General features: G+C 29.7%; 850 protein-coding genes, 1 tRNA gene, 3 rRNA genes, 1 other RNA gene, 19 pseudogenes, 6 riboswitches and 4 other annotated features (2 of these 884 running past the window's edge). Of the genes and pseudogenes, 637 read left to right on the top strand and 237 right to left on the bottom strand.

The genetic code is table 11. The features are described 5' to 3' along the window. From hcp to Q6H37_RS19860, 7 genes and pseudogenes are all read left to right on the top strand, one after another. Window positions 1–819 (top strand): annotated as a pseudogene (gene hcp / locus Q6H37_RS19890) (hydroxylamine reductase); it begins 808 nt to the left of the window's first position. A gap of 97 nt (window positions 820–916) precedes the next feature. Continuing rightward, complete coding sequence (locus tag Q6H37_RS19885) at window positions 917–1,207, top strand: EamA family transporter (protein WP_318735699.1); 291 nt, start codon at window positions 917–919, stop codon at window positions 1,205–1,207. Window positions 1,208–1,347: 140 nt separating this feature from the next. Next, entirely contained in the window at window positions 1,348–2,097 is a 750-nt protein-coding gene (locus Q6H37_RS19880) for a hypothetical protein (protein ID WP_318735697.1), read from the top strand. A gap of 382 nt (window positions 2,098–2,479) precedes the next feature. Further along, window positions 2,480–2,926, top strand: coding sequence for a MarR family winged helix-turn-helix transcriptional regulator (locus Q6H37_RS19875; RefSeq protein ID WP_318735694.1), 447 nt, complete (start codon window positions 2,480–2,482; stop codon window positions 2,924–2,926). A 64-nt stretch (window positions 2,927–2,990) separates the two neighbouring features. Beyond that, window positions 2,991–3,605, top strand: a complete 615-nt coding sequence (locus Q6H37_RS19870; protein ID WP_318735691.1) for an L-2-amino-thiazoline-4-carboxylic acid hydrolase — start codon at window positions 2,991–2,993, stop codon at window positions 3,603–3,605. 104 nt (window positions 3,606–3,709) lie between these two features. Further along, on the top strand, window positions 3,710–5,749 hold the full coding sequence (locus tag Q6H37_RS19865) for a leucine-rich repeat domain-containing protein (protein WP_318735688.1): 2,040 nt from the start codon (window positions 3,710–3,712) through the stop codon (window positions 5,747–5,749). Window positions 5,750–5,787: 38 nt separating this feature from the next. Beyond that, window positions 5,788–6,810: a cell wall-binding repeat-containing protein gene (locus tag Q6H37_RS19860; RefSeq protein ID WP_318735685.1), complete on the top strand. Its 1,023-nt coding sequence runs from the start codon at window positions 5,788–5,790 to the stop codon at window positions 6,808–6,810. Window positions 6,811–6,957: 147 nt separating this feature from the next. Here the strand turns inward: Q6H37_RS19860 and Q6H37_RS19855 are convergent, their stop codons facing one another. After that, window positions 6,958–8,514 carry a transglutaminase domain-containing protein gene (locus tag Q6H37_RS19855; RefSeq protein ID WP_318735684.1) on the bottom strand — a complete coding sequence of 519 codons (1,557 nt, stop codon included), beginning with the start codon at window positions 8,512–8,514 and terminating at the stop codon, window positions 6,958–6,960. 197 nt (window positions 8,515–8,711) lie between these two features. Between Q6H37_RS19855 and Q6H37_RS19850 the strand changes: the two genes are divergently transcribed. Continuing rightward, window positions 8,712–11,300 carry a 3'-5' exonuclease gene (locus Q6H37_RS19850; protein WP_318735682.1) on the top strand — a complete coding sequence of 863 codons (2,589 nt, stop codon included), beginning with the start codon at window positions 8,712–8,714 and terminating at the stop codon, window positions 11,298–11,300. Between the two features lie 76 nt (window positions 11,301–11,376). Here Q6H37_RS19850 and Q6H37_RS19845 read toward each other — a convergent pair whose 3' ends face one another. Both Q6H37_RS19845 and rd (Q6H37_RS19840) read right to left on the bottom strand, forming a co-directional pair. After that, window positions 11,377–12,714, bottom strand: coding sequence for an APC family permease (locus tag Q6H37_RS19845; protein WP_318735680.1), 1,338 nt, complete (start codon window positions 12,712–12,714; stop codon window positions 11,377–11,379). Window positions 12,715–13,144: 430 nt separating this feature from the next. Then, window positions 13,145–13,243: riboswitch (glycine riboswitch) on the bottom strand. Between the two features lie 126 nt (window positions 13,244–13,369). Further along, window positions 13,370–13,531, bottom strand: coding sequence for a rubredoxin (gene rd / locus Q6H37_RS19840; RefSeq protein ID WP_318735677.1), 162 nt, complete (start codon window positions 13,529–13,531; stop codon window positions 13,370–13,372). Window positions 13,532–13,883: 352 nt separating this feature from the next. Between rd (Q6H37_RS19840) and Q6H37_RS19835 the strand changes: the two genes are divergently transcribed. The 4 genes from Q6H37_RS19835 (at window position 13,884) to yjeM (ending at window position 24,476) form a co-directional block, all read left to right on the top strand. Further along, window positions 13,884–17,531 (top strand): beta-L-arabinofuranosidase domain-containing protein, encoded by a 3,648-nt coding sequence (locus Q6H37_RS19835; RefSeq protein WP_318735674.1) that lies wholly within the window; start codon window positions 13,884–13,886, stop codon window positions 17,529–17,531. 116 nt (window positions 17,532–17,647) lie between these two features. Next, window positions 17,648–20,824, top strand: a complete 3,177-nt coding sequence (locus Q6H37_RS19830; protein ID WP_318735672.1) for a beta-L-arabinofuranosidase domain-containing protein — start codon at window positions 17,648–17,650, stop codon at window positions 20,822–20,824. Between the two features lie 26 nt (window positions 20,825–20,850). Further along, complete coding sequence (locus Q6H37_RS19825) at window positions 20,851–22,452, top strand: cell wall-binding repeat-containing protein (protein ID WP_318735670.1); 1,602 nt, start codon at window positions 20,851–20,853, stop codon at window positions 22,450–22,452. Window positions 22,453–22,931: 479 nt separating this feature from the next. Beyond that, a complete protein-coding gene (gene yjeM / locus Q6H37_RS19820; RefSeq protein ID WP_318735667.1) occupies window positions 22,932–24,476 on the top strand; it encodes a glutamate/gamma-aminobutyrate family transporter YjeM in 1,545 nt (514 codons plus the stop codon). 168 nt (window positions 24,477–24,644) lie between these two features. Here yjeM and Q6H37_RS19815 read toward each other — a convergent pair whose 3' ends face one another. Continuing rightward, window positions 24,645–26,888, bottom strand: coding sequence for an ABC transporter permease (locus Q6H37_RS19815; protein ID WP_318735664.1), 2,244 nt, complete (start codon window positions 26,886–26,888; stop codon window positions 24,645–24,647). Further along, entirely contained in the window at window positions 26,888–27,586 is a 699-nt protein-coding gene (locus Q6H37_RS19810; protein ID WP_318735661.1) for an ABC transporter ATP-binding protein, read from the bottom strand. The genes Q6H37_RS19815 and Q6H37_RS19810 overlap by 1 nt, the downstream gene beginning before the upstream one ends. A 160-nt stretch (window positions 27,587–27,746) precedes the next feature. Here Q6H37_RS19810 and Q6H37_RS19805 point away from each other — a divergent pair, with 160 nt between their 5' ends. Further along, entirely contained in the window at window positions 27,747–28,205 is a 459-nt protein-coding gene (locus tag Q6H37_RS19805) for a MarR family winged helix-turn-helix transcriptional regulator (RefSeq protein ID WP_318735659.1), read from the top strand. A 275-nt stretch (window positions 28,206–28,480) separates the two neighbouring features. Here the strand turns inward: Q6H37_RS19805 and Q6H37_RS19800 are convergent, their stop codons facing one another. Next, a complete protein-coding gene (locus Q6H37_RS19800; protein ID WP_318735655.1) occupies window positions 28,481–29,020 on the bottom strand; it encodes a GNAT family N-acetyltransferase in 540 nt (179 codons plus the stop codon). A gap of 230 nt (window positions 29,021–29,250) precedes the next feature. On the opposite strand from Q6H37_RS19800, the gene Q6H37_RS19795 reads away from it, so the two are divergent. Both Q6H37_RS19795 and Q6H37_RS19790 read left to right on the top strand, forming a co-directional pair. Beyond that, entirely contained in the window at window positions 29,251–29,721 is a 471-nt protein-coding gene (locus tag Q6H37_RS19795; protein WP_318743079.1) for a GNAT family N-acetyltransferase, read from the top strand. 67 nt (window positions 29,722–29,788) lie between these two features. Next, a complete protein-coding gene (locus Q6H37_RS19790) occupies window positions 29,789–30,160 on the top strand; it encodes a DUF3783 domain-containing protein (protein WP_318735653.1) in 372 nt (123 codons plus the stop codon). A 156-nt stretch (window positions 30,161–30,316) separates the two neighbouring features. Here the strand turns inward: Q6H37_RS19790 and Q6H37_RS19785 are convergent, their stop codons facing one another. The 4 genes from Q6H37_RS19785 to Q6H37_RS19770 all read right to left on the bottom strand — a co-directional run bounded on the left by Q6H37_RS19785 (window position 30,317) and on the right by Q6H37_RS19770 (window position 35,591). Beyond that, a complete protein-coding gene (locus tag Q6H37_RS19785) occupies window positions 30,317–30,898 on the bottom strand; it encodes an accessory gene regulator B family protein (protein ID WP_318735650.1) in 582 nt (193 codons plus the stop codon). Continuing rightward, window positions 30,895–32,223: a sensor histidine kinase gene (locus tag Q6H37_RS19780; protein ID WP_318735648.1), complete on the bottom strand. Its 1,329-nt coding sequence runs from the start codon at window positions 32,221–32,223 to the stop codon at window positions 30,895–30,897. The genes Q6H37_RS19785 and Q6H37_RS19780 overlap by 4 nt, the downstream gene beginning before the upstream one ends. Before the next feature lie 93 nt (window positions 32,224–32,316). Further along, a complete protein-coding gene (locus Q6H37_RS19775; protein ID WP_318735646.1) occupies window positions 32,317–32,460 on the bottom strand; it encodes an AgrD family cyclic lactone autoinducer peptide in 144 nt (47 codons plus the stop codon). A 206-nt stretch (window positions 32,461–32,666) separates the two neighbouring features. Next, window positions 32,667–35,591, bottom strand: coding sequence for an EAL domain-containing protein (locus tag Q6H37_RS19770; RefSeq protein ID WP_318735643.1), 2,925 nt, complete (start codon window positions 35,589–35,591; stop codon window positions 32,667–32,669). A 279-nt stretch (window positions 35,592–35,870) separates the two neighbouring features. On the opposite strand from Q6H37_RS19770, the gene Q6H37_RS19765 reads away from it, so the two are divergent. The 13 genes from Q6H37_RS19765 (at window position 35,871) to Q6H37_RS19705 (ending at window position 49,343) form a co-directional block, all read left to right on the top strand. After that, on the top strand, window positions 35,871–36,521 hold the full coding sequence (locus Q6H37_RS19765; RefSeq protein ID WP_318735640.1) for a TetR/AcrR family transcriptional regulator: 651 nt from the start codon (window positions 35,871–35,873) through the stop codon (window positions 36,519–36,521). 15 nt (window positions 36,522–36,536) lie between these two features. Then, the gene (locus tag Q6H37_RS19760; protein ID WP_318735637.1) at window positions 36,537–39,206 is read left to right on the top strand and encodes a PEP/pyruvate-binding domain-containing protein; all 2,670 of its coding nucleotides are present in this window, start codon (window positions 36,537–36,539) and stop codon (window positions 39,204–39,206) included. A gap of 157 nt (window positions 39,207–39,363) precedes the next feature. Continuing rightward, window positions 39,364–40,023: a hypothetical protein gene (locus Q6H37_RS19755; protein WP_318735635.1), complete on the top strand. Its 660-nt coding sequence runs from the start codon at window positions 39,364–39,366 to the stop codon at window positions 40,021–40,023. 102 nt (window positions 40,024–40,125) lie between these two features. Further along, the gene (locus tag Q6H37_RS19750; protein ID WP_318735632.1) at window positions 40,126–41,295 is read left to right on the top strand and encodes a HAMP domain-containing sensor histidine kinase; all 1,170 of its coding nucleotides are present in this window, start codon (window positions 40,126–40,128) and stop codon (window positions 41,293–41,295) included. 30 nt (window positions 41,296–41,325) lie between these two features. Beyond that, window positions 41,326–42,012, top strand: a complete 687-nt coding sequence (locus Q6H37_RS19745) for a response regulator transcription factor (RefSeq protein WP_007059511.1) — start codon at window positions 41,326–41,328, stop codon at window positions 42,010–42,012. A 220-nt stretch (window positions 42,013–42,232) separates the two neighbouring features. Further along, window positions 42,233–42,430, top strand: a complete 198-nt coding sequence (locus Q6H37_RS19740) for a cold-shock protein (RefSeq protein WP_007059510.1) — start codon at window positions 42,233–42,235, stop codon at window positions 42,428–42,430. Window positions 42,431–42,650: 220 nt separating this feature from the next. Continuing rightward, on the top strand, window positions 42,651–43,220 hold the full coding sequence (locus tag Q6H37_RS19735; RefSeq protein ID WP_318735619.1) for a glycerol-3-phosphate responsive antiterminator: 570 nt from the start codon (window positions 42,651–42,653) through the stop codon (window positions 43,218–43,220). A 170-nt stretch (window positions 43,221–43,390) separates the two neighbouring features. Further along, window positions 43,391–44,188, top strand: a complete 798-nt coding sequence (locus Q6H37_RS19730) for an HAD family hydrolase (RefSeq protein WP_318735617.1) — start codon at window positions 43,391–43,393, stop codon at window positions 44,186–44,188. Window positions 44,189–44,285: 97 nt separating this feature from the next. After that, the gene (locus Q6H37_RS19725) at window positions 44,286–45,587 is read left to right on the top strand and encodes an ABC transporter substrate-binding protein (protein ID WP_412523877.1); all 1,302 of its coding nucleotides are present in this window, start codon (window positions 44,286–44,288) and stop codon (window positions 45,585–45,587) included. Between the two features lie 68 nt (window positions 45,588–45,655). Beyond that, window positions 45,656–46,606, top strand: a complete 951-nt coding sequence (locus tag Q6H37_RS19720) for a carbohydrate ABC transporter permease (RefSeq protein ID WP_412523876.1) — start codon at window positions 45,656–45,658, stop codon at window positions 46,604–46,606. Next, on the top strand, window positions 46,596–47,423 hold the full coding sequence (locus Q6H37_RS19715) for a carbohydrate ABC transporter permease (protein ID WP_318735614.1): 828 nt from the start codon (window positions 46,596–46,598) through the stop codon (window positions 47,421–47,423). Before Q6H37_RS19720 ends, Q6H37_RS19715 begins: the two co-directional genes overlap by 11 nt. Before the next feature lie 7 nt (window positions 47,424–47,430). Next, window positions 47,431–48,519 (top strand): ABC transporter ATP-binding protein, encoded by a 1,089-nt coding sequence (locus Q6H37_RS19710; RefSeq protein WP_318735612.1) that lies wholly within the window; start codon window positions 47,431–47,433, stop codon window positions 48,517–48,519. A gap of 2 nt (window positions 48,520–48,521) precedes the next feature. Beyond that, window positions 48,522–49,343, top strand: a complete 822-nt coding sequence (locus Q6H37_RS19705) for a sugar phosphate isomerase/epimerase (protein WP_318735610.1) — start codon at window positions 48,522–48,524, stop codon at window positions 49,341–49,343. Between the two features lie 100 nt (window positions 49,344–49,443). Here Q6H37_RS19705 and Q6H37_RS19700 read toward each other — a convergent pair whose 3' ends face one another. Then, window positions 49,444–50,670 (bottom strand): MFS transporter, encoded by a 1,227-nt coding sequence (locus tag Q6H37_RS19700; RefSeq protein ID WP_318735607.1) that lies wholly within the window; start codon window positions 50,668–50,670, stop codon window positions 49,444–49,446. A 199-nt stretch (window positions 50,671–50,869) separates the two neighbouring features. Between Q6H37_RS19700 and Q6H37_RS19695 the strand changes: the two genes are divergently transcribed. After that, window positions 50,870–51,442 carry a TetR/AcrR family transcriptional regulator gene (locus Q6H37_RS19695; protein ID WP_318735604.1) on the top strand — a complete coding sequence of 191 codons (573 nt, stop codon included), beginning with the start codon at window positions 50,870–50,872 and terminating at the stop codon, window positions 51,440–51,442. A gap of 81 nt (window positions 51,443–51,523) precedes the next feature. On the opposite strand, the gene Q6H37_RS19690 is transcribed toward Q6H37_RS19695, so the two are convergent. The 4 genes from Q6H37_RS19690 to vanR all read right to left on the bottom strand — a co-directional run bounded on the left by Q6H37_RS19690 (window position 51,524) and on the right by vanR (window position 55,005). Further along, window positions 51,524–52,048, bottom strand: coding sequence for a VanZ family protein (locus tag Q6H37_RS19690; protein ID WP_318735602.1), 525 nt, complete (start codon window positions 52,046–52,048; stop codon window positions 51,524–51,526). 43 nt (window positions 52,049–52,091) lie between these two features. Next, window positions 52,092–53,093 (bottom strand): D-alanyl-D-alanine carboxypeptidase family protein, encoded by a 1,002-nt coding sequence (locus tag Q6H37_RS19685; RefSeq protein WP_318735599.1) that lies wholly within the window; start codon window positions 53,091–53,093, stop codon window positions 52,092–52,094. A 93-nt stretch (window positions 53,094–53,186) separates the two neighbouring features. Continuing rightward, a complete protein-coding gene (gene vanS / locus Q6H37_RS19680) occupies window positions 53,187–54,329 on the bottom strand; it encodes a vancomycin resistance histidine kinase VanS (RefSeq protein ID WP_412523875.1) in 1,143 nt (380 codons plus the stop codon). After that, a complete protein-coding gene (gene vanR, locus Q6H37_RS19675; protein WP_318735594.1) occupies window positions 54,307–55,005 on the bottom strand; it encodes a VanR-ABDEGLN family response regulator transcription factor in 699 nt (232 codons plus the stop codon). The genes vanS and vanR overlap by 23 nt, the downstream gene beginning before the upstream one ends. Window positions 55,006–55,360: 355 nt before the next feature. Between vanR and Q6H37_RS19670 the strand changes: the two genes are divergently transcribed. Further along, window positions 55,361–55,684 (top strand): multidrug efflux SMR transporter, encoded by a 324-nt coding sequence (locus Q6H37_RS19670; protein ID WP_318735592.1) that lies wholly within the window; start codon window positions 55,361–55,363, stop codon window positions 55,682–55,684. Window positions 55,685–55,912: 228 nt separating this feature from the next. Further along, entirely contained in the window at window positions 55,913–56,617 is a 705-nt protein-coding gene (locus Q6H37_RS19665; protein WP_318735589.1) for a hypothetical protein, read from the top strand. Window positions 56,618–56,674: 57 nt separating this feature from the next. Here the strand turns inward: Q6H37_RS19665 and Q6H37_RS19660 are convergent, their stop codons facing one another. Then, window positions 56,675–57,328: an SMI1/KNR4 family protein gene (locus Q6H37_RS19660; RefSeq protein WP_318735587.1), complete on the bottom strand. Its 654-nt coding sequence runs from the start codon at window positions 57,326–57,328 to the stop codon at window positions 56,675–56,677. Between the two features lie 187 nt (window positions 57,329–57,515). Here Q6H37_RS19660 and Q6H37_RS19655 point away from each other — a divergent pair, with 187 nt between their 5' ends. The 6 genes from Q6H37_RS19655 to Q6H37_RS19630 all read left to right on the top strand — a co-directional run bounded on the left by Q6H37_RS19655 (window position 57,516) and on the right by Q6H37_RS19630 (window position 62,038). Beyond that, window positions 57,516–57,638, top strand: a complete 123-nt coding sequence (locus tag Q6H37_RS19655; protein ID WP_318735585.1) for a hypothetical protein — start codon at window positions 57,516–57,518, stop codon at window positions 57,636–57,638. Window positions 57,639–57,652: 14 nt separating this feature from the next. Then, window positions 57,653–57,973, top strand: coding sequence for a TfoX/Sxy family protein (locus Q6H37_RS19650; protein WP_318735583.1), 321 nt, complete (start codon window positions 57,653–57,655; stop codon window positions 57,971–57,973). 63 nt (window positions 57,974–58,036) lie between these two features. Beyond that, a complete protein-coding gene (locus Q6H37_RS19645) occupies window positions 58,037–58,516 on the top strand; it encodes a hypothetical protein (RefSeq protein WP_318735581.1) in 480 nt (159 codons plus the stop codon). A 138-nt stretch (window positions 58,517–58,654) separates the two neighbouring features. Continuing rightward, window positions 58,655–59,053, top strand: coding sequence for a hypothetical protein (locus tag Q6H37_RS19640; protein ID WP_318735579.1), 399 nt, complete (start codon window positions 58,655–58,657; stop codon window positions 59,051–59,053). Window positions 59,054–59,186: 133 nt separating this feature from the next. Next, window positions 59,187–59,813, top strand: a complete 627-nt coding sequence (locus Q6H37_RS19635; protein WP_318735577.1) for a DUF2185 domain-containing protein — start codon at window positions 59,187–59,189, stop codon at window positions 59,811–59,813. Window positions 59,814–60,004: 191 nt separating this feature from the next. Continuing rightward, window positions 60,005–62,038 carry a methyl-accepting chemotaxis protein gene (locus Q6H37_RS19630; protein WP_318735575.1) on the top strand — a complete coding sequence of 678 codons (2,034 nt, stop codon included), beginning with the start codon at window positions 60,005–60,007 and terminating at the stop codon, window positions 62,036–62,038. Between the two features lie 133 nt (window positions 62,039–62,171). On the opposite strand, the gene Q6H37_RS19625 is transcribed toward Q6H37_RS19630, so the two are convergent. Continuing rightward, on the bottom strand, window positions 62,172–63,005 hold the full coding sequence (locus Q6H37_RS19625; RefSeq protein WP_318735573.1) for a hypothetical protein: 834 nt from the start codon (window positions 63,003–63,005) through the stop codon (window positions 62,172–62,174). A 181-nt stretch (window positions 63,006–63,186) separates the two neighbouring features. Between Q6H37_RS19625 and Q6H37_RS19620 the strand changes: the two genes are divergently transcribed. Further along, on the top strand, window positions 63,187–63,873 hold the full coding sequence (locus Q6H37_RS19620; RefSeq protein WP_318735570.1) for an SMI1/KNR4 family protein: 687 nt from the start codon (window positions 63,187–63,189) through the stop codon (window positions 63,871–63,873). A gap of 227 nt (window positions 63,874–64,100) precedes the next feature. On the opposite strand, the gene Q6H37_RS19615 is transcribed toward Q6H37_RS19620, so the two are convergent. From Q6H37_RS19615 to Q6H37_RS19605, 3 genes are read right to left on the bottom strand one after another with little or no spacing between them, the layout of a single operon-like run. After that, a complete protein-coding gene (locus Q6H37_RS19615) occupies window positions 64,101–64,748 on the bottom strand; it encodes an ABC-2 transporter permease (RefSeq protein WP_318735568.1) in 648 nt (215 codons plus the stop codon). Next, window positions 64,748–65,590, bottom strand: coding sequence for an ABC transporter ATP-binding protein (locus tag Q6H37_RS19610; RefSeq protein WP_318735565.1), 843 nt, complete (start codon window positions 65,588–65,590; stop codon window positions 64,748–64,750). Before Q6H37_RS19610 ends, Q6H37_RS19615 begins: the two co-directional genes overlap by 1 nt. Further along, entirely contained in the window at window positions 65,587–65,817 is a 231-nt protein-coding gene (locus Q6H37_RS19605) for an AbrB/MazE/SpoVT family DNA-binding domain-containing protein (protein WP_169297656.1), read from the bottom strand. The genes Q6H37_RS19610 and Q6H37_RS19605 overlap by 4 nt, the downstream gene beginning before the upstream one ends. A gap of 528 nt (window positions 65,818–66,345) precedes the next feature. On the opposite strand from Q6H37_RS19605, the gene Q6H37_RS19600 reads away from it, so the two are divergent. Both Q6H37_RS19600 and Q6H37_RS19595 read left to right on the top strand, forming a co-directional pair. Continuing rightward, complete coding sequence (locus tag Q6H37_RS19600; protein ID WP_318735559.1) at window positions 66,346–66,828, top strand: MarR family transcriptional regulator; 483 nt, start codon at window positions 66,346–66,348, stop codon at window positions 66,826–66,828. Further along, a complete protein-coding gene (locus Q6H37_RS19595; protein WP_318735556.1) occupies window positions 66,818–68,128 on the top strand; it encodes an acyl-CoA thioesterase/bile acid-CoA:amino acid N-acyltransferase family protein in 1,311 nt (436 codons plus the stop codon). The genes Q6H37_RS19600 and Q6H37_RS19595 overlap by 11 nt, the downstream gene beginning before the upstream one ends. Window positions 68,129–68,131: 3 nt before the next feature. Here the strand turns inward: Q6H37_RS19595 and Q6H37_RS19590 are convergent, their stop codons facing one another. Then, the gene (locus tag Q6H37_RS19590; RefSeq protein WP_318735554.1) at window positions 68,132–68,983 is read right to left on the bottom strand and encodes a LysR family transcriptional regulator; all 852 of its coding nucleotides are present in this window, start codon (window positions 68,981–68,983) and stop codon (window positions 68,132–68,134) included. 165 nt (window positions 68,984–69,148) lie between these two features. Between Q6H37_RS19590 and Q6H37_RS19585 the strand changes: the two genes are divergently transcribed. From Q6H37_RS19585 to Q6H37_RS19570, 4 genes are all read left to right on the top strand, one after another. Then, the gene (locus Q6H37_RS19585; protein WP_318735551.1) at window positions 69,149–69,724 is read left to right on the top strand and encodes a flavodoxin family protein; all 576 of its coding nucleotides are present in this window, start codon (window positions 69,149–69,151) and stop codon (window positions 69,722–69,724) included. A 515-nt stretch (window positions 69,725–70,239) separates the two neighbouring features. Further along, complete coding sequence (locus tag Q6H37_RS19580) at window positions 70,240–71,781, top strand: AAA-like domain-containing protein (RefSeq protein WP_318735549.1); 1,542 nt, start codon at window positions 70,240–70,242, stop codon at window positions 71,779–71,781. A 62-nt stretch (window positions 71,782–71,843) separates the two neighbouring features. After that, window positions 71,844–72,221 (top strand): HIT family protein, encoded by a 378-nt coding sequence (locus tag Q6H37_RS19575; protein WP_318735547.1) that lies wholly within the window; start codon window positions 71,844–71,846, stop codon window positions 72,219–72,221. 16 nt (window positions 72,222–72,237) lie between these two features. After that, window positions 72,238–73,071 carry a hypothetical protein gene (locus Q6H37_RS19570; protein WP_318735544.1) on the top strand — a complete coding sequence of 278 codons (834 nt, stop codon included), beginning with the start codon at window positions 72,238–72,240 and terminating at the stop codon, window positions 73,069–73,071. A 38-nt stretch (window positions 73,072–73,109) separates the two neighbouring features. Here the strand turns inward: Q6H37_RS19570 and Q6H37_RS19565 are convergent, their stop codons facing one another. Further along, a complete protein-coding gene (locus Q6H37_RS19565; protein ID WP_318735541.1) occupies window positions 73,110–73,508 on the bottom strand; it encodes a (deoxy)nucleoside triphosphate pyrophosphohydrolase in 399 nt (132 codons plus the stop codon). Window positions 73,509–73,648: 140 nt separating this feature from the next. Between Q6H37_RS19565 and Q6H37_RS19560 the strand changes: the two genes are divergently transcribed. The 6 genes from Q6H37_RS19560 (at window position 73,649) to Q6H37_RS19535 (ending at window position 81,182) form a co-directional block, all read left to right on the top strand. Further along, window positions 73,649–75,325 carry an AAA family ATPase gene (locus Q6H37_RS19560; protein ID WP_318735538.1) on the top strand — a complete coding sequence of 559 codons (1,677 nt, stop codon included), beginning with the start codon at window positions 73,649–73,651 and terminating at the stop codon, window positions 75,323–75,325. A gap of 40 nt (window positions 75,326–75,365) precedes the next feature. Further along, entirely contained in the window at window positions 75,366–76,040 is a 675-nt protein-coding gene (locus tag Q6H37_RS19555) for a response regulator transcription factor (RefSeq protein ID WP_318735536.1), read from the top strand. Continuing rightward, window positions 76,037–77,065, top strand: a complete 1,029-nt coding sequence (locus tag Q6H37_RS19550; RefSeq protein ID WP_318735533.1) for a sensor histidine kinase — start codon at window positions 76,037–76,039, stop codon at window positions 77,063–77,065. Before Q6H37_RS19555 ends, Q6H37_RS19550 begins: the two co-directional genes overlap by 4 nt. 169 nt (window positions 77,066–77,234) lie before the next feature. Next, window positions 77,235–78,512, top strand: coding sequence for a S41 family peptidase (locus Q6H37_RS19545; protein WP_318735530.1), 1,278 nt, complete (start codon window positions 77,235–77,237; stop codon window positions 78,510–78,512). 32 nt (window positions 78,513–78,544) lie between these two features. Further along, the gene (locus Q6H37_RS19540; protein ID WP_318735527.1) at window positions 78,545–79,309 is read left to right on the top strand and encodes an ABC transporter ATP-binding protein; all 765 of its coding nucleotides are present in this window, start codon (window positions 78,545–78,547) and stop codon (window positions 79,307–79,309) included. After that, window positions 79,296–81,182 (top strand): ABC transporter permease, encoded by a 1,887-nt coding sequence (locus Q6H37_RS19535; protein ID WP_318735523.1) that lies wholly within the window; start codon window positions 79,296–79,298, stop codon window positions 81,180–81,182. The genes Q6H37_RS19540 and Q6H37_RS19535 overlap by 14 nt, the downstream gene beginning before the upstream one ends. Before the next feature lie 264 nt (window positions 81,183–81,446). Here the strand turns inward: Q6H37_RS19535 and Q6H37_RS19530 are convergent, their stop codons facing one another. Then, window positions 81,447–82,748 (bottom strand): M56 family metallopeptidase, encoded by a 1,302-nt coding sequence (locus Q6H37_RS19530; RefSeq protein ID WP_318735520.1) that lies wholly within the window; start codon window positions 82,746–82,748, stop codon window positions 81,447–81,449. A gap of 5 nt (window positions 82,749–82,753) precedes the next feature. Further along, complete coding sequence (locus Q6H37_RS19525; protein WP_318735518.1) at window positions 82,754–83,122, bottom strand: BlaI/MecI/CopY family transcriptional regulator; 369 nt, start codon at window positions 83,120–83,122, stop codon at window positions 82,754–82,756. A 385-nt stretch (window positions 83,123–83,507) separates the two neighbouring features. Here Q6H37_RS19525 and Q6H37_RS19520 point away from each other — a divergent pair, with 385 nt between their 5' ends. Together Q6H37_RS19520 and Q6H37_RS19515 are read left to right on the top strand one after the other, a co-directional pair. Continuing rightward, window positions 83,508–84,953, top strand: a complete 1,446-nt coding sequence (locus Q6H37_RS19520) for a triacylglycerol lipase (protein WP_318735515.1) — start codon at window positions 83,508–83,510, stop codon at window positions 84,951–84,953. A gap of 293 nt (window positions 84,954–85,246) precedes the next feature. Beyond that, complete coding sequence (locus Q6H37_RS19515; protein ID WP_318735513.1) at window positions 85,247–86,926, top strand: AAA family ATPase; 1,680 nt, start codon at window positions 85,247–85,249, stop codon at window positions 86,924–86,926. A 209-nt stretch (window positions 86,927–87,135) separates the two neighbouring features. On the opposite strand, the gene Q6H37_RS19510 is transcribed toward Q6H37_RS19515, so the two are convergent. After that, window positions 87,136–87,555, bottom strand: a complete 420-nt coding sequence (locus tag Q6H37_RS19510; protein WP_318735510.1) for a hypothetical protein — start codon at window positions 87,553–87,555, stop codon at window positions 87,136–87,138. A gap of 204 nt (window positions 87,556–87,759) precedes the next feature. Here Q6H37_RS19510 and Q6H37_RS19505 point away from each other — a divergent pair, with 204 nt between their 5' ends. Next, the gene (locus tag Q6H37_RS19505; protein ID WP_318735508.1) at window positions 87,760–90,942 is read left to right on the top strand and encodes a DEAD/DEAH box helicase; all 3,183 of its coding nucleotides are present in this window, start codon (window positions 87,760–87,762) and stop codon (window positions 90,940–90,942) included. 6 nt (window positions 90,943–90,948) lie between these two features. Next, complete coding sequence (locus tag Q6H37_RS19500) at window positions 90,949–91,620, top strand: metallophosphoesterase family protein (protein WP_318735506.1); 672 nt, start codon at window positions 90,949–90,951, stop codon at window positions 91,618–91,620. A 122-nt stretch (window positions 91,621–91,742) separates the two neighbouring features. Here Q6H37_RS19500 and Q6H37_RS19495 read toward each other — a convergent pair whose 3' ends face one another. Next, window positions 91,743–92,267: a hypothetical protein gene (locus tag Q6H37_RS19495; protein WP_318735503.1), complete on the bottom strand. Its 525-nt coding sequence runs from the start codon at window positions 92,265–92,267 to the stop codon at window positions 91,743–91,745. Window positions 92,268–92,280: 13 nt separating this feature from the next. Then, window positions 92,281–93,171: a ParA family protein gene (locus tag Q6H37_RS19490; RefSeq protein ID WP_318735500.1), complete on the bottom strand. Its 891-nt coding sequence runs from the start codon at window positions 93,169–93,171 to the stop codon at window positions 92,281–92,283. A 346-nt stretch (window positions 93,172–93,517) separates the two neighbouring features. Between Q6H37_RS19490 and Q6H37_RS19485 the strand changes: the two genes are divergently transcribed. From Q6H37_RS19485 to Q6H37_RS19395, 19 genes are all read left to right on the top strand, one after another. Further along, the gene (locus Q6H37_RS19485) at window positions 93,518–93,832 is read left to right on the top strand and encodes a nucleoside triphosphate pyrophosphohydrolase (RefSeq protein WP_318735498.1); all 315 of its coding nucleotides are present in this window, start codon (window positions 93,518–93,520) and stop codon (window positions 93,830–93,832) included. A 3-nt stretch (window positions 93,833–93,835) separates the two neighbouring features. Further along, on the top strand, window positions 93,836–94,312 hold the full coding sequence (locus Q6H37_RS19480; RefSeq protein WP_318735495.1) for a hypothetical protein: 477 nt from the start codon (window positions 93,836–93,838) through the stop codon (window positions 94,310–94,312). Between the two features lie 30 nt (window positions 94,313–94,342). Then, window positions 94,343–94,591, top strand: a complete 249-nt coding sequence (locus Q6H37_RS19475; RefSeq protein ID WP_412523874.1) for a hypothetical protein — start codon at window positions 94,343–94,345, stop codon at window positions 94,589–94,591. Window positions 94,592–94,869: 278 nt separating this feature from the next. Then, window positions 94,870–95,814 carry a WYL domain-containing transcriptional regulator gene (locus Q6H37_RS19470; RefSeq protein ID WP_318735492.1) on the top strand — a complete coding sequence of 315 codons (945 nt, stop codon included), beginning with the start codon at window positions 94,870–94,872 and terminating at the stop codon, window positions 95,812–95,814. Between the two features lie 147 nt (window positions 95,815–95,961). Continuing rightward, on the top strand, window positions 95,962–97,449 hold the full coding sequence (locus Q6H37_RS19465) for a DUF2325 domain-containing protein (protein ID WP_318735489.1): 1,488 nt from the start codon (window positions 95,962–95,964) through the stop codon (window positions 97,447–97,449). Between the two features lie 125 nt (window positions 97,450–97,574). Then, window positions 97,575–100,067: a DEAD/DEAH box helicase family protein gene (locus Q6H37_RS19460; protein WP_318735486.1), complete on the top strand. Its 2,493-nt coding sequence runs from the start codon at window positions 97,575–97,577 to the stop codon at window positions 100,065–100,067. A gap of 26 nt (window positions 100,068–100,093) precedes the next feature. Beyond that, complete coding sequence (locus Q6H37_RS19455) at window positions 100,094–100,405, top strand: nucleoside triphosphate pyrophosphohydrolase (protein WP_318735483.1); 312 nt, start codon at window positions 100,094–100,096, stop codon at window positions 100,403–100,405. A 905-nt stretch (window positions 100,406–101,310) separates the two neighbouring features. Next, window positions 101,311–101,535: a helix-turn-helix transcriptional regulator gene (locus Q6H37_RS19450; protein ID WP_318735480.1), complete on the top strand. Its 225-nt coding sequence runs from the start codon at window positions 101,311–101,313 to the stop codon at window positions 101,533–101,535. 46 nt (window positions 101,536–101,581) lie between these two features. Further along, entirely contained in the window at window positions 101,582–102,370 is a 789-nt protein-coding gene (locus Q6H37_RS19445) for a BrxA family protein (protein WP_318735478.1), read from the top strand. Then, window positions 102,351–102,926 carry a hypothetical protein gene (locus Q6H37_RS19440; RefSeq protein WP_318735475.1) on the top strand — a complete coding sequence of 192 codons (576 nt, stop codon included), beginning with the start codon at window positions 102,351–102,353 and terminating at the stop codon, window positions 102,924–102,926. The genes Q6H37_RS19445 and Q6H37_RS19440 overlap by 20 nt, the downstream gene beginning before the upstream one ends. 14 nt (window positions 102,927–102,940) lie before the next feature. Continuing rightward, window positions 102,941–106,369, top strand: a complete 3,429-nt coding sequence (locus Q6H37_RS19435; RefSeq protein ID WP_318735474.1) for a hypothetical protein — start codon at window positions 102,941–102,943, stop codon at window positions 106,367–106,369. Window positions 106,370–106,381: 12 nt separating this feature from the next. Further along, complete coding sequence (locus tag Q6H37_RS19430) at window positions 106,382–109,537, top strand: Eco57I restriction-modification methylase domain-containing protein (RefSeq protein WP_318735471.1); 3,156 nt, start codon at window positions 106,382–106,384, stop codon at window positions 109,535–109,537. Between the two features lie 25 nt (window positions 109,538–109,562). Next, on the top strand, window positions 109,563–111,863 hold the full coding sequence (locus Q6H37_RS19425) for a PglZ domain-containing protein (RefSeq protein ID WP_318735468.1): 2,301 nt from the start codon (window positions 109,563–109,565) through the stop codon (window positions 111,861–111,863). Between the two features lie 15 nt (window positions 111,864–111,878). Then, entirely contained in the window at window positions 111,879–113,882 is a 2,004-nt protein-coding gene (gene brxL / locus Q6H37_RS19420) for a protease Lon-related BREX system protein BrxL (RefSeq protein ID WP_318735465.1), read from the top strand. 373 nt (window positions 113,883–114,255) lie between these two features. Then, window positions 114,256–116,307 carry an McrB family protein gene (locus Q6H37_RS19415; protein WP_318735462.1) on the top strand — a complete coding sequence of 684 codons (2,052 nt, stop codon included), beginning with the start codon at window positions 114,256–114,258 and terminating at the stop codon, window positions 116,305–116,307. Beyond that, window positions 116,300–117,586, top strand: coding sequence for a 5-methylcytosine restriction system specificity protein McrC (locus Q6H37_RS19410; RefSeq protein ID WP_318735459.1), 1,287 nt, complete (start codon window positions 116,300–116,302; stop codon window positions 117,584–117,586). Before Q6H37_RS19415 ends, Q6H37_RS19410 begins: the two co-directional genes overlap by 8 nt. Before the next feature lie 33 nt (window positions 117,587–117,619). Further along, the gene (locus Q6H37_RS19405; protein ID WP_318735456.1) at window positions 117,620–117,841 is read left to right on the top strand and encodes a type II toxin-antitoxin system Phd/YefM family antitoxin; all 222 of its coding nucleotides are present in this window, start codon (window positions 117,620–117,622) and stop codon (window positions 117,839–117,841) included. Window positions 117,842–117,906: 65 nt separating this feature from the next. Then, entirely contained in the window at window positions 117,907–118,197 is a 291-nt protein-coding gene (locus Q6H37_RS19400) for a hypothetical protein (protein WP_318735455.1), read from the top strand. A gap of 156 nt (window positions 118,198–118,353) precedes the next feature. Further along, a protein-coding gene (locus tag Q6H37_RS19395) for an IS1182 family transposase (RefSeq protein WP_412523864.1) occupies window positions 118,354–119,780 on the top strand; the annotation gives its coding sequence in 2 pieces (ribosomal slippage) (window positions 118,354–118,942 and window positions 118,942–119,780; 1,428 coding nt in all). Window positions 119,781–119,853: 73 nt separating this feature from the next. On the opposite strand, the gene Q6H37_RS19390 is transcribed toward Q6H37_RS19395, so the two are convergent. Next, window positions 119,854–120,780, bottom strand: coding sequence for a TraB/GumN family protein (locus tag Q6H37_RS19390; RefSeq protein WP_318735452.1), 927 nt, complete (start codon window positions 120,778–120,780; stop codon window positions 119,854–119,856). Window positions 120,781–120,914: 134 nt separating this feature from the next. Between Q6H37_RS19390 and Q6H37_RS19385 the strand changes: the two genes are divergently transcribed. The 16 genes and pseudogenes from Q6H37_RS19385 (at window position 120,915) to Q6H37_RS19315 (ending at window position 135,142) form a co-directional block, all read left to right on the top strand. Continuing rightward, on the top strand, window positions 120,915–121,130 hold the full coding sequence (locus Q6H37_RS19385) for a hypothetical protein (protein WP_318735449.1): 216 nt from the start codon (window positions 120,915–120,917) through the stop codon (window positions 121,128–121,130). Window positions 121,131–121,715: 585 nt separating this feature from the next. Next, window positions 121,716–122,060 (top strand): hypothetical protein, encoded by a 345-nt coding sequence (locus tag Q6H37_RS19380; RefSeq protein ID WP_318735447.1) that lies wholly within the window; start codon window positions 121,716–121,718, stop codon window positions 122,058–122,060. A gap of 104 nt (window positions 122,061–122,164) precedes the next feature. Next, a pseudogene (locus Q6H37_RS29605) lies at window positions 122,165–122,284 on the top strand (cobalamin biosynthesis protein CbiM); the annotation flags it as partial. A gap of 333 nt (window positions 122,285–122,617) precedes the next feature. Next, on the top strand, window positions 122,618–124,210 hold the full coding sequence (locus Q6H37_RS19375; RefSeq protein WP_318735444.1) for an ABC transporter substrate-binding protein: 1,593 nt from the start codon (window positions 122,618–122,620) through the stop codon (window positions 124,208–124,210). Next, entirely contained in the window at window positions 124,207–125,172 is a 966-nt protein-coding gene (locus tag Q6H37_RS19370) for an ABC transporter permease (protein ID WP_318735441.1), read from the top strand. The genes Q6H37_RS19375 and Q6H37_RS19370 overlap by 4 nt, the downstream gene beginning before the upstream one ends. After that, on the top strand, window positions 125,172–125,972 hold the full coding sequence (locus Q6H37_RS19365) for an ABC transporter permease (protein ID WP_318735438.1): 801 nt from the start codon (window positions 125,172–125,174) through the stop codon (window positions 125,970–125,972). The genes Q6H37_RS19370 and Q6H37_RS19365 overlap by 1 nt, the downstream gene beginning before the upstream one ends. A 33-nt stretch (window positions 125,973–126,005) precedes the next feature. Continuing rightward, on the top strand, window positions 126,006–126,539 hold the full coding sequence (locus Q6H37_RS19360; protein ID WP_318735435.1) for an ECF transporter S component: 534 nt from the start codon (window positions 126,006–126,008) through the stop codon (window positions 126,537–126,539). A gap of 78 nt (window positions 126,540–126,617) precedes the next feature. Continuing rightward, window positions 126,618–127,421 carry an ABC transporter ATP-binding protein gene (locus Q6H37_RS19355; RefSeq protein ID WP_318735433.1) on the top strand — a complete coding sequence of 268 codons (804 nt, stop codon included), beginning with the start codon at window positions 126,618–126,620 and terminating at the stop codon, window positions 127,419–127,421. After that, window positions 127,415–128,218, top strand: coding sequence for a dipeptide/oligopeptide/nickel ABC transporter ATP-binding protein (locus tag Q6H37_RS19350; protein ID WP_318735431.1), 804 nt, complete (start codon window positions 127,415–127,417; stop codon window positions 128,216–128,218). The genes Q6H37_RS19355 and Q6H37_RS19350 overlap by 7 nt, the downstream gene beginning before the upstream one ends. Window positions 128,219–128,279: 61 nt before the next feature. Beyond that, window positions 128,280–128,463, top strand: a riboswitch (cobalamin riboswitch). Between the two features lie 219 nt (window positions 128,464–128,682). Then, the gene (locus Q6H37_RS19345) at window positions 128,683–129,093 is read left to right on the top strand and encodes a response regulator (protein ID WP_318735428.1); all 411 of its coding nucleotides are present in this window, start codon (window positions 128,683–128,685) and stop codon (window positions 129,091–129,093) included. A 73-nt stretch (window positions 129,094–129,166) separates the two neighbouring features. Continuing rightward, window positions 129,167–129,346, top strand: a riboswitch (cobalamin riboswitch). Window positions 129,347–129,767: 421 nt separating this feature from the next. Further along, window positions 129,768–129,965: riboswitch (cobalamin riboswitch) on the top strand. A gap of 123 nt (window positions 129,966–130,088) precedes the next feature. Next, window positions 130,089–130,883, top strand: a complete 795-nt coding sequence (cobK, locus tag Q6H37_RS19340) for a precorrin-6A reductase (RefSeq protein ID WP_318735426.1) — start codon at window positions 130,089–130,091, stop codon at window positions 130,881–130,883. A 68-nt stretch (window positions 130,884–130,951) separates the two neighbouring features. Then, the gene (cbiQ, locus tag Q6H37_RS19335; protein ID WP_318735423.1) at window positions 130,952–131,848 is read left to right on the top strand and encodes a cobalt ECF transporter T component CbiQ; all 897 of its coding nucleotides are present in this window, start codon (window positions 130,952–130,954) and stop codon (window positions 131,846–131,848) included. Between the two features lie 12 nt (window positions 131,849–131,860). Then, complete coding sequence (locus Q6H37_RS19330) at window positions 131,861–132,715, top strand: energy-coupling factor ABC transporter ATP-binding protein (RefSeq protein WP_318735420.1); 855 nt, start codon at window positions 131,861–131,863, stop codon at window positions 132,713–132,715. Between the two features lie 39 nt (window positions 132,716–132,754). After that, window positions 132,755–133,507: an energy-coupling factor ABC transporter permease gene (locus tag Q6H37_RS19325; RefSeq protein WP_318735418.1), complete on the top strand. Its 753-nt coding sequence runs from the start codon at window positions 132,755–132,757 to the stop codon at window positions 133,505–133,507. Further along, window positions 133,507–133,857 carry a cobalt transport protein CbiN gene (locus Q6H37_RS19320; RefSeq protein ID WP_318735416.1) on the top strand — a complete coding sequence of 117 codons (351 nt, stop codon included), beginning with the start codon at window positions 133,507–133,509 and terminating at the stop codon, window positions 133,855–133,857. The genes Q6H37_RS19325 and Q6H37_RS19320 overlap by 1 nt, the downstream gene beginning before the upstream one ends. 217 nt (window positions 133,858–134,074) lie before the next feature. Then, complete coding sequence (locus Q6H37_RS19315; protein WP_318735413.1) at window positions 134,075–135,142, top strand: DMT family transporter; 1,068 nt, start codon at window positions 134,075–134,077, stop codon at window positions 135,140–135,142. 156 nt (window positions 135,143–135,298) lie between these two features. Beyond that, a riboswitch (cyclic di-GMP riboswitch) is annotated at window positions 135,299–135,387 on the bottom strand. Here the strand turns inward: Q6H37_RS19315 and Q6H37_RS19310 are convergent. Both Q6H37_RS19310 and Q6H37_RS19305 read right to left on the bottom strand, forming a co-directional pair. Further along, window positions 135,388–136,245, bottom strand: coding sequence for a diguanylate cyclase (locus Q6H37_RS19310; protein ID WP_412523873.1), 858 nt, complete (start codon window positions 136,243–136,245; stop codon window positions 135,388–135,390). Further along, window positions 136,242–136,592 (bottom strand): hypothetical protein, encoded by a 351-nt coding sequence (locus Q6H37_RS19305; RefSeq protein ID WP_318735406.1) that lies wholly within the window; start codon window positions 136,590–136,592, stop codon window positions 136,242–136,244. The genes Q6H37_RS19310 and Q6H37_RS19305 overlap by 4 nt, the downstream gene beginning before the upstream one ends. 349 nt (window positions 136,593–136,941) lie before the next feature. Here Q6H37_RS19305 and Q6H37_RS19300 point away from each other — a divergent pair, with 349 nt between their 5' ends. From Q6H37_RS19300 to Q6H37_RS19290, 3 genes are all read left to right on the top strand, one after another. Then, on the top strand, window positions 136,942–138,285 hold the full coding sequence (locus tag Q6H37_RS19300; protein WP_318735403.1) for an FAD-dependent oxidoreductase: 1,344 nt from the start codon (window positions 136,942–136,944) through the stop codon (window positions 138,283–138,285). Between the two features lie 145 nt (window positions 138,286–138,430). Continuing rightward, window positions 138,431–140,023, top strand: coding sequence for an MFS transporter (locus Q6H37_RS19295; RefSeq protein ID WP_318735400.1), 1,593 nt, complete (start codon window positions 138,431–138,433; stop codon window positions 140,021–140,023). 350 nt (window positions 140,024–140,373) lie between these two features. After that, window positions 140,374–140,865, top strand: a complete 492-nt coding sequence (locus Q6H37_RS19290; RefSeq protein WP_318735397.1) for a MarR family transcriptional regulator — start codon at window positions 140,374–140,376, stop codon at window positions 140,863–140,865. A gap of 128 nt (window positions 140,866–140,993) precedes the next feature. Here Q6H37_RS19290 and Q6H37_RS19285 read toward each other — a convergent pair whose 3' ends face one another. Both Q6H37_RS19285 and Q6H37_RS19280 read right to left on the bottom strand, forming a co-directional pair. Beyond that, entirely contained in the window at window positions 140,994–141,122 is a 129-nt protein-coding gene (locus tag Q6H37_RS19285) for a hypothetical protein (protein ID WP_318735394.1), read from the bottom strand. A gap of 370 nt (window positions 141,123–141,492) precedes the next feature. Next, window positions 141,493–142,089 (bottom strand): manganese efflux pump MntP family protein, encoded by a 597-nt coding sequence (locus tag Q6H37_RS19280; protein ID WP_318735392.1) that lies wholly within the window; start codon window positions 142,087–142,089, stop codon window positions 141,493–141,495. A gap of 299 nt (window positions 142,090–142,388) precedes the next feature. Between Q6H37_RS19280 and Q6H37_RS19275 the strand changes: the two genes are divergently transcribed. The 8 genes from Q6H37_RS19275 (at window position 142,389) to Q6H37_RS19240 (ending at window position 150,300) form a co-directional block, all read left to right on the top strand. Continuing rightward, the gene (locus Q6H37_RS19275; RefSeq protein WP_318735390.1) at window positions 142,389–143,561 is read left to right on the top strand and encodes an NADP-dependent malic enzyme; all 1,173 of its coding nucleotides are present in this window, start codon (window positions 142,389–142,391) and stop codon (window positions 143,559–143,561) included. Window positions 143,562–143,587: 26 nt separating this feature from the next. Further along, window positions 143,588–144,559: a 2-keto-3-deoxygluconate permease gene (locus tag Q6H37_RS19270; protein ID WP_318735388.1), complete on the top strand. Its 972-nt coding sequence runs from the start codon at window positions 143,588–143,590 to the stop codon at window positions 144,557–144,559. Between the two features lie 218 nt (window positions 144,560–144,777). After that, on the top strand, window positions 144,778–146,373 hold the full coding sequence (locus Q6H37_RS19265; RefSeq protein ID WP_318735386.1) for a sensor histidine kinase: 1,596 nt from the start codon (window positions 144,778–144,780) through the stop codon (window positions 146,371–146,373). Window positions 146,374–146,423: 50 nt separating this feature from the next. Beyond that, window positions 146,424–147,098 (top strand): response regulator, encoded by a 675-nt coding sequence (locus tag Q6H37_RS19260; RefSeq protein WP_318735384.1) that lies wholly within the window; start codon window positions 146,424–146,426, stop codon window positions 147,096–147,098. Between the two features lie 298 nt (window positions 147,099–147,396). Then, on the top strand, window positions 147,397–147,849 hold the full coding sequence (locus Q6H37_RS19255; protein ID WP_318735381.1) for a DUF2975 domain-containing protein: 453 nt from the start codon (window positions 147,397–147,399) through the stop codon (window positions 147,847–147,849). Window positions 147,850–147,858: 9 nt separating this feature from the next. After that, window positions 147,859–148,068 carry a helix-turn-helix transcriptional regulator gene (locus Q6H37_RS19250; RefSeq protein WP_318735379.1) on the top strand — a complete coding sequence of 70 codons (210 nt, stop codon included), beginning with the start codon at window positions 147,859–147,861 and terminating at the stop codon, window positions 148,066–148,068. 72 nt (window positions 148,069–148,140) lie between these two features. Continuing rightward, window positions 148,141–149,487, top strand: a complete 1,347-nt coding sequence (locus tag Q6H37_RS19245; protein ID WP_318735376.1) for a radical SAM protein — start codon at window positions 148,141–148,143, stop codon at window positions 149,485–149,487. Between the two features lie 174 nt (window positions 149,488–149,661). Next, window positions 149,662–150,300, top strand: a complete 639-nt coding sequence (locus Q6H37_RS19240) for an MBL fold metallo-hydrolase (protein ID WP_318735374.1) — start codon at window positions 149,662–149,664, stop codon at window positions 150,298–150,300. Between the two features lie 151 nt (window positions 150,301–150,451). On the opposite strand, the gene Q6H37_RS19235 is transcribed toward Q6H37_RS19240, so the two are convergent. After that, the gene (locus Q6H37_RS19235; protein WP_318735373.1) at window positions 150,452–151,858 is read right to left on the bottom strand and encodes a PLP-dependent aminotransferase family protein; all 1,407 of its coding nucleotides are present in this window, start codon (window positions 151,856–151,858) and stop codon (window positions 150,452–150,454) included. Window positions 151,859–151,960: 102 nt separating this feature from the next. Between Q6H37_RS19235 and Q6H37_RS19230 the strand changes: the two genes are divergently transcribed. From Q6H37_RS19230 to Q6H37_RS19220, 3 genes are all read left to right on the top strand, one after another. Continuing rightward, a complete protein-coding gene (locus Q6H37_RS19230; protein ID WP_318735371.1) occupies window positions 151,961–152,374 on the top strand; it encodes a CGGC domain-containing protein in 414 nt (137 codons plus the stop codon). A gap of 656 nt (window positions 152,375–153,030) precedes the next feature. Continuing rightward, a complete protein-coding gene (locus Q6H37_RS19225) occupies window positions 153,031–154,479 on the top strand; it encodes an MFS transporter (protein WP_318735368.1) in 1,449 nt (482 codons plus the stop codon). Between the two features lie 123 nt (window positions 154,480–154,602). Next, window positions 154,603–155,292: a hypothetical protein gene (locus Q6H37_RS19220; RefSeq protein ID WP_318735366.1), complete on the top strand. Its 690-nt coding sequence runs from the start codon at window positions 154,603–154,605 to the stop codon at window positions 155,290–155,292. A 53-nt stretch (window positions 155,293–155,345) separates the two neighbouring features. Here Q6H37_RS19220 and Q6H37_RS19215 read toward each other — a convergent pair whose 3' ends face one another. Together Q6H37_RS19215 and Q6H37_RS19210 are read right to left on the bottom strand one after the other, a co-directional pair. Next, window positions 155,346–156,266, bottom strand: a complete 921-nt coding sequence (locus Q6H37_RS19215; protein WP_318735364.1) for a tetratricopeptide repeat protein — start codon at window positions 156,264–156,266, stop codon at window positions 155,346–155,348. Between the two features lie 117 nt (window positions 156,267–156,383). Further along, a complete protein-coding gene (locus Q6H37_RS19210) occupies window positions 156,384–157,241 on the bottom strand; it encodes a LysR family transcriptional regulator (protein WP_318735362.1) in 858 nt (285 codons plus the stop codon). A gap of 126 nt (window positions 157,242–157,367) precedes the next feature. Between Q6H37_RS19210 and Q6H37_RS19205 the strand changes: the two genes are divergently transcribed. Together Q6H37_RS19205 and Q6H37_RS19200 are read left to right on the top strand one after the other, a co-directional pair. Further along, complete coding sequence (locus tag Q6H37_RS19205) at window positions 157,368–157,904, top strand: cysteine hydrolase family protein (RefSeq protein WP_318735359.1); 537 nt, start codon at window positions 157,368–157,370, stop codon at window positions 157,902–157,904. A gap of 150 nt (window positions 157,905–158,054) precedes the next feature. Beyond that, complete coding sequence (locus Q6H37_RS19200) at window positions 158,055–158,651, top strand: sugar O-acetyltransferase (RefSeq protein ID WP_318735356.1); 597 nt, start codon at window positions 158,055–158,057, stop codon at window positions 158,649–158,651. A 313-nt stretch (window positions 158,652–158,964) separates the two neighbouring features. Here the strand turns inward: Q6H37_RS19200 and Q6H37_RS19195 are convergent, their stop codons facing one another. Next, window positions 158,965–159,486 (bottom strand): hypothetical protein, encoded by a 522-nt coding sequence (locus Q6H37_RS19195; RefSeq protein ID WP_318735353.1) that lies wholly within the window; start codon window positions 159,484–159,486, stop codon window positions 158,965–158,967. A 952-nt stretch (window positions 159,487–160,438) separates the two neighbouring features. Here Q6H37_RS19195 and Q6H37_RS19190 point away from each other — a divergent pair. From Q6H37_RS19190 to Q6H37_RS19165, 7 genes are all read left to right on the top strand, one after another. Further along, window positions 160,439–161,224 (top strand): electron transfer flavoprotein subunit beta/FixA family protein, encoded by a 786-nt coding sequence (locus Q6H37_RS19190; protein WP_318735350.1) that lies wholly within the window; start codon window positions 160,439–160,441, stop codon window positions 161,222–161,224. Between the two features lie 20 nt (window positions 161,225–161,244). Next, complete coding sequence (locus tag Q6H37_RS19185) at window positions 161,245–162,189, top strand: electron transfer flavoprotein subunit alpha/FixB family protein (RefSeq protein ID WP_318735347.1); 945 nt, start codon at window positions 161,245–161,247, stop codon at window positions 162,187–162,189. A gap of 159 nt (window positions 162,190–162,348) precedes the next feature. Next, the gene (locus tag Q6H37_RS19180; protein ID WP_318735344.1) at window positions 162,349–163,935 is read left to right on the top strand and encodes an L-lactate permease; all 1,587 of its coding nucleotides are present in this window, start codon (window positions 162,349–162,351) and stop codon (window positions 163,933–163,935) included. Between the two features lie 44 nt (window positions 163,936–163,979). After that, window positions 163,980–165,407 (top strand): FAD-binding oxidoreductase, encoded by a 1,428-nt coding sequence (locus Q6H37_RS19175; protein WP_318735342.1) that lies wholly within the window; start codon window positions 163,980–163,982, stop codon window positions 165,405–165,407. A 58-nt stretch (window positions 165,408–165,465) separates the two neighbouring features. Then, window positions 165,466–166,608: an acyl-CoA dehydrogenase gene (locus Q6H37_RS19170; protein ID WP_318735339.1), complete on the top strand. Its 1,143-nt coding sequence runs from the start codon at window positions 165,466–165,468 to the stop codon at window positions 166,606–166,608. Between the two features lie 313 nt (window positions 166,609–166,921). Then, window positions 166,922–167,092, top strand: a complete 171-nt coding sequence (locus Q6H37_RS29600) for a DUF4405 domain-containing protein (RefSeq protein WP_412523872.1) — start codon at window positions 166,922–166,924, stop codon at window positions 167,090–167,092. Window positions 167,093–167,374: 282 nt separating this feature from the next. Continuing rightward, window positions 167,375–168,172: a DUF5714 domain-containing protein gene (locus Q6H37_RS19165; protein WP_412523871.1), complete on the top strand. Its 798-nt coding sequence runs from the start codon at window positions 167,375–167,377 to the stop codon at window positions 168,170–168,172. 213 nt (window positions 168,173–168,385) lie between these two features. Here the strand turns inward: Q6H37_RS19165 and pssA are convergent, their stop codons facing one another. Together pssA and Q6H37_RS19155 are read right to left on the bottom strand one after the other, a co-directional pair. Next, window positions 168,386–168,907: a CDP-diacylglycerol--serine O-phosphatidyltransferase gene (pssA, locus tag Q6H37_RS19160; RefSeq protein WP_318735336.1), complete on the bottom strand. Its 522-nt coding sequence runs from the start codon at window positions 168,905–168,907 to the stop codon at window positions 168,386–168,388. Window positions 168,908–168,918: 11 nt separating this feature from the next. Further along, entirely contained in the window at window positions 168,919–169,629 is a 711-nt protein-coding gene (locus Q6H37_RS19155) for a TVP38/TMEM64 family protein (protein ID WP_318735333.1), read from the bottom strand. Between the two features lie 163 nt (window positions 169,630–169,792). Here Q6H37_RS19155 and Q6H37_RS19150 point away from each other — a divergent pair, with 163 nt between their 5' ends. Both Q6H37_RS19150 and Q6H37_RS19145 read left to right on the top strand, forming a co-directional pair. Next, complete coding sequence (locus tag Q6H37_RS19150) at window positions 169,793–170,482, top strand: response regulator transcription factor (RefSeq protein WP_318735330.1); 690 nt, start codon at window positions 169,793–169,795, stop codon at window positions 170,480–170,482. Further along, entirely contained in the window at window positions 170,475–171,803 is a 1,329-nt protein-coding gene (locus Q6H37_RS19145; protein ID WP_318735329.1) for a HAMP domain-containing sensor histidine kinase, read from the top strand. Before Q6H37_RS19150 ends, Q6H37_RS19145 begins: the two co-directional genes overlap by 8 nt. Before the next feature lie 97 nt (window positions 171,804–171,900). Here Q6H37_RS19145 and Q6H37_RS19140 read toward each other — a convergent pair whose 3' ends face one another. Further along, window positions 171,901–173,733 carry an ABC transporter ATP-binding protein gene (locus Q6H37_RS19140; RefSeq protein WP_318735327.1) on the bottom strand — a complete coding sequence of 611 codons (1,833 nt, stop codon included), beginning with the start codon at window positions 173,731–173,733 and terminating at the stop codon, window positions 171,901–171,903. After that, on the bottom strand, window positions 173,733–175,460 hold the full coding sequence (locus tag Q6H37_RS19135) for an ABC transporter ATP-binding protein (protein ID WP_318735324.1): 1,728 nt from the start codon (window positions 175,458–175,460) through the stop codon (window positions 173,733–173,735). The genes Q6H37_RS19140 and Q6H37_RS19135 overlap by 1 nt, the downstream gene beginning before the upstream one ends. Before the next feature lie 138 nt (window positions 175,461–175,598). On the opposite strand from Q6H37_RS19135, the gene Q6H37_RS19130 reads away from it, so the two are divergent. Both Q6H37_RS19130 and Q6H37_RS19125 read left to right on the top strand, forming a co-directional pair. Then, a complete protein-coding gene (locus Q6H37_RS19130) occupies window positions 175,599–176,429 on the top strand; it encodes a MerR family transcriptional regulator (protein WP_318735321.1) in 831 nt (276 codons plus the stop codon). 211 nt (window positions 176,430–176,640) lie between these two features. Continuing rightward, window positions 176,641–178,731, top strand: a complete 2,091-nt coding sequence (locus Q6H37_RS19125) for a methyl-accepting chemotaxis protein (RefSeq protein ID WP_318735319.1) — start codon at window positions 176,641–176,643, stop codon at window positions 178,729–178,731. Here Q6H37_RS19125 and Q6H37_RS19120 read toward each other — a convergent pair. Beyond that, window positions 178,721–179,080 (bottom strand): helix-turn-helix domain-containing protein, encoded by a 360-nt coding sequence (locus Q6H37_RS19120; protein WP_318735317.1) that lies wholly within the window; start codon window positions 179,078–179,080, stop codon window positions 178,721–178,723. The genes Q6H37_RS19125 and Q6H37_RS19120 overlap by 11 nt on opposite strands. Before the next feature lie 224 nt (window positions 179,081–179,304). Between Q6H37_RS19120 and Q6H37_RS19115 the strand changes: the two genes are divergently transcribed. The 17 genes from Q6H37_RS19115 (at window position 179,305) to Q6H37_RS19035 (ending at window position 193,028) form a co-directional block, all read left to right on the top strand. Next, window positions 179,305–180,189 carry an AraC family transcriptional regulator gene (locus tag Q6H37_RS19115; protein WP_318735314.1) on the top strand — a complete coding sequence of 295 codons (885 nt, stop codon included), beginning with the start codon at window positions 179,305–179,307 and terminating at the stop codon, window positions 180,187–180,189. Window positions 180,190–180,261: 72 nt separating this feature from the next. Next, window positions 180,262–181,059 (top strand): dienelactone hydrolase family protein, encoded by a 798-nt coding sequence (locus tag Q6H37_RS19110; RefSeq protein ID WP_318735311.1) that lies wholly within the window; start codon window positions 180,262–180,264, stop codon window positions 181,057–181,059. A 171-nt stretch (window positions 181,060–181,230) separates the two neighbouring features. After that, the gene (locus Q6H37_RS19105) at window positions 181,231–181,617 is read left to right on the top strand and encodes a MarR family winged helix-turn-helix transcriptional regulator (RefSeq protein ID WP_318735309.1); all 387 of its coding nucleotides are present in this window, start codon (window positions 181,231–181,233) and stop codon (window positions 181,615–181,617) included. Between the two features lie 13 nt (window positions 181,618–181,630). Beyond that, entirely contained in the window at window positions 181,631–182,134 is a 504-nt protein-coding gene (locus Q6H37_RS19100; RefSeq protein ID WP_412523870.1) for a GNAT family N-acetyltransferase, read from the top strand. A gap of 218 nt (window positions 182,135–182,352) precedes the next feature. Then, window positions 182,353–183,939, top strand: a complete 1,587-nt coding sequence (locus Q6H37_RS19095; RefSeq protein WP_318735307.1) for a sensor domain-containing diguanylate cyclase — start codon at window positions 182,353–182,355, stop codon at window positions 183,937–183,939. Between the two features lie 213 nt (window positions 183,940–184,152). Beyond that, window positions 184,153–184,236: riboswitch (cyclic di-GMP riboswitch) on the top strand. Window positions 184,237–184,291: 55 nt separating this feature from the next. Continuing rightward, window positions 184,292–184,627, top strand: coding sequence for a hypothetical protein (locus tag Q6H37_RS19090; protein WP_318735306.1), 336 nt, complete (start codon window positions 184,292–184,294; stop codon window positions 184,625–184,627). Between the two features lie 160 nt (window positions 184,628–184,787). Continuing rightward, window positions 184,788–185,729: a tRNA-dihydrouridine synthase family protein gene (locus Q6H37_RS19085; RefSeq protein ID WP_318735304.1), complete on the top strand. Its 942-nt coding sequence runs from the start codon at window positions 184,788–184,790 to the stop codon at window positions 185,727–185,729. A gap of 194 nt (window positions 185,730–185,923) precedes the next feature. Beyond that, window positions 185,924–187,510 carry a glycosyltransferase family 39 protein gene (locus tag Q6H37_RS19080; RefSeq protein ID WP_318735302.1) on the top strand — a complete coding sequence of 529 codons (1,587 nt, stop codon included), beginning with the start codon at window positions 185,924–185,926 and terminating at the stop codon, window positions 187,508–187,510. A gap of 3 nt (window positions 187,511–187,513) precedes the next feature. Beyond that, window positions 187,514–188,152, top strand: a complete 639-nt coding sequence (locus Q6H37_RS19075) for a hypothetical protein (protein ID WP_318735299.1) — start codon at window positions 187,514–187,516, stop codon at window positions 188,150–188,152. A gap of 264 nt (window positions 188,153–188,416) precedes the next feature. After that, window positions 188,417–188,683, top strand: coding sequence for a spore germination protein (locus Q6H37_RS19070; RefSeq protein WP_318735296.1), 267 nt, complete (start codon window positions 188,417–188,419; stop codon window positions 188,681–188,683). A gap of 132 nt (window positions 188,684–188,815) precedes the next feature. Beyond that, window positions 188,816–189,109 carry a metalloregulator ArsR/SmtB family transcription factor gene (locus tag Q6H37_RS19065; protein WP_318735293.1) on the top strand — a complete coding sequence of 98 codons (294 nt, stop codon included), beginning with the start codon at window positions 188,816–188,818 and terminating at the stop codon, window positions 189,107–189,109. Window positions 189,110–189,142: 33 nt separating this feature from the next. Then, window positions 189,143–189,382 (top strand): thioredoxin family protein, encoded by a 240-nt coding sequence (locus Q6H37_RS19060; protein ID WP_318735291.1) that lies wholly within the window; start codon window positions 189,143–189,145, stop codon window positions 189,380–189,382. A 116-nt stretch (window positions 189,383–189,498) separates the two neighbouring features. After that, window positions 189,499–190,467 carry a permease gene (locus Q6H37_RS19055; RefSeq protein ID WP_318735289.1) on the top strand — a complete coding sequence of 323 codons (969 nt, stop codon included), beginning with the start codon at window positions 189,499–189,501 and terminating at the stop codon, window positions 190,465–190,467. Window positions 190,468–190,625: 158 nt separating this feature from the next. Further along, window positions 190,626–191,069 carry a MarR family winged helix-turn-helix transcriptional regulator gene (locus tag Q6H37_RS19050; RefSeq protein WP_318735287.1) on the top strand — a complete coding sequence of 148 codons (444 nt, stop codon included), beginning with the start codon at window positions 190,626–190,628 and terminating at the stop codon, window positions 191,067–191,069. 139 nt (window positions 191,070–191,208) lie between these two features. Further along, window positions 191,209–192,027 carry an arsenite methyltransferase gene (arsM, locus tag Q6H37_RS19045; protein WP_318735286.1) on the top strand — a complete coding sequence of 273 codons (819 nt, stop codon included), beginning with the start codon at window positions 191,209–191,211 and terminating at the stop codon, window positions 192,025–192,027. A 27-nt stretch (window positions 192,028–192,054) separates the two neighbouring features. Further along, window positions 192,055–192,555, top strand: coding sequence for a GNAT family N-acetyltransferase (locus Q6H37_RS19040; protein WP_318735284.1), 501 nt, complete (start codon window positions 192,055–192,057; stop codon window positions 192,553–192,555). A 44-nt stretch (window positions 192,556–192,599) separates the two neighbouring features. Beyond that, window positions 192,600–193,028, top strand: coding sequence for a C-GCAxxG-C-C family protein (locus Q6H37_RS19035; RefSeq protein ID WP_318735281.1), 429 nt, complete (start codon window positions 192,600–192,602; stop codon window positions 193,026–193,028). Between the two features lie 122 nt (window positions 193,029–193,150). Here Q6H37_RS19035 and Q6H37_RS19030 read toward each other — a convergent pair whose 3' ends face one another. Then, entirely contained in the window at window positions 193,151–193,609 is a 459-nt protein-coding gene (locus tag Q6H37_RS19030; RefSeq protein ID WP_318735278.1) for a C-GCAxxG-C-C family protein, read from the bottom strand. Window positions 193,610–193,974: 365 nt separating this feature from the next. On the opposite strand from Q6H37_RS19030, the pseudogene Q6H37_RS19025 reads away from it, so the two are divergent. The 12 genes and pseudogenes from Q6H37_RS19025 to Q6H37_RS18970 form a co-directional block, all read left to right on the top strand. Continuing rightward, window positions 193,975–194,205 (top strand): annotated as a pseudogene (locus tag Q6H37_RS19025) (arsenical-resistance protein); the annotation flags it as partial. Between the two features lie 45 nt (window positions 194,206–194,250). Beyond that, window positions 194,251–194,454, top strand: coding sequence for a DUF4177 domain-containing protein (locus tag Q6H37_RS19020; RefSeq protein WP_318735276.1), 204 nt, complete (start codon window positions 194,251–194,253; stop codon window positions 194,452–194,454). Between the two features lie 700 nt (window positions 194,455–195,154). Beyond that, window positions 195,155–196,210 carry an ACR3 family arsenite efflux transporter gene (gene arsB / locus Q6H37_RS19015; protein WP_318735274.1) on the top strand — a complete coding sequence of 352 codons (1,056 nt, stop codon included), beginning with the start codon at window positions 195,155–195,157 and terminating at the stop codon, window positions 196,208–196,210. Window positions 196,211–196,437: 227 nt separating this feature from the next. Next, window positions 196,438–198,087: an FAD-dependent oxidoreductase gene (locus Q6H37_RS19010; protein WP_318735272.1), complete on the top strand. Its 1,650-nt coding sequence runs from the start codon at window positions 196,438–196,440 to the stop codon at window positions 198,085–198,087. Between the two features lie 268 nt (window positions 198,088–198,355). Continuing rightward, window positions 198,356–198,685 carry a metalloregulator ArsR/SmtB family transcription factor gene (locus Q6H37_RS19005; protein WP_318735269.1) on the top strand — a complete coding sequence of 110 codons (330 nt, stop codon included), beginning with the start codon at window positions 198,356–198,358 and terminating at the stop codon, window positions 198,683–198,685. 33 nt (window positions 198,686–198,718) lie between these two features. Then, window positions 198,719–199,096: an arsenite efflux transporter metallochaperone ArsD gene (arsD, locus tag Q6H37_RS19000; RefSeq protein WP_318735266.1), complete on the top strand. Its 378-nt coding sequence runs from the start codon at window positions 198,719–198,721 to the stop codon at window positions 199,094–199,096. A gap of 21 nt (window positions 199,097–199,117) precedes the next feature. Next, window positions 199,118–200,863, top strand: coding sequence for an arsenical pump-driving ATPase (arsA, locus tag Q6H37_RS18995; protein ID WP_318735264.1), 1,746 nt, complete (start codon window positions 199,118–199,120; stop codon window positions 200,861–200,863). Between the two features lie 126 nt (window positions 200,864–200,989). Continuing rightward, complete coding sequence (locus Q6H37_RS18990; protein ID WP_318735262.1) at window positions 200,990–202,612, top strand: spore germination protein; 1,623 nt, start codon at window positions 200,990–200,992, stop codon at window positions 202,610–202,612. Between the two features lie 3 nt (window positions 202,613–202,615). Then, window positions 202,616–203,782 carry a Ger(x)C family spore germination protein gene (locus Q6H37_RS18985; RefSeq protein WP_318735259.1) on the top strand — a complete coding sequence of 389 codons (1,167 nt, stop codon included), beginning with the start codon at window positions 202,616–202,618 and terminating at the stop codon, window positions 203,780–203,782. 23 nt (window positions 203,783–203,805) lie between these two features. After that, window positions 203,806–204,900 (top strand): GerAB/ArcD/ProY family transporter, encoded by a 1,095-nt coding sequence (locus Q6H37_RS18980; protein ID WP_318735256.1) that lies wholly within the window; start codon window positions 203,806–203,808, stop codon window positions 204,898–204,900. A 248-nt stretch (window positions 204,901–205,148) separates the two neighbouring features. Beyond that, window positions 205,149–206,540, top strand: a complete 1,392-nt coding sequence (locus tag Q6H37_RS18975) for a L,D-transpeptidase family protein (protein WP_318735255.1) — start codon at window positions 205,149–205,151, stop codon at window positions 206,538–206,540. 145 nt (window positions 206,541–206,685) lie between these two features. Further along, a complete protein-coding gene (locus Q6H37_RS18970) occupies window positions 206,686–207,618 on the top strand; it encodes a metallophosphoesterase (protein ID WP_318735252.1) in 933 nt (310 codons plus the stop codon). A gap of 52 nt (window positions 207,619–207,670) precedes the next feature. Here the strand turns inward: Q6H37_RS18970 and Q6H37_RS18965 are convergent, their stop codons facing one another. Further along, the gene (locus Q6H37_RS18965) at window positions 207,671–208,141 is read right to left on the bottom strand and encodes a DUF2975 domain-containing protein (protein WP_318735250.1); all 471 of its coding nucleotides are present in this window, start codon (window positions 208,139–208,141) and stop codon (window positions 207,671–207,673) included. Between the two features lie 177 nt (window positions 208,142–208,318). Between Q6H37_RS18965 and Q6H37_RS18960 the strand changes: the two genes are divergently transcribed. Beyond that, window positions 208,319–209,239, top strand: coding sequence for a ketopantoate reductase family protein (locus Q6H37_RS18960; RefSeq protein ID WP_318735248.1), 921 nt, complete (start codon window positions 208,319–208,321; stop codon window positions 209,237–209,239). 532 nt (window positions 209,240–209,771) lie between these two features. On the opposite strand, the gene Q6H37_RS18955 is transcribed toward Q6H37_RS18960, so the two are convergent. The 3 genes from Q6H37_RS18955 to Q6H37_RS18945 all read right to left on the bottom strand — a co-directional run bounded on the left by Q6H37_RS18955 (window position 209,772) and on the right by Q6H37_RS18945 (window position 212,614). Beyond that, window positions 209,772–210,578 (bottom strand): ExeA family protein, encoded by an 807-nt coding sequence (locus Q6H37_RS18955; protein ID WP_318733562.1) that lies wholly within the window; start codon window positions 210,576–210,578, stop codon window positions 209,772–209,774. Between the two features lie 15 nt (window positions 210,579–210,593). Beyond that, window positions 210,594–211,853 (bottom strand): DDE-type integrase/transposase/recombinase, encoded by a 1,260-nt coding sequence (locus Q6H37_RS18950; RefSeq protein WP_318734736.1) that lies wholly within the window; start codon window positions 211,851–211,853, stop codon window positions 210,594–210,596. 206 nt (window positions 211,854–212,059) lie between these two features. Further along, a complete protein-coding gene (locus Q6H37_RS18945) occupies window positions 212,060–212,614 on the bottom strand; it encodes a DUF6431 domain-containing protein (RefSeq protein ID WP_318742904.1) in 555 nt (184 codons plus the stop codon). Between the two features lie 189 nt (window positions 212,615–212,803). On the opposite strand from Q6H37_RS18945, the pseudogene Q6H37_RS18940 reads away from it, so the two are divergent. Continuing rightward, a pseudogene (locus tag Q6H37_RS18940) lies at window positions 212,804–213,136 on the top strand (transposase); the annotation flags it as partial. Next, window positions 213,133–213,987 carry an IS3 family transposase gene (locus tag Q6H37_RS18935; RefSeq protein ID WP_318742896.1) on the top strand — a complete coding sequence of 285 codons (855 nt, stop codon included), beginning with the start codon at window positions 213,133–213,135 and terminating at the stop codon, window positions 213,985–213,987. The pseudogene Q6H37_RS18940 and the gene Q6H37_RS18935, both read left to right, overlap by 4 nt. 66 nt (window positions 213,988–214,053) lie before the next feature. Here Q6H37_RS18935 and ytaF read toward each other — a convergent pair whose 3' ends face one another. Then, a complete protein-coding gene (gene ytaF, locus Q6H37_RS18930; RefSeq protein ID WP_318735246.1) occupies window positions 214,054–214,656 on the bottom strand; it encodes a sporulation membrane protein YtaF in 603 nt (200 codons plus the stop codon). Between the two features lie 236 nt (window positions 214,657–214,892). Here ytaF and Q6H37_RS18925 point away from each other — a divergent pair, with 236 nt between their 5' ends. The 4 genes from Q6H37_RS18925 to Q6H37_RS18910 all read left to right on the top strand — a co-directional run bounded on the left by Q6H37_RS18925 (window position 214,893) and on the right by Q6H37_RS18910 (window position 218,215). Beyond that, entirely contained in the window at window positions 214,893–215,573 is a 681-nt protein-coding gene (locus Q6H37_RS18925; protein ID WP_318735244.1) for a response regulator transcription factor, read from the top strand. Beyond that, window positions 215,554–216,975 (top strand): ATP-binding protein, encoded by a 1,422-nt coding sequence (locus tag Q6H37_RS18920; protein ID WP_318735241.1) that lies wholly within the window; start codon window positions 215,554–215,556, stop codon window positions 216,973–216,975. The genes Q6H37_RS18925 and Q6H37_RS18920 overlap by 20 nt, the downstream gene beginning before the upstream one ends. A gap of 166 nt (window positions 216,976–217,141) precedes the next feature. Then, the gene (locus Q6H37_RS18915) at window positions 217,142–217,738 is read left to right on the top strand and encodes an undecaprenyl-diphosphatase (RefSeq protein WP_318735239.1); all 597 of its coding nucleotides are present in this window, start codon (window positions 217,142–217,144) and stop codon (window positions 217,736–217,738) included. Between the two features lie 174 nt (window positions 217,739–217,912). Further along, the gene (locus Q6H37_RS18910; protein ID WP_318735237.1) at window positions 217,913–218,215 is read left to right on the top strand and encodes a hypothetical protein; all 303 of its coding nucleotides are present in this window, start codon (window positions 217,913–217,915) and stop codon (window positions 218,213–218,215) included. Between the two features lie 48 nt (window positions 218,216–218,263). Here Q6H37_RS18910 and Q6H37_RS18905 read toward each other — a convergent pair whose 3' ends face one another. Next, the gene (locus Q6H37_RS18905) at window positions 218,264–218,743 is read right to left on the bottom strand and encodes a hypothetical protein (protein WP_318735235.1); all 480 of its coding nucleotides are present in this window, start codon (window positions 218,741–218,743) and stop codon (window positions 218,264–218,266) included. Window positions 218,744–219,114: 371 nt separating this feature from the next. Here Q6H37_RS18905 and Q6H37_RS18900 point away from each other — a divergent pair, with 371 nt between their 5' ends. Continuing rightward, on the top strand, window positions 219,115–219,534 hold the full coding sequence (locus Q6H37_RS18900; RefSeq protein WP_318735232.1) for an organic hydroperoxide resistance protein: 420 nt from the start codon (window positions 219,115–219,117) through the stop codon (window positions 219,532–219,534). A 47-nt stretch (window positions 219,535–219,581) separates the two neighbouring features. Further along, a complete protein-coding gene (locus tag Q6H37_RS18895) occupies window positions 219,582–220,256 on the top strand; it encodes an NAD(P)/FAD-dependent oxidoreductase (protein WP_318735229.1) in 675 nt (224 codons plus the stop codon). Window positions 220,257–220,364: 108 nt separating this feature from the next. Here Q6H37_RS18895 and Q6H37_RS18890 read toward each other — a convergent pair whose 3' ends face one another. After that, a complete protein-coding gene (locus tag Q6H37_RS18890) occupies window positions 220,365–220,871 on the bottom strand; it encodes a ferritin (RefSeq protein WP_318735227.1) in 507 nt (168 codons plus the stop codon). Window positions 220,872–221,097: 226 nt separating this feature from the next. Between Q6H37_RS18890 and Q6H37_RS18885 the strand changes: the two genes are divergently transcribed. Both Q6H37_RS18885 and Q6H37_RS18880 read left to right on the top strand, forming a co-directional pair. Beyond that, a complete protein-coding gene (locus tag Q6H37_RS18885; protein ID WP_318735225.1) occupies window positions 221,098–222,357 on the top strand; it encodes an Nramp family divalent metal transporter in 1,260 nt (419 codons plus the stop codon). Window positions 222,358–222,598: 241 nt separating this feature from the next. After that, a complete protein-coding gene (locus Q6H37_RS18880; protein WP_318735222.1) occupies window positions 222,599–223,972 on the top strand; it encodes a L,D-transpeptidase family protein in 1,374 nt (457 codons plus the stop codon). A 142-nt stretch (window positions 223,973–224,114) separates the two neighbouring features. Here Q6H37_RS18880 and Q6H37_RS18875 read toward each other — a convergent pair whose 3' ends face one another. Then, entirely contained in the window at window positions 224,115–224,996 is an 882-nt protein-coding gene (locus tag Q6H37_RS18875; protein WP_318735219.1) for a hypothetical protein, read from the bottom strand. A gap of 175 nt (window positions 224,997–225,171) precedes the next feature. Here Q6H37_RS18875 and Q6H37_RS18870 point away from each other — a divergent pair, with 175 nt between their 5' ends. Both Q6H37_RS18870 and Q6H37_RS18865 read left to right on the top strand, forming a co-directional pair. After that, window positions 225,172–225,663: a hypothetical protein gene (locus tag Q6H37_RS18870; protein ID WP_318735216.1), complete on the top strand. Its 492-nt coding sequence runs from the start codon at window positions 225,172–225,174 to the stop codon at window positions 225,661–225,663. 874 nt (window positions 225,664–226,537) lie between these two features. Continuing rightward, window positions 226,538–227,932: an amino acid permease gene (locus Q6H37_RS18865; RefSeq protein WP_318735213.1), complete on the top strand. Its 1,395-nt coding sequence runs from the start codon at window positions 226,538–226,540 to the stop codon at window positions 227,930–227,932. Window positions 227,933–228,056: 124 nt separating this feature from the next. Here Q6H37_RS18865 and Q6H37_RS18860 read toward each other — a convergent pair whose 3' ends face one another. Continuing rightward, window positions 228,057–228,854 carry an EFR1 family ferrodoxin gene (locus Q6H37_RS18860; protein ID WP_318735211.1) on the bottom strand — a complete coding sequence of 266 codons (798 nt, stop codon included), beginning with the start codon at window positions 228,852–228,854 and terminating at the stop codon, window positions 228,057–228,059. 27 nt (window positions 228,855–228,881) lie between these two features. Further along, entirely contained in the window at window positions 228,882–229,493 is a 612-nt protein-coding gene (locus Q6H37_RS18855) for a TetR/AcrR family transcriptional regulator (protein ID WP_318735208.1), read from the bottom strand. A 229-nt stretch (window positions 229,494–229,722) separates the two neighbouring features. Between Q6H37_RS18855 and Q6H37_RS18850 the strand changes: the two genes are divergently transcribed. From Q6H37_RS18850 to Q6H37_RS18770, 17 genes are all read left to right on the top strand, one after another. Further along, complete coding sequence (locus Q6H37_RS18850; protein WP_318735205.1) at window positions 229,723–230,082, top strand: PilZ domain-containing protein; 360 nt, start codon at window positions 229,723–229,725, stop codon at window positions 230,080–230,082. Between the two features lie 44 nt (window positions 230,083–230,126). Then, on the top strand, window positions 230,127–231,041 hold the full coding sequence (locus Q6H37_RS18845; RefSeq protein ID WP_318735204.1) for an AEC family transporter: 915 nt from the start codon (window positions 230,127–230,129) through the stop codon (window positions 231,039–231,041). A 140-nt stretch (window positions 231,042–231,181) separates the two neighbouring features. Continuing rightward, complete coding sequence (locus Q6H37_RS18840; RefSeq protein ID WP_318735202.1) at window positions 231,182–231,718, top strand: hypothetical protein; 537 nt, start codon at window positions 231,182–231,184, stop codon at window positions 231,716–231,718. Window positions 231,719–231,859: 141 nt separating this feature from the next. Further along, on the top strand, window positions 231,860–232,480 hold the full coding sequence (locus tag Q6H37_RS18835) for a TetR/AcrR family transcriptional regulator (protein ID WP_318735199.1): 621 nt from the start codon (window positions 231,860–231,862) through the stop codon (window positions 232,478–232,480). 27 nt (window positions 232,481–232,507) lie between these two features. Next, window positions 232,508–233,263 (top strand): 3-oxoacyl-[acyl-carrier-protein] reductase, encoded by a 756-nt coding sequence (gene fabG / locus Q6H37_RS18830; protein ID WP_318735197.1) that lies wholly within the window; start codon window positions 232,508–232,510, stop codon window positions 233,261–233,263. Window positions 233,264–233,329: 66 nt separating this feature from the next. Continuing rightward, window positions 233,330–233,866: a MaoC family dehydratase gene (locus tag Q6H37_RS18825; RefSeq protein ID WP_318735195.1), complete on the top strand. Its 537-nt coding sequence runs from the start codon at window positions 233,330–233,332 to the stop codon at window positions 233,864–233,866. Between the two features lie 125 nt (window positions 233,867–233,991). Then, on the top strand, window positions 233,992–234,351 hold the full coding sequence (locus Q6H37_RS18820; RefSeq protein ID WP_318735193.1) for a hypothetical protein: 360 nt from the start codon (window positions 233,992–233,994) through the stop codon (window positions 234,349–234,351). Window positions 234,352–234,418: 67 nt separating this feature from the next. Beyond that, window positions 234,419–235,156 carry a MerR family transcriptional regulator gene (locus tag Q6H37_RS18815; protein WP_318735190.1) on the top strand — a complete coding sequence of 246 codons (738 nt, stop codon included), beginning with the start codon at window positions 234,419–234,421 and terminating at the stop codon, window positions 235,154–235,156. 83 nt (window positions 235,157–235,239) lie between these two features. Beyond that, entirely contained in the window at window positions 235,240–235,971 is a 732-nt protein-coding gene (locus tag Q6H37_RS18810; RefSeq protein WP_318735187.1) for an ABC transporter ATP-binding protein, read from the top strand. Continuing rightward, window positions 235,958–236,701 (top strand): ABC transporter permease, encoded by a 744-nt coding sequence (locus Q6H37_RS18805; protein WP_318735184.1) that lies wholly within the window; start codon window positions 235,958–235,960, stop codon window positions 236,699–236,701. The genes Q6H37_RS18810 and Q6H37_RS18805 overlap by 14 nt, the downstream gene beginning before the upstream one ends. A 77-nt stretch (window positions 236,702–236,778) precedes the next feature. Next, complete coding sequence (locus tag Q6H37_RS18800) at window positions 236,779–237,009, top strand: DUF3892 domain-containing protein (RefSeq protein WP_318735182.1); 231 nt, start codon at window positions 236,779–236,781, stop codon at window positions 237,007–237,009. Window positions 237,010–237,254: 245 nt separating this feature from the next. Continuing rightward, on the top strand, window positions 237,255–237,533 hold the full coding sequence (locus Q6H37_RS18795) for a CD3324 family protein (RefSeq protein WP_318735180.1): 279 nt from the start codon (window positions 237,255–237,257) through the stop codon (window positions 237,531–237,533). A 136-nt stretch (window positions 237,534–237,669) separates the two neighbouring features. Next, window positions 237,670–238,170: a GNAT family N-acetyltransferase gene (locus Q6H37_RS18790; protein WP_318735178.1), complete on the top strand. Its 501-nt coding sequence runs from the start codon at window positions 237,670–237,672 to the stop codon at window positions 238,168–238,170. 97 nt (window positions 238,171–238,267) lie between these two features. Further along, window positions 238,268–238,795 (top strand): PadR family transcriptional regulator, encoded by a 528-nt coding sequence (locus Q6H37_RS18785; protein ID WP_318735176.1) that lies wholly within the window; start codon window positions 238,268–238,270, stop codon window positions 238,793–238,795. 119 nt (window positions 238,796–238,914) lie between these two features. Continuing rightward, window positions 238,915–240,597 carry a DHA2 family efflux MFS transporter permease subunit gene (locus Q6H37_RS18780; RefSeq protein ID WP_318735173.1) on the top strand — a complete coding sequence of 561 codons (1,683 nt, stop codon included), beginning with the start codon at window positions 238,915–238,917 and terminating at the stop codon, window positions 240,595–240,597. Between the two features lie 227 nt (window positions 240,598–240,824). Beyond that, complete coding sequence (locus Q6H37_RS18775) at window positions 240,825–241,130, top strand: hypothetical protein (protein WP_318735170.1); 306 nt, start codon at window positions 240,825–240,827, stop codon at window positions 241,128–241,130. A 210-nt stretch (window positions 241,131–241,340) separates the two neighbouring features. Then, a complete protein-coding gene (locus tag Q6H37_RS18770) occupies window positions 241,341–242,246 on the top strand; it encodes a PhzF family isomerase (RefSeq protein ID WP_318735167.1) in 906 nt (301 codons plus the stop codon). Window positions 242,247–242,645: 399 nt separating this feature from the next. Here Q6H37_RS18770 and Q6H37_RS18765 read toward each other — a convergent pair whose 3' ends face one another. Beyond that, window positions 242,646–243,554: a peptidoglycan-binding protein gene (locus Q6H37_RS18765; protein ID WP_318735164.1), complete on the bottom strand. Its 909-nt coding sequence runs from the start codon at window positions 243,552–243,554 to the stop codon at window positions 242,646–242,648. A gap of 308 nt (window positions 243,555–243,862) precedes the next feature. On the opposite strand from Q6H37_RS18765, the gene Q6H37_RS18760 reads away from it, so the two are divergent. Continuing rightward, complete coding sequence (locus tag Q6H37_RS18760; RefSeq protein WP_318735161.1) at window positions 243,863–245,413, top strand: cell wall-binding repeat-containing protein; 1,551 nt, start codon at window positions 243,863–243,865, stop codon at window positions 245,411–245,413. Window positions 245,414–245,682: 269 nt separating this feature from the next. On the opposite strand, the gene Q6H37_RS18755 is transcribed toward Q6H37_RS18760, so the two are convergent. After that, window positions 245,683–246,489, bottom strand: a complete 807-nt coding sequence (locus tag Q6H37_RS18755; protein WP_318735159.1) for a nitroreductase family protein — start codon at window positions 246,487–246,489, stop codon at window positions 245,683–245,685. Window positions 246,490–246,631: 142 nt separating this feature from the next. Continuing rightward, the gene (locus Q6H37_RS18750; RefSeq protein WP_007061264.1) at window positions 246,632–247,192 is read right to left on the bottom strand and encodes a TetR/AcrR family transcriptional regulator; all 561 of its coding nucleotides are present in this window, start codon (window positions 247,190–247,192) and stop codon (window positions 246,632–246,634) included. A 224-nt stretch (window positions 247,193–247,416) separates the two neighbouring features. Between Q6H37_RS18750 and Q6H37_RS18745 the strand changes: the two genes are divergently transcribed. From Q6H37_RS18745 to Q6H37_RS18660, 18 genes and pseudogenes are all read left to right on the top strand, one after another. After that, window positions 247,417–247,845, top strand: a complete 429-nt coding sequence (locus Q6H37_RS18745; protein ID WP_318735156.1) for a hypothetical protein — start codon at window positions 247,417–247,419, stop codon at window positions 247,843–247,845. A gap of 300 nt (window positions 247,846–248,145) precedes the next feature. Further along, complete coding sequence (locus Q6H37_RS18740) at window positions 248,146–248,778, top strand: hypothetical protein (RefSeq protein WP_318735154.1); 633 nt, start codon at window positions 248,146–248,148, stop codon at window positions 248,776–248,778. Between the two features lie 99 nt (window positions 248,779–248,877). Then, window positions 248,878–249,243, top strand: a complete 366-nt coding sequence (locus Q6H37_RS18735) for a hypothetical protein (protein ID WP_318735152.1) — start codon at window positions 248,878–248,880, stop codon at window positions 249,241–249,243. 197 nt (window positions 249,244–249,440) lie between these two features. Next, window positions 249,441–249,516: transfer RNA gene (locus Q6H37_RS18730), tRNA-Met, on the top strand. A 358-nt stretch (window positions 249,517–249,874) separates the two neighbouring features. Further along, window positions 249,875–251,386: ribosomal RNA gene (locus Q6H37_RS18725) — 16S ribosomal RNA — on the top strand. Window positions 251,387–251,609: 223 nt separating this feature from the next. Beyond that, window positions 251,610–254,508, top strand: a 23S ribosomal RNA gene (locus Q6H37_RS18720). A 51-nt stretch (window positions 254,509–254,559) separates the two neighbouring features. Further along, window positions 254,560–254,676, top strand: a 5S ribosomal RNA gene (gene rrf / locus Q6H37_RS18715). The 16S, 23S and 5S rRNA genes sit together here with 1 tRNA gene alongside, the layout of an rRNA operon. A gap of 171 nt (window positions 254,677–254,847) precedes the next feature. Then, complete coding sequence (locus Q6H37_RS18710; protein ID WP_318735151.1) at window positions 254,848–255,999, top strand: AI-2E family transporter; 1,152 nt, start codon at window positions 254,848–254,850, stop codon at window positions 255,997–255,999. Window positions 256,000–256,240: 241 nt separating this feature from the next. Beyond that, window positions 256,241–257,668, top strand: a complete 1,428-nt coding sequence (locus tag Q6H37_RS18705) for an MATE family efflux transporter (RefSeq protein ID WP_412523945.1) — start codon at window positions 256,241–256,243, stop codon at window positions 257,666–257,668. Window positions 257,669–257,819: 151 nt separating this feature from the next. Beyond that, a complete protein-coding gene (locus Q6H37_RS18700) occupies window positions 257,820–258,512 on the top strand; it encodes a hypothetical protein (protein WP_318735147.1) in 693 nt (230 codons plus the stop codon). A 158-nt stretch (window positions 258,513–258,670) separates the two neighbouring features. Further along, complete coding sequence (locus Q6H37_RS18695; RefSeq protein ID WP_318735145.1) at window positions 258,671–259,036, top strand: hypothetical protein; 366 nt, start codon at window positions 258,671–258,673, stop codon at window positions 259,034–259,036. A gap of 38 nt (window positions 259,037–259,074) precedes the next feature. Further along, window positions 259,075–259,506, top strand: coding sequence for a hypothetical protein (locus Q6H37_RS18690; protein WP_318735143.1), 432 nt, complete (start codon window positions 259,075–259,077; stop codon window positions 259,504–259,506). 119 nt (window positions 259,507–259,625) lie between these two features. Then, window positions 259,626–260,198 (top strand): histidine phosphatase family protein, encoded by a 573-nt coding sequence (locus Q6H37_RS18685; protein WP_318735141.1) that lies wholly within the window; start codon window positions 259,626–259,628, stop codon window positions 260,196–260,198. Between the two features lie 124 nt (window positions 260,199–260,322). Then, entirely contained in the window at window positions 260,323–261,126 is an 804-nt protein-coding gene (locus tag Q6H37_RS18680; RefSeq protein WP_318735139.1) for a lipid II flippase Amj family protein, read from the top strand. Window positions 261,127–261,226: 100 nt separating this feature from the next. Further along, a pseudogene (locus tag Q6H37_RS18675) lies at window positions 261,227–261,782 on the top strand (flavodoxin family protein). A gap of 303 nt (window positions 261,783–262,085) precedes the next feature. Beyond that, window positions 262,086–262,838, top strand: coding sequence for a class I SAM-dependent methyltransferase (locus Q6H37_RS18670; protein ID WP_318735137.1), 753 nt, complete (start codon window positions 262,086–262,088; stop codon window positions 262,836–262,838). A 148-nt stretch (window positions 262,839–262,986) separates the two neighbouring features. Next, window positions 262,987–263,400: a DUF3788 domain-containing protein gene (locus Q6H37_RS18665; protein WP_318735136.1), complete on the top strand. Its 414-nt coding sequence runs from the start codon at window positions 262,987–262,989 to the stop codon at window positions 263,398–263,400. Between the two features lie 84 nt (window positions 263,401–263,484). After that, on the top strand, window positions 263,485–263,934 hold the full coding sequence (locus tag Q6H37_RS18660) for a hypothetical protein (RefSeq protein WP_318735134.1): 450 nt from the start codon (window positions 263,485–263,487) through the stop codon (window positions 263,932–263,934). Between the two features lie 106 nt (window positions 263,935–264,040). On the opposite strand, the gene Q6H37_RS18655 is transcribed toward Q6H37_RS18660, so the two are convergent. Next, window positions 264,041–264,412 (bottom strand): MerR family transcriptional regulator, encoded by a 372-nt coding sequence (locus Q6H37_RS18655; protein WP_318735132.1) that lies wholly within the window; start codon window positions 264,410–264,412, stop codon window positions 264,041–264,043. A 260-nt stretch (window positions 264,413–264,672) separates the two neighbouring features. On the opposite strand from Q6H37_RS18655, the gene Q6H37_RS18650 reads away from it, so the two are divergent. Next, window positions 264,673–265,113 carry a flavodoxin family protein gene (locus Q6H37_RS18650; protein WP_412523869.1) on the top strand — a complete coding sequence of 147 codons (441 nt, stop codon included), beginning with the start codon at window positions 264,673–264,675 and terminating at the stop codon, window positions 265,111–265,113. 194 nt (window positions 265,114–265,307) lie between these two features. On the opposite strand, the gene Q6H37_RS18645 is transcribed toward Q6H37_RS18650, so the two are convergent. After that, on the bottom strand, window positions 265,308–265,667 hold the full coding sequence (locus Q6H37_RS18645) for a hypothetical protein (protein ID WP_318735130.1): 360 nt from the start codon (window positions 265,665–265,667) through the stop codon (window positions 265,308–265,310). Window positions 265,668–265,942: 275 nt separating this feature from the next. Here Q6H37_RS18645 and Q6H37_RS18640 point away from each other — a divergent pair, with 275 nt between their 5' ends. From Q6H37_RS18640 to Q6H37_RS18585, 12 genes are all read left to right on the top strand, one after another. Beyond that, window positions 265,943–266,374: an N-acetyltransferase gene (locus Q6H37_RS18640; protein WP_318735128.1), complete on the top strand. Its 432-nt coding sequence runs from the start codon at window positions 265,943–265,945 to the stop codon at window positions 266,372–266,374. A 223-nt stretch (window positions 266,375–266,597) separates the two neighbouring features. Then, window positions 266,598–266,888 carry a YciI family protein gene (locus tag Q6H37_RS18635; protein ID WP_318735126.1) on the top strand — a complete coding sequence of 97 codons (291 nt, stop codon included), beginning with the start codon at window positions 266,598–266,600 and terminating at the stop codon, window positions 266,886–266,888. 118 nt (window positions 266,889–267,006) lie between these two features. Further along, window positions 267,007–267,708, top strand: a complete 702-nt coding sequence (locus Q6H37_RS18630) for a pentapeptide repeat-containing protein (RefSeq protein ID WP_318735124.1) — start codon at window positions 267,007–267,009, stop codon at window positions 267,706–267,708. Between the two features lie 470 nt (window positions 267,709–268,178). After that, complete coding sequence (locus tag Q6H37_RS18625; protein ID WP_318735121.1) at window positions 268,179–268,373, top strand: DUF4177 domain-containing protein; 195 nt, start codon at window positions 268,179–268,181, stop codon at window positions 268,371–268,373. A 66-nt stretch (window positions 268,374–268,439) separates the two neighbouring features. Next, window positions 268,440–268,931 carry a hypothetical protein gene (locus tag Q6H37_RS18620; protein WP_318735118.1) on the top strand — a complete coding sequence of 164 codons (492 nt, stop codon included), beginning with the start codon at window positions 268,440–268,442 and terminating at the stop codon, window positions 268,929–268,931. 150 nt (window positions 268,932–269,081) lie between these two features. After that, on the top strand, window positions 269,082–269,696 hold the full coding sequence (locus Q6H37_RS18615) for a DUF3267 domain-containing protein (RefSeq protein ID WP_318735115.1): 615 nt from the start codon (window positions 269,082–269,084) through the stop codon (window positions 269,694–269,696). Window positions 269,697–269,809: 113 nt separating this feature from the next. Beyond that, entirely contained in the window at window positions 269,810–270,382 is a 573-nt protein-coding gene (locus tag Q6H37_RS18610) for a DNA-3-methyladenine glycosylase I (RefSeq protein ID WP_318735112.1), read from the top strand. Window positions 270,383–270,495: 113 nt separating this feature from the next. After that, window positions 270,496–270,936: a SufBD protein gene (locus tag Q6H37_RS18605; RefSeq protein WP_318735109.1), complete on the top strand. Its 441-nt coding sequence runs from the start codon at window positions 270,496–270,498 to the stop codon at window positions 270,934–270,936. 82 nt (window positions 270,937–271,018) lie between these two features. Further along, complete coding sequence (locus tag Q6H37_RS18600; protein ID WP_318735107.1) at window positions 271,019–272,311, top strand: condensation domain-containing protein; 1,293 nt, start codon at window positions 271,019–271,021, stop codon at window positions 272,309–272,311. Between the two features lie 33 nt (window positions 272,312–272,344). Next, entirely contained in the window at window positions 272,345–273,910 is a 1,566-nt protein-coding gene (locus Q6H37_RS18595; RefSeq protein WP_318735104.1) for a cell wall-binding repeat-containing protein, read from the top strand. Between the two features lie 304 nt (window positions 273,911–274,214). After that, on the top strand, window positions 274,215–274,703 hold the full coding sequence (locus tag Q6H37_RS18590; RefSeq protein ID WP_318735102.1) for a GNAT family N-acetyltransferase: 489 nt from the start codon (window positions 274,215–274,217) through the stop codon (window positions 274,701–274,703). A gap of 188 nt (window positions 274,704–274,891) precedes the next feature. Further along, window positions 274,892–275,659 (top strand): hypothetical protein, encoded by a 768-nt coding sequence (locus Q6H37_RS18585; RefSeq protein ID WP_318735099.1) that lies wholly within the window; start codon window positions 274,892–274,894, stop codon window positions 275,657–275,659. A gap of 315 nt (window positions 275,660–275,974) precedes the next feature. Here Q6H37_RS18585 and Q6H37_RS18580 read toward each other — a convergent pair whose 3' ends face one another. From Q6H37_RS18580 to Q6H37_RS18570, 3 genes are all read right to left on the bottom strand, one after another. Further along, window positions 275,975–276,781, bottom strand: coding sequence for an ExeA family protein (locus Q6H37_RS18580; RefSeq protein WP_318735097.1), 807 nt, complete (start codon window positions 276,779–276,781; stop codon window positions 275,975–275,977). A gap of 15 nt (window positions 276,782–276,796) precedes the next feature. Then, window positions 276,797–278,056 carry a DDE-type integrase/transposase/recombinase gene (locus tag Q6H37_RS18575; RefSeq protein WP_318734736.1) on the bottom strand — a complete coding sequence of 420 codons (1,260 nt, stop codon included), beginning with the start codon at window positions 278,054–278,056 and terminating at the stop codon, window positions 276,797–276,799. Window positions 278,057–278,262: 206 nt separating this feature from the next. After that, window positions 278,263–278,817: a DUF6431 domain-containing protein gene (locus Q6H37_RS18570; protein ID WP_318742904.1), complete on the bottom strand. Its 555-nt coding sequence runs from the start codon at window positions 278,815–278,817 to the stop codon at window positions 278,263–278,265. 752 nt (window positions 278,818–279,569) lie between these two features. On the opposite strand from Q6H37_RS18570, the gene Q6H37_RS18565 reads away from it, so the two are divergent. The 16 genes and pseudogenes from Q6H37_RS18565 to Q6H37_RS18490 all read left to right on the top strand — a co-directional run. Next, entirely contained in the window at window positions 279,570–280,211 is a 642-nt protein-coding gene (locus Q6H37_RS18565; protein WP_318735094.1) for a hypothetical protein, read from the top strand. 266 nt (window positions 280,212–280,477) lie between these two features. Next, window positions 280,478–280,663 (top strand): hypothetical protein, encoded by a 186-nt coding sequence (locus Q6H37_RS18560; RefSeq protein WP_318735092.1) that lies wholly within the window; start codon window positions 280,478–280,480, stop codon window positions 280,661–280,663. Window positions 280,664–280,905: 242 nt separating this feature from the next. Next, complete coding sequence (locus tag Q6H37_RS18555) at window positions 280,906–281,895, top strand: alpha/beta hydrolase (RefSeq protein WP_318735089.1); 990 nt, start codon at window positions 280,906–280,908, stop codon at window positions 281,893–281,895. Window positions 281,896–282,176: 281 nt separating this feature from the next. Further along, entirely contained in the window at window positions 282,177–282,614 is a 438-nt protein-coding gene (locus Q6H37_RS18550) for a GNAT family N-acetyltransferase (protein WP_318735087.1), read from the top strand. 123 nt (window positions 282,615–282,737) lie between these two features. Beyond that, a pseudogene (locus Q6H37_RS18545) lies at window positions 282,738–283,301 on the top strand (GNAT family N-acetyltransferase). A gap of 290 nt (window positions 283,302–283,591) precedes the next feature. Then, window positions 283,592–284,074 (top strand): pyridoxamine 5'-phosphate oxidase family protein, encoded by a 483-nt coding sequence (locus Q6H37_RS18540; RefSeq protein WP_318735085.1) that lies wholly within the window; start codon window positions 283,592–283,594, stop codon window positions 284,072–284,074. A gap of 90 nt (window positions 284,075–284,164) precedes the next feature. After that, window positions 284,165–285,256, top strand: a complete 1,092-nt coding sequence (locus Q6H37_RS18535; RefSeq protein ID WP_318735083.1) for a leucine-rich repeat domain-containing protein — start codon at window positions 284,165–284,167, stop codon at window positions 285,254–285,256. A gap of 264 nt (window positions 285,257–285,520) precedes the next feature. Beyond that, window positions 285,521–286,492, top strand: coding sequence for an acyltransferase family protein (locus tag Q6H37_RS18530; RefSeq protein ID WP_318735081.1), 972 nt, complete (start codon window positions 285,521–285,523; stop codon window positions 286,490–286,492). 138 nt (window positions 286,493–286,630) lie between these two features. Beyond that, the gene (gene dcd / locus Q6H37_RS18525; RefSeq protein ID WP_318735079.1) at window positions 286,631–287,158 is read left to right on the top strand and encodes a dCTP deaminase; all 528 of its coding nucleotides are present in this window, start codon (window positions 286,631–286,633) and stop codon (window positions 287,156–287,158) included. A 326-nt stretch (window positions 287,159–287,484) separates the two neighbouring features. Next, window positions 287,485–288,117, top strand: a complete 633-nt coding sequence (locus tag Q6H37_RS18520; protein ID WP_318735076.1) for a YczE/YyaS/YitT family protein — start codon at window positions 287,485–287,487, stop codon at window positions 288,115–288,117. 263 nt (window positions 288,118–288,380) lie between these two features. Continuing rightward, window positions 288,381–288,884, top strand: a complete 504-nt coding sequence (locus tag Q6H37_RS18515) for a GNAT family N-acetyltransferase (protein ID WP_318735074.1) — start codon at window positions 288,381–288,383, stop codon at window positions 288,882–288,884. A 329-nt stretch (window positions 288,885–289,213) separates the two neighbouring features. After that, on the top strand, window positions 289,214–289,750 hold the full coding sequence (locus tag Q6H37_RS18510; protein ID WP_318735070.1) for a GNAT family N-acetyltransferase: 537 nt from the start codon (window positions 289,214–289,216) through the stop codon (window positions 289,748–289,750). Between the two features lie 65 nt (window positions 289,751–289,815). Next, on the top strand, window positions 289,816–290,328 hold the full coding sequence (locus Q6H37_RS18505; protein WP_318735067.1) for a GNAT family N-acetyltransferase: 513 nt from the start codon (window positions 289,816–289,818) through the stop codon (window positions 290,326–290,328). A gap of 112 nt (window positions 290,329–290,440) precedes the next feature. Continuing rightward, window positions 290,441–290,809: a hypothetical protein gene (locus Q6H37_RS18500; RefSeq protein WP_318735066.1), complete on the top strand. Its 369-nt coding sequence runs from the start codon at window positions 290,441–290,443 to the stop codon at window positions 290,807–290,809. A gap of 263 nt (window positions 290,810–291,072) precedes the next feature. Beyond that, window positions 291,073–291,237, top strand: a complete 165-nt coding sequence (locus tag Q6H37_RS18495; protein ID WP_318735064.1) for a hypothetical protein — start codon at window positions 291,073–291,075, stop codon at window positions 291,235–291,237. Between the two features lie 36 nt (window positions 291,238–291,273). After that, a pseudogene (locus Q6H37_RS18490) lies at window positions 291,274–291,414 on the top strand (DUF2164 family protein); the annotation flags it as partial. 99 nt (window positions 291,415–291,513) lie between these two features. Here the strand turns inward: Q6H37_RS18490 and Q6H37_RS18485 are convergent. Then, the gene (locus tag Q6H37_RS18485) at window positions 291,514–292,149 is read right to left on the bottom strand and encodes a TetR/AcrR family transcriptional regulator (protein ID WP_318735061.1); all 636 of its coding nucleotides are present in this window, start codon (window positions 292,147–292,149) and stop codon (window positions 291,514–291,516) included. A 250-nt stretch (window positions 292,150–292,399) separates the two neighbouring features. Between Q6H37_RS18485 and Q6H37_RS18480 the strand changes: the two genes are divergently transcribed. From Q6H37_RS18480 to Q6H37_RS18380, 21 genes and pseudogenes are all read left to right on the top strand, one after another. After that, a complete protein-coding gene (locus tag Q6H37_RS18480) occupies window positions 292,400–293,080 on the top strand; it encodes a DUF998 domain-containing protein (protein WP_318735058.1) in 681 nt (226 codons plus the stop codon). Window positions 293,081–293,210: 130 nt separating this feature from the next. Further along, window positions 293,211–293,981 carry a class I SAM-dependent methyltransferase gene (locus tag Q6H37_RS18475; RefSeq protein WP_318735055.1) on the top strand — a complete coding sequence of 257 codons (771 nt, stop codon included), beginning with the start codon at window positions 293,211–293,213 and terminating at the stop codon, window positions 293,979–293,981. A gap of 238 nt (window positions 293,982–294,219) precedes the next feature. Continuing rightward, a complete protein-coding gene (locus Q6H37_RS18470; protein ID WP_318735053.1) occupies window positions 294,220–294,636 on the top strand; it encodes a DUF523 domain-containing protein in 417 nt (138 codons plus the stop codon). 61 nt (window positions 294,637–294,697) lie between these two features. After that, a complete protein-coding gene (locus Q6H37_RS18465; protein ID WP_318735050.1) occupies window positions 294,698–295,282 on the top strand; it encodes a DJ-1/PfpI family protein in 585 nt (194 codons plus the stop codon). A gap of 175 nt (window positions 295,283–295,457) precedes the next feature. Beyond that, window positions 295,458–295,814 (top strand): DUF3796 domain-containing protein, encoded by a 357-nt coding sequence (locus Q6H37_RS18460; protein WP_318735047.1) that lies wholly within the window; start codon window positions 295,458–295,460, stop codon window positions 295,812–295,814. A gap of 8 nt (window positions 295,815–295,822) precedes the next feature. Continuing rightward, window positions 295,823–296,023 (top strand): helix-turn-helix transcriptional regulator, encoded by a 201-nt coding sequence (locus Q6H37_RS18455; RefSeq protein ID WP_318743066.1) that lies wholly within the window; start codon window positions 295,823–295,825, stop codon window positions 296,021–296,023. A gap of 919 nt (window positions 296,024–296,942) precedes the next feature. Then, window positions 296,943–297,113, top strand: coding sequence for a hypothetical protein (locus Q6H37_RS18450; RefSeq protein ID WP_318735045.1), 171 nt, complete (start codon window positions 296,943–296,945; stop codon window positions 297,111–297,113). 278 nt (window positions 297,114–297,391) lie between these two features. Beyond that, a pseudogene (locus tag Q6H37_RS18445) lies at window positions 297,392–297,502 on the top strand (DUF523 domain-containing protein); the annotation flags it as partial. A 57-nt stretch (window positions 297,503–297,559) separates the two neighbouring features. Next, complete coding sequence (locus Q6H37_RS18440; protein ID WP_318735042.1) at window positions 297,560–298,192, top strand: RpiB/LacA/LacB family sugar-phosphate isomerase; 633 nt, start codon at window positions 297,560–297,562, stop codon at window positions 298,190–298,192. 58 nt (window positions 298,193–298,250) lie between these two features. Beyond that, window positions 298,251–298,478, top strand: coding sequence for a hypothetical protein (locus Q6H37_RS18435; RefSeq protein WP_318735040.1), 228 nt, complete (start codon window positions 298,251–298,253; stop codon window positions 298,476–298,478). 359 nt (window positions 298,479–298,837) lie between these two features. Continuing rightward, window positions 298,838–299,314: a GNAT family N-acetyltransferase gene (locus tag Q6H37_RS18430; protein ID WP_318735038.1), complete on the top strand. Its 477-nt coding sequence runs from the start codon at window positions 298,838–298,840 to the stop codon at window positions 299,312–299,314. A 226-nt stretch (window positions 299,315–299,540) separates the two neighbouring features. Next, window positions 299,541–300,467 (top strand): DUF2935 domain-containing protein, encoded by a 927-nt coding sequence (locus tag Q6H37_RS18425; RefSeq protein WP_318735036.1) that lies wholly within the window; start codon window positions 299,541–299,543, stop codon window positions 300,465–300,467. Between the two features lie 165 nt (window positions 300,468–300,632). Continuing rightward, window positions 300,633–300,890, top strand: a complete 258-nt coding sequence (locus Q6H37_RS18420; protein ID WP_318735035.1) for a TfoX/Sxy family protein — start codon at window positions 300,633–300,635, stop codon at window positions 300,888–300,890. 14 nt (window positions 300,891–300,904) lie between these two features. Further along, entirely contained in the window at window positions 300,905–301,162 is a 258-nt protein-coding gene (locus Q6H37_RS18415) for a DUF3795 domain-containing protein (RefSeq protein ID WP_318735033.1), read from the top strand. 560 nt (window positions 301,163–301,722) lie between these two features. Beyond that, a pseudogene (locus Q6H37_RS18410) lies at window positions 301,723–301,839 on the top strand (sugar O-acetyltransferase); the annotation flags it as partial. 66 nt (window positions 301,840–301,905) lie between these two features. Continuing rightward, window positions 301,906–302,289, top strand: coding sequence for a VOC family protein (locus Q6H37_RS18405; protein ID WP_318735030.1), 384 nt, complete (start codon window positions 301,906–301,908; stop codon window positions 302,287–302,289). A gap of 216 nt (window positions 302,290–302,505) precedes the next feature. After that, window positions 302,506–302,670 (top strand): 4Fe-4S binding protein, encoded by a 165-nt coding sequence (locus tag Q6H37_RS18400; RefSeq protein ID WP_318743063.1) that lies wholly within the window; start codon window positions 302,506–302,508, stop codon window positions 302,668–302,670. Window positions 302,671–302,821: 151 nt separating this feature from the next. Further along, entirely contained in the window at window positions 302,822–303,073 is a 252-nt protein-coding gene (locus tag Q6H37_RS18395) for a kinase to dihydroxyacetone kinase (RefSeq protein ID WP_318735029.1), read from the top strand. A 59-nt stretch (window positions 303,074–303,132) separates the two neighbouring features. Next, a complete protein-coding gene (locus tag Q6H37_RS18390) occupies window positions 303,133–303,555 on the top strand; it encodes a VOC family protein (protein ID WP_318735026.1) in 423 nt (140 codons plus the stop codon). Window positions 303,556–303,587: 32 nt separating this feature from the next. Next, window positions 303,588–304,106, top strand: a complete 519-nt coding sequence (locus tag Q6H37_RS18385) for a GNAT family N-acetyltransferase (protein WP_318735024.1) — start codon at window positions 303,588–303,590, stop codon at window positions 304,104–304,106. Window positions 304,107–304,414: 308 nt separating this feature from the next. Further along, window positions 304,415–305,233, top strand: coding sequence for a methyl-accepting chemotaxis protein (locus Q6H37_RS18380; protein ID WP_318735021.1), 819 nt, complete (start codon window positions 304,415–304,417; stop codon window positions 305,231–305,233). A 160-nt stretch (window positions 305,234–305,393) separates the two neighbouring features. On the opposite strand, the gene Q6H37_RS18375 is transcribed toward Q6H37_RS18380, so the two are convergent. From Q6H37_RS18375 to Q6H37_RS18365, 3 genes are all read right to left on the bottom strand, one after another. Beyond that, window positions 305,394–306,122: a hypothetical protein gene (locus tag Q6H37_RS18375; RefSeq protein WP_318735019.1), complete on the bottom strand. Its 729-nt coding sequence runs from the start codon at window positions 306,120–306,122 to the stop codon at window positions 305,394–305,396. Between the two features lie 22 nt (window positions 306,123–306,144). Beyond that, window positions 306,145–307,497: a S1C family serine protease gene (locus Q6H37_RS18370; protein ID WP_318735016.1), complete on the bottom strand. Its 1,353-nt coding sequence runs from the start codon at window positions 307,495–307,497 to the stop codon at window positions 306,145–306,147. 74 nt (window positions 307,498–307,571) lie between these two features. Next, window positions 307,572–308,360 (bottom strand): M48 family metallopeptidase, encoded by a 789-nt coding sequence (locus Q6H37_RS18365; RefSeq protein WP_318735013.1) that lies wholly within the window; start codon window positions 308,358–308,360, stop codon window positions 307,572–307,574. 304 nt (window positions 308,361–308,664) lie between these two features. Here Q6H37_RS18365 and Q6H37_RS18360 point away from each other — a divergent pair, with 304 nt between their 5' ends. From Q6H37_RS18360 to Q6H37_RS18350, 3 genes are read left to right on the top strand one after another with little or no spacing between them, the layout of a single operon-like run. Beyond that, the gene (locus Q6H37_RS18360) at window positions 308,665–310,284 is read left to right on the top strand and encodes a methyltransferase (RefSeq protein WP_318735010.1); all 1,620 of its coding nucleotides are present in this window, start codon (window positions 308,665–308,667) and stop codon (window positions 310,282–310,284) included. A gap of 39 nt (window positions 310,285–310,323) precedes the next feature. Continuing rightward, on the top strand, window positions 310,324–310,680 hold the full coding sequence (locus Q6H37_RS18355) for an MmcQ/YjbR family DNA-binding protein (protein ID WP_318735008.1): 357 nt from the start codon (window positions 310,324–310,326) through the stop codon (window positions 310,678–310,680). Window positions 310,681–310,705: 25 nt separating this feature from the next. After that, entirely contained in the window at window positions 310,706–311,266 is a 561-nt protein-coding gene (locus tag Q6H37_RS18350) for a hypothetical protein (RefSeq protein WP_318735006.1), read from the top strand. Window positions 311,267–311,466: 200 nt separating this feature from the next. Here the strand turns inward: Q6H37_RS18350 and Q6H37_RS18345 are convergent, their stop codons facing one another. Beyond that, window positions 311,467–312,336, bottom strand: a complete 870-nt coding sequence (locus tag Q6H37_RS18345; RefSeq protein ID WP_318735003.1) for a cation diffusion facilitator family transporter — start codon at window positions 312,334–312,336, stop codon at window positions 311,467–311,469. 158 nt (window positions 312,337–312,494) lie between these two features. Here Q6H37_RS18345 and Q6H37_RS18340 point away from each other — a divergent pair, with 158 nt between their 5' ends. Both Q6H37_RS18340 and Q6H37_RS18335 read left to right on the top strand, forming a co-directional pair. Then, on the top strand, window positions 312,495–312,659 hold the full coding sequence (locus Q6H37_RS18340; protein ID WP_318735001.1) for a hypothetical protein: 165 nt from the start codon (window positions 312,495–312,497) through the stop codon (window positions 312,657–312,659). 119 nt (window positions 312,660–312,778) lie between these two features. Beyond that, on the top strand, window positions 312,779–312,937 hold the full coding sequence (locus tag Q6H37_RS18335; protein ID WP_318734999.1) for a DUF1540 domain-containing protein: 159 nt from the start codon (window positions 312,779–312,781) through the stop codon (window positions 312,935–312,937). A gap of 155 nt (window positions 312,938–313,092) precedes the next feature. Here the strand turns inward: Q6H37_RS18335 and Q6H37_RS18330 are convergent. Together Q6H37_RS18330 and Q6H37_RS18325 are read right to left on the bottom strand one after the other, a co-directional pair. Next, window positions 313,093–315,558: pseudogene (locus tag Q6H37_RS18330) on the bottom strand (heavy metal translocating P-type ATPase). 22 nt (window positions 315,559–315,580) lie between these two features. After that, window positions 315,581–315,682 (bottom strand): annotated as a pseudogene (locus tag Q6H37_RS18325) (transcriptional regulator); the annotation flags it as partial. Window positions 315,683–315,909: 227 nt separating this feature from the next. Here Q6H37_RS18325 and Q6H37_RS18320 point away from each other — a divergent pair. The 8 genes from Q6H37_RS18320 to Q6H37_RS18285 all read left to right on the top strand — a co-directional run bounded on the left by Q6H37_RS18320 (window position 315,910) and on the right by Q6H37_RS18285 (window position 321,321). Then, window positions 315,910–316,440, top strand: coding sequence for a PadR family transcriptional regulator (locus Q6H37_RS18320; RefSeq protein ID WP_318734996.1), 531 nt, complete (start codon window positions 315,910–315,912; stop codon window positions 316,438–316,440). Between the two features lie 57 nt (window positions 316,441–316,497). Continuing rightward, window positions 316,498–316,953, top strand: coding sequence for a DUF2889 domain-containing protein (locus Q6H37_RS18315; RefSeq protein ID WP_318734994.1), 456 nt, complete (start codon window positions 316,498–316,500; stop codon window positions 316,951–316,953). 297 nt (window positions 316,954–317,250) lie between these two features. Further along, on the top strand, window positions 317,251–318,072 hold the full coding sequence (locus Q6H37_RS18310) for a MerR family transcriptional regulator (protein ID WP_318734992.1): 822 nt from the start codon (window positions 317,251–317,253) through the stop codon (window positions 318,070–318,072). 153 nt (window positions 318,073–318,225) lie between these two features. Continuing rightward, window positions 318,226–318,900, top strand: coding sequence for an isoprenylcysteine carboxylmethyltransferase family protein (locus Q6H37_RS18305; protein WP_318734989.1), 675 nt, complete (start codon window positions 318,226–318,228; stop codon window positions 318,898–318,900). A 269-nt stretch (window positions 318,901–319,169) separates the two neighbouring features. Next, a complete protein-coding gene (locus tag Q6H37_RS18300; protein ID WP_318734985.1) occupies window positions 319,170–319,391 on the top strand; it encodes a hypothetical protein in 222 nt (73 codons plus the stop codon). Further along, window positions 319,388–319,630, top strand: a complete 243-nt coding sequence (locus tag Q6H37_RS18295) for a hypothetical protein (RefSeq protein WP_318734983.1) — start codon at window positions 319,388–319,390, stop codon at window positions 319,628–319,630. The genes Q6H37_RS18300 and Q6H37_RS18295 overlap by 4 nt, the downstream gene beginning before the upstream one ends. A 108-nt stretch (window positions 319,631–319,738) precedes the next feature. Next, window positions 319,739–320,434: a vancomycin high temperature exclusion protein gene (locus Q6H37_RS18290; RefSeq protein WP_318734981.1), complete on the top strand. Its 696-nt coding sequence runs from the start codon at window positions 319,739–319,741 to the stop codon at window positions 320,432–320,434. 104 nt (window positions 320,435–320,538) lie between these two features. Beyond that, complete coding sequence (locus Q6H37_RS18285; RefSeq protein ID WP_318734979.1) at window positions 320,539–321,321, top strand: hypothetical protein; 783 nt, start codon at window positions 320,539–320,541, stop codon at window positions 321,319–321,321. Between the two features lie 98 nt (window positions 321,322–321,419). Here the strand turns inward: Q6H37_RS18285 and Q6H37_RS18280 are convergent, their stop codons facing one another. Next, a complete protein-coding gene (locus tag Q6H37_RS18280; protein WP_318734976.1) occupies window positions 321,420–322,820 on the bottom strand; it encodes an amino acid permease in 1,401 nt (466 codons plus the stop codon). Between the two features lie 670 nt (window positions 322,821–323,490). Here Q6H37_RS18280 and Q6H37_RS18275 point away from each other — a divergent pair. From Q6H37_RS18275 to Q6H37_RS18250, 6 genes and pseudogenes are all read left to right on the top strand, one after another. Beyond that, entirely contained in the window at window positions 323,491–323,706 is a 216-nt protein-coding gene (locus Q6H37_RS18275) for a hypothetical protein (protein WP_318734973.1), read from the top strand. Then, window positions 323,696–323,890 (top strand): helix-turn-helix transcriptional regulator, encoded by a 195-nt coding sequence (locus Q6H37_RS18270; protein ID WP_318734971.1) that lies wholly within the window; start codon window positions 323,696–323,698, stop codon window positions 323,888–323,890. Before Q6H37_RS18275 ends, Q6H37_RS18270 begins: the two co-directional genes overlap by 11 nt. A gap of 20 nt (window positions 323,891–323,910) precedes the next feature. Continuing rightward, a complete protein-coding gene (locus Q6H37_RS18265) occupies window positions 323,911–324,291 on the top strand; it encodes a DUF2178 domain-containing protein (RefSeq protein WP_318734969.1) in 381 nt (126 codons plus the stop codon). 132 nt (window positions 324,292–324,423) lie between these two features. Then, a pseudogene (locus Q6H37_RS18260) lies at window positions 324,424–325,012 on the top strand (YitT family protein); the annotation flags it as partial. Between the two features lie 12 nt (window positions 325,013–325,024). Next, complete coding sequence (locus Q6H37_RS18255) at window positions 325,025–325,273, top strand: YitT family protein (RefSeq protein WP_318743061.1); 249 nt, start codon at window positions 325,025–325,027, stop codon at window positions 325,271–325,273. 136 nt (window positions 325,274–325,409) lie between these two features. Next, window positions 325,410–325,547: a hypothetical protein gene (locus Q6H37_RS18250; protein WP_318734966.1), complete on the top strand. Its 138-nt coding sequence runs from the start codon at window positions 325,410–325,412 to the stop codon at window positions 325,545–325,547. Window positions 325,548–325,727: 180 nt separating this feature from the next. On the opposite strand, the gene Q6H37_RS18245 is transcribed toward Q6H37_RS18250, so the two are convergent. The 3 genes from Q6H37_RS18245 to Q6H37_RS18235 all read right to left on the bottom strand — a co-directional run bounded on the left by Q6H37_RS18245 (window position 325,728) and on the right by Q6H37_RS18235 (window position 329,451). Next, window positions 325,728–326,909, bottom strand: coding sequence for a M20 family metallopeptidase (locus Q6H37_RS18245; RefSeq protein ID WP_318734962.1), 1,182 nt, complete (start codon window positions 326,907–326,909; stop codon window positions 325,728–325,730). Window positions 326,910–327,077: 168 nt separating this feature from the next. Then, complete coding sequence (locus Q6H37_RS18240; protein ID WP_318734960.1) at window positions 327,078–328,751, bottom strand: PucR family transcriptional regulator; 1,674 nt, start codon at window positions 328,749–328,751, stop codon at window positions 327,078–327,080. A 166-nt stretch (window positions 328,752–328,917) separates the two neighbouring features. Continuing rightward, window positions 328,918–329,451 carry a nitroreductase family protein gene (locus tag Q6H37_RS18235; protein WP_318734958.1) on the bottom strand — a complete coding sequence of 178 codons (534 nt, stop codon included), beginning with the start codon at window positions 329,449–329,451 and terminating at the stop codon, window positions 328,918–328,920. Window positions 329,452–329,712: 261 nt separating this feature from the next. On the opposite strand from Q6H37_RS18235, the gene allE reads away from it, so the two are divergent. The 9 genes from allE to Q6H37_RS18190 all read left to right on the top strand — a co-directional run bounded on the left by allE (window position 329,713) and on the right by Q6H37_RS18190 (window position 340,893). Then, on the top strand, window positions 329,713–330,480 hold the full coding sequence (gene allE, locus Q6H37_RS18230) for a (S)-ureidoglycine aminohydrolase (protein WP_318734955.1): 768 nt from the start codon (window positions 329,713–329,715) through the stop codon (window positions 330,478–330,480). A 20-nt stretch (window positions 330,481–330,500) separates the two neighbouring features. Beyond that, complete coding sequence (locus Q6H37_RS18225) at window positions 330,501–331,739, top strand: M20 family metallo-hydrolase (RefSeq protein WP_318734952.1); 1,239 nt, start codon at window positions 330,501–330,503, stop codon at window positions 331,737–331,739. A gap of 44 nt (window positions 331,740–331,783) precedes the next feature. After that, a complete protein-coding gene (locus Q6H37_RS18220) occupies window positions 331,784–332,797 on the top strand; it encodes an aspartate carbamoyltransferase (protein ID WP_318734950.1) in 1,014 nt (337 codons plus the stop codon). An 18-nt stretch (window positions 332,798–332,815) separates the two neighbouring features. Continuing rightward, window positions 332,816–333,754: a carbamate kinase gene (arcC, locus tag Q6H37_RS18215; protein ID WP_318734947.1), complete on the top strand. Its 939-nt coding sequence runs from the start codon at window positions 332,816–332,818 to the stop codon at window positions 333,752–333,754. A gap of 67 nt (window positions 333,755–333,821) precedes the next feature. Beyond that, complete coding sequence (gene ilvC / locus Q6H37_RS18210) at window positions 333,822–334,817, top strand: ketol-acid reductoisomerase (protein ID WP_318734944.1); 996 nt, start codon at window positions 333,822–333,824, stop codon at window positions 334,815–334,817. A 254-nt stretch (window positions 334,818–335,071) separates the two neighbouring features. Beyond that, on the top strand, window positions 335,072–336,541 hold the full coding sequence (locus Q6H37_RS18205) for an NCS1 family nucleobase:cation symporter-1 (protein WP_318734942.1): 1,470 nt from the start codon (window positions 335,072–335,074) through the stop codon (window positions 336,539–336,541). Window positions 336,542–336,650: 109 nt separating this feature from the next. Next, window positions 336,651–338,012, top strand: coding sequence for an allantoinase AllB (allB, locus tag Q6H37_RS18200; protein WP_318734939.1), 1,362 nt, complete (start codon window positions 336,651–336,653; stop codon window positions 338,010–338,012). 18 nt (window positions 338,013–338,030) lie between these two features. Further along, window positions 338,031–339,389, top strand: a complete 1,359-nt coding sequence (allB, locus tag Q6H37_RS18195; protein ID WP_318734935.1) for an allantoinase AllB — start codon at window positions 338,031–338,033, stop codon at window positions 339,387–339,389. A 40-nt stretch (window positions 339,390–339,429) separates the two neighbouring features. Beyond that, window positions 339,430–340,893 (top strand): NCS1 family nucleobase:cation symporter-1, encoded by a 1,464-nt coding sequence (locus Q6H37_RS18190; protein ID WP_318734933.1) that lies wholly within the window; start codon window positions 339,430–339,432, stop codon window positions 340,891–340,893. 93 nt (window positions 340,894–340,986) lie between these two features. Here the strand turns inward: Q6H37_RS18190 and Q6H37_RS18185 are convergent, their stop codons facing one another. The 4 genes from Q6H37_RS18185 to Q6H37_RS18170 form a co-directional block, all read right to left on the bottom strand. After that, window positions 340,987–341,115: a hypothetical protein gene (locus Q6H37_RS18185; RefSeq protein ID WP_318734931.1), complete on the bottom strand. Its 129-nt coding sequence runs from the start codon at window positions 341,113–341,115 to the stop codon at window positions 340,987–340,989. Between the two features lie 271 nt (window positions 341,116–341,386). Next, window positions 341,387–342,556 (bottom strand): SLC13 family permease, encoded by a 1,170-nt coding sequence (locus tag Q6H37_RS18180; RefSeq protein WP_318734929.1) that lies wholly within the window; start codon window positions 342,554–342,556, stop codon window positions 341,387–341,389. Between the two features lie 57 nt (window positions 342,557–342,613). Then, window positions 342,614–343,189 carry a MarR family winged helix-turn-helix transcriptional regulator gene (locus Q6H37_RS18175; protein WP_318734926.1) on the bottom strand — a complete coding sequence of 192 codons (576 nt, stop codon included), beginning with the start codon at window positions 343,187–343,189 and terminating at the stop codon, window positions 342,614–342,616. A gap of 327 nt (window positions 343,190–343,516) precedes the next feature. After that, window positions 343,517–344,620, bottom strand: a complete 1,104-nt coding sequence (locus tag Q6H37_RS18170; RefSeq protein WP_318734924.1) for a DnaD domain protein — start codon at window positions 344,618–344,620, stop codon at window positions 343,517–343,519. Window positions 344,621–344,938: 318 nt separating this feature from the next. Between Q6H37_RS18170 and Q6H37_RS18165 the strand changes: the two genes are divergently transcribed. Further along, entirely contained in the window at window positions 344,939–346,183 is a 1,245-nt protein-coding gene (locus tag Q6H37_RS18165) for an IS110 family transposase (protein WP_318734740.1), read from the top strand. Between the two features lie 326 nt (window positions 346,184–346,509). Here the strand turns inward: Q6H37_RS18165 and Q6H37_RS18160 are convergent, their stop codons facing one another. Both Q6H37_RS18160 and Q6H37_RS18155 read right to left on the bottom strand, forming a co-directional pair. Further along, entirely contained in the window at window positions 346,510–346,725 is a 216-nt protein-coding gene (locus tag Q6H37_RS18160) for a hypothetical protein (RefSeq protein WP_318734921.1), read from the bottom strand. Window positions 346,726–347,357: 632 nt separating this feature from the next. Then, window positions 347,358–347,681: a CC/Se motif family (seleno)protein gene (locus Q6H37_RS18155; RefSeq protein ID WP_318734917.1), complete on the bottom strand. Its 324-nt coding sequence runs from the start codon at window positions 347,679–347,681 to the stop codon at window positions 347,358–347,360. Window positions 347,682–348,048: 367 nt separating this feature from the next. Here Q6H37_RS18155 and Q6H37_RS18150 point away from each other — a divergent pair, with 367 nt between their 5' ends. Next, window positions 348,049–348,225: a DUF1540 domain-containing protein gene (locus Q6H37_RS18150; RefSeq protein ID WP_318734914.1), complete on the top strand. Its 177-nt coding sequence runs from the start codon at window positions 348,049–348,051 to the stop codon at window positions 348,223–348,225. 82 nt (window positions 348,226–348,307) lie between these two features. On the opposite strand, the gene Q6H37_RS18145 is transcribed toward Q6H37_RS18150, so the two are convergent. Then, window positions 348,308–348,595 (bottom strand): hypothetical protein, encoded by a 288-nt coding sequence (locus tag Q6H37_RS18145; protein ID WP_318734911.1) that lies wholly within the window; start codon window positions 348,593–348,595, stop codon window positions 348,308–348,310. A 440-nt stretch (window positions 348,596–349,035) separates the two neighbouring features. Here Q6H37_RS18145 and Q6H37_RS18140 point away from each other — a divergent pair, with 440 nt between their 5' ends. Then, entirely contained in the window at window positions 349,036–350,913 is a 1,878-nt protein-coding gene (locus Q6H37_RS18140) for an APC family permease (protein WP_318734909.1), read from the top strand. Window positions 350,914–351,029: 116 nt separating this feature from the next. On the opposite strand, the gene Q6H37_RS18135 is transcribed toward Q6H37_RS18140, so the two are convergent. Beyond that, complete coding sequence (locus tag Q6H37_RS18135; protein ID WP_318734907.1) at window positions 351,030–352,577, bottom strand: PucR family transcriptional regulator; 1,548 nt, start codon at window positions 352,575–352,577, stop codon at window positions 351,030–351,032. A 218-nt stretch (window positions 352,578–352,795) separates the two neighbouring features. On the opposite strand from Q6H37_RS18135, the gene Q6H37_RS18130 reads away from it, so the two are divergent. The 3 genes from Q6H37_RS18130 to Q6H37_RS18120 all read left to right on the top strand — a co-directional run bounded on the left by Q6H37_RS18130 (window position 352,796) and on the right by Q6H37_RS18120 (window position 357,238). Continuing rightward, window positions 352,796–353,902: a uroporphyrinogen decarboxylase family protein gene (locus Q6H37_RS18130; RefSeq protein ID WP_318734905.1), complete on the top strand. Its 1,107-nt coding sequence runs from the start codon at window positions 352,796–352,798 to the stop codon at window positions 353,900–353,902. A gap of 53 nt (window positions 353,903–353,955) precedes the next feature. Then, entirely contained in the window at window positions 353,956–355,137 is a 1,182-nt protein-coding gene (locus tag Q6H37_RS18125) for an MFS transporter (RefSeq protein WP_318734903.1), read from the top strand. 103 nt (window positions 355,138–355,240) lie between these two features. After that, on the top strand, window positions 355,241–357,238 hold the full coding sequence (locus Q6H37_RS18120; RefSeq protein WP_318734900.1) for an FAD-dependent oxidoreductase: 1,998 nt from the start codon (window positions 355,241–355,243) through the stop codon (window positions 357,236–357,238). Between the two features lie 160 nt (window positions 357,239–357,398). On the opposite strand, the gene Q6H37_RS18115 is transcribed toward Q6H37_RS18120, so the two are convergent. Continuing rightward, window positions 357,399–358,085: a cupin domain-containing protein gene (locus tag Q6H37_RS18115; protein ID WP_318734897.1), complete on the bottom strand. Its 687-nt coding sequence runs from the start codon at window positions 358,083–358,085 to the stop codon at window positions 357,399–357,401. Window positions 358,086–358,203: 118 nt separating this feature from the next. Beyond that, window positions 358,204–358,329, bottom strand: a complete 126-nt coding sequence (locus Q6H37_RS18110) for a hypothetical protein (protein WP_318734894.1) — start codon at window positions 358,327–358,329, stop codon at window positions 358,204–358,206. A gap of 190 nt (window positions 358,330–358,519) precedes the next feature. On the opposite strand from Q6H37_RS18110, the gene Q6H37_RS18105 reads away from it, so the two are divergent. Genes Q6H37_RS18105 through Q6H37_RS18095 form a run of 3 tightly spaced genes read left to right on the top strand, consistent with a single transcriptional unit; the run spans window position 358,520 to window position 361,664 of the window. Next, on the top strand, window positions 358,520–358,774 hold the full coding sequence (locus Q6H37_RS18105) for a (2Fe-2S) ferredoxin domain-containing protein (RefSeq protein ID WP_318734891.1): 255 nt from the start codon (window positions 358,520–358,522) through the stop codon (window positions 358,772–358,774). Then, complete coding sequence (locus Q6H37_RS18100) at window positions 358,771–360,492, top strand: [Fe-Fe] hydrogenase large subunit C-terminal domain-containing protein (protein WP_318734888.1); 1,722 nt, start codon at window positions 358,771–358,773, stop codon at window positions 360,490–360,492. The genes Q6H37_RS18105 and Q6H37_RS18100 overlap by 4 nt, the downstream gene beginning before the upstream one ends. Further along, window positions 360,492–361,664 (top strand): SpoIIE family protein phosphatase, encoded by a 1,173-nt coding sequence (locus Q6H37_RS18095; protein WP_318734885.1) that lies wholly within the window; start codon window positions 360,492–360,494, stop codon window positions 361,662–361,664. The genes Q6H37_RS18100 and Q6H37_RS18095 overlap by 1 nt, the downstream gene beginning before the upstream one ends. 467 nt (window positions 361,665–362,131) lie before the next feature. Here the strand turns inward: Q6H37_RS18095 and Q6H37_RS18090 are convergent, their stop codons facing one another. After that, window positions 362,132–363,055 carry a carbon-nitrogen hydrolase family protein gene (locus tag Q6H37_RS18090; protein ID WP_318734882.1) on the bottom strand — a complete coding sequence of 308 codons (924 nt, stop codon included), beginning with the start codon at window positions 363,053–363,055 and terminating at the stop codon, window positions 362,132–362,134. A gap of 110 nt (window positions 363,056–363,165) precedes the next feature. Here Q6H37_RS18090 and Q6H37_RS18085 point away from each other — a divergent pair, with 110 nt between their 5' ends. Then, window positions 363,166–364,551 carry a PLP-dependent aminotransferase family protein gene (locus Q6H37_RS18085; RefSeq protein ID WP_318734880.1) on the top strand — a complete coding sequence of 462 codons (1,386 nt, stop codon included), beginning with the start codon at window positions 363,166–363,168 and terminating at the stop codon, window positions 364,549–364,551. 97 nt (window positions 364,552–364,648) lie between these two features. Here the strand turns inward: Q6H37_RS18085 and Q6H37_RS18080 are convergent, their stop codons facing one another. Beyond that, window positions 364,649–365,050, bottom strand: coding sequence for a pyridoxamine 5'-phosphate oxidase family protein (locus tag Q6H37_RS18080; protein ID WP_318734878.1), 402 nt, complete (start codon window positions 365,048–365,050; stop codon window positions 364,649–364,651). Between the two features lie 256 nt (window positions 365,051–365,306). Here Q6H37_RS18080 and Q6H37_RS18075 point away from each other — a divergent pair, with 256 nt between their 5' ends. Then, the gene (locus Q6H37_RS18075; RefSeq protein WP_318734876.1) at window positions 365,307–365,645 is read left to right on the top strand and encodes a helix-turn-helix domain-containing protein; all 339 of its coding nucleotides are present in this window, start codon (window positions 365,307–365,309) and stop codon (window positions 365,643–365,645) included. Between the two features lie 33 nt (window positions 365,646–365,678). Here Q6H37_RS18075 and Q6H37_RS18070 read toward each other — a convergent pair whose 3' ends face one another. Then, window positions 365,679–366,359: a YczE/YyaS/YitT family protein gene (locus Q6H37_RS18070; RefSeq protein ID WP_318734874.1), complete on the bottom strand. Its 681-nt coding sequence runs from the start codon at window positions 366,357–366,359 to the stop codon at window positions 365,679–365,681. 189 nt (window positions 366,360–366,548) lie between these two features. Here Q6H37_RS18070 and Q6H37_RS18065 point away from each other — a divergent pair, with 189 nt between their 5' ends. Genes Q6H37_RS18065 through Q6H37_RS18055 form a run of 3 tightly spaced genes read left to right on the top strand, consistent with a single transcriptional unit; the run spans window position 366,549 to window position 369,114 of the window. Then, window positions 366,549–366,971 (top strand): MarR family winged helix-turn-helix transcriptional regulator, encoded by a 423-nt coding sequence (locus Q6H37_RS18065; protein WP_318734871.1) that lies wholly within the window; start codon window positions 366,549–366,551, stop codon window positions 366,969–366,971. A 55-nt stretch (window positions 366,972–367,026) separates the two neighbouring features. Continuing rightward, window positions 367,027–367,926, top strand: coding sequence for an MBL fold metallo-hydrolase (locus Q6H37_RS18060; protein WP_318734869.1), 900 nt, complete (start codon window positions 367,027–367,029; stop codon window positions 367,924–367,926). Window positions 367,927–367,968: 42 nt separating this feature from the next. Next, the gene (locus tag Q6H37_RS18055; protein ID WP_318734866.1) at window positions 367,969–369,114 is read left to right on the top strand and encodes a universal stress protein; all 1,146 of its coding nucleotides are present in this window, start codon (window positions 367,969–367,971) and stop codon (window positions 369,112–369,114) included. Window positions 369,115–369,201: 87 nt separating this feature from the next. Here the strand turns inward: Q6H37_RS18055 and Q6H37_RS18050 are convergent, their stop codons facing one another. Continuing rightward, entirely contained in the window at window positions 369,202–369,549 is a 348-nt protein-coding gene (locus Q6H37_RS18050) for a hypothetical protein (RefSeq protein WP_318734862.1), read from the bottom strand. A gap of 725 nt (window positions 369,550–370,274) precedes the next feature. Between Q6H37_RS18050 and kdpF the strand changes: the two genes are divergently transcribed. From kdpF to Q6H37_RS18035, 4 genes are read left to right on the top strand one after another with little or no spacing between them, the layout of a single operon-like run. After that, a complete protein-coding gene (gene kdpF / locus Q6H37_RS29595; protein ID WP_084572196.1) occupies window positions 370,275–370,352 on the top strand; it encodes a K(+)-transporting ATPase subunit F in 78 nt (25 codons plus the stop codon). Window positions 370,353–370,379: 27 nt separating this feature from the next. Further along, a complete protein-coding gene (kdpA, locus tag Q6H37_RS18045; RefSeq protein ID WP_318734859.1) occupies window positions 370,380–372,062 on the top strand; it encodes a potassium-transporting ATPase subunit KdpA in 1,683 nt (560 codons plus the stop codon). Between the two features lie 49 nt (window positions 372,063–372,111). Further along, a complete protein-coding gene (gene kdpB, locus Q6H37_RS18040; protein WP_318734856.1) occupies window positions 372,112–374,172 on the top strand; it encodes a potassium-transporting ATPase subunit KdpB in 2,061 nt (686 codons plus the stop codon). A 31-nt stretch (window positions 374,173–374,203) separates the two neighbouring features. Then, a complete protein-coding gene (locus Q6H37_RS18035) occupies window positions 374,204–374,830 on the top strand; it encodes a K(+)-transporting ATPase subunit C (protein ID WP_318734854.1) in 627 nt (208 codons plus the stop codon). Window positions 374,831–374,933: 103 nt separating this feature from the next. On the opposite strand, the gene Q6H37_RS18030 is transcribed toward Q6H37_RS18035, so the two are convergent. Beyond that, window positions 374,934–375,368: a hypothetical protein gene (locus Q6H37_RS18030; RefSeq protein ID WP_318734852.1), complete on the bottom strand. Its 435-nt coding sequence runs from the start codon at window positions 375,366–375,368 to the stop codon at window positions 374,934–374,936. 275 nt (window positions 375,369–375,643) lie between these two features. Between Q6H37_RS18030 and Q6H37_RS18025 the strand changes: the two genes are divergently transcribed. The 8 genes from Q6H37_RS18025 (at window position 375,644) to hflX (ending at window position 387,130) form a co-directional block, all read left to right on the top strand. Further along, on the top strand, window positions 375,644–377,476 hold the full coding sequence (locus Q6H37_RS18025; protein ID WP_318734850.1) for an ATP-binding protein: 1,833 nt from the start codon (window positions 375,644–375,646) through the stop codon (window positions 377,474–377,476). Between the two features lie 18 nt (window positions 377,477–377,494). Further along, the gene (locus Q6H37_RS18020; protein WP_318734848.1) at window positions 377,495–378,076 is read left to right on the top strand and encodes a response regulator; all 582 of its coding nucleotides are present in this window, start codon (window positions 377,495–377,497) and stop codon (window positions 378,074–378,076) included. A gap of 85 nt (window positions 378,077–378,161) precedes the next feature. Further along, window positions 378,162–379,169, top strand: coding sequence for an aldo/keto reductase (locus Q6H37_RS18015; RefSeq protein WP_318734845.1), 1,008 nt, complete (start codon window positions 378,162–378,164; stop codon window positions 379,167–379,169). Between the two features lie 294 nt (window positions 379,170–379,463). Next, window positions 379,464–380,402, top strand: coding sequence for an AEC family transporter (locus Q6H37_RS18010; RefSeq protein ID WP_318734842.1), 939 nt, complete (start codon window positions 379,464–379,466; stop codon window positions 380,400–380,402). Window positions 380,403–380,475: 73 nt separating this feature from the next. Continuing rightward, window positions 380,476–382,338, top strand: a complete 1,863-nt coding sequence (locus tag Q6H37_RS18005) for a sigma 54-interacting transcriptional regulator (RefSeq protein ID WP_318734840.1) — start codon at window positions 380,476–380,478, stop codon at window positions 382,336–382,338. 129 nt (window positions 382,339–382,467) lie between these two features. After that, window positions 382,468–383,400 (top strand): alpha/beta fold hydrolase, encoded by a 933-nt coding sequence (locus Q6H37_RS18000; RefSeq protein WP_318734837.1) that lies wholly within the window; start codon window positions 382,468–382,470, stop codon window positions 383,398–383,400. 890 nt (window positions 383,401–384,290) lie between these two features. After that, entirely contained in the window at window positions 384,291–385,769 is a 1,479-nt protein-coding gene (locus tag Q6H37_RS17995) for an Lsa family ABC-F type ribosomal protection protein (RefSeq protein WP_318734835.1), read from the top strand. Window positions 385,770–385,861: 92 nt separating this feature from the next. After that, on the top strand, window positions 385,862–387,130 hold the full coding sequence (hflX, locus tag Q6H37_RS17990) for a GTPase HflX (protein WP_318734832.1): 1,269 nt from the start codon (window positions 385,862–385,864) through the stop codon (window positions 387,128–387,130). Between the two features lie 544 nt (window positions 387,131–387,674). Here the strand turns inward: hflX and Q6H37_RS17985 are convergent. Continuing rightward, the gene (locus Q6H37_RS17985) at window positions 387,675–387,851 is read right to left on the bottom strand and encodes a 4Fe-4S binding protein (RefSeq protein ID WP_318734830.1); all 177 of its coding nucleotides are present in this window, start codon (window positions 387,849–387,851) and stop codon (window positions 387,675–387,677) included. A gap of 24 nt (window positions 387,852–387,875) precedes the next feature. Further along, window positions 387,876–388,247 (bottom strand): pyridoxamine 5'-phosphate oxidase family protein, encoded by a 372-nt coding sequence (locus tag Q6H37_RS17980; RefSeq protein WP_318734828.1) that lies wholly within the window; start codon window positions 388,245–388,247, stop codon window positions 387,876–387,878. Window positions 388,248–388,454: 207 nt separating this feature from the next. Between Q6H37_RS17980 and Q6H37_RS17975 the strand changes: the two genes are divergently transcribed. After that, window positions 388,455–388,958 carry an Rrf2 family transcriptional regulator gene (locus tag Q6H37_RS17975; RefSeq protein WP_318734825.1) on the top strand — a complete coding sequence of 168 codons (504 nt, stop codon included), beginning with the start codon at window positions 388,455–388,457 and terminating at the stop codon, window positions 388,956–388,958. Here the strand turns inward: Q6H37_RS17975 and Q6H37_RS17970 are convergent. Continuing rightward, window positions 388,956–389,057: pseudogene (locus Q6H37_RS17970) on the bottom strand (elongation factor G-binding protein); the annotation flags it as partial. The gene Q6H37_RS17975 and the pseudogene Q6H37_RS17970 sit on opposite strands and share 3 nt — an antisense overlap. A 994-nt stretch (window positions 389,058–390,051) precedes the next feature. Between Q6H37_RS17970 and Q6H37_RS17965 the strand changes: the two are divergent. Continuing rightward, on the top strand, window positions 390,052–390,771 hold the full coding sequence (locus Q6H37_RS17965) for an MBL fold metallo-hydrolase (protein ID WP_318734822.1): 720 nt from the start codon (window positions 390,052–390,054) through the stop codon (window positions 390,769–390,771). A 124-nt stretch (window positions 390,772–390,895) separates the two neighbouring features. On the opposite strand, the gene Q6H37_RS17960 is transcribed toward Q6H37_RS17965, so the two are convergent. Continuing rightward, window positions 390,896–392,332 carry an amino acid permease gene (locus Q6H37_RS17960; RefSeq protein WP_318734820.1) on the bottom strand — a complete coding sequence of 479 codons (1,437 nt, stop codon included), beginning with the start codon at window positions 392,330–392,332 and terminating at the stop codon, window positions 390,896–390,898. Window positions 392,333–392,620: 288 nt separating this feature from the next. Here Q6H37_RS17960 and Q6H37_RS17955 point away from each other — a divergent pair, with 288 nt between their 5' ends. Further along, window positions 392,621–393,085, top strand: a complete 465-nt coding sequence (locus Q6H37_RS17955; protein WP_318734817.1) for a YbaK/EbsC family protein — start codon at window positions 392,621–392,623, stop codon at window positions 393,083–393,085. 89 nt (window positions 393,086–393,174) lie between these two features. Here the strand turns inward: Q6H37_RS17955 and Q6H37_RS17950 are convergent, their stop codons facing one another. The 6 genes from Q6H37_RS17950 to menA form a co-directional block, all read right to left on the bottom strand. Beyond that, window positions 393,175–394,569, bottom strand: a complete 1,395-nt coding sequence (locus tag Q6H37_RS17950) for a 4Fe-4S binding protein (RefSeq protein ID WP_318734814.1) — start codon at window positions 394,567–394,569, stop codon at window positions 393,175–393,177. 18 nt (window positions 394,570–394,587) lie between these two features. After that, window positions 394,588–395,124, bottom strand: coding sequence for a FixH family protein (locus Q6H37_RS17945; RefSeq protein WP_318734812.1), 537 nt, complete (start codon window positions 395,122–395,124; stop codon window positions 394,588–394,590). Between the two features lie 53 nt (window positions 395,125–395,177). Further along, window positions 395,178–396,002: a polyprenyl synthetase family protein gene (locus Q6H37_RS17940; RefSeq protein WP_318734811.1), complete on the bottom strand. Its 825-nt coding sequence runs from the start codon at window positions 396,000–396,002 to the stop codon at window positions 395,178–395,180. 123 nt (window positions 396,003–396,125) lie between these two features. Beyond that, the gene (gene ubiE, locus Q6H37_RS17935) at window positions 396,126–396,830 is read right to left on the bottom strand and encodes a bifunctional demethylmenaquinone methyltransferase/2-methoxy-6-polyprenyl-1,4-benzoquinol methylase UbiE (protein ID WP_318734809.1); all 705 of its coding nucleotides are present in this window, start codon (window positions 396,828–396,830) and stop codon (window positions 396,126–396,128) included. 61 nt (window positions 396,831–396,891) lie between these two features. After that, the gene (locus tag Q6H37_RS17930; RefSeq protein WP_318734806.1) at window positions 396,892–397,512 is read right to left on the bottom strand and encodes a type II CAAX endopeptidase family protein; all 621 of its coding nucleotides are present in this window, start codon (window positions 397,510–397,512) and stop codon (window positions 396,892–396,894) included. A gap of 14 nt (window positions 397,513–397,526) precedes the next feature. Continuing rightward, entirely contained in the window at window positions 397,527–398,417 is an 891-nt protein-coding gene (gene menA / locus Q6H37_RS17925) for a 1,4-dihydroxy-2-naphthoate octaprenyltransferase (protein WP_318734803.1), read from the bottom strand. A 236-nt stretch (window positions 398,418–398,653) separates the two neighbouring features. On the opposite strand from menA, the gene Q6H37_RS17920 reads away from it, so the two are divergent. From Q6H37_RS17920 to Q6H37_RS17905, 4 genes are read left to right on the top strand one after another with little or no spacing between them, the layout of a single operon-like run. Further along, the gene (locus tag Q6H37_RS17920) at window positions 398,654–399,463 is read left to right on the top strand and encodes an electron transfer flavoprotein subunit beta/FixA family protein (protein ID WP_318734801.1); all 810 of its coding nucleotides are present in this window, start codon (window positions 398,654–398,656) and stop codon (window positions 399,461–399,463) included. Beyond that, window positions 399,451–400,740: an FAD-binding protein gene (locus Q6H37_RS17915; protein WP_318734799.1), complete on the top strand. Its 1,290-nt coding sequence runs from the start codon at window positions 399,451–399,453 to the stop codon at window positions 400,738–400,740. Before Q6H37_RS17920 ends, Q6H37_RS17915 begins: the two co-directional genes overlap by 13 nt. Window positions 400,741–400,743: 3 nt before the next feature. Further along, a complete protein-coding gene (locus Q6H37_RS17910; protein ID WP_318734796.1) occupies window positions 400,744–402,039 on the top strand; it encodes an FAD-dependent oxidoreductase in 1,296 nt (431 codons plus the stop codon). Then, window positions 402,039–402,332: a ferredoxin family protein gene (locus Q6H37_RS17905; RefSeq protein WP_318734793.1), complete on the top strand. Its 294-nt coding sequence runs from the start codon at window positions 402,039–402,041 to the stop codon at window positions 402,330–402,332. The genes Q6H37_RS17910 and Q6H37_RS17905 overlap by 1 nt, the downstream gene beginning before the upstream one ends. A gap of 112 nt (window positions 402,333–402,444) precedes the next feature. Here the strand turns inward: Q6H37_RS17905 and Q6H37_RS17900 are convergent, their stop codons facing one another. After that, window positions 402,445–403,149: a cell wall-binding repeat-containing protein gene (locus tag Q6H37_RS17900; protein WP_318734790.1), complete on the bottom strand. Its 705-nt coding sequence runs from the start codon at window positions 403,147–403,149 to the stop codon at window positions 402,445–402,447. Window positions 403,150–403,460: 311 nt separating this feature from the next. Between Q6H37_RS17900 and Q6H37_RS17895 the strand changes: the two genes are divergently transcribed. The 4 genes from Q6H37_RS17895 (at window position 403,461) to Q6H37_RS17880 (ending at window position 407,095) form a co-directional block, all read left to right on the top strand. Beyond that, window positions 403,461–404,948, top strand: coding sequence for a hypothetical protein (locus tag Q6H37_RS17895; RefSeq protein ID WP_318734787.1), 1,488 nt, complete (start codon window positions 403,461–403,463; stop codon window positions 404,946–404,948). A 337-nt stretch (window positions 404,949–405,285) separates the two neighbouring features. Beyond that, on the top strand, window positions 405,286–405,813 hold the full coding sequence (locus Q6H37_RS17890; RefSeq protein ID WP_318734785.1) for a helix-turn-helix domain-containing protein: 528 nt from the start codon (window positions 405,286–405,288) through the stop codon (window positions 405,811–405,813). A 1-nt stretch (window position 405,814) separates the two neighbouring features. Next, window positions 405,815–406,186: a DUF4180 domain-containing protein gene (locus tag Q6H37_RS17885; RefSeq protein ID WP_318734782.1), complete on the top strand. Its 372-nt coding sequence runs from the start codon at window positions 405,815–405,817 to the stop codon at window positions 406,184–406,186. Between the two features lie 60 nt (window positions 406,187–406,246). Next, window positions 406,247–407,095 (top strand): alpha/beta hydrolase, encoded by an 849-nt coding sequence (locus Q6H37_RS17880; protein ID WP_318734779.1) that lies wholly within the window; start codon window positions 406,247–406,249, stop codon window positions 407,093–407,095. A gap of 369 nt (window positions 407,096–407,464) precedes the next feature. Here the strand turns inward: Q6H37_RS17880 and Q6H37_RS17875 are convergent, their stop codons facing one another. Beyond that, window positions 407,465–409,075, bottom strand: coding sequence for a hypothetical protein (locus Q6H37_RS17875; protein WP_318734777.1), 1,611 nt, complete (start codon window positions 409,073–409,075; stop codon window positions 407,465–407,467). A gap of 356 nt (window positions 409,076–409,431) precedes the next feature. Between Q6H37_RS17875 and Q6H37_RS17870 the strand changes: the two genes are divergently transcribed. The 3 genes from Q6H37_RS17870 (at window position 409,432) to Q6H37_RS17860 (ending at window position 411,889) form a co-directional block, all read left to right on the top strand. Beyond that, entirely contained in the window at window positions 409,432–410,331 is a 900-nt protein-coding gene (locus Q6H37_RS17870) for an SDR family oxidoreductase (protein WP_318734776.1), read from the top strand. 376 nt (window positions 410,332–410,707) lie between these two features. Continuing rightward, window positions 410,708–411,124 carry an NAD(+)--rifampin ADP-ribosyltransferase gene (arr, locus tag Q6H37_RS17865; protein WP_318734773.1) on the top strand — a complete coding sequence of 139 codons (417 nt, stop codon included), beginning with the start codon at window positions 410,708–410,710 and terminating at the stop codon, window positions 411,122–411,124. Between the two features lie 204 nt (window positions 411,125–411,328). Continuing rightward, window positions 411,329–411,889 carry a DUF1697 domain-containing protein gene (locus Q6H37_RS17860; RefSeq protein ID WP_318734771.1) on the top strand — a complete coding sequence of 187 codons (561 nt, stop codon included), beginning with the start codon at window positions 411,329–411,331 and terminating at the stop codon, window positions 411,887–411,889. A 184-nt stretch (window positions 411,890–412,073) separates the two neighbouring features. On the opposite strand, the gene Q6H37_RS17855 is transcribed toward Q6H37_RS17860, so the two are convergent. Then, a complete protein-coding gene (locus tag Q6H37_RS17855; RefSeq protein WP_318734768.1) occupies window positions 412,074–412,286 on the bottom strand; it encodes a hypothetical protein in 213 nt (70 codons plus the stop codon). 283 nt (window positions 412,287–412,569) lie between these two features. Here Q6H37_RS17855 and ppsA point away from each other — a divergent pair, with 283 nt between their 5' ends. Further along, the gene (ppsA, locus tag Q6H37_RS17850; RefSeq protein ID WP_318734766.1) at window positions 412,570–415,182 is read left to right on the top strand and encodes a phosphoenolpyruvate synthase; all 2,613 of its coding nucleotides are present in this window, start codon (window positions 412,570–412,572) and stop codon (window positions 415,180–415,182) included. A gap of 161 nt (window positions 415,183–415,343) precedes the next feature. Here ppsA and Q6H37_RS17845 read toward each other — a convergent pair whose 3' ends face one another. Together Q6H37_RS17845 and Q6H37_RS17840 are read right to left on the bottom strand one after the other, a co-directional pair. After that, the gene (locus Q6H37_RS17845) at window positions 415,344–415,685 is read right to left on the bottom strand and encodes a hypothetical protein (protein ID WP_318734763.1); all 342 of its coding nucleotides are present in this window, start codon (window positions 415,683–415,685) and stop codon (window positions 415,344–415,346) included. A 2-nt stretch (window positions 415,686–415,687) separates the two neighbouring features. After that, on the bottom strand, window positions 415,688–415,903 hold the full coding sequence (locus tag Q6H37_RS17840) for a helix-turn-helix transcriptional regulator (RefSeq protein ID WP_007062541.1): 216 nt from the start codon (window positions 415,901–415,903) through the stop codon (window positions 415,688–415,690). A 195-nt stretch (window positions 415,904–416,098) separates the two neighbouring features. Between Q6H37_RS17840 and Q6H37_RS17835 the strand changes: the two genes are divergently transcribed. Then, window positions 416,099–416,572 (top strand): flavodoxin, encoded by a 474-nt coding sequence (locus Q6H37_RS17835; protein WP_318734757.1) that lies wholly within the window; start codon window positions 416,099–416,101, stop codon window positions 416,570–416,572. A 277-nt stretch (window positions 416,573–416,849) separates the two neighbouring features. Here Q6H37_RS17835 and Q6H37_RS17830 read toward each other — a convergent pair whose 3' ends face one another. Continuing rightward, window positions 416,850–417,638, bottom strand: coding sequence for an acetoacetate decarboxylase family protein (locus Q6H37_RS17830; protein ID WP_318734754.1), 789 nt, complete (start codon window positions 417,636–417,638; stop codon window positions 416,850–416,852). A 30-nt stretch (window positions 417,639–417,668) separates the two neighbouring features. Then, the gene (locus tag Q6H37_RS17825; RefSeq protein WP_318734752.1) at window positions 417,669–420,074 is read right to left on the bottom strand and encodes a DUF362 domain-containing protein; all 2,406 of its coding nucleotides are present in this window, start codon (window positions 420,072–420,074) and stop codon (window positions 417,669–417,671) included. A gap of 230 nt (window positions 420,075–420,304) precedes the next feature. Between Q6H37_RS17825 and Q6H37_RS17820 the strand changes: the two genes are divergently transcribed. The 5 genes from Q6H37_RS17820 to Q6H37_RS17800 all read left to right on the top strand — a co-directional run bounded on the left by Q6H37_RS17820 (window position 420,305) and on the right by Q6H37_RS17800 (window position 422,448). Then, the gene (locus Q6H37_RS17820; RefSeq protein WP_318734750.1) at window positions 420,305–420,496 is read left to right on the top strand and encodes a hypothetical protein; all 192 of its coding nucleotides are present in this window, start codon (window positions 420,305–420,307) and stop codon (window positions 420,494–420,496) included. A gap of 340 nt (window positions 420,497–420,836) precedes the next feature. Beyond that, window positions 420,837–421,178 (top strand): hypothetical protein, encoded by a 342-nt coding sequence (locus tag Q6H37_RS17815; RefSeq protein WP_318734748.1) that lies wholly within the window; start codon window positions 420,837–420,839, stop codon window positions 421,176–421,178. A 132-nt stretch (window positions 421,179–421,310) separates the two neighbouring features. Further along, a complete protein-coding gene (locus Q6H37_RS17810) occupies window positions 421,311–421,538 on the top strand; it encodes a nucleotidyltransferase family protein (RefSeq protein WP_318734745.1) in 228 nt (75 codons plus the stop codon). A 160-nt stretch (window positions 421,539–421,698) separates the two neighbouring features. Continuing rightward, window positions 421,699–422,016 carry a hypothetical protein gene (locus Q6H37_RS17805; protein WP_318734743.1) on the top strand — a complete coding sequence of 106 codons (318 nt, stop codon included), beginning with the start codon at window positions 421,699–421,701 and terminating at the stop codon, window positions 422,014–422,016. Between the two features lie 222 nt (window positions 422,017–422,238). Further along, window positions 422,239–422,448 (top strand): hypothetical protein, encoded by a 210-nt coding sequence (locus Q6H37_RS17800; protein ID WP_318734741.1) that lies wholly within the window; start codon window positions 422,239–422,241, stop codon window positions 422,446–422,448. Between the two features lie 440 nt (window positions 422,449–422,888). Here the strand turns inward: Q6H37_RS17800 and Q6H37_RS17795 are convergent, their stop codons facing one another. Further along, window positions 422,889–424,133 (bottom strand): IS110 family transposase, encoded by a 1,245-nt coding sequence (locus Q6H37_RS17795; RefSeq protein WP_318734740.1) that lies wholly within the window; start codon window positions 424,131–424,133, stop codon window positions 422,889–422,891. A 459-nt stretch (window positions 424,134–424,592) separates the two neighbouring features. Between Q6H37_RS17795 and Q6H37_RS17790 the strand changes: the two genes are divergently transcribed. From Q6H37_RS17790 to Q6H37_RS17755, 8 genes are all read left to right on the top strand, one after another. Then, a complete protein-coding gene (locus tag Q6H37_RS17790; RefSeq protein ID WP_318734738.1) occupies window positions 424,593–425,216 on the top strand; it encodes a MerR family transcriptional regulator in 624 nt (207 codons plus the stop codon). Window positions 425,217–425,370: 154 nt separating this feature from the next. Next, window positions 425,371–425,925 carry a DUF6431 domain-containing protein gene (locus tag Q6H37_RS17785; RefSeq protein ID WP_318742904.1) on the top strand — a complete coding sequence of 185 codons (555 nt, stop codon included), beginning with the start codon at window positions 425,371–425,373 and terminating at the stop codon, window positions 425,923–425,925. Window positions 425,926–426,131: 206 nt separating this feature from the next. Next, window positions 426,132–427,391, top strand: a complete 1,260-nt coding sequence (locus Q6H37_RS17780) for a DDE-type integrase/transposase/recombinase (protein ID WP_318734736.1) — start codon at window positions 426,132–426,134, stop codon at window positions 427,389–427,391. Window positions 427,392–427,406: 15 nt separating this feature from the next. Next, on the top strand, window positions 427,407–428,213 hold the full coding sequence (locus Q6H37_RS17775) for an ExeA family protein (protein WP_318733562.1): 807 nt from the start codon (window positions 427,407–427,409) through the stop codon (window positions 428,211–428,213). 212 nt (window positions 428,214–428,425) lie between these two features. Then, complete coding sequence (locus Q6H37_RS17770) at window positions 428,426–428,605, top strand: hypothetical protein (RefSeq protein ID WP_412523868.1); 180 nt, start codon at window positions 428,426–428,428, stop codon at window positions 428,603–428,605. Window positions 428,606–428,941: 336 nt separating this feature from the next. Continuing rightward, entirely contained in the window at window positions 428,942–429,268 is a 327-nt protein-coding gene (locus Q6H37_RS17765; protein WP_318734734.1) for an LPS biosynthesis protein, read from the top strand. A 428-nt stretch (window positions 429,269–429,696) separates the two neighbouring features. Next, window positions 429,697–430,734, top strand: coding sequence for an epoxyqueuosine reductase (locus Q6H37_RS17760; RefSeq protein ID WP_318734731.1), 1,038 nt, complete (start codon window positions 429,697–429,699; stop codon window positions 430,732–430,734). Window positions 430,735–430,877: 143 nt separating this feature from the next. Then, a complete protein-coding gene (locus tag Q6H37_RS17755) occupies window positions 430,878–431,315 on the top strand; it encodes a MarR family winged helix-turn-helix transcriptional regulator (RefSeq protein ID WP_318734730.1) in 438 nt (145 codons plus the stop codon). Between the two features lie 244 nt (window positions 431,316–431,559). Here Q6H37_RS17755 and Q6H37_RS17750 read toward each other — a convergent pair whose 3' ends face one another. Beyond that, complete coding sequence (locus tag Q6H37_RS17750; protein WP_318734727.1) at window positions 431,560–432,435, bottom strand: LysR family transcriptional regulator; 876 nt, start codon at window positions 432,433–432,435, stop codon at window positions 431,560–431,562. A 127-nt stretch (window positions 432,436–432,562) separates the two neighbouring features. Here Q6H37_RS17750 and Q6H37_RS17745 point away from each other — a divergent pair, with 127 nt between their 5' ends. Beyond that, window positions 432,563–433,102, top strand: a complete 540-nt coding sequence (locus Q6H37_RS17745) for a prolyl-tRNA synthetase associated domain-containing protein (protein ID WP_318734724.1) — start codon at window positions 432,563–432,565, stop codon at window positions 433,100–433,102. Between the two features lie 46 nt (window positions 433,103–433,148). Here the strand turns inward: Q6H37_RS17745 and Q6H37_RS17740 are convergent, their stop codons facing one another. Beyond that, the gene (locus tag Q6H37_RS17740) at window positions 433,149–433,742 is read right to left on the bottom strand and encodes a hypothetical protein (protein WP_318734722.1); all 594 of its coding nucleotides are present in this window, start codon (window positions 433,740–433,742) and stop codon (window positions 433,149–433,151) included. Between the two features lie 15 nt (window positions 433,743–433,757). Further along, a complete protein-coding gene (locus Q6H37_RS17735; RefSeq protein WP_318734720.1) occupies window positions 433,758–435,269 on the bottom strand; it encodes a tetratricopeptide repeat protein in 1,512 nt (503 codons plus the stop codon). Between the two features lie 549 nt (window positions 435,270–435,818). Here Q6H37_RS17735 and Q6H37_RS17730 point away from each other — a divergent pair. The 6 genes from Q6H37_RS17730 (at window position 435,819) to Q6H37_RS17705 (ending at window position 442,202) form a co-directional block, all read left to right on the top strand. Then, window positions 435,819–437,708 carry an endonuclease MutS2 gene (locus tag Q6H37_RS17730; RefSeq protein ID WP_318734717.1) on the top strand — a complete coding sequence of 630 codons (1,890 nt, stop codon included), beginning with the start codon at window positions 435,819–435,821 and terminating at the stop codon, window positions 437,706–437,708. A 242-nt stretch (window positions 437,709–437,950) separates the two neighbouring features. Then, entirely contained in the window at window positions 437,951–438,556 is a 606-nt protein-coding gene (locus Q6H37_RS17725) for a sugar O-acetyltransferase (protein WP_318734715.1), read from the top strand. A 230-nt stretch (window positions 438,557–438,786) separates the two neighbouring features. Beyond that, the gene (locus Q6H37_RS17720) at window positions 438,787–439,635 is read left to right on the top strand and encodes a methyl-accepting chemotaxis protein (RefSeq protein WP_318734712.1); all 849 of its coding nucleotides are present in this window, start codon (window positions 438,787–438,789) and stop codon (window positions 439,633–439,635) included. 275 nt (window positions 439,636–439,910) lie between these two features. Beyond that, window positions 439,911–440,849, top strand: coding sequence for a M15 family metallopeptidase (locus tag Q6H37_RS17715; protein ID WP_318734709.1), 939 nt, complete (start codon window positions 439,911–439,913; stop codon window positions 440,847–440,849). 178 nt (window positions 440,850–441,027) lie between these two features. Continuing rightward, window positions 441,028–441,480 carry a YsnF/AvaK domain-containing protein gene (locus tag Q6H37_RS17710; RefSeq protein ID WP_412523944.1) on the top strand — a complete coding sequence of 151 codons (453 nt, stop codon included), beginning with the start codon at window positions 441,028–441,030 and terminating at the stop codon, window positions 441,478–441,480. Window positions 441,481–441,533: 53 nt separating this feature from the next. Continuing rightward, complete coding sequence (locus Q6H37_RS17705; protein ID WP_318734703.1) at window positions 441,534–442,202, top strand: YsnF/AvaK domain-containing protein; 669 nt, start codon at window positions 441,534–441,536, stop codon at window positions 442,200–442,202. Between the two features lie 233 nt (window positions 442,203–442,435). Here the strand turns inward: Q6H37_RS17705 and Q6H37_RS17700 are convergent, their stop codons facing one another. After that, window positions 442,436–443,248, bottom strand: coding sequence for a Cof-type HAD-IIB family hydrolase (locus Q6H37_RS17700; protein ID WP_318734700.1), 813 nt, complete (start codon window positions 443,246–443,248; stop codon window positions 442,436–442,438). Window positions 443,249–443,254: 6 nt separating this feature from the next. Then, window positions 443,255–444,016, bottom strand: a complete 762-nt coding sequence (locus tag Q6H37_RS17695) for a DeoR/GlpR family DNA-binding transcription regulator (protein ID WP_318734697.1) — start codon at window positions 444,014–444,016, stop codon at window positions 443,255–443,257. A 466-nt stretch (window positions 444,017–444,482) separates the two neighbouring features. Between Q6H37_RS17695 and Q6H37_RS17685 the strand changes: the two genes are divergently transcribed. The 4 genes from Q6H37_RS17685 (at window position 444,483) to Q6H37_RS17670 (ending at window position 449,460) form a co-directional block, all read left to right on the top strand. Further along, window positions 444,483–445,520 carry a J domain-containing protein gene (locus tag Q6H37_RS17685; protein ID WP_318734694.1) on the top strand — a complete coding sequence of 346 codons (1,038 nt, stop codon included), beginning with the start codon at window positions 444,483–444,485 and terminating at the stop codon, window positions 445,518–445,520. Window positions 445,521–445,532: 12 nt separating this feature from the next. Then, window positions 445,533–446,459, top strand: a complete 927-nt coding sequence (locus Q6H37_RS17680; protein WP_318734691.1) for a hypothetical protein — start codon at window positions 445,533–445,535, stop codon at window positions 446,457–446,459. A 25-nt stretch (window positions 446,460–446,484) separates the two neighbouring features. Then, complete coding sequence (locus tag Q6H37_RS17675; protein ID WP_318734687.1) at window positions 446,485–447,699, top strand: adenylosuccinate synthetase; 1,215 nt, start codon at window positions 446,485–446,487, stop codon at window positions 447,697–447,699. An 81-nt stretch (window positions 447,700–447,780) separates the two neighbouring features. Beyond that, on the top strand, window positions 447,781–449,460 hold the full coding sequence (locus Q6H37_RS17670) for a flavin monoamine oxidase family protein (RefSeq protein ID WP_318734683.1): 1,680 nt from the start codon (window positions 447,781–447,783) through the stop codon (window positions 449,458–449,460). Between the two features lie 357 nt (window positions 449,461–449,817). On the opposite strand, the gene Q6H37_RS17665 is transcribed toward Q6H37_RS17670, so the two are convergent. Continuing rightward, window positions 449,818–450,213: a pyridoxamine 5'-phosphate oxidase family protein gene (locus Q6H37_RS17665; protein WP_318734680.1), complete on the bottom strand. Its 396-nt coding sequence runs from the start codon at window positions 450,211–450,213 to the stop codon at window positions 449,818–449,820. Between the two features lie 128 nt (window positions 450,214–450,341). Here Q6H37_RS17665 and Q6H37_RS17660 point away from each other — a divergent pair, with 128 nt between their 5' ends. Beyond that, window positions 450,342–450,677 (top strand): helix-turn-helix domain-containing protein, encoded by a 336-nt coding sequence (locus tag Q6H37_RS17660; protein ID WP_318734677.1) that lies wholly within the window; start codon window positions 450,342–450,344, stop codon window positions 450,675–450,677. Between the two features lie 154 nt (window positions 450,678–450,831). Here Q6H37_RS17660 and Q6H37_RS17655 read toward each other — a convergent pair whose 3' ends face one another. Then, entirely contained in the window at window positions 450,832–451,800 is a 969-nt protein-coding gene (locus Q6H37_RS17655; protein WP_318734675.1) for a LysR family transcriptional regulator, read from the bottom strand. 106 nt (window positions 451,801–451,906) lie between these two features. On the opposite strand from Q6H37_RS17655, the gene Q6H37_RS17650 reads away from it, so the two are divergent. Next, window positions 451,907–452,683, top strand: a complete 777-nt coding sequence (locus Q6H37_RS17650; RefSeq protein WP_318734672.1) for a sulfite exporter TauE/SafE family protein — start codon at window positions 451,907–451,909, stop codon at window positions 452,681–452,683. On the opposite strand, the gene Q6H37_RS17645 is transcribed toward Q6H37_RS17650, so the two are convergent. After that, on the bottom strand, window positions 452,675–453,031 hold the full coding sequence (locus tag Q6H37_RS17645) for a helix-turn-helix domain-containing protein (RefSeq protein ID WP_318734670.1): 357 nt from the start codon (window positions 453,029–453,031) through the stop codon (window positions 452,675–452,677). The genes Q6H37_RS17650 and Q6H37_RS17645 overlap by 9 nt on opposite strands. A gap of 230 nt (window positions 453,032–453,261) precedes the next feature. Here Q6H37_RS17645 and Q6H37_RS17640 point away from each other — a divergent pair, with 230 nt between their 5' ends. After that, complete coding sequence (locus tag Q6H37_RS17640; RefSeq protein ID WP_318734667.1) at window positions 453,262–453,888, top strand: flavodoxin family protein; 627 nt, start codon at window positions 453,262–453,264, stop codon at window positions 453,886–453,888. Between the two features lie 122 nt (window positions 453,889–454,010). Here Q6H37_RS17640 and Q6H37_RS17635 read toward each other — a convergent pair whose 3' ends face one another. The 4 genes from Q6H37_RS17635 to nuoE all read right to left on the bottom strand — a co-directional run bounded on the left by Q6H37_RS17635 (window position 454,011) and on the right by nuoE (window position 459,233). Then, the gene (locus Q6H37_RS17635; RefSeq protein WP_318734665.1) at window positions 454,011–454,823 is read right to left on the bottom strand and encodes an alpha/beta hydrolase; all 813 of its coding nucleotides are present in this window, start codon (window positions 454,821–454,823) and stop codon (window positions 454,011–454,013) included. Window positions 454,824–455,087: 264 nt separating this feature from the next. Further along, complete coding sequence (locus Q6H37_RS17630) at window positions 455,088–456,812, bottom strand: NADH-dependent [FeFe] hydrogenase, group A6 (protein WP_318734662.1); 1,725 nt, start codon at window positions 456,810–456,812, stop codon at window positions 455,088–455,090. 33 nt (window positions 456,813–456,845) lie between these two features. Then, window positions 456,846–458,741 carry an NADH-quinone oxidoreductase subunit NuoF gene (locus tag Q6H37_RS17625; protein ID WP_318734660.1) on the bottom strand — a complete coding sequence of 632 codons (1,896 nt, stop codon included), beginning with the start codon at window positions 458,739–458,741 and terminating at the stop codon, window positions 456,846–456,848. A 12-nt stretch (window positions 458,742–458,753) separates the two neighbouring features. Then, window positions 458,754–459,233, bottom strand: a complete 480-nt coding sequence (gene nuoE / locus Q6H37_RS17620) for an NADH-quinone oxidoreductase subunit NuoE (protein WP_318734657.1) — start codon at window positions 459,231–459,233, stop codon at window positions 458,754–458,756. Between the two features lie 419 nt (window positions 459,234–459,652). Between nuoE and Q6H37_RS17615 the strand changes: the two genes are divergently transcribed. The 5 genes from Q6H37_RS17615 to Q6H37_RS17595 all read left to right on the top strand — a co-directional run bounded on the left by Q6H37_RS17615 (window position 459,653) and on the right by Q6H37_RS17595 (window position 467,209). Beyond that, window positions 459,653–462,199 (top strand): PEP/pyruvate-binding domain-containing protein, encoded by a 2,547-nt coding sequence (locus Q6H37_RS17615; RefSeq protein ID WP_318734654.1) that lies wholly within the window; start codon window positions 459,653–459,655, stop codon window positions 462,197–462,199. A 22-nt stretch (window positions 462,200–462,221) separates the two neighbouring features. After that, entirely contained in the window at window positions 462,222–463,949 is a 1,728-nt protein-coding gene (locus tag Q6H37_RS17610; protein ID WP_318734652.1) for an ABC transporter ATP-binding protein, read from the top strand. Continuing rightward, entirely contained in the window at window positions 463,946–465,793 is a 1,848-nt protein-coding gene (locus Q6H37_RS17605; protein ID WP_318734650.1) for an ABC transporter ATP-binding protein, read from the top strand. Before Q6H37_RS17610 ends, Q6H37_RS17605 begins: the two co-directional genes overlap by 4 nt. A 76-nt stretch (window positions 465,794–465,869) precedes the next feature. Beyond that, window positions 465,870–466,394: a MarR family winged helix-turn-helix transcriptional regulator gene (locus tag Q6H37_RS17600; protein WP_318734647.1), complete on the top strand. Its 525-nt coding sequence runs from the start codon at window positions 465,870–465,872 to the stop codon at window positions 466,392–466,394. Between the two features lie 299 nt (window positions 466,395–466,693). Beyond that, window positions 466,694–467,209, top strand: a complete 516-nt coding sequence (locus Q6H37_RS17595; protein WP_318734645.1) for a hypothetical protein — start codon at window positions 466,694–466,696, stop codon at window positions 467,207–467,209. Window positions 467,210–467,273: 64 nt separating this feature from the next. Here Q6H37_RS17595 and Q6H37_RS17590 read toward each other — a convergent pair whose 3' ends face one another. Next, window positions 467,274–468,038: a tRNA threonylcarbamoyladenosine dehydratase gene (locus Q6H37_RS17590; RefSeq protein ID WP_318734642.1), complete on the bottom strand. Its 765-nt coding sequence runs from the start codon at window positions 468,036–468,038 to the stop codon at window positions 467,274–467,276. Window positions 468,039–468,281: 243 nt separating this feature from the next. Between Q6H37_RS17590 and Q6H37_RS17585 the strand changes: the two genes are divergently transcribed. Both Q6H37_RS17585 and plsY read left to right on the top strand, forming a co-directional pair. Further along, window positions 468,282–469,124 (top strand): carbon-nitrogen hydrolase family protein, encoded by an 843-nt coding sequence (locus Q6H37_RS17585; RefSeq protein ID WP_318734639.1) that lies wholly within the window; start codon window positions 468,282–468,284, stop codon window positions 469,122–469,124. A 16-nt stretch (window positions 469,125–469,140) separates the two neighbouring features. Continuing rightward, a complete protein-coding gene (plsY, locus tag Q6H37_RS17580; RefSeq protein ID WP_318734636.1) occupies window positions 469,141–469,737 on the top strand; it encodes a glycerol-3-phosphate 1-O-acyltransferase PlsY in 597 nt (198 codons plus the stop codon). Window positions 469,738–469,771: 34 nt separating this feature from the next. Here the strand turns inward: plsY and Q6H37_RS17575 are convergent, their stop codons facing one another. Then, complete coding sequence (locus tag Q6H37_RS17575) at window positions 469,772–470,158, bottom strand: nucleotide kinase (RefSeq protein ID WP_318734633.1); 387 nt, start codon at window positions 470,156–470,158, stop codon at window positions 469,772–469,774. Between the two features lie 868 nt (window positions 470,159–471,026). On the opposite strand from Q6H37_RS17575, the gene rd (Q6H37_RS17570) reads away from it, so the two are divergent. Continuing rightward, on the top strand, window positions 471,027–471,725 hold the full coding sequence (gene rd, locus Q6H37_RS17570; RefSeq protein WP_318734631.1) for a rubredoxin: 699 nt from the start codon (window positions 471,027–471,029) through the stop codon (window positions 471,723–471,725). 243 nt (window positions 471,726–471,968) lie between these two features. Here the strand turns inward: rd (Q6H37_RS17570) and Q6H37_RS17565 are convergent, their stop codons facing one another. Next, the gene (locus tag Q6H37_RS17565; protein ID WP_318734628.1) at window positions 471,969–472,439 is read right to left on the bottom strand and encodes a methylated-DNA--[protein]-cysteine S-methyltransferase; all 471 of its coding nucleotides are present in this window, start codon (window positions 472,437–472,439) and stop codon (window positions 471,969–471,971) included. A gap of 251 nt (window positions 472,440–472,690) precedes the next feature. On the opposite strand from Q6H37_RS17565, the gene Q6H37_RS17560 reads away from it, so the two are divergent. From Q6H37_RS17560 to Q6H37_RS17550, 3 genes are all read left to right on the top strand, one after another. Next, on the top strand, window positions 472,691–472,957 hold the full coding sequence (locus Q6H37_RS17560) for a TIGR04076 family protein (RefSeq protein WP_318734626.1): 267 nt from the start codon (window positions 472,691–472,693) through the stop codon (window positions 472,955–472,957). A 134-nt stretch (window positions 472,958–473,091) separates the two neighbouring features. Next, window positions 473,092–474,306 carry a Bcr/CflA family efflux MFS transporter gene (locus tag Q6H37_RS17555; protein WP_318734623.1) on the top strand — a complete coding sequence of 405 codons (1,215 nt, stop codon included), beginning with the start codon at window positions 473,092–473,094 and terminating at the stop codon, window positions 474,304–474,306. 211 nt (window positions 474,307–474,517) lie between these two features. After that, window positions 474,518–474,847: a tRNA-binding protein gene (locus tag Q6H37_RS17550; protein WP_318734620.1), complete on the top strand. Its 330-nt coding sequence runs from the start codon at window positions 474,518–474,520 to the stop codon at window positions 474,845–474,847. A gap of 133 nt (window positions 474,848–474,980) precedes the next feature. On the opposite strand, the gene Q6H37_RS17545 is transcribed toward Q6H37_RS17550, so the two are convergent. After that, complete coding sequence (locus tag Q6H37_RS17545; protein WP_318734617.1) at window positions 474,981–475,652, bottom strand: cyclase family protein; 672 nt, start codon at window positions 475,650–475,652, stop codon at window positions 474,981–474,983. 245 nt (window positions 475,653–475,897) lie between these two features. Here Q6H37_RS17545 and Q6H37_RS17540 point away from each other — a divergent pair, with 245 nt between their 5' ends. From Q6H37_RS17540 to Q6H37_RS17530, 3 genes are all read left to right on the top strand, one after another. Beyond that, window positions 475,898–476,413: a sigma-70 family RNA polymerase sigma factor gene (locus tag Q6H37_RS17540; protein WP_318734615.1), complete on the top strand. Its 516-nt coding sequence runs from the start codon at window positions 475,898–475,900 to the stop codon at window positions 476,411–476,413. Then, window positions 476,403–477,335 carry a DUF4367 domain-containing protein gene (locus tag Q6H37_RS17535; protein WP_318734612.1) on the top strand — a complete coding sequence of 311 codons (933 nt, stop codon included), beginning with the start codon at window positions 476,403–476,405 and terminating at the stop codon, window positions 477,333–477,335. The genes Q6H37_RS17540 and Q6H37_RS17535 overlap by 11 nt, the downstream gene beginning before the upstream one ends. 108 nt (window positions 477,336–477,443) lie before the next feature. Then, window positions 477,444–478,538 (top strand): protease complex subunit PrcB family protein, encoded by a 1,095-nt coding sequence (locus Q6H37_RS17530; protein WP_318734610.1) that lies wholly within the window; start codon window positions 477,444–477,446, stop codon window positions 478,536–478,538. 66 nt (window positions 478,539–478,604) lie between these two features. Here the strand turns inward: Q6H37_RS17530 and Q6H37_RS17525 are convergent, their stop codons facing one another. Then, window positions 478,605–479,273, bottom strand: a complete 669-nt coding sequence (locus tag Q6H37_RS17525; protein ID WP_318734606.1) for an epoxyqueuosine reductase — start codon at window positions 479,271–479,273, stop codon at window positions 478,605–478,607. Window positions 479,274–479,946: 673 nt separating this feature from the next. On the opposite strand from Q6H37_RS17525, the gene Q6H37_RS17520 reads away from it, so the two are divergent. The 6 genes from Q6H37_RS17520 to Q6H37_RS17495 all read left to right on the top strand — a co-directional run bounded on the left by Q6H37_RS17520 (window position 479,947) and on the right by Q6H37_RS17495 (window position 486,437). Further along, window positions 479,947–481,290 (top strand): CapA family protein, encoded by a 1,344-nt coding sequence (locus tag Q6H37_RS17520; RefSeq protein WP_318734604.1) that lies wholly within the window; start codon window positions 479,947–479,949, stop codon window positions 481,288–481,290. A gap of 15 nt (window positions 481,291–481,305) precedes the next feature. Next, complete coding sequence (locus Q6H37_RS17515) at window positions 481,306–482,631, top strand: M20/M25/M40 family metallo-hydrolase (protein WP_318734600.1); 1,326 nt, start codon at window positions 481,306–481,308, stop codon at window positions 482,629–482,631. 67 nt (window positions 482,632–482,698) lie between these two features. After that, window positions 482,699–483,250 carry a TetR/AcrR family transcriptional regulator gene (locus Q6H37_RS17510; RefSeq protein WP_318734599.1) on the top strand — a complete coding sequence of 184 codons (552 nt, stop codon included), beginning with the start codon at window positions 482,699–482,701 and terminating at the stop codon, window positions 483,248–483,250. Window positions 483,251–483,418: 168 nt separating this feature from the next. After that, window positions 483,419–485,425 carry a methyl-accepting chemotaxis protein gene (locus Q6H37_RS17505; protein ID WP_318734597.1) on the top strand — a complete coding sequence of 669 codons (2,007 nt, stop codon included), beginning with the start codon at window positions 483,419–483,421 and terminating at the stop codon, window positions 485,423–485,425. Window positions 485,426–485,584: 159 nt separating this feature from the next. Next, on the top strand, window positions 485,585–485,962 hold the full coding sequence (locus tag Q6H37_RS17500) for a BMC domain-containing protein (protein WP_318734595.1): 378 nt from the start codon (window positions 485,585–485,587) through the stop codon (window positions 485,960–485,962). Window positions 485,963–485,972: 10 nt separating this feature from the next. Then, complete coding sequence (locus Q6H37_RS17495) at window positions 485,973–486,437, top strand: EutP/PduV family microcompartment system protein (RefSeq protein ID WP_318734593.1); 465 nt, start codon at window positions 485,973–485,975, stop codon at window positions 486,435–486,437. A 173-nt stretch (window positions 486,438–486,610) separates the two neighbouring features. Here Q6H37_RS17495 and Q6H37_RS17490 read toward each other — a convergent pair whose 3' ends face one another. Beyond that, a complete protein-coding gene (locus tag Q6H37_RS17490; RefSeq protein ID WP_318734590.1) occupies window positions 486,611–486,967 on the bottom strand; it encodes a hypothetical protein in 357 nt (118 codons plus the stop codon). 638 nt (window positions 486,968–487,605) lie between these two features. Here Q6H37_RS17490 and Q6H37_RS17485 point away from each other — a divergent pair. Beyond that, entirely contained in the window at window positions 487,606–488,361 is a 756-nt protein-coding gene (locus Q6H37_RS17485; RefSeq protein ID WP_318734588.1) for a Tim44-like domain-containing protein, read from the top strand. 907 nt (window positions 488,362–489,268) lie between these two features. Here the strand turns inward: Q6H37_RS17485 and Q6H37_RS17480 are convergent. Next, window positions 489,269–491,132, bottom strand: a pseudogene (locus Q6H37_RS17480) (FUSC family protein). 157 nt (window positions 491,133–491,289) lie between these two features. Between Q6H37_RS17480 and Q6H37_RS17475 the strand changes: the two are divergent. Next, on the top strand, window positions 491,290–491,997 hold the full coding sequence (locus tag Q6H37_RS17475) for a histidine phosphatase family protein (RefSeq protein ID WP_318734585.1): 708 nt from the start codon (window positions 491,290–491,292) through the stop codon (window positions 491,995–491,997). Window positions 491,998–492,058: 61 nt separating this feature from the next. Here Q6H37_RS17475 and Q6H37_RS17470 read toward each other — a convergent pair whose 3' ends face one another. Continuing rightward, window positions 492,059–492,799, bottom strand: coding sequence for a hypothetical protein (locus Q6H37_RS17470; protein WP_318734582.1), 741 nt, complete (start codon window positions 492,797–492,799; stop codon window positions 492,059–492,061). Window positions 492,800–493,072: 273 nt separating this feature from the next. Between Q6H37_RS17470 and nudC the strand changes: the two genes are divergently transcribed. Next, on the top strand, window positions 493,073–493,915 hold the full coding sequence (gene nudC, locus Q6H37_RS17465) for an NAD(+) diphosphatase (protein WP_318734580.1): 843 nt from the start codon (window positions 493,073–493,075) through the stop codon (window positions 493,913–493,915). 245 nt (window positions 493,916–494,160) lie between these two features. Here the strand turns inward: nudC and Q6H37_RS17460 are convergent, their stop codons facing one another. Next, complete coding sequence (locus Q6H37_RS17460; protein ID WP_318734577.1) at window positions 494,161–494,451, bottom strand: DUF5661 family protein; 291 nt, start codon at window positions 494,449–494,451, stop codon at window positions 494,161–494,163. A gap of 380 nt (window positions 494,452–494,831) precedes the next feature. Between Q6H37_RS17460 and Q6H37_RS17455 the strand changes: the two genes are divergently transcribed. From Q6H37_RS17455 to Q6H37_RS17440, 4 genes are all read left to right on the top strand, one after another. After that, a complete protein-coding gene (locus Q6H37_RS17455) occupies window positions 494,832–496,073 on the top strand; it encodes an ammonium transporter (protein WP_318734573.1) in 1,242 nt (413 codons plus the stop codon). A gap of 72 nt (window positions 496,074–496,145) precedes the next feature. Further along, window positions 496,146–496,511 (top strand): P-II family nitrogen regulator, encoded by a 366-nt coding sequence (locus Q6H37_RS17450; RefSeq protein WP_007062231.1) that lies wholly within the window; start codon window positions 496,146–496,148, stop codon window positions 496,509–496,511. A 24-nt stretch (window positions 496,512–496,535) separates the two neighbouring features. Continuing rightward, window positions 496,536–497,870 carry a type I glutamate--ammonia ligase gene (gene glnA, locus Q6H37_RS17445; protein ID WP_318734562.1) on the top strand — a complete coding sequence of 445 codons (1,335 nt, stop codon included), beginning with the start codon at window positions 496,536–496,538 and terminating at the stop codon, window positions 497,868–497,870. Window positions 497,871–497,911: 41 nt separating this feature from the next. Next, window positions 497,912–498,481 (top strand): ANTAR domain-containing response regulator, encoded by a 570-nt coding sequence (locus tag Q6H37_RS17440; RefSeq protein WP_318734557.1) that lies wholly within the window; start codon window positions 497,912–497,914, stop codon window positions 498,479–498,481. 661 nt (window positions 498,482–499,142) lie between these two features. On the opposite strand, the gene Q6H37_RS17435 is transcribed toward Q6H37_RS17440, so the two are convergent. Further along, window positions 499,143–500,543 carry a DUF4179 domain-containing protein gene (locus Q6H37_RS17435; protein ID WP_318734554.1) on the bottom strand — a complete coding sequence of 467 codons (1,401 nt, stop codon included), beginning with the start codon at window positions 500,541–500,543 and terminating at the stop codon, window positions 499,143–499,145. A gap of 13 nt (window positions 500,544–500,556) precedes the next feature. Further along, window positions 500,557–501,090 (bottom strand): RNA polymerase sigma factor, encoded by a 534-nt coding sequence (locus tag Q6H37_RS17430; protein WP_318734551.1) that lies wholly within the window; start codon window positions 501,088–501,090, stop codon window positions 500,557–500,559. Between the two features lie 178 nt (window positions 501,091–501,268). Here Q6H37_RS17430 and Q6H37_RS17425 point away from each other — a divergent pair, with 178 nt between their 5' ends. From Q6H37_RS17425 to Q6H37_RS17390, 8 genes are all read left to right on the top strand, one after another. After that, window positions 501,269–502,171, top strand: coding sequence for an ABC transporter ATP-binding protein (locus tag Q6H37_RS17425; RefSeq protein WP_318734549.1), 903 nt, complete (start codon window positions 501,269–501,271; stop codon window positions 502,169–502,171). Then, a complete protein-coding gene (locus tag Q6H37_RS17420) occupies window positions 502,164–502,901 on the top strand; it encodes a hypothetical protein (RefSeq protein WP_318734546.1) in 738 nt (245 codons plus the stop codon). Before Q6H37_RS17425 ends, Q6H37_RS17420 begins: the two co-directional genes overlap by 8 nt. Window positions 502,902–502,905: 4 nt before the next feature. Next, a complete protein-coding gene (locus Q6H37_RS17415; RefSeq protein WP_318734544.1) occupies window positions 502,906–504,396 on the top strand; it encodes a hypothetical protein in 1,491 nt (496 codons plus the stop codon). A gap of 23 nt (window positions 504,397–504,419) precedes the next feature. Next, on the top strand, window positions 504,420–505,286 hold the full coding sequence (locus Q6H37_RS17410; RefSeq protein WP_318734541.1) for an ABC transporter ATP-binding protein: 867 nt from the start codon (window positions 504,420–504,422) through the stop codon (window positions 505,284–505,286). Between the two features lie 44 nt (window positions 505,287–505,330). After that, window positions 505,331–506,320: a hypothetical protein gene (locus Q6H37_RS17405; RefSeq protein ID WP_318734538.1), complete on the top strand. Its 990-nt coding sequence runs from the start codon at window positions 505,331–505,333 to the stop codon at window positions 506,318–506,320. 166 nt (window positions 506,321–506,486) lie between these two features. After that, complete coding sequence (locus Q6H37_RS17400) at window positions 506,487–507,050, top strand: RNA polymerase sigma factor (protein WP_318734536.1); 564 nt, start codon at window positions 506,487–506,489, stop codon at window positions 507,048–507,050. Further along, window positions 507,031–507,885: a hypothetical protein gene (locus Q6H37_RS17395; RefSeq protein WP_318734534.1), complete on the top strand. Its 855-nt coding sequence runs from the start codon at window positions 507,031–507,033 to the stop codon at window positions 507,883–507,885. The genes Q6H37_RS17400 and Q6H37_RS17395 overlap by 20 nt, the downstream gene beginning before the upstream one ends. Before the next feature lie 25 nt (window positions 507,886–507,910). After that, complete coding sequence (locus Q6H37_RS17390; protein WP_318734532.1) at window positions 507,911–508,510, top strand: class I SAM-dependent methyltransferase; 600 nt, start codon at window positions 507,911–507,913, stop codon at window positions 508,508–508,510. A gap of 67 nt (window positions 508,511–508,577) precedes the next feature. On the opposite strand, the gene Q6H37_RS17385 is transcribed toward Q6H37_RS17390, so the two are convergent. Together Q6H37_RS17385 and Q6H37_RS17380 are read right to left on the bottom strand one after the other, a co-directional pair. Further along, entirely contained in the window at window positions 508,578–509,744 is a 1,167-nt protein-coding gene (locus Q6H37_RS17385) for an amidohydrolase (RefSeq protein WP_318734529.1), read from the bottom strand. Between the two features lie 47 nt (window positions 509,745–509,791). Next, the gene (locus Q6H37_RS17380) at window positions 509,792–510,991 is read right to left on the bottom strand and encodes a hypothetical protein (protein ID WP_318734527.1); all 1,200 of its coding nucleotides are present in this window, start codon (window positions 510,989–510,991) and stop codon (window positions 509,792–509,794) included. Window positions 510,992–512,020: 1,029 nt separating this feature from the next. Here Q6H37_RS17380 and Q6H37_RS17375 point away from each other — a divergent pair. The 12 genes from Q6H37_RS17375 to Q6H37_RS17320 all read left to right on the top strand — a co-directional run bounded on the left by Q6H37_RS17375 (window position 512,021) and on the right by Q6H37_RS17320 (window position 527,498). Continuing rightward, entirely contained in the window at window positions 512,021–512,371 is a 351-nt protein-coding gene (locus Q6H37_RS17375; RefSeq protein ID WP_318734525.1) for a PadR family transcriptional regulator, read from the top strand. Next, a complete protein-coding gene (locus Q6H37_RS17370) occupies window positions 512,358–513,290 on the top strand; it encodes a permease prefix domain 1-containing protein (RefSeq protein ID WP_318734523.1) in 933 nt (310 codons plus the stop codon). The genes Q6H37_RS17375 and Q6H37_RS17370 overlap by 14 nt, the downstream gene beginning before the upstream one ends. Window positions 513,291–513,432: 142 nt before the next feature. Further along, window positions 513,433–513,984 (top strand): XRE family transcriptional regulator, encoded by a 552-nt coding sequence (locus Q6H37_RS17365; RefSeq protein ID WP_318734520.1) that lies wholly within the window; start codon window positions 513,433–513,435, stop codon window positions 513,982–513,984. 180 nt (window positions 513,985–514,164) lie between these two features. Then, window positions 514,165–515,517: an aspartate aminotransferase family protein gene (locus Q6H37_RS17360; protein ID WP_318734517.1), complete on the top strand. Its 1,353-nt coding sequence runs from the start codon at window positions 514,165–514,167 to the stop codon at window positions 515,515–515,517. 327 nt (window positions 515,518–515,844) lie between these two features. Continuing rightward, entirely contained in the window at window positions 515,845–516,894 is a 1,050-nt protein-coding gene (locus tag Q6H37_RS17355) for a carbamoyl phosphate synthase small subunit (RefSeq protein ID WP_318734514.1), read from the top strand. Window positions 516,895–516,940: 46 nt separating this feature from the next. Continuing rightward, window positions 516,941–520,147, top strand: coding sequence for a carbamoyl-phosphate synthase large subunit (gene carB, locus Q6H37_RS17350; protein WP_318734511.1), 3,207 nt, complete (start codon window positions 516,941–516,943; stop codon window positions 520,145–520,147). Window positions 520,148–520,506: 359 nt separating this feature from the next. After that, a complete protein-coding gene (locus tag Q6H37_RS17345; RefSeq protein ID WP_318734508.1) occupies window positions 520,507–521,079 on the top strand; it encodes an XRE family transcriptional regulator in 573 nt (190 codons plus the stop codon). 42 nt (window positions 521,080–521,121) lie between these two features. Next, a complete protein-coding gene (locus tag Q6H37_RS17340; protein WP_318734506.1) occupies window positions 521,122–522,024 on the top strand; it encodes a trans-4-hydroxy-L-proline dehydratase activase in 903 nt (300 codons plus the stop codon). 6 nt (window positions 522,025–522,030) lie between these two features. Then, on the top strand, window positions 522,031–524,409 hold the full coding sequence (hypD, locus tag Q6H37_RS17335; protein ID WP_318734503.1) for a trans-4-hydroxy-L-proline dehydratase: 2,379 nt from the start codon (window positions 522,031–522,033) through the stop codon (window positions 524,407–524,409). Between the two features lie 78 nt (window positions 524,410–524,487). Further along, window positions 524,488–525,294, top strand: a complete 807-nt coding sequence (gene proC / locus Q6H37_RS17330; protein ID WP_318734501.1) for a pyrroline-5-carboxylate reductase — start codon at window positions 524,488–524,490, stop codon at window positions 525,292–525,294. Between the two features lie 62 nt (window positions 525,295–525,356). Then, window positions 525,357–525,638: a pyrimidine/purine nucleoside phosphorylase gene (locus Q6H37_RS17325; protein WP_318734499.1), complete on the top strand. Its 282-nt coding sequence runs from the start codon at window positions 525,357–525,359 to the stop codon at window positions 525,636–525,638. A 252-nt stretch (window positions 525,639–525,890) separates the two neighbouring features. Beyond that, window positions 525,891–527,498, top strand: a complete 1,608-nt coding sequence (locus Q6H37_RS17320) for a gamma-glutamyltransferase family protein (protein ID WP_318734497.1) — start codon at window positions 525,891–525,893, stop codon at window positions 527,496–527,498. A 186-nt stretch (window positions 527,499–527,684) separates the two neighbouring features. Here Q6H37_RS17320 and Q6H37_RS17315 read toward each other — a convergent pair whose 3' ends face one another. Continuing rightward, a complete protein-coding gene (locus tag Q6H37_RS17315; protein ID WP_318734495.1) occupies window positions 527,685–527,840 on the bottom strand; it encodes a hypothetical protein in 156 nt (51 codons plus the stop codon). Between the two features lie 263 nt (window positions 527,841–528,103). Between Q6H37_RS17315 and Q6H37_RS17310 the strand changes: the two genes are divergently transcribed. Next, window positions 528,104–529,248 (top strand): IS3 family transposase gene (locus tag Q6H37_RS17310; RefSeq protein WP_318734493.1). Its coding sequence is split into 2 segments (ribosomal slippage): window positions 528,104–528,362 and window positions 528,362–529,248, totalling 1,146 coding nucleotides; the frame shifts between segments, so codons are not numbered across the junction. Window positions 529,249–529,385: 137 nt separating this feature from the next. Here Q6H37_RS17310 and Q6H37_RS17305 read toward each other — a convergent pair. Then, window positions 529,386–530,228 (bottom strand): Ig-like domain-containing protein, encoded by an 843-nt coding sequence (locus tag Q6H37_RS17305; RefSeq protein WP_318734490.1) that lies wholly within the window; start codon window positions 530,226–530,228, stop codon window positions 529,386–529,388. A gap of 167 nt (window positions 530,229–530,395) precedes the next feature. Here Q6H37_RS17305 and Q6H37_RS17300 point away from each other — a divergent pair, with 167 nt between their 5' ends. The 3 genes from Q6H37_RS17300 (at window position 530,396) to Q6H37_RS17290 (ending at window position 533,237) form a co-directional block, all read left to right on the top strand. After that, a complete protein-coding gene (locus Q6H37_RS17300) occupies window positions 530,396–530,950 on the top strand; it encodes a DUF6431 domain-containing protein (RefSeq protein ID WP_318742904.1) in 555 nt (184 codons plus the stop codon). A gap of 206 nt (window positions 530,951–531,156) precedes the next feature. Beyond that, window positions 531,157–532,455 (top strand): DDE-type integrase/transposase/recombinase, encoded by a 1,299-nt coding sequence (locus tag Q6H37_RS17295; RefSeq protein ID WP_318733564.1) that lies wholly within the window; start codon window positions 531,157–531,159, stop codon window positions 532,453–532,455. Further along, complete coding sequence (locus Q6H37_RS17290) at window positions 532,431–533,237, top strand: ExeA family protein (protein ID WP_318733562.1); 807 nt, start codon at window positions 532,431–532,433, stop codon at window positions 533,235–533,237. Before Q6H37_RS17295 ends, Q6H37_RS17290 begins: the two co-directional genes overlap by 25 nt. A 136-nt stretch (window positions 533,238–533,373) precedes the next feature. Here Q6H37_RS17290 and Q6H37_RS17285 read toward each other — a convergent pair whose 3' ends face one another. The 4 genes from Q6H37_RS17285 to Q6H37_RS17270 form a co-directional block, all read right to left on the bottom strand. Next, on the bottom strand, window positions 533,374–533,877 hold the full coding sequence (locus tag Q6H37_RS17285) for a hypothetical protein (protein WP_318734487.1): 504 nt from the start codon (window positions 533,875–533,877) through the stop codon (window positions 533,374–533,376). A gap of 198 nt (window positions 533,878–534,075) precedes the next feature. After that, on the bottom strand, window positions 534,076–534,207 hold the full coding sequence (locus Q6H37_RS17280) for a hypothetical protein (RefSeq protein ID WP_318734484.1): 132 nt from the start codon (window positions 534,205–534,207) through the stop codon (window positions 534,076–534,078). Continuing rightward, on the bottom strand, window positions 534,197–534,322 hold the full coding sequence (locus tag Q6H37_RS17275) for a hypothetical protein (RefSeq protein ID WP_318734482.1): 126 nt from the start codon (window positions 534,320–534,322) through the stop codon (window positions 534,197–534,199). Before Q6H37_RS17275 ends, Q6H37_RS17280 begins: the two co-directional genes overlap by 11 nt. A gap of 338 nt (window positions 534,323–534,660) precedes the next feature. Beyond that, window positions 534,661–534,843, bottom strand: a complete 183-nt coding sequence (locus Q6H37_RS17270) for a hypothetical protein (protein WP_318734480.1) — start codon at window positions 534,841–534,843, stop codon at window positions 534,661–534,663. A gap of 557 nt (window positions 534,844–535,400) precedes the next feature. Between Q6H37_RS17270 and Q6H37_RS17265 the strand changes: the two genes are divergently transcribed. The 3 genes from Q6H37_RS17265 (at window position 535,401) to Q6H37_RS17255 (ending at window position 537,910) form a co-directional block, all read left to right on the top strand. Beyond that, window positions 535,401–535,916: a hypothetical protein gene (locus Q6H37_RS17265; RefSeq protein ID WP_318734478.1), complete on the top strand. Its 516-nt coding sequence runs from the start codon at window positions 535,401–535,403 to the stop codon at window positions 535,914–535,916. 410 nt (window positions 535,917–536,326) lie between these two features. Continuing rightward, window positions 536,327–536,725 (top strand): hypothetical protein, encoded by a 399-nt coding sequence (locus Q6H37_RS17260; RefSeq protein WP_318734476.1) that lies wholly within the window; start codon window positions 536,327–536,329, stop codon window positions 536,723–536,725. A 216-nt stretch (window positions 536,726–536,941) separates the two neighbouring features. Next, window positions 536,942–537,910 carry a C39 family peptidase gene (locus Q6H37_RS17255; protein WP_318743059.1) on the top strand — a complete coding sequence of 323 codons (969 nt, stop codon included), beginning with the start codon at window positions 536,942–536,944 and terminating at the stop codon, window positions 537,908–537,910. A gap of 687 nt (window positions 537,911–538,597) precedes the next feature. Here the strand turns inward: Q6H37_RS17255 and Q6H37_RS17250 are convergent. The 3 genes from Q6H37_RS17250 to Q6H37_RS17240 form a co-directional block, all read right to left on the bottom strand. Beyond that, window positions 538,598–538,729 (bottom strand): hypothetical protein, encoded by a 132-nt coding sequence (locus Q6H37_RS17250; protein ID WP_318734473.1) that lies wholly within the window; start codon window positions 538,727–538,729, stop codon window positions 538,598–538,600. Between the two features lie 329 nt (window positions 538,730–539,058). Next, window positions 539,059–539,520, bottom strand: coding sequence for a hypothetical protein (locus Q6H37_RS17245; RefSeq protein ID WP_318734470.1), 462 nt, complete (start codon window positions 539,518–539,520; stop codon window positions 539,059–539,061). Window positions 539,521–540,111: 591 nt separating this feature from the next. Continuing rightward, window positions 540,112–540,840 (bottom strand): hypothetical protein, encoded by a 729-nt coding sequence (locus Q6H37_RS17240; protein ID WP_318734467.1) that lies wholly within the window; start codon window positions 540,838–540,840, stop codon window positions 540,112–540,114. Between the two features lie 433 nt (window positions 540,841–541,273). On the opposite strand from Q6H37_RS17240, the gene Q6H37_RS17235 reads away from it, so the two are divergent. The 3 genes from Q6H37_RS17235 (at window position 541,274) to Q6H37_RS17225 (ending at window position 546,710) form a co-directional block, all read left to right on the top strand. Continuing rightward, window positions 541,274–542,419 (top strand): GGDEF domain-containing protein, encoded by a 1,146-nt coding sequence (locus tag Q6H37_RS17235; RefSeq protein ID WP_318734464.1) that lies wholly within the window; start codon window positions 541,274–541,276, stop codon window positions 542,417–542,419. Between the two features lie 161 nt (window positions 542,420–542,580). Then, window positions 542,581–543,522: a mannose-6-phosphate isomerase, class I gene (gene manA / locus Q6H37_RS17230; protein ID WP_318734462.1), complete on the top strand. Its 942-nt coding sequence runs from the start codon at window positions 542,581–542,583 to the stop codon at window positions 543,520–543,522. Window positions 543,523–544,004: 482 nt separating this feature from the next. After that, a complete protein-coding gene (locus tag Q6H37_RS17225) occupies window positions 544,005–546,710 on the top strand; it encodes an HD domain-containing phosphohydrolase (RefSeq protein WP_318734459.1) in 2,706 nt (901 codons plus the stop codon). 107 nt (window positions 546,711–546,817) lie between these two features. On the opposite strand, the gene Q6H37_RS17220 is transcribed toward Q6H37_RS17225, so the two are convergent. The 4 genes from Q6H37_RS17220 to Q6H37_RS17205 all read right to left on the bottom strand — a co-directional run bounded on the left by Q6H37_RS17220 (window position 546,818) and on the right by Q6H37_RS17205 (window position 550,366). Beyond that, window positions 546,818–547,396, bottom strand: coding sequence for an AAA family ATPase (locus Q6H37_RS17220; RefSeq protein ID WP_318734457.1), 579 nt, complete (start codon window positions 547,394–547,396; stop codon window positions 546,818–546,820). Window positions 547,397–547,411: 15 nt separating this feature from the next. After that, a complete protein-coding gene (locus Q6H37_RS17215) occupies window positions 547,412–548,710 on the bottom strand; it encodes an MFS transporter (RefSeq protein WP_318734454.1) in 1,299 nt (432 codons plus the stop codon). Window positions 548,711–548,857: 147 nt separating this feature from the next. Beyond that, window positions 548,858–549,511, bottom strand: a complete 654-nt coding sequence (locus tag Q6H37_RS17210; protein WP_318734451.1) for a bifunctional 2-keto-4-hydroxyglutarate aldolase/2-keto-3-deoxy-6-phosphogluconate aldolase — start codon at window positions 549,509–549,511, stop codon at window positions 548,858–548,860. A 66-nt stretch (window positions 549,512–549,577) separates the two neighbouring features. After that, window positions 549,578–550,366: an IclR family transcriptional regulator gene (locus Q6H37_RS17205; protein WP_318734448.1), complete on the bottom strand. Its 789-nt coding sequence runs from the start codon at window positions 550,364–550,366 to the stop codon at window positions 549,578–549,580. A 1,042-nt stretch (window positions 550,367–551,408) separates the two neighbouring features. Between Q6H37_RS17205 and Q6H37_RS17200 the strand changes: the two genes are divergently transcribed. The 3 genes from Q6H37_RS17200 (at window position 551,409) to Q6H37_RS17190 (ending at window position 559,301) form a co-directional block, all read left to right on the top strand. Continuing rightward, window positions 551,409–554,819: a methyl-accepting chemotaxis protein gene (locus Q6H37_RS17200; protein ID WP_318734446.1), complete on the top strand. Its 3,411-nt coding sequence runs from the start codon at window positions 551,409–551,411 to the stop codon at window positions 554,817–554,819. A gap of 443 nt (window positions 554,820–555,262) precedes the next feature. Then, window positions 555,263–556,237, top strand: a complete 975-nt coding sequence (locus tag Q6H37_RS17195; RefSeq protein ID WP_318734443.1) for a glycosyltransferase family 2 protein — start codon at window positions 555,263–555,265, stop codon at window positions 556,235–556,237. Next, on the top strand, window positions 556,227–559,301 hold the full coding sequence (locus Q6H37_RS17190; RefSeq protein ID WP_318734440.1) for a GtrA family protein: 3,075 nt from the start codon (window positions 556,227–556,229) through the stop codon (window positions 559,299–559,301). The genes Q6H37_RS17195 and Q6H37_RS17190 overlap by 11 nt, the downstream gene beginning before the upstream one ends. Window positions 559,302–559,444: 143 nt before the next feature. Here Q6H37_RS17190 and Q6H37_RS17185 read toward each other — a convergent pair whose 3' ends face one another. Continuing rightward, complete coding sequence (locus Q6H37_RS17185; RefSeq protein WP_318734437.1) at window positions 559,445–560,482, bottom strand: PocR ligand-binding domain-containing protein; 1,038 nt, start codon at window positions 560,480–560,482, stop codon at window positions 559,445–559,447. Between the two features lie 511 nt (window positions 560,483–560,993). Here Q6H37_RS17185 and pepV point away from each other — a divergent pair. Next, entirely contained in the window at window positions 560,994–562,385 is a 1,392-nt protein-coding gene (gene pepV, locus Q6H37_RS17180) for a dipeptidase PepV (RefSeq protein WP_318734434.1), read from the top strand. A 194-nt stretch (window positions 562,386–562,579) separates the two neighbouring features. Beyond that, the gene (locus tag Q6H37_RS17175) at window positions 562,580–562,972 is read left to right on the top strand and encodes a hemerythrin family protein (protein WP_318734431.1); all 393 of its coding nucleotides are present in this window, start codon (window positions 562,580–562,582) and stop codon (window positions 562,970–562,972) included. A 112-nt stretch (window positions 562,973–563,084) separates the two neighbouring features. Here Q6H37_RS17175 and Q6H37_RS17170 read toward each other — a convergent pair whose 3' ends face one another. The 4 genes from Q6H37_RS17170 to Q6H37_RS17155 form a co-directional block, all read right to left on the bottom strand. Further along, window positions 563,085–563,246: a hypothetical protein gene (locus Q6H37_RS17170; RefSeq protein WP_318734428.1), complete on the bottom strand. Its 162-nt coding sequence runs from the start codon at window positions 563,244–563,246 to the stop codon at window positions 563,085–563,087. Window positions 563,247–563,511: 265 nt separating this feature from the next. Continuing rightward, entirely contained in the window at window positions 563,512–564,408 is an 897-nt protein-coding gene (locus Q6H37_RS17165; protein ID WP_318734426.1) for a chemotaxis protein CheX, read from the bottom strand. A gap of 3 nt (window positions 564,409–564,411) precedes the next feature. Continuing rightward, window positions 564,412–564,792: a response regulator gene (locus Q6H37_RS17160; RefSeq protein ID WP_318734424.1), complete on the bottom strand. Its 381-nt coding sequence runs from the start codon at window positions 564,790–564,792 to the stop codon at window positions 564,412–564,414. Between the two features lie 467 nt (window positions 564,793–565,259). Beyond that, window positions 565,260–568,346 (bottom strand): DNRLRE domain-containing protein, encoded by a 3,087-nt coding sequence (locus Q6H37_RS17155; protein ID WP_412523867.1) that lies wholly within the window; start codon window positions 568,344–568,346, stop codon window positions 565,260–565,262. A gap of 301 nt (window positions 568,347–568,647) precedes the next feature. Between Q6H37_RS17155 and Q6H37_RS17150 the strand changes: the two genes are divergently transcribed. The 13 genes from Q6H37_RS17150 to Q6H37_RS17090 all read left to right on the top strand — a co-directional run bounded on the left by Q6H37_RS17150 (window position 568,648) and on the right by Q6H37_RS17090 (window position 581,617). Then, window positions 568,648–570,375 (top strand): ABC transporter ATP-binding protein, encoded by a 1,728-nt coding sequence (locus tag Q6H37_RS17150; RefSeq protein ID WP_318734419.1) that lies wholly within the window; start codon window positions 568,648–568,650, stop codon window positions 570,373–570,375. A gap of 46 nt (window positions 570,376–570,421) precedes the next feature. Continuing rightward, window positions 570,422–572,218: an ABC transporter ATP-binding protein gene (locus Q6H37_RS17145; RefSeq protein WP_318743056.1), complete on the top strand. Its 1,797-nt coding sequence runs from the start codon at window positions 570,422–570,424 to the stop codon at window positions 572,216–572,218. Window positions 572,219–572,286: 68 nt separating this feature from the next. Continuing rightward, window positions 572,287–573,519 (top strand): DUF4317 family protein, encoded by a 1,233-nt coding sequence (locus tag Q6H37_RS17140; RefSeq protein ID WP_318734416.1) that lies wholly within the window; start codon window positions 572,287–572,289, stop codon window positions 573,517–573,519. A gap of 152 nt (window positions 573,520–573,671) precedes the next feature. Continuing rightward, complete coding sequence (locus tag Q6H37_RS17135; protein WP_318734413.1) at window positions 573,672–574,259, top strand: TetR/AcrR family transcriptional regulator; 588 nt, start codon at window positions 573,672–573,674, stop codon at window positions 574,257–574,259. A gap of 16 nt (window positions 574,260–574,275) precedes the next feature. Next, on the top strand, window positions 574,276–574,824 hold the full coding sequence (locus Q6H37_RS17130) for a flavodoxin family protein (protein WP_318734411.1): 549 nt from the start codon (window positions 574,276–574,278) through the stop codon (window positions 574,822–574,824). A gap of 7 nt (window positions 574,825–574,831) precedes the next feature. Further along, a complete protein-coding gene (locus Q6H37_RS17125; protein WP_318734409.1) occupies window positions 574,832–575,422 on the top strand; it encodes a CDP-alcohol phosphatidyltransferase family protein in 591 nt (196 codons plus the stop codon). A 28-nt stretch (window positions 575,423–575,450) separates the two neighbouring features. Continuing rightward, window positions 575,451–575,789 carry an arsenate reductase family protein gene (locus Q6H37_RS17120; protein ID WP_318734408.1) on the top strand — a complete coding sequence of 113 codons (339 nt, stop codon included), beginning with the start codon at window positions 575,451–575,453 and terminating at the stop codon, window positions 575,787–575,789. Between the two features lie 290 nt (window positions 575,790–576,079). Beyond that, a complete protein-coding gene (locus tag Q6H37_RS17115) occupies window positions 576,080–577,087 on the top strand; it encodes an FAD:protein FMN transferase (RefSeq protein ID WP_412523866.1) in 1,008 nt (335 codons plus the stop codon). Between the two features lie 24 nt (window positions 577,088–577,111). Continuing rightward, window positions 577,112–578,710: an FMN-binding protein gene (locus Q6H37_RS17110; protein WP_318734406.1), complete on the top strand. Its 1,599-nt coding sequence runs from the start codon at window positions 577,112–577,114 to the stop codon at window positions 578,708–578,710. A gap of 212 nt (window positions 578,711–578,922) precedes the next feature. Beyond that, window positions 578,923–579,912, top strand: a complete 990-nt coding sequence (locus Q6H37_RS17105) for an ABC transporter substrate-binding protein (RefSeq protein ID WP_318734403.1) — start codon at window positions 578,923–578,925, stop codon at window positions 579,910–579,912. After that, window positions 579,884–580,624 carry an ABC transporter permease gene (locus tag Q6H37_RS17100; protein ID WP_318734401.1) on the top strand — a complete coding sequence of 247 codons (741 nt, stop codon included), beginning with the start codon at window positions 579,884–579,886 and terminating at the stop codon, window positions 580,622–580,624. The genes Q6H37_RS17105 and Q6H37_RS17100 overlap by 29 nt, the downstream gene beginning before the upstream one ends. Before the next feature lie 46 nt (window positions 580,625–580,670). Further along, window positions 580,671–581,282: an ABC transporter ATP-binding protein gene (locus Q6H37_RS17095; protein ID WP_318734400.1), complete on the top strand. Its 612-nt coding sequence runs from the start codon at window positions 580,671–580,673 to the stop codon at window positions 581,280–581,282. A 143-nt stretch (window positions 581,283–581,425) separates the two neighbouring features. Continuing rightward, on the top strand, window positions 581,426–581,617 hold the full coding sequence (locus tag Q6H37_RS17090) for an alpha/beta-type small acid-soluble spore protein (protein WP_318734398.1): 192 nt from the start codon (window positions 581,426–581,428) through the stop codon (window positions 581,615–581,617). Window positions 581,618–581,660: 43 nt separating this feature from the next. On the opposite strand, the gene Q6H37_RS17085 is transcribed toward Q6H37_RS17090, so the two are convergent. The 5 genes from Q6H37_RS17085 to Q6H37_RS17065 form a co-directional block, all read right to left on the bottom strand. Beyond that, window positions 581,661–582,545, bottom strand: a complete 885-nt coding sequence (locus tag Q6H37_RS17085; RefSeq protein WP_318734396.1) for an SPL family radical SAM protein — start codon at window positions 582,543–582,545, stop codon at window positions 581,661–581,663. Window positions 582,546–582,620: 75 nt separating this feature from the next. Beyond that, window positions 582,621–583,343 (bottom strand): zinc ribbon domain-containing protein, encoded by a 723-nt coding sequence (locus Q6H37_RS17080; RefSeq protein ID WP_318734393.1) that lies wholly within the window; start codon window positions 583,341–583,343, stop codon window positions 582,621–582,623. 164 nt (window positions 583,344–583,507) lie between these two features. After that, window positions 583,508–584,452, bottom strand: a complete 945-nt coding sequence (locus Q6H37_RS17075; protein WP_318734390.1) for a YafY family protein — start codon at window positions 584,450–584,452, stop codon at window positions 583,508–583,510. Between the two features lie 117 nt (window positions 584,453–584,569). Further along, window positions 584,570–585,352, bottom strand: a complete 783-nt coding sequence (locus Q6H37_RS17070) for a flavodoxin family protein (protein ID WP_318734386.1) — start codon at window positions 585,350–585,352, stop codon at window positions 584,570–584,572. A gap of 389 nt (window positions 585,353–585,741) precedes the next feature. Further along, window positions 585,742–586,332, bottom strand: a complete 591-nt coding sequence (locus Q6H37_RS17065; protein ID WP_318743051.1) for a TetR/AcrR family transcriptional regulator — start codon at window positions 586,330–586,332, stop codon at window positions 585,742–585,744. Window positions 586,333–586,627: 295 nt separating this feature from the next. Here Q6H37_RS17065 and Q6H37_RS17060 point away from each other — a divergent pair, with 295 nt between their 5' ends. The 11 genes from Q6H37_RS17060 to Q6H37_RS17010 all read left to right on the top strand — a co-directional run bounded on the left by Q6H37_RS17060 (window position 586,628) and on the right by Q6H37_RS17010 (window position 599,312). Further along, entirely contained in the window at window positions 586,628–587,950 is a 1,323-nt protein-coding gene (locus Q6H37_RS17060) for a hemolysin family protein (protein ID WP_318734383.1), read from the top strand. A gap of 388 nt (window positions 587,951–588,338) precedes the next feature. Then, on the top strand, window positions 588,339–589,100 hold the full coding sequence (locus Q6H37_RS17055) for a nitrogenase iron protein NifH (protein ID WP_318734380.1): 762 nt from the start codon (window positions 588,339–588,341) through the stop codon (window positions 589,098–589,100). Further along, window positions 589,097–590,401, top strand: a complete 1,305-nt coding sequence (locus Q6H37_RS17050; RefSeq protein WP_318734378.1) for a nitrogenase component 1 — start codon at window positions 589,097–589,099, stop codon at window positions 590,399–590,401. The genes Q6H37_RS17055 and Q6H37_RS17050 overlap by 4 nt, the downstream gene beginning before the upstream one ends. A 3-nt stretch (window positions 590,402–590,404) precedes the next feature. Beyond that, a complete protein-coding gene (locus Q6H37_RS17045) occupies window positions 590,405–591,457 on the top strand; it encodes a nitrogenase component 1 (RefSeq protein WP_318734375.1) in 1,053 nt (350 codons plus the stop codon). Window positions 591,458–591,463: 6 nt separating this feature from the next. Further along, a complete protein-coding gene (hypF, locus tag Q6H37_RS17040; protein ID WP_318734372.1) occupies window positions 591,464–593,800 on the top strand; it encodes a carbamoyltransferase HypF in 2,337 nt (778 codons plus the stop codon). Between the two features lie 2 nt (window positions 593,801–593,802). Next, complete coding sequence (locus Q6H37_RS17035) at window positions 593,803–594,009, top strand: HypC/HybG/HupF family hydrogenase formation chaperone (protein ID WP_007059740.1); 207 nt, start codon at window positions 593,803–593,805, stop codon at window positions 594,007–594,009. Beyond that, entirely contained in the window at window positions 594,009–595,067 is a 1,059-nt protein-coding gene (gene hypD, locus Q6H37_RS17030) for a hydrogenase formation protein HypD (protein WP_318734367.1), read from the top strand. Before Q6H37_RS17035 ends, hypD (Q6H37_RS17030) begins: the two co-directional genes overlap by 1 nt. Beyond that, a complete protein-coding gene (gene hypE / locus Q6H37_RS17025; protein WP_318734366.1) occupies window positions 595,060–596,064 on the top strand; it encodes a hydrogenase expression/formation protein HypE in 1,005 nt (334 codons plus the stop codon). The genes hypD (Q6H37_RS17030) and hypE overlap by 8 nt, the downstream gene beginning before the upstream one ends. A gap of 31 nt (window positions 596,065–596,095) precedes the next feature. After that, window positions 596,096–596,866 (top strand): nitrogenase iron protein NifH, encoded by a 771-nt coding sequence (locus Q6H37_RS17020; protein WP_318734363.1) that lies wholly within the window; start codon window positions 596,096–596,098, stop codon window positions 596,864–596,866. Next, window positions 596,857–598,185, top strand: coding sequence for a nitrogenase component 1 (locus tag Q6H37_RS17015; RefSeq protein WP_318734360.1), 1,329 nt, complete (start codon window positions 596,857–596,859; stop codon window positions 598,183–598,185). The genes Q6H37_RS17020 and Q6H37_RS17015 overlap by 10 nt, the downstream gene beginning before the upstream one ends. Further along, window positions 598,182–599,312, top strand: coding sequence for a nitrogenase component 1 (locus Q6H37_RS17010; protein WP_318734358.1), 1,131 nt, complete (start codon window positions 598,182–598,184; stop codon window positions 599,310–599,312). The genes Q6H37_RS17015 and Q6H37_RS17010 overlap by 4 nt, the downstream gene beginning before the upstream one ends. Before the next feature lie 189 nt (window positions 599,313–599,501). On the opposite strand, the gene Q6H37_RS17005 is transcribed toward Q6H37_RS17010, so the two are convergent. Continuing rightward, on the bottom strand, window positions 599,502–601,214 hold the full coding sequence (locus Q6H37_RS17005) for a methyl-accepting chemotaxis protein (protein ID WP_318734356.1): 1,713 nt from the start codon (window positions 601,212–601,214) through the stop codon (window positions 599,502–599,504). Window positions 601,215–601,722: 508 nt separating this feature from the next. After that, entirely contained in the window at window positions 601,723–602,157 is a 435-nt protein-coding gene (locus Q6H37_RS17000; protein ID WP_318734353.1) for a DUF1259 domain-containing protein, read from the bottom strand. Window positions 602,158–602,487: 330 nt separating this feature from the next. On the opposite strand from Q6H37_RS17000, the gene Q6H37_RS16995 reads away from it, so the two are divergent. From Q6H37_RS16995 to Q6H37_RS16960, 8 genes are all read left to right on the top strand, one after another. Continuing rightward, window positions 602,488–602,628: a hypothetical protein gene (locus Q6H37_RS16995; protein ID WP_007059749.1), complete on the top strand. Its 141-nt coding sequence runs from the start codon at window positions 602,488–602,490 to the stop codon at window positions 602,626–602,628. Between the two features lie 213 nt (window positions 602,629–602,841). Beyond that, window positions 602,842–603,324: a Fur family transcriptional regulator gene (locus Q6H37_RS16990; protein ID WP_318734346.1), complete on the top strand. Its 483-nt coding sequence runs from the start codon at window positions 602,842–602,844 to the stop codon at window positions 603,322–603,324. A gap of 95 nt (window positions 603,325–603,419) precedes the next feature. Further along, window positions 603,420–603,848 (top strand): flavodoxin, encoded by a 429-nt coding sequence (locus Q6H37_RS16985; RefSeq protein ID WP_318734343.1) that lies wholly within the window; start codon window positions 603,420–603,422, stop codon window positions 603,846–603,848. Between the two features lie 36 nt (window positions 603,849–603,884). Continuing rightward, window positions 603,885–604,490, top strand: coding sequence for a DUF3793 family protein (locus Q6H37_RS16980; protein WP_318734341.1), 606 nt, complete (start codon window positions 603,885–603,887; stop codon window positions 604,488–604,490). Window positions 604,491–604,556: 66 nt separating this feature from the next. After that, window positions 604,557–604,766, top strand: a complete 210-nt coding sequence (locus Q6H37_RS16975; protein WP_318734338.1) for a FeoA family protein — start codon at window positions 604,557–604,559, stop codon at window positions 604,764–604,766. 18 nt (window positions 604,767–604,784) lie between these two features. Then, on the top strand, window positions 604,785–605,006 hold the full coding sequence (locus Q6H37_RS16970) for a FeoA family protein (RefSeq protein WP_318734336.1): 222 nt from the start codon (window positions 604,785–604,787) through the stop codon (window positions 605,004–605,006). A gap of 18 nt (window positions 605,007–605,024) precedes the next feature. Next, entirely contained in the window at window positions 605,025–607,172 is a 2,148-nt protein-coding gene (gene feoB, locus Q6H37_RS16965) for a ferrous iron transport protein B (RefSeq protein WP_318734333.1), read from the top strand. 36 nt (window positions 607,173–607,208) lie between these two features. After that, complete coding sequence (locus tag Q6H37_RS16960; protein WP_007064311.1) at window positions 607,209–607,361, top strand: FeoB-associated Cys-rich membrane protein; 153 nt, start codon at window positions 607,209–607,211, stop codon at window positions 607,359–607,361. Between the two features lie 55 nt (window positions 607,362–607,416). Here the strand turns inward: Q6H37_RS16960 and Q6H37_RS16955 are convergent, their stop codons facing one another. The 5 genes from Q6H37_RS16955 to Q6H37_RS16935 all read right to left on the bottom strand — a co-directional run bounded on the left by Q6H37_RS16955 (window position 607,417) and on the right by Q6H37_RS16935 (window position 613,310). Beyond that, window positions 607,417–608,328, bottom strand: a complete 912-nt coding sequence (locus Q6H37_RS16955) for an AEC family transporter (protein ID WP_318734325.1) — start codon at window positions 608,326–608,328, stop codon at window positions 607,417–607,419. Window positions 608,329–608,652: 324 nt separating this feature from the next. Further along, window positions 608,653–610,614, bottom strand: a complete 1,962-nt coding sequence (locus Q6H37_RS16950) for an ABC transporter permease (RefSeq protein WP_318734322.1) — start codon at window positions 610,612–610,614, stop codon at window positions 608,653–608,655. Next, on the bottom strand, window positions 610,601–611,368 hold the full coding sequence (locus Q6H37_RS16945; protein WP_318734319.1) for an ABC transporter ATP-binding protein: 768 nt from the start codon (window positions 611,366–611,368) through the stop codon (window positions 610,601–610,603). Before Q6H37_RS16945 ends, Q6H37_RS16950 begins: the two co-directional genes overlap by 14 nt. A 180-nt stretch (window positions 611,369–611,548) precedes the next feature. After that, on the bottom strand, window positions 611,549–612,601 hold the full coding sequence (locus Q6H37_RS16940) for a sensor histidine kinase (RefSeq protein ID WP_318734316.1): 1,053 nt from the start codon (window positions 612,599–612,601) through the stop codon (window positions 611,549–611,551). Window positions 612,602–612,620: 19 nt separating this feature from the next. After that, on the bottom strand, window positions 612,621–613,310 hold the full coding sequence (locus tag Q6H37_RS16935; protein WP_318734313.1) for a response regulator transcription factor: 690 nt from the start codon (window positions 613,308–613,310) through the stop codon (window positions 612,621–612,623). 124 nt (window positions 613,311–613,434) lie between these two features. On the opposite strand from Q6H37_RS16935, the gene Q6H37_RS16930 reads away from it, so the two are divergent. The 3 genes from Q6H37_RS16930 (at window position 613,435) to Q6H37_RS16920 (ending at window position 615,596) form a co-directional block, all read left to right on the top strand. After that, the gene (locus tag Q6H37_RS16930; RefSeq protein WP_318734311.1) at window positions 613,435–613,845 is read left to right on the top strand and encodes a DUF5391 family protein; all 411 of its coding nucleotides are present in this window, start codon (window positions 613,435–613,437) and stop codon (window positions 613,843–613,845) included. A 244-nt stretch (window positions 613,846–614,089) separates the two neighbouring features. Next, window positions 614,090–614,635 (top strand): hypothetical protein, encoded by a 546-nt coding sequence (locus Q6H37_RS16925; RefSeq protein WP_318734309.1) that lies wholly within the window; start codon window positions 614,090–614,092, stop codon window positions 614,633–614,635. A gap of 331 nt (window positions 614,636–614,966) precedes the next feature. Then, the gene (locus Q6H37_RS16920) at window positions 614,967–615,596 is read left to right on the top strand and encodes a class I SAM-dependent methyltransferase (protein WP_318734307.1); all 630 of its coding nucleotides are present in this window, start codon (window positions 614,967–614,969) and stop codon (window positions 615,594–615,596) included. Window positions 615,597–615,854: 258 nt separating this feature from the next. On the opposite strand, the gene Q6H37_RS16915 is transcribed toward Q6H37_RS16920, so the two are convergent. Further along, on the bottom strand, window positions 615,855–617,666 hold the full coding sequence (locus tag Q6H37_RS16915) for a stage V sporulation protein D (RefSeq protein WP_412523943.1): 1,812 nt from the start codon (window positions 617,664–617,666) through the stop codon (window positions 615,855–615,857). Between the two features lie 553 nt (window positions 617,667–618,219). Between Q6H37_RS16915 and Q6H37_RS16910 the strand changes: the two genes are divergently transcribed. The 34 genes from Q6H37_RS16910 (at window position 618,220) to Q6H37_RS16745 (ending at window position 644,133) form a co-directional block, all read left to right on the top strand. Further along, on the top strand, window positions 618,220–618,651 hold the full coding sequence (locus tag Q6H37_RS16910) for a hypothetical protein (RefSeq protein WP_318734303.1): 432 nt from the start codon (window positions 618,220–618,222) through the stop codon (window positions 618,649–618,651). Between the two features lie 405 nt (window positions 618,652–619,056). After that, window positions 619,057–622,440, top strand: coding sequence for a DUF4132 domain-containing protein (locus Q6H37_RS16905; RefSeq protein ID WP_318734300.1), 3,384 nt, complete (start codon window positions 619,057–619,059; stop codon window positions 622,438–622,440). Window positions 622,441–622,939: 499 nt separating this feature from the next. Beyond that, entirely contained in the window at window positions 622,940–623,428 is a 489-nt protein-coding gene (locus Q6H37_RS16900) for a GNAT family N-acetyltransferase (protein WP_318734298.1), read from the top strand. Between the two features lie 71 nt (window positions 623,429–623,499). After that, entirely contained in the window at window positions 623,500–623,916 is a 417-nt protein-coding gene (locus Q6H37_RS16895; protein WP_318734295.1) for a hypothetical protein, read from the top strand. 65 nt (window positions 623,917–623,981) lie between these two features. Next, window positions 623,982–624,497: a hypothetical protein gene (locus Q6H37_RS16890; protein WP_318734293.1), complete on the top strand. Its 516-nt coding sequence runs from the start codon at window positions 623,982–623,984 to the stop codon at window positions 624,495–624,497. A 59-nt stretch (window positions 624,498–624,556) separates the two neighbouring features. Next, entirely contained in the window at window positions 624,557–625,135 is a 579-nt protein-coding gene (locus Q6H37_RS16885) for a hypothetical protein (protein WP_318734291.1), read from the top strand. Next, window positions 625,132–625,548: a hypothetical protein gene (locus Q6H37_RS16880; protein ID WP_318734288.1), complete on the top strand. Its 417-nt coding sequence runs from the start codon at window positions 625,132–625,134 to the stop codon at window positions 625,546–625,548. Before Q6H37_RS16885 ends, Q6H37_RS16880 begins: the two co-directional genes overlap by 4 nt. A gap of 42 nt (window positions 625,549–625,590) precedes the next feature. Beyond that, window positions 625,591–626,430 (top strand): tetratricopeptide repeat protein, encoded by an 840-nt coding sequence (locus Q6H37_RS16875; protein ID WP_318734285.1) that lies wholly within the window; start codon window positions 625,591–625,593, stop codon window positions 626,428–626,430. A gap of 33 nt (window positions 626,431–626,463) precedes the next feature. Further along, the gene (locus Q6H37_RS16870) at window positions 626,464–627,081 is read left to right on the top strand and encodes an SMI1/KNR4 family protein (protein WP_318734283.1); all 618 of its coding nucleotides are present in this window, start codon (window positions 626,464–626,466) and stop codon (window positions 627,079–627,081) included. A 35-nt stretch (window positions 627,082–627,116) separates the two neighbouring features. Then, window positions 627,117–627,632: a hypothetical protein gene (locus tag Q6H37_RS16865; protein WP_318734281.1), complete on the top strand. Its 516-nt coding sequence runs from the start codon at window positions 627,117–627,119 to the stop codon at window positions 627,630–627,632. A gap of 76 nt (window positions 627,633–627,708) precedes the next feature. Further along, on the top strand, window positions 627,709–629,052 hold the full coding sequence (locus Q6H37_RS16860) for a hypothetical protein (protein WP_318734278.1): 1,344 nt from the start codon (window positions 627,709–627,711) through the stop codon (window positions 629,050–629,052). Between the two features lie 117 nt (window positions 629,053–629,169). After that, window positions 629,170–629,658 carry a hypothetical protein gene (locus Q6H37_RS16855; RefSeq protein ID WP_318734276.1) on the top strand — a complete coding sequence of 163 codons (489 nt, stop codon included), beginning with the start codon at window positions 629,170–629,172 and terminating at the stop codon, window positions 629,656–629,658. A 34-nt stretch (window positions 629,659–629,692) separates the two neighbouring features. After that, window positions 629,693–630,184 carry an SMI1/KNR4 family protein gene (locus tag Q6H37_RS16850; RefSeq protein WP_318734273.1) on the top strand — a complete coding sequence of 164 codons (492 nt, stop codon included), beginning with the start codon at window positions 629,693–629,695 and terminating at the stop codon, window positions 630,182–630,184. Window positions 630,185–630,240: 56 nt separating this feature from the next. After that, complete coding sequence (locus Q6H37_RS16845; protein ID WP_318734271.1) at window positions 630,241–630,651, top strand: hypothetical protein; 411 nt, start codon at window positions 630,241–630,243, stop codon at window positions 630,649–630,651. Window positions 630,652–630,677: 26 nt separating this feature from the next. Next, on the top strand, window positions 630,678–631,247 hold the full coding sequence (locus tag Q6H37_RS16840; RefSeq protein WP_318734268.1) for a DUF4303 domain-containing protein: 570 nt from the start codon (window positions 630,678–630,680) through the stop codon (window positions 631,245–631,247). A gap of 54 nt (window positions 631,248–631,301) precedes the next feature. After that, complete coding sequence (locus Q6H37_RS16835) at window positions 631,302–631,928, top strand: hypothetical protein (protein WP_318734266.1); 627 nt, start codon at window positions 631,302–631,304, stop codon at window positions 631,926–631,928. Window positions 631,929–631,989: 61 nt separating this feature from the next. Beyond that, window positions 631,990–632,742: an AAA family ATPase gene (locus Q6H37_RS16830; RefSeq protein ID WP_318734264.1), complete on the top strand. Its 753-nt coding sequence runs from the start codon at window positions 631,990–631,992 to the stop codon at window positions 632,740–632,742. A gap of 43 nt (window positions 632,743–632,785) precedes the next feature. Continuing rightward, window positions 632,786–633,439: a hypothetical protein gene (locus Q6H37_RS16825; RefSeq protein WP_318734262.1), complete on the top strand. Its 654-nt coding sequence runs from the start codon at window positions 632,786–632,788 to the stop codon at window positions 633,437–633,439. A 31-nt stretch (window positions 633,440–633,470) separates the two neighbouring features. Beyond that, entirely contained in the window at window positions 633,471–634,253 is a 783-nt protein-coding gene (locus tag Q6H37_RS16820; RefSeq protein WP_318734259.1) for a YwqG family protein, read from the top strand. A gap of 48 nt (window positions 634,254–634,301) precedes the next feature. Beyond that, a complete protein-coding gene (locus Q6H37_RS16815; protein WP_318734258.1) occupies window positions 634,302–634,538 on the top strand; it encodes a hypothetical protein in 237 nt (78 codons plus the stop codon). Window positions 634,539–634,582: 44 nt separating this feature from the next. Next, window positions 634,583–634,960: a hypothetical protein gene (locus tag Q6H37_RS16810; RefSeq protein WP_318734255.1), complete on the top strand. Its 378-nt coding sequence runs from the start codon at window positions 634,583–634,585 to the stop codon at window positions 634,958–634,960. A 24-nt stretch (window positions 634,961–634,984) separates the two neighbouring features. After that, window positions 634,985–635,431 (top strand): hypothetical protein, encoded by a 447-nt coding sequence (locus tag Q6H37_RS16805; RefSeq protein ID WP_318734254.1) that lies wholly within the window; start codon window positions 634,985–634,987, stop codon window positions 635,429–635,431. Between the two features lie 82 nt (window positions 635,432–635,513). Continuing rightward, window positions 635,514–636,083, top strand: a complete 570-nt coding sequence (locus Q6H37_RS16800; RefSeq protein WP_318734252.1) for a hypothetical protein — start codon at window positions 635,514–635,516, stop codon at window positions 636,081–636,083. A 118-nt stretch (window positions 636,084–636,201) separates the two neighbouring features. Next, window positions 636,202–636,687 carry a hypothetical protein gene (locus tag Q6H37_RS16795; protein WP_318734249.1) on the top strand — a complete coding sequence of 162 codons (486 nt, stop codon included), beginning with the start codon at window positions 636,202–636,204 and terminating at the stop codon, window positions 636,685–636,687. Window positions 636,688–636,801: 114 nt separating this feature from the next. Then, window positions 636,802–637,224 (top strand): DUF6892 domain-containing protein, encoded by a 423-nt coding sequence (locus tag Q6H37_RS16790; RefSeq protein WP_318734246.1) that lies wholly within the window; start codon window positions 636,802–636,804, stop codon window positions 637,222–637,224. Window positions 637,225–637,238: 14 nt separating this feature from the next. Next, window positions 637,239–638,021, top strand: a complete 783-nt coding sequence (locus Q6H37_RS16785) for an ankyrin repeat domain-containing protein (RefSeq protein ID WP_318734244.1) — start codon at window positions 637,239–637,241, stop codon at window positions 638,019–638,021. A 58-nt stretch (window positions 638,022–638,079) separates the two neighbouring features. Further along, window positions 638,080–638,934, top strand: coding sequence for a WD40 repeat domain-containing protein (locus tag Q6H37_RS16780; RefSeq protein WP_318734241.1), 855 nt, complete (start codon window positions 638,080–638,082; stop codon window positions 638,932–638,934). Between the two features lie 47 nt (window positions 638,935–638,981). Next, window positions 638,982–639,410, top strand: a complete 429-nt coding sequence (locus tag Q6H37_RS16775) for a hypothetical protein (protein ID WP_318734239.1) — start codon at window positions 638,982–638,984, stop codon at window positions 639,408–639,410. Window positions 639,411–639,507: 97 nt separating this feature from the next. Next, window positions 639,508–640,704, top strand: a complete 1,197-nt coding sequence (locus Q6H37_RS16770; protein ID WP_318734236.1) for a hypothetical protein — start codon at window positions 639,508–639,510, stop codon at window positions 640,702–640,704. A gap of 97 nt (window positions 640,705–640,801) precedes the next feature. Next, window positions 640,802–641,608, top strand: a complete 807-nt coding sequence (locus Q6H37_RS16765) for a DUF2262 domain-containing protein (protein WP_318734234.1) — start codon at window positions 640,802–640,804, stop codon at window positions 641,606–641,608. A 26-nt stretch (window positions 641,609–641,634) separates the two neighbouring features. Continuing rightward, window positions 641,635–642,357 (top strand): hypothetical protein, encoded by a 723-nt coding sequence (locus Q6H37_RS16760; protein WP_318734231.1) that lies wholly within the window; start codon window positions 641,635–641,637, stop codon window positions 642,355–642,357. Window positions 642,358–642,370: 13 nt separating this feature from the next. Further along, a complete protein-coding gene (locus Q6H37_RS16755) occupies window positions 642,371–642,877 on the top strand; it encodes an endonuclease V (RefSeq protein ID WP_318734229.1) in 507 nt (168 codons plus the stop codon). A gap of 15 nt (window positions 642,878–642,892) precedes the next feature. Beyond that, window positions 642,893–643,474 (top strand): hypothetical protein, encoded by a 582-nt coding sequence (locus tag Q6H37_RS16750; RefSeq protein WP_318734226.1) that lies wholly within the window; start codon window positions 642,893–642,895, stop codon window positions 643,472–643,474. Window positions 643,475–643,722: 248 nt separating this feature from the next. Beyond that, window positions 643,723–644,133, top strand: a complete 411-nt coding sequence (locus tag Q6H37_RS16745; protein WP_318734225.1) for a hypothetical protein — start codon at window positions 643,723–643,725, stop codon at window positions 644,131–644,133. A 143-nt stretch (window positions 644,134–644,276) separates the two neighbouring features. Here the strand turns inward: Q6H37_RS16745 and Q6H37_RS16740 are convergent, their stop codons facing one another. After that, complete coding sequence (locus Q6H37_RS16740; protein WP_318734222.1) at window positions 644,277–645,311, bottom strand: alpha/beta hydrolase; 1,035 nt, start codon at window positions 645,309–645,311, stop codon at window positions 644,277–644,279. A 183-nt stretch (window positions 645,312–645,494) separates the two neighbouring features. Here Q6H37_RS16740 and Q6H37_RS16735 point away from each other — a divergent pair, with 183 nt between their 5' ends. Continuing rightward, a complete protein-coding gene (locus tag Q6H37_RS16735) occupies window positions 645,495–646,190 on the top strand; it encodes a manganese catalase family protein (RefSeq protein ID WP_007060339.1) in 696 nt (231 codons plus the stop codon). Window positions 646,191–646,325: 135 nt separating this feature from the next. On the opposite strand, the gene Q6H37_RS16730 is transcribed toward Q6H37_RS16735, so the two are convergent. Next, complete coding sequence (locus Q6H37_RS16730; RefSeq protein WP_318734215.1) at window positions 646,326–646,754, bottom strand: DUF2935 domain-containing protein; 429 nt, start codon at window positions 646,752–646,754, stop codon at window positions 646,326–646,328. Window positions 646,755–646,948: 194 nt separating this feature from the next. Between Q6H37_RS16730 and Q6H37_RS16725 the strand changes: the two genes are divergently transcribed. After that, window positions 646,949–647,590 carry a DUF2238 domain-containing protein gene (locus tag Q6H37_RS16725; RefSeq protein WP_318734213.1) on the top strand — a complete coding sequence of 214 codons (642 nt, stop codon included), beginning with the start codon at window positions 646,949–646,951 and terminating at the stop codon, window positions 647,588–647,590. A gap of 105 nt (window positions 647,591–647,695) precedes the next feature. Here Q6H37_RS16725 and Q6H37_RS16720 read toward each other — a convergent pair whose 3' ends face one another. Next, window positions 647,696–648,199 carry a manganese catalase family protein gene (locus Q6H37_RS16720; RefSeq protein ID WP_318734211.1) on the bottom strand — a complete coding sequence of 168 codons (504 nt, stop codon included), beginning with the start codon at window positions 648,197–648,199 and terminating at the stop codon, window positions 647,696–647,698. Further along, on the bottom strand, window positions 648,129–649,724 hold the full coding sequence (locus tag Q6H37_RS16715) for a recombinase family protein (protein ID WP_318734207.1): 1,596 nt from the start codon (window positions 649,722–649,724) through the stop codon (window positions 648,129–648,131). The genes Q6H37_RS16720 and Q6H37_RS16715 overlap by 71 nt, the downstream gene beginning before the upstream one ends. A 300-nt stretch (window positions 649,725–650,024) precedes the next feature. On the opposite strand from Q6H37_RS16715, the gene Q6H37_RS16710 reads away from it, so the two are divergent. The 3 genes from Q6H37_RS16710 (at window position 650,025) to Q6H37_RS16700 (ending at window position 651,490) form a co-directional block, all read left to right on the top strand. Then, the gene (locus Q6H37_RS16710) at window positions 650,025–650,780 is read left to right on the top strand and encodes a hypothetical protein (protein WP_318734204.1); all 756 of its coding nucleotides are present in this window, start codon (window positions 650,025–650,027) and stop codon (window positions 650,778–650,780) included. 48 nt (window positions 650,781–650,828) lie between these two features. After that, a complete protein-coding gene (locus Q6H37_RS16705) occupies window positions 650,829–651,239 on the top strand; it encodes a hypothetical protein (protein ID WP_318734203.1) in 411 nt (136 codons plus the stop codon). 65 nt (window positions 651,240–651,304) lie between these two features. Next, window positions 651,305–651,490, top strand: a complete 186-nt coding sequence (locus Q6H37_RS16700; protein ID WP_318734201.1) for a hypothetical protein — start codon at window positions 651,305–651,307, stop codon at window positions 651,488–651,490. A gap of 167 nt (window positions 651,491–651,657) precedes the next feature. Here Q6H37_RS16700 and Q6H37_RS16695 read toward each other — a convergent pair. After that, window positions 651,658–651,852, bottom strand: a pseudogene (locus tag Q6H37_RS16695) (manganese catalase family protein); the annotation flags it as partial. 3 nt (window positions 651,853–651,855) lie between these two features. Further along, window positions 651,856–652,398, bottom strand: coding sequence for a spore coat protein CotJB (locus Q6H37_RS16690; protein ID WP_318734198.1), 543 nt, complete (start codon window positions 652,396–652,398; stop codon window positions 651,856–651,858). Window positions 652,399–652,603: 205 nt separating this feature from the next. Between Q6H37_RS16690 and Q6H37_RS16685 the strand changes: the two genes are divergently transcribed. Beyond that, window positions 652,604–653,125: a hypothetical protein gene (locus Q6H37_RS16685; RefSeq protein WP_318734196.1), complete on the top strand. Its 522-nt coding sequence runs from the start codon at window positions 652,604–652,606 to the stop codon at window positions 653,123–653,125. Window positions 653,126–653,265: 140 nt separating this feature from the next. Further along, a complete protein-coding gene (locus Q6H37_RS16680; protein WP_007060355.1) occupies window positions 653,266–653,397 on the top strand; it encodes a hypothetical protein in 132 nt (43 codons plus the stop codon). Window positions 653,398–653,480: 83 nt separating this feature from the next. Here Q6H37_RS16680 and Q6H37_RS16675 read toward each other — a convergent pair whose 3' ends face one another. Further along, window positions 653,481–653,921 carry a hypothetical protein gene (locus Q6H37_RS16675; protein WP_318734187.1) on the bottom strand — a complete coding sequence of 147 codons (441 nt, stop codon included), beginning with the start codon at window positions 653,919–653,921 and terminating at the stop codon, window positions 653,481–653,483. Window positions 653,922–654,131: 210 nt separating this feature from the next. On the opposite strand from Q6H37_RS16675, the gene Q6H37_RS16670 reads away from it, so the two are divergent. After that, window positions 654,132–654,614, top strand: coding sequence for a cell wall anchor protein (locus tag Q6H37_RS16670; RefSeq protein ID WP_318734185.1), 483 nt, complete (start codon window positions 654,132–654,134; stop codon window positions 654,612–654,614). A gap of 98 nt (window positions 654,615–654,712) precedes the next feature. Here the strand turns inward: Q6H37_RS16670 and Q6H37_RS16665 are convergent, their stop codons facing one another. Next, the gene (locus Q6H37_RS16665) at window positions 654,713–655,528 is read right to left on the bottom strand and encodes a MerR family transcriptional regulator (protein WP_318734183.1); all 816 of its coding nucleotides are present in this window, start codon (window positions 655,526–655,528) and stop codon (window positions 654,713–654,715) included. A 195-nt stretch (window positions 655,529–655,723) separates the two neighbouring features. On the opposite strand from Q6H37_RS16665, the gene Q6H37_RS16660 reads away from it, so the two are divergent. The 6 genes from Q6H37_RS16660 to Q6H37_RS16635 all read left to right on the top strand — a co-directional run bounded on the left by Q6H37_RS16660 (window position 655,724) and on the right by Q6H37_RS16635 (window position 664,044). Then, complete coding sequence (locus Q6H37_RS16660; protein ID WP_318734181.1) at window positions 655,724–655,924, top strand: alpha/beta-type small acid-soluble spore protein; 201 nt, start codon at window positions 655,724–655,726, stop codon at window positions 655,922–655,924. Window positions 655,925–656,205: 281 nt separating this feature from the next. Next, complete coding sequence (locus tag Q6H37_RS16655) at window positions 656,206–658,311, top strand: methyl-accepting chemotaxis protein (RefSeq protein WP_318734179.1); 2,106 nt, start codon at window positions 656,206–656,208, stop codon at window positions 658,309–658,311. A 343-nt stretch (window positions 658,312–658,654) separates the two neighbouring features. Continuing rightward, window positions 658,655–659,101, top strand: coding sequence for a hypothetical protein (locus tag Q6H37_RS16650; RefSeq protein WP_318734177.1), 447 nt, complete (start codon window positions 658,655–658,657; stop codon window positions 659,099–659,101). A gap of 129 nt (window positions 659,102–659,230) precedes the next feature. Beyond that, window positions 659,231–660,286 (top strand): NlpC/P60 family protein, encoded by a 1,056-nt coding sequence (locus tag Q6H37_RS16645; RefSeq protein WP_412523865.1) that lies wholly within the window; start codon window positions 659,231–659,233, stop codon window positions 660,284–660,286. A 360-nt stretch (window positions 660,287–660,646) separates the two neighbouring features. Then, window positions 660,647–662,698 (top strand): leucine-rich repeat domain-containing protein, encoded by a 2,052-nt coding sequence (locus tag Q6H37_RS16640; RefSeq protein WP_318734174.1) that lies wholly within the window; start codon window positions 660,647–660,649, stop codon window positions 662,696–662,698. A gap of 239 nt (window positions 662,699–662,937) precedes the next feature. After that, window positions 662,938–664,044, top strand: coding sequence for an XdhC family aldehyde oxidoreductase maturation factor (locus Q6H37_RS16635; RefSeq protein ID WP_318734172.1), 1,107 nt, complete (start codon window positions 662,938–662,940; stop codon window positions 664,042–664,044). A gap of 150 nt (window positions 664,045–664,194) precedes the next feature. On the opposite strand, the gene Q6H37_RS16630 is transcribed toward Q6H37_RS16635, so the two are convergent. From Q6H37_RS16630 to Q6H37_RS16610, 5 genes are all read right to left on the bottom strand, one after another. Continuing rightward, window positions 664,195–665,556, bottom strand: a complete 1,362-nt coding sequence (locus Q6H37_RS16630; RefSeq protein ID WP_318734170.1) for a HAMP domain-containing sensor histidine kinase — start codon at window positions 665,554–665,556, stop codon at window positions 664,195–664,197. Next, on the bottom strand, window positions 665,547–666,209 hold the full coding sequence (locus Q6H37_RS16625; protein WP_318734168.1) for a response regulator transcription factor: 663 nt from the start codon (window positions 666,207–666,209) through the stop codon (window positions 665,547–665,549). The genes Q6H37_RS16630 and Q6H37_RS16625 overlap by 10 nt, the downstream gene beginning before the upstream one ends. A gap of 90 nt (window positions 666,210–666,299) precedes the next feature. Further along, a complete protein-coding gene (locus Q6H37_RS16620) occupies window positions 666,300–667,061 on the bottom strand; it encodes a lantibiotic immunity ABC transporter MutG family permease subunit (RefSeq protein WP_318734166.1) in 762 nt (253 codons plus the stop codon). Window position 667,062: 1 nt separating this feature from the next. Next, a complete protein-coding gene (locus Q6H37_RS16615; RefSeq protein ID WP_318734164.1) occupies window positions 667,063–667,824 on the bottom strand; it encodes a lantibiotic immunity ABC transporter MutE/EpiE family permease subunit in 762 nt (253 codons plus the stop codon). Further along, the gene (locus tag Q6H37_RS16610; RefSeq protein ID WP_318734162.1) at window positions 667,824–668,540 is read right to left on the bottom strand and encodes a lantibiotic protection ABC transporter ATP-binding protein; all 717 of its coding nucleotides are present in this window, start codon (window positions 668,538–668,540) and stop codon (window positions 667,824–667,826) included. The genes Q6H37_RS16615 and Q6H37_RS16610 overlap by 1 nt, the downstream gene beginning before the upstream one ends. Window positions 668,541–668,895: 355 nt before the next feature. On the opposite strand from Q6H37_RS16610, the gene Q6H37_RS16605 reads away from it, so the two are divergent. From Q6H37_RS16605 to Q6H37_RS16585, 5 genes are all read left to right on the top strand, one after another. Then, a complete protein-coding gene (locus Q6H37_RS16605) occupies window positions 668,896–669,576 on the top strand; it encodes a Yip1 family protein (protein WP_318734160.1) in 681 nt (226 codons plus the stop codon). 190 nt (window positions 669,577–669,766) lie between these two features. Then, window positions 669,767–670,861 carry an efflux RND transporter periplasmic adaptor subunit gene (locus tag Q6H37_RS16600; protein WP_318734158.1) on the top strand — a complete coding sequence of 365 codons (1,095 nt, stop codon included), beginning with the start codon at window positions 669,767–669,769 and terminating at the stop codon, window positions 670,859–670,861. After that, window positions 670,858–671,565, top strand: coding sequence for an ABC transporter ATP-binding protein (locus Q6H37_RS16595; RefSeq protein ID WP_318734156.1), 708 nt, complete (start codon window positions 670,858–670,860; stop codon window positions 671,563–671,565). The genes Q6H37_RS16600 and Q6H37_RS16595 overlap by 4 nt, the downstream gene beginning before the upstream one ends. Continuing rightward, entirely contained in the window at window positions 671,565–672,776 is a 1,212-nt protein-coding gene (locus tag Q6H37_RS16590) for an ABC transporter permease (RefSeq protein ID WP_318734154.1), read from the top strand. The genes Q6H37_RS16595 and Q6H37_RS16590 overlap by 1 nt, the downstream gene beginning before the upstream one ends. 347 nt (window positions 672,777–673,123) lie before the next feature. Further along, window positions 673,124–675,607: an ABC transporter substrate-binding protein gene (locus Q6H37_RS16585; protein ID WP_318734152.1), complete on the top strand. Its 2,484-nt coding sequence runs from the start codon at window positions 673,124–673,126 to the stop codon at window positions 675,605–675,607. 187 nt (window positions 675,608–675,794) lie between these two features. On the opposite strand, the gene Q6H37_RS16580 is transcribed toward Q6H37_RS16585, so the two are convergent. The 7 genes from Q6H37_RS16580 to Q6H37_RS16550 all read right to left on the bottom strand — a co-directional run bounded on the left by Q6H37_RS16580 (window position 675,795) and on the right by Q6H37_RS16550 (window position 681,764). Further along, window positions 675,795–676,160 (bottom strand): hypothetical protein, encoded by a 366-nt coding sequence (locus tag Q6H37_RS16580; RefSeq protein ID WP_318734150.1) that lies wholly within the window; start codon window positions 676,158–676,160, stop codon window positions 675,795–675,797. A gap of 88 nt (window positions 676,161–676,248) precedes the next feature. Continuing rightward, window positions 676,249–677,523 (bottom strand): peptidase S41, encoded by a 1,275-nt coding sequence (locus Q6H37_RS16575; protein WP_318734149.1) that lies wholly within the window; start codon window positions 677,521–677,523, stop codon window positions 676,249–676,251. Window positions 677,524–677,550: 27 nt separating this feature from the next. Then, the gene (locus Q6H37_RS16570) at window positions 677,551–678,276 is read right to left on the bottom strand and encodes an ABC transporter permease (RefSeq protein WP_318734147.1); all 726 of its coding nucleotides are present in this window, start codon (window positions 678,274–678,276) and stop codon (window positions 677,551–677,553) included. A gap of 19 nt (window positions 678,277–678,295) precedes the next feature. Then, window positions 678,296–679,060, bottom strand: coding sequence for an ABC transporter permease (locus Q6H37_RS16565; RefSeq protein WP_318734145.1), 765 nt, complete (start codon window positions 679,058–679,060; stop codon window positions 678,296–678,298). Beyond that, on the bottom strand, window positions 679,061–679,972 hold the full coding sequence (locus tag Q6H37_RS16560; RefSeq protein WP_318734143.1) for an ABC transporter ATP-binding protein: 912 nt from the start codon (window positions 679,970–679,972) through the stop codon (window positions 679,061–679,063). Between the two features lie 174 nt (window positions 679,973–680,146). Beyond that, a complete protein-coding gene (locus Q6H37_RS16555) occupies window positions 680,147–681,076 on the bottom strand; it encodes a HAMP domain-containing sensor histidine kinase (RefSeq protein WP_318734141.1) in 930 nt (309 codons plus the stop codon). 1 nt (window position 681,077) lies between these two features. Then, window positions 681,078–681,764, bottom strand: coding sequence for a response regulator transcription factor (locus Q6H37_RS16550; RefSeq protein ID WP_318734139.1), 687 nt, complete (start codon window positions 681,762–681,764; stop codon window positions 681,078–681,080). A 431-nt stretch (window positions 681,765–682,195) separates the two neighbouring features. Here Q6H37_RS16550 and Q6H37_RS16545 point away from each other — a divergent pair, with 431 nt between their 5' ends. Continuing rightward, window positions 682,196–683,671: a protein adenylyltransferase SelO gene (locus Q6H37_RS16545; RefSeq protein WP_318734137.1), complete on the top strand. Its 1,476-nt coding sequence runs from the start codon at window positions 682,196–682,198 to the stop codon at window positions 683,669–683,671. Window positions 683,672–683,946: 275 nt separating this feature from the next. Continuing rightward, on the top strand, window positions 683,947–684,480 hold the full coding sequence (locus tag Q6H37_RS16540) for a GNAT family N-acetyltransferase (RefSeq protein WP_318734135.1): 534 nt from the start codon (window positions 683,947–683,949) through the stop codon (window positions 684,478–684,480). A gap of 177 nt (window positions 684,481–684,657) precedes the next feature. On the opposite strand, the gene Q6H37_RS16535 is transcribed toward Q6H37_RS16540, so the two are convergent. Continuing rightward, window positions 684,658–687,231, bottom strand: coding sequence for a RyR domain-containing protein (locus Q6H37_RS16535; protein WP_318734133.1), 2,574 nt, complete (start codon window positions 687,229–687,231; stop codon window positions 684,658–684,660). Between the two features lie 288 nt (window positions 687,232–687,519). Here Q6H37_RS16535 and Q6H37_RS16530 point away from each other — a divergent pair, with 288 nt between their 5' ends. The 7 genes from Q6H37_RS16530 (at window position 687,520) to alr (Q6H37_RS16500) (ending at window position 694,001) form a co-directional block, all read left to right on the top strand. Next, entirely contained in the window at window positions 687,520–687,780 is a 261-nt protein-coding gene (locus Q6H37_RS16530) for a hypothetical protein (protein WP_318734131.1), read from the top strand. 100 nt (window positions 687,781–687,880) lie between these two features. Beyond that, a complete protein-coding gene (alr, locus tag Q6H37_RS16525) occupies window positions 687,881–689,065 on the top strand; it encodes an alanine racemase (RefSeq protein ID WP_318734129.1) in 1,185 nt (394 codons plus the stop codon). 238 nt (window positions 689,066–689,303) lie between these two features. Then, window positions 689,304–690,002, top strand: a complete 699-nt coding sequence (locus Q6H37_RS16520; protein WP_318734127.1) for a response regulator transcription factor — start codon at window positions 689,304–689,306, stop codon at window positions 690,000–690,002. 118 nt (window positions 690,003–690,120) lie between these two features. Further along, on the top strand, window positions 690,121–691,041 hold the full coding sequence (locus Q6H37_RS16515; RefSeq protein WP_318734125.1) for an ATP-binding cassette domain-containing protein: 921 nt from the start codon (window positions 690,121–690,123) through the stop codon (window positions 691,039–691,041). Beyond that, window positions 691,034–691,786, top strand: a complete 753-nt coding sequence (locus Q6H37_RS16510; RefSeq protein ID WP_318734122.1) for an ABC transporter permease — start codon at window positions 691,034–691,036, stop codon at window positions 691,784–691,786. The genes Q6H37_RS16515 and Q6H37_RS16510 overlap by 8 nt, the downstream gene beginning before the upstream one ends. A gap of 42 nt (window positions 691,787–691,828) precedes the next feature. Next, window positions 691,829–692,737 carry a HAMP domain-containing sensor histidine kinase gene (locus tag Q6H37_RS16505; RefSeq protein WP_318734120.1) on the top strand — a complete coding sequence of 303 codons (909 nt, stop codon included), beginning with the start codon at window positions 691,829–691,831 and terminating at the stop codon, window positions 692,735–692,737. Window positions 692,738–692,819: 82 nt separating this feature from the next. Continuing rightward, window positions 692,820–694,001 carry an alanine racemase gene (gene alr, locus Q6H37_RS16500; protein WP_318734118.1) on the top strand — a complete coding sequence of 394 codons (1,182 nt, stop codon included), beginning with the start codon at window positions 692,820–692,822 and terminating at the stop codon, window positions 693,999–694,001. Window positions 694,002–694,090: 89 nt separating this feature from the next. Here alr (Q6H37_RS16500) and Q6H37_RS16495 read toward each other — a convergent pair. The 6 genes from Q6H37_RS16495 to Q6H37_RS16470 form a co-directional block, all read right to left on the bottom strand. Further along, window positions 694,091–695,517 (bottom strand): IS1182 family transposase gene (locus Q6H37_RS16495; protein ID WP_412523864.1). Its coding sequence is split into 2 segments (ribosomal slippage): window positions 694,091–694,929 and window positions 694,929–695,517, totalling 1,428 coding nucleotides; the frame shifts between segments, so codons are not numbered across the junction. A 242-nt stretch (window positions 695,518–695,759) separates the two neighbouring features. After that, window positions 695,760–697,031, bottom strand: coding sequence for a hypothetical protein (locus tag Q6H37_RS16490; protein WP_318734113.1), 1,272 nt, complete (start codon window positions 697,029–697,031; stop codon window positions 695,760–695,762). A 3-nt stretch (window positions 697,032–697,034) separates the two neighbouring features. Continuing rightward, complete coding sequence (locus tag Q6H37_RS16485; protein ID WP_318734111.1) at window positions 697,035–697,787, bottom strand: ABC transporter ATP-binding protein; 753 nt, start codon at window positions 697,785–697,787, stop codon at window positions 697,035–697,037. Between the two features lie 18 nt (window positions 697,788–697,805). Beyond that, entirely contained in the window at window positions 697,806–698,837 is a 1,032-nt protein-coding gene (locus Q6H37_RS16480) for a sensor histidine kinase (RefSeq protein WP_318734110.1), read from the bottom strand. A 2-nt stretch (window positions 698,838–698,839) separates the two neighbouring features. Continuing rightward, window positions 698,840–699,538, bottom strand: coding sequence for a response regulator transcription factor (locus tag Q6H37_RS16475; protein ID WP_318734108.1), 699 nt, complete (start codon window positions 699,536–699,538; stop codon window positions 698,840–698,842). A gap of 138 nt (window positions 699,539–699,676) precedes the next feature. Then, window positions 699,677–701,674, bottom strand: a complete 1,998-nt coding sequence (locus Q6H37_RS16470) for a serine hydrolase domain-containing protein (protein WP_318734107.1) — start codon at window positions 701,672–701,674, stop codon at window positions 699,677–699,679. A 540-nt stretch (window positions 701,675–702,214) separates the two neighbouring features. On the opposite strand from Q6H37_RS16470, the gene Q6H37_RS16465 reads away from it, so the two are divergent. The 8 genes from Q6H37_RS16465 to Q6H37_RS16435 all read left to right on the top strand — a co-directional run bounded on the left by Q6H37_RS16465 (window position 702,215) and on the right by Q6H37_RS16435 (window position 713,539). Then, window positions 702,215–703,330 carry an ATP-binding protein gene (locus tag Q6H37_RS16465; protein ID WP_318734105.1) on the top strand — a complete coding sequence of 372 codons (1,116 nt, stop codon included), beginning with the start codon at window positions 702,215–702,217 and terminating at the stop codon, window positions 703,328–703,330. Further along, window positions 703,291–705,714 (top strand): DUF5682 family protein, encoded by a 2,424-nt coding sequence (locus Q6H37_RS16460; RefSeq protein ID WP_318734103.1) that lies wholly within the window; start codon window positions 703,291–703,293, stop codon window positions 705,712–705,714. Before Q6H37_RS16465 ends, Q6H37_RS16460 begins: the two co-directional genes overlap by 40 nt. A gap of 27 nt (window positions 705,715–705,741) precedes the next feature. After that, window positions 705,742–706,113: a DUF3307 domain-containing protein gene (locus Q6H37_RS29590; protein WP_412523863.1), complete on the top strand. Its 372-nt coding sequence runs from the start codon at window positions 705,742–705,744 to the stop codon at window positions 706,111–706,113. Window positions 706,114–706,239: 126 nt separating this feature from the next. After that, complete coding sequence (locus Q6H37_RS16455) at window positions 706,240–707,364, top strand: VWA domain-containing protein (RefSeq protein ID WP_318734101.1); 1,125 nt, start codon at window positions 706,240–706,242, stop codon at window positions 707,362–707,364. Then, on the top strand, window positions 707,340–709,019 hold the full coding sequence (locus Q6H37_RS16450; protein WP_318734098.1) for an SWIM zinc finger family protein: 1,680 nt from the start codon (window positions 707,340–707,342) through the stop codon (window positions 709,017–709,019). The genes Q6H37_RS16455 and Q6H37_RS16450 overlap by 25 nt, the downstream gene beginning before the upstream one ends. Before the next feature lie 22 nt (window positions 709,020–709,041). Next, window positions 709,042–709,365: a hypothetical protein gene (locus tag Q6H37_RS16445; protein ID WP_318734096.1), complete on the top strand. Its 324-nt coding sequence runs from the start codon at window positions 709,042–709,044 to the stop codon at window positions 709,363–709,365. A gap of 43 nt (window positions 709,366–709,408) precedes the next feature. Continuing rightward, window positions 709,409–712,969 carry a DUF4132 domain-containing protein gene (locus tag Q6H37_RS16440; RefSeq protein WP_318734094.1) on the top strand — a complete coding sequence of 1,187 codons (3,561 nt, stop codon included), beginning with the start codon at window positions 709,409–709,411 and terminating at the stop codon, window positions 712,967–712,969. A 36-nt stretch (window positions 712,970–713,005) separates the two neighbouring features. After that, window positions 713,006–713,539: a GNAT family protein gene (locus Q6H37_RS16435; RefSeq protein WP_318734092.1), complete on the top strand. Its 534-nt coding sequence runs from the start codon at window positions 713,006–713,008 to the stop codon at window positions 713,537–713,539. Window positions 713,540–713,951: 412 nt separating this feature from the next. Here Q6H37_RS16435 and Q6H37_RS16430 read toward each other — a convergent pair whose 3' ends face one another. Next, window positions 713,952–714,665 (bottom strand): DUF2812 domain-containing protein, encoded by a 714-nt coding sequence (locus tag Q6H37_RS16430; RefSeq protein WP_318734090.1) that lies wholly within the window; start codon window positions 714,663–714,665, stop codon window positions 713,952–713,954. Between the two features lie 3 nt (window positions 714,666–714,668). Continuing rightward, window positions 714,669–715,001 carry a PadR family transcriptional regulator gene (locus tag Q6H37_RS16425; protein WP_318734088.1) on the bottom strand — a complete coding sequence of 111 codons (333 nt, stop codon included), beginning with the start codon at window positions 714,999–715,001 and terminating at the stop codon, window positions 714,669–714,671. A 225-nt stretch (window positions 715,002–715,226) separates the two neighbouring features. Between Q6H37_RS16425 and Q6H37_RS16420 the strand changes: the two genes are divergently transcribed. Next, on the top strand, window positions 715,227–716,057 hold the full coding sequence (locus tag Q6H37_RS16420; RefSeq protein ID WP_318734086.1) for an AraC family transcriptional regulator: 831 nt from the start codon (window positions 715,227–715,229) through the stop codon (window positions 716,055–716,057). Beyond that, window positions 716,054–716,476, top strand: coding sequence for a DUF2000 domain-containing protein (locus Q6H37_RS16415; RefSeq protein WP_318734084.1), 423 nt, complete (start codon window positions 716,054–716,056; stop codon window positions 716,474–716,476). The genes Q6H37_RS16420 and Q6H37_RS16415 overlap by 4 nt, the downstream gene beginning before the upstream one ends. A gap of 68 nt (window positions 716,477–716,544) precedes the next feature. Here Q6H37_RS16415 and Q6H37_RS16410 read toward each other — a convergent pair whose 3' ends face one another. Continuing rightward, complete coding sequence (locus tag Q6H37_RS16410) at window positions 716,545–716,952, bottom strand: bacteriohemerythrin (RefSeq protein ID WP_318734082.1); 408 nt, start codon at window positions 716,950–716,952, stop codon at window positions 716,545–716,547. Window positions 716,953–717,175: 223 nt separating this feature from the next. Between Q6H37_RS16410 and Q6H37_RS16405 the strand changes: the two genes are divergently transcribed. Together Q6H37_RS16405 and Q6H37_RS16400 are read left to right on the top strand one after the other, a co-directional pair. Next, complete coding sequence (locus Q6H37_RS16405; protein ID WP_318734080.1) at window positions 717,176–717,382, top strand: hypothetical protein; 207 nt, start codon at window positions 717,176–717,178, stop codon at window positions 717,380–717,382. A 15-nt stretch (window positions 717,383–717,397) separates the two neighbouring features. Then, window positions 717,398–717,688: a spore coat protein gene (locus Q6H37_RS16400; RefSeq protein ID WP_318734078.1), complete on the top strand. Its 291-nt coding sequence runs from the start codon at window positions 717,398–717,400 to the stop codon at window positions 717,686–717,688. A 59-nt stretch (window positions 717,689–717,747) separates the two neighbouring features. Here Q6H37_RS16400 and Q6H37_RS16395 read toward each other — a convergent pair whose 3' ends face one another. Both Q6H37_RS16395 and Q6H37_RS16390 read right to left on the bottom strand, forming a co-directional pair. Beyond that, window positions 717,748–718,401 (bottom strand): pentapeptide repeat-containing protein, encoded by a 654-nt coding sequence (locus Q6H37_RS16395; RefSeq protein WP_318734076.1) that lies wholly within the window; start codon window positions 718,399–718,401, stop codon window positions 717,748–717,750. Between the two features lie 405 nt (window positions 718,402–718,806). Further along, on the bottom strand, window positions 718,807–719,208 hold the full coding sequence (locus tag Q6H37_RS16390; RefSeq protein WP_318734074.1) for a DUF2892 domain-containing protein: 402 nt from the start codon (window positions 719,206–719,208) through the stop codon (window positions 718,807–718,809). A gap of 250 nt (window positions 719,209–719,458) precedes the next feature. Between Q6H37_RS16390 and Q6H37_RS16385 the strand changes: the two genes are divergently transcribed. Next, window positions 719,459–720,574, top strand: a complete 1,116-nt coding sequence (locus Q6H37_RS16385; protein WP_318734072.1) for an NAD(P)/FAD-dependent oxidoreductase — start codon at window positions 719,459–719,461, stop codon at window positions 720,572–720,574. A gap of 66 nt (window positions 720,575–720,640) precedes the next feature. Here Q6H37_RS16385 and Q6H37_RS16380 read toward each other — a convergent pair whose 3' ends face one another. After that, window positions 720,641–720,826, bottom strand: a complete 186-nt coding sequence (locus Q6H37_RS16380) for a hypothetical protein (protein ID WP_318734070.1) — start codon at window positions 720,824–720,826, stop codon at window positions 720,641–720,643. A gap of 398 nt (window positions 720,827–721,224) precedes the next feature. On the opposite strand from Q6H37_RS16380, the gene Q6H37_RS16375 reads away from it, so the two are divergent. The 7 genes from Q6H37_RS16375 (at window position 721,225) to Q6H37_RS16345 (ending at window position 727,588) form a co-directional block, all read left to right on the top strand. Further along, complete coding sequence (locus Q6H37_RS16375; RefSeq protein WP_007063302.1) at window positions 721,225–721,491, top strand: metal-sensing transcriptional repressor; 267 nt, start codon at window positions 721,225–721,227, stop codon at window positions 721,489–721,491. A 37-nt stretch (window positions 721,492–721,528) separates the two neighbouring features. Continuing rightward, the gene (locus tag Q6H37_RS16370) at window positions 721,529–724,189 is read left to right on the top strand and encodes a heavy metal translocating P-type ATPase (protein ID WP_318734065.1); all 2,661 of its coding nucleotides are present in this window, start codon (window positions 721,529–721,531) and stop codon (window positions 724,187–724,189) included. 99 nt (window positions 724,190–724,288) lie between these two features. After that, on the top strand, window positions 724,289–724,504 hold the full coding sequence (locus Q6H37_RS16365) for a heavy-metal-associated domain-containing protein (protein WP_318734063.1): 216 nt from the start codon (window positions 724,289–724,291) through the stop codon (window positions 724,502–724,504). 286 nt (window positions 724,505–724,790) lie between these two features. Next, on the top strand, window positions 724,791–725,699 hold the full coding sequence (locus tag Q6H37_RS16360; RefSeq protein WP_318734061.1) for a DMT family transporter: 909 nt from the start codon (window positions 724,791–724,793) through the stop codon (window positions 725,697–725,699). A gap of 115 nt (window positions 725,700–725,814) precedes the next feature. Further along, entirely contained in the window at window positions 725,815–726,204 is a 390-nt protein-coding gene (locus Q6H37_RS16355; protein WP_318734059.1) for a hypothetical protein, read from the top strand. An 86-nt stretch (window positions 726,205–726,290) separates the two neighbouring features. Beyond that, entirely contained in the window at window positions 726,291–727,199 is a 909-nt protein-coding gene (locus Q6H37_RS16350; RefSeq protein ID WP_412523862.1) for a DMT family transporter, read from the top strand. Window positions 727,200–727,237: 38 nt separating this feature from the next. Further along, the gene (locus Q6H37_RS16345) at window positions 727,238–727,588 is read left to right on the top strand and encodes an SdpI family protein (RefSeq protein WP_318734057.1); all 351 of its coding nucleotides are present in this window, start codon (window positions 727,238–727,240) and stop codon (window positions 727,586–727,588) included. A gap of 95 nt (window positions 727,589–727,683) precedes the next feature. Here Q6H37_RS16345 and Q6H37_RS16340 read toward each other — a convergent pair whose 3' ends face one another. Together Q6H37_RS16340 and Q6H37_RS16335 are read right to left on the bottom strand one after the other, a co-directional pair. Further along, on the bottom strand, window positions 727,684–728,379 hold the full coding sequence (locus tag Q6H37_RS16340; RefSeq protein WP_318734055.1) for a DUF6033 family protein: 696 nt from the start codon (window positions 728,377–728,379) through the stop codon (window positions 727,684–727,686). Between the two features lie 209 nt (window positions 728,380–728,588). Further along, a complete protein-coding gene (locus Q6H37_RS16335) occupies window positions 728,589–729,545 on the bottom strand; it encodes an L-lactate dehydrogenase (protein ID WP_318734053.1) in 957 nt (318 codons plus the stop codon). 374 nt (window positions 729,546–729,919) lie between these two features. On the opposite strand from Q6H37_RS16335, the gene amrA reads away from it, so the two are divergent. From amrA to Q6H37_RS16310, 5 genes are all read left to right on the top strand, one after another. Next, window positions 729,920–731,326, top strand: coding sequence for an AmmeMemoRadiSam system protein A (gene amrA, locus Q6H37_RS16330; protein ID WP_318734051.1), 1,407 nt, complete (start codon window positions 729,920–729,922; stop codon window positions 731,324–731,326). A gap of 464 nt (window positions 731,327–731,790) precedes the next feature. Further along, entirely contained in the window at window positions 731,791–733,248 is a 1,458-nt protein-coding gene (locus Q6H37_RS16325; RefSeq protein WP_318734049.1) for a spore germination protein, read from the top strand. Beyond that, window positions 733,249–734,319 carry a GerAB/ArcD/ProY family transporter gene (locus Q6H37_RS16320; RefSeq protein ID WP_318734047.1) on the top strand — a complete coding sequence of 357 codons (1,071 nt, stop codon included), beginning with the start codon at window positions 733,249–733,251 and terminating at the stop codon, window positions 734,317–734,319. An 8-nt stretch (window positions 734,320–734,327) separates the two neighbouring features. Beyond that, window positions 734,328–735,449, top strand: coding sequence for a Ger(x)C family spore germination protein (locus tag Q6H37_RS16315; RefSeq protein WP_318734045.1), 1,122 nt, complete (start codon window positions 734,328–734,330; stop codon window positions 735,447–735,449). A gap of 85 nt (window positions 735,450–735,534) precedes the next feature. After that, window positions 735,535–736,929 (top strand): hypothetical protein, encoded by a 1,395-nt coding sequence (locus Q6H37_RS16310; RefSeq protein ID WP_318734043.1) that lies wholly within the window; start codon window positions 735,535–735,537, stop codon window positions 736,927–736,929. Window positions 736,930–737,353: 424 nt separating this feature from the next. Here the strand turns inward: Q6H37_RS16310 and Q6H37_RS16305 are convergent, their stop codons facing one another. Further along, complete coding sequence (locus tag Q6H37_RS16305; RefSeq protein WP_318743044.1) at window positions 737,354–738,517, bottom strand: transglutaminase domain-containing protein; 1,164 nt, start codon at window positions 738,515–738,517, stop codon at window positions 737,354–737,356. Between the two features lie 328 nt (window positions 738,518–738,845). On the opposite strand from Q6H37_RS16305, the gene amrS reads away from it, so the two are divergent. The 8 genes from amrS (at window position 738,846) to Q6H37_RS16265 (ending at window position 747,213) form a co-directional block, all read left to right on the top strand. Further along, a complete protein-coding gene (gene amrS / locus Q6H37_RS16300) occupies window positions 738,846–739,700 on the top strand; it encodes an AmmeMemoRadiSam system radical SAM enzyme (RefSeq protein ID WP_318734041.1) in 855 nt (284 codons plus the stop codon). Window positions 739,701–739,738: 38 nt separating this feature from the next. Next, the gene (locus Q6H37_RS16295) at window positions 739,739–740,461 is read left to right on the top strand and encodes a DUF421 domain-containing protein (RefSeq protein ID WP_318734039.1); all 723 of its coding nucleotides are present in this window, start codon (window positions 739,739–739,741) and stop codon (window positions 740,459–740,461) included. Between the two features lie 272 nt (window positions 740,462–740,733). Beyond that, complete coding sequence (locus tag Q6H37_RS16290; protein ID WP_318734037.1) at window positions 740,734–742,302, top strand: spore germination protein; 1,569 nt, start codon at window positions 740,734–740,736, stop codon at window positions 742,300–742,302. A 5-nt stretch (window positions 742,303–742,307) separates the two neighbouring features. Further along, window positions 742,308–743,501 (top strand): Ger(x)C family spore germination protein, encoded by a 1,194-nt coding sequence (locus Q6H37_RS16285; RefSeq protein ID WP_318734035.1) that lies wholly within the window; start codon window positions 742,308–742,310, stop codon window positions 743,499–743,501. A gap of 4 nt (window positions 743,502–743,505) precedes the next feature. Further along, window positions 743,506–743,745 (top strand): hypothetical protein, encoded by a 240-nt coding sequence (locus Q6H37_RS16280; RefSeq protein ID WP_318734033.1) that lies wholly within the window; start codon window positions 743,506–743,508, stop codon window positions 743,743–743,745. 10 nt (window positions 743,746–743,755) lie between these two features. After that, window positions 743,756–744,853, top strand: coding sequence for an endospore germination permease (locus Q6H37_RS16275; RefSeq protein ID WP_318734030.1), 1,098 nt, complete (start codon window positions 743,756–743,758; stop codon window positions 744,851–744,853). Between the two features lie 38 nt (window positions 744,854–744,891). Then, on the top strand, window positions 744,892–746,001 hold the full coding sequence (locus tag Q6H37_RS16270; protein WP_318734028.1) for an endospore germination permease: 1,110 nt from the start codon (window positions 744,892–744,894) through the stop codon (window positions 745,999–746,001). Between the two features lie 111 nt (window positions 746,002–746,112). Further along, complete coding sequence (locus Q6H37_RS16265) at window positions 746,113–747,213, top strand: endospore germination permease (protein WP_318734026.1); 1,101 nt, start codon at window positions 746,113–746,115, stop codon at window positions 747,211–747,213. A gap of 54 nt (window positions 747,214–747,267) precedes the next feature. On the opposite strand, the gene Q6H37_RS16260 is transcribed toward Q6H37_RS16265, so the two are convergent. Beyond that, window positions 747,268–748,629: a Na+/H+ antiporter NhaC family protein gene (locus Q6H37_RS16260; protein ID WP_318734024.1), complete on the bottom strand. Its 1,362-nt coding sequence runs from the start codon at window positions 748,627–748,629 to the stop codon at window positions 747,268–747,270. 42 nt (window positions 748,630–748,671) lie between these two features. Then, complete coding sequence (locus Q6H37_RS16255) at window positions 748,672–749,241, bottom strand: TetR/AcrR family transcriptional regulator (protein WP_318734022.1); 570 nt, start codon at window positions 749,239–749,241, stop codon at window positions 748,672–748,674. Between the two features lie 235 nt (window positions 749,242–749,476). On the opposite strand from Q6H37_RS16255, the pseudogene Q6H37_RS16250 reads away from it, so the two are divergent. Together Q6H37_RS16250 and Q6H37_RS16245 are read left to right on the top strand one after the other, a co-directional pair. Next, window positions 749,477–751,039, top strand: a pseudogene (locus Q6H37_RS16250) (FAD-dependent oxidoreductase). A gap of 275 nt (window positions 751,040–751,314) precedes the next feature. Continuing rightward, window positions 751,315–753,111: a sulfite exporter TauE/SafE family protein gene (locus tag Q6H37_RS16245; protein ID WP_318734020.1), complete on the top strand. Its 1,797-nt coding sequence runs from the start codon at window positions 751,315–751,317 to the stop codon at window positions 753,109–753,111. 98 nt (window positions 753,112–753,209) lie between these two features. On the opposite strand, the gene Q6H37_RS16240 is transcribed toward Q6H37_RS16245, so the two are convergent. The 3 genes from Q6H37_RS16240 to Q6H37_RS16230 all read right to left on the bottom strand — a co-directional run bounded on the left by Q6H37_RS16240 (window position 753,210) and on the right by Q6H37_RS16230 (window position 755,757). Further along, entirely contained in the window at window positions 753,210–753,563 is a 354-nt protein-coding gene (locus tag Q6H37_RS16240) for a four-helix bundle copper-binding protein (protein WP_318734018.1), read from the bottom strand. A 143-nt stretch (window positions 753,564–753,706) separates the two neighbouring features. After that, on the bottom strand, window positions 753,707–755,074 hold the full coding sequence (locus tag Q6H37_RS16235) for a sensor histidine kinase (protein ID WP_318734016.1): 1,368 nt from the start codon (window positions 755,072–755,074) through the stop codon (window positions 753,707–753,709). After that, window positions 755,074–755,757, bottom strand: coding sequence for a response regulator transcription factor (locus Q6H37_RS16230; protein WP_318734014.1), 684 nt, complete (start codon window positions 755,755–755,757; stop codon window positions 755,074–755,076). Before Q6H37_RS16230 ends, Q6H37_RS16235 begins: the two co-directional genes overlap by 1 nt. A 364-nt stretch (window positions 755,758–756,121) precedes the next feature. Between Q6H37_RS16230 and Q6H37_RS16220 the strand changes: the two are divergent. Next, a pseudogene (locus tag Q6H37_RS16220) lies at window positions 756,122–757,218 on the top strand (MFS transporter). A gap of 13 nt (window positions 757,219–757,231) precedes the next feature. Here Q6H37_RS16220 and Q6H37_RS16215 read toward each other — a convergent pair. Both Q6H37_RS16215 and Q6H37_RS16210 read right to left on the bottom strand, forming a co-directional pair. Next, window positions 757,232–758,275: a HAMP domain-containing sensor histidine kinase gene (locus Q6H37_RS16215; protein ID WP_318734009.1), complete on the bottom strand. Its 1,044-nt coding sequence runs from the start codon at window positions 758,273–758,275 to the stop codon at window positions 757,232–757,234. Next, window positions 758,265–758,942: a response regulator transcription factor gene (locus Q6H37_RS16210; protein WP_318734007.1), complete on the bottom strand. Its 678-nt coding sequence runs from the start codon at window positions 758,940–758,942 to the stop codon at window positions 758,265–758,267. The genes Q6H37_RS16215 and Q6H37_RS16210 overlap by 11 nt, the downstream gene beginning before the upstream one ends. 276 nt (window positions 758,943–759,218) lie before the next feature. Here Q6H37_RS16210 and Q6H37_RS16205 point away from each other — a divergent pair, with 276 nt between their 5' ends. The 7 genes from Q6H37_RS16205 (at window position 759,219) to Q6H37_RS16175 (ending at window position 769,808) form a co-directional block, all read left to right on the top strand. Then, window positions 759,219–760,454, top strand: coding sequence for an efflux RND transporter periplasmic adaptor subunit (locus Q6H37_RS16205; protein ID WP_318734005.1), 1,236 nt, complete (start codon window positions 759,219–759,221; stop codon window positions 760,452–760,454). A 16-nt stretch (window positions 760,455–760,470) separates the two neighbouring features. Further along, on the top strand, window positions 760,471–763,518 hold the full coding sequence (locus Q6H37_RS16200; protein ID WP_318734003.1) for an efflux RND transporter permease subunit: 3,048 nt from the start codon (window positions 760,471–760,473) through the stop codon (window positions 763,516–763,518). Window positions 763,519–763,644: 126 nt separating this feature from the next. Further along, a complete protein-coding gene (locus Q6H37_RS16195; RefSeq protein WP_318734001.1) occupies window positions 763,645–764,028 on the top strand; it encodes a hypothetical protein in 384 nt (127 codons plus the stop codon). Between the two features lie 275 nt (window positions 764,029–764,303). Beyond that, entirely contained in the window at window positions 764,304–766,316 is a 2,013-nt protein-coding gene (locus tag Q6H37_RS16190) for a methyl-accepting chemotaxis protein (RefSeq protein WP_318733999.1), read from the top strand. Window positions 766,317–766,370: 54 nt separating this feature from the next. Then, window positions 766,371–766,587, top strand: a binding site (T-box leader). Window positions 766,588–766,706: 119 nt separating this feature from the next. After that, a complete protein-coding gene (gene argS / locus Q6H37_RS16185; RefSeq protein ID WP_318733997.1) occupies window positions 766,707–768,398 on the top strand; it encodes an arginine--tRNA ligase in 1,692 nt (563 codons plus the stop codon). Window positions 768,399–768,527: 129 nt separating this feature from the next. Beyond that, a complete protein-coding gene (locus tag Q6H37_RS16180; RefSeq protein WP_318733995.1) occupies window positions 768,528–769,325 on the top strand; it encodes a ribonuclease H-like domain-containing protein in 798 nt (265 codons plus the stop codon). Window positions 769,326–769,421: 96 nt separating this feature from the next. Beyond that, window positions 769,422–769,808 (top strand): CBS domain-containing protein, encoded by a 387-nt coding sequence (locus Q6H37_RS16175; protein ID WP_318733993.1) that lies wholly within the window; start codon window positions 769,422–769,424, stop codon window positions 769,806–769,808. Window positions 769,809–769,844: 36 nt separating this feature from the next. Here Q6H37_RS16175 and Q6H37_RS16170 read toward each other — a convergent pair whose 3' ends face one another. From Q6H37_RS16170 to Q6H37_RS16155, 4 genes are all read right to left on the bottom strand, one after another. Then, window positions 769,845–769,985 carry a FeoB-associated Cys-rich membrane protein gene (locus Q6H37_RS16170; RefSeq protein WP_007062436.1) on the bottom strand — a complete coding sequence of 47 codons (141 nt, stop codon included), beginning with the start codon at window positions 769,983–769,985 and terminating at the stop codon, window positions 769,845–769,847. 16 nt (window positions 769,986–770,001) lie between these two features. Then, window positions 770,002–771,765, bottom strand: coding sequence for a ferrous iron transport protein B (gene feoB / locus Q6H37_RS16165; RefSeq protein WP_318733989.1), 1,764 nt, complete (start codon window positions 771,763–771,765; stop codon window positions 770,002–770,004). Window positions 771,766–771,783: 18 nt separating this feature from the next. Continuing rightward, window positions 771,784–772,014 carry a FeoA family protein gene (locus Q6H37_RS16160; RefSeq protein WP_007062438.1) on the bottom strand — a complete coding sequence of 77 codons (231 nt, stop codon included), beginning with the start codon at window positions 772,012–772,014 and terminating at the stop codon, window positions 771,784–771,786. Between the two features lie 122 nt (window positions 772,015–772,136). Further along, the gene (locus Q6H37_RS16155; protein WP_318733979.1) at window positions 772,137–773,000 is read right to left on the bottom strand and encodes a TerC/Alx family metal homeostasis membrane protein; all 864 of its coding nucleotides are present in this window, start codon (window positions 772,998–773,000) and stop codon (window positions 772,137–772,139) included. A gap of 472 nt (window positions 773,001–773,472) precedes the next feature. On the opposite strand from Q6H37_RS16155, the gene Q6H37_RS16150 reads away from it, so the two are divergent. Next, window positions 773,473–775,362 carry a sigma-54-dependent Fis family transcriptional regulator gene (locus tag Q6H37_RS16150; protein WP_318733978.1) on the top strand — a complete coding sequence of 630 codons (1,890 nt, stop codon included), beginning with the start codon at window positions 773,473–773,475 and terminating at the stop codon, window positions 775,360–775,362. Between the two features lie 342 nt (window positions 775,363–775,704). Continuing rightward, window positions 775,705–776,766, top strand: coding sequence for an NAD(P)-dependent alcohol dehydrogenase (locus Q6H37_RS16145; protein ID WP_318733975.1), 1,062 nt, complete (start codon window positions 775,705–775,707; stop codon window positions 776,764–776,766). 94 nt (window positions 776,767–776,860) lie between these two features. Here Q6H37_RS16145 and Q6H37_RS16140 read toward each other — a convergent pair whose 3' ends face one another. Further along, window positions 776,861–777,355: a prolyl-tRNA synthetase associated domain-containing protein gene (locus tag Q6H37_RS16140; RefSeq protein WP_318733973.1), complete on the bottom strand. Its 495-nt coding sequence runs from the start codon at window positions 777,353–777,355 to the stop codon at window positions 776,861–776,863. A gap of 325 nt (window positions 777,356–777,680) precedes the next feature. On the opposite strand from Q6H37_RS16140, the gene Q6H37_RS16135 reads away from it, so the two are divergent. Next, a complete protein-coding gene (locus Q6H37_RS16135; protein WP_318733971.1) occupies window positions 777,681–778,514 on the top strand; it encodes a methyl-accepting chemotaxis protein in 834 nt (277 codons plus the stop codon). Between the two features lie 12 nt (window positions 778,515–778,526). Beyond that, entirely contained in the window at window positions 778,527–779,387 is an 861-nt protein-coding gene (locus tag Q6H37_RS16130; RefSeq protein WP_318733969.1) for an MBL fold metallo-hydrolase, read from the top strand. Between the two features lie 87 nt (window positions 779,388–779,474). Here the strand turns inward: Q6H37_RS16130 and Q6H37_RS16125 are convergent, their stop codons facing one another. From Q6H37_RS16125 to Q6H37_RS16110, 4 genes are all read right to left on the bottom strand, one after another. Beyond that, window positions 779,475–781,448 carry a methyl-accepting chemotaxis protein gene (locus Q6H37_RS16125; RefSeq protein ID WP_318733968.1) on the bottom strand — a complete coding sequence of 658 codons (1,974 nt, stop codon included), beginning with the start codon at window positions 781,446–781,448 and terminating at the stop codon, window positions 779,475–779,477. A gap of 410 nt (window positions 781,449–781,858) precedes the next feature. Beyond that, complete coding sequence (locus tag Q6H37_RS16120) at window positions 781,859–782,590, bottom strand: hypothetical protein (RefSeq protein ID WP_318733966.1); 732 nt, start codon at window positions 782,588–782,590, stop codon at window positions 781,859–781,861. Window positions 782,591–782,778: 188 nt separating this feature from the next. After that, a complete protein-coding gene (locus Q6H37_RS16115; RefSeq protein ID WP_318733964.1) occupies window positions 782,779–784,119 on the bottom strand; it encodes a GHKL domain-containing protein in 1,341 nt (446 codons plus the stop codon). Between the two features lie 2 nt (window positions 784,120–784,121). Beyond that, complete coding sequence (locus Q6H37_RS16110) at window positions 784,122–784,838, bottom strand: LytTR family DNA-binding domain-containing protein (RefSeq protein ID WP_318733963.1); 717 nt, start codon at window positions 784,836–784,838, stop codon at window positions 784,122–784,124. Between the two features lie 119 nt (window positions 784,839–784,957). Here Q6H37_RS16110 and Q6H37_RS16105 point away from each other — a divergent pair, with 119 nt between their 5' ends. The 8 genes and pseudogenes from Q6H37_RS16105 to Q6H37_RS16070 all read left to right on the top strand — a co-directional run bounded on the left by Q6H37_RS16105 (window position 784,958) and on the right by Q6H37_RS16070 (window position 792,999). Continuing rightward, on the top strand, window positions 784,958–785,212 hold the full coding sequence (locus tag Q6H37_RS16105; RefSeq protein ID WP_318733961.1) for a hypothetical protein: 255 nt from the start codon (window positions 784,958–784,960) through the stop codon (window positions 785,210–785,212). Then, window positions 785,203–785,853 (top strand): annotated as a pseudogene (locus Q6H37_RS16100) (nitroreductase family protein); the annotation flags it as partial. The gene Q6H37_RS16105 and the pseudogene Q6H37_RS16100, both read left to right, overlap by 10 nt. A 174-nt stretch (window positions 785,854–786,027) precedes the next feature. Next, entirely contained in the window at window positions 786,028–786,858 is an 831-nt protein-coding gene (locus Q6H37_RS16095) for a type II CAAX endopeptidase family protein (RefSeq protein WP_318733959.1), read from the top strand. Window positions 786,859–786,958: 100 nt separating this feature from the next. After that, window positions 786,959–787,795: a type II CAAX endopeptidase family protein gene (locus Q6H37_RS16090; protein WP_318733957.1), complete on the top strand. Its 837-nt coding sequence runs from the start codon at window positions 786,959–786,961 to the stop codon at window positions 787,793–787,795. 20 nt (window positions 787,796–787,815) lie between these two features. Further along, on the top strand, window positions 787,816–788,511 hold the full coding sequence (locus Q6H37_RS16085) for a response regulator transcription factor (protein WP_318733955.1): 696 nt from the start codon (window positions 787,816–787,818) through the stop codon (window positions 788,509–788,511). Window positions 788,512–788,534: 23 nt separating this feature from the next. Continuing rightward, window positions 788,535–789,980 carry a HAMP domain-containing sensor histidine kinase gene (locus Q6H37_RS16080; RefSeq protein ID WP_318733953.1) on the top strand — a complete coding sequence of 482 codons (1,446 nt, stop codon included), beginning with the start codon at window positions 788,535–788,537 and terminating at the stop codon, window positions 789,978–789,980. A 184-nt stretch (window positions 789,981–790,164) separates the two neighbouring features. Continuing rightward, window positions 790,165–792,159, top strand: coding sequence for a methyl-accepting chemotaxis protein (locus Q6H37_RS16075; RefSeq protein WP_318733951.1), 1,995 nt, complete (start codon window positions 790,165–790,167; stop codon window positions 792,157–792,159). 240 nt (window positions 792,160–792,399) lie between these two features. Beyond that, on the top strand, window positions 792,400–792,999 hold the full coding sequence (locus Q6H37_RS16070) for a TVP38/TMEM64 family protein (protein WP_318733949.1): 600 nt from the start codon (window positions 792,400–792,402) through the stop codon (window positions 792,997–792,999). A 79-nt stretch (window positions 793,000–793,078) separates the two neighbouring features. Here the strand turns inward: Q6H37_RS16070 and Q6H37_RS16065 are convergent, their stop codons facing one another. The 4 genes from Q6H37_RS16065 to Q6H37_RS16050 all read right to left on the bottom strand — a co-directional run bounded on the left by Q6H37_RS16065 (window position 793,079) and on the right by Q6H37_RS16050 (window position 796,654). Further along, the gene (locus Q6H37_RS16065; protein WP_318733947.1) at window positions 793,079–793,345 is read right to left on the bottom strand and encodes a hypothetical protein; all 267 of its coding nucleotides are present in this window, start codon (window positions 793,343–793,345) and stop codon (window positions 793,079–793,081) included. A gap of 165 nt (window positions 793,346–793,510) precedes the next feature. Further along, window positions 793,511–794,689: a M20 family metallopeptidase gene (locus Q6H37_RS16060; RefSeq protein WP_318733945.1), complete on the bottom strand. Its 1,179-nt coding sequence runs from the start codon at window positions 794,687–794,689 to the stop codon at window positions 793,511–793,513. Between the two features lie 17 nt (window positions 794,690–794,706). Then, a complete protein-coding gene (locus tag Q6H37_RS16055) occupies window positions 794,707–795,222 on the bottom strand; it encodes a tryptophan transporter (protein ID WP_318733943.1) in 516 nt (171 codons plus the stop codon). Window positions 795,223–795,366: 144 nt separating this feature from the next. Next, window positions 795,367–795,615, bottom strand: a binding site (T-box leader). Window positions 795,616–795,691: 76 nt separating this feature from the next. After that, window positions 795,692–796,654 carry an AEC family transporter gene (locus Q6H37_RS16050; protein ID WP_318733941.1) on the bottom strand — a complete coding sequence of 321 codons (963 nt, stop codon included), beginning with the start codon at window positions 796,652–796,654 and terminating at the stop codon, window positions 795,692–795,694. 279 nt (window positions 796,655–796,933) lie between these two features. Here Q6H37_RS16050 and Q6H37_RS16045 point away from each other — a divergent pair, with 279 nt between their 5' ends. The 7 genes from Q6H37_RS16045 (at window position 796,934) to Q6H37_RS16015 (ending at window position 806,732) form a co-directional block, all read left to right on the top strand. Then, window positions 796,934–797,365 (top strand): MarR family winged helix-turn-helix transcriptional regulator, encoded by a 432-nt coding sequence (locus tag Q6H37_RS16045; RefSeq protein WP_318733939.1) that lies wholly within the window; start codon window positions 796,934–796,936, stop codon window positions 797,363–797,365. Window positions 797,366–797,418: 53 nt separating this feature from the next. Beyond that, entirely contained in the window at window positions 797,419–799,158 is a 1,740-nt protein-coding gene (locus Q6H37_RS16040; RefSeq protein WP_318733938.1) for an ABC transporter ATP-binding protein, read from the top strand. After that, a complete protein-coding gene (locus Q6H37_RS16035; protein WP_318733936.1) occupies window positions 799,145–801,073 on the top strand; it encodes an ABC transporter ATP-binding protein in 1,929 nt (642 codons plus the stop codon). The genes Q6H37_RS16040 and Q6H37_RS16035 overlap by 14 nt, the downstream gene beginning before the upstream one ends. 270 nt (window positions 801,074–801,343) lie before the next feature. Beyond that, window positions 801,344–801,787 carry a hypothetical protein gene (locus Q6H37_RS16030; RefSeq protein ID WP_318733934.1) on the top strand — a complete coding sequence of 148 codons (444 nt, stop codon included), beginning with the start codon at window positions 801,344–801,346 and terminating at the stop codon, window positions 801,785–801,787. A gap of 171 nt (window positions 801,788–801,958) precedes the next feature. Next, the gene (locus tag Q6H37_RS16025) at window positions 801,959–802,360 is read left to right on the top strand and encodes a hypothetical protein (RefSeq protein WP_318733933.1); all 402 of its coding nucleotides are present in this window, start codon (window positions 801,959–801,961) and stop codon (window positions 802,358–802,360) included. Window positions 802,361–802,602: 242 nt separating this feature from the next. After that, window positions 802,603–804,480 carry a site-specific DNA-methyltransferase gene (locus Q6H37_RS16020; RefSeq protein ID WP_318733931.1) on the top strand — a complete coding sequence of 626 codons (1,878 nt, stop codon included), beginning with the start codon at window positions 802,603–802,605 and terminating at the stop codon, window positions 804,478–804,480. Next, entirely contained in the window at window positions 804,474–806,732 is a 2,259-nt protein-coding gene (locus Q6H37_RS16015; protein WP_318733929.1) for a DEAD/DEAH box helicase, read from the top strand. Before Q6H37_RS16020 ends, Q6H37_RS16015 begins: the two co-directional genes overlap by 7 nt. A gap of 132 nt (window positions 806,733–806,864) precedes the next feature. Here Q6H37_RS16015 and Q6H37_RS16010 read toward each other — a convergent pair whose 3' ends face one another. After that, window positions 806,865–807,401: a DUF6143 family protein gene (locus Q6H37_RS16010; RefSeq protein WP_318733927.1), complete on the bottom strand. Its 537-nt coding sequence runs from the start codon at window positions 807,399–807,401 to the stop codon at window positions 806,865–806,867. A 172-nt stretch (window positions 807,402–807,573) separates the two neighbouring features. Between Q6H37_RS16010 and Q6H37_RS16005 the strand changes: the two genes are divergently transcribed. Beyond that, window positions 807,574–808,710 carry an SLC13 family permease gene (locus Q6H37_RS16005; RefSeq protein ID WP_318733925.1) on the top strand — a complete coding sequence of 379 codons (1,137 nt, stop codon included), beginning with the start codon at window positions 807,574–807,576 and terminating at the stop codon, window positions 808,708–808,710. Between the two features lie 27 nt (window positions 808,711–808,737). Here the strand turns inward: Q6H37_RS16005 and Q6H37_RS16000 are convergent, their stop codons facing one another. The 4 genes from Q6H37_RS16000 to Q6H37_RS15985 all read right to left on the bottom strand — a co-directional run bounded on the left by Q6H37_RS16000 (window position 808,738) and on the right by Q6H37_RS15985 (window position 811,716). Beyond that, complete coding sequence (locus tag Q6H37_RS16000) at window positions 808,738–809,505, bottom strand: 3'-5' exonuclease (protein WP_318733923.1); 768 nt, start codon at window positions 809,503–809,505, stop codon at window positions 808,738–808,740. A gap of 59 nt (window positions 809,506–809,564) precedes the next feature. Beyond that, entirely contained in the window at window positions 809,565–810,179 is a 615-nt protein-coding gene (locus tag Q6H37_RS15995) for a DedA family protein (protein ID WP_318733921.1), read from the bottom strand. Continuing rightward, entirely contained in the window at window positions 810,172–810,537 is a 366-nt protein-coding gene (locus Q6H37_RS15990) for a hypothetical protein (protein ID WP_318733919.1), read from the bottom strand. Before Q6H37_RS15990 ends, Q6H37_RS15995 begins: the two co-directional genes overlap by 8 nt. 486 nt (window positions 810,538–811,023) lie before the next feature. Next, a complete protein-coding gene (locus tag Q6H37_RS15985) occupies window positions 811,024–811,716 on the bottom strand; it encodes a PsbP-related protein (RefSeq protein WP_318733916.1) in 693 nt (230 codons plus the stop codon). Between the two features lie 321 nt (window positions 811,717–812,037). Between Q6H37_RS15985 and Q6H37_RS15980 the strand changes: the two genes are divergently transcribed. The 3 genes from Q6H37_RS15980 to Q6H37_RS15970 all read left to right on the top strand — a co-directional run bounded on the left by Q6H37_RS15980 (window position 812,038) and on the right by Q6H37_RS15970 (window position 815,608). Beyond that, window positions 812,038–812,289: a hypothetical protein gene (locus Q6H37_RS15980; RefSeq protein WP_318733915.1), complete on the top strand. Its 252-nt coding sequence runs from the start codon at window positions 812,038–812,040 to the stop codon at window positions 812,287–812,289. A 941-nt stretch (window positions 812,290–813,230) separates the two neighbouring features. After that, on the top strand, window positions 813,231–814,832 hold the full coding sequence (locus Q6H37_RS15975) for a cell wall-binding repeat-containing protein (RefSeq protein ID WP_318733913.1): 1,602 nt from the start codon (window positions 813,231–813,233) through the stop codon (window positions 814,830–814,832). 248 nt (window positions 814,833–815,080) lie between these two features. After that, complete coding sequence (locus Q6H37_RS15970) at window positions 815,081–815,608, top strand: FIST N-terminal domain-containing protein (RefSeq protein ID WP_318733911.1); 528 nt, start codon at window positions 815,081–815,083, stop codon at window positions 815,606–815,608. 108 nt (window positions 815,609–815,716) lie between these two features. Here Q6H37_RS15970 and ssrS read toward each other — a convergent pair. After that, a non-coding RNA gene (gene ssrS / locus Q6H37_RS15965) (6S RNA) lies at window positions 815,717–815,909 on the bottom strand. Between the two features lie 285 nt (window positions 815,910–816,194). On the opposite strand from ssrS, the gene Q6H37_RS15960 reads away from it, so the two are divergent. The 13 genes from Q6H37_RS15960 to Q6H37_RS15900 all read left to right on the top strand — a co-directional run bounded on the left by Q6H37_RS15960 (window position 816,195) and on the right by Q6H37_RS15900 (window position 827,978). Continuing rightward, window positions 816,195–816,428 carry a TIGR04540 family protein gene (locus Q6H37_RS15960; RefSeq protein ID WP_318733909.1) on the top strand — a complete coding sequence of 78 codons (234 nt, stop codon included), beginning with the start codon at window positions 816,195–816,197 and terminating at the stop codon, window positions 816,426–816,428. A gap of 155 nt (window positions 816,429–816,583) precedes the next feature. Next, window positions 816,584–817,456, top strand: a complete 873-nt coding sequence (locus tag Q6H37_RS15955; RefSeq protein ID WP_318733908.1) for a nucleoside hydrolase — start codon at window positions 816,584–816,586, stop codon at window positions 817,454–817,456. Window positions 817,457–817,579: 123 nt separating this feature from the next. Next, entirely contained in the window at window positions 817,580–818,812 is a 1,233-nt protein-coding gene (locus Q6H37_RS15950; protein ID WP_412523861.1) for an ABC transporter substrate-binding protein, read from the top strand. A 40-nt stretch (window positions 818,813–818,852) separates the two neighbouring features. Next, on the top strand, window positions 818,853–819,713 hold the full coding sequence (locus Q6H37_RS15945; protein ID WP_318733907.1) for an ABC transporter permease: 861 nt from the start codon (window positions 818,853–818,855) through the stop codon (window positions 819,711–819,713). 39 nt (window positions 819,714–819,752) lie between these two features. Beyond that, complete coding sequence (locus tag Q6H37_RS15940) at window positions 819,753–820,556, top strand: ABC transporter permease (RefSeq protein WP_318733905.1); 804 nt, start codon at window positions 819,753–819,755, stop codon at window positions 820,554–820,556. A gap of 10 nt (window positions 820,557–820,566) precedes the next feature. Beyond that, window positions 820,567–821,619: an ABC transporter ATP-binding protein gene (locus Q6H37_RS15935; RefSeq protein ID WP_318733903.1), complete on the top strand. Its 1,053-nt coding sequence runs from the start codon at window positions 820,567–820,569 to the stop codon at window positions 821,617–821,619. Window positions 821,620–821,677: 58 nt separating this feature from the next. Further along, window positions 821,678–822,352, top strand: coding sequence for a TIGR04283 family arsenosugar biosynthesis glycosyltransferase (locus tag Q6H37_RS15930; protein ID WP_318733901.1), 675 nt, complete (start codon window positions 821,678–821,680; stop codon window positions 822,350–822,352). Between the two features lie 4 nt (window positions 822,353–822,356). After that, complete coding sequence (locus tag Q6H37_RS15925) at window positions 822,357–823,061, top strand: TIGR04282 family arsenosugar biosynthesis glycosyltransferase (RefSeq protein WP_318733899.1); 705 nt, start codon at window positions 822,357–822,359, stop codon at window positions 823,059–823,061. Continuing rightward, on the top strand, window positions 823,039–824,037 hold the full coding sequence (locus tag Q6H37_RS15920) for a phosphotransferase (protein WP_318733897.1): 999 nt from the start codon (window positions 823,039–823,041) through the stop codon (window positions 824,035–824,037). The genes Q6H37_RS15925 and Q6H37_RS15920 overlap by 23 nt, the downstream gene beginning before the upstream one ends. Before the next feature lie 56 nt (window positions 824,038–824,093). After that, window positions 824,094–825,236, top strand: a complete 1,143-nt coding sequence (locus Q6H37_RS15915) for a (Fe-S)-binding protein (RefSeq protein ID WP_318733895.1) — start codon at window positions 824,094–824,096, stop codon at window positions 825,234–825,236. A 125-nt stretch (window positions 825,237–825,361) separates the two neighbouring features. Further along, window positions 825,362–826,042, top strand: a complete 681-nt coding sequence (locus Q6H37_RS15910; RefSeq protein ID WP_318733893.1) for a TVP38/TMEM64 family protein — start codon at window positions 825,362–825,364, stop codon at window positions 826,040–826,042. 91 nt (window positions 826,043–826,133) lie between these two features. Beyond that, entirely contained in the window at window positions 826,134–826,814 is a 681-nt protein-coding gene (locus Q6H37_RS15905) for a YdjY domain-containing protein (protein WP_318733891.1), read from the top strand. A gap of 456 nt (window positions 826,815–827,270) precedes the next feature. Further along, complete coding sequence (locus tag Q6H37_RS15900) at window positions 827,271–827,978, top strand: TVP38/TMEM64 family protein (protein ID WP_412523942.1); 708 nt, start codon at window positions 827,271–827,273, stop codon at window positions 827,976–827,978. A gap of 99 nt (window positions 827,979–828,077) precedes the next feature. Here the strand turns inward: Q6H37_RS15900 and cooS are convergent, their stop codons facing one another. Further along, on the bottom strand, window positions 828,078–829,970 hold the full coding sequence (gene cooS / locus Q6H37_RS15895; protein ID WP_318733888.1) for an anaerobic carbon-monoxide dehydrogenase catalytic subunit: 1,893 nt from the start codon (window positions 829,968–829,970) through the stop codon (window positions 828,078–828,080). Window positions 829,971–830,432: 462 nt separating this feature from the next. Between cooS and Q6H37_RS15890 the strand changes: the two genes are divergently transcribed. From Q6H37_RS15890 to Q6H37_RS15870, 5 genes are all read left to right on the top strand, one after another. After that, entirely contained in the window at window positions 830,433–831,308 is an 876-nt protein-coding gene (locus Q6H37_RS15890) for a LysR family transcriptional regulator (protein ID WP_318733887.1), read from the top strand. 99 nt (window positions 831,309–831,407) lie between these two features. Further along, window positions 831,408–831,932 (top strand): nitroreductase, encoded by a 525-nt coding sequence (locus tag Q6H37_RS15885; protein ID WP_318733885.1) that lies wholly within the window; start codon window positions 831,408–831,410, stop codon window positions 831,930–831,932. A gap of 25 nt (window positions 831,933–831,957) precedes the next feature. After that, window positions 831,958–832,512 carry a pyruvate kinase alpha/beta domain-containing protein gene (locus Q6H37_RS15880; RefSeq protein WP_318733883.1) on the top strand — a complete coding sequence of 185 codons (555 nt, stop codon included), beginning with the start codon at window positions 831,958–831,960 and terminating at the stop codon, window positions 832,510–832,512. 572 nt (window positions 832,513–833,084) lie between these two features. Next, on the top strand, window positions 833,085–834,116 hold the full coding sequence (locus tag Q6H37_RS15875; RefSeq protein WP_318733881.1) for an FIST signal transduction protein: 1,032 nt from the start codon (window positions 833,085–833,087) through the stop codon (window positions 834,114–834,116). 16 nt (window positions 834,117–834,132) lie between these two features. Beyond that, window positions 834,133–835,095 carry a methyl-accepting chemotaxis protein gene (locus Q6H37_RS15870; RefSeq protein WP_318733878.1) on the top strand — a complete coding sequence of 321 codons (963 nt, stop codon included), beginning with the start codon at window positions 834,133–834,135 and terminating at the stop codon, window positions 835,093–835,095. Between the two features lie 87 nt (window positions 835,096–835,182). Here the strand turns inward: Q6H37_RS15870 and Q6H37_RS15865 are convergent, their stop codons facing one another. Then, window positions 835,183–836,358 (bottom strand): amidohydrolase, encoded by a 1,176-nt coding sequence (locus Q6H37_RS15865; protein ID WP_318733876.1) that lies wholly within the window; start codon window positions 836,356–836,358, stop codon window positions 835,183–835,185. A gap of 43 nt (window positions 836,359–836,401) precedes the next feature. After that, window positions 836,402–837,592 (bottom strand): hypothetical protein, encoded by a 1,191-nt coding sequence (locus Q6H37_RS15860; protein WP_318733874.1) that lies wholly within the window; start codon window positions 837,590–837,592, stop codon window positions 836,402–836,404. A gap of 347 nt (window positions 837,593–837,939) precedes the next feature. Between Q6H37_RS15860 and Q6H37_RS15855 the strand changes: the two genes are divergently transcribed. After that, window positions 837,940–838,635, top strand: a complete 696-nt coding sequence (locus Q6H37_RS15855) for a response regulator transcription factor (protein ID WP_318733872.1) — start codon at window positions 837,940–837,942, stop codon at window positions 838,633–838,635. A gap of 78 nt (window positions 838,636–838,713) precedes the next feature. On the opposite strand, the gene Q6H37_RS15850 is transcribed toward Q6H37_RS15855, so the two are convergent. Then, complete coding sequence (locus tag Q6H37_RS15850) at window positions 838,714–839,175, bottom strand: redoxin domain-containing protein (RefSeq protein ID WP_318733870.1); 462 nt, start codon at window positions 839,173–839,175, stop codon at window positions 838,714–838,716. Window positions 839,176–839,387: 212 nt separating this feature from the next. Here Q6H37_RS15850 and Q6H37_RS15845 point away from each other — a divergent pair, with 212 nt between their 5' ends. The 7 genes from Q6H37_RS15845 (at window position 839,388) to Q6H37_RS15815 (ending at window position 846,977) form a co-directional block, all read left to right on the top strand. Next, on the top strand, window positions 839,388–840,716 hold the full coding sequence (locus Q6H37_RS15845) for an erythromycin esterase family protein (protein ID WP_318733868.1): 1,329 nt from the start codon (window positions 839,388–839,390) through the stop codon (window positions 840,714–840,716). 424 nt (window positions 840,717–841,140) lie between these two features. Further along, window positions 841,141–842,592, top strand: a complete 1,452-nt coding sequence (locus tag Q6H37_RS15840) for a serine hydrolase domain-containing protein (RefSeq protein ID WP_318733866.1) — start codon at window positions 841,141–841,143, stop codon at window positions 842,590–842,592. Window positions 842,593–842,764: 172 nt separating this feature from the next. Next, window positions 842,765–843,676, top strand: a complete 912-nt coding sequence (locus Q6H37_RS15835; protein WP_318733865.1) for an ABC transporter ATP-binding protein — start codon at window positions 842,765–842,767, stop codon at window positions 843,674–843,676. Continuing rightward, complete coding sequence (locus tag Q6H37_RS15830; protein ID WP_318733863.1) at window positions 843,669–844,409, top strand: hypothetical protein; 741 nt, start codon at window positions 843,669–843,671, stop codon at window positions 844,407–844,409. Before Q6H37_RS15835 ends, Q6H37_RS15830 begins: the two co-directional genes overlap by 8 nt. Before the next feature lie 18 nt (window positions 844,410–844,427). Continuing rightward, window positions 844,428–845,114, top strand: coding sequence for an ABC transporter permease (locus Q6H37_RS15825; protein ID WP_318733861.1), 687 nt, complete (start codon window positions 844,428–844,430; stop codon window positions 845,112–845,114). Between the two features lie 203 nt (window positions 845,115–845,317). Then, on the top strand, window positions 845,318–846,241 hold the full coding sequence (locus Q6H37_RS15820) for an ABC transporter ATP-binding protein (protein ID WP_318733859.1): 924 nt from the start codon (window positions 845,318–845,320) through the stop codon (window positions 846,239–846,241). Then, entirely contained in the window at window positions 846,234–846,977 is a 744-nt protein-coding gene (locus Q6H37_RS15815; RefSeq protein WP_318733857.1) for an ABC transporter permease, read from the top strand. Before Q6H37_RS15820 ends, Q6H37_RS15815 begins: the two co-directional genes overlap by 8 nt. Window positions 846,978–847,041: 64 nt before the next feature. Here Q6H37_RS15815 and Q6H37_RS15810 read toward each other — a convergent pair whose 3' ends face one another. Both Q6H37_RS15810 and Q6H37_RS15805 read right to left on the bottom strand, forming a co-directional pair. Beyond that, a complete protein-coding gene (locus tag Q6H37_RS15810; RefSeq protein WP_318733855.1) occupies window positions 847,042–848,652 on the bottom strand; it encodes a hypothetical protein in 1,611 nt (536 codons plus the stop codon). Window positions 848,653–848,693: 41 nt separating this feature from the next. Then, window positions 848,694–849,926 carry an RtcB family protein gene (locus tag Q6H37_RS15805; RefSeq protein ID WP_318733853.1) on the bottom strand — a complete coding sequence of 411 codons (1,233 nt, stop codon included), beginning with the start codon at window positions 849,924–849,926 and terminating at the stop codon, window positions 848,694–848,696. Between the two features lie 327 nt (window positions 849,927–850,253). Here Q6H37_RS15805 and Q6H37_RS15800 point away from each other — a divergent pair, with 327 nt between their 5' ends. The 6 genes from Q6H37_RS15800 (at window position 850,254) to Q6H37_RS15775 (ending at window position 855,791) form a co-directional block, all read left to right on the top strand. Continuing rightward, the gene (locus Q6H37_RS15800; protein ID WP_318733851.1) at window positions 850,254–851,492 is read left to right on the top strand and encodes a WYL domain-containing protein; all 1,239 of its coding nucleotides are present in this window, start codon (window positions 850,254–850,256) and stop codon (window positions 851,490–851,492) included. Between the two features lie 2 nt (window positions 851,493–851,494). Beyond that, a complete protein-coding gene (locus Q6H37_RS15795; RefSeq protein ID WP_318733849.1) occupies window positions 851,495–852,472 on the top strand; it encodes a WYL domain-containing protein in 978 nt (325 codons plus the stop codon). 74 nt (window positions 852,473–852,546) lie between these two features. Continuing rightward, complete coding sequence (locus tag Q6H37_RS15790; protein WP_318733847.1) at window positions 852,547–853,083, top strand: Chromate resistance protein ChrB; 537 nt, start codon at window positions 852,547–852,549, stop codon at window positions 853,081–853,083. A 251-nt stretch (window positions 853,084–853,334) separates the two neighbouring features. Continuing rightward, window positions 853,335–853,964 carry an O-methyltransferase gene (locus tag Q6H37_RS15785; RefSeq protein ID WP_318733845.1) on the top strand — a complete coding sequence of 210 codons (630 nt, stop codon included), beginning with the start codon at window positions 853,335–853,337 and terminating at the stop codon, window positions 853,962–853,964. Window positions 853,965–854,002: 38 nt separating this feature from the next. Beyond that, window positions 854,003–854,455, top strand: a complete 453-nt coding sequence (locus Q6H37_RS15780) for a Fur family transcriptional regulator (protein ID WP_318733843.1) — start codon at window positions 854,003–854,005, stop codon at window positions 854,453–854,455. Window positions 854,456–854,594: 139 nt separating this feature from the next. Further along, the gene (locus Q6H37_RS15775; protein WP_318733841.1) at window positions 854,595–855,791 is read left to right on the top strand and encodes an MFS transporter; all 1,197 of its coding nucleotides are present in this window, start codon (window positions 854,595–854,597) and stop codon (window positions 855,789–855,791) included. Window positions 855,792–856,109: 318 nt separating this feature from the next. On the opposite strand, the gene Q6H37_RS15770 is transcribed toward Q6H37_RS15775, so the two are convergent. The 3 genes from Q6H37_RS15770 to Q6H37_RS15760 form a co-directional block, all read right to left on the bottom strand. Further along, window positions 856,110–856,802, bottom strand: coding sequence for an aspartate/glutamate racemase family protein (locus Q6H37_RS15770; protein ID WP_318733838.1), 693 nt, complete (start codon window positions 856,800–856,802; stop codon window positions 856,110–856,112). Window positions 856,803–856,817: 15 nt separating this feature from the next. After that, window positions 856,818–858,281, bottom strand: a complete 1,464-nt coding sequence (locus Q6H37_RS15765; protein ID WP_318733836.1) for a PLP-dependent aminotransferase family protein — start codon at window positions 858,279–858,281, stop codon at window positions 856,818–856,820. Window positions 858,282–858,511: 230 nt separating this feature from the next. Continuing rightward, complete coding sequence (locus Q6H37_RS15760) at window positions 858,512–859,066, bottom strand: nitroreductase family protein (protein ID WP_318733833.1); 555 nt, start codon at window positions 859,064–859,066, stop codon at window positions 858,512–858,514. Window positions 859,067–859,586: 520 nt separating this feature from the next. Here Q6H37_RS15760 and Q6H37_RS15755 point away from each other — a divergent pair. From Q6H37_RS15755 to Q6H37_RS15735, 5 genes are all read left to right on the top strand, one after another. Continuing rightward, window positions 859,587–860,486: a HAMP domain-containing sensor histidine kinase gene (locus Q6H37_RS15755; protein ID WP_318733832.1), complete on the top strand. Its 900-nt coding sequence runs from the start codon at window positions 859,587–859,589 to the stop codon at window positions 860,484–860,486. 24 nt (window positions 860,487–860,510) lie between these two features. Then, window positions 860,511–863,615 carry a DEAD/DEAH box helicase gene (locus tag Q6H37_RS15750; protein WP_318733830.1) on the top strand — a complete coding sequence of 1,035 codons (3,105 nt, stop codon included), beginning with the start codon at window positions 860,511–860,513 and terminating at the stop codon, window positions 863,613–863,615. Window positions 863,616–863,785: 170 nt separating this feature from the next. Then, window positions 863,786–863,993, top strand: a binding site (T-box leader). A 220-nt stretch (window positions 863,994–864,213) separates the two neighbouring features. Continuing rightward, complete coding sequence (locus Q6H37_RS15745; RefSeq protein ID WP_318733828.1) at window positions 864,214–865,635, top strand: sodium:solute symporter family protein; 1,422 nt, start codon at window positions 864,214–864,216, stop codon at window positions 865,633–865,635. A gap of 62 nt (window positions 865,636–865,697) precedes the next feature. Further along, complete coding sequence (gene larA / locus Q6H37_RS15740; RefSeq protein ID WP_318733826.1) at window positions 865,698–866,990, top strand: nickel-dependent lactate racemase; 1,293 nt, start codon at window positions 865,698–865,700, stop codon at window positions 866,988–866,990. Between the two features lie 235 nt (window positions 866,991–867,225). After that, window positions 867,226–868,651 (top strand): IS1182 family transposase gene (locus tag Q6H37_RS15735; RefSeq protein WP_412523860.1). Its coding sequence is split into 2 segments (ribosomal slippage): window positions 867,226–867,818 and window positions 867,817–868,651, totalling 1,428 coding nucleotides; the frame shifts between segments, so codons are not numbered across the junction. 103 nt (window positions 868,652–868,754) lie between these two features. Here Q6H37_RS15735 and Q6H37_RS15730 read toward each other — a convergent pair. Next, entirely contained in the window at window positions 868,755–870,749 is a 1,995-nt protein-coding gene (locus Q6H37_RS15730; RefSeq protein ID WP_318733822.1) for a methyl-accepting chemotaxis protein, read from the bottom strand. Between the two features lie 329 nt (window positions 870,750–871,078). Here Q6H37_RS15730 and Q6H37_RS15725 point away from each other — a divergent pair, with 329 nt between their 5' ends. Then, complete coding sequence (locus Q6H37_RS15725; protein WP_318733820.1) at window positions 871,079–873,019, top strand: molybdopterin-dependent oxidoreductase; 1,941 nt, start codon at window positions 871,079–871,081, stop codon at window positions 873,017–873,019. A gap of 193 nt (window positions 873,020–873,212) precedes the next feature. On the opposite strand, the gene Q6H37_RS15720 is transcribed toward Q6H37_RS15725, so the two are convergent. Continuing rightward, complete coding sequence (locus Q6H37_RS15720; protein WP_318733818.1) at window positions 873,213–873,683, bottom strand: hypothetical protein; 471 nt, start codon at window positions 873,681–873,683, stop codon at window positions 873,213–873,215. 246 nt (window positions 873,684–873,929) lie between these two features. Between Q6H37_RS15720 and Q6H37_RS15715 the strand changes: the two genes are divergently transcribed. The 4 genes from Q6H37_RS15715 to Q6H37_RS15700 all read left to right on the top strand — a co-directional run bounded on the left by Q6H37_RS15715 (window position 873,930) and on the right by Q6H37_RS15700 (window position 880,220). Continuing rightward, a complete protein-coding gene (locus Q6H37_RS15715) occupies window positions 873,930–874,781 on the top strand; it encodes a CAP domain-containing protein (protein WP_318733816.1) in 852 nt (283 codons plus the stop codon). A gap of 241 nt (window positions 874,782–875,022) precedes the next feature. Continuing rightward, entirely contained in the window at window positions 875,023–877,308 is a 2,286-nt protein-coding gene (locus Q6H37_RS15710; RefSeq protein ID WP_318733814.1) for a diguanylate cyclase, read from the top strand. A 499-nt stretch (window positions 877,309–877,807) separates the two neighbouring features. Further along, on the top strand, window positions 877,808–878,935 hold the full coding sequence (gene proB, locus Q6H37_RS15705) for a glutamate 5-kinase (RefSeq protein WP_318733812.1): 1,128 nt from the start codon (window positions 877,808–877,810) through the stop codon (window positions 878,933–878,935). Between the two features lie 28 nt (window positions 878,936–878,963). Next, window positions 878,964–880,220, top strand: coding sequence for a glutamate-5-semialdehyde dehydrogenase (locus tag Q6H37_RS15700; protein WP_318733810.1), 1,257 nt, complete (start codon window positions 878,964–878,966; stop codon window positions 880,218–880,220). 69 nt (window positions 880,221–880,289) lie between these two features. Here Q6H37_RS15700 and Q6H37_RS15695 read toward each other — a convergent pair whose 3' ends face one another. Continuing rightward, window positions 880,290–880,664: a hypothetical protein gene (locus Q6H37_RS15695; protein WP_318733808.1), complete on the bottom strand. Its 375-nt coding sequence runs from the start codon at window positions 880,662–880,664 to the stop codon at window positions 880,290–880,292. A 274-nt stretch (window positions 880,665–880,938) separates the two neighbouring features. Here Q6H37_RS15695 and Q6H37_RS15690 point away from each other — a divergent pair. Next, window positions 880,939–882,006, top strand: a pseudogene (locus tag Q6H37_RS15690) (methyl-accepting chemotaxis protein); the annotation flags it as partial. A gap of 44 nt (window positions 882,007–882,050) precedes the next feature. On the opposite strand, the gene Q6H37_RS15685 reads toward Q6H37_RS15690, so the two are convergent. Together Q6H37_RS15685 and galE are read right to left on the bottom strand one after the other, a co-directional pair. Beyond that, entirely contained in the window at window positions 882,051–884,045 is a 1,995-nt protein-coding gene (locus tag Q6H37_RS15685; RefSeq protein WP_318733806.1) for a methyl-accepting chemotaxis protein, read from the bottom strand. 342 nt (window positions 884,046–884,387) lie between these two features. Continuing rightward, complete coding sequence (galE, locus tag Q6H37_RS15680) at window positions 884,388–885,374, bottom strand: UDP-glucose 4-epimerase GalE (protein WP_318733804.1); 987 nt, start codon at window positions 885,372–885,374, stop codon at window positions 884,388–884,390. Window positions 885,375–886,193: 819 nt separating this feature from the next. Between galE and Q6H37_RS15675 the strand changes: the two genes are divergently transcribed. The 6 genes from Q6H37_RS15675 (at window position 886,194) to Q6H37_RS15650 (ending at window position 892,846) form a co-directional block, all read left to right on the top strand. Next, complete coding sequence (locus Q6H37_RS15675) at window positions 886,194–887,882, top strand: methyl-accepting chemotaxis protein (protein WP_318733802.1); 1,689 nt, start codon at window positions 886,194–886,196, stop codon at window positions 887,880–887,882. After that, complete coding sequence (locus tag Q6H37_RS15670) at window positions 887,879–890,218, top strand: response regulator (RefSeq protein WP_318733800.1); 2,340 nt, start codon at window positions 887,879–887,881, stop codon at window positions 890,216–890,218. Before Q6H37_RS15675 ends, Q6H37_RS15670 begins: the two co-directional genes overlap by 4 nt. A 30-nt stretch (window positions 890,219–890,248) precedes the next feature. Beyond that, window positions 890,249–890,641, top strand: coding sequence for a response regulator (locus Q6H37_RS15665; protein WP_318733798.1), 393 nt, complete (start codon window positions 890,249–890,251; stop codon window positions 890,639–890,641). 17 nt (window positions 890,642–890,658) lie between these two features. Continuing rightward, window positions 890,659–891,012, top strand: a complete 354-nt coding sequence (locus tag Q6H37_RS15660) for a response regulator (RefSeq protein ID WP_318733796.1) — start codon at window positions 890,659–890,661, stop codon at window positions 891,010–891,012. 295 nt (window positions 891,013–891,307) lie between these two features. After that, on the top strand, window positions 891,308–891,748 hold the full coding sequence (locus Q6H37_RS15655; RefSeq protein WP_318733794.1) for a hypothetical protein: 441 nt from the start codon (window positions 891,308–891,310) through the stop codon (window positions 891,746–891,748). 99 nt (window positions 891,749–891,847) lie between these two features. Further along, window positions 891,848–892,846 (top strand): metallophosphoesterase family protein, encoded by a 999-nt coding sequence (locus tag Q6H37_RS15650; RefSeq protein WP_318733792.1) that lies wholly within the window; start codon window positions 891,848–891,850, stop codon window positions 892,844–892,846. Between the two features lie 79 nt (window positions 892,847–892,925). Here Q6H37_RS15650 and Q6H37_RS15645 read toward each other — a convergent pair whose 3' ends face one another. Then, window positions 892,926–894,698, bottom strand: a complete 1,773-nt coding sequence (locus Q6H37_RS15645; protein ID WP_318733790.1) for an HD domain-containing phosphohydrolase — start codon at window positions 894,696–894,698, stop codon at window positions 892,926–892,928. Window positions 894,699–894,946: 248 nt separating this feature from the next. On the opposite strand from Q6H37_RS15645, the gene Q6H37_RS15640 reads away from it, so the two are divergent. The 22 genes from Q6H37_RS15640 to ilvA all read left to right on the top strand — a co-directional run. Next, the gene (locus Q6H37_RS15640; protein ID WP_318733788.1) at window positions 894,947–896,071 is read left to right on the top strand and encodes a GntR family transcriptional regulator; all 1,125 of its coding nucleotides are present in this window, start codon (window positions 894,947–894,949) and stop codon (window positions 896,069–896,071) included. Window positions 896,072–896,441: 370 nt separating this feature from the next. Then, on the top strand, window positions 896,442–898,112 hold the full coding sequence (locus tag Q6H37_RS15635; RefSeq protein ID WP_318733787.1) for a ribulokinase: 1,671 nt from the start codon (window positions 896,442–896,444) through the stop codon (window positions 898,110–898,112). 19 nt (window positions 898,113–898,131) lie between these two features. Then, window positions 898,132–898,821, top strand: coding sequence for an L-ribulose-5-phosphate 4-epimerase (locus Q6H37_RS15630; protein ID WP_318733785.1), 690 nt, complete (start codon window positions 898,132–898,134; stop codon window positions 898,819–898,821). 223 nt (window positions 898,822–899,044) lie between these two features. After that, window positions 899,045–900,250, top strand: a complete 1,206-nt coding sequence (locus Q6H37_RS15625) for a response regulator (RefSeq protein ID WP_318733783.1) — start codon at window positions 899,045–899,047, stop codon at window positions 900,248–900,250. Then, on the top strand, window positions 900,251–901,252 hold the full coding sequence (locus Q6H37_RS15620) for a substrate-binding domain-containing protein (RefSeq protein ID WP_318733781.1): 1,002 nt from the start codon (window positions 900,251–900,253) through the stop codon (window positions 901,250–901,252). It begins immediately after the preceding gene. 159 nt (window positions 901,253–901,411) lie between these two features. Then, complete coding sequence (locus Q6H37_RS15615; RefSeq protein ID WP_318733779.1) at window positions 901,412–902,410, top strand: ABC transporter substrate-binding protein; 999 nt, start codon at window positions 901,412–901,414, stop codon at window positions 902,408–902,410. 102 nt (window positions 902,411–902,512) lie between these two features. Continuing rightward, window positions 902,513–904,048, top strand: a complete 1,536-nt coding sequence (locus Q6H37_RS15610; protein ID WP_318733777.1) for a sugar ABC transporter ATP-binding protein — start codon at window positions 902,513–902,515, stop codon at window positions 904,046–904,048. Continuing rightward, the gene (locus tag Q6H37_RS15605) at window positions 904,038–905,075 is read left to right on the top strand and encodes an ABC transporter permease (RefSeq protein ID WP_318733775.1); all 1,038 of its coding nucleotides are present in this window, start codon (window positions 904,038–904,040) and stop codon (window positions 905,073–905,075) included. The genes Q6H37_RS15610 and Q6H37_RS15605 overlap by 11 nt, the downstream gene beginning before the upstream one ends. Beyond that, entirely contained in the window at window positions 905,072–906,076 is a 1,005-nt protein-coding gene (yjfF, locus tag Q6H37_RS15600; protein ID WP_318733773.1) for a galactofuranose ABC transporter, permease protein YjfF, read from the top strand. Before Q6H37_RS15605 ends, yjfF begins: the two co-directional genes overlap by 4 nt. Window positions 906,077–906,155: 79 nt before the next feature. Further along, window positions 906,156–907,922 (top strand): sensor histidine kinase, encoded by a 1,767-nt coding sequence (locus Q6H37_RS15595; protein ID WP_318733769.1) that lies wholly within the window; start codon window positions 906,156–906,158, stop codon window positions 907,920–907,922. An 861-nt stretch (window positions 907,923–908,783) separates the two neighbouring features. Then, the gene (locus Q6H37_RS15590; RefSeq protein ID WP_318733767.1) at window positions 908,784–909,752 is read left to right on the top strand and encodes a sugar ABC transporter substrate-binding protein; all 969 of its coding nucleotides are present in this window, start codon (window positions 908,784–908,786) and stop codon (window positions 909,750–909,752) included. 88 nt (window positions 909,753–909,840) lie between these two features. Further along, entirely contained in the window at window positions 909,841–911,331 is a 1,491-nt protein-coding gene (locus tag Q6H37_RS15585) for a sugar ABC transporter ATP-binding protein (RefSeq protein ID WP_412523859.1), read from the top strand. Between the two features lies 1 nt (window position 911,332). Then, complete coding sequence (locus tag Q6H37_RS15580) at window positions 911,333–912,325, top strand: ABC transporter permease subunit (RefSeq protein WP_318733765.1); 993 nt, start codon at window positions 911,333–911,335, stop codon at window positions 912,323–912,325. A gap of 24 nt (window positions 912,326–912,349) precedes the next feature. After that, entirely contained in the window at window positions 912,350–913,369 is a 1,020-nt protein-coding gene (locus tag Q6H37_RS15575) for a carbohydrate kinase family protein (protein WP_318733763.1), read from the top strand. A gap of 16 nt (window positions 913,370–913,385) precedes the next feature. Further along, complete coding sequence (locus Q6H37_RS15570) at window positions 913,386–914,249, top strand: class II fructose-bisphosphate aldolase (protein ID WP_318733761.1); 864 nt, start codon at window positions 913,386–913,388, stop codon at window positions 914,247–914,249. An 18-nt stretch (window positions 914,250–914,267) separates the two neighbouring features. Continuing rightward, window positions 914,268–914,810, top strand: a complete 543-nt coding sequence (locus Q6H37_RS15565) for a D-lyxose/D-mannose family sugar isomerase (RefSeq protein WP_318733759.1) — start codon at window positions 914,268–914,270, stop codon at window positions 914,808–914,810. Window positions 914,811–914,928: 118 nt separating this feature from the next. Next, window positions 914,929–916,428 (top strand): xylulokinase, encoded by a 1,500-nt coding sequence (gene xylB, locus Q6H37_RS15560; protein ID WP_318733757.1) that lies wholly within the window; start codon window positions 914,929–914,931, stop codon window positions 916,426–916,428. Window positions 916,429–916,806: 378 nt separating this feature from the next. Beyond that, window positions 916,807–918,288: a threonine synthase gene (gene thrC / locus Q6H37_RS15555; protein ID WP_318733755.1), complete on the top strand. Its 1,482-nt coding sequence runs from the start codon at window positions 916,807–916,809 to the stop codon at window positions 918,286–918,288. 9 nt (window positions 918,289–918,297) lie between these two features. After that, the gene (gene thrB / locus Q6H37_RS15550; protein ID WP_318733753.1) at window positions 918,298–919,206 is read left to right on the top strand and encodes a homoserine kinase; all 909 of its coding nucleotides are present in this window, start codon (window positions 918,298–918,300) and stop codon (window positions 919,204–919,206) included. A 68-nt stretch (window positions 919,207–919,274) separates the two neighbouring features. Then, the gene (locus Q6H37_RS15545; RefSeq protein ID WP_318733751.1) at window positions 919,275–920,594 is read left to right on the top strand and encodes an aspartate kinase; all 1,320 of its coding nucleotides are present in this window, start codon (window positions 919,275–919,277) and stop codon (window positions 920,592–920,594) included. A gap of 27 nt (window positions 920,595–920,621) precedes the next feature. Then, window positions 920,622–921,905 (top strand): homoserine dehydrogenase, encoded by a 1,284-nt coding sequence (locus Q6H37_RS15540; RefSeq protein ID WP_318733749.1) that lies wholly within the window; start codon window positions 920,622–920,624, stop codon window positions 921,903–921,905. Window positions 921,906–921,973: 68 nt separating this feature from the next. Further along, window positions 921,974–922,263: a binding site (T-box leader), on the top strand. 305 nt (window positions 922,264–922,568) lie between these two features. Further along, a protein-coding gene (ilvA, locus tag Q6H37_RS15535) for a threonine ammonia-lyase (protein ID WP_318733747.1) crosses the window boundary here: on the top strand, window positions 922,569–922,746 show its 5' portion. 1,055 nt of this gene lie beyond the right edge of the window; the window shows 178 of its 1,233 coding nt (coding positions 1–178); it begins with the start codon at window positions 922,569–922,571; its stop codon lies off the right edge, out of view.

Below are 922,746 nucleotides of genomic sequence, written 5' to 3'. Positions count from 1 at the left end.
TTTAAGAAATATGATAACTTTGTTGGAAACTATGGAAGCTCATGGTGGGAACAGATTGAAGAATTTGAAAGTTTTAATGGTCCAATTTTATTTACAACAAACTGTATTGTACCTCCTAGAAATGAAGGGGTTAGAGGAAGAATATTTACTTCTGGAACAGCAGGATATCAAGGATGTACTCATATAGAAGCAGATGAAAATGGAAAAAAAGATTTTTCAGCAGTTATTGAAATGGCCAAGAAGTGTAAGACGCCTACAGAAATTGAATCAGGCAGTATTATTGGTGGATTTGCTCATGAGCAGGTTTTTGCTCTGGCAGATAAAGTTGTTGATGCGGTTAAATCTGGAGCTATAAAGAAATTTTTTGTTATGGCAGGCTGTGATGGAAGAATGAAATCAAGAGAATACTACACTGAGTTTGCTAAAAAACTTCCAAAGGATACAGTAATACTTACTGCTGGTTGTGCAAAATATAGATACAACAAGCTTTCACTTGGAGATATTGGAGGTATTCCAAGAGTGCTTGATGCAGGACAATGTAATGATTCATATTCTTTAGCATTAATAGCGCTTAAACTTAAAGAAGTATTTGGACTTGATGATGTAAATAAGCTGCCTATAGCTTATAATATAGCATGGTATGAGCAAAAAGCAGTTATTGTTTTATTAGCTCTACTTTATTTAGGTGTTAAAAATATACACCTTGGACCAACACTGCCAGGATTTTTATCACCAAATGTAGCAAAGGTTCTGATAGAAAACTTTGGAATAGCTGGAATAGGAGAAGTAGATAAGGATATAGAATTATTTATGGCATAATATGGTATAGTAAGTTTGACAAGCTTAAAAAAATATGCTAAGTTAAATTAAAATATATAAGTAGTTCGGGTGAACACCTACCGCAAACAAAGGTTTTTTGTTTGCGGTATTTTTTATTACAAGTGAGAACAAAAATGTAATCACTGAAATTCAAAAATCAAACTGGATTGCTGTGGCTTTGGGTTTTTCAATCGTGGGACTTGAATTTGGGTATATTTACATTTACAGAGTTGGTTGGAATGTTAGCACAGGTTCACTTGTAGCAAATATCAGTCTGGCCTGTGTTTTATTGATTGTTGGTGTTTTTATATATAAAGAGAATATTTCATTATATCAAATTTTTGGAATGGCTTTATGTATAATTGGTCTTTTGTTAGTAACTAAATAGTTCAAAATTGATAAATAGTAAATTTGTTTGAAATCAGATAATACAGTGTTAATAATTCATATGTTTAAGTATACATAATAGATTAATGTTTACAAAAAAGGTATAATAAGTATAATGATTAATAATGGAGGATGTATAAATTGAAAAATACGTTTATTAGAGTAACTCTTTTTAGTTTTTTTCTATTATTTTCAACTAGTGTACAAGCATCTAATTTTACTGATTATCAAACAGTGGATTCAAATAAAACATGGACAATTAAATTCACACAAAAAATTAGTTTGGATGATTTAACTAAACAAGGGATTACAGTAGCAGATAATGAAGGCAATATAGTAAATACAATTATATGTTTAGGCCAAAATGATAAAGAACTCATAGTAACACCTCCGGAAAATGGATATACCTTAGGAAAAAGTTATGTTTTAAATATTGGAACAAAGGTACATTCTGTTAATGGCAAAAAATTAAATACTGAATGTAAACTCCATTTTAATATAAAAAATGGCAGCAACAGTAATACTGGGGCATTAAACACTTTCAATTTGGAGCAATTTGAAAATAAGATGAAAGAAAAAAATTATAGTTTTAAGATACAAGATGCAGAAAATGACTTCCTGCCAACTACAAGAAAAAGGATGATAATTGGTAGTGAAGTGATAGAGATTTATTTATACAATAGTAATAAAGAAGCTGAAGATGATGCAAAAAGGATTCACAGTGATGGCTGCGGATATAGAGGTAGTACTAGATCTGTAGACGTTGATTGGATTTCGTATCCCCATTTTTATAAAAAGGGAAATATAATTGTCCAATATGTTGGAGAAAATGAAAAAATTATTTCTGACTTGAAGGATATATTTGGTGAGCAATTTGCTGGATATAAATAATCATTAGTATATTAATTATCTTCTAAGTTTACAGATAACCAAACAGTAGATGTTAATTCGACACTATGAAAATAATGTCGGATTTTTTAATTTAGATGAATTAACCTTCAAGAGCAGCTAACACCATTGTCTTTACATTTTCAACTTTAGCATTTGGTGGCACAACTACAGCCTGAGGACATAATGAGTTCGTGTGGTTCGAATTCATCAATCAGTAAAAGCAATTGTAGTGGTTATTATGATTGTTTTTTTGTGGTAAAAATGATTGACAAATTAATTTATAAGATATATTATTTCCTTAAAGTATAGTACTATTATGGTACAATCTTTCGAAGGAATAATATAAATGGAAAACAATTATAAATTAAAGGAGAAATAAAAAATGAACAAGTCAAATAAAAAGGAAATTGAAGAATTTAGTGAACTTTGGCATCAAATCATTGAAAAATCTAATTTTAGAAAAGTAGAAGATCAATTTCAACGGCTAAAAGGATTAACAACTATTGAGATTAGTATAATTAATATTGTTTCAAAAAATCCTGATGTAATTTTGGGTGAAATAGTTTTAGCTTTAGATATACCAAAAAGTACGCTAACAAATGCTATTAATAGACTTGAAAAGCGAAATTATATAAATAGAATTATTAGCAATAGAGATAGAAGATCTTATGGACTAAAACTTACTGAAGAAGGTAAACTTGCTCAAAAAGAACATTTAGATTTTGAGCATAGGATATATGGAAGATTCTTAGATGCTCTTGATACTAATGAAGAAAAACAAGAATTGTTTAAATTATTTAGGAAGATGATTAACAATTTTGAAGAGTAAAGAATTTAATTTGTATTTTTTTAGGCAAATAAATAAGTAATATAGGTAAAGGTGGTAATAAAAAATGAAGTATGGATTTTTTCCAAGGATGGTGTGGTTTGTTTTCCGTGGTTCATTCCAGAAACAGTTACATATTATGACAGACGACAATCCAAAGGTAGTAATGAAGAAAGCAAAAGTTGTTTATGGAACAATTTTAGAAAAAATTCCTGAGTTTGATAAAAATGATCGATTCATTGCCAATATTTTAAATGCAGCTATGTTAGCAGCAGTATATATGAACATGAAAGAAAAACCAAATCTTGATAATGTTACAACGTATTATCATAAGGCGATGAATGAAAATGTGATTATGAAATATTTCGTAAAAAAACAAAATAAATATTCTGAAGAAGCGCAGTCAAAATTAACACAAGAGGCTAAAGTAAGTCAGACAAAAACTAATCCTTATACATGGAAATTTCGTTATGAAGCTGGAGCTGATATAAATAGTTTTTACACATATTTTGACACTTGCGGAATATGTCATCTGTTTCAAGAGCTTGGAATATCAGAAATAACACCAGCAATGTGTACATATGATTATGATATGGCAAAACTAGGAGGTTCAGTGCTTATGCGGCACTACACATTGGCAGAAGGTGGATCATGTTGTGATTTTCACTATCAGAAAAAATAACAATAAAGTTGCTCAGCTTAGATTTACAGATTGAATATAGACATGGATTAACATAGTAAAAAGAGTTATAATTATATTTAAAGGAAATAAATGGGGGAATAGAAATGAAAAATAAATTTATAATTGGAACGATTTTTGGTATTTTTTTACTATGTTCGTCTAATGTTAAAGCAGTAAACTATACAGATAATCAAACGGTAGATTCTAATAAGACATGGACAATCAAGTTTAATAATAAAATTCAATTGGATGATTTAACTAAGCAAAGTATAAGGGTAACTGATAATAGGGGCAATGCAGCAGATGTTAGTCTAAAATTAGGACAAGATGGTAAATCAATTATAGTGTCATCTCCAGAGTATGGATATGTAGGAGGAAAAAGTTATACGTTATATGTTGGAAAAGAAGTACATTCCGTAAGTGGTAGCACATTAGATGATGCTTCCATAGTGCATTTTAATGTTAAAAGAAAGTCTAGTAGTGGTGGCATAGTAACTTTCAAAGATAAAAACCTAGAACAGAAAATAAGAGATTATGTAGAAAAGGAAAGCGGAGATATTTATCAAAGTGATGTGGAAGATATAACTGAACTGTATATGGGAGACAAGCAAATCAAGGATCTTAGTGGAATAGAAAATTTAACTAATTTGAAACAGCTTAATTTATGTGGAAATGAAATTAAGGATATAAGTGAATTAAAGAATTTAGTTAATTTGCAATTTATTGATTTAAGTCACAATGAAATAAGTGATATAAGTGCATTAAAAAACTTGACTAATTTAAAAAAGCTTAATTTAGGAAATAATAAAATAAGCAATGTAAGTGAATTAAGTAAATTAGTTAATTTACAGGAACTTAATTTAGGGTACATTTCATATTATGGATTTGAAATGCCTGATCCTGAGGCAAATTATAATGAAATAAGTGATATAAGTGCGCTAACAAATTTAACAAATTTACAAACACTTAACCTAGGCTATAGTAAAATAAAGAATATAAGTGGTTTAAAAGGGCTAAGTAATTTACAAACACTTAATTTAAGCAGCAACCAAATAAGTGACATAAGCAGTTTAGTAAACGAATTAAAGGAATTAACTAATTTAAGAGAACTTAATTTATCTACTAATGAAATTAGTGATATAGGTGAATTAAATAAATTAACTAATTTAAAAACACTTAATTTAAATCATAATAAGATTAGCAATATAAATGCATTGAAAGGTTTAAATAATTTACAAACGCTTGATTTAGGAATCAATCAGATAAGTGATATAAGTGGTGCAGCAAATTCATTAAAAGAGTTAACTAATTTAAATGATCTTAATTTATACAATAATCAAATTAGTAATATAGATGAATTAAGTAAATTAACTAATTTAAAAACACTTGATTTAAGTTACAATAAAATTAGTGATATAAATGCATTAAAGGGGTTAAGTAATTTAGAAATGCTTGGATTAAGTCACAATAAAGTAAGTGATGTAAGTGTATTTAAAAATTTAACTGGCTTACGAGAGCTTATTTTGCTTGATAATCCAATAAGTAATGATGATATACAAGCTTTAAAAAATGCTTTACCTAGGTGCGAAATTAATGAGATTAGAGCTAAAAAACCTAATATATATTTGTATCCAGAAAAAACAGAAGAATTATCAGTACAAGTTACTCCTAAGGGGAGGATAACTAAATCAATTCCAGAATATAATGAAGGATGGAAGGTAACAGTTGATCCAAATGGAAAGATTGATAATACCTATGATTTCTTATTTTATGAAGCTTCAATTAATTATAAATTTACTTTGGATAAGGGCTGGATTGTAAATAAAGGCAGTTTTAATGAAGAAATGAATAGTATATTGACTTCAATAGGTTTAAATTCAAAGGAGAAATCAGATTTTATTGAATACTGGTCAAAAGAATTGAACTGGAAAAGCAGTAGATATGCAGTTTATTATCTTGATCCTAAAGAAATAAATCAAGCAATAAAGTTAAATGTATCTAAAGAACCAGACTCCATTTTAAGAGCTTATTTTTACTTTGTACCTATTAAGGATAATGAGAATTTAGAAATTAAAAAGCCTGAAATAAAACAATTTAAACGTAATGGATTTACTGTTGTAGAATGGGGCGGAATTGGTAAATAAAATTATATGCAAAATATAGATTGGAGTGATATATATAAATGTTTAGAAAAGTTTTTAGATATTTTATATGTGTGGAGGTTATATCATTATTTTTAATTACAATTTTATTAGATAATCCAGCTAAGGCAGAAGCAGGAAGAGTAACAAGAATAAGTGGTGCTGATAGATATATTACAGCAGCACAAATTGCTACAACAAATTGGAGAAATTCAGATAATGTTGTATTAGTGTCTGGAGAAGGATATGCGGATGCGGTAAGTGCTTCTGTATTAGCTAAAAAATTAGATGCTCCTATATTATTAACACCAAGTAATGCATTAGATGCAAATACTAAAGAAGCCCTAGCCGAATTAGAAGCTAAAAAAATATATATAATAGGTGGGAATGCTTCTATTTCACAGAATGTAAGAGATTGTTTAAAATCTAAATATACACTAATAGAATTAGGTGGATCAAATAGATATGAAACAAATATATCTGTTGGCAAGGAATTAATTAGATTAGGAGTAGACCCAAGCAATATTATAATGGCTAGTGGTGAAGGATTTTCAGATGCTTTGTCTGCAGCACCAATAGCTTCAGGTGAAGAACAGATTCTTTTGTTAGCTAACAATGATATAAATTATATGAAGTCAACGATTAATTTTGTAAAATCAAATAACTCAAAAGTTACAGTCGTTGGAACAGAATATGTAATAAATGATGAAATATTCAATGCAGTTAATGGTGTCTTAAGAGTCAATGGAGGAGCTGATAGATTTGATACTAATTTAAAGGTATTATCAAAATTTAGTTCATCATTGAATTTTAATAATATGTATATTGTGAATGCAAGTAGTGATGATGGATATGCAGATGCATTAGTGGCATCTGTATTAGCGGGAAAGAATAAGTCGCCATTGATATTATTAGATAGTGATGGTGCTTCATCAACAACTAATGGAATATATTTTATACGTCATAATATAAATAGAATGTCAGATTTAACTGTTATAGGCGGAACAGGAGTTATTTCAAATAATATATTTGATCAAATATATAAAAGCTTTCCATGTATTTAAGTACTAATTTTTAAAGATAGAAATTAGAGAAGTCAAAAAAATGTTGTATTAACGAATCACCATTTTAAAGAATGTAAAATATATGAGAACGTAAGTAGATTTGTGTGAAATTCAAATCTATTTACGTTCTTTAAATTACTAATCTTCTTATTTAACTGAAAATTTCATTATACCAGTTTTACTCATTTCTTTCCCTGAATCAGAAGAAATTTTTTTATTTATAACTAGATAATAAGTTTTACCTGAATCATAATTTTTTAAAGGTTCAACTATTAAAGTATCTTTATTTACATCAAACTTTAAATTAATATCTACTTTATTATTAAATTCATCTAATACATATACATTATCTTTATTTAATGCAGAAGTAGATATATTTTTATTAAATTTTATTTTCCAGGACTTATCTTTATCTACATTAGTTCTTTCTTGTAATTGTGTTGAATCATTAATATCTGCTGGATCTGCAATTTCATTAGTTACTGTCACAACACAAGTATCTTTAAAACTTCCATCATCAGATACTGCATTTATATAAACTGTACCAGGTTTTACGCCTTTCATAGTCTTTCCATCAAAATAAATTATTCCTTCTGCATTGAAGTTCCACTTTATAGAATTGTTAGAAGCATTACTTGGTAATACACTAGCAGTGAGTGAAGTAGTTTCTCCAATTTTCAAGGTTATGTAATGTTTGTCTAATTCTACAGCTTTAACGGGAATATTGATAATGCTTAAATTATATTTTGTGTCAGCAAATGGATACTTTAACATTTCCCAATCATGATCTTTTGCTAATTCATCATCTGTTAAATTGTAGTAATTATAACATACGCGATTAGGAATATCCGGTATCGGGTCATCCCATGTACAATCTAAATGATACCATTTTTCATTTAGATTTACCAAGTTCCAAATGTGATTATTAATACTGCTATTATCTACTTTACCAACAACAAGCAAATTTTTTATGCCTGCTTTATTTAACATTTTGCATGCTAAAAGTGCATAACCTTCACACATTGTGCTTCCATCATGTAAGGCACTATAAGGACTATTCTTTTTAGCAGTTTCATCATAAGCAACATTCGTAATTATGTAGTCATGTATAGCTTTCTCCTTTTGATCCTGTGTCATAGAATCTCTTATTATATTTTGAAGTATAGAATCCACTTTATTATCTACCCAAATTTCTTCATCATGTGTTAATAAATACGTTACATCAAATTTTATATCTATATTCTTATCATAGCCAGAAGAAGTTGTATTACAGGTGGTAACACAATATCCTGCATAATTATCATATGCAATAACATAATCCATTACTTTATTTGGTAATTTTGGTGGACCTGATAAATCTGAAAAATTTCCTGTATAATGTATTAAAAAATTTGTATTTTTATTGAGCATATTATCTTTAGCCAATTCTTCTAATTGTTCTATAGTATTGCAGTAGTTGTTATTATATGAAAGTAATGCTTTATTCACCTGTTGTTTATTATGAAGTTTAAAAGTTTTTTTATCTTTTGATATGTTACTTTCATTGAAATATTTTTTATTTATATCATTTACTTCAGTACTATAACTATAATGTTCAGTTATGTTTTTGGTTTCAGATGCTTGTACAAAAGTAGGTGAAAGAATAATAAAAAATATAATTAGTATGCTATATGATAATTTAGTACTTATTTTCAATAATGACACTCCTTTTGATATCAAGTAAATACGATACAATTAATTATATCATATAACTTACTTTAATTGATAAATTATATATAGATGTAAAATTATGTTTGAAAGTTAAGTGAATAATTTACTATTGAATATTAGACAGGATATCTAGAAAAAACAGCAAATAAATAGTAACATAGTACTTGTAAAGAAATTGGGGGGATAAAGCTATGAGTATGAATGAGCAGCAGGAGTTGTTGATAAATGAGCTTGAAAGAAATGTTATATTACTTGCATCAGCAGGTACTGGCAAAACAGAAACTTTGTCCAAAAGAGTTGCAAATATAATTGACAAGGGGAAGGCTGAGCCTTCAGAAATATTGTGTATTACTTTTACTAATAAAGCCTGTAAGGAAATGAAAGAAAGAATTGAAGGCATAGTAGGTGCTTCAGCAAAAGACATTACAGTAAAAACATTCCACAGCTTTTGCTTTGATGTAATTAAGCAGGAAGCTAAAAAAGGAACGGATGTGTTTACTGACTTTACAATTTTTGATGAGGAAGATTGTAGAGAGCTTATAAAATACTGTAATTATTTTGATTTTTCAGTTTCAACATTGCAAAAGTTTATTGACACTGTAAAATTGACCATTGCAAAAAATAATATTTATAGTAATGATATTATGGAAGATTGCAGCAGGGCTGTCAGTGCTGTTTTTAAAACAAATGAGGATAAAATAAATCAAATATGTACTGAAAAAGGTAATTTGAATTATAGATTAAAAGAAATCTTAAGGGATAAAGGAAGCATTTTTGTTAATTCTTATAATTCATTACTTTATCATAATCATGGTCTTGATTTTGCAGACTTAATAATTAAAGCTAAAGAGTTATTTAATAACCTAGAAGTAGTTAATTCCTATATAAATAGATACAAATACATAAATATAGATGAAGTTCAAGACACAAGTACGCTGGAGTATTCAATAATAGAAAAATTGTTTAAAGGAAACAACGTTCTAATATGTGGAGATAAATTTCAGACAATTTATGGTTGGAGAGGTTCTGAGCCTAATAGGATATTTAAAAGCTTTAAGGAAAATTATGATCCAAAAGAAATCATATTCACTATAAATTACAGAGCTACAAAAAATTTAACAGAAGCTTCGCTAAAATATCTTGAAAATGCATTTCCAATAGATATGAAGGATACCTATAAAGAAGGTATTGAGTCCGAATCAAAGGATGCTGGAGATAAGATTTCATTAAAGATAGCAGATAATTTAAGAGAAGAAGCCAGATTTATATATAATGAGGTAATAAATTTAGAAAGAAAAAGTGGAAGTGCAGATAATATATGTATGCTTACAAGAGATAATAGATATAATATAAATTTAAGTGAACAATTAAAAAGTATTATGAAACCTGAAGCTGTAAATTTTGAATTTATTTTAGTGGATCAATTTAAATTTTTTAGAAGACAGGAAATAAAGGATGTAATAGCTTTTTTAAAGCTCATTGCAAATAGATATGATTCTATAAGTTTAAAGAGAATAGTGAAGAGACTTCCAACAGGTATAGGGGATAAGACCTTTGAAGCCATTGAATCGGAAAAATACAAAAATTTAGGTATATCCTTATCAGATTTTATAGATGACAATGTGTTCAAATACGGGGATAAATATTCACTGCTTATAGATGAATTTCAGAAGGATAATATTATAGTATTTGATGTGGAGAGTACAGGAGTTGATGTAACTGAAGATGAGATTATTCAAATTGCAGCTATTAAGGTGAATAAAAATGGACAAGTAACAGAGAAATTTGAAAGATTTCTTAAGAATAATAAATCAGTCAAGAATTCAGAGCATGTTCATGGTTTTAGTGATGAATTTTTAAAGAAAAATGGCGAAGATAAAAATACTGTTTTAAAAGAGTTTGTCAAGTTTTCAGAAGGTTTAGTGATAGTTGGACATAATGTTCAGTATGATATTAATATATTGACTAGTGAACTTCGAAGAGCTGGATTGGGCAAGCCTAAATTTAAGGCTTTTTATGATACATTAGATATTTACAGAAGATTTTATCCAAATTTGAGAAATCATAAGCTTGAAACTTTAAGTCATATATTTGAAACCGAAAACAAACCAAGTCATGATGCGATGGATGATATACAAGCTACTAAGGATATTCTTGTAAGAGCCATTGAGGATGATATTATACCTACTTCAATGGAGAGAATAGCTTGTATGTCAAAATATTTAAAAGCATTTAACAATATATCTGACAAATTGAATAACCTTTTTAAAGAAGCAGAAGGAAGCAGACCTCATGATATTGTAAATAAAATTGTAAATGGCTTTAGCTTGAAAACTTTATATACTGGTGATGAAGGTAGGGAAAAGATTGAAAGGCTTAGAGATTTTTATGTACTTTTGAGGGAACTTGATAATAAAAATAAAAACAGCAGAGATTCCTTATTGGATATTATCAGAATAACTTCTCTTTCCAATGGTGAATTGGAGTCACTTGTTGTAAACAGAACTAAAAAGCCTAGAATACCAATAATAACAGTTCACCAGGCAAAAGGTTTAGAATATGAAACTGTATTTATTTCAGGTGTACAGCAAAATACATTTCCATCATATATGTCAATAAAATCAAATAACCTGGAAGAGGAAAAGAGAACCTTTTATGTGGCCATGACAAGAGCTAAAAGACATCTTTACATTACCTGCAATACTGATGGAAGATATAAAAGAACAACGAAAAGTGAGTTTATAGATTTTATACCATCAAGTTATATAAATATAGTATAAAATTTTAACTTAGTATAATAAAAATAATGCGGAGCAAAGCTTCGCATTATTTTTGTTATATTAAGTTAAAATTGAGTTATGCAATATTATCATCTGATTTTTTAAATTTATTCTTTCTAGACAAATATACAGGATAACCTATTATAGTAAGCACAATACCTATTCCAGCATTCATTGGTTGAGTGAATAAAGTGTTTAATATTATATAAGCTCCTCCTAAGATAGCTATAGCTGGTATTATAGGATATAATGGTACCTTGTATGGTCTTGGAAGATCTGGTTTGTTTTTTCTAAGTACAAACACTGCAAGGAATGTCATAACATAGAAAATCCATATTACAAAAATTAAAAGGTCTGTTAATTGATCGAATTTACCTGAAAATACTAATAGTATTGATATAATAGTTAATAATATACCTGAATTTATTGGTGTTTTAAATGAAGGATGTAATTTTGCGAGCCAAGCACTTCCTGGCAACTTATTTTCTACAGCCATTGCATATGGAATTCTCATTCCTGTTAATATATATCCATTTAATGCTCCAAATATAGAAATTAGTATACCTACAGTTATAAGCTTACCGCCTGCTGGTCCAAAGATTATAGTTGCAACATCAGCTGCTGGTGTTTTTGTTCCTGCAAGAGCAGTTGCTGGTAATACAAAAAGATATGCTACATTTATTAATAAATAAACTGCCATAACTAATGATAATCCACCAACAATTGCTTTAGGTAAATCTTTACCTGGATTTTTCATTTCTCCTGATATAGCTCCAACATTTATCCAACCATCATAAGCAAACATTGTAGCTACCAAGGCTGAACCAAGACTTGTGCCTATAGGGTGATTAACAGCTGTCATTGGGAATAATCTTGCTGCACCACCACCACCTTTCATGAGTCCAACTACTATAATTGCAAACAGTGGTATCAATTTACAAACTGTAGCTACAGTTTGAATAGCTCCACCTGTTTTTGATCCCAATGAATTCATACATGTTAAAAATATTATAACTATAATTGCTATTATGTTTAACATTGGGTCGCTTAAACCTAATAATGATATAACCTGTGTGGAAAATATTATGGCAAGTGCAGCTATATTAGCTGGAAAATATATAACCGTTTGAGCCCAACCTAAAAGATATCCCCAAACATCTCCATAAGTTTCCTCTAAGTATGCTACCATACCACCTGTTCTAGGTATTGCTGCAGATATTTCAGCAGCTGTAAGTCCGCCTGCTATAGATATAATTCCGCCTAAAATCCAAGCCATCATGCCTAATCCTGGTGCTCCAGTTGATGAAAATACCGCCCTAGGCTTAAAGAATACACCTGAACCGATAACCATACCGATAACGATTGCAAGAGCAGGAACGAGACCGATTTCCTTTTTTAATTCGCTTTTGTTCATTTTTACATTACCTCCTCAGAAAGTTTAGATTGTGATAATCTCTTATCACGATAAAATATTAACATTGTTTTTTCCTTGACTTAAGATGGATTCTATAATAATGTCTAAATTCTATATGAATTATTAAAAAATATAGATGATTTAGATAATATATTTATTATTTTTCCATTTAATTGAATTGATTTTAATTTTTATTTATTTAATCATCTTAATATAACAAGGTAAAACAATTTGGATAACTTGTTTGGTTTCATTGCTTAGTTTACTCTAGTTTTATATTGTGTATTCATTCAACATTAATAATTTTCAACAATAAAAAAGGACATGAGAGCAAAACTGCCACACATGTCCTCTGTATCTTTACCTGAGAGCTTCGATAATTAATTACCTTACACCATGGGTTCTGTTTAAAACAGTATCTTCAGAGGTTCGTCTTATATCGCTCCTGGTACCTGAAAGTTTCTGATATAGCTGTGGAACTATAACATTGCTTCTTCGGTTAACAAATGTTATCTCACGATATAATCATCCAATCTATATTAATTTATCGTAATTATATCATCAATTCAAACAATTTGCAATGTTTTTATTTATGATCACAATTGATTCTATCTAAAAAATTATTATCATATTTTTTTCTCATTTATCAGTTTTTTTATTCAGTAGTTTCAAATTGATCTTTGCCTACACCGCATAATGGACATACCCAATCTTCAGGAATATCTTCAAAAGATGTTCCTGGAGCTACTCCATTATCAGGATCACCTTGTTCAGGATCATAAATATATCCACATACAACACATACATATTTTTGCATAAAAATACCTCCTTGTTTAATTTGTAATATTAACAGTGTTTCACAATTGGGCAAAACAATACAATAAATTTGATAGTTTATTGAAAAATTATTTTACCGGATATGAATTTTTAATTATGATTTAAAGCTGCAAACTAATTTACAAAATTTAGAAAAAATTGAAAAATATAAAAAATAACTGAAAATTACAAATACTCGCACTGGAATAAAGTGTAAAATAAAGAGAATTACGACTTTATTATTTGCAGAGAAGTTAAATGATTTGTTTTTATAGATGATATAGATTAACTTTTAGAAGCAATAGCTTCTAGATTTGATAAAAAGCAAATTTTAAATTGTAGGGGGGATTTCTATGAACAAGAAAACTATTTCAGTACTTATATGCTTTGCAATGTGCATGGGTACATTACAGGGAGTTCCTTTAGAAAAAGTATCAGCAGCAAATGATATAAATATATCATTGGGACAGGATATAAGCACAAGCAAAGGTAAAACGCTCAACACATCAGTAAAAGAAGATACTGCAAGTATTGTGGCAAAATACAACTTTGATAATGCAAATGAAAACAAGATTTTAGATGCCTCTGGAAATGGCAACGATGCAACTTTAGTAGGTGGAACTAAATTAATTCCAGGCAAAAATGGAAATTCAGTAGAATTAAATGGAGATGATGGGTATGTTCAGTTACCAGATGGAATAGTAAAGGGACTTACGGATTTTACTATAACAACTTGGGTATATATGGAGAGTTCTCAAGGATATCAAAGAATATTTGATTTTGGCAATGATACAACTACAAATATGTTTCTAACTTCTTCAGGAGGAAATGCTGGAGCAAAGGGTCTTGCATTTTGTATAACAACTGGAGGGTCAAGCAAGGAGGAAAAAATCCAAAAGGGTACAGAGCTAGAAAGTGGAAAATGGGTACATGTAGCTCTTGTCGTTTCAGGTAATACAGGTACCTTGTATGAAAATGGTAAAAAGGTTGGAGAAAATACTAACATGACATTAAATCCTTCCAAGTTAGGAGTTACAACTAAAAATTACATTGGCAAAAGTCAATATGGAGATCCAAATTTCCATGGACAAGTTGATGATTTTTGCATTTATAACAGAGCTCTTAGTGGTGCTGAAATTGCTGGAATGCTTCAATTATCAGATAAGGATATTGTAGAAGACGATAAAGCTAGTATTAATATTAGTGATACTGCTGCATCGGATTTGGTACTACCAACAACTGGTCCTTCAGGGTCCAATATTTCATGGAAATCGGACAATGAAAATGCTATTAGCAATACCGGTAAGGTAACACCTCCATTATCAGGACAGTCAGATGTTAAAGTGAAGCTTATAGCAACTATAACTAAAGGAAGTGAAAGTGATACTAGAGAATTTAATGTTATTGTTAAAGCAGGTTTGTCAGATGAAGAATGTGTAAGGAAAGATAAAGAAGCTATTTATATAGGAAATATATTTACAATAGATTCAGATTTAAAATTACCAGCAACAGGTGCCAATGGTTCAACAATTACTTGGGAATCAAAGAATACAAGTGTTATAACCAATGATGGAAAAGTTATAAGACCAGAGGCTGGCAGTGGTAATGTAAACGTTATATTGATAGCTACTATAAGTAAAGGTTCAGTAAAAGATACTAGAGAATTTGACGCTACCGTTGTTCAGAAGACAAAAGAATCAAAGATTGTAAGTATTCCTGACATTGATTTAGAAACTTCTTTAGGAACAGCACCAGAGCTTCCAATTGTAGTTACAGTTACAAAGGATGATAAATCTGTAGGTTTAGCAAATGTTACCTGGGACAATATAGACGCATCTAAATATGCTGCATCAGGAAGCTTTAAGGTAGAGGGAACTGTAGAAGGAACAACTATAAAAGCTGTTGCAAATGTAAGGGTAAGTCCATTTACTATTAAAACTAAATTTAATATGGAAAAGTTACAACCTAGTAAAATGTTAACAGCAAGTGTAAAGGCTACTAATGCTGATGTTAATAGTACACAAGTGTTAGTAATTGTAGGGTTATTTGATAAAGATGATACTATGAAAAATATATCCTATATTTCAAAGGAAATAAAGCCTGGAAGTTCGGAGGATTTGGATGCAGGGTTTAAACTGCCAGAGGATGTAAATGGTTATAAAGCAAAAGTGTTTGTATGGGGTGGAACTAATTTAAATGACACCAATATGCAGCCTTTATCAAGAGTAAGTGAACTTACAACAGATTCCACCATTGTTTCAAGTTTAGTAGCTAAAGATTTTGATCTAGGTAAGGTAACCTTGCAGTCAAGTATATTTACTGATCATAGAGATAAAGATTATACTTACTTGCTATCGGTTAATGATGATCAAATGCTCTACAATTTCCGCAGTGCAGCAGGACTTGACCTTAAAGGAGCACAGCCTTTAACAGGATGGGATGCACCGGATTGTAATTTGCGTGGTCATTCAACAGGCCATTATCTGTCTGCTTTAGCTTTAGCTTATGCTAGTTCTGGAGACGTTAAATTTAAAAACAAAATTGATTATATGATTGCTGAACTTAAAAAATGTCAAGATGCTATGTCTGTTAAGTACAGTCCAGGATTTTTAAGTGGATATTCTGAAGATCAATTTATAAAATTAGAACAGTACACAACATATCCAACAATCTGGGCACCTTATTATACTTTGCATAAAATTATGGCAGGGTTGGTTGATTGTTATCAATTTGGAGGAAATACTCAAGCTTTAGAAATTGCTAAAAAAATGGGAGATTGGGTTTATGGAAGATTGAGCAAATTACCTAAAGATCAGCTTCAAAAAATGTGGGGCATGTATATTGCAGGAGAATTTGGTGGAATGAATGAGGTAATGGCAAAGTTATATGCCATAACTGGTGATGAAAAATATTTGACTACAGCTAAATATTTCGATAACCCAAAATTGTTTATACCTATGGCCAATAATAAGGATACTTTAGGTGGAATGCACGCTAATCAACACATTCCTCAAATTATAGGAGCTTTACAGATATTTGATGAAAATAAAGATCCTAATTATTATAATATAGCCAGCAATTTCTGGAATATGGTTACTGGACATCATATTTATAGTATTGGCGGCACTGGAGAAGGAGAAATGTTTAAGGATGCAGATAAGATAGCAGAATTTATTGATGATAAAGATGCAGAAACTTGTGCTACTTATAATATGCTTAAGCTAACTAGAAATTTATTTTTGCATAATACAGATGCAAAATACATGGATTACTATGAAAGAGCTCTTTATAACAACATTTTAGGCAGTCAGGACCCAAATCCTGGAACTGGTGGTTCTTGTTATTTTACTCCATTAGGACCTGGTGAACAAAGAGGATATGATACGGATGGATTTTCTTGCTGCCATGGAACAGGTATGGAAAATCACGTTAAGTATGGAGATTCTATTTATTTTAAATCAGAAGATAAATCTACCCTTTATGTTAATTTATATATACCTTCAACATTAGATTTTCAGGAAAAAGGCTTTAAGATTACTCAAACAGGAGATTATTTAACTAATCAAGGTACAACTATCACTGTTGATGGTGAAGGACAATTGGACATTAAGCTTCGTATGCCTTACTGGGTACAAAAGGGATACACTGTAAAAATAAATGGTGTTAAGCAAAAAATTGCGGCAGCTCCAGGTAGTTATATAACTTTAAGTAGAGTTTGGACTAAAGGTGATAAGATTGATATTTCAATGCCATTTAGTTTTAGATTAGAGAGAACTCCTGATGATCCTACTAAAGCTAGTATTATGTATGGTCCACTGGTAATGGTAGGTAAGAGCGACAGTACTGATTGGATAAAGCTTAATTTAGATTCTACAGATATTTCAAAGTCCATTGCACCTACTGATGATCCTTTAACTTTTACTACTAATGGTATAACTTTAGTGCCAGAGTATAAAGCTTCTGATTGTGCTTATCATGCTTATTTCATAGTAAATAAGTAGGAGCATTAGTTGATATCCTTAAAAAGATAATCAATCAATGCACCTGACTTTAAGCAATATGTATGTACAAGCTATATATAAATTTTAAACTATAAAAATTAAGGGGGATATTTAATTTGAATAAGAAGAAAATTATATCAATAATAGTTTCTGGAATGTTTCTTTTTTCATCAATTCCTTTTAATGTAAGTGCAGCAGGAACAGATGGAAGAATAAATACAGATGTAACAACTGGAGTGAACCAAGCTTATAGTAATGGTTTAATTAATTATGTACCTTTCCAAAATGTAAAAATTAACGACAATTTTTGGTCCTCAAGGATAAAAACTAACATTGTGGTTTCAATTCCTCATGGTATTAATAAAGTAACTCAAACAACTATTCCAAACTTTGTTGAGGCGGGAAAAGCAGTAAGAGGAGAAGCACATGGTGAGGTTATTGGGCTTGCTGATTTTGGAAAGGGTAATGGAATGGTATTTCAAGATTCAGACCTTTATAAAATGATGGAAGCAATGTCAAATGCTATTGCTATGGACCCTCAAGGGGATCAGGAGATAATTGCTAAACAAGCAGAATTTAAGGCTAAATTAAATGAATGGGTTCCATTAGTAGAAGCAGCTCAGGAAAAGGATGGATACTTAGATACTTTATATTCGGCTGGATATTCAGATAATCAAGGGAACAAGTTTACTATAAAAGATAGATTTACAAACTTTTCAAATCATGAACTATATTGCATGGGACACTTCATGGAATGTGCTGTGGCTAATTATCGTGCTACAGGGGATAAAAGATTATACAATGTAGCCATTAAGCTGGCAGATTTACTTTATAATACCTTTGGACCTGCTCCTAAACGTACTGAAGTTCCAGGGCATCCGGAAGTTGAAAAAGCACTTGTTTACTTATCACAGCTTACAGATGAAATTAGTGGGAAAGGAACTGGTGATAAGTATTGGAAATTAGCAAAATTCTTTATAGATGAACGTGGTAAGGATAAAGATAAGAGAACAAGTGGATATAATGGAGATGAATATTCAGTAGATGTTCAGCCTGTTACTGATTTGACAAAAGCACCAGATGGTGCTCACGCTGTTAGAGCTACATTTTTGTTTACAGGTATGGCAGATGTGGCAAAGATTAATAAGGATCAGGCATATTTAAATGTGCTTGATAAGCTTTGGGACAACCTAACAAATGCCAAAATGTACGTTACTGGGGGAATCGGTAATACTGGCAGTGGAGAAGCTTTAGGAAAGGACTATGATCATCCTAATCAGACCTCTTACCTTGAAACCTGTGCTAGCTTGGCAAATGGACAATTTAATAAAGAAATGAATTCTATATATGGTGATGGAAAGTATGTAGACATCTTAGAAAAAACACTATATAACGGAACTCTAGTAGGTGTTAATTTAAAAGGTGATGAATTCACTTATAGTAATCCTCTGCAAACTAGTTCTAGTTCCAGAAGATCTGATTGGTTTAGTTGTGCATGTTGTCCTCCTAACCTTATGAGAACTATAGCATCCATAGGAGGAAATATATATGCTCAAAAAGATGACAATGTATATGTAAATCTTTATATTGGAAGTGAAACAACTATAGATGTTAAAGCGAGCAAGGTCAAAATTAAACAAACTTCAAATTATCCATGGGATGGAAATATTACTTTAAGTATTGATCCTACGGCAGCTGATTCTTTTCCAGTTAAACTTAGAATACCAGGCTGGGAAACAGCAGGAAACTATACTGTAAAAGTTAATGGACAAGATGTTGATAAGACTTTGTACAAAGGATATGTAACAATAAATAGAATCTGGAAAGCAGGAGATAAGGTTACATTAAACCTTCCTATGGATATTCAAAGGGTTAAGGCAGATTCCAGAGTAGCAGCAGATGAAGGAAGAGTAGCTTTTCAAAGAGGACCACTAGTTTATTGTCTTGAAGGTACAGAGAATAATAATATAGATGTAAATAATTATGTTATTAAAAAAGATGTGAAGCTTATTTCTGAATATAAATCTGACTTATTAAATGGAGTAACAGTTATAAAGGGCACAGCACAAGCAGGAAAACCTAATGATTACAAAACTGCTGATTTTACAGCTATACCTTATTATACATGGAATAATGTAAAAGATGGCGGCACTTCCATGGTAGTGTGGGTTAGAGATACTGAACCACCTTATATAGCACCAACCATAGCAAGTAAAGCTAAAGTTTCCACATCATATTGTTCATCATGGGAACATTTGGATGCTATTAACAACCAATGTGAACCAAAAGATTCCCATGATAGATCTAATAATGTATATGGTAATTGGGATAAGCATGGTAAGCAGTGGGTACAGTATGATTTTGACAAAGCCTATACAATAAGCAGTTCAGATGTATATTGGTTTACTGATGATGGTGGAATTCAGCTTCCAAGCAAGTGGAATCTTCAATACTTTGATGCAGCTACTTCTACTTGGAAAGATGTAGAACCTGTAAACCAGTATCAGCAGTTAAAATATGGAGTAGAACCAGACAAGTATAATACTTGTGAATTTAAAGCAGTTACTACAACAAAGCTAAGATTAAATGTATGGGCAGGTAAAGATCAGGGTGGTACGGAGCAATCATCCGGCATAATACAATGGAAGGTAAATGGAAATGATCCATCCCAAGGAACAAAGCAACTTGGCTCGGTATCAGTAAGTGCAGATAGCTCAAATTTGAAAGTAAACGGTACAACTAAATTATCAGTAGTTGGAACAATGAATGACAATACAACAGCGGATTTAAAATCAGCAGCTATAGAATATTCTAGTGATAATCCATCGGTTGCAGTAGTAGATAAAAATACAGGTATTGTTACTGCACTAGCTAATGGTATGGCTACAATAACAGCAAAGGTAACACTTGGAGGTACAACTGTAAGTGGAGCTGTGAAGATAAATGTAGGCTCTGGTGATGTTTCAATAGATAATTTTGTAGTAAATTCTACTTTTAATTTAACTAGTTTACAACCAGGAAAGATTTTAGATGCCAAAACTACTGTTACTAATAACAAGGGCTTTAGTAAATCGGTGTTAGCCATTGTAGGGCTTTATGATGGAAATGATAAGATGGTAAATGTATCGTTTATATCTAAAATCATACCAGCAGGTGCTACAGAGAGCTTAGATGCAGGATTTAAATTACCATCTGACACAACTAATTATAAAGTAAAAGTATTTGTGTGGGATGGAACTGATTTATCATCTTCAGCTATGCAGCCAATATCCAATATGGTTACGTTACCATAATTAATATAGAAAATGAGGTGGAAAAAATGAAAAGAGTAAAAAATAAAGTACTTTCTGCTATTATGAGCGCTATGATATTTTCTAGTCTTACAATGGCAAGACCATTAGTAAGGGTACATGCGTCTGAAGCAAATCCTATAAATAATGTAACAATTAATACAAATATATCTACTAATCAAGTAACAATACAAGGAAATATTACTTCAGGTAGTGGGAAGAATGTCACTATACAAATATTAGATCCAAATGGTTCAATAGATTATATTGGTCAAACTGTTAGTGGGGAAAATGGCAAATTTATTTTTACATTTAAATCTAATAATGCAGTAAGCGGAAGTTATAATGCCAAAATAGGTGGAGAGGAAGTAACAGCTCCATATGAACAAGTATTTTCATTTTCAGGAGGTTCATCTGGAGGTTCATCAGGTGGTAGGGACTCATCAGACAGTTCTAAAGTTTATTCACCAACAGTAGTATCAGCAGTACTATCAGGAACTAGTGCAAATGTAAGTTGGTCATCAGTTCAAAATGCAAAAGGATATTATGTATATAGATCAACAATAGCTAATGGCACATATACAAAAATAAATAGCCAGTTGATTACGACAACTTCATATAATGATACTGGATTAACAGCAGGAACAACTTACTATTATGAAATAACTGCAGTAGATTCTAATGGTATTGAATCAGATAAGAGTGCAAGCACAGCAGCAGTAAGTTTTCAAAGAATATCAGGTGCTGATAGAATGGCTACATCTATAGCAATTGCAAAGGAACAATTTAGCAGCAAACAGCCAGATGCAGTAGTGTTAGCATCAGGAAATGACTTTCCAGATGCATTAGGTGGTGCAGGATTAGCTTATAAAAACAATGCACCAATATTGTTAGTTGGAAATTCTGTAAATGACAGCAAAACTGTGTTGGATTATATTACTAATAACTTAAGCAAGGATAAAAAGATTTATGTATTAGGAGGTACTGCTTCTGTTTCTCAGGAAATATTTAATTATATAACTGCACAAGGCTATAACATAACTAGGATTGGTGGAAAGGATAGATATGAAACAAATCAAAAAATTGTAGATAATCTTAATATAGCTAAAGGTACTCCTATTGTTATTAGTAGTGGAAATAACTTTGCAGATGCACTTAGTATATCAAGTATAGCCAGCATAAATGGTTATCCAATATTGATAAATGATAAAGATAATTTATTGGCTAATGTTAGTAATTATATAACCAGCATACAGCCATCAACTATATATATTGTAGGAGGAACTGGAGTAATAAGTGCTAATATTGAAACACAAATTAAGAATTTGAATGGAAATATAAATATAGTAAGATTAGGGGGAAAAGATAGGTATGAAACATCAACACTTATAGCAGAAAAGTTTAATTTAAATACAAATATTATAACTATAGCTTCAGGATTGAACTTTCCAGATGCTTTAAGCGGATCAGTTTTAGCTGCAAGAAAAAATTCCAGTGTTTTACTTGTGGATAACAACGATGTAAGTAGACAAAAGCAGTTATTGAATAAGCAAAAAATAACTAATGTAATTGTACTAGGAGGGGAAGGTTCAATAAAAAACAATACAGTGAATTTACTATTAGAAAAATAGCTGTGAGTGAAAGTTATAAAAAATAATTAGACAAAATTATAAGTATAATATGAATAACGGAAGTATTTTCAATTAACAAGAGGTTATTTTGATTATACTTCCGTTTTCATAATTTAAATTCTTTTATAACCTTCAAATATTTTATTTATGATGTTTCTAAGTAACTGGTTATTGTAAAAATTTTTCGGCAATTCTTGCTAATTAAATTGAAAATTTTTTTATGGAAATTTCATTTCATTTACTTTTTGTTTAAGTTATTCAATAAAAAATTCATAATTTTATTTGTATTTTTTAATTTAACTTTCAAAATTCGTAATTGTGAAAATGTTTATGAAATTTAAAACCAAATTAAATATCATTAATCAAAATATACATAATTCAACCAATATTACAACTTAATGTAATTTTATTGAATTATTTGTAATATGAGATATAATAAATGTATGTAAATAATGTACAGTATGAAAGGGGATAATTATATGGAGTCAAATGAAAAGGATTACAAAAAGTCTGGTAAAAAAAAGTTGGGATTATTCGGAATAATCTTTATGATATTCGTTGCAGTTTTCGGATTTGGTAACGTTCCTCTATCTTTCTATAAGATGGGGTATGCGGCTATTCCTTGGTATATAATAAGTGCGATATTGTTCTTTGTACCATACGCATTAATGTTTTCTGAATTTGGATCTGCATTTAAAAATGAGCAAGGCGGAATTTATTCATGGATGGAAAAGTCTGTGGGACCTAAATTTGCATTTGTAGGAACATTTATGTGGTATGCATCAAATGTTATATGGATGGTATTGGTTTCATCAACAATATGGATACCAGTATCAAATTTCATATATGGTAGTGATACAACTCAATCATGGGCATTATTTGGTATTAAATCATTATCTGGACCAAAAACAATTGGTATAATCGGAATACTATGGATTATATTTGTTAACTATGTATCAAGCAAAGGATTGGACAAGATAAAGAAATTCACTGACATTGGAGGTGTAGCAGTTGTTATAATAAATATTGTTGTAGTAGTTGGCGCTTTAACAGTATTCTTTGCGCATGGTTGTCATTTTGCAGAACCTATAGAAGGTCTTAAATCATTTACTCAGTCACCAAATCATGCGTATATAGGAAATCCCTTATTAACACTTGCATTTGTTGTTTATGCATTATTTGCCTATGGTGGAGTAGAAGCTATTGCTGGTGTTGTTGATGAAACAGAAAATCCAGAAAAGAACTTTCCTAAAGGAGTTATGATTTCTGCTGTTGTTATAACAGTAGGATATTCATTGTGTATATTTTTAGTAGGTATGTTTACTAACTGGAATACAGTTATGACTGCTAAAACAGTTAACCAAGGAAATACACCTTATGCTGTTATGGCAAATCTAGGTTATGTATTAGCACAAACCTTTGGTGCAAGTCAAGCTGCTTCAATAGTTGCAGGACAATGGATGTCAAGATTTGTTGCTATATTGATGTTCTTACCATTAGTTGGTGCATTCTTTACACTTACATATTCTCCACTAAAACAGCTTATAGATGGAACACCTAAGGGACTATGGCCAGGAAGAATGGGAGAAGTTACAGACGGAATTCCTAAGTTTGCTATGGCTATTCAAGCAACAGTCGTATGTGTACTTATAGCACTTACTTCATTTGGTGGAGATTCAATGGCAAAATTGTTTGATATACTTGTTGCAATGTCAAATGTAGCAACTACACTTCCTTGTGTTTTTATAGCCTTTGCATTTGGTCCATTTAAGAGAAATAGTAACATTAAAAAGCCATTCTCAGCATTTAAGTCTGTTAAAAGTGGTGTAACTTGGTCGTTAATAGTTACAATAACAGTTGCATTAGCTAACTTCTTTTGCATAATACAACCAGCAATGAGTGGCGATTTGCCTACTTCAATATGGAGTGCTGTAGGTCCTATAGTATTCACAATAATACCATTGTTAATGTTCAGAAGATATGAAAAGCGGAATAAAGTTCATAACAATGGAGAAGTAGTTTAATTTCCTGATAAAGAACTTTAAATAAAGTATGTGCAAAAAACAATACTTGCAAAATGAGAATGAAAGTTTTCAGATGGTTTAAAAAGGTACTTCATATAGAATATTTAGTACCTTTTTTAGAAATCTAAAATTAAACAAAAAATGAAGTCCAATTTTTTATCATGTAGCTTATTCTATTCTGGATTTTAGAGCTTCAGCCATGGAAATTTTATTTATTTTTTTCCTGCTTAATAAATTTGATAGCTTATAGGTTAAATATATAATAATAAAACCAACTATAACATAAATGTAATTTATAGTTACTGGAAAGGATACATTCATATCTTTGGTCATTGACTTAAAGAGAGCATGCATGGAGGCAAGAAGCAGCGGTACTCCAAGAATATAGCCCAGTACAACTATAAAGGAGGAGCTGTTTAAAATTAGAGAATAAACCTCCTTATTTTTGTAGCCTAGAACCTTCATAAGAGATATATTTTCTTTGTTTTCCTCTATTGTAAGAGCAGTAACAACATATATTACTATAAGTCCAATTATAAAGGACATAAAAGCTATACCACCTACAACAGCCTGAAGTGGTTTTGTCATTGTGTTAAAGGCATTTCTCATATCATCAACTGTTACAAAAGCCAGCAGTTTGTTTTCTGGAATGGGCAATCTTTCTGTACTCCAAAGCCCAGTATAGCTGCCAGGAGGGAACTTAAGCATAGCATTGAGTTTATCAAGAGGTATATAAATATAGCTGCCTACATAGGTTTCAGCAATATCATCAACAGTTATGCTGTATTCTTTTGAATCAAGCCTGTTAACAGCTTTAATAGTATCCTTTGGATTCATATTAAGCTTATCAGCTAGAGGTCTTGTTATAATAACTTTATCCGATTTCAGTACATTTCCTGCTTTGTTTTTAAAGTAAATATATTTGGAATCAGAACTTACCCCATACACTGTAAAAGTTAGATTATTATCTGATTTAAGTGCAAAGGGTACTTCGGAGAAAGCTTCTCCTTCCTCTGGTTTGCCATTTTGCACAGAATTGAACACATACTGATAGTTATATTTAAAGGCTTCACTAAAGGAATTTTTCATAAGATAATCTAAAGAACTTTTTGCTGTAAAACCCATTAAAAGCAGCATAGTTGCCATAATAATGCCAAGCATAAGAAAGATACTTCTTGGTATGCTTCTAAGTAATTCTCTTATTTGAAACTTAGTATTAAAACCTAATTTATCAAGTTTTATATTTTTTTCTATAAAGCCAACCTTATTCTTTTCTCTTCCACCTCTCATAAGCTCAACTGGTGAAGCTTTAAGTGATTTGTTTACTATAAAATAACTGCAGATAATCAAAAAGACTACAGGAAGTAGAATACTCATTATCAAATAAGTTATATTAAAGCTTAAGGAACCCACAGGTATATTAAAGTAGGACACATAATAGGAAATCATAGGTTTTAAGGTTATTATACCAAGCATAGTTCCAAGCATACCACCTAATAATGAGATAACTAAAGGATACATAAGATAATGCTTCATAATTTCTCTTTTTCTATAACCTAGTGCATAAAGAGTTCCTATAATAGCAGCTTCTCTTTTTAACATTCTCAGCATTACTATGCCAGTTAGAATACAGGTAAGAATTAGTATACTCATAGGCATAGAAGAACTCATCTTATTAATGCCGGAAAGCTTTGCAGTCATATAAGTCACTCTTGGATTATCGGTTACGTTCATCCAGCTTAAAATGACAATATTTTTGCTTCTTAGGTGATCCTTAAGCTCAGATGTTTTTTTGCCTAAATTACTTCTATCGCCGTTAAACCTCACAGCATAAAAGCTATTTCCTCTGTTTATATTATTAAAATCATATTTATCAATTACTGCAATACCAAAGCTATTTGGATCATTCATAATATCTGATTCTGATTTTAGAGGATATATATAATTTGGCATAGACATAAAACCAGAAATAGTAAAATTCTGATTATATAGCCTTATAGTGCTACCAATATTCAACTTATTAGCTTTTGCATAGGAGGGATCAATAAGGATACCCCCATTACTTAAATTTTTACCTTGAATTATTGCAGGTATGTTAACCTTGGTATTTTCCTTAAAGATTCTTAAGGTTTTATGTTCTGATATGGAATAATCAAAGGATTTCGTTTCCTCAAGACTCATATTAAACTTTGCTTCTAAGGATTCTGGATTGTCTAATTTTTTGCTGGTCATAAAGGTTGCATCTTCCTGTTTATAGTCTTTTTCAAAAGAAGATAATAATCCTGATAAATTTACAGAAACCAAATTAAACATTGTAAAAAGTAGGCAGCTAAAAATAATAAGCAGCAAGGAACCAAAGTATTGAGATTTGCTTTCCAGCATGGTTCTCTTAATTTTTTTATTTATAATCATTACCACTCAATCCTTTCTGCAGGAATAATTTCTTTATTAACTACACTATTTACAATTTCTCCACTTCTTACTCTATAGATCCTGTTTGCCATAGAACTGATTGCATTATTATGTGTTATCATAAGTATGGTTGAACCAAAATCCTTGTTAATTCTCTGAAGAAGCTTTAATATGTCTCTAGAGGTTGAAAAATCAAGTGCACCAGTAGGTTCATCGCATAGTAAAAGCTTTGGATTTTTAACTATTGCTCTTGCAATAGAGACTCTTTGCTGTTCACCACCGCTTAATTCTCTTGGAAATCTATATTTTTTATCAAGCATACCTACGGCTTTTAGAACTTCATCAGTATTAAGTGGGGAACTGCTTATATTTGAAACAACCTCTATATTTTCGCCTGCAGTTAGGTTAGGTATTAAGTTGTAAAATTGAAATATAAAACCTATATTTTTTCTTCTGTAGTCTGTAAGTTCATTATCATTTAGTTTAGTAATTTCAATATTATCTACTAAAACAGTACCAAAGTCGCATTTATCAATTCCACCTATAATATTGAGAAGAGTTGACTTGCCAGAACCAGAAGGGCCAAGTATAACTCCAATTTCACCTTTATTTAAATTCATTCCTACACCATTCAAAACGGTGGTAGTTATATCAGTTGTTTTATAGCTTTTCTTTAAATTTTTCACTATTAAGAACATTTATTTTATTCCTTTCATCATTTTCATTGTTATTAGTTTAAACATAGGAGGGAGTTTTATTCTACATTAATTGATAATATTGACAGTAACTTATAAGTAATGTAATATAGTTTATATAGAAACAGTTCGCTGATGAACTGTATTAGAAGGAGATGTGTCTATGGATTACAATGATCCTAACGTAAAACAAGCAGGAGAAATTGTTCAATCTTTTATGATGATTAGTAGGGTTCTGACAAAGTTAGCATCACGAAACGCTGAAAGTTTAGGACTTACTTTACAACAAATGGGGATTTTGAATTTAATCAGTGCTAATCCTGAAATTACTCTTAAGGAGATAACAGATAAACTGAAGATTCCTAAGAGCACAGTTAGTATTAATGTTGATAATTTGGTTAATTTAGAGCTTATTAACAGAAAAATTATTAACGAGAATCGAAGAGAAATTCATTTAACTTCAACTCCAAAGGGTAAAGAACTGACAAAAAGATCTTCTCAAAATGCCTTATCATATAGAGCTATGATTTTGGCATTAGAAAAAATACCTAAAGAGGATATTCAGGTTTTGATTAGAACGCATAAAGAAATTTTAAACCATTTGCAAAACGTCAAGTTTTAATTTTGAAATTTCAATTTAAGGGTGAGAATTTTATTATAACAATTTCAAGTCCAAAGATTTTGATATCTGAACAAATTTAGCAAATTGTATTTCAATGATGTTAGGTTTAAAATAAGGCTTTTTATGAAGGCTCGTGTTTTAAATTAACAACACGAGCCTTTTTATTATTTAGCTTATTCCACTTGGAATTTTATGGATTGAATCATGGAAATTCTATTTATCCGATGGATACCATCCGTAATACTCACATACTCTTAAGCAAACTCCATCTGAGTCTAAGAATCACTTGATTCTAATTTAGTATGCTTGTCTGATGTTAGGATATATCGCACATCAACCAATTGTTTTTGCATAATTTGGCAAGTACATTCATCATCATTACATATAAATCCGTTAGACTCATAAAAATTTCTTGCATTAATATTTTCTTTTAGTACCCACAAATAAAAATTTTTATAACCATTTATTTTCATGTCAACTATAGCAGTTTGTAATAATTTTTGTCCATAACCTTTTCTAAAATAATCTGGAAGTAAATAAATAGAAACTATTTCCCCCCAATCAGTAAATTTATCATCTCTTGCTTTACCATAAGCAACACATCCTACTGGTAGTTCATCTTCATAGATAATTTGTGCTGTTATTACATTATTTTTTATCCGATTTTCAAAGGATGGTACCCAAAAATCAAGTTTTAATTCATCTAAATATTTTTGTGGTAATATACCTTTATAGGCAGACTTCCAACTTAGCGCATATATGTTACTAATCACATTTACATCATTTAAGGTTGCTTTTTTTAATTTAACATCCATTTTATCACCTTCTAAGTTTTTTTAACATTTAATATGTCATACTTGTCTACAATTGTCAATTTATTTAATTAAATATAATGTAAAAAATTAAAAAATATTTGAAAAGAAGGCTATATCTTCACAGCTAATCTAATATTTGTAAGCTATATTATTATCCAGTATAATTATATTAGTGTAAAATAGTAATTTACTATGAAGAAAATTCATACTAGGTGAAAGGAATTTGTATGATGAAAATTGAATTTCTGAAAGCAACAATTAATGATGTTGACAAATTAATTGATGTGCAAAATCAGAGTTTTTATGCTGATTTTCTCAAATATGGACAATGTCCAGGATATAATCATTCTAAAGAAAGTATGACTGATATTATTCTAAATAGAATAACATATAAGATAATTTGTGATAATCAAATAATAGGTGACATTATTGTTAGAGATAATAAGGATTGTACTTATTTTCTTAGGGGGCTTTGTGTCATACCAGATTATGAGAATAATGGAATTGGACAAGAAGCTATTAAATTTATAGAAAGTGAATTCCCCAATGCCACTGCTTGGACTTTAGAGACACTCGCAGATAAGGAGAGAAACCATTATTTTTATAAGAAAATGGGTTATACTATCGCAAAAGAATATATGGATGGTTCTGTCAAAATAGTACTATTTAAAAAAGTAAAGGAAAAATTTCCTAGAAAGTAAATATTCCAATTAAAATAATTAGTGTATAATAAATATATACCATAAGACTTTTGAAAGGGATGAGCAAATGAAACCGACAATTTTATTGTTTAATATTACAGATAAAACTCGATATGATGGGGTTATAAAGGCTGCATTACCACTTAAGATTAAAATTAAGAAAGTAGAAAGAGAGGAATATCTGCAGCCAATTGGTTATTTAGTTGGCAAGAAGGATATTGACCCTGCTTTGGAAAAGTATGAGGGATCTGAACTTGGTGATGAAATGCTTTTGCTTTCAGATATTGCAGGTACAAAATTAAATCAATTATTGCTTTCTTTGAAAAAGTCAGCTGTCAGAATCAATCTTAAAGCTGTTTTGACTGAGAGTAATCAAAAGTGGAATACAATACAGTTATATGAGGAACTAACAAAAGAGCATGAAGCCTTGAATAAATAACTTGGCATGACTAACACAGATAAAAAGTATGCTATAGTTACAAGTATCTAAAAAGGATAATTTGCAGCTTCAGTGATGCTGAAGTATAAGAATATTAACTTAAAATCAGATTCACTGAAGCATAGTTTTTGAAAAATATAAAAAGTTCCTATAGTATTACTGACAATCTTTTTTATCATCAATTTTGTTATTTATCTTACCAATCATCATTAATATTGTAGCACTAGCAATAGAAATTATAGCAGTACTTAAAAATTTGTGTGGTATAAAGTAACATAATATACTTAAGAAAAGAGCAGTTATTATAGAACAATGTTTAAGTTTCAGTCTTCGTTCTTTACTTTTTATTCTCTTATTGATATTATCTACAGGAGAAAAAATACAAATAAGTATAAACGAAATAATCAGTAACAATATTAAGATAATAATATTAAAGGCACTATATTTGCTAATAATTATTATTAATGCAAATATGACAAAAGTAATAAATAAACATCCCCAGTAAGTTTTTGCATGATAGCCACCAGAAAATATTCTAACAGGACAAAAAAATATAATAGTAACAATATAATATTTTTCAAGAGAAAAAAAATAGAATATAATAAAGTATGGAATAATTTTAGTAATTTCAGAAAAAATACATACTAATCCATATTCCATTTTCTTTAGTTCCAAGTCTGAAAATTCAGGGTTTGTTTCAGAAATTTTTTGTACTAAACAGTTTATAAATTTATTCACTTATTTATATCCTCTGTTTCGAATTTAACCAAGAATTTGGTCATTTCTGGAGTACTATTTACGGATATTACTCCATTATTTTGCTGAACTAATTTTTTAGTAATATATAATCCAAACCCATGATCATTAGATTTTTTTGTCTTAGTAGAAAATCCCTTATCAAAAATTTTTTTACATATATTTTCGGGAATATAAGGTCCATTATCACTTATTTCAATACAAAATTTATTACATTCCTTAAAAGTAGTAATGGATATTTCTTTATCTTCAACATCAAGTTTAGAATCAAATGATTCAAATGCATTATCTATGAGATTACTAATAATACTCATTAATTCATCTTCCCTAATTTTTATTGAACTAAATGGTTCATTAATTGATACTTTAAAATTTATATTGTTTTTCATTGCATAATTGTTTTTTATAGATAATAGTCCGTCCAAGTAATCATTTCCTGTATCTAGATATCTAAATGATGAATGTATTGTATCCGAAACTTTTAATACATAATCATTTATTCGTTTAACAGTATTGGGTTTATTTAATAGGCATAAACCTTGTATAACATTAATATGGTTAGCAAAATCGTGCTTTTCTTGTCTAATTATAGTAATTATTTCTTCCATATTTTTAATTTGTTGTTCTTGAATTTTGTATTTGTTACTTATGTTTACAAGTCTTTCTTTTTCTTTTAAATCTTTAAATAGTAGTATTAAAAAAATAAAATACATAATAAGGACAAGAGCGTTATATATTTTAATATTACTAGAATCAAAAACACTAAAGTTAGCACTAAATATAAATAAGCTAAAAATTCCTACTTGAAGTATCAAGTTAGAAAAAAGAGCTCCTTCTTTTTCAAAAAGTTTAAGTTTAGAAAAACGTGAACTAAATTTAAAAAACATTACTACAATAAAAATTTGCAATGCTTTAGAAGATATTATAAATATCCACCAATATAGCGAGGTGGAAAGGATTTCATTCAAGTTTATTCTAAATATAAATATTTCTATAATTTGAGCTAAATTTTCTGTAGCAAAAATTACTATAGAAAATAGAAAAAATATAACTATAGAATTAAAAAGCTTTATTTTGGTAATATAGGCCAATAACAAAATATAAAAGACTGAGAGAAATAGTGTATGATAAATCTTGGAAATATAAAAGGTACTTAGACAGGTTGCTAAAATATAAAACGTACAAAATAAGCCTGTCTTCACTTTATTCTGTATCATAAATCTTTTTTTAGTGCATAATATTTCAAAAATTCCTAGAAGAATTAAAGATTCTATACCGTCTAGCAATATTTCTTTTATAATATCCATGTATGTTGTCTCCTTATGTTGTTAGGGTTTTTATAAATATTGTGATTGGAAATTAGAATTTTTCAACCACAATATTTATAAAAAAGTAACTTGTTATTTTAGAAGCTCATCAGGGCATTTTGGTTGTTGTCCGCTAGCAAATGATGTTGGCACAATGGCTAATGCTCCTAAAAATAGGCATACAGAACCTAAAGTTTTAAGTACTTTTTTTGAAAAACTTTTTTTAAAGAACATCATTTAACATTACCTCCTCAAATAACTTATTTTGTAATAAAATAAATTGAATTGTAAATTTTACAATACACTTTGTATAATTCTACAATATATTAAAAAATCCTCCTATATATATTAAAAATTTGTTGAATGAAATAATATAAACTTGTTTTATATCATTTAAAAAAGCACTAGTGAAATAACACTGGTGCTTTTTTAAATGAAATTTTTTATAAATTTATCTTATCTAAGAAATTATCATCATATATTTTTTCAACGTCCTCTACCTCTAGTGGTTTACTAAATAGGTAACCTTGAATATAATGACAGCCAGCTGCTTTTAGACGTTTATATTGAGCTACATCTTCTATACCTTCTGCTATCACTTCTAGATTTAAGCTTTTAGCAAGGAAAATCAAACTGTCTATTACTTTTACATTTTCAAATTCTAAAAATTTGTCATTTAAAGATTTATCTAATTTCATTTTATCCACTGGTAAAAAGGTTAAATAATTAAGAGAGGAATAACCTGTACCAAAATCATCCAAGGAAATTTTTATTCCTAATGACTTTAGTCGATTAATAAATGCTATATTTTTTTCCTTTTCCTCTAAGAATATACTTTCTGTTATTTCTATTTCTATATATTTAGCTTCCACACTGGCTTCTTTTAATGTATTTTCTAGAAATTCAATGTAATTTAAGTCATTTAATTGTTTTGGAGAAAAATTAATAGAAATAGGCCTTATATCTAACTCTTTCTTTTTCCATCTACTTATTTGTTCTATGGCTTCTTTTGTGACCCACCTTCCAATTTCTATAATAAGTCCTGTTTCCTCAGCTACTGGTATAAACTGTGCTGGAGATATATGTTTATCCTTTAGTCTTAAAAGAGCTTCAAAGCCTACAACTTTTCCTGTAAAAGTACATACCTGAGGCTGGTATAATAGCTTTAACCCTTCTTTTTTTATAGCATCCCTTAAAATACCTTCTACTTTAATTTTTTCCTGTAGTTTTTCTGTCATTTCTTCATTGAAGAACATATAGTTGTTTTTTCCTTTATTCTTTACTTTATACATGGCCATATCGGCATTCATAAGTAATTGACTAACTTTATTACTATCAAAAGGGTATAAGGTAATTCCCATACTGCAGCTTAGGTAAATTTCTTGTTCTTCAATTATTAGCTTATTTTTAAATACATTCATTGTTTGATTTGCATAGTTCTCAATTATAGCAATATCCTTTTCATCTTGAATTAAAATAAGAAATTCATCTCCACCAAATCTTGATATAAACATTTTTTCATCTTTAATAGATTCAAGTTTTTCTGAAACCTTTTTTAATACTTTATCTCCATATAGATGACCTAAAGTATCATTAATACCTTTGAAGTTATCAAGATCCAAGAGCATTAGTGCGCCATATTTACTTTCACTTACACCTTCTTCCAGTTTTTCCACGAGTTTTCTTCGATTAGGCAAATTTGTTAAGGAATCATGATAAGCAATATGTCTTATATATTCTTCCTGTTCTTTAATTGAGGTTATATCCAACACAATACCATTTATAAGCTTTACATCATTGTTGTTATCAAAAATACCTTTACCTCTAATTAGTACCCATTTCAAATTACCAAGATTATCCTTAAGCTGTACCTGGGTATGGATTTCTTTTTTTGCAGTGTGTATATATTCAGATACCTCTTTTATTAACTTCTTTTGATCTTCTTCACTTAAAAGTTTTCTTAAAGTTTTATAAATATTTTCTTTTTTCTTAGTAGGTTTACTTATAATGTTTTTAAATCCTTCTAAAAAATATATAGTTTCATCTTCAATATCAAATTCCCATACAGCACTATTAGTTCCTTGAATAGCAATTTGATATTTTTGTCTTAAGCTTTCTAATTTTTCTGTGTAGCTTTGTATTTCAGCATATTGAGCTCTAAGTTCTTCCTCTGATGCTGACAATTGCTGATAGGTTGCTGATATTTCTTCGTTTGAAGATTTCAATTCTTCTTGATTTTCTTTTAACGCATAAAAGTAACTAGAGGTTTTATCTAATATATTGTTTATGGAAGAAGCTAAACCAAAAAAAGTATCATTTTCTGTTAAAGGAAGTCTATATTCTAAGTGCTGCTCTATATCAATTTTGTTAATGTATTTATTTAATCTATTTACAGGCTTAGTAATATTTCTATTCTTTACCCATGAAAGTAATAAAATCATTATAAGAGCTATGATAGATGACTTTATGGCAAGCATATAAATAGAGTGATAAACTTTTTCTGTGGAAAGGCTTAATACAAGAATGTTATTGACTTTTCCGCTGCTAACCACAGGAACATATATTGTCAAAGCTTTTATATTTGCTTTTTTATAATAAGAATCTTTTTTAGCTATATTTCCCTTAAGTGCCTCCTGCATTTCTGGTTCTTTATCCTTATCATATACAGTTCCAATACCTTCTTTATCTGAATCTGCAATGGTTTTTAAGTTTTTGTCAACAAAAATCACATGAAGAACATTTTCTCCTGAGGCCAATTTTTCAACTAAAGCTTCATAGTCAAATTTTCTTGTGAGATTTTCCACCTCATTGGCAGTTATACCTATTTGAATAAAGGTGCCGTCAGAGTTCCTGAAGTATCCGTACTTTTTATAGTCAAATGATTCTGTATCCATTCTTATGCCTTCTTCTATGTATTCACTTTTACCGCTTAATCTAAAGTTTTCTACAGGATGATTTTTAGTTGGTTTCCATCCTAAATAACGGTCAATATTTGTATAAATAATTGTACCCTCCGGTGAATACCAGTTTATTTCGGATATATTAAGATCATTTCCAACTTTTTTTAACAAGTCGTTACTCAAATTATTTTTATCCATGAGTACAACTTTCCCAGCTTTTCTAATTTTATCATCTATTAATTTGTTTATTATTTCCAGTGAGTTGGCATTTCCTTCTATCTGTAATACGGTTTGCTTAGCTAGGTTTACTCCATTTTGTTTCGTTTGTGCTAACAGCAGATTTCTACTTGTGTAGTAACTGATAAGACTTATTGAAAATATGGAAATTAATCCGATGAACAATGGTATATAAATTAATTTATACTTATTTACTATAGTGTTTTTTGCTTGATATTTTGAGTTACCCATAACATTCTCCTTATTGAACTTACAAAATATGATATAAATAGTAGTTGAATCACTGTAATTTATTCGACATAATCATTTAAATTCCTTTGATTTATGAGACTTTTTTTTAGCAATTTTATATTTGAATATTGCTTGGGTAATTAATTTGCTATTTTTTAATCTTGACAAGGAAAGCAATAGGAGATAGAATTAGAACATAATTTACACAGTGTGTAAAATTACTTGGTGTGTATATTTGCATGAAATAAGTGTTATACAAAATGTACTGGAGGTGTAAAAATGGATACTAAGGAAATATTAGCTGAAAGCCGAATCGATAGAAAGAAAAGAGAGACCAGACAAAAAATCGTTAAGGTTGCTATGGATTTATTTCACAGTCAGGGGTTTGACAATACAACAATGGAACAGATAGCAGAAAAAACAGATATTGCAAGAAAAACTTTATATAACTATTTTTCAGTGAAGGAGGCTATAGTTGATGAATATGTAAGAGGGATTTCGCAGGAATTAGCTAAAGAAAATTTTAAAACTATACAGAATCTTACAGATACTAAGTCTCGCCTTATGGCTGCACTTAATCATTCTTATGATTGGGTTGAAAAGAATCCTGAAATTACAGGAATATGCATTAATTATCGTTTAGGAAATATGGTTAAGGAACCAGGACATAAAAGCACTGAAACTGGTACTCAGAGTATTTTGGAAAAAATTATAAGCCTGGGACAAGAGGAAGGTGAAATAAAGCCTGATATTTCGGTTGAATTGTTAGTAAGACATATGGATCTTCTTAGAAGCACAATGACATTTGAATGGCTTAATGATTCCTCAAGGTTTGAACTTCATGAGGAAATAGCCAAGCTGGTAGATTTATTCCTATATGGGGTAGCCAGCAAGGTAGATAGTTCTAAAAAATCTGATATGGATAATTAAAGGAGGTTGATTGAGATGAAATATCTTTTGAATTGGAAGGAAGCTTTTCAGTCAGGTGTATCAATGGTTGGAGGTAAAGGCTGGAATTTAGGAAGGTTAGATCAATATGGTTTCAATATTCCTCAAGGATTGGCATTGACTGCTCAGGCTTATGATGAATATATCAAGTACAATGAATTACAAAAAATAATTGATAATGTTGCTTCAGCCACTACTCTGGACAATTTGGATGAAGCTGATGTGAAATATAGATTGGAGCAGTTAAGAGAAAAAATTATAGAAGGCTCAATACCACCAGCTATTATTCAGGAGTTATCTACATATATCAATAGCTGTGAAAAATTAAAAAAATCCTGGGCCGTGAGGTCCTCTGCAGTTGCGGAAGATTCTGAAAAGGCATCCTTTGCTGGCATACATGATTCATTTTTGAATGTTTGCAGTTTAGAGGATATACTGTCAGCAGTGAAAGGATGTTATGCTTCTTTATGGTCTCCTAGAGCTGTGGCATATCGCAAAAAGATGAATATAAGTGATGATGATGTAAAAGCAGCAGTAGTGATCATGGAGATGGTGGAAGCTAAAGCTGCTGGAGTAGGTTTTACTTGTGACCTCTTATCAGGACGTCAGGATGTTTTAGTGATTAACGCTAATTTCGGGTTAGGTGAATCTGTGGTGTCCGGTATAGTAGAGCCAGATACATATTATCTAGAAACTGAAGCTATAAATGCCAGTCCTCATTTAATATCGAGAAAAATTGGACACAAGCAAGGGAAGGTCATTAGAAGTGAAAATGGTGGAACTCAATTTATTAAGTCAGAGGAAATGTCTTTACAGCAGGTACTTAAAGATAAGGAAATTGAAAAGCTTGGCAGGCTTTTACTGAGAGTATTTGATGCCTTAGGTAATAGTGATCAGCATCAGGATGTGGAATGGGTTTATGATGGAGGAAAGTTTGTCTTGGTTCAGGCCAGACCAATAACCACTATTCCACGAAAGACGTTTCCTGGGTTGAAAAACAAACCGGATATTTGGTCTAATGGCAACTATAGAGATGCTGTTCCTATGGTTCAGTCACCTTTAAACCGTTGTTTAATGAAAAATATTATTGATACTATGCATCAGGGTTTTTTTACTGGGGTGGGTTATGACTTTCCTCACGGTTTGCAATTTTCCAAGTTTTTCAATGGAAGGCTTTATTGCAATATGTCAGTTCAGCAGTGGGGAAATTATGATGCAATGGGGGCATTGCCTCAAGGCTTTGGCGTCTTTTGGGGTGGTCATCAGAAGGATATGGAAATAGAAGACCCTGATCCCTATGGTGGAGTAATTGGATTAAAGAGAAAAGAACGTGTAGTTAAGAACATGGATTTGGTTAAACAATGTAAGGAAAACTCTGCTCAAACTTGGAATAAGGTCATGGCTTCAGTAAAGTCAATAACTAGTGAAGAGTTTAGTAAGTGGATAGATCAAGATTTTATTAATAGGTATAATGAATTAGGCAGCATCGTCAAAGGTATGGCTAAAGAATTCATGTTTTTAAGTGCAGCAGGTAGCATGCCAATTATGTATTTATTAAATATTCTCAATGAGTATTTCTCAGATAAATCACTAATGGTGATAAATGCATTAATGGTTGGAGGAACATCAGATATAACCAGTGCTGATCAAGGTTATAAGTTGGTTGAAATAGCTGAACAGGCTCGTGAAGACTCTGATGCTGTTAAATATTTTAATGATGTTAACTTTGATCCTATGAACTGGGAAGTAAAATTGCCTGAAAGATCTCCATTTAAGAAGGCTTTTCGTGAGTTTATACAAGAATATGGTCATCGGGCAGTTTATGAGCTGGATATTATAAACCCTAGGTGGAAAGAAGATCCATCTTATTTGCTTGGGATTATACGCAGTACTATAAATACTGCTGACATTGGGAGGCTTAAGAAGGAACAAAAAGAGAAATTAGAACAGGCGTGGATTGAAATTAAAGAAAAAGTGCCTACTTCTAAGCATTCTGAAATAAGAAAACTTGTTAAAGAATGTCAGGATGGAGCAGCAGTGCGAGAAAAGAATAAATCTGTGCTAGCATTGATTATGGATGCATACAGAACAATTGCCATAGAATTAGGTCATCGTTTTTATGAAAGAGGTGTAATTAAAGAACCAGACGATGTGTTTTTTTGTACATGGCCAGAACTTTTTTCAGTATTGAGTGGTGAATGGAAGGGTAAAGGACTTCAATTTATAATTGCTGGAAGAAAAGAATGGAAGAAAAAAATGGAATTGATTGCTCCACCAGATGTAATTTGTGGAGAAACTCCAAAGTTTACAGAACCAGTTATAGAGAGTTCTAGCAATTGTCTCACCGGAATACCAGTTGCTGCTGGAAAAGCTTCTGGATTAGTTAGACTGATAAGTAATCCAAATGAAGGAGGGCGACTTCAGCCAGGAGAGGTTATGGTAGCACCATCCACTGACCCAGGGTGGACGCCATTGTTTTTAAAGGCAGGAGCTGTTGTTATGGAAACAGGAGGTTTTCTATCACATGGAGCCATTGTAGCTAGGGAATATGGAATTCCAGCAGTGGTAAATATATCAGGAGTAATGGGTATGCTGAAAGATGGACAAAAAATATTAGTGGATGGAGATAAGGGTAAGGTATTTCTTGTAGATGAAAATATTAAATAGCATAGAAAGAAGGCATTATTTTAAACTTATTTTATAATTCTTTATAAAATTTTTAAAATTGCTTTAAAGGATTTTTAATCTCTGTCTTTATAATGAACTCATAACAAGCAAGGAATTAAAAATAACAGCCTTGCAAAAATATTAGGAGGTCATATTAATGAACAAGATTAAAATTTTATATGATGTATTTAAAACTATGCAGGAAAAGGAAGAATTTAATGTAAAGATCAAATTAGATGCTGCAAAAGGAGAGACAAAAGTATTATCCTTTTCTAAGGAACTTAATACTAATACAACTACAGGAGAGTGTAAGGCTAAAATAAGCAGTGAATTTGATTGTGATGGAAAAAAAGCAAAGCATGAAAGCAATACAGAGTTTAATATGAAGGATTGTGAACATCATGGATTCCACCATCACATAGGCAAAATGGGCCATATGGATCATCATGGTATGGGATGTTGTGAGCATAGAGGTATAAAAGAAAAACTTTCAAAAATCACTTTTATACTCAATACTCTAAATAATCTTAAAGTGGAAGAAAAGGATGAAATATCAATATTGTCTCTTAACTTGAAGGATATAATTAGTGAAATCAAAAATCATCATAAAAATTTAGGAGAGACTCATAAAAACTTCCATTTTGAAGGTATGGGTGAACAGCATAAGTGTCATGATTTTATGAAAGAATTACTTTGCTCTGAAAATAGCAATGCTGATTTAAATGTATATGTTAATAAAAATAATGAAGTTGAAAAGATAGAAGTCACTGCTAAAGGTGAAAATAGTTTAAATGCTTTAGTAAACTTCAGTTGGTAAAGGTCTGTGGGTGTAAGCTTAAATTTTACACCCATTTTTTTATTTTAAGTGAGAATATACTGTGGTAATATTAATTGTAACTAAATTTTAAAGGTGGTATATATGGGTATTTTAAAAAAGAGTAAAAGTGAACTTCACAAAGAGTGGCATGAAAAACATCATAGATGGCATAGTGAAGATCATGAACATTTACATGGAATTCATGAGATTCACCATAGGCATAAAGATGAATTTCGCTTATGTCATAAATATTTAATTTGGCTTCGTCCTATGGCCTTTTTGGTTAATATACTTATAATTTACTTCATCTTTAAGGTTGTGGGTATTAAGGCTATAACCATTTTCTTTGCAGCAATATTTACTGCTAAGGAAATTGCACACTTATACATATATTGGAGATTAGAAAAAAGAATTATGAAGCCTATTGAAAGTTTGAGAACTGGAGTAGAGCAAATTGCCAAGGGAAATTATGAGGTTAGAATCGAAAAAAAAGTTTATAATGAAATTGGTATTTTAATAGATGAGTTTAATAAAATGGCAGAAAAACTAGAGCAGGGTGAAAAGTTAAAAAAAGAATATGAGGAAAATAGAAAGACGCTTATAGCAAACATATCCCATGATTTAAAAACTCCAATTACCTCAATAAATGGATATGTTGAAGCTATACTAGATGGTGTTGCACATTCACCTGATACAATAAATAGCTATCTTAAAACAATTCATAGTAATATAGATTATATAAATAGACTTATTGATGATTTATTTTTGTTTTCGAAGCTTGATATGCAAAAGGTAGATTTTAAATTTGAAAAAGTAAGGATAAAACCTTTTATGCAGGATATGATGGAGGAATTTGCATTTGTTTTAGGTGAAAAAAATATTAAATTTAGTTTTACTGATAAAATAGAAAGAGAAATCGAAGTTAACATAGATGGAAAAAGAATATATCAAACTATAAGAAATATTATAGGAAATGCTGTTAAATATGGTGAGAAAGAAAATTTAGCTATTTCCATTGAATTAAAGGATGAAAAAGATCATATAAAGATTATCATAAGTGACAATGGTCCGGGTATAGCTCCAGATAAGCTTCCTTATGTATTTGATAGATTTTATCGTATAGATACAGAAAGAACAAAGGACTTAATGAGTACAGGACTTGGACTTGCAATTGCTAAGGAAATGGTAGAAGCCCATGGAGGAAGAATTTCTGTTAAGAGCATTTTGTTAGAAGGCAGCACTTTTATAGTAGAGCTTCCTATAGTAATTTAATGATAATGGTACAGGGAAGGGGAGATTTTTGTGAAACAGGTTTTAATAATTGAAGATGATAATAATATTGCAGCTTTAGAGAGAGATTATCTTCAATTGAATGGATATAAGGTAGACATAGAACAAGATGGAATATCAGGATTAAAAAGGGCTCTACTTGGTGTTTATGATGTAGTTGTAGTAGATTTAATGCTTCCTGGTAAAGACGGATATGAAATAGTAAAAGCAATTAGAGATAAATTTGAAATTCCCATTATAATTGTATCAGCTAAAAATGAAGATATAGACAAAATAAGAGGCTTAGGTTTTGGTGCAGATGATTATTTAACCAAACCTTTTAGTCCAGCAGAATTAGTTGCAAGAATAAGATCTCATATTATGAGATATGAACGTCTATCAGGTAAAAAAGTTACTTTAGAGATTATTAGCCATAAGGCTATGGAAATTCAAACAGATTCTCATAAAGTATTTGTAAATGGCAAGGAAATTTTTCTAACAACTAAAGAATATGAATTATTGGTATTCTTAGCGTCAAACCCTAATATAGTTTTCACAAAGGATCAAATATTTAGCAGCATTTGGGGAGAAGATTATTGTGGGGATACAGCTACTGTAGCAGTACATATACAAAAACTTAGAAAGAAGATAGAAAAAGACTCTGGAAATCCTGAGTATATTGAAACTATATGGGGTACAGGATACAGATTTAATTCTTAATATTAAATAAATATAAGCTTTATTTAACTTTTAATTATAAAAAGCTTGCATTATATAGTATAATGTGTTATTCTTATCAAGAACTTAAATTGGTAGTAAATAATTTAACACAAATATATTTCAATGAGTACTTATAATAATATAGTATAATGATATCGAAATTTTATTAGTGGATTATTACAATGAATTTAGGAATAATAAAATTTCGGAGGTACGCATTATGAATGGTACAGTAAAATGGTTTAATGGAGAAAAAGGATTTGGATTTATAACAGGAGAAGATGGTAAAGATGTTTTTGTACATTTTTCTCAAATAAAATCAGAAGGTTATAAGTCACTTGAAGAAGGTCAGGAAGTTTCTTTTGATGCAGTTAAAGGACCAAAAGGACTACAAGCAGAAAATGTTACAATTCTTTAATTAGTGAATATTTTACCCCTTAAATAGCTAGTCTATTTAAGGGGTTTTTTGCTGTTTATAATTAGCTAGAATAGTATATACACAGAGCCATAGCATCCTCAAGAAAAATCAGTGAACTTAAATACAGTCTTAACCTAAACTTATACTATAGGTAACTAATAGTTAACATTTAAAAGGTAAGATTTATAGTATAGAAATCAAAGGAAAAGGATGATTAAACTTGAATATAAAACAAATTTTAAAAAGCAGTCCTTTAATTGCTGCAGCACAACATGAAAATTTAAAGGATGCTGTGGAGTCTAAAGTTTCATCTGTATTGTTAATGGATGGCAAGTTGAGCAAAATCATGGAGAAGGATTTTAAAATATATAATAATAAGAAAACTATATTTTTACATACTGATCTGGTAAAAGGATTATCCAATGACAAGGAAGCTGTAAATTTCATTATAAAATATACAAATCTCTCTGGGATTGTATCTACAAAAAGCACTATACTCAAAAATGCTAAGAAGAGAGGATTAATTACTATACAAAGGATTTTCCTAATTGATTCCAAATCACTGAAAAGTGCAATAGAAAGCATTAGGGAAAACGAACCAGATGCAGTAGAAGTTATGCCAGCTTTAGCAAACTCAATTGTTGAATATATAAAAAATGAAATAGATAAACCTGTAATATTAGGTGGCTTAATAAATAATAAAGAACAAATATTAGCTGGATTAAAGGCTGGTGCTGATGGTATATCCTTTAGTAAAAGTGATTTGTGGAATGTAGATTTGAAAAAATAAGTTTAATTGCATATAATTCTAATAATTATTGGTGGAGATTTGAGAAAACCATAATTATCTTTAGTTTGTAGTAGTGTTTTAAAAAAAGAGCACTGCTTAAAAGAAGGAAGGTGATTTATTAATTCTTAAGTCTTTAATTTTTGCGCCATTTTTTAGAAAGGAGTTCTTATATGTCAATTAAAATGATTGTATCTGATTTGGATGGAACTTTGTTTAATAGTGATAAAGAAGGATACAAAGTTTCTCAAAGGTTAATAGAAAAAATTTGTGAATTTAAAAATAAGAATAAGATATTCACAATAGCAACTGGAAGACCGGAAGAAACAAGTCTAGAGGTGATTAAAACCTTAGGAGTGAATGGTCCATATATTATATATAATGGAGCGAAGATAGTAGATGAAAGGGGAAGGGAAATTTATTCAAATACCTTTCCTGTAAAAAAACTGATGCAGTTTTTAGAAAAACTTAACGAAATAGGTGCTTCAATTATATTTTCTCATAATGGACAAGTGTTTTGTTTAAAACGTACAGAAAGAGTTTCTATATATGAAAAAAAGGAACTTGTAAGTTGTAAGGTTGCAGATAACAGTATACTGAGTTCAGAATTATTAGTAAATAAAATTTTAATAATAGGAGATGTAGAAGGCTATAAAAAGCACTGGAACAAGCTACCGGAAGGCTTAAGAAATGAGTTTAAATATGTAATTTCAGAAGATACTTATATGGAAATAATAAAAAAAGATGTTTCCAAAGGCAGTGCATTAAGAAAATTAAAGAAGCATTTGGGTTTAAAGGATGAAGAGGTTGTAGCTATAGGAAATCATATGAATGACAAGGAATTAATCGAAGAAGCCTTTATGGGAGCAGCTGTTGCAAATGCAGTTGAAGGATTAAAGGATATAGCTGATTTTGTAACTGTAGGTGAATATGAAGAAGGTGTTGTTGAAGTTATTGAAAAGTTTCTATAGATAAACTCGGACATTAAGATAGATCAATTAGAATTGATAAGTCGTTCTTTAAAAGCTATATAGGCTTTTAAACATTAAATTTTAGGAGGAATATAAAATGAAAAAAACCATTTTAAAAATTATTTCGATTATATCAATTAGTGCTATGTTTTTTTCAGGCTGTGGAACTGCAGCTACATCACAAGCTAATAATAAAGGTGAAAAAGTAAAGATTGAATATTGGCATGTTAATGCTGAAACCCAGGGAGGAAAAAGTGTAGAGAAATTAGTAAAAGATTTTAATGCACAAAGCAGCACAGTAGAGGTAGTGTCTAAATATAACCCTGATATGTATAAAGGATTGCTGCAGAACTTACAGGCGGAAAGTGCTACTGGTAAGTCTCCAGCTTTAGTACAAGTTGGTTGGGCATTTTTAGATTATTTTTCAAATAACTTTAGTTATACAGAACCTCAGAAAATTATTGATTCTTATTTTCCTCAAGACAAGAATTTTATAAAGGATAATTTTTTGCCTAATGTATTAGACCTTGCAAAGAACAGTAAAAATAGTCAGGTAGGTATTCCTTATTCCTTAAGTACGCCAGTTCTTTATATAAACAAGGATATTTTAAGACAAGCAGGTTTGGATGAGAATGGACCTAAAACTTGGGAAGAATTAGTGACCTTTTCAAATACCATCAAGGAAAAGACAGGAAAGTACGGTTTTTATATGCAGGAGCCAGCGGACAACTGGGCAACTCAAGCATTATTAGAGAGTAACGGAGCCAGAATGATAAAAGATGGTAAAGCAGCTTTTGCATCAGAGGAGGGCATTAAGGCTTATGAAGCTTATGCAGATATGGTAGTAAAGAGTAAATCGGCACTTCACATATCCTGGGATGAAGGCGTTAAATCTTTTATTGCTGGTAATGTTGGTATGCTATATACAACAATTGCTAGAAGAGAAAATATTCAAAAAGGTGCTACCTTTGATGTTGCAGCAATTAATTCACCTGCATGGGCAGGTAAAACAAAGCGTTTACCTGCAGGAGGATGTTTCCTAGCTATAACAGCTAAAACAGAAAAGGAACAAAAGGCAGCGTGGGAATTTGAAAAATACTTATATAGTGTAGAGTCTATGGCTGAATGGACAAAAGGTACAGGTTATGTTCCACCAAGAAAAGATGTGGCAGCAGCAGAAAACGGCTTGAAGAAATTTTTACAGGAAAATAAAATGATGACTGCAGCAACTACTCAAATGGATGGAGTTGTGTCATGGACTTCCTTTCCTGGAGATGCAGGCCTTCAGGCAGAACAAATATTACTTGATACAAGAGACAAAATTTTAAGTGGCAGCGTATCTCCTAGGGATGGGTTAACTTCTGCTCAAAACAAGATTAATGCATTACTAAAAAAATAGTTGCAATAAGTTAATTGTTAAAGGCAGGGTTCACCTCTGTCTTTAGCGATATTTAAGGAGGATTAAAGTTGGAAGGTCAAAAAGAAATATTAATTAGTAAAAGACGAGAAAAAATTTCTAAAAGCAGTTTGTTGAACTATATAACTAAAGAAAAAATTATAGCCTATCTATTTATATTACCGTCACTTATGGTTTTTGCTATATTTATGTTCTGGCCATTACTTAGAACAATATATCTAAGTTTCTTCTCCTGGAATATGATTAAGCCTACAAAGGATTTTGTTGGACTTGGTAATTATATAGCCTTGTTTAAAGATCCACTTACCTATAAAGTATTAAAAAATACTTTTGCTTATATATTTATCCTTTTGATATTAAATTGTGCAGCACCATATATATTGTCTTTTATTTTATCCGTGGTCATAAAGAAAGGCAAAGGTTTTTATAAAAGTGTAATTTTTTTACCTAGTGTTATATCACTAGTGGTAGGTTCAATTTTATATTTATGGATTCTAAATCCTGTATCTGGTCCTTTAGCAGTTGTTTCAAAATTCCTTGGAATAACAATGCCTGTATGGAGTAAAAGAGATGGACTGGTTATTGTGGTGCTTAGCATAATAACAACCTGGAAGGTATTTGGCTACAATTTTATTGTGGTGCTGGCAGGGGTTTCAGGGGTATCAAAAGAAGTAATTGAAGCTGCTAAGCTTGATAATGTGCCAATATATAAGATATTTTTGGACATTGTACTGCCAATGAGTAGTGCTACAGGAGTTTACATTTTTATCATGACTATTGTGCAGGGACTTCAATATGTGTTTACGCCAATTAAAGTTATTACTCAAGGTGGACCAGATAATGCAAGTTCTAATGCTATCTATAATGCATATCAGGAAGCCTTTGTATTGTATAGGACAGGCAATGCTTCAGCCTTTGCAATTTTGACAATGTTATTTTTTATAATACTGCTTATTTTAGAATTTAAATTTGTTGAAAAAGGAGTATACTATGAAAATTAAATTAACATCACAGTTTATCTGGCACATCCTTTTAATATTAATTGTAACTATGTCGCTATTTCCTATACTTTTTGCCATATCAAGTTCTTTTAAGGATTTAAATGAAGCCTATAAATATACTTTTGCAATTATTCCACTTCACCCTACATTAAATAATTATATGGAAGTGCTTAATAGATTGCCTTTCTTCAAAATAACAGGCAATACTTTTTTCATAGCTGCTACTGTCACGCTATTTAAAATAATAACCTCTGTTTTTGCAGCTTATGCCTTTGTGTATTTTGATTTTAAGTATAAAAAGCTTATATATTTTTTATTAATCAGTACTATTTTTATACCTTTTACTGTAACAATGATACCAAATTATTTAACAATTTCAAAGTTAGGCTTTAATGATAGGCTGCTTGGAATTATTTTACCGGAACTAGCAGATGCAACAGGTATTTTTCTTATTAGGCAGTCTATGAGAACTATTCCTTTATCGCTAATTGAGGTAGCTAGATTAGAGAAGGCTGGACATTTTAGGACAATGAAAGACATCGTATTACCGCTGACTAAACCAGCTATTATTTCAACGGGAATTATGTTTTTTATTAACTCCTGGAATGAATATGTATGGCCGGTGTTAATTTTAAAGACAAAGGAAAACTTTACACTGCCTTTAGCACTTCAATTATTTATAAGTTCAGAAGGTGGCACAGATTTTACCATTGCTATGGCAGTAGCCGTTATAACAATGATAATACCAGTGATATTGTACATTGTATTCCAAAAATATATCATTAATACTTTTACATCATCAGGAATAAAGGGGTAGATAGATTATGAAAGAGATTGTTTTTGAAAATATATGTAAAGCTTATGGTAAAAATACGGTGGTAAGCAATTTAAATCTTACCATAAAAAGTGGAGAAAGATTAATATTATTAGGACCCTCTGGATGTGGTAAATCAACTACGCTTAGAATTATTGCAGGCTTAGAAGATATAACCTCAGGAAAACTATATATGAATGGAAAATGCGTCAATGAAGTTCCAAGTGGAGATAGAAGTGTATCTATGGTGTTTCAAAACTATGCTCTTTTTCCTCATATGACACTAAAGGATAACATTACTTATGGCTTAAAGGTTCATAAGGTGGAAAAGGAAGAAATTGAAAAGAGATTGAATTCAGCTTTAGATATGCTTAAGCTAAAGGGACTAGAAAATAGAAAACCTAAAGATTTATCCGGAGGACAGCGTCAAAGAGTTGCTCTTGCCAGGGCGGTAGTAAAAAGAAGTGATTTTTTCTTATTAGATGAGCCCCTTTCCAATCTGGATGCACAGCTTAGAGGCCATGCCAGAAAGGAATTGGTAAAGATTCATGAGATGTATCATCAAACTTTTGTTTATGTAACTCATGATCAAGTAGAAGCTATGACAATAGGAGATAGAGTGGCATTAATGAATAAGGGAACTATTCAGATGGTGGACACTCCTCATAATGTATATAATAGGCCTGCCAATGTATTTACTGCAAAATTTATTGGATCACCTTCTATGAATATTTTTGAGGTTAACTGCTGTCATGACAAAATAGTGGTAGGAGGACAACAGATGCCTTTGCCAGAAATGTGGTTAAAAAAAATTAATGAAAGTAAATGTGAAAAATTATTTTTTGGCATAAGACCTGAACATATTAAGTTAAGTAAAACCCAAACAGAAAATTGTTTTAAAGGCTTTGTGAAATATATTGAAAACTACGGGAATATGCTTGGTATATATTTTGAAGTTGAAGGTAATGAAATTATTGCTATAGCAGATAATACAAATTTAAAAAATAATGATTTAGTGTATTTTGAACCGGATTTTTCAAAAATACATTTATTTCATGGAACTACTGAAAATTCTATTGGTTATCCGGAGGAGTTATAATTATGAACATTTATATAAGCACAAATATGTATAAACCTAGTGAATTGGAAAAAATTTTTCAACTAATAAGAAAAGTTAATGATCCAAGTGTAGGCATAGAGCTTTTTCCCGAGTGGCATGATAATCAGTTTATTTATACACTTAGACATAATTTGGATAAGTTAAAAAAGAGTCCATCTACATTACATGGACCATACTATTATACAGAACATTCTAAGAAAAAGGGCACTATAGAATATGAGAGGTCACAAGAATATTTTAAAATAACCCTTGAGCTTGCGAAAAAAATAAATAGCAAATATATTGTATACCATCATAATAACTGCGAAGTGAAACCTGAAGAAAGAATGGAAATGGTCAAAAATTCAACAAAGAATCTTATGGAGTTAAATGCATTAGCTAAAGAGTATAATATAGATATTGTTGTTGAGAATGCAGGCGTAATTTCCCGTAATAATGTTTTGTTTAATGAAGAAGAATTTATTGAAATGGCAAGGAGTATTGATAATAATATATTAATTGATGTTGGCCATGCCTTTGCAAACAACTGGAATCTAGTTAAGGTTATAAGAGAACTAAAGGATAAAATTGTGTCCTATCACCTCCATAATAATAATGGTGTAGAAGATAATCATAATAGAATAAGAGATGGAAAATTAAATATGGATGATTTTTTTCAAAGTTATGCAAAATATACTCCAGATGCAGCCTTGGTCATTGAATACAGTAAAAATTGCAGCAGGTGTATGGAAGATATTTTAGAAGATGTAAAGGAAATTAAGGAAATAACAGCAGATAAGGTAAGAATTTTCAATGCCATTTAGAAATTTTAAAACTTAAAAATAATTTATAACATAAACAAGCTGCTGAAGTTTTACATAATCAGTGGCTTATTTATGTTATAAAATGCTTTCCTTTAAGAATTTATCTGTGTAATTTTTTCTTTCCAATTTTGTGTAAAATAATTGCTATGATTTGAGTTGTCATTCCAAAAGTACAAACCCCATACCATCCAAAATGAGAATAACTGTATGAACCTAAAAATGAACCTAAAGCTCCTCCAAGAAAAAAACTGACCATGTAGATAGTATTAAGTCTATTACGCATTTTTTCGTTTAGCGATTGTACTCTTACCTGGTTAGAAACATTACAGGATTGTACTCCTAGATCTAGAAGAATAATTCCTAAAATAAGTCCCCAAAGTTTAAAGCCAAATAGAAAGAAACATAAATAGGAAATTGCGACTACAATTATACATATACTTATAGCAAAACGTGCACCTCTTTTGTCAGCTACTTTCCCAACCATTGGGGCAGCAAGAGCACCGCTAATGCCAACTAATCCAAGCAAACCTGCTGCTTCGGCTCCCATATTGTAATGAGAACTTTGAAGCAAAAATATGAGGGATGTCCAAAAGGCACTAAAGGCTGAAAACATTAAAGCACCATTAATAGAGGCTTCTCTTAAAATTGGTTCGGTTTTTATTAAGTGTAGCATTGATTTTAGCAACTGAGCATATTTAATATCAGATACAGGTTCGCATAATGGTAGCAACTTTTTAAGAATAAGCATGAGAAGGAACATTATAATTGCGGCAATAATATAAACTATCCTCCAGCCCAAGTAGCCGCCTAATATACCACTAATTGAACGGGAAAGCAATATTCCAATTAACAATCCACTCATTATCTTACCAATAGTTTGTCCTCTTTGATGTGGGTTTGATAATTGTGCAGCTAAAGGAAGAATAAGTTGAGGAATAATAGAGGTAAAACCAACAGCAAAGGAAGAAGCTATTAAAAGATATATATTTGAAGAAAAGAACATACACACAAGAGAGATCATTGAACATAAAAGCATTATCACTATTAATTTTCTCTTTTCTTTTATATCTCCTAAAGGTAATATAAATACCATTCCAATTGAATAACCTACTTGTGTAAGCATAGCTGCAAAGCCTATGCTTAATGTGGTGACATGAAAGGTTTTTGCAATATCAGCTAAAAGGGGCTGAATATAATATAAATTTGCGACAGTAAGCCCACAAGCTATAGACATAATTAAAATTAACAAATTAGTTAATATGGGTTTAGCTTCAGGATTATTTATTGATGAATTTGATTTCTTTATGGCATTATTTGAAAGATACATTTATAAATCACTCCTTAAGATTATAATAAATTTAATTGACAATTAGTAAACTGAACGTTTAGTTTATAAATATATAATATACTAAACGTTCAGTATTGTAAATAGTTTTTTGCTTTTAAAACAAAAAATATATAGTATAATATACGTATAGTTTATTAAATACACTGTTATAAGTTAAATACATATGGAGGTAATTATAATGGAGAAAAAATTGGGACGTCCGCGTAGTGAAAAAACTAAAAAAGCTATTCTTTCCGCTGCATATGAGTTATTACTTGAAAATGGTTTTGGAACTATTACAATTGAAAAAATTGCTGAAAAAGCTGGAGTTAGTAAAGCTACTATTTACAAATGGTGGGCCAACAAAGCTGCTGTTGTCATGGATGCTTTTTTTGATGCTGCTACTGTGAGACTTCCAATACCTGATACAGGATCAACTATTGATGATATGATAATTCAAGTAAATAATTTAGCAAAATTTTTGATTAGTCGGGAAGGAAAGGCAATTAATGAGATAATAGCAGAGGGTCAATTTGATCTAAAGCTAGCTGAAGCCTATCGAGCAATCTATTTTAAGCCTCGTAGACTTGATTCACGATATATTTTAGAACGTGGAGTTTCAAGAGGACAATTAAAGGAAGATTTGGATATAGAACTAATTATCGATTTAATTTTTGGACCATTATTCTATAGATTATTGGTAACAGGAGATATAGTAGATGAGACTTTCATAACTAATCTAGTAACCTATACATTTAAAGGTATAGAGTAGAAGTTAACATTATTCAATAAATGAAAGCCAATGCTAAAAGTTAAGCATTGGCTTGAAATTTCTAATATGCAATAAAGATATTTAGAATCTCATTTTCACTATGAATAGATAATATAATATACGAGGTAATCCGATAGCAGATATTATTGTCACTGCAGTATATACTTTTTTCTGATCTCGTAATATAAACAATAAAAACTTATATCCTAAAATACCAATCAGTCCACCCAAACAATTTAGAATTATATCATCAATGTCTGATGTTCCAATGGCTAAAACCCCCTGAATGACTTCCACAAATAAACTTACTGTAAATATAAACAGCAAATTGGTTAGTACTCTTTTATTATTTTTGAATAATAACAAATATGTACCAAGGGGAATAAAAATAACTATATTGCCAACCACATTACCAAAAGCAAATGCTTTTATATTCGCAGATCTGCTAGATATATATTCTATTATACTATAAAAAGGAATGAGATTGATTGACCTATGCTCCAAATGCGAAACTCTTGATAAGAACAATATTTTAATTAACAAAAGTATGTAACAAATGAAAACACCATATAAAAAGATTGTTTTAATTCTCTCTCGTTTATTCATAATACCTCCATTTTTTAGTTCATTTCTGCTTATGAAAATCTTATTATTTTCCTATACTGTTGTATACAGCTAATGCATCGGTAATATTATACTGTTCCGAATGGTGATCACCTTTCGCACCAGCTGAAATCAGAATGTAATCTTGTTTACCAACTTTGGCAAGACTCGCAAGACATAGACCAGCCTCATTGGTATATCCAGTTTTTCCTCCTAAAATTTCACCGCCAATAATGTTTTGATTGTTGAGTTCTTTAAACATTGTACTGTAAAAGGTTATACCGCCAGGGTGTTTATTTGTAGGTTGTGTTGAATGATGGGACGAAGTAAAAATCACCCTAAAAGTATCATTTTGCAAAGCATAGCTTAGAAGGATAGCCAGATCTTTGACTGTTGTATAATGGTTTTGATTCTGAAGCCCAGTGGTATTTTCAAAATGTGTGTTTCTCATACCTAGCTCAGATGCCTTTTGATTCATCATTTTTACAAAATTCTGTTCTGACCCTGCAATTTGCTCAGCAAGCCCAATACAGCACTCTGCACCGCTTGGCAGCAGTGTTCCATATAACAGATCTAATGCCGTTACCTGTTCATTCGGTTGAAAACCTGCCATTGATGCATCTTCTCTGTGCAGCTCCTGAAACGCAGAATTAGTCAGTTTGACTTCTTCATTGAGATTAGGCAAGTTTTCTATGGCAACAATGGCTGTCATCATTTTAGTCAAGGAAGCAGGATAGATTTTTTCTTCGCTATTTTTTTGCATTAAAGTTGTTTGATCTTTTAAACGGATCAGAATGGCATTATGGCTTTTAAGCTTACCTAAAGATTTAGAAACAGAAGGAATCGGTGTTGCTTTATCTTCAGAAGGATCAGAAGTCATCTTTAAAGAAGAATGTAACGAGGTTATATCATCATATTGTTTCCGTAACATATGTTGGTTTCTTGGAGTAATGATGTATTTGTAACTCAAAGTAACAATGCTCGCTATCAACAAAAGTGTTACAAATATGTGTGTTTTTGATTTTTCCTTTTTTACTTTTCGTACCATAATAAAATAGCTCCTTATTCTGTAATAATATTATTTAACCACAGAACAAGGAGTTAAATTGGAAATTTATCTTATGAACTTCTTAAGATTTTCTTAAGACGGAAGCTTTACTGTAAATGTAGTATTTTCTAAGTTGCTTTCCACAGAGATTGTTCCATTATGAGCTGTAACAATTTCTTGTGCTATTGCCAAACCTAATCCTGCTCCACCAGTGTTTGTGGAACGTGCAGAATCTAACCTATAAAACTTTTCAAAAATAGTTTCAAGCTTTTCTTTAGGAATTGGATTCCCCTGGTTAGTAAAAGTTATTATAGTATTTTTGTCCTGCTGTTTAGCAGAAATGGCAATGACGCTGTTTTCATAGCTATAGGCTATTGCATTTTTTAGAATGTTATTGAACACACGAGCCAGTTTGTCTGCATCTCCCAGCAGAGTGAGACAATTAGGCACATTGACGGATACCTGCTTTCCGTGTGGAGTCAGCATTGGATAAAATTCATCTGCCATCTGCTGGAGCATGAAAAGTAAATTGATTTTTTCTTTATTCAAAACAATAGTTTGAAGATTAAATCTTGTAATCTCAAAAAACTCATTTATAAGCTGCTCTAATCGATAAGCTTTTTCTAAAGTGACATTAACATATTTTGCCTTTTGTTTAAGAGGCATATCAGGAGCTTCATCTAGAAGACTTAAGTACCCTATAACAGAGGTCAAAGGTGTCTTTATATCATGAGCCAAGTAAACTACCAAATCATTTTTTCGCTGCTCGGCATTAAGTGCAGCTTTCTTTTGTTTTTCCAAGTTATTTTTTATCTGATTTATCTTATTTTCCATAAAATCCAATTCTGGTGACAACGTAATTTTTGCATCAGATTCCTCAGTAAGTTTATCCATTCCAGCGCTGATTTCATCAAAATATTTTGTGAAACAAAAAACAGAAAACCTAAAGAGGATAACTAATAAAAATATTAGGATTACAATAAAAAGGATCATTTCTATATTATTGCGAATCACCAACTGATAGATTTCCTGTGCGTCCGAACTTTTAAAATGGAAAGCTTTGACTAAATATCCAACGATACGATCTCCAATCTGTCCACGCAGGATATGGCGCAATAGATAAACAGTCACAGCGGCGGCAACTGTAATCAAAAACATTTGAAAAAATACTTTGCTTTTTAATTTTGTATAATCATTTCTTATTTTATCTCTTTTACTTTTCAATTTTATAGCCAATCCCCCATACTGTTTTTATATATTTAGGATGTTCCGCACTGTCGTGCATTTTTTCTCTTAAATGCCGAATATGAACCATTACCGTATTATTGCTATTGGTGAAATACTTGTCTCCCCATACCTCATGGAACAATTCTTCTGAGCTTACCACTCGTCCGCGATTGGAACAAAGAACCCAAAGAATTGAAAACTCTGTAGGAGTGAGAGATAGCTTTTTTTCATTCAAAGTGCATTCATGGGTATTCATGTCCAATACCAAGCCGGAAAAGGCAATCAAATGTTCTTCTTGGTTCGGTTCTCCAGAATTATATTTGGTAAATCTCCGGAGCTGTGCCTTTACACGGGCAACAAGTTCCAAAGGGCGAAATGGTTTAGTGATATAGTCATCCGCACCTAATGTCAGTCCGGTAATCTTATCAATTTCTTCTTCTTTAGCTGTAAGCATAATAACCGGAAAATTATGTTTTCCCCTAATTTTCTGGCAGAGAGTAAAACCATCAATATCCGGCAGCATGACATCAAGTATCGCAAGTTCTAACTGTTCTGACTCAACACACCGAAGTGCATCTTGACCGTTATAAAATTTATATATTTTATAACCTTCATTTTTTAAATAAACTTCAATTAGGTCCGCTATGGACTGCTCATCGTCTACAACCAAAATATTGATACTCATAAGTTCTATCACTTCTTTCTACTAAATAATCATTATTATAGCACTGAGAAACAAAGATTTATATCATAATAATTTTCTTATGAAAAATACAGTATATTTTAACAATTAGTCCGCAAATACATGTGGCTTCGAATTGAGCTATAGCAGAATTATACCATATAACTACTTAAAAATATCTACAAAAGGCTTAATCCTTTGATATTTAAGGATTTACTTAATGTAAAGTTTTGTTTAATCACACTCTGCACTGTCAATACTCAAGTTATCCTCTGGTATATGTTGACAATATTAATAAATTAACCTACACTAAAATAGTCCATAAACGGACCATTTTATAATAAAAGGGGTTTTTTATATGGAATGGATTTATTTAATTTTTGCAATTTTATTTGAAATCACAGGAACCACATTAATGAAAGTGTCTTATGGATTTACTAAAATACTGCCAACTATAGGAACATTTTTAGGCTACATAATATGTTTCATTTGTTTGTCTATGGCATTGAAAAAAATAGATATAAGTGTGGCATATGCTATATGGTCTGCAGCTGGATTAGTTATACTATCAACAATTGGAATATTTGTTTTTAAAGAGAGCATTAGTGTTCTAAAAGTAGTATCTTTAGCTTTTATTGTGTTAGGAGTTATTGGATTGAATTTAAGTGGAATAAGCCATTAATTTGATAATAATTCCATATATGGATAATTTATTTGATTTATATTAGATAATATGTTAATATTTTCGAGGTGAGGTGATAGTAATGTACGAGTTAGTAGGATATGGTTCTGTTATAGTATGTGTAATAATAATAGTAGTTGCTATATATCAAGCTGCAACAGGAAAAGCTAAATTTCAGCAAAAGAAAAAATAATTGAAAAGGAAATTATTTTATTAGGGAGATAAATTATGAAAATACCAAAAGAGTGGGAGAATGTACTAGAAGAAAATCAGGAAATAAAAGAAATGTTCTTAGAACAGGAGAATATGGATATATATGATGATGAACCAGTACCCCCATTTTTCTTTCATTACTTTAGACCTAATAAATATGATAAGTTGAAGGGATTTTTTGTACCATTTTTACATGGCGAAGAAATGTTTAAAAGATTAAAATTGATTTATGATGTAACTGCAGATGAATATGAAAAAGAAGATGGAACAATAGCTGGTTATTTTGTTCCTAAAAAGAATATTATGCTATCTAGGTCAGAACTTGAAAACATTGCATTAAAACATGCAGAAGGTATTAATGAAATATTAACAGATTTGGAAGAGAGAAGCCTTATTGATTGTGATAATCTTGAAATTAGAATAATGGATAAAAGAGAATTTGAAGATAAATACGATTATTATGACATACTAAATTGTGATTTGTATGATATGCAAGGTGATTGGTTTAGAGACTTAGAAGAAGAAGCTTCAGAAAATCCACTTATCTTATTTAGTGAATCCTTGTATAATATTGCTTGTGATTATGATTTAGCAAGATATGTTATGTGGCCACTAATAGAAAGAAATGATATGAAGGATCCCTATGAAGCCTATTTTAATTTGTGGAAATATGGATATCGACCAATGTTTGTAAATGATAAATTACTAATACTTTGTTGAGATTTAGTGATCAGATAAAAAACTGCTGATAAAAATGTTTGTCAGCAGTCTAAAAAATTAAGATGTTTGTATTAAAATTTCAGTAAGCCATTTCTCATACCATTCCATAAATGTAAGCCTGGTAAAAAAAGGTCTTAATTCAGGTTCTACATTCCAATCCATGTAGACAATTTGTCCTCGTCCAATTCCATTAATAATACATAAATTGCTGTAGGTACACCCTTTAGAACCAATCAATTTAACGCCGCGAAGAACAGTATCATATGTATCATTGTCTTTTGATAACTCTTCTAGCATTTTTGAATCCAGCATTTTGGGATCAATTTCCTCGTCACCCATTGCATAATCCCACATAGCGTCAGCCAGTCCTACATCAATAAAAGCTTTCTTACACATACAATATTTTTCATTTTCCATTATATCTTCTAATGGAAAAATTCCGTAATCTGGACCTGCTCCACCATTACCAATCTTCGTTAGGAAGAAACGATATTCTTCTGGTAGTGTAATTTGATGTTCTTTTTCGAAGTTTTTTACTTCCTCTTCAGAAATAATAGGATTTAATTTATATTGATGTTTACGTGAACCAAATATCTTTCTTTCAGCGTCATAGTCTGATGCCTTATTTAGCAAATCCTTAATATAATCTGCATATTTATCATTTAAAAGCATATATAATCCCTCTTTTCTAACAACATTTACCTCTATCATAGCATATGCTTGTACTCCAATATAGATTAGCTTATAAATTGTTTCTCGTAATAAGGGAATATGTCACTATCTTTAATATATAAATCGCCAGATTATGGTATAATGCTTTTATTGATAAATTGCAACTGTAAACAACTGGAATAAAGATTCATGAACAAGACTTTTTATGTTATGGAGGATACAAAAAGTGGCGAAAGAATTATCGGAGATGACATTAGAAGCATTATGGGTACTATTTCCAATTATACTTAAGGAATATAATACTGCATATTCAAGATGGTATGAAATAGAGAAAGAAAATATTTTGTGAAGAGGAGATAAGATATGGCTTCTAGTCAAGAGTATTTAGATTTTATTATTGGACAATTAGATACACTAGAGAATGTTTCTTCCAGAAAAATGATGGGGGAATATATTTTATATTTTCGAGAAAAGATTTTTGGAGGAATATATGATGACCGCTTTTTGGTTAAGATAACCAAAGCAAGTAGACAGTTGATGCTAGAGGCAACCGAGGAATTACCTTATGATGGTGCCAAACCAATGCTTTTAGTTGATGATGTTGATAACAAGGAGTTCCTATATCAACTGATTACAGAGATGTATAAAGAACTTCCTACTCCAAAAGTAAAAAAGAAAAAGTAATTTTGAAATTTCAATTTAAGGTTTAATATTATAAATAGTAAATTTGAAAGGGTGAATGAAGCGATGGCGGTTTTTGATAGGTATGATAATTATTATGATAGAGCAATGGAGGCTTATTGTTCTAATAAGAAAATAGATCCTAAAGATATTAATGATGAGCAGGTCAGGATAATTGTAGAAAGATCCTGTGTTCATACTGGCTTTTACCTTGCATGGATTATCAATAATAATTTAGAAGGTGACATTCATAAGAAATATGATGCAGAAAATCTTGAAAAGGTAAGAAAGGAAGAAATGACAGGAGTAGATTTTTTTCTAACCTGTTGTGATGGTAAGTTATGGAGTGATGATTTTAATGACGAAGGATTAGCATTTACTGAATATTATTATGCTAGTGAGCAGTTTATGAAAGATTATGTGGATTTTGTTTTTAATGAACTGTATGATATTCCTTGTGAATTTGATTTTGTTTGGAAGGATTATAAAAAGTTTAAAGTTATGCTAGATAAAAGATATGAGGTTTTTTGTAAAAAGGAGAAATAGCTTATATACGATTGTCATGTTTTTATAAGGTCTGAGTAATAAGTGGTTTTTTAAAATTTTTAATATAAAAATATGTTTTAACTATTTAATATGATATATAACAAAAAGATAAATAAGAATTTGAAAGGAAATATAGATATGACAAAAAATGAAATTTTAGATGCACTATATTCTAAAGTTGGAGACGATGACTTTGAATACATTCAAGAAGAAATGGTTTCAGAAATAGAACAATGTGAGAATCAAATTGATTTTATAGAACCAATTTTAAAGTTAATGGAAAATAATCCTGATGCTGATTTTGGTGTGCCAGGTGCATTAACACATTTTATTGAAAATTTCTCCCAGAACGGATATGAAGAATTACTTTTGCAATCTGTGAGACGCAAGCCTACTTCACATAATGTATGGTTATTACATCGTGCATGGAATGATGCTAATGATCCTATGCATGATGAATATGAAAATCTTGCAGAGTACCTTAAGTCAATGCCAAATTTAAGTGAAGGTGTAAAAAGCCAGTTGGAAATGTTCTAATTGAAAGTTCTATTTGCTATGATTTACTGTCAGCTAAGCAGATGGTTATTGATATGATTTGAAGAAGGTGAAATTACTTTTGGAGTAAGAGTTCATTGAAGAAGTTGAAGGCAGTTAGTTGGGAGGGTTGATTATGGAAAAATTAAATACATCAAGTAAAATAAATCAAGAATTTTATCTTGAAAATGTGGTAGAAAAAAATCTGCAGTTTCCAAGAACCTTTTTGATACCTAATAAAGAAGAGGTTGGAAAACTAGAGATAGGAAATCTGGTTAAATTAGTTTTTGTTATGGAAGAGCTACAGGAAGATGGATGCCGCGCAGAAAAAATGTGGGTTGAGATTGTAAATAAACAAAAAGATGAATTTACAGGAATTCTTACCAATAATCCCTATTATCTAAAATCTATTAAATGGGGAGATATGATTACTTTTGAAGAAGAGAATATTGCATCTACATATGGGAAAAAGGCAGCTTTTGATGAAAAAGAATTTGCAATTATTACAAAAAAAGCATTAGAAAAAAGACAGGTTAACTGGGTAGTTAGAACTGATGATTTAGATAATGATCAGGATAGTGGATGGCAGTTATTTTATGGAGATGAAAGTGAGCAGTACCTTGATGATTATGCTAATGCTAATATAATATCATTAGAAGATGTACTATCATTTGAACCTTTATTAGAAGAGGTTTTTAGCAATTTTGGATATGCTTATGAATATTCAGAAGCTAAAAATAAATTTGTAGAAGTTAAAGAATAAGGAATTCAAACCAAAAGGCCTATTGATGAGGATATACCAATAATCATAAATAACAACATATTCTGTTTCTACTTGATTAAATAAATTGATTAATTTGTTACTTTATATATTCCAAAAAATACATTTCAATATTTTCTGTAAAAGTAACGATTATACAAGTATATATTTTAATAAAGGAGAGATGTCAGTTTATGTCAATAAAGAAAAAGATCCCATTATTGATAGCATCAATTATAGTAATATTAATGGTAACGACAACTTTGTTTATGAGCAATCGCTCAAGCAGTATAATAACTAGTAAGACGGATATGGAGATGCAGCAAATATCTAATAGGTTGGTTGAAACTATAAGTACAATGGTTGAAAAAGAACAAATGGCAGTTAGGATTTTTTCAGAAAAAAATGTAGTTATAAATTTGCTTAAAGCAGCAAAAGAGTCTGAAAGTAGTGATACATTTATTAAACAGAATCAAGATATGGAAGCTACACTAGAAGCTTATGCAAAGGAGGCAAAAAATCTTGATCAAATTTTTCTAGTAGATACAAAGGGAACTATAATATCAAGTAGTCTTAAGGATTCTATAGGCAAAAGTTTAACTGATAGATCCTACAACAAACCAACCTTAGAAGGTAAAGCATCTATAAGTGAAATGGTTTTATGTAAAACTACTAATGTTCCTATAATAGTTTTTACAAATCCTATAAAAAGCGGTAATGAAGTTATAGGGTATGTAGGTACAACAGTTATTGGAAGTAGTTTTTCAAAATATTTAAGTAATGCAAAAATAAGTAACTGCCCATCAAGTTATGTTTTTCTGGTTGATTATAAAGGAAATTTAATTTATCATCCTACTAAAGAAAAAATAGGTAAAGCTATAGATGTTACTGATATAAAAAGTATAGCGAATAAATTAGATAGTGGTGAAAATATAAAGGGAGATATACTTAAGTATACTTATAATAATGAGAAAAAAATAGCAGCATATTCCATAGTTCCTGAAACAAACTGGGTTTTAGTAACTACTGGTAATGCAGTTGATGTTACTAAAGATGTAAAAAATATGACATATTTGATAATAATTATAGCAATTATATTATCATTAATAGCTATGGGAATAGGATATTTATTTTCACTAAAAATCACAAAACCTATTGTAGAAATAACTGAACTTGTAAACAGAACCTGTGATTTGGATTTGAAAGATGATAAAAATTATGAAAAATTGTATAAATATAATGATGAAGTAGGAGAAATTTTTAAGGCAGTTGGCAGTATGAGAAAAATTCTAAGAGAAATGGTTGAAAGCTTAAGTTCAGCTTCGCAAACTATAAATTCAAATGCAGCACTAGTTGAAAGTTTAACTATTGAATTAAAAGGTTATGCTGAGCAAACAGCAGCCGAAAGTCAAAATCTTTCAGCAGGTATGGAACAAAACGCAGCTACAGTAGAAGAAGTTTCAGCTTCTTCTGACGAAATGGGGAATGCAGTAAATTCTATGGCTGAAAAAGCTACAGATGGTTTAAGTAATGCTAATGCTATTGCTGAAAGAGCAGAAAAACTTAAAAGTTCGGCAATTGAATCTAGCACAAAAGCCAATTCAATATATACTTCAGTAAAAACTGATTTAGAAAAGGCTATTGAAAATTCTAAATCCATTGAGAAAATAAATGATATGTCCTCATCTATACTTAGTATTACAGAACAAACAAATTTGCTTGCACTTAATGCAGCTATAGAAGCGGCTAGAGCTGGAGAATCTGGTAAGGGCTTTGCTGTAGTAGCTAACGAAGTTGGCAAATTAGCAGAGGAATCGGCAGTAACAGCTGGTAATATTCAAAATGTAGTTAATCAAGTAGTAGGTTCTGTAAGAGATTTATCAGATAACTCAACTAAACTGCTCAAGTTTATTAATCAAACGGTATTAACGGATTATGATAAATTAATGGATACAGGTGAAAAATATAATGAGGATGCTGATTCAGTTAATCATTTTATGCTTGATTTTAGTGCTTTAGCTGAAGAGTTAAGTTCATCTATATCTAATATAGCTAATGCCATAGGCGAAGTAGCAAATACTGTAAGTGATGGAGCTAGAGGGGTAACTGAAATAGCTAGTAAAGCATCTAATATAAATGAAAAATTGGAAAGTATAAAATCCACTACTGAAATTAACAAACACAGTGCGGAGGAATTACAACAAATTATATCTAAATTTAAACTATAACATAATTAAGTGTACTTAACATAATACCACTTTACGAGTAATTTAAAAATAATGTAATAAATACCTCTTAATTATCAATATTAATATTGGTAATTAAGAGGTATTTGTTATTATAAATTTAAGGTAATCTGATTTATATTTTATTGGCGTATATTTTTTTATAAACATATACACCAATTATCACAGAAATGATGTCCATTCCAACGCGAATAAAAATATCAAAGGAAAACTCTGATATAAATACAATAAAAAGATGATTTCCAAACCAATTTGCTCCGAAAATTATCATTCCGAAAAATATAGCTTGTTTAATAATTGAATTGCCTATAGCTCCTGATTGTAAAATATAAAAAATTACACCTACACATAATCCTTGACATAATGTCCATATTAATGTTGCTGCTGGTTGTGTAATATATGCAGAGTGTATATGTAATATAGCATATGCAAAGTATCTTCCTATAAGATAGAAAAATGATACCACAAAAATTGAAAAAATATTATTTCTCTTTTTATTTTGTATCTGTTCTGTTCCAATAAAAATACCTAACAAAAACCCAGATAATAAAAAAGGAAAAAAATCACCTAGTCCCATTAAAAACTCATGTATAATAGTACTATTTGTAAGTAACACTGATTCAAACATACCTATTAAATATAACATTGCAAATGAAAATCCATAAAGTAGCCCTTTAATTGGCTTTTTCCATGGTAGTCTATTTTCAATAGATATAAAAACAACAGAAAAAATACTAAAAGCTAATAACTCCCAAGTAATAACAGCAGGAACAAGCATACCATTTTTGACAAATACACTTGGTTTTAGCAAAGATACATTTGATGAACTTAAAGGGGATATTAACCCATGAAGAACAATATCAAAAAAAGCGCTAACTATAATAATTAATAAAATTTTCCACCATTTTTTTTTAAAACGTATCATTATGACTTCTTTATTTATGTTCAAACTATCACCTCACAACATATTACCAATGGTAATTACCATTGGTAATATTATATCAATAAAATACCTTAGGGTCAATTTATTTTAAGCTTGGTTGACTTGATTATAAAAATTCATAAGTGATATAATTTAGATATTGTAAATACATGTATTAAGTATTAGCTAGTAAAAAAGGAGACAAGTAATGGAAAGCAAGCAGTATAATTTAAAACCTTATGAATTGTTAAATAAGTTATATAATAACAATATTGAAGGATTTTCAGAAGAAGAAATATCTGAAGCTGAAAAACGCTTGAATATAAAATTGCCCAAGCTATTAAGAGAATATTATTTACATTATGGCAAATTAAGCATTAACACCTGTTTACATAGAATTTTTTCTCCAGAGGAACTTGATTTTTCTTATAATTATTTAATGGAAGAAGTAGAAGACGAAGATGAAGAAACTACTTTGGAGGACTTGAAAAAAACAAAAAATTATTTATTGTTTTGGATAGAAAATCAGGGATGTTGGTATCAAGGAATAGATGTTGAAGATATAAAAAATGATAATCCAAAGGTTCATATAACAACTAACGATGATTTATTTGAATGGGATATTTGTTCCAATTCTTTTTATTCTCATATATTAAGTATGATATATGAACAACTAAGTGCCAGTGATTTAGAATATGAAGATGTACCTAAAGAAGATATTAGAGCGGTTTTAAAACAAAACGAAATTGATATAAAAAAATTAATACCTGCTGTAAACCCTTATGATTGCGTACATGTTGTTACTTGCTGGGATGAATATAAGAAAAAGTTATTTTATTTTACAAGAGAAAAAGAAGAACTGGAAAGTTTAAATATTATATCAGCTGAAGATTAATAAATAATAATGATAATTATATAAGTACAGTTTTTCCAGATATGTCTATAAACTTAGAAGATATATTTAAGTTCTAGAAGTGCATCTTCGCTACAAAATAGCAATTTGGTTAAGAGTATGGAAAAATTGTTAGCGTTTGATAGTTAGCCTTTGCCAAGAAAACCTGGATAAGAGATTTCTACTCAGGTTTTCTTGTTAGTAAGCCTCATTATTTAGCTTCTATAACATTATAAATCAAAAGCTTCAAAAGCTTTAACTGATTTTCTATAAACTACAAATGTAAGAAAAGCATACATTATCATTCCTGTTGCCAATACAATCAACTTATAAGCAAGGTATTGTGGGTCTTTTGTATTTAGATAATCTCTTACAAAGGGTAGAGCATGTACACAAGTTTCAGCAATTACTATGTAAATAGTTATTGCAATAGTTGATTTTGCAAAAGCAGTTCCTACCTTGTTAACGTCTTTGTAGTAAATTTTAAAGAAGATGTAGTTAAACAAGCCAAGCATTATAAGTGAAATGCCGAACAAAGTAATATTGGCATTCATACCAACCTTATTACCAGGCACTGGCATATTTTGGCGGATGATCGCAAAAGGTATTGCTATAATTATCTGTGCTAATTGTAGAAGAATTACAAAAGCAAAACGTGACTTTACAATATCTTTTTTAGCAATAGGAAGCGTTAGAGTATAAAAAACATCATTGTTTTCTCTACCGTTCAAGCATGTGAAAAACACAGCTAATCCTGTATAAAAGAACACAACATAGTACGTATAGTTGGGTATGATAAGCATCATGGAAAGAATAAGAAAAATAGGTGCTGTAGGATGCATAGAAAGCAATAATTCTTTTCTTAAAAGATTTCTCATTATTCTCCCTCCTTTTCAAGATGAACCATGATTGACTCTAAATCGGCATTTATATAATCAATACCTAAAGATGAAATATCTTTTGTTTTGATAAGTGCTGAAAAACCGTTTTTGCTTCTTTTACAACCAATCAGTTTTGGTTGTAAATTTTCGGTTAATTGATTTTTGGTAAGTTCTAAAACCTTATAGCCATCTACAAATGATTTGATATCGGATTCAGCAAAAATCATACCGTTTTTAATATAAATGATGTTATCAGCACACTTATCAAGGTCAGAGGTGATGTGAGTTGAAAACAATATGGTAATTCTGTTGTCACAAAGTTCCATAAATACATCAAGCAAGTCATCTCTTGAAATAGGGTCAAGTCCACTTGTAGGTTCATCAAGGATGAGCAGCTCTGCATTATGTGACAATGCAAGAGTTAGAGCATACTTGACTTTCATGCCTGCTGATAATTGTTCAGGTGTTTTGTTTTCATCCAATTCGAACATAGCCATATATTTGGAATAGGCAGCATCGTCCCATTTATCATAAAATGATTTAGTAATAGCTGTAATTGTTTTAATTTTTTTCTTTGAATAGTAATCAACTCCACCAGAAACAAAACCTACACGCTGTTTGATACCAAATTCATTGTCACGAAAGTTATTATCAAAAAATATGATCTCACCATTATCAGGATGCACAAAATTGAATAGTGATTTTAATGTTGTGGATTTGCCTGCTCCATTTCTGCCTATAAATCCTGTGATTTTTCCCCTTGCAAGAGAAAATGATACGTTTTTCAGCTCAAAAGCAGGGTATTTTTTACACAGATTTTTTACTTCAAGTACACTCATTTTTCATTATCATCTCTTTTCGGAAGGTCTTGGTTAAAAATTGTTTCGGCCAGCTCTGTAAACATTGATTTTGGGGGGATAGCAATCCCTTTCTTCTCATCACCAAGAACTATAATAGTATCTCCGGGCTTGATGTCAAAAATATCTCTGGCTTCTTTAGGAATAACAAATTGTCCTTTCTCACCAATTTTTACTGTCCATGCATATTTGCCATTTGGATGTTTCATAGTTTTTACCCCTTTCGTTGTTAGTAATGTATGAAAAGTATGATTTGTATAACTACATTATACTCGGTTGTTTATAAAAATCAAGATCATCAATAAAAATTTGCCAAATAATCAGGTAGTTTTTTAGATATAACAAAGATTATAAATCGAGCTGTGCTTGCAATAAATGCTAAAAAGTTATGAAATAAAAATATTTGCGATAAAAAGATTGAAAATTTTTAAAATATAGAATATAATGAAAACATAGAAGACGTTCAGGAAAAAATTATACCCTTAATGATGACTAATAAATTTTAAATGTCCTAAGGAAGCAGAACCTTAGAGGAAAATAAAATCTATAGTAGTACATATAAGGTATATTTTAAAATAAACACTTAGGTAAGACTAGGTGTTTATTTTGTTTTTAGAAGATGTCCTTTAAAGAATTAATTTTCCATTCCCAATTTATATTTTGCTTTACTTTTGAAAAAAAGAGGAGTATATTCAAAATAGACAACATGTTAACTAATTTTATTAAGGAGAGAAAAAATGAATCAATATTATATACAGCAGATTTTTTCAACAATTTTTTATTTATCAAATAAGATTCAAATACAAGGTGATAAAATTGACGAAAGAATAACTGTAAGACAGTGGATGGTACTTTTGACAATTTTACATTTACCAGAGGATAAGGCATCATACAGTCAAATAGCAGATAAAATGGGATGTACGAAACAGAATGTAAAACACATTATTGATAGTTTACAAAAAAAGAACTATGTGTTTTGGGAAAAAAACGAAAAAGATAAACGTGCTGTAAATATTAGGATAACAAAAGAATGTAGAGAAATCATGGAAGAGTATTATAAAAAAGGAAATGAATATCTGGAAGATGTGTTTGGTAATTTTGAGGAAAAGGAATTGGAAAATCTATGGGAGCTGTTAAAGAAAATAGCAAATTATGATGGAAGCAATTGGATTGGTTATGAAGAAAGGGTTAATATAGGAGGAGAAAGCAATGAAAAGTAATTGCACAATAAATATTATGCCTGAAGTATCAAAAGCAGATGAATCTGTAAACATAGAAATAAGTGGGCTTCTGAAAAATCAAAAAGTAATAATTCGTGCCTTAAGCAATGACTACTATTGTATAAATACTTCCATATTTGATGTAGGAGATAAAGCAGAATGGGAGTCTTACGCAGTTTTTACAGCTGATGAAAATGGAAATATAGATTTGGAAAATGCTAAGCCTATTGAGGGAACATATAAAAATATAGATAAAATGGGACTTTTCTATTCCATGAGTGTGAAAAAAAATCAAAAAGCTAATGTACCTACAAGTTTAAATGATATAGGAGAGAATAGAAATCATACTATTACTTTTCAAGTAGAGAGTAACGGTGCAGTTATCGCATCAAAAGTACATAAAAGGATTTATTGCAATGAAAACATTAGAAGTGTGAATGTAATAGAAGATAAACTTTTAGCAAGATATTTTACTTCAAAGGACAATACTCCAAGGCCAGCAGTAATTGTGTTAAGTGGAAGTGATGGTAGAATTGAAAAGGCACAAGCAATTGCTGAACTCTTTGCAATGCATGGATATTCAGCATTAGCAGTAGCTTACTTTGCTCTTGAAGGAACTAAGGAGAGCCTAAGCTGCATTGACCTTGAATACGTTGAAAATGCAATAAACTGGTTAAAGAAACAAGCTACTGTAATTAAAAATAAGATTGGAATTTATGGTAGATCAAAAGGTGGAGAAATGGTTTTACTTTCTGCATCTATGTTTAAAGACATAAGTTGTGTTATTGCTAATACACCAAGCTGTTATGTTTATGAAGGTTTAAAAACTAATTCTTTTCCTTCTAGACATTCATCATGGATGTATAAAGGAAAAGAATTTCCTTATATAAAATTTAGTTTTTCTATTTTGGTTAGAACACTTATTAAGATGATGTTAAGAGATAAAAAATCAGTGGCATGGATGTATAATAAACTTGTTGAAAAAGGAAATGTTGATGAAGCTGTAATTCCAGTAGAGAAGATAAACGGGCCCATTTTAATGATTTCATCTTTGAAAGACAACATTTGGCCTTCTAAAATTCACTGTGAAATAATTGTAGAATTGCTCAGAAAAGCTCATTTTAAATATGAATATAAACATATTACTTATGAAAAATCGGGACATATGCTAACAGTACCTTATCAATCTATATATCCTTCAGACAAATATCCAGAGGATATAGATAGCTATGCAAAAGCAAATATTGACTGTTGGAAAGAGACTATAAGCTTTTTAGATAAGTGGACAAAGTTAGATTAATGTTTATAATAATAGCATTGGTAAAAAAATCGAACTTTCCTCTTTTTTTATTACTGCTGAAACTACTCTATGAATAGGAAATTTTTTGATTTCACGTACTATTATTAATGGATTATTTATATTATTGACAACCATTTTAGGTAAGATTGTTATACCAAGATCTTGTTCAACATATTTGATAACTGACTCTGTTTCTTCAAGTTCCAATATAATATTTGGTACAAGGTTCATAAGATTGCAATGTGCTCTAATTTTTGCTCTTATTGGACATGGGTCTTTATACAAAATCAACTTTTCTTTTACTATTGTAAAAAAATCAATTTCATCAATCTTAGCTAAATAATTTGTACTATTCATAACAACAAAAAACGGTTCAACAACTAATGGAATAGTAACAAAATTAGGCTTTTCAATTGAATCAGATACAAATACTATATTAAATAAATCATTATCTAAACTGGTGATTAATTCACTGTTTGTATCCAAGGAATCTATAAATACTTCATAGTTTAAGCTTTTAAATTTATCAATATACTTAGGCAAGAAATATGTTATTAAATTTGGCAGTGAACCAACTCTAATTATATTTCCATTACTAAATCCTTCGATTTTAGTTATAGTTTCATTAATCATAGAAGTAATTGTTTTTGAACGTTCATAGAAATATCTGCCTGGAGCAGTTAATTTTATACCATTTGGTGTTCTTATTAATAACTTGCATTTTAGGGATTTTTCTAAAATCCCTAATTGTTTTGTAAGTGCAGGCTGTGAAATATATAAATGCTGTGCAGCTTTATTTAGACTGCCTTGCTCAACTATTTCTATAAAATATTTCATTTGATCTACATTAATCATTTTTTACCCCTCATATAACTTTTAGTTATAACCATATATATCATTGCTATTATTCAAATCGCTGTAAATAAAATATAATAAAACTATGTTGTACGACATATTAAATAAATTTTAACACACAACAGTGTGATTTAAAACAATAATTATTAATTAGGAGTGATATAAATGAAAGTTATAGCTATCAATGGAAGTGCACGAAAAGATGGAAATACTTCTATAATCATAGAGGCAATATTCAGCGAATTAAGAAAATCAGGTATAGAGACTGAGTTAATTGATTTATCTAATAAAAAGATTAATGGATGCATAGGCTGTGGAAACTGTTTTAAAAGCAAAGATAATAAATGTGTTTTTAAAAATGATATTGTAAATGAATGTATAGAAAAAATGATTGAAGCTGATGGAATTATTTTAGGATCACCAGTATATTTTGCAGATGTTACAGCAAATATGAAAGCCTTATTAGAAAGAGTTGGAATGGTAGCGAATGCTAATGAGGGTATTTTTAAACACAAAGTAGGTGCTTCTGTAGTGGCTGTTCGTAGAGGAGGAGCAACACGTGCCTTTGATACCATGAATTATTTTTTACACTGTATGCAAATGTATTTAGTTGGGGGTACCTATTGGAATATGGTATACGGAAAAGAAGTTGGCGAGGTACTTAATGATACTGAAGGCATGAGAAATATGAAGTCCATTGGTGAGAATATGGCGTGGCTTTTAAACAAAATAAATAGATAATGATATTATCTACAGATTAAAAGTATATGTTATTTATAGCACAGAAAATAATATCATAAATAATGGAAAAATATAACCTTAACCACTGATATAGATTGGTTAAGGTTATATTTACAATGCCTGCATTACTTAAAATCTCTAACTCGTTTAATGGTCTCTAGCAGTTATAAGGATTGTGCACTATCTTTTAAAAAACTCTGTAACCCTTGATATATAAAAATAATGTAAAAAAGTTTTACATTGACATAAAATTGGTACAATATAGTATTATGTGATATGATTGTAAATATTGTAGTGAAAAGCAGATAAGTTTAGGTACTATGAATACATAGATAATAGTCCCCTAAATGGAGGTCAAAATGAAAAATGGGTATTTGTACATACTTGAAAAATAATAGTATATGATAAAATAATAGTATGATCAGGGTGTTACGGAGAAGAATAATATATTAAAATGATATCTAAACAGGAAGAATTTAAATAGAAATTATAATCATGAAGGAGGATCAGTTTTGATGAAGGAATTTAATGTCACAGGTTTATGTATACCTGAAAAACATTTCATGGTTGATATAAGTGGTAAGGTAAAAAAGATTGTTGAAATGGTAGATAAAGGAGCCTATTTTACAATAAACAGACCAAGACAGTTTGGAAAAACTACTACCTTCAATCAATTGGTAGAAGAATTAAGTAAAAAATACGTTGTAATTGATACTAGTTTTGAGGGAATTGGCGATGATATTTTTCAAACTGAAGAGAAATTTTGTGAGATTATATTCAATATATTTGCTAAAAGTGTTAGATTCACTAATAAAGAGTTATATGAGAAACTAAAAAGTTATGGAGAAAAAACAAGAAATTTTAATGATTTGTCTGAAAATATTACTGATATGATTGATGAATATGATAATGATATGGTTTTAATCATAGATGAGGTAGATAAAAGTAGTGGTAATAGAGTATTTATGCAGTTTTTAGGAGTGCTTAGAAATAAATATTTAGCTATGAATGCTAGGAAAGATATAACTTTTAAAAGCGTTATATTAGGTGGAGTAAATGATATCAAGAATATTAAGCTTCAAATCAGAGAAGAAAAGGATAGAGTTTTTAATTCTCCTTGGAATATAGCAGCAGATTTTAAAGTAGATATGACCTTTTCTCAAGAAGAAATAAAAACAATGCTTAATGAGTATGTAGATGAAACTGAAATAGATATGGATGTAGAACTTTTATCTCAGGAGATAAGAAATTTTACTAGTGGATATCCTTATCTTGTAAGTAGGCTTTGTAAAAATATTGATGAGTACCTTGGAAGGGAATGGACATTAAAAGGACTTAAAAAATCCATAAAAATGGCATTAAATGAACATAATACTCTTTTTGATGATGTTATTAAAAATATTGAAAATTATAGTGAAATAAAAGCTGTAGTTTATCAGATATTAGTGGAAGGAAAGCAAATTCCTTATAATCCTTTTGCTTATGAAAAAGCATTGATGTATGGAATATTATCAGAGGATAACGGTAGACTTATCATGAACAATAAGGTTTTTGAAATGTTATTATATGATTATCTTATTGCACAAAAGGATGTTCAGAAAGCTGCATCAAAACTTACACAAATAGATAAGGAAGAGGTTTTAGATGATGAAGAATTAAATATGGAAAAAGTTCTATTAAAGTTTCAAGAATTTATGTATGAACAATATAGAGAAGAAGATGAACACTTTTACGAAACCAACGGCAGACTCATATTTTTAGCATACTTAAAGCCTATTTTAAATGGAAAAGGCTTTAGTTTTGTAGAACCTCAAACAAGAAAGAATAAAAGAATGGATGTAGTAATTACTTATGGAAATAAAAAATACATAGTAGAACTTAAAATATGGAATGGTGAAGCTTACAGAGAAAAAGGAGTACATCAGCTTGCAGAATATATGACAGAACAGGGGGTAAAAGAAGGATATCTTTTAACTTTTAACTTTAATAAGAATAAAAAATATACTGTAGAGTGGATTGAAGAAGAGGAGAAAAGGATATTTGAAGTAATGGTTTAATTAAATATTAGATACTTTAAGTATTGAAATAAATGTTTGTAAATTAAGAGGAGAGGATTAAAATGACAGAGTGTATATTTTGTAACTACAACAAATCAGAAATAATAGCAGAAAATAAGCTTGCTTTTGCTATAATGGATAAATTCCCTGTAAATGAAGGCCATACCTTGATAATACCAAAAAGGCATTTCCCATTTTTATTTGAAGCATCAGAAGAAGAAATAAAAGCTATATACAGCCTTATGCATGAGGTTAAGGAAATGTTAGATATTCAGTATGAACCAGCAGGGTATAATGTAGGAGTTAATGTTGGTTATTATGCTGGGCAAACAATAAAGCATTTGCATGTTCATATAATTCCTAGATATAAGGGTGATGTAGAAAATCCTAGAGGGGGAGTTAGAAACTTAAAGAAGGCCTTAGTTGAGTATGATGGGTAAATTAGGGTGGTGAAAAATGCTTTATATTAGAGTTATTCAAGATGAGTATAATGATGATTTGATATTTAAATTAAATCACCAAGTGGAAAATAAAAATTTTTATTTAAAACAAAATGATATCATAAAAGATATGATAAGTTTATTTTTTAGTAATAGCAGTGTATTTTTTAGGTATACGGAATATGATAAAAATTTAGATCCAGATAAAGAAGAAATGCGTAATTACGAATTTAAAGTTTTTTATGATAGCCAGTGCTCTGATAGGAGTGGATATCTGAGTAATCCTGTTAAAGAATTTTTATATAATTATTATAAATCAAATGATGAGAAGAATATTGAAAATATAGAAGCCATTAAAGAAAGTTTATTAATAAACTTTAGACAAACTTCATTAGACAATATGGATGAGTATGTAAAAAACTCTATAGCTGACATTTTATATGACAAATCAAGGCTTTATAAGCTGACAGATTATTCGAAGGAAGCTCAAGATTTTGTTAATCAAAGATTAATAACAACCTCTAATGAATGGAATTTTCCTTATAATGAACGACTAAACTCTGAAGAAGATCCTAGTTTTATTAGAGACTTGTGGGTAAAACTAGATGGAGAAGAAGATATAATCAATTGGATTAAATACTTTTCCAACGGCTTTGGCTGTATTATTACAAAGGATGATAATATATATGATTACTCTTATTATTTGATGTATACATATGAAGAATGGGATACTGGTGAAGAAATAGTAATTCATGTATTTGAAAAAGAAAGAGGTTCTTTTTTAAAGAATGTATATCCTATGTTAAAACTGAAGTTTAAGGATAGAATTTCAAAAATCAATAAATTATAATTTTTGGGTAAAAAGTTCAGAAAAGGTATAGTGTTTTGCTATGCCTTTTCTTCGGCTAACTGCACAGCAGCAGGAATGTCTGCAGGAGCCCACTTTAGTGAAAGTAAATTTTCTCTTTTTAACCATATAAGTTTAGAATGTTCACTAGCAGTGGGTTTGCCAGATGCCAATTTACATTTTACAGTAATCAAGTTTACTACAAAATTATCATATTCATGAGTATTTTTATTAAAAACATCAAAAGCTTTGATATTGCAGTCTAACTCTTCTCTTATTTCTCTTTCTATAGCTTGTTTTAAGTTCTCACCTTTTTCAACTTTTCCGCCAGGGAATTCCCACATATTTGGAAGGGACATGTTTGGAGAACGAAGAGCACACAGTATCTCATTATTTTCATTTTCTATAACAGCTCCAACAACTTTTAGTAGTTTTTTCATTTTAGCTACACCTCTTTTCTAGACAAGTTTAGCACAAATAAGTTTGATAAATCAATTTTATAATTTTAAATAATTAATTTATAGGCTATAATACAATTAGGAAAATGGTCGGATCTCTTATAAAGAAAGAAGGTGCATTAATGAAGACAATACAAATAGGAACATCAGATTTTAAAAAATTAATAGAAGGCAATAACTACTTTGTAGACAAAAGTTTATTGATAAAAGAATTTATAGAAAATGGATCAGATATAATATTGACACCAAGACCTAGAAGGTTTGGAAAGACATTAAATTTAAGTATGCTTAAATATTTTTTTGACATAAGAACTAAGGAAGAAACTAAAAATTTATTTAAAGGTTTAAAAATAGAAAAGGAAAAGGAAATAATGAAGCTTCAGGGAGAATATCCTGTTATCTTTATTACCTTTAAAAATGAAAAATATATTTCTTATGAAGATTTTAAAGATGGTATTGAGTTCCTTTTATCTAGCTTGTATAAGGAACATGACTATTTGCTACAAAGTGATAAATTATCTGAAATAGATAAGAAAGAATATATAGAAATGATAGAGAGAAGAGCTTCAATAGCCTCTTTATGCAATGGTATTAGTTCTCTTATGGGTTATATGAATAAGCATTATGGAAGAAAGGTTATGCTTTTTATAGATGAATATGATGTGCCAATACAAGAAGGATATCTTAGAGGATACTACAATGAAATGATAGTTTTAATAAGAAATTTATTAACATCTGCCTTAAAAGATAATCCATACGTTGAAAAGTCTTTGATAACAGGTATCCTTAGGGTTGCAAAGGAAAGTATTTTTTCAGGATTAAATAATTTAGAAGTAAATACTGTTTTAAGATATAATTTTAATAATAAATTTGGCTTTACAGAAAAAGAAGTGGAGGAACTAGCTAATTATTATAATGCAGTGGAAGATATGAAAAACATAAAGGAATGGTACAATGGTTATGTTTTTGCTGGAGAAGTAATGTATAATCCATGGTCAGTTTTAAATTATTTAAAAAATATAAGAGAAGGTTTTATGCCATACTGGATTAACAGCAGCAGCAATGATCTTATAAAAAGGCTTCTATTAAAAGGAGATAAAGAAATAAAATTAGATCTGGAATATCTTATTGAAGGAAAATCCATAAATAAGGTAATTGATGATACTATAGTCATGGCAGAGGTTGAGGATTCAAACCAAAATATATGGAGCTTTTTACTTTTAAGCGGATATTTGAAGGCTGTAAAGACAGAGAATATAGAAGGAATTTTAAATTGTGAACTTAAAATCCCCAATAAAGAAGTATTGATTTTTTATAAGAATTTAATAGTAAAATGGTTTCAGGAAGCTATGACTAATCAAAAGTATGAAGAAATGTTAAGTAATTTAGTTGCTGGTGATATAGAAAACTTTGGTTATGCTTTTCAGGAATTTGTAATAAATAATTTGAGCTATTTTGATGTGTCAGGAAAAGAGCCAGAAAAGGTATACCATGCCTTTGTACTTGGAATGCTTGTTTCTATTTCAAACACTCATAAGGTGAAGTCAAATAAAGAAAGTGGTTTTGGAAGATATGATGTAATGATAATTCCAAAGGATATCTCAAAGCCAGGAATTATTATTGAATTTAAGAAAATAAATGTGTTGTCAAAGGAAACAATAGAACAGGGAAAAGTAGAAGCATTAAAGCAAATAGATAAGATGAAATATGATGAGGAGCTTATAAATTGTGGTGTCAAAGATATAATAAAGATTGCTATTGTGTTTAAGGGGAAGGAAGTAATGATTTCCGAGGCGTAGGAAACGGAAAATACAATATTTGTAACGTTGAGGTGAAAGCATGTATAAAATAATGACAGTAGAGGATGATTTAAGACTTTGTGAAGAAATACAAGAAGCTCTTTTAAAGTGGGGCTTTAATCCTGTTAAAGTTAAAAACTTTGAAGATATACTTAATGAATTTGTACAAAATAAACCTGAGTTAGTTATTATGGATATAAATCTGCCTTGTTTTGATGGATTTTACTGGTGTCAAAAAATAAGAGAAATATCAAAGGTACCAATCATATTTTTATCTTCAAGAAATACAAATATGGATATAATAATGGCAGTACAAATGGGTGGAGATGATTTTGTCACAAAACCATTTTCTATAGATATATTGGTGACCAAGCTTCACGCCATGCTTAGACGAACATATTCTTATGGAGAAAATTTAGGAGATGTACTTGAGTGCAGGGGAGTTATTTTAAATATAAATGACAGTACCTTATCTTATAATGAAAACAAAATAGAATTAACAAAAAATGAATTAAAGATATTACTTCTTTTGATGAAAAATATAGGAAAGATAATATCACGAGATAGGATTATGAGAATTTTGTGGGATGATGATACTTTTATTAACGACAATACATTAACTGTAAATGTAAATAGGCTTAGAAAAAGACTGGAAGACATAGGTATTAAGGATTTTATAGAAACTAAAAAAGGACAAGGATATGTAATATTATGAGTTTAAAAGTATATTTAAAAAAGTCTATATGGGCCATTATACATTTTATCATTATAATCACAATAGTTAATTTAGTACTAATAGGAACCACAGAATTTTCAAAGATTATGTATGACGTTATATATATGAATATTTTAGTTTTTTCTGTTTCTATATTCTTTTTAATATTTAGATATAGAAAGTGGAAAGAACATTATAAAGATTTTTATGAAGGGTTGATGCAGGAGAAAAACGTAGATTTACTAATTTCTAAAGAGGATGGTTTTGAAGCAAAGCTTATTAAAGATACAATAAAATTAAAAAACAAGGAACTTTATGAAAATGTAAATGAGTTAAAAGAAGAACTTGATGAGTTAAATGAATATATAACAAAATGGGTTCATGAAATAAAGATTCCTATTTCAGTATGTGAATTGATATCGGACAAGTTAGAAGATATCATTGATACAAATAGTGATATTCCTGAAAGTTTAAGAGGTGAACTTGCAAGAATAAAGTTTTTAGTTGAACAGGTACTTTATGCAGGCAGAGCATCTAGCTACTCACAGGATCTTTTAATAAATGAAGTAAATATAAAGCAAGTAGTAAATGAGGCTGTTAAAAAGAATGCATTTTTTTTCATTTCCAAAAGGATAGATTTAAGATTAAAGGAATTACAATTTAATGTGTTAACAGATAAAAAGTGGCTTTCTTATATATTGGAGCAAGTTTTAAACAATGCTTGCAAATATGTAGGTGAAAATGGAATAGTGGAAATTTATTGTGAAGAAGATGAAAAAGCTATAAGATTATGTGTAAGAGATAATGGAATAGGAATACTGCCTAAAGACATATCCAGGGTATTTGATAAAGGCTTTACAGGAAGTAATGGAAGAAAGAATGGAAAATCAACAGGAATGGGATTATACTTCTCTAAAAAAATGGCTGAAAAGCTGAATCATGATATAAAAGCTGTTTCACAAGCTGGAAACTATACAGAATTTATTATAACTTTTTATAAATTATCTGATTATTTTAAGGTATGAGTTTAATGCTCATGCTTTTTTGTTTGAAAATATTTAAGGTTACGAAAATGTCACATAACACTTTAAAATGTCATGTAATGTGATGGAGAAGAAAGAATAAAAAGATTAAAATTAATATATAGGATTGAGGAGGCCCCTTAAAATATATTGCAAGGAGGGAAATAAGCTTATGCTTAAAATAAAAAGAAAAATAGCAGCTGTATTAATGATAGGTATAATGTTTGCTTTTTCAGGATGCGATAACAGCAGCAAGTATGTTTCTAAAAGTGGAAATAGGGTAGAAGCTTGGCAGAAGGATTTGGATTATCTTAAAGAAGAACTTCCTAAAAAACATAAGAATTTATTCTTTAAATTAAGTAAGGAGCAGTTTAACAGTGAAATTGAAGATTTAAAGAAGTCTTTAAATAAAATGAATGATGATCAAATTCAAATGGGTATAAACAAAATAATGGCTTCTATTGGTGATGGTCATACAGGTACTAACATAAGTTCAGAAAAAATGTTTCCATTAGATTTGTACTGGTTTAATGATGGCATTTATGTTATTAATACAACAGAGGAGTATAGCCAAATCAAGTACAATAAGCTGGTGAAAATTAATGATAAACCAATAGAAGATGTAATTAAAAGTGTTTCACAGGTAATTTCTCATGATAATGAACAGGGTATAAAAAGTCAGATAGGTTATTATATTGCAATGCCATCAGTACTTCATGGACTTAATATCATAGAAAATATGGATAGTTGTAAATTTACCTTTGAAGACAGCAGTGGGAAAGCATCAGATATCAATTTAAAACCATTAAGTTTTGGTACAGTATTTAGTGCTGTAATTGGTAAAGGAAAAGAAGAAGAGAAGACTCCTTTGTACATGAAAAATCAAGATAAAGCTTATTGGTATGAATATTTGAAAGACAGTAAAACAGTTTATTTTAGCTATAATAAATGCTCTGAAATGCAGGAAAAAAGCTTTAAACAATTTTCTAAAGAGCTTATGGGTGTAATTAATAAAGAAGACGTACAAAAGCTTGTTATAGATTTGAGGAATAATGGAGGAGGAGTTTCAACAATACTCAATGATTTCATTAAGGAAATATCAAAGAGCAAGATCAATCAAAATGGAGAGCTTTATGTTATTATAGGCAGAAAGACTTTTTCATCTGCAGTATTGAATGTTATAGATTTAAAGAAAAACACTAAAGCAATTTTTGTTGGTGAACCTACATCAGGAAAGCCTAACCATTATGGTGAAGTTAAAAAATTTAAGCTTCCAAATTCGGGATTAACTATCAAATATTCAACAAAGCATTTTAGTAATTATGATAAAGACGATTCTGCGTTTAATCCAGATAAACAAATAACACCATCAATAAAAGATTATATGAATAATGTTGATCCTGTAATGGATTATATAATTAAAAACTCAAACTTTGCAGTTGGAAAATAACTAGCTTTGATTAATAGAAAGGAGCAAATAAAATGAGTACAGTAATAGAAACTAAGGATTTAGGGAAAATATATGGTTCAAAAGCAGTGGCTTTTACAGCACTTCATGGTATTAATCTTAAGGTAGAGGAGGGTGAATTTTTAGGGATCATGGGTCCTTCTGGAGCAGGTAAAACTACTTTGTTAAATTTACTTTCAACTATAGATGTGCCGACCACAGGAAATATTATATTTAATGGTAAGGATATAACCCAATTAAAAAATAAAGAGTTATCGTTATTTAGAAGGGATAAGATAGGTTTTATTTTTCAAGATTTTAATTTGCTGGATACTATGACTGTGGAAGACAATATAGCACTGCCTTTAGCATTATCCAAGGTAAATCATAAAGAAATACAAAATAAGGTTAAACAATTAAGTGAGTTTTTTGGAATTGATAGGCACTTAAAAAATTATCCATATGAGCTTTCAGGAGGACAAAAGCAGAGAACAGCAGCAGCAAGAGCTTTGATAACAGAGCCTTCCGTAATATTTGCAGACGAGCCCACAGGAGCTTTAGACTCCAAATCCTCTGCAGAATTACTTCAGTGCTTGAGCAGTACGAATGAAAAGTTCAATAAAACAGTAATAATGGTAACCCATGATGCTTTTGCAGCAAGTTACTGCAAGAGAATATTATTTATAAAAGATGGAAAGATTCATGCTAGAATTGATAAAAATGAATCCAGAAAGGAATTTTTCCAAAGGATAATTGAAATGCTAGCCGCTTTGGGAGGTGCAGTTAATGAACTCCTTTAGTATAGCTTACAATAATTTTAAACATAATATAAAAACTTATGCTTTAAATCTTATGGCAATGATTTTTTCTGTGGCAGTTTATTATAATTTTATAGCTTTAAATGATAATCCACAAATTGTTCAGCTTAATCAGATTATGAATATTGTTAGATCAGCATCAACTTCAACAGCAGTGTTACTTCTTGTATTTTTAATATTTTTCATTTGGTATTCAAATTCCTTTTTCCTAAAGCAAAAGAAAAAAGAAATAGGAGTTTATGCTTTTATGGGCATTGATAATTATAAAATAGGATTAATTTATGCCTTAGAAGGATTTTTACAAGGAGTTCTAGCTATAGTCATTGGCAGTTTCGTTGGAATATTATTTTCAAAACTATTTATAATGCTTTTATGTAAAGTTGCCTTTTTAGATGTAAAAATAAACTTTTTTATATCAGTACATGCATTGATTGAAACAATTACTACATTTTTAATTATATTTTTTATAATTTCAGTTTTAGGTTATTTTAATATAGTAAGAAGTAAATTAATAGATTTATTTAATGCTTCAAAACAGCAAGAAGGACTTCCTAAGTTAAGTAAATTTAAAGCAGCAGCTTCAATCATAATAATTTTAATAGCGTATGGTATGTGCATAGGCTTGCCCAAATTAATGGTAATTGCAAGCGTCCCTGTTATAACTATAATGGTTATATTTGCAACTTACTGGCTTTTTGGTTCTTTCTTTTCAATGATAATGAGATATCTTTTAGATAAAAAACAAGTTTTATATAATGGTACAAACGTTGTAAGCATATCCAATATTGTTTTTAGAATTAAAGGAAATTACAAAACTCTTGCAACTATTGCTATTTTGATTGCATCAGCAATTACAGCTTTAGGAACAGCAACTTCAATTAAATATAATACAAAAATAGAATTAGACCTTCCTTATTCTTTTACTTATGTATTAGATGGAAATACAGGAGATGAAATTGAACCTAAAGTTAATAATTATATTACTTCATCAAATCACAATATTTTATTAAAAGAAAAAGCAAATTTTATTTTTGTAAATAAGTTCAAAACTGATGAGAATTTCTCAGGTGATGAATTTATGGTAGTTAAAGCTTCTGATTTTAAAAAGATAACAAAAGATTTAAAGGCTAAAGATGCAGAAGATATTTTAGAAAAATCAGAACTTAGAAGTGGTGAGGTAATTTATGTACAAAGACCTAAAACTCTTGTACAAGCAAATAAAATACAAAACATTGAGATTAACAATTTAAAATATAATGTAAAAATGGATTTAAAAACACCTTTATTTGGTGGAATAAAAAATGATCCTTGTTTAGTAGTAAATGATAAAGATTATGAAAATATAAAGAGTAATTTTAAGGAAAGCAAATTTTACGGCATTATAGTAAATGATCAGAAAAACACATTAGATTTGTCTGCAAAGTTAAAAACTATAAGAGTTTTAGACGATAACTTATATTCCTATGCTGAAAAATATAGATCTGGATATGAACCTTATGGAGTTATTTTCTTTATGGGATGTTTTTTAGCACTAGTTTTTGTAGTAGCGACAGGAAGCATTATTCATTTTAAAATTTTAAGTGAAGCTTATATGGACAAAGAAAAATATAAAATTTTATTAAAAATTGGAATGACAGAAAAAGAACTAAAAAGGACCATTTCAAAGCAAACTGCAGTATATTTCATCCTGCCTTTGCTTGTAGGTGTAATTCACAGTTCATTTGGTATAGTAATATTAAGCAAATTAATGGAATGTAACTTAGTATTGCCTATAGTTATAAGTATTGTAACTTTCATTGTAATTTATGGGATGTTTTATATTTTTACATTAGGTAAGTTTAGAAAAGTTATTTAAGTTAGCTGACTTATCCAAAAGTCAGAATAAAAGAGAAAATAAGGTGGTGGCAATTAAGCCCATCACCTCTTGCAAAATTACTTGGTATATATAAATACGCTAATCAGAAGATTTCAGAGCTTTAACTCCATTAATATATAATCACGTAACTTCGTATGGAAATTTTGACTTAGATATGAATGTAAGAATTCCAATAGATAACTATAAAAATTCAGTACAAGCATAATAGAATTATTATATATGAATATCCTTTTTTCTATATTTTTATTTTTCCGGTACAATAATAACATGAGATGGATCAGGTTTTATATTCAATGATTTACAATCTTTTTCATATTGTCTTTTAGCATCTTCTGGTGCATTTGAATACGTATAGTTATGTGCTTTCAAAATAATATGTTTATTATTTTCTTTAGAAGAATCTTTAATATTAAACATATCTTTATATTTCTGTGGCATATCTTTTGTTGTACCTGAATATACAACCGCTTTTACATTAGTATCTTTAGTAGATTGGTTATTTACTATATTGGATTTGTTTGAAACACTATTTTGTTTATTTGGAGTACTATTTTTAGCAAAAGTAGGCACACTTATAATAGAGCCTGCTGTTAGTAATATAGCTAAAATTCCAATAATTATACCTTTTTTTCTTGTTTTAAAATTCAACATATTTTCTATCCTCCATTTTAATATTTTTTTATTACTACTAAATCCCATCATAATATTACTCTTCAGTATATATTTTTTGTTAAGCCTTATAGAATTTATGAGAGTTGATGCATATATCTTTCTTTCGTCTATGTTCAAATTTTTCAGCACAGCTTCATCACAATATAATTCACAATTATTATCTATCAATTTGCACATTATATAAATTAATGGATTAAACCAATGAATTACTTTAGTTATCAGCAATATAATTTTATATATAGTATCATGATTTTTGAAATGCATTAGTTCATGTTTTAGTATATATTTTATTTCTGTATTATTATACTTAACTTCTGGAAGTAATACATAACAATCTATTATTCCTATACCTAATGGCATTGAAATTCCTTTGCAGAATTTTAATGAAACTTTTTTCTTTATATTCATTTCTTTTAACAAATTTAAATATATATAATTTATTCCATCATCAGATATATCATACATAAACTGTTTAATTTTATATTTAAGATTAATATAAGAAAAGATATTATATATTGAGAATATTACTACAAAAATTAACCATAAATAAAATAATATTTTAGAATAATTTATAACACTACTATATATAACATTGATTTTTGTATTTATATTATTATTTATTGAACCAACACTATTAATTGTTGCTTTAATACTATAGGGTTTATATAATAAATACTCATATATTTTTTGATACATACAAACTGGAATTATAAAAGGTAGAAGCATTTTTATTACTACAGTTAACCATATATAATAACGAAATTTATGTGTATATCTTTTAAATAAAGTTTTTTGAAGAATTATAATAATGATAATACATATGCTGCCTATTAAAGATGTACGTAATAGATCTTTAATAAAAGTTTCTATCATAATTATCACCTATTTTTAATCCATTTATCTAATTTATCTAAATCATCATCAGTAATATCATTATTTTCATGGAGTGTATTAATAAAGCTTTTTAATGAATTGCTGTGAAACTTTTGAAAAAATTTTTTCGTTTCAAATCCCAAGTATTCACGTTCCGTTATAATAGGAGTATAATAATTTATTCTTTTTTCATTTTTTGAATTTATAAATTTTTTCTTTACAAGACGTGAAAGTAATGTTAGAACAGTTGTATTTTTCCAGCCTTTCTTTTCTTCCATAACTTTAACTATTTGTTTAGACGATACTGGAAGTGTGCTCATCCATATAACTTTCATAATATCTAATTCCGACTCAGGAATTTTTTTAATTGTCAATAAAAACATCTCCTCTTCTATAAGTATATTCTACAATTGTAGAATATACTTATAGAAGATGTTTGTCAACTATTTTTTCATTGTTCAATACTGCTTACATCTTAAAGCTACGGTTATCAATCATTTGATAGCTACTTTGCCTCTGGTGACAGATTTACGGGTACTACCCCCAAATATCAATTTTTAATGCTTGCCTTGAATATTCATATGCTAGGTGTGTTGAATAAATATATTTAAATTGTAAATGGTAAAAATTGTATAGCAATTTATGCAAAATTGCTATACAATTTTTATATGTATACTACTATTTTAGGTATTAATTTAGGAATTTTGAAGGAGTAAATTTGGTAGTGATTAAAAATGACAGCTAAGGAGATGGATAATTATGATAACTTCTATAATAACTTTTGTATTAACGCTAATAGTAATTTGTATCATAGGTTTAGATATTACTAAAAAATTAAATGTATTACATAAAAGCTTCATGTATATATTTTTTATTTTTGCTCCTCATATTGTTTTATTAGGGCATTTTTTTAGTGAGCGTACTAAAATTGGACAAGATAATTTTATATGTAAATGGATTATTTTAACGGCGATGATTGTTTTCATCTCTTATCTTTGGATGAAAGTAAACATAGCTCCAAATACAAAAAAGCAAATTGTAAATTTAAGACTAAGGGTGATGTTAGGTGGAAGACGTATTGTTTTATATGGATTATATACAGCTCTTATTCAAACGGTAATATATTTAACATCACGTGCTACAATACAAAACTTTGGAATTCCTAAAAAAGTTGTAATTATAGATAGTATTATTGTTGTATTAACTATTATTACTTTACTTGTAAATGGAATGCTCCGAATTTTGTGTACTTCAAGGAGATTAAATATTGTGAAAAGACTTATAGTAGGATTTTGGAGTTTCATTCCTATTATAAATATTTTTATAATGTTATATGCTTGTCATATTGCAGCAATGGAATACGATCATGAGTGCTATAAAGTAATTAATCATGAAGCACGGGTTGATTCAGCAGTTTGTAAAACAAAATATCCTCTAGTATTAGTTCATGGTGTTGGATTCAGAGATTTAAAATACCTTAATTACTGGGGAAGGATACCTAAAGAATTGATTCGGAATGGAGCAACGGTCTATTATGGTAATCAAGAAGCTTGGGGAACAGTTGAGTACAATGCAAAGGACATTAAAGATAAAATCCTTGATATATTGAAAGAAACAGGCTGTGAAAAGGTGAATATTATTGCACATTCAAAAGGCGGACTGGATGCACGTTATATGATTAGTAAATTAGAGATGGGGGACTATGTAGCATCTCTAACTATGATATCATCACCACATAGAGGTTGTAAGTTTGTTGATATTGCCTGTAAAATTCCTGATAAAATCTACAAAGCTGTTGCTAGATTTTTTGATAAACACTACAAGCTTTTAGGTGATAAGAATCCTGATTTTTACACTGCAAGCAGACAGTTCTCAACTTATCATAGCAAAAAATTTAATGAAGAGGTAAAGGATGTAGAGCAAGTATATTATCAAAGTTATACATCAGTAGTGAAGAATATCTTCAGCGATTATGTAGTAGCAATACCTTATATTTTTGTAAAGCTTACAGAAGGTGAAAATGATGGCCTAGTAGCAATTGATTCTGCAAAATGGGGCGAATTTAAAGGAATATTTAGAAATAAAGGAAGGCGTGGAATCTCTCATGGAGACATTATAGATTTAAGAAGAGAAGATTATAAGGGATTCGATGTAATAGAAAAATATGTGGAAATCGTATCAGAACTTAAAAATAAGGGATATTAGGAAAATTTTTTTATACGATGGCTACCAGCCGTAATCTCCCCATCTTCTTATAAAGTGGGGGGATAACGGCTGACACGCCCCTGGATAAGTTCTTCTAAGACTCAGATGGGTAAAATGCCTAAATGGTATTTTACGAGCTTTTGCTCAGGTAAGAGGTATTCCTCATAAGCAAACTCCATCTGAGTCTAAGAATCACTTGATAATTTTAAATAATTAATTTATAGGCTATAATACAATTAAGAAAATCATTATGGGAAAATAAAAACCCCCTTATAAAGAAGGAAGGTGCATTAATGAAGAAAATACAAGTAGGAACATCAGATTTTAAAGAATTAATAGAAGGAAATAATTACTTTGTAGATAAAAGTTTATTGATAAAGGAATTTATAGAAAATGGTGCGAAAATAATATTAACACCAAGGCCTAGAAGGTTCGGAAAGACATTAAATTTAAGTATGCTTAAATATTTTTTTGATATAAGAACTAAAGAAGAAACTAAAGATTTATTTAAAGGCTTAAAAATAGAAAAGGAAAAGGAAATAATGAAGCTTCAGGGAGAATATCCTGTTATCTTCATTACTTTTAAAAATCAAAAACATATATCCTTTGAAAATTTTGAGGATGGAATAAAAGTTCTATTATCAAATTTATATAAAGAGCATGAATATTTACTTGATAGTGATAAGTTAACTGAATTTGATAAAAATGATTTTAAAGAAATAATTTCAAGAAAAGCTTCCATAGGAAGTGTATCAGAGGCAATAAGCTCTCTTATGGGGTATATGAATAAGCATTATGGAAGAAAAGTGATGCTCTTTATAGATGAATATGATGTGCCAATACAAGAAGGATATCTTAGAGGATACTACAATGAAATGATAGTTCTAATAAGAAATTTACTAACAGCTGCATTAAAAGATAATCCATACATTGAAAAGTCATTAATAACAGGTATCCTTAGAGTGGCAAAGGAAAGTATTTTTTCAGGTTTAAACAATTTAGAAGTAAATACTATTTTAAGATATAATTTTAATGATAAATTTGGATTTACAGAAAAAGAAGTTGAAGAACTAGCTAATTATTATAATGCAGTGGAAGATATGAAAAACATAAAGAAATGGTATAATGGCTATGTTTTTGCTGGAGAAGTAATGTACAATCCATGGTCAGTGTTAAATTATTTAAAAAATATAAGAGATGGATTTATGCCTTACTGGATTAATAGCAGCAGCAATGATCTTATAAAAAGGCTTCTATTAAAAGGGGATAAAGAAATAAAATTAGATTTGGAATATCTTATTGAAGGAAAATCCATAAATAAGGTGATTGATGATACTATAGTCATGGCAGAGGTTGAAGATTCCAACCAAAATATATGGAGTTTTTTACTTTTGAGCGGATATTTGAAGGCTGTAAAGACAGAACTTATAAGAGGAAGATTAAATTGTGAACTCCAAATCCCAAATGAAGAAGTTCATATATTTTATGAAAATTTAATAGTAAAATGGTTTCAGGAAGCTATGACTAATCAAAAGTATGAGGAAATGTTAAGTAATTTAGTCACTGGTGATATAGAAAACTTTGGCTATGCTTTTCAGGAATTTGTAATGAATAATTTGAGTTACTTTGACATATCAGGAAAAGAGCCAGAAAAAGTATACCACGCCTTTGTACTTGGAATGCTTGTGTCCATTTCAAATACTCATGAAGTGAAATCAAATAAGGAAAGCGGCTTTGGAAGGTACGATGTAATGATAATTCCAAAGGATATCTCAAAGCCAGGAATTATTATTGAATTTAAGAAAATAAATGTGTTGTCAAAGGAAACAATAGAACAGGGAAAAGTGGAAGCATTAAAGCAAATAGATAAAATGAAATATGATGAGGAGCTTATAAATTGTGGGGTTAAAGATGTAATAAAGCTTGCCATTGTGTTTAAGGGGAAGGAAGTAATGATTTCTGAGGCAAAGTAGCAGTTGCAACTCAGTTTGCCAATTTTATCCGATGGCGTAGCAGCCGTAATCCCCCCATCGCACACAGCGAAAGCGACTATCACCAAATCAAAGATTTGGGATATCTGCTTTTCTTATAAAGTGGGGGGATTACGGCTGCTACGTCTATGGATAACGATTTCTAAGTTTCAGATGGAGAAAAAAACTCCACCTGAAACCAAGAACTCTGTTTATTTCTGCTTATATAATCCAAATCCAGTTATAATCAATTTATCCCAACCAGTTTCTTCATTATTAATCCAACTATATTCAATATTAAGTTCTTTCAACCAAGCATTAAGTCCATTACTTACTTTGCTTACATTTGGTGATTTTCTTCCAAATTTGTCTTTTATCGTTTCAAGCAATTCAACTTGTTCTTCTTTTTCTAATTCTTTATCTAACATTCCTTCTATGACTTCTCGGCATTCTGAATAAGAACTATGATCCTCGGCATATATTTCATTGGCTAATAATTGCCTTTTGTTATTTAAAGTTTCCTTTACTTCATTTATTTCTTCTACATTTGATAAGTACTTTTTAGCTATATTCATAGCAGCAATTTCATTATCTATTTTGATTATTGTTCTTTCTAATTTTTCATTTCTCATTTTAATAATCTCACTTTACATTTTTTATTTAGTCATTGTTTAACGACAATAGGTAATTATATCATAAAACTACTTATCATACAAAATTTAAAACTCTTTAAGGAGTAAGTATCAATATATACCTTATTTTTGATAAAAAGGTAAGAATAAGTTATAATATGCACATATCAATGTAAATTGGAAAGTAGCAGGGGAGTGTCAACTATGATAAAGGATGGGGTCTATGAGCAGGTAATATATGAAGATCTTAAAAATAAGATAAAAGAATTAGATTTAGATAAATATGTTCTTGAAAAAGAAACTATAGATGTAGAAGAAGCTAAAACTATACTCACAAGTTACATATCTTCTGTAGTTAAAAAGTGTTTAAGATTTATAAGGGAAAGTAATAAAAAGAATGATAAGGAAGCTTTGATTTCACAAATAAAGGCTTGCAATGAGCTTATAAAAAGTTTAAGCAAATTAGCCCATGAAAAAAACATTACTGGGTTAAAAATTGATGAAGAAGGGGAAATGCTTACGGCTTTGTATTCAAAAATAAATAGCATTAAAGCTGTTAAGGAAAATAAGGCAGTAAGACCAGTAACTCCAATTTCTCAAAGCTCACTTTTCACTGGTTCGAAGCAGGAGCCAGACATGATGAGTGAAATAAAAAAAGAAATATTGTGCTGTGATTCTATTGATATGTTGGTGTCCTTTATTAAATGGAGTGGTTTAAGGTGCATAATTGAAGAGCTTAAAGAGTTTACAGAAGGAGAAGATCATAAGCTTAGGATTATTACTACTTCTTATATGGGAGCTACTGATTATAAAGCTATTGAAGAACTTAGTAAGCTTAAAAACACTGAAATAAAAATATCCTATGATACTGATAGAACAAGGCTTCATGCAAAGGCTTATCTTTTTAAAAGGGAAACAGGCTTTACTACAGCTTATATAGGATCTTCCAATTTATCTAATGCAGCACTAACCTCTGGACTTGAGTGGAATATAAAAGTTACGGAAAAAGATTCCTTTGATATTATTAAAAAGTTTCAGGCAACATTTGAAAGCTACTGGAATGATGATGAGTTTAATAGTTTTAATGGAGAACTTGAAGGGGATAAAAAAAGGCTTATAACTTCTTTAAAAAAGGAAAGTAAAACTGATAGTAATGATAATACTATATTTAGTTTAGATATACATCCCTACTATTATCAAAAGGAAATATTAGAAAAACTTAAGGCTGAAAGAACACTATATGGAAGATGTAAAAACCTTATAGTAGCAGCTACAGGAGTTGGAAAAACAGTTATAGCAGCCTTTGATTATAAGGACTTTGTAAAAGAAAATAGAAAAGAGAAAAATAGGCTTTTATTTATAGCTCACAGAGAAGAAATATTAAAGCAGAGTAGAGACACCTTCAGAGCTATATTAAAGGATAATAATTTTGGTGATTTATATGTAGGTGGAAATATACCAGAGTCTTTGGATTACCTGTTTATGAGTATACAAAGCTTTAATTCTTCAAGGCTTTATGAAAAGACTACTTCTGATTTTTATGATTTTATAATTGTAGATGAGTTTCATCATGCAGAAGCACCTTCCTATAAAAAACTTTTAGATTATTATGATCCAAAGATACTTTTAGGATTAACAGCTACTCCAGAGAGAATGGATGGCAAAAATGTACTGGAACGCTTTGATGATAGAATAGCAGCAGAAATGAGGTTATCAGAAGCCATAGACAAAAAGCTTTTGAGCCCATTTCAATACTTTGCAGTATCAGATAGTGTGGATTTATCTAAGCTTAAATGGACTAGAGGCGGATATGATAAAAATGAGCTTGAAAATGTATATACCAGTAATGATATTAGAGTAAGTGGAATAATAAGCAGTTTGTATAAATATGTTACAGATATTGATGAGGTTGTGGGACTAGGCTTTTGTGTAAGTGTAGAACATGCTAAATATATGGCAGATAGATTTAACAGAAGATGTATTCCTTCTATAGCAGTACTTGGAGAAAGCAGCAGTGAAGAAAGAAATAATGCTAAAAGAAGACTTATATCAGGTGAAGTGAAGTTTATATTTACAGTAGATTTATATAATGAAGGTGTAGACATACCAGAAGTAAATACAGTGCTGTTTTTAAGGCCAACGGAAAGCTTAACAGTATTTTTGCAGCAGCTTGGAAGAGGTCTTAGATTATGTGAAGGAAAAGAATGTTTAACAGTACTGGACTTTGTAGGTCAGGCTCATAAAAACTATGATTTTGAGCAAAAATTTAAAGCACTCATTGGTAAATCAAAACATTCAGTAGAATATAGTATAAACAATGGATTTTTAAATTTACCTAAAGGCTGCTATATACATTTAGAAAAACAAGCTAAAGAGTATATATTAAGAAATATAAAGGGAGCTAAATTGACAAAAGCAAGCCTTATAAGTAAATTGAAATACTTTGAAGGTGACTCTTACAAAAAGCCAACACTTGAAAACTTTTTAGATTATTATAATTACAGTTTAGTTGATGTTTATGGCAAAAATGGAGACAGAAGTTTTTCCAGAATGAAGGTTGAAGCAGGATTAATAGATGACTATGTAAACAAGGATGAAGTACTTCTTACAAAGAAAATGAAAAACCTATTTCATATTAATTCAAGAAAACTTATAGAGTTTATGATAAAAGTGTTAACTTTAAAATCTAAATTTGACACTATCAATTTAGATGAAAAAGAAAAACATATGCTTGGAATGTTATATTACAGCTTTTATATGGAACCTCCAGAAAAAATAGGTTATGAATCCTTTGAGCAGGCTTTATATAACCTTTGTTCTAATAATAAGGAATTAATAGAAGAAGCTGTAGAAATTCTTAATTATAATTACTTACATATTGATTTTATAGATAAAACTGTGGATTTAGGAGGTACTGTTCCATTAGATTTACATTGCAATTATTCTATAGATCAGATTATGGCTGCCTTTGGATATTTTAATGAAAATAAAAAGCCATCCTTTAGAGAAGGAGTAAAGTATTTTAGAGAAATGAAAGTAGATGCATTTTTTATAACCTTAAATAAATCAGAAAAGGATTATTCTCCCTCCACTCTTTATGAGGACTACGCCATGAATGAGAGGTTGTTCCATTGGCAAAGTCAAAGTAGAACCAGTTTAGAAAGTGAAACAGGACAAAGGTATATTAATCATTTCAAAACAGGTAATAAAATAGTTTTATTTGTTAGAGAAAATAAGAAGAAGGATGGTTTAGCTGCACCTTATATTTATCTGGGAGAGGCAGAGTATGTGAGCCACAGAGGAAGCATGCCTATTAGCTTTGTGTGGAGATTGAAGGAAGAGATGCCTGCGGGTATTATGGGAGCGGCTAATAAGGGAGTAGTTTAAAAAGTTATGAAAGCATTTGTAACCAGCGATATACATGGAAGATTTGATATACTTAGCAAAATAGCTGATTTTATTAAAAACAGGCATGATATAGAACTTATAATCTTATGTGGAGATATAGCAAAGGATTACTCCTGTGATTTTTTTGAGGAGCTTGAAAATAAACAGTATAGTGATTATAAAAAGGTCATGTATATTTTAACTAAACTCAATAGAAAGATTATATTCATACAAGGTAATCATGATGTTTTTAATGTTGATAAGACAGATGAAAATTATTTACCTTACTGCAGCTCAGAGGTTTTTAACAATTTTGTGACAATAGAATATACTAATTTCTTCATGTATGGGACAAGGCGTGAAGGTAATGAAGAAGATATGACATACAGGTTAGCTAAGCTTAATATAAACAACAAAAGTATTATTATATCACATATTCCTCCATATAAATGCCTGGATAAAGCTGATAATGGTAAATATTATGGAAGCACAGCTGTGAGAGCTATGATAAAAGATAAAAAACCTTTATATTTTTTATGTGGTCATGTGCATGATAGCTTTGGTTTTAAAAAGCTGCATAAAACTCTTGTTTTTAATAGTGCCTGCAGTGAAGTAGAAGCAAGAGGATGGGTTGTAAATTTGGAAACAGGAAAGCATGAGAAGATAGTATTGAAGTAGGTTATAAGTTAATAAAGTTATTTATAGCCATCTATAAATTTATGAAAAAAGAAAAAAGTGACATCCTTAGATTTATGTAAATCTAAGGATGTTTTATGATGACAATTTAGCACATTATCTTATCATTCAGGTGTATTTGTACTTCTAAACACCTGTCCCATTTTTGAAAGCTTGGAGGCTCTTTCAACTATATATTCTATGACTACATTAATATCTTTTTGCCTGTATATCCTTCCATTTAAATCAGGAGTGTATACTTTAACTATATTTATTAGCTGTTCCAATTTAAATAATTTTAGCTGTTTTCTTAGTTTAGCTTCGCCTATATCTCTAAATGCAGTTACTGGATTTAATAAAGGTATGTTATTACTAATTGAATCAGGATTACAGCTATTTACACTAATTGAAATATTAACATTGATATTCAACTTATCACATTTGTTTTGCAGACCTTCAAGTATTTCTGCTAATTGCTTTATATCATCTATATTAGTCTTTTTATTAGATGGAGAATCAAAATTTGATGCTTTAAAGTTTCTTATAACTTGTTTAACATATTTTTTATTAAAACCTTTTTCTATTATATTATCTACATCAAGGCCATCCTTGAAAAACTTAATAATATGATCTTTTTTAGTGATTTTCATATAAATCCTTCCTTTACAAATTACTTCTACTCATAAATTCTATAGTTAAATTTTTGTAGTCGTTAAAGTTGTCTCCATATTTCTTTTTAACTGTGTTGATTGTTTGGCAAAAATCAGCTATGTTTGAGGAAGCATCTCTTTGGTATATTATTGATTCAAAAAGTTTAGGAACATAACTAGAATCTTTTCTAGGCTTAGCTTGTCTAGAGCGTAAATCCTCAAGAGTACGTTTATGCATGCTGCTTTTTTTTACCATTTTATTAATGATTAATCCTAATTCTGATAAATCATAGGAAGGATTTAGCCTTTTAAGCTTTCTCTTTGAAGATTCTATTTTATTGAGCATTTGAGGTATACCATAGGTAGATAAAATATCAGGAACCACTGGAATTACATAATGATCACTGACATAAATACCGTTTAAAGTGATAAGACCTAAATTTGGAGGACAATCAATTAATACATAATCATATCTATTTATTAAATTTTGTGTTAAGTACTTTGATAATATAGGTATTGAATTATTATTTATCTCATGATTTTTATCAAGTTCTGATAATCTGTCACTTAAATCAATCAAATTGATACTTGATGGAAGTAGATGCAGATTATTGTTACCACCTTTAATATTAGAAGTCCTTTTTATTATAGCTTCTTCAATATTAAAAGCCCTAGTCCCATTTAGTTCATCAAAAAACATTTGGTGAATAGTTTTATTATTTTCATTTGCCTTCTTCCAAGTATCTTGATCAATAAGCAAGATAGTGGCATTGGTTTGAGGATCTAAATCTACTACCAGTACCTTTTGATTAAATTCATAAGTAAGAAATTCAGCTATTGCAACTGCAGTTGTGGTTTTACCCACACCACCCTTCAAATTAATAAAACTTATAACTTTTCCCATAATGTCTCCATTTAATTAATACAGTATATTTATATTACTTTAAAGGAGGAAACATTCAGGATTGGGGAGAAAAATAGATAGTTAAAATGTTAAATAGTAGAATTATATTTTGTAGAATTTCATTACAAAGTTTGAATAAAATGCTTATATTATGTAATCTATTTTTGATAAAAAAGTAAGAAAAAGTTATAATATGTACATATAAATATATAAAAATGAAAATGTTTCTTTAAAAAAGGACAATAATCTAATTGAGTTTTATGAACCAAGGGGATCACAAATAGAAGCTTTATATGAATTAAAGAAAATAAGAAAAAGTGACAATGAGCAAAGGAAGGTTAATATAATGAAGACTTATAATAAATTAGTTCGTGATAAAATACCACAGGTAATAGAAGCTGCAGGGAAGAAATTTGATGTTAGGAAGGCGGATAAAGAAGAACAGTACAAACTATTGGAAGCAAAACTTCAAGAAGAAGTTAAGGAGTTTTTAGAAGATAAGAATTTAGAAGAATTAGCGGATGTTATGGAAGTGCTTTTTGGATTGGCTGAGAATTTAGGGTATAGTGAAGATGATTTGGTGAAGAAAAGGCTGGAAAAGAAAGAAGAACGTGGGGGATTTAAGAATGGAATTGTGCTTGAGAAAGTGTATGAGGAATAGTATATGAGTACATTTAGTTTTATAGCTTCAGACAATCAAATGCCGGAGGTTGATTTAACAAACGTAAAAAGAATAACAGTAAAAGAATTAAAAAAAATAAATCCACAAGCTAGAACTCCTGTACCTCTAGATAAACTTGATGAAAATACAAAGGTACTTTACTGTGAAAAGGGAGAAGACATGCAAGGTTTAGCAGTTTCTTCATGTGATAAACCACCATATAATTTAGAATATCATATAAAAAAGAAATATGTGTATTGGTTAAGATACGATTTCACAGAAAAATGTACAAAACAACTTATGGATTATTTAAATCAAAATATAGTAAAGACACAGCAGGTCGAGCTATGGTCAATTACTTTTGGTGGAAAAAATGATATATATAATGTGAAGAACCTAAAGCAAGTGAAGTTATCAGATATTACAGAAGAAGTTTTTATGGAATTAAATTCGAAAGGAATATGCATTCAGATTATATAATTTTTAATAAATTACAATATGGGGGAACTTATGGATTCAACAGTTAACAAAATGGATATTATGCAGGAAAAACAAATAGAAATACCTTACCTTGAGCCTAAAGAAATAGAGAATAAGGAATTTCTTATAAATAATAAATTAATAGTTAACTCTGAAGCTGGCAATCTTTTAAATGAATTAAAAAGGTCTTTAAGTGAATGTGAAAAGTTTTATTTTAGTGTTGCCTTTATCAATTTTAGTGGTCTTCAGCTTTTGTTAGATAGTTTTAAAGAACTTTAGGAAAGAGGAGTAAAAGGAAAAATATTAACATCTAATTATCTTAACTTCACCAAGCCGAAAGCTAAGGTAATTGATAATTAATGGTTGAATAATAATTAAAGATGACAATGAAATATAAGAATTTTGAAATCAGAGAGGTCTATTATTTGACTTATTGTAGTTACTAATAAGGAGTGTTCTAAAAAGGTTAAGTAGAGGATTTTGTCAAGAAATGTAGAATATATTAAGAATAATCATATAATATTATTATTTAGTATACTTTAAATGGAGGTTTACTAATGAGTAAATTGGCTAATATACTGAAAATGGTTATTCTTCTTAAATGCAGAGGAAAAATGAAGATTAGAGATCTAGCTCAAGAATTAGAAATAAACGAAAGAATGATTCGAAAGTATAAGGATGATTTAGAACAAGCTGGAATTTACTTAAGTTCTACATCAGGCATAAATGGAGGATATTTTATTGGAAATGATGCTTCACTTTTAAGTTTTGGAGTAGATAAAGAAGAATATAAAGCTTTAGTAATGGCTGAAAATGAGCTTAAGGACAATGGTTTTATATTTATGAAAGAATATAATAGTGCATTAGATAAAATAGCAGCTGCTATAGAAGAAAAAGAATTGGACAAACCTACAACTATGATCATAAGTTCAAAGCCTAATGTAGATTTGAAATCAGAAAGAAAAAAATATTTAGATATTCAAACATCTATAGTTACAAAAAATAAAATTAGAATGAGCTATTTTTCTCTAGGATCAGGTGTAAAAGAAAGGATAGTAAGTCCTTATTCTGTATTCAGATATAATGGTTCTTGGTATTTTATAGGATATTGTGATTTGAGAAACGAAATAAGAGAGTTTAAGATATCAAGAATAAAAGAATATGAGATTTTACAAGAAAAATTTGAAAGGCTAAAAACTTTTAATTTAAATAATTACATAAAAAGTGGTATTGGCATAATGTGTGATGATGATGAATTTAAACTAAAAATTAAAATAAATTATCCAATGTCAATTAAAATAGCAGAAAGAATATGGATTAAGGATCAAAAAATATCCTATAATGAGGATAACTCAATTATATTTGAAGCAGTAACTTCGGGAATGGAGGACATAAAAAGCTGGGTTCTTGGTATGGGCATAAATGCAGAAGTTTTAGAACCTAAAAAATTAAGAGATTTAATTACAGAAGAAATAAATAATATGAAAAACTTATATAAGTAAATTATAAGCACTTTATGTTTCATAAGGTGTTTTTATTTTTGTATGAAATGTATTGTGACATAAATGAGTCCACAAAGGATGGTAGAATAAAATTAATTACTGGAGGTGCTAAGTAAGATTATATGTAAAGAAGGGTGAATGATTTTTATGATGAACGTGCAGGTCTTATATAGAGCTTATTGTAACGATGCAGCAAATGCATCATTAAAAAAGATGAATTTGCTAAGCCAATTTAAAGAATTAGAAAAAGAAGTTAGAGAAAGCTGTATAGATAAGGAAGAGTGTACTTGTATGGAAACGCCGGAGATGACGAAACCAGATCCAGCAGAAATTATAAAAATCCTCATTAATGATATGAAACGATATTGTAAGAAGTATGCAAATGTGGAGAAGAATTTAAAAGAAGCAAAGGTTAAGATAACTGACTTGAAAAGAAAAAACTATATGCTTTCTGCGGACAATAGAAATAAGGATATGAAGATTAAAGAATTGGAAAATAGTATAGTGTTGAATAATGATCAAATAGAATTGATAAATGGTAAGGTTTTGGAGGCCAATAGAAAGTTAGAGGAATTTAAAAGTATGGAGAAAAGTTTTTCTGTATTATCCTCAAATAATTCAAAGCTTAGGCAGGAAAATCAAAAGCTTCTAAAAAATAATAAAGAACTTTTAAGTAGAATTGGTAATTCAAAAGTATTTTATGAAGATGAAATAAGAAAAAGTGAGAAGTTAAATAACCAGCTTAAAGGAGTATCATTAGAATTACTAAGTTTTAAGAAAAAATGCTCTGAGTTAGGACAAGCTGTGGAGTTTTTAGAGGAAGTTGCCAAGTTTCATGCAGGTAATTTTATTTATGAACTTAGAAAAAACATAAGTATAAAGAATTTAAAAGAGTATAGTGATTTACCAGATTTGTATAGTGAGTATGTAAAGCTGGAAGAGGGATTAAAGAGCTTAGCTGATAGTGAGAATACAGAATTATGGAGAGAACTAGAGAGTTTAACTGAAAATGAGGAAGAGAATACAGCTAACATTGTCTATGGGTTTGTAGTCATGGATAATGATAAATATTGTTTTAAGACAACTTGTGGAAAGCTATATCCCATTGAAGGTGCTGTAGACACAATGTATAACCTCTGTCCAGGAAAAGCGAGTATAGAAAATGGCACGGCTGCCATTTTGGAGATATACTATACTGATCAAGATAAACAAGATTCAGAAGTTGGCACAGCAAAAAAAGAAATAAAATCATTAAATGTGGAAAAACAGGAGGAACATAAAAAGAAAGAAAAAGAGATGCTGGAAGTAATTAGAAGGATTAATTTATCAGGTTTGAAGATTTTAATAGTAGGTTCTCGCAATAAGATGCCATATAGGGAGATGCTAAGAAACTTCGGATGCGAAGTGTATTGGCATGACCCTTTTGAAGAAAGCTCAGAGCGCTTAAAAACCAAATTTGAAAAATGTGATGTTGTTATTTTATGTGCCAGACATATAAGCCATGATGTTCATTTTGATATAAACTCAAAGGAAGCAAAAGTAGGCGTTTTAAATAGGGATAATAGGGAGACTTTATTTGGACTAGTAAGGTATATGGCTATTAAGATGGGGTTGATTGAAACTGGGATACTTTAAGGATAGAATTAAAAAATAATGATTTGTTTTTGATAGAAAGATAAAAATAAATTATAATATGGACATAGGGCTTTAATTTTAGGAGCATTATTTAGAAAATATTCTACCTTATAAGAGGTGAAAAAATGATAGAAAATCTAGAGATAAAGAGTAGTGGGGAATGCACTATTGTAGATTCAATAGTGGCAAAAGAAATAGAAAATCCAAACTGTATTACTGGTGATACTAATTATTTGCTGCCGAGGATTAAAGAATCTTTTAAGAAAGCTGTAAGCATTGATATAATAGTGGCATTTTTAATGGAGTCAGGAGTAAAGCTTTTAAAAGAAGAACTTAAGGAAGTAGTAAATAAAAACATACCTATAAGAATACTTACAGGAAACTACCTAAATATAACTCAACCACAAGCTTTGTATATGTTAAAGGATATAATGGGAGATAAGGTTGATTTGAGGTTTTACAATATACCAAATAAATCATTTCACCCAAAGGCATACATTTTTGAGTATGAAAATGATGGAGATTTATATGTAGGTTCCTCCAATATATCAAAATCAGCATTAACCAGTGGAATTGAATGGAATTATAGATTAAATAAAAATAAGAATAGTGATGATTTTAATAGCTTCAAAAGTACTTTCGAGGACTTATTTTTAAATCATTCTACAATAATAGATGAAGAAGAAATGAGAAAGTATTCAGAAAGTTGGGTAAGACCTAAGGTATACAAACATATAGATAATAATGAAAATGTTTCTTTAAAGAAGGACAATAATCTGATTGAGCTTTATGAACCAAGGGGAGCACAAATAGAAGCTTTATATGAATTAAAGAAAAGAAGAGAAGAGGGCTATGATAAAGGTTTGGTAGTAGCAGCTACAGGTATAGGAAAAACGTATTTAGCTGCTTTTGATTCAAAGGCTTATAATAGAATTTTATTTGTAGCTCATAGAGAAGAAATAATAAATCAAGCAGCAGTATCTTTTAAGAATGTAAGGCCGGATAAGTCTATAGGCTTTTTTTATAGTAATAATAAAGACAATACCAGCGATTTTATATTTGCAACAGTTCAAACTCTTGGAAAGTCTGAATATTTAAATGCTAAGTATTTTGCTAAAGATGCTTTTGATTATATTGTAATAGATGAATTTCATCACGCAGCTGCAGGAAATTATAAAAATATAATTGATTATTTTCAGCCTAAATTTATGTTAGGTTTAACAGCTACTCCAGAAAGATTGGACAACAAAGATGTATTTGCATTATGTGATAACAATGTAGCTTATGAAGTTAGGTTAAAATCTGCAATTAATAAAGGATGGCTTGTACCTTTTAGATATTACGGAATATATGATGAACTTGTAAATTATGAAACCATAGATTATAAAAATGGTAAATATGATAATAATCAGCTGGAAAAAGCTTTAATGATAAATAAAAGAGCGGATTTAATAATTGGACATTATAGTAAATACAAAAGTGAAAGAGCTTTAGGATTTTGTTCATCAAGAAAGCATGCAGAATTTATGGCAGAATACTTTTGTAGTAAAGGTATAAAAGCTTGTGCAGTAGTAAGCGAAGGAAGCTCTGACTGCAGTGTAGATAGAAATGAAGCAGTAAATAAGCTTGGCAAAGGTGAAATAAAGGTAATATTTTCAGTGGATATGTTTAATGAAGGCTTGGATATACCTTCAATAGATCTTGTCATGTTCTTAAGACCTACACAGTCACCAACAGTATTTTTGCAGCAGCTTGGAAGGGGTCTTCGTAAGTATAAGGGAAAGAATTATTTAAATGTATTAGATTTTATAGGCAACTATAAAAAGGCAAATCTTGTACCTTTATTTCTTACTGGTGAACCAAAGAAGTCTGGAGATTCAAGAGCTATACCAAATGAAGAAGAATATCCAGAAGACTGTTTTGTAGATTTTGATTTTAGGCTTGTGGACATATTTAAGAAAATGGAACAGCAGGGTAAAAAGCTTCAGGATATAATAAAAGAGGAATTTTACAGGATAAAAGAAGACTTAGGTCACAGACCTACAAGAGTGGAATTTATAACTTATATTGAAAATGATATATATAATAGAATAAAAAATGCATCAGATAAAAATCCTTTTAGAAATTACTTAGGTTTTTTAAAGGATATTGAGGAACTTCAGCAAAATGAGGCTGAGCTTATGGGAACAAAGGCAGAAGAATTTATAAATATGATAGAAAGAACATCTATGTCTAAAACCTATAAGATGCCTGTATTTTTAGCTTTTTATAATGATGGAAACTTAAAATTAAGTATAGATGAAGAAGATATTTATAATAGTTTTAAAAACTTCTATGCAAAAGGATCAAATGCAGTAGATTTGCTAAATCAAAAATCTACAAAAGGTTTTAAGAACTGGGATAAAAAGCAGTGGTATAAGCTGGCAAAGGATAATCCATTGAAGTTTTTGGCTAAAACTGAAAATGAATTCTTTTATTTTGGTAAAGAAGATTACTGTTTAAATGAAAATTTGAAGGAATTTAAAGCAAATGAAGCTTTTGTGAGACATTTTAAAGATGCAGTAGATTTTAGAACAAGAGAGTATTATAAAAATAGATTGCAAAATAAGCAAAAGTAAGAATTGAGTAAAGGAAGGTTAATATAATGAAGACTTATAATAAATTAGTTCGTGATAAAATACCACAGGTAATAGAAGCTGCAGGTAAGAAATTTGATGTCAGGAAAGCAGACAAAGAAGAACATTACAAACTATTGGAAGCAAAACTACAAGAAGAAGTTAAGGAGTTTTTAGAGGATAAAAATTTAGAAGAATTGGCTGATGTTATGGAAGTGCTTTTTGGATTGGCTGAGAATTTGGGGTATAGTGAAGAGGATTTGATGAAGAAGAGACTAGAAAAGAAGGAGGAACGTGGAGGATTTAAGGAAGGAATTGTGTTGGAGAGGGTGTATGAGTAGCACTGTTTGAAGATGTTTTGGAGTATTATGATAAAAGTTTTGATGCTATTTTAGTTGTTAATGATGTGCTTATATCCATACATACATTGCGAACTGGAAACATGGTTATTTATATGGTGAAATATAGCAGACGGTTAGTCTCAATCTATATTGAAATGGTAATAAGCTGCATCAATGTTTTTTAGGCATCAGGTAGATGTAAACATACTTGAGTTTTCGCATAAGAGAATATGTCTAGGTGTTAAGAATAATATGATTAAAAAAAGTAAATATAAAATTTACAGATGTCTATATCTACTTATTAAGTATGAATAGATTTATAAGCTTTAAAATATATATAAGAATAATTTAGTTTATGATATTGATTTGACAAGCAATATACATGGAAATTTAAAAAGGCCTAAATCATATGAACAAGGAAATATAAAAGCTATATTTTATGATATAGACATGCTAAAGATATATCCTAAAAAATTTTTGAGAGATATAATTTGGTTTCTGGAGTTATATAGAAAGGTATTAATAGAAAGACCTTGATTTCAAGGCCTTTCGGTGTTTTTGAGAGAAAATTTGGTGAAAAGTTTTAAGCTTTAGAGCCTAGAGTTATAGATATTTAAGTTTGATATACACAACCTTATGGATTTTTGATTAAGGGGTGTGTGCTTTTTAGCGGAAATAGATTGATATAAAAATTAAGCATGATTGAATTTGCTATTCTTTTCTCTTATCTTTAAAGATTTCAGCTAGCTCGCTTATAAATCCCATACTTTTCATTTTTAGTACAATTGTATATATTGTGTATTTAATAATCGAACTTTTAATTTGATATGTCAAAGTTTTAATCGTAATTTTAAATAAGGTATGTTATAATTTTACTTAATAGAATAGACAAGGGGGGGGAATCAATGGCTCTAAGTTACAATAAATTATGGAAATTATTAATTGATAAAAAAATGAAAAAAAAGGATTTAATTAATTTAGCAGAGATTAGCACCTCTACACTTGCAAAAATGAGTAAAGACAAGCAAGTTAGTATGGATGTCATAAGTCGTATTTGTATATCTTTAGAATGTAATATTGGTGATATTATGGATATTTTACCAGATGAAAATACTAAATCTGCTTTATAAGATACGTGAAATAATGTAATTATTTAATTAGAAAATGGGTGATGATATGGAACAAATAAAATGGACTACTGTTAGTGCATGGGTTGATGAAACTTTAGAACTATTTAAATACATTGATGATAAATTTGATCTTTTAGAGATATCTGAAAAAATAAAAAGCGGAGAAATATTTGGTGATAGAAAAGTTAATTCAGCAAAGCGTGTTTTTGAAGCCATAAAGGCACGATATTTAAGAAATGACAAAGAAAGAATTTTAGCACTTTCTAAAATTTTAAACTCAAACATTTCTGCACAAGAAAAAAACAATTATTTATTAGTGTTTTACTTAGAATATGAAACACTGGCAAAATTATTTATGGAAACCTATATCTATGAGAATTTTAATAATTTTAGTCAAAAAGTCTTCACACAAATGGATTTAGATAGGTTCTTTGAAATAGTTTTTGAGGAGCATAGTGAAATGTTACCATCTAAACTTAAAGGTTGCATTTCAGAATCAAGTATGACAAAGGTTAGAAATACTCTTTACAAAAATATTGAAAGCTTTGGATGGATAGATAGTAGTGAAGATAAGATAACTATAAAAAGACCTAGTCTTACACCTGAATGGTTTGTATTTACATTATATTTATACTTTGATGGTGAATGCATAAGTGCTAAAGAAGTGTATACTTCTCCTATATATAAAAGGTTTTTACTAAATGAGTTTGACATAGAATATTTGATAACGGGAGCAAAAATTAAAGGTTTAATAGATACAAACAAACTGGGGGATATAAATACAATAACAAAACACAAAATGGGGGTATTAGATTATGCAGAAAACTATAAATAAGATATTAGCCGAAGTTAATAGGGTTATCACTAGACCACCATCAAGACCAATTCGTTTAATGTTTTTTGATACACCAATGCTTTGTGGGGTTGCTCAAAATAAAGTAAAAGATGAATTTGAATCTAATGAAATTATAAATATAAACAACTTTTTTGAAAGCGATGAATGGGTTAATGTTGGGGATGAACTTTCTGAATTAGAGAGTAAGTATGGTAATGAGAGTCCTAAATTCCAAAGAAAGATTTGTCAAGCTTTAGAAAAATATATTATCTCTTTTATTGAGATAAATGAAGCTAAAAAGGTTCTAATAATAGAAGACGCTGAACTTTATAATAATGGATTTGACCCAATACATTTTTTATCAGCGTATATGTATGAACATTATTTAATTATAGAAAGAGAAATACCAGTAATCTGGATGACCGTAGGGCAAAAGGAAGAATATGAATCAAATAAATATAAGTATTATAAAACGGATACCACAAATGGTAGAACAATAAAGCTATCTCAAGATAATTTTAGTAGCTGTATATTTGACTATAAGTCAAATTATTAAGGAGGGTATACATAATGAAAAAAGTATATGAGGCTTTTGATAGAGATATTAAAAGAGTCTTTAATGATGTAACAACAGTTGATAGAGATATAACTGCACTTGATATTGATGAATATGTTATTACTCATAATGTAGAGGATATTTTAGGATCTTTTGTTGCATATTTCTTTGATGATTTAGAGATGTTTCCAAATTTAAAAATGAAATGTGAATTTTTACAAGATAAATATCGTGATAAAATAGGACCAGGCGTTTGGATAAGAGGTTTCTTTGGTGCTGGTAAATCACATTTGTTAAAAGTAATACACACACTATTTACTGAGGAATCACTAGAATATAAAGATGAAACAGGAAAAATGGAGAAGTTAAATGTAGTTAAGGAAATACAAGAAAAGGTCATTAGTAGCGATATTGCAGAATTAATTGGAAATATTAATCCAAGTGATTATTTGACTTTTATTTTTTCTGCTAATCATATAACAAAAACAGGAGATACTATCGTAGATTGTTTACCAAAAGAAATTTCAAGACAGTTAGATATTGATTTTGATGAAGATAAAGAGTATTCAGCAATGGATGTTGCAGAATTTTTAAAAGAAACATTAAAAAGTTCAGGTAAAAAAAGAATGCTTATTTTTGTAGATGAAATTTTAGATGTTTTAGATACAGGAGAAAAGGTTCGTAAATTTGAGGGATTAATAGAGCTCTTAAATAATGATATTTGGTTTGTAGTAACTTCTCTTGAAGCTAAAACAAAACTGTTATCAACTGTAACAGCAGAGCGAATGATTCATCGTTTTGGGCAGGAACAAATACTATATCCTGAAGAAATGGTTTGGATAGTTAAAAGAAGATACCTTGCAAAAACTGATGAAGCAGCAAAAGAAATAGAAAAAAGTATTAATATAGCAAAGCTCCAATATTTATTTTCAGGTGCTTATTTATCTGATACTGAAGATGGAAAAATTGAAGCACCAAATATTGTTTCCTCATATCCATTTTATCCTTTTCAACTTGCTTATATGAAAGAACTACTTAAAAATGAGAGTAAGGGTTCTGCAAGAAATATGATGAAAACTATTAAATCTATAGTTAAGAATCCTGAAGTATATGATAAAGAACTAGGATATTTTGTAGATATTGAGCTCATTTATGAAGAATTAAAAAGTAAGAGAAGTATTGAGGAAGAATATAGCGATTTAATAAATGGTTTAGAGGGTGCACCAATAACTGATGGAAATAATAAAATTGTAGATAAAGCACCGCTACTTAAAACACTAAAAGCTATTGTTTTGCTATCACAAGTAAAACCTGAGGGTGTAAAAACTAGTATGATTTTACCTTTTGTGTACAATGAAGATATAATTAATAATGAAAATAAATTACTTGATTACTTAGAAATATTGACAAATGAAAATTTCATTAATAACGAGGGTGGAATATACAAACCAATTACAAAAAAAGAATCAGATGTATGGACAAGAATTAAAAGCATATCATCAATAACTGAATCTTCTATAAGAGATCGTATCAATGGGAAAATATACAAAATTTTTGGAGCTACTTTTAATGCTGGTAAATATCCAATTAAATCAAAAATAAATGATTTTTCAAAAGATATTGCATTTGTTTTGAAGACATCTGATATTAGTAATGAACTTCCTAATATTTATTCATGTATTCCTTTTGAAAATGATATAGAAAAGCTTAAAAATCAGGCTTTTGAGGCTAGTAATAATAAAGAAAAGTTATTTATAATACCTGATAAAAAATATGATGGAAATTCTTTGTATAAAGCGACTAAGTTCTATTTACAGATGAATGAAGCATTAAAGAGAGAAGCAGATTTTGGTATTGATCAAAAATTAAGAATACAAATTGAAACTAAACAAGATACAGCTGTTGATGGTGACATTGATAAAATGATTGAAGAGTGCTTTAAGTATTCAGTTATTTCCTACAATGGTCAAGAAAACAAAGATTTTTCAACTCCTGCACTCCAAAGGATGACTGCTGAGTGTGAAAAAATGTTGAAAAAGAAATATACTATGTTCTTTGGAAAAATGCTAAGAGAGCAAGTAGATACTTTTATTAGTAAGGAAATATTAAGCCCAACTCTTAAAATGAATGCTGCGTATCTAAAAAATTTAGATTTAATTGACAGCAACGGTGCAGTTAATACAGGTAATAGATACTATAATGAGTTTTTAAAGTCCTTCCCTGATGGTGGATTTGAAAAAGATGGAGCTAGTGTAGTTGATGAATTTTCCAAAGGTAAATATGGTTGGGAGCTCGATGTTATTAAGATACTTACAGCCCTTGCTGTAAAAAACAGTGATTTAAAGATTGCTCGTGAAGGTAGAGCGTTTTCTATTCCTGAAGATAATCAAGAGCTAACCAGTAAGAATGGCCCTTTTGCTCCAAGAAAAAGGGATATATTTGATAGTTGCAAATTTACCAAAATAAATATTTCAGATGAAGAAATTAGGAAAGCTATTATAACTATAAAATCCATAGACTCTAATATGGTTGTAGCAATTAAACTAAAAGATGTTGCTGAAAAGATTAAAATGCTGACAAGAAAAACTGTAAATGTCGATATTGATATATATTCAGAAATAATTTCTGAAACTGTAAAAGATGAAATATCAGTTGTATCAGTCATTTCAAATGATATTGAAAAAAGAACTGATTCAGAAGATATTATTCTTACTTTCAATAAAAAGATATGTGATAGTGAAATAGTATATAAGTTTAAAAAAGTACTTTATATTTCAGACAACAAGGATAAGATTTCTGTTATTTGTAGTATTTTTAGTTTACTTAAAAATTCTGGTAATCTAGAAGACGGTAGAGTAAAGGAAATATCAGAGAAGTTTATATCAGGTGAAATAAAGTGCTATGATGAGTTACTAAAGAAATATAAAATTGCATTTAATGAAAAATACAAAGAGTATGAGAAAATATATAATTCTATTGTAGCAGATGTTAAATCACTTCCTGAGTGGAATAAGATAACACAGGAGCAACAAAGTAAAGTAATAAACCTTATCAAATTTGTAAAGCTAAATGATTTTGCTTTTGAGGGACTAAAGGTTAGAAATATTGGTACATTAGATGATTTAAAAATGTTAATGAATGAATTAACTCATACTAAAACAACAGCATCTAAGCAAGTTCATCTATTTAATGATCAAAATGAGTTAGAAAAACAAGTAAAAGAAAAACCAAAGGTACCTCAAGATAAACAAAAAGAAGTATCACAAAGTACTCCGCATGTAAATAATCGTGTATCAAAAAAATTCAAGTCTTATTCTAATGGTAAGATTATCAACATTGATAGTATGGAAAAACTAGAGGAGCTTGACATAGTGTTTAATGATATAAAAAATAAAATAAAACAAGATTTAGAGTCTGGTAAAAAGATTACATTAGAATTGTAGGAGGTACAAAATATGTCAAGAGCAACATTAAAGCCTATAGTTTCTAAATTAAGAGAAATAATTATAAAAGATATAGCAGGTAAAATGGAAAAATTTGGATTTAGTATTAGTGGCAACATAACAGCAGATAAGCCACTTAGTGAATATGATACAGTTATAAAAAATAACTTAGTTAGTCTATTCGATGGTAAAAATATAGCAGGTAATAAAAAAGAGTATATTGCTTATATCCAAGATAGTGCTAGAACTTTTTTGCATATACTTATTTGTTTTAAGACTATGGAGAAAAGGGGACTTATTAGCAAAGTTCTAGAAGGGCTTTTAGATGGTGGAGCTTATGACCAAATATTACCTGACTTTAATAGTGTATCGCCAATTGCATTTACAGATTTAGCGGAAAAATATCGAGATTCTATTGCACTTATGGAACAAAAGGATAATGAAGAAGAGGACACTGAATATTACAATTTTATATTTATGTTTTCAGAGTTATCCAAGGAAATGGCAAAAGAAGTACCATTGTTATTTAAAGACTATGAGCATAACTTAGTTCACCCTGATTTCGATGGATTAAAAGAAATTCTTTTCACTATAAATAAAATTGAGGATGAAGAGTATTTTGAAGATGACTTTTTAGGTTGGATATACCAATATTGGGTGGATGTCAAAGCTGAAGAAACAAAATCAGCAAAAAAAAATAAAGATATTTCATATAAAGATGGAGTTTATAACGAAATACTAACCAATCTTGAGGAAGAACAAGCACAGTTTGGGGAATTCTATACGCCACGATGGGTTGTAAAATATATAGTTGATAATACATTAAAGCCATATTTTGAAGAGAATAAAAAGATAGAAACTATAAAACTTTTAGATCCTGCCTGCGGAGCTGGTAATTTCTTAGTTTATTCTTTTGATGTGTTTTATGAGATATACAAGAAAGAACATACCCAGTGGAGTGATAACATTATTATTAATTCTATTTTAGAAAAAAATATTTTTGGGGTGGATATTCAAAGAGAACCATTACAAGTAACAGCGCTAAATTTATGGCTTAAAGCAAAGAAAAAAGCTAGTGATGCTAATATAAAAAATTTCAATTTATTTAATATGAATATTTTGAAGGCAAATTCTCTTTATCGTTGGGAAAACGATAAAGAAGAAGAGTTACAGCTTTCACTTTTTGATACTGAAATAGAACTTAATGAAAGACAATATACAGCAGAGGACATTGGTAAGTATATTTCTACACAAAATATTATTGCTAAAAGAGATGCTAGACTGTTTTTTAAGAATAAATTCAATGTAGTTGTTATGAATCCTCCTTTTGTTGATGCAAGAAAAATGGATAGTGAAACTTCTGATTTTCTTAAAAAAGAATATCCTAAAAATTCAAGAAATTTATTTAGTGCCTTTATTGAAAGAGCAATTGAGCTTACTGTTAAAAAGGGTATCATTGGATTTATTAGCTCTGATACGTTTATGTATATTGGTAGCTTTGACAAAACAAGAGAAATGATACTTAACAATACAGCTATAAAGGTTATTTTAACTTTAGGTAGAGGTGTTTTTGAAGGTCCTACTGTTGATTCTGCAATATCAATTTACGAAAAAGGTGGATTAAAATCACAACCAATGTTAAGTGCTAATCTAACAAAGCATTTAATAAATGTAGAAAAAACAAATGATATTATTTCAGATATATTATGTAATTGTGAAAAGTTTATAGTTGAACAAAGTAAATTCAAAAAAATACTTTCATATCCGTTTTTGTATGATATTAGTGAAAATGTAAGAAGTGTATTTGCCAAGTCAAAATATTTGGGTGTTGATGAAAGTAGTCCAGCTAGAATAAAACAAGGAATGGCAACTGGCAAGAATGAGTTATTTTTACGTAAAAAATGGGAAGTCCCTAGAGATAAAATAGGGGTAGATTATTATCCTTATGCCAAAGGCGGAGGATTTTCTAAGTATGCTAATGATTTAACTGACTATGTAATTTGGGCTAACAATGGAGAAAAAATTAGAGCTTTTAAAGGATCTGTAATAAGAAATGAAACTTATTATTTTAAGAGTGGTATAACATATAGTGATATTACAAGTGAAAGTAGGTTTAGTGCAAGAAAATTAGCTAATGGTTGTATTTTTGATACAACAGGTTCTTGTATTTTTTCAGAAGAAATTAATTATGACTATTTACTTGGATTTATTAATTCGAAGTTTCCTAATTATTTATTAAAAAAACTAAATCCGAGTCCTCATTTTCAAGTTGGTGATTTACAAAAAATGCCGTATAAAATTCCTGATAAACAAAATGAACGGTTAGTTATTAGTAAAACAAATAGAGCAAGAGAACTAAAAGAGTATTTATTGGGATTTAATTATGTATCAGATTTTTATCATGAAGTAGAACTTGTATATGGATTTAATAATGGTGGTAAAACGATAAGAGAAGCCTATAAAATATTTATAAATAAGTATAACGAACTTGAAAATGAGATTTATATATTACAGCTTGAAATAGATCAAATTATCTATAAAATTTATGAGCTTGATGAAGAAGATATAAAGGTAATTGAAGAAGAGCTTCCAAACATACAACCAAAACCAAACAAAGATAACGATATAAAAAAAGTTACACTAAACTATATTAGATCAATTGCAAAGGATATTTTAATCAATGCACCTGCAAAATTATATATAGATGAGGAAATTGAAATTTTAATAAAACAGCATATAGAAAAGACTTTTCCTAATGGTTATAACATAGTTGAAGAAATAGAAGCTATTTTAGGAAAAACTATTATTGATGTTATTCGTGGTGGTGCAAAAATAGGCTCTGGAAATGTTACTCTTGCCGGAAAAGGCAGTAAGGACTTAGATGAACCTCTATTACAGCAAAAAGTTCTTGCAGGAACAGGAGTAAATAAACAGGTTGTAATATGGCATCTAACACATTTCTTGTTGGAGTTTGAAGATGATAAAAAATATGTTATGCAAAATGAAATTAGACGACTAAATAATGATGTGTATAGACCTCACTTACAAACAGTAAAAGAAAAACTACAAACAGAAATTACTTCAAGTCAAAGAAAAGAGCTTGAAAAACAAGAAAAATTGTTAGCTAGTAGTGTTAAAACACTGGATGGTTGGAAAGTAATAGAATAATATTTATGGTTAGGTAGGGATAATTATGGATAGGCTAATTGGCATAATTGAAAAAATTATAAAAAATAAGGCGGGAATTATCCCTGCCTTCATATATGATGAAAATAAAATTTATGAAAATATATTTTATAAATTAGGTAAAAAATTAAATATTGCTGTTTTAGAAAGTGACTCTAAAATAGAATTACAAAAATGTATTAGAGATTTTACTACAAATGAAATTTGTGCTATTTACAGTAAATTTAATATAAACATAGATGCTTATGTTGCATCTAATAAATTAAATTATGTTATCATTACACCTGAGTTGTTGTTTAACTTTTGTGATGAAATAAAAGAAAAGTTAAGTGGTAGCATTGAACTTATAGGCGAACAATACAGGATTTTAATTGATAATTTTGATGCAGTAATATCTGATATAAAAAATAATGAAATTATCACCAATGAAATTTTAAAAAGCAGTTTGGTTAAAGTTTTTATGGGGAGAGTTAGCACACCAAAAGATTTAATGATAGCATTTATAAAAGGTGAATTTAGTGTAGATAGTGCAAAAGCTTTATATTTATATGATGAGATTGCTGTGACCATTAAAGATAGTTACAATATTAATATTTTAGAAATTGAAAATAATAAGGATTTATTTGAAAAGGTGCTTGTTACCTTATTACTATCTCAAAATAAGGATGATTTTGGGGTGGAATTTAATGACAGTATAGTTGAAATTAGTATAGAAGAATTAAACAAAATATTTGAATTTATAAAGATGAACAATGTTTATTTTGAAAAAGAAATTTTAGAAATAAATAAGAAGTTTAAAAATAAAAACACTAGACAAATTACGTATACAATTCCAATATTATTTGAGAATTATATCGCTAGTAATATAGAAAAGTATTGTGATATTTATATAGATAATACTTTGTTATGGACTAAAACAATGCAAAATATAGAACTATTTATAAATAAGATTCGTTGTTTGAACAAGCTTGTGAAAAAATATGTTTCTTATACCTTTCCTACTAATACAATAAGTGCAACTATCAAAGAATATAAAGAGTATTTATATGAAATTGATAGTATTTATAGAGAAGTTTCGGCTTTATATGAAGAACTTTCATATAACTTTGATTTTTATATTAAAGTAAAGAAAGCTGATGTTATGGAAGAATTGAAGCATATGTACTTTAATGTTATTAGCAATATAAATGGTAAATATATTGCTAGTTATAATGATTTATTGGAGGATGCTTCGCAAGTATTCAGGCAAGATGAATTGTTGAAAAAATTGAAGCTTAGAAGAAAAACAGTATTTATTTTTGCAGATGGCCTTAGGTATGAAATTGCAAAAAGATTGCTTAATGATATGAACTGCAATGAAGTAATAGATTATGATGTAGTTTCCCTACTTCCAACTGAAACCGAAGTTTGCATGAATGGTTATTTTATCACAGATGAAAAGTTAAGAATAAATGCTAATAATGTATTTGAGTTAACTAAAAATGATAAGCTAATAACTGGTATAATAAAGTGGAGAACTGAAAAATTGTCAGAGCTATTAGGATGTAGTGTAATTTCATTTGAAGATTTCAAAGAGACTAGTAATTGTGATGGTAGTGTTATCTGTTTTTATAATGATGTGGATAAAGCTATGCATAGCTATGATAGTTCTCAAAAAATAAGTTTAGCAGTAAATGAACTTAAAACTATTATAAGTTATTCTATGAATAGAAATTTTGATGTTATGCTATTAAGTGACCACGGATTTATAGATATTGAAAAGAAAATACAGGTTCAGGATAATGACGTAGACTCTCAAAAGAAAAAAAGTAGATATTTAATTCTATCATCTAATGAAAAAGTAGATACTATGTTTTACAAAAATGATTTAAAGGTAGCAGATTTTGTTGACCTAAAAGATAAAAATATATGTTTTATAAACAGTATTAATTCTCTTCGTCAGACAACACGATATACTCATGGTGGAGTATCATTACAAGAAAATATTATTACTGCATTATTGTTTAAAGCAGAAAAATATATTGAGTTAGAAACAGGAAAACAGTACATTGAGAATATTGAGGCTTATAATGAGTTAAAAGCTGATATTTCTAAAGCAAAGGGTTTTGAATGTATTGTATATGCAGGTACTCAAAAAATATTTATGACAATTATTGATGATGACAACTTTAAACTAAAAGTTTCAATTAGAAATTATAACAAAGGTGATGAATTTTTAATTACTGTTAATAATGGGACGATTACAGAAAAAACTACCATTAAAAAGTCAGGTAACACAGTAATAGATAAAGAATTAGATATATTTTAATTTGGAGGATTGTATATGAGTTTGCAAGATAAAGTACAAAGTGTATTTAAATACAAAGTAGTGAAAAAGGGCATAGTAAATAGCTTGAAAAGTAGTATAAAACTTCCGGTGTATGTGCTTGAATACCTTATATCTCAATATTCTGATCAAGGCTTAACTAATGAAGAAGTAGTGAATAAGGTGAAAGGTGTTTTGAATAAACATTATATTTTACCTGAAGATAAAAATAAAATAAAGGATGCAATAAAAACTGAAGGTAGCATTGTAATAATTGATAAATTACTTATTGATGTTGATCTTAAAAAAGATATGTATATCGGCATGCTTAATACTGCAGGAATAAAGGACATTTTAGTTGATGATGAGTGGATTAGAAAATATAAGGGTCTTTTAGAGGGGGGCATGTGGGGACTTATTAGACTTGAAAAAAATGAAGATAGTTCCAAATATCCTGTTATAGTTGGTAAATTTAGTCCTATGCAGATTTCTACTGATGAAGTAGAAGAATATATTGAAAAAAGAAAAGAATTTACACGTGATGAATGGATTGATTTTTTAATAAATAGCATAGGATTAAATCCGGATAAATTTGATCTAAGACAAAAGCTTTTAATGCTACTTCGTCTTATTCCCCATTGTGAAACTAATTATAATATGATTGAGCTTGGTCCTCGTGAAACAGGTAAATCATATACATACAACGAATTATCACCATATAGTTTGCTTGTGGCTGGAGGTAAAGCCACGGTACCAGTTTTATTTTATAATTTAACAAAAAAAGAAGTTGGGTTAGTTGGAATTTGGGATGTTGTAGCATTTGATGAAGTTGCAAATGTTAAATTTGATGACCCACAGGGCCCTGCGATGTTACAAACGTATATGGAATCTGGAAACTTTGCAAGGGATAAAATGCGTATAGAAGGTAAAGCATCAATGGTTTTTGTAGGTAATATTGACAATCCACTGCAAGTATGGGAACAGGGTGGAAACTTATTTGCAACACTTGCTGATGAATTACAGACTCCTGCTATTATAGATAGATTTCATTATTATTTACCTGGTTGGGAAATGCCAAAGATGAAAACAGAATATTATTCAATTGATTTTGGATTTATTTCTGATTTTTTCTCTAAGATTCTCCATGATTTTAGAAAAAGGTCATATTCTGATGCAATAGATAAATATTTTACTTTAGATAAAAGTTTAAGCTCCAGAGATACAAAGGCTATAAGAAAAACAGTATCAGGATTGCTGAAACTTCTACATCCTGATTTAGATGTGACTGCCGATGAATTGAAAGAATACTTAGAATTTGCTATGGAAGGTAGAATGAGAGTAAAAGAGCAACTAAAACGTAGAGGTGGATTAGAATTTTTTGGTGCTACATTTAAGTATTTGTCAAAAGAAGACCAAACTACTAAACAAGTATTTTTAAAAGAAATGGCAAGTGGCATAGGTAGTATGGTGTCTCAGCTTGATATTGGTGAAATTTATACTGTGATAACAAGGGATGATAGAATGTTTCCATTGAAAATAGAAACCAATTCTATTAGGGGAAATGGTTCATATGAAATCACAGGCAGACCATCATTGGAAACAAAAGAAACAATAAAAAATATTTATAACTATATTAAATCCAATGCTAATAATATGGGAGTTACAAATAAGTTAGCAGAACATATATATATAACACAATTAATTGATGAGAATTCTTCTGGTGGTAATCAGGAAATAGGGGCAGCTTTTTATTTAAGTATGATTTCTATATTTATAAATAGGCCAATTAAATCCAAAACAGTCATTCTTGGTAGTATGACTGTAAATGGAAATTTGATAAAGACGTCTAACCTATATGAAAAATTAGAATTTATTGTAGAGCAGGGAGCGAAAATAGTATATATTCCTATATCAAATCAACCTGATACAATTACTATGCCAAGTGATATCTGGAGTAAGCTGTCTATTTTATTCTATGGAAGTGCAGAGGATCTATCTAAGAAGGTATTTGAATTAGAGTAATTGTAAATAAATTAGTATTTCAATTTCCATAGGGGTTAGAGTTGCCAACTAGGAAACGTACATACTTGAATACTAGTAAGCTCAGGAAAGCCTTCGCAAACACCCCAGAGGTGTAAATTTTGGAAGTTAAGTCGCAAAACAATTTGTGTTCACAAACTGTTTACGTATTCGGAGTAGGGTATTAATGTGAATAGCCAAGTTACTAATGGCAAGTAAGTAGTTGATTATTTGGAGAAAAAACTATTAGTTTTCAGTTTGAATTCTAATAGTTTTTATTTTATTACCATTTTCTATAGGATATTTGAGAAAATTGTAGAATTATATTTAACATAAGATGACATGACTTAAACTTATATTATTGGAGGGAGTTACAATGGATATAAACTTTTTGATATCTACTTTTGAGCAGGAATACATAGAAGAAGATTTTGATAAAAAAGAAGAACTTAGAAAACAGTTTGTAAGTGAATTCCCATTAGAAAATATTAAGGATATGGATTTGGAACAGTTTGCATTAGGAAAAAGGCAGGGTAGTTTAAGTTGGTGGTTAGAGTATAAGACTACTGAGCTAGGAAGTATTAAAGGTGGTTCTGCTCATAAACATAAAATATTTTTTAGTGTAAAGGAAAATAAATGGATATATCCTAAGGACTTTGGAAATGAAACAGAAGCTTGGTTAAAGCTTAGAAAAGAATTATATGAATTCCTAAAAAAATTTGAAACTACAGGATATTACAATATTGATGAAGATAATATTATTTACTCCATGAATATGGTTAGAGGAAAGCTTTTATATATGTATTATTCTGATAAGGTACTGCCTATATATAGTACTGCTCATCTACAAAAAATATTAGAGTATTTTGGATATGAAAGAAATGATATTAAAGATTGGGATAGTGTAAGGGCAAATATAGAACTTAAGAAGGTGCAGGAAAGCCATAAGATTTTTAAGAATTGGAGTCCTTTTAAGTTTATGAGATTTGCCTATAATACAATTATACATGATTCAAAGATATACAAAATAGCTCCAGGTGAAGATGCTAAGTATTGGAAAGATTGCGTTGAAAATAATTACATATGCATTGGATGGGATGATATAGGCGATATGAGAAATTATGCAGATTATAATGAATTTAAACATAAGTTTGCTGAGATATATGATTATGATAAAAGCAAAACTACGCAGAAATCTAATGAAATGTGGTCATTTTTTTCGCTGAATGCTGGTGATATAATTGTTGCTAATAAAGGAACTAATACGATTATGGGTATAGGTGAAGTAAGTGACAAGGGATATGAATATGATGTAAGTAGAGATGAATTTAAGCATATAGTATATGTCAATTGGAAAAAGGATTTTGATCCAAAGCAGATAGAGCCTCAGAACTACTGGGCTTTTAGAACAGTACTTAACATTACAGAAAAATTATATAAGAATATAATTGGAGAAGAAACAAAGCCTACAGATACGGGAAATGTTGTAAGTACTCCTCCAGTAGTGATTGATGATGTATTTACAGAAGAAGAGGAGATGTTCTATATTCAAATTGATAAGAACCTTAATAGAAAAGGAAATATAATATTATACGGGCCTCCTGGAACAGGAAAAACCTATTTAAGCAGCAGATATTTAAAATGGAAATTTAAAAGTTCAAGTAATGGAGTCATTAAAGAGTTTTGTACTTTCCACCCTTCTTTTAACTATGAAGATTTTATTGAGGGGTATAAACCTTCTAGCAATGGAAAAGGTGATATTTCTTTCACACTTAAGGATGGTATATTCAAAGAAATATGTAACAAAGCAAAGGCTGATAAAAATAGTAACTACTATTTGATTATAGATGAGATTAATAGAGGAAACGTTGAGAAAATCTTTGGTGAAATGATTACCCTTATTGAAAAGGATAAAAGAGGTATGAGTTTAACTCTTTCGCAGAGTCAGGAAACTTTTTATGTACCGGAAAATGTTTATATTATTGGTACTATGAATACTACAGATAAAAGTATAAAAATGCTTGATGCAGCACTTAGAAGAAGATTTGCATTTATTGAGTGTATGCCTAATTATGAAATTATAAATAAGCCTATTGATAACTTAGGATTATCTCCAAAGGAAATACTTATGAAGATTAATCTTAAATTGCGCGAAATTGAAGATAGAGAAAAACAAATAGGTCATTCATATTTTATGAAAAATGGAAAACAAATTGATACCTTGAGTGAGTTAAAAGAGGTGTATATATACGATATAATACCTTTAATATCAGAGTATTGTTTTAATGATTATAGTAAAATGAGTGAAATAATTGGAGAAAAGTTTATAGATGAAGATAGTGAAGAGTTAAAATATGAACTTATAAATGGTAATGAAGATTATTTTGCTGCTGAGATTTTAAATAATTTTGGTGAGAAAAATGATTGATTTGATTGAATATGGCCAAGAGGTACTTATTGATAAAGAAAGCTACAATGAGGATGATAGAATATTTTTAAGTAATCTTCAGTATGAAGACATAAAAAAAGGTGAGTGCAGATATTACATTAGAGAAAATGAAAGAGGAATTTATATTAAGCCATTAAATTATGTTGGGACAATTCAATTAAGCAAGAAAAGAATAAATATATTTCCTAGATTTGATCATGATTTCAGAAGCCTTTTAAATATGATTCTTTTTGCAAAGGATATAAAGTACAAGGATTTTAAACAAAATATTAGGGTAACTAAAGCAAATAATGACCTTTATGAAGTTATAATAAGCTTATTGTTAGAGGAAGTTTTGAATATTTTAAAGGGCAGCTTATTTAGGGAGTATGTAAACTTCAATGAGAATCTAAAGGTTGTTAGAGGAAGAATAGATTTTGCTAATTATTTGAAAAAGAATTTTCTTAGGGGAGATAGTATTTACTGCAAATATGATGAACTTAATCCAAATGTTATAGAAAATCAGATAATATTAAAGGCCCTTAGTATAGCAGCACATATAACTGATGATTTAGATAAAAAGAAGATTATTAAAAAGTATTTAGGAATTTTTAAAGAACTCTGTGATGAATTAAAAGGAAGAAAGGTTCCTAAGATTAACTATAATAGACTCAATTCACAATATAAGGAAGCCCATTATTATTGCAAACTTCTAATAGAGTGTATTGGAACGGAAAATTTATATAGGGTTGGAGAACATAATAATAGATATTCTTTGCTTATAGATATGAATGAATTATTTGAGATGTTCGTTACTAAACTTTTTGCTAAATACTTAAAATCTGATTATGATATTATACCTCAATGGGAGATATCTAATGCCATATTAAATGCTAAGGATAAATGCTACAGGAGGATAAAGCCTGATATTGTTTTAGTAAATAAGAAAAATAAAGATGACTATATAATTATTGATACAAAAAATAAGGCTTATGGAAATAAGAAAGTATATAACGAAGATATTTATCAGCTGTCCTTTTATGGCATGTATTTTTATAATATGTATAATCGTAAGGCAAATATTTATATTATATATCCCAAGTATGAAAATGTCCTAGAAAAATATGATAAGATTTTTATTAATACCATTGATGAATCTCTAGACAGGCCATTTATTGCTGTGAGGTCAATTGATATAAATGAATACCTTAAACTCATTGAAAAAGATGCATCAGTAAAAGCAGATTTAAAAGATAAGCTTCAAGGGATGATATCCTAGAGAGAGTTACTTAAGACGTATGATAATATTTTCATGGCAGTTATCGCAAATAAAGAATCCATAAAAATAACAAGTGAAAAGGGAAATGCAATTTTAGTTTCAGAAAGTGACTGGAACTCAATTCAAGAAACGATGTATCTTTTGTCTATACCAAATATGAAAGAGAGTATTTTAAAAAGTGAAAAAGAATTATTAGAAGAATGTAAGAGCTTAGAGAAAATTGGATGGAATTTGGATAACATAAAAGCTTTGTGACATAAATGGGTCCACAAATGGTGGTATAATGAAATTGTTAAGTTTATATTGAAAGGAAGACAAAAATGGATATAACTAATATGCCACCAGATACAGTGCTAACAGAAGAAATGTTTGACCCACAACAAGGTGAAAGATTCATGGCTATAGAGCATCATAAAAGCAAATTTAATGAGATAATAAGAAAAAGTACAAAAGATCAACTTGAAGCATATAGAGTATATCGTAGAATTAAACATAGGGATAAAATTTTAGTTAGGGCAATGGTTACTTACTCTGATCTACCAAAACAATTTGGATATGATGTAGAATTTATATTGGATTATGAAATAATTGAAATTTTAGAAGGTAAATAAATTACCTTCAGGCTGTTGATAAACATATTTTGTCAGCAGCTCTTTTAATTTTTTGCCCGATAGGGATTTTTTTGATTCAAAAAGGATTTTCTGTATAAATGTCGAATATATAATATAGATAAAATTAACCCGATAGGGTTTTTACGGAGGTAATATATGCTTACAAATAATTCAGAAAAACAAAATGAATTAGAATTAGTTTATATAGAAAATTTAGTTCCCAAAAACCATATCCTTAGAAAAATAGATAAATATATTGATTTTTCTTTTATAAGAGAACTAATAAAAGATTTATATTGTCACAATAATGGTAGGCCATCAGTAGATCCAGTAGTCTTATTTAAAATGCTTTTTATTGGATATCTATTTGGTATACGTTCAGAACGTCAGCTTGTTAAAGATATTGAAGTTAATGTAGCTTATAGATGGTTTTTGGGATATAATCTTACAGATAAAATTCCAAGTCATTCAACTATAAGTCAAAATAGAATAGCAAGATTTAAAGATACCAATATATATCAAAAGATATTTGATAATATTGTACTTCAAGCTATAAATAAAAAATTAGTAGATGGTAAAATTTTATACACAGATTCAACTCACTTAAAAGCTAACGCTAATAAAAATAAGTTTACTAAAGAAATAATTACTCAGTCAACTAAAGGATATCTTGAACAACTGGAAAAAGATATTGATAAAGATAGAATAGAACATGGAAAAAAACCTTTAAAAAAAAAGAAAAAATAGCTGAAACTAAAGAAATAAAAGTAAGCACTACAGATCCTGAAAGTGGATACATGGTTAGAGAAGGTAAACCGAAAGGTTTCTTCTATTTGGATCATAGAACAGTAGATGGCAAATACAATATAATAACTGATGTCTACGTAACTCCAGGAAATATTAATGATGTAGATCCTTATATTGATAGATTAAAAACACAAATAGAAAAGTTTAATTTTCACACAAAATATGTAGTTGCTGATGCTGGTTATTCAACTAATCCAATTTGTAAAAAACTTTCTGAGAAAAGTTATAAGGCCGTTTTAGGCTTTAGACTAGGACCGCACGTTAAAGGCAAATTTACAAAATATAGATTTCAGTATGTTAAAGATTTAGATGGTTATGTTTGTGAAAATAAGTACCTATTAAAATATAAAACAACCAATAGACAAGGCTATAAAGAATATGTTAGTAATTCAGATAATTGTACAAACTGTAAATATAGAGATAAATGTTTAACTTCAGATAAAGCAAGCTTTAGAACTATTAGACGCCATGTTTGGGAGGACTATAAAGAAGAAGTTTTTAAGTTTACCAAGACAGAAAAAGGAAAAAGTATATATAATAGACGAAAAGAAAAAATTGAGCGTAGCTTTGCAGATTCAAAAAATCTTCATGGTCTACGCTATGCTCGTTTGCGTGGAATCAAAAAAGTTTCTGAACAATGCCTACTTACGGCAGCAGTTCAGAATATGAAAAAGATAGCCAGAGTGCTATCGCACATTTTTTTGATTTTACGAAACAACTATTTACAAATATTTGAAGATGTTGATATTTTCTATAAATACTACCGCATAAATTAGAATCGATAATTTTACCCAGCACTTTTAAAAGTGCTGGGTTCTTGAACAATCTGAGAGTAGGTTTAGCCTACTCTTATTTTAACCTAGAGATTTTATATCCCTTATCTTTAAATAATTTTAATAATCCACCTTTGCCGATTACATGAGAGGCTCCAACTATTACAAAGTAAACCTCTTGTGATTTTATGAGGTTTTCTATTTTATTTGCCATATTTTCATTTCTTTCAAAAAGCAGTGTATTAAGATTGTTTTTGTCTGATTCATTTAATGGTTTATATATGAATATATCATTTACAAGAGTTAAAGCATCACCTTCAAAAACCGCATTGTGCATTTGTGATAATAGCTTCATTGAAGCTTCTAAGTCTTTTAAATTCTTTATGCTGCTATTGCCTAAGGATTCTGGTGACATATTTGCAGCTGCTATTAATGCATTGACTTGAGTGCAAGGAGTTTCCAGCGAAACTACTTCTTTTTTATCATGTTTTGCTCTGTTAATAAACATGAGGTCTATTCCATAAGTAGATTTATATCCATACTTTTTCATAAGTCTTTGATGTAGTATAGAATAAAAAGTTTTAGGTGGATATTTGGAGCATTTTTCAAAATCTAAATCTAATTCTTTACATAAGTTTTTATATTTAAGGTTATTTTCATTTTGCAAGAAATCAGGTTCAAAATTTTCATTATTTATATGAATTTTCACAGTAGGGGTGTTGGCTAAACATTTAAAGTAATCTATTTTATTTTTAAATTTAGTGATGTCTAATTCTACAGCAAGCTTTGTACTATTTATATAAGCATCTTCAACCGCACTATTAAAACATACTTTTTTGTTATTTCCAAGATGTATCGAGCCACCAATATAAAAATAACGTTCTTTATTTTCTAGTTTATAAAAAATACCATCATAAACTTTTTTATTTTTTAATCTGTTAATTTTATTTAATGAAGGTCTTAATTTTAGTTTTTTTATATTGATAAATGTGTAACTAGACATAAGAACCTCTTAAAAAATTATTCACATAGTAATATATTGTACTAAATCATATATTATTCACTATTAATGAATATAGACAGATTTTAAGCATAGAATCTATAAGTAGATCAATTTAAAATTTAGGAGGTACTTTTGTGAAAATTTATGTGATGTGTGAACCATCTAAATTTAGCAAATTGCAAACAATACAAGAACTTCATAGTAAGGTTATCCTAAAAGTAGAAAATCAAAATATGCTTTATCATTTCTTTAATATATTGCTGCCTGTATTTCCCGCTGTTTTAGATAATATACCATGTGCCATTAAACGGTTTAAAGATATAACAACCATAATTATTAGATATCTTTAATAGTTAGCGAAGATTTTTTAATAAATGAAGTTTTGAGAAGATATGGAAAAAATTGGAATAACAAATCATATGGTTATTGTAAAGTAAGTTTGCAAGAATCGAATAGTTAGAAAAAAAGAAGCGTAGATACACTTAATAAATGAGCATGTACAAAAAGTGTCTGAAAGAAAAACAAGCCTTCCTTGATCGTTAAAAATCATGAGAATTTTATCCCCAATATTCACTTTTTAGGGGAAGTTTATATGATCCACAATCGTATTTTTATTCTTGTCGTCAACCAGTTCATGATTTTCAGACAGTTGCTAATTTGTCTAAATAGTATCAAAATAGAACTGATTTACAATGTTTTATCAAATTAAGAACAATATATTTTCAAATTGATACAATTGAAATATTTACTACGTAATATTAAGGATTGAAGCATTGGTATGTAAATTGCTTTATAAAATAAATGAGTACAGTTTGAAACAAATTTATACATTATACCTAAAACCCTAAAATAAAAATACTTAAGAGCAGCCCTCCTACACTTGAGTATTTTTAAATTTCAAATTGACAAAAAATATAAAGAGAAGAGGTATACTTATGATTTACAATGAAAAAAATGAATACAAATATCACCATAGTGATGAACATAGCCAAGATGAAGGTCAACACACGCATGAACATGTTCATGGTGGACATAGTCATACTCGTGAAGTATCAGCAGATTGTGATTGTAAATTAGATCTTAATAAAGAAGAAGAAACTTTAAAATTATTATTGGGACATTGGGTTGAACATAATGAGTCACATGAAGAAGGATTTAAAGAATGGGTTGAAAAAGCAAAATTAATGGGTAAATTAGAAACTGCGGAATTTATACAAAAAGCTGTAGAGGCGATGCAAAATGCAGATGATATGCTTAAAAAGGCTAAAGAAAGTATGTAAATTAAGGAGACTTTTTTTATTAATATTCCAGATAATTATTTAAGTCTATCAACTTTTGCTGTTATGGGGGCAATAATGTTACCAGTATTGACAAAAGCGGTTAAAAAAGTGAAAAAGGTGAATATATTGCAGCCTTTGTAGAAAGTTACTTAGGAATAGTTACAGCAGCATTTTGTGCTGCTCTTGAATTTGGAATACAGCCAATATTATTTAAGGATGCTTCAGTTAAGAAGGAAAAATTAAATAATAGTGATAAAATGAAAAATTCTTCATAAATACATTAAAATTATTTCCTATACAATAAAGCCTATATCTTATTTTACATGGTAATTTAAGATATAGGCTAATATTATTTTTGAGATTCCTGTAAAAATTTATTTTCAATATGAAATCAATTTGATATATTTTATCATTTTAAAACTAACTATAATTTCAAAATGATAAATATTAAAGTATATTCTATGAATATTAAGGGTTAAGGTATTGGCATAAAAAATGCTTTATAAAAGCATGTGGCAATAAAATGACAAATGTAGAAAATATGAGGGGGAACAAAAATGAAAAAAATAACTAGCATTTTAGTAAGCATGTTGTTTGTGATTACAGCAATGTTTACTGGATGTGGAAAAGAACAGGCAGCAAACAGTACTAATGAAACTAAAGGAAAGACTTTAGTTTATGGAGCAGAACTGGAGGACGAAAAGTTAAATCCAATATTGATAGATTCACATGCTTTTGCCAGTGATTTAATCTTTAGAGGACTTATGAGATTTGATGAAAATGATGTGCCCAAGCCAGAAATAGCAGAATCCTATACTATATCAGAGGATAAACTTACATATGATTTCAAAATGAAAAAGGGCATTAAATTTCATGATGATACAGAAGTTAAAGCAGAGGACGTAGTCTTTACTGTAAAAAGTATATTAGATGATAAGGTGAATTCAGAACTTAAACCAGAATTTGAAGAAGTAAAAGATATACAAGCTGTCAATGATTATGAAGTTAAAATTACATTAAATAACCCTTTTCCACCTTTATTAGATAAGATGACTGTGGGAATAGTTCCAAAACATGCTTTAGAAGGAAAAGATATAAATACAGCAGAATTCAACCAAAAACCAATAGGAGCAGGACCATATAAATTTGTAAAATGGGATAAAGGAAGCAGCTTGACAGTAGAAAGATTTAAAGATTATAAAGGCAGATCAGGTAAAACTGGCAATATAGATAAAGTTGTACTTAAATTTATACCAGATTTTAATGTTAGAGCAATGCAGTTAAAAACAGGAGAATTGGATGCAACTTTAATTGAACCTAATCAGGTTGCTAATTTAGAAAAAGAAAGTAAGATTGCTTTAAATAAGATACCTACAGCAGATTATAGAGGTATAATGTTTAACTTTAAAACAAAACCAATGTTTAAGGATGTAAATGTTAGAAAAGCTTTAAATTATGCTACAGATAAAAAAGGCATAGTAGATGGAATACTTCTTGGCTATGGAGAAGTAGCCTATTCTCCAATTCAGCTTAATAAATTTAATGATCCTGATGTAGAAAAATATGAATATAACTTAGATAAAGCTAATGAACTATTAGAGCAGGCAGGATGGAAAAAGGGGGCAGATGGTATAAGAGAGAAAGATGGTCAAAAACTTCAGTTTACATTGTTTGCAAGAAATAATGATGATACTAGAGTTAAAATTGCCAATTATGTAGCATCCCAAGGTAAAAAAGTTGGTTTTGACATAAAAGTTGATGCAAGGGATCCGAAAGCAATGCCGATAAAGGATACAGAAGCTTTTGTAGTTGGATGGGGAAGTCCCTTTGATGCAGATGATGGCACTTACCAAATGTTTCATTCAAGTCAAGCAGAACATGTAAGTGGATATAATTTTGGATATTATTCAGATCCTAAAGTAGATGAAGCTTTGGAAAAAGCAAGAACTGCCAGTGATGATAATGAAAGAAAAAAATATTATGCAGATTTTCAAAAGGAAGTGGCAGATAATCCTGCTTTTAGTATGGATGTTTATTTAACAGCAATTTATGGAGTGAATAAGAAGGTTTCTGGATACAGTACCAATAGAATATTAGGACATCATGGAGAGGGGTTCTTATGGAATACTGAGGAGTGGAAGATGCAATGATTTCAAGATTTGTAGTAAAGAGAATATTTCAAGGATTGCTCGTAATATTTTTCCTAAGTATATTAAGCTTTGCTATTATTAATGCTGCGCCGGGTGATCCGGCTACAGCTTTATATGGACCATTAGCAGATAGACTTACCACAGAAGAAAGAACAAGAATAAATAAAAATTATGGAGTTGATAGGCCAGTAACTGAAAGATATGTAAAATGGGTAAAGAGCACGTTAAAAGGAGATCTTGGAATTTCATATTTGGAAGGAAGAAAGGTTACAGATATATTAAAAGAAAGAATACCAAATACTTTAATGTTATTTTCAAATTCAATAATTTTAATATTAATTTTATCGCTTACATTGGGGTTGAAGGCAGGTTTTAATGAAGGTTCCTTTTGGGATAAATTTATAAGCTCATTAAGTGTTATATTTTATTCTATTCCTTCCTTCTGGTTAGCCCTTTTATTCATAATAGTTTTTTCAGTTCAGCTTGGTATATTTCCTTCATCAGGAATCAGAAGTGTAGATGGAGATGGTAATATAGCTGATATGGTAAAACATCTTGTAATGCCTGTTTCTGTAATGGTTATTGCACATGTTGGAGCCTATGCAAGGTTTGTTCAAGAAAAGGTTAAGGAAGAGAGCAACAGTCATTATGTAACTGCATGTAGAGCAAATGGAATGGAAGAAAGAAAGATAATGAAAGGAATTGTGAAGAATGCATTAGTACCATTTATAAATTATCTTGGTATAACCATACCTGGTTTCTTTGGGGGATCAGTTATGATTGAAACGGTTTTTTCCTGGCCGGGCTTAGGTATGATAAGTGTAAAAGCTGCTAATTCTAAAGATTATCCATTACTAATGGGAACTATCTTTATAACAGGAGTAATGGTAGTTATAAGTATAATTATAACAGACATACTAGAGCTTTCTATAAATCCTTCCTTGAGAAAGCAGGTGACATAATGAAAAATAAATCACATGTTGTATGGATAACTATACTTTTAATCGTAATTTTTGGAGCAATTTTTGCTCCTTTTATAGCTCATAATAGTCCTTATGATGTAAATTTATCAAAGGTACTTCAAGGTCCAAGTAATTCTAACATAATGGGCACTGATGCCATGGGAAGAGATATATTTTCAAGAATCCTATATGGAGGAAGAGTTTCACTTAGTGTTGGAATTTTCTCCGTAATAATATCAACTACAATAGGAATCCTATATGGAGGAATAAGCGGCTATTTTGGAGGAAGATTAGATAACTGTATGATGAGACTTTTGGATACATTTCTTGCTATACCTGCTCTAATAATAATGCTTGCACTTCAAACCATTATAAGAGGTGGTCTTGTAAGTATTATATTAGTAATAGGATGCACATCATGGCTTGCTACTGCAAGAATAGTGAGATCACAATTTGCAGAACTTAGGGATAAGAATTTTGTTAAAGCTGCTATTGTTATGGGAACACCTACTTGGAAGATATTAATCAACCATCTTCTTAAAAATAGTATGCCAGCCATTGTTGTAATAGCTACTTTAAATTGTGCTCAGTCCATATTTATGGAGGTATCTATGAGTTTTTTAGGAATAGGAGTACCTCAAGGCACACCTTCCTGGGGAAACATGCTCAATAATGCACAAAATGATATTTTATCAGGAGCTTGGTGGGTGGTTGTTTTCCCTGGTATCACCATAATAATTTCTATGTTGTGTATTAACTTTATTGGTGAGTATTTAAAAAAGAAAGTTACTTATGCATAGATAAAATAGATAGATTAGAGAGGGGTTTTATATATGAAAAGAGTTTCAAACTTACAGCAAATGATAAGAGGAGCCTTACTTATAGCTTTAGGCTTAATACTTCCTTTTTTGTTTCATGGTGTAAGAGATGCAGGTAGTATATTTTTACCAATGCATATTCCAATTTTAATTGGAGCATTTGTTTTAGAGCCTTATTATGCATTGTGTGTAGGGGTATTAATGCCACTACTTAGTCATGCCTTTACAGGAATGCCGCCATTTCCATTTGTTTATATAATGATTTTTGAACTTGCTTCTTATGGATTATTTATTTCAATATTTTATAACAAATTTAAGATGAGCATATATCCTTCCTTAATTTCAGGCATGATTTTAGGCAGATTAATAAATATATTAGGAACTTTTGTATTACTTCACATTATAATGAGCAAGCCTTTTAAATTGAGTATAGTGACAAGTGGACTTTTTATTGAAGGTTTACCTGGTATAGTGATACAAATTATTCTAATACCTATTATTGTATATGCTCTTGAAAAGTCTCTAAAGAGCAGTACATCAAGTTACTAGCTTTTTCAATGAATACTATATATGCATTGGTAAGAAAGTAGAATCTTAAAATTTAAATTTGAAATAAGAGGTGAGATTTTGGAAAATATTTTAGAAGTTAAAGAATTGAATACTGTTTTTAAAATTGAAAAAGGAATTAAAGAAGTAGTTAAAGGAATAAATTTTGAAGTGAAAAAAAGTAAAATAACTTGTATTGTAGGACAAAGTGGCAGCGGTAAAAGTATGACAGCTATGTCTATTATAAAAATGCTTCCTAAAAGTGCCTATATTTCAGGAGGAAGTATACTATTTAATGGACAAGACCTTATTAAAATGACAGATGGAGAAATAAGAGAGGTTAGAGGAAAAAAGATATTTTCTATATTTCAAAATCCTATAAATTGTTTTAATCCATCATTAACTATGGAAACACAGATTTATGATTTAATATCAAGTAATATGACTATAGATAGAAAAGAATTTGAAAGTAAAATTTGTAGTATAATGGAAAATCTTAATTTAGAAGATCCAGCTGTAATTTTGAAGCAGTATCCCTTTCAATTAAGTGGTGGTATGATTCAAAGAATGATGATTGCTGCAGCAATATTTATGGAGCCTGAAATAATAATAGCTGATGAGCCTACAACAGCGTTAGATGTAACTACACAAAAGGAAATATTAAAACAATTTAAGCTTATACAAAAAAAGTTTAATACAACAATACTTATGATAACACATGATTTTGGAGTAGTAGCAGAAATGGCTGATGAAGTAATTGTAATGAAGGATGGTTCTATAGTTGAAAAAGGCAATATATTTGAGATTTTTAATAAGCCTAAGCATTCTTATACAATTTCGTTGATAAAGGCAACTTTTGATAGAGAGGTATTGGAAGTATGTTAATAGAAGTAAATAACCTATCTAAAGTATATAAAACTAAATTATCATTGATTAAATCTCATGATGAAAGTATAAAGGCTGTAAATGATGCTTCCTTTAATGTAGATATTGGAGAAGTAGTTGGATTAGTGGGAGAGAGTGGATGTGGAAAAAGTACTCTTTCACGTTTAATAATGAGATTAGAGAAACCTACTGAAGGCTGCGTAAATTTTAGAGGCAGCGATATTTGGAGTTTTAAAGGAGAAAAAATAAAATCCTTTAGGAAAAGTTGTCAAATAATTTTTCAGGATACCATGACTTCACTTAATCCAAATATGAAGGTATTGGATTCTTTACTTGAGCCTTTAAATAATCATTGTAATATCTCTAAAAATGAAAAAATTAAAAAAATTGAAGATATAATCTCCTTTGCCAATTTAAAAAATGAAATATTAACTAAATATCCACTAGATATTAGTGGTGGGGAGAGACAGAGAATAAACATATGCAGAGCACTGCTTTTAGAACCTGAATTTTTGATATGTGATGAAATTATATCTAGCTTAGATATTTGTACTCAAGCAGCTATTTTAGATATGTTAAAAAGGTTAATAAAGGTAAATAGTATGGGGGTATTATTTATTTCGCATGATATAAGTGCAGTAAAATATCTTTGCTCCAGGATAATGGTAATGTATAAAGGGGCAATAGTAGAAAAAATAGATAATGAAGACAAAGCATATAAGATCAAAAATTCTTATACCAAAAAATTAATAGCATCTATACCTATAAATAATCCTAATAAGAGAGTGAAAGTTTAATAATAAAATTTAATTATATTATTGACATTAATGACTAATAGGTATAAATTAAGATTAAATTGAATAAGCAAAAAATATAGGTTTAATCTATTTTGATTAATTAAAAGGGAATCAGGTGAAAATCCTGAACTATCCCGTAGCTGTAATAGATGAGTTTTAGTGCATTATGCCACTTATGTATTGGGAAGGCGTGCTAAAATGATGAATCTTGAGTCAGAAGACCTACCTATGTTTTACACAAATATCTCTACGAGCGATAGGGGAAGTGTTATAATGATGTTTTTGTTGATTCTGTATGATTGAACAAGTTTTGTTGTATTATTTCCTTTTAACGTTTTCGTTAAAAGGATTTTTCATTGTAGAGAAATTTTATGTTTTAGTCATAAAAAGGTGTTTCGTTAGACATTGAACTTCTATAATTTCATGTTATTAGAAGGTAAAAGGGAAAGTGGAGGAGAACTACTATGTGTAAAATATTAATTGTTGATGATGAATACTTTGAAAGAAAAATTTCTAAAATGATTATACTAAATGGAATACATCAGGCTGATATTGTTGGAGAAGCCTGTAATGGAAAAGAAGCAATTCTAATGAATGAAAAACTGAATCCTGATATTATTCTTATGGATATAAAAATGCCAATACTAGATGGATTACGTGCAGCAGAATTAATAAAAAACAGAGATGAAAATAAAATTATCATATTTGTAAGTGCTTGTGAAGATTTTTATCTTGTACAAAAAGCCATAAGGATAGGGGCAAATGATTATCTATTGAAATCTACTAGAACTGAACAATTAGTAGAAACAATAAGAAGACATATGTATCCTAATAGAGAATATTTTATGGATAAAGTTATAGGAATAAATTATTAAGGTTGATAAAATATTTTAAATTATAAAAAGATTGACATAATTCAAAAATAGATATACAATTATTATTGTAAAATTAAATAATAAAGTATTAGGTTTATTTATTAATTAAAAGGGAAAGTGGTGAAAATCCACTGCAGCCCCCGCTACTGTATACGGAGACAAGTTCTATGTCCACTGGAGAGATATCTCTCTGGGAAGGAAGAATAAGGAAGACCCGTGAGTCAGGAGACCTACCTATTGCTTTTGTCATAGTCTTTCGGAGGGAGAGAAAATGCATAAATAGTGTCATTTTAATACCGTTGTATTTTGAGTTTAACTTAAAATTAGCAGTATTAGATGCAGCAGAATATGTATTTTATAATTGTTTATTAGAGACTTCGAAAGGAGCCTCTTTTATTATATAGTGTTAATTTAAATATATTTAATCCCTTTATAAAACTTACTTTACACTTACTTTTTAGTAAGTGTACCTTTTTTTATAACATATAGAACTTGGATTTATGAAAGTTCGTATGACATATTGACTAATATAGTAAAAATTTCTTGGATTTTGTATAAAATATTGACAAAAATATATTTAATAGATATTATATAAACATGTAATATGGTAATTTTTATATGAAGATTTAGTGTGATAAAGATTAAATTTTGATAGAATTTGTATATTTTTGAACAATATAATAGTTTAAATAGGTGTCGATTGTAATCAAGAAGTGTTACAAATCGGTGAAAAGGGAAGATGGGTGAAAATCCCACGCGGTCCCGCCGCTGTAAAAGAGGAGTCCCTCTGAGAATGCCACTGAATAATCGGGAAGGCAAGAGGTGATGATGATGCTTGAGCCAGAATACCTGCCTGTTTTAATACCTGTTACTCTACGAGAGATAGAGGAGGTTTAATACAGTGTGCCTATTTTTAGTATTAACTCATTGTCTTTTGAGAGACAATGAGTTTTTTTTATATATATGATTTATTTTTAATATTTTTGGAGGTAATTATGTCAGACGTATTAGTTATTGCAGGAACAATGGATGCTAAGCAAATAATAAACAAGCTTTATAAAATTGGTGAAAAGGTTACCGTAATGGTCACCACTAAGTTAGGCAGTGAGTTGATTGATCATGATGATAGTATTGATATTTATCAGGGAAAGATCAATAAGTTTAGCGTCATTGATATGATAGATAAAGTACAGCCAAAGTGTATAATTGACGCTTCTAATCCTTTTTCAGTAGACATATCTAGAAATGTAATAAGTGCTTGTAAACTGACTGAAATACCATATATTAGGTTTCTAAGAGAAAAGGTAGTATATGAGGATTATGACGTTGTAAAGGTAAAAAATTATAAAGAAGCATATGAACGCATCCTGGAATATGAAGGTAATATCGTACTAACGGTAGGAAGTAAAAAAATTGAAACCTTCACTAAGATTCCTGACTATCGAAACAGAGTATACCTTAGAGTGCTTCCAGATTGGATGGTGTTAAAAAAATGTGAAGAACTGGGATTCAATTCAAGAAATATAATAGCAATGAAAGGACCATTCAGTGAAAAGTTAAATGAGGAGATATTTAAGTATTGCAATGCTTCTGTTTTAGTGACAAAAGATAGTGGTAATACCGGGGGCGTTATAGAAAAAATAAGTGCAGCTAGAAAATTAGGAATTAAAATAATTATGATTGAGAGATCTGATGAAAATTATGAAAATAAAACGACTTCAATTGAAGAAATAATTGATTTCGTAAAGAAAATAAGTATCAAAGCCAAAAGTATTCCAAATATAATATAGAAACTTAAAAAATAGGAATTTTAAAAACCATTATTTTGACATGGATAAAAATTGAAAGAAGGTGCGATATGGAAACAATTATTATTTTATGCATTATGTTTTTGATAGCTTTGTTTTTCTTTAAAATTGGAAATAATGATGATCATAATCATGAAAATAAAAACCACAATCATAGAATTGGTCATAAACACGGTGAAGGATTTTCTATTGACTTTTATTCTTATAGTTCAAAAATAAGACATTGGAATCCTACCTTTAAAGTAGCACTTTCTGTTTTGATATTAATTCTTTGCATTGTACTTAACAATCCATATGTATCCATTATGGTGATTATTGCAATGACCTATGTGACAGTTGTAAAAGGGAAACTTCCATTACATGAATATTTGTCAATAATGACAATTCCCGTAGCATTTATTTTATTGGGTACTTTTACTATTGCCATTGATTTTTCAAGGCAGCCCTTAGGACAATATAATCTGTATCTTGGTTTTGCCTATGTATTCACTTCTAATTTAAAACTTAAGGAAGCTGTATTTTTGATATTAAAGGTTTTTGCAGCTATTAGTGCACTGCAGATGATGACATTATCAACTCCATCCTCTGAAATTATCTATGTACTTCGCAAAGCACATGTGCCAAAGCTTATTATAGAACTTATGAATATGATTTATAGATATATTTTTATTTTAATGGATGTATATAGTAAGATGAAAAACTCTGCAGAGTCTCGTGAGGGATACTGTGATTTTAAAACCTCCTGTTATACATTTGGAAGTATTGCAAGTAATATGCTGGTTACTTCACTGAAAAAGGCAAATTCATATTATGATGCTATGGAGGCCAGATGCTATGATGGGGAACTAATATTTTATGAGGAAGATAAAAAGGTGGAAACAATACATATTGTTTCAGCAGCAGCATTCATAATTTTTTTAATTGTAATATGGAGTTTTACGAGATAAGGGGGAGCTATTATGGAAAAAACAATATTAAAGGTTGAAGATTTGCATTATGTTTATGGAAGTGGAAAAGTTGCATTGAAGAGTGTAAGTGTGGATATTCATGAAGGTGAAAAAATTGCTGTTATTGGCTCCAATGGATCTGGAAAATCTACATTTTTCTTGAATATTAATGGCGTATTTACACCAGAACGTGGAAAAGTCATTTATCGGAATACAGTGGTTAATAAGAAGAATTTAAAGGAGCTTAGAAAGAACATTGGAATTGTATTTCAGGATGCAGATAACCAAATTATTGCATCTACGGTTATGGCAGAAGTTGGATTTGGACCTATGAATTTAAAACTTCCAAAGGAAGAAGTAAAAAAGAGAGTTGATGAAGCTCTCACATATATGAATATTTCTGACTTCAAGGATCGACCTCCTCATTATTTGAGCGGCGGCGAGAAGAAAAGAGTTACTATTGCAGATATTATTGCTATGAAATCAGAAATCGTTATTTTCGACGAACCTACAGCAGCACTAGACCCTTTAAATGCCATGATGTTAGAAGAAGTTTTAGACAAGCTTGCTTTTGAAGGTAAGACAATGCTTATTTCAACTCATGATGTAGATTTCACCTACAGATGGGCGGAAAGAGTTCTTGTATTCTGCCATGGAAAAATTATAGCAGATGGAACACCACTAGAAATTTTCAAAAACAAGGAAGTTTTAAAACAGGCAAATTTAAAGCAGCCAACTATGCTGGAGGTTTATGAATCCCTTGTAGAAAATCATTTTATAAAAGATACAAAGTTTTATCCTAAAAATACTGAAGAATTTAATAAAATGCTTGAAAAACAGATGTCTTTTCTAGGTGCTTTGGCTTAGATTAAATATAAATTAACTTAACATAAGGAGGAAAATAAAATGAACAAAAAAGAAAAGAAGCTCTTAACTATTATTACAGTCTTTGCATTGACCTTTGGAGTAGTTCCAGTGGCAAATGCAATGCACATTATGGAAGGTTATCTTCCACCAAAATTTTGTATTGCATGGGGGGCCATTTGTGTTCCATTCTTAGTATTGGGTTACTTATCAATTAAAAAGACATTATCTGAAAACCGTAAATCTATGACCATTCTTGCTATGACAGGTGCATTTATTTTTGTACTTTCATCTTTAAAAATTCCGTCAGTAACAGGAAGCTGTTCTCACATGACGGGTACAGGACTTGCTGCAATTTTATTTGGACCATCTGCAGTAAGTATACTAGGTATCATTTGCTTGGTTTTTCAAGCAATTTTACTTGCTCATGGTGGACTTACAACTCTTGGTGCTAACACTTTTTCTATGGCTATTGCAGGTCCCTTAGTTTCTTATGGAATCTATAAATTATGTCAGAATATGAAAGTTAATAAAAATGTAGGTATTTTTATAGCAGCATCAATTGGTGACTTATTTACTTATTGTGTAACTAGTATTCAGCTTGCACTTGCATATCCTTCTCAAAGTGGTGGAGTTATGGCATCTGCAGCTAAATTTCTTGCAGTATTTGCACCAACACAGCTTCCACTTGCAGTTATCGAAGGCATTCTTACTGTTGTAATTGTTATGGGTCTTGAAACATATGCAAAATCCGAACTAACAGTTATTGGATTTTTAAAGAGAGGTGAAAATTAATGGCAAAGACAAAAAAGAAGGTTATCACTTTATTGGTTATTGCTGCATTGATTGCTCTTATACCATTATTTACATTGAGAGGAGCTGAATTTGGAGGATCAGATGATGCAGGAAGTAAAGTAGTTTCGCAAATTACAGGTAAAGAGTATCATCCTTGGTTTACACCTGTTATGGAAACTTGGATTGGTGGAGAATTACCAGGTGAAATTGAAAGCTTATTATTTTGTGTACAAACAGGTATTGGTGTCGGTATCATAGCATTTTTTATGGGAAGATTAGTAGAAAGAAAAAAAATAGAAAACGAGAAGCTTAAAAGTGAAAAACGAACTACAGAATCAGTAATTAGCTAGAAATTTGTACAAGGCTATTTAAAAAAGCTTATTCCATAAAGATTAAATAAAGCAATTTGAAGAAAACTTAACGAAAAGTTATGTTATCCTCAAATTGTTTTAATTTTATGAGAAAAATTATATAGTGATATTTTTAATGATTGTGTTAATGAATTCATAATTATTGTTATAATTGAATTAATATCATAATTTTAACTATATATGAGAGGAGAGTATAATGAATAAATCAAAAGCTTATCCAATTATGATGGCATTAGTATCCGCAATTTTATTTGGAGCCAGTGCACCTATAACCAAGATGCTTTTAGGTAAAATTGATCCTATTCCTCTTGCTGCATTTTTATATTTTGGTAGTGGAGTTGGCTTGTTAATATTCCAGATTGTAACTTCACTTGTTAAAAAACAAGCCTTAGACGAAGCACCTTTGAAAAAAAAGGATTTTCCCTGGCTTTTAGGTGCAAGTATTGCAGGAGGAATTATAGCACCTATTATTTTGCTAAACTGTCTTAAAGTAACTCCGGCCTCAACTGCTTCACTGTTGTTAAATTTTGAAGGGGTGGCAACTACCATAATTGCAGTAGTATTTTTTAAAGAAAGTGCAGGAAAACAAATTTTAAGTGCTGTAATATTAATTACTATGGCAAGTATTATTTTGTCCTGGGATTTTAAAAATCAATGGGGATTTTCTATAGGTTCTTTTGGAATTATATTGGCTTGTTTTTGCTGGGGAATAGATAATAATTTTACAAGAAATATTTCTGCAAAAAATCCTTTTTCCATTGTAACAATAAAAGGAATTATATCAGGTTCTTTTTCATTCATTCTAGCTATGATACTTGGTAATCAAATACCAAGTTTAACAATTTCAATATCTGCTATGATTATAGGATTTTTTTGCTATGGTTTAAGTATAGTATTATTTGTATTTGCTATGAGGGATTTAGGAAGTACAAGAACAAGTGCATTATATGGAACAGCGCCATTTATTGGAGTTATTTTATCTTTTATTTTATTAAAAGACACTCCAAGTGTTATGTTTTTTATATCACTTCCCATTATGATTATAGGAACAGTTCTTTTATTAAAGGAAGAACATTATCACACTCATATTCATAGAGCCATACAGCATGAACATAGGCATAATCATAGTGATGGTCATCATAATCATGAACATACGCCTGATCAGGTTATCATAAATGGATATCATTCACATATGCATACACACAAGGCTATAGAACATACACATCCACATTCACCGGATATTCATCATAGACATGAGCATTAATTTTGAAAATAAAAAATGATGATAAAGTTGGATATAATTGAAAAGAAGATGTAATCATATACTTTAATTTTGAAAGTTTATCATATGATAGACATTAAATTTCATAGAAGTGGCAGGCACTGTAGATATTGCCTGCCATGAGTGATTTTTTAATTCATTGGCAACCTGACTGTCATAGCAGTTAAAATTGCTTTAGACTCATGGCTTTGCGTCCCCACCTTTCAATGGGTTTGCCTTTTTCAATTTTATGCAAGCATAGTTGTATTTTCAACGATAATTGAGGTGTTAACCTTCTTTTTTGCCTTTGTAGATGCTAAGCTTGCTATATTTATTAGTTTATTTATAATGCTTAGAGTGTCACCTGTTTTGCTATTATGATTTTTATATCCTGTAATACCTATTGATGCTGAAACAGGAATATTGTTAGGAAATTTATATGAATTTATAGCATTTATCAATTTTTCTGCAAATAGCTTACATTTGTCTATGCAAAAAGGTGTTAATATTGCAAATTCATCTCCTGCATATCTGCACAAATAACTATCTTTGGTAACATTTTCTCTTAATATTTTTGCTACATTTTTTAATACTAAATCTCCATTTATATGGCCATATTTTTTATCAATGGTTCCGAAATTGTTTAAATCAATAAAAATTAAAGATAGTTCATTTCCGTTATTTATTAATTTGTATGTATTATAAAATATATAGTCACTTTTATAAAGTCCAGTAAGTAAATCAATATGTTTTGCCAGCTCTATATTCAAAATTGTTCTTGTTAAGAAACCTTTAAGATCATTATTTTCTTTTACAAATATTATACATAGATCTTTATTGGAATCAAATATTTCTTTGACTTTCCAGGTAGGTGTTGAACAATCTATACATCTATATTTATCTGTCATAGCATCAGCAATTATTCTATTAGGGTGTGCAGCAACTAATTCTTTTTGTGTAACTACACCAACCAACTTTTCATCATCATAGGCAGCAAAACAATTAATGTTTTTTTCATAAAAAGCATTTTGCACTCTTCTGACTCCAGTTAAAATATTAACTTTCATAAAATTTTTATCTAGTATATTTAAAGCCTTTTGTATCATAACTCAATGGATTTGCTAACATGAATAGTTATGTTAATTTGTGATCTTATAATCATAGATTCGTTAGCAACTTTTCCTCCTTCTTCCATTATTATTGAAATCAGTTTATCCTTTGGTATCATACTTAGCAAAAACTTTCTTATTACAATTGCTTCAATTTGTGGATGATCAATTCTAACTATTTCATATTGTTCTGGAGAAAGTATATCTACCATTCTTTTAGCAGCTTCTGGTCCAATAGGTGCTCTTTTGCCTACTATTAATATATCTTGCATTGGAGGCATTTCAAATTCTGAAAAGTGCATACTTATTTCTGCTCTTCTTTTTTCTTCTAATCTGGTTTCCATTATTTCATCTCCTCTCTATAGCTTATATTTTATCATATTTTGTCTAATTTTTCTATTAAAGGTAGCTTTATGTTTGAGTCAAGTTAAAGTAGTAAATTTCATTTTTATAGGAAGTAATTACTACTATTTTTGCATAATAAAATTATATTCTGAGATATGAAATATTGCAATTTGAATATTCTGAAAATGATATTGCAATCGTATTTATAATATGCTAACATTGTATTATAAAAAAAAATATAATAAAAATTTTTATTATAATTTTTTTTATAGTAATAAATATAACTAATTTAAATTGTTATATTTGTTATAAATTCAGAAAAATATTTTTGATTTTAGGAGGTAACGTATGAGTAAAATTATTGTAGAATCATCACGAGAAGTATCAGTATTTGATGAAACTGATGTTTTGGTTATTGGTTCTGGTCCTGCAGGACATTCAGCAGCGGTTGCAGCTGCACGTGCTGGTGCTAAGAAAGTAATTCTTGTAGAACGTTATGGACATTTAGGAGGCATGGCTACAGGAGGTTTTGTTATTTTAATTCCTCATTTATCATTTGGTGAGAAAAGAATGATCATGGGATTACAACAGGAATGGATTGATCGTATGAGTAAGCTTCCATATGGCATTTTAGGACCTAAGAAAGAAGAAACAGGAAGTAAAGATCCGATGCTTTTAAAAAAATGGGCTGGTTATTGGGGCTTTGTGCTTAATGGCAGTATTAATTATGGGGCATATTTAGATCCAAATCAACTGAAAATCGTGTTGGACCAGATGATTACAGAAGAAGGCAATAAGATTATTCCTTACTTAGAATGTTGGAGTGTTGGAGCTATAATGGATGGCGATACCATAAAAGGTGTAATTATTGAGAGTAAAGAAGGTTGTAAGGCGATTCTTGGAAAAGTTGTAATCGATTGTACAGGTGATGCTGATATATGTTCATTTGCAGGTGGTGATTTTGATGAAGATCGTAATCAATCACTTAGAAGTGCAAACACAGCATCTGTTTATCGCTTAGGTGGAGTAGATTTTAGAACATTTGCAGAGTGGAAGGCAGATAATTTTCAAGAGTGGTATAGTGTGCATATGGCTAATATGAGTAAAATTACAGGCTTTAAAATGTCCCCTCATGCTACACCCCGCAATGATCAGTGTTGGATAAATAACTGGCTTCCTAGATATTGTCTGGATATTAAAGACTTAACAGAAACACAAATGGGTGTACGCCGTACAATGCTTGAAGCAATAGATTATTTAAAGGAAAATGTTCCAGGTTTTAAAAATTCATATTTAATAGATATCGCACCTCAAACAGGTACCCGCGGCAGCAGGAGAATTCATGGATTGTACACACTTTCAAAAATGGATTTAGATAATACTTATGAACATGAAGACACTATAGCAGTAGTTCCACCATTCAACTTTAATGTTTGTCAGACGCCTACAGAAATACCTTATAGGGTTATGGTACCAGAAAAAATTGAAAATCTTTTAGTTGCAGGACGATCTTTTTCATCAACTCATGAAGCTAATGATTGGTCAAATTTGATTCCTCACTGTGCAAGTTTAGGACAAGCAGCTGGAGTAGCAGCAGCAGTATCATTAGAAGATAATACAAATGTACGTCAAGTGGATATTAAGAAGGTACAAAGAATATTAAAAAATCAAAATGTTTATATTCCAAGATAAAGATAATTTATATGAATTTTATAATAATAAAATTGACTCATTATTTTGATTAGGGTTTTGAATATCAATCCTTTTAGTGGGGGGATAAGATAACTATGGAATTTGTTTATCTTATAAAGAAAATACAATATGGGGGGATAATGTTATGCCAGGAGGTCTAAAAACTGATGAACTTGAAACAATGTCATCTAAGAGAAAGACTCTTTGCGCTATTGCCATTTTAATTTGCGGTTTTGCATACTGGTCTACTAGATATAAGGCAAATGCTCTGCTTCCGATGATTTCAGGAGAATTAAATGGTCTTACATATTATTCATGGGCACCTATGGTATTTAGTTTAACAGGTGCTATTGCAGCTCCATTCTGGGGGAAGATGGGGGATATATATGGTAAGAAAAAGATACTATTAATTGTATTAGGACTTATGGTAACTGGGGAAGTACTATGTTTTTCAGCTCCAAATATCTGGTTTTTTATAGCAGGTTATGCAGTTAATGGATTCGGGGCTGGAGCTATGCAGGGCACATATATGGCACTTTTAGGTCAGTTGTTTCCTCCAACTGAACGTGGAAAAATAGGTGGAAGTATACTTTCAGTAATGAGTGTAGTCCAATTGACTTTACCTACATTGGCAGCACTTATTTCAGAACACTGGACATGGAGATATGTATTTGTACTTACGGCAATAATTTTCCTTATAACATTTTTATTTGTAATGTTTACTGTTCCCAATGTTACTAATGAAAATGCTGATAACAGAATTGATATTTTAGGTGTTATAGCATTAACAATTGCTGTTTCTAATTTCTTATTAGCGTTGTCATGGGGAGGGTCCAGATTCGCATGGAATTCTCCAACAATTATCATAATGCTGATTGTGTCAATAATAGTTTTTGCTTTATTCTTGAAACATGAAGAAAGAATCCAAGAATATTCAATAATATCAACTAAATTACTGAAAAACAGAAATTTTTTAGCATGCTGTCTTATATCTGTAACTATGACATTTGGACTTACTTGTGTAGCCACTTATTTAAGTCTTTATGTACAGGGAGTTATGGGAAAGTCAGCAACTATTTATGCAACACTTGAAATTCCAGCAAGCTTTATAGGTATCTTTATGGGTGCTTTTGCAGGATTTATGATGGATAAGACCAAACATTATAAATGGATGCTTGTACTGGCCCCTTCATGTGCAGTTATGATTATGTTATTCTTTGGAATAATGCCTGCAACAATATCTTTAATTGCAATAATTGTTGCCAGAGCTATTTATAACATAGGAGGAGGTTCATGGATGCCTTCTATCAACACTTTAAGTGCTATGGCATATATTGAGCCTAAAGACTATGGTGTTGGTAATGGTACACTGTTCTTTTTTACTGCTTTAGGAAATGCACTTGCACCGGCACTACTAGGATCTATACTGAATAGTGTTTATGCTAAATTTATTGTAAGTAATATATCTAATCTTTCTTTAAATCCTAAACAAGTATCACTGGTATCTACGGCACGTGTATTGGTAAATAAAGGTTCACTAAAGCAATTGCAAGCAACTTTTGCTGATCCTTCTCAATATAACACAGTTGTACAAGCTGTAAGAAATACTTTACAGATTTCTTTACGTACAGTGTTTATAACTGCAGCTTGTTTCATATGTATAGGTGTTATTTCTGCACTACTTTTAAAGGAGATTCCTTTAGATCAAGTAGAATATAAAGGAAGACTCAGAAAATAATTTATATATATAAATTAAAAGAAGGTTTAATTATGACAGCAAAAGGTTAAAAAATATTGTGTTTCTTATATAAAGAAGCACAGCTGACACTTAACTTATACTATGAGAATTATTGGTAGTGCTTAGAAAATATAAATGTATTATAGAGGACAATTGTCCTCTGTCCTCTAGAAATATTTAACTTGTGTTAATTGTTACTAATAAATATTTTTTATAAGTTAAGTATTGGCCTTGTTTATCTATAATTAAATTGCACTCTTTTACATATGAATAATTAATTATATAATATAGTTATGCAGCATCAATCATGCTTTAAATATTTAGATAAACTAGGAGTGAAAAAAATAACAATGAATGATTCAAAAATAGAAGCAGAGCACTTATTCCGAAAAAAAGTATTGGATACCTTAGATAATCAATCATCCATCAACATTCAGATGAATTTTTGGTTTAATGAGATGATGACATATCATGGAGTTAGTTATTCTGAATATCGTATAATTAGACTTTTAAGAAAATATCAAAATGGAATTGAACCTTCAGTAATTGCTGATAAGCTAGCTATTTTAAGGCAGACTACAACTAATATGGTAGATGGCTTGCAAAAAAAATATCTGGTGGAAAGATCGCCTCATCCTGTGGATAGAAGGCGTATTTATATAAAGTTAACACCAGAAGGTGTAGAACTTTCCAATAAATTAGTAGAGGAAATGTCTAGTGTACAAAGTAGCGTATTATCACATTTTACCAGTGAAGATATGGAAAAATATTTAGATATAAGAACAAAAATTATAAAATACACAGAAGATGAAATAAAAAAAAGATATACAGAGGAAAGTTAAAATTTTTTTCTCATTAATAAAATCTTGTGTTGAAAGCAAATATGGATTCAAATTTCATATTTTATTAATAAACTACTGTAAATTCAGTAGTTTTGTTTTTTAGATAAATAAAATAGAGCTAGTTCAGCTTAATCTAGCCCTATAAACTTTACACTATCAATCCTTCTTATTGGTTTTTTTATTATGTTTAGTTTTAGTGTTATTTTCTTTCTTTTCTTTTTCTTGTTGGCTTGTGCAAGAGCAGCAATGTTTTTCACTCATCATTTATCCCTCCTTGTATAAAAATTTACTCATAGTATTACTTTACTATTTTGTTCAATGTACAAATATTTTATAACTCAACTTTCGCAGTTCAAAAATAATGTGGTACAAGCGAATGTAAGAGAAGTAACTTTCAACTGTATTCCAGCTGATATATGCTGTGAAACAAAACTCACTTCATTAAGAAGTTCTAATGCTTGAGATATTGAAAAATTCCTACCTCGTTATAAGTTATTGTTATACAGATACTTTTTGCTTACTAAAAGTATCTGTAACAATGCAATTAGATGCGTACATTTGAAGTTAAAATCCAAACTTCTACTGCAACTTACGTCGCAACATGCTTTTTTTAGTTTTATTTATATCTCAACAAATTATTTGATATAAACCAATTATTAGTAACACAATACCTGGTATTATAGATAGCCTACCATTAACTTTTTTTGAAAATCCCCTGAAAGCTAAATAGTTGCCACTTAAAATAGCAATCAATTCTGAAACTTCAAGCAAAATTACCGTTAAAACAATAGGGAAGCCAGCTACAGATAAACCTAATGCTTGTGCAAAATCATCAATTCCTAATCCAAGACCTACAATATAAGTTTCCAATATGCTAACTGATTTTGTATTGATATCGTCAATAGGATGCTCTTTTACAAATTCAATAGGGTCATTTTTTTGTTTCCATCCATTATAAAGCATTTTGCATCCAACGCCAAATAGGATAATTGCACTTGCCCAGTCAGTTATATAATCTGGCATAGATTTAACTATAAACTTTCCTAGTAGCATTACACCCCAAGTAGATGTTGCAGAGCCTAATATAATGATAATCAATTTTTTCAGTGGTATATTAATCTTAAAAAGTCCATATGCAACGCCAACTGAAAAATCATCAGCACTCATTGTTAAAGACAATATGAAAATTGTAAAAAATGTTAATAAAAAGCTAGTAATACTCACAAGATATCACCTCTCTTTTATCTTTAAGTTTTTTGTCTTCACTTATAGCTTGTATATACTATGAGCATAGGAATTAGAGTGTGATAGTATTAACAAAATTTTAATTTATGTTTATTTTTTCTCTTTAATAAAGTCAAGTCTATAAATTACAAAGGTTAAAAATTAAACAAAGTATTTTTAATGACCAAAATATATTTTAAAAGTTCAAAATATTTTAATAAGTAAATATTGATGATATTATCTATTCATAGCAAACGGTTACAAAAAATTGATATAAAAAATGAAGGGAAGATTTAAAAATGAATTATTTTGAAGAAAGTTTAAAATTACATGAAAAAAATACAGGAAAAATTGAAGTAGTATCAAAGATTAAGGTTGAGACAAGAGATGATTTAAGTTTAGCATATACTCCTGGAGTTGCAGAGCCATGTAGAAAGATTCATGAGAATGAAGAAAACGTGTACAAGTATACTTCAAAAGGAAATCTAGTTGCAGTAGTTACAGATGGAACAGCAGTATTGGGACTTGGAGACATAGGTCCTAAAGCTGGACTACCAGTTATGGAAGGTAAGGCAATTTTATTTAAAGAATTTGCAAATGTTGATGCATTTCCAATATGCGTAGATACAAAGAATATTGACGATATAGTGAAAACTGTAAAACTTATAGCTCCAGTGTTTGGTGGAATTAATATAGAAGATATAGGAGCTCCAAGATGCTTTGAAATTGAAGAAAGATTAAAGAAAGAGCTTGATATACCTGTATTTCACGATGATCAGCATGGAACTGCAATAGTTGTTCTTGCAGGTGTAATAAATGCTTTAAAAGTAGTTAACAAGAAAATAGAGGATATAAAAGTTGTTATAAATGGTGCAGGAGCTGCAGGAACTGCTATAGCCAAATTATTACTTTCTTCAGGAGTAAAGAATCTAATTGCATGTGATAAGGTTGGTATTCTTTACAGGGGAATAGAAAATGTAGATGATGCTAAGAAGGAACTTGCAAAGATAAGTAATCCAGAGAATATTCAAGGAACTTTAACAGATGCATTAGTAGGTGCAGATGTATTCATAGGAGTTTCAGCACCAGGAATAATAAGTCAGGACATGGTAAGATCAATGAACAAGGATTCAATCTTCTTTGCTATGGCAAACCCAACTCCAGAAATAATGCCTGATGAAGCAAAGGCAGCAGGAGCAAGGGTAGTAGGTACTGGACGTTCAGATTTTCCAAATCAGGTTAACAATGTATTAGCTTTCCCAGGAATATTTAGAGGAGCTTTAGATTGTAGAGCAAAAGAAATTAATGAAGAAATGAAAATAGCAGCAGCTTATGCTATAGCAAACAGTATTAACGAAGAAGATCTAAATGAAAACAATGTAATACCAAGTGCACTAGACAAAAAAGTAGCTGCAAATGTAGCAGAAGAAATTATGAAGGCAGCTAGAAAAACTGGCGCAGCAAGATTATAAAAGAAAAAATAAATGGAGGGATAAAAATGCAAATTCCAATTAAGAAAACACTTGATAAAATACCAGGAGGTATGATGGTCGTTCCACTTTTTCTAGGAGTATTAGTTAACACATTTTGTCCACAATTTTTAAAAATTGGAGGATTTACAACAGCATTGTTTAGCGCAAGTGCATCATCAACAATTTTAGCTTGTTTCATGTTTTTGATTGGTTCACAGATTAACTTCAAATTAGCGCCAAAGGCAATAAAAAAAGGTGCAATATTAATAACAGGAAAATTTATAGTAGGTGCTGGTATTGGTATATTTGTGGGAAAAGTTTTTGGACCTGCAGGAGTACTAGGTTTATCACCATTAGCTATTCTTTCAGCACTCACAAATTGTAATGGTGGCTTATATGCATCACTTGCATCACAGTATGGTGATGAAACTGATGTAGGTGCTTATGCTTTGTTATCTCTGAAGGATGGTCCATTCTTTACACTTGTTGCATTAGGTGCATCAGGACTTGCACAAGTTCCTTTTAAAGCACTTGTAGCAGTAATGATTCCAATAGTAATAGGAATGATTTTAGGAAATCTTGATTCTGATATGAGAAAATTTCTTGGAAGCAGTAAAATGTTATTAATACCATTCTTCTCCTTCCCATTAGGTGCAGGAATGAATCTTGCAACTATTGCAAAAGCAGGAGGCCCTGGTATATTATTAGGAGTAATAGCTGCCTTCACTGGAATAGGAGCATTTATACTTCTTAAATTATTCAAAGAAGAGCCTATAATTGGACTTGCTACAGGTTCAACAGCAGGTAATGCTGTAGCTACTCCAGCAGCAGTTGCGGCAGCAGATCCAACACTGGTTGCTGTAGCAACAGTAGCCACTGCACAGGTTGCAGCAGCATGTGTAGTATCAGCCATAGTTTGTCCGTTTATTGTTACTTATACATTTAAACTGCTTAATAAGAATAAAATGAAAAAGTTAAATAATGAAGCTATTGCATGATGAAAAATGCCATTAAAATAAAAAGAATTATTAGGTAGCTATTAAATTAAACATGGAAAAGTAGGAGACAATAGTGAAAGAAGTATTATATAATAGGATTGAAATATCTGTTCCTATGTTGATTCTTTCATCTACATTTATGGTCTCCTACGCTTCTGTGTTTTTTACGATTTTATAGAAGACGGTTACTTTTACATAAGAAAGATAGGGTGATGAATATGAAAAAAGCAATGAAGTTGCAAACAAAGATTACTTTATTAGTTATTACAGTTGTATTTGTTTCCATATCTATAATCATCTCTTTTATTGTACCATGGATGACAGGAAACATTGAAAGCAAGGCTAGAACCAATATTATGAATGTAGCTGAAATGGTAGCACATTCAAAAGAGATAGTAGATGCACTAGAAGTTAAAGATCCGGAACGAAAGATTGGACCTTATGTTAATATACAGCGTAAGAATTTAGAGCAGATTGAGTATATAATTGTAGTGGATAATAATGATATCAGATATTCTCATCCCAATCCTGAAATGATAGGAAAAAAGTTTGTAGGAGGGGATGAAAAGAGAGTAGTTCAAAAGGGAGAAACATATATTTCTGAAGCTACAGGAACACTTGGAAAGTCACTTAGAGCTTTTGCTCCAATATATGATTCAGAAAATAATAAAGAAATAGGTTTTGTTTCTGTAGGTACACTTACCCACAGTATTGAAACAGCTAAGCATAAAGCTATTTTATACATAATTTTAATTGGATTAGGCGGACTTATGGCAGGTATAATAGGAGCGTTTTTATTGGCAACTAATATAAAGAATACTTTGCTTGGACTTGAGCCTGAAGAAATAACAAGACTTTATAATGAAAAGATGGGAATTCTCGATGCTATTTATGAAGGATTAGTAGCTGTTGATGCTAAAGGTAAAGTTACCCTTATAAATGATTCAGCTTTAAATATATTGCATCTTAAAAATAAAATTAATAAGGATCATGTTATAGGACAAAATGTGGAGGATGTTATTCCAAATACCCGCATGATGAATGTACTAGAAAAAGGAAAATGTGAATTTGAAGAAGAGCAGAGGTTAAATGATACTATTATAATGACTAATAGGATTCCTATAATGAACAGAGGGAAGATTGTAGGAGCTATTGCCAGTTTTAGAGATAAAACAGAAGTGACTAGAATGGCAGAAGAACTTACAGGAGTTAAAAAAATGGCTTGGTCCTTAAGAGCTCAAAATCATGAATTTATGAATAAACTCCATACCATAGCAGGACTTATACAATTAGAAGAATATAATGAAGCTTTAGAGTTTATATCAGATATAGCAAAAGTAAGAAGTAATATAAATAATATTTTAACGGAGAACATAAAAGATGCTTCATTATCAGCCTTATTGTTGTCTAAGTATAATAAAGCTGAGGAATGTAGGGTTAAACTTCAAATAGATGAAAATTCAAAGCTTACAAAGCTGCCTGAAGGTATGGCTCCTGATGAAATTATATCAGTTATAGGAAACTTAATAGAAAATTCCCTAGATGAAGTTAAAAATGATGGAACTGGAGTTATATATATTAAAATAGTTGAAAATGGACATCTGCTGAGTATAAAAATAAAAGACAATGGCGGTGGAATTCCAATAGAGTATAGAGAAAAAATATATGAACAAGGTTTTTCAACAAAAGAAGGGCAGCGTGGACATGGTATGTATATTGTAAAGAAAATAATTGATGAATATAATGGTACAATAAATTTTGATATAGATGAAGGAGTCAGCTGGGATATAATTATACCAATGGCAAGAACGTAAAAGGTAGAGAGGTTAATTTATCAGTGTTCTGAGTGTAAGGAGGAAAAAGCATGATTTCAGTAATGATTGTTGAAGATGATCCTATGGTTAAGGAGATAAATTCTAAGTTTTTGAAAAGAGTGGAAGGATTTGACTTGTATAAAGCAGTTTCCAATCTTGATGATGCAAAAAAGTTTATATCTATTAAAAAGCCAGATTTGATATTACTAGATGTGTATCTTCCTAAAGAAAATGGAATGGATTTTTTAAAGTGGATAAGAGGAAAAGAGATAGACATAGATATTATTTTAATTACAGCGGATAAATCTATTGAAAGAATACAGGAAGCTTTTAGATGTGGAGTTGTGGATTATCTCATAAAGCCTTTTAGTTTTGAAAGATTTAAAGAATCACTTATTCAATTTAAAGGCAGATATCAAAAGTTTAAAAAAAGCGATGTAATTGAGCAAAAGGAGTTAGATAAGCTGATAGCTAGTTCTAATGTTTCTCAAAATGAAGATGATTTTGCTAAAGGACTTAATAAGTATACTTATAGAACTATATGGGATGAAATAGAAAAAAGGAATTATGAGGATTTTACAGCAGAGGAATTGGCAGAAAAGTTAGGAATAGCAAGAGTAACTGTTAGAAGATATCTTGAATATATGGAAAAGGAAAATAAAATAGACAAGTTAGTGGAATACGGTAAAGTTGGAAGACCCCAGCATAAATATCACAAAATTTAATGGCGGGATTATGATGCTTATTTTTTGTTATACATAAATCTAAATTTATAAAGAGCATTTCTTCATAAATTGTGACATGTTCTTCTTGTAGTAAATAATTTTCATTATTTAAAGTATCTATACGAGGGAATAAGTCATAAATTGGAAGTGCTCTTGATTTATTTGTAAAATAATTGATGTATAGTTTAGTTATCTCAAATACAACAATAAATACATAGCGAAAATCAATAAGCTTTTATTGAAAAACAATAAAAAACATGTTATCTTATACACAAGAATTAAAAGTGAGGTGCTTTTTATGAAACTAGGATCAACAATTTTACTAAAGATAGCTGTTATTTTTATTGGAAGTCCAGTCCTTGCTTTGTGCATATTTTGGTTGCCTGGATTTGTAAATTATTTGCCTTCTCCCATTTTAGTAAGTGTGTATGTCACAGCAATATTGTTTTTCTTTGCTCTGTATCAGGCTTTAAAACTTTTAAGCTATATTGACAAGAACAAGGCTTTCTCAAAGTTATCTGTAAATGCTTTAAAGTATATAAAATATTGTGCAATTACAATTAGTATTTTATATGCAGGACTAATACCACTCTTATTTCCAATAGCAGATGCAGATGATGCACCAGGTCTTGTAGCATTTCCAATTATCTTTACTTTTGCATCCATTGTGATTGCAGTTTTTGCTGCTGTTCTTCAAAAGCTGTTAAAAGAAGCCATAAATATAAAATCAGAAAATGACTTAACAGTCTGAGGTGATATAATGGCTATTATAATTAATGTAGATGTGATGTTAGCTAAAAGAAAAATGAGTGTAACGGAACTTTCAGAGAAAGTTGGAATAACTATGGCAAATCTCTCTATACTAAAGAATGGAAAGGCAAAAGCTATTCGATTTTCAACTTTAGAGGCAATATGTAAAGCTTTGGGATGCCAACCAGGTGATATTTTAGAATACAGAAATAATTTATAGGTGAGAAGTTGAATACTGGAAGTAGATTAGTTAAGTATTGAGTAAAGTTCATTTGAGGAGATAGTATTTATTATGAAGATTAAATTAATCCAACCGAAAATGTTTCCAAGACCTATGGATACAAAGTTAAAAACAAGGATGGCCCCTTCATTAGCATTACTCACAATAGCAAATCTTACGCCGAAAGAGCATGAAGTTATTATTGAGAATGAAAATGTTGAAAAGATAGATTTTGATGAACCTGTAGATTTGGTAGCAATAACTGTTACTGTAGATGTTATGAATAGGGCGGTGGAAATATCAAAGGAGTTTCAAAATCGCAATGTTACAGTAATTGCAGGTGGCATACATATTACAGCAGATCCAGAGAGTGCTGTTAATAGTTTTGATGCGATATCTGTAGGAATGGCTGAGAGAGTTTGGGTAAAAATCCTTGAAGATAAAGAAAATAATTCACTTAAAAAGATATATTATGATATGGAAAACATTGCTGGGGAAGAAATAGTATCACCTGACTATTCCAGTATTGATAATAAAAAGTATTTATATACTAATATAATTAGTACAAGCAGGGGATGTCCTTTTGAATGTGATTTTTGCTACAATAGTTGCAAAAGTGTACTTAAAACTTATATTAATAGACCCATAGATAATGTAATTAAAGATATAAATGCATTAAAAACAAGCCATATAATGTTTATTGATGATAATTTTATTGGAAATCCTAAATGGACAAAAAAATTATTGAAGGAAATAAAACCGCTTAAGCTAAAGTGGAATGCAGCAGTTACTTCCAATATAGTAGACATGCCTGAATTATTAGATGAAATGAAGGCAGCTGGTTGTCAAAGTCTGTTTATAGGTTTTGAAAGCATAAATAGTAAGTCAATAGATAGTGTTCACAAGGTACAAAATAGTGTAAAGAGATATGAGAAGCTCATAGAGGAAATACATGAAAGGGGAATAATGATAAATGCAAGTTTTGTTTTCGGATTAGATGAAGATGATGTTTCTGTATTTAAGGATACATTAGAATGGATAGTTAAAAATAAGATAGAAACGGTCACTTCACATATACTTACCCCATATCCTGGTACAAAGTTGTATTCATCATTAATAGAGGAAAATAGAATTGTAGATTTTAATTTGTCAAATTACAATACTGCACATGTAGTATATAAACCCAATAATATGACAGCAGAAGAATTATACAAGGGCTATTTATGGATATATAAAGAGGTATATACATTTAAAAACATAGTGAAAAGATTACCAAAATCTAAAAAGCAGTGGATTCCATTTCTAGCATTTAATTTATTTTATAGGAAGTTTGGTAAGCTGACAGAATTATTGTGTAATATAGTTTCTTTTAAAAATATAGGGAGGTTTTTCAGATGGGTGGCTTATTGCATAAAGTAGATAGTGAAAGGAAAATAAGCTATGTACTTACCATTTTTATAAGGTGTGACATTATTTTTACCACAGAATTCAGCCATATCTAAATTTATTTTATTAAATAATATAATCATGGCATGATGATGTAAACATTTGTTGGATATAATAAATTTGAAAAAGAGAAAGGAGAAATGAAAAATGACAGAAATAAGTAAGGATTTATATCAATTTTCTATGCATATTATTCCTATAAATTTTACACTTCATCAATATTTACTTTTATCAGAAGAACCAGTACTAATATCTACAGGTACTGTACAACAGACAAAACAAATATTGCCAGAAATTAAGAAATTATTGAATGGAAAAGAACTTAAATATATTTTTTTCTCACATTTAGAATCTGATGAATGTGGTGGATTATCAGTATTAAAAAAAGAATATCCAGATGTAATTACAGTATGTTCAGAACTTAGTGCTCGTGAATTATCAGGCTTTGGTTATACAGGGGAAGTTCAGACTAAAAGACAAGGAGACATATTAACTGGTCATGGTTTTTCATTTAAATTTATTGACTATCCATCAGAGATACACCTTCAAAATGGTATTGTTTTTTATGAAGAAACTAGAAAAATATTTTTTAGCAGTGATTTGATGTTGAGATTTGGTGATGCTATTGGTGAAACAATTGACAATAGTTGGAAAGAGGAAGTAGAGGCAATAGATATAGAACGAATTCCAAATGAAAATAAATTAGCAAACTTAAAGGATAACTTACAAGAATTAGAACCTCAATTTATAGCTGTGGGACATGGATTTTGTGTAAATTGTAAATAATGGCAAAAATAATGCAGAAGGGGAGTTTAAATCATAGAAAGCAACAATTGAATTCAAATTTGTTGCTTTGATTAATTGGTATAATAAGGCCAATTAACTTCCCTTCAAGCGGTTACTTCTACTTTAAATTGTAATTCCATTTTTCAGTGTACTAAATAAGCCATGCTTCTTTTAATATCTTAATACCATCTTCAATCTGCTTTTCTGTTAAGCCACCAAAACCTAGTAAAATCATAGGAAATTCACTGCGTATACACTGATTATAATGAATTGAAGTTGGATAGACTTTTATTTTCACATTACGAGCACGTTGAATTAATTCTTCCTCTGTCATTCCATTTTTAACTTTCAATAAAATGTGTAGTCCAGAATTTGCACCTATAACTTCAGTTTTTTCTTTCATATGTTTATCAATTGAGGAAAGCAATATTGAATGTTTTTTACGATATAATGTCCTCATCTTATTTATGTGACTTGAGAAATATCCTTCTTTTATAAATTTATAGAGTGTATTTTGATGGAGTCTAGATACGGTTTGTTTATATATTTTAAAATGTTTTTGATATTTCTCAATTAAATTTGGGGGTAAAACTAAATAACTTATCCTGATTGAAGGAATTAGAGATTTTGAAAATGTACCCATATAAATAACCTTACCATTCCTATCTAATCCCTGCAAAGAAGGAATTGGCTTACCTTTATATCTAAATTCGCTGTCGTAATCATCTTCGATTATATAACCATTTTTTTCTTCACACCATTTCAACAATTCCAATCTTCGAGAAACTGGCATAACCATTCCACAAGGAAACTGATGCGAAGGTGTAACATAGACAACTTTAGCAGAACTTTTTCTTAAATCTTCTACACAAATGCCATCTTCATCTATTGAAATAGGATGGACCTCTAATCCTTGGTCTATAAAAACATTTCTTGCTTTATTGAACCCAGGATTTTCAATTGCGTATGTATAGTCTTTGCCTAACAGCATACATAAAAATATCATTAGATATTGCATGCCTGCTCCAATAATAATTTGTTCTGGAATGCATCTCACACTTCTTGATTGGAAAAGATATTTAGATATCTCTTTACGTAAACATTCCTCTCCTTGAGATTCACCTATTAACAAGAGATTGCCTTGATCCGAATATAAACATTGAGTTGTTAATTTCCTCCATGTACAGTATGGAAAATGCTCCAAATCAACATTTCCTGAACTAAAGTCAATTAAATATTTAAATTTCTCATTTAATTTAATGCTTTTATCCGACTTATTGTTAAGTGGTGGATTACATGATAAGCTATCTTCTAGTTTTGTTACAAACATACCTATACGAGGTCTACTTTCTACATATCCTTCTGCACATAATTGTTCATATGCAGTTTGAATAGTGTTCTGACTAATTCCTAGATAAGTTGATAATTTTCTTTTTGATGGTAATTTTGTCTCTGGTTTAATTGTTCCAATCTGTATTTCATGTTTGATATATTCATATAACTGCACATAAAGTGGAGTGTTTTTTGAGTAATCCCAAATAGGCATAATTTCAACCATTATTTATATCCTCCAATAACTGATACTATAAAATATATTAAAACTGATACTTTTGATGATACCATATTGGAATTATAATTTAAAGAAAAGGAGGGGTAATTTATGAGTACTAAATATGTAGTTATTATTCAATGTGATATTGCACATAAAAGGTGCAGTGGATTTGCATGTACAAATGCTTTTTATAATAAGGATGAGATTTTTAAGGATTATGATGATGATACAAGATATATTTCTTTCACCTGTGGTGGATGCTGCGGAAAGGGAGTTGCCTCCAAATTGGAGCATTTCTCAAAGAAGGCATATAAAAAGAATAACATTAGTAAAGATGAGGTAGTAGTTCATTTGGCATCCTGCATGGTAACAGAGAATTATCACTATGATAGATGTCCACATGCAGATTACATAAAAAACATAGTCATAAAGAAAGGTTATAAAAATATAATTGAGGGATCTTATGTAAGCAATAATGCCAAAAAGAAAAGGGAAGAAGGTATATATAATTGCTATGAGTAGAGCATTTGCATAACTTAATTTTTGAGAGGACAATTGTCCTCTGTCCTCTTAATTATTATCATCTAGTTTAAACTTGCCAACTATATCATCAAGTTTTTCAGATATACACTTGAGCTTTTTCATATTCATATTTATGCTTTCTATTGAATTGTTTTGTTCTTCAACTGAAGCTGCCAGTTACTGACTTCCTTCAGAGGATTTTTCTGAAATGGAGGATATATTTTCTATGGATTTTACAGCTAAATTCTTGTCTGCATCCACCTATATTATTTATTTTATCAGATAAATCATTTAGTTTTTCATTTCCTTTATTTGCTTCACCTGCCTGCAAAACTGAGTCGCTAGCCATTTCTTCAGCTGTTTTTGATATTATGATGGCAACATATCTTGAAAATATAATGGCTGCAGCTATACATATAATTAATATAATTAAGTTTAATGCTATAAGTGAGCAAAGATCTTTTGTAAATTTACTTTTAGGAACTGCAAATACAATTTGTAATAACCACTATAATACGTTAACAATTTATTAACAATTTGATGCGTATAGTAAAGAGTATAAAAAGAATATTTAGATATTTACTATATCTTCAAAGTATTTGGTATGATATAATTTTTAAAGGAAATTTTGAGTCGTCAAGGAGGAAGTGCCGAGTATGGGAAAAATTATTGATGAAAAAACATTCTTTCACTTATCAAAATCTAAAAGAAAGCTTGCCATTGCTGCAGTGGCTTTAGGTACTTTTATGTCTGCATTAGATTCCAGTGTAGTAAACATAGCTTTACCTAATATAAGTACTCATTTTAATACAAATCTTTCAACTATTGAATGGGTTGTAATGTCTTATCTCCTTATAATAAGTAGCCTTCTCATCACCTATGGAAGAATGGGAGATATGTATGGCCATAAAAAAGTTTATGTTAGAGGATTTATAATTTTTACTTTAGGATCTTTTTTATGTGGAATATCACCAAATATAATTATTTTAATCATTTCACGTATTATTCAAGCAATAGGAGCAGGAATGCTTATGTCCATGAGTTCTGCTATTATTACAAATATTACACCGCCAAAAGAACGTGGAAAATCTTTAGGTATTATAGCTGTTTCAGTTTCAATTGCACTTGCCACAGGTCCAGTGATAGGAGGTATTTTAACTTCTCTTTTAGGATGGGAGAGTATTTTCTATATTAATATACCTATTGGAATATTTGGTTGTTTTTTTGCTGAAAAGGTTATTCCTAAAAGCGCAATTATTGATAAACAGCCCTTTGATATAAAAGGTTCTGTATTAATTTTTGCATCATTAATTACCATACTTCTTCCACTAAGCTATACTGAAACCTATGGATGGGAGGATCCTTATATAATAACCTCACTTATTGGAGGAATAATGTTGCTTGGTGTTTTTATTTTTGTAGAAAAGAAAACACAATATCCTATGATGGATTTAACCATGTTTAAAAACAAGCTTTTTTCCATGAGTAATTTATCAGCACTTTTAAATTTTATAGCACAATTTTCGGTAGTATTAATTATGCCTTTTTATCTACAGCAATTAAGAGGGCTTCCACCATCAAAGGCAGGATTTTTAATGATACCTATGCCTCTTACCACCATGTTCATAGCCCCTATAAGTGGTGCTGTCTCTGATAGAATAGATAGTAGATATATCAGTGCATTGGGTATGGCTATAGCTTCCTTTGGTATCTACCTTTTAAGTAATTTAAAAATTGGATCCTCTCATAGTTATATTGCTATGTCACTTATGATTACAGGCTTAGGTACTGGCTTATTTCAGACGCCTAACAATAGTGCTATAATGGGCAGTGTTGCAAACAATAGAAGAGGTATTGCTTCAAGTATACTTGCTACTATGAGAAATATAGGAATGGTACTGGGAATAGCAATATCTGGTGCAATTTTTAGTACTCATCAAAATTACTTGATTAGAGCTCTTTCAACAAAAGGATTAAGTTCTAATGAAATAAAGGTTCAAGCCTTTACTGGAGCTCTTCATCTTGCATATACAGTAGGAGCTGCAATAGCATTCGTTGCCATTATAACATCACTAATAAAGGGTACAACTAAAAGGGTAAATTAAATGATATGATACTTTTAACATGAGTAAAGATCTTGATTTAGTTACTTAATTTGGTTATATGATCAAAAAAGTGGTAATATTTAAAGTAGAAATATTATTTTATGACTAAATTAGGAGGCTAGTATGGTTAAAGTTGATCTAAAGGTTAATCAAGGCAGTCCTCAGTATAGTTGTAGTTCTTGTAGTGATTGCCAAAGTGTTTTTGGAAAGAGTTTATGTTCTATAAAAAATAGAGGATGCTGTTGGTATTTTCCTAAATTTACATTGTATGAAATTCATAAAATGGCAAAAGAGAAAGATGGATTAAAAGTATTAAACAGTATTGTGAATCTTCCAAAAGTAAAAGTTTATAATTATTATATTCATGCAAAGGGGTATTTTGATGAAATAGGGTATAGGAAATATATTAAAACCAGGCATGTATATGATACTTCTGTTAAGGATAAATCTATTTTTTTCAGAGCATGTCCATTTGTAAACCAAGGAATAGGATGTATGCTGCCTGAGAAATATAGAAGTTATGTGTGCAACTTTTTTATTTGTGCTGAAGTAGTAAAAAAGGTACAAAAATATGATGAATTTAAAAATTATATAAATGAGCGCACCAATTATGTTAAGTGGATTGAGTGGGAGAATTTTTCACTTGAGGAATTTTTAGCTGAGAAAAAATTAAATTTGGAGGATAACTTTGAGGAAGTTATAGATATTCTCAAAGATATGCCATTAGAGGAGTATGAATTTAGGAGTTTAAAGCCAATAATAGCAATAGAAAAATCTAGTGATTATGAAAAGAAAAAAATTAGGATAAAATAGATCTTCTAAATGTGGCAGACTCATACTTGTTTAAAAGTATGAGCCTTTTAAATTTATAAACTGCATTTAGCTACAAATTCTTTAAATGAATTTAATTTTCTTACCTTTTCCAATTCTTCGTCTTCCAAAATATATTTTAAAAACTGTGGATATAATTTCAAAGACATAATTATATCTTCACAAGCCTTATTTTCTTCACCAATCAAGGCATAAAAACAACTCCTGTTGTAATATAAAAAATGTGTTTCGCTGCAATTATTAATTCCACTGGATAAAACTTCTATACCTTTTTTTGTATCTGTATATTTATAGATTACAGCTAAGTTTAAATAACTGTATTCATAATTCTTATCTTTTTCAATTGCTCTTTCGTAGAAGTTAATTGCTTTTTCTATCATATTAAGCTTATAATAAATTACTCCCATATTGAACAAAGCTAAATGATTATTAGGATATATCTTTAAAGCTTTTGAAAACTTCTTATAGGCAGCACCATTTTCATTTCGTTCTTCATAAATACATCCTAGATTTAAATTTGCCCAAAAATCCATAGGATTTAAATTTAACAATTTTTCGTAAGTTTCTATTGCTAAAGCTTTTTTTCCAGATACATCATAAACATTGGCTAAGAAAAAATAAGCCTTATGATAGTTTGGATTTATATAAATAGCTTTATTATATAACTTTATAGCTTCTTCATAATTTTCTTCCTCATCATATATTGTAGCTAAACCATAATAAGCTCTTTCTTCATAATCATCTATGTTTAAAGCTTCTTTATAATAATCTTTAGCTTTCTCTGATTTTCCCAAAGAGTCATATATTAAAGCTAAATTAATTATTGTATCCACATCTTCACCATTTGAAAGTTCATAAGCTTTATTATATAAATTTAGTGCCTTAATCAATTTATTTTCTTCAAAAGCTTCTTCTGCCTTTTCTAAATATTTATTAATTTGTACATCGTCCTTCATAAATACACTCTTTCTATTATTTTATAATACTATTACTAAGTTTAATTCAGTTCTTTAATTATAACATTTTTAATATGCCATGTTAACGTAAGTAGAAAACCCAAATTAATGTTATAATTATTCAGAAAGTAATTTGAAAAAAGAATTTATAACTTCTTTTTTTGTGTTACTTTGTTCAATCATCACATATCCATCCATAAAGCATGAAGGTGTGTTTTTTATTTTTACTTCTTTTAAGTACCCATTTTCAATAGAGTTACATACCAATGATTTTAACACAAAGGAATATCCCAATCCATCATGTAAATATTCTACAATTTCTAATACTTGATCTATGCTAAACTGGAAATCAAGCTTGCAGTGGAGCTCATTTTCAACATATTCAATGAAATTATCTCCTGTATCAGCATATAAGAGGGGGATATTTTTTAATTCCTTTACAAGAAGTTCATCTTTAAAATCAGTTGAATTTTTAGCAACCAATATAATTTCATCTTTTAATTTATTTAAGCAAATAAATTTATTTAATTTTGGAAGAGTAAAAACAAAACCAATATCAATAAGATTATCAGAAAGCATTTCCAATAAGTTAGGGGTGTGATTTATTGTAATTTCTAGAGATATATCTGGTCTAAGTTTCATAAATTTTTTTGCAACTTTCTTAACATATCCTGAATATAGTGAATGTACTGTTCCTATTTTAAGAGTGTTTTTATAATTTAAATTATTTAATGCGCTTAAACCTTCTTCTTCAATTGTTACGATTCTTTTTGCATAAGGAAGAAAATATAGGCCTGATTGAGTTAATGATACAGATTTATTGGTTCTATAGAATAAATCAATGTCAAGATATTTTTCAAGCTCTTGAATTCTGTTTGACACAGTGGATTGAACGATATTTAGTTTTTCAGCTGTTTTTGAAAAATTTTTGGTCTCAGCTAGTACCACAAAGGTTTTATAAAAATCATAGTTCATGGTTATATTTCTCCTATTATCGATATTATAAATTGATATAAACAAAATTATTCATTATACAAATTATACATTATTTTTTATAATAAAAGAGTAATACATAAGATATATTTGAAAGGAAGAAATTATATGAGTAATATTGTTTTGATGGTTGTAGATGTTCAAAATGCATTAATTGAGAAACATCCTTATAATGAAAAGGGAGTAATTGAAAATATTAAAAAACTTATTTCAACTGCAAGGGATAATAAAAAAGAAGTTATATATGTACGTCATGATGATGGAAAAGGTACTGAACTTGAAAAGGGTACAGAAGGGTGGCAGATTTATGATGAAATAGCACCTAACAGTGATGAATTAATTTTCGAGAAACAATATAACAGTGCTTTTCATAAAACTGAATTGGAGAAGTATTTAGAGAGCAAGGAGATAGATACCATTATATTAATGGGACTTCAAACAGAATATTGTATTGATGCTACTTGCAAAAGTGCCTTTGATTGTGGATACAAGATAATTATTCCAAAGGAAACAAACTCAACTCTTGACAATGAATATCTATCTGGTGATAAGATTTATGAATTTTATAATTATAACATTTGGAATAATCGTTTTGCCAATGTTATTCCAGTTGATGATGTAATAAAGGTTTTGATGAATAATTAATAATTTTTCCGAGTGCAAGTATTTTATATAAAATATCAATACTATAAATAAATTAAGTTGTAATATTAAAAAATCGTAAATGCTTGCACAAATTAAATTTATACTTTAATGAATTACGAGGGTTATTGACATAGTGTGGAGGTAATAAAAATGACAGAAAAAGAAAAAATGATTAATGGAAAACCATATAGAGCATCTGGAGAAGAATTATTTAGTGAACGACAACATGCTAAGGAAATGTTATTTGATTTTAATAGCTTACGTCCAACTGAAATTGATAATAGAAATGATATTATAAGAAATTTGTTTGGTAAGGTTGGTGGCAGCTTTTTTATTGAACCACCATTTCGATGTGATTATGGATATAATATTTCTATTGGAGAAAATTTTTATGCGAACTATAATTGCACTATTTTAGATTGTGCTAAAGTTACAATTGGTGATAATGTTATGTTTGCACCTAATATTAGTCTTTTTACAGCAGGTCATCCAATTCATTTTGAACCACGTAACGCAGGGATTGAATATGCTTTTCCAATTACCATAGGCAATAATGTTTGGATAGGCGGTGGTGTTATTATAAATCCCAATGTAACAATTGGTGACAATGTAGTAATTGGTTCTGGAAGTGTGGTAACAAAAGATATTCCATCCAATTCTATTGCAGTAGGTAATCCTTGTAAGGTTATAAGAGAAATTACGGACAATGATAAGCAATATTACTTTAAAAATCTTAAAATCCAGTAGCTTTATAGGAATACAGTATGAATACTGTGTTATTTAATTTTCAAGCATTTGGCATTATATTTTAAATGCTATGTGATACTTAAATTTAATATTAAAAACCTTCAGAACAAAAATCTGAAGGTTTTATTTTCATTACCATCTATCATAATGTATTCTTTGATTATTAAATCTATATTCTGGTTTTCTTTGTTCATAAGGATATTCAATAGGAATTATTGACAAAGAAATTATTTTTTAATTGTTCTATTATTATACAAAATAGATTTATCACTATCAAGCAGGCACTTTTTGGTATCATAGTATAGATAGGTAATTAGTGATTTTTTCTTTTTTTACGCTGCTGTATATATAAAGACAAAATTTCAGGACATCTTAAAAGCATGGTTATACTTCTGCTTATAAGTTGTGAAGAGAGCATTATAAGGTAAGAAATACCAGCATTATTAAGGACTTGACATCTAGGCATGGATGAAATTGAATGTCTTAATATATGACGTATAGGGATTGCAATAAATAATAATATGGCAGCAGGTAGTCCTCCTTTTTGATATAGCAGCCCATCTTTTCCAGTAAATATCTTGGTTACCATACCAGATGCTATACCGGATACTATTCCTGTTAAAGCAAGAAGAATTATAGGAGTTATTTCTTTATATATAATATCTTGATTTAAATTAGCTATTGAGTCCAAAGTAAGATAAAGAAATATTATAGGGATAATTATATATTTTTTTGGTTTAACAGGTCGTAACGTAATTTGCTTGTATATGATGTATGCTGCTAATAAAATAGTTATCAATAGTCGAAATAAATTTACTGATTGTAAGTTGTGCATATACTTCACCTTCTAAACTTTTTCTTGTGAATAAATTTTAATATATAATCAACTAAATTTATAGTTACTTAAGTTATCAAAAATATATGACATAGGTAATATATTTAATATGTGTGGCAATCAAATAAGAATGTTAAAAAAATAACAATAACTAACTTTTCAGAAGTATCTGATAAGAAAAAATATTTTTTTTATTAGAGAAAGTTGTGGAATTAAAAGGTTATTAATACAATGTTTTCATGAATTTACATAACTAATCTAATATTGTTAATAAAATAACTATTATGGTAATTTTGAGAATATTGTGCTAACATTAAAAGTGTTAAGTGGTCATACCATACTTCCACTTTCAAAAAAATGGATGTATGTTTGCTGCTTTACTTATAATAATTTGCTTCAAATTTTCAATTGAAGCATTGGAGTTTTTGAATTGGCAATGATAAGGCTGATAATATGGTAATGAAGTCTTTTATAGTCGTTGTAAACGTTTTTTGCAAGCACTTATATATTTTGTAGTTTTGGCTATATTGGATTTTAAAAAAATACTAACTTAGTGGTATGACCATAATACTATAGTACCACTACGCTAATATAAAATCATATGGGAAAGACTATGTAGAATTAATGAAAAATATTAGGTTAGCATCTGATCCTAAAAGTATATTAAATTAAAGGGATTTTGCTAACAAATCATTTATATTAAGGGGAGGAATGAATATGAAATTAAAAAACATAACTCTTGTAAAAGATGAAAAACCAGGTTAGTGAGGATCAATAGAACTAAAGCCTTAAACGCACTAAATTCAGAAACTTTAAGAGAATTAGATTTTGATAATGAAAAGAAAGATATGACAGCATTTATAGAAAAAAAGAGAAGATAAAATGAATTTTATGTAATAAATTTTTTAGATTTATGGTAAGTATATACTAAAAGGTAAAGGGGATGAAAGTTATGCAGATTCTAGTATGCGTAAAACAAGTTCCAGATGATTCTGTTGAAATTCATTTGGATAATAAGGTGAAAAAACCTAATTTAAATGGGGTTACTCCGGTAGCCAATGCATTTGACACATATGCATTAGAATTAGCCGTTCGCTTTATGGAAGCGCATGGAGGAAATGTTAGTGTATTAACTGTTGGAGCAGAGGATTCTTTGAATACGTTAAAAAATTGTCTTGCAGTAGGAGCAAAGGAAGCATTTTTTATAAAAGATGACTTATATGCAGATTTAGATGCTCTTGGTACAGCTCATGTTTTGGCAGATGCTATTCATAAGATTGAAAAAGATAAAGATATGAAATTTGATTTGATTCTTTGTGGAAAGGAATCTACAGATGAAATTACTGGTCAAATAGGACCAATGCTTGCTGAAAAATTGGGAACAAGCTTTGTCAGCAGTGCAGTTGAAATCAATTTAGAAGAGAATGCTATGAGCGTTCATCAAGAAACTGAAGAAGGATATAATGTAGTTTCTTTAGATTCTCCAGCAGTAATAACAATAAGTAAACCAAATTATGATCCGCGTTATCCTACCATTAAAACTAAGATGGCAAGTCGTAAAGCAGTTATTCCAACTTATTCAGCTTCAGAAATTGGAGAGGTAAAACAAGCAAAAGCACGTTGCATTGAATACGTTGAACCTCCTAAAAGAGCAGCTGGTATCAAAATTCAAGAAAAAGATGTTACATTGGCAGTAAGTACTGCTTTAGAACAAATGAAAAAGGATAAGGCAATCTAATTAAGGGGGGAAATAAAGGTATGAAAGCATTATTGTTTATGGAAACAGATGGTGAAAAAGTTTTAGGTGGAAGCCTTGAATTAATTAGTGCAGCAAAGGTATTAGATGCAGAGGGAACAGCTCTTATAGTAGGCAGCAGAGCAGCAGCTGATACAGTAGCTAATTTGGGAATTCCAGTTATTTTTATAGATGCTGCTGCAGATTGTGATACTTTGACAGAAGTATTATCACAAATGGTTAAGGAGCAAAATCCAGATATTGTTTTACTATCAAATACAGCAATGGCTAAGGATGTTGCACCACGTATTACAGGACGTATGGGTTTAGGCTGTGTAAGTGATGTAATAGGAATGAGTAAAGATGATGGTAAAGTTATATACACTAGACCAGCTTATGGTGGTACAGTTTTAGAACATATTGAAGTAGAAGGCACAGCAGTAGTTACAGTTAGAAGCGGAAGTTTTCCAAAATCTGAAGAAGGTTCTAAGGCAGCCGTTACAGAGAAAAAAGTGGAAATTCCAGCAGGCGCTATTAAAGCAAAAATTGTTGATAAGGTAAAGGACATTTGTGAAGCTGTTAACTTGGAAGAAGCAGAAATTATTGTTTCTGGCGGTCGTGGAATGGGAAATGCAGAAAACTTCAAGCTTGTTGAAGAATTAGCAAATGTACTTGGCGGCGTGGTAGGTGCCACAAGACCACCAATTGAAGATGGGTGGATTTGTCGTTCACATCAAGTTGGACAATCAGGAAAGATTGTAGCACCAAAACTTTATATTGCATGTGGAATTTCTGGAGCAACTCAACATACATCTGGTATGTCAGCTTCTAATTATATTGTGGCAATTAATAAAGATGAAGAAGCTCCAATTTTTGAAATTGCGGATGTAAGTATTGTTGGAAATGTAAATGAAGTCCTTCCAGTTATGATTGAAGAAATGAAGAAAGTAAAAGAAGAAGCAAAATAAAATTTTATGTTCCTTAGGCTAGAAAAGAATTGTTAAAAATACAATCTATGAAAAATAATGTTAAATAATCAAGGGAAACGTTATATGATCAAAATATAGATGGTAGTACTAATTAATAAGAAAGTAGTACCATAAAATTTGAATGAGGGGAAAAAAGAAATGTTATTTTTTAAATTTTTATTAGCTATATTACCAATTATCTGGCTTATAGTGGCATTGAGTAAATTAAAAATGCCAGGTCATAAAGCTTGTTCTATTGCACTTGTTCTTACAGTGATTTTAGCTATTGGTTTTTGGAAATTAAATGTTGTTTATACTGTATCAGCGGTATTAGAAGGATTACTCAATGCTTTGTGGCCAATTTGTTTAGTTATTGTTGCAGCTTTGTTTACGTATAATTTGACTTTACGTACAGGCGCAATGGATTCCATAAAGAAAATGTTGGCTGGAGTTTCTATTGACAAGAGAGTTTTAGTGTTAATTATTGGATGGGGATTCGGTAATTTCATGGAAGGTATGGCAGGGTTTGGCACAGCCGTTGCTATTCCAGCATCTATGCTTGCTGGTGTTGGATTAAATCCATTTGCATCAGTTGTAGCTTGTTTAGTTGCTAATAGTACACCAACTGCATTCGGATCAGTTGGAATACCACTAGTAACACTTTCATCAGTAACAGGAATTGCATCTCGTACATTAGCAGCAAATACAGTAATGATTGAAGTAATTCTTGCTTTTATTAGTCCATTTATTATGGTATGTATTGTAGGTGGTGGAATAAAGGCACTAAGAGGAGCATTTACTATTACGTTAATTTCAGCATTAGCATTTGTACTACCTTGGTATGTAACAGCAACAGCAGTTGGAGCTGAATTGCCAAATATAGTAGGTTCTATTTGTTGTATGATATGTACAGTTATTGCGGCAAAAGTCTTTAATAAAAAACCTGAAGATGAGTACAGCATTGAAACTAAGGAAGAAACAACTTCATCAGTAACTAAAGAAGAAACAGCTTCAGCAGTAGCTCAAGATAAAGGAGAAGCTATAACATTTGGTAAAGCATTACAAGCATGGAGTCCGTTTATTTTAATATTTGTAATGTTAATAATTACATCAACTTTATGTCCAGCAATTAATCATTTAATTGCAAAATATAAAACCGTTGCGGTTGTATATGCTGGTAAAGGTGGAGGTAAATTGACTTTTAGTTGGATCAATACACCGGGTGTTATCATCTTTGTTGCTGCAATTATTGGTGGTATTCTTCAAGGTGCAAAAGCATCAACCATGTTCGACGTATTGATTGCTACATTAAAAGCAAACTGGAAAGCGATGGCTACAATTTGCGCAGTTATGGCAGTAGCAAAGGTAATGGGCTATAGTGGAATGATTGCAGATATTGCAGGTCTTTTAGTTGTAGTTACAGGAAGAGCATATCCATTGATTTCACCACTAATCGGAGCTATTGGAGCATTTGTTACAGGTTCAGGTACATCAACTTGTGTTTTATTCGGAGGATTACAAGCAAAAACAGCTCAAAATCTTGGACTTTCTGCATCATGGATGGCAGCAGCCAATGTTCTTGGAGCAGGTATAGGAAAGATGATTTGTCCTCAAAGTATTGCAATTGGTGTAACTGCAATTAACAAATCTGGTTCAGAAAGTAAAGTTTTAGGAAGTGTATTTAAATATTTTATGATCTATGTAGTTATTGCCGGCATCGTATGTTTTGTAGGAACATTGATATAAACTTTTAATAATATGTAAGAAAAAGTTAGAAGGGAAGGATTATTATGGCCAAGTACAATGAATTGACAGAAGAATTAATTTCAAAACTTAAGGAGGCAGCTCCAGGACACATTTTGACAGGTGATGATATAAATGAAGATTATTGTCATGATGAAATGCCTATTTATGGAAAGAAGGCTCCACAAGTTGTATTAATGGCACATTCTACAGAAGAAATTGCTGCAGTAGTAAAAATATGCAATGAAAATAAAATACCAGTAACTCCAAGAGGAGCAGGAACAGGACTTGCAGGAGGAGCAGTTCCACTTTTAGGAGGAGTTCTGATTGATATTTCAAAGATGAATAAAATACTTTCTTATGATATGGAAAACTTTGTTGTTCGTGTTCAAGCTGGTGTTTTATTAAAGGATCTTGCAGAGGATTGTGCAAACCATGGACTATTATATGCTCCAGATCCTGGTGAAAAATCTGCTTGTTTAGGTGGAAATGTTTCAACAAATGCTGGTGGAATGAGAGCTGTTAAATATGGCGCAACTCGTGATTATGTACGTGCGATGACAGTTGTACTTCCAACAGGAGAAATTACTAGCTTTGGAGCTTCGGTATCAAAAACAAGTTCAGGTTACAGTCTTTTGAATTTAATGATTGGTTCAGAAGGTACTCTTGGAATCATTACAGAGATTACTTTGAAAACTATGCCAGCACCAAAGGTAGCTGCAAGTTTAATCATTCCTTTTGAAAATTTAGATGATTGTATTGCTACTGTTCCTAAATTTAAAATGGAGCACATGAATCCACAAGCATTAGAATTTATGGAAAGAGAAATTGTATTAGCTAGTGAAAGATATGTTGGAAAGAGTGTATTTCCACAAGTAGTTGATGGAGTAACTGCAAATGCATATTTACTTGTTACCATAGATGCAAGTAGTGAAGATGAATTAAATAATCTTATTGAACAAGCAAGTGAAATAGTTTTAGAAGCAGGAGCAATTGATGTTCTTGTAGCAGATACACCTGCAAAAATGAAGGATGCATGGGCTGCACGTTCTAGCTTCTTAGATGCAATTATGGCAGAAACAAAATTATTAGATGAATGTGATGTTGTAGTTCCAGTAAATAAGATTGCTTCTTATCTTACTTTTGTAAATAAAACTGGTGAAGAATGTGGATTAACTATTAAGAGTTTTGGACATGCAGGAGATGGAAATCTTCATATATACCAATGCAGTAATGACTTAGAAGAGTCAGAATTTAAAACAAGAGTTGATAAATTCTTTAAGATTATCTACAAAGAAGCAACAGATTGTGGTGGTCTTGTTTCAGGAGAACATGGAATTGGTAGCGGAAAAATCAGCTATTTAGCAGATAGTGTTGGAAGCATAAATATGGAGTTAATGAAAGGTATTAAAAAAGCTTTTGATCCGAACTATATTATGAATCCAGGTAAGGTATGCTACTCATTAGATAAATAATAATAATAATTAATAAAGCAAAATTATATGCACATAGAAAGAAAGGTAGGAAATTAATATGAATTTTAAACAAGATGAAAATCATGAACAATTACAACAAATGTACCGCGATTTTGCACAAAAAGAGGTAAAACCAATTGCAAAAGAGATTGATGAAACTATGAGATTTCCAAAAGAAAATGTAGCAAAAATGGCTGAAATGGGACTACTTGGAATTCCATATCCTGAAGAATATGGTGGAGCAGGCATGGACACATTAAGCTATATGCAATGTGTAGAAGAATTAGCTAAATGTTGTGCAACAACAAGTACCATCATTTCAGCACATACAAGTCTTGGTACAGGACCTATTTACGCATATGGTACTGACGAGCAAAAGGAAAAATATTTAAAACCACTTGCTTCTGGTGAAAAATTAGGTGCCTTTGCCTTAACAGAACCTTGTGCTGGAACTGATTCAGCTATGCAAAAGTCAACAGCAGTACTTGAAGGAGACCATTATGTATTAAATGGTAGCAAAATTTTCATTACTAATGCAGGATTTGCAGATGTATATATTGTTCTTGCTATGACAGATAAGAGCAAGGGTACAAAAGGTATTTCAGCATTTATCGTTGAAAAAGATTTTCCAGGATTCTCTGTTGGAAATCATGAAATGAAGATGGGAATAAGAGCATCTTCTACTTGTGAATTATTCTTTGATAATTGCATAGTTCCAAAGGAAAATCTTTTAGGAGAAGAAGGTAAAGGATTTAAAATTGCAATGGCAACTCTTGATGGAGGTCGTATTGGTATCGCTGCACAAGCTCTTGGTATTGCAGAAGGTGCAATAGAGGAAACTATAAAGTATGTAAATGAACGTGTTCAATTTGGACGTACTATTTCAAAATTCCAAAATACACAATTTGAACTTGCTCAAATGCGTGCAAATACAGAAGCTGCAAAGCTTTTAGTATATCAAGCTGCATGTGCAAAGGATAATAATGAACCATATACACATTTAGCTGCTATGGCAAAATTGGTTGCTTCTAGAAATGCCAGTGATGTAACAAGACGCTGCTTGCAATTATTCGGTGGATATGGATATTCAAGTGATTATCCAATTGAAAGAATGATGCGTGATGCAAAAATAACAGAAATATATGAAGGAACATCAGAAGTTCAAATGATGGTAATTTCTGGATGGATGGGTGTTAGATAGTTAACACATATTATTTATCATGAATATTGACTGTGCACCGATAGTGGGCGTAGATCTAAAATTCATTAGATTCCCATATATATTAAATTGCTATATATTTAGATTACTATATAAAAGGAGTATGAGTTAATTTTATGTTTTGGGTATATACACATGACTGATATTTAACTTATACTCCGCCACATATTGCCAAATCTCAGCACATATAAAAACTTTTAATTGCTCTAAAGCACTAAGCTAGGAATAATTAAAAAGTTTTTATATGTGCTTTCCATTTTTGTCAACATATATCCATCATCACCAATGACAGAACATGTTGATGACAGGTTTTATTGTTATTATAATAAGTAGAATTTTAATTTCATATGTTTTGTTCCCAAATTTAAAAATTAACAGATCAATCAATTTTGGAGCAATTCATATATCAATATCATATATTGTACTTTTATTAGTTGAAATTCATATTGGACTTCATTGGAATTGAGCAATGAATGTATCCAAAAAGGTTTTGTAATAATTTCTATGTATGGCAGTATTATTGCAGAATTTTCAATAATAGCATTTTATTTAGAGAAATTATTATGTAGAAGAAAAATTGCAGGGTAAAAGTCAAAATTTAAACTTCCTCTATAGTTTAAGGTGTGTGGCATAGTGCTTAAGCTGAGAAAGTTGAGTTATTCATTTACAGGTGAAGAGTGTAGTGCTAAAATTTATATATAAAAGGCATAGGTTATGAGGAGTTATTAAAGAATGAGGAGGGTTTGAGGTGGATTTAGTTCAGAAGAAGAATAATAGAGCTGCTTCTAGTTGTTGAGGGGATACTGCTGGTGCTAGTGAGCACACTAACTCCAACACTGAAAATTGTAAAATTTGTGGAGGACAATTAGAGTACTTCAATTCTGGAAGAGAATTAACTTGTGTTCTATGTGGCAAAAAAGAGATTGGCAACATTGCCTGTCAAAGTGGACACTATGTCTGCGATGAATGTCATGGTAAAGACCTTTTTGATAGTATAAAAGACTATGTTTTAAAAAGTAAGGCAGTGGATCCATTTGAAATTGCTGAATATCTAATGAATAAGGATAATGTCCCAATGCTGGGGTGTGAAAATGCGTGGATAGCAGCAGGTGCTTTGATGGCAGCACTAAAGAACAATGGAATTGTTAAAGTTACGGATGAACAGATTGTTGAAGCATTGAGAAGGACTAAGAGACAAGCAGTAGGAGGATATTGTGGGCTAACAGGTGTATGTGGAATTGCACCAGCAATTGGTGCATGCTTTAGCGTCATTCTAGGTGCAGCTTGTCCTAAGGATCAAGAAACAGCTGTGACCATGAAAGTAGTGGCAAGAATTATTAATAAAATTGCTGATGAAACTGGTCCTTGCTGTTGTAAGAACTTTGTCAGGACTGCAATTGATGAGAGTATTAAAGCTGCAAAAGAATATCTAAATGTATCTTTACCTTCAAATAGTGAAGCAATTATCTGTACTTACAGTTCCCGTCATCCTCATGGATGCAGGGGAGCTAAATGTCAATATTTCAATATCAATGAAAACCGTTAAAATCCTAATATGAAAAGTAATGGGGAACGGTATTAACAAAATATATTGAAATAAATTTCATAGCCTTATTTGAAAAGCTGCAGTGTATTTATACATAACTTTGCAGAATAAAAAGTAACGAGTAGTGAGCCCACAAGTGGATTTACACTACTCGTTTTTTAATCATTATATAACTTTTGGTTTTGTAAATATTAGAATTATTAGTATTTGCTATTATACTTTTTTTATTCTAAGCTTTGACACCATAAGATAAGTAAAAAGTAATAATAACATAAGCGATAAAGCTACAAAAATGTCATTATCAGGTGTAATCAATGTAAATAATGCAATAATTGCACCTGAAATTGTTATAGGTATACCAGTAAAAACACCATCAAATTCACTTAAATTGTATTTTGCCAATCGATAACAACCGCTTATAATATATAATAGTGGAATGATGATTACAATTATGCCAATATACTCCAAATGAAAAAAGTAATATTTAACAAATATTAAAAGGGCTGGTGCAACTCCAAATGAAACCAAATCTGCTAAGGAATCTAATTCTTTTCCAAGATTATTGGATACATTTAAAAACCTAGCAATTCTACCATCATATCTATCTATAATAGCTGCTAGAACTATTAATATAGCGGCATAAAAATAATTATTATTGAAGGTTTCGACTATTGAGATAATACCTAATGATAGATTAGTAAGTGTAAGTAAATTAGGTATAGAATTTTTTAACATATAACCACCTCTTAACTAATTTTATAAGATTCTTTATAATTGTTATTACATGAAAGCTTGTTTATAATTTTGTCTTTGTAAATTATCCCCAAAACAAAGGCTATTAAGGCAAATGAACCTATTATTACTGTGGATGTATAATTTCTATAATGAAGATTTGATCCAACAGTTACAGATGCTAAAAGCCATGGGAATCTACTAACAAGTAAAATACCAAAAAATTTCAAAGGTTTTATAGGAGTTAATCCTGCAACGTATATTAAAAAATCTTTTGGTAATCCAGGAACAAAGAAAATAATGAATAAAATAATAGAAAATTTTTTATTATCCATAATATCATTTAACCATTTAGAATTATTTCTATTCATTAACTTTTCTACAAAGGAAGCACCTATGAACCTGGTAAAATAAAAGGCTATAATAGCTCCTAAAAGCATACCTACTGTTGTGTAAGTTATGCCTAAAGATACATCATAAATATATCCGCCAGCAACTTGAATTACTTCTCCGGGAATTGGAGCAATTACTGTTTGCAGTACCTGGAAAAAGATAAATACAATAGTCCCTAATTTTCCTAGGGAAACTATATAATTTCTAAATTTATCAAGAGACATAGTCAATTCAATAATATTCGGCAAATATTTCAATACCAGTACAGCTGTACAAATCCCTAATAAATACATAAAGATTTTAAAAATGAAAAATTTTTTAGATTTATCCATAATTGTTTCATCCTTTCTTATATTCTATAACTAACTAATATTTTATTATAAACATCTTAAGATTTTTATATAGTAAATCTTAAGAATTCTTAAGTCATTTAAATAATATAGATTTTAAGTATAATGAATTATATACTAATAATTAAATGGAGGGTGAATAATTATGAAGAATATTTTGATTGCAGATGACAATGAAGAAATAAGGGAAATAGTCCGTGTTTTATTGGAGAGTGAAGGTTATAATGTTATGGAAGCTGTAGATGGTGAAGATGCTGTAATTAAAGTTGATAAAAATATAGATTTGATCATACTTGACATAATGATGCCTATAAAATCTGGATTTAAAGCATGTGTAGAGATTCGTGAAAAAACAAGTGCTCCTATTTTGCTTTTAACTGCTAAAACACAGGATTCAGATAAGTGTATGGGATTCTCTTCTGGATGTGATGATTATCTATCAAAACCATTTTCATATACAGAACTTGTTTCAAGAGTTAAAGCGCTGCTTAGAAGGTATTATGTATATAAAGGAAAAGAGAAAGTTAATTCAAATGAAGATATTAATATAGATGGATTAACAATAAACATAAGTTCAAATGAAGTATTTATGGATAATAAAGAAATTATACTCACAGAAACTGAATATAGAATATTATTGCTGATGGCACAAAATCGAAAGAAGGTATTTTCAGCACAAAATTTGTATGAAAGCGTTTGGAAAGAACCTTATTTTTATTCTTGTAATAATACCATTATGGTACATATAAGAAATTTGAGAAGGAAGTTGGAAAAAGAACCGCAAAGCCCTAAATACATAAAAACAGTATGGGGAAAGGGGTATAGGATTGAATAATAGATTTTTATGTACAAAATTAGAAATCAAATTAATTCTAAGCTTAATATTTTCATTTGTTATTGCTGTTGGTATCTTCTTTTTATTATCAACAATAGGTGAAAATATGTTAGATAACTATTTTAATAAAACTTCTTTTGTAAGTAATCAAAAAAGACAAGCTGTATCCAATTTTAAAAAATATATATCAGATAACAATTTGACAGTAAATGATCATGATAAAATAACACAATGGGTTCATAAAGAGAAGTACATAAATATTTACATTTATAAAGATAATAGATTAATTTATAGTTACAATATCAATAATATCGATAATGATTATAATCAATCACAAGAAAGCCCAATAATTTTTTCAAATGAAGCACTTAGTGATATTAAATTTAATGATGTAAATGCAAAAATCTATATGGAATGTTTTTTTGAGTACAAATATTATTATATTATAGCTTTTTTTGATGTTGCAGTTGCATTTTTGTGCTTTATAGTAATTATGCTGATTTTAATAAAAAGAAAGACAGTATACATAGGAACACTTGAAAATGAAATAAAGATACTAGAAGGTGGTAATTTAAATAATGAAATTACTATTAAAGGAGATGATGAACTTTCTTCTTTGGCTCAAGGTATTAATGAAATGAGAAAGTCATTTATTGAAAGATTGGAAAGTGAGGACAAAGCTCATTTAGCTAATAGTGAACTGATTACAGCAATGTCACATGATTTGAGAACACCACTTACAGCACTAGTAGGATATTTAGATATTATAGAATATAAAAAGTACAAGACAGATGAAAATTTGAAACAATATATCCATAGCAGCAGGGAAAAAGCATATCAGATTAAATATCTTTCTGATAAATTATTTGAATATTTTATAGTGTTTAATACTAATGATGATGATTTAGAATTGGAAACTTTTGATGGAAATGAACTTTTAGAACAATTGTTAGGAGAGCAAAGCTTTATATTAGAAGACAATGAATTTGATTTTGAAATTGATTCCTGTAGTACACTTTTTTTTATAGAGGTAAATTTAATTTCCATACGTAGAGTTTTTGATAATATCTTTTCTAATATTATTAAGTATGCGGATAAATCAAAGTCAATTAAAGTTAAATACTATATTCAAAAAAAATTGTTATTTATTTATATTGAAAATAAGATAAATAATAACTTAAAAGCAGTAAATAGCACAGGAATAGGTCTAAGAACATGTAAAAAAATTATAGAAGGACACAATGGAAAAATTGAAACTGGAAAACAGGAGAATACCTTTTTTATTCAAATTGAACTACCTATAAAACTAAGTAATAGTTGATTGGTTTTATCTATAAGTTTGATAAAAATTAAGTTGCCGCATTAAAGAATTTATTCACAATGCATTGTATGTAAATTCTTTAGTGCAGCAATTCATTTTAAAAAGCTTTTATAGTAAATTGGCTATTGTATATATCACTATACAAGCCGCCTTTAGTTAATAATTCCTCGTGATTTCCTTGTTCAACAATAGTTCCTTTGTCCATAACCAGTATCTTATCTGCATTTTTAATTGTAGATAATCTATGTGCTATTATAAAGCTTGTTCTTCCTTTCATCAGATTATCCATGGCATTTTGTATTTCTAATTCTGTACGTGTATCTACACTTGAAGTTGCTTCATCAAGTATTAAAATATAAGGATTGGCTAAAATAGCACGAGCAATGCATAAAAGCTGCTTTTGTCCTTGTGATATTGAGGAGTTTTCGTCATTTAAAACTGTATTATAGCCATGAGGAAGAGTTCTTATAAAATAATCAGCCCTGGCAAGCTTTGCAGCCTCTTTAACTTCTGAAATTGTTGCTCTATCTCTGCTGTATGAGATATTATCTTTTATACTTCCATCAAATAACCAGGAATCCTGTAGTACCATTCCAAATAAAGAACGTAAATGACTTCTTTTGAGTTTTGTTATATCTATGCCATCAATTTTAATTTTTCCATCATTTAACTCATAGAATCTCATAAGCAGGTTTATCAAGGTAGTCTTTCCTGCACCAGTTGGACCAACTATAGCAACTTTTTCACCTGATTTTATATCTAAGTTTATTCCTGTGATTATAAGGTCTTTTCCGTATCCAAACTTTACGTTTTCAAAGCTTATATTACCTTTTGTATTTGATATTGTTTTATAATTTATAGTATCTGCTTGTTCTTCTTCTTCATCCAAAATCTCAAAAACACGCTCTAGAGAAGCAATAGCTGCCTGCATTGAATTCAAAATATAAGCGGCTTCAGTTAGCGGTTCTGATGCTTGATCTACATATTGAAAGAATGCTTGGATTAATCCTATTGACAATCTTCCTTCAATGACAAATATGGCACCAAGAGATGCTATTAGTACATATCCTATTTGATTCATCAAACGAATTAAAGGATTTATAGCATAGGTAATGAATTGAGCTTTTTTTTCATCAAGATATAATTTATTATTGGATATTTGGACTTTACTTATTATTTCATCTTCCATGTTAAAGGACTTTACCACCATTTGACCAGTAAAATACTCTTCTATTTGTCCATTAAATTTACCTAAGGATTCTTGTCTGTTTGCAAAATAATTTATGCTCTTCTTTCCAATTATAGAAGTAGCGATAATTCCTATAGTAATAGTAAAGATGGCAATTAGTGTTAATATCCAATTTATTGAAAACATGAGAATAACAGCTCCTATGATTGTAAGTGTTGCTGTAATAAACTGCATCATTCCTGACTGCAGGGTATCAGATACTTTTTCTAAGTCATTTGATATCTTGCTTAAAATTTCACCTTTATTGTGTGTATCGTAATATTTTAAAGGAATTTTTGAAAGTTTTTCGCTTATCTCTTTCCTTATGGATAATACTAGTGTTTGAGATACTGCAGCCATTATATTCTGCTGTATATAATTAGCTAATGAAGATAGTAAATATATGAATAGCAGAAGTAATGAAAGCTTCTTTATAATATGAAAATCTATATTGAAAGAACCAATAGAAGACATATTTTTTATTCCTTCATAAATAGTATTAATGGCTTTACTAAAAATCAATGGAGCAGTCATTGTAAAGGTTAAACTGATAATAGCAAAGAATATTACAATAATTATTTTCCATTTTTGATTAAGGAGTAATTTTATTAATCTTTTCACAGTTTTCTTTGTATCTTTTGCTTTTTCTATGGACATTTCAGTGTCAAAAGAGATAGAGTCGCTTGTGTTTTCTTCATACATTATGCTAATTCCTCCTTACTTAGTTGTGACTCAGCTATTTGCATGTAAATAGGGCAATTTTTAAGAAGTTCTCTGTGAGTTCCTATTCCTACTATTGTTCCTTCTTCTAAGACTATAATTTGATCAGCTTCCATAATTGTACTTATTCTTTGAGCAATGGTTATAACAATTGCATCTTTTAACCTTGGTTTTATAGCTTTTCTAAGTTTTGCATCTGTTTTATAGTCTAAAGCAGAAAAACTGTCATCAAATACATATATATCACTTTTTTTAACTAAAGTTCTTGCTATACATAATCTTTGCCTTTGACCACCTGAAAAATTACTACCACCTTGTGATACAAAGGAATCATAGCCATGATTTAGTTCTGAAATAAATTCATCTGCTTGGGCAGCTTTAGAAGCACTTTTTATTTCATCTATAGTGGCATCCTTTTTACCATGTTTTATATTATCGGATATGGTTCCGCTAAAAAGGAATGCCTTCTGAGGTGAAAAACCTACTATATCTCTCAAACTTTTTTGAGAAAAATCTTTTATGTTAACACCATTAATTAAAATTTCGCCGCCTTGTATTTCATGCAGTCTTGGTATTAACTTACCAATGGTGCTTTTTCCTGAACCAGTAGCTCCTATGATGGCAGTAGTTTTACCACTTTCACATATAAAATTAAGATTTTTTAAAACAGGTTTTTCAGCATCCATATAGGAAAATGTAACATTTCTAAATTCTAAAGTTTTTTTACCACTTGAAATAAATTCAGTTGTTTTTTCATCTACTATTTCAGGCTCATATTCTAGAACCTCCAATATACGTCTTGAGCAGGCGCTGGCACGAGGTACACTAAGTAGTACAATTATAGCCATTACTAAGAATACAAATATTATTATTGAATATTCAATAACAGCCATAATATCTCCTATGAGCATAGTACCTTTGCTTACTCTCATTGATCCAAACCATAAAATAGCAACAGCGCAAACATTCATTATGGCCATTACTCCAGGCATAGCCACACCTAATATTTTATTCATTTCTATATTGATATTTGCATAATCTGTGAAGGTATCATCCATCAATTCCTTTTCATGTTTCTCACGATTAAAAGCACGTATAATTCTTATTCCTGAGATATACTGCCTCACTCTAGAATTTATTTTATCTAACTGAACCTGTATTTTAAGGGATAAACTTATAACTTTTTTACTTATGAGTATATTGAATACTATAAAAATTACTCCTGTTATAAATATTATAAAAGCCATATAGCTATCCTTAGAAAAGGCAAAAAACATTCCCACTATGGTTATGAATGGAACTGGGATAATCATTTCAAAAAACATGGTTACTATATTTTCAATTTGATTCACATCACTTGTACATCTTGTAATCAGAGATGAAGTGGAAAAATGTTTAAAATCATGTATTGATAATTTTTGTGCATGTGAAAACATTTTGCTTCTAATATCTCTAGAAAGTGATCCTGATAAATTTGCAGATAAATATGTAGAAAGTATGGCAAGTACACCAGTAAATATGGCAACAATTATCATTATTCCACCAGTTTTTAATACATAATATATATCACCTTTTATTACTCCATTATTTATTATTTTTGCAGTTAGTGTTGGAATATATAATATACCTATGGTTTTCATAAGTATGATTATAAATAGTGAAACTAAAAGTATTTTATTAGTTTTAAAGTGTTTAAATAGTTTTAGCATAATATTCTCCTTTATATATGATTGATCTACAGATCATATAATAAACTGTACAGTAACTTGACAGTCAATACGTTTATAAATAGAATGGTTTAAAGAAGTAAAGAAACAATAATTTAATAGCTATAGAAGGTGTGATTTATGAGTGATTTTATAAGTTCAAAAAAGTATCTATCTATAAGTGCTTTTTCTAAATTGGCAGGCATAAGTAGAAAAAACTTAATATATTATGATGAGGTAGGAATATTGAAACCTGCACTTGTAAAGGAAAATGGATATAGATATTATTCCTATAGTCAATTAGATGAGGTAAGCATCATTCTTGCTCTAAAAGATTTGGATATTCCATTAAAGGAAATAAAAAATTACATGGAAAATGTATCTCCAGATAATTTGATTCATTTAATTGCTGCACAAAAGAAGAAAATATTAGAAGAACTTAATAGATTAAATCAAATGAATTATATTATAGAGCAGAGAATTAATAATGCCCCAGTAATATCTAACATCAACTGTGGAGAAATATTGTTGGAATATTGTGAGGAAGAAGTGCTGCTTTTAGGACCTGAATATTTGTATGATCCTAATAATGTTGAAGATGACTTTATTAGTTTTTTGGATTATTGTGAAAGTAAAAAAGTGTTATATGGGTATCCTTTAGGGGTTTACACTAATCATGATAGTTTACTTACTGATAATATTAGGACTTATAGATATTTTTATAAGGTTTCTCCAGATACGGATTTAATAGAAAAGACCGTAAAGCCAGAGGGGCTTTATGTTATAACTTATGATAACAGTTATTTAGCTGAAGATATGAAAATTTTTCATAAGGTGAACAAGTTTATAGAGAAGAATCATCTTAGTGTTTGCGGAAATGTTTATATAGAAAATATATCAGATGAAATAATTACTAAAAATCCAGACAAGTATTTATCAAAAATTTCTGTGCAAGTTGAAGAATTGGATTAGTTAATTTCTTCATAAGATAGTGTTAATTTTGTTAGAATATATTGAGAATTTATATTTTTCGTGATAATATTACACATATATACATAAAGTGGCAATGTTGTATATAAACATATAAGTACTATAACTAAAAGTATTAATAAAACCTTTAGGATTGCTGATTTCAATTGTCTTTATATATTTTATATAAATAATAAATGCAGGAGGATGATCAATGAAAAGTTTAAAAAGCAAGATATTTTTAGCTATTGTAATGTGCTCTGTTTTTATTACAGTATTAATTGGGAGTATAAGTATTTTTAATTCAACCAATGTAGCTAAAACAAATTCCAAAGAAAAATTAACTTTAATTTGTGAGGATAAAACAAATGAAATCAATTCAAAAATTTCTAAAATTGAAACATCAGTAAATACTCTTTCTCAAATAGTATTAGAAGATTTAGATGATGTAGATAGGTTTTCAAGTGATGCACAATATCTACAAGATTATCAAAATCGAATAGAATCTGTGGCAAAGAAATTTGGTGAAAATACAGATGGAGCAATGACGTTTTATATAAGATTTAATCCTAAAATCACTCCTCCAACTTCCGGAATCTTTTATTCTAAGGAAAATGAAAAGGGCAATTTTAAAAAGCTAATTCCAACAGATTTTAGTAAATATGACCCTAGCGATATGGAACATGTAGGATGGTACTATATACCTGTAAATGCAAGAAAGGCTACATGGATGGATCCATATTTAAATTCTAATATTAATGTATACATGATTTCCTATGTAGTACCTATATTCAAAAATGGCAAATCTATTGGTATAGTTGGTATGGATATTGATTTTAAAAATATTCAAAACATAGTAAAAGGTACAAAAATTTATGATTTAGGATATGCCTTTTTACTTAATGAGAAATGCGATATCATATATCATCCTAAAATTAATACAAAGGATAATTTATCAACTATAGAAAACGGATCTCTAAAATCAATCAAAGATGAAATTATAAAAAATACATCTTCTAATAAAATATATTCCTATACGTATAAAGGTGTAGATAAAAATTTAAGTTATGGTCATCTTTCAAATGGGTGGATATTTGTGTTAGCAGCACCTACAACTGAAATTTTAAAACAATCTAATGGTCTTATTAAAATAATAGGTGTTTTCATTATAATTGGATTAATTTTATCTGGAATAGTGGCATTTTATTTGGGTAATATTATTTCAAAGCCTATAGTTATAATCACTAATATTATAAAGAGAGCAGGAAATCTTGATTTGACTTATGATAATAATTTGAATAATTTGCTAAAGCATAAAGATGAGATAGGCCAGCTTTCTAATGCATTTAACAATATGAGGAGAGAATTTCAAAGCTTTGTAAAAGAGATAGTAGTAAGATCACAGGATATGAGTGTGTCTAGCAAGGAACTTTCTGCTACAGCAGAAAAGCTTACAATAAAAACAGAAAATATTGAAAAAGCAGTAAACAATATAGCAAATGATGTTCATGAAACAAGTGTATCAGCAGAAGAAATAAATGCATCTATACAGGATGTTGATTCAAGTATTAATATATTATCAAATAAAGCTGCTGAGGGAAGTAATAATGCAAATTTATCTAAGGTAAGAGCAAAGGATGTTCAAGAAAAGGGAAAATTATCTATACAAGAAACAAGGAAGATGTATGATGAGAAAAAACAAAAGGGATTAAGAGCTATTGAAGATGGCAAGATAGTTGAAAATATAAAAGTTATGGCAGATACTATTGCAAGTATATCAGAACAAACAAACTTGCTTGCACTAAATGCAGCTATAGAGGCAGCAAGAGCTGGTGAACAAGGAAAAGGATTTGCGGTAGTTGCTGAAGAAGTAAGAAAGCTTGCAGAAGAATCATCACAAGCAGTAGCTAATATACAAGATACAATAACAAAAGTACAAGATGCATTTAAAAATCTTTCTGATAATAATGAAGATGTATTATCGTTTATACACAATAATGTAGATCCCCAGTTTGAAATTATGGGAGACGTGGGGAATCATTATTATAAGGATGCAGAATTTATAACTAGCATGTCTAGTGAAATAGCAGCCATGTCAGAGCAACTTATGGCTACAATAAATCAAGTAAGTGAAGCAGTGCAAAGTACAGCACAAATTGCACAAAAATCAGCGAAAAATACAGAAACAATAAAAGATAGTATTAATGAAACAGTACAATCTATTCAGAATTTATCACAAACAGCAGAAAATCAAGCTGAGGTTGCTGAAAAATTTAATGAAATGGTGCAGCGTTTTAAGGTTTGATCATATATTTTTTACCCCAGAGGCATAGATCAGTTAGGATGCTTTCTAGTGACTTGCCTCTGTTTGTGGGTATATATTCTACCTTGGGTGGAATGGTAGCATAGGCAATCCTTTCAATAAGACCATCCATTTCCAGACTTTTTAATTCTTGAGATAATATTTTGTGGCTTATATTAGGAATAGATTTTTTAAGTTCCCCATATCTTATAGAATCAGTTTTTAATATATGCCATAATATTATTGCCCTCCACTTGCTTCCAATTACAGTCATGGCAAAGCCTAAGGAACAATTAAAATCCTTTTGTCTTTCCTTTTGCTTGGGAAATTTTTCAGTGGTGTCTTTATTCATATCTTATCCTTCTTTCCAAATGGTAACTATATAACTAAAAAGTGCCTACTTGTATGTGTATTCCAATAAAACTATTATAGTATACATAGACATTAATTTCTATAAATCAATAAAATAGTGTTTAGTTTACAAATTCATAATTCAACCATGTCATTAAAAAGCATTTAAAGACAGGACAAATAAGTGAAAATTATTTATTATAGAAAAAGAGAGGAACAAGTTTTATGGATTGGCTTAATGCAATGAATAATGCAGTGGAATATATAGAGGCTAATATTACCAAGAAAATTGATATTGAAGAAGTGGCGAAAATTGCTTTATCCTCTACATTTCACTTTCAGAGAATGTATCATATGATAACAGGTGTTACATTAGGTGAATATATAAGGAGGAGAAGACTTACTCTAGCTGTACAGGATATTATATCTGGTGAGAAAATCATTAATGTATCACATAAGTATGGTTATGAAACTCCTGAAGCATTCACAAAAGCTTTTAGAAAAATGTATGGAGTAAGCCCCACTGCAGCACGAGAGTCAGGGGTAAATCTTAAGGCATATCCAAAGTTATCTTTTCATCTTTCAATAAAGGGAGATAAAGATATGAATTATAGGATTTTTCATAAAGAAAGTTTTATGGTAGTAGGCAAACAAGCAAAAGTATCCATGATAGATGAACAAAATTTTAATCAGGTACCTAAATTTTGGAGGGGCTGTATGAAAGATGGCTCGTATCAGTGGATGTCCTCAAAAGTAGGCAAACTCGGTATTCTAGGCATATCTAAAGATTTTGATAAATATAAAGATGAATTTAATTATATGATGGCAATTGAGAAAATCCAGAGTACCATTCCTAAAGGATATGTTTCAGCAAACATACCAGCAGCAACTTGGGCTGCATTTGAAGCAGTAGGGCCAGTACCTGAAGCTTTGCATGATCTTCTTAGAAGGATATATTCAGAGTGGATGCCCTCTATGGGGTATGAGCATGATTGTGCACCAGATCTTGAAATCTATCCCATAGAAGATATGTTTTCTACAAATTATAGCTGTGAGATTTGGATTCCTATTAAGAAATACAGTGATGTAAATAACAATTTAGTGATTTAAAATTGTAGCATAATTGATTCCTATCATTTGAGATCATTAAGTAATAATTTTATTTAAAAGGGAGAAGTTAATATGTTAAGTATTGAAGAAATTTTAAAAAAAGAGATAGTTTACAAAATTGATAATATGGAAAATGTTAATGTGAAGAAAAATATGATATATAAAGAAGAACTACTGATGGATTTGTATACTCCTTTTGTCAATGGTAAAAGTGAAAAGCTGCCTGTAGTAATTTTAATACATGGAGAAGCTGCATCCATAAATTTCAAAGAAAGTGGGCAGTATATTTCCTATGGAAAATTAATAGCAGCTAGTGGATTAAATGTAGTAACTTTTAATCATAAAGTCTTATCTGATGGTTTTAGTGTTAAAGAAGTTATTGATGATATAGATATACTTGTCAATTACTTAATAGAAAATGCTGATAATCTCAATATAGATAAAGATAAAATTGCTATTTGGAGCTTTTCTGGTGGTGTTCCATTTGGGTTATATGAAGGCATGCATGATTATTTTAACTATATTAAGTGCATTATTGCTTATTATGGTTTTGGAGATCTTACATCTGTAAGAAAGCTTCTTAACTTTAATATACAAGATGAAGATGTCAAGAAGTATTCACCAATAAGCCTTATTGATGAAAATTCAAGTAAGATTCCTCCTTTGTTTATTGCAAGAGCAGGGCTTGATAATTCAATAATTAATGAATCCATTGATAAATTTATTATAAAAGCTTTGAAAAATAACTTAACTATTGATATTTGTAATCATTCTACAGGTGGGCACGCATTTGATTTATTTAATGATAATGATAGGACACGTGAAATAATAGCAGAAACATTGAATTTTTTAAAAAAGAATTTGAAATAGAATATCCAGAAAAATATAGCACATAATAGTTGAAAGTTCAACTATTATGTGCTATTATAAATTTAACATAGTTGAACTTTCAACTAAGTCTGCAGGAGGTGAAGACTTATCAAAACCTTAGATAGTGACATATTGAGAGAACTGGGAACTTTATCAAGGTGTATTCATTACATGAGTGACTTGAAATTTAAAGAGATAAATCTGCAAAAAGGACAATTTACTTTTTTAACAAGGATATGTGAAAATCAAGGAATTAACCAAATTGACTTATCAAATCTTTTAAAAGTAGATAAAACTACAACAACAAAGGCTATACAGAAACTGATTGAGGCAGGATATATAGACAAAAAAAGAGATGATATTGACAAGAGGATGTGGAGACTTTATCCAAAGGAAAAAGCATTAAAAACATACACATTTATTATTGAAGAAGAAAATAGACATATTCAGGTTTGTCTTAATAACTTCAGTGAAGAAGAAAAGGGATTGGTCAGTAAATTAATTAAGAAAATGAGAGAAAATATTGAAAATGACTGGAAAGAAATAAAAAATTTTTGAGGAGGATACTATAATGAGAAAAGCAGTTATGGAAGATATAAAAGATATTATGGAAATTATAAAAGGAACTATTGCAGAAATGCGAACTTATAACAACACTCAATGGGATGAAAATTACCCTCAAGAAAAGGATTTTGTTAATGATATCCAAAGTGGAGAATTATATGCAGCAGAGAGAGAAGGTAAGCTAGTTGGCTTCGTATGCATTAATAAAATAGAACCAGCTGAGTATGATGGATTAAACTGGTCATTAAAGGAAGACTGTATGATTGTTCATAGAATGGCAGTTGATCCTAACTACAGAAGAAATGGAATTGGTACTGAATTAATGAAATTTGCTGATGAACTAGCTTTAGCTAACAATATAAGATATTTAAAAACAGATACCTATTCCATAAACACGAAAATGAATGCATTATTTAAAAAATGCAATTATGACTTAATTGGAGAAATGAGCTTTTTAGGAAGGGAAAAACCATTTTATTGCTATGAAAAGATATTAAATACAGATAAATAGATTGCGGTTTAATATTTGAATTTAGCTTGATTAAAAATGTTTGCTTTGTTTACGAATAAATAATATTCCAGTACACATGTTTACCACTGATTAAAATAAGTCTTAATGGAGGCTTATTTTAATCAGTGGCATTTTTTATTTGGTGATAATATTTTAAAGTAGAAAGTAATGAACAATAGGTATTTTATGAATTTTAAAGGACAGGAAAAAATTGGTCTATGATTAGTAATGAACAGTATGATATAATGAGTCTAAATGTTAAATTTAGGTTAAGTGGAAAAATCAAGGATTGGATTGATCAAATGAAGTTTTTATATAAAGTTACATTATTGCTTGGTATTTTAATTGTTTTAAGTTGCTTTGTTCAATTTGTAGTATTTAATAAATTTTTTATTTCTGATACTAATTCTTTATTACTGAGTACTAATGAAAAAGCCGCAGAAAATGTTAGTATGCAGCTTAGGGAAAATTTTAAAAAAGTGCAGAATTTTTTAAAGGTTATTGCTGCAAATGATCAAATTAGAGAAAATCAGGAACTTCTTAATAAATTTAATGGAGTTGTACCTGAATTAGATGTAGTAACAATTCTTAATTCCAGGGGAGATATTTTACATGTGTCTGGTAATGTACATGCTCTTGGTGTTTCAAATTTGGCATACAGAGATTATTTCCAGCAGGCAATTCATGGAAAAACTTATATTAGTGATGTTTTCACAAGTACTGGTGGAACTGAGATAGTCGTAATATCAGTTCCAATTTTGAAAAATGGTAGCATTGATGGCGTAGTTGTTGGGACTGTTAGATTACAAGGAACTTCTTTAGCATCTATGTTTGATAATAAGGAATTTGGAAGAAAAGGTTATATTTCTGTTTTAGACAGTCATGGTTATGTTGTTTATCATCCTGATAAAGGACGAATTGGTAAGAAATCTGTAATCTTTGATAATTTGCAGGGAAAATCAGGTTCAAAGATCATGAAAGATTATTCAGGGAAGGATCAGTTTGTTGGATTTAGTAAAGTTTTAAATTTAAATTGGTATGTAACTGTTATTACTCCTACTGCTGACATAATGACAAGTAGAAATATTATAATTTATGAAACATTCCTGGGGTCAGTTATAGTGAGTGTTTTGATTATTTTACTTGGGGTATATACAATAAAACGATATAGTAAGCCGCTAAATCAGTTAATCTTTTCATTTAACGCTTTGAAAGATGGAAAATACAAAAAGATTGATCCATATAATTATGAAGAAGAATTTCATGAAATGGTTAGAGTTTACAACAATACAATTGAAATGCTTAAAGAAACACATAATGGCCTTGAAGAAGCTGCTGACATTGATTCTTTGACAGGAGCTTATAATAGACGTGCCTTTAATAACATTTTAAGTATTGTGCAACAAGAAATAAATAATCATAGTTTAGAAAGCTTAGGAGTTCTTTTACTGGATATTGATCACTTTAAAGAAATGAATGATACATCAGGACATTTATCTGGAGATAATTTACTTAAAAAACTTGCTGAAATAATGAAAGCTACTGTGGGGGAACGTTCTGTATTTCGCTTTGGTGGAGATGAATTTGCTGTTGTAATTCGCAATGTTTCAGATGAAAAATTATTGTCTATTGCAGAAGAAATTCGATTAAAAAGTGAAGCAGCTTTAAACGGATGTACTGTTAGTATTGGTGCAGCTAAATTTCCAAAGGATACGTATTCCATATATGAATTGATAGATTTTGCGGACAAGGCTCTTTATATAAGCAAAAAAAGCAGAAACAAAGTAACCATTTTTACGAAATGAATGACATATTTTGGGTATATGCAAAAAATGTTGAAAAAGTTTCTTAAAAATGGTAAAATATCATTAATTAGACATGTGAGATATATAATAATAAGTAAAAATTACAAATACTTAAAAATATGATAGGTTATTTATAATAATTTAGTCTATACATGTTGAAAATTTAGTAATACGCAACAGATTAATTTATTATATAAATTTTTATTTACATATTGAAAAAGTGGAAACTGTGAAAAATTCTCTTTATTTGGGCACTTGGAGAGTTTAGAGTTAGTAGTGCAACCGACCAATAGATAGCTTTTAAGCTAATTATTGGTCTTTATTTTTTTCGAAAATACAGGAGGTACTAAAAATGAAAACAAAAATATTTACAGCTTTATTAATTACAGGATCATTATTATTAACTATAGGAGTTACTACAACAGTTAGTGCATCTTCCAATGACAATACGCCTTATACTTATAGTTTCTATTCCCAAAGCATTGAAACTAGATTAGGTACTTTAGTAGAATCAAAAACTATATCTCAAGCCCAAGCAACAACAATAATAGACATATACTATAATGATGAAATAACAACCAAAAGGGATATGAAAAATGAACTAGATATTTTAGTAACAGCAAAAACTATAACACAAAGCCAGGAAGATTCAATATTAAACTTATTTATTGACTTAAACTGTAACTAAAAAATATCAATAGTATTCAATAAATTATACTAATACTAGTATTGATGAATAAAATGTATAACATGAGTTGTATGGAAAATACATTTGAAATGATAAGTGACAATGAAGTATAATATTTGTTGTAAATATACACTAGATATATAAAGGAGTTTTTAAATATATGAATTTTTATTTCGCACCTATGGAAGGCTTGACAGGCTATATTTATAGAAATGCACATAATACCTTTTTCAAAAATGTAGACAAATATTTTTCGCCTTTTATTGTTGCAAATCAAAGTACAAGTTTTAAAACAAAGGAATTAAGGGATGTTTTACCCGAAAACAATGAAGGATTAGTTTTGATTCCGCAATTACTGACGAATGATGCAAAAGATTTTACACATATGTCAAAGAAATTAAAACAGTTGGGATATAATGAGGTTAACTTAAATTTAGGATGTCCTTCTGGAACTGTGGTTTCAAAAAATAGAGGATCTGGATTTCTTTCAAAGACAAAAGAACTTGATGAATTTCTAGAGGAAATTTTTTCAGAAGCTGTAACAAAAATTTCAATAAAAACTAGGATAGGAAAGGATAGTCCAGAAGAATTTTATAATTTAATTGAGATATTTAACAAGTATCCTATGGAAGAGCTTATCATTCATCCTAGGATTCAGAAAGATTTTTATAAAAATAAGCCTAATATGGAAATTTTCAAAGAGGCTTTGATTTTGAGTAAAAATCCTATTTGTTATAATGGTGACATTTTTAAAGCTAAAGATTACGAAAATTTTTCTAAGGATTTTCCTAATGTACAAACTTTAATGCTTGGCAGGGGATTATTAGCCAATCCTGGATTGATTGGTGATATTAAAAATAATACTAAACCTGAAAAGAAATTATTAAAAGATTTTCATGATAAAATTTATGAAGATTATAAAGAAGTACTTTTTGGAGATAAAAATGTATTGTTTAGAATGAAAGAATTATGGTTTTATATGCTGCCTAGGTTTTCCAATAATGAAAAATATGCAAAAAAAATTAGAAAATCGGAAAGATTGAACGATTATGATGCAGCAGTTTTTAGTTTATTTAGAGATCAGGATATTTTAGAAAATTAGAGAAATAAAAAAAGCTCCACACATAGGAATGGATATTCTTTGTGTGGAGCTTTCTTATGATAAAAAAACTTAATAAATTGTTCATACATTTGTTAAGAAACGGTGAAAGTAACAAGTTAAAATGGATTTATCAAATAATTTAAATAGAGGAGAATAGTTAATGGATAATAAATTACTGCAGAGGAGTTTTTTATATGTTAGGATTGATTAAAAAAACAATATATTTAATATTTACTTTTTTCATAGCACTTTTTATAGCATCATCATTTTTTGTCAGAGCTCAGTATAATTACTTTGTATATGGGGATACTCCTATTTTACAAAATCAAAAGCTTGGTATTTTTATTTTACTTATAATACTGCTAATTTTATTAAGCATAGTTCTGTACAAGCTGTGTTTAAAATTCAATAAGTACAGTAAAAAAGTTGTAATTTCAGTAACATTAATATTTTCACTTATTATTCAAATAGTTATTATATTTTTATTTACTAGGTTACCTACAGATGATTCTCAAACTGTAGTTTCACTGGCTTTAAACATGTTATATAATAAAGATTATTCTTCATTTCAAAGTGGAGGATATCTTTATATGTTTCCTTTTAATTTTTCTACTGTATTATATTTAAAAACTTTGTTAGCTATATTTCCAGATAACTATTTAGTTATAAAGATTTTTAATATACTATTTACTCTTGTTACAACTTTAATGATTTATTTCATATATAAAGAGATAAATTATAAGTCAAAGGAAAATGATTATGGTGTATTAATATTTGCTGCAACTTATGTGCCATCATTGTTCATGTGTAATTATATATATAATGACGTTATAGCTACAACACTTTTTACTACTGCTATATACTTTTTAATAAGATTTATAAAAGAAAAGTCAATTAAGTATATTTTTGTTTCTTCAATTCTTTTAGCAATTGGAAATTACTTTAGAAGTGTAGGAGTTATTATTTTCATAGCTGCAGTTATTTACATTTTATTATCTATAAAGAAAATTGGAATTAAAAAAGGAATAACTTCTTTATGCATAATGGCTTTACTATTTAATGTTCCAGGGTTTACTCAAAATGTTGTTTTACAAGCTACCCATACTGTAAGCAAATCTGTTAATAAAAATTCTGCACCTATATATATGTGGCTGAACATGGGTATAAATAAAGAAAGATTCGGTTTTTGGGACAACATGCAAAGCTACAATATATATGAAAGGCAAGGAAATTACAATAAAGAAAAAAGTACGGAATTATTTAAGAAAGAAATAAAAAATAAATTATCCAACTTGACTTTTCTGGATCTAACAAAAATGTATTATAAGAAGATTGTATGGACCTGGACAGAAGGGACATATCAAATTGAAAGATACGGTATTGGTGTTCAATCAGCATCTAGTCCAGGGGAGAGAGGAAAAGGCATGGTGATGGGTGGCTATAGTTATACTACCTTTGCCACTGATTTATTTAAGGGGAATTCACAATATAGGAGTGGATTGACTTGGATATTATATGTGATGAATTTCCTAATGTATTGTTCTATCTTGGTTAGATTGATAGGTGGAATAAAAGCTAAAAGGTTTGACGAAGTGTTCTTAATTTTAGTGATTTTAGGGTTCATTGGATTTTATGTTTTATGGGAAATTAAGTCCAGATATATTTACCCAGTATATCCTTTGTTAATAGTTTTATCATACATGGGATTTAAGGATGCATATGATTTTATGTCAAAAAGAAAGCTTTCAGAGTGTCTGCCGCTGCTTGGAAGGAGGTCGTAAAATATGAGGAAAATAATATGTAGTATATTTATAGTTGCAGCATTGTTAGTTTGTTCCATGTCACTTACTTCCTGTAAGGCAATTACAGCTCAAAATATAACTAATACGGGTTCTGGTCAAGGTATGAATGGTAACAGAATGTCTAATGCTGATCTTATTGGTAAAATAGTATCTGTGGATGCAAATACTATAAAACTAAAGATAGCAAAGCAAAATTCAAATGGCAATAAGAATGTAAATGGTACTTCAAGTACAAAGGGGAATGCAGCATCTGATATGAATGGTAATCAAAATGCTAATGTAACTCCAAATATGAATGATAATCAAGCTTCTAAGGGAATGCCAAATACAAATGGCATCTTAAATGGGAATGGTAACCAAAATAATAATAATGACAATAGGAAGCCGCCTCAGGGTGGGTTCCCAGGAGGTAAGCTTGAATTAAGCTATACTGGTGAAACAAAAACAATTACAGTTAATAGCGATGTTAAAATATTAGAAAGAACTGGTATACCTGGCCGAAATGGAAATGACAGCTCAAAATTATCTACAAAGATATCAGACTTGAAAAAAGGACAAGTAATAATGATTTGGTATAAACAAAATACTAAAACAGTAGAAAGAATCAGTTTGATGCAGTAAAGGGAGTACTAGTGGAATATATTTAGTATAGGTAAATAAATTAACTTTTGCAGTTTAAAAATTATGCGGTGCAACTTTTCAGAGGACAATGAAGGTGAGTTTTCTTCCTTGCGTCGGAAAACTAATTTATTTTTAAAGCTTATTTTGCAAATACAAAATAAGCTTTAAATTTATATAAGTTAGAAATATTTCGCTATGGCTAAATGAGTCATCAAAAATCACTTATGACAATGTAATTATATGTATACACTTGAAGTTACTAGTTTGAATTTTAAATTTTATGCAGTGATATATGATAAGAGTTTCATCACATTAGCTAAATTGTTTCCTATGAGGTTGTTGAAATTTTTTATGATTTTTCTTTCAAGTATATTTGGGTTATTTGGATTTTATATGGCATTAACTATTATAGTTATTAAAATAGCATCTATTACAAGCTTTGATATACCATATACTAAACCAATAGCTCCATTTAATTATGAAGATATGAAAAACTATATTTCAAGTAATGTGGTTCAAACTGAACACTGACCTAACTTGTTAAATACAAAGGATAAAAGAAGAAAAAAATAATCAATATAATATTGACAAAGTAGAATATAAAGTAATATTATAAGCATATAAGTATTTAATTATAAAGTTATCATTCTGTGGAGGATAATTATGAGTAAGGAAGAAATAAGCGTTAAAATTTTTAAAGCTTTAGGACATCCTATAAGATATAAAATAGTTAAGTTTTTGTATGATGGACCAAAGTGCGTATGCAAGTTAAATGAAGATATAGAATTTAGCCAGGCAAATTTGTCTCAGCATTTAAGAATACTTAAGGAAGCTGGTATACTATCCTCTGAGAAGGTTGGTATGAATACTCATTACAGAATTAGTAGTGAAGAAATAAAAAATATAGTTGACAGCGTAGATAAGTTTGTTATGAGTTATTTTAATGATTCTAAATAAAATAATTATATATAAATTCAGGAGGGTTAAATTATGGAAATAAAAATTTTAGGTTCAGGTTGTTCAAATTGTAAAAAACTTGAGGCAAATGCAAAGGAAGCTGTTAAGGAGCTAAATGTAGAAGCTGACATTACAAAAGTAGAGGATATTAAAGATATTATGAAGTATGGGGTTATGAGAACACCTGCTATAGTTATTAATGAAAAAGTTAAAATGTTTGGTAAAGTTTGTAATGTTAATGAAATTAAAAAATATATTAATGAGGAAATGTAAATATAAGCTGTATTAAAAAAGGACTTTAATCCTAATTTAATAGAATTAAAGTCCATTAAATTAAAACAGTACATAAGTATTTAATTATAAAGTTATAATATGAATGGAGGGATAATATGTTTACACCTGTGCAAATTTTTGCTGATTGGCTTATTTATAATGTATTTGGAATTGCTAAAGAAAGTAGAATTGGAAGTGCTTTAAATTTCTTTGTATTTGATACTATAAAGATATTTATCTTATTATTAATTATAATTTATGTGATTACCTTTATAAGAAGTTTCTTTCCACCAGAAAAGACGAGAAAGATACTGGCAAAGAGTAAAGGAAGCACGTTTATTGGACATGTTCTTGCAGCTTTGCTTGGAATTGTTACACCATTTTGCTCTTGTTCTGCAGTGCCGCTTTTTATTGGCTTTGTGGAAGCAGGAGTGCCGCTTGGAGTTACATTTTCTTTTTTAATAGCTGCACCAATGGTAAATGAAGTTGCATTAGGACTTCTTTATGGTTTGTTTGGAATAAAAATAGCTGTTATTTATGTAGTTTCTGGTGAAATAATTGCAATAGTAAGTGGTATTATAATTGGAAAATTAAAAATGGAAAAGCATGTAGAAGGATATGTTTATGAAATGCAGATGAATTCGGATTTGGAATTGCCTGATCCAACTACAAAAGAAAGATTAATGGATTCCTGGAATTTCACAAAGGAATTGATAAAGAAAATATGGTTGTATGTCATAATTGGTATTGCTATAGGCGGCTTTATACATGGATGGATTCCAGCAGGAGCATTGGCAAGATATGCAGGAAAAAGTAATCCATTTGCAGTATTTGCAGCTGTTGCAATTGGAGTTCCATTGTATTCTAATGCTGCTGGAGTAATTCCACTAGTTAGTGAACTTACAAGAGCTGGAGTTGCAATGGGAACAGCTTTGGCATTTATGATGGCCGTTACAGCTCTTAGTTTGCCAGAGGCAATTCTTTTAAGAAGGGTTTTAAAACCTAAATTATTGGCAGTATTCTTTGGAGTAGCAGCACTTGGAATAGTGTTTACTGGATATTTGTTCAATTTTATAATAGGTTAAAATTTTATATAGTAAAGTCAATTGTTAAAAGCTTTCTTTAGTTATGAATTTAGATTAACTAAAGAAGGCTTTTTATAATAAAAATTCTTTTTTAGTTGTAATTTAAAATAGTTGCATACTACAACAGTTTTGCGATACAATTAATTCGAGGTGGTTAAATGGAAAGTCAAGGAAGTAATTATTTACGTGAATTAATAAGAATATTAGTGAGAAATTTAGGCATATTGGAAAAAGAAGATACGAGCTGCTGTGGTGTAACAATTTCTCAATGCCATGCTATTGTGGAAATTGGAAGAGCAAAAGAAATATCACTAAATGAACTTGCTAAAATACTAACAGTGGACAAAAGTACAATGAGCAGAACTATAAATAATCTTGTAAAAAATGAGTTAGTAATTAGAGAGCTGCATCCAGAGGATAGACGTTATGTAACAATAAAACTTACTGATGAAGGGATGAAGGCATTTAAAAATGTTGAATGTGGAATGCAGGAGTATTATAAAAATATTTTTAGAGCAATTCCAGAAGAAAAAAGGGAACAGGTACTTGAAAGCTTGAAGTTACTTACTGAGGCTGTAAATAAAAATAAACAGAGTTCTTAGCATTAGATGGAGTTTTAATTCCAAATGATGCTTAGAAATCGTTATCCAGGGACGTAGCCGATCTTTACTCTTGCTTTAGGAAGCAGGAGTATTAGAGCGGGTAGTCATCGGATAAATGTTGTTAGGAGGAAGATTTATTATGGGAAATAACATTAAGGGAAAAGTTAAAGCATATTATGGAGGTATTGCAAAAAAAGTAAGTGCTAAATCCAAAGCTAGCTGTGGTTGTGGTACATCTTGTTGTGGTGATACTTCAAATAATTCAAATTTGTACACGAAAGAATTTATAGAAGGTTTACCAGAAGAAGCTATAAACGCTTCTCTTGGATGTGCTAATCCTGTTGTACTTGCAAATCTACAAAAGGGTGAAGTTGTTTTAGATTTAGGAAGTGGTGGAGGAATAGATGTCTTTATTTCATCTAAGTATGTTGGAGATAGTGGAAAGGTCTATGGTCTTGATATGACTGATGAAATGCTTGAACTAGCAAATAAGAATAAAGAGAAAATGGAAGTTAAAAATGTGGAATTTCTAAAAGGATATATAGAAGATATTCCTCTTGACAATGAAAGCATAGATGTTATTACATCAAATTGTGTAATAAATTTATGTGAAAGTAAGGAAGCTGCATTAAAAGAGGCATATAGAGTTCTTAAAAATGGTGGTAGATTGGCAATAGCTGATGTTGTAGTGCTTAAGGACATACCTGATGAAATAAGACACAGTGTAGAAATGTGGGTAGGCTGTATTGCAGGTGCCTTACCAGTTGAAGAATATAAAGAAATACTTCAAAGGGTTGGCTTTAAAAATATTGAAATAACACCAGTAAATATTTATACAAAAGAAATTATAGAAGAAATAGCAAAACAGAAAAATTTAGGGGATTTATATAGCAAAATGGATGCAGATCTTATTGATGGTGCTTTTGCTGGGGCGCATGTAAAAGCATATAAACTTTAAAAAGTTTTAAAAAGGGGGAAAATGAAAATGAATTATAAAATTGAAGAAATGAAAAAAGAAGATTGGGAAGAAGTTTCAAAAATATATTTAGAAGGTATTAATACAGGCAAAGCTACATTCCAGATAGAAATTCCAACTTGGGAAAGTTGGGATAGTAGTCATACTAAATCATGTAGATTAGTAGCTCGTTTGGAAAACAAGGTTTTAGGTTGGGTGGCTTTAAGTCCAACTTCAAGTAGATGTGTTTATTCAGGTGTTGCAGAAGTTAGTATATATATAGGAGAAGAATATAGAGGAAAAGGTATAGGAAAAGCTTTATTGGCAAATTTAATTGGCTTGTCAGAAAAAGATGGATTTTGGACTTTGCAATCAGGAATTATAAAGGAAAACCTGGCTAGTATAGCGTTACATAAAAGTTGTGGATTTAGAGAAATTGGAGTGAGAGAAAAAATTAGTAAAATGGATAGTGGTGTATGGCATGATGTAGTTTTAATGGAACGTAGAAGTAAGTTAGTTGGAATTAATTAGTTATTCTGTTAGAATTATAATAAATAACAAAGGGGGTTTTTAATATGAGCAGATCACAAAAAGTTATTGATAATTTTAATAATGGATTGAATTGTTGTCAATGTGTTTTATTAGCCTTTAGTGAGGAGTTAGGGTTAGATAAGAAAGCAGCCATAAAAATTGCATCAGGTTTTGGAGGGGGAATGTGCCATGGTGAAGTCTGTGGTGCTGTAACTGGTGCTGTTATGGTACTAAGTCTTAAATATGGAAATAGTATATTAGATGATATTGAATCAAAGGAAAAAGTATATGAAATGGTAAGAGAATTCAAAGAGAAATTTACAGAAATTAATGATTCAATTATATGCAGAGATTTGCTTGGAATTGATTTAATTAAAAAAGAAAATAGAATTATGGCAAGAGAAAAGGGATTGTTTAAAAAGTGTCCTAAGTTTGTTGAAGATTCTATTAATGTTTTAGAAACTATGCTATAGAGAAATTATAATATTTTTAACCTTGCATTTTAGACATGAAGTTATATAACAACCTTTTTACAAAATTACAAATTACTAAAACTCCCATATCAATATGGGAGTTTTATATTAAATAATGTTGATTATTTTGTTTGTAGATTTAATTCTCTAGATATTATCTTTGAGCATTCTTCTGCAACTTCTCCAGTAAAATAAATGCATTGCTCCATGTGCTCTGGAGAACCGAGTGTCATATCTTTTGTTAAAATCCTGCAGCATAAACATTTATGCCTTTCTTTAAAAATGTCATGTAATTCTTTAGATAATGCCATAGTTTTATTGACTTTTGTATCTTTAGGTTCACATCTACCAAAGAATAAACCTATTGACATAATACCACCAACTACTGCGCCACAAGTACATCCAGAATTACCCATACCAACTGGAAAACCTGAAGCCATTTTTATGATATCATCAGATACTGGCAGATTAAATTCATCTTTAATTGTTTTTATTATTGCTTCAGAACAATAAAAATCTCCATTACGATAATAATTTTCTGCTGTGGTTTTTATTTTATGTAAGTCAATAATTTTATTCAACTTAATCTCTCCTTATATAAATTATTTTATTTAAATAGTATTGTTTAATTCATTTTATTTCATAAAAAAGTACTTGTACAATATTAATTTGGATAGTTTAAAAGTAAGTTGTAACTTAATATAATTTATAATTATAAAGTCTAATTTATTTAAAGTATAGTATTATACTAAATCTAATAATTGTTTTTTGCAACAAGTATTCTTTATACTAATAAAACTTGATTTTTAAATAAGTAAGTATTATAAATTATTTAATTTTTAAAATTATGGATTTTTATAGTAATGGCATTAGTGTATTTTTAGATTGGTCTTTATAAGGTATATCTTATGCATTATCAAGTTTATCAATTTGTACAACATCTATTCCTTTAGTTTTAATAATATTATTATTTACTATAGTTATAAAGGTCATGTTTAATGGGAAACATATTATTGAGCTACCAATAGATATATAGTAAGAATTGATATACCTTTGATTATATATTTTATAACTATGTTTTCAGCATCTTTCTTTATAAGTTATAAATCAAAAATATACTATCATAACTGTTAGCAATAACTTTGAATTGGTAATTGCTGTGGCAGTAGCAGCTTTTGTTGATTTTATTGATATATAGATAATGTAAAGGAGTGAATTGATTATGACATGGCAATATAAGGTGTTTACAGTTGATCATTTTTTGAATTCAGATGAAAATCTAACTATGGAAGAAAAATTAAATAAATATGGAGAGGAAGGATGGGAACTTGTGGGGATGCTGCAAAAGCCATTTAGTAGTCCAGGTAATTCGCCTAAATATTTAGAGGAAGATTCAATAGTATTAAAAAAATCCACTGAAGATTAGTTTAAAATATTGATCATTGTATAGCAAGTAGAAGTTCAATAAAGTATTCTTATAAATATATTAAAGAAAGCCACAAAAACCATATAATAAAAAATTAATGAAAATCAAGCGATTTGAAATTTTTTATTTGATTTTTGAATAATAAGTGTAAAGCTAGGCTGCATCAATAAATTAGCTATTATATTAGGATGTAGCTTTATTGACAAATTTAATTGATCTGCCATGGTTTGATGAAGATTCTATTAGTGTTTTAGAAATTATGGTATAAAGAAATTATAATATTTTTAACCTTGCATTTTAGAAACAAAGTTATATATGAAAAAAATTTATAAAGTTGCAAATTATTAAAACTCCCATATCAATATGGGAGTTTTAATAATTTGTAATTTTATTTTGTAGATTTAATAAATAAGTAAATATTATAAGTTATATCGTTTGGAATAGTAATAGTAACACTTTATATATAAATGCATAAAATGTTAAATATAGATTGCTATAAATGTAATTAATAATATAATGCTCAAAAAAATATATAATATTGACTATATACAGATGATTATTTATACTATATATAGATAAATGTCTATATAGGAGAGGGTAAAATGGACAAAAATTATAAAATAAATGCCAAAGTATTTAAAGTTTTATCTGATCCCAGTAGAAATAATAAATATTATTTTAATTATAAGGGGGAATTAGTATGAGTAATCAATCATCAAAATTGTCATGGCTTGATCGTTATTTAACATTATGGATCTTTATAGCAATGGCACTAGGAATATTTTTAGGATGGGCTCTACCAGGTTTATCTGATGCATTATCAAGATTATCAATTGGAACAACATCTATTCCTATAGCAATAGGACTCATAGTTATGATGTATCCGCCACTTGCCAAAGTTAACTACAAGGAGCTTGGAAAGGTTTTTAAAAATCCAAAGGTATTAACTCTTTCGTTAGTTCAAAATTGGGTTATAGGACCATTATTAATGTTTTCTCTAGCAGTTATATTCCTTAGAGGGTATCCACATCTTATGGTAGGGTTAATTCTCATAGGACTTGCAAGATGTATTGCTATGGTTATTGTATGGAATAGTCTTGCAGATGGAGATAGCGAATATGCAGCAGCATTAGTGGCATTTAACTCAATATTTCAAGTAGTATTTTATTCAATATTTGCTTATATATTTATCACTGTATTACCAAAAGCCATAGGATTGGAAGGGATGCAGGTTCATGTTTCTATGGGTCAAGTAGCTTCTTCAGTAGCTATCTATTTAGGTATTCCATTTATTGGAGGTATGCTTACAAGACTGTTTTTGGAACCTAAGAAAGGAACAGAATGGTATACTAAAACTTTTGTACCTAAGATAAGTCCTTTAGCTTTAATAGCACTACTATTTACTATAGTTATAATGTTCATGTTTAAAGGAAAATACATTATTGAGTTACCAATGGATGTGTTAAGAATTGCTATTCCTTTACTTATATACTTCTTAATTATGTTCTCAGTATCTTTCTTTATAAGTTATAAATCAAAAATAGATTATCATAAAACAGTTAGCTTATCATTTACAGCTGCAAGTAATAATTTTGAACTAGCAATTGCTGTAGCAGTAGCAGTTTTTGGTATTCAATCTCAAGAAGCTTTTACTGCTGTTATAGGACCATTAATTGAAGTACCTGTTATGATTGCACTTGTTAATGTAGCCTTATTATGGGGAAGAAAGTATTTTGGCTTGAAAAAAGAAAAATAGTATACAAATCCAATTTATTATTGAATGAAAGCAAGCTATATAATTATTAATTGGTTTTTGTTGATTTTAATGATATATAAATTAAAATATTAATTATCATAGTTAGTAATTAGCTAAATAAAGTATTTTTATATGCATAAAATTAAAAAATCAGCAAAAACCATATTAGTAAAGTTTTAATGTTTATAGAGCTTAAATAATAATGGTTACGAGAGGCGATAATGTTTATGAAGGTTGTTATAATAGGTGCTGTAGCTGGTGGAACATCTGCAGCAGCAAAGATTAGAAGAAATGATGAAAATGCTGAAATTAAGATTTTTGATATGGATTATGATATATCTTACTCAGGATGTGGCTTACCTTATTACATAGGTGAAGAAATAGGGGATAGATATGACTTGACACCAAGAAATGCAGAGTTCTTTAATAAAAAGTATAATGTAGTTGTATTTAGAAGGCATGAAGTCTCAAAAATAAATACTTTAGATAAAGTTTTAACTATAAAAAATTTAGATACCAATGATGTATTTAATGAAAAGTATGATAAACTAGTTATTGCATCAGGAGCAAGGCCTATAGCACCAAACATACCAGGAGTAGAAAAAAGCAATGTATTTTATTTAAGAAATGTTAAACAGGCAGATAAAATCAAAGAATATATAACAAAGAACAAACCTAAATCTGTAGTTATAGTAGGAACTGGTTTTATAGGATTGGAAATGATGGAAAATTTAAAAAACATCGGCATTAAAGTTACTCTTGTGGAGCGTTTAAATCAAGTTACCCCTGGATTAGATGAAGACATGGCCATTTATGTAGAAAAGTACTTAAGAAGTAAAGATGTAAACATGACTCTAGGTGATTCAGTAGTTAGGTTAAAGGGAGAAGAGATAGTTAATCAAGTAGTTTTACAAAGTGGTAAGATTATAGATACAGATTTTGTAGTAATGTCTATTGGAGTAAAGCCAAATACGGAACTTGCTAAAGAAGCTGGAATAGAGCTTGGTATTAACGGATCAATAAAGGTGAACACAAAGATGATGACCAATGTAGAAGATGTATATGCATGTGGTGATTGCACCGAAAGTTATTCTGTTATAACTAAAAAGCCTTTATATAGACCATTAGGTTCAACAGCAAATAAAATGGGTAGAATAGCTGGAGATCAGCTTTCAGGAGGAAATCTTGAGTTTAGAGGCATTCTTGGTACAGGGATTTTTAAGATCTTTGACATGACTGTTGCTCAGACAGGTCTTACAGAAAGAGAAGCTATTAGTGAAGGATATTACCCAGTTATATGTCATAATATTAAGCCAGATAAACCAGAATATTATCATGGGAAAGAGATGATTATTAAAGCCATTGCAGATAAAAATACAGGAAAACTTCTTGGTGTTCAAATTGTTGGATACACTGGAGTGGATAAGAGAATAGATGTATTTATCACAGCAATAACTTTTGGAGCAAAGGTTGAAGACTTATTCCATTTAGATTTGGCTTATGCACCACCATTTTCAACAACTAAAGATCCTGTAGCATATACAGGTATGATTTTGGATAATGCAATAAATAGAGGCAGAGAACTTATAAAACCTAATGATCTTAATGAATTAATAGAAAATAAAAGTGATGTTACAATAATAGATGCAAGAGTGAATAAACAATATGAAGAAGCACATGTAAATAATGCAATAAACATACCTCATGATCAGATTAGAGCAAAGGCTGATGAACTGGATAAGGAAAAAATCATTGTAACATATTGCAATAAAGGTGTAACTGGAAATGCAGCACAGAACATATTAATAAATAAAGGATTTAAGAAAGTCTATAACATATCTGGAGGTCATAAAAATTATAAAGTACAGACTAAGTAATTATCTAAATAGTGAATTGTTCATAAGGTATTGTTTAATTTTTGCATTATTAATATTGATAAAGTAAAGGTTAATTGATTTCTGGAATTTCACAAGGGATTTGATAAAGAAAAATAGTAACTTTCTAAAGGTAAATACATAAAATATTAAATATAGACAATTATATATATTAATTATCAATTTAATTAACATACTTGTACAATATTGACTATATATGGATTGTAGCTTATACTATATATAGATAATTGTCTATATATGAGGTGATGCAATGGATAAGAAATATGAAATTAATGCTAAAATATTTAAAGCTTTATCAGATCCAAGCAGATTAAAAATTCTTGATATGCTGTCTTGTGGTGAAAAATGTGCTTGTGAGATACTGGAAAGTTTTGATTTTACACAGCCTACATTATCACATCATATGAAGGTATTAATGGAGTGTGAGCTTGTAAAGTCCAGGAAAGAAGGTTTATGGAGTTATTATTGTTTGGATAGCAATAACACAGGTAAATTGATGCTATTTTTAATGGGGATTTTTACTGATACAGATGATTGTATTTGTAAACAAAAAAATAAACATAATTGCAGTGAATGTTAAAAAATATTATTTTAAATAAAGGAGAGGTAAGTTATGAAAAAGATGATTATTTTCGATCCAGCTATGTGTTGTTCAACAGGAGTATGTGGACCAGGAGTTGACCCAGAATTATTAAGGGTAGCTACAGTACTGGATAATTTAAAAAGAAAAGGTATAATGATTGAAAGATACAATTTAACAAGTAGTCCTCAGGCTTTTGTTGATAATAAAGTTATTAATGAAATCCTAAATAGTGAAGGAATAGATGTATTACCAGTTACTATAGTTGATAATGCTGTAGTAAAGAAAGGTTCATATCCAACTAATGAAGAGTTTTGTAAATTGCTTGGAATATCAGAAGATTATTTAAAAGCTGGACTTAAGTTTAAAAAGAAATCTGGTGGATGTGGTTGTAATGGTGGCTGCTGCTAATTAAAGAAAAGAGGGATAACTATGGTAAAGAATTTTTCCTTGGAAAATTTAGAGTTAACTAAATATATATTTTTTACTGGAAAAGGTGGAGTAGGGAAAACATCAGCAGCATGTGCAACTGCAGTTGCTTTGGCAGATCAAGGAAAAAAAATTATGCTTATAAGTACAGATCCAGCTTCAAACCTGCAGGATGTATTTAATACAGAGTTAAATAATAAAGGAACTGCTATTAAAGAAGTACCTAATTTAGTAGTAGCAAATTTTGATCCAGAGCAAGCTGCCAGAGAATATAGAGAAAGTGTTATCTCGCCATATAAAGGAAAGCTTCCAGATGCAGTAATAAAAAATATGGAGGAACAACTTTCAGGGTCTTGTACTGTGGAAATTGCAGCCTTCAATGAATTTTCTAATTTTATAACTGATGAAAAAGTAGAAAAAGAATTTAAACACATTATATTTGACACTGCACCAACAGGTCATACATTAAGAATGCTGCAGCTTCCATCAGCTTGGAGTAATTTTATAAGTGAAAATACACATGGAGCATCTTGTTTAGGACAACTGGCAGGACTTGAAAGTAAAAAAGAAGTATATAAAAATGCTGTAAAAACTCTATCAGATGGAGAAAAGACCACACTTATACTTGTGTCACGGCCACAAAGAACACCTTTAAAGGAGGCAGAAAGGGCATCCAAGGAGCTACAAGATATAGGAGTAAATAATCAGATATTACTTATTAATGGAGTGTTAAAAATTCATGATGACCGTCTTTCAAGCTCAATTTATAAAAAACAAGAAGAAGCTTTAAAAAATATACCAAAACATTTAAAGAAGTTAAAGACATACAAAATTCCGCTAAGGCCTTATAATGTAACAGGTCTTGAAAATGTAAGAGCTTTTTTAAAGGAAGATAATATTAAATATAGTGATGAAACTTTAAATAATGAAAAGATGCTAAAATTAAAAACAGTCATTGATGATTTATATAGTACAAATAAAAAAGTAATTTTTACAATGGGAAAAGGTGGAGTTGGAAAAACCACCATAGCAGCAGCTATTGCGCTAGGACTTGCAGAAAGAGATAGAAAGGTACACCTAACTACTACAGATCCAGCAGCACATTTGAAGTTTGTTTTAGATGATAGCTATGGCATTACTTTAAGTCATATTGATGAGAAGAAAGAATTGAAAAAATATAAAGAAGAAGTTTTAAGTAAGGCTAGAGAAACTATGGGAGAAGAAGACTTAGCTTATGTAGAAGAAGATTTAAGATCTCCATGTACTCAAGAAATTGCAGTATTTAGAGCTTTTGCAGAAATAGTTGATAGATCTGAAAATGAAATAGTTGTTATAGATACTGCACCAACAGGACATACATTGCTGCTGTTAGATTCTACTCAAAGTTACAATAAAGAAATTGAGCGTTCACAAGGGGATATACCAGAATCAGTTAAAAAGCTTTTACCTAAGCTTAGAAATGCTGATGAAACAGAAGTTATAATTGTAACCTTAGCTGAAGCCACACCTGTATATGAGGCTATGAGATTAGAGGCGGATTTAGAGAGAGCAGGAATTAATAGTAAATGGTGGGTTATAAATTCAAGCTTGTTTGCAACGGATACCACCAATGCTATTCTTAGAGCAAAAGCAAGTAACGAGATAGCCTGGATAAATAAAGTAAGTGAAATTTCTGATGGGAATTTTGCAGTTATTGAGTGGAAAGAAAAAGAAGTAAAAGGGGATAGGTTACTGGATTTAATTAAATAAATTATTATAAGAGAAAAATCAAGCTATAAAAATTGTAGCTTGATTTTTTTGCTTTAATGCTCATACAGTGCTTATGAATAATTATGTTATCCTGTCACATAATAAAGTTTAGGGAAGGTGAATTGAATGCTAAATTTCCTAAAAAATATCTTTTCACTGAAGAGCAAAAATGCTGATAAAACTGATTTAAATAAAAATATTGATACATATGAATATGAAAAAACTAAAGTTTCACATATATTGCAAGAAAATAAAATAGCTGTAAAGGATATACTTAGTAACTTCTCAGATTTGGTTATTAGGGAAGTTAAAATTACAAATAATCCAAAGTTTGATGCAATGCTTGTATATTTAAATAATATGATAGAAACAGGACTTATAGAAGAATCTATTATTGAAAAAATCACAAGTAAGCGTGAAGAATATGCTTATAATCCAGAGACTAAGGAATATTCTAAGTACTTATTTGGAATAAGAGATGAAGATATACATATAGATATGGACAAAGTTATTGATTCAATATTAAGTGGAAAGCTTATTTTATTCATAGATGGATTAAATGAAGCAATGGTAATTAATATTAATAAGGCACCTGCCAGAAGTATTGAGGAACCTCAAGTAGAAACTGTAATTCGTGGTCCCCGTGAAGGCTTTAATGAATCTATGACCACTAATATAACTCTTATACGAAAAAAAATCAAAAGCTCAAAGCTTAAAATGGAAACTATCAAAATAGGGAGAGAAACAAGAACAGACATTACTATTGCTTACCTTGCTACTGTAGCAAATCTTAAGATAGTAAATGAAGTAAGAGAACGATTAAATAAAATTGATGTAGATGCAGTTATTAGTGCTAATTATATAAAGGAATATGTAGAAGATGACCCAATAAGTGTTTTCCCAACTATTTTCTCTACAGAAAGACCAGATGTAGTGGCAACTAAAATATTAGAAGGACGAATTGCCATTATTGTTGATGGGAGCCCTTTAGTTATAACAGTTCCTTCTCTTTTTATAGAATTTTTGATAACTAATGAGGATTATTATCTGAAATTTGTTCCAGGCACAATTAATAGATGGATCAGATACTTATCCTTTATTCTCACTATTACTTTACCAGGAATTTATTTAGCAATAACAACCTTTCATCAGGAAGTTATTCCAACACCTTTATTAATTACTTTTATGAAAGCTCGATCTAGAGTTCCTTATTCAGCATTAATTGAATGTTTTCTAATGCTGTTAATGTATGAAATATTGAGAGAAGCTGGAGTTAGAATGCCTAGAGCTGTAGGTCAGGCTATGAGTGTGGTTGGTGCATTAGTATTAGGTCAGGCTGCAGTAGAGGCAGGTATTGTAAGTACGCCAATGGTAATTGTGGTATCTACTACAGCTATATGCTCCTTTTCTATTCCAGCTACAGATATGTATGCAGCAGTTACTGCTCCTAGGTTTATATTTATGATATTAGGAGGAACTTTTGGATTATTAGGTTTAACTTGTGGAATAATATTATTATTTATGAAGCTTATATCTAAGCGATCTTTTGGTGTACCTTATATGGCACCTTTGGCACCATTTGTATCAGAGGAATTTCCAGATTTACTTATGAGACGTCCTATATGGGCTAAGTTTAAAAGATCATGGATTATAACAGGAAAATCATCAATTAAAAGAAAACTTAAATCACATATTAAATCAATAAAGGAAGAGCAAAAGAAAGCTGAGGAAGAAAAAAATAAGGAGTAGGTTATGAAAAAATTCATTTGCATTTTCATGTCAATTATAATTTCGTTTTCTGCTACAGGCTGTAAAGGAACAAAACAAGAAGTCGAAAAGTTAGGATTAGTGCTTGCGACAGGCCTTGATCTTACGCCAGAAAATAAGTATAAACTAACAGTACAAATATTGAATCCCAAAAAGGATTCTTCTCAAGATATGAGTAGCAAAAAAGATGGTCAACAAGTTTCTTCAGATGTTATGATTTTTACTTCTGAGGGAGACACTCCTTATGATGCTGTGAGTCGTTTATCTACAGAATATGGTAGTAACCTATTTCTTGGTCATATCGAATATATGGTTATTGGAAAGAAATTAGCTGAATCTGGTTTAGAATTGTTTATTGATGCTATATCAAGGGGGCAGCAGGCAAGAATAGACAGCACTTTGCTTCTTGCAAAAGATAAAGCTTCCAGCATATTGGCCTTTCACCCTTTGGATGATTCAATTCCCGCTAATTCAGTATCAAAATTAATAAAAATACAATCTTTGAGAGGGTTTTCACCTGTAATTTCTAGATTAGATTTTATAAATGCTTTATCAAGTGAAACAACAGCACCTATTATTGGGGTTATTGATATAGACCAGGACAATAATGAAGGAAATACCTTTAAGCTGGCTGGTACTGGTGTATTTCGTAAAGATAAGCTAATTGGATATTTTGATATTAATGAGACTCGTGGTATGCAGTGGATAAAAGGAAAAGTTAAAGATGGAACTATAGTATCACCTTCTCCATATGACAGCAAAGTATCCTTCTTTTTACTAAATGCAACTAGCAGAGTAAAGCCTATAGTAGAAAATGACAGTATAAAAATTCAAATAACTATAAAAGTACAATCTAATATATTGGAGATGTCAGGTAAATTAGACCCTATGAAAAACCCGGAGGTAATGAATAATTTAGGTGAGCTGCAGAGTAAAGCTATAGAAAAAGAGGTCAACCTTGCTTTAAATTCAGCTCAAAATAAGCTTAACGCAGATATATTTGATTTTGGAGGTTTAATACATAGGGAGCAGCCTAAGGCTTGGAAAAGGCTAGAAAAAAATTGGGAACATATTTTTCCTAATATGAAAGTAGAAGTAAATGTGATTTCTAATATAAAAGGTTCTGGAACGATTTCTAAATCTATCAAGTGATAATTCTATAAGGGGTAATAGTAATGAAGATAAAAATATCCGCTTATCAATTATTTTGTAGTATTGTATTAGCACCTTACGGCAGTGCAATGCTTTTTTTTATAACTCCTAGTGCAAAGCAGGATGCATGGATAGCAATGCTTATTTACATGTTTCCAGCAATTATATTACAAATTGTGTATACAGCTCTTTGGAATAAGTATCCTGATGACTCTATTGTTACATATATGCCTAAAGTTTTTGGGAAAATTATTGGAACTATTTTAAGTATAATATATATAATTTTCTTTGCATATGAGGCTGCAAGAGTACTAAGAGACATTGTTTCACTTATAACAATTACTACTATGGTTAAAATCTCCTTTACCCTAACAACATTATTGCTTACATTAATAGTTGGATACAGTGTTTATTTGGGCATGGAAAGTCTTTGCAGAGCTGCACAATTTATATTATCTATGCTAGTATTATTTTTTATATTAGAATGGATATTTTTATTTACTACACCGGATGCTTTAAAGTTTTATAACTTAAAACCTGTACTTGAAAATGGAATAATATTTGTTATAAAAGAAGGTTGGAAACTAATAACTTTTCCTTATGGTGAAACTGTATTATTAACAATGCTATATCCATTTATTGTAGAAAGGTCAAAAGTAAGAAAAACTGCAGTACTAGCTATTATTTTTTTAGCAATACTTCTTACATTAAGCTCTATAATGTTTATATCTGTGCTTGGAGTGAAATTTGCATCTGTATCCTTGTTTCCACTGCTGCAAACTATGCGCATAATGAATATAGGAGAATCCTTTAATAGGGTAGATATATTTTTAATGCTTATTATGGTAGTGGGTGGATTTATTAAAATAAGTTTATTTACATATGGGGCAATGCTGGGTACTGCTCAGCTTATAAAATTGAAAGACACTAAATGTTTAGCAATACCATTTAGTATATTGATTTTTATTACTTCGCTATTAATAGCAAAAAATTATTCTCAGCATATATATATAGGTTTAGTATTATCACCAATATATATTCATATACCATTATTGGTGTTTTTACCAATTATTGCACTGTCAGTGCAGTGGATAAGAAGCTGGATTAAAGGTAATTGAGATTATATTATTCAAATGGATTTCCTCTTGTTTTGGTATTCATTACTTGAATTAAGCTGTAAGGTTGAATTTGCACTAGAACTAAAAGAAATAAAAGAGAAGCATTATTAATGTCTATTAGTGAAAGAGAATCTCTTTTTTATACCCGAATTTTACACTAAGTTTTTTGTAATATAACATGTAACAAAATCGAAGCAAACTACATATTATGGTAATGTGTTTCGATTTTTAATTGTTAGTATAAGGGGATGGGTATTATAAAAAGAGAAGAGGATAAACACAATAAAATTGTCATAGGTATTGTAATTTCTCTTTGCGCTTTACTTGCTATATATTTGGGTATGGCAGCATATTTTATTAATCATTTTTATTTTGGCTCTCAAATTAACCATATTAATGTTTCTTGCAAAACTGTAGATGAAGCAAAACAACAAGTAGAAGCTGAACTAGGAAAATATACACTGAATTTAAAAGAGCGTGGGGGCAAAAATGAACAAATTAAAGGTACAGACATTGCTTTGAAGCATAATTTAGGAGGAGAATATAAAAATTTAAAAGCTGTGCAGAAGCCTTTGAAGTGGATCTCAGCATTTTTTAATACAGAAAATTTAAAAATGACAGATGCAGTTACATATGATAATGGGTTGTTGAAAGAAAAGATGGAGAAGCTTTTTTGTTTTGATAAGCGTAGTATAGTTGAACCTAAAAATCCAGACTTCAAGTATACGGATAAGGGCTATGTGATTATAGATGAAGTAAATGGAAATAAGATTAATAAGGATATTTTATATAATAGAGTGACAAAGGCAATACAGAGTGGAGAAACTACAATAGATTTAGAAGCAGATAATTGCTATGTAAATCCAAAATACACTTCAAAATCTCAAAGAACTACTGATAATAAAAATATTCTCAATAAATATGTATCTTCTAAAATTACCTATACTATTAGAAATCATAAAGAAACCATAGATGGTTCCATAATAAATAAATGGCTTAAAGTTAATGAAAATTTTGAAGTTGTAGTTGATAAGCAAAAAGAAAACAATTATATGGAAGCATTGTTTAAAAATTATAATACTGTAGGGAAGACGAGAAGTTTTGTTGCAACGTCAGGAAATACAATAAGTATTGGTGGTGGTGATTACGGCTGGTTAGTTGATATTGATAAGGAAATACAAGAATTAGATGAAGTAATTAAACAAGGAAAAACTATAGTAAAGGAACCTTTCTATGCTCAAACTGCTTTTTCTCATGATAGTAATGACATAGGGAATACCTATGTGGAAATAAATATATCAAGACAACATTTATGGTTTTATAAAAATGGATCACTTATAGTACAAGGTGACGTTGTTACGGGTAATGCAAGCAATCATGGCACACCAGAAGGTATTTATAGTTTAAAATACAAAGATAGAAACGCCGTATTAGTTGGCCCAGGTTATAGGTCTCCTGTTAACTTTTGGATGCCATTTAACGGGGGAATTGGCATTCATGATGCAAGCTGGAGAAGTGAGTTTGGAGGAAGCATATATAGGGGTGATGGCTCTCATGGCTGTGTAAATTGTCCATACTATTTAGCAAAAACAATATTCGATAATATTGAAGCAGGAACTCCAGTTGTATGCCATTATTAACTGCAATTCATAAACTAAAAATATTGAGGTATATAAGATGTATATATTGTTGGAAAGTCTGAAATAATAAATAACAAGAAGTAAATTGGAGTTCCATTTTTATTTCAATATGAAAATTTTTTATTAGTCCTAAAAGAGGTGCATTATGATATCGGAAAAGAAACTAGCAGAAAAAAGGTTGACGGAAGCCTATAATAATGCCAAAATTGAATATTTTGATAACAATTCTAAGTATATATTTTTCAGTGATTGTCATAGGGGAGATTCTACGCCATCTGATGAATTTGCAAAAAATCAAAATACCTTTTTATTTGCATTAGAATTCTATTTTAATAATGGATACACTTATGTGGAAGCTGGAGATGGAGATGAACTTTGGGAAAGTTCTAATTTTAAAGCGATAAGGCTGGCACATGATGAGGTATATTCTCTATTAAAAAAATTCTTTGATTCCAATAGATTAATTATGTTATATGGTAATCACAATATATATTTAAAGTATAAGAATTTTGTAAAAAAGAATTATTATAAATTCTATGATGATTATAACCAGGAAGATGTAGAACTATTTCCTGGGATTACACCATATGAGGCAGTAGTGTTTAAACATAAAAATACAGGACAGGAAATATTGACTGTTCATGGTCATCAAGGAGATAGGATGAATGACAAGTTATGGCACTTTACTAGACTTACAGTAAGATATTTTTGGAGATATCTTCACTCAATAGGTTTTATAAATCCTGCAAGTCCTGTAAGAAATGCTGAAAAGATTCATAAAATTGAACGCATTTATAGTAATTGGATTGAAATGAATAAAATTATGGTTATCTGTGGACATACGCATAGACCGCATTTTCCCAAAGTTGAAGAATTACCTTATTTCAATGATGGTTCCTGCGTACGAGCAAGTGGAATACAAGGTATTGAAATAGTAGATGGAAAAATAATGTTAATTGAATGGAGTATTCGATATGATCCATCAGGGGATCTCCATATAAGAAAAAAAATATTAAGAGGTCCAAAACCAATTGAGGAATTTGATTTAAGAACTAATAAAACAAATATTGTTAAATAGAAATAGTTGTGTCAAGTATACTTTTGACACAACTATTTTATTATTATCTATCTTATATTGTTAAGTCATTATATTCCTTTATTTTTATTGCTTTATCAAATACATCTGCAATCAAGAAAAATGTTAATGAAATAATTACTAATGTTACTAAGGCTATTGTTATATTAAGTCCCAATATTTGGACTAAACCATGATCTGGGTTAAATACTGAACTATAAGTGGCTTCAATAACTGCTTCTATGAAAAAAATGTATCCAATGATATTAAAACGTTTTACATTAGCTTGAATAAAAGGATTTTCTTTAAAATTGTCTGCAAGTCTCAGTAAAATATATATAGCAAGTGAATATCCTAAAAGTACAATTGCTATATATATCTTTTTTAATAAAAAGTTTAAAGTAGTCTTACCACTAATTGCTTCACATATAAAAACAATACTACCTATTATTAAAGTTGCAATCATTAATATTAATGACAGCCATAAAAATGATGTTAATAATGATTTGATTTTTTCACTTTTCATTTAAAATGCTCCTTTCATTGTGTTTTATACCATTATAATACATATTTAATCGTTTATCAATAAATTATTATTGATATTCATTATACGATTTTACCAAGAAAAAATGTTATAATATTGATAAGATATATTGTGAAATGTGGGAAAAATAATAAGTTAGAAGAAAAGAGATGTTAAATAATGAACATTAGAACTGTTTCAATTGTTGGATTGGGTGCTTTGGGAACTATGTATGCAAAGTATTTTTTAGATAAATTATCCAAAGATCAAGTTCGAATTATTGCAAATCAAAACCGTATACAAAAATATAAAAGGCAGGGCATTTATTGTAATGGTGAGCCCTGTGACTTCAATTATGTTTTACCAGAAAGTCAGCAAGAGCCTGCAGATTTATTAATTTTTTCTGTAAAATTTAATCAGCTTCAGCAAGCTATAGAGGATGCAAGAAAACAAGTAGGAAAAAATACAATTATTATTTCAGTGTTAAATGGAATTTCCAGTGAAGAAATCATAGGAAAAACCTTTGGAATGGAAAAAATGCTTTATTGTGTTGCACAGGGAATGGATGCAGTAAAGCTTGAAAATGAGCTGAATTATGAGAATATGGGAATGCTGTGCTTTGGTGAGAAAGATAACAATGTAATGCCTGAAAAAGTTACTTCTGTTGCAAAATTTTTTGATACTATAGATTTTCCTTATGAAATTCCCAAAGACATGAAGCATAAAATGTGGGGGAAATTTATGATGAATACAGGGGTAAATCAGACAGTGGCAGTATTTTCAACAAATTATGGTGGTGTACAAGCGGAAGGCGAACCTAGAAATGTCATGATATCAGCCATGAGGGAGGTTATTGCTCTTTCTCAAAAAGCAGGTACAAACCTAGATGAAGCTGATTTAACATATTGGTTAAAGGTGCTTTCAACCTTAAATCCATTGGGACTACCTTCTATGGCTCAAGACATGGAGGCTCACAGGAAGACAGAAGTAGGTCTTTTTGCTGGAACAGTAATTGAAATAGGAAAAGAATATCATATTCCAACGCCTACAAATCAATGGCTGTATGAAAAGGTACAAGAGATGGAAAAGAAATTTGTATAAAACATTATTTATCCGATCGCTACCATTGCTAATATCGCCACTTTCTTCAAGTTGGGGATAAGCACTGATACGCGCCTGGATAAGTTCTTCTAAGACTCAGATGGAGAGAGGTATTCCTCATAGGCAAACTCCACCTAAGTCTAAGAATCACTTGATGAAGAATAAAAAGCAAGGTTAAAATTATAATAATGAAGTTGTAAGATAAAAGTAGACATGAAAAAAGCATGTCTACTTTTTTCATGTTAAAATCAAGTTAGAAGGATGTGATTATGATGAGTAGAACAAAAGGTGGTCAAAATAAAAAATGTGTTACGCGTCAAATTATTTAAGCTATTCAAAGTCAAATTATTTCAACCTAAATTAAGTAATAATATGGTAAAAATGCAGATTAAATAATCTTACGATAGAAAAAAATATGTAAAAAGTCAAATTAAATCAACCTTTCTTCACAATATCCACAATGTATAAAATATGAAAATTAGACAATTAATATAGGTATAAAAAAACACTGCCAAGTAAGCAGTGTTTAAAATTAAATTGTAAGGTCAATTTCGCTTTGAGCTTTATAAACTATTTCAGCATTAATAGAGGAAAGTTTTTGATTAGCACCAGAAATAAGACACATTCTCGTTAGAGAATTTAAAGGTCTTATAGAGCCATTTGTGGTTGAATACATAAGTTCAAATGCATCATCAGTAAAAATAGGTTCTATGCAGCCTGCGGCTTTAAGCATTGAAATTATGTAGGGTTTACATTCTTCTGGCGTTAGCCCTCGTAAGCAATAATTCATTAAAATTCGCTGGCGCAGCGCTTCATGAATTTGTCTGCTGAGTTGAAGTAAAAAGTTAGGTTGACCTGAAAGAATTAGCATAGCATAATTCTTTGAATCCATATTAAAGTTAAATATAATTCTTAAATCATCAAGGATGGAATTGCTTAAAAACTGACATTCATCTAATATAATGACTGGGGTTATATTTTTACTATGACTATAAGTGTATATAGCTTCCTGTATTTGTTTAAACATAGTAACTTTTTTACAGGCAGGAATTATTCCAAGACCATCACAAAGAGCTCTGTAAAAATCCATGACCGTTAAGGTCGAAATAGGAATATATATACATTTATATAAATTGGGGTTGAGTGAATTTACAAAATAACGGAGTAGGAAAGACTTACCTACTCCGGGTTCACCAGTAAGTACACCAATGCCCAAAACAGATTTTAAAAATTCTAATCTGCTTAATGCGTGATTAAAGTCTTGGAATTTAAAGCTGTGTGTTAAATCAATATTTTTATCAAATGGGTCAAAGGTTAACCCATAAAAAGTTTTATACATAATATCAACCTCCGGTTAGTTAGCTTTAAAGGCAGAAAAATCAACAGAATCATTATTAGATCTTCTAACCTTTGAGTTATCAATTTTTTTTAGTGGGAAAATAGTATCTGTAAGCTTAGCATCTTCAGAGAAGATGTATGCTTTATCAAGTGAAGTAGGATCATAACGAATATTTATTTTTTCTCTTACATACTTTAATGGAACTTCAAATAATTTAGTTCCTATGGATACTGTGGAGTCATTTTTAACAGTACGTTGAACTTTATATAAAAATAAATGATCAAGTTCACTTTTAGAGGAAACAAACCTTAAATTTTCAATATTATTCATATATTTATCAAAGGGTGTAGAATTTATTGATGAATGAAAGGTTTTGTTATAGTGATTAACATAAGTCAATAGAGATTCATTCAAAATGTCTATTGACTTAAAATCACCCCAGTTTATTGAATTCATCCATTGTTTTTGCATTGTTTGAAACCACCTTTCAATTTTACCTTTCGATTGAGGAGAATATGGCCTAGCAAAGCTTAAAATAGACCCAAGTGAAGCACATATAAGTTGAAACTGTTCACTTTTATATATCTTTCCGTTATCAACAAAAACTTTTTTAGGAATACCTTTAGATGCTACCGCATCTTTAAAAACAGCCATAAGAGACAATAAATCATCTTTAAAAAATACTTTACATCCAACAATAAGCCTACTAGCATCATCAAGGAAAGCTATAATATAAGTTTTATATTTTCTGCCTTGAATAGTGAGATAAGGTCCAACAGATACATCAGACTGCCAACATTCATTCGCATATTCAAATTCAAAGGCTCTTCTATCTTGAGGCGCCAGCTTTTGAGGTGCTATATTAGCCTGTTTTATGAATCTAGTTATTGTAGAAAGAGATATATTGTTTTCATTTTCAAATCCTTTGGCAATAACTTCATGATATATATGTTTAGCAGTTTTTTTGGGGGAATTAATTTTGCAGTTTATAATGAACTGCTTTGTTTCTTGCGAAATTTTTCTTGAACAACCTTTGTCATCTCTTGTTTTAGGATATAAACCGTCTATACCATGTTTCCTATATAAGGTTAACCAACCTTTAATTGTAGCCGGAGAATACTCTTTTCTTCCGCCGTTAGGCATAGTATAAGATTTAGCAGCAATTTCTGATAAATATTCTTTAACAGAAGATTGAGTAAAAGTATTAGTGATTATAGGTGCAATTAGAGAGTATCTAAACAGAGCTATTTTTTGGCTTAATTCATGAGATATCATAATTAAATGCCTCCTTCAACTTTGAGTTTATTTTCATTTTTAATTATGTACCTCAATAATCAGCCTTAACCGTTAAAAGTTGTGTGGAAAAATATAAGAACTTCAAAATAAAATTTAAAAGTTGAGACAAGTTTTAAGTAAATAAGCATTAAAAAAATAAGAAGTGTTTAATTTGATAAAGGGCAAAAAAACTAAAGCTTCTGTAATTAAGGTTTACAGAAAAAATATTTAGGCATATCTAAGAAAAATCTTAAATTAAAATCATATCTTAAACGTGAAAAATCAGTAATCATTGTAAGTAAATTGGATGGAAAAACATTTTTGGTATCAGGGCAAAATATTTTAAGTTGTGCAAAAAATAGGCGAATAGCCGTTAAAGAAGTTATTAGTCTGCTTTTCCAAAATGATAAATGAGTTTTGTTTATGGATAACATACAATTTATAGAGTTAACAAACTTAATAATTTTGCTAAATGAGTAATTAAATTTAAACATAATAATAAGGCAAGTTAATATAACATGATAGGTGTATTGTCTATAAGGTATTATGAAACTTGGAATAAGAGAGTACGTCTTATGGCATGATTTGCACCTATATCTAATGATAACTACTCTATAAGCTTTGTTAAATGTAATCAAATTTCTATAGTAGAATCCATGTCTATATAGTTTTCCTTCATATCCGCATGCTTCGCATCCATATTTTATGGGAAACCTATTATACTTATTAAGCTTATTATATTTTCTTATGCCGTAAGGCATCTTTATTATTTCTATCACTTTTTTTCAGTCCTATAAAATTTTTTATATTTTTAAATTATAGTCAGATTAAATAATCTTATTCTTTTTGTGTCAGATTATTTAATCTGACGTAAAAAGAAAGGCTATTATAATTTACTTTTTTTGAACCTGTTATTAAGCAAATAAATTGCTTAATAACAAAAATGGTCTAAGGAAGAAAAACTCCGTATTGTCCGTAGATATTTTGATGAAGGTATTGGTCGGCCAACTTTAGCAAAAGAAGAAGGTATCGCAAGTGGTATGATTGCAACATGGATTCATAAATATTTAAATGAAGGTGAAGCTGGCTTAGAAAATAAAAAGAAATCAGGAAATAAGTTTGCAGCATTACATAGAAGCAAATCAATGAAGGAATTAGATCGACTTCGTTTAATTGTAGCAAAACAAGAAATCGAAATTGAAAGGTTAAAAAAAGGGTACATGGTGAAAGGAGTTGGTGCAAACAAGGAGTTCGTTTCTATAAAAGATCCGAGTACGAAATAATTGACAACTTAAAAGTTAAATATTCTCTTAAGGCTCTTTGTATTTTAATGCAGGTTAACCGTTCTGGGTACTACAAGTGGAAATCCCGTCAGGGTGTACAGAATCGATATGAGAAAGATAGGGAACTACTTACAGATTTACTGAAAGAAGCTCATAGCAAACATAAATCATATGGATATCATAGACTCGCTGCAGTCATCCGCAAGGAAACTGGGTGGTCGTTTTCAGATAATCTTGCACATAAGTGCTGTAAAATCAGTGGCATCAAATCCAAAGTTAGAAATTATAAATATAGGAGACCTGGGAATGAAAATATCGTTTATCCAAACATAGTTAAAGGAAAGTGGAATGCTTCAAAACCATTAGAATTAGTAGTTTCAGATATGACTTGCCTTAAACATAGAGGCCGCTTATACGAATTAACGTATATTATGGATACATACAACAATGAGATTATTGCACATCACCTCACATCTAAACCCGGTGATAGACGTACCTACTTTTTATGTTTGAAAGATTTAAAGAAAAAAATTGAAGAACAAACAACTCCAGTCGTTTTGCACACGGATCAAGGAGCAGTCTATTCTTCAAGAGCATTCGCAAAAGCTCATAATAATTGTAACATAATTCGCTCTATGTCGCGAGTAGGAACTCCAACAGATAACCCAGTTATTGAATCAATAAACGGTTGGATTAAAGATGAAATGGCAGTTGATTTTAGATTTTGGGAAGAAGATGATCTATTTGAATTTGTGGACAGATACATCCATTATTACAATAATGATAGACCAGCATATGCATTAAGTTATCAAAGCCCCATTCAGTATCGAACTGAACGAGGCTTTGGTTAATATTGCTTTTATTGTTGTCTACTTTTAGTTGACAACTTCATTAAAATTATAATAACCTTGCTTTACTTATATAATTTGCTTTATTCCAATCAAAATCAATATAATCCCTGATGCAAAAGTAGCTTTTTTCCCTAGATTCTTCTTGTTAAAAAACTCTGTAATGTAATTTCCAGTCCATAGAGCTAAAAAGCTTATTATAGCTGAAAACAACCCTACTAAAATTGAATTTAAACCAATCATGCCTGCACTTATACCTCCCCCAATGTTGTTGACAGACATGGCAATACCCAGTAAGGTTGCTTCTTTGTAATCGATATCTTTAGAGTTATCTAAATCTGCAATTTCTGGCTTTTTTAAGGCATTGTATATAGAAGGGTCTTGTTTGACTTTATCTTCACAATCCTTATTAAAATAAGGCTCTATTATAATCCATGAACCAATAATTATAAGTAATAGCATACTTAATATTGAAGATATGCGACTGCTAAGAACTTTTGTCAAAAAGTTTCCAGAAAATGCAGCAAGAGAAGAAATAACAAAAGTTATAACAGAAATCCATAAGTTCTTTGGTGTAGATATTTTTATACCTCTAATACTATAGGCAATTCTAACGCTTATGTTATCTAGATTGTTAATTAGAGCAATGAAAAGTGTATAAATCAAATGCATAATTAAGACCACCTTTTAAGCTTATTTACTTATATATTTAATGATATATAATTCTTGCAAGTATTGCTTGTAATAATTAAACGGAAAATGGTAATTTCTTTACTGAATTTTACAACTATAATTTTTTAATTCAATTTTAATTTTGAATAGATAATATAGAATATGATAAAGTTAAATTATATTCAAGTTTATTAAGTAAGCTTAGCAATCTAGAAATAGCATGGAGTGGTGGTAATTTGAAGGATTTTAAAATTCTTTTAGTGGAAGATGAAAAGCAAATGTCAATGTTTATTGAAATGGAGCTTGTTCATGAAGGATATAAAGTTGATACAGCCTATGATGGGAGAGAAGCTCTAAAAAAAGTAGAGAATATGGAGTATGAGTTAATTCTTCTTGATATCATGATACCATATTTGAATGGTATTGAGGTTTGCAGAAGAATAAGGGAGTTTTCTTATATACCCATAATAATGTTGACAGCTAAAGGAGATGTACCAGATAAAGTCTTAGGACTTGACGTTGGTGCCAATGATTATTTAACTAAACCATTTGCCATAGAAGAATTATTGGCAAGAATAAGGGTATATAAAAGGGATAAAACATTAAAAAATAAAAATGATGAAATTAAAGTTAGAGATATTGTTATGAACAATAAAACCCATCAGGTTTGGAGAGGTAATAAGGAAATTGAGCTTACTAAAAAAGAATATTATCTTCTTGAAATGCTTTTAATTAATAAAAATATTGTACTTACTAGAGATAAATTAATTGAGGAAGTATGGGGGTATGATTATGATGGAGATACCAATGTGGTAGATGTGTTTATAAGATATTTGAGAAGTAAAATCGATGATGGCTTTGAAGATAAACTTATAACTACTATAAGAGGAGTGGGATATGTTATTAAAGATAATTAATCGTGTTTTAAAGATTGTTAAGAGTGCAAAAATTTCTATAAAGCTTACAGCAATATATGCTTTTATGTTTTCACTAGTATTACTTTTGCTAAATGCATCAATTTTATATGGTGTTAAGTATTATATGTACAATCAAGCAAATAAACAGATAGAAGACATTCAAACTATAATGTTAAATAAGATTGCATCAAAAAATGAACAGATAGATTTAGCAAGTAAAGAAATTTTATCAGATGTACCTTCTAAAGAAAATGTATTCATAAGGATAATACAACAGGATGGCAAAGTAATAAATTCATCAGAAAAATTTGATTACAATATTAAACAATCTAATTTCAAAAAATCATCAAGTAAAGAAAAGCATATGGAGGATAAAGAGCGCCATTTAACATATAAAAATGTTAAATATGAAAGTAAAAAGTATGGTACTGTATATATTCAAATAGTAAAGGATATGCTCAATGAATATGAGTTTATGAAAATATTATTTGTAGTTATGGCTGCAGCTGATTTTATAGGAGTTATTGCTTCCATTATATTAGGATATATGGTAAGTAAAAAAATGTTGAAACCTATTGATCATATAACTAAAACTGCTGAAAACATAAGTATCAAAAATTTGAAGGAAAGAATAGAAGTAAGAGAAGGTTCTGATGATGAACTTAAAAGGCTTGCCAGCACCTTTAATAAAATGATAGATAGACTTCAAGAAGCTTTTAACAGGCAGGCACAATTTGTTTCAGATGCTTCACATGAGCTTAGAACCCCTATTGCTGTCATTCAAGGATATGCTAATTTACTAGACAGATGGGGAAAAGATGATAGAAATACTTTGGAAAAATCCATTTATGGAATTAAGTTAGAAGCTGCTAATATGGCTGATTTGATTGAAAAATTATTGTTCCTTGCAAGGGGGGATAGTGGCACTCAAGTTATAGAAAAAAAGGAATTATGGCTTAATGAATTAATTGATGAAGTAGTGGAGGAAAGTAAAATAATAGCACAAGATCGAAGTATATGCAGTGATAAAAATGATACTGTGAAAATTTTTGCAGATCATAAGATGATAAAGCAGATGTTGAGAGTATTTATTGATAATAGTTTGAAATTTACTTCGGAGAATGGAAGGATAAATATAAGCTCAGAAATTCAAGGTAAAACTGTAAAAATAACTGTTAGTGACACAGGCATTGGAATACCTGAAAATGAAATTAAAAACATATTTAATAGATTTTATATTGTGGATAAATCCAGATCTAAAGAAAAAGGTGGTACGGGGCTTGGATTATCCATAGCGAAATGGATTGTTGATATGCATCAGGGAACTATAAAAGTAGAAAGTGAAGAGGGTAAAGGCACAAAGATAGTGGTGATATTGAATTTAGATAAACAGCTAGTATAAGGTAAAGGAAAAGAATTCTTTTGCCTTATTATATTTTAATGCAACTCCATTCATATTAAGTTAAAAGTTTTTTAGATAAATCTAAGAAACTTTTAATGTAAATTTAATCTTAATAGTCAATAATGTATAACAGAATAAAAACAAGTAATAGAAAGGATTTTTAAATATGAATATGGAGTTTTTTAGATTGATAAATAATTTAGCAAATAAAAATGCATTGCTAGATAAAATAATGATTTTCTTTTCAAAGGATGTACCCTATATATTTATGGCAGTCACTGCATTAGTATTTATTTTAGGCGTCATTAAGAAAAATGAAGAGTTCAGAAAAGTATCCGTGAACACATTTATCATTACAGTAATTAATTTAATGTTAAGTTTTATAATTGGAAGTGTGTACTATGTAGATAGACCTTTTGTGCACAATAAGGTTAATTTGCTTGTTCCCCATGTTAAAGATGCATCTTTCCCAAGTGATCATGCTACAGGAACAATGAGTATAGCTTTAGGACTTAGAAAATACAATAGGATACTTGGGATAATAATGACAATACTATCAATAATTGTAGGCTTTTCAAGAGTGTATGTTGGTAATCATTATCCCTTAGATGTTATTGGTGCGTATGCCATGGTGTTTATTACAAGCTATTTATATAATTTATTACTAAAAAATAAAGTTGAAGGAATTTATACAAAAATAGAAAGGCTGTTAATTAATAAAGTAGGATTTTATAAGGGTGCAGATGAAAACATATTAAATTAAATAGTTAAAAAACTACTGGCAAACACGTTTTGCCAGTAGTTTTTTATTAGTGATAATGCATCTTAAAAGTAAAGTATATGCATAGAGTTTGCTGGGGATATTATAGACAAACAGATTTAAGTGTTACACATAGTTATAAGGAAGTGAGTTGATTGACAAAATTATCAAAATAAAATGGAAAAAAGAAGAGTATACGAAGAATATGCAAGTTATTTGATGACAGATATTTTAAAAGGTACTTTAGAAAATACCTGGGGGGCTGCTTATAATGTAAGACTTGATGGAATTACTAGTGCTGCTAAAACTGGTACAACAAATGATCAAAAGGATGGTTGGTTATGTGGTTATTCTCCATATTACACTACAGTAGTGTGGGTTGGATATGATACACCAAAGTATGTTTATAACTTATATGGTGCAACATATCCAGGTCAAATATGGGATAATTATATGCAGCAAGTACATGCAGCATTGTAAAATAAGGATTTTAATATGCCTTAGGGGAATTGGAATGGCATAAATTATTTAGTTAGAAGATTGTCCATTGTTTTTATGTGTAGAATTTTCCTTCATCTTTTGAGTAACAGCATCAGCCTGAGCTTGTGTAATAGTGCCATCACTTACTAATTTACTTAAAGGATTAAATCTTTGTTTATTTTGTCCATTATTTTGAGTACTTCCCTGTTGGCTACTTTGTTGATTATCCTGTGTTTTATTCTTCTGTCCATTTCCTGCAGGACGTGCTTCATATGCTGCTATAATTTTATCTGCTTGAGCCTGTGTTATAGTTCCTGCTGTTACTAGAGGTTGAATACTATCTTGTACCCTTTTCTTCATTTGCTCTGCAGAGGGCTTATTGCCATTTTGTTTGCTAGTACTTTGTGTAGCATTACTAGCTGTTCCACTATTACTGCTGCTACTTTGGCAACCTGCAAACAAGGCCATTGATACACCAATTGCAAGTAAACAAGCTGTTGTTTTACTTAAAAAGTTATGTTTTTTCATTAATATTACCATCCTTTACATTCTTTTTTTAAGGAAACTCCTATTATAATCCACATATTTAATAACAATATGTTATCCATTAAGTTTTTTTACTTTTTTTATTATAAAGGTTATTTGTGACAATGCCGTGACAATTTATAGGCAAAACCATGGAATACTAATTTTTAATATTTCCTGTTTGGCAATTTGAGCACATTGTAAGTATTATTTTTATATTTTGTAGATGAGAAAGTTGAGTTGAAAATGACAAAAATAAGTTGATTTAATGGTAAAACTATGTTATTCTAATTTCAAGATAAAGATTATTAAACAATATGAATTATTGAATGAAAGATAAATTTTAATAAAAGCTATTGAAAGGAGATAAAATTGTGAAAACTTTATATGAAACAACAATGATTAATGTAGGAGCAAGAAAAGGTAGAGTTTATTCACCAGATATGTCTTTTAATTTAGATGTAGCGATGCCAAAGGAATTAGGTGGAGAAGAAACAACATTAACAAATCCAGAGCAGCTTTTTGCAGCTGCGTATAGCACTTGTTTTAATGGTGCGTTGGAAGTTGTTTTGCAAAAAACTAGAACAAAGTTTGAAAAAACTACTGTTTCAGCAATTGTATCCTTAAAAGAAGATCCAGAGGATAAGGGATTAAAAATAGCTGTAAAATTGCAAGTATCAATTGATGGATTAGAAAGAGGAAAAGCTTTAAAATATGCAAATATAGCTCATAAGAACTGTCCTTATTCCAAAGCCATTAGAGGAAATGTTGATGTAGAAATAGAAGTAATCTAATAAATAGTGTATTATATTATTAAAAACAAAATTCAGGAGGTTGCAAAATGAAAAAGGATTTACTAGAAAAAGGGGCAATATTGCAAAGAGATAAGGAAACATACAGTATCGCACCACATTTAACTGCAGGAATTGTGACACCAGATATTTTAAGAACTATTGCAAATGTAGCTGAAAAATACAATGCAGCAGCTGTTAAGGTTACAGGAGCTCAAAGAATTGCATTAGTTGGATTAAAAGAAGAAGATTTAGATAATGTTTGGAAAGATTTAGAAATGGATCCAGGTGCAGCAATTGGGCTATGTGTAAGAAGTATAAAAATATGTCCAGGCACTACTTTCTGTAAAAGAGGTCTTCAAGATTCAGTAGCAGTTGGATCAAAGTTAGATAGTTTATATCATGGAAAAGAATTACCTAATAAATTAAAGATAGGTGTAAGTGGTTGTCCTAATAGCTGTGCAGATAGTGCCTTTAAGGATATAGGATTAATAGGTGGCGGAAAAGGTTGGATGCTCTATGTTGGCGGAAAAGGTGGAGCCAAGCCAAGAATAGCAGATAGAATAGCACTTTCTGTATCAGAAGAAAAAATATATGATTTAATAGAAAAAGTTATTCAAGTATATAGTGAAAATGCAGGCACAAGAGAAAGATTAGGAGATTACATAGACAGAGTAGGACTAGAAGTGTTTAAAGAGCAAATAGATCTTAATAGCTATTTATAGGATTATAATATAATTAAGTTCTATCTCAAAAATCATGTTATATGTATTTTGAGATAGAACCTTTTTATTGATATACATAGTTGAAAGCAGATTTATCAAAAGTACTTTTTAGTTAACTGGTGTAACAAATACCCTTGCAGCCAGTTCAGAGTCCAGCATATATAGTGCTGCCATATCATTTTCTATCCTTTTCAATTTTTTAATAATTGTGTTGAAATTTTTCTCTTCTTCAACTTGTTCGTCTATAAACCACCTTAGTAGGCTTAAAGTAGCATGTTCTCTTTCTTCCAATGCAATATCAGAAAGATTATAAATTCTCTTAGTTACAGTTCTTTCATGTCCTAATGATTTTTCAAAAGCATCTAAAGGTGAGTCAAAATATACAGGAGGATTTTCAAATCCTTTTAGTAATACTCTTCCGTCCATTTCATTTACGTAATTATAAAATTTCATTGCATGAAATTTTTCTTCTTCAGCTTGAACTGTAAAAAAGTTTGCGAAGCCGTCTAAATCAATAGATGAAAAGTAAGCGGCAATTGATAAGTAAAGATGCGCAGAATAAAATTCAAAATTGATTTGGTTATTTAAAGCTTGAGCTAAATTTTCACTAAACATATAATCCTCTCCTTTTTCATTTTATATATTAAATAATAAAATACTCCATACTAAAAAGTATTTTATAAAAAGTGACTTTTGAAGATACATAATAAGTATATTCGACTAATTTTTATGATAATTTTACAACAAATAATTTAAATAGTCAATATCAGATGATAATATTTATTAATTGTGATAATATTTATTTATAGAAGATTAACAACATTGAAGGAGGAGGCAAGTGATGAACATAAAGAAGAAAAAAGGATTATTTACTGGAGAACATAAACCTAAGTTTATGGCGTTGGATTTCATTAAATACATAGGGCCAGGATTAATAGTTACAGTTGGTTTCATTGATCCAGGAAATTGGGCATCTAACCTCATGGCTGGATCAACTTATGGATATGCACTTTTATTTACTATTACACTTTCAACAATAATGCTTATTGTATTGCAGCATAATGCAGCACATCTTGGTATAGCTACAGGATATTGTCTATCTGAGGCAGCCTCGATTTATTTAAAGCCTTGGCTTAGTAGAAGTATTTTGATAACAGCAACACTTGCAGCTGCTTCAACTGCAATGGCGGAGATACTTGGTTCAGCAATAGCACTTAATATGTTATTTAAAATACCCATAAAGCTTGGTAGTGTCATGGCTTTAATATTAATTATATGGATGCTGTTTACTAATTCTTATAAAAAACTTGAAAAGTGGATAATTGGATTTGTCTCTCTTATAGGTATCTCTTTTATTATTGAGCTTGCATTTATTAGTGTAGATTGGGGGAAGGCTGTGGTAAGTTGGGTTACACCTAGCTTTCCTAAAGGTGCTATGCCTATAGTAATGAGTGTTATTGGTGCTGTGGTTATGCCTCATAATTTATTTCTTCATTCTGAAATAATACAAAGCAGGCAGTGGAATTTAAAGGATGAAGCAATAATTGAAAAGCAGTTGAAATATGAATTTGCAGATACTTTATTTTCCATGATAATAGGCTGGGCTATTAATAGTGCTATGGTCTTGATTGCAGCAGCTACATTTTTTTGTAATAAAATAAACATAACAGATCTTGGACAGGCTAGACAAATGCTGGAACCATTGTTAGGTAGGGGAGCAGCAGTGATATTTGCAATTGCCCTATTATTTGCTGGTATATCTTCTACAATAACTGCAGGGATGGCAGCAGGAAGTATTTTTGCTGGTATATATAAGGAGCCTTATGACATAAATGATCCACATACAAAAGTAGGAGTTGGAGCAACGCTAATTACTGCAATTTTAATTATATTTTTCATAGAAGATCCATTTAAAGGCTTGATTTATTCACAAATGTTTTTAAGCATACAATTACCTATTACAGTATTTCTGCAAATATATTTAACTTCATCTAAAAAGGTAATGGGTAAATATTCTAATGATGTATTTTCTAAAATAGTTTTGGGAATAATTGCAGTTATAATAACAATTTTAAACTTAATGCTGATATTAAATGTATAAGTAAGTTGTATATTGGATTGACAAAATATTAAATTATGTAAAAACTATCAGCTTTGTAAAAATAAAACTGATAGTTTTTTGCATTAAACGGCTCTAATTGCGAAAAATAATTTTAGAGTTATATAATGACTGTAAATATTAACATATAAAAATGGGCGTATCTCTTAATTATAAGAGAATTTGTTAACTTTAAAAACAACTATTAATTTAAAATTTTTGTTGCAATTATAAGAGGAATACTATGGTAAAAGAAAAAAATAAGCATAATAAAATTGTCATAGGCTTTGCTATTTTACTTTGTATATATTTTGGCATAGCAATGTATTTTAAAAATCATTTCTATTTTGGTTCCGAAATTAATCATATCAATGTTTCGAGTAAAACTGTTGAAGAAGTAAAAGAACAAATGACATCAAAGCTGAAAGCATATACAGTAAATATAAAGGAGCGTGGCGGTAAAACAGAACAAATTAGATCTGTTGATATTGGTCTAAGATATAATTCAGGAGGAAAATATGAGAAATTTAAACATAGACAAAACCCTTTAAATTGGATTTCAGCTTTTTTTAGTACAAAAAATTTGAAAATGACAGATGTAGTTATATATGATGAAAAATTGTTAAAAGAAAAGGTAGAGAAGCTTTCTTGCGTTAATATCAGTAATATAGTTGAACCTAGAGAACCTGGCTTTAAATATACAGATAAGGGTTATGTGATTATAGATGAAGTGAATGGAAATAAGATTAATAAAGATATTTTATGTGGCAAGGTGACAAAGGCAATATTTAGTGGAGAAGATACAATAGATTTAGAGGCAGCTAATTGCTATGTAAATCCAAAGCACACTTCAAAATCTCAAAGGACTATTGATAATAAAAACATTCTTAATAAATATATATCTTCAAAAATCACATATACTTTTGGAAATCATAAAGAAATCATAGATGGTTCAATAATAAATAAGTGGCTTAAAATTGATGAAAATTTTGGAGTTGTGATTGATGATCAAAAAGAAAAAAACTATATGAATTCATTGTTTAATACTTATAATACGGTAGGAAAGACAAGAAGTTTTGTTACAACTTCAGGAAAAACAATAGATATAAGTGGAGGCGATTATGGCTGGTCAATTAATACTGCTAAGGAAATACAAAATTTAAATAAAACAATCAAAGAAGGAAAAACTATAGTAAAAGAGCCTGTCTATATCCAAACTGCCTTTTCTCATGATAGTAATGACATTGGGAATACCTATGTGGAAATAGATATGACAAATCAACATTTATGGTTTTATAAAAATGGAACACTAATAGTACAAGGAGATGTGGTTACAGGTAATGAAAGTAGTAATGATTTAACAACACAAGGTATTTATAGTTTGAAATATAAAGAAAAAAATGCAACTTTAACTGGTGAAGATTATAGTACTCCTGTTGAATGCTGGATGCCTTTTAATGGAGGAATTGGAATTCACGATGCAAGTTGGAGAGATGAGTTTGGAGGGGATATATATAAGACCAATGGTTCTCATGGTTGTATAAATTCACCATACTATTTGGCAAAGACAATATTTGATAATATTGAGAAAGGTACTCCCATTGTTTGCTATTATTAGAGTAATAATATAATTTGTTTCAGAAGTTTATCGTATATTAAAAAGTATGCGATAAACCTCTTGGTATTTTTGTTAAAGATGATTTCTTACTGTTAATTAAGATTGTTAATTTGTTAACTTTCATGTTTGTTTATTATTTCCTTTAAAAATACGAGGGGTATTTTAGTGCAAGTGGCATATAATGTGATCTCAAATAAGAATATCTACATCTTTTTATACATTTATTTACGTCTATTTTTATGGGTTTCCATTCATTACTGCTATCTTTAATAAATTGACCAACTTCTATGTCAGTGCCATTAGTAAGTTGAAAAAATTTAAACTTATATTCATGTCCATCAGTACCTGTCACATAAATATTTTTAATATATCCAATTTGTTCTGTTTGATGTCTTTTTTTTATAAGATTACACCAATCTCCATAAGTAGTAGATACATATAATTCTGCATTATGTGCCCAGCCATGATAAGCAGCACATAGAAAATCTTCTCCTCGCAAGTCTACATCAGAAATTTTGTATTTTCCATTTTCATTTTTTAAATATATAAATCCATAATAATATGCAAAGCTTGTATTTCCATTTACAGATGGTTCTATTATTTCAATTTCAAAAAAATATTTGTATTTTCCAGGTAAAGTAGTTATATTAATTAGATTATTAAGCTTTATTAAATTAATATGGCCGGTGTTTTTAAATAATTTCATGTAGTCTTTGAAAGATACATTTGTTTGATATTCTGATGTAAAAAATTTATATGAAATTGGATAAGGAGCTAAAGCATTTCCAATACTTCCGCATCCACCTTTTGATATATTAGAAGCCTCTCTTAATATACTAAAATAATTTATAATAGTGTCCTTAGGTGATGAGAATAGGTAATTTGGTAAGCTTGCTTTATTATAATATTTATCAAAAAAATCATAGTCAAAGTTTCTAATATTTAGTGCTGGTAATTTTGAAGGTCTAAAATATTTTTCATTACGTTTAAATACATAATAATCACTATTATTTGAATTTGTCAAAGTTCATACACTTCCATATTAATAGTTAACAGTAATAGTATATTCTATCTATCTACAGTAGGTGTTAAATTTGAAAAAATAAGAGTAGTATAACTAATATTTTATATTAAATGTAACAAAATATTTTAAAAATGCATAATTTATATAGGATATGAGTTTAAATAGGAGTGAGAAAATGATAAATTTTCAATCTTTTCATGGTAAAGTTATTATGATTGATGACTTTTGGGTACAACCAAATGGAGAGCAATTAGGATGCTATAAATTAATATCTGTACAAAATAGATATGGAGACTTAGTAAAATTTGTGGTATCACCAGATACTTATTTTGTAGATCATGTAATGCTTGGAATAGGAGATATGGTAACTGGGTTTTATGATGTAAATGCACCAGTTCCTATGATTTTTCCACCTCAATTTAGAGCAATTGTTATGGCAAGAGATACACAATATCAAAAAGTTAAAGTGTCATATTTTAACAGACAGTTGGTGAGCAATGATAATAAATTAAAATTAAATATTTCACAATGTACTAAGATAATACTTAAAAATGATCAAGCTTATACTAAAAATCCTGCCAATCACGATCTAATTGTTGTTTATGGTTTTACTACAATGAGTATACCAGCACAAACTACACCATATAAAATTATTGTAATGTGTTAGAGCTTTGAAAAGGAAAAGTTTTTTTATTTAAAAATGAAACAATGTAATTGAAAGTAAGCGAAGCAACTTTAAACTGTTTTATATCTAATATACAGTTAAAAGTTGCTTATTAGTGTATTCTGCAGTATCTTACTGCATTTGAAGTTATGTTACATTATTTTTTGTGAAGAACTTAGCAAGTATAAGATGATAAATTTCTCAAGTACAATTTTTTAAAATATAAGGTTGAACAAGAACTAAAAGATATAAGAAAGTTACATAAGAAAGGTTAGTTATTTAGACTTAGTTAATGATGTAATGTTAAATTTCGAAATTGTTTATTTTATGAAACAAATGATTATACAAAGGTTAAACATTTCACAATTTTATTATAAGTTGTTGAGAAAAAATCAACTAGGCATCATAAAGTCTTCGAATTAGGCTTTAGAAAAATAGATAAAGAAAATCCGGGCTAAATAAAACTAGCTTTAAAGTTGTAGTTATTTGTAGTTAGTTGTAGCTAGTTGAGGTTTTTTCGCATAATTCTGTAGAAGATGATACTTTTTATTGTTTATGTCGTTATTGACAATACTGGAATGATTATATAAAATGAAGAAAGAATATTGTATAAATTGAATAATTTGAAAACACAAAAGTATAAAATAGACAATTTACTTGAAATTGAATATTTAAAAAAGACGGAATTATTTTATTTGTCATGAGTTTTAATTCGTTCATAAAGATTACTTCACAATATATATTTTAGATATGACAATTCATATTCAATAGTAGGTGAGGAAAATTCTTTTTGATATAACTTGAAAAAACTGAAATCTTAGTAGATTTTGAGTTTTCAAAATACCAATTTTTTCTTGTTAAGGAAGGAGTAAGTAAAATGAATAACGAAGTTCAAACTCAAACAGGCGAAAACCTAGAACGTGGTCTTGAAGAAAGACACATTAAAATGATGGCAATTGGTGGAGCTATCGGAGTTGGTTTGTTCCTAGGGTCAGCAACAGCTATTAAAGCTGCAGGTCCAGCTATATTAATTACTTATGGTGTTGCAGGAATAATTATATTTTTTATCATGCGTGCTCTTGGTGAAATGGCTGTTGAACATCCAGTTGCAGGATCATTCAGTGCATATGCAAACGACTACGTGAGTCCTCTTGCAGGATATTTAACAGGATGGACATACTGGATAATGTGGGTTGTAACTTGTATGGCAGAAGTTACAGCAGTAGGTATTTATATTAACTTTTGGTTTCCAAATGTACCACAATGGGTATCAGCATTGGTTGCTATTTGTATACTTACAGGCGTAAATTTAACTGCCGCAAAAGCATTTGGAGAAATTGAATTTTGGTTTGCACTTATAAAAGTTGCTACAATAGTTATCATGATTATAGTTGGTATAGCTATGATAGCATTTGGTTTGGGAAATAAAGGAGTGCCAATTGGCATTTCAAACTTGACTGCTCACGGCGGTTTCTTCCCTAAAGGAATTATGGGACCTATATCAACATTAACTATGGTTTCATTTGCTTTCGTAGGAGTTGAGCTTATAGGAGTTACAGCTGGAGAGGCAAAAAATCCTGAAAAAGTAATACCAACAGCTATAAACAGTGTTTTCATGCGAGTAATGATTTTCTATATTGGTGCATTATTTGTTATAATGTCACTTTATGCTTGGGACAGCATAGGAACAACAGGAAGTCCGTTTGTTCTTACATTTGCTAAACTTGGTATAGGTGCAGCAGCTGGTATAATAAACTTCGTTGTACTTACAGCAGCATCATCATCATGTAATTCAGGTATATTTACAACTGGACGTATGCTATACAATCTTTCATTACAGGGACAAGCACCTAAGTGCTTTGCAAAGCTTAGTTCAACTAACGTTCCTAAGAATGGAATACTTACTTCAGTAGCATTTATGTTAATCGGAGTTATATTAAACTACGTTGCTCCTGGTAAAGCATTTACTTATGTTACAAGTGTAGGAACATTTGCAGGTATATTTGCTTGGTTCATGATTGTTTACACTCAGATTAAATTTAGAAAGAGTCTTACACCTGAACAGGTTAAAAATTTGAAGTTTAAAACAGTACTTTATCCAGCTTCAGGCATCATCACTATGATATTCTTAGTTGGTGTATTTATTTCAATGTGCATGGGAGCAGATACAAGAATTCCAGCTATAGTTGGAGTTGTATGGATAGTACTTTTAATTGCAGCTTGGTATGGATGTGGATTAAACAAAAAGGAAGCTACTAAATTGCTTAGTTAAGCTGTTTGACTATTATACGGTTGTATTAAATAAAAAATATTGCTGTAGATAATAAAAATTATTGTTATATATTATCAAGATTTGCTACAGAAGGTGAGAGTCCACTTTCTGTAGTTTTTCTAGTTTATTTCAATGAACTATTTGCATTTATAATATCCTGCATGGAAACATTAGGATTCCTGTATCTTTTTTTATTTACTGTATCCTTTCCTATTTGTATGGAAGCTTTTGGACATAAGTGTATGCAGGCAAAACATTGCTGACATTTATGCTGCCAATTAGGTTTGCCATCTATGATTTTAATATTGTCAAAGGCACAAACTTTACTGCAAATTCCACATCCTATACAATTGTCATCAACACAAAAGGTGCTGTCTTTAGTAGGAAAGTTGTCCATAGATTTTTCAAACTTTGGTGCTAAAAGTCTATCAATAATTAATTTACTTTTTTCAATACCATGATCCTTGCAGTTTTTTATGCAATCTATAATTGTAGTAACTTTTTTATCCTTTTGTTTGAATTTTTTTATTTGAGTTTTTTCTGAATTTGCACCATACATAGCTATATAAGTTCCAGGCATTTTTATTACAAACCCACTATTTAATTTCTTTTCCTTTCTCTTTAATATAGAATCAACTTTGTCAAGTGCAAGACCGGGTAAGAAATTACAGGTTGCTGCAGCAAAAATATAGCTTGTATTAGATAAATCCAATTTGTTTAAAAAATCTTTTACTACCAGGGGAATACTATAGTCATATACTGGGAACACAAAGCCTACTTTTTCTGTGACAGGTGTTATAATTTTATAATTACTTGATTTAGGTATAGATACAAGTTCAGTTTCCTCAAGGGATTTTTCAATACTTTTAGCAACGTCCAAGCTGTTTCCTGTAGCTGTAAAATAATATATTGTGGTTTCCATTTCATAACACTCCTTACTTTTCATTAATTATTTAAATAAATTAGTAACTCCAAATAGATGATAAAGATTTATAATTTTAAATGAATTTTTTATGTCTTCAGGGGAATCTGACTCCTTAAGAACTTCTATCATCATTGAAATCAAATTTTCATATATGATTTTAATAATCTTATAATTCATAGAATCATAGATAATTTTATTGTTTTCTTTTGAATAATTTTCCTTTATATTTTTTATCATATAATTTATAGCTTCATATTTTAGACTTTCATATCTTGTACCTTTGCTTCCGTTAAACATTATTAAAATTTGTTCTCTATTTTTAATCATATAATCAATAAATTCTTCATTTACAAGTTGAAAATCATTCTTTGAGTTTAGTTCGTTTGCTGTTTTGTCCTTTGCAAATGTAAGCTTATTAATCAAGATACTTTTCAAGTTTTCTAAGACACTTTCAGAAGCTATTGAATAAAATATTTCTTCCTTGCTCTTATAGTACCTATATATATTTCCAACTGAAACATTTGATTCTATTGCAATGTTAGAAATTTTTGCTTTTTCATAGCCTTTCTCTACAAAGATTTTTAAGGCTGCATTATCGATTTTTTCTTTAATATCGTCTTTTTTATATTGAACCATATTTGTACCTCCTGTAAAAGAGAATAATTAATTCGCTTTTGATTGCATTATACTCCTTCCTTTTCCAATTGTCTAGAGTTGATAGTGGAAAATTTTGATTTCATAGAATAATTATGGATTAAATATTGTACCAAATTTCTACAATATGATATAATATTTTCAAAAACATAATGTGTGAAGAATATCATCATGTCGTTATTTTAATATTTATAGAAAAGCGAGTGATAGTATGAAAAAGAATAATTTTAGTTATTTGTTTGATAGAGACCAGATATTTAAAAAGGATCGTAGAATAAATAAAAGGTATAGCTATGACGATATGTTAAGAATTATGAGTGTAAATTCTAAACATGTTCATTTGGAAAGAATAACTGTAGATATTTCTATTTCAGGTATAGGATTTATATCAACTACAAAATTTGAAATAGATGATATACTAGAAGTGATATTTAAGTATAATAAAATGACTATACCTGCTATTGTTAAAGTAGTTCATATTAATTTATATGATGATGGCTATTTTGTTGGAGGCCAATTCGTAGCCATAAAACATATTTATAGGGAAATGTTAAAGCAGGATTTATTATAAGTTAACTTTACGAGCATCTGACAAAATGAAAGGAAGCAAAACTAATGGATTTTAATGTAATGTGGACACTCCAAGGTACAATGTTTTTAATAGTGCTTATTGGAGTGTTTATGAGGAAAAAGGGTATACTTACAGAAAAGGCAAAGTCAGTATTAACTGAATTGGTTTTAAATCTTATTTTACCCTGTAATATAATCACTTCCTTCAGAATTGATTTCAATATGGCAATACTAAAAAAATTTATAGTTATAATAGTGATTGCTGCACTTGCACAGATCCTTTCTTATATTATCTGTAAATTTGCTTTTAATAGTTATGATATAAGAAAAAGAAAGATTTTCAAATATGGAACACTTGTATCCAATTCAGGTTTTTTAGGAAATCCTATTGCACAAGGTATATTTGGAGCAACAGGGCTTATGTATTCATCTATTTTTTGTATTCCTAATAGAATTGCTATGTGGTCAGCTGGATTGTCACAGTTTACAAATGAAACTGACAAAAAATCAGCAATTAAAAAAGTAGTATTGCATCCTTGTATGATAGCTGTTTACATTGGATTTTTGTTAATGATTACAAGAATACATCTACCTGCATTCATGGAGAAAACTATAAGTAATTTAGGGCAGTGTACTACAGCACTTACCATGATATTGATAGGTTGTATTATAGCAGAAGTTGATGATTTAAAGACTATTATAAATAAGGATGTTATATATTTTACTATAATCAGACTTGTAATGATTCCTGGATTGGTGTTTATTGGATGCAAATTAGCTGGAATTGATAAGCTTATTATTGGTGTAGCAGTTCTTTTAACAGGAATGCCAGCAGGGAGCACTACAGCTATTTTGGCAGCTAAGTATGGTGGAGACTATGTATTTGGAACAAAGCTGGTGGTGTTTTCTACTGTTATGACTTTATTGTCTGTGCCTATTTGGAGTCTTATATTGAGTTAAGCTAATATTACAATCTTAAACAATTGCATGATATACATGGGAATATATTGGTGTTTTGGTATAATTTAAACCAAAATTGTTAAGTATAGGATATTTATTTCGATAACAAAAGTGTAACAACTTTTTGAAAGGAGATATTTATGTCGATACAAATTAATACATCAAACATTCAAAACAATAACATTACTAATAGTAAGAAAAAAGAAAATAAACAACAAAGCTTCAGTAAAGTGTTAGATGAAAAAGTAGATGATTATAATGAAGCTTTAAATGGTAAATTGGATGATGAAGATAAGCTGCAGTATAAAGAATTTGAAAAAGCAGGGCTAGATATGATCCATCATTCATTGGATTATTATAGATGTGGTATGGCAAGTCTTGGTTTTCCACCACCTTCAGCACCATCATATGTAAGAAAAGCATGGAGAGAGATGCTGGAACAAATGCCACTGCAGCAGAGAAAAGAATTTGAAACAGGTATCATAGCTGTTATGGGTACTATAAGATATAATAATGAACAAATAGACAAGGATATGGAAAAAACAAATTTTTCTTATTCTAATTTTGCGGATGAAATGTTAGATATGGCAGATAGTATTAACCATGGAGTTGGATTTGACAATTCATTAGTTATGAAATATTTAAATATCTTTAAAGAAAATTTAGGTACTAATTAAATAAAATCTAAACGGAGCACTCCTAAAGTTTTGAAACATAAGCCTTAAGGGTACTTTTTTTATTTATAATTGACAAAGGCAATATTTAGTACTAATATAAAAATGAATTATAAATTCAGTTTTAACATAATGGAGAGTAAAATGGTTCAAATAAAAAAAGACGAGGTTAAAAAATCAATTGAAAATGCAGCAATAGATATGTTTTTAGAAAAAGGATATTTAAATACGAAAATGAGTCATATTGCTGCAAAAGCAAATATTTCGGTAGGTAATATTTACATTTATTTTAAGAACAAAGAAGAGTTATTTTATACTGTTTTACCACAATCTTTTGCAGATATATTAAGAGATTATAATTCTAGAATATTTCCAATATTAACAAAAGCTTTTTTGAAAAATCAGCAAAACTTAGAAAGGTACCTTCCAACCCATAGAAGAATAGATGATTTAATAGCAAAGAGAAAGAGATTATTAATTTTACTTAGATATAGTGAGGGAACAAGATATGAGAATTTGAAAGAAGAAATAATGGAAAATATGACACAACATGAAATTGCATTTTTACAGAAGTGTGGGTTGAATAATTGCGATATGAATCAAGGTTACAAAATTATAAGAATGGTATTTGATAATATGCTTAATCTATTATTGGATTCATTGGAAGGTAATATGGAAGTTAATGAACGAAGGAACGTAGTAAGATTTTCTTATGAATATAATTTGAATGGATTCAAAAGGTTGCTTAGAGAATACATTAAATAAAACTATTTCATAAATTGGAGGTTCAATATGATTGATTTAGGTTTAACCGATAAAGTGGCTTTAGTAACAGGAGGAACACGAGGACTTGGGAGAGCTATTGCAGAGAAATTAGCAGCAGAAAAAGTAAAAATAGTGGTAACAGGAACTAATGAAGAAAGAGCAAAACAAGCAGCAAATGAAATATCATTAGCTTATGATGTTGAAGCTTTAGGCTTAAAACATGATGTGAGTTCAGAGGAATCAACGAAAGAAGTTGTAAAAGCTATAATTGCAAGATTCAAAAGAATAGATATATTAGTAAATAACGCTGGGGTTACAAGTGATGGTATAATGATGACCATGAAAAAAGAAAACTGGGATAAGGTAATAAGTACAAATCTCACAGGAGCATTTAACTGCACTAAATTTGTATCAAAACAGATGTTAAGACAAAAATCTGGCAGTATAGTTAATATGGCTAGTGTTGTAGGTATAACAGGAAATGTTGGTCAGGCAAATTATGCTGCTTCTAAGGCTGGACTTATAGGTTTTACTAAAACAACAGCAAGAGAGTTGGCAGATCGCGGCATAAAAGTAAATGCTGTTGCTCCAGGATATATAGCAACAGATATGACAGCATCACTTCCAGAAAAAGTAACTGAGGAAATGTTATCTAAAATTCCAATGAAAGCTTACGGTAGGCCTGAAGCAGTAGCTAGTGCTGTTTTGTTTCTGGTTTCAAACATGTCAGAATACATTACGGGGCAAGTTATAAACGTTGATGGTGGTATGGTAATGCAGTAAAACCATTAGAAGATTTAGAAAATAAGAATTTTTAACTATTATATTGATATTAAGGTGGAAAATTAAATGATAGATTTATTTAAAGCATTTACTATGAAGAAAGATTTTTTTTACGAAGGTGCATTTATTGCCAAAGTAAAATATCAACAATTCCAATCAAAATTAGATAATGAAACTTATAAAAATGAAATTGTAAAAAGCAGCAGAAAGCTTTGTGTAATTAGCTGTAGTGGATATGTTAATAATGAAATTGCAGAAACATTAACAGTTTATTTAATGATGAATGCAAAGGTTAAAGAATCTGTTCAAAAAGAAGATGTTAAAGAGTGTGGAACTTTGTGGCGTAGTTTTTCAAAAGAAGAAATTTCAAATTTTAGTCATGTAACAGGAGATACAAATTCTATTCATCTAACAGAAAATCCTGTTGTACAAGGGTTGTTTATTCTTAAAGAACTTTGTGATACTACTCAAAGTAATGAAATAGAAGTGAAATATATTCATCCTGTTTATGGTGGTAATCCAGTATACATAAAGCATGAAGAAAATCTCATCAAAGGTTATAGTGATGATACATTATGCTTTCAGGCGTTTTGTATTAAATAAAATCCATATAGTACTAAAAGCCTATATGATAATTACTAGTTAATTATACATATAGGCTAATTTACTTTAAGCATAAAGCAAGTCATTTTATTATATATATCTAGTAGTGTGATTGATATTGGGAGATGGTATTTACGAAATTTAAATCTATAGCAAATATTCTAGGAATACTAGCATTTATTATGAGTATAGCTGAAGTGGCAGCAATGTTTATGAGAGTGGAATTACCAGAAATCATAATAACAATAATTATAATATTTTTATTTGTTGCTAGTATGTCTGAATTTGTGGAAACTCGTAAACTGAGAAAATTAGCATATCCTCTAATTATAATTTATTTTTTTATGGTAATGCCTTTTATAGGAGAATTTATACATAATAAAACCCTGAATATTGGTTTTGCTGTATTAAGTTTTTTTATTACTATGATATTTCTATATAAGGATTTAATGTTAACCAGTAAAGAAAAAAGTACGATAACATAATTGAACTCTCTATTATAACACCAGACTTTTTATTGATAGTATTATAGGCATAGAGGTGAATTAAAAAATGAATACCTATATGACGGCAGAAGTGGCAAAAATAATAGGAATACATCCTAACACGGTGCGGATGTATGAAGAACTTAGACTTATTCCTAAACCTTATAGGCAATCTAATGGTTATCGTGTTTTTACAGATCTTCATATTGAGCAATTTAAGCTTGCAAGAATTGCTTTTAAAATTGAAGTGCTTCAGAATGGTCTGCGTAAAAAGGTTGTTGAGATTGTAAAGTTGTCTGCAGCAGGAAACTTTAATAAAGCTATTTCTCTTACACAGGATTATATAGAGCAAATACAAAAAGAACAGAGTAATGCAGAAGAAGCCATAGAAAGTGTAAAACAATTATTATCTAATGAAACAACAGATACATTATCTCTTAAAAGGAAAGAGGCTGCTGAATATTTACAAGTTTCCATGGATGCTTTGAGAAATTGGGAGATGAATGGATTATTAAGTGTAAAGCGAAAACAAAATGGTTATCGTGTATATAGAGACGAAGATATTAGACGATTAAAAATTATTCGTTCTCTTCGTTGTGCAAATTACTCTCTTGAAGCTATCTTGAGAATGCTTGGAGCATTATCTGAAAATCCAAATGTGAATATTAAAAAGGTGCTTGATACTCCGGGGGAAAGTGATGAAATCATATCTGTATGTGATAAGTTGATTACTTCTTTGAAATCAGCTGAAAGAAATGCTCATACAATGTTGTTTCACATTGAAAAAATGAAAAAAGAAATGTGATGGGGTAAAGCCTACACTTTAACACCAATCTTTGTGTTGGTGTTATTCTTTTTGTGTAAATAAGTTTAAAGGAGGAAAAAAGTATGGAATCCATCATCAAGGTTGAAAAATTAAGCAAGTATTATGAAGGAGTGCCAGCAATTGAAAACATCAACATTACAATTTCTAGTGGTATGGTATTTGGCCTTTTGGGAGTAAATGGTGCAGGCAAAAGTACAACCATTGAGTGCATTTTAGGAACGAAAAAGCCAGACAGTGGAACAGTATCCATTTTGAATAGGAATCCACAAACAGAACGTAAAGAGCTGTTTGAAAAAGTAGGTGTTCAATTTCAAGAAGCAAATTATCAGGAGAATATAACAGTAGCCGAATTGTGCCAGGTTACACAATCACTTTATAAATCATCTGAGGATTATAAAGTTTTGCTAAATCAATTTGGACTTTCTGATAAAGCAAAAAGTCTTGTTAGCAAGCTTTCAGGAGGACAAAAACAAAGGTTATTTATTATACTTGCATTAATTCCAAAGCCTGAGGTTGTATTTTTAGATGAGCTAACTACAGGACTTGACACAAAGGCAAGGCGTGATGTTTGGAAATGTATTTTACAATTGAAGGAGAAAGGTCTTACTATCTTTTTAAGTTCTCATTTCATGGATGAAGTTGAAGCTTTATGTGATAAAATTTGTATTCTTAAAAGTGGGGAAATAATATTTAAAGGAACAGTACAAGAAGCAGTTGCTTCAAGTCCTTTTGAAAAATTTGAGGATGCTTATCTTTGGTACACAGAGGAGGAAAACAGATATGAAAACATTTAGTACAATGCTTAAAACTGAATTGAAATTATCTCTGCGAGGAATGGACATGTTTATTTTTGCAATATGTATGCCAGTGGTAGTAGTGGTTATTTTAGGTATTATCTATGGGAATAAGCCTGCTTTTTATAGATCAGAATATACTTTTTTAGCTCAATCCTTTGGAGCCATATCGACTATAGCTATTTGTGCAGGTGGGGTTATGGGGCTTCCCTTAGTAGTATCAGATTACCGTAATAAAAAGATTTTGAAGCGATTTAAGGTAACGCCAACAAGTCCAGCATTAATTTTAGCAGTTCAGGTAGTTATTTATACTCTTTACTCACTTGTTTCATTAGTACTTGTTTATGCTGTTGCAGCAATTTTCTTTGGTTATAAGTTAAACGGTTCATGGCTTCAATTTGCAGGTGGGTATTTTTTAGTAATGCTGTCCATGTTTAGCATTGGTATTATGGTTGGAGGAATTGCGCCAAATACAAAAATAGCAAGTGTTATAGCGAGTATTTTGTATTTTCCAATGCTAATCTTTTCTGGAGCCACACTACCCTATGAAGTAATGCCCAAAGTACTTCAAAAATCAGCTGATATATTGCCTCTAACACAGGGAATAAAACTTTTAAAAGCTGCTTCTCTTGGTTTGCCTATGGAAGGTGTTATTTTTCCTATTCTTATAATGGCTGCACTTGCTATAATTTGTACAATTGTTTCTATTAGATTTTTTAGATGGGAATAGTTTATAAAATTATCACAAATAATATTACAAAGAAATTTTATGAAGTAATATGAAAAAATATAGGTGAGGTGTTAATTATGAGTGATAAATCAAAAGTTGTAAGGGTGAAGAAAAATCCTCAAGGAGATATAACCGATGTAATGCTTGAAAATGGCAATGTATATTCAATAGATGAAGCAATAATGATGGCAAAGGACGATTTAATAGAGGGAGTGAATGTTGGAAAAGCAAAAAATGGTAGAGAGTATTTGAGAAGTAATCCAAATGGCAGCGAAGGCGATAATTTAGATAGTAAACCAATTTTTTAGGTTTTAAATGAAAAACTGCTGGTAAATTTCAAGGAAATTCTTTATTTTAAATGGGTTAAAGCTTATAATAAAAGTAATATTATGGTGTTAACTTAATTTAAATCTAAAAATGAAGGGAGATTATTTTTGTGTTAATGTTGATTGTATGTGCATAGCAGAGGCTATTGTATATACACTACAAATTAGTAATATAAATAGCCTTTGCAAAATCCTAAAATAAGTTTTAAATTAGGAGGAGCACAGAGTTGGGCTATAAAAAAGCATTAGAAATATTACCAGCAGAACTTATATCTGCAATTCAGGATTATATTGATGGTGAATATATTTATATACCAAGAAAACAATGTAATAAGAGAGCATGGGGAGAATTGACAGGAAGCAGAGATGAGAATTCCAATAGAAACTTAGAAATTTATAATAAGTATAAAAAAGGAGTATCTATAAACTCTCTTTCTGAAATGTATTACTTGTGTCCTAAAAGTATAGAAAAAATATTATCAAAGGTCAAATTGAAAATAGAGTAATTAAAATTCGTCATTTAGCAGGAAAATGCTTTATGGCGAATTTTTAATTATGAAAGGTTTTGGCGGTTATTTAATGCAAATATAAATAGTATAATTTTCATAGTTAAAATATTGATATTAAGGAGAAGGTTTAATAATGAAATTGGAAACTAAAAGACTAACCATAATACCACTAAATTTGGAACAATTTAATTTGATGTTAAAGGGTATGGATAAAATGGAGAATGCATTAGGATTAAATAACTCATATGAAATTTTAGACGGCCATACTCAAAAGGCAATGGAATGGCTTTATAAGGAAGCTCAAAAGCATAAGGAAAATTATTTATGGTATACAAATTGGCAAATTATATTAAAGGAGAATAATATGTCTATAGGAAGTGCAAGCTTTATGGGACAGGCTGATGACAGCGGTATTGTTGAAATTGGCTATGGTATTAATGAAAAATATAGATGCAATGGATATATGACAGAAGCAGTAGAGATAATTTGTAAATGGGCATTAAGAGAGGAAGGTATTTCAAGAATTATGGCTTTAACTGAGAAAGATAATTTTGCATCTCAAAAAGTGCTGCAAAAATGCGGGTTTGTAAAATATAAGGAAGATGATATAAACAATGAGTATTTTATAGTTTAAATGCTAACATCTTAAAATAATTTTACCAAATTCTATATTGACAAATATATCATATACTACTATACTTTATAGTAATATAATAAATGGTGGTGATTAAATGTCTTCAATAAATTTAATAATACTTGGCTATTTGAAAAACAAAGAGAAAAGTGCCTATGAAATGGTTAAAGAATTTGATATATGGAATCTTACTAAGTGGCTAAAAATCAGTAACCCGTCAATTTATAAAAATATAATTAAATTATGTGAGAATGGATATTTAAATTCAAGAACTGTTAAAGAAGGTGAAATGCCCGAAAAAACATTATATTCACTGAATGAAAAAGGAAATGCATATTTCAATGAATTAATGGAAGAAAGTTCAAAGCATATAGGAAATCTTTATTTGGATTTTAATGCATTTTTAGTCAACATAGAAAATTTACCAGAAGAAAAAAGAAAAGAATACCTTAAAAACTTCAAAGAAAAGGCAGCAGAACGTAGGGCATATGTGGAGCCAATTTATAATTACACAAAGCAGCACAACGAAAAATCTGGTTCTGAATTCCTCATATTAGATCTATATAACGAATTTTATAGCATTTTAGAAAAATGGTCTGAAAAAGTTTTTGATTATTATAATTAATAATTTAATGTCTCTAAATAAGTCCTTATAATGAGAGACATTTTTTTCGCCCGACTACTATAATTTATAGTAGTTTATTATACACTAATATATTTTATATTATTTAGGAGGTTTGTATTATGAACAAAAAACATCAAATCATTTCTTTTGTAGCTATTATTTTAGGGTTTTTTATGGCATTGTTAGATACAACTGTAGTAAATATCACTTTGCCTAAAATGGCTGAATACTTTAATACTACTATGGATCATATTTCTTGGGTAGTAAATGCCTATAATCTAGCTACTGCAGTTATTCTAGTAACTGTTTCGAGGTTAGCGGATCAATTTGGCAGAAAAAAACTGTTTATTGTAGGAGTATTTTTATTTACTATATCTTCACTACTATGTGGTATTTCAAATTCACTTCAAGCACTTATATTATTTAGAACAATTCAAGGACTAGCTGCAGCTTTTGTTGTGACTATTTCAGCGCCTCTTTCTCTTGAAATATTTCCACCACAAAAGAGAAGAAGTATTATGGCACTTTGGGGAGCTTTTTCTGGTCTTGCTGCTGCAAGTGGACCATCCATTGGGGGTATAGTAACTCAATTTTTTAATTGGAGATATATTTTCTTTATTAATGTACCTATAGGTTGCATTTGTATACTATTAACTATGAAATTCATAAAGGAATCATATGACCCAACTGCAAGTAAAAGTATAGACTTTGGGGGAATTATAACAATCTCAATTGCTATGTTTTGTTTAACTTTCGCATTAATGAAGGCTACTGAAAAAGGTTGGACTTCAAGCCTTATCCTTTCCTTGTTTGCAGTTTCTGCTATAGCCCTTGTGCTATTTATTATTATTGAACTAAAAGTTAAGGAGCCCATGGTTCCACTTAGCTTATTTAAATCTGCACCATTTACGAATGGTTCCATTACTCTATTCTTATTGGGACTTGGCATGATGTCTGGTACTTATTTGCTATCTTTTTTCCTAATTCAGGTTAAAGGATTAAATCAATTGTCAGCAGGACTTATCATTTCAACTATGTCCTTAACTTCAATGTTTTTTTCATTAATAGCTACTATTTTGACAAAAAAATTAGGCAGCAAAGTTACTAGTGCATTGGGTATTCTTTTACTTGCTACCTCTTGCTACTTAAATAGTTCTCTTACTCAGAATTCTTCAAATATAGATATTATCTTAAGATTAATTGTTGCTGGTTCTGGTACGGGTTTAAGTATGGCAACACTAATAGGTTCTATAGTGGCTAATGTTCCTGTAGATAAAATAGGAATAGCTTCTGGAATAAATAACATGACAAGAACGCTTGGAACTGTACTTGGGGTTGCCTTGTTTTTAACTATATTTACATCAAATATGACTACTCAGATGTCTTATGCTAAAGACTCTGCTGTGCAAACAATACAGAATGACACTGTATTTGATAATAAAACCAAGCTCCATATGATTTCTTCTGTTAAAGCAGGTAGTGCTAAAAATGTTAATCTTTCAGAAATATTAAACATAATTGATGAAAAAGAAGCTGATGTGTTAGCCTCATCTTCAGCGATTTATAAAGATAGTATCAAAGAAGCTTTTGAAGCTCAAAAGAAAGAAACAAAAAAAATAGTACCTTATATCCAAGATACCTTTTTGACCTATACTGTTAAAGCTTTTAGTTTTACATTTAAAGTGAGCGCTGTAATTCTTTTACCAGGTATACTTTTTGCATTATTCAGTGATAAGAAGAGAAAAACTGAATTAATAAATAAACAGTTTGTTGAAAGCACAGATAATGCTTCAGCAAGCTAAATCGTATATTATGGATTGATGAAATAAGGATAATAAGCTGATAAGTAGAAGTAACTTGTCAGCTTATTTATTATGATTTTTTGCATAAAATGAAATATAAATTGAAAAATAGGATTATATTGACAAAATTAAAAAGCTATGATATGATTTTGACAATATAAAAGTAAGAATATTCTGTAAATAATATAATATGTTTGTAAAATTTAAATAAAATGAGGTGTATTTATATGACAAAGGTAAAAGAATATCATATGACATATACTACAGACATAAATAAAAGAAAATATGAGATAATTACAGAAGGCGTTTGCTTTCAGTGTGAACCAAATGATATAGATGACTTAATTGATTGTCAATACTATATCCATGTATACAAAAATGGAGAACATGTATTTACTGGAGATTCTTTAACTTGGTTAGTTCAAAATAATTTTGATAAGCAAATTAAAAAAGCTTTAATGGATCTGGAGAGGTATAGGATTACAGAATTTCACAAATTATATTTTGATTACATCATTGAGAAAAATGAATAAAAACATAATTTATTAAAGCATCTCTTAAAATAGGTTCGACAAATTACTGATGAAATCTTATTACATTTATTTTTCATATTCTTTTGTCACTGATTTTTCTTTCCAAATGGTAAGTATCTAACTAAAAAGTGCATACTATTGTTTAGCTTCCAATAATATTATAATTAATTACAAGATCAATATATATATATATATTAGGAGGCAAAGGCAATGAAAAAATACAATTTATATCAAATCGATTCATTTACAAAGGAAAAATTTTCAGGAAATCCAGCAGGGGTAATAACAAATGCAGATGGATTAACTGACTGTGAAATGCAGAAAATAGCTAGGGAACTTAACAATTCAGAGACAGCTTTTATATTTTCTTCAAATAACGATGATGAATATGATGTTCATGTGCGATTTTTTACTCCAACAAATGAAGTGCCAATTTGCGGACATGCTACTATTGCTGCTCATTATGCACGTGCTATTGAAAATAATCTTGATACTTCAAGATTTTATCATAAAACAGGAGCTGGAATTTTGCCTGTTGATATAATAAAGGAAAATCAGGACTATAAAATTATTATGACACAGGGGAAAATTGAATTTGGCAATATTATTGATGGCATAAATAAAGAGGAACTCTTAAAAGCGCTTAATATAAAAAACAGTGATTTAATGGAAAAATATAAAATCCAGATTGTTTCAACAGGTCATTCTAAGGTTATGGTGGGTATAAAAAGTATTGAAACTTTAAATGCACTGCAGCCAGATTATACTGCACTTTCTAAATTAAGCGGGAGCATTAAGTGTAATGGATATTATGTTTTTACAGTTAATGAAGAAGATAGTGATATTTTGGTGCATGGCAGAATGTTTGCTCCTGCAATAGGTATTAATGAAGACCCTGTAACTGGTAATGCCAATGGTCCTCTTGGAGCATACCTTGTTCATCACAATCTTGTTCGATGCAACAATTCTTCATTTAAATTTAAGGCTGTGCAGGGTGAAGTCATAAAAAGAGCAGGTATTATTGGAGTTGAGGTAAAAATAGAAAATATGGAACCTGTAGAAGTTAAAGTTTCTGGAAATGCAGCAATAGCATTTAAATCTGAACTGTCATTATAGTGATACAAAGACTAAGATTTTAAGTTACATATAACTACTGAAATTGGAAAACAAGTTAATGACTTAATAATATATTGTGCAACTTCAAGAGCAGTTTATTTCTGCTCTTCAGTTTGCCCAAAAATTATTTATCCGATGGCTACCATCCGTAACACTCCCATCACACTCTGTGAAGGCGACTATCTCCAAATCATAGATTTGGGATATCTGCTTTTCTTAAGGTGAGAGATAACGGATGACACGCCCCTAGATAAGTTCTTCTAAGATTCAGATGGGTAAAATGCCTAAATGGCATTTTACGAGCTTTTGCTTAGGTAAGAGGTATTCCCCATAAGCAAACTCCATCTGAGTCTAAGAATCACTTGATATGCTCAGAGGTTGCAATGAAAACTATAAGTTTTAAAATACTTTAATGGCGGTTTTATACGGTATATTACTTAAAAATTTAGCACTTTCATCAGAAATTCTTAAACCATATCCTGAGTCATTTTCGGCTGAATAAAAAACATATAGACCATCTATTTGAGTAAAATTCTTCATTGGTACTATATTAAATTTTATCTCTTTACCTCGGAGCCCGGATACATAATCCCCATTAATAACCTTTCCTGAAAGAATATCAAAACATTTAATTTCCTTCCATTTACCACTTATTTTTTGATAAATTCTACATAAATTATCAGAAGAGTTTACTGATATATAATAATCAGTATCAGATTTGAACTTTTCTGTTTCATCAGGTTTTATGTTATCTTGTTTATTAAGTTTATTTAATAAATTCATATCTACTTTTCCAGTTACAGATAAATTATTTGTTTTTTGGAACTGTCTTATAGCTAACATTGTATCATAACTAGATAAATTCCCATTTGCATTTATTTTATAACCTAAATCTATAAGTTGCTTTTGAATATTAACAGACACTGGAGTAAAGCCATTTTTGTCGTCCATAGAAGTGTTATTAACATACTTCAACAAGGCTTTAGCCGTTTTAGGTCCAAAGATGCCATCAACATTTATGCCTAATTTTTTCTGTACACTTTTAACAGCATCTTCTGTAAATTTTCCATATACTCCATCTTCTTCAAGTCCAGATCCGAAATATAAATTTAAAGTGACTTGTATGTGTTTAACAATATCGCTTTTATCGTTTAACTTAATAGTTACTGTAGAACATTCGGTATAATTATATGTAGTTATCCTGGATATTTTAGTAGTTGTTAATTGCTGAGCATGTACAGATTCTCCTGCTAAAGTTATTCCAGCTGCTATTGACGCTACTATCAATAAATGTTTTGTATTTTTCATAAATTTATTCTCTCCTAACATATTATGACTGATATATTTTCTATTTGACGATTCACTACGTCAGTTGACTAAAAAATTCACTTTATAAACAGATTAAAAAATAAAATGGAATTTTAATCATACGTATTTATCATACGTAAGCTATTAATATTTTTAGGGGGTTACCCATAAATCTCCAATATCTGTGATCATTCATGGAGGATTTGGATACCATTGGAATCATTAACTTTTTTAATTAAAAAAAGATTGTAGTATTACTATTTGCAATGTATAATATATGTAAAATAGGTATAAAGAGGGGGGAGTAAATGCGTATTAAAAAGTATATTTTTAGTCTATTTATCATGGGAGCAATATTTTTTTTAATGGGTCCAACTACTGTATTTGCGGATTCACCAGTAACATCCACTGACTTTTATAAGGCTTACACTGATGTCAATATTGTAAAAACAGCTTCAGAAAAAGGAGTTATAGATCAACAAATAGCTGATTATTTGCACTCAAGTAAAAATCCTATTGATGTTAAAGCAGCAGTTATTAATGCATTGGGATGGAAAATTGATGGTAAAAGCAATGCAGAAAGTTATGTTAAGTTAGTGTATTCAAAGGATATGGACAAATTGGATATAGACTCATTATCTGGAGATGAAACTTTTTGCATAAGCTATATGATGGCTCTAGATGATTATTTTCATGTTGACAAGGCATTGACATTAATGGATAAAGCTTATGAAAAAAATAATACTAGTTTCACAATTGCAATAATTAGAAGTGTTTTAAAAGGACAAGCTGTTCTGGATAATGGAAGTTGGGGAATGATTTGGTTTAATACAGAAAACGTTTTAAATGATAAAACACTTGTAAAAGATATGAAACAAGAAGCAATAGATAATATTGTGGCATATATGAAATTATATGAAGGGTATATGACAGATAAACCTAATGAAAAGGCTGTATTAAATAGACTAGCAGGTAATGATCGTTACAGCACTGCAGCCGAGATCAGTAAATATGGATGCAGTGACCAATCTAAATATGCTGTTTTAGCTTCGGGTAACAGTTTTCCTGATGCACTTAGTGCTGCACCTTTAGCTAAAAAATATAATGCACCTATTTTACTTACAGACAAGGATAAAATGCCTGAGGCAACAGTTTCAGAGTTAAAAAGACTGCAGGTGAAAAGTGTATATATTGTTGGAGGCACAGGAGTTATATCCTCAAATATTGAGAATGAATTGAGTAAAATAGGAATAAGCTATGTAAGGCTTCAAGGCAAAGATAGATATGAAACATCAGTAAAGATAGCAGAACAGCTAGGAACACCAACAGAATTAGCTGTGGTAACTGGTGATGATTACTCAGATGGTTTATCAATTGCGCCTTTTGCAGCAAATAAAGGAATGCCAATATTGCTTGTACCTAAAGATAACATTCCAGATAGCATTAAAGCTTATTTGACAAATAAAAATATAAAAAAGACATATATAGTTGGAGGCTCTGAAATAGTAAGTGATAATGTTGGAAATCAGTTTCCTAATGTTTATAGAATATTGGGTTCAACAAAATACGGGAGAAATGAAGCTGTAATAAGTGAATTTGGTAAATATGCAGATTGGAGTACTGTTTTTATATCAAGTGGAGAAAACTTCCCTGATGCATTAGCTGGTACAGCCATTGCAGCTAGAAGTGCTTCACCAATTATTTTAGTTAGCAATGATTCTTCAACTTTAGTGAATAATTACATGAAAAATAAAACTTCTTTAGTAAGTAAGTTTAATGTACTTGGCGGGGAAGGTGCAGTTACATCTTCTATCTTGGATAGTGCATTTTCATTAGGTAATATCATTAAAAATAAGTAATTTATTAAACTTATCAGAGTATATATGTGTTAATAGAATTGATTTAATACTGTAGGAACTGCTGCATTAAGTATTTTACTATTTACTCTTAATGCAGCAGTTCCTAGTTTGTATGTATATATTAAAATTCTATTCAATTATTTTCATTTTAATATCTTTTCCATTAGCATATCTTTCTAAAAGTTGTTTGCCATATTTTAAGTATTCTTCAATATCGGTTTTTCCACTAAAGGAAAAGATGCACATTAAAATTTCAGTTGCGTCATTTGTTACTTTTCATAAAAAGCAACATCTAATGGATTTCTATCTGTTAATCTATTAAACTTATATCTAGGATATCCCACCATAACAATTCCTGTTATTTTTTTGCCTTCAGGTACCTTAAATATTTCAGGTATTGGTGAACTCTCATCTAATGCACATCGTTCGAATACACCAGCCCAACATGATCCAAGACCAAGTGAAGGTGCAAATAGTTCAAGATATGATAATGATAGAATGGTATTTTCTCTTCCCAATCTAAATCTTTTATTTGACATAGCTAAAATAATGCTAGGTGCATTTCTTAAAATATTGTTTATACCAGTTTCTTTATATGTTTTAATCATTCCGAAAAAAGCTCTCTTATATAAAGGATGATTTTGTAACCAGTTCATTGAGGCTTCAGCTGCTAATTTTATTACTTCCTTATCATCAATTATCATATAAGATATACCCTGAAGATTACTGGCAGTTGGTGCAAAATGAGCAATGTCAGTAAGCTTTATCAACTTTTCTCTAGGAACTTTTGTTTCTTTAAATGAGCGAATAGACCTTCGAGATCTTATAAAATTTTCTGCTTCCTCTGCATTTAATCTAGTTAAATTTTTTGCATCCACTTGCATTGATAGTGGAGATTTTTTATTATCAATAGCTTCTTTAGGGCAAACAGCTACGCAATGGCCGCAGCTCATACATCTGTCTTCATAAATTTCCTCAGGACCATTTTCTCCCATTCTTAAAATGCTTATAGGACATTCCATTACGCATGCTCCACATTTTATACATTTTTCTTTATTTAATGTTATTAAACTCATAATTTTACACTCCTCATTATTTGATATTACAAGTTAATTTTTTACATAATAGACCAGTTGGTTTATTAAAAATAAAAAAATTTCTTAAGCTTCAATATTAACAAAAATAATTCAATGAAAGTAAATATAAATTTAGTTATGATTATACTAATGATAATAAGTCTTTAAGCATATAATCAAATGCACTTTTATCTTTACTTATTCTATAATAAAGTGTATGACCCTCGTAAAGAGCAAAAGCTTTTCTGGCAACTATATCTGCATTATCTTTTGTTAAGCCAGATATTTGCAGAGAGTTCGAAAAAATATCAATTAATTTCTTAATTCCATTTGCATATACATTTGAAAGGTCATTATCAACGAATACTATATCTAAACCCAATGTAGCTATTGGGCATCCGAAGTACTTGCCTGCTTTATCAGTTCTTTTTATAAAGGATACCATCTTATTTATAAATACATCCCAGGGGTTATTTGAAAGAGGTTCCAGCCAATTATGTAATACTATCTCACCATAATAATTTGCTACTTCAAATCCAAGTTCCTTTTTACTAGAAAAATAAAAGTAAAAGGACCCCTTTGAGATTTTTGCTTCTTGTAATATGTCATTTATTCCTGTATTGGAATACCCCTTTTTTAAAAAGAGTTTAGCAGCCGTTTCTATTAGATTTTGTTTTGTTTGTTCTCCTTTTGTCAAGTTCATCACAATTAGTCCTTTCATTGATATATTTATTACATAATAAACTGGTCAGTACATTTTGTCAACATTAGAAGAACATCACCTAAGTAAAATAAGTATTTGAATAAAATCCTTTATGGCCAATGTTTTAACTTATAAAATTATGTGGTGTTTTAAAATAGATGTAATTGTAAATGTAGACATGCATTATTTGGTGGGTTATAATTACAAATAAGGGAGGGATGAGTATGAAAATTGACAATATGTCTCAAATTATGAGATATAATGCCTTACAAAATCTATCCAATATAAATGAAGGATTATTTAGTAATAGTTCAGAAGTCTTGTTTTCAAGCATGTTAGATAATATGCTGCAGGATAACAATGGTAGTGTTGTTAAAAATAGATCGAAAAAGAGTAAAGTAAAAGATAATGGCAATGCTAAATCAACAGATGGTCTTGAGGGCCTTTCATTACAGCCTCAGCAGATGGCAAGAATGATGAGAATTTCAGCAGAACAGAGCATGATTTCAGCATTAAGTGGAAATGGTATTGATTCCATGTATAATGGATTTTTGGGTTTAAACAGTATGATGGGTGGAAGTAGCTATACAACATTAATGTTTGGTTATATGCTTGGAAGAATGTCACAAAACTCACATTTAACGACTAAATGATAAAAATCAAATAATCAACTAGAACACCACATTATTCATATTTGAATTTTGAGGTGTTTTTTCAATGTTTGATTAACGTCATATGCTTTGGAACTAAATGTCTAAATGACATTTAACGAGCTTGCTCAGAGGTATTTCTAATAAGCAAACTCCACCTGAGTCTAAGAATCACTTGATGATGCGTGGGATGATTACTTAAGAGATATAAGTAAATATAATGGATTTAAAAATTATTTGGATGAGAATGAAATTGAATATTAATTTATAGAGTAAATCTATAAAATTGAAAGGAAGAATTAAATGGAATTTGAGGTTATTAGAAAACTTTTTAATATAAAGCAAAATAATGGTTTTTCAGAAGATGATATATGTAAGGCTTGCAAAAAACATGGAAAATTACCCTTAGTACTACAAGAATATTATAGACAATTAGGTAATTACAAACAGATAAATCAAACACAAAATAACTTATGCCAGCCAAATGAATTGATTGATGCTGGAGAATACCTTATATTTTACAAGGAAAATCAGTATGTTGTTCAATGGGCTATAAAAAAGATTGATTTGTATAAAGATAACCCACCTGTGTATTGCTCATGGGATGAAAATGAATTCAAACTTGAAAGTGAAAATTTACTTGATTTTTTATATGCAATGTCATTTTTTCAGGCGGTTAGTTGTGGTCTGGAATATTGTAGTGAAGATTTATATATGATTAGTAAAGAACAGGCTCAAGTTATTAAAAAACGATATAAAAAGATAGATTATGAATTACATCAGTGGTTGAATATTTCATATTATGGGAATCATGATGATGAGGTAATTTGTATGATTGAAAATAGTGATTATGATATGCTTTACGCATCTTCTAAGCAACAACATTTTGATGAAATGAAAGAATTTATAGATAAATTAGCACTTGATTCTTATTAAGTATAAGACGCTTAAATTTATTGACAAGAATTATTGGGTGTTATAAATTCTAAGTTGTATTATGCAAGAAAGATAAATATGGATTTGAGGTGAAATGCTATGGACAAATATACAAGAGAAGAATTGGTAGAAGCGCTGCGAGTTATCTCTTCAACTATCAGCAAATGTGAAAAAATACAGCCGAAATTTGCGGAAGGGACATCTCAACATACACTGCTTAAGAACAGGATAAAAGCATTGTATATTTCAAGATTATTAATAATAGATGAAAATGTTATGGATCAGTATACAAAAGATGAATTGATAGAAGCACTACGTCCTATATCTTCAATTATCAGTAAATGTGAAAAAGCACAGTTAAAATTTGTGGAAGGGACATCTCATCACACACGCTTTAAGAACTTAATAAAAGCGATGTACATTTCAAAATCATTAATAACAGATGAAATTAGTAAAAGAAGCTAATTCCATAGAAACATAGTCAGGCGTGTCATCATGTTAAATAAGTATCATATTAGAGAATACTTGAGCATTAACTAATTAATTTACAGTGAACATGTACTAGAACAATTATTTATGTTCATATACATGGTAAGATACTACTTGTCGCTTGAAGGAGCGGCAAACAGAAACAAAATATGCTTCAATGTAATAAATGATGACGCGGGGTGGAGCAGTTGGTAGCTCGTCGGGCTCATAACCCGAAGGTCACAGGTTCAAGTCCTGTCTCCGCAACCAAAAAGTATAGATGGCAACTTAATTTGCTGGATGTTATTTTTTATTCTTCATTATATATCTTTATATTAAGTTTATTATTACTAAATTGGTAGTAATTTGCTGATTGACAGATAGAAGTAAGCATGTTAAGATGTAAATCCGGTTGTAGATAAGCTATTAAGTGTATAAGGTTAATTGGTAATAAGTTGCTAGTTGACAAGCTAAGATGAACATGATAAGATATAAGAGTCGCTGAGATGCGGCAAGATCCTTGAAAATTAAACAGAGTGAAAGTAAGATATAAATCTTATTTTAAATAAGCCAGTATTAGTTAAACTTATTAGTTTAACGTCAATAATTTGAGTACAGATTAAGCTTTTAAATTGAGAGTTTGATCCTGGCTCAGGACGAACGCTGGCGGCGTGCTTAACACATGCAAGTCGAGCGATGAAATCCCTTCGGGGATGGATTAGCGGCGGACGGGTGAGTAACACGTGGGCAACCTGCCTCAAAGTGGGGGATAGCCTTCCGAAAGGAAGATTAATACCGCATAACATTAGTTTTTCACATGAATTACTAATTAAAGGAGCAATCCGCTTTGAGATGGGCCCGCGGCGCATTAGCTAGTTGGTGAGGTAACGGCTCACCAAGGCCACGATGCGTAGCCGACCTGAGAGGGTGATCGGCCACATTGGAACTGAGACACGGTCCAGACTCCTACGGGAGGCAGCAGTGGGGAATATTGCACAATGGGCGAAAGCCTGATGCAGCAACGCCGCGTGAGTGATGAAGGCCTTCGGGTTGTAAAGCTCTGTCTTTGGGGACGATAATGACGGTACCCAAGGAGGAAGCCACGGCTAACTACGTGCCAGCAGCCGCGGTAATACGTAGGTGGCGAGCGTTGTCCGGATTTACTGGGCGTAAAGGATGCGTAGGCGGATGTTTAAGTCAGATGTGAAAATCCCGAGCTTAACTTGGGAACTGCATTTGAAACTGGATATCTAGAGTGCGGGAGAGGAGAATGGAATTCCTAGTGTAGCGGTGAAATGCGTAGAGATTAGGAAGAACACCAGTGGCGAAGGCGATTCTCTGGACCGTAACTGACGCTGAGGCATGAAAGCGTGGGTAGCAAACAGGATTAGATACCCTGGTAGTCCACGCCGTAAACGATGAATACTAGGTGTAGGAGGTATCGACTCCTTCTGTGCCGCAGCTAACGCAATAAGTATTCCGCCTGGGAAGTACGATCGCAAGATTAAAACTCAAAGGAATTGACGGGGGCCCGCACAAGCAGCGGAGCATGTGGTTTAATTCGAAGCAACGCGAAGAACCTTACCTAGACTTGACATCCCCTGAATTACCTGTAATGAGGGAAGCCCTTCGGGGCAGGGAGACAGGTGGTGCATGGTTGTCGTCAGCTCGTGTCGTGAGATGTTAGGTTAAGTCCTGCAACGAGCGCAACCCTTATCATTAGTTGCTACCATTAAGTTGAGCACTCTAGTGAGACTGCCCGGGTTAACCGGGAGGAAGGTGGGGATGACGTCAAATCATCATGCCCCTTATGTCTAGGGCTACACACGTGCTACAATGGTGAGTACAGAAAGATGCAAGACCGTGAGGTGGAGCAAAACTTTTAAAACTCATCTCAGTTCGGATTGTAGGCTGAAACTCGCCTACATGAAGCTGGAGTTGCTAGTAATCGCGAATCAGCATGTCGCGGTGAATACGTTCCCGGGCCTTGTACACACCGCCCGTCACACCATGAGAGCTGGCAACACCCGAAGTCCGTGAGGTAACCGTAAGGAGCCAGCGGCCGAAGGTGGGGTTAGTAATTGGGGTGAAGTCGTAACAAGGTAGCCGTAGGAGAACCTGCGGCTGGATCACCTCCTTTCTAAGGAGTCGACAAAGTAGGTAATTCTACTTTGAAGGTTTATTTAATAGCTCTGTTTAATTTTGAAGAATCTAATTCTTCAAATTGTTCTTTGAAAATTGCACAGTGAATATAACTTTTAAATTAAAAGTAAAGCTAAAGGTAAAACTACTTATTATATAAGTAAAAAAACCTTTGTAGATTTTAACTAAGAAAATTGTTGAAAGACAATTTTCACATGAATGGTCAAGCTACAAAGGGCGCATGGTGAATGCCTTGGCACCAGAAGCCGAAGAAGGACGTGATAAGCTGCGATAAGCTTTGGGTAGGCGCAAATAGCCTGAGATCCAGAGATTTCCGAATGGGGAAACCCACAATGCTAACGCATTGTACTGTAAACTGAATACATAGGTTTATGGAGGTAAACCCGGGGAACTGAAACATCTAAGTACCCGGAGGAAGAGAAAGAAAAATCGATTTTCTAAGTAGCGGCGAGCGAAAGGGAAAGAGCCCAAACCAGGAACTTGTTCCTGGGGTTGCGGATAGATCATAAATACTGTGATTTCTTAATTGAAGAGAGCTGGAAGGCTCCGCCGTAGAAGGTAACAGTCCTGTAAGTGAAAAGAAATAGCAGTCAGATCTACTCCAGAGTACCACGAGACACGTGAAACCTTGTGGGAAGCAGGGAGGACCACCTCCCAAGGCTAAATACTAACTGGTGACCGATAGTGAAGCAGTACCGTGAGGGAAAGGTGAAAAGAACCCCGGAAGGGGAGTGAAATAGAACCTGAAACCGTGTGTCCACAACCGGTCGAAGCACTTTTATGTGCGACGACGTGCTTTTTGTAGAACGAGCCAGCGAGTTACGGTATGTAGCAAGGTTAAGTACTTAAGGTACGGAGCCGAAGGGAAACCGAGTCTGAATAGGGCGAAAAGTTGCATGTCGTAGACCCGAAACCGGGTGACCTATCCATGGCCAGGATGAAGCGGAAGTAAAATTCCGTGGAGGTCCGAACCACGTTGGTGTTGAAAAACCATGGGATGAGCTGTGGATAGCGGAGAAATTCCAATCGAACTCGGAGATAGCTGGTTCTCCTCGAAATAGCTTTAGGGCTAGCGTTGAGATTGAGTAATGGAGGTAGAGCACTGAATGGGCTAGGGGCTGACAACAGTTACTGAACCCTATCAAACTCCGAATGCCATATACTTGTATCTCAGCAGTCAGACTACGAATGATAAGATCCGTGGTCAAAAGGGAAACAGCCCAGATCATCAGCTAAGGTCCCAAAGTGTAAGTTAAGTGGAAAAGGATGTGGGATTTCTAAGACAACTAGGATGTTGGCTTAGAAGCAGCCACTCATTTAAAGAGTGCGTAATAGCTCACTAGTCAAGAGATCCTGCGCCGAAGATGTCCGGGGCTAAAACTTACCACCGAAGCTATGGGCTCGAAAGAGCGGTAGAGGAGCTTCCTGTATGGAGTGAAGTCGTACCGAAAGGAGCGGTGGACTGTACAGGAGTGAGTATGCTGGCATAAGTAGCGAGAAATAAGTGAGAATCTTATTGGTCGAAAACCTAAGGTTTCCTGAGGAAGGCTCGTCCGCTCAGGGTTAGTCGGGACCTAAGCCGAGGCCGAAAGGCGTAGGTGATGGACAATCGGTTGATATTCCGATACCGCCAATTGACGTTATTACAAATGGGATGACGCAGGAGGATAGGATGTGCACACTATTGGATGTGTGTCTAAGCACTTAGACAGATCAGACAGGCAAATCCGTCTGGTTAATGTTGAGGTGTGATGGGGAGTGGCTTTATGCCGCGAAGTATCTGATTCCACGCTGCCAAGAAAAGTCTCTATGGAGGATGTTGGTGCCCGTACCGCAAACCGACACAGGTAGGTGAGGAGAGAATCCTAAGACCATCGGAAGAATTGTTGTCAAGGAACTCGGCAAATTGACCCCGTAACTTCGGGAGAAGGGGTGCCTATGAAAGTAGGTCGCAGAGAATAGGCCCAAGCAACTGTTTAGCAAAAACACAGGTCTCTGCTAAAGCGAAAGCTGAAGTATAGGGGCTGACGCCTGCCCGGTGCTGGAAGGTTAAGGGGAATACTTAGCGCAAGCGAAGGTATGAACTTAAGCCCCAGTAAACGGCGGCCGTAACTATAACGGTCCTAAGGTAGCGAAATTCCTTGTCGGGTAAGTTCCGACCCGCACGAATGGCGTAATGACTTGGGCACTGTCTCGACAACAAATCCGGCGAAATTGTAGTGCAAGTGAAGATGCTTGCTACCCGCGATTGGACGGAAAGACCCCGTAGAGCTTTACTGCAGCTTAGCATTGAGTTTCGATATTGTCTGTACAGGATAGGTGGGAGACTGCGAAACAGGGGCGTCAGCTTCTGTGGAGTCATCCTTGGGATACCACCCTGACAGTATTGGGATTCTAACCGGCGGCCATGAAACTGGTCACGGGACATTGTTAGGTGGGCAGTTTGACTGGGGCGGTCGCCTCCAAAAAAGTAACGGAGGCGCCCAAAGGTTCCCTCAGAACGGTTGGAAATCGTTCGAAGAGTGCAAAGGCAGAAGGGAGCCTGACTGCGACACATACAGGTGGAGCAGGGACGAAAGTCGGGCTTAGTGATCCGGTGGTTCCTCGTGGGAGGGCCATCGCTCAACGGATAAAAGCTACCTCGGGGATAACAGGCTGATCTCCCCCAAGAGTCCACATCGACGGGGAGGTTTGGCACCTCGATGTCGGCTCGTCGCATCCTGGGGCTGAAGTAGGTCCCAAGGGTTGGGCTGTTCGCCCATTAAAGCGGCACGCGAGCTGGGTTCAGAACGTCGTGAGACAGTTCGGTCCCTATCCGTCGCGGGCGTAGGAAATTTGAGAGGAGCTGTCCTTAGTACGAGAGGACCGGGATGGACTGACCTCTGGTGTACCAGTTGTTCCGCCAGGAGCATGGCTGGGTAGCTATGTCGGGACGGGATAAACGCTGAAAGCATCTAAGCGTGAAACCCACCTCAAGATTAGATTTCCCATAGCGTAAGCTAGTAAGACCCCTTGAAGAACACAAGGTTGATAGGTCAGAGGTGTAAGCATGGTAACATGTTCAGCTGACTGATACTAATAGGTCGAGGGCTTGACCAAATAAATTCACTGTGCAATTTTGAGATAACAAAATCTCTAAAATTAAATAAATCTGGTGATAATGACATAAAGGTAACACCCGTTTCCATTCCGAACACGATGGTTAAGCTTTATAGTGCCGATGGTACTGCAGGGGAGGCTCTGTGGAAGAGTAGGTCGTTGCCAGGTGAATAAAAAACTGCTAAGTGATTGCTTAGCAGTTTTTGTTTTGTCTACCAATTATGATTTAAGTGAATAAAAATACTTGATAATAGAAAAATTTAGTGCAGTTGTTTAGAAGTTTGATTATAATATAAATAGTGTGATTAATGAAAGATTAAAGATTGAGGTGACAGTATAGTGGAATTGGAAAAGAAAATAAGAAGTAAAATTGCAATTTTAATAGTCTTGGCATTTATACTTTATATAGGGTTTAATTATTGGAACAATATTATAGGAATATTTATTAAAGCATATACTTTGCTTTTTCCATTTATTTTAGGAGGATGTATAGCATTCATTCTTAATATTCCAGCTAGATTTATATCCAAAAAACTATTAAGCTGTAGTGACAAAGGTATTGGAAAAATAATCAAAAAGCATAGTACAGGCATTAGCATAGTAATTTCTTTCTTTGCAATAGTAGGAATTTTTGTTTTAATTTCATCTATTATCATACCTAATATTATTGAAACTGCTGCAATATTGCCAAAGACCTTTGATAATTCAACAAGAGCATTTCAAAAATGGATGAATGGCAATACTAAGCTATCTAACAATGTTGTCAATTTGATCAACAACATGGGTATAGATTGGAATAACATTTTCAATAAGGCCAAGACAATTATTTTTAATGGTGCAGGCTCAATGTTACTATCAACATTACAAGCAGCAACCAGCTTAGCAAGTGCTACTGTAGAATTTATATTGGGAGTTATATTTGCCATATATATATTGGCACAAAAGAATAGATTAAGTATTCAATTTAAAAAGCTATTATATGCTTTTATGAAAAAAGAAAAAGTGGATTCAATTTTGGAGATATTAAAACTTACAAATCTTACATTTTCAAATTTTATTACAGGACAATGCATTGTAGCTGCAATTTTAGGAATGATGTTTTTTGTAATAATGATGTTGTTAAGTATGCCTTATGCTCTGATGATTAGTGTATTAATTGGTTTCTTGTCAATAATCCCTGTGTTAGGCTCAGCTATTGGATGTGCTTTAAGTGTACTATTAATTGTAATGGTTAATCCTATAAAAGCAGGTGTTTTTATATTAGTTTTTTTATTGATTAAGCAGATAGAAGATAATTTGATTTATCCTAAAGTTGTTGGGGAATCTGTAGGACTTCCATCCATTTGGGTATTGGTTGCAATTACTCTAGGTGGTAAAATCTTTGGGGTAGCAGGAATGATTATATTCATTCCATTGTTTTCGGTAGTTTATGTTTTACTGCGTAAAGAAGTGTATATAAGACTAAAGGAAAAGAGCTTAGAAATAAAGTAGAAGAATTTTTAGTTAATAGTTAAGAATGAAAAATTAATAGTTTGTGTAAAAAAATAAAGAGTACTACTAGAGGCAATAGGAACTGATTGAAATTTCAAACAGTTTCTATTGTTATTTACATTGTATAAAATTGTGATATAATATTTATCGCTATGTCAAATTCATGAAGGTTGTATTTTTGAATAAAATATATTAAAATTTTATATCCATGGATTGACAAGGTATTATTTATATGAAAATAATAAATGAAAAGGAAGCGAATACTATTATGAGTTCTCGAAAACGTAATATAGATATGTGCAATGGACCCTTGTTCAGCAAGGTGTTTATTTTTGCTTTGCCCATTATGGCAATGTATATATTGCAACTACTGTTCAATACTGCTGATATGGTGGTAGTGGGACATTTTTCAGGTAGCAAGGCATTGGCTGCAGTTGGAGCCACAGGTTCACTCATTAACCTTATCATAACTTTATTTATGGGGTTGTCAGTAGGAACTACTGTCGTTGTGGCTAAAGATTATGGCGCAAATAAACCAGATGCTGTAAGTAGATCCGTTCATACATCAATTGCCGTAAGTATTATTGGCGGATTGATTGTCATGGTGCTTGGTATCCTCCTCTGTAAGCCTTTGCTGGAGGTGATGGGTACTCCAGAGGATATAATTGGATTGTCCGTAGTGTATATGGAAATCTACTTTATCAGCACGCCTGCTAATATGGTATACAACTTTGCAGCAGCTATTCTTCGTGCTGCAGGTGATAGCCGCCGTCCAATGTATTATCTTATTATCACAGGTATATTACATGTTATATTCAACTTATATTTTGTAATTGAATTGCATATGGGAGTAGCAGGTGTTGCATTTGCCACAGTTATTTCTGAGTATCTTTCGGTGTTGCTTATTATGATCTGTTTATCCAGGTGTGAGGGAGCCATACGATTTATACCTCGTAAGATGCGTATTGATAGATGTAAGCTAAAGGATATTGTAAGGATTGGCTTGCCAGCAGGAATGCAGGGATTATTGTTCTCTATTTCCAATGTGCTCATCCAGTCAGCGGTCAACTCCTTTGGATCTACAATGGTGGCGGCTAGTGCTGCTGCCACCAATGTTGAAAACTATATAGGCACCACAATGAATGCATATTATAATTCAGCACTCTCTTTTACTGGGCAGAACATGGGTGCAAAGAAATATGATAGAATTGACACTATTGCAAAGGTATGTACAGTATTAATCTTTGCTACATGGATTGTCATGGGTGGTATGACAATGCTTTTTGGAAAGTCACTGCTTGGCATCTACACCTCAGACCCGGAAGTCATTAAGCTTGGCATGCTGCGTATTAATGTTATGATGATTGCATTTTTCACCTGTGGAATGATGAATGTGTATCCTGGATTGACACGTGCAATGGGATATTCTATACTACCTATGATTTCTACGTTGGTAGGGGCTTGTCTTATGCGAATTCTTTGGCTTTCTACAATCTTTACCTGGTATCCCACAGAAGTTATGCTTTTTGCCTGTTATCCGGTAACTTGGGCGCTGGCAGGAATCGGACAGGTAGCTATTTTTTTCTATGCAAGGCGACAGATTCGAAAGCAAGCTCAGCCAAGGTTTCACAGCAGATTGTTAACAATTTTGTTTTCTATAGTTAAATAGAGTGATGTTATAATTGTAACTGCTGATTGATTGGTACAGCAAATATTGGCTTGCTTTTAGGCAATGGCTAATGCTGTACCAAAAGATTTGTGGTTTAATATTTTGAAATATGGTAAGAACTAAAAATTAACAATTTGAAAGGAAACTAGAAATGGTAAAGTCATCTTCAAAAAATAATCATCAAAATAAAAAAATGAAAGCCATTACTAATATATTTATTATTATTCTAGTAGTAATTATTTTTTTTATATCTATGCAAATGTTAGAATTTATATGTTATTTTAGAACTAAGTTAAACAAAGCACCAAACTTAATTTTTGTTACACCTGGGGATATATCAGTAATGATTTCTCCATTGGTATTTTTCATGTTTTCTTTTATATTTATTTTGTTTATTATACTATGTATTAGAGTATTTTTGGACAAAGAAAAATTTATATGTATCAAAAATAACTTTATGGCTGCAAAGAGTATAAAGGGTATAATTGTGTATATTGTTATACTTTTAGGACTTTTTTATATATGTGTTGACTATTCGGTTATATATAAAGATAAGATTTTTTATAGAAGTGTAGTAAACATTTTGGGTAAGTATTATGGATATTCAGATATCAAAAAAGTTAGGGTTAGCGAAGTTAAAGATAGTCTATATTATTGCCTAATAATGCGAGATGGGACTGAAATTAATTTAACATCCATAAAAACCAATTGTAAATTTATACCTGAGGTAGAATCTCATATAGGTAATAGAGTTCCTAATGTAGTACCTAAAGTCTATAAGAAAGTTCTAAATAAAAATTATTTTCCATATTATATTTCTGAAAAATTTCAAATAATTGATTGATATAATATAAAGCCCTTGATTTGAAGGGCTTTCAGCTTATAATTGTATAATGTTACCCCAATATATGAAATCAGTAAAATCCTTTGTCATTTCATAATTTTAGTTGTATGTTATAATGAAAATTGTAGTTTTGGTAATGCAAGAAGGAGTAATTAATTATGAATAGAGAGCATGTGAAAGATATAATTAAAGCATGGATTCAAAGAATAAATGAAGGTGAAGTTTTATCCAAAGATATTGTGGCTTTAAATTTTGGATTATATGAACCTTATGGAATTGAATTAATAGGTTCAGCAAATTATGATGAAGAAGATGATGATTGGGCTTGTGAAGAAGATTTTGTACCAATAGAAAGAAACTGTCCTGATCTCGATATTGATGATACATATGAATGGGAAAGTGTGCTTAAAGAAATAGAAAGTATTTTGAAAGAGTTAGTTCAGGAGTTGAAAGAATTACCGATTTTGCAAGTAGAACATATAACAACAGGATTTTGTGATGGAGATTTGATTGTAGTGAAGTAATTTTCAAATCAAATTGTTCATATAATGGGGGAATCACTATGAGTTTAGAGTTAAAACAGATTTTTTTAACCAATCCTAACACAAATAATGAGCATGTAACATATGAAAATAAGCTACAGCCGCGGATGAGCTTTGGAGATTCATCACTTAAAGAATTATTTGAAAAGCATAATGAGGAAATTTTAAAAAATCTAGTACATGAAATAACCAACTATGTGAATGATGAAAATCTTTGTAATGATGATATTGATATGTTTCCTCGCAGTTGTGAAATGACTGGTGAATGGTATATTGGAGATGTTGATTTTGATGATTTTGATTATCTCAGTATTATGACACGTTTTTTGGGATTTCAACCAAATTCAAAAAGAATGCCTATTGATGATTATTTAGGACTTGAAGTGCACTTTTCTTATGATGAAGCTGAAGATAAATTTATTTTAGATGGAATTGATAGTTCTTGTATTTAGCTGAGAATTTTATTATGAGCATATCTTACATTGTTTTTGTTGTGCTAAAAGGTGCCCTAAAAAGCAAGGAAAATTATTCAGCACAAAATTAAAGTTAAAAATATGTAGGGGGTAATTTTATGAAAGTGTTTTTAATAAGACACGGTCAAACAGATTGGAATTTAAAGGAAAAGATACAAGGAAGCTGTGATACTGAACTCAACGATACTGGTATTAAACAAGCAGAAGAATTAAGTAATAAATTATTAGAGGGAAAGTATAAATTCTCAAAAATTTATTCCAGTCCACAAAGAAGAGCAATTAGAACAGCAAAAATTTTAAGTCAAGCTACTAATGTAGACTATATACCAATAAAGGGATTAGAGGAAATAAATTTCGGAGAATGGGAAGGATTAACATGGACAGAGGTTAAAGAAAGATATCCAGAAGAATATGAGAAGTGGTTTATGGAGAGAAGATATACAAAACCTCCAAAAGCAGAATCATATCAAGATATGTTAGATCGTGTTTTAACAGAAATACATAAGATTATTAATAAGAACTGCGATAATGTTGTAATTGTAACGCATAGTGCTATAATTATGTGTTTACAATGTTGTATAAATAACACTCCTTTTCATGAAATGATGAAATTTAAAACAGATAATGCTTCAATTATAGAAATAGATAGTGATTTATTAATATCATTATAATAAATAAAATTTTAGTTTGAAATATTCTTGCTTAACAAAACAATTGAAAAATTAAGCGATGGATATACTTCATAAAAATGAAAGATATACATAGTAAAATTATAATTATAAGGCGGTAAGAAAGATGACATTTCACATTTGCATAGTATTTATATTAACTTTTATTATTTCTTTAATAGGAACCTTGGCATATTCTGCAAGAATTGTGGGAGTAAAAACTGGCAGAATTGCAGTGGCTGCTGCTGTATTTAATGTTTTTGTATTGATACAAAGAACAGCAAATACTATTCAAGCACCTTTATTAGGAAAGGCAGTTGATAATAGTATAAGTACAGGGCAAACTAGTGATTTACTATATGTTTTCAGATGGGTAATTTTTTCTATTACATTAGCTACAATAGCTGGTGCAATTTTAATGCCAACGTTTATAAAGGTATTTAATAAATTAGTTGTATCATTTAGTGTATATCGCTCTTTACCTAAATTGGTATTTCATGCATTTTCAAGATCAGGAATTGAACAATTTAAAAATAGTATTTCAATTCCCAAAAAAGAGAATTTGTATGAATTAAGAAACTTTAGGAAAACACCTAGAAAAGTAATTTTATTGAATATGATTGCATTTTCTGTATCTAGTATAAGCATTTTAGCAGCATTATATGCTGCGTGTTTAAGTCCAAATTTGAGAACTACTTGTAGTACTTTATCATCTGTAATAAACAGCGTTTCAACAATATTTATGGTTATATTCATTGATCCTTATTTATCTATGACAACAGATGATGTAATAAGAGGAGATTGTACAGAATTAGAATTTAATCGTTGTATAATTTTTATTATTGGCGGACTTATTATTGGAAGTATATTAGCACAATTTATGCTAATTCCTGCTTCAAAACTAATAGTAATTATTGCAAAGTTATTATAAATTTAATATAAAACTAAGACTTATCTTTTTATTTGGTGTCTACTATCCATAACGTTAAATGTCTAAATGACATTTAACGGACGATGGATAATAGGTATTTATCAGAAATAAATCCTTCCTGAGTCCAAGAAAGAATGAGTATACTTCAAAGCTATTAGAACAAGTGGCAAAGGGTGCTAAATCTAAAGGTGCCGAGGTAATTGAATTTGATTTAAATGATCCTGGTATTCGTGGCTGCCAAGGATGTTATTATTGTCGTACTCATGATGGTTGTGCCGTTAATGATTATCTTCAACCAATGTATAATGTATAAGGCAATTGATGAAGCTGATGCTATTGTATTTGGCTCTCCAATTTACTATTATCAAGTTACAGGTCAAGCAAGAGTTTGGTTAGATCGTACTTTTCCAATGCTTGGAGAAAATTTTGCACCAAGACATTCTGGTAAAAAGGCAATAACAATATTTGCTCAAGGTAATTCCAATCCACAAATAGCTAAAGAAGGCATTAAATTTGTTACTAACATTTTTGAAACATATGGTTGGAAATTAGAAGATAGTATTCATTACTGTGGAACTAGTGCTAATCCTGATTTAGAAAAGTTTGAAGAGTTATCTTTAAGAGCCTTTAAGGATGGAGAAAATTTAGTTGGATAAATCACTGACACATTTTAAATGCATTAGTTGACAGAGATGAAGAAAGAGACTTGAAAAAATCAGCAGAGGAAGGCTTAAAACAGATAAAATAAATTTAATTTGGAAGCGTAGATAGATTTGTATAATTGAAATCTATTTGCGCTTCTTTTTGTAAATAGTATCAAAAAGTATACTACAATTATCAGATTGTATTGTGAAAGTTGTATGTAATGACATTACAAATATGGTATAATCTTTATAAATTCAAGTGAGAACTGTAAAGTGCTATGAACTAATGATTATTTATATTAAGGAGGTTTTATCATGGATTTTAGGAAAGTTTTTGACAAGATACCTGAAGAGTTTGATGAATGGAGAACTCGTTATTGTGATGAACTTTTCGCTGATGTTATACAATACTCAAAGCTAGATTCTAGCAAAACAGCTTTTGAAATTGGTCCTGGAACAGGTCAGGCTACCGAACCAATATTGAAAACAGGCTGTTCATATTTAGCCATTGAATTAGGTGAAAACCTTGCGGAATATACAAAGAAAAAATTTAGTTCATATGATAATTTTCAAATTGTAAATGATGATTTTGAAACATATGATTTTGGTAATCATCAATTCGATTTGGTTTATTCAGCTGCCACGATTCAGTGGATACCGGAGAAAATCGGTTTTCCAAAAGTCTATGATATATTAAAAAACAATGGAACATTTGCGATGATGTTAACTCGAACAGATGAAAAAAGTGCTAATGAAGCCTTATATTTGAAGATACAGAAAGTATATGCTGAATATTTTCATCCGGAAACAGAATATACATGCCATTTAAATTATAACAATATCAGAAAATATGGATTTACTAATATTGAATATTTTGAGTATCGCAAAACAAGAGTACTTAACGCTGATGAATATGCATCATGGATAAGTACGCATGCTACTCATATAACTCTGCAGGAGCCATATAAATCAAAATTTTATGCAGGTATCAAGGATGCTATTTTAAGTTTTGGTAATAATATAAAGCTTTATGATACTATAGTTTTGTATTTGGCAAGAAAGCCATAACATTGAAGTATAAGGAATTATATAAAGGGGAGTTAGTTTGCTATATTCTTATATATTAATCAAGTAAACCAATGAAATGTTTAAAACAATGTAACAAATAGTAATTTTATGATGAGTTTTAAATATTAATTTGAAAGGAGACATAAAGATGTTAGATAAAGTACCTACAAGCGAGGATTTAATTGCTTTAATTGGAAAACCATTATTTGAAGTTTGGACAGCATTATGTGACATGATTGAAGAAAAATATGACATGGAACATTTATGGAACAATGGAGGTAAAGCATGGGAATACGAGTATAAATATCGTAGAGGTGGAAAAACACTTTGTGCATTATATGCAAAAGAGAATTGCGTTGGTTTTATGATTATTTTTGGAAAAAATGAACGAGCAAAATTTGAGGAAGATAAACAAAGTTATTCTATTGAAGTGCAAAAAATCTATGATGAATCAAAGACTTACCATGATGGAAAATGGATGATGTTTGAATTAACAGATACGTCCTTATTTGTAGACATGGAAAAATTGTTATTTATTAAAAGAAAACCAAATAAAAAGTGATTATTAAATTTCATTTTTTGGTTAAGAGTTATAAATAGTAAATTTTACGCGAAGGTTTTTATATTTTGAGAGGAGAGCTCTAAAATGAAGACATTACCCATTGATGCAAGTGACGAAGAAATTAAAAACCTGGTTATTGAGTGGAATGAACTTTTAGCTGCTCAGAAATATGAGGAAGCACTTTCTATGTTTCTTTCTGATAATTTGGAAGTTGAATGGACACCTAATCTATTAGAACAAGCTATATATGGCTATGGTGTTGTTGGTTATACTCACGAAGAAATAAAAGAAATGTTTGGTCCTGAGGACTATAAAATTACTTCTATCCTTGATAACAAAGAAAAGAATAAAATAATAAATAGTATTGAAGTAAGCCGTGACTGGGACTTTAAAGATAAAAATATTATAGGAATGTTGCATTATGACTGCGTTCCCTTAAATGGTGAACTCAGTGATTTAACAGCCAGATTTTATATAAGAAAAATTTATGAGAACAATATGACTTTAGAATTTTTGGATCTTCATGTCATGTAAAACTTATGACTAAAATGAAAACAGCAATTTTAAGTTAATTGTTATAAATGTACAGAATAAAGTACTCCTAAAGCTTTGATATACAAGTATTAAGAGTACTTTTTATTTATAACTGTTGCATTAGTAGATGATATCGATCTAATTTTTTATCAATTCTGTCCAAGATTGTTTTTAAATCTTCAATTTGAATTTCTACTCTTTTTCTATGTTCTATAAGCATCTTTTCTCTTTCAAATATGGTTGAATCACCCTGTGACATGAGGTCTGCATAACATTGCAAATCCTTTAAAGGCATGCCTGTATTTTTTACTTTTATTAAAAAATTTATCCATTCTATGTCAAAATCAGAATAAATCCTATAACCATTTTTATCACGAGAAATATTTTTTATTAAGAGCTGTTTTTCATAAAATCGTAGTGTGTGTTCACTTAAACCTGTTAATTTGGAAACTTCCCTGATATTGAACTGATTTTTCATTTAAATATGAGTACCTCCTTAAAAGCTAGATTATATAAACAATTTTATATTAATATTATAATTTAAAAGTAACGTTAAATGAAAAGTTAAATTTTTGATTTTAGAGAAAGTATGGTTTTGTAGGACTAAAATCATCAGAGATGAAATTACTATTGCAAACAAGAATTTACTTTTTCATTTTAGTTACTTTTTTATTTATAATTCTTGCATTAGAGTTAGGTCTAAGGTATATAATTACAAAGTCTGAAGGAGGGTTTTGTATGAAAGTTATAGGAATAAGTGGTAGTGCACGCAAAAATGGAAATACAGCAATATTAATTCAAACAGTATTTAAAGAATTAGAAAAACGAGGAATAGAAACAGAGTTGATACAGTTATTTGATAAAGAAATTCAAGGTTGTAAAGGATGTTTTGCTTGCAGTGGAAAGGGAAAATGTGTGATTGAGAAAGATACATTTAATGAATGTTTTAAGAAAATGATTGAAGCAGATGGAATTATTTTGGGATCACCAGTTTATTCAGCTGATATATCATCTAAAATGAAAGCTTTTCTCGAACGATCAGGTGTTATTATTTCAGTTAATCATGGACTAATTAAGTATAAAGTAGGTGCTTCTGTTGCAGCAGTTCGACGTGGCGGTGGAATGACAGCAGTAGATACTTTAAACCATTTTTTATTAATAAAGAGGTTTTACTGGTAGGATCTACTTATTGGAATATGGTCTATGGAAAAGACATTGGCGATGTCTTAAAAGATGAGGAAGGCATGAAAAATATGAAAAACTTGGGTGAAAATATGGCGTGGTTAATAAAAAAATTAAAAGTATAGTAGACCACATCATTGATGGTTAAATGATGTGGCATGTTCTTAAATGTATTTTAGCTGTATCTGGTATTAATAATATCTATGACCGCCGTGACCACCATGACCACCATGATGGAATCCATGATGGAAGCCATGACCAAAACCAGGATATCCATAAATAGGGTATCCATAAATAGGATATTGATAAATAGGATACTGATAAATAGGGTATTGGTAAATAGGATATTGATAAATAGGGTATACAAAATTAAAACCAGGATATCCAAAATTGTGACCAAAACCATGATGGAAACCATGATGCATACCGCCGTGCATACCCATGCCCCCATGCATACCGCCATGCTGCCTGAAATCATTTTCAAATGAATTAGGGATATATTCATTTAGATAAGGGGATTCTTGATACATTTCAGTTATAGATTGCTCCATTCTAACTCTCCACACAAAATATTTTCTTTATATTATATGCAGCTAATTAAGAAGTGGTGATTAATATATAATGAATATATTTAGATGCTATGATATAATTTGCATATAAATTAAATAACAATTATAAGGTAATGTGATTATAATTTATATTTTTAGATTTATACAAATAGTGAATTTAGTGAATGGAAAATACAATTGTATTTAGAAGAAAGGGTGAACTTGATGAGTGGATGTTGCTCTAATTTTTAATATTCTAAGAAATTAAGGAGAAGAGTATGATTAAAAGTTTTAATTTAAGTAAATTAGATTCAGTAATGAAAATTTGGCTTGATACTAATATAGAGGCACATGATTTTATACAAAAGGAGTACTGGATTAATAATTATGATTTGGTTAAACAAATGCTGCCGTTAGCTGATATTTATATATTTGAAGAAAATAATGTTATAAAAGGATTTATAGGAATTACAGAAGGAAATTATATAGCAGGACTTTTTGTGAAAAAGGAATATCAAGGGGAAGGCATAGGTTACAAGCTAATAGATTATTGTAAGTGTAAATATTTGTTTCTTAAATTAGATGTTTTTATGAAAAACAAAAATGCGGTGAATTTTTATCATAAAAATGGTTTTAAGGTTTTGGACGAACATTTTAATGAAGAAACAAATGAAATAGAATATACTATGTTATTTCATAACAAAATATAAAACTAATAAAATACTGTATTTAAATTATGAACTGCCTTCTATCAAGTAGACAGTGGAAATAATTAAAAATTTGATATTCAAAAGTGTCAATCATGCGATTGACACTTTTTTATGCAGCGCTTTTGTAATATTAAATAAAAATGAAAGCTTATTTACATTAGTAGAAATATGTGCTATTATCATTACGAACAAATGTTCTAAAGAGGCTAAAGGAGTAATTGATATGAAAAAGGGTGATAAGTTATTTGTAAGAATTGATTATAAGAATAGTGAAAGAGAAGTCACTTCAAAAGATTTTCAGGATCACATAGAGTACTTAAAGGGTGTTGCTGATGAAAGATATTTTGTTGGAGGAGGCTTTGCCAATGAATCAGGTGGAATGATTATGTTCGAAGCTAAGGATTTAGAAGAGGCAAAAACAATTGCTGAAAAAGATCCAATAATTCAAAGTGGGTTGTTCAGAGTTAAGGTATATGAATGGGATTTACTGATATTATCAGATGAAAGAATATAAACAATGGTCTTTGAAAATTGAGTGGTACAATAGTATACTTGAAATATAAAGATTATTTGTATTTTAAATGAGTGGAAGTACATAGAATTGCCCATCTATAATTGAGGAGGGAAATATTATGCATAAATTATCACAAGAGGAATTTAAGAATATATTAAAAAATAGGAAATCAAAAGAAAGACTTGTTTTAAGAGAGATAGAGCTTTTTGATATGGATTTTACAGGTTGGGATTTATCTAACATTGATTTCTCTTTAAGTGCATTTCATAGAATTAGGTTTGATGAGGCAAATCTAGAGTACAGTAGTGTTTGTAATGTATTGTTTGATGAATGTACTTTACGTAACACAGATTTTATACATGCAAATTTAGAATGTGCAGCGCTTCGATATGCAGATATGCGAGGTTGCAACATTGAGGATGCAAATTTATATGGTGCAGTGCTTGAGTATGCTAAATTAGAAGGTATTATTTCTGATGAAAATACAAAATGGTTTCGTTTACGTTGTCCAGAGAAGGGAGCTTTTCTTGGATATAAGAAGTGTTTTAATAATCGTTTGGTACAGCTTCTCATACCAGCAGATGCAAAGCGTACTTCGGCTACATTACCTTCTTGCCGCTGCAATAAAGCAAAAGTTCTTACAATAAAAAGTTTTGACTACAAGGAAAATTACATGGAAGCTTGGTCTTTGGTAGATGATAATTTTGTTTATCGTGTAGGTGAGTGGGTAGAAGTAAAAGATTTTAATGAGAACCGATGGATGGATTCTACTACAGGCATTCACTTTTGGCTGACGAGAGAAGAAGCAAAAAACTATTAAAAAGTGCCTTTAAAGCTTTGAAATATAAGCATTAAAGGTACTTTTTTACTTCAAATTATATAAGGATGATAAAGTATCAATTAATAAGATAAAAGCAGCGTTTTTTCACATAAAAATCAAGTAATTCTTAGAATCAGATGGAGTTTGCCTGTGAGGAATACCATTAGGAATAGCTTTGCAATTCAGTATTAAATTTGTACTTTTGAACTGTTTTTTTGTATAGTATAACCATTAAGTGTAAAAATCTCAATATTATCATGATATAATATTTATTAAGCAATTTGTTAATACAAGATTAGGGGGAGATCAAATATGCTTAATATAAATCCTTTTAAAAAGATATCAGATATTGAAAATGGAATAGCAGAGTTCAAAAATATAGATATTATAAATGCTATAAGTAATTTAATTATGTTTATTGAATAGTGTAATAATTGGGGTAGAGTCCTTAAGTAAAGGAGGGGATTAAGTTGGACAAATGGGAATATAAAAGTATTAAATTTGAAACTAAAGGTTTTTTTAGTACAATATTAGAAATTGAAGACTTTAACTTTAAACTTAATGAACTTGGAAATGAAGGTTGGGAGTTAGTATCTTGCATTCCAATAGGTGGAAGTGACGGACAAACATTAGAAGTGACAGCTGTTTTTAAAAGAAGAAAATAGAAGTTTTTTGCAAAAATTACTTTTAAATTATGAAAGATTTATATTTTGGAAATGGAGGTTTATAAGGTGAAAAAAAGAAGAAATTCAATTATCTTTCTGCTAATAAGCATAATAATTGCAGGAGGAACAGTGTTGTATAGGAGCTGCTTTAATAATATTGATTCGGATCAGTATTTATCAAGCAATGTTCTTGAAAAAAACGTTGAAGAGTGTCAAAATGACAAAATGGTTAAAAACAGTAGAAGCTTTGATTTTAAAAAATTTGATGGTCAATGGTCTTTAATACAATTTACATCCAATAAAGGTAATGAAATAAATATTGTTGATAATACAAAAATTAATAGTGGTAAATTTTATATTGTAGTTTTGGATTCAAAAAATAATATTGTAGCTAAAAAAAATGAATTGAAGGATAAAGGAAATATAAGTTTTTCTACTCCTAAAGATGGGAAATATGTTATTAAAATTGCAGGGAAAAATGCAAGTGGCAATTTTGATATAAGCGTAAATGCTCATAATAATGTAGATATTTCTCATAAAGATTTTTTTGATGAATAAAGTGATTTTTAGAAGAAGTTATACAGGGGAATATAAGCCTTTAAGCACATCCTAAGCACTCTAAATCGATTTCTCAGAGTGTGATGGGTGTGTTACAGATGATAGCATCAGATAAAAATTAGTTATGTTTAATAAAAAGGAGTCTGATTAATGAAATATTCAAAAAAAATGCCTTCTACAGATAAAGAACTAAGTAGTAAACTAATATCAGAGGGATGGATAAAACTAAAAGAACCTTCTAATTTAGGTACAGCAACTTTACTATCAATACCTTTCATGTTTATAAATGGAATTATTTCTATGGGCATTTTCTATTATTTATATCCACCATTGAAAGAACTTTTTTTCAGTCAGCATGAATTTAGTATTACTTTTAAGGTGAATTTATTTACCCTTGTATATGTTGTTATAATTTTTATATTTATGACTATACATGAATTTATTCATGCTTTTTTTATACCTAATGTATTTGAATCAGATAAAACATATTGGGGAATAAATGGTATTTGCGGATTTGTTTACACTACTGAAAAAATTGAAAGGAACAGATTTTTAATTATTTCTGCAATGCCTTTCATTTTGTTATCAATTATATTACCTTTCATTATAAGTTTTTTAGGATGGGTAAATGGATTCACAATATTTCTATGTTTAATAAATGCAATGGGTTCATGTGTTGATTGTCTTAATATGTGTTTAATAGCAACTCAAGTTCCAAAGGGTTCATGTATTGTTAGTAATGGATTTGAAACATATTTTAAGTAATTTAAAATTATCAGTTTAGTACTCATAGCAAATGACTCAAATGTAAAAAATTAACAAGAAATTTAAGAAGGTAGATGAAGATTAAAATATAAAGCAAAAGGATGGTATTCTAGATGATTAAAAGATGTGCTTGGGTGACAGAAGAAAAATTATATATTGAGTATCACGATAAAGAATGGGGAGTACCAGTGTATGATGATAGAAAGTTGTTTGAAATGTTGTGTTTAGAAGGAGCACAAGCAGGATTAAGCTGGTGGACTATTCTAAAAAAAAGAGAAAATTATAAGAAAGCTTTTGATAATTTTGAAGCAGAAAAGATTGTTAAATATACAGAGGAAAAATTGAAGTCATTAATGGAAGATAAAGGTATTGTTCGTAATAGACGAAAAATCGAAAGTGTTGTTACTAATGCTAAATCATTTTTAGAAATTCAAAACAAGTATGGTTCATTTTCTAATTACCTATGGAATTTTGTAGATAACATGCCCATTATTAATTCTTGGAAGAGTATAGAAGAAGTTCCCTGTTCAAATGAACTAAGTGATAAAATGAGCAAACAGTTAAAAAAAGATGGATTTAAGTTTGTAGGCAGTACAATCTGTTATTCTTTTATGCAAGCAGTAGGGATGGTAAACGACCATACAACAGACTGCTTTTGTTATGATTTATGCTCAAAAGAGATTTAATGGTAAATCAACGTAATACTTTAAAAATATGTTATAATTAACTAAAACATACAGAATTCAACTTTGGAAGCTGAGTATTGTAATTATTAGTATTGATTTAAGAAGGTGAAAATGTGTATAGTGTTACAGAATTGATTGAAAGATTATTTTCTAAAGATAATAAAGCTGCATACCAAGCACTACAGATGCTAGAAACTGAAAGTGAAAAATCTAATGAGGTTTATAAATTTTTTGATAGGTTTGTTGAAATGATTGAAGATAAGAATTCATATATAAGAAACAGAGGCATTGCCCTAATATCTGTTAATGCTAAATGGGACACGGAAAACAAGATTGATAAAATTATAGATGATTATTTAAAACATATATTGGATGAAAAACCAATTACATCCAGACAGTGTATTAAGGCACTGCCGAATATTACAAAATATAAATCAAATTTAGTTGAATGTATCCGAGAAGCGTTAATGAAAGCAGATATAGCGATATATGATGATAGTATGCAGACATTATTATATAAAGATATTTCATCTTCATTAAAGAAAATCAAATGACATATTTTGATAGATAATTATTAAAATTTGAAAATTATTATATATTTATTATTGATATTCGTTTAGGGAAGGGTGCGGTAAAATGCTAAACAATCAATCTTTAAATTATAAAGTTGAAGCGTGGGATATGTTTCAACACATTTTTAAAGTTAAAAGTATCAATGATCATACTTTACATTTTGTAGCAGTACTTGGAGAAAAACTTGATTTAGAACGTTTAAAACAAGCTGTCAACCTTTCAGCAGATTCTTTTCCACTAATTAGAAGCAGTTTTAATGAAACCCAAAATAAATCTTACTGGGAGGATAAACGATACACAGCAGATGATATGGTGAAGGTTTTAGAAACATCAAATACGGATAAAAGTGTTAATGAATTTATCTGTAAAGAAATTGATGCTTTAAATGGTCCACAACTGAAAATTGCAGTTGTTCGAGGTGACAAAAATGATACGCTTTGTGTTCTAATCAATCATATGATATGTGATGCTGCTGGATTTAAGGAGTATCTTTATATGCTCAGTGACATTTACTCAAATATAGAAGAAAATTCATATTACCCTTCAGTATCAATGCGTAATAGAAAGATAAGCCAAATATTGAAGGTATTTTCGATGCATGACAAGCTAAAAATAATGTTTAGTAAAAATGATATGCTTTCGCTTGATCCAGCTAAGTTCCAGCTTGAGGGAAATCTTAACAATCCTTTTATAGAAATTCGCACGCTTTCAAAAGAGCATTTTTGTCAAATTAAAACTTATGCTAAAAAACATGGCGCTACGGTGAACGATGTAATCCTCACAGCTTACATACGTGTACTTTTTCAAATATTTGGTCGTGTTATTACCACAACTTGTGCTTTGGACATGAGAAAATATCTTCCTAATCGCAAAGCAGAGGGTATTTGCAATCTATCTACTAATCTCAACTGCAATATAGGTTCAGAGATTGGTAAAGAATTTGAACAAACCCTTATTAAAGTAAAAAATACCATGGACAAGGAAAAATCAAATATTGCTTGCATTAAGAGCATTAACCTATTGGAAAAGCTGTTTGATATATTACCATATAAAGTGATAAGAAACATTGTAAAAGAGAAATTTGCCAATCCGTTTATTGCATTCACCAATATAGGGATACTTGATAAAAAAAGGCTTGCTTTTGGAAAAGTTGAAATTACTAAAGCTTATATGACGGGTTCAATTAAGTATAGTCCATATTTTCAACTAGCTATTTCAACATTTGATGATCAAGCAGTATTTAGTGTAAATCTTTATGGAACACAAGCTGATAGAAATACGATATCAGTTTTTTTGGATAAACTTATTCAAGAATTGAATATTTGTTATATTATGATACAATACAAAAGTAAATAAGTTTACCATTGTAAACCATAAGGGGGAATATATGTGTTAAGTAAAAAAATCAAGATAATTGCAATAATAGCAAGCTTTTTAATCATTTCATCTCTTACTTTTACTGAGGTCAAAGCGTCTGGAGTAACAAGACTAGGTGGACAGGACAGATATGAAACATCTGTTAATATAGCAAAGCAGTTTGATAAATTAAATGCAATAATAATAGTAAACGGTGAAGATTATCATGACGCTATCTCAAGCTGTGTTTTCGCTAAAAAAATGGGGGCAGCTATTTTGCTTACAGAAAATAATACTCTTAGTAAAGCTTCATTAGACTTTTTAAATAACAGTGTGTCTAAAGACAAAAATGTATATATCATCGGAAACACTAAAAGAGTTAGTTCAGCTGTAGAAAGCACAGTTAAAAATTTTGGATTTAGCAATGTAGAGAGAATTTCAGGACAAAGTGACTATGATACAAATTCAGCTGTATTAGACAAAATGAATGTTGCTGAAGGAACACCAGTAATTTTTGTAAGTGGTGCAGGTTATGCAGATGGAATTTCTATAAGCAGTATAGCAGCAGCTAAAGGCTATCCAATTCTCATGACAGATGTTAATAGTATTTCTAGTTCTACAGCAGAAGAATTGAAAAAAATAAAACCTTCAAAAATTTACTTTGTGGGTGGGAATGGTGTTATATCTCAAACTAACAGAGATAATATAGCAAGTATTGCTGGTGTTTCTAAAGAAAATATAGTTAATTTAACTGGTGAAGACAGATATGAAACAAATTTAAATATAATGAATCAATTTAAATTACAAAGTGACACTGTTGCATTTGCGTATGGTGGAGAAGACAACACAGATGGTAAATTTGCAGACGCTTTAGCAGGAACAGCATATGCAGCAGCTAAAAATGCACCGATTCTTTTAGTTAATAGTAATAACAATAAGCTTCAAAAACAATTCGTTGACAGCATGAAATATTCGAATGTTTTGGTTTATGGTGGTATAGGCTCTATATCAGATAACCTACTGGGATCACTAATAAGCAATAGCAGTTCGGCAATATTAGCTTATAGTGCAGTGTTACAAAATGGAGCAATGTTTTTTAGTACAGATGATAGCAAAAGTAGAAGCTTAAATGATTTTTTAAATGATAACAATTTTATTAATAATAAACAAAGTATAACACATTTTACAGTACTTGATATGGATGGTGATAATATACCAGAAGTTATTTTAGAATTATCATCAACTAATGCACCAGAAGCATACGAAATACTTCACTATATGAATGGCAAAGTATATGGATATCATCGAGTTTTAAGAGCATTAGAAGATTTAAAAAGCGATGGTACTTTTCTAGAATCAGGTGGTGCTTTTGATAATACTTTTGCAAAGCTTAAATTTAATGAAAATGGTAGCGATGAAATTCAAATAGCATCAGAAGTCTCCAACCAAGAAAATGGAAATATATCAGAGACATACTACATTGGCAATAAAATAGTTACAAAAAAAGAATTTGACGATTTTATGAAGTCAAATAGTAAAAGTAAACAAGCAAACTGGTATGTATATAATAATGAACAAGTTAGTACAATAGTAAAATGAAAGTAGTGTAAAAATAGGTACATCATTGCTCTTTTATGCAGTGATGTACTTACTTTTTTATAATATAGATATTAACATAATTCATAAAAAAATTTAAAGTGAAAAATAAATTGACACAAAATCTTTTGTTAAAATTAGCAATTTAGCCAGTTTATGAATGATAAAAATGTAAAATTACCTCTAGGAATATGAAAATATGTGAATCACATGGTATAATTTTCATAATAATTAAATCTTAGTTGTAGGATATTACGACTTAATCAATAAAACTTCAGATAATAAGTTTTATTTAGGGGGTAAAAGTATGGTAAATAACTTTAAAGTATTGAGGGGAGACGTTGAAACTGCTATTAATATAATGAAAGAAGTAACAAAATGGGGACGTTCAGTTGGGTTAAATGTTTGGAAAGACGAGTACCTTGCAAGAGAAAAATTAATGATCGGTAACAATGAAGATGACTTTTGTATAGGACAAGTTTCAGATGATAATGTTTGCTGCATGATATTACAATGGAAGGATACTTTGTTTTGGCCCCAAGCAAAAGAGAACGAAGCAGGATATATTCATAAGTTATGTGTTAGAAGAAAATATTCAGGAATGGGATTATCACGGAAAATGGTTGAATTTGCTATAGAGGAATGCAGAAAAAGAAATATTGGATATTTAAGATTAGATACAGGATGGAATAAGAAAAAGTTGTGTAATTTATATGAAAGTTTAGGGTTTGAATTAGTTGGCAAAACCTTATTACCTGATAGAGGCGAATTTGCTCTATTTGAAATGAAAATATGAACGATGGCCTTTGAAAATTGAATAATACAGTGTGAAGAAGTAAATGATTTGTGTTTTTAGTGGAAACATAATCGGCTTTTGTTTGTAAAAGTTATGATATAATTACTATTAATAAAGCCAAACTAGTAATTTATTGTGGTCTTATTATTAACAGACGATTAATTTATTTAACGAAGGCAGGGATTAGTTTGTTTATAGAATTACAGGATGACCATTTTACTATTAATGAGTATGTAGCAGATTGTCATTGTAAATGCAGTCATTGTTTACTCTGCTTTGGTGATAACAAAATTCCCAAAATTGATTTTGAGCATTTAAAAAAATTAGCACTGAAATTCAAAGAAATTGATAAGAAATATGGATTTCAACCACAATTATGCGTATATAATTGTGCTGAGTATGGAAACTTATCAGAACAAATTAAAGTTAATCAACAGTTATCTGACCAATATGCAGGTTTTGTAAATTTAAATGGAACAAAGATAAGAGAGGGTATTGAACTTGATGGGTGGGTAGAAAATTTGAAAAATATTGGAGTAACTAAAGTAAATTTTTCATGGTTTGGTGACAGAAAATTCCATGATGAATTTGTTCATAGAAAAGGTGATTTTGATTATTTATTGGCTCTCTCGGAAGCAGTTTCAAGAAGCAATATCCCCAAAGATAATTCAGTATTTCTATTAAGAAGCAATATTGAACAGATGGATGTGCTAACAGAAAAATTAAAAGCAGTAGGAAGTGAACCCTATTATCGTTTGCTTGATTATCGTGGAAATGCAAAGAAAATAATAGATGAGTTTATCAGAGAGCGGGATTTGATTAGGCTGCCGAGCTATATAAAAGAGTCAAATTCTTTAAATAGGTTCAAACCAGAGTATCTATGGATTCAGATGATAGAAAACAAAATGAACCCTCCGTTTAGTAAAAGAGGGCTTTTTCTTGTGGCTACCCCCTAAAACATTGAGACTTATATGGATATGTCTGCTGAAGCCATTATTGATATGTTTCATGATTTAGATAACAGATTGCAAAGTTCAATTCCTAGTTGTTACGCGTCAAATTATTTAAGCTATTCAAAGTCAAATTATTTCAACCTAAATTAAGTAATAATATGGTAAAAATGCAGATTAAATAATCTTACGATAGAAAAAAATATGTAAAAAGTCAAATTAAATCAACCTTTCTTCACAATATCCACAATGTATAAAATATGAAAATTAGACAATTAATATAGGTATAAAAAAACACTGCCAAGTAAGCAGTGTTTAAAATTAAATTGTAAGGTCAATTTCGCTTTGAGCTTTATAAACTATTTCAGCATTAATAGAGGAAAGTTTTTGATTAGCACCAGAAATAAGACACATTCTCGTTAGAGAATTTAAAGGTCTTATAGAGCCATTTGTGGTTGAATACATAAGTTCAAATGCATCATCAGTAAAAATAGGTTCTATGCAGCCTGCGGCTTTAAGCATTGAAATTATGTAGGGTTTACATTCTTCTGGCGTTAGCCCTCGTAAGCAATAATTCATTAAAATTCGCTGGCGCAGCGCTTCATGAATTTGTCTGCTGAGTTGAAGTAAAAAGTTAGGTTGACCTGAAAGAATTAGCATAGCATAATTCTTTGAATCCATATTAAAGTTAAATATAATTCTTAAATCATCAAGGATGGAATTGCTTAAAAACTGACATTCATCTAATATAATGACTGGGGTTATATTTTTACTATGACTATAAGTGTATATAGCTTCCTGTATTTGTTTAAACATAGTAACTTTTTTACAGGCAGGAATTATTCTAAGACCATCACAAAGAGCTCTGTAAAAATCCATGACCGTTAAGGTCGAAATAGGAATATATATACATTTATATAAATTGGGGTTGAGTGAATTTACAAAATAACGGAGTAGGAAAGACTTACCTACTCCGGGTTCACCAGTAAGTACACCAATGCCCAAAACAGATTTTAAAAATTCTAATCTGCTTAATGCGTGATTAAAGTCTTGGAATTTAAAGCTGTGTGTTAAATCAATATTTTTATCAAATGGGTCAAAGGTTAACCCATAAAAAGTTTTATACATAATATCAACCTCCGGTTAGTTAGCTTTAAAGGCAGAAAAATCAACAGAATCATTATTAGATCTTCTAACCTTTGAGTTATCAATTTTTTTTAGTGGGAAAATAGTATCTGTAAGCTTAGCATCTTCAGAGAAGATGTATGCTTTATCAAGTGAAGTAGGATCATAACGAATATTTATTTTTTCTCTTACATACTTTAATGGAACTTCAAATAATTTAGTTCCTATGGATACTGTGGAGTCATTTTTAACAGTACGTTGAACTTTATATAAAAATAAATGATCAAGTTCACTTTTAGAGGAAACAAACCTTAAATTTTCAATATTATTCATATATTTATCAAAGGGTGTAGAATTTATTGATGAATGAAAGGTTTTGTTATAGTGATTAACATAAGTCAATAGAGATTCATTCAAAATGTCTATTGACTTAAAATCACCCCAGTTTATTGAATTCATCCATTGTTTTTGCATTGTTTGAAACCACCTTTCAATTTTACCTTTCGATTGAGGAGAATATGGCCTAGCAAAGCTTAAAATAGACCCAAGTGAAGCACATATAAGTTGAAACTGTTCACTTTTATATATCTTTCCGTTATCAACAAAAACTTTTTTAGGAATACCTTTAGATGCTACCGCATCTTTAAAAACAGCCATAAGAGACAATAAATCATCTTTAAAAAATACTTTACATCCAACAATAAGCCTACTAGCATCATCAAGGAAAGCTATAATATAAGTTTTATATTTTCTGCCTTGAATAGTGAGATAAGGTCCAACAGATACATCAGACTGCCAACATTCATTCGCATATTCAAATTCAAAGGCTCTTCTATCTTGAGGCGCCAGCTTTTGAGGTGCTATATTAGCCTGTTTTATGAATCTAGTTATTGTAGAAAGAGATATATTGTTTTCATTTTCAAATCCTTTGGCAATAACTTCATGATATATATGTTTAGCAGTTTTTTTGGGGGAATTAATTTTGCAGTTTATAATGAACTGCTTTGTTTCTTGCGAAATTTTTCTTGAACAACCTTTGTCATCTCTTGTTTTAGGATATAAACCGTCTATACCATGTTTCCTATATAAGGTTAACCAACCTTTAATTGTAGCCGGAGAATACTCTTTTCTTCCGCCGTTAGGCATAGTATAAGATTTAGCAGCAATTTCTGATAAATATTCTTTAACAGAAGATTGAGTAAAAGTATTAGTGATTATAGGTGCAATTAGAGAGTATCTAAACAGAGCTATTTTTTGGCTTAATTCATGAGATATCATAATTAAATGCCTCCTTCAACTTTGAGTTTATTTTCATTTTTAATTATGTACCTCAATAATCAGCCTTAACCGTTAAAAGTTGTGTGGAAAAATATAAGAACTTCAAAATAAAATTTAAAAGTTGAGACAAGTTTTAAGTAAATAAGCATTAAAAAAATAAGAAGTGTTTAATTTGATAAAGGGCAAAAAAACTAAAGCTTCTGTAATTAAGGTTTACAGAAAAAATATTTAGGCATATCTAAGAAAAATCTTAAATTAAAATCATATCTTAAACGTGAAAAATCAGTAATCATTGTAAGTAAATTGGATGGAAAAACATTTTTGGTATCAGGGCAAAATATTTTAAGTTGTGCAAAAAATAGGCGAATAGCCGTTAAAGAAGTTATTAGTCTGCTTTTCCAAAATGATAAATGAGTTTTGTTTATGGATAACATACAATTTATAGAGTTAACAAACTTAATAATTTTGCTAAATGAGTAATTAAATTTAAACATAATAATAAGGCAAGTTAATATAACATGATAGGTGTATTGTCTATAAGGTATTATGAAACTTGGAATAAGAGAGTACGTCTTATGGCATGATTTGCACCTATATCTAATGATAACTACTCTATAAGCTTTGTTAAATGTAATCAAATTTCTATAGTAGAATCCATGTCTATATAGTTTTCCTTCATATCCGCATGCTTCGCATCCATATTTTATGGGAAACCTATTATACTTATTAAGCTTATTATATTTTCTTATGCCGTAAGGCATCTTTATTATTTCTATCACTTTTTTTCAGTCCTATAAAATTTTTTTATATTTTTAAATTATAGTCAGATTAAATAATCTTATTCTTTTTGTGTCAGATTATTTAATCTGACGTAAAAAGAAAGGCTATTATAATTTACTTTTTTTGAACCTGTTATTAAGCAAATAAATTGCTTAATAACACCTAGTATAGAATTTCCTGCAAAAGAGTATGGAGATGCTAAAAGCGATATACTGTTTGATTATAAAAGTGTTATATGGAAATGGACTGATATGCATTTTGAAAGGAACCCTAACTTGGATAAATCAATTTTATTTTCAGATTTGCATACAAGCGTTATGTGGAGATAGAAAATATAATTCTCAAGAATTACTGAAGGAAAACTTATTACAGTTTTTAATTATCTTTGTCAAGAATTAAATTATGTTGCTTAAATAATAGTAAAAATGCTTAAGCTTTTTATATAATCCTGAAAATATGTAGAAGATGTGGTATAATTTTGATATTAATTAAATCACAGTTATTGTAGTGGTATACGTCATATTAGTAAAAAAATTACAAAATTTATTATATGATTAGTGATACAAATGATTAATATATCCATTTATGGAGCAGGTCATTTAGCAAAGTCATTGCTTACAGGTTTAAGCAGAGTATCAGATATAGAAATTTCAATATTTAACCGAACAGAGTCTAAAATAAATGATTTAAATAAAATTTATAGTAATCTTAAAAAAAGGATAGTTTATATGAGTTGATAAAAGAAAGAACAATTCTTTTTTGTATAATTTCAGTAGATGTCTTAATTAATTTGGATTTAAATTTTATTGAGGAATTAAAGCGAACAAATTCCATTCTTGTTTCATGTGCTAATGGACTATCTTTAGCGGTGTTAAATGCCAAGTTTAGTGGACTAAAGGTCATTAGATTACTTCCAAATGTAAATTGGCAAATTTGTGAAGGTGTTAGTTTGTTTGATGGCAATGATGAAGTAACAGAAGCAGAATTAAATGATTTTTGTAAACTTTTAAGTCCTGTAACAAAATTGTATCATGTGAAAAATGATGAGGATTTCGATAGAATAGGCACTCTAACTACCTGTTCACCAGGTTTATTTTGCTCAATATTAGATTATTTTAGTGAATATTTTAATATTGAAAACCTTGATGAAAAAGAAGTGTTTTATGAATCATTAAGAGGGACAATTGATTATATTTTGCATTCAAGAAAAGACCCCAAAATGATTTCGTATGAAGTAGCGAATAAAGGAGGTCTAACAGAAATCGAGATAAAAGCTATACAACAACATTTTCCTTCTTGTATGGAATTTGTAAGTACACGTATGAAAAGTAAAATAGAAGAAAGAAAAGAGAAATCTAAAATATTAATAAAATAAATTTTGTATTAGCAAGTACACTCATTTTATGTAACATAAGGGGGAGAGGGTACTTGTAACATCATAATTTTAGTCACAGCATTGTACTTTTATTTAACGTAACAACTGAAAAGGCGAAGGATTTACTAAAACACTGCATTATTGAAATTTGAATTTTGCGGTGTTTTTACGTCGTATAACAAAAACTAATGTCTAGTTATTTTAAATCCATGATAGTTAGGTATTATGAAAATATTACAAAATTAAATGTAAGGGAGAAGATTTATATGGATGATAAAGAAACTTTAGAATTGCTTTTTAATACATTTGTAAAAATGTGTGATTTCATTGAAACATCAGATAATATTGGTTGTGAAAAATGTCCTTGTAAAAATGAATGTATATTAAAAGGCGATAATACTGAGTTCTTAAACTTTAAACCTATGGTAGAAAGTATTAAAAACAAAATATAATTTGGTTCACATTTTGAAAAAATTGTGACGTAACTTTTTAAATTGGAAATAAGAATGATGGTCTTTGAAAATCCAATAATGCAGTGTTAAAAACCTTCATGCTTTTTATAAATTAATAAGTGAATTTAGATAATATGTTATAATTTCCATATAAGCTAAATAACAATTGTAAGATATTATAAACTAACATTAATTTTACTTAATTATATATATCAAGACTAAAAATATTGAGAGGTATTGAGATGTTAAAATATTTAGGTCTACAGAAACTCAATAAAAACGTTAATATAACTAAAATAATTCAGTTAGGTGGAGTAGGTCAATGGATTTCTATTAGAGGTAGAAATATTTCCAATCCTATAATGCTTTTTTTGCATGGAGGACCAGGAGCAGTACGCAGATATTATGATTTTCAACTTGAAAAAATATTTACCATTGTTAACTGGGACCAACGTGGTGCGGGAAATTCATATACAAATGAAGTTACTAAAGAATCAATAAATGTTAAACAACTGTTAGCTGATACAAATGAATTAGTGGAATATTTGAAGAAGGAATTTAATAAGGATAAAATTTTTTTAGTAGGCCATTCATGGGGGTCTTTCTTAGGAATAAGTACAGTAGACAGATATCCTGATAATTTTTATGCCTATATCGGAATAGGACAAGTTGTAAATGGTAGATTGAACGAGGAAATTTCGTATAATTATACACTTAAAATGGCTCGAAAACATAAGAATAATCAAGCAATAGAAGAATTAACAACAATAGCAAAAATGGAAGATGGTTTATATTGCAATGGAAGAAATGGAATACATACTGAAAGACAGTGGTTGTATAAACTTGGAAAAGGTAACCATATAAAAATTAATTTTTATATGATATTTAATTATATAATCTCAAATAAAATTTTTCCATTAAATAAAGTAATTTATAGAAAAGGACTTAATTTTTCAGCTGAAAGTCTATGGGGATGGTCTGACAATGTAGATTTGCTTAATCAAATTCCACAAATCAAGATACCAGTATTTTTTCTAACTGGACAATATGATTATGTGTCTACTTTTGAATTAGTAGTTAAATATTATAATCAATTAGAGGCTCCACTAAAAGAGTTGATTTGGTTTAAGCGTTCTTCGCATGCACCTCATATTGAAGAACCAATTATTTTCTATAAAACTATGAATCGAATACGTAATATTGCTAATAATGAATTTTCAAAAGGTATTTGATTGATAAATAATATTCATATTTGACGTAACAACTAAAAATACGAACAATTTATTAAAATACTATTTGTATCTATTTTAAATTTAGGATATATACTTTTTCTGAAAATAATGTGGACTAATCTTTGATATTGAAAATATGAACAATGGTCTTTGCTATGAAAATATATTAAATATTTGTTTTCATAGGCGGTTGTGAAGCAAGTCATGATTCGTTGAAAATTAATTAATACAGTATTTATGGTAAAATAAAAGAATTAAATATTAAAAGAGAGGTGAATGTTGTGAAAATAGATTACGCAAAAAACTGTGATTTTGAGAGTTGGATAAGTCTTTTAGAACTTGTTAAAGAAAGTTTTCCAGGATTAGATTTAGGCGAATATAGAAATGTGTTGCACCAAAGTATTTTGAATCAAGAAGCATTAATTGCAAAAGATGATAAAGGAAAATTAGTAGGAGAACTAATATTTTCAAGGAAGAATTATGAATTAGCATTTCTTGCAATTCATCCAAGCTATCGAAAGAAAGGAATTGCGACAAATTTAATACACCATATGTTTAATTTGATCCCAAAAGGTACAAAGTTAAAAGTGATAACTTATCGTAAAGGCGATGTAAAAGGTATAGCTGCACGAAAATTATATGATAGTATAGGATTTACTGAAGGAAAACTTATTACAGTTTTTAATTACCCCTGTCAAGAATTAAATTATGTTGTTTAAATAATAGTAAAAATGCTTATATTATATATATTCATAAAAATATATAGAAAATGTGATATAATTTTGATATTAATTAAGTCACAGTTGTAAAAAATGTGAATAAATTTATATTTGGGGGGTGGAATGTTAATGAACCACTTGGGAACACAAACGATAGAAACGGAACGACTTATATTACGTCGATTTGAAATTAGTGATGCTCGAGATATGTTTAATAACTGGGCAAGTGATGAAGATGTTACAAAGTATTTTATGTGGTCTGCACATAAAGAGATAAATGATTCAATAAAACATATTAGGTCACTTATCGATGAATATGAAAAAATGAGTACTTATGCCTGGGGAATTGAACTTAAAGAAATCCATCAAGTTATTGGTCAAATTGGAGTGACTAGGTACAATGAGAATGTAGAATCTGTTCATGTTTATTATTGTATAGGTAAGCCCTGGTGAAATAAAGGGATAACTTCTGAGGCTTTTTCTGCAATAATAAAATATCTAATGGATGAAGTAAGGGTTAACCGTATAGAAGCTAGACATGATCCACGCAATCTTTATTCTGGCAAAGTAATGGAAAAGTGTGGTTTGAAGTATGAGGGGACACTAAGGGAAGCTGGTATAAATAATCAGGGAATATGTGACGAGTCATGGTATGCGTTGATTAGAAAAGATTACTATGAAAAATGAGCATATATCATAATTTAATTTTATAATTCATGACCAGTCGTATTAGTATTTTCTATAAGTTAAAAGATTTGATTTTGAATTGCATCAATTTCTTCTTAATTTAACATAATGACTAGAAAAACGAACAATTTACTTGAACACTGCATTATTCAAAGTTGAATTATGTGGTGTTTTTGCGTTGCAGCACAAATATATTATGTATATTATAATGCATAATATATTTGAAAATTATTATAATATTTATGAATTTTACATAGGTTAAATCAGAATAGGTTTGGAGGTAAAGTATATTGAAAAAATATCACATGAGAAGACAAGATAGACAAATAAATGATGAAAATGAATTAAATGAAATATTATCACAAGGGAAATATATAGTAATATCAATGTGTCGAGATAATGAACCTTATATAGTAAGTTTAAGTTATGGTTATGATAAAAGTCAAAATGTTTTATTTTTGCATACAGGGCTTAGAGGTTTAAAGATAGACTTTATTTCTTATAATCCTAATGTTTGTGCTACAATAATAGATGAGGGAGGTTACATAATGGGCGAATGTGGGCATGAATATCGCTCAATTGTTATTAATGGTAAAATTTCTTTTGTTGAAAATATTGAAGAAAAGAAGTATGGGATGGAAGTTATTTTAAATCATTTGGAAAATGTACCTTCTATAATTAAAGAAAAGACTTTAAGAAATGATAATGTGTATGATAATATTGCAATATTAAGGATGGATATAATAAGTCTAACTGGAAAAAAAGGACGATAATTCTATGCAGTTAACAAAATCAGTAATGGGTGTAAAGGCTTTTATCCAAATTATACAAACTCACACAACATTGAAAGGATGGGGTAAAAAATGATTTCAATACTACAGGAACCTGTAGGAGAGAGCTATAAAAAGCTAATTGAATATGCAGGAAAAAGAAGTTCACAGTTTGTACTTGTACTCGATTTAAGTTATTGTGAGATTAAGGAAAGTTGCTTTAAAATTTTAGCACAGTTAGAACCTTACTTAATAAAGAAAATTAAACATAATAATTGGCCTGGTACGGGAAGCTATGGCAGTTGCTCGCTAATATATTATTTTCAATGCAGTAAAGCATCAATTAGAATATTACAAAATTCAGTTGACTCCCTTTATCAGTGGAATCTTCCAAAGTTCCCCGCGGATTTAAGCTTCATTGATGAAAATAATAATGAATGGTTTGTTAGTGTTACTCATGAGAAAATATGTTGGCTTTATGTATCAAAAGAAGAAAAACAGGAGTTTCTAAAGAATATTTGTGATTTACAGTGGAAAGAAGAAAAAAGTAAAACTATAGAGCAGTTACTTCAAAATAAGGAATCAACCTATTTAAGTTTAAACCATAGGAATCTAAGTAGGTTACCAGAAGAAATTGCTGCTTTTGAGAAATTACAAGTACTTTCTATAGAGGATGATACCATAGTTGAAATTCCAGAGTTTATAGGAAGTTTAACGAATTTAGAAGCTTTAAATATAGCTGGAAGAAAAATAACTAGTATTCCTTCAAGTATCTTTTATTTACCTAAGTTAAATGAGTTAAAGATACAAAATACAGCTATATCAGTGATACCTAAGGCGATTGGTAATCTTAAAAATCTAAGGATATTGGAAATAAGTAACAATGAAATAACAACTTTGCCAGATGAGATATGTGAGTTAAAGAAGTTATGGGTGTTATTTGCTGCCTTTAATAAAATAGAAAAAATCCCTAGGGATATTGGTAAGTTAACAAATCTATGGTATATGGGAATTCATAATAATAAAATTAAGGAGTTGCCTGAGAGTATTAAAAATATACTAGAGTTAAAATATATTTCAATATTTAATAATGAATTTAAGAACATACAATGTGAAATTGAAAAGTTTAACAATATGGAGTGTGCACGGGTTGATGCAGAGTTTGAAAGCTTTTTGCACAAATAATTAATGAAGTGTGGGACAAGTACTGTCCCCTGACATTAAAATTGGGATAGTAGAGTTTTATAGGTAAGTAAAGGAAGAGGTTAAATATGAGAAAAACAACAAGAAGGTATGACATTGATTGGCTGAGGACAATAGGAGTATTAATGGTTATTCCATTTCACTCACTGCTAATATTTAATATGCAGCCGGTCAATTGTATATATAAAAGATACAATTAATGTACGGAGCTTTAATATATTAGATAGTATTATTGATAGATTTCATATGCCCATGCTTTTTGTGATTGCAGGTATGTCAGTCTATTTTTCAATACAATCGCGTACATCAAAACAATTCATAAACGAGCGTGTGAAAAAGCTTCTTATTCCAGCTATATTTGGATGCATCATGTTAAATCCTATAATGACATACATATACTTAATATCCAAAAATAAGAATAGTACCTTCATTAATCATTTTATTGATTTTTTTACGAAAAATCCAGGGGATTTTGTAGGTTTAAATGGAGGATTTACTCCTGCGCACTTATGGTTTATAATTTTTCTTTTTGCATTTTCCTTAGTTGGAATGCCTATTTTTATAAAGCTTAGCGACAAAAAATCTAATAATTTCATATCAAATCTTGCAAGTTTCTTTGAAAAGCCATTAATGCTTATTTTCACAATAGTACCTTTTGCAATTGCTTCAATTGTTGACATTCTTGGTGATAAGAACCCTTTAGCTTACTATGTAATATTTTTTATTGGATTTTTAATAGCAACTGATGAAAGGTATCAAAAAGCTATCAACAGGGATAAATGGATATACCTTTTGCTTAGTATTGTTCTTATTTATATAAGACTTACAATTGAAAATAGATTTGAACCATGGTCTGAAATGTGGATTATTTATGGGTTAATGGATAGAGCTACTAAACTTGTTCCTGTATTTGCACTGCTTGGTTTAGGAAATAGTTATATGAATAAGAATGCACAGGTTTTAGAATATCTTTCTAAGGCTTCATTTCCTATATATGTAATTCATATGTTGATAAATACTATAGTTGGTTTCTTTGTTATCAAGCTTACTATAAATGCGGAACTTAAATATGTGATAATTGTGACTATAACCTTTGTATTATGTTTCCTTTTATACGAAATAATAAAGCGTATCAAATTTTTACGTTTCATATTTGCTGTAAAACCAGTAATGAAAAATATTGATAGTATCAATAAAAATAATTGTTTAGATATTTAGTCTTAAATTTTTAGTTAAAAGTAAATTATTTTAACTAAAATATACGGATATTATGGTATAGTTTTATATAGATTAAATAACAAATGTAATTTATTATGCAATAACGAACTTCAGTAAAACTATATAGGAGGTAACATAATGATATTATCAGGAAAGCAGATTAAAGAAAAAATAGGAAAGGATATTATAATAGAACCTTTTAACGAAAAGCAATTAAATCCTAATAGTTATAACTTAAAGCTACATAACGAATTGCTTGTATATGAAGAATGTACTTTGGATATGAAAAAAGAAAATAAGTTTAGAAACATTATCATACCATCTGAAGGTATAATTTTACAGCCAAATAAATTATATCTTGGAAGGACTAAAGAATACACAAAAACAGACAACTATGTTCCAATGCTTGAAGGAAGATCTTCAATAGGAAGGCTTGGTTTGTTTATACATGTAACAGCGGGTTTTGGTGATGTTGGTTTTAGCGGATTTTGGACATTAGAAATTCATTGTATTCAGCCTATAAAAATATATGCAGATGTTGAAATTTGTCAAATATACTATCACTCTATAGAGGGAGAGTATGATAAATACTCTAGTGGTAAATATCAAAATAATAAAGGAATTCAACCAAGTTTATTGTATAAGGATTTTCAGAAAAACTTATAGTTCTATGCTACAATTTATCAAAGCACTTCAATATTAGTTTGAATTTTGAGGTGCTTTTATTTTGCATTTAGTTATAAATACTACATTTATTGTCATATGAATGTGATATAATTATTATTAAATAAGTCAAAATGATAAGATTATGTGAAGTAAAGATTATTTATATTAGGTATAACAATATATAAATAAGAGTGGAAACTATTAATCTTATTATATTGCTTATTATAAAGGCATCTATTTTAAGTACTCTAGGAAATGATTGGTGATAAAACTGCAATATAATTCATTAGGGGGAATTTTAGAGTGGAAAGAATAGTGTTAGTAAGATGAAAAATGAGGAACCAATTAAAGAATATATAAAACGTTATTTGCTACTACTAGTTGGGCTATTCATTATAGCAGTTGGAACTGCCTTATCAACAAAAGCCAGACTGGGGACAACTCCTATTTCAAGTATACCCTTAGTATTAAGTTTAGGACTACCATGGTCTATGGGTGAAATTACTATTGTATTGCAAATGTTTTTTGTAGCTTTGCAAATTGTAATTTTACGACGAGAGTATCAGCTTTTCCAGTTATTGCAGCTTGCCGCAGGATTTCTCTTTGGATATTTTACAGATTTTGTATTACATCTTTTATCTGGCATGCAAATTAATAGTTACTTTGTGCAATGGTTCGTTTGTATTGTGAGTATATTTGTGATAGCATTAGGTGTTTTTCTAGAAGTAAAAGCTAATGTTGTAATGCTTGCTGGCGAAGGTTTAGTGAAGGCCATTTCCCAAAAGACACGTAAGGATTTCGGCAAAACAAAAGTATACTTTGATAGTGCATTAATTATTATTAGTGTTATTGCATCTGCATATATGTTTCATGAATTAAATGGTGTCCGTGAAGGAACAATTGCCTCAGCCTTATTAGTTGGACGAGTTGTAAGCTACTACAACAAAAAGTTAAGTTAACACAATCATGGTTATACAATGATAATTCTTATTTAATGGCAAAACTGAAAAAAACAATAAATTATTGGAACACTGCATTATTCAAAGTTGAATTATGTGGTGTTTTTGTGCTTTAGTATATATTGTAAAACTTAATATATATTATGTTTGGAAATTATTATAATATTGATCAAGTATGTTATAATTAACTATAACATAAATAGTAAGAAGTATCATTAATTGAGAAGTATAAATTATATATAATTTGAAAAGGAGAAAAACAATTGAAAAGGATAGAATTTAATGTTGCAGAAGAAAAAAATTTACAAGAAATATTCAGTATATTTTCTGCTGCAATTGAAGAAATGAATAAACATAATATTTTGCAGTGGGATGAATTATATCCAGATAAATATATTCTTCAAAACGATATTAAACAGAAACAACTTTATATTGGAACCATTGATAGTGAGATTGTTTGTGTGTATGTTATAAATAGTGATTGTGATGAACAATACATTAATGGAAATTGGAGATATCCCAATGTAACGTATAAAGTAATTCACAGGATGTGCGTAAACCCTAAATTTCAAAATCAAGGTATAGGAGCATTAACTTTAAAACATATTGAAGGAAGCTTAAAAAGTACAGGAGTAGAAACAATACGACTGGATGCTTTTTCACTAAATCCATTTGCTTTAAAATTATATTATAAACAAGGTTATATTAAAGTAGGAGAGACAAATTGGAGAAAAGGTAAATTTTACCTCATGGAAACGAAGCTATAGACAAGTATTTGTTTATTTGAAAATATTAAAAAACATTTTGGTTTCAAGCTCATCAAAACTATAGCAATAGATGGGATAGACTTGAGTCAATATTGTTTTATAAAATATTTATAATTATACTTTTGTATCTGGAATAGTATTAACATTAAAATAATTTAATAGAACATCCCATTGCTAATTTGAATTTTGGGATGTTTTTGTGTTTTATTTTGAAAGTCAAATAATGGAGATATGTGGATACTGCGGTGTAATTTTTATATAAATCAAACAGTAATTTCAGTGAATTTAGACTGTTTTAACACATGATAAAATTTTAGGAGGAAATAGAAATGAAGTTTGTAAGAATAAATTCTAATGATAATAATTATTTTGATGATGTAATGAGTATATATAAAGTAAGTTTTCCTATATTTGAGCAAAGAATTATAAAAAATCAAATAGATGTCTTAAAAGATGATAAATATAATTTCACGGCTGTTTATGAAAACAATGAATTAGTTGGAATATTATTATATTGGAATTTAGATAACTGTAAATACATTGAACATTTAGCCATATCTCCTAGGTTAAGAGGAAAAAGTTATGGTTCTAGAATTTTAAAAGATTTTTGTAAGAATAGTGAAACTATAATTTTAGAAATAGATCCACCAGTAGACGACATATCAATTAAAAGATTAAAATTTTATTCTAACTTAGGATTTAAGTTACAAGAATTTGAACATATTCATCCGCCATATAGAAAAGAGTATGAAGGTCATAAATTAAAGATTATGAGTTTTAATAGAAATCTATCTGAAGATGAATATAATAAATTTAACGTATTTTTAAAAGAAAGAATTATGAAATATTCAGAGAATAATGATTAAAGGCTGCTTTATATTTATTAATTAGTCCATATAAGAATTAAGATATGTAAAAAGGAGCATTGCTTATGAAAAATTTATTTTTGTCCAAGCCCGATAAAGAATACCAAAAGAGTTTTGAAGATTATGTATTATCATATAAAAAAACAGATGATGATTTTTATTTTAATTTTTATAAAAAAGCATTGGAGAATTTTGATGAATATTTAAATGACTTACATAATTATTATAAAGGAATAAATTTACCTCAAGATTGGGTTAGAACTTCAACATTTTGGTTAATTGATAATAGTCAAGTAGTGGGAGCAGTAAGAATTAGGCATCAAGATGTGTTATCAGATGGTAATATAGGATATGATATATCACCATGTTATAGAAAAAAGGGTTATGGTACTCAAATCCTTAAATTAGCATTAGTTGAAGCAGAAAAAATAGGTATGAAAGAGGTAATGGTGACTTGTAATATAGATAACATATATTCAAAAAAAATCATAGAAAAGAATAATAGTAAATTGTTAGAAACTATTTTTATTCAGGAAGAAAATGAAAAGGTGTATAGATATAGTATTTCCTTGAGCTAATAACAATAGCATAATTATTATTTCTTTAATTTCTTAGAAAATTAGTTTTTAAATTTCACATAATGAAAGCTATATGCATTAATTTGTAATTTATATGGATAGAGGGATATGTATGGATAAAAGCAGACCTTTAGGAACAACACTAATTGGATATTGCTGTATTTTAAATGCAATTGTAACAATATTAATGCCATTTACTGCTGTTATGGAGCTATTTGGACTACAAAGTGTTCCAGAAAACGTAGTAAAAATATTAGTATCAATTACTATTTTCATAATTGCATATGGATACTTAAGTCTAAAAGAATGGAGTTATTGGCCTATGGTAGCTTATAATGTATACTTTTTAGTAGTAAATATTTTAGCATACCAACAATACCAAAAGCAGCAATTTTGTGTAAGTATCATACTTTCAATTATTGCAGTGTCATATATTTTGATGAAAAAAAGATACTTTTATAATAGGGATTTTTCGTTTTAATTTATGTTATAATTTTTATTTAACAGAGCAATTGAAAATAGAAAAATTAATTCGACACCATATTATTCAAATTTGAATTGTATGGTGTTTTTCATCGTAGTACAAATATATTATAAATTAGGAACTTTAATATGAGGCAAAAATATGAAGATTAACTAATATGGATAGTTCAGATTGAGAGCAAGTCGTTGATAATGATATAAGTGCTATTATTATGCATGAAAAGTAAAATTATAAATGATATTTCAGTGGAGGTGGAATTCATGAGTTTAAATGAAGACAAAGAATTATTGGAAAAGATATATTCTGAACTTGAAAATGGTAAACTATTAACAGAAAAAAGAAAAGAAGAATTGATACAGATAATTGATAATTTAAAGGATAGATTTAATAATGATGTAACAAAAAAGAATACATTAGTATTATAATATTTGTGAAATATGTTATAGTTAATAGAAAGATAAATAGGTTATTTAGCTTCAAATCTAATGCTAAATTTTATAATAGAAGAGTTGGTACTAGAATTCTATAATCAAAGAGTTTATGATTCTTATAAATATATGGATGATAGAACTGAAGATTTGTTATTAATTCAAATATATTGAGAAGATAAAAAAGGTGCCGCTTGAACCTTTGGTAGGGTCTTGCGGCTAGTTTTACACAAAATTTGTATATTTACATTAAGCCAATAAAATTGATTGAAACTATGTCAAGGCATTAGTAAGTAAATCCATACTGAAATTGAGAAATTCCATCTCATTAAGCTCCTGACCTTCCCAAAAGAATTTCTGATCCATATTTGATACCAAATTTAATAAGCCCATAGAAGCAAACATACTAAAATATATAGATTTTTTTGTGTCTAGCTTTGAATTGATACTGCCATCAGCCTTTCCTTCTTCAATAATATCGCCATATTTCTTAATGGACATATCTTTTAGTGACATTAGTTCATGACGATTTGGACTTGCTTCACAGTTATGTATGTTATCAGGCTGATAATTCATAAGACGGAACATTCCAGGGTTATCACAATAGAATTGGCAATATGCTTTATTAGAAAGCCTGATTTTTTCGAGTGCATTTTTTCCTTCCTTAATAGCTTCCTCAAAATAAGAAATGAATTTTTTTGTACCTTCCAGTGTAACTGCAAAGAACAAATCTTCTTTACTAATGAAATACTTGTAAATTGTGCGTTTTGTTAAACCACTCTCTTTTGCTACGTCATCCATTGATGTATCTTCAAAATTCTTTTGTAGGATTAACTTTTCTGCTGTAGCAATGATTAATTTTCTATTTTTCATTTTATTGTCATCACGTTTTGATACTTTTTTATCCATAATAATCCTCCTATTGACGTGAAAGTATACTTATGGCATACTTTTAAAAAATACACTTTAAGTATACTTTTATTATCTTATTAATAATAAAGCAAGAAAATCTATCTGTCAATTATCTTATAGGAATTAAGAAAGGTTGAAAGGAATGATTATAAAAAGGAAAGTAGTGCTTTTAGATTCAACAGGATATGCTTAAGTAGTATGATCAATGAAGAAATAGTTAGAATTAAAAATTTGTAGGAGGTTATTTATGTTAAGCGGAAATATTCGTAAAGGATTAATTTTTTGTGGTATCTGTTCGCCATTGCTTTTTATAATAACAGATATAATTGCAGGCAATCTGTATAATGGTTACAGTTTTAATGAGCAAGCTGTCAGTGAACTGTTTGCTATTGGTGCACCGACAAGCCATATTGTAGTTCCGCTTTTTTCAATTTGCAGCATTCTGCTTTTAGTGTTTGCTATAGGAATATGGGTATTATGCAAAAATAGCCATCGTATTCATATATTAGCTATTATGGTGATGGGAAATGCAGCAAATAGTTTGATCTTATGGAATTTGTTTCCCATGCATATGCGCGGTGTCCAAACAACATTTACTGATACCATGCATGCAATTCTTGCGATAAACCCATTTATTCCTGTCAGTATTTTATTGGGGATTATAATTTACAGAGGTTGGTTTAAATATTATTCTTTAGTAACGATTTTATTACTCCTAATATCTGCAGTTATATCTTTTTCATATATATCACCGCTTTTATCACATCAGCAAACACCATGGCTTGGATTTATTGAACGTGTTTCTATATATGCTCATCAATTATGGCATGCAATACTGGCAGTAATGTTAATTAAGGATAGTGGTGGCCAGGTAGCAGAATCAGTTATTGATAAATCTAGAATATTTAGTAAGGAGGTGCAAAAATGAAAGTACTCAATTGATAATATCTATTATGGTATTATAATTTAAAGTTTCATTTGTGCATTAATTTGTTTATAATTATATAAATAGTAAGTTACTAGATATTATAATTTAAGAAAAGAGGGATTAGATTTAAATGAGTACAGAAGTAGAATACGATAAAATCAATTGGCTCTATAATGCTTTATATGGAGATATGACAACAGAACAAATTAAGAATTTAGATTTTATAAAAAATCATATAGAGTTACTGGAAAAATATCCTGCAGAAAAATCAGCTGTAATTGATACTGCTTGTGGAAATGGTGTTCAAGCTACTGCTTTAGCCATACATGGTTATAAAGTAACAGCAACAGACATTAGTAGAGAAATGATAAAGTTAACTAGAGAATTTTCACAAAATCATGATGTAAACCTTCATACACAGAGAAAAGAATGGATTGAATTACCACAAGTATACAATAAAGAGTTTGATATTGTATTCTGTACAGGAAATTCATTAGTACATTCTCCAGACAATGAATCAAGAAAAGCTAATTTAAAAGCACTTTCAGAAATACTTAATTGTAATGGAACACTTGTAATTGAAACTCGTAATTGGGATAAGGTAATTAAAGAAAATAAGAAATTTACTGTTTATGATAAGATTTCATACAAGGGGATTGACTATATTCCATTATATCATTGGGTATTAAATGAAATGGAACAGAAAGCTAAGGTTGAGATTCTATTTCAAGAGATAAATAAAAATGGAAGTGTATCTTTATATAATAGTGAATTAACATTTACACCTTTTACTCATGAAAGTCTTATTAATATGATGAAAGATTTAAATTTAGGGATCACAAGAGACACATATAGTATAGATAATGATTGGTACTATTTATATGCTAAAAAAGTTAAGTAAACTTAAAAAATATCGTATTATTCGAATGAATTTTACGGTATTTTTATGTAACAATACAAATATGTTAGGTATATATTGTAAAACCATAATATATACATGATGATTGGAAATCATTATAATATTTGTGAAATATGTTATAATTAATTGAAACATAAATAGTAAGAAGTATCATTAATTGTAATTAACTGAGGAGTAAAAATTATACATATAATCAATTATTGAAGGAATGAATATAATTATGAAAGTATTGGTTAGTTCTTGTGTTATAGGATGTAACTGCAAATATAATGGTGGTAACAACTTAAATTCAAGAGTAGTAGATTTTTTAAGAGATAAAGAAGTAATTAAAATTTGTCCAGAAATGTTAGCTGGTATGAGTATTCCAAGAGCTTCAGCTGAAATAGTAGATGGATGCGTTACTGAATCTAATGGAAAAAATGTTGACAAGGAATATCGAAAAGGTATTGAATTAGCATTAGAAAAAATAAAAGATGAAGACATTGATTTAGTAATTCTTCAATCACGTAGTCCCACTTGTGGAGTTAATAAAATTTATGATGGAAGTTTTACAGGAAAATTGATTAATGGTCAAGGATTATTTGCCAGGGCTCTTATTTATGCTGGCTATAAAGTAATTGACTCTGAAGATGTTTAATAAAATAGTAATTCGGTAATTATTTTATTGAATAAAATTTTATAATGGAGATGAAAAATAAATGAATATTAATATTCTACTATTTAATAATTTTGAGACTCTAGATATATTTGGACCAGTAGAAATACTAGGACAAATAGAAGACTATGAAATACATTATTATTCAGAGTATGGAGGTGTTATTACCAATGCTCAAAAGCTTAAAATTGTAACTGAGCCTATTAGTTCGGCAGATGCAAGCGGCATATTAGTTATTCCAGGAGGAATGGGTACAAGAGAATTAGTTAATAATGTCCCATTCTTAAATAAATTAAAATCAATTGCAGAGAAATCTACATATTGTTTATCTATATGTACTGGTTCAGCAGTATTAGCCAAGTGTGGAGTTTTAAAGAATAAAAAAGCTACATCTAATAAACAAGCCTTGGAATGGGTAAAATCAGTAAGTGATCAAGTAAACTGGATAGAAAAAGCACGTTGGGTTGATGATGGAAAGTATTATACGTCATCAGGTATTTCAGCTGGAATTGATATGACATTGGGCTTTGTTTCAGATAGATTTGGTAAAAATAAAGCTATAAAAATTGCTAATGATATTGAATATATATGGAATGATGATTGCACAAATGATATCTTTGCAAGATAAATTTTAATTTTGAAGTGTAGAATTATTCATGCTCATTTTTCACAATCATATTACAAATTGGCATTTCATCCTTCAATTAGCCTTATGATAATATAATACTTGACTTTTAAAACGCAAAGAGATATATTTGTATCAATAAGAGATAAATATATCTCTTATTGAAGGAGGAGTAAAAATGGCTAAACGCAAAAGAGGATATTGGTGGCTTTTAGGATTTATGGGGCTTTACTCTCTGAGATATTTAATTACACATAACATTTTAGACCTTTGCTATATTGCATACTTTGGTTTTTTTGGTTATTTTTTAACTGACAAAATTAGTGTTGACATTCCAGATGAACGTTATTATGAAAATGTTAAATCAGCAACAGCTTTTATAGGCAATATAGCCCTATTTGAAATGGGAATAATGTTTGCTAGTGGAATATTTTTTTCTGCTATTCGAGAAAATATGATAGTAATTATTTCCGCTTGTTTTGCTTCATTATGTATTGCATATGCTATAAAATTTTACACTTTAGAAGAGAGATAAGGAGTAGTATTGTGGATTTTGTCTGTAATTTAAAAAAATATCGGCAATTAAAAGGATTGACACAAGAGGAATTAGCTAAAATAGTTGGAGTAAGACGAGAAACAATTATGCGATTGGAATCAGCCAAATATAACCCATCTTTGAAATTAGCAATAGACATATCAAGAGCTGTTGATGCACCCATTGAAGAAATATTTATTTTTGATTAGAACTTATTGTTTAACAAAATAATTGCAAAGAGAATAATGTAGTGTTAAAAATAGCTGCTATAATTTAATGAATATGTTAAAAGTTCTATACAAACATAAATTAGAAATAGTCAATAATTATAAATTATTTCAAGCAAACAGGGAGATGTTATTAATGAAAAAGAAATTCTTGATATGGTATATTCCACTATTTATCATATATATGTTACTAACTGGTGATGATGGTCAAATACCAAGATTTGCACAAACAATTATTAATGAAGAGTAGGATATGGCAAGGTTATTGTATTTAGATAATTTTTTTATCCAATTTATGATGAACTAGATAAACTTATAAATGTATTTAAAGTTTTTGGAGAAATTATAATTCATAAAGTTCTTATTAAGTATAACAACTGAAAAATGAATAATTTATCAAAGCACCATATTATTCAAGTTTGAATTTTGAGGTGCTTTTAGTTTGTTTTTCAAACCTAAATTTAATTATTTACATATAAAGAAAAATAGATAGATACATAATATCAAGAGTATGTAATTAAGTTATATAGTGAAAAAAATGCGACATAAATGCTGAAAATTGAAATACGAACGATGATCTTTGAAAATGGAATAATGCAGTGTTAAAGATATCTATACTTTTTATATAATCGTGAAAGTATATAGAAAACGTGGTATAATTTTGATATCAATTAAGTCACAATCTAAAATATTATGAAGTAAAGGATGTGATGTTACGATTATAAAAAGATTTAAGAAAATATGTATTTATCTATTCGTCATATTAGTGGGCGTATTTACAATATCATCAATAGAAATTAATATTAATAAAAATAGATTTAAATCAGATATTAAATACTACCTTTATAATAAAAAGTCATATAAACAAGAAGATGTTAAACAAATTAAAGTGGATTATTATTTGGATAGGTTAATCTTAGGTTATAAACCTTATGTAGTAAGTGTAATATTTTTTGATGAACCTAAAACTATTTATTATTATAGTAGTACTGGGGATAGCATAAGAAATAATACAATTGATTACCATTCCTCAATGGGGGGAACTGCATCTGGGGTTAAACACCAAGAATGATATTTTACATTCTTATTATTTAACGAAACAATCGAAAAAGCAAACAATTTTTATAAACACTGCATTATTCTATTTTGAATTCTGCAGTGTTTTGGCGTCGCATTACAAAGATATTATGTATATATTCTAAAACCATAATATACACATTATATTTGGAATTCATTATAATATTTATGAAATATGTTATAATTAACTGAAACATAAATGGTAAGAAATATCATTGATTATAATTAACTGAGGAGTAAATATAATCAATTATTGAAGGAATTAATATAATTATGAAAGTATTGATTAGTTCTTGCGTTATAGGATGTAACTGCAAATATAATGGTGGTAACAACTTAAATTCAAGAGTAGTAGATTTTTTAAGAGATAAGGAAGTAATTAAATAAGGTAATCGACTCTGAAGATGTTTAATAAAATGGTAGTTTTAAGGTGTGTATTTTATGAAGGTTGCAATTATTCAGGCAAGTTCACAGAAAGATAAGAATAATTTATTATATAAATCTGTAATGCGAACTATAAAAGATAAAAAATATGAAGTTATTAATTTTGGAATTTTTCCAGATGAAAAAATTGAATATTCTTATATTGAAACAGCAATGCTTATAAGTATTTTGCTGGAAAGCAGGGCAGTAGATTTTGTGGTAACTGGGTGTTCTTCTGGACAAGGAATGATGTTGGCATGCAATAGCTTACCAGGTGTCTTATGTGGATATGTTGAAAATCCATCGGATGCATACTTATTTGGAAGAATTAACAATGGTAATGCAGTTTCATTTCCTCTTGGATTAAATTTTGGATGGGCTGGTGAAATTAATTTGCAATGCACATTAGATAAGTTATTTGATGGACCATTTGGAATTGGATATCCAAAGCAAGATGCAATAAGAAAACAAAGAGATACTAAGTTGTTAAAGACTATAAATAGTATTACAAAAAGAGAACTTGTAGAAGTGATTCCTAAAATAGATTTAGATTTTATGAGGAAAGTTGTAAAACGAGATTTTGTGTATGATTACGTCATGAAATATGGAGCGAATAAGGAATTAAAAGAACTGCTGAAATCATATCGATAAAATTTCAATTTAGGGTTAAGTGTTAGAATTACTATATTAGGGGGATGGAGGAAATTAAATGAATAATGAAAAAAAGTTCTTTTGGAAGGACTGGATTTTCTATATAGCTTTCTTTTCGGCAGGAATTATAAAAGATATTATGTGTAGTATTGTTGGTTTTAACTATAATATGTTTAAGAATCAATTTAATATCTTATACTTTTTAGCAGATACATTGATGTATGTGATTTGTTTTCATATTGTTTATTTTTCCATAGAATTAATTAAGAGTAGGCGTGTAAGATAGAAAACATATATTGTAATAATAAATTATAACGAAGTAATTTTAATTGAGGTGCGTTATATTAAACATGAAGAATGGAAAATCACTAATTTATATAACGATGATTTTTCTAGGTGGAATAATAGTCATTTGTATAAATTTATATGGACTTATATCTCAATCCTCAAACAAATACATTACTATAGTATCGAATATATTTTTGATTCTTATGTTTTTAAATTTAGGAATAAGAGAAATTATGCATAAAAATAAGACTGGCTATTATTTTTTACTAATTGTAGTAACTATGTTGCTTCTACTTTATAGACATAACAGATAATACAGATTTTTCGTATTTATTGACTTTTGAATAGAGGTGCATTATGGATTATATAATTCGGAAAATGGAAGCATTTGAATATCCGTTTCTCAAAGATTTTTTGTATGAGGCTATCTTTCAAAGAGACGAAACAAATTTATTACCCAAAACCATAATAGATGAACCTGCCTTGAAAGTTTACATTGAAGACTTCGGGAAAAAGAAAGATGATTATTGTTTATGTGCAGAGGTGGATAAAAAAATAGTAGGTGCTGTTTGGATAAGAAATATTGTTGGATATGGGAATATTGATAATGAAACACCGGAATTTTCAATTTCGCTTTTTAAAGAATTCCGTGGATATGGAATAGGAACTGATTTGATGAAAGAAATGATAAAATATTTGAGAAACAATGGTTATAAAAAGGCTTCTCTATCAGTACAAAAAGATAACTATGCATTGAAAATGTATATGTCTGTTGGATTCCAAGTTATAAATGAAAATATAGAAGAATACATTATGGTTAATTATTTAAGCTAGATAAATTTAGGAATACAATCATATGCTAACTGAGAGACAAATGTCAATTAGGGAGAGTTTGTTATTTTTGCAGATTATGTGAATCAATCAATAAATCTAGATATATAAATGTTCTTTAGCAATTGAATAATGAAATGTGAAAGGTAACTATGCCAAAAGTTTTTTGCACATGCAATATGCTCTTAGAATAAAATGAAATGAGTATGTATAAAAGGGAGTATATATAATGATATCCAATAGGGAATTTGTTAGACAATCTCTAGAATTAAATTTATTCTTTATGAGAATTGCTAAGGAGCATGCTATTTTTCTTGAGGCAGGATTAACATCTAGAGATTATAGATTAGCTTGTCAAGCAGATATGTTGAAAAATGAATTTACCCAATTACTTATGGAGACTATTAGACTTTCTGAAGGAATTATCAGTCCTGAAGTAGCACATTCTGGTGAATTAGTAACAGATTTAACTTTAAATTCAGAAAGGGAAACTGAATTTTATTCAGGAATTAAGATTGATAGTAATGTTACCAGAATGGAACTAAACTTGGTACAGGATAGATATGACAGTGACCAATTTGTTAGAACTGTAACTATGTTAAATCATAGGGCAATGGCTGCAGCAAATAGAATAGCTGTATTCAAGTCCAGATTATTAAATGATGTTCTAACTTGCAAAACATTTACTACAAACTATCCATTACTTATAGATCATGTACTAAGAGAAGCTAAGTTTTACTTAAGAATGTTAACTAAATTACAAAATCGTGAGGAAATAGATTTAGTTAAAGAGGCTGTTTATCAAGAAGGTTTTTGGAATAGAATTATGGCAGAACATGCAAAATTTATACGTGGCTTATTAGATCCAACAGAAGTTAAGTTATTTGACACAGCTAATGACTATGGTACGAAATTTGATCAGTTAACTCAAGAAGCTCGAGATTTAACACAAAATATAGGGTTGTTGCCTGAGTTGAGTGAAAGAACGCTAAATACTACTGTTGGAATTAGAGATTTTAAAAAACAGGGAACAGAAGGTTTGATAAATTGTACTATTAGATCCATAGCCTATCCTTTACTTGGTGACCATGTAGTTAGAGAGGCAAATCATTATATTAGGCTATTAAAAGGTTACAAGAATATAAACAGAGATTAAATTTATCGCTAAGTGGAATGAATAGAATAATCTACTGGAACACCTCATTATTCATGTTGGAATTTTGGGGTATTTTTAGTTATTTTTCAAGAACTATATTTTAATATTTATGAAATATGTTATAGTTAATTGAAAGATAAATAGTAAATTTAGCGAGGTGATATAATGGGAGAGTTATCAAAGTTATTCAACATAGGTAAAGAAGTTGAAAGGCAATTGAATCAAGTTGGTATAACCACATATGAGGAATTGAAATATTTGGGAGCTGAAAAAGCGTGGATTAAAATACAAGAAATTGATGAATCTGCTTGCATACATAGATTATTAGCGTTAGAAGGTGCATTGCAGGGAGTTAAGAAGACATCACTGACAGATAAACGTAAGACAGAATTAAAAGAATTTTATAATTTACATAAGAAGTAATTGGAGGGAATATTATGTTTGAATCAAGATGTGGAGTATGTTGTAATAAGTGTGAAAGAAGAAAAAAAGTGAATTGTACAGGGTGTATCAATATGGAAAAACCATTCTGGGGTGGAGAATGCGGTGTGAAAAAATGTTGTGAAAATAAAGATTTAAATCACTGTGGAGAATGTTCAGAATTTCCATGTGAGATGCTTTCTACTATGGGGGTTGAAGAAGGGTTTGACCCAAAACCTAAAATCCAACAATGTAGAAAATGGGCTAATGAATAAAGCAAATCTATAATCAAGGCATTATTCGAAGTTGAATTATGTGGTATTTTTGTGTGATATTGTTAAGATATTCTGTCATTAAAAAAGTACGACGTAGTGATTTAAATAAGATTTTGTCTCTTTAAAATTTTATAGAATGAGTAGGATATAAGTAGTGAAATAAAGTATAAAAGGTATGTTTTAAATATATTCCAATGATTATAATAAACCACTCTATCAATCAATACTCCAAGTCCCTCCATTAATGTTATTATTAAACTTGTTATAGGCAAGCCAATATAAGCACTAACATCATACTTCTTCATAAGCTCAATACTAATACATGGGTAAGTGCAAAACAATCCTATGTTAAATGGTATTGCTGAAAGGTTAACAAGTCTAAACGGATATAGGTTCCAAAAATAGTAAAATCCTAAATCATTAACTATAATAGATAGCAAATATATTATTTACATATTCTAAAACTATAATACATATATGGTGTTTGGAAATCCTTATAATATTTGTGAAATATGTTATAATTAACTGAAACATAGACAGTAATTTGAAAGGAATAAGATGGAGCAGGAAGTGTGGTAAATAAAGACATACCAGCAGGGGTAATTGCAGTAGGTAATCCTTGCAAAGTATTACGAAAGATTACAGAAGAAGACCTAATTAACTTGCCAAACGAATAACCCTGAAACTTAAGAAAAAGATTTATATAATTTAAATAAAAAACAGAATTTATAGGAGGTAAGGTCATGAGAATTGAACATATTGCAATGTATGTAAATGACTTGGAGAAGACAAAAGATTTCTTTATTTCTTACTTGAATGCAAAGTCAAATGATGGATACCATAATAAGAATACTGGCTTTAAATCTTATTTTTTAACATTTGAGGATGGTGCACGTTTGGAAATTATGAATAAACCGAATATGGAAGATATAGATAAAACTTTGACACGCACAGGCCTTATTCATATTGCTTTTAGTGTTGGAAGTAAAGAAAAGGTTGATAAACTTACAAAAAAATTAAAAAAAGATGGATATAAGGTGATTAGTGGACCAAGAACTACTGGTGACGGATATTATGAAAGCTGCATAATTGGCATAGAGGGAAATCAAATTGAGATAACAGTGTAAATTTCAATTTAAGGTTAAGTGATCTTTGAGAATGGAATAATACAGTGTTAAAAATACCTATGTTTTTTATATAACTATAAAAATGTGGTACAATTTTTATATGAATTAAATCACAGGGGTAACTAATTACAAAGCGTATGTTACACTTATGTAGTACAATTTTTGTGAATTTGTTCCAGCTTACTTAAAACAGCAAGCTATTTTTCCATGATATGAATTAAAGTTGATGCAGATAAATGTATAAACTGTAAAAGGTGTATAAAGGCTTGCCCGATGAATGTTGATATACTTGACCCAAGGAGAAATAGAAAAAATGGAACAGAATGCATTCTGTGCCTTAAATGCTCTAAAGTTTGTCCTAAAAAGGCAATAAGGGCGTAATCTTCATTAACACCTCATTATTCAAATTTGAATTTTGTGGTGTTTTTACGTCGTAATATATATGTGATATTTGGAGATTACTATAATATTTATGAAATTTTCTATAGTTAACTGAAACGTAAACAGCAAATTTAGGGAGGAAGAAAAGATTATGTTGGAATATAGATATGATACACAATTACTAATTGAGGGAGAGAATCTTGATGAAGATAAAATTAACGAATACTTTGTAAAAAATTTCAAAGGGGATTGCTTAATTGCTGTAGGAGATGAGGAATTGATTAAGATTCATTATCATACTAATGAACCATGGAAAGTACTTGAGTATTGTGCTTCATTAGGAGAGATATATGATATTGTAATTGAAGATATGGAACGTCAATCAAAGGGACTTAAAGGTTAAAAGTTATAATTTGTTAGTTAATTAGCATACTAATTTTAATATAACAAGGAGGAAAAATAATGATTCAATCAGTTGTACATATTGCTTTAGTAGTGAAAGATTATGATGAAGCAGTCGAATTTTACACAAAAAAACTTCATTTTACATTAGTAGAAGATACATATCAACCTGAGCAAGAAAAAAGATGGGTGGTAGTATCTCCACCAGGTTCAAATGGAACAACAATATTACTTGCAAGAGCATCTAAGCCAGAGCAAAAGCCATTCATAGGAAACCAAGCAGGAGGGAGAGTATTTCTTTTTTTAGGAACTGATGATTTTTGGCGTGATTATAATGAAATGAGAGAAATAGGAATAGAATTTGTTAGAGAACCTAAAGAACAGGATTATGGAACGGTTGCAGTATTTAAAGATTTATATGGAAACTTGTGGGATTTGGTTCAATTCAATGAAAACCATCCAATGTTCAAAAGAGTTAAATAAATTTCAATTTAAATTTGTAGAGGTGAAAAACTATGATTAGGATTGCTACAATAGAGGATATTTTGGAAATAGAAAAAATATATAATGAGATTTTGGATTATGAAGAACAAACAGTGTCTTATACAAATTGGAAAAAAGGGCTTTATCCAACAGTTGATTATGCTAAAAATGCTATTTATAATAATACAATGTTTGTTGGAGAAAATGAAAATGGAATATATGGCTGTGTAATATTTAATAGTATTCAACCCAAAGAATATGACAACATTTCATGGATTACAAAGGCCAAACCAAGTGAAATTATGGTCATTCACACTTTGTGTATTCGACCTTCTGAAAGTGGTAAAGGTAAAGCAAGAATAATGATGGAATTTAGTGAGAAATATGCCAAAAGCCAAGGATATAAAGTTATTCGCCTTGATACTTATGAAGGCAATATTCCAGCGGGAACTCTATATCCTAAGATTGGATACCTTTATGTAGGTACGACAAAATTCCATTTTCAAAATGTAATATGGGAAAATTTAAAGTGTTTTGAAAAACCATTATAGTATCAAATTCTAATTTGGATAACAAAATAATGTGGTGTTAAAAAGTAAAACTATATCGCGTAAACATGATATAGTTATTTTTTTAAAAATATGTTGAAAAAGCAGGGAAAATTGAAGAGATTACCGAATAAATACTTTAAATGTAATATAAGGTTGATAAGTTGTATTGGAATATTTTGGAAGAAACCATCTAATAAAACTCTTTGTTAAATTAAATAATGGCAATAGCAATATATTTTTATTTATTAGGTTGCAAGGTATTCTAAATTTACATTTAATATGATAAATTTTTAGGAGGCGTATAAAATATGGAAAAAACACTTGAATCATTTTTAGAAATTATGCCAGTCTTAAAAGATGTGCTGCAGGATGATTTGGCAGTAGCTGTAGCAGATACCACTAATTTTTTATATTATCGTGCTGGTGATACCATTGATGTGAGGATTAAAGTTGGACAAAAGTTAAATCATGATGAACCATTATATAGAACAATTCAAAATGGCAAAATATACAATGAAATAGTTCCAAAGGAAGTATTTGGTGTACCATTCAAATCTGTTTCATATCCAGTTAAAGATTCACAAGGAAAGGTTATTGGTGGCGTTGCTATAGGAAAAAGTTTATCTAAACAATCCAAAGTAGAAGAAGTATCTCAAAACATATTTAACTCATTACAACAAACAAATGCAAGTGTGGAAGAGGTTGCTGCTAATTCACAAAACCTTTCATTATCAATGAATAAAATTGTAAGTTCCACTAAATCAACAGAACAAAACATAAAAGAGACAGATGGAATCTTAAATCTCATTACAAGCATTTCTTCTCAATCTAATCTATTAGCTTTAAATGCAGCTATCGAAGCAGCAAGAGCAGGGGAAGCAGGAAGAGGCTTTTCAGTTGTTGCAGACGAAATGCGAAAACTCTCACAAATGAGTGGTCAATCAGCAAATAAAGTATCACAAATACTTCTTGAAATGAGAAAGTCCATAGATGAAGTTATTAAAGAAATTAATAACACAGGGATGATTGCAGAATCACAAGCTTCAGCCACTGAACAAATATCTGCCGCATTAGAAGAGATTACTTCGAACTCTGAAGTATTGGCAGATGCAGCTAAAATTGTATAATGTTTATAATTTTAATACATAATTCATAAAAACACTGTATTATTTCAAATTTTTTATAAAAAAATATAAATATGATTTATATAAATGTCCCTGAGGAAATTTTAGATTTTCCCAAGGGACATAAATTTTTTATAATACATTTAAATATGCTAAGCTTTTTTTATTTGTAGCCATATTCTTCAGTTTGAAAATGAAGTGTGATTTTTACAGTTTGAGTTTTCTCATCATAATATTTCATAAATGTAATGGTACTTTTGTCATCAACCTTTAAGTCATCTATAAAATCACTTTTTTTCTCTCTTGCCAAAGCCATACATTGATTCATTTTCTTTTCAACTTCTTCATATGGTATATTATTAGAGAATTTTTTTAATATGTTTTTGGTAGTATCATCTAATTTAACATTTTGTTCAGATATACTTTCATTTAGTTCATTACGTGAATCTATTTTTTTATATTTTTTTTCATCATTAAAATATAGTGAGAAACTATATTCATTTAAATTATCTTTATAATTTTTTGGATAAAAATTATATTCTAGTTGAGCTTTTTTTCCTTGTTTATTAAAGTTTTTCTCGTCATCTCCTGTTTGTTTATATTTATCTCCTAGCATTTTCTTTATATCTTCACCTTTAGTAATGAAATCTTTAGTTGCTTTTTCTTTATAAGCATAATCAGGATCATTAGGAAATGTATCTTTTAACATTTTATCTACATCAATGCCATTTATTTTACCTGGCAGCTTACTATTTTCCGATGTACTATCTTTACTTTTATCCTCTTGTGTCTGTTTAGTTTGGTCCTGATTAGCTACTTTTGCTTGCTTTTTGCAACCAGAAAGTGTTGCTAGTATAAAAACAGTCATAATTATTGAAAGAAATTTTTTCATTATAATCATTCTCCTTTTTATTTTATTCAGCCCAAGTTCCAAACTTTGAACCAAAAGATTTTAAATTGGATATAGGCTTTTTATTAAATATATCTGATATTTTTTTAGATGGTATATTATTAAAATCAGTTTTCTTTAATTTATCTGTTATATCATAAATGTGTTCAATTGAAACTGCAAAATTCAATTCTCCTTCTGCCTCTACTCCAGAAGTAGTTAATCCTACAACTTCACCTTTGGAATTAAACAAAGGTCCACCAGAATTACCATGAGTTATTGGAATTGATATTTGTATTTGTTTTGCATTTCCATCATTCCAAAAGTTCGATATTATTCCTGTAGATACAGTATTAAACAATCCCTTAGGACTGCCTATTGCAGTAGCTTTTTCTCCTTTTTTAAGTTTTGATACATCTCCGAGCTGAACAGGTTGTCCTACTTTTTGCTTTAACTTAATAATAGCTATATCTACTGTTTTATTAGCTGCAACAATGCCTTCTGCTTCATAAATTTTCGCATCATTTGTTCTAATTAATGCATTGCAGCCGCCATTTATTACATGATAATTTGTTGCAATTATACCAGGAGCTATAAAAAAGCCACTGCCTATAGCATATTTGTTATCACCATTTGGTACTAATAAAGCAACTGTTTTTGGATCATTTTCTTGTATTATTTCCTCAAGTGTTTTTTCAGTATCGGAACCAGCATTACCATAGATTTTACTTGAATCCTTAGGAGTAAAATCAGTTACTGTATCCTTTGCCTTAGTCTTATCACTATATCCATTTTGCTTTTCTTCAATTTTCTGCTGCTGCTGTTTTATATTGTCTTTTGTATCAAGGTAAAAACTCTTTACCTTGTAAGTATTTTTATATGGTATAAGTTCCATTGCATATAAAAATTTAAGATCTTTGTTTTGAGTAGTATTGGGTAAAGTTACATTAATATTCATATTAACTTTAGCAAGTAATGAAGTTATCTTTCCATCTTGAGTGTTAACTTTTGCTATATCAAAATCATAATCTTTTACTTTACCTTTATACTTACCAACAATATATTCAAATGATATTATGTCTGCTGGCATAGCATCTTTTACATATAATTCTTCTAGTGTGCTTGTAGGTGCATTATTAAAACCCCACTCATAGTATTTTTTAAAATAATTATCCAGAAAATCTTTTGCCTTTTTCTTTTCTGTATCATAATTAGAGCTTTTGCTTTGATCATCTATTTTAGATGACATTAAGGTAATTTTATTATCTGAAGAACTAGATGCGGTTGGACTATTATTACTTATCTTACCTGAACATCCTGATAAAATTGATACTATCAATAAACATATCAAAATATTTATTGCCTTTTTTTTAAACATAGTAATCTCCTTTTTCTATTATTTCAAATTATACCTAGAAACTGTTATGTTTATATATTGTTACTTACAGCTTGTTAATAATTAAAGTTATCATTTGAACTACAGTTTTTTATAGCACTAACTCTTTTAGTTAAGTTTGGATGACTTGAATGTTTTTCAGATAACCAAACCCAAAAACCAGTTTGTTCAAAAGCTTGTCTTTCAAATTCTTCTGCATTTACTCTTTTATATAGTTTTTTGCCAGCTGCTAAGAATAATAGTCCATTTACGGCTCCATCAGGTTGCAGATTGGCTGCAAAGCTATCTGCAGTATACTCACAAGCACGTGAATAAGCCTTTCTTAATAAAGGAACAATTAATGATGGACAAATTAGCCAACGCCATTTTAAGTGACCTCTTTTTATATGAGCTAGTTCATGAGCAACAACAAAATTAACAGCATTTTGTCCATCCTCATAAGCTAATTCAAGCACATCTGAATAAATAACAGCAAAATTTCTTCCTAAAAATTTTGTTACAAAAGAATTAATAATTCCGCCTGACTGCATTATATAAATTTCAGGAAGAGGCATGGACATTTTTTTACAAAAATCAATAGCTGTATTATATAACTCAGGAAACTGTGTTTGAGAAACCTTTATGGAATTGCCCTTAAGTGATCCAATAAAAATACCTCTTGTAAATAAAAATATTAACAATCCTATTATTAAATAAACTACAAAAACAGAAGTTGGTGAATATTCTAGTGTACTATCTTCTTCACCTGCAATAAGAGCTATTATGATACATAAGTATATAAGTACACTAAATATGCAACATAGTGTGAAGTATAGTTTTTCCTTTTTATTAATTAAAGAATTCATTAAAAACCTCCTAAAAATATTAGAATATATTTTGCTTAAAAATTTAATCAACTTATAAATTTTAAAGATTTAACAGCTGTTTAAAATTGAATATAGGTGATAATTTGAATAAATTTACAAAGTTTTTTCTATAAGCAAGACAATAAGGTACATTATAACAAATATGTAATTGGATTTCAATGTTTATACTATGAGAAGGTTAATTATATTAATGAAGTTATTAAATTTAAATGCAATGTTGCAAGTGTTTTGCAATATGGAGTATAATGAAGGCTGTTAAATTGAAACATAAGAGGAGAATTAAATGAAAGATATAAATTATAAAAATTTAATAGAAGATCTAAAAACTTCGGATGATAGTAAGAGAGCTAAAATAATAGATAAACTTTCAAGGGATTATAATAATGCAATGCCAATGTTGTGGTCAGAAGCTTTAAATCAGGATAATCCAAGAGCAGTACTTTCTGTTATAAGAGATATTATAAAAAAAGAAAAACCTAGAGGTATATTTAAAAGAGCTGTGGGACATTCAAAACAAAAACTTGCTGATTTTCTGAAACATTCAGATCCTAAAGTTAGAAAGAATGTATGTGGTATTATTGGTGAAATAGGTGATTCAAAATATTTAGAGGATTTATATAGTGCATATGGTTCAGAAGAACAGCTATTTGTAAAATCCTCATATATACTTGCAATAGGAAATTGTGGTGGAGTTTCGGATGCAGAAAGACTTAAGTCAATATTTGAAGAATTAATAATTAAAGAAAAAGCTTCAAAAGACAAAAACTTGGCTGCAAAGGATGAGAAGCATATAAATGAAGAAAAGCGTGCACTTACAAGGGCTATAGCTAAATTGTCTCCTCCAAAGCCTCATAAGTTTACAGGCTTTAAAAATCCTGTACCTATGATATTAACAACTATGAATGATCATTTTCAAATTACTTTAATGGATCTTAAAGAAAAATCAATTAAAGGTACAACAGTGACTGAAGGCATATGTATCGAAGAAAAGGATTTAAAAAAAGTCTACGAATGTAGAACTTTTTATGAACTTCTTTTTCCTTTAGAATCCTGTAGTGATTTGGAACTTAATTATAAGGTAGTAGCGGATAAAATTATAAAAGCAAATATTATAAGCTTTTTAAATCAGTGTCATGCAGGAGATAGTAACACACCATTTTGGTACAGAGTTGAATTTAAAACTACAGATCATAGCAGGGAAAGGTCGGAGTTTGTAAAAAACTTATCTAGAGAACTAGATGAAATTTCAGGTGGAAATTTAAAAAATAGCCCTTCCTCTTATGAAATTGAGATTAGAATAATTGAGAAAAACAATTTATGTAGTGCCTTCATTAAGCTGTATACCGTAAAGGATAATAGATTTGATTATAGAGAAAAAGCTCTAGCTGCATCTATAAATCCTGTAACTGCAGCTATTGTAATGAAAAATATAGAAAAATGGCTAAAACCTAATGCTAAAGTTATAGACCCGTTTTGTGGTGCGGGAACTATGTTGATTGAAAGAGCTAAATTAAAAGATTTTAAAAGTTTAACAGGAGTTGATATATTTAACACAGGTATTGCATATGCAGAAGTAAATTCTTACCTAGCTAATGTTAATATAGAATTAAAATGTGAAGATATATTAGAATTCTACTCAAGAGATCGTTTTGATGAAATGATATCAAATATGCCTTTTGAAAGTAAATCAGGAGTTAGCAGCTTTAATACCAGATTATATAGTGAATTTGTAAATAGGATTCCTAGTATTGTAAGACCTGGGGGAATGGTATTTCTTTATACAGTAGAAAAAAATCTTCTTAAGGAAAGTTTAATAGATAATAAGTATCTTAAGATTATTGATACTATAAAGATTGAAAGTGGCGGCTTGATTCCTCATGTGTTTGTAATAAGAGTGCTATAATTAACTGAAATATAAATAGTAGTTTCAGGAGGCATTTTTATGATAGAAAGAGAAGAAATTTTTACTTATGTAAAGGAAAAATTTTGTACAGAACCAGATTATCCTTGGTTTAAGCATCCAGATCATGTGGTGCTTAGACATGAGGATGGTGGCAAATGGTATGGTCTAATTATGGATGTACCAAGAATTAAATTAGGCTTAACAGGAAAAGGAAGTGTTGAGATATTAAACTTAAAATGTGATCCAACATTAAAAAGTATACTAAGAGGTCAAGAAGGAATTTTGCCTGCATACCATATGAATAAGGAACACTGGATTACAATTATTTTGAATAGTTCTTTTCCTAAAGAAGAAATCTACAATTTAATTAATTTGAGTTATGATTTGACAAAATAGAAAGCGAAAGGAGACCAATGTTTTAATGAAATCATATATTTGTCAACCTAAAGGTAGTATGAGTTGTGGTGCATATTCAATTGCTTATTATTTATGGGAGACTAATAAAGCTCAATGTATAAATGACAGAGGTTTTGTTGATAGTATTTATAAAAAGATACAGTTTGGCCCAAATAATATTGGTATACATGAAGCTTGTTCAAGTCCAGAAAAAATGTGTAAGGAATTAAGTGATAACTGGCATTCACATTCTTATGAATGTATATTACCCAGTAGTCCACTTATGTCAATTACAAAGGGGTATAACATACCTGGTATAAATATAAATGTTCTTGATAAAGTTAAGTCAGGTGCTGCTAAATATGCAATTATTCTATGCGGTTCGGAAAAGGCTGTTAGGGCATTACATTACATACTTATCAAATATGAGGATAATACATTTAAAATGTTAAATTCATCAGCTATATATGGTAATGGTATTGACAATGTGTCTTGGGAAAATTTTATTATAGAACCTAATGGAAAACTCACATCAGAGAGAAATTCTCCTTATTACTATACAGGAGCAGGAATTCTTATAGAATAGTTTTGCAGACAAGAAATTTGAATGTCAATAAAGAAAGTATCGAATTAAAATGAAAATTGAGATTACTGATGAAATTAAAGAGTAAGATGAGGAGATTATTTTTCAAGTAATAAGAATATGTTGAAATAATAAACTGTATCCTGAAGCAAGGGCCTTTCTGAGTCTGTCCTACAGGATACAGTTTATTTTATACTTATTACTTAAATATCGGGCTCTACATGAATTACAACTTCTGTAATATTAAGCTCACTTTTCAATTTTTCTTCAATATTCATTGTAATATCATGTCCTTCTATAACATTTAATTTAGAGCTAACACTTACTACTACATCAAGGAGAATATTATTACCATGAAAGCGTGCCTTTAAGGACTTGATTTTTCTTACTCCTGGAACCATATTTATTATTTCAGCTATTCTATCTAATTCTGTCTTATGAAAGCCGTCTGTGAGATTATGAGATGCTTCTCTAAATATATCCCAACCAGTCTTTATAATTAGTATTCCTACTATTACTGCAGCTAGAGGGTCTATCCAAGGTAACCCAAATTGAGAAGCTACAATACCTATAGCTGTACCTATACCTACCCAAGCATCCGAAAGATTATCTTTAGCAGCAGCCATAAGACCTGCACTATTTATCTTAATAGCAATTTTTTTGTTATAACGATATACCATGTATATGGCTAATGCACAGACAACAGCAACTATAGAAGCAATTAAGTCGGGAGCCTGAGCCTTAAAGTAGATAATAGAATGAACTGTATTATATAAAACATCTAAACCTACAACTATCATAATAAAAGATGCAATGAGTGAAGCAATAGTCTCAGCCCTAAAATGACCATAATGATGATTTTCATCTGCTGGCTTTCTTGATATCTTTAATCCAATTAGAACAGCTAATGAAGCCATTATATCAGTTGTATTATTCAATCCATCTGCCATTAGAGCTTTTGAATTATATATATATCCTATACTAAGTTTTAATAAAGATAATGCAATATAAGCCATAATGCTTATACGAGCGCCCCGTTCTGCAAGCTTTAACTCGTTATATTTTTCTTCCATGTTTTCACTCCTTGTTCCGAATAATAGGTTATAAAGAATTTTTATAACAAAGAAAAAGAGATTTATCCTTAGTTTTTAGTTAATTGAAAGAAATTTATTCTATGACGACTAAAGAAAATTTTAACATAGGTGAAGTATAGCTGTAGGAAGTAAGATAAGTGAGGAAAGTGACATTCTTTGGAACACTTACTATTTATAATTCTCTATATATATTAGTAATTGGAATACTAATATATGTATTCGGTATAAAACTTTCGTATCAAGGTCAAGCCTGTAATATAGCTTCATCTGATAAAAATGTTTTAAAAGATAACAATAATTAAGTTAATGATGTCCTATAGGTCCATTAAGGAATGAATTTCCGCGAATATACAAAAAGATAAGGGCAAAAATATTAATGTTAGTTTTGATTTACAAATAAAAAGACATGGAGGTATTATTTATGAAAACTAATAATAGTATAGGATGCTCAGTAACTGAATGTAGATTTCATGCCAAGGATGAAAATTATTGCTCATTAGAGAAAATTCAAGTTACAAAGCATGAAGCACAGGCTAAAACAAAACAATGTACCGACTGTGGAAGTTTTGAAGCACAATAAAAATATTTTAAAATAATGAGCTGTATCCTTGTAAGACAGTAATTTTTCGGAGTCTGTCTTATAAGATACAGCTCATTTCATTATTTCTAATTTACTCTCTTATTTATTACTTTCTTAGAGACTAGTGCTGCAAATTACAGCAATACGAACTATGACTATATATTTTCTGTTTTCATAGCTCTCATAGAATTTAATACAGCAAGTAGTGTTACTCCAACATCACCAAATACGGCCTCCCACATAGTACCTACACCTAAGGCTATGAGAATTAATAAAATAAGCTTAATACCCAATGCAAAGAATATATTTTGCATTACTATAGTTCTAGTTTTCTTTGCTATTTTTATAGCTGAAGCAATCTTTGAAGGTTCATCAGTCATTATAACTACATCAGCAGCTTCAATTGCAGCATCAGAACCTACTCCACCCATTGCTATACCTATATCAGCTCTTGCAAGAACTGGAGCATCATTTATCCCATCACCAACAAATACTAATTTACCTTTTGGTGATTTTTCTTTGTCAAGTAATTCTAGCTTTTCAACCTTTTGGTCTGGGAGAAGTTCAGTATAAACTTCGTCTAATCCTAACTGCTTGGCAACTTTAGTTCCAACAGTTTTGTTATCACCTGTAAGCATAACTGTTTTTCTGATGCCAATAGATTTTAAAGCCTTAATTGCTTTTGTTGAATCCTCTTTAACCTCGTCAGATATCACTATACACCCTGAGTATTTTTTATCTATAGCAACATGAACTACAGTACCAATTGTTTCAACTTGTTCATAAGATATTTTTTCCTTATCCATTAGCTTATAATTACCAGCTAATACTTCTTTACCTTTAATCATAACTTTTACACCATGTCCTGGTATTTCTTCATAGTTTTCTAATGAATCCTTAACTATTTCCTTACCATAAGCATTTAATATAGAAGTTGCTATTGGATGATTAGAATAACTTTCTGCATGAGCTGCATAAGCTATAAGCTCATTTTTTGAAACATTATTTTGTGACTTTACTTCAGTTACCTTAAATATACCTTTTGTAAGTGTTCCTGTTTTATCAAAAACAACAACTTCAACATTGTTTAAAGCTTCTAGGTAGTTGCCACCTTTAACAAGTATTCCATTTTTTGAAGCTCCACCAATTCCGCCAAAGAAGCCAAGTGGTATAGATATAACCAAGGCACAAGGACAAGATACTACTAAAAATGCTAGTGCTCTATATATCCAATTTGAGAAAGTGGCGCCTTCAATAAATAGAGGTGGCAGTATAGCTAATGCTAATGCTGAGAAAACAACAGCTGGAGTATAGTATCTGGAGAATTTTGTTATAAAATTTTCTGTAGGAGCTTTTTTACTACTAGCATTTTGAACCAAATCTAATATTTTTGCAATAGTAGAATCTCCAAATTCTTTTTCTACTTCAATTGTTAAAAGTCCATTTTTGTTAATAACTCCACCTAAGATATTATCTCCTATACCAATTTCTCTAGGAACTGATTCACCAGTTAGAGCAGAAGTGTCTAACATTGAATTTCCATCAATTACTTTACCATCTAATGGAACTCTTTCACCAGGTTTTACAACAATAATATCTCCTACACTAACTTCTTCTGGTGATACTTTTTGAAGTTCGCCGCCTATTTTTAAGTTAGCAAAGTCCGGTCTTATATCCATAAGAGCTGTAATAGATTTTCTTGAACGATTAACAGCTATTCCTTGGAATGTTTCTCCTAACTGATAAAATATCATAACTGCTGCACCTTCTGGGTATTGACCGATAGCGAAAGCACCAATAGTTGCAATACTCATGAGGAAGTTTTCGTCAAATACTTGTCCTCTGCTTATATTCTTCAATGCTCTTAATACTACTTCTCCACCTACAAGTACATAACTTATTAGGTAAAGTATTAACTCTATAGTATTTGATAATTTTAGAGCAGTTGCTATTCCAAAGATTGCTGCACCGATAACTAATTTAATTATTTTGATCTTGCCATTTTCTTCTTGAGTTTCTTTGCTCTTACTATTTATTTTTTTATCTTTGCCTTCAAGAACAACCACAGTAACGTTTGGCTCAATTCTTTTAACTATTTCTTTAATCTTCTCAATTATAGTATCCTGTTTAGAAGGATTGTCTATTTCTAGATTTAATTTTTGTGATATGAAATCCACTGATGCTGACCTTACACCTGCAAGGTTGCTGCTCTCTTTTTCAATTCTAGCAGCACAGTTTCCTCAGCAAAGTCCATCAAGTATTATTGTTTTATTTAAAACTTTATCAGATTGTTTTTCTTTTATTTTCACATGAGATTCTATTTTTTCAATCTTCTCAGATGCTGCTGCAATTAATTCCTGTACACTAGCTGACTCTCCAATTTCTAGAGTTAAAGTTTTAGTTAGAAAGTTTACATTAGCTGAGTTTATTCCTTTAATTTGTCCAACTTTTTCTTCTATCTTAGATGCACAGTGAGCACAGTTTAGTCCTTGGAGAATAAACTCTTTTTTTATATTTTTACTGTTGGGCTTTTGTGATTTAGTATTAATATTCCTTTTGTTGACGCTTTTAGTTGGTAATTTTAAATTACTTTTACTAAGATTTTTAACTTCTTTCTCCATAGTTATTCCCTCCAATAGCAGTTTAAATTTTTTCAGATACATGGATTAGTCCTTGATCAAATATACTTTTAACATGTTCATCTTCTAAAGAATAATAAATTACTTTTCCTTCTTTTTGTATTTTACAATTACAATATTATTTCTATTTTCTATAATCTAGTATCTGTCAATTTGAATATATGAACATATGAATCATTGTTCATATATTCATTATATGCAAAAGTTATAATTATGTCAATAAAACAAGAAATATTTTCATAATTAGGCTAAGTACATAATTTGTATATATTGTTGACAGTAGCAAAAAATATGATATACTTATAGTCAGTACTGAGTATAAGGAGATTATAAATGAAAATACAATTATATATTCTAGGGCTTCTTATGAGATATGGTCCTCAACATGGATATAGTATAAAACAAATAGTATCAGATAACATAGCAGCTTTTGCTAAAATCAAACTTCCTACAATTTATTATCATTTAGATAAACTGGCTGAAAAAGGCTATATAAATTCTGTTATCGAAAAAGATGGCAATAGGCCTGAAAAGACAGTATATTCTATTACTGATTCAGGAATTGTTTATTTTAATTCTTTGCTTAATAAAATTTTAGCTGAAAATTATAGTGTAGAATTTGATTTCGATGGAGTATTATATTTTTCTGACTTTGCTGATAAGGATGCTGTTATTAAAAATTTAAATAGACAAAAACAGTATATAGAAAATAAGCTGAAAGAATTAGCTAGAACTAAAGATAATACAGTAAGTAAATTGTTACCTGATTACAGAAGGTACTGTATTAGTATATTTAATCATCACATATATCATTTAGAAACTGAATTAAAATGGATAAATGAAACATTAAAGGAACTCTCTTAAGAGTTCCAAAAAAATGTCAATATAGTCAGTGCTGAGTATAATTACGGAGGTATATTTATGGAAAAGAGTCTTTATTCAAGAAATTTTGAAGTTAACTATTATGAAGTGGAGGATAACATTTGGAGAACCATTTCACATTTAACGGATTATCAACACGATATTCAAGTAATAGTAGATGTATCTGTACCAGATATGATTATATTAGATGCCAGGGTAGAATTATTGCGTTATCCAATTAAAGAGTGTATTTTAATTAAAGATAAAATGAAAGAATTAATAGGTGTTAATGTTATTTCAGAATTCCGATTTAGATGTGATGAATTGTTTTCTAGTGAAATGGGATGTGGCAATGTTAGAATGCTTCTTGGAATTTCTGTGCCTGGGATAATCTTTAATTATTTTCCCCATCAAATCAAAATAGGAAATATGACAGAAAATCAGTGGTGGGATTTTTGCAAAGAAAAACTTCCTAAGGCATGTATAGCTCACACAATAATGAGCAATAATGCCTAAATACTAAGCAAGAAAATCTAATTTGTACAAACAAGAGTAAAAATGATGATATTAAATTATTTATATATTGCCATTCAGTAGAAGGAAAAAATCCAATAAATTATAGGATGTTTTTATGTTTATATAATATGCACTCGCTAGATACAGCTTCATCAGCATCTGTATAGAATATTTTATATGCTAGAAGTGTAAAATATAGATTAATAGGAAGTAATGGACAGCCTTAATTATATTTTTTAAAATAGTTGACTCGCCCCTTAGGGGTGGGTTTATAATAATTATCAAGGTGAGGGAGTAATGGAGAATAAAATAAAAATAGGCGATTTTGCTAAAATAGCTGGATGCACAGTGAAAACAATTATTTATTACCATAAAATCGGTTTGCTCCAAGAGCCCAGGCGTTCTTCAGGAGGATATAGATTATATGGTTCAGTGGAATTAAATCGTATGAGGTTGATTAAATATTTAAAATCTTTAGGATTCGACCTTAAGAAAATCAAAGAAGTATTGGGTAATACATGCGAAACTAAGACTCTAAAAGAAGCACTGAAGTCTCTACGAATAGAACTTGTAAAAGAAGGGGAAAAAATTGAAGAACGAGTAGCTAAAATTGATACACTGCTTAAAGAAGATGATATCATTCTTGACAAGAATACTTTAGATTCGTCTTCTTTCCAAATGATTACGGAGATATTGGGAACAGATCAAATTGACAAATATGTTCAAAGCTGTCCAGAGCTATTTGAACAGCAGAAAAAATTATTGGGTATTATGGATGATTTTAAATGGCATGATAATTATGATGAAACTTTTAGGGGATTGGCTGAATATTTTAAAAAACATCCTAAGGAATATCAAATTTCTTTAAACTTTGGAACTCGTCTTTCCAAATTGGATCAATTGTCCGAGGATGATCCAGAAATTGAAGCTTTAGCTCGAGAAACTGCTGAATTTATAAAAAGCATATCTTCTCTAAAAGAGCTGTTATATGATAAAATGGGGCTGACGAAACCCATTGAAAGCTTATATAATGATATGATTAAAAATGTTTTATCACCAGCACGAATGAAGTATAAAAAGCTTCTTGAAAAATATTTGAATTATAAATTAAAAAAATAAATTTGGCTTATAAAAGTACTATTTAACAATTATGTATAGGCTGTAGTTAAATATTCAATGTAAAAAATATCAAATAAAGAAAAATTGTTACTGTAAATAATGGCAAAAGTATGAAGTGTTTAAAATTTATAACGTAACTAGGAGGAAATTTATATGGAGGATAATAAAAAATTATCAAAGCAAAAAGCTTATGTTGTGCCTATTGTTATTATGATTGTTATGGGAATTATTTTGTTTCTTCCAGCAGGTACATTAAAGTTTTGGCAAGCATGGATTTATTGGCTTGGATTTTCTGCAGTGACATTTTTTATTACGGCTTATTTTTTAAAGAAAAGTCCTGAACTTTTATCAAGACGAATGAAATATGGAGAAAAAAATACTACTAAAAAAGCTCCAGTCATATTTAATTTATTTTTTATTGGTTACTTCGTTCCTGGTATTGATTTTCGCCTTCATTGGTCAAATGTACCTGTTTGGATTGTGATTGTATCAAATGTTATTGTACTCTTAGGCTATATTTTTATTATTTTTGTCTTTAATGAAAACAGATATGCTTCTACTATTATACAGGTTGAAAAAAAGCAGCAGGTTATATCAACAGGACCATATTCTATAGTTCGTCATCCAATGTATTTAGGAATGCTTATAATGCTGCTATTTACTCCTTTTGCACTTGGTTCTTATTGGGCAGTAATACCTTTTCTTCTTTCTGTGCCAATGAATGTATTCAGAATAAAGAGTGAGGAAGAAGTGCTCTTACGAGAACTTCCAGGGTATAAAGATTATTGTTTAAAGACACGTTATCGTTTGATTCCATTAATTTGGTAGCAAATTGTTAACAATTCGTTTTGGAGAAATCATTTATTTGGTTTCTCCTTTTAGCATATTCAAGTAAATAATATTTAATTTTTAATAAAAGGTTATGAAGCAGGTAACATTTTTGATATAAGTAAAAAATTATGCTTTTATATAGAATTTATGATGTAACTGTTTGTTGAAATATGCTGGGATATAATATATAATTTGCAATATGTTCTTCGGCTTTGCAGAAGATGTATTTATGGATGAAGTGGAAAAATTAATGGGAGGAATGGTTCATGGAACATAAAGCTTTTATTTTTGACATTAAAGGATTTAATGAAAGATTAAGTGCTCTAATAATTGAAGCAGGATTAAAAGAAGATACAACACAATTAGTTAAATTTATTGATGATAACCTTGAAATAGCATATTCTCCTTATACAGGAGAACTTTTAGATAAAAATTGGAGAGAGGAATTAGAAAATGGGGATGTGCAGGAAGTAGCAGATTTTGTATGACTTGCTTTTATAATCCTCAAGAAGATATGCGACTTTCTTATTCTTGGGATGGGATTTTGCAGGTGTTAAAGAAGCTTAAAACAAAATTGCCTGCTGAGTATTATATTCTTGGAAATCCACTTAGGCAAGATGATTTTCTTCTTGATCCAGGAAGGATGGGTACAGGCTTTGTCAAGGCAGAGGATATTGGAATAATTTATGCAGATATTAGAGAATTAAAGGAAAGCTTTAAGATATAGAAGATATCAAAATCAATAATTCACTTGCATCAAGCCTTAGTATTTCTGTGGCAAATATTAAAAAATGATCAGTACATAATTATATGATTTGAAAAATATTGATATTGAATGGGGGAGAATATTATAAAAATTAGAAAGATTTTTAGTAAAACAAAGGTACTTAAGCCTATTTTCATATTTCTATTAATTTTTATATTTCAATTTATATGTGTTGACTTTTGGGTAATAAACAAAGCTAATAAATACATAGTAGACAAACATTCTGTTCCGAGGGTAGAGTGTATAATCATTCCGGGAGCTTATGTATACCCTGATGGAAGATTAAGTGATATATTAAAAGACAGGGTTGACACTGCTCTACAAATATATAAAGAAAACAGTAATCTTAAGATATTAGTAACTGGTGATCATGGAAATTTACAATATGATGAAGTTAATAATATGAGAAAATATCTAGAGCAGAAAGGTATTAAAAGTTCTAGCATATTTTTAGATCATGCAGGTTTTAGTACCTATGAAAGTATCTATAGGGCAAAACATATATTTAAAGTAAATAGTGCTGTAATAGTAACACAGGATTACCATCTCAAAAGGGCAGTGTACTCAGCAAAAGGCATGGGAATTGAATGCTATGGAGTAAAAGCGGACAAGCATATTTATGTAGATATCGTAAAATATAAACTAAGAGAGAGTTTAGCTATTTATAAAGATTTTATTGCAGTAAACATATTAAAACCTAATCCTAAATTTCTTGGAAAAGAAATTCCTATAAATACTAGCAGCTCCAAAGAAACCCGCGATTAAAATTAATTTATCCTCATGAAGAATTCCTGAGAGAAAAAGATTTTCGCTGATATCATTTTAAGTACATTAGATTCTATGACTTATATTATAGGAGAGTAATTATTATGAAAGACACAAAAAATAATTGGTTTTGGCCAGTAAAAGAAAAAGTTTTATTTGTACTGCAAGGAGATGAAAAAGGAGCATCAAAAGAGACATTAAAGAGAATGGAGGTATTTAACACACAGGTTGATTTAATAAATGCAGGAATGAAAAGAATTAATGGAAGACTTCTTATAGATAAAACATATAAAGTATCAACAGTTATAATTGGAAAATTAAAAAATTCAGATAGAATTTGGACTGACGGCGCAATTGAATATTTATCAAAAGATAATTATATCTTCAGAGTATTTATGAATTTTGATAAAGAAGAAGGAATATTTAAATTTACTACTTGTGATTATCAGTTTGATATATATAAGGCTGCTGAAGTATGCCATGATAATGCTGTTTTAATGGATATTGAACAGCAGGAAGACGGAATTGTTTATGAGGAAGGCATTTATATAGGAGAGTTTTTTTCTGATAAGGAAGTTCAAGATATAAGCGAAGGTGATAGAGAAAAATTCTTAGCAATATTTGATAAGATGGAAAAGGATTTATTGAAAATAACAAAAGAAGCAGAAAAATACTTCAAAGAGCTATTTGCAGATGAAAGTAAAGAGATACAAGATATAATACAGGTGACAGCTTGTGAATTCGCAGATGCTTCTCTAAAAAGGCAGCAGGGCTTATGCATTGAGTATACTCTTTCTAGTGAGGATTTCTTTCAAGGGGTATATACAAAACATCAGTTAAGGGTATTAGAAAATGGAAAGATTGATGGTGTTGGGATTCATATCTGATATTGCTAGATCTATTTAGGTACTATTATCAGACAATGCAGCCATATAACAAAAGCATCATCATGAGTTATAAAACTCATGATGATGCTTTCATAATTTTATTTAGCTTCTAAATTTTTATCTTCAAATTCTTCTACTTTTGGAGCAGCTTTTTTGTTAATACCAAAAGCAAAATATGCGATAGTAACGATAGCACAGAAAATAGCTCCAACCAATAGTGGAATCTGTGTATCGGAATTAAAGCACATGCCGATTAAAACTAAGCAAAGATAAACTACTACAATATAGTTAGCATATGGGAATAACTTTGATTTAAAAGGATGTGTTTCCATTTCGGATGCATGTTCTTTTCTGAACTTTATTTGACTGATGCACAAAACAACCCATGGAATCATTCCAGGAAGTACGCTGGCACTATAGATATAAACAAACAGTTTAGAATTTGGACAAAGATAATTTAAAATTACACAGCATAGCAAACAAGCCAAAGTTGTTCTAAGAGCATTAACTGGCACACCCTCTTTGTTTACTTTGCCAAGGAATTTAGGAGCCTGGCCATTTCTTGATAATGTATAAAGCATACGACCACAGCTGTAAATTCCACTGTTACAACCAGACATTGCAGCTGTCAATACTACGAAATTGATAATACCAGCAGCAGCAGAAATTCCGACCTTGGCAAAAGTTAAAACAAATGGACTGCCAAGAGCACTTATTTTGTTCCAAGGATAAATAGTTACAATTACAAATATAGCACCAATATAGAAAATCAATATACGCCAAATAATATTTTTTGTTGCTTTTCTCAATGTATTCTTTGGGTCTTGTGCTTCTCCAGCTGTGATTCCAATAAGTTCTACACCTTGATAAGATGCTGTTACCAAGCATAAAGCAAATAGCCAACCTTTCCAGCCTCCAGCAAAGAAGCCTCCGTTTGCTGTAAGGTTTGCTAAACCAACGGCTGTTCCGTGGTTACCAAAGCCAAAGAAAATCAAACCAAATCCAACTAATAGCATAGCTATAATCGTAACGATCTTAATAAGTGAAAACCAGAATTCAAATTCACCATAAAACTTAACTGAAGTCATATTGGCAGCAGCAAGAATAGCTACACCTACCAAAGCTGGAATCCAAGATGGCAAAGCTGGAAACCAATAATTCATATAAATTCCGATAGCAGTAACTTCAGACATGCCCACAGCTATCCACATAAACCAATAACACCATGCTGTCATATAGCCAGCCCAAGGAGATATATATTTATTTGCATAAGTTGCAAAAGAACCAGTCAATGGTTCAAGATAAAGCATTTCTCCCATTATTCTCATAACTATATACATAGCAATGCCTGCTACTGCATAAGCCAATAATACCGATGGTCCTGCCCATTTGATGGTACTAGCCGATCCCATAAACAAGCCTACCCCAATTGTGCCACCTAAAGCAATCAATTCAATATGACGTGCTTTTAGGCCACGTGTTAATTCTTCTTTTTCCATTTAAAATAGCCCCTTTCAAAAAAATATTAATAAATTATAAAGACAATTAATTATTGGATATAAATAGTATGTTAGCATAATTTTATGATTGCTTTGTTTTTATCATAATTTTTACAATTGTTCCAATTATGTAATTTTTATATTTAACACAAACAAATTATTCATTATGTATTTTGAAGACAAACTTTCAAATATAATTTTATCTAACTTAATAAAATCTTTTTTACGCACCGAATAAAATATATATGACGCTGTATGCATAAATATATTAAAACAAAATCAGGACTATTATGGCAAGAATGACTACAATGGCCTATTTTCGTTAAAATTAAAAGCTATATTTGTTTATCAATTGATTTTTCCTATTTGCGCTATATATACTCTTGTTTTCATACTTTAAATTCATATTATTCCTCTTCATTTCAAATGAAAATTATTTTTTAAGATAAGAATTATTCTTTTATCTGACTTTTGAAAATATAGTCTTTGACTCTAATACAGTCTAAATGATATATTTTGAAATTTATTATAATATTTTTATATTTAATCTTAAATTATATAAAAATGTAAAAAACTATTGACATTTATTCTTACTAATTGTTAGAATAAAAATGTAAAAAGTATTTTACATTTTGGCTTTTTATATTAAATTTAAGTGAGGTATAATATTATGAGAAAAATGGATGAAATGGAGATGAGCATTAGCTTAAAAGCAATAAAATTTGCTTGGGCTTATACAATTATATTCTTGGCAATTTGGATGATATACAATGTTATTCATACTGGAAAAATTGGATTAGCTGGCTTTCTTTTGATAACACAAAATCTTATTATGATATCGGTTGAATATTTTCTGAAATGGAAGATTGATAAAGATGAAAAATAATATAAAGATTTTACGAAAGCAGCTTGGACTTAGACAGGAAGATGTGGCAAATGCTTTAAATGTAACAAGACAAACTGTAAATGCTATTGAAAATAATAAATATAATCCTACATTGGAGTTAGCAATGAGATTAGCTAAATTATTAAATACTACGGTAGATGAATTATTTACACTTTGTGATTAGATAAGGGAGGAATTCAGAAAATGAAACTTTTTAATTATATATTTGTTGCACTAGTAGCACTACTCCTGATTGGCTCATTAATTGCTTTATTCTTTACAGGTGGTTATACATTGAAAACCATGTATATAATTCTCATAACAATATGTGTATCCTTAGTTGTCAATTCCATATATCACAAATTTTTTGTTAGAAAAATAGATGAAGATGAAAGAAATGTTAGGATTGAAAATATGGCTAAAGCTAAAGCATTTGATATTATGGGAATAGTTTTTGGTATAATTACAATTATATATATTTTGCTAAAATCAAATTTACTTATAATCCTACTTACAATTACATCATATTTATTTATTTTTATAGTATATATTATATATTTCTCTAAGTATCATAAGGAAATGTAATATATATGCTACTGGGGCATAGCCCATCCCATTTAAAGGGGTGGGATGATACATAAATGGATATTATTTCTTCTCTTGTAGTAATGTGTTACTTGAAGGTAATTTTTTTATTTTAATGTTTAAATAATCAGGATGAATATGCAAACAATAACAAATAACCTAAGAATAAAAAATGTAGTTCTCATAATATTGGGTTGCTTGCTATCTTCAATAGGATTAAATATGTTCATTGTGCATGCAAAACTGTATAGTGGTGGCGTGTCAGGTCTTGCTATCTTAATTCAATATATAACTAAATTCCCAGCTGGTTATACAATAATGTTAGCTAATATACCTCTGCTCGTCATTAGCTTTAAAAAATTGAATATAAGATTTACGATTTATAGCTTGATAGGTACGATTTGTTATTCAGTCTTTTTAGTTGCTACTAAAGATATGCAGAATATAATAATCACTAATGATACTTTATTGTATTGTTTATACGGTGGAGTACTAAATGGGCTTGGTATAGGGTTAACATTTGCAAATCACGGTTCTATGGGTGGAATTAATATTATAACAATGCTATTCAACAAAAAACACGACAATTATGATGTTGGTAAAATTGGGCTTATTTTTAACTGCCTTATATTATGTATAGCTGCATTGTTAAATGGTATGTTAACTGCGCTTTATATATATCACGTCAGTTGTAACAGATAAAATTATTCATGGTATGGTAAGAAAAAAGCTTTTGTTTATAATTACTGAAAAAGAGAAAGAAGTATGTGATTATATCATGACTTATATGCATCGAGGTGCTACAATTTTAAATGGGCAAACATTGACTGGCAGAGAAAGGAAAGTTTTGTATTGTATAGTATATTTATCTCACTTACCAGAGTTAAAATATTCAATACAAAATATAGATAAAGATGCTCTTATCTCTATAATAGATGCTTCCGGGGTTGACGGAAAGGGATTTGATAGCAGCATTTTGTAAATATAATAGTAACAAAAGTGAAGAACTACATGAATAAAGATTGGGTTATACCCAATCTTTATTTTTATGACAAAAAATGGTACCATCGAATCATAGTTGTAAAAAAGAGAAGTAAATATACTTTGGGAGGTGTATAATGAATTACAATTTTAATGATATAACAATTTCAACTATATGGATAAAAATTAAAAAAATAGAATACGGTTGGTCATCTGATGAAGAATATTACATAGAAGATAATAAAAATATGAAATATTTACTTCGTATATGTTGAACTTTAACATAGCATATATCTAAATACGATTTAAAACCCATTGTAAACTCTAATATAACACCCCAATAGTTATCTGTGGCAACTTCTCAATCTTTTATTGAATACATCTTTGTTGCCTCTTTATGCTACCTTCTGAACTACTTAATGCATGCCCGTTTACTTTTACATCTGTTAATAAATTTAATTGTTGCAATAATCTAAAGTACTTTGGGCAAGTAATGCTGATCCTATCCACAGCACATCTTCATCAATATTGAATTTGCTATTATGATGAGGGTATGTGATTCCTTTATCTTTGTTAAATCCTCCTAGAAAAAAGAAAGTCCCTGAAACCTTATTTAAATAGAACCCCATGTCTTCTCCTGCCATGACTGGATTTTGTATAAACTTAATTTTATTCTTTCCAACTATTTTTTCTGCACTTTTTACAAATTTAAGTGTAAATTCTTTATCATTTTTCACAACTGGTGAGCCTAATACAACTTCATAATTGCAGCTGGCTCTCATGGATTCTGAAATTAATTTGGATATTTCTCCAATTCTTTTTAAAACAAAATTTCTGTCCTCTGAATTGTAGGCTCTTACTGTTCCTTCAATTTCAGCAGAGCCAGATACTATATTATATTGGTTTCCTGATATAAATTTGCCTACTGTAATTACTGTAGGATTTATCGGATTCAATTCTCTAGATATAATGGATTGAAGGCCAAGTACAATATGAGATGCAATTAAAATACTATCAATTCCTGTATCTGGCATAGCACCATGACATTCTTTCCCATTGATGGTTATTTTGAATTTGTCGTTTGAAGCCATGATTTCTCCTATTCTAACTCCAATATGTCCACATTCAATTTCTTTAGAAAGTTGGCCAATATGAGTTCCTAAAATTACATTTACTTTTGGATTTTCAAGCACACCATTTTCAATCATAAGTCTTGCTCCTTTTGAGCCTTCCTCATCTGGCTGAAAAATGAGTTTGACACTGCATTCTAAAGAGTCTCTTATTTTATTTAAAATTTTAGCTGCGCCAAGCAGCATTGCTATATGAGCATCGTGTCCACATGCATGCATATTAGAGTTTGTAGAAGCATAGGATAATCCTGTTTTTTCTTTAATATTTACTGCATCCATATCTGCCCGTAAGGCTATGACTTTTTCATTGTTATTGCCTCTAATTAAAGCTACAATTCCGCTGTTTTGAGCTATCTTTGTATACTTAATTCCAAGGTCTTCAAGTACTTCACAGATATATTTAGTAGTATGCTTTAATTCCAAACCGATTTCAGGCATGGAATGTAAATCTCTTCTCCATTTTACTATTTGATTTTGAAGTGATTTTGCGTTAGTACTAATGTTCATTGGTATACCTCCTATTATATTAGCTGCTTATATGTTATTACATTCTATAAGAGTTACCAATTCTCATTTGTCCAATATTTCTATTAATATTTTAATATTTTGTGAATAATTGATATTGATTTTATATTAGAGTAGGTTATGAAACAAATAGATTGAATAGTAGTAGTATCATTTTACAGAAATATTGTTATAACTTAGTACCTTGATTAATTCCAAACCAATTTCTAGTTCTAAACGGTTATAGTAATTCTCTAGATCAATATTACAAACTTTATTTATTTTTTCCAATCTGTACAAAATGGTTTTATAATGTACGAACAAAACATGGGCAGCTTTTGATGCATTACTATTGTTTTCAAGATAAATCCGCAGAGTTTCGAGTAATTGGGTATTATATTTTTCATCATGTTTCTTAAGATTAATTAATTCTTTAGGTATAATTTCTAGTAAGGAATCTCTATCATCTACTTTACTTACTAATCTTAAAACTCCTAAGTCCTTGAAACTAATAATAGCATTTTTGGAATAGATGGTGGAACCAAGAGCAATAGCATCTTTTGCTTCTCTATAGCTCTTATATATTAGTTTAACGTTATCTACTGGTTTTCCTATACCGGCGACTACTGTAATATTCTCGTATTCTTCAATAATTTTCTTCTGAATGCTGTTAAAAATATCTTTTATAGAAGCAAGATTAGTTTCAATATCTTGTTCATCCATTGGCCATAAGGTAATTACTGTGTTACTTAATTTCCCAATTATGCAGTGATGATTTTTATGCTGAATTTTTCTTGAGGCTAATTTAAAAATTTTATCATAAATATCTTCATATTTTAGATTTTGATTTTTTAATTTTGTTTTTGAAGAGCTGATAATGTCTAATAGTATTACTGAGTATTTTCCTTTAATATTTAAACCAATAAGATTGGACCTTTCTAAAAGCATTTTTTCATCATTAACTTTATTATTTATAAGATCATAAATTAAATCATTTACAAATCTTTCTTCAATAGTTTTCATTGCAATGTGCTTTTTCATTTCTATTAGAGTAGCGGTAGTTGCAACTTCAAGAGTAAAATAATCAGTATCTTTTAGCTTTTTATTGATTTCAAAAATACAAATATAAGCTTTTATGTTATTTTGAACAGTTATAGGAAAGAAAATTTCGGATATTTCCTGATTTGAATTATTATTAGATATTTGGACAATTTGTGTAAAGTAGTACAAATTATGAAAATCATTTCTGATAGCTGAACTTTTAATTTTAAAGTATTTATCCAAATATTTATCTGTTGATGCAATACATTTGTTATCTATATCAAATACAGCAACTGGATTACCTATGGATTTTTTAAAATAATCTAATATTGTCTGAAGACCTAATTCTTTCAAAGATATATAAGAGAATTCATCATAAATTTTTTTTATTCTATTTAATTCATTTAGATAACTTTCATTAATTTGTAGTAAAAGTAGATTAATAATTTTAGGAATCGACTCATTTGTTACTATGTATATTATTGATATCTTAAGTCCTTTTTCATATTGAACAAATATATTAGAAATGTTTTTATTAATAATGTTATCTTCCTTATTACTAAATAAAATTAAAGTAATATTTTTATTTGAAAGTTTAGTTAATGTTTTGATAATATTATCTTTTGCCAAATCAAAAGTTTTTAAATTGAGAACATATACAGAATTTGGTTCAATATTGTCACTTTCGTCACAATTGTCAGTAAAAACTGTAGAAAAAAAATTGTCACCATAAGAATAGTCTTTTAGAATGTAATATTCGTAAATAAATTTATTTTTAAGAAATTCAGTTAAAATGTTTAACAATTAGAACACCTCTATATAAATCATTTTTATAGTATAAAAAGAATATATTATTGTATACGATAATGATTTATGATATTCCTCTATTTTTTGCTTAAAAGAATTATTTATTTCAAATAATTTAAGAAAAGAACCTAAAAAGGTTCTTTTTTGATAATAATTCATATTGTTACTTTAAGTATTCATTTGAATAACTGTTTAAATATACTTTATTATAATTTAAGTTTTCTTCTGTCAAAGGATCTTTTTTCTCACCTGGGTAGCCTACAGAGATTACTGCTAGAATGTTTATGTTTTCAGGAATATTAAATAAGTTTCTAATGTATTCTTCTGAGGATGTACTTTCATTATAATTTCTATTCCTTACTTGAATCCAACAAGAACCTAGTCCTGTTTCTTGCGATAACAGATGGATGTTACTTGCTGCAATTGAAGCATCTTCTATCCATACATCACTTAGAGAAGAATTACCCATAATGATAATTCCAAGATCAGCATTTTTTAAAAATGAGGCACCTGGTTTGAAATTAGAAAGTTTACTTAATAAGTCCTTGTCTTTAACAATAATAAATTCGCAAGATTTAGAATTTTTAGATGTTGGTGATAATAATGCAGCTTGTATTAAGTTCAATATTTTTTCATCGGAAACTTTTTCATTTGTGTACTTTCTTATACTTCTTCTCTTTTTTAACAGTTCGAGCATCTTTATATCCTCCTTTAATAAATTGTTTCTTATATAAATAGTACCATAAAATCAATTAAAAAATGTATCTACTATGGATAAAACATTTAATATTGTTTATCCATAACAGGTTATATAAGAGAAAATTTATAGAAGTTTATTATCCAAAACAGATAATTTCTATTTCCTTATTTTAGAATATATGGCAATTTATTTTACAAAGTTTACGAAATATAATGAAAATATAGAAAACAACTTAAAAAATTTAGGAGGGTTTATAAAATGAGTTATCCAAAAGATCATCTTGTATCAAGAGCTGTAATTAAATTAGGGGAGTATGCTGTTTTACCACCAGAAGGAAGGGTAATTAATGTTATACCAAATTTTGAAGGATTTAAAATGACAATACTCGCTTCACCAAAAATGGGAACAAGTTTTGTACAGTATATAGGTGAAGTAGCACCAGGTGCGAAAACTACTAAAACATTTGGAGGAGATGATATTGAAACTTTTGTATTCTTCTTGGATGGAGAAGGAGAGCTTACAGTAAAGGTTGGAGACGAGGAAAAGAAATTGAAACAGGGAGGATATGCTTTTGCACCTGCAGATTTAGGTATGAACATGAAAAATGAATCTAAAGGAACAATGAGAATATTGCTTTATAAACAAAGATATATTCCTCTTGAAGGCAAATCACCTAGAACAGTATTTGGCAGTGTTAATGAGATAGAAGAAAGAATTTATGATGACATGGAAAACGTATTCATAAAGGATTTACTTCCAGTTGAATTAGGATTTGACATGAATATGCATATTTTAAGTTTTCAACCAGATGGTTGTCATCCTTTTGTAGAAACACATGTACAGGAGCATGGAGCATATCTAATGCAGGGACAAGGAATATACTTGCTTGGAGATGAATGGGTACAAGTTAAGAAAGAAGACTTCATATGGTTTGGGCCTTTTATGAAACAAGCTGTGTATACTACAGGAAGAGAAAGACTAACTTATATTTATTCTAAGGATTGTAATAGAGATGTAATTTTATAAAATGTTAGGAAATGATAAATATGGAGACTTCAATAGCAAGAATAAAAAAAGATATAGAAACAATTCAAAAGTTTAGCAGCACTCCTGGACAAGGATGTACACGGTTTTCATATAGTATTGAGGATAAAAAAGCAAAAAATTATTTAATAGATGAAATGATTTCACTTGGTATGGATGTAAAAATAGATGGGGTTGGGAATTTAAGAGGTATGTATAAAGGTGAATATGAAAACCTACCAATTATTTTGGTGGGTTCTCATATGGACACAGTAAAACATGGAGGTAGCTTTGACGGCATAACTGGAGTAGTTGCAGCTCTTGAAGTTATTAGAGTATTAAAAGAAAATAACATAAAGACAAAACATACCATAGGATTGATTGGTTTTGCTGAGGAAGAAGGTTCTAATTTTGGAGCTACTACTTTGGGGAGTAAAGTAATAACTGGTAAAATTCCTTCATCTGAATTAAAAAATATAAAAAATTTTGAAGGAAAAAGTTATTATGAAGTTTTAGAAGAATATGGTCTTAATCCTGAAAACATTGATAATGAAAGATTAGATAAGAAGGACATTCTTGGTATGTTAGAACTTCATATAGAACAGAGTATAGTTTTAGATAAAAATAATTTATCTATAGGCATTGTAAAGGGGATAGCTGGAACTAGGACTTATGGTGTGGAGATTATAGGAGAATCAAATCATGCTGGTGCAACACCTATGAATATGCGAAAAGATGCTTTGATAGCAGCTTCAGAAATAATTTCGCATGTAAACGATATAGTGAAGGAAAATGGATTGGATACAACAGTTGCTACAGTAGGTAAAATAGAATGTCATCCCAATGTATCAAATGTTATAGCTGAAAAAGTATACTTTACCATTGATATAAGAGACTTAGATGACCATGCTATGGATAGAGTGCTTAAAGAAGTAATAAATTATTCAAATAAAATTTCAGATAAATATGGAGTTGAATGCAATGTTAGGCGAATAACTTCGTTTAAAGGCACTACGACTTGTGAAAAAATTATCAATATTATTGAGGATGTTGTTAAAAGCAGAGGATATTCATATTGCAAAATGTTAAGTGGAGCAGTTCATGATTCGGCAGTAATGGCAGAAATTACTGATGTTGGTATGATATTTGTACCAAGTAAGGATGGGAAAAGTCATGTGCCTGAAGAATACACTTCCTTTGAAGATATAAAAAGAGGAAGTGATGTGTTACTAGAAACTTTGATAAAACTAGATAAAATTTAGTTTAAGTTAAAAATATATGAAATTAAGAAAGGATGAATTTTATTATGGCTATTACTAAAGATTTTAAACCTAAAAAGCTTGTTGATCATCTTGAAGCTACTGGACTTAAGGGGAAAAACTTCAAATTCGTTGATGATCTTTCAAAAGAGGAGTTATTAAGTTTATTTAAAGCAGCTGAAGTGCTGGAACCATACTGGAGATCAAAATTAAATATAATGAATGGCAAAGTTTTATGCACCATGTTCTTCCAACCAAGTACGAGAACCAGATTTAGTACAGAAACTGCAATGCTTAGATTGGGAGGTTCAGTTATAACTGAATCAGATCCAAGTCATAATTCTTCTGTAGCTAAAGATGAATCATTATGGGATACGCTTAGAGTAGTTTCACAATATGCAAACATAATTGGTTTAAGACATCCTGATGATAAGCAAGTATTTGAAGCACTTCCAGCAGCTGAAGTTCCAGTAATTTCTTGCGGCTGGGGAAATATAACTCATCCAACTCAAGGACTTCTTGATATGTATACAGTTTACAGAGCTTTTGGAGGATTTGAAGGGTTAAGAGTAATGGTAACATCACCAGATTTAACAAGAGCAAGAAGTGGACATTCTTTTGCTTTAGGTTTGGCAAGAATGGGAGCTGAGATAGTATATTCAGGACCAAATAATTTGAAAACTCCAGATCTTATAAAAGGTAAATTAAATGATATGGGTGCAAAATATGAAGAACATTTTGATTTAAACAAGAAAGAACAGGGTGAATTAATAACAACTTGTGATCTTGTTTATCTTCCAGGCTGCAGTGTTCCTGTAGGACAGGATGCAAGAGCTGTATTTATGGAAAAGGCAGCAAATTACTATATTGATTTAGAAACTTTAGAAGAAGCAAAAAAGAAAACTGGAAAAACAATAGGAATAATGCATTCTCTACCAAGATTTAAAGGAGAATTTGATTTTAGAATAGATAATACAGAACATGAATTGTACTTTAAGCAGATAAGTTTTAGTGTAGCAATAAGAATGGCGCTTATTGCATCTATGATAGGTATGTCATAAAAGGAGTGAACTAAAAGCATGGAAGGCAGAAAAATAGTAGTAGCTTTAGGTGGAAACGCTTTAGGAAATACACCAGAAGAACAAAAACAATTATTAAAAAGCACTGTAAAACCAATTGTTGATTTAATTCAAAAAGGAGATAAAGTTATAATAGCTCATGGCAATGGACCTCAAGTTGGAATGATAAATCTTGCATTAGAGGCTGCATCCAAAACGATTGCTAAAACTCCAGAAATGCCATTTCCAGAATGTGGAGCAATGAGCCAGGGGTATATTGGATTTCATCTTCAAAATGCATTAAGGGAAGAATTGTTAAGTAGAAATATGGATGTTCCTGTAGCAACTGTTATAACTCAGGTTATTGTAAATAAGCAAGATCCAGCATTTGATAACCCATCAAAACCAATAGGTGCATTTTATAGTAATGAAGAAGCTTTAGCTATTTCTAAAGAAAAAGGTTATATAATGAAGGAAGATGCAGGAAGAGGATGGAGAAGAGTCGTGCCATCTCCAATGCCTGTGGATGTAGCAGAAAAGAAAACCATTAAAACTCTTGTCAACAATGGAGAGATTGTTATAACTGTTGGAGGAGGAGGCATACCTGTTATTGCTAAAGGAAATAGTTTAATAGGAGTTCCTGCAGTTATAGACAAGGATTTTGCTAGTGAAAAAATTGCTGAGATACTAGATGCAGATCTTTTAATAACACTTACTGCAGTGGATAAGGTAGCAATCAATTATGGAAAACCAAATCAAATTAATCTTGATATATTGACAATTAAAGATGCAGAAAAATATATTGAAGAAGGACAATTTGCACCAGGTTCCATGCTTCCAAAAGTTCAAGCTGCAATTAAGTTTGTAAAATCCAGTAGTAGCAGAAAGGCAATAATTACATCACTAGAACGTGCAGCAGATGCTCTTGAAGGTAAAACAGGAACTGTAATTGTTGCATAAGCATTGTTATAAATATTAAAAATTTTAATAAAAAGAAGTTATAAATAATAGTAGGAGGTAAAAAAATATGAGTGCTATTGAAAAGGTTTATCATGATGAAGATGTTAATATGGATGTACTTAAAGGTAAGGTTGTAGCGGTAATGGGATATGGAAGTCAAGGAAGAGGACAATCCAATTGCTTAAGAGACAGTGAAGTAAATGTTATAATTGGCGCAGGAAATAAGGATAGGTATCCAGATTGGAATAATGCAGAGGAAGATGGATTTACTGTATATCCATTTGATGAGGCAGTTAGAAAAGCTGATGTAGTAATGGTATTACTACAAGACCCTGCTCAACCTGCAGTTTACTATGAATCGATTCATCAAAATTTAAAACCAAATCAGACACTTTGCTTTGCACATGGTTTTGCAATATTATATGGAACAATTGTGCCACCAGAATTTGTAGATGTAGTACTTTTCGTTCCTAATGGACCAGGTCCTGTTGTAAGGCAAAAATTTCTGGATGGTTCAGGAATATATGGTGCAGTTGCTGTAGATCAGGATGTTACTGGACATGCTAAGGAAACAGCTCTTGCAATTGCTAAAGGTGTTGGCAGCACAAGAACTGGTACAGTATATCTTTCATTCCAACATGAGACTGAAGGAGACAATTTTGAAGAACAGGTTCTTTATGGTGGAACAATCAATCTTATGAGAGCAGTGTATGAAACTATGGCTAAGAATGGATACCCAAAATCTTTTGCTTATGCAAAGGCTATAAGGTCCATTAGGTCAGTAATTGACGATATAGATCAAGTTGGAATAGAAGAATATTTGTCAAGAAGATGCAGTAGAACTTGTGAATTTGCAGTTAGAACTTCTGGACCAAGAATTATTAATTATGATGAAATTGAAAAAGTATTTACAGAAACTGAAAAAGGTGAATTTGCAAAAAGATGGTTACTGGAATTCCAATGCGGTATGCCTACTTTAAACAGATTAAGAAGAACTCATAAGAATTCAGATATGGAAGTGGTAGGAAAAGAGTGGAGAGAAAAGTTTAGCAAAGAAGTGTAGTGTAAAATTAAATGATTAATAAGGAAAATTATTAAACTTAATTAGCCTATTGTACTGTATATATATTACTATAATGTTGATATATTTATTAAGTTCAATAGGCTAAAGTAGTTTGGAAATTTTGATGTGAATTTAAGTGATTTATTTAACAAATAACAGGAGGAGCTATTTATAATTGTTGTAAATTAATTGAAAATGTGTAAAATTATTTATAAATATGAAAAAATGTTTATAATGAGGAGGAATTATTCATAATGAAGAAAGATATGGAGATATTTAGGGGGGATTTAGTTAATCCTAATGAAAGGTTATATAATGAAGATCTTGCTCCTACAAAAGAACGTAAGTGGGGAACATATAGTGTATTTGCAATGTGGATGTCTGATGTTCACAGTGTTGGTGGATACACTTTTGCAGCAGGATTATTTTTTATGGGATTAACAGCATGGCAAGTTTTATTAGCTGAAATTATTGGTATATCTATTGTAATGTTTCTTTCAAATCTTACCAGCAAGGTTGGAACCAAGCTTGGAGTACCGTATCCTGTAATAAGCCGTATATCTTTTGGTGTGTGGGGAGGGAATATACCTGCACTTATTAGAGGCCTAGTTGCAGTATTTTGGTATGGTATACAGACTTACCTAGCATCTGTATCAGTTGTAGGTATTATACTAATATTTGCACCAAGTGCTAAATCTTTAATGTCAGGATCTTTCTTGGGGTTAAATTATCTTTATTGGATTGGATTCCTAATTATGTGGATTGTCCAATTGTTGATAATGATATATGGAATGGAAATAGTCAGAAAATTCGATAATTTTGCTGGGCCTTTAGTTTATGTTTTAATGTTTTTCTTGATAATATGGGTTATAAATGCATCTGGAGGACATATTAACTTAAATGTTGGTTTAGAAGGTAAAAGATTATTTGGGTTAAATGCTGTTTATACATTTATAGTAGCAATTGCACTGGTAGTAGCGTATTTTAGTACAATTATGCTTAATGTTTGTGATTTTACTAGGTTTTCACCAAACTTTAAAGTGGTTAAAAGAGCTAATTTTTTAGGATTACCTGTTAATTTTACATTGTTCTCCATAGCTAGTGTAATTACAACTGCAGGAAGTATAGTTATTTTTGGATCAGCAATTTATGATCCTATACTGTTGGTACAAAAAATTCCCAATAATACGGCTCAACTCATTGGAGCTGTTGGATTTATGATTGCAACTTTAGGAATTAATGTTGTAGCAAATTTAGTTTCACCTGTTTATGACCTTGCAAACTTGTTTCCAAAGCATATTAATTTTAAACGAGGTGCAGTAATTACTGCTGTACTTTCTATAGTAGTACTGCCATGGAAAATATATGAAAGTCCAGTTGCAGTAAATTATTTTTTAGGTGGTTTGGCTGCGTTCTTAGGCCCAATTTTTGCCATAATCATAGTAGATTACTATATAATAAAAAAGGAAAAAGTAGATGTGCAAATGTTATTTCAATTAAGTGGACCATATTGGTACGATAATGGCTTTAATAAAAAGGCTATACTATCACTATTGCTTGGAACTATAATATCTGTACCTGTAGCTATGATTCCAACATTTAAAGTATTAGCTTCATTTTCCTGGTTTATAGGAGTATTTATAAGTGGGCTTTCTTATTGGATATTAATGAAGGAGACAGTTGCTGCTAATGTTAACGATTACAAAAAAGAACCTTCTTTATAGCAGTTTAAATGTAATTTTATAATAAAATGTTTTCATAAAAAGGTAAATATTTTAAAGGTGTAGTTTTTTACATTCTTAGTTTTATTTTTAGATTAAGTAGGAGGTAGCAATGAATAAGTATGATCTTATAATAAAAAATGGAAATATTGTATCTGAACATTCTGTTAAAAAAGGAGATATTGGAATATTAAACGGTAAAATAGTTGAAGTGAGTACTAAAATAAATGAAACTGCAAATGAAATAATCAATGCAGAAGAACTCTATATTTTACCAGGATTGATTGATATACATGTTCATCTCAATGAGCCAGGAAGGACTGAATGGGAAGGTATTTACACTGGCAGCTGTAGTTTGGCAGCAGGAGGGGTTACAACATTTTTTGACATGCCATTAAACAGTGATCCGCCTTTAATTTATCCTGATCAATTCAAAGTAAAAGAGGATTTGGCAAGGGAAAAGTCTATAATTGATTTTGGCATTTTAGGAGGGGTAGTTCCTGAAAATTTAAGTTATTTAAAGGATTTAAAGGAATGTGGAGTTATAGGTTTCAAAGGCTTCATGTCAAATAGTGGTATCAAGGAATTTAATTATCTTGATGATAACAGCTTGTTTGAAGGATTGAAGAAAGTATCCAAGCTACATTCTATAGTAATGCTTCATGCAGAAAGTGAAGTTATAACTAGTCACTTAGCTTCAGAGGCAATAAATAAAGGAAGAATTGCGGCTGAAGATTATGCTGCTTCAAGACCAATTGTTTCAGAGATTGAGGCTGTAGATAGAGCTATGTGCATGGCAGAAGTGGCAAATTGTAAAATTCATATAGCTCACGCAAGCAATAGTGAAGTAGTGGAAAGAGTTAAACTTGCAAAAGATAGAGGAGTTGATGTTACATTAGAAACCTGTCCTCATTATTTATCTCTAACTGTAGAGGACATTGTAACACAAGGTGCAATAGCTAAATGTTCTCCTCCACTTAGACAAAAAGATGATGTGGATCAATTATGGAAGGCGCTCATAAATGGGGATATTGATGTTATATCTTCTGATCACTCACCATCTTCACCCGATTTAAAGGATATGAGTGATGGAAAAAACATATTTAATGTGTGGGGAGGTATATCTTCAGCTCAAAGTACGTTAAATGTTCTGTTAGAGGAAGGATATTGGAAGAGGGGAGTTTCACTGGAGTTAATATCTAAACTAACATCTGCTAATCCAGCTAGAAGATTTGGAATTTATCCTAGAAAGGGAACAATTTCAGTTGGAAGTGATGCAGATTTGGCCATTATTGATCTAAATCAATCTTTTATACTCAAAAAAGAAGACTTGCTATATAAACATCCGGTTAGCCCATTTATTGGTAAAAGGTTTAGAGGTAAGGTAGTTTATACAGTTGCAAAAGGTCATAAAGTATTTGAAAAAGGCAGGATTTTAGATGATGGTTATCGTGGCAAATTGGTAATTAATTGATTTTGAGGTGAAATTTAGATGTTAGATTTGTTTATTAAAGGTGGCAAAATCATAGAAAATGATTATATTTTTAAAGGTTCTATAGCTGTAAAAAGCGGTAAAATAGTGGGTATTACAAATACTGATATTAAAGTTGATGCTGCTAATGTAATTGATGCTTCTGGAAAAATGATATTTCCGGGTGCTATAGATTGTCATGCACATTTAAATGATCCGGGATTTGAATGGAGGGAAGACTTCATTCATGGCTCTGAAGCAGCAGCAGCAGGAGGTGTAACAACTATAATTGATATGCCGCTTCAGAACGAACCTGCACTTACATCAAGTAAAATATTTTTAGATAAGCAAAATAAAATCATGCACAAGTCTGTTGTTGATTATGCTTTTTGGGGTGGTCTTGTAGATAATAATGTGCAGAATATAGAGGGAATTTATAAGTCAGGTGCAATAGGGCTAAAAGCATTTTTAGGTCCAGTTTCTTCTGATTATTCTACCATAAACATGGGAATAGCAAGACAGGCATTAGAAATAACTACTCCATTAGGAATGGTCATTGGATTCCATTGTGAAGATTATTCAATAATAAAAAGTTATGAAACAAAGTTAAAAAATGAGAATAAATTTGGTAGATCAGATTATTTTCAATCAAGGCCGGTTATTGCAGAATTATTAGCAGTTAAAAATGTGATAGAAATGGCAAGAGAATCAGGTGGAAAAGTTCATATTTGCCATGTAAGCCACCCAGAGGTTGCTAAAGAAATAAAAAAAGCAAAAAGTGAAGGAGTAAATATAACTTCAGAGACATGCCCTCATTATCTTGTATTTACGAATAATGATATGGTAGAAAATGGTGCAATATTCAAATGCGCTCCACCATTAAGAAGTTATAAAGATAAGGAGGAACTTTGGAATTATGTGATGGATGGCACAATAAATTGTATAGCATCCGATCATTCTCCTTGTACTATTGAAGAAAAATCAGAAGATAAACATAACATATGGGAAATATGGGGAGGTATAAGTGGCATACAAACTACATTCCAAGTTATGTTTAATAAAGTAGTAAATGAGAAAGGGTTATCTCCTACTATATTGACAAAAATTTTATCTAATGAGCCGGCAAAAATTTTTGATTTATATCCTAGAAAAGGTAATTTAAATATTGGTTCAGATGCTGATATTGTAATTGTTGATCCAAGAAGAAAATGGGAAATTACTTCAGAGTCACTTTTTTATAAGAACAAAATATCAGCTTTTATTGGACTTCAGGGTAAAGGAATTCCAGTTACTACAATAGTAAGAGGAAATATAGTTTATGATGATAGCAAAATTGTAGGAAAACAGGGTACGGGCCGTTTAGTTAGGGCTATACGATAAAAGGTAGAATTGTTATTTAAATATGAGGAGGGTTTATATTTTGGGCATTAAGTTGAAAAATTATAAGTTTGAAAATTCTAATTCCTTGACAAATGATGATTTAAAACCGATTATAAAGGAAAGACGTACGTGGAAGACTGTTAATTATGCTACACTTTGGATGGGGATTATCCATAATATTCCTACTTATGCTACTGTAGGAGGGTTGATAGCACTAGGGCTTTCGCCGTGGCAAACTCTAGGAATAATTATTACTGCTTCTTTAATATTATATGTTGCATTAACACTTAATGGACATGCAGGCACAAAATTTGGAGTACCATTTCCGGTTTTAATTCGTTCCTCCTTTGGTGTTATTGGTGCTAATATTCCAGCAATGTTAAGAGCATTTGTTGCTATTATGTGGTTTGGAATTCAAACTTATGCGGGAAGCACAGCTATTAATATTTTGATACAAAAACTTTGGCCATCATGGAATAATCTTGGTGGCAACTGGAGTTTCTTTGGACTTCATATTTCGGGCATGATTTCATTTTTGCTATTCTGGGCACTTCATTTATTTACATTAAATCATGGTATGGAATCTATTAAAAAATTTGAAGTTTTTGCAGGTCCAATGGTTTATCTAGTCTTTGGTGGTATGGTTTTTTGGGCTATTAGCATTGCTGGTGGCCTTGGACCAATTTATTCCCAGCCAGGAAAGTTCAGAACATTTAAGGAAGCATTTTGGCCTTTTGTTGCAGGTGTTACAGGAGTCATATCAATATGGGCAACTTTGATATTAAATATTCCAGATTTTACACGTTTTGCTGAATCCCAAGAAGCTCAAAAGAAAGGACAATTTTTGGGATTGCCTGGAACCTTTGCATTGTTTGCATTTGCTAGTATTACTGTAACTTCAGGAACTCAGGTAGCTTATGGAAAACCAATTTGGAATATTGTAGATGTACTTTCTCGTTTTGATAGTCCATTTGTAATTGCAGCTGCAGTAATTACACTCTGTATTGCAGCAATGTCAGTTAATGTTGCATCAAATATGGTTTCGCCTGCATATGATCTCGCTAATTTACTTCCTAAGTATGTAAATTTTAAACGTGGAGCTTATATTACAGCAATTTTAGCTGTATTTACTTTTCCATGGAAGACAATGGAAAGTGCTACAAATGTAATGTCATTCTTAGGAACAATTGGTGGGGCACTCGGTCCGGTTGCAGGTATTATGTTTGCTGATTATTTTATTATACGTAAGCAAGAATTAAATGTGGATGATTTATATGCTTTGAATGGAGAATATACTTATAACAAAGGATATAATTATCGAGCATTTATTGCTACGCTAATTGGAGGATTTTTTGCACTAATAGGAGACTTCATTCCTTCATTAAAAAGTTTAAGTAACATTTCATGGTTTGTAGGTGTTGCTATAGCTGCAATTGTTTATGTAGTTTTAATGAAAATTGATTCTCCAAATGTAAAATTAAATACAATAAGTTCTGAGAAGTAATGCATATAGCCTTGTTAAAAAAATCCCTTATGAATATTAAAAAACGTAAGGGACTTTTGTATATTAAAAAATATTCATTCCTTAGTTTTGCTTTTATTTATGATCTCTAATAGTTACTATAGATATATTTACATATCCAATAAAAGCATTAGTAGAATTTCTAGAATACTTATTTTTAATTGAAGATCCAGAGTTAGAAAAGAAACATAATTTACCAGCCATAAGAAAAACTAAAACGCCTTTAAAGCCTTGAAATGTAAGGCTTAAGGTGACTTTTTTTGCTTGAATCTTGAAAATTAAAAAACAGCTGGTAAAATTTTGAGGAAATCCTTTATTTTCAATGGGTTAAGAGGTATAATAAAAAATGAGAATGGCTATTTTACAGTGGTTGAATTATAACATAATATGTATTTAAATTCATATTTATATAATTAAACTATCTGGGAGTACAGGGTTGAACTATAACATAAGATGTATTTGTTTCTAACTAATTTCATTGAATATAGATATAAAAAATCAATCCTATAATTGATAGACAAAAAAAGTTTAATAAAATAAATTTCAATAGATATTCTTTCTTTTTATAAGGATATTCAAGAATCAACATTTTGTAAGAAATAATACTTGCCAGTGAAGCAATAGGAGTGCCCAGCCCACCAATAGTTACTCCATAAAATAATGCATGCCAATTGAATGCAAAAGGAGCAAGCAAAATACTACTTGGCACATTACTTATGATTTGACTTAATAGCAATGCAGACATATAAATACTTACTGATGTATGAGTTAAAAGTGTTAAAGAGTTGCGTATTATAATAATGTTAGATACATTACCTACTGAAATGAAAAAACAAACAAAAGTAATTAGCAATCCGTAGTCAAGTTTTATAAATAAGCTTTTATCTAAAGCAAGTGTCACCAATACTAAAATAGGTAAGGCTATAAAATAAGGTATAGTACCAAGAATATTAAGTATGAGTAAGACAAATAATACTGAAAATACCATTATTTTCTTTTTTTCAAGTATTGAGGTATCATTCATATTAAAGGAGATTTGTTTAGGATTAATAAAGAATGTTATAAAAATTAGCAAAGATAAACTTACAATACAAATTGGTAATGAATAAGAAAAAAAGCTTTCAACATGTAATTTGTAATGAGAAAAAATGTATAGATTTTGGGGATTTCCAATTGGAGTTGCACAGCTTCCAAGGTTTGCAGAAATTGTTATAAGAATAGTAGGTAAAATAATATCATAACTGCATTTTTTGGAGATGTTTATTAAAATTGGGATAATCGCCATCAGTGCAACATCATTTGTTAAGAACATGGCTGATGCGAACGCGAACAAACATAAAGTTTGAAGCAAAATTCTTTCGTTTTTACACTTATTCAAAATTAATAGCGATAAGTGGTTAATTAGGCAATATTTCTCAAAAGCTTTTACAATAATCATTAGCTCAAATAAACAAATAATTACTTTCAAATCTAAATATCCCCAATTGGGGCTGCTAAAAAATGAAGTTATAATAGCAGCCAATAAGGATATGGATAAAAAACAATCATTTTGCAAGGATGTTTTTATTTTTAATAATATTTCAATTAAAAATGCACAATTTTTATTTAATAAAGATATTCTAAATCCATTTAATACAGTTTTCATAGTTAGGATCACCTTCCTCAATATTTAATATAAAGTAAGCTTTATATTTTGATTAATTTATTTATGGTGGTGCAGTGGAGGCTTTGGATGATGGCCATCTTTTTCATGAGGTGGAATGTGTTCTCTAAGATGAGGCGGTAATGGTTCGCTTAAATAATCATCTTCGAGAATCGCTTGTGCTTCAAAATGAGCACAAAGCTTTTTGATTGTATTGTAAAATGAGTATTTTTCTTCACTGGATAGGCTTTCAAATATTTGTTCTGAAAAATCATTTTTATTTTCAAACTTTTTTAAAAACTCTAAACCATCAGCGGTTAAAAATACACGCATTTTGCGTTTATCCACTTCATCTTTTGCCCTTTTAATAAGATTGGAACGTTCCAATTTATCTAGTAGTTCTGACAATGTTGCTGATCTAACATCCAGTATTTCAGTAAGTTCTTTTTGGCTAAATCCATCATTTTGAGCTATAATATTTAAAAGCCGAACTTGACCACGATAAGGTGTATAGTGAGATTGTGTTTTATATAAACTTCTTTGGTACATATTTATAAATTTATTTAATGCAATTAATAGTTCATCAGATGAAATAATTATTTTTTCATCCTTTTCATCAATAGGGTTATTGTCCATTTGAATCCTCCTTAAAATATAGCAAGGCACCTAACTATATTTATAATATAAACTGATTTTACGATGAAGTCAAGTAATATTTAAAGGTACCTAACTAATTTTGCTATTATTCTATATATACCATGAACCAAATAGTCTATAAATTTTATATAAGGCAAAAGGAACTGCAGGTGCCGTAGAGTTTTATAAGAATTATGTGGCATATAAAGTTTAAAAATTAAAAGATAGTTGGTAAAATGTTGAATATACAGAAATAAACAGATTATAGAATGTTATAAAGGTGAAGTTAAAAAAGTTACTTCTGGTCAGTTTTCTAAAGCGTCAACTTCAGATGAGTCCTTCCATGTCTCCTTGATACCATTCTGTTTTTGTTTCCTTTCTTTCATGTTTTCCAAATTTTTTTTCCTGAGTCTTTGAATTATATCCCCAACTCTTTTCATAGTTTCTCCATGTTCTTCCAAAGCTTTCCCCTCCTTGCAGCTTTTTATAATTATCAAGAAAATCACTGTTAGTTTTAAAGTTATGAAAACCATAATAACTCTTATGTTTTTTATAATTATTTAAATAATTTATGACCTCATTTTCATCCCTTAAACCTTTATTTTTCCAGCTGTACAGCACTTTTTCAATGTATCTCAAGTTTTTGGCATTGCTTTTTAGGGCCTGTTTTATGCCAAGAATAATTAAGTCCTTGGAATTAAAATCCTCCATGAAATTTTTTAGCTGGTCAATTTCATAAGGACTAGCACAGCTTATATTGTCACTGTAAAAACTTACAACATCGGTGAACTCTTCTTCCTCTTTTTTTAAGCAAGTCTCTGTAGTAATCTCTGGTATTGCTTTATTAAAATACGCATTATCCATTTGACTTTTTGACTCAATGGAAGAAGAAGAAAGGTACTTATTACTGGACTTATTTACATCATCTAAATTTTCATAAGCTTTATCATTGTTGTAATAAATATTTCCATCCATAGAAATTTCATTTGCTTCTAAGTTATAAGGAACTTCTAGTTTTTTATCATCTTCAGAAATGTGAGATGAATTTTCATCTGGCTTTCCTTTAGTGTCAATTGTTGAATTAGTACCATCTTCAAAAGCATCACATAAGCTTTCAAGTTTTTCATAATCTATGGTGTACCATTTAGTCTTGTCCATTTTTGATTTATTGAAATTAGAACTTAAAACTACTCCTGCAGCCTCAAGCTTTTTTATAGTTCTTATTATGGTTCTTTTGCATAAAAAGCTTATTTGGTTGTGCCAGGCTTCATAGCTGTTATAAATCCAGGGCCTGCCATTTATTATGTGACTGCTTTTTAAAAGCCAGTAGTGAATTTGCTGAAGTATTGTACTTTCTGTAATTCCCAAAATTTCTGCAAGCTTAGGTTGAAAAACCATAGTGATTTCATTTTTCAAAAGTACTTTTTTCATAATTATATCCATTCCTTTCACTTCGCTCAAGGCACAAAACGTAATGAAAAGTGTTGGCTTTGAGTGAGTTTATATTTTATTATTAAGTCATAGGGATTTTCAGTATACTACAAATCACGGGACGGTGAGTGGGCTGTCTGACTTGTCAGATGACCGAATAATTATATGTGTAGATTGTCTTTTCAAGCACAAATAAGTGTGCCTTGAGCACGTAACCTTATCTTTGTTTAAACAATCTCGTTTAAATGCTAGGCTGTCAGTCAATGCTGTTTCTCCCTATAATTTTTTTAGAACTTCTTAGTTCAGAAAGGAGTCCCTATGGCTTTAAAAATCGTGTACAAAATCTGTTGTGGCATTGATGTCCACAATACTTTTGTAGTTGCTTGTATTGCAACCACTAATTCTAAAGGTGTTACCACCTACAAGAGCCATCGCTTTTCTACCTACACGAATGGTTTGAAAGAGCTGTTACAATGGCTGCTTGATTCAAATTGTAAGGATGTTTGTATGGAATCCACAGGTAAATATTGGATTCCTGTGTACAACATCTTAGAGAAAGGTTGTTCCATTGTATTGGCACATCCTAAATATGTTAAGGCTATTCGTGGTAAAAAAACTGACAAGAAAGATGCGAAATGGATTGCTGACCTGTTTAAGCATGATCTTGTTGTCGGTAGCTTTATGCCTCCTACTGACATTCGTCAGCTTCGTGACCTTATGCGCTATCGTTACAAACTAACCTGCTTTATGTCTAGTGAGAAGAATCGTCTTCAAAATTGTCTCACGGTTTCTAATATCCAATTGGGAAACGTTGTTTCGGACACTTTTGGTAAAAGTTCAAAAAGAATTTTAGACAAGATTCTTGAAAATCCTTTGGATACTTCCTTTGATATTAAACCTTTAATTCATGGCTCTATGAGGAACAAAATTCCTGAGATAGAGCTCGCCGTTGATGGATTTATTTCTACTGAACAGGCTGGTAAATTAAAGATTATAAAGAAACATTTTGAGGATTTGGAATCCCGGAAAGCAGAGCTAGAAGAACTGATTCTTGCGCTCGCCAGTCCCTATCAACAAGAACTCGACCTAATTCTAACTGCTCCATCATTTAAAAATCCGTTCTCTGCAATCACTGTCATTTCAGAGATTGGTGTCAAAATGGAGGCTTTTCCTTCGGCGAAACACTTATGCTCATGGTCAGGTCTAACACCTACCAACAATGAAAGTGCAGGGAAGAAAAAATCTGTCCGGGTTTCCAAAGCTGGATGCTACATTAAGCCACTTTTAGTACAATGTGCTACTTCTGTGGTTAAAAGTGAAAAGCATCCAGAAATCCGCAATCGCTACCTCCGCTTAAGGAAACGCCGCGGTCACAAGAAGGCAATCATTGCAATAGCAAGAATGCTTCTAACAGCATTATACAATATGTTAAAAAATAAAGAAACTTATAATGCTGAACTTTATAAAAAAGCAGATGCTATTCCTGTTGAACGCGAAATCACAGTGGAGCAAGCTATTTTAATGGCACAGTTCCAAGGTTATAAAATCAAGTCAGCTACCTAAACTTATTGTTCTCATCTATATTTAATTTTTTTAAGTCATCAAATGATGGCTTGTTTGCTATGCAATTTTACACTAGTGACAGTTCATACTTTTATTTTCAACCTTAACACCAATCCTTTAACTACATAATTTTGTTTTTAAAAATAGTATTCATTTTGAGATAAAAGAAATTTTATTTACTTATTGCTATAATTATTTGCTGCAACTTTTCAAGTGCTCTTTCATGTCGCTTTTTTGCAGCTGAGTATTTCATATTTTTAAGCTCTGCATATTCCTTTAAAGATTTTTACTTAAAATAGTGCCAGTATATAATTTCTCTAAAGTTGTCATGAAGAAGTTTCAAAGTTTTTGATTATAGCTTGAAGAGATGCTTCATCTCCAGCCTGGTCCTTTTTATAATAAATGCATTCAAACAACTGAATTTCTAAGAGTTTTAGCTTACGATTTAAATAACACATTAATTCTTTATTAAATAAAGAGTCATTATCTCTGGACCTTAATCTTTTTAAAAAATTTTGAAAATCAGTTTCGTAAGTAAGCATATTATTACCTCTCTTTCTTTTTTATCCTTCAATAGCTTATTTGCAATTTATCAATGAAATGTTGCATAAATAGTTTTACTTATTTTTACAGCCTTTTTCTACAATATGCTGAAAAGTTGGCATTATATGATGATTATTTGAAATTGGTAAAGAAATATAACTACTTTTAGTGTTGAGTTTTTTCTATATAGATAAATTTTATAAGAAAAATATTTAAAAAACATCCTCTTTAACATTATTTAAGTTTATATTATAATTATGACCAGCAAAGAAAAGCAGTATTTTCGTATGATAGAAGAATTCTATATACTTAAATACTGCTTTCTTAATTATAAAATTATTAAGTATTAAATAAAAAGCTTAAGGATTTATTATTTGTAACTTATTCTATGTAGACTTGTTTAGCTCGGATAAAAGAAGCTTTTTTAAAGAATCAAAATTCTAAATTATTTAGAGATTTAAGTTCAGATCCATAATAAAGAATACTACTGTAATTACAGCAGCAATTTTAGGATTAACTTCAAGTATGAACATGAATGGTATGAATATGTAGAGTACTCAAGGTATGCGAAATATGAATAACATGCAGAATATGCAAGGTATGTCTGGTATGAATGACATTGGAAATATTTTTAATATTTTTTCCTCTCGTAAGTTTTTTGTTTATATGCAAGTATACCATTTACAAGTAAAGATTTATGACCTAAAATATTACGAACCTTAATTATGATGTTTTCAATATTTTGGTTATTTACATTTTTAGGAACGTAAAGTGTGATTTCATCTTTGACAAAAAAGTTGTATCTTTCCTCGTAAGATGGTTTTCCTAATCTAACTACAGGAATAAAAACATTACCTGAGCAGCACGCACCTCTATTGACCATTTCTATATAAATATCCTGAATAGCTTTTTCACTTAGATACTCTTTAACACCACGATTAATTTCTATGTTCATAATAACACACCTTTCTTTAAAAGTTTATTACATACTAGAAGGTAGAAACTGAACGGTAATTATATGTAAAGTTACTAATTTCGTTTATTATCTCCATGACAATTCATACTTATCCCTCCAGTACGTTTTCTTTAATTAGAAAACAATTACAATTTAATTAGATTATATATTATTTATATAAAGAAATTATGAAGAAATTAAGAAATACAAAAGGTTATATTTTAAGTACAAAAAAGTTGATGAAATTTTGTAATAGTCTAGAAGTTGGAGAGTTTTGATTTACTAAAAATGTTTTTAGTATAAAAAAATATCTTTTAGAAACAATAGTAGTGTTGATTATTTTTATATATAAAAGGAGGAAGCATTTATGCAACCAGAAAAAATGAGTAGACCAAATGAAGGGGTTAAATGTGTTGTTAATAGTTGTCACTATTATATGTCTGGTGATCACTGCAGTGCAGCACAGATAGAAGTTCAACCTAGAAATGCAAGAGATACACAAGAAACGGACTGTGCAACATTTATGCCAGAAAATCAAGCATAGCTTTATTTTTACATGTTTACACCCAATTAAAAAAACATTTGAACCATCCTGAAGTTTAGGATGATTCAAATGTTTTTTTAATTTACACTAAATCCTTGTTATCAATATCAGCATTTTTATTGTCACAACAATTACTTTTTTTATTGCTGCCAATCATCATTGGTATCATAAAAATCATCATCAATGGACATAAAAATGGTGTAAATTTTCCAATTACAATGCTGGCACTAGGGCTAAGCCTTGATATAGCTGGCAATAATCCTACCAAAATTAGAGGTAAGCCACAGCAAATAACCATGTGGAGCATATGTTTTAATGGGCTATCATTATGAGAATTTTGTTTATTTTTACTATTTCCATGACAATTCATACTTATCCCTCCAGTAAATTTTCTTTAATTAATAAAATGATTATACATTAATGAAATTATATAATATTCATATAAAGAAGTTATGAAGAAATTTTTAAAATAAGCTGAAATATGAAGATAAATATGAATAGTCTATAAATGATTTAAATTGTATCAAAACATGATTTTGATGATAGAATTACCATTTGAATATCCGAAAAAAAATAAGAGCTGATTATCAAATTATTTAATTGAAAAAGTATGTTTTATCATGTATATTTGTAAGTGAGCGTTTTTTTAGTTTTAAAGGTGAAAATGTAATGTATTGTAATAAAAAGTTAAAACTAAAAAACATGACAGCGGGGAAATTTATGTTTGTGTAAATATTAATTATATTAATATATTTATTATATTCATTCTTTTAAAGATTGAACGAAAGAGAACATAAGGAGAGAAACTAAATGCTTAAGAAATTTTTAGATGTTTTATTTGGAGAACCTTTAGCTAATGAGCAAGGAAAACATGAAAAGTATAATATTCCTTTTGGATTAGCAATTATGGCCAGTGATGCAATATCATCTGTTGCCTATGGTGCACAGGAAATTCTTTTCGTATTAATAGTTTTAGGTGCATCTGCATATCAATGGTTAACATGGACATCCTTTATGATTATAGGACTGCTCATAATACTTACCATTGCATATATTCAAATTATAAGAGCTTATCCTCAAGGTGGAGGAGCTTATAAGGTAGCAAAGGAAAATATAGGAGACAAGGCTGGCTTGTCTGCAGGTGCAGGACTTATAATTAGTTATATACTTACTGTTGCAGTTAGTGCTAGTGCAGGTGCAGATGCTATTATTTCAGCATTTGTGGGCCTAGCAGAATATAAAGTTATTTTTGTTGTGGCTATAATTATAGTTTTGACTATTTTAAATTTAAGAGGAATAAGTGAATCTTCAAAAATTTTTGCTATACCTACTTATATTTTTATATTTAGTATGATTTTTATGATTGTATACGGTTTATTCAAGTATTTTGTACTAAATATACATCCACAACCTATGTTTTCTGTTCCTGCAGGGACCACAGAAAATTTATCAATATTTCTTGTTTTGAGAGCTTTTTCTTCAGGTTGTTCTGCATTAACAGGAGTAGAAGCAGTAAGTAACTCTGTTCCAAACTTTCAGGAACCTAGCCAAAAAAGCGCGAAGACTGTTATGTTATTGTTAGCAGCTTTAATATTTTTCATATTTGGTGGTACTTCAGTACTTGCTATATTTTACACAGCTGTACCAATTGCCAATGGTCCTACAGTTGTTTCGCAAATAGCTTTTGGGGTTTTCCATAATGGAATAATGTATTATGTAATACAATTTAGTACTGCTGTAATTTTACTTATGGCATGTAACACAGCATATACAGGTTTTCCAATGCTCATGTACATAGTTGGAAAAGACGGCTTTGCTCCAAGACAATTTACTATTAGAGGTAAAAGACTTAGTTTTTCCGTTGGAATTTGTGCTTTATCATTTATAGCTTGTGTTTTAGTTACTATATTTAAAGCAGATACCCATAGACTGATTCCATTATATGCAATTGGCGTATTTATATCTTTTACTTTAGGTCAATTTGGTATGGTAAATCACTGGAGAAAAGAGAGAGGCAAAGGTTGGATAAAACGTGCTATTATCAATGGATGTGGTGCTTTTGTTACCTTACTTACAACTATAATAATTTTAGTTGAAAAATTTAGTGAAGGTGCATTTATAGTTGCCATTCTAATTCCAATGATAATTTTAGTTCAGATGAGAATTAAACATCATTATAATAAGGTTGCTAATGGTTTAAGTATAAGTCAGATAAATTTAAAGAAATTAAATTTAAGGATAAAATATACTCATACTGTAATAGTTCCAATTGCCAGCTTAAACAAGGCTGTAATTGGTGCACTTAAGTATGCACAAAGCATAAGTGACAATGTTATTGCTCTTAACATTTCAACAGATATGGAAGCAATGGAAAAATTAAAACAAAGATGGAGTGAGCTAGATACAGATATTACTCTTATTGCTAAATATTCACCTTATAGAGCTGTAATTACTCCTCTTTTGCAAAATATAGTGTCAATTGCAGATAAAGCAGTTGAAAATGAAAAAGTAACAGTAATTGTACCGCAGTTTATTACTCACGGACAGTTTGGTAAGGTTTTACATAACCATACAAGCTTCTTTATTAGAGAAACGTTACTTAAAAACAATAATATAATTGTGTCTACATTCCCTTATCATTTATCAGATGAGGAAATGGCTGAGGCAAATAAAAAAATAAAAAAATAATATAAAAATGGAGCTGTTGCATTAAGAAATTTACATACAATATGTTGTGTGATTTATTTTTAGTGCGGCAGCTCCATTATTTTAATAGATTATTAAAGCTTTTCAAATTCAATTTTTTATAATTTAAGGTATCCTAGTAATTCTAGAATTCGAAAGGAAAGATTAATATGAAATACAGTATTACTATTATTTAAATCAATTTGAAGAATATCTTGAATTTTTTTAAGTCGGTACTTCATAGTATTGTAGTGTACATTCATAAAATTTGATGTCTTTTGCATATCAAAATTATTTTTAATATAATTATAAAGACTTAGCGTATAGGAAGTTCCATTTTCCTTATCTCTGTTAATTAATTGTAATATTAAGGGATCACAAAATTCTTCAAGATTTTCTTTGGAAGAACAGGTATCAAATAAATGATAAACAGCATAGTCATTATAGAAGTAAGGAGTGTCCTCTTTGTCTAATTTATATCCTAATTCAGCAGCTTTCACTGATTGCATATGAAATTTTGGAATTTCCATTAAGTTTTCAAAACATCGGCTGATGCCTGCAGTAAGCTTGTTATCTGATAATAATTGAGTAAATGAATTAAATATAGTAGTGTCTATCACTGGTTCATTACCAGTTTTTTTATCAATAAGTGTAATTATATGATCAGCATATATCACTGTATGATAATGATAAAAGAAGCTGCTGATTAGTCCCTTCATATGATAAAGTTTGGTGGTTAAATCGGGAACAGGACTTCTAATATAAAAACTGATAACGTAATAGTATGGATATTTTAATTGATTTTTTATTTCTTCAATAGAAATTTCTGAAATCATTCTTCCTTTTAATAGATCTATTAGTAATGTTTCAATAGGAGATTTAGGAATAAAAAAACTATATCTACTTTTTTCTATTGCAAGTGCCAGAACGCTGCAAATTTCAGGGATAATTGTTATATCACTTTGGGTGATTTCCTTGTTATATTGAAGTATTTTAAGGTAGGCAATTACAGTGCCATTTAAACGTATTCTTGCTAGTATCTGTTTATGTTTCAAAGAGCCAATTTCCCACATAATATCTGAATCTATAGTGTTTTTTATTGTCAAATTAAAATTTCGTTGATTTATGTATTTTAAAGGTATATGTCCAGTTGTAATACATTCCTTCCATAGGGGCTCGTCTATATTGTCATTAAATCCTGAGTAATCGATCAAATGTAAGAATGAATCTGTTAAAAGCAGTGGGTTTTCCAGCATTTCCATACAAGTATCCAAAAGTTGTTTGGTATTATCACCTTTACATAAAGCCTTAAACAATTTTTCAGAGCAAACCGCTTGCATCTCATGAAATGAAAATAAATCCTGTAATTCATTAAAAATTTTTGAACTGATTACATTTTCATTAATTAAAATGTAATTTATCATAGTATTATTCTTCAAATATTTAGGTATGTCCACATCTGATAAAAACAGTAAATTTGTGGGACTATCTAAAGAAATATCTGATGATAGGTTTGAAACACTTCCCAAATAAATGGTATCTGAATTTAATGAAAAATCATTACAATCAAGAAATTTACAGCGTTTCACATATAAATCATATTTAATTCTAAAAACAGGGCTATATTTTAGTAATTTATTAACAATTTCACTCATTAGAACTAACATTATTTACCCTCCATAAAATTAATTATAGTTCATTGGTATGGACTTAACAAGATTGAAATTTTCAGAATTTTTCATATGATTGTAAATATTTACAATAAACCATTGATATCTTTTCAATATATGACGATGTAAAAATATTCTGACTTTGATAGCATTGATATAGGAAGAATTATCAATAGTCAATTAGTATATTAATTTTTGGAGGTGCAATTATTAGTATGAAAAGTAATGAAGAATTGTATAATGAACATTTGGAAAGAATCAAAAAAAATATTGCAATGGAAAAAACAGATAAAACACCTATTATGCTTCATGCAGGAGCATTTTTGCTTAGGTATGCAGGAGGAAAACTGTCTGAGCTTGTAACAGACAACTTGTCAGCAGAAGAAAAGGTAGTAAATTCACTTAAATCCATAGGTGATATAGATTGTGTTATTGGTCCAACTGGTTATCCACCAATAAATGGTGCAATTCAACTTTCTCATACAAAGGTACCTGGGCGTGAGCTCAAGGATGATGTACAGTGGCAGATAGATGAACGTGGTGAGATGACTGAAGAAGATTATGACATTGTTATTGATAAGGGCTGGAATTACTTTTTTACGGATTACTGTAAAAGGAATCTGGGAAATGCATTAGAAGAAATGAATTACTATGGGACTATTGCTGGTAAGGTTAGAAAAAAATATATAGATGCAGGTTGTGTAATATTAACTCCTGTAATGGCAGGTACACCATTTGCTGCTTTTAGTGGAGGTCGATCTATACCAAAGTTAATGAGAGATTTACACAAGATACCAGATAAGCTTCAAGCAGCATGTGATGCAGCTATGGTGGATAGGTTAAATAATTTAAGGAAGCAAATACGTGATCAAAAACCACTTGCTGTATTTTTAGGAGGAGGCCGTGGAGCAGGGGACTTTTTATCTATGAAAAATTTTGATCGCTTTATGTGGAGATATATGAAACAGATAATTGATGTAATTATTGAGGAAGGATCTAATATTTATCTTCATTTAGATTTAGACTGGGGTCGTTTTTTAGACTATTTTCTTGATGTGCCTAAGGGGAGAGCTATTTTTCATCCTGACAGTTCAACTGATATTTTTAAAGCTAAACAGGTTCTTGGCGGACATATGGCTTTCATGGGAGATGTATCTCCATCACTTTTATCATTAGGTACACCAGAGGAGGTATATGCTTACAGTAAAAGGCTTGTAGATGAATTTTCACCTCAAGGATTCTTTATGGCTGCAGGCTGCTGTGCACCACCTAACTCAAAGCCTGAAAATATTAAAGCTATGCTTGCAGCTGCAAAAGAATAGTTAGCTTTAATTTATGAAAACTTGTAAATACAATTATTAAATGGAGGGAAATTATGGCGGAGAAAAAGTATGGTTTTGTAGAGAAGGCAGCGGTTTTATCAATAGCTCTACTGATGTATACAACAAGTGTTACTACACCTGCACTGGGAGAAATAGCAAAAGCATTCCCTGGTGTGAGCCAGGAAGTAGTAAAACAGATTGCTGCTTTACCATCTTTGATGATGGTAATATTTTCATTGGTAGCTGGACAGCTTGAGCGCTTTATTAGTAAGAAGAAAATACTATATATTGCCATGTTACTTCAATTTGTTGGAGGCATCCTTCCCGCGTTTGCAAATAATATGACATTTATTCTTATTATGAGGGGCATCTTTGGTGCTGGTTATGGCCTTTTATTTCCACTTTCTACACCAATTCTTGCAGATATGTTCCAAGGGAATGAATTTAAAAGCCTTATGGGCTATAAATCTGCAATAGGAGCTTTGGCTGGAGTAGTATTTCAGATGATGGGAGGAGTTTTGGCTGCAATAAGCTGGAGATACGCTTTTTTAGGATTTCTTCTTATGATACCAATTTGTTTTCTTATCATATTTAAAGTACCAGATATTAAAAACAAAAAAATATCAGAAGGTGCTCCAAGTGGTAAGTTAACTCCAAAAACCTATATTCTTTCATTTTTAAATGCTTTATTAAATATCTTACAATTCACATTCATGACAAATGTAGCCATGGTAATGACAGCAGGAAAAATAGGAAGTGCTCCTGAAGCTGGATTTGTACTTACTGTATTTACAGGAGGAGCTTTTGTTGCAGGCATGATGTATGGAAAAGTATTCAATATGTTTAAAAGGTTTACCATTGCAATTGCTGTTGGTCTGATAGGAGCTTCATTTTTAATTTTGATAAATGTAAGTACTTATTCAATGTATATTTTTGCAGGTATTATCTTTGGCATAGGCTATGGAATATACAATCCAGATTTTGGTGTTAAATTAGTAGCTTCTGCGGATAAGTCTGCTTCTGCACGTGCTTTTTCCATATATGTTGCCTTAATGGGATTAGGGCAGTTTGTATCTCCTATAGTTTTAGCTTTTATAACCAATATGTTTGGGCTTAAAGGTCCAAAAGCGGCCTGGTTTATAGCTGCACCATGTATTTTAACTGCTTCTGTAGTCATGTTCCTTATAATAGCTTTTACAAAACCCAAAAATGTAGCTGCTTCGATAAGTAAATAAATTTAGCTTGATATTTAAAGAGATGAAATAAATACTCTCTCTTGGATTTATATAAATGTATTGTCCATAAATTTTCATAGTACTTAATTAAGGAGGCTTATATATGACTTATAAATACAAAAAGTTATTTCAATGTGTAAAAATTGGAAGTATTGAAATTAAAAATCGTTTTGCCATGGCACCTATGGGGCCTCAAGGGCTTGGGGATGCAGAAGGGGCATTTAATCAAAGAGGTCTAGACTACTATGTAGCTCGTGCTCGTGGAGGTACTGGTCTTATTATAACTGGTGTAACCTTTGTAGAAAATGAGGTTGAATCTCATGAAATGCCTGGTGTTCCCTGTTCCACATATAATCCAGTTCATTTTGTAAGAACTGCCAGTGAAATGACAGAACGAATACATGCATATGATTCCAAGGTTTTTTTGCAGATGAGTGCGGGATTTGGAAGAGTGGCTCCACCAGCAAATGAAAATGTGCCACCAATAGCTCCTTCTCCTATTCAAAATCGATGGGTGGATGTAACTTGTAGGGAGATTAGCAAAGATGAAATACATCATATTGTTAAGATGTTTGGGGAAGGAGCAGTAAATGCAAAACGTGCAGGCTTTGATGGTGTTCAAATTCATGCAGTGCACGAAGGTTATCTACTGGATCAGTTTGCTATTTCCTTTTTTAATCATCGTACTGATGAATATGGTGGATGTCTTGAAAATCGTTTGCGTTTTGCACGTGAAGTTGTTGAAGAAATAAAAAAGCGTTGTGGAGATGATTTTCCTGTTATACTTCGTTACAGTCCTAAGAGCTTTATAAAAGACTGGCGAGAGGGAGCACTGCCAGGTGAAGAATTTGAAGAAAAGGGTAAAGATATTCCAGAAGGAATAGAAGCAGGAAAGTTACTTGTACAATATGGGTATGATGCATTGGATGTGGATGTAGGATGTTATGATTCATGGTGGTGGAATCATCCGCCTATGTATCAAAAGAAGGGATTATATATTCCATATGCAAAAATAATGAAAGAAGCAGTAAATGTTCCAATAATATGCGCAGGACGTATGGATAATCCTGATATTGCACTTTCTGCTTTAGAGGATGGTGCTTGCGATATGATAGGACTTGGAAGACCACTTCTTGCAGATCCTGATTATGTAAATAAATTGCGATTAGATAAAACTGCGTTGATACGACCATGTCTTTCATGTCATGAAGGATGTTTAGGGCGTATGGTAAAGAGTGGATCTCTCAACTGTGCTGTTAACCCTGAAGCTTGTCGAGAAGGTGTTAATTTTCTTATTCCAGCACTTAAGTCAAAAAAAGTGTTGATAGTAGGGGGCGGCGTAGCAGGATGTGAAGCTGCAAGAGTTCTTAAATTACGCGGACATGAACCAGTAATCTATGAAAAAACCGAAAGACTTGGAGGAAACTTAATTCCAGGAGGAGTTCCTGATTTTAAAGAAGATGACAGGGCACTTATTAAATGGTATGAAAATACTTTAAAAGATTTGAATGTGGATATAAAACTCAATACTGAAGTTACACCAGAAATTGTGAAAAATAGCAAAGTAGATGTTGTAATAATAGCTACAGGTTCAAAACCTAAAGTCTTTGATTTAGGAGATAATAGTAAAGTATTTAATGCTGCAGATGTGCTTTGTGGAAAAAAACAGGCAGGAGATAAAGTTGTAGTTTTAGGTGGAGGTCTTGTTGGTTGTGAAACAGCTCTTTATTTAAAGAAAATGGGTAAAGAAGTTACCATTGTTGAAGCTATGGATAGTTTGCTTGCTTTAAATGGACCAAGTTGTTTCGCTAATTTTGGAATGCTTATGGCTCTTATTAAATACAATCACATTAATGTTCTAACTTCATCAAAGGTTCTAAAGACTACTGATAAAGGTGTTCTTGTAAATATAGAAGGTAGTTATGAAAGAGAAATCGAAGCAGATTCAGTAGTCCTTGCTGTAGGATATGATTCCAATAAAGAACTTTATGATTCACTTAAATATGAAGTTCAAGATATACGGTTTTTAGGTGATGCAAGAAAGGTTTCTAATATTATGTATGCTATTTGGGATGCTTATGAAGTTGCATCAAGGCTATGATATATAAATATTTAATAACTCAACTTTTTTTCAGAGGACAATTGACAGAGAACAGAGGACAATGAAGGTGAGTTTTCCTCCTTACGTCAGAAAACTAATTTATTTTTAAAGCTTGTTTTGCTAATGCAAAACAAGCTTTAAGTTTATATTAGTGGATACTTTAATCTCCAGCAGCTTGAGAATCTGCCTTAGTTTTGTGAAGTGTACCATGTGGGTGTTGAGGTGGTGCATAAATAGAATATAATTTAATAGGTCCCTTTCCTGTATTGATTACATTATGCCATGTACCAGCAGGCACAAATATTGCAAAACCATCGTGAACTTTCATTTGAAAATCCAAGTGTTTTTTGCTGTTACCCATTTTTACAATTCCTTGACCTTCTTCAATACGTAAGAATTGATCAACATCAGGGTGAACTTCCAATCCTATGTCATCTCCTGGATCTATACTCATTAAAGTGAGTTGGTAGTGTTTTCCTGTCCATAGAGTACTACGATAATAGTTATTTTCCTTAGTAGCCTCCTCAATATTAATTGCAAATGGTTCTGGACCATAATCCTTTGACTGAGCTGGAGCTTCATCCTTTGAAGGTTTCGAAGAATTGGATTTTAAATTACTGTTTATAGGCGAATTAGGGTAATTAGGCTTTAAATTGCTATTCATGTTATTTTTCATATTATTAGCAAAAGGAACATATCTGTTGTCAGTATTTTGATTTGAAAAGCCTGGAGCATACATAGGCATATTCATCATACAAGGACATTGATACATTCTATAAGCATTAAGCATATATCTTTGTGGGTTAACAAAATAAGAAGATGGATATGTTTGGTAAGGATTATACATATAATTCATTCCTTTCATAGGCTTATAAAATTATTATATGTTTTATGATAGTAAAGTGTGATTAAACTGCTTAATACTTATAAAAAAATCAACCTTGTATACAAATAGTAATTCAAATTTACTTATTGATTGTAATTGCAGAATTACTTACATTTTTATCTAAGGTAAATGGTTGTTTAGCATTAGAGGTATTTTCTGCTGAAAAACCATTTGTAGATTTAATAGCTATATTTTTAAAATCCAAGTTTTTAACAGCTAATAGGGTTTTATATATAAATTAACATAGGATTTTTTTATTTTTTGTTGTAAAATTGTATTATAATGTGATTAAAATTTAACAAAAAATATACCTGTATATGTAGTTAATAATTGACGAAAATTATAGTGTATAATATTTTCGACATTAAATTTTAAAATTTTTGGAGAGTGATATTGTGGTAACTATTAGTGTTTGTGTAGGAAGTGCTTGTCATTTAAAAGGATCTTATAAGGTTATAAATAGTTTGCAAAAATTAATTTCACAATATAAATTAGAAGCTTCAGTTGAATTAAAAGGAGCCTTTTGTCTTGGTCATTGTACGGAAGGGGTTTCAGTAAAAATTGATGAGGAAGAAAAAATATATTCAGTTAATGAAAAAAATGTGGAGCAGTTTTTTGATGAAGAGGTTACTAGGAGGACAAAACAATGAAATATATGAATTTTTCCAGTGCTAATTGTAAAAATTGCTACAAGTGTTTACGATCCTGTCCTGTGAAAGCTATAAAATTCAAAAATCAACAAGCAGAAATTGTAGAGGATAGATGTATTGCATGCAGTCACTGCCTGGCAATATGTCCTCAAAAGGCAAGACATATAGTAAGTGATTTGGAAAGACTTAAAGAGGCTATAAATTCAGGAAAAAAAGTAATAGCAACTATTGCACCTTCCTTTGCAGGGGTTTTTGACGTAGACCCTGGCAGGTTTGTAAGTGTACTCAGAAAATTAGGCTTTTTTCATATAGAAGAAACTGCTTCAGGAGCAGATGTAGTTTCAGAGTTGTACAGACAGTATATGAAAGAAGAAAAGTTGGACAACTATATATCAACAGCATGTCCTTCAGCTAACTATATAATTGAAAAGTACTTTCCTAAGCTAATTAAATACATGATCCCAACAGTATCCCCTATGATTGCACATGGAAAGGTGTTAAGAAAGATTTATGGAGAAGACAGCTTCATAGTATTTATTGGACCTTGTATGGGGAAAAAAATAGAGTCTGAAAGCTTCATAAATAAGGATGTTTTAGATGCAGTAATAACTTTTGAAGAACTTACAGATTGGGTAGAAGGTTTAAATATGGATATACAGGGTTTAGAACCGGATGAATTTGACAGAAATTCCTTTAAGGATGGAAGAAAATATCCCTTGTTTAAAGGTATAGTAAGTTGCGTAAGTGATGTTATTCAAGATAAAAAACTAGAAGTCATATCTGTAAGTGGTACAGAAGAATGTATGGAGTTATTTAAGAGCATTGAAAAGGGAGAAATTACTAGTGCTTTTATTGAAGCTAGTGCTTGTAAAGGGAGCTGCATTGGCGGACCAGGTATGATAAATAATGAAAAAGGTTATTACAAGAGAGTTCAAAAGGTTAAAAATTATATAAATAAAAATATCTCTATTGGTGAACAAAAATTGGACATAGATGAGGATATAGACTTTTCCAGATCCTTTATAGATAAGAGTATTGAAAAAAGTGCAGCTTCAGAAAAAGAAATAGAAAAGATACTGATGGAAATGGGAAAATACAGTGTTGAAGATGAATTGAATTGTGGAGTATGCGGTTACAATACTTGTAGAGAAAAGGCTCAAGCTATATTTGAAGGTATGGCAGAATCCAATATGTGTCTTCACTATATGAGAAATAGAGCTGAAAGTATAAGAAATGTTATATTTGAAAACATCGTAAACTGTATTATACTTCTAGATGGAGAAATGAGAATTAAAGATATTAATCCTGCTGCAGAAAAGGCATTTACAGTTAAGGCTGAAAATATAGTAAATAAACCAATAGCCTTGATTATGGATGACGAGGATTTTAGATGTGTAAAGGAAACAGGAAAGGATATACTAGGCAAAAAAGTATCCTTCCCAAGTTATAATTTGGATTTCATAGAAACGGTGAGATATATTGAAAAACAGGACATAGTGATGATAGCCTTGGTGAATATTACAGAGGAAGAAAAAAATAAAAGAAAGCTTGTGAAGCTTAAAGAAAATACCATAAATACAGCACAGGAAGTAATAGAAAAACAGATGCGTGTGGCACAGGAAATAGCAAGTTTACTAGGTGAGACTACAGCAGAAACTAAAATTGCATTGACTAAGTTGAAAAAAGTAGTAGAAGAAGAAAAAGGGTGTGATAGTTAATGGATTTTTTTATAGAAGTAGCTCATGGCACTTTAATAAAGCATGGAGAAGAACTGCCAGGAGATATGGTGAATGTGGTAAGGTTAGAGGATTGTACAATAATAGTGCTGGCAGATGGACTTGGAAGCGGCGTTAAGGCTAATATTTTGGCCACTTTAACTTCTAAAATTGCAGGTACTATGCTTAAAGAAGGTGCCAATATATATGAAACAGTGGATACCATAGCTAACACTCTTCCAGTATGTAAGGTTAGAAACATTGCATATTCTACTTTTACCATAATCAAGATTTATAATAATGGACAAGCATATATTGCAGAATATGATAATCCACCTTTTTTTGCTATGAGAAATGGCGAAAGTATGGAAATAAGTAAAAAGAAATCTATTATAAATGGTAAAGTTATAAAGGAAAGTAATTTGGTCTTGCAGGAAGATGATGTGCTTACTGTAGTAAGTGATGGAGTAATACATGCAGGACTTGGAGAGATATTAAACTTAGGTTGGCAGTGGAAGGATGTAGAAGCTTACCTTAAAAAGAGAACTGGCAGCAATCTAAATGTGCAAGTTGTAGCTAAAGATTTACTTGAAGCATGCTGGAATTTGTACTGCTGTAAACCAGGGGATGATACTACTGTTGTTTCTATTAAGGTGAGAAAACCATCTTTTGTAAATTTGTTTACAGGACCTCCTAAAGATAAGGAAATGGATAGTGTTGTCATAAGGAATTTTATGGATAGTCCAGGTAAAAAGGTCATATGTGGAGGAACTGCTGCCAACATTGCAGAAAGAGAACTTGGTAAAAAGCTTAAAGTTAATTTGGACTTTTTTAATAAGGATGTTCCTCCTACGGCTACCATGGATGGAATAGATTTAATAACAGAAGGTGTTTTGACCTTAAGCATGGTTATAGAAAAAATAAAAAAGTATCTGGACCCTTCCTTTGAAGATAGGGGATTTATAGATTGTGATGGAAAGGATGGAGTATCTTCTTTAGTTAAAATTCTCATGGAAGATTGTACTCATTTAAATTTATGGGTAGGAATGGCTGTAAATCCAGCACACCAAAATCCTGATTTTCCTGTGGATTTGAGCATAAAGCTGAAATTAGTAGGGGAATTGTATAATCAGATGAAAGCTTTAGGAAAAAAAGTGCACATAAATTATATATAAAAATGGATGAACAGTTTAAAAATAATGCGACACAAAGGTGCAGTGGAAGTTTGGATTTTAACTTTCATTCCGTGATATATGATAAGGGTGTCATCACGGCTAAATGTTTTAATTATTCTAAAGCTCAAAATTTTTGAAAGCCTAAGAACTTTGTCAAACTCGGTTCCCTCAGACAGGACTAAAGTTCTAAGGCTTTCAAAAATTTTGAGCTAAGAATAATACTAAAACAATTTAGCTAATGTGATGACACCCTTATCATATATCACTGCATAAAAGTTAAAATTCAAACTAGTAACTTCAAGTGTATGCAAATAATTAAATTTTAGGCATTAGACTTCCTTAATGAACGGTTGGCTTTTATACACCATATATTCAATGCGGACTCCACCTAAAAAGTTGTGCTGCAATGTACTTATATTAACTCAAAATTCTATGTATGAAAGTTTACTTAAATAAAACAGATTTTTTTAGTTTTCATGAATAACAAGTTCTAGAACATCTGGGCGTGAATAATGGCCTGTGACATCAAATTCCATGCGGCTAAGAGGAACTTGTTCCATATCGATATCTACATAAATAATTTCTTCTTTATCCCATACAGGTTGTTTAACATAATGTCCAAATGGGTCCACAATGCAGCTGCCGCCAGTAAGAACACCCTCTGGCAATTTTGCTATTTCATCTGGACAATGGAAAATATCAGGATACATATCTTTTGTTACATATTGATTTACATTGATTACATAACAGTGTCCTTCTATTGCTATATGGCGTATTGTAGTTTGCCATTCTTCATTGTTATTTGTATTAGGAGCAAGATAAAGTGTAACTCCCTTCATATAAAGAGCTGCATGTGCCAAAGGCATATAATTTTCCCAACAAATCAAGCTGCACATGGTTCCCCATGGAGTATCAATGACAGGAAAGGCACCTTCATAACCATCTCCCCAGATGAAGCGTTCTGCACCAGTTGGCTTTAATTTGCGATGTTTGCTAACAAGCTTTCCTTCTGGTGAGAAAATCAGATTGGTGCAGTAAAGAGTGCAAGTATTGATATCTCTTTCTGTGATACCAATACTTACATAAGCATTTGCCTCACCAGCTGCTTTGGCAATACGGTTTGTATCAGCACTTGGTACAATGACAGAGTTATCATAATAAACTTTCCAATCCTTTCTGCCTTCTTCAGTACGACTGCCTACAGTAAAGCCAAAGGTCATTCCATATGGATAACAAGGAATAAAAGATTCAGGAAAAACAATTAAATTGGCACCTTGTTTTCCAGCTTCAAGAATTTCCTGAACAACTTTATCAATAGTTGCATCCTTATTAAACATAACAGGTGATGCTTGTACAAGAGCAACTTTACAATTCTTTTCTAATTGTTTCATAGCAATGCCTCCTCTGTATTTTTATACGATTTATATTTTGATTATATTATAGTATAATTGCAGTATCAATTTATAAAACTTCAATCTGTTATAGTACAAAATCAAGGAGGATGTTTAAATTGCTAAAGTATCAGCTAATTGTTAAATATATTAAAAGTGAAATTTCAAACGGAAATTTACAAGCAAAGAAAAAACTGCCTTCACTGAGAAGGATATCAGAATTATTTGAATGTAGTATTGGTACAGTTTTAAAAGCTTATACTGAACTTGAAAAGGAACATATAGTTTATTCCTTATCGAAAAGTGGGTATTATGTATTGGAAAGCGATCTTTTTAATAGTAATTCACAGGATAATCCTTTAATTGATTTTTCATCAGGATCTCCAGATATTGAGTCTTTGCCTTATAAAAAATTTCAACATTGCTTGAATAATGCCATAGAACTGTATAAAGAAAATTTGTTTACATATTCTAATCCAAGGGGATTAAATTCATTAATACAGATTTTAACTAGTCATCTAGAGGAATATCAAGTGTTTACCAAGCCTGAAAATATTGTTATAACCACAGGTTCTCAACAAGCACTAAACATTTTAACAAATATGCCATTTCCCAATGGAAACTCTAAGGTTTTAGTGGAACAGCCAACTTACTATGGAATGATTAGAGCACTAGAATTGAATAATATTCCCAGCGTGGGAATTGAAAGAGGCTTTAATGGTATAAATCTTGAAGAACTAGAAAAACTGTTTAAATACGGCAACATTAAATTTTTTTATACCATTCCTAGATTTCACAATCCAACGGGGAATTCATATAGCAGACAGGAAAAAGAGGCAATTGCAAAAATGGCTGAAAAATATAATGTATATATTCTTGAAGATGATATTATGGCCGATTTAGAAACGGACAAGAAATCTGATCCAATATTTGCTTATGACACTTCTTCAAAGGTAATTTATTTAAAAAGTTATTCTAAAGTTCTTATGCCTGGTTTAAGAATTGCAGCAACTATATTGCCTAAACTACTCATAAATACTTTCCTGGAATATAAAAAATGGTTAGATATGAATAGCCCAATATTGTCTCAAGGTGCTTTAGAAGTTTATTTAAAAAGCGGTATGCTTGATAAACACAGAAAGAAAATAAGCAAGTTGTATTCAGATAGAATGAGCTGCTTAAAAAACACTCTTTCGTCACTTAAACAATCTAAAATACAATACAATGTCCCTAAATCAGGATATTTTGCTTGCATTTATGCAGATAGTAAGTTGCAATATGACAAAATAATAAGTACATTATCCAATAAAAATATACAATTGCTAGATACAAGGGCTTGTTTTTTAAGAGAATATAGAACTGATAATTATTTTAGAATTAGCATAAGTAAAACAAATGAAGAAAAAATTAAAAAAGGTATTCCCATAGTACTAGATACTATACAAAAATATTTAACTTATGACACTGACAATTTTGATTCTTATCCTAAAATATGAATTTTTTTATTAATTAAGTATTATGAGAGTTACACTAATTATTAGAAGTTAAGAAATTACATTATATCATGGCTATGATATAATGTAATTTGCCAAATTAAAGAGTATATTCTGCAGGTGGATTACCAGAAAAATCAGCTATAACAGCTTTTGCATTTGCAAGATAGAATACTTCAAATATTGGATTATCAGCAGTTTGATACTGACCCTTTACAATAGGATTATTCATGCAATCTTCTTTTACAGACATATTGTTTTCAAACACAACTTTACCATTTAGACGAATCCATGCATAGGAAGGACTAGAAACAGAAATTTCAATGTAAGGATTTTCCTTCATATCTTTATAAACATCTTTAGTACTATTAGTGCAGAACCACAGTTTACCATCCTTTTCAAGACAAAACATGAAAGGACGACATTTTGCCTTTCCATCACGGCCCACTGTTGCAAGATACTGTACTGGATTTTCACTTAAAAACTTTACTACTTCATTCATATTTAATATCTCCTCGTTATATTTCAGTTATTTATATAGGAATTACCTTCATTAACGTTAATAATTTTAAATTCATTGATTTTTGCCGGCTACAATTATATAATAAATTCCATAGTATACTTTTGCAAGTAAGCACTTTGAAGTAATATAAGTACCTATAGGTAACTATTTAGTTATTACAAGGCTTTCAAGCATAATTTGTTATTAGTAGGTAGTAAGTACAGCTGTCTAATATGAAAAAAGGAAGTGAAATTTTATGAAAAAAGAATTACCTGCTTGTCCTGTTGAAACTACTCTTTTACTCATTGGTGAAAAGTGGAAGGTGTTAATATTAAGAGACCTTATGGAGGGTACTAGACGTTTTGGTGAGTTAAAGAAATCAATAGGTACCATAAGTCAAAAGATGTTAACTCAGCAGTTAAGAGAGATGGAAGATGATGGATTAGTTAGCCGAAAAGCTTATGCTGAAGTCCCACCAAGAGTTGAATACTCACTTACAGAAGACGGGGTTAGTCTAAAGCCTATACTTGACTCCATGTGGGCTTGGGGTGAACAATATAAAGAAAAGATAAAAGGAAAATTAGATTTATACTAAAAAATAAATTGAGAGGAGTTAAAAGCAATTAGGTTATGCACTCTGATTGCTTTCAGAATTTTTATTTATACATATAGCATTTCTAGATTTAAAATATTGAAAAATAGCGCTATATATTTTTGTGATATTTCCTACAAGTACAGCACAAATTATTGTCCCTTCACGTACTCCTTTTATACTCCCAAAAGTAAAAAGTGAAATTATTATTGCAATTATACATAGGGTGGAATCAAGAGCAATTTTTATATTTCCAAATTTTTTGCTGAATTTATTGGAAATAGCTTTTACAACACCTTCTCCTGGATTTATAATTACATTGGCAATAACCTGTAAATACACTCCTAAGGCAAGAAGAAAACAGCCTGAAAGCAAAACAAGTATTTTTACTAAATAAGCAGTAGGATTTACAAATTCAAAAATGCTCATTCCTAAATCAACGAAAAAACCAAAAAATGGACCTACCAATAATTGAAGATATTGTTCCTTGGGAAAATCTTTTCTTAAAACAATTATTTCCACAAGAAAAAATAGAATACTCAATAAAAAAGTAAATTGTCCAACGGTAAGAGGAAATATCATAGAAAGTACATAGGGCAAACTGTTAATGGGGGAGGTTCCTAAACCTGATTTTGAGGTTAAGCTTATTCCTAAACCCATAAAAAATAAACCAGATATGAATATAAAATATCTTATAATTATTTTAAGCTTTGACATTAGCAATGCCTCCTAATTAAAAATTTTACCTATAATAATAGTTTCGTATGCAACTATTATTATAATGTTCTATTATGTTAGTGTCAATATTTAGTAGGATTTACTCCTATTATTAGGGTATAATTGACATGAAAGTTTTGTTACTTTAAAATTAAAGTTGCATACAAAACTGAAATTAGGAGAACTATTATGAAAAATTTATCAAAATATATTTCTGTGACACACAGGCGTGCACAAATATTTTATACAGAACAACTTGAAAAAATAGGAATTAGCAGTGGACAATTTATGTATATAGTTTGTATTTGTAAAAATCCAGGTTACACTCAGGATGAATTATCTCAACAATTGATTATAGATAAGAGTACTGTAGCAAAGGTTTTATCTCAGCTTGAAGTAAATGGCTTTATTACTAAAATTACAAATTCAAATGATAGACGTGCATTTAATATTTTTCCTACAGATAAGGCACTCACTATCTATCCCAAAATATTAGAAATAAAAGACCAGTGGCATCGCAAAATAACAGAAGGTTTAAGTGATATAGAATGTGATGTTTTTCAAAAGCTAATGGAAAAGGTTATGGAAAATAGCATTAAAAATTGCAAATAAATAAAATTTGAGGTAATCTAACTATAATATTACTTGCTGCAAAGGAGAAATTTAATTGGAGATATTAAAAGTTAAAGGAAATACTTATTGCATTGATACTGGAATGACTTACATACCCTTTTATAAAATTAGTGATGAAGAAATTATTATGCTGGATACAGGTTGGAAAAATGGAGAGCGTGAAGGTATAGAGGAAGTTTTGGAAAGCAATAATTTTAAGGTTAGAGCTATTTTAAACAGTCATGCTCATATAGATCATATTGGAAACAATACATATTTAAAAAATAAATATAATTGTATAATTGCTATGTCTGCTTATGAAGCAAATATTTGCAGTTCTGAGGTCAATCTTAAGGTTTATTATGGAAGTCAAACCTTGAAGGAAGTAAAAGAACACTTTGGACATATGGTTTGTAAAACAGATATCAGCATAGCTGAAGATCAAGATAATGTATCAATATGTGGGGTTAATTTTAAAATTTTTCATACACCTGGCCACAGTCCTGCACATATATGTATTATAACACCTGATGATGTTGCATATATGGGGGATTCTCTTATAAGCTATGAAGTAATGAGAGGAGCAAAGATGCCTTATGCTTACATATTAAGTGAAGACATGAAAAGCAAGGCAAAGCTTTATGACTTAAATTACAGTAAATATGTGGTGGCACATAAAGGAATGTATGATAATATTAAAAAACTAATAAGCGATAACATTGATTTTTATGAAAGTAGGGCAATGAGAGTATATGAAGTAATAGATAAAGCTATGACTATAGAAGATATTATGAAAGTTGTCATTAAAAGATTTCATATCAATATAAATGATGTATATAAATATTACGTTATAGAAAGAATGTTAAAATCCTATGTGGATTATTTATATGAAATAGAAAAGCTTAATTTAATTATGGAAGATGGATTTCTTAAATATATAAAAAATGAAAACTAACATTAAAAACAAAAATTATAGTTATTTTAGGGGTTGAAGTAAATGAAGAATGATTATAAGAGGACTACTCCAGAAGAAGCATTAAGGAAGTTAAGGGAGGAAGGACGAGGAAGTTTAAAAATATATATAGGTTATGCCCCAGGTGTAGGAAAGACCTATGCTATGCTCAATGATGCCAATAGCAGGCTTGACAAAGGAGAAAAGATAATAATTGGTTATTTAGAGTCTCATCAGAGAAAAGAAACAGAAAGTCAAATAGGTAATCTGGAAGCTGTGCCTAGAAAGAGTATTGAGTATAACAATGTAGTAATGGAAGAAATGGATACGGAGGCTATAATAGCAAGAAAACCAGATACTGTGCTCATAGATGAGTTGGCACATACCAATGTACCAGGATCTAGAAATAAAAAAAGATACGAAGATGTTGAAGAAATTTTAAGTCAAGGAATAAATGTGGTTTCTACATTGAATATTCAACATCTAGAAAGTCTTAATGATGTAATAAGGCAAATTACAGGTATTACTGTGAGGGAAACTATACCAGATAAAATTATAGAAAAAGCAGATGAGGTAGTAGTAATAGATATTGCACCAGCAGCTCTACAAAATAGACTTAAAGGAGGATATGTATACAAAAATGAAAATATTGCTAGAGCTCTTAAAAACTTTTTTAGATTAGGCAATTTAAATGCGCTTAGGGAAATTGCTCTCCGTCAAACTGCCGAAGAAGTTGATGAAGATCTTGAGGAATATAGAAAAGAACATGGAATTAAAGAACACTGGCATGTGATAGAAAGGGTAATGGTGTGCATAAGTCCTAGTCCAACATCTAAAAAACTTATCCGAAGAGGTGCTAGGATAGCAAAGAGATTTAAATGTGAATGGATTGTGGTTAATATAAATAGTAAAAGAATTTTTGCACCAAAAATCACTGAAAAAGATGAAGCCACCTTAGAGGGCCATTTTAAATTAGCAAGGCAGCTAGGTGCAGAAGTTGTAAATTTGACTGGAAAGAGCATATCAAAGGAATTAGCTCAATTTGCAACTCAAAGATATATAACACAGATTATTATTGGACATAGTACAAGAACAAAACTAGAAACTCTATTAAGAGGTTCCACGGTTACAAGACTACTGAAGCATACAAGAGATATAGAAGTTCATGTTATACCAAATGATTTAACATAAAAAAAGGGATTGTTTCACTAAGAATAAATATTATTGTATATTTATTCTTAATGAAACAATCCCTTTTTAGATAAAACCTGTAGATAGCTAATGTCTATTGAATACAAGGCTTCCTTTGCTTGAAAAATTTGAAAATGAAATTCTTGTTCCTTCTACTTTCCCATTTATATGTTTATTATTGAATAAGCAAGAAAAGGAATTATTAGGTATAAGTATTATTTTGTTATCTTCAATTGAATATTTACCGTATACACTTTCTTCATCTTTACCAAAGGTATTTACTAGAACGAAATTGTTATCTTTTTTTAACTCTAAGATTATAGAAGTGCTTGTCTGACAAAAATATTTACCAGAGTAAGGATTTGAGTGACAATCACTAGATAATAAAAATGCTAATAGGATTATTATAATTATAGATAGTGTTAAACCTTTCATTTATTTAATACCCCTTTCCATTATGTTAAGTAATTTACAATTAGTAATTATAATATCTTTGGTAAGTTAATTAAAATTCCATGAGAAAATAATTAAAATGTTATCCATGATGTGAGATGTAATTAGGATTAAATAAATAGTTAATTCTAATATTTTTTTGATTTTAATAATTATTATATTAGAATAGGCAAATTGCCTAAAATGTAAAAGTTGAGCAATTAATAAAAACCATGTATATAAAGGGAAGTGTTTTCCCAATTTATACATGGTTTTTTATAAAACTTTTATATATTTTGCATCAATACTTTCTACATGAACTAAAAATCAGAATATTGAAATATATTAAAATAATAAACATAATCATTTTATTCCTTTTTCCGTTTATTGTCAATGGGGAATAATAAGGTTAAATTGAGAGAACACTAAAAACTACTAAGAATTATAGGTATATTTTGCTTAAATTGTTCCTAATAAATTGGAGTTTTTTAAATTAAGATTAATATTAAATTTTAAATTTTACGTTAATGAAAGTATAATCTGGATATGCATTGGGGGTGAATGTATTAAAAATTAGTATTTTAATAGATAAAGGAGGTTGCCAAGTATGTTGGATATTATATTTGTTGCAGCACTATTTATAGGTTTTATAGCCTTGAAGTTTTTTATTGAATGGTGTGATAGGCAAATTGAAAATAAGAAGGATTAATATGTGGAGGAATTAAAAAATGTGGATACTAATTATAATAACTATTTTACTATTTGTGTATTTATGCTATGCACTCTTTAACCCTGAAAAATTTTAAAAATATTAGTTTTAGGAGGAAACTTTAATGGAAGTATTACAAATAATAATACCTTTGGTGATATTTGTGCTTTTAGTAGTTCCTATGGGTAAATATCTCTATAAGGTGAGTACAAGAGAAAAAGCTTTTGGTGATGGTTTCTTTGATATAATAGACAATTTTATTTATAAGATTTGTAGAATAGACAAGTCCGAAGAAATGACCTGGAAGCAATATATAATTTCTATTATTGTAGTTAACGGTGTAATGACACTTTTAGCTTATATAATTTTGAGAACACAAGGAAGTCTTATTTTAAATCCAAATAAAATTCCAGGAATGGAACAATCACTTACTTTTAATACAGTTATAAGTTTTATGACAAATACTAATTTGCAGGATTACAGTGGAGAATCAGGATTATCTCATTTAAGTCAAATGCTTGTCATTATATTTATGATGTTTACTTCTGCTGCTACTGGCTTTGCTGCAGCACTGGCATTTATTAGAGGAATTATTGGAAGGCAAAAGACTCTTGGTAATTTTTTTGTAGATTTAACTAGAGTTATAACTAGAGTTCTTCTTCCTCTATCAGTTATAGTCACTTTGTTACTAGTAGCTCAAGGAGTACCACAAACTATTTCTGGCACTCACACCATAACTACTATAGAAGGTAAACTTCAAGACATAGCCTTAGGTCCAGTTGCAGCGCTTGAAGCAATAAAGCATTTAGGTACAAATGGTGGAGGTTTCTTTGGTGCTAATTCAGCTCATCCCTTTGAAAATCCAACACCTATATCAAATTTAATTGAATTATTGTCAATGATGATTCTTCCAGGAGCTATAGTTTATACTTTTGGATTGATGTTAAAGAATAAGAAACAGGGCTGGACAATATTTGCAGCTATGAGCATATTGTTTTTACTTGTGCTTCCAGTTTGCTACTTAGCAGAAAAAGCAGGAAATCCAATTTTGGCACATATAGGCCTTAATCAGTTTATGGGAAATATGGAAGGTAAAGAAGTTAGATTTGGTATACCCCAGTCGTCACTATTTACAACTGTAACTACAGCTTTTACAACAGGAACTGTAAATAATATGCATGATTCTCTAATGCCTTTAGGTGGGTTAGTACCATTATTTAATATGATGTTGAATGTAGTATTTGGTGGAAAAGGTGTAGGTTTTATGAATATGATTATGTATGCCATATTAACAGTGTTTTTATGTGGACTTATGGTAGGCAGAACACCAGAATTTTTGTCAAAGAAGTTAGAGGGAAAAGAAATCAAGTTAATTGCATTAGCAATTATAATACATCCTTTTTTAATACTCATGTTTTCGGCACTAGCTTTAATTGTTCCTCAAGGATTAGCTGGTATATCAAACCCTGGTTTTCATGGGCTAACTCAAGTAGTTTATCAGTTTACATCTTCTGCAGCCAATAATGGATCTGGATTTGAAGGGTTATCGGACAATACAATGTTTTGGAATACTACAGCAGGAATAGTAATGTTTCTTGGAAGATATTTGTCCATGATAATTCTTATTGCTGTGGCAGGGTCTTTAGCTTCTAAGAAAGCTATACCAGTAACTGCTGGTACCTTTAAAACTGATAATGCCATGTTTTCAATAACTTTAGTGGTTATTGTTTTGATAATTGGTGCATTGACATTCTTACCAGCCATTGCTCTTGGTCCAGTAGCAGAGCACTTGACACTTATACATTAAATTCAAAGGTAAGATAAATTTTGTAAATATTAAAGAAGGAGTATTTGGTATGAGTAATAATAAAAAAAATAAATTTATTACCAAGAAAATAGTTGGTGAAGCTGTAGCTGAATCTTTTCGAAAGTTAAATCCAAAATATATGATTAAGAATCCAGTTATGTTTGTTGTTGAGATAGGCTTCTTTATATCATTAGTGCTAACATTTTTTCCAGCCATATTTGGGGATACTGGTAATAATTTAAGAACCTATAATTTAATTGTTGCGTTAATTCTATTTATAACTGTTCTCTTTGCAAATTTTGCGGAAGCTGTAGCAGAAGGACGTGGTAAAGCACAAGCGGAAAGCTTAAAGAAAACCCGTAAAGACACTATGGCTAAGCTTTTAGATAACAAGGAAAATGTAAAAGTAATAAGTGCAAGTGAATTAAAAAAGGGAGATATTGTTCTTGTTGAAACAGGGGAATTAATTCCTAATGATGGTGAAGTCATACAAGGACTTGCTTCTGTAGACGAATCGGCTATAACTGGAGAATCTGCACCAGTTATGAAGGAAGCTGGTGGAGATTTTGCTTCTGTTACTGGTGGAACTAAGGTTGTAAGTGACTGGTTAAAGGTTAAAATAACAGCTACACCTGGTGAATCCTTTCTTGATAAGATGATTGCACTAGTAGAAGGTGCATCCAGACAAAAGACACCAAATGAGATAGCTTTAAACACAGTACTTGTTAGTTTAACATTAATATTTTTAATAGTCTTGGTAGCTCTTTATCCTATGGCTATGTATTCAGGTGTTAAAATTCTTATATCCACATTGATTGCACTGCTTGTATGCCTTATACCTACAACTATTGGAGGACTTTTATCAGCTATAGGTATTGCTGGTATGGACAGAGTAACAAGATTTAATGTTATAGCTATGTCAGGTAAAGCAGTTGAAGCTTGTGGTGATGTTAATACAATGATACTTGATAAAACAGGTACTATAACTTATGGCAATAGATTGGCAGCTGAATTTATCCCAGTTTCAGATGCTAAAATTGAAGAGCTTATTGATTACTCTGTAATATCTTCACTTAAAGATGATACTCCAGAAGGAAAATCCATAGTTGAGCTTGGAAATAAGCTGGGAACTAAAGTAGAAGCAGCCAAGTATGAAAATTTAGATTTTATAGAATTTACAGCTCAAACCAGAATGAGTGGAGTGGATTTGAAGGATGGAAGAAAGGTTAGAAAGGGAGCACAAGATTCAATTAAGAAATTTGTAGTTGAAGCAGGTGGTGAAATTCCAAAAGATTTGGATGAAAATCTAACTAAAGTTTCAAAGTTAGGTGGTACACCACTGGTAGTATGTGTAGATAATAAAATATATGGAGTTATATATTTAAAGGATACAGTAAAGCCTGGTCTTGTAGAAAGATTTGCAAGACTTAGAGAAATGGGTATAAAGACTGTAATGTGTACAGGAGATAACCCTTTAACTGCAGAAACAATTGCCAGAGAAGCTGGTGTTGATGAATTTATAGCAGAAGCTAAACCAGAAGACAAAATAGAAGCTATAAAGAAGGAACAGAGTGAAGGGAAAATAGTTGCCATGACAGGTGATGGAACTAATGATGCACCAGCCCTTGCTCAGGCAGATGTAGGTCTTGCTATGAATAGTGGTACTACAGCAGCTAAGGAAGCAGCGAATATGGTTGACTTAGATTCTGATCCAACAAAGATATTAGAGGTTGTTGAAATTGGAAAGCAGCTCCTTATAACAAGAGGAGCATTAACTACCTTCAGTATTGCAAATGACGTTGCCAAGTACTTTGCCATAATACCTGCCATATTTACTGTAGCAATACCTCAAATGCAGATTTTAAATGTTATGAGATTATCAACGCCTTCCAGTGCAATACTTTCAGCATTAATATTTAATGCTATAATAATTCCAGCATTAATACCTATTGCCATGCGAGGTGTAAAGTATAAACCTATGAAATCAGAAATGCTTCTACTTAGAAACATGATGGTATTTGGTGTTGGTGGAATGGTGGTGCCTTTTCTTGGTATTAAAGTAATAGATTTAATTATAACACCATTGTTAAGAATCTTGAATTTAAGTTAATTTATTGATTTTATAAAAGGAGATTGAAATCATGAAAACATTAAAAAGATCAATTCTCATAAGTGTTGTGTTCATGATCTTATGTGGAATAATATATCCGTTAACCATGACAGGAATAAGTCAGCTTGTTTTGAATAAAAAGGCTAATGGAAGTATGATAGTTGTGGGTGGAAAAGAGGTTGGCTCTGAGCTAATTGGTCAAAGTTTTACCGATCCAAGATTTTTCCATGGAAGAGTTTCAGCAGTTAACTATAATACCTATACTGAAGCAGATACAAAGCCTGATAAAAGTGGTAAAATTGCATATGGTGGAGTGTCTTCTGGATCACAAAATCTTGCGCCATCAAATAAAGCATTAGCTGATAGAGTTCAAAAGGATATAGCAGATTTTTTAAAAACTCATCCTGGGGTAAAGAAAGAAGATATACCTACAGATTTACTTACAAGCTCAGGTTCAGGACTTGATCCGAATATAAGTCCTGAGTCAGCAAAGATACAGATGCCTGCTGTTTCAAAAGCTACAGGTATAAGTGAGACTAAGCTTCAAAGCATTGTAAACAAATATACTGAAGGAAAAGCTTTAGGAATGTTTGGAGAACCTAGAGTTAACGTTCTTAAAGTAAATATAGAAATAGCAACAGTCTTAAACAAAATTTAATTTAACCTTTGCATATACAAAGTTTTTATTAGAGGACAGAGGACAATTGTCCTCTAAAAAAGCCTCTTTACATTAGATTAAAATCAAATGTAAAGAGGCTTTTTTAAATGGCTTTATTTTCTGAAACATTAACTATTTCATCAAAATAGGACTTTGCATGAGCTTCAGTAACTTTTATCTTAAGACAGTTGTTCATAACTCTTGTCCCACTTATCACTAGATTGAACTCTTCACCAGCTTCTTTTATAACAGGTACAGATTCGCCAGTTATTGAGGATTCATCCACAAGTGCTAGTCCTTCAATTACTTCTCCATCAATGGGAATAATATCGTTAGCTTCAGCAATAATTATATTTCCTTTTTTTAAGTCACAAGCATTTATTAATTTAATATTTCCCTTTTTCGTTATAAGCTTAGCAATTCTTTTATCTGTAGTGCTGTTGAGACTTTTTGCTTGTGTATTTTTTCCCTCTAAAGTATGCTTTGTAAAAGATACAAACAGAGTTTTGAAAAAGCCTTTTTTTTCATCCTTACTCATTTCATTTCACCTCTATAATGAATAAATAATTGTAAACATAAAATTCCTAGTATTAGAATAATTATATCTCTTATAATTTTTTAGCTGAAGTTTTGAAAATAGGCTAAATTTACATTTTCCTATCTATTAAATGTAATCTTACTTAATTATTGTGTAAAGTCGTAGGTATATTTGCTGTTTTCTCAATTTAATGTTCGTTCTAACAATTGACCTTAGTTAATTATAATCTTATACTGATGAGTAAATGCAAAGTGTAGTGGTGGATTGGAGGATGTATGATAAAAACGCTTAAGGGTAAAATTTCAGTAGTATATATATGTCTTGTTTTAATGATTGCAATAGTAGGTTTTACTTCTGTACTTAGTTTTCATGTAATTAGTAAATCAATAGATGGATTGATGATAAACAATTATAAAAGTATAAATGCAGTGAATAATATGATTGAAGCTATTGATGTACAGAATATGGACATATTAAATTATCTTAACAATGAGCAAATAGGAATTGATTCCTTTTATAAAAATGGTGATGAATTTTACAAATGGTATAATATTGAAGCTAATAATATAACAGAATCAGGAGAAAAGGATTATGTAGCCAAGATCAATGGGGATTACACTAAATATATGGTGCTGTTTTCAAAGTTGCAAGCAATAAAGAACAAGCAGGGAACAGATAAAGCTTTTGATTTTTACAATAAACAAATTATAACTTTATATAATAATTTAAAAGTTGAGTTAAAGGGTTTATCTTCCTTAAATGAAAAGGCTATGTTTGGAGGAAAAGATAAAGTAACTAATGATACTATAGTAATAATGTATATAATTTTAGGATTATCCTCTGCTGCGGTAATAGGAGGTTTCTTCATATCAACATTTTTTATAAACAAATTTTTAAAACCAATATATACACTTACAGAAGGTATAAAGTCTGTTAAAGAAGGGGAATTATATAAAGAAATATCTGTAGCATCAAGTGATGAAATAGGACTTTTATCTCGTGAATTTAACAATATGACAAAGAGGCTTCAGCAGTTTGAATATAGTAATAAGGGGAAGCTTTTAAAGGAAAAAAACAAATCTATAGCTATTGTAAAGAGCATATCTGATCCCTTAATTGTTTTGGATACAGATTATAAGATGATTTTGCTGAACAATGCTTGTGAAGATATTTTCGGGATAAAGGAAGAGGATGTTTTAAATAAACATTTTCTAGAAGGTATAAGAAATGGAGAATTATACGAATATATATCTAGTGTTTACAAAGAAGATAATGAAAAAAGATCAGAAAAGATAATGAATATTAAAGTAAATGGAAATGATTATTATTTTAATATTATTTCTACAGCTATACAAGATAGGGATTCAAAAGCATATGGAATAGTTGTATTGCTCCAAAATGTTACTAAACTTAAACAACTTGAAAAAATAAAAACGGATTTTATGGGAACTATATCTCATGAATTGAAGACACCTTTAACTTCAATAATGATGGGCTTGAGTTTGATTACAGATAAAAAAATAGGAGTTCTAAATGAAAAGCAGGAAACAATTGTAGATACAATGAAAGATGATGGAGAAAGACTTTCTAGTCTTATAACTGAGTTACTTCAACTTTCTAAAATTGAATCAGATAAAGCTATATTCAGTATGGAACAATGTTCTATTATTGGAGTAATTGAAAATTGTATAAAAAGATTCAACGATCAAGCACTATCTAAAGAAGTAAATCTGTATTATGAAGGAGATGAAGAATTTCCAAAGATAACAATTGATGCAGAAAAAATATCCTGGACTTTGAACAATTTAGTGTCAAATGCATTGAAATATGTCAATGCTGGAGATGAAATTTCCATAAAAGCAGTGGTAAAGGACAAGAAAATGTATATTTCAGTTGAAGATACAGGAGTAGGGATTCCTGAGGAATACCAGAAGATAATATTTGATAAGTTTGTTCAAGTGAAAGATGGAGATTTAGAAATGAGAAGCAGTGGTTTAGGTCTTGCCATTGCAAAGGAAATTGTAGAAGCTCATGGTGGTGAAATTTGGTGTGAGAGCATATTAGATATAGGAAGCAAATTTACGTTTACTCTTCCTATATATGATTAAGCTATAAAGGAGGTATTTATGAAAAAAGCATTAGTAGTGGATGATACTAAAAACATTAGAACTTTACTTACTACATGTCTTGAAATAAATGATTATGAAGTCATTACAGCTAAAAGTGGACATGAAGCAATGGAGCTGTTAAATACTGAAAAATTTGATTTGGTATTTTTGGACATAAAGATGCCTGAAATAAGTGGAACTTCTGTTTTAAAAGAAATGAGGGAAATGGGAATAGATATTCCTGTAATAATTATGACTGCATTTGCTACAGTTAAGAATGCAGTGGATTGTACAAGACTTGGAGCTGTAGCGTATTTGCAGAAGCCTTTTACTGCAGAAAAAGTTAAATCAGTGCTAAATGAAATTTTTAATAATGATGATAACATGGATGATTTAGAAAGCTTATTAAAGCATAGCAAAGAATTAATTGAAGCTGGAAAGAATGAAGATGCATATAATATTTTGAAGAAGGCTTTATCTATAAATCCTTCTTGTTCAGAGGTATATTATCTAATTGGAATAGTTCGTGAAAAAAATGGAGATGTGAGGCAAGCACAAAAATTTTATGAAACTGCAGAGAGATTTAAAATAGATAAATAGTTAAATTTAATAGGTGCCCTAAAAATGCTTGACTTAGAGTTAACTTTAAGTGGTAAACTATATGTTGAGAAGGGGGTAGAATTAAATGGATAATGTAACATTAGGAAAAACAGGATTAGTTGTAAGTAAAAATGGATTTGGAGCACTTCCTATCCAGCGTATTACAAAAAAAGATGCTGTTTATTTATTGCAGAAAGCATTTTATAATGGCATCAATTATTTTGATACTGCTAGATGGTATTCAGATAGTGAGGAAAAGCTTGGTGCTGCTTTTTGTTATACTAGAGACAAGATTATTATTAGTACGAAGACAGGAGCTCAAACAGCAGAGGATTTTTGGAAGGATTTAAATCAGAGTCTTGAGAATTTACAGACGGATTACATAGATATATATCAGTTCCACAATCCAGCTTTTTGTCCAAAACCAGGTGATGAATCTGGACTTTATGATGCAATGCTAGAGGCAAAAAAACAAGGGAAAATAAGATTTATAGGAATTACAAATCATAGATTATCAGTAGCAAAAGAAGCTATAGAATCAAATTTATATGATACTTTACAATTTCCATTTTCTTATCTTGCAAGTGATGCAGATGTGGAATTGGTGAAAGCTTGTAAGAAAAATAATATGGGTTTTATTGCAATGAAAGCTTTATCAGGAGGACTTATTACAGATTCTTCTACGGCCTATGCATATCTTGCACAATTTGATAATGTTGCACCAATATGGGGAATGCAGAGGGAAAGTGAACTGGATGAATTCTTGTCCTACAATGATGCGCCTCCTGTTTTAACTGAAGATATGAAGAAGAAAATTGAATATGACAGAAAAGAGCTTGCTGGTGATTTCTGCCGTGGCTGCGGTTACTGCATGCCTTGTCCAGCTGGAATTGAAATCAATAATTGTGCAAGGATGAGCCTTCTTCTTCGTAGAGCTCCTCAGGAAATGAATCTTTCTAAAGAGTGGCAGGAAAAAATGAGAAAAATTGAAGATTGTCTTCACTGCAATCAATGCATGAGTAAATGTCCATATGGATTGAATACTCCAGAGCTTTTGAAAAAAAATTATGAGGATTATAAGACTTTCTTATAAGACGAGGAATTTTAGTATTCAATACATTAAGAAGTAGCTTTTTTAATTTGATTTATAGTTCATAAATTGTTACATATAGTAATGCTGTGTTACTATATGTAACAATTTTTTTTAGCGTTATAAAGAAATTTTATGAAGATAATTTTGAGGCAAAGATCATGGGTTAGGGGACTTGCCTATATATAATACATTATAAAACAGTGTATAATGGAAAATGTTTATATAAAGATATGGTTGGCATAATTATTGCTCTGTTTTTTATAATGTATATTTTACAAAAGAGGAGGATATAAAATGGTAATTTTAAATGCCTTAGGTAGTGTTTTCAGCATTGTTTTAATGATTTCAGCAGGATTGATTTTATCTCATAAAGGATGGTTTGATGAAAAAATCTCTAAGGCTTTTTCAAAGTTAGTATGTAATTTAGCTATTCCTTGTCTTATGATTTCTCAGTTTAGTGAAAACTTTGATAAGGATAAATTGATTAGTTTAAGTAAAGGATTAATTGTTCCATTTACATCTATGGCACTTTGCTATTTGGTTGCTGTATTGGTTTCTAAGGTCATTAAGGTTAAAGAAGGGCGAATTGGCATTTTTAGATCAATGTTTTTTGTATCTAATACAATGTTTATTGGGCTTCCAGTAAATATGGCCTTGTTTGGAGAAAAAAGTATACCTTATGTGCTTCTATACTATATAGCTAATACTGCTTTCTTTTGGACTATTGGTGCATATGAAATTAGTAAAGATGGACAATCTGGTAAAGCTGATATTTTTTCACTTGCTACAGTAAAGAGAATTATGTCTGTACCACTTATAAGCTTTATAATAGCAGCTGCTCTTGTGTTATTAAATGTTCATTTGCCTAAATTTATTTTAGATACTTGTAAATATTTTGGTAATTTAACAACACCTTTAGCTATGCTTTTTATAGGTATAACTATTTATTTTGCCAACTTAAAGCAATTTAAATTCAGTCTTGACATGCTGGCAATATTTTTAGGAAGATTCCTTGTTTCCCCAATGCTGGTTTATGTGTTGTGTATTTTTATACACATCCCTCTGCTTATGGAAAAAGTATTTGTAATTCAAGCTGCAATGCCAGTTATGACTAATACTGCTATAGTTTCAAAAAGCTATAATGCCGATTATGATTATGCTGCAATCAATACAATTATAACAACTATATCTAGTATACTGGTTATTCCTATTTACATGTTATTGTTAAGCTAATCAACTTTTGCAAAATAGCTACTTTTACTATAATATATTAATAATGATTTTGTTAATCCAGGAGGAAATTCATATGAAACCTATTCTTATAGTTGCTCCTAACAGCGACATTTTAAAAATATCTAAAAGAGTTGCTAAAAAATATAAAGAGGTTAGTGTTCAATTAGGATTAATAGATAAAGCTGTTGAAGTAGCAAAAAAATCAGAACATATGGGTGTGGAAGTTTTAATATCGAGGGGGATAACTGCTAAAATTTTAAAAGAAGAGGTTCCTTCTGTAGCTTTAGTTGAAATGATAGTTTCTTCCTATGATATATTTAGTACTATTGCTCTTGCTAAAAAGTATGGAAAGAATATTGTTGTTTTAGGCTTTAAAAGTTTAGTAGAGGAAGTTCAGCAAATAGGGCCTATTTTAGATATAAACTTAAAAGCTTACCATATTGAACATGAAGAAGAAGGAGAGTCATATATTAAAAAAATAATTGCTTCAGGGGGGAAGATAGATTCTATTTTGGGTGGAACAGTAGCTGAAAATATAGCTTCTAAGTTTGGAATTCATACTGTGCATCTGGAGACAGGGGAAGCGGCAATAGAGAAAAGTATAAAGGAAGCAGTAAGGATACTTGAGGTTAGTCGAAAGGAAAAAGAAAAGGCTGAACAATTCAAGGCTATTTTGAATCACATTAATCAAGGTGTAATTTCCATAAATAAAGAAGGTAAAGTTACTACCTTCAATCCTGGAGCGGAGAAAATAACTGGTATTATTGAAAAAGATATTTTAGGAAAAGATATCATTAATTTTATGTCAAATACAAAGCTTATTGATGTAGTTAAAACAGGAATGCCAATACTAAGTCAATTACACAATATAGGTAAAACTGAAATACTCACCAATGATATTCCAATAATTGTAGATGAGAAAGTAGTGGGTGCAGTATCTACCTTTGAAGATGCTGCGAAAATTCAAGAATATGAACAAAAAATCCGCAGTAACCTTAGAGATAAGGGATATATAGCAAAATACAGTCTTTCAGACATCATAGGTGAAAGCGAGATAATACAAAATATTAAGAAGAAATCTTTAAAATATGCTGTCACTGATAGTACAGTGCTAATTGTTGGTGAAAGTGGTACGGGTAAGGAAATGTTTGCTCAAGGAATACATCTATCTAGTAAGAGAAAAAATGGTCCCTTTGTAGCTTTAAACTGCGGTGCAATACCTGGAAACTTGATAGAAAGTGAACTATTTGGTTATGAAGAAGGTGCTTTTACTGGTGCAAGCAGAAAAGGTAAGACGGGATTATTTACTGAAGCTCATGGTGGAACCATATTTTTAGATGAAATTGGAGAACTGCCCGTTGAATTTCAAGCAAGATTGCTGAGGGTTATTCAGGAAAGGGAGGTTAGGCCATTAGGATCTAACAAAGTCATTCCCATTGATGTTCGCATAATTGCTGCTGCAAATAAAGATTTGCTTAAAGAAATTGAAAAAGGAAATTTTAGAAGTGATTTGTATTATCGTTTGAATATTTTAAGTGTAAGAGTTCCTACATTGATGGAAAGAAGAGAGGATATAGGAACTATTTTTAAGCATTTTTTAAATATCATGTGCTTTAGATTCAATAAGGTAGTGAAGATATCTGAAAAAGCAATAAATATATTAAAAGAGTATAATTGGCCAGGTAATATAAGAGAACTGGAAAATATCACAGAGAGACTTGTAGTGCTTGCTGAAGATGAAATAACAGATGAATTAATTAAAGAGGAGCTTGGAGATTTTATGCATTATAAAGATGAAAATGTAGGCTCTTTAGAATATTTAAAACAAAATCAAATTTTAAAAGTTTTATCAGAGTGCAAAGGAAATCAAACTTTAGCTGCACAGAAGCTTGGAATAAGCCGTACTCATCTATGGCGTCTTTTAAAAAAATATTGATCATGAATTATTGTTATTAAGACATTTGAAAGTATGTATGTGTAAATTCTTATAACATTGTAAACGATTGAATGTATAGGGAAAAGAAGGTATAATTAGTATATAATTTTATTTAAGGGGAGGGTTATTATGTCATTTCAAGAAAAAAGTTTTAAGTCATTTAATGAACAAGACACAGTGCAAGCGTGGATTTATACTCCAATTCGTAAACCACGTGGAATTGTTCAGCTTGTACATGGTTTTGGAGAACATTCACGTAGATATTTACATATGATATTAAAGCTGAATGAGGCAGGTTTTGTAGTTGCAGCAGATGATCATGTAGGACATGGAAAGACAGCCAGTGATTCAGGCAACTGGAGTGATTGGGGCGATAAAGGTTATATGACAATGACAGAAGATGAACATACTCTTCGTAAAATTGTACAGGAAGAATACCCTAACTTACCTTATTTCATGTATGGACACAGTATGGGTTCCATGATTGCCAGATGTTATGCTGCTGCTTATGGAAAAGGAATGGATGGTTTGATTTTGTGTGGAACTTCAGGTGTGTTCCCAAATGCAGCTGAACTTGTACCTGTTTTGGAAAAAGAAATAGATGAAGGTAAGGGTAAAGAAATTGATCTTGCTTCTTTGGACAAGCTTTTAGGTTGGATGACAAAGCGTTGTGAAAATGTTACTACAGCAAATGACTGGATTTGTGGTGATCCTGATGTGGTAGCAGACCATGCAAATGATCCATTCAATAATTTTAAAACACCACCTAATGTACGTTCATTGCATCATTTTGTTAAAATGATGGACAGTATTGTTGGAACACAGTGGGCAGAAAAAGTACCAACATCAATTCCTGTTTATAATATGGCTGGAGATCAAGATCCAGTTGGTCAGTATGGAGAAGGCGTTTATGCTGTATCTAATTGGCTTGCAGAAACAGGACATAAGGTAAAAACAAAAGTTTATCCTGGAAAACGACATGAAATCCATAACTATCGTGACATTAGGGATGAAGTTGAGGATGGAATGATAGATTTTATAAATAGCATTATTGAGAAATAGTAGGCAAAATGTTAGATATAAATGGAGATCAGTTATCAGTGTAAGGTTATAATATAATTACTATAAAATTTCTAGGATTAGAAACGATGAACCTTATCATAAATGACGTAGACTTTTTTGTATAAGCATTATAAAATAGGACTTACCATAATAAAGTAGGTCATTGTTTATTATTATGTTGTGACAAAATAATAAATAAAAGAATGGGAGTTTAAATTACTCTTAGTAGCATGGATGATAAAACATGAAAATGTATTTTTATTGGCAATGGTGGTTCTGATGAATTAATGGGTGCAGAAGAACTAGGTATAAAGACTATATTAACAAGTTATCTATTAAAAGGAGTGAACAACGGCTAAATACCTTAAGGGAACTTGCAGACTATTATGTTGAAAACTTAGGATATATAAGGATTGTTCTTATTATGCCATAGATTGACTTGAACTGTTTGTTGCATTATGAAAGCAAGTGTGATATAATCTGAGCAAATATGATGATAGGAGCTGAAAAGATGATTAATTTTTCTTGCTGGTTTTACCAAGCATAATAAAGTCGTGGGGTCGTACAATACCACTTTTTTGTTGTGCATATGTAAGAAATTAATTGTTTTTTCGCTCAGAAAATATATACTCGCTATGCCTCTAATAGGGGTTTGCCTTTGCTGTATTTATGAGCTGCAAGAATAATAATTTCTTGCAGCTCTTATTTTTTACAAATCATGAGAATAAGTAGGAGGGATTATACAATGGATAATAAAGATACTTCGTTAACGCATGATAATCTTCATATAAAGCCGGATACTTCGGGCGACACTTATATGGAGTAATACCAGTCGCCTATGCCTCCGACTTTGTTATTTGTACTTTTAATTACAAAGGAGGATAAAAAATATGTCTTTAATAAATGTAACAAACCTGACCTTCGCTTATGAAGGCAGTTGTGATAATATTTTTGAAAATGTAAGCTTTCAAATTGATACCGATTGGAAATTGGGCTTTACCGGAAGAAATGGACGAGGAAAAACTACATTTCTGAATCTTTTACTTGGTAAATATGAGTATACTGGAAATATTTCAGCGAATGTAACCTTTGAATATTTTCCTTATAAGGTGAAGGAAGAAGAAAATTTTACTATAGATATCATAAGAGAAATCAGTCCAAATTCAATGGATTGGGAAATAATGAAAGAATTATCGCTTTTAGATATAGACGATGATGTTTTATACAGACAGTTTTATACACTATCAAAAGGAGAAAAGACCAAAGTATTGCTTGTTGCTATGTTTTTGAAGGAGAACTCCTTCTTACTTATTGATGAACCTACTAATCATTTGGATGCTGAAGCTAGAAAAAAACTAAGTAATTACCTTAGAAAAAAGAAAGGATTTATTCTTATCTCACACGATAGGTATTTTTTGGATAATTGTATTGACCACGTTCTTTCAATAAATAAGACAAATATAGAAATACAAAAAGGTGATTTTTCTAACTGGTGGGAAAATAAGCAGAGGCAGGATAACTTTGAGCTTGCAGAAAACGAGAAGCTTAGAAAAGATATTAATCGCTTATCAGAGTCTGCTAAACGAACAAGTAATTGGTCACATGAAGTAGAAAAATCAAAAAAAGGAACAACAAACTCTGGATCCAAGCTTGATAAAGGTTATGTTGGACATAAAGCTGCTAAGATGATGAAACGCTCTAAGTCAATTGAAAGCAGACAGCAAGCTGCTATTGAAGAAAAGTCTAAGTTTCTCAAAAATATCGAAAGCTCCGACAGCCTGAAGATGTCCCAACTTGTTTATCATAAAAACAAATTTGTGGAACTTGAGAATGTTTCGATTTTTTATGGTGACACCATGGTCTGTAAAGAGGTTAGCTTTAGTATTGAGAAAGGTGAGCGAATTGCACTTAAAGGTAAAAATGGCTCAGGAAAATCAAGCCTTATTAAGCTTATTTGTGGTGAAGATATAAACTACACAGGTAATTTCAATAAAGGAAGTCAGCTTAAAATATCCTATGTGTCCCAGGATACATCTCAGCTTAAAGGCAGCTTAACTGACTACGATTTAGAAAGCAATATTGACGAAAGTCTTTTTAAAGCTATTTTAAGACAGCTTGATTTTTCAAGAACTCAATTTGAAAAGGATATGTCATCTTTTAGCGGTGGCCAAAAGAAAAAAGTACTCATTGCAAAAAGTCTTTGTGAGAAAGCTCATTTGCATATCTGGGATGAACCACTTAATTTTATTGATATTATCTCTCGTATGCAGATAGAAGAGTTACTGCTTAAATATTCACCAACCTTACTGTTTGTTGAACATGACAGCGAATTTTGCAAAAATATTGCAACAAAGATTTTTGAGCTTTAGCCTTATGAATGAGAGTATGTTAAAATGGGTAGGTGACAGGACTACCCTTTTTATTTGTATAAAGTGGAATGGTAATGGAGGTCGTAAGCTGTATGGAACAAAAACAAAGAGCAATAATTGTAGGCTGTAATCTCAAAAATGATAAGGAATTTTTAAATATGATGAAAGAGCTATCTAGTCTAGCTGATGCATGTGATATTGAGGTAGTTGGTGAAATTACTCAAAAATTAGAGCGAGTGTATTCCTCTCATTATCTAGGTAAGGGAAAAATCCAAGAATTGTTTACATTAATTCATGAGAAAGATGTGAACGTGGTTATTTTTAATGATGAGTTGTCTCCTTCACAAATTCGCAATTTGGATACGGCTTTAAAATGCAAGGTAATAGATAGAACGGCTCTGATTTTGGACATTTTGGCTAAGAGAGCTAAAAGCAAAGAAGCACAGCTGCAGGTAGAAATAGCAAAATTACAATATGTTCTGCCGAGAGTAACTGTACTTGTAGGATCATTAAGTCGGCAGGAAGGAAGTGTAAGATTTGTAAGCAGAGGTTCAGGAGAAATAAAACTTGAACTTGATCACAGAAAGATAAAGGATAAAATCAGTAGGCTGCAAGCAGAACTGGAAACGCTTGTAATTCAACGTCAGAATCAAAGAAAACAGCGCAAAAAATCAGGAATACCTGCAGTTGCTTTGGTAGGATATACAAATGCAGGTAAGTCAAGCATTATGAATTCCTTGATAGATTTGTACGGTTCTTCAATTGATAAAAAGGTATTTGAAAAGGATATGTTATTCGCTACCTTAGAAACTTATGTAAGAAACATTAAGCCGCCCAATAATAAATCCTTCCTGTTAAGTGATACAGTAGGGTTTATCAGTAAGCTACCTCACCAGCTTGTAAATGCATTCCGCTCAACTTTAGAGGAAATTACTGAAGCTGATATACTGGTTCATGTAGTTGACTATTCAAATCCTAATTACAAACAACACATTAAAATTACAAAGGACACACTAAAAGAGTTAGGTGCAGATACTATCCCTATTATTTATGCTTATAATAAGACAGATTTAGTTGAGGGTGAAATCACAAAAGATGAGAAAGACTGCATATATATTTCTGCTAAAAATAATACAAAAATAGATGAGCTAGTAAATGAAATTTCCAAGAGGGATTTTCCACAGCACGTTTTCTGCCAGCTGTTAATCCCCTATGAAAAAGGAAATATATTGTCATACCTTAAGGATAATGCCAATATCAAATCAACTGAGTATAACAGTAATGGAGTGCTGATATTCATGGAATGTAATGAATCAGATTATGAAAGATATAAGCAATTTGAAAGCCTGATTAAAATATAATTATCTTCGTATAGTTACACTAGTATTTATTTGCAGTTCTTATCGACTTAAAATAAATCCATTAAAAATTATATTATATTTTGTAAGGAAGTTTAAAATTACTAAAAGTGAACCTTACAATAAGTGATGTAGACTTTTTTAGAGTGATGTATGTAGAAGCATGCCATGAATAAGTTTAGATTTTTACTAAATTTGGAAATAAATTATTAATCGACTCCGATATTGAAAACCACTACGGTATTAGAAAATTCTAGTACCGTTTTTAGATTTTTGAATTTAGAATTATTAAAGAAAAACATATTTACTACAATGGAGTCATAGTTTAATTCTGTTTTGCTAATATGGTTACTTTCCAAAGGCAAAAAATAAAATATAAAATAATCTTAAATTAGATCTAAATAAAATTTAGATCTAATTTACATCGCCTATAAGATTTATAGAAATAGTAAAAAAGATGAAGTTTAAGTAAAAACATTGGAATCAGTACATAGGTATAGTTTCCTCAAATAACGAAGATAATTCAATTTTAAACTTATTCTTTCAGTTATTTTTCAGAAATACATTTTCTAGGACAAGTCAATTGGCAAGCTCCACAGTCAACACAAGCAGATTCAGTGATTATTCTTTTTCTATCTTTGTCCTCTACGATAGACCCAATAATGCATACTTGCTCACAAGTTCCGCAACCTACACAATCTGATTTATTAATTCTTCTAGGCATAAGTCTCTCCTTACATGTAGAAAATTATAGTGTTTGTTTGCATGAAGTAACTGTAACTTCTAATGTTCTTGTAAGGAATGGGCACTTTTCTTTCATCATCTTGAAGTTATCTCCATCTTTTAGAAATTTAGCAGTTCCTTCAAGCAAAAATCCAGTTCCGGGATATTGGTAGCCCATTACCTCCTTACTACCAAGAGTTAATTTAACTTTAGGGTTAGCATTAACATTTTCTTCTGTTTTAATCATAGCAGCTGCAGGAATTAAGATTTTATTTCCTTCTACAATAATTAAATAACTGTTCCATGTATTAACTACGTGAGCTTCATTATTTGCACAAGTTACAATAGAAACTACTCCTTCATGATTTAGCACATTAAAAAATTTTTCTGTAAACATTCTATATTCCTTCTTTCTTATAAATTATAGATAATAAATATCGTGGATTAACATTATCTATAATTATAATATGATTTTTTTCTTCTTTTGTCAATAAAAATAGTTTGTAAAAGAGTATATATTTAATTCTGTATGATTATCTTGAATGAGAATTAATAATAGGATATTATTAATAAAAGAACGATAATATATCAAAGGAGTGCGAAAATGAAATTTTCAGTAGGAGTAGAGTATGCAATTCATTGCTTGCTATATATGGTAAACTCAGAAGAAGGTAAATCTGTGGGGATAAGGGATTTAGCCACATTTCAAGGTATATCGGAAACTTATTTATCAAAAGTATATGCAAAATTAAGTAAGTCAGGAATTATAAAATCTATGCCAGGTGTAAGAGGTGGTTATGCACTAGCTCATAGTGCAGAAGATATAACTTTTTGGGATATTGTTGAAGCAGTAGAAGGAAGTGAACCGTTTTTTCAATGTGCAGAAATTAGACAAAATAATATATTATTAGATAAAGATAATTTACCCGATACGCATACCAAATGTCCTTGTTTAATAAAAGTTGTAATGTTAGAAGCAGAAGATGAAATGAGAAAATATTTAAGTAATAAGACATTGGCATGGCTATATGATGAGGTATATAATAAAAAACTTCCTAAGGAAGTCAAAAATGCAACAATTGAATGGTTTAATAATAGAAAAAAGTAATTTAAGTTTCTTTTTCTTTTTAAACAATCTACTAATTTGTGGATTTGTAATGTTTGGCATTCCATATACATATTCATTCAACTCGCCTAAATACTTATCAAGGATGTTAAGCATGAAAAAAGTATGTGGTATATCTGTTACAGCAAAGCATATCATAAGTAACATAGATTTTATCTAGAACCGTTCATATGACTAGTTTTAATAAGAATTTAAGTATTCTAAACCGTATCATAATCTAGGTGAATTATAAGAATATGTTTATTTTTATAAAAAGTTTCATATAATATAAATAAGAAGTGCCTAGTGTTGGTAGCACTAAGCACCCTTAAAACATTTATTTTGTTTTAAATGAATGAAGAACTCTAAACAGGTGAGGATTCTTCATTTTTTCTTTTAAGAAAGTGCTTTTGTATTCTTTCATCGAACTTGGGATTAGCCTTGATAATTGTTATGTATGGGTTAATGGTTATATCCTTAATGATAAGCTGTAAGATAAGCCTGTGAAATTGCAGCAGTTTGTAAATTGAATTGAAGAATTATGATAAAACAACATAGTTCCTTCCTTGAGCTTTTCCTTTATATAATACATCGTCTGCTTTTTTTATAATTTATAAACTCATTTTGAAGTTTTTATATAATATATCTCCGGTTGTATAGCCCGGTTAATGAATCTGTTTTTGAAATCAACTCCAACCTCTCCAGGTTAAATTGCATGGAGACTATTTGAGATGCTGAAGATATCCATACAAATACGAGTTAGTGCATTAAGCTCCAAGCAAAGACTGTAATAACACAGAACATATTTTGTTAGGAGTTGCTTTAAAAGAGATATTTAATCAAAATAGTTTTGTGCAGTTTTTGCTTTAATAATGGAAGTTCGGTTAAGGAATTAGCAAATAAATATTATCTTACTCAAAATAGTATTAGGAAAATTTATTAGAAAATATAAAATGTATTATAAATAAATCATGAGAGCATGTATGCTTATAGTTAGGATGTGGGAATAAATAATACATAAATATTTATAGACTAACTACAAGTTTCAAATATGTGATACTATTTAAGTACTAGATTATTGTTAGGAGTGATTAGCATGGGTAAGATAAATATATTAGAAGTGTCTTTCAAATTTGGTGACAAAAACGACACTATTTATCCTGTAATCCTAGAAGATGAAAATGAGATGGTACTAATAGATTGTGGATATCCTGATTTTTTCAGATTGATAGAAGATGTTGCAATAAATAATGGAGTTAATATAAAAAAGTTGTCTAAAATAATTATAACCCATCATGATTTTGACCATATGGGAGCACTAGCAGAATTTAAGAGACAATATCCTAATATACAGATATTAGCATCTAAAGAAGATGCACCATATATTAATGCTGAAAAAAAATCGTTAAGACTACAACAAGCTGAAAGTATATATGATTCTTTAACAGAAGAGGAAAAAGAGCAAGCGAATTATTTTCATAAAATCCTTGAAGCAGTAGAAAGTTGTAATGTAGATCTAACATTGAAAGATAAAGATTATTTAGAGTTTTGTGGAGGAATTGAAATAATAGCTACACCTGGACATATGCCAGGTCACATATCTATTTATCACAAAGAAAGTAAATCATTAATAACTGGAGATGCTTTGGTTGTAGAAAACGGAAATTTAGATATTGCACTACCTCAGTATACTTTAGACATAGAAGAGGCTAAAAAGTCTATTAAAAAGTTTTTATATTATGATATTGATAGAATAATATGTTATCATGGTGGAATATATGAAAATGAGATAACGAGAACACTTAAAAACATTTAATATTAAATCAATCTACAGTCATTAAATTATACTTGAATATTATACCGTAATTATGTAAAAATATATATTTCGTAAATAATAAAGAGGGAGAAGTCTCAGCTGATAGGGATTCTCCTTCTTATATTTATTTATCTTTGTTTTTATTTTTTCTTGCCAATTCCTTGGAAAATTCTGTTACAAATTTACCATGATGCTTTCTAATATCAATACTTCTATCAGTAGTATCTTTTACTTCAGATTTATTGAAAAATTTTATTGCCATGTAAATTACTGAAAAAAATGCCACCATTACAATTCCAGCTATAAGTCCTGCTTCCTGTCCAGGGATAAAGGGCATGCTGAATATAACAACAATCATACCTATTAAAGTAAACCAGGAGCCATAAGGAAATCCAGGCATTTGGCATTTCCCATTAGGAGGGCATCCGCACATTTTACGAAACCGTATATGGCTGGCTAGAATTACTACGTAGGTAGAGAGTAGTGCAAATCCACTGGCGCTTATTAGGAATAAATACACCCTTGGAAATAGAAATCCAAACCATAATGTTAATAGCATGACAAAGCCAGAAAACAACATTCCACGATAAGGTATATCTTTTTTGTCCTTCAACCATTTTGATGCATGACCTTCATCTGCAATTGATCTCATCATTCTTCCAATTCCAAACATGGATGCTAGGGAAGCAGACAATATGGCTGTCATAAGTACCAGATTCATAACAGTACTAGCCCATCCCATTCCCCATCTATTAAGAGCTTCTACCATAGGACTTATATTTTCATTTAGTGCAGAGGTTGGAACTAAAGGAAGCAGTGCAATAGCAGAAAGTATATATAATCCTACAAGACCGAAAACGGTATTTCTAATTGCTTTAGGAATTGTTTCTTCAGGGTTAGAGGTTTCAGAAGCGGCTAATCCAATTATTTCAAACCCTGCATAGGCAAACATAACTATAAGCATACTTCCTGCAATTCCCTTTATTCCGCCCGGCATGAATGATTCCCTTGCAAGTTCGCCAATACCAACTGATGATATTCCAGGAAATGCTCCTATGATAAGTAAAGCTGATATAATAATGAAGAAGACTATAGCTACCAACTTTATAGCAGAAAGACTACTTGCCAATTTGCTTATCATTCTTGCTCCTAGTAAATTCAGTAAAGTAATAATAATTATTATCAAGCTTCCCATTAAGGCAATAGACATTTTAGGAAACCAATTACGTATCAAGATTGAAATAGCAGTAGCTTCACTGGACATTGACAGAATCATTCCAAGCCAATATACCCAACCAACAACAAATCCAGTTCCTGGACCAAAGTAATGTGCTGCAAAGGCACGAAATGAACCAGAATGAGGATTTGCCACAGTCATTTCCGATAAAGCATATAGTATAAAGTAAACCAATATTCCTCCCAATATGTAAGATATTATAACAGAGGGTCCAGCAGCATTAATAGCTACAGCTGTGCCCAGAAAAAATGAACCTCCTATAACAGAACCTAATGCCATCATTGTAAGATGTCCTGAAGACAATCCTTGATGCTTTTTTACCATAATATTATCCTCCTATACTGCACCTTCTAAATAACTGATAATATTATTCCTCAAATGTAAAAATGCATTCTCACAAAGTAAAATAAAAAAGAGGTTGGTATCATTTAGTGCTAGTCACTTTCAAATGTTTTTATATGATTGTGAGAATTTTTGAAAATGTGGTACAATTTAGTTGAAGTTTAAATTGGGATTGTAATATGGATATCCAAACCAGACACTCAACATATGTCGGAGTATAATTTAAGTGTCTATCGTAAATATATTTAAAATTGAAATGGAGTGATAAAATTGAAAGAGTTTGAGGAAAAATTGAGAGGGTATATGATAGAAAACAGCATAGATGCAGAACAGTATACTTATGAGAATACCTGTCACACTGTAGAAGAGGCTGCATCTGCTGCTCATGTATCTCCAAATGATATTGTAAAAAGCATATGTTTAATAGATGACGATGACAATCTTATTGTTGCTATTGTTAGAGGGAAAGATAGGGTAAGTACATCAAGGGTAGCAAAAGCATTAAATATAGAAATTCCCCAAATTGCAACTCCCGAAGAGGTATTGGATAAAACCGGATACATATGTGGCGGGGTACCGTCATTTGGCTATGAAGCGATATTTCTAATTGACCCAAAAGTTATGGAAAATGATCTCATTTATACTGGTGGAGGATCACCTTATTCATTAACAAAAGTTTCAACAAAAGTATTACATCAGATAAATAAAGGCCAAATAGTTAGAGTAAGAAAATGATTAAGAGAAATAAAATTAATAGAGGATAATGCATGGAGAATTTTATGAAGAAAATGCTATCAGAAAAATATTTCCTGATAGCATTCAAACTACATACGCATTGCCATTGGAAGTGAGAATAGTAATATGTTTACAATAGCTAATATTAGCATTAAAACACCGTATACCATTGAAGTTTTTAGAGACTTACCATTCTTATCACCATAATTACTCTTAGCAAGTTTATAAGCAGTATATATTGATCCTATAGTTCCAAGAACAATTAAAATATATTGAAGAGCTTGTATTGTTGGAGTATCCAAAATTGCTGTTGAACCATGCATCTTCATTCCAAATAGCCCCATAAAAGCATAAAAGATTGATTTACCTTCTGCTAATAGATGGAAAAGGTTATGAGCTATATGGGCAGCCATGTCTAAAGGAATGATAGCATATCCAAACTTAGTAAAGTTTTGTTTAACAGAATCTCCATTGAATTTCTTAGCAATGAATCCTGTTACTAATAGCATTATTATAGGAATTAACATTGCTATAATAAATGTTATAGTGAAAGTTACATAGTAGCTAGTTGTACCTGTAGCTTTTTCAAGCTCATTTAATATAGGCTGCCATATATTAAGCATAGTAATATTTTGTACAAATACTATACCCATAATTACAATGGAAAGAAAGGATTCTTCAAGCTTTGGCTTGCGAATAAACCATAATTCTCTAGTAGGTACACGTCTAGATATTCTAATAGAATTATTAGGACAACTCTTTACACAGTTTCCACAGAAGTTACATTCTGCATTAGTATCCATAATTCTTGGAAATTCAAACATAGGACATCCTGCTGCTTTATCACTTCCTTTATAACAAGCAGCAACATTACATTTAGCACATTTTTCAGGTGTACCTCTAAGTTCCATCATTCCTGTTCTACTATAGTTGGCAGATAAACCACCTAAAAAGCAGACATATCTACACCAAGTTCTACGTTCAAATATAGCACCAGAAGCTATTACACCAAGTGTAATCAGCAATAGTAGATTACCAGATCCTCTTGGAGACTCAACAACACCAAAAATGTGATCACTCCAGGTAATTAGAAGGAATATGGCATCAATTATCCAAATTCCATATTTTTTTAGAAATTTAGGTACTGGTTTATTATTACCAACAAATTTTTGAACTAAATCATTAAGTGTTCCAAAAGGACAAATTGTACACCAGAACCTACCTAATAATAGCATTATAATTGGAAGTAAGGGCCACCATAATACCCATGTAGCAGCAGTTCCAAAGTTATCGTGAGCACTAGTAGAACCAAATAAAAGTTCATAAACTATAAAGGCAAATACTATTGCTACTGGCCATTGAAAAATACCAGGATACCATTTACTTTTCATAAAGTTTGCAAATTTTTTGTTATCTAGAAGATTTTTATCATCATATGAGAGTGCTTTTTCTTCATCAGTTAAAGTTTTCTTTTCTTTTGCCACAAAACATCATCTCACTTTCTATGACTTCAAAGCTTTTTTATTTTTCTTTGATATAGCAGCAGTTACTATAATTAGGAAAGCTATTATTAAGAATCCACCAACAATAAACCAGTTAGGGCCAGAACTTGCTACATCAACATCAAAATCAGCCATTTTTTTAGCATTATTTGCTGTAAAGCTTGTTTTAACTTTCCATTTACCTTTATCACTAAATTTTACAGTTCCAACATACTCGCCATCTTCATGACCTTTTGTAAATTGAACAGCTTCAGGCTTGGAGCCATCCATATTCATATCACCCATACTGCCTTTGTCCATTTCTACGGATACTTTAACATCAGCATTACTTATTGGTTTATTGTTATTATCAGATAACATCAATGTTAATTGGTTTTCACCAGTTTTAGCCTTATCTCCTGTCAACATAAGAGTTGTCTTAACTCCATCAACCGTCTTATCTATCTTTTTTCCACTGCCATCAGCTAACACTGATGTAGACAAAGTTAGAACAAGAGCTGAAATAATTGATAGTTTTTTCATTAGTTTGTTTTTCATTTTTATACACACTCCTTCTTGTAGTTATAAATTAAGTTTAAAGAAAATGGTTACTATAGTGCATTTTCTACTTTAGGACTATAAAAATCCAAAACATAATCTACTAACATAATTAAACTTTTCTTGTAAGCTGAGTCTTTTAAATTGTCAATAGAAGCTTTAGCAGCATATGCAAATTGAAAACCCTCTTCAATAGTTACATTTTTCATTGCAACGGCATCTCCATCCATATAGTCATCTAGTATTTGATATGCTATACCAAGGTTTTCACCGTATTTAGAAAGCATATTAGACTCTTCGTAAGTGCCATAAGCTATGCTGGCACCAAGCTGGCAACAAGCGCTCATAAAGGATGCTGTTTTTCCTAAAATGATTTTAAAATAGGTTTCACGATCTGGTGAAGGATTGTTAGCATTAAGTATTTCAGCTACAGACATTGATTCGGTAACTCTACCCATTACCCTAGCAAATTCTTTTGGTAGAGTATCTGAGAAAATAGTAAAGGCTCTTGAGTACAAAGCATCACCAGCAAGCACTGCTATTTTATTTCCAAAGGTTTTATTTAAGGTTCTTTGTCCACGTCTTAGTAAGTCGCCATCTATGATATCATCATGAATTAGGCTTGCGCTGTGAATAAGTTCTAGACCCATTGCTAGTTGAATTAAGTTATGTTTTGCAGATGGAGTAAGCTCGCTTTTAATAGCACCTGTAGATAAAAATGCTAATGTGGGTCTTAGACGCTTACCTGGAATTGAAAAAAAGTAACTAAATATGCCTTCTTTTGTAGTTCCGTCTAATTCTGCTGCAATTTTTTTAAATTCTAATTCAAGTTGATTAAGTTCTTTTATTATTGGGGTTGAGATTTTATTGAAGCTCATTTTTTCACCACCTATATATTCTAATTAAGAAAATTAATACATCATTTGTTTGATTATATCTCCACTAACAATTGTTATTATAGAGACTTGCTGTGAAGAAAATATGAAGATATAATTTAGTATCTATTTTTTTACTCCATAATGAATAGAAGCAATTCCAACAGTTAAAGATGTATAACCAGTATTTATAAAACCAGCATTATCAAATAAATATTTTAATTCATTTTTTGGCATAAACTTTTTTACAGAATTTCTAAGATAAGTATAAGCTTCTTTATCTTTTGTACCTATATAACCAATAGTAGGTAGAACGAATTTTAAATATGCTGCATGAAATTCCTTAAAAACAGGAAGTTCTGGATTAGAGAGCTCAAGACAAATTAGCTTTCCACCAGGTTTTAAGACTCTATGCATTTCTGATAAAGCTCTATTTTTATCTTTAATATTTCTAATACCAAAAGCAATTGTTACACATTGAAAACTATTATCTTCAAAAGGTAACTCTAAAATATCACCTTTTATTAGCTTAAACTTATAATTTTTCATGCTTTGATTAAGTCTTTTATATCCAACATTAAGCATAGCTTCATTGAAATCAAGCCCTATAACTTCAGTATCTTTTCCAACTTTTCTGCAGGCATAATTAATCATCTGCCCTGTACCACAGCATAGATCTAAGACTTTATCATTAGCTTTTAAAGCACATGCTTCTATAGCTTTTTTTCTCCACATTTTATCTATATTAAAAGTTAGAACTGAATTTAACTTATCATAGTTTCCTGCAATAGAAGAAAAAATATTTTGTACATCAATAGTATTATTAACCATATGAAATATACCTCTTTTCATAATTAAGTTTATAATGTTTTCCTACACATAACTAAAGAAATTACATTAGTGGAAGTAAAACAAATATTGTTAAATCCCAAATAGCGTGAGAGATAATTACTGGAATAAGGCTCTTCTCTTTTTTATAAAGCCATCCCCAGAATAATCCGCATACCAAAGCTGCTATAATTAGCATAAAATTGCCTGTAACAATATGCACAGCTGTATATAGTAAAACTGAAAATAAATATCCTTTGTTTTCTCCAAATTTCTTAGCTAAAGTATTTTGTATAAAGCCTCTCCAGTACAGTTCTTCACCTGGACCAATTATAAAAAATAGCAGCAAGCCTATTAGTGTCAGGTTAGCATTTGATTTATTACTATAAACTGATGATATTTGAGCATCCTTAAATGGAAATAAGTATGCGGATATAATGTTTCCAGCATAAAATATTCCGTATAAGACTATGGCTGAGACTACTCCAATAAAAATATATCTCACTTTTATTTTTCCGAAGGAAAAGATATCTCTATTAGCAAAGTAAGCCATCATTATCAATAATAATATTGATCCACTCATTTCTATCCAGAAATTAAAGGGTTTTATAACAAACATTAAGTACCATAATATTGCAGCTGCAAGCAGTGTAAAAGTTAAATATTTATAGTTTTTATTGTTCAAGGATAATGCCTCCTTTATCTTGAAAATAGTATTGAAATAATAAGAATAACTCCAAATTGCCCCTGTAATTTTGCTGTTTCTTGATCAAGGGCAGCAAGCTCATAAGTAAATCCATTAGATATATGCAATTTACTTATATTTTTTAATGCTGTTGGTAATGTAACTAGGCAAAATAAACTCCAAATGGGAGTAATTCTATAGTAAGTCATGACTAAAACAGAAATATATGATAGAGAAATTAAACCATAATATATATAGCAGGAACCAATTCTTCCAATAATTATAGATAGAGTTTTTATTCCAGCTTTTTTATCATGATAAACATCCCTAATATCATTTGCATGCAAAATTGCTGTAGTTAAAAGTCCAACTGGTATAGATAAAAGAAGTACATTTGTATTAATTTTCTGTACTTGAACAAAATATCCACCAAGCGTCATCAAGGGTCCAAAGATTATAAATATTAAAGGGGCGCCTAGGCCTCTGTATTTTAGCATAAGGGGTTTCCCGGTATAAAAATAACCACTTAAAGCTCCTACAGTACCTAGAATTAGAATAAAGAATCCTTTTTGAAAAGCTAAAAATAATCCCAGTATACATCCTAAAGCTAAAACTAAGCGTCCTCCTTTAGATAGTTCTTCAGGAGTCAATAAATTTTCAAAAATAATACCACTAGAAGATCCAGATTCTTTTGTATCAACTTTATTTATAAAATCATCATAATCATTGAGCATATTTGATGAAGCTTGCAAAAGTACAGCGGCCAATAAGGAAAGTAGGTAGTATGTAAACTGAAATTTTGATTCTTTCCCAGCAAATATAGCACCTATTGTAACTGGTATTATAGAAGCTGTTAAAGAAAAAGGTCTTGCAGCTCTTAACCATATTTTAAATTTTTGTCTCATCATGTATCCTCCTAAATATATTTACAACTATTAATGCTGTAAGTAGATTTAAATTTTTGCTTTATATACACTATAGATTAATCATGTGAAGATTTTATAAAGATTTTTAAGAACAAATTTTCAAATTATTTAGCCTTCATTTTTTCTTCACATGAGGCTTATATAATAGAGAGCAAACAATGAGAAATGATTGAGAATAATAATTTTAAATAAAAATTGAAGGAGTTGTTGTTTAATTGCATGCTTTAGTTTGTGTGAAACAAGTACCAGATACTACAGAAATTAAAATGGATCCAAAAACAAATACCCTAGACAGATCAAGTGCACCTACAATTATTAATCCTTATGATGCACACGCTGTGGAGGAAGCCGTAAAAATTAAAAATATGCTTGGAGGTAAGGTTTCTATTATATCAATGGGGCCACCACAAGCAGAGGAAGTTATTAAAAAGTGTATTGAAATGGGAGCAGATGAAGGATATCTTCTTTCAGATAGAGCCTTTGCTGGTTCTGATACCCTGGCTACAAGCTATATACTTGCAATGGGAATAAAAAAAATAATGGAAAAAGAACATGTTGACTTAATTTTTTGTGGAAAGCAAGCTATTGATGGGGACACTGCTCAGGTTGGGCCAGGTATTGCATCTAGACTTGGAATACCGCAGTTAACCTATGTGGAAAAGATAAAATGTTTGAATGCGAAAAATAGTACTGTAATAGTACATAGAAAAATTGATAATGGTTACGAAGTTGTTGAATCAAAACTTCCCTGCTTAATTACAGTAGAAAACGATATAAATGACTTAAGTTATTCACCACTGCCAAATATGATTAGAGCAGCCCGCTATAGAGCAACAGTTTTGGGAATTAATGATTTTAAAGCAGATATGAGCCAGTTAGGACTTAAAGGCTCTCCAACTTCAGTTCGACGTATATTTCCTCCAGCTCAAAGGCCTGGTGGGGAGTTATTAAAGGGCAACATTGATGAGGTGGTAAAACAGCTTACGGATAGATTGAAAGGAGGAATAGTTAGATGGCAGTTATAATTGCAGATTCTTGTATTGGATGTGAATCCTGTATCCCAAGTTGTCCTTTCGATGCATTGGGGATTAATGGAGAAGGTAAATTAGTAGCTAGTAAAGAAAAGTGTACTGAATGTGGAAAGTGTGTATCGGTGTGTCCAGTTTCTTCGTTAAGTATTTCAGGTGGCAAAAAGAAAGCCAATGATATCTTGAAGAATGAGATTAAGGAAAGTAGTAAAGCTTCAAAGTCAGAAAAGCCTACTGGAGATGTATGGGTTTTTGCAGAACAATTGGAGGGTAAACTAGCCTCTGTTACTCTTGAACTTATTGGTGCTGCAAGAAAGCTTGCTTTAAAATTAGAGGTAAAGGTATGTACAGTTTTATTAGGTGATAAAGTTGAATCTATAATATATGAGCTTTTTTTACATGGCGTAGATACCGTATATGTCATAGACGATGAAGTATTTCATTTTTATAGGACAGAGACTTACAATAGAGCTTTCCGTTATTTAATAAGTAAGTATAAACCAGAAATATTGTTAATGGGAGCAACAACTACCGGAAGAGATTTAGCTGGTGCTGTTGCAACTGCAATGAAAACCGGACTTACAGCGGATTGTACTCAGCTAGATATTGATTTGGAAAAAAGAATATTACTTGCCAGTCGCCCAGCCTTTGGTGGAAATATAATGGCTACTATAGTATGTGAAAAACATCGTCCTCAAATGGCTACTGTTCGTCCAAGAGTTATGCCAATGCCAGAACCTGAAGTAAATAAAAAAGGCGTTATAATTAGAGAAAATTTCAAAATTGAAGAAAAATCTCTTAGAACTTGGGTGCTTGAAATTATTAAGGAACAGTTAGAAAATGCAAAACTTCAGGATGCTAAAATTATAGTTTGTGGTGGAAGAGGCGTGCAGAATCAGGAAGGATTTAAGTTGCTTTGTGAGTTAGCAAAGGTTATTGGCGGTGTAGTTGCAGGAAGCCGTGGTGCTGTGGAGAAAGGCTTAGTTGATCATAAACGACAAGTTGGACAGACTGGTCAAACTGTGTCCCCAAAGCTGTATTTTGCAGTAGGAATTTCTGGTGCAATACAGCATACTGTTGGAATACAGGGAGCTGAAACTATAGTTTGTATAAATACAGATTCAGAGTGTGAAATGATGAAGTTAGCTACCTATGGAATACATGGAGATGTTTTTGAAGTATTACCCAAATTAATTGATAGTTTTAAGGAAGTACTTGAAGATATTTCACAGACAAAAAATAAAAATTTATGCGCAGTTGCAAAGGAGGGTTAAGAAGTGTCTGAAAAATTTGATGTTATTGTTGTAGGTGCTGGTGTTGCCGGTCTTGCAGCTGCATATGTAATGGTGAAAAAAGGTCTTAACGTTATTGTTATTGAAAAAGGTAAACACCCTGGTTCCAAAAATGTTATGGGTGGTGTATTATACCGTCATATGATGGATGAGATTATTCCAGAGTTCTGGAAGGAAGCACCTCTTGAACGTCCTATTATTGAGCAAAGCTTTTGGCTATTGGGAAAAGAATCTGCAGCAAAGACAGGTTATAGAGGGATGGAATGGTCAAAGCCGCCTTATAATAATTTTACAGTTTTTAGAGGCAAGTTTGATCAGTGGTTTTCCAAAAAGTGTATAGATGCTGGTGCACTAATTGTAAATGAGACTGTTGTAAAGGAATGTATTGTGGAAAACAATAAAGTTGTTGGCGTTAGAACAGATAGGCCTGATGGAGATATTTATGCTGATGTAGTTGTGCTTGCAGATGGTGTTAATTCATTGCTGGCCAAAGATCTTGGATTTCATAAGGATTGGCGCAAGGATCAAGTAGCTCTTGCAGTTATGGAAGAATTAAAATTACCTTCAGATAAAATTGAAGAAAGATTTAACTTAGATAAAGGTATGGGGGCAACAATAGAAATGTTTGGTGATGGAACCTTAGGCATGGTAGGCACTGCATTTATCTATACCAATAAGGAACATATATCTATTGGCTGTGGAGCTTTGCTTTCTCAGATGAGTGAGAGAAATGTTAAGCCTTATGAATTATTAGAGTATATCAAGCAGCATCCTGTGATAAAACCTTTAATTACAGGAAGTGAAGCAAGTGAATATTATGCACACTTAATTCCAGAAGGTGGATATAATAGTATACCTAAATTAGTGGGAGATGGAGTACTGGTAATTGGTGATGCAGCTCAGCTTGTAAATGGTATTCATAGAGAAGGATCAAATTTAGGAATGACTTCTGGACGTTTTGCTGCCGAGACTATTATACAGGCTAAGAAACTAGGTAAATTCAACGAAGAAACACTTTCATACTATCAGAAATTGCTTAAAGAAAGTTATGTTATGAAAGATTTAAAAAAATATAAGGATGCATCTACAATTATGGAAGAAAATCCACAGTTTTTCAATCATTATATACCAGCAGTTAACAAGGTAATGAGTGAAATGTTTACTGTAGATGGAGCATCAAAAAGGGACAAGCAAAAGTTAGCTATTAAACATATGTCTGGTGGAAAATCTTTATTAAATATGGGTACAGATGGATTTAAAATATGGAGGGCGATGAAATAATGGAGGATATAAAAGTAAAAGTTAATATTGATGATAAGCTGTATTTAAATACTTATAATGTTGATACTGTTTCACATTTAGAAATAAAAGATCAGTCTATATGTGAAAATTGTAATGAAAAGACCTGTACTTTCATTTGTCCGGCTCATGTTTATGAATTTAAGGATGGACATATTACTGTTGGTTATGAAGGTTGTCTTGAATGTGGAGCTTGTCGTATAGCTTGTTCTCGTGATAATATTGATTGGAACTTTCCAAGGGGAGGTTTTGGCATACAGTTCAGATTGGCATAACAGAATAATGAATATGGATAGTATGAGAACTATACTTTGTGATATTTAAAACCCTGGAGATATCCGGGGTTAAATTATTACTGGAAGATTTTCATGTAAATCATATAAATGATTAAGATATCTTATTTTTATATCGCCCTAATCCATGCCCATCAATTCTATCTATGTGTTTAACATTTTCTAGTTGAGATATGTTTTTTTCAACATCTTCTGATATAGTTTTAGTTGATCCTATAATATAAACATTTATTTCATGCATCTTCTTAATAGATTCAAGTGTGCAGTAAGGAATGCTGTTCCTTTGCACATACAAGATAGGATCTCCATGATGTGCAGACCAGTAGGCAGCCATAATGCCTTCATGGTAGTTTTCACCAGAGACTATAAGAATATTTTCAAATTTTTTTCTTATACTAGGTATTTTACAAGCAGTTTCAAAATGGTTACGTCCTGTTATGTGGTATGTTCTAAAACCATAATGGTTTAGAGTTAAAGATATATTCCTTGAAATATTTCCAACTAAAATTACATGTATTCCTTTATAACCTTTAGGGGATAATCTGCAAATTTCACTTAATGTTTCTTGGCTTAACATATTGCCATCAGTAAATAGAAGAGAACCATTGATTGGAAGATGAACTAAGGGTGCTGCTGCTATTCCATCAAAAACGTTATTTCTATTTACTAATATAACAGTGTTAGGTTTCATGTGAGTAAAAACAATTTTAGACACTTGTACAGCAGTATCTACAGAATTATTACTGCATATCCTTGTAGTGTTTGGTGTAAGTGGACATCTGCTTAAGTTTCGATTCATTATTTTCCTCCTAGGAAGTTGTATTTAGATATTATATGTTTGAAATATACATTTAGTGATAAACATAGGGCATAACGCTAAGAAGATTTGAAGGTGCGATTAAGAGACTCTAATATTTGCTTTTCTTCCATCAATTAGTTTTGTAATTTTTTGAGGTTTAATTTTGGATATTCATTTATTGTTTTGGTTCATTTTTGTATATTTGACTATTTTATTAATTATCTTAGTTTATAATGCTAATAGCTGAAAATTTGCGGTATAATATATAGAAATTATAAACCCTATAAAAACAAGATGGAGCGTAGAGGAAAATGAGAAAATACAAGCAAATTACAAAAAAAGAATTAATTTTATCAATGGTAACCTGCTCAATATTTATGCTGGTATATTGGATTGCATTTTATGAATTATATACTTTATGTAAGTTTGGAAGAATCAATAATAATATAACTGTATTATTGGGATGTATGGCATTCTTTTTGGTTTGGTTTACAATTCTCATAATTAGAATCGTGAAAAAGCCAGAAGTTGTACCTGAGCAGAGTGTAGATAGATATGAATCATATTCAAGGTATAAAACTGTATGGAACTGTGTAGTTGCAATAATTATAGTTCTTATAACATGTTTTTATGGAGTGAAAATATATCATAGTGCAATAAATTATAATGGAAAGCTATCATGGTACTTAAGTGATTTGAAAAATAAAAAAACTGTAAAGCTTGAACATAATAATATATATGAAAGTGGCATAGAAGGGATATTTACAGATATTAATAAAAAAGTTCATATGCCTGAAAAATTATATGTTGCAAATAACTTTAGTCTTAATTTTGATTCTAATGGAAAAATTGCAGCCTTTGATACATACCTTTATGGAAAAAATGATAAAGGTAAGTTAGAAAGCTATTTAATCAGCTATAACAGCAAAAAGTCAGGGAATATAACTGTATATTTAAAAGGTTATGTAAATGCAAATTATAATGATGATAAACTTTTAGAACCATTAATTAAGACAATGAAAGTAATTCCACTTAAGAAAACAGTGATGAACTGGCCTGAAGAACAGTATGGCATCCTTTATTCTGGTAAACGAAGCTTTGGGTATAACACAAATGGTATTGTTTATATTGATTCCAAGGGAAATACAAATTCAGATGTTAACGCTAATTCTGAAATAGTAGGATATACTGTTTCTGTATTTGTACCAGGTAAGGAGAGTAAATATACTCCTGTTAGATACAACCTAGCAGATGGTTTAAATAATATTAAAACATCAGAACCTTCAAAAGACAATAAAAAGAGTTCTAATCAATCAAATAATGCTGCAGATCAGTTTTATTTATCAAAGCAAGTTGGATATCGTTTAGAAGTAACGGCAGCTGCAGCAGGAAGCAGGTCTTATTCACTAACAGGAACTACCGATGGCGGGCAAACATGGAAGACAATAAATGAAGATCCATTTTCAGGGTCCCTTGGATCAGCAGCAGGAATAGCATTTTTGAATGATAAGCTTGGATTTTTATGTTTATCTTATAGTGGTGGAAGTAAGGGACAATTATATCGTACGGAGGATGGAGGTAGATCTTATAAAAAGGTAAATTTCCCAGAAACGAAAATAACATTAAATGGTGGTGAAACGTATAATCCTTTTGATTTACCTGGAATGCCTTATGAGAAAGATGGAAGTCTTAATGTTTTAGTTGGGCAAGGATCTGATGGAGATTATAATGGAGGATGTAAAGCTTTGTACCAATCAAAAGATAATGGTGTAACATGGCAGTATTTAAAAATAAGCTGATAAAGATTAATTATCTGTATACAAATAAGATAACTATAAAAAGAAGAAAGACTTAGGAAGCATAGAACTTGTACTTTGATGAAAAGGTACGGAAATATTTTATAAATAATAAAGAAGAATCCGCAGAGTATGTGGGTTCTTCTTCTTTTATTTTGTCTACAATTGGAATATGAACATTCTTTATAAATGGCAATAAAATTCAATATATGCTAACTTAGTTGCCAATAAAGTTTAATAAAATACAATAAAGTATAATAAAATACAGCAAATTACTTGACGATTACAAAAAAAGTTATTATAATTTGATCATAGATTAATTTTGAAAGGGTAGATTTTTATGGAGAATCAATTTTATACAATAGATAAAATTGCAGAAATATTAGGAATGCATCACAAAACTATTAGAAAGTTTATAACAGATGGCAAGCTTGCAGCAAGTAAAGTTGGAAAGCAATGGAGAATTTCAGGTCATGATTTAAGTATTTTCATGGAAAAAAATAATGTTAACATGAATGATAAAAAGATTAGTGAAGAGTCAAATATTGATTTTGTTACCAATGGAGAAGTGAAAGATAGTATAAATCAAAAGGTAAATGTATCTACTGTTGTAGATATTAATGATGTAGATAAAGAAGAATATTTTAGAATATCCAATACTCTTATAGCTGTAATGAATTGTAAAGATTCTAAAATGGGAAAATCAACAATTAATATGAAATATGATGAAAAAGTAAGCAGACTAAAGGTTTTATTATGGGGAAATATAAGCTTTAGTGAAGAGATGCTAAGTACGATTTCTATGCTTGCGGAACAAAATAATTTATCCGATGACAAGAACTCTGTTATTTACAAGGAGAGTGAATGATTTGAATTATAAAGTAGTAAATAAAGATAACAATAAATATATTGAATTTGCTTCTGGTTTGAGGAAACTTTCTTCAGAACAAGATGTGGTAGACTGTATATCTATATGTATGGAAAATGACATTTATACAATAATGCTGCATTCCAATGTATTATCTGAAGATTTCTTTAATCTTAAAACTAAACTTGCAGGAATGGCATTGCAAAAATTTATAAATTATCATGTAAAAGTTGCTGTTATTATTGAAGATGAGGAAAAGCTTAATGAGAGATTTAAAGAAATGATTATGGAAGCTAATAAAGGAAATGATTTCAGAACATTTAGGAATATTCAAGATGCTGAAACTTGGATTTCAAAGGTATCTAATGGATAGCATCTGTAACACTCCACCTGAGTTTAAGAATCACTTTATGACATTAAGGAGAAAAGTAAAATGGGAAAAAATACTGTGTTTAAAACTCAAGAAGGAAAAAATGATGTGATAAAACGTTATGATTTGTTTCTTGAAAAGTGGGCATTATCTTATGAAAAATTTTATGTGGATACAGTGTATGGAAAGACATTTATTATAGCTAGTGGTGAAAAAAGTAATCCACCTCTTATATTACTTCATGGCAGTGGTATGAACTCTGTTATGTGGTTAAGAGATATGCAAAAATATTCCCGTAATTACCGGGTGTATGCTATAGATATACTAGGTGAACCAGGGAAAAGTGATGAAAATCGTCCTTCACTAAATGGTTCCTATTATGCAGAGTGGCTTAAAGATGTTTTTGATGATTTATCACTAAAAAAAGCAAGTATTGTTGGAATTTCATTAGGTGCATGGCTAGCAATAAAGTTTTCGGTAAGTTATCCAGAAAAAGTATCAAAACTTGTATTGCTTTGTCCATCTGGCGTAGGAAAACAAAAGAATTCATTTGTTTTTAAGGCTATATTTTATGCACTTTTAGGAGAAAAAGGTATAGATAAGTTATATTACAAAGTTAATGGAAATCAGCCTATCCCAGAAGAAATGTTAAAATATCAGAAGCTTATAGGAAAGAACTTCAATTATAGGCGAGAGACAATCCCTATATTTTCTGATAATGAATTGAAATTATTAACCATGCCAACAATACTATTTGTAGGAGCAAAAGATATAATGCTCTATTCAGATAAGACTGCAAGACGGTTAAGAGAGTTACTTCCACATTCAGAAATAAATATTATAGCCGAAGCTGGTCATTCTAATGTTAACGATGTAAATAAAATAATAGCATGGTTAAATTTAAACAGTTAGTGATATGGAATTATAAAAAAATAAAATTGATAAGGCATATATTTGGATATATAGCATTCAATAATAGATAGATTTCAAAAAAGAGAGGTATTTTTGTGAGTGTTTAGTATCATTTATTAGAGCAAATTCGCTGCGCTCATAAATATCCCTGGGGGACGTAAACAAATTGTTAGCAATTTGTTTTGCTGATAATTAAAAATGATTTTGATAGTTATAATCCCCTTTAGTATTTTTTATCAAGTATATCTAGATAAATATTTCTGAAGTAATGACAAAATCTACCTTGGACACCATAAAAAGCAGCACTAGCTTTTAGCGCTGCTTTCTATGGTGAATTATAATTTACTCAGTATTGTTTATATTATCCTATTATTTTTTCCTAAATAAAATTGCGTGACTCCAGATAGTATCAAAGATAGCTGGGGCAACATTTGTTCCTGGGTTTGTATAAATCCTGAAGCCTACATAAGCATCCTCATTGTTATCAACACCGTATGCTGATCCTTTAGGATTGTCTGTACTATAAGGTATAATAACTTCATTGCCTTCCTTAGACTTTCTTGACATCTTTACTGCATAATAGTATTTCGAGTTTTTATAATCTTTAGGGAAATAATCGGTGGCAGGGTACTTTAACTCATCTGTAATATTGGCTCCTATAACGCCATTCCAAAATTCTTCACCATAAAAACTTATGTTAAAAAAAGTCGCAAATCCGGTTTTTGTGTGGTCAACGCCATATAGTATTACAAAATCATCATCATTTTTTAACTTAAAATTGTCTGTCCTTATATAGAGGCCATCTCTATTATCATAATACACAGGAACATCCTGTAATATTCCCTCATAACCATCAAGTATCCAGAGTTTTGAATTCAGATCCACATGCTCATATTCTTCATTTTCATATTTCTTAATTATCTCATTTCGCAGGTAATTTAGTTCATTTCTTGCATAAGGAACAACCTGAAATTCAGTAGTGCCAGTTTCATGCATTTTAAGGTCTGGTATAGGCCATGGATTTAAATAAGGATAAGGAGTTTTTGGAGTAATACGTAACACCTTCACATAGTTTTTAAGGTTATTGATATAATCCCAGCCAGCATCATAATCTAACCAAATTGCAGCTCTCATTATAAATGAGAAAGTATCTTTTCCCTTTTCAAGCCCAACGTTCGTAAGGCCCATAGGGATATTGTCATTGTTCATAATACCTGGGCTAAATCCTGATTTAACTAGAGCATCTCTCATTTGTTTATTAACGCCTTTGTCTGCAGTTGTAATAATGATGGTGGAACTGTTAAAAGGATTTCCAGGGGCCCCATAAGGTGTATTATCAGTCCAGATACGATTGTTATTGATTTGATCACCCAAGCTGGCACCGATAGAGTGATAAAAACCAGTATTGTCGCTGCCTACCGTAATAATATCACTGTAATCTTTTGATAGTTTGTTTTCTACAAATCCAAGGTAACTTCTGTAACTAAAGTTATACGCCGGTGGAGGGGTCTTTCCAATTAATACAATAGCTTCGTCTGCACGCAGCTTATAATCTAATCCAGGTGCTGCATACTCTATATTAGCTGGATAATTATTAGGATTCTGAGGATTGTATCCTTTTGCAGGTTTTTGAGCAGGAGATGGATCTTGGTTTGGCGCAGGTGGAAGGAGATAGGTTGCATAAGGAGCACCTGCATTGTTCGCAAAGGCAGTGTCAATTTTACCTTCACTGACTAGCTTCAGTATGTCTAAATACTTCAGTTTCCCTTTCTGAACAATAAAACCTCTTTCCTCTAATGTATAGATAAAGTCTGTTATCTTTCTAGCTTCATCATTTACATAATTAGAGAATTGATTCGAGAAGTTTCGGTTATATATTGGTGCATTAACGCAGTAAGGGCATGAGTACATTTTGCAGTTATCACAAGGGGATAAACTACACATTGGAGCGTTAACGTAATAAGGAATTGTGTTATACATATTATTCTTTCCTTTCAAAGGCTCTATTTAATCTTATGCTAAGTGTATAAAGGTTGTGATTAAACACTCAGCAATGCTATGTCTTATGGGGTTAGCATTAAATTAGAAAATCTATGTATTCTGTGTACCTCTTTCATTAAGGAGGGAGACATCTTTACGCAAAATCAATACATTATGGACAAGAATGGAGAGGCTAAAACTACTGATGATACGAAAACTAACATTAAAAATAGGTATACTTTATTTTTTAGTGTAATAAGGTATAGTTTGGTATTTTTTTAGTAAGAGATGATTTTTAACACTTTTAAAAACATTGCATATATTAATTTATGCAATATTTTTTAGGAGGAATAAATTTGGTTCATTACTATCCATACTTTGGTTATACAACAGAATGTAAAAAGATTCCTATAACCTTTCCGCCACAACACCAGCCTGTACAGCCCGGATTAGAGGTACTTATGCATCCAAAACCTATATTCAATGATCCTAAATATGTTGGAAGTGGCAAGTTGAAAAATAAAGTTGTCTTAATTACTGGTGGAGATAGCGGTATTGGTAGAGCAGTGTCACTAGCCTTTGCCAAAGAAGGTGCAGACATTTCTATTGTATATCTTAACGAACATGTAGATGCAACAGAAACAAAAGCATTAATAGAAGCCCAAGGAAGAAAGTGTATTTTAATTGCTGGTGACTTGAGGGAAGAATCCTTTTGTAAGCGTATAGTTAAGGACACACTATCTACTTTTGGACACCTGGACATATTAGTTAATAATGCTGGGGTTCAGTTTCCACAGAATAGCCTTGAAGATATTACCGCTGAACAATTGGAAAATACCTTTAGAACAAATATTTTTCCAATGTTCTATGTTACTAAAGCTGCACTCCCTTATCTAAAAAGAGGAAGCAGCATTATAAACACTGCTTCAATTACAGCTTATAAAGGTAATAAATTACTTATTGATTACTCTGCTACTAAGGGTGCTATTGTAAGCTTTACTCGTTCATTAGCTCTTTCTCTTGTATCAAAAGGTATAAGAGTTAATGGAGTCGCCCCTGGGCCTATTTGGACACCTCTTATACCATCAAGTTTTTCAGCAAAGTATGTAACAACTTTTGGCTTAGAAACCCCTATGAAGCGAGCTGGTCAACCTATAGAATTAGCACCTGCTTATGTTTATTTAGCATCTGATGACTCTACCTTTGTTACTGGTCAAATTCTACATGTAAATGGTGGTAGTTTCATAGGATCTTAGTTTTTTTATATAACTATTTTTAGTGTTAATGTTCATTTAATCAAGGAGAGACTATTATAAGACTTTGGAGCTTTGCTTCCTAGGTTTGTGACTGAGTATTCCATTACATTTAATATTTTGAAGAAGGCTTATTAAATCTTTGATTTGATTTAATAGGTTCTTTTTTATGGTTTGTAAACTAACCATGAAATTAGAACACCTGGTATTACACTTAAAATTTAAGTGTGGAAAGTAAAAAAAAAGAGATTTTTTACTCCTCCCACTTTATTATATCATATGAAATTTTTAAATAACAGACTTATAATTTGTACTTATTGTGGGTATTATGGGAGTAGTAGATATGTTAAATTTAAAAATATAAAAGGAGTGAATCAGCATGAATGACAAAAAAGATGTTTTAGATAATGGTCCTTTTCTTCATGGTACTAAAGCAGAACTAAAAATTGGAGACTTATTAGAACCACAACACTTATCAAATTATCAAAATAAAAAATCTAACTATATTTATTTTACCGCAACATTAAATGCTGCTAAATGGGGTGCTGAATTAGCGAAACCTAAATCAAAAGAAAGAATTTATATTGTAGAACCATTAGGTGAATTTGAAAATGACCCGAACTTAACTGACAAAAGATTTCCTGGAAATCCAACACGTTCTTATAGGTCTAAATCTCCTTTGAAAATAATAGCCGAATTAGGTTCATGGGAAAGACATTCTGATGAAGAAATAAATCATATGCTTTCATCTTTAAAAAAGTTAAGTGATGAAGGAAAAAATGTAATATACGATTAATCCACAAATATACAACATAATAAATAAGAAGTTCTTACAAGACAACTTTTCCAAAGAAAGACTGTTTTTCACTTTGTCAAGATGTGGAGTTTCTAAAAGGTTTGATAGAAAAGACTTACTAGCTAAAACTTGGGGAAAGTGATACAAGCTATAGGGGAAAGGGGATATACGGATATTATTTTCATATAAAGGGGAGTTTACAATATGACTGTTTATATAGCATTATTAAAAGGTATTAACGTAGGTGGAAAAAATATAATTAAGATGGCAGATTTAAAGCGAGTATTTGAATCAATTGGATTTTGTGAAGTAAAAACATATATTCAAAGTGGAAATGTTATATTCAAGTCAAATGATGTAGAGGAGTCCATTTGCAATAAAATTGAACACGAGATTGAGGCAGTATTTGGTATTCCTGTAAAAGTTATTTTGAGGACATCTACAGAGTTAGAACAGATTATTCTCAATTGTCCATTCTCAAAGGACGAAGTAATAGAAGCAGAGGCGATATCTGAAGTAAAGACTCTGTATGTTGCGTTATTGACGCATAATCCTTTAAAAGAGAAGATTGAGTGCATAGATGTTTATAGAAGTGAAAGTGATAAGTACCAAGTCATAGGGAGAGATGTATATCTTTTATTCCGTCATAGTATTCGTAATTCAAAACTTGCTAATAATCTCTATAAATTGAATGTACCAACAACTGTGCGTAATTGGAAAACATTAAGTAAACTCAATGAATTATCAAAAACTATGGAAATATGAAATGTAATTTCAGAAAGGTATTAATACGCAATCTTATCTTATTTGAGCAAATACGGAATGCGATGTGTTTTGCTAAAAAGAGGTTGTTACATTAAAAGTAAATATTACAATGCATCATGTTGATTTTTAATATACAAAATAATGCATTGTATATAAATTACCTAGTGCAACAGCCTTTTAAATTTTATATATTATTTTTGTTAAGCTCATTGATTGCCCATTCAACAGCTTCTTTACTGTTTCCAAATTCCTCATTTGTACTGCTTACATAGGAATAACCTTCTTTATCATCTATAGCCTGAATAAATAACTCTTTTGATCCATTGTATAAACTTAATTCACCATTTTCCTCAAGGGCATTTGTCAATTCTTCTGACTTTATAAAATCTTTTTCCATGTGATAACCTCCTTTTTATGGTGTTTATAAAATTAGGATTCAACAAATTGCATTATTTTATAACTGATAAGGCAGAAACCTTACAAAATCAAGAAATGCTTAGAAAAAGATTGACTTCTGATATGGAATATTAAATTTTTAAATAACAGGCTTATAATTTGTACTTATTGTGGGTATTATGGGAGTAGTAGATGTCACACTTTATATAAAATTGTTTCACTCATGCCTAGAAAATAGGTTAAATTACTCCGGTTTTCGGCTAAAAGTAGGAAGGAGAATATATATGAATTCATATGTGATTAGCTTTCAAGAAATTGACAAAACAAAGCTTTTTATGGTGGGGGGAAAAGGTGCCAACCTAGGGGAACTATCTAGGATTACGGGAGTACTAGTGCCAGAAGGATTTTGTATTACTACAGAAGCATATAAAAAGATAACTGGAAATAATCAGAAGCTTAATGGTTTATTAGATGAGTTAACGCATCTTAAAATAGAAGATAGGGAAAAAGTTTATGAAATTAGCAAGAAAGTTCGCATGGTCATCGAAGATATACCTATTCCTAAGGATATAGCAGAAGAGATTATGGGTTATCTCACAAAGTTTGGTGAAAAAGATGCCTATGCTGTGCGTTCAAGCGCAACTGCAGAGGATTTACCGACAGCATCCTTTGCTGGACAGCAGGATACATATTTGAACATTATGGGAATGGAAGCAATACTAAAGCATATAAGCAAGTGCTGGGCATCGCTGTTTACTGAGAGGGCAGTAGTTTATCGCCTTCAAAAGGGCTTCGATCATCGTAAAGTCCACCTGTCAGTGGTGGTTCAAAAGATGGTATTCCCACAGTCGGCAGGAATTTTGTTTACTGCCGATCCTGTGACTTGTAATAGAAAGGTGTTATCCATTGATGCTAGCTTTGGATTTGGTGAGGCCTTGGTCTCAGGTTTGGTTAATGCTGATATCTATAAAGTGCGTAATGGTAAGGTTATTGATAAGAAGATATCCACCAAGAAGCTGGCTATTTATGCCCTAAAAGATGGCGGCACGAAAGAACAGGAGCTTGAGTCTAAGCAGCAGAATAGGCAAGTACTTATGGATGAGCAGATTTTGCACCTTGAACGCATAGGGAGAAAGATCGAAGAACATTTCGGCTGTCCACAGGACATAGAGTGGTGTTTGGCTCAAAATACATTTTATATTGTCCAGAGTCGTCCAATCACTACTTTATATCCAATTCCTGAAGTAAATGATGAAGAAAATCACGTTTATGTATCTGTGGGACATCAACAAATGATGACAGACCCCTTGAAACCACTAGGAATGTCTTTAATGGAGTTAATATCTTTCGGACACAGGTTTAAAGCTGGTGGAAGGTTGTTTGTTGATGCGACACAAATGCTGGCTTCACCTGACAGAAGAGAAACTTTATTAAATAACATGGGACAACACGATCCGCTCATGAAAGACGCACTTGTTACTATAATAGAGCGAGATTTCATAAAATCTTCATTAAATGATAATGAGGAACAGAGTGATCGTAAAAGCAATAAAGGAGTGTCGTTTGCGGATTCAGAAGCGCAAATAGAAAACGACCCCACAATCGTTTCTAATTTGATTAAGAAGAGTCAAACATCCATAGAAGAGTTAAAACAAGACATACAAACTAAGTCAGGATTAGATTTAATTGATTTTATTCTAGAAGATATAAATGAGTTAAAGAAGATTTTATTTGACCCACAAAGTTCAGCTGTATTTATGGCTGCTATAAATGCTTCACATTGGGTAAATGAAAAAATGATGGAATGGTTAGGTGAAAAAAACGCAGCAGACACGCTTTCCCAATCTGTACCAAACAACATTACTTCAGAAATGGGCCTAGAGTTACTGAATGTTGCAGATGTAATTCGTCCTTATCCAGAAATAATTGATTATTTACAACATGTAAAAGATGATAATTTTTTGGACGAAATAGTCAAATTTGATGGTGGACGGGAAACTAGGAACGCAATCTTATCTTATTTGAGCAAATACGGAATGCGATGCAGCGGGGAAATTGACATTACTAGAACCCGCTTAAGTGAAAAACCAATTACACTTGTGCCCATGATTCTCAATAATATAAAAAACTTTGAGCCTAATGCCGCCAATAGGAAATTTGAGCAAGGGAAACAAGAAGCTTTGAAAAAAGAACAAGAGTTATTAGAAAGGTTGAAGCAATTGCCGGATGGTGAACAAAAGGCCAAAGAGACAAAACGAACGATCAGTATAATCCGAAATTTTATAGGTTACCGTGAATATCCAAAATACGGAATGGTTAATCGCTACTTTATTTATAAGCAGGCTTTGATGAAAGAAGCTAAGGAACTTGTGAAAATAGGCGTTATTCATGAAAAAGAAGATATTTACTATCTCACTTTTGAAGAACTTAGGGAAGTTGTGCGCACAAAAAAACTGGATTACCACATCGTAAATAAACGAAAAGATGAGCAAAAATTAAATGAAAAATTGACACCCCCACGTGTTATCACCTCTGAGGGTGAAACACCCTCCGGTGAGTACAAACGAGAAAATCTCCCAGCGGGCGCTATTGCAGGTTTACCTGTTTCTTCTGGAGTTATAGAGGGGCGTGCGCGTGTCATTTTAAACATGGAAGATGCTAATCTGGAAGCTGGAGATATATTAGTAACCTCCTTTACTGACCCTAGCTGGACACCATTGTTTGTATGCATAAAAGGTCTAGTCACTGAAGTTGGTGGATTGATGACCCATGGGGCAGTTATTGCACGTGAATATGGTTTGCCAGCAGTTGTGGGAGTAGAAAATGCTACCAAACTCATAAAAAATGGTGAGCGAATTCGTGTGAATGGAACGGAAGGATATGTAGAAATATTATAATGGGGACTTATGGTACTAGTTACAATTAGTACTATAAGTCCTTTATATATATCAACCGAATTAAAGTTTATTTTAAGATTGTCACAAATGTTAAGGTTAATTTTATCTTGGAATGTGTAAGATATAAGAATATCATATCCGCTGCCAGTTAACTTGAATAATTATCTTTTGCAGAAAAATGTTATTAAGAATGCACCAAGTGCTGAAAATAATGCAATAATAATAAAACTACGAGCAGCAGAATGATGAGAAATAACCTTACGTTTAATTTGATAAGCTGTTGATATTAAACCTCCAATTATTACAATTAACATTAGGTCAAAGTTTGATTCTATAAGTGGATTACTTAAGTGCAGCCCTCTTATAAATATATCGAAGAGAATTGCAAACATTATGAATCTACAAGCGTAAGCATCGCCTTGATATACAACAGCTTTTGTCCTTTCATCTATAATGCCGTAAATAGGTGTGCTTTTACCTTGAGTGTTACTTTTTTTAAACATTTTTATTCCTCCTCTAAATAAAATAAATCTTCAAACTTTTTTTGCAAACACTTTGCAAGTATTAGGGCTAATTTAGCGGTTGGACAGTATTGACCAGTTTCTATAGAACTTATTGTTTGACGACTTACTCCTGCCATATTCGCAAGTTGTTGCTGCGAAATGTTGAGTTCAGCACGTGCAACTTTTAGTCTATTATTTAAATTAGTTTTATCATCCAAGAAAACACCTCCAGTAATTAAATGGTATCATATACCAATATCTATGTCAAGTATACTTTGCAAAATGACAAGCATGCTTGCATACAATTTTTTTGTTTTGAAATACTATATAAAAATATTGTGATTTAGTATAATTACTAAAGAATAGATAACTTGTTAGAGCACTACAAAGTTTTATGGAAGGAGATAACATGTATGGATAATACACTAATTGTTTATTATTCGCTTTTCCAAAATACAAAGAATTTAGCGTTAGAAATAGCAAAACAAACTGGTGGTACTATAAGAGAATTAATTCCTGATAAAAATTATTCGTTTGATTATAATACAGCTGCTAAAGAAGTGAGAAATGAAATTTCCAGGGGGTTTTGTCCTAGGCTAATATCTGGAAATGAGTCAATAGATGAGTACAAAACAATATTTATAGGTACACCTAATTGGTTTAAAACATTAGCACCACCAGTTATGAGCTTTCTTAAACATCATGATTTCACAGAGAAAACAGTAATTCCCTTTTGTACCCATGGAGGCGGGGGATTTTGCCAAATTGAGAATGATATAGCTAGAGAATGTTCAAAATCTATAATTCTACCTGGTATTGCTGTAAATGGCACTGTTGCATCGAAAGAGGTTACAAATTGGCTTAAGATAATTGGATACAAATTGTAATAAATTCTAATTTATATATTATAGGTGTTCTAAAAATGTATGTTGATGCAAGACAGGGGGGGGGGGGAGATGACTCACGAAAAAGGTGTATCTCTACAACTGAGAGTGGGTTCGCAAAACTTAGAGAAGCTATACCATTATGGAACAATGTTCAACTTGTTATAGAACAGGGAGTTGGTGAGAAAAATTCAGAGAATTTTTAGATATATTATCTTATATACAAAAGTTTATAGTTAACCCCTTGACAGAAGTGCCAAGGGGTTTGTAATCTAATGTGCTACCTAAGAACCCGTCCTTTAAAAGCATTCATAAAGATTGTACCGCTCACACTGGTAGCAGATATATTACCATATACAGGCAAATCAGCCAGCTGTTTGATTATATGATTGTATACATTTTTCTCATTAGCTATCCATTCTACAGCACCTTTACCGTACCATCCAGACATAATAGTAGTTGACTGCGGATAAAGTATAGGTTCGTTTAAAGTTGCTCCTTTACCATTTACGTTAGGAATATAACGCCAGCCAAAGACATTACTAGATATAGGACCTGCAGCTTTGGTTTTTTCTAGCATTTCTTTTTCCCACAACTTAGTCTCAGACATTTCTAGACGTAGAAAGGTTTCTCCAAATATGCTGGCATTGGTAAAATACCTGCCATCATAAGCATGAAGATCTTGTATATCAGCGAAAATTTTAGGCTGACCACTTTGTTCCCTTCCTCCGATTATTGGGATAGTATTATTTTCCCAGATAACTAATGGAAAAACTCCCTCTAATTGATCATGCTTTCCATTAAAGCGAGCTGGAACTTGAACTTGTATTAAATTATAACCTCCGCCAACAAACCAGTTGCAGGCTCTAAGTTGAGATAAGCTGATAGTGAGTTCAGGCTTTAAAAGTTCAAAGCCTTTAGGCAAAAATTTGTCTAATGATTTACCATCAGTGTTAAAAGTGAAGCTCAGTGCTAAAGTGTTGGCAGTAGCGGTGAAATCACCACCAAATGTAGTTGGGCCAAAGAATGGTGGCATACTATAGTCTTTGTCTTCTTCAAATTTAAACATCTCTACCTCCATTTACAATATTTGAGTATATCACCAAATTTGGTGAAAATGAGCAGTGAAAATCTTTTCTGGGTCATTGGTTTCTTCAACATTAGGTATTTTGAAGCCTTCCAATTTTCCAAAGTCCTTAGGTACATATAAAGTAAAGTTCAAAGGAACTGCTCCCTTAGATAAAGCTTCAAAATATCTTTTTATAGAATCAGCAGCACTTACCTTTTCGTCAACTGGTTCTAGAATTTTATCACCATATTGTATGGTACCAGAATTTATTGCCATAGGATTAGTACTTTTAGTGTACCCACCTGAATTCAAAACTTTGTCAGCATATTGAAAAGCACATCCGTATAGAGAACCAAGACTTATACTGTTAATAAACTGAGAGCCATATATAACGGCGGTAGTGTGTATATAGATAACTGTACGCCAGCTAGGCCACATTCCACGACCATACATCATTCCTTTAATGTAAATGTCTGGATAAACAGTATCTAATTGTGAGATCTTATAAGCTGTTGCGGCGTAACTTACAAGCAAAGCTTCTTTTGTGAAATCATGGCCCTTAGAATTCAAGTTTTTATTAGTGTTTTTCATTATCATAGCTGGAAAAAGGAAGTTTTTCTTGATTTCTCCATAGGCATCAATTAATAAAATATCAGCAGTATAAGAAGATATGCCGAATATTGCTGTTTCAAAGCCTCTACCTTTCTCGTCGTAATCTATTATACCGTCTTTATTTTCATCAAAGTAATCCATAAACTCCTTATAAAGGGATGTTCCCGTGAGGTTATCGCAGGCTTTTGTATAACTTAAAATGGTGAGCTGCAAATCATGGAGTATAGTGTTAGGATTATAATACAAGGTTTTTGTTATAAGTTCCAGGAAGTTTCCCTTATCTATTCTTCCAAGATGACCATTTAGTGATGCTAAAGGGCTATCTGTAGTACTGTCATAACCCAATACATAATATTTCTGCCTGCCTATTCCTCTAGCTTCGGCATAACGATATAAGTCATATCTAAATAGTGGTGAATCAAACCATGTTGACGTGGATATATTTTTTCCATCACTTATTGCAATGGGAACATGACGAACAAACTCTGTAGGCCAGTTATATTGTACTTTAAGTCTAGATGCCTGAAGCATTGGCAGTGTCTTAAAGCAGTATCTGGCACAAAAGAGATCTAAAGCTACACAGTCGAGTGAAGCAAAAACATAGCCTTCTTTAGTACTTACTGAGAGCCCATCTGGATTGTGACTTAGATTAACCATATTTATAGTATCGGTTACATGAAGTAAGAATACATTTTGATTTTGAACTGCTTTTATAACATCAGATTGAACTCCTGAAAAGCCTGCAGTTTTTGTAGCATTATATTTTCCGTTTTCATCTATGACCGGTAGATGGGTATCAGGATCCATTTCGAGAACCCAAGGAGAATGTGGCAATTTCCCTTTTAGGTTTGGATAAACTGTATTAGGAAAATCGTACTTCTGAGATGGATAAAGGCCTATACCCAGGTTCTTAATAGCATTAGTGATCAAGTCTTGAGCATGCATTTTAAGCTTTGGAACATTTATTAGAATACAACCAGGATAATCTTCTAAGTCATTTCTATCCTTTGGATCACCGCCTATTATAACTTTGCTTAGTGTAATTTCCTTGAAGACTGCCCCATCAGGAACAGGTATGGTTCTTCCTTTATTTGTAACATCCTGGATTTTATTGAGGTCATACACCATTAGCCTGTCAGATGCCTTACCTGGAGGTATGAAGTTTCCAGCAATGCTATCCTCGTAGCCCTTCATAGGATCATCCTTATGTGAAGCTTCGTGGCGATCTGATAAGTATTTTCTAACAAAATAGAAGCCCCAGCCACTATAGAAATCACCACTTCGACCTTCAAAGACAGCCTCTGTTGTAATATTTTTACCTGAGGCTTTACTATACAGAGTTGCCAGCATAAAGGTACCAGAGGAAGCTTCACCTAATGACATTTCATAATAGCTTATTTTTAGTTTATCATGGAACCATCTCATTAATGCAGCTACTAAAACCCATTCAGTAAGAATAGGATTTCCAGCTGCTGCTCCGTGTGTTTTTTCATCTATGTTGTGTGGAAATACAAGATTTGGTTTGAATAGCAACTTCTTCCTAAGGCTTAATTCTGATTTCACTTTGTTTCCAAAGGAAGTTTCCTTATTAAGTCCTGATAAGGCATAATCCAAATTATAATAGATATAGTCTATTTTATTTGTTATGTTATTCCATGCAGTATTGTCTTTTTCGTTGATGAATTTTTGTAGCAAATAGGGTATTCCATCATAGGCCTTTGATGGGTCCATTCTAACCCCAGAGATTGCTGATCCACTACAGTCTACATTCTTTTTTCCAATCGGTGAATTTACAATGGACAATTTAGAATATTCTTTGGGCATTTTTTATTAACCTTTCCAAATTGATTTCATAACTATATTTTATTACTATAAATTGATGAATATTCATTCTATTACAGTTACAGCACTTCCTGAAATGTTTTTTGAAAATCGAATAATGTGGTATCAAAAGACATGTACATCTTATGTAAGTAATTATGTTGAATATATGTTATAATTTTCATAGAAATTATTTGAAACTATATCATATTTGCAAAGGGAGGAAAATATAAATGACAGATACTATAGCAATCATAGGAATAATAGCGGGTAGTATTATTTTGATTTGTGGAAAGAAAAAAGGGAACTCCAACATTTTTAAACTAATAGGAAGATTAGTAATTTTAATATCATTAGGAATTGTTGCACCTGATTTTATAGAAGGTTTTAAAGAAGGTTTTAAAAATGCTATTGCATCTTTATAGGCGCTAATACATAATGTTTTTATTTAATATAGTTAATAAGGAATAGTATTCTTCCTCGAACAGCACTTTATCAAGTTTTGCAGCAACTTCCATTGAGTAAGGAGTTAGCTTTATAAATTGTAGAAAAAAGTTTTCTACAGGATTTGCAAGAAGTAATAAAAAATCTTCAAAAAATGAAGGAAAGTCAGTTTTTTTAGAAGTTGGCTTAAATTGTAAAATGAAGAGGAGAAATAATTAGTGAAAACTCTTATTTTTAATGGTTCACCTAGGAAAAATGGTGATACTATTGCTTTAATAAATGAATTTGTTAGATACATAGAAGGTGAATATAAAATTATACATGCGTACTACTGTAAGATTCAACCTTGTGTTGATTGTAGATATTGTTGGGAAAATGCAGGATGCTGTATTAACGATGAAATGCAGGAGGTTTATAAATACATTCAGAAATGTGAAGTCCATTCAAAAGGAAAAAAGGGGAGGAGTAATAATTGTTGGCGGTGGAGATGGAAATATTGAAAATGCATATACTACAGCATGTACAATTTTGTATCACATGAATTCAAGAGATGTTGCTCCAGTTGTTTATAGTCATAATATAAATAATATACCTGCTAAAGATGATTTAAAGGCAATGATGGAAACAAGAAGATTGGCATTGCTTTTTAATAATAAGGCATAGGTGTAAATGTTCAAAAGTAATAAAGTGTATTTTTTTAATGCATATTTAATAGTATTACATATGTTCTATAATTTTTATATATTTAATTTTAGATTGTAAATCAAGATTAAGCTTAAGGTGGGAAAATATTAAATGATAAACGGCTATAATTTAGATATTTGTACACAGGTTCAAGTACTAGAAAATATTATTATGTCAAATAAAATTATAAATATAGTAATTGAACGAGCCAAACAGTTAGGCATAGATAATTACTATATAGGTGCTGGTTGTATTGCGCAAACGGTTTGGAATTATCTTTCTAACTATCAATTACAGTATGGTATAAAGGATATTGATTTTGATGATACAAATTTATGATAATAAGGTATCAAGTTGGTTAAATAAATGGCCAGACTTAAAAATTATTGCATGGGAAAATTAGTTTGTTACACATTTTTTATATACTAATTGTAAAATTACAATAATTAAGTACTAGCAAGTAATTGTATAGTTATTTCAAAGAACAGGGGAGAGATTTATGAGTTACAATTTACATATAGCCCGAGAGGATTATAAAAATAATCCAATAACTTATGAGGAAGTAGTTAATTTGGTGAATGCACATTCAGAATTGAAGTTAAGAAATGAAATGGAAATTAAAACTCCAGTTGGCGGTATAATAACAATTCCAGGTAAGTATATATTTTGGAGAAAAAAAGAGTTTGATATTTGGATGGAATATCGTAATGGAAAAATAAATTCAAGTTATGTTAATGATGATAATATAAAAAAGTTAAAAGAAATGGCACATGAGTTAAAAGCTAAAGTTTTAGGAGATGAAGGAGAAGAATATTAATATGCTAAATGTTATTCAATATTCGACTTTTAATACTAATATACAAAGATAAATATGTAGATTTATAATACAAAATTTATATGAAATAAATTTGCATGTAAGAGGATATTTAGGAAAATAATTGAGTTAAATTGTAATTGTAATACTAATGTTAGAAATTAATGAACTATTCTGTGGAAATTCAAATGATATATTCTTATATCTAAATTGGAGGACAAGCAAATGATCATAATTTTAATATTTATATTCATACTTATTCTTGGAGTTGTGTTCCCTGTAATAGGGAGAATTTTTCTAGTCTTGATGATGTTATTTGATGAAAGTTGCATTGTATCTCCTGAGGAATTTTCTGATAAAAAGATAAGACAAGTATGTTTATTTTTAACACTTGTCTTTGTTATAATGTTAATATTTTTGGTTATACATGGATAGTTGTTTTAACATGGACTTGTGTTTCCTATGGGTATGGATATAAGGAACATATTAGATATGTATTATTCAGCCTTTTTATTTGAAAATGAATGGGAGGATAAATAAATGAATAGAAAAAGAAATCTACCAAGTGGAAAGAGGAGTGTATAAAAGAGTCACCTAAAACTAAAGATAGACTACATTGAAAAGTTTTTTTATTGGTTATTTTAAATGTTGTTTCATATCTATGTATATTACAGAAGTACCAAAATGGACCTACTTAATTTTTCTAAAATTTGATGCAATACTGAGCGCAGGAGTTTTTGGTATTTTTGCTAAAACTCCTGGTAAGGAATAAGGTTGAAAATAAAAGTATGAACTGTCACTAGTGTAAAATTGCATAGCAAACAAGCCATCATTTGATGACTTAAAAAAATTAAATATAGATGAGAACAATAAGTTTAGGTAGCTGACTTGATTTTATAACCTTGGAACTGTGCCATTAAAATAGCTTGCTCCACTGTGATTTCGCGTTCAACAGGAATAGCATCTGCTTTTTTATAAAGTTCAGCATTATAAGTTTCTTTATTTTTTAACATATTGTATAATGCTGTTAGAAGCATTCTTGCTATTGCAATGATTGCCTTCTTGTGACCGCGGCGTTTCCTTAAGCGGAGGTAGCGATTGCGGATTTCTGGATGCTTTTCACTTTTAACCACAGAAGTAGCACATTGTACTAAAAGTGGCTTAATGTAGCATCCAGCTTTGGAAACCCGGACAGATTTTTTCTTCCCTGCACTTTCATTGTTGGTAGGTGTTAGACCTGACCATGAGCATAAGTGTTTCGCCGAAGGAAAAGCCTCCATTTTGACACCAATCTCTGAAATGACAGTGATTGCAGAGAACGGATTTTTAAATGATGGAGCAGTTAGAATTAGGTCGAGTTCTTGTTGATAGGGACTGGCGAGCGCAAGAATCAGTTCTTCTAGCTCTGCTTTCCGGGATTCCAAATCCTCAAAATGTTTCTTTATAATCTTTAATTTACCAGCCTGTTCAGTAGAAATAAATCCATCAACGGCGAGCTCTATCTCAGGAATTTTGTTCCTCATAGAGCCATGAATTAAAGGTTTAATATCAAAGGAAGTATCCAAAGGATTTTCAAGAATCTTGTCTAAAATTCTTTTTGAACTTTTACCAAAAGTGTCCGAAACAACGTTTCCCAATTGGATATTAGAAACCGTGAGACAATTTTGAAGACGATTCTTCTCACTAGACATAAAGCAGGTTAGTTTGTAACGATAGCGCATAAGGTCACGAAGCTGACGAATGTCAGTAGGAGGCATAAAGCTACCGACAACAAGATCATGCTTAAACAGGTCAGCAATCCATTTCGCATCTTTCTTGTCAGTTTTTTTACCACGAATAGCCTTAACATATTTAGGATGTGCCAATACAATGGAACAACCTTTCTCTAAGATGTTGTACACAGGAATCCAATATTTACCTGTGGATTCCATACAAACATCCTTACAATTTGAATCAAGCAGCCATTGTAACAGCTCTTTCAAACCATTCGTGTAGGTAGAAAAGCGATGGCTCTTGTAGGTGGTAACACCTTTAGAATTAGTGGTTGCAATACAAGCAACTACAAAAGTATTGTGGACATCAATGCCACAACAGATTTTGTACACGATTTTTAAAGCCATAGGGACTCCTTTCTGAACTAAGAAGTTCTAAAAAAATTATAGGGAGAAACAGCATTGACTGACAGCCTAGCATTTAAACGAGATTGTTTAAACAAAGATAAGGTTACGTGCTCAAGGCACACTTATTTGTGCTTGAAAAGACAATCTACACATATAATTATTCGGTCATCTGACAAGTCAGACAGCCCACTCACCGTCCCGTGATTTGTAGTATACTGAAAATCCCTATGACTTAATAATAAAATATAAACTCACTCAAAGCCAACACTTTTCATTACGTTTTGTGCCTTGAGCGAAGTGAAAGGAATGGATATAATTATGAAAAGAAACTTTTGCTTGATGGCTATGGTGAATATAAAAAAGAACATATAAATAAATGGAAAAGAGATAAAAGATTTTGAAATAACCTTGACTCTTACCTTGGAGGAGGGCTTATGATTATTCATGAGGTGAGGAATTATGCTATATACGGTGAAAAAAGTTTCAGAGTTAACAGGAGTTACTATAAAAACATTACACCATTATCACAAAATAGGATTGCTGCAACCCTGTGAGATAACAGATGCTGGTTATCGCCTCTATGGGACAAAGGAACTTGAACGTTTACAGCAAATACTGTTCTACCGTGAGCTGGATTTTTCACTGAATGATATAAAAAAAGCACTTGAGGATGAACCGAATCGATTAGAGTGCTTAGATAAACAACAGAAACTGCTATTTGCGCGCAAGCAGAGGCTTGATTGTTTGCTAAAAACTATAAATGAGTCGATTGTTCTTGGTAGGAAAGGGGAAGTTATGGATAAAGCTATAATGTTTAAAGGATTTAATAAAGAAGAGTGGAATGATGCACTTTCGGAGCAGAGTAAATATATTAAAGATAAATATGGCTATAATATGTTAGAGGTACAGGAAGCTCAAGTTGATAATATGAATGAACAGGCTATAGAAGCACAAAAATTTATCAATTGTATAAAAGATGGTCTTAACAGTGGATGGAAAGCTAATGATGAGAGGATACAACAAGTATTGAAAAATCATATCACATTTTTAGATAAACTGTTATTAAGCAATTTATTTGCTTAATAACAGGTTCAAAAAAAGTAAATTATAATAGCCTTTCTTTTTACGTCAGATTAAATAATCTGACACAAAAAGAATAAGATTATTTAATCTGACTATAATTTAAAAATATAAAAAAATTTTATAGGACTGAAAAAAAGTGATAGAAATAATAAAGATGCCTTACGGCATAAGAAAATATAATAAGCTTAATAAGTATAATAGGTTTCCCATAAAATATGGATGCGAAGCATGCGGATATGAAGGAAAACTATATAGACATGGATTCTACTATAGAAATTTGATTACATTTAACAAAGCTTATAGAGTAGTTATCATTAGATATAGGTGCAAATCATGCCATAAGACGTACTCTCTTATTCCAAGTTTCATAATACCTTATAGACAATACACCTATCATGTTATATTAACTTGCCTTATTATTATGTTTAAATTTAATTACTCATTTAGCAAAATTATTAAGTTTGTTAACTCTATAAATTGTATGTTATCCATAAACAAAACTCATTTATCATTTTGGAAAAGCAGACTAATAACTTCTTTAACGGCTATTCGCCTATTTTTTGCACAACTTAAAATATTTTGCCCTGATACCAAAAATGTTTTTCCATCCAATTTACTTACAATGATTACTGATTTTTCACGTTTAAGATATGATTTTAATTTAAGATTTTTCTTAGATATGCCTAAATATTTTTTCTGTAAACCTTAATTACAGAAGCTTTAGTTTTTTTGCCCTTTATCAAATTAAACACTTCTTATTTTTTTAATGCTTATTTACTTAAAACTTGTCTCAACTTTTAAATTTTATTTTGAAGTTCTTATATTTTTCCACACAACTTTTAACGGTTAAGGCTGATTATTGAGGTACATAATTAAAAATGAAAATAAACTCAAAGTTGAAGGAGGCATTTAATTATGATATCTCATGAATTAAGCCAAAAAATAGCTCTGTTTAGATACTCTCTAATTGCACCTATAATCACTAATACTTTTACTCAATCTTCTGTTAAAGAATATTTATCAGAAATTGCTGCTAAATCTTATACTATGCCTAACGGCGGAAGAAAAGAGTATTCTCCGGCTACAATTAAAGGTTGGTTAACCTTATATAGGAAACATGGTATAGACGGTTTATATCCTAAAACAAGAGATGACAAAGGTTGTTCAAGAAAAATTTCGCAAGAAACAAAGCAGTTCATTATAAACTGCAAAATTAATTCCCCCAAAAAAACTGCTAAACATATATATCATGAAGTTATTGCCAAAGGATTTGAAAATGAAAACAATATATCTCTTTCTACAATAACTAGATTCATAAAACAGGCTAATATAGCACCTCAAAAGCTGGCGCCTCAAGATAGAAGAGCCTTTGAATTTGAATATGCGAATGAATGTTGGCAGTCTGATGTATCTGTTGGACCTTATCTCACTATTCAAGGCAGAAAATATAAAACTTATATTATAGCTTTCCTTGATGATGCTAGTAGGCTTATTGTTGGATGTAAAGTATTTTTTAAAGATGATTTATTGTCTCTTATGGCTGTTTTTAAAGATGCGGTAGCATCTAAAGGTATTCCTAAAAAAGTTTTTGTTGATAACGGAAAGATATATAAAAGTGAACAGTTTCAACTTATATGTGCTTCACTTGGGTCTATTTTAAGCTTTGCTAGGCCATATTCTCCTCAATCGAAAGGTAAAATTGAAAGGTGGTTTCAAACAATGCAAAAACAATGGATGAATTCAATAAACTGGGGTGATTTTAAGTCAATAGACATTTTGAATGAATCTCTATTGACTTATGTTAATCACTATAACAAAACCTTTCATTCATCAATAAATTCTACACCCTTTGATAAATATATGAATAATATTGAAAATTTAAGGTTTGTTTCCTCTAAAAGTGAACTTGATCATTTATTTTTATATAAAGTTCAACGTACTGTTAAAAATGACTCCACAGTATCCATAGGAACTAAATTATTTGAAGTTCCATTAAAGTATGTAAGAGAAAAAATAAATATTCGTTATGATCCTACTTCACTTGATAAAGCATACATCTTCTCTGAAGATGCTAAGCTTACAGATACTATTTTCCCACTAAAAAAAATTGATAACTCAAAGGTTAGAAGATCTAATAATGATTCTGTTGATTTTTCTGCCTTTAAAGCTAACTAACCGGAGGTTGATATTATGTATAAAACTTTTTATGGGTTAACCTTTGACCCATTTGATAAAAATATTGATTTAACACACAGCTTTAAATTCCAAGACTTTAATCACGCATTAAGCAGATTAGAATTTTTAAAATCTGTTTTGGGCATTGGTGTACTTACTGGTGAACCCGGAGTAGGTAAGTCTTTCCTACTCCGTTATTTTGTAAATTCACTCAACCCCAATTTATATAAATGTATATATATTCCTATTTCGACCTTAACGGTCATGGATTTTTACAGAGCTCTTTGTGATGGTCTTGGAATAATTCCTGCCTGTAAAAAAGTTACTATGTTTAAACAAATACAGGAAGCTATATACACTTATAGTCATAGTAAAAATATAACCCCAGTCATTATATTAGATGAATGTCAGTTTTTAAGCAATTCCATCCTTGATGATTTAAGAATTATATTTAACTTTAATATGGATTCAAAGAATTATGCTATGCTAATTCTTTCAGGTCAACCTAACTTTTTACTTCAACTCAGCAGACAAATTCATGAAGCGCTGCGCCAGCGAATTTTAATGAATTATTGCTTACGAGGGCTAACGCCAGAAGAATGTAAACCCTACATAATTTCAATGCTTAAAGCCGCAGGCTGCATAGAACCTATTTTTACTGATGATGCATTTGAACTTATGTATTCAACCACAAATGGCTCTATAAGACCTTTAAATTCTCTAACGAGAATGTGTCTTATTTCTGGTGCTAATCAAAAACTTTCCTCTATTAATGCTGAAATAGTTTATAAAGCTCAAAGCGAAATTGACCTTACAATTTAATTTTAAACACTGCTTACTTGGCAGTGTTTTTTTATACCTATATTAATTGTCTAATTTTCATATTTTATACATTGTGGATATTGTGAAGAAAGGTTGATTTAATTTGACTTTTTACATATTTTTTTCTATCGTAAGATTATTTAATCTGCATTTTTACCATATTATTACTTAATTTAGGTTGAAATAATTTGACTTTGAATAGCTTAAATAATTTGACGCGTAACAATAAACATGGACATAATACTGATGCAAAGTCATTTGCAGCTCAAACAAAGTTTTTTATAGATGATGATTTTCATAGAAGTATGCTTGAAAATCATCAGGTTGGACTTTCTTACTATCTTTATACGGTTGCAGATATGTATGCAGCCGTAAATAAAGATTATAAGTAACATTTTAAAAATTATATAAGTATTTCATAAAGAGGTGAGTATATAACTTGCCTCTTATCTTTTTTAATTAAAAAGTAATAATGTTCTTTGCTACGAAAATAGAATGGATGCCAATTGAATTACTATTTTTATTGGCAGCTATAAAATAAGTCAGACTCGTTGAAAAATGAATATTGCAATGGATAAATTATATAAAAGTCCTATTTAACATATGACATCACTTCTATTGAATGATATAATTTAGAAGTAATTCAAAAAGAATAATAAATCAGTTATACATATGAAATATTTAAAGCAACATAGTAAATAGTAATTTTGAAGGGAGAATATTTTATTATGATTATTGATAACAATCCAAAGGAATTAGAAGCAATGAAGGCATTCCATCGCGGTGACAGAAAAGAAGGATTGAGACTTCAGGAAGAGTTTGCTTCGGAATTTCGTGAAGAATATAAAGATAAGGATCATTGTTCATGTAAAAAAGCATGTCGTTATCACGGAAATTGTAAAGAATGTGTGGCAATTCATAGAGCACATCAGGAACATGTACCAAATTGCATGAGATTATTAATAAATAAGAAAATAAGAATATTATCTGAACTTACTGAACATACAATTGCAAATGAAATCGAGGCACCTAAAGAGATTTTGAGAAAAGAATAAACTTAGATGACTGCAGAATTGACAATTGAAGGATGAGTTGAATATGTAATAGCAGAATACCTTTGATTTTTAGAGAATAGTTCCATTTGTATTATTTTTAGAATGAATTTTCACATAAAATACAATGTTGACATTTCTTATATAATCCAATATTATATGTATATGCATATAATATTGGATTATATTTAAATTAATTAATGTTACAATAATTAAATTTGATGGTAGATAACTTTAATAATTTATATGTAGATACATATAAATGAGGAGGAGGAAAATGAAAACTTTATTTGATGAAAAACAAATTGGCGAGGGAAGTTGATCTTCATGTGACAACAAATTCTGAAGATTTGGTAGGAAGATATGTATATTTCATAAAAATAAAAAAGCAGTTTTAGGAACAACTGTTTAAAAAGAGGAGAGAGAAGATTATGATTACAATAGAGCAAAGGATTCAGGAGAAGGCCTATGAATTAGGCTATGAAAAATGCGGAATTATTCCAATTAGTTTTATGGAGGGTTATGGTGAAAAGGTTGAAAAGCGAATTCAAAAGGTTCCAAAGTCAGGACCATTTTACCAAAGACAGAGGCGATTAATTAATCCACTAGAAGAATATCCATGGGCAAAATCTATTGTAGTAGTTGCAGCTAGATATGGTAAATATAAAGTTCCAGAGTCTGTAAGAAATCATATAGGAAAGTCCTACTTGTTCGATATACGTGTGGATGCTAATACGAAAGAATATCAGAGCAGCAAGGCAATGGATAAATATATGCAAGAACTAGGGCTTCAGGTTGCTACTAACCAAAAGTTTGGAGTTGTAGGACTGCGCTGGGCAGCTTTGCAAGCTGGAATTGGAATTGTAAGAAGAAATAATTTCCTTTATACAGAGTCTGGGTCATGGGTTCATCTGGAAGCATGGTTGACAGATAGAGAAATGGAGTTAAAGGAGATGTCGACTGTTCAACAGTGTCCAAAGAATTGTGGTGCTTGTGTGGCAGCGTGTCCAACTAAATCCCTATCTGCTCCTTATACTATGTCACCTACTGACTGTATTTCTTTTTTAACAACCTTTGGGGGGCGTAGTTTACCACAGGAACCTTTAAGGAAGAGTTTTGGACAATGTATTTACGGATGTGATATTTGTCAGGATGTATGTCCAATGAATAAAGACAAATGGCAGGAGGTTGAAGAATTTCCTGGATTGTCAGAACTGGCTCTTTCTTTAACACCAGAAAATATCATGGATATGGAAGAAAGCTTTTATAGGGAAAAGGTTCATCCAAAGTTTTTTTATTTATCATCAGATGAGCTTTGGAAATGGAAGATTGACGTTTTGTGTTTTATGGGTAACAATTATAAAGATAGTTATAAACCTTATATTATGAGAGCTTGCAAAAATGAAAATGAAAAAATTCGTGAAATGGCTTATTCAATTCGCAGAGAGTTATTTGACTGTGTTAAGTAAAGCAGCTTAAGAGATCTATATGTAAATTATGATGTCACCCATTTAATAGCTGAGTAGCAAGGCATTGGTTTATGTTGCCTTGACAGCAGAAACAGCTATAGAGTATTATATGCATATACATATAGATGGGAGGTAGTTTAGATTTGGTTATTAGAAGCAGCAAAGAACACCTAAAAGATTGTGCATGTAAAAATTTGAGGATGACAACAAGAGTGGTAACGCAGTATTTTGATAAAGCCTTCCAACCTGTGGGTTTACGTGCCACTCAATTTGCCCTGTTAGCGGATATTTCTTCACGTGAAAGTAGAACGGTGGGTGAGTTAGCGGATATTTTTTTGATGGATCAAACAACTGTAACACGAAATGTCGAAATATTAAAGAAAAAAGGGTATGTTGATGTAAGACAAGGAGAAGATGATTCACGAAAGAGATATATATCTATAACTGAGAGTGGGCTTGCAAAACTTAGAGAAGCTATACCATTATGGAATAATGCTCAACTCGTTATAGAACAGGGAGTTGGTGAGGAAAAGTTCAGAGAATTTTTAGATACCTTATCTTATATACAAAAGCTTATTTAGCTAGATAAATCTAATTAGATATATTGCTTCTTCCTGTTGGTAGGGGATTTACAATAGATGGATTTGATGCAGTTAATGTAATGAAGTAGTTAAACCCTTGACGGAAGTGTCAAGGGTTTTGTGATGTAGTTTGCTACCTAAGAACCAGCCCTTTCAAAGCATTCATAAAGATTGTACCATTCACACTAGTAGCAGATACTTAAGAGAAGAAGTAGGTTGATATCAATGGCCTTGAGGTAAAAATTTACTTTTTCTTTCTATATTGCAAGTATTCTAAAAATCGCTTGGTTGCAAGAGAAATTGATTTTTGATCTCTCATAGCAACACCAATATTCCTAAAGCAAGGAATCTCAAGTTCTTTCACTACAATTTGATAAGGAATACGCTGCAAGATCAATTCGGGTAATATACTGATTCCAAGACCATTTTCTACCATGGACATGATGGCATAGTCATCCCATGTTGTAAAATGAACTTTAGGGGAAATATTATATCGCTCAAATATCTCTGAAACCTCTGCTTTTGCACCTTTTTCCAAGAGCATAAAAGGATAATCACATAATGCCTCTATTGGAAAGTATTTTAAATCTGCAAGCGGATGATTCTGGGGTAAAACCACAAGTAGTTTATCCTTTTCTAAAAAAATTGTTTCAAACTCTGGAAGTGTAGGAAGCCGAAGAAAGCCACAATCTACACGTCCTTCTAAAATCCAGTTTTCTATTTCTATATAGTCCCCCAATAGCAACTCATAATCAATATTAGGATAATCCTTTTGAAATTCTTTAATGATATTTGGAAGCCAATGAGTAGCTACACTTGAAAAAGTACCTATTCGAATAAGTCCAGATTGCAATCCATTCAATTCTTCAACTTGTGTTTGTAATTTTTGATATTCATTACATACATTTTTAGCAAGTGGTAATAATTTCAAACCGTCGGAAGTTAATCGTACACCAGAGCGTCCACGTTCAAGAATTGATACACCCCATTCTTTTTCTAAATCATTAATCATACGGCTAATACCAGACTGAGAATAGTTTAAAATCTCTGCGGTCTTTGTGAAACTCCCATATTCAATTGTCTTAACAAATGCCATATATTTTTGAATGTTCATATCCATAACTATGTTCACCTCATATATATCTGATTTTATCATCTTTATTATGATTAATATTCGCTTTTGTAATTTATAAAGTTATGATAAACTATGCCCATAGAGTTTTCAAGAGAAAGGAATGAAATAAACAATGTTTTTTGTAAGTGATATTTATACAACATCACCAGACAAGTTTAATACCCCATTACAAAAGGAAACATATAGAGTATTACAAAACTTGAATATTCCATTTAAACGTGTTGATACAGATGAAGCAATTACCATGGAAGATTGTGTTCAGATTAATAAAAAGTTAGATATGAAGATGGTAAAAACTCTGTTTCTTTGTAATCGACAGCAAACAGCTTTTTATCTCTTCATTACCACAGGCGATAAACCGTTTAAGTCAAAGAATTTCAGCAATGCGCTTGGAATAGCTCGCGTTTCATTTGCTCCTGCAGATTTAATGGAAAGGATGCTGGGAGCTAAAATTGGAGCAGCAACTGTTTTCAGTGCCATACTTGACAAAAATAATGATGTACAAATTATTTTTGACAAAGATGTTGTGGCTGAAGAATGGTATGGGTGTAGTGATGGTACAACTACTGGTTATATGAAGCTTAGAACAACACAAATCATTAACGATTTTTTGCCATTTGTGGAGCATACACCATCTATTATTGAGGTGTAATATAGGGTCACGTAAACAAATTGTTAACAATTTATTTTGATGTTATTTACCATGTTTCTTCCTTAATTTTAGTTATATTAAGAACTCTTTTAGTATGGGGCAGATAATAAATTGTTACCTTTTGATTTTTCTTTAGTAAAGTTTCACTATCATTCCTATGCTGAAAAGTAAAAGTATTTTTATCTGTAACAACTGTAGTCATAGGAATTCTCCTTGTACCAGACTTGCTGTGAGTGACTTTTATCCAGCTGTATTTGTCTTTAACAATTTCGTTATCTACAATTGGATTTCTATTAATAGCCCTAGGCAAATCTAATATCTTACTTGTGAAAGATGAAATATCAGATACTAAGACCCATAAAAAAAATCCTCCAATAACTGCGGACGTTACACAAGACAATAATTTCTTATAATTAAAGTTAGCTCTGCACTTTTTTATTTCTGATACAAACCCTATGCATATTATTGATAAAGCAAAAATAAAAATAATTCCACAAATAAAATCAATAAATAAATCAATAAAAAAACTAGTGTATAAAGAATAATTAGGAGTTATGCTTTTTATAAATAAGAAATTAGCATATAAAATTATACTAAATAATATTATGTAAGCAGTAATCTTTTTCATTTTTAAAGCCATTTCAATCACCTACAGTTAAATTTTCTTTCTTGTTTTATAGTTATTAAAATTCTTATTTTCATCAATAAATTTTTGAGCCTTGTCCATTTTTATTTTTAAAAATTGTGAATTAGCCTTTTTATATGTATATAAAGCCTTTTCATATTCTTTCGTACACATATAGTTGTCACCTAAGACCTCTAATACTTTTTCTCTATCAGATTTATTATCCTCTGGTAAATGATCTAAAGCCTTATTAAAATCTTCAATGGCTTTACCATAATTGCACAATTTGTAATAACATAGTCCTCTATAATAAAAGGGTTCATAGCTATCAGGAACAAAGACTTCTACTGTTGTAGATAAACTTTTTATCCCAGCTTCATAAAATTTTTGATTATACCAGTCTTTTCCTATAGTTAAATAATATTTATAATCTTTAGGTACATAAGTATCCGCCATGTTTTTTAGCTTTTCATATTTCTCTTTCTCTTTTTCTGTATTCTCTATTCCATACTGTGAATTTTTTTTAGAAGTTGCCATACTTTTATACTGATTTATGGCTGAATCATAATCTCCTAAAGCTTCATAGTTTTCTGCAATTTCAATTCTAAATGCATCTGCATATCCTTCATCAAGGCCCTTTGCTAAAGCTAATTCTCTAACCTTCATCAAATCATCTATTGCCTTTTTATATTGTCCCAATTCTCTATAACAAGCTGCTCTACTAGCATATATTGCCCAAGGATAAGGTGTGTTTCTATTCATTAATTCAATTGCTTTAGAATAATAGCTCATTGCTTTATCATACTCATTATTTTTGCAATATATAGAAGCTATTGTAGAATACTCATCATACATATTTTCTTTATTTGATTCCATATTTAATTTATTTTCCTTAATTTTAGTTGCATTTTGGACTCCCACTGAGTAGTTAGTAGATACATATCCCAGCATAGTATTCGTATTAGGAAGATACTGTACATTAACTACATAACCTAATTTTTCATTGCAACCAGTGGAATAGTACTTATTATATGGTACGTTTAAGGACAAGGTTTCGGTTTCAAAAATAGGTTTACTAATGTTTTTATTCAAAGATTCAAAATAACTTTTTTGCTTTTCTGTAATTATAGTGGTAAAAATACATATTTCTGTTTTTGATAAAGGTTTATTCTGAATAACATATTTTAAATCCTTAAACCCTTCAACATAATTCCTCAATGTATCCTTAAATAAATTACTTAGAAAACATATAGGCATAATCATTAACATTAAAAATATAAGTCCCCTAATAAATTTTTTAATTCTACTGCCTTTACCACATATAATTGTTTCTTTTAAAATAACCTCAACTGCCCATAATACACTGATTATTATTATGAAATTGTAGGTCTTTTTTATCATAGTATTATAAAAATCATCATATAAACCTTGAGTATTAACATGTTTTAGTATAATAAAAGTCACAGCTAATATAATTAGTATAATTAAAATTGAAATAGTTATTTTTTGTATTACATTTTTAGTAGTCTTATTTCTTGCCACTGATATTTCTCCTCTTAAATGTTAATCTTATTTTTTGAACTTTATTATATATTATATTGCACCTTATTATATTTTTTTGTCAATAGTAAATTCGCTGCAACCATAAGTATCCTCAGTAGACGTAAACAAATTGTTAATAACTTGTTTTGCTATTATTTTAAGATAATAGGTAATTTGATTTGCAAACATCTGAACTATATCATAAATAAATGAAATTTTGAAATAAGGTTGATAAGGCATATATTTTTGTATATAATATTTAATATATAGATAGATTTCAAAAAAAGAGAGGTATTTTTGTGAGTGTTTAGTATCTAAAATAGGTAATTTAATATTGATTCTAAAATTGAGGGTGCAACACCTTTAATTGTTGTAGAATTAATTACTATTTATAGATACAAGTCCACGAAACTACTTTGGGGTTTAATAACCTTTATTAAGTTTGCAATTAAAGCTGTGGAGTATCCATGGCTTTTTTATTTTATAATTAATACTAGAAATCTATCTAGGTTTCGTCGGCTTGAATAAAGTTGAGAAAGGAATTTTGAAATGGATAATACAACATTAGAAAAACTAAATTATTATGAATTAAAAGAAATAGTAAAAGGATATTGTGCAAGTGGATTGGGTAAATCCTTAATAGATAAACTAGAGCCAAGTACAAATATAAAGGTGGTAAATAGAAGATTAGATGAAACCTCTGAAGGAAGGGCACTTTTAGATGCTTCTTATCATATACCCTTTGATGGAATATTTAATGTAAATCCACTTATAGATAAAATGGAAAAGGGTGCAGCATTAGATCCAGAGGAATTAAGTACCATGGAAAACTTTTTAAGAGGCTGCAGAAAACTAAAATTATTCATGAAGGATAAGGAAGGTTATGTGCCTACTTTAAGTTCTTATAGCTTAAATATAACAGATTTAAGTTATATAGAAGAAGAAATAAATATATCAATATCAGGAAATAGAGTGGATTCCAATGCTTCAAAGGAGCTAAAAAAAATAAGAAGACAAATTGATATGTGTGAAGGCCAAATAAAAGGAAGGCTTGAAAAATTTCTGAAAAATCCTTCAAATAAAGAGTATATACAAGAATTCTTTGTAAGTCAAAGAAATGGAAAATATACAATACCTATAAAAGCTGCTTTTAAAAATCAAGTTCAGGGTGAAATTGTTGAAAATTCATTGAAAGGCAGTACTGTATTTATAGAGCCAAGTGTAATAGTTAAATACACTTCCGAGCTAGCAACTTTAAAAGTTGAAGAGTCTATAGAGGAATATAAAATATTAGCTACTTTAACAGAAATGCTATATGAAAGAATAAGAGAAATTAAAATAAATATTGAGGTAATAGCTGAGTATGACATGATTTGGGCAAAAGCAAAATATAGTAGTGACATAAGAGGAATAAAGCCTAAACTAAATGAGCATGGTTATATAAAAATAGTTAAGGGAGGTTATCCTTTAATTAAAAATGGAGTACCCTTAGATTTTGAAATAGGAAAGGATTATAGATCATTAATAATCACAGGACCTAATGCGGGAGGAAAAACTATAGTATTAAAAACTTTAGGAATGTTGACTCTTGCAGTTCAAGCAGGGTTTCATATAAAGGCTGAGCAAGGCTCAGAAATTGCTGTATTCAACAAGATATTTGTAGATATAGGTGATAATCAAAGTGTAGAAAATGCTTTAAGTACTTTTTCATCCCATGTGAAGAATTTAGCATATATAATAAAGGAAAGCAATAAGTCAACATTATTGTTGTTTGATGAAATTGGCAGTGGGACAGAACCCAATGAAGGTGCAGCTTTAGCAATAGCTATTTTAGAAGAAGTGTATTATAAGGGCTGTATAACAGTAGCAACAACCCATTATGGAGAGATTAAAAACTTTTCTGAGCAGCATCCAGACTTTGAAAATGCAGCTATGGAGTTTAGATGTGACACGCTAGACCCATTATATAAGCTTAATATAGGAAAGACAGGGGATAGTAATGCTCTTTATATATCAAAGAAAATGGGCATTTCAGATAATATAATTGAAAGAACTAGAAGATATATAGAAAGTAAGAACTATAATTATGAATTAATAAGAGACAGCAAAATTATAAAGAAAAAAGATATTCAAGAAGACAAAGATGAAAGTTATGAATTTGCTGTAGGAGATAAGGTTTTTTGGATGGATAAGAATGAAAGTGCCATTGTTTATAAGGAAAGAGATGTATATAATAATGTAACTATTTTATTTAACAAAGAATTTGTTGATGTAAATTGCAAAAGATTAAAATTGGAAATTAAGGCTGCTAAGCTATATCCAGAAGGATATGATTTAAATCAACTATTTATTAGTTTCAAGGAAAGAAAGCTTGAAAGGGATATAGAAAGAGGTTCCAAGAAGGCTTTAAAGAAACTTAAAAAAAATCATTTAAAATAATTGAAAAAATGAACAATTTACCTTAACACTGTATTATTCAAACTTGAATTTTACAGTGTTTTTTGTGCTGCATTAAAAAAAGCATGAATTCCTTTACTGATTGATATTTTTCCAAAATAAATTCTCTTATAAATCTGTACCAGCCCACATTAATATTTTAATAATTGTTTTAAATATTTTAATATTTTACACTTTAAATATAGTACAAACACTGTTTTAGTAAAATTTCAGGAGGTTAAGTTATGAAAGAAGAAGAAAGAATATTTGAAGGTAGACTATTTGATGCTGCTAAGAAAGAACTTAGAGATATTAAGAATAAGACACATATACTATGTCAGAAATTCAATTTACTTGATGAGTATGATGAAAGACGTCTGGCAATCATAAAAGAATTTATCGGAAAGATAGGAGAAAGATATCATTTTCAAGGACCTATACAATTTAACTATGGGTGTCATACATTCATTGGTGAAAATTTTGCTGCCAATTTTAATACTACAATTTTAGATGATGGTAAAATTTATATTGGTGATAATGTAATGCTTGGCCCAAATGTTTCCCTTATGGCAAGTTCACATCCACTTATTGCAGAAGAGAGAACTGCTATGAAGTATGAGGATGGACATGTGTCTGTGTCTGAGTATGCAAAGGAAATTCATATTGGAAATAATGTTTGGATTGCTTGTAATGTTGTGGTTTGTGGCGGTGTCAACATTGGAAATAATGTAGTTATCGGTGCAGGCAGTGTTGTTACAAAAGATATACCAGATAATTATATTGCATATGGCAATCCATGTAAGCCAATAAGAATGATTACAGAAAAAGATTCAAAGTTAGACTTATTGTAATTATTCATAGCTTGAATTTAGGAGTATTTTTATATTGTATTTCAAATATTGAATAAATTAATTAACAAATTTAAACATACGAATGATCCTTAAAAATATAGTTGCACAATATTAAGAAAATTGCTGATATTACAAAGATTATTGCATATTAAATAGAATAATATGATATAATATCATTAAAAAATAAACGGTAGTTATAAAATGTGTACTATAAGGAGGTAAAATTCAAAATGCTAAAATCAAACGAATTTCAAACAAATGAATCCATTTTAGAAGCATTTAAATTAGTCCTTCCCTATATTAATAGGATTGTTCGTGAAGATATGGCTGTTGGTTTGACAGATTTAAAAGAATACTTATTTTATTATCGAGCAAAGGAGTTTGAACTTGATTTACCTGCAGGTAAGCCAATTAGTGGAATAAGTACTATAGAGGAATGTATCAGAACAGGCAAGGATACTTTTGATGATATTCCAACTGAAGTATATGGACGACCTATAAAGACAATATTTACGCCAATTTATGGAGTTGATAAAAAGGTTATAGGAACTTTAAGTTCAGGTATTGATTTGAACGATAATCATAATTTGGTAGAAAGCGTTGAACAGTTATCTTCTTCTATAAATCAAGTATCAATAAATGTTGAACAAATAGCTAAAAGTGCAGTGGAGCTTTCAGAATCTGGGCAGCAATCAATAAACCTAGCACATGATTTAACAGATAAGCATCGAGATACTTCTATGATTTTAGAATTTATTAAAAGTGTAGCAGCACAAACAAATCTTTTAGGATTAAATGCTTCAATTGAAGCTGCAAGAGCAGGTGAACATGGTAAAGGTTTTGCAGTTGTTGCTAATGAAATAAGAAAACTTGCAGAACAATCTAATCAATCGGCAAAAAAAATTCAAGCTATTCTACAGGAAATGAATGATGCAGTTTCTGAAATTAATAAATCAATAGAATCTTCAGGAAGCATTAGCCAGGAGCAAGCTGCATCAACACAGGAAATATCTTCAAACTTAGAATATATAAACAATATTACAGAACAGTTAAGAACCTTTGTTGAACGTTATGATTAAGTATCCATTACTATCCTGAATTTAAGAAGTGTTTTTCAGAGGACAATGAAGGTGAATTTTTCTCCTTATGTCATAAAACTAATTTATTTTAAAGCTTGTTTTGCTAACTCAAAACAAGCTTTAAATTTTTTTTGTTGCAAAATATAATGTAAGGTTACATATGTGAATGTAATTGTTCAGTGAATAATTACATTGAAAATCAGAGAAATTAAGTCAAGTGAGTTTTAGCAATGGTAGCGATCAGGTAAATTACAAGTAAGAAAGGTGAGTATATTATGAAGAAAACATTTATTTATATAATGACATTTTTTCTATTGATTAATTCAACATATATAGCTAAAGCGTCCAATATGGATATTAATGCTGCAAGTTTAAATGCCAATGAGTATGATATTAAAATGAAACAAGACTTATTATGTTTGATGATGGCTTATCCAGAATATATAAAGGATATAAATTGTGATGAAAACAATCATGTATATTTAGTAATGAAATCTGGCAAAAAAATTTTATATGATGATAAAAAAGTAAAAACTCCTGAACAAAAACTTGAAAATGCAGATTTGCAGGATACTCTGGAGCAGGCTTATCCTTTAACAAGTATTTGTAAATTGATGGATAAGGATTATGATCCTGGAAGATACAGATCCTATGAATTATTAAAAGAAGTATATGGTTCTTCCAAGCAGCAGATAGAGAAAAATCTTAAAAGTGTAAATCTAAAGTACACACATGTTCTTTTTAACAATAATAACAAAGCAGCTGAAGCACTTGGAAGTGCTATGGAAAATCTTATACCTCTTTCAAGAGAAAATGAAGCTGTTAGAAGATGTTTATTCCCTTGTATGGGTACTTTTAACTATCGATTAGTTGCAGGTACTAATCGATTAAGTCCTCATTCATTTGGTATTGCTATAGATCTTGCAAGTGATAAAAGAGATTATTGGAAATGGTCATCACCTGAACAAGGAGAAGAACGCTTAAATTCATATTCTAGAGAAGTAGTTGAAACCTTTGAAAAAAACAACTTTATATGGGGCGGAAAATGGGGACATTTTGATATTTTACATTTTGAATATAGGCCGGAAATTATCTTAAAAGCTAAGTATTTTGCTAATGTTAATGGTGATAAATCACTATGGTACAAAGGAGTTAATGAGAAGGATACTTCCATCAAGGAGTATATTGGCAAAATTAATGAAGTATTGAAATAACTTTTGTCAGCTAAATTAAAAATCATGGTAAATCTTAAAAATATATATAGATATGTGAAAATAGCACTTAGTTACTGTAAGCTATTTACTCTAACTCCATATTTCCTAAAGGATATATTACTTCAGCAGGGATAAAATATTAATGAATTAAAAAATATGTGCTTGTAGGAGGTAACTTATTATGGGGATATTTGATAGTATTTTAGGCAATGACGATGATAAAAAGAAGGATAAAGATGAAGGAAGACTTACACTTCATAAGGAAGAGCTTGATATAAATAAAAGTAGGGTTCAAAAGGGTGAAGTTGAATTAAGCAAAGAAATTGTTGAAGAACAAAAAACAGTGGATGTTCCAGTTACTCATGAAGAAGTTGTCATTGAAAGAAGATCAATAGATAATGAAGCTAGTGATACGCCTATTAGTGATGGAGAAACAATACGTATTCCAGTAAGTGAAGAAAAGGTCAATGTAGATAAACACACTGTGATAACTGGAGAGGTGTCTGCTCATAAGCGTGAAGTTGAAGAAACAGAAAAAGTTGATGAGAAACTAAAAAGAGAAGAAGCTCGTATAAACACAAATGGTGATGCAGAAATAATAGATAAAAATTCAGATGATGGTTTCCGTTAATAAATTAGAAAAACACCTCTCAAATTCAAGAGGTGTTTTTTAGGAGGAGTAGCATGTTAAGTAAAGATGTACCTAATAAAAAAAGTGTTGAATATTTAACAAGTGCTGTCATTGGCGGAATAATTGGTTTTATAATTGCTATTTTATACAAGTTTTCTATTTTAGCTGTACCTGGATTTGTAACTATATTTGCAGTTACATCAATTGATCCTATGATAACTGGAACAATAATAGGTATTGTTATTGGAATAATTATAGGTGGACTGATAGCTCAAAGCAGCGCATATAAGAACAGTGGTGAAACCATTTTAAAGGAGACTTCTCACGATACAAACAGTGATGTGAAAATGCAGCTTCGTAAAGAACAAATGGAAATATCCAAGGACAAAATACAAACTGGCGAGGTATCCATTCACAAAGAAGTTTTAACCAAAGAGGAGAATATTACTGTACCTGTAAAACAGGAAGAGCTAGTTATTGAAAAAGAGGTTTTTAATCCTCAATCCCATGGTGAATCAAAGACTCGTACTGAAACAATTAGAATACCTATTAGTAAAGAACGTATTGATATACACAAGGAACCAGTAACTTTAGAGAATGTTTCAGTTAGTAAGCATAAATATAAAGAGATAAAACATATAACTGAAACACTAAAAAAAGAAATACCTCATGTTGATATTAAAAAAATTAAAGGAAACAACAAGCAAAAAAGAAAAAGGTAGAAATGAAAAATATGCTTAATTTATTAAGATAATATTGGAAAGTATATAAAAATGGAGCTATAACTTAATATAGTTCCATTTTTTTATTTAATATTCAGTGGCTGATTTTATTACCCAAGCTAGCAAAAAATATTTAGAGTACTTCAGAAAATTCACTGGTCTCAATATGGAGAGTGTCCTGGATATGAACATTAGATGAGTACAACTTATCAGTGTGGAAAATTGTGAAACAATCAAAGAATATATTTTTTGATTGCCTCGGCTACTCCATCTTCATCATTAGAAAGGGTTATATAATCAGCATATTGTTTAACTTCATTCGGAGCATTGCCCATAGCAATCCCTAGGCCTGCAAATTCTATCATATTGATATCATTATAATTATCACCAATAGCAATTACTTCAGGCCTTTGTACACCATATTTTTCACATAAAACTTTAATTGCAGAAGTTTTGGAAGCATTATTTGGCATCATTTCTAAATAAGTAGGCTTAGAAAAATATATATTTAAGTTATTGGAGTTATAATCTTTAATTTTTGCATTCAATGTTTCTAGCTCATTTTGATTTGCCATACATAAAATTTTATTAGGACCAGAATCTTCTTTCTCCCACAAATCAAACAAATCAGTAAAGCTCATGATAATAGGAGACATATTTGTTATTATGCCCTCTTGTTCAGCCCATTCATCAATTTTTTCAACATACCATTCATCATCTTTATATAAACTTATGTGAATTCCCATTTCTCTGGTTAATTTGAATACTTGCTTAAGCTCTAAAATTGGAATAGTTACATTTGATAGTATATTGGTTTTATCATCCATGATTAAAGCACCACTGTAACAAATAATGGGATTACTAATACTAAGTTCTTTCAGCAAAAATAATATTCCTTTTGGCATTCTTGCTGAAACCAATATTATCGGAATTTGCATTTCCTTTGAAACTATTTGTATTACTTCTTTTGTACTTGGAGAAATTCTATGCTTTGAATTAAGCAATGTTCCATCAATATCTAAACATATCATTTTATATTTATCCATTAAATTTTACTCCTTCCTTACAATATTTAACTCAATATTATGTTTATTTATAATATCCATATATGTAGATGTAGGCGTTTTATCAGTAATAAGGATGTCAATTTGTTCCCAGCTTAGCCCTTTATAATATGAAGTCTTTCCAAACTTTTCAAAGCCAGCAAGTACAATCACCTTGTCAGATTGTTTTGCAGAAATTTTCTTTATTAAGGCATCTTCATAATCCGCGTAAAATACCCCATCTTCGGAAATAGCAGCAGCACCTATAAATGAGGCGTCAAAATGAGTACTTTCAATAGAATTCGAGTAATCAAAGCTATAAAAAAATCTGTTTGCCTTATTTAAACATCCTCCAATAGAATATACAGAAACCTCCTGGTTTTCAGAGAGTATTTCTATGTTATCAAGTGAATGAGTAAATATAGTAACCTTACTGTTTAATTTCTTAGAAAGGTAACTAATAGTAGTAGAAACATCAAAAAAATAATGTTCATTTTCCTTAATAAGTGTTAATGCTTTCTCTGCTATTTCCTTTTTTTCTTGAGAATGAGATTTTAGTCTCTCACGGTAGGAGTATATTGTTTCATCAAATCCTGGAAGAGTAATTCCTCCATGAGTACGAATCACTGTACCTTCTTCTACAAGCCTTACTATATCTCGTCTAGCAGTATCACGTGAAACTTCAAATATTCTGCATATATCATGAACAGACAAATGATTGTAATTATTTAGATATTCTAATATTTTTAAGAGTCTTTCTTCTTGATACATCTCATCACCTCCAATTTAATTATAAGTAATTATAAGCAATTTATCAACAATATAAGCATATTTAAGTAATATTTTTCTAACTCCTTAAAGGTAATCTTACCTTTACATGTTAATTCCATGGTTAAGTTATCTTGTCGGTTAATATTTGTTCCTTTGAGATACCTATTTTTTAAACTTTGTAACCCAAAAAAGTGTTTTCTTAGAAATTCTCGAAAAATTTATGATTTGTACCAATTATTAGACTTAAAAAGAAATTAAATGATTATTGCTAATAAATACAAAGTAATACTCTATTATTTGCTTTTTGACATAAAAAAATAATATGTATATAATGATAATAACAAGTTGATAATAACACATAAATAATATTAATTGTGTGGATGTATCATAATAAATTGTAAAATTTAGAGTGGTTAATAGTATCATTACTAAACAGATGAATTTTGCAAGAGGGGAGGGTTAGTTGATGTTTACTGTAAATGAAATATTAACAATGAAAGAACCTGGAGATTTGTTTTCTGATAGTAAGACAATAAAAGAAGAATATCATAAACTAACAAAATACTGGCATCCAGATTTCAATTTCAATTCTAAAGAATCTCAGGATGTTATGGCTAAAGTCAATGAATTGTATTTTAAAGGATTAGATTTAATAAAAAATGGAAGCTGGAAGGCAGATGATTTAATAAGACTATCTGGAAAAGATAACAAGGTGTACGAACTTAAATATCGTATTTCTCATGATTTTGAATTAGGTACTATGTATATAGGAAACACTGCTATTTTGTATTTAATAGATGAAAACAATAAAGACTTATATGAAAATGCTGTTAAAATCATTGATAATTTTACTTATGCCGATTTAGGAATGAAAGAAGAAGTATCAAAATATTTACCTAAGATACTTGACAGGTTTGAAACAAAAGATAATAAGCTAGGGGTTGTGATACAAAAAACATCTGATTTATTTTTATTAAAGGATGTATTGGATTATTTTGATGGAAATATCCCTGAAAAACATACAGCCTGGATATTAAGTAGCTTGTATAACCTTGTATGCTACTTAGACTATGCAAAGCTGTCACATAATTCAATATCATTAAAAAACTATTTTGTTTCACCTGAATGCCATAGTGGTGCTTTATTAGGAGGTTGGTGGTATGCAGTACCTCAAGGAGAAAGAATGCTTGGAGTTACTGAAGAAACTTATTCAATTATGTCACCACAAGTTAAAAATACAAAAGTTGGCCATATTTCTACAGACTTAGAATCAATTAGGCTGATTGGAAGAGAGATTTTAGGTGACAAAAATGGTACTAATCTTAGTTCTAAAAGTTTTATACCTAATCCAATGATAAATTGGGTTAGGGGAGTTTCTTCTCTAAAAGCAGTGGAAGATTATGAAAACTGGATGAAATGTTTATATGACAGTTTTGGGGAAAGAAAGTTTATAATGATGAATTTAAATGATACTCAGTTATATGAAAAAGTAAAAAAATTTTAGGAGGTATTAATTATGGGAACTGGTAGATTTAATTATAGTGATTGGAAAAGTTATGCAAAGGATACTGTATCAAAAGCAAAGAGTGCAGCAGATATATACACATCTAGGTCTATTGTGGATGAATTAGACCCTAAAAATATTAAGATGAGGGAATCTTGTGATTCGCCAAGTAATCCAAATTCAACACCTATAATCATAGGCTTGGATGTAACAGGTTCAATGGGCTGCATTGCTGAATCAATGGCAAAAGATGGTTTAGTTACTCTTGCAACAGAAATATATGATAGGAAGCCTGTACCTGATCCACATATAATGTTCATGGGTATTGGAGATGTACATGCAGGTGATAGAGCACCACTACAAGTTACACAATTTGAAGCGGATATTAGGATTGCCAAACAATTAGCTAGAATTTATCTTGAAGGACGAGGAGGAGGAAATAGTTTTGAAGGATATATTCTTGCATGGTATTTTGCTTCAATGCATACGAGAATAGACAGCTTTGAAAAAAGAAATAAAAAAGGTTTCTTGTTTACAATAGGTGATGAAGAACCAACGCCTAACTTATTAGCTCCTCACATTGAAAGGGTATTTGGATATAATCCTCAATTTAAAGAATTGTCAGCAGAACAATTATTAACTATGGTAAGTAGACGATATGAAGTATTTCATTTGATTGTAGAAGAAGGACATCATATGCGTTACGGCAGGGAGGAAGTTATAAGAAAGTGGAGAAATCTTCTTGGTCAGAGAGCTATATTACTTTCAGATTATAAAAAAATGAGCGAAGTTATTGTTTCGACTTTACAGGTGGTAAATGGTGCTAATACTGATACTGTAATATCAAGCTGGGATGGCTCTACAGCACTTGTTGTAGAAAAAGCTATTAAAGCATTAGATAATAATGCTAAATCAAGTGATGGTATTGTAAGGTTCTAACTTTTCTAGAAAGAAGGTGTTGTAAATGAAAAATATCAAAGTAGTTATTGGTGCAAATTTTGGAGATGAAGGTAAAGGGGTGATGACTGAATATCTTTCATCTACTTTAAATAATGGGATAGTTGTAAGATTTAATGGTGGTGCTCAGGCAGGTCATACTGTTGTAACTCCAAATGGACATAGGCATGTTTTTGGACATTTTGGTTCAGGTTCATTTTTAGGATTGCCAACTTATTTAAGTAAATTCTTTGTAGTTAATCCTATAACTTATATTAAAGAACTTAACAGCTTAAAGAGCAAAAATGTAAAACCTGTTATATTTATGGATAAGGATTGTTATGTTACAACACCATATGACATGATGATAAATCAAGTGGCTGAAATGGTTCGAGGTAGGAATAAACATGGAAGTTGTGGATTAGGCTTTAATGAAACTATTCAACGCAGCATATCTAAAAACTGTTTCAAATTAACAGTTAAGGATTTGAAAAATGAAGCTTTAGTTAGAAAAGTGCTAAAAAATATTAAAGATTTATATTTACAAAAAAGGTTAACTGAATTAGGAATAGATAATATTCCAGATATGTTTTCAGATATCATTTCAAGTGAAGGGATAGTTGAAAATTATTTGTTAGATATAAAAAATATGCTTAATACTATAACCATTACAAATTTAAAAATATTAGATTCATATGCCAGCATATTGTTTGAAGGCGCTCAAGGACTTTTGCTTGACCAAAATCATGAATTTTTTCCTCATGTCACACGATCTAACACAGGAATGAAAAATGTAAGTGAGTTAATAAAACAAGCTGGATACAGCATGGAAAATATAGAAATTGTATATGCAACAAGAGCTTATATGACAAGGCATGGAGTTGGTCCATTTCCAACTGAATTAGAATCAAAACCCTATGATAAAATAGAGGATTTAACTAATGTACCAAATCCCTATCAAGACACATTAAGATTTGGTTTATTAGACCTTGATCTTTTAGCAAAAACAATACAAAATGATTTATTAAATGCAAAAGGCTTAAAGTATAAAGTTAATATATCAATCAGCTGCTTAGATCAATTAGATGAAGAAATAGATTATTACTATAATTCAAATAAAATGAAAACTTCAGTAGATAATTTTATTAAAAATGTGTTTGAAGCAATTGATGTTTCAGAAGGATATTTAAGTTATGGTGCTGCCAGGAATACTATTAAAAATATAATTTACAGCTTCAATTAGAAGGTTAACTTAATTGGAATTAGATATGCAGCATTGAATATACATGTTATTAAGGAATATTTTTAGGAGTTGTAGTGACTTATGGAAGTATATAGAGCTGATATTCAGCCATTCAATCCATCTAATGAGCAAAGATATGCATTGTTAAAAGATGCATTACGTAAAGCAGGCAGGCTAGGTGACTTTAATAACATTATTAAACTTTTAGGTCCTCCACCAGATATTTTAAATTATGCATATCCAGGTGAATTTAGAAAAGTTAAGGTAGGTATTATAGGTGGAGGTCTTGCTAGCATGTCAGCAGCTTTTGAACTTAGAAAACTTGGGTTTGACATAACAGTGTTTGATGCCCTAAAAGATAGAGTGGGTGGAAGAGTATATACTTATTATTTTGATGAAGATAAAAAGTTTTATGGGGAACTTGGTCCAATTAGAATTCCAGTGGCACATGAAACCACTTGGCATTATATTAATCTTTTTGGACTTGCTACTCAGCCATTTATTCAAAACAATTCTAATAACTTTGTATATGTACAAGAAACAAGAGCTAGAAAAAATCCTAAAAGCATTGAAGAAAAAATTTATCCAAAATATAATTTAAGTAAAAGAGAAAAAAATACAACTTGGACCAGGCTTTATGAATATGCAGTGCATTTTTTTATGAATAATCTGCGTCCAGAAATAAGAGCTGAAATTTTAAAAATTCTTCCTAAATATAATCCAAGTTATAATACTTTACTTAATATTAGCATCCGTCAAAATTTTGAAATGCTGGGTCTTAGTCCTGATGCTATAGATATGATAGCAAGCGTTGATGCATTTACAGGTGCACTAATTGATTTATCCTATAATGAAGTATTGCAGGAGGATTATCCAGAAAATTTTTCTTATCTTTACAGAGTTGCTGGCGGCAATGTAAACTTGCCAATTGCATTTTACAAGTCTCTAACATCTAAAGTACCTAAAGAATATAGAATTCCTCAGAATGAGCTGGGAAAAGTGACCTGGAAAGGTGGCAGTCAGGTATTGGGAATATATAAGGTTGAAAATGAAAAAGAGGTTATATTGAGATACAAAGATAATAATATTAAAGGAGAAAACACAGAAGGATTTGACTATGTTATTTGTGCCATCCCATTTACAACACTTTCAACTATGGATATTGCACCTTTCTTTAGTAATAGAAAAATGCAGGCAATAAGAGAAATAAATTATGTGGATGGACATAGAACACTACTGTTATGTAAAAAGCGTTTTTGGGAAGAAAATGCGGATTATGGAAGGATTGTAGGTGGCGTGTCTAATACTGACCTATCTATAACAAATATATTATATCCTTCAGATCATGTCATGACTGGAGCTAACCCAAATGAACCAGGAGTATTAATAGGTTCATACAATTTAAACAAATATGCTACACATATAGGAAGTATAAGGGGAGATGCACACTTTAAGCAAGTTAAAAGACAGGTTGAGCAAGTTCATGGACTTCCTAGAAATTATCTAGATTCCATAGTAACACAGTCAAAATTTATTCATTGGAATAATGAAGAATGGTTTAGAGGAGCTGTAGCATTTTTTACACCAGAACAAAAAAGAATTTTTTCACATAATATTTTAAAACCAGAATATGATAATAGGGTGTTCTTTGCAGGAGAACATGCTTCTGCAACCCATGGTTGGATGCAAGGAGCTCTATTCACTGGAAAATTGGCTGCCAACAGTTTAGTCCGCAGTGTTAAGGCTGAAAGAAAAATGTAAGAATATATATTTCTAAATGAATTCTTGCACATGAATAAATTTAACTTAATATAATAAGCAGATTGAGACACAACTTTTCAGAGGACAATTGACAGAGTACAGAGGACAGTGAAGGTTGATTTTTTGCTGACGCAAAAGAATTTTTAAATTTATATAAATCAGCAATGTTTCACTTTAGTGAAACGAGTCATAATAAATTTAATTAAAGATTTTTCGTAGTGCAGCGGAGAAAAATCATCCTTCAATGTCCTCTGTCAATTGTCTTCTGTCCTCTGAAAAGTTGTGCCGCATTATGCTTAAAATGCTAAAGTTAAGTCTTTAATAAATGGTTTGCCGTACCAAGAAATTTAGTTAGGATTATAGTAAAAATGTTTCAGGTTCAGCAGTGAAAGAAGAAATAGTAGCTGTTCCTTTAGTAAAGTACAATACTGCAAAAATTCCATCATCAACGCTGTACATGGATTTTAAAGATGGAACAGCTTCAAGTGCTAATTCTTTTACTTCACGTCTATCATCATTTGCAATTTCTCCAGTAATACGAATCCATTGACCTTTTTTGTTCATAGCACTGATTTCAACCTTAGGATTTTCCATCATTTGTTTGAAACATTTTTTTGTATTATTTGAGACAATATATAGTTTCCCTTCATATTCAAATACAGCACCAAAAGGTCTTACTCTTGGTTGATCTCCTTCGTTAGTTGCTAGGTAAAAAGTACCACTTTCTTTTAAAAATTCTAATGCTTTTTTCATAGTTATTGCTCCTCCCATATATGTATGTTAAAATTGATCATGCAATAATAATATCACGTACAACAAAAATAACAAGTACGATTTTTAAGTAATGTAAGTATATAAAAGATACTATAGGAGGAAATATAATGGAGAATACCAATAGTCTTTTTGGAAAATGTCCATATTTTACAGCACAAAAAGTGTTTTCAGGAAAATGGTCAATTTTAATTATGTATCATTTAAATGAAGGACCACTGCGTTATGGAGAACTACAAAGAACAATGGAGGATATCACACAGGCTACACTAACAAAGCAATTGAGGATGTTGGAGGATTTTGGACTGGTTAGCCGGCACGTTTATTCGGAAATTCCACCTAAAGTGGAGTATTCGTTAACTGATTTGGGAAAAGCATTTAGACCAGTGTTAAAAGAGTTTAGAATTTGGGGAGATAAGTATATTGAATATATTAAAAGTAAATAGGCGTCAATATAGTTACAGAAAATAATCTTTTTGGAGCTGCAACACTAAGAATAGATACTACAATATGTCGTGTTAGTTTTTAATTTATAAAACACCATATTGTAGATAAATTGATCAGTTAAGCAGCTCCCTTTTTATACATTTTTCAGCAAGCTCAAGGAGTAAGTTTATTTTTATAAAACTCTGCAGTGTAATCAATAAAACACTTAGTGGCTTTAGTAACATATCTCTTTTTATTATAAGCAATAGCAACTCCACGTTTTGGCATAGGACATTTCAATTTGTAAAAACGAAGATTTTCTGCATCAGGGGAACATTTTATAAGGGTATCGGAAATGAAAACAGCTCCAAGTCCTTTTGAAGCAAACTCAAAGGAAGTCATTTGTTGATTAAAGGACATCTTTACTAATGGGTTAATGTGGTAATAATCAAAAATAGCTTTTGATCTTCCAAAAATTTCATTTGTGGGCTCTAGCAATAGGAATGGCAAATTTTCCATACCGTATAGACCAATAACAGGCTGTTTTTCAGAAAGATGCTTATTTTTTCTGATTTCCTCAGATGTCATTCCGCAAGCAAAAACTTTTGTATCTACAGGAAGATTCAACGGTATACCCAGTAAAATTTGGTTTTCAAATAAAGGAACAGATTGGAAGATTTCTTCTTCAAACCAATCAGTATCTAAAATTAAGTCAATGATACCATTTGTCAGCATATTTTTAAGTACAGGAAGAGATGCTTCCTTTGCAGCAATTTCTATTCCTGGATACTGATTTGAAAATTCAACAATAAGTTCAGGAAGCAAATAGGTCATAGATATGATAGCACCACCAATTGTAATTTTTCCAACTTTAACTTCATTTAAGTTTTCAAAGCAGTCAGCACATTCTTGTTCTATGGATACAATTTTTTCCACCTTATCTATGTATATGTGTCCCGCGGCTGTTAATTTTAGTGGGGATGTTCTTCGTTCAAATAAAGGTTGACCAATTTCCTGTTCCAATTTACGAATTGCAATACTCAAGGCTGGCTGTGTCATATGCAAGTTTTCTGCTGCCTTTGAGAAGCTTCCAGACTTGTATACTTCATAAACATAATTCATATTTTGAAACAATTTTATCACCTCAGTATAAATTAAATTTATATATATAGTAAAATATATAAATTTGATTATATAATAAAATAATGATAATATCAACTCATCAATAAAGCTTACAAGGAGATTGAAAATGATTGAGTATATTATCGTATGTCCATTGGTTTTTTTGGCTGGTTTTGTGGATGCAATTGCAGGCGGTGGAGGGCTTATATCTATTCCAGCCTTCATGATTTCTGGAATTCCAGTTCATTTTGCTATTGGTACAAATAAATTGAGTTCAAGCATGGGAACAACTATAGCTACATATCGCTATGCTAAAAATGGCTATATAAAATTGAAATTGGCAGCCTGCAGCGCTGTTTGTGCGTTAATGGGATCATCAATTGGTGCTGAGATTGCTTTAAAAATTAATGATTTCTATTTTAAAATTTTGATGTTAGCTATATTACCAATTACTGCTTTTTATGTTTTCCGGAAACGTAATTTTGAAGCCAGTGAAAACATTAAAACATTATCAACTTTTAAAACCTATTTAATTTGTATGCTTATAGCATTTTTTATAGGAATGTATGATGGGTTTTATGGACCTGGTGCAGGAACATTTTTATTGTTGTTACTTACAGGTATTGCACATTTGGGTTTAAATTTATCAACAGGAACCACAAAAGCTATTAATTTATCCTCAAATGTGGCAGCATTAATCACCTTTATGATAAATGGGAAGGTACTCCTTATTTTAGGATTAGTTGCAGGTTTGTTCAGTATTGCAGGAAATTACATTGGTGCTGGTTATTTTACCAAAAGTGGGACAAGAATAGTACGACCTATTATTATAACTGTATTAGCCGTATTCTTTGTTAAAGTATTATTTGATATATTGCCTGCACAACTTTTTAGTTTATTCTGATTTATTACAAGGTATTGGTACATCATTTAATTTAAAATAGTCTTCTCCCCACTTACAAAGTAGTTTTACTATAGGAACAAATGTATTGCCCAGCTCGGTAAGTGAGTATTCTGTCTTAGGTGGAACTACAGGATAAAGAACGCGATTGATAATGCAATCACTTTCCAATTCCTTCAACTGGTGACTGAGCATTCTTGGGGTTGCTTGTGGAATACGTTTTTGTATTTCATTATATCGCAGCGTCTTATCAATGAGTTCATATATTATAATGGCTTTATACTTCCCACCAACAATATCCATTGCGGCTTCTACTGTACAGTGATAACTTTCTAATTTTGCTCTATCCATATTAAATCTCCTTACTATCAAAAAGTATAGTATGTAACTAAAAGTATATTATATAACAAAAAAGTGCATTATTGCTAAGTTGCTTATTTACGATATAATTATAGTTGAGGCAAGAAGGAATGTCAATTCACTTAGAATATGGCTATTTCAACATGGAAAATATAATTATACAGCAATATACTATTCTTCACTGATAGTATGAGCATATAGAATAAGGAGGAAAAATAAAAATGAAGGTTTTATTATTAAATGGTAGTTCAAGAACTAATGGATGTACTTATACAGCATTAGCAGAAATTACAAAAGTTTTGAAAGAACAACAAATTGAATGTGAGATTGTGAATATTGGTAATCAACCAATTCGCGATTGTATTGGCTGCAATAAGTGTGGAGATTTACACAATGCTTGTGTATTTAATGATGATAGCATCAATGAGTTATTGAAAAAGGCAGAAAATGCAGATGGTTTCATATTTGGTACACCTGTTTATTATGCACATCCTAGTGGACGTTTGTTATCTGTTTTAGATAGATTGTTTTATGCGGGTTCAAATGTATTTAGACACAAACCGGCTGCTGCCATTGCATCAGCAAGACGTGCTGGAACTACAGCATCTATAGATGTACTTAACAAGTATTTTACTATTGCAGAAATGCCAGTTGTATCATCTACTTATTGGAATATGGTGCATGGATCTACACCTGAAGATGTTAAGAAGGATTTGGAAGGATTGCAAACTATGCGTAACATTGGAAAGAACATGGCATGGCTTCTTAAATGTATTGAACTTGGCAAGAAACATGGTATTAACATTCCTGAAACACAAAAATCTGATTGGACAAATTTCATACGTTAATGTTCTTTATAAATTTGAATTTAAAAATTATAATTTTATTTATACTATAGAGGAATCTTTTTAGCCGGTATTAACCGGCTATTTTTATGCATTTTCTAATAAAACAGTGATTCTTTCAAACTTCATTCTTCAATAAATTTCATTAATTCTTCGTTAAACTTATCTTGTTCATCATAGAACGACCCATGACCGCTGAATTCAAATGGCACAAGTTTTGAATTTTTAATGTTTTGGTTTTGTATTTTAGCTAGTGAAAATGGAACGACTTTGTCATGAATGCCATGAATAATTAAGGTTGGAACATTTATTGCTGATAGGTCAGAAAATAGTACTTCCTTTATCCAAGTATTTGCAATGGCTGCAGTTGCCCAACCTGCTGCCTGTAAACCTAATTGAAAGAACCAATCAGAGAATGATTTGGTTATATGTTTAAAGAAAAAAATATCACCGAAATCACTGAGCATTTTAGGACGATCTGTGTATGTTCCTTCAATAATTTTAGTTATGGTCTCCATTTCTAAACCATATGGGAAATTTGGGCGTTTGATAAGACTAGGAGCTGCTGCGGCAAAAAGAGCAAGCTTAGATACTCCATATCCTTTATAACGAGACATGTATCGAATAGCTATAGCTCCACCAGTTGAATGTCCTGCTAGTGTAAAATCATTTAAATTTAATGCATTAACCACACACCTAACATCGTCTGACAACCTATTGTAGTCGTAACCTCCATAGGGTTTATCTGAATTGCCAAATCCTCTAGTATCTATTCCTATGCATCTGAAGCCCATCTTAGGAAGCTTATCAAACTGATATTCAAACAGCTTATGACTTCCAGGCCAACCATGTAGAAATAAAATTGTTTTCTTGCCCTCTGGATTAAGGTCTTGTACATAAATCTTTACATTTGGTTCTACTAGAACATAATATTCCATGCAAATACCTCCATTAATAAAAACACTTTATTAATAGGCTATTCTTCTTGCCATAAATATGTGATTTATCCTTTTGATTTCTATATGATATTGATATTTTACTTTTTAATTATAGTTCTTTTGTATTTGCATTATATAGCGTTTTAAGATGTGAAGTAAATAGATAATTTAAGACAAAAAAGCAAGGATACATTAAATTGGGGAATTTAATGTATCCTTATCTTTTATATAAATCTTTAGGGTTTGGGGTAGCAATTTAATATTTTAGCACTCTTTATTAGTATATTTAGTATGAAGCAATTTGTGCGCTTTTTCACTATTTGGTTTACCTAAGAATTCATCATACAGCTTAATTATAGCTGGATTTTCATGAGATTTTCTTAAAGTTTTATTTTTATCTTCTTCATATAAAGCATTCATTCTATCTTTTAAAATTTCGTATTTTCCATGGATATATGGTTGACCACCGCCATCAATACATCCACCAGGACAAGCCATTATTTCGATTATTTGATAATCGGCGTTTCCTTCTCTAATCTTATTTAGAAGTTTACGCGCATTTCCAAGACCGCTTGCAATAGCAGCTTTTACTTCCATGTCTTTTATTTTTATTGAAGCTTCTTTTATTCCATCTAAACCACGAACAACTTCAAAATCTACATTATCTAGCTTTTCTCCAGTAATCCATTCATAAGCTGTACGAAGAGCAGCTTCCATAACACCACCTGTTACTCCAAATATAACAGCGGCACCAGTGGATTCACCAAGGAGATTGTCAAAATCTTCATCTTGAAGCTGTGCAAAATTTATTCCTGCTTCTTTGATCATTTTTGCAAGTTCTCTAGTACTTATAACAATATCCACATCACTATTCATTTCAGGTCTTGCAGCTTCATATTTCTTAGCAAGGCAAGGCATAACTGAGACCAATATGATGTCCTTAGGGTCTACATTCATTTTTTCAGCAAAATAAGTTTTAGCTACAGCACCAAACATTTGTTGAGGTGACTTACAGCTAGATGGAGAATCAAGTAAATCACTAAATTCATGTTCAATGAAGTTTATCCATCCAGGACAGCAGCTTGTAAACATTGGAAGCTTGCCTCCGTTTGTGATTCTCTCCATAAGCTCTGTTGCTTCTTCCATTATAGTTAAATCAGCAGCAAAATCTGTATCGAAAACTTTATCAAAGCCTAAAGAACGAAGTGCTGCAACCATTTTACCTGTAACTGGTTTTCCAAGTCCTAAACCAAATTCTTCTCCAAGAGCTGCTCTTACAGCTGGTGCAGTTTGTACTATAACAAGCTTACCTTCAGTGTTTAATGCATCCCAAACCTTAGTTGTGTTATTAACTTCTGCTAAAGCACCTGTTGGACACACTGCCACACATTGCCCACAGAAGGTACAGTTTGTTTCTACCATTGCAGTACCAAAAGCAGGAGATATAACAGTGTCAAAACCTCTGCTTACTGCAGATAATGCAGAAACAGTTTGAATTTCGCTGCATACAGTTTCACATCTTCTACATAGTATACATTTATCTAAATCACGAACTATGGAAGGACTAGAAGTATCCTTTGCATAAGTTGACATTTCACCTTTATACTTAATTTCATGTATTCCCATATCAGCTGCTAAAGCTTGAAGTTCACAATTAGTGCTTTTTTCACAAAGCAAGCAGTTTTGTGGATGGTCTGAAAGAATAAGTTCTACTACATTTCTACGAGCCTTTATTGCTTTTATGGAATTAGTTTTTACTACCATACCCTCAGTTACAGGAGTAGTACATGCAGGGGCAAGATTTCTTCTACCTTCTACTTCTACTACACAAACTCTACAGGAACCAGGCTTGTTTTCAAATCCGTCGTGAAGTTTTAAATGGCACAAAGTAGGTATTTCTATTTCAAGCAGTTTTGCAGCTTGTAGTATAGTAGCGCCTTTTTCCACTTGCACTTGTTTATTATTTATAGTAAGAGTAATCAAACTCAAAACTTCCACCTCTTTCTCAAAATTTTTGCACAATTATTTTTTTACGATAGCATCTACAGGACATCCACTGAAGCATGCTCCACATTTTACACACTTGCTTTGATCTATAGTGTGAACTTGTTTAACCTTTCCATTAATACAATTTACAGGACAGTTTCTTAAGCACTTAGTACATCCAATACATTTATCTGTAATTTCATATCTAAGTAAGTTCTTACAAACACCTGCTGGACAAGATTTTTCTTTTACGTGAGCTTCATATTCGTCAGCAAAGTATTTCATTGTACTTAATATAGGGTTAGGTGCAGTTTGTCCAAGACCACAAAGAGAAGTATCTTTTATAGTTTGTGCTAACTCTTTTAACTTTTCTAAGTCATCTTCAGTACCTTGTCCATTGGATATCTTTGTCAATATTTCTAATAAACGTTTATTTCCAATTCTGCAAGGTGTGCATTTTCCACAGGATTCTTCTACAGTAAATTCTAAGTAGAATTTAGCTATATCAACCATACAGTTATCTTCATCCATAACAATCATTCCACCAGAACCCATCATAGAGCCTATGGAGGTTAAGGATTCATAATCTATAGGAATATCTAAATTTGAAGCAGGTATACATCCGCCAGAAGGTCCTCCAGTTTGTACTGCTTTAAATTTACGTCCATTTTTAATGCCGCCGCCTATGTCATAAATTATTTCTCTTAAAGTTGTACCCATAGGAACTTCTACAAGACCTACATTATTTATCTTACCAGCTAGTGCAAAAACCTTTGTTCCTTTAGAAGTTGCAGTACCTATAGAACTGTACCACTCAGCACCATTATTTATTATAGCTGGAATATTTGCCAAGGTTTCAACGTTGTTTACGCAAGTTGGCTTATCCCAAAGCCCGCTTTCAGCAGGGAATGGTGGTTTGTTTGTAGGTTCACCACGGCAGCCTTCTACAGAATGAATTAAAGCTGTTTCTTCACCACATACGAAAGCACCAGCTCCATATCTTATATCTATATTGAAGCTGAATTCTGTCCCTAAAATATTATTACCTAAAACGCCGCATTCAAGAGCTTGGTCAATAGCTGTTTTAAGTCTGCTAACTGCAAGAGGATACTCTGCTCTTATATATATAACTCCCTTTGAAGCACCTATAGCATATCCTGCAATAGCCATAGCTTCTAATACACTGTGAGGGTCACCTTCTAATATGGAACGATCCATAAATGCACCAGGATCTCCTTCATCAGCATTACAAATTATATATTTTTGATCAGCATCATATGCTTTAGCAAAAGACCATTTTTTACCTGTAGGGAAACCACCGCCTCCTCTACCTCTTAAGCCTGAATCCATGATTAATTTTATAACATCATCAGAGCTCATTTCTGTAATACATTTTCCAAGAGCTAAATATCCTTTAGTTGCAATGCTTTCAGTTATATCTTCAGGATTTATAAATCCACAGTTTCTAAGTGCAATTCTGTGCTGTTTTTTATAAAAGGACATTTCATCCTGTCTTTTTACTTTTTCTTTTACAGATGGTTCTTCATATAAAAGATTTTCTAGTATTTTTCCTTTTAATAAATGTTCATTAACTATATCGTAAGTATCTTCAGGTGTAACATGAACATAAAATACATTGTCAGGGCTTATCTTAACAATAGGTCCTTTTTCACAGAAACCAAAGCATCCTGCAATTTCAACAGTAACTTCTTCTGAAAGACCAGCTTTTTCAACTTCTGCTTTTAAATTGGATACAATCACATCACCTTCTGCAGATTTACAGCCTGTTCCTCCACAAACAGTAACGTAACGTTTACATCTTTTATTTTCAACAGCAGCTTCTTCTTCTTCAGATGATTCTCTTATTTTTAAATTTTCTGAATAATTCAAGCATGCTTTTTGGAGTTCTTCATAAGAATTGATTTTATTCAATGTCCCTTCCCCCTATTCCTTATATTCATCTAAAATTTTATCTACCATTTGTTTAGTAAAGTGACCGTAAACCTTATCGTTAACAGTTACTACAGGAGCAAGTCCACAAGCACCTACACATCTTAAAACTTGGATAGTAAATTTTCCATCTGATGTGGTTTCGCCAACTTTAATGTTTAATTTCTTTTCAAATGCTTCAAGCACATCTCCTGAGCCTTTAACAAAGCATGCAGTTCCCATACATATATTTATAACGTATTTTCCAGTTGGTTCTTCGGTAAAATAAGAATAAAATGTAACAACACCATTAACCTTGGAAACAGGTATATCTAGTTTTTTTGCTACAAATTTTTGTACGTCTTTTGATAAATATCCAAATAGATTTTGTGCTTTATGGAGAACTGAAATTAATGATCCTTTTTTTTCTTCAAGATTATCTATGAATTGTTCGAGTTCGTTAAAATATTGTTTTTCTAAATTATCACAACACACTAAGGTATACCCCCTCTGAATGTACAATTTTTTTCTACATGTTTAAATTATATCAAACTTTTTTAAAAAATAAAGGGATTTTTGAAAAAAAACTATATAAAATTTTTCAAGAAAAGTATTAAATTATACAAAAATCAAAAATGAAAAGGGATTTATATGTCGTATAAACAAAATTCGACAAATAAAAGATCGTTAAATTTATAATTTTCATCAAAAACTAAGGTACCTTATTTTCTTATTGACAATAAAAACATTAGTGTATATACTAAAATAGTAAGGTACCTTAACAAACGTAGAAACACTTAAGTTCATAGTATATTAAGTGATTTTGAAAAATTAAAAGATTTCGAAGACACATAGACAAAGTTTTAATTGTTACATGAGATAGATTGATTATAGATAGGAAAGGAAGAATATTAATGTTAAATTATACAAAGATGTTAAACGAATTAAATAAAGATTCTTTACCTCAAGCAGGTGGCAAAGGTGCCAATCTTGGTGTTCTTATAAATGCAGGACTTCCAGTTCCACCAGGCTTTGTAGTTACAACAAGTGCATATCGTGCTCATCTTGAAGCTTCAGGACTTAAGGAACGTATAGAAAAAAGCATAGATAATCTTAAGGAACAGGATATTGATAGGATATCAGAAGTAAGTAAGTGTATTTCATCGTGGATTGAAGAGGCACCAATGCCTGTTATGGTACAAGAGGAATTGGACACAGCTTTTGAAAATTTCTCAAAACAAATGAGTTTGGATACAAAACAACTATTGGTTGCAGTACGATCAAGTGCAACAGCAGAAGACTTACCATCGGCGTCCTTTGCAGGACAACACGAAACTTTTCTAGGGGTTTCTGGGAAAGAGGACATGTTTAAACATGTGAAAAAATGCTGGGCAAGCTTATGGTCCTCCCAGGCAATATCCTATAGAGTAAGCATGGGTTTTGATCATCTAAAGGTTGATCTTGCAGTTGTAGTTCAAGCTATGATAGCTTCTGAGGCTGCTGGAGTAATGTTTACTGCAAATCCTGTAAATGGAAGCAAAAGTGAAATACTGATTAGTGCTTCATATGGACTTGGAGAGTCGGTTGTCAGTGGTTTGGTAACTCCAGATACCTTCGTTCTTACCAAAGAGGGAAACATTAAAGAAAAGACTCTTGGTTCTAAAAAGCTTAGTATCAAGCTGATTAAAAAAGGAACTATTACAAAAAATGTTCCTGAGGAAAAACAGAAATCATACTGTCTTGGAGAAAATGAACTTATGCAGCTCACAAAATTGGCTAATCTTGTGGAAAAATATTATGGTAGTCCACAAGATACAGAATGGGCTCTTTCACAGGGTAAAATATATCTGCTTCAGGCTAGACCAATTACTACAGATATATCAGATAATGAGGATTTAAATATCCTAGGGCCTAATGATAAGATAATTTATCAAGGTAAAAAAGTTCCCTCTGGACTTCAAAGTGTGATGGAGCATTGTTCTGAACCGCCAACTCCATTAGATTTTGCTTACATCAAGTATTCCTATCAGGGTGTAAATGCTTTCTTTCATAATATAGGGTTTAAACTTCCCAAAGACGAAAATAGACCAGTAGAAAGAGAAAATGGGTGTGTTGCATTAAGCTATCATGATTCAAGTCCATCCCCTGCAGTACTATGGAAACTTCCAAAATATCTAATTAAATATGCATCAAAGGAGTCTAAAGACTTATGGCAGCCTGTTTCAGAGGAAATGACTACATGGATTGGAAAAATAGATAAGGAGAGCAAAAATACAAATGACCCTGTAAAATACGTAAAGCTTATGGAACAAGCTATGGAGGAATTTGGTAAACTTTTTTATAAAAGATTTGCTTCCACTTTAATTCCTGGATCAATATCTGTTTTAAAGTTTGAGCATCTAGTCAAAAAAACTGTGGGAAAGGAAAAAGCTGCAGAGTTCAATGAAAGCCTTATGAGAGCATTGCCTTTCAGAACTGCACTTCAAAATGATGCCATGGTAAAAGTAGCTCAGGCGGCGGCTGTACATGGAAAGAATAGTAAAATTTTTAAAGAGGAGTTTGATAAGTTTATAGAAGAATATGGAGACAGACCTTCTGTAAGCATGGGGCCTATAGTTGGATCGCCTACATGGCGCGAAAATCCAGAAAGTGTTCATAAGCTTATTGATGCACTGCTTTGTGATACAGATTTGCTAAATTCAGAGAAAAGATTCAAAAAGCAGAAAGAGGATTATGAAACTGCAAAACAACAGATTAAAGATATGATGAAGCCAAGTAAGTATCGTAAATTTTTAAGAGCTCTTGAAAAAGCTAGAAATGCAGTAATAACAAGAGAAGAAAGCCTATTTTTCTTAGAAAAGCTTGTAGCTTGCTTGCGTAGATTGGCTTTAAAATTTGGAAAGCTTCTAGTTAAAAAATCTTTAATAAATGAAACTGAAGATGTATTCTTTATTTTTCTTGAAGAGATGGGTTCTGTAGCAGAAGGAAGATTAGATATTAAAGAAAAGATAGAGAAAAGGAAAAAAGCCTTTTCAAAGGTTTATGCTGCTCATGAAAAAGGAATACATTGGATGATAGCTACCGGTTCAATTCCAAAATTTGAAACAAAAAGCAAAGACAAAGAAAATTTTATAGATGACCCTAATTTAATTAAAGGCAGCGCTGCAAGCCGCGGTGTATATGAAGGATCTGTGTGTATAGTAAGGAATCCTTCTGAATTCAATAAGCTAAAAAAAGGCGATATATTGGTATCACCGTATACTGCGCCAGTATGGACCCCGCTCTTTAAGGTGGCATCTGCAGCAGTCACTGAAATAGGAAGTGCAGGTTCGCATGCTGCAATTGTCTCCAGAGAATATGGAATACCATGTGTTGTAGCAATTGATAATATAACAAATATATTGAAGGATGGACAAAAAATACGTGTAGATGGCACCAAGGGAATAATAACATTGCTATAGATATTTAAAGGAGGAAAAAATTTTGCTAAAAATATTTAAACGGATGTCTAAAATCAGCCTTACCGTAGCAATTGCTTTTTTAGTCTTACAAGTTCTTTGTGATCTCTATCTACCTAATCTAACAGCAGATATAGTTAATAACGGCATTATTGCAGGGAAGATTTCATATATATTCTCTCAAGGAGAAATTATGATTTTAGTCTCAATTGTGGGTCTTCTCTCAGCAGAGATAAATACTTATATTTCTTCAAGGTTATCTTATAAACTAGGAAAAGAATTGCGCAGTGATATTTTTCAAAAGGTACAAAACTTTAGTAATCATGAATTTGATAAAATCGGAACAGCCTCACTTATAACCCGAAATACAAATGATGTTACACAAGTACAGAATCTAGTAGAAATGGTGTTGAAATTTTTAACTATGGCTCCTATTTATTTATTTGGGGGTATCATAATGACTTATAGATTAAGTCCAAGCTTATCGAATATATTTATAATTGCAATTCCTATTATCATTGCTATTTACTTTGGGGTTCTATATTTTTCAACTCCACTATTTGAAAAACTTCAAAAGAAAATTGATGCTCTTAATTTAATTTTCAGAGAAGGGCTGACAGGTATTAAAGTAATTCATGCTTTCAATAAAGAAAAATGGGAGTACGACAGATATGAGAAAAACAATGACGAGTACACAGCTCTATCTATAAAAGTGAATACATTGGTTGGAACTTTACTTCCTGTAGTAACTCTTATAATGAGCCTTGTAGGAATAGCAATAATTTGGATTGGAGGACATTATGCAGATCATGGTAGTGTTAAAGTTGGAACAATTTTAGCTGTTATTACTTATTCAACACAAATTTTAATGAGTCTTACTATGTTAATAAATGTTGTTGCCTCTATTCCTCGTGGCCAAACGTCAGCTAAAAGAATCGATGAAGTCCTAGAAATGCATAATTCCATTGATTATCCAGAAGACAATGATTTATTTTTAAATAAAGGTTCCAAAATATCCCTGCAGTTTAAGGATGTTGGTTTCCGATTTGAAGGTGCCAAGCAAAATGCTCTTGAAGGAATTAATTTATCTATTAAACAAGGACAGACTCTTGCAATTATAGGTAGTACAGGTTCAGGAAAATCAACTCTTACAAATTTAATATCTAGGTTTTATGATGTTTCACATGGAGCTGTTTTAATAAATGAAGTTGATGTTCGCAATATACCTAAGGAAAGCCTTCATAAAATAGTAAGTCTTGTTCCACAAAAATCAACTCTCTTCTTTGGTAGTCTTCGAGATAATATGAAGCTGGGAAATTCAAATGCAGCGGATTGTGAAATATTAGAAGCACTTTTTTTAGCACAAGGGGCTGAGTTTGTAGAAAGAATGGATAAGGGTTTGGATAGCAATGTTGAAAAAAATGGAGGAAACTTTTCAGGTGGTCAAAAGCAAAGATTATGCATTGCAAGGTCACTACTCAAAAAGGCAGATATTTATATATTTGATGATTCCTTATCTGCTTTGGATTTTAAGACAGATTCTAAAATCAGAGCGGCCATACGTAAACAAATGGCTGATAAGATTACAGTAATTGTTGCACAAAGAATAAGCACAGTTATGAATGCTGACCTAATAGCAGTATTAAGTGAAGGTAAAATAGTTGGATTAGGAAGTCATGAGTACCTTAAGAATACAAATAAAGTATATCGAGAAATTATAGCCTCACAATTTGAAAAGGAGGATTTAGCATGAGGAATAAGGAGATAGAAACGAATCCCAAGGGAGAGATTAAGATAGGTGGAATGAGAAATGGGAGAAGATTAGTAGAGAAACCTAAGGATATGGGTAAATCTATTAAGAGGCTTATGTATTATATGAAAAACAGTACATTACTTATTGCAGTGGTCTTGATTGCTTCAGCGTTAGGAACTTTCATGCAGATTCAGACACCAAAGCTATTAGGTAGGGCAACTACAGAAATATTTAAAGGAGTTACAGAAAAAGGTGCTGCTATTGATTTTAATAAATTAAAATTAATTTTATTGTTTGCAGCTGTTTTATATGTAGGCGTAAATATTTTAGCTTTCTTGCAGCAGTGGATTATGACATGTGTGTCGCAAAAAACAACAAAGGCACTTAGGAAGGAATTGAAAAAAAAGATAAATACTTTACCAGTATCCTATTTTGATAAGAATTCTAATGGAAACTTGATGTCCATTGCCGTCAATGACATAGATAATATTGCGACTACACTGCAGCAAAGTTTAACTCAGCTTATTTCAGGTGTTATTACTTTTGTAGGCATATTAGCTATTATGCTGACTATCAGCTGGCAGTTAACCTTTATAGCTTGTGTTATAATTCCAGGAAGTCTTTTTATAGTAAAAATTTTTAGTCCCATTGCACAAAAAAACTTTAGAGAATATATGAAATTGCAAGGAAACTTAAATGGTATCATTGAAGAAACTTACCAGGGTCATATGGTGGTAAAAAGCTTTAATGGCGAAAAAGACGCAATAAAGAAGTTTGAATCATATAATTCAAATATGTATGAGTCAGGCTGGAGAGCAAGATTTTGGGGTGGTTCTATGATGCCTAACATGATGCTGCTCAAGAATATAGGTTATATTCTAATTGCAGTTTTTGGTGCCATTAAAGTTACAAACAATTCTATTACCATTGGTGATATGCAGGCTTTTCTTCAATATTCCACTCAATTCTCACAACCAATTAGCCAGTTCTCAAATATATGGAATGGAATTCTAAGTACAATTGCATCTGCGGAACGAGTTTTTAATGTTTTAGATGAAATTGATATGGAATATAAGAAGAACAAAATTCCTGATAACTGTAAAGAAAATGTAAAAATTGATTTTGATAAAGTCTCCTTTGGATATAGTAGAGATATGCTGATGAAAGATTTTTCTTTAGAAGTTAGGTCAGGTCAAATGGTCGCAATTGTGGGTCGTACAGGGGCAGGAAAATCTACATTAATAAATTTGCTTGAGAGATTTTACGAAATTCAGGTCGGTAATATAAGAATTGATGGAGTAGATATTAGAAATATGGACCGTTCAGGGCTTCATGCTAATATTGGTATGGTACTACAGGATACATGGTTGTTTTCAGGAACAATTTATGAAAACATTCGGTATGGTAATGAAAATGCTAGTAAAGATGAGATTATTGCTGCAGCAAAAGCATCCCATGTTGATGAGTTTGTTCATAAATTACCAGATGGTTATGATACTATACTAAATGAGGAAGCCAGCAATATTTCTGAAGGACAGCGGCAATTGATTACAATAGCAAGGGCCTTTGTAGCAGATCCCAAGATTTTGGTTTTGGATGAGGCAACTTCAAATGTTGATAGTAGAACAGAGGCTTTAATTCAAACAGCAATGAAGAAGCTGCTTATAAATCGTACAAGTTTTGTTGTTGCACACCGTTTATCCACAATTTATAATGCAGATAATATTGTTGTAATGAAAGACGGAGCTATTGCCGAAATGGGCAAACACGAAGAGCTATTAGCAGCTGGTGGTGTTTATGCTGATATTTACTATAGTCAGTTTATGGAGGAATGTGCTGTGTAAACAAACCTTTTACAATGGAATGATAAATATATTATAATAATAGGGTGCCTTGATGAAAATAAAGGAGGAGACTGCTATGTACAATATGTTATCAGAAAAAGTGCTGCAACAAATAAATTATTTTACCAATTTGGTTAATAGGCAACAACATAATTCAAATTTTAAGTCAAAGGAGATATTGGCTAGTAGAGCACAGGCACACCTATTAGGACTGCTGCTGATGGAAGATGGCTTAACTCAAAAGGAACTAAGTGCTAGGCTGCAAATAAGGGCAGCTTCTCTTGGAGAACTAGTTAACAAGTTACAGCAAAATGGTTATGTGGAAAAGCGTGTAAATGAAAAGGATAAGCGAGTTTCAAATATTTATATTACAGAAGAAGGGCGTAGGGTTACAAAGGAAGTTATGCAGGCAAGGATGGAGCTAGTAGAAAATATATTTTCTGGTTTGTCGGAAGTGGAAATAAGGCAGCTTTCTATGTTGATGGATAGATTGGTAACTTCAATTGAACAAAGTTCTGGTGAAAGCGTGGAAGATTTACGTAAAAAGCATCATGGAATTACGGAAGATAGCGATTTTTATGGAGGAATTAATTCACATTAAAAAATAGTAAATTAGATAGCAAATAAAAAGTCTCATCGTACAATATTGCGCGATATGTACTGATATTACCATCATGTTTTAAGGATAATGCCAATATTAAATCAACTGAATACAACAGTAATGTAGTATTGATGCCCTTGGAGTATAATGAAATTGATTATAAAAGATAGAAACAATATGCGCTATTATACAATAAAGGTTGGCTTCTAATAAATGTTACATCCTTTTTCAAATTATAATGAAAAAATATTTACTGTGTATTATAATAAGTAATATGTAACTATAAAGGAGGTATACATTTGAAGTTTGAAAACATTTTAACAATAGCTTTAATTTTTGCATCTATCATTCAATTTTATTTATCTTTTATTAAAGGAAGAAGCAGACAAAATAACTATGGTGATATGCTGCTTAAATTGAATATGGATATGTTTAAAAGAAATTTTTTAGCAGCATTACTTATTGGTATATGTATTTATTTTGTCTATGTTTTTATAAAAAATAATTTTTCGGTATTAGGAATGCTTATAGTAATGTATTTTCTTTTAAGTATATATGATTTTAGTAAAACGAAAATTATAACTTCTAAGGGGATAGGACAGAAAAGCTTTTATAGTAATTCCTATTATAATTTTACTAAATGGAGTGAAATTATAGATTGGCAGTGGTCCAAGGAAAAGCAAAATTCACTTTTAATTAAAATTCAAAAGGAAAAAATGGTGTTAAATAAGGAATGGACTGTTTTGAATTTTGAAAAGGAAAAGGTAAGCAAGCTTTTTGAAGATAATGTAAAAAACAAGGAACTTCCTAATTAATTGAACTTTCACAGTTTAAAAATATTGCGAAGCAAAGCTTCGCAATATTTTTATATTAAGCCAACTATTTAGAGTTTATGTTGAGCATATCCTTAATAACTTCTCCACCTATTATCATACCTGCTACTGGTGGAACAAAAGAAATGCTTCCTGGTATTTGTCTTTTGGCTGCACATTTTTTTGTGCCTCCAGTACAAACACAGCCTTCTTTGCAAGTTACAACTTCTTCATAATTAGGTTTTATAGGAACTTCTTCTGAATAAAGAACTTTTAAGTCCTTAATACCTCTTTTTCTAAGTTCATATCTCATAACCTTTGCTAAAGGACATATCTTTGTATCATATATATCAGCTATTTTAAATTGGGTAGGATCTAATTTGTTTCCTGTACCCATGCAGCTTATTATATCTATGTTATGATTTTTACACCATACTATTAAGGATAATTTTGATGAAACTGTGTCAATAGCATCAATTACATAATCCGTATCTAAAGGTATTATGTCTTCTATGTTATCCTCTTTTATAAAAGTTTGATGGATTTCTACTTTGCATTCTGGATTTATCTTTAAAGCTCTTTCCTTTATAACTTCAACTTTAGGTTTACCTATGGTATCAAAATTGGCATGTATTTGTCTATTTAAATTAGTTAGACAAATAGTATCATCATCTACTAGTATAAGATGTCCGATGCCACCTCTTACTAAGGCTTCAAAAGAAAAGCTTCCTACTCCACCTAATCCTAAAATAACTACGGTACTATTTTTTAGCTTTTCTAAAGAATCACGTCCTATTAATAATTCTGTTCTTGAAAGTGAATGTTGTTTCATTTTATATAAGCTCCTTTGATTATAGATTACGACATGGGGTATAAGTTAACTAAACTAATATTCATATTATATTTGAACATATGTGAATTCAGTTTCACTTGATAGTATATAATACTATGAACAAATGTCAATAATACAACTCACTATTTAAGCAAAATATTTTTAGTTAATTTTCAAATAGGATTTATTTTCATAGTTCAATAAATTATAATTAAATTATTAAACTAAATGGAGGAATAAACAATGAATGAAGTTAAAATAGGTTTGTGTCAGATGATGGTAGAAAAGACTTCTAAGCAAGATAATATTAAAAAGGCTAGAAATATGATAAATAGCGCAGCAGATCAAGGTGCTGAAATTGTAGTGCTTCCAGAGATGTTTAACTGTCCATACAACAACAAACATTTTAGAGAATATGGAGAAAGTTCCTTAAATGATGAAACTATAAGTATGCTTTCAGAAGTTTCTAAGAAGAAAAATATATATTTAGTGGGTGGCTCTATTCCTGAGCTTTACGAAGATAAAGTATACAATTCATCTTTTATATTTAATAATGAAGGAAAATTGATTGGTAAGCATAGAAAAATGCATCTATTTGATATAGATATTAAGAATGGCGTTAAATTTAAAGAATCAGAAGTATTAACACCAGGGGATAAAGCCACAATTATAGACACTAAGTGGGGAAAAATGGGTGTGGCTATTTGTTATGATATAAGATTCCCAGAACTTACAAGGATTATGGCGCTTGAAGGTGCTAAAGTAGTATTTATACCTGCTGCATTTAATATGACCACAGGTCCTGTACATTGGGATCTTTCATTTAGAGCTAGGGCTTTAGATAATCAAATTTATATGGTAGGAGTATCACCAGCTAGAAATGTGAATTATTCTTATGTAGCCTATGGAAATTCCTTAGTAGTTGATCCTTGGGGAAAAATAATAAATGAGCTGGATGAAAATGAAGGAATACTAGTACAAAGTATAAATTTAGATTATATAGATGAAGTTAGAGAATCACTGCCTTTGCTTAAGCATAGAAGAACAGATTTATATAAAATAGATTACGAAATTAAACAGAAATGATTTTAAGGTGAAGTAAATGATGATAATGATAATTACAATTATAATTTCTTTTTTATGTGGTTCAATCCCAACAGGATATTTAATTACTAAAAAGTTTCGTGGAGTTGATATAAGAACTAAAGGTAGTGGAAATATAGGCTCTACAAATGTAAAAAGAATTGTAGGAACTAAGCTATCAATCCTTACTCAAGTAGTAGATATAACAAAAGGAATAATTCCTATAATTTTAGCTATGTATTTGGCAAAAACTACAAAATTACCAATACCGACAAATGAATATCTTTCTATTATTGCAATAGTAGTAGTTTTAGGACATGATTTTACCCCTTTTCTTAAATTTAAAGGGGGTAAAGGAGTAAATACAACTGTTGGTGCATTTATTTTTGTAGCACCACTTCCAACGTTAATTGGAGTAGCAGTTCATTTTATATTGCGCTTATTTACAAAAATAGTGTCTATTAGATCAATTGCAATAGGTGTTACAATACCTGTTATGTGTATTATTCTGAATCTGTCTATTTCCATAGCAGTTTCTGCGTTATTTGCGTGTATTTTAATGATATTTAGACATAAAGATAATCTAATGAGAATAATAAATAATGAAGAAAAATAGTCATTTAAAGGTTAGGTTTTCCTAACCTTTAAATTTAATGTAAAATTTTAATAATTTTATCAGCTGTTTCTGAAATGGAAATATCGCTTGTATCAATTTTTATGGTATTCATGTTTTCATATAAAGGGATGCGATTTAAACCAGCATCCAAAGCTTCTTTTTCTCTTAAATTGTTTTTTATATCCTTTGATACTCTTTTTATAAAACTGCTTTTATTGCAAATAAGGGTTATTTTAATTACCTCAAATTCTAACCCATCAAGTTTACTTAAAATCATTTCAAATATTTCTTCTAAATGTATTACCCAGTTGAATATTACGTATTCGTAAGAGGAATTTATTAAAAAGTTTCTTAAAAGATGAGTTATATTATCTATAACCATTGTCTTATTTTCTTCATTTACAATGAAAGGGTTCATCATCCAGCATCAATCGCCATCAAGCCATACTGAACCTTCTAGTTTTTGATACAAGGCTTTGCTAGTTGCGGTTTTTCCAACTCCCATAGTTCCATTTATAATAATTAATTTTTTCATTGTTTGTCTCCTTAAACTATGCTTGCTTTTAATGTTATTATTACATAACAAGTTGTTGCTTCAAATAGGTTAATTATACTTATCACCATATTATAGCATAATTGATTCATTGTGGAAAATAAGTGATGTTTTTGATTCAATTAGCAAACAACATACACATCATGAATAAATTAATATAACAAATTTATCCATAATGTAAATTGTTTTATGGTAGAATATGTCGTAAAGTATTTATAAGAGATGAAAATAGATATTTGATGTAAGTTTATTGTGATCAGAAAATGATAGTTGATTTTAATGACAGTTTTTAATTTAGTAAATCCAATTAAAATATAAATACCCTATATTTTATTATGAAATTCTCCCCATAAAGTATACAGATTGAAAATCTGATAGTGGAAAGGGGAGTATTTTTTTAGTTCAATTTAAAATTTAGATATTAAGTCATTGATTGAAAGAAACAAACAAATAACAAATAATAAATATTTAATAATAAATCATATTATTTTTTGAAAATTGTGTTTATCTTTCGCGCAGTTAATGTTATAATTTATTCAATGTTACAAAATTATGCAAGGGGGTAATAAAAGTGAGCCAAACTTACAAATGTGGTTTTGTGCGGAAATGTTCCGTGGTTAATATATGTAAGTTGAAGATGAAGTAACATATAAGTGGACTTTTTATAATGATATTGCATTAAGGAAGGAGGACATGCTTATAGAATCATTTTTGATATGTAAGCATAAATAAGTATATGATTGATAATAAAGCATTTTATAAATTAAGCTATGGATTATATATAGTAAGTTCTATTTCGGATGGTAAATTAAATGCACAAATTGCTAATTCAGTTTTTCAAATAACATCAGATCCAGCTATGGTTGCAGTGAGTATTAATAAACAAAATCTCACTCATGAATATATACAAAAAAGTAAATTAATAGGAGTTTCTGCCTTATCAGTGGAAACACCTATGGATCAAGTAGCAAGATTTGGATTCAGGTCAGGAAGAGATACCAATAAATTTGAAGGTATATCATATAAATTAGGAGAAAGTGGTGTACCAATAATTGAAGATAGTACAGCATCTTATTTTGAATTGAAGGTTGAAAAGGAAGTAGATGTTTTTACTCATACAATATTTATTTGTAAAGTGTTAAATGCAGAATTACTTAAGGATATAGATTCCATGACATATCAATACTATCAAGATATAAAACGTGGTAAAATATCTAAAACTCCAGTATCCCAGAATGAAAATAAAACTGAGCCTATAAAGCTATCAAAGGATACGCCGAAATATAAATGTACAGTATGTGGGTATATTTATGATCCATCTGTTGGAGATCCTGATTCTGGCATCTTACCAGGAACCTTATTTGAAGATATACCAGATAATTGGTTTTGTCCAATTTGCGGAGTAACTAAAGATAGCTTTGAAAAGATGGTATAAAGTATTCTGTATACTGAAGGACAGATATATATTTTAAAATGCAAAGAAAAAATAGAAATATCTATAATAAGAAGGCACTGTACTATTCAATTGAATTTTACAGTGCTTTTCTAGTTATAGTAAAGAAATATAATGTAATAAAATTGGAAATGTGATATAGTTATGCTCTCTTTATCTGAAATTTGTGGGTAAACATTAGAAAAGGGGCATTTACATTATAATAATATTCCTTAATTCAAAAGATTACTTGTCCATATTTTGCTTTTCTAAGTTTAAAAGCTGCTCTTTCATCTCTAAACCACCTGCATAACCAACTAGATTGCCGTTAGCACCAATAACACGATGGCAGGGAATAAAAATAGCAATAGGATTTCTGTTATTTGCCATGCCAACTGCACGACAAGCTTTTATATTACCTATACTTTTGGCTATGTCCTTGTAACTGCAGGTTTTACCATAGGGAATTTGCTGCAATGCATTCCATGCTTTTTGCTGAAATTCTGTTCCTTTAGGTTCCAGAGGCAAATCAAATTTTTTTCTATTTCCATTCAGATATTCCTGGAGCTGCTTAAATGCTTCTTTTATTAATAGGGTTTCAACTATGTTTGTGTCAGGAAAAGTAATTTCCCCAAGATGCAAATGAGTAATAGCTGAGCCATTTTCAACAATGCTTATTTTACCGATTTTTGTTTCATAACAGAACATGTTTTTCATAAGTAATACCTCCACATTCTATGGTTATTCCATAAATATATTTTACTATATTCACATGATGTTGTCTTTGAAAATATTATTTTAATGTATATTAAAAATTTTTAAACTAATTAGTATAAAGCAAATGGATTCTTGTTAAAAATAGGTATTTTGCTATAAAAATTCAAAAAGTGTTATAACGGACACATCAAAGAAAATTCATATCTATTATAATATGAGTATGATTTTATAAAGCTTAAGGAGGAAGTTGCATGAGCAAGAGGCCAAAAATAAAAATTACATTAGTGGATCGAAAAGGTCCCTGTGCATGTCATAGAGGACATCGTATTGGTGACAGCTTTGATTATGATGAAGATAGGGGAAAGCTTTGTCCAATGGCAATGCATGTAGCATTCCCGTATATTGATATTTTACGCTATGGTGGAACTTTACCACCATGCAAAGATGGAGATTTTCGTTTTTGTTGTTCTGATGTGGATGTAATAAATGTTTTTCGCATCGAGAAAATAGATGATTAGTATTAATATGTAAAGGCAAAGATTGACAATTGTTTATAAAAATGCTATATTCAAGATAACTCGGAGGGTTTATGTAACCGGATAAGAGATTTAGTTTCTTATCTGGTTTTTTTAATTATATAGGGGGGAAATAAATGACGAAAACAGTTATTCGTGGAACACAGAAGTATTTGGGAGTTAACGGACTTATTGTATTTATTGCAGTTATGAATATGTTTATTCCTTTATCTATTGATTTATATTTACCATCATTACCTACCATGGGGGAGTATTTTAAGGCATCATCTTCTATTGTAAATTTAACATTAGTTTGTTTTTTCTTTTTCTTTGCAGTAGGAATTTTCATTTTTGGACCTTTTAGTGATAAATATGGACGTAAACCTATTTTGATTATTGGAATTTTAATTTACACTATTGCCAGCGGACTTTGTGCTGTATCAACCAGCATTTATCAATTAATCGCATTTCGTATCATTCAAGCCTTAGGTGCAGGCAGCATTATAGTAGTTTCAATGGCACTAATTAAAGATTGTTTCAGTGGAGAAACCAGGGACACCATATTAGCTGTAGTTCAAGGTATGTCTGTTATAGCGCCAATGGTTGCGCCTATAGTAGGAGCAATTATATTGAAGTTTGGTAACTGGAGAGATACATTTTGGGTATTGATGATTATAGGAATTTTAAACCTAATTGCAGGAATATTATTTGAAGAAACTCTGCCAGAGGAGGAACGATATGAGGGTACTATAAAAGGATCCATAACTCGTTTGCTTGTGGTAGGAAGAAATCCAGGTTTTACAAGTGTATTAATTATATTTTCTCTATATATGGCACCATATATGGCTTATATATCAGTATCATCCTATGTATATGTTAAATATTTTCATTTAAGTGCACAGATTTATAGTTATTTCTTTGCTGCTAATTCTTTCTTTGCCATGTTAGGACCCGTTGTTTATTTAAAAATAGCATGCAAAACTACAGTAAAAAAGTTTTCTAATGTATGCTTTTTGCTAACTTTGCTCAGCGGAATTTCTTTAATAACAGCAGGAACATATTCACCATGGTTATTCTTAATTTCATTTTTACCATTTACTCTTATTGAAGGTGCTATTCGTCCACTAAGTACTAGCATTTTATTAGAGCAGCAAAAAAAGGACACAGGCTCTGCCAGTTCACTGATAAATGCTGTAGGTACGATTTTTGGAAGTGGAGGCATGCTGCTTGGTACTTTAGGTTGGAGTAATGTGGTAGTAGGTATGGGAATTATTTTAATTGGAGCTACCTTAATTGCATTATTTGGATGGATAGCTTTAGGAAAATCTAAAATTGAGGTAAAAGGAATCTAAATTAAAATAACAGAATTCAAATAATAAAGAATTTAATTTTCATAGTTTAAAAATATTGAGAAGCAATATTTTTAGTTAATAGCTAAGGGTGAAGAACTAATAGTTTATGTTAAAAACTTGTAATTTTTCATTCACTTGATATATAATTGAACAAATATGCAATTGAATTTATTGAATTTTAACAATATTTTTATGCAAGGAGGAATTTAGTTTGGCTACTTTTGAGGATTTTATGAAATTAGATATTAGAGTTGGAGAAATTACTGAGGTGGAGTTTTTTGAAAAAGCAAAAAAACCTGCTTATAGATTATGGGTTGATTTTGGTAATGAAATTGGGATAAAAAAATCCAGTGCTCAGATTACTGAATGTTATAAAAAAGAAGAACTTATAGGTAAGCAAGTTTTAGGAGTGGTAAACTTTCCACCAAGACAAATTGCTGATTTTATGTCAGAGGTATTAGTATTAGGAATTTATGCTAAACAAGGAGTGGTACTAATACAACCTCAGCAACCTGTTAAAAAAGGTGACAAATTAGGATAATGAGTAATTTTTTTTAAAATACGATTTAAGGGGACTCTTTTTAAGAGTTCCCTTAAAAATGTCTTATTATCAACACTAATGTTTCAACTATTAACTCTTCATTATTAATTCTTAACTTGCGAAGCCTTGCTTACTATATTAAGTTAAAGTTTTGTTTGTTATCGTCTAAAATGGCAATTGCTCTAACAGGTGCTCCATCAGAATTCTTAAATTTTAGTGGAAGCGCACAAAAGGTAAATAAATCATCTCCAACCTTGTCTAGGCAGGTTAAGTTTTCAATAATAACTATATTACTCTCAGCTAAAAGTTTTTTGTGAATTGTCAAATTTTCATCTTCAATAGGATCAATACCTATAACATCTAGACCTACACCTTTCTTATTGCTATTTAATAAGTATTCAGCAACTTCTTCTGTGATATAAGGGTATTCTCCAAAGTAGGAGCTTGTACCCCAATATTTATCCCAGCCAGTATGAAAAAGAATAAATTGTGTTTTATCTGCATTTTCCTTTACAGCTTCAATATATTTTATGGTGATTTTTTCACCTTCTTTTAAATCACTACAATCAATAACCAAACCTTTTCCTACAAATTGTTCTGGAGAAAATGAATCCAGAGTAGTTCTTTGGGAAAATAAATGTGCAGGCGAATCCATATGAGTTCCTGTGTGAGAAAACATTGTAAGTAAAGTTTCCTTAAAGCCATTTTTTTCATAGGTACTTGCAGCTTCTAATTTAGGTCCTTCTGTACCTGGATAAACTGGCATGTTTTCTGAAATAGTATGTGTCAAATCAATTATATTCATAAAAAATCCTCACTTTCTTTGTGAAAAATATTCGTAATTCAATATTATAAAACAATTGTAACATATTTTGTAAATAATAGATTATCAGTTTCAAAATGCTGATCTTATGTTTATAAGAAAAGTAATATATTTTTTATTTATTTATGAAGCGTAATTAAAATTCTATACGTCTAATTTAAGAAAGTTTATTTAAGCTTGAGAATTATTTATGAAGAAAAAATATCTTGAATGGATGTTGTTAAAATATGAATGAAGAAATAAAAAGGCTAATACGCAGCTATGGAAATGATGTGCTGCGAATTGCTTATATATATTTAAAAGATAGGTATCTAGCAGAAGATGCTTTTCAGGAGGTATTTATCAAGGTTTATAAAAATTTTGATAAATTCAAAAATCAGAGCAGTGAAAAAACCTGGATTATAACTATTACTATGAATACCTGCAAAGACATACTTAGAATTTCCTGGTTTAAAAAGGTTGTTATGTTTAAGGATATTAGTGATGATTCACTATCAGATGCTTGTGAAAATGTAGATACTAAAGTTATAAATAAAATTGAAAATGAAAAATTGTTAAAAGAAGTTATGAATTTACCCCGTAAATATAAGGAAATTATAATTCTTTATTATTATGAAGAATTGTCTACTGGGGATATAAGCAGCATGTTGAAAATACCAGAAGGAACTGTACGCAGCCGGCTTTTTCGTGCTAGAACTGTGTTAAAATCTAATATAGGTGGGAAGATTGAGTATGAAAGATAATTTGGAGAACTTTAAACAAATATCAGATGAAATTCTTGAAGATATTTATGTAACTGATGAATTAGAAAGAAAAACTTTAGAAAAATGCAATAATAAAAAAATTTTTAAATTAAACCCATTAATTGTTTCTACTGCTTCAGTTGCTGCTTTAATAGTTACTTTTGGAATATATAATCATTTTTCACATAATACTAATGTTGCTTATAATTCAGTAAAACATGAGGATAAAAATACTATAAAGGAAAATAAGGGTCTTCCTAAAATTGCAGAAAACAAGAAAGTAGATGATTCTAAAGATTTAGCTTTAAATAATGAAAAAAAGCATAATTCTGAATCTCAAAATAAAAATTTGAATTCTAATACAATAACTGAAAATCCTAATTTAACAACTAATACTACAAATACTAATACAATAATTAAAAAAGCAGACACAGCTTCACAAAGTTCAAATGATAATAATAAGCCCTTAAGTCCATCTAAAGATAATTCCAAAGATCAAATGAATACTAAAAAGGATGTTGATAAAGATATTGATAGGAGTGTTCCTGAAAGAGCTAATTTAAGTTGCTCGGAAAGACCTTTAGATATAGAAGCTGCTGAAAATTATTTTGAAGGTAAGATTTTGCTTCCTTCTTACGTTCCACAAGGGTTTGCTCTTACTAATATATCTATTCCAGATCATAATGAAAAATGTATTAAATTGAGTTATAGTTCTGATTCTTCCTATTTTGAAATATTGCAAAGCAAAAATTTGTCCAATTTGAAAGAAGAGAAAATTATATCAGTTGGAAACAATAAGGCTTATGAAAGTCAAAATGACACAGATACAAAAATCAGCTGGATAACCAGTGATATACAATATACTTTAAGTGGTAATTTGACTGAAAACTCCTTGATAGATATAGCTAAATCCATAAAATAATATTGATGAAAAAATATGGAGCGTATTTTATTTTTTATACGTCTAAGTAGTGAAAATGAATTATGTGTGAAATAGTAGAAACTGTATTGATAAGGAGGAGATTTATAAATGATTAGAAAAAAATTAATACCTATATGTATTGTGTTAGCTGCAGGAGTGATATGGGCACCTATTTCAGCAAAGGGAGCTGGGGTAACTCAGGTTACAAACTATGTTAGCCAGCAGCCAGAAGTTTATAATAAAGTTAACTTTCAGGTGATAACATATAATAATGCTCCAGAAGCTTTAACAAAAGCAATAGATACCTATAAGAATACTGAAGGATTCGTTTATTATTTAGACAGTACTTCAAATAATTTATATGTAGCTGTTATGTCAGGAGAAAAACCTACTGGTGGTTACAATATTAAAGTAGATTCTGTAGAGGATGCAGATGGAAAGGCAAACATATTAGTAGAAGAAACAAAGCCAGATAAAAATGCTTTAGTAAATCAAATGGTAACTTATCCTTATACTATAATCAAGACTCAAATATCATCTCCAAGTATAAGCGTAAAAAATTCTTCTGGAAAAGTTTATAATTTGATAGGTGCTAAAAAAAATGATGATGATCTAGTAGTAGGTTCCTCTTTCATTTTGGGTCAGTTAAAAAATATATATACTACAAATGATTTTATATTTTTAGAAATTCAAAATGAAAATAATGAATCAGAGCTTTTTTATGTTAATAACAATAATGAATGGAAAAACAAAATAAAGGATTTGAAATTAAATAGTAATGTAAGTGTACAATATGCACTGGGAACTCCACAAAAATATAATGAAAAATCTGCATTTCCTTTAAGTAAAATAAATTTACCTGTAGATATTAATTGTTTAAAGGATAAAAATTGGCAGGATTTGAAGAGTTATTCAAATGTTTCTGCAAATAAGCATTGGACAATATGCTTTAATCAACAACTTAAAGAAGAAAATGTAAATGATTCAAATGTTTATGTGATAGATAGCAATGGAAATATAATTCCAACAGTAGCACGTTTATTGGAAGATAAAAAATCTATAAATATACTTCCATATAAACCATATGAACTTGGGCAAAATTATTACATTTTTATAACAAATAAAATAAATGGTACTGATAACTCTTCTTTCAAAGGTTTTAGAATGAACTTTCAAATAATGGATAGCTTTACTGTAAAATAGAAAACTGAGTTAAAAAATAAAGTTCCATTAAAGCTTTAAAATATAAGCTTTAATGGAACTTTGCATTTATATTTTTGAAAAAGGACATACTTCTCTGCAGGTATAGCAGGAATATATAAATCCACCACCAGGAGTTGAGGAGATACAGGATTGTCTACATTTCTTTTGAATAATTGTAGTGCCATCTAGTGCAGATTGAGGACAGGATTTTAAACAAAGATTGCAGCTTTCAATACATAAATTACGTGATAAATCATCTGAAGCTAATTCTATATTTGTAATCACTGCTCCAAGATAAAGCCTGTTACCGTATTTTTCATTTACTAATAATGTGTTTTTACCAATACATCCTACACCACAAGCTTGAGCTGCATGTTTTAGTGATAATATTCCTCTTCCATGTTTATTTTCTGAATCCCAATATTCATAAGGTTCATCAGATGGAATTGGAATTGCCTTGTAACCTTGATCTTCAATATGAAAAGCCAGTTTAATGGCAATGTCATCTAATAATTGAATTGATTTATTTTTTACAAGAGTATAAGGAGCTTTGGTATTTGCAGCAAATAAGCTTGCTGGAAAGTGTTTACCAAATGATATAACTGACTTTGCTTTAGGATAAATATCCAGTGGATGAAACCCCTTTGGAGCATCTTTAAATCTATCTATACTTCCAATTCCACATACATCAGCACCAAAGGAGTAAGCTAATTTTTTTATATAATTACTATCCATAAATTTATTCAATCCCCTCTTTTAAGTTTTAACATAACTTTCTTTTGCTTGAATTTCATAAAATTTAACTTAAATTGTATTTTACATCAGTGTATCATAAACCATATACAATGATAAGTCGATTATTTTAATCAATTTAATCGAATTTTACGATTTGATATGATCTAATGATGATCTAATAAGTTTATATTTAGCGATGCAAAAATATATGACGATCCAGAGTATTATCTTTCAGTAGGAGTAGTATGAGATTTATAGGGACTATTGAAAATATATTTAGGATTATTTCATTTTTGCTGTTATTTTTTGTGACTAAAAATCCAAATGCGAGTCTAAAAAGTCCATGGACAATTGGAATATTTATTTTCATGATATTATATTTTGTATTGTGGGGAAGGTACTTTTTTAAAGGCAGTACTTATGTGATTTTAGGTAAAGACTTTTTAGGCATTCCTATGCCTATGGTGATTTTTCCTGTATGTTGTCTTATTTGTACAGCATTTTGGCTTGACTGTATTCCGGTAGTAATAACTACGATCATATTTGGAATGGTCCATGCACTTTCCCATATTTGTTATTGACAGGAATTTTATATAGTCCTATAATAATTTTAAAACTATAAAAACCGAAAGTGTATTTATAGTTTTTAAAAAGATTTAAGGGTGGGAGTGTATTGAATATTAAAACAGGTATGATAAAAACAATATTAAAAACAGCTGGTTTAATAAATTATAAAAAATATAAGTATTCACAGGAATATGAAGATAATTTCAAATACATGGATTGGAGAGAAAAGCTTTGGTGGGGATATAAATTTTTTATTAAGCAGCCTGATATGGGAGAAAGAGGAAAGAATATTGAAAAATATTTTTTATATCAAAATTTGAATTACAATCCACCAAAGGATTTTGCTAAAAAGAGCAGCTTGTTTCTAACTGCTGCAGGTGATTTAAATGCATCAGCTCATATAAGACCAGATAATACAAAAAATATGTGGGAAGATATAGGTGATTTCTATTTTTCTGGAGATATTGTTGTGGCCAATTTGGAAGCATTAGTAACCCCTAAACATTCTTCAAAGGGTGTGCCTACAGAATTTACAGCTCCACCTACTATAAATACAAGTCCTGAAATGTTTGAAAGATTTTGCTTAAATGGAAAAGGTATAAATTTTTTTTCTACAGCTAATAATCATTGTCTTGATCAAGGTGAGGAGGGTCTAATAGCCAATATTGATTTTCTTGACTTTAAAGGATATGCACATGTTGGTACATCAAGATCAAAAGAAGAACAGGATAATATACCTATAATTGAAAAGAACGGAATTAAAATTGCTTTTTTATCTTATACTTATAGCCTTAATGGAAGAGAAACGACAAAGGGAAAAGAATATCTTACAAATTATATTAGATTAAATAAAACTGATACGGATATTGAAATTATAAGAGAACATGCTGCTAGTGCCAGGAAAAAGGGAGCAGATATTGTTGTGGCAGTGCTTCATTGGAGTATTGAATATGAAACCTATCCTATTCAAAATGTAATTGATATGGGACATAAAATTATGGAATGTGGAATTGATGTCATTCTTGGTGGTCATCCTCATGTTGCACAGCCTATGGAAAAATATGAATTTAAAGATCCTTTTACAGGTGAAGTAAAGAATGGATTTATTATATATTCTCTTGGAGATTTTGTAGCTTATCATAAATATACGAAAAATACAAAGCTTTCATGGATAATAGGTCTTGAAATTTCAAAAGGCATTTTAAAAGAAAAACAGGTTACTTTGCTTACAGGTCTTAAAGTTTTACCAATATACATTTACACAGGATTTCAAAATAATTACTGTAACACATTTAAGTTTTTAAGATTTGAAAAACTTTTAAAGCAGCTTGAAAGTGGTGAGAATTTATACGATTTTGATCATAAGGAAATTGAAGAATTAAAAAGACTTAAAAAACATTTATATAAATGCCTGCTTCCAAAGGAACATGGTAATTTACTTGTGAAATAAATAGGGGGAATAAGTATGGGGATTAATATTGATGATTTTAGTATAAATTTACTTCAAAGGCTTATAGGTTTTAACACTACAAATCCTCCAGGAAATGAGAGAGAATGTATATTATTTCTTGAAGGCATTTTTAAGAGTGAAGGATTTAAAACTCAGATCATAGGCAAAAATGATGAAAGACTTAATTTATATGTTCATTATGAAGGAAAAGGCGAAGCACCTCCGTTACTTATGTATGGTCATGTTGATGTTGTTACAACAGAAGGTGAAAAGTGGAAGCATGATCCATTTGGAGGAAAAATAAGTGATGGATGTATTTGGGGAAGAGGTACTCTGGATATGAAGGGTGCAGTTGCAATGATGTGTTCAGCGCTTATAAAAATGAAAAGGGAAGCAAAAAAGCCTTCTGGAGATATTATTTTAATGATTGTGTGTGATGAAGAAAATGGTGGAATACAGGGGGCAAAATATGTATGTGATGAATATGCAGGACTTTTTAAAGATGTAAAATATGCTATTGGAGAAATTGGTGGATTTACCATGTATTTTGGAGAAAGAAAAGTTTATCCCATAATGATAGGAGAAAAGCAAAAGTGTGATGTAAAAATGACATTTAAGGGTGAAGGCGGCCACGGTTCTATGCCTGTTAGGGGAGGAGCAATGGGTCAGCTTGGATACGTTCTTAATACAATGGATAAAAAGTATATGCCTTGTCACATTATACCTGAAGTAAAACTAATGTTATCTGAGCTTTCAGCTGTACTGCCATCTCCATATAAAATTATTTTTAAATCACTGATGAATCCTATTGCATGCAATAAAACACTTAAGCTTTTAAAGAGTAAAGGGAGATTTTTTGAACCACTGCTTCATAATACAATTACTCCTACAATTGTAAGGGGAGGAAAGAAAATTAATGTTATACCACAAGAAATAACTCTTGAGTTTGATGGTAGAATATTGCCTGGGTATGGTCCAGATAATCTTAAGAAAGAAATAAAAACATTACTTGGAAAAGAAGTTAACATGGAAATTACAAACTTTGTGAAAGGGCCCAATAAGCTTAATATAGGACTTTACAAGTTTTTAGCAGACATTTTGAAGGAAAAGGATAATGATGGTGTACCAATACCTTATTTTGCAAGCGGGGTAACAGATGCAAGACATTTTTCAAAACTTGGAATACAGACCTATGGTTTTACACCAATGTATTTTGAAAAGGGTGTAGATTATTCTAAGCTTATACATTCAGCAAATGAAAGAATACCAATAAAAGCACTTAAGTTTGGTACAGATTCTATATATAAACTTCTTACAGGGTATAACAAAAGCAGAATTTAAAAAAGTTAGGATTAAGATTGAAACTTATTCATGTTATAATATCAATGTAAAATAAGGAGGGAATAGCTTGAAAGAAAGAATACTTGATGCTGTTTATAGACTTGTTAAAGTTAAGGGTATAAATGGCTTTACTATGAATGATATTTCAAAGGAGCTTCATATAGGAAAACAAACTATATACACATATTTCAAAAGTAAAGATGAATTAATGATAGAACTTGTAAAAAGCAGCTTAGAAGATAATAAAACTCTAACTGAAGCGGCTGTTGCAGAAGCTCATGAACTTAAAGAAAAACTAACAGCTGCAATGATTTCATACCATAAATATAAGATACCTTTAGAACTGTTAGAGGAAATTAGAAAAATGTATCCAGAATTATGGAGTGCATTAGAGGAACAGAGAAATTTTAAACTTAAAATGGTAAGGGATATATTAGAGGAAGGAATGAAAAGTGGTGAAGTATCAAAAAAGATAAACCCGCAAATTATAGATTATGTACTTGATAAAGTTACATCAGCATTGTTAAGTGATGAGTTCCTTCAAGAAAACGATATGAGTTTGAATAAAGAAATTGAAGAATTAATAGATATTCTTTTTTATGGGATACTTATAAGATAAAATAAGTATCCCTTTTAAATTTAAATTTTATAACGTGTTAAAAGTATTTGTTAAAAAATAATTAATATTGAAAAATAATTAATTTGAGTGTAAAATATAACTAACAATAGTTATCATTTGATACATGATTTCAATAAAATGATAGCGGGAGGAATGGGAGGAATTAATTTGCAATTTAAAAGTATTAAGACAAAAATGGCTATATCCTTTGGAGTATTAATTTTAATTATTTGTATAGGACTTGGTACAGTATCTTTTATAGAATCTTATAACACATTAGCTTCTAATGCTACTGAGTCTTTATTCCAAATGGCAGAGCAATCTGCAAAGTTTGTTGAGACTAAAGTTGAAGGGCAATTAGATGCAATGGAGGCATTGGCAGGAAATTATTATATAAACGGTGATACCTTGTCTACAGATCAAAAACTAAATATTTTAAAAGATGAAGTGCAGAGAAGTGGGCATATAAGTATGGGCATAGGTGATGTTAGTGGTAATGTTATCTTTACAGATGGAGTAAAGGCAAATTTATATGATAGGGAAAACTATAAACAAGCACTTCAAGGCAAAAGTTCAGTTTCAGACCCTGTTTTGGGTAAAGCGGATAATAGACTTGTTATGTCTTATGCCGTTCCTATTAAAGATGGGGGAAAAGTTAAAGGAGTTTTAATTGCTACTCGTGATGGAAGTGAACTTAGCAAATTAACGCAAAATATTAAGTATGGTAAAACTGGAACAACTTTTATGATAAGTAGAAGTGGACATACTGTAGCAAATAATGATATATCCCTTGTACGTAAAATGGAAAATGTAATTGAGAAAAGTAAAAGCGATCCAAGCTTGCAGGAACTCATGAAATTTGAAGGTTACATGATGGAAGGCAAGAGTGGTGCAGCTGGTTATGCATATAGAGATGGAACAAAAAAATATATTGGTTATGCGCCTGTAAAAGGTACCAATTGGTCATTGGGGATATCTGTACCTAAATCTGAAGTTATGGAAAGCCTTACAAAAAATGAAGTACTGGAGACAGTTACTACTATTATATTTGTATTAATAGGTGTGTTAATAGCATTTTTTATTACTTCACTTATAGCAAAACCTATAAATGCAATTACAAAGCATTTAAAAATAGTAGCATCTGGTGATTTTACGGTACCAGTACCTGAAAAATTGTTAAAAATGGAAGATGAATCTGGGATACTTGCAACTGCAGTAAAGGATATGCAGGAGAATCAGGGAAACATAATTAAAAATATAATAGAACAATCTTCAAATGTAACTGAAAATATGAAACAAATCAATATGGAAATGGAGAATCTTAATAAAAGTATAGAAGAGATATCAGCAACTACAGAACAGTTATCGGATACAACAGAGAAAACTGCTGAATCTGCTGAAGAAATAAATGACATATCAAAGACAATAGAAAAGAATGCAGAATCTATATCACAAAAGGCTGAGTACAGTTCTGAAAGTGTTTCAAAAGCAAGTAATATGTCAGAAGAAATGAAGCAAAAGGCCATAAGATCTAGAGAGAGTATAATGAGCATATACAAAAACACAAAAGAAAGTTTGGAAAATGCTATTAAAGAGTCAAAAGAGGTTTCTAAGATCAATGAATTATCTTCAGCAATTCTTGATATTATGGAAAATACTAATTTACTAGCATTAAATGCATCTATTGAAGCTGCAAGAGCAGGAGAAGCAGGTAAGGGGTTTGCAGTTGTAGCAGATGAAATAAGGAGTCTTTCTGATGATTCCAAAGACACTGTAGGTAGAATACAGGAGGTTACTGAAAATATTTTAGAAGCTGTAGGAAACTTATCATCTGGTGCTTATGAAATATTGGAATTTATAGATAAAAAGATTTTGCCTGATTATAATGAAATTGTAGTATCTCATGAAAAATCCAGTAAGAATTTTTCAGATATAAGTGAGATGGTAACAGACTTTAGTGATACTTCGAATAAACTTCTTTCATCAGTTCAAAATGTATCAAAATTGATGGAGGAAATATCTGATAGTGGAAATGAACAAGCAAGTGGAGCTCAAAATATTGCAGGCGAAACTTCTTACATAACTAGAATGTCAGGACATGTTGTAGAATTAACTGAAAAAGCAAAAGAAAAATCTGATTCCTTAGCAAATACAGTTTCAAAGTTTAAAGTGTAAAATTTGAAGATGTCTTAAGCTTTAATTTAATAAATAGCTGATAAATTTAGTAATTTTTTTACGAGTTTTAGGTGGAATTAGACATCAAGTTGACAGCCATTTGACAATAACGTATCATTAAATTATTGACAGAAAATTAAGTCGAATGGGGATGAGAATATGGATTTCAAAAATGCTCTAGATCAAGAAGGTAAAATAAGAGCTATTCAGGAAATGGTTCCGGGAAAACAAATTACCATTGCACATATAATTGCTAGTCCTGATGAAATTATATATAAGAAATTGGGATTAAATCCTACTATTGATTATAAAAGAGCAGCTATTGGTATTATGACTATGTGTCCTAGCGAAACTACGATTATTGCAGGAGATATAGCTACTAAGACTGCTAATATAGATTTAGGATTTGTAGATAGATTTAGTGGAACATTGATTATAACAGGTGGGCTTTCTGAAGTTGAATCTGCCATGAAATCTATTATAGATTATTGTAGGGACAACCTTCTTTTTACCGTATGTGAATTGACAAGAACGTAGGTGATAATATATGAAGAAAATAATCTTATTTGGTAGAAGTGAATGTGGAAAGACTACTCTTACGCAGGCACTACGAGGTGAAAAAATTTCATATCATAAAACTCAATATATTAATCATTTTGATGTAATTATTGATACGCCAGGAGAATATGCAGAAAATAGATCTTTAGCATCTGCCCTTGCACTATATTCCTACGAAGCTGATGTAGTGGGCTTAGTAATCAGTTCTATAGAACCATATTCACTATTTGCGCCTAACATTGTACCTTGTGTAAACCGAGAAGTTATAGGTATAGTAACACAAATAGATCAACCAGAAGGTAATCCTAAACGAGCAGAAGAATGGTTAAAGCTTGCTGGCTGTGAGAAAATCTTTTATGTAAGTTCCTATACTAACGAAGGAGTGTGGCAAATACTAGATTATCTCAAAGAGGATGGCGATGTTATGCCTTGGGATAATGAATTACATAAATAGCATATATAAAAAAGAATCACTTTTTTAGTAACGGGGTTACTTTAGAGGTGTAAAGTTAAAAATTGCAGGCATTTTTACAGTAGTTTTGGCAATAAAAAAGGTATGTTAGTTATGGAAAATTAACATACTTTTTTACATTTAATATTTAGTTATTCTATAAGCTAAAAATGATATTAAATACTATCTTGTTCTATTCTTTGATACCCTCTATCTATGTCTAAATAATAGAAATTATTTATCTGATATTTAATTTTTAACTTTTTTAATATATTTGGCAAAGCTTCACTTACAATTAAATATGGGTTACATAAAAAAGACATTCTATTTTCGTCATTATATTTTCTTATACTGAATAGTTTATCTCCATTAATATCAGCAAATTCAAGAATTATAAAGTCATAATAATAATCTGCTTCATTATCACAATCTATCTGTCGGTACTTATTAATGAAATATTTTATTTCATTGATTTCCCAAACAAAATTCTCAAATTCAAATGGTCTATTATATACTAAATTCTTTTCTAACACAAATACTCCCCCCTTGCATTAAGTTAAAGTGTTTTATAATCATCTATATAATTATACATTAAAAAATTCTATATTATAATACATAAGCTTTTGTATACATTTTTACAAGCATTTTTGCAGATGTAATGAATTTATTGCATTTGTTTTTTCATACGCAAAAGACAGTGTAAAAGTTAATACAATTTACTATATAAATACATTTAGACCATTGATTTAAGCCAAAATGGAAGAGTGCAAAAATCAACATTATTTTGCACTTCTAAAGTGAAACCGTTACTTTTTTAGTGATTCTTTTTTAGTGTGTGCCTAGCATAGGCGATTACTTGTTGGTGAAAATTTGATACAGGGGTTCATAGTGTCAACTGTGAGGTAAAATCTTAAGGAAGCCAGCAGCAAAGCTTTGGTTTGACAAACAGAAGCTACATATGATGCATATTCTTATTGCTATGAAGCCAAGGATTAGAGAGGTAACTAACAGAAATATGCAATTATGAAGTAAAGAAATTAATGGTAAAATGATCTTTACTTATTAGCCAGAATTAGCTAAAATTATCTAATATAAATAAAGCTTTTCAGTTTTCAAATGATAAATGGGAAAGCTATATAATATTATGTTTTTATAGCTAAAGGGGTAAATTGTGAATAATATTAAGTTTAGAAATTTAATAAAAAAGGTATCAACAGTATTAATACCACTAGTGGTTTTAGTAATTAATGGATCAACAATCGTATTTGCAAAATCAGGTGGTGGACATTCAGGTTCATCACATAGTTCATCAGGTAGTTTTTCTCCAGGAAGTGGTCATGAAATTGATGACAGGATATTTTGGATAATGATTTTTATTATTTTTGCACCAATAATTTTTTCTAAATTAATATTAGTTAAAAGAAAAATTCAAATTCATTTAACTATAAACAAGTTATCTAATAATGATAGTAACTGGAATTATAACCATATGGTGAAAGATGTGGAAGAGGCATTTTATAAAGTACAAGCTGTTACTATGGAAAGAAACGAGGAGTTAGCTAAAGAATATGTAAGTGATCAATTATATAAAAAATATAAATTAAAAGTTGAACAGATGAAAAGAAATAAAGAAGCAAGCGTTTTAGAAGAAATGACCTTATTAAGCATAAGGCCTATAGGGCTACAGGCTTTTGAGGGCATTGAAAAAGATTATGTATGGGTTCGTATAAAGGCAAAATTAAAATATTATACGATTAATGAAAAAACCGGTGAAATAATAAGAGGAGAAAAAAATAGGGTTATTAATTTTGAAGAGTATTGGAAATTTAGTAAGAGTAAAGATAGATGGATATTATGTGAAATAAAATATGCATTTGGTATAGATTTAAAGTCTTTTGAAACAAAGCTTGGTAATAAAAAAAGTTAATAAGAAAGTAATGTCAATAATCTGTTTAAGATATTAGCTTTGAAAAAGGCTTTATAGTAGAGAAATGATTTTAAATATAGGTTATAATAATCATGATATAGAATATTGGAATAAATTTCATATATAATTGTGGAGGAAAATATGACAGATAAGAATAAAGGAAAAGTTGTGTAGTAAGTGTATTCTTCTAATTGTGATGAATTGCTTATAATATAGAGCTATATAAAAAAAGTGTAGCTTTCTTAATTCTTATTGTTTATACGTTTTACGTTGATTTTTTTAATAAATAAAATAATGTGTAGCTTGTAAAAAACTAGTAAACTTATTGGCTATTCATTGCATTAAAAATAAAATTAGCGGTTAGACAATTTTGTGATTACTTTCATGTATAAAAAATGAAAGATTCTTAAAAGAAAATCATCTAATCAATCAATTCCTTTCAAGATATTTCTATAAAATAAGAGATAACTTGTTTTCAAATCTAATATATTAAGTTTTCAGAAGGCTCTGCCTTAATTTTTAAGCTATATGTTAAATATGATTTCAATTTACTAGAAGTACCTATAACAATACAATTAAATGTGTACACATAAAGTCACTAGTTTGAATTTTAACTTTTATGTAGTGATATATGGTAAGTGAGTCATCACATTAGCTAAATTGTTTTAGTATTATTCTTAGCTCCAAATTTTTGAAAGCCTTAGAACTTTAGTACTGTTTGAGGGAACCGAGTTTGACAAAGTTCTTAGGTTTTCAAAAATTTGGAGCTTTAGAATAATTAAAACATTTAGCCGTGATGACTCACTTACCATATATCACGTAGTAAAAGTTAAAATCCAAACTTTCACTGTATTCTTGTACCACATAATTTTTAATATGAAAGTCATCCTTCATTTGAAACTAAGGATTATTTAATACTTAGTGCTTCTTGAAGTATATTAATTTCTTTACAAATTTTTGGAAGTTCCTCCATAATAGGAACTTTTTTAGGTTGTACAGGCAGTCTTTGTTCAATAGCTGTTGCCATTGTTTCAAATACAAGGAGCAATTGTGCTAAATTTTCATCTGATATCTTTAAAGATCCATTTGCTATGGAGCCATAGTCAAGTATATAACTAATATGCTCTAATGAAAAAACTGCAGGCCACATTCTTTGAAGCATTTCTTCATCATTAGGAATTTCACCTAATGCTGTGTTATAGGCCATTTTAAAATTCATAAGATTTATTTTCATTTTTTCCTTTATCCACTCTGAATTATTCTCACTGTTTTCTTTAGCTTTAGATGCTAAACGAACCAATACTTTAGCCTGACTGCGTATTAACTTTACCATTAAATCTGGCAGCCTACTGGAAGCTGAACGGCGTCCAATGATGTAAGTACCAATAAGCCCAATTATAGATCCAATAAATATGTCTGTAATACGTACTGCTGCAAAATAAGAAACATTATGTATCTGGGTTGAAGTTTCTGCTATAAGCAGTGCATTTGGTGTGATGAATACTGCAGCTAAGGCATAATTTTTGGCAATAAAAAGTTCCGTCATTGCTGTTAGACACATATTGATTATAACTATGATGAAACCTTGTGGCTGCAATTTAAAAATAACAAGGGCTATCATGATTCCAACAATAGTACCACAGGAACGCTGAATTGTTCTATGGAATGTAGACAAAATGGTTGAACCAAGCATGACCGAGGCACAGGATAATGCAATCCAATAAGGTCTTGTAAATGAAAATTTAAAAGCTATCATAGTTGATATTGAAAGAATAAATCCAAATCTAACTGCATTGACAAATACTATTGAATCTTTATTGAAAGCTTTAATAAGTTTCATTTTTAATGAAGGTTTTGAAATTTTGATACTATGTCCAATATATTCTAATGGTATATTAATAATAGCCTCGATATCATAAATTATCTCTAAAAAGTTATGGTAATCTTTATCTAGCTCATTAGATATTGGATTTAGTTTAATTACATCTCCATTTACCAATTCAATTCCCGTATATAGTTTCCTTATGAGTTCACTAAATTCTTTTGGTAATTTAGTGTTTTTGTTAGAGCATAATTCAAGCATTTCTAAAAATAACTTATTGGCTTGTTCATTTAGAAGAACTAATCTATTAAAAAAGAATGAATTTTTCCATGAAATATAACCTGTTAAAATGGTTTCTTCTGATTCTCTTAAAGCATTAACAGTACGCTGCCTGGCATTATTGATATTATCACTGCCAATAGCTTCACTAAATTCTGCTAAGGATAAGTATACTTCCTTAAGTGTTTTTATTTCAGGATTATGTGGATTACGAAACCAACCTATCATACTAAATATCCATGCAAAACAGCCACTTAAAAAAACTACAGCAGTACGAATGGGTGCTGATGATGGATCAATAGTCATTCCTGTTGTCATTAAAAAACTTAATACAAAAAATATTGCTGCTGGACCTGGTATTTTAAGAACACCAAATATGAAGGTTGCAAGTTGCTCCAATTATATCTACGGTGAATATGATAAGCATAGGATAAGGTGACATTAATATACCTAAAGCAACTGGAAGACTTATGCCAACTACAACAAAAAATATTTTTTTTGCACGCTGAGCATAGGGTTCATTAAAAGTATATAAATATGAAAAACTTCCTATTGCACCTAATAGACCTAAACGCAGCTCACCGAATAACAATCTCATGATTACTGGAAATCCTGCACATATGGCAGCACCTATAGCTTTGGTCCAGGGAAAAGGTCCTTTTCTAAATATTAATTATACTGTCAATACCCTATAAAATCTATGAGATGTATAATTTGAAAATTTTTTAATTCATATCAGTATATAATGAAATGATTTTAAATATAGGTTATAATAATCATAATGTAGAATATTGGGATAAATTTCATGTATAATTGTGGAGGAAAATATGACAAATAAAAATAAAGGAAAAGTTATTTTATATTTAATGAGACATGGACAAACTATTTTAAATAAAGCCGAGAGAACTCAAGGTTGGTGTGATGGTGTTCTTACTAAGGAAGGTATAGAGGTAGCTGTAAATACTGGATTGGGGATTAGTGATGTAAATTTTAAAGCAGCTTACAGCAGTGATTTAGGTAGAGCAGTAAAAACTGCCAAAATTGTTATAAGTGAAAATAAGGCAAGTACAAATTTGAAATTGAAAGAACTTGAAGGTTTAAGAGAGGTTTATTTTGGAAAGTACGAAGGAGAATTTCAAAATATAATGTTTAGTGACATACTTAAGTATCTTAATGTAAGCTCAATTAAAGAAGCAGAAGCAAAATATGACTTTCAAAAAGAATATTGTAATGCATGCGCTGCTTTGGATGAAACAGAAGAAGCTGAAAGTTATGATATTATAATAAAAAGGGTAATGAACAGCTTAAAGGACATATGTGAGGAAAATTCAAAGGATAATGGAGGAAATGTACTTGTAGTAGCTCATGGTGGAGTAATTAGATTGATTATTGACTACATGGACAAGAGTTTTGCTCTGCGAGCTTTGGATAACTCTAGTATATCTAAAGTTGTATATGAAAATGGAACTTTCAAGGTTGAATCTGTAAATGATACTAGCTATAGTGAAAAAGGCAAGGCTATGAAGATAAAATAGCAGTGTTCAATTAGGAACACTGCTATTTTGTAGTTGGTCATCATAGTATATGAAATTTTGCTTATACATTGAATTTTGAAATCATATTATTGAGAGCTTTAAAACCTTCTTCAGTGGAATTAATACTTTCTTTTATTTCATTTGCCTTACCTACTACAGAGGATACTTTTTCAGCAATATTGCTTGTACCAAGTGCACCTTCATTTGTGGCTTCAGCTATACCATTCATAGTTACTACTATATTTTCAACAGATGATACTAATTCTTTAGAGGTTGAACTAAAGTTGCTTACTAAATCATTGACAAGGTCAGCATCAAGTTTATATTGATCTGTGGCATCTAACATTGTTTTGTAGTCACAAGTAACATCAGTTTCTACAAATTTAAGTAATTCATTAATTTGATTTACAGATTTAGATTGTGTCAAAGACTTCTTTAATTTTTCTTCTACCATATTAAGCATTTCTAGAGTATTATTATGTGATATTGAAAAATCATTTTTTAATTTAGAAGCCCTTTCGTTTATACTTTCAACTGATTTTGAACCTAACACAGCTTTGCTAGAAATAGATTCAATATGTTTTTCTATTTCATCTTTAAGAGAAAATATATTTTCATTTACTATTTTAATAGCATCGTTTAAGGCTATAGTTTCTTCAATAACTTTCTTTATAATATTGCTAAATTCCCTTCTGATGCTTGATTCTGCATTGATAATTTCTGCAAATTCATCTTTTTCTGATAAATATTTTTCATAACTTTTATCATATTTTAAATCAAATTTTGCTGTCTTTTTCATCAATGCTATGGACACATCAGTTCTTTTCTTTATGTTTATAATTAAATACAATCCTAGTAAAATTGAAAGCTATTCAATTATCGCACTAAATGGCTAATTATTTAGTTTTATTTGCTTTCTATGAAAAATTTGTTTAATATAATAAATATGTTGTAATTTTTATAGAGTAAGATCAGAATGATCAATTAATGAAAAATATTGAAATTAAGTGACATGTGTTAATAACTATTTTGCATATGAGTTAATAGTTTAAGAAAGGTGGAATCGCAATAAATAATGAAAAGAGAGAGTATTTACAAAAGATATATACCTAAATTTGAACAAGTTATAGAAAATGACAATAATACATATTGGTTTATATTTAATTCTGATAAACTTTTAGTTAAGATAATAGACAATAGGGTTATAATACCTACTGCAATAAGTATTGAAGAATTAAATATTCCTTTTACAAGTATACATTACATGGGAACTTTAAATGAACATAATTGTTATGCTGTAAATGCCAGTTCTATTGAATTACAGGACAATAGCATGAGTTTTAAACCACTAAGATCCTTATATGACTATTTAGATGAGGATATATTCTTATTATCAGGAAAAGCTTTGCAGATTATCAAATGGGACGAAACTCACAAATATTGTGGAAGATGTGGAAGCCTTACAGATACAATGGAAGGGGAATATGGCAAGGTTTGTCCTAAATGTGGTTTTATAAGCTATCCTCGTATTTCACCAGCAGTAATAACAGCAGTAATAAAAGATGGACAAATACTTATGGCACATAACAAGTCTTTTCCAGGAAACAGACACAGTATTATTGCTGGCTTTGTAGAACCTGGTGAAACTCTTGAAGAATGTGTTAGAAGAGAAATATCTGAAGAAGTAGGAATAAAAGTTAAAAATATAAAATATTTTTCAAGTCAACCTTGGCCTTTTCCAAATTCCTTAATGGTAGGTTTTGTGGCTGAATATGAAAGTGGCGAAATATGTGTTGATGGTAAGGAAATAACTAAAGCAGACTGGTTTAAGGATCTTAGTACTATTGAATTACCGTCTAAAATGAGTATAGCAAGAGAAATTATAGATTGGTGTATAGAAAAGTATTGTTTAAAGTAAATTTTAACTTAATATAAGTACATTGCGAAGCAACTTTTTAGAGGACAGAGGACAATTGACAGAGGACAGTGAAGGTGAGTTTTCCTCCTTGCGTCAGAAAACTAATTTATATAAGTCAGCAATGTTTCGCTTTAGCGAAACGAGTCATCAGAAATTTTATTGAAGATTTTTCGTAGTGCAGCGGAGAAAAATCATCCTTCACTGTCCTCTGTCCTCTGTCAATTGTCCTCTAAAAATGTGTTGCATTATCTGTGTCTTTTTCTATTCTTACGCATTTCTTTCATTGCTTTTTCTTCCATAGCATCTAATCTAGTATAATAATCTGGTATTTCAAACAAATGAGCAAGAGCAATTCTTCCTGATATTACAGCACTATCGCTGGATACATTAGTTGTACTTCCAAATCTTGAACCGTGTTCCAATTCAACATTTATTCCCATGTAAAATTGTTCAAAATCTATTTTTCTCCAGTCTATTCCTAGGATTCGACCTACTTCTTTAGCGCGCTTTTTACTAAAATGTAATTTATCACTCATAATATGCTTCTCCTTTTATTATCTTCATATTTTGATGTTTGATTTTTATACTGCTAATACATTTTATTCAAGCTCAATTAAAATGCTACAGTTATTTAACTAGAGTAAAAGAATTGATTTTTTTGGAATTTTACGAATTTGTTATTTTTGTAATGGTTTAAATGAAAAATTATCAAAAACTCATATTGACATTTATCAATAAAGGTAATATAATCTTAAATTATAAAAGTAAAAGTTAATAGTTTTGAAAGGCAATGGCGTCTTAAATAATGGGAATTTTAATTTCTCTTATTTGTAGACGCCTTTTAGTTTTATTTGTTATTTGACTTTTACAAGATTTAAATTGATTTCAAAAATAAAAATTTAAAGGGGGCTTGGCAATGAACAATATAAACGCAGCAGATACAGGTTTTATGATTTTTGCAACTACATTAGTTATGTTAATGACACCAGGGCTAGCTTTATTTTACGGGGGGATGGTTAGACGAAAAAATGTTCTAAGTACAACAATGCAAAGCTATATAGCAATCGCATTAATATCAATACAATGGATATTAATTGGATATAGTTTGAGCTTTGGAGGTGACATTGGAGGTCTTTTAGGAAATTTCCAATGGGCAGGATTAAAGGGAGTAGGCTTTAGTCCTAATGCAGATTATTCAGCTACTATACCTCATCAATTATTTATGTTGTTTCAGCTTATGTTTGCAATAATAACACCTGCTTTAATATCAGGATCAATTGCTGAAAGAATGAAATTTTCTGCATTTGTAATATTCCTCTTAGCATGGTCAACATTAGTTTATGATCCACTTGCACACTGGGTATGGGGAGTTGGCGGTTGGATAAGAAACTTAGGTGCTTTAGATTTTGCAGGAGGAGATGTTGTTCACATTAGTTCAGGTATATCAGCGTTAGTTGCAGCCATAATGCTTGGGAAGAGAAGAAAGTTAGATAGTATTACACCTCATCATATACCAATGACAATTTTAGGAGCAGCACTTCTTTGGTTTGGTTGGTTTGGATTTAATGTAGGAAGTGCATTAGCGGTTAATGATATAGCCTTAAATGCTTTTGTAACTACTAATACTTCTGCAGCAGCATCAGCTATATGTTGGAGTCTTTGTGAATACTTATACAGAAAGAAGATAACATCACTGGGACTTGTAAGTGGAGCTGTAGCAGGACTTGTAGCTATAACACCAGGAGCAGGCTTTGTAACTCCATTAGCTTCAATAGTAATAGGTGCAGTAGGAGGATGTATATGCTTCTGTGCTGTAACATTTGTTAAACAGAAATTTAAATATGATGATTCATTAGATGCTTTTGGTTGTCATGGAGTTGGAGGAATCTGGGGAGGAATAGCTACTGGAATATTTGCTACAACAGGAATAAACCCAGCTGGAGCAAATGGATTATTACATGGAAATCCAAAGCTATTATTGATTCAGCTAATAGCAATTGGAGCTACTATTGTATATGCTGCAGTTATGACATTTGTAATATTGAAAGTAATAGACAAGTTCTTAAAGATAAGAGTAAGTGAAGAAGATGAAAAGAGCGGCTTGGATGTTTCAATACATGGAGAGGAAGCTTATGGTTCTGTAAGTTCACAATTTTAGTTCTATAATTTTTATGCATTAATTTTTAGCTTAAGTATATGGTATAATAATAAAAAAAGAGGAGGAATATAAATGGATAAAAAATTAACTAAAATTGATATTATTACTTCTCCAAGCAAGTTCGAAGATTTAAAAGAAGAATTAAGCAAAATAGGTATTGCAGGTATGACGGTTTCTAATGTATTAGGCTGTGGAATGCAAAAAGGTCATAAAGAATTTTACAGGGGAAGAACTGTAGATATCAATTTACTACAAAAAATAAAGATAGAAATTGTGGTTTGTGAGGTTCCAGTTGAAACTGTAGTTGAAACTGCAAAAAAAGTACTTCATACAGGTAATTTTGGGGATGGAAAAATATTCATTTATGATGTAGCAAATGTTATACGTATAAGCAATGGAGCAGAAGGAAGAGATGCTCTACAGTATAATGAAGATTAGGAATATGAAGGAAGGAGAAAAGCCTTGAATAAGCAATCTGAAAGAGAAGAACTTTTAAGAAAAGTTGAAGAACTTGATGTGAAATTTATACATTTACAATTTACAGATATAATGGGTGCTATGAAAAATGTATCTATTACATCAGATCAACTGGAAAAAGCATTAAATAATAAGGTAATGTTTGATGGATCTTCAATAGATGGTTTTGTAAGAATTGAAGAGTCAGATATGTATCTGAGTCCTGATTTATCAACTTTTACTGTTTTTCCATGGACCAATATCCATAAGGAAGCACGATTAATATGTGATATATATAATATTGATGGTACTCCTTTTGAGGGCTGTCCTAGAAATGTATTAAAGAAATTGATAAGAGAAGCTAAAGATATGGGATATAAAATGCAGGTTGGACCGGAATGTGAGTTTTTCTTATTTCATACGGATGAAAAAGGAAATCCATCACTTGAAACTCATGATGATGCAGGGTACTTTGATCTTGCGCCTATAGATTTGGGGGGGAATGCAAGAAATGAGATCACCATGGCACTTCAAGAAATGGGGTTTAAAATTGAAACATCTCACCATGAGGTAGCACCAGGACAGCATGAAATAGATTTTAAGTATGATGATGCACTAGTAACAGCAGATAACATAATGACCTTTAAAATGGTGGTTAGAATTATTGCTCAAAGACATGGACTTCATGCTACATTTATGCCAAAGCCTAAGTATGGTATTAGTGGTTCAGGTATGCATCTTAATATGTCCCTATCTACACTGGATTCTAAAAATGCTTTTTATGATGAAAAGAATAAGTTGGAACTTTCAAATAGTGCTTATTATTTCTTAGGCGGATTAATGAAACATGCTAAAGCTTTTACGGCTTTAACTAATCCTACAGTAAATTCCTATAAAAGATTGGTTCCGGGGTATGAAGCACCAGTAATAATTGCTTGGTCTGCAAGCAATAGAAGTCCACTAATCAGAATACCAGCAGAAAGAGGGGAAGGTACAAGAATTGAGCTTAGAAGTCCTGACCCTTGTGCTAATCCCTATTTAGCCTTAGCTGCTACTTTGAAATCAGGATTAGATGGAATAAAAAATAAAATAGAGCCACCGGAACAAGTTACTAGCAATGCTTATGAAATGGAAAATGAAGAAATTAAAGAAAGAGGCATAGAATTGTTGCCTACTGATTTACATGAAGCTATAAAAGCCTTGTCTAAGGATGAGGTAATAAAATCCTCACTTGGACAGTATGCTTACAAGAGATTTGTAGAAGCTGCATTATATGAATGGAATGAATATTCTAAATATGTATCCCAGTGGGAGCTTGATAGATATTTAAGAAAATTTTAAATTGGCTACCATAATAGATTAGTTCTTTTCGGAGTGATATTATGAATAATTATAAGATAGTAGTTGCTGATAGCGATAGTACATCTAGAAAGCTTATTAGTGAACTCCTAAAAAAGAGAGGATACAATGTTTATCAAGCAGGCGATGGCGGTGAAGCTTTAAGAGTTAGTAGAAGAATATATCCGCATTTAGTAATTATGGATATTAATTTATTGGGAATTAATGGATATAAAACAGCTAAAATAATAGAAGAAGATAGAATATCTAGTGTTATATTTTCTGCAAATAATATTGATTCTGCGTTTTATGAAAAATTGAAGACAATGAATATTTTTGCATATATAGTTAAACCCATAAATTCAGAACAATTATATCAAACTGTAGAATTTAGTATAAATAACATTGATAAGGTTAATAGTCTTCAAGAAAAAATTCAGCATTTGGAAAATGAATTAGTAAATAGAAAAAAGATAGATAAAGCTAAGGGAATAGTCATGGAGAAATTGAGAGTTTCAGAAAATGAAGCTTATAAATATTTAAGAAAAAAAAGTATGGATTATTGTATATCTATGGATGTACTGGCGGAGAAAATTATAAAAAAGTACGGATAAATAATGAAAGTGGGATAATCATAAAAAGTAAAATAATTTAACTTTCGCATATGCAAAATTTTAATTTCATATAAAAATAATACAATATGAGAGTAATTGACAATTCGCAGTGAAAAATTGATAGTAAATGAAGATTTTGTGCTGACATAAAAGAATCTTAATTTGGATATAAGATAAACTGACTTAAGTTTATAGATCTTTATATTATTTTAGATTTCTCACAGTTTAGCTGGGAAAAATCAAATTTAACTATCAACTGTCAATTTGTTAACTGCCAACTAAATTATGCTGTGTTGTTTTAAAATTGCGAAAGTTGAATAAAGTAATTTTAAAAAAGTAGGATAATCATAGAAAATTGGATAATTTAAAAAAACGGATTATTAAAAATGGGGTAAGTATAAAAAAGTAGGGTAATCATAAAAAAGGGATAGTTTTAAACAAATTAGTATAATTTTAAAAATATATATAGGGTAATAATAAAGGGATTATATAAAAGATAAATAATGTATATAATTAAAAGCTATGAAATTAAAGTGTTAACTTTGATTTCATAGCTTTTTAAATACAATTTTAATTTACTAGAATACCTATAACAATACAATTAAATGTGTACACATAAATTCAAATTTCCACTGTACTCTTTTGTCGCATAATTTTTATGTTATTTAATTTTAATAGTAAACTTCATATCTTCTTTAACTGCATATTTCTTTTCAAGATCAACAGCTTTTAATTTAAATTGGTCATTTTTATTCAAAACAGGCAATTGTGCTGTATATTTATGATTTAAAGGATCTACTTCTTTTACAATGTCCTTAGTTAAATTATACTCTTTGCCATTAGAATCTATTATGTCCATTCCGTAAGGAGACATTGCAGAAAGAAGATTAGTACATTCATAATGAATTAATGTTTTGTCATTTAAAAATTCTACTTCAGTTATTTTATATTCACCTATTTTTCCTTCAGATAGAGTAGTAGTGCCATTTAAATTTAATGGAGTTTCTTTAGTGACAAAATGAAACATTCCCTTGCTATGGCTATTTTTCCATTTTAAAAATTCTTTTGAACTGACAACATAGGGAATAAAAGTTAAAGTTTTGCTGTCTTCATATGCATTTCTAAAAAGAATTTGTGAATAATAAGTATGAGTATTTGCTGAACCACTTGTGTCGCTGCCTTTAGCCGTCAAAGCTCTTCCTTTATCATCAAAAACCAGATAGCAGTCGTTAAAATCATTATCTTCTGTTTCTGAAGTTCTTAAAGCTGTATTTATTGGGGTTATTAAAATTTCATTTACTTTTAGTCCTGGTCTTAAAAAAGATAAATCTATATTAGGTTTTATGGATTTTACATTAGTCTTAATTTTTTCATTGGATACTTTAAATTTGAAATTCCAGTTTCCAGCAATATCTTTGGAAAGCATCTTTATACTCTTTATATTAAGATCCATAGTGAAATTATCTGGTATAGTAACATTTCCTCCTACTATGAAATTACGATGTTCTTTTGGAAGATAGTCCTTTGCCATATTAACACTGGCTACTCCAACATAAGTTTTTTTGTCTTTGAATTTGCCAGTGTCTCCTCCACCAAAACCTATGTCTTTTCCGTTAATTTTCATACTTGTTTCACTCATTATAACAGGTATTTCCTTAATTTCATTTTCACTTTGAATGGTATATCCAATGTTTAAATCTATACCATCATAAACTATGCTATTTATTGTTACAGTGATACCGTTAGAGGTTTTACTCATATTTAGTTCAGAACTGTATGTTATATAATCTTTATCAATAATATTATTTTCACTTAAAAATTGAAAAACTGAACTTACTACAGGCAAATTTCGTGCTAGAGCAGGATTTGCTGTAGTAATACCTATTCCGCACAACAGCATAATTGCAGCTACAATGGCACTTTTCTTTAAAGTTTTATTCTTTCTTTTAGGTAAGTTATCTAAAGTATCTTTTATTTTTAAATTTAAGCTTTCTGGCAATATAAAATCTTCATTTTTTGCTTTTTCTTTTAATATATCATCAAAAATTGAATCCTTGTCCATTTCAAAATACCTCCTAATTTTCTTTCAACATTTCATAAAGTTTGTTTCGTGCTCTTGAAAGCCTGGAACGAACTGTTCCTTCAGGAATATCTAAAATTTTTGCTATATCCTTTTGAGGAACGTCTTCAAAATAAAACAGGGTTGTTACAACTCTTAAATCCTCAGAAAGGGAGTTAACAGCACTAGTAAGTTCTAATTTAGAAAATTCATTTGGAACTTTAGCATTATCATGAACTTCTTCTATAGGAATGATCTTATGGTTAGATCTTAATATGGCATTACATTCATTTATTAAAATTCTTATAAGCCATGTTTTAAAATATTCATTTTTCTTTAAATGAATTATGCCTTCATAAGCTTTTATTATAGTATTTTGAAAAGCATCTTCCACATCCTGGGGACTATTCAGAATACCTACAGCTATTCTATACATAGATGCTTTACTATTTTCTATTATTCGTATAAAAGCATCCCTATCACCTTTCTTAGCTAGCTTTATATACGTTTTTATATCTTTACTAGAATTCATTTTTGAAACTAATTCCACGCCTTTACCTCCTTTTGTCTGCTTCCCTTAGCTAAGGAACTTTACACTTATTAGATGAATGTAACATACTAAATGTTCGCAAAAAAAGAAAAATTTTTTGAAAAAAACTTTTAGCTTATTTTTTTCGTATTAAATAATTGAGATACAAAAAATTATTTAATTTAGGAGGATACAGTAAATGAAAGATATAATTGCCTTTGAAAATGTATGTAAAATATACAACAAGAAATTTTATGCATTAAATAATGTAAATTTAAAAATTGGAGAAGGAATGTTTGGACTTTTAGGTCCTAATGGTGCAGGAAAAAGTACTCTTATGAAAAGTCTTATTACACTTATTATACCAGATAAAGGCAGGGTGATGGTGAATGGTTATGACACAAGGACTCATTCGCTGGAGGTTAGAGATATAGTAGGATACTTGCCACAGGATTTTTCAATATATCCTAATTTAACTGCATTGGAATTTTTAGATTATATGGGTCAAATTAATAATATAGGTAGCAGGAAAACTAGAAATAGAAAGATAGAAGAAATATTGAATAAGGTAAATCTTTGGGAGGCAAGAAATAAAAAGGTTGGGGGTTTTTCAGGTGGAATGAAGAGAAGACTTGGTATTGCCAATGCTATATTAAAAGATCCTAAGATTTTAATTGTAGATGAACCAACTGCAGGTCTTGATCCTGAGGAAAGAATTCGTTTTAGAATGCTTCTTGTAGAGCTGAGCAAACAAAAATGTGTTATTTTATCAACTCATATTGTTGAGGATATATCAAGTTCTTGTGAAAGAATAGGACTTCTTAATAAAGGTAGTATAGAATATTTAGGATCTCCCCTAGATTTTATTCTAAAAGCTAAGGGAAAAGTAAGAAAATTTAAAGTTTTAAGTGATGAAGAAATACTAAAATTAAAAGATAAATATGAAGTTATTTCTGTAAAAAGGACATCCTCTGGTAAATTTTTAAGGGTCGTAGGGGAGGATTTTCAAGAGGAGGGTTATGGAATAGATATGGAGCCTAATCTAGAAGATGCTTATATGTATTTTATGAAATATGGAAAAGGAGAAAAGAATTATGTTTAAACAGATTTTTGTAATAGCAAAACAGGAATTCAAAAGTCTTTTAAAAAATTGGATTACAATTATTTGCATTATTGCATTATTAATAGCACCTATTTTTGTATATAGCCCTATTGAAAGAAATGAACAGTGGAATGTTCTATATGCTGCATATCAGTGTAATCATGCATTGGTTATTTTAGGCGTTATGGTTATACCTATTATAGTTATGTCAATTTATTATAAGGATGAAATAACAGAAATGCCAGTAATAATTTTTTCGCAACATATTACAGGTAAAATATATGCTGTAGGTAAATTTTTGGGTGCCTACTGCTATTGCTTATTTTTCTGTATTTTAGAAAATGTAATATGGATGTTAATGCCTTTATATTTTAAGCAAACACCATATTTACCAATTCAATTTTTCAAGTATTTTATACTTTATTCAGCAACTTCGTATTTGGCAATGGCAGCCTTTGCGTATTTCATTGACATTATGTTTAATATTAAACCTTTAACCATATTTATTCCCATGATTTTATTTTTATGTTTAAGTGGTGACAATACTCCTAAAATTAGTTTAATGATATCTGGAATTTATATGGACAATTTATATATAGGAAAGGCCCTTTCACCAGAAACTATAAATATTATCATGATAAACAGAACTTTTATAACAATTTTAGCTTTTGTATTAATTATAATTTCCATATTAAAATTTTCTACTGAAAAATTAATGAATAGAAGGTGATTTTATGATTTTAAAATATCATTTAAAGCAGCAGTCCAGGATTATGTTTGGGCTTGCAGCAACATTTATGCTAATAGTTTTAGTTTTTAATCTGTGTAATATGGTTAAAGAATGGTATGTGATGGACTCTATAATAGCTCTTTTACCTGTATTTTTTTCTGGAAATATTTTTTCTAGTGAAATTGAAAATGGAACGGATTTTCTTATTTTTACTTCAAGGACTCCCAAATATAAGATATTGGTACAAAAATATATATCAACATGGGTAGTATCCGAAATTGTACTTGCTGTTATATATACCTCTGCTGTGATTATGGGTTTTGAAAAATCTTTCTTTGGTCTTATAGCTTTAATATTATATTCAACTATATTAAGTTTAATAGCCCTTCTATTTAGTAATATTACAGGAAAAACTTTAGTTGGTTATGGTGCAGCTTTAAGCTTATGGTCTTTGGAGATGATGTTAAATATTAACTGGCACGAAACTCATCCACTATTAGCACTTAATATAAATTTACTGGAAAAGTCAGTTCAAATTTGGTCCAATATATTATTTATGATTGTGTTAATAGTAATACTTATGATTTTAAATCTTTTTCTTGTAAGTAAAGGTGAACATTTAAGAAAAAGTCTTATATATAAAGGTACATCAGTTGTAATTATAATCTCTTTAATTTGCTTATTTTCATACAATTACTTTTTTTTAAAAATGGAGTTTTGGAAGGATAACAATTGGAAAGTTTTACAGGGAAAGAATATTAATCTTCACTATAAAAATTTGGATAACAAGCGTGGAGAAGAATTGTTAAGAACATGTAATGCAGAAGCAGCAAGTCTTGAAAATGTCTTTCATGAAGATGTATGTTTTAGAGATTTTTATACATTTAATGTAAAACAAAAAAATTCATTGGAAAAAAGTTATATGAATAATGCATATATAATGCCTATAAAATCTTTGAAGTCCTTTAATAATGTTGATTATGAAGGAGAATATTGGTATGAAAGTATAGGTAAAATTTTAATGGAACCAGTATTTAAAAATGTTAAAAACACTAAAGAGAATGAAATATTAAAAGATGCATGGGAAAATTATATTTATAGTTTGTATATAAGTCCTAATATAGAAGATAAACTGAAAGAAAATACTATGATTGTTCAACCTGTATATTTAACTAAAGAAGAGTATGAAAAACAACTGGAAGGGGATTTGAAAAATTTTAAAGAAAGCGAGAAAGAAAAACATGGGCTGTATAGTTTAGATACTATATCCAAGGCTTTATTATATAAACTAGATAAAGAAAATCACGAAAGCATGATAAAGATCCTAAAAGATATACAGCACAGTGAAAAAAGTGTTTCTTATGGTGATATAGAAAGTATTATAAAGAAGTATTATAAGAGTAATTCTGTAGATGAAGTTTTGAAAATTTACAATGAAGTTAAAATTTATCATCAAAAGTATTATAATAACAGAGGAGTAGTAGATGAGACTTAATATAATATATAGAGAGTAGTGATATGTTGGAACTTGAAATAAAAAATCTTAATAAGAATTATGGTAAAAATGTTGCTTTAAATAATATATCCTTAACATTAAAAAATGGCATTACAGGAATTTTAGCACCTAATGGAGCTGGTAAAACTACGCTTCTTAGAATTTTAGCTACTATAAGTGCTCCAAACAGTGGAAATATATATCTTAATGAAAAAGATATATTTGAAATGGGAAAAGGTTATAGAGATATTATAGGATATTTACCTCAGGATTTTGGGGTATATCCTAATCAAACTGCAGAGAAATTTTTGAGGTATTTTGCTGTTTTAAAGGGAATAAGTAAAGAAAAAATAGATTATAAAATAGATGAAATTTTGGACATTGTATCTCTTTCACATGTAAAGAAAAAGAAATTAAAGACATTTTCAGGAGGTATGAAAAAGAGAATAGGAATTGCACAAGCACTTTTAAATGATCCTAAAATATTAATATTAGATGAGCCTACAGCCTCTCTAGATCCAGATGAGAGGATAAAATTTAGAGACTTTTTAATTACAATAAGCAAAAGCAGATTGGTTATTTTGTCAACTCATATTGTATCAGATTTAGAAGCAGCAGCTACAGATATAGTATTTATGAAGGAAGGAGAAATTATTTCATATATATCACCTGAAGAAGCTTTATCAGAATTAGAAGGTAAAGTTTATGAAGTATTGACAAGTTTGGAAATGGTACCTAAGCTAAAAAAGAAATATATTGTAAGTCACAGCATGAACAAAAAAAATGGCATAGCAGTTAGAATATTAGGTGATAAACCAGAAGAAAAGTCAACAATGGTGGAGCCAAATTTAGAAGACGTTTATACTTATTATTATCAAATAAAGTGTTAAAAAAGGTAGCTATAAGGTAAATAGTTTTAATTAGGAGAAATGTAATGTTTTTAAATGTATATAAAGCTGAACTTTATAAAATAATAACATCCTACAGATTCAAACTGGTTTTAATAGCAATACTTATTTTATCATCCTATAATATTTTAAGTGAGTATAAAAAATTTCCAAGCTATAACTCTATATATCAGGTTAATAAGAAGGCATATAGTGCTAAAATTGATGAATGCAAAAAAAACTTAGAGCAGTTAAACAGTGGAGTTTATTATTCAGATTTTTATAATAAAGGAACGCCTAGTGAACTTAAAATGGAGAAGTATATAAATGAGTTTAATTTACAATTTTATGAAGATCATAAAATTCCGTCACCTAAAAAAGATTTTTCTTGTGGTTTATATAAGTGTATTTTCGATTATTATTATTGGCTTCCTATAATGCTTTTATTTTGCTGTGATATTGTATGCATTGAAAGAAAAAGAAATATTATAGAAATGCAGTTTTCTTCATGTGTAGGCAAACATACTTTATATCATTCAAAATATATGGCTGTGCTGACAGCGATGGGGTTAATATTTATTTTTAATTTATTGTTTTCCTTTATTTTTAGTGGGTGCTTAATGGGATTTTCGGATTTATCTGGTTCAATGAGATCTATATTAGAGTATGGAGATGCGGTTGTAGAGAGAAGCATAAAGGAATTATTTTTATTAAAAACTGCTTTTGCATTTATAATTTGTGCATCAGCAGCAGTAATGTTTATTTTTATTTCAACAGTAGCTAGGGATGTTGTAACGTCATATATAATAGGAGTACTAATGGTAGTTAATGCAGCTCCTTTTTATTTCACCATAGAAAATGGAATAGGTTTTTCCAAGTATTTTTTTATTTCGTTTTATTATGTAAGTGAGTCGTATATAAGAGGAGAGCCTACTTATAATATAAAAATTGGACTAGCTACTTTTTTAGTTCAAAATATCATTTTATATTTGCTGGGATTTCGTATTTATAAAGGTATAGAATCAGGTGGAAATTAATGAGGAAGCTCATAAGTTTTATGATGCTATTGGACTAAAACCCAAAAGTACACGTATGGAGTTTAAATTAAATGGGGGTTAGTATACAAATAAGAAGGAACATGAAAAGAAAGGAAGTGAATTTTAGTGAAGGTCTGGTACTTGGCTGCATCGCTAAAAATAAATTATGGATTCTATAAGTGATGAAGAGCTATTTGAAGAAATTAAAGAAGGCAAAAATCAAAATATGGAATCTATTGTAGCACGTTATTATAAAATTATTTTTAGATATATATACAATAAGATAAATGATTATCATATGGCACAAGATTTGTGTCAGGAAGTGTTTTGCAAGATTTATGAAAAAAGAAAAAGTTATTCAAGAGAATATTTATTTAAGCCTTGGTTATATAAAATTGCATATAATTCCATTATTGATTATACTAGAGGAAAAACTTATAAGAATAGAAATAAAGTTACGGTTTTAGATGAGAATATGAAAGAAAAAACTAATGTTATTGAGTATAAACTTTTTAATAACAATATAGATGATATGCTTGAAGGACTTAGTGATGCTCAAAAGGAAGTAGTTAAGCTTAGGTTTTGTGAGCAGTTATCCATCGAGGATATTGCCATTATCACTGATAGTAATATAAATACAGTAAAAAGCAGGTTATATCAAGGCATAAAGTTAATAAAGAGCAGACTGAACAAAGTAGGAGGTGGTCTGGATGAAGCAAAATCTCAATAAGAATATTTTAAAAGATATAGAGCATGAAAATATAGATGAAGAAATAAATTTACAGGATATTGAGGACATTGAAGCTTTTTTTAGTACACAGCCTGAAATAGAACCACCAAAAAACTTGTTTAATAATATAATGGAAGCAGTAGAGCTTAAGTATGAAGAAGAAAACATTCAAGTAGAAACATATAGTAAGGAAAATGCATATATCAGCATAAAAAAATTGCTGCTTAATATAAGACATCAAATTTCACTTTTCGATGAAAGATTTTGGATAGCTTCATTTATTATATTGGTATTAGGATATATAATTTTAAGAAATCCTCAAGGATTCAGTTTTATGCTTATAGCACCTATAGTTTCTATGCTATCTATATATTATTTGTACAGAGGTAGTTATTATAATGTGCTTGAAATGGAAATGGCCTGTAAATATTCACTGTATGAAATTACATTAGCAAGAACTGTTATAATACTTGTATATAACATAGCTTTTGTAACTACTATGGCAGTTATTAATTATATAATGTGGCAGGTTAGCATGTGGACTTTTTTAATTTTAACCTGGCTTTCTCCACTTTTAATGTCCTATTGTATAGCACTTTACTTTTTCTATAAAAAAGGAACAATTCATAGTGTTATAGCAAATGTAAGTGTTTGGTTTATTTATGTCATAATGCTTAGGGGATTTTCGAAAATTAATTATAGTAGTGGAGAGCTTGAAAAAGTAATTCAAATGTATAATAATTTAAATTATGTTATTGTAAATTTAATCTTGATTTTAATTTCAGGCATTATGCTTTATAATATATTGAAAAGTATGAAAAAAACCTATGGATAAAATAACTTAAGAAGGAGAAGATATTATGGATAATAGGGAATTTTTCAACAACCTGGCAGAAAAATGGGACAGCATGTGTTGTCATCCAGAAGAAAAAGTTAATCATGTTTTTGACAAAATTGAATTAGAAAAAGGAAATCATGTCCTTGATATAGGAAGTGGTACGGGTATAATTATACCTTATATTGAAAAAGAAATTGGTGAAAGTGGAAAACTGGTAGCTTTGGATTTGTCCGAAAAAATGATAGAAGTGTCCAAGAAAAAGAATGATTATAAAAATTTGAGCTTTTATGTGGGAGATTTTGATTCTTATAATCCTTTGGAAAAATATGATTGTATAATAGCTTATTCATGTTATCCTCATTTTAATGATAGAGAAGCTTTTTTTAAAAAAGCAAATTCTCTTCTTAAGAAAGGTGGAAAAGCAGTTATTGCTCATATTGAAAGTAGACAAAAAATAAACAGCAGACATAATGATATAGAAGATCATATTCATTCTAATGATCTTGTGAAAGTAAATGAAACTTCTAAAATTATGAATGAACATGGATTTAATACAATATACACTGAGGATAATAGCGAATATTATATATGTATTGGCGAAAAATCAAAGGAACTATATTAGTCTAAGAATCACTTGATATGTAAAATAGCTCTGCACTTAAATTCATTGGTGCAGAGCTATTTTTAATCTACTTTAAATAATCTAATGCTACTTGAACATAAGCAGCAACACCTATAGGTAAAGCGTCTTCATCAATTTTAAAATGATTAGAATGATGTGAATAACAGCAATCCTTAGCTTCATTACGACATCCTAGAAGTAATAGAGCTCCAGGAATTTGTTCAAGGTATGCAGAAAAATCTTCTGATCCCATAACTTTTTCAAACTCAGGAATATTTTCTTCTCCTATTAATTTGGTTACAGAATTTTTAACCAACCTTGCCGATTTTACATCATTTATTGTAGGTGCGCAGATAAAATCATAGCTAAATTCATAATCACAATTATAGCCTTTGCATATGTTCTTAACCATATCTTCAATCCATTTAGGCATTTTTTTGCGGTTATCAGCACTAAAAGCCCTATTCATTCCAGTCATCTCTACAGTACCAGGAGTTACATTAAAACGCTCTCCTCCTTTTATAGTACCAATGTTGATTACAATTGGTGATCTAACATCATTAAATCTACTTACCAAGGTTTGAACACCTTGTATCACAGCTGCAGCACAAGTTACTGCATCTACTCCCTGCCATGGAGATGAACCGTGACATGATTTACCTTTTATAGTAAGATTCCATATGTCTCCAGAAGCCATCATTGGACCTTCCTTAATGGAAACTTTTCCTACAGGTACATCTGACCATATATGCATTCCAAATATAAAATCCACATCAGGATTTTTTAAAACTCCACCTTTAATCATTTGGTTAGCTCCATCAGCTACTTCTTCTGCAGGCTGAAATATAAATTTAACAGTTCCTTTTAATTCAGCTCTCATTTCAGATAAAAGTTTAGCTGCTCCAAGAAGCATTGAAACATGGCAGTCATGTCCACATCCATGCATAAAGCCTGGATTTTCTGAAGTAAATGGAAGACCTGTATCCTCAGTAACAGATAATCCATCCATGTCAGCACGTAATGCTACAACCTTTCCTTCATTTTCTCCCTTTAATGTACCTACAACACCGGTTTCACCTATGTGAGATACTTCTATTCCAAGGTTAGTTAACTCTTCTGCAATAATTTTAGAAGTTCTAAATTCCTTAAAGGATGGTTCAGGATGTCTATGAAAATCCCTTCTAAATTTTAAAACCCAATCCTGTATATTTTTTGCTTTCTCTAATGTATTCATCAAAAGTCCTCCTCTATATTTATAATCAAAAAATTCAGATAATCATATTACAACAACTTTACAAATATACCTGCTATAACTACTGAAGCTATAGATACAGTGGTAAAGCCACCAACTAACATTCTAGGAAGAATGATATCTAGTATATAATTTTTTTCAGCATCAGTTTTACATACTGATTTACATGCTTCATTAGTTAAAATATAGTCTGCAGGAAAGCCGAACAATGCTGTTAAAGCACAGGCAAAACCCATTTCCTTGGTAAAGCCCATGAATTTTCCAACAATCATTGACATTATGAACATTCCTAGTACACCTAATATGATTAATGTTATTAAAGGCAATATCATTTTTTCAAGTGCCTGCGGAGTAACAGATGAAAGTCCTGAGAAAATATAGGCCATTAATCCAGTTATAAGCCATCCAAAAACTCCAGCTTTAACTAGTGCAGTTTCTTCTAAGAAGCCTAGTTCACAGAATACAACACCAAAAATTAAGCATATTATATACTGATTTACAGCTTGATTAGTTAAGTTTGAAACAAAATTTGCAAGTAGTCCAACTAGCATAACCTTTAAAAGTATAATATAGGTTGTCTGATATTTTTCAGGTAGTGGAGGGATAAGTTTTTTTCTCTGAGTTTCCTCATGTGCAACTGCAACTTCATTACTGCTTTTCAATAAATCTTCATTAGCCCCATTTTTTCTGAAGTCATTTAAAAGCCTGTTGCTTTCTTTTTTCAAACAATAGGAAGTGAGAGGATATCCTACAAAACCATGCATTATATACATTGCTATAGGAAGTACAGCTAGATCCATCAAACCCTTTGCTTTAACAGCTTCTGACATTAATAAAGCTGCTACAATTCCGCCTGTTAATGGAGGAGTTGCTGCTACAACAGTATGCCATCCAAATAAAGCTTTACCTACAGTCATAGTTAGAAGCATTATTCCACACACACCGGCTATGGATACTGTAACTGATTTCCATTGATCGATTAACTTTCTTAAACTCATTAATGTTCCAAGATGAACTAACAGTAAACTCATAGTTACTGAAACGAAGCTTGGACCAAAAGATGCTTGTGCAACTATATCTTTAGGCAAGATTGTCCAAAAACCTATAATAAATAAAACTGCGGATACAAATACGGAAGGAACAAAAGCTTTTGTTTTATTAGATGCTATTTGTCCTATAACCATAATTAACATTACGATAAAAAAACATTGAATTACGCTAAATTTCATTAAATTGCCCCCTTATTTAGTTTTAATTTAATATCAAAAGTACAAGCTTGTATTTTTTACTAATGATAGGATTTATCCGATGGCTACCATCCGTAACACTCTCATCCTCTTAAGGTGGGAGATATTAGAACTCTTGAGCTTCAGCGATTTAGAGTTCTTATGCTGTGCATAACGGCTGACACGCCCCTGGATAAGTTCTTCTAAGACTCAGAAGGAGAGAGGTATTCCTTATAAGCAAACTCCATCTGAGTCTAAGAATCACTTGATAAAAATGAATGTTAAAGCCCCATAATAACAAACGATTTTTCATAAATTATTTATAGTATACATAACATTAGCAACAATCATGCTTAAGTTAGAATAGTGGAAATTAAATTATTTTTAAATGTTAAATACGATAAAAATAATTTGATGAATAAAAATAAACTATTATTGTATCTATATACTAAAAAATTCATGATTTTTGAAATAATATTTTATATTATGTCAAAAATATAAAAATAAAATTAATTATTTCAAAAAATGCATATTAAATCATGAAAATATTCTATTTTTATTAAAAAAAGTATATTTTATATAAATAATTACATATTTCCATGAAATTCATTTGTAAAAATGAAAACTAATGAATGTTTTTATTCATACAATAGTTCTTGGTAATTGATATATTTGGTTTTAAAACGTTTTTATAAAAATCTGTTTTGAAATAAATATAATGAAATAAAATATTTGGTAAATCGCTTCTATAATCTTTATATAAATTTCAAATTATAATGATGGAATTAATTCTATATATGGATAAGTTAATCTTAAAAAAACAAATAATTATTAGATTTTATGAATATTTTTTAGTCAATTTGTATGTTTTAGTTATTCATATGGGAATTTATTAATACTTTATTTGGAAATTTAATAGAATTATTTTACATAAACTACTTGATAATATTAAGTAGTCTATGTTATCATATGGGTGTACTTAATAATATAAAGTACTTCGTTAAATAAAATATAATGAAAGGAGAAAATATATTGGAATTTCAGAAGGAAATACTGAAAGGATATATTGACATAATTATAGTCTCAGTTTTACAGGAAAAGCCTATGTATGGTTATGAAATTGCAAAGACAATAAAGGGAAAGACAAATGAAAACTTTGAAATGAAAGAAGCAACATTATATGTATCTTTGAAAAGACTTGAAAAGAAAAATTATTTAGAAGGATACTGGAATGATGATAAAGGTACTGGAGGAGGTAGAAGACGGTACTATAGAATTACAAAAGAGGGTAAAGAATTTTTTAAGGAAAAGGTAAATGAGTGGAATTTATTAAAAAAATTATTAAATAATTTTATGGAGGTGCATTTTAATGAAAAAAATTGATGCCTATGTTGATAAGATTTGTGATAATTTTAATGAATCAGATGAAGAAATAGAGAATATTAAAGAAGAAATGAAAGCTCATTTATATGAAGAAGTAGAAGAATTAAAAAAACAAGGGTTTAGTGAAGAAGAAAGTATAGAAAAGGCATTAACTGCTTTTGGAAAAGAAAATAAAGTGGTAAACGAAATGAATGCTATTTGGAAAAAGAAAAATGAATTTTCAATATTTATTTTGAAAGGTGCCATTGTTACATTTATAATTGCATGCTTATTTATGGCTATAAGCGTATTTTATAAAAATAATGATAAAAAATATGTAAATAGTAATTCGGAATATACAATAAATGCTATATTTAAAGAAATAAATGAAAAAAATAGTATTAAAAAAGATGAAATTGACAAATATTTAGATGAGTTTAATAAGAAAAATGATAATGGATTATATTATTTGAAAATAGAAAAATTGAAAAACACAAAGTATGAGTATAAAAAAGATGTGTCTGAAAATATGATTAAAAATAATTATGAAGATAAATTGATCAAAGGTGATCTTGGAATTTACTATAAAGAAACAGATTCTCAAAGAGAAAAGAATTTGGAAAATTTATATAAGCTTACAGAATCAAAAGCTAATTCAATTAATATTATATTTAAGCAACTTGCTTATGTGTTATTCTTATTTTCATTGACTATTTTATGGATGGCTTCTTATAATTATATAGGAGGAAATAGCAAATTTGTTTTGGCTATAGCTGCTTTGGATATTTGTACAATAGGAATGCTTGTAGTAACAGATGACTTTTCCTCAAATGTAAAGATGGTAATTCTTTGTATATGGGCAGCTTGTTTATTAGTCTTTGGAGTATTAAATTTATATTTTGATAGCAAAAAAACTTCCAATAAGTATATAGAAAAATGATTAAATATTGTTAAAGCTTAATTTTATTTACTATTACAAAAAAATAATATAAAATAAAGTATAATGAACTTGGTATGTTAAAGCACTTAAAAACTTTAATTACTATAAAACAACACGTTGGATACACAGGGAGGAGTTACTTTTGTTAGGACCTAAAATTAGAGAAATAAGACAAAAAAAAGAATTAACTTTAAATGAATTAGCTGATAAAACAGGACTTACAGCTAGCTATCTTTCTCAGATTGAAAGAAATATTATTGATCCTTCTCTTTCATCCTTAAGAAAGATTTCTTTGTCATTAGAAGTACCAATTTATACATTTTTAACTGATGAAAAAAAGCAAAGTGTGCTTATTAAAAGTGATAAAAGAAAAAAATTGGAGCTCCCTAATTCAAGTATTGTATATGAATTTGTTACACCTATGGCATCGGATAAGGAAATAAATTCAAAAATGGAGATTATACACTTTCAATTGGAACCTTGCAGTTGGAGTAGTGATGAATTTATGATACATCCAGCAGATGAATGTATATTTATAATTGAAGGTACCATAGAATTGTATTTAGCACAAGAAAAATACACTCTAAATAAAGGTGATAGTATTTATATACAGGAAAATATACCGCATAAATTTTATAACCCAACGTCTAAAAAGGTTATAGGAATTAGTAGTATGTGCCCACCAATATACTAATTAAAGGCTGTATTCTTGAAAAAGAGTACAGTTTTTTTGTGTGAAAAAAGTAAGTATAACTTAAAACTTTAATAAATACTTGAAAATATGTTTAGCATATAATAGAATAGTTAATAAATAGCTATTAAGTAATACTTAAAAAAATAATAAATAATTAATATTTTTTTAGGAGGGGTTACTGTGGAGGCAAATATAAAAAAATGTAAGAATATTGTGAAACAAGATAACGAAGTAGTTGGAGCTGCTTGTAGAGTTCCTTATTATCCATTGGTTATAAAGCGTGGAAGGGGAGCAATAATTGAAGATGAGGATGGTAATGAGTATATAGATATGCTGTCCAGTGCAGCAGCAACTAACATAGGACACTGTCATCCAAAGGTTGTAGAGGCTATAATGGAACAAGCTAAGGAAATTATACATTACACACCAGTTTACACATATCAGGAATCTCTTGTTAAGCTAGCTAAAGAGTTAACAGAAATCACACCAGGAAATTTTAAAAAGAAAGTGATATTTGGTCTTACAGGTTCTGATTCCAATGATGGAATGATAAAATTGGCTAGAGCTTATACAGGAAGAAGCAAAATAATTTCCTTTGTTGGAGCATATCATGGTTCTACCTATGGTTCTCTTTCAATTTCTGCTATAAGTTTGAATATGCGTCGTAAGATTGGACCGTTAGTTCCTGATGTTTACTATATAAGTTATCCTCATTGTTATCGCTGCAAATTTGGTAAGAAGGAAGAAAGCTGTAATTTAGAATGTATTCAAGAATTAGAAGATAGCTTTAAAAACTATATACCTGAAGAAGAAGTAGCAGCAGTAGTAATGGAAGCTATACAAGGAGATGCAGGACTTATTGTGCCGCCTGAAAAGTATGTTAAAAAGTTATATAGTATATGTAAAGATAAAGGGATTTTATTTGCTGTTGATGAAGTACAGCAAGGCTTTGGAAGAACAGGCAAGTGGTTTGGTATAGAAAATTTTAATGTGGAACCTGACATAATAGTTGTTGGAAAATCTATAGCATCTGGAATGCCAATGAGTGCTATTATAGCAAGATCGGAAATTATGGAAACCTTAGGACCTCCTGCACATGCCTTTACAACTATGGGTAATCCAATATGTTGCAAAGCAGCACTTGCAACAATTAAGGTTATAAAAGAAGAGGGACTTTTGGAATATAGCAGAAAGCTAGGTGAATATACTAAGGAACGTTTTGACAAAATGAAGAACAAATATCCATTAATCGGGGATGTGAGAGGCGTAGGTTTAAGTATTGGGGTTGATTTAGTTAAAGATAGAAACACAAAAGAGAGAGATAAAGAAGCAGCAGCAAAGATTTGTTATAGATGTTGGGAAAAGGGTATACTACTTACTTTCTTTGCAAATAATGTACTGCGTATTCAACCACCTCTTGTAATAACTAGAGAACAAATGGATAAAGCACTTAATATTATTGAAGCCTCAATAGTTGAATATTTAAGAGGTGATATTCCAGATGAAGTACTTGAAATAGCTAAAGGCTGGTAGAAAGATTAGAAATGCTTAATTTTATCCTTGACATATTTAAAATTATAAATTAGAATTATGAGTGAAAAAGAATTAAAGTAAAAAAATACACTTTAAATTGGTCCAGAGAGGCCAGAAAGAGGTATGATGATGTGTTTTTATTGTGCAGAAAAAAATTGGATAAATTTATATTTAAATAGTATTTACAAGAGTAATAGGAAGATTGTATTTTAGTGCGTAATCTTTTTATTACTCTTTTCGTTTAAAAAGGATTGTAAGGCCTTCATCAAAGAATATTTTATTCAAAAGTGTATTTTTACGAGACAAAAATTAAGGGAGGTCTATTATATGAAAGCAAAACTTATATTAGAAAATGGAACAACATTTTATGGTAACGCATTTGGATGCTTAAAGGATAGTGTTGGAGAAGTTGTATTTAACACTGGAATGACAGGATATCAAGAAATTCTTACAGACCCATCTTATTATGGTCAAATTGTAACAATGACATACCCGCTTATAGGTAACTATGGTATAAATCTAGAAGATATGGAGTCTAAAACACCAAAGGTTAAGGGGTTTATAGTTAGAGAAAAATGTAATGCTTCAAGCAATTTTAGATCTGAATTAGAACTAGAAGATTACTTAAAACAAAATAATATTATAGGTTTAGAAGGAATAGATACAAGGGCTTTAACTAAAATTTTAAGAGATAGTGGAACCATGAAAGGCATAATTACACTAGAAGATGTTGAATATGGTGAGATTAAAAGTAAGATAAAAGCTTTTTCCAATAAGGGAGCAGTTCAAAGTGTGACTGTTAAAGAAAAGTATGTAATAGAAGGAAAAGGCAAACATGTGGCTATTATGGATTTTGGAATAAAGCAAAATATAGTAAGATCCTTTGTAAAGAGAGGATGTAAGGTAACTGTTTTACCTTCTAATACAAAAGCAGAGGAAATTTTAAAATTAAATCCAGATTTGATTTTTCTATCTAATGGACCTGGAGATCCACAGGATTTAAAGGATGTTATAGAAAATATAAAGCAGCTTATAGGTAAGAAGCCAATTGTAGGAATATGTTTAGGACACCAACTTTTAGCTTTAAGCTTTGGTGGAAAAACAGGCAAGCTTAAATTTGGACATAGAGGCTGTAATCATCCAGTTAAAGATTTAGAAGAAAATAAAGTTCATATAACTTCTCAAAATCATGGGTATTATGTAGACATGCTTCCACAAGATATGGAAGTAACTCATGTAAGTGTTAATGATGGAACTATAGAAGGAATGAAACACAAAAGTTTACCTATATTTTCAGTACAATTCCATCCAGAAGCATGTCCGGGACCTAAGGACAGCGATTATATATTTGATAGATTTATGAAGTACGCAGAATAAAAAGTATAGGTAGTATTTAAATACGTAATTTTGGGAGGTAGCAGATATGCCATTAAATAAAAATATAAAAAAAGTTTTAGTTATAGGTTCAGGTCCAATAGTTATAGGACAAGCAGCGGAATTTGATTATTCTGGAACTCAAGCTTGTGAAGCATTGAAGGAAGAAGGAATAGAGGTTGTATTAATAAACAGTAATCCAGCTACGATAATGACAGATAAGGAAACAGCGGATAAAGTTTATTTAGAGCCATTAACATTGGAATTCGTGGAAAAGGTTATAAAAGAAGAAAGACCAGACAGTTTGCTTGCAGGTATGGGAGGACAGACAGGATTAAATTTAGCAGTAGAACTTTATGATAAAGGAATACTTGATAAGTACAATGTAAAAGTAATTGGTACATCTATAGAATCAATAAAAGAGGGTGAAGATAGAGAACTCTTTAGAAATATGATGAATAGAATAGGCCAGCCAGTTATTCAAAGTGAAATAATAACTGATATGGAAAGTGGCATGGCTTTTGCAAGTAAAATAGGATATCCAGTTATAGTTAGACCAGCTTATACTTTAGGCGGTACTGGCGGCGGAATAGCAGACAATGAAGAAGAATTAGAAGAAATATTGGAATCTGGACTTCAATTGAGCTCTATAGGTCAAGTACTTCTTGAAAAAAGTGTTAAGGGATGGAAGGAAATAGAGTATGAAGTAATGAGAGACAGCTTTGGAAATTGTATTACAGTATGTAATATGGAAAATATAGACCCAGTAGGTATTCATACAGGTGACAGTATAGTAGTAGCTCCAAGCCAAACTTTATCAGATAAAGAATATCAGATGTTAAGATCTGCATCTATAGATATAATAAATGCTGTAGGTATAGAAGGTGGATGTAATGTTCAACTTGCACTTAATCCACATTCCTTTGAATATGCAGTAATAGAAATAAATCCAAGGGTGAGCCGTTCTTCGGCATTAGCTTCTAAGGCAACTGGCTATCCAATAGCTAAAGTAGCAGCAAAGATAGCTTTAGGATATGGTTTAGATGAAATACTGAATGCAGTTACTCAAATGACATATGCGTGCTTCGAACCATCACTAGACTATGTAGTAGTTAAAATTCCAAAGTGGCCTTTTGATAAATTCCAGGGAGCAGATAGAGTACTTGGAACTAAAATGATGGCTACTGGTGAAATCATGGCTATAGGAAGCAACTTTGAAGCAGCATTTTTAAAAGGAATAAGATCTTTAGAGATAGGAAAATATTCATTAGATCATAAAAAGTTTAAAGAATTTAGTATGTCAGAACTAAAGGAAAGAGTTATGTCACCTGATGATGAAAGAATATTTGCTTTAGCAGAAATGCTTAGACGTGAGTATAGAGTAGATATGATTGCTCAAATAACAGGTATAGATAAATTCTTTATTGAAAAATTTAAATGGATTGTTGAAGAAGAACAAAGATTAAAGCTTAGTAAAATAGGCGATTTGGATAAAGAATGGTTCCACAAATTAAAGAAAAAAGGCTTTTCTGATAAAGGTATAGCAGATATGCTTAAGGTAAGTCCTGATGATATATATAAACTTAGAAGTGTATGGGGAATAAAACCAGTTTATAAAATGGTAGATACTTGTGGAGGAGAGTTTGAAGCTCGCTCACCATATTATTATTCAACTTATGACACTTATGATGAAGTAAAAGTTTCTTATGAAAAGAAGGTAATGGTTATAGGATCAGGACCAATAAGAATTGGACAGGGTATAGAGTTTGATTATGCTTCAGTACACTGTGTAATGGCACTTAAAAAATTAGGAATAGAAACAATAATAGTAAACAATAACCCTGAAACTGTAAGTACTGATTTTAATGTATCTGATAAGTTATACTTTGAACCTCTTACAGAAGAAGATGTTTTAAATATAATAGAAAAGGAAAATCCAAATGGTGTAATCCTACAGTTTGGTGGACAAACAGCTATCAAGCTTGCCAAGTTCTTAAAGGAAAAGAATATACTAACTCTTGGAACTACTGCAGATCAAATAGACATGGCAGAAGATAGAGAAAGATTTGATGAATTACTTGAAAAGTTACAAATATCAAGACCTAAGGGAAAAGGAATTTGGAACACCGAAGAAGGATTAGAAGAAGCTAAAAAGTTAGGATTTCCTGTACTTGTGAGACCTTCCTATGTAATTGGAGGTCAGGGTATGGAAATTACTCATGATGAAAAAGAGCTTATATACTATTTATCAAATGCTTTTGAAAAAGACAAGAAAAATCCAATACTTATTGACAAATATTTAATGGGAAGAGAAATAGAAGTAGATGCTATATCGGATGGAAAAGACGTATTAATACCAGGTATAATGGAGCATTTAGAGAGAGCGGGAGTGCATTCTGGAGATAGTATAACTATGTATCCAAGCCAGAATATAAGTGCTGAAATGAAAGGAAAAATACTTGATTATACTAAAAAAATTGCTTTAGAAATAGGTATTAAAGGTATGATAAATATACAATTCATAGAATTTGAAGGAAACCTTTATGTAATAGAAGTTAACCCTAGAGCATCAAGAACTGTACCATATATAAGCAAAGTAAGTAAAGTTCCTATAGTGGATTTGGCAACTAGAGTAATGCTTGGAGAACAATTAAAGGATTTAGGTTATGGTGTGGATATTTACAAGGAACCAGAAATTATATCTGTAAAGGTTCCAGTATTCTCAACTCAAAAGCTTCCAAATGTTGAAGTTTGTTTAGGACCTGAAATGAGATCTACAGGAGAGGTTTTAGGAGTTGGAAGAACAATAGAAGAGGCTCTATACAAAGGTTTTGAAGCAGCTAATATGCTTGCTAAAGAAGAAAAGATTACTGTCCTTGCTACTATAAATGATCATGATAAGAAGGAATTCTTAGACATAGCAAAAGAAATGCACAAATTAGGAGTTAAGTTTGTGGCAACTAAAAATACAGCAAAGCTTTTAAGAAATGCAGGTTTAAAGGTTAAAGAAGTTAGAAAGCTTTCAGAAGAACATCCTAATATAATAGATGCTATCAAAAATGGAGAAGTGGATTTAGTAGTAAATACTCCAACTAAAGGAAATGATTCAAAAAGGGATGGTTTCCATATAAGAAGAGCTGCTATTGAAAGAAATATAGGAGTAGTAACAGCGTTAGATACTCTTAAAGCAATGGTAGATGTTAAAATCAAAGGTATAAAAGATGAAAAACTAGAAGTATTTGATTTAACAAAATAAGGTTTAGTTTAATAAGAAAAGTGATGATGGTTACAACTATCATCACTTTTCTTATATTAAGAGGACAATTGTCCTATCGAAAAAGTTATTATATGGCTTATTCTGTGTGAAAATTTTATTTTTAAATTTCATGTACATGAAATTTAAAATGACATTTTTCTATGTAAATGAATACATGAATTATATATTACTCTATTTGTTTATAAATATGAAATTTTTTTCAATATATTAAAAAACAGAGTAGACTTTTTAACAAGTATATATTATAATATTATTGTAAATATTAAGAAAATTATGATGGGCAAGAAAATTAAATGATATTTTTATTTTTTATGGTTAAAAGGAAATGAGGCAATATTATGACAGAAGATGTAGGTAAAAAAATAAAAGAACTTAGAACTAATAAAAATTTGACCTTAAAGGAATTAAGTACGAAAACTAATTTATCTATTGGATTTTTATCACAATTAGAGAGAGGACTGACAGCAGTAGCTATAGATTCTTTAAACAATATTGCAAAGGCTTTAGATGTTAATTTGGCATACTTCATTAATGAAGCAAATCACAATAAAAAAATTATACTTAGAAGTTACGAAAAAGAAGTATTTCAAGTTGAAAATAATCAATTCATACATTATCATTTAACTAATGATATAGAAAATAAAAATCTTTTACCAAGATTAATAGAAATACTTCCAACCAGTAGTAAAGAACCTTTAACTTCCTATCAGCACGAAGGTGAAGAATTTGTCTATGTTTTAGAAGGAATTCTCACGTTGCTTATCAATAATGAGCAGCAAGAATTGTTTCCTGGAGATAGTGCTCATTATGATTCAAATCTTGTTCATAATTGGGCAAATTACACAAGTAAAACAGTTAAGCTGCTTACGGTACATACTCCGAATATGTTTAAAAAGGAGACTGAGGATTAGTTCTTTTATAAAGTAATGCATTATATAAGGGAGGGGATGGATGTGAACTCAAGTACTATAATAAATATTCAAAAATACTCTATACATGATGGTCCAGGCATTAGAACTACAATTTTTTTTAAAGGATGTCCACTTAAATGCTGGTGGTGTCATAATCCTGAAACTCAAAATCCCAAATATGAAATAATGTTCTTTGAAGAAAGGTGTACAGGATGTGGTATTTGTGCAAAAAGGTGTCCGCAAAATGCCATTTCAATCAAGGAAGGTCATTCTGTTGTTGATGAAGAAAAATGTGCTCTTTGTGGAAAGTGTACTGATTTTTGTCCAAATACTGCAAGAGAGTATGTAGGTCGCGATGTTACAGTATCAGAACTCATGAAGGAAATAATGAAAGATGAAGTATTTTATGATGAATCTGGTGGAGGTGTTACATTTTCAGGAGGAGAACCACTGATTCATATAGATTTTTTAAATGAGGTTTTAAAAAAGTGTAAGGAAAAAGGAATTCATACTACAGTGGATACCAGTGGCTGTGTGCCTTGGGAGAACTTGGAGAAGATATTAGATAAAGTAGATTTATTCTTGTATGATATAAAAATTATGGACAATGAAAAACATATTAAATACATTGGCTCGGAAAATACTAATATTCTTGAAAACTTAAAAAAGCTTTCAGATAGGGGAGGTAGAATATTTGTTAGAATGCCAATTGTTGCAGGGGTTAATGATGATGCCTATCATATAGATTCAGCTATTGAATTTTTATCACATATAAATGCAGAACAGGTCAATTTATTACCATATCATAAAATGGGTATGGATAAATATAGAAGACTTAAAATGACTTATAAGTTATCCGGTAATGAAAAGCCATCTGACATAGTTATGGAAGAAATATCAAATAAATTCAAAAAATCTGGAATAAAAATTAAGATAGGGGGATAATTAATTATGATCACTGAAAGAGTAAAAAAATTAAGACAACAGAGTTTAAATGCAGTTCCACGTATTTCTATGGAGAGAGCACAAATTGAAAGTGAAGTTTACAAAAAATATGAAGGTAAAGTGTCTATTCCAGTACTTAGAGCATTGGTTTTAAAAGAACTAATGAGCAAGAAAAAACTTTATATTAATGATGGAGAATTAATAGTTGGAGAAAGAGGAGAAGAACCTGCAGCAACTTCAACTTATCCAGAACTTTGTTGTCATACTCTAGAGGATTTTGACATAATGGACATGAGAGAAAAGATATCCTTCAAAGTAGATGAAGAAGCTAAAAAGATACAAGAAGAAGTTATAATTCCATATTGGAAAGAAAGATCCATGAGATATAAAATTTTAAACAGCATGTCTGAAGAATGGAAGGATTGCTATGCAGCAGGATTATTTACAGAATTTATGGAACAAAGAGGTCCAGGACATACTGCAGGAGATGGAAAGGTATATAAGAAGGGATTTTTAGATTTTAAAAAGGATATTGAAGAAGCTATTTCAAAGCTTGATTATTATGAGGATGATGAAGCTTTAGATAAGAAAAATCAATTGGAGGCTATGAGCATAGCTTGTGATGCAATAATGATTTTAGGTAAGCGCTATTCAGAGTATGCTAAAGAATTAGCACAAAATGAAAAGAATGAGCAAAGGAAAAGAGAACTTTTGGAGATTTCAGAAATATGTAGTAATGTACCAGCAAATGCTCCAAAGAACTTTAGAGAAGCTCTTCAGATGTATTGGTTTGTTCACTTATGTGTTATATCAGAATTAAATCCATGGGATGCTTATAATCCAGGAAGATTAGATCAACATTTAATTCCATTTTATGAAAAGGAAGTGGAAGAAGGTACTTTAACTCGTGAAAAGGCAGAAGAATTGTTACAGTGCTTCTGGGTTAAATTTAATAATCAACCAGCACCTCCTAAGGTTGGAGTAACTTTAAAGGAAAGTGGAACCTATACGGATTTTGCCAACATTAATGTAGGTGGAGTAAGACCAGATGGTTTGGACGGGGTTAATGATGTAAGTTATCTTTTACTTGATGTAATAGATGAAATGAGATTATTACAACCAAGCTCTAATGTACAGATAAGTAAGAAGAGTCCACAAAAATTTGTAAAAAGAGCTTGCGAAGTTTCAAGAAAAGGATGGGGTCAACCATCAATGTTTAATGCTGATGCTGTAGTTCAAGAGTTAGTTAGAGCAGGTAAAACTATAGAGGATGCTAGATCCGGAGGAACTAGCGGATGTGTTGAAGCAGGAGCCTTTGGTAAAGAAGCTTATATTTTAACTGGATACTTTAATCTTCCAAAGATACTTGAAATAACATTAAATAATGGTATTGATATAATGACAGGTAAAAAGCTTGGTATTGAAACAGGAGATGTTACAAAATTTGAAAGTTATGAACAAATATTTGATGCTTTTAAGAAACAGCTTAAGCACTTTATTGATATAAAAGTTAAAGGTAACAGGGTAATTGAAAAATTATATGCCACATTGATGCCAGTTCCATTCCTTTCTATAATAACAGATGATTGTATTTCAAAGGGAAAGGATTATAATGCAGGTGGCGCAAGATATAATACCAGCTACATTCAAGGAGTTGGTATAGGAACTATTACTGACAGCTTATCAGCTATAAAATATCAGGTATTTGATAAAAAGAATATAACTATGAAGGAATTAATGGAAGCATTAAAGAATGACTTTGAAGGTCATGAAGACATTTTAAATTTAGTGAAGAACAAGACTCCTAAATATGGCAATGATGATGATTATGCAGATGGTGTAATGAGAACAATATTTGATGCTTACTATAATGAAGTAAATGGCAGAAAAAATGGAAGAGGTGGAGTTCATAGAATAGATATGCTTCCAACCACATGTCATGTTTACTTTGGTTCAGTTATGGGAGCTAGTGCTAATGGAAGAAAAGCTCATGTCCCAGTTTCAGAAGGTATTTCACCTGAAAAGGGTGCAGATGTAAATGGACCTACAGCAGTAGTTAAATCAGCATCTAAGATGGATCATTTGAAAACTGGAGGAACTTTATTAAATCAGAAATTTGATCCAAGTGTAGTACAAGGTGAAGAAGGATTAAATAATTTGGCAAGCTTAGTAAGATCATATTTTACACTAGATGGACATCATATTCAGTTTAATATAGTAAGTAGAGAAACTCTTTTAGCAGCTCAAAAAAATCCTGATGACTATAGAGATCTTATAGTTCGTGTTGCAGGATATAGTGATTATTTTAATAATCTTGATAAGGTATTACAAGGAGAAATAATAGAAAGAACTGAACAATCTTTTGATGGTTGTGCTGTTTGCTAGTTTAATATAGTTAGGAAAGGAAGTGAATTTTAGTAGGAAATTGACATCTATAGTATGTTTTCTTACTAAAAATAGGTTATGAATAAAGTTATAGGTTTTATAGGTTGTGGAAATATGGGGGGAGCAATGATAGGGGGAATAATTAAAGCAAATATATCTTCCCCAGATAGTGTAATAGTAGGAGATTTGAATGAAAAAAGTTTGGGAGCATGTGCTGAAAAATATGGTATAAAAACTACTACAGATAATAATGAAGTAGCTAAAGTTTCTGATATTTTAATTTTGTCAATAAAGCCTAATTTGTATCCAGTGGTAATTGATCAAATAAAAGATAAGGTCAAAGAAGATGTAATAATAGTAACCATTGCAGCAGGAAAGGCTATAAGTGGTACTGAAGAAGCTTTTGGAAGAAAGTTAAAGGTAGTCAGAGTAATGCCAAATACTCCAGCTCTAGTAGGAGAAGGAATGGCTGCATTATGTCCAAATGAAGTGGTAACTAAAGAAGAAATAGGGGAAATAGTCAGCATTTTTGAAAGCTTTGGTAAAGCAGAAATAATACCTGAAAAATTAATGGATGCTGTAACATCAGTAAGTGGTTCATCACCAGCTTATGTATATATGTTCATTGAAGCTATGGCAGATGCAGCTGTACTAGATGGTATGCCAAGAGCTCAAGCTTATAAATTTGCAGCACAATCAGTACTTGGTTCAGCAAAAATGGTTTTGGAAACAGGAATGCATCCAGGAGCTCTTAAGGATATGGTTTGTTCCCCAGGAGGAACTACTATAGAAGCAGTAGAAGTGTTGGAGGAAAAAGGCTTAAGAGCTGCAGTTATGGCTGCTATGAAGAGCTGCACAAAAAAATCTAAGGAAATGTCAAAGTAAGTTTAATTATTAATTGAAAAAGCTACTTTAAATATTTTTGATGTGTGTAGAGGAGAAAATTTATGTTTAAAACAAATGAATACTTTGAAGGAAAAGTGAAGTCCATAGCATTTAATACAGCAGAAGGTCCTGGAACCATAGGAGTTATGGCAATAGGGGAATATGAATTTGGGACTTCAACTATAGAAATTATGACAGTAACCAGTGGAAGTATGTGGATAAAACTTCCAGAAGGTGAAGAGTGGAAGCAATTTAAACAAAATGAAACTTTTACTGTAGCAGCAAATAAAAAATTTGGGGTAAAAGTAGAAGAAGAAACAGCATATCTCTGCTTATACAAATAGTAATAAGAAAATTTAGTTATTTAGAGGCACTTTAGCTAGTGTCTCTTTTTTATTTTGTAATATACGATTTTAATACAGACTATATATTAGTATAGGATAATAGTAATTTATATTATGAAAATAGAATTTTTAAAATATATTCAAGGAAATTTGATATCAATGTAGAATGCTTATATTAATATAGCATGAAATATATTAGAACTACATTTAATAAACATGGTGTAAATCTATTTTAGTAAAGGGGGAATAAAAATGGATTATGATGCTTTAAGTTATCGGTATCCATCCAACAGAAATGTAATATATGGAAATAGGGGAATGGTTGCTACTGGACAACCACTTGCAGCACAAGCAGGTCTTGAGATATTAAAAAAAGGTGGAAATGCAGTTGATGCTGCCATAGCTACTGCTGCATGTTTAACGGTGGTGGAACCTACAGCAAATGGATTTGGTGGTGATGCATTTGCAATTGTATGGATTGATAACAAGATGTATGGGTTAAATTCAAGCGGTCCATCACCTAACGGAATTTCATTAGATGAATTGAATAAAAGGGGATATGATAAAGTTCCTAAATATGGCTGGTTTTCTGTTACTGTACCAGGTATTCCCAAAGCATGGTGTGAGTTATCTAAAAGGTTTGGAAAATTACCATTTACAGAAGTGTTAAAACCAGCCATTTATTATGCTGAGAATGGTTATCCAGTTGCACCTGGTACATCTGAGTTTTGGAAATATGCTGTAGTCAACTATTCAGCCTGTAAAGGGGATGAATTTAAATATTGGTTTAAAACCTTTACAATAGATGGGAGAGCACCTCATGCTGGTGAAATTATTAAACTTCCATATCATGCAAAAACTTTAAAAAGTATTGCAGAAACTAATGGGGATGAATTTTATAATGGAGAAATAGCAGAAAAAATAGATGCCTTTTCAAGAAAATATGGTGGTTATATTAGAAAAGAAGATTTACAGTTTTTTAAACCTGAATGGGTACAGCCAATAAGTATTAATTATAAAGGATATGACATATGGGAGCTGCCTCCAAATGGACAGGGCATTGTACCTTTAATGGCATTAAACATATTAAAAGGATATGAATTTAAAGAAAGAGAAAGTGCAGAAACTTATCATAAACAATTGGAGGCAATAAAAATAGCCTTTACAGATGCTCAAGATATAGTTGGTGATAAAGCTAATGTTGAAATAGAAGAATTTTTATCAGATGAATATGGAAATGAAAGAAGAAAGCTTATAGAGGATGTTGCTATTATACCCGAGCCTAATAAAAAAATGAGAAATTTAAAAGGTGGTACAGTCTATTTATGTACAGCGGATGGAGAAGGTAACATGGTTTCCTTTATTCAAAGTAATTACATGGACTTTGGTTCTGGTTTGGTAGTACCAGATACTGGAATAGCACTAGCTAACCGTGGTAATTGCTTCTCAACTGATCCTATGAATATTAATTGCGTTGGAAGTAGAAAACGTCCATATAACACTATTATTCCAGGATTTATAACAAAAAATCATAAGCCTGTTGGCCCATTTGGAGTTATGGGAGGTTTTATGCAGCCTCAAGGACATGTACAAGTAGTTATGAATATGATAGATTTTCACATGAACCCTCAAGAAGCACTTGATGCACCAAGATGGCAGTGGATTTCTGATAAGAAAATATTACTTGAACATGAATGTTCTAAGAATTTAGCAAAAGAGCTAGCAAGGAAAGGTCACGATGTACAAATAGAGCTTCAAAGTGGTTTGTTTGGAAGGGGAGAAATAATACTTAAGGATGATAACAATGTGCTATGTGGTGGAACTGAGAGAAGAACAGATGGACAAATAGCAGTTTGGTAATGCCAATATTAATTTAGTGCAGCTTAAAAATAATGCAACATAACTTTTTAGGTGGAGTCCACATTGAATATATGGTGTATAAGAGCCCCTAAGTTCACTGAAAAGCTTTTATACAGCATATATTCAAAGCTCCCTCCACCTAAAAAGTTGTGTAGTAACTATTGTAATTCTAATATGAAAAAGTGCTTATAATACATTGTTATAAATACTTGAATACTGTGATGAAAAAATCTCATTCGAATTATTAGAATCTGCACTACATTTAAAACTAATAGTTGAAATACTAATTATAGCAGTCAAAAATAGCACTGCTATTAATTTAAACTTATTTTTATTTTTCATTTTAATCCCCCTCGCCATATTTATATAAGAAAGCAAAAATACAATTACTATATTTTTGCATATTTAATTATTTATCTGCATTATATACAATATAACACAAAATTTGATCATTATGTACTATATATAATATTTAACATATATGTATATATTAACGATAGCGTTATCAATATGAATAAACCAATAATAAAAAAACATTTTATTGGAGATGGTATAATAAAGTAGACACCAAGATAAGAGAAAAATATGAAAAGGTGGTCTGCTTTATGAGAAGAAGTTATGATAAACAATTTAAAATTGCAGCTGTTAAGTTAGTACAAGAAGATGATATGTCTGTTGCTGATGCAGCAACAGCATTATCTATTCACTATAATTCCTTATATCATTGGATAAGTGAATATGAAGAATACGGAGAGAGTGCATTCCCTGGTCATGGAACTGCGCTCTATTCGTGTCAATATGAAATAAAAAAGTTGAGACAGGAAAATAATGAGTTAAAGAAGGAATTAGAACTATTAAAAAAATACCAAGCCTTCTTGAAACGAAAGAACAAATAAGATTTCAGTACCTAAAAGAAAACCATGATAAGTACAACATCAAGAAGGCTTGTAAGGCATTAAATGTATCAAGAGCTGGATATTATAAATATTTAAATCATAAACCTTCAAATAGAGATATACCAAATGAGGTGTTAAGTAAAGAAATAAAACAAATTTTCGAGGAAAACAAGGGTAGGTATGGTTCAATAAGGATTGCTAAAGTCTTAGAACAGAGAGGAATTCATGTTAATAGAAAAAGAGTGTCTCGCTTAATGAGAAACATGAAACTTTTCCCTAAAGGATGTCGTTACCGTTATAAACATTATAATCAAAAAGTAAATGCTATTGAAAGACCAAATTTGTTAAATCAAATCTTTGAATCCGATGACAGAAATAAAATCTGGGTTGGTGACATTACTTATATTCCAACGAAAAAAGGTACCTTATATCTTTCAGTCTTTATAGATATATACTCAAGGAAAGTTGTTGGATGGTCTATGGATAAGCGAATGAAGGATATTCTTGTTATGGCTGCATTTATGCAGGCATATGGAAAAGAACATCCCCAAAATGGCCTAATTGTACATACAGATCAGGGTTCCCAGTTTACAGGGGGGCGATTTCAAGCATTATTGAAAAAATATGGTGCTATTCATAGTCAAAGCAGAAAAGGAAATCCTTATGACAATGCAGTAATGGAATCCTTCTATAGAACTATAAAAAGAGAGCTTATTCAAGACGCACATTACGAGTCACCTGAACAAGCTCAAAAAGAAATCTTTAAATATATTGAGTTATATTACAATACTAAGAGAATGCATTCTTCATTGGGATATCTCTCTCCATCTCAATTCGAAGAATTGAATTCATAGAATTTACTTAACTTTGTGTCTACAAAAGCTGGACAAGTCCAATTTGAATAAGACATTCCAGTTTTTTGTTCAAGGGTTTTGCCATCTATATTATATACCCATTCATTACATGGTTCATCATAATTAGGTAATGAATATCATCCAATTACTTTATTATTAGAAATAATAACATAAACAAGAGTTGATTTTTTATTATTATCTTCTACATTATCTAAAGCATGATTTTTAACTGTAAATTTAAATGTTTTAATATTCTTACCAATATAATCATTTACATTAGTATCCTGTACAGACCAATACATCATATAAGGCATTTGCAATAACATTTCTTTGAGTAATACATATTCATCTATTTCTCCGTTATATTCAACTATGTTATAATTTTTATTTTTTAAATATTCACTTGCAAGGGACATTCCATTTCCCTTAGTAGTAAACTTTTTAATTAATGGTTCCATTAAAAATTTATTATTAGTAGATTTAACATCTTTACTTATATTTATAGTATATATTTCATTAGGTAAATACTTTTCTGCAGGTGTTAATTTAAACTTTTTATCATTCTCTATTGAAGTTAAATAAGTTTTAATTATTGTACCATTACTATCAGTTATATTTATATTTTGATTTAATGTACTAGTATCAACTGTTGTATTAAATTTTATTATCCATGATTTATTATTTTCCACATCATTTTGTTGTTGAAAATCTTTTATATTAGTTGTATTCCATATACCATTTTTATTTTGTTGAGCTTCATTACAAAACTTTTTTAGATAATTAGTATATTTTACATTAGATTCTTCTATTCTCTGATCTGTATATCCTTTTGAAAGCATGATTGCATTAAACATTTTAGTTTTAATTTCATTTTCATTTATTGTTGTAGGTAGCGAAAGCCATACATATCTTGATAAATATTTTGAGTATCTTTCTGTATTTTCAGCATCGCTTTCAAGATATACAGTGTTATTAAGCAATTTATTTGCTTAATAACAGGTTCAAAAAAAGTAAATTATAATAGCCTTTCTTTTTACGTCAGATTAAATAATCTGACACAAAAAGAATAAGATTATTTAATCTGACTATAATTTAAAAATATAAAAAAATTTTATAGGACTGAAAAAAAGTGATAGAAATAATAAAGATGCCTTACGGCATAAGAAAATATAATAAGCTTAATAAGTATAATAGGTTTCCCATAAAATATGGATGCGAAGCATGCGGATATGAAGGAAAACTATATAGACATGGATTCTACTATAGAAATTTGATTACATTTAACAAAGCTTATAGAGTAGTTATCATTAGATATAGGTGCAAATCATGCCATAAGACGTACTCTCTTATTCCAAGTTTCATAATACCTTATAGACAATACACCTATCATGTTATATTAACTTGCCTTATTATTATGTTTAAATTTAATTACTCATTTAGCAAAATTATTAAGTTTGTTAACTCTATAAATTGTATGTTATCCATAAACAAAACTCATTTATCATTTTGGAAAAGCAGACTAATAACTTCTTTAACGGCTATTCGCCTATTTTTTGCACAACTTAAAATATTTTGCCCTGATACCAAAAATGTTTTTCCATCCAATTTACTTACAATGATTACTGATTTTTCACGTTTAAGATATGATTTTAATTTAAGATTTTTCTTAGATATGCCTAAATATTTTTTCTGTAAACCTTAATTACAGAAGCTTTAGTTTTTTTGCCCTTTATCAAATTAAACACTTCTTATTTTTTTAATGCTTATTTACTTAAAACTTGTCTCAACTTTTAAATTTTATTTTGAAGTTCTTATATTTTTCCACACAACTTTTAACGGTTAAGGCTGATTATTGAGGTACATAATTAAAAATGAAAATAAACTCAAAGTTGAAGGAGGCATTTAATTATGATATCTCATGAATTAAGCCAAAAAATAGCTCTGTTTAGATACTCTCTAATTGCACCTATAATCACTAATACTTTTACTCAATCTTCTGTTAAAGAATATTTATCAGAAATTGCTGCTAAATCTTATACTATGCCTAACGGCGGAAGAAAAGAGTATTCTCCGGCTACAATTAAAGGTTGGTTAACCTTATATAGGAAACATGGTATAGACGGTTTATATCCTAAAACAAGAGATGACAAAGGTTGTTCAAGAAAAATTTCGCAAGAAACAAAGCAGTTCATTATAAACTGCAAAATTAATTCCCCCAAAAAAACTGCTAAACATATATATCATGAAGTTATTGCCAAAGGATTTGAAAATGAAAACAATATATCTCTTTCTACAATAACTAGATTCATAAAACAGGCTAATATAGCACCTCAAAAGCTGGCGCCTCAAGATAGAAGAGCCTTTGAATTTGAATATGCGAATGAATGTTGGCAGTCTGATGTATCTGTTGGACCTTATCTCACTATTCAAGGCAGAAAATATAAAACTTATATTATAGCTTTCCTTGATGATGCTAGTAGGCTTATTGTTGGATGTAAAGTATTTTTTAAAGATGATTTATTGTCTCTTATGGCTGTTTTTAAAGATGCGGTAGCATCTAAAGGTATTCCTAAAAAAGTTTTTGTTGATAACGGAAAGATATATAAAAGTGAACAGTTTCAACTTATATGTGCTTCACTTGGGTCTATTTTAAGCTTTGCTAGGCCATATTCTCCTCAATCGAAAGGTAAAATTGAAAGGTGGTTTCAAACAATGCAAAAACAATGGATGAATTCAATAAACTGGGGTGATTTTAAGTCAATAGACATTTTGAATGAATCTCTATTGACTTATGTTAATCACTATAACAAAACCTTTCATTCATCAATAAATTCTACACCCTTTGATAAATATATGAATAATATTGAAAATTTAAGGTTTGTTTCCTCTAAAAGTGAACTTGATCATTTATTTTTATATAAAGTTCAACGTACTGTTAAAAATGACTCCACAGTATCCATAGGAACTAAATTATTTGAAGTTCCATTAAAGTATGTAAGAGAAAAAATAAATATTCGTTATGATCCTACTTCACTTGATAAAGCATACATCTTCTCTGAAGATGCTAAGCTTACAGATACTATTTTCCCACTAAAAAAATTGATAACTCAAAGGTTAGAAGATCTAATAATGATTCTGTTGATTTTTCTGCCTTTAAAGCTAACTAACCGGAGGTTGATATTATGTATAAAACTTTTTATGGGTTAACCTTTGACCCATTTGATAAAAATATTGATTTAACACACAGCTTTAAATTCCAAGACTTTAATCACGCATTAAGCAGATTAGAATTTTTAAAATCTGTTTTGGGCATTGGTGTACTTACTGGTGAACCCGGAGTAGGTAAGTCTTTCCTACTCCGTTATTTTGTAAATTCACTCAACCCCAATTTATATAAATGTATATATATTCCTATTTCGACCTTAACGGTCATGGATTTTTACAGAGCTCTTTGTGATGGTCTTGGAATAATTCCTGCCTGTAAAAAAGTTACTATGTTTAAACAAATACAGGAAGCTATATACACTTATAGTCATAGTAAAAATATAACCCCAGTCATTATATTAGATGAATGTCAGTTTTTAAGCAATTCCATCCTTGATGATTTAAGAATTATATTTAACTTTAATATGGATTCAAAGAATTATGCTATGCTAATTCTTTCAGGTCAACCTAACTTTTTACTTCAACTCAGCAGACAAATTCATGAAGCGCTGCGCCAGCGAATTTTAATGAATTATTGCTTACGAGGGCTAACGCCAGAAGAATGTAAACCCTACATAATTTCAATGCTTAAAGCCGCAGGCTGCATAGAACCTATTTTTACTGATGATGCATTTGAACTTATGTATTCAACCACAAATGGCTCTATAAGACCTTTAAATTCTCTAACGAGAATGTGTCTTATTTCTGGTGCTAATCAAAAACTTTCCTCTATTAATGCTGAAATAGTTTATAAAGCTCAAAGCGAAATTGACCTTACAATTTAATTTTAAACACTGCTTACTTGGCAGTGTTTTTTTATACCTATATTAATTGTCTAATTTTCATATTTTATACATTGTGGATATTGTGAAGAAAGGTTGATTTAATTTGACTTTTTACATATTTTTTTCTATCGTAAGATTATTTAATCTGCATTTTTACCATATTATTACTTAATTTAGGTTGAAATAATTTGACTTTGAATAGCTTAAATAATTTGACGCGTAACAATACAGTTTTACCATATAACTGTGATTTCACATAATTTGAAGCTTGTGTTGCATATAACTGATCCATAATTACATTTTTAGTTTTAGGCATATTTATTCCTATAAGCCTAACTTTTCTATATTCTCCGTTTTGTAATGTTACACCTATCGTAGAACCATCGATATGGCAAGTAACTTTAGCTTTCTCAAAATTTGTTATAACTGATTCAGAATTTTGATATTCAGATTTATTTTTCATATTATCACATTTAACAGTAACTCTTCCAGCAGTTAAGTCTTGCACGACTGTTTGCTTATTAGTTTTGTTTAATTCTTTAGCAGTTACAGAATTAGGATATTCTGATAACATAAATATTGAAACCATATTAATAACAGCTGGTATTAAGAACTTATTTATAATTTTTTTGTTTTTCAATTTATAATCCCCCTAGAATATAATTAATTTGACCATTAAACAGATTATACGATAATATACTTATTTATCAAAATAATTCAATTTGTACATAAAATTAATTATAATGTTAATCATTTTTTAAGTTTACTTAATTATTACTAAAGTTTATAAAATAATAAAAAAAGAACTGATTTTAAAATAGAACAGTTCTTTTTTGAGTTAATCAAATTTGAATTCCTTTTCCACTGGTGTTATGTCTTCTCTCATATCATCAATAAATTTCATCACCTTGCTGCATACTCCAGTTACTGGGCATACGTCACAGTTATGTATTATATCACTATCTTTCATTGAACAAACACATTCTCTTCCTTTTTACCATATCAAAAATTACCTGTGACATTGAAAACATGTCATAAAATTCTACATCATTATTTCTCTTAACTATTTTAGTATTAACTAACATTTTAATACCCCATTTAATCTATAATCCTTATTTATATATGCACTTAAACTTTAAATTAGACTCTTATGTGTTTTATGTTGATTTGTTTATTACTATGTTAGTTAAGCCATTATACCTCAATGCTTTTACCTGTTTTCTAAATGTAATTATTTAATCAAAATCATACGTTCATTTTTCAGTACATGACACAGACAATCCCACTACCCTAGTTTAGAGAAGAAGCTTTTAGGGATAAATATAGTAAAAAAACACCTACAAATGAAACTATATATTCTCTGGATTGTTGGCAGGGCAACATGTCGGTAATCTTTCAAACAAAACCCATACTAATCTAGTATTTAATCTTCTTGCTTTTTTACTATAACAAATACTATTAATTCAAAGATATTTACCAATAGACTCAGTCCTAAAAATAATTGAGTATAATTTTTGTAATCTTTTATTAGACAAAAAATGGCTAAAACAGTAAATATAATTACTAATACATTCATAAGTCTTTTAAATTTCTTGCTATTTAACATTTATTTAATTCCACCTTTTATCTAAAGATATGCAATAAAGTTTTCCGAATAATTATATAATAAATTAAAATATTTTTTAGATATTTTAAGATGCATACCTATACCTATTATTGTAGTTTATCATTATATTAAATATAAATTTATACAAAGTAAATATAATTGGCATAAAAGGTGTAAAAATCGTCCTGAAAAACAAAAATAATTTTATTTTACATTTTTATGACAAAATATAGGGCTTTAATTACAAAAATATTGATTCTATTTCAAAATAAGGTATTATAATACTAACAAGCTTGTTATATTCTATATGCATCAAGTGATATGCTTTATGATCAGTAAAAATTAGTAAAGTTAAGAAATAAAAAAAGTAACCAGTAAGCTAAAAATTGGACATTGAAAAAAGTTTACACTATTAAAGATGCTAAAATAAAAATTGGCTACAAATTAAAGTTTTTACCATGTTAAGTCAATAAGATCAAGCATAAATCTAGATAATGGTTAAACATTAATAAATATACAAAACTATTATATAATATAATATATTGGGGGTGCTTACAATGATAACCAAAAAATCAAAAAAACTCATGTCATCTTTAGCTGTAGGATTGCTTTTGTCTGGTACAATATTTAGTAGTGTTTCTGCTAAAGGTAATACTGCTGCCGTTCCTAATTCAACACAGAATAGCGATATATATAAAATAGGTGGAGGACCTAGTCCTAGTGCTGCTTGGACAAAAGATAGTTCATGGTACAGAAATTTTTCGCGTGATCAACTATCTGAATTAAATTATTTATACAATGATGTTATAAATAGTTCTGACTATAATAGGGCAAAGAACCTCTATAGTGCTTCTACTGTTCTTGCTGGCTTAGTTGGAGGTGTAGCAGGAAGTCTTACTATAAGCGGTTCAACTACGTTCTGCGATAATTACTTTTCTTTAGTTCAAAATTCTGCTAACACAGTTAATCAAGCCTACTATCAATGCAGTACGTATGGAACTAAAGCATTATATGTTACAAAATATTATAGACCAGCAACAGGAGAAATTATGTTCTGTTTAAGTTGGTATTAAATAAAAATAAGACAAGAGCATTTTTACTCTTGTCTTATTTTTAAGATATTGCTTATTATTTCTGTAATTGCTATAATTTATATAAGTTATTCCATTTCTCAGAGCTTCATGGAATAGAGTAATTAATTCTATGTTGGAGTATTACCACATTTCCGATCCCTAAACACTCGTCATTGGAACTGAATTCATAAACCTTTAAAATAGCTGATTTATAGCTAAATTTTAATTTCAAAACTATTACCAAAACATTTAAAAATAATCTTTAAGGTACTTGTGTTTTGGATATAAATGTCTTAGCGTAAATTTTGTTGGAAACGTTGATTGCACTCTACATTCTATATTGAGTGCTAAGAATCCTAATGGTTTAAAAATTTTGCAAATAAATTATTATTAAAAGGAGAAGATAAATATTGAAGATATGGGGTATTGTTCTTTTTGTAATTGTACTTATAAGTATAACAATTGTAGTTATACTCATAACATTCAAATATTTAATTAAAAAAAATATAATAAAACCAAGTAAAATTTCAAGAATATTTTATAATGATGATGAAATTTTTATTGATTCTTGGAAAAAAACACAAGAAAAAGGTATATTAAAATATATGATTAAGAATGTTATTATTGAAACCATTGCAATTGGCATACTTGGTAAAGTTATTATATTGTATAAACCAGAAATGGGATCACTGTTTGTATATTTATTAACAGGCATTATAGCTGGATTAATGTTAACTTCTATTTATTGGAGTGAAAACCAAAATAGATACAACCAATTAAAAGAAAAAAGGAAAAAGACTCTAGTATAAATCAACAAATAAGATCATAAAAGTAAAATTTTACTTTTATGATCTTATTACAAAGGGTAATTGTGAATATATGATTTTGATTAAAATCATACATTTATTTTTAAATATAATTAATCTTTTCCAAGAAGCCACAATAAAATTATATTGCACATATCTCACCCCTTTATATTATTTTCAGGATCTTATTTTAATCAGCGGGTCTACATTTTGCCTTCCATGTGCCTCTTGAACATCTTTGAATTCCTCAAACAAGACAATACAGCTAAGGGACATATTTTAGTAGATGCTAATGCTAATACTTCTGGAGTCGCTGAATTTTCCTATGATGAGAGTTTTTATTTAGACAAAATAATCGATAAAAATTTTAAAAACAATAAACAGTTTAACAAATTAGATAAAAATTATTATTTTATATCTACATATAACATTTTGGTAAAAAACATAGAATCAAATAAAGAAGTTTTTTATAATGCAATCTCTAAACAAAAAATTAATGATAATAAGGCAACACTTAAAGCTGAATATAAAAAAGTCAAACAAAATATAGGAGATAAAAATTCAATAAATATTTTAAATAAAATGAAATCTACAAATGTAGAAAACTCTAATTTAATCAGCATAAGTAGTGAAAATTCAATGCAATCAATGAATGCAATTTATTCAAAAGCAGATGTTCCAAATTGTGATAATGCTACATTTTATACTACAGGCCAATTTCCAGGTGGTGGCAATTGTTCTCCAACGGCAGGAACAAATATTATAATGTATTGGTATAAACAAAGAGGAATAACGAATTTAGTTAGTCCAGATAACAGACTTGCTTATGACTATGGTACTGCATTAGCTGTTTTTGTAAATCTTTATGCAGATATGAAAACATCTTATAGTGATGGAACCAATCCAGATAATTTTTATAATGGATTATTACAATATGCTCAGAGTGCAGGTTGTCCTGCAATAGGATCTGATTATCTTCGAAACAGTGTACCATTACAATCAATAGAAAGCAATATATCAAATGGTAATCCTGTTGGAATTAATATTTATAACAACCCAACATATAGTAACCATTCTGTAGTTGTATTTGGATATGAAAATAATTCAGACGGTTGGACAAGTAGTCATCAAACATGGGTTGTATATTCTTATTTAAATCCAAGAGAGATGTGCTATGCAAGATGGTAACAATTTCTCAATGAATTTATAAATAAACGATTAGGTAGATATAATTATTGCATTTAGTTAGATGAATGTAATCTTTTAGATAAAAGATTACATTCGTAAAAATAAGGTAAAGTATTGAAATATAAAGGCTTATAGAGATTTTAACTATAGGCCTTTATATTATTTTATTTTTTAATGTATTGTTTTACATAATATAAAAATAGTACACATATTCAAGGAGGAAAAAGTCGTGGTTGCTGAATCAATAAAAGATAAAAAGAAAATAGATTCATTGCTTACATACTTAAAAGGAAAAAGAGATAAAATTGAATGATAGCTTTAAAAAGGCCATAAAAGTCTATATAAAGCATAATAATTTTGAACAGGATAATCTATGTTTCAAAGTAGAAAAGGTGTTAACCAGTAGATAACCGTCATATAGGCATATAGAATTTTAAAAGCTGTATCTATAGATCTTTATATTTGAATGAAAAATTGACTTTTGGTTGACTTTACATTATCTTTACAATATAATTAATTTGACCATTAAACAAATTATACCATAATATACTTATTTATTAAAATGGCTCAATTTGTACATAAAATTAATTATAATGTTAATCATTTTTTAAGTTTACTTAATTATTACTAAAGTTTATAAAATAATAAAAAAGAACTGATTTTAAAATAGAACAGTTCTTTTTTGAGTTAATCAAATTTGAATTCATTTTCCACTGGTGTTATGTCTTCTCTCATATCATCAATAAATTTCATTACCTTGCTGCATACTCTAGTTACTGGGCATACGTCACAGTTATGTATTATATCGCTATCTTTCATTGAACAAACACATTAATTTAAATTATTTTTATATATGTAGATAAAATGTTAATAGCAATCCAAAGCACATCAAATTATTTATTATCAAATATTCTTATGGTTAATATTGACTTTTATAGTTTCTATAAGTTTAAATATCAATGGTATGATTTGTATTCTCACTTCTTTTAATTCCTTATATACAGATAATTAGAATTACTTATTCAAAAGTCAATGAAAAGAACCCCAAAATTCAAATGAATAATGCGGTGTTTCAGTAAATTATTTGTTTTTTATAGTTAAATCATTAAATAAGAACATTATAATTAACTAAAAATTTGTTTTAGAATTTATCTAGGTTGATCTTCTTGTTCTTCTTTGATAATATACCATCCATTTACTGTTTTCTTAACAGTAAGTGTTAGTGGTATATCCCATGAACCTCCGACTGCTTTATTTTGAGAATCCTTTATGCTAACTGAATATGTCATTTTGACATAAATTATATCTTTTTTTACACTTTGTGAATCTTCCTTTAGACTAAAGTCTACTTTAAAAGGTCTTTTATATTCAGGATTATTTACTGGATAAGTAGTATATATATTTAGATGTTTAAATACTTCTTGTGATATATGCTTGGATAACTCATCAGAATATCCTTTATCCGTCAAGAATGATTCCTTAACTACATTATAAATATCAACTGCTTTAGAATTGTTATCCGTATTGTTTTTTCCACAAGATGTAAATATTGATATAAAAACTATTAACATAATTAAGTATATTTTATTTTTTCTTTTAATAACAAACACATCCTTTCACATATATAAATATACAATTTAAAAGCTTATGACATTTTACTATTTAACCTTATTTACAATAAGTATATCATATTTACATAATAAGGTGTTGATATTACTGCACTTTAAATTCTACTTTACACTTTGTGATAGCTACATTGGGATAATGCCTAGATATAAGTTGATCGTTGAATATATGAAAATAGTTATAACGGATTTAAGCTCTTGTGGAATAAGTGAAATTGCTATTTTTACTGTAGCAAACTTATTGATTATTCATTGCATTAAAAATAAAATTAGCTATGACAATGTAATTGCATTTGTACGCTTGAAGTTACTAGTTTGAATTTTAACTTTTATGAAGTGATATATGGTAAGTGGGTCATCACATTAGCTAAATTGTTTTAATATTATTCTTAGCCCGAAGATTTGGAAAGCCTTAGAACTTTAGTTTTGTTTGAGGGAACCGAGTTTGACAAAGTTCTTAGGTTTTCCAAATCTTTGAGCTTTAGAATAATTAAAACATTTAGCCGTGATGACCCACTTACCATATATCACGGAATAAAAGTTAAAATCCAAACTTTCACTGCACCTTGTTTTATATTATGCTTGCTTGGAATCTTTACTATCCTTAGTATCAGGTTTAGTAGTATCGTTGGTACTACTAGCTTTGCTTTGTAATTCGTCAAATCTTCTCATGACTTCTTTACAGGTATCCTGACAAATTTGAGGCAAATCACTTTTTGTTTCTTTTTTAAAATCAAATCCTGCTTCTTTAAATCCTTTTTCCACTGCATCTCTCATTTGTTGTAATTTATTAGGATCACCTCCAGCTAGAGCTTTTGCCATAGTCATAATACGATCTGCTACTGCGTTTACAGAATATGGTCCTCCTTCAGATATTGCCTTTTGAGCACCTTCTGGAGTTGTTGCTATCGGTGGATATGCATTTTCTATAGAGCCAAATATTTTAGTAAGCAAGTCCGAAGTTTCCTTTGACATTGTAGGAACTCCACTTTCAGTAGGTTTCCCAAGAAGTTTATTTTGATTAGTTATTGTATCATTTATAAATTTTTTTATAAGCTCTGCTTTAGAATTTTGCTCATTTTCTTTTAAAGCTGCAATTTCATCTGTAGAAAGTTTCTTTTTTGTAGGTTTGTAAGTAGAAGGTTCTGTATTACTTTCTGTGGATTTAACAAACTTATCAGTTCCTAAATTTTGTGCCGTACTTTCAGTTTTTTCGGCATCATTACTTTTACTGTCTGTTTTTTTAGTATCATTTTTAGTAGTATAAATTGATGTGTCAATATTTTTTACTCCTGTAATATCCATTTGATAATGTACCCCCTTATTTTTTTACTATTATTTATTTTATCGTCTAATTATCCATATTATTAACGGTTAATCCAAAATAAACCATGAAATTATTTTCGTTTAAAATAGCACATTGAAATATTAAAAAAACATGATAAAATAAGACATATATACTGTATCATTCAATACCATAATGTGTAAGTTTATTTATCCGATGACTACCATCCGTAAGACTGATATATTATTTAAGTAGTGGATATTGGAAATCTTGAAGTTTAAAGTTCTTGTGTTGTTATATAATGGCTGGTATGCATATGGATAAGGTCTTCTAAGACTCAGAGGATAAAGTCTCTAAATGGCATTTTATATAAACTTCTGCTCTGAAAAGAAGCATTCCTTATAAGCAAATTATACCTGAGTCTAAGGATCCTTTGATTGGAGTGGAATTATATTGAGTTTATTTTTAAGAATAGATAACAATATTGTTGCAATTGTTGTATCTATTATATTTTTGAAAAATATAACAAATTCTCTTGATAAAAAGGAGACAAAAAATAGAATTTTTGTTGCTATTTTTATGATAAATACTATACAACTGATTGATGAAACATTAACTTGCATAATAAATAGACAACCCTATACATGGCTGATACCTATAAGTGCCATGCTACATATTTTTTTATACATATTAGGACCTATAGTTACATATATGTGGTATGTCTTTGCTAATTTGTGGATAAATAAAAATACGAACTATAAATGGAAAAATAACATAATCTTTTTATTACCTATAGCTATAAATACTCTTCTAGCAATTTTAAGCCCATTTTTTAAATTAGAGTTTTATATTAATAATTTTAATGTATATCAAAGAGGTTTTTTGTTTTTTGTTCCTCCTGTTATATCCTATTTCTATTTGTTTTGTGGATTTATAATTATTTATGTTAATAGAAATAAGCTCAGTAGAATAGAATTTTTACCTTTATTTTTGTTTGGAGTATTTCCATCAATAGCTAGCCTTGTTCAAATAATGTTTTACGGACCTTTGCTTATGTGGAGTTCAATTGCCTTTTCTTTGATTATTCTTTATTTATATATACAACAACAGATGATACACATTGACCATTTAACTGGAGCGTGGACACGCGAGAAATTTTATAATTATTTGAACTATAGAATTAAGCAAAAAAAACCAAAAAATTTTTCAATAGCATTTATAGATCTTAATGATTTCAAAAAGATAAATGATACTTTTGGCCATAATGAAGGAGATCATGCTTTAATAAATGTAGTACATATAATTAAAGATATATTGAAGAAAGAGGATTTTATTACTCGATACGGTGGAGATGAATTTGTCCTATTTCTTAACGTGGATAGTGAAGGAGAAATAAAAGAAATAATTAATAAAATTTATGATTATTTAGATAAGTATAATAAAAATTCAAGGTTAGAATATGAATTAAATTTAAGTTGTGGTTATAAACTTTATGATTTTAATAAACATATGACTGCTGATGAGTATATTAGTTATGTAGATAAGCTTATGTATAGAGATAAAAAAATTAGAAAACTGAATGGTAAAGTATCAATTTAATATAAGTGTAAAGTAGTCTATTGTTTTGTAATGTTTAGATTTTAGATAGATATTTTTAAATACAAATTGTATAATGAAATAGGACATGAAATACACAATTGCAACATTTTTACAAGTGTTTTAAGTTAAGTTTTGGCACTACAAGTTAGGAGGATATAAAGGTGAGAGAAATTATAAAATTAAATCCTGTTTTTAAAGATAGAATTTGGGGAGGTACTAGACTAAAAGAATATTTTGGATATGATTTACCAACAGATAAAATAGGGGAGTGCTGGGCTATTGCAGGTCATAAAAATGGTGACTGCACTATAAAAAACGGTAATTTTAAAGAAAAAACTTTGTCATGGTTATATGAAAATCACAGAGAGTATTTTGGTGGAATTGAAGATAAAGAATTTCCTCTTTTAGTAAAATTAATAGATGCATCTAATGATTTATCAATACAGGTACATCCAGATGATAAATATGCAAATTCCATAGAAAATGGAGAAATGGGAAAAACAGAAGCATGGTATGTTATAGATTGTAATGAAGATACTTTATTAGAATATGGACATAATGCAAAAACAAAAGAACAATTACATGATTATATTTATAATGGAAAGTGGAAGAAATTATTAAATTTCCATAAAATAAAAAGAGGAGACTTTTTCTATATACCTTCAGGTACAGTTCATGCAATATGCAAGAATACACTTATATATGAAATACAACAATCTTCAGATGTAACTTACCGTGTTTATGATTATGATAGAGTAGACAAGAAGACTGGTGAAAAGAGACAACTTCATATAGAAAAGGCTATAGATGTAATAAAAGTACCTGATGAATGTAAAGACGGTATAACTCCACAAGTGGAAAAAAACAATGGATATACAAAAACTGAATATATAAATTCAAAATATTTTAAAACTGTAAAATTTCATGTAGATGAAAATGTAAATTTAGAATATAATGGTTCCTTTGCATTAGTTACTGTATTAGATGGAAGTGGAACTTTAGATAATGAAAAAATAGAAAAAGGTGATAATTTTATATTGCCATTTGGCTATAACAATTTTAAAATCAATGGAAAAGTAACATTTATTATTTCAAGTATGTAAATATAATTACTAAGCATTTAACTTTAGCGTGTGCAAAATTTTAAGTTAATGAAATAAGCACAATGCTACACAACTTTTTCAGAGGACAGTGAAGGACGATTTTTCTCCATTACACTACAAAAAATCTTTAATTAGATTTTTGATGACTCGTTTCGCTAAAGCGAAACATTGCTGACTAATATAAATTTAAAGATTATTTTGCATTAGCAAAACAAGTTTTAAATTTATATTAGTTTTTTGACGTAAGGAGAAAAACTCACATTCATTGTCCTCTGGAAAGTTATGTCGTATTATGATTATTGTTTAAATTTTAAATAGATATTTGTAAGTATAAGTTATATAATATAGATAAGTTAGAAAATATGTAAAATTATAAATATTTTGAAAAGTTTCTTTGCATGGATGGATTTTTATTATGATTATCTCTCATTATATGAAAATAAAGTGTAATAATTTCATTATTATGTAAGGTGGTGGTAAGCGTGGAAAAGAAGAAATATTCAATGAGATTTGCTATTAATGTTTCATTTATTATACTTATAATAATTACCTTTAGTTTAATAGCTTACTTTGGTGTTTTCAGTTGGAAATCGGCTAAAGAAAATATTCTTACCAAAATTAATAATGATACAAATAAAGATATACTAAATAATGTAGAGAATTTTATAAACAATCCATTATATATTAATGAAACAAATCATAATTTAATTCAAAGTGGTACGGTAAATCTTAAAGATAAAAAAGAACGTGAAAGGTATTTTTCAGGAGTAATTAAATCAAGTAATGACCAGGTATATAGCTTTAGCTATGGTACAGAAGATGGAGAATACTATGGAGCACGAAGAAATAATAAAAATGAAATTGAAATCATTGAAAATAATTCTGAAACAGATGGTAAATCACGATACTATTCTATTACAAATGATTTAACTTCGGGAAAACTAGTAGATGAAACTGAAAAATTTGATCCACGTACAAGAGATTGGTATAAAGCTGCAAAAGAAAAACAAAAACCAGTATTTTCACCAATTTATAAGCATTTTGTAATGGATGATTTAGCCATTTCTGCAGCATATCCCATTTATGATAAAAATGGTGTTTTACAAGGAGTTTTAGGAACACATATTATTCTTTCAGAAATAAACAATCATTTGAGGGAAATTGCTAAGAATAAAAATGCAGATATTTATATTTTAGAAAGAAGCACAGGACAATTAGTTGCAAATTCAGTTAAACAACCTAGTTTTAAAAATTTGGGAGATAACAAAATAAAAAGAATAAATGTTGAAGAAATTGATAACAAGCCAATAACAGAATCATATGCAAATTATAAAAAGAGTTTAAAAAATGAGTTTTTAATAAATACTAAAAATGATAAATTTAATGTTACATTTACTGATTATAAAAAAGAAGGTATAGATTGGATAATTATAACTTCCATTCCTGAAAGCCAATTTACAGCTGTAATGTCAAAAAATATTAACGCATTTATGTTATTGTCAACTATTATTCTTATTTTAGCAATATTAATATATATTAAAAGTACAGGAAATGTGCTTAAACCAATTTATAATTTAATAGATGCCACAGAAAGATTTTCAAAAGGAGATTTTTCTTACAGGGCAAAGATTTACAAAAATGATGAAATTGGAAGATTATCAAGTTCATTTAATAATATGGCAGAACAATTATATATACTTATAAATAAACTTGAAGAAAAGGTGAAAGAAAGAACAACAGAATTAGAAAAAACAAATATTATATTGAAAGATAAGGAGAGAAGCATACGACTCCTTTTGGATTCTACTGCTGAAGCTATATATGGTATTGATACAAATGGAAATTGCACTTTTTGTAATGCCAGCTGCTTAAGAATGCTTAGATATGAAAATGAAGAAGAATTAATTGGGAAAAATATGCACTTACTAGTTCATGCTAAAAATTCAGATGGGACAATCTCTCCTGTGGATGAGTGTAAAGTTTTTAATGCATTTACTAAAGGTGAATGTACACATGTAGATGATGAAGTACTTTGGAGATCAGATGGAACTTCCTTTCCTGTGGAATATTACTCCTATCCGCAGTATCGTGATGGTAAAATTATTGGTGCAGTAATAACTTTTATGGATATTACTAAACGTAAAAAATCAGAAGAAGATATTATCTATTTAAGTTATCATGATCAACTAACAGGTTTATATAATAGGAGATATTTTGATGAAGAATTAAATCGAATAAATAATGAGAACAGCATTCCATTAACTATTGTTATGGCTGATATGAATGGATTAAAGCTTGTAAATGATTCTTTTGGACATGCTGTAGGAGATAAGCTCATAAAGAAGGTAGCAGAAATAATGACAAAAGGATGCAGAGATAAAGATGCTGTTATTAGACTAGGAGGAGATGAATTTGTTATTTTGATGCCAAATACTGAAATGCATGAAGCAGAACACATTATTAATGGTATTAATGATATGACATTAAAAGAAAAGGTAAAATCAGTTGACATATCTGTTTCCTTTGGATATGCAACTAGAAAAAGTACTGAAGAGACTATTGATGAGATACTTAAAATTGCAGAAGATAGCATGTATAAGAAAAAGCTTTTTGAAAGTCCTAGCATGAGAAGTAAGACAATAAATACTATAATTAGCACCCTATATGAAAAAAATGAAATAGAACAAGAACATTCACGTAGGGTTTCGGAACTATGTAAGCAGCTTGGAGAAGCTATAGGTATGCCTAAGGGAGATATGGAAGAACTTAAAACAGCTGGATTACTTCATGATATAGGTAAAATAGCAATAGGAGAATGCATCCTGAATAAAAAAGGAAAACTTACAGATGAAGAATGGGAACAAATAAAAAAACACTCAGAAGTAGGATATAGAATACTCAGTACAGTAAATCATATGTCGGAAATGGCTGAATATGTATTGCACCATCATGAAAGATGGGATGGAATGGGGTATCCTAAAGGATTAATGAAAGAAGAAATACCACTTCAGTCAAGAATTATAGCTATAGCTGATTCTTATGATGCAATGACAAGTGAAAGAAGCTATAGAAAGGCTTTATCAGAGAAAATTGCCATAAATGAATTAAAATCCAATGCAGGCACTCAATTTGATCCAGAGCTTATAGATGTATTTATTGAAAAAGTATTAGGAAAATCATTTGGATAAAGCTTAAATTAATTGTTGCCAAATATGATTTTTTAATTGAAAAAAGAACACAAATAGATTTGTGTAAATTACAAATCTATTTGCGTTCTCATGCTTTATTGTAATGTTTAATGAAAATCTTTTTTTAGTATTTCAAATAAATCATCAGGATTGATATCTTCTTTACTATTATCAAATTCTATCATTGTTATATTCTTCCATAGGCACTTTTTTGATCTTAAGCTCTCTATAAAAGGATCCCAATTTTTAAGTTTCCATTCATCTCTTTCAAGATTGCGATCCTTAATTCTTTTAAATAAAATTTTAGAATTAACTGATACCTTTAAAACTATAGGTATTGAATCTTTCCAATCATACTTTTTTTTAAGCTTTTCTATATAATTTTCATCTGAAAAGTAACCAATAAATGGAGCATCTAGTACTACTGAAATACCATTTTTTATATTGTCGTCAGCAATTTCTAATAAAGTTTCGTATTCAAGAGGCATTATTTCAGTTTGATAAAAATTGCAGCCATCTCTTTCGTTAGGGGAAAGTCCTTGGGTTTCTAAAAGTTTTCCTGTAAATTTATTACACACAATATCCTTATCCAAATATGTCAAGTGAAAGTAAGATGATATTATTTTTCCAACTGAGGATTTTCCAGAGCCTGCAGGCCCAACTAAAAATATAACTTTAGGTGTCATATATTATTCCTCCTTTTATTCTCTAGCTTTTTTTAAGAATACTCCATAGGAAATAGCACCTAAAATAAGCAGTCCTGCTCCTATTAAGAATACACTATTAATGCTTCCTGTTTTATCAAGTATAACACCTGTTACAATTGGAGCTAGTGCTGCACCTAAAAAACCACCAAAATTTTGAATGGCACCTAAGGATGCAACTTGTTCACTTGGAGCAACATCAGCAGCAAGAGTCCAAATAACTCCAGAAGGTAGTTGAGAAGCAAAGTAACCTATGCAAAGTAATAGTATACTAAAAGAAGTACTTTTAACAAATGGAAGAGGGGCTACCGATATTGCTGCAAGTACTGCGCCACCTACAATAGGAAATTTACGAGCAGTTATTGCTTGAGTACCTTTTTTAATTAAAGTGTCAGATAAAAGTCCACCTAAAAGCACACCAATAATACCACATAAATATGGCAAAGCTGCAATAAATCCACTTTGTGTTAGAGAAAAGCCACGTTCTTTTTGTAAGTAAGCAGGAAGCCACGTTAAGTATACCCATATGGTAAACATTATCCCAAAGTTACCTATAATCATGAACCAAGTGTTTTTGTGCTTAAAAAGTTCACCCCAAGAAGCTTGTTTTTTTGATGAATTTCCTTTTTTGGATTCTACGGCAGCTTCTAAAGAACCTTTTATAGCTATTGTTTCTTCAGAAGTAGGATCTCTATAAAGTTTTTGCCACACTAATAAAACTAAAAGACCAAGTACTCCTATTATAATAAACATACTTCTCCAGCCAAAGGCAATTAATAATAAGGTTAAAATAGGTGGAGCAATGGCGTTGGAAATTTGAGATCCTGTGTTTATAATTGCAACAGGTAGTCCTCTTTCTTGATCTGAAAACCATTTTTGATTTACTTTTAGTCCTGCTGTAAAGAATGGTGATTCAGCTATACCTAAAATCATACGCATAAGGTAAAATAAAGGATATGAACTTATAAAAGCGCAAATAATGGTTGCTGTTGACCAAAATCCAGAAGCAAAAGAAAACATTTTTTTGGGCCCGAACTTGTCAACTAACCATCCAGATGGTAAATTGGCAATGGCATAAGGCCATAAGAATGCAGAAAGTAAAAGTCCCATTTGGGTTGATGATAACCCGAATTCTTTAGCAATTGTAGTATTAGCAACACTAAGATTTGCTCTGTCAAGATAATTGACAATAGCTCCAATTAGTAGTAAAATAACAAAAGTCCAGCGAATGTTAATTTTTTTAGTATTTAATGTTTCTTTATAAGATGCAGTTTGAGTATTTTCATTTTGTTTCATTATGTAGTTCCTCCAATCATACATTATAATCGTTTTCACATTACGTAAATATCTTTGATGTATGGTTTCAAGTACTTCAGATTTTTTTGTAAAGTACACGACCAAATGCTTTTACAAAAAAATCTTCAATACTGAAACAATTTAATGTTAGTTATTTAAGCGGCATTCTTTAACTGCTTTTAAAAATAGTTTAGCTGCTTCAGTTACTTTTGAGTAATCACCATCTTTTTGAGCAGCTTTAGTTATAAAACTGCCAATACCAAGACAGGTTGCTCCTGCTTTAAACCAATCTTTTGCATTTTCAGGAGTAATACCTCCACTTGGCATAATAGCTGTTTGTGATAGGGGAGCTTTAACTGATTTAACATAAGCTGGGCCCAAAAATTCTGATGGAAATAATTTAACAATGTCTGCTCCAGCTTCTATGGTTGATACAATTTCTGTTGGCGTAAATGCCCCACTAATAATAACTGTTTGATATCTATTTCCCATTTTAATCATATCGGGATTTAAATTAGGACTTACTAGCATATTTGCGCCTGCTAAAATAGCAGCACGTGCAGTTTCACTATCAAGGACAGTACCTGCTCCAATGACAAGCTTTTTATCTTTATATTTTTCAGATAATGTTTTAATAATTCCTAAAGCATTTGGCACACTCATAGTGATTTCTAATGCTAGAATACCACCTTTTATAGCTGCTTCTGCTACATCTAGTGCTTCTTTTTCATCATCCAGACGGATCATTAAAAGAATTCCTGTTTCTTCAATTTTTTTCAGGTTATCTAATTTTTTCCACATGTAAAATTTCCTCCTCGTAATAAATGTGATTGATAATGATATAAAAAATAAATTAGTTCATTAAAATTAAGTTAAGTATAATTTACTGCCCATGTAGCCAAGTCTTTTAGAAATTTGCAAAGCAGTATTTGTTACTGCTTTTGAAATAAAAATTTTCTTTTCTTCAGTTATACTGTTGTATAAGCTTGCTACACTGATAGAAGCAATAGGATTATTAAATTGATCATAAATTGGAGCACCCATACAGTACATTTCGCTGTTATCTTCACGATCATCAATGGAATATCCACGTTTCTTTATTTCGCGCATATCCTTTAATATTTCTTCTAATGTAGTATTAGAAAATTCCGTTTTTGGCAATAAAGGATTTTTATCCAATATTTTTTTGATTTTTTCTTCAGAATAAGCACTTAATAAGGCTTTACCAACTCCAGTTGTATATATGTAACGTCTAGAACCAAGTTTAGCTGTAGGTTTCATAATAGAATGATTTTCAGCTTTATCTAAATATACAATATCTCCATTATCTTCTATTCCAAGAAATACCGTGCTTCCTGTTTTTTTATTTAATTCTTGAATATATGGTCTGGCAGCGTCAGTAATACCAAGGTTTGAAAGATATGCACTTCCTATTTCAAAAGCCAATAGACTTAGTTCGTAGGTTTTTAGTCTATTGTCTTCTATTTGAAGTAATCCCTTATTTACTAATGTTTGAATTAATTCAAATGTACTACTTTTAGGCCATCCCTTAGTACTACAAATTTCATTTAATGTTAAAGCGTTTTCACTGTGTGCTAAAAGTACGAGCAAGTCTACTACTCGCGCAGCCGATTTATTTTCTTTAGGTACAGACATAATATCACCTCAATCACTTTAAATTCACATATGTGAACTGCGTTCGCAACTAGTTACAAATGTAATATAAACATTTTTTCATCATTTGTCAACATTTTTTATTTAAAGTTTTATTATAACCAAATATTATTAATGTATTAATTTCAAAGTATAAATAAACTAAAAGTGATAGCAAACTTAAAGAATCAACCTTCACCCTCAATTCTCAACTAGATAAGTTGCTTTGCATAATTTTTAAATTAAGAAAATTGAGCAAATTATTTTTTGCAGATAGCATGTATAAGAAAAAAGTTGAAAGGACAAATATGAGAATTAAGACAACAAATACATAGTTAGCAACTATTTGCCGGAATTAACAGCAAAATGAATTAATATACTACGTAAAAATGTAAATGTTGAAATTTTGTTATAATTTAGTATAATGATAATAAGTAAATAACTACTTGTTCAACTTTTGCACATACAAAATTTTAACTTAGATATAATAAGCATAGTGTGAAGCAAAACTTCACAAGTTAAGAACTAACAATGGAGAACTAATAGTGGGAGCTGAAAAATCCACATTAGCTATTAATTAATCCCCCTTAACTAGTAACTTACATAATCATAATTCAGAATATTGTGTAATAAAGAAATATTGAATAGTTAGCTTCAATACTTGCAATAATGTTTTTAAAACAATGGTAAAGTAAATGAAAAAGGAATCGAAAAAATACTATAAAAGTAAATAATAAAAAGTAGTGGAAAATTAAATGTAATTTTGTTATTTAAGTCATTTCAAACTTATCACAGCTTTTGAATATGCATATCAGGGCTTATCCTACCAGTTAAGCATAAAATATCAATTTTTAATTTTAAGTAAGTCAGTTAAGGAGATATAATTTATAGTTTTAGCAGGATTATACTCTAGGAATTCCATAAAACATTTTTAATGATTAAAGATGGGAAGTGTTAACAATGATAGATACTTGATAAATTATAAATATACCACTTGAAAATACAGTACAAAATTAAATTTTGCAAAAGTTAGGGAGGTATAGTAATGAAATGGTTTTCTGATTTAAAAATTAGTACAAAATTGATGTTTGGCTTTATAGTAGTAGCCTTAATGTATACAATAAGTGGCATTTATGCCATTAATCAATTAAGTTTCTCTTCAAATCATGGTGCTGTTAATGTCAACAGAGCTATAATCACAATGATTGGAATGATTATCTTTGTCATCATAATATCTATGTTAATTGGATTTTTCATTTCAAGATCAATTGCAATCCCACTTAAAAAAATACTATATGTAATTCAAGAAATGGATCAAGGTCATCTTAGTGAAAGGGTGAAAATAGATTCCAATGATGAAATAGGACAAATATCTAAAGCAATGGATAATTTTGCAGATGAACTGCAAACAAAGGTTATTGGAGTAATGAATAGTATCTCTCAAGGAGATATGAGTATGGACATAATTGAAAAAAATAAAAAGGATGAAATATCTCCAGCTTTAAAGAAAACTGTAGAATCTATAAAATCTTTAGTACAAGATGTAAATATGTTATCACAGGCTTCTTTGGAAGGTAAGTTTGAGGTGAGGGCAAATGAATCCAGACATCAAGGAGAATATAAAAAAGTTATAGAAGGGGTAAATGGAACCTTAGACACAGTAGTTGATAAGGTTGTATGGTATGAGGCTATTATAGATGCAATTCCTTTCCCAATTCATGTAACGGATAATGATATGAAATGGACATATATGAATAAGGCTTTCGAAAGGCTTATGATTGAACAAGGAGTTGTTAGAGATCGTAAATCTGGATATGGACTAGCATGCAGTCATGCAGGTGCTAATATTTGTAATACAGAAAATTGTGGAATAAAGCAGCTGCTTAGAGGTAAAGCAGAAAGTTTCTTTGACTGGTGTGGCATGAATAATAAACAAGATACTTCATATGTAAAGAATAAAAAAGGTGAAAATGTTGGATATGTTGAAGTTGTAACAGATTTAACACCTATTATTAAAGTTGCTGATTATACAAGAAATGAAGTTAAGAGGCTTGAAGAAAATTTAAAATTGTTGTCAAAGGGAAATACTAATTTTGATTTTAACATCAAAGAAGCAGATAAATATACTGTAGAGGTTAATAAACAGTTTGAAGGAATAAATAACAGCTTAAAAGATGTTAAGAGTGCAGTTGATGGACTTGCAGCTGATGCTTCAATGTTATCTGATTCAGCTCTTCAAGGTAAATTAAATACCAGAGCAGATTCTGAAAAACATCATGGAGACTTTAAAAAAATAGTAGAAGGAGTAAATGCTACTCTTGATTCAGTAATAGGACCATTAAATGTTGCAGCAACCTATGTAGATAGAATAGGTAAAGGTGATATACCATCCAAGATAACAGATGATTATTCTGGAGATTTTAATGAAATAAAGAATAGTTTAAATAACTGTATAGATAATGTGACTTTATTATTAAAGGATGTAAATATGTTGGCAGAAGAGGCTATAGAGGGTAGATTTGAAACAAGGGCAGAAGCAGTAAAACATCATGGTGATTTCAAAAAAGTCATAGATGGTATAAATGGAACTTTAGATACAGTAGTTGATAAGGTTGTATGGTATGAGGCTATTATAGATGCTATTCCTTTCCCGATTCATGTAACGGATAATGACATGAACTGGACATATATGAATAAGGCTTTTGAAAAGCTCATGATTGAACAAGGAGTTGTTAGGGATCGTAAATCTGGCTATGGACTAGCATGTAGTCATGCAGGCGCTAATATTTGTAATACTGAAAAATGTGGAATAAAGCAGCTGCTTAGAGGCAATCCAGAAAGTTTCTTTGATTGGTGCGGCATGAATAATAAACAAGATACTTCATACTTAAAAAATAAAAAAGGTGAAAATGTTGGATATGTTGAAGTTGTAACGGATTTAACGCCTATTATAAGGGTTAGTAATTATACAAAAAATGAAGTCAATAGACTTGAAGAAAACTTAAAATTACTGTCACAAGGAAACACTAGCTTTGATCTTAATATTGAGGAAGCAGATAAGTATACTGCAGAAGTTAATAAACAGTTTGAAGGAATAAATAACAGCTTAAAAGATGTTAAAGGTGCAGTGGATGAACTTATAGCTGATGCTTCAATGTTATCTAATGCAGCTCTTGAAGGTAAATTAGATACTAGAGCAGATGCTGAAAAACATGGAGGAGATTTCAAGAAAATAGTAGATGGCATAAATCATCTAGTTGAAGCTGTAGTAAAACCTATTAAAGAAGTTACTAATGTTATGAGTGAAATTTCAAAGGGTAATTTAGATGTTTCTGTTAATGGAGATTATAAAGGAGAATTTTTACTATTAGCACAATCTGTAAATAGTACAGCTGTAGATTTGAGGCATGTCATTCAAGAAATATCAGGTATTATAGAACAAATAGCTGAGGGCAATCTTGCTATTGATCATGTAAGAGAATTTAAAGGAGATTATGTAAGTATTTCAAATTCATTAAATACAATATTAGATTCTTTAAATGATGTAATTGGTGAAATGAATACTGCTTCAGAACAGGTATCTACAGGTTCTAGTCAGGTTTCAGATGGCAGCCAAGCATTATCACAAGGAGCTACAGAACAAGCTAGTGCCATTGAAGAGCTAACTTCTTCTGTAACTGAAATTGCATCACAAACTAAAGAAAATGCTGTTAATGCAAATGAAGCAAATCAGTTATCTCTAAAAGTAAAAGAAAATGCAGAACAAGGTAATTTAGCAATGGCTGAAATGCTTAAATCAATGTCAGAGATAAATGCATCTTCAGCTAATATTTCAAAAATAATAAAAGTAATAGACGAAATAGCTTTCCAAACTAATATATTAGCACTTAATGCAGCAGTGGAAGCAGCAAGAGCAGGTCAGCATGGTAAAGGCTTTGCTGTAGTTGCTGAAGAAGTAAGAAATCTTGCAGCAAGAAGTGCAAATGCAGCTAAGGAAACTACAGCACTTATTGAAGGTTCAATAGATAAGGCTGAAAAAGGAACTGAAATTGCAAATGATACAGCAAAAGCTCTGTATGAAATAGTAGATGGTGTATCAAAGGTAACCACTCTCATAGCAGAAATAGCAGCATCTTCTAATGAGCAGGATACTGGTATTTCTCAGATAAATTTAGGGCTTGAACAAGTATCACAAGTGGTTCAGACAAATTCAGCAACAGCAGAAGAAAGTGCAGCAGCTAGTGAAGAACTTTCAAGTCAGGCAGAAATTCTTAAAGATATGGTTTCTAAATTCAAACTTAGAGGTGTCAATATGAATTTATTTAGAAAAGAAGTAAATTCACATAAGAATAGACATCCGCAAAGTGGACAAATGAATTTATCTTTTAAAGAAGCAGCGATTTCATCAAATAAACCTAAGATTGCACTAAGCGATAAGGAGTTTGGAAAGTACTAAAATATTAAAAGTTGAAGATAGAAGATTAAAATTTATATAAAAGCATCTAAGTTATATTTTTAATTTAGATGCTTTTACTTTTTATAGATTTTGCACATTCTAAAAATATAATAACTTTTTAACCTTGTAAAATTAATAAATAAACTAAAAATGACAACAAGCTTAAAAAATGTAGATGAATATGATATAATGTGTATGCAAATTTACAATAATGGAAGTTTAGATGGTATAATGTAAGTATATAATATGTGGATGACATGTATTTAAATAGACTTAATACACATTTAGCAATATGTGGTAACCTAATATGATTAATATTTTATTACAAAAATTGTATTTTTATGAGGTGATTTAAATAAATAAATATAATTTAAATTTGTCAATTATTTTCAATGAGATAAATATATTTTTGTAATAAAATGTTTAGAAGGGGAGAGTAAGTTATGAAATTAACTGTGGTTGTACCTTCTTATAATGAAGGCAGTGCTATAAGATTAACCTATGAAAAATTAAAGGATATATTGAAGAGCTATTGTTTAACACAAAAGTATGACTATGAATTTATTTTTGTTGATGATGGCAGTAAAGATGATACTCTAAATGTGATTAAGCAGTTTCAAAGATTTGATACTCATGTTAAATATATATCTTTTACTAGAAATTTTGGCAAAGAAGCTGGTATTTTAGCAGGGCTTGCTTATTCCAGTGGGGATGCAGTGATTTTAATGGATGCAGATTTACAGCATCCACCAGAATTAATTCCTAAAATGGTAGAGTATTATATTGAGGGATATGATCAAGTAGTTGCAAAACGAAATAGAACTGGAGATTCAAAATCAAAAACACTTTTCTCTAAATTATATTACAAAATGGTTAATCATTTAGTGGATGTAAAGCTTGAGGATGGAGTAGGAGATTTTCGCCTTTTAAGCAGAAGAGCTGTAAAAGCCTTGCTGTCCATGCATGAATACAATAGATTTTCAAAAGGTATGTTTTCTTGGATCGGCTTTAATGTAAAAGTAATTGAATACGAAAATCAACAAAGAGTTACAGGGACAAGTAAGTGGAGTTTTACAAAACTTGTTCAGTATGGGATTGATGGTATATTATCATTCAACAATAAACCTTTGAGATCAACATTGTACTTAGGGTTTTTAATGGTGATTTTAGGAATAGTGTATATATTGTATTCCTTGATCCGCGTTTTAGTAGTTGGAATTGATACTCCAGGATATTTTACTATAATATCAGCAATTTTAATTATGGGAGGTGCACAGCTTTTATCAATTGGTGTAATAGGTGAATATATTGGTAGAATTTATTATGAAGTAAAAAAACGTCCACATTTTCTTATAGAAGAAACAAATATTGAGAGAGTAAAACAAAAACGCTACTGGGAGGACAAATATGAGGCATAAGATAAAGCAATGCTTTAGGGATTTAGTAAATAAAGATAGCAATATTTGCAATTTTTTACGATTTGGAATAATTGGAGTAATTAATACTGTTCATTATTATATATGGTATCTTCTTTTACTGTGGTTAAAGGTTCCATATGTTGTTAGTCATACTATTGCCTTTACTTTGAGTATGATTGGATCATATTTCCTTAATTGTTTCTTTACCTTTAAGGTAAAGCCAACTTTAAAAAAATTTATTAAATATCCGCTAACTACTTTAGCTAATTATTTAATTTCTACATTTTCTTTGGTTTTGTTGGTTAGAATTTTAAAAGTAAGTCTTTCAATTGCGGCACTTTTAGCATCCATACTTCCAATACCAATAACATTTATAATGACACATAAAATATTGAATTCAGATGCACGAAATGAAAAAAAGTTTCATATATCTATAATTAAAAATTTATTTGCACTTGTTATTTTATTTCTTTTTTCTTTAGGATGTCATTTATATATTTATCAAAATGGAAAGTTGTTTGGAAAGATAGGCTTGGATAATGCTTCTCAGCTTATGTACTTTGTTACATTCCTGCAAAAGTCTTTTATTTCCGGACAGCATTTTTGGTCATGGAGTTATGGACTTGGAGGAGATATTCTTGGTGAATTTACTTATTACTATACTACAAGTCCATTTTTTTATTTAATGCTCATATTTAGAAAGTTAGGGATTGGGACCTTGACTTTAGGTGGTACTGTTCACTGGAGATTGATTTTTAGTATATTCAGGCAATTTTTAGCTATGGCAATTTTATATTTATTATTAAAGTATGAGAAAAAAAGTACATATACATCTTTAATAGGAGCTGCTACATATGGTGGATGCATTAGCTTTATATGGTTTTCTCTCTTTTTTGATTTTATGGCAGATTCCTATGTATGGTTACCTCTTACCATTTTAGGATTGAGGATATATGAAAATACTAAAAAGTGGTATCTTCTTGTTATTAGTGCAGCATTAACTGTAGCTAATAGTTTTTACTTTGGATTTATTAGTTTTATTTTTTACATAATATTTATTATTGTATTTACTAAGGTTCATGGGAAGAATATTAGAGAAAGAATAAGTTCATTTTTTAATAATATTTTAAAATATGGTGTATTTGCTGCAATAGCTGTAGGATTATCAGCTGTGGCATTTATTCCTTCTGTTTTAGCTTTTTTGAAAACAGACCGTTTTTCAACTGAAACTAAGACTCCTTTGTTTCATACGCTTAACTATATGCTTACAATCCCTGATAGATTCTTTTTTTATGCCAGTGTTTTGGGATTCCCACTAATTATGCTAATTATTTTTGCACTGCCATGGAAAAAGCTTTCGTGGGTGACTAAGAGAAAAACAGTGCTTGTAGGTATATTTTTTCTTATGTTTTTAACTCCTTATTCTGGAGCGTTTTTTAATGGGCTTTCATATTCTTCCGATAGATGGTTTTATTTATTTATCTTTGCAGTAGCTTATGCAATTCCAGATTGGCTGGAGGAAAATGATAAATTTAAGAGTGTAGGTTTAGTTTTCTTCTCTATTGTTACTGTATTATCAGTAGTACTTTATCATTCAAAACAGTTAAAGGGATTTGATTTTAACATTCAAAGCAGAGAAATAACTGATAAAGTAAATATTCTAATTTTGTCTGCAGGGCTTATATGCCTTTTAGCAGTAGCTTTAAAGAAGTATGTTTCAAAAAAATATGTAAAGCTTATTTTAAACTGTATTATAGTTTTGTGTGTAATGATTGGTCTTATAACCAATAGTAATAGTTACTTAAGTATTTCAAAACCTGATATGACAGGTGAATCATTAAAAAATTCTTGTATGGATAATGAAGAAGAACAGCGAATATTTAGCAAATTGACTCCATCTAAAAATGAATTTTATAGATCAATTTTTAGAAATGCAGTTCAGGAAAATGCACCAATGAGCTATGATTATTATGGTACAAGTGCATATAACAGCATGGTTGATGGAAATCTTCATAAATGGTTAAAGGTTGATCATAATATTTTAAGTACTTTTGTAACTCCTAGTGCATATAAAAATTTTGATGATAGATTATTTTTAGGGACTTTTTTTGGAAGCAAATATATAGTTGACAATAAATATGATACGACCTTTAATCCTTATGGATACTCGCTTGTTAAGCAAACGGATAATTATAATGTGTATGAAAATAAGAATAATGTAGGCTTTGATTTGTGGTATAGCACTACCATGGACAAAAATACTTATAATAATATGAATGTTGCACAAAAGGATTCAGTACTTCTTCAAACAGCTGTAGTTGATAAAAATGTGTCTGGATTAAATAGTTCTCCAATTGATAATTCAGTAACTGAACTTACGTTAGATTGGGCAAATGCAACTACTAGAAATATGAAGTATAAAGATGGAGTTATAGAAGCTTCAGATAACGCAACTATGAATATTCCAATTAAAAATAATAATCAAAATTTTAATGGGGAAATACTATTTTCAATGAATTTGAAACCTTCAGATGGACAGGAATTTAGATTGATGGTTAATAATAAAATTACAATTAAATCAGAGGAACAATACCCTTATGTATATCCTATTTATCAATATACCTTTACATTTGATGGTAATACTAATATGCTAAAATTAAGTATTTCAAAAGGAAAATATAAAATTACTAATTCTCATGTATGGTTTAATTCATATGAATTTTATAAAAATTGGGTAAATGAGAGAAACAAATATAATATGGAAAACCTATATGTAGATGGTGAAAAGGTTAAAGGAACTATAAATAATAATGAAAAGGGAATAATGGCTTTTAATATACCATTTAATAAAGGCTGGTCAGTTAAGGTAGATGGAAAAAAGCAAGAATTAATTAAGGTAAATGGAGTTCTTATGGGGCTAGTTCTAGAGCCTGGTTCTCATAATATAGAAATGAGTTTCGTTACACCTGGACTTATAATTGGAGGCTTTATAAGTGCTGCTGTAATTATTTTTATAATAATGCTTTATATTTTCAGCAATAAAAGAAAACCTCACAATGGTTAATGTAAAATAATACATGATTTTTTCGTATAATGTGTTTAAAAATAAAATTATAGATTTAGATATATTAAAAAGAGCTTGTCATAATGCACATGTGCACTTTGATAAGCTCTTTTTTAGTGAATTATAAAGAAATTATAAGAACATTATATACTTGAGTTTAAAGATTCAGCTAGTTCTAAGGATGCATCTATTTTTTTCATAATATCTTCTATATATTGTTTGTGATTTTCTATTACTACACCAGTTTTACTAACGCCATCTTCTACTGATTCCATTCCATTTCTTATACTATTTAGTATAACTTCTATTTTCTTTGCAGAATCCACACTTACTGAAGCTAATTTTCTTACTTCGTTAGCAACTACAGAAAATCCTTTACCTTGTTCACCTGCTCTTGCTGCTTCTATAGCAGCATTTAAACCAAGTAAATTGGTTTGGTTTGCTACAGTTCTTATGAAACTCAATATATCATCAGTTTCGTTAACCTTTTCCTTTGATTTAGAAGAAGATTCAAGTAAGGAACCAGAAGTTTCTACAAGAGAATTTACTTGTGATGATAAATTATGAATTCCATCAGATAATGCTTCTATGTTTTTTATTAAGTCTTTAGCTATATTTTTAAATTTATCTGATTTCATAATATTTATTTTTTTATCATAACCCATTCTTGATAGAGCATTGGCAAATATAAAAATTAAGTTTGCTGCAGCCTCTATTTTATCTCTTGATACAATTGGAATTTTTCTTAGTGCATTTATGTATTCATCTTCATTAACACCTATTTCTCTAGCTATTTTTCTAAATTTTTCTTCCTCAGGAGGAGCATCCAATACTTGTCCGCCCACTATAGAACCTATTTGAACACCATCTACTATAATAGGTGCTGCAAAATCTACTAAACCAGCATGACAGCTATAAATAGCAGGTTTGTTAGTTTTTGAAGCTGTTCTTCCACCTTCAATATCACAGTTTATACATCTTTTATTGCCTTCTACTGATCCTCTGGTATATTTCATACAAAAGTCTGAAAAATTACTAGGAGATGTAACATTACCTTCCTTATTATCTACGGAAATACTGGCCATACCCATTGCTCTTGCAAAATTGTCTTGAAATTGTTGTAATAATTTTAAATCAATAAGAGAGCTTATAGTAAAATCAAAATCATTTTTAGAATCCATAGTTATCAACCTCCAAGCATAGTGTAATTTAGCGTTATTAGTATATATTGGGTTAAAAATGACATTTTTAGACAATACTGACAATGTGAAATTAATGAAAAATTAAGTATAATATGAAATTTCATAATTTATTACATTAATTATACAATAATCTAGGTTATTGTACAAGTTATGAATTTAATATAATTCAATTTTATATTAATTATTACATATTTTTATGCTGTTTACACTATAATACAATATTTTAATTATGTTACAATTTTTTTTAAAAATAAAATTTTTACAAGATATTTTGATACAAAATTGAATGAAAATTATCATTATAGAAATATAAATTCAATAAAAAATTCATAACTATTGAAAAAATATAATAACCGGTATACAATATAATCATGTTAAATGCAATATTAATTTATGAAAAAGTATGGATTACTTTTGTATTAAAAGTAGTTGCATTTAAAAAATTTCATATGACTATTATGAAGAACATTAAAGAATAGGGGGAATTAATATGAAGCTCAATGAAAAAATTGATGGTTTAAAGGAAGAGCTTATTAAAGCAAGTCAAGAAGTGGTAAGAATTAAAAGTATTGAAGAAGAAGGAAAGTCAGGAATGCCTTTTGGTGAAGGTGTATCAAAAGCACTTGATAAGGCACTTGAAATTTCAGCTTCTCTTGGATTTCGTACATATAAGGAAGAAGAAGGCTATTATGGATATGCAGAATATGGTGAAGGCGAGGATTATGTAGCAGTTCTTGGTCATATGGACGTTGTTCCAGAAGGAGATAACTGGATTCATCCACCATATGGAGCAGAAATTCATGATGGTAAAATGTTTGGAAGAGGTACATTAGATGATAAGGCTCCAACAATGGCAGCACTTTTTGGATTAAAGGCTATAAAAGATCTTAATATGCCACTTGCAAAGAAAGTAAGAGTTATCTTTGGAACTAATGAAGAAACAGGAAGTTCTGAAATGCATGTGTACAACAAAAAGGAAAAGGCTCCAGTAGCTGGATTTACACCAGATGCTATGTATCCACTTATAAATGCAGAAAAAGGTATAAGAAGATTCCATGTTGTTAAGACTTTAAATTCTTGTAATTGTGGTATTAGTATTAAATCACTAAAAGGTGGAATAAGACCTAATATGGTTCCAGATAAATGTGAAACTATAATAGCTGCAAAGGATACTGAAGCTGTTGTTAAAGCTGTAAAGGAATTTGCAGATAAAATGGGATATAACATGAAAGCTGAAATTGTAAATGGAGATGTAGTTCTACATACATTTGGAGTATCAGCACATGGAAGTATGCCTGAGCTTGGAAAAAATGCTGTAATGCATACATTTGAGTTTTTAGGAACAATTTTTAAAGAAGGTTGTGATCTTGCAGATTATGTTAATTTCTTTAACAAAAATGTTGGATTAGAAACAGAAGGTACTTCACTTAAAATAGCATCTGAAGATAAACCATCAGGAAAACTATCATTAAATGTTGGAGTTGCTGACATTAATGGAGAAAAAGCAGATATGTGGATAGATATAAGATATCCTGTTACAGCTAAAGGTGAAGAAATTATGAATACTCTTTCTAAGGAATTTGATCAGTGTGGTGCTAAAATAGAAAGAGTTGAAGCTCAAGATCCTCTTTATTATGCAGAAGACAGTAAATTGGTTACAACTCTTCTTAAAGTTTATAGTGAACAAACAGGTGAGGAAGGAAAGGCTTATGGTATAGGTGGAGGAACTTATGCTAAGGAACTTCCTAATATAGTTGGCTTTGGACCAATATTCCCAGGAAAACCAGATTTGGATCACCAAGCTAATGAATATATTGAAATTGATGATCTTATAATGAATGCTAAAATATACGCTCATACAATATACGAACTTGCTAAGTAAATAGTTATATAATGTAAGATTTGATATAGTAGTTATAAAAATCAATTTTCGAATCCAATTTTATTTAAACTGCTAAAGTTTAGTTATATATTATTATGAAAATATTATATAATGATAGGAAGCTTTATCAAAACATGTTATAATTAAATATATAAAATTCGTAATAATAACTAATATAATGGGGGTAATAGTAAATGTTAGAATGGAAGGATAAATATTCTATTGGTGTAGAATTAATTGATGAACAACATAAACATCTTTTTGAAATAGGGAATAAAGCAGTTAAATTATTAAAAAATGATTTTTATATAGACAAGTATGATAAAATTATTGAAATAATTCAAGAATTATGTGAATATACGGAGTTTCATTTTAAAGCTGAAGAAGGTTATATGCTAAAAATAGGTTCAAAGCAATATGAAAGTCAGAAAATTGAACATGATGCTTTCATAAAAAAGATAAATTCTGTAGATTTGAACAAGATAGATAGTGACCAACAAAAGTATCTTGAAGACTTACTTGCTTTTGTTTTTAACTGGATTATTGAGCATATATTACAAAAGGATAAGTTGATAAAAGAAAATTAATAAATACAAAATAAAGACCTTGTACTTTGAGAAGTGCAAGGTCTTTATAAACGAAACAGTTTCTGAAGATACATGTAGTGATTTATAATTAAAATTAGGCATATATTTAGATTTAAATTTCTCTATATAAGTTCTTTTCAAATACATCAATAATAAGAAATCCCTTTTCAGCACATTCATTAATTTTGTTAATCAATTCTTTTTTAGTCCAAAATTCATGATTAATTGTGGTTTTTTGATTTATATCCTTATAAGTAAGTCCATAAAATTTCATTACTTTCCTCCTTTAATCTTGCCATAGGCATAATATTAAAAAATAAGTAAATATTCATGTACCAATCTTTTGTGGATATTAGTGATTTAGCAAATTTGTTATACTTATTATTAGCATTAGAAGTAAATCAACATCAAAATGTTTGTACTATTTTTATATTATATTAACAATAGGTACTTTTAAGTATAAAAAACATACTGTATATTATGTTAAATTATACCACAATTGAGTACAATAATCAAACTTTTGGAATATGATAGTTGAATTATTCAATAATTGGAGTAGATTTTGAAATAATAAAGTCAACTTTTCCAAAAGAAAATACAATAGGTATACGATAAGCTTCTGTCAAATTAGTTAAGACACCTTTAGAGTGCATTTCTTGTGGATTTAGCTGAAGTTCAGTATTGTTTTCAGACATATTTACAATAAATATTCCGTTAACTAAATTTAAAAATTCTCCTATAGATTCTTGAGTATATCCATCATTTTCATGGAGATTTTCTTCAGTGTATCTTTTTGCAAATTCTAATAATGTTTTTTGGTCAGCAGAAATACATATATATAATTCAAAATCTCCATTAATTTTTTGTGAAGCAATGTAATTAAATTCATATTCCTCTATAGGCATAATTTCTATAGGTCTAAAATCACTATCAACAAACCTAATAATATTTTTCAGCAAAAGAGAAAAATATTTTTTATAAATGGCACCATAGGAACAACTGTCAAAATTATAAAATTTATCTATAATTTCATCTAAATTTTCATTTATTAAAAAATTGAAATCTTCATTGCTAATACTATATGACATTTTATAGTTATCAAGTGCCTGCTCAAATTCAGTAAGAGTCATATAATTCTTATCTAAGATTGCTTGTCTAACAAGCATATCCTTTGATTCCTGTTCAAAAAGTAAAAGTTCTAACTGTTCTTCGTTTAAAAGGCTCATATCAATTGAAAGTTCACCAAATTTTTTATCAATTCTATACTGAGTTTTATGTACTTCATTAACACTATCCTTGGTCATAAATCCTGAATTAACAGCTAACTCACCTAATCTAACATGTATAGATTTTTGTAAATCTAACAAATTTTTTAATTGTTCGGGCTTAAGTAATTTCTCATTTAAAAGGTAATTGCCAAATAATTGTGTAAGCATAAATTACTGCACCTCCTCATTAAACTCCTTTAATATACTTTCAATTTTAATGTTTGCAAATGGTTTTTGTATAAATTCACAAGCTCCTGCTTCAAGAGCTTTTTTAAGTAATGTTTTAGTACCTGATGATGATGACATGATAACCTTTGCACTTTCATCAAATTGCATAATTTCATTTAAGGCCGTAATGCCATCTTTTACAGGCATAACTATATCCATAAAAACCAAATTAGGTATATATTTTTTATACATATCTACGGCATTTTGTCCATCTGATGCTTCAAAAATTTCAGTGCAGCCATATTTAAATAATAGTTCTTTTAGTTTCTTTCTTATTAGACTTGAATCATCACAAATAAGAACCTTTAATGAATGTAGTTCCATTGTCTTTATTTTCCCCCTTATCATATAAAATACTTTTACAGATAGTAAATTTTATATTCATATATAATATTATACATTAATATGAAGGTGTATACAATATTGTATATTATTATACAAATTTGTACCACAAATTTCATAAATGTTCTATAAATACTAATATAACATAAAAATAATTAAAGTTAATATTAAAACAGCTATAAGATTAATTAAATGCTCAACTTTTGCACATGTAATTTTTGAGCTAATATAAACATAATACAAAAGTTGAGTTAAATATAAATACTTAAATAGGGGATATATTTTTAGTTCCTATTACTCCAGATAAATCTTTTTTATTTTGCGTTTCTAATAAAAATGATTCCTTTATTTTAGAATCTATTTTTAATTTACATTCTTCATTGGTAGTAATACAAATTTCACTTAAGGCTTTAGTGCTTATTATAATGCATCTCTACATAATCTATGATTTAACTAAATTCTTTTGCTTTTTCTAAAGCTTCCTTAATATTTGAAAAAGTATTGTAACCGTAAATATAAAGTTCGCTGTTACCATCTGTATAGTTAGGATTTACGTGTATATCCGTTTTTACGTTACTTAAAATAGTTTTTGAAGCATTAACATAATAAGGTACAAAGTTTGATGGACCTACTATTTTAGATTGTATAGTAGGCTTATAAGCAGTTCCCCACCAATTGTTAGGTGCATTAGTAGTTGTAGTAAGGTTATTTTCAATTAGGTTACCATTTAAAATTTTACTTGTTATGCTATTTTCAGCTATTTCAATAGTTGTTAAGTCAGCACTATCAAAACTTAAATCAGAGCTCATGTTATCAGTTAGTTCATTGTTAATTATAGCTATATCAGAAGGTACCTTACCTGTGGTGCTGTGAATTTCTTCAGCTGTAGAACTGAGATATATTCCATATACAGCATTTTCATGAATTTTATTATTCTGCACATTTATATTTTTTGAGGTATTTATCCAAATACCATATCCTTTAGAATCGTATATATCATTGTTACCAATTATAAGTTTACCTTCAGAAGCTTTAATAGATTCAATGATCATTGCATGATTGTTATAGCCTAATATTTGATTGTTAATAATTGTTAAACCTTTAAAATCTATCATATCATCTAAGTGCTTTGGATCATCAGAAGGATAAAGGAAAGCTTCAGCATCATATCCCATATAAATTCCATAGTTACTGCCTTGAGGTGAATAGATTATATTGTCTGATATGATTATATTTTTATAGGGCTGCTTATCCTGCTTATTTTCAATGCCTATATTCCAATCTCTAATTTCAAGGCCTATAATTTTTACATCATCTGCTGATATAGTGATAGATGTTTCTGTGGCTATTTTTTCGTTTCTTTGCTTTAATATAACATCAGAATTGCCTTGTAATGTTAAAGGTCTCTTTATTTCTAAAGCCTCATCGTATATTCCTGGGAGTAAATTAACTTTTATTATGGAATATACAATTATAGCAAACTTTAATACTTTAGTATCATCTACTGTAACTATTTTGTTATCTACTGCTCCACTGATGTTGGCTATGCTTTTGCCGGTTATAGGTACGCCTTCAAAAACCCCATCTAATTTAATAGTTATAATATTTGATTGAGTAAGTGCAAATATCACTGCTAAAGAGTTATTTGCTTCAGCAATACTAGTATCAGTCTGTTCATAACCTTTTACACAAATAGTACTTATATCTGTAACTCCACTTTGTATATTAACATGGGTGATATTTTTTCCATCGATGGTCAAATTGTTAGAATTTAAATTTAAAGTTTCAACACTAGACCCATTATCTAAAGTCAAGCTTGTATTTCCAGCATCAATTTGAACTGTTTTAACGTTTCCGCCTTTATCTATTTCAATATTTGTATTACAACCATCTATTGCTAAATTGGTAACTAATGCTCCTTGATCAATTAAAATGATTGAATGTTTTGCTTGTATATTTAAATTAGTAATTGAAGCATCTTGCTGGATTGAAATATTGGAGTATTCTGATTGTACTTTTAAATTATTAACTTTAGAGCCAATTATTTGTAGTATCTGTACTGGAGTACCTTGTGCTGGGGGGGTAAGAATAATTTCTCCAACTACACTTTTAATAGGTGTAGCAGATGAAGTATCTTCATCTAATATAACTTTTGCATTACCAAAGAAACGCAATATAGGAGTTTTTATTCCATATAAATGAATACTATTAATATCTCCTGAAAGTACTCTTGTTCCCCTAAGAGCAGTTACATTATGCAAAGTTATACTTGCATATGGTCCTATATCTATAATTAACTCTCCATCTATAATTAAATTGTTTAGTTCACCTTCATCAGCACCAATACCCAAGGTTACATTTGGAGTTGTTAAAGTGAAATTATTAGTTCCGTCACTATCTAAAATAATGTATTTATCTATAGAAAGAGCCTTGGTCAATGTTATATTATTTAATAAAGATATATGACCTACAGAATCATCTGAAAGTGCATTTGTTAATTCTGTTTCAGTACTTACAGTAACATGCCTTAAGGTTTTTTTAGATATTGTTATTTTATACACATTGGTTACTACTTTATCTTGAGATGTACATTCAACTAAAATTTCATCATTAATTTTGAAATCATATGAATTCCATTGAGTTTTATCAATTATAGTAGTTTCTCCATTTCGTACTACTTTTACTACTACAGTTTCATTAGGTTCACATTGTGTTATGCTAATACCTGTTGAAGTATCAGTGTTTACTAGTAAAATTGTACCATTAGAATTTGCATCTGTTATTAAAGCTTGACCTAAATCTACATTGTAGTTTTCTGTTTTGATAGAACTTAAAATAGCATTGTGATTTGCAAGCACATTTCTGAAATCATTTTCTTTAGAAACACCATATATTATATGATTTTCTGGCAAGTCAGGAATATTAATATACGTTATACGTTTATGCAAATCAAAACCTTTAAAGCTGCTTTCTATTGACACATCTCCATTTTGTTTACTATCAGTAACTAGTTTGGAGTCATCATATTCTACAATGAGACTAGGCCACATATAATCCTGTGTATATTCTCTACTCCTAAACCATATAAAAGATGAAGCACTTTGTGATGCTATTACTTCTATTCCATGAACAGTTTCGGTTTTATCATTTAGCCACTGGTTAATAATAGATGTAACATCGATATCAAAATAGCCATTCAAATTAATATCAGTTAATGTGGAGGTATAACCTACCTCTTCATGAGAAGGTTGATTATTCCAGTTAGCCTCCATTTCTTTAAAATTTTCAAGTAACTTATAAGCAGTTACTTCCTGCTGACCTGTTTTTTCTTTTTTATATACATATAATCTTAGTAATACTCTTGTAATGCTCACTTTTGAAAATATTGAAGAAATATCAAACTTTAAAAGGGCTCTATAGTAATCATTTTCTGATGAAGAACTTCCAATTAGTAATGAATCTGATTTTCCAAAATTAATCGTTGCATTATACTTGCTTATACAAGTGTCTTCTATAGGTAAAAGTATTTCTATCAAAAATATCATCTCCTAAATTTATTGCTTTGATGTATACAGCTTTAGTCATATTACATAATATGCTGATGAGATTTTTTGGATATAAAGATTTGAAATTATGTTATATAATTGAGAGGACAGAGGACAATTGACAGAGGACAGTGAAGGTTGATTTTTTGCTGTCGCAAAAAAATCATCCTTCATTGTCCTATGTCCTCTGTCAATTGTCCTCTTAAAAAAGTTGTATTCCACTGTGATTATAATATAAAATTAAGTAGTCACTTATAAATAAAAATTATAAAATAAAAAAGAGGTGAATGAAGTGAAATTCTTAATAAAGTACATAAAAAACTACTGGAAATTGTTCATAGCAGCAGTAATATTCTTAACTATTGAGGCCTTGTGTGATTTAATGCAGCCTACAATAATGGCTAAGATAATAGATATAGGTGTTGCAAATAAACAAATGGATTATGTAATGAATAAAGGACTTATAATGCTTTTAATTACAGCAGTTGGTGCAGCAGCAGCTTGTGGAAGAAATATTTTATCCAATTATGTATCTCAGAAATTTTCAGCAGAACTTAGGCTGGATCTTTTTAAGAAAATACAAAGTTTTTCCTTTAATAATTTGGATAAATTTAAAGGGGCATCACTTGTAACCAGGTTAACTAATGATGTAACTCAACTGCAGAATTTTTGTAATGGACTTATGAGAATTTTTGTGAAAGCTCCTCTTGTATGCATAGGAAGTATTATAATGGCTGCTAAACTTAATCCTCACATGTCTTTAGTATTAGTTGTAGTGGTACCAATTGTAATAATCTTCATATTTGCTAACATGCAAATTGGTTATCCCTTTTTTATTAAAGTTCAGAAGGCTCTAGATAGGGTGAATACTGTAATGAGAGAATATTTATCTGGAGTTCGAGTAGTTAAAGCTTTTAATAGGTTTGATTATGAGATTAAAAGATTTGAAGGTGCAAATGGGGAACTAGGGTTAGCATCTACTAATGCAATGAGATTGATGTCTGTGTTTTCACCAAGCATAAGGTTAACAGTAAACTTAGGTATAGTAGCAGTTATTTGGATTGGAGGATTTCGTGTAAACAATGGAAATATGTATGTAGGTCAAGTAATTGCCTTTATTAACTATATGACACAAATTCTTTTTTCGCTTATGATGATATCTTTTGTTTTTACAGTATTTGTTAGAGCTAGGGCTTCTGCTGAGCGTATAGGTGAAGTATTTATGGAAAAAAACGAAAGGAATGACTCTGGAACTATCAAAATAAATGCTAAAACAAAGGGTAGGGTAGATTTTGAAAAGGTCTATTTTTCATATGCTGCAAGTAAAGGAGAGCCTATAATTAAAAATGTTACATTTAGCTGTATGCCAGGGGAAACAATAGGAATCATAGGAGCTACAGGAGCAGGAAAAACAAGTCTTGTTAATTTGATACCTAGTTTTTACAATGTAACTAGTGGAGCAGTTAAGGTAGATGGAATAGATGTCAATCATATTGATTTGAAAAATTTAAGAGAAAAAATAGCAATTGTTCCTCAAAAATCTATATTATTTACAGGTACTGTTAAAGATAATATACTTTGGGGAAAGGAAAATGCTTCAGATGAAGAAATAAGGAATGCAGCAATTATGGCCGAGGCTCACGATTTTATTTCTTCATTTCCAGAAGGTTATGAAACGAAAATAGGCCAGGGAGGTGTAAATTTTTCAGGAGGTCAAAAACAGCGTATTTCCATTGCTCGCGCATTAATTAAAAAACCAGATATTCTAATATTAGATGATTGTACAAGTGCTGTAGATGCAGCAACAGAAGCAAAAATTAGATTATCTTTAAAGAAGTATTTTAAAAATCTTACTTGCTTTATAATAGCTCAGCGTATTACAAGTGTTATGGAAGCTGATAAAATAATTGTAATGGATAATGGTGAAATAGCTGGTATTGGTAAACATGAACACCTTATGAAAAGTTGCAATATTTATAAGGAAATATTTTACTCACAGATAGGTAAAGAGGTGGTGTAACGTGGCTCAAGGAGATAAAGGTCCAATAGGTGTTGGCAGAAATATAATGGGAAGACCAGGTAAAAGACATGGTAGAATGATGCCTGTTGTAAAACCAAAAAATTTCAAAGAAACTATGTCTAGATTGTGGAAATATTTTGGCAGTGAACGTAAATTTTTAACATTGATATTTATTTTTATTATAATTGATGCTGCACTTTCACTTGCAGTACCATATATTATAGGAAAATCTGTAGATGCAATGTCTCAAATGAATGGAAAAGTGAATTTTGCAGTACTTAAAATAATGTCTATTACTCTTGTAGCAGCTTATATAGGTGATGCAATTATTACTTTCCTTCAAGGTTGGATTATGGCAGGGGTATCACAGAGGATAGTTATGAATTTGCGCAGCCACCTCTATAAAAAGCTTCAAAAGCTGCCAATATCATTTTTTGATATACATACCCATGGAGAGGTTATGAGCCGTTTATCCAATGATATTGACAATGTAAGCAGTACAATATCACAATCTACGGTGCAATTAATGTCTGGACTTATAAACATAATAGGATCACTTTTTATGATGACAATTTTAAGTCCTATACTTACACTGGCTAGTATGATAACTGTACCTATGGTACTTGTGCTTACCCGTATTATAGCGAAAAATACAGCACCTTTGTTTAAAGATCAGCAAATAGAATTAGGAAAGCTTAATGGATATATAGAAGAAACAATATCAGGCATTGAAGTGGTAAAAGCTTTTAATTATGAGAATAAAGTAATTGAGCAGTTTGAAGAAACCAATTCAAAATTGTGTAAGGTGGGTATAAAAGCTCAAATATTATCAGGATTTATAATGCCACTTATGAATGTAATTAATAATATAGGTTTTGCTGTAGTAGCTGGAGTTGGAGGTATACTGGCAGTAAAGAATTTGATTACTGTAGGTATTATAGCAAGTTTCTTAAGTTATTCAAGACAGTTTTCAAGACCGTTAAATGATTTAGCCAATATATTTAATACACTACAATCTGCTGTAGCAGGAGCAGAAAGAGTATTTGAAATACTTGATGAAGAAGAGGAAGCTTCAGATGTATTAGAAGCTGATGTATTAAAAAATGTAGAGGGAAATGTAAAATTTGAAAATGTTAATTTTGGTTACAGGGAAAATGTATCTGTACTGAAAAATATAAGCTTTAATGCACCAAAAGGGAGCACCACAGCTATAGTAGGGCCTACTGGCGCAGGAAAAACAACTGTTATAAATTTACTTACAAGATTTTACGATATAACTAATGGAAGAATCTTAATTGACGGCAGAGATATAAGAGAATACACTAGAGATAGTTTGAGAAAGTGTTTTGGTATAGTGCTTCAAGATACCTACCTTTTTTCTGGAACAATTAAGGAAAATATTAAATATGGTAAGCTGGATGCTACCTTTGAAGAAGTGAAGACAGCTGCAGCTATGGCTAATGCAGATGTATTTATAAATAGACTTTCCAAAGGATATGACACTTTTTTACAAGACAGTGGAGAAAACTTGAGTCAAGGACAAAGACAGTTAATTGCTATAGCTAGGGCTATTTTGGCTAATCCATCTATATTGATTTTAGATGAAGCTACAAGTAGTGTGGACACCCGTACTGAAATGAACATACAGGAGGCAATGCTAAAGCTTATGGAGGGGCGTACAAGTTTCATAATAGCACATAGACTTAGTACCATTAGAAATGCAGATAATATCATGGTAATTGATGGTGGTGAAATAGTAGAAAAGGGAAGTCATGAAGAACTCATTAAAAATAAAGGAATATACCATAACATGTATTTTAATCAATTTAAAAATGTTCAGTAATTCTGATATAATTATATATGGTATAGAAAAAGTAGAGTATTACAAATAAAGAAAGAGGTTTAATGAACATGAATAAAAAGGATTTAGCAGACATAAGAAAAGAATTTAAACTTGGAGCATACATGCTGCCAATAAAAGAAGTTTACAGCGTATATTTAAAAAAGGACAATGGAGAGATTATAACAAGGGAATTAAATCACTTTGAAATGATGGATATAGAGAAACAAGAGCTTTACTTAGAGAATTTTAAAAAAATATTGACAGGTACCTTGGATTCTAAAATATTTGAATTGGATTTTAAAAATAAAACTACCATAGAACAGCTTGATAACAATGATGATTTAGAAGTGGAAGATGGACAAGAAGAAGATATAGATAGTACCCAGCAAATTTTGTATAAAGCATTAAATGAGAATAATGAAAGTATTGCAGCTTATGCAGATAAAGTAGTAGATAAGATAGCTGAAAATTATACTTATGAAACTGATGTAGTTATAAACTTTTTAAGAGCAGAGTATTATAAGGGAAATAAGAAAAAAAGTATGGAAACTGAAGAGTCCATAGATGATTTTATGCAATCCATAGAATTCTTATTATGTAGTGTAAATAAGGTTGATGTGCCAAAGAAAGCACTAAAGCTTGATTATTCGGATTTGACCTTTAAACCAAATTCAGCATTGGATATGATAATAAATTTAAAATCCCCATTAGATGGTTTTATGTTCCCAAGTATTTCTGCAGAATACACGGATGTAAATAAAGCAGTTTATTATTCATCTAAGGCTAAACAGATGAACAGTGTTTTTGTAGAAGAAGTATTAGGCTGCAATGTTAAGGCCACTGCCATAGAGGAAAAAGAAACTTTTCATGCTATATTAAATACAGTTGTGGGAGATAGTATTAAACCAGATACTATGCAGGAAATATATGAAAGAATGAATGAAAAACTAGAAATGGAAGAGGAAATTGAAGATGATGAAGAACCAACTGTAGATATGAAGGAAGTGGAAGCGGTTTTAAAAGAGAGCGGTATAGAAAATACTGAAGTAGTAAAAAGTGCTTTTGAAGAATTATGCGGAAGTGATTATGAATTTAAGGTAAAAAACATAGTACCTGATTTTAAGAGTAAATCCATAAAAATAGAAAATGAAAATACCAATATTACAATAACTCCAAGAGACTTAAGTTCTATAAAGCAAATAAAAGATAAGAGAGGCAGAAAGTGTCTTTTGATAGAGCTAAATGAAGATGTACAAATAAATGGCTTCAAATTAGAAACAGAAGAAGTAGATTATATATAATAAAAAAGTATATGAAAAGCCCTTTGCATTAATGCAGAGGGTTTTTTCTTTATTAATTTATGAATAATTTGGATGCCATTTTATTGACAGGTAAATTTATTTTTGTTATTATATTACCAATGGTAATTACCATTGGTAATGGAGGGAACAAAATGAAAAGTATTAAAAATAATTTAAGTAAGGAAATTATTTTAGAGATTACATTAGCTTTAATAGATGAAAATGAAGGAAGCAAAAATGTAACTTTAAGAGATATTGCAAAAAAGCTTGGATGTGCTCATACGAACTTATACAATTATTTTAAGAGCTTGGAAGAAATTTTTTGGGAAGCACTTGGACAGGCGTTATTGAAAATGATGTGTTATTCCGAAAGTAATTTAACTGTTAAAATTGATTGTGAAAAAGGGCTTTATGAATTTTTCGATAATCTCATTGATTTTTCAATGGATCATCCTGGTTGGTATAAACTTATATGGTTTGATACTATAGGTGGAAATCCTCCCGATGAAGTAATTAAAATGTTAAATAAGCCAGGTAAAGAACTTATTGAAATAATTATAAAAGTAAGCAATGATAAACTTTCAGAGGAAAAGGCAAGTTTAATTGCAAATATATTACATGGATATTTACATGGTGAATTGTGTAAATGGATAAACAATCGAAGCTTTATGAACAATAGACAGGAAACAAAAACAAAGCTTTTATCAAATATAAAGTACATGTATAAATTGATGGTTTAGTAAGGAGGAAATAGGAATGTTAAAGAAAATTTTAATTGGAATTGTAATTTTAGCAATAGTTGCGGTTGCTAGTATGGTGTTGATGATTGGATATGCAAATAAAATAAAAGGAAGCAACGAAAAGATACTTACAAGTAAAAATGAATCTCCTAAAAAGGCATTAATCATTTTTCAACCTTCATTATCTGATGTTACAAGTTTAATGGCAAATTCAATAGCCAAAGGATTAAATGATGAAGGTTATGAGGTTACATTGAATTATCCAGAAAAAGATCTAAAATATGATATATCAAAATATTCCATAGTGATTTTTGGTTCACCAAACTATGCAGGAAAACCACTTACAATAGTAACAGATTATATGTCAAAAATAAAAGACTTTTCATCTAAGAAAATTATAGTATTTTCAACTGGAGCAGATGCTTCGAAAAAAGATGAACTTGAAATTATGGAAAAGTCTCTTAATGGCACAAAGCCATATAAAAAAGCAAAGTTTCTTTCAAGTTCAAAAAAGGAAAGTGAAAGTAAAGCTTATAATTTAGGTAAAGAATTATCGAAGGAATAGTGAAATTATGAAAAAGCTTATGATGAAACTTCCCAATATCATAACATTGATTAGGGTAATATTATCAGTATTTTTAAATTCCTACATTATTAAACATTTTGGTGATATGTTGATACCTATAATAATTACTTCTATAATATTTATAACTGATTTTTTAGATGGTAGGATTGCTAGATTTAATGGCAGTGTATCAAAATTAGGAGCTGTTTTTGATGTAGCTTCAGATTTACTGTACATTATCATTTCATATATGGTATTATACATTCTACACGTTTTGCCATTATGGTTTTTATTTGTTATATTATTTAAATTTGCAGAGTTTATTATTACTTCATATTTTATTAAAAAGGCTTGCAGCAAAAAATCTATATTTATTTTTGATTTTTTAGGTAGAGTTGCTGCTGCAATGTTTTATGTTATCCCTCTATTTTCCTATATAACTTTTCATATTATGAATGCTAGATATCTATATATAGTTTATTCATTTATGTACATTATAACTTTTGCTGCAATTGTTTCTTCTTCATACCGTATTTGGACTTGCATTGTAAGTTTGAAAAAATGTGAAGATAAACTAGAAATTAATAAAGTTGGATAAGACATTCTTAGAAGGGAGCATTTAGTTTATGAATATTCAAATTTTCGGGGTAAAAAAATGCTTTGATACAAAAAAGGCAGAAAGATATTTTAAAGAAAGAAAAATTAAATATCAATTTATTGATTTAAATGAGAAGGGGTTAAGTAAAGGAGAGCTTAAAAGTGTTAAAGAAGCTGTTGGATTAAACAATTTAATAAACACTAAAACAAAAGAATATACAAGACTAAATCTTGATAAAATTAGAGACAGCAATATGAAAGAGGAAATACTTTTAAATAATCCTAAGGTTTGTAAAACTCCAATAGTACGCAACGGTAAACAAGCTACAGTAGGATATGAACCAGAAATTTGGAAGGAATGGGAGTAACATTATATTTCAACTTAAAAATAAAGCTATGATTAGTTTAGTAAGCTAATATAGCTTTATTTTTTTATTCAAAAATTGTTTTCTTATTTCTCAGCAAACTCTCAGCAAACTCTAAACTTAAATTAAGGTAAGTGATATAGAATGTATTTATCAGATGACAACCAATTCTAATATTTTTGATTTTTAAAGAGGAAGTAAAGGACAAATACATAAGAACAGCGTTATTTGATGATAAGAACTCTATTGTAATAACAGTGATTTAAAATACAGTAAAAGGAGGCATGAATAATATGTTTAATTCTAAAAAACTGCTTAGCATATTTTCAAAAAATATTAAGAAGAATGAAATGCTAGCTTGGAAGGAATTTTATTCTCTTGGAACCATAATACAATTGAGAGCATATGGAAATAAATCTGAAATAGCAATAAGTGAAGCTATGAAAAGAGTTAATGATATAGATGATAAAATGTCAGCATTTAAAGATTATAGTGAGCTTTCAAAAATCAATAGAAGTGCTGGTAAATGCTATGAGAAGGTTAGCTACGATACTTATTTTGTAATAAACAAAGCAGTAGAATACAGCAGAATATGTCATGGAACTTTTGATCCTACAATTAGACCAATAGTGAATTTGTGGAACATAGGTAAAGAAAATTTTAAAATACCAGATAAAAGTGAAATTGCAAATAATCTTAATCTTGTTGACTACAAAGATATATGTTTAGATGAAAAAGATGTTTCCATTAAGTTAAAAAAAGAAAATCAAAAACTTGATGTTGGAGGTATTGCCAAAGGTTATGCAGCAGATGAAGTTAGAAGAGTATTTGAAAAATACCATATAAAAAGTGCATTGATTGATCTTGGGGGTAACATACTTGCTGTAGGCAATAAAATTGATGGAAGTAATTGGAATGTTGGTATTCAAAATCCCTTAAAAGAAAGGGGAGAATTTGTAGGAGTACTAAGTATTTCAAACAAGTCTGTAGTTACTTCGGGAAATTATGAAAGATATTCAATAAAAGATGGAAAAAGGTTTCATCACATAATAGATTCCAGAACAGGATATCCTTCAGAAGGTGAAGTTATAAGTACTACTATAATATCTGATTATTCTATTGATGGTGATGGATTATCAACTGGAGTTTACATTATGGGAGTTAAAGATGGAATGGAATTAATAGAATCCATAAAGGGAGTAGAAGCTATATTTATAACTAAAGATAAGAAAGTATATACCACATCAGGTATTAAAGATAAATTTAACCTTACTAATACAGAATTTTCGTATGAAGAATAAATTTTGCAGGAGGAAAAAACTATTATGAAGAAAAAAATATCTAAATTACAAATATTAAGAACCATAGTACAAATTATATGTTTAATTGTACTTCCAGGATTATTTACTTTAAGTTTTAGTGAAATTGGAAAACTTTATTCCATGATTATAAAGGGTAATTTTAATTTCATTCAGGCACTGCCAGGTTTGACTGCAGCAATTGCAGTAGTTCCTATAACTATATTATTTGGTAGATTCTTTTGTGGATGGATGTGTGTTTTTGGAACTTTTAATGATTTTATATACATGGCATTTCAAAAGGTGTTTAAAAAACAATTTAGAGTAAATAAACAAGTAGATTCTATTTTAAAATATGTGAAGTATGTAATTTTAGCACTTATAGTGTGTTTTGTATGGACAATGGGAAATAGTACGCTGAATGATTATAGTCCTTGGAATGCTTTTGCACAAATAGGAAATTTCCCTGATGCCATATTTCAGTATACTTTTGGATTTATACTATTAATATTTATAGCAGTAGGTGCAGTGTTTATTGAAAGATTTTTCTGTAGATATTTATGTCCTCTTGGAGCTATATTTTCAATAGTATCAAAAATCAGGATTTTTAAAATAAAGAAACCTAATGATAAATGCGGAAAATGCAGATTATGTACAAATAATTGTTCAATGGGTATAGAACTTTATAAGGTCAATAAAGTAAGTAGTGGAGAATGTATAAATTGTTTAAAATGTATAGATGTCTGTCCGAGAAAGAATACACAAGCAAGTGTTGCAAATCAAGAAATTAATCCAGCTTTTGCATCAGCAGTAGCAATAGCTGCTTTTACAGGATTATATGCTGCTAGCTCTGCATTAGGTGGTTCTGTTAAAAGTAATATGGCTGTGGGTACCAATACATCTAATAGTACAACTGTTTCAGCTTCTAATAATGTGAATAATTCATCACAAGCACAATATAAGGATGGAACTTACATGGGTGTTGGAAATGGGTTTAGACCAGACTTAAAGGTTTCTGTTACAGTTAAGAATGGTAAAATATCTGATATACAAATAGTATCCCATAATGAATCTAGAGGATATTATGAAGAGCCTTTCAATGTAGTACCTAAAGAAATAATAGAAACTCAATCCACACAAGTAGATGCAGTGTCAGGAGCTACAAGAAGTAGTAATGGAATAATGCAGGCAGTAGAAAATGCATTGAGTGGAGCAAAAGTAAATAGTAATTCAACAAATACTGATAAATCAACATATAATAATAGCAATAATTCTCAAAATGTAGAAAGCAATAGTACAAGTGAAAGTCAAAATTCATCTTCTACAAGTAATAGTACATCTATAAGTTCAACTAAGGGACAATATAAAGATGGAACTTATACTGGTGTTGGACGTGGCTTTAGACCAAATTTAAAGGTTTCTGTTACAGTATCAAGTGGGAAAATAAGTAATATAGAGATAATATCTCATAATGAATCTAGAGGTTACTATGAACAGCCTTTTGATATAGTTCCAAAGGAAATTATACAATCTCAATCAACCAATGTAGATACAGTTTCAGGAGCTACAAGAAGTAGCAATGGAATTATAAGTGCAGTAGAGGATGCACTAAGCCAGGCAAAATAAGCTTTAAATTTATATAAATCAGCAATGTTTCGCTTTAGCGAAACGGATCATCAAAAATATTCATTCACTATCCTCTTAAAAAAAGGTATATGAAAAATTTGAATATAACTTTTAATAATTGTAAAGAATTATATATCCTTAAATTTGTTAACTATAAAGTTTTGTTATATAATTATAGATGCATTGATATTTATAATTAGGGGGAATATAGCATGAAAAAAAGACTAACAATACTGACCACAACTTTGATTTTAGTGATTTTAGCATTGTTTGCAGTGGGATGCAGTGATAAACAAGCAGCTACGCAGCCAGCTAAAAAAGAAAAAATTAAAATAGCAGCTTTAAAAGGACCTACAGGCATGGGTATGGTTAAACTTATGGATGAAAATAAGGAAGATTATGATATTTCTATGTTTGATTCACCAGATCAAATCATATCTAAAGTTGTAAATGGTGAAATAGATGGAGCAGCAGTACCTTCTAATTTAGCACCAATTTTATATAGTAAGACAAAAGGTAATATTCAATTAGTAGGAATAAATACCTTAGGAATTTTATATGTTGTTGAAAATGGAAGTACCATAAAGGATATAAAGGATTTAAAAGGTAAGACTGTTTATGCTAGTGGAAAAGGCGGTACACCAGAATTTGCCTTAAACTACATATTAAAGAAAAATGGAATAGATCCAGAAAAGGATGTTAAAATTGAGTATAAAGGACAGCATAGTGATGTAGCTGCATTAGTAGCTTCACAGCCAGGAACTATAGCAGTATTGCCAGAGCCATTTGTAACTACTACAAAGATGAAGGTTAGTAATTTGCAAATTCCAATAGACTTGACAAAAGAGTGGGAAAAGGTATCTGGAACTGACAGTAAATTAGTAATGGGAACTTTAGTATTTAAAAAGGATTTTATAGATAAAAGAGGAAAAGATCTAGATGAATTCCTTACAAAATATAAAAATTCTGTAGACTTCGTAAATAAAAACAAAGCAGAAGCAGGAAAGCTAGTAGAGAAATATGGAATAATGCCAAAAGCTAAAGTAGCAGAGATGGCTATTCCAAAATGTAACATAGTATTTATTAGTGCTAAAGATGGAAAAGCTTCTTTAAATAACTTTTACAAAGTTCTAAAAGAAAGTGATCCTAAATCCATTGGAGGAAAAATGCCTGATGAAAATTTCTACTACAAAGGAAATTAGAAAAATAATTATATTAATATTTTGGATGTTAATTTGGGAGCTTTGCTCCCTTTTTGTTAATAATTCGCTGCTACTTCCTTCACCTTTGGAAGTAATAGAAGTTTTAGTTCAACTTGTTAAAAAAATTTATTTTTGGCAGTGTGCTTTTAATAGTGTTTTAAGAGTTATAGCAGGTGTATCTTTATCCATAGGTATAGGAATATTCACTGGAATTATTGCAGCTATTAATAAGTTTATTGAGGAATTGCTGGAACCCTTAATAGTATGTATAAAGGCTACTCCAGTTATGTCCATAATAATACTAGCTTTAGTTTGGTTTAAAGCTTCCAATGTAGTTATATTTACTAGTGTGTTAACATGTTTTCCTATAATATATACTAATGTATTAGAGGGAATAAAAGCTGTAGATAAAAACTTAATTGAGATGGCCAGCGTTTATAAAGTTAAAAATAAATACATAATAAAGGATATATATTTACCTTACATAAAGCATTATATTGTTTCAGGAGTGTTAATGTGTTTAGGCATGGGCTGGAAGGTTTCTGTAGCTTCAGAGGTTTTAAGTATACCTAAGTATTCTATAGGTTTAAATCTTCTAAATGCAAAGTCAACCTTGGAAACTGCAGAGCTTTTTGCGTGGACTATTGTAATAGTAGCATTAAGTTTTATTTTTGAAATAATATTTAAATACTATATAAAGGGACAAGAGTAATAGTTATTTATAAAAAAATTATATAAATTGATTAAGGGTGTAATTTATGGAGTACATTGATGATTATGAAGTAAAAATAAAAAACTTATATAAGTATTATGATGAACATAAGGTTTTGGATAACTTAAATATAAATTTTAGAAAAGATAAGATTACTGTGATTTTAGGACCTTCAGGTTGTGGAAAGACTACATTATTAAATGTTATAAGCGGCTTAACTAAAGCAGATAGTGGAGAAGTGATTTTAAATGATAAAGGTATATCTTATATATTTCAAGAAGATAGACTTATTGAGCAGCTTACAGTTTATGACAACATAGCCTTTGTACTAAAATCTATAATGAACAAAGATGAAATGAATAGTGTTATAGATAAATATTTAAATTTGGTTAAGCTTGCAGAGTATAAAGATAAACTTCCAAGTAAGTTAAGTGGGGGAATGAAAAGAAGAGTAGCTATAGCCAGGGCTTTTGCTTATAAAAGCAAATTGCTTTTAATGGATGAACCCTTTAAGGGACTAGATGAAAAATTAAAAAAAGAAATAATAGAGCAATTTTTAAAACTTTACAAGCAGGATAAAAGAACAGTTATAATGGTAACTCATGATTTAGAAGAAGCAAAGCTCTTGGGAGATGAAATTTATTCACTAGATAAGTGATCAAATCAATGTTAAAAATAAATTGTAAAAATAGGAATATGAATCCTCATTTGTCTGTAATTTAATAGAGTAATAAACCTAAAAAAGAACAAAATAAGACCATAAAGTGTAGTACAAATCTTATTAAAGAGGAGGAATATACTATGTCAAACAATAATAGAGTTTTAGTACCAGAGGCTAAAGAAGCATTAGACAGATTTAAAATGGAGTCAGCAGCAGAAGTAGGAGTTAATTTAAAACAAGGCTACAATGGAGATTTGACTGCTAGAGAAGCTGGATCAATAGGTGGAAATATGGTTAAGAAAATGGTTGAAGCTTACGAAAAAGGACTATAATATATTGAAAGCCAGATAGGTCATTTACTATCTGGCTTTTATTTTATAGCTTTTTATTTAAAAAACTAAGCTGAATACTGGACAGTTTGCTTTCATATGAAGGCATTTTAGTAGAAATACCATATTTATCACAGTTTTCAAAAAATACGTTTTTAAGTTTAGTGTAATTATTGATACTGCAAGAATAATAATTTTTAAATCTTTTTTCATATTTAGATTTCAAATTTGGAAATAACTCATCCAGTTTTGAATAGTAATATTCTTTTTGTCTGTCTCTCAATGTCATTCCAAAAGCAGGATAAATGAATTTAACGCCATAGTCTTTTGACATTTCTATAATTTTAATTATGTTTTCTTCATTATCTTCAATGAAGGGAAGTATTGGCATCAAGGTTATGCCGGCATGTATACCCAAGCTTGAAAGTATTCCTAGTGCTTTAAACCTATCAGAAGATACTGGAGCTCTAGGTTCTATTTTTTGTGAAAGTGAATCATCATAAGTGGTTATTGTAATGGCAACTTGAGCATATATATTGTTTATTTGTTGAAGTATATCTATATCTCTCAAAATAATGTTACTTTTTGTAGTTATATGAACAGGATAGTGATTATCAGCAATTACTTGAAGAGATTTTTGTGTAAGTCTATACTTTTTTTCAATAGGTATATATGGATCACTCATGGCTCCAGTTCCAATAGTACCTTTTATTCTTTTTCGTACAAGTTCTTTTTTTAATAATTCTACTGCATTTATTTTAACATCAATATCATCAAAATTTTGAATTTGATAACATTCACTACGGGAATCACAATATATGCATCCATGCTGACAGCCTCGGTAAATATTCATAGTATACTTAACACCAAACCAGCTGCTAGGATTTTTACTTGTTACTAAAATACTTTTTGCATTTATTTCTCTTACCATATAACTACTCCTTATTAACACATAGGACAAGTAATTTCTGTATAATTTCTTTCACTATCTGTGAATTTTAAAATTTTATTTTATAGCTACATATATATCTACTTCAGCATTTTTGCTGCCATCACATTTTTTACCATAAAGCTCAAAATCTCCTGTATATGTCCTTTGAAGATTCGAATTCCATATATAAGACCAAGCTGCTCCAACTGTATCCGGCATCTTGCCTTTAGCAGTTACCACACAATATTTTGTAGCAGGTAATATTTTATATACCATGCCTTCTGGTATATAATTTATATTACTAACTTCATATCCAATTATAAAAGAATATATTCCAAATTCTTTATTTTCATAATCACAATATAAACCTAAAATTTCATCAGGATTTGTTTTGTTTAATATTTTATCTCCAAGCTTTTCATCATTAAATTTTTTCCAAAGATCTGAAATTACTTTTACACACTCACCATCCTTGTTGGTAGTTCTTATTTCTTTCCCAACTATCATAATCTTATTCTTTTCTGTTATTTTTGTTTCTGGATCTTCTTTTCTCCATCTTTTTAAAGCAGGTAAGCAATTTTTCATTAGGTTTCTTGCTTCATTTTCATCCATACCTTTATCTTTCATAAAAGGCACACATGCATCTATCATCTGTTCCATAGTTAAATCTGGTTGTTTAAAAGCACCATTCTCCCAGCAGTAAATGCAATATTCTTTGTTTTTTTCATTATTTGCTTCAGTACCATAAACCTCCTCGCTCATTGGCATTCCACAGCTTTGACAATATTTTTGTTTCATAAATTTTCTCCTTTTACCTATATAAATTTAAAGATTTTTTGCGAAAGCTAAAAATCATCCTTCACTATTAATTCTTCATTAGTAGTTATTAACTTGAAAAGCTTTGTTTCGCATTATCACTTTTTTTATCTACGATTTTATTATATAGGAAAGCTTTGACATCATTATGTCAGGTTTGAATATAAAAGGCTGATTTTTTTACATTTGTTCTTTATAATTTCTCTTATGTGATTAGGTTCTATAACTTCTACGTATTCTCCATAGCTTAAAATCATAGAATAAACCCATTCATCTTCGAAAAAATATGTATCTATAATTATGCTTCCATCCTTTTCAAATTTCATTTCATCCTTATGAAATGAATCTTCTATTCTATATCTAACCTTTGGAGAGAATTTTAACTTAACTCTTACAGGCGTTCTTTGAACTTTATTATTATTCATATATTCCTTATAGGAGATTCTATTTAACTGTATTTCTCCATCCAGAAGTTTTAAATTCTCCATTCTTGATAATTTGAACAATCTATAGTCATTTCTTAAATTGCAAAAGGAAAATAAGTACCAGTAAAAACCTTTAAAAACAAGGGTTAATGGTTCTACTTTTCTAAAGTCATGTTCACCTTTTGAATTTCTATAATCAAAGGAGAGGCATTTTTTATTTTCTAAAGCATATTGTACAGTTTTATATTTTAAAATTTCATCTTCACATTTTTTAAAACCCCAGGGAGAATTATCTATGACCATCTGTTGAAAATGCATATCAAATATTGACTTTTTTTCATCAGGTACAATGCTTTTTACTTTTTCAATGGCTATTTCAACTTTTTTATCATTTATAAACTTGTTCATATTTTTTAAAGCATCTACTATAGAAATCATATCTTCTAATGTTAGAAATTGATGACTAATTTTATAATTATCTACAATATAAAAACCTCCATTATTTCCAGCTTGAGAAACTATGGGAATTCCAGACATGTTAATTGCTTCAATGTCCCTATAAATTGTCCTTACAGAAACTTCAAATTTCTCAGCAAGTTCTGATGCAGATATTTTTTCTCTATTTAAAAGTGTAACTACAATTGCCAGTAATCTATTAATTTTCATGGATTAATAATTCCTCCATAACATTTTAGGTACTGTTTCCATTATATCAAATAATTAAAAGATGCAACCTGCAATTTTAACTAAATATTATAGATGAGAGATAAAGTAGTTTTATGATTATTTAGAATTTCTTCTATGATTAACAATTTGTTTGCCTAGAAAATCAAAAAAGTAACCTGATAGCCTTTTTATAGGTCCTAACGAAATATTATAGTAGTAATTAGATTCAAACCAACCTTTTTCTTTAAAATAGCAATAATCTTTAAATTTTTCATTTTGGATTATTAGCATACTTGTACGGGCTATTCGGAATATCAATAATTTGGTGAAAGAAGGATTTGGTAATTTAGTAAGCATAAGTTTATTATAGAACCTAGAGTAAGTTTTATTAAGTTTTTGCGTTATTTTTTTCTGTTCTTGAGCTGTTCTAGGCTCTAGTGATGTCAAACAACATCCTTTTGATACATTAAATCCTAATTTTTCTCCTATGCTTTCTAGATATTTTACAATGGAAGATCCTCCATATATTCCTTGAACAACAATAACTGTGAAGGCTTTACCAAAAAAACGTGGTCGGTGTAAAATAAAGGCTATTCGATCTAAAAAGTTTTTCATAAGTGCAGTTACATGAAATGCATAATTTGGAGTAGCAAAAATTATTCCATCAGAATTATTGATTTTTTCCAGTAATAAATCTCGATCATCTCTTAAAGGACAACATTCTTCGCCTTTGTTAAAGCATAACTTGCAACCTATGCAGTTTGAAAGGTTATAATCCTTTAAAAAAACATATTCGAAATCAATTTTTGTGTGGGATTTGAAATTTGCAATGAATTCTTGAATCACTTGATAAGTTGCCCCTTTTCTAGGACTGCCAATAAATATAGTAATTTTTTTCATTTCTTAATATCTCCTATTAATAATATATTTAATTAATGAGTATTTTTTAATATTTCATGGTAGGGAGGGGAAAATAAAAAAAATTAATTAAGTTAAATATAGGTATATAGCTATTTATAAAGTTTATATGTTGAATTTAAGTTAAATGTTCTTTGGAAATTTCGTGTATGAATGAATAATTTTATATTCATTCATACATGAAGAAAAAAATAAAGTTTGTATAGTTTCATTTATTGTGCTAGTTAATTCTTAATATTAGAGATATTCATTAATAATAAATTGTCTAGTTATTAGTGACATTAGAGATTAACTAGCATAACAAATGAATTTAAATTATTAGACAGTTATTTTCAAGTATAAATTAAAAATCATAGTAATTTAAATATATTTTATTTTGGAAAATCAGTTAATCCTTTCATTATAAATTCTGCTAAGTAATCTATAATTTTTGGAAAATGATGAATACCAATTTCTCTTTTATGAGTGTCAATAAATATTATTGAATTGAATAAGGCCAATATAAATTCAAAATCTAAATCATTTCTTATTTTTTTTTCAGTTTGCCATTTTTTTATTAAATCTGCAAAGTTATTATATAAAAAATCAACATCATTTTTTCCATTTTCTTCACGATAATATTGTTCTAATTTAGTGAAAACATCTCTATTATACCATTCCTTTAATATAGGATTAGAATTCATGCCATTAATGTTTAATGATATTGCTTCTTTAATTGCCTTAGTAGGATCTTCATCAAAATTAACAGATTCCATAATGTTTTTTTTAAGTTTATTATTTTCTTGTATATGAATTTCCAAGAAAAGTTTCTCTTTGGAGGGATAATAATTATAAAATGTGCCAACTCCTACACCAGCCAATTTTGTTATATCAGAAACACTTGTATCCTTAAAGCCTTTGGAATAGAATAACTTTTTCCCACTATTGAAAATAACTACTTTTTTATCTAACAATAAAATCACCTCTAATATACGAATGAATAATTTTAAATTCATTCATATATTAGCATGATAATGTTTTAGTGTCAATATAATTGTGTAAATATTGGAATTTTGAAATAGCGTAAGATTTTTATGGACAAATTTAATTTGTAGTATTACTTAATTTTTAAAAATATGTATGTTATATGGGTATAGTAAGTTGTTTTTTTACAAAAATATTATTTAACATTAACAATTTCGATACTTAACTGGAAAAATCTGAACTTTTATGTTATTATTATGATTATTATATATTACATTTGAGGAGGAATTATTAATGGAATCAGACCCTAGTCCCGACCCGAGTATAATGGGGCAATTTATTTTAATAGCCATTTTAACTTTAATTAATGCATTTTTTTCTTTAGCTGAGATAGCACTGGTATCAGTAAATAAGAATAAAATCAAGTTAATGGCAGAACAAGGAAATAAAAAGGCCCAACTATTGGAAAAATTTATTAAGGAACCAACAAAAGCATTATCTACTATTCAAGTAGGAATTACTCTTGCAGCGTTTCTTTCTAGTGCATCTGCATCTACAGGTATAGCAAACAAATTTACTAAGTTTTTGACTAACATTGGAGTACCTTATAGTAGTGAAGTATCAATAGTTACTATAACTATTGTATTGTCTTATGTAACACTAGTATTTGGTGAATTATTCCCCAAAAGAATAGCACTTCAAAAACCAGATGCATTTGCAATGAGGTCTATAGGAGTAATTGTATTTCTATCTAAAATTACTGCACCTTTTGTAAAGCTGCTTTCTGGATCTATAAATATTTTAGTTAAAGTATTTGGATTGGATAAGAAAAATACAGAAGAAACTATATCTAAAGAAGAAATAAAATCTCTGGTTGAATTTGGAAGACAATATGGTGTTATTAATGAGACAGAAAAGCAGATGATAAATGGCATATTTGAATTTGATGATAAAGTAGCTAAGGAGGTTATGACTCCTAGACCAGATGTGTTTTTAATCAATGTAAATACCTCACATGATGAACTTATGGATGAGCTCATGGAAGAAAAGTATTCAAGAATTCCTGTATATGAAGATGATATTGATAATATAATAGGAATTTTGTATATGAAAGACTTATTTATTGAGATTCATAAAAATCATATTAACAATATTGATATAAGGAAAATGCTGCATACACCATATTTTGTTCTTGAAACCAAGAACATTGATGAGTTGTTTAAGGAGCTTCAAACTACCAGAAATCATATGGCAGTGTTAATAGATGAATATGGTGGCTTTTCAGGAATAGCAACTATAGAAGACCTCATAGAAGAAGTTATGGGAGAAATAGATGATGAATATGATGATACTGAACCAGATATAAAAAAAGTTGATAATGATACTTTTGTTGTAAGTGGTTCTATATCAGTTGATAATTTAAATAATTATCTTAATTTGAACTTAATTTCAGAGTATTCTGATACCATAGGTGGTTTTGTAGTAGACTTGTTAGGTCATATACCACACAATGGTGAAAGAAAAGCTGTTAATTATGAAAATATAATATTTAAAATTGAAGAAGTTAAAGATAGAAGAATTGAAAAAGTAAAAGTTTGTATGTCAAAAGGAGCTTAATGTTTTTGTTTACTGTAGTTATATTTTAACAAAAAAATATATATAATAAAATGAAAGCTTAAATCAGGTGGAGTTTTTAATTTCACCTGATTTTTTTACACAATTTGGTGTAAGTTCTTGACAATACCAATTCTCAGTGATAAACTGAATATATAAAAATTTCAGAAAACGGTTAATCGGTTATTTGATATTTTAATTAAAAATTAATATTTTTGTCACTCTGAAGCGAAGGTGTCCTGAGATAAAGAGCGGGCAGTAAAAAAAGTAGTATTTTGCATTAGTGCAATATTTATATGCTATAACCGCATTTAAGCTCTTCCCAAACTTGGGAGGAGCTTTTTTACATAAAAAATTACTATATAATGAAACTTCATAGGGGGTTTAAAAAATGCTAAAAATGGCCATATACGGGAAAGGTGGTATTGGAAAGTCTACAATTACTAGTAATTTGTCGGCAGCCTTTGCCAAGCTTGGAAAAAAAGTTATTCAAATAGGATGTGACCCTAAAGCAGATTCCACCATCAATTTGCTTAGCGGGGAAGCATTAATGCCTGTAATGAATTATATGAGGGAATTTGATAAAGATCCAGAAAAAATTGAGGATATTTCAAAGATAGGTTTTGGAGGAGTAATGTGTATAGAAACTGGAGGTCCTACGCCTGGTCTTGGTTGTGCTGGTAGAGGAATTATTACTACATTTAATTTATTAGAAGAATTAGATCTTTTTGAAACATACAAGCCAGATATTGTACTTTATGATGTTTTAGGTGATGTTGTTTGTGGTGGATTTGCAGCACCTATTCGTGAAGGATATGCTGAAAAAGTACTCATTGTTACTTCAGGTGAAAAAATGGCTCTTTATGCAGCCAATAATATAAATAGTGCAGTTAAAAATTTTGAAGATAGAGGTTATGCAAAGGTGCTTGGTATCATATTCAATCATAGAAATGTTGAAAATGAAGATGAAAAAGTAAAAAGCTTTGCAGATTCAGTTGGCCTTCCAATTGTAGGTGATATTCCAAGAAATCAGGATATCAATCATTTTGAGGAAATGGGAAAAACAGTTATTGAAGGAGATCCTAATCTTCCAATAAGTCAGTGCTTTTTAAATTTAGCCAAATTATTAATTAAGGATGAGGGAATGAAATGAAAAAAGAACCATATTATATTACAGCGGAAAATTTAGCTGCATCAGGAAAAGAGAATATTCCTGCAGAACTTATTTCAAGTACCCACTTGATTTACAGTTCACCAGCAACTCTTTCTTTTAATTCCCCTGGTGCTAAAGGATTTGGTGTTAAGCGTGCAGCTCTTGCAATACCAGGGTCAGTTATGATTTTAGTAGCTCCAGGATGCTGTGGTAGGAATACAGCAACATTAAGTGAAGCAGGTGGATATAGTGAAAGAATGTTCTATTTGATAATGGATGAAACTGATATTGTTACTGGAGCTCACTTGAAGAACATTCCTCAAGCAGTGGAAGAGATATGTAAATGTACGAAAAATACGCCATCAGTAGTTATGATTTGTATCACATGTGTGGATGCACTCTTGGGAACAGATATGGAGCGTGTTTGCAGAAAGGCTATGGATAGGGTGAATATTCCTGTTCTTCCATGTTATATGTATGCATTGACAAGAGAAGGTCGTAAACCTCCTATGGTACATGTAAGGCAGTCTATTTATTCCTTACTTGAACCAATGGAAAAAAGGCCAGATACAGTTAATATATTGGGATACTTTGCTCCACTTATAGAAAACTGTGAATTGTATGATTTGCTTCAACACATTGGTATAAAGAAAATAAATGAAATTTCTAGGTTAAAAGACTTTGATGAATATATGCGTATGGGGGAAGCAAATTTTAATCTTGTATTAAATCCAGAAGCAAGATTTGCAGCACAGGACATTATGAAGAGGCTGAATATTCCTTCAGCAGAGCTTATAAGACTGTATCAGATAGATAAAGTACAAAATCAATACCGAATTTTCGCAAGTGCTCTTGATACCAGCTTTGATGATCAAAAATATTATGATGAGGCGAAAAAGAGCATTGATGAATTGAAAGCTGCTTATCCGGATATAACATTTGCAGTAGGGGAAACCATGAATGCTAATTCTTTTGAACTATCTTTAGCACTTTTAAGATATGGTTTCAAGGTATCTGAAATATATGCTAGCCTTACTTTAGAAGACTTTGTTTATATTAAAAAAATTGCCAAGTTAAGTCCAGATACTAAGATTTATTCAAATCTTGAACCTACCATGCTCTATTATGATTGCAGTGAAGAAAACATCGATATAACCATAGGCAAGGATGCAGAGTATTATCATCCTAATTGTGTAAATGTATCTTGGAATCAGGATATTCAGCCATTTGGTTATGCTGGTGTAAAAAAATTATTTAAAGAATTGAAGCATTCATTGGATTGTTCTTTTAAGGAGGCATAGTAGATGAAAGGATTAAGAAAATATATATCACCTTTTGCACCTGATCAGTCTGGTGCGGCAGCTGTTCTTTATAAGCTGGGTGGAATTATAGTTATCTGTGATGCAGGAGGATGTGCTGGTAATGTATGTGGATTTGATGAGCCTAGATGGGCTGAAGAAAAAACTGCTATTTTCAGTGCAGGACTTCGTGATATGGATGCTATACTGGGGCGTGATGACAAGCTTGTGGCTAAACTTGCAGATGCTGCTAAAAAATTGGAAGTGAAATTTGCAGCGGTTATTGGAACCCCAGTACCATCAGTTATTGCTACTGATTACAATGCAATAAAGAAAATGGCAGAAAAGAAACTACAAATACCTGTTCTTACCATAGAAACCACTGGTATGGATTTGTATGATGTGGGAGCTGAAAAAGCTTATGTTAAAATGTTTAAAACCTTTGCAAAAGATGCACTCACAGTGGATAAAGGGAGTATTGGTGTAATTGGAACAATTCCACTTGATGTCAGCGATTTAAAGGCAGCAGATAAAATAGAATCTGAACTAAAGAATAAAGGCTTTAAAAATGTCTATTGTTATGGTATGAAAGCAGATTTGTCAGAGGTAGAAGCTGCCGGCAGTGCTTCAAAAAATCTAGTAGTATCACCTGCTGGATTAAAGGCTGCACAGTATTTAAAGGAAAGGTTTGGCACACCTTATGAAGTCTTTTATCCACTAGTTTCAGATACATTAAAGAATGAAATGAAAGAACAGTTTAGAAATTTTGAGGGTAAAAAGGTTTTAGTAATACATCAGCAGGTCATAGCTAATTCTATCAGAGATGAAATAAATAGAAATGTTAATTCAGATATAACAGTTGCTTCTTGGTTTATGTTAAAGGAGGAGCTTAGAGAGGTTCAAGATATTTCTCTTACAGAAGAGGACCAGTTTGAGGAACTTGTAGAAAAAGGAAATTACGATGTAATTGTAGGTGATAATATTTTGAAACGTGCAATACCTAACTTTAAAGGAAGGTATGTGGATGTACCACATTTTGCAGTTTCAGGAAAGATGTGATATGAAATGAAAGATTGTAAAACTTTGATAATTAGAGTCTATGGTATCGTTCAGGGAGTTGGCTTCAGACCTACAGTAAGCCGGCATGCAGATAAAAATCGTATACTTGGAAGTGTGTGTAACAAAGGACCTTATGTAGAAATATGGGCACAAGGTAAAGAAAGTAGATTAGAAGGTTTTCTTCATGATTTAGAACATAATCCTCCAAAACGTTCATCAATATTAAAAATTGATGTGCATGAAGTGAAGGAATCAAAAGAATTTAAGGGCTTTGAAATTATTGAAAGTGAACATGTGCAAGGTGAGATTTTTGTATCTCCAGACATTGCTATTTGTCCAGAATGTATAAAGGAACTTTTTGATAAGAATAACAGACGATATCTTCATCCCTTTATAAACTGTACGTGCTGTGGTCCAAGACTCACTATTTTAGATTCCATGCCTTACGATCGTGTACGTACTAGCATGGGTGAATTTCCTATGTGTCCGGAATGTGAATATGAATATACTCACGCCGAAACCAGAAGATATGATGCACAGCCAGTATGTTGTAATGAATGTGGTCCTGAGGTTTATATCATTGGGAGAGATGAGCGAGGAAGAGCTGCAATTACTTATACAAGACAGGTAATACATGATGGAGGCATTGCAGCTATAAAGGGAATTGGAGGTTTTCATCTTTGTTGTGATGCCACAAATAGGGAAGCAGTGCAGAGGCTTAGAACATTAAAGACAAGGCCTGCTAAACCTTTTGCGATTATGATGAAGGATATGGAAACAGTAGAGCGTGAATGTGAAGTTACAAACATTCAAGAAGAAGTACTTGATGGACATCAGAAGCCAATCATACTTCTAAAGAGAAAACCAAGTGGAAGAGTGTGTGATGCTGTAGCACCTGATAATCCAAAGGTAGGAGTTATGCTGCCATATGCTCCTTTGCAGCTGCTCATATTTACATATGATGATGATATAGTAATGCCAGATTGCCTAGTTATGACAAGTGGCAATACATCAGGTGCACCAATATGCAGAGATGATAATGATGCAATAACGGAATTATCAAAGCTGTGTGATGGTATTTTATCACACAATAGGATGATTCGTATTCGTGCAGATGATTCAGTTATGGATTTCTTTGAAGAAAAACCTTATATGATAAGGCGTTCCAGAGGATATGCACCGCTGCCTTTTATTGTTTCAAAGGGATTTAAGGGAGAAGTACTTGCAGTGGGTGGTGAACTGAAAAATACTTTTTGTATAGGCAAAAATGATTTGTTTTATCAATCACCATATATTGGTGACATGGAAGATTTGAGAACAGTAAAAGCTTTAAAAGAATCCATTACGAGACTGGAAACTCTGCTTGAGATAAAGCCAACCATTGTGGCATGTGACATGCATCCAAAGTATAATACTATTTACGTAGCACAGGAAATTGGACTTCCTGTACTGCAGGTTCAGCATCATTATGCACATATCTTATCCTGTATGGCTGAAAATGATTATTCTGATCCGGTTATAGGGGTTTCCTTTGATGGAACAGGCTATGGAACAGATGGAACCATTTGGGGAGGGGAGTTATTAAAAGCTACTTATGATGGATTTGAAAGACTAGGCAGTATAAAACCTTTTGTTCAAATTGGTGGTGATTTGTCAGCTAAAGAAGGATGGCGAATTGCAGTGTCTATGATTTATGGTATATACAAAGACAAAGCAAAGGCAGCTGAAATTGTAAAACAGCTTAAATTGTGTGATGAGAAGAATTGCAGCGTTCAATTTATGATGGCTGATAATAAAATAAACAGCATAATATCTACAAGTGCAGGGCGTTTGTTTGATGCTGTAAGTGCTGTTTTGAATATTAGGAAGCAGTCATCCTTTGAAGGGGAAGCTTCAATGACTCTTGAATTTGCAGCAGAAGCTTATGAAGAAAAATGTGCAGAGTTCTGTGAGATAGATGCTATTGAATTGCCAAAGCTTGTTTATGAAAATTCAGATGGACAGTTAATATTAGCAACTGATATTTTAATGAGGAAAATCATAGAGGAAACTTTAGCTGGAAAAGATGTACAAATGCTTGCTTATTTCTTCCATGAAAAGTTGGCAGATATGATTGCAGATGGGTGCGTACATGCATCAAAAGAAAGTGGAATCAATACAATAGCTTTAAGCGGTGGAGTATATCAAAACCAGTTATTATTAAAAATGAGTATAGAACGTTTGAGAAAAATGGGCTTTAGAGTTTTAAACCATAGTTTATTGCCGCCAAATGATGGTGGAATTGCATTAGGGCAGGCTGTAGCAGCAATGGAATATATAAACAGATTAGAGAAAGGAGAATAAATATGTGTGTAGGTTTACCAGCAAGAGTTGTAAAGATTAAAGAAGGCATGGCAGTTATTGATGCTTCAGGTGCAAAAAGAGAAGTGTCTGCAGAATTAATTGATGAATTGGAACCAGGTGATTACGTTATGGTTCATGCAGGAATTGCCATTGCTAAAATTACAAACGATGATAAGAAGGAAACAGATAAAATCATGGAGGAATTATAATGACTGAAAACATAAAAAAAACTGCAAAGGAGATTATTCAAGCTTATGATGGACCTAAGCTTCGTATTATGGAAGTTTGCGGAACTCATACTCATGAAATATTCAGGCTTGGAATAAGAAGTATCTTGCCAGAGAATATTGAATTGATATCAGGGCCGGGATGTCCGGTTTGTGTTACTCCCGTTGGCTTTATTGATGAAGCTATTACACTGGCTCTTTATCATAATGTCACAATATGTACCTTTGGAGATTTAGTGAGAGTACCTGGTTCAGAAATGAGCCTTGCAGGAGCCAGATCAAAAGGGGCAAAGATTCAAATAGTATATTCACCTATTGATGCTTATGAGTATGCTAAAAATCATCTTGATGAGCAGGTAGTATTCTTATCAGTAGGATTTGAAACAACCACACCTGCCAGCTGTTTATCGGTGAAAAAAGCAAAGGAAGCAGGACTTAAAAATTTTGCATTACTTACAGCAAACAAAACTATGCCAGGAGCATACAAAACTTTAAAAGGTAGTGCAGATGCATTTTTATATCCAGGTCATGTACATGCCATTACAGGTACAAAGTTATGTGAAAGTTTGGTTGATGAAGGGGTTAGCGGAGTAATAACAGGCTTTACTGCAAATGAAATCATGACAGCACTTGCTGTAGTAATCACAAGATTACAGGAAGGCGGCAGTTTCTTTAAAAACTGTTACCCAAGAGTTGTTACACGTGAAGGAAGTAAAGCAGCTCAAACCATTGTATCTGAACTTATGGAGAACTGTGATTCTGAATGGAGAGGACTTGGTGTCATTGAAAATTCAGGTCTTAAATTGAAAGAAGCTTATAGAGAGTTTGATGCTAGAAGTAAATTCAATTTACCAAAAATCACAGGAAAAAGTAACCCAGCATGCCGCTGTGGTGATGTTCTGCAGGGAAAATGTAAGCCATCAGATTGCAGGGTATTTGGAAAAGGATGTACACCACTGCATCCTGTTGGAGCTTGTATGGTATCCAATGAAGGAGCATGTTCAGCATATTATCAGTATGGAGGAAATATAAATGGATAAAATAGTTACACTAGCTCATGGAGCTGGAGGAAGACAAACATCAGAATTAATAGATCAGGTTTTTAAGGCTCATTTTTCAAATCCTGATCTCACAGCAGATGATGCTGCAGTATTGAATGTTAAGGGAGGAAAATTGGCATTTACCACAGATGGATTTATTGTTTCTCCATCAGAATTTCCAGGTGGAAATATAGGTAAATTGAGTATTTGTGGCACAGTAAATGACTTATCCTGCATGGGCGCTAAGCCGCTATATTTATCATGTGCATTTGTCATTGAAGAAGGCTTCCCAATGGAGAAATTAGAAAAAATTGCAGCAGCTATGGAAAAGACTGCAGATGAAGCAGGGGTTAAAATAGTAGCTGGAGATACAAAGGTGGCTGGAAAAGGACAGGTTGATGGTGTATTTATAACAACAACAGGTATTGGTCAGATTATAGATGGTGTCAATACATCTGGATTTAATGCAAAACCTGGTGATGCAATTATTGTAACAGGTGATATAGGGCGACATGGATGTACTGTTTTGCTTGCACGAAATGAGTTTGGAATTGAAGCAGATGTAGTAAGTGATTGTGCACCATTATGGGGAACAGTAAAAGCTATGCTTGATGAGTCAAAAGATATTCATGTAATCAGAGATGCTACCCGTGGAGGTGTGGGTACAGTATTATATGAAATTGCAGAGCAGAGCAAAGTTGGAATTAGACTGGATTCAAAGAGCATACCAGTAGCAGATGGTGTAAAAGGTGTATGCGGCATGCTTGGACTGGAACCATTATATCTTGCTTGTGAAGGCAGACTTGTTATTTTTGCTCCAAAAGAAGTTGCACTAAAGCTTGTGGATACATTACATGAAGGCAAGTATTCCAAGGATGCAGCTATTATTGGTGAAGTAACTCAAGATATGGCAGGACGTGTTAGTGTAAAAACAGAAATTGGTGCTGAAACCTTGCTGCCACCTCCAGGAGGAGAATTACTTCCAAGAATATGTTAATATATTTGGTTAAAGTATGGGGGAAAATATTATGATAAAAATTGCAGTATATGGAAAAGGTGGTATTGGAAAATCTACAACAGTTTCTAATATATCAGCTGCACTTGCTGATAAAGGAATAAGGGTAATGCAGATTGGATGTGATCCTAAAGCTGATTCTACAGTTTCACTTCATGACAAAACAAAAGTCAATACAGTGCTTGAACTTGTAAGGAAAAATAAGGATGATTTTACCTTGGAGGATATGGTTACCATTGGATACAATGGTGTAATATGTGTAGAGGCAGGCGGTCCTAATCCTGGCTTAGGATGTGCAGGTAGAGGAATTATAGCAGCTCTTGAAAAATTAAAAGAAAAAGGTGCCTATGAAGTATATAAGCCAGATGTAGTGATATATGACGTATTGGGTGATGTAGTATGCGGAGGATTTTCCATGCCAATGCGTAAGGGTTATGCAGACAAAGTATTTATTATAACCTCAGGTGAAAATATGGCTATTCATGCAGCAGCTAATATTGCCATGGCTATAGATAATTTTAAGAATAGAGGTTATGCAGGTCTTGGAGGTCTTATTCTTAACAGAAGAAATGTAAAAAATGAATATGAAAAAGTAAGTGAATTGGCAGAGGATATTCATTCAGAAATAGTTGGTACTTTGGATATGAGTGAAACTGTTCAAGAAGCAGAAATTTTGAATAAGACAGTAATAGAAGCATTTCCTCAAAGTGACATGGCAAAACAATATAGAAAGCTTTCAGAAATTATCCTGAGGATGTGTGGAAAGGAGATATCATGCTTATAAATGTATCTGGAGATGTTGATGAAAAAGGTGCCTGTACTGCAATAAAAGATGCTTCATTTCCTGCACCCTTTGTATCCGGACTTGAATATAATGCTCCTTCCAGGGGAACCTGGAATATAGTTCATGTTGGAATGCTTATTCCAAAATCACATCAGATATATGTATGTGCAGCAAATTGTTTAAGAGGTGTTGTTCTTACAGCAGCAGAAATGGGTACATTAGATAGATTTTCAACTATAGCTGTACAGGAGAACAATGTGCTTGAAGGTGACATGGAAGAGCTTATAATTGAGGGTGTATCAGATATACTTGAAAAGCTTCCACAAAAACCTCCAGCAGTTTTAATATTTACTGCTTGCATACATCATTTTATGGGATGTGATTTGAATATGGTTTACAGTGAACTTAGAAAGAGATATCCAGATGTGGCTTTTGTAGATTGTTATATGGACCCAATTATGAGGAAAAGCGGTCTGACACCAGATCAGAAAATGAGGCTTAAATTGTATAACATACTTGAACCAATGGAGATTAATAAAAAAAGCATTAATATCATTGGCAACAATATTCCTACAGATGAAAGCAGTGAGCTGATACAGATCATTCGTGGAAATGGATATGAACTTAAAGATATTACTCTTTGCAAAACCTATGATGAATACCTTAAAATGGCTGGAAGCTGTGTTAATATATCCTGTTTGACTGTTGCAATACCAGGTGGAGAGTATTTGCAAGAAAAATTAGGACAAAAACATTTGCATTTACCTTTATGTTATGGATTTGATGAAATAAAAGAAAATTTGAATACATTGAATGAATATCTGGGATTGCCAAAAAGAGAATATAAAGATGAAAAATTAGCAGCTTTAAATGCTTTAAAAGAAGCAAAAGAAGTAATTGGGGATGCAAAGATTTCTATAGATTATACGGCTGTTCCAAGATCTTGTGGACTAGCACGTTTGCTTGTTGAAAATGGATTTAATGTGGATAGACTTTATGTAGATTCATTTACAGAATGGGACAAAACAGATTTTTACTGGCTTGAAAAAAACAAACCTGAAATGAAAGTGTATGCTACAGTACATGCAAAGATGCGTCTATTAAATAGAAAATGTGATGAGAAAAGTCTTGCAATAGGGCAGAAGGCTGCTTATTTTACAGGAAGTCAATATTTTGTAAATGTAGTAGAAGGCGGTGGAATGTATGGTTTTGATGGAATTGTCAAATTAGCTGGACTTATGAAAGAAGCTTTTACATTTCCGAAAGACGTACGTAAGTTTATACAAATGAAAGGATTGGGGTGTGATTGCTTACTATGAAACAAGCTTCAGCATTTATTTCAACATATACCGCAGATGTATCAGGTGTTTGTTCCGCACTATATGAATTAGGCGGAATGACTGTTATGCATGATGCATCAGGGTGTAATTCAACATATACCACTCACGACGAACCACGTTGGTATGATATGGAAAGCATGATTTATATTACAGGACTTTCTGAAATGGAAGCTATTATGGGGGATGATGAAAAATTAATAAATGACATTGTAGCAGCTGCTAATGATTTGCATCCTAAATTTATAGCTATTGCAGGTACACCCATTCCAATGATGATGGGTACAGATTTTCCTGCTATTGCAGAAGTAATTGAAAATGAAACTGGAATTCCTACATTTGCTATTGAAACAAATGGAATCCATTCTTATATATGTGGAGCAGGGCAAGCTCTTGCTGAAATAGTAAAGCCATTTACAGTGGATGGTATATCTAAGATAACAAAAAGTGTAAATGTACTTGGTGCTACTCCTTTAGATTATTCTGTAAACAGCAGTGTAGGCAGCATTAAAAGGCGATTAACTGAAGCAGGTTTTCATGTTTTATCTGTATGGGCAATGGGAAGCACATTAGAAGAAATGAAACAAGCTGGAGCTGCAGAAGTAAACTTAGTTGTTTCTTCCACTGGGCTTTTAGCAGCAAAAGAATTACAGAAAAAGTTTGGAACACCATATGTTGTGGGTGTTCCCATGGGTGATCAGTTTGCAGCTGTAGTAATGAAATCACTGGATAGGGCAATTAATACAGGAAAATCCCAAATTGCATATGATAAGCGAACTGCCTGCCAGGGTGACACAGTTATTATTGGAGAAAGCATTTATTCAGAATCCTTAGCTGCAGCTCTTGCACTTGAAAAGAATATGAAAGTTAAGATTTTATGTCCTTTGGAAACGGAACCTGATTTGTTATTAGGAGAGGATGTTGTGGCAGAAGATGAAGATAGTATTATGGCATATTTGAAGAGTGCAAAAGCTGTCATTGCAGATCCTATTTATCGCAGAATTATTCAGCCTAGTACTAAATTTATATCACTTCCACATGAAGCTTTTTCAGGAAGAATTTATAGGAGAGATATTCCAGACTTGGTTAAGAGTATAGATATAATATAGTGAATTTATATTATAATGTAACATATGTGTTATGTTATTGTAACAAAAGATGTTTATAATAATAATTGTTCTAGGACAACGAATCTTAGAAAAAATAAGATAATCCCTTAGCATAAATGTTTTTATTTTGTTTTAAATAAGCACTAGTAATTTTCACTAGTGCTTATTTAAATTGATTTTTGTTTGAAATTATAGCTTAAATTTATGTACCATTTCATTAAGTTTTTGTGCAAGCTCTGCTTGACTTTGTGCAGTTAAGGCAACTTGTTTTATTGCTTTTGTTGTTTCATCTATACTTGTCTTTATTGTTTCTGCATTTTCTGATGATTTCTGTGCAGTTCCTGACATACTCTGTACTGCATTATTTACTTGACCAATTGTTGCTGTAAGCTCTTCTGACATGGATGCTATACCTTCGCACATTTCTGTTACAACTTCTGAATCCTTATAATATTGATTTCCCATTTTTTCAAAATCCTCAAATTGAGGATCAACACTTTCATTTATGAATTTTAGTATTTCATTACCATTTTCAGATATATTTTTAAAAGCGTCTTGAACTTTTAAAATGGTATCTTGTATACCTGCTACGGCTTGAGAAGATTGTTCTGCAAGATCTCTTACTTCATCTGCAACTACAGCAAAGCCTTTTCCTTGTTCACCAGCTCTAGCAGCTTCAATTGCTGCATTTAATGCAAGTAAGTTGGTTTGTTCAGATATGCTTGCAATAGTTTCCGCCATAAGTCTTATATTATCTACAACTTTACCAGTTTCAATTGCCATTATCATATTTTTTTCTTTTTCTTCATACAAGTTTCTAACTTTCGTTATAGCATTTTTCCCATTTTCCTCAACTGTAGTAGCTCTTTTTTTAGATTGATTTGCATTGTTACTTCCGTCTGCAGCTTTTATAGATAGTTCATTAATACTGGAATCTACTTCTTCTATAGATGCAGCTATTTCTTCAGATGATGCACTAGCTTCTTGAACACTATTGGTTATATTTTTAACTGAGATATCTATTTCTTGTGTTTTTGCAGATAATTCCTCTACTGTAGCAGAAAGCTCTTCACTTGATGCACTCATGTCCTGTGAATTTTCAATTATTAAGCTTACAAGTTCTCTAATATTTTCTTGAGCTTTTTGAAGTGCGCCTCCTGTTTCGCCAAATTCATCTTTTCTTGTAGCTGGGTAATTATGTGTTAAATCAAAATTAGATAAATTTTGTGCTAAAGATAGTGTTTTCATTAAAGGAATGTTTATATCTTTTGATATAATAAATCCAAAAGCAATTGCAATTATGAATCCTGCTATTCCTAATATTGTCATAATTTTGTTTGAATTTACGTATATTAGATGATTAGTTGTATTGAAAGTTTTAGCACTATCAAGATTTGCATTTATTAGCTTGCCAATATCTTCAAGCATTGAATTTTCTACAGAAGGTAATAATTGAGATTGCTTTAATGCTTGATCAAAGTTTCCAGCATCAATAAGTTTTACAACATTTTTTACTGAGGTTGTATACAGTCCTAAATGATTTTTAAATAAAGACCATACTTGCTTTTCTGTATCGTTCATAGATAATTTTTCATAAGCTTTTATATATTCATCATTTTCGTCATTGTTTTGTTTAATATCTTTTTCCAAGTCAGTTTTTTTTACAGTATCTTTTACATAAGTAAGCTGTAGTAAATCACTTTTAATTTCTGTTAAATTTTGTTTCATATCTGTTAACATATAAGTACTTTGTAATCTATTGTTATACATTTCTTCTGAATTTGTATTTACTGTTTTTAATGATGTTATACCAATAGCGCCAACTATGGCAATTAATATGGACATAATAAAAAAAGATGTAAATAGCTTAGTTCTAACTTTTATATTTTCTAAAAATCCCATTGTAATTCCCCCATTAAGTAAATATTTATGTATATTGCAATTTTTGTTTTTTAAATTAGGTTTGTTACTTTAATAATTTATAGAATTTATATTTTTTAAAAACTATTAAATATCTCCACTTGGCTTGTAGTATTTAACATATACATCCCTCCATATCATTTTTAAATTTACAAACTAATCAAGATAGAGAAAACGTTTTATACAATTCCATTATACTACTATTGCAAAAAAGTGTAAATATTGTATGTTATGGTGTCATTTAAAGTTGAAACTAATAGTTTTATATACTTTTATACTAAAAAGTATTAATAATACTAGTGGAATAGAAAGAGTATGGAAAACTATACTAATAATAAAGATTATAATTGGAGATCTGATTTAGAAATGATAAAAATAATAGAAGATGAAAGTAGCTTTATAGAATACTCAAAGAATGGATTTAAAAAAATATAATCAATTAGCAGCAAAAAAATTAATTTTTGCTGCTAATACTAATGACAAAAATAATTTAAGACTGTCCTTGGGAAGTTCTTAAAACACGAAGAGCTCTAGCTACTTTTCTTGCAAAATCTAAAGGTTTATCAATAGACTCAAAATGAATATACATAAGTCTTGGCCTATCAAATAACCAATGATTATGAAGTGCAGTAACTAATATACCTTCTCTTCTAAGTGCAGTAATAAAGTCATTAACTTCATTTTCAAGAATAACTGTTTCACCTAAATTAAGTGCATTTCCACTTTCATCCATTGACCTAATGTCGAAGGAAAATAATGCAGACAGTGCTAATGGAGAACGAGTTCTTACACCAAGTATTCGTGCACGTATATTTCTGGTAAAACCTACAGCACAAACACGTTTGTTAGAAGTTATAATTTCTGCTCCAAGTATTTTTGCAAATTCTTTACAAAGTGAGTTAGATTTACAATGAGAGTTACTCATTTTATTCCCCCCTTAGTTATTTTATAGAAAATCAATTTTTAGTTTGAGTTTGATTTTCTATGTAGGCTTAAGTTTTTACCCAATAACATACTATGAAAATCGCCAATAAATGTGCATAAATATAATTAAGATGATTTATATTTTTATATATCTACGTCTAATGCAATTATAAATAAAATATAATTTGTAAATAGGTATTGACAAAATAATTGAATTTGATTATCATTATCAATAGAGAAACAATTAAGGATAATATTTTTCATTAGTCATTATGTAAGTTAAATTTCAAAATAATAGAGTAATTTTAGAGGAAGAAAGAGGGTGCACTTTATGATTATTGGACTTTTAAACTTACTAAAAAATCATAACAATTATTCCTTAAAAGAAATGGCTGAATTTTTCAAGACAGATGTTTCAGTTATAGAGATGGAACTTAAGTATTTAAAGCAAAATGGGTATTTAAAGAGATAGATAATTGAGTTAAATATTAAAGTGGGTGTAATTAATTAAAATATATAAATAATACTGTTTATATATTTATTTTTTTAAAAGATGGTTGATAATGATTATCTATATCATTTAACAGATTTGAGTTTAGATAAAATCAATAGATTGCATGTAATGTGAATAGCAAAAGAGATTTTCTATATTTAAAGTATTTGATTTTAGAAAGTAGTGATATATATGAAAAAAGGAACTACTGATATCAGTTACATTAGTGAGAAGTTAATAAATAGTGGATATAAAATTACAAGGCAAAGATGCGAGATTATAAAGATAATGTATGAAAATAATGTACATATGAATGCTGATGAAATATATAAAAAAGTAAAACATAAAAAAATAGGACTTAGTACAGTGTATAGAAATCTTATGGTATTAGAAACTGTTGGAGCAATAAAAAGAATTAACATGGCTAATACAAGTTACTATGAATTACAAGCTATAGGAGAGATTGATGTACATGCCAAGTGTATAAAATGTAATAAAGTAGTTGATATAAAAAGAGAGAAATTAGCAGAGAACTTGAAAGAACTAATAAAAAATATTAAACAAGAACGAAAAATTATGATTAATAGTACAAGTATTGTGTTATCGGTAATATGTGAAAAATGTAAAAAACAAATTATATTAAATAGAAATTCTAATAAAGGAAGAGATGGCTGATAATGTAATAAATAGTTAGTTTAAAATAATTCAATATATAAATTAGTAAAGTACATAAGTGCTTATTTAAAATGCTTTATAAGGAGGAGATTAATTTGAAAAACGTAGTAATTATTTATTGGAGTGGTACAGGTAATACGGAAAATATGGCAACAGGTGTTATGGATGGTGCAAAATCAGAAGGTGTAAATGTAAAATTACTTAGTGTACAAGAAGCAAAAGTAGAAGATGTTTTAAAAGCAGATGCAGTAGCTCTTGGATGCCCATCCATGGGATCAGAACAGCTTGAAGAATCTGAAATGGAACCATTTATTGAATCAATTTCAGATGCAATTGAAGGCAAAGATACTGCATTATTTGGTTCATATGGATGGGGGAATGGCGAATGGATGGCTGATTGGCAAGAAAGGATGGAATCATATGGAGCAAGGGTTATAGAAGATGGACTTATAATTAATAATGAACCAGATGAAGAAGGTATTGAAAAATGCAAAGAGTTAGGTAAACTTTTAGCAAAAGCTTAAGAAGTATATTAAACATAAAGTAGTGGAGGATGTTTTATGAGTAAAGAAGAGTTAAAAAAATTTTTTATCATTACAAATAATTATGATGATTTGGAGTATTTATTTTCGGTAATAATGTTTAGTGCAGGACCAACTATAAAAAAGCATAAAGCATCTTCTTTAATTACTTTTGGTAAGAATAATAGAAACTTAAACAGCATATGGGAAAGATATAAAAATGAAGTTAAAGAAAGATTAGACATTGATTACTTTGAATTGAAAAAGAATGCGGAAAGTACAATAGTGTTGTTTTTTAATAAAGAAAAAGTTGGGCTTAGCGTAAGAGAAGCTAAGAATATAGAGTTCTTAAAAAGATTCGGATATGATAAAAATATGAGTGTTGAACAGTGCTTAACTCTTCTAAGTAAAAGATTTGAACATATGTGTCCTCATGAGATTGGAATTTTTTTAGGATATCCTGTAGAAGATGTAATAGCTTTTATTGATTGTCCTAATGCTGAATGTAAAATGGTAGGGTATTGGAAGGTATATCATGATATTGAAAAAGCTAAATCTATCTTCAATAAATATGATGAAATAAAATATACAATTATGAGATCAATGATGCAAGGAATTAAGCCAACGAGGTTATTAGAAAATTAAATTGTGACTAGTGAATTTTTGAAATTCAAATATGTAAAGTGTGATTATATGGGGAGGTAATAATTTATGCCATTGATATTAGCAACTAAAGGAAGTGTAATGAATATTAGAAAGATAAGTGGAAATGATGAGACAAAGAGATTTCTAAATAGTTTAGGTTTTGTAGTTGGAGAAAGTGTTAAAATCATTTCAGAAATTGGAGGAAACCTAATAATAAATGTTAAGGATAGTAGAGTTGCATTGGATAAAGGAATGGCAAGTAGAATAATAGTATAGGTAAAGGAGGGAGTTTTGATGAGTACACTAAAAGAAATAAAATGTGGACAAACTGCTAAAGTTAAAAAAATTGATGGAGTAGGTGCTGTCCGCAGACGTATCATGGATATGGGAATTACAAAGGGTTCTGAAATTTATGTGCGTAAAGTAGCACCACTAGGAGATCCTATAGAATTAACCATTCGTGGATATGAGCTATCAATTCGCAAAGCTGATGCAGAAATGATTCTTGTAGAGTAGTAGTAAGGAGGAGTAAAAATGACAATCAAAATAGGACTTGCGGGCAATCCAAACTGTGGAAAGACTACTATGTTTAATGAACTTACAGGTTCATCACAGTATGTTGGTAACTGGCCTGGAGTAACAGTTGAAAAAAAAGCAGGTAAGTTAAAAGGAAATAAAGATGTAGAAATTGTAGATTTACCAGGTATTTATTCTTTATCACCATATACTTTAGAAGAAGTGGTAACACGTAATTTTATGATAAATGATAAACCAGATGCAGTAATTAACATAGTGGATGCATCAAATATTGAAAGAAATTTATACTTAACAACTCAAATTTTAGAACTTGGTATTCCAACAGTTATAGCACTTAACATGATGGATGTGGTAGAAAAAAATGGAGATAAAATTGATATAGATAAGTTATCAAAAACTCTTGGATGTCCAGTTGTTGAAACATCTGCCCTTAAAGGAACGGGTGTTTCGGCAGCTGCGAAAAAAGCAATTGAAATTGCAAAGAGTAAAAATAAACCAGATTTTGAATTGAATTTCTCCAAAGAAGCTAAAAGTGCCTTTGAAGAAATAGAAAAAATTATTACAAAAAGTATTCCACATGAAGGAATTGAAAGTTCATGGCTTGCCATCAAGCTTTTTGAACGTGATGAAAACATAATTAAAAAGTTAAATATCTCAAAAGGTATATTAGATGAAATAGAAACTATAATACAAAAATATGAAAGTGAACTTGATGATGATAGTGAAAGTATTGTTACAGGGGACAGATATGCCTTTATAGGAGAGGTCGTTCCAAAATCTATTAAAAAAAATAGAAAAGGTAATGAAACAACATCAGATAAAATAGATAAAATTGTTACAAATCGATTCTTAGCACTTCCTATTTTTGTTGTTGCCATGTACATAGTATATTATATAGCAATAAAAGTTGGTACAATAGGAACTGACTGGATAAATGACACTCTTTTTGGAGATATAATTACAAATGGTGCTTCAAACTTAATGGCTAGTGCCAATGTTGCTGATTGGCTACAAGGATTAGTGAAAGAAGGTATAATTAGTGGTGTAGGAACAGTAATTGGATTTATACCACAGATAATGCTCTTATTCTTATTCTTAGCTATACTTGAGGATTGTGGATATATGGCCCGTGTAGCATTTATAATGGATAGAGTCTTCCGCAAATTTGGCCTTTCAGGAAAATCCTTTATACCAATGTTAATCAGTTCAGGTTGTGGTGTTCCTGGTATAATGGCAACTCGTACTATGGAAAATGATAGAGATAGAAAGATAACTATTATGGTAACTACATTTATACCTTGTAGTGCTAAATTGCCAGTTATTGCATTGATTGCAGGAGCACTTTTTAGTGGAGCTTCTTGGGTAGCGCCGACAGCATATTTTTTAGGAATAATAATGATTATAATCTCTTCAATTATATTAAAGAAAACTAAGTTATTTGCTGGAGAACCATCACCTTTTGTTATGGAACTTCCTCAATATCATATTCCTGCTGCAAAAGGTGTACTAATGCATATGTGGGACAGAGTAAAAGAATTCTTAGTTAAGGCAAGTACAATAATTTTAGTTTCTTGCATTTTAGTATGGTTCTTACAGTCCTTTAATTGGTCACTAGCTCCAGTAGATGCTGAAAACAGTATTTTAGCAAGTATAGGTAATGTTATAGCTCCAATATTTAAACCTATTGGATTTGGTAATTGGCAATCAGCTGTTGCAACGGTTACTGGTTTGGTAGCAAAAGAAAATTTAGTTGGAACTCTTGGTGTATTATTCAATATAAAGGATGCAGCTGAGGATACTCCAGCTTTAATTACTCAAACAGCAGCAATGTTTACTGCCGCAAGTGGTTTTGCTTTTGTAGCTTTTAATATGCTTTGCGCACCTTGTTTTGCATCAATAGGTGCAATAAGACGTGAAATGGGTTCTTGGAAATGGACATGGATTACTTTGGGATTTCAAACTTTTACAGCTTATTTAGTTGCCCTTATTATAAATCAAGTTGGCAGCTTCATAATAGGTAAAGGAAGCTTAATTGGAGCAGTAGCTTCAGTGTTGCTTACGGTTATAATAATCGGAATTGCTATATCTACAGGGAAAAATTATAGAGAAAAAGAAGTTAAAGCAGAGTTAAGTTATACGAAATAAAGTGGTTTAAATAAAAATATAAGGAGTGTGAAATTTATGGTAGCAACAGTTATAATGTCTGGTATTATATTTGGTTTTGTAGCTTTTGTAATAGTAAGGCAAGTTAAGAAGGCTAAAAATGGAGAAAGCAGCTGTGGCTGTGGTTGCAGTAACTGCTCTTCGTCTAGTATATGTCATGGAAAGAAATGAAATAAAAAAAAGAGCTTCAGTTTTTCATAAGCTGAAGCTCTTTTTAAACGAAGTTCTAAAGAAAAAATTTAATTACTAAGGGTATGGTAACTACGGATAAAAGTGATGAAAATGATACTATAAAAGCAGAGTACTCTTTATTTTTGTTGAAGTTTTCTGCAAAAATTGTGGTTAATGCACCTGCAGGCATAGCTTGCATCAATATGAAGGTTTTTAAAACCATAGAATTTTCCTTAAATAAAAGGGATATCCAGTATAATATTAATGGTAAGAGTATGAGTTTTATCATTGAACCATAATACATACTCTTGTCCTTAATAATCTTTTTAAGTTCACTTCTAGATAATAAACTTCCTATTATAAGCATAGATATTGGTGTTGTAAGTCCTCCAACCATTTTTGTAGTATTTAACAGTATGGGAGGTATTTTTATTGAAAATATCATAATTAGAAGTCCTATTACTGAAGAAACCACTCCAGGATTTTTAAGTGATTCTTTTAAGCCTTTAATATCACTTTTATTATTAAATAACATTACTCCATAGGTCCATACAAAAATATTGAATATCATATTAAAAATGGCAGCATATACTACTCCTTCATTTCCAAAAACACTTTGAGCTACAGGAAATCCCATAAAGCCACAATTTGAAAAGACCATTGCAAACTCAAGAACATTTCTTTTACTTTTATCAATTTTTATAAGCAAGGGTTTTACTAACAATGGAGTTAGTATAAATATTGCAAAGCTGTAGATAAAGGCTTTTATAACATTATTTGCAACATCAGGTCCGTAGGATATACTAAAAGAGGAAATAACAAGAAAAGGAGTTGTTATTTCTACTAATAGCTTGGATAAACCATTTGAAAAATTTTCATCTATAATATTTTTCTTTCCACCATAGAACCCAACCAGGGCAACTAAAAATAAAGATATTATTTGAGTTATTACTGTATTTATTTCCATAAATTAACCTTCCAACTTTTTTAATAATTTATCCGATTGCTACCAGTGCTAATATCCCCACCTTCTTCAGGTGGGGGATAAGCACTGCTACGCACCTGGATAAGTTCTTCTAAGACTCAGTGACTAAATGTCTAAATTACATTTAACGAGCTTTTGCTAAGGTAAGAGACATTTCTCACAGGCAACTCTATCTGAGTCTAAGAATCACTTGATATTGACATATTATATAATAGAATCTTGTACAAATAATTCTATCATATATAAATAAGATATAGCTTGTCAAATACTAAATTTAAAGTTAGAAAGGTTTTAAATGATTAATTTCTATCTCCAGCTATTTATTTGTCTTACATACATTGATCTTGAAAAGCAAAAGTAAATTGTCTGAAGTAGAAAATAAATTCCTACTATAATCATTAAATAAAGGCTAAGGCTTGTTTGCAGTATATTGCTTAAAGCCTTCATTGCAAAACTAGTATGAATAAAGGATACTGCAAAAGGGAGAAAGAACATTATAAAGCATTGAGTACTTACTATTTTCTTTATTTCATCTATAGGCATTCCCATTTTTTTAAGAGCTGTAAATTCATGCTTATCATTCTGAATTTCATTAAATAGCTTAAAATATATTATGCTGCAGGTTGCTATGAAAAATAATACTGCAATAAAGGTTCCTATAAAGAAAAATGTGGACATAACTTCCATCATTTTAGAAAAGCTTAATACTCTTTCAGAAAAACTGCTTTTCATTTCCTTTGGAACTTTGCTCTTTATATTTGATACTGAATCAACTGCTTTAAGTCCATTTTTTATAGTATAACCATAATAAACTTGAAGATTATCATCCTTAATATCAGCTTTAAGCTTGTTAAAGTCATCATCACTTATTACTGCAGTATTGGAGTTTTTGCTATCTTGATTAATTATTCCACCATTTATTTCATTTTTAAGCTTTAAGTTTAAGGAAGTTCTTTGAGTATTTAATTTTAAATAATTTTTATCAGCAAATAATTCCTTATCCTTAGTTGCAATGACATTATGATAGTGGACAATTACTTCACCATTATTTAATTTAACAGATGGTTTCTTTTGCTCACTTGCTAAAGTATTATAATCGGTGTTGGACATAATATAGAAATCTTTTTTATTGATCAGTTCTTTAAAATTTAAATGTTCATTTGAAGATAAATCATTGTTAGTTGCTTTTATAAGGATAATTTTATTTTTATATTCTATTTCATTTCCATAGGATTTAAAAATTTTTTCTACTTCTTTAGGAGATATTACATTATGTGTATTTAATCCATTTTCAATAAAACTTATGTCTTGTGGGTAGTCTATTACAGTTTGTTTTTGTACAGTTTTTTGAAATGAGTATACACTTGCAGAAGCTGTCAAAGTTACAGCTGAAAGTATTGAAACAGCAAATAGTATTTTTGTATTGTCACTAAGTTTATATATTATTTGAGACAGTGTTATCATATTGATGCCTTTATAAAAGATTTTATTATTATTTTTAAGTTTAGTTGTAATGTATATGCTGAACTGAGAGTATAGCATATAGGTGCCAGTTACTACTACAATTAAAATAGGGAACATAGTGAGTACAATAGTTTGATCTGAAAAAACTGCTAAAATGTATCCAAAGCCAATTAATATTATAGATAAAATTGCCTTCTTACTAGAAAATTTAGGTACTGGCTTTGCAACCCGTGAGCCTTTTAAAAGCTCTATTATATTATTGCTTTTTATCTTATAGCTTGCTTTTAAACAGGTTATTTGAAACAATATTAAAAAACATACTGAAGTTAATATTACTGCTTTAATTGATATTGTAAGAGGAATTTCAGTATTTAAAATCAAAATAGCTGAAATTGACATAAAAAATAACTTAGAAAAAAGAGTACCAAGTATAATTCCTGTGCTTATAGAAAATAAAGAAACAATGAAATTTTCAAAGATAACATAATTTCTTACTTGGCTTTTTGTCAGTCCAAACATTGATAAAAGTCCAAATTCTTTTTCTCTTGATTTTAAAAAACTTGATATGGAATAGTTAGTAAATACAACTGTGAATATAAGTATTACAAACTCACAAAGATAAACTGTTTCTGTCATAATTGATCCAGCTTGCCCCATGTTTTTTAAACTGGAAGCTTTAGGACTTAAAAGAAAGTTTGCAAATATGAAAAATACCATTACTACAAAGGTATTACTTAAATAGTACATTATAAATTTATTTAAATTTCCTTTTATATTTTTAATAGCAATGTTATGCAATGTCATTGTAATGACCTCCTATTAAAGTAAGTGAATCCATGATTTCCTTGAAGAAAGCTTGACGATTACCTCCTTTTACAATTTCTAAAAAGAACCTTCCATCCTTAATCATTATTATTCTTTTACAAAAGCTAGCTGCAAAAGGATCATGAGTAACCATCATTATAGTTGCTTTTCTTTCATTGTTTAAGTTAGTCAAAGATTCCATAACATCCTGAGAAGCTTTAGAATCAAGATTTCCAGTGGGTTCATCTGCAAGTATTATAGATGGATTGTGAATTAGTGCTCTAGCACAAGCGGCTCTTTGCTGCTGACCACCTGAAGTTTCATAGGGTCTTTTATCTAAAATCTTTTTTATATTTAAAAGTGAAGCAATATCATCTGCTTTTTTTTCTATTTCATTAGTATTTGTTTTATTGAGTACTAGTGGAAGTATTATATTTTCCTTTATTGATAAGGAATCTAATAAATTGAAATCTTGAAATATGAATCCAAGTTCCTTTCTCCTAAATAGTGCAGCTTTCTTTTCATCAAGTTTTTCTGGATTAACTCCATTTATGAAAAGCTCTCCTGAAGTTGGAGTATCTATTGTTGCAAGAATATTTAAAAGAGTACTTTTTCCACTTCCAGAAGGACCCATAACTCCTACAAATTCTCCTTCATCTATGCTAATATTAAATTTGTCAAGAGCTTTTACTTGTAAGCTTCCTCTTTTATCACCATAAATTTTACTTATATTTTCAGCTTTTAATACTGACATTAATTATCATTCCTTTCATCTATTAATTTCATGGCTGTTGTTCATAACATTTCCACCATTTTAAATAAGAAATTTTAGAACTGAACTCATGAACTTTATGTATATATTATAAAAAAATTAGAGAAATCAATGTATCGATTTCTCTTTCAAATACAATTTTAATCTTACAATATTGAAAGATTAAAATTTAAACAAGTTTTTACCCTTGAAAAATACAATAGAAAAGGTTGAGCATTTGCCTTCTTCCGATTCTACAAGAATTTCATGACCAAGTTTATCACATATTTTCTTTGCAAGATACATTCCCATGCCTGTAGATTCATCGCTTTTTCTTCCATTTTTACCTGTAAAGAAAGCATTGAACACTCTATTTAAATCTTCTTTTGGTATACCTATTCCTTCATCACTTATGGATAACACAATTCTTGAATTTTCATCTTTGATTTTAAAGGTAATGTACTTGTTGTCCTGAATTTTCAGCTTTGAATATTTTATAGCATTTATAACTATTTGATTTATTACAAAGTAAATCCATTTTTTATCTGTTTCTACTGTTATAGCTGTATCAGCCGTAATTTTAGGAAATACATGGTTCCTTATCAGAGATTTTTTATTGTCATTTAAAACATTTCTAACAATAGATATAATGTTTAAACTTTCTACATTAAAATCCAGATTAAATTCATTAACTCTTGCATTACAAAGCATCATATCAAGACCATGAGATAACTTTTCATTTTCTTCTAAGATACTGTCAAATACAGCTCTATTATCTTCATTTATTTCATCTTGAAGTATGAGGTTCATAACAGATACAGGAGTTTTCATTTGATGTACCCACTTATTTATAAAATTTATGTACTCTTTGTGTGATTCTTCATACTTTATAGTTCTTTCGCTACATATTTTATAGGTTTTAAGCAGGAGCTTTTTAAACATTTCCTGTTCATGAGTGCTGCAACTTCCTATATTAAGTATGTTATCTAAATCTTCCTTTGAATTTAACATTATATTTAGCTGATTATAAAAATGTCTATTTTTTAAGTAATCATATATCAAAAATAATATGAAAAGGATCAGTGAAATTAACCAGGCATAAAGTATGTTATTATTCATAAGTTCAATTTTGTTTATAATTAAAGTAAGATACATTACAAGTATAACTGCAGCAGTGGCTAAAAAGTAAACCACTGCAAAAGGTATTTTATCCTTAAGAAAGTCTTTAAAATTCATTTATTTCACCTGCTTTGTTTTACCAATTTGGTACTATTTTATAACCTTGTCCACGTTTGGTTTCAATTACATTGGTAATTCCAATTTCCTCAAGCCTTTTCCTTACACGAGTCATGTTAACAGACAAAGTGTTGTCATCAACAAAATCTATGTCATTCCATAAAACTTCCAATAAGCTTTCTCTGGAAACAATTTTATTTTCATTTTTAAGAAGAGAATATAGAAGTTGGAATTCCTTTTTACTAAGCTCTACTTTTTTACTTTTATATTCTACTACATTTTGATTTAAATATAAAAAAAGTCCATTTGATTCAAATATTTCACTAAGGCTACTTTCTGAGTAACTTCCATAAACTCTTCTTATAACTCCTTTTATCTTTGCAATGAGTACATCATAGGAAAAAGGTTTGGTTATATAATCATCCCCTCCATTTTCAATGGCCATAACTTGATCCATATCAGAATTTCTAGCAGAAAGAAATATTATAGGAACATTAGATATTGTTCTTATATCTCTGCACCAGTAAAAGCCATCATATAAGGGTAAGTTAATGTCCATGAGAACAAGATGAGGATTGTTTTTTATAAACTCATTTTTTATATTGGAAAAGTCATCTACAGAGCAAGTTTTATATCCGTATTTTTCAAGATGATTTCTTACAAGATTGTCTAATTTTTTATCGTCTTCAATTATCATTATATTGTACATTTGATACACCTCTTAAAGCAATGTAATTTATCTTTTTATTGTATCATAAATAATATAATAAAATTGACAATTTGTTTTCCTGTGGAATAAAATGGATATAGACTTAAGAAGGGAAGTTAATATAATGATAAAACAAAAAAATAAGTTTAAAATTATACTTATAACTTTAGTATCCACAGCGCTTTTTTGTTTACTAGTAGGTATAAGTTCTGTTTCACCACTTGCTAACTCTGGACCTAATGCTAATAAATTTAATTCTATTGGTATGTGGTCATCTATAGGTATTATTTCATTATTTTATATATTACCTTTGATTGTTTATGCATTAGGAGTAGATGTAATGAAATTTGCAATAGCAGTTTTTTTAGCTGTTGGAATGTTGGCAGATTTTTCACTAATAGTACTTATTTTTAACTCATTTACTAAAAATTCATTATATCCATTAATAGGAGCTATTTGTATTACATCATTAATTGTAAATGTTGTTTGGTTTTTTATGGTTTTTTCCTTATCGCCAAAGAAAGACCAATTGTAATTGTATTGCAATGATTTATTACGTTCTATATTCTTTCACTTGCTTTTTTAGCTAATATCTTAGCCAAATTATTGGCATCACTACTAGACCAACTTTTAATTCTTTAGTTTACTATATGGCAGATATTATGTTTCATTGTACCTATAGGGTTAATTAAAAATATGAAAAATGATATTTATGACTAGAAAATAGTGAAATAGTGCAATATATTATAGAAAATCATAAAATGAATGGAGAAAGGTTTATGAAAGATATCATATTAGATGATAGTATAATGGGAAAGCTGGTTTATGAAGGTCATAGTTGGTCTAAGCTTGATTTAATAAAATACAATTTTAATGGAGAAATGAAATCCATAACAATTGAAATTAATATATTAGATGAAAAAGCAACAGAATATGAATTAGGTATAGGAGATTGGAAAAAAGACGATTTTGATGATTATGAATTAAGAAAGTATGAAGAATACAAGGAACAAGTAAAATTTATGTATAAAAGATATATTGTAAAGTTTGAAGAAACTATAAAATTAGTTGAAAAAATTATGAAAAAAGATTATGAGAATTTTATTGAAAAAATACCAAAAAAAGAATCCATGAAAAGAATAGGAAAGGAACATTATGAAAGCATAAGCAAAGATGTCAATAATATTTTTAAATTAATTGAATTAGATAGAGTAATTATATTTGATAAGAGGATTGCAATTATTGGGACATGTGAGTGGTATGTTATTAGAGATTTGAAAATTAATTTATGTCAAGATGGAACATATAATATTACCATATACTGATATTAAAGAAGGCAATGGGAACAGGTTATGAAGTAAGCTAGTGAAAAATATTCTCATAGACAAAATGTAAGTGAAGTTTATGTAAAAAGGCGGATGTGACCGCCTTATTTTAATTAGTTTTACTAATAATTACAGTAGTATCATAAGGTGGTTTATTCTACCACGTGAAAAGGATAAAATTATGGCTATTACTGAACATAATGCTGCTGCAGCACAGGTTATTTTTGAAGCTGCAGATATTTAAAAGATATGTCAAATTAAAACAAAAGAGGCTATCGCATTAAAAAAAGTATATAATAAGTATATGTTTAAAATGGAAAGGTGGAATATTATGAGTGAAATTGCAAAAAGATTAAATCAATGCATGAAACCTAATGGTGAATTAGGAAAGATTGTAGCAGATGATATGAATAAATCACATTTTGAATTAACTGGATGGGGTCTTGAAAAGATAAATATAAATCCTCAGGATATTATATTGGATATTGGCTGCGGAGGAGGAAGAACAGTAAATAGATTGGCATCTATAGCAAAAGAAGGCGAAGTTTTTGGTATAGATTATTCAATGGATTGTGTAAAATGGTCAAAAGATTATAATGAAGAATTGATAAAGGATGGCAGAGTAGAAATTATTCATGCTAGTGTAGAAAAAATTCCTTTTGAAGATAATAAATTTGATGTTATATCTGCAGTAGAAACTATTTATTTTTGGCCTGATCTGCTTCAAAATCTTAAAGAAGTAAAAAGAGTTTTAAAGCCTTCAGGAAAGCTTGTTATAATATGTGAAATGTATTCTAGTGAAAAATTTAAAGAGAGAAACGATGAATGTGTTTCTGCATCGAATATGAAAATATATACGCCTGAAGAACTTAAAGACATAGTAAAAGTGGCTGGCTACAGCGACATAAAAATAGATTTGGTAGAAGAAAAAAATTGGCTTTGCTGTATAGGTGAAAAATAAAATGATTTCAAGATATTATTGAAAAACAAGTTATACATTCCTTTAGAAGTAATTTGATTTAATATTTTCATTGTATTATAAATGTTATAATACGATTAATTTGTCTTTAAGTGAATTGTGAATAAGAAAAGTATAGTTATTATGTGGTTCTTAGATTCAGGGGGAGGTTGCTTGTGAGAAATACCTCTTCCCTGAGCAGAATTAAATACATTCAGCTTGTTATGGATTTTGAAAATTAAGCAGTTCATTTAATATATATTAATTAGTAGATTTACCTAATGATAGCTGGCCTTTCATTATCATATAATTAAAGATTTGGCTAAAAAGATCTTTAGCTACTGGTGCTGATACTTCAGAAGCATAATATCTTGATGGATCAGGTTCGTCTACTGAAACAAGTAAAGTAATTTTAGGATTATCTACAGGAGCCATACCAGCGAAGGAAGAAAAGTACTTATTATTTTCATAACCGCCGCCCTTGGGGTTTGCCTTTTGAGCAGTTCCAGTTTTACCTGCAATATGATAACCTTCAATAAAAGCATTGTTTCCAACTCCATGAGGATCACTTACTACTTTCTCTAAATAAGGTTTTAATGTAGCAACAGAATTAGTGTCAAGAATTGCTTTTTTACCAAAGTCATTAAAAGTTTTGTCCACAATTTTATTATTATTTCCATCTGTATGAGATATTTGCTTCATAATGTGAGGTCTTATCCATGTACCACCATTTGCTATAGAGTTAAAAGCCGCTAAATATTGGACTGAAGTAGCAGAAAGACCTTGTCCAAAAGCTAGGCTGGATAAGTCAAAATTATTTAATGTATCAGGATTTTTAACTATTCCAGTAGATTCTCCTGGTAAATCAATACCAGTTTTTTTACCAAATCCAAATAAGGATACATAGTAGCCTAAACGTCTTTTACCTAATTGTTGTCCTAGTTTCGCGAATCCTACATTACAGGAATTTTTAATTATGTCTCCAAAGCTTTCTGTGCCGTGACCATCTAGATTCCAGCAATGAATAGGACTTCCATCTACATTTAAACTTCCATTACAATAAAAAGTACTGTTATCAGTTGCTACATTTTCTTTTATTGCTGCATAGGAAGTAATTACTTTAAATATAGAACCAGGTTCAAAAGCATTTTGAACAGCATTATTTTTTACAATGTCATCAATGGATTTTGGAGTTTTCTCTTTTAGGTTTTTAGCTGGACTGTTTGGATCAAAATCTGGCTTACTTACCATGGCTAATATTTCACCATTTTTAGGATTCATTACAGTTATAGTAACTGATTTAGCCTTACTATCAGTTAAAGCCTTTTGAGCAGCTTTTTCAGCAATAGATTGAATGTTTGCATCAATAGTTAAAACAATATCTTTACCATTAACAGGAGGTTTATAGTCTGAATTACCATAAGGTAATTGAGAACTGTTTCTATTATCTGTTTCATAGGTAGTACGTCCAGGAGTTCCAGATAGTTCTTTATTGTAATTTAACTCTACACCAGAAACACCTTTGCCTTCTAAATTTACATAACCAAGTACTGAAGCTAAGAAATTATTATTTGGATAATACCTTTTGGCATCAGAGGATATAATAAGACCATTGATCTTTAATTCATTGATCTTATCTACCTGTGTTTTATCAATACCTCTTGCTAGAATAGCAAATTTTATTGGAATTCCATCAGGTGAAGTATTGTTTAAAACGGTGGATATTTTATCAGTTGTTATATTTAGTATAGGGGATAATTTAGCAGCAAGTTGTTCTATGCTCATTTTTTTATTTACTAAAGTTTCTCTTAATGTAGACATATCAAGATCCACTCTATAAGCATTTATACTTACAGCTATTTCCATGTCATTGCAATCTAATATTTTTCCTCTTGTAGCAGGAATTTCAAAATCTTTTGTCCATTGGTCTAAAGCTAGGGACTTATAAACTGGAGACTTAATCTTCATGATATAAAAAAACCTTCCTATAAAGATTGAAAATATAAAAATTATCATAACTAATATAAAAAATAATTTTTGGGGTGAATTATTTTTTACCTTTTGTACCAAAATAGTTACCTCCTTTTTAAATGATGACTTAGGGCAATAAGTGTAATTCTATAAGACTATTATAAAATATAATTCACAAAAAACATACAATAGTAATCAAAAATGTTAAGTATTTACACAGTATCATCGTAAAATTAAACTATTTTTAAAAATAAAGTTCTAAAATTGACAATACAATAATCTTTTTGGTAATGTTTATGTGTAAATGATAATATGAGTAAGAACTACTTAATAGAAAGGAAGTGAGCTTAAAATTGAAAAAGAAATTATTGATTTTCACAACCATAATAATACTTATTTTTTTAGGAAATAAAATTTACATAAGTTTAAAAGACAAAGTTAATTCAGACATGATTACAAAATTAACAGGACAAATTTATTACACAAAAAGAGTAGAGGGGATATTAAACTTGTATAAATTCGATACTAATTCACAAAAAGAGCAACTTGTATATAGCGCCATAAAGGTAAAGGTAAGCTTATAGGTGGAGGATATAATGACAATATCATTGATTTTTACTATGACATAAAAAGTGGAAATATAAATTTTGCAGCTATGAATAGTGGGGAGTGGAGTTTATTTTCTATTAAAAAGGGTGATAAGGATGCTAAGTATATAAGCAAATTAGGTTTGGAAAGTTCTAATCAGTTAACAATGATTGACACTGATTATATAAAAAATGAAGTTGCTGGTGTAAAGGCTATTAAAAAGAAGGGTTCTGTTTATATAGAGAAAGATGGACAAGAAAAATGTTTACTAAAATTTAATGGAATATATGATGAAAAGTTTACAGGTTATTCACCTATTGGTTTTTCTCCAAATGGAAAGTATTTGGTATATTTTTCTATGGAGCATCTAACTCCTATTGGAACCTTTATAGAGGGACTTACTAAAGGGAATATTGGTAAAACTTATATTATGGATATGGAAACAGGGAAAAGTACCAGGTTTATTGATTCACAGCGTATTCAGTGGATTATGAATTAGAAGACACCTTAGAACAATTTAAAATCTAGTATTGAGAAAAAAGCTCATAGAAATTGGTTGAGCCAATTGAAGCGCTATTTGGAAACAGAAGGTTTAATAAAGGATATTTATTGATATTTAATTTTAATGAAAATAAACAATATGTATATAATGAATATTGTGCGGCAGATAAGAATATATTTGAAGTTGTTGTTTAATGGATAGGCTTTTGAGTCTATCTATTTTTTACAAAAAAGTATAGTGAAATTTCGCTTTGTTGATAGAAGAGTAATAAAAGCATCCTAAAATTTTTTAAGATTATTTGCCGAATCCAAGTCTAATATAAAAAAAGTGTGGTATTTTTGGTAAAATATAATTAAAATTATTACATATGGGAGTAAACCCAAATAGGAAAGGTAGATACGTATGGAAGAATTATTAAATTTATTAAGAGTTAAACTTTGTAATTGTACTTTAGAAAAGGAAGAAATAATTAAACTTAAGGAATATATTGAAAATGGTGATGATACTTTAGATTTAAATAAAATTCATAAGTATAACATGGAAAATACATTAAGAGGAAATTATAATATAAGGCAGGATTTTTGGAAATTAGTAGATAGATTTATGGATAATGAAGAAGTCTTTAAGAGAATTTTAAAGGTGTTTTGGACCATAGGTCAGGAAAGCTTTTTTAAAATAGTATATAATAGATTCTTTTCTATTCCTAAATTTGCTAATTATTTAAAACCTATGGATAACAAAGAAAGAATATTAGTGTGGCTTATAAGAACTTGTCCAAATTCTATAGACATAATAATCCCAATTGTTGAAGAAATGATAGATGAAGATATAGAAATACTTTCAAAGGCTTTTTTAGAAACAGAAGATGACTTTGTGAAGGTAATTTTAGCTGCTTTTGCTATTAAAAATTCTTGTGAGCTTCCTGAAGATGGAGAAAAATTTATAAAACATCATTTAGAAAATGCAGATGATATAAACAAGTATTTAAGAGATAAACAAACAGCTATAATCCAAATTTTAGTCTATACACGCAGTAAGAGTGAGATATTACGAGAAGTTGTTAGAGATGCAGTTAATAACAGTACTAATAGAAGAATGCTTTTTGATGAATTAGTAACTTTTATCTTTTCTTATGATAATAAGATTAAAAGTTATGATATTGCAAAAAAGTTTGATATTGATAAGAAATTATATGTACTTAGGTTAATAAATTTATATATTGAAGAAGAAAATAATAAATTACTTAAAGAGATAGAACAGAGAATAAAAGAAATGCCATCAATTTTTAGAGAGAGTTTGGAATTTGTTAGTAAAAGAAGAATGGGTAAGACTAAATTTCAAGACCTTGAAGCTTTTACGCTTGCTCTAGTTATATATAAAAATTCAAAGGAAGATGAAGATTTAAATCAAGCTAAGAAATTTATAGAAAATATTTTAAGCGGATATATATTTAGCTTTAAAGGTTTTGATTTAGTATTACGTAAAGAAAGAGCTAAGATTTTACAATATGTAATGGATGGTAAAGATAAAGAGTGTATAGATAATTATATTTCTAGAGTAGACAAAAGTTCAATTGAAGGTTCAATGTGGCGCTATCATAATATTTGTTTTAAATTAATTTATTCTATAGATGAAACTAGAGAAATTATATATAGATTTTTATATCTAGTACTTAATACTGAAAAATATGGTTTAGCATCTTCGATTATATACAATATAGTAGAAAGTCAATCTATGAGTTATACAAACTTTGCTAAAAAGCTTTCAGAGAGAGGCATAAGTGAAAGACATTTGATTCTTGTTGCTGATTCAACTTTAAATTCAAAAGCCAGGCAATATTTAAGAGAGCTGTGTAATGAAGGAAATACAGAGCTTATAAATACTATAGATAGTTTAAGTATTGCAAAAGAGTTTGTGCTTGAAGGTTTATTTAATGTAGATAGGGAAAAGTATTCTCATATTTTAGTAAAAAGTTTATCAGATGATTCAAAGCTTATTAGGGATAAAGCAGTGAATCTTCTTAGCACTTATGAAGGTTGTAAAGAAAAGGTATTAGAAAATTTTAAAAGTAGAAAAACTGCAGTAAGAGAGGCTGCTGCAAGAATTTTAATAAACTTTGATATGAGAAATTTTACAGACGAGCTTGAAAAATTTGCAGAGAAAGAGAAAAATCAAAAAATCAAGGTATTGATATTAAATATTATAAATAGAGACTATTTAGATGATAAAATACTTGAAAATGCAGAAAGTATAAGCAATTACTGCAGTGAAAGATTGAAAAAAACTGCTTATAATGCTCCAGAGTGGATTTCTGTAAGCACATTTCCAGAGGTAATGTATGAAGATGGAAAAGTGATATCAAAAGATGTATTAATTTATTTAATAAGCAAATATTCCCTGGAAAATATTGTTGAGAAAAACCTTGCTGCTGAAAGGGTAATTGAAAAGTGTAACAAACAGGATTTAGATACAATGGGATTGGAAATTTTAAGTAATTGGGTTAGTGATGGTGCAGATACGAAAAAGAAGTGGATTTTATCCTTAATTTCAGCTGTAGGAGGATTCAATGTAGTAAATGCCTTAAAAGATCAAATAGATATTTGGTCTAAAAGTGCTAGAGGTGCTATTGCTTGTGAGGCTATAAAAGCTTTGGCATTAAATGGCAGTGATGAAGCTTTAATGATTTTAGATACTATATCAAGAAAGTTTAAGCATAAGCAAATTAAAAAAGCAGCTGGAGAAGCCTTTATTTCTGCAGCAAAGATGCTTAAATTAACAGAAGAGGATTTAGCAGATAAAATAATACCTGATCTAGATTTTAATGTAAGAGGAGAAAGAGTATTTGATTATGGAAGTAGAAGTTTTACAGTAACCTTGGGAGTAGACTTTTCATTAAAAATTGAAGATAATAATGGAAAAACAATGAAGAACTTACCAAAGCCAGGTAAAGCTGACGATGAATTAAGATCTAAAGAAGCTTTATCAGAGTTTAAAGCAGTGAAAAAACAAATTAAAACTGTAGTTTCAACTCAAACTTTAAGATTGGAAATGGCTCTTTCTTCAAATAGATTGTGGAGTAAAAAAGCCTGGGAAAAGTTATTTGTTAGAAATCCTATTATGCATAATTTTTCTCTTGGTTTAGTATGGGGAGTTTACGAAGATGGAAAGTTAAAAGATACTTTTAGATATATGGAAGATGGCAGTTTTAATACAATGGATGAAGAAGAATATGAATTATTAGAAGAAGTTCATATAGGTCTTGTGCACCCTTTAGAAATGGATAATTATACCTTAGAAGGCTGGAAACATCAGTTTGAGGATTATGAAATAGTACAACCCTTCCCTCAACTTCAAAGAAAGATTTACAGGATAACTGAAGAAGAAAGGAAAATGAAAGGTATAGAACGTTTTGCAGGTACTAAAATTAATGGACTTTCATTAGTTGGCAAACTTACTAAAATGGGATGGTATAGGGGTTCTGTGCAAGATGGAGGATGCTATTACCAGTTTTATAAAGAAGATGAAAAAGTTGGTATTGGAGCAGAACTTGAATTTAATTATCTTGGTGTTGGATATGAAAATGAAGAAACTACGATTTATGAATTGATTTTTTACAAAGCTAGTACAGTGGAAAGAGGAAGTTATGTTTATGATGAAGTAACAGAAGAAAATACTGTTTTACCATCAAAGGTACCAGAAAGATTTTTTAGTGAGATACTTTATGATGTGGATAGAGCTTTAGAAGCTAAAACTGGTTTTGCAGCTAACTGGAGACTGGATCGTTAAAGCATTGGGTGTGTAATGACATAAGCACATTGCGACACAAGCGAATGTAAGCGAAGTAACTTTCAACTGTATTCCGGCTGATATATGCTGTGAAGGAAAACTCACTTCATTAAGAAGTTCTAATCTTCCTTCACAGCATATATCAGTCTCCATACAGTTAAAAGTTACTTCTTAGTACATTACGTGTACACATAATGCTATGTATAAATATAATTTTAGATTACCAACATTACATATAACAATAAATTAGATGTGTACACTTGAAGTTAAAATTCAAACTTCAACTGCACCCTTATGTCGTATTATTTTTAAACAGTGAAATTTGGGATGATTTTCAAAATAGATAAACAAAAGGAAAAAAGAACTTGATGTGAGAACTTATGTTTGCTAAAATGTATTTAAGAAAGTGGAAAAATTATGTTAAATGATACAATGATATTTTATATTGGAAGTATGTGTATTTTGTCGTTGTTTAGGTATAAAGGAAAGGAAGATTAGTATGGAGATTAAAATTAGACAGGTATCTATAGATGATTTAAATGAGATAGCAGAAGTGGAGAGTATTTGCTTTCCAAAAGCAGAAGCAGCTGCGAAAGAGTCTTTTAAGCAGCGTATACAAACATTTCCAGAAAGCTTTTTTGTGGCAGAAGTAAATGATAAAATAATCGGATTTGTTAATGGATGTATTATAAATGAAACTGTTATATGTGATGAGCTTTTTGAAGATTCTAGACTTCATGTTCCAAATGGACACTATCAAACTATTTTTGGACTGGATGTAATACCAGATTATCGTAATCAGGGAATTGCAGCTAAATTGATGAATCATATGATAGAAACAGCAAGATCATCAGGCCGAAAAGGAGTTATTTTAACTTGTAAGGAAAGGCTTATTCATTATTACATGAAGTTTGGATATAAAAATAAAGGAGTATCTAAATCAGTTCATGGTGGTGCAAAATGGTATGACATGATTTTAGAATTTTAGTTTTGATATAGAATGGTGCGTAATGGAATTTAGAGAATTATATTTATAATAATGTTTTGGGGGGATAGTATTTGCTAGAAATAAAAGACTTTATAAGAAATGATGAAGAAACGGATGATAGATACATTTGTTTTAATGTAAATAAATGTGTGGAAATTTTTAATGAATCGATTGAAAATATTGAGGAATTAAGAATAAATATTAAAAATGAAATTTTCTTAGAAAATGTAATATCTCTTATAAATTCTTATCTGAAATGGTTAAATCAATGTGAGGCAGTATTAAAGACATATTATGAAGGTGAACTTGGAGAAAAGGTTTATGAGGAATGGTTTAATGATATAGAAGTTTATAGTACAGATATAACATTTAATTCATCTCAGGATTATGGTGCAACAATTTATTGTGGTGATCAAGTTATTAGAGATCATATTTTAGAAGTAGATTTCAATCAAATGAACATTGAGGCTATTAGGCTAAATGGATGATTTAATTTGATAAAAGGAAGTTTTGACTGTGAAAATATATATTTGTAATAAGTGGAGGATGAGGGATGTTAAGAAAAGAATTGCAGCCACCTAAAATTAATAATGAGTTAGTAGAGGAATTAAAGAAGCTTATTGGGGAAATTTCTAACTTATCTGAACAATATTATGAAGAATACTATGAGAAAAATGAAAAGACAATTTTAAATGATAAAATAGATGAACTTAATTCAAAAGTTCATAAAAAATATGAGCCTATAGATTTTCAAAATTATATGGGAGCTATGTCTCTTGAGGAATTTGCTAAGGAAATATCTTTACCTAATCCACCAGTAGTCAGTGATATAACAGTTGAAGAAACAGCTAAAATAATAGAAATGATTATTGAACTTAAATCGCCAGATGGAATTGAAGAAGTAGAGAACTATATATGCTATTACATAGAATTATTAGAAAAAAGTATTCATCATAACAATATTTCAGATTTAATATATTGGTATGATGTGGAGGAATATGGACATGAGCCAAGTGCAAGAGAAATTGCTGAGAAGGCTTTTGAAACAAGAGAAATTAGAAATTTATAAGGGGAAAATACATGATTAAAAAGTACACAATAGAGTTTATTTAAGAAAGGAAAAAAATTATGAGAAACATTATCATGAGTTTAAATCTTCCACAAGAAACAAAGGACTTTTTATGTAAAACAAAAATTGAAGAAGATGAATTTTATGATATTAATATTAACTTCTTTAATAAGGAACATGGATTTTTATGTGATGTGGTTGAGTGGACAAAGATAAATGATAGTACAGTAACAAGGTTAGATGAAAAATTTGTATCAGAATTTTTAAAAGATCTTGAAAAATTCATATCATATTATGTTGTTGCAGACAACTTAGATAGTGGTAATTTGATAGCGATACAGGAAGTTACAGGAGAAATTTATGAACTTGAACATGAAGTTATAGAAGAAGTTGTAACATATTTTGTTAATTCTTCTTTTTCTAAAATGTATGAAAGCATGAAATATTTTAAGAAAATGAAAAACAAAGTTTTAAAACTTATAGAAGAAGAAAAGGTAGAAGAAATTGAAGCGTTGTTTGAAAAGGCCCGAAAGGAATTTAGTTTGATAGATAGCAAAGTAGTTATTGATTATGATGAAGACAATATACAATTTTGGAATGGAGTATTAGAAAGTTTTAGAGAGTGGTGTTTAGAGTGAAGAAAGACCTTTTAGAAAAAATAGAAAAGCAAGGTGGTTTTAAACCTCCATATAGTAGAGATATTTTAGTTTCTATAGAAGATTTTTTTGAAGGTAACAATGCAGCAGGGTCATTTGCTGCTAATGCATGTACTGAAAATCTAGATGTACATGAATTTTATGAAATATTAAAAGACATAAAGCTAAAGGAAAATGTTTTCGAGGTTTGGATAGTAATTTGTGATATAGATGAGGAGTGGCCATATTCTGATACCATATATATTTCTACTACTGCAAATGAAGATGATATATACAAATGGTTTGGAGATGGATTTCCAAGCGAAGTATGGCAAGTTGATTGTAAAGAATGTGCATTGATACAAACATCGGAATTAAAAAATGGATTCAGAGTATTTGGAGTTTGGTGGGATTAACGTTGTGGAAAATTTTGGAGACAAAAATTCAGGAGGACAATAATGGATAAAAACACAGAGAGTGTAGTAGAAAAAGGATTAGAATTTTTAAATAATGGAGATTATGAAAAAGCAGAACCATATTTTAATAAGGTTTTAAATATAGATAACAGTTATGCTGAAGGCTATTATTTTAGAGGTTACTGTTATGTAAAAATGAAGGAGTATGAAAAAGCTTTGATAGACTTAGATAAATCTATAAAGCTAGATCCAAGTGATTGGAGAGCTACTTCTTTTAGAAATAAGTACATATCTTTGTTTAAAAGCAATAGTTGCAAATCTGAGTTAAGTAAGAATTTAAGTATTGAAAATCTAGATATTAAAGTTGAAGATTTTAAAATAAATAATAATATAGGTTCAGCTGAATGTGATGTTAATACTGTAATTTGGGACAACTATATGTCAGTATCCTTGAAAATAAGCCTTAAAGATGAGGATACTTTTGATGATGATAAGATAAAAAACTACATTGATGAATTTAAAAAGTATTTGACATGGCTTGAAAATAATAAAAAATCAGTTTTTGATGCTCTTGTGGAGGATGATATGATTGGACTTGCAGAAGAGTGGGCAGAAAGTTCAGATGAGGAGATAATTGATGGAGAAAAAGTGTATGTAGATGGTGAGGACATTTTTAGATTACCAATTAGTAAAGAAGAATTTTTTCAATCCTTATACTTTAACAGCATGTCAATAAGAATAGATGAAGATAAGGAAATAATGGATTCTAGAATAATGATAGAAGCATTTATAGATACAAAACCAGATTATTTTGCAGGTCATTCAATGGAAGTTACAATAACAGATGACTATAAAATATCAGTTAATGGACTAGCTGGGTAAAACATAAGAAAAAGTAATTTTACGAGGTGGAAAATGATTAAAGAAGAAAAGGAAGTTATAAAAAAGTACTTTGAAATCTTAAATAAAAATCATCCCGAAAAATTTGAAATAGGAGAAATGTTTGATGATGATGGAGAAACTATTGTTCCAGAAAATATGAAGGATAACAATGATGAAAACAAATGGATGCTGCTAGAATCAAATGTGTCAGAAGAAGATATTCTTAAATTAGAAGAGAAATTCAATGTAAAATTACCAACTCTATATAAAGCATTTCTTTCTACATATTTTCATATATTTGAAGAACTAGATGGAGTTCTGGATGATTTTCATTGTGAGGATGGCAAGGAGGTTTATGTTGATATTCTTGATCAACCATCAAATAAGCCGTTTCAGGTTATAGAAAATGTTTATAAAGGATGCGAAGAGATAATAGAATTTGGATATATACCAATAGGAGATTTTAACGGATGGGGTCCTCTTTGTTTTGATACACATAATAACTATAAGCTTGTATGGCTTGATCACGAAGAATACTATGGTTGTGAAACTAGAGAAGAGTTAGAAGAATTAGGAGAAACAATTTTTGGTGATTTTAAAGAATTTATGGATTGTTTTTTTGCTGGAGTTACACATAAATGTGGAATGTAAAGAGCTAAAAGATTTAATATAGGAGGACAAATTATATGAATAAGGAAAAAATTAATTTTGATATAAACCTTTCAATAGATGGAATGGGTATAGTTTTTTATTCTGATGGAGCAGTTAAAAATATTAAAGAAGGAGAAGATTTCTTTGAAAATGAATATGCAAAACCAGATCAAGTAGCAAAACACATAAAAAAAGGTGATATTGTTGGCTTTTGTACAGGTAGTGGAGGGGACTATATATTAAAATTTAGGGAGGGTTATCCAAGTGATGAAATTGATGAGCAGTATCCAATTAGTATTCGTTTAGCTATTGTAATAGATGGAGGGGGGCTGTGCATGATAGATTTGTTTTGGCTCTCGGACTGGGATTCAGAATGTCCAGAGGATCAGCAAATCAAGTTAGAAAATGGAATATATCATATTACTTTAAATACAAAGCTGCCAGAGTCGGGAATTTATGGTGATGATCAAGAAATATATGTATATTTAAATAAAGTAGATGAAATGCCTGAATTAATGTGGCAGGGAGTTCCACAACTCTTTAAAGAATAAACCCAAATTTTCTTAATGATATTATTTAGTTTTCTCATTAATATGGTTGTGGAATATGGGAAAAGGGAGATAAAAGATGATTAAAAATTATCTGGAAAAAATTCAGTTTAATATATATGGGCAGGATTCGGTATATAATGGTTCTTCAATTAAAGAAATAGAAGAATGTGAGAAAAGACTAGGCTTATTAATACCAATCCCATTAAAAGAACTGTATGAAGTTTTTGGGAAAGACAAGAAAATTTTAAATGCTTGTAATTCGTTTTTATCGTTAGAAGATTTACAAATAATAGATGGATTAATTGTGTTTAATGAATTGATAGATAAATCTAGAAAATATGGAGCTTTAATAGAGGATTCAAATAAAGAAGATCCAAAGGTTAAGCTGCAGCAAGAAAATGATGCCTCTTGGTATTTTGAAGCTAGAAACTTATCTGAATACATATTAAATAATATATTTTGGCATGGAGTTAACTTAATGAAATTTAGTACCAAGATAAAAATTAAAGAAGAAAACTTAGAGAGGAATCTTCAAGATATTTTATATAAAATAAGCGACGAACGAAAGTTTTCAAGAGGAACAAAGTATAGTTATTACGATAAAGAAGAAAAGGTTATGGCTGCGTATCTTCATTATGAACAATTATTAATCTTAGGGGCTAATGACAAAAGTAAATTGCAAGAAGTAGAATGCAATATAAAGGTAAGACTTGGAGACATTAAAGACGATTTAGCAAAAGATAGTATTTCCAATAAAACTAAGTCAAATGTGAAAAATAGAATGAAATTGTTAAAGAAAGCTTTAGATAGCATTGACCAAGTAATATCAAATAGTGAAAAGGTTGATAAAAATGAAGTTAATAGGTCGATAAGTTTAATTGAAAACAAATTAAATATAAAGTTACCTGAAGCATTAAGAGAATTTTATCTTCGATATAGTAAAAATACATACATGCTAAATGGCTTTTACATATTTAAAAGTCTTAACGAACTTGCAATAGAAGATGAAATTTTGGAAATAGGCTGTTCAAATGAACAGGTTGAAAAGTATGGAATTTATGTGAATGACTTAAGCAATGAAGTTATAAATGTAAATGTTAAAGAAAGTAATGATATATATAATTGGTCAATTTATGAAGAATTGACTAAGTATATTGTCAATTCTGTAGTGTTTCAAGTTATAAATGTTCTTGAAGCAAGTGCGGTATTGGAGAACTCAGAGATAGTATTAAAGGAATATTTTATGCCTCTAAATTATGGAGAAGAGAAAGATAACAAGCGTATTAGTTACATATCAAATGATGGCCATATATTGGCTTTACATTTCATCGATGAAAACATCATATATTTTGGAGCAGCTAAAGATGAAGTATTAAATGAATTTGAGGAAAAAGTAGAAATAGATTTTGATTGGTTGTAGGCAAGACGCTATTTTGAAGCCTTGGGAATAGATGGTTGTTATGTATAATATTTCTCGGACTATCATATGGCATAATCAAAAGTTAAGCAGTGAGGAGAAAAAATAAATAAGGACATTGTGAAGGAAAAAGTTGAGAGTTTCTTAAAAGAAATTGGAGATATTAATTGGTTCATACATGCTAGTGAAGATAGTGATAAGTACACTGTTGTGTTATCTTTCATTGAAGCTTGGGATGAGTGGAACGATAAAATGCTAGAAGTATGGGGCAAGGAAAGTCATGGTATTGAGAAATTTGCAATTGACTCTATTGGTGATGATACGATTGATTTAATATTTAAAAGGGTTGCAAAGGAAACTGGACCTAAAATAGCTGAAGGATTAGCAAGGTTTCAAGATAGGTTAAAAAAGATGGGATTAGATAGTGATACCTATAGTTTAGATTATGAGATTATAGATTTTGTAAAAAGAGATGTGGCTTGGGCTTGTATAGAAATTGTTGTTGACAAGAAGGGATTTTTTAGTAGAGTTTTGGAAGTTCTTTCAGAAGGACGATGGCCATGTGCATGGGATGGAAATTATCCATTAGGACAATTTGTAGTGATGTGATAAAGAAGAAAAATATAAAGTTGGGGTGCAGATATTGATTAGTATTAAAGAATTTATAGAATGGGCTAAAGTAAGCTGCTGGAACATAAAAGAAAATGAAAAATGTGATGTAAATCTATCTAATAAAGTAAGAGAAAGATATAAGGCAATACCTTATGAATATTTTGAATTTCTTAAGCAAGTAAAACAGTGTATATCATTTAGTGAAAAAAGCTGGTTTCTATGTGAAGAAGAATATAATGGGAAATCAGATATTGCACTTAAATGGAATGAGTTTGAAATCTTAAGCTTAGAGGCTGCAGAAGATGATAGGGAATGGAAAAGCAAAATTGAAAATTGGTGGAATAGATATTTTCCAATACTGATATCGGTAGATAATGAGTATTCTTTTTATGTTATAGATATGGAAAGTGAAAATGGAACAATAGTTTATGGATGTGAACCAGAATTTGAAGAGGTAGATGTAGTTGCAGATAATTTCATGGAATTTTTGCAGATAATAGTAAACAAGGAAAGACAGCTATGATACTGTGATTTTAAAGATCCGGCTTTAATTGTATGTAGGCAAAGGATGGTAATGAGATGTATGCAAAATCATATATAGATAAATTTTTTAACTCAATAGATGAATATGCTTCAAAAGTTGAACTGTTTCGCATTGCTTATGCAGAATTTGAGAAATGCAAAAATCCTTCGCTGCAGTGGATTATTGAATTAAGTGAAATTATGAATTGGCAAGCAATGTCTGATAGATCAGGAGTTTGGACATACTATGAGGTATTGAATATTGATTCTAAACAAATATTAATTAAGAATTTAAAAGCCAAAAATGAAAGTGAAATTCTAAGCAAATATAGTGCAGGTATAAACAATTGTAATGATGAGGAAGTAATGGCTGAAATTGACGAGTGGATTACTAAGAATGAAACAAAAATCTATAAGTATATTGAAGAAATATTAATTACAAATAGGGAGTGGTTTTATAAATTATAAACGTGTTAAAGAGGAGGATAAATTTAATGCAATCAGAATTTAATTTTCAAAAATTTAAAGAAGAGGTTATTGTTGCTGTAAAGAAAGCTTTTTTAGAAATTATGGAAGAATACAAAGATTCTACAGTATATGCATTTTCACTAACTTGTGATTCAGCTGCTAGATCTATAGGAGTTGTGGCAAATACAAAGGAGTCATTAGAGGAACAAATAGAAGATGAAGAAGATAGGTATTATTATAAATTTTGTGAGCAAGAATGGGAAATATGGGATGCTGCAGATAATGAATTTCAGAAGATTAGAAATATGTTAGTAGAGTTTCAAGAAAATAATGAAGATGAAATAAGTGATTCGGAGACATGCATATACACAGAATTTTTTGAGGAATACAGAGAAAAAGTTTTTGATACATGTATACAAGCATTAATAGAAATAAAGGATGAAGGATTTTTTCAAAATAAGTGTAATGAAGATATCTTTATTAATTTTATGGTGTCTGAGTATTTAGATGAGGAAGATTCAATAGAAATCTTCAGCAAACTTAATAGTGGAAAGATAGTGAAAGAATATAAAGAACATATAGAAGATTTTATTTAGCAAATAATAAGATACATAGAAGAAAGAAGAATAAACGATTAGGAGATGATTTTTATGCTTAAAATTAGTGAAGACGAACAGGAAGTGTTCTGGGATAAGATTGTTGATTTAGGCGTTATGGGGAAATTTAAGGATATTTCTATAGATTTATATGGCTGTGATATAGCAGGAGTAACAGAAGACATGGCTAAAGAAGAAAAATTATCAAAGATTTCAAAATACTATGGTGAGAGATTTAAAGATGTAGAAGCTAATGTGAAGTATATAAATGAGCAATTTCTAATGTGGATAATAACTCATTTATGTGATATAGAATATCCTTTTTGGGAGTTTGAATTTAGGGATAAAAGTAATAAAAAATATCCAGACTATATAGTTGAAGATGAGAATGGACAAGTAATCCATGATTTTAATAATCTAAGTCCTATTTACAAAAAGATACAGGAATATAATGCGTATACCAATAAGGACAATTTAACTAGTTATGAAATAGTAGCTAAATATTTACCAGTACTTGATTTTAAAAAGCTTGTGGATACAATTGAAGCTAACAGTCTTGATACTGATGAAGAGAAAATACATTTTCAAGTTAGTAGTGAAGTCTGCGGTGGTATGCTGCTTTGTGCCACTTATGGAACTATACATGAAAATAACAAGTTAGAAGTTACACATAATTGTTAAATAAAGTGGATGTTAAACTTAATATCAATTTCTCTAAATAGATTGGAGGAAAAATTTACGCATGGAAAAGTTTAAATTAAATCAATATTTAAGAACAGTTAGGTTATGCAGGGAAGACATAGATTCATTTGATATATACCCATTTTCTTTAGAGGCAGTGAAAAATTTAAATACTTTAGATTTTCACCCAAAAGTAACATTTATTGTAGGTGAAAATGGAACTGGTAAATCAACCATACTTGAAGCAATAGCGACAGCTTGCGGCTTTAATCCTGAGGGAGGAACAAAAAACTTTACATTTTCCACAATGAATACTCATTCAGAATTATATAAGTATTTAAGGTTGGTAAAAGGTGTTAAACGTCCAGAAGATGGATTCTTTCTTAGGGCTGAAAGCTTTTATAATGTTGCAACTAACATAGAAGAATTGGATAGAGAAGGTGGAGGTCCTAAAATCATAGATTCCTATGGAGGAGTTTCACTTCATGAACAATCACATGGAGAAGCTTTTCTATCATTATTGATCAATAAATTTAGAGGAAATAGCTTATATATTTTAGATGAGCCTGAAGCGGCTTTATCACCATCCAGACAGATGACTATGCTTGCAAGAATACATGAATTAGTTCAGCAGGGTTCGCAATTTATAATTGCAACTCATTCTCCTATAATAATGGCCTATCCTGATTCACTAATATATGAATTAGAAGGTCAATTTAAAAAAGTAGGATATAAAGATACTGAGCATGTTCAAGTTATGAAGCAATTTGTAAATAACACTGAAAAAATGCTGGATATAATTATGAATCCATAATTCAGTAGAGATAGAGCATAATTGTTAAGTAGAGGAGATAAAAATGGAAATAGAAAGCGTAAAAGTTATTAAAGTTAAAAAAGAATACATGAATTCTATGGAGGGACAAAGTAAGTTAGTTAATATCATAAATGGTGATATTAATTGTGAAGAATTAATTGAATATCAGATTAGTGACTACACTATAAGTGAAATTTTTCGTGAGGATTATTATATTAAGAATTACCAGGAGGATAAGGAATATAAAAAAGAAAGAGCTGTTCATGCTTTATTGTTTGGAGTGAGTGATTTTAATTATACATATAGTGCCTGGGAGACTGAACTTGGAATAGAAAATCCAAGAAAAGAACAAATTGAAGAAAGAGTAATTCAAATGTGGGGTATAGCGCCGGAAGATAAAGAAGAAATTGAAATGATAGCAAGTAGTTTTGCAAATCATGATAACCTTGCCTTAAGATACATGTCAGTAGAAAACATAGAAAGAGTAATTTCTGATTTAGAGAATTTAGATGTATTAAGCATATGCAGAAGTATAGAAAAAGAACTTAATTTGCAGGGGATTTCTTTTGATGAAATTAGTGAAGGGGATATTGGATTTATAAACTCTTTAAAAGAATTTTTTAAAGAAGCAGTAAAAGATAGAAGTGGTATAGTATATGCTTTAAGTGACAGTTGTGATTTTTGTGAAGAAGATTAATAAAATTTTATTTAAGGATAGGTGAATAATAATGAAAAATTTAATTATAGAATTACCAGAAAGCTTAGAAAAATATAGGGATAAAATAGAAAAAACTATAAAACCATATGTAAAAATAAAATTAAAAGAACAAGAAACCAAACCCTGGGAAAGTAAATTAGGAGGAAATCCCTATTTAGAAATTGGCATGGAATATCCTAAAGCATCTAATGGAGAATACTTAAGATTATTAGCTCAAATTAATTTTGAAGAAGTTCCTAAAATAGAACCTTTTCCACAAAAAGGTATATTACAATTTTTTATATTACCAGATGATGTATATGGGCTCAATTTTGATGATCCATGTATGCAGGATACATTTAAGGTAATATACATACCTGCTGTTGAAAAAAATGAAGAAAAGCTAATAAAAGATTTTTCATTTTTAGGAGACTTAGAAGAAGATTGGTATATGCCTTTTAGCAGTGAAGGTAAAATGAACTTTTCATTAGAATATATGCCTATACCTTGGGATGATTATAGATATAATAATGTGTATAAGGATATAAGTTTAACAGATGAAGAAGATGATGATTATATGGAAAAATTAAATGCTGATGGCTCTAGAATAGGAGGATATCCCTTTTTTACTCAAGATGATCCAAGGGATGATGAAAAATTAAATAACTTCGATACTTTACTGCTTCAACTTGATTATGAAAAGGAATGTGATTTAATGTTTGGAGATAGTGGCGTAGCAAACTTTTTTATAAATGAAGAAGATTTGAAGAAACTTGATTTTACTAGGATTTTATATAATTGGGATTGCTGCTAATAAATTATGAACATTAAAGAAATTCAAAGATTATAGAGGTATGAAATTATGTATATAAAAGATGATGAAAATCGAATTGAAAGCCTTAAGCTATTTATTGAAAAATGGGCAGGTAAAGCGTTACCTGAATATGGAATGTCAGATAATGAGGTGCCTAAGTCTCTACCTAAGGCTTTAAGAGAACTGTATCTTTTTGCAGGTAATTGGCCTCATCCGAGAAAAAATGATGTTGGATATATTGAACCCTATAAGAACCAAAAAATTTTGATAACCAGGATTTTTTAATAGAAGTAGAAAATTTAGAAGAAAAAGATGGAAGAATAACTATTTTGTCTGAGAACCAAGGAAATTGGACTTGTGAAGTTGAGGCAAATAATGATAATTCATCAGTGTATAGTGATGCTGCTGAGGTATGGGATGAAAACGCATTAGGGCATGAAATTGTATGTAAATCACTTTCACATTTTTTAATTACTTTTTGTTTACAAGAATTGGTGTTTGGTAGTAAGTATGTTGGTACAATAAATGACAAATTTAGAATGGAACAAATCTTAAAAAAATCAGAACCACTTTGGTTGAATGGTTTTTATGTCAATAAAGAACGAGATCATTCATTTTATGTTTATGATGAAAAGATATTAATTATGGATTATGCAGGATTCTGGTATGCGTGTAATGATGAAAGTTCTCTACACTTAATAAAATAGTATTATTAAAATGAAGGTGATTTTATGAGATATAAAGAAGAAATTAGTTTTTTAGAAAAAGTGGAAGATAAAAAAGAGTATGAAATGAACAGTCGTGAAAAATGGACAGATGCACAAATAAAGGAATTAGTTGATCAGTACTTATGTATACCTCAGGATTATTTGGACTATCTTAAAGAAATAGGAACAGGATCTTTTAGGGAATGTCAATTTGTAGTTCATGGAGCTTTAGAAACTATAGAGGATCTTACAGGGTATGACTTGTATGATTTGGAAGATAAGAAGTTTCTAGTTTTTGGAGATAACTTTAGTGGAGATTTTTCAGGATTCCTTATTGAAGAAGAGTGGAAAGTTGCTGAGTTTTGGCATGATTGTGAAGAATTACACGTATGTGGACAAACCTTTCAACAATATATAAGAGAACAAATGTTAATGGATGAGAATGGCGAGGATACAAGGAAAAAATTTTAAGAAAGAGATTGTAATAATGAAATAAGATATATGTTTTGAAAATTTTAAAGAAAATAATAATTTAGAATTGGAGAAGTGGAAAATGGAGGTTAATTACTTAGAATTAAGGAAAAAAATCGTTGAATTTGCAAAAATTGAGGTTCTTAATTTTCTGAGGCAAAATTGTGGAAATATATATAAAGCTTTTGGTTTTGATGTAAGTGGTTTTTACGGCACTATTAATTTGTGCTTAGAGACAGAGGAACATTTTGATAGTGCCTTTGAAAAAGCATTTAAAAACTATGATAATATTTCTAGCTTAGCTAAGAAGCTAATGAATAGAGAGGACAATGCATTAAACAGTGCTTATATTCCTGTAGAATGGTCTCATGCTGATTTTGCTTCTGAAAATTATGCGGAAAATGGTTATTTTGGAGAAGGAAAATATGAGATATTGATGGAAGATGAGGATTGGAGTTTCAAGTTACTTAATATATTTTCACAAGCTCTTATTGAATTTTTAGATACTGAAGAATATCATTTAATACCAAAAGCTAGAGACTTTAAAGTGGTTTGTATGGATTTCGATGAAGCTAATGTTAGAGAGAGTGCTGAAAGAATGCTTATGATATCAAGTAATCCTGTATTTAAAATATTTAATTGTAAGGATTAAAATTATAATAAGTTGTTAATTTAAGGAATATTTAATAAGTTTGGACCTTATTAGGGGGTTTACATTTGGAAAGAACTTAATAAATTAGAGAAATAAGATTTAAAGAGATGGTGATATTGTGAGATATGAAAGAGAACTTGAGGCATTAAAATATATAGACCAATTAGATGCTCAACTAATTTCACATAAAGAAGAAAGAGAATTGTACTCTAAAAAGCAGATAGAAGAACTTCGAAAAGAGTATCCTCAAATTCCTGAGGAGTATCTTGAGTATCTTTCAAAAATAGGAGCAGGAAGTTTTGGAAAAGAGTTTTGCACTATTTTTGGGGATTTATGTGAAATTGAAGATTTTTATGATGAGAGTCTTTTAGAATTTTTGGATTTTGAAGAGAGAGTATTACAATTTGGGTGTGATCCTTCTGGTAAAGCTTTAGTTTTTCTAATTGATGAGAATTGGGAAGTAGGAGAAATTTGGGACGATGATTTAGGGAGTATATATAGAACCGGAAAAACATTTTATGATTATATTTCTGAAATAATAGATTGTCTTTACAAAGCCCAAGGAAAGAGCAATTTTATTGTGAATGACAAAAGTGAAAAATAGTAATTGATTGCAAATAGAAGATGATGAAGATATTATAAATGAAAAAGTAATTATTCTTAACGGACATCCTGGAGAAATTGTAATTTAATATGGAGTAAAAAGGAGTTTTTGAAAATGACAAGATATACAGATAAATCGGGAATATTTGAAGATTTTAATTTCAAACTTGTAGTAATTGATGCTTTGTTAGATAAAAATCCATCCTTTGAAGAAGAATTAAAAGCATTAATTGAGGAGTACACTGAAAATTATGAATGGTATGCAGATGTAGGACCTATAGAAGAAATGCTTAAATTCTTTTCTGAATTAAATATAGAACAAAAAGATTTAAATAAAATTACAGAATTATGCTTTGATGGTGGCAATGAAATTTATGGATATATACAACCTGATTGGGATGGAGAAGATAGTTATTTTGATGTTAAATCAATAAAAGGTTTTGAGCATGCTAAAAATTTAAAAGCTGTAGAGCTTATTAGCATGGTTGATGAAGAAGTTTTAGAGCCAATGAAAAAACAAGGAATTAGTATTGAATAGGAAGGGGTTAAAAAATGAATTTAAATAAGGAAGAAATAGAAAAATGCAATGCCCCTAGTGAACTTGGAGATGCGCTTAGAGAATCAGCAAAAAAAGGAAAACTAGATTTAGTTCAGTTAATTATAAGTAAAGACCTAGCAGATATAAATTATAACAACATGAGTAAGGATTTTGCAAATGAGCCTACTCCGCTGCAGTGGGCTGTAATTCGTGGAAATTTAGATATTGTTAAGCTTTTATTAGAAAATGGTGCAGATGTGTCAATAACTGATAAATGGGGATATAGACCTTTTAATGAAGCAGTAGAGGCAGCTAATGATAGATGGGGATATAGAGCTCTTGATAAGTCTATAGGAAAGCATGATAAAGAAATACTGGAGCTTGTTAAAAGTTATGAACCTAAAGAATGGCATGAACGTGAGTGGTGTATTGAAAGATTAAAAAAATTAGAATTACCTAATGATGTTATTGAATTTTTAGGTTCTGAAAATAGAAGAATAGACTTACAAGAATCTGAGTGGACAAATTATGTTGAATTTTATGCTCTTGATGAAGTAAGAACATTTAAGTGGAAAGATATGACTCTCGTTGATTTGGTATATGATGTAGATGATTATGATAATATAGGAGTAATATCCTGGATTCCAGAACATAAAAGCTTTGCATGTTTAGACATGGAACATGGAATGTTTGGTTTTATTAAAGAAATGACCTGGAGCGAATTTATGAAAAGTCCTGCTAAGTTTATTGATGGATCATTATCCTGGAAATTTTTTGACTTGGATGATGAGGAGTAGTTTGTAATTATTTTAATATATTTTGTGTTTTGAGCACATTGAAAGGAATGAATGCTTTATGAAAGTTTATGAACTGTATTCCTCAATAGATGGAAATTATGTTATTGCAGGGGCAGCTGAAAAAGATACTGAAATTTGGGACATGAGAACATATAAAAAGGTTATGGATTTAAAAACAAAATATGAATTAGGTGGTAAACGCTTGGCTATAGCTGACAATGGTCAATTTTGTGCAGCTGCAGCCTATAATAGGTTTGGGATAACATTATATGATGCAAAAGGTGGAGAAATTATTTGGAATATTAAAGAGATTAAACATATTCAAAGAATAAGCTTTACTGGAAATGATGAAAATTTATTTGTAAGTAATAATGAAGGCCAGACTTTTATACTAGATTTAGCAGTGGGAAAAATAATATCTAAAACAAATGGAGCAAAGAACATTATATATAACAAATATGGCAGTGATATAATTATGAATGATTATTATATAAAATATAATAACTACAGGATAGAACCAAAGAAAGAAAAATTAATTTTAGGTGTCTGCTGTTTGCCAAATGGATTTGCATGTTCAACTGTTGGTGAAGGATTATATGTATATAATACTGAAGGATTACTTATGTGGAAAGCAGATAACAATAAGAATGAGCATTTTGTCAGTATTTCATATTTAAAGAAATATAACTATGTTTGTGGAATAGTATATAAATATGATTCTCCAAGGACAACCCCATATTATGTAGTTTATTGCTATAATGCTGGAACAGGAGATTTAAAGTATGCACATGATTTAGATGAGGGATTTTCATATGCTTTTATTAAAGAATCAGAACAAATTATTTCTGGAAGTGGAAGAGTGTTTCAGTTGAATGAAGCTGGAGCTGATGTCATCAAACAAATTAAATTTTAATTTGTTATAGGATTTCAAAAGATAACTATGCAAAGGAGAGATTTGTAATGAGCAGAATTAGTGAATATATGAAGGAAATGCTTGAGATATATGGAGATAAGGTAGAACTTACTAAAAGTATTTATGATGAAAAGACCTTATCGTTAGCACCCAAAGCTTTAAGAGAGTTTTATGCTGAATATTCAAAGGTTGATTTACCATTTGGATATATATATTCTATTGAAAACTCATTAAAAGATTCAAAAGCTGAACCTTTTAAAAGTGAAGGCTTTTTTTCTTTTGGTTTTGATGGATACTTTTCCTATTGGTTATGCTTGTTTACACCTGAGGATGATGGTTTATCATTTACATATTGGGATCATGAGGGTGGAGAAGATATAGGCAGAGCAGTATATAAGGATATTATAGAATTTTTAGAAGCTGTGCGATCAGAATATGAAGAAAGCAAAGATCAATGGGATGCTGAAGATTATTAAGAATGTATTGTAAATAAGAGTTAATGATTAATTTTGAAAAGAAAAATTTAAGATGATAATAAGAAGTATGAGTGCTTTAAAGAATGGAGAACAATAAATGAACAGTGAATTAAATGCGATAATGGATAACTTTACAAGATTCATGAAAGAAGGATTTGGGAAAATTGGAGATATAAAAGACGAAAATAACTTTTTTTATAAAAGTGAGATTTTAGAATTAGTTAAGTATTGCGACAGAAATAAAGGTGTAATAGATGCTGTGTTATCACAAATATCAAAAGAATTTAATACCTATAATGAAATTAAGGCTAACCTTCTTTGTCATGTGTGTGGTGCATTAGTTGAATTCGGAGGTAATCAAGACATAGTAATTTCTCATGTAATTGAAAAAATGAAAGAAGCTTTAATATCGATAGCATCAAGTATAACAAAAAAAGAAGAAGAGGAAGATTTACATAAAAGAGTGAAGGTTTATGTAAGCTATCAAATCATAGATTATTTAATAATGGCGGCTATGACAATGCTTTCAAGAAATTCGTTAGAAAGAGAAAAACTAAAAAATGATAAAGATATACCTGTTTTATTAAGCATTGTCACTAATGATGTGGTAAAAAACATATATTACATTCAAAAAATAATGGAACTTACAGATAACTTAGAAATGACTGTAATACATCCAGATAAAAAGAAAGGATATAAGATTAAAGTAGACGGAGTGCAAAACTATTTTCACTTTTTTACTTTACTTCAAGGAGAATTTATAGAAAAGGTTAGTGATGAACTAGGCTTAGATAAAGGTTTATTAAATAAAACGGCAGTAGATGTGGCAAGAGCTGTAGTAATTCCTGATAGTTCTGAAAAAGCAGAGGACAAGGCTATATTTGGATATTACATATGGTCTGCTCTTAGTTTAGATAAAACATTAAGCAAAAATGTACCGCTTGAGCAGTGGGTGTATGGAGAATTAATGCCAAAGCATACACCACCTATTCTTGGTGAAAGGATAATTTTAATTGGAGATAATTTATTAAAAGAACGTATTTGGGATAGAGCATACTTTTCACCACTACATGATGCGCTGAAACCACAAGTTTCAATTATATCAAGGTTAAATGAAGCTGAAGTTGAAGAGTATTTAGATAAGATAGTTTTGGAAAAAAGAAAAATTGAACAAGCTAGTACAAATAATGAAAGTTCTAAAGTAATAGGGAAAGATGAAAAAGTGGAAATGAAAACTAAGGTTGAAGATAATGAAAGGGGCCTTAAAGGATTCTTAAAAAAGTTATTTAAATAAGTTTGCTAATTTACCATATGTTCTTGAGAAGTACAAAATTATTAATGTTTAGTGAGATTGATAGAAAAAGCAGCGTTAGCTAAAATAGGAGGAAGTTATGAGTAAAAAAAATAGCGAACTAAAAAGCTTTGAAAATAGATTTTCAGAGGAGATATTTGAGGTGGCTGCTGTAACAGCTTCTTTAGGAGTTGGTGCAGGCAAGGCAGGAGGAGAGGAGTTATGGGAAGCTTCCATAGATCTTATTGCCTGGAAAGATTTAAACAGCAGTGAACCATTAGTAAAAAAGGAAGTAAGACTAGCCTGGCTTACTGATGATAAAGGTTTAAAGGAATGGCAAAAAACTATTAAGGAAAGTTCTATAATTAAACTTAAACTTAGAAAAGGAGAAAAATCCTTTATGCTGGTGGAGCTTATAGATGCAGATTACAAGGATGAGGAACTTAAAAATATATTGCTGGAAGATCTAAAGCCAGTATTTTATGAAGATGAACTCCTTGGAAAATTTAAATTAGATAAGGGCATTAAGCTTTTTGAGACTGATACCACTTGGGCAGGAGAAAAAGGACGATTATATTTTGATCTAGATGAGGAAGAAACAATGAAAGCTTCTCTCAAAACTGCATATGAGCTTTTCAAAAATCAAAAGCACTGGAGTGATAAAATTAGAGAATATGCTGTAAGTGAGCTTTTAGATCTTGCAAATGACTGGATTGACGAAGAAGATGATATTGACGAGGTTACAGAAGAAATGTTTATTGAATCCATAGGGCTAGATACCATAAGTGTTTATCCTAAAGGTGAGTTTGAGATTTTCTTTTTTGATGGAGGCTTGTTTGCAGGACACTGCATCATAGTCAGTGGAAATATAAATGGAAATTTCGACTCAGCAGAAATTGCAGGATAATAGGATAAATTGAGACGAGGGGTAAAATGTGTAATTTAAGTACTAGAGCAATTGATATGCTTAATAAATCAAAAAAACAAAAGGTACCTAAAGATGATGAAGTTTTATTTAAGGGGTTAAAGAATAATGGATATCCAGCATATGATAGTGTTTTAAGATTTCAAAAGTTATATGCTGGCATATCATATAGGCTAGGAAAATCTAATGAAGGATTTTCCTTAGAAATGATAAGTTCTCAGTTTAATCCACGTACAATGGATTATGATTATTATGTAGATGCAGAAGAAATAGATGGGGAATATTATTTTGTTTGTGCAACATACCATTATAATGAATCAATATATATGGTAATAGATTCAAAAGGAAGAATTTATGGTAAAGAGTATAATGATAATAAACCATATTTACTAGCAGATTCAATTGAAAAATTTATTGAGAAAGATGCAGTAAAAAATTATTTTTTAGAAAAGCAGTCACAATGGGCTAGAGCAAGCTTTGAGGATAGCAATTTAAATGAATGGAAGGCTAGCAAAGAATATTCTTTGATAAAGATAGACGAGGCTTGTGATAGCTGCAGTACTTATTTAAAGGATAAAAATGATGAAATTTTTTTAACTGTAAAAAGGTATGAGGATGGAACAGAAAATAAAATTGTATATGCCTCTTCAGTGGAATTGATTAAAAAGTTATTTAGAGATAAATTGAAAGTGGCAGTTGGATATCCTATATATGAAATATATAAATTTTAGGAGGATAAGAGTAATGAAAAGTGTAATTGCAGCATGTTTTGATGTTTATTATTATGAAAATTATGCAAAAGCTAGTTGTGTTGTTTTTCAAAAAGATGAAGAGGAACATATTCTAGCGGAGTATAATGTGCTAATTGACGAGATAAATGAGTATATCCCAGGACAATTTTATAAAAGAGAACTGCCATGTATATTAAAAGTTTTGGAGAAGGTAAAAGAAAATTTAGATTTTATTATTGTTGATAGTTTTGTTTGGCTTAATGATAGTAAAAAAGGATTAGGTGGATATTTATATGAAGCTTTAAATTGCAAAATACCTATTATAGGGGTAGCAAAAACATTTTTTAAGGATAGCACAAATTATTTAGAAGTATATCGTGGAAATAGTAATAAACCTTTGTATGTTAGTGCTGCTAACTTGGATTTAAATGATGCTGCACAATTTATAAAAGAACTAAATGGTGAATATAGAATGCCAAAAGTATTAAAACGAGTTGATCAGTTATCTAGGGAAGCGTAAAAGGAGAAATGACATATGGCAAAGAAAACATTTAATGATGAAGTATATGGAAAAATTACATATAAAGAAGACTATTGGTTGTTAAAGGATAGAGTAACATTTAAGATAAATAATAAAGAAAACATTGCTAAGGCAGAGATAGATATTTATAATTCAATTTATGAAAATTTTAATATGGGACTAATGAGTGAAGGCTTAGTGAAGTTCCATAGAGAAAATCCAGAGCTTCTTAGAGCTGATGAAGCTGAAAAAGTAAAAAATGGACAAAAAGCATTGTATAAAAAATATCTAATAGATAATATTGATAAAACTTCTTATAACATAGAAGAAGCAGCATTACGTAAAAGAGAAGAAATGCTGGAAGATGAAACTGAAAAGACTTTTTCTGAAATAGTAGGAAAGGAAAAAGCAAAAAGGATTTTTCAAGCTAGAACAAGGGAAGAAAAGTTAGCTTCATTAGAGTTAAAAAGATTGAGAGTGTTTAAGGACTCAATTGAAATTGAATGTAAATGTGATTGGTTTAGTCCATCAGGAGGATTTGTTATTTTTAGTGATGGTAATGTTGAAATGTTTTACATTGATTCCATGAGTATTTAAATACTCATGATTATAGCAGAAATTCTGTTTTATATAAGAAAATTGAATAACAAGTGTTATTATTTTTATAAAAGATGAATTTTAACTTCTTGTAAAATTTGCAGCTGAGATTTTATGCCTGTGCTAATTTATGAATATATAAATAATAGATGGGTAATATAATATTGGAATTAAGGATTAAGTTCCCTTGGTTTACCAAAGCGCTTTTGTTTAAAAATATATATATTAACGGAAGGGGTAAAATTATTATGAATAACAATCAAGGCGATTTACAAGAAGCAAAAGAACTAAATAAAAAATCCAGAGCAAATTCAACTAGTGGAGCAATGAATAGTTCAGTAAGCAGCGGAATGACTAGTGGAACTAATAATGATGCTGATTTACAGGAAGCAAGAGTATTAAATGAGCAATCTAGATCAAATTCATCTTCAGGATCAATGACTAGCTCAGTAAGCAGTGGAATGACTAGTGGAATGACTAGTGGAATGAATGATGCTGATTTACAGGAAGCAAGAGCATTAAATGAACAATCTAGATCAAATTTATCTGGTGGATCAATGAGTAGTTCTGTAAGTGGTGGAATGAACAGCGGAATTAATGCTGATGATTTACAAGAAGCAAGACAATTAAATGAAAAATCTAGACAAAATAAAAAATAAGAATTTATGATGATAACTTAGGCATATATAAAGAAAACAGTAAATCAAGTATGCTTAATCCATACTTTGTTTTAAATTGTCATTAAAAAGTAATACCATATATAGATTTACAAAAATTAAATCTACATATGGTATTTTTATGGTTATGGTTTGGTAATTTTAAATTCTTTTTGTAAATATAATGAAATCTGATTTATTGCTCCATCTGCTTTGCTTGTGATTTTATCCATTGTAATAAATCCATGGGAGACACCCTTGTATTCAGTGATAGTTACATTATTTCCTGCTTCCTTTAATTTGTTTCCATAAGCTTCACCTTCATCCCTTAAAGGATCAACTTCTGCTGTTATTATAAGAGTATCAGGTAATTTTTTTAAATCTTTAGATAAAAGAGGAGAAGCATAAGTACTTTTTCTATCTTCTTTTTTAGGAATATAGAGTGATATATACTTTTCCATATCATTTATTGAAAGATTAATAGTATTAGAAAATTGTGACCAAGAGTTACTATTTAGTTCAAATATGTTTGTGGAGGGATATATTAACACCTGACAAGTTATAGGAGGACCGTTTTTATCTCTTGACATTAAAGAAACTACAGTAGAAAGATTTCCACCTGCACTGTCTCCTGCAACAGCTATATGATTCTTATCCCCATTTATACTTTCTGCATTTTTATAAGTCCAATTGAGTATGGTGTATACATCGTCCACTGCAATAGGAAAAGGATTTTCTGGAGCAAGATGATAGCCGACAGAGATAACTATTGCCTTGGAATTTTGAGAAAGCTTTCTGCAAACAGCATCATGAGTATCAAGGTCGCCTCCAATCCAAAAGCCACCATGTGAATAAATAACTATTGGAAGTTTATTGTTACTATTAGGTGTATATATACGTATTGATATCTTCTTAGAGTTTTCTGAAACAGTAACATTTTTAATGTTGGAAAATGGTATGGGTTTTTTGGACCATATAATGGATTGAGTATTTAAAGCTTCCCTAATTTGTTTTATAGATTTATTATCAATTGACTTAGGATTAAGTAGTTTATTTAATCTTAAATTTATTGAAAGATATGTATCAAGTTTACCAACACTTGTTTTAACTAAGCTCTTAATACCTAAAAAGATTGCTATGATAAATAAAATAACTGATACTGTTTTAATACTTTTTTTCATTATACTTACACCTCCAATAATTATATAAGATCATATTATAAAGCTAGATTTATGTGTGTATTTTTTGCTGAATCTATTTTAATATACCTAAAATTACCGAAAAATTTTCACTTGCAGTATGCATTTAATATATCCATTTATGAAATATTATATTTAGGAATATAAAAAGGAGATGTGATCTAAATGTTTAAACATGAAAAGCAATTGCTTAAGGATGTTAAGGTAGAAAGACCAAACCCTCAATATGCGGTATTAATGCAAGAACAACTTGGTGGCGGCAATGGAGAACTTAAGGCTGCTATGCAATATATATCTCAGAGTTTTAGAATAAAGGATCCTGCAATTAAAGATTTATTTTTAGATATAGGTTCAGAAGAATTGAGCCATATGGAAATGGTAGCGCAAACTATCAATTTGCTAAATGGTCATGCAGTGGATTTTAATACTGTAACTAGCGGAGAAATTGAAACACATGTTCTTGGAGGATTATCACCAGTGTTAACTAATTCTTCTGGAGAACCATGGACAGCAAACTATGTAACAGTAACTGGTGATTTGGTAGCAGATTTACTTTCTAATATTGCTTCAGAACAAAGAGCAAAGGTTGTATACGAATATCTTTATCGTCAAGTTAATGATAAATATGTTAGAGAAACTATAAACTTTTTATTAGAAAGAGAAGAGGCACATAATGCATTATTTAGAGAAGCTCTTAATAATGTTAAAGATACTGGATCAAATAAGAACTTTGGAGTTACAGAGGACTCAAAATTGTACTTTGATTTATCAACACCAGGTAGATTCTATCAAAACCCTAATCCTACAGAACCAAGCTTTGCAAATCCTAGAAAAGAATCTGAATTGGCAGGAAAACATTAATTAAAGGATGAAGTTAAAATATATTTTTAATCTAAAAAGCTATGAAATATTTACACATTAATTTCATAGCTTTCATTATTTACTATTTTAAGTATGATAGTTTAAAGCTCTAGTAAGTATTATTGATTAAGATCATTATCGTATTTGCTGCCTTAAGTTTGTAAATAGCTCAAGCATAAAATTTTGTTCATCAATGATATGTTTAACTAATTCCTGCCAAGCAGCGTTTCCTCGTCCATGTCTTAGCAATTGTGGATAAAATGACAAAGCATGCCTGTCATGAAGTATAAATTCATCAATTAATCTTCTTACATTGGCAATATTTCTAGCATATAGAGTAGGATTGGAATTTACGATTCTCTTCAAGTACATTACATCATTATGCAATTTCGAAAACATTCTATGAATACTATTAAGATTATTTACCATAGGTGCTGGAAGGTTAACACCAGAAAGTTTAGCCACAGTCTTTAAAAAGTTTGGATGATCACTTGAAATGTGGGTCCATAATTGAAGTTCATTAAAAACACAAGTAAATTGATTTACATGAGTATAACAATACATAGGTTACCTCCTGAAAAATATACACAATACATAATATGCAGCTTTTATAAATATTGTTACATTGAATTTTAATTATATTTTTTATAATATAGAACATACTATAAATATACTTTTCATACACTTGTTTTTGTATAATTTACATACTAAAAAATTATTTAAGATTTGCAGTAGAAATATAATTGGAGTGCATTTTTATGACTAAAATGAAAAAAGATAGTAAACCTAAAAAACTGCATTTAATTTTGTTAATATTATTTGTTTTATGTTCTATTATATCAGCTATTCATCCTCAAAATTATTCTACATGGTTTTTTGAATTCTTACCTGCTTTTATAGGAGTTATAATACTTATATTTACTTATAATAAATTTAAGTTTACGGACTTTGTTTATGAACTTATTTTAATTGTAATAATAATAATGCTGATTGGAGCACATTATAAATATAGCGGAGTACCTATATTTAATTCAATAAAGCAAGCATATAATTTAAAAAGAAACTATTACGATAGATTTGGGCATTTTATGCAGGGATTTATACCAGCTTTTATTATTAGAGAACTATTAATAAGAAAGATCAAATTAAAAAAAGGGATAATATTATCTATAATTGTTGTTTGCATTTGTTTAGCAATAAGTGGTTTTTATGAAATATTAGAAGGTGCAGCATGCATTGTGTATAAAAGAGCCCCAGAGGATTTATTGGAGTATCAAGGAGATAAATTGGATACTCAATGGGATATGTTTTGTGCACTAATAGGATCTATGTTAATGGTAACTATGTTTTATAAAATTCATGATACAAAGATAAATAATTTAGAAAATTACAAAAGATAGTATTTATTAGTTATTGAAATTTCGCACATGCAAAGATTTTCTTAGCAATATGCTTATGTTAAGTGAAAATTTTGTGTGTGCGAAATTTTAGTTATTTACAAGTAGTTAATAAGTCTGTTTTATATTAGGCATTATAAACAAATGAGGTTCTTGTAAGCGTTCTTGAACAATTCTAAGAACTTCACCAAATCTTTGATAATGAACAACTTCTCTTTCTCTTAAGAATTTTAAAGGCTCTATAACATCAGGATCGTCAGCCATATTTATTAGATATTCATAAGTAGCTCTTGCTTTTTGTTCAGCAGCTAAATCTTCATTGAGATCTACAATAGGATCACCTTTTGATTGAATATATGAGGCATTAAATGGAACACCCGAACCACTTGAAGGGTAAATACCTTTTCCGTGATCTGCATAGTAAGCACCCATTCCTGCTTTTTCAATTTCTTCAATACTTGCACCTTTCATAAGCTGGTGAACTATAGAACCTACCATTTCTAAATGTGCTAATTCTTCTGTGCCGCAATGTTGTAAGTTATCAAGATTTTGTAGGGAGTTTAGGATATAAAATAAGTTCAAAGTTATCTGGATTGTTATGCCAGCGCCCATTTACTTTTTTTATATAAACAGCTTTAACAATTAGTTCTCTTAAAAGCTGGTTTTTTAGGGATGGATCTTCTGTAACTGTATACAATTCAAGTATTTTTTCAGCCTTGGGAATAGTTACTTTTTCATTTTCATTTTTTAATATTTCAAAATGTAAATCATCAAGAAGGGCTTTCATACTTTTTTCAGTTGTATTAACTTTGTTATTAATAATTGTGGAACGTTTAATAAACATATCAGTTGAATAGATGCCTTGTTCCAGTAGGTTGTATATATTATTCAATTGTTTATTTAGATTTTTTAATTTTTTATCTAAATTTTTAATAGCCTTCTTTTTTATATTTAATTGAACATCTTCATTGGGAGTTTCATCATTTTCTAATTTCCAATAAAACTTATAATCTTTCAGCCAATTTTCAAGAGCTTTTATCAATCTTTCCTCAACATAAGATAGTTGTGAACTTATATTAGAACATGCTGTATTTGGACATAATAGGGTTTCTGGTTGATTTCTTTTTATATATGGCCTGCGTATCATTTTACGTCCGCAAATGCCACATATAATTAGACCGGAGAGAGGGTTCTTTATTTGTCGTTTTTTTGGACAATGATTTAATGAGTTATTTGCAAGGAGCTCTTGTGCAATATTAAAAGTATCAGTGTCAATTATAGATTCATGTAGTCCATCAACAAGAAGCCAATCCCTGGGATTTGCTCTAGGACGCTGCTTTTTAATATAACCTCCAACTATTTTCTTCTTTTCAGGACGGCAGTTCCATCGAATCTTACCTATATATACAGGATTGTGCAATATTCCTTGAATAGAAGAGTTAACCCATACATCACCCTTCATTGGGGGGATTTTAAGGTTATTTAATTTTTTAGCTATAAGTGATATTCCTAATTTTTTAAGTTCTCCATTTTGTTGTTTTTCACCTTTTACATACAGTTCAAATATTAACCTCACTATGTCAGTTTGTTCTGCATTTATTTCCAGAGTATATCCTTTCCCTTCTTTAATCTTTTTTCTAATATATCCATAAGGAGGTTTTGTTCCTAGAAATTTACCTTCCTTTACAGATTGAATTCTTCCACGCTGCAATCTTCTATTTATGGTTTTATATTCTCTACGGCTCATAAATAACCCAAATTCAAAATATTCTTCATCATATTCATTATTTGGATCATATATTTTCATTGGCGTTATAATTTTAGTATTTGAATATTTAAAGGTTTGAGCAACTATACCCTGATCCATAGTATCACCACGAGCCAAACGTTCCACTTCCATAACAAGAACTCCATCCCAGAAATTTTCTCCAATTTCTAAAAGAAGCTGCTGCATAATAGGTCTAGCAGCAATAGTTTCTCCTGAAACAATTTCTTTGTATATTTTAGTTATATTAAGCTTTAGATTTTGGGATAAAGATAACAAAATTTCTTGATGTCTAGCAAGAGTTTCACCCTCACCTCTAGATTCTGCTTCCATGTCTGCTCTAGATTTTCTTAAATACAAACAATATGGCATGAAAAAATCCACCTTTCATTTTTTGCACAAATTATCTTATATAATAATCATATTTTGTATAGCTATTAAATAGGTTATTTTTTTAAAATAGATGTTATAATTTTTGAGTTACTTAAAATCTAAAAAGGTTAGTAAGTGAATAAAAAATCCACATAGAAAAAATAGTAAAAATATGGTAAAATATTACTTGCAAGATTAATTTATTGTTTTCAATGCTATAAGTTAATTTTTGTATCTGGTATAGTAATAAATCAAAATTTTTTATTTGAAGATGAGGTGAATGAAAGAGGGAGATATATTATGTTTGTAGGATTTAAACTAAACGTTGATGAAAATTTATTTAATGACGATGATATTTATTGTTATAGTACTGGCAAAAAAACGTTTAATATGAATAGAAAAAAAGTTAAAAAAAGCTTAGATAATTTTATTTTAAAAGATGGTTCTTTGGATGGTTCCAATATTCAATCAGATTGGTTTCCACAAATTGATGCAGATATTTTTATTTCTCACTCATATAAGGATAAGGATATGGCAATTGCTTTATCGGGATGGCTAAGTAGAAACTTTCAATTAAGTGCTTTTGTGGATTCTTGTGTATGGGGTTATTGTAAAAATTTACTTGAGGAAATAGATAATAAATATTGTTTAACAGATGATGGACATTATGATTATGTAAAAAGAAATTATTCTACCAGTCATGTTCATATGATGTTATGTACTGCTTTGGCTATGATGATGGATAAGGCGGAGTGCTTATTTTTTCTTAATACTCCAAATTTAATTAAAGCCTCGGATATAATAAAAAAAACTCAATCACCGTGGATATACATGGAGATTGCAGCAGCGAAATTAATTAGAAAAACACCTAGGGAGATATTTGTAAGTAAACAAAATTTTAATGTTAATTATAACTTAGATATGGAACATTTATATGAAATTAACCATCAGGATTTAGAAAAATGGAGAATTAAATGTTTTAAGTATGCGAAAGAGTTAGATAAATTTGAAAAGTTGGATGAATTGTATAAAATTAAAAACATAATATTACCCTAATAAATTTAATAAATATAATATAAAAAATAATTATGGAGGCATATAAAAATGTCTGAAAAGAAAATCAAGCATTTAGAAATGATTGAAACAGATATAACACGTATGGCATCTAACTCATTTAAATTGAAAAGCTGGTCAGTGACACTGATAACTGGAGTTTTTGCATTATCAATAAAGGATAGTAAACTGGTATATCCATTTATAGCATATATACCAGTTGGTTTTTTCTGGATACTGGACACATACTATTTAAAATTAGAACGCCAATATAGAAATTTATTTGATGATGTTCGTGAAAGAGATGAAAAGGATATTGATTTTTCAATGAAGATATTAGCAAAACACAATACGAAAAAGACAACATTTATAAACTGCTTTTTTTCATCTACAGAAGTGTGGTTTTATTTTCCATGCGCAGTATTTGTTACAGTGGTGGTGATTTTATTAATTGTACTATAAAATCACACATAACTTACAAGATTCATAAATTAATAAGTACAGTATTCTATTTTAAGGTGATCTAAATGTCTACAGAGGATTCTTATAAAAATATCATAGAGGAATATAAAATTGGGAATACAACTATAAAAATATGTGATGAAGAATATAAGGATAAGACATCAGAAGATATAAGAAAGATACTTGAAAGAGTAACGCTTATTGGATGGAAGTGTATAAGATCTGCAAGAACACTTGGAAAGGATATTTAAAGTCAATATGTATTAGAATAAAATCATAAGCTAAAAGATAAATATACTAAAGATTTGATTTAAAATGAAAAATATTTAAATATGTTAATATAAGATGAAAGTTAAGTGCTTTAATAATTTATATTGTAAATTGAGAAATATAATAACTTATAACATTATGGTGCTTATTCTTCTGTTCCTATGTCATTTAAAGTTGCTATAGCCTGTGGAGTTACCATAGTAAACCTTTGACTTAAATATCTTAATGATGCAGCTAATTCACCGTCAGGGCCGCCATATTGAGTTATAATAGTTTTTGCCATATTAGGATTAGGATTTTTAATTTTTATAGGATATTCCAAGAATTTTTCGTATGTCCACATATGCTACATCCCCTCCCCATTAAGTTCAAAGTTGGCATCGTATTCCCATGGACAAGGTTCATTTATCCACTGCCATGGATTTGGACTGGAAGAGCCATGCTCAGTTAACATACCATAATGCATTTCATATTTTTCTGTTAATTTTTTGCATTGGGCTACATAAAAATTATATTTTGCCAAAGCATTTCCATCCATAGGGTGGGTATTAAGATATAAAGAAAGATCTTCTTTCATAAAATTGGTGGCAGTGATTTTTTTCAAAAGCTCCATTCTGCCCATTTTATCTTCTGGACTCCATTTATCACGCAGGTTATCAAAAGAATTATATCTTTTTTCCATTTTATTATATGGACTAAAGAGTTCTGGGAAAACAGTTCCTTTCATTAAAGCTTCAATAGGAGGAAAAATGGTGCAAAGTCTCTGATATGGAACGTATGCAGCTGCCAATCTAACGTTTTTTATTATGGTTTCTTGTGGAATGCAATTCATCATTGGTGGATGATTTGCATTTAACATGTTATTTGCTGGGGTTCTTAGATATGCCATAGTTGTATCTTAACTCCTTATTTATTATTCATACAGTTATAAAATATTCTAATTATGAAGTAATTGATACAAAAATTTAAAAATAAATGATATAGCACTATTGAGGTATTAATATAATTTTATTTTAAAAAATGTAATTAAATAGTCACAATTTAAAAATTTCTTAATATAATAGTTAATGAAGAAACTTTACTGGAGGTAAAATATGGAAGAAAAGAATTCCGACACTAGAGAAGTTAATGAGAGTGAAGATTTCGAAAGGGAATGTTCATGCTCAGGTTCAGCGATGTGCAATTGTCCAATGATGCAAGGTTATATGCCAATGTATTCTAATCCTATGTATTCTAATCCAATGATGGGCATGAATCCAATGATGGGAGAAAACCCAATGATGGGACAAAACCCAATGATGGGAGTAAATCCTGCTATGCAAGGCACAGCTCCAATGCAGGAAAATGCCATGATGCAGCAAACTCTTCCACAAGCTGGAATGCAGAAGGGAGAAGAAGGCGAGCAGCCAACTTTTAGTATGTTCGATGATCTCTATAGACCTGCACATGGAGGAATGCATGGCGGTGGTATGCATCACGGGGGAATGCATCATGGAGGATTCCATCACGGAGGATTTGGTGGATTTTATCCATATTATAACTTCTACAGTTATCCATATTACTATCCATATTATTATCCTTATCCATATTATCCATATTATCCATGGATGTATTAATCCATTACAGATAGTGCTTGGAAAAGGCTGGCAGAAAATTAAAGCTGCTGGCTTTTACTTTTTATAAGAATTGTACATTAGCAATATGAGATAAATAATTTTTTGTCTGTTGAACATAATAATTAATAGAGGTGGTAAGTGTGGTAAATAAGCGTAAGACAAAGAGTAATCAGTATGCAAAATTAGGAATAAGAAAAAATTCAAATGGAGATTTTGAATACATAAATCCAGAAGATAAAAATAGATCAAAATATAAAGAAATTAAGAAGTAAATTAAAACCAGCTTACTTTTTATAAGCTGGTTAAAATCTATACTTTTACAGCAATTGCTTTAGTTCTTCATATAGTAAGATAATTATTTATGAAAGTCAGTTATTAGATTAGTAAGAGCTTCTGCTTTATTTTTGTCTAATCCAAATTTTTTCACTAAAGTTTCCACTATATCTTTTTTCTGGGATGGATCAAGTAAACCTTTAGGATCAATATGTAATGATTGTAATATAGCTTTCATTAAATGTTTTCCAACTCCAAAAAAGTTAGCCAATCTTTCTACAGCAGCATCAACCCTTTGATTCATTTCTTCTTCTAAATTTTTTCTAAAATCCTCGCCTAGTTCTTGAGGAGAGGAATTTGATGTAATTGTTGAGTTTTGTTTTATTGAATTGGCAATTTTATCAGTGACAATTTTATTAAAAATACTACCAAAGGAGTCTCCTTTTAAGTTTTTAGCAGCATTTGATATTTTTTTCTTATTAATTGAATTGCTTGTAGATATAATGTCTGCACAATTATTCATATGTAAACCTCCAATTTTTAAAAAATATTTACATTATTTTCTCTATGTGTAATTTATTATAACATTAAATGTAAGGTAACTCAACTTTTGCATAATTTTAAACTGTGAATGTTGAGTAAAGTAAGTTTGATAGTTATTTGTATAATAATGAAGGATTATATGTAAGTTTGTAGAATATTTATAATGTAGCTTAGAAGAGAGGGAGTACATATGAAGAAAAAAATAATTAAATATTTAACTGGCTTGATAACTATGGCATCTTTATTATTTTGCTTTTCTGCATGTTCTAGTAATAAAAGTGCTTCTCAGCAAAAGGCTAGTACATCAAAAACTGAAACACAAAAGTCAGATGAAGGAAAGTCCAATACAACAAAATCAGACAGTCAGAAATCAGATACTTCAAAAGTGAATACATCAAATACAGGAACGCAGGGCGCGGGAACATCAAAAAACAGTAATTCAAAAACAGATGTACAAACTACAAATACATCAAAGGCCAATACTTCAAAAATGAATACACAAAAAACAGAAGAATCAAAAGTAAGTACACCAAATACAAATAAGCAAAATGCAGATAAGTCAGATAAAGTAGAAAGTAAGAATTCAGGTATAGATAACAAAAGCAGTCCCAGCAAACTTACAATTACAGGTCCTAAAGAGCCTACACCACCTAAAGAACCTGAAAGCCCATGATTTATAAGCATGCATGTGAAATAGAAGGGTTGCTGCGTTAAAAATGGATATTTCAATATATTGTATATGAATTAGTTAATGCAGCAACCTAATGATATTTATTTTTGTTTAATTGGAAAATATACTTCAGTTACAAATTCATCAGGACTACATTTGGAATCTGGACCCTTAATATATTTATCATAAGGAGCACCAATTATTTCATAATTATTTTTTTCAATCCAGTCGGTAAGTTCTGCATAGGCTTCTCCAATTTCACTGTATGCACCTATAAAGGTAGTATGGACATGCAAGCCTCCTTTTAAAATCCTTGTTTTCATAGAATTTGTTTCAAATTTCTTATTTACAGGTATGCAAACTTCTATATCTGCATTACTTTCATCAAAATCTTCATCATAATAAATAGTCATTATATTTCCACAGACTTTTAGGTTATTTTGGTATATGTTTTCAAAAACCTGTCCAATTAAGCTTGCTATATTATCCATTGAAATTCTGTCCCTTAAACTTAAAATTAATTTGTCATCTAAATTATCCATTGAAATTTTAAAGCTCCTCTTAGAAGTCATTATATCATCACCTTTCTTCAAACTTTTTACGCAAGTTTCTAATTCGAATAAAATATTATTATTTTGATGTATTTCATTTGTAATATAATCTATTTGTTTTTGTAGTAATTTTTTTAAAGTTTCATTACTTTTATCTTCAATAATTTGTTTTATTTCCTCTAGGGAAAATTTGTATATTTTAAGCTTATTTATCTTTAGAATGTCTTTAACTTGGCATCTTTCATAATATCTATATTGATTTTCAGGATTTACAAAGCTAGGCTTTATCAATCCAATTTTATCATAATGCCTTAGCATTTTTGTTGAAACCTTTCCAATTTTCGAAAATTGTCCTATAGTATACATTTGAAACCTCCTAAATTTTTAATCTCCTTCGAAGTGATTAATTATATTTTAAACTTTACCATAATGGTAAAGTCAATATGTTTTCTGCATAAAAAATTAAAATTTAATTTTTAGGCAAATATTTTAGATTAATTTTTTATAAAACTACATAAAATAAAATGTTAATAAAGTTAAAGTACAAAGGAGGAGGTATTTATGTCAAATAAACCTTTAGTTCCAGAGGCACAAAGTAAGCTTGACAAATTAAAAATGGAAACTGCAAATGAATTAGGTGTTGATTTAAATAAAAAGTATGTAGCAGATTTAAAAACTAAAGAAATTGGTGCTATGGCTGGACCTACAGGAGGAAACATGGTAAAAAAAATGGTTGAAGCTTATGAAAATAAATTAAAATAACAGCAAAGTCTGTATCTTTTAAGGTACAGACTTTTTTAGTTTTTGGTAATATTGTGTTGGAAAAAATATAATAAATTTATACTTTATTATAGGATATAAACTTATTTTGAAAAAAAGAGAAGAATAATTATAAAATTTAATCAAAATTCGTTGAAATGTGAAAATATTTATAGTATGCTATTTGTAACAATTTTAAATGAAAGGAAAAATTTAAAAGAAGTTTTCAGAAAAGTAGGTCAATTGCAAAAAAGTAAAAAACAATATTCAAAGGGGGACAAATTATGAAATGGTACTATAACATGAAAATTAGTTCAAAGCTAATACTAGGATTTATTACAGTTGCAATATTGGCAGGCTTCATGGGGATAATTGGTATTTTAAGTCTTCAATCAACTCAAAAAACTTCTCAGCATATCATGACCAATTATGGTAATTCTCAAGGACAGTTGGGATTTATAGTTGAATCATTTCAACAATCTAGGGCAGCTGTAAGGGATTTAATAATAGAAACTGATCCCAATAATTATAAAACCTATCAAGATACAATATCCAATAATGATACAACAATATCGAAAAATTTAGCTGATTTTAAAAAAACTATACAAAATCAAACAGATCTTGAAAACTATAATAAATTGGAAAAGTCTATAAATGACTACAAGGCTGTTAGAGATCGGGTTGCAGCATTAGCAATTGAAAATAAAAAAGCAGAAGCATATGAACTTTTAAAGAAATCAGCAGTTCCAATTGGTGCTATAGCCTCAGCTAGTATTGATGAAAATATAAAACTGAATTTAACTACTGGAGCAGAATTAAATAACAAAGCTGAAAGTTCAGCCAATAAAACAATATTATTACTTATTATCATAGCAGTAATTGCAGTAGTTGCATCAATATTACTTGGATATTATATATCAAATATAATAAGTAAGCCTATTAAAAAGTTACTTAAATCAGCAGATAGCATTTCAGAAGGCAATTTAAATATTGATATAGATATAGATTCTAAGGATGAAGTTGGAAACTTAGCACAATCATTTAAAAAAATGATTATGGTTATAAAATCATTGGTAAGTGATACTAATATGTTGGTAGATGCAGCAGTTGAAGGCAAGCTGGATGTAAGAGCAGATGCAGCTAAACATAATGGGGATTATAAAAAGATAGTTGAAGGAGTAAATAAAACATTAGATGAAGTAATAAGGCCAGTGAAGGAGTCAGCGGAAGTATTAAAGGAAATGGCAAATGGTAATTTAAAGGTACGTGTTAAAGGAGATTATAAAGGAGAACATGCTAAGATTAAAAATGCATTAAATGATACTATAGATTCATTATATTCTTATATAACTGAAATTTCAGGGGTTTTAGAAGAAATGTCCAATTCAAATCTACAGTTGTCAATTAATAATGAATATAAAGGGGATTTTAGCAGAATTAAAGATGCATTAAGTCTTATAATTCAATCCTTTAATGAAGTATTTACAGAAATAAATCGTGCTGTAGATCAGGTTTCTGGAGGTTCAAATCAGGTTTCGGATGGTAGTCAAGCCCTTTCACAAGGTGCTACAGAACAGGCAAGTGCCATAGAAGAATTAAGCGTTTCTATTACAGAAGTGGCAACTCAAACTAAGGAAAATGCAGCTAATGCTACTCAGGCTAGTGAACTTGCAAACAGTGTTAAAGATGGAGCTGTACTGGGAAATTCTCATATGAAGGATATGCTTAAATCCATGGAAGAAATTAATGAAGCATCTTCTAATATTTCTAAAATAATTAAGGTTATTGATGATATTGCATTCCAAACTAATATATTAGCTTTAAATGCAGCAGTTGAAGCAGCAAGGGCAGGACAACATGGTAAAGGTTTTGCAGTAGTAGCAGAAGAAGTAAGGAATCTTGCTGCAAGAAGTGCTAGTGCAGCTAAGCAAACTACGGATTTAATTGAAGGTTCTATTAAAAAAGTAGAATCTGGAACAAAAATTGCCAATAACACTGCTAGATCCCTTGATGAAATGGTGGTTAGAGTATCTAAGGCATCAATTTTAGTTGGGGAAATAGCAGCAGCTTCAAATGAGCAGGCAACAGCAATAGCTCAAATAAACAAGGGCATAGAGCAGGTTTCAAGTGTTGTACAAACTAATTCAGCAACTGCAGAAGAAAGTGCAGCAGCAAGTGAAGAACTTTCAAGTCAAGCATTAATGCTAAAGAATATGATAGGAAAGTTTAAATTAAAAGGAGGCAGTTCGCTAGCTAATAACATTGTATTCTCATCAAATAATGAAAATAGGAAACAATTTAGAGATAATTCTTTATCTTATAATGAGGCAGCTGCATCTACAAATAAGCCTAGAATATCTTTAAGTGATGCAGAGTTTGGAAAGTACTAAAAAGTTTTGTATAAAGAAGAAGAATTGAAAAACATAGGGGAAGCTGATTATTTCACTTTTCCCTATGTTAAATTTATGAAATATTTTAAAAATATACAGCATATTTAAGCGACATGTCTCAAAATGCCTAAAAGGTAAGCTAGAAATAATAATTTTTCCAAAACAAAGTATAGCTTGTGGATAAAGTTGTGGATTATGTGGATAAAAATGTAAATTATGGATTTAAATGAGACGATATTGAATTATATGGAGATAAGTAATAAATTTAAATAAGCATTCAAAACTCACAAAAACATTATAAGGACATATACTAAATTATGATTGTAAAAAAGAAGGGGATAGATTGAAAAGAACAGGAAATGTTAAGCTTTCTGTTATGACATGGAATGTTTATTTAGGTGCAGAATTAACGCCACTGTTTACTACCTGCTCAGCTGAGCAAATTCCAGAACTTGCAACTCAAGTGTTTCGTCAATTTCTTGCAACTAATTTTCCAGAACGTGCTAAAGTTATAGCTAATCAAATTGATTTAAAAAAACCAGATATTATTGGATTGCAAGAGGCCAATTTTAAAAATAATTTTCAGATTAACATTTCTAAACAAACATTTACAATTTTACGAGGATGGTCTGCTCTCGATGTTTGTTTCCAAGAGAATGTGTTTCGAATAGTTAACACTCATCTTGACACAGATTCACTTCAAGTACAAGCGGCTCAAGCAAATGAATTATTAGATGGACCAGGAAAAACAGAGAAAGTATTAATTTTACAATATTTCTATACAAAATAAAAGAATAATATATTATCTTCATAAAATCTTCATAAGAAAAATGTATAATATAGACCAGTCGTAGTATTCTTCAAAAGTAATAAAGTAGAATTTGGTTGATGAGGATTTATTTAAGTTAGGAGTGATATGTTGAATAAGATATTGAAAAAGATTATAGCAGCAGGTGTATTAATATTGATAACTAGTAGCCCGGTAATGGCAGAACCTTCTTCAACTAATGGAAGCAATTCTAAACAACAAGTTGAAAGTATAGAAATGAACGTTGAAAAATTAGATAACCAAATAGAAGAAACTATGAGTAAAGTAGATAAAAGCAGCAAGGAAATATTAAAAGTTCAAAATGACATAAAGAGTGTATCCGTTGAACTTGATAAATCTAAGAATGATATGAAAAATTCACAGGATTTATTTAGTAAAAGAATGAGAGCAATTTACATAAGTGGTTCTAATGGATATATTGATATGCTTATAGAAGCTAATAGCTTTGGAGATTTTCTATCAAGAGTTGATACAGTTAGAAGGATTATCAGTTTTGATAATAGGATTATATCAGAATATAAGGCAAAGCAAGCTGATATTGCACAAAAGAAGGACAAGCTAACTGATGAAAACAATAGGTTGTTGGCTTTAAAATCTGATAATGAGAAGAAATTAAATCAACTTAATTCAGATAAAAGTAATCAGAAAAAGCTACTTGAAGAAGCTAAAAAACAAGAAAAGCTATATGCTGCTGCTGAGCAGGTACAAGTGAGTACTGCAGTGAAACAAGTGTCAGATATAAGAAGCGCAGCTCCAAGGCTATCTAGAGGAACAACAACTACGACTAGTGCTAGCAGTAATAATGTTATTGCATATGCTTCCAATTTCCTAGGTACACCATATGTTTGGGGTGGAACTTCTCCAAGTCCTGGATTTGATTGTTCTGGTTTTACTCAATATGTGTATGCACATTTTGGAGTATCTTTAGGAAGAACAACCTATGATCAAATAAATGATGGTAGTGAGGTATCTAGGGATCAATTGCAGCCAGGAGATTTAGTGTTCTTTGGTACCAGAAGCAACCCTCATCATATGGGTATTTATGTAGGTGATGGTGCCTATATACATGCACCTCATACAGGAGATGTAATTAAGATATCACCAATGAGTAGAAACGATTATGTAACAGCCAGAAGAGTAAATTAGGTTAATAAAAAACAAAACATTTTAAATATGTAGTAATTGCAAAGATAAAAGTTAATAAAACTTGAAAAAATTTATAAAGCTATGAAATTAGGGATAATATCCTTAGTTTCATAGCTTTTACTTATGAAAATTTTAAATATAAAATTAAAATCAGGATGAAATTTATGGAAAGTAATAAAAACAAGGTTTATAATACAATTATACAATCTGTATTAAAAATCTTGAGCTATATATCTTAAAATTAAGTTAATAAAAGATAGGCTAAGTTCTTTCTAAATAAAATAGAAATCATTTGACTTTGTTTTGAATTTAAATTTATAGAAACAATAGATAAATATATAGATTAGGAGGATAAGATGTATGATTAAAAAATTTAGATTATTCATTATATTGGGTATTATATGTACAAGCCTATTTGTAACAAATGTTGTTAAAGCCGCAAAATTTATTGATGGACAAATGGTAGACTCTAATAAAACCTGGACTTTAAAATTTACTGGAGAAGTTGGATTTGATGATCTAACTAAAAATAGTATTACTGTAACTGATATTAAGGGAAATAAGGTAGATGTAGAAATTAAACAAGGTCAGGACAATAAAACACTTTTGGTAGAACCACCTCAAAGTGGTTATATACCAGGAGAAAATTATACATTAAATATTGGAGCTAATGCACACTCAAAATCAGGGAAATCGTTAAAAAATGAATATAAAATTCATTTTAATATTAAAATTAGTTATGCAATTACTTTTAAAAACAAGAATTTAGAAAAAGTAATAAGAAATAATATAAATAAAACTACAGGAGATATTTATAAAAGTGATGTTGAAAATATTACAAGTTTAGATGCTTCCAGCAGCAATATAGATGATATTAGTGGAATAGAAAATTTAACTAGTTTACAGTTTCTTAATTTATCTCAAAATCAATTAAGCCATGTAAGTGTATTAAGGTATTTAGCTTATTTACGAGAGTTGAATTTATCACAAAATAAAATAAGTGATATTAATGAATTAAGAGGATTAAACAATTTATATTATCTTAATTTAAATAACAATGAAATAAGCGATATAAGCGAATTAAAATATTTTAATTATCTCTGTACACTTTTGTTAAATAGTAATGAAATAATAAACATAGCACCACTACAAGGGCTCACTAGTTTACAGCAGCTCTCTTTAAAGAACAATAGAATTAGTAATATAAATGCATTAAGAGGGCTAACTAATTTAAATCTTCTTTATTTGGGGCAAAATGAAATTTTAGATTATAGTCCTACAAGAGCATATTACGATAAAATCCTTAATAAGGATTTTGATTTAATAGATTCTACTGATGACAATGTAGTAATGTTTAAGGATTTAAATTTAGAGAAAGCAGTAAGAAGTGAAATAAATAAGCCATCAGGAGATATTTATAAAAGTGATGTTGAAAAAATTGTGTCTTTAAAGCCTTATGCTGAAGGAATACAGGATATTAGTGGAATAGAAAATTTAACTAATTTACAGTTTCTTGATTTATCTCAAAGTAAGATAAGTGATATAAGTGAATTGAAGAACTTAACTAAGCTTCAAACACTTTTGCTTAGTGACAATGAAATAAGTGATATAAGTCCGCTGCAGAATTTAACTGATTTAAAGCAGCTTGATTTACAGAATAATAGAGTTAGTGATATAACTCCATTACAGTATTTAAGTGATTTTAATGAGCTCTACTTAAACAATAATAGAATTACCAATATAAGTAAATTAAGGTGGCTAACTAATTTAAAGATTCTTTATTTGTCTCAAAATCAAATTTCAGATTATAGTCCTGTAAAAGGATATTATGATAATCTTACGGATAAAGATTTCAATATGTCAGATTCTACTGATTCAAAGGATATAGTTACCTTTAAAGATGAAAATTTAGAAAAAGTAGTAAGAGATAAGATAAATAAGGAAACAGGAGATATTTATATAACAGATGTTAAAAGTATTGTATCTTTAAATGCTTCACATAAGAATATAAAAGATATTAGTGGAATAGAAAATTTAACAGGTTTGCAAACTCTTGATTTAGGAAATAACCAAATTAGTGATATAAGTGTGCTAAGTAGTTTAACAAATTTGGAAACGGTAAACTTAAGTTATAATGAATTTAGTGATATAAGTAAGCTAAAAGGATTAACCAAATTAGAAACTCTTAATTTAAACAGTAATGAAATTGAAGATATAAGTGCTGTACAAACATTGAATAATTTAAAATCCCTTAATTTGTCTAATTGTAAAATAAACAATATAAATCCACTTAAAGGGTTAAATAATTTAAAAACTCTTTGGTTAAATAACAATGAAGTAAGTGATTCTGATAAAGAAACACTAAAATATGCATTATCAAATTGCAATATTTATTATGATAACGAATCTTAAAAAGGTTGAAACATATTAATTTTATGTTAGTTTAAAATTAAATGCTTATTTAGTGATATAAATATATTTGAAAACCACTTTGAAGTAATGTTCAAGTGGTTTTTCAACTTTAAATATTCATATTTTGCCTTTTCGAAGTTTTAAAACAATTCTGATAAAATTGCACAATATATAAAGGATTTATATGGAATATATAGAATATTAGCATTAGGAATAATAATTAAGTGGAGGAAATATAAATGAAAAAATTGTATAAAGAAATGGTAGATCTTTTAAATAAAAAGGAAAGCTTTGTACTTGCAACTATTTTTGATAAAACTGGTTCAGCACCACGTACTGCTGGAGCTAAGATGGTAGTTCATGAAGATGGCTCAATTTTAGGTACTATAGGAGGAGGACGTTTGGAAGCAAATGCCATAAAACTTGCACTAGAAGCATTTAAATCTAGAGAAACAAAAATGCAGTCATTTGATTTAACTAACAAAGATGTAGATGCAATGGATATGATTTGTGGTGGTAAAGGTGAAGTATTGGTAGATTTTATTGATGCTGATGATGAAAATAACAAAGTGGTTTATGAAGCTGTACAAAAAATTCAGGAGAATAGAGAAAAGGCTTGGCTTATTACAATTTTAGATACTGATTCTAATAAAAATGGTCTTAGAAGACAGCAGTGCATAGTAAAATCAGACAAAACTCTTATTGGCAGCATTGATTGTGATCCATATATTTTAGAAAAACTCATAGCTGGTCCAGCTAAAATATCTATTCATGCTGAAGTAATAGATAACCAACGTTTTTTAGTAGAACCTTTAAGACCAGCAGGCACAGTTTATATTTTTGGGGCAGGCCATGTATCTCAAAGAATTGCACCATTAAGTGAGACTGTAGGCTTCAAGACTGTAGTATTAGATGATCGAGAAGAGTATGCTAACCGTACAAGATTTTCAGAACCTACAGAACTTATGGTAATTGATTCTTTTAATAAATTACCTGATTTACATATTAATGAGGATAGTTATTTGGTAATTGTATCCAGGGGGCATCTTTATGATAAGATTGTTTTAGAACAGGTGCTTAGAAGTGATGCAAGATATATTGGTATGATAGGAAGTCGAAGCAAAAGAGATAAGATTTATAATGGATTGCTTAGCAGAGGATATACAGAAGAAGAAATTAAGCGTGTTTACTCACCAATTGGAACTAGTATATGTGCAGAGACACCTGAAGAAATTGCAGTAAGTATTGTAGGCGAATTGATTAAAGTTAGGGCAGAAGCAGAAAATGCAAGTGCTAAGAAGAAAGATAACGGTTCTGGAGCTTGTTGTCATTTAAGGGAAGAGTAACAGGATAAGGTTTTAATGAATTAATCAAGCCTTAAAGCCTTCAGTATTAATTACACTGAAGGCTTTAAATTTTCTTTATAGGATATCTGCTGTTTATATCAATATTTATAAGCTTCAAAGAAGAATTTTTTGTGATTTTGGGAAATTTAATTAATCAAGTTCTACAGGTAGTGAAATTATAATTTGTCCATCGCCAGTATTTATATCATTTTGTATATTAAGCTTACCATTATGAGCTTTAATTACTTTATTTGCAAAGGATAATCCAATACCATAATGGCCAGTTTGGCTTCGGCTCTTATTACCAGTGTAGAATAATTCTGTGGCTTTTTTTAATGCTTCAGGAGAAAAACCATCTCCAGAATCAGTAATTATGAAATAAGCTAAATTATCCTTTAAATAAGCATCTAAAGTTAATACATCCTTAGTGTATTCAATGGCATTTATAATAATATTCATGAATGCACGTTTCATTGACATACAATCAATATTGCACATTAATTCATTAGGTATCTTGTTATTAAAATTAAAACAAATATTGCTATTTCCAATAGAGGAAAGCGTATCTTTTTCAATTATGCTTAAAAATTCATTTATATTATTCTTTTCTTTATGTATTATAAAGGTTTCATCATTTTTAGATGCATCAATTAAAAGCTGGGTATAATGTTCTATTTCACCTGTTGCTTCCATAATTTCATTTGTGAAATCCAATGCTTTTTCATCTTTTTGTGTAAGATTTAGTAGTTCTGCATTTCCTTTGATAACGGTAATAGGTATTTTAATATCATGAGCTAGTGCACTAATTTGTTCTCCTTTGTTTTTTTCCTGTTCAAATTGAATTGTTAAGGATTTTTTTAAGCTGTAGCGTAAACTATCCAGGGAATCCATAACCCTTTGATGCTCTATAAAGTATGCATTTTGCACTTCAAAATCCAGATCTTGTTTTTCAATTTTTTCAGTAACATAGCTGAATTTGCTTAATTCATTTTTTATTCTATTTGAAAACTGTAAAGAAAGAATGTATAGCGTAATTAATAAAATGATAATAAAAAGTAATATTAGAGCTATTTCAGGATAAGGTATAAATTTCCTAAGTGTGTGATTTCTAAATTGAACAGCCAAGTGGTAGTGTATTACGCAGTATTCTTTTGATCGTTCAGTTACCTCATAAACATTAGTTCCAATTTGAGGGTCCTTAACGCTTAATTTAGCTTTTTCTATTTCTGAGTTATTCATATTACCTTTCTTTACATTTAAAGTTTGTTTGTCCAAAATAACATAGTTTAAATTTTCTGGTATTAAGTCAGAAGTTACTTCTTTAGCATTTTTTATGGTTTCTTTAGATTTTTCTACCATTTGTTGTGAATAGTTAGAAGGTAGAAGTATGTGTGAATTTAGCATATAATTAAAAATAAGAAAAATGGCTAATAAGGATGCTATAAAACAAAACGCTATTTTAAAAATGAATTTAATAACATATGTTTGCATAGATGTTTTTTTTATTTCCACATGTATCCAACCCCCCAAACTGTTTCAATAGGAGAGCAATCAAATTTCTTAAATTTATTACGAATTAATCTTATATATTCAGTGATTACTGAGAATTGAGTATCACTATCAAGATCATAGATTGATTCGAAAATTGCCTGTTTTGTAAATACTTTTCCACGATTCAATGCTAAATATTCACAAATGTTGTATTCATTTTTAGTGAAATTAACAGGATTACCACCAATATTGATTTCCTTTTTATCAAAATCAATTGTAATATTTTCATATATTAATTTCCTAGTAGATTTTCCTCGATTTTGTCTTCTAAGATATGCTTCAACACGGGCGTTGAGCTCCATTACTCCAAAAGGCTTGGATATATAATCATCGCCTCCAAGAGTTAAACCTTTAACAATTGCAGATTCTTCTGTTTTTGCTGTTAAAAAAATAATTGGAGAATCTACTGAACTACGTATCTTTTCACAAAGTTTAAATCCATCTATTCCTGGCATCATTACATCTAGTAAAATCAAATCATATTCACAAAAGTTTTCTATAGGAGCATTTTCTGCATTTTGCAATGTAACTACTTCATGATTATTAATTTCTAAAGCGTTTTTTATTAATTTTAAAATTCTTTTATCATCGTCTACAGCTAAAATTTTTGCCATGTTTTCACATCCTTGTACATTTAATAACTCAACTTTCGGGTTAGCTTATATTAAGTGAAACTACATAGAGTTTATTTTACTAAATTTTAGTTACTTTTGTCTACCTTCCCAAAAATGAAATGAAAGAATATAAATGATAATACAGCAAATTGTCATTACTGTCATAAAGGTTAAACCTGTAGTTAGTTCACTATAGGTATAAGCTGACAGTACTTCTCCTGAAACTTTAAATTGAAATTTAAGTATAAAGTTTACAATTCGCATAGGCCATACCCATGGCAAGAACATCCAAACACCGTCTCCTTGACCTGTAGAGGCTAAAGCAGCAATGATTAAACCAGCAAATCCAGTTACAATACAAACTCCAGTACTAAAATGATAGGCCAAAGCTAAATATAAACTGTAAAGGAAAATAACACTTAAAAATATGAAAAAACCTGTTTTAAAATATAAGAGATAATTAATGTTATTTATATGGATTATACATTTCATTGATATTATAAATATTATAATTGCTAAATAGATAGAAGCTAAACTCATAGTAAGAAGCATACACAATTGACTTACGAAGGTAGTTGCCTTATGAGGCAGTTTGCTGAGCATTATCTGGCAGTGCCCAGCTTGTTTTTCTTGATCTGCAATTAATCCGCAAAGAACTGCAGAAATTATTGGAAAGAAGAAGCCAATTGCTTTAAAGAAATAATCAAATAAAGCTAAATCATTTAATTTTCCAAATCTATAAAAAGTCATAAAAATAACTAATAGGAAAGGCAATATAATATGTGTCCATAGAAAAACACCATGTTTATTTTTTAAAAATTCTGCTTTATAACTATGCCAAAATGCAATCATACTAACATACCTCACTTTTACTAAATGAATAACTTGTAATAAGGACTAATATAAAAAACAACAAAATACTTAATGCAATTCCAACTGGAATAACTGAAGAATTTAATAATGGGCTGTTTGAATCTAGCGGTAAACAATTAGGGTGCATGTGAAGTAATGGACATTGTAATCTAAGAGGTATACTCCATGGGAACAACCACCATAAAGAAGAGGGAGCTCTGCTTGCACCAAGTTCCAAATTAGCACCATAAGTTAATACTAATAAGATGAAAAAGTTTATTTTTCTACTTAACCATAAGCATAATGGAATTTGCCAAAGTGATGTAATCCAGCTTATGATAATTGCTATGAAGCAATTATAAAATGGAACAACACTTGCTTCTGTACTAGTAAATGCAATATTTAATATGGCTATAAGTATTCCTAAAAAGAGGGAAGCTATTAATGTAAAAAATGATAAAATTGCAATTTTAGCTATCCAGCTTTTCTTTAAATCAATTGGAAAAGAAAGAATGGTTTTATAGCCTGTACTGTTTTGTTCAATTTTATGAAACATACCTGTAAGAAAAACAATTAAAAGTGGCATCCAGGATAATGACCAATGGTTTAGTGAAGTAAAAGCAGATTTACTAGTAAAATATCCAAAACCTAAAAAGTCAAAAATAAGAGCAAGACTTACACATAATATAGGTATAGAAATTAATAATTTACGAAGTATAGTTTTTTTTGTTTTTAAATTTTCAGCAATTAAGTATTTAATCATTATATAATTCCTCTCTTTTTTCTAGTTTCGTGTTCAACATCCATGAATAAGGCCTCTAAATCTTCACCAGGATTGATTTTGCCTTGGTAGCCTAAAATACCATGACTCATAATTCCCACATAGTCTATAACCTGTTCTACTTCAGCTAAGATGTGACTTGATAAAATTACGGTAATTCCTTGCTCTGGAAAAGACTTTATTAATTTTCGCAAGTCTTGAATTCCTATAGGATCTAAGCCATTAGTAGGTTCATCTAAAATCAATAATTTTGGATGGTTTAAAATTGCAATAGCAATACCTAAACGCTGTTTCATTCCCATAGAGAAATTTTTAGCTTGTTTATCACCAGTATCTGTCAAATCTACAATTTTTAATACTTCACGGATACGCTTATCTGGTAATCCTAAAAGAGTAGTATGAACTTTTAAATTTTCCTTTGCAGTTAAGTTTCCATAAATAGGTGGCTGTTCAATTAAAGCACCAATATCTTTTAAATCATCACGATTCCACTTGTGGCCATCAAATATAATTTCACCTGAAGTGGGTTTTAACAATCCTGTTATCATTTTTAGTGTGGTAGATTTTCCAGCTCCATTAGCACCTAACAATCCATAAATGTGATTTTTAGGAATTGAAATGGAAAGAGAATTTACCGAATATTCCTTTTTAAATTTTTTTGTTAATTTTTCAGTTTGTAATAGATAATTTTCTTGCATAATTAACGCTCCTCGTATAATAAAGTTGATAGTCAGTTAAACAACTGCTTTCTTGTTTGCAAAATAAGAATATCAAATAAAAATCAAGATTTTATCAAAAAAGTGAAATTAAATTTGATAAAGTAAATAAAAAGATTTAAAGAAGCATAATTATTAGAATAAGGTGTATTGATATTATATTTTTCCATAAATAGTTTTGTCTTACTTTTATGGATAAGTTAGTTGATTTTTGTGCTTATACTGTATATAATAGATATGCACAGTATAAATACAAAATTTACAAGCATTCACATAATAAATATAAATAGCTAATGCCTGTATAAAACTGAATTATTTCAAATTAGGAGGAGAATTAATGTCAAAAGAAAGTAAAGATGGAATTTTAAAAACTCTTATTGGTGTTGTAATATCGCCAAAAGAAACAATGGAGAAAGTTAACCAAAATCCAAAAGTGTGGAGATACTTAATCCCCATAACGTTTATTCAATTAATTGTTACTATAGTAGAGCTGCCTAAACTTATAAGTTATACTATTTCAAGTACTCAAGAAATGACAAATGTTTCTCAAGCTGCACTTCCAATGATAAAAATGGTAGTTGTAATTTCTGGAATAGTTGGAGCATTAATTATGCCAGCTTTAGTGGCATTGATATCAAGTGCATTAATTAAACTTGCTGCATCTATTACAAAAGAAAATGGAAATTTTAAAAACTTATATTGCATAAATCTTTTAGCTTATGTTCCAGTGCTAATAGGATTAATTTTATCTGCAGTAATAATGGCGTTTACAGAACCACAAAATGTGAAGAATGTTTCCACAAGCTTTGCATTGTTTTTGAGCTCGTCAGTGGATACAAAAAGTACTATTTATAAGTTATTTTCATCTATAAATTTTTTCTATATATGGAGCAGTATATTAGCGGCAATAGGAACTTCAGTTGTATTTAAGATGAAGATTAAGAAAGCTGCAATAATAGTTTTTATAATTTATATTCTTTCAATTATTGTTCAATTTTCAATGTTATTACGGGTTTAACTTAAAGGCACTGTCATTAAGTTTCCATAATAGACAAGCTGACATTGCATTTTATATAATGTCAGCTTTATGTTTATTTATACAACTTATGAGAAAAGGTGAATAATTTTGTAATAATTGTTATAATGAAGATGTATTGTATTTTTAAATGATTTGCATATTATATTTAGAAAGGTGAGGAAAAAGAAAAATGAAATCTAAGTTTAAATTTATAAAGAATAAGAAGAAATTAGGAATTATATCAGTTGTTCTAATTATAATTGTAATAATAGGAATATCTTCTTATTCAAAGGCTCAAAAATCTCAAATAAAAAGCGTGAGTATATCTAAGGTTATCAAGAAAAATATAGCTCAAAGTACTGTGGTTTCTGGAACTATACAACCTAATTATAGAAATGAAATAACTTTGGGTAATACTCAAAAGGTGTCAAAAGTATTAGTAACAGAAGGACAAGATGTAAAAAAGGATGATGTCTTGGTTCAAATGGATTCATCTGATTATAAAAATGAATTAAATAAAGTACAAGCAGATTTAAGCAATGCTCAAAGTACAATGACACAAGTTCCAGGAGGACAAGCAAAAAATGGTAGTGGGTCAATTTCAACAAGTTCTATAAGAGCCCAAATTGATAGCTTAAATGAAAAAATAGCTCAATGTGATATAAAATCTGGTGTAGATGGAAAAGTGGTAAAAGTTGATGCAAAAGAAGGCCAAGTTCCACAAACAGGTGATAAGATAATAGTAGATGATAATTCAAAGTATAAAGTTTCTATAGATATGAGTCAATATGATGCTATGAAGGTTTCAAAGGGACAAAAGGCTATTGTTAAAATAAAAGGAAATGACAAAATGAAGTATATTGGTTCTGTTACAGATGTTGGTCAAATAGCCCAAACAAAGATGGATGATAAAAATGCACAGCAGGAAGCTAAGGTAAATGTTATAGTAACTCTTGATGGTGCAGGTACAGGTGACAGTATAAAATCAGGATATAAGGCTGATGTAGAAGTTGTATTTAATGAAAAACAAAATGCAATTGTTATGGGTGTAGATAGTATAAAACAAGATAAGGCTACAAAAAGAAAGTATGTTTACATAGTAAATTCTGAAAACAAAGTTTCAAAAAAATATATAAGAACTGGAATTGAAACTGATGATGCAGTAGAAATTATAAGCGGTCTTGCACAGGGAGAAAAATATGTAACTAATCCTTCCGATTCACTTAAAGATGGTGAAATTGTAAAAGATGCTTCAAAGGCCCAAACAGGAGGGACCAATAAGTGATAATTAAATTGGAGAATTTAGTTAAAGTGTATGATACTGGATCAATAAAACTTAGAGCTTTAAAGGAAATTAATTTACAAATTGAAAAAGAAGAATATGTAGCTATAATGGGTGCTTCTGGGTCTGGAAAGTCTACTCTTATGAATGTTCTTGGATGTTTGGACAAACTTACAGAGGGAAAGTATTACTTAGAAGATGTGGATGTGTCTTCACTAGATGACAATAGCTTAGCTGAAATAAGAAATAAAAAAATAGGATTTGTATTTCAAGCTTTTAATTTACTTCCCAAACTTACAGCTATGGAAAATGTTGAACTTCCAATGATGTATGCAGGAATACCTAAGCATGAAAGAGAAAAGAAAGCAAAAATAGCATTAGATAGGGTTGGATTATCTAACAGAATTCAGCACAAACCTAATGAAATGTCAGGGGGACAAAAACAGAGGGTTGCCATTGCAAGGGCTTTAGTTAATAATCCTTCTATAATACTTGCAGATGAACCTACTGGAAATTTAGATAGTGTTTCAAGTGAAGAAATAATGGGTATTTTTCAAAGCTTGAATGATGAAGGTGTAACTATTGTTATGGTTACACATGAACCTGATATAGCTATGCACACAAAAAGAAATGTAGTTTTTAAAGATGGAACTATAATTTCTGATAGTTTAGTTGCAAATAGGACTATAGTTGGGGGGCAAAACTAATGAATGTAGAAGAAGGCTTTAAATCTGCACTGCAGAGTATAAAGTCGAATAAATTAAGATCTTTGCTAACTATGCTTGGAATAATAATAGGAATATCTTCTGTAATAACTATAGTTTCTATAGGTGCTGGAGCAAAAGAATATATTGCAGGGGAATTTCAGGGGGTAGGTAGTAATGTAGTTAATGTGCGTTTAAATCAATCTTCAGATAAATCCATAGAAAGGAAGGACTACTTTACTATGGATGATATTGATCTTATAAAGGATAAGATACCTGAAGTTACACAGGTAGTTCCAATGCTTTCAGGTAGTGGAAATTTGAAGGTTCAGAATAAATCTAGGCATGCAGAGATTGTAGCATCAACACAAGGGTATGACAAGCTTTCAGGCATAAAAATGATCAGTGGAAGATTTTTAAATCAACATGATGTAGATGCAAGATCTAGTGCAGCAATTATAGATGAAAAGACAGCTGGAAAGTTATTTCGTGGAACTGATAATGCAATTGGGGAGGATATTGAGCTGACATCGGATAATGGAGAAGTAAATTTTCATATAGTTGGTGTATATAAAGATCCTAATGCAAATTTGGGAGAAGCATCAGATAATGCTCTCGGTGGAGTATTCATACCTATAACAACAGCAGATAGGTTGATTACAAATACTAATATTAGTTATATGTCAGTAATGTTATCAGATATGAGTAAAGCAGATGCGATAAGCTCTAGTATAATAAGAATTCTTGAAAGTAAACATCAAAGTAAAGGTATATATGTAGCTGAAAATGGATTTAAAGGACTTGAAGCTGTAACCAAAGGGCTAAGTGTTATAACAACTATACTTGGTGCTATTGCAGCTATATCACTCTTAGTAGGTGGAATTGGTGTTATGAATATAATGCTTGTATCTGTAACGGAAAGAACTAGAGAAATTGGTATAAGAAAAGCAATTGGAGCAAAAACACGTGATATAAAAGTACAATTTCTTATGGAATCTATAATCCTATGTCTTATAGGAGGAATAATTGGTACCATTTTTGGTATAACTACAGGTAAGATTGTTGGAGCCTTCTTAAAAATACATATTCCAATATCCATAGGGATAATACTAATAGCATTTTCATTTTCATCGGCAATTGGAATATTCTTTGGATTATATCCAGCAACCAAAGCAGCAAGGTTGGATCCTATTGAAGCTTTAAGATATGAATAATATGAAATGCTTTTTATAGATAAATTAATGGAATTTATTAAATGATTTTTGTGTAAGTCTGTTATATAAGCAGGCTTATTTTTTATTTAGTAGGAATTTAAAACTCTTTTGGTAAAGAGGAGTTAAAGAATATAAAATTAGCATTTGAATGAATTTTCATATACAATTGTGTAATATTAATAAAGAAAGAAGAGTAATATCCTCATTTTGTTAAGAATGTACACATATATTACAAAAAATGGTTTATTTCATTAAAATATGGAATACATACTGTATATTTTGCCTGATTCTGTGGTATAATTTTCATGTATCTTTTAATTTAACATTGGCAAACGGAGGGAAACATAATGTTAGAATGGATGAAAAATAAATGGAAATTGACAGAACATGATATTGAACAAGCTTCTAATGAAAAAAATATCATTAATATTAAAAAAACAAATGAATTAAGTCTTTTAAAACGTAACCAACAATGTATAGTAACAAGAATAAGTGAAAAAATTAAGGAAACTGATTTTGCAACTGAAAATTTGATATCGTTAACACAAAATATTGGGGAAAATGTAGAAGTACAAATGGAATCTATAGAAAAAGTTGTGAATGAAGTAAATAATTATTCAGCTTTGGCAGAAGAAGTTTTTGCAAGTACTGAAAATTCAAAACAAATAGCAGAAAAAACAATGGGAATAGCTAGAGAAGGCAGCAAGGCTGTGGATAATTCTATACAAGCTATGGGTGATATTGGGATATCTGTTAAAGCTGTTAAAGAAGTTGTAAATGAATTAAGCTTAAAGGCAAAGCACATAAATGAAATGCTCACAATTATAAAAGACATAGCGGACAACACAAATTTATTATCTTTAAATGCATCTATTGAAGCAGCAAGAGCTGGAGAAGCTGGTAAAGGCTTTGCAGTAGTTGCCAAAGAGGTTAAAGAGCTGGCTCAAAGAAGTTCAGAATCAGCAGAGCAGATTTCAAGTACAATTAATGAAATAAATTTGAGCATAGATAAAACTATAAATGCCATGGATAAAAGTATGGGTAAGGTACAGGACGGAAATGAAATTGCAAATAATACTAAGGAAGTATTCAATAATATAATAAATGCTGTTAGCACTACTAGTAATGTAACAGAAGAAATTAATACTGCCATTTCAAAACAAACAGAAAGCTTGGAGAGTATTATCATTTCAACAGAAGAAATGAACAAAACTTCCGAAAAAGTTATGGAAATGATAGAAACTACCACATTAAATACTCAGTATACAAAAACTACTTTAAATATTCTTTCAAATGTTGCAAAAGATCTTCAAAGTATATCAACTAAGCTTCTTGAAAAAATTCAAGGAGAAGATAAAAATGAATCAGTAATTAAAACTTTTTTGAGTGAAGCTCCGCTAGGATATGATCCTCAATTAGCTTTTGATGCACAAAGTGGTCAAATTTTATATAATGTCCATGGTGGATTATTATTGATTAGTTCAACAGGTGAGATTACCCCAGGAGTTGCTAAGAGTTGGTATGTTGAAGAGGATAACTTAACTTGGATATTCAATTTAAGGAAAGGTGCTAAGTTTCATAATGGAAGAGAAATAACTGCTGAGGATGTAAAGTATTCTTATGAAAGATTGTTAAGTCCTTCATTAAAATCGCCTAATGCTTGGTTCTTAGAACAAATTGAAGGTTCTGAAGAATATTCAAAAGGACTATCAAAAGAAGTAAAAGGAATAAAAATACTTGATAAATATAGAATTTCCATTAAACTAACATCTCCATATAGTGGATTTCTACTTAATTTAGGACAGTATATTTGTTGTATATTGTCTAAAGAAGATCTTGAAAAAGGACAATTGGTAGGTTGTGGACCATACATAATAGAAAACAAAGAAAAAGATAAATGTACACTAACTGCATTTAAAGATTACTTTGGTGGAGCGGCATATGTAGATAAAATTATTGTAGAATTTGAAGGGGGACAAGCTACTGGTAGTTTTGTTAACAAAGAATGTGATTTTATAACAGTAGATAATAAGAAACAGATAGAGGAATTATCGGCTGCTAAAATTTTAAACATAAAGTATAAAAGTGTTATGGGAACTTATTATGCTGGATTTAATTTGAAGTCCAATTCTATTTTTGCAAAGGATAATGAAATTAGGTATGCTTTTAACTTAGCAGTTAACAAGAAGAAAATCATTGATGAAGTTTTAGGTGGACTTGGAGAAGAGGCAAGAGGACCTATGCCTCCTAACATGATCGACAATGGATATTTAAAAGATTTAACATATAATCCTGCATTAGCAAGGGAAATTTTAAATAAAAAGCATGGACTAATAGGAAATATAAAGCTTAGGGTTTTGATTAGAGATGAAAGTAGTGAATCTACCTTCAATGAAATAACGCAATTTATTATAAGCGATTTAGAAAACATAGGAGTTGAATGTGTTTTAGGGAAGGTAAGTCCAGATAAGTATTTGAAACCTGAATCAATTAGTAAATGTGATTTATTTTTAAGTAGGTGGATTTCAGATACTGGAGATATGGATAATTTTCTTCAACCAATGTTTAATCCAACAAATGTTACAGATTTCACTGGATATAATAATTCAGAGGTGACAAGTATGATGAATAAAGCTAAAAAAATGGTAAATCCTCATAAGAGAATGGAAATATATAAAGATTTGCAGAAGATAATAGTAAAGGATGCTCCTTGGATATTTTTATATCATCCTCAGGTAGGATATGTTTTTAGAGATGGAATTATAGGTGTAAGAGTTAATCCTCTTGGAATAGTTAGGTATGAAGATATAATTATGGAAAGTGTAAAATAGCATAAAAGATAAATCACTCAACTTTTACAGTTTAAAAATATTGTGACACAAGCACATGTAAGCGAAGTGACTAGTTTGAATTTTAACTTTTATCATATATCACGGAGTAAAAGTTAAAATTCAAACTTCTACTGTACTCTTATGGCGCAATATTTTTGCTTTATAAGTCTTTTACAATATTTTCCAACTAATTCGCCATGGCTGATAATTCTTCAATACTAGCAGAAATTTCTTCTGTAGCAGAAGCTTGTTCTTGACTTGCTGCTAGGGATTCGCTACTTTCTTTATTAATCTCATTCATTTTATTTTTTATCTCTTCAGTTAATACTTTAATTTGAGGTACAGTTTCTTTTGATTGTGTGGATAGTTGTCTAATTTCATTAGCTACAACAATAAGTGGTATTGTAATAGTAATCAATCTTTGTCCATATTTTTCTCTTGGTACTTTTTCATTCAAAATTTTTCCCTCATTCATTGCCCTTACAGCAATAGTAGTTTCAGATACGCTAGACCCTTCTTTAAAAATATCCATATCAAGCTTTTGGAAAGTCACTTTCCATTTTATTGTACGATTTTCAATGAATAGGAACATTATTCCAGTAGAAACTATTGTTTAATTTTGGAGAATATCTTTAAAATTATTATAAATTCAATATATAATCTAAAATAGGATCTTTCTTATTTACATAATCATTTATAGATATTTCAATTATTTTATCTGGCATAAAAGTATTTAGTTTATCATCCAAGCTGCCTTCTGAGTCGTTGTCATCAGCTTCATTAAACTGTGTAGAATATCCTACCTCTATTTTTGAATTAGGAAGAGTAAGATGTTTCACAGCACCATAATGACTAGGCTTAGCACTAGTAGATTCACCTACAAATGTTGCATTAGTTTGTTTCTTTAAAAGAACTGTGTCAACCATCGCTGCAGAAAAGGTATCTCTTCCAACTATAACAAATAAACTATTTTTATTGTTCAACTTGCTATTTTTTAATTTATCTATAATAGGAACTATGTATTTATCACTGCCGCCTCCATTAGTTCTCATATCAATTACAAATTTATCTACAGGATGCTTGTCAATAAACTTTAACATATCAGTTATAAAATCTTCTATTTTAGGAGCCTTTTCATCTTCGTCTGGATTACATTTATTGTATTTGAAATATAAAGTTTTTTCTTTATCTAAATACTTGTACCAATAATTTAACTCTGTTTTTTGCATATATAAAGGATAAGAGCTGTCAGGAGATTGATTTACAATTAGATTGTCACCTTTGCCTCTATCTACAGATTTTATATTAATATCAAAGCTTTCTCCCTTATCATTTTCAAAGGTAAATACTGCTTTTTCTGTATCTTTAGTAATTTTAATTCCATGAAGAATTTCAGGATTTGATAAATATTTAGGTATACCTTTTTTAATCATCCCTTCATTTTCAGCAACAATTAAAGGAATAATTGCTTGTTTAACTTTTTCTATATCTATTCCGTTAATCTTCACAAGCTTTGAGTAAAGAGCTTCTTTATATTGACTAGTGGTATTAATTACATATATTCCATCCTTAAAGTAATAAAATTGTACAGGATATATTTTAGAAAATTCTTTATAGGCAGAGGAATGAGCATCACCAATAGACGCCATTATCTTATAAATCCCAGCTACAATCTCATCATCATTTGATTTATCTACAGAGTTTTTCAAGTTGCTTATATCATTATGAAATTGCTCTTTACTGGTTTTAAAAAATAAATTTGCATGTTTTTTAGGAAGAGCTTCTTCTAAATAGCTTAAATCTTTTTTCCACTTAGCATTTCTATCTCCACCTAAATATTGTGATTCACAGCCAGTGGAAAATATAATTGAAAAAATTAAAACAAAACAAAAACTAATTTTTATAAATTTACTCATTGTTGAACTCCTTTTTATATGAAAAATCTAATTTATCTCTTTCTTATTGAATTCATAGATACAAATTGGCATAAATAGAATAAAAAATAAAGTACTAGAAAATATAATATGATTAAGATTAATATCTTTATTAAAATAAAAATATTGTGTGGAAACATAAGGTGCCATTAAAGGAATATAGTCAGCATAAGCGAAATTACTTCCCATAAAGCCTGTTGTGATGAAGCTTAATATACCATACACTGTTGGCATTATGATATTTTTAGTGGTATTTGCAATTAATATTGGAATTGGAATTAATAAAAATTGAAATAGCATAGAAACTATATTAGCTTTTATATAATTCATTATAGGAGCATATGAAGGTACTATTCCATTTGCTATGTAATAACTTAAACTTGTAGATATACCTTGAATGAAATAAACCATAAAAATCAAGACATATATTGTAATTAATTTTGATATAAAGAGTTTTATTCTACTAATGGGATAGGAATATAATATGTTGGCAGTTTTATCTGTAAATTCTCTAGAAAGTACGTACCCTGCTATCAAAGAAAATAAAACTGGGTTTAATATTATAAGATTCATCTGTTCTATATTACATGCAAATTTTTCAAAGGACATACTTATACCTGCAACTAAATTTCCAATTATCATAAGTATACTCATAATCATTCCACTAATTAATACTATAGATGAAATATAGGATTTTTTTAACTTTAAAAATTCTGAATATATTATATTTAACATTTAAATTCCTCCGCTAAACTTAATTGAGATCCATCTTATTGAAATGGTAAACAGATAAAAACATAAATATACCAAAGGTAAACACAGCGCTAATGCTAATTAACACAAAATCTATAGGGTCTCCTGCATGAAAATAATACATAGGTATTACAGGAAGCATTAAAGGAGAAAACTGCATATAAATAGCTGAATACATAGAACCTACAGCTATAGTACACATACAAGAAAGGGCTCCCAATACCCCATACACTACTGGAAAAATAGTATTTTTTGTTATATTGGCAATTAATATAGGGATAGGCATCAATATAAATTGCATTAGTAATGAGCATACGTTGACCTTCATATCTGTAATAATAAAGTTATTGGAAGGAAACTCATGCCAGGCTATACATAAACTTAAATACATAGCTAAGAATTGAACAACATATATAAATGAAATTATTATATATAAGGTTACTAATTTGCCTATAAATATTTTTGTTCTGCTAATTGGGTAAGTATATATTACATTATCTGTTTTATCAGCAAACTCCCTGGAAAAGATATATCCGGCAATCAAAGAGAATAAAACTGTATATAAAAAGCAAAAACAATTGACTTCTATATTGGCTCTGTAATCTTTAATAAATGTATATTTTAAAACACTTGTAATACCACTATAATCATTTGAAAGTGACACAATAAATGCAATTGCAGGTAAAAAAACTGAAGCAATTACTGCTGTAGTAAACAAATAGGATTTTTTTAGCTTTAAAAATTCAGAGTATATTATATTAAACATTTAATTTCCTCCTGTAAGTCTTAAAAAGTAATCTTCTAAGCTGTCTGCTTTTAAACATATCTCATCTACAAATAGATTGTTTGAAACCAATATTTTATTTATATTTGAAGCTTCTTGAAGTTTTTCATAAATTCTTAAGTTATTTTTTTCCCATATAACATAATCTTTTATATCCAATTTTTGTTCTAAAAGAAAGGAAGCTTTCTTGTCATCGTTCACCCTAATATTTATATAATGCCTGTTCCTTTTTTGTAACTCATCATAAGGTATTTCTTCTAAAAGTTCACCTTTATGAATTATTCCAATCTTATTTGCCATTTGCTGAATTTCACTTAATATATGGCTGGATATTAAAAAAGTAATACCTTGTTTATGTGATAAATCAATAATTAATTCTCTAATTTCCTTTATTCCCATAGGATCAAGACCATTGGTAGGCTCGTCTAATATTAAAAATTCAGGATGATGTAGGAGAGCTCTAGCTATCCCAAGCCTTTGTTTCATACCAAGGGAAAATTGTTTTACCTTCTTGTCTTTTACATCTTCTATTCCTACTATTTTTAAAGAATCTACTATACAATCTTTCTCTTGCATACCCATCATTCGTCTGTGTATTTCTAAATTTTCTTTAGCTGTCAGGTTTGGATAAAAGCCTGGATATTCTATCATAGATCCTACTCTTTGAAGAAGTCTTCTATTTTTACTTGAAGCTTTTTCTGAAAATAGTTCTATTTCTCCAGAAGTTGTTTTTATAAGTCCCATAATCATTCTTATGGTAGTGGTTTTGCCTGCACCATTTTCACCAAGGAAGCCATATATATCACCTTGATTAATAGTCATATTTAAATTTTTAACTGCAGAAAAGTTTTTAAATTCTTTAGTTAAGTTATAAGTTTTAAGAATACTTTCCATGTCATCCTCCTATGATAGCAGAAATATTTTTGCTGCCGCTTATTTAAATTTTAGTTCAGTGAAGTTATCACTGCTCCATACTTATAATATACAACATAATCCTTACATGGCTTTTACACAGTTCTTACAATTTTCTTAAATTTAAAAAATAAGGTAAAACAAATATGTTTTACCTTATCTTTTATTTGAAAATTTAGACAATGTAAATGTAAAAGCTGTTTTTTCAAAGGGTATACTACTTACAGAAATGGTTCCTCCTAGGGCCTCTACTAATTTTTTAACTATGGTAAGTCCCAATCCGCTGCTTTTCAAATTTAATTTTCTTGACTTTTCAACAGTATATAGCCTATCAAATACATAATCTATTTCTTCTTTAGGTATCCCTATGCCATTATCCCATACAGATATAAAAACATTGTTCTTATCGCAAGTTAAATTAACTCCTATTATGGTACCTTCAGATCCATATTTTAAAGAATTATTTATAAGATTATTTAGTATCCTATTTACTGCTTTTTCATCTCCAAAAGCATATATATCTTCTTCAGGAATACTTATTTGTGGCTCCATATTACGTTTCTTTAATTCATTAAAAAATGATATTATATTTTGCCTTACAATTTCAGATATATTTACTTTTCTTATATCCAATTTAACATCTTTAGATTCAAGCTTGGAAACTTGAAAAAACTCTTCCATAAGACTATATAAGTGATTGCCCTTATTGTAGACTATTTCTATATATTTTCTTTTTTCTTCTTCACTTAATGTAGTATCATTAAGCACAAGTTCTATATATCCAAGCATTGAGGTTAATGGAGTTCTAAGATCATGTGATATGTTAGATATCATTTTTTTTATTGAATCTTCATTTACTTTATTCTTTTCAAATATCTTTTGCATTTTTATTATTAGGCCATTTAATTTTATGCATAATATATTCACAGGCTTCATGTGATTTTGAAATCTTATTCTCTGATTAAAGTTTCCTTGTACAACTTCATCTACTGTTTTACTTATGTAGTTTATTTTTTTAATCAGTGATACTATTAAAATTATAAGAAAGATTATTATAATACTCAAAATATATACCAATAACTTCATTTTATTCACCAAGCTTATAACCAATTCCCCATACAGTGACTATGTATTTAGGATCATTAAGGTTGTCCTCAATTTTATTTCTTAATCTCTTTATATGTACCATTACAGTATTATCATCATTTACATATTCATTCTTCCAAACATTATTAAATATTTGAGCTTTAGTAAATACTCTATCAGGATTTTCAAGAAAGAATTTTAAAAGTTCAAATTCTATGTGGGTTAAATTTAATTCTTTATTTTCTTTAAATACTTTATAATTTGAAGTATCTAATTTCAATTTATCATAGGTTAGAACAGAATTATGTTTATCTTCATTGTAATAAACGTATCTTCTAAGTTGAGCTTTAATTCTTGCAACTAATTCTCTTGTTGAAAAAGGTTTAACCATATAATCATCAGCACCCATACCTAGTCCGATAATTCTATCTGTTTCTTCATCCTTAGCTGAAAGGATAATAACTGGAGCATTATTAACAGTTCTAATTTGTCTAAGTACTTCTATTCCATCAACGTAAGGAAGCATTAAATCCAGTATTACTAGATTAAAGGAATTATTATATTTTTCAACAGCTTCTTTGCCATCAAAAAATTGAACTATATCATAGCCTTCCTTTTTTAAAGTATGAAAAATTAAATTGTTTATTTCTTCATCATCTTCTACAATTAAAATTTTTGATTTTTTCAAATTTGACACCTACTTTAAGCTTATTTATAAGATTTTAATGGGTCTATTAACACAATCAAAACCTCCTTTTACATGATTCATTTAAGAGATATGAGACTAACAAAGTTTTAAGTATTGAAAAAATGTTTAGTATAGCAGTATAAGAACTTTTTTCTTTATTATAACATAATCATCTATTCTTAAACACAGATAGAAATTTATGAAAGATGTAAGAATAAATTTGATGTATGTTCCAATGTTGTCATTGTGAGAATTTTATATATTAAAAATACAGTTTTTTCATATAAAGTAAAGTACAAAATTGCTAAAGAAAATAAAATTCATAAACGCATAATAAGATTAGAAGAAGAAGACACTAAAAATAGCTTCACTATTTTTATATCAATAAATCTTAAGGTAGCCATCAATAAGGATAGGAGGAAAAGAGAGATATGATAACAGAGACGAAAACAGCAGTAAAAGCAGGATGGAACTTAGACAATAGTTATGCACAATTGCCACAATCATTTTTTACAAGACTTAATCCAAACCCTGTATCTTCACCAAAGTTAATCATTCTCAATCATCCACTTGCAAAGTCTTTGGGATTTAACTTTGAAGAACTGAAAGATAATGATGGTACAGCCATATTTGCCGGAAATGAAATTCCTGAAGGAGCTGTACCCATTGCTCAAGCTTATGCAGGACATCAATTTGGACATTTTACTATGCTGGGAGATGGCCGGGCCTTGCTGCTTGGTGAACAAATTACCCCAAAAGGACAACGATTTGATATTCAGCTTAAAGGCTCAGGTAGAACACCGTATTCTCGTGGAGGAGATGGCAGAGCAGCACTTGGACCTATGCTTAGAGAATATATTATAAGTGAAGCAATGTATGGACTTAATATTCCCACAACTCGAAGTTTAGCAGTAGTTACAACTGGTGAAACAGTATTTCGTGAAAAAGAAGAGATTGGTGCAATTCTTACACGTGTAGCTGCTAGTCACTTGCGCGTAGGTACTTTTCAATATGCTTCAAACTGGTGCAGTGTAGAGGAACTTAGAGCACTAGCTGATTATACATTAAAAAGACATTTTTCAGAAATTCACAATGACGAAGACCGTTATCTTTCTATGCTTGATGAAATAATTAGACGTCAGGCTTCGTTAATTGCTAAATGGCAGTTAGTTGGCTTTATCCATGGAGTTATGAATACAGATAATATGACTATTAGTGGAGAAACTATTGATTATGGACCTTGTGCTTTTATGGATAGCTATAATCCAGAAACAGTATTTAGTTCCATTGACGTTTATGGAAGATATTCCTATGGTAATCAGCCTAATATTGCTGCGTGGAATCTATCTAGATTGGCTGAAGCATTACTTCCACTCATTAGTGATAATGAGGAGCTAGCTGTAAAATTAGCAAAGGATGCTGTTTCAAGTTTTGATGATTTGTATCATGATAATTGGATAACAGGAATGAGGGCAAAACTTGGAATATTTAATATAGAAATAGAGGATGAAGCCCTTATTGGAAAACTACTTAGTATAATGGAGAAATATGGTGCAGACTATACAAATACATTCCGTGCATTAACTCTTAATAAATCGGATGATATGATGATATTTGATACTGAAGAATTTGTTAAGTGGCATGAAATGTGGCAGACAAGGCTGGAGAGACAAAAGGAGCCAAAGGAATCCTCATATGAGTTAATGAAAAGCAGCAATCCTGCAATAATTCCACGAAATCATAGGGTAGAAGAAGCATTAGAAGCTGCAGTAAATGGAGACTATAGTATAATGGAAAAACTTAATGATGTTCTTTCAAATCCATTTGAATACTCTGCAAAGCAGGATGAATATGCTAAGCTTCCTAAGAAAAAAAATTGTGCTTATAGAACCTTTTGTGGAACTTGATATAAAATACTTGTACAGCTTAAATAGAAATTAGAAACTTAATTTTTTATATGGAAAATTTTTAATTTGATATAAGCATAATGCGGCGTAACTTATTTGGTTGAAAGTTGCGTCGTATTATTTTTAAAATTTGAAAGTTAATTTAAAATTTTTTACAAATAAATATTGAATTTTTAATCATACAATTGTATAATTATACATAAATGAATTATAAGTATAACCACATATGGTGGTTGATTTTTTTATTTTAACAAATATGAATTGGGGGTAGATCGATGAAAAATATGGCCTTTGTAGTTAGAAGAGCTACTTTTGAGGATGTTCCTCAAATAAAAGAGGTGTCTAAGGAAGCTTTTAAAATGTATGCAGAAAGGGCAGGAATAACAGATCTTGTTAGTCCGCTTAATGAAAGTTATGAAAGCTTAGAAAAAGAAATAGAAAATAAGGTTATGCTTGTAGGAATTGTAGATGGAGCTCTTGTTGGAAGTGTAAGAGTTGAAATAAAGTCAGATAAAACTGCTTATCTAAGTAGATTTGCTGTTAAAGAAGACTTTCAAAATAGAGGTATAGGGAAAATATTGATGAATGCAGTGGATACTGAAATGAAGGAAGCAGGAGTTACAAATTTATATCTTCATACTGCTTCTAGAATGTTATCACTTGTTAGATTCTATTATGGTAGGGGATTTTACATTGAATCAACAAATAAGGATAGAGGATATATTAGAGCATTATTATGCAAGGAATATAGTAATGAATCTGTTGAAGATACAATAACTGCTGGATATGATCATATTGCTACAGGCTAAAATATAAGTTGTTTTATAAATCTAGAATATTGATATGTATTCATAAATATTAAATGCGTTGATATATAAAATACAAATTTTAAAACCAACGCATTTAGTCCTTATCACAATTTAGTCAATTGCCTAAATGTATAATAATACTATCACTTAACTTTTCATAAAATCTTAAAAAAATGCTTAAACACTGGTATTGGAGTTGGATAAAAATTTTAATCTTTCTAATTTGAAATTTGATTTTGCCAATATTTCTGGCCAAATATTAACCATTTGATATACTTTGTTTTTTCTCTCTTGTGATAAATTATTCCAAGAGACAAGAGCCGGGTCAGTTTTTTCCTTATTATCTTTAACTTCTCCATATTTCCATCCATTTCTTTTTCTATAACGACACCAGCGTTTATGTTCATCCTTTGCTAAAATTTCTAATTCGCTTTCTGTAAATTGAATATATCCTGGACTTTTCTTAACAGATATAATGTCATAGTTGATTTTAAGCAGTGAATTTGGAATATGCATAGCTTGCTCACGATTAGAATTTCTAAGTTCTTCACTAAGTTCTTCCCATGGCACAAGGAAATCTATAAGATCCATATTTGTATTCTTTTCATTAAGCATTCTATATTTATTGTGAATAGCTATTGCAAGATTTTCAATTTTTTCTCCATAAAAAGCATCTTGCATTAAGTGCCTTAAAAATTGTTCTTCATCTACGTGTAATTTAAGTTGTTCTTTAGAAGGTAAGTCACATTGTTCCCAAGTTTTAGCATTAGTTAACATGCTCATTTCCAGTATTGCTTCCATGGACCTTGATTCATGTTTATACCTTTTAATCTTTAGTAAAGCTCTTAATACACCATTATCAATTTGGGCTTCTCCATTATCATTTATAAGGTGAGGAACTTTTCTTTCAAGCAGTGAACGTAGAAGCATTGCTCTTCTAATTATAAACAATTGATCCTTTTCATTTGTTTGATTTGGACCTAAAATATTTACATATCCTCTTAATCTACTTGTAAAATCAGGTCCTTTTGCACCTTTAAAATCTATAAAGAATTTTTTCTTTTCAGTTTCTTCCTTTATATCTTCGCCAATAAATTCCTTAAAAGTACTGCTTGTTCCTCCAGCAAATACAAAAATAGCTTTTCCTATAGGATGAACGGAATCCCCATCCCTGAATATGCCATCCTGCATAGGTGCCAAAAAGTATTTTAGCCAACCTAATTTTCCTTCAAAAGCAGAATCAAATTCATCAAAGAATACTAGTGGAATCTTACCCTTTAATGAAAAGTCTCTCATTTTATGAAAAGCACTGATTAAGTCCAGTGGGGTTCTAAATTGAGATAAGTTGAAATCTAATTTTTCAATTAATTCTGGTGCAATACTATCAGCTACTTCTGTTATACCAAAGGACTTTCCTGAACCTGGAGTTCCAAAGACAGATATAGAAAGAGGTCTAACAACATTTTTTTTGGAAATATATTCACACATAAGGTTTTTAATACTTCTGTAACTTTCAATTTCTGTTCTATCTACAGTTTGTAAATTTCCAAATTGTGCAATAGGTATAGAATTAAGTACATTTTTCACTCCATTTTTTACTATATCATAGGCTATTTCAGCCAAATTAGCAGAACTTTTATCGCTAAGGATATACCAATAGTTGCTGTTTTCCTTATCAGGTATTTTTACATCTTGGATTAAATCCTTGTATATAAAAACATTTTCATCTTCAATGAATATTGAAGGATTAGGAAATTGAAATTCTTCAACATTTTTTCCGAAGCCACTTACAAAATATTTTTGTGCAGCAACAATTCCTTCACGTATTCCTTCTGATATTAATGAAGATAGTTCTTCCTTATTATACATTCCTGAAGCAATACTGCGAGCAAGTCCAGCAGCAAAACAAGAGGTAAGACCGTACATTTTACCCTGATTATCTTTAAAAGAACTTCCCTCAAATTCATAAGGGATAAAGTATAGATAAGCTTCATTTATTCCTTCATCTCTATAATAAATAGCACCTTCAAGGCCTAAAGGAACTATAAGATGATGACAATTAGCTAGAAAGGCAAGATTGGGATTATTGTGAATCTGCCATAAAAATTCTTGTGCTGTTTTTTCCCAAGAAAGGCTTTTACTTATATTAACTCCCTTTGAACGCAAATCATCTCCATTTATGATAACTATAGTTTTTTCAATATGAGCTTCTTCTAGTTGTTTCCAAAGGATACTAGTTCCAATAGGATTATTCATTTTATATAAAACTATTGGAGATTTTTCAGGCGTTTTTAATGCAGAAGGCCAAAATTCTTCATTAGAATTGAAACCATTATTTTCATCATCTATTACAACTATATCAGCATTAGAATCATCATCATCTATGGAAAGCAGCTTTGGAGTATCATTTGATGGACCAGTAAATCCCAAAAATCGTTTTATTCTATATACTTTGTCATTACTTTTTTCATCAGCATATGCAGGAAAAAGATCTAATTCAGCTATTGAACGTAGAAAATCTTTTGATAGGCTTGCTTCAATATCATCTATTTTAGGTGAATGTACATCTGCATCTACAGCTAATGATATAAGTTTTGCTAAAAGTAAAGATTCACCTGATTTTAATATACTATGTACGTTTAAATGGGTTTGCCAGTTTAAACCTTTACTATTTTGTGGTTCTGTTATCCACTGCAGCGAATTTATGCATATATCTCCAGTTACAACAATTTTTAAATTTTTGTTATCCATGATATTCACTTCCTTATTATAATGTAATTATAAGTATGTATTCATAAATAATATCTTAAATTTACACAATTTACAACCTTAAAATTATAACTCTGAAATTATGAATATAAGCTTTATATACTAAATATTCATCTTTTATATAATTATTATCCTTAAAATGACCAGAAATTTTTAATGAATATTTAAAATTACTAATTGTAGTTTTAGGAGCTATTTGTAAATATTTTTATCAAAAATGAAATTGGTAATAATATAAAATTATATAATATATTATGAGGGTGTGGTAGAATGCTAAAAAATAAGAATTTGCAGATGGGTGGAATTTATAGAGAGGATTTTATAAAATATTTTCTTGAAATTGGAGGTATGAGAGAAAGTGAGCAAATATTTAAAGGAGAATATTGGAAGGTTGATGTTGGATCACAAACTTGGAAAAAGCTTGGAGCATTAAAAATACAACATGTATTGATTAAACTTAGTGTTGAAGAAGATAAGTTTGATGATTTTCTTGCTGAATTTCGTTTGAACTTTTTAAGAGCTGGTGGTTAAATCATATTATTTAGAATCTATTTGTGTAGATCACATTCACCACTTATATTTTAAGAGAATATATTGATAATAACTAAAGAATAAAAAGTGGGTGATATTTATGTTTAAGTATTTTAATCCTGCATGGGCAGAAATAAATATGGATAATGTAATTCATAATATTAAAGAAATAAGAAGAGTTGCTAAAAGTAAAGAAATAATAAGTGTAGTTAAAGCTGATGCCTACGGACATGGAGCTGTAGAATTAGCTCCTATATTACTTGAAAATGGAGCAGATAGATTAGCAGTAGCACTTCTTTCAGAAGCATTACAATTGAGAAAAAGTGGCGTTAAGGCACCTATTTTAATTTTTGGATACACTCCTTTAAAGTATGGTAAGGTTAAGATTTATGATAATGCAGCAGATATAATAAACAATGAATTAGAGGTTACTGTGCTTTCATATGACTATGCAAAGAAGTTGTCTAAAGTAGCTGAGAAATTAAATAAGAATGTAAAAGTTCATATAAAAGTTGATACTGGTATGGGAAGAATAGGATTTTTACCAACAGCTGAAAGTGTACAAGAGATATATAAAATAAGCAAATTGCCTAATATAATAATTGAAGGACTATATTCACATTTTTCAACAGCAGATGAAAAAGATAAAAGCTACAGCAATGAACAATTCAGAAGATATTTAAATTTTTATAACAAACTTAAAAATAGAGGGGTGAACATTAATATAAAGCACATTGCTAATAGTGCAGCATTAATAGATTTGCCATATACTCATTTAGATGCAGTAAGACCAGGAATAGTGAATTACGGTTACTATCCTTCAGCAGATGTTAACCATGATATTATAAATTTGAAACCAACTATGACATTAAAATGTAATGTTGCTGCTTGCAGAACCCTTAAAAAAGGTTCATATATTGGTTATGGCAGAACCTTTAGAACTCAAAGAATAAGCCAAATAGCTACTCTTGGTATTGGATATGATGACGGATATAACAGACTTTTATCAAATACTGGCAAAATTATTGTAAGAGGAAAGAAAGCTCCTATAGTAGGACGTATATGTATGGATATGTGTATGAGTGATGTAACAGGTATTGATGATGTAAAGGTTGGAGATGAAGTAATATTAATAGGAGAAAGTTCAGGTGAAAAAATAACAGTAGAAGATTTGGCAGAACTTATGGGGACTATCCCTTATGAAGTAACTGCAAAGATAAGTAAAAGGGTTCCACGTCATTATATAAAGGACAATAAGTTAGTGAAAATAGTATATAGAGAATAATTTCAAAGGAATAGTGTAATAGCTATTCCTTTAAAATTACTGTTAAAGGTAAAAAGATAATGTTGATATTTACTTAGATTAATAGAAAGTTTATTACATATGAGATAAAGTTTTAGTTTTACTGATAAAATTAGAATGTGATTAAGTTTTTACAATGGTGTAAAAATGATCTATGATAAAATATATATGTAAATTATAAAATGAAAATAACTTTATATTGATTGGAATGGGAGAATATATGGATAGAAGAGCTAAAATTTTAGTAGTTGAAGATGAAAACGATATTAATAAGTTGATTTGTAGTATTCTTGAAAATAAAGGATACAGTGTTATACCAGCTTTTTCAGGTACAGAAGCTTTAATGCGTGTGGAAAACGAAAAATGGCATATGATTTTACTAGATTTAATGATTCCAGGAATTGATGGAGAAAAAGTTATATTAAAAATAAGAGATATCACAAAAGCACCAATAATTGTGGTAAGCGCAAAGACATCTAAGAAAACTAAATTAGAATTATTAGAAAAAGGAGCAGATGATTTTATTTGCAAGCCATTTGATCCGGATGAAGTTGTGGCAAGGGTTAAATCTAATTTAAGAAGATATTTGGAATTTTCCACAGGTGGAGAAAAGAAAAATAATATTCTAGCATACAAAGATATTAGTTTAAATACGGAAAGTAAGGAAGTAAAAGTTGGACAAACATTAATAACATTAACTGCAAGAGAATTTGATATATTAGAGTTGCTACTAAAAAATCCTAGTAAGGTGTACAGCAAATCCAATATTTTCGAGAGTATATGGGAAGAAGAATTTTTAGGCGAATATAATACTATAAATGTGCATGTGAGCAGATTAAGAACTAAATTATGTAATGCAGGTGATGGTAAAGATTATATAGAAACGGTTTGGGGAATGGGATATAGATTAAAAAAATAGGAATAAAAGTTTGCTGTAAAATTAAAAATTTAATACTTTTGAAAGGTTTTAGTAAGTTTTTCTTATAAAGCATTGTTTATTATAAAAGTATGATTTATAAGAAGGAGGAAGCTTAAAAATGAATGAATATGTAATTAGATCTAGTAATATTACAAAAATATATGGAAAGCATAAAGTGTTAGACCATGTGTCTATGAATATTAAGAAGGGTGATATATATGGTTTTATAGGAAAAAATGGTGCTGGTAAAACAACTATGATTAGAGTACTTGCTGGACTTGCAATACCTAATGAAGGACAAGTTGAACTATTTGGATATAGTGAAGAAAAAAAACTTATAAAGGAAAGAAGAAGAATTGGTACATTAATAGAAGCACCAGCTATTTATCTTAATATGACTGCTGGGGAAAATCTTGAACTTATTAAGATTCAAAGAGGGATACCTAGAACTAAATGTATTGATGAAGCTTTAAATTTAGTAGGCCTTGAAGATGTTCACAAAAAGAAAACTAAGAATTTTTCTTTAGGAATGAAACAAAGGTTAGGAATTGCTATGGCACTTTTAAGCGATCCGGAACTTTTACTTTTAGATGAACCTATAAATGGATTAGATCCAATTGGAATAAAAGAAATAAGAGAAATTTTAATTAAATTGAATAGAGAAAGAGGAGTCACCATTTTAATATCAAGTCATATATTATCTGAGCTTACCCAAATTTCAAATAGATATGGTTTTATAAATAATGGAAAGTTAATTAAAGAGATGACAGCTATTGAGTTTTCAAATAAATGCAGAACTTATCTTCATTTAAAAGTAAGAAATGCTTCAGATGCTTCGATTATTTTAGAAAATGAAATTGGAGTAAAGGATTATGAAATTTTTCCAGATAATATCATAAAAATATATGATGAATTTGATTCGGAAAAAATTACGTTAGCATTATCCAAGCATAATATAGGAATTAAAGAAATATTGCCAATGGGTGAAACACTAGAGGATTATTTTACTAAGTTAGTTGGAGGTAAAGATAATGAGTAATTTAGTTAGAGGAGAATTTTATAAATTAAGAAAAAGTAAATATTTTATTGGAATGATAATTATGTCAATAATACTTTCATTTCCTCTTATTGAAATGTGGAGTAATGATGTACAAGGAACCCCAATGCTGCATCATGGAATATATTCAATAAACTATGCATTTATGTTTATAGCGTTAAGTAGTCTTATATTTGCTTTATTAGCTGGAGATTTTATAGCTAAGGATTTTAAAAATAAGAATATAAGTAAAAGTTTTATTTATGGATATAGCAGAAGAGAAGTTATATTAAGCAAATTAGTAGTATTTATAGTATTTTCTTTGTTCTTAGAATTAATTTATACTGTAATTTTAGTCATATATGCTTCAATGATGTATGGATTTTGTGAAGCTTTAGATTTTAATACTGTAGTATATTTAATTAGAATAATTGGTGTTGGAATAATATGTAATGTAGCTACAATAAGTATAATAGGTACAGGTGCTATAATAACAAAAAGTACTTTTTTTACATTTAGTTCAATGATTATATTACTGTTAAGTTTTATATTCTTTGATTTATTGACGTGCTTTAAAAAACTTTTTTTAGTAGTATCATGTATCCATCCTTATATAGCAGGCATGTGGGCAATGAAAAGATTTGCACCAAAATTAGATATTATAGTTGGAACAGTTTCACCAATTTTAATTTTTGTTATAACTATTGTAGTAAGTTTGTTATATACAAGATATGAAGATATTAAGTAAATTGTAAAAGGAAAAATTATTAAGTAAATTGGGAGAAAGAGTATGTACTTATTAGTTGTTATTTTAGTTATGTTTTTAGTAATTATATTTTCTGTAGTGGTGTTTATTAAATTATTTTCATATAAGAGGCAAATAAGAGATATTGCAAGCCAGATTAGAGAATTTAGAGATAGAAAAAACGATAAAAAAATTAATATTGAAATAGCTGATAAGGACATAGAAGAACTGGCTTTTCAAATTAATGAGTATTTAGAGTTTTATAAGAGGCATGAACAAGAAAAAATAATATTTGAGGACACATTAAAGCAGGGAATAGCTAATATGTCTCATGATTTAAGAACACCTTTGACTTCAATTATAGGATATTTAAAACTTCTTAAGGAAGAGGTAATAGATAAAGAAGAAGCACTAAGAATACTGAAAAATAAAGCTAATAAATTGAACATACTTATAAATGATTTCTTTGAATTAGCTTCAATAGAAAGTGAAGATTATGAGTTAAATATAGAAAGGATAAATATAACTAATATAGTATATGATGAGATATTATCATTTTATGAAGCCTTTGAAAGTAAAGAATTTGAACCTAAGGTGGATATTTTAGAAAATCCAGTTTTTATAATGGGAGATAAGGAAAGCCTAGAGAGAATAATAGATAATTTAATTTCCAATACTTTAAAATATGCCGATAAAGATATTGAAATAAATTTGGAAAAGCATAATGATATGGTTATTTTAAAAATATCCAATATATGCTTAGACATTGACAAAGAAGATGAAATACATATATTTGATAGATTTTATATGGCGGACAAGGTGAGAAAGGAACAAGGAACTGGGCTTGGATTGTCTATTGTAAAAAGTTTAATGGAAAAGATGAATGGAACAGTAAAGTCAAAGATTGAACAAAATAGAATTTCTATAATATGTGAATGGAAATGTATAAACTAAAAATTTAGATACAATATTCACCACTTATATTTTCAAATAGTGTATTTAATAATAACTAAAGAATAAAAGGTAGGTGATATTTGTGTTTGAGTATTTAAACCCTGCATGGGCAGAAATAAATATAAATAATGTAATTCATAATATTAGAGAAATAAGAAGGATTGCTAAAAGTAAAGAGATAATAAGCGTGGTCAAAGGTGATGCTTATGGACATGGTGCTGTAGAATTAGCTCCTATACTACTTGAAAATGGAGCAGATAGGTTAGCAGTAGCACTTCTTTCAGAGGCATTGGAATTAAGAAAAGCAGGTATTAAGGCTCCTATTCTCATATTTGGATATACTCCTTTAGAGTATGGAAAAGATTCAGTTTATGATAACGCTGAAGACATAATAAATAACGAATTAGAGGTTACTGTACTTTCTTATAATTACGCAAAGAAGTTATCAGAAGCAGCTAAAAAACTAAATAAAAATGTAAAAATTCATATAAACGTTGATACAGGTATGGGAAGAATAGGATTTTTACCAACTACTGAAAGTGAAGAAGATATATATAAAATAAGTAAATTACCTAACATAATAATTGAAGGGCTGTATTCACATTTTTCAACGGCGGATGAAAAAGATAAAAGTTATAGCAATGAGCAGTTTAAAAAATATCTGGATTTTTATGAAAGACTTAAAAGAAAGGGCATAAAAATTAATATAAAACATATTGCTAATAGTGCAGCCTTAATAGATTTACCTGATACTCATTTGGATGCAGTAAGACCTGGAATAGCGAATTTTGGATATTATCCTTCGGCAGATGTTAATCATAATACTATAAATTTAAAGCCTGCTATGACATTAAAATGCAATGTTACTGCGTGTAGGACCATTAAAGCTGGTGAGTATATAAGTTATGGAAAGACTTTTAGAACAGAAAGAACAAGTAGAATAGCTACTCTTGGCATAGGATATGCTGATGGATATGATAGACGACTATCTAATGTTGGTGAAATTGTTGTAAAGGGAAAGGCAGCTCCTATAGTAGGTCGTATTTGTATGGATATGTGTATGAGTGATGTAACAGATATTGGTGATATTAAGGTTTCGGATGAAGTAATATTAATGGGAGAAAGCTCAAGTGAAAAGACAACAGTAGAGAATATAGCAAAATTAACTGGTACTGTACCACAGGAAGTAACTAGTAGTATAAGCAAAAGGGTTCCAAGATATTATATAAAAGATAATAAATTATTAAAAATAGAAAATAAATAATACAAATATAGGAACAGTATAGCTGTTCCTATATTTCAGATTGTTCAAGAACCCAGCACTTTTAAAAGTGCTGGGTAAAATTATCGATTCTAATTTATGCGGTAGTATTTATAGAAAATATCAACATCTTCAAATATTTGTAAATAGTTGTTTCGTAAAATCAAAAAAATGTGCGATAGCACTCTGGCTATCTTTTTCATATTCTGAACTGCTGCCGTAAGTAGGCATTGTTCAGAAACTTTTTTGATTCCACGCAAACGAGCATAGCGTAGACCATGAAGATTTTTTGAATCTGCAAAGCTACGCTCAATTTTTTCTTTTCGTCTATTATATATACTTTTTCCTTTTTCTGTCTTGGTAAACTTAAAAACTTCTTCTTTATAGTCCTCCCAAACATGGCGTCTAATAGTTCTAAAGCTTGCTTTATCTGAAGTTAAACATTTATCTCTATATTTACAGTTTGTACAATTATCTGAATTACTAACATATTCTTTATAGCCTTGTCTATTGGTTGTTTTATATTTTAATAGGTACTTATTTTCACAAACATAACCATCTAAATCTTTAACATACTGAAATCTATATTTTGTAAATTTGCCTTTAACGTGCGGTCCTAGTCTAAAGCCTAAAACGGCCTTATAACTTTTCTCAGAAAGTTTTTTACAAATTGGATTAGTTGAATAACCAGCATCAGCAACTACATATTTTGTGTGAAAATTAAACTTTTCTATTTGTGTTTTTAATCTATCAATATAAGGATCTACATCATTAATATTTCCTGGAGTTACGTAGACATCAGTTATTATATTGTATTTGCCATCTACTGTTCTATGATCCAAATAGAAGAAACCTTTCGGTTTACCTTCTCTAACCATGTATCCACTTTCAGGATCTGTAGTGCTTACTTTTATTTCTTTAGTTTCAGCTATTTTTTCTTTTTTTTTAAAGGTTTTTTTCCATGTTCTATTCTATCTTTATCAATATCTTTTTCCAGTTGTTCAAGATATCCTTTAGTTGACTGAGTAATTATTTCTTTAGTAAACTTATTTTTATTAGCGTTAGCTTTTAAGTGAGTTGAATCTGTGTATAAAATTTTACCATCTACTAATTTTTTATTTATAGCTTGAAGTACAATATTATCAAATATCTTTTGATATATATTGGTATCTTTAAATCTTGCTATTCTATTTTGACTTATAGTTGAATGACTTGGAATTTTATCTGTAAGATTATATCCCAAAAACCATCTATAAGCTACATTAACTTCAATATCTTTAACAAGCTGACGTTCTGAACGTATACCAAATAGATATCCAATAAAAAGCATTTTAAATAAGACTACTGGATCTACTGATGGCCTACCATTATTGTGACAATATAAATCTTTTATTAGTTCTCTTATAAAAGAAAAATCAATATATTTATCTATTTTTCTAAGGATATGGTTTTTGGGAACTAAATTTTCTATATAAACTAATTCTAATTCATTTTGTTTTTCTGAATTATTTGTAAGCATATATTACCTCCGTAAAAACCCTATCGGGTTAATTTTATCTATATTATATATTCGACATTTATACAGAAAATCCTTTTTGAATCAAAAAAATCCCTATCGGGCAAAAAATTAAAAGAGCTGCTGACAAAATATGTTTATCAACAGCCTGAAATATAGGAACAGTATAGCTGTTCCTATATTTGTATACATGTTATGTAGATATGAACTTCATTTAAAATTAATTTATATATTTTAAATTTTACTTAAATTAATTTTAATTTGTGTTTAGTTATTATATATCCAAGTAATTGAATAATAAAATAACATATTAATATTTTAACTGTGTTTATTATAAAATGTATATTTATATTTAAAATGTAAATATATGAAATACTTGAAAGTACTGTTAAAAACACATGTGAAAAGAATATTATTTTGAGTTTATATGCTAAAATGGCATTTATTTCTTCATCAATTAATCCAATAGTATGTAATTTATTTTTTTTAGGTTGCCAATTATATAAATCTATTTTCATTTTAAAATACAGTATATTAGCAGAAGTAATAAAGCTTAATAATACAATGAAAATATATATTAAATTAAAAGAGGAACCTTTAAAAAAATTATAAACAGGAAAAAGCATTTTTATATTAGGTAAATCATAAACTCTATGACTGATAATAAAGGTAATATTTAAAAATGAAATAAAGAAGATTGTAATTTTATTACGTTTTAAAGAGTCTTCTATTTCATTTATAAGTAAAATTTTTTTATAATAAAGTTTTTTTCTTTTTTTTACATAAGTTGTGAATATCCTTACAAAAGCTGAACATAATGCATAAACTGATATAATACAAATTAAACAATAATCAACATAGTATTTAAAAGGAAAAGACACAACATTTCTTTCATTAAAATTGATATAGCTTATTATTAAAGTAAATAATAATGCTTTTAGCAGTTTTCCTTTTTTAGAAGCTAAAGCATAAAAATTATCTTGCTTTGTTGTATTTGACAATGATAGATTATCAACAAATCTAAATGTCCATAAAATGAATATAGCTGTAAGTAGAGCAGAATATCCAATAGTGATTATATAAAAAATTTTTTCAATTTTAAAACTAAAAACATGAATTCCAGCTAATTTAAAGATAAAAAGTACAATGATTTTAGAAAATACAATACCTAAAATCAATCCTATAGGAATATATATAATAAAAATTAAAATATTTTCTATAACAAGCAATATCTTAAGTTCACTGCAGGTCATACCTAAGGTTAAAAATGTTGTAAATTCTTTTTGTCTACATTTTATAAAAGAAATATACATAAAAATATTCCATAATGCTGTATTAAATACAGCAATTGATGGTAGTATAAAGATATTTCCTTGCATAGACACTATTGCATATGAATTATATAGTGTTAATTCAACGAAGAAAAATAAAACTGAAAGGATTAGACAAAATATAAATACAAAATATTGATCAAAATTTAATTTTATAGTTTTCTTTAGCATTTTTCTAAAATTCATATGTCATTCACCACTAATAACTGATAAAGTATCTAGTATTCTATTGAAAAAAGCCACTTGATCTACCTTGCTGTATATATCTGCAAATATTCTGCCGGACTTTAAAAAAAGCACTCGCTTGCAGCAGCTGGCAGCATATATATCATGTGTAACCATGAGAATTGTTGTTTTCCTATCTTCGTTCAGCATTTGCAGATGTTTCATAAAGTTCTTTGAGGTATTAGGGTCAAGACTGCCTGTTGGTTCATCTGCCAAAATAATGCAAGGATCATTTATTAAAGCCCTACAAGCAGCTGCTCTTTGTTGTTCACCTATGGATACATTATATGGATACTTGTTTCTTATGTCATATATATTAAAAAGTGTAAAATATTCTTTTATTTTTTTATCAATGTTTGAAGTTGATGTTCCTTTAAATATAAGAGGAAGAATGGCATTTTCTTCTAGAGTGATGTTATCAAGAAGATTAAAGTTTTGAAATATAATTCCTAAATTTTCACGCCTAAAAATAGATTTTTCTTTCTTACTTAAAGAAGTTATATATTTATTCATTATTTTTACTATTCCACTATTAGGTTTGTCAATACCTGACAGTATATTAAGCAAAGTTGTTTTACCACTTCCTGATTGTCCCATGATAGCAGTGAATTCGCCACTTTCAATACTTAAATTTATACCATTTAATACATTACAAGGATCAAGCTCTAAATTTTCTCCATATACCTTAACAATATTTTCAGCACACAAAACTTCCATTGTATCACTCCAATGTGTTTAGATTTTTGATGGGTAAATAATTGAAACGGTAGTTCCTTTATTGAATTCAGATTCTATTAGAATATTATGATTTAATTTTTTGGATATTAATTTACATATATATAATCCTATACCTGTAGAATCACTTACCTTTCTACCATTTTCACCAGTGAAAAATGGTTCAAAGATTCTTTTTATATCATAGCTGGGAATTCCAATACCTTCATCCCTAATTATTAATTTTGTTTCTTTATGATTTATGTATATGTTAAAATATATGTATTTTTTTTCTTTATTCATTGCAGAATACTTAATAGCATTTGATATAATTTGTTCAAGTATAAATTTGTTCCACTTCTTATCTGTAATTATAGGTGCCTTCTCATACTCAAAATCTATTTTAGGAAATACATTGTTGTAAATAAAATTACTTTTTTTACTGTTAATTACTTCTCTTAATAATGAAATTAAGTCTATTGTTTCAGGGTCATAATCTTTTGAAAAGTCGCTTAATCTGCTAATGTTTAGAACTTGTTCCAGCCCATTTCTGACTTTATCATTTTCTTGTTTTATATCAAAAAACAATTTTAGGATATTTAATTCATTTGAATTAAAGTTTATATCTTTGGTTGCCTTTTGTATAATAAGATCAATTATTGAAACAGGTGTTTTTATGTTATGAATCCATTGAGATAAAAAATATTTATTTTCTGTATTTTGTGCATAAATTGAACTAATTTTATTTGTATAATTTTCATGAATTTTAAGTATAATTCTAGAAGCTTCTTTTTGTTCATTTGTTTTGAAGTTTAAATTGAAATATCTATTTTCTATACCTTCATCAAGATTCCTATTAAATTTATAATATTTAACCCATTCATTTAATATTATAAATATGTAAACAATTATAGAGAGTGAAAGAGGATAAAGTAAATCAATTTGAGTACATAATAAATAAACATAGAGAAGAATTAAAATTGTATTGAGAAAATATCCAATAGTAAAATTAAGTTTGTCTTTTATAAAATTTACTAATATTTTTTTCTCCATATTTATTCTCCATTACTGCAATTACACTGAAATATATATCCTACACCCCTTTTGGTTGATATAATTTCATTAACACCTAAACCTTTAAGTTTATTTCTTATTCTTGTTATATTGACTGTTAAAGTGTTATCATCTACAAAAGTAATATCATCCCAAAGCTCTTCTAGAAGTTCTTCTCTGCTTACTATTTTATTTTCATTTTTTATAAGTATATTTAAAAGCTTGAATTCATTTTTACTAAGTTCAATTTTAATATCGTTATAAAGCAGATCAAAAGTGTCCTTATTGAGTTTAATACCTTTAATGCTTTCAACCATAGTTGACTCAACTGCATATTCACCATAAACTCTTCTTATTTCTGCCTGTATTTTAGCAAGTAGAAAGTCAAAGTTAAAGGGTTTTACAATATAGTCATCTGCACCTAATTCAAGACCTCGTATTTGTTCTTCATGACTATCTCTTGAAGAAATAATAATTACAGGCACTTTTGAAGTTCGTCTAAGTGTTTTACATAATTGGAATCCATCATAATAGGGTAAGTTTATATCTAAAAGAATTAAATCAGCTTTTGATCTTTCTAATTCCATTTCTATATTTCTAAAATTTTGTATATGAATAGTTTCATATTTATATTTTTGAAGATACTCGGCTATAAGCTTGTCTAGCTTAATATCGTCTTCAATAACAAGTATCTTATACAAAACTGCTTCCTCCTTTTATAACGTATATATTATGGTAATCTTACTATAATATATCATAATTCAATTTTAGAAGAAAGCAGCATCAGATTATTTTTAATTAAGATAAAGTTTGCTTATAATAAGTATTTGGGATTCTTATTAAAACTTGAATCCTAAAAGATTCCAATAATTTAGGAAAACGCTGAAAATCAAGAATACACAACAGATTACTATAGTACACACATTTTTACTAAAATCAGTTTTTTCCTTATTCCAGTATATACATGTTGAAATCAGTAATCCTAAGCTAAATACAGTAGTTATTATTGGAATAATTAAAAGATGTTTAATTGCAGGCAACAAGTCTGGTACAAAAGGTAGTGTAGAGAATAATGCAATACCTTCTTTAGCCATTCCAAGTAAAAATATTAAATTTAGAATGGATATAGAAAATATAATCCATCTACAGTATTTAAAACGTACAGGTTCTTCAACTATTTTTTTCTTAAATTTCAATAAAATCATTATGATGGACATAAATAAAAACAATACTGAAAAAATCATAAAAATTATTTTGTGTAATGCAGGATTTTCATACCATTTAACTTTTTCAAAAGCAGCTGATGAACCAGAAGTAAGGAGATAGGATATATTTCCTTGTCCATTTGTTTCAAAAGTAAGAGTATCTCCTTTTTTAACATTTTTGAAGATAAGAGGTTCTATTTCCTTATAAATATCTTCTCCACCAGGATATTTTAAAATTAACGTATCTGATTTATTTCCTATTTGCAAAGTTGGAGTGAAAAGTAATATTAGTTTACCTAGTTCATTTTTTGGATATCTAATAGATTGATAAGTTCCTTCTAATTTTTTTAAATTGCTTTTGGTAAAATTATTATCAGTAGTTTTGGTAATTTGTGGTTTAGTTTGAGGATAGTATTTATTAATGAACTGCATTGATATGCTGCTGCATACACTAGCTCCACTATTACCGTTAGTTGAAATAAAAAAACCTAGATTATCTTCAGGTATTAAATTTAACACACTGTTAAAACCATAATTATTTCCACCTTGACTTAATACCTTTACTCCATTTATATAATTTTCTGTAAGACCATAGCAAACGCCAGGAATATTTTTATCTAGCGGAAAGTGTTTTTTGTGCATATCATCTATAGTATCCTTATTTAATATTGAAGTATTGTCATAAGTACCATGATTTAAATGTGCAATCATAAATTTTGCCATATCATCTCCAGTAGTTTTTAATCCTCCAGCAGGTGAAAGTACTTCACCATAAATAGGTATTTTTTTATTTACTCCATTTTTGTAATCATATCCTTGAGATAAATTATTTAGTATTTTTTTATTCCAAGAAAAACTACTGTTAGTCATGTTAAGAGGTTTTAATATATTATCTTCAATGTATTTATTAAATGGTACACCAGTTATACTTTCCACTGCATATCCAGCTACAGACATACCATAATTACTGTATTGAGGAATTTCACCAGGTTCCCTAATTATAGGACGCGGGCGAGATATTAAATCATCTTTAAGTGGTTTTTCTTGTAAATAACTTTCTATTTGAGATTCTTTAATAAATTTTTCATCGAAGCCAGCTGTATGAGTTAAAAGATTATTAAGTGTTACAGGCTTTGAATATTTATTATCAATTTTGAACTCTTTTAAATATTTATTTACGTCTTCATTTAGATTTACCTTATCCTTTTCCTTTAACTGCATAACAGCTGTAGCTGTGAAGGTTTTTGAAATGGAAGCTGCTCTAAAAACTGTTGTTTTAGGATCAACAGGTGTTTTTTTATCCAAATCTGAATATCCATATCCTTTTTCAAAAATAACCTTATTATCTTTAACAACAGTAAAAACTGCTCCAGGCACATTAGACTTCTTTAATTGTTCATTAAACATATGATCTGCAAAGTTTTCTATGCTATCTTTATTTAAAGATTCTTTAGCGTTTTCACCTAATAAAGACATAGAACTTTTTTGGTTATTACCTTTTGCAGAAACGGTTTCTTTAGCATTTAAAAAATGATATATAGTAACTGCAGGAAAACAAAAAATAGGAAAAACATAGGCTACAAGGGTAAAGACGATTATAAATCTTCTTATATAAGTTATAAACTTTTTCATAGAATTACCTCCTTAAGTTTTTTAAGTTAGCATGTTACATGCATTTAAAGATTTTAATTTAAAGTGAATAGTTTTTTAGAATTTTATTATGTCTATAAAGCATTAGGCAAACTATCTGGGGATGTATCTACTGCTACCTTTTACTTCAATGGAAAAATTCATTTTCTAAATATATAAATTAATGGTAATGACTTTCAGAAAATGTATAGAGGCTTGCAATAGATAACCACCAGACAAATAAATTTTATACTAATGAATAAAAAGAACAAATTGATTTGTATTAAAAAACCTTACAATTCTGTAAGGATTCAGATGAATGAGAGAAATGTAAAAAGAACAAATCATGCTGTGAGTTGTTTTTTATATGGAATTTTAAAAAATAGACGACTTTTTAAGTTAGTCAATATGTATTATATAACTATATATTGGTAAAATTACATTAATCTAAACTATAATCAAAAATATACGATGTATGAATACGGTAAATTTTATGATATTATGAAAAATGTACAACTTAATTTACTATGAGGGAGTGATTGTATGGAGAAGAAGATGTTAAAGCCTCCTGTGGAGGTTTTATATAAGGAAGAACTTGCAGCTTTAAAGAAAAACGATGATGGTATTAAGCCTAATAACTGGATTTTGTCACCAAAAGCTGTTAGAAAGTTTATACTAGGAAGTTCTGAACCTTTAACTTATAAGAATAAAACTATATATATAAATAAAAAGTTTTTTGGAAATGATTCATTAGTTGAAAGATGTATTATAACCCTTGCTGGCAATAGGGGATTGATGCTAGTTGGAGAACCTGGTACTGCAAAAACTATGCTTTCTGAACTTTTGTCTGCAGCAATATGCGGATACAGTACAAATACAGTTCAAGGAACAGCAGGTACCACAGAGGACATGATTAAATATTCCTGGAACTATGCCATGCTTCTAGCTAAAGGACCAACTCTAGAAGCATTAGTAAAAGCACCATTATTTGCAGGTATGGAAAAAGGTATTATTACAAGATTTGAGGAAATAACAAGATGTCCTTCTGAAATTCAAGATAGTTTAATAAGTATATTAAGTGATAAAGTGTTGAACATACCAGAGCTTGGAGAAAGTGAAGGACTTTTATTTGCAAAGCCTGGTTTTAATGTTATTGGCACTGCTAATACCCGCGATAAGGGTGTCAATGAAATGAGCAGTGCCTTAAAGAGAAGATTTAACTTTGAAACCATATTCCCAATAAAGGATGTTTCTCTTGAAGCTAAAATTATAACAAATGAAGTAAAAAAACTTACATCTCAAAACAATGTAGAAATGGAAGTGGATGAAAATGTAGCAAATCTTTTAGCTTCAACTTTTCATGAATTAAGAGAAGGAATATCTTCTAATGGAATAAGAATAGACAAGCCTTCTTCAGTAATGAGTACTGCAGAAGCTGTGTCGGTTTACTACCAAACCATGATGACATCCTATTACTATGGGGATTCTAAAATAAGTTTGGATTCCATGGTTCAAAACATAATGGGTGCTGCTTTAAAAGAGAGCAGAGATGATCTTGAAAAATTAAAAAATTATTTTAATGTTATTGTAAAATCAAAAGCTGTAGAAGGTGGTAGTTTATGGGAGAAGTATTACGAAGCAAGGAAATGGATAAAATAGATGAACTATTTAAAAGTGCTTTTAATTTGAATTCAAAGCTTGTATTTTTTCCGGTAAGACATCACAGTCCTGCATGTTCTTATCATTTAAAGAATACTATTGAGCAATATAAGCCAGATATTATATTAATTGAAGGACCTATAGATGGAAATAGAATAAAGGATGTTTTATGTCATGAGGAAAGTAAAGCACCTTTTGCAATTTATTATTCTTATTCTGATTCCAAAGGGGCTATAGATGATACTAAAGGTAAATATAGATGTTATTATCCTTTTTTGGATTATTCACCAGAGCTTGTGGCATTAAGACAGGGAAGAGAAAGAAAAATAGAAACACAGTTTATTGATCTTTCTTATAGTGATATTTTAATAAACAGCAGTGAAGGAAAAGGACTTTTGAAAAAGCAGGATAAATTGAACTACAATGATGATTATTTTTTAGAAAGAAGTAAATTTTTAAAAAGTATTTGTGAAAAGGAAGGCTGTAGAAATTTTAATGAGCTTTGGGAAAAGTTATTTGAAATTCAAGGGCTTAATATAAACAAAGAAAAGTTTGTATATAATTTGCTTTCCTACTGTTATTTTTCAAGAGCTTATAGTAAAGAAGAAGGGCTTATGGAGGAAGGATGCTTAGCAAGAGAAAATTTTATGGCTTCTAAAATACAAGAAGCTCTTAAAAGTTACAATAAAATTTTAGTTGTTACAGGAGGCTTCCACACTTCAGGGATAATTGGACTTTTAGACAAGGATAATAAAATGAAACTTTCTAAAATTGATGAAAAGGATAAGGGAGTATATGTTATGCCTTATTCCATGGAGGCAGCAGATCAATTAAATGGATATGCCAGTGGAATGCCATTTCCTAGTTTTTATGAAGGCATATGGAATAACATAGAGGAAAAATGTGAAACTCCTTACAATAACTCTGTACTTTCAAATATCATTGAAAGTGGTAAAAAGGTAAGAAAAAATGATGGCTGTCTTTCTACCTTTGATGAAATATGTGCCTTTGATATGTGCAGAGGGCTTTCCAGTTTAAGAGGAAAATCTCAAATAGGAGTTTATGAACTTATAGATGCTGTAACTTCTTCATTTATAAAAGGTGATTTAAATGTATCTACAGAAGAACCCTTAAAAATTTTGTATAAACAGCTTACAGGTAATAAAATTGGTAAGCTTTGTGACTTAGCTGATGTACCACCTCTTGTAAATGACTTTAAAGATAGTTGTTCAAAATTCAAATTAAAGATAAATACAACTATAGGTCAGGAAATTGTTCTTGAAATATTTTCATCTAAGAGACATAGAGAAATAAGCTGCCTTATGCATAGAATGGAATTTATGGATACTAACTTTTGCAAGCTTTTAAAGGGGCCTAATATTTTACTTAAAAAAAATGTGAATTTAATAAGGGAAACCTGGAATTATAAATGGAGTACTTCTGTAGATTCTATTCTCATTGAAAACTCAGTTTATGGAGGAACCTTAAAGGAAGCTTGTACTTCCCTTATAAAAAAGGAAATATCCCAAAATGCAAGAAATTCATCTAGTATTTCTAAAATGCTGGTGCAGGCGTTTAACATGGGACTTGATGAAATTTTTAATTTCACCATAAGTTCATTAAAAAAGAATATTACAGAGGATGGAAGTTTTTATTCACTAGTGGAATGTTTGTATTATTTAAATCACATTTATGAAGTAAGAGAATTGTATTTAATGGATTGTATGAATGAAATAGAAAATATGATTTTTTATGCTTATAGTAAAATATGTATATTGATTTCAGACATGAATTCCATTAATGAAGAAGAAACCATAAAAGCAGTAAATTGTTTAAAGGAAGTATTTAATATTGTATTTAACAGGGAAATTAAATTGGACAGTACTCTTTTCAAAGAAGCACTATTTTCACTTTTAAGAAAAGATTCTATAAATGCTGGAATTGAAGGTGCTTCATATGGAATATTATATGGATTTGGTGAAATGGAAGTAAATAAAATGGCAAAAATTTTAGAAGGATATATTATGGGAACCAAAGATGAAGCTTTAAAAGCACCTTTATTTTTAAATGGACTATTTTCAACAGCTAGGGATTTAATTTTTGTGGAGGACTCCATTTTAAAATCCATTGATAAGTTTGTAGGAAATGTTTCAGAAGAAGAGTTTATAAGAATTGTTCCAAATCTTAGACTTGCTTTTAGCTATTTCATACCAAGAGAAATAGATGAAATAGGAGAAAGAGTAGCACAAGCTTATGGAACCTCCAAAAGTCATTTTGATGAACTGATAACTGTTTCACCTGAAATTTTGAAGTTTGGAGAGGAAATCGACAAATATGCAGTTAGTAAAATGAAACAAATGGGAATAATATCAAGTGATTCTTAGATTTATATATGCAACGTGAGGTTTAAAATGAAAATATATTTTATACTAATATTTTTTCACTTATTTGGAGATGTAATTCTTCAAAGAAGCTTATTTATAAGGAAGATTTTTAAATGCAGGGATTTTGGAATACTAAAAAGGCAGAATGTAAAGTTTATAGTTATACATGTAATTTTGTATACTTTGTCAGTTTCTTTAGCATTTTTATATTTGAAGTTGTTTACTGTATACAACATCTTTATAGTTTTTATCAGCCATTTTATTATTGACTATATAAAATGCTATAAGGTTTCATACATACATAAGTCCTTAAAATATTATGCAGTTAATTTAATTGATCAATTGCTGCATATAAGTATTTTAGTTTTAATTGCAAGCTATACTGGTCATTTGTTATAGTTTCAACTTTCAAACATACAAAACTTTGATTTAATATAATAAGAATAATGCTGCACAACTTTTCAGAGGACAATGAATTTCGTTTTGGAGAAAATAGAATAATGAAATAGGAGGTGGGAGAGTTTAGTGAGCAATATAAATAGATGGAGATTAATACTTGGAAAATATGCAGAAAATCAAATTTCCTTTGAAAGTGGTAATTCAAGTGTTAATTATATGGATATGGATGATTTATTAGATTTTTTATATTCCAGAGAATACAGTGAAAAAGATGGTGTAAGAAGAAGTAAGGGTCAAGGTGGTTCATCAGCTTCAGATTTAACTGTACCAAAATGGATAACTAAGATAAGAGAACTTTTTCCAAAAGAAACTGTTGAAATCCTTGAAAAGCATGCTATTGAAAAATATAATCTCACAGAGCTTTTAACAGACAAAGAAGTTCTTAAGAAGCTGGAGCCTAATAAGGAGCTTTTAAAAAACATACTGCAGATGAAGCATCTTATGAGAGGAGATGTTTTAAATACTGCAAAGACTATTGTAAAAAACATAGCAGAACAAATAACTAAAGAGCTTGAAAATGATGTTAAAAAGTCCATTACAGGAAGAATAAATAAAAATAAATCCTCTATAATTAAATGTTCAAGGAATATAGATTTTAAGAAAACTATAAAAAGAAATTTAAAAAATTACGATTTAAATGAAAACAAAATTATAGTAGATAAAATATATTTCAATGAAAGAGTTAAAAAGTTTAATCCCTGGAATGTAGTAATTGCAGTAGATGAAAGTGGCTCTATGCTTGATTCTGTAATTCACAGTGCCATAATGGCTGGAATATTTGCAAAGCTTCCAATGCTTAAAACAAATCTTGTTATATTTGATACAACAGTAGTGGATTTAACTGGATACATTGATGATCCTGTGGAAACCCTTATGAGCGTACAGCTTGGTGGTGGTACTAATATAAGCAAGGCTTTAACCTATTGTGAAGGCTTAATTGAAAATCCACATAGAACTATAGTTATTTTAGTTACGGATTTATATGAAGGAGGAGGTTATGGCAATATGTATGCTAGAGCAAAGTCCATTGTTGAAAGTGGAGCAAAGTTAATTGTACTCACAGCACTGGATATGGAAGCATCACCTTCATATGATAAAAATGCTGGCTTAAAAATGGCTTCTCTTGGAGCAGAAGTTGCAGCAATGACGCCGGGGGGGTTATCAGATTGGATAGCAAAGATAATTTCTTAAAATCCTTTGAGAAATTCATTAAAACTATTGATAAAGAATATCTTATAGGAATAAGTAATAAAGGTATTACAAATAGGGCGGAAAAGGATTTAGCTAAAGTTTCAAACCTTGAGTATGAAACAAAAGATGAAGGCATTGAATTTAAAATTGATGATATAACTTGTTTTATAAGTGAAGACATTCAAAAGTATCAATGCAGCTGTCCTTCAAGAAGTATATGCAAGCATGTTATTATGTGCTATTTATATTTAATTGAAAACCAAAAAGAAATATTTAAATTAGAAAATAGTGAAGATGAATGTGAGGAAAAGAAGGAAGAATTTTTAAAATTAAAAGAGTTTAAAATAGAGGATATAAAAAAGAAAATAGGAGAAAAAAGCTTAGAAAATATAGTTAAAAGAATAGAATATGGAATAAACTTTACAATAAAAGAAGGCTCTATTATAGAAGTAAATTTTAATGATGAAGATATATTAGTTAAGCTTTTAGATGATATAGAAAACTCAATTTGCAGCTGTAAGTCAAAAGAACTTTGTACACATAAAGCTGAAGCTTTAATTTTATATAAGCTTGAAAAGCGATATTTGACCTTTGAAGAACTCAAAGATTTTACTGCAAGTGAATTGCTTTTTAATAGGGATGAAATGAAAAAGGCAGCAGTAAAGTTAAGACAGACCATTGAAGATATATTTATAACAGGTCTTTCAAGAACTCCTATAACAGTTTTGGACAAGCTGAACAGTATTGCAGTTATATGTCATAATTATGAGTTGCCTAATTTTGAAAAAAGTATAAGGGATATAAGAGAGGAATTTTTACTTTATTTTAATAAAAATGCTTCTTTTACTGCAAAAAATTTGTTGAACAAACTAACTAATGTTTATACTAGGACAATTGTACTGGAAAATATAGAAGATTTAAATAAATTGAGCTCATTAGTTGGTGAATTTAAAAGTTCTTATTATGAAATTCCTCCAGTAGAGCTTCATGGTTTTGGGGCTGAAAAGTGGAAGAGCAAATCAGGTTATGAGGGAATTACTTATTATTTTTTAGAAAACAAGAGGAAGGAAATTTATACTTATACTCATGCACTTCCTACATATTATGATAATGTGAAAATTAGAAGAAATTTTAATGAAGCAGCACCTTGGGAGCTAAATTGTAGTGTACAGGAATTGTCTAAAATAACTTTTAAGCTTGTTCACGGCAAAATAAATTCTGGAAACAGAATCTCTTCCAGTAGTGAATCAAAAGGGACAATTATGGATAAAAGTCATTTTACAAAATTAAATGCTGAAAATTTTACTTATGATAACTGGCAACAGCTTTTAGAAAAGATATTTTTAAATAACAATGAGAAAAATGAAAATTATAACTTAGTATTTTTAAATATAAATGAATTTGGAGAGTCTAATTTTGATAATGTAACTCAAGAGTTTTCACTTCCAATATATGATAAGGAAAATAATCTCTGCAAAATACTTGTTAAATTTTCTAGTGAAAGCAAAAATCTTATAAGAACTTTGGAAAGATTAGTGAAATATAAAAAGACTCATCTATTTATGGGAAGGGTTTATATAGATAAAGAAAAGCTTATGTTTTATCCAATCAGCTATTATGATGATGAAGGCGAAGTTGAAAATTTAACAGTATAGCAACTGTTTGGTGGTGATATATATGAATGAAAAGGAAGAAATACTTGAAATATTAAAGGAAGTTGAAAAGGCTTTACAGGAAATTTTTTTTAGTGGATTTAATTCACCAGGTGATTTTACTTTAAATGAATTTTCAAGGTTAAGTTTGCTCATGGAAAGCTGTGGAATGACCTATGGTGTAAAGAAACTAAAAAGCTTACATGATAAACTTTCAAGCAAAAGGCACAGTTTTGACTTTGATTATGAAGAAACTGTGAGAAATTACTCAGAGTTAAGTGAGTATTGTTTAATTTGTAGTGAAAAATTGCATATGTTAAACCTAAAAGACAAAATAGCAAAGCTTTGATTATTGTTATGGAAAGCTATATATGAAATGGAGATGACGTTTTATGAATATGAAAGAACACTTATTAAATAGAATAATGGATGCACTTGAAGAACTTAATGTATCTGAAAATGTTATAGATAAATTAGAAGATTATCTTGAAGATGCAGTGGATGAAAATGAATTTTTAAATATATTGCCTGAAATAAAATTTTATTCAATTTCAGATGACAACATTAAAAAAACTGTTCATGCACTTAGTTCTATAAGAAAATATAAAAATAATGATTATATGAAAAAGTATGTGAATATGTTATTTAAAATGGGTGGCCCAAGTGCTAGTCTTATAGTAAGTAAAGTTTACTATTGGCTTTCAGAATACAATTTAAAAGAACTTATAGATGCGGGAATTGAAAAATATATAGTATTAGTACTTTATATAGAACGTTTAACATTTGACGGCAATAGATTGGAGAGTAAAAATTTTAAAATAATATACGATATATGCAGTGAAAATCCTAAAGTTTTAATTAAAGCAGCGAGCTTAGTAAAGACAAATCAAAAAATGTTGCTTTATTCAATATACTGCAACTGTAAAATGGTAGAAAGGGATGATACATATAAGAAGCTTTTAAAAGCTGTAGAAGATGATTTTACAGATTCTATAGATAATCTTTATGAAAATAAGATGCCAGAGGATTTAGTTAAGAAAATCCAAGACTTTATAAATAAAAATGATTATAAATTACTTGAAAGTATTATAGATAAGGTTAAAACATATAGATTCAATGATTATTTGTTTAAATTTTTAATAGGACTTTCAGCATTAAACGCAGACAAATCTGCAACTTTAAAGAAGATTTTTCAATTTTTCACAAGGGTGGATTTTAGATTTGCTTTAAACTCAGCTTATAATATTATGTCTGTAACAAGCTGTTATTCCAACACAGTAAATAATTTTGACATGATATTTGAAATACCTTCAAAATATCATATAGCATGGTATGCAGAAAAATTTTCAGACAATGAAAATGCTGCAAAAGAGTTAAATGAAAAGCTTAAAAAAGATAAAAAGCCTTTTGAAGATGCCATAGATTTGTGTGAAGGCTCTGCAAAAAATTATTTAATTTCATTTATGCTTGATGATGATAAAAAATTGGATTATATAAAAAGCCTTGAGAATAACTGTGTAAATATATTTTCAAAGATTCTAAGAGAAGATGAAATAAATGAAGGAGATATAAGTATAGTAGAAGCATTTTTAAATGGTACAAGCTCCTTTGAAGAAGTTAAGAATACCCTTTATTCAATAAACCCTAAGGAAGCAAATTACTGGAGAGTAAATAATGAACTCATAGATTTACTTTCTATTTTGTGTAAGAAAATAGGAGAGAATGTTGATATATATGAGCGCTCAATTGTAGTTTTATCTGTACTTAAATATCAAAGATATATTTTAAGACTTGCATCTGTATATGATAAGCACAGCGGCAATTGTTATAGTAAAGAAAAATTTCAGTTAATATTTGATATTTTAAGAAAATACAATGTATCTGTAACTATGAAAATGCAGCTTATTGATAAGATACTAACTAATTATGATTATGGAAATAAAATAGCAAATGCAATGACTGCTGTTTTAAAAGACATAGTAATACAAGATGGAGATGAAGTTATAGAAAATATAAAAAATGTTTCAGCAGATGCAAGATGTATATTTATAGAATATATATTTAAAATTAAGTCAGAAGACAATATAAAAGCAGTATTAGATGAGTTTGGTGATAGTTCAAAAAAGGTTAAGGAAAAAATCATAGAGTTATTTACAAATGATTTAAATAATATTTCTTATATGGATGATGTGCTTAATAAATTAAAAGCTCAAAAGCAGGGTGAAAGAGAAGTTGCCATAAAAATAATATCAAAATGGCATGATAAAAATATTAGGGAAGAAAGAAAGAAGCTTATTAAAGATTCTTTAAGTTATACTTTAGAAGTTGAAAAAAGCCAAAAAATAAGAACTTTGCTTATGGAGGTTTTAGGTATTGAACAAGAAGGTGAAGAAAAAGAATTAAAAGATGATGATTTGATTAAAAATTTGTTAAAGGGTAACAAGAAAAAATCACTTTCGTGGCTTGAATTTGAATCATTGTCAAAGGTTAGATTAAAGGAAAATGATAATTATTGCGAAGAGGATTATTTAAAAGCCATTCTGCTTTGTTATTCGGCATCCAGCAATATAGGAATAAGTGTAGATGGAGATAGATTTGCAGAAAAACTAAATGAATCTGATATGAAGCTATTTGCAAATGAAGTTTTTGATAGATGGTTTGAAAAAGGTGCTGAATCCAAAAAGAGATGGGTGCTTGGATTTTCAGCAGTTCACGGTGGAGATGAAATTGTTGTAAAATTAGAAAAGGATATAAATAACTGGGCTAAAAATTCAAGAGGGGCAATAGCTAGTGAAGCTGTAAAGGCACTTGCTTTGAATGGAAGTTCTAGTGCACTTTTAATAGTTGATGGTATTTCAAGAAAGTTTAAGTACAAACAGGTAAAGAAGGCAGCCTCAGAAGCTCTTGATTTTGCTGCAGAGCAAATGGGAGTAGATAGAGAAGAACTTTCTGATAAGATTGTGCCAAATTTAGGCTTTGATATAAGTGGTGAAAGAATATTTGACTATGGAAGTAGAAAATTTACTGTAAATCTTACACCTGATCTTTCTATTGAAGTATATGATGAAAATAAAAAGAAACTTAAAAATTTACCTTCTCCAGGTAAAAGAGATGATGAAGAAAAGGCTAAAGAAGCACATAGTGAATTTAAAACCTTTAAAAAGCAGTTAAAGACAACAGTTTCAATACAAACTACAAGAATGGATTTGGCACTTTCTAATGATAGAAAATGGACAAAGACAGCATGGATGAATTTATTTGTTGAAAATCCAATTATGCATCAATTTGCCATAGGACTTATTTGGGGAACATATAAGGATTCAAAGTTAGTAGATACATTTAGATATATGGAAGATGGAAGTTTTAATACCAAGGATGAAGATGAATTTGAAATGCTAGATGATTGCAGCATAGGGCTTGTACATCCACTTGAGCTTAATGATGAAGATTTAGCACTTTGGAAGGAGCAGCTTGAAAATTATGAAATTGTACAACCTATAGAACAGCTCAATAGAAAGACATTTGCTTTAATAGAAAAAGAAAAGAGCATGAAGTATGTAGATAGATTTGGTGGAAAAATTGTAAATGGACTTTCACTTGCAGGTAAGCTAATGAACTATGGTTGGTATAGAGGTTCAGTTCAAGATGCAGGTGGGTACTATGAATTGTATAAGGAAGATAAAAATTTAGGTATAGGAGCAGAATTAAGATTTGAAGGCTTATATGTGGGAGACGAAAATGAAGACACCACAATTTATATTTTAAGATTTTATAATTCAGGTACAGTGGAAAGAGGAAGCTACATATATGATGAAATAAAGGAAGAACATTTACTTTCTTTAAGTAAGGTTCCCGAAAAGTATTTTAGTGAAACATTATATCAAGTTGATAATGCACTTTCATCAAGTACAACTGTAAATGAAAATTGGAGAAAGGAAATTAAGCTTGATTAAAGATTATATAAAATATCATGGGGAGGTTTGAATGTAATGAATGACATAAAATGCAGCAAGAAAAATTTTGTGATTAGGAAAGCTGTTAAAGAAGATGGAAAAGCATTAATAGAATATATTAATATAATTGGAGGAGAGTCAGATTTTCTGACTTTTGGAAAAGATGAGTATAATAAGACTGTTGAAGATGAAGAGGAATTTATTGTAAATGCTTTGAATAAAGAAAATGCATTATTTATTATAGCTGAAATTGATGGTAAGGTAGTTGGAAATTTAAATTTTTCTGGAGGTCCTCGAGAAAGGACTTCTCATGTTGGTGAATTTGGAGTAAGTGTTCTTAAAGAATATTGGGGAAATGGGATAGGAAAAGAACTTGTTAAATATTTAATTGACTGGAGTAAAAATTCAGGAATAATTAAGAAAATTAATTTAAGAGTTAGAAGTGATAATAAAGTAGGTATTGCACTATATAATAAGCTTGGATTTGTAAAAGAAGGAATATTAAAAAGAGACTTTTGGGTAAATGGAGTTTTCTATGATTCTATAGCAATGGGGCTTGTAATTGATTAAAATAATCTGGATTACAAAATTTTGAATTAAAATATGAAAATTTATAATAAAGAACTGAACCTTGGCAGTTTAAAAATAATGTAACATAAGCGTATGTAAGCGAATTACCTATAACAATGCAATTAGGCACGTACACTTGAACTTGCTAGTTTGGATTTTAACTTTTGTGCAGTGATATATTATAAGGGTGTCCTCACATTAGCTAAATTGTTTTAATATTATTCTTAGGCTTTCAAAAATTTCGAGCTTTAGAATAATTAAAACATTTAGCCGTGAGGACACCCTTATAATATATCACGGAATAAAAGTTAAAATTCAAACTTCCACTGCACCCTTACGTCGCAATGTGCCTTTTATATTAAGTTAAAGCTTTATATACGCAAAAGTTGAGTTTATTATTGAATATTATTTTCTATTTCATAAAACAGCTAAATAGTGTTAACAGTAAGGTAATTAAACAAATCAAATAAAGTGCTATGATATTTATTTTTATAAAATTAAAGAATATTAAAATAACTAAAGATATTAGTATTATAATCATAATTACTGATAATTTATCTACTATTTTGTGCATTTTACTAGAAGAATAAACTCTTTCAGTTTCATTTATTTTTTTATAATAAGATATACATGGTAATGTTGTAATAACAGCAAGTATTGCTGTAGGTAGTAAAAGAATAGCAAAAATTATTACATATATATTAGATATATGACTATATTCAGCAAGAAGCATTAAAACGATAAATAAAACAGAACATAACAAAGATGGTATTGCTACTTTCTTCATGGACTTATATTGGTTTATATATTTTTCTGATTCAGTATTATTATCAGTATAAATTGGTTTTGTTCCTTGAGGAGCACTGAATATATGAATCATATTTTCAGCAGAACATACATGGTGCCATCCTGCTTCTTGAAAATATGAAAAATATTCTTCATCTGCATTATTTCTATAATCTAAAGCATATTGTAATTTTTCGGGGTCAGCCTTTTTTAATCTATATCCTAAAAAAGCAAATTCATATAAAAACCAACCTTTACTAGCATATTCAGATAATATTTGCATTTCTTCATGTTCTGAAAATGCTATTCCTTTGCTCATAACATATTTAGTATCTGGCATATTTTATAACATCTCCTTATCATTAAACACTTTTTCAGCAATTTCAATCATTTTCCTTTTTCTTTCAATTTCATTTTTTAAGAATTCAATTCCTTTATCTGTAGCAATATAAATTTTTTTTTGTTCTGATTCTTCTGTAAGCTTTATTAATTCTGCATCAAGAAGCTTTTTTATACTTGTATATAATGATGCAGGACCTATTGAAAATTTGCCTTCAGATATTTCTTCTACTGATTTCATAATTAAATAACCATGTTTAGGATTTATTAAAGAAAGCAAAATGTAATAGTAAGCATCAGTGAGTTCACCCATTTTTAAAGAATCATTTCTAGCCACAATATGTTCACCTCCTATTATATATCATTAAATGATATATCCTTAAATAAACTATATCATTTAATGATATATGTGTCAATAAATGATATGGTTTTTTATATACTAAAAGTATATACTGTGATTTTATGTTTTTTAATTTAAGATAGAATTTAGTCAATATTATACAAGAAACATTGAACTTGTTTATGTTATTCTATAAAAAACAAAAGGAAAGGAGGAAAATAAGTGCAGAAAGAGAATCGAACTGTTTGTTTTGATATAGATTTGAATATAGAAGCTTATAATTTTAAAGGTATTAAGCAGAAGTTTCCCAATCATTTTCATGAATATTATGTTATAGGTTTTATTGAAAGTGGTAGGCGGCAGTTATTTTGTAAAAATAAAGAATATGTAATTGAGAGAGGAGATTTGGTATTATTCAATCCTGGCGATAATCACACTTGTCAGCAAATTGATGGCGGAACCCTTGACTATAGATGTATGAACATAAAGACTGAGGTAATGAAAAAAGTGGCGTTTGAGATAACAGGAAAGGATTACGTGCCATATTTTAAAGAAAATGCAGTTTTTAATAGTGATATTGTATCTTCTTTAAAGGAATTGTATCTTATGATTATGAATGAGGAAAGAGATTTTAAAAAAGAAGAAATTTTTTTATTTATAATTGAACAGTTGATAACTGAATATGCTGATGCAGTTACTGTAGACACTTTAAAGGAGGCAAATTCAGAAATTAAAACTATATGTGATTTTTTAGAAGAAAATTATATGGAAAGTATTACATTAAACAAATTGAGTGAATTAACAGGATTAAATAAATACTATTTATTACGTTCTTTTACAAAACAAAAAGGAATAACACCATATGGTTATCTTGAAAGCATTCGTATTAGTAAGGCCAAGAAGCTTTTAGAGCAGGGAATTGCACCAATAGATGCTGCCATACAAACTGGATTTACAGATCAAAGTCATTTTACAAATTTTTTTAAAAAATTTATTGGTTTAACACCAAAGCAGTATATGAAAATTTTTATACAAGAAGGAGATAAACAATGAAGGAAAAAGATACAAAATGTGTTATAGTTATAAATGAAAATCTTCCACTGGGAATTATTGCAAATACCGCATCAATATTGAGTATTACACTAGGAAAATATGTTCCAGAATTGGTAGGTGAAGATGTTGTTGATGCTTCAGGAAAAACACATTTAGGAATTACAACAATACCTGTACCAATCTTAAAAGGTAATAAAGAAATTCTTAGAAATTTAAGGGAAAAACTTTATACTACTGATTTTCAGGATATGGTTGTAGTAGATTTTTCTGATGTTGCACAAAGTTGTAATGTTTACAGTCAGTACATTGAAAAGGCATCAAGTACTTTAGAAGAAGAGCATACTTATTTTGGACTTACCATATGTGGAAATAAGAAAAAAGTTAATAAACTTACAGGAAGCATGCCTTTACTTAGATAATAATTACATTTGAAAATGTATAAAAAGTCTATGAAATTACAATGTTTATAATTTCATAGACTTTTTAATTAAGCTAGTGTTCTGGCATATTGAACATAATCCATATCTCTAGCTAATATGTGTCCTGTGATCCACTTCATGAAAAATTCCAATATGTTCATTAGATACTCATCTTGATTTTCATCCATTTTTTTTAAGTTTTCATCTCTAAGTTTTTTAATAAATTCTTCATGCTGTACTTTGTGACTTAGAAATTTTTTATAACCTATACTTAATTGGTATTGTTCTTCTGTAGAAAAATGGTATTCACAATAATCAAGTAATCTATTTATTATTTCTACTACCTTATCATATTTATCTAAAATTAGATCATTTTTTAAAAGAGCATAAGATTCATTTGCAATTTTAAATAATTCCTTATGTTGTTCATCTATAACTTCTATTTTTGTTTCATATTCTTCTTTCCATTCAAACATTTATATCCCTCCTCAAAACTTCTATTAATTATTTCCTAATGATATATATTATAGCAGAATTTAAAAATAAATCAATAATAATTATTATATAATTTTGTTTTTTAATAAGTTCAAATTATTTTTAAAATCAATTCCTACATTTTATATAAGTATAATGTTTAATATAATTTAAACTACATATACTAATTTAGAATCAATACATAAAAGAAATGGAGGTTTGAAAATGAGAAAACTTGCTGAAGGAGAAGTGCTTTCATTAACAGGATTATTAAAGTTTGAGAGTGATGGATTAGCAATTTCAAGAGCAATGCAAACACTTATAACAGATGATGAATTAAAAAAACAAGCAGAAGCAGGTATATTAGCGGCTGAAGGTAGGGTTAAAGGCATACAGCAATTTATTAATGAGAATAGTGTTACAAGAGTATAAAGGAGGTAAAATGTCATGTCAGTTATTTTAAGTAATATAGTTAAAAATACTACTGATATAAATGATGAAGTTATATCAGGAAGTATGCTTGCATCTGCTAAAAGTGCCGCAGATGCTTATCTAAATGCAACAATGACAAGTACTACACCAGAATTAAGAGCACTTTATTCAGCTAGCCTTAATGAGGTGGTTAGTGGTCATTCAGCACTTACTGAATTAGCTGTAAATAAGGGTTGGGCTAATCCATATGAGTCACCAACTGAACAACTCTCAGATGTTGTAGATAAGGCTAAATCAACAATTTAGCAAATTAGTAAGCATGAATAAGAACTACTGCAAAGTCTTAATTTTACAGTAGTTCTTCTTTATTTAATAATTAACCCTAGTAGAGTAGAAAGGTGAACAGCTTGCATAGTAGTAACTATGGCTCCGTTGACATCATTAATATTTGCTCCCATGCCTTCAATATTGCAACTGGTAAAATCTATACCTTTAAGATTTGTGAAGTTCATTTGAGCTTGAAATAAATCGCATTCGTGAAACTCAATCTTTGAAAATGTTGAATTTTGAAAGTCTGAAGAACGTAATTGGCATTGAATAAATGCAACTTGCTTAAGGTTAGAATAACTAAAAAAGGCATATTCGCCGTTACAATTTTCAAAAATAACATTTCTTAAAGTAGATTCACTTAAATTAGTACCAATAATCTTACAATTTATAAATTCTACTTTATGCAGTGAAGCTTCCATAAAATCAACATTTGATAAATCACAATTTTCAAATATTACATCTACCATTTCTATACGTCTAAAGGTTACATTATTAAAAACTACATTTCTAAATAGTATTTGTTTAAAATTGATTTTATCTGCTTCATAATTTTCTAAAGAACAATCAACAATCTTTCCAAGGGAAAATATAGCTTCGTCTATTATATTTTCACAGAATAACTCTATGTTATCTAGATCATTATCAAGTTTAGGTTTTTGTATTTTTGTTTTTATTTTTTTCTCTTCCATATGTGGGTACCTCCATTTTAGTTTACAAATTTAAATTATAAAAGGTTAATGTTAAAAATTAATTTATGATGCATAATATAAGGCAATTTTCTAGTTAATACCTCTATTAATTATATTTTAAAAATCACATTATGACTATGTATATTGCAAAAATAATTAATAACATTTTTTTAGAAAATTCAGTGTGAACGAGTAGACTTAAAATATATAATTTGTGATTTAATAGAGGAGTTGCAGAACATATTATGGATAAGACAGTATACTTAAAAAATTCAGAGATAAAATAATAATTAATGAAAAACTTAATGCGTTGGCAATTAATATAAAGAATAGCTTTACCAACGCATTATACTCTTAAATTCTGTAGTATTAATAAAATTTAAAATAATGTAGTTATTAAAATTTTTAATATGGAAATTCAAGCAGACTTTTAAGTGCTTCTTTTTCATAATTAATTTCTGAAGAAGTTCTTACACCTAATCTTCTAAGAATAGGCACTGGAGGACACCATCCATAAAGAGCGTGATGCAGTAGGAAGCATCCTACCATTCCTGAAATAGCAAACCATTTTTTATTTGTTGTAAATCCAAGTATTGTACTCAAAGCTACAATAGATGCTGCATTAGCTTCTAATAATCTTTCAATATCCCATTCTTCATCAAGTTCTTCCATTCTAGATAAAATTTCTTCATCATCCTTGCCAATAAAATATGCAATGTTTTCTAAAGTTTCTCTTTTAATTTCATTATTAATATTTTTATCAGTATTTAATTCCACTCTTTTTGAAGTGGCTGGAAAGTCAAACATGATAATAAACCTCCTATAATTTATTTTATAACAAATAGTTATAGTTATTATATACAGAAGTAAAATAATAATTACAGCAAATAAATATATGGAATTTTTATATGTGTCTATATAAATTATAGATAGTGTATATAGAAGTAATGATAGGTTAACAAGTGTTTTTGAAGCATAGTACATTTTTTATAAAACATAAGTATCATGTATAGAAAAATTATAAGGACAAAAACTATATGTAATGGAGGTGTTTGCTATGGAAGTTGCTATTATGGGAGCAGGAATGTCTGGATTATCTTGTGCTATAACATTGGAGAAACATGGAATAAAACCAACTATTTTTGAAAAAAGAAATCGTGTAGGAGATAGATTTGTTAATGGGGAAGCTACATTTAGCATATTGAATAGGCCTATCAAGGATGAACTTAAATACCTTAAAGAAAATTATGATATACACTTAAAGCCTACAGATATGGTTAATAAACTAGTAGTTCATTCTAAGAGTGAAATAGGATGTATTGATGGAACTATAGGGTATGTAAATATTAGAGGGAGACATGAAAATTCTTATGAATGTCAATTGGAAAGACAAGTTAAATCTAAGATAAACTTTAATTCAACTTATGAATATGAGCAATTGTGTAAAGAGTTTGAATATGTAATATTAGCAACTGGTGATGGAGCATATGCTTGTAAATTAGGAAACTACAGATGTGATCTTACATGTACTATAAAAGGAGCTACAGTTGAGGGGAAGTTCCTTACAAATATTGCTCATGTGTGGTTTAATTATGATGTAATACCAAAAGGATATGCGTGGTTAATACCCTTTTCAGAAAAGGAAGCTAATTTGGTTATTGCTTATCCTGATTATTCCAATAATATAAGGTTAGATATAAATACCATATGGGAAAAGTTTTATAATATGGCATGTAGAGATTTAGATGAAGATTTTAGAATAACTGACAGGTTTGAAATTACAAGATATATGATGGGCATATGTGATAAGCCTATAATTGAAAATACATATTTTGTTGGAAATTGCTTTGGAACAATTTCACCAGGACTTGGATTTGGACAGTTTGCTTCAGTATTAACAGGAATTTATTCAGCCTATGATTTATGTGATTTGGATAAGTACGAAAAACTTGCAAAACCTCTATTTCAAAACTATAATAATTCAATTAGCTTAAGAAGATTTTTGGAAAACCTAAGTGATGATAACATAGATGTAGTAACTAAAAATTTGGATAATAAATTATTAGATAAACTAATTAACAAGATAATTAGTAATGAAAGTAAACTTGAAGTGCTAAAAATTTTAACACCTACTATGAAAATGTGGAATAACTATAAAAATGAAAAATTGTAATTTCGCAGTTTAAGTACAATGCGAAGCAAAGCTTCGCAAGTTAAGAACTAATAATGAATAATTAATTTATGTATGATCATTATACCAACATTTACCACAAAATAAGCAAACTCTAGTGGAATAGTTACCGCAGTGACCATAACTCTCTCTTTTAGTTTCTTTTTCTACTTTTGAGCCTGTTGCTATTCTTTTTATAAAACTTTTACTATTTTTTTTATTTATACCATTAAGGTTTAGTTTGGCGAATTTCATAATTTTAATCATCCTCTTTCCTAAATGTTATTAAACTTATTTAAATGTAAATTAAATATTATTATGTAATATAAGTATTATATTACATAATAATTATAAATTCTGTAACAATGGTTACGAAATGTAAACTTATAAAATAAGTTTGTTCTGAAGTAGGAATAGGTTACAAGAAATGTTTTAATTTGTATTTTTTACAAGATAATTATCTCTGTAGATATTAAATAAGTGGGAAGCGTGTACTAATAGTACAATAGTAACATACTTATTAGTTTTTTGAAATATTTTTATAGCATTGGAAGTTAAAATAAAAAATTATTCTTAAATTGATATTGAATTAAATTTAAGAATGATATATAATTTAATTACACCCCCTAGGGGGGGGTGGGGAGGCACGTGATATGAATGAAGAAAAAAAGAAAGCCATACAAGCCTTAAAAACGTCCAAAGGACAAATAGAAGGAATAATTAAAATGATTGAGGAAGGAAGATATTGCATTGATATTTCTAATCAAATGGTTGCTGCTCAATCATTATTAAAAAAGGCCAATTTACTTATTTTGAGACAACATCTTAATCATTGTGTAAAAGATGCCTTTATAAATAATAAAGGTGATGAAAAAGTAGATGAAATAATAGAATTACTAGCCAAACTACTAAAAGATTAGTATATTATTCATATTCAAACAAAAGGGGGAAGAAAAAATGGTAAGCAGAACCTTAAAAATAGAAGGTATGACCTGTGCAGCTTGTGCAAAAGCGGTAGAAAGAGTTTCGAAAAAACTGCAGGGTGTAGAAGATGCTAGTGTGAATTTAGCAACAGAAAAATTGAATGTAAACTTTGATGAAGCAAAGATTAATGTTAAGGATATACAGGCAGCAATAGAGAAAGCTGGATATAAGGCAATATCAGAAGCTGTAGTTAAAACTTTAAAAATAGAAGGGATGACATGTGCAGCTTGTGCAAAGGCAGTGGAAAGAGCTTCAAAAAAACTAGATGGTGTATATGAAGCAAATGTAAATTTGGCAACAGAAAAGTTGAGTTTAAGCTTTGATGCTTCAAAGGTTACTGTTTTTGATATAAAAAAAGCAGTAGAAAAAGCTGGATATAAGGTTGCAGAAGAAGCAGTTAATAGAACCTTAAAAATAGAAGGAATGACTTGTGCAGCTTGTGCAAAAGCGGTAGAAAGAGCTTCAAAAAAATTGGATGGTGTTACTTTGGCAAATGTAAATCTTGCCACAGAACAATTAAACGTAAGCTTTGAGCCTTCCAAAGTAAAGCTTTCTGATATAAAAAAAGCAATAGAGAAAGCAGGATATAAAGCTTTAGAAGAAGAAGTTTCTGTTGATACAGATAAGGAAAAAAAGGAAAGAGAAATAAAGGCATTGTGGAACAGATTTATAATATCTGCTATGTTTGGAATTCCACTGCTTATAATAGCTATGGTACCGATGATTGGTGAAAAGATGGGATTTATGCTTCCACAGGTTATAGATCCAATGGATCATCCTGAAGTTTTTTCTATAATACAGTTACTTTTAGTATTACCTATAATGATTGTTGGTAGAAAGTATTTTACTGTTGGATTTAAATCATTATTTAGAAGAAGTCCCAATATGGATTCACTTATAGCAATAGGTTCATCAGCTGCTTTTATCTATAGTGTTTTTGCAGTATATGAAATTTTTATGGGAAACACAAACTATCATTTATATTTTGAATCAGCAGGTACAATACTTACTCTTATTACGTTAGGTAAATATTTGGAGTCTGTTGCTAAAGGAAAAACTTCAGAGGCCATAAAAAAGCTTATGGGTCTTGCACCAAAGATTGCTACTATAGTTAAAGAAGATAAAGAAATAGAAATTTCCATAGAAGAAGTTGAGGTTGGAGATATAATTGTAGTAAAGCCTGGTGAAAAGATGCCTGTAGATGGAGAGGTTACAGAAGGGATTACTTCAGTAGATGAATCTATGCTTACAGGCGAAAGTATACCTGTAGAAAAAAGTGCTGGAGATAAGGTTATTGGAGCAAGTATAAATAAAAATGGATCCATTAGATATAAAGCCACAAGAGTTGGCAAAGATACAGCACTAGCACAAATCATTCGATTGGTAGAGGAAGCTCAAGGATCAAAGGCTCCTATTGCAAAATTGGCAGATGTCATATCAGGATACTTTGTGCCTGTAGTAATGACATTAGCTGTAATTGGTGCTTTAGCATGGTATATATATGGTGAAAGTGGAGTATTTTCACTTACTATATTTATATCAGTATTAGTAATTGCTTGTCCTTGTGCTTTAGGATTAGCTACACCTACAGCTATTATGGTTGGTACTGGAAAGGGTGCTGAATATGGTGTGCTTATAAAAAGTGGTACTGCACTGGAAACAGCACATAAAATTCAAACTATAGTATTTGACAAAACAGGAACTATAACTGAAGGTAATCCTAAGGTTACAGATATAGTTACAATTGCAGATATAGATGAAAACTATTTACTTCAATTAGCAGCTTCAGGAGAAAAATCATCAGAACATCCTTTAGGAGAAGCAATAGTTAAAGAAGCTGAAAATAGGAAAATTAAACTAAAAAAATTAGATTTATTTAAAGCTATACCAGGTCATGGAATAGAAGTTACTATAGAAAATAGTAAAATATTGCTTGGTAATAGAAAACTTATGGTTGAAAGTAATATCTCCTTAGAAAAATTAGAGGAAAAATCACAAGCTTTAGCAAATGAAGGCAAAACTCCTATGTATGTTGCTGTTGAAAATAAGGCAATTGGTGTAATTGCTGTAGCAGATACAGTTAAAGAACACAGTAAAAGAGCTATAGATAAACTTCATTCTATGGGAATTGAAGTGGCAATGATAACTGGAGATAACAAGAAAACTGCTGAAGCTATAGCTAAACAAGTTGGAATAGATAGAATACTTGCAGAAGTTTTACCACAAGATAAAGCTAATGAAGTTAAAAAACTTCAAAATGAAAAGAAAAAGGTTGCTATGGTTGGAGATGGTATAAATGATGCACCAGCTTTAGCACAAGCTGATATAGGTATAGCTATAGGGTCTGGTACAGATGTAGCTATGGAATCTGCAGATATAGTTTTAATGAGAAGTGATTTAATGGATGTAGTTACAGCTATAGATTTAAGCAAAAAAACCATCAAAAATATAAAAGAAAATCTATTCTGGGCGTTTGGCTACAATACTTTGGGAATTCCAGTAGCTATGGGAGTACTGCACATATTTGGAGGACCACTTTTAAATCCAATGATAGCAGCGCTTGCCATGAGTTTAAGTTCTGTATCAGTTTTAAGCAATGCTTTAAGATTGAAAGGCTTTAAGCCATCAATATAATAGGGATAATCACTTTTTAAGTTGACTTATCATTAGATTCAGTTAACTTTGATGGTAGATTGTTTTTAGAAACTTATAAAATGAAAGGTGGAATAAATTATGAAAAAGAAAATGATTGTTCAAGGAATGAGTTGTGGTCACTGCGTTAATCATGTAAAAACAGCATTAGAGGAGCTTGAGGGTGTAACTAATGTATCAGTGGATTTAGATTCTAAAATAGCTATAATTGAAGCTGACAGAGAAATTGAAGATGGGGATATCAGATCTGCTGTGGAAGATGCAGGCTATGATATTGTTTCTGTAGAAAGAGCATAATATTCATATATATGTAATTAGATTTAAAAATATAAGGAAGCTGTTTTACTATAGAAAATAATTTATATAGTGAAATGGCTTTTTTTATAGTATTTATGTGATTATATTTAACTTTGAATTTTAAGGCATTTTCGTATAAACTATTATAGTAAAGGTTATAAATTGAGTAAAATAGGATTCTTGTATGGCAATATATCTTCATGGAGCTATTTTAAGTAGCCTCATAGCATTTTTGATAAAATTTTTCAACAAAATAAGTTAATATAAAGAGTAAGGGTGATAGCAAATGGAATTTCAATTAAGGATAAAAGGAATAATACTTGTAATTATAGGTGCTATGTTATGGGGAATATCAGGTACTGCTGCTCAATACTTATTTCAACAAAAAGGATTTACTGCAGAATGGCTAACTGTAATTCGTCTATTACTATCAGGTATAATATTATTATTGTATGCTTTAATAAAAGAAGGACAAGATATACGGAAGATTTGGAATACTAAATGTAATGTGCTTAGTCTTATACTTTTTAGTATTATAGGAATGTTAGGAGTACAATATACATATTTTGCTGCTATTAAGTATGGAAATGCAGCCACAGCTACAATACTTCAATATTTGTCGCCAGTAATAATCACTTGTTATTTAGCTATTCGTACTAAAAAGATTCCAAGCCTGCAGGAAGTTTTAGCTATTGCTTTAGCAATGTTAGGCACGTTTTTTATAATTACAAAAGGTAATATTCACAGCATATCAATTTCTAAGTTAGCACTATTTTGGGGAATTAGTTCTGCTTTTGCAGCAGCTTTTTATACACTGCAGCCTCATAAACTTCTTGCTAAATGGGGTTCTACTCTTGTGGTTGGATGGGGGATGCTAGTTGGAGGAGCAGCTTTTAGTTTTATTCATGCTCCTTGGGATTTTACAGGTACATGGTGCATTAATTCAATAGCTGCAGTTATATTTGTAGTATTATTTGGAACTGTTATTGCCTTTTATTGTTATTTAGAAAGTTTGAAATATATAAAACCAACAGAAACAAGTGTACTATCTTCTGTAGAACCTTTATCTGCAGCTTTCTTATCTGTAATATGGTTACATGTTCCACTAGGTATATGGCAGTGGATAGGAACAATATGTATTATAACTACCATTATAATATTGTCATGTATGAAAAATAAGAAAGGCAAAGCTTAATTTAATAACACTTTAAAGTTGAGTTATTAGTATTTAAAAATATTATAAAGCTTTTAATGAATTTGAATATAAAATCAGTTATAATAAAGAAAATAGTATAGAAACGAGGGATAACTTGAAAAAGAGTATATTACCAATTTTAAATAGATCACTTTATGTTCTATTTGCAATTGGAACTATAATTTTGCTGTGGATGGTTTATAATCACATAGATAGGAAAATGGCTCTCTATTTTGGAATAGCATATGTATTTTTAACTTTATTTTTAATTGTATATGTTCCTATTGTTACAATTTTTAATTTGAGAAAATTTAAATGGTCTTATGTAGAGAAAAGATTGTATAAGTTTTTTATTTCATTTATTGTGTTTGGAACTTTAAACTACTCATTTGATTATATTTTTAGATCTTCAAGCATAAATTTATTTAGGAATCTTTCTATTGCATTAGGTTTGGCATTTGGAATTTCTTTTAGTGATATTATATTGAAGAAAAAGGGAATTTAGTATATTTAGAAGAAGCTTATTATTTCTTAAAACATATATAATTTAATCAAGCAAGTGTTGTTTTCTACCAATTGGAGGTCGTTTATATGAATTTAGACAAAGTAAATGCAGAAAATCTTGAATCAATGAAAAGGGCAAAGATAAAACTTGTAGCTTCAATGCTTATATTTGGTAGTATTGGATTATTTGTTAGAAATATAGATATGCCTTCTAGTATAATTGCATTGGTTAGAGGAATAATAGGAAGCACATTTTTATTTATAATAAGTTATGCAATGCGCCGAAATGCATCATTTAAGGCTATTAAAGCTAATTTATTACCATTAATAATATCTGGAACTGCCATAGGTTTTAACTGGATTTTTCTATTTCAAGCGTATAAGTATACTACAATAGCAAAAGCTACTTTATGTTATTACTTTGCACCTGTACTTGTGATATTTTTGTCACCATTTATATTGAAAGAGAAATTAAATGCAATAAAGGTTATGTGTATTACAGGTGCTATGATAGGTATGTTTTTAATAGTGGGAATTGGAAGTAGTGCAGCAGAAAAAAATCAGTTTTTAGGTATTTTATATGGTACTACTGCAGCAATTCTTTATGCAAGTGTAATTATAACAAATAAGTTTATAAAAAACTTATCAGGTATGGAAAGTGGTATGATTCAATTAGGTGTGGCTGCAGTAATTTTATTACCTTATGTACTTGTTACTGAAAGAATATCAATTGTACAATTGGATTTCAAAGCTATTTTGCTGATTTTGGTAGTAGGAGTTATACATACGGGAATAGCTTACCTTTTATATTTTTCTGCTATATTAAAACTTAAAGGACAAACTATAGCAGTATTTAGTTATATTGACCCTATATCAGCAATAATTATGTCTAGTGTGTTCTTAGGAGAAAGAATGACAATAATACAGCTGCTTGGTGGTATTTTAATATTAGGTACAACTCTTATTAATGAATTATGTGGAAAAAACAGCATATAAATAGAAAATATATAGTATGCTAAAAGGAGGCATTTATTATGTTACATTCCGAATATTTAATTGGAATAGTTCTCATTACTGTTGGAGTTATACTTAAATTGTTTCCACCAGAGCATATAAATAGCTGGTATGGATATAGAACGCCATTTTCTATGAAAAATAAGGCTATATGGGATGAGGGAAATCGTTTCACAGCAATTCTGCTTGTATACATTGGTGCTTCATCTTTAATAATAGCAGTACTATGTGATGTAATATATATAGGTAATTTTGATAAAGCATTTAAAATTTCAACAACTATATCGATAATAGGACTTTTATGTTCCATACCATTAACAGAAATTCACTTAAGAAGGTTATTTGATAAAAATGGAAATAGAAAAGTGTGATTTTATACATTAATAAGTATGATAAATTAAAAAAATCAAAATCTGATTTAAATAAAAAACAGATTTTGATTTTTTATAAAATTTTAGAGTTTAAATTATCTATTTGAATTAATTAAATTTGTATTAAAATTATTAAATAGATTTTTATTATAATTTTCAGCAACTTTTTTTTGTAAATTTGCAGCATTAGAATTTGTTTTATACATTAATTCTAATCTTTTAGCTTCTGCTTCTTTTTGATTCGTTAATTTTCTAAATTTTTCTTGTAATATTTCATTAAGATCTATAAGTGAGAGCTTGCCAGGTTCCTTTTTGGACTTTGAGTCGGAATCTGAATTTGACTTTGAATTAATAGGTTCGGTAATTGCTCCACTAAAAAAATCACCGTTTTTATCAATACCAGTAACAGTAGCTACTACTCTCTTACCCTGCAGAGCATACATACTTTTTAGCCAGGCTTCTGCGGAAGGTTCCCATTGAAGTTTTGCTTCTAAATCTTCTGCAGCTTTAGGGTCAGATGCTACCTTTTTTAAATAAGTAGGGTCTATTCTAATATTTCCTAAACCCTTGACATCAGGAGGCATAAGTTTACCTGGTGCAAGACCTCCTAATCCTACTTGAAATTTTAAATTAGGAAATTTGCTAGAAAGTTCTTTAATATAGTCATCTACAGAACTATTTTTATTACTAGATGTTAATTCAGTAGTCGATTTTGAAGCAGCTGTAGAATCTGTATTTTTTGTTTCAATGTTATTATTTAAATTATAATTAGTAGATAGTACTGATGTCATAAAAATTCCACCTTTCTTTAAATGTGTCTATTTAACTTTTTAGCAATAATGTTAATACAATATTTGATTACTTTCTTTATGTAGTAAATTGGATTATTTAACATTTTTAAACTAAATATTCCTATTTATTGTATCGAGTTTAAAAGAAAATACTTTAACTTAATGTAATGCATAGTGTTTTTATTTATTGACCAAATGAATCCTATGTTTTATATAAGATTTTTTATACTACTAATATAATTTTTTAGGTTCAAGGCTGAATCATGTAAAAATTGAATTTCTGATGAAGAAATAGGGAGCTTTACAATTTCTTCTACACCATTTTTGCCTAAAACTGCAGGTGTTCCCATGAAAATGTCACTTATGCCGTATTCACCTTTAAAGAAAGTTGAAACAGGCAGTACTATTTCTTTATCTAAAATAATTGCTTCAATTATTTTAGAAATACACATGGATATTCCGAAACAGCTGTGTTCGTCACAAGCTCTTATATCCCAACCTGCTCTTTTAGTTTTATGTTCTAAGAAGCTTTTAACTTTTTCATCGAAATCTTTATCAGAATTTTTATTAATATAGTCTTTAATTGGGATATTATTTATCTTTGTATGACTCCATAATGTTACTTGTGAATCACCATGTTCTCCAATTACACATGTTTCGATTTCACTGGAGTTTATGTCATAGTAATCTCCAATGAAATATTTTAATCTTGAGGTATCAAGAAGAGTGCCTGTACCAATAATGTGATTTGAAGGAAAAGAAGAAAGCTTAAAAGCTGTATAAGCCATAATATCTACTGGATTTGTGACAAGTACAATAATACAGTCCTTATTATATTTTATTATGTTGCAGATAATTGATTTGTATATTTCAATATTATCCTTAAGTACATCTAGCCGTGAGCCATTTTTCCCTGCAACTTGTCCTACAGTAATGGCAACAATGTGAGAATCTTTTATATCTTCATAGCTGCCACTTCTTACCCTGGTATTTCCAAACAATGCAGCACCATGAGAAATATCTATAGACTTACCTTCAGCTTTAGTTTTATTTCTATTTATAATAACAATTTCAGATGCAACATTACACTGCATAAGGTTACAGGCAGTTTGTCCACCAATGGCGCCTGCTCCAATAATAGATACTTTTGCATTTTTAATACTCATGATATACCTCCGTAAATAGTTGTCATATATTTTAACAGTATTTATATCTTTCAACTGTTTTTTATTTTAATTTTACTCCTATTTTGAAATTTAAACCACATTAAATAAAAGCAACTTATATTGTGGTGAAAATTGATATTTTTGATTTTTGACACAGAGTAAATTTTATTTTATGGTTAAAATAACAGCTGAAACATAAACTATATTAGAACTTCATCAAAATGTATAGTAAATTATGAACATAATAATTTGCTAAGTAATTCTTAAAATAAGAGAAAAACTTTAAAACGAGGTTATTTAAAAAAATAAAATGCTCATGGATTAAGAATACAAGACTTTTCTTAAGAATTAAAATATTAATAGAGGTGATTTTTATGAGCTTACAAGGTTTTTATTTAATGCCACATCCACCAATTGTGATTCCAGAGGTGGGAAAGGGGGAAGAAAAAAAGATTACTAGTACTAGTAGTAGTTTGCATACTATAGGAAAGGAAATTGCTGAAAAATCTCCCGATACTATTGTAATAATAACTCCTCATGGCACCATGTTCCAGGATGCCATTGCACTTAGTCATGAAGATGAAGTTTCTGGAGATTTAAAAAACTTTGGAGTTTCTGGTGTTTCTATGAAATTTCCAATTAATAAAGCGCTTACTAGTAAAATTTATGAATTATCATATAAAGAAGATATAGCTGTTGCAATGGCTACAGATTCTCTTTTAAATAAGTATAATACTTGTGTTTTTCTAGATCATGGAGCTATGGTTCCTTTGTACTTTATTAATAAATACTATAACAATTATAAACTTGTACATATTACTTATACAGGATTAGGTGATATTGATTTGTATAAGTTTGGTATTAACATCAGTAAAGCAGTAGAGGAATTAGGAGAAAATGCTGTGGTCATAGCAAGTGGGGATTTGTCCCATAGATTAAAGGAAGATGGACCTTATGGTTATAACCCTTTTGGTGAAAAATTTGATAAAGAGTTTCTTAATTATTTAAAACAAGGAGATCTGAAGGGTGTTTTTAATATGGATAGAGAAACCATATGTAATGCTGGAGAATGTGGAAGACCCTCCACTATAATTTTACTTGGTACATTAGAAGGTAAAAAATTTAATGGTGATCTTTTAAGCTATGAAGGTACTTTTGGTGTAGGCTATGGGGTAATGAGGTTCAATATTATTTCAGAGGATTTACCTAAGTTGGGAGAGTTAGAGGAACTTCGAAGAGCTTACTTGGAAAAAAGGCAGAAGGATAGTGATGCTTATGTAAAACTAGCTAGGGAAAGTCTTACAAGTTATTTAAGTATAGGAAAGCAAATGAAAAGATTTCCAAGTTATGTAACAGAAGAAATGAAAAATAATAAAAGGGGAGTATTTGTATCCTTAAAAAAGCAGGGAGAATTAAGAGGCTGCATTGGAACTATATTTCCTACAACTGAAAGTGTGGCAGAAGAAATTATACGAAATGCCATTGAAGCTGGAATTAATGATCCTAGATTTTATGAGGTACAGGAAGAAGAACTTTTGGATATTATTTTTTCAGTGGATGTTTTAACAGAACCTGAAGCATCTTCCAAAGAAGAATTAGATCCAAAGGAATATGGTGTAATTGTAAGGAGCAAGGGAAAAACAGGCTTGCTGCTTCCAGATTTAGAAGGTGTAGACACTGTAGAAGAACAGTTATCAATTGCTTTGCAAAAGGCTGGAATATCGCCTGATCAAGAGTATACAATAGAAAAATTTAGAGTAATTAGACATAAAGAAGTGTAATATAAACCTATAATCTATATTTTACTCAAAGTTTAAAGGCAAAATTATATCTGTTATATTCATAATTATGTGTTTAAAATTAAATTTATATAATTCCTTATTGTTTTAGTAAATTGAAATTTAATTATAACCAATTTATTTTTGGGGTAGAAGATTTTCTACCCTTTTACTTTTTACAAATTAGTATAAATGTATTTTTAAACTGCAATCCAAAATAGTTCTTTACATAAATTTAAAATAAAGTTTTTGTTGAAAATATAAAAAATGTATAATAGCAATTTTACTAAAAAGTCCTAAAAAGATTAATTGTAAGGCTCTATATAAGTTTAAGTATCTGTTAAATAGATTAAAAGTTACATAGTTTATTAAAAAATGATAATACTAAAATAATACCTAGATGATGAACTATTGATAAATGCTTACTAATTTGTAGATATATTATCTCTTTTGTGGAGGTGTTAAAAATGTGTGCTAATAAGTCTTTATCTAAAAATATAGATGATAATATTAATGAACTTGTTAATAAATTCAAGGAATGTCCTGATGTAATGAATAAAAAGTTAATACTTAAGGATGGAAGGAAAGGATGTTTTTTTTATTTAAAAGGTTTTATAAACATTGATTTGATTCAAAGGGACTTTGTAAAGCCTATGTTATCTATAGATATTGAAAATATACCTGATAAAGAAATTTTGGATTATTTACCTTTGTTTGATACTTCATTAGAGTATAACATAGATAATACTGTTAAATCAGTATTAAACGGGAAGATAATTTTTTTAATAGATAAATTAAATTATGTTATTATATGTGGATTGATTGATATGGAAAAAAGAAGTATTAGTGAACCTGACAATGAAAAAAATGTTCGTGGACCACATGAAGGTTTCATTGAAAGTCTTGATACAAACATTGCTGTACTAAGAAGAAAAATTAGAAACGAAAATTTAAAATTTAAGACTATAACATTAGGAAATGAAACTAAACAGACAGTTGCTGTTATGTATATTGATGGAATTGCAAATCCCAAATTGTTAAGTACATTAATTAATAAAATTAGTAGGATTAATACGGATGGATTACTTGCCATTGGATATATAGAACAATACATTACAGATTCACCTAATTCACCATTTCCTCAATATTTAGCAACAGAAAGACCTGATAAAGTAGTTGCAGCTTTATTAGAAGGCAGACTTGCAATATTAATGGACGGAACTCCTTTTGCATTAATTGCTCCAGTTTCCTTTTGGTCTTTTATTCAGGCACTTGATGATTATAGTACTAAATGGATGTTAGGATCATTTATTAGATATATAAGAATAATTTCAGTAGTAATTTCAATGATATTACCTGCTTTATATGTATCAGCAACTGCTTTTCAATATTATTTAGTTCCTCTAAATTTACTTATACCATTAGCAGTATCTAGAACTGAGGTGGCTTTTCCACCTGTTGTTGAAGCCTTAACAATGGAATTTACAATTGAAATCATTAGAGAAGCATCCATTAGATTGCCTACATATATTTCAACTACTATAGGTGTGGCAGGAGGAATTATAATTGGTCAAGCGGCGGTTAATGCAGGAATTGTAAGTAGTTTATTCATTATTGTAGTTGCAGTTACAGCTATGGCATCTTATGTAATTCCTGTTTATGATTTTGGATTAGCATTGAGATTAGTTAGATTTTTATTTTTAATGTTTGCATCTTTTTTTGGAATTATTGGAGTGTTAGTAGGAAGTGTTTTTATTATTTCACACTTACTATCTTTAGAATCATTAGGTCAACCTTATTTCAGTCCAATAGTACCTTTTAAAAAGGATAGTATTAAGGATACGGTAATTAGAGCACCTTTAAGCTTTATGAAAATAAGGCCTCATATTTCTCTACCATTAAAAAAGAAGAGAGGAGGGAAATAGTTGGTTGACAAAAGACATGAAATTACATTAAAACAGCTTACGATATTTGGTATATCTGCTCAAATTGGTTTGGGTATTCTCACGCTACCATCTAATCTTGCAAAGAAAACTGGTCATGATGGATGGATTGTTGTGGCTGTAGCAGGGTGTATAATGCTATTACTTTCTATTTTTATAGCATTACTTATAAATAGACATCCTAATAATTCAATTTTGGATATTAATATTTTACTGTATGGTAAGTACTTTGGAATGTTCTTCAATTTTGTATTTATATGCTATATTCTTTTTACTACAAGTTTAAGCAGTAGGCTTTTTGCTGAAATGATTAAAATTTCAGTATTGAGCCAAACCCCGTTAATTGTTACATCACTTTTTATTTTTATACCTACAATTTATCAGATAACTAAAGGGTTAAAAATAATATGTAGATTTGCCAGTTTACTAATACTAGCACACATCACATTAATTTTAACTTTTCTCCTAATTATAAAGGATGTAAGAATAACATATTTAATGCCAGTTGCTAAATCAGGTATTATTACAATATTTAAAAACATACCTAATGCATTTTTTTCATTTTTGGGTATTGAATTAATAACAATTTTTTATCCTAATGTTACAAACAAAAATAATCTAGTAAAATGGGTAACCATTGAAAGTATATATATAGCTATATTTTATATAATTGTTGTTGCTTTTACTACAGCCTTATTTGGTGAGAATAAATTAAAAATGATCATATTTGCTATGTATAGTGTTGAGCGAGCAATAAAAGTGCCAATACTAGAAAGGCTGGATATATTTTTTATTGTCTTCTGGTTTCCTATTATGGCAGGTTCAGTAAGAAGTTATTTTTTTTCATCTTATTATTGTATAGCAAAATTATTTAAAATACGCAGAGAGAAATTATTGATTGCAATAGTATTCATTGTTGTGATGATAATTGGTAGAATACCAAAAAATCTTGAGGATATTTTTACATATATGAATTATGCTGCTTTATTAGGTGCAGCAAATATATTATTTATAGCATTTTCATTTTTTATTTCTTTGATAAGGAGGAGGTAATGCTGCCAATGAAAAAGTTTATTGCTGTAGTTATAATATTGTCCTTATTTTTAGAAGGATGCTGGGATCAGAAGGTTTATGAAAATATAGGATTTATACTGCAACTTGGATTGGAAACATCAGATAGTGATGATAAAATTTTAATGACTTATTCAAGTCCTGTCGTCGAACCAAAGACAAAGGAGCAAATTGAGGTTATATACAAGGATAATGAAAATTTGTTAAGACAATTTAGAGAAGATGCAAGAAAAATATCCTCTAAACTGCTAGAAGCAGGAAAAATGCAGCAAATTTTAATATCAGAGTCTTTGGCAGCAAAAGGTGGAGTAGAAAATATATTGGATGTTTTTGAGCGTGATCCAAGTAATTCTTTAATAGCATATGTAGTAATTGTAGAAGGTAGTCCTAATAATTTAATACAAAAGGCTCAAACGTTTGGAGATAAACCAAGACCAGCATTTTATATACGTCAACTTATTGAGCATAATATAGACCAATCGCATATACCAGATACTCAAGTATATAATTTTACTACAGATCTTTTTTCAACAGGAATAGATCCTGTAGTACCTATATTAAAGTTACAATTTGAAAGAGGAAAAGGTATTGAAGTAGCTGGAACAGGATTATTTTCAGGTGATAAGTTTGTTGGTAAAATAGATACAAAGCAAACTTTATTTTTGTTATCTATGATGGGAAAAGCAAAAAAATCAACATATATAAGCATTTCACCTCAAGATCCTAAATATAATAATGGAAAAAAAGGATGTGCCTTTAATATTTCTAAAATAAAAAGAAAGATTAGTACAAATATGGAGGAAGATACACCAACAGTAGATATCAAATTGGATTTTAAAGGGTCTATAAGTGAATTTTATTGGAATGGCATTGGAAATAAAGCGGATTTAAAAAATATTGAACAGGAATTAGCAAATGAAATAAAGCAAAATTGTAAACAGATTTTAAAATATACTCAAGAAGTTGGCAGTGATCCTTTAGGTATAGGTGATATATTTCGAGCTAAGCATAATTCATATTGGGAAAAAGTTGATTGGAAAAAAACATATCAACAAGTTAATTTTAACGTTGATGTTAATGTACATATATCACATCATGGCATTATAAATTAAAATATTATATTGCTATAATATACAATATCACTTTATATAAGCTTTGCATAATCTATTAGTGAAGTAATTTTAAAAGAGGGAAAAAATGAGTGTAGTATTAACCCCCCTTCACTATATCTATTTAATCTTTATCTTTATAATTATTGCAGCTATGGCCAAGAAAAGAGATATTTCACTAATCTGCATAATTGGTATATTTTTACTTGGATTAATAGGCACAGGTTCCTTGTATCATTCTACTATGGGAGTATTTAACAGTTTTGTTTATGCTACTAAAGAACTTATGCCGACTATATTTATTATATCCGTTATTGTTGCTATGAGTAATGTATTAATAGAATCGGGTATAAATGAAGAAATAGTATCCCCTTTTAAAGGAATAATAAAAAATTACTGGATTGCATACTGGGTTATTGGTATAGTTATGATGATACTTTCCTGGTTTTTCTGGCCATCGCCAGCAGTAGCTTTAATTGGAGCATTATTTTTACCTATAGCAAAAAAGGTAGGGCTTCCAGCTATAGGGGTGGCAATATCAATGAATTTGTTTGGTCATGGTATAGCTTTGTCAGGGGATTATATAATTCAAGCAGCACCTAAACTTACGGCAGATGCAGCAGGCATTCCAGTATCTAGTGTAGTTAATGCAAGTATTCCTTTAGTAATTACTATGGGATTAGTAACTACTATAACAGCATTTTATTTACTTAGGAAGGACATTAAATTAGGAAAAATATCTACAGAATATACTATGGGAGAGGAAAGTGACAAAGAAAAACCTAATTTAGTTGCTCTTTCAAAAAATTTTAAGAGAATGTTAGCATTAATAACTTTGGCTTTATTTATTGTAGACATATTTGTTATGTATACTGCTAAACTACAAGGAGGAGATGCTACTGCACTTATAGGCGGAACAGCTATATTTATAATGAGTTTGTTATCTATAGTAACTTATAAGAATGAAGCTTTAGAAAAAATAACAAATAACCTTGTTAAAGGATTACAATTTGGTTTTAAAATATTTGGTATAGTTATACCTATAGCTGCATTTTTCTATTTAGGAGATTCAGCTTTTACTGAAATATTTGGAAAGATATTACCAGCTCATTCCAATGGTATAGTTAATGATTTGGGTGTATGCTTAGCTAATTTAGTACCTCTTAATGCTGCAATTGCATCTACAACTCTTACTATAGTTGGTGCAATCACAGGTTTGGATGGATCAGGATTTTCAGGAATATCTCTGGCAGGTTCTGTAGCAAAGCTATTTTCTACAGCTTTAGGTGGAGGAGTAGCTACTCTTACTGCATTAGGGCAAATAGCAGCTATATGGGTTGGTGGAGGAACTATAATACCTTGGGCTGTAATACCTGTAGCAGCTATATGTGGAGTGGATCCTTTTGAGTTAGCTAAGAAGAATTTAAAACCAGTTATTATAGGTTTGATTGTTACCACGGTGGTTGCCATGTTTATTATATGATTTCAAAATTATGAATATGCATAATTTTAAAATGTTTTTAGATATCTAACTTAACTTTCGTAGTTTAAAAATATTGCGAAACAAACGTATGAAGCGAAGTAACTAAAATTATTAATAACAATATAATTAGATGCGTACATTTGAAGTTACTAGTTTGGATTTTAACTTTTATGAAGTGATATATGATAAGGGTGTTCTCACATTAGCTAAATTGTTTTAGTATTATACTTAGCTCAAAATTTTTGAAAGCCTTAGAACTTTAGTCCTGTCTGAGGGAACCGAGTTTGACAAAGTTCTTAGGCTTTCAAAAATTTTGAGCTTTAGAATAATTAAAACATTTAGCTGTGATGACACCCTTATCATATATCATGGAATAAAAGTTAAAATCCAAACTTCTACTGCAAATTACGTCGCAATATGCTTTTTAATTTAATTTTTCAATTTGTGTTTGTATGCTGCTGCTTACATTACTTCCTTGAAAATAACGAGAATATATAGTATTATCTTTATCTTCACCAGTTGTATCATAACCAGAAATAAAATGAGTTGGACCACTTAAGTTTGAAAAATAACCATAATCTATAGTTCTATTTCCATCATAATAATATAGATTAGTTGGTTCTGCAATTATCCATCCGAATTGTGGCAGATAATACTCTGCCCAAGCATGCCTATAGTTATTTCCATTTGCTATATTACTATTGAAGTTTTCTCCATCAACCCAATATCCAGTAACAACTCTAGCAGGAATGCCAGAAGCTCTTAAAAGAGCAACAAATAACTCGGAATAATCTTCACATACTCCTTTAGAGGTTTGTAGAGCATTTAAAGCTCCTTTATTTTTATTATTTTGATCATAATTCATATAGCTGTTTACAAATTCATAGGCTTTTTTTGCCTTATAATAAGGATTGTCTATTCCTGCAAATAATTCTTTTGATTTATCTATAATGGCTGAATTATCACTTTCTATCTTATCAGAAGCTGATGTATATTTAGAATAATCACTAAAGCTGCTATAATCTCCAGATGTTTTAGATAGATCTTTTATATATTTTATACCACTAACTTGTACAGTTCTAGTGACTTGATATTGTGATTTTTCTCCAGCTTTTAAATAAGTAGAAGCTGTGAGTTTTTTATTTATAGAATTTGAGGAAGTAATTTCAGCATTATCACCAGCTACTTTTAAGTCCATTTCCTTCTGATAAGGAGAGTTGCTTGGACTTCCAATATTATAGGTTACATCCAATTTTGTATCATTATCACTAGTAAAAGTCAAAGTATCAGTAATTTTATAGGTATGTGTATCCAGTAAAGAATAACTAGAAGTATCAATAGCTTGTACACCATTTTTAGTGGTAAATTTCATGGTTCCAGGATTTTCAAGAGAAGCTCCATCTAAAGCTTTTACATTGTTTATATACATAGTATAAGTCTTACCTGGAGTATATTTAGTTGAAGGTTTTAAGGAAATAATATTTCCACTGGAATTTAAGTCTAATTTTATAGGATTACCAGTATCATCAACAATTTTTACATTTTCACTAGTTACAGTATTCTTATCAATATTTTTTGAAAATTTAATATTTCAAGTTTTATCTGTACTTACATTATCTTTGAAAGTAAAAATAGTGTAATTGCTTTGGGCAAAAACAGTACTAGTGGAAAGTAATATTAGTAATGAAATTAGAAAAAGGTGTACTTTAAATATTGAGAATTTTTTAGTACCATTTTTTATAAACATAATTTCACCTCTTTTGAGTCATATTAATTATATTATAGCACATTAGGTTTAACGTTGTTATTAGGGAAATTTATTCATAAATTGGAAGTTAGGTGAGAATTGTATATAATTATAACATCAATATTTATAAAATTAAGTATATAATACATAGAAATTTGAGGTGATATTCATGAAGACACATGCTATGTTTTATGAAAAGATTAAAGATAAAATTCACTGCTTTTTGTGCCCCCATAATTGTGTTATTGAAAATGGACATTTTGGGAAATGCAATGTTAGAATTCATGAAGATGGAGAACTTTTTACTATAAATTATGGAGAAGTAACTTCGGCATCTTTGGATCCTATAGAAAAAAAACCTCTTCATTATTTCAGACCTAATACAGAAATTTTTTCAGTAGGAAGTTTTGGATGTAATTTCACTTGTGGTTTTTGTCAAAATTACAGCATTTCACAATTTAAAGCTGAGAGTAGGTTTGTACCTAAAGAAAATTTAATAGAAACTTCACTAACTATGAAAAACAATATAGGATTGGCATTTACTTATAATGAGCCAAGTATCTGGTATGAATATGTATATGATTGTGCTAAACTTCTAAAAGAAACAGACCCTGCAGCAGCAGTAGTACTTGTTACGAATGGATATATTAGTGAAGAACCTTTAAAAAAGCTTCTTCCGTACGTAGATGCTATGAATATTGATTTAAAAAGTTTCAATACTACATATTATAAAGATCTTTGTGGAGGAAGTTTAAAACCTGTGCTAAAAACCATTGAAATAGCTGCAAAACATTGCCACGTGGAGATTACCACATTATTAGTAAGTGGTGAAAATGATAATTTAGACGAAGTAGAGGAAATTGCAAAGTTTATAAACTCTGTAAATCATGATATTCCACTGCACCTTTCAAGATATTTTCCAAGATATAAGCTTGAAAATTCACCTACAGATATAAGCTTTATGATGGAAGCGGAAAAAGTTGCTAAAAAATACTTAAGCAAAGTAATTTTAGGTAATGTCTAAATAGATTATTACTAAAGGATTTCAGGAGGGATTTATGCATGAAAGATATATTATTCAGCACTATGGGTAGAAGTATTATAATTTACATTTTAGCAATATTTTTAACTAGACTTATGGGAAGAAAACTTATATCTCAAATGACATTTTTTGATTTTGTTATGGGAGTTTCAATGGGAGCAATAATTGCAAATGCCATTGTGGGTCAACATTTTACAGTAGTATCTGCTGTAACTGCTCTTATTTCAGTAACTATTCTAACAATTATGACTGCATATTTACATATTAAGAGTTTTAGGATAAGAAAGATGGTAAATTCAGAACCAGTTACTTTAGTTGAAAATGGGACTATTGTTGAAGAAAATATGAAAAATATTAGATTGACTATTGATGAATTAATGATGAAGTTAAGAGAAAAGAATACTTTTAACTTAGCTGATGTAGAATTTGCAATAATGGAAACAGATGGAGAATTGTCAGTGCTTCAAAAAGCAGATAAGCAGCCACTTACTCCTCATCATATGAATATAAAGACAACAACTTCTGGACTTATGAAAGATATAATAATAGATGGAAATATAATGGATGAAAATTTGTCAGCTGCAGGATTAAGTAAGAAATGGTTAACAGCTCAACTAAAAAGTCAAAATATTAAAGATGCTTCTGAGGTATTTTATGCGGGAATAGATAGCGATAAAAAACTAGTAATATCAAGAAGAAACAAGAATAGCAAGGAATACCATGGAAAATATGGTATTGAATAATATTATTATTTAATGATGCATTAACATTAATTTTAATACTTTTAATTTTACATAAGAGCAATTTGTGTTGTGATAGGATTAATAATATTAAATTGGAAGATATATTGTCTTCTGTTTTTTTATTCTGTAGAGATATGTATAATTAGACAATTCATAAATTAGAATTACTAAAAAACTTTTTAATTAGAAATTTGTATGTTAATAAGAATATATATTGGTGTACTTACAAAACATATAACAAGGTACTTTAAGATATAAGGAGATTTTCACCAATGAAATTTTTTAAATCGGGATCTACAAATAAAATTAATGAAGATAACTCAAATATAGGTATTAGTAAGGATATAAATGAAAACATAAGTAGAATAAAAATTGATTTTGGCGACAGTAGTGATTTTAAAATTGACTATTTCAAATTTGATAATAAAGAGGATTTTATTTGTGCAGTTATATACATTAAAAGCTTAACTGATAAAGTAATTATGAATTCTTTAGCATTAGAACTTTCTAGGTTAAAATGTGAATATTATAACTTAAAATTTAATATAAATTTTGACACATTAGTAAATTATTTTTCAGGTATAAGAGATTTAAAAGAAGATTCTGATTATGAAATTCTTTATACTAATTTGCTATTGGGAAATACTGTTTTTTTAGTTGATGGATACGCCAAATTCTTCACAATAGTGACAAGTACTGATGAAGGTAGAGGAATTCAAGAGGCGACTTCTCAAACAATAATAAGAGGTCCTAAAGATTCCTTTACAGAAAAATTAAGTGCCAATATTTTACTTATTAGAAGAAGAATAAAAAATAAAGAATTAAAAGCGGAGAACTTGTTTTTAGGTAGTGTAAGTAAAACAGCAGTAAGTATAATGTATATTGATAAAATAGCTAAAGATGACATTGTACAGGAAATAAAAAATAGGCTTAATAAAATAGAAATTGATGCTGTATTAGAAAGTGGATATATTGAAGAACTAATTAAAGATGATAGATATTCTATATTTCCCACTTTTTTGAATTCAGAAAAACCTGATTCTGTTGCTGCAGCTTTGCTTGAAGGAAAAGTGGCAATTTTAGTTGATGGAACACCTTATGTATTAACAGCTCCAGCAATTATGTTTGAATTTTTTCAATCAAGTGAGGATTATTATCATCATTATATTGTATCTTCAATGATGCGTTTTTTAAGATTTATTGCTTTTTTGTTGACTCTCTTAACACCAGCAACATATATAGCAATAACAACCTTCCATCAGGAAATGATTCCTACGCCTTTACTTATAAGTATAGCTGCCCAAAGAGAAGGTGTTCCTTTTCCTGTTTTTATAGAAACATTAGCTATGGAGTTTGTATTTGAAATAATAAGAGAAGCAGGTATAAGAATGCCAAGAGCTGTAGGATCAGCTATCTCAATAGTAGGAGCATTAGTGCTGGGCCAGGCGGCAGTAGAAGCTGGTATTATATCAGCTTTCATAGTAATTATTGTTTCAATAACAGCTATATCAAGTTTTGCTATACCTAATTATGAAATGTCAAATGCTACAAGAACAGTAAGGTTTATTTTAATGTTTCTGGCAGCTTTGCTTGGATTATATGGGATATTTATGGGACTCATTATTCTGGTACTTCATTTATGCAAAATAAAGTCTATAACGGTTCCATATTTGACACCAATTGCACCAAGGGTGAAAAGTGGAAATAAAGATACATTCTTTAGATTTCCACTATGGAAAATGAAATACAGACCTATAGGTATTAGTGGTACTAGTGATTCACGAGTGAATGAAAAAGATCCTGTAGACTCAAATCAAAAGAAAAAGCCAGAATTAAGGTGATATATATGAATTTTAAAAAGGCACTAATTATTTTTATTTTAATACTAAGTATATGTTTTACTGGATGTTGGAGTAGTAAAGAAATAAATACTCTTGCAATTGTTGTGGCAACTGGTGTTGATAAAACAGAAAAGGGATATTTAGTTTCAGAACAAGTTATAAACCCAAGAGTTATAGCTTCCAAAAAAGCAACAAATGAGTCACCAGTTGTTTTATATACAGGAGAGGGAAGGGATTTGGAAGGAGCAATCAAAAGTATTACAGCAAAAGCTCCAAGAGAAATATATAATTCACACCTAAGAATGGTTATATTTGGTAATGGAATTGCAGAAAGTGGAATAAAGGATATACTTGATTATTTTGCACGTAATTATCAATATCGTACTGATTTTTATTTTGCAATAGCTAAGAATAAAACTGCAAAGGAGGTTTTGGGGGTGTTAACTCCTATGGAACCCATACCCGGAATTTCTATGTATAATTCACTTAAATTATCTAATAAAGATTGGGCACCTACAAAGGCTATAAGAATTGTTGAACTTGTTAATTCTATTGTTTCTGATGGAAAAAATCCTGTGATTACAGGTATTGATATTACTGAAGGAGAAACTTTTCCAAAATCTATAGACAATTTAAAAGAAAGTGGAGAAATCAAAAAAATAGCATATTCTAGCTTGGGAGTTTTAAAAAAAGATAGACTTGTAGGCTGGTTAAATGAAGATGAAAGTAAAGGATATAATTATATTATTGGAGATGTAAAGAATACGATAGGTTATGCATACTACGGAGATAAAGTGAAGATTACAGGTGAGGTTATAGATGCCAAATCAGATATAAAAGCTTCTATAATAAATGATAAACCTGTTATTAATGTAAAAATAGATGTAAAGCAAAATATTGGAGCAGTAGAAGGTGATTTTGATGTTTCAAAGGAAGAAAATAAAGATTTAATAAATAGATTAAGTGAACAAAAAATAGAATTAATATGTGAAGAAGCATTAAATAAAGCGCAAAATGATCTGAAAAGCGATATTTTTGGTTTTGGGGAGGCAGTACATAGAAAAAATCCTAAGTTGTGGGCAAAGATAAAAGATAACTGGGATAGCGAATTTACACATATACCTGTTAACATTACAGTTAATGTAAAAACTAATCAGCTTGGGCAAATAACAAAGTCATTTTTTATTAAGGAGAAATAGTAGTATGGCTATAGTGTCTATTTTATCTGTATTGGTATTTAGCACAATATTAAGTATTGTGGAAATTCCAAAAATGTTAAGAGAAAAACTTTATAGAGAATTATATACATTCATAGTATTGCTTGCATTTGGAACAGTACTTGCAATACTAAAAAGTCTTAATGTTGCTATACCGAACCCTTCGGACTTTGTACAATGGGTGTATTCTCCTTTTAGTAATATTATAAAAGAATTATTAAAATGAGGTGGTGACTATGAATAAAACTAGAATAACAAGCCATCAGTTATTTGCATTGACCGCAAATTATTCATGTGGAAGTTCCATTATTATCGTGTCTGCCAGTCTTGCAGGAATAGCAAAACAGGATGCATGGATTTGTACAATATTAACACCTTTATTTGGTTTGTTTTTTGTCTGGATGTATCATTATTTAGCTATACTATATCCTAATAAATCCTATGTTGATATAATTTGTTCAGTATTTGGAAAATGGTGTGGAAGTTTTATATCTGCTGCTTTTGTGTTTATTTGTTTATTAGATGTACCACAAATTACATGGTATGTTGGAAATTTTATTACAAAACAAAGTTTAATAAATACTCCTATATATGTGGTAAATACGATTGTAATTATTGCTCTTGTAACAGGGGCATTATATGGTATTGAAGCAATAGCACGTGCTTCAGAGATATTTATTTATATTGTTTCATTTATGTTTATATTGTCACTTATGCTGGTTAGTCCTAATGCTAAGTTTGAAAATTTATTGCCCATTTTAGAGAAAGGGATTACTCCTATTTTAAAAGGAGCAGTTCTTTTAACAAGTTATACTACCTGGCCACTAGTTGTTTTAAACATGATATATCCACTAAATGTCAGTAATATAAAAAATACACGCAAGCCTTTATTTATAGGATATCTATGGGGATCTTTTATTATTCTCATGTATAACGGTATGTCCATTCTAGTTTTAGGCAGTAATATTGCGGCAAATTCAGCATTCCCAACGTATCTACTTGCAAAAGAAATTAACATTGGTGTTGTTTTTACTAGAATGGAAGCAATCATATCAGCATCTTGGATCATAACGTTATTTTTTAAGGCATTATTATATTTTTATGGAGGAATTATAGGTATTTCACAATTACTTGGACTCAAGGATTATAGAAAAATAGTATTGCCACTTGGATTAATATTGACAGTGTTTTCTAATATTGTTTATCCTAATAGTACCTATGAAGCAAAATGGGATAGTACTACATGGGTAGTATGGATAGGTACATTTGCTGTTGTATTACCAATAATGATATTAATTATAAGTATAATGAAAAATAAAATGAGAGTAAAGTAATTTAATGTAGTATGTAGAATTTTTTATGAGGTACTGGTATGGATAGAATAAAAATCACAAGTCATCAGTTATTTTCACTAATTGCTAATTGTGCAATTGGAGGACCGATTATTGTTATTGCTTCAGTAGTAGCAAGTATAGCAAAACAGGATGCATGGATTTCGGTAGTATTTGCTGAATTTTTTGGCATTTTGTTAATTTGGATTATTTGGTTTTTGGGTAGTCAGTATCCTAATATGACATTAATTTACATAATAAAACAAATATTAGGTAAATGGATTGGAACTATTGTTGCAGCTAGTTTTGTGTTTTTATGTTTAACAATTGCTTATCATCTTCCTTGGTATATTGGCGATTTTGTAACCACACAAGCGATGCCACAAACACCAGCATATGCTATAAATTTATTATTTGTAATAGTAGTTTCTATAAGTATACTATATGGAATAGAAACAATTGCTCGTGCTTCAGAACTATTTATATATATTGTTTCAATTTTATTTTTTATAGCAATGATTCTTGTTTCGCCAAATGCAAAAATAGAGAATATACAGCCTATATTTGAAAATGGCATTATTACAATATTAAAGGGGTCAGTTATTTTGTCATGCGTATTTACATTTCATTTAATTATTTTGATGATGATATATCCAATTAACATTGACAATATATTAGAAGCTAAAAGATCACTTTTGAAAGGTTATTTATGGGCTGGTCTTATAATTTTTATAACAACCCTTATGTCAATACTGGTACTGGGAGGTCCAGTAGCCGCTGTCTCCCAGTTTCCTACATATTTACTTGCTAAAGAAATAAGAGTGGGTAGTGTATTGACACGTCTTGAATTTATAATTGCTGTTATATGGATTATTACACTATTTATGATAGGCACATTATTTTTTTATGCAGGTGTGATAGGACTTTCACAATTATTGAAATTGAAAGACCACAAATTGATAGTTATGCCGTTGGGACTTATCATATCAGTTATGTCAGTGGTTGTTTTTCCAGATGCTATATATCAGAAAAATTGGATTAATCTTATCTGGACTCCTTATATTATTACATATGGAGTGATTCTACCTGTTACATTACTTATTGTTTTTTTGATAAAAAAATATATATTTAAAGTAGATGTAAAGACATAGTGAATCTAGTTATATTACCATCAGTAATACTGGAGATAAACATGATAAAAAAGTGGTAGGAAAATAAAGCAATCTAATATGGTATGTAGAGTTTTTTAATGAGGTATTTGTATGGATAAAATAAAAATCACAAATCATCAATTGTTTTCATTAACCGTTAGTGCTTCATTTGGAGGCACAATTATTGTACTGAGTGCTGTAATAGCAAGTATATCAAAACAGGATTCATGGATTGCAGTACTATTTGAGCCTGTAATTGGGATACCAGTTTTATGGATATATTGGTTTTTAGGTAGTAAATATCCAAACATGACATTGATTGGAGTTATGAGGGAGATATTAGGTAAGTGGATTGGTTCAATTATTGCAGCTGGTTATGTGTTTTTGTGTATAATGTCTAGTTATTGTCTCCCTTGGTATGTTGGTAATTTTTTAACTACTGAGACTATGCCTCAAACACCATTATATATAATTAATTTAATATTTGTATTAGGTGTTGTAATTGGAGTACTATATGGACTGGAAACAATTGCACGGGTATCTGAATTATTTATATTTGCCTCTTCAGCTTTGTTTATTTTTGCAATGCTTGTTGTATTACCTAATGCTAAGCTTCAAAATCTGCAACCTGTGCTTGAAAATGGTATTATTCCAATTTTAAAAAGCCTAGTTTTTCTGACATGTTATCTTACATTTCCTTTAATTACTATAATGATGATATATCCAATCAATGTTAATGATATATTAGAAGCTAAAAAATCAATTTTCAAAGGATATATGTGGTCTTGTTTTTTATTTTTTATTGCAATGTTTATGTCAATATTAGTGCTTGGAAGTAAAATAACTTCTGTATCTCAGTATCCTACATATTTGATTGCTAAGGAAATAAATATTGGTATAGTATTTACTCGTATGGAATTTATAATTGCTGGAGTATGGATTGCTACAGAGTTTATGATAAATATAATATTTTTTTATTCTGGAATAACAGGGCTTTCTGAATTATTAGGATTAAAAAATTATAGAGAGCTAGTTATACCACTTGGATTAATCGTATCAATAGTATCAGAATTTGTTTTTAAAGATCCTATTCATCAAGGAAATTTTAATGCTTTTGGATGGGCTCCTTATGGTATTACATATGGTTTAGTTATACCAATTTTATTACTTATTGTTTGGAAAATAAAGAATATGTTGTACAAAAGAATTTAAAGGATGAGATTATTGTTTAAAAGTCATGCTATTCTATTGTAATAAATCCAATAGCTATAACTGGTAGAATTTAAAAACACAATAAGCAAAAATAAATGTAATTAAAGGAGAAAGATAACATAATATTGCATAAGGAGCATAGGCTGAAGTAGGAACTCCCGTTGTTATAAATATAAATAATGAATTTACATTCCATGGAATAAGGGGAGCAATAATTGCACCAGTGTCAGCCATAGTTCTGGCTAAAGTAGAATTTTTAATTCCTAACTCTTTATATTTATCACTTAAAAGTTTTCCTGGAAGTATTATGCCAACGCTTTGATCACTTATGGCTGTTAAGGCACCACTTATAAATCCTGTTTTTAAAATAAGTTCTTCACTTGATTTAATTTTAAAAGTTATTTTTTTAATTATAGGGATTATAAGCCCAGTTTCTTGAAATATGCTGCTTAAGCTGACTGCACCTGCTATTATAAGCAATACAGGTATCATAGACAGCATACCACCACTAACTAATACTGTATTTAATTGAACAGAATTGGTATTTATACTGTAGCCACTTAATACAGCTGCAATAATATGATTAAAACCTGCCTTTTGAAAAACAATAGACACAACTATTCCGGCAATTAATGCTAAAAATACTGATTTTAACATTTTAATTCCTAAAAATGACATGATTATAATACTTAAGGGTAGAAGCAATATTAAAGGTGAAACAACAAAGTTTTTATCAATAGCATACATAAAGTTATCTATATTAGAATTTGCAGCAACTATACTATACTTTTTTCCTATAAAATAATATATTGATGCAGATATAAAATAAGTTGGAATTAATGTCTTTAGTATGGATATTATGGCTTCCTTATAACTTATTTTTACAGTTTCAAGGGTAAGGTTAAAGAGATTTGATAAGGGAGAACTCTTATCTGCTATAAAAGCGCCTGAAACTATGGCTCCTAAAAGAATATAATTAGGTATACCAAATATTTTTGATAGTGCTAATAATGCAATTCCTATACTGCTTATGGTTCCAAATGCTGTACCCATAAATATTGATACTATTGATGTAAGTACAAAAGCAGAAAATAGAAAATTTGTACCCTGCATATATTTAAGTCCATAGTACAGCATAGTTGGTACAACTCCAGAAGACATCCATATAGAAACCATGGCTCCAATTAATGCCATTAAAATAAAAAGGGATTTACATTCATAAAGTCCTTTCCTTATCATGGTTAAAAGCTCGATTATTGAAAAGCCGCTTTTTACGCACAAGTATATGGAAATAATTATGCTAGCAAGAAAACCATAAAATAAGGATATGTTTAATATAATACAGCTAATAATTGAAATAAGGGTAAATACTAAAATAATGTAAGTGTACTTTTCGGAAATTTTATTTTTATTCATGAACCATCCCACCAATCCTTTCTAAATGAAAATTTTAAGAATTTAATCATTTACTAAGCCATTCCAGTATATTTCCCATGAAACTTTAAATTTTTGATTAAATCTTTCAATTCCTCCATACATCAATGCTACCAATAGTCCATCCAAAATAGTCAAAAAAGAAAGAGTAGCTCTTTCAGCTTTTTTCGAAAAAGCTTCTTCACTTAAAAATAATTTATTTAGTAACTTTTCAAGTTCTGAAAAGTATAACTTGAAATTATAAACAACTTCTTCTCTTAAATGAACTGGCGGCATATAAGCCATACGCAGTACAAATTTCATATTACATTCCTCATTGTTTACATATCGTTCTTTAAATTTTAATATAAAATCTTCCAAATAGCTTTTTAAGTCAGAATGATAATGAGAAAAAAACTGATGTAAAAATTTAGTTTCTTCATCAATAACCTCTTTCATAACTGTAAGAAATAGTTCATCCTTGCTTTTAAAATGAGAATAAATTGATTGTTTTTTTATTCCAACTTCTTTAGCAATGTCAGAAAGTGAAGCACCATCATAGCCTTTTTCTGTAAAGTTTAGTAAAGCAGCTTTCTTTATTTCTTTAATAGTCATTTAAGTTCCTCCTTACGACCGTTCGTAAATTTATTCCATAATATAATAAATATTTGGAAAAGTCAACCTTAATAATGTTAATATTTGTTGTTATGGCAGATGTATGGTTAAAAAATACATGATGTAGTTTGTATTAAGGGAGTATAAGTGATGTTAATAATATAAATATTTTTACTTAGGAAAACACAAAATAAAAATATGTATTTGTTCAAAGAAACAATAAGGAAGTGAAGTTATGGATAAAAATAAATGTATTAATAATAGTGGTTTAATATCAAAATCTTATTGGCTTGATTCAACTTATGAAACAAAGTATCCTATTTTAAAGGAAGATATTGAAACTGATATTGCAATTATAGGAGGAGGTATTACAGGCATTACTGCTGCTATTCTTTTAAAAGAGGAAGGTTTTAAAGTTGGGTTATTTGAAGCAGATAGGATAGCTCAAGGAACTACAGGTCATACTACTGCCTATGTTACTTCACAACACGATATAATATACAATGATTTAATAAACAGTATGGGAAATGAAAAAGCTAGACAATATGCAGAAGCTAATGAAGGTGCTATAGATTTTATAGAGAACATGGTGAACAAATATAATATTGACTGTGATTTTTATAGGCTGCCAGCATATATTTATACCACAGAGGAAAATTATGTTGATACTATAAAAAAAGAAGCTGAAGCAGCTAAAAGCTTAGGAATAAATGCAAAGTATGTTGAAAATTTAGATTTGCCATTTCAAATAAAAGGTGCATTATGTTTCGAAAACCAAGGCCAATTTCATCCTAGAAAATATCTTCTTAAAATTGCAGAAAATATTCCAGGCAGCGGAAGCGAAGTATATGAACATACAAGAATTGTAGATATAGAACATGATGAAGTATATACTTTGATAACAGATACAGGTATTAAGATAAAAGCTCAAAAGGTGGTTTTGGCTTCTCATTTTCCTTTTTATGATGGTCTAGGCTTATACTTTGCAAAACTGCGTCCACAAAGGTCATATGTAATAACTGCAAAAATAAGGGATCAATTACCAAAAGGCACTTTTGTAGATGCAGGAGAAGCAGGATGGTATTTCCGTTCACAAAAATACAGAGATGGTGAGATGATAATTATAGGAGGTCAAGATCACAAAACTGCTCATGGCAATGATATGGAAGAATGATATATGAATTTAAAAAATTATGCTGAAAACACTTTTAATATTGAAAAGTTCATGTATGTATGGTCAACCCAGGATTACATAACCGTAGACGGTATTCCTTATGTAGGTAATCTAACTTCCTCCTCAAAAAACATTTATGTTGCCACAGGTTATGGTGAGTGGGGGATGACAAATGGAACAGCTGCTGCAAATATAATAAGGGATCTTATTGTTAAAAACGAAAGTCCTTATGAAGATGTGTATAATCCTTCACGTAGAATTATAACTCAAGGAATTAAAAATTTAGTTAAAGAAAATTTTGATGTTGCAAAGGAATTAATAAAGGGAAAACTTGAAATAGGCCAGTATAGCGCTGATTTAGAAAATGATGAGGGAAAGGTAATAGATGTTCATGGAGAAAGATATGGTGTATATAGAGATAAAAATGGTAAATTACATTTAGTTGATATAACATGTACACATTTAGGGTGTGAACTAAGATGGAACAGTGCAGAAAAATCATGGGATTGTCCTTGTCATGGTTCAAGGTTTACATTTGAAGGTGATATTATAGAAGGTCCGGCTGTAACAAGGTTAAATCACTATGGGGAAGGAAAAAATACTATTGATTCAAATGCATTTTAGATATGTTTTGTAATATTAAAAGAAAATAATAATGAATAAAATTAAAGCATGATAAAAGGTGAAAATAGCATTTTAAGCTAAAATTCACCTTTTATTTATAGATTTATAAGGTTACTTAAAAAGTATATTTGAAATTTCTTCATAACTTCTACATAAGTATTATGTATATTATAATCATTAAATATGTTTGTACTATAAGGACTACACCTATATATACCTAGTTTAAACAAAAATATAAAAATTTCATAGTAATAATACACTAATGAGGTGAATTTATGAGTATAAAAAATATAAGATTAAAAGTATATAATATGACATGTACATCTTGTGAAAAAAGTATAGAAAGAACATTAAAAAGATTAGTAGGAGTTTTTAATGTTAAAGCCAATTATAATGAACAATATGTAGAAATAGAATATGACTCTGAACTTTGCAACTTAAAGGATATAAAAAGCTCTATACATAGTGCAGGCTATAGCACTGAAAATTCTTCTAATCTAGGGATTGCTGGAATATTAATAGTGGTGCTCACTATTATTTTTATAGGTAATTCTACTAGTGGTTTTGATATGAACAATATGCTTAAAGGAGCCACATATTTTGTACTCTTTGTAGTGGGAGTACTTACCTCTATACATTGTGTAGGAATGTGTGGCGGAATAATGCTTCCTCAAAGTTTATCCAATGAGAGTACCAATAAATTTCAAGCAATTAAACCTGCACTTCTCTATAATATTGGAAGAGTAATATCATATACAATTTTAGGTGGAATTATTGGCGCTTTAGGATCTATACTTTCACTATCTATAAAAACTCAAGCTGCTCTTCAAATTTTTGCTGGTTTATTTATGATTATTATGGGATTTAACATGGCTGGATTTAGTTTATTTAGAAGACTTCAAATAAGACTTCCTTGGAACTTTTGTTCTTTAAAAAGTAAACCTAAAGCTCCATTTATTGTAGGAATTTTAAATGGATTAATGCCTTGTGGACCTCTTCAAACTATGCAATTATATGCACTTGGCACAGGTAGTGCTGTTAAAGGAGCATTTTCAATGTTTATATTTGCACTAGGTACAGTGCCTTTAATGCTGACCTTTGGTGCAGTTTCAGGAATATTAAGAAAGGGATATACTAAAAAGATTTTAAAGGTTAGTGGCGTACTTGTGATTGTTTTAGGACTTATAATGGGTAATAGAGGTCTATCTTTGGCTGGAGTACCCGTAAGTTCTCTTTTACCTAGCAACAATGAATCACTTGCAGCGTCTAGTTCTAATAGTACTAAAGCTATTTTGAAAGATGGAATTCAGGTAGTATCCATTACTGCAGATGGAAATGGTTATACGCCTAATGTTATATATGTAAAGAAAGATGTGACTGTTAAGTTAATAATAAATGGAAAACAAATAAACTCTTGTAATAATGCAATTGTAATTCCTTCTTTGAATATAAGAAAAGAATTAAATAATGGTGAAAATATAATAGAATTTACACCAAAGGATAAAAATATAAACTTTAGCTGCTGGATGGGTATGATAACAGGTGTAATTCGAGTAGTGGACAACCTAGATTCTGTTGATACATCTAAACCAGATCCTTCTGCTCCGCCAACTAGAGGAGGAAATTGTTGTAGTTCCATGCCTGGTGGCAATTCAACAAATGTACAACAAACTCCAAGTGTATATGGAAATAATTTAAGTGAGGTTGAAACTAAAACTTTAGTTAATACTGCAATGATAGTTGGCAACAATCAAAGTGCTGCAATAAAGGGAATTGGTTATGAGTTTAAGCCTCTTATAGTCGTAGTGAATAAAAATATAAAAACTAAAATAACCTTTGATTTAACTGAATTTGATAATGCAGATGGAAAATTTGAGCTAGTATCAGCTAAAACTGCAGAAACTTTTAAATCATTTAATGGAAAAAAAGGAATTGTAGATTTAGATATTACTTTTAATGAGGCAGAAGGATATGGAATAGTAAAAGACGGTAAAATTTTAGGCGTCATACAAGTTGTTGATGATATTAAAAAGGCTGATTTGGAAAGTATCAGAAAGTCATATATACAATAGAAAAAGAATCTCACTGTACTTATAGATCATTAAAAAATCTATAACATAGTGAGATCTTTTTTTAGAATTAAATTTTCATTTGGAATAATTGTTGAATTTTACACCATGTTATCCATCTTTCTGCATTCATTAGCACATTGACGACATGCATCTGCACACATTTTGCAATGTTCTTGAGGGAATTTATTACATTCTGAAGCACATTCATCACAAATTGTTGCACATGAACTACAAAGCTCATTTACGTGAAAACTTCTTCTAGACATTGCACAGGCAGCAGTTGAACAAATTTCTGCACAATCAACTAAATCCATTATGCAGTGCTCTCTTGCCTTTACATCTGCTTCTAGTAGACACATTCTGAAACATTCTTGACATAATTGTGCACATTTATTGCAAGCATCAATACAAGCCTGATATTGAGTGCTTGGAGCCATTAAAGTTGCATTCATAATTCAAATCCTCCTTAAAATCTTTTATATCTATATTTACAAGTTTTATTTTGTACTAAACAATTTAACTTTATGCATTTAATACAATATATATAAAATAGCCTAATGAAAAAATTACTTTAACATTAGGCTGTTTTTAAATGTTAATTAATTGCTTTAAATCGTATAGTAAATATAGATCCTTTACCTTCTTCGCTTTCAACATTAATGTAAGCTGAATGTAAAGTTAAAATGTCTTTTACTATGGTTAAACCTAGTCCACTTCCTTCAATTTTATTTCTACTTTTATCTCCTCTGTAAAGCCTTTCAAATATAAAAGGTAAATCCTCCTTCTGAATTCCAATTCCAGTATCTCTTATACTAACAATAATTTCTTCTTTTACTCTGGCTAAATTAACCCAAATTTTTCCACTACAGTTTGAAAATTTTATTGCATTAGATAGAAGGTTAATAAATACCTGTTTTAATTTATCTGCATCTCCAAATATATTATAGTTTTTACCTGATTTTGTATTGTAGATTAGCTCTATGTCTTTTTCATTTAATGCAATTGAAAAATCATCACATATTGAGGATAATAGCTCATTTAAAGGTACTTTTTCTTTATTAATAGAAATTGTTTCTGACTCAAATTTTTTTAGAGTATTTAGATTATTTAAAAGTTTACCAAATCTAATAACTTCATCATTTAAAGCTACTAGTTGTTCTGTATTTACGGGAAAAACTCCATCAATCATAGCTTCTAAGTTATTTTGAAGAATATTTAACGGAGTTCTTATTTCATGAGATATGTCAGAAATTAGTCTTTTTCTTAATAGGTCCTGATGCTTAAGTTTTTCTCCTAAAGTATTTATGCTGCTTTTAAGTTTTTCAATTTCCAGTATATCTGTTTTTACATTAGTCCTAGAATTATAATTTCCATTAGATAGGTTTACAGATATATTAGATACTTCTCTTATGGGAACTGAAAATTGCTTTGAAATATAAAGGCTTATAATTATTACAATGAGAAGGCTTAAAAAGATACTAGCACCAATTCCTTTGTTAATGGATAACTTAAAATTTATGTCTTCAGTAGATAATAATACTGAAGAATATTGGCCTATTTCTACATATCCAACAGTACTTCTATTATATTTAATTGGAAAACTGTTTGTAATATAAACACCACTTTTGTTGCTTAAAGCTTTAAAATGTTCTTTACCTTTAATATCATTTGGATCCATCATCCAGATCATTTTTTTATTTAAATCCAGGAGAGTTAAACAATAATCACTCATATATGCTTCATGTTTCATTTCACTTCCTGAATTTGATGTCCATTTTTTATCCCTTTTATAAACTTCTTCAAAGTACTGCACTATTCTATTATTCCTCTTATTTTGAATATCTATCATGTATTTATTAAATTTATTGTTTATTGTAACATTTACAAAAATAGCAGTTAGAAGCGCAGCTAGTACACAGCAAATTAAAATTATAATACTCAGCTTTTTTCTAATACTATACATTAGCTTTCACCACCAAACTTATAGCCAAGTTTTGTAACTGTCAGTACATATTTAGGATTTTTGCTGTCTTCCTCTATTTTTTTTCTTATATTTTTTATATGAACATCTACTGTTCTATCAAAACCTTCAAAGTCCATACCGAAAACTCTATCAATTAACTGTTCTCTAGTAAGAACTTTTCCTTTATTCATTGCAAGAGCGTATAAAATATCAAATTCATTAGGAGTTAGAGAAACTTCAAGTCCTTTAACTTTTACAATTCTGCTATCTTTATGAATTTCTAAATTTCCATTATCAAAGCATAAAATGGAACTATTATTTGATACCAATCTTCTAAATAATGAATTAACTCTTGCCACCAATTCCCTTGGGCTAAAAGGTTTAACTAAATACTCATCAGCACCGGTATTAAGACCTTCTATTCTGTCTTCCAATGAAGATTTAGCAGTGAGCATAAATATATATACATCAGATTTATTTCTTATAATTTTACATATTTCTTCTCCTTGAATATCTGGCAGCATTAAATCAAGTATTATCAAGTTAAATTCAACTGAATCAAATAGCTCTAAAGCTTTTAGCCCTGTAGTTGATGTATACACTTCGTAGCCTTCTTTTTCTAAATAAGCCTTTTGAACATTAGATATTTTTTCTTCATCTTCTACTATAAGAATTTTATTCATATTAGTCACCTCAAGTCATATTAGTATACTACTTTTTATAATAGCTAAATTTTATAAAGATTATATGTAGATTATAATATTTTCACATACTTAACTTATAGTATATATAAAGTAAGAAATTTAATCTATAAATTTAGTATTATCAAGAAAACTCATCTTCATTGTTCTCTGAAAAGTTGAGAAATGAACAATTTAATATGTAATCACATAAGATGATACTGTACAAAAATATGGAAATTGGAAATGATTGATGGTAAATGTGGTTAAATGTGATAAAATACGAATAATAAGGAAGTGAAAAATTGTGAAAAAAGGTACTTTTACTAGGTATGAAATTAGCTTTATTGTAAGTTTAAGTATTGCAATGGCTTTAAGGCAGCTTGCTATGGTTATGATTCTTCCGTTCATGTCTGTGTATGGTAAGACACTATTGTATAATACACCGGTACTGGTAGGCATAGCTCTTGGCATATATGGTTTGATTCAAGGGATTATGCAGATGCCTTTTGGCAGTTTAAGTGATAGAATTGGAAGAAAAAATGTACTTACCATTGGTTCGCTATTTCTGGCATCAGGGTTAGCATTAGCAGCAATAGCAGATAATATATATATTCTTATAATAGCAAGAGCACTGCAAGGCATAGGAGCAATTGCTGCTGTGATAATATTCCAGATGAAAAAAGAAATCAGTCAATGAGTATTGTTGGTATGTTTAGTGGGTCTGCAGCGGTAATAGGATTTGTTGGAGGACCCTTTTTATATAATATAATTTCAGTTTCTAAAATGTTTGCAGGTTGTTCAGTATTAGTATTTTTGTCATGGATTTATATAGTTATATTTATTAAAAAAGATAATGTTAAAAAAACACATGAAGAAAAAAGTAAAGTAGACTATATAGGACTATTGAAAAATAAGTTATTTACAAAGTTGTCAGTTTCAGGTTTTATTATAAGTTATACTATGGTAAGTATTTTTTATATCATTCCTCAATTATTAGAAAAAAGTGTTGGTGTAGCTTCCATGTGGAAAGTATTTTTACCAGCCACCTTAATAGGTATCATTGTTATGAGTATTTTTTCAAAGCGAGCAGATAGAGGAAAATTATCACAAGCAGCACTTATTTCTTTTATAAGTATTTTAATTGGCGGAGCATGTCTTTTCTTTACTAATTTTTATAGTATCCTTTTAGGAACAACTATATTCATGGCAGGATATATGAGTCTTAATGCACTATTACCAGGGAATGTAACAAAGCTTTCTACAAAGAATACTAGAGGAACTATTACTGGTGTTTATAACACAATACAATTTGTTGGTTCATTTGTAGGTGGATCATTAACCGGTTTATTGTGGGGGATAAATAACCATTTACCAACTGTATTTATTATTATGATAAGTATATTAGGATGTATTATTGTTAGAAAATTGGAATTTACAGATAATGATGTATCTGCTTATTAAATAAATTTGCTAATTACCTTTGCAGCGGTAATTCTATAATAAAAGTTGTACCATTACCATCTGAGCATTTTACGTAAATAGTACCGCTGTGCAGTTCTATAATTTTCTTTGTAATTGGAAGTCCCAAGCCATTTCCATGTGTGGCATGAGAAGTGTCTCCTTGATAAAACTTATCAAAAATGTGTTTCTGTGTTTCCTCATTCATTCCAGGGCCGTTATCGCTTATGCTAAAGCGAATTGAGTCATTATATTGATGCAGACTCATATGAATTAGAACATGTGCAGTGCTAAACTTAATTGCATTATCAATAAGATTAATCCACACCTGGCTAATCAAATCTTCATCTCCAATAAAATTAATTTCTTCGCATTCAAAATCAAAGGAAGGGTCTTTTGTGCTCCATTTTTGTGCCATGATTGCAATACACCTTCTAATCTGTTCTGTGAGGTTATATTCTTTTAAGTTTGAGATAATGGCTTGGTTTTCAATTTTGCAGATATTTAGCACATTTTTAGATAGCTCTACCAAGCGATCAGATTCACTGATTATGATGTCAAGATATTCATCATGTTCTTCCTTTGTTAAATCACTATATTTCAACATTTTGGCAAAACCACGCATTGATACAATAGGTGATTTGAATTCGTGGGAAAAGTTGTTTACGAAATCAGAACGTAAAATTTCGATGCTGCTAAGTTCCTCTGCCATATGATTAAAACTTTTGCTAAGCTGTTGTAGTTCCGGGATGCCTTTAAGATTAATTCGCGTGCTAAAATCGCCTGCTGCAAGAGCATCTATTGCTATCATAATTTTACGAAGTAGTCTTAATGGAATCCTGCTGAAAATAACCGATAACATAGTTCCAAGCAGTATACTGATTATAGCAAGTGTAATGAATAAGCGAAAAGGATTGGATGAAAGTTGAAATTGAAGTATTCCTTTACTCCTTAATAATAGGATAATAAACATTATAAATGCAGTAAATACCAGAATAAGAAATACAATTCCTGTAAAAATCATTGTCAATCGCCAGTAAGACGTTTTTTTATTCAACATTCTTCACCGCCTTATATCCAACACCTCGTATAGCAACAATATCAAATTCAGGATAGCTGCTAAATCTTTTACGTAATCTTGTAATATGTACATTAACAGTGGTATCCACAGACTCTGAATCCATCCCCCATATTTCATCCATTAGTTGAAGACGGGTGAAAATATAATCAGGAGTAGATAGGAGTCTATAAAGCAGTTGAAATTCCTTCTTTGGAAGGGTCTGTTTTTCATCTATTCGTGTGACAGTAAACGCATCACTATCTAATATAACTTCGCCAATTTTAAGTATATGTTCACTTGCTTCATTTGCTCGTCTAAGCAAGGCTTTAATACGCCAAAGCAGTTCTTCTTCATCTGCTGGCTTTGTCATATAATCATCTGTTCCAGATTGAAATCCTCTGATTTTATCTGCAGTAAGCTGCTTAGCCGTCAGCATTAGAATAGGAATCATATTTCCACTTTTTCGTATAGTTTCAGTAAATTCATATCCATTCATTTCTGGCATCATCACATCAAGTACAATTAAATCAATATGAACTTGGTCTAAGATCTCTAATGCAGTAGTTCCATTATGTGCTAAATGTATTTCATATCCAGCATGGTTGAGAATAGCCTTCATCAACCTAGCCTGGCTTTTATCATCTTCTACAACTAAAATTTTAAACATTATGATACCTCCTGTTCTTTGAAATAATTATAACATGAAAAAAAAAACTTAAAATTAACTGATAGTGAAATTGTTATTATTTATGTTTGTTTATAATTTGTTCATACTTCTAACCTCTGAGTTAATTTTTAGTTTTTCATGCTGCCATATAATGTCGATTATGATCAGTTTAACAAACCAATCATAAAATTTACATTAAGCTTATTGAAAAAACTACAGTGAAAATTAATTTTAATAAATATATAAATAATTTGCATTTATTTTAGGAGGAAAAAAATGATTAAAAGAAAGAAGTTAATTTGTATAATAATTGCTTTAGCTGCTGTTGGAACTATATCAGTTGGAATAAGAACTTTTTCAAGTAAAGCAAAAAATAATTCAGCTATTTCCACAGCTAATATGAATAAAGCTACTGTAAAAGTAATAAAGGCTACCACAGATACATTTGCAGATAGTGCAGCCTTTAATGCTTCACTTGAGGCATCTGAAGAAGGAACTATAAGTAATAAAGTAGGAGGTAAGGTTACACAAGTTTCCTTTGAAAATGGACAAAGCGTGTCAGCTGGACAATCCTTAGTAAAGTTAGATGATACTGATATAAGAAATAGCATAAAGTCTAGTGAAGCACAAGTTGCTGCTGCACAAGCTCAATTGAATTCTTCAGAGAGTTCAGCAAACTCTTCACAAATAGGAATTAATAAGCAGCAAACAAATTTAGAAAGTGCCCAGAGAAATTATGATAGAATGAAGGCCCTTTATGATCAAGGTGCAGAAACAAAAGTTGATCTTGAAAATGCAGAAACACAGCTAAAAAATGCACAAACTGATTTGCAAACAGCTAGAGCTAATGCGGAGTCTTCAAGTCTTTCTGCAGATGCACAAAGAGCTAACATACAAAAATCACAAACAGATTTGAATACTCAAAGAGAATCACTACAAAACACAATTATTACAGCTCCAGTTAGTGGAGTTGTCAGTGGAAAAAATGTTACTGTAGGTCAATATATAAGTCCTGGAACAGCCATTGGAAAAGTAGAAAATATATCTTCAATAAATGCTGTTATTGAAGTGAAAGATAGTGATTTAAGTTATGTAAAATTGGGAGCAAAGGCTAAATTTAAGCTAAGCAGTGAAGATTCAAAAGAGCATGATGGAGTTATTAAGAGTATTGATGGGGCAGCAGATCCTCAATCTAGAATATTTAAATGTAAAATTCAGATTGACAATAAAGATGGAAAGCTTAAGCCTGGTGTTTTTGGAAAGATAAAAATTGTTAAGGATGAAAATAAAAAAGCAATTGCATTGCCACTAAAAGCACTGGGAGGTAGTGAAGGAAGCTATTATGTTTTTATAAATAATAATGGAGTAGCAAAAAAACAAAATATAGATGTAGGAGAAATTAGTGAAGATACAGTAGAAATAAAGTCTGGAATAAAAGATGGAGATAATGTTATTTGTACTAATATAAGCACTTTGCAAGATGGTGATGCTGTAAAAGCATTAGCAGAATAGGAGTTGAAGTTTAATTATGTTTTTATCAGATGTTAGTTTAAAAAGACCTGTATTTATCACTGTAATTATTATTGCTTTATTGGCTTTAGGTGCCATTAGTTATATAAACTTACCAATGGATCAGCTTCCAGATGTTGATATGCCAACGGTATCTGTTAGGATAACCCAAAGTGGAGCAGATCCAGATCAAATTGAGTCAAAGATAACAAAAAAAGTAGAAGATGCAGTAAGCCAAATATCCGGAGTGAAGCATGTTACCTCAACTATAACAGAGGGATCTTCAAATACTAGTGTTTCATTTGAACTAGAAAAGCCTTCATCTGAAGCAATGCAAGAGGTGAAAGATAAGTTATCTAATATTAGAAGCAGCCTGCCAAGAGATATTGATGACCCTGTAATTTCCAAATATGATGCCAGTGCATCAGCTATTTTTTCCTTTGCTGTAACTAGCTCAATGCCTAATAAAGAGTTATCAGAGATAGTAGATGATAACATTGTGAAAAAATTACAAACCATAAATGGTGTTGGAGCCGTCAATACATCTGGTCAAGAGGAAAAAGAAGTTCACATAAAACTAAATAAAGAAAAAATGAATTCCTTAAATATTACAGTTTCAGAACTTACTAATGGTTTAGGTGCTGATAATATTAATTTATCCAGTGGTAAAGTTTCTGGTGGAGATATGCAAATAAGCTTAAAAACTGATTCTTCTATAAAGAAGGTAGATGATTTTCTTAATGTTTTAATTACCAAACGTAATGGTAGTGAAATTAAACTTGGAGATATTGCAACAGTTGAGGATGGGAGTAAAGAAAAAAGTAGTTTATCTTTTTATAATGGTAAGGAAGCAATTGGTATTGATATTGTCAAACAATCTAATTCAAATACAGTACAAGTGGCTAAGGATGTTAAAAAAGAAATTGAAAGCATAAAAAAAAGCTTGCCATCAGGGGTTAAAATTAACCTTGTAGCCGATAATTCAACATCTATAATTGATTCAGTTAAAGATGTTCAGCAAACAATGATAGAAGGATGTATACTTGCGGTAATTGTAGTCTTTATATTTCTTAAGAATATTGCCAGTACTGCAATTAGTGCAGTTTCCATACCTGTATCAATTATTGCTACTTTTGCAGTAATGAAATTTATGAACTTTACACTTAATACAGTATCATTAATGGCTTTATCCCTTGCTGTTGGATTACTTATTGATGATGCTATAGTTGTTATTGAAAATATCGTGAGACATCTTAATATGGGTAAAAGTCCAATTCAAGCAGCAAAGGATGGAACTTCAGAAATAGGACTTGCAGTTATAGCCACTACTCTTGCCATAGTAGCGGTATTTCTTCCTATTGCTATGATTAATGGTATGGTAGGAAAGTTCCTTGTACAATTTGGACTGACCGTTGCTGCCAGTGTTTTGGTTTCACTATTTGTAGCTTTTACCTTGGTACCAATGCTTTCTGCAAAGAGTTTAAGCAGTAAAGAAAAGGAAGTTCCTATAATAGGAAAATTTTTAGAAAGATTTAATAATTCTTTTGATAACTTATCTAAAGCTTATTCTAAATTGTTAAAGTGGGCACTAGATCATAGAATTGTAACTTTAATGATACCAATAGGGTTATTAGTAGTAAGTTTGCTTTTAGCTACACAATTGAAGACAGGCTTTGTTGCTGCAACGGATAATGGACAAATAGCAATAACAGCAGATTTGGATGCAAGTTCCACCCTGGATAATGCTTCAAAGATTGATAAAGATATGGAAGCTGTTATTAAGAAGAACAAAACTGTACAATATATATCTTCTACAGTTCAATCAAATAAAATTAAACTTAATGTAAAAATTTCAGATAAGAAAGATAGAAAAGATAGTATTGATGAAATTATAGTAAAGATGCGACAGGATTTAGTTAATATTCCAGGAATCAATTTATCAATTAATTCAGCTGGTGGTTCTACAGGCTCAGGTAAGTCAGTTCAATATCATGTTCAAGGTCAAGATTTTCAAAAACTGCAAAAATATGCTTTAAAGGTTGAAAAAGTAATGAAAAATACCCCTGGAGCAGTAGATGTAGGTATTACTTATACATCTGGAAAACCAGAAGTGAAGCTTGAAGTGGATAGAGATAAAGCTCAAGATTTAGGAGTAAATCCAAGTACAGTTTCTAGTACATTGAATACTTTATTTAATGGAACTGTAGTAAGTCAGTATGAAACTGAAAAGGATAGATATGATGTTCGTATGCAGCTTGAAAAGAATGATAGAAAGGATTTTGATAGTTTACAAGGAATTTATGTGACCAGTACAAGTAATAAAATGATTCCTATAGATCAAGTAACTAGAAAGGTATTCTCTACATCTTCATCTACTATAAATAGATATGATAAAGAAAGAGAAATTCAATTAAGCGCAAATTATGCTCAAGTAGCACAAAGTGATTTTACTAAGGCATTTAGTAATAAACTGAAAAGTGAAGCACCTACGCCCAAGGATATAAAGTTAAGTGCTGGAGGAAGTCAAGACCAAATGGCAGAAAGCATGGGAGGTTTAGCTCAAGCACTTCTTATGGGAGTTCTATTTATATTCCTTGTAATTGCAGCTCAGTTTGAAAGTTTTGTAGATCCACTTGCTATTTTGCTTTCTCTGCCACTAGCTCTTATCGGTGCAATTTTAGGTTTACTTGTTGGCAATAAAGAATTAGATATGATGTCTGCAATAGGTGTTATCATGCTGATGGGATTAGTTACTAAAAATGCAATTTTACTTATTGACTTTGCAAAACAAAATTATAATAAAGGAATGAATTTAAAAGAAGCTTTAATAAATGCTGGACATACACGTTTAAGACCAATTATTATGACTTCTTTAGCAATGATTTTTGGTATGATTCCTACAGCAATAGCTTCTGGTGCAGGATCAGAACAACGTGCACCTATGGCTTTTGCAATTATTGGAGGATTAATTACATCTACATTATTGACACTATTATTTGTGCCAGTGGTATACACATATTTGAATGATTTAAAAATATTCTTTAGAAAAAAATTTGCAAAACGTTAGTAAAAAAATATTTAGAATCTAAATGACTATATCTAGGTTATAAAACTTAGATATAGTTACTTTTATATAAATTTATTTACAGGGGATGTTCCTTTTCACAGTACTCTTTTATATAAAATACAATAGATGGATGAATATTTTTCTTATAAAAAGAAAAAATATAGTGTAATTAAAATTAGAAAACTATATGAGGAGGAATATATTACGAAGGATAATTTAAACCAACTACGTACTATAAAAATAGATAAGAAGCAATTTAGAGTAATAGTAAAAAATATAATTAACGAGGATTATTTGATTATAACTAATGAAGAAAATGAATTTTATACTAGAGTAAAAAATCAAGTACAATATATGAAATCAAAATTCATTTTTTATGATGGAATTCAATTTGATGTATTAGTAAATGAGAAAAATAACAGTATTATTTTAACTAAGTCAGGTATATTTTGGAAAGAAGTGTATGAAGAGTATAAAAGTAAGTACGTTAAGGATGTATCACTTTACTAAAGTCAATAAGTCTTGATAGTGATCTTTTTCACATATAGATTAATGATAACTTTAGATGGAAAACATGTTTTAAAGTTCGAAATTTGTGATTTTATAAGGGGTTACAAGAAGGTATTAATAAGCACAAAGATGTAGCTTATGGTAAATTATGATTAAATATTAAAAGATGTTGAAGTTTATTGATATTTAATGTAAAATTTAAGTGGCTAGTAAAATAATTCTAAACATTTAATTAAAATTATTTTATTTAAAATACATAATGGGGGGACAACTTGATGAAAAGTAATACAAAAACTCTAAAATTTAAAGTAACGCTAAACTCTATATTAGTGGTATTTTTAGTTACAGTAGTGCTTGCAATTGTGTCTTACAGCATAATTAGCAAAAGATTAGATGCACAAATAAAAACAGATGGAAACAATTTTGTAGATGAAGTGGTTTCAGAAATTCAAACTAATAATTCAGTGCTTAAAAATTCAGATAATCTTTTGGGAGAAAAAATTAAAACTACAGCTTATTTAGTTGGACAAAATCCAACTACATCAAATGAATATTTAAAGCAAATAGCAGATAATATTCAAGTTCAGGAAATAGACATATCTGATCCTCAGGGGGTAATAATTTATTCGAATCTTCCAGCTAATATTGGATATAAATATCCAGAAGATCATCCTGTACAACCAGTTCTCAAAGGGCAAAAAACTGAGCTTATTGAAGCTGTAAGAAAAAGTACAAATTCAGTAGATAACAATTACTATAAATATGGTTGTGTAGCTTTAAAAAATGGAGGAATTGTACAAGTAGGTGTTATTGCTAATGAAGTTGAAAAACTAAATAAAGAAGTAAGTGATGAAAATTTAGTAACTAAATTAGCGAAAAAATCAAATGTTGTATTTGCATTAACCTTTGATAGTAATTTAAAGGCTTTAGCACATAGTGATAAAAGTAGAGTGGGAATTGCCTTAACAGATGAAGGAAGCAAGGAAGCAGTAAATGGTAAATCATATAGTTCTGTGTACAAATATAAAGGCATAGATGTATACGATGTTATAGTTCCTGTAAAAGATACTAATGGAAAAGTAATAAAGGCTGTGGATGTGGGAATTTCACTGCAAAATAAGCATGAAGCATTAGTTAGTGTTATATTAAGCTTTACAATAATATCTCTTCTTGCATTCATAATAGGTTCAATCTTATTAAAGTCATTAATAGGCAAGAATTTAAAACCTTTAGATAATTTAGCGGAGGGAGCAGAAAATGTTTCACAAGGTGACCTTACGAAGAATATAGAAGTAAAAACTGAAGATGAAATAGGTAAGCTTGGACATAGTTTTAATAATATGATTGAAAAACTTAGAAGTATGACTACCAATATTACTAATGTATCACAAAATGTAGAAAGTTCAACAAAATCAATTTTAACATCTTCACAGCAGGTTTCACAGGTATCAGAAGAAATAGCTACTTCCATACAACAAGTTGCAGATGGATCAGAAAAGCAAGTTACAGCTACAGATGAAATATCAAAGGCTATGAAAAATGTAGTTGATAATATAACAAGCATAAAAGAGCAGGTTGTTAATGTGGTAAAAGCTTCTGAAGAAGTGAATAAGCTTGCAGTAGATGGAAGAGAAAAAATGGATACTATGTTTAAACAAATTAACACTGTAAAAGATAGCGTTAATTATTCATCAAATGTAATAGCTGAACTTCAACAAAATTCAAAGGAAATAGGAAACATTGTAGAAATAATAGATGGAATAGCAGATCAGACTAGTTTATTAGCACTTAATGCTTCTATAGAGGCTGCTAGAGCAGGGGAAGCAGGAAAAGGTTTTGCGGTTGTTGCAGATGAAGTAAGAAAGTTAGCAGAAGAATCTATGACATCTTCAAATAATATTAAAAATTTAATTAATGATACTCAAGAAAAAACTAACAAGGCACTTTTATCAATAGAAGAAGGCAGCAGGGAATCTGAAAAAGGATCAACTACAGTAAAGGTGGTTGGAGAGTCCTTATATAGAATTTTAAAATCCTTTGATGAAATAAAAAATAGCTTGGAAAAAGTTAATGACATGATTACAAATTCAAAGGAAACTATTGATAGAGTAGACGGAAGTGTAAATAAAATACAAGATGTTACAACAAATACAGCAGCAAATACTGAAGAAGTAGCAGCATCTTCTGAAGAACAGACAGCAGTACTTCAAAGTGTTACTGATGATTTACAAAAGCTTAATAAATTATCTGAGGAATTAGCAGAAAGTGTAAAAATGTTTAAATTGTAGATTAGGTATTGACATGAAATTGCAATGAGTAATATAATAAGTTGTAAATTATATATTAATTCATTGAAAAGAAGAGTACTTTTAGAGTTCCTTTAAAGAGAGCAGGGACGGTGAAAGCCTGTATTGATATCTAAAATGGAAGAGAGTCTTTGAGAAGCTTGTTTTAAAATCGTAATGAAAAAACAAGACGTTAACTGCGTTAAAGTATAAGTGGATAAGGTAGTGATACCTATCAATTAGAGTGGTACCGCGGATATGACCCGTCTCTTTTATTAAAAAGAGATGGGTTTTTTATAATTTAAACTAATTTATCAATCCATAATTTTTATGAAAATAAAGCTTGTGGATATAAACTAAACTATTGAAAAATTATATTTTGGAGGTTTTAAAATGAATTATAAAAAATTAGTAGCAGAAAGAATAAAAGAGCATGTGGAATTGGATTTAGAAACATTGGAAAGATTAATAGAAATACCACCAAAATCAGATATGGGAGATTATGCTTTTCCATGTTTTCAACTTTCAAAGACTTTGAGAAAAGCACCGAATGCTATAGCAGAAGAATTAAAAGAAAAAATAAATAAAGATAACTTTGAAAAAATTGAAAACTTAGGACCTTATTTGAATTTTTTTGTTGATAAGATTGACCTTACAAAAAGTACTATAGAAAAAGTTCTTGAAAATGGAGATAAATATGGTTCTTCAGATATAGGAAGTGGAAAGAACATAACTATAGATTATTCCTCACCTAATATTGCAAAGCCTTTTCATGTTGGACATTTATGCAGTACATCTATAGGAAATGCTTTATATAGAATATTATCTTTTGAAGGATATAATTGTATAGGTATAAATCATTTAGGAGATTGGGGAACTCAATTTGGAAAGCTTATAGCTGCTTATAAAAGATGGTGTAATGAGGAAACTTTAGAAAAGGAACCTATAAAAGAATTACTAAGAATATATGTTAAATTTCATGAAGAAGCTGAAAAGGACCCATCTCTAGAAGATGAAGCAAGATTGCATTTTAAAAATTTAGAGGATGGATGCGAAGAAGAAACTAAACTTTGGCAGAGATTTAAGGATTTAAGCTTAAAGGAATTTAAGGTTGTTTATGACATGCTTGGAATAAAATTTGATTATTATACAGGAGAAAGTTTTTATAATGATAAAATGGATGCTGTAATTGATGAAATAGATAAAAAAGGATTGCTTGTGGAAAGTAATGGAGCTAAAGTAGTAATGCTTGATGAATACAATATGCCTCCATGCATGATAAAAAAAGCAGATGGAGCAACTATTTATGCAACTCGAGATTTAGCAGCAGCAATGTATAGAAAGAAAACTTATGATTTCCATAAGAGTATATATGTAGTAGGATCTGATCAATCTCTTCATTTTAAACAATTTTTTACTACATTAAAACTTATGGGGCATGATTGGGCTGATGATTGTAAACATGTAGCTTTTGGACTTGTTAGATTTGCAGATAAAAAATTATCAACGAGAAAAGGGGATGTTATATTCCTTGAAGATTTATTAAATGAATCAGTTGAAAAAACTTTAGAAGTTATAAATGAAAAGAATCCTAATTTGGAAAATAAAGAAGAAGTTGCAAAGAAGATAGGCATAGGAGCAGTAATATTTACTTATTTAAAGAACAACAGAGAAAAAGATATAATATTCGATTGGAAGGAAATTTTAAGCTTTGATGGCGAAACTGGTCCATATGTTCAATACAGTTATGCTAGAGGAAAGAGTATTCTTAGAAGAACAGGAGAAGTTAGAGGAGATATTGACTACAGCAAATTAAATTCTAAAGAAGAATTTGAACTTGTAAAAATTCTTGAAGGTTTCCAGAAATCTATATTATATGCTATAGATAAATTAGAACCTTATATAGTAACAAGATATATAATTGATGTAGCTAAAGGCTTCAATAAGTTTTATAATGCTCACAGTATAATGAATGCAGAAGATGAAGCTACAAAAATAGCAAGAATTAAATTAGTAGAAGCTACTTGTCAAGTACTAAAGAACGGATTAAATTTAATAGGAATTGAAACTGTAGAAAAAATGTAGATTTAAAAGTGCTTTAGAATAAGTAATTATTGTTCTAAAGCACTTTTGTTCAGTTATTTTCAAATTTTTTATATTGTTATATAATAAGTAATGTAGGTTTATTAAACCAGAAATTTGGAGGACTTTAGAATGTTTATAGAAGAATATAAAGAAGTATTAGATTTACATGAAAATGTATTTCAATATTATAATATGGATAAGGTTGCATATTTTGATATAGAAACCACAGGGTTTGATAAGGAAGAAGATAGAGTAATACTTATATCTCTAGGAAGATTTAAAGATGATAAGTTTTTTTGTATAAAGCAATATTTTGCAGAAGATTTAGAGGATGAAAAGGAAATATTATGTAATTTTCAAAAGGATTTATTGGAATATAATAAATGGTGTTCTTATAATGGAATAGCTTTTGATGAACCTTTTATAAAAAAAAGAATGGAAAAGCAAAATATAATATTTGAGTCCCCAAAGTATCATATAGATTTGTATAGACTTATAAGGCCTTATTATAAACAAATGGGCATGGAAAGATGCAATCTTAAAACTGTAGAAAAGTATATAGGTATAGAAAGAGAAGATAAAATAGATGGTGGTATAAGTGTAGATTTGTATAAGGAATTTTTATCAACTGCAAATAAAGAGCTTAAGAAAAAAATAATGCTTCATAATTATGAAGATGTATTAAGTTTGCCTAAGATACATGAACTTATTTTTAAAATAGAAAATGATCATGATTTAATTAGGGAAAATGTAATTACAAAAAAACAGTGCAGGTACCTTAAAAGTCTTCTTAAAAAGAATAATATTGTTTTAGATGTTGATATAGATAGAATATCAAAAAAAGCTGCTGCAAGAACTATAGACAATATATTAAGAGGGTGCGTGGATTGTAATGAATTGAAGGATATAATTAGCAACAGTTATTAGAATGATTTAGTACAGTAAATAGTTAACATGAGTATTAAAAATATTTAGACTTTATGTACAATTCATTGTATAATATAGGAAAGGAGGTAGATGTTTATGATAAAGGAAATAATGCATTCAGATATAGTTAAACTTAAAACAGAGGATGATCTAAAGAAAGCACTTGAAACTATAAATGCAAATAAAGTAAATGGAGCACCTGTAGTTGATGAAAATGATAAATTAGTTGGTATAATAGTTAAAGCTGATATATATAGATTTTTGATGGAAGAAGGTCATTATGATACTTGTCCTGTAGATTGGGTAATGACAAAAAATGTTGTTACAGCATCTGAAGATGAGGGTATCGTAGAAGTAGCAGCTAGACTTAGAGAAAACGATATTATTGCTATTCCTATAGTTGACGGAGGTGTTTTGAAGGGTATAGTTACAATTGAAGACATAGTTGACTATATTATAGAAAAGGAACAATATTATAGTTAATAAAAAGCCTGTTTAATGGACAGGCTTTTTTGTTAACTATTTTTTATTATAATGTGCACAATGACTGGAGCAAGAACCGCAGTCACATCCTCCAGAGGATTTTTTCTTTATATTTTTATATAGTATGCGTGCTGCAAAAGCAACTAAAACAACTGTTACTAAAATTTCTATTAACATATGATTACCTCCCAATCTAGAATATTAAAGAACCTAATCTAAAAACTATAAAAGAAACTAGCCAAGCTAAACCAAATTGATATACTACAGAAAATATGGCCATATTTTTACCATATTCTTTTTTCATAGCACCTACAGCAGATATACATGGGGTATATAGTAACACAAAAACTAAAAATGCATAAGCTGATATTGGAGTAAAATGATGAAGTAATGATAACTTTAAGTCACCACCATATATAACACCCATAGTGCCTATTACTGCTTCTTTAGCCATGAGACCTGTAAGTAATGAAACTGAACTTTGCCAATCTCCAAAGCCAAGAGGCTTAAATATTATGCTAATACATTTTCCAATATAGGATAGTATACTATTGTTTATATCTGTCATACCGTAAATGTTAAAATTGGATAAGAACCAGATAAGTATTGACATAGAAAATATAATAGTACCAGCTTTCTTTAAAAATCCTTTACCTTTATCCCAGGTATGTAATATAACATTCCTAAATTCAGGAAGTTTATATTCAGGAAGCTCTATTATAAAAGGTTCTTCTTCCTTCTTAAATAAAGTATTTTTAAACAATAATCCTATTATGAAAGAGATAATAATACCTAAAAGATATAATGACATTATAATACCTGTTTGTTTTGCAGGAAAGAAAGCAGAAGCAAATACTGCATATATAGGAAGTCTTGCATTACAAGACATAAGAGGGACTAAAAGTGCAGTAAGTTTTCTATCTTTTTCACTTTCCAAAGTTCTTGCTGACATAATTCCTGGAACCGAACAACCAAAGCTCATTACCAAAGGTATAAAGGCTTTGCCGGATAGTCCCATTTTTCTCATTAATTTGTCCATTATAAAAGCTGCTCTAGCCATATAGCCGCTGTCTTCAAGTATAGAGATACCAAGAAAAAGTGCCATGATAACAGGTAGAAAAATTACAACAGAACCGACACCACCTAAAATTCCTCCTACAAGTAATGATTTAAACCAAGGGCTTGTACTTGATAAGACATTTTCTAAAAAAGGAACTAAGTTTGAATTTAAAATTGCATCTAATTCATCTGATAGAGGTTGACCTACCCAACTAAAAGTGAATTTGAAAATCAAAATCAAAATAGCAAAGAATATAGGATAAGCTAAAAATTTATTAAGTACAATTTTATCTATTTTGTCTGTAGGTGACACATAATTATTGCTTGTCATAGTAAAGCATTTACTTAAAATTCCATTAATAAAAGCATAAGTTTCTTTTTCATCTTGAAATTGAAAATCATTATCAGTGAACTGGCTTAAAAAATGGCCATCAAGAAGCATTTTCTTTAAATGGTCTATTCCAATGCCTTTGGAAGCAACAATAGGTATTACTGTTACATTTAATTCTTTAGATAATGTGGAGTAGTCAATTTTAATTCCTTTAGAATCTGCCACATCTACCATGTTTAATACTAATATTATAGGCTTATTAAAGCTTTTAAGTTGAGTTGTAAGGTATAAATTTCTGTCTAAATTAGAAGCATCTACTATGTTTATTATTACATCTGCATCTCCATTAAGTAGAAATTCTCTTGATACTTTTTCTTCGTTAGAGAAAGTATCCATAGCGTAAATTCCTGGAAGGTCCACAATTTTTAAGGAATTATCCAAGTAACCTTCTTTTTTTTCTACAGTTACTCCTGCCCAATTACCTACATATTGATTGGATCCAGTTAAAATATTAAAAAGTGAAGTTTTACCTACATTAGGGTTGCCAAGCAAAGCTGCTGTAATCATATTAATCCTCCTAAAACATTACAATTTGGAACTTTTTATAAATATATTTTTTGCATCTTTTTTGCGTATTGCTAGATTGAATCCTCTTAAGTTTATTACTATAGGATCACCAAATGGGGCAGAAGCCTTTAAAGCAACTTCAGTTCCTTCTATGCATCCTAAAGCAAGAAGTCTTTTTATTAATTTTTCATTTCCGCATATACTTTCTATTAAAGCTGTTTCTCCAAGTTTTAAATCACAAATGCTCATTATTACCACCTCGTAATGAAAATCATTATCATTTATTATATTATAATAATAACATCATTTGTAGGTGGTGTCAACATTAAATACAAAAATAGATAGAAGTGTGGCTAAAAGCCACACTCAGTTTATTGAGATATATCTTTTGAATTTTCATAGGATAACAATGCTTTTTCTTTTTTAGGCATAAATATTGAAAATATAATGCTCGTAAATAATAGAATAAATATGGTTATTAGAGATACTATAACTGAAATATTTATGTGGAAGAATCCAGCTGAAAGTTTTATACCTGTAAATATGAGTATACAAGCAACTCCATATTTTACATAAGCAAATTTGTTGTGAAGTTTTTCTAGTAAGAAATACATACTTCTAAGTCCCAATATTGCAAATATATTAGAGGTATATACTATAAAAGGATCTGTGGTTATTGAGAATACAGCAGGTATTGAATCTATTGCAAATAATATATCCGACCCTTCTATAAGTATAAGCACTGCAAAAAGTGGAGTGGCGTAAAGAATTTTATTTTTTCTTGTAAAGAATTTTTCTCCTTCCAATTTATCCGATACAGGTATTATTTTGTGCAAAAGCTTTAAAATTTTGTTATCTTTAAAGTTTTGTGTTTCTTTTTTCTCAAATATCATTTTAAAGCCACTTATCATAAGTAATAAGCCAAATACATACAATACCCAGTGAAATTCGTTAACAATTTTCACTCCTAAAATTACAAATATAAATCTTAAAATTATGGCTCCAGCTATACCATAAGTTAGAATTCTTTTTTGATATTGAGGCTTTAGTCCGAAGCTTTCAAATATAAGCAAAAATAAAAATAAATTGTCTAAACTCAAGCTTTGCTCAATTACATAACCTCCTAAAAAGGCTAGGGCTTTTTCCTGCCCCATAAAGAAATAAACTCCAATATTAAATAATAAAGCAACTCCAACCCAGAATAGGATATGCTGCAGTGATTTTTTTGTTGACATAAGATAAATACCTCCTTAATTTGAATATAGATAATTATGAGAATAAAAGAAAAAGACTTTTAACATAACCTACGTCAAAATAGTATTATGTTAAAAGTCTCATTACCATAAACAGGTTTACAAAGCCAGATATAAATCGAATTGTTGACTTTATAATTTAAATTACTCCCTTTTAACTAGCTAATATTAACTTCTTGATGAAATATTAACATAAAAGCTAACCTTATGTCAAGTTAAAAAGTAATATTTATAATGATATTTTTAAATATTAAAAACAGTAATTAATACTGCTAATTATAAATAAGTTTCAATATACTTCATGGTACAATTTTTCTAGTTTATATTTTGAACTTGTTTGATATGAAATTTAGGATATATAATTATATTTATAGTAAAAGAATATTATAAAAATGTTTTGGAATGTTTATGATATTTCCGTGTTGATAAAATTTTAAAGAGGTGATTTTTAATTATGATTGGAGTAAATGATTTAAAAAAAGTGATAGACAAGTCGCACAGAAGATGTATAGGTTATGATATTAGCAAAAAAAGAGTATTTCCTATAAGAATATTGAATGCAGTAGAACTTCATAAAGCTTTAGAGGAAGATAGTGAATTGATAAAGATTTCTATACCTTTTATGGAAATATTGTATGATTTTTTAAGAGGATCAGGTTTTGCATTATACCTTACTAATAGTGAAGGTTTTGTTCTTACTATAGTGGGAGATGAAGAAATAATAAAGGATATGGCCCAAATAGGAATTGTTGAAGGGGCAGATATGAGTGAGAAAAGCACAGGAACTAACGCTATTGGTACAGCACTTTATGAAGATTGTTCAGTTCAAACTTCTGGAGAAGACCATTATATAGAAGCGTACCATCCGCTTACATGTTCAGCTGCAGTCATTCATAATGAGAAAAGAAAGACTATAGGTTGCTTGAATTTAACTGGTAAATGTCAATTAGCTCATCCACATACATTAGGACTTGTGGTGGCTGCAGTGAAATCTATTGAAAATCAATTAAAAGTAGAGAAAACTCAAAATGAGCTATTTAATGCTTATCAATACTTAAATAAAGTAATGGATTCTATTAATTCGGGTATTTTTGCTTTGAATACTAGTGGAATAATAAAAGCTATAAATAAAAGTGCTTGCACAATGTTATGCATTAGAGAAGAAGTTATAAATAAAAAGGTAGATAAAATTTTGAATAATTGGGTGGACATGTTAAAAGAAATTACTGAAGGAAAAATTTGTGAAGGCAAGGAAGTTACATGTGCCTGCGGGAATAAAAAGAAAATATTTAGCTTAAATGCTTATCCCATAAAGAATAAAAATGGAGATATAACGGGTATAGTAGGTATATTTAATGATATTCAAAATGTGTATAATTTAGTTAATAAATATACTGGCAAAAATGCTACTTATACTTTTGAAGATATAATAGGTAAAAGTAAAAAAATTTTGGGATTAAAAAATCAGGCCGAAAGTATTGCTAATAGTCCATCGACAGTGCTTATTCAAGGTGAGAGTGGCACAGGAAAAGAACTGATTGCTCAAGCAATTCATAATAGCAGCAGCAGGAGAGATAAGAGCTTTGTTGCAATTAATTGTGGAGCAATACCAAAAAGTTTAATAGAAAGTGAACTTTTTGGGTATGAGAGTGGAGCATTTACAGGAGCAAAGCAAGGAGGGCATCCAGGAAAATTTGAACTTGCTAATGGAGGTACTTTATTTTTAGATGAAATTGGAGAGATGCCACTTGATGTTCAAGTCCACTTTTTGAGAATATTGCAAACTTCTTGCTTTTATAGAGTTGGTGGAAGTAAAAATATAAGTGTAGATGTAAGGATTATTGCAGCTACAAATGAAAATTTAAAAGAAAAAGTAGAAAAGGGAACTTTTAGAGAAGATTTATATTATAGATTAAGTGTAATTCCCATTAATGTACCACCACTTAGGGAAAGAATTGGTGATGTGGAAATTTTAATACAATACTTTTTAAAGACAAAGGCAGTTAAATTAGGAAAATCCATACCTAAAATAGAAGAGGGTATTTATAGAAAACTTATTGATTATGCTTGGCCAGGCAATGTTAGAGAATTAGAAAATTGTATTGAAAATATAGTAAATATGGATGGAAACACTTCTTTTAATTTTGAAAGTGATTTTTCAATAGAAAAGCAAAAGAATGTTTCACAAAAGGTACTGGAGTATAATATGTGTTCTTTAGAACAATGGGATGAAATGGCTATTAAGAGCTGTATAGAAAAATGCAATGGGAATATTACAAAGGCTGCCAAAATATTAGGAATAAATAGAAGTACTATATATTCAAAAATGAAAAAATTTTTTTGAATTATAATGAAATAATATTTTACGTTAAAGTTATAACGATAATAAAAAATAAATAAGTGTATAAAAAAGCAACAGTGTTGAAAAAAGCAACAATATTTCATAAAAAAGTGTTGGTAATGCCAACACTTTATTTTGTTGCAGTTAATATCTATAAGAAAATTAGTAATTTCAGTATATGAAAAGCAAAACTTCTTTTGGCATTATTATTGCTGAATTATATAGTGTATAAATAACTAACACATATTGTTAAAAAATAGTTTTGTTCTTAAATCACATATAATTTAATTAGATGTGATTTAAAGTGAAACTGTAAAAACTAAAGAAATTAGGAGGTTTTTAATTATGAAAGGTTTTGCAATGTTAAGTATCAATAATTTAGGGTGGATAGAAAAGGACAAACCAGCTGCAGGTCCTTATGATGCAATTGTACGTCCACTAGCGTTATCTCCATGTACATCCGATATACATACTGTATTTGAAGGAGCAATTGGAGATAGGCATAATATGATTTTAGGACATGAGGCTGTTGGTGTAATTGAAGAAGTTGGTAATGAGGTAAAGGATTTTAAAGTAGGAGATAGGGTAATTGTTCCTGCCATAACTCCAGATTGGAGATCATTAGAAGTTCAAGCAGGATTTCAACAGCACTCCAATGGAATGCTTGCAGGATGGAAATTTTCAAATTTTAAAGATGGAGTTTTTGCAGAATATTTTCATGTGAATGATGCTGATATGAATTTAGCACTTTTACCAGATGAAATTTCTTTAGAAAGTGCTGTTATGATAACAGATATGATGACTACAGGGTTTCATGGTGCAGAATTGGCAGACATACAATTAGGTTCAACTGTGGCTGTAATAGGAATTGGAGCAGTTGGATTAATGGCAATAGCTGGATCTAAATTACGTGGTGCAGGTAGAATATTAGCAGTAGGAAGCAGGCCAGTTTGTGTTGAAGCAGCTAAATTTTACGGAGCAACAGATATAATTAATTATAAAAATGGAGATATTGCAAAACAAATTTTGGAGTTGACTTATGGAAAAGGTGTTGATAGAGTAATTTTAGCAGGTGGAACTACTGAAACTTTGATACAAGCTGTATCTATTGTTAAACCAGGAGGAGTAGTTTCCAATGTCAATTATCATGGTAAAGGAGATTTTCTTCCAATACCTCGTGTTGAATGGGGATGCGGAATGGCACATAAGAAAATAGTTGGAGGTCTTTGTCCAGGAGGACGTCTTAGAATGGAAATGTTAACTGATTTAGTAAAATATAAACGTGTAGACTTAAGTAAATTAGTTACACATGTTTATAATGGACTTGATAAAATTGAAGATGCTCTTTTGCAAATGAGAGAAAAACCAAGAGATTTAATAAAGCCAGTAGTAATTATAGATAAATAAGGATAAAGTCAACTTTAGCTTCTGTATTTTAAATGCAGGAGCTAAAGTTATAAAAATATTGGAAAGATTTGATTTACAAAAGTAAAATTATAATTTAAATTTTTATGTATGAAAATTCATTTCCACACCAATGAACAAATTTTTCTAAATCCTTAAAGGATAAAACAATAGTTGCAGTATTAACATTAGGGTGAACAGCTATTTTTGGGGATTTTGCTAAATCAGTGTCTATAATGAGTTTTACCTTCTTGTCAGTATTATTTATTAATCCCATAGGAGTAACAGAGCCTCGAGTCAAACCTAGATTATTATATAGTCTTTCCTCTGATCCAAAACTTAAAGGGGTGCTGCCTATATCCTTAGAAAGTTTTTTTAAATCAACGGTTTTAGATTCTTCTATTACTACAAGATAATGAATATCACCTTTTCTATTGCGAAGAAATAGATTTTTACAACCAGCTCCATCAAAAACAAGATTTTTTTCTTTAATTTCTTCAATGGTATAAACTGCATCATGCTCATATCTTGTATATTCTATACTAAGTCCGTCTAATGTAGCATACAATTTTTTTTCATTTTCTGTAACCATTAATCTTCACCCTCCGTATCAATTTACTATTTTGTAATAATTATACACTATTATAAATCATTTAAGTTATAAGTGTATAATTGGTGCTTTTATTAACAAAAAATTCATAATAAAATATTATAAAAATTTGTTTAATGATTTTTTAGCTTAGAATAAAATTGAATTCATTTTTCGGTACTTCGAATTCTGTTAAAGTTATTGAAAATGATTACGACAATAGTTATGTTGGTCGTTTTATATATTATTCATTATTATGATAAATTTTACAAAAATGTTTTTTTGTACATTTTACACAAACATTAATAAGCATAGGGAAGTGAAAACATTGATAAATGAAATAGGTGATAATAGCTTAATTGAGTCCTTTTACAATTTAATCCCATACTTTCAATATTACTTTGATGGTGAATTAATTTTCACTATATCTAACATTGAAAAATTTCTTTTTGTACAGGATAGTGAAAATTTAAAAATGGCGGCAAAAACAGGAGATAAGATACCTAAAGGTTGTGCAGCGGATATATGCTTAAGAGAGAAAAAACCTATATGTGCAATAATACCTGAAGAAGTATTTGGAGTATCGTTAAAGACAAGTGCAGTTCCAGTGTTTGAAGATAATAAAATAGCAGGAACCATGGTAATAGGCATGAGTTTGGAGAGAAAGAAAAAGGTTTCAAATATGGTAGGTTCCATTTCTGCTTCTATAGAACAAATAAATGATAATTTAATGAATATGTCTTCTGGTCTTCAAAAAATTTCTGAAACCAATATGGATATTCAAAAATTTGTTAAAAAAACCAATGAAAGTTCCAAGAAAACAGATGATGTTTTAAGTTTTATTCAAGGTATTTCAAAACAAACAAATTTGCTTGGATTAAATGCTGCAATAGAATCTGCTAGAGCAGGAGAATATGGCAAAGGCTTCAGTGTAGTATCAAATGAAATTAGAAGATTATCTGATTCTAGTGGAGAATCTATAAAGCAAATCAATGCCATATTAAATGATATGCAGAATTCAATATCAGAGATTTATGAAAGATTTAACAATTCAAATGAAATATTACAAAAAGAAACGGCGGGAATACAACAAGTTTCGGCAGCAGTGGAGGAACTTAATTCTACAGCAGCAACTTTAAAAGAATTTGCTGAAAAAATGTAATGAGGTGATGAGGTGAAAATAACTACTTTAATAGAAAACACTCAGGATGAAAATAAAAATTTAAAATATGAACACGGACTTTCAATGTTTATCCAAATGGATAACTGTAATATTTTGTTTGACACAGGAAAAAGTGGAGATTTTATAGAAAATGCTGAAAAACTAAATGTAGATCTTAAAAATATAGATTTTTTAGTTTTAAGTCATGCTCATTATGATCATTGTGGTGGAGTTAAAAGATTGCTGGAAACTTATGATATAAAGCCTAAGCTTATTATAGGTGAGCATTTTTTTGAAAAAAGTAACAAATATCACTATTCTGATGGAAGTCTTAAAATTGATTTTTCAAATGGAGTAGGATATGAATATATAGGAATAAACTTTGATGAACAATATATCAAAAGTAAAAATTTACCTATCAATTTTGTCAAAGATGATTTATTAAAGATAAATGACAATGCTTTTGTAGTTTCAAATTTTAATAGATACTATTCTTTTGAAAAAATCAATGAAAATATGAAGATTAAAATTAATGATAAATATGAAATCGATAATTTCGAGGATGAAATAGCTTTATGTCTTAAGACAGAAAAAGGGCTTATTGTTATACTTGGATGTGCTCATCCTGGTTTTTTAAATATGATAAATACAATTAGTGAAAAGACTGGAGAAAAGGTAATAGGTGTAATAGGCGGAACCCACCTTATTGAAGCAGATGATGAAAGAATAGAGGAATCAATTAAATATTTAAATACATTAGATATAAATATTTTGGGATTGTCTCATTGTACTGGAGAAAAGGCTGTAAAAATGTTTAATGAAGAATGTAAAGGAAGTTTTATAAATAGAACAGGAACAGTACTAGATATATAAGTAATATATCAAAAAGCTATGAAATTAGGATGTTTATCCTATATTTCATAGCTTTTTTAATTTAAAATTGATCGCATTGAATCTCTGCTAGTCAATTTTAAATTTAGAAATTTCGTTTGACAATAATATTGAAAGGTCTTCTAATTCTTTTGAGGCAGTTTTAAGCTCTAAAAACATTTTTTCTTGATCATTTACTATTTCTTCAGTGGATGACGTATTGGCAGCAGCTTCTTCACTTATTGAAGAAACATTTGAAATAGCTTTATGAATATTTATATTTTCATTTAGAAGTTTCTTTGCAATTTCAGATACATCAGAACTGACATTTTTTATTGTTTCAATTTTGTTTCCTATTTGAGTAAATATATCTGAAATGGTTTTTATAGAGCTTGTACCTGATTCCATATAATTTATACTGTCTTTCATAGTTGATGAAGCTTCTAATACTTGTTTTTGTATTTCAGATATTTCTTCAGTTGAGTTAGAAGATTCTTCAGCTAATTTCCTGATTTCTTCTGCTACTACAGAAAAGCCTTTACCATGTTCACCAGCTCTTGCAGCTTCAATACTTGCATTTAGTGCTAACAAATTTGTTTGATCTGATATAGAGCTTATTGAAGTTGTTATATTTTCAATGTTTTTAGATCCATCAGAAAGTTTTGTTATAACTTTGCTGGAATTTAATATACTATTTTTCATATTGTCTAATAAATCCATTGTAGAATTTAAATTGTAGGAACCATCAGATATATTATTTTTGGCTTCTAATATCATAGTATCAATATTTGTGCTTATTTCTACTAGATTTTTTGATTGTTTTCCCATGTCACCTATGTATTTGGTAACATTTGAAATTTCAGAAGCAGTTACTTTAGAACCTGAAGCTAAATCTGTAATGTTTTCTTGAATACATTTAGCACTTTCAGCAACTTTAAAACCAATTTCTTTATAATTTTTAGAAGATGATGAGACAATGTTTGAAACATTTCTTAATTTTAATACGATATCCTTTAAATTTTTCACCATTTTATTAAAGGTAGCATTGAATGTTCCTAATTCATCTGGTGTTTCTGGCAAATAGTTAACAAGGTATCCATCTGCTACTTTTTCAGCAGCTATAGATACGTTTAATAATCTGTTAAAAAAGTATTTTGTCAAAAAAGTTAGTATTATAATTAATAAAATTATTGAAATAATTGCTAGAATACTAGTTGAATATAATAAGGAGCTTATGCCACTAGTATATTCACTTGTAGGTACTTCAAGAAACATGTACCAATCAGTTCCATCAACATGTGATGAAAAAAGCATTTTTGTTTCAGTATTATCTTTAAATTCTCCAGAAAAACTATTTTGAGAAATAGCTTGTTTAACTAAACTTGCATATTGATTGTTGGAGCTTTTTAGAAAGTTACTATTGTTAATTAGTTTATTGTCTGGATGAAATAATACAGTACCATCTTTATTAAGTATATACACTTTATCTGTTTTTCCTAAATGAAAATTAGTAGTTTCTTTAAACACTGTGGAAACAAGACAAGCACCGCTTACAACACCAATAACATTATTATTTCCTATATCTTTTACGGGACATTCCATAGATATAATCCAATCAGAAGGATTTTGTTTGTCAGTAAAGGGATTAGATATAACTGATTTACCCTGCATGACTAAAGGAAAAGTGCTTTCAGAGCTTATATCAATTAGGACTTTGTTTTGCAAAATTAACTTTCCTTTAGTATCACCTATTCCTAAACTGTTATAAATTCCATTATAGTTTTTTTGTTCACGCTGTAAGTAAGGTATTATTTTATCATAATTCATACTTGATACTAATTCGGTATTTGCAATTACTTGTATTTGTGATAACCTTGAATTTACCCAAGAGGACAAGTCTTGAGCATGAATAGTAACTGTTTGTTTACCAGAGCTTTCCATAGAATTTAAAATTGATTTTTTGGAATTGTTATAACAAATAACGGTGAGAATACTTATTATTAAAATAAAAATAAAAGATATTATACAAATTGCCTTAAGTTGTAGTGAATTTCGCTTTTTCATAAAATTCCTCCAAATTTAAATGATGTTTTCATTTAGTATATTTGTAACTTAAATTAATGTTGGTAATTTGTAAGAATATAGGGAATAATGTTTTTGTTACGAATATTTTAACACCAAAGACGAGTATGGTCAATATATTGTTAATAGTGTAATGTACATTTGCATGAAAACAGTTAAAAAAATGTTAAATGTTTATTATACATTTTATTAATATTTTAGAAAAGTGGCGGAAAAATAAACACATTTATATATGAGATCCATATAGATATGTAAATGTGGCAAGGATAATTTCCTTGCCACAAGTATTTTTATAGATATATAAAATTCAAAAATAAAATTGTATGAACAACTGTTATTGTAATATTAGTAAAAAAATCTTAAAATTAAATCATAATAAACTAGTTAAGAGATTAAGAATTCTTATTTCTAGTATTAGTATTCACTGGTTTATTTGAGTCGCTTACAATGTCAGCTTCTTTTATGTTAATGTTAGTTGAAATTTCTTTTTTAGTATCAGTTGCAGCTTCTTTTATAGCATCAATTGAAATATTGTCTTTATTATCATTTGAATGATCATTCTTTTTAATCCCTTCAAGCTGTTTTTTATATTCATTAATGGCTTTTGCAACCAGTTTTGTACTTTTTCTTGACTCTTTAAGTTCATTTGAAGTATAGGACAATGCCCTTTGTGCTACATCCATTTTACCTCTAAGCATTGCATCCTTGTATACTGCATACGCAACTTTACCAACTTTCATATGAGATGAAGCTGAAGTCAAACCATACATAACATCTTTATTTAGTACTTGATTGCCTTCATCGTTTTCAACTTTAGTTTTTTCACTATTTTCTGATTCCTTTTTAGGTTTAATATTTTCCGCATCAGAGTTTTGTAGTACTTTTTGAGCTTTTTCTGCCATTTCTTTTTCTTCAATGTCTTGCAAACTTTTTTCAAGTCCTTTTATTTTTGAAGCTTTTTCTTCTTTAGAGATATTACTCTTTTCAACATCATTTATTTGCTTTTGAATTTGTGATTTTTGCTTTTCAAAAGGACTATTTTGACTGTTAGTGGTATTATTTTTATTTAATAGTGCACTTGCTGCATTCTTATTAAGTACATTAGATACTCCACCAATTTTCATATGCATAACTTCCTTTCATTAATTAGATATTTAATTTAGGTATATACTAAAAAGTATACCTATTGATAGTATCGGTAGGAACGTAGGAAAAATAATGATGGTGTTGTAAATAATGTATTTAATTGTAGTGAATAAGATAATAATCGTTGATTTTAAAATATGATAAAAAGCAACTATAACAAGAATTGTTAAGTTTGCAGCATAATGTTTAATGTAAATAAATTTTCACTGGTTTCAATATAAGTGGTGCCTAAGTATTTATTTGCAGTATTTTTAATACTTAAAAGTCCTAAACCGTGATTTACAGTATCATCTTTATCTGTAGTAAGGTTATTTTCATTTAAACATCCTTCAATGCTATTTTTTACTTCAAATATAATAAACGATTTATTTAATATGGTTCTTATATGTATAAATTTTGATATATTTTTGTGTGTGATTTTTTCGCAGGCTTCTATTGCATTGTCTAAAGCATTTGCAAGCAATACACACAAATCAAATGGATCAATTTTGAAGCTATTTGGTATTTTTACATTGCATTTAAATTCTATATTCTTGTTTATGCAAATGTTGTACTTTTCACTTATAACAGCGTCAGCAAAGGGGTTTGCTGTATTTACTTTTAAATTAAGACTTTCTACAGATTTGGTGATCTTTTCAACATACTTTTCTGCATTTTTTATATCATTATTATCCATTAGATTTTTAATACAAATTAGATGATTATTCAAATCATGTCTAAATACTTTTGTATTTTCAAACTGTTTTTGCAAGTTTTTATAATGTTTTGATTGCATATCAAATTGGTGCTTTAATAACAATTCTTTTTCATGAAGTTTATTTTCTTTAAGAAGCTTATCTGAAATTATTATAATAAATAATGAACAAATTAGAGCCATGGAAGACAAAACTATCATTTTAATATTACCAAATAAAGAATTAAATCCTGTACCATTAGTAATGTAGTAAATTTTAAAATATTCACATAGTATAATTACTATAAATATATTGGGAATAGTAAAAAGCAATCCATATTTTAGGGTACCATAAGCTTCATATGCAAAAAAATGTTTTGTTATAAAATTTATTATAAAAATAAAAAGCAAAGTTGAACAAATTACAGATGACTGATTTATTAACATTCTTATAAGATTAGTTTTATAAGATGAATTTCCTATATTAATATAGTAGGATACATAAATTAAGGGTATTGTTGTATATTGCACAAGTTCTCCTAGGCAAGTGTAAATTACTACTGATATAAATTTTTTGAAATATGTTCCTTTACAAAAAATTAGGGATAAAATAAATGTATATATTGATATAAGTATCCATTCATAAATTCCATCTATATTTAACATCCTTGCAGTAAGCGAAGGTAAGTTTACTGTTACAGCCATTATTAAAATTATGTATAATTTATTTATTCTAAAGCCTAAAAATCTCTTGAATAATATATAAAGCATGATAACATTTGCTGTAGAATTTATAATTCCAACTGATTTTTCTATTATAGTAATATCAAACATATTTACACCTGGCACTTCTTCAAATAAATTAAAAATGCTTTTGAAAAGTCATCATATCTACTTTGAGATAATAGTATCTTTTCATTATTATCAAGTGTTATGGTTGATTTATCAAACTTCATTACATATTTTAAATTAACTATGTAGCTTCTGTGACATCTAAAAAAATCACTACTTGGAATTTTTTCTTCTATATTTGAAATTTTATCATAATATTCTATAGTTCCATTAATTGTATGTATAATTACAATTCTATTTTGCATTTCGAAGAAGTATATATTATTTAGTAATACTTTAATGGCTCGTCTACTTTTTGTAATTACTATATACAAATCATCATTTTTTTCTTCACTAAATGATTTTAAAACTTTATTTATAATTTTTAATATCTTTTCTTTAGAGATAGGTTTCATTAGATAATGAAATGCTGATACATCAAAAGCTTGAAATACATATTCTTTAAAGGATGTTATAAAAATAATTTTGGAATTATTTTTATTTTTCCTTAGTTTTCTAGCTACATCTATTCCTGAAAGCTTATGCATTTTTATATCTAGAAAAATAATATCAAAATAACTTTTACAAGAAAGCAATTCTTCACCATTAGTAAATTCTTCAACTTGAAAAACAAAATCGATATTTTCTAATGCGCTTTTCAGTTTATTTACAATATCAAGCCTTTGAAGTATTTCGTCATCACAAACTGCAATTTTAAACATGCACATCATCCTTTCTAAACATACAAATACATTATACCAAAGAATAATAGTAATGTTTAAAAATAATGCAAAAAAGTTAACCTAAGATTTTTGAACAAAATCCTAATATGTCTCAGAAAATGTCACAATACTCAAGTGATACAAAACAAGCATCTGAAACAGTTATTCAGGTTACAGCAAATACAGAAGAACAAACTGCAGTAACTCAATCCTTTACTAGCAGCATTATGAAACTATCACAACATGTTGATTATATAGATAATGGTTGTGCGGGAATGGGAAAAATTATATATGACTTAAGTAAAAAGATAGATTCCATTAGATTAGATATGGTTGAAGATAGATTTTGCCTAACAGATTGTGATATGATATGAAGGAAGTAAAGGAATTTAATAAAGAAGAATTTTTAATAGATGCAGATAATTTATTAAATTTTATTAAGTTTAGAAGGACTGTAAGGCAATTTAAAGATAAAAAAGTTGAAATGGAAAAAATAAATAAAATTATAGAGGCAGGTAGATTTACACAAACAGCAAGTAATATGCAGGATGTGTCTTATATAGTGGTTAGAGAAAAAATTGAAGAATTGAAAGGATTAGTATTTGAAGGTTTAAAAAATAAAGGTCAAAATATTTTAGATAATTTAAACTCTGATAATATAATGTTCAAAAGATATGCAAAAATGTGTCTAAAGATGTATGATGCTTATAAAGAAAATCCTAAACAAAATGACAGCCTATTTTTTAATGCACCTTTAGTAATAATAGTTACAGCAAGGTTGCTATTTAATGGAGCTTTAGCAGCTTCTAATATGGAACTTGTAACAGATGCATTGGGACTTGGAACACTATTTAGTGGATTTTTCTTAATGGCTGCAAAGGACAATAAAGAAATTAATGATTTACTTGGAATAAAAAAGGGAACAGAGATTGCAGCATGCATGATACTAGGGTATCCAGATGTTAAATATTTGAGAACTGTACCAAGAAAAGCTGTTGATGTAACATGGAAATAAGATTAATGTAGTAATTGTTATATAAAATGTAATTTAAGGTGAAGTGTAATTTAAGACTTCATCTTTTTGTTTTAAAGATTAAGGAAATTTTAAGGTTTGGTTAAGAGACATGAAAGTATGTACCTTTAAATTTAAATATATAAAAAATAAATTTAAAGGTAGGATGTAAAGAATATGAATAATTTTTTTGAAAGTACGAAAATAAGAAAAATGATATTTATTTATGTTTTTGTAGTAATTTTCTTTTGCATAATTTCTGAATTAAGTTTTGTGAAATCTACAGGCATATTAGATGAAAATTTGTTCTTATTATTATGTAATTTAGGAGTTTTAGCATGGTTTATGCTAAAATTAAGAAAAGTAAGTTATGATGTTAAAAATGGAATAAATGATTTAAAAACAGATTTAAATATTAAAGATATAATGTTTAGTATTATAATAAACATTACTGTAACCATAGGATTTGTCATAATTGCAGTTTATGCTTTAAAAAGTATATCACCTTCATTTATGAATGGGCTTCTAGAAGAACTAAATAAAAGTGACTCAAATTCCTTGTACAGCATAATTATTAATGGAATTGCAGCGTCATTTATAGCACCAATTGTGGAAGAGCTTATATTTAGAGGGGTTATACTTAACAGATTAAAAATAAAAATTGGAGTAAAAAAAGCAATAATAGTATCTTCTATTTTATTTGGAATGATTCATTATGAACTGGGAATATTGTCTGCAATTATTTTTGGTGTATGTATGTCACTAATATATTTAAAAACCAGAAATATATTTGCTACTATAACAATTCACATTATCAATAATTTTATGATTTTTTTTGTACAGGTTATATCCTTCTTAATAGATAGAAATGGAAGCAAGGAGAACATTACTTTAAGTAGTTTTAATTCATTAGGGTTTATAGATGGAATTGGATGCTTTGTGCTAGGAATAGTTATGAGTACCTACTTTGTAAAGGTAAACTGGAATAAAAGAATTATACAGCAATGAAGAAGATAAAGAATTTAGTGATTAAATATAACAAAAAAGGAAGGAAGTGAATTTTAGTGTGGGTTGTACTTTGTACACATATCATCACTAAAGAAAAGCTATGAATTTTGAATTACTTAAAGAAACGAAAACAAGATACTTATTTATAAAAATGCTTTGTATACTTACAGTAGGGATAATATTAATGATAGTGTGTTCAAAGGTTTTAAAAATACATTTAACAGATAGCTATATTGAAATTATTTCAGCTGTAATTACAATAATATGGTTTTTAATAGTACTAAAATTTATGAAAGAAAATGGCATAAGTATTAGTAATTTTATAAGAAGGCCACTAAAAGGTAAGTTTATATTAGAAGTTCCTGTAAGTTTAATAATGACCTATTTAGGTGGTGCAGGATTTATTTTATTAATATTATCTTTAGTTAATTACATAAATCCAGCTATGTTAAACAGTATAAGTTCAAATTTGTCCAATAAATCACCTAAAATAGATACAATGTTTATGATAGTTATAAGTTTTATTTCATCTGTCATCATTGCACCCATAGTAGAAGAGTTTATTTTTAGGGGAATATTAATGGGCAGGTTGTATAATAAGTATGGAATGGGTAAATCGATTATATTTTCCTCAATTATATTTTTCTCTATGCACTTAAACATTAATCCTATGCTTTTACTTTTAGGGATAAGCTGTGCTATTCTTACCTATAAGTATAAATCATTAATACCTTCAATTACACTTCATGCTTGCAACAATCTTATTGTTTTTATAGGTGGTTTGAAAAGAAATAGTGGTGTAAGTAAAAATGATTTGTTGAATATCAATTCTAGTTTTATAATTGGAGGCATTATATTAGTTATCATATATCTATTTTATTCATATAGAAATTATAGAAAATGTAGAATGAATATTTATAATTCTAAATGTGATTAATGAAAGGAAAGTTTGTATTTATGAAAAAGGTTTTAATTGCTGATGATGAACAGGAAATAATAGAACTATTAAGGCTGTATTTTGAGAAGGATTGTTACGAAGTGTTTGGTGCTGATGATGGATTTTCAGCACTAGATGTTTTAAAAGATAATACAATTGATATTGCAATAATTGATATAATGATGCCTAATATGGATGGCTATGCTCTTATAAAAAAAATAAGAGAGAAATTTAAAATTCCTGTTATTGTAATGTCTGCTAAGAGTGAAATAAGTGATAAAATATTAGGACTTGAGCTTGGTGCAGATGACTACATAACTAAACCATGCGATCCACTAGAGGTGCTTGCAAGAGTAAAAGCACAGCTTAGGAGATGTTTGGAATTTGATAATAGTGAAGAAGAAATCGTAGAAACTATCACTATAGGAGAGTTGAAACTTTATACGGATTCCTGCACCCTTTACAAAGGAAGTAGACAAGTACCAATTACATCTACAGAGTACAAGCTATTATTGCTCTTAATGGGTAATCCTAAAAAGGTTTTTACTAAAAAGCAAATTTTTGAATGTATTTGGAATGAGCCTTTTTATGGTGATGACAATACAATAATGGTTCATATAAGCAAGCTTCGGGATAAAATTGAAGAAGACTCTAAAAATCCAGTGTATTTAAAGACAATAAGGGGACTTGGATATAAATTTGAGTATAAAAAGTAATTTATGTATGGAAGGTATTATTAATGTTTTTAAATAAGTTAAGAAAAAAATTTAAAAGATTGTATATTACTATGTTTAAGAACTATATTGTCTTTATGTTTTTAATGTTACTTATATTATTAGGCAGTATAGGTTTTGTCATTCTTACAATAGGAAAGATGGTTTCATCAGAAGAGTATGTAAAAGATACACAAAAGTTTTTTATGGCATCAAAAATAGTAAAAAGTGATTATAAAAAAATTGATGCATCAAAAATTGTTGAATCTAAAGGATGGGTTGAAATACTTGATTCAAATAAAAAGATTATTTATGTTATAGGAAGTAAAAAAGATAAAGCAGCAAGCTATACAGAAGATGAGCTCTTGCATTTTATGGACTTATCGTATAACAATTTGAAAAGTGATACTTCCTATTTTTATTCTGTTGCAACATTTAATAGCAATGAACAAAAATTTTACTGCATTGTTAAAGTACCTCCTGGAATTGTGAAATTAAATGTGGATATAGCTCCATCGCCGGATAAGTATATTGAAAAGGCTGCAATCTACATATTGATAGCTATACTTATAATTATAGTGTTTTTAATAACTTCTGTATTTTTATATGCTTACTTAACTACTAAAAAAGTGGTTATGCCTCTAAAAAAAATATTACAGGGTATAAAAAGAATGACAGAAGAGGATTATTCTACAAGAATTAATTTTAATGCAGAAAATGAATTTGCAGAAATAAGAGATGCTTTTAATTTTATGGCTGAAAAAATTGAAACTTCAAAGGAAGAAAGAAATAGAATGGAAATTTTAAAGCAGCAGCTTTTATCAGATATATCTCATGATTTGAAAACTCCGTTAACTTCCATTATGGGTTATTCAAAGGCACTTAGAGATGGTGTGGTAATGGATGATGAAAAAATTAAGCAATATTTAAATACAATATATAATAAATCTAAAAGAACAGTTTCTTTAATTGAAAATCTTCATGAATTTACAAAGCTTGATAATAGTGGATTTTTAATAAACAAGGAAAAATGGGATTTTTGTGAGTTTGTACGCCAAATAGTATCTGAATATTATAATGAATTTGAGGAAAAAAGTTTTAAAATTGAGATAAACTTACCAGAGCATGAAATTATGTATGAATTTGATAGAGTGGAAATGGAAAGAGCAATTTCAAATATCATATCTAATGTGTTGAAATACAATAAATTTGGGACAAAAGCTAAAATAGAGTTAACTTGTGATAATTGCCAAATGCAGATGATAATTGCAGATGATGGAATTGGCATTGATGAAGGTTTAAAGGAAAATATATTTGAACCTTTTTCAAGAGGTGACAAATCAAGATATACAAAAGGTGGTACAGGGCTAGGGCTTTCTATTGCAAATAAAATAGTTCAAAAGCATGGAGGAACTTTAACTCTTGAAAGTTGTAAAGAGTATAAAACAGTGTTTAAGCTAAAATTTCATTAGAAGATTTAAGATTTGTATATTTTTCAGAAAAATTAAAATTGCATTATTATGCTAATACATACAATTTCTATAGAAGAAAACTATTAATACATGTGGAAATTTCTATTAGAATTATTGTTGAAAAATTATTATAATGTATGTGATTAGTTTAATGTTAAGCATTTTAATTGAATTGAGGGATATTATGAAGAGTATTAAGTCAAAAATGATAGTGTTTTCAGGTTTATTAATAGGTATTATATGTATAGCATTAGGTGTGATTTCTTTTATAAATTCATCAAGGGCATTAAATACAAATTTGGGTAAAACACTTCCTAAAATAGCAGAACAAACAGCAAATAATGTTCAAAGTAAACTTGAAGGGCAGTTAAATGTATTAGCAGCCATTGCAGCAAGATCTGAAATAAAAGACACTAATAATTCATGGCAAAATAAAATTCAGATTCTTACAGAAGAAGGTAAAAGGATAGGAAGTGTCAGGCTAGAGGCTGTAGATAAAAATGGAAACATAACAAAACCCGATGGAACAATTGTTAATGTCAAAGAGAGAGATTATTTTCAAAAAGCTGTATCTGGTAAAAGCAATGTATCAGATCCTTTTGTAAGTAAGACTGGTGGGGATGTAGTAGTTGTATATGCAGTTCCTATTAAAAACAATAATGAAGTTGTAGGAGCATTAATTGAAACGAGAGATGGAAATCGTTTAAGTGATATAACTAATGCAGTAAAATTTGGAAAAACAGGTTATGCATTTATGATGAAAAAAGATGGTACAAATATTGCTAGTAATAATAAAGATTTAGTACTTAAAATGTATAATCCAGTAGAAGCAGCAAAAAAGGACAGTAAACTGCAGCCATTAGCTGAAATTGAAAAGAAAATGGGAGCAGGAGAAACGGGAATAGGTGAGTATTCTTATGAAGGAATATATAAATGCATGGGTTATGCTCCAGTTAAAGGAACAGAATGGTCTGTTGGAGTTATATTGGAAAAAGGAGAAATACTATCTGAGCTTACTAGTTTAAAAATTTCAGTTATAGTATTTTCTATATTATTCATACTAATTGGAGCTGCAGTGATTTATATTATTGCGAACAGTATATCAAGAGGAATAAAATCAACTTCAAAACATTTGGATTTATTAGCAGAAGGAAATTTGAGTGAAGAAGTTCCTACTAGATATCTGCAAATGAAAGATGAAGTTGGAGACATGAATAATTCAATGAAAGTAATGCAGGAATCATTAAGAACAATGATTAATAGAATAAAAGAAAATTCTGCAAATATTAATATGCAGTCAGAAAATTTGTCTTCCGTTTCGGAAGAAATAGCTAGTTCATCACAAAGTGTTGCAGAAGCAATAAATGAAATTGCAAAAGGAACGAGTTCACAGTCTCAAGATTTAGTAAATGTAACGGATATTCTTAATGACTTTAGCAACAAATTGTCCAGGATGGTCAATGAAATACAGGTTGTTGACTCAAAATCCAGAGAAATTAGTTTAATGGCAAAAGAAAGCAGTACAGAAATGAATGGATTAAATCAATCTGTATCAAAGGTAAGTAATTCATTTAAAACTTTTAATGGTAAAATTGTGGGGCTTGGAAAAAGTATAAATGAAATAAATGAAATTATAAATATAATAAATAGTATTGCAGAACAAACAAATTTATTGGCATTAAATGCAGCAATTGAAGCTGCAAGAGCAGGGGAATCAGGAAAAGGATTTGCAGTTGTTGCAGATGAAATAAGAAAGCTTGCAGAACAATCTCAAGTATCAGCAGAAGATATTAGTAAATTAATTAGTGAAATATCCCAAAATACTGATACTATAGTTAAAGATTCTAGCAATATGGATGGCGAATTAATAAATCAAGTTAAGATCATAGAAAGTTCAATAGTGTCCTTCAAAAATATTATAGAAGCAGTAAGTGAAGTGATTCCTAAAATTGAAGTAGTTAAAAATTCTGCAGAAGATATAGATAATGATAAAAATACTATTTTAAATAGGGTAAATGATGTATCTTCAGTTTCACTTGAAGTTTCAGCAACTTTTGAGGAAATTTCGGCATCATCACAAGAAATGAATGCTACTACAGAAGAAGTAGCAGCATCATCACAAGTCCTCAGTAATATGACTAAGGAAATGGTTGATGAAGTAAATAAATTTAAAATTTAAAAATATAGTATCTTAAAAAGATGAGGCTTTTATGCTTCATCTTTTTGTAGTAAATTAGAATATTTTAATGATATTTGGATAATTTAAGTACAATGTATTTAGTATATGAATTATCACATGATATTTCCAATAACAGGATTGTTTAATGACATAATAATTGTTATAATTATACCATGCAGCTTGCTATTTAACATGAACAAGTGTTGATGATAATATGATGAAAGAAAGGAAAAGAAAAATTTGGAATATACAAAATCTCTAAAAAATATAAAGAAATATGTTAATATGTTTGTACTAGCAATGATAATTATGTTGGTAATTTTTATTATAAAAGTTTATATGGAAGGTAATTTTTCTTCACAAGCAGCTTTTGAAAATTATATTCGCCAATTTGGAGTATTTGCACCAGTTGTTTTGATAGTGATTCAATTGTTACAGGTTATATTTCCAGTAATTCCTGGTGTTTTAGGATCTATAGTTGGTGTAGCACTATTTGGAAGCTTGAAGAGCTTTATATTTAATTACATAGGGATTACTCTAGGATCAATTATATCATTTTTACTAGCTAGAAAATATGGAGCTAGCTTTGTAAAAAAGATTGTAACAGAAGAAAAATATGAAAAATATATTGGAAAGTTTCAAGGTGGAAAAGGATATGCCATTATACTGTTCTTTACGCTGTTGGTTCCACTTGCACCAGACGACATTTTTTGTTATTTATCTGGATTAAGTAAGATGTCATTTAAAAAATTTATGTGGATTATCATACTTGGAAAGCCTTGGTGCATATTGGCTTACAGTTATGGATTTGGAGCACTTTTTACTCATATAACAGGATAAATATTAATGTAATGATAAATTAAGATTTTTTATTTAAAAAAAAAGTGAGGCAGGGGATTTTCCCTTGCCTTATTCAGTATTATTTGCAGTTATCCACTTTTATTGAGATATTAATGCTAATGTTTATTTTATCAGATTTGTTGTCCAGCGTTTCAAGCAGTGATGCTAATTCTTTCATATCGTTTATATTGGTTTTATCATTAGGTTTTACAGGAGTTTTAGAAATTTTTAAAAATTTTAGAACCTGGTTAACGTATTTTTTCCCAAATCCTTTCTTAACTATATCCTCTACTCTAAGACCTTCCTTATAAAGCTTAATAATTTGATCTTTTTTTGTAATTTTCATATAAACCCATCCTTTATAAATTAGTCCTGCTAACAAACCTAGATTGAGATTTCATAATATCTCCATATGATTGATACAACATATTTATATTCATTTGAACAGTAAATTATTCCATATTAATTGAAAATTAGATAATATTTTTATATAGATCAATCTAACATACTATCATAGATTATTTTCTAAATATTTAGTAGCACAGTGCGCATATAAAGCTGTACCTAATGGTAAAATTTCTTCATCTACTATCATATTAGGGTTATGCATAGAGTAAGTATAGCCTTCTTCAATACTTCCAGCACCAAGGTTAAGCATAACTGAGGGCACTTGTTTTGCAATACTAGTGAAATCTTCTGTACCACAAGCTGTAGGAATTTCTTTTATTTTTTCTTCAGTGCAAATTTCTTTACAATAACTTGCAATTTCTTCACTAAAGGTTGGATTATTATATAGGGGACCAATACCATATACAAACTCTACAATTGCCTGTCCTTTAAAAGTTTCAGCTACATTTTCACTAATTTCTTTAATTCTCTTTTTTAAAAAAGAACGACTCTCTTGTGTAGTTGCTCGAATAGAAGCTTCAATTACTGCATTGCCAGCTAAGGTATTAACAGTATCCCCACCTTGTATTTTACCAACAATCAATACAGCATGTTCAGTACAAGGTATTTCTCTTGCAATAATTTCTTGCAGCGAAATAACCACATGGGCTGCAATATTGATTGCATCTATACCTTTTTCTGGAGTACTTCCGTGAGCATTTTTACCAGTTATAGTAATACGAACAGCATCACCTGAATATAAGGCTGTACCTTTTGCATAGGTAATGGAGCCAATACTAGAATTTTCATGACCAACTTTAATGTGCAGTCCCATTGCTGTATCTACTTTAGGATTTTCTAATATTCCTGCAGCTATCATATCATTTGCACCAGCAAGCAATTCTTCTGCAGGTTGAAACATAAGTTTAACAGTACCCTTTAACTTATTTTCATTTTGCTTTAATAGTTTTGCAGCACCAAGCAGCATAGCAGTATGGCAATCATGGCCACAAGAATGGCAATTTCCATTAGTTGCAGCAAAATCCAACCCGGTTTTTTCTCTCATAGGAAGAGCGTCCATATCTGCACGAAGTAATATGGTTTTACCAGATTGACCTAGTGTACAACTTACTCCTGATTTTCCCACAAGATAAGGCTTTAAACCATATTCAGTAAGCTTTTTCATTACAAGAGATATTGTTTCTGGCAGTTCAAATCCAGTTTCAGCGTAGTTATGAAACGTACGTCTATTAGCAACAAGTTCATCATTGATTTCCAATGCTTCTTTATAATATTTATTCATATATTCAACCTTCTTTACTAAATTTCTTTAATTGCAGCTCTTTTCAAGGCTGCATTTATAGCATTATATAGAATTGAAGTTAATACAGTATTTATGATACATGCAGGAAGAACCACAGTGAAAAGTAACAGGTTTAATTTTGTAGGCAGTCCTACAGTTATTAAAACTAGGAATAAAAATGTAGTTCCACTAATGGCTGTGCCTAAAGCTGAAGTTAAAATAGTTGTTACTTGACTATTTAATTTATTTCTAAGTGGTTTTAATAATATAAATAGAATATTTGCTGTTATTATTTTATCTATAAAGTTTGGTAGTTGTCCTCCTGGAAATGTTGTAGTACCTGCAGCTAGTATACCTAGTACAATTCCAGCAGTAATGCATGTTTTATAATCATCATTGAGCAATATTATAATAAATAGCATAACCAATCCAGTACCAGGTTTCATTCCAAAGAATATAGGTGGAATAACTTGGGCAATTACAGTTCCGATGGCTAAAAATAAAGAATTTATAATAATTTTTTTCAATTTCATAATTTACATCTCCTTTAATATTATTTAATGTTAAATATTTTTCAAAAATTCTGATTAATATTTGAAAGCCTCCGGAAGCTAGCAAATAGTTTACAGTTACAATTCTAAAAAGATCTTTAATAAAATAAAAACTCCGTCCTATAACAATAGGACGGAGATATCCGCGGTACCACCTAAATTATGCTTAATTAAAAACATCACTTGAATTTTAGACACTAACATGTCCTATCCATTATAACGTATGGCTAACGGTAAATACTACTCTTCAATGATTTTGAATTTCGGTTTACTCCTCTAAGGTCCATTCACTATCAGTTATTGTGCTGAAATCACACCACCTTCAGCTCTCTATAACTAAACTTAATAGTTACTACTCCTTGTCAAAGGATTATTTTCTTTAATTAGTTATTGTTTACATGGTAATACTTTATAATCTGTTTGTCAATACTTTTATTTATAAATTTAAAATTTAAATAGGAAATAAGACTCTAGCTAAGTATATGCAGGAAGTAAGTGTAATACAGCTAAAAATGGTGGATACCATTACTTCTTGTGAGGCAAAATTTGCATTGTTATCACATTCAACAGCAATTAAAGCTGTATTTACAGCTGTTGGTACAGAACAGGATATGAGTACTGTTTGTGCAATAACTCCAAAGAAACCAAAGGCATGTATTAATACTATAGCTAATATAGGTCCCAAAATTAAGCGAGTAAAAACTGCTATATTTACATTGATATCTTTAAAATCAAATTTAGTTTTTGAAAGTTGAACACCTAAGGTTAACAATGCCATAGGTACAAGTCCATTTTTTACATATTCTAATGTACTCCATAATGGGGTTGTTGTTATATCAACTTTAGCATATTTAAGTAAAAGTGCAAGTGGTATAGCATATATGGAGGGCATAGAGAAAATTTGATGTATTGATTCTTTAAAATTCATTTTACCTCTTCCAGCGTTATAAAAACCAATAGTATACATTGTAACATTGGTAAATACTAAAATCATAATTTGAACTGTAAGAGCTTCATTTAAATAGGGTGTCTTTCCATTAATAACAAAAGGTGCACTGCCAAAAATAAGAGTAATAAGGGATACACCTATATTGCCTGTATTGTTAAACATAATAGAATTTTTAAAAGCACTTGTTTGACCTATGTCATATCCTCGAGTTTTTGCAATAATTCTAGCTGTTATATCATTAAATACTAAATAAAGTACGCAAAAAAACAAAATTTTGAACATTTCGGGAGATAAATTAGTAGAGTAGAGATTATAAAATATAAAGCCAGGTATAAATAAATAGAAGTTTAGCTTACTGAGAGTGAATATACTTAAATCAAATTTTTTACTTATTATATAGCCAAATGCAATTAATATGAAAACTGGTACAATATTATTTGCTAGTATGTGTAAAAAAATAGCCATTTTTTCAGCCTCCTAAAATTATGTATATATTGTCCTTTAATTTGATATGATTAGTATGAAATCGACAAATAAAGAACTTAGTTATAATTTATTCTACTAAATATGTATATAATGTTCAATATGCTTAATAGATATGGTGAGAACAAGTGAAATTTATACGATTACTTTTAAATTTTTAAAGATTAAATAATGGTAATGAGTAAATATACTATATTGACAAGAATTACAGTTAAAATTATAATTAGTTAGAAGTCTAACAAAACGATAGAAGGATGGTATATGGATAAGGAAGAATTGATAGGTAGAAAAGTAAATATTTTCAGCAATAGGATCAACAGAAAAATAAATAAAGAAGTTGCTAAGTATGGTATAACAGGTATTCAAAGCATGATACTTGGTTTTGTATATCATAAGTGTCAAAATAGAGATGTATTTCAAAAGGATATAGAAGAAGTTTTTGATATTAGACGTTCTTCAGTAACTAGTGTACTTCAATTAATGGAAAAAAACGGCTATATTGAAAGAGTAAGTGTTTCTGAAGATGCAAGGCTTAAGAAGATAATACTTACAAAAAAAGGACTTGAAATTCAAAAAAAAGTACATGAATCCATTATTAAAATTGAAAAATATTTAAGGGACGAGTTAAGTGATGATGAGATGTACATATTAATTCATTTACTTGACAGATTATCTAAAAAAGTTGCTGATTAAGTGCAATTTTTTTTGTAACATTAGTTAGAAATCTAACAAGAGGGGGAAAATATATGATAAGAAAATTAGCAAGTTATGTAGCAGAATTTAAAAAAGACGCAATTTTAACTCCTATATTTGTTGCTTTAGAAGCAATAATGGAGACTATTATTCCACTATTAATGGCATGGATTATTGACAATGGGGTAGGAAAAGGAGATATGAAATATGTATGTATTGTTGGAGCAGTAATGTTAGCAGTATCATTTATATCTCTTACTTGTGGTGCATTGTCAGGAAAATATGCAGCTAGTGCATCTACTGGTTTTGCTAGAAATTTAAGAAGAGCAATGTATTATAATATACAAAATTATTCTTTTTCTAATATAGACAAGTATTCTACAGCTGGACTTATAACAAGGCTAACTACAGATATAACAAACGTTCAAAATGCATTTCAAATGGTAATAAGGATGTTTGTTAGAGCACCATTCATGTTGGTTTTTGCTATGGGAATGAGTTTTTATATCAATGCAAAATTAGCTTTAGTATTTTTAGGAGCAATTATCTTTTTAGGGATTGTATTGTATTTTATTATGACTAGAGTACACCCATATTTCATGCAAGTTTTTAGAAAATATGATGATTTAAATGCTAGTGTGCAAGAAAATTTAACGGCAATTCGTACTGTAAAGGCTTATGTAAGAGAAGAACATGAAATAGGGAAATTTTATAAAGCTTCTGAAAACCTATATAGACTTTTTATAAGAGCTGAAAAATTGATTATAATTAATGCTCCTGCAATGCAATTTGCAGTGTATACTTGTATTTTACTTTTATCATGGCTTGGGGCAAAAATGATTGTTTCACATTCTATGACAACAGGTGAATTAATGAGTTTATTTACTTATACTACTAATATATTAATGAGTCTTATGATTATTTCTATGGTATTTGTCATGGTAATTATGTCAAAATCATCAGCTGAAAGAATTATAGAAGTATTAGAAGAAAAAAGTGATTTGGCAAATCCTAAAAATTCAATTTATGAAGTGAAAGATGGATCTATTACATTTAAAAATGTTAATTTTTCATATAATAAAAGCTTAGATAATTGTGTTTTAGAAGATGTAAATATAAAAATTAATTCAGGTGAAACTATAGGTATTATTGGAGGAACAGGAAGTGCTAAATCCACTTTAGTTCAACTTATTCCAAGATTGTATGATACAACAATTGGTAGTGTTGAAGTTGGAGGAATTGATGTTAAGAAATATGATATAGAAACTCTCAGAGACGAAGTTTCCATGGTATTACAAAAAAATGTATTGTTTTCCGGAACAATAAAAGAAAACTTAAGATGGGGAAACAAAAATGCCACAGATGAAGAATTAATTACTGCATGTAGACAGGCTCAGGCTGATGAATTTATAGAAAATTTCTCAGATAAGTATGATACCTACATTGAACAAGGTGGAAGCAATGTGTCTGGAGGACAAAAGCAGAGATTATGTATTGCAAGAGCACTTTTAAAGAAACCTAAAATACTAATTTTAGATGATTCCACAAGCGCTGTAGATACTAAGACTGATGCTCTTATTAGAAAGGCATTTAAAGAAACAATACCAGATACTACAAAGATTATTATTGCACAACGTATTTCATCAGTAGAAGATGCAGATAGAATTATTGTATTAAATGACGGAAAAATTGATGGGTTTGGAAGTCATGATGAGCTTCTAAAATGTAATTCTATATATCGAGAAGTTTATGAATCTCAAATGAAAGGAGCTGATGACAATGAGCCAAAGTAAAAGTGTTAAGCCTAGAGCCATGCGAGGGCCTGGTGCACGTGGACATGCAAAGATGAGTAAAAATTCCTTGAAGACTTTAAAAAGGTTGTTAGCTTATGTAATTAAAGAATATAAATTTTTGTTCCTTATGGTACTGGCAACTATTATTATAAGTTCTATTGCCAATGTTGTTGGTACATTATTTATAAAAACTCTAATAGATAAATATATAGTACCTCTTTTAAATAAATCTGGAGCTGATTTTGCACCATTACTTAAAATGATATTTACTATGGCATTAATTTATTATGTTGGAGTTTTGGCAACATATGCGTATAGCCGTATGATGATTATAATTTCTCAAGGTTCACTTAAAAGGATAAGAGATGATATGTTTTCTCATATGGAAACTTTAAATATTAAATACTTTGATACTCATGCTCATGGAGATTTAATGAGTCTTTATACCAATGATACAGATACATTGAGACAAATGATAAGCCAAGGTATACCTCAATTGTTATCAGCAATTATAACTGTTATTGGTGTATTTATTTCTATGATTTTCTTAAGCTTACCATTAACAGGTATTGAAATTTTAATTATAATTTTGATGGTCAACGTTACTAAGTTTATTGGTGGTAAAAGTGGAAAATATTTTGGACTTCAACAAAAAGATTTAGGCGTAGTAAATGGTTATATAGAAGAAATGATAGAAGGCCAAAAGGTTGTAAAAGTCTTTTGTCATGAAGAAGAAGCAAAAATTAATTTTGATAAATTAAATGACATGTTGTTTAATAGTGCAAATAATGCAAATAAATATGCCAATGTTTTAATGCCTATCATGGGTAATATTGGATATATAAATTATGTAGCAGTTGCTATTGTTGGTTCTATTCTTGCCATTGGATCATTTGCTGGTTTTACTCTTGGAGGACTTGCATCCTTCTTGCAGCTAACAAGAACCTTCAGCCAAACAATAAACCAAATGTCTCAACAATTTAACTTTGTAATTATGGCTTTAGCAGGGGCAGAACGTATATTTAAACTTCTTGATGAAGAGAAAGAAGCCGATGAAGGTTATGTAACTTTAGTAAATGCAGAAGAAAATGAAAATGGAGAACTAGTAGAATCCAAGAAACGTACTGGAATTTGGGCATGGAAGCATCCGCACCAAGATGATACAGTTACTTATACAAAGCTTCTTGGTGAAGTAGTATTTGATGACGTTGATTTTGGATATAATGATGAAAAAATTATATTACACAATATAAAGCTTTATGCAAAACCAGGCCAAAAGATAGCCTTTGTAGGTGCTACAGGAGCAGGGAAAACTACTATTACAAACTTAATCAACCGTTTTTATGATATTCAAGATGGGAAGATTAGATATGATGGCATAAATATCAACAAAATTAGAAAAGATGATTTAAGGGGTTCTCTTGGAATGGTACTTCAAGATCCACATCTTTTCACTGGAACAGTTGCAGACAATATTAGATATGGGAAACTGGATGCAACTGATGAAGAAGTAGTTGCAGCAGCTAAGCTTGCTAATGCACACCAGTTTATAAAACATCTTCCAAAGGGATATGATACAGTTCTTACTAGTGATGGTGGAAAGTTGTCACAAGGACAAAGACAACTATTGACAATTGCTAGAGCAGCTATTGCTGATCCACCTGTTTTAATACTTGATGAAGCAACATCCAGCATTGATACAAGAACGGAAGTTATAGTTCAAGATGGTATGGATAAGCTTATGAAGGGAAGAACAGTATTTGTAATTGCTCATAGACTTTCTACAATTAAAAATTCAGATGTAATTATGGTATTAGATGAAGGTAGAATTATTGAAAGAGGAAACCATGATGATTTAATCAAACAAAAAGGCAAGTACTATCAGCTATATACAGGAGCATTTGAGCTGTCATAAAATTAATTATTTATTAAGTGATCTTTAGATTGTGCAGTTTGATTATAAAAAGTACTTTTTCATAGAGCAGAAGTTTGTTCAGATTTTATGAAGCGATTTTTATGATAAACAATATTTTTTAAGAAAATCAGGTAAGTTATATCTTTAAGGATATAATTTACCTTTTAAATTTTTTGGGGATTTTAGAGCTTAAAATTTATATATTGATGTATTAAATGGAGTTTAATTAAATAAATATTAAAGTGAAGTCATATTAATTTTGAGGTAAATATGAGTATAAATAAAGATATAGAAAAGGTTATGGAAAAAGGAATAGAGAAAGGAGTAGAAAAGGGCATTGTAAAAGCAGTAGAAAAACTTATTGATGAAGGAATAATTCAATGTGCAGTTATTGAGACAGTAAATCAAATTATGAATATTATTAAATGCTCTTTGGAAAGTACAATTAATACTTCTATATGTCCTGCTTTGAAACAACTTGAAGAAATTTTTATAAAAATCATTACTTCTGAGTGTGCTGTTAATGATTTAAATAAAATTAAAATGAACCTTAGAAATATTAAAAGTGAACAGCAGTTAAATTTTGTATTGAACAAATTGTATTTAGAAAATAAACATATTTCGTTGGAAGCATTTAATAAATATATGGATGAATATATTAATAACATAAACTCAAATTCAAGTGAAGCTGAGCCCAATTCAAATGAGGATTGAAACAAGGAAAATTATAGTAATCATGATATCAATTTGGTTGATATTCAAATAATAAACATGTTACAATTGATATATAAAATAAACTTAAAAAGGCTACCACAAATTAAAATAACTTAACTTGTTTTAATAATATGTTATAGATGGAAATATGTTCTTAAAGGAGGAAAAAACGTGAGTGCATGTATAAACAATGTTTGTAATCAAGATAGTTATTTAAATCTTGCAACATCAAAAAATCAATCTACTAGTAAGGACGAAGATGAAGTACAAAAAAAGAAAAAAAGGCAAATTGTATCAGAACAGCAAGGTAAGTATTATTGTACATATATTGTAAGTGAAGATGGGAAAAAAACTTTGCTGAGAAAAATTCCTATTGATAAAGTTAAAAATCAGAATAATTCACAAGGTTTATTTACATCCAATGAAATAAAACATTGTAGTTATGAGAAGACAGACCAAACTGTTTTTGCTATTTTAAAATACAAAAATCAATTCCATTCAGAAAATTTCCGTAAACAAAATATAAAGCTACAAGACATGATAAGTATGCTAAAAGGAACTAGTGGGATTTAAAGTAATTAAGCAAGGTTGTATATTTATTGATATATATGAAAAATGTTATAGGTACATAAAATATTAAAAAAGTAAAGTTAATATTCAAACAGAAACTACTCATTTAATGGGTAGTTTTTTTATTTGTCTTCAAATTTGTTTATGAAAACAATTATGTATAATAGTTTATTCTTTATAATTTACTTATAAATATACAAAAAATGTAAAATATATGATAATATGTAAGTGACGGAGGTGAAAGTATGGAAAAAGTATATGCATTTGAAAATTTAAAAGACATTGATGATATAGAGTTTACAAAGGAAAAATTGATTTCCATTATAGAAAAGCTAAAGCTAGAAAATAATTATTTAAGGAAAACCAAAAAGTACGGTTTAGTGTGGGAAGAACAAGTAGAGGAAGCGGAAAAAGTTTTAAAAAATAATTATCCAGTACTTACAGAAGTTAAAGAAAAGGAAATTAAGAGCGGGAATAGTAATATTACCAATGTAATAATAGAAGGGGATAATTTATATGCTTTAAATACTTTATTGTTTACTCATGGAATAAATGATGAAAGACAGATAAATATAATTATTGATCCTCCATATAATACAGGAAATAAGGATTTTATATACAATGATAATTATGTTAATGGTGAAGACACTTATAGGCATAGTAAATGGATTTCTTTTATGAATAAGCGATTAAGATTGGCAAGAGAACTTTTAAGTAGTGATGGAGCTATATTTATATCTATTGATGACAATGAGCAAAGTCAACTAAAAATGTTATGTGATGATGTATTTGGTGAAGAGAATTTTATTAATTGTATAAGTGTTAAAACTAAAAATGCTTCAGGTGCTAGTGGTGGTGGAGAAGATAAAAAGTTAAAAAAGAATATAGAGTACTTGCTTATTTACTGTAAAAATAGAGAAAGGTGTAATCTTAAAGCTGTATATAAAGAATATCCTTTGATGAGCCTTATAAATGAAAGAAGAGAAGAAGGAAAACAATATGATTATAGACAGGTGCTTATAAATGAAGGCACTAAGAAATATATGTGTACTATAAAGGATGGAAATTCTGGGAATATAAAAATTTTTAAACATGAAGGATATATTATGAAAAATATATCAGAAATTATGGAGGAAGAAAACTTATCTGAAGGTGAAGTTTATTTAAAATATTTTTATAAAATATGCAGCAGTACCAATTCTCAATCATCAATAAGAAAAAGAGTAATAGAAGGTACTAATGATTATAGAGAACTTATATCCGTAGAATATGTTCCTAAAACAGGAAAAAATAAAAATAAATTAACTACTAACTATTATATTAACAGCAGAATAGTTATATGGTTATCAGATGCAGCTTATATGAAGAATAAAAAAATATACAAAAAGGAGAAACTTGGAACTCTATGGGATGATATTAGTTGGAATGGAATTGCTTCTGAGGGAGGAATTACTTTTAGCAGTGGAAAAAAGCCGCTTAAATTTATAAAGAGAATAGTTTCTATGTGTGATGATAAAGGGATTTTTATTGATTTTTTTGCTGGATCAGGAACTTTAGGACAAGCTATTTTAGAAATGAATAAGGAGGATAATGGAGAGAGGCAATTTATACTATCTAATATTGGAAGTGAAACTCCAGAAAATATTTTAAATATATGTGAAAATATAACCTATAGACGTATAAGAAATATTATTACAGGATATATAAACTCCCATGATACTTATATAAAAGGAATAGGTGGGAATGTGAAATATTATAAAGTAGAGTTTATTCCTAAGAATCAAAGCAGAGATGCTTTAAAAATTAAACTTGCAGATAGATGTACCGAACTTTTATGTATAAAGGAAAACTGCTTTAATTTATATAAAAGTGGGAGTCAGTATAATATTTTTATAAGCAATAATTTGGCTATGATAATTTGCCACAGTTTTATGGATTCTTCTATGATAGCCAGCATTAAAAAAGATTTAAAATGTTTAAATTCATATAAAAAAATTCTTTATTTTCTGAGTTTGGATTGTGAAATGAGTGAATTTGAAGAACTGAATGATATAGGAATAAAAGTTAAACCAATACCACAAAAAATTATGGAAGTTTATGAGGAGGCACTAAAATCATGGTAGTGCTAAAAAGTTACCAGAAAAAAGCTGTTAGAGAGTTAATGGATAAAACTGTTAAGTTGCTTAAAAATAATGATAAAAAAAAGGTATTGGTTCTTAAAGCACCTACAGGTTCAGGTAAAACTGTAATTGCATCAAAGTATATTGAAATGGTCAGTAAACTTCAAGATAAAGATTTTTGTTTTATATGGATATCCATTGGTAAGGGACATTTACATGAGCAGAGTAAGAATAAAATAAGTAGCATATTAGAAGGAAGTCCTCCTTGCAGACTACTAGAGGATGTTATTAGATATGGAATAATAAAAAGAAATGCCATAGTAGTAGTTAATTGGGAAAAGCTGAATACAAAGAAAAATGGAGCATGGGATAACATTTTAATGAGAGAAGGAGATGGAATAAATTTTATTAAGCTTATAGAAAATACAAGTAGTGTAAGAAAAATAATGTTAATTATTGATGAAAGTCATAATACTACAGACACAAGAACTTCAAAGGAGTTAATGAATATAATAAATCCTGAAATTTTGCTTCAAATGAGTGCTACTCCAAAATATATACCTTCAGGAGAGGATATAGATGATAATAGAGCAGCTTTTGTAAAGGTTTCCCCAGAAGAGGTTATTGAATCTGGAATAATAAAAAAAGAAGTGCTTATAAATGATAATATTGAAGAAGTAGATCTGGATAATAAAAATTCTATTGAAATTGTAGTGGAAATGGCTATTAAAAGAAGATTAGAGTTAAGTGAAGCTTTTAGCAGAGAGAATGTTAAAATAAATCCATTATGTCTTATTCAAATACCTAATGCTAAAACAGGAGAAGAAATTTTACATGAATTAATTAGAATACTTAAAATTAAGGGAATATCAATAGAAAATAATAATCTCGCGGTATGGACAAGTAATAAGTGTAAAAACTTAGAAAATATTGTCGATTTCAACTCTAAGGTTGATGTTTTAATTTTTAAAATGGCTGTAGCTACTGGATGGGATTGTCCGAGAGCACAAGTACTTTTAAAGCTTAGAGAAAGTGGAAGTGAGATTTTTGATATACAAACGATTGGAAGAATTCTTCGTATGCCTGAGCGGAAGCATTATAGAAATGAAATTTTAAATAGAGCGTATATATATACTAATAATAAAGATATTTCTGTTAAAGTAGGCAGCCTTTCATTAGTTAAATTTTTGAAGGCTAATATTAAACCTAAAATGAAAAATATTATTTTACGTTCATATTATAAAGAACCAAGTAAAGATGTTGTTATTAAAAGAGAAATATTAGATCGTATTTTTTATGACCAAGCTGAAAAAGAACTAAATGTATCAGTGAATAGAAATGCAGTAAATAACCTATATGCGTTGAATAAACTAAATTTTAATATGGAAATTGATAATTTAGAAAGTCAGCTTATGTATGATGGACATATAGAAACAGTGAAGTTAGATAGAGTAAATGTAAAAATATCTCATAAAGATAAGAGAATAAAGGTAAGTGAATTTGATATTGAAGAAGTATTTACAACTATTTTAAAAAGAGCTTCGGAAAATTTCTATCCTTATTTAAAGGAATTAATTTATAAATATTTTAATGATGTTTTTAATTATAACATAAAGAAAACAGGGGTAATAACTAAAATACAATCATTATTCATTGTTAATTACGAGAAATTTTTCAAATCAATATTAAATAGCACTGTAGAAAAGTATATTGAAGAATATAGCAAATATGAACTTAAAGAGACAAAAGAATATTATAATGATTTTTCAATAAAAGAAACTAAGCTTGTAGATGATGTTTCTTATGAGTTTTTTAAATCAGAAAAAAATATATATGATAAATGCTACTTAAAGAAAAATAGAAAGCAAACTGAAAAAGGTTTTGAAGATTTTTTAGAGAAAAGTGGAGATAAAATTATTTGGTGGTATAAAAATGGTGACAGCGGAAAAGAAAACTTTGCTATACGCTATGAATATAATGGAATTCCTCATGCATTTTATCCAGATTACATTGTACTTTTTAAAACAGGATTAGTTGGAATATTTGAAGTTAAATCAAAAAATGATAGAGAAGCAGAAACTAGAACAAAGGTTAAAAGTGAATATTTGAAAAAATATTTAAAAGAGGAAATAGGTAAAGGAAAAAATGTTATGGGTGGAATAATTGAAGTATCAGATGGAAGCATAAAGATTAATATTGGTGGAAAAGAATATGCATCAAATAATTTAGCAGATTGGGAAAGTTTTAAATGCTAATATATAAAGCTTTAGTATTTATGCTATAGCATAAATAAAAAGAGGCAAACTGTACTATATAGAATAAATACAGAAAAGAGGAGTGTTTTATTGGGTAATTGGTAAAATATACAGTTTACCTTATGAAATTTTCTATATTTCTTCTCGCCAGAAGCCATATGCAATATGAGCCTTAATTAACACTTGAGCAGAAGAAATTAATAAGTTTAAAATATTGCCTCCAGGAGGAATAACTATTTTACCATTTTCTTCATTGACAAGAGTGGAGCTCGGAGGAACAATTCTTGTATAAGCTTTAACACCACCTTCAATTTTACTGCTTAGAAATTGACCAGTAAGAAATATTATCTTTGGCTTAGGTGGTGGTAAAATTGTAAGGTTAGATGGTGTAACAGAGGTTACTTTAGTTGCTCCTTCTGGTATAGTGGAGTTTAAATATATTCTTGATTTTATTGGCAAATCTGAAGTATTAGTTACAGTGGTAACACTAAAATATAGATTTACACCTGAGTCTTTAGGATTGTATAAAGCTCCCCAGGCATAATTATTAAAACCAAAACTTAATAAATCAGATTCTCCAATAAAGTATTTGCCTTCAAAGGATTTAAAAACTGGATTTTCAATATTAACTACTTCTCTCAAAGAATGAGAAGTTGTATTATTCCTCATTTGAATCACCTCGATATATTTTATGAATTATGGCAGGAATTGTTCCATGTGCTTAAATTGTGAATTATAAATTTTTTAATTATACTATTGTGTCTATGACAAAAAAGATATATTATAATGAATGGTGTACAGATTAAAACATTTTTATGAGAGAGGACAGGATAATATACTAATGGAAAACTTAAGATTAAATTCACAAAATATTTATAGAATAGTTGAGAAACTAAAGATGGAGAAGGTATTTTGTATATCATTAGCACTGTCAATTTTTACTTCTCTTTTTGTTAATCCCAAAATATCATATATAAATTTTAAGGTTATTGTACTTCTCTTTAATTTGATGATAATAATTTCTGCTTTAAAAGAGCTGAGGTTCATGGATAAAATTGCAATTATGGTTTTATCAAAGTGTAAAAATACTAGAATGGTTTCCTTGATATTTATTGGAATAACTTTTTTTGCTTCCATGCTGGTAACAAATGATGTTGCATTACTTACTTTTGTTCCTTTAGCTATGCTTACTTTTAAAAAAGTAAAATTTGATCCAATGAAAACAATAATACTTCAAACTCTAGCGGCTAATATAGGCAGCAGCCTTACACCTATGGGAAATCCACAAAATTTGTTTTTATTTACATATTATAATTTGAGCAGTTTTCAGTTTTTTACAATTACAATACCATTTGTGGGTATAGGTATGTTTTGGCTTATTTTACTAAATATTAGAGTATCTAAGAAAAAGCTTCAACTATCCATTAAAAATGTAAATATAGAAGATAAAAAGAGGACTAGCATATATTTAATTATTTTTTTCATTGTAGTTCTTTCTGTATTTGGAATTGTAAATTATAAGTATACATTTTTAATTGTAGTAGTAGGAGTATTTTTTATGGATAAACACCTTATAAAAGAAGTAGATTATTTTTTATTACTCACATTTATATGTTTTTTTATATTTATTGGAAATGTATCCAGCATAAAAAGTATTCAAGAATATTTACATAATTTTTTGCAAATAAGAGATATGCCTTATTTTTCCTCTATAGTGTTTAGTCAATTTATAAGTAATGTTCCATGTTCTGTATTAGTAGCAGGATTTACTGAAAATTGGCGAGAGGTACTTTTAGGTGTTAATATAGGAGGAATGGGGACGCTAATAGCTTCACTGGCAAGCCTTATTTCTTATAAAATATTTATAAATGAAAATGAAGATAAAAAAAATAAATTGTATTTGAGTAAGTTCAACATTTACAGCTTTGTAAGTTTATTTTTATTTACTATTGCAAATTACGTATACATTCATTTATAGAAGCTATATTTTTAAGTGCAAAATGTTTTAATTATCAGAATGTGGAATTTCAAATTGTCTAGTTTTTCCCATCATATAAGCTAGCTTAATAATTTTTTGTTCTTCCTCAGACATTTCTCTATTAAACATTTTTTCAAATTGTTTAATTAACTTAGAAGTATCAAGTATGCTTTTTTCAGCATTGCTTCTAATAGGTTTCATATTTTTATTTACATCATATTTTATAATGTTTATATTTTTTTTAGGGATTTTCTTGAAAACTTCTGCTGTATAGTAAGCATCATTAAGAGCATTATGAAATTTATTTTCAATATTAATGTTTAATAATTCAGCAGCATTTTTAAGTCCAATATTAGTTCCTTTTGGACAATTAAGATACTTAGATACATAAAATTGAATATTAATATATTCCTTCGGAATTGGGGATATGTCCAAATTGTGGTATTGAACATTTCTAAATAATTCTTTTATATCACAAGCACCCCATACACACAATATGGTTTTATCATTACCTATAAATTCTAAAAGTTCTTTATAAACTTCTTTAAAAGATTGTGCTGCTCTTAACATATCTATTGAAATACCTGTCATTTCCTCTACAAAAGGGTTCATGACAGTGTATAATTTAGGTTTCACTAATTTGTTCAGGGTAGAAATAACCTGAAAATTTTCATCAAGCTTTACAGCACCAATTTGAATTATTTCAAAAGGACATTTTGAATTTGTTAAATTTTTGTTTTCTTTTTTAGAATTTAAACTTTGATTAAATTCTAAATCAAATACTATGTAATTCATTGTTATTCTCCTAAGTTTGTAAAATTTCTATAGATTGATTATATCACAATTTATTAGTGTTAACTTTTCTGTTTATTTGATCTAATGATTTTAACAAAAAAGTATATACTAATAACTAAAATTGTTATACAAGTTAAAAATTCACCTGCTTGTGTTACGATAGGAACTATGCTCTCCCAGGAATCACCAAACCAATAGCCTAAACCTAAGTACATACACGACCATAATAAATCGCCCAAAGCAACAAACAAACTAAAAGTTACCAATTTGTACTCTACAATTCCTGCTGCTGCATTAACAAAAGGTCCCATTACAGATATTAAAAACCTAGTAAAAAAAACTGTATCTTTGCCATGTTTTTTTAAATAATTTTGTGCTTTTATTATTTTAGGATGGAAATAAGTTTTCAATCGTAGAGATTTATTTAAAAATTTGTGACCTAAAAATTTCCATAGAATATAGGAAATAATATCACCAACACATGAAAGAAACCAAATTTCTAATAAAAGAATTACTATATTAAATTCACCAGCATAAGCAAAAGCGCCAGATGCTAGTACTACCAAACATGCTCCTGTTGGAATCCCTATAGATCCAAGCATAATTAAGATACTTAAAAACCAAATGTTATAATCTCTAAAATATATTATTAATAAATTAGTAAAACTACTCATGTTTTTTACCTTCTGAATCTTTTGGATTTTTTATAACTTTTCTTAAATTTTTTTTCATTTCTTCTGGAGTTTTATTATACTTTTTCGTTAATTCAACAATGGAGATATTTTCATCGCCACTTTGAGGAGTAATTTCAAGGAGTTTAAAAATTTCTTGTTCGTTTATATTATATATATGAGATATTTTTTTTACAGTCAGCCATTTATAAGTGCTCATATTTCCCAATTGTCTACTTTCTTTATTAGGAATCTTAATTTTTTTAATTCCTCTATGTAGCATTATGGATTGCCTGATTGTTATAAATATAATTATAATAATTAAAATTGATAATATACTTACTTTCGATTTATTTGTCATAAATATCCATCTCACTTGTATTATTATAGTTTTTATATACAATTTTTAAAAAGAACATATTGCATATAGGTATTTATAATGTTTTTACCAAATATATATCTAACCGTAATAAGTAGGGTTTATACTCTCATGAGTATCATTAGAAAATGCATAAACATAGTTACCTTTTGGTAATTATATCATGTAAAATTTGTTTGGTCACTTATTATAATATTTAGAGCATATTTAACCTTATCGTAAAATATAGAGAAATTCATGCTAATTAAATAGTTAATACAGGTTATGCTTATAGCAAGATTACTATAAAAAAGTCTAGCTAAGAAATAAAAAAATAATTAGCATTTTTATGACCCTAAAAAAGGATAACTTTAATAAGCTTCTTGATTAACTGTCAAAAAAGTTATTTTTACAGATTTGCTCCCTTATTGTTTATATCTGTAAAAATAACTTTTTAGGAAAAGACGTTAATTTTTTTACGGTTACATTTTATTTGCCTGAATTTAATGATTGAAATGAACTTACAATTTTTTGTGCAGTGCTCATATAATTATACCAGTTACCTGCTTTTGTCCATGTTCTAATACAAACAAAATTATTTGGTAATTCTATTACGGCATATCTAGAACGTGATTGAAACTCTACTGTAGAGTTAAGTAAAAAAGTTTTGGCTTTATATCCATTTATCTCAATATCCTTAACATCATATACTCCACTATTATCTTTTTCTTCTTTATTTATTTTCTGTATAAGAGTATTATTATATTTTTCTAATGTAATGTCACTTGATAAATTTTTTTTAGATACATACATTAGACTTGCATAGCAATTAGTGTCACAATCACCTACTGCTATAGATATTTCAGGATTATTTTTCTTAATTTCATCAATTTCCTTCCAACTATTTGGTACTGATATTTTGAATTTTTTCTCTGAATCTTCAAAGTCTTTTGGTTGTAAGTTTTTAGAATCCGTTGTTTCAGTATTTTCTACAGATTCTAATAGTTCTTTTGGATTTTGTGATTGTGCACTTAGTTGCTTACCTTTTTCTATAAGTTCTTTATTTTTTTCCTCATATTCAATTCTACTTTGTTGTTTTACAACTGATCTTAGATATCCACAAGTTGGTACACTTAACAATGCTGATCCACAAAGTAAAATAGATATTAATTTTTTTTTCATCTAATTTTCCTCCTAATGTAATATAAAGATTAGTAGCTTGCGGAATTCCGAAAGCGTTGACTTGCCTAACTTTTTAGCCGTTAGGCCTTTATATTTTTCTCCGCCATGAGATAATAAATGTATTCATACAAAATAATAAAACACGGAAGAGGAGAACAAACATGTTTTGTTTTAATAAAATTAAACAACTTAATATTTTTGAACAGGAATTTGATTTAAAACTGACTTTCAAACTGATCTTGCTGAACATTTTGGGGTGCTTCTACAAGTTTGGTCTTTTAACAAATGGCTGGGGTATTCCTTTGAATATAAAATTCTTCGATGAAGATTTTTATAAATCCTTTTAACCCATGTAAACAAACTAATAACAAAGTTAGAGGTTTAGAATATACTACTGAAGGAATTCCTCTTTGTCCATTAACTAAGGTCGAATTTAAATCTGAAGGTCCTTGTAAAGATAAAAATAGAAGTTTAAGATTTAAATTTACTTGCTTAAAATCTTTCGGGGATAAAAAAGTAAATGCTATCATACATGCGAAAATGCTTGTACAGATGACAAAAGTGGCCGTATAACATATGTTTATCCTGGTGTTCAAAGGAATTGTTCAGAATGGGAGGAAACATACCCTATTCGTGCAGGTATTGAGAGATCTATAGCTTCTTTTAAATACAATCTATGCATTGAACACCCAAGAACAATAAATACCACTATTATGCGTTTTGATCTATATATACTTAACTGCTATTTCTAAACTTATAAATATAATACTGGCTTACACCATAAACAAACCAGAATATATTAGAAGTATAAATAAACTTCTTAAAATAGCAGCTTAATCAACATATCCACAAGTGAATATAAGCTCAAATGCTACACATGCCTTTTTACCAAAAGGCTTTTGTTGTGCTGTATTTTTGTGGATTTTCAAGTAAAATTCCAAAAGTTATCCACATTCTTTAATTCTTAATTCTGCAATCATCCATAATATAAAAATTTTATATTATATGCAATCATTTGTCAATATTTTTACAAATTTTGTTATTATATGTTAAATGATTATGTTTATGATAAGATAATAGTGATATAATATCAATAAGATGCGAACTGCGAAGCAGTACGCAAGTGTGTGATGTTTCCTCTAGGCAATCTATTATAGAGTTTCGTTTTGTTTTTAGTAAAGTTTTTTCATAATGGCTCTAATTTTGACTAATAGTTAATATTTTAATGAAATATCATAGTAACCTTAATTAATTTAAAAAAGTAATAATACATTGCTGGTGATTTAATTTGATAAAATATAGTTTAAGATGTAAAATATAAAATGTTATAAATTTTACTTTAAATAGATATTTATATAAATTCTAGAAAGTTAAATAAAATATATTTTATATTGTAAATAAATTGTGAAGCATTTTTTAGAGGACAATTGTCAACTAATTTTGCGTCACATTATGCTTGTTACATGAACAATATTAATTTATAAAATACAATTTGATAGGAGAGTACAATGACAATGTTAAAAAAACATTTAGCAGCCTTATTATTAGCATCAAGTACATGCTTATTATATACATCCAAAGTACTTGCCAGTGATATAAAAGTAAATAGAATATCAGGTCAAGATCGTTTTGAAACTTGCAGTAGTATAGCAGATTCTGGTTGGACTAAAAGTGATTATGCGGTTTTGGTTAATAGTGAAATGTATGCAGATGCTGTTGTGTCATCACCATTAGCAGATCAATACAAAGCACCAATACTGCTTACGGAAAAGGATAATATTCCAGATACAGTAGTGGATGAATTAAATAGATTAAGAGTTAAAAAAGTATTTATTTTAGGTGGTCCAAGCTTAATATCTAAAAATGTTGAAAAACAACTAGGAAATATGGGCATATCTATTGAAGAAAGAATTGCAGGCCAAGACAGATATGAAACAGCAGTAAAAGTAGCAAGTCACATAACAAATCCTAATAATTCTATTTATGTGGTAGATGGCGAAGATTGGAGAGATGCATTAGCAATTAGTCCAATAGCTACCATATCTCATAGTCCTATAATTTTTACTAATAAAGATGGTGTTCCAGATGTAGTTAAAAAGAATATAGATAATACAACTCATACCTATAATATTATAGGAGAAAAGGATGACTATGATTTTTTAAATAATATTGAACAGCATTTAGGCGGAAAACATTTAAAAACTTTAGGATATAATAAAGTTGATACAAACATTGAAGTGTACAATTCTTTTAAGGATAAAATGAAGTTAAATAAGATTTATTTAGCATCAAGTAAAGCCTTTGCTGATGGTTTGTGTATAAGTCCATTAGCAGGAGAGAATAAAGGTCCACTATTTTTTGTGGATGAAAATAATATGAATGAAGTTAAAAACTTTTTAGATCAAAATGGAAAGAATGTAGGAGAAATTGATGTTATTGGTGGTCAAGGTGTTATTGCAGATTCAACACTACAAACTTTATTAAAATCAAATACTACTGCTAGTATAAATAATAGTGATAGTATAAACAATAGTAGAGAAAATGGAATTCCAGATGTGAATAAAAATAATAATGAAAATTCAAATGAATATCAAAATGTAAATAATGATGAAAATAATAGTTCAATAACTCCTATAATTGGACAATCGCAAGTATCAGTAGAACAATGTGAAAAATTTCTAAGAAAAAGAAATCCTAATGCTCCTTATTTAGCTAATATTTATAAGAAATACTGTGACATTTATGGAATAAGGTTGGAATGCGTATGGGTACAGATGTGTTTAGAAACAAACTTTTTAAGATATTCTGATACTTCAATAACCACATTAAATATGAATAATTACGCAGGTTTGGGGGCTTTAGATAACAACGGAAGAGGACAAGCTTTAAGTTTTCCTACCGAAGATGATGGAGTTAAATGCCATATTCAGCACCTATTTGCATACAGCAGTAAAAATCCATTACCAGATGGAGAAGTATTAATTGATCCAAGATTTAATCTTGTACAAAGGGGATGCGCTCCTAATATTGAAGACCTGGGAAATGGTAAATGGGCTTCAGATAAGGAATATGCTCACAAATTATTAAGTTTGTTAAATGAACTAGAAAATAATTAGAAACTGAAAATGTTAATATTAATAGAAATGATGATATATACATTCTAAATAAATGGATTAATGTTAAAATAAAAGACAAAGCCTAAAAGTCAAGCTTTGTCTTTTATTTTTTTTAATAGCAATTTTAGAAAGTTAAATATAAAATTAAGTTAAATATAAAATTATATTCTAACTATGTTTACTTTATTGCGAAAAAATGTAAAATTATTATATTAAATGTATTATTTAGATAAGGGGGAAATAAAAGAATGGTTAAAACGAAAGTTGGAAGAGGAATGTCGGATGATCTTGAGATAGCATTAGATGAAGCTACAAAGGATTTTGTTAATCCTAAATTAATAATTTACTATACAAGTAAAAGTCGATTTGAACAATTTTCTAAGCTTTTATATAATAAATTTCCTAATTATGTAATAATTGGAATCTATGTGTATGAAGAAATTTGTAAATATGGACTTACTAATGGAGCTTTATTAGCTATGAGCTTTGAAGAAGGAATAGAATGTTTTGCAGGCGTAATTGAAGACATAGACAAGTATCCTGTAAAATATATTCAGAAGGTACAAGATTGTATTAGTAAGTTAGGGGCTGTTAGTAATACAATATGCCTTGAATTTTGTGTTGGTACAACTAATAGTGAGAAAAAAGTACTTTCAACAATTAATTCTTTACTGCATGTATATGACATACCTTTGAATGATTATCATTTTAATCAAACTATGTTGATCTGTAGAATATTCAAAATCAGCTTTAAAGGAGGGAGTAGATTAATATGAAATGAGTGGAAGTAATTAAAGGCAGTACTATTTTTGTAAATATAAATTTAAAAGAAACGATAAAAGCCAATACTTAAAAATTAAGTAATGGCTTTCTATTCACTAAAATATATATCCAAAATATCGGTACTCTAATTTTGATCCCTATCTAACGATAGGTGGGTGTCAGCATAAATGATTCAATCGCCTTAAATGCCATAAAAGGACTCACAGAAAGGTACATTTCCACATTTAACTTATCGGACTCCCTAAGTAAAAATGTAGGTTCAAAATAAGAGCTTAACGAATACTCCAGAAAACATATTTTAAAATCTAGATTTAGAATTATAACTCAATAATTTTACAAAATTACTAATTAAAATTAAATCTGTAAAATAAATTATTGTTCTATGTGAATATGATAACAGATTTAAAGTTACAATTCAAGAGATTTATATATAGTAATTTATTCCTTAAGTGATAAACTAACAAAGTAATATTTACTCAATTTAGTGTAAAATATATACATTTGCAATAATTAAGTAAATACAGTATAATATTTTATGTTTATATCAAAATAATTTTATCACATAGGAGTATATTAGAAATGAGAGCAAGTTATAAAAATCCAAAAGAATTAGCAAGTAAATTGAGAGATTTAGTTGATACGTATTTTGAGGGTTTATTAAGTTATGAGGAATTAGAAAAAACTATTATAGCTATAATAAATGCCAATGGTGATAGGGTCTATAAAAATGGATTCATGCCAACAAAACTAGCTGGTATTTTAGGTGCTGAAAGAGTGGATGTTATAAACAAGATACAAAAAACAATGGAATAATTCATATATAAAAGGGGTTATCCTAAAGTAAGCTTTATATAATATATTAAGTTTTTAAGTTGAAATCTTAATATATTATATTTTTATTTTGGGAAAGCCCTTTTTATATATAAACTAATATTAAATAGAACTTTTGAAAAAGGAGTACGTGGTTTATGAAAAAATTACTGTATGATTGTGATAACACTATGGGACTACCAGGTAGAGATGTAGATGATGGACTTGTAATTCTGTATTTACTTGGAAGGCAGGATATAGAGTTAAAAGGTATAACAACAACTTATGGAAATAGCTCTCTTGATGAGGTATTTGAAAATACAAAGAATATGTTTAATTTTTTAGAGATAAAAAATATACCTTTGATAAAAGGGGCTAAATCATCACAATATAGAATAAGTGATGCAGCAAATTTTTTAGCAAGAGAAGCAGCCAAAAATCCTGGAGAAATTACTTTACTTGCAACAGGCTCACTAACTAATTTATATGGTGCATATGAATTAGATAATAATTTTTTTTGCAATATAAAAGAGATAGTTTTGATGGGTGGAATAACAAAACCTCTCATGATAAATGGTGTGAATTTAGATGAATTAAACTTTTCTTGTGATCCTTCAGCTGTATATGAAGTGTTGAATTCTAATAGTGATATAACTATATTAACGGGACATACTTGTCTTCAAGCTTTTTTTGGAGAAAAAGAGCTAAGTAAATTGAAATGTCAAAGTGATCATCGTATATATGAATTTATAGCAAGAAATATAGAACCTTGGTATAATTATGTGCACAAAACTTTTGGAATTTGGGGATTTTATAATTGGGACATTGTATCAGCGGTATATGTTACAAATCCAGAACTTTTTGAAGATAAATATGAGTATGTGGTTTCAAGTAAAACTGATTTAGGTAAAGGATATCTTAAAATTGATAATAGTAAATTCAGTTCAACAAAAATAAATATTCCAACTAGCATAAAAAATAGAGAAGAATTTAATAAAATTGTATTTGAAGCTTGGGAAAGGCTTAAATAATAAAAAGTTATAGTAAAACGTTTAAATATAAGCAATACTTATTTTTGGATATTGTTTTGTTTATATATGATATAATAATATGGATTTTTAGAGAAATGTATATATTATAGGGAGGGCAAAAATGTGAGAAAGATATTGGCATTATTTATGATTTTTATGTTATCAATAGGTTCCTTTGGATGTGCTCAAAAGAAGAGTTCAACTGACGATACAATGAATAAAAATTGGGATACCATATTAAAAGAAGCTAAAGGAACAACCGTTAATTTTTATGGTTGGGGTGGAAGTAAAACAACAAATGCGTGGATTGATGATTATTTAACTAAAATGTTAAAGGACAAATATGATATAACCTTAAAAAGAGTTCCTATGAATATTGAGGACATATTAAATAAGTTGATTGGAGATAAACAGGCGAATAATAAAAAGGGAACTATTGATGTAGTTTGGATTAATGGAGAAAACTTTTATACAGCAAAGCAAGCAGGAATACTCTATGGACCTTTTGCAGAAAAGCTGCCTAATTTTAATAAGTACATAGATAAGAATTCAATAGAAGTAAAATCTGATTTTGGATATTCTGTGGAAGGATATGAAGTACCTTATGGAAAAGCACAATTTGTAATGGTGTATAATGAAAATAAGGTATCGAAGATACCTGCAAGTGCACAGGAATTATTACAATTTGCAAAAGAAAACCCAGGCAAATTTACATATTCTGCACCTCCTGATTTTACTGGAAGTGCTTTTGTAAGAAACATTATATATGACACTGTTGGATATGATAAAATAGCTAATGCAAAGCCAGATAAAGCATCAGTAGAGAAAGTAATTCAACCAGCTATGGATTATTTAAAGCAATTAAAACCTTATTTGTGGAATAATGGAAAAACTTACCCATCTACCATAGCTCAATTAGATAATATGTATGCAGATAATCAATTGCTTATGAGTATGTCTTATAATCCAAATTCAATACCTGGTAAGGTAAAGAGCGGTGAGTATCCAAAAGATACAAAAAGTTTTATATTTAATAAGGGAACTATAGGAAATACTCATTTTTTAGCAATACCATATAATGCACCTAATAAATCAGGAGCAATGGCTGTTATAAATGCAATAATTACCGTTGAAGCACAAGCATCAAAATATGACCCAGAAGGTTGGGGAGATTTACCGGTTTTAGACAACAGTAAACTTTCAGCAGATGAAAAGAAGAAATTTGAAGAAATTAAAGTTGGAGAAGGAGTAATACCTCAGGAAAAATTATTGAGTCATAGAATTCCTGAAGTTCCAGCGCAGCTGGTACCTATTATAGAAAAGATTTGGTTAGAACAAATTCCAGGAGATAAATAGTAGTAAATTTTTGATAAATACTTAAAGGGGACATTGCAAAATGAAAAGAGAAGTTAAGCCATATATATTACTTCTTCCAGCTGCGGTTGTTTTACTTGGAATATTGGCATCTGGCATAATAATGGCTTTAGCACAAAGTTTAGGATATATGCCTATTATTGGTCTTAGAGAATTAACATTTAAATATTATGTTTCTATAATTTCTGATAAAAGCTTTTTAGAATCTTTAATATTTAGCTTGAAAATTTCATTGATTTCATCAATCATAGCAGTTATAGTTGGTGTAGTACTTGCTTACTCTATGCTTATTAATAAGCATAGAGTAAGTATAGAAAAAACGTTGTACATACTTCCTATAATAGTACCTCATATGGTTGCTTCTTTTTTAATGTTCAATATTCTATCTCAAAGTGGACTGTTGCCTAGAATTTTATATGGACTTGGTATGTTAAAGGAACAATCACATTTTCCAAATTTAATTTTTGATAGACATGGTATTGGAATTATAATGACTTATCTTTGGAAGGAGATACCATTTGTAGCTATGGTAGTGTATGCATTTATGAGCAACATAAATAGAAATCTTGAGGAGGTAGCTGTGAATTTAGGGGCTAGCAGAAGACAGCGTTTCTGGTACATTATACTTCCTTTATCATGGCCTTCAATTATATCTTCTTTTATTATTATATTTGCATTTTCATTTGGTGCATTTGAAGTTCCATACTTGCTTGGACCTACTACACCTAAAACTTTACCAATAAAAGCGTTTATAGAATATTCAAATCCTGATATTTCTAATAGACCTTATGCAATGGCTTTAAATGTTATTCTTACTTTTATTTCTATAATAATAGTATGGATTTATGATAAAACTCTTAGTTTGGTTTGCAGAAATATATAAAGTTTTAAGCTTTGATTTTATACAGGAGTGAAAGGGTTTATGAAGAAAAATATTGCTTTTAATATAGTTATTTATTTGGCTGTCTTTTTAATTGTTTTACCATTAATAGTTTTGCTATTATGGGGATTTAGTAAAAGATGGCCTTGGCCATATATTGTACCTAGAGAGTATAGCTTAAGAGGAATAAATTATTTTTTAACTGGTTATGGTAATTCTACTAAAATACTTTTATATAGTATTTTTTTATCCTTTGTAGTTACTGTAATCACTTTAATAATAAGTATACCAGCTGCTAGAGCTTTAGGATTATATGAATTTAAAGGAAAAAGTTTTTTTAAACTGCTTGTACTTTTACCACTTATTATATCACCAGTGGCAATTGGTATTGGTATTCAGGTGTTCTTTATAAAAATTGGACTTGCAAATACATTCTTAGGTGTAGTTTTAGTACACTTAATACCATGTTTGCCTTATGGTATAAGGATACTTACTGATGTGTTTGAAATTTTAGGTGAATCTATGGAATTTCAGGCCAGAACATTAGGAGCAAGTAAGCTGCAGACTTTTTTTTATGTAACTTTACCCTTAATATCTCCAGGTCTAATATCTGCAGCAAGTTTAGTATTTATAGTATCCTTAAGCCAGTACTTTCTAACCTTTATAGTAGGAGGTGGAAATGTTATAACCTTCTCTATGCTTATGTTTCCATTCATTCAAAGTGGAGATAGAACTATAGCAGCTTGTTATAGTATTGTATTTATAGTTACTACTTTAATACTTTTAGTTATAATGGAGAAAAAAGTTAAAGCTTACTATGCAATAGAAAATCATTTTTATATTTAGGAGAAAACATATGGCTAAGTTACAAATAAAAGATATAAATAAAAGTTTTAATGAAACAAAAGTATTGAAAAATATAAATTTTTTCGTAGATGATGGTGAAATAATATCTCTTTTAGGTGAATCTGGATGTGGAAAAAGTACTACATTAAAAATTATTGCTGGACTTATGAAACCTGATAATGGAGATATAATTATAGATGAATATTCTGTTTTAAATGTACCACCAGAAAAACGAAAGACAGTAATTGTATTTCAAGACCATTTGCTATTTCCTCATTTGAATACAGAGGATAATATTGGTTTTGGTCTTAAAATGGCTGGTGTAAAAAAACATATTAAAGATAACAAGGTTGCAGAAATAGTAACTTTGTTAAAACTCCAGGGTTTAGAGAAAAGATATCCAAAAGAATTGTCAGGAGGTCAAAGGCAGAGGGTTGCATTAGGTAGGGCTTTAGCAGTTGAACCTAAAGTTCTTTTATTAGATGAACCTTTTTCAAGCTTAGATATGAGACTGAGAGATGAAATGAGGGAATTGGTGTTAGATATACAAAAGAGACTTAGAATAACCACCGTTTTGGTTACTCATGATAAAGAGGAAGCTCTAATGATGTCAGACAAAATTGCAATAATGATGAATGGAAATATAAAGCAGTTTGATACTCCAGAAAATATTTATGAAAAGCCTATAGATCCATTGGTTGCAGATTTTTTAGGAGAAAAAAATCATATAAAAGGTTATGTTGACAATGGAATATTTCATTGTGAACTTGGAAATTTTCAAATAGAAGTATTTTCTAAAGAAAATGGTGAAATTATGATAAAGCCAGAAGATATACAGCTTTTATCTAAAAACGAAGAAAGCAACTTTAGTGATATTATATATGGCATTATAAAAAAGAGAAGATACCTAGGAGATAAAATTCACTATATCGTTGAAGCTGAAGAAAATGATTTCAAGGTAATATCCAATAAGCATATGAAATTTAATATAGGTGAAAATGTAAAACTTAATATAAATTTTTCAAAGGGAATTTTTTATTCAACCCCTGACAAAGAAAAGTAATTATTTAAACTTTAATTTTCATAATGAAGCTTGAAAAATGTTAATGATGGTGATGATTATGGTATCGATTATAATTCCTGTATTAAATGAAGAGAAAAATATTGAAAAAAGTTTGATTCAATTTAATAGATTAAAGGGTAATAAAGAAATTATTATAGTAGATGGTGGAAGTAGTGACAGTACAAAACAGATTGCAGAGAGATTTGCTAAGGTAGTCTTAAGTGAAAGAGGAAGGGCAAATCAGATGAATAAAGGTGCTGCAAAGGCCAGAGGAGATATACTTTGGTTTGTTCATTTAGATTCAATTGTCAATGAGAATTCTATTGAAAAAATTCAGTTAGCTATAGATGAAAAATATGTTGGTGGAGGATTCTCATTAAAATTTTATGATTATGATACATTGTTTATGAAGTATATATCAACAACTTCCAATCTCAGAGCTAAATATTTAGGATTGTACTTTGGTGATCAAGGGATTTTTGTTAGAAGAGATGTGTTTGAAGGCGTAGGAGGATATCCTAAGCAAGAAATAATGGAAGATTGGGAACTTTCACTTTTGATTAAAAAGATGGGTAAGCTAAAGCTTATTAACACCACCATAGGTACTTCAGCTAGAAGATTTAAAAATGGAGGACAATTAAAAACCCACTTATTGATGCATAAAATAAAATTGCTGTACTTATTAGGAACACCTACAGATAAATTAGCTAAAATTTATAAGGATGTGAGATAAAATAATGAATGCTCTTATACTTATGACTAGAGTGCCAATTGCAGGCATGACAAAGACACGATTAATGAAAATTTTTACAGGTACAGAATGTGCACAGCTGCAGAAATGCTTTCTTTTGGACTTGTTTAAAATGCTTACTAAAATTAGAAAAACAGTAGATATATATATAACCTATACTCCCGAAAAATCCTTTTACTTAATAGACCATATTATTCCAAGCTTTATAAATAGTTTTCCACAAGAAGGAGATGATTTAGGAGATAGGATGAATAATGCAATTGAAAAACTTTTAAATAAAGGGTATTCAAAAGTAGTATTAATTGGGTCGGATATACCATCTCTTCAACCTGAAGACATTAGTAAAGCTTATGAGGAGCTTGAAAATAATGATATTTGCCTGGGACCAACCAATGATGGTGGTTATTATTTGATTGGCATGAAAAAAAAATGTAAGGAGATTTTTAACAATAACTTGAAGTGGGGAAATAAGTCTGTATTTGAAGCTACTTTAGCAATAGCTAATAACTTAGGATATAATGTAGGTCTTACAACAAAGCTTAATGATATAGATGAAAAAGAAGATATTGAAGATCTTGTTAAAAGAGTAAAAAGAAGAGAATTTAATACAAAGCTGTTACCTTATAATACAGTAAATTTTATAGAAAATAAATGGGGAGATGTTCCTAGTGCTAAAAGATATATTAAATAATAAAATTTATGACTATTTAAAATATAGCAATTTAAATGAAAAACTTAATATTGGAGAAGATTATAATGTAAAATTTTTAGCTCAAGGAGAATATAATATTAATTTTACACTTGAAGGCTCTAATAAAAAGTATGTTTTTAGAGTAAATACAGGCAGTCAGCTTGGATTAGAAAATCAAATAAAATATGAGTATGAAGCTTTAAAAAATTTGGAGGCAAGCAGTGTAACACCAAAGGTTTATTATTTAGATGATAGTAAAAAAGGTTTGGATTATGGAATATTAGTAATGGAATTTCTTGAAGGAAGGCCCTTAAGATATGATAAAGACTTAAATTCTGCAGCAAAAATATTTGCTAAGATACATTCTATAGATACAAATGGAAAGGGCCTTAAGAATTTTATTGTAGAAGATAATATATTTTCTGCAAGAATAAGTGAATCTCAAAAATTACTTAGAGACTTTTTTAAATCTTCTAAAATACCTTTGTATCTTAAAAATTTTTTTGATGAATTTACTAACTGGGCTGAAAAAAATAGGCATGAGGAAAAATATTTTTTGGAAAATAAGTGGCATGTTATCAATAACACTGAAGTGAATTCTGGTAATTTTATAATTGGAAAGGAAAAGTCTTATCTTATAGATTGGGAGAAGCCTGTAATAAGTGATCCTTGCCAGGATTTAACACAGTTTTTAGCATCAACTACTACTTTGTGGAAAACAGACTGTATATTAAAAGAAGAAGAAAAAGAAGAATTTTTTAAAGTATATATAAGTAATTTAAAAGATAATAGTATAAGAGAAAGAGTGAAACTATATACTCCATTTCTTTATTTAAGAGCGTTATCTTGGTGTGCATATGCATATTTGGAATACAAAAAGGAAGATAAGGAAATTAAAAATATGGATACCTATAATAAAATAAAAGAATATTTAGATTTGGATTTTATGAAAGACTTATTAAAAAGTTATTTTTAACTAAAGTTAATAATATAGAGTGTATATTAAAATAGATATAAAATCTAGGAGGCCATATGAGTAATTTTACATATTCGGATGAGTTTAATAATAAAGCCAAAGAGTTTTCAGAAAGCTGTATTAACTGTAAAGCTTGTGTTAAAGAATGTGAAATGCTAAGCAATTTTAAAATTGATCCTAAGAAGTTTTTTGATATAGATACAAATATAATGAATGCTGACCCTAATATTCCATATTCTTGTAATACTTGTGGTACTTGCACTAAGGTATGTCCAAAAGGATTAAAGCTTGAAGAATTATTTGTTGATATGAGAAAAGAGCATATAAGGCATAATGAAGGAATATCCCCAATGAAGGGACATAAAAGTATAGAATTTCATCAAGCCTTTAGCTTTTCTAAAATGTTTAATACTTCCATACCAGATATAAAGGCAGGATATACAAAAAGGGTATTTATTCCAGGCTGCAGCTTATCATCATACAGGCCGGAACTTGTAGGAAAAACCTTAGAATATTTGCAGGAAAAACTTCCTGGAACAGGTGCAATATTAAAATGTTGTGGTAAACCAACATTATCATTAGGAGAAGAAGAAAAGTTTCATCAAAGGTATTCAGAACTTCAGAAGGAGATTGATAAGCTTGGCGCTGAAGAAGTAATAACTGCTTGTGAAAATTGTTATATTACAATGTCTAAGTTTAGTCCTAAACAAAAAGTAAGATCCCTATGGACTGTTATTCCTGAAATAGGGCTATATGGTGAAATGAAAGGAAAAGGTAAGAGTAGTAATATTACTTTTAGTGTTCATGATGCATGTCCTACAAGAAATAATTCAGATATTCATGAGGGTGTAAGGTGGATTATAAATGAATTAGGATATAAATTTAAAGAAACAGAGTATTCTAGAGAAAATACTAGATGCTGTGGTTTTGGAGGAATGGTTGTACCTGCAAATCCCAAACTTTCTCAAGAAGTGATAAAGAAAAGTGCAGGAAATTTGGGAAATTATGTAGTAACATATTGTGCAAGTTGCAGAGAAGCTATGGCCATTGGTGGAAAAAAATCTTTTCACATACTTGATTTAATGTTTGATGATAGTTATACTAAGGATTCAAATATACCAATTTTAAAGAAAAGTTTTTTACAGAATTGGACATCAAGATATAAGTGTAAACGAATTTTGAAACACAAAGGAAATTAAATTTGGAGTTATTTCAACTATAATTTTTATTTATAGATAGACAAATGTGTATAATTTTTTTGTATTTGAAAGAAATAAGAATTTTCTGTAGAATGAGATTGGATAATTAGATAGGAGGATTAATGATGCACAAAATTAGTAAAAAATATATTAGTATAGTTTTAATGGCTATAATAATTGTTTTAGTAATGTATTTGTGTAAATCATCAAGAGCATTGGAAAATTGCACTCCACAGAGTATGAAAAATTATATTAGCTCTTTTGGAATGCTTGCTCCTATTATCTACATAATTATGTTTACTATAATTCCTCTGACGCTATTTCCAGACGCAGTTTTAGCAATAGCAGGGGGTATGATTTTTGGTGTAGGTATAGGAACGCTTTATACTATTATTGGGGCTGTATGTGGAGGAACGTTATCGTTTTTTATTTCAAGAATATTTGGAAGAGGATTGGTTGAAAAGCTTATCAAAGGTAAGGCAGAATGGTTTGAAGATGGTATTGAAAAGAAAGGTTTTTTATTTATACTTATATTAAGACTTGTACCTTTGGTGCCTTTTGATGTAATAAGTTATGGTGCAGGGCTTTCAAAGATAAAGTATAAGGATTTTGTACTTGCTACCTTTATTGGTATAATTCCGGGAGTTTGGGTGTATGCAAATTTAGGAGATAAGTCAGGAAACATATTCTCACTAGAATTCTTTGGAGCAGTGTTAATATTAGTATTGCTTATGATATTTTCCTACTTTATGAAAAAGAAAATATCAGTTAAAGGGCTGAAGAGTAAAGTAAATGGTGAAAATTAGTAAATATCAATGAGAAATAATTCTAAGTTAATTAAGTAGAATAAGTGAGCATATTAAAGGAATTTAAGGATTATAAGAGGAGGAACAAAAAATGAAAAAAATTATATCAATTGCTGCTTCAATATTGCTTCTCGGAATGGTGTTAGCAGGATGTTCAAATAAACAGCAGCAGTCACAAGAAAGTAAACCATCAACAAAGGAAGAAACAATGACTGTTAATAAAGACAAGAAAGAAGTAAAAATGCAGGCAGAAGTGAATGGAAAGTATTTCACAGAAGGGACAAGACATGGAGTAGTATATAAAGGTGGTAAAAATGGAGAAAAATCCATATTAAGAGGATTAGCTGATGAGAAAAAATTCTATGAAGCAATGATGTCACTAGGAGCAAAGCCAGGAAACAATCTAACTGCTGAAGATATGAAAAAAGGAGCAAAGAGCATAGAAGGTTCAAAGGTTAACGTTTTTGTTACATGGGATGGTCTTGGAAAAGAGATACCATTTGGCGATGTAATCAAATCAACTGATTATAAAGGTAATGATTTACCATTAAGAGCAATGGATTTTAGATTTGGTGGAAATATTGATAGAGCAAATAAAAATAACACAGGATGTGTGCTATGTCTAGACAGTTGTGCTACAGGAATTGTAAGTAATGCATCTTATAAAGCGGGTGAAGTTGAAGCTTTAAAAAATGTGAAATTTTATGGTAAAAAAGATGTACTTCCTAAAGATGGAACCAAGGTAACTGTAATATTTAGACTAGCTGAGTAATGTTAATTAGAGGGGTACGGAAGAATACTTCCGTACCCTTTATTTTTAGGAGGAAGCAATATGAAAATCTTTAGATTACTATATAATAGTTTCATATGGGGTATGCTTATTTCTATTTTAACTTTTCAAAATGAATGGCTTGAAATGCGAATAAATACAGGTATTTTTATTCCTATAACCATGTTATTAAGTTTGATTGTTGCAATGCTAATTAAAAAGTTTAGTAAATTACATATATTACAATTAAATTTAATTAGTACAACTTTAAATGTTTTAGTTTGTACTACTATATCCATAATAGTTTTAGGTAAGGAAAGAATACAAGTTGTTCCTGCAGCTATTATAAGGGAAGGAATAAGAGAATCTAATGTAGATTTTTTTAGTATAAATATAGCATTATTAATTTTTTTAATATTTGGACTAATTTTATGTTTTTTTGAGAGAGGTGGAATTAAAGTGAAAAATGTGTTTAAAGGAAATATAACGAAAATTTTCTGCATTTTTATAGTTATTTGTTTATATGTTTTCGTGCCACCAATAAAATACAACGTGAATCAGGCAATTTCTGTATTGAAAAATGTAGATGTTAAAGCAGCAAGGGAATATATACTTAGCTTTGGAATTTGGGCGCCAGTTGTTTCTTTTTTACTAATGATATTACAATCTGTAATTGCACCGCTTCCAGCATTTATAATAACCTTTGCTAATGCAGGACTTTTTGGGTGGGTTAAAGGAGCAATGTTATCATGGTCAAGTGCTATGGCAGGAGCTGCATTATGTTATTATATTGCAAGAATTTTAGGAAGAGATGTAGTGGAAAAGCTTACAAGTAGAACAGCTTTAAAAAAGATTGATGAGTTTTTTGAAAGGTATGGTAAATATGCAGTTTTAATTGCCAGACTACTGCCTTTTATATCTTTTGATATAGTTAGTTATGCTGCAGGTTTAACATCTATGAGCTTTTGGTCATTCTTTGTAGCAACAGGTATAGGACAGCTTCCTGCAACTATTATATATTCTTATATAGGAGGAATGTTAACAGGTACAGTAAAAACATTTGTAATTGGTCTTTTAATGTTATTTGCATTAAGTACATTGATTGTTTTGGTTAAAAAAATGTGGAATGATAAGAAAAGAACTAATGATAAAATTAAAGAAATTTAAAATCAATGAATCTTACTTAATTGAAATATTACAAGTTAAAAGTTGTAATCCAAGTTGATGAAATAAAGCAGACATTTTAAAATGTCTGCTTTGAAATTTTTATATATTTATTTTTTTACGTTTTGCTTCTATTCTTTCAAGCATCTGTATTGCTGCTTTTTGAGGATCAGTTTCTACATAGAATTTAGCACCATAGTCTTCTTCCATCTTATTCAATAAGTAATCCATAGCAAAAGGTGAACCTGTTACAGGAGGAACAACTCCTAGCCATGCATCTATACCGCTGCCTACTACGTAAGTTCCTATAGCTACAGCTTTTTCTGACATCCACTCTGGAGCTGCGCCAACTACTGGTAAGTCACTGATATCTACACCTAAATGATTTGCAAGTTCTCCAGCAAGTTGTAAGTTACGGCTGATATCAACACAGGAACCTTGGTGAAGAACTGGTGGAATACCTAATAAACTACATACAGTCTTAAGTCCAGGACCAGCTAGTTCTTTTGCTTCTGGTAACATTAAACCAGCTTTAGCTGCTGCATGAGCTGCACAACCAGTAACAATTATTATTACATCATGAGCAATCAGATATTTCATCATTTCTACATGACATGTATCATGTGGATTTTTTGGATTATTACAACCAACAATAGCAGCAGCACCTCTGATAGTACCAGATACTATAACATCTGCAAGAGGTTTAACTGTTTGCATAGTTCCTATATGTGAATTAACAACTTTATCAAGCCCATCTACTATAGCTTCTGTACTAAATCCAACTAAAGCTTCACATTTTTCATTAGGAATAAAAACATTATCTCTATTTCTATTTTTATAATTTAATATAGCTTCTCTTACTATTTCTTTTGCAGAGTCATATGGTCTGTCCTCTTCAAACTCAATATATGTGGAATCTGTTATGTGCGCTTTTGGTGAAGTTGTTATAAATTTAGTATGATAAGATTTTGAAAGTCTTGCAAGTGCTGGCATTATACATTGAACATCAACTATTAAAGCTTCAACTGCACCTGTTATTACTGCAAGCTCTTGTTGTAGGAAGTTTCCTGCCATTTTAATACCATGTCTCATTGTTATTTCATTTCCTGTACAACACATACCGCAGACATTTATTCCTTCTGCTCCTTGAGCTTTTGCAAGAGCAATAAGTTCAGGGTCTTCAGAAGCTACAACGATTGATTCTGAAAGTGATGGTTCGTGACCATGTAATATAATGTTAACTTGATTAGTTTCTAATACGCCTAGATTAGCTTCAGTTTGTACTGGTGAGGGAGTTTTGAATAAAATATCACTAATTTCAGTTGCCATATAAGAACCGCCCCATCCATCTCCAAGGGATGCTCTCATTGCCATGCTAAAAAGATTTTTTGCATCTCCTGAACATCCAATATGAGTTGAGTGCATTATGCTAACTATATCTTTGTCAATTGCTCTTGGAGTTACACCAAGTTTGTCCCAAACTTCTCTCCTTTTTTTAGGTAGAGCTTTGGAGAAAATTAAGTTTCCATGAGGTTTACCAAACTCATTCAATGTAGCTGCAGCTATATCATGAGCTATATCATAAATGTCTCTTCCTTCAGTAGCAACATTGTATTTTTCAGCAATAGACATAAGTTTCTTCTCATCTTTTATATTTATTTGTCCATCTCTTGATGCATTTTCTAGATAAAGACATAGTGATCTACCGTGATCAGAGTGAGCTGCTGAACCAGCTGCACACATTCTTGCGAAATTTCTTGCAACTATAACATCGGCTGTAGCTCCACAAATACCTCTAGCTGTTCCTTTTCCAGGAACAGGACTCACGCGACAAGGTCCCATAGCACAGTTCCTGCAGCATACACCTGCTGAACCAAAACCACAAGGTGTTTTCATTTCAGCTTTTCTATCCCAGACAGTTTCTACACCGTCTTTTTTTGCTTTTGCAATAAGTTCTTCCTCAGCTCTTTTTATTAACAATCCTCTGTCTTCCATTAATAAAATACCTCCTTGTCTCTATAATAGATTCATAAAATAGATTGTAATTTTTTAAAATTGCTTATATACTAAAAGTAGAAAATTTAACATAGTAGGGGTAAAGCTAATATATCCTTGATGGGAGTAAAATATATTACTAGTCATAGATGAAACTAATTTGGGTTTTAGGTTTTTTTAAAGACTACACTTATATATTTATAAAGATAAAATTTCTTAATGATTAACTATTTTTGATATTTTACGCAAGAAGAAAATATTCAATATAGTTTTTATTTTATCCATGATTATCCTCTGCTGTACCCCTAATACGTTTACAATTAAATTATACGACAGATATTTACATTTGATAAACAACTTAAATTTATAAGCATACAACTAAAAGTTAATTCACTTTTTTCTAATGACTTTAAAATTACACAAATGATTAGAAATAGTGCATAAAAAGGTAGGTGTATTGAATTGGATATAAAACAACTAAAGTATTTTTTACAGGTTTGCAAACATAAAAGTTTTTCAAAGGCTGCTAAAGAAATTTATATTACTCAGCAGGGATTAAGCAAGGCCATTAACAATTTGGAAGAAGAACTTCAGTATCCTTTGTTTTATAATACGTCTAAAGGAATTAGGATAACAAAGTATGGGGAATATTTACAAAAACAATCGGAACATATTGTACAAGAATTTGACTTAATTTTAGAAGGTTTAAATAAAATGGACAATATTAATGAGGGAACTTTAACAGTATGTTTTTCCTTTGGAGTTCTTAATGCATTGTCACCAGACATTATATCAGATTTTAAAGAAACATATCCAAGTGTTGAACTAATTGTAAAAACTTATCCAGATTCAATTTGTGAAGAAGTAGTTATGAACGAAAATGTAGATTTAGCTGTTTCAATTGGTCCCGTTGATGAGAAAAATTTTAATTCCACTGTCATTAAAAGTCAACATCCCTGTATACTAGTCAATGAAAAAAATTCATTGTGTAAAAAGACAGTAGTAGATTTTGATGATCTTGAAAATGAAAAGATTATTGTTCTTAATGAAAAATTTCATTTTCATCGTAATTTTATTAATAAATGTAAAGAGTCAGGCTTTGAACCAAATATAGTTTTCACTACTTCAGAAATTATTGGAATTCATAAATTAAGTCATTTTAATAAAGGTATTGGTGTCAGTGTTGATTTTATGGCTAAGGATATTAATTATCCAGATGTCCATCCAATTCCCTTTAAAGATGAATCTTTTGTGTGGGAAATATGCTTAATAACTAAAAAAGATCGATTCCAGTCTAATTTAGTGAAAATATTCACAAATCATATGTTAAATCATTAATCTAATAAGCATTGTAACTAGTTAAATACAGTAGTAAAATATACATAAAAATAATGATATTAATTATGTTTCAGTTTGTAAGCTAGGAGGTAGGTTATTATGAATGAAACAATGAAAACTTTATTAAACAGAAGAAGTATACGAAAATATAAATCAGAACAAATTAAAGATGAAGAATTGAATGCTGTTTTAGAAGCAGGTAAATACGCACCAAGTGGAGGAAATCAGCAATCTGCACTTTTTATAGTAGTTCAAAATAAGGATGTCATTAAAAAAATATCAAAAATGAATGCAGCTGTTATTGGAAAAGAAAATGTAGATCCATATTATGGTGCTCCTACAGTAATTCTTGTATTTGCAGATAAAAGTAAGGCAACACCTGTGGAAGATGCAAGCATTGCCTTAGGCAATATGTATAATGCAGCATATTCACTTGGACTTGGTTCTTGTTGGATACATCGTACAAGAGAAATGTTTGAGAGTGAAGAAGGAAAGAAATTATTAAAGGAATGGGGAGTTGAAGGTGATTACATAGGAGTAGGTTCATGTATTTTAGGTTATCCGGATTGTGAACTACCTAAACCAGCTCCAAGAAAAGATAATTTTGTTATAATGGTAAAATAGAAAGAGCATAAAGAGGTATAAAATTATGTATTTTAACAATAAAGGTAAAGAAAATACGAGCACCACTATTGATTTAGCATTAAAAACTGCAGTTCAGAAGGGAATAAAGCATATTGTTGTTGCATCTTCTAAAGGAGGTACAGCAAAGCTTCTAAAAAATGGCAATGGAATAAATATTGTAGCTGTAACACATGCCAATGGGTATCCAGAAGCAGGAAAAAGTGAAATTACAGAAGAAATTAGAAAAGAACTTGAGGAACTTGGAATAAAAGTATTAACAACTACCCATGTATTAAGTGGTGCAGAAAGAGGAATTAGCAGAGCCTTTGGCGGAATTAATCCTGTTGAAATAATAGCTCAAACTTTAAGAATGTTTGGGCAAGGCACTAAAGTTTGTGTTGAAGTTTCAGTTATGGCTTTGGATGCAGGTTTAATACCATTTGGAGAGCCAATTATTGCAATAGGTGGTTCAGCATATGGAGCTGATACCGCATTGATTTTAACACCTTCTCATGCCAGCAGTATATTTGATGTTAAGATTCATGAGGTGATTTGTAAGCCTTCATATTATAATGAATAAATAATATTTTACAATAATTTCAAGTTCAGATAGAGTTTATATAAAGATTAAGTATCATATAAATTTTATCTGAACTTAATTTTTAAAAATTTTTCAACTTTTATTATTTACTCAAATATATATTGATTTTACATTTCAGTTTGCTTGTAAAAATATTATTATGTTAATGTATTCATATCCAATTTACAATAAAAGATTTAAAGTTTTTCAAATTTAATATTATTCTTGAAGAATTACATTTATCACATTTCAATATGCAAATTGTATCGTTACAAAATCAAAGAAATTTAATGATTTAAATTCTTTAAAATATCTCACTAATTGACTTAATATTACATAATTTTATTGCAATATTCGTTTAATTTTAATATACTTAAAATATCCAATGGTATCATATATATTTTATACTATTTTTTATATATTTTGTAGTTTTGTGTGTACTTTATGTATTTATTTATCATAAATATAATATTTCTAAATTTTACAATACAATTTTATTACAAACGTTTTTAGGTTTGCGATTTTTATATGAAATTTTAATTAAAAATAAGTACATTAGGAGGATAAATTTTATGGAGTCCGTTAATTTTGTCAATGTTGAAGAAACAATTAATTATATTGGGACAAAAAATGAAAAAGCTTTCGTAATATTTACTGATGTTGAAAAGGTAAAAAAGCTTTCTTCAGCATGCTTAAATAATGTTGTACTTTGTTCTACATCAGGGGAATATACCAATGAAGGATATAAAAATGGTGCGATAACAGGTTTTGAATATGATGCTAATGAGGGAGAAATAATTGAAATAGCATACCCACCTATAATAAGTTTAGAAAAGCTAAAAGAAGGTTACAGAAAAGTTAAAGATAATAAAGATGCATTTGCACTTTTGCTCTGTGATGGATTATCAGGAATGGAAGAAACTATATTGACTACTTTTTATTTTATGGAGGATTCTTTTAAAATAATAGGTGGAAGTGCTGGAGATAATCTTAAATTTAGCGAGACACTAATTTATATAGGAAATAGAAGAGTTTATAGTGCTATATTATTTTTCAATTCAAAACATAAAACTTATCTTATTAAAGAAAATATATATGCTCCAACTAAAAATAAATTATTGATAACTGAAGCAGATATTATCAGTAGAACTGTAAAAACATTTAACAACAAGCCAGCTGCAACAGAATATGCAAGAGTTTTAGGAATTAAGGAATCAGAGCTTTCAAAATTTTTTATGAATAATCCTTTGGGAAAAATCTATAGAGAAGATATATATATTGCTTCACCTATGAAAGTAAATAATGATAAATCTATAACTTTTTATTCTCAGCTAATACCAAATACATTTGTTCAGGTTTTAAAAGCAGTAGACCCAATTGAACAAGTAAGAAAGACAACTAGTAAACTACCATTTAAACCGAGCTTTGCTATAGTTATAAATTGTATATTGAGAAGTTTAAAGTTTCAGCAAGAGGGCATTTGGAAGGATATTGATAGAGAAATACTTAAAGCATGTTCCAATACAACTGGATTTGTTAGCTATGGTGAACAATTTTATAAAATGCATTCAAATCAAACTATGGTAATGTTATTAGTTCAATAATGGTGGGGGGAGTATAATGTTAAAATTAAATGTAAGAGATAAAAAGCAAGAAAATAAAGAAGTTATCGATATGAAACAAGAAGATTCCATGCAATGTTTTAAATATGCAAATGAAGTTAATGAGTTAACTAATGAAGTTGATATAAATATACAGGATTTATTGAAAAAAGAAGGAAACATAACATATGGACTTAATGAATTGCTTGAAGGTACAGAGTATACTACTAATCAAACTGAAAAGGTAAATGATTATCTGGATTCTTTATCTCAAAATAGTGAAAAAACAACAAAGCTTGTAGATGAAGTATTTGTAAGTTTAAAAGATTCACTAAAAGAAATAGATGGTGCTAAAAATGATTTTTATGATTTAATAAATCAAGTTAATAGTGTTTCAAAGGTTTTTGAGGAATTTTTTAAATTGTTTGTAGAATTACAATCTCATTATAAAAATATAGAAGGTTTTGCATCTATAATTACAAATATTGCAAATCAAACTAACTTATTATCACTAAATGCCGCTATTGAAGCAGCAAGAGCTGGTGAGGCTGGAAAAGGATTTTCTGTGGTTGCAAATGAAATAAAAAAGATGTCCATAGATACTCAAAAAAATGCAAAGTACATTATGGAAGCTTTAAAAGAAATGACTGAAACTATACAGCTGATAAATAACAAATCTAATGAAGGTGGGAAGACTATATCAAAAACTGAAAGCATCATAAAAAATTCTAAAGATCTTTTAGATAATATAATTAATTCAGAATCCAAAGTATACAAGCATGTAGAAGTAGTAAAGGATTCTCAAGAACAAAATTTAGGTGGAATTCAACAAATAGCATCTACTTTAACTAATATTGTAAACAAATCTAAAAAAGAAAATGAAGAACTTGAAGAATTGATATTAGATATACAAAAGAAAGCGGATTCTTATATGCATATATTAAATGGAATTAATCAAATTAAATTACTTCATGATAAATAAAAAAAGATTACATTGTCAAAGTATATGGAACTTGCAAGAATGAAAAAGAACGCACATCTTTAAAGTGCGTTCTTCTTATAAAAGCAGTTATTTACATAGGTAGTCAACAGCAATTTGAGCATAGCAAGCAACACCGATTGGAAGTGCATCCTCATCAACGTTAAAATGATTTGAGTGATGTGAATAGCAACAATTTTTTGCTTCATTTCGTCCGCCAAGCAGCATTAAGGTACCTGGTATGTGTTCTAGATATTCTGACATATCTTCAGAACCCATTATTTTCTCGCAAGACATTATTTTATCTTCACCAAGGAATTTTTCAATAGACTTTTTAGCAAATTTGGTACATTTTTCGTCATTTGTAGTTGTTGCACATATGAAATTATAGTTATATTCATAATCACAGCCATATGCTTCACAGGTACTTTTTACTATCTTTTCAACCCATTCAGGAATTTTCTTTCTGGTATATGTGCTGAAAGCTCTATTCATTCCTTCCATTTTAACAGACCCAGGTGTAACATTAAACCTTTCTCCACCATGAATAGTACCTACATTTATAACTATTGGTGATCTGACATCATTAATTCTACTGACAATAGATTGAATTCCGTTTATTACAGCTGAAGCACATACAATAGCATCAACACCTTGCCAAGGTGATGAGCCATGACAGGATTTACCTTTTATTGTAAGATCCCATATATCTCCACTTGCCATAAAAGGTCCTTCTTTGAGCACTACTTTTCCCACAGGAATATCAGACCATATATGCATACCAAATATAAAATCAACATTAGGATTTTTTAATACTCCACCTTCTACTAGCTTTTTTGCACCAGCAGCAACTTCTTCAGCAGGTTGGAATATAAATTTAACAGTACCATTAAGTTGTTCTTTCATTTCCGATAAAAGTTTTGCTGCACCTAAAAGCATGGAAGTATGGCAATCATGACCACAAGCATGCATGAATCCAACATTTTCTGAAGCAAAGGGTAATCCTGTATCTTCTGTTACGGAAAGTGCATCCATATCAGCTCTAAGAGCAATAACTTTTCCAATACATGCCCCTTCAAGTATTCCAACAATTCCAGTTTCGCCAATATGTTCTACTTTAATTCCCATTTTCGTAAGTTCTTCACTTACAATTTTAGAAGTTCGAAATTCTTTAAAAGATTGTTCTGGATGTTTATGAAAGTCCCTTCTAAATTTAACTACCCAATCCTGTATTTCTTTAGCCTTTTTAAGCATATCAGTATTCAATATAATACGCCTCCTGTTTAAAATTTTATAATTAACAAATTATTTATAGTAAATTTATAAATATGCTTGCTATGATAACGGATGCTATAGATACTGTTGCAAAACCACCTACAAGCATTCGTGGAAGAAGTATGTCCACAACATAAAGTCGTTCATCTTCAGTTTTACTCACTGATTCACATACTTCATTAGTTATAATATAATCTGCAGGAAAACCAAATAATGATGTAAGAGCACAAGCAAATCCCATTTCCTTTGTAAAACCAAAAAATTTTCCAATTATCATTGACATTATGAACATACCCAAAATACCTAAAACTATTAAAGTAACTATTGGTATCAGCATTTTTACAAGTTGAGCTGGTCCAACAGCTGAAAGTCCTGCAAATACATAAGCTAATAAACCAGATATAAGCCATGAAAAAACTCCAGCTGTAACAAGAGCACTTTCTTCAAGAAATCCAATTTCACAAAATATAACACCAAATACTAAACATACAATATACTGATTTACAGCACCATGAGTAAGTCCCGAGACCCAACTTGCCAAAATTGCAACAAGCATCACCTTGAAAAGTATCAAACTTGTTGTTCTATAATTTTCAGGAACAGGTGGTATAAGTTTCTTACATACACTGTTTTCAGTTAGTTGTTTACTATTTTTAAGTTCTGTTTCATTAGCACCATTTTTTCTGAAGTCCTCAAGTAATCTTTTACCTTCTCTTTTAAGACACCAAGAAGTTAGAGGATATCCGAAAAAACTGTGAGTTATAAACATTGCTATTGGTAGTGCAGCAAGTGCCATAAGCCCTTTTGATTTTAATGCTTCAGACATTAGAAGTGCTGCTACTATTCCTCCAGTTAGAGGAGGCGTAGCGGCTACAACTATGTGCCAATCAAAGAAAAATCTACCTATGGTCATAGTCATAAAAACAGTTCCACATATGCCGCATACTGCAATTAAAACAGCCTTCCATTGTTCTATAAGCTTTTTCAAACTCATAAGAGTACCAAGATGTACTAGAAGTAAGCTCATGCATACAGATACAAAATTAGTACCAAAAGAAGCTTGAGACACTACATCTTTAGGTACAAAAGTCCAAAATCCTATCATAAATAATACCGCTGATAAAAATACAGAAGGAACATAAGCTTTTGTTTTAGTGGATACTGCTTCGCCAATGAATAGAAATGCCATTACTATGGCGAAACATTCAATTGCACTAAATTTCATATTTATTCACCCCTTATACAAATAAAAAATATAATAACTTATTAATATATAAACTATTAAATGGTGGAAAATTTTAGAACTGTCCATATTCACTAATAATGTGTGCACAATTCACATTCAAATAGTGGTTTTAAGTAAAATTGTTTAAGATTTGCATAAATATAAGGTGATTTATAAAATAGGAAAATAAGAAAACAAAAAGATATGTTTCATTTGGTAATTTTATAAGAAACATAAACTTTTGTTGCAGACTATTTGATGAAGTAAAAGAAATAAAGAACAGTTAAATTAAATAAAATTTATGTTATAATGTTACATATATTTTATTTAATGTGAGGGTTTAAACTATGAATGAAAATATTAACATATTAATAGTAGAAGATGATAATGGTATAAATACTTTACTTGCAAGATTAATGGAGAAAAAGGGATACAATGTAGTACAAGCTTATTCTGGTACAGAAGCTATGTTGCATATTGAAGCCAAAGATTTTCAACTGGTAATATTGGATTTGATGCTTCCTGGAATTACAGGAGAGGAATTGATTAAAAATATAAGAAAGACTAAGGAAATGCCTGTAATTGTAATTTCAGCTAAAATTGATAAAAAGGATAAAATAGAATTGCTTAATTTAGGAGCAGATGATTATATTACTAAACCTTTTGATATAGAAGAAGTATGTGCTAGAGTTTATTCAAACTTAAGAAGGTATGTGAAATTTAACAATAATAATATCAGTGCAAATGAAAATTTGATTTATAAAGACATAGTTTTAAATAAAGAAACTAAAGAAGTTTGTGTAAATGGTAAAAATATAGCTTTTACTGCAAGAGAGTTTGAAATACTTGAACTGCTTTTAACCCATCCTAAAAAGGTATTTTCAAAGGCAAATTTGTTTGAAAGTGTGTGGGGAGAAGAATATCTTGGTGATGATAATACAGTAAATGTCCATATGAGCAATTTAAGAAGCAAGTTACAAAAAGCTAATCCAAAAGAAGAATATATAGAAACCATATGGGGAATGGGATATAAAATTATATAAACAATAAATAGTAAATTTAATGAACATACTCATGCTTATTTAGTATAGGCATGAGTATGTTTACGTATTATGTGTTATTTATATATTAGATAATGCTTGAAAAACTTCATTTATGTCAGGAAGTTGACTCATAGGGTAAACTTTAACCCATTTAACAATTCCATTCTCATCTATTATAATATTAGCTCTTTCAGATATACCATCATTTTCAATAAATAATCCATAATCCTGTGCAACCTTTCCATGAGGCCAGAAGTCTGCAAGAATACTTAAATTATTAAGGACAATAGCAGTTGCCCATGCTTTTTTGCAAGGCTGAGCATCAACACTAAGGCCAAATGCTATTGTATTAAGACTTTGAAGATTATCCCAGTTATTTTCTATAGACCTCATTTGATCTGTGCAAACTGGTGTCCATGCAAGTGGATGCCAGGAAAGCAAAACTTTCTTACCTCTATAATTTGATAAATTAATAATTTTATCATGATTATCTTCTAATGAAAAGTTTGGTGCGATACTTCCTAATTTAATTAGTTCCATTAGTTTCACTCCTTTCTTTTGATATAATATATTATTCTATACTCAAATAGAATTTATTATAAAAAATTATGCTTAGTTGGATGAGAACTGTCATAAACTTAAAGGACAAAATTAAGGTTTTCTTAAGGAGTTCTTTAAGTTTTTTTTAGTTCCAATTTATAGAATAAGCTTAAGTTAATTTATAATACAAGTTTATTATAGGAGGAAAAATTATGAAGATAAAAAGCAAATTAATGAAAGTGTTGATATGTATATTTGGAGTTTTAATTTTAATTGCAGCTGCTGCTTTAGGTATGAATAAAATTTCAGAATCAAAGCGTGCTGAGGTATTAAAAAATAAAGTAATACCTTTAAAAACAGTAAAAGCAGAAAGTGGGTTTGAAGATTTAAAACCTCTTGAAAGTGTGTTAAAAGATAAAAAAATTGTATCTGTAGGAGAAGCTATACATGGTACAAAAGAATTTTTTCAAATGAAACATCGTATGTTAGAATTTTTAGTTACAAAAATGGGATATAGATTATTTGGTATAGAAGCAGGTTTTGGAGATGCACAGGTAGTTAATGATTATGTACTTTATGGAAAAGGAAATGTTAATGATGCCGTTAAAGCTTTAAAATACTGGACATGGAAAACTGAAGAAGTATCCAGCATGATAGAGTGGATGAGAAATTATAATAGAAATGATAATAATAAAACAAAAATAAAGTTTTATGGCTTTGATGTTCAATCTACAAAGATTGAAAAAGAAAAAGTTTTAGATTATTTAAAAGTAGTGGATGGTAATTCAATTAATAAATATGAAAGTGTATTTAGTAAGTTTAATGATGATAATTTATCTTCACTTGGAAAAGACAAATTAGCAAGTGTAAAAAACAATATTAAGGAATTATTAAGTGATGTTGATAAAAATAAAGAGCAGTATATTTCAAAGTCTTCTGATAGTGAATATAAAATGGCTTATCAAGATTTAAACAATATCTATAAATGCTTGCAAGTAAAATCCCAAGCTGGAATGGGGTATACTAATACTAGAGATAAGTATATGGCTGAAAATGTTAAATGGATTTTAGATTATGAAAAACAGTTTGGAAATGATAAAATCATGCTTTGGGCGCATAATGGACATGTAACTAAAGAAATGCCAAATTATACTTCCATGGGATCACATTTAAAAAACATGTTTAATAATGATATATATGTTATAGGAATGGAATTTTATAAAGGAAATTTTAGAGCATACCCAATGAGCAACAGCAAAAGTACACACATTAAGGAATTTACTATAAAAAATTCTTCATCTTTTACATTTGCTTATAATCTTCATAATTTAAATATACCTTTATACTTTATGGATTTTAATTCTGTAGCTCAAGATAAAGGTATAAAGCAGTGGTTATCAAACTTAAAGTTAATACATGCTATTGGTGCTGAATATTCAAAATATAATCCTATTGGTTCCTTTGCGCCTCAAGTTCCTTTAAATTCTTATGATGGAATGATATTTATAGACAATATATCACAATCTAAGGCAATTAATTAGCTAAAAAATGGATTAAAAAAAGATAGTAAAGACTTTTAATAAGGGTTTGCTATCTTTTTGTTTATGTAATTAATTGAGCTTAAATAGTTTAGGCAAAGAAAACTTAAGATGAAGTTAAGATGATTTTAAATCCAGATTAATACCATAAAAGTACAATCTAATTGAAGTTAAATTTAAGAGACTGTAAGAATTCTTACAGGATAATATAAGGAGGAAATTTTTATGAATATAATACAGATTAGAGATGTAAAGAAGTATATAGTTTAAAGCATAGTTGAAGACAAACTATAAATGTACCCAATTTATTGAATATTAGATTGATAATATTGCATTATATATGTAAATAGAATATCTAAAAATATTAAGAAAGCAAGGTTTTTATATTATGATTAAATATATAAAAAAAACTATTGTAGGTTTACTAATGAGTTTAATTTTAGTTGGTGTTTTACCTCTAAATTGTTCTGCTATAAGTAGTGACAAAATTGATAATTATGTTACAGATCAAATGAAACAGACTCATATAAAAGGACTTTCAATAGGAATTGTAAAAGATAATAAGATTGTTTATTTAAAAGGTTATGGAAATGCGGATACAGGAAAAAGTGTAACAGGCCAGACACCCTTTGAAATTGGTTCAGTATCTAAATCAATTACTGCTCTTGCAGTAATGCAGCTTAAAGAAAAGGGGCTAATTGATCTGGATACTCCTGTGAATAAATATTTACCTTGGTTTAAAGCTTATTACAAAAATCAGTCCGCAGTAATAACTGTGAGGCAGCTTTTAAATCAAAATAGTGGTGTACCACCTTTTTATGATAATGATGCAAAAGCTGATGTTACAATTGAACAGGTAGTAAAAGAAAAGTTAAATAACTTAAAGCTTGTAAATCCTCCGGGAACTGAGTTTCTATATTCAAATGCAAATTATAATATATTGGGTGAAATTGTACAGGTAGTTTCAGGACAGTCCTACAAAGAATATATAGAAAAGAATGTTTTTATACCACTTGAAATGAAACACAGTTATGTTTCAAAAAAAGAAGCTATGCAAAATGATCTTGCAGCTGGGTATAGGACTTGGTTTGGTTTTCCAGTTAAAGCGGATTTGCCTTATTTTGAAGGTAATGCACCAAGTGGACACATAATAAGTTGTGCAGAGGATATGTGCAATTATTTGTCTGCAATTATGTGTGATGGAAAATATAAAGATGTATCCATACTATCACCTGAAGGAATTAAAACTCTTCTAACACCTTCAGTTAAAGCTCTTGTTCCTATGGGTACAGATGCGAACGAAGTTAAATATGCTATGGGATGGGGAGTGAATTTTAAAAAAGGTAAAATTGATCTCATTGAACATACAGGAGAAACATCTAATTATCATGTTCATGCTGTTATTAAGCCTGATGAAAAAGTTGCAGTAATTGAAATGGATGATGTAGGAGGTTTTATAACTGCAGGTGAGATTGCTCCAGGTGCTCTAAAAATTGTAACTAATGAACAACCTTCTAAATCCCAAAATGTAGGTACTATTTTACTAATAATAGACATGGTTTATATTATTATAGCAATTTTGCTAGTAATATCAGCTATAAGACTTAGAAATTTTAAAAGTAGGATTTTAAAGAGTGATATTAGATTTACTTTTAACATAATCTTTACTCTAATCATAAATATAATATTGCCAATTACTTTGGTTTTAAAAGGACCTGCCATGACTGGTGCTACATGGAAAGCTCTTATTATTTTTTCACCAGATATTTCTCTTTTCCTTATATTAGTTTCCATAGTATTATTTATAATAGGTATTTTTAAATCCATAATGATTTTTGATGGATACTCTAGAAAATCTAAAGAACAAGTTCAAAGATAGCTGCAGAAATGCAGCTATTTTTTATGCCTAATATTAAAACTTAAGGTTTTCTTAAGGAGTTCTTTAAGTTTTCTTACATGCTGAATTATACAATGATATCAACAGGTTGGTTGAGATGGAGACAAAGTAGTTAATACATTTGTCTAAATATAGATTTTGGAGGAGATTTTTTATGAAGGAAGTTTTGAAAATTAATAATGTAACTAAGGTTTATGGAAAACAAACAGTTCTTGATAATGTTACTTTGTCACTAGAAGAAGGAGAAGTTATTGGACTTATAGGACCCAATGGTGCGGGAAAGACCACACTTATGAAAATTATCACTAAGCTCATTAAGAAGTATGATGGAGATGTTTATATAAATGATGAAAATATAAAAAATAATAAAAGACATGATACAAAACAGATAGGTTGTGTAATAGAAACACCTGGTTTTTATCCAGAATTAACAGGGTATGAAAACTTATTATTTTTCTCTGAAATATCAGGTCTTAAAGATAAAGGAGAAATTAATGAAATAGTTAAAAGATTAGGTATTGAAAGTTATGTAAATAAAAAAGCAAAGAATTATTCTTTAGGAATGAAACAAAGAATTGGAATAGCTCAAGCAGTTTTATCATATCCACCTATATTAATATTAGATGAGCCAACTAATGGACTAGATCCTGCTATAGTACCTCAGCTTAGAGAGTTTATAAAATATATAGCAAAGGAAAAGCATACAACAGTGCTTATATCCAGTCATATTCTTTCTGAAATAGAATTAATGTGTGATAAAGTTGCATTTATACAGCAGGGAAAAATAATTAAGGTTGAAAGCTTAAAGAAAAGTGAGAGAGATACTGCACTTGTTGCTTTTGTAACAAGTAAATTAGAAGAATTAAAGAAATTTTTTAATGATAAAAATTTGGAGTACAAAGTACTAAGTGAAGATAAAATTGAAGCCAAATTAAAGCTTAATGAACTAGAAAATTTAGTTTCAAGTATAGGCAAAGAAAACATACCACTTAGAGGCGTATATGAAATAAAAGAAAGCTTAGAAGAAAAATACTTAAAAACTATGGGGGTGGAAAAGAATGCATAAGCTATTAAAAATGTCCTGGCTCAATGTTAAAAATACAGCATATTCAAAAGAATTTTTGTTAGGAATAATTGCAGCTTTTGCTTATTCAATGTTATGGATTTGTTTTGTACGTCCTAAATTATATGGACTTATGGATTATGATTTTGAATTTGGACGTTTTCTGTATGTAATGATATTGTATGCAGCAGTTTCAATTTTAAGAAATGATATAAAATCTAATTGCATTAAAACTGTTTTTACAGGGGTTTTTAGTAGAACGGAAATAATGATTTCAAAATCAATAGGTTTAATTATATGGGGAATTATTTTCTCTATAATAGTTGAAGTGAATAATATATTAGCATCACTTATTTTGTATAAGAAGATAGGAATCAATGGCTTTTTAGCATTTAATCATCTACAACTATTTATCACTTATATTATTATAGCATTTTCCATGGGAGCTCTTATGCTTTTGATAATTTCTATAGTATTTAGTGAAAGCAAATTAATTTTATTTTTTATAATGATACTTAGTTTGATAAATTTTTATAGTTCAGCTATTACAGTTATAATTGGAAATCATCCAGAATTAATAAGTAAATTTTCTACTTATATGAAAACACCATTTTATAATACAATAGCATTAATGCAAGGATGTTTTAGTATGCAATCAGTACTAATAAATATAATTTGGGCAGTGATATTTTGTATTCTGTCTACACTCATTATTAACAAAAGAGAAATTAAATAATAGGAGAAGGTGATTATTTTGGAACGAGTTTTAAAGCTTATTACATTAGATATAAGAAAAAAAGGTTTTTTTAAGAATTTAATAATTTCTTTATTTGTTGTAGCTTGTATTTTGTTTTTGATTTGTGCAAAAGGTGAAGTGATAGCAATGCCTAAAATGATGCTGCAGATAATATCGTATATACTTTTAGTTATTTTTAGCTTTTCATTAACACAGGAATTTTCAAATAAAACAGATAAGATGATATTTACAGGTATATTCAGTAGAATAGAAATAATGTTTTCTAAATTGAGCAGCTTTATAATTGCAGCTATAGTATGCTTTATATTTTATGAAATTTTATCAATTGCCTGCAATACTTTTAATTCAAAAATGCTGCTTAATAATTTATGTGCATTTATTGTCTTTGCATTTACTTTAGGTACTTTTGAATTATTAGTTTCGGTTTTTAGTTCTAATTTTTTACTTGCTGGAATTATCGGTTATGTGCTGTATTTTGATTTGATATTAGCACTTTTAAACCAAGCTTTAGGACCTGGTAGAAGTGAAGCTGTAAAGCATGTTATAAAAAGTTTACCTTTTTATATAGCTAATACTGGATTTTATAGTGGAGGGTATACTGTGAATCAATCTATTATTATGATATGCTGTGGAGTATTATTTTTAGTAGCAGCGTGTGTTGTAATTAATAGAAAAGATATATAGACGCTGATAGATTATATTGTATTGTAAATTGCTTATTATGTAAAACAATCATTGAAATTATAAGTGCGTTTTTTCCAAATGAAAAATATTGGTTGAGTAATAACAAACAAGTGGTATAATTTTTATGTTGGTTAGGTAAAGGATAGATTGCCAATAATGTATTTGTTTATAAAACTAGAAAATTTGTGGAGGAATCTTATAACATGGATAGTTCAATTTTGAAGATTAGCAAGGTTACTAAAAAATATAAAAATACTAATGTGCTTAATAATGTAACTATGACAATAAAAAAGGGACAAATATATGGCCTTATTGGGTTGAATGGAGCAGGAAAAAGTACATTAATAAGAATTATAACAGGACTTGTGTCAGAAGATAGCGGCAGCATTGAACTATTTGGTGAACATGAAAAAGATAAAATAGAGAATAGTAGAAAAAGAATAGGTGCTATTATAGAGACTCCAGCACTTTATGAAAATAAAACGGTTTATGAAAATATTCATATTAATAGAATTCAAAAAGGTATACCAGGAGAAGATTGTATAGAAAAAGTACTGGATATGGTGGGATTAAATGACATAAAGGATAAAAAAGTAAAAACATTGTCTTTAGGGACTAAACAGATATTAGGAATAGCAATGGCATTACTTGGTGAACCAGAATTTTTAATTTTAGATGAACCTATTAATGCGCTAGATCCAATCAGAATAATTGAAATACGTGAATTATTAAAGAGATTAAATGAAGAATATGGAGTTACAATGCTTATTTCTAGCCACATATTAGGAGAACTTTATCATATTGCAAATCATTATGGAATAATTCATAAAGGCAAACTAATAGAAGAAATAACTATAGATGAATTAAATGATAGATGTAAAAAATTTATTCACATTAAAGTTGATAATGCAGCTAATGCTGCTGTCATATTAAATAAGAAATTGAACACATTAAATTATAACGTTTTTCCTGGCAATGTTATTAAATTATACGATTATATAGAAGAATCAGGAAAAGTAACAGAGATTCTTGTAAAAGAAGGAGTTACAGTAGAACAAATAATGCCCATGGGGGAAGATTTAGAAACATATTTTTCTGAAGTTATAGGAGGGTTAGAAAATGTCTAATTTGTTGAAGGTAGAATTTTATAAATTAAAAACTTCAAAAATGTTTTATTTAACTATGTTTTTAAATTTACTTCAAGGTATTGTAGTTTATGCATTTTCAGAAAATTTTAAATTGATGAGTGGAAAACAAGCATTTACATTTATAATTTCAGTACAAAGTTCATTAGCCTTAGATATTTTAATAGGAATTTTTGCCTCTGACTATATAGTTACAGAGTTTACTTCAGGATATATTAAAAATTTAATTTCTTATGGACATAAAAGAATTAATATTTTTGTATCAAAAAGTATAGTTTATTACATAGGTATTATAGTTATCACGTTTATACCAGCATTAATATTATCTTTTATAAATACAAAAGTAAATGGATATGGAGAAATATTTAACTTTTATTCTATGGCATTTTTAATGAAATTGTTTTTTATGATATTAATTATATACACAGCTATAGGAAGCATTTCTGTTTTAATAGCATTTATATCTAGGAATGCCAATATTACTATTATTATAATTGTATTTTTAGATTTTATTAATAGAATTTTTGATGTAATATCTGTTCAAAAACCGTCATTGGAATGGATTTTCTATAAAAGTATATTTGCACAACCAGGTATTGTACTATCAGATAAAGCTACAACAGCTCAAATTTTACAAGCAATGCTTATATCAGTATTAATTATAGTAGTAACTACAGTAGTAGGTATTTATGTATTTAATAAATCAGATATTAAATAAATTATGGATACTATGTATTAAAAAGAATTAGTATGTCATCCTTTTTAATACATAGTATAATGTTTTAGTCCCATCTATCAAGTTTATATGTGGCAGTTCCTACATTTGTTGTAACTCTAAATGTAGTGTTCCAGTTATCACCATATTGTAATCTAATGCCACATGCTGAAGCTTCATTATAACCTTCAATAGTTGCAGTTTTAGAATATGCTTCAATAGTTGAACGTACTTGGTGTAGCTCGGATTTTAACATGCTAGGAAATAAACAGTTACCTGAGTCTTCAAATTTATTATCTTTTGCTCCTTGTAATATAAAGAATACAGCTTTGCCTTGATATTCAAAATTGTCATACCACATAGAAGGTTGAAGACAAATTCCGGTTACCCTACAGTAGCCTGTAGAGAGTCCCCAACTACTACAAAGTGATCCATTAACATATACATACCATGAAAAAGGATTTCTTTGTTCTTCCATGTCCCATTGCAATACAGGAGGAGCATCATCGTAAGATGCTGTAAGAATAGCAGAAAAACTATCAGTTCCACCTTTAACAAGGTATTCTATACTTTCTGCATAAGGAAGAACTGTTTCAGAAAACTTTTTCCAGGTCATTGTAATTGGTGGTATATCTATTTTTGAATGTTTCTCTTTATTTTTAGGTATAATGTGTGAAAATAGTCCTAGTTTTTTTTCTTGTTTCTCTTTATTTGTTGGTTTCCACAATGTATTAAGTTCATCTAATCTAGCAAATCTACGAACTAAGGATTTTTGAATTCCTAACTTTTCTACAATTTTTTCAGCTTGTGCTATATTTCCAGCTGATGGTGCTGCTTGTGGACGTTGATATTTCAAAGGATGCATTTTTTCAGCAAATCTATGGCTAATCAAATCAAAATCTAATCCACTGACTATATCATCTAATAATGTACCTATCATTGAACTTTTAACATGACAAAAACCTGTTGGTGCTGTTGCAACTGCAAGCCATACTATATTATCTTTTATACAACTATTTTTAGTATTAGAACACTTAATATGTAAATTTTTTAACCATTCAGCAACACCTAAGCATTTTTCGGATCTATATAATGATTCAGTTTTTAAAAGGGTTACTGCTTGTTCTACAGCTTCTAGAGGATACTCTACTAAACCTCTGTTTAAGGTTTTGAAATCCTCTAATTTTTCTGCCATAGCTTGATTAGCATTTATTAATTTTGAATGGTAAGTTATTTCTTCTGGTAGTGTAACTGACATATGATTCCATATTCCTGTAACTGGTTTGCCTAAAATTGCATTTTCTGATAAAAAAACTCCATTAACTTTTGATTTAAGAACAATGTTTTTCATAGCTTTCACTGAAGGAGTAAAAAATTCTGGAACTTCTCCCCATAAGGCTGATATAATTTCTCCATTATTGGCAATGGTAACTAATCCACCATAACTTTCAACAAAGTTTTTGCAGGAATTACAGTTATAGTGTTGTCTTGCTTCTTGTGGTAAGTTATCTAAAAATATATCAAATAAACCTTTTGAATTTGTAGTAAATAATGATGTATTATTTTTAATTATTAAATTAAAGTGATTTTTAATTGCATCAAGGAATTCTTTGTAGTTATCATTTTTACGGTTTTCAATATCTATAGTACTAGTAAAATTTAAATTATCTATATTCATTTTTCTCTCCTTTAATTTTAAAATGTTTTATTTTTTATATGTTATCCTTTAACTACACCAATAGTTTTAAGTTTTTTTACAGGAATCACCAAGTCTCTTTGGTTTTCCATAACTTCATCGATATTCTTATAAGCAAAGCGACTTTCTTCAGCTACATCTTTTTTGTTATTTTTACCAAGAACTACACCTTGCTGCTTTAAGTCCAATACAACTTGTTCTGTAGAAAAATTATTCATAGCAGCAGTTCTTGAATATAGTCTACCAGCACCATGAGAAGAGGAAGAAAAGCTTTCAGCATTTCCAGCTCCAGCAACAACATAACTATAAGACCCCATAGCACCAGGAATAACAGCAAGTTCACCTTTATTAGCACGAGTTGCACCTTTTCTGTGAATCCAAAGATTTTTATTATAGTGATTTTCAAGGCTTGCATAATTATGGTGACAGTTAATTTCATTGGAGTATTCAATATTAATTTTAATATATTTAGTAACCCACTTTTCTAAAATTTCCTTTACTACTACAAGCATTTTTGCTCTGTTTTCATAAGCAAAATCAAGAGACAAGTTCATCCAGTTGATATATCCCTTACCTTCCTTTGTATCTACAGGTAGAAAGGCTAATTTATACTCAGAAGGTACAGTGGAATACCACTTTTTGTTAAGCTCTTCTGCTATATTATTAAAGTAATCACATACTTGTTTTCCAAAATGACGACTTCCAGAATGTAACATAATACATAGATAACCTTCTTCATCCTCCTGAAGTTCAATGAAATGATTACCACCACCTAAAGTGCCTATTTGAAAATATCCAGCTTCAATTTCCTCTAAAAGTATTTTATAGGATTCATATTTATCAAGTTCTAGCTTAGCTCGATCAAGTGTATAGCAACTTTGAGCAGTTTTATGTTTTTTGAAGTTAACAGGTATATTTCTTAAAATATCACCAACAATGTTTTGTATAAGAGAACCATTTGCAGTATTTATGGATCTAATATCTGATACTTTAATATTAGTTTTTACAAAGCCCATACCACATCCTATATCAACACCTACTGCATTAGGAATAACAACATCTTCTGTAGCAATTACTCCACCAATAGGCATTCCTTTTCCAGTGTGAGTATCAGGCATAATTGATACCCATTTATAAATAAAAGGTAATTTTGAAAGATTATATATTTGTTCTAAACAACTTTCTTCAATAGTACTTTCATTTTTAAGCCATATTTTTATTGGTTTTTTAGTTTTTTCATTATAAATAGTAAACATGTGAATTCTCCTTTTTCATTTATTAAACTGTAATGTAAATTATATATAAATATTACCACTTGTTTTTTTATCGTTCATATAAAAAAAGTTGCGAAGTTAGATATACAAAAAATGGTAGAATAAAGATGCTTATATGTTTTGCCATAAGTAATAAGGTAAATTATGTTGATGCCATTTAGTTAAAAATAAATATATTAACTTAATTTATAGCTATTTTATTTCATATGGATTAATTCTAAGAATTGATTTTTTCACAAATAATTGGTAAAATACAGTGAAAGTAAATTTGAATCAATAATTGCATAAGAAAAAAGGCAGGGAAGCATTATGGCAGAGTTTTCGGAGCTTATTAAAAATTTTGAGAAGATTAGAGATTATATGCGTGATTTTTATATATATGGTTTTAAAGCAAGAAATGATTTTAAACAGAAAAGTTCACGAACCTATGACAATGAAAGGCGTAGAATTGAAAGTTATTTGGGAGATTATATAAAATGGGATAATTCAAGGAGAGGTAAAAAGGTTTTTATATCCCTTGATAGTTCAAGTATTACTGAAAACCCTCTCTATTCTGCTTGGAGATCAAAAAGCTTCACTGCTAATGATATAATGCTGCATTTTTACATATTAGATTTGTTAAAAAGAAGAACTTACCTTAGTATAGAGGAAATAACTAATGAAATTTGCGAGAAAAGCTTAATATGCTTTGATGTCCAAACTGTAAGAATTAAAGTAAAAGAATATGTTAAGGAAGGATTTTTAACAGTTTCTAAAAATGGAAAGACCTTTTATTATAGTTTAACAGAAGATTACTTAAAAACAATTCTTACTAATTATGAAGATATAGTTGATGCATTAATGTATTATCAGGAAGCAGCACCTTTTGGAGTTGTAGGAAACTATCTTCTTAACAATGAAGATAAGAAAAATAATATTTTTAGTTTTAAGCATCATTTTTTAGTACATACTTTAGAGGATAATGTACTCTTAAGTATACTAAAGGCGATAAAAGAAAAAAGAATAATCCGTTTTATTAATGAAAGTAAGAGGCTTATAAATAAGAACGTTTATGAAGGAGTACCTTTAAAAATATTTGTAAGTACTCAAACTGGTAGAAGGTATATTAACATTTATAATGAAAATAGAAAGCGATTTGTAAATTATAGATTGGATTATGTAAAGTGTGTAAAAATTTTAGATGTATGCAGCAATTATGAATTTCTAAAAGATAAGCTGGAAAGAAATTTAGATAAATGCTGGGGAGTATCCTTTGGAGGTGAAGATAGAGAAGAAAAGATTTTTGTAAAACTTTATATTGACGAGGAAAAAGAAAATTATATTATAAACCGTATAAATAGAGAAGGAAGAGGAGGTAAATTAGAAAAGGTGGACAAGAATATTTATATATATTCTAAGGAAATATTTGATACAAATGAAATAATGTCTTGGGTTAAAAGTTTTACTGGAAGAATTATATCTGTAGAAGGCGCAAATGAATTTGTAACAAATAGGTTTTGTAATGATATGAAGAGAATGAAGGATATGTATTTGGGAAAGGAAGAGTAATAATGGAGTTATTTTCTGAAATTTATAGTTGTTATTATAAGGTTATTGAAAAGATTTTAAATACAGCATCTAAAGAACCTGTAACACAAGAAATAATAACTAGTATTATTAATAATAATGGCTTTTCTGAAAGTGCTCTTTATATACTTCCAAAACTTATTCATGGAGATTGGCAGCTTTTAGATGAGAAAAATGGTAAATACATATCAAAATTAAATGGAGAAGTTAAACGACCTTTGACACTACTTGAAAAATCCTGGTTAAAAGCTATACTATCAGATAAGCGTATAGTTCTTTTTTTGAAGCAGCAGGAAATTTTGCATTTAAGACAATATTTAAAGGATGTAGAGCCGCTATTTGATGTTAACGATTTTTATTATTATGATATGTTTTTAGATGGTGATAACTATGGGGATGAAAATTATATTAGAAATTTTCGTATGCTTCTTGAGGCCTTAAAGGATAAAAGAGTCATTACAATATGCTTCGAAAATAGAAAAAGAGGTTTTATCATAGGAAGCTATATTCCTTTAAAAATTCAGTATTCAAGCAAGAATGATAAATTTAGAGTATATACAGTTAGAATAAGATACAATAAAATTGTAACTAGAGCAATTATAAATATAGCTAGGATATCTAGCATAGAATCTTCCAATGAAAAGTTTACAGGTGATATAGAAGAGCTTTATAAATACATAAATCAGAGCAAATGTACAGAGCCCGTTGTTATTGAAATATCGAAAGAAAGAAATGCATTGGAAAGATGTATGCTGCATTTCGCAAGTTATGAAAAAAGAACAGAATATGATGAAGAAACAGATAAGTATATAAGCTATATATATTATGACAAACAGGATGAAAAGGAGCTTTTAATAAGAATATTATCCTTTGGTCCAGTTATAAAAGTATTAGGACCAGAAGTATTTTTAAATCTTGTAAAAGATAGAGTAAAAAGTCAGTTGGAGCTTCTGGAGATGTAAATGAATTATATGTTTAGAATAATTCATTTATAAGTTAAATAAACTTTTTTGATTATTAGATAGGATGGTGAACTATGAGTATAAAGTTTTTATCTCTTACATATAAAGTTCCAAGTAATACTTCTAAAAATAGAGTGTATATTTGGAGAAAAATCAAAGAAATAGGAGCTGTTTATTTGCAGCAGGGAGTTGCTTTATTGCCTTATGAAGATAAATTATTTGAAATTCTAAAGAATCTTCGAGAGGAAGTTAATAATTTAGGTGGAAAATCAACTTTAAGTGAACTTACTTTTGTAAGTGAAGAAGATGAAAAATCTATTGTATCAGAGTTTATGCAGCAGATAGATGAGGAATATAGTGAGTTTGAAGATAATTGTGAAAGATTAATATATGAACTTGATAGGGAAACCGAAAAAGGAAAATTCAAATTTTCAGAACTTGAAGAAGCTGAAGAAGATTTAAAAAAATTTCAACGTTGGTATGATAAAATTATAAGTAGAGATTATTTTAATTCAGAAAGTAAATATAAGGCAAAAGAGATGCTGGAAAAGGCAAGTGTAAGATTGCAGGAATATTCACAAGAAGTTTATAAAAATGATAAAAGTAATTAGTAATAGATTAGCTGTTGATTATTAAGATAGATACTTATGGCGGATATTTATGAAGTAAAACTATGAATAATTGTATGATTTGCAACTAGGAATATAATATTAAAAAGCAAGCTAAAAAATTCTTTATATAATTCAATTATATAAAGAATTTTTTATTTTTTGACATAAAATATAATTGACGTTACATGTAACAAGTGTTACAATAAACATATGTTACATGTAACGTTAATGAAATATTGGAGGTTTGAGTTATGGATTTTGATAAAATTGATTTGTATATCAAAGGATTATATGAGAAGAAAGAAGGAATAAAAAAGAAAGAATATATAAGTAAAACTCAGTTAAAAGATTTTATACCAGTTATTGATGATGATGTTGCAAGGTTATTAAAGTTAATAATTAGAATTATAAAACCAAAGAAAATCTTGGAAATTGGCACTAGTATAGGATATTCTACTACATCTATGGCTCAAATTGTAAAAGAATATGGAGGTAGGATAACTACTATTGAATATGATGAAAAAGTAGCAAAAGAGGCTAGAAAAAATTTTATTGATGCAGGCCTTAAAGAATATATTGAATTAAAAATTGGAGACGCAAGAGAAATAATTCCTAATATTAAAGATAAATTTGATTTAATATTTCAAGATGCAGATAAAAAATTATATCCAGAACTTTTTGATCACTGCTTAAATATTTTAAAAACAGGGGGATTGTTAATAGCAGAAGATACTCTTTTTCCTGTATTGGATTTGGAAGCAAAATGGAGCGAACTTATTGAACCTATTGATGAATTTAATAAATTAGTTGTTAACTGTCCTAAACTTGAAAGTAGCCTTATACCTATTGGTGATGGAGTTATTATTGCTGTTAAAAAATAAAAATATTGATGAAATTGTAGAAAATACGAGAGGTATTTATGGAGAGTTTGTTAGAAAAAGTAAAAAATAATTTAAAAATAAAAGGGGTTAAAGTAACACTACAAAGACAAAAAATATTAGATGTTATTATTAAAAATCAACATAAGCATCTAACTACTGAGGAAATTTATATGATCATACGAAAGGAATATCCTGAAATTGGCCTTGCCACTGTTTACAGGACTATGCAACTATTGGAGCAAAACAGTATAGTTTGTAAATTTGATTTTGATGAAGATGGAATTAGATATGAATTTATGGAACCAGGTAATGAACATCAACATCCTCATTTTATATGTAAAGAGTGTGGTAAAGTATATCCAATAAAGGACACTATGTTAGGTTTTGTCAAAAATAAAATTGAGAAGAAATATAATTTAAAAATAATTAATTATAGTCTTAAATTTTATGGGGTTTGTGCAAATTGTAATAAGGAACTTTCAGAGAAATAGATAGTACATATGATTCTTAATTTTGTACATTCAGATTCAGTTGGTTAAGTTGTAAAATTGGTAGGTGGTAAGATATTAGAATATAAGGAAGTTTAGCAATTATATTATTTTAACAATTAAAATTTTGGAGGTTTTGAAGATGAGTAATGTTATTTCAAAAAATATAGATGATGCAAAAAGTTATTCGCTAATTACATTGATACTGTTTTGGTCAGGATTAGTTATAATGTCTAGTTTGTATGTTACAATTCCATTGATTTCAACATTTTCACAAACTTTTTCAGTTGAGGTTTCTAAAGCTGTATGGAGTAGTAGTGGATTTTCACTTTGTTTTGCAATTGGTTGTTTGTGTCATGGACCATTATCAGATCGCTATGGTCGTAAAAAAGTAATAATTATTGGATTAAGTGCTTTAACGATTATTTCTTTCCTTTTAGGAACAGTACATAACTTAGTAACACTTATTACACTTCGGGGAATACAAGGGGCAGCAGCAGCAACTTTTTCACCTGTAGCTCTTTCATATGCAGTAGAATTATTTCCACCTAAAAAAAGGGTTGTAGCTATTGGATTTATAAGTACAGGATTTTTGATGGCAGGAATAATTGGACAAGTTTTTAGTAGTTTTGTAAATCAACATATAGGATGGAACTTTGTATTTTATATTCTTGGATTCATATATTTAATAACTACTTTATTAATAATACTGTGTATACCTAATCTTCCTATAAGCCAGCCTGATACTAATATTTCAAAGATATTTAAACAGATGGAAAATGTATTTAAGATAAAATCATTGAAATATGCATATATTATTGCTTTAGTACTATTATTGTCATTTGTTGGTATGTACAGTGCATTAGGTAATTTTCTAAGTAGTCCTAAATTTAATTTTACTAATCAACAAATATTATACGTACGACTTATAGGAATTATTGGAATGGTGCTGTCACCATATGCAGGAAAGTTAGTCGAAAAATTTAGTATTATATCTGTCCTTAGAGGTTCATTATTACTTTCAATTATAGGACTTGCATTGATAGGAATTAGTACAAGTGCTCTATTTATGATTATTATGAGTGTGATTTTTGTAATAGGTATTGCAATTACTACTCCAACCTTGATTTCATTAATTGGTGTGCTTGGAGGAAAAATAAGAGGTTCAGCAGTTTCTATGTATACTTTTATATTATTTTTAGGTGCTAGTATTGGGCCAGTTTTAACTATGCGCTTACTTAAGACTGGAAGTTACACTATTACTTTCACATCTCTTTCAGCTTGCTTAGTGATAGGAATTTTGGCTACATTCTTTATATGTTTAGAGCAAAAGAATTAGGAGATAAATATTATAAAAAATAATTCGTATTAGAAAAAGCACAGCTTTCATAATACTTTATGGCGCAATCTGCAAAAATAGTGAGTTAGTTGATTATTAACTACATTTGAAATCCTTAGAACTTTAGTCCTGTCTGAGGGAACCGAGTTTGACAAAGTTCTTAGGATTTCAAAAATTTCGAGATTTAGAATAATTAAAACATTTAGCCGTGATGACACCCTTATCATATATCACGGAATGAAAGTTAAAATCCAAACTTCCACTGCACCTTTATGTCGCATAATTTTTAAAATTTGTATTAACAATTTTGATGTTATTTTATTTTAAAGCAAATTCAACTGCAGAAATAGCATGTATTGTTGTTGTATCAAAAACCGGAATGTCAACATCTTCTTGTTTTATGAGTAGAGGTATTTCTGTACAACCTAATATTACTCCTTCAGCACCATTTAATTGTAGATTTTTTATTATTTTTTTATATTTTTCTTTTGAAGATTCATTTATTATTCCCTTACATAATTCGGTATAGATAATTTCATGAACTATTTCACTATCAGCTTCATTTGGAATGATTACATCAATATTAAAATTTTCCTTTAACACTTTTTTATAAAAATCTTGTTTCATGGTAAATATTGTTCCGAGCAATGCAACCTTTTTTAATCCTTTGTCAATTACTTTCTCACCAGTTGCGTCAGCTATATGTAAAACTTTTATTCCTACGTTACTTTCTATAGCATTTGCCATTTTATGCATTGTATTGGTGCATATTACAATAAAATCTGCACCTGCATCTTTAAGTTTCTTAGCAATACTCACCATAATGTTAGTTAACTCTTCCCATTTGTTTTCATGCTGTAATACTTCTATTCTTTCAAAGTCTACTGAATACATTAAGCATTCAGCAGAATGAAGTCCTCCTAATTTTAATTGAGTAGTTTCATTTATAATTTTATAATAATCTAGGGATGATTCAAAACTCATTCCACCAATTAAACCAATTTTTTTCAATTAGTACACATCCTTTTAAATTATTTCATTCAAACTATTTTTTAATCTTTTTATGCCTATAACTATTTCTTCTTTTTTAGGATAAGTAAAATTTAGTCTAATAAAGTTGCTTTTTTCTTTATTTTTAGCATAAAAGAAATTTCCAGGAATATAATTTACTTTATTTTTTATTGATTTTTTTAATAGTAAATTTAAATCAATACTGTTTGGAAATTTACACCACAAATAGAACCCTCCTTGTGGTTTGTAAAACTCTACTTCTGTAAAGTTTTTTTCTAATTCTTTAATCATTAGGTCTCTTTTGAAGGTATATTCTTTTTTTATTCTTTTAATATGATTTTCATAGTAGCTTTGCTTTAAAAATTCACATATCATATGCTGGCTTAAGGTATTTACATGTAAATCAGTTAATTGTTTAAATGAGCCTAATTTATTTATTACCCTCTCTGGTGCAACTATCCAACCAACCCTGAGACCTAAAGAAATGACTTTTGAAAATGTGCTTAAGTAAATGACATAATCATTTTTATCTAAAGCTTTTAAAGGAGGTAAATCTTTTCCTTCATATCTTAGTTCACCATAAGGGTCGTCCTCAATTATAGGAATACCATACTTTTCAATAATGCTGATAAGTTCATATCTTCTTTCTAAACTCATTGTAATTCCAGTTGGATTTTGAAAATTTGGAATGCTGTAAATAAATTTCGGTTTTAATTTATTTATTAAGTATTCTAGTGCATCAACTTGAATTCCATATTCATCAACAGGTACTGCTACAATTTCAGCACCTAGAGCTTCAAATAATTGAATAGCACCAAAGAATGTAGGTTCTTCTACTAAAATTATATCATTAGGATTTACAAAGGCTCTTACAATTAAATCCAATCCTTGTTGAGAGCCTGAAGTAATCATTATATTGTTAGTAGATATTCTAACTTCTCTATTTAACATCAAGTTTTTAATTTCTTTTTTTAGTTCCTTGTACCCAGTTACTGGACTGTGCAAAAACATATTTTCGACTTCATTTTTTAACAATTTCATTTGAACTTTTTGAAATTCATTTTTGGGAAACAGGTCAGGTGATGGGATACCACCAGCAAAGAAAATTATTTTATTATTTCCAATATCCATTATTCTACTAATAACATCATTATGATTGTTTTTTGAATTTTTACTGTATATTTCATCCCAAAATAAATGTTTTCTAAAGCTCGGAGATTTATTTTTTAGTGTATTTTCATCACAGAAAACAATATAGGTTCCTTTACCAATCTGTGAATCAATAAGACCTTCAGCTTTAAGTTCTTCATAAGCTTTAACAACTGTACTTCTATTGACATGTAATGTTTTTGCAAGCTCTCTTTCAGATGGTAATATGTAATCTAAAGGAAGTCTTTTTAAATAAATAATATCCTTTATTTCATTTTTAATTTGAAGGTATAAAGCAGTTTTACTATTTCTTTCAATGTTAATTTTCATATAATCACTCACTTAGCTAAGTTTGTTTATAGTTTTATTATATCAATTTTATTGTACTTAAAAACCTCCAATTTAATGTTTTATAATACCATCCATTTGATTAATATATAGTTTGCATTAATTACATATACTTTATAACAATTAAATGTAAAATATGAATAAAGATATATAGATAAAAAACAGCATTAATATCTATAATTATTAATACTGTTTGTTTTAAAATCTAAGAATCATTTGATATAATTAACTACATTTAAATTTCTTTTTGGTGCAACCATCTCTTTGTCACTTGATTTATAACCAAGTGCAACTCCATAATAAGGTTCATACCCTTCGGGGATTCCAAGTTTCTTTATCTCATCTTTCAAACTAAAGAAAAAGGTTAATAATCCAATCCAAACAGAACCTATATTTAAACTTTGTGCAGCAATAAGCATATTTTCAATTGCTGCTGAACAATCTACTTTAGGTGCCATAGAACTCTTTTTCCCAGATACAATAATTAATGTTGGAGCATTATAAGATATGCTTATATTAGGATTTAACCCCATATTTTTAACCCAATCAATTTCTGATTTAGCCATTAATTCCTTACATTTTTTACTTATATAATCTAATTTTTCTTTATTTTCAATAACAGTAAAATGCCAAGGCTGGTCATTATGTGCAGTAGGTGCATAAATACCTGCCTCAATAATAGCTTGTAATTCTTCTTCCTTTATTTGATCTGGCTTATAAGAGCGTATGCTTCTTCTATTTCTAATTGTTTTTAAAACTTCATTCATGAAAATCAGTTCCTTTCTTAAAATTATTGTATTACAAGAATAACATTAAAAATATAATATTTGAAGTACGTACAAATTTGGAACATAATATCAAAAATGATACTGTTAATTTAATTAGTATATTTTAATAATTTAAATTTATGTAAGAAAAATAGAAGCATATAGAATAAATTATATTAAATTTAATTTTAAAGAATATATAATTTACGTTAATTATATAAATTAAGTTTAATTCTACTTGTAAGTAGGATATAATAAGTATATAATTCAACTTTTGCAAATGTAAAGTTTTGATTTTATATAATAACTATAATGCGATGTATTATTTTTTAGAGGACAAAGTATAATTGACATAGGACAGTGAAGGAGGATTTTTCTTCGCTTCACTGCAAAAAATCCTTAATTTAAAAAATGTTTAAATTGCATATTAATTAAATGTGAAATTTTAATAAAAACAGTATTAATACCTGTGAATATTAGTGCTGTTTTTGTATTTCTATTTTAGAAAGGCAGGGACAAGGTGGTATACATAATTATATTTTTATTAATTATATGTTTATTTTTAGCTTTTCGTTTGTTTTATGTAGAAGGACAAATAAAAAGCATAACAAATCAGATTGTATATATTAATGCAAACAAAGTGGATAAAAAGATAACTATAGGATTATTGAACAAAAAAATTGAAAAGTTGGCTGAGAAAATAAATGAAATTATACAAATAAAAAAACAAAGTGAAGCAAATAAGGTTAAGCTTGAAAATGACTTAAGACAAACCATTGCAAATATGTCTCATGACCTTAGAACACCTTTAACATCAATAATAGGATATATTCAATTTTTAAAACTAGATAATACAAGTGAAGATGAAAAAAAGGAATATTTGGATATAGCTGAAAAGAGGGCAAAGGCACTAGAAGTTTTGCTCAATGATTTTTATGAACTATCTTTAATAGAGTCATTAGATTATGAATTGAATTTAGAAAAATTGAATATTAATAAAGTATTACAAGAATGCATATTAGGAAAATATACTGATTTTATAAATAGAGATATAAATCCAAGAATAGAAATACCTAAAAATAATATATATATTATAGCTGAAGAAAAATCTTTGCAGCGTGTAATTGAAAACTTATTAAGTAATAGTGTTAAATACGCAAAAGATAATGTAGAAGTATGCTTAAAACTAGAGAAGAGTACTGCAATATTAGAGGTGAAAAATACTGTTGAAGATTTGACTTTAGATGATGTGAAAAATATTTTTAATAGATTTTATATGGCAGATAAAACACGAAGTGGAAAAGGAACTGGCCTTGGACTTGCTATTGTAAAGGGACTAGTTCATAAGATGAATGGCAGTATAACAGCAGATATTAAAGAGGATGTATTAAGTATTTGTTGTAGATTTCAGAAGGTTTAAGTAATATAGGAAAGTGGTGAGAAAATGAATTTAAAGGAATTAGAAAAAATAATTTTCAAACCATCATCTAATTTTATGCGAAAAAGAGGAGAAAAAATATTTAAAGAAGGATTAGTTTCAAATATAAAGGGAAAAAACATAAATAACAAATATCACATATATGGAGATGTAAGTCAAGGTAATCATGAAAGAAAATTTAAAACATATATAAAAATAAATTTGTTAAATAAAAAATTAGAGGATGTAAGTTGCAGCTGCAGTGATTTTAAAGAAATTTCCCAAAGTAAGAAGTTATTTATGTGTGAACATCTAACAGCTAGTGCATATAAATTTTTAAACTTTTTTTATAAGAAGAAGGCTGTAAAAGAAGATTTATATGAAAATAGCAAAAAAATTATAGTAGATATAGATGTAAAGATAACTTGTAAGTCATGGAAGGGAAGTACTAGCTATGAATTGGAGTTTAGATTAGGTAAAGAACATAAATATTTAATTACTAACATAAATAGCTTTATTTCTTATATAGATAATAAAACAAATATTCCTTTTAGCAGCCAATTTATTTATAATCCCATTAAATATGTCATTTCTCCTGAAAGCATGAAAATTGTATGTTTTATTAGAGAGAATATTCATAGAAATAAAAGAATATTGGCATCATCAAGAAATTTAGTAATTAATCCTAATGATTTAAGGGGATTTTTACAGTGTATTTGTGGAAGTAAGATTATATTTAAATATAACGCTATAGAATATAAGGCATTAGTTACAAATGAAAATTTACCTCTTAGCTTCACACTTAAGGAAAGAAATGAGTGTTTTGTGATAACAACTCATAAAAAGCTGCCTGTTGCTTTAAATGAAAATAGAGATGTTTATCTTTTTAATGATAAGCTGTACTTGCCTTCAAATAGTCAAATTAACAAATATGTTCCTTTATGTAGCAAATTTGGAATGAAAAATGAAATTTTATATGGAAAGACTATAGAAAATTATAAAAAAATTATTGCATTACTTAGCAGTATATCAAAAGATGTTACTGTTTCAGAAAGTGTAAAGAGGTTTGGGTCTAGCTCATTTAAATTGGACTTTTTTATTTATGAGGAAAATTCCAATGTCTATTGTGATGCTTTTATAACCTATAATAAGGACAAATTTAATATATTAGAAAATGCTGATAGTAAAGAAAAGCTTATAAGAAATTTTAATAAAGAAGAAAAAGTTATTATGAAGCTTGAATATTATAAATTTATAAAAAGAGAAAATCGATTTATGTTTATTGGCAATGATGAAGATCTTTTCTATATTTTGAGAAATGGTAAAGATAACATACACTCATTAGGTAATGTTATTATAGGAGAAGGATTAAAAAATAAGGTTTATGATTCATCATATGTAAAATTAGATTTATATGAAGAAAGTGGCTGTTTAAAGCTTAATTATAGTATTGGAGACATTGAACCAGATGAATTTAATAGCATTTTTCAAAGCTACAAATCTAATAATAAGTTTTACAAAACTAAGGATAATGAATTTATAGATTTTGAGGATGAAGGTATAATAAGTTTATTTAATTTAATACAAGTATTAAGTGCTAATGAGAATATAGAGGATACAATAACTATAGATAAAAATAAAGCTTTATATTTAAAAGAAGGCTTAGAAAATAGAAATTTTAAGTTTACTAGGGGAGAAGAAATATTAAAAAATATAGAAGCTAAGATTGAAAACATAAATCATTACAAAGTAAGTGTACCTAGTAATTTAAAAACAGAACTTAGAAAGTATCAATTTAACGGATTAAAGTGGTTTAAAAATTTAAGTGAATTAGAATTAGGTGGTATTTTAGCAGATGAAATGGGGCTTGGTAAAACAGTACAAACAATAGCATTTATTATGTCAGAAGAAAATAAGAAAACTTTAATAATCACTCCAACATCATTAATTTATAATTGGAGAGATGAAATAGAAAGATTTGCACCTGATTTAAATGTGGGAATTGCGTATGGAAGCAGTGCGAAATATGAAAAAATAATAGATGAACATGAAGTGATTTTAACCACTTATGGAACTTTAAAAAATAACATTGATAAATATGAAAATATTGAATTTGATTATTGTATCATTGATGAAGCACAAAATATAAAGAACCCTTTAGCACAAATCACAAGAACTGTCAAACACGTTAAAGCAAGAGTAAAGTTTGCACTTACTGGAACTCCAATTGAAAATAATTTAGTAGAGCTTTGGTCTATATTTGATTTTGTAATGCCTGGATATTTGTATTCCAAAGAAGTTTTTGAAAAAAAGTTTATTTTGGATAATGATTGTGATTTGGATAGTATTAAGCTATTAATCAAACCTTTTATTCTAAGAAGAACTAAAAAGGAAGTTGTAGAAGACTTACCAGATAAAATAGAAAAAAAGATATTAGTTGAAATGACATCAGCTCAAAAATCAATATATAATTCTTATATAAAGGGTATTAGGGAAAAAGTAAAAAATAATTATCAGGGAAAAATAGAGGTTTTTTCTTATCTAACGAAGTTAAGACAAATTTGCTTAGATCCATCTATTATATTTGATGAGTATAAAGGAGGAAATGGTAAGCTTAAAGTGGCGCTATCTTTAGTTAAGGAACATATAACCTCTGATGGAAAGGTGCTTTTATTTTCTCAATTTACTTCTGTACTCAAAAAAATAGGAGAAGCCTTAAAAGAAGATGATATTGAATATTTTTATTTAGACGGTTCTACTAAATCTAAGGAAAGAATTAAATTAGTAAATGAATTTAACAGCTGCACAAAAGTAAAGGTATTTTTAATCTCATTAAAGGCTGGAGGCACTGGACTTAATTTAACTTCAGCAAATTTAGTTATTCATTTTGATCCATGGTGGAACCCAGCAGTAGAAGATCAGGCTACGGATAGAGCACATAGAATAGGACAAAAAAATGTGGTAGAGGTGATTAAATTAGTTGCAAGAGGAACTATAGAAGAAAAAATCATTTTATTACAAGAGCATAAAAAAGAATTAATTCATAATATTATCACAGGAGAACTTAAAAATAGTAATGTAATAAATAAGTTATCAAAGGAAGAATTAATACAACTTTTTGGTAGTGGTTAGAAATATTATAATAATGTAATTGATATTTTAAATAATTATAAATTGGATAAATTCAAAGAAAATTAATGAAAAACGAATAAATTAACGGTTACATAACGATATTTCGCTTGCTACAGACTTGCACGAGTAAAATTTATGATTTATAATTTGAAACAATAAATGTAGTAAATTTAAAAGCGATGATGGAAAGAGTAATTGTGCAGATTCAAAAAGAGAGCTAATGGTTGGTGGAAATTAGCGATGAAGTATGGTGAAGTTCATTCCTAAGTTTCAGGTTGAAATTAAGTAGACCATGGCGTAAGACCTACGTTACAGGTAAAAGTGGATTATTTATGTAATCAATCAGGGTGGTACCGCGAGAAAGAATTCGTCCCTTTTCAAGGTACTTTTTTTATACCCAAAATTCATAAATAATTAAATAGAGTGGTACCGCGATATTTTCGTCTCTAACTTTGTTAGAGATGATTTTTTTAATATTTTCAATTTACCACTATACAGTGTTGAAAAATAATTTTACTTTTAAGAATATAAAGATTTCGCGAAAATTTATATAAATACATATGAAATTATTGAAATTATAAAATGAGGAGGGCTATTTATGAATATATCTTTTATAGTTGTAGCTATTTACGTTGCTATATTATTTTGTATTAGTTTTTATGCTAGAAAAAAAGCATCATCTGGGGCAGAAGGTTATATATTAGCAGGCAGGGGATTAAATACTACCCTTATAACTGTTACAATGGTAGGACTTGCTATAGGAGGCTCATCTACAATAGGTGTAGCTGAACAAGCTTATAAGGTAGGACTTTCAGCAGGATGGTATACTGTTGCATGGGGTGTAGGTTCTATTCTTATGGGATTAATAGGAGCAAAAAAGTATAGACAGTTAAATGTTTCTACAGTACCAGAAATGTTTGAAAGATTTTATGATACTAAAGGAAGAATAGTTTGTGTAATAGGACAAATAGTAATTCAACTTATGATTACTTCACTTCAATATATAGCAGGAGGAGCAATTTTATCTTCATTACTTCCAGCTGTATTTACATTGAAAACAGGAATGATTACTACTGCAGTTGTATTCATAGGAATAACTTTTATTGGGGGTATGTGGTCTACAGGACTTTGTAATTTATTTAATGTACCTTTAAAATATATGGGAGTCATTGTAGTTACAGTGTTAGCAGTAGCTTTTAGTGGTGGGATTCATAATATGGTTTTAAAAGTTCCAAATGCAGCTACTTATTTTCATCCAGTGAATGGATTAGGCTTGCCTACAATAATAGTATGGTTTATAGTAATGATAACAGAATGTTTTTCACTTCAAGGTGTTGTACAAGTTTCCTTTTGTGCAAAGGATGCAGATGCTGCAAGAAAAGGATACATAATAGGAGGGCTTTTAATGATTCCTATTGGTTTCTTTGCAGCAATGCTTGGAATGGTTGCTAGAGTGTCATATCCAGGTGTAAGTGCTACTATGGCACTTCCAATGGTTATTACATCTTTAAATCCATTACTTGCAGGTATAACTTTAGCAGCTTTATGGGCAGCTGATATATCAACAGCTTGCAATATGCTTTTGGGTTCAGCAACTTTATTTTCACAAGATATATATAAGAGATTTGTCAACGAAAATATAGGGGAAAAGGAACTTATGAAAATTACTAAATTCTTTGTAGTAATTTTAGGAGTAGTAACATTCTTTATAGCTATTCAAGCAAAAGGAATATTGAGTTTATTAATGATGGCTTTAAGTTTAACTACTGCTTTTAGTATAGTATTTATATTTACAACATTTGTACCATCTATTTGTAGAAAAAATTCAGCATTTAATACAGCAGTAGCAGGAATTATAGTGTTAGTAGTATGGCAGTTAGTACCAGCAGTAAGGATATTACCTCATGTCATATATGCAGAATGGATAGTTTGTCTTATAATATTCTTAATAACTTCATTGTTTGATAGAAAAACAATTAATGCTGTGGAAGGAATTGAAGTGGCATTAAGTGAAAATTAAATTTATGAATCATTAGAAGTTGATTTTTAAATAATTACATTATAAAAGGGGGCATTTTTAATATGAAAAAGGTTGAAATGAATTATGGAAGCACATCTATGGAGGTATGTGTAGAGGAAAAAAATTTAATTGGGGTAATTGAATCTAATAAATTAAAAGAAGAAAAAAGTGAAGATGAAATTATTAAAGAGGCTTTAGAAAATCCAATAGGGAGTGCCAGACTTAAAGAACTTGTACATCAAGGAGAAAAGGTATGTGTGGTAATTCCAGATGTTACTAGAGCATGGCAAAAAACAGATAAATATTTAAATAAAGTAGTAGAAGAAATAAATGCTGGTGGAGTTCAAGATAAAGACATAGTCTTTATAAGTGCATTGGGGTCGCACAGAAAGCAAACAAAAGAAGAGCATGAAAAATTGCTTGGGGAAAAACTTGCAGCTAGATTTGAGGTTATAGATCATGATTGTTATGATAAAGATAATCTAGTATATCTTGGAGAAACTACTTATGGCAATTCTGTTTACATAAATAAAATTGCTATGGAATGTGATCATATAGTAATAACAGGTGGTATAGTGTATCATCTACTTGCAGGGTATGCAGGAGGAAAGAAAACTATTTTACCAGGCATATCTGGTGCAGAAACTATAATGAAGAATCATTCACTTTCCTTAAATGATAATTTAGGTGAAAGTATAAGAGATGGTGTATATCCAGGTGGAATAGAAAACAATCCTGTACATCAGGATATGCTTCAGGCTGCTAGCTTTGTAAGGCCAACCTTCATGTTTAATGTAGTAATGGGTTCAGAAGGACAAATAGCTGCTGCTGTAGCAGGAAACTATATAGCTGCTCATGAAAAGGGAATGGAAATTTTAAAGAATATAGATGGAGTAGGTATAAAAGAAAAGGCTGATTTAGTAATTGCAAGTTCAGGGGGGTATCCAAAGGACATAAATTTGTATCAAGCTACAAAAACATTGACAAATGCTAGAGAAGCAATAAATGAAGGTGGATATATAATTGCACTTCTAGAGTGTAGAGAAGGTCTTGGGGGAGGAAAAGAAATTCAAGATTTAATTTTGAATTATGATAATATATTTGACAGAGAAAAATTTGTTAGAAATAATTTTTCAATTGGCAAATTTATAGCATATTGCATGTGTGAAACTGCTTATAAATTTAAAGTGATTTTAGTATCGGATATTAAGCAGGAGTTGGTTAAAAATGCTAATATTATTGTTGTAAAAACTGTAGATGAAGCTTTGGAGATAGTGTATAAAGAAAAGAGAGAAGATATTAGCACTTATTTGATGCCTCATGCTGCAAATACATTGCCTATACTTAAAAAATAGTAGTTATCTTTATTACAGATGTTTGCAAACAAGTAAAAACTATAATATAGTTTTTATAGTAAAAAGGGCTTAAAAGCCCTTTTTACTCAGGCTGTTGATAAACATATTTTGTCAGCAGCTCTTTTAATTTTTTGCCCGATAGGGATTTTTTTGATTCAAAAAGGATTTTCTGTATAAATGTCGAATATATAATATAGATAAAATTAACCCGATAGGGTTTTTACGGAGGTAATATATGCTTACAAATAATTCAGAAAAACAAAATGAATTAGAATTAGTTTATATAGAAAATTTAGTTCCCAAAAACCATATCCTTAGAAAAATAGATAAATATATTGATTTTTCTTTTATAAGAGAACTAATAAAAGATTTATATTGTCACAATAATGGTAGGCCATCAGTAGATCCAGTAGTCTTATTTAAAATGCTTTTTATTGGATATCTATTTGGTATACGTTCAGAACGTCAGCTTGTTAAAGATATTGAAGTTAATGTAGCTTATAGATGGTTTTTGGGATATAATCTTACAGATAAAATTCCAAGTCATTCAACTATAAGTCAAAATAGAATAGCAAGATTTAAAGATACCAATATATATCAAAAGATATTTGATAATATTGTACTTCAAGCTATAAATAAAAAATTAGTAGATGGTAAAATTTTATACACAGATTCAACTCACTTAAAAGCTAACGCTAATAAAAATAAGTTTACTAAAGAAATAATTACTCAGTCAACTAAAGGATATCTTGAACAACTGGAAAAAGATATTGATAAAGATAGAATAGAACATGGAAAAAAACCTTTAAAAAAAAGAAAAAATAGCTGAAACTAAAGAAATAAAAGTAAGCACTACAGATCCTGAAAGTGGATACATGGTTAGAGAAGGTAAACCGAAAGGTTTCTTCTATTTGGATCATAGAACAGTAGATGGCAAATACAATATAATAACTGATGTCTACGTAACTCCAGGAAATATTAATGATGTAGATCCTTATATTGATAGATTAAAAACACAAATAGAAAAGTTTAATTTTCACACAAAATATGTAGTTGCTGATGCTGGTTATTCAACTAATCCAATTTGTAAAAAACTTTCTGAGAAAAGTTATAAGGCCGTTTTAGGCTTTAGACTAGGACCGCACGTTAAAGGCAAATTTACAAAATATAGATTTCAGTATGTTAAAGATTTAGATGGTTATGTTTGTGAAAATAAGTACCTATTAAAATATAAAACAACCAATAGACAAGGCTATAAAGAATATGTTAGTAATTCAGATAATTGTACAAACTGTAAATATAGAGATAAATGTTTAACTTCAGATAAAGCAAGCTTTAGAACTATTAGACGCCATGTTTGGGAGGACTATAAAGAAGAAGTTTTTAAGTTTACCAAGACAGAAAAAGGAAAAAGTATATATAATAGACGAAAAGAAAAAATTGAGCGTAGCTTTGCAGATTCAAAAAATCTTCATGGTCTACGCTATGCTCGTTTGCGTGGAATCAAAAAAGTTTCTGAACAATGCCTACTTACGGCAGCAGTTCAGAATATGAAAAAGATAGCCAGAGTGCTATCGCACATTTTTTTGATTTTACGAAACAACTATTTACAAATATTTGAAGATGTTGATATTTTCTATAAATACTACCGCATAAATTAGAATCGATAATTTTACCCAGCACTTTTAAAAGTGCTGGGTTCTTGAACAATCTGAGTAAAAAGGGCTTAAAAGCCCTTTTTACTATTTAGATGATAAAAGCAATTTAAATTTTAAATTTTTGAATCATTTCATTAAGGGTTTGAGCAAATTCGGCTTGTCCTTGAGCTGTTATGGCTACCTGTTCAACAGCCTTAGTAGTTTCCTCAATACTTGCTGTTATGGTTTCAGCATTTTCGCATGATCTTTGTGTATTTTTCGTCATATTTTGTATTGATTCATTTACTTGATTTATTGTAACATTAAGTTTATCTGACATAATAGCTATTTGCTTTGACATTTTAGAAATAAACTCAGCATCATTATAATATTGATTTCCCATATTACTAAATTCTCCAAGCCTATAATCTACGTTTTCATTTATAAATTTTAAAATATCATTGCTATTATTTGAACTGTCTTTAAAAGCCTCATATACTTTTTCAATAGTGTTTTGAATAACAGTTACTGATTGGGAGGATTGTTCTGCAAGTTTTCGTACTTCATCTGCAACTACAGCAAAACCTTTTCCTTGTTCTCCAGCTCTAGCTGCTTCTATAGCTGCATTAAGAGCAAGCAGATTTGTTTGTTCTGCTATACTTGCTATAGTGTCTGCCATATTTCTTATGTTTTCTACTACTTTTCCAGCTTCCATAGATTTTAGCACTTTTTCCTTCTTTTCTTCATAAATATTTCTTGTTTCTTCTATGGAAATCTTTCCTTTATTACTACCAGCTATAGCTCTTTCCTTAGATTCGTTTGCAATATTATTTCCTTCAGCCGCTCTTTGTGCTAGTTCGCTGATATTAGAATTCACTTCATCTATTGATGCAGTTATTTCCTCTGAGGAATCACTTGTTTCTTGTATAGTATTTGTTATATTTCTAGTTGCTTCATTTATTTCATGAAACTTTGATGTTAATTCTTCAGTAGTTGCAGAAAGTTCTTCGCTAGAGGCACTCATATCTTGAGAATTGTCCATTATCTTTTTTATTAATGTAACTAATTCTTTTTGCATCATAACAAATGAATTAGAAAGTTGACCTATTTCATCTTTATGTGATAACAAAGATTCACAACTATTATCATAGGTTAAATCATAGTTGCTCATTTTGTTCATAGCTTTTGATAAGGTCACTATAGGATCTCCTATTCTCTTACTAAAGTATATAGAAACTGCAAGGGCTATTAATAATGAACCAATCATTATTGCAACAAATAATAATACTAATTTTTTCATTGGAGCTAGTATATCAATAGTAGGCACTGAGAATCCAACTATCCAGTTGTTTGCTGTTACTTTGGAGGTTACAAAATATTTTTCTTTACCGTCATAATCTTTTAAGGTACTAATATTACTATTTAAAATTTTCGAATATCCTCCATTAAAAACTTTTGTAATATTTTTTATTTCTTTTTCTGTAGGATTATAATCTTTGTTTCCGTGAATCAAAATGTTATTTTCGCTGTCAATTAAAAAAGCATAACTGTCTTGTAAAGGCTTTGCTTTTTCTAGAATATCTGTAATGGTTCCTAGGTTAATATCGCAACCTAGTACACCAACTATCTCACCATTTCTAGTTATAGGTCTAGCTATGCCTACCATCATTTTTTTTGTTTTAGCATCCATGTATGGTGTAGAATAAACTAGTCCCTTTTTTTCAATAGCATTTTTGTACCAAACTCTTTGCGTAAAATCAATGTCTGCTGGTGGAATCCAACCACTTCCAACAAGCATTTTTTTATTAGCAAACGCTATGTATATATCTGAAGCATAAGAATTTGATTTTAGTTTCTTTTGGAAATACTGCATAATTTTGGCGTCACTAAAGTCATCCATATTTTCCATAGAATCACCAACTTCATTTAGTATTTTTCCTTGTCCGTCAAGCCAGCCATTGATCATTTGAGAATATTTGTCTGCTGATGTTAAAAGCCCATTTTTAGATTCTTTCATTATAGAATTATAGGATATGGAATAGGTAATTATAGATGATAATAATAAACTAAAAATGCATACTAGAGAAATTACTAATGTTATTTTTGACTTAATGCTTTTCATAAAAATCTCCTCCTTTAGAATTGGCATGTGAGTATTTGAAAAACAATATATTGTACGTTTAAAGTTTAAAAAAGCAGAATTTTAAGTTAAAATATGCATTTTAATTCAAATATAGACTTTATTTTATAAATTATAACATAATTTTGTTGTAAATTGTATCAATTTTTTAAATAAACTATATAGTGTGAATATATTTATTTTTGACAAATAAGTATGTTAAAATAATTATTAGATGCAATATAAGTAGACGTGCTATAATATAGTTTTTACAAAAAGTTATGAATTGAAATTGGGAAAGATTCTAGGCTAATAGAAAAGAGGTGTTATGAATGATAAAAAGCCATGGATGCACTCTAGATTGTTTTGGATGTTGTAAATTTAATGTACAAATCGAAGATGATAACATAGTAACAATAGAAGGTGATAAAAATCATCCTTATACAAAGGGGTTAATTTGTGAAAAAGGGAGAAATCATTTAAAAAGGTTAAAGGATAAGGATAGAATATACTTTCCAATGAAAAAGAAAGATGGTAAATGGCTAAACATAAGCTTTGAAGAAGCCATTGGTATAATTTCTAACAAATTAAAGAAATGTCCTTCAAATTCCGTAATGCATTATAGTGAATCGGGTTCAGGTTCCATATTGAAAGGGATAGAAGACATATTTTTTAATTTTTATGGAGGAATAACTAAAGCTGATGGTGGAACGTGTTGGAGTGCTGGTAGTAAGGCTCAAGAGTATGATTTTGGATACAATAAATCTAATTGTATAGACGATATTTTTAACTCAAAAAATATAATTTTATGGAGTAAAAATCCAACAAGTTCTCATATACAATTATTGAGTAGAATAAAAAGTGCAAAAGAAAAAGGTGCTAAAATAATAGTGATAGATCCCATTTATACAGATACTGCAAAAATAGCAGATATATATATAAGGATTAATCCAGCTACAGATGCAGCTTTAGCTATGGCTATGAGCAAAATAATATTGGAAGAAAGTTTGGAGGATAAAGAATTTATAAAAGAAAATGTAGTTGGATTTGAAAAATACAAGAATTATTTAGTCACTTTAGATATAAATTATTTATGTGAAGAATGTGGTGTTAGTATAGACAAGGTAAAAGAAATTACTCATATTTATGCTAAACAAAAGTATAGTAGTATATATTTAGGTTATGGAGCTCAAAGATATAAAAATGGAGGAAATTCAGTAAGAGCAATAGATGCTTTAGCTGCAATAACAGGAAGCATAGGAAAAAAAGGTGGGGGAGTAAATTATAATAATAAAGTATATCCTGATATATTAAATTTAGACCCTTATAATAGTTATAAATATTCTATAAATGAAAGATGTTTTAATTTAAATGAATTTCATGATTTTGTAAAAGATAATATAAAAGCTATATTTATTAGTAAAGCCAATCCTCTTAATCAATGGCCTAATCTAAATGAATTTACAGATGCTTTTAAAAGCATAGAATTTAAGGTATGTATAGATATGTTTTTTACGGATACAGCAAAACATTGTGATTTATTTATTCCTTGTACAAATACATTGGAAAGCGAAGATTTATTGTATTCTTCAATGAATAATCCATATATCATATATAATGAGAAATGTGTAGAACCAAAGCATAAATTAATGGATGAATATTATTTTTTCATGGAACTTGCAAGAAAAATGGACATGAAACATTATCCTTATGTATCTAAAGAAGAATATTTAAGTGAAATCATAAAACCTTTAAAAAACAAAGGAATAACTCTTGAAAAAATAAAAAATGAATATGTAAATATACAAGAAAGTAGCATTGCTTGGGAAGATTTAATATTTAAAACACCTTCTAAGAAAATAGAAATATATTCTGAAAGTGCCAAAAAGGATAATGTTAGTCCTATGCCAATTTATATAAACAATGAAGGCAGTAGAAAATATAGGCTCTTAACTACTCATCCTAAAAAGTCATTGATGTCGCAAAGTTTTAAAAATGTAAATACAATGTCTATAGCTAATATAAGTGAAATTACTGCTAAAGAATATAATTTGACTAATGGAGATATTATTAATTTAAAATCTCATAATGGAGAGATAGATGTGCAAGTTAATATAAATAATAAACTTTCTGATAAAGTTATTCATATGGAAATAGGTTGGTGGGAAAAGAGTTCAAATCCTAATATGTTAACTGAAAGTGCATTTTCAGATATGGGAAAACAAGTAGCTTATAATGATACTTTTGTTGAAATTAAAAAAGTTTACTCCTAAAAGGGAGGAGTTTCTTGAATAATTTATAGTATATAAAAAAATAAATAATTGTACTATTAAGGTTGCTATAATTATAAAAAGTCTAAGAGCTTAATTAATTATAGCAATCTTAAAGTCTATGAATAAAAAATATAATTCTTAAATTAAGATAGCATTAGAACAGCTAGTTCATTAACATATTAGAAAGTATATATTAATAAATTACATATATAGTGTATCCTGGTATGTTTGAGTAAGGTATGCCTATACTTAATAATTTAGAATTTTTTATTCTATGAGCACATATATATGTACCTGAACATTTTCCAAAGTCTATAGTCTTTTTACAAATTTCTGAATCCTTGATTAAAACTAAATCCAGTTGAGTTTTTTCAATATTTATATTGTAATCTATTATAGGAATTTTAGTATCCGAATAATTTAGGGCTTCTAAATTCACATCTTCTGAGGTCATTAATAAAACATTTTTAACTAATAATATTAGTTCGGACAAATCATTGGTTCTTCTTTCTCCATAGGTGTTCAATTCCTTTTTCATCAATTCATTAAATTCCAGATAGTCTCTAGCACTTTTTAATGCAACCTTTTTTCTTCTAGATTTTTCATATAATAATGGTTCTTTTTTATGAGTATTAATATTTTTAATGATTTCAGTATTGTCCATATAAACAACTCCTTTATGACTGTTCTTAATAAATTAATTAGCGTAACAAACCAATTACATAAAATATGTATATTTATATAATAATTATAAAATTAAAATATGTAAATATATATTATAGATAAATTTGCATATTTTAATTTTATAAATTTATTGTGTAAAAACTTACATAAATAAAATACATAATATCTACTAATAATATAGGTGTTCATTAAATAATATAAATTTACAAAGAAAGGTGGAAATGCAGTGAAAAAGAAAATATCTATTTTTTCTATATGTATATTATCCCTTTCTCTATTTGGATGCACAGCTAGGCAGAATGCTACTATGCCAAAGAAAGCACAACCTATTGGCGGAGTAGAATCTTCGGCATATGGAACAGAAAATGTTCAAAGAATAAAAATAACTGATGACAATACCAGTATAAGAAGAAGCTGCGCTAATGATGCACCTGTAATACAAAGAACAAGTAAGGGAAATTCTTATGATGTAGTTAGTAAAGTTCAAGATTGGTATGCAGTAAAGCTTCCTGACAATTCAATTGGTTTTATACCTACAGAGCAAGGTAGAGCTGTGGTAGTTGATGATAAAAAACCTCAAGCTACACCTGACAATACTGCAACAGCACCGCAAGGAAGTACTACTGGAGGTGCTGCACAAGGAACAAACATACCCAAAACACCAAGTGCACAAACAAACTCCAGTACTTTAAGTTCCGCGGAACAGCAGATGATAAAGATGGTAAATGATGCTCGTGTTCAAAATAATTTGCCTGCATTAAAAGTTGATACTCAATTATGTAATGTAGCTAGAATTAAAGCTCAAGATATGATAGATAATAACTATTTTAGTCATAGTTCACCTAAGTATGGAAGTCCTTTTGATATGATGAAATCCTTTGGAATAAAGTATGTTGCAGCTGGTGAGAACATTGCTGGTAACCAGAGCGTTCAAAATGCTGAAAATGCATTGATGAATTCTCCAGGTCATAGAAAAAATATATTAAATCCTGATTTTACTCATATAGGAATAGGAATAAGGCAAGGTGGACCTTATAGCAATATGTTTAGTCAAATGTTTATAAGTAGACCTCAATAATATAAATATGATTTCCATATATGATAAAGTAAGCTATATTTATACCTAACTAAATTTACAAAATAGGTATAGTATAGCTTATTTCTCTTTTTATAAGATTTGATAAATAAACTACATTAAAATACTAAATTATTATATTTACATTATTGCAATGTGATATAATAATTTTATAAAATTTTGTATTATAATTAGAATTAGATATTCTGAGGATTAAGATAACTATTTTATTAGGAGGTGCGGCATGAAACAATATGGATTTATATATACTAATTTTATCAAAATGAAATCTTTTATTTATAGTAAAAATATAGATACTGAATGTAATATTCTTATTCAAATTTTTACTGGAGTAGTTGAAATTGAATTTATTAGAAGAATTATAAATGAAATAACCTCCTTACTTCCTCAAGCAGAAATTATAGGTTCAACCACTGCTGGAGAAATATTTGAAGGAAAAGTTTGCACTAAAGCTACTATAGTATCTTTTTCAATTTTTGAAAAAACCAAAGTTAAAACAAAAATTTTAAATAACCATGACAATGAAAATAAATTAGGAAATTGTATTGTAAAGGATTTAGTTGAAGAAAACACAAAGGTTATTATTTTATTTTCAGAAGGTTTGTTAATGAGTGGACATGGCATAATTAAAGGAATACAGAAAGCAAATTCTAATATCATAGTTTGTGGTGGAAAAGCTAGTGATAATGGATATTTTGAGAAAACGTTTGTATTTACAAAAGAAAAAATTATACAAAATGGTGTTGCAGCAGCTTCTCTTACAGGTAAAGAACTTAATGTTACTACTGAATATAGCTTTTGTTGGTGTTCCATTGGAAAATTAATGACCATTACTAAAGCAATAAATAATAGAATTTTTACAATAAATAATATAAAAACTATGGATATTTATAAAAAGTATCTTGGTGATAAAGTAGCTGAAGAATTACCTATGTCGGCTACAGAATTTCCTCTAATAATAAAAAAGAATAATATAAATATAGCTAGAGTACCTTTTAAATGTCATGATGATGGATCTATGACTTTTCTTGGGAATGTAGAAACTGGTGATAAGGTTCAATTTGGTTATGGTAATGTTAATATGATAATTGATAATTCTTTAAACATAGTTGGTAGTTTACAAGATAAGCCAATAGAAGGGGTATTTATTTATTCATGTTCTATAAGAAGATCTTTCATGCAAAATAATATTGAATTGGAAACAATACCTTTAAATAAAATAGCTCCTGCTTATGGATTTTTTACTTATGGAGAGTTTTTTACTGGTAATAATTCAAATCAATTATTAAATGCAACTATGACAATATTAGGACTTTCAGAAGGAGAACAAGTATCAAGGAATAATAAAGAAGCAATAATTAATAAAAAATGTTCCTTAAAAAGTTTTTTTGATAATAAGGATATTGGAGTAATTAGAGCCTTTACTCACCTCACTAATGAAGTTACAAAAGAATTGCAGGAAGCAAATGAATTGTTAAAATGCCAAAGACATAAAATAGAACAAATGAAAAATATAACAAGTTCAATGATGGAAATAAGTAATCAAATATTGAGCTCTGAAGAAGTTGGAAATTCTGTTCAGATGATATTAGACAAGTCATTGGAGATAATCCCTAATGCACAAGTTGGAAGCATTTTATTTTTAAGAAATAGTAAATTAATCTATGAAGCTTCAAAAGGATATTCTTTTGATCAATTGGAAATGAGTTATGACATTGAAGATATACCTGTATACCAGCGTTATTATTTAGATAAACTGAACGATCCTACAATAGTAAGTGAACTAGATAAATTTCTATTTAGAAAAAAATATATATATGATCATTGGAAAAGTATGTTTAATAAGATTCCTGTTGAACTTTTATGTAACAGCATTGTCATTGATGATAAAATAATTGGATTCATTAGTTTATTTAATATATATAATAATAGTAAATTTTCAGAAGAGGATAAACTTTTAGTTAAGCACTTGTGTAATGAAATTGCTATAGCTTTAAAAAATGCTGAATTAATACAAAATACCTTATATATGTCAAGGTATGATAGTTTAACTGGTTTGTGCAATAGACGGTATTTTAGAGAATTATTCATTAAAACCCTAAATGAAGCAATTATTTCAAATAAAGTTTTTGTTGTATGCATAATAGATTTAAATAATTTAAAAACAATTAACGATAATTATGGTCATGATATTGGAGATGAATTTTTAGTGAAATTTGTAGAAATATTCAAATCTGAAATTGATAATGGTGATATTTTTGGAAGAAGTGGGGGAGATGAATTTGAAGTGATATTTGTCAATAAAGACAAACTTCAAGTTCTTGACATTATTGAAAGAATTAATATTGCATTAAAGAATTATTCCTTTGACTTTAGTAAATATGTAAAAATTACATTTGCATATGGACTTGCGGAATTCTCAAAGGATTCTACTAATATTGCTGAACTCTTAAAAATAGCAGATAAAAGAATGTATGAAAAGAAGAAAATAATGAAAAAAAACACTTGAAAATTTAAAAAGATATATACATGTGGTTGCATAAGTGACAAATATATATTATTATATATGAAAAGAAAATTGAAAATTATAATATTTTGAAAGTTCTACAATAAGAATCAAGATGTGGGCAAGGACATCAAAAATGTATTTGTTTAATTAAGTTTTAGATATTTTTACATTATCTAAAACTCAGTTGAACTTATTAGTGATTAATATAGGTTTACTGATCCATTAAATTTATGTTAAGTATTGATCACTGCAAAAAATAGGGAAGGTGGTAAAAAATCTGCTGCAAACTTTGCCAATGTGAACAGGTCAATTTTTAAAGTAATCATTTCATGATAAATTGTGATAATAGGTAGCATTCATTTCGTTAGTCAAAATTATGCTTTAAATTGAATTTCATAACATAGAATATGAAGGTATACATTTTACATTATATGATTTTAATAACGCATGTTTATATTTTAAGTGGCGGGTTTAAGTTGCGTTTTGCAACTAAAAGGTTATGGAGCTTAGGAAAAAATATTTAAAAAACGTAAAAAGAATAGTCATAAAGGTTGGTTCTTCTACTTTAACACACAAAAGTGGTCTCTTAAATTTAAATCAAATTGAAAAAATTGTTAGGCAAATAGCTGATTTGCATAATGAAGGCAAAGAGGTGGTGCTAGTTACATCAGGAGCTATTGCTGCTGGAATTGGAAAATTAGGACTTAAAAGTAGACCTAAAACTATTCCAGAAAAGCAAGCAGCAGCTGCTGTAGGTCAGGGAATACTTATGCATATGTATGAAAAAATTTTTTCAGAATATGGAAAAGTAGCTGCACAAATTCTTATAACAAAGGATGATATTTCTCATAGAACTAGATTTTTAAATGCAAGAAATACATTTTTTGCTTTAGCTGAAATGGGAGCAATTCCTATAGTAAATGAAAATGATGCCATTATAGTAGATGAAATAAAATTTGGAGATAATGACACTTTATCTGCTACTGTAGCTTCTTTTGTTGAAGCGGATTTATTGATCTTGCTTTCAGATATTGAAGGATTATATGATAGTAATCCAAGAACCAATCCTAATGCAAAGCTTATACATGAAGTTAAAGAAATTACAGAAGAAATTGAAAATTGTGCCGGGGGTGCAGGATCTTCTTTAGGTACAGGTGGAATGGCTACAAAAATAAGTGCTGGAAGAATTGCTACTGCTGCAGGTGTTTCAATGGTGATAGCAAATGGTGAACATGAAAATGTTATAAGAGATATTGTTAATTTAAAAGAAGTTGGCACATTATTTGCACCTAATGAGCATCCACTTCCTCTTAGGAAGCATTGGATTACCTTTAGTACGGATATAAAAGGAAAGCTAGTAGTGGATGATGGAGCCTTTGAAGCTATTTTTTATAATCATAAGAGTCTTTTGCCTAAAGGATTAGTGAATGTTGAAGGTTTTTTTGAACAAGGTCAAATCGTATCTATTGAAAATTTTAAAGGTATAGAAATAGGAAGAGGAATAAGTAATTATAGTTCAAGTGAAATTGAACAAATTAAAGGTTTGAATTCAGATGAAATAGAAAATAAATTAGGGTATAAAAATTATGATGAAATAATACATTGTAATAATATGGTGATATCGTAAAAACATAAACTAAAGGAAGGGTACAAAGATGGATATTAATAATTATATATTTGATAAGGCTTTAAAAGCTAAAGAAGCATCAAGAAAACTTGCTTATTTAAGTGCTGAAGAAAAGAATAAAGCACTAATTAGTATGAGTGAAGCTTTAATAAATAATGAAACTTTTATACTGGAACAAAATGAAAAAGATTTAAAAGAAGGTAAAAGCAACGGTATGACAGAATCTTTGCTAGATAGGTTGGCTTTAAATCACAAGAGAATAGAAGATATGGCATTAGGTCTCAAAAATGTTGCTTCTATGGATGATCCTATAGGCCAAGTATTAAAAATGTGGAGAAGACCTAATGATCTTCAAATAGGCCAAATGAGAGTACCGCTTGGAGTTATAGGAATTATTTATGAAGCAAGACCTAATGTTACTGTAGATGCAGCAGCTTTATGTATAAAGTCTGGAAATGCTATAATTCTTAGAGGTGGAAAAGAAGCTATAAATTCTAATAAAGCTATTGCAGATACTATAATCAAGGCAGGAGAACTATCAGGACTTCCAAAGGGAAGTATTCAGCTTATAGAAGTTACTGATAGAGAAGGGGTTAACTGCATGATGAAGCTGAATGGGTACATAGATGTGCTTATTCCAAGAGGTGGAGCAGGCCTTATACAAAATGTAGTGAAAAATTCAACTGTACCTGTAATTGAAACTGGAGTTGGAAACTGTCATGTATATGTAGATGAAGATGCTGATTTAGAAATGGCTGAAAATATAGTGGTCAATGCAAAAACTCAAAGACCTGCTGTATGTAATGCTATGGAAACATTATTAGTGCATAAAAATGCTGCTCGAAAATTTTTACCAAAGCTTGGTGAAACTTTGAAATCTTTAGGGGTTGAAATAAGAGGATGTAAAGAAACAGAAAAGTATATAAAGGATATAGTTTCAGCTGAGGAGAAAGATTGGGAAACTGAATATTTAAATTTGATTTTGGCTATTAAAGTTGTGAATTCCATGGATGAAGCAATGGATCATATTTATAAATATGGAACCAAACATTCTGAAGCTATAATTACGAATAACTATAAAAATAGCCAGAGATTTTTGAATGAGGTTGATGCAGCAGCAGTATATGTAAATGCATCTACACGTTTTACTGATGGAAGTGAATTTGGATTCGGTGCAGAAATAGGGATAAGTACTCAAAAGCTTCATGCTAGAGGGCCTATGGGACTTGAGCAGTTGACTACCACGAAATATATTATATATGGTCAGGGACAAACCAGAAAATAAAAGAGAGTATAAAGATTTAAATAAAAAATAAACTAGAAACTTTTATATTGTTTCTAGTTTATTTTTTATTTAAGTTCTACCATGAAATTCAGTATGACATTTTTTGCATGTAATTAGTATTTTGCCTTTTTTCCTAGGAACTCTAAGTTTTTGAGAACAATGAGGACATTTAAATACCTTATAATATTTAAAATCATTAATTTTCATTTTAAATCTATATATCATTTGTTTAATTATAAGAATGCTATTTTCGAAGCCCTGCAATTCTTGATATCTTCTATATTTATTTTTTGAAAGAGTTCTCCAAGTAGCATAAACTGCTAATAATATCCCTATGATTACACTATTTCTATTTAGTGAGAAAATAAGAGCAATAATTAAAAGATATTTAGAAAATTTATCTAAGCCATAACAATCTTTTAAATAATAAGAAAACTTATTCAATGTCATTCCTCCTAAAAAATTATTATTATATATTACAATTACTTTAGCATATGTATTTTATCCATTCAAGAAAACATTTTGTTAATTAATTAAGGAAGCTTGTAAGAGATATACAAGCTAAAAAAATTTAGTATATTTTATGTGATATAAAAGTAGAATTTGATGATCTAATGAGGAGAGAGATAAGCTTAATGATCTGTTAAATCGAATTAGCATAAAATTACAAAAAAAAGTATACTTATATATGAATTATACAAAATAAATATTTTGTACAATGGAAATAAATAAAGTTTTAGTTTTTGCAGAAGCTCTAGGAGAAGGAGATTTAAGTAAATCTATAGAAGTGGATAGGAAAGATGAAATAGGAAATTTAGGGAAGGCTTTAAATAAAGCTTGTGAAAATGTGAAAGAATTAATAAGTTCAATAATGGATAGTGCAGGAGATATAAGTTCTTCCAGTGAGGAATTATCTGCAACTACTGAGGAAATTACATCTATGATGGAAGCTGCAAATGAATCAACTGAACAAATTTCACAAGGAGCTCAAGAGTTGAGTTCAACAACCGAAGAAGTAAATACATCTATGCAGGATATTTCTACATCAACTAGCGAATTACTAAACAGATCAATAGATGCTAAGAATTCTTCAGAAGAAATAAGTAAACGTGCAATTGAGATAAAAGATAAAGCAGCTAAAAACATAAAAGATGGAGAAATAATATATAATGAAAAGCGAGACAATATTATAAAATCAATTGAGGATGGTAAGGTGGTTGAACAAGTTAAAATTATGGCTGATTCCATTGGAAGTATAGCAGAGCAAACAAACCTTCTTGCATTAAATGCTGCAATAGAAGCAGCAAGAGCTGGCGAACAGGGAAAGGGATTTGCAGTGGTTGCTGATGAAGTTAGAGATTTGGCAGAACAATCTTCTCGAGCTGTGAGCAATATTCAAAATATGGTATCTCAAGTAAAGAATGCATTTGACAGTTTATCGAAAAGTGGACAAGATATATTACAATACATGGAAAGTATTGTTAAACCTAGTTATGAATTACTTATGAATACAGGTGTGCAGTATGAAAAAGATTCTGATTACATAAGAGATATGTCTGAAAAAATTTCAGCTTTATCAAATAAAATGAATGATGATATAGGCAATATAAGTGGTTCAGTTCAAAATATATCAGCAACTTCACAGGAATCAGCAGCTGGTTCAGAAGAAGTTACGAGCAGTATAAATGAAATAACAAAAGCTGTAAGTGAGGTTTCTAAATCTGCTCAAAGTCAAGCTGAACTTGCGCAAAAAATTAACGAAATGGTTCAAAAATTTAAAATATAAACAAAAAGGCTATCTTAAAAATCATTTTTAAGATAGCCTTTACCTTATAGTTTAAATTTAGCAACTATTTCATTTAAACTATTTGTAATATTTTTTAGCTCTTCCATATTAGAAGATATAATTTCCATAGCACTAGATTGTTCTTCCATGGATGCTGAAACTTCTTCAGTAGAAGCAGCAGCTTCTTCAGATATTACAGATATACCTTCAATGGATTTAATGGCAATTTCTTTATTTTCTTCAACTTCATTAATTTCAGATGTAAGTTCTTCAATATATGTTATCATTTTGTTTATTGAATCTTCAATTGTTTTAAATGATTTTTCAGATTCAGCCATAGAATTATTAGCTTCTTTGATTATTTTTTCAGCATTTACCATGTTTAATTGAGTTGAATTAATTTCGTCTAAAATTTCCTTTATCATATTAGAAATTTCTTTTGTAGAAGCAGCCGTTTCTTCAGATAAATTTCTAACTTCATCTGCAACCACTGCAAATCCTTTTCCAGATTCTCCAGCCCTTGCAGCTTCAATAGCAGCATTTAAAGCTAACAAATTTGTTTGTTCAGCTATGGATTCTATGGTATTTACTATAGCACCAATAGATTCGGATTTTTTAGATAAAATATTAATATTTTTGGCTACCTTTTGGCTAGCATCATTATTTTGTTCCAATTTAGAAGATAAATCTAAAATGGAAGACATGCCTTTTTTATTAACATCATTAGTTAAATATGAATATTTTTTTACTTCATTAGTTTTTAATACTATAGCATTTATTTTGTTTGCTAAGTTATTTAACTTTTTAAGTCCTATTTCTGATTCTTTTGCCTGTTCAACTGAACCTTCGGCTAATTGACTCGTAGCTTTAGCTACATCTGTAATGGACATAACTGTTTGTTCTACAGAAGAGGATACATTGTTTGAGTATTTTAATATGTTATCTGAACTATTTTTTAAATCTTCAACAATTTTTCTTAGTTCTTGTTTTAAATTTAATACAGAATGAGCAATAATACCTATTTCATCTTTATATTTTAATGCCTTATTGCACTCATCATCATCATTTTCAAAATCAAAATTTTTTAATTTATTGATATCCTTTGTTATTAAGGATATAGGGCCAGCTAGTTTGCTGCTGAGATATGAAGCAAATATTAAAGAAAAAATTAAAGATACTATTAATATAATAACAGCATATACAACTAAAGAATTTAGAGGTTTGTTAAATTCTTTAGTAGGTATAGCAAATCCTATAATCCAGTTTGAAGCTTTTACCTTTGATGACACAAAATATCTATTTGTACCATCATAATCTTTTAAGACAAAGGAGGTTTTAGAAGTAATTGACATATATTTGCCATCAAATACATTACTTAAATTTTTAAGTTCTTTATCTTTAGGTTGAAAATCCTTATTTGGATGAATAATAATATTATTGCTTGAATCCATTAAGTAAGGATAACTATTATTTATAGGTGAAGCTTTTTTTATTGTATCTGTAAGGAGGTCTAAATTAATATCTGTACTAATAACACCTATTACTTGTCCGTTTTTTGTTACAGGTTTAGCTATGGAAACTACCATTTTTTTTGTAGTTTGATCCAAGAATGGTGGTGTATAAATTAGACCATTCTTTTCCATGGCCAATTTGTACCAGCTTCTTTGAGTACAGTCATAATCTGCAGGAGGATTCCAACCAGAACCATCTATCATTTTTTTGTTTGTCATTCCAATATAAATATCAGTAATATTAGAATTTAATTTTAATTTAGATTGAAGATAATTTGATATGCTGTTTTCATCAAAATTACCTAGATTTTCTATTGCATAGTCAGTTTCGTCAAGTATTTTTGCTTGTCCATCAAGCCATCCGTTGATTAATTCTGAATACTTTTCAGAAGCAATTAATGCTTGATCACTTGATTGTTTAGTAATGGTCTTATATGATATAGCATAGCTTACTATAGAGGAAATCAAAATAAGTATAATACATGTTGAAGAAATTGCTAGAATTAGTTTTGATCTTATACTTTTCATAATATATCTCCTTTCTATGGGGCTAATGTCAATTAAATTAAAAAGTTGGAACTTACTAGTAATTTCGTTAATAATAGCAGAAACTTGATGAAAATTAACAAAATAGTGTGAATTTGCTGAATATACTACTTGGTTTAAAAATAGAACTAGAGGAGAATGAAATTTTAACTTAGTATAATAAGCATATTGTGATACAATTTTTTTGAGAGGACAATTGACAGATGACAGAGGACAGTGAAGGTGAGTTTTCTTCCACTGTCCCCTGTCAATTGTTCTCTGTCCTCTAAAAAGAGGATGTAATGTAATTTACAGTTAAACTTTAATATAAATATTTTAACAAAGTTACTTTTCGTAACCATTCAAGTGATTTTTATGCCACTTCCATGCAGTTTCTATTATAGTTTCAAGAGAGTTGAATTTAGGTTCCCAATCCAGTTCTTTTATAGCTTTTTCAGAGGATGCTATTAAAGTAGCAGGGTCTCCTGCACGCCTTGCAGTAATTTCAGCCTTAATATTTATACCTGTCACTTTCCTTGCTACATCCACAACTTCTTTAACAGAGAAACCTTTTCCATTACCTAAATTATAAATTTTACTTTCTCCGCCATTTTTAAGCCTTTTTAAAGCTAATAAGTGGGCAGAAGCAAGATCTGATACATGAACATAGTCTCTTACACAGGTACCATCCTCAGTGTTATAATCATCTCCAAAGATCATTATTTTTTCTCTTTTACCTAAAGCAGCTTGTAAAATTATAGGAATAAGATGACTTTCAGGTTTGTGATCTTCTCCAATCTTTCCATTTATATGAGCACCACAAGCATTAAAATATCTTAATGCAGTATATTTTATGCCATAAGCTTTATCACACCATTTTAGTATTTTTTCTACTGCAAGCTTTGATTCACCATAAGGATTTGTTGGAAAAGTTTTATCTTGTTCCAATATAGGTATATTTTCAGGTTCACCATAAGTTGCAGCTGTGGATGAAAATACAATATATTTAATATTATGCTTATTCATAGCTTCTAAAAGCTTTATAGTAGAACCAATATTATTGTCAAAATATTTTAATGGATTTTCTACACTTTCACCTACTAGAGAATTTGCTGCAAAATCTATAACAGCGTCAATTTTATTTTCAGTAAAAACTTTATCTAAAATTTCATTATCTTTTAAATCTCCAATATAAAGTTTTCCACCTAAAAGTGAATCCTTATGGCCTGTTTGAAGATTGTCAAGTATAACAACCTCATGACCATTTTCTAGTAAATAAGCAACCATGTGGCTGCCTATATAACCAGCACCACCACAAACTAATATGTTCATAATAAAAGACCTCCTATATATAAGATAAGTTTTAGAATTAAGATTGCAAATATCTATTTGATCAAGTGATTCTTAGACTCAGGTGGAGTTTGCCTGTGAGGAATACATCTCTACATCTGAATCTTAGAAGAACTTATCTAGGCGCTTAGCAGTGCTTATCTCCCAATTAAGTAGAGAGCCAAAATCTATGATTTTGTGCGAATCACTTACTCCTTTGACAATAGGAGAAGGAGTTTCATACAAAAAAGTGGGGGTATTAGCAATGGTAGCGATCGGATAAAAGCTTAATTCTTTACATGATGTATTTTTTCTATATAAAAATAATTTTTTAAGTATAGTATAACTTAATATTAATTCAGTAGCAATATATAGAAAAATTTAATACTATATGTTATTGTAAGTGAATTTTTAAGAATTTGTTATCTACGTTAATTTACTAATTAACTTATATAACATCAAAAATTGACAACATATTCCCAGCATAGTATAATTATAGCCAATAAGTAAACATTCGCTCCTAATGAATAAAGTATATGTAAAACTAATTGACACACAAAGAATAAATATCAAAACTCTTAAAAATAAGTAGCTAATTGCTAATACAAGCTTTATGATAAAGAGTTATTAATTGAGAATTCATTTCAAAAGTGTTTAATTTATGCAGTCTGTTCAGAATGTTGTGGAATTAACCAAGAATAATTATAATAAGCCAAAAGTAATGGCTGATAAAGGGTGATATGATATTATTCTGAACATTTGATCAATACAACGATTTTAAAGGAAATGTTTAATGATATTTAACAATGAGGGGGATGAAAAATGAAATGGTTTTACAATTTAAAAATAAAAGTTAAGATTATTTTGTATTTTGTTATGCTTGTAATTTTCATTGGAGTGGTTGGAATTATTGGTATTACCAATATGAAGAACATTAACAGCAGAAGTGAAGACATGTATAAAAACAATTTACTCCAAGTACAGAATATTCAAAATGTACAGAAAGATTTATTTATTATCCGTTCAGATTATTTGTCAATGTTGTATGAAAAAGACAACTCCAAGTTACAACAAAGGATAAATGATATTCAAAAGTTAATAGAAGAATGTAATCAAATACAAAAAGATTATGAGCCAACTATCGAATCTTCAGAGGAAAGAAATTTATTCAATTCTTTAAAAAATAATTTTACTACATATAAAAATACATTAGATGAACATATAAACTTAATGAAGGCAGGCAACTATTTAGAAGTAAGTTCTAAAATGAGTCAACTTGCAAGTTTGAGAGAAAAAAGCGATCAATCAATTCAAGATTTGATAAGTTTAAATAAGAAAAATGCGGAAACAAAAAATGCAATAAATATTGCAAGCTATAAAACTCAATCTATAATTATGATTATAGTCATAATGGTGGGAGCTGTACTTGCAGTGGTTATAGGTTTGTTATTTGCCAATATGATAAGTAAACCTTTAAATCAAATTGTAAATGCTGCTAATAGTATAGCCAAAGGAGACTTGGATGTATATGTAAATGTAGATACTAAGGATGAAATAGGTATATTAGCAGATGCTTTTATGAAAATGTCAATTAATATTAATGAAGCTATGTCAAATATAAATGCTGCAGCAGAAGAAGTAGCAGCAGGAGCAAAGCAAGCATCTGATTCAAGTATTGCACTTTCTCAAGGAAGTACTGAACAAGCAAGCTCAATTGAACAGCTAACTGCTTCCATGGAAGAAATATCATCGCAAACAAGTGAAAATAATAATAGTGCAGGTAAAGCCAATGAACTTGCATATACTACAAAAGAAAATGCAATTAAAGGTAATGAACACATGAAGGAAATGTTAAAGTCCATGGAAGATATTAATGAATCATCTTCAAACATTTCAAAGATTATTAAGGTTATAGATGAAATTGCATTCCAAACTAATATACTTGCTCTTAATGCTGCAGTTGAAGCTGCAAGAGCTGGACAGCATGGAAAAGGTTTTGCAGTAGTTGCAGAAGAAGTAAGAAATTTAGCTGAACGTTCTGCTAATGCAGCTAAAGAAACTACAAATATGATTGAAGGTTCCATTAAAAAAGTTGAAAGTGGTACCAAAATAGCATCTGAAACAGCGTCAGCATTAAGTGAAATAGTTAAAGATGTTTCAGAAGTAGCAGAACTTGTAAAAAGTATAGCTCAAGCATCAAATGAACAAGCATTGGGCATTGAACAAATTAATCAAGGAATTATGCAGGTATCCGATGTAGTTCAAACAAATTCTGCAACTTCTGAAGAAATTGCAGCGGCAAGTGAAGAACTTTATGGGCAAGCTGAAATGTTAAAAGAAGAAGTGGAAAGATTTAAATTGAAGAAAATAGATAATTATTATGGTAAAACAGAAAAATTTAGTCCTGAAGTATTAGAACTTTTAAAAAAAGTAAATGAAAGCAAAAGATATAGCAAAAACAATTCGCCTAGAATTGCTTTAACTGACAAAGAATTGGAGCTAAATAAATGATTAAAAATAGTATTTTAGATAATAATAATTCATTTTTAATTAATGCGTTATCTTGTATGGCTGATGGTGTAATTGTTGTTGATATGGATGGAAAAATTGCGTTTTTAAATTCAGCAGCAGAAGGAATAACAGGTTGGTCATTACAGGAAGCAGAAAATGAAAGTTTTAATACTATTTTTCCTTTAATAAATATTAGTACAGGTGAAAAAGTTAAAAGTCCAATTGACAATGTAATTAAATTAGGAAAGTCAGTTGGGCTTACCAAAAATTCAGGGCTAATAACAAAGGATAATAGAAAAAAGTATATTTCAGCTAATAGTTCACCTATAAAAGATGACTTAGGAAACTTCATTGGAATAGTTGTAGTTTTTAGAGATATTACAAGAATTAGAAGTATTGAATTAGAATTAATAAACAAGGAGCATGGATTTAAAGCGTTATTTAACTCTGTACCTGTAGGGGTAGTAATTCTTGATGAAGATGGAATAGTTTATGCAGTAAATAATTGTGTGTTAAAATTTTTAAACATTAAAAAAACACAAATTATTGGAAAAGCAGTTGGAAATGGTTTTTGCTGCAAAAATAGTTTTGATGATAAAAGAGGTTGTGGTCATGGAGAAAATTGTAAAAGTTGTAGTTTAAGAAAAGCAATAACCTTTGCTGAAAAGTTTAATATTTCTACAAATATGGAGTTTAATAATGTAGTAATAATAGAAAATAAAGAAATTGAGGTATGGCTTAAATTAAGTATAACTCCTGTATATTTTGGTGAAAAAAGGGTGGTTGTTGCTGTATTAATGGACATAAAAGATAGAAAAAATAAGGAAATAGAACTTAGAAAGGCAAAAGAAGAAGCTGAAGCAGCTAGTAAAGCTAAAAGTGAATTCTTGGCAAATATGAGTCATGAAATTAGAACACCTCTTAATGGATTAGTTGGTATGGTAGATTTGACTCTTCTAACTGATTTAAATTGTGAGCAAAAAGAAAATTTAATGACAGCTAAGTCTTGTACAAATTCTTTACTAAAGGTTATTAATGATATATTAGATTTTTCAAAACTTGAAGCTGGAAAATTAGTTATAGAAAATATTAATTTTGATATTAAAAATCTTATAGAGGAAATAATAAAAGCTAATTCTTCAACTGCACTTGATAAACAAATTGAATTAAATTACACATTTTCTTCTACTATACCTCAGTTTCTTTTAGGAGATCCAAATAGATTAAAGCAGGTGCTAAATAATTTAATTAGTAATGCAATAAAATTTACGGAACATGGGGAAATTTCATTAAAAGTAAAGAATATAGAAACTATTGATGAACATGTTAAGTTAGAATTTAGTGTAACTGATACAGGTATTGGTATATCGGAAGAGAATATAAACACAATATTTGAAAGCTTTAGTCAAGTAGATAGTTCATCAACAAGAACAGTAGGTGGAACAGGATTAGGACTTGCCATATCTAAACAGCTTACTGAGATAATGGGTGGAAATTTGTTGGTTAAAAGTAAACTTGGACAAGGAAGTAGCTTCTATTTTGTTTTAATGTTCCCTGTTGGTAAAGAATTGAAAAAAGACATAAAACAGACTTTTAAGATAAATAAAGTAACTGAAAATTTAAATATATTGCTTGTAGAAGATGATAAGTTGAATCAACAAGTTATAGGACGAATGTTAAAAGAAAGAGGATACATTGTTGATATTGCAGGCAATGGTTTAGAAGCAATAAAAATGTATGAAAATAAAAAATATGATATAATACTCATGGATATCCAAATGCCGGTAATGAATGGTATAGAAGCTACGAAAATAATAAGGGAGAAAGAAATTGAAAATCATATACCAATTATAGCTATTACTGCATATGCTTTAAAGGGTGATAAGGAAAGGTTTTTATCAAAGGGTATGGATGATTATATACCAAAACCTGTAAAGATGGATAAGCTATTTAATGTGATTGAGAGTCATGCTGTAAGTAGCAAGGAAGAAAATTTGAAAAATTTTAGTATAAGATTTGATGAAAATGGAGAAGTTGAGTTTTTTAATGATGAAAGTAGAATTCTTAATAAAGAAAAACCAATTCTTATGAAAGAATTATCATATTCCATAGAAGAACTCAATAAGGCTCTGCAGGAAAAACAATTGTCTTCTATTGAAAGGTTAGCAAATAAAATAAAAAGTTTATCTGATGAAATAAATATATATGAATTAAAGGATATTTCCTTTAAAGTGGAGCTTTCTGCAAGACGTGGAAATCTCAATGAAGCTGTCTATTATGCTAAAAAAGTGAGTGAAGAATTTGAAATTCTTAAAAAGTCAATTTTAGATATTTAAAAATAAAGTACAGTAAAGGGGGGTACTACTATGAGAATATTAATTGCAGAAGATGATTTGGCTAGCAGAAGATTTTTGTTGAAGTTTCTTTCACAGTATGGGGAATGTGATATTGTAGTAGATGGTATAGAAACTTTAGATGCTTATTTAATGGCTGTTAAAGAAAATAATCCTTATGATCTTATTTGTCTTGATATAATGATGCCTAAGGTAGATGGAGTAAAGGCACTTAAGGCTATTAGAGAATTTGAGGATGATAGAGGGATTATTCCTGAAAAAAGAGCAAAAATAATAATGACAACAGCTCTTATGGATACGGAGTATGTTCACAAAGCTTTCGAACTAGGTTGTGAAGCATATGCTGCTAAACCTATAGATACAAATAAGTTAGTTGAAGTAATGAAAAAATTAGAATTAATATAATAAAGAGGTGGACTTTTATGAAAAAGGTTTTAATTGTAGATGATGCAATGTTTATGCGTGTTGCACTCAAAACGATGCTTGAGAAAAATGGATATGAAGTTGTAGGTGAAGCTGAAGATGGAGCTGATGCTATAAGTAAGTATTCAATATTGAAACCAGATATAGTAACAATGGATATTACTATGCCTAAAATGGATGGTGTAGAAGCATTGACTGAAATAAAAAAGAAAGATCCTAATTGTAAGATTGTTATGATTTCTGCTTTAGGACAAGAAACCTGGGTTAAAAAAGCTATTATAATTGGAGCAAAGGGGTTTATAGTTAAGCCTTTTAAGGAAGAACATGTTATTAAAACTTTAAGCAAGCTGTAACTAATATTGCATTTAAACAATTTAATAAAATATAATTTAAATTAAAAAACTATGAAATGCAGGGTTAATCCTTGAATTTTATAGCTTTTTTTTATATAATATTTACTTTCAAAATTGATAGAAAAACAATTTATTGAACATATATTTTGAAATAATTACTTGTTATGTTGAAATCAGAAAGTTTGGAAAATAAGTACTTTAAAACCAATATTTATTATGTTAAAATTATATAAACTAGATAAATAAGCTTTGCTTCATTGAAATTAAATACATTGGCTAATAGGGGGAATTAGTAATGAATAAGCAAATATTAATTTCAAATGTTATATTAAAGCTAGATAAGCTAGGAATAAAGTATTCATTAGGACAAGAAACGGATTTATCAATAAATTGTGATTTTATAAATAAGATATGGAAAATCGGTATTGAAAATATAAACTACTCTGCATTTGTATACTTTGATGAAGAAAATAAAACCGTTTTTATGTGGGAAATGATTAAAGATAATAGTTCTGGATTTTCATTTGATTGTGATACTGGAACCTCTTTTCAATCAGGTACTGCAATTTTTAGACAAGTTAAGACATTTCCTTATGATGAAAATGGGAAATACCATGAATATATTCTTGATTTAAGTGAGATAGCTAAAAGTTTTAAGGAAATAGCTGAAGAAAGTGGATGGAAATTTAAGAGGGTAATAAGAAAAAAGAAAGCTTTGTATTTACAAGCAGTATAGCATGCAAGAATTAAGAAATAAGAAAATGTAGTTTTATGTATTATAATGTGATATTATAATATCAATGAATTTTATAGAATAATAGGTGATTTATATAGTATGAAAAAATTAAAATTAACTACATTAATATTAGCAGTAATAATTTTAGCTATTTCCTTATTTGTATATAAAAATAGAACTATTAATAGAGGATCACTCAATTCTAAAAAAATAGTAAGTAGTGTAGATAAAGAACCAATTGAGAAAAAAGATGAACTTAATTTTTCTGTTCTTGGAGATGTACATGGAGATGTTCGTAAGCTGAAAATTGCTATTGATGATTTGCATGGCATAAATAATGATATGGATGCAATGGTATTTAATGGTGATAATGTAGATCAAGGGATAAAAAGTCAGTATGATATAATGAAAAATACTTTGGATAAAAAAGCAAATATATTACCTAAGACTATAATTAAAAATATTGGTAACCATGAGTATTTTGATTATGCAAGAGGCAGAAACAATTCTGAAGATGTTGAAAAACTTAAAAATATGTATTTGGATTTTGCAGGAGAAAAGTCTATATATCATGATAAGTGGATTAATGGATATCATTTTATATCGCTTGGATCAGAATCTGGCAACACAGGAAAACCAGGTTCAGCAGTAAATGCTTTTTTATCAGAAAATCAATTAGATTGGTTGCAGCAGAAGTTATCTGAAAAGCATGAAAAAGGTAAGCCTATTTTTATATTCTTACATCAGCATTTAAGCACTAGCATAGCAGGTTGGATTGGAATAGAACAAAGAGATGAGCTTAGTGAAATTTTGTCAAAATACCCTGAAGCCATTTTGTTTACATCACATACACATGTTTTGCTGAGTATAGATAATGTAAAGGCTAATGGAACATTTATGACAGTTCATACAGGAGCTGTTCATTATGATATATTGCCAGAAGAAGGTTATAAAATTAAAAGACTTTATAATGAAAGTCAAGGATTGTATGTGGAAGTGCATGGAGACAAAGTATTAATAAAAGGCAGGGATTTTGCAAAAAAATCCTGGATATTTTCAAAAGAAATTGATACTAAAGGTAAATTAGCTTTAAAGTAAAAAGCTTTGTAAATAAAAAAGATGTTTGATCCTTTTAGCATATTTATGCATTGTGGAAAAACCATCTTCTTTATTTATGTTAATGAATATTATTTTGTTCTAAAATTTTTATAAATTCTTTTACAATAGTTGGATCAAATTGAGTACCTGAGTTTTTTTTAATTATTTCAATGGCTTGTTCTTTTGTAAATGCTTTTCTATAAGGTTTTTCATTTATTAGTGTAACATATGTATCAGCTAGAGAAATAATTCTTGATTGTATTGGAATTTTATCTCCTTTTAGCCCTCTAGGATATCCTTTGCCATCCCAGCGTTCATGATGATCAAGTACATATTCAGATACCTTTGCCATGTTATTAACTGAGTTTAATATATGATATCCTGTTTCAGGATGATGTTGTATTTCAAATCGCTCTAAATTAGTTAACTTTTCAGGCTTATTCAGAATGTTTTCATCCAAAGATATATTTCCTATATCGTGAAGTAATGCTGCTGTTCTTAAATCTTCAATATCATTGTCAGCTAAATTTAGATGTTTACCCACTATTTGGCAAAGATTACTTATTTTTAAATAATAATCTTCAATTCCTTTGAATTTTTGACACATGGTATCAATTATTATGTTTATAATATTTAGTTTTATATTTTGACTTTCACATAATTTTTGCTTGTACATGTTTTTTTCTGCCTTCTTAAAGATATTTGCAATTTTATTGCTACCTATATTTTTACATGCGCATCCAAAAGAAATTGACAAATTAATAGATCCCACTTTTTCAAAATAAGTTGATTTTTTCATTTTTTCTACTAATAGTTCAGCTCCCCTTAGATTAGTTTTAGGAAGTAGTATGGCAAATTCATCACCACCAATTCTTGCAATAACATCATTAGCTTTGCATGCTTTTTTCATTACATAAGCAGCCTTTTGTAAAAGTTTATCACCAACTAAATGTCCAAAAGCATCATTTGCCAATTTTAGGCCATTAACATCTGCAATAATAAATCCTAAAGGATAATTTTCTTCAATGTCCATTCTTTCTAGTGCATTTTCAAAAAATCTGCGATTATGAAGTTTAGTTAATTGATCATGAAAGCTTAAGTATTGAATTTTCTCATTTTTTCTCTTTTTTTCTGCAATATCTCTAAATACAACTATCATTCCAATTATAAAACCATTGCTATTTTTAATTGGTGACGCACTATCTTCAATAGGAATTTCAGTTCCTTCCTTAGATATTAATAAAGCATTGAAATTAAGTTGAGTAGCTTTTTTGGTAGTAAACACGGTTTTTAGTGGACTTTCACATTTTTCTCTGGTTTTTTCATTTATAATATTAAAAATTTCATCAAATGGTTTACCTAAAACCTCATTTTGTTTCCATCCTAAAAGTTTTTCAGCAACTGTATTAATTAGCCTTATATTTCCATTGTCGTCTGTTGATATTACACCATCTCCAGCGGATATTAGAGTAGTGTAAAGTAACTCTTTTTCTTCCTCCATGGCATTTGCTTGATCAGCAGCAATTTTTAGAGGAAAAATTATATTTTTTGATATAATGTAGGTAATTATAATGGATAGAAAAATGTATAATATAGATAAAATAAGAAAAAGAATTATGTTTTTAATTAGTTCATTATGTTTTAATGCTTTTTCTTTAGCAAGTATCATATCCATATCATATTGCCGTTTAGAAGCATAGTTTTTTCTTATTTTTGTATCTAATAAATTAATTTCTCTATTATTTGATATAATTTCATTATGTAGTGAAACTAAGCCTAGGATTGATATCATAGTAAGTATTATAAGTGATAAAATAAACATTTTTACTTTTATCTTAAAGCTATTCAACATCTTTAGCACTCCTATCATATTTGGTATTAATTAAGTGAAAAATAACCCTTATATAACAATATTTTACTATGAAATTGGACATATTAAAAGTAAAAAAATCCAATTAAAGGGGTAAGTTTTTATTACTACATATTACAGAGTAAATATTTGCTTTAAATTTAATTTATCCATTGACAGAGTAATAAAAGTATGTAAAATTAAATTAATGACACGTACGTATATGTAAAATGTTTAAGAGGTGTAAAAATATGATTTATGATGATGATAAATTACCTAAGTATGCCAAAATAGCTGAATATTTTAAAAAGCTTATGGAATCTGGTGAAATAAAATATGGAGAAAAAATACTTTCAGAAAGTGAAATTGTGGAAAAGTTTAAGGTTAGTAGACATACTGTTAGGCAGGCGCTTATGGAACTAAACAATAGCCAATACATACAAAAGAAACAAGGTAAAGGTACCTTTTGCATTTTTAGGGAAAAGGATAATTCGGTAAAAAATATAGCCGTGCTTACAACTTATATATCTAATTATATATTTCCTACAATTATAAGTGGTATTGAGGAAGTATTAAGTTCCTATGGGTATAATCTAACACTATTTAATACAAATAATGAGAAACAAAAAGAGAGGGAATGCTTACAAAAAATAATTGATAGTGAAGTATTAGGACTTATTGTTGAACCTACTAAAAGTGCACTTGAAAATACAAATTTAGATTTATATAGAGAACTAGAAAAAAGAAGCATACCTTATATTATGATTAATGCACAATATGATGCATTAAATCCAGCGTATATAATCATGGATGATATAAAGGGTGGAAATATTATAACAAATTATCTATTACAACTAGGACATAGAGAAATAGCAGGTATATTTAAGTTAGATGATCTTCAAGGTGTAAACAGAAAGCTTGGATATATAAAATCCTTGGAAGAATATAAAATAGAATTAAATAAAGATTATTTAGGAGAATATGAAACTAGTGAAGCAAATTTTTTCCCTTATGAATTTACTAGTAATCTACTTAGAAAAAGTAACAGACCATCATCAATAGTTTGTTATAACGATCAAATAGCAGTACAAGTTTTACAGGCTATACGAGATATGGGATATAGTGTTCCTGAAGATATTTCTATTGTTGGATATGATGATTCAGATTTGGCTACTGCAACAGAAGTAAAGCTTACAACTATTAGGCATCCTAAGCAGGAAATGGGAAGAAGGGCAGCTAGATTTTTAATGAATATGATTGAAAAAAAGGAAGAAAAATTAGAATATATCTACAAGCCAGAGCTTATAGTAAGAAATTCTGCAATTGTTAAAGGTACTCAGCTTAATAAAGAACGTTCTAGTATAATAAATAAGTAGCATACAATTTGTGAAATTTTGGATTAAAAACAATAATTAGTTTTGCTATTGTAACCAAATTATACTTGATTTTGAAAATTATTTTATAATGGTATTTATTTAGAAAATTTTTCATGGTTGAAGGATTTTTTAATAATGTGAAGAATAATATAATATTAGATGTACGTACAACATTTGGTGATTGTACTTATATTGATAATTCGAATTAATCAACCTGTAAGTAAGTGTCATAAAGAGTTTATTTTTAGATAAGTATATATCAATAAATCATCCTTTAAAGTTTATATTTGTGAAAACGTATACACAAAACTACTTAGCAGTATATTTATTAAATTAAAAATATTATTAATAACATTTTAGGAGGTAAATTATGAGTAAGTATGTTATAGGTGTTGATTTTGGAACGCAATCTGGTAGGGCTGTTGTTATATCGGTAGATGATGGTAAACAACTAAGTGAAGCGGTTACTCCTTATAGGGATGGAGTAATTGATGAATTTTTGCCAGGCACAGACATTAAACTTTCATCAGATTGGGCTCTTCAAAATCCAGATGACTATATTGATGTGTTATTTACTGCAGTACCTGAAGCTATTAAAAAATCCGGAGTAAATAAAGGTGACATTGTAGGAATAGGCATAGATTTTACAGCATGTACTATGATGCCAGTATCAAAGGATGGTAAGGTTTTATGCCAAATGGAAGAATTTAAAAATAACCCGCATGCATGGATTAAATTATGGAAGCATCATGCAGCTCAATCAGAAGCAAATAAATTAAATGAAATTGCCAAGGAGAGGGGAGAGGATTTCCTTCAGAGATATGGTGGTAAAATATCTTCTGAATGGTTAATACCAAAAATATGGCAAATATTAAATGAAGCACCAGAGATTTATAATAAAGCAGATAAATTTATGGAGGCTACAGATTGGGTTACTATGCAGATGACAGGAGTGGACATTAAAAATAGCTGTACTGCAGGATATAAAGCCATTTGGAATAAAAGAACAGGATATCCTTCAAAAGAATTTTTTAAAGCATTAGATCCAAAACTTGAAAATTTAGTAGAGCAAAAGCTAAATAGTAAAATAGTGTCCATAGGAAGTAAAGCAGGAGAGCTTATAAAAGAAATGGCAGATAATATGGGCCTTAATTCAGGAACAGCTGTCTGTGTAGGAAATGTGGATGCACATGTATCAGCACCAGCAGTCAACGTAGTTGAACCAGGTAATATGCTTATGATTATGGGAACATCCATATGTGACATACTTTTAGGAACTGAAGAAAAGATGGTACCAGGAATGTGTGGTGTAGTTGAAGATGGAGCTGTGCCAGGTTTTTTTGCATATGAAGCAGGACAATCAGCTGTAGGAGATATATTTGAATGGTATGTAGACAATTGTGTACCAGAAGAATATAAAAAGGAAGCTTTAGAAAAGGGAGTTAATATACATTCTCTATTAGAAGAAAAAGCTTCAAAATTAAAACCAGGCGAAAGCGGTCTACTTGCTCTTGATTGGCTAAATGGTAATAGATCAGTACTAGTTGATACAGACTTAACAGGAATTATCTTGGGACTTACTCTTTTAACCAGACCGGAGGAAATATATAGGTCATTAATTGAAGCTACTGCTTATGGCAAGAATATGATAATAGAAACTTTTGAAAATTCAGGAGTGCCTATTAAAGAACTTTATGCTTGTGGAGGACTTCCACAAAAAAATAAAATGCTTATGCAAATATATTCTGATGTAACAAATAAAAGAATAAATATATCTGCATCTCCTCAAACACCAGCGTTGGGTGCAGCAATGTTTGCAGCAGTGGCGGCTGGAAAAGAGAAGGGTGGATATGATGATATATTTGAAGCAGCTAAAAATATGGCCAAGCTTAAAGAAGAGTATTATGAACCTATTAAAGAAAATGTAGAAATATATAAGAAGTTATATAATGAGTACAAAAAGCTTCATGACTATTTTGGAAGAGGGGAAAATAATGTAATGAAGACTTTAAAAAATATAAAAAGTGAAGTAAGCAAGTAAAACTTTTTGGAGGTAAAAAATGTTAGAAGATTTAAAAAGCAGAGTGCTAGAAGCAAATTTAGAATTAGTTCGTAAAAATCTTGTTATATATACATGGGGAAATGTAAGTGGAATAGATAGGGAAAGTGGACTTGTTGTTATAAAACCAAGCGGGGTAGATTATGATGAGCTTAAAGTGGATGATATGGTAGTAGTTGATCTTCAAGGAAAAGTAATTGAGGGACATTTTAAGCCTTCTTCAGATACTCCTACACATCTGGTATTGTATAGGGCTTTTAAAGAAATAGGAGGAGTAGTCCACACCCATTCAGAATGGGCCACTAGTTTTGCTCAAGCAGGATTAAGTGTGCCGGCATTTGGTACAACTCATGCAGATTATTTTTATGGAGAAATACCATGTACAAGAGCCATGACTGAAGGAGAGATAAAGGGAGAATATGAAAAAGAAACAGGTAACGTAATAGTGGAAACATTTAAAAATATTAATCCTTTATTTATTCCAGGAGTATTGGTAAATGGTCATGGTCCATTTAGTTGGGGAAAAGATTGTGATGAAGCTGTTTATAATTCAGTGGTAATGGAACAAGTATCTAAAATTGCCTTTAATACAATTAATTTGAAAGGAAATAGAAATCCTATGGATCAGGTATTGCTAGATAAACATTTTTTAAGAAAGCATGGAAAGAATGCTTATTATGGACAAAAATAATTAATTTTACATTTTAAATAAAATATAGAGAGTGTTATAAATGATAAGTGTTTTGTTGCATTGCTTATTTAATGTGATGAAACACTTATTGTCGTGTTTAAAAATAAATTTAATACTATGTTACATATATTTCATTTTATACAATTATTTCAAATGATTGATTAAAATTTACCAAAATAGTAAAATGTAATTATGAAGATTTTTTCATTTGGAGGTTAGTATAATGTATAGACTTCTAATTGCTGATGATGAAGCAAGAATAAGAAAGGGACTTAAAAACTCAATTAATTGGACTGAACTAGATATTGAAATAGTAGGAGAGGCAGAGGATGGAGAAATAGCATTAAAACTTGTGAAAGAGTTAAATCCTCATATAATAATGCTAGATATATGTATGCCATTTTTAAATGGGCTAGAGCTTATAAAAAAATTAAAGAATGTAAATGAAAAATCTATTATTATAATAGTTACAGGATATGATCAATTTGAATATATGCATGAAGCATTGAAGTTAAAAGTTTTTGACTATATTTTAAAGCCAGTTAACAGAGAAAATTTAAAAGATACTATTCTGAAGGCTGTACAGGAATTAAGTAAAATTGAAAGAAAAAGGAATTATTTAAATTGGACAAGCAGGCAGGTAGATGAAAACTTGAATTCATTAAGACAAGTGTTTTTTAATAATTGGTTTAAAGATAAATTAGCATATAAGGACATAATAGATGAACTAAAATTTTTAAAAATTAAATTTTCAGAACATATAGGGATGATATCAATAAAAGTAGTTGAAAAGTTTAAATTAGAGTTGTACGTTAAAAATTGGGATAGAGAACTATTAAATTTTGCAATAATTAATATAGCTTGTGACTTATTGGAAAAATTTGAACCTGAAGCAGTATTTATTGATGAAAATAACAACATTATCATTTTTACAAATATATGCAGTAGCAGCCGGTGGTATAATTTAGGTGCTGAATTAGAAGAAAAAGTATATTCTTACCTTGGATATATTGTAGTAACAGAACAAGAAAAAATATTAAATGGTATTAATGAAGTGAAAGGCATTTATAACAAGCTGGTGGATAAAATAAATGAAAAAACTCAATGTAAGCCAGTAGTGCTTTTGACAATGAAGTATATTAATAAAAATTACCATGTAAATGATTTGAATCTTCAAAGTGTTGCAGATCAGTTCAATGTAAGCTCTTCATACTTAAGTAAACTTATAAAGCAAGAAATAGGAATATCATTCAGTGATTATATTACTAATATAAGAATTAAAAAGGCAATATGCTTTATGGAGGATCCTAAAATGAAAATTTATGAAGTAGCAGAGTCAGTTGGTTATAGTAATCAGCATTATTTTTGTAAGGCTTTTAAAAAAGTTATAGGAGTTTCTCCTACAGAATATCGTGGAGGTAATGTATAATTGATAGGAAAATTAAGATTTAATGTTGTTATTTTTTTATCATTAATTATTGTTTTCCTTATTTTATTTTCACTAATTACTATAGAAAATAATAGAATTAAAAATTCTGACTCAGTAGAATATGTTATTGGAATGTCTCAAGCTAATTTATATGAACCCTGGAGAATTTCAATGAATGAGGAAATAGTTAATGAGGCTAAAAAGTATAAAAATATAAAAGTTATCTATAAGGATGCAGGTGGAGATACTAATAAACAAAAAAAGGACATTGATGAATTATTAGACAGCGGAATAGACCTTTTAATTGTATCAATAAATGATTCTGAAAAATTGACTCCAGCAGTGAGTAAGGCTTATAAATCAGTGCCTGTAGTGGTATTAGATAGAGCTGTAGAAGGATATAACTATAGCGTATATATAGGACCAGATAATGAAAATATAGGTAGAGAAGCTGGAAAAATGGTAGTGGATCTTATGGGAAATAATGAAGGAAGAATTGTAGAAGTTCAAGGGTTATTAAATTCTCATCCGGATATTGATAGAAGTAAAGGTTTTAGAGAAGCCATAAAGCAGTATAACAATATTAAAATAGTGAGGACGGTTATAGGTGAATGGCAAAAAGATGAAGCAGAAGATAAAATTACACAAGTATTGGAGGAAGATAAAAATATAGATGTTATCTTTGCACATAGTGATTATATGGCATTAGGTGCTTATAAAGCAGCATATAAATTAGGAATTCATGATATAAAAATAATTGGAGTTGATGGCCTTACAGGTGAAAATGGAGGGCTAGATTTGGTTTCAAGAGGGATATTGGAGGGTACTTTTACTTGTTCAACAGGAGGTAAAGAGGCAGTGGAGTGTGCTTTAAATATTTTAAATAAAAAAAAGAAAATCCAGAAAAAAATAATATTAAAAAGTGATAAGATTACAAAAAGTAATGTAAATGAATATCTAAATAATAAATTTAAATACTTGAGAGATAATTCTAAATCGTAAAAAAATATTTTAATTCCTTAAAAATTTTGTAATACATTTATTTATGTTATAAATAAACTTTAAAGTATAAAAAATAACCTCATATTACCAATACAGTAAAAATAAAACATGGTATCATTATATTGTAATATAAATGATTAGTTATGGGGGGATTGAAAAATGAAATTTAAAAAGTTAGCGGCATTGGCAAGCAGCGTAATTCTTGCAACATCTATATTTGCAGGATGTGGAGGAAGTTCTAGTTCTACTAGTACAAGCAGCAGTGATTCAAGCAAGAAAAAAGTTGTAATAGGTTTTGCTCAGGTTGGTGCTGAAAGCGGTTGGAGAACTGCTGAAACAAATTCTATAAAGGAAATTCCAAAGCTAGATCCGAATGTTGATTTGAAATTTTCAGATGGACAACAAAAGCAAGAAAATCAAATAAAAGCTATAAGATCATTTATAGCTCAAAAGGTTAGTGTAATTGCTTTGGATCCAGTTGTTGAAACAGGTTGGGATACAGTATTAAAAGAAGCAAAAGATGCTAAAATACCAGTTGTAATAGTTGATAGAGGTGTAAAGGTTTCCGATGAATCTCTTTATACTTGCTTCCTAGGTTCAGACATGGAGGAAGAAGGAAAGAGAGCTGCAAAACTTATAATAGATCACTTTGGTAAAGATGCAAAACTTAACATAGCTGAACTTCAAGGAACTGTTGGTTCTAGTGCAATGGTTGGACGTCAAAAAGGATTTAATGAAACTATCAAAGATTGTCCTAATTACAAAATAATAAAATCTCAAACAGGTGATTTTACACGTGCAAAAGGTAAAGAAGTTATGGAAGCTTTCTTAAAATCAGATGGAGACAAAATTAATGTATTATGGTCTCACAATGATGATATGGGTGTTGGAGCTATACAAGCTATAGAAGAATACGGCAAGAAGCCAGGTAAAGACATTTTTATAGTTTCAGTAGATGGTATTAAAGATATGTTCCAAATGATGGCTGATGGAAAATCTAATGGTATAGTTGAATGTAACCCACTTTTAGGACCTCAGTTATTGGAAACTGCAAAAGCTGTAGTAGCAGGTCAAAAAGTAGAGAAAAACATAAAATCAAAAGAAAGCGTTTTCACACAAGATCAAGCTAAGAAAGAGTTACCTAATAGAAAATATTAGTCATAAGTTCTTAAGTGTAAGAGCATGGATGCTTTAATAGTATCCAGCTCTTATATTATAAACTTTTTTAATACATTTTGTTCCAAGGGAGGGTAAATTTTAATGCTGAATAATGATATAATTTTAGAAATGAAAAATATTTCCAAATCATTTCCTGGAGTCAAAGCTCTTTCAAATGTAAATTTTCAGCTAAAAAAGGGTGAAATTCATACACTTATGGGGGAAAATGGAGCAGGTAAATCAACACTTATTAAAGTTCTTACAGGAGTTTATGAAATAGATGAAGGTAATATAATTTTAAATGGAGAAGAAATTAAAATTACATCTACAAAGGATGCTCAGGAACGTGGAATAAGTACTGTTTATCAGGAAATAAATTTATGCTCTAATTTAAGCGTAGCCGAAAACATTTATATTGGTCGTGAACCAAAAAAAAGAGGTAGCATTGATTGGAATACAATGAATAAGAATGCAGCAAAATTGCTGGAAGAAAGGCTTAATTTAAAAATTGATGTAAAAAAAATACTATCATCCTATTCTGTTGCAATTCAGCAAATGGTTGCAATTGCACGTGCGGTTGATATTTCAAGGGGAATATTGATACTTGATGAACCTACATCAAGCTTGGATGATAATGAAGTAAAAAAGTTATTTGAAGTTATGAGAAAATTAAAGGCTGAAGGCATGTCAATGATATTTGTAACTCATTTCTTGGATCAGGTTTATGAAATATCAGATAGAATAACTGTACTTAGAAATGGTAATTTGATTGGAACATATGATGCTGAAAAACTTACCCGTATAGATTTAGTATCTAAAATGATTGGAAAAGATTTAGAAGAAATGAATAAACTCAATAATTCAATAAAAAAATCAAAAGTACAATCAGAAATAGAGTATTTAGTAAAGACTCATGAATTAGGAAGAAAAGGAACAATGGAACCTTTTAACATAGAAATTAAATCTGGAGAAGTTCTTGGATTTGCAGGGTTGCTTGGTTCTGGAAGAACTGAAACTGCTAAATTGATATTTGGTATAGATAAATCAGATCATGGCACTATTACTATTTCAGGTAAGGATTATTCTTATATTTATCCTCAAAAAGCAATTGAACAAGGATTTGGTTTTTGTCCAGAAGATAGAAAGGTTGCAGGTGTAGTTGGAGATCTTACAATAAGAGAGAATATTATATTAGCTCTTCAAGCTAAGATGGGTATATTTAAATATTTACCAATGAAGAAGCAAAAAGAAATTGCAGAAAAGTATATAGATTTGTTAAGTATTAAAACGCCTAGTATGGAACAGAAAATTAATAATTTAAGTGGTGGAAATCAACAGAAGGTTATTTTGGCCAGATGGCTTGCAACAGATCCTAAGTTGTTAATTCTTGATGAACCAACAAGAGGTATTGATGTAGGGGCAAAAGGGGAAATACAAAAATTGATTTTAAAATTAGCTGAAAGTGGAATGACAATTTTATTCATATCTTCTGAACTTCAAGAAATAGTAAGATGTTGTGATAGGATATTTATACTTAGGGATAGAAAAATCATAGGAGAATTAGTTGATGATGATATACAGGAAGACAATATTATGAAGACTATTGCAGAAGGAGGAGAGGGTAATTATGCAAGCTAAATCAGAAAGCATTTTTTTGAAATTTTATCACAATCAAATATTTTGGCCTCTTGTATGTTTGCTTGGAATGATTTTGTTTAATTTTATTGCAAGACCAGGTTTTTTAAGTATACAAATTAAGGATGGACATTTGTTTGGAAGTTTGATAGATATACTTAATCATTCAGCTCCTCTTATTCTGATTTCGTTAGGTATGACAATAGTTATTGCTACTCAAGGCATAGATATTTCAGTTGGTTCTATAATTGCTATAAGTGCAGCTGTTTCAGCTACTGTTATAGTAAGAGGAGGCAGTGTACCTGCAGCTATAGTTGCAGGATTAATTGTAGGTTTACTATGCGGTATATGGAATGGGGTTTTGGTTGCCTATATTGGAGTTCAACCAATGGTCGGCACACTAATATTATATATAGTTGGTAGGGGGATAGCTCAATTAGTAACAGGTGGGCAGATTTTAACTTTTACAAATAAAGCGTTTATTTTTATAGGTACAGGTTATTGGTTCATTCCTGTTGCAGTATATATAGCTGCATTGCTTGTATTTATTGTGTGTTACTTAATGAGGCGAACGGCACTAGGATTGTTTGTAGAATCAATTGGAGTTAATAATAATGCCAGCAGATACTCAGGAATAAATTCTAAAAAAATTATTTTTTTCCTTTATGTTATTTGCGGTATTCTTGCAGGTATAGCAGGTATAATTATATGTTCTAATATTAAAAGTGCAGATGCTAATAACGCAGGCTTGTGGTTAGAGCTCGATGCAATTCTTGCTACAGTTATAGGAGGAACTTCCATGGCTGGTGGAAGATTTTATTTAGGAGGAACGGTAGTAGGTGCTATATTTATACAAACATTAACCACTACTATTTACAGTTTAGGGGTAGCACCTGAAGTTACACTTGTTGTTAAAGCAATTGTTGTTATAATAGTATGTTTGATACAAACTGATAACTTTAGAAAATACTTTAAGAATATTAATAAAAGAAACAAAAACAGTATAGATAAGGAGGCGGCTAGTATATGACAGAAAAGTCTTCTAAAGGAATAAAACTTAAATTAAATAAAGAATATATTTCAATTTATGCAACTATAGCATTATTTTTACTACTATTTTTGATTGGATCTATATTTTTTAATGGTTTCTTTTCACTGCAGGTATTGTCAAATTTATTTATAGATAATGCTTATTTAGTAGTAGTAGCCATAGGTGAAACATTAACCATACTTACAGCTGGTATTGACTTATCTGTAGGAGCAATGATAGCTTTTGTAAGTATGATTACTTCAGATTTACTTAGAAAAGGTGTTAATCCATATTTAGTTATTCTTTTTGTATTATTTGTTGGAATTGTTTTCGGCACAGTACAAGGTATTTTAATACAAAAATTTAACTTACATCCATGGATTGTAACCTTGGCAGGTATGTTTTTTGCAAGAGGATCAAGTTACCTTATAAGTATAGATACTATAACTATCAACAATCCTACGTTTACAAAAATTTCAGCTTTTAGAATACCAATTGCGCCAGGGGCATTTGTTTCAATTAATGTAATTGTCAGCTTGATAATAGTTGTATTAGCAGTGTATATTTTAAAGTATACAAGGTTTGGAAGAACAGTGTATGCTATAGGAGGCAATGAAAATTCAGCATTACTTATGGGACTTCCTGTTGCAAGAACCAAAATACTTGTTTATACATTGTCAGGATTTTGTTCTTCACTAGGCGGATTACTTTTTACTATATACACTCTTTCTGGATATGGATTACATTGTAATGGTATGGAAATGGATGCTATTGCAGCCTGTGTTGTAGGTGGTATAATTCTTACAGGGGGTTTTGGTTATGCCATAGGACCTTTATTTGGTGTTTTAACTACAGGTATAATTCAAAGTCTTATAATGTTTAATGGTACACTTAATTCATGGTGGACAAAAATTGCAGTAGGAATGCTTTTATTCATATTTATAGCATTACAAAGGATTATTGTAATTAGAGATGAAAAGAAAAAAATTGTTACAAATTAATCAAATTTATAACATAAAAATATTGCGAAGCAAAGCTTCGCAATATTTTTAAAATTAGACTATACTAGGGGGAATAAAATTGAAGAAAATAATACGCTTTTTTCTAAATAGCAGTATAGGTGTTAAGCTGATATTTTATTTTTTTCTGGTGATTTTATTGCCTGTAATCACAATAACTACTTTAAGCAACTTGATATATAAAAACTCAATGACTGATGAGCAAAATGCTAATACACAGCAGATGGTTAAACAAATCACAAATAATGTTGATTTTTATATTAAGGATACAGAAAATATAATTAACTATTTATCATATGATCCTACTGTATTAAAATTTTTAAGTACTAATAATATAAATAAGAATAATAGTATTGAGGATGATACTGCTAGGGAAATAACTAGATTTACAACTTTGCATCCTGAAATTGCTGGAATAATAATAGTAAATTCTAATGATATGTATGTGAGTGATACAATGTATAGAATATCAAGAGATCCACTTACAGGTGAAAAGTGGTATACTCAGGCAACCCAAAGTCCTAATAACGTACAGCTTTTTAGTAAGCCTGTAGGACGTAATATCAATAATATTTTTGAATATTGTGCAGATGATGTAGTTTCTATGTCAAAAGCAATAATAGATAAAAAAACTGGAAATTGTATAGGAGTAATCCTTATAGATATGAAATTGGATGTTATTAAAAGTGTTATTGAAAGTATTAAACCTGGAAAAACAGGTTTTGTGTATATTTTGGATTCAAATGGAGAAATAGTATATGCTCCAGTTAATCCAGTGGTCTATAGGATTAAGAAGCAGTGGTTTTTGGATAAAAGAAATGGAATTATCATTAAAAGTATAAAAAATAAGAATTATGAATTAATGGATATAGATTCCCAGTATACAAAGTGGAAGACCGTAGGGGTATTTCCACTGGATGAAAGTTTAAAAGCAATGATGTACATAAAATATTATTCATTAATTATTGCAATAGTAACTTTAATATTAGCTGGAATATTAGCTATAATTTTTACAAAAACAATAGTTAATCCAATTACAAAATTGAGAAGGCTTATGAAAAAAACTGAAGAGGGAAATTTTGATATTCAGTTTAATAGCAAGTATAATGATGAAATAGGACAACTTGGAAATTCTTTTAATAATATGATTAGAGAAATTAGAAATTTAATAAAATTAGTTCATATTGAAGAAAGAAATAAAAGAAAGGCAGAAATAAATATTTTACAATCACAGATAAAACCGCATTTTATTTATAATACATTAGATACTATACAATGGATGGCACAGGAACATGAAGCAGAAGATGTTGTTGAAATGGTTGAAAATTTAACAAACCTTTTAAGAATTGGATTAAATAATGGTGATGAAATTATAAAATTAAAATATGAAATAAAACACGTGGAAAGCTATTTGACCATTCAAAAGGTTAGATATGAAGATAAAATAAATTATGAAATCAATATAGATGAAAATATTCTTGAAAATAATGTAATTAAATTGATACTTCAACCTTTAGTTGAAAATGCAATTTATCATGGCATAAAGGAAAAAAGAGGAAGGGGAAAAATAATTATTAAGGGTTCTATAGAAAATGGGAAAATTCATATTAAAATAATTGATAATGGAATAGGAATTAAAAAAGATAAATTAAGAGAAATTAATAATTTACTAAAAGAAAAGGATTCTTCTAAAAGAAAAATTGGTTATGGCAGCTTTAATGTAAATGAAAGAATAAGATTGAACTATGGAGAAGAATATGGTATTTATTATACTAGCAAATATGGTAAATGGACTGTTGTTCATATATGGCATCCAATATTAAAATGAATTTAAAGGGTACTGTCTGTTAAATATAGATAGTATCCTATTTTATTTATTACAAAAATGATTGTACGTACGTTTAAAAATATAGCTCCATATAACAAATGGCTATAGAATACAAAAATATTTTAAAAATTTTTTTGTATACTTGTAGTAAGTCGTAAAAAGTTGATATATGCGAGACTTAGTTATTTTAATATATACAAGTTATTATTATTTTTTAGCAAATTTTTTAAAAATTTTTACACTTTCATATTGACATTACAATAAAATTATGTAAAATTAAATTAACAACACGTACGTATGTGTAGAAAATTCAGAACATAAAAGTATTATACATAATCATAGGAGATTATAGGAATCAATGGATGTATTAAAATGACATAAATTGTTGTAGTGAGATGTATTTTAAGGTTTACTGAAGATACATCAAAAAATATGATATTTATGTAAAGCTTTTCTATATTGAGGATACTATGATTTAGTGAAAATTTCACAAACATTGTTCATTAAACTTAAGATTAAATATATTAGTAAATAATTAAAGAAGGATTTTTAGAAAATGTGAAGAATATTTATATTTAATGCTAATTAAGAATATTAGTGGAGCATGAAAATAGAAAATACTTATTATCTATGATGTACGTATGAATATATTTTACATGCACTCATATGAATGTGCATAATTTTATGATTTCGTGATCTTTATTCAAATGGCATGTAAACGTTAACTTAAAATAATAGTGAAAGCAGATACTTTATGAAATTAAAGTGGACAAGGATCAATTTAACTATAGCTAAGTTTAACTATAGTTTATTGATAAATTAACAAAAGGGTTTAATAAAAAATCTTAAGGGGGAAACGTTATGAAAAAAGCAAGAAAAATACTAGGTCTCGTATTGTCACTTTCCTTAGTAGTTGGATTATTTGTAGGCTGTGGTTCTAGTTCATCAGGATCATCACAAGCTTCATCTACTAAGAAAAAACACAAATTTGGTTATACTTGTATGACAATGAATAACCCATTCTTCCAAGTGCTTGAAAAATCTATAAGAGCAGAAGTAGAAAAGAATGGAGATCAACTTATCACTATGGATCCAGCAATGGATGTTTCAAAACAAATTGATCAAATAAATGATATGATTACGCAGGGCGTTGATGCAGTATTCCTAAATCCTGTTGATTGGGAAGGTGTTAGACCAGGACTTGAAGCTTTAAAGAAGGCTAACATTCCAATAATCAACTTTGATACAGAAGTTAAAGATATGAGTTATGTAACTGCTTACGTTGGTTCTGATAACAAAAATGCAGGTAAAGTATGTGGAGATGATCTTGTAAAGAGATACCCAAATGGTGGTAAAATAGCTGTACTTGATAGTCCTACAATGAATTCTATTAATGATAGAATAGCTGGTTTCAAGAGTGCTATTGAAGGAAAGAACTTTACAATAGTTGCAGAACAAGATGGAAAAGGTGATTTACAGACATCTATGAAATTAACTGATGACATACTTCAATCTCATTCTGATATAGTTGCTATAATGGGTGGAAATGACCCTACAGCTCTTGGTGCTCTTGCAGCATGTAAATCTGCTAAACAATCTAAAATTTTAGTTTATGGTGTAGATGGTTCACCAGATGCTAAAAAAGAAATTGCAAGTGGAGGACAATTTGTTGGAACAGGTGCACAATCTCCAAAGCAGATAGGTGTTAAAGCTACTGAACTTGGATACAAGGTTCTTAATAAACAAAATGTTGAAAAGAAAACACCAGTTCAAACTTTCTTAATCAACAAAGATAATGTTGCTAAATATGGAACAACTGGATGGCAATAATTTAACTTAAAATACTAATGTGAGCTTTATTCAGAGTGTTGAATAAAGCTCATATTATAACATAAATATTGGGAGAAGGTGAAGATATTTGGAAGGCAATTTACTACAAATGAAAAATGTTAACAAACGATTTCCAGGAGTATATGCATTAAAAGGTGTTAACTTTGAACTTAAAAAAGGAGAAGTACATGCTCTGCTGGGTGAAAATGGTGCAGGAAAATCTACATTAATGAAGGTTCTAGGTGGTATATATAGCATTGATGAAGGCGAGATATATATTAATGGAGAAAAAGTAGAAGTTAAATCTGTAAAAGATGCCCAAGCTTTTGGAATTAGTATAATACATCAAGAATTAGTATTGGTTCCATATATGACAGTGGCAGAAAATATTTATTTAGGAAGAGAATTAACTGGTGCTGGTGGATTTGTAGATATAAAATCCATGATAAAGGAAGCACAAAAGTTGTTAGATTCATTTGAATTGAAAATAGATGCAGCTTCTTTAATTGCTGAACTTACAGTTGCTGAACAGCAAATGGTTGAAATAATAAAAGCCATATCTTTTAATTCAAAAATTCTTGTTATGGATGAACCAACATCTTCATTAACTGATAAGGAAGTGGAATTTCTTTTTAAGACAATTAGAAATTTGAAAGAAAATGGTGTTGGTATAGTGTATATATCGCATAGAATGTCAGAACTTTTCGAAATATCAGATAGAATAACTGTAATGAGAGATGGAGAATATATTGGAACAAAGAATACCAAAGAGACAACTAAAGATGAACTGATTGCCATGATGGTAGGTCGTTCACTTACTAATTATTACACGAGAACTTATAATGAACCAGGAGAAACTATTTTAGAAGTAAAAAATTTAAAAAGAGAAGGAGTATTAAATGATGTAAGCTTCCATGTAAAAAAGGGAGAAATTTTAGGTGTGGCTGGTTTGATGGGAGCTGGTCGTTCAGAAGTTATGAGGGCTATTTTTGGGCTTGACTCTATTGATTCAGGTGAAATTTTTGTTGAAGGAAATAAAGTTAATATAAAAAGTCCTAATGATGCTATGGATTATGGAATTGCATTGGTACCTGAAAATAGAAAAGAAGAAGGATTATTCCTTATTCAAAGTGTAAAGTTTAATGCTACTCTAAAAGTTTTAGATAAATTTATTAATTTAATTAGAGTGGATAAAAAGAAAGAAAATGATATAGCTAATAAATATGTAAAAGAAATGTCTATTAAAACTCCTTCTACAGATCAGTTAGTTGGAAATCTTAGTGGTGGTAATCAACAAAAGGTTGTTATTGCTAGATGGCTGGCTACTGAACCTAAGGTTTTAATTTTAGATGAACCTACAAGAGGTGTAGATGTTGCTGCAAAAGCAGAAATATATTTAATAATGAACAAACTAGTGAATTCAGGAGTATCTATTATTATGATATCTTCAGAATTACCTGAAATAATTAACATGAGTGACAGAGTTTTAGTTATGGCAAATGGAAGTGTTTCAGGACAGTTAGTTCGAGGTGAGTTCACACAAGAAAAAATTATGCATTATGCAACAGGAGGAATGTAATATGTCTCTACAAACGGAAACAATAACAAAGGAGAAAAAAGAAAGAAATTTTTTTGTGCAGTTTTTAAGAGAGAATCTTGGAATTTTAATAGGATTCATTGCTCTATGTGGTCTTTTATCATTTATATCACCAGTATTTCTATCACAGAAAAATATAATGAATGTACTTAGACAAACATCTACAAATTTATATTTAGCTTGTGCTATGACTATGGTAATTATTTTAGGAGGAATAGACCTTTCTGTAGGAGCTATAATTGCTTTGTCAGGAGTAATTACAGGTGGGTTAATTGCATTTCAAGGAGCTTCTGTATTTGTAGCTGTAATTGCTGGTTTGTTATCAGGAGTAGTTATAGGTGTATTTAATGGATTAGTTGTTGCCAAAACTACTATACCACCTTTTATAGTTACTTTAGCAACTATGAATATAGCTCGAGGAGCTGCTTATGTATATACTGGTGGAAAACCAATACGTGTTATGTCGGATGGATTTAACTTTATAGGATCAGGATATGTATTTAATTTCCTTCCAACTCCAGTATTCTACTTGATTATTATACTTGTTATTTCAGTACTTATAATGAATAAAACAAAATTAGGAAGACATATTTATGCAGTAGGTGGAAATCGTGAAGCTGCAAGGTTTTCAGGTATAAAAATAGATAAAGTACTTTTCTTCCCATATGCTTTTAGTGGACTTATGGCAGCTATTGCTGGTATTGTACTAGCATCTCGTATGTTCTCAGGACAGCCAACTGCAGGTAATGGAGCAGAAATGGACGCCATTGCAGCTGTTGTACTTGGAGGTACAAGCATGAGCGGCGGTTCTGGAAAAATGGGTGGAACTGTAATTGGTGGATTAGTAATAGGAGTATTAAGTAATGGACTTAACCTTATGAATGTTGACTCTTTCTGGCAGTATATAGTAAAAGGTGTTGTAATTTTAATTGCTGTTTATGTAGATGCATTAAAAAAGAAAAAAGCAAAATTTTAGCTTTTAATATTTAGGAGGGAACACATGAAAAAAGGAATTGCTATTGCAGGTAATTTAATAGTGGATAATTTAAAAAAAATTGATGTGTATCCACAAAAATCTAAATTAACTACTATTCGTGAAGTAAATAGTTCTTTAGGTGGTGCTGTGTGCAATTGCATTATGGATTTAGCTAGAATAGATTCTAGTGTTCCTTTGAAAGCAATAGGACTTATTGGTAAAGATGATATGGGAGATTTGGTGCTAAAAACCTTAGGGCAATTTCCAAATATAGATTTAAAAAGAGTTTTAAGACAAGGTAAAACTTCTTTTACAGATGTAATGAGTGACGAAAGTGATAAAACCCGTACTTTCTTCATGTATAGAGGAGTAAGCAGTGAATTTTCAGAAAGACATTTTTCTTTGGAGACTTTGGAGGCAGATATTTTACATATAGGATATATATTACTTTTGGATGGAATGGATGCTGAAGATGAAGAGTATGGAACTGTTATGGCAAGGGTACTCTGCAGGGCTAGGGAAAAAGGCATAAAGACTTCTATAGATGTGGTTAGTGAAGAAAGTGACAGATATAAAAAATTAGTGCCGCCAAGTCTTAAGTATACTGATTATTGTATTCTAAATGAAATTGAATCAGGAAAAACCACAGGGATAAATCTTAGAGATGAAGATGGAAAATTAATTGTGAAAAATATTTTAGACGTTCTTAAAATGTTGATGAACATGGGAGTTAATCAGTGGGCTATTATTCATACTCCAGAATCTAGTTTTGGAATAGATGAAAAGGGAAATTACTATGTAAGACCATCTTTACTTTTGCCAAAAGGATATATTAAAGGAACGGTAGGAGCTGGAGATGCCTATGTAGCAGGGGTATTGTATGCAGCTTATATGGGATATTCCATAGATAGTGCAATGGAAGTTGGTACTGCAACAGCGGCTTGTTCGCTTTCGTCAGTAGACAGTACTAGTGGTGTAAAAAATATACAGAAGATTTTGGAACTATACAGTACCATGCCTAAACAGCCTACATTAGAAATATAAATTGGAGGTAAAAGAAATGTTAGTTAGTCTTTGTAATTTACTTGAGGATGCGGAGAAAAAAGAATATGCAGTAGGTGCATTTAATACTCCAACCTTAGAAGCTGTAAGATCAGTAATAGCTGGAGCAGAAGAATTAAAGGTGCCAGTTATAATTTCTCATGCAGAAGTTCATGAATCAATTGTTCCTATAGAAATAATAGGACCTATTATGCTGCAGGCTGCTAAAGCTGCAAAGGTACCTGTATGTGTCCATTTAGACCATGGCAGTAGTTTGGATTTAATTTATAAAGCAATGGAGCTTGGATTTACTTCAGTAATGTTTGATGGTTCAAGTTTACCTTATGAAAAAAATGTAGAGTTAACATGTCAGGTAGTAAAAGATGCTCATTTAAAAGGAGTTTCTGTAGAAGCAGAACTTGGAATTATGACTACGTCAGGTGTAGGCGGAGAGAAAATTGGAGTAGAGGAAGGCTCAGAAAATAAAGATCTTTACACAAATCCAGATATGGCTGCTGATTTTGTTAAAAAGACAAATATTGATGCTCTTGCAGCTTCCTTTGGTACTGCTCATGGAATATATTTAAAAACTCCAAAGCTGGATTATGAAAGATTAAGTGAAATTCGTAAAAAAGCTCAATTACCTATTGTTATGCATGGTGGATCTGGTGTTAGTGAGGATGATTATCGTAAAGTAATTGAAAGAGGAGTTAGAAAAATCAATTACTATACTTATATGTCTCGTGCTGCAGGAGAAGCCATAAGAAAAAAGATAAATGCTTCAGAAGGTGATGTTTTTTATCATGACATTACTTGTATAGCTATTGAAGCTATGAAGCAGGATGCTATGAAAGCTATGAGAGTTTTCAATAAAATGTGTTAATGCATGCAGGAGGATATTATGAAAATACAAGATTATAAAAATTTACAAAAGATTGTTATTGATTATTATGAAAGAGCACATATAGTTTTAACAGATAAGGAAAAAGAAAATATAGAGGTTTCTGATTTTGGGCTTAATGATATTTATAGGACTGGATTACAGTTAGTCATTTATGTTAATACGGAAAGAGTATGCTCAAAGGAAATGGTATTATTACCACATCAAACATGCCCTGAACATAGACATCCTTCTGTAAATACTAAACTTGGCAAAGAAGAAACTTTCAGATGTAGATATGGAAAAGTATATTTATATGTTGAAGGTGAATCAACAGAAAATAGAAAAGCTGCACCACCAGCTGGTGATGAAAAATACTATACTGTGTTTCATGAAATAGAATTAAATCCTGGTGAGCAGTATACAATAAAACCTGATACTCTTCATTGGTTTGTAGGTGGAGAAGAAGGTGCAGTAGTTTCTGAGTTTTCTACAAAAAGTACTGATGAAACTGATATATTTACAGATACAAGGATTAATCGTATTACTAAAATAGAAAGCTAGTATAAATGATTATTATTTAAGTATATTTGGAGATGAGGCTTTTAGAGTATTTTAATGACATTTAAATCAATAAATTATTTAAATGGAGTTTTTAGTAAGGAATAAAGAGGTGATTTTCATGAATTTCCTAGGGATTGATTTAGGAACATCTTCAGTAAAGATAGTAATCATGAATGAAAATGGACAAGTGGTTGCTTCTAATAGTAAGGAATATGATGTACATTATCCTAAGGTTGGCTTTGCAGAACAAGATCCTGAAGATTGGTGGAATGCTGTTAAAGAAGGATTAAAGGATATAATATGTAAAGCAGATTCTCAGTATAAGTCTATAGATGGTATTGGATTGAGTGGACAAATGCATGGCTTGGTGCTTTTAGATGAGAATTATAATGTTTTAAGACCTGCTATATTATGGTGTGATCAGAGAACTCAAGAAGAATGTGATTATTTAAATAATGAAGTTGGAAGAGATAAGATTTCTCTTTATACAAGTAATAAGGCATTAACGGGCTTTACAGCTCCAAAGCTATTGTGGGTTAAGAAACATGAACCTCATATATTTAGTAAAATAGCGCATATTTTACTTCCCAAGGATTATATAAATTTTAAATTAACAGGAAAAATTGTTACAGATGTTTCAGATGCGTCAGGTACATTGATGTTTGATGTAAAAAATAGAGCATGGTCACAGGAAATGTTAAAACTGCTTCAAATAAAAGAGGAATTTCTTCCTAAGGTTTATGAATCTTCAGAGATAATTGGAGAAATATTAAAAGAAGTTGCAGATTATACAGACATTTCAACTAAAGCTGTAGTAGCAGCAGGTGCTGGAGATCAAGCAGCTGGAGCTGTAGGAACAGGCACTGTAAAGGCAGGTACGATTTCTGTAGTTATGGGTACTTCTGGAGTAGTTTTTGCAAGCAGTGATGATTACAGTGTAGATGAGGAAAACAGATTACATTCCTTCTGCCATGCCAATGGAAAATGGCATCAAATGGGAGTAATGCTTTCAGCTGCTTCATGCCTCAAATGGTGGGTAGAAAATGTAAATAAAGATTTAAAGGAAAGTCCTTTTGAAAAGCTGCTTTATGAAGCAGGTGAATCAAAGATAGGTGCAGGTGGATTGATATTTTTGCCATATCTTATGGGAGAGAGAACTCCTCACAGTGATCCAGATGCTAAGGGAACTATAATTGGGCTTAATATTACTCATAAACGTGGTGATATTACTAGAGCAATATTAGAGGGAGTATGCTTTGGACTTAGGGATTCACTGGAAATTTTAAAAAGCATAAAAGTACCTATAAATGAAGTTAGATTAAGCGGCGGTGGTGCTAAAAGTCCGTTATGGAGACAAATTCTTGCAGATATATTTAATGTAAAGGTTCAGATTATAAATTCTGAGGAAGGACCAGCTTATGGTGCAGCAATATTAGCAGCTACAGCATGTGGACTTTATAAGACTGTAGATGAAGCTTGTTATAAATTAATCAAGGTTACTGAAACCACTGAGCCAATAAAAGAAAATGTAGAAAAATATGAAAAAGTCTATGATATATATAAAGATTTATATTCTGTTTTAAAAGACTCCTTTAAAAGGTTGAATGGAGTTTTGTAAGTAAAATTGGATAATCATAATACAATTTTAAATAATAAATTCTAATTTGGGTATGAATTCAGTATTTCCTGAAATTGTTTTTCAGGAAATACTGAGTTCATACCTTTCTAATTTGTATGTTTAAATATTTTGTTTCACATCATGAATTTTTTACTGCATTTGCATTTTATAAAATTATTAAAAAATCTAAAGAGAGAATTGTGTGAAAATACTGATAAAACCTTGATTTGTAAAGGTTTTAAATAAAACAAATGCATACGAAGTGTACGCCTAAAAAAAACACTTGATTTTTTTACACAAACATTATATTATATATAACATAGCTAAATATACATAAATAAAATATATAAAAAAGTTAACTTAAAAGGGGGCTAATAAATGTTATACAAAAGCACCAGGGGAAAAGGAAAAGTTGTAAAAGCATCAGAAGCAATAATAAAAGGAATAGCCGAAGACGGTGGATTATATGTACCAGACAAGTTTCCTAAGATAACCAAATCTTTTGAAGAATTAGGGAATATGAGTTATCAGGAACTTGCATTATATATTATGAAAAAATATTTTGATGATTTTAGTGATGATGAACTTAAAAATTGTATAGATAGAGCTTATGATGAAAAATTTGAAAATTCTCAAATAGCACCATTAGTGTACAAGTCAGGAGCATACTTTTTAGAACTTTATCATGGAAGTACACTAGCATTTAAAGATATGGCATTGAGTGTATTACCACATCTTTTAAAAACAGCAGCCAAGAAGTTAGGTGTAGAAAAAGAAGTAGTTATACTTACAGCCACATCAGGGGATACTGGGAAGGCAGCTTTGGAAGGATTTCATGATGTAGATGGAACAAAAATTATAGTCTTTTATCCAGAACATGGTGTAAGCGAAATTCAGAGAAGACAAATGATTACTCAAGAAGGTGAAAACACCTTTGTGGTAGGTATAGAAGGAAACTTTGACGATGCTCAAAGTGGAGTTAAGGATATATTTGCAGATAAAGAATTTAATGAAAATTTAAATGAAAAAGGATATATGTTTTCTTCTGCAAATTCTATAAATATAGGAAGACTTGTACCTCAAATAGTTTATTATGTTTATTCCTATGTAAGCTTATTAAAAAATAAAAAGATTAAAGCTGGGGAAAGCATAAATGTAGTTGTTCCTACGGGAAACTTTGGAAATATACTAGCAGCTTTTTATGCTAAGCAAATGGGTGTTAATATAGGAAAGTTCATTTGTGCATCTAACGAAAATAAAGTTCTTACAGACTTTATAAACACAGGAATTTATGATAGAAAAAGAGATTTTTCTGTAACTAATTCTCCTTCAATGGATATTTTGATATCCAGTAACTTAGAAAGATTTTTATATGAAATAAGCGATAGAAATGAAGAACTTATAAATATATTTATGAAACAGCTTAAAGAAGAAGGTAAGTATGAAATAACAAAGATTATGAAGGAAAATTTGAAAGGGCTATATGGAGATTTTGCTACAGAACAAGAAACCCTTGAAACAGTTAAAAAGGTTTATGAAACATCTAACTATGTTATAGATACTCATACTGCAGTAGCTTACGAGGTTTATGAAAAATATAAGCAAAATACAGGAGATGAAAGTGTTACAGTAATAGCTTCAACAGCAAGTCCATTTAAGTTTCCAAAGAGCATAAATGAAGTATTAAATTTTGCAGATAAAAACGCTTCTGAGTTTGAAATGATACAAAGTTTATCAAAGAAAATGAAACTTGAAATACCAAAAGGTATACTGGGACTAAATAAAAAAGAAATTCGTCATAGTGTAAATTGTGAAAAGTACGAAATGAGGGAAGTTATTAAAAAATTTTTAAGGATATAGGTGATATTTATGGTAGAAGTTAGAGTACCTGCGACAAGTGCAAATATGGGACCTGGATTTGATTGCCTTGGAATAGCAGTTAATATGTATAATAAGTTTATTGTAGAAGAAATTGAAGAAGGGCTCATTTTTGAAGGCTGTGATGACAAATTTAAAAATGAAGATAATTTAATATATAGGGCTATGAAAAAATGTTTTGAAAAAATAGGTTATAAGCCTACAGGATTGAAGATAAAGATAGAAAGCGAAATACCTGTATCAAGAGGCCTTGGAAGTAGTGCTGCTTGTGTAATCGGAGGAGTTGTTTGTGCTAATGAATTAGCAGGAAGAGTTTTAAACAATCAACAGCTTTTAGATTTGGCAGTGGAAGTTGAAGGACATCCTGATAATATAAACCCTGCATTTTGTGGAGGTATGACTGTTTCTATATCCGAAGGTGAGGAAGTTGTTTATAATAAGGTAAATATAAAAGAAGGCATTAAGTTTTGTGCACTTATACCCAACTTTACATTATCTACAGAAAAGGCAAGAGCAGTATTACCTAAAAATGTAGATTATAAGCAAGGAATTTATAATATAGGAAGAACTGCACTATTAATAAGTGCTTTAAATAATGGAGATTTTCATTTGCTTAAATTTGCTTGCAAAGACAAGTTACATGAAGATTATAGAGCACAGCTTATAGAAAATTTTTATCCTGTAAAGGAACAATGTGAAAAACTTAATTGTTTGGGTGTATTTTTAAGTGGGGCAGGCCCAACAATTATGGTTATGCTTAAGGAAGAGGATAATGATTTTACAAAAAATATTCAGAAGTTTTTAAATACTTTGAAAAGTAAGTGGACAGTAAAGGAACTTAAAATAGAAAATCAAGGAGTTATTGTAAACAGAGAAGCAGAATTAACTAAATGCAGTTAAGTTTATAGTTATAACCAATCTTAATTCTTGACTATTAAATTTTAACTAAAATAAATGGGGGGCTAATAATGAGTAATATAGTTGTAGCTAAATTTGGAGGAAGTTCACTTGCAGATAGTGATCAATTTAGAAAGGTAAAAAATATAGTTTTAGATGATGATAAGAGAAGATATATTGTACCTTCAGCACCAGGAAAGAGATTTAAAAAAGATTATAAAATAACGGATCTATTATATTTGTGTCATGCACATGCACAAAATAGTATATCCTTTGAAGATGTTTTTAAGCTTATAGAAGATAGATATGTTACTTTGGCAAAGGAATTAGAAGTTGATATAGATATAAAAAAATATTTGGATGAAGTAAAAGATAAAATAGAACAAGGAGCTTCAGCAGATTATACAGCAAGTAGAGGGGAATATTTAAATGGACTTATTTTAGCAGCTTATCTTGGATATGAATTTGTAGATGCAGCAGAAGTTATATGTTTTAAGAAGCATAAAACTTTGGACCTTAAAGCTACAGAAAAAGCATTTAAAGAAAGAATGGCAAATGTGAAAAAAGCAGTTATACCAGGATTTTATGGTGCTATGCCTGATGGAAGTATAAAAACTTTTACAAGGGGAGGATCTGATATAACAGGAGCTATAATTGCAAGATGTTCACAAGCTGAGCTTTACGAAAACTGGACAGATGTTTCAGGATTTTTAATGGCAGATCCTAATATAGTTGAAGATGCTAAACCAATAGAAGTTATAACTTATAAAGAACTTAGGGAGCTTTCTTATATGGGAGCAAAGGTACTTCATGAAGAAAGTATATTCCCAATTAGAGATGTATGCATCCCTATAAATATAAGAAATACAAATAAACCAGAAGATAAAGGAACTTTAATTGTAGATGATAACAAACCTATAAGCTATAGTGGAACTATTACAGGTATAGCAGGTAAAAAGGGATTTACAGTTATAGCTGTACAAAAGATGCTTATGAATTCAGAGCAAGGTTTTTGTAGAAAGCTTCTCTCCATATTAGAGAGTAATGGAGTATCCTTTGAGAATATGCCATCTGGTATAGATTCAGTTTCATTGGTAATAGAGGAAGAGCAGCTTGAGGATAAATTGGATAATATATTGGAAGAAATAAAAAGACAATGCAATCCAGATTCTATAGATGTTCATCCCAACATGGCACTTATAGCTACTGTAGGCAAAGGTATGGATAGAACAAAAGGAATATCATCAAAGGTCTTTAGTGGTCTTGCTAAAGGTGATGTAAACATTAGAATGATAAATCAAGGATCTAGTGAAATAAACATTACTGTAGGTGTGGAAAATGATGATTTTGAAAAAGGTCTTAGATCTATATATAGAGCTTTTGTAAATTAGTTTGTGGAAATGAGAGGAGTAATAATTATGGAAAAGGTTAGAATTGCGTTATTAGGTTTGGGAAATGTAGGAAAAGGTGTTTGGAATATATTAAAAAATAATAGAGAAACTATAATGAAAAGAGCAGGCTATGATATAGAAATTGCAAAAATACTTGTAAGGGATACAGGAAAAAATAGAGGGGTAGAAGTACCGGATGAAATTCTAACCACTAATGTAGATGAGATATTTAATGATGATAGTATAAAAATAGTAGTAGAGGTTATAGGTGGATTAGAACCTGCCAAGGAATATATATTAAATGCCATAAGAAAGAAAAAGCATGTAGTAACTGCAAATAAATTGCTTATTGCAACTAATGGAGAACAAATTTTTGAAGAAGCACACAAAATGGGCGTTATTGTAAACTTCGAAGCTAGCGTAGCAGGTGGAATTCCTGTAATAAACAGCATAAATGAAAGCTTAACAGCCAACAAAATAGAAGAGGTTGTTGGAATAATAAATGGAACTACAAATTATATATTAACTAAAATGACTTTAGAGGGTATGGATTTTGAAAGTGCACTTAAAGAGGCACAGCAAAAAGGTTATGCAGAAGCAGATCCAACTTCTGATGTAGAAGGTTATGATGCAGTTTATAAATTAGCTATTTTGACTACTTTAGCCTTTGAAACAAAGGTAAATGTAGATGATATATATGTAGAAGGTATAACTAAGGTGAGACCTAAGGATATAGAATATGCTAAAGAATTGGGATATGTTATAAAGCTTTTAGCTATAGTTAAAGATGTAAATGGAAAGCTGGAAGTTAGAGTACATCCAACAATGATTCCTGCAATTCATACTTTAGCTAATGTTAATGATTCCTTTAATGCAATTCTGATTAAAGGAAATGCAGTAGGAGATTTAATGCTTTGTGGAAGAGGAGCTGGAGAACTTCCAACAGGAAGTGCTGTAGTTGGAGATATCATATCTGTTTTAAGAAATGACAGAGAAGGATTAAATACTGCGGATATACAATATACTAATAGAGAAATAGCCGCTTCAGGAGAAATTAAATCTCAGTACTATTTGAGGATTACAGTAAAAGACATGCCAGGGGTTCTAGGAAAGATAGCTACTATACTTGGAAAAAATGAAGTGAGTATTTTATCATTTATACAAAAACCTAAAAAAGAAGATTTTGTATCATTAGTTCTTGTTACTCATGAAACTTTAGAAGAAAATATTAATAAATCTCTAGAGGAAATAAAGAGCTTGGAAATAGTTGATAAAATTAAGAATGTAATTAGAATTGAAGAATTAGATTAAAAATATATTGACAACTTATCAAAATTAAAATATAATTACTAACAAGTTAATAATTTATAAATTTAATATGTAAGGCAGAGATGGAGAAAAAGATATTTGATGTGTTAACTAAAGAGAGCTAACGGTAGGTGAAAGTTAGTGTTAATGTGAATATATAATGATCACTCCGGAGCTTCTTAATTGAAAGACTTTTGTCAAGTAAGTAAAGACGTTTACCAGCGATATATGGTTAGGGTTCACTATAAATAATAAATTTATATAGTTAAGTTGTTTAGAGTTGACCTGATAATAAGTGGCAGTTAGTATACCTAATTGCAAGTAAGGTGGTACCACGGAAGTTCAATCTTTCGTCCTTATAAGTATAAGAAAATTATGCTTTTAAGGATGAAAGATTTTTTTATTGTAATTAATTTGTTAAAGTTATTTTCTTAAATACTGTTTAAATCACTTTTATATCATGATAAAGCAACACAGATTAACTTTTCCACTATAGTAAGATATAGTTATAACGTTGTGAATTATAGGGATATATAACTTAATAGTTTTTTAGGAAAATTACATATAAAACTAAAAAATAAAATAAGGAGGAGTATTTTTAGAAAATTGGGGCAAAACACAAAACTAGTAGCAAGAGATAAGAGTAAATAGAAGGGGGCAATAAAAATGAAAGAAAATTTAGTAGTATATAAGGAATATTTAACATTTAGTGATGTAAAAGAGGCTAGAGAAAGAATAAAAGATATATGTGTAAATACAAAATTGATATATAGTTCAGAGTTTAGTAGTGAGAGTGGTAACGAAGTATATATAAAACCAGAAAATCTTCAAATTACTGGAGCAT

This window comes from Clostridium sp. JS66, from assembly GCF_033561535.1.
In the GTDB taxonomy this organism is placed as follows: domain Bacteria; phylum Bacillota; class Clostridia; order Clostridiales; family Clostridiaceae; genus Clostridium_AM; species Clostridium_AM carboxidivorans.
The sequence above is the reverse complement of the archived record's forward strand: the minus strand, read 5'-3'. Positions and strand labels throughout refer to the sequence as shown.

What these genes read in the sequence shown, in the direction of transcription:
- Q6H37_RS17050 (WP_318734378.1), top strand. Translation starts at nt 589,097, where the DNA reads ATGAAAAAAGAACCATATTATATTACAGCGGAAAATTTAGCTGCATCA.
- Q6H37_RS19260 (WP_318735384.1), top strand. Translation starts at nt 146,424, where the DNA reads ATGATTTCAGTAATGATTGTTGAAGATGATCCTATGGTTAAGGAGATA.
- Q6H37_RS19005 (WP_318735269.1), top strand. Translation starts at nt 198,356, where the DNA reads ATGGATAAGAAATATGAAATTAATGCTAAAATATTTAAAGCTTTATCA.
- Q6H37_RS18670 (WP_318735137.1), top strand. Translation starts at nt 262,086, where the DNA reads ATGGATTTTAGGAAAGTTTTTGACAAGATACCTGAAGAGTTTGATGAA.
- Q6H37_RS18510 (WP_318735070.1), top strand. Translation starts at nt 289,214, where the DNA reads ATGAAGTTTGTAAGAATAAATTCTAATGATAATAATTATTTTGATGAT.
- Q6H37_RS19090 (WP_318735306.1), top strand. Translation starts at nt 184,292, where the DNA reads ATGAAAACAAAAATATTTACAGCTTTATTAATTACAGGATCATTATTA.
- Q6H37_RS18010 (WP_318734842.1), top strand. Translation starts at nt 379,464, where the DNA reads ATGGTAATTTTAAATGCCTTAGGTAGTGTTTTCAGCATTGTTTTAATG.
- Q6H37_RS18835 (WP_318735199.1), top strand. Translation starts at nt 231,860, where the DNA reads ATGGTTCAAATAAAAAAAGACGAGGTTAAAAAATCAATTGAAAATGCA.
- amrS (WP_318734041.1), top strand. Translation starts at nt 738,846, where the DNA reads ATGAAGACACATGCTATGTTTTATGAAAAGATTAAAGATAAAATTCAC.
- Q6H37_RS17545 (WP_318734617.1), bottom strand. Translation starts at nt 475,652, where the DNA reads ATGAATATAATTGATTTGACACATACTATTTCAGAAAACATGCCAGTT.
- Q6H37_RS17785 (WP_318742904.1), top strand. Translation starts at nt 425,371, where the DNA reads ATGCCTTACGGCATAAGAAAATATAATAAGCTTAATAAGTATAATAGG.
- Q6H37_RS17725 (WP_318734715.1), top strand. Translation starts at nt 437,951, where the DNA reads ATGAAAGAAGAAGAAAGAATATTTGAAGGTAGACTATTTGATGCTGCT.
- Q6H37_RS16920 (WP_318734307.1), top strand. Translation starts at nt 614,967, where the DNA reads ATGAGTGAAATTGCAAAAAGATTAAATCAATGCATGAAACCTAATGGT.
- Q6H37_RS16950 (WP_318734322.1), bottom strand. Translation starts at nt 610,614, where the DNA reads ATGACATTGCATAACATTGCTATTAAAAATATAAAAGGAAATTTAAAT.
- Q6H37_RS16415 (WP_318734084.1), top strand. Translation starts at nt 716,054, where the DNA reads ATGAAGGAAAAAGATACAAAATGTGTTATAGTTATAAATGAAAATCTT.
- Q6H37_RS16560 (WP_318734143.1), bottom strand. Translation starts at nt 679,972, where the DNA reads ATGGAAAGTATTCTTAAAACTTATAACTTAACTAAAGAATTTAAAAAC.
- Q6H37_RS17120 (WP_318734408.1), top strand. Translation starts at nt 575,451, where the DNA reads ATGAATATTCAAATTTTCGGGGTAAAAAAATGCTTTGATACAAAAAAG.
- pepV (WP_318734434.1), top strand. Translation starts at nt 560,994, where the DNA reads ATGAAGCTCAATGAAAAAATTGATGGTTTAAAGGAAGAGCTTATTAAA.
- Q6H37_RS16860 (WP_318734278.1), top strand. Translation starts at nt 627,709, where the DNA reads ATGATTAAAAATTATCTGGAAAAAATTCAGTTTAATATATATGGGCAG.
- Q6H37_RS19235 (WP_318735373.1), bottom strand. Translation starts at nt 151,858, where the DNA reads ATGGTTGAAATTATGCCTATTTGGGATTACTCAAAAAACACTCCACTT.
- Q6H37_RS17440 (WP_318734557.1), top strand. Translation starts at nt 497,912, where the DNA reads ATGAATAATTATAAGATAGTAGTTGCTGATAGCGATAGTACATCTAGA.
- yjeM (WP_318735667.1), top strand. Translation starts at nt 22,932, where the DNA reads ATGGAGTCAAATGAAAAGGATTACAAAAAGTCTGGTAAAAAAAAGTTG.
- Q6H37_RS15930 (WP_318733901.1), top strand. Translation starts at nt 821,678, where the DNA reads ATGGTATCGATTATAATTCCTGTATTAAATGAAGAGAAAAATATTGAA.
- Q6H37_RS19105 (WP_318735309.1), top strand. Translation starts at nt 181,231, where the DNA reads ATGAGTGACTTGAAATTTAAAGAGATAAATCTGCAAAAAGGACAATTT.
- Q6H37_RS17495 (WP_318734593.1), top strand. Translation starts at nt 485,973, where the DNA reads ATGAAGAAAATAATCTTATTTGGTAGAAGTGAATGTGGAAAGACTACT.
- Q6H37_RS17760 (WP_318734731.1), top strand. Translation starts at nt 429,697, where the DNA reads ATGATTACAATAGAGCAAAGGATTCAGGAGAAGGCCTATGAATTAGGC.
- Q6H37_RS16125 (WP_318733968.1), bottom strand. Translation starts at nt 781,448, where the DNA reads ATGAAAAAGCGAAATTCACTACAACTTAAGGCAATTTGTATAATATCT.
- Q6H37_RS19050 (WP_318735287.1), top strand. Translation starts at nt 190,626, where the DNA reads ATGGAAAGTCAAGGAAGTAATTATTTACGTGAATTAATAAGAATATTA.
- Q6H37_RS16870 (WP_318734283.1), top strand. Translation starts at nt 626,464, where the DNA reads ATGATTAAAGAAGAAAAGGAAGTTATAAAAAAGTACTTTGAAATCTTA.
- Q6H37_RS19200 (WP_318735356.1), top strand. Translation starts at nt 158,055, where the DNA reads ATGACAGAAAAAGAAAAAATGATTAATGGAAAACCATATAGAGCATCT.
- Q6H37_RS16240 (WP_318734018.1), bottom strand. Translation starts at nt 753,563, where the DNA reads ATGAATGCAACTTTAATGGCTCCAAGCACTCAATATCAGGCTTGTATT.
- hflX (WP_318734832.1), top strand. Translation starts at nt 385,862, where the DNA reads ATGGAACAAAAACAAAGAGCAATAATTGTAGGCTGTAATCTCAAAAAT.
- hypD (WP_318734367.1), top strand. Translation starts at nt 594,009, where the DNA reads ATGACTGAAAACATAAAAAAAACTGCAAAGGAGATTATTCAAGCTTAT.
- Q6H37_RS15615 (WP_318733779.1), top strand. Translation starts at nt 901,412, where the DNA reads ATGAAATTTAAAAAGTTAGCGGCATTGGCAAGCAGCGTAATTCTTGCA.
- Q6H37_RS19615 (WP_318735568.1), bottom strand. Translation starts at nt 64,748, where the DNA reads ATGAGAAATCTTTTAAGAAAAGAATTATTGCTTTCTATGCATCCTACA.
- Q6H37_RS16000 (WP_318733923.1), bottom strand. Translation starts at nt 809,505, where the DNA reads ATGAATTACATAGTATTTGATTTAGAATTTAATCAAAGTTTAAATTCT.
- hypD (WP_318734503.1), top strand. Translation starts at nt 522,031, where the DNA reads ATGATCACTGAAAGAGTAAAAAAATTAAGACAACAGAGTTTAAATGCA.
- thrB (WP_318733753.1), top strand. Translation starts at nt 918,298, where the DNA reads ATGGTAGAAGTTAGAGTACCTGCGACAAGTGCAAATATGGGACCTGGA.
- Q6H37_RS18305 (WP_318734989.1), top strand. Translation starts at nt 318,226, where the DNA reads ATGGAGGATAATAAAAAATTATCAAAGCAAAAAGCTTATGTTGTGCCT.
- Q6H37_RS17085 (WP_318734396.1), bottom strand. Translation starts at nt 582,545, where the DNA reads ATGGTAAGAGAAATAAATGCAAAAAGTATTTTAGTAACAAGTAAAAAT.
- Q6H37_RS16105 (WP_318733961.1), top strand. Translation starts at nt 784,958, where the DNA reads ATGTCACAATACTCAAGTGATACAAAACAAGCATCTGAAACAGTTATT.
- Q6H37_RS16145 (WP_318733975.1), top strand. Translation starts at nt 775,705, where the DNA reads ATGAAAGGTTTTGCAATGTTAAGTATCAATAATTTAGGGTGGATAGAA.
- Q6H37_RS16575 (WP_318734149.1), bottom strand. Translation starts at nt 677,523, where the DNA reads ATGAGTAAATTTATAAAAATTAGTTTTTGTTTTGTTTTAATTTTTTCA.
- arcC (WP_318734947.1), top strand. Translation starts at nt 332,816, where the DNA reads ATGGAAGGCAGAAAAATAGTAGTAGCTTTAGGTGGAAACGCTTTAGGA.
- Q6H37_RS17980 (WP_318734828.1), bottom strand. Translation starts at nt 388,247, where the DNA reads ATGTTTACAGAAAAATTTTTTAATGTGCTAAATCATGAAGGAGTAGTT.
- Q6H37_RS18945 (WP_318742904.1), bottom strand. Translation starts at nt 212,614, where the DNA reads ATGCCTTACGGCATAAGAAAATATAATAAGCTTAATAAGTATAATAGG.
- Q6H37_RS18280 (WP_318734976.1), bottom strand. Translation starts at nt 322,820, where the DNA reads ATGGAAAAAGAAGAATTAACACGTGGCCTAAAAGCACGTCATATTGAA.
- Q6H37_RS16040 (WP_318733938.1), top strand. Translation starts at nt 797,419, where the DNA reads ATGATAAGAAAATTAGCAAGTTATGTAGCAGAATTTAAAAAAGACGCA.
- Q6H37_RS17675 (WP_318734687.1), top strand. Translation starts at nt 446,485, where the DNA reads ATGAAAAATATCAAAGTAGTTATTGGTGCAAATTTTGGAGATGAAGGT.
- Q6H37_RS18950 (WP_318734736.1), bottom strand. Translation starts at nt 211,853, where the DNA reads ATGATATCTCATGAATTAAGCCAAAAAATAGCTCTGTTTAGATACTCT.
- Q6H37_RS16200 (WP_318734003.1), top strand. Translation starts at nt 760,471, where the DNA reads ATGTTTTTATCAGATGTTAGTTTAAAAAGACCTGTATTTATCACTGTA.
- Q6H37_RS18530 (WP_318735081.1), top strand. Translation starts at nt 285,521, where the DNA reads ATGCCCATGCTTTTTGTGATTGCAGGTATGTCAGTCTATTTTTCAATA.
- Q6H37_RS15720 (WP_318733818.1), bottom strand. Translation starts at nt 873,683, where the DNA reads ATGGACAATACTGAAATCATTAAAAATATTAATACTCATAAAAAAGAA.
- Q6H37_RS19570 (WP_318735544.1), top strand. Translation starts at nt 72,238, where the DNA reads ATGCTTTATATTAGAGTTATTCAAGATGAGTATAATGATGATTTGATA.
- Q6H37_RS16190 (WP_318733999.1), top strand. Translation starts at nt 764,304, where the DNA reads ATGAAAAGTAATACAAAAACTCTAAAATTTAAAGTAACGCTAAACTCT.
- Q6H37_RS16360 (WP_318734061.1), top strand. Translation starts at nt 724,791, where the DNA reads ATGGAATTTCAATTAAGGATAAAAGGAATAATACTTGTAATTATAGGT.
- Q6H37_RS18495 (WP_318735064.1), top strand. Translation starts at nt 291,073, where the DNA reads ATGAGTTTAAATGAAGACAAAGAATTATTGGAAAAGATATATTCTGAA.
- Q6H37_RS19305 (WP_318735406.1), bottom strand. Translation starts at nt 136,592, where the DNA reads ATGGAAACCAGATTAGAAGAAAAAAGAAGAGCAGAAATAAGTATGCAC.
- Q6H37_RS18170 (WP_318734924.1), bottom strand. Translation starts at nt 344,620, where the DNA reads ATGAAAAAAGTACTTTTGAAAAATGAAATCACTATGGTTTTTCAACCT.
- Q6H37_RS18220 (WP_318734950.1), top strand. Translation starts at nt 331,784, where the DNA reads ATGGCTATTACTAAAGATTTTAAACCTAAAAAGCTTGTTGATCATCTT.
- Q6H37_RS16690 (WP_318734198.1), bottom strand. Translation starts at nt 652,398, where the DNA reads ATGGCATATCTAAGAACCCCAGCAAATAACATGTTAAATGCAAATCAT.
- Q6H37_RS18815 (WP_318735190.1), top strand. Translation starts at nt 234,419, where the DNA reads ATGAATACCTATATGACGGCAGAAGTGGCAAAAATAATAGGAATACAT.
- Q6H37_RS17125 (WP_318734409.1), top strand. Translation starts at nt 574,832, where the DNA reads ATGAAAAAGCTTATGATGAAACTTCCCAATATCATAACATTGATTAGG.
- Q6H37_RS18915 (WP_318735239.1), top strand. Translation starts at nt 217,142, where the DNA reads ATGAATATGGAGTTTTTTAGATTGATAAATAATTTAGCAAATAAAAAT.
- Q6H37_RS17790 (WP_318734738.1), top strand. Translation starts at nt 424,593, where the DNA reads ATGCTATATACGGTGAAAAAAGTTTCAGAGTTAACAGGAGTTACTATA.
- Q6H37_RS19330 (WP_318735420.1), top strand. Translation starts at nt 131,861, where the DNA reads ATGGAAAAAACAATATTAAAGGTTGAAGATTTGCATTATGTTTATGGA.
- Q6H37_RS16060 (WP_318733945.1), bottom strand. Translation starts at nt 794,689, where the DNA reads ATGAATAAATATTATAAAGAAGCATTGGAAATCAATGATGAACTTGTT.
- Q6H37_RS19850 (WP_318735682.1), top strand. Translation starts at nt 8,712, where the DNA reads ATGAGTATGAATGAGCAGCAGGAGTTGTTGATAAATGAGCTTGAAAGA.
- Q6H37_RS18385 (WP_318735024.1), top strand. Translation starts at nt 303,588, where the DNA reads ATGATTAGGATTGCTACAATAGAGGATATTTTGGAAATAGAAAAAATA.
- Q6H37_RS18910 (WP_318735237.1), top strand. Translation starts at nt 217,913, where the DNA reads ATGGAAAAAAGAAGAGTATACGAAGAATATGCAAGTTATTTGATGACA.
- Q6H37_RS19225 (WP_318735368.1), top strand. Translation starts at nt 153,031, where the DNA reads ATGGGAAAAATTATTGATGAAAAAACATTCTTTCACTTATCAAAATCT.
- Q6H37_RS19775 (WP_318735646.1), bottom strand. Translation starts at nt 32,460, where the DNA reads ATGATGTTCTTTAAAAAAAGTTTTTCAAAAAAAGTACTTAAAACTTTA.
- Q6H37_RS18740 (WP_318735154.1), top strand. Translation starts at nt 248,146, where the DNA reads ATGGAATTTGAGGTTATTAGAAAACTTTTTAATATAAAGCAAAATAAT.
- Q6H37_RS17010 (WP_318734358.1), top strand. Translation starts at nt 598,182, where the DNA reads ATGAAACAAGCTTCAGCATTTATTTCAACATATACCGCAGATGTATCA.
- Q6H37_RS19605 (WP_169297656.1), bottom strand. Translation starts at nt 65,817, where the DNA reads ATGAAACATCCAAATGGCAAATATGCATGGACAGTAAAAATTGGTGAG.
- Q6H37_RS18185 (WP_318734931.1), bottom strand. Translation starts at nt 341,115, where the DNA reads ATGGCTGGTAAATTATGTTTCTTTTCTAACTCTGGATCTTCAATTAAA.
- Q6H37_RS16735 (WP_007060339.1), top strand. Translation starts at nt 645,495, where the DNA reads ATGTTTAAACATGAAAAGCAATTGCTTAAGGATGTTAAGGTAGAAAGA.
- Q6H37_RS18420 (WP_318735035.1), top strand. Translation starts at nt 300,633, where the DNA reads ATGGGAGAGTTATCAAAGTTATTCAACATAGGTAAAGAAGTTGAAAGG.
- Q6H37_RS17060 (WP_318734383.1), top strand. Translation starts at nt 586,628, where the DNA reads ATGGAATCAGACCCTAGTCCCGACCCGAGTATAATGGGGCAATTTATT.
- menA (WP_318734803.1), bottom strand. Translation starts at nt 398,417, where the DNA reads ATGAGACAAAAATTTAAAATATGGTTAAGAGCTGCAAGACCTTTTTCT.
- Q6H37_RS19650 (WP_318735583.1), top strand. Translation starts at nt 57,653, where the DNA reads ATGGCTTCTAGTCAAGAGTATTTAGATTTTATTATTGGACAATTAGAT.
- hypF (WP_318734372.1), top strand. Translation starts at nt 591,464, where the DNA reads ATGAAAGATTGTAAAACTTTGATAATTAGAGTCTATGGTATCGTTCAG.
- Q6H37_RS19055 (WP_318735289.1), top strand. Translation starts at nt 189,499, where the DNA reads ATGTTTACACCTGTGCAAATTTTTGCTGATTGGCTTATTTATAATGTA.
- Q6H37_RS18055 (WP_318734866.1), top strand. Translation starts at nt 367,969, where the DNA reads ATGAAGAATGATTATAAGAGGACTACTCCAGAAGAAGCATTAAGGAAG.
- Q6H37_RS19300 (WP_318735403.1), top strand. Translation starts at nt 136,942, where the DNA reads ATGAGTAAAATTATTGTAGAATCATCACGAGAAGTATCAGTATTTGAT.
- Q6H37_RS19635 (WP_318735577.1), top strand. Translation starts at nt 59,187, where the DNA reads ATGGAAAAATTAAATACATCAAGTAAAATAAATCAAGAATTTTATCTT.
- Q6H37_RS17800 (WP_318734741.1), top strand. Translation starts at nt 422,239, where the DNA reads ATGATCATAATTTTAATATTTATATTCATACTTATTCTTGGAGTTGTG.
- Q6H37_RS18505 (WP_318735067.1), top strand. Translation starts at nt 289,816, where the DNA reads ATGAAAAATTTATTTTTGTCCAAGCCCGATAAAGAATACCAAAAGAGT.
- Q6H37_RS17380 (WP_318734527.1), bottom strand. Translation starts at nt 510,991, where the DNA reads ATGAAATTTAGCGTAATTCAATGTTTTTTTATCGTAATGTTAATTATG.
- Q6H37_RS15565 (WP_318733759.1), top strand. Translation starts at nt 914,268, where the DNA reads ATGAAAATACAAGATTATAAAAATTTACAAAAGATTGTTATTGATTAT.
- Q6H37_RS19725 (WP_412523877.1), top strand. Translation starts at nt 44,286, where the DNA reads ATGAAAAAAACCATTTTAAAAATTATTTCGATTATATCAATTAGTGCT.
- Q6H37_RS19130 (WP_318735321.1), top strand. Translation starts at nt 175,599, where the DNA reads ATGAGTGATTTTATAAGTTCAAAAAAGTATCTATCTATAAGTGCTTTT.
- Q6H37_RS17095 (WP_318734400.1), top strand. Translation starts at nt 580,671, where the DNA reads ATGGAGTACATTGATGATTATGAAGTAAAAATAAAAAACTTATATAAG.
- Q6H37_RS18500 (WP_318735066.1), top strand. Translation starts at nt 290,441, where the DNA reads ATGGATAAAAGCAGACCTTTAGGAACAACACTAATTGGATATTGCTGT.
- Q6H37_RS16055 (WP_318733943.1), bottom strand. Translation starts at nt 795,222, where the DNA reads ATGAAATTGAAAAAAATTATTATAAATTCTTTATTTTTAGCCATCGGA.
- dcd (WP_318735079.1), top strand. Translation starts at nt 286,631, where the DNA reads ATGATATTATCAGGAAAGCAGATTAAAGAAAAAATAGGAAAGGATATT.
- Q6H37_RS15875 (WP_318733881.1), top strand. Translation starts at nt 833,085, where the DNA reads ATGGAGTCCGTTAATTTTGTCAATGTTGAAGAAACAATTAATTATATT.
- Q6H37_RS15570 (WP_318733761.1), top strand. Translation starts at nt 913,386, where the DNA reads ATGTTAGTTAGTCTTTGTAATTTACTTGAGGATGCGGAGAAAAAAGAA.
- Q6H37_RS19760 (WP_318735637.1), top strand. Translation starts at nt 36,537, where the DNA reads ATGAAATATCTTTTGAATTGGAAGGAAGCTTTTCAGTCAGGTGTATCA.
- Q6H37_RS17420 (WP_318734546.1), top strand. Translation starts at nt 502,164, where the DNA reads ATGTTTAAACAGATTTTTGTAATAGCAAAACAGGAATTCAAAAGTCTT.
- Q6H37_RS17635 (WP_318734665.1), bottom strand. Translation starts at nt 454,823, where the DNA reads ATGGAATATTATGTTCTAGTAGAACCAAATGTAAAGATTTATGTACAA.
- Q6H37_RS17615 (WP_318734654.1), top strand. Translation starts at nt 459,653, where the DNA reads ATGTTAAATTATACAAAGATGTTAAACGAATTAAATAAAGATTCTTTA.
- Q6H37_RS18025 (WP_318734850.1), top strand. Translation starts at nt 375,644, where the DNA reads ATGATAAAAACGCTTAAGGGTAAAATTTCAGTAGTATATATATGTCTT.
- Q6H37_RS19085 (WP_318735304.1), top strand. Translation starts at nt 184,788, where the DNA reads ATGAATTTTTATTTCGCACCTATGGAAGGCTTGACAGGCTATATTTAT.
- Q6H37_RS15700 (WP_318733810.1), top strand. Translation starts at nt 878,964, where the DNA reads ATGGATATTAATAATTATATATTTGATAAGGCTTTAAAAGCTAAAGAA.
- Q6H37_RS17220 (WP_318734457.1), bottom strand. Translation starts at nt 547,396, where the DNA reads ATGACACCTAAAGTTATATTTTTAGTTGGGCCTGCAGGCTCTGGAAAA.
- Q6H37_RS16670 (WP_318734185.1), top strand. Translation starts at nt 654,132, where the DNA reads ATGAAGAAAAAAATAATTAAATATTTAACTGGCTTGATAACTATGGCA.
- Q6H37_RS18555 (WP_318735089.1), top strand. Translation starts at nt 280,906, where the DNA reads ATGTTAAAATATTTAGGTCTACAGAAACTCAATAAAAACGTTAATATA.
- Q6H37_RS17390 (WP_318734532.1), top strand. Translation starts at nt 507,911, where the DNA reads ATGGATAATAGGGAATTTTTCAACAACCTGGCAGAAAAATGGGACAGC.
- Q6H37_RS17255 (WP_318743059.1), top strand. Translation starts at nt 536,942, where the DNA reads ATGTGCCTCTTGAACATCTTTGAATTCCTCAAACAAGACAATACAGCT.
- Q6H37_RS19490 (WP_318735500.1), bottom strand. Translation starts at nt 93,171, where the DNA reads ATGGGAAAAGTTATAAGTTTTATTAATTTGAAGGGTGGTGTGGGTAAA.
- Q6H37_RS19770 (WP_318735643.1), bottom strand. Translation starts at nt 35,591, where the DNA reads ATGGGTAACTCAAAATATCAAGCAAAAAACACTATAGTAAATAAGTAT.
- Q6H37_RS19110 (WP_318735311.1), top strand. Translation starts at nt 180,262, where the DNA reads ATGTTAAGTATTGAAGAAATTTTAAAAAAAGAGATAGTTTACAAAATT.
- Q6H37_RS16340 (WP_318734055.1), bottom strand. Translation starts at nt 728,379, where the DNA reads ATGACATCAGTACTATCTACTAATTATAATTTAAATAATAACATTGAA.
- Q6H37_RS16365 (WP_318734063.1), top strand. Translation starts at nt 724,289, where the DNA reads ATGAAAAAGAAAATGATTGTTCAAGGAATGAGTTGTGGTCACTGCGTT.
- Q6H37_RS16050 (WP_318733941.1), bottom strand. Translation starts at nt 796,654, where the DNA reads ATGGCTATTTTTTTACACATACTAGCAAATAATATTGTACCAGTTTTC.
- Q6H37_RS18600 (WP_318735107.1), top strand. Translation starts at nt 271,019, where the DNA reads ATGCTAAACAATCAATCTTTAAATTATAAAGTTGAAGCGTGGGATATG.
- Q6H37_RS18125 (WP_318734903.1), top strand. Translation starts at nt 353,956, where the DNA reads ATGGCGGAGAAAAAGTATGGTTTTGTAGAGAAGGCAGCGGTTTTATCA.
- Q6H37_RS17855 (WP_318734768.1), bottom strand. Translation starts at nt 412,286, where the DNA reads ATGGAAAAAGATTTTATAAAGTCAGAAGAATTGACAAATGCCCTTGAG.
- Q6H37_RS19140 (WP_318735327.1), bottom strand. Translation starts at nt 173,733, where the DNA reads ATGTATGAAGAAAACACAAGCGACTCTATCTCTTTTGACACTGAAATG.
- Q6H37_RS18315 (WP_318734994.1), top strand. Translation starts at nt 316,498, where the DNA reads ATGGAAAAGAGTCTTTATTCAAGAAATTTTGAAGTTAACTATTATGAA.
- Q6H37_RS15995 (WP_318733921.1), bottom strand. Translation starts at nt 810,179, where the DNA reads ATGAGTAGTTTTACTAATTTATTAATAATATATTTTAGAGATTATAAC.
- Q6H37_RS16995 (WP_007059749.1), top strand. Translation starts at nt 602,488, where the DNA reads ATGATTATTGGACTTTTAAACTTACTAAAAAATCATAACAATTATTCC.
- Q6H37_RS16030 (WP_318733934.1), top strand. Translation starts at nt 801,344, where the DNA reads ATGAGTATAAATAAAGATATAGAAAAGGTTATGGAAAAAGGAATAGAG.
- Q6H37_RS18310 (WP_318734992.1), top strand. Translation starts at nt 317,251, where the DNA reads ATGGAGAATAAAATAAAAATAGGCGATTTTGCTAAAATAGCTGGATGC.
- Q6H37_RS18640 (WP_318735128.1), top strand. Translation starts at nt 265,943, where the DNA reads ATGATTAAAAGTTTTAATTTAAGTAAATTAGATTCAGTAATGAAAATT.
- Q6H37_RS17995 (WP_318734835.1), top strand. Translation starts at nt 384,291, where the DNA reads ATGTCTTTAATAAATGTAACAAACCTGACCTTCGCTTATGAAGGCAGT.
- Q6H37_RS16270 (WP_318734028.1), top strand. Translation starts at nt 744,892, where the DNA reads ATGGATAGAATAAAAATCACAAGTCATCAGTTATTTTCACTAATTGCT.
- Q6H37_RS17670 (WP_318734683.1), top strand. Translation starts at nt 447,781, where the DNA reads ATGGAAGTATATAGAGCTGATATTCAGCCATTCAATCCATCTAATGAG.
- Q6H37_RS17115 (WP_412523866.1), top strand. Translation starts at nt 576,080, where the DNA reads ATGTTTAATTCTAAAAAACTGCTTAGCATATTTTCAAAAAATATTAAG.
- Q6H37_RS17525 (WP_318734606.1), bottom strand. Translation starts at nt 479,273, where the DNA reads ATGGATAGTAATTATATAAAAAAATTAGCTTACTCCTTTGGTGCTGAT.
- Q6H37_RS15765 (WP_318733836.1), bottom strand. Translation starts at nt 858,281, where the DNA reads ATGAAAATTAACATTGAAAGAAATAGTAAAACTGCTTTATACCTTCAA.
- Q6H37_RS17425 (WP_318734549.1), top strand. Translation starts at nt 501,269, where the DNA reads ATGAAAGATATAATTGCCTTTGAAAATGTATGTAAAATATACAACAAG.
- Q6H37_RS18960 (WP_318735248.1), top strand. Translation starts at nt 208,319, where the DNA reads ATGAACATTAGAACTGTTTCAATTGTTGGATTGGGTGCTTTGGGAACT.
- Q6H37_RS19530 (WP_318735520.1), bottom strand. Translation starts at nt 82,748, where the DNA reads ATGATAGAAACTTTTATTAAAGATCTATTACGTACATCTTTAATAGGC.
- Q6H37_RS18655 (WP_318735132.1), bottom strand. Translation starts at nt 264,412, where the DNA reads ATGAAAAATCAGTTCAATATCAGGGAAGTTTCCAAATTAACAGGTTTA.
- Q6H37_RS19155 (WP_318735333.1), bottom strand. Translation starts at nt 169,629, where the DNA reads ATGGATAAATCTAAAAAATTTTTCATTTTTAAAATCTTTATGTATTTA.
- Q6H37_RS19460 (WP_318735486.1), top strand. Translation starts at nt 97,575, where the DNA reads ATGATAGAAAATCTAGAGATAAAGAGTAGTGGGGAATGCACTATTGTA.
- Q6H37_RS15545 (WP_318733751.1), top strand. Translation starts at nt 919,275, where the DNA reads ATGAGTAATATAGTTGTAGCTAAATTTGGAGGAAGTTCACTTGCAGAT.
- Q6H37_RS16925 (WP_318734309.1), top strand. Translation starts at nt 614,090, where the DNA reads ATGAAAGATATCATATTAGATGATAGTATAATGGGAAAGCTGGTTTAT.
- Q6H37_RS18390 (WP_318735026.1), top strand. Translation starts at nt 303,133, where the DNA reads ATGATTCAATCAGTTGTACATATTGCTTTAGTAGTGAAAGATTATGAT.
- Q6H37_RS15910 (WP_318733893.1), top strand. Translation starts at nt 825,362, where the DNA reads ATGCACAAAATTAGTAAAAAATATATTAGTATAGTTTTAATGGCTATA.
- Q6H37_RS17845 (WP_318734763.1), bottom strand. Translation starts at nt 415,685, where the DNA reads ATGTTTAAAAAAAGTAACACTCAAGGTAAAAGCACACCTATTTACGGC.
- Q6H37_RS19800 (WP_318735655.1), bottom strand. Translation starts at nt 29,020, where the DNA reads ATGGATGTTAAATTAAAAAAAGCAACCTTAAATGATGTAAATGTGATT.
- Q6H37_RS16090 (WP_318733957.1), top strand. Translation starts at nt 786,959, where the DNA reads ATGAATTTTGAATTACTTAAAGAAACGAAAACAAGATACTTATTTATA.
- Q6H37_RS19040 (WP_318735284.1), top strand. Translation starts at nt 192,055, where the DNA reads ATGAATTATAAAATTGAAGAAATGAAAAAAGAAGATTGGGAAGAAGTT.
- Q6H37_RS19685 (WP_318735599.1), bottom strand. Translation starts at nt 53,093, where the DNA reads ATGGTACGAAAAGTAAAAAAGGAAAAATCAAAAACACACATATTTGTA.
- Q6H37_RS19600 (WP_318735559.1), top strand. Translation starts at nt 66,346, where the DNA reads ATGAATCAATATTATATACAGCAGATTTTTTCAACAATTTTTTATTTA.
- Q6H37_RS17280 (WP_318734484.1), bottom strand. Translation starts at nt 534,207, where the DNA reads ATGAAAGATAGTGATATAATACATAACTGTGACGTATGCCCAGTAACT.
- Q6H37_RS17290 (WP_318733562.1), top strand. Translation starts at nt 532,431, where the DNA reads ATGTATAAAACTTTTTATGGGTTAACCTTTGACCCATTTGATAAAAAT.
- Q6H37_RS16465 (WP_318734105.1), top strand. Translation starts at nt 702,215, where the DNA reads ATGGAGAAGAAGATGTTAAAGCCTCCTGTGGAGGTTTTATATAAGGAA.
- feoB (WP_318733989.1), bottom strand. Translation starts at nt 771,765, where the DNA reads ATGATTACAGCAGCTTTGCTTGGCAACCCTAATGTAGGTAAAACTTCA.
- Q6H37_RS19445 (WP_318735478.1), top strand. Translation starts at nt 101,582, where the DNA reads ATGGAACAAATAAAATGGACTACTGTTAGTGCATGGGTTGATGAAACT.
- Q6H37_RS19220 (WP_318735366.1), top strand. Translation starts at nt 154,603, where the DNA reads ATGGTTAAAGTTGATCTAAAGGTTAATCAAGGCAGTCCTCAGTATAGT.
- Q6H37_RS19790 (WP_318735653.1), top strand. Translation starts at nt 29,789, where the DNA reads ATGAAACCGACAATTTTATTGTTTAATATTACAGATAAAACTCGATAT.
- Q6H37_RS18160 (WP_318734921.1), bottom strand. Translation starts at nt 346,725, where the DNA reads ATGCTTACTTACGAAACTGATTTTCAAAATTTTTTAAAAAGATTAAGG.
- Q6H37_RS16955 (WP_318734325.1), bottom strand. Translation starts at nt 608,328, where the DNA reads ATGGAAATAAATACAGTAATAACTCAAATAATATCTTTATTTTTAGTT.
- Q6H37_RS15885 (WP_318733885.1), top strand. Translation starts at nt 831,408, where the DNA reads ATGAATGAAACAATGAAAACTTTATTAAACAGAAGAAGTATACGAAAA.
- Q6H37_RS17185 (WP_318734437.1), bottom strand. Translation starts at nt 560,482, where the DNA reads ATGGATTCTAAAAATGATTTTGATTTTACTATAAGCTCTCTTATTGAT.
- Q6H37_RS18750 (WP_007061264.1), bottom strand. Translation starts at nt 247,192, where the DNA reads ATGAACTTGACAAAAGGAGAACAAACAAAACAAAATCTAATAGAAACG.
- Q6H37_RS18365 (WP_318735013.1), bottom strand. Translation starts at nt 308,360, where the DNA reads ATGAATTCTTTAATTAATAAAAAGGAAAAACTATACTTCACACTATGT.
- Q6H37_RS17240 (WP_318734467.1), bottom strand. Translation starts at nt 540,840, where the DNA reads ATGGATATTACAGGAGTAAAAAATATTGACACATCAATTTATACTACT.
- Q6H37_RS18920 (WP_318735241.1), top strand. Translation starts at nt 215,554, where the DNA reads ATGTTATTAAAGATAATTAATCGTGTTTTAAAGATTGTTAAGAGTGCA.
- Q6H37_RS15975 (WP_318733913.1), top strand. Translation starts at nt 813,231, where the DNA reads ATGTTAAAAAAACATTTAGCAGCCTTATTATTAGCATCAAGTACATGC.
- Q6H37_RS18090 (WP_318734882.1), bottom strand. Translation starts at nt 363,055, where the DNA reads ATGAAACAATTAGAAAAGAATTGTAAAGTTGCTCTTGTACAAGCATCA.
- Q6H37_RS19765 (WP_318735640.1), top strand. Translation starts at nt 35,871, where the DNA reads ATGGATACTAAGGAAATATTAGCTGAAAGCCGAATCGATAGAAAGAAA.
- Q6H37_RS18610 (WP_318735112.1), top strand. Translation starts at nt 269,810, where the DNA reads ATGATTAAAAGATGTGCTTGGGTGACAGAAGAAAAATTATATATTGAG.
- Q6H37_RS15940 (WP_318733905.1), top strand. Translation starts at nt 819,753, where the DNA reads ATGAAGAAAAATATTGCTTTTAATATAGTTATTTATTTGGCTGTCTTT.
- rd (WP_318734631.1), top strand. Translation starts at nt 471,027, where the DNA reads ATGATTGATAATAAAGCATTTTATAAATTAAGCTATGGATTATATATA.
- Q6H37_RS17900 (WP_318734790.1), bottom strand. Translation starts at nt 403,149, where the DNA reads ATGAATCGAAACTTAAGCAGATGTCCACTTACACCAAACACTACAAGG.
- Q6H37_RS19450 (WP_318735480.1), top strand. Translation starts at nt 101,311, where the DNA reads ATGGCTCTAAGTTACAATAAATTATGGAAATTATTAATTGATAAAAAA.
- Q6H37_RS16635 (WP_318734172.1), top strand. Translation starts at nt 662,938, where the DNA reads ATGAAAAAATTGTATAAAGAAATGGTAGATCTTTTAAATAAAAAGGAA.
- ppsA (WP_318734766.1), top strand. Translation starts at nt 412,570, where the DNA reads ATGAATTCATATGTGATTAGCTTTCAAGAAATTGACAAAACAAAGCTT.
- Q6H37_RS17110 (WP_318734406.1), top strand. Translation starts at nt 577,112, where the DNA reads ATGAAGAAAAAAATATCTAAATTACAAATATTAAGAACCATAGTACAA.
- Q6H37_RS18650 (WP_412523869.1), top strand. Translation starts at nt 264,673, where the DNA reads ATGAAAGTTATAGGAATAAGTGGTAGTGCACGCAAAAATGGAAATACA.
- Q6H37_RS16110 (WP_318733963.1), bottom strand. Translation starts at nt 784,838, where the DNA reads ATGTTTAAAATTGCAGTTTGTGATGACGAAATACTTCAAAGGCTTGAT.
- Q6H37_RS16015 (WP_318733929.1), top strand. Translation starts at nt 804,474, where the DNA reads ATGGTAGTGCTAAAAAGTTACCAGAAAAAAGCTGTTAGAGAGTTAATG.
- Q6H37_RS17645 (WP_318734670.1), bottom strand. Translation starts at nt 453,031, where the DNA reads ATGGATAGAGCAAAATTAGAAAGTTATCACTGTACAGTAGAAGCCGCA.
- Q6H37_RS17685 (WP_318734694.1), top strand. Translation starts at nt 444,483, where the DNA reads ATGTTTACTGTAAATGAAATATTAACAATGAAAGAACCTGGAGATTTG.
- Q6H37_RS15580 (WP_318733765.1), top strand. Translation starts at nt 911,333, where the DNA reads ATGTCTCTACAAACGGAAACAATAACAAAGGAGAAAAAAGAAAGAAAT.
- Q6H37_RS18955 (WP_318733562.1), bottom strand. Translation starts at nt 210,578, where the DNA reads ATGTATAAAACTTTTTATGGGTTAACCTTTGACCCATTTGATAAAAAT.
- Q6H37_RS18810 (WP_318735187.1), top strand. Translation starts at nt 235,240, where the DNA reads ATGGAATCCATCATCAAGGTTGAAAAATTAAGCAAGTATTATGAAGGA.
- Q6H37_RS16470 (WP_318734107.1), bottom strand. Translation starts at nt 701,674, where the DNA reads ATGAAAAAGTTTATAACTTATATAAGAAGATTTATAATCGTCTTTACC.
- Q6H37_RS29590 (WP_412523863.1), top strand. Translation starts at nt 705,742, where the DNA reads ATGAAAATATATTTTATACTAATATTTTTTCACTTATTTGGAGATGTA.
- Q6H37_RS17405 (WP_318734538.1), top strand. Translation starts at nt 505,331, where the DNA reads ATGTTTTTAAATGTATATAAAGCTGAACTTTATAAAATAATAACATCC.
- Q6H37_RS19660 (WP_318735587.1), bottom strand. Translation starts at nt 57,328, where the DNA reads ATGATAGAGGTAAATGTTGTTAGAAAAGAGGGATTATATATGCTTTTA.
- Q6H37_RS18790 (WP_318735178.1), top strand. Translation starts at nt 237,670, where the DNA reads ATGAAATTGGAAACTAAAAGACTAACCATAATACCACTAAATTTGGAA.
- Q6H37_RS16815 (WP_318734258.1), top strand. Translation starts at nt 634,302, where the DNA reads ATGTATATAAAAGATGATGAAAATCGAATTGAAAGCCTTAAGCTATTT.
- Q6H37_RS16460 (WP_318734103.1), top strand. Translation starts at nt 703,291, where the DNA reads ATGGGAGAAGTATTACGAAGCAAGGAAATGGATAAAATAGATGAACTA.
- Q6H37_RS19180 (WP_318735344.1), top strand. Translation starts at nt 162,349, where the DNA reads ATGTTATTTTTTAAATTTTTATTAGCTATATTACCAATTATCTGGCTT.
- Q6H37_RS16295 (WP_318734039.1), top strand. Translation starts at nt 739,739, where the DNA reads ATGAAAGATATATTATTCAGCACTATGGGTAGAAGTATTATAATTTAC.
- Q6H37_RS16285 (WP_318734035.1), top strand. Translation starts at nt 742,308, where the DNA reads ATGAATTTTAAAAAGGCACTAATTATTTTTATTTTAATACTAAGTATA.
- Q6H37_RS16540 (WP_318734135.1), top strand. Translation starts at nt 683,947, where the DNA reads ATGAAAAATATGGCCTTTGTAGTTAGAAGAGCTACTTTTGAGGATGTT.
- Q6H37_RS17475 (WP_318734585.1), top strand. Translation starts at nt 491,290, where the DNA reads ATGACAAATAAAAATAAAGGAAAAGTTATTTTATATTTAATGAGACAT.
- Q6H37_RS19185 (WP_318735347.1), top strand. Translation starts at nt 161,245, where the DNA reads ATGAAAGCATTATTGTTTATGGAAACAGATGGTGAAAAAGTTTTAGGT.
- Q6H37_RS16515 (WP_318734125.1), top strand. Translation starts at nt 690,121, where the DNA reads ATGAATGAATATGTAATTAGATCTAGTAATATTACAAAAATATATGGA.
- Q6H37_RS18575 (WP_318734736.1), bottom strand. Translation starts at nt 278,056, where the DNA reads ATGATATCTCATGAATTAAGCCAAAAAATAGCTCTGTTTAGATACTCT.
- Q6H37_RS18050 (WP_318734862.1), bottom strand. Translation starts at nt 369,549, where the DNA reads ATGAAAGGTTTAACACTATCTATAATTATAATAATCCTATTAGCATTT.
- Q6H37_RS15855 (WP_318733872.1), top strand. Translation starts at nt 837,940, where the DNA reads ATGAATGAAAATATTAACATATTAATAGTAGAAGATGATAATGGTATA.
- Q6H37_RS15665 (WP_318733798.1), top strand. Translation starts at nt 890,249, where the DNA reads ATGAGAATATTAATTGCAGAAGATGATTTGGCTAGCAGAAGATTTTTG.
- Q6H37_RS17080 (WP_318734393.1), bottom strand. Translation starts at nt 583,343, where the DNA reads ATGAAACAAAAATATTGTCAAAGCTGTGGAATGCCAATGAGCGAGGAG.
- Q6H37_RS16750 (WP_318734226.1), top strand. Translation starts at nt 642,893, where the DNA reads ATGGCAAAGAAAACATTTAATGATGAAGTATATGGAAAAATTACATAT.
- Q6H37_RS17750 (WP_318734727.1), bottom strand. Translation starts at nt 432,435, where the DNA reads ATGGATATGAACATTCAAAAATATATGGCATTTGTTAAGACAATTGAA.
- Q6H37_RS17565 (WP_318734628.1), bottom strand. Translation starts at nt 472,439, where the DNA reads ATGAAAAACATGTTCTGTTATGAAACAAAAATCGGTAAAATAAGCATT.
- Q6H37_RS16020 (WP_318733931.1), top strand. Translation starts at nt 802,603, where the DNA reads ATGGAAAAAGTATATGCATTTGAAAATTTAAAAGACATTGATGATATA.
- Q6H37_RS17205 (WP_318734448.1), bottom strand. Translation starts at nt 550,366, where the DNA reads ATGTCTGTACCTAAAGAAAATAAATCGGCTGCGCGAGTAGTAGACTTG.
- Q6H37_RS19365 (WP_318735438.1), top strand. Translation starts at nt 125,172, where the DNA reads ATGAAAAATAAATCACATGTTGTATGGATAACTATACTTTTAATCGTA.
- Q6H37_RS17860 (WP_318734771.1), top strand. Translation starts at nt 411,329, where the DNA reads ATGACTGTTTATATAGCATTATTAAAAGGTATTAACGTAGGTGGAAAA.
- Q6H37_RS19555 (WP_318735536.1), top strand. Translation starts at nt 75,366, where the DNA reads ATGTATAAAATAATGACAGTAGAGGATGATTTAAGACTTTGTGAAGAA.
- Q6H37_RS16265 (WP_318734026.1), top strand. Translation starts at nt 746,113, where the DNA reads ATGGATAAAATAAAAATCACAAATCATCAATTGTTTTCATTAACCGTT.
- Q6H37_RS16170 (WP_007062436.1), bottom strand. Translation starts at nt 769,985, where the DNA reads ATGTTAATAGAAATTTTAGTAACAGTTGTTTTAGTTGCTTTTGCAGCA.
- Q6H37_RS18140 (WP_318734909.1), top strand. Translation starts at nt 349,036, where the DNA reads ATGCTTAAGAAATTTTTAGATGTTTTATTTGGAGAACCTTTAGCTAAT.
- Q6H37_RS18275 (WP_318734973.1), top strand. Translation starts at nt 323,491, where the DNA reads ATGAGAAAAATGGATGAAATGGAGATGAGCATTAGCTTAAAAGCAATA.
- Q6H37_RS15685 (WP_318733806.1), bottom strand. Translation starts at nt 884,045, where the DNA reads ATGAAAAGTATAAGATCAAAACTAATTCTAGCAATTTCTTCAACATGT.
- Q6H37_RS15590 (WP_318733767.1), top strand. Translation starts at nt 908,784, where the DNA reads ATGAAAAAAGCAAGAAAAATACTAGGTCTCGTATTGTCACTTTCCTTA.
- Q6H37_RS19875 (WP_318735694.1), top strand. Translation starts at nt 2,480, where the DNA reads ATGAACAAGTCAAATAAAAAGGAAATTGAAGAATTTAGTGAACTTTGG.
- Q6H37_RS16890 (WP_318734293.1), top strand. Translation starts at nt 623,982, where the DNA reads ATGTTAAGAAAAGAATTGCAGCCACCTAAAATTAATAATGAGTTAGTA.
- Q6H37_RS16440 (WP_318734094.1), top strand. Translation starts at nt 709,409, where the DNA reads ATGAATATGAAAGAACACTTATTAAATAGAATAATGGATGCACTTGAA.
- Q6H37_RS16990 (WP_318734346.1), top strand. Translation starts at nt 602,842, where the DNA reads ATGAAAAAAGGAACTACTGATATCAGTTACATTAGTGAGAAGTTAATA.
- Q6H37_RS19325 (WP_318735418.1), top strand. Translation starts at nt 132,755, where the DNA reads ATGAACAAAAAAGAAAAGAAGCTCTTAACTATTATTACAGTCTTTGCA.
- proC (WP_318734501.1), top strand. Translation starts at nt 524,488, where the DNA reads ATGAATAAAGTTATAGGTTTTATAGGTTGTGGAAATATGGGGGGAGCA.
- Q6H37_RS17890 (WP_318734785.1), top strand. Translation starts at nt 405,286, where the DNA reads ATGGAGAATCAATTTTATACAATAGATAAAATTGCAGAAATATTAGGA.
- Q6H37_RS16430 (WP_318734090.1), bottom strand. Translation starts at nt 714,665, where the DNA reads ATGCCAGATACTAAATATGTTATGAGCAAAGGAATAGCATTTTCAGAA.
- Q6H37_RS19520 (WP_318735515.1), top strand. Translation starts at nt 83,508, where the DNA reads ATGATAACTTCTATAATAACTTTTGTATTAACGCTAATAGTAATTTGT.
- Q6H37_RS19585 (WP_318735551.1), top strand. Translation starts at nt 69,149, where the DNA reads ATGAAAGTTATAGCTATCAATGGAAGTGCACGAAAAGATGGAAATACT.
- Q6H37_RS16280 (WP_318734033.1), top strand. Translation starts at nt 743,506, where the DNA reads ATGGCTATAGTGTCTATTTTATCTGTATTGGTATTTAGCACAATATTA.
- Q6H37_RS17560 (WP_318734626.1), top strand. Translation starts at nt 472,691, where the DNA reads ATGAGCAAGAGGCCAAAAATAAAAATTACATTAGTGGATCGAAAAGGT.
- Q6H37_RS17435 (WP_318734554.1), bottom strand. Translation starts at nt 500,543, where the DNA reads ATGGACAAGGATTCAATTTTTGATGATATATTAAAAGAAAAAGCAAAA.
- Q6H37_RS16405 (WP_318734080.1), top strand. Translation starts at nt 717,176, where the DNA reads ATGAGAAAACTTGCTGAAGGAGAAGTGCTTTCATTAACAGGATTATTA.
- Q6H37_RS17815 (WP_318734748.1), top strand. Translation starts at nt 420,837, where the DNA reads ATGCGTACTACTGTAAGATTCAACCTTGTGTTGATTGTAGATATTGTT.
- Q6H37_RS18075 (WP_318734876.1), top strand. Translation starts at nt 365,307, where the DNA reads ATGAAAAAAGAATTACCTGCTTGTCCTGTTGAAACTACTCTTTTACTC.
- Q6H37_RS19190 (WP_318735350.1), top strand. Translation starts at nt 160,439, where the DNA reads ATGCAGATTCTAGTATGCGTAAAACAAGTTCCAGATGATTCTGTTGAA.
- Q6H37_RS19710 (WP_318735612.1), top strand. Translation starts at nt 47,431, where the DNA reads ATGAAAGAGATTGTTTTTGAAAATATATGTAAAGCTTATGGTAAAAAT.
- Q6H37_RS18440 (WP_318735042.1), top strand. Translation starts at nt 297,560, where the DNA reads ATGAAGGTTGCAATTATTCAGGCAAGTTCACAGAAAGATAAGAATAAT.
- Q6H37_RS18295 (WP_318734983.1), top strand. Translation starts at nt 319,388, where the DNA reads ATGACTTGCTTTTATAATCCTCAAGAAGATATGCGACTTTCTTATTCT.
- Q6H37_RS15830 (WP_318733863.1), top strand. Translation starts at nt 843,669, where the DNA reads ATGCATAAGCTATTAAAAATGTCCTGGCTCAATGTTAAAAATACAGCA.
- Q6H37_RS18100 (WP_318734888.1), top strand. Translation starts at nt 358,771, where the DNA reads ATGAAATATATGAATTTTTCCAGTGCTAATTGTAAAAATTGCTACAAG.
- Q6H37_RS19700 (WP_318735607.1), bottom strand. Translation starts at nt 50,670, where the DNA reads ATGTATCTTTCAAATAATGCCATAAAGAAATCAAATTCATCAATAAAT.
- Q6H37_RS16935 (WP_318734313.1), bottom strand. Translation starts at nt 613,310, where the DNA reads ATGTACAATATAATGATAATTGAAGACGATAAAAAATTAGACAATCTT.
- Q6H37_RS19240 (WP_318735374.1), top strand. Translation starts at nt 149,662, where the DNA reads ATGACAGAAATAAGTAAGGATTTATATCAATTTTCTATGCATATTATT.
- Q6H37_RS19695 (WP_318735604.1), top strand. Translation starts at nt 50,870, where the DNA reads ATGGAGAAAAAATTGGGACGTCCGCGTAGTGAAAAAACTAAAAAAGCT.
- Q6H37_RS19020 (WP_318735276.1), top strand. Translation starts at nt 194,251, where the DNA reads ATGACATGGCAATATAAGGTGTTTACAGTTGATCATTTTTTGAATTCA.
- Q6H37_RS19595 (WP_318735556.1), top strand. Translation starts at nt 66,818, where the DNA reads ATGAAAAGTAATTGCACAATAAATATTATGCCTGAAGTATCAAAAGCA.
- Q6H37_RS17195 (WP_318734443.1), top strand. Translation starts at nt 555,263, where the DNA reads ATGAAATTAACTGTGGTTGTACCTTCTTATAATGAAGGCAGTGCTATA.
- Q6H37_RS18405 (WP_318735030.1), top strand. Translation starts at nt 301,906, where the DNA reads ATGAGAATTGAACATATTGCAATGTATGTAAATGACTTGGAGAAGACA.
- Q6H37_RS17165 (WP_318734426.1), bottom strand. Translation starts at nt 564,408, where the DNA reads ATGCTTACACAATTATTTGGCAATTACCTTTTAAATGAGAAATTACTT.
- Q6H37_RS16395 (WP_318734076.1), bottom strand. Translation starts at nt 718,401, where the DNA reads ATGGAAGAGAAAAAAATAAAAACAAAAATACAAAAACCTAAACTTGAT.
- Q6H37_RS17830 (WP_318734754.1), bottom strand. Translation starts at nt 417,638, where the DNA reads ATGTTTAAATTTGAAGAAGACAAAGACTATAGTATGCCACCATTCTTT.
- Q6H37_RS18375 (WP_318735019.1), bottom strand. Translation starts at nt 306,122, where the DNA reads ATGAAAAAATTTCTTTCAATAATTATGACTGTTTTTATACTAGCAACA.
- kdpA (WP_318734859.1), top strand. Translation starts at nt 370,380, where the DNA reads ATGGAAGTATTACAAATAATAATACCTTTGGTGATATTTGTGCTTTTA.
- Q6H37_RS16620 (WP_318734166.1), bottom strand. Translation starts at nt 667,061, where the DNA reads ATGATTGCATTTTGGCATAGTTATAAAGCAGAATTTTTAAAAAATAAA.
- Q6H37_RS15630 (WP_318733785.1), top strand. Translation starts at nt 898,132, where the DNA reads ATGTTAGAAGATTTAAAAAGCAGAGTGCTAGAAGCAAATTTAGAATTA.
- nudC (WP_318734580.1), top strand. Translation starts at nt 493,073, where the DNA reads ATGAAAAGAGAGAGTATTTACAAAAGATATATACCTAAATTTGAACAA.
- Q6H37_RS15775 (WP_318733841.1), top strand. Translation starts at nt 854,595, where the DNA reads ATGAGTAATGTTATTTCAAAAAATATAGATGATGCAAAAAGTTATTCG.
- Q6H37_RS18615 (WP_318735115.1), top strand. Translation starts at nt 269,082, where the DNA reads ATGAAATATTCAAAAAAAATGCCTTCTACAGATAAAGAACTAAGTAGT.
- Q6H37_RS17720 (WP_318734712.1), top strand. Translation starts at nt 438,787, where the DNA reads ATGCTAAAATCAAACGAATTTCAAACAAATGAATCCATTTTAGAAGCA.
- Q6H37_RS15915 (WP_318733895.1), top strand. Translation starts at nt 824,094, where the DNA reads ATGAGTAATTTTACATATTCGGATGAGTTTAATAATAAAGCCAAAGAG.
- Q6H37_RS15810 (WP_318733855.1), bottom strand. Translation starts at nt 848,652, where the DNA reads ATGAATATAGATAATTTAAATTTTACTAGTACTATAGATATTGAAAAC.
- Q6H37_RS16505 (WP_318734120.1), top strand. Translation starts at nt 691,829, where the DNA reads ATGTACTTATTAGTTGTTATTTTAGTTATGTTTTTAGTAATTATATTT.
- Q6H37_RS17820 (WP_318734750.1), top strand. Translation starts at nt 420,305, where the DNA reads ATGACAGATACTATAGCAATCATAGGAATAATAGCGGGTAGTATTATT.
- yjfF (WP_318733773.1), top strand. Translation starts at nt 905,072, where the DNA reads ATGACAGAAAAGTCTTCTAAAGGAATAAAACTTAAATTAAATAAAGAA.
- Q6H37_RS18990 (WP_318735262.1), top strand. Translation starts at nt 200,990, where the DNA reads ATGCTAAATTTCCTAAAAAATATCTTTTCACTGAAGAGCAAAAATGCT.
- Q6H37_RS19620 (WP_318735570.1), top strand. Translation starts at nt 63,187, where the DNA reads ATGGAAAGCAAGCAGTATAATTTAAAACCTTATGAATTGTTAAATAAG.
- Q6H37_RS15970 (WP_318733911.1), top strand. Translation starts at nt 815,081, where the DNA reads ATGGTTAAAACGAAAGTTGGAAGAGGAATGTCGGATGATCTTGAGATA.
- Q6H37_RS17540 (WP_318734615.1), top strand. Translation starts at nt 475,898, where the DNA reads ATGAATGAAGAAATAAAAAGGCTAATACGCAGCTATGGAAATGATGTG.
- Q6H37_RS18860 (WP_318735211.1), bottom strand. Translation starts at nt 228,854, where the DNA reads ATGGAAACCACAATATATTATTTTACAGCTACAGGAAACAGCTTGGAC.
- Q6H37_RS18065 (WP_318734871.1), top strand. Translation starts at nt 366,549, where the DNA reads ATGAAAAATTTATCAAAATATATTTCTGTGACACACAGGCGTGCACAA.
- Q6H37_RS17385 (WP_318734529.1), bottom strand. Translation starts at nt 509,744, where the DNA reads ATGAATACATTAGAGAAAGCAAAAAATATACAGGATTGGGTTTTAAAA.
- Q6H37_RS16740 (WP_318734222.1), bottom strand. Translation starts at nt 645,311, where the DNA reads ATGAAAAAAAGTATTAAAACAGTATCAGTTATTTTATTTATCATAGCA.
- Q6H37_RS18165 (WP_318734740.1), top strand. Translation starts at nt 344,939, where the DNA reads ATGGCTTTAAAAATCGTGTACAAAATCTGTTGTGGCATTGATGTCCAC.
- Q6H37_RS16605 (WP_318734160.1), top strand. Translation starts at nt 668,896, where the DNA reads ATGTCAAAAGAAAGTAAAGATGGAATTTTAAAAACTCTTATTGGTGTT.
- Q6H37_RS16485 (WP_318734111.1), bottom strand. Translation starts at nt 697,787, where the DNA reads ATGGAAGTTTTGTGTGCTGAAAATATTGTTAAGGTATATGGAGAAAAT.
- Q6H37_RS19455 (WP_318735483.1), top strand. Translation starts at nt 100,094, where the DNA reads ATGAAGACTTATAATAAATTAGTTCGTGATAAAATACCACAGGTAATA.
- Q6H37_RS18865 (WP_318735213.1), top strand. Translation starts at nt 226,538, where the DNA reads ATGAATAACGAAGTTCAAACTCAAACAGGCGAAAACCTAGAACGTGGT.
- Q6H37_RS19550 (WP_318735533.1), top strand. Translation starts at nt 76,037, where the DNA reads ATGAGTTTAAAAGTATATTTAAAAAAGTCTATATGGGCCATTATACAT.
- Q6H37_RS16685 (WP_318734196.1), top strand. Translation starts at nt 652,604, where the DNA reads ATGGAAGAAAAGAATTCCGACACTAGAGAAGTTAATGAGAGTGAAGAT.
- Q6H37_RS18535 (WP_318735083.1), top strand. Translation starts at nt 284,165, where the DNA reads ATGATTTCAATACTACAGGAACCTGTAGGAGAGAGCTATAAAAAGCTA.
- Q6H37_RS18155 (WP_318734917.1), bottom strand. Translation starts at nt 347,681, where the DNA reads ATGAACATAGAAATTAATCGTGGTGTTAAAGAGTATCTAAGTGAAAAA.
- Q6H37_RS16900 (WP_318734298.1), top strand. Translation starts at nt 622,940, where the DNA reads ATGGAGATTAAAATTAGACAGGTATCTATAGATGATTTAAATGAGATA.
- Q6H37_RS17500 (WP_318734595.1), top strand. Translation starts at nt 485,585, where the DNA reads ATGGATTTCAAAAATGCTCTAGATCAAGAAGGTAAAATAAGAGCTATT.
- Q6H37_RS17325 (WP_318734499.1), top strand. Translation starts at nt 525,357, where the DNA reads ATGTTTAAAACAAATGAATACTTTGAAGGAAAAGTGAAGTCCATAGCA.
- Q6H37_RS17875 (WP_318734777.1), bottom strand. Translation starts at nt 409,075, where the DNA reads ATGTATAACACAATTCCTTATTACGTTAACGCTCCAATGTGTAGTTTA.
- Q6H37_RS18645 (WP_318735130.1), bottom strand. Translation starts at nt 265,667, where the DNA reads ATGGAGCAATCTATAACTGAAATGTATCAAGAATCCCCTTATCTAAAT.
- Q6H37_RS15845 (WP_318733868.1), top strand. Translation starts at nt 839,388, where the DNA reads ATGAAGATAAAAAGCAAATTAATGAAAGTGTTGATATGTATATTTGGA.
- Q6H37_RS18115 (WP_318734897.1), bottom strand. Translation starts at nt 358,085, where the DNA reads ATGTATAATCCTTACCAAACATATCCATCTTCTTATTTTGTTAACCCA.
- Q6H37_RS17100 (WP_318734401.1), top strand. Translation starts at nt 579,884, where the DNA reads ATGAAAATTTCTACTACAAAGGAAATTAGAAAAATAATTATATTAATA.
- Q6H37_RS19035 (WP_318735281.1), top strand. Translation starts at nt 192,600, where the DNA reads ATGAGCAGATCACAAAAAGTTATTGATAATTTTAATAATGGATTGAAT.
- Q6H37_RS16095 (WP_318733959.1), top strand. Translation starts at nt 786,028, where the DNA reads ATGAATAATTTTTTTGAAAGTACGAAAATAAGAAAAATGATATTTATT.
- Q6H37_RS17415 (WP_318734544.1), top strand. Translation starts at nt 502,906, where the DNA reads ATGATTTTAAAATATCATTTAAAGCAGCAGTCCAGGATTATGTTTGGG.
- Q6H37_RS17075 (WP_318734390.1), bottom strand. Translation starts at nt 584,452, where the DNA reads ATGAAAATTAATAGATTACTGGCAATTGTAGTTACACTTTTAAATAGA.
- Q6H37_RS17370 (WP_318734523.1), top strand. Translation starts at nt 512,358, where the DNA reads ATGAAAAAAATTGATGCCTATGTTGATAAGATTTGTGATAATTTTAAT.
- Q6H37_RS16615 (WP_318734164.1), bottom strand. Translation starts at nt 667,824, where the DNA reads ATGATTAAATACTTAATTGCTGAAAATTTAAAAACAAAAAAAACTATA.
- Q6H37_RS16585 (WP_318734152.1), top strand. Translation starts at nt 673,124, where the DNA reads ATGTTAGAATGGATGAAAAATAAATGGAAATTGACAGAACATGATATT.
- Q6H37_RS17960 (WP_318734820.1), bottom strand. Translation starts at nt 392,332, where the DNA reads ATGGTAAAAAAGCATCAAGGATTGTCTTCAGGACATCTTACAATGATG.
- Q6H37_RS16705 (WP_318734203.1), top strand. Translation starts at nt 650,829, where the DNA reads ATGTCTGAAAAGAAAATCAAGCATTTAGAAATGATTGAAACAGATATA.
- Q6H37_RS16490 (WP_318734113.1), bottom strand. Translation starts at nt 697,031, where the DNA reads ATGAATTTTAGAAAAATGCTAAAGAAAACTATAAAATTAAATTTTGAT.
- Q6H37_RS17665 (WP_318734680.1), bottom strand. Translation starts at nt 450,213, where the DNA reads ATGAAAAAAGCATTAGAATTTTTAAAAGAAAGTGGTACTTTTTACCTA.
- Q6H37_RS17130 (WP_318734411.1), top strand. Translation starts at nt 574,276, where the DNA reads ATGTTAAAGAAAATTTTAATTGGAATTGTAATTTTAGCAATAGTTGCG.
- Q6H37_RS16085 (WP_318733955.1), top strand. Translation starts at nt 787,816, where the DNA reads ATGAAAAAGGTTTTAATTGCTGATGATGAACAGGAAATAATAGAACTA.
- Q6H37_RS17175 (WP_318734431.1), top strand. Translation starts at nt 562,580, where the DNA reads ATGTTAGAATGGAAGGATAAATATTCTATTGGTGTAGAATTAATTGAT.
- Q6H37_RS15795 (WP_318733849.1), top strand. Translation starts at nt 851,495, where the DNA reads ATGGAGTTATTTTCTGAAATTTATAGTTGTTATTATAAGGTTATTGAA.
- Q6H37_RS17805 (WP_318734743.1), top strand. Translation starts at nt 421,699, where the DNA reads ATGAGTTACAATTTACATATAGCCCGAGAGGATTATAAAAATAATCCA.
- Q6H37_RS16325 (WP_318734049.1), top strand. Translation starts at nt 731,791, where the DNA reads ATGTGTGCTAATAAGTCTTTATCTAAAAATATAGATGATAATATTAAT.
- Q6H37_RS18245 (WP_318734962.1), bottom strand. Translation starts at nt 326,909, where the DNA reads ATGAACATTAGTACTAACGCAAAATCACTTCAAAATCAAATAGTAAAA.
- Q6H37_RS17210 (WP_318734451.1), bottom strand. Translation starts at nt 549,511, where the DNA reads ATGTGGAAAAAATTAGATAACCTGAAAAAAATTGAAGAAACAGGAATT.
- Q6H37_RS18120 (WP_318734900.1), top strand. Translation starts at nt 355,241, where the DNA reads ATGACTTATAAATACAAAAAGTTATTTCAATGTGTAAAAATTGGAAGT.
- Q6H37_RS19430 (WP_318735471.1), top strand. Translation starts at nt 106,382, where the DNA reads ATGTCAAGAGCAACATTAAAGCCTATAGTTTCTAAATTAAGAGAAATA.
- Q6H37_RS17715 (WP_318734709.1), top strand. Translation starts at nt 439,911, where the DNA reads ATGAAGAAAACATTTATTTATATAATGACATTTTTTCTATTGATTAAT.
- Q6H37_RS17295 (WP_318733564.1), top strand. Translation starts at nt 531,157, where the DNA reads ATGATATCTCATGAATTAAGCCAAAAAATAGCTCTGTTTAGATACTCT.
- Q6H37_RS19465 (WP_318735489.1), top strand. Translation starts at nt 95,962, where the DNA reads ATGATGAACGTGCAGGTCTTATATAGAGCTTATTGTAACGATGCAGCA.
- Q6H37_RS19265 (WP_318735386.1), top strand. Translation starts at nt 144,778, where the DNA reads ATGAAAAAAGCAATGAAGTTGCAAACAAAGATTACTTTATTAGTTATT.
- Q6H37_RS17395 (WP_318734534.1), top strand. Translation starts at nt 507,031, where the DNA reads ATGAAGCAAAATCTCAATAAGAATATTTTAAAAGATATAGAGCATGAA.
- Q6H37_RS19215 (WP_318735364.1), bottom strand. Translation starts at nt 156,266, where the DNA reads ATGAAGGACGATGTACAAATTAATAAATATTTAGAAAAGGCAGAAGAA.
- Q6H37_RS17105 (WP_318734403.1), top strand. Translation starts at nt 578,923, where the DNA reads ATGAAAAAAAGACTAACAATACTGACCACAACTTTGATTTTAGTGATT.
- Q6H37_RS17270 (WP_318734480.1), bottom strand. Translation starts at nt 534,843, where the DNA reads ATGTTAAATAGCAAGAAATTTAAAAGACTTATGAATGTATTAGTAATT.
- Q6H37_RS19510 (WP_318735510.1), bottom strand. Translation starts at nt 87,555, where the DNA reads ATGAGAAATGAAAAATTAGAAAGAACAATAATCAAAATAGATAATGAA.
- Q6H37_RS19515 (WP_318735513.1), top strand. Translation starts at nt 85,247, where the DNA reads ATGAAGAAAATACAAGTAGGAACATCAGATTTTAAAGAATTAATAGAA.
- Q6H37_RS18905 (WP_318735235.1), bottom strand. Translation starts at nt 218,743, where the DNA reads ATGAAAAAACATAACTTTTTAAGTAAAACAACAGCTTGTTTACTTGCA.
- Q6H37_RS15760 (WP_318733833.1), bottom strand. Translation starts at nt 859,066, where the DNA reads ATGAATGAAGTTTTAAAAACAATTAGAAATAGAAGAAGCATACGCTCT.
- Q6H37_RS19505 (WP_318735508.1), top strand. Translation starts at nt 87,760, where the DNA reads ATGATAAAGGATGGGGTCTATGAGCAGGTAATATATGAAGATCTTAAA.
- Q6H37_RS17160 (WP_318734424.1), bottom strand. Translation starts at nt 564,792, where the DNA reads ATGGAACTACATTCATTAAAGGTTCTTATTTGTGATGATTCAAGTCTA.
- Q6H37_RS19170 (WP_318735339.1), top strand. Translation starts at nt 165,466, where the DNA reads ATGAATTTTAAACAAGATGAAAATCATGAACAATTACAACAAATGTAC.
- Q6H37_RS19805 (WP_318735659.1), top strand. Translation starts at nt 27,747, where the DNA reads ATGGATTACAATGATCCTAACGTAAAACAAGCAGGAGAAATTGTTCAA.
- Q6H37_RS17450 (WP_007062231.1), top strand. Translation starts at nt 496,146, where the DNA reads ATGGATAAAAAATTAACTAAAATTGATATTATTACTTCTCCAAGCAAG.
- Q6H37_RS18890 (WP_318735227.1), bottom strand. Translation starts at nt 220,871, where the DNA reads ATGTTTAGTGAAAATTTAGCTCAAGCTTTAAATAACCAAATCAATTTT.
- Q6H37_RS18825 (WP_318735195.1), top strand. Translation starts at nt 233,330, where the DNA reads ATGATAGATTTATTTAAAGCATTTACTATGAAGAAAGATTTTTTTTAC.
- Q6H37_RS16210 (WP_318734007.1), bottom strand. Translation starts at nt 758,942, where the DNA reads ATGTTTAAAATTTTAGTTGTAGAAGATGATAAAAGCCAGGCTAGGTTG.
- Q6H37_RS17600 (WP_318734647.1), top strand. Translation starts at nt 465,870, where the DNA reads ATGTACAATATGTTATCAGAAAAAGTGCTGCAACAAATAAATTATTTT.
- Q6H37_RS16435 (WP_318734092.1), top strand. Translation starts at nt 713,006, where the DNA reads ATGAATGACATAAAATGCAGCAAGAAAAATTTTGTGATTAGGAAAGCT.
- Q6H37_RS17705 (WP_318734703.1), top strand. Translation starts at nt 441,534, where the DNA reads ATGTTAAGTAAAGATGTACCTAATAAAAAAAGTGTTGAATATTTAACA.
- Q6H37_RS16790 (WP_318734246.1), top strand. Translation starts at nt 636,802, where the DNA reads ATGACAAGATATACAGATAAATCGGGAATATTTGAAGATTTTAATTTC.
- Q6H37_RS18885 (WP_318735225.1), top strand. Translation starts at nt 221,098, where the DNA reads ATGAACATAAAGAAGAAAAAAGGATTATTTACTGGAGAACATAAACCT.
- Q6H37_RS15750 (WP_318733830.1), top strand. Translation starts at nt 860,511, where the DNA reads ATGAATTTAAAGGAATTAGAAAAAATAATTTTCAAACCATCATCTAAT.
- Q6H37_RS19860 (WP_318735685.1), top strand. Translation starts at nt 5,788, where the DNA reads ATGTTTAGAAAAGTTTTTAGATATTTTATATGTGTGGAGGTTATATCA.
- Q6H37_RS18350 (WP_318735006.1), top strand. Translation starts at nt 310,706, where the DNA reads ATGAAATCATATATTTGTCAACCTAAAGGTAGTATGAGTTGTGGTGCA.
- Q6H37_RS18205 (WP_318734942.1), top strand. Translation starts at nt 335,072, where the DNA reads ATGAAGAAAGATATGGAGATATTTAGGGGGGATTTAGTTAATCCTAAT.
- Q6H37_RS18270 (WP_318734971.1), top strand. Translation starts at nt 323,696, where the DNA reads ATGAAAAATAATATAAAGATTTTACGAAAGCAGCTTGGACTTAGACAG.
- Q6H37_RS18660 (WP_318735134.1), top strand. Translation starts at nt 263,485, where the DNA reads ATGAAGACATTACCCATTGATGCAAGTGACGAAGAAATTAAAAACCTG.
- Q6H37_RS19210 (WP_318735362.1), bottom strand. Translation starts at nt 157,241, where the DNA reads ATGAACTATGATTTTTATAAAACCTTTGTGGTACTAGCTGAGACCAAA.
- rd (WP_318735677.1), bottom strand. Translation starts at nt 13,531, where the DNA reads ATGCAAAAATATGTATGTGTTGTATGTGGATATATTTATGATCCTGAA.
- Q6H37_RS19320 (WP_318735416.1), top strand. Translation starts at nt 133,507, where the DNA reads ATGGCAAAGACAAAAAAGAAGGTTATCACTTTATTGGTTATTGCTGCA.
- Q6H37_RS17905 (WP_318734793.1), top strand. Translation starts at nt 402,039, where the DNA reads ATGGAGGATATAAAAGTAAAAGTTAATATTGATGATAAGCTGTATTTA.
- Q6H37_RS19390 (WP_318735452.1), bottom strand. Translation starts at nt 120,780, where the DNA reads ATGTCTAGTTACACATTTATCAATATAAAAAAACTAAAATTAAGACCT.
- Q6H37_RS18360 (WP_318735010.1), top strand. Translation starts at nt 308,665, where the DNA reads ATGAAAGATATAAATTATAAAAATTTAATAGAAGATCTAAAAACTTCG.
- Q6H37_RS19825 (WP_318735670.1), top strand. Translation starts at nt 20,851, where the DNA reads ATGAAAAGAGTAAAAAATAAAGTACTTTCTGCTATTATGAGCGCTATG.
- Q6H37_RS16905 (WP_318734300.1), top strand. Translation starts at nt 619,057, where the DNA reads ATGGAAGAATTATTAAATTTATTAAGAGTTAAACTTTGTAATTGTACT.
- Q6H37_RS19580 (WP_318735549.1), top strand. Translation starts at nt 70,240, where the DNA reads ATGAAGGAATTTAATGTCACAGGTTTATGTATACCTGAAAAACATTTC.
- Q6H37_RS16755 (WP_318734229.1), top strand. Translation starts at nt 642,371, where the DNA reads ATGAAAAGTGTAATTGCAGCATGTTTTGATGTTTATTATTATGAAAAT.
- Q6H37_RS17275 (WP_318734482.1), bottom strand. Translation starts at nt 534,322, where the DNA reads ATGTTAGTTAATACTAAAATAGTTAAGAGAAATAATGATGTAGAATTT.
- Q6H37_RS18435 (WP_318735040.1), top strand. Translation starts at nt 298,251, where the DNA reads ATGAATAATGAAAAAAAGTTCTTTTGGAAGGACTGGATTTTCTATATA.
- brxL (WP_318735465.1), top strand. Translation starts at nt 111,879, where the DNA reads ATGAGTTTGCAAGATAAAGTACAAAGTGTATTTAAATACAAAGTAGTG.
- Q6H37_RS16375 (WP_007063302.1), top strand. Translation starts at nt 721,225, where the DNA reads ATGAATGAAGAAAAAAAGAAAGCCATACAAGCCTTAAAAACGTCCAAA.
- Q6H37_RS17660 (WP_318734677.1), top strand. Translation starts at nt 450,342, where the DNA reads ATGGAGAATACCAATAGTCTTTTTGGAAAATGTCCATATTTTACAGCA.
- Q6H37_RS18425 (WP_318735036.1), top strand. Translation starts at nt 299,541, where the DNA reads ATGATATCCAATAGGGAATTTGTTAGACAATCTCTAGAATTAAATTTA.
- Q6H37_RS18395 (WP_318735029.1), top strand. Translation starts at nt 302,822, where the DNA reads ATGTTGGAATATAGATATGATACACAATTACTAATTGAGGGAGAGAAT.
- Q6H37_RS16545 (WP_318734137.1), top strand. Translation starts at nt 682,196, where the DNA reads ATGATAACAGAGACGAAAACAGCAGTAAAAGCAGGATGGAACTTAGAC.
- proB (WP_318733812.1), top strand. Translation starts at nt 877,808, where the DNA reads ATGGAGCTTAGGAAAAAATATTTAAAAAACGTAAAAAGAATAGTCATA.
- Q6H37_RS18415 (WP_318735033.1), top strand. Translation starts at nt 300,905, where the DNA reads ATGTTTGAATCAAGATGTGGAGTATGTTGTAATAAGTGTGAAAGAAGA.
- Q6H37_RS15675 (WP_318733802.1), top strand. Translation starts at nt 886,194, where the DNA reads ATGAAATGGTTTTACAATTTAAAAATAAAAGTTAAGATTATTTTGTAT.
- Q6H37_RS19310 (WP_412523873.1), bottom strand. Translation starts at nt 136,245, where the DNA reads ATGATACAAAAGGCTTTAAATATACTAGATAAAAATTTTATGAAAGTT.
- Q6H37_RS19645 (WP_318735581.1), top strand. Translation starts at nt 58,037, where the DNA reads ATGGCGGTTTTTGATAGGTATGATAATTATTATGATAGAGCAATGGAG.
- Q6H37_RS18290 (WP_318734981.1), top strand. Translation starts at nt 319,739, where the DNA reads ATGGGGGAGAATATTATAAAAATTAGAAAGATTTTTAGTAAAACAAAG.
- allE (WP_318734955.1), top strand. Translation starts at nt 329,713, where the DNA reads ATGAGTTATCCAAAAGATCATCTTGTATCAAGAGCTGTAATTAAATTA.
- Q6H37_RS18020 (WP_318734848.1), top strand. Translation starts at nt 377,495, where the DNA reads ATGAAAAAAGCATTAGTAGTGGATGATACTAAAAACATTAGAACTTTA.
- Q6H37_RS16390 (WP_318734074.1), bottom strand. Translation starts at nt 719,208, where the DNA reads ATGTTTGACTTTCCAGCCACTTCAAAAAGAGTGGAATTAAATACTGAT.
- Q6H37_RS18370 (WP_318735016.1), bottom strand. Translation starts at nt 307,497, where the DNA reads ATGTTTAAAAAAAAGGCAATAAATATTTTGATATGTTTATTGATAGTA.
- Q6H37_RS15650 (WP_318733792.1), top strand. Translation starts at nt 891,848, where the DNA reads ATGAAAAAATTAAAATTAACTACATTAATATTAGCAGTAATAATTTTA.
- Q6H37_RS16785 (WP_318734244.1), top strand. Translation starts at nt 637,239, where the DNA reads ATGAATTTAAATAAGGAAGAAATAGAAAAATGCAATGCCCCTAGTGAA.
- Q6H37_RS19400 (WP_318735455.1), top strand. Translation starts at nt 117,907, where the DNA reads ATGGATATAACTAATATGCCACCAGATACAGTGCTAACAGAAGAAATG.
- kdpB (WP_318734856.1), top strand. Translation starts at nt 372,112, where the DNA reads ATGAGTAATAATAAAAAAAATAAATTTATTACCAAGAAAATAGTTGGT.
- Q6H37_RS15660 (WP_318733796.1), top strand. Translation starts at nt 890,659, where the DNA reads ATGAAAAAGGTTTTAATTGTAGATGATGCAATGTTTATGCGTGTTGCA.
- Q6H37_RS16215 (WP_318734009.1), bottom strand. Translation starts at nt 758,275, where the DNA reads ATGTTGAATAAAAAAACGTCTTACTGGCGATTGACAATGATTTTTACA.
- Q6H37_RS16275 (WP_318734030.1), top strand. Translation starts at nt 743,756, where the DNA reads ATGAATAAAACTAGAATAACAAGCCATCAGTTATTTGCATTGACCGCA.
- Q6H37_RS16745 (WP_318734225.1), top strand. Translation starts at nt 643,723, where the DNA reads ATGAATAACAATCAAGGCGATTTACAAGAAGCAAAAGAACTAAATAAA.
- Q6H37_RS16385 (WP_318734072.1), top strand. Translation starts at nt 719,459, where the DNA reads ATGGAAGTTGCTATTATGGGAGCAGGAATGTCTGGATTATCTTGTGCT.
- Q6H37_RS16010 (WP_318733927.1), bottom strand. Translation starts at nt 807,401, where the DNA reads ATGAGGAATAATACAACTTCTCATTCTTTGAGAGAAGTAGTTAATATT.
- Q6H37_RS19705 (WP_318735610.1), top strand. Translation starts at nt 48,522, where the DNA reads ATGAACATTTATATAAGCACAAATATGTATAAACCTAGTGAATTGGAA.
- Q6H37_RS18755 (WP_318735159.1), bottom strand. Translation starts at nt 246,489, where the DNA reads ATGAGTTTAATAACATTAAATAAAGAAAAATGTATAAAATGTGGAGCA.
- arsD (WP_318735266.1), top strand. Translation starts at nt 198,719, where the DNA reads ATGAAAAAGATGATTATTTTCGATCCAGCTATGTGTTGTTCAACAGGA.
- Q6H37_RS16080 (WP_318733953.1), top strand. Translation starts at nt 788,535, where the DNA reads ATGTTTTTAAATAAGTTAAGAAAAAAATTTAAAAGATTGTATATTACT.
- Q6H37_RS19125 (WP_318735319.1), top strand. Translation starts at nt 176,641, where the DNA reads ATGAAAAGTTTAAAAAGCAAGATATTTTTAGCTATTGTAATGTGCTCT.
- Q6H37_RS16260 (WP_318734024.1), bottom strand. Translation starts at nt 748,629, where the DNA reads ATGAATAAAAATAAAATTTCCGAAAAGTACACTTACATTATTTTAGTA.
- Q6H37_RS16410 (WP_318734082.1), bottom strand. Translation starts at nt 716,952, where the DNA reads ATGTTTGAATGGAAAGAAGAATATGAAACAAAAATAGAAGTTATAGAT.
- Q6H37_RS15640 (WP_318733788.1), top strand. Translation starts at nt 894,947, where the DNA reads ATGATTTATGATGATGATAAATTACCTAAGTATGCCAAAATAGCTGAA.
- Q6H37_RS19255 (WP_318735381.1), top strand. Translation starts at nt 147,397, where the DNA reads ATGAAACTAGGATCAACAATTTTACTAAAGATAGCTGTTATTTTTATT.
- Q6H37_RS19205 (WP_318735359.1), top strand. Translation starts at nt 157,368, where the DNA reads ATGAGTAATATTGTTTTGATGGTTGTAGATGTTCAAAATGCATTAATT.
- Q6H37_RS17585 (WP_318734639.1), top strand. Translation starts at nt 468,282, where the DNA reads ATGAATGAAGTTAAAATAGGTTTGTGTCAGATGATGGTAGAAAAGACT.
- Q6H37_RS15725 (WP_318733820.1), top strand. Translation starts at nt 871,079, where the DNA reads ATGATAAAAAGCCATGGATGCACTCTAGATTGTTTTGGATGTTGTAAA.
- hypE (WP_318734366.1), top strand. Translation starts at nt 595,060, where the DNA reads ATGGATAAAATAGTTACACTAGCTCATGGAGCTGGAGGAAGACAAACA.
- Q6H37_RS16710 (WP_318734204.1), top strand. Translation starts at nt 650,025, where the DNA reads ATGTTTGTAGGATTTAAACTAAACGTTGATGAAAATTTATTTAATGAC.
- Q6H37_RS15955 (WP_318733908.1), top strand. Translation starts at nt 816,584, where the DNA reads ATGAAAAAATTACTGTATGATTGTGATAACACTATGGGACTACCAGGT.
- Q6H37_RS18850 (WP_318735205.1), top strand. Translation starts at nt 229,723, where the DNA reads ATGAAAAAGAATAATTTTAGTTATTTGTTTGATAGAGACCAGATATTT.
- Q6H37_RS18070 (WP_318734874.1), bottom strand. Translation starts at nt 366,359, where the DNA reads ATGTCAAAGCTTAAAATAATTATAAGATATTTTATATTCATATCTGGT.
- Q6H37_RS19075 (WP_318735299.1), top strand. Translation starts at nt 187,514, where the DNA reads ATGAGGAAAATAATATGTAGTATATTTATAGTTGCAGCATTGTTAGTT.
- Q6H37_RS17740 (WP_318734722.1), bottom strand. Translation starts at nt 433,742, where the DNA reads ATGGCTTTAAAAATGAAAAAGATTACTGCTTACATAATATTATTTAGT.
- Q6H37_RS18840 (WP_318735202.1), top strand. Translation starts at nt 231,182, where the DNA reads ATGTCGATACAAATTAATACATCAAACATTCAAAACAATAACATTACT.
- Q6H37_RS16765 (WP_318734234.1), top strand. Translation starts at nt 640,802, where the DNA reads ATGAGTAAAAAAAATAGCGAACTAAAAAGCTTTGAAAATAGATTTTCA.
- Q6H37_RS17535 (WP_318734612.1), top strand. Translation starts at nt 476,403, where the DNA reads ATGAAAGATAATTTGGAGAACTTTAAACAAATATCAGATGAAATTCTT.
- Q6H37_RS15870 (WP_318733878.1), top strand. Translation starts at nt 834,133, where the DNA reads ATGTTAAAATTAAATGTAAGAGATAAAAAGCAAGAAAATAAAGAAGTT.
- Q6H37_RS17975 (WP_318734825.1), top strand. Translation starts at nt 388,455, where the DNA reads ATGAAATTTTCAGTAGGAGTAGAGTATGCAATTCATTGCTTGCTATAT.
- Q6H37_RS16730 (WP_318734215.1), bottom strand. Translation starts at nt 646,754, where the DNA reads ATGTATTGTTATACTCATGTAAATCAATTTACTTGTGTTTTTAATGAA.
- Q6H37_RS16875 (WP_318734285.1), top strand. Translation starts at nt 625,591, where the DNA reads ATGGATAAAAACACAGAGAGTGTAGTAGAAAAAGGATTAGAATTTTTA.
- Q6H37_RS18380 (WP_318735021.1), top strand. Translation starts at nt 304,415, where the DNA reads ATGGAAAAAACACTTGAATCATTTTTAGAAATTATGCCAGTCTTAAAA.
- Q6H37_RS19750 (WP_318735632.1), top strand. Translation starts at nt 40,126, where the DNA reads ATGGGTATTTTAAAAAAGAGTAAAAGTGAACTTCACAAAGAGTGGCAT.
- Q6H37_RS19315 (WP_318735413.1), top strand. Translation starts at nt 134,075, where the DNA reads ATGAATAAATCAAAAGCTTATCCAATTATGATGGCATTAGTATCCGCA.
- Q6H37_RS19115 (WP_318735314.1), top strand. Translation starts at nt 179,305, where the DNA reads ATGGATTGGCTTAATGCAATGAATAATGCAGTGGAATATATAGAGGCT.
- Q6H37_RS17145 (WP_318743056.1), top strand. Translation starts at nt 570,422, where the DNA reads ATGGGAAGACCAGGTAAAAGACATGGTAGAATGATGCCTGTTGTAAAA.
- Q6H37_RS18845 (WP_318735204.1), top strand. Translation starts at nt 230,127, where the DNA reads ATGGATTTTAATGTAATGTGGACACTCCAAGGTACAATGTTTTTAATA.
- Q6H37_RS17965 (WP_318734822.1), top strand. Translation starts at nt 390,052, where the DNA reads ATGGGTAAGATAAATATATTAGAAGTGTCTTTCAAATTTGGTGACAAA.
- Q6H37_RS15780 (WP_318733843.1), top strand. Translation starts at nt 854,003, where the DNA reads ATGGAGAGTTTGTTAGAAAAAGTAAAAAATAATTTAAAAATAAAAGGG.
- feoB (WP_318734333.1), top strand. Translation starts at nt 605,025, where the DNA reads ATGACAATCAAAATAGGACTTGCGGGCAATCCAAACTGTGGAAAGACT.
- Q6H37_RS19755 (WP_318735635.1), top strand. Translation starts at nt 39,364, where the DNA reads ATGAACAAGATTAAAATTTTATATGATGTATTTAAAACTATGCAGGAA.
- Q6H37_RS17555 (WP_318734623.1), top strand. Translation starts at nt 473,092, where the DNA reads ATGACGAAAACAGTTATTCGTGGAACACAGAAGTATTTGGGAGTTAAC.
- Q6H37_RS17945 (WP_318734812.1), bottom strand. Translation starts at nt 395,124, where the DNA reads ATGAAAAACAAACTAATGAAAAAACTATCAATTATTTCAGCTCTTGTT.
- Q6H37_RS18285 (WP_318734979.1), top strand. Translation starts at nt 320,539, where the DNA reads ATGAAAGACACAAAAAATAATTGGTTTTGGCCAGTAAAAGAAAAAGTT.
- Q6H37_RS15635 (WP_318733787.1), top strand. Translation starts at nt 896,442, where the DNA reads ATGAGTAAGTATGTTATAGGTGTTGATTTTGGAACGCAATCTGGTAGG.
- Q6H37_RS16045 (WP_318733939.1), top strand. Translation starts at nt 796,934, where the DNA reads ATGGATAAGGAAGAATTGATAGGTAGAAAAGTAAATATTTTCAGCAAT.
- Q6H37_RS17940 (WP_318734811.1), bottom strand. Translation starts at nt 396,002, where the DNA reads ATGAGCTTCAATAAAATCTCAACCCCAATAATAAAAGAACTTAATCAA.
- Q6H37_RS17320 (WP_318734497.1), top strand. Translation starts at nt 525,891, where the DNA reads ATGGATTATGATGCTTTAAGTTATCGGTATCCATCCAACAGAAATGTA.
- Q6H37_RS16530 (WP_318734131.1), top strand. Translation starts at nt 687,520, where the DNA reads ATGCTAAAAAATAAGAATTTGCAGATGGGTGGAATTTATAGAGAGGAT.
- Q6H37_RS15820 (WP_318733859.1), top strand. Translation starts at nt 845,318, where the DNA reads ATGGATAGTTCAATTTTGAAGATTAGCAAGGTTACTAAAAAATATAAA.
- ilvC (WP_318734944.1), top strand. Translation starts at nt 333,822, where the DNA reads ATGAGTGCTATTGAAAAGGTTTATCATGATGAAGATGTTAATATGGAT.
- Q6H37_RS18590 (WP_318735102.1), top strand. Translation starts at nt 274,215, where the DNA reads ATGGTAAATAACTTTAAAGTATTGAGGGGAGACGTTGAAACTGCTATT.
- Q6H37_RS18085 (WP_318734880.1), top strand. Translation starts at nt 363,166, where the DNA reads ATGTTTAAATTGCTAAAGTATCAGCTAATTGTTAAATATATTAAAAGT.
- Q6H37_RS18250 (WP_318734966.1), top strand. Translation starts at nt 325,410, where the DNA reads ATGAATTACAATTTTAATGATATAACAATTTCAACTATATGGATAAAA.
- Q6H37_RS19865 (WP_318735688.1), top strand. Translation starts at nt 3,710, where the DNA reads ATGAAAAATAAATTTATAATTGGAACGATTTTTGGTATTTTTTTACTA.
- Q6H37_RS18775 (WP_318735170.1), top strand. Translation starts at nt 240,825, where the DNA reads ATGACAAAGGTAAAAGAATATCATATGACATATACTACAGACATAAAT.
- Q6H37_RS16610 (WP_318734162.1), bottom strand. Translation starts at nt 668,540, where the DNA reads ATGCAAGAAAATTATCTATTACAAACTGAAAAATTAACAAAAAAATTT.
- Q6H37_RS16480 (WP_318734110.1), bottom strand. Translation starts at nt 698,837, where the DNA reads ATGGAGAAAAAAATATTAGTAAATTTTATAAAAGACAAACTTAATTTT.
- Q6H37_RS19475 (WP_412523874.1), top strand. Translation starts at nt 94,343, where the DNA reads ATGGATTCAACAGTTAACAAAATGGATATTATGCAGGAAAAACAAATA.
- Q6H37_RS17020 (WP_318734363.1), top strand. Translation starts at nt 596,096, where the DNA reads ATGATAAAAATTGCAGTATATGGAAAAGGTGGTATTGGAAAATCTACA.
- xylB (WP_318733757.1), top strand. Translation starts at nt 914,929, where the DNA reads ATGAATTTCCTAGGGATTGATTTAGGAACATCTTCAGTAAAGATAGTA.
- Q6H37_RS17265 (WP_318734478.1), top strand. Translation starts at nt 535,401, where the DNA reads ATGATAACCAAAAAATCAAAAAAACTCATGTCATCTTTAGCTGTAGGA.
- Q6H37_RS16910 (WP_318734303.1), top strand. Translation starts at nt 618,220, where the DNA reads ATGAATAGTGGGGAGTGGAGTTTATTTTCTATTAAAAAGGGTGATAAG.
- Q6H37_RS16160 (WP_007062438.1), bottom strand. Translation starts at nt 772,014, where the DNA reads ATGAGCATTTGTGATTTAAAACTTGGAGAAACAGCTTTAATAGAAAGT.
- Q6H37_RS17515 (WP_318734600.1), top strand. Translation starts at nt 481,306, where the DNA reads ATGGGGATTAATATTGATGATTTTAGTATAAATTTACTTCAAAGGCTT.
- Q6H37_RS19485 (WP_318735498.1), top strand. Translation starts at nt 93,518, where the DNA reads ATGAAGACTTATAATAAATTAGTTCGTGATAAAATACCACAGGTAATA.
- Q6H37_RS18855 (WP_318735208.1), bottom strand. Translation starts at nt 229,493, where the DNA reads ATGGTTCAATATAAAAAAGACGATATTAAAGAAAAAATCGATAATGCA.
- Q6H37_RS17745 (WP_318734724.1), top strand. Translation starts at nt 432,563, where the DNA reads ATGTTTTTTGTAAGTGATATTTATACAACATCACCAGACAAGTTTAAT.
- Q6H37_RS18880 (WP_318735222.1), top strand. Translation starts at nt 222,599, where the DNA reads ATGGTAAAAGAAAAAAATAAGCATAATAAAATTGTCATAGGCTTTGCT.
- Q6H37_RS19575 (WP_318735547.1), top strand. Translation starts at nt 71,844, where the DNA reads ATGACAGAGTGTATATTTTGTAACTACAACAAATCAGAAATAATAGCA.
- Q6H37_RS17695 (WP_318734697.1), bottom strand. Translation starts at nt 444,016, where the DNA reads ATGTATCAAGAAGAAAGACTCTTAAAAATATTAGAATATCTAAATAAT.
- Q6H37_RS15985 (WP_318733916.1), bottom strand. Translation starts at nt 811,716, where the DNA reads ATGAAAAAAAAATTAATATCTATTTTACTTTGTGGATCAGCATTGTTA.
- Q6H37_RS19270 (WP_318735388.1), top strand. Translation starts at nt 143,588, where the DNA reads ATGCAAATTCCAATTAAGAAAACACTTGATAAAATACCAGGAGGTATG.
- Q6H37_RS19230 (WP_318735371.1), top strand. Translation starts at nt 151,961, where the DNA reads ATGAGTACTAAATATGTAGTTATTATTCAATGTGATATTGCACATAAA.
- Q6H37_RS17640 (WP_318734667.1), top strand. Translation starts at nt 453,262, where the DNA reads ATGAAGGTTTTATTATTAAATGGTAGTTCAAGAACTAATGGATGTACT.
- Q6H37_RS18785 (WP_318735176.1), top strand. Translation starts at nt 238,268, where the DNA reads ATGTCTTCAATAAATTTAATAATACTTGGCTATTTGAAAAACAAAGAG.
- Q6H37_RS17680 (WP_318734691.1), top strand. Translation starts at nt 445,533, where the DNA reads ATGGGAACTGGTAGATTTAATTATAGTGATTGGAAAAGTTATGCAAAG.
- Q6H37_RS19425 (WP_318735468.1), top strand. Translation starts at nt 109,563, where the DNA reads ATGGATAGGCTAATTGGCATAATTGAAAAAATTATAAAAAATAAGGCG.
- Q6H37_RS19095 (WP_318735307.1), top strand. Translation starts at nt 182,353, where the DNA reads ATGATTAGTAATGAACAGTATGATATAATGAGTCTAAATGTTAAATTT.
- Q6H37_RS15710 (WP_318733814.1), top strand. Translation starts at nt 875,023, where the DNA reads ATGAAACAATATGGATTTATATATACTAATTTTATCAAAATGAAATCT.
- Q6H37_RS16930 (WP_318734311.1), top strand. Translation starts at nt 613,435, where the DNA reads ATGATAAAACAAAAAAATAAGTTTAAAATTATACTTATAACTTTAGTA.
- Q6H37_RS17250 (WP_318734473.1), bottom strand. Translation starts at nt 538,729, where the DNA reads ATGAAAGATAGCGATATAATACATAACTGTGACGTATGCCCAGTAACT.
- amrA (WP_318734051.1), top strand. Translation starts at nt 729,920, where the DNA reads ATGAGCTTACAAGGTTTTTATTTAATGCCACATCCACCAATTGTGATT.
- Q6H37_RS17300 (WP_318742904.1), top strand. Translation starts at nt 530,396, where the DNA reads ATGCCTTACGGCATAAGAAAATATAATAAGCTTAATAAGTATAATAGG.
- Q6H37_RS15790 (WP_318733847.1), top strand. Translation starts at nt 852,547, where the DNA reads ATGAGTATAAAGTTTTTATCTCTTACATATAAAGTTCCAAGTAATACT.
- Q6H37_RS16510 (WP_318734122.1), top strand. Translation starts at nt 691,034, where the DNA reads ATGAGTAATTTAGTTAGAGGAGAATTTTATAAATTAAGAAAAAGTAAA.
- Q6H37_RS19630 (WP_318735575.1), top strand. Translation starts at nt 60,005, where the DNA reads ATGTCAATAAAGAAAAAGATCCCATTATTGATAGCATCAATTATAGTA.
- Q6H37_RS15925 (WP_318733899.1), top strand. Translation starts at nt 822,357, where the DNA reads ATGAATGCTCTTATACTTATGACTAGAGTGCCAATTGCAGGCATGACA.
- Q6H37_RS18800 (WP_318735182.1), top strand. Translation starts at nt 236,779, where the DNA reads ATGAGTGATAAATCAAAAGTTGTAAGGGTGAAGAAAAATCCTCAAGGA.
- Q6H37_RS18780 (WP_318735173.1), top strand. Translation starts at nt 238,915, where the DNA reads ATGAACAAAAAACATCAAATCATTTCTTTTGTAGCTATTATTTTAGGG.
- Q6H37_RS17200 (WP_318734446.1), top strand. Translation starts at nt 551,409, where the DNA reads ATGAAATGGTTTTCTGATTTAAAAATTAGTACAAAATTGATGTTTGGC.
- Q6H37_RS17590 (WP_318734642.1), bottom strand. Translation starts at nt 468,038, where the DNA reads ATGAAACAACATTCACTTTCAAGAACAGAATTATTAATAGGACGTGAT.
- Q6H37_RS17835 (WP_318734757.1), top strand. Translation starts at nt 416,099, where the DNA reads ATGGATAATACACTAATTGTTTATTATTCGCTTTTCCAAAATACAAAG.
- Q6H37_RS19495 (WP_318735503.1), bottom strand. Translation starts at nt 92,267, where the DNA reads ATGAAAATCACTAAAAAAGATCATATTATTAAGTTTTTCAAGGATGGC.
- Q6H37_RS17400 (WP_318734536.1), top strand. Translation starts at nt 506,487, where the DNA reads ATGGATTCTATAAGTGATGAAGAGCTATTTGAAGAAATTAAAGAAGGC.
- Q6H37_RS19250 (WP_318735379.1), top strand. Translation starts at nt 147,859, where the DNA reads ATGGCTATTATAATTAATGTAGATGTGATGTTAGCTAAAAGAAAAATG.
- Q6H37_RS17035 (WP_007059740.1), top strand. Translation starts at nt 593,803, where the DNA reads ATGTGTGTAGGTTTACCAGCAAGAGTTGTAAAGATTAAAGAAGGCATG.
- Q6H37_RS18030 (WP_318734852.1), bottom strand. Translation starts at nt 375,368, where the DNA reads ATGAGTAAGGATGAAAAAAAAGGCTTTTTCAAAACTCTGTTTGTATCT.
- Q6H37_RS18965 (WP_318735250.1), bottom strand. Translation starts at nt 208,141, where the DNA reads ATGAAAAGTGAAAAAATCAAATCATTATTAACATCATTTTTATGGCTG.
- Q6H37_RS17005 (WP_318734356.1), bottom strand. Translation starts at nt 601,214, where the DNA reads ATGGGATTTTTAGAAAATATAAAAGTTAGAACTAAGCTATTTACATCT.
- Q6H37_RS16570 (WP_318734147.1), bottom strand. Translation starts at nt 678,276, where the DNA reads ATGTTAAATATAATATATTCAGAATTTTTAAAGTTAAAAAAATCCTAT.
- Q6H37_RS16175 (WP_318733993.1), top strand. Translation starts at nt 769,422, where the DNA reads ATGATAAAGGAAATAATGCATTCAGATATAGTTAAACTTAAAACAGAG.
- Q6H37_RS16780 (WP_318734241.1), top strand. Translation starts at nt 638,080, where the DNA reads ATGAAAGTTTATGAACTGTATTCCTCAATAGATGGAAATTATGTTATT.
- Q6H37_RS16625 (WP_318734168.1), bottom strand. Translation starts at nt 666,209, where the DNA reads ATGGCAAAAATTTTAGCTGTAGACGATGATAAAAGAATTTTAAAATTA.
- Q6H37_RS18000 (WP_318734837.1), top strand. Translation starts at nt 382,468, where the DNA reads ATGTCATTTCAAGAAAAAAGTTTTAAGTCATTTAATGAACAAGACACA.
- Q6H37_RS16235 (WP_318734016.1), bottom strand. Translation starts at nt 755,074, where the DNA reads ATGTATAGTATTAGAAAAAAGCTGAGTATTATAATTTTAATTTGCTGT.
- Q6H37_RS16885 (WP_318734291.1), top strand. Translation starts at nt 624,557, where the DNA reads ATGAGAAACATTATCATGAGTTTAAATCTTCCACAAGAAACAAAGGAC.
- Q6H37_RS17410 (WP_318734541.1), top strand. Translation starts at nt 504,420, where the DNA reads ATGTTGGAACTTGAAATAAAAAATCTTAATAAGAATTATGGTAAAAAT.
- Q6H37_RS16970 (WP_318734336.1), top strand. Translation starts at nt 604,785, where the DNA reads ATGAGTACACTAAAAGAAATAAAATGTGGACAAACTGCTAAAGTTAAA.
- Q6H37_RS15860 (WP_318733874.1), bottom strand. Translation starts at nt 837,592, where the DNA reads ATGAAATTTAGTGCAATTGAATGTTTCGCCATAGTAATGGCATTTCTA.
- Q6H37_RS16700 (WP_318734201.1), top strand. Translation starts at nt 651,305, where the DNA reads ATGTCTACAGAGGATTCTTATAAAAATATCATAGAGGAATATAAAATT.
- Q6H37_RS29600 (WP_412523872.1), top strand. Translation starts at nt 166,922, where the DNA reads ATGTTGATGACAGGTTTTATTGTTATTATAATAAGTAGAATTTTAATT.
- arsM (WP_318735286.1), top strand. Translation starts at nt 191,209, where the DNA reads ATGGGAAATAACATTAAGGGAAAAGTTAAAGCATATTATGGAGGTATT.
- Q6H37_RS16960 (WP_007064311.1), top strand. Translation starts at nt 607,209, where the DNA reads ATGGTAGCAACAGTTATAATGTCTGGTATTATATTTGGTTTTGTAGCT.
- Q6H37_RS18695 (WP_318735145.1), top strand. Translation starts at nt 258,671, where the DNA reads ATGAATAGAGAGCATGTGAAAGATATAATTAAAGCATGGATTCAAAGA.
- Q6H37_RS16800 (WP_318734252.1), top strand. Translation starts at nt 635,514, where the DNA reads ATGGAGGTTAATTACTTAGAATTAAGGAAAAAAATCGTTGAATTTGCA.
- Q6H37_RS16140 (WP_318733973.1), bottom strand. Translation starts at nt 777,355, where the DNA reads ATGGTTACAGAAAATGAAAAAAAATTGTATGCTACATTAGACGGACTT.
- Q6H37_RS16155 (WP_318733979.1), bottom strand. Translation starts at nt 773,000, where the DNA reads ATGTCAACAAAAAAATCACTGCAGCATATCCTATTCTGGGTTGGAGTT.
- Q6H37_RS19275 (WP_318735390.1), top strand. Translation starts at nt 142,389, where the DNA reads ATGAATTATTTTGAAGAAAGTTTAAAATTACATGAAAAAAATACAGGA.
- Q6H37_RS18980 (WP_318735256.1), top strand. Translation starts at nt 203,806, where the DNA reads ATGAAGATAAAAATATCCGCTTATCAATTATTTTGTAGTATTGTATTA.
- Q6H37_RS16640 (WP_318734174.1), top strand. Translation starts at nt 660,647, where the DNA reads ATGATTAAAAAATTTAGATTATTCATTATATTGGGTATTATATGTACA.
- Q6H37_RS16035 (WP_318733936.1), top strand. Translation starts at nt 799,145, where the DNA reads ATGAGCCAAAGTAAAAGTGTTAAGCCTAGAGCCATGCGAGGGCCTGGT.
- Q6H37_RS16075 (WP_318733951.1), top strand. Translation starts at nt 790,165, where the DNA reads ATGAAGAGTATTAAGTCAAAAATGATAGTGTTTTCAGGTTTATTAATA.
- Q6H37_RS15835 (WP_318733865.1), top strand. Translation starts at nt 842,765, where the DNA reads ATGAAGGAAGTTTTGAAAATTAATAATGTAACTAAGGTTTATGGAAAA.
- alr (WP_318734129.1), top strand. Translation starts at nt 687,881, where the DNA reads ATGTTTAAGTATTTTAATCCTGCATGGGCAGAAATAAATATGGATAAT.
- Q6H37_RS18345 (WP_318735003.1), bottom strand. Translation starts at nt 312,336, where the DNA reads ATGGAAGAAAAATATAACGAGTTAAAGCTTGCAGAACGGGGCGCTCGT.
- Q6H37_RS18635 (WP_318735126.1), top strand. Translation starts at nt 266,598, where the DNA reads ATGAAAAAGGGTGATAAGTTATTTGTAAGAATTGATTATAAGAATAGT.
- Q6H37_RS16975 (WP_318734338.1), top strand. Translation starts at nt 604,557, where the DNA reads ATGCCATTGATATTAGCAACTAAAGGAAGTGTAATGAATATTAGAAAG.
- Q6H37_RS16715 (WP_318734207.1), bottom strand. Translation starts at nt 649,724, where the DNA reads ATGCCATATTGTTTGTATTTAAGAAAATCTAGAGCAGACATGGAAGCA.
- Q6H37_RS19590 (WP_318735554.1), bottom strand. Translation starts at nt 68,983, where the DNA reads ATGATTAATGTAGATCAAATGAAATATTTTATAGAAATAGTTGAGCAA.
- carB (WP_318734511.1), top strand. Translation starts at nt 516,941, where the DNA reads ATGCCATTAAATAAAAATATAAAAAAAGTTTTAGTTATAGGTTCAGGT.
- Q6H37_RS19350 (WP_318735431.1), top strand. Translation starts at nt 127,415, where the DNA reads ATGTTAATAGAAGTAAATAACCTATCTAAAGTATATAAAACTAAATTA.
- Q6H37_RS16775 (WP_318734239.1), top strand. Translation starts at nt 638,982, where the DNA reads ATGAGCAGAATTAGTGAATATATGAAGGAAATGCTTGAGATATATGGA.
- Q6H37_RS16400 (WP_318734078.1), top strand. Translation starts at nt 717,398, where the DNA reads ATGTCAGTTATTTTAAGTAATATAGTTAAAAATACTACTGATATAAAT.
- Q6H37_RS19845 (WP_318735680.1), bottom strand. Translation starts at nt 12,714, where the DNA reads ATGAACAAAAGCGAATTAAAAAAGGAAATCGGTCTCGTTCCTGCTCTT.
- Q6H37_RS18580 (WP_318735097.1), bottom strand. Translation starts at nt 276,781, where the DNA reads ATGTATAAAACTTTTTATGGGTTAACCTTTGACCCATTTGATAAAAAT.
- Q6H37_RS17775 (WP_318733562.1), top strand. Translation starts at nt 427,407, where the DNA reads ATGTATAAAACTTTTTATGGGTTAACCTTTGACCCATTTGATAAAAAT.
- Q6H37_RS19150 (WP_318735330.1), top strand. Translation starts at nt 169,793, where the DNA reads ATGAAGAATATTTTGATTGCAGATGACAATGAAGAAATAAGGGAAATA.
- Q6H37_RS19640 (WP_318735579.1), top strand. Translation starts at nt 58,655, where the DNA reads ATGACAAAAAATGAAATTTTAGATGCACTATATTCTAAAGTTGGAGAC.
- Q6H37_RS18235 (WP_318734958.1), bottom strand. Translation starts at nt 329,451, where the DNA reads ATGCTCGAACTGTTAAAAAAGAGAAGAAGTATAAGAAAGTACACAAAT.
- Q6H37_RS16230 (WP_318734014.1), bottom strand. Translation starts at nt 755,757, where the DNA reads ATGAATAAAATTCTTATAGTAGAAGATGAAGAAAAAATATCTAATGTT.
- Q6H37_RS15990 (WP_318733919.1), bottom strand. Translation starts at nt 810,537, where the DNA reads ATGACAAATAAATCGAAAGTAAGTATATTATCAATTTTAATTATTATA.
- arsB (WP_318735274.1), top strand. Translation starts at nt 195,155, where the DNA reads ATGAGTAATCAATCATCAAAATTGTCATGGCTTGATCGTTATTTAACA.
- Q6H37_RS17140 (WP_318734416.1), top strand. Translation starts at nt 572,287, where the DNA reads ATGAATAAAAAGGATTTAGCAGACATAAGAAAAGAATTTAAACTTGGA.
- Q6H37_RS19135 (WP_318735324.1), bottom strand. Translation starts at nt 175,460, where the DNA reads ATGCTAAAACTATTTAAACACTTTAAAACTAATAAAATACTTTTAGTT.
- Q6H37_RS17355 (WP_318734514.1), top strand. Translation starts at nt 515,845, where the DNA reads ATGAAAGCAAAACTTATATTAGAAAATGGAACAACATTTTATGGTAAC.
- Q6H37_RS15645 (WP_318733790.1), bottom strand. Translation starts at nt 894,698, where the DNA reads ATGTTGAATAGCTTTAAGATAAAAGTAAAAATGTTTATTTTATCACTT.
- Q6H37_RS16820 (WP_318734259.1), top strand. Translation starts at nt 633,471, where the DNA reads ATGAAAAATTTAATTATAGAATTACCAGAAAGCTTAGAAAAATATAGG.
- cooS (WP_318733888.1), bottom strand. Translation starts at nt 829,970, where the DNA reads ATGGAAGACAGAGGATTGTTAATAAAAAGAGCTGAGGAAGAACTTATT.
- Q6H37_RS16565 (WP_318734145.1), bottom strand. Translation starts at nt 679,060, where the DNA reads ATGTTTAATATAATATACTCTGAATTTTTAAAGCTAAAAAAATCCTAT.
- Q6H37_RS17460 (WP_318734577.1), bottom strand. Translation starts at nt 494,451, where the DNA reads ATGAGTGATAAATTACATTTTAGTAAAAAGCGCGCTAAAGAAGTAGGT.
- Q6H37_RS16535 (WP_318734133.1), bottom strand. Translation starts at nt 687,231, where the DNA reads ATGGATAACAAAAATTTAAAAATTGTTGTAACTGGAGATATATGCATA.
- Q6H37_RS17765 (WP_318734734.1), top strand. Translation starts at nt 428,942, where the DNA reads ATGATTATTGATAACAATCCAAAGGAATTAGAAGCAATGAAGGCATTC.
- Q6H37_RS18765 (WP_318735164.1), bottom strand. Translation starts at nt 243,554, where the DNA reads ATGAAAAATACAAAACATTTATTGATAGTAGCGTCAATAGCAGCTGGA.
- Q6H37_RS16380 (WP_318734070.1), bottom strand. Translation starts at nt 720,826, where the DNA reads ATGAAATTCGCCAAACTAAACCTTAATGGTATAAATAAAAAAAATAGT.
- Q6H37_RS15840 (WP_318733866.1), top strand. Translation starts at nt 841,141, where the DNA reads ATGAGTTTAATTTTAGTTGGTGTTTTACCTCTAAATTGTTCTGCTATA.
- Q6H37_RS15800 (WP_318733851.1), top strand. Translation starts at nt 850,254, where the DNA reads ATGGCAGAGTTTTCGGAGCTTATTAAAAATTTTGAGAAGATTAGAGAT.
- Q6H37_RS16195 (WP_318734001.1), top strand. Translation starts at nt 763,645, where the DNA reads ATGGATGAATATTTTTCTTATAAAAAGAAAAAATATAGTGTAATTAAA.
- Q6H37_RS19780 (WP_318735648.1), bottom strand. Translation starts at nt 32,223, where the DNA reads ATGGATATTATAAAAGAAATATTGCTAGACGGTATAGAATCTTTAATT.
- Q6H37_RS15905 (WP_318733891.1), top strand. Translation starts at nt 826,134, where the DNA reads ATGAAAAAAATTATATCAATTGCTGCTTCAATATTGCTTCTCGGAATG.
- Q6H37_RS17880 (WP_318734779.1), top strand. Translation starts at nt 406,247, where the DNA reads ATGGGAAAAAATACTGTGTTTAAAACTCAAGAAGGAAAAAATGATGTG.
- Q6H37_RS17055 (WP_318734380.1), top strand. Translation starts at nt 588,339, where the DNA reads ATGCTAAAAATGGCCATATACGGGAAAGGTGGTATTGGAAAGTCTACA.
- Q6H37_RS18700 (WP_318735147.1), top strand. Translation starts at nt 257,820, where the DNA reads ATGGTAAAGTCATCTTCAAAAAATAATCATCAAAATAAAAAAATGAAA.
- Q6H37_RS18820 (WP_318735193.1), top strand. Translation starts at nt 233,992, where the DNA reads ATGGTATTTACGAAATTTAAATCTATAGCAAATATTCTAGGAATACTA.
- Q6H37_RS18300 (WP_318734985.1), top strand. Translation starts at nt 319,170, where the DNA reads ATGGAACATAAAGCTTTTATTTTTGACATTAAAGGATTTAATGAAAGA.
- Q6H37_RS16245 (WP_318734020.1), top strand. Translation starts at nt 751,315, where the DNA reads ATGAGTATAAAAAATATAAGATTAAAAGTATATAATATGACATGTACA.
- Q6H37_RS16945 (WP_318734319.1), bottom strand. Translation starts at nt 611,368, where the DNA reads ATGTCAGTATTAAAAGCTGAAAATATAAGTAAAATTTATGGTGATAAA.
- Q6H37_RS19415 (WP_318735462.1), top strand. Translation starts at nt 114,256, where the DNA reads ATGGATATAAACTTTTTGATATCTACTTTTGAGCAGGAATACATAGAA.
- Q6H37_RS16675 (WP_318734187.1), bottom strand. Translation starts at nt 653,921, where the DNA reads ATGAATAATTGTGCAGACATTATATCTACAAGCAATTCAATTAATAAG.
- Q6H37_RS18665 (WP_318735136.1), top strand. Translation starts at nt 262,987, where the DNA reads ATGTTAGATAAAGTACCTACAAGCGAGGATTTAATTGCTTTAATTGGA.
- Q6H37_RS18770 (WP_318735167.1), top strand. Translation starts at nt 241,341, where the DNA reads ATGAAAAAATACAATTTATATCAAATCGATTCATTTACAAAGGAAAAA.
- Q6H37_RS19100 (WP_412523870.1), top strand. Translation starts at nt 181,631, where the DNA reads ATGAGAAAAGCAGTTATGGAAGATATAAAAGATATTATGGAAATTATA.
- Q6H37_RS15880 (WP_318733883.1), top strand. Translation starts at nt 831,958, where the DNA reads ATGTATTTTAACAATAAAGGTAAAGAAAATACGAGCACCACTATTGAT.
- Q6H37_RS19715 (WP_318735614.1), top strand. Translation starts at nt 46,596, where the DNA reads ATGAAAATTAAATTAACATCACAGTTTATCTGGCACATCCTTTTAATA.
- Q6H37_RS18760 (WP_318735161.1), top strand. Translation starts at nt 243,863, where the DNA reads ATGCGTATTAAAAAGTATATTTTTAGTCTATTTATCATGGGAGCAATA.
- Q6H37_RS18080 (WP_318734878.1), bottom strand. Translation starts at nt 365,050, where the DNA reads ATGAATGAAGTAGTAAAGTTTTTAAGTGAAAATCCAGTACAGTATCTT.
- Q6H37_RS17730 (WP_318734717.1), top strand. Translation starts at nt 435,819, where the DNA reads ATGGATAATACAACATTAGAAAAACTAAATTATTATGAATTAAAAGAA.
- Q6H37_RS16655 (WP_318734179.1), top strand. Translation starts at nt 656,206, where the DNA reads ATGAAATGGTACTATAACATGAAAATTAGTTCAAAGCTAATACTAGGA.
- Q6H37_RS15980 (WP_318733915.1), top strand. Translation starts at nt 812,038, where the DNA reads ATGAAGATTTTTATAAATCCTTTTAACCCATGTAAACAAACTAATAAC.
- Q6H37_RS16120 (WP_318733966.1), bottom strand. Translation starts at nt 782,590, where the DNA reads ATGAAAATTGGTGGAGTATCTAATGTACTTAATAAGAATGCAGCAAGT.
- Q6H37_RS16665 (WP_318734183.1), bottom strand. Translation starts at nt 655,528, where the DNA reads ATGTATACTATAGGACAATTTTCGAAAATTGGAAAGGTTTCAACAAAA.
- Q6H37_RS19380 (WP_318735447.1), top strand. Translation starts at nt 121,716, where the DNA reads ATGATTTACAATGAAAAAAATGAATACAAATATCACCATAGTGATGAA.
- Q6H37_RS18135 (WP_318734907.1), bottom strand. Translation starts at nt 352,577, where the DNA reads ATGTTAGTTCTAATGAGTGAAATTGTTAATAAATTACTAAAATATAGC.
- Q6H37_RS18465 (WP_318735050.1), top strand. Translation starts at nt 294,698, where the DNA reads ATGAATATTAATATTCTACTATTTAATAATTTTGAGACTCTAGATATA.
- fabG (WP_318735197.1), top strand. Translation starts at nt 232,508, where the DNA reads ATGATTGATTTAGGTTTAACCGATAAAGTGGCTTTAGTAACAGGAGGA.
- Q6H37_RS18320 (WP_318734996.1), top strand. Translation starts at nt 315,910, where the DNA reads ATGAAAATACAATTATATATTCTAGGGCTTCTTATGAGATATGGTCCT.
- Q6H37_RS17090 (WP_318734398.1), top strand. Translation starts at nt 581,426, where the DNA reads ATGTCAAACAATAATAGAGTTTTAGTACCAGAGGCTAAAGAAGCATTA.
- Q6H37_RS15785 (WP_318733845.1), top strand. Translation starts at nt 853,335, where the DNA reads ATGGATTTTGATAAAATTGATTTGTATATCAAAGGATTATATGAGAAG.
- Q6H37_RS18870 (WP_318735216.1), top strand. Translation starts at nt 225,172, where the DNA reads ATGATAAATTTTCAATCTTTTCATGGTAAAGTTATTATGATTGATGAC.
- Q6H37_RS19670 (WP_318735592.1), top strand. Translation starts at nt 55,361, where the DNA reads ATGGAATGGATTTATTTAATTTTTGCAATTTTATTTGAAATCACAGGA.
- Q6H37_RS18335 (WP_318734999.1), top strand. Translation starts at nt 312,779, where the DNA reads ATGAAAACTAATAATAGTATAGGATGCTCAGTAACTGAATGTAGATTT.
- Q6H37_RS17345 (WP_318734508.1), top strand. Translation starts at nt 520,507, where the DNA reads ATGACAGAAGATGTAGGTAAAAAAATAAAAGAACTTAGAACTAATAAA.
- Q6H37_RS18460 (WP_318735047.1), top strand. Translation starts at nt 295,458, where the DNA reads ATGGCTAAACGCAAAAGAGGATATTGGTGGCTTTTAGGATTTATGGGG.
- vanR (WP_318735594.1), bottom strand. Translation starts at nt 55,005, where the DNA reads ATGAGTATCAATATTTTGGTTGTAGACGATGAGCAGTCCATAGCGGAC.
- Q6H37_RS19375 (WP_318735444.1), top strand. Translation starts at nt 122,618, where the DNA reads ATGAAAAAAATAACTAGCATTTTAGTAAGCATGTTGTTTGTGATTACA.
- Q6H37_RS18895 (WP_318735229.1), top strand. Translation starts at nt 219,582, where the DNA reads ATGAAAAAGGATTTACTAGAAAAAGGGGCAATATTGCAAAGAGATAAG.
- Q6H37_RS19410 (WP_318735459.1), top strand. Translation starts at nt 116,300, where the DNA reads ATGATTGATTTGATTGAATATGGCCAAGAGGTACTTATTGATAAAGAA.
- Q6H37_RS18485 (WP_318735061.1), bottom strand. Translation starts at nt 292,149, where the DNA reads ATGGATAAAAAAGTATCAAAACGTGATGACAATAAAATGAAAAATAGA.
- arr (WP_318734773.1), top strand. Translation starts at nt 410,708, where the DNA reads ATGAATGACAAAAAAGATGTTTTAGATAATGGTCCTTTTCTTCATGGT.
- Q6H37_RS15605 (WP_318733775.1), top strand. Translation starts at nt 904,038, where the DNA reads ATGCAAGCTAAATCAGAAAGCATTTTTTTGAAATTTTATCACAATCAA.
- Q6H37_RS18630 (WP_318735124.1), top strand. Translation starts at nt 267,007, where the DNA reads ATGCATAAATTATCACAAGAGGAATTTAAGAATATATTAAAAAATAGG.
- Q6H37_RS16770 (WP_318734236.1), top strand. Translation starts at nt 639,508, where the DNA reads ATGAACAGTGAATTAAATGCGATAATGGATAACTTTACAAGATTCATG.
- cbiQ (WP_318735423.1), top strand. Translation starts at nt 130,952, where the DNA reads ATGGAAACAATTATTATTTTATGCATTATGTTTTTGATAGCTTTGTTT.
- kdpF (WP_084572196.1), top strand. Translation starts at nt 370,275, where the DNA reads ATGTGGATACTAATTATAATAACTATTTTACTATTTGTGTATTTATGC.
- Q6H37_RS15625 (WP_318733783.1), top strand. Translation starts at nt 899,045, where the DNA reads ATGTATAGACTTCTAATTGCTGATGATGAAGCAAGAATAAGAAAGGGA.
- Q6H37_RS17605 (WP_318734650.1), top strand. Translation starts at nt 463,946, where the DNA reads ATGAGGAATAAGGAGATAGAAACGAATCCCAAGGGAGAGATTAAGATA.
- Q6H37_RS19870 (WP_318735691.1), top strand. Translation starts at nt 2,991, where the DNA reads ATGAAGTATGGATTTTTTCCAAGGATGGTGTGGTTTGTTTTCCGTGGT.
- Q6H37_RS17215 (WP_318734454.1), bottom strand. Translation starts at nt 548,710, where the DNA reads ATGAAACAAAATGAAAATACTCAAACTGCATCTTATAAAGAAACATTA.
- Q6H37_RS16255 (WP_318734022.1), bottom strand. Translation starts at nt 749,241, where the DNA reads ATGACTATTAAAGAAATAAAGAAAGCTGCTTTACTAAACTTTACAGAA.
- Q6H37_RS19560 (WP_318735538.1), top strand. Translation starts at nt 73,649, where the DNA reads ATGAAGACAATACAAATAGGAACATCAGATTTTAAAAAATTAATAGAA.
- Q6H37_RS19065 (WP_318735293.1), top strand. Translation starts at nt 188,816, where the DNA reads ATGAGTAAGGAAGAAATAAGCGTTAAAATTTTTAAAGCTTTAGGACAT.
- Q6H37_RS16115 (WP_318733964.1), bottom strand. Translation starts at nt 784,119, where the DNA reads ATGTTTGATATTACTATAATAGAAAAATCAGTTGGAATTATAAATTCT.
- Q6H37_RS15540 (WP_318733749.1), top strand. Translation starts at nt 920,622, where the DNA reads ATGGAAAAGGTTAGAATTGCGTTATTAGGTTTGGGAAATGTAGGAAAA.
- Q6H37_RS18475 (WP_318735055.1), top strand. Translation starts at nt 293,211, where the DNA reads ATGAGTACAGAAGTAGAATACGATAAAATCAATTGGCTCTATAATGCT.
- Q6H37_RS17135 (WP_318734413.1), top strand. Translation starts at nt 573,672, where the DNA reads ATGAAAAGTATTAAAAATAATTTAAGTAAGGAAATTATTTTAGAGATT.
- Q6H37_RS15945 (WP_318733907.1), top strand. Translation starts at nt 818,853, where the DNA reads ATGAAAAGAGAAGTTAAGCCATATATATTACTTCTTCCAGCTGCGGTT.
- Q6H37_RS18430 (WP_318735038.1), top strand. Translation starts at nt 298,838, where the DNA reads ATGGATTATATAATTCGGAAAATGGAAGCATTTGAATATCCGTTTCTC.
- Q6H37_RS19795 (WP_318743079.1), top strand. Translation starts at nt 29,251, where the DNA reads ATGAAAATTGAATTTCTGAAAGCAACAATTAATGATGTTGACAAATTA.
- Q6H37_RS19545 (WP_318735530.1), top strand. Translation starts at nt 77,235, where the DNA reads ATGCTTAAAATAAAAAGAAAAATAGCAGCTGTATTAATGATAGGTATA.
- allB (WP_318734939.1), top strand. Translation starts at nt 336,651, where the DNA reads ATGAATAAGTATGATCTTATAATAAAAAATGGAAATATTGTATCTGAA.
- Q6H37_RS19535 (WP_318735523.1), top strand. Translation starts at nt 79,296, where the DNA reads ATGAACTCCTTTAGTATAGCTTACAATAATTTTAAACATAATATAAAA.
- Q6H37_RS19690 (WP_318735602.1), bottom strand. Translation starts at nt 52,048, where the DNA reads ATGAATAAACGAGAGAGAATTAAAACAATCTTTTTATATGGTGTTTTC.
- Q6H37_RS17575 (WP_318734633.1), bottom strand. Translation starts at nt 470,158, where the DNA reads ATGATGAACCCTTTCATTGTAAATGAAGAAAATAAGACAATGGTTATA.
- Q6H37_RS18985 (WP_318735259.1), top strand. Translation starts at nt 202,616, where the DNA reads ATGAAAAAATTCATTTGCATTTTCATGTCAATTATAATTTCGTTTTCT.
- Q6H37_RS17315 (WP_318734495.1), bottom strand. Translation starts at nt 527,840, where the DNA reads ATGAAAAATAAAAATAAGTTTAAATTAATAGCAGTGCTATTTTTGACT.
- Q6H37_RS18470 (WP_318735053.1), top strand. Translation starts at nt 294,220, where the DNA reads ATGAAAGTATTGGTTAGTTCTTGTGTTATAGGATGTAACTGCAAATAT.
- Q6H37_RS17915 (WP_318734799.1), top strand. Translation starts at nt 399,451, where the DNA reads ATGGCAGTTATAATTGCAGATTCTTGTATTGGATGTGAATCCTGTATC.
- Q6H37_RS19360 (WP_318735435.1), top strand. Translation starts at nt 126,006, where the DNA reads ATGAAAAGAGTTTCAAACTTACAGCAAATGATAAGAGGAGCCTTACTT.
- Q6H37_RS16825 (WP_318734262.1), top strand. Translation starts at nt 632,786, where the DNA reads ATGGAAATAGAAAGCGTAAAAGTTATTAAAGTTAAAAAAGAATACATG.
- Q6H37_RS16600 (WP_318734158.1), top strand. Translation starts at nt 669,767, where the DNA reads ATGAAATCTAAGTTTAAATTTATAAAGAATAAGAAGAAATTAGGAATT.
- Q6H37_RS16205 (WP_318734005.1), top strand. Translation starts at nt 759,219, where the DNA reads ATGATTAAAAGAAAGAAGTTAATTTGTATAATAATTGCTTTAGCTGCT.
- Q6H37_RS19290 (WP_318735397.1), top strand. Translation starts at nt 140,374, where the DNA reads ATGAATGATTCAAAAATAGAAGCAGAGCACTTATTCCGAAAAAAAGTA.
- Q6H37_RS18225 (WP_318734952.1), top strand. Translation starts at nt 330,501, where the DNA reads ATGGAGACTTCAATAGCAAGAATAAAAAAAGATATAGAAACAATTCAA.
- Q6H37_RS19500 (WP_318735506.1), top strand. Translation starts at nt 90,949, where the DNA reads ATGAAAGCATTTGTAACCAGCGATATACATGGAAGATTTGATATACTT.
- Q6H37_RS15850 (WP_318733870.1), bottom strand. Translation starts at nt 839,175, where the DNA reads ATGGAACTAATTAAATTAGGAAGTATCGCACCAAACTTTTCATTAGAA.
- Q6H37_RS18685 (WP_318735141.1), top strand. Translation starts at nt 259,626, where the DNA reads ATGAAAGTGTTTTTAATAAGACACGGTCAAACAGATTGGAATTTAAAG.
- Q6H37_RS18265 (WP_318734969.1), top strand. Translation starts at nt 323,911, where the DNA reads ATGAAACTTTTTAATTATATATTTGTTGCACTAGTAGCACTACTCCTG.
- Q6H37_RS18520 (WP_318735076.1), top strand. Translation starts at nt 287,485, where the DNA reads ATGAAAAATGAGGAACCAATTAAAGAATATATAAAACGTTATTTGCTA.
- Q6H37_RS19435 (WP_318735474.1), top strand. Translation starts at nt 102,941, where the DNA reads ATGAAAAAAGTATATGAGGCTTTTGATAGAGATATTAAAAGAGTCTTT.
- Q6H37_RS16980 (WP_318734341.1), top strand. Translation starts at nt 603,885, where the DNA reads ATGAGTAAAGAAGAGTTAAAAAAATTTTTTATCATTACAAATAATTAT.
- Q6H37_RS19565 (WP_318735541.1), bottom strand. Translation starts at nt 73,508, where the DNA reads ATGAAAAAACTACTAAAAGTTGTTGGAGCTGTTATAGAAAATGAAAAT.
- Q6H37_RS17810 (WP_318734745.1), top strand. Translation starts at nt 421,311, where the DNA reads ATGATAAACGGCTATAATTTAGATATTTGTACACAGGTTCAAGTACTA.
- Q6H37_RS18175 (WP_318734926.1), bottom strand. Translation starts at nt 343,189, where the DNA reads ATGGACAATAACCCTATTGATGAAAAGGATGAAAAAATAATTATTTCA.
- Q6H37_RS18570 (WP_318742904.1), bottom strand. Translation starts at nt 278,817, where the DNA reads ATGCCTTACGGCATAAGAAAATATAATAAGCTTAATAAGTATAATAGG.
- Q6H37_RS18680 (WP_318735139.1), top strand. Translation starts at nt 260,323, where the DNA reads ATGACATTTCACATTTGCATAGTATTTATATTAACTTTTATTATTTCT.
- Q6H37_RS18805 (WP_318735184.1), top strand. Translation starts at nt 235,958, where the DNA reads ATGAAAACATTTAGTACAATGCTTAAAACTGAATTGAAATTATCTCTG.
- Q6H37_RS19010 (WP_318735272.1), top strand. Translation starts at nt 196,438, where the DNA reads ATGAAGGTTGTTATAATAGGTGCTGTAGCTGGTGGAACATCTGCAGCA.
- Q6H37_RS16005 (WP_318733925.1), top strand. Translation starts at nt 807,574, where the DNA reads ATGGAAAACTTAAGATTAAATTCACAAAATATTTATAGAATAGTTGAG.
- Q6H37_RS19245 (WP_318735376.1), top strand. Translation starts at nt 148,141, where the DNA reads ATGAAGATTAAATTAATCCAACCGAAAATGTTTCCAAGACCTATGGAT.
- Q6H37_RS17650 (WP_318734672.1), top strand. Translation starts at nt 451,907, where the DNA reads ATGATTGAGTATATTATCGTATGTCCATTGGTTTTTTTGGCTGGTTTT.
- Q6H37_RS16180 (WP_318733995.1), top strand. Translation starts at nt 768,528, where the DNA reads ATGTTTATAGAAGAATATAAAGAAGTATTAGATTTACATGAAAATGTA.
- Q6H37_RS19060 (WP_318735291.1), top strand. Translation starts at nt 189,143, where the DNA reads ATGGAAATAAAAATTTTAGGTTCAGGTTGTTCAAATTGTAAAAAACTT.
- Q6H37_RS15655 (WP_318733794.1), top strand. Translation starts at nt 891,308, where the DNA reads ATGAATAAGCAAATATTAATTTCAAATGTTATATTAAAGCTAGATAAG.
- Q6H37_RS19665 (WP_318735589.1), top strand. Translation starts at nt 55,913, where the DNA reads ATGAAAATACCAAAAGAGTGGGAGAATGTACTAGAAGAAAATCAGGAA.
- Q6H37_RS19405 (WP_318735456.1), top strand. Translation starts at nt 117,620, where the DNA reads ATGGCAGTTATCGCAAATAAAGAATCCATAAAAATAACAAGTGAAAAG.
- Q6H37_RS18180 (WP_318734929.1), bottom strand. Translation starts at nt 342,556, where the DNA reads ATGAAAACTGTATTAAATGGATTTAGAATATCTTTATTAAATAAAAAT.
- Q6H37_RS19195 (WP_318735353.1), bottom strand. Translation starts at nt 159,486, where the DNA reads ATGCACAACTTACAATCAGTAAATTTATTTCGACTATTGATAACTATT.
- Q6H37_RS15730 (WP_318733822.1), bottom strand. Translation starts at nt 870,749, where the DNA reads ATGAAAAGCATTAAGTCAAAAATAACATTAGTAATTTCTCTAGTATGC.
- Q6H37_RS18560 (WP_318735092.1), top strand. Translation starts at nt 280,478, where the DNA reads ATGGATGATAAAGAAACTTTAGAATTGCTTTTTAATACATTTGTAAAA.
- galE (WP_318733804.1), bottom strand. Translation starts at nt 885,374, where the DNA reads ATGAACATATTAGTTTGTGGTGGTGCTGGTTATATAGGCAGCCACATG.
- Q6H37_RS18150 (WP_318734914.1), top strand. Translation starts at nt 348,049, where the DNA reads ATGCAACCAGAAAAAATGAGTAGACCAAATGAAGGGGTTAAATGTGTT.
- Q6H37_RS18745 (WP_318735156.1), top strand. Translation starts at nt 247,417, where the DNA reads ATGAAAATTGACAATATGTCTCAAATTATGAGATATAATGCCTTACAA.
- argS (WP_318733997.1), top strand. Translation starts at nt 766,707, where the DNA reads ATGAATTATAAAAAATTAGTAGCAGAAAGAATAAAAGAGCATGTGGAA.
- Q6H37_RS18355 (WP_318735008.1), top strand. Translation starts at nt 310,324, where the DNA reads ATGATAGAAAGAGAAGAAATTTTTACTTATGTAAAGGAAAAATTTTGT.
- Q6H37_RS16555 (WP_318734141.1), bottom strand. Translation starts at nt 681,076, where the DNA reads ATGAAGTTATTGGTATATATTTTGAGTATTATAATAATCTTTCTTATA.
- ytaF (WP_318735246.1), bottom strand. Translation starts at nt 214,656, where the DNA reads ATGCATTTGATTTATACACTTTTCATTGCTCTAATTAACAATCTAGAT.
- Q6H37_RS17045 (WP_318734375.1), top strand. Translation starts at nt 590,405, where the DNA reads ATGAAAGGATTAAGAAAATATATATCACCTTTTGCACCTGATCAGTCT.
- Q6H37_RS16065 (WP_318733947.1), bottom strand. Translation starts at nt 793,345, where the DNA reads ATGAAAATTACAAAAAAAGATCAAATTATTAAGCTTTATAAGGAAGGT.
- Q6H37_RS19730 (WP_318735617.1), top strand. Translation starts at nt 43,391, where the DNA reads ATGTCAATTAAAATGATTGTATCTGATTTGGATGGAACTTTGTTTAAT.
- Q6H37_RS19370 (WP_318735441.1), top strand. Translation starts at nt 124,207, where the DNA reads ATGATTTCAAGATTTGTAGTAAAGAGAATATTTCAAGGATTGCTCGTA.
- Q6H37_RS19080 (WP_318735302.1), top strand. Translation starts at nt 185,924, where the DNA reads ATGTTAGGATTGATTAAAAAAACAATATATTTAATATTTACTTTTTTC.
- Q6H37_RS15670 (WP_318733800.1), top strand. Translation starts at nt 887,879, where the DNA reads ATGATTAAAAATAGTATTTTAGATAATAATAATTCATTTTTAATTAAT.
- larA (WP_318733826.1), top strand. Translation starts at nt 865,698, where the DNA reads ATGAAAAAGGTTGAAATGAATTATGGAAGCACATCTATGGAGGTATGT.
- Q6H37_RS17895 (WP_318734787.1), top strand. Translation starts at nt 403,461, where the DNA reads ATGAGAAAATACAAGCAAATTACAAAAAAAGAATTAATTTTATCAATG.
- Q6H37_RS17530 (WP_318734610.1), top strand. Translation starts at nt 477,444, where the DNA reads ATGATTAGAAAAAAATTAATACCTATATGTATTGTGTTAGCTGCAGGA.
- Q6H37_RS16370 (WP_318734065.1), top strand. Translation starts at nt 721,529, where the DNA reads ATGGTAAGCAGAACCTTAAAAATAGAAGGTATGACCTGTGCAGCTTGT.
- Q6H37_RS19815 (WP_318735664.1), bottom strand. Translation starts at nt 26,888, where the DNA reads ATGATTATAAATAAAAAAATTAAGAGAACCATGCTGGAAAGCAAATCT.
- Q6H37_RS19295 (WP_318735400.1), top strand. Translation starts at nt 138,431, where the DNA reads ATGCCAGGAGGTCTAAAAACTGATGAACTTGAAACAATGTCATCTAAG.
- Q6H37_RS19610 (WP_318735565.1), bottom strand. Translation starts at nt 65,590, where the DNA reads ATGAGTGTACTTGAAGTAAAAAATCTGTGTAAAAAATACCCTGCTTTT.
- Q6H37_RS18975 (WP_318735255.1), top strand. Translation starts at nt 205,149, where the DNA reads ATGGGTATTATAAAAAGAGAAGAGGATAAACACAATAAAATTGTCATA.
- Q6H37_RS17795 (WP_318734740.1), bottom strand. Translation starts at nt 424,133, where the DNA reads ATGGCTTTAAAAATCGTGTACAAAATCTGTTGTGGCATTGATGTCCAC.
- Q6H37_RS15960 (WP_318733909.1), top strand. Translation starts at nt 816,195, where the DNA reads ATGAGAGCAAGTTATAAAAATCCAAAAGAATTAGCAAGTAAATTGAGA.
- Q6H37_RS17825 (WP_318734752.1), bottom strand. Translation starts at nt 420,074, where the DNA reads ATGCCCAAAGAATATTCTAAATTGTCCATTGTAAATTCACCGATTGGA.
- Q6H37_RS19835 (WP_318735674.1), top strand. Translation starts at nt 13,884, where the DNA reads ATGAACAAGAAAACTATTTCAGTACTTATATGCTTTGCAATGTGCATG.
- Q6H37_RS15745 (WP_318733828.1), top strand. Translation starts at nt 864,214, where the DNA reads ATGAATATATCTTTTATAGTTGTAGCTATTTACGTTGCTATATTATTT.
- Q6H37_RS16310 (WP_318734043.1), top strand. Translation starts at nt 735,535, where the DNA reads ATGAGTGTAGTATTAACCCCCCTTCACTATATCTATTTAATCTTTATC.
- Q6H37_RS15935 (WP_318733903.1), top strand. Translation starts at nt 820,567, where the DNA reads ATGGCTAAGTTACAAATAAAAGATATAAATAAAAGTTTTAATGAAACA.
- Q6H37_RS18005 (WP_318734840.1), top strand. Translation starts at nt 380,476, where the DNA reads ATGAAACCTATTCTTATAGTTGCTCCTAACAGCGACATTTTAAAAATA.
- Q6H37_RS16290 (WP_318734037.1), top strand. Translation starts at nt 740,734, where the DNA reads ATGAAATTTTTTAAATCGGGATCTACAAATAAAATTAATGAAGATAAC.
- Q6H37_RS18970 (WP_318735252.1), top strand. Translation starts at nt 206,686, where the DNA reads ATGATATCGGAAAAGAAACTAGCAGAAAAAAGGTTGACGGAAGCCTAT.
- Q6H37_RS18035 (WP_318734854.1), top strand. Translation starts at nt 374,204, where the DNA reads ATGAAAACATTAAAAAGATCAATTCTCATAAGTGTTGTGTTCATGATC.
- Q6H37_RS18130 (WP_318734905.1), top strand. Translation starts at nt 352,796, where the DNA reads ATGAAAAGTAATGAAGAATTGTATAATGAACATTTGGAAAGAATCAAA.
- Q6H37_RS16805 (WP_318734254.1), top strand. Translation starts at nt 634,985, where the DNA reads ATGAGATATAAAGAAGAAATTAGTTTTTTAGAAAAAGTGGAAGATAAA.
- Q6H37_RS18735 (WP_318735152.1), top strand. Translation starts at nt 248,878, where the DNA reads ATGGACAAATATACAAGAGAAGAATTGGTAGAAGCGCTGCGAGTTATC.
- Q6H37_RS17700 (WP_318734700.1), bottom strand. Translation starts at nt 443,248, where the DNA reads ATGGATAAATATAAAATGATATGTTTAGATATTGATGGAACATTGCTT.
- Q6H37_RS17190 (WP_318734440.1), top strand. Translation starts at nt 556,227, where the DNA reads ATGAGGCATAAGATAAAGCAATGCTTTAGGGATTTAGTAAATAAAGAT.
- allB (WP_318734935.1), top strand. Translation starts at nt 338,031, where the DNA reads ATGTTAGATTTGTTTATTAAAGGTGGCAAAATCATAGAAAATGATTAT.
- Q6H37_RS16845 (WP_318734271.1), top strand. Translation starts at nt 630,241, where the DNA reads ATGTATGCAAAATCATATATAGATAAATTTTTTAACTCAATAGATGAA.
- Q6H37_RS16590 (WP_318734154.1), top strand. Translation starts at nt 671,565, where the DNA reads ATGAATGTAGAAGAAGGCTTTAAATCTGCACTGCAGAGTATAAAGTCG.
- pssA (WP_318735336.1), bottom strand. Translation starts at nt 168,907, where the DNA reads ATGTTAAAAAATTCTATACCTAATTTACTTACACTTACTAATCTATCA.
- Q6H37_RS19470 (WP_318735492.1), top strand. Translation starts at nt 94,870, where the DNA reads ATGAGTAAATTGGCTAATATACTGAAAATGGTTATTCTTCTTAAATGC.
- Q6H37_RS16335 (WP_318734053.1), bottom strand. Translation starts at nt 729,545, where the DNA reads ATGAGTATTAAAAATGCAAAAGTATCTATTATTGGAGCAGGCGCCATT.
- Q6H37_RS19440 (WP_318735475.1), top strand. Translation starts at nt 102,351, where the DNA reads ATGCAGAAAACTATAAATAAGATATTAGCCGAAGTTAATAGGGTTATC.
- Q6H37_RS17780 (WP_318734736.1), top strand. Translation starts at nt 426,132, where the DNA reads ATGATATCTCATGAATTAAGCCAAAAAATAGCTCTGTTTAGATACTCT.
- Q6H37_RS19120 (WP_318735317.1), bottom strand. Translation starts at nt 179,080, where the DNA reads ATGAATAAAGACACCACTGAAAAATTTCCCAAGCAAAAGGAAAGACAA.
- Q6H37_RS16865 (WP_318734281.1), top strand. Translation starts at nt 627,117, where the DNA reads ATGAATAAGGAAAAAATTAATTTTGATATAAACCTTTCAATAGATGGA.
- Q6H37_RS19540 (WP_318735527.1), top strand. Translation starts at nt 78,545, where the DNA reads ATGAGTACAGTAATAGAAACTAAGGATTTAGGGAAAATATATGGTTCA.
- Q6H37_RS19345 (WP_318735428.1), top strand. Translation starts at nt 128,683, where the DNA reads ATGTGTAAAATATTAATTGTTGATGATGAATACTTTGAAAGAAAAATT.
- Q6H37_RS15805 (WP_318733853.1), bottom strand. Translation starts at nt 849,926, where the DNA reads ATGTTTACTATTTATAATGAAAAAACTAAAAAACCAATAAAAATATGG.
- Q6H37_RS15575 (WP_318733763.1), top strand. Translation starts at nt 912,350, where the DNA reads ATGAAAAAAGGAATTGCTATTGCAGGTAATTTAATAGTGGATAATTTA.
- Q6H37_RS16315 (WP_318734045.1), top strand. Translation starts at nt 734,328, where the DNA reads ATGAAAAAGTTTATTGCTGTAGTTATAATATTGTCCTTATTTTTAGAA.
- arsA (WP_318735264.1), top strand. Translation starts at nt 199,118, where the DNA reads ATGGTAAAGAATTTTTCCTTGGAAAATTTAGAGTTAACTAAATATATA.
- Q6H37_RS16830 (WP_318734264.1), top strand. Translation starts at nt 631,990, where the DNA reads ATGGAAAAGTTTAAATTAAATCAATATTTAAGAACAGTTAGGTTATGC.
- Q6H37_RS18095 (WP_318734885.1), top strand. Translation starts at nt 360,492, where the DNA reads ATGGATTTTTTTATAGAAGTAGCTCATGGCACTTTAATAAAGCATGGA.
- cobK (WP_318735426.1), top strand. Translation starts at nt 130,089, where the DNA reads ATGTCAGACGTATTAGTTATTGCAGGAACAATGGATGCTAAGCAAATA.
- Q6H37_RS16350 (WP_412523862.1), top strand. Translation starts at nt 726,291, where the DNA reads ATGAATTTAGACAAAGTAAATGCAGAAAATCTTGAATCAATGAAAAGG.
- Q6H37_RS19810 (WP_318735661.1), bottom strand. Translation starts at nt 27,586, where the DNA reads ATGTTCTTAATAGTGAAAAATTTAAAGAAAAGCTATAAAACAACTGAT.
- Q6H37_RS19740 (WP_007059510.1), top strand. Translation starts at nt 42,233, where the DNA reads ATGAATGGTACAGTAAAATGGTTTAATGGAGAAAAAGGATTTGGATTT.
- Q6H37_RS16940 (WP_318734316.1), bottom strand. Translation starts at nt 612,601, where the DNA reads ATGAATTTTAAAGACTTTCTTAAGGATAAAATACCTTTTGCAGTGGTT.
- Q6H37_RS16835 (WP_318734266.1), top strand. Translation starts at nt 631,302, where the DNA reads ATGCTTAAAATTAGTGAAGACGAACAGGAAGTGTTCTGGGATAAGATT.
- Q6H37_RS18015 (WP_318734845.1), top strand. Translation starts at nt 378,162, where the DNA reads ATGGATAATGTAACATTAGGAAAAACAGGATTAGTTGTAAGTAAAAAT.
- Q6H37_RS17170 (WP_318734428.1), bottom strand. Translation starts at nt 563,246, where the DNA reads ATGAAATTTTATGGACTTACTTATAAGGATATAAATCAAAAAACCACA.
- Q6H37_RS18480 (WP_318735058.1), top strand. Translation starts at nt 292,400, where the DNA reads ATGTTAAGCGGAAATATTCGTAAAGGATTAATTTTTTGTGGTATCTGT.
- Q6H37_RS17985 (WP_318734830.1), bottom strand. Translation starts at nt 387,851, where the DNA reads ATGCCTAGAAGAATTAATAAATCAGATTGTGTAGGTTGCGGAACTTGT.
- Q6H37_RS16720 (WP_318734211.1), bottom strand. Translation starts at nt 648,199, where the DNA reads ATGGGCGCTGGCATAACAATCCAGATAACTTTGAACTTATTTTATATC.
- Q6H37_RS16445 (WP_318734096.1), top strand. Translation starts at nt 709,042, where the DNA reads ATGAATGAAAAGGAAGAAATACTTGAAATATTAAAGGAAGTTGAAAAG.
- Q6H37_RS16840 (WP_318734268.1), top strand. Translation starts at nt 630,678, where the DNA reads ATGCAATCAGAATTTAATTTTCAAAAATTTAAAGAAGAGGTTATTGTT.
- Q6H37_RS18690 (WP_318735143.1), top strand. Translation starts at nt 259,075, where the DNA reads ATGAGTTTAGAGTTAAAACAGATTTTTTTAACCAATCCTAACACAAAT.
- Q6H37_RS16660 (WP_318734181.1), top strand. Translation starts at nt 655,724, where the DNA reads ATGTCAAATAAACCTTTAGTTCCAGAGGCACAAAGTAAGCTTGACAAA.
- Q6H37_RS16150 (WP_318733978.1), top strand. Translation starts at nt 773,473, where the DNA reads ATGATTGGAGTAAATGATTTAAAAAAAGTGATAGACAAGTCGCACAGA.
- ubiE (WP_318734809.1), bottom strand. Translation starts at nt 396,830, where the DNA reads ATGGTTAATAATACTATTGATGTACAAAATATTTTTTCTTCTATTGCA.
- Q6H37_RS16520 (WP_318734127.1), top strand. Translation starts at nt 689,304, where the DNA reads ATGGATAGAAGAGCTAAAATTTTAGTAGTTGAAGATGAAAACGATATT.
- Q6H37_RS17070 (WP_318734386.1), bottom strand. Translation starts at nt 585,352, where the DNA reads ATGAAAAAAATTACTATATTTATTGGCAGTCCTAGAAAAGGGGCAACT.
- Q6H37_RS19175 (WP_318735342.1), top strand. Translation starts at nt 163,980, where the DNA reads ATGGCCAAGTACAATGAATTGACAGAAGAATTAATTTCAAAACTTAAG.
- Q6H37_RS15815 (WP_318733857.1), top strand. Translation starts at nt 846,234, where the DNA reads ATGTCTAATTTGTTGAAGGTAGAATTTTATAAATTAAAAACTTCAAAA.
- Q6H37_RS19480 (WP_318735495.1), top strand. Translation starts at nt 93,836, where the DNA reads ATGAGTACATTTAGTTTTATAGCTTCAGACAATCAAATGCCGGAGGTT.
- Q6H37_RS16725 (WP_318734213.1), top strand. Translation starts at nt 646,949, where the DNA reads ATGACTAAAATGAAAAAAGATAGTAAACCTAAAAAACTGCATTTAATT.
- Q6H37_RS18145 (WP_318734911.1), bottom strand. Translation starts at nt 348,595, where the DNA reads ATGAATTGTCATGGAAATAGTAAAAATAAACAAAATTCTCATAATGAT.
- Q6H37_RS16760 (WP_318734231.1), top strand. Translation starts at nt 641,635, where the DNA reads ATGTGTAATTTAAGTACTAGAGCAATTGATATGCTTAATAAATCAAAA.
- thrC (WP_318733755.1), top strand. Translation starts at nt 916,807, where the DNA reads ATGTTATACAAAAGCACCAGGGGAAAAGGAAAAGTTGTAAAAGCATCA.
- Q6H37_RS17000 (WP_318734353.1), bottom strand. Translation starts at nt 602,157, where the DNA reads ATGAGTAACTCTCATTGTAAATCTAACTCACTTTGTAAAGAATTTGCA.
- Q6H37_RS17455 (WP_318734573.1), top strand. Translation starts at nt 494,832, where the DNA reads ATGAACAATATAAACGCAGCAGATACAGGTTTTATGATTTTTGCAACT.
- Q6H37_RS17015 (WP_318734360.1), top strand. Translation starts at nt 596,857, where the DNA reads ATGCTTATAAATGTATCTGGAGATGTTGATGAAAAAGGTGCCTGTACT.
- Q6H37_RS15610 (WP_318733777.1), top strand. Translation starts at nt 902,513, where the DNA reads ATGCTGAATAATGATATAATTTTAGAAATGAAAAATATTTCCAAATCA.
- Q6H37_RS16345 (WP_318734057.1), top strand. Translation starts at nt 727,238, where the DNA reads ATGTTACATTCCGAATATTTAATTGGAATAGTTCTCATTACTGTTGGA.
- plsY (WP_318734636.1), top strand. Translation starts at nt 469,141, where the DNA reads ATGATGATAATGATAATTACAATTATAATTTCTTTTTTATGTGGTTCA.